This is a genomic window from Marinomonas primoryensis (assembly GCF_013372285.1).
GTDB lineage: Bacteria > Pseudomonadota > Gammaproteobacteria > Pseudomonadales > Marinomonadaceae > Marinomonas > Marinomonas primoryensis.
Genome location: NZ_CP054301.1, coordinates 593,014 through 1,515,759, shown reverse-complemented (window position 1 = coordinate 1,515,759; position 922,746 = coordinate 593,014). Strand labels below are relative to the sequence as shown.

Annotated in this window: 837 protein-coding genes, 9 tRNA genes, 3 pseudogenes and 1 riboswitch (2 of these 850 cut by a window edge); of the genes and pseudogenes, 285 read left to right on the top strand and 564 right to left on the bottom strand. The window is 43.0% G+C overall.

Annotation, left to right across the window (positions count from 1 at the left end; genetic code table 11):
* The 6 genes from uxuA to MP3633_RS06880 form a co-directional block, all read right to left on the bottom strand.
* Positions 1–86: the 5' portion of a mannonate dehydratase gene (gene uxuA, locus MP3633_RS06905; protein WP_176334995.1), read on the bottom strand. It extends 1,105 nt beyond the left edge of the window; only the first 86 of its 1,191 coding nucleotides appear in the window; the start codon lies at positions 84–86; the stop codon falls past the left edge of the window.
* 1 nt (position 87) lies between these two features.
* On the bottom strand, positions 88–1,578 hold the full coding sequence (locus tag MP3633_RS06900) for a mannitol dehydrogenase family protein (protein WP_176334994.1): 1,491 nt from the start codon (positions 1,576–1,578) through the stop codon (positions 88–90).
* Positions 1,579–1,607: 29 nt separating this feature from the next.
* Complete coding sequence (gene uxaC, locus MP3633_RS06895; protein ID WP_176334993.1) at positions 1,608–3,014, bottom strand: glucuronate isomerase; 1,407 nt, start codon at positions 3,012–3,014, stop codon at positions 1,608–1,610.
* A 13-nt stretch (positions 3,015–3,027) separates the two neighbouring features.
* The gene (locus tag MP3633_RS06890) at positions 3,028–5,454 is read right to left on the bottom strand and encodes a glycoside hydrolase family 31 protein (RefSeq protein ID WP_176334992.1); all 2,427 of its coding nucleotides are present in this window, start codon (positions 5,452–5,454) and stop codon (positions 3,028–3,030) included.
* Between the two features lie 44 nt (positions 5,455–5,498).
* The gene (locus MP3633_RS06885) at positions 5,499–6,797 is read right to left on the bottom strand and encodes a TRAP transporter large permease (RefSeq protein WP_176334991.1); all 1,299 of its coding nucleotides are present in this window, start codon (positions 6,795–6,797) and stop codon (positions 5,499–5,501) included.
* 82 nt (positions 6,798–6,879) lie between these two features.
* Positions 6,880–7,350 (bottom strand): TRAP transporter small permease, encoded by a 471-nt coding sequence (locus MP3633_RS06880; protein ID WP_176334990.1) that lies wholly within the window; start codon positions 7,348–7,350, stop codon positions 6,880–6,882.
* A gap of 216 nt (positions 7,351–7,566) precedes the next feature.
* Here MP3633_RS06880 and MP3633_RS06875 point away from each other — a divergent pair, with 216 nt between their 5' ends.
* The 6 genes from MP3633_RS06875 (at position 7,567) to MP3633_RS06850 (ending at position 13,907) form a co-directional block, all read left to right on the top strand.
* Complete coding sequence (locus tag MP3633_RS06875; protein ID WP_176334989.1) at positions 7,567–8,559, top strand: TRAP transporter substrate-binding protein; 993 nt, start codon at positions 7,567–7,569, stop codon at positions 8,557–8,559.
* 96 nt (positions 8,560–8,655) lie between these two features.
* Positions 8,656–9,432 carry an FCD domain-containing protein gene (locus tag MP3633_RS06870; RefSeq protein ID WP_176334988.1) on the top strand — a complete coding sequence of 259 codons (777 nt, stop codon included), beginning with the start codon at positions 8,656–8,658 and terminating at the stop codon, positions 9,430–9,432.
* A gap of 379 nt (positions 9,433–9,811) precedes the next feature.
* Positions 9,812–11,095, top strand: a complete 1,284-nt coding sequence (locus MP3633_RS06865) for a 2-hydroxycarboxylate transporter family protein (protein ID WP_176334987.1) — start codon at positions 9,812–9,814, stop codon at positions 11,093–11,095.
* A 120-nt stretch (positions 11,096–11,215) separates the two neighbouring features.
* Positions 11,216–12,814: an ATP-binding protein gene (locus MP3633_RS06860; protein ID WP_176334986.1), complete on the top strand. Its 1,599-nt coding sequence runs from the start codon at positions 11,216–11,218 to the stop codon at positions 12,812–12,814.
* Positions 12,811–13,494, top strand: a complete 684-nt coding sequence (locus MP3633_RS06855) for a response regulator (protein WP_176334985.1) — start codon at positions 12,811–12,813, stop codon at positions 13,492–13,494. Before MP3633_RS06860 ends, MP3633_RS06855 begins: the two co-directional genes overlap by 4 nt.
* 71 nt (positions 13,495–13,565) lie before the next feature.
* On the top strand, positions 13,566–13,907 hold the full coding sequence (locus MP3633_RS06850) for a nucleoside-diphosphate sugar epimerase/dehydratase (RefSeq protein ID WP_244959891.1): 342 nt from the start codon (positions 13,566–13,568) through the stop codon (positions 13,905–13,907).
* Between the two features lie 74 nt (positions 13,908–13,981).
* Here MP3633_RS06850 and MP3633_RS18915 read toward each other — a convergent pair whose 3' ends face one another.
* The 3 genes from MP3633_RS18915 to MP3633_RS06835 all read right to left on the bottom strand — a co-directional run bounded on the left by MP3633_RS18915 (position 13,982) and on the right by MP3633_RS06835 (position 17,136).
* Positions 13,982–14,452 carry a hypothetical protein gene (locus MP3633_RS18915; RefSeq protein WP_217909062.1) on the bottom strand — a complete coding sequence of 157 codons (471 nt, stop codon included), beginning with the start codon at positions 14,450–14,452 and terminating at the stop codon, positions 13,982–13,984.
* Positions 14,453–14,547: 95 nt separating this feature from the next.
* Positions 14,548–15,768, bottom strand: a complete 1,221-nt coding sequence (lhgO, locus tag MP3633_RS06840; RefSeq protein WP_176334983.1) for an L-2-hydroxyglutarate oxidase — start codon at positions 15,766–15,768, stop codon at positions 14,548–14,550.
* A gap of 117 nt (positions 15,769–15,885) precedes the next feature.
* The gene (locus MP3633_RS06835) at positions 15,886–17,136 is read right to left on the bottom strand and encodes a gallate dioxygenase (protein ID WP_176334982.1); all 1,251 of its coding nucleotides are present in this window, start codon (positions 17,134–17,136) and stop codon (positions 15,886–15,888) included.
* Between the two features lie 102 nt (positions 17,137–17,238).
* Here MP3633_RS06835 and MP3633_RS06830 point away from each other — a divergent pair, with 102 nt between their 5' ends.
* Positions 17,239–18,156 (top strand): LysR family transcriptional regulator, encoded by a 918-nt coding sequence (locus tag MP3633_RS06830; RefSeq protein ID WP_176334981.1) that lies wholly within the window; start codon positions 17,239–17,241, stop codon positions 18,154–18,156.
* Here MP3633_RS06830 and MP3633_RS19105 read toward each other — a convergent pair.
* The 10 genes from MP3633_RS19105 to sdhC form a co-directional block, all read right to left on the bottom strand.
* The gene (locus tag MP3633_RS19105; protein WP_217909061.1) at positions 18,153–18,374 is read right to left on the bottom strand and encodes a cysteine-rich CWC family protein; all 222 of its coding nucleotides are present in this window, start codon (positions 18,372–18,374) and stop codon (positions 18,153–18,155) included. The two genes, MP3633_RS06830 and MP3633_RS19105, sit on opposite strands and share 4 nt — an antisense overlap.
* A 94-nt stretch (positions 18,375–18,468) precedes the next feature.
* Positions 18,469–19,341 carry a succinate--CoA ligase subunit alpha gene (gene sucD, locus MP3633_RS06820; RefSeq protein ID WP_112139644.1) on the bottom strand — a complete coding sequence of 291 codons (873 nt, stop codon included), beginning with the start codon at positions 19,339–19,341 and terminating at the stop codon, positions 18,469–18,471.
* A complete protein-coding gene (sucC, locus tag MP3633_RS06815) occupies positions 19,341–20,507 on the bottom strand; it encodes an ADP-forming succinate--CoA ligase subunit beta (RefSeq protein ID WP_112139646.1) in 1,167 nt (388 codons plus the stop codon). Before sucC ends, sucD begins: the two co-directional genes overlap by 1 nt.
* Positions 20,508–20,597: 90 nt before the next feature.
* Entirely contained in the window at positions 20,598–22,037 is a 1,440-nt protein-coding gene (lpdA, locus tag MP3633_RS06810) for a dihydrolipoyl dehydrogenase (protein ID WP_112139648.1), read from the bottom strand.
* A gap of 118 nt (positions 22,038–22,155) precedes the next feature.
* Positions 22,156–23,694 (bottom strand): 2-oxoglutarate dehydrogenase complex dihydrolipoyllysine-residue succinyltransferase, encoded by a 1,539-nt coding sequence (gene odhB, locus MP3633_RS06805; RefSeq protein ID WP_176334979.1) that lies wholly within the window; start codon positions 23,692–23,694, stop codon positions 22,156–22,158.
* A 33-nt stretch (positions 23,695–23,727) separates the two neighbouring features.
* Positions 23,728–26,565 (bottom strand): 2-oxoglutarate dehydrogenase E1 component, encoded by a 2,838-nt coding sequence (locus MP3633_RS06800; protein ID WP_112139651.1) that lies wholly within the window; start codon positions 26,563–26,565, stop codon positions 23,728–23,730.
* A 375-nt stretch (positions 26,566–26,940) separates the two neighbouring features.
* Positions 26,941–27,645 (bottom strand): succinate dehydrogenase iron-sulfur subunit, encoded by a 705-nt coding sequence (locus tag MP3633_RS06795; RefSeq protein WP_112139653.1) that lies wholly within the window; start codon positions 27,643–27,645, stop codon positions 26,941–26,943.
* A gap of 13 nt (positions 27,646–27,658) precedes the next feature.
* Positions 27,659–29,431: a succinate dehydrogenase flavoprotein subunit gene (gene sdhA / locus MP3633_RS06790; RefSeq protein WP_112139655.1), complete on the bottom strand. Its 1,773-nt coding sequence runs from the start codon at positions 29,429–29,431 to the stop codon at positions 27,659–27,661.
* A 3-nt stretch (positions 29,432–29,434) separates the two neighbouring features.
* Positions 29,435–29,782 carry a succinate dehydrogenase, hydrophobic membrane anchor protein gene (sdhD, locus tag MP3633_RS06785; RefSeq protein ID WP_112139656.1) on the bottom strand — a complete coding sequence of 116 codons (348 nt, stop codon included), beginning with the start codon at positions 29,780–29,782 and terminating at the stop codon, positions 29,435–29,437.
* Positions 29,776–30,153, bottom strand: a complete 378-nt coding sequence (gene sdhC / locus MP3633_RS06780) for a succinate dehydrogenase, cytochrome b556 subunit (RefSeq protein ID WP_112139658.1) — start codon at positions 30,151–30,153, stop codon at positions 29,776–29,778. Before sdhC ends, sdhD begins: the two co-directional genes overlap by 7 nt.
* 572 nt (positions 30,154–30,725) lie before the next feature.
* Here sdhC and gltA point away from each other — a divergent pair.
* A complete protein-coding gene (gene gltA, locus MP3633_RS06775; protein ID WP_176334978.1) occupies positions 30,726–32,009 on the top strand; it encodes a citrate synthase in 1,284 nt (427 codons plus the stop codon).
* Between the two features lie 66 nt (positions 32,010–32,075).
* Here the strand turns inward: gltA and MP3633_RS06770 are convergent, their stop codons facing one another.
* A complete protein-coding gene (locus MP3633_RS06770; protein ID WP_112139662.1) occupies positions 32,076–32,309 on the bottom strand; it encodes a hypothetical protein in 234 nt (77 codons plus the stop codon).
* Positions 32,310–33,395 carry a DUF2066 domain-containing protein gene (locus MP3633_RS06765; protein WP_176334977.1) on the bottom strand — a complete coding sequence of 362 codons (1,086 nt, stop codon included), beginning with the start codon at positions 33,393–33,395 and terminating at the stop codon, positions 32,310–32,312.
* 117 nt (positions 33,396–33,512) lie between these two features.
* On the opposite strand from MP3633_RS06765, the gene purM reads away from it, so the two are divergent.
* From purM to MP3633_RS06750, 3 genes are read left to right on the top strand one after another with little or no spacing between them, the layout of a single operon-like run.
* The gene (gene purM / locus MP3633_RS06760; RefSeq protein ID WP_176334976.1) at positions 33,513–34,571 is read left to right on the top strand and encodes a phosphoribosylformylglycinamidine cyclo-ligase; all 1,059 of its coding nucleotides are present in this window, start codon (positions 33,513–33,515) and stop codon (positions 34,569–34,571) included.
* Positions 34,568–35,221, top strand: a complete 654-nt coding sequence (gene purN / locus MP3633_RS06755) for a phosphoribosylglycinamide formyltransferase (RefSeq protein ID WP_176334975.1) — start codon at positions 34,568–34,570, stop codon at positions 35,219–35,221. The genes purM and purN overlap by 4 nt, the downstream gene beginning before the upstream one ends.
* Positions 35,222–35,234: 13 nt before the next feature.
* Positions 35,235–35,969, top strand: coding sequence for a DUF3108 domain-containing protein (locus MP3633_RS06750; protein WP_176334974.1), 735 nt, complete (start codon positions 35,235–35,237; stop codon positions 35,967–35,969).
* Between the two features lie 37 nt (positions 35,970–36,006).
* Here the strand turns inward: MP3633_RS06750 and MP3633_RS06745 are convergent, their stop codons facing one another.
* The 14 genes from MP3633_RS06745 to MP3633_RS06680 form a co-directional block, all read right to left on the bottom strand.
* Positions 36,007–36,582: an NTP transferase domain-containing protein gene (locus tag MP3633_RS06745; RefSeq protein WP_176334973.1), complete on the bottom strand. Its 576-nt coding sequence runs from the start codon at positions 36,580–36,582 to the stop codon at positions 36,007–36,009.
* A 10-nt stretch (positions 36,583–36,592) separates the two neighbouring features.
* Positions 36,593–37,603 carry a glycosyl transferase family protein gene (locus tag MP3633_RS06740; protein WP_176334972.1) on the bottom strand — a complete coding sequence of 337 codons (1,011 nt, stop codon included), beginning with the start codon at positions 37,601–37,603 and terminating at the stop codon, positions 36,593–36,595.
* Positions 37,600–40,275, bottom strand: a complete 2,676-nt coding sequence (locus MP3633_RS06735) for a nitrate reductase (RefSeq protein WP_176334971.1) — start codon at positions 40,273–40,275, stop codon at positions 37,600–37,602. The genes MP3633_RS06740 and MP3633_RS06735 overlap by 4 nt, the downstream gene beginning before the upstream one ends.
* 309 nt (positions 40,276–40,584) lie before the next feature.
* On the bottom strand, positions 40,585–40,917 hold the full coding sequence (gene nirD, locus MP3633_RS06730; protein WP_176334970.1) for a nitrite reductase small subunit NirD: 333 nt from the start codon (positions 40,915–40,917) through the stop codon (positions 40,585–40,587).
* 4 nt (positions 40,918–40,921) lie between these two features.
* Positions 40,922–43,480, bottom strand: coding sequence for a nitrite reductase large subunit NirB (gene nirB / locus MP3633_RS06725; protein WP_176334969.1), 2,559 nt, complete (start codon positions 43,478–43,480; stop codon positions 40,922–40,924).
* A 46-nt stretch (positions 43,481–43,526) separates the two neighbouring features.
* Entirely contained in the window at positions 43,527–44,756 is a 1,230-nt protein-coding gene (locus MP3633_RS06720) for an NAD(P)/FAD-dependent oxidoreductase (RefSeq protein WP_244959889.1), read from the bottom strand.
* 4 nt (positions 44,757–44,760) lie between these two features.
* Positions 44,761–45,606, bottom strand: a complete 846-nt coding sequence (locus MP3633_RS06715; protein ID WP_112139681.1) for an ABC transporter ATP-binding protein — start codon at positions 45,604–45,606, stop codon at positions 44,761–44,763.
* A 57-nt stretch (positions 45,607–45,663) separates the two neighbouring features.
* Complete coding sequence (locus tag MP3633_RS06710; protein WP_112139683.1) at positions 45,664–46,635, bottom strand: ABC transporter permease; 972 nt, start codon at positions 46,633–46,635, stop codon at positions 45,664–45,666.
* 64 nt (positions 46,636–46,699) lie between these two features.
* The gene (locus tag MP3633_RS06705) at positions 46,700–48,109 is read right to left on the bottom strand and encodes a CmpA/NrtA family ABC transporter substrate-binding protein (RefSeq protein ID WP_176334967.1); all 1,410 of its coding nucleotides are present in this window, start codon (positions 48,107–48,109) and stop codon (positions 46,700–46,702) included.
* Positions 48,110–48,462: 353 nt separating this feature from the next.
* Positions 48,463–49,653, bottom strand: a complete 1,191-nt coding sequence (locus MP3633_RS06700) for a CmpA/NrtA family ABC transporter substrate-binding protein (protein ID WP_176334966.1) — start codon at positions 49,651–49,653, stop codon at positions 48,463–48,465.
* Positions 49,650–50,255 carry an ANTAR domain-containing response regulator gene (locus MP3633_RS06695; RefSeq protein WP_176334965.1) on the bottom strand — a complete coding sequence of 202 codons (606 nt, stop codon included), beginning with the start codon at positions 50,253–50,255 and terminating at the stop codon, positions 49,650–49,652. The genes MP3633_RS06700 and MP3633_RS06695 overlap by 4 nt, the downstream gene beginning before the upstream one ends.
* 199 nt (positions 50,256–50,454) lie before the next feature.
* Entirely contained in the window at positions 50,455–51,090 is a 636-nt protein-coding gene (locus MP3633_RS06690) for a response regulator transcription factor (protein WP_176334964.1), read from the bottom strand.
* 105 nt (positions 51,091–51,195) lie between these two features.
* A complete protein-coding gene (locus tag MP3633_RS06685; RefSeq protein WP_176334963.1) occupies positions 51,196–52,527 on the bottom strand; it encodes an HlyD family type I secretion periplasmic adaptor subunit in 1,332 nt (443 codons plus the stop codon).
* Positions 52,528–52,529: 2 nt separating this feature from the next.
* Positions 52,530–54,818 carry a type I secretion system permease/ATPase gene (locus MP3633_RS06680; RefSeq protein WP_176334962.1) on the bottom strand — a complete coding sequence of 763 codons (2,289 nt, stop codon included), beginning with the start codon at positions 54,816–54,818 and terminating at the stop codon, positions 52,530–52,532.
* 147 nt (positions 54,819–54,965) lie between these two features.
* On the opposite strand from MP3633_RS06680, the gene MP3633_RS06675 reads away from it, so the two are divergent.
* A complete protein-coding gene (locus MP3633_RS06675; RefSeq protein WP_176334961.1) occupies positions 54,966–55,334 on the top strand; it encodes a hypothetical protein in 369 nt (122 codons plus the stop codon).
* A gap of 42 nt (positions 55,335–55,376) precedes the next feature.
* Here the strand turns inward: MP3633_RS06675 and MP3633_RS06670 are convergent, their stop codons facing one another.
* From MP3633_RS06670 to MP3633_RS06650, 5 genes are read right to left on the bottom strand one after another with little or no spacing between them, the layout of a single operon-like run.
* Positions 55,377–57,326 carry a bifunctional diguanylate cyclase/phosphodiesterase gene (locus MP3633_RS06670; RefSeq protein WP_176334960.1) on the bottom strand — a complete coding sequence of 650 codons (1,950 nt, stop codon included), beginning with the start codon at positions 57,324–57,326 and terminating at the stop codon, positions 55,377–55,379.
* A 10-nt stretch (positions 57,327–57,336) separates the two neighbouring features.
* Positions 57,337–58,026 carry a transglutaminase-like cysteine peptidase gene (locus MP3633_RS06665; protein ID WP_176334959.1) on the bottom strand — a complete coding sequence of 230 codons (690 nt, stop codon included), beginning with the start codon at positions 58,024–58,026 and terminating at the stop codon, positions 57,337–57,339.
* Positions 58,027–58,033: 7 nt separating this feature from the next.
* Positions 58,034–58,327, bottom strand: coding sequence for a DUF1244 domain-containing protein (locus tag MP3633_RS06660; protein ID WP_176334958.1), 294 nt, complete (start codon positions 58,325–58,327; stop codon positions 58,034–58,036).
* 56 nt (positions 58,328–58,383) lie between these two features.
* Positions 58,384–58,983 (bottom strand): tRNA-uridine aminocarboxypropyltransferase, encoded by a 600-nt coding sequence (locus tag MP3633_RS06655; protein WP_176334957.1) that lies wholly within the window; start codon positions 58,981–58,983, stop codon positions 58,384–58,386.
* A gap of 7 nt (positions 58,984–58,990) precedes the next feature.
* On the bottom strand, positions 58,991–59,716 hold the full coding sequence (locus tag MP3633_RS06650; RefSeq protein WP_176334956.1) for a pyridoxine 5'-phosphate synthase: 726 nt from the start codon (positions 59,714–59,716) through the stop codon (positions 58,991–58,993).
* 146 nt (positions 59,717–59,862) lie between these two features.
* Here MP3633_RS06650 and MP3633_RS06645 point away from each other — a divergent pair, with 146 nt between their 5' ends.
* From MP3633_RS06645 to MP3633_RS06635, 3 genes are all read left to right on the top strand, one after another.
* A complete protein-coding gene (locus MP3633_RS06645; RefSeq protein WP_176334955.1) occupies positions 59,863–60,537 on the top strand; it encodes a DNA-3-methyladenine glycosylase I in 675 nt (224 codons plus the stop codon).
* 55 nt (positions 60,538–60,592) lie between these two features.
* Positions 60,593–61,234: a DsbA family oxidoreductase gene (locus MP3633_RS06640; protein ID WP_176334954.1), complete on the top strand. Its 642-nt coding sequence runs from the start codon at positions 60,593–60,595 to the stop codon at positions 61,232–61,234.
* 180 nt (positions 61,235–61,414) lie between these two features.
* Positions 61,415–61,609, top strand: a complete 195-nt coding sequence (locus MP3633_RS06635) for a (2Fe-2S)-binding protein (protein WP_112139708.1) — start codon at positions 61,415–61,417, stop codon at positions 61,607–61,609.
* A gap of 18 nt (positions 61,610–61,627) precedes the next feature.
* Here the strand turns inward: MP3633_RS06635 and bfr (MP3633_RS06630) are convergent, their stop codons facing one another.
* From bfr (MP3633_RS06630) to parC, 3 genes are all read right to left on the bottom strand, one after another.
* On the bottom strand, positions 61,628–62,092 hold the full coding sequence (bfr, locus tag MP3633_RS06630; RefSeq protein ID WP_176334953.1) for a bacterioferritin: 465 nt from the start codon (positions 62,090–62,092) through the stop codon (positions 61,628–61,630).
* Between the two features lie 9 nt (positions 62,093–62,101).
* A complete protein-coding gene (gene bfr, locus MP3633_RS06625) occupies positions 62,102–62,575 on the bottom strand; it encodes a bacterioferritin (protein WP_112139712.1) in 474 nt (157 codons plus the stop codon).
* A gap of 127 nt (positions 62,576–62,702) precedes the next feature.
* Positions 62,703–65,000, bottom strand: a complete 2,298-nt coding sequence (gene parC / locus MP3633_RS06620) for a DNA topoisomerase IV subunit A (RefSeq protein ID WP_176334952.1) — start codon at positions 64,998–65,000, stop codon at positions 62,703–62,705.
* Positions 65,001–65,185: 185 nt separating this feature from the next.
* On the opposite strand from parC, the gene MP3633_RS06615 reads away from it, so the two are divergent.
* A complete protein-coding gene (locus MP3633_RS06615; protein ID WP_176334951.1) occupies positions 65,186–65,899 on the top strand; it encodes a hypothetical protein in 714 nt (237 codons plus the stop codon).
* Between the two features lie 24 nt (positions 65,900–65,923).
* On the opposite strand, the gene MP3633_RS06610 is transcribed toward MP3633_RS06615, so the two are convergent.
* The 15 genes from MP3633_RS06610 to MP3633_RS06540 form a co-directional block, all read right to left on the bottom strand.
* Positions 65,924–66,814: a GNAT family N-acetyltransferase gene (locus MP3633_RS06610; protein WP_176334950.1), complete on the bottom strand. Its 891-nt coding sequence runs from the start codon at positions 66,812–66,814 to the stop codon at positions 65,924–65,926.
* A gap of 331 nt (positions 66,815–67,145) precedes the next feature.
* The gene (aguB, locus tag MP3633_RS06605) at positions 67,146–68,024 is read right to left on the bottom strand and encodes an N-carbamoylputrescine amidase (protein WP_176334949.1); all 879 of its coding nucleotides are present in this window, start codon (positions 68,022–68,024) and stop codon (positions 67,146–67,148) included.
* Positions 68,025–68,071: 47 nt separating this feature from the next.
* Positions 68,072–69,976, bottom strand: coding sequence for a biosynthetic arginine decarboxylase (gene speA, locus MP3633_RS06600; protein ID WP_112139721.1), 1,905 nt, complete (start codon positions 69,974–69,976; stop codon positions 68,072–68,074).
* Between the two features lie 153 nt (positions 69,977–70,129).
* On the bottom strand, positions 70,130–71,089 hold the full coding sequence (gene lipA / locus MP3633_RS06595) for a lipoyl synthase (protein ID WP_112139723.1): 960 nt from the start codon (positions 71,087–71,089) through the stop codon (positions 70,130–70,132).
* Position 71,090: 1 nt separating this feature from the next.
* The gene (gene lipB, locus MP3633_RS06590; protein WP_176334948.1) at positions 71,091–71,735 is read right to left on the bottom strand and encodes a lipoyl(octanoyl) transferase LipB; all 645 of its coding nucleotides are present in this window, start codon (positions 71,733–71,735) and stop codon (positions 71,091–71,093) included.
* Entirely contained in the window at positions 71,736–72,041 is a 306-nt protein-coding gene (locus MP3633_RS06585; protein ID WP_176334947.1) for an HP0495 family protein, read from the bottom strand.
* A 24-nt stretch (positions 72,042–72,065) separates the two neighbouring features.
* Positions 72,066–73,214, bottom strand: a complete 1,149-nt coding sequence (locus MP3633_RS06580) for a D-alanyl-D-alanine carboxypeptidase family protein (RefSeq protein ID WP_112139729.1) — start codon at positions 73,212–73,214, stop codon at positions 72,066–72,068.
* Positions 73,215–73,296: 82 nt separating this feature from the next.
* A complete protein-coding gene (locus MP3633_RS06575) occupies positions 73,297–74,232 on the bottom strand; it encodes a septal ring lytic transglycosylase RlpA family protein (RefSeq protein ID WP_176334946.1) in 936 nt (311 codons plus the stop codon).
* A complete protein-coding gene (mltB, locus tag MP3633_RS06570; protein ID WP_176334945.1) occupies positions 74,219–75,274 on the bottom strand; it encodes a lytic murein transglycosylase B in 1,056 nt (351 codons plus the stop codon). The genes MP3633_RS06575 and mltB overlap by 14 nt, the downstream gene beginning before the upstream one ends.
* Complete coding sequence (rodA, locus tag MP3633_RS06565) at positions 75,274–76,395, bottom strand: rod shape-determining protein RodA (protein ID WP_176334944.1); 1,122 nt, start codon at positions 76,393–76,395, stop codon at positions 75,274–75,276. The genes mltB and rodA overlap by 1 nt, the downstream gene beginning before the upstream one ends.
* Positions 76,388–78,268 (bottom strand): penicillin-binding protein 2, encoded by a 1,881-nt coding sequence (gene mrdA / locus MP3633_RS06560; protein ID WP_176334943.1) that lies wholly within the window; start codon positions 78,266–78,268, stop codon positions 76,388–76,390. Before mrdA ends, rodA begins: the two co-directional genes overlap by 8 nt.
* 10 nt (positions 78,269–78,278) lie before the next feature.
* Positions 78,279–78,746, bottom strand: a complete 468-nt coding sequence (gene rlmH / locus MP3633_RS06555; RefSeq protein WP_112139737.1) for a 23S rRNA (pseudouridine(1915)-N(3))-methyltransferase RlmH — start codon at positions 78,744–78,746, stop codon at positions 78,279–78,281.
* Between the two features lie 11 nt (positions 78,747–78,757).
* Positions 78,758–79,111, bottom strand: a complete 354-nt coding sequence (gene rsfS / locus MP3633_RS06550) for a ribosome silencing factor (protein ID WP_112139738.1) — start codon at positions 79,109–79,111, stop codon at positions 78,758–78,760.
* A 14-nt stretch (positions 79,112–79,125) separates the two neighbouring features.
* A complete protein-coding gene (nadD, locus tag MP3633_RS06545; protein WP_244959888.1) occupies positions 79,126–79,791 on the bottom strand; it encodes a nicotinate-nucleotide adenylyltransferase in 666 nt (221 codons plus the stop codon).
* Positions 79,781–81,040, bottom strand: coding sequence for a glutamate-5-semialdehyde dehydrogenase (locus MP3633_RS06540; protein WP_112139740.1), 1,260 nt, complete (start codon positions 81,038–81,040; stop codon positions 79,781–79,783). Before MP3633_RS06540 ends, nadD begins: the two co-directional genes overlap by 11 nt.
* Positions 81,041–81,173: 133 nt before the next feature.
* On the opposite strand from MP3633_RS06540, the gene tsaA reads away from it, so the two are divergent.
* Positions 81,174–81,887, top strand: coding sequence for a tRNA (N6-threonylcarbamoyladenosine(37)-N6)-methyltransferase TrmO (gene tsaA, locus MP3633_RS06535; RefSeq protein ID WP_112139742.1), 714 nt, complete (start codon positions 81,174–81,176; stop codon positions 81,885–81,887).
* 12 nt (positions 81,888–81,899) lie between these two features.
* Positions 81,900–82,148 carry a hypothetical protein gene (locus MP3633_RS06530; RefSeq protein WP_112139744.1) on the top strand — a complete coding sequence of 83 codons (249 nt, stop codon included), beginning with the start codon at positions 81,900–81,902 and terminating at the stop codon, positions 82,146–82,148.
* Between the two features lie 135 nt (positions 82,149–82,283).
* Here the strand turns inward: MP3633_RS06530 and rpsA are convergent, their stop codons facing one another.
* From rpsA to gyrA, 6 genes are all read right to left on the bottom strand, one after another.
* Positions 82,284–83,966 carry a 30S ribosomal protein S1 gene (gene rpsA / locus MP3633_RS06525; protein ID WP_112139746.1) on the bottom strand — a complete coding sequence of 561 codons (1,683 nt, stop codon included), beginning with the start codon at positions 83,964–83,966 and terminating at the stop codon, positions 82,284–82,286.
* A gap of 164 nt (positions 83,967–84,130) precedes the next feature.
* Positions 84,131–84,814, bottom strand: a complete 684-nt coding sequence (gene cmk / locus MP3633_RS06520) for a (d)CMP kinase (RefSeq protein ID WP_112139747.1) — start codon at positions 84,812–84,814, stop codon at positions 84,131–84,133.
* Positions 84,815–84,833: 19 nt separating this feature from the next.
* The gene (locus MP3633_RS06515) at positions 84,834–87,080 is read right to left on the bottom strand and encodes a bifunctional prephenate dehydrogenase/3-phosphoshikimate 1-carboxyvinyltransferase (RefSeq protein ID WP_244959886.1); all 2,247 of its coding nucleotides are present in this window, start codon (positions 87,078–87,080) and stop codon (positions 84,834–84,836) included.
* A 23-nt stretch (positions 87,081–87,103) separates the two neighbouring features.
* On the bottom strand, positions 87,104–88,225 hold the full coding sequence (gene pheA / locus MP3633_RS06510; RefSeq protein ID WP_176334942.1) for a prephenate dehydratase: 1,122 nt from the start codon (positions 88,223–88,225) through the stop codon (positions 87,104–87,106).
* Positions 88,226–88,230: 5 nt separating this feature from the next.
* The gene (gene serC / locus MP3633_RS06505; protein ID WP_176334941.1) at positions 88,231–89,310 is read right to left on the bottom strand and encodes a 3-phosphoserine/phosphohydroxythreonine transaminase; all 1,080 of its coding nucleotides are present in this window, start codon (positions 89,308–89,310) and stop codon (positions 88,231–88,233) included.
* A 75-nt stretch (positions 89,311–89,385) separates the two neighbouring features.
* Positions 89,386–92,079 carry a DNA gyrase subunit A gene (gene gyrA / locus MP3633_RS06500; protein ID WP_176334940.1) on the bottom strand — a complete coding sequence of 898 codons (2,694 nt, stop codon included), beginning with the start codon at positions 92,077–92,079 and terminating at the stop codon, positions 89,386–89,388.
* A 361-nt stretch (positions 92,080–92,440) separates the two neighbouring features.
* On the opposite strand from gyrA, the gene ubiG reads away from it, so the two are divergent.
* The 3 genes from ubiG (at position 92,441) to MP3633_RS06485 (ending at position 96,990) form a co-directional block, all read left to right on the top strand.
* The gene (ubiG, locus tag MP3633_RS06495; RefSeq protein ID WP_112139753.1) at positions 92,441–93,163 is read left to right on the top strand and encodes a bifunctional 2-polyprenyl-6-hydroxyphenol methylase/3-demethylubiquinol 3-O-methyltransferase UbiG; all 723 of its coding nucleotides are present in this window, start codon (positions 92,441–92,443) and stop codon (positions 93,161–93,163) included.
* A gap of 20 nt (positions 93,164–93,183) precedes the next feature.
* Positions 93,184–93,927: a YciK family oxidoreductase gene (locus MP3633_RS06490; protein ID WP_176334939.1), complete on the top strand. Its 744-nt coding sequence runs from the start codon at positions 93,184–93,186 to the stop codon at positions 93,925–93,927.
* A gap of 75 nt (positions 93,928–94,002) precedes the next feature.
* The gene (locus MP3633_RS06485) at positions 94,003–96,990 is read left to right on the top strand and encodes an insulinase family protein (protein WP_244959884.1); all 2,988 of its coding nucleotides are present in this window, start codon (positions 94,003–94,005) and stop codon (positions 96,988–96,990) included.
* A gap of 43 nt (positions 96,991–97,033) precedes the next feature.
* Here the strand turns inward: MP3633_RS06485 and MP3633_RS06480 are convergent, their stop codons facing one another.
* Positions 97,034–97,576 (bottom strand): hypothetical protein, encoded by a 543-nt coding sequence (locus MP3633_RS06480; protein WP_112139756.1) that lies wholly within the window; start codon positions 97,574–97,576, stop codon positions 97,034–97,036.
* 102 nt (positions 97,577–97,678) lie between these two features.
* Positions 97,679–98,881, bottom strand: coding sequence for an enoyl-ACP reductase FabV (gene fabV, locus MP3633_RS06475; protein ID WP_176334938.1), 1,203 nt, complete (start codon positions 98,879–98,881; stop codon positions 97,679–97,681).
* Between the two features lie 165 nt (positions 98,882–99,046).
* On the opposite strand from fabV, the gene MP3633_RS06470 reads away from it, so the two are divergent.
* Positions 99,047–100,279, top strand: coding sequence for a glycosyltransferase (locus tag MP3633_RS06470; RefSeq protein WP_217909060.1), 1,233 nt, complete (start codon positions 99,047–99,049; stop codon positions 100,277–100,279).
* Positions 100,280–100,312: 33 nt separating this feature from the next.
* Here the strand turns inward: MP3633_RS06470 and MP3633_RS06465 are convergent, their stop codons facing one another.
* The 4 genes from MP3633_RS06465 to MP3633_RS06450 form a co-directional block, all read right to left on the bottom strand.
* Entirely contained in the window at positions 100,313–100,507 is a 195-nt protein-coding gene (locus MP3633_RS06465) for a DUF1289 domain-containing protein (protein ID WP_176334937.1), read from the bottom strand.
* 107 nt (positions 100,508–100,614) lie between these two features.
* Positions 100,615–101,331: a YebC/PmpR family DNA-binding transcriptional regulator gene (locus MP3633_RS06460; RefSeq protein ID WP_176334936.1), complete on the bottom strand. Its 717-nt coding sequence runs from the start codon at positions 101,329–101,331 to the stop codon at positions 100,615–100,617.
* A 165-nt stretch (positions 101,332–101,496) separates the two neighbouring features.
* Positions 101,497–102,666 (bottom strand): aminotransferase-like domain-containing protein, encoded by a 1,170-nt coding sequence (locus MP3633_RS06455; RefSeq protein ID WP_176334935.1) that lies wholly within the window; start codon positions 102,664–102,666, stop codon positions 101,497–101,499.
* Positions 102,667–102,805: 139 nt separating this feature from the next.
* Positions 102,806–103,702: an acyltransferase gene (locus tag MP3633_RS06450; protein WP_176334934.1), complete on the bottom strand. Its 897-nt coding sequence runs from the start codon at positions 103,700–103,702 to the stop codon at positions 102,806–102,808.
* Positions 103,703–104,175: 473 nt separating this feature from the next.
* Here MP3633_RS06450 and MP3633_RS06445 point away from each other — a divergent pair, with 473 nt between their 5' ends.
* From MP3633_RS06445 to MP3633_RS06405, 9 genes are all read left to right on the top strand, one after another.
* The gene (locus MP3633_RS06445; protein WP_244959882.1) at positions 104,176–105,351 is read left to right on the top strand and encodes an ATP-binding protein; all 1,176 of its coding nucleotides are present in this window, start codon (positions 104,176–104,178) and stop codon (positions 105,349–105,351) included.
* A gap of 18 nt (positions 105,352–105,369) precedes the next feature.
* The gene (locus tag MP3633_RS06440) at positions 105,370–106,050 is read left to right on the top strand and encodes a response regulator (RefSeq protein WP_112139769.1); all 681 of its coding nucleotides are present in this window, start codon (positions 105,370–105,372) and stop codon (positions 106,048–106,050) included.
* 15 nt (positions 106,051–106,065) lie between these two features.
* Positions 106,066–107,022, top strand: coding sequence for an AEC family transporter (locus MP3633_RS06435; protein ID WP_112139771.1), 957 nt, complete (start codon positions 106,066–106,068; stop codon positions 107,020–107,022).
* Between the two features lie 48 nt (positions 107,023–107,070).
* Positions 107,071–109,152, top strand: coding sequence for an ATP-binding protein (locus tag MP3633_RS06430; RefSeq protein WP_176334932.1), 2,082 nt, complete (start codon positions 107,071–107,073; stop codon positions 109,150–109,152).
* A 1-nt stretch (position 109,153) separates the two neighbouring features.
* Positions 109,154–110,524 (top strand): sigma-54-dependent transcriptional regulator, encoded by a 1,371-nt coding sequence (locus MP3633_RS06425; RefSeq protein WP_112139775.1) that lies wholly within the window; start codon positions 109,154–109,156, stop codon positions 110,522–110,524.
* Positions 110,525–110,663: 139 nt separating this feature from the next.
* Positions 110,664–111,551: a helix-turn-helix domain-containing protein gene (locus tag MP3633_RS06420; RefSeq protein WP_176334931.1), complete on the top strand. Its 888-nt coding sequence runs from the start codon at positions 110,664–110,666 to the stop codon at positions 111,549–111,551.
* A 21-nt stretch (positions 111,552–111,572) separates the two neighbouring features.
* Positions 111,573–112,109: a flavodoxin gene (locus MP3633_RS06415; RefSeq protein ID WP_176334930.1), complete on the top strand. Its 537-nt coding sequence runs from the start codon at positions 111,573–111,575 to the stop codon at positions 112,107–112,109.
* A 257-nt stretch (positions 112,110–112,366) separates the two neighbouring features.
* Positions 112,367–112,681 carry a DUF3301 domain-containing protein gene (locus MP3633_RS06410; protein WP_112139778.1) on the top strand — a complete coding sequence of 105 codons (315 nt, stop codon included), beginning with the start codon at positions 112,367–112,369 and terminating at the stop codon, positions 112,679–112,681.
* Positions 112,682–112,921: 240 nt separating this feature from the next.
* Complete coding sequence (locus MP3633_RS06405; protein WP_176334929.1) at positions 112,922–114,808, top strand: methyl-accepting chemotaxis protein; 1,887 nt, start codon at positions 112,922–112,924, stop codon at positions 114,806–114,808.
* A gap of 85 nt (positions 114,809–114,893) precedes the next feature.
* Here MP3633_RS06405 and gltX read toward each other — a convergent pair whose 3' ends face one another.
* Entirely contained in the window at positions 114,894–116,375 is a 1,482-nt protein-coding gene (gene gltX, locus MP3633_RS06400; protein ID WP_176334928.1) for a glutamate--tRNA ligase, read from the bottom strand.
* A gap of 359 nt (positions 116,376–116,734) precedes the next feature.
* Here gltX and MP3633_RS06395 point away from each other — a divergent pair, with 359 nt between their 5' ends.
* The gene (locus MP3633_RS06395) at positions 116,735–117,898 is read left to right on the top strand and encodes a methyl-accepting chemotaxis protein (protein ID WP_176334927.1); all 1,164 of its coding nucleotides are present in this window, start codon (positions 116,735–116,737) and stop codon (positions 117,896–117,898) included.
* Positions 117,895–118,731: a hypothetical protein gene (locus MP3633_RS06390; RefSeq protein ID WP_176334926.1), complete on the top strand. Its 837-nt coding sequence runs from the start codon at positions 117,895–117,897 to the stop codon at positions 118,729–118,731. The genes MP3633_RS06395 and MP3633_RS06390 overlap by 4 nt, the downstream gene beginning before the upstream one ends.
* Here MP3633_RS06390 and MP3633_RS06385 read toward each other — a convergent pair.
* Positions 118,715–119,506, bottom strand: a complete 792-nt coding sequence (locus MP3633_RS06385) for a 5'-3' exonuclease H3TH domain-containing protein (protein ID WP_176334925.1) — start codon at positions 119,504–119,506, stop codon at positions 118,715–118,717. The genes MP3633_RS06390 and MP3633_RS06385 overlap by 17 nt on opposite strands.
* Positions 119,507–119,628: 122 nt before the next feature.
* Between MP3633_RS06385 and MP3633_RS06380 the strand changes: the two genes are divergently transcribed.
* Both MP3633_RS06380 and MP3633_RS06375 read left to right on the top strand, forming a co-directional pair.
* Positions 119,629–120,861 (top strand): type 2 periplasmic-binding domain-containing protein, encoded by a 1,233-nt coding sequence (locus tag MP3633_RS06380; protein ID WP_176334924.1) that lies wholly within the window; start codon positions 119,629–119,631, stop codon positions 120,859–120,861.
* A 198-nt stretch (positions 120,862–121,059) separates the two neighbouring features.
* Entirely contained in the window at positions 121,060–122,382 is a 1,323-nt protein-coding gene (locus tag MP3633_RS06375) for a TolC family outer membrane protein (RefSeq protein ID WP_176334923.1), read from the top strand.
* Positions 122,383–122,470: 88 nt separating this feature from the next.
* Here MP3633_RS06375 and MP3633_RS06370 read toward each other — a convergent pair whose 3' ends face one another.
* The gene (locus MP3633_RS06370; protein ID WP_176334922.1) at positions 122,471–123,775 is read right to left on the bottom strand and encodes a M18 family aminopeptidase; all 1,305 of its coding nucleotides are present in this window, start codon (positions 123,773–123,775) and stop codon (positions 122,471–122,473) included.
* Between the two features lie 123 nt (positions 123,776–123,898).
* Here MP3633_RS06370 and MP3633_RS06365 point away from each other — a divergent pair, with 123 nt between their 5' ends.
* The 5 genes from MP3633_RS06365 (at position 123,899) to MP3633_RS06345 (ending at position 129,416) form a co-directional block, all read left to right on the top strand.
* A complete protein-coding gene (locus MP3633_RS06365) occupies positions 123,899–125,947 on the top strand; it encodes a carboxy terminal-processing peptidase (protein ID WP_176334921.1) in 2,049 nt (682 codons plus the stop codon).
* Positions 125,948–126,053: 106 nt separating this feature from the next.
* Positions 126,054–126,335: a LexA regulated protein gene (gene ybfE / locus MP3633_RS06360; RefSeq protein WP_176334920.1), complete on the top strand. Its 282-nt coding sequence runs from the start codon at positions 126,054–126,056 to the stop codon at positions 126,333–126,335.
* A gap of 142 nt (positions 126,336–126,477) precedes the next feature.
* On the top strand, positions 126,478–127,059 hold the full coding sequence (locus MP3633_RS06355) for a thymidine kinase (protein WP_176334919.1): 582 nt from the start codon (positions 126,478–126,480) through the stop codon (positions 127,057–127,059).
* A gap of 2 nt (positions 127,060–127,061) precedes the next feature.
* Positions 127,062–127,958 carry a recombination-associated protein RdgC gene (locus tag MP3633_RS06350; RefSeq protein WP_112139800.1) on the top strand — a complete coding sequence of 299 codons (897 nt, stop codon included), beginning with the start codon at positions 127,062–127,064 and terminating at the stop codon, positions 127,956–127,958.
* A 291-nt stretch (positions 127,959–128,249) separates the two neighbouring features.
* On the top strand, positions 128,250–129,416 hold the full coding sequence (locus MP3633_RS06345) for a cation diffusion facilitator family transporter (RefSeq protein ID WP_176334918.1): 1,167 nt from the start codon (positions 128,250–128,252) through the stop codon (positions 129,414–129,416).
* 22 nt (positions 129,417–129,438) lie between these two features.
* Here MP3633_RS06345 and MP3633_RS06340 read toward each other — a convergent pair whose 3' ends face one another.
* Complete coding sequence (locus tag MP3633_RS06340; RefSeq protein WP_176334917.1) at positions 129,439–130,749, bottom strand: DNA recombination protein RmuC; 1,311 nt, start codon at positions 130,747–130,749, stop codon at positions 129,439–129,441.
* A 53-nt stretch (positions 130,750–130,802) separates the two neighbouring features.
* Between MP3633_RS06340 and MP3633_RS06335 the strand changes: the two genes are divergently transcribed.
* The 4 genes from MP3633_RS06335 (at position 130,803) to MP3633_RS06320 (ending at position 136,379) form a co-directional block, all read left to right on the top strand.
* On the top strand, positions 130,803–131,420 hold the full coding sequence (locus tag MP3633_RS06335) for a YigZ family protein (RefSeq protein WP_112139804.1): 618 nt from the start codon (positions 130,803–130,805) through the stop codon (positions 131,418–131,420).
* Between the two features lie 2 nt (positions 131,421–131,422).
* The gene (gene rapA / locus MP3633_RS06330; RefSeq protein WP_176334916.1) at positions 131,423–134,248 is read left to right on the top strand and encodes an RNA polymerase-associated protein RapA; all 2,826 of its coding nucleotides are present in this window, start codon (positions 131,423–131,425) and stop codon (positions 134,246–134,248) included.
* 6 nt (positions 134,249–134,254) lie between these two features.
* Positions 134,255–134,890, top strand: a complete 636-nt coding sequence (locus MP3633_RS06325) for an RluA family pseudouridine synthase (protein WP_176334915.1) — start codon at positions 134,255–134,257, stop codon at positions 134,888–134,890.
* Positions 134,891–135,794: 904 nt separating this feature from the next.
* Entirely contained in the window at positions 135,795–136,379 is a 585-nt protein-coding gene (locus MP3633_RS06320; RefSeq protein WP_176334914.1) for a DUF6151 family protein, read from the top strand.
* A gap of 4 nt (positions 136,380–136,383) precedes the next feature.
* On the opposite strand, the gene MP3633_RS06315 is transcribed toward MP3633_RS06320, so the two are convergent.
* Positions 136,384–137,259: a histone deacetylase family protein gene (locus MP3633_RS06315; RefSeq protein ID WP_244959880.1), complete on the bottom strand. Its 876-nt coding sequence runs from the start codon at positions 137,257–137,259 to the stop codon at positions 136,384–136,386.
* A 149-nt stretch (positions 137,260–137,408) separates the two neighbouring features.
* On the bottom strand, positions 137,409–138,509 hold the full coding sequence (locus MP3633_RS06310) for an HD domain-containing phosphohydrolase (RefSeq protein ID WP_176334912.1): 1,101 nt from the start codon (positions 138,507–138,509) through the stop codon (positions 137,409–137,411).
* 145 nt (positions 138,510–138,654) lie between these two features.
* Between MP3633_RS06310 and MP3633_RS06305 the strand changes: the two genes are divergently transcribed.
* The gene (locus tag MP3633_RS06305) at positions 138,655–139,113 is read left to right on the top strand and encodes an EVE domain-containing protein (protein ID WP_217909059.1); all 459 of its coding nucleotides are present in this window, start codon (positions 138,655–138,657) and stop codon (positions 139,111–139,113) included.
* A 94-nt stretch (positions 139,114–139,207) separates the two neighbouring features.
* Positions 139,208–140,248, top strand: a complete 1,041-nt coding sequence (locus MP3633_RS06300; RefSeq protein ID WP_176334911.1) for an OmpA family protein — start codon at positions 139,208–139,210, stop codon at positions 140,246–140,248.
* Positions 140,249–140,257: 9 nt separating this feature from the next.
* On the opposite strand, the gene MP3633_RS06295 is transcribed toward MP3633_RS06300, so the two are convergent.
* Positions 140,258–140,944, bottom strand: a complete 687-nt coding sequence (locus MP3633_RS06295; RefSeq protein WP_176334910.1) for a hypothetical protein — start codon at positions 140,942–140,944, stop codon at positions 140,258–140,260.
* Positions 140,945–141,135: 191 nt separating this feature from the next.
* On the opposite strand from MP3633_RS06295, the gene miaB reads away from it, so the two are divergent.
* From miaB to lnt, 5 genes are read left to right on the top strand one after another with little or no spacing between them, the layout of a single operon-like run.
* Positions 141,136–142,491 carry a tRNA (N6-isopentenyl adenosine(37)-C2)-methylthiotransferase MiaB gene (gene miaB / locus MP3633_RS06290; RefSeq protein WP_176334909.1) on the top strand — a complete coding sequence of 452 codons (1,356 nt, stop codon included), beginning with the start codon at positions 141,136–141,138 and terminating at the stop codon, positions 142,489–142,491.
* A gap of 13 nt (positions 142,492–142,504) precedes the next feature.
* A complete protein-coding gene (locus MP3633_RS06285) occupies positions 142,505–143,566 on the top strand; it encodes a PhoH family protein (protein ID WP_176334908.1) in 1,062 nt (353 codons plus the stop codon).
* Entirely contained in the window at positions 143,566–144,030 is a 465-nt protein-coding gene (ybeY, locus tag MP3633_RS06280) for an rRNA maturation RNase YbeY (RefSeq protein ID WP_176334907.1), read from the top strand. The genes MP3633_RS06285 and ybeY overlap by 1 nt, the downstream gene beginning before the upstream one ends.
* Before the next feature lie 12 nt (positions 144,031–144,042).
* Positions 144,043–144,909 (top strand): CorC family transporter, encoded by an 867-nt coding sequence (locus tag MP3633_RS06275; protein WP_112139814.1) that lies wholly within the window; start codon positions 144,043–144,045, stop codon positions 144,907–144,909.
* A gap of 46 nt (positions 144,910–144,955) precedes the next feature.
* Entirely contained in the window at positions 144,956–146,479 is a 1,524-nt protein-coding gene (lnt, locus tag MP3633_RS06270; protein WP_244959878.1) for an apolipoprotein N-acyltransferase, read from the top strand.
* A 56-nt stretch (positions 146,480–146,535) separates the two neighbouring features.
* On the opposite strand, the gene MP3633_RS06265 is transcribed toward lnt, so the two are convergent.
* Positions 146,536–146,976, bottom strand: coding sequence for a hypothetical protein (locus tag MP3633_RS06265; RefSeq protein WP_176334906.1), 441 nt, complete (start codon positions 146,974–146,976; stop codon positions 146,536–146,538).
* A gap of 175 nt (positions 146,977–147,151) precedes the next feature.
* Here MP3633_RS06265 and leuS point away from each other — a divergent pair, with 175 nt between their 5' ends.
* The 6 genes from leuS (at position 147,152) to MP3633_RS06235 (ending at position 155,398) form a co-directional block, all read left to right on the top strand.
* Positions 147,152–149,599: a leucine--tRNA ligase gene (gene leuS / locus MP3633_RS06260; protein WP_176334905.1), complete on the top strand. Its 2,448-nt coding sequence runs from the start codon at positions 147,152–147,154 to the stop codon at positions 149,597–149,599.
* A gap of 79 nt (positions 149,600–149,678) precedes the next feature.
* On the top strand, positions 149,679–150,194 hold the full coding sequence (locus tag MP3633_RS06255; RefSeq protein WP_176334904.1) for an LPS-assembly lipoprotein LptE: 516 nt from the start codon (positions 149,679–149,681) through the stop codon (positions 150,192–150,194).
* Between the two features lie 25 nt (positions 150,195–150,219).
* Positions 150,220–151,251, top strand: a complete 1,032-nt coding sequence (gene holA / locus MP3633_RS06250) for a DNA polymerase III subunit delta (protein WP_176334903.1) — start codon at positions 150,220–150,222, stop codon at positions 151,249–151,251.
* A gap of 43 nt (positions 151,252–151,294) precedes the next feature.
* Positions 151,295–151,951 carry a putative 2OG-Fe(II) oxygenase gene (locus tag MP3633_RS06245; RefSeq protein ID WP_176334902.1) on the top strand — a complete coding sequence of 219 codons (657 nt, stop codon included), beginning with the start codon at positions 151,295–151,297 and terminating at the stop codon, positions 151,949–151,951.
* 192 nt (positions 151,952–152,143) lie between these two features.
* Complete coding sequence (locus tag MP3633_RS06240) at positions 152,144–152,752, top strand: flavin reductase family protein (protein ID WP_112139824.1); 609 nt, start codon at positions 152,144–152,146, stop codon at positions 152,750–152,752.
* Between the two features lie 27 nt (positions 152,753–152,779).
* Positions 152,780–155,398 (top strand): cyclic nucleotide-binding domain-containing protein, encoded by a 2,619-nt coding sequence (locus MP3633_RS06235; protein WP_176334901.1) that lies wholly within the window; start codon positions 152,780–152,782, stop codon positions 155,396–155,398.
* A gap of 213 nt (positions 155,399–155,611) precedes the next feature.
* Here the strand turns inward: MP3633_RS06235 and MP3633_RS06230 are convergent, their stop codons facing one another.
* Positions 155,612–156,238, bottom strand: coding sequence for a LysE family translocator (locus tag MP3633_RS06230; RefSeq protein WP_112139827.1), 627 nt, complete (start codon positions 156,236–156,238; stop codon positions 155,612–155,614).
* Between the two features lie 366 nt (positions 156,239–156,604).
* Here MP3633_RS06230 and dapA point away from each other — a divergent pair, with 366 nt between their 5' ends.
* Complete coding sequence (gene dapA / locus MP3633_RS06225; protein ID WP_176334900.1) at positions 156,605–157,477, top strand: 4-hydroxy-tetrahydrodipicolinate synthase; 873 nt, start codon at positions 156,605–156,607, stop codon at positions 157,475–157,477.
* Positions 157,478–157,561: 84 nt separating this feature from the next.
* On the opposite strand, the gene MP3633_RS06220 is transcribed toward dapA, so the two are convergent.
* A complete protein-coding gene (locus tag MP3633_RS06220) occupies positions 157,562–157,804 on the bottom strand; it encodes a GlsB/YeaQ/YmgE family stress response membrane protein (protein ID WP_112139831.1) in 243 nt (80 codons plus the stop codon).
* Positions 157,805–158,044: 240 nt separating this feature from the next.
* Here MP3633_RS06220 and MP3633_RS06215 point away from each other — a divergent pair, with 240 nt between their 5' ends.
* The gene (locus MP3633_RS06215) at positions 158,045–158,728 is read left to right on the top strand and encodes a P-loop NTPase family protein (RefSeq protein WP_176334899.1); all 684 of its coding nucleotides are present in this window, start codon (positions 158,045–158,047) and stop codon (positions 158,726–158,728) included.
* Between the two features lie 71 nt (positions 158,729–158,799).
* On the opposite strand, the gene MP3633_RS06210 is transcribed toward MP3633_RS06215, so the two are convergent.
* Together MP3633_RS06210 and MP3633_RS06205 are read right to left on the bottom strand one after the other, a co-directional pair.
* Entirely contained in the window at positions 158,800–159,162 is a 363-nt protein-coding gene (locus MP3633_RS06210; protein ID WP_176334898.1) for a VOC family protein, read from the bottom strand.
* Between the two features lie 54 nt (positions 159,163–159,216).
* Complete coding sequence (locus MP3633_RS06205; RefSeq protein ID WP_176334897.1) at positions 159,217–160,080, bottom strand: isocitrate lyase/PEP mutase family protein; 864 nt, start codon at positions 160,078–160,080, stop codon at positions 159,217–159,219.
* Between the two features lie 310 nt (positions 160,081–160,390).
* Here MP3633_RS06205 and MP3633_RS06200 point away from each other — a divergent pair, with 310 nt between their 5' ends.
* Positions 160,391–161,683 carry a cation:proton antiporter gene (locus MP3633_RS06200; protein ID WP_176334896.1) on the top strand — a complete coding sequence of 431 codons (1,293 nt, stop codon included), beginning with the start codon at positions 160,391–160,393 and terminating at the stop codon, positions 161,681–161,683.
* Positions 161,684–161,766: 83 nt separating this feature from the next.
* Here the strand turns inward: MP3633_RS06200 and MP3633_RS06195 are convergent, their stop codons facing one another.
* From MP3633_RS06195 to MP3633_RS06180, 4 genes are all read right to left on the bottom strand, one after another.
* Positions 161,767–162,414 (bottom strand): hypothetical protein, encoded by a 648-nt coding sequence (locus MP3633_RS06195; RefSeq protein ID WP_176334895.1) that lies wholly within the window; start codon positions 162,412–162,414, stop codon positions 161,767–161,769.
* Positions 162,415–162,680: 266 nt separating this feature from the next.
* Complete coding sequence (locus MP3633_RS06190) at positions 162,681–163,280, bottom strand: PqiC family protein (protein WP_244959876.1); 600 nt, start codon at positions 163,278–163,280, stop codon at positions 162,681–162,683.
* A 13-nt stretch (positions 163,281–163,293) separates the two neighbouring features.
* Positions 163,294–164,940, bottom strand: a complete 1,647-nt coding sequence (gene pqiB, locus MP3633_RS06185; protein WP_112139841.1) for an intermembrane transport protein PqiB — start codon at positions 164,938–164,940, stop codon at positions 163,294–163,296.
* Positions 164,937–166,244: a PqiA/YebS family transporter subunit gene (locus MP3633_RS06180; protein WP_176334894.1), complete on the bottom strand. Its 1,308-nt coding sequence runs from the start codon at positions 166,242–166,244 to the stop codon at positions 164,937–164,939. The genes pqiB and MP3633_RS06180 overlap by 4 nt, the downstream gene beginning before the upstream one ends.
* Positions 166,245–166,448: 204 nt before the next feature.
* Between MP3633_RS06180 and MP3633_RS06175 the strand changes: the two genes are divergently transcribed.
* Entirely contained in the window at positions 166,449–167,441 is a 993-nt protein-coding gene (locus MP3633_RS06175) for an NADP-dependent oxidoreductase (protein WP_176334893.1), read from the top strand.
* A 529-nt stretch (positions 167,442–167,970) separates the two neighbouring features.
* Here MP3633_RS06175 and MP3633_RS06170 read toward each other — a convergent pair.
* A complete protein-coding gene (locus tag MP3633_RS06170) occupies positions 167,971–168,972 on the bottom strand; it encodes a hypothetical protein (protein WP_176334892.1) in 1,002 nt (333 codons plus the stop codon).
* 763 nt (positions 168,973–169,735) lie between these two features.
* Positions 169,736–170,746, bottom strand: a complete 1,011-nt coding sequence (gene rluF, locus MP3633_RS06165; RefSeq protein ID WP_176334891.1) for a 23S rRNA pseudouridine(2604) synthase RluF — start codon at positions 170,744–170,746, stop codon at positions 169,736–169,738.
* A 237-nt stretch (positions 170,747–170,983) separates the two neighbouring features.
* On the opposite strand from rluF, the gene MP3633_RS06160 reads away from it, so the two are divergent.
* Positions 170,984–171,481: a cytochrome b gene (locus MP3633_RS06160; RefSeq protein ID WP_176334890.1), complete on the top strand. Its 498-nt coding sequence runs from the start codon at positions 170,984–170,986 to the stop codon at positions 171,479–171,481.
* 14 nt (positions 171,482–171,495) lie between these two features.
* Here MP3633_RS06160 and MP3633_RS06155 read toward each other — a convergent pair whose 3' ends face one another.
* The 4 genes from MP3633_RS06155 to MP3633_RS06140 all read right to left on the bottom strand — a co-directional run bounded on the left by MP3633_RS06155 (position 171,496) and on the right by MP3633_RS06140 (position 176,008).
* A complete protein-coding gene (locus tag MP3633_RS06155) occupies positions 171,496–171,855 on the bottom strand; it encodes a ribbon-helix-helix domain-containing protein (protein WP_112139850.1) in 360 nt (119 codons plus the stop codon).
* 164 nt (positions 171,856–172,019) lie between these two features.
* The gene (locus MP3633_RS06150; protein WP_176334889.1) at positions 172,020–172,589 is read right to left on the bottom strand and encodes a DJ-1/PfpI family protein; all 570 of its coding nucleotides are present in this window, start codon (positions 172,587–172,589) and stop codon (positions 172,020–172,022) included.
* A gap of 326 nt (positions 172,590–172,915) precedes the next feature.
* Positions 172,916–173,713 carry a transglutaminase domain-containing protein gene (locus MP3633_RS06145; protein WP_176334888.1) on the bottom strand — a complete coding sequence of 266 codons (798 nt, stop codon included), beginning with the start codon at positions 173,711–173,713 and terminating at the stop codon, positions 172,916–172,918.
* 657 nt (positions 173,714–174,370) lie between these two features.
* On the bottom strand, positions 174,371–176,008 hold the full coding sequence (locus MP3633_RS06140; protein ID WP_176334887.1) for an NAD+ synthase: 1,638 nt from the start codon (positions 176,006–176,008) through the stop codon (positions 174,371–174,373).
* Between the two features lie 73 nt (positions 176,009–176,081).
* Here MP3633_RS06140 and MP3633_RS06135 point away from each other — a divergent pair, with 73 nt between their 5' ends.
* Complete coding sequence (locus MP3633_RS06135; RefSeq protein ID WP_176334886.1) at positions 176,082–176,342, top strand: PP0621 family protein; 261 nt, start codon at positions 176,082–176,084, stop codon at positions 176,340–176,342.
* Here the strand turns inward: MP3633_RS06135 and MP3633_RS06130 are convergent.
* The 5 genes from MP3633_RS06130 to MP3633_RS06110 form a co-directional block, all read right to left on the bottom strand.
* Positions 176,326–176,778, bottom strand: a complete 453-nt coding sequence (locus tag MP3633_RS06130; RefSeq protein WP_176334885.1) for a hypothetical protein — start codon at positions 176,776–176,778, stop codon at positions 176,326–176,328. The genes MP3633_RS06135 and MP3633_RS06130 overlap by 17 nt on opposite strands.
* A 5-nt stretch (positions 176,779–176,783) precedes the next feature.
* Positions 176,784–177,674 carry a hypothetical protein gene (locus MP3633_RS06125; RefSeq protein WP_176334884.1) on the bottom strand — a complete coding sequence of 297 codons (891 nt, stop codon included), beginning with the start codon at positions 177,672–177,674 and terminating at the stop codon, positions 176,784–176,786.
* Positions 177,674–178,030 (bottom strand): hypothetical protein, encoded by a 357-nt coding sequence (locus MP3633_RS06120; protein WP_176334883.1) that lies wholly within the window; start codon positions 178,028–178,030, stop codon positions 177,674–177,676. Before MP3633_RS06120 ends, MP3633_RS06125 begins: the two co-directional genes overlap by 1 nt.
* The gene (locus MP3633_RS06115) at positions 178,030–178,539 is read right to left on the bottom strand and encodes a GspH/FimT family pseudopilin (RefSeq protein WP_176334882.1); all 510 of its coding nucleotides are present in this window, start codon (positions 178,537–178,539) and stop codon (positions 178,030–178,032) included. The genes MP3633_RS06120 and MP3633_RS06115 overlap by 1 nt, the downstream gene beginning before the upstream one ends.
* 89 nt (positions 178,540–178,628) lie before the next feature.
* The gene (locus MP3633_RS06110; protein WP_176334881.1) at positions 178,629–179,495 is read right to left on the bottom strand and encodes an alpha/beta fold hydrolase; all 867 of its coding nucleotides are present in this window, start codon (positions 179,493–179,495) and stop codon (positions 178,629–178,631) included.
* Positions 179,496–179,583: 88 nt separating this feature from the next.
* Here MP3633_RS06110 and pabB point away from each other — a divergent pair, with 88 nt between their 5' ends.
* The 3 genes from pabB (at position 179,584) to MP3633_RS06095 (ending at position 182,508) form a co-directional block, all read left to right on the top strand.
* The gene (gene pabB, locus MP3633_RS06105; RefSeq protein ID WP_176334880.1) at positions 179,584–181,008 is read left to right on the top strand and encodes an aminodeoxychorismate synthase component I; all 1,425 of its coding nucleotides are present in this window, start codon (positions 179,584–179,586) and stop codon (positions 181,006–181,008) included.
* 8 nt (positions 181,009–181,016) lie between these two features.
* Positions 181,017–181,667 carry a CoA pyrophosphatase gene (locus tag MP3633_RS06100; protein WP_176334879.1) on the top strand — a complete coding sequence of 217 codons (651 nt, stop codon included), beginning with the start codon at positions 181,017–181,019 and terminating at the stop codon, positions 181,665–181,667.
* Between the two features lie 106 nt (positions 181,668–181,773).
* Positions 181,774–182,508 (top strand): phosphoadenylyl-sulfate reductase, encoded by a 735-nt coding sequence (locus tag MP3633_RS06095; RefSeq protein ID WP_176334878.1) that lies wholly within the window; start codon positions 181,774–181,776, stop codon positions 182,506–182,508.
* A gap of 35 nt (positions 182,509–182,543) precedes the next feature.
* Here MP3633_RS06095 and MP3633_RS06090 read toward each other — a convergent pair whose 3' ends face one another.
* Complete coding sequence (locus MP3633_RS06090; RefSeq protein WP_176334877.1) at positions 182,544–182,849, bottom strand: LysR family transcriptional regulator; 306 nt, start codon at positions 182,847–182,849, stop codon at positions 182,544–182,546.
* Positions 182,850–182,960: 111 nt separating this feature from the next.
* On the opposite strand from MP3633_RS06090, the gene MP3633_RS06085 reads away from it, so the two are divergent.
* Positions 182,961–184,307: an anti-phage deoxyguanosine triphosphatase gene (locus MP3633_RS06085; RefSeq protein WP_217909058.1), complete on the top strand. Its 1,347-nt coding sequence runs from the start codon at positions 182,961–182,963 to the stop codon at positions 184,305–184,307.
* A 1,199-nt stretch (positions 184,308–185,506) separates the two neighbouring features.
* Here the strand turns inward: MP3633_RS06085 and MP3633_RS06080 are convergent.
* From MP3633_RS06080 to MP3633_RS06055, 7 genes and pseudogenes are all read right to left on the bottom strand, one after another.
* On the bottom strand, positions 185,507–185,851 hold the full coding sequence (locus MP3633_RS06080) for a hypothetical protein (RefSeq protein WP_176334876.1): 345 nt from the start codon (positions 185,849–185,851) through the stop codon (positions 185,507–185,509).
* A gap of 119 nt (positions 185,852–185,970) precedes the next feature.
* A complete protein-coding gene (locus tag MP3633_RS06075) occupies positions 185,971–186,849 on the bottom strand; it encodes a DUF2971 domain-containing protein (RefSeq protein WP_176334875.1) in 879 nt (292 codons plus the stop codon).
* A 272-nt stretch (positions 186,850–187,121) separates the two neighbouring features.
* Positions 187,122–187,970 carry a hypothetical protein gene (locus tag MP3633_RS06070; protein ID WP_176334874.1) on the bottom strand — a complete coding sequence of 283 codons (849 nt, stop codon included), beginning with the start codon at positions 187,968–187,970 and terminating at the stop codon, positions 187,122–187,124.
* Between the two features lie 298 nt (positions 187,971–188,268).
* Positions 188,269–188,504 (bottom strand): annotated as a pseudogene (locus tag MP3633_RS19100) (IS91 family transposase); the annotation flags it as partial.
* A gap of 767 nt (positions 188,505–189,271) precedes the next feature.
* Positions 189,272–189,769 carry a GNAT family N-acetyltransferase gene (locus tag MP3633_RS06065; RefSeq protein WP_244959874.1) on the bottom strand — a complete coding sequence of 166 codons (498 nt, stop codon included), beginning with the start codon at positions 189,767–189,769 and terminating at the stop codon, positions 189,272–189,274.
* A gap of 16 nt (positions 189,770–189,785) precedes the next feature.
* Positions 189,786–190,793 carry a DUF2333 family protein gene (locus tag MP3633_RS06060; protein ID WP_112139897.1) on the bottom strand — a complete coding sequence of 336 codons (1,008 nt, stop codon included), beginning with the start codon at positions 190,791–190,793 and terminating at the stop codon, positions 189,786–189,788.
* Positions 190,794–190,805: 12 nt separating this feature from the next.
* Positions 190,806–191,618 carry a hypothetical protein gene (locus tag MP3633_RS06055; protein ID WP_176334872.1) on the bottom strand — a complete coding sequence of 271 codons (813 nt, stop codon included), beginning with the start codon at positions 191,616–191,618 and terminating at the stop codon, positions 190,806–190,808.
* A 117-nt stretch (positions 191,619–191,735) separates the two neighbouring features.
* On the opposite strand from MP3633_RS06055, the gene dsbD reads away from it, so the two are divergent.
* From dsbD to purD, 9 genes are all read left to right on the top strand, one after another.
* Entirely contained in the window at positions 191,736–193,559 is a 1,824-nt protein-coding gene (gene dsbD / locus MP3633_RS06050; protein WP_176334871.1) for a protein-disulfide reductase DsbD, read from the top strand.
* Between the two features lie 225 nt (positions 193,560–193,784).
* Positions 193,785–194,225 (top strand): acetyl-CoA carboxylase biotin carboxyl carrier protein, encoded by a 441-nt coding sequence (accB, locus tag MP3633_RS06045; protein WP_176334870.1) that lies wholly within the window; start codon positions 193,785–193,787, stop codon positions 194,223–194,225.
* A 21-nt stretch (positions 194,226–194,246) separates the two neighbouring features.
* Complete coding sequence (gene accC, locus MP3633_RS06040) at positions 194,247–195,587, top strand: acetyl-CoA carboxylase biotin carboxylase subunit (RefSeq protein WP_112139904.1); 1,341 nt, start codon at positions 194,247–194,249, stop codon at positions 195,585–195,587.
* Between the two features lie 119 nt (positions 195,588–195,706).
* Entirely contained in the window at positions 195,707–196,597 is an 891-nt protein-coding gene (gene prmA, locus MP3633_RS06035) for a 50S ribosomal protein L11 methyltransferase (protein WP_112139906.1), read from the top strand.
* Positions 196,598–196,642: 45 nt separating this feature from the next.
* Complete coding sequence (locus MP3633_RS06030) at positions 196,643–197,905, top strand: zinc-ribbon and DUF3426 domain-containing protein (protein WP_176334869.1); 1,263 nt, start codon at positions 196,643–196,645, stop codon at positions 197,903–197,905.
* Positions 197,906–198,061: 156 nt separating this feature from the next.
* The gene (gene dusB, locus MP3633_RS06025) at positions 198,062–199,030 is read left to right on the top strand and encodes a tRNA dihydrouridine synthase DusB (protein WP_217909057.1); all 969 of its coding nucleotides are present in this window, start codon (positions 198,062–198,064) and stop codon (positions 199,028–199,030) included.
* Positions 199,031–199,148: 118 nt separating this feature from the next.
* Positions 199,149–199,427 carry a DNA-binding transcriptional regulator Fis gene (gene fis / locus MP3633_RS06020; protein WP_112141709.1) on the top strand — a complete coding sequence of 93 codons (279 nt, stop codon included), beginning with the start codon at positions 199,149–199,151 and terminating at the stop codon, positions 199,425–199,427.
* A gap of 86 nt (positions 199,428–199,513) precedes the next feature.
* Positions 199,514–201,091, top strand: a complete 1,578-nt coding sequence (purH, locus tag MP3633_RS06015; protein WP_176336749.1) for a bifunctional phosphoribosylaminoimidazolecarboxamide formyltransferase/IMP cyclohydrolase — start codon at positions 199,514–199,516, stop codon at positions 201,089–201,091.
* A 53-nt stretch (positions 201,092–201,144) separates the two neighbouring features.
* Entirely contained in the window at positions 201,145–202,431 is a 1,287-nt protein-coding gene (gene purD / locus MP3633_RS06010; RefSeq protein WP_176334868.1) for a phosphoribosylamine--glycine ligase, read from the top strand.
* A 78-nt stretch (positions 202,432–202,509) separates the two neighbouring features.
* Here the strand turns inward: purD and MP3633_RS06005 are convergent, their stop codons facing one another.
* The gene (locus tag MP3633_RS06005; RefSeq protein ID WP_112139912.1) at positions 202,510–202,761 is read right to left on the bottom strand and encodes a hypothetical protein; all 252 of its coding nucleotides are present in this window, start codon (positions 202,759–202,761) and stop codon (positions 202,510–202,512) included.
* Positions 202,762–202,819: 58 nt separating this feature from the next.
* Between MP3633_RS06005 and MP3633_RS06000 the strand changes: the two genes are divergently transcribed.
* From MP3633_RS06000 to pdxH, 4 genes are read left to right on the top strand one after another with little or no spacing between them, the layout of a single operon-like run.
* A complete protein-coding gene (locus tag MP3633_RS06000; protein ID WP_176334867.1) occupies positions 202,820–205,117 on the top strand; it encodes a 7TMR-DISM family protein in 2,298 nt (765 codons plus the stop codon).
* A gap of 44 nt (positions 205,118–205,161) precedes the next feature.
* Complete coding sequence (locus MP3633_RS05995; RefSeq protein ID WP_176334866.1) at positions 205,162–205,503, top strand: histidine triad nucleotide-binding protein; 342 nt, start codon at positions 205,162–205,164, stop codon at positions 205,501–205,503.
* A gap of 15 nt (positions 205,504–205,518) precedes the next feature.
* Entirely contained in the window at positions 205,519–206,151 is a 633-nt protein-coding gene (coq7, locus tag MP3633_RS05990; RefSeq protein ID WP_176334865.1) for a 2-polyprenyl-3-methyl-6-methoxy-1,4-benzoquinone monooxygenase, read from the top strand.
* 2 nt (positions 206,152–206,153) lie between these two features.
* Positions 206,154–206,795: a pyridoxamine 5'-phosphate oxidase gene (gene pdxH / locus MP3633_RS05985; protein WP_176334864.1), complete on the top strand. Its 642-nt coding sequence runs from the start codon at positions 206,154–206,156 to the stop codon at positions 206,793–206,795.
* Positions 206,796–206,834: 39 nt separating this feature from the next.
* On the opposite strand, the gene MP3633_RS05980 is transcribed toward pdxH, so the two are convergent.
* Entirely contained in the window at positions 206,835–207,392 is a 558-nt protein-coding gene (locus MP3633_RS05980; RefSeq protein ID WP_176334863.1) for an alpha-ketoglutarate-dependent dioxygenase AlkB family protein, read from the bottom strand.
* Here MP3633_RS05980 and MP3633_RS05975 point away from each other — a divergent pair.
* From MP3633_RS05975 to yfaE, 4 genes are all read left to right on the top strand, one after another.
* Positions 207,374–208,135, top strand: a complete 762-nt coding sequence (locus tag MP3633_RS05975) for a heparan-alpha-glucosaminide N-acetyltransferase (protein WP_244959872.1) — start codon at positions 207,374–207,376, stop codon at positions 208,133–208,135. The genes MP3633_RS05980 and MP3633_RS05975 overlap by 19 nt on opposite strands.
* 305 nt (positions 208,136–208,440) lie before the next feature.
* Positions 208,441–210,705, top strand: a complete 2,265-nt coding sequence (nrdA, locus tag MP3633_RS05970; protein ID WP_176334862.1) for a class 1a ribonucleoside-diphosphate reductase subunit alpha — start codon at positions 208,441–208,443, stop codon at positions 210,703–210,705.
* A 144-nt stretch (positions 210,706–210,849) separates the two neighbouring features.
* Positions 210,850–211,983 (top strand): class Ia ribonucleoside-diphosphate reductase subunit beta, encoded by a 1,134-nt coding sequence (gene nrdB / locus MP3633_RS05965; RefSeq protein ID WP_176334861.1) that lies wholly within the window; start codon positions 210,850–210,852, stop codon positions 211,981–211,983.
* Positions 211,967–212,263 (top strand): class I ribonucleotide reductase maintenance protein YfaE, encoded by a 297-nt coding sequence (gene yfaE, locus MP3633_RS05960; RefSeq protein WP_112139926.1) that lies wholly within the window; start codon positions 211,967–211,969, stop codon positions 212,261–212,263. The genes nrdB and yfaE overlap by 17 nt, the downstream gene beginning before the upstream one ends.
* Positions 212,264–212,326: 63 nt before the next feature.
* Here the strand turns inward: yfaE and MP3633_RS05955 are convergent, their stop codons facing one another.
* The gene (locus tag MP3633_RS05955) at positions 212,327–212,932 is read right to left on the bottom strand and encodes a CDP-alcohol phosphatidyltransferase family protein (RefSeq protein ID WP_176334860.1); all 606 of its coding nucleotides are present in this window, start codon (positions 212,930–212,932) and stop codon (positions 212,327–212,329) included.
* A gap of 117 nt (positions 212,933–213,049) precedes the next feature.
* Between MP3633_RS05955 and MP3633_RS05950 the strand changes: the two genes are divergently transcribed.
* Positions 213,050–213,811 carry an alpha/beta fold hydrolase gene (locus tag MP3633_RS05950; protein WP_176334859.1) on the top strand — a complete coding sequence of 254 codons (762 nt, stop codon included), beginning with the start codon at positions 213,050–213,052 and terminating at the stop codon, positions 213,809–213,811.
* Here MP3633_RS05950 and MP3633_RS05945 read toward each other — a convergent pair whose 3' ends face one another.
* Genes MP3633_RS05945 through MP3633_RS05935 form a run of 3 tightly spaced genes read right to left on the bottom strand, consistent with a single transcriptional unit; the run spans position 213,812 to position 217,628 of the window.
* Positions 213,812–214,717, bottom strand: coding sequence for a hypothetical protein (locus tag MP3633_RS05945; protein ID WP_244959870.1), 906 nt, complete (start codon positions 214,715–214,717; stop codon positions 213,812–213,814).
* A 17-nt stretch (positions 214,718–214,734) separates the two neighbouring features.
* Positions 214,735–216,759 (bottom strand): TonB-dependent receptor plug domain-containing protein, encoded by a 2,025-nt coding sequence (locus tag MP3633_RS05940; protein ID WP_176334858.1) that lies wholly within the window; start codon positions 216,757–216,759, stop codon positions 214,735–214,737.
* Between the two features lie 2 nt (positions 216,760–216,761).
* On the bottom strand, positions 216,762–217,628 hold the full coding sequence (locus MP3633_RS05935) for a prephenate dehydratase (RefSeq protein WP_112139935.1): 867 nt from the start codon (positions 217,626–217,628) through the stop codon (positions 216,762–216,764).
* Positions 217,629–217,707: 79 nt separating this feature from the next.
* Between MP3633_RS05935 and yidD the strand changes: the two genes are divergently transcribed.
* Positions 217,708–217,959: a membrane protein insertion efficiency factor YidD gene (gene yidD / locus MP3633_RS05930; RefSeq protein WP_112139936.1), complete on the top strand. Its 252-nt coding sequence runs from the start codon at positions 217,708–217,710 to the stop codon at positions 217,957–217,959.
* On the opposite strand, the gene MP3633_RS05925 is transcribed toward yidD, so the two are convergent.
* The 4 genes from MP3633_RS05925 to MP3633_RS05910 all read right to left on the bottom strand — a co-directional run bounded on the left by MP3633_RS05925 (position 217,956) and on the right by MP3633_RS05910 (position 222,144).
* Positions 217,956–218,609, bottom strand: coding sequence for a LuxR C-terminal-related transcriptional regulator (locus tag MP3633_RS05925; RefSeq protein WP_176334857.1), 654 nt, complete (start codon positions 218,607–218,609; stop codon positions 217,956–217,958). The two genes, yidD and MP3633_RS05925, sit on opposite strands and share 4 nt — an antisense overlap.
* Before the next feature lie 28 nt (positions 218,610–218,637).
* Positions 218,638–220,596 (bottom strand): acetate--CoA ligase, encoded by a 1,959-nt coding sequence (acs, locus tag MP3633_RS05920; RefSeq protein ID WP_176334856.1) that lies wholly within the window; start codon positions 220,594–220,596, stop codon positions 218,638–218,640.
* Positions 220,597–220,694: 98 nt separating this feature from the next.
* Positions 220,695–221,435, bottom strand: coding sequence for a class I SAM-dependent methyltransferase (locus tag MP3633_RS05915; RefSeq protein ID WP_176334855.1), 741 nt, complete (start codon positions 221,433–221,435; stop codon positions 220,695–220,697).
* Positions 221,436–221,523: 88 nt separating this feature from the next.
* Entirely contained in the window at positions 221,524–222,144 is a 621-nt protein-coding gene (locus tag MP3633_RS05910; RefSeq protein WP_176334854.1) for an HAD family hydrolase, read from the bottom strand.
* 278 nt (positions 222,145–222,422) lie between these two features.
* Between MP3633_RS05910 and MP3633_RS05905 the strand changes: the two genes are divergently transcribed.
* Together MP3633_RS05905 and MP3633_RS05900 are read left to right on the top strand one after the other, a co-directional pair.
* On the top strand, positions 222,423–223,451 hold the full coding sequence (locus MP3633_RS05905; RefSeq protein ID WP_176334853.1) for a TAXI family TRAP transporter solute-binding subunit: 1,029 nt from the start codon (positions 222,423–222,425) through the stop codon (positions 223,449–223,451).
* 85 nt (positions 223,452–223,536) lie between these two features.
* The gene (locus MP3633_RS05900; protein ID WP_176334852.1) at positions 223,537–225,660 is read left to right on the top strand and encodes a TRAP transporter permease; all 2,124 of its coding nucleotides are present in this window, start codon (positions 223,537–223,539) and stop codon (positions 225,658–225,660) included.
* Between the two features lie 101 nt (positions 225,661–225,761).
* Here MP3633_RS05900 and MP3633_RS05895 read toward each other — a convergent pair whose 3' ends face one another.
* The gene (locus MP3633_RS05895) at positions 225,762–227,183 is read right to left on the bottom strand and encodes a peptidoglycan DD-metalloendopeptidase family protein (protein WP_244959869.1); all 1,422 of its coding nucleotides are present in this window, start codon (positions 227,181–227,183) and stop codon (positions 225,762–225,764) included.
* Positions 227,184–227,605: 422 nt separating this feature from the next.
* Between MP3633_RS05895 and fdhD the strand changes: the two genes are divergently transcribed.
* Complete coding sequence (gene fdhD / locus MP3633_RS05890; protein WP_176334850.1) at positions 227,606–228,478, top strand: formate dehydrogenase accessory sulfurtransferase FdhD; 873 nt, start codon at positions 227,606–227,608, stop codon at positions 228,476–228,478.
* Positions 228,471–230,798, top strand: a complete 2,328-nt coding sequence (locus MP3633_RS05885) for an FdhF/YdeP family oxidoreductase (protein WP_176334849.1) — start codon at positions 228,471–228,473, stop codon at positions 230,796–230,798. The genes fdhD and MP3633_RS05885 overlap by 8 nt, the downstream gene beginning before the upstream one ends.
* Before the next feature lie 70 nt (positions 230,799–230,868).
* On the opposite strand, the gene MP3633_RS05880 is transcribed toward MP3633_RS05885, so the two are convergent.
* The 11 genes from MP3633_RS05880 to MP3633_RS05835 form a co-directional block, all read right to left on the bottom strand.
* A complete protein-coding gene (locus MP3633_RS05880; protein WP_176334848.1) occupies positions 230,869–232,323 on the bottom strand; it encodes a TrkH family potassium uptake protein in 1,455 nt (484 codons plus the stop codon).
* A gap of 546 nt (positions 232,324–232,869) precedes the next feature.
* A complete protein-coding gene (locus MP3633_RS05875) occupies positions 232,870–233,802 on the bottom strand; it encodes an electron transfer flavoprotein subunit alpha/FixB family protein (protein ID WP_112139953.1) in 933 nt (310 codons plus the stop codon).
* Positions 233,802–234,551 (bottom strand): electron transfer flavoprotein subunit beta/FixA family protein, encoded by a 750-nt coding sequence (locus tag MP3633_RS05870; protein WP_176334847.1) that lies wholly within the window; start codon positions 234,549–234,551, stop codon positions 233,802–233,804. Before MP3633_RS05870 ends, MP3633_RS05875 begins: the two co-directional genes overlap by 1 nt.
* A 20-nt stretch (positions 234,552–234,571) precedes the next feature.
* Positions 234,572–234,988, bottom strand: a complete 417-nt coding sequence (locus tag MP3633_RS05865) for an acyl-CoA thioesterase (protein WP_112139957.1) — start codon at positions 234,986–234,988, stop codon at positions 234,572–234,574.
* 15 nt (positions 234,989–235,003) lie between these two features.
* A complete protein-coding gene (locus MP3633_RS05860; protein ID WP_176334846.1) occupies positions 235,004–236,857 on the bottom strand; it encodes a feruloyl-CoA synthase in 1,854 nt (617 codons plus the stop codon).
* 24 nt (positions 236,858–236,881) lie between these two features.
* Positions 236,882–237,016 (bottom strand): hypothetical protein, encoded by a 135-nt coding sequence (locus MP3633_RS19035; protein ID WP_280526405.1) that lies wholly within the window; start codon positions 237,014–237,016, stop codon positions 236,882–236,884.
* An 18-nt stretch (positions 237,017–237,034) separates the two neighbouring features.
* The gene (locus tag MP3633_RS05855; RefSeq protein ID WP_176334845.1) at positions 237,035–238,783 is read right to left on the bottom strand and encodes an acyl-CoA dehydrogenase family protein; all 1,749 of its coding nucleotides are present in this window, start codon (positions 238,781–238,783) and stop codon (positions 237,035–237,037) included.
* An 11-nt stretch (positions 238,784–238,794) separates the two neighbouring features.
* Positions 238,795–239,562, bottom strand: coding sequence for a 3-hydroxyacyl-CoA dehydrogenase (locus MP3633_RS05850; protein WP_176334844.1), 768 nt, complete (start codon positions 239,560–239,562; stop codon positions 238,795–238,797).
* Positions 239,563–239,589: 27 nt separating this feature from the next.
* Positions 239,590–240,351 carry a crotonase/enoyl-CoA hydratase family protein gene (locus MP3633_RS05845; RefSeq protein WP_176334843.1) on the bottom strand — a complete coding sequence of 254 codons (762 nt, stop codon included), beginning with the start codon at positions 240,349–240,351 and terminating at the stop codon, positions 239,590–239,592.
* Between the two features lie 55 nt (positions 240,352–240,406).
* Positions 240,407–241,609 carry a thiolase family protein gene (locus MP3633_RS05840; protein WP_176334842.1) on the bottom strand — a complete coding sequence of 401 codons (1,203 nt, stop codon included), beginning with the start codon at positions 241,607–241,609 and terminating at the stop codon, positions 240,407–240,409.
* Positions 241,610–241,639: 30 nt separating this feature from the next.
* Positions 241,640–243,208 (bottom strand): acyl CoA:acetate/3-ketoacid CoA transferase, encoded by a 1,569-nt coding sequence (locus tag MP3633_RS05835; protein WP_176334841.1) that lies wholly within the window; start codon positions 243,206–243,208, stop codon positions 241,640–241,642.
* A gap of 308 nt (positions 243,209–243,516) precedes the next feature.
* On the opposite strand from MP3633_RS05835, the gene MP3633_RS05830 reads away from it, so the two are divergent.
* The 4 genes from MP3633_RS05830 to MP3633_RS05815 all read left to right on the top strand — a co-directional run bounded on the left by MP3633_RS05830 (position 243,517) and on the right by MP3633_RS05815 (position 247,009).
* Positions 243,517–244,551 carry a TRAP transporter substrate-binding protein gene (locus MP3633_RS05830; protein WP_176334840.1) on the top strand — a complete coding sequence of 345 codons (1,035 nt, stop codon included), beginning with the start codon at positions 243,517–243,519 and terminating at the stop codon, positions 244,549–244,551.
* A gap of 23 nt (positions 244,552–244,574) precedes the next feature.
* The gene (locus MP3633_RS05825) at positions 244,575–245,078 is read left to right on the top strand and encodes a TRAP transporter small permease (protein WP_176334839.1); all 504 of its coding nucleotides are present in this window, start codon (positions 244,575–244,577) and stop codon (positions 245,076–245,078) included.
* Positions 245,071–246,390 (top strand): TRAP transporter large permease, encoded by a 1,320-nt coding sequence (locus MP3633_RS05820; protein WP_176334838.1) that lies wholly within the window; start codon positions 245,071–245,073, stop codon positions 246,388–246,390. The genes MP3633_RS05825 and MP3633_RS05820 overlap by 8 nt, the downstream gene beginning before the upstream one ends.
* Before the next feature lie 160 nt (positions 246,391–246,550).
* Positions 246,551–247,009 (top strand): MarR family winged helix-turn-helix transcriptional regulator, encoded by a 459-nt coding sequence (locus tag MP3633_RS05815; RefSeq protein ID WP_112139974.1) that lies wholly within the window; start codon positions 246,551–246,553, stop codon positions 247,007–247,009.
* A gap of 47 nt (positions 247,010–247,056) precedes the next feature.
* On the opposite strand, the gene MP3633_RS05810 is transcribed toward MP3633_RS05815, so the two are convergent.
* Complete coding sequence (locus MP3633_RS05810; protein ID WP_176334837.1) at positions 247,057–248,376, bottom strand: methyl-accepting chemotaxis protein; 1,320 nt, start codon at positions 248,374–248,376, stop codon at positions 247,057–247,059.
* A 160-nt stretch (positions 248,377–248,536) separates the two neighbouring features.
* Positions 248,537–252,808, bottom strand: a complete 4,272-nt coding sequence (locus MP3633_RS05805) for a hybrid sensor histidine kinase/response regulator (RefSeq protein ID WP_244959948.1) — start codon at positions 252,806–252,808, stop codon at positions 248,537–248,539.
* A 387-nt stretch (positions 252,809–253,195) separates the two neighbouring features.
* Here MP3633_RS05805 and MP3633_RS05800 point away from each other — a divergent pair, with 387 nt between their 5' ends.
* Both MP3633_RS05800 and MP3633_RS05795 read left to right on the top strand, forming a co-directional pair.
* On the top strand, positions 253,196–254,185 hold the full coding sequence (locus MP3633_RS05800) for a 2-hydroxyacid dehydrogenase (RefSeq protein WP_176334835.1): 990 nt from the start codon (positions 253,196–253,198) through the stop codon (positions 254,183–254,185).
* A 173-nt stretch (positions 254,186–254,358) separates the two neighbouring features.
* Positions 254,359–255,213, top strand: a complete 855-nt coding sequence (locus MP3633_RS05795) for an inositol monophosphatase family protein (RefSeq protein WP_176334834.1) — start codon at positions 254,359–254,361, stop codon at positions 255,211–255,213.
* A gap of 40 nt (positions 255,214–255,253) precedes the next feature.
* Here the strand turns inward: MP3633_RS05795 and MP3633_RS05790 are convergent, their stop codons facing one another.
* The 11 genes from MP3633_RS05790 to MP3633_RS05745 form a co-directional block, all read right to left on the bottom strand.
* Positions 255,254–255,898, bottom strand: coding sequence for an ATPase (locus MP3633_RS05790; protein ID WP_176334833.1), 645 nt, complete (start codon positions 255,896–255,898; stop codon positions 255,254–255,256).
* Positions 255,886–256,134 (bottom strand): hypothetical protein, encoded by a 249-nt coding sequence (locus MP3633_RS05785; protein WP_176334832.1) that lies wholly within the window; start codon positions 256,132–256,134, stop codon positions 255,886–255,888. The genes MP3633_RS05790 and MP3633_RS05785 overlap by 13 nt, the downstream gene beginning before the upstream one ends.
* Before the next feature lie 233 nt (positions 256,135–256,367).
* On the bottom strand, positions 256,368–256,613 hold the full coding sequence (locus MP3633_RS19095; protein WP_425324756.1) for a ParE family toxin-like protein: 246 nt from the start codon (positions 256,611–256,613) through the stop codon (positions 256,368–256,370).
* Between the two features lie 13 nt (positions 256,614–256,626).
* Positions 256,627–257,595, bottom strand: coding sequence for a viperin family antiviral radical SAM protein (locus tag MP3633_RS05780; RefSeq protein WP_176334831.1), 969 nt, complete (start codon positions 257,593–257,595; stop codon positions 256,627–256,629).
* Positions 257,596–257,685: 90 nt separating this feature from the next.
* A complete protein-coding gene (locus MP3633_RS05775) occupies positions 257,686–258,354 on the bottom strand; it encodes a hypothetical protein (RefSeq protein WP_176334830.1) in 669 nt (222 codons plus the stop codon).
* Positions 258,344–258,721, bottom strand: coding sequence for a hypothetical protein (locus MP3633_RS05770; protein WP_176334829.1), 378 nt, complete (start codon positions 258,719–258,721; stop codon positions 258,344–258,346). Before MP3633_RS05770 ends, MP3633_RS05775 begins: the two co-directional genes overlap by 11 nt.
* 15 nt (positions 258,722–258,736) lie before the next feature.
* On the bottom strand, positions 258,737–259,387 hold the full coding sequence (locus MP3633_RS05765; protein ID WP_176334828.1) for a hypothetical protein: 651 nt from the start codon (positions 259,385–259,387) through the stop codon (positions 258,737–258,739).
* A gap of 57 nt (positions 259,388–259,444) precedes the next feature.
* Positions 259,445–260,866, bottom strand: a complete 1,422-nt coding sequence (locus tag MP3633_RS05760; protein ID WP_176334827.1) for a restriction endonuclease subunit S — start codon at positions 260,864–260,866, stop codon at positions 259,445–259,447.
* Complete coding sequence (locus tag MP3633_RS05755) at positions 260,863–262,497, bottom strand: N-6 DNA methylase (protein ID WP_176334826.1); 1,635 nt, start codon at positions 262,495–262,497, stop codon at positions 260,863–260,865. Before MP3633_RS05755 ends, MP3633_RS05760 begins: the two co-directional genes overlap by 4 nt.
* A 115-nt stretch (positions 262,498–262,612) precedes the next feature.
* Positions 262,613–266,161 carry a type I restriction-modification system endonuclease gene (gene hsdR, locus MP3633_RS05750; protein ID WP_217909056.1) on the bottom strand — a complete coding sequence of 1,183 codons (3,549 nt, stop codon included), beginning with the start codon at positions 266,159–266,161 and terminating at the stop codon, positions 262,613–262,615.
* A 106-nt stretch (positions 266,162–266,267) separates the two neighbouring features.
* The gene (locus MP3633_RS05745; RefSeq protein WP_176334825.1) at positions 266,268–267,167 is read right to left on the bottom strand and encodes a LysR family transcriptional regulator; all 900 of its coding nucleotides are present in this window, start codon (positions 267,165–267,167) and stop codon (positions 266,268–266,270) included.
* A 123-nt stretch (positions 267,168–267,290) separates the two neighbouring features.
* Between MP3633_RS05745 and MP3633_RS05740 the strand changes: the two genes are divergently transcribed.
* Together MP3633_RS05740 and MP3633_RS05735 are read left to right on the top strand one after the other, a co-directional pair.
* Positions 267,291–268,157 carry an MBL fold metallo-hydrolase gene (locus MP3633_RS05740; protein ID WP_176334824.1) on the top strand — a complete coding sequence of 289 codons (867 nt, stop codon included), beginning with the start codon at positions 267,291–267,293 and terminating at the stop codon, positions 268,155–268,157.
* A complete protein-coding gene (locus tag MP3633_RS05735) occupies positions 268,151–268,771 on the top strand; it encodes a DsbA family protein (protein WP_176334823.1) in 621 nt (206 codons plus the stop codon). Before MP3633_RS05740 ends, MP3633_RS05735 begins: the two co-directional genes overlap by 7 nt.
* 75 nt (positions 268,772–268,846) lie before the next feature.
* Here the strand turns inward: MP3633_RS05735 and MP3633_RS05730 are convergent, their stop codons facing one another.
* The 5 genes from MP3633_RS05730 to MP3633_RS05710 form a co-directional block, all read right to left on the bottom strand.
* Positions 268,847–269,893 (bottom strand): lipid A deacylase LpxR family protein, encoded by a 1,047-nt coding sequence (locus MP3633_RS05730; protein ID WP_176334822.1) that lies wholly within the window; start codon positions 269,891–269,893, stop codon positions 268,847–268,849.
* Positions 269,894–270,199: 306 nt separating this feature from the next.
* Entirely contained in the window at positions 270,200–271,573 is a 1,374-nt protein-coding gene (locus tag MP3633_RS05725; protein ID WP_112139989.1) for a short-chain fatty acid transporter, read from the bottom strand.
* A 133-nt stretch (positions 271,574–271,706) separates the two neighbouring features.
* Positions 271,707–272,882 carry an acetyl-CoA C-acetyltransferase gene (locus MP3633_RS05720; protein ID WP_176334821.1) on the bottom strand — a complete coding sequence of 392 codons (1,176 nt, stop codon included), beginning with the start codon at positions 272,880–272,882 and terminating at the stop codon, positions 271,707–271,709.
* 47 nt (positions 272,883–272,929) lie between these two features.
* On the bottom strand, positions 272,930–273,589 hold the full coding sequence (locus tag MP3633_RS05715; protein WP_176334820.1) for a CoA transferase subunit B: 660 nt from the start codon (positions 273,587–273,589) through the stop codon (positions 272,930–272,932).
* 16 nt (positions 273,590–273,605) lie between these two features.
* Positions 273,606–274,310, bottom strand: coding sequence for a CoA transferase subunit A (locus tag MP3633_RS05710; RefSeq protein WP_176334819.1), 705 nt, complete (start codon positions 274,308–274,310; stop codon positions 273,606–273,608).
* A gap of 125 nt (positions 274,311–274,435) precedes the next feature.
* On the opposite strand from MP3633_RS05710, the gene MP3633_RS05705 reads away from it, so the two are divergent.
* Complete coding sequence (locus MP3633_RS05705; protein ID WP_176334818.1) at positions 274,436–275,317, top strand: LysR family transcriptional regulator; 882 nt, start codon at positions 274,436–274,438, stop codon at positions 275,315–275,317.
* A 164-nt stretch (positions 275,318–275,481) separates the two neighbouring features.
* The gene (gene fdhA / locus MP3633_RS05700; protein WP_112139998.1) at positions 275,482–276,675 is read left to right on the top strand and encodes a formaldehyde dehydrogenase, glutathione-independent; all 1,194 of its coding nucleotides are present in this window, start codon (positions 275,482–275,484) and stop codon (positions 276,673–276,675) included.
* Between the two features lie 140 nt (positions 276,676–276,815).
* On the opposite strand, the gene MP3633_RS05695 is transcribed toward fdhA, so the two are convergent.
* Complete coding sequence (locus MP3633_RS05695; protein WP_176334817.1) at positions 276,816–278,348, bottom strand: NAD(P)H-hydrate dehydratase; 1,533 nt, start codon at positions 278,346–278,348, stop codon at positions 276,816–276,818.
* A gap of 212 nt (positions 278,349–278,560) precedes the next feature.
* On the opposite strand from MP3633_RS05695, the gene MP3633_RS05690 reads away from it, so the two are divergent.
* Positions 278,561–278,998, top strand: coding sequence for a VF530 family protein (locus MP3633_RS05690; protein ID WP_176334816.1), 438 nt, complete (start codon positions 278,561–278,563; stop codon positions 278,996–278,998).
* A 509-nt stretch (positions 278,999–279,507) separates the two neighbouring features.
* Positions 279,508–280,278 (top strand): class II aldolase/adducin family protein, encoded by a 771-nt coding sequence (locus tag MP3633_RS05685; protein WP_176334815.1) that lies wholly within the window; start codon positions 279,508–279,510, stop codon positions 280,276–280,278.
* 157 nt (positions 280,279–280,435) lie between these two features.
* Here MP3633_RS05685 and MP3633_RS05680 read toward each other — a convergent pair whose 3' ends face one another.
* From MP3633_RS05680 to paaF, 17 genes are all read right to left on the bottom strand, one after another.
* On the bottom strand, positions 280,436–280,645 hold the full coding sequence (locus tag MP3633_RS05680) for a hypothetical protein (protein ID WP_176334814.1): 210 nt from the start codon (positions 280,643–280,645) through the stop codon (positions 280,436–280,438).
* Between the two features lie 125 nt (positions 280,646–280,770).
* Complete coding sequence (locus tag MP3633_RS05675) at positions 280,771–281,556, bottom strand: transporter substrate-binding domain-containing protein (protein WP_176334813.1); 786 nt, start codon at positions 281,554–281,556, stop codon at positions 280,771–280,773.
* Positions 281,557–281,604: 48 nt separating this feature from the next.
* On the bottom strand, positions 281,605–282,633 hold the full coding sequence (locus MP3633_RS05670) for a TRAP transporter substrate-binding protein (RefSeq protein WP_176334812.1): 1,029 nt from the start codon (positions 282,631–282,633) through the stop codon (positions 281,605–281,607).
* A gap of 142 nt (positions 282,634–282,775) precedes the next feature.
* On the bottom strand, positions 282,776–284,104 hold the full coding sequence (locus MP3633_RS05665) for a TRAP transporter large permease (protein ID WP_176334811.1): 1,329 nt from the start codon (positions 284,102–284,104) through the stop codon (positions 282,776–282,778).
* Between the two features lies 1 nt (position 284,105).
* Positions 284,106–284,639, bottom strand: coding sequence for a TRAP transporter small permease (locus MP3633_RS05660; protein WP_176334810.1), 534 nt, complete (start codon positions 284,637–284,639; stop codon positions 284,106–284,108).
* An 87-nt stretch (positions 284,640–284,726) separates the two neighbouring features.
* On the bottom strand, positions 284,727–286,793 hold the full coding sequence (gene paaZ / locus MP3633_RS05655) for a phenylacetic acid degradation bifunctional protein PaaZ (RefSeq protein ID WP_217909055.1): 2,067 nt from the start codon (positions 286,791–286,793) through the stop codon (positions 284,727–284,729).
* Between the two features lie 99 nt (positions 286,794–286,892).
* Positions 286,893–287,966 carry a 1,2-phenylacetyl-CoA epoxidase subunit PaaE gene (paaE, locus tag MP3633_RS05650; protein ID WP_176334809.1) on the bottom strand — a complete coding sequence of 358 codons (1,074 nt, stop codon included), beginning with the start codon at positions 287,964–287,966 and terminating at the stop codon, positions 286,893–286,895.
* A 36-nt stretch (positions 287,967–288,002) separates the two neighbouring features.
* Positions 288,003–288,536, bottom strand: a complete 534-nt coding sequence (gene paaD / locus MP3633_RS05645; RefSeq protein ID WP_176334808.1) for a 1,2-phenylacetyl-CoA epoxidase subunit PaaD — start codon at positions 288,534–288,536, stop codon at positions 288,003–288,005.
* A complete protein-coding gene (gene paaC, locus MP3633_RS05640; protein WP_176334807.1) occupies positions 288,523–289,284 on the bottom strand; it encodes a 1,2-phenylacetyl-CoA epoxidase subunit PaaC in 762 nt (253 codons plus the stop codon). The genes paaD and paaC overlap by 14 nt, the downstream gene beginning before the upstream one ends.
* Positions 289,285–289,291: 7 nt before the next feature.
* The gene (paaB, locus tag MP3633_RS05635; protein ID WP_072838264.1) at positions 289,292–289,573 is read right to left on the bottom strand and encodes a 1,2-phenylacetyl-CoA epoxidase subunit PaaB; all 282 of its coding nucleotides are present in this window, start codon (positions 289,571–289,573) and stop codon (positions 289,292–289,294) included.
* A gap of 20 nt (positions 289,574–289,593) precedes the next feature.
* Positions 289,594–290,586 carry a 1,2-phenylacetyl-CoA epoxidase subunit PaaA gene (gene paaA / locus MP3633_RS05630; protein ID WP_176334806.1) on the bottom strand — a complete coding sequence of 331 codons (993 nt, stop codon included), beginning with the start codon at positions 290,584–290,586 and terminating at the stop codon, positions 289,594–289,596.
* Positions 290,587–290,763: 177 nt separating this feature from the next.
* A complete protein-coding gene (gene paaK, locus MP3633_RS05625) occupies positions 290,764–292,083 on the bottom strand; it encodes a phenylacetate--CoA ligase PaaK (RefSeq protein WP_176334805.1) in 1,320 nt (439 codons plus the stop codon).
* Between the two features lie 279 nt (positions 292,084–292,362).
* Entirely contained in the window at positions 292,363–293,577 is a 1,215-nt protein-coding gene (pcaF, locus tag MP3633_RS05620; RefSeq protein ID WP_176334804.1) for a 3-oxoadipyl-CoA thiolase, read from the bottom strand.
* The gene (gene paaI / locus MP3633_RS05615; protein WP_176334803.1) at positions 293,570–294,034 is read right to left on the bottom strand and encodes a hydroxyphenylacetyl-CoA thioesterase PaaI; all 465 of its coding nucleotides are present in this window, start codon (positions 294,032–294,034) and stop codon (positions 293,570–293,572) included. The genes pcaF and paaI overlap by 8 nt, the downstream gene beginning before the upstream one ends.
* Positions 294,024–295,562, bottom strand: a complete 1,539-nt coding sequence (paaH, locus tag MP3633_RS05610) for a 3-hydroxyacyl-CoA dehydrogenase PaaH (RefSeq protein ID WP_176334802.1) — start codon at positions 295,560–295,562, stop codon at positions 294,024–294,026. The genes paaI and paaH overlap by 11 nt, the downstream gene beginning before the upstream one ends.
* 2 nt (positions 295,563–295,564) lie before the next feature.
* Positions 295,565–296,356, bottom strand: a complete 792-nt coding sequence (gene paaG, locus MP3633_RS05605; protein WP_176334801.1) for a 2-(1,2-epoxy-1,2-dihydrophenyl)acetyl-CoA isomerase PaaG — start codon at positions 296,354–296,356, stop codon at positions 295,565–295,567.
* Positions 296,357–296,399: 43 nt separating this feature from the next.
* Positions 296,400–297,185, bottom strand: a complete 786-nt coding sequence (paaF, locus tag MP3633_RS05600; RefSeq protein WP_176334800.1) for a 2,3-dehydroadipyl-CoA hydratase PaaF — start codon at positions 297,183–297,185, stop codon at positions 296,400–296,402.
* A 355-nt stretch (positions 297,186–297,540) separates the two neighbouring features.
* Here paaF and MP3633_RS05595 point away from each other — a divergent pair, with 355 nt between their 5' ends.
* Complete coding sequence (locus tag MP3633_RS05595; RefSeq protein WP_176334799.1) at positions 297,541–298,128, top strand: phenylacetic acid degradation protein PaaY; 588 nt, start codon at positions 297,541–297,543, stop codon at positions 298,126–298,128.
* 119 nt (positions 298,129–298,247) lie between these two features.
* Positions 298,248–299,171 carry a phenylacetic acid degradation operon negative regulatory protein PaaX gene (paaX, locus tag MP3633_RS05590; RefSeq protein WP_176334798.1) on the top strand — a complete coding sequence of 308 codons (924 nt, stop codon included), beginning with the start codon at positions 298,248–298,250 and terminating at the stop codon, positions 299,169–299,171.
* Between the two features lie 9 nt (positions 299,172–299,180).
* Here paaX and MP3633_RS05585 read toward each other — a convergent pair whose 3' ends face one another.
* From MP3633_RS05585 to MP3633_RS05550, 8 genes are all read right to left on the bottom strand, one after another.
* Positions 299,181–300,026, bottom strand: coding sequence for an inositol monophosphatase family protein (locus MP3633_RS05585; protein WP_176334797.1), 846 nt, complete (start codon positions 300,024–300,026; stop codon positions 299,181–299,183).
* A gap of 32 nt (positions 300,027–300,058) precedes the next feature.
* On the bottom strand, positions 300,059–300,520 hold the full coding sequence (gene derI / locus MP3633_RS05580) for a D-erythrulose-4-phosphate isomerase (RefSeq protein ID WP_176334796.1): 462 nt from the start codon (positions 300,518–300,520) through the stop codon (positions 300,059–300,061).
* A 19-nt stretch (positions 300,521–300,539) separates the two neighbouring features.
* Positions 300,540–301,319, bottom strand: coding sequence for a triose-phosphate isomerase (locus MP3633_RS05575; RefSeq protein WP_176334795.1), 780 nt, complete (start codon positions 301,317–301,319; stop codon positions 300,540–300,542).
* Positions 301,316–302,092: a DeoR/GlpR family DNA-binding transcription regulator gene (locus MP3633_RS05570; RefSeq protein ID WP_176334794.1), complete on the bottom strand. Its 777-nt coding sequence runs from the start codon at positions 302,090–302,092 to the stop codon at positions 301,316–301,318. The genes MP3633_RS05575 and MP3633_RS05570 overlap by 4 nt, the downstream gene beginning before the upstream one ends.
* 474 nt (positions 302,093–302,566) lie before the next feature.
* Positions 302,567–303,523: a sugar-binding transcriptional regulator gene (locus MP3633_RS05565; RefSeq protein ID WP_176334793.1), complete on the bottom strand. Its 957-nt coding sequence runs from the start codon at positions 303,521–303,523 to the stop codon at positions 302,567–302,569.
* A gap of 177 nt (positions 303,524–303,700) precedes the next feature.
* Complete coding sequence (locus MP3633_RS05560) at positions 303,701–304,633, bottom strand: sugar phosphate isomerase/epimerase family protein (RefSeq protein ID WP_176334792.1); 933 nt, start codon at positions 304,631–304,633, stop codon at positions 303,701–303,703.
* 12 nt (positions 304,634–304,645) lie between these two features.
* On the bottom strand, positions 304,646–306,175 hold the full coding sequence (locus tag MP3633_RS05555; RefSeq protein WP_176334791.1) for a glycerol-3-phosphate dehydrogenase: 1,530 nt from the start codon (positions 306,173–306,175) through the stop codon (positions 304,646–304,648).
* Positions 306,176–306,208: 33 nt separating this feature from the next.
* Positions 306,209–307,801 carry an FGGY-family carbohydrate kinase gene (locus MP3633_RS05550; RefSeq protein ID WP_176334790.1) on the bottom strand — a complete coding sequence of 531 codons (1,593 nt, stop codon included), beginning with the start codon at positions 307,799–307,801 and terminating at the stop codon, positions 306,209–306,211.
* A gap of 565 nt (positions 307,802–308,366) precedes the next feature.
* On the opposite strand from MP3633_RS05550, the gene MP3633_RS05545 reads away from it, so the two are divergent.
* The 4 genes from MP3633_RS05545 to MP3633_RS05530 all read left to right on the top strand — a co-directional run bounded on the left by MP3633_RS05545 (position 308,367) and on the right by MP3633_RS05530 (position 312,710).
* A complete protein-coding gene (locus tag MP3633_RS05545; RefSeq protein ID WP_176334789.1) occupies positions 308,367–309,032 on the top strand; it encodes a DUF2291 family protein in 666 nt (221 codons plus the stop codon).
* Positions 309,029–310,576 carry a sugar ABC transporter ATP-binding protein gene (locus tag MP3633_RS05540; RefSeq protein ID WP_244959868.1) on the top strand — a complete coding sequence of 516 codons (1,548 nt, stop codon included), beginning with the start codon at positions 309,029–309,031 and terminating at the stop codon, positions 310,574–310,576. The genes MP3633_RS05545 and MP3633_RS05540 overlap by 4 nt, the downstream gene beginning before the upstream one ends.
* Before the next feature lie 30 nt (positions 310,577–310,606).
* Positions 310,607–311,659 (top strand): ABC transporter permease, encoded by a 1,053-nt coding sequence (locus MP3633_RS05535; protein ID WP_176334788.1) that lies wholly within the window; start codon positions 310,607–310,609, stop codon positions 311,657–311,659.
* A gap of 100 nt (positions 311,660–311,759) precedes the next feature.
* Positions 311,760–312,710, top strand: coding sequence for a D-ribose ABC transporter substrate-binding protein (locus tag MP3633_RS05530; protein ID WP_176334787.1), 951 nt, complete (start codon positions 311,760–311,762; stop codon positions 312,708–312,710).
* Positions 312,711–312,901: 191 nt separating this feature from the next.
* Here MP3633_RS05530 and MP3633_RS05525 read toward each other — a convergent pair whose 3' ends face one another.
* The 9 genes from MP3633_RS05525 to MP3633_RS05485 form a co-directional block, all read right to left on the bottom strand.
* Positions 312,902–313,660 (bottom strand): DeoR/GlpR family DNA-binding transcription regulator, encoded by a 759-nt coding sequence (locus MP3633_RS05525; protein ID WP_176334786.1) that lies wholly within the window; start codon positions 313,658–313,660, stop codon positions 312,902–312,904.
* 29 nt (positions 313,661–313,689) lie between these two features.
* Entirely contained in the window at positions 313,690–314,958 is a 1,269-nt protein-coding gene (locus MP3633_RS05520) for a TRAP transporter large permease (RefSeq protein WP_176334785.1), read from the bottom strand.
* 2 nt (positions 314,959–314,960) lie between these two features.
* Positions 314,961–315,479 (bottom strand): TRAP transporter small permease, encoded by a 519-nt coding sequence (locus tag MP3633_RS05515; protein ID WP_176334784.1) that lies wholly within the window; start codon positions 315,477–315,479, stop codon positions 314,961–314,963.
* Between the two features lie 54 nt (positions 315,480–315,533).
* Positions 315,534–316,514 (bottom strand): DctP family TRAP transporter solute-binding subunit, encoded by a 981-nt coding sequence (locus MP3633_RS05510; RefSeq protein ID WP_176334783.1) that lies wholly within the window; start codon positions 316,512–316,514, stop codon positions 315,534–315,536.
* 43 nt (positions 316,515–316,557) lie between these two features.
* Positions 316,558–317,394: a phosphogluconate dehydrogenase C-terminal domain-containing protein gene (locus MP3633_RS05505; protein WP_176334782.1), complete on the bottom strand. Its 837-nt coding sequence runs from the start codon at positions 317,392–317,394 to the stop codon at positions 316,558–316,560.
* A 16-nt stretch (positions 317,395–317,410) separates the two neighbouring features.
* On the bottom strand, positions 317,411–318,634 hold the full coding sequence (locus MP3633_RS05500; RefSeq protein ID WP_176334781.1) for a ribulose-bisphosphate carboxylase large subunit family protein: 1,224 nt from the start codon (positions 318,632–318,634) through the stop codon (positions 317,411–317,413).
* The gene (locus MP3633_RS05495; RefSeq protein WP_176334780.1) at positions 318,635–319,948 is read right to left on the bottom strand and encodes a four-carbon acid sugar kinase family protein; all 1,314 of its coding nucleotides are present in this window, start codon (positions 319,946–319,948) and stop codon (positions 318,635–318,637) included.
* 508 nt (positions 319,949–320,456) lie between these two features.
* A complete protein-coding gene (locus MP3633_RS05490; protein WP_244959867.1) occupies positions 320,457–321,698 on the bottom strand; it encodes a dihydrolipoamide acetyltransferase family protein in 1,242 nt (413 codons plus the stop codon).
* Between the two features lie 8 nt (positions 321,699–321,706).
* The gene (locus MP3633_RS05485; protein WP_176334779.1) at positions 321,707–323,812 is read right to left on the bottom strand and encodes an alpha-ketoacid dehydrogenase subunit alpha/beta; all 2,106 of its coding nucleotides are present in this window, start codon (positions 323,810–323,812) and stop codon (positions 321,707–321,709) included.
* A 160-nt stretch (positions 323,813–323,972) separates the two neighbouring features.
* On the opposite strand from MP3633_RS05485, the gene MP3633_RS05480 reads away from it, so the two are divergent.
* Complete coding sequence (locus MP3633_RS05480; protein ID WP_176334778.1) at positions 323,973–324,455, top strand: Lrp/AsnC family transcriptional regulator; 483 nt, start codon at positions 323,973–323,975, stop codon at positions 324,453–324,455.
* Positions 324,456–324,511: 56 nt separating this feature from the next.
* On the opposite strand, the gene mdoH is transcribed toward MP3633_RS05480, so the two are convergent.
* Both mdoH and MP3633_RS05470 read right to left on the bottom strand, forming a co-directional pair.
* On the bottom strand, positions 324,512–326,665 hold the full coding sequence (gene mdoH / locus MP3633_RS05475) for a glucans biosynthesis glucosyltransferase MdoH (protein WP_176334777.1): 2,154 nt from the start codon (positions 326,663–326,665) through the stop codon (positions 324,512–324,514).
* Positions 326,666–326,668: 3 nt separating this feature from the next.
* Positions 326,669–328,231: a glucan biosynthesis protein G gene (locus MP3633_RS05470; RefSeq protein WP_425324752.1), complete on the bottom strand. Its 1,563-nt coding sequence runs from the start codon at positions 328,229–328,231 to the stop codon at positions 326,669–326,671.
* A 352-nt stretch (positions 328,232–328,583) separates the two neighbouring features.
* On the opposite strand from MP3633_RS05470, the gene MP3633_RS05465 reads away from it, so the two are divergent.
* Positions 328,584–329,351: a M90 family metallopeptidase gene (locus MP3633_RS05465; protein ID WP_176334776.1), complete on the top strand. Its 768-nt coding sequence runs from the start codon at positions 328,584–328,586 to the stop codon at positions 329,349–329,351.
* A 10-nt stretch (positions 329,352–329,361) separates the two neighbouring features.
* Here MP3633_RS05465 and MP3633_RS05460 read toward each other — a convergent pair whose 3' ends face one another.
* Positions 329,362–330,285 carry a LysR family transcriptional regulator gene (locus tag MP3633_RS05460; RefSeq protein ID WP_112140046.1) on the bottom strand — a complete coding sequence of 308 codons (924 nt, stop codon included), beginning with the start codon at positions 330,283–330,285 and terminating at the stop codon, positions 329,362–329,364.
* A gap of 116 nt (positions 330,286–330,401) precedes the next feature.
* Here MP3633_RS05460 and MP3633_RS05455 point away from each other — a divergent pair, with 116 nt between their 5' ends.
* The gene (locus tag MP3633_RS05455; protein ID WP_176334775.1) at positions 330,402–332,315 is read left to right on the top strand and encodes an FAD-binding monooxygenase; all 1,914 of its coding nucleotides are present in this window, start codon (positions 330,402–330,404) and stop codon (positions 332,313–332,315) included.
* Positions 332,316–332,487: 172 nt separating this feature from the next.
* Here MP3633_RS05455 and MP3633_RS05450 read toward each other — a convergent pair whose 3' ends face one another.
* On the bottom strand, positions 332,488–333,192 hold the full coding sequence (locus tag MP3633_RS05450) for an SDR family oxidoreductase (RefSeq protein ID WP_176334774.1): 705 nt from the start codon (positions 333,190–333,192) through the stop codon (positions 332,488–332,490).
* Positions 333,193–333,299: 107 nt separating this feature from the next.
* On the opposite strand from MP3633_RS05450, the gene MP3633_RS05445 reads away from it, so the two are divergent.
* On the top strand, positions 333,300–334,187 hold the full coding sequence (locus MP3633_RS05445; RefSeq protein ID WP_176334773.1) for a LysR substrate-binding domain-containing protein: 888 nt from the start codon (positions 333,300–333,302) through the stop codon (positions 334,185–334,187).
* 68 nt (positions 334,188–334,255) lie between these two features.
* On the opposite strand, the gene MP3633_RS05440 is transcribed toward MP3633_RS05445, so the two are convergent.
* The 29 genes from MP3633_RS05440 to MP3633_RS05310 all read right to left on the bottom strand — a co-directional run bounded on the left by MP3633_RS05440 (position 334,256) and on the right by MP3633_RS05310 (position 370,847).
* The gene (locus tag MP3633_RS05440) at positions 334,256–335,140 is read right to left on the bottom strand and encodes a DMT family transporter (RefSeq protein WP_176334772.1); all 885 of its coding nucleotides are present in this window, start codon (positions 335,138–335,140) and stop codon (positions 334,256–334,258) included.
* Between the two features lie 105 nt (positions 335,141–335,245).
* Positions 335,246–336,298, bottom strand: a complete 1,053-nt coding sequence (locus MP3633_RS05435) for a hypothetical protein (RefSeq protein ID WP_244959866.1) — start codon at positions 336,296–336,298, stop codon at positions 335,246–335,248.
* 18 nt (positions 336,299–336,316) lie between these two features.
* Positions 336,317–337,399 carry a hypothetical protein gene (locus tag MP3633_RS05430; protein ID WP_244959864.1) on the bottom strand — a complete coding sequence of 361 codons (1,083 nt, stop codon included), beginning with the start codon at positions 337,397–337,399 and terminating at the stop codon, positions 336,317–336,319.
* An 18-nt stretch (positions 337,400–337,417) separates the two neighbouring features.
* Positions 337,418–338,497 carry a hypothetical protein gene (locus MP3633_RS05425; protein WP_244959862.1) on the bottom strand — a complete coding sequence of 360 codons (1,080 nt, stop codon included), beginning with the start codon at positions 338,495–338,497 and terminating at the stop codon, positions 337,418–337,420.
* 18 nt (positions 338,498–338,515) lie between these two features.
* Entirely contained in the window at positions 338,516–338,992 is a 477-nt protein-coding gene (locus tag MP3633_RS18975) for a hypothetical protein (RefSeq protein WP_244959860.1), read from the bottom strand.
* 107 nt (positions 338,993–339,099) lie between these two features.
* Complete coding sequence (locus MP3633_RS18970) at positions 339,100–339,600, bottom strand: hypothetical protein (RefSeq protein WP_244959859.1); 501 nt, start codon at positions 339,598–339,600, stop codon at positions 339,100–339,102.
* A gap of 264 nt (positions 339,601–339,864) precedes the next feature.
* Complete coding sequence (locus MP3633_RS18965; RefSeq protein WP_244959857.1) at positions 339,865–340,431, bottom strand: hypothetical protein; 567 nt, start codon at positions 340,429–340,431, stop codon at positions 339,865–339,867.
* Positions 340,391–340,987 carry a hypothetical protein gene (locus tag MP3633_RS18960; protein WP_244959855.1) on the bottom strand — a complete coding sequence of 199 codons (597 nt, stop codon included), beginning with the start codon at positions 340,985–340,987 and terminating at the stop codon, positions 340,391–340,393. The genes MP3633_RS18965 and MP3633_RS18960 overlap by 41 nt, the downstream gene beginning before the upstream one ends.
* 3 nt (positions 340,988–340,990) lie before the next feature.
* A complete protein-coding gene (locus MP3633_RS05410) occupies positions 340,991–342,073 on the bottom strand; it encodes a hypothetical protein (RefSeq protein ID WP_176334768.1) in 1,083 nt (360 codons plus the stop codon).
* A 99-nt stretch (positions 342,074–342,172) separates the two neighbouring features.
* Positions 342,173–345,757, bottom strand: a complete 3,585-nt coding sequence (locus MP3633_RS05405) for a toxin VasX (RefSeq protein WP_176334767.1) — start codon at positions 345,755–345,757, stop codon at positions 342,173–342,175.
* Positions 345,744–346,694 carry a DUF4123 domain-containing protein gene (locus MP3633_RS05400; protein WP_176334766.1) on the bottom strand — a complete coding sequence of 317 codons (951 nt, stop codon included), beginning with the start codon at positions 346,692–346,694 and terminating at the stop codon, positions 345,744–345,746. Before MP3633_RS05400 ends, MP3633_RS05405 begins: the two co-directional genes overlap by 14 nt.
* Before the next feature lie 3 nt (positions 346,695–346,697).
* Complete coding sequence (locus tag MP3633_RS05395; protein ID WP_176334765.1) at positions 346,698–348,830, bottom strand: type VI secretion system Vgr family protein; 2,133 nt, start codon at positions 348,828–348,830, stop codon at positions 346,698–346,700.
* 124 nt (positions 348,831–348,954) lie between these two features.
* Positions 348,955–349,473, bottom strand: a complete 519-nt coding sequence (locus MP3633_RS05390) for an Hcp family type VI secretion system effector (RefSeq protein ID WP_176334764.1) — start codon at positions 349,471–349,473, stop codon at positions 348,955–348,957.
* 257 nt (positions 349,474–349,730) lie between these two features.
* Positions 349,731–350,396 (bottom strand): type VI secretion system ImpA family N-terminal domain-containing protein, encoded by a 666-nt coding sequence (locus MP3633_RS05385; RefSeq protein WP_176334763.1) that lies wholly within the window; start codon positions 350,394–350,396, stop codon positions 349,731–349,733.
* A 58-nt stretch (positions 350,397–350,454) separates the two neighbouring features.
* Positions 350,455–354,006: a type VI secretion system membrane subunit TssM gene (tssM, locus tag MP3633_RS05380; protein ID WP_176334762.1), complete on the bottom strand. Its 3,552-nt coding sequence runs from the start codon at positions 354,004–354,006 to the stop codon at positions 350,455–350,457.
* 14 nt (positions 354,007–354,020) lie between these two features.
* Positions 354,021–355,430 (bottom strand): type VI secretion system protein TssA, encoded by a 1,410-nt coding sequence (tssA, locus tag MP3633_RS05375; RefSeq protein ID WP_176334761.1) that lies wholly within the window; start codon positions 355,428–355,430, stop codon positions 354,021–354,023.
* A 9-nt stretch (positions 355,431–355,439) separates the two neighbouring features.
* Positions 355,440–356,084, bottom strand: coding sequence for a type VI secretion system-associated protein VasI (vasI, locus tag MP3633_RS05370; protein WP_176334760.1), 645 nt, complete (start codon positions 356,082–356,084; stop codon positions 355,440–355,442).
* Positions 356,077–357,618: a sigma-54 interaction domain-containing protein gene (locus MP3633_RS05365; protein WP_176334759.1), complete on the bottom strand. Its 1,542-nt coding sequence runs from the start codon at positions 357,616–357,618 to the stop codon at positions 356,077–356,079. The genes vasI and MP3633_RS05365 overlap by 8 nt, the downstream gene beginning before the upstream one ends.
* A gap of 2 nt (positions 357,619–357,620) precedes the next feature.
* Positions 357,621–360,239: a type VI secretion system ATPase TssH gene (gene tssH, locus MP3633_RS05360; protein WP_176334758.1), complete on the bottom strand. Its 2,619-nt coding sequence runs from the start codon at positions 360,237–360,239 to the stop codon at positions 357,621–357,623.
* Between the two features lie 78 nt (positions 360,240–360,317).
* The gene (gene icmH, locus MP3633_RS05355; protein WP_176334757.1) at positions 360,318–361,094 is read right to left on the bottom strand and encodes a type IVB secretion system protein IcmH/DotU; all 777 of its coding nucleotides are present in this window, start codon (positions 361,092–361,094) and stop codon (positions 360,318–360,320) included.
* 2 nt (positions 361,095–361,096) lie between these two features.
* Positions 361,097–362,431, bottom strand: a complete 1,335-nt coding sequence (gene tssK, locus MP3633_RS05350) for a type VI secretion system baseplate subunit TssK (RefSeq protein WP_176334756.1) — start codon at positions 362,429–362,431, stop codon at positions 361,097–361,099.
* 2 nt (positions 362,432–362,433) lie between these two features.
* Positions 362,434–362,940, bottom strand: coding sequence for a type VI secretion system lipoprotein TssJ (gene tssJ / locus MP3633_RS05345; protein WP_217909054.1), 507 nt, complete (start codon positions 362,938–362,940; stop codon positions 362,434–362,436).
* The gene (gene tagH / locus MP3633_RS05340; RefSeq protein ID WP_176334755.1) at positions 362,930–364,438 is read right to left on the bottom strand and encodes a type VI secretion system-associated FHA domain protein TagH; all 1,509 of its coding nucleotides are present in this window, start codon (positions 364,436–364,438) and stop codon (positions 362,930–362,932) included. The genes tssJ and tagH overlap by 11 nt, the downstream gene beginning before the upstream one ends.
* A 2-nt stretch (positions 364,439–364,440) precedes the next feature.
* Positions 364,441–365,472: a type VI secretion system baseplate subunit TssG gene (gene tssG, locus MP3633_RS05335; protein WP_176334754.1), complete on the bottom strand. Its 1,032-nt coding sequence runs from the start codon at positions 365,470–365,472 to the stop codon at positions 364,441–364,443.
* A complete protein-coding gene (gene tssF / locus MP3633_RS05330; RefSeq protein ID WP_176334753.1) occupies positions 365,436–367,205 on the bottom strand; it encodes a type VI secretion system baseplate subunit TssF in 1,770 nt (589 codons plus the stop codon). The genes tssG and tssF overlap by 37 nt, the downstream gene beginning before the upstream one ends.
* Positions 367,206–367,207: 2 nt before the next feature.
* Complete coding sequence (tssE, locus tag MP3633_RS05325) at positions 367,208–367,645, bottom strand: type VI secretion system baseplate subunit TssE (RefSeq protein WP_176334752.1); 438 nt, start codon at positions 367,643–367,645, stop codon at positions 367,208–367,210.
* Between the two features lie 2 nt (positions 367,646–367,647).
* Entirely contained in the window at positions 367,648–369,129 is a 1,482-nt protein-coding gene (gene tssC / locus MP3633_RS05320) for a type VI secretion system contractile sheath large subunit (protein ID WP_176334751.1), read from the bottom strand.
* Between the two features lie 30 nt (positions 369,130–369,159).
* Positions 369,160–369,681 carry a type VI secretion system contractile sheath small subunit gene (tssB, locus tag MP3633_RS05315; RefSeq protein WP_176334750.1) on the bottom strand — a complete coding sequence of 174 codons (522 nt, stop codon included), beginning with the start codon at positions 369,679–369,681 and terminating at the stop codon, positions 369,160–369,162.
* A 131-nt stretch (positions 369,682–369,812) separates the two neighbouring features.
* Positions 369,813–370,847 carry a tetratricopeptide repeat protein gene (locus tag MP3633_RS05310; protein WP_176334749.1) on the bottom strand — a complete coding sequence of 345 codons (1,035 nt, stop codon included), beginning with the start codon at positions 370,845–370,847 and terminating at the stop codon, positions 369,813–369,815.
* 547 nt (positions 370,848–371,394) lie between these two features.
* On the opposite strand from MP3633_RS05310, the gene MP3633_RS05305 reads away from it, so the two are divergent.
* Complete coding sequence (locus MP3633_RS05305; RefSeq protein WP_176334748.1) at positions 371,395–373,830, top strand: ankyrin repeat domain-containing protein; 2,436 nt, start codon at positions 371,395–371,397, stop codon at positions 373,828–373,830.
* Positions 373,831–374,093: 263 nt separating this feature from the next.
* Here MP3633_RS05305 and corA read toward each other — a convergent pair whose 3' ends face one another.
* Positions 374,094–375,344: a magnesium/cobalt transporter CorA gene (gene corA / locus MP3633_RS05300; protein WP_244959853.1), complete on the bottom strand. Its 1,251-nt coding sequence runs from the start codon at positions 375,342–375,344 to the stop codon at positions 374,094–374,096.
* A gap of 228 nt (positions 375,345–375,572) precedes the next feature.
* Here corA and MP3633_RS05295 point away from each other — a divergent pair, with 228 nt between their 5' ends.
* Complete coding sequence (locus tag MP3633_RS05295) at positions 375,573–377,759, top strand: OsmC domain/YcaO domain-containing protein (protein ID WP_176334747.1); 2,187 nt, start codon at positions 375,573–375,575, stop codon at positions 377,757–377,759.
* Between the two features lie 71 nt (positions 377,760–377,830).
* Here the strand turns inward: MP3633_RS05295 and arcC are convergent, their stop codons facing one another.
* The 14 genes from arcC to MP3633_RS05225 all read right to left on the bottom strand — a co-directional run bounded on the left by arcC (position 377,831) and on the right by MP3633_RS05225 (position 391,726).
* Positions 377,831–378,760, bottom strand: a complete 930-nt coding sequence (arcC, locus tag MP3633_RS05290; protein WP_176334746.1) for a carbamate kinase — start codon at positions 378,758–378,760, stop codon at positions 377,831–377,833.
* 60 nt (positions 378,761–378,820) lie between these two features.
* A complete protein-coding gene (argF, locus tag MP3633_RS05285; protein ID WP_112140055.1) occupies positions 378,821–379,822 on the bottom strand; it encodes an ornithine carbamoyltransferase in 1,002 nt (333 codons plus the stop codon).
* Positions 379,823–379,941: 119 nt separating this feature from the next.
* A complete protein-coding gene (locus tag MP3633_RS05280) occupies positions 379,942–381,183 on the bottom strand; it encodes an arginine deiminase (RefSeq protein WP_112140057.1) in 1,242 nt (413 codons plus the stop codon).
* An 89-nt stretch (positions 381,184–381,272) separates the two neighbouring features.
* On the bottom strand, positions 381,273–382,679 hold the full coding sequence (locus tag MP3633_RS05275; protein ID WP_176334745.1) for a YfcC family protein: 1,407 nt from the start codon (positions 382,677–382,679) through the stop codon (positions 381,273–381,275).
* A 472-nt stretch (positions 382,680–383,151) separates the two neighbouring features.
* Positions 383,152–384,048 (bottom strand): F0F1 ATP synthase subunit gamma, encoded by an 897-nt coding sequence (locus MP3633_RS05270; protein ID WP_176334744.1) that lies wholly within the window; start codon positions 384,046–384,048, stop codon positions 383,152–383,154.
* Positions 384,045–385,622: an alternate F1F0 ATPase, F1 subunit alpha gene (locus MP3633_RS05265; protein WP_176334743.1), complete on the bottom strand. Its 1,578-nt coding sequence runs from the start codon at positions 385,620–385,622 to the stop codon at positions 384,045–384,047. The genes MP3633_RS05270 and MP3633_RS05265 overlap by 4 nt, the downstream gene beginning before the upstream one ends.
* Positions 385,619–386,419, bottom strand: coding sequence for a F0F1 ATP synthase subunit B family protein (locus MP3633_RS05260; protein ID WP_176334742.1), 801 nt, complete (start codon positions 386,417–386,419; stop codon positions 385,619–385,621). Before MP3633_RS05260 ends, MP3633_RS05265 begins: the two co-directional genes overlap by 4 nt.
* A 3-nt stretch (positions 386,420–386,422) precedes the next feature.
* Complete coding sequence (locus MP3633_RS05255) at positions 386,423–386,704, bottom strand: F0F1 ATP synthase subunit C (RefSeq protein ID WP_112140065.1); 282 nt, start codon at positions 386,702–386,704, stop codon at positions 386,423–386,425.
* A 59-nt stretch (positions 386,705–386,763) separates the two neighbouring features.
* The gene (locus MP3633_RS05250; RefSeq protein ID WP_176334741.1) at positions 386,764–387,468 is read right to left on the bottom strand and encodes a F0F1 ATP synthase subunit A; all 705 of its coding nucleotides are present in this window, start codon (positions 387,466–387,468) and stop codon (positions 386,764–386,766) included.
* Complete coding sequence (locus MP3633_RS05245) at positions 387,468–387,824, bottom strand: N-ATPase subunit AtpR (protein WP_244959851.1); 357 nt, start codon at positions 387,822–387,824, stop codon at positions 387,468–387,470. Before MP3633_RS05245 ends, MP3633_RS05250 begins: the two co-directional genes overlap by 1 nt.
* Positions 387,811–388,176, bottom strand: coding sequence for an AtpZ/AtpI family protein (locus MP3633_RS05240; RefSeq protein WP_176334740.1), 366 nt, complete (start codon positions 388,174–388,176; stop codon positions 387,811–387,813). Before MP3633_RS05240 ends, MP3633_RS05245 begins: the two co-directional genes overlap by 14 nt.
* Entirely contained in the window at positions 388,173–388,589 is a 417-nt protein-coding gene (locus MP3633_RS05235) for a F0F1 ATP synthase subunit epsilon (protein WP_176334739.1), read from the bottom strand. Before MP3633_RS05235 ends, MP3633_RS05240 begins: the two co-directional genes overlap by 4 nt.
* The gene (gene atpD, locus MP3633_RS05230; RefSeq protein WP_244959849.1) at positions 388,564–390,045 is read right to left on the bottom strand and encodes a F0F1 ATP synthase subunit beta; all 1,482 of its coding nucleotides are present in this window, start codon (positions 390,043–390,045) and stop codon (positions 388,564–388,566) included. The genes MP3633_RS05235 and atpD overlap by 26 nt, the downstream gene beginning before the upstream one ends.
* Positions 390,046–390,376: 331 nt before the next feature.
* On the bottom strand, positions 390,377–391,726 hold the full coding sequence (locus tag MP3633_RS05225) for a sigma-54 interaction domain-containing protein (RefSeq protein ID WP_244959847.1): 1,350 nt from the start codon (positions 391,724–391,726) through the stop codon (positions 390,377–390,379).
* Positions 391,727–391,948: 222 nt separating this feature from the next.
* Here MP3633_RS05225 and MP3633_RS05220 point away from each other — a divergent pair, with 222 nt between their 5' ends.
* The 3 genes from MP3633_RS05220 to MP3633_RS05210 are packed head-to-tail and all read left to right on the top strand — an operon-like array spanning position 391,949 to position 396,195.
* The gene (locus MP3633_RS05220; protein WP_176334738.1) at positions 391,949–392,827 is read left to right on the top strand and encodes an MBL fold metallo-hydrolase; all 879 of its coding nucleotides are present in this window, start codon (positions 391,949–391,951) and stop codon (positions 392,825–392,827) included.
* Between the two features lie 50 nt (positions 392,828–392,877).
* On the top strand, positions 392,878–394,455 hold the full coding sequence (locus MP3633_RS05215) for a bifunctional protein tyrosine phosphatase family protein/NAD(P)/FAD-dependent oxidoreductase (protein ID WP_176334737.1): 1,578 nt from the start codon (positions 392,878–392,880) through the stop codon (positions 394,453–394,455).
* Between the two features lie 12 nt (positions 394,456–394,467).
* Positions 394,468–396,195 (top strand): SulP family inorganic anion transporter, encoded by a 1,728-nt coding sequence (locus MP3633_RS05210; protein WP_176334736.1) that lies wholly within the window; start codon positions 394,468–394,470, stop codon positions 396,193–396,195.
* Between the two features lie 78 nt (positions 396,196–396,273).
* Here MP3633_RS05210 and MP3633_RS05205 read toward each other — a convergent pair whose 3' ends face one another.
* Together MP3633_RS05205 and MP3633_RS05200 are read right to left on the bottom strand one after the other, a co-directional pair.
* Positions 396,274–397,191: a sensor domain-containing diguanylate cyclase gene (locus MP3633_RS05205; RefSeq protein ID WP_176334735.1), complete on the bottom strand. Its 918-nt coding sequence runs from the start codon at positions 397,189–397,191 to the stop codon at positions 396,274–396,276.
* Between the two features lie 2 nt (positions 397,192–397,193).
* Positions 397,194–398,000, bottom strand: a complete 807-nt coding sequence (locus tag MP3633_RS05200) for an alpha/beta fold hydrolase (protein WP_176334734.1) — start codon at positions 397,998–398,000, stop codon at positions 397,194–397,196.
* Positions 398,001–398,537: 537 nt separating this feature from the next.
* On the opposite strand from MP3633_RS05200, the gene MP3633_RS05195 reads away from it, so the two are divergent.
* The gene (locus MP3633_RS05195) at positions 398,538–399,413 is read left to right on the top strand and encodes a mechanosensitive ion channel family protein (RefSeq protein ID WP_204359625.1); all 876 of its coding nucleotides are present in this window, start codon (positions 398,538–398,540) and stop codon (positions 399,411–399,413) included.
* Positions 399,414–399,555: 142 nt separating this feature from the next.
* Here the strand turns inward: MP3633_RS05195 and MP3633_RS05190 are convergent, their stop codons facing one another.
* The 15 genes from MP3633_RS05190 to MP3633_RS05120 all read right to left on the bottom strand — a co-directional run bounded on the left by MP3633_RS05190 (position 399,556) and on the right by MP3633_RS05120 (position 416,850).
* A complete protein-coding gene (locus MP3633_RS05190) occupies positions 399,556–400,518 on the bottom strand; it encodes a sensor domain-containing diguanylate cyclase (RefSeq protein ID WP_176334733.1) in 963 nt (320 codons plus the stop codon).
* Between the two features lie 434 nt (positions 400,519–400,952).
* The gene (locus MP3633_RS05185) at positions 400,953–401,267 is read right to left on the bottom strand and encodes a DUF411 domain-containing protein (protein ID WP_217909053.1); all 315 of its coding nucleotides are present in this window, start codon (positions 401,265–401,267) and stop codon (positions 400,953–400,955) included.
* A gap of 152 nt (positions 401,268–401,419) precedes the next feature.
* Entirely contained in the window at positions 401,420–403,768 is a 2,349-nt protein-coding gene (locus MP3633_RS05180) for a heavy metal translocating P-type ATPase (RefSeq protein WP_176334731.1), read from the bottom strand.
* Complete coding sequence (locus MP3633_RS05175; protein ID WP_112140092.1) at positions 403,761–403,988, bottom strand: hypothetical protein; 228 nt, start codon at positions 403,986–403,988, stop codon at positions 403,761–403,763. The genes MP3633_RS05180 and MP3633_RS05175 overlap by 8 nt, the downstream gene beginning before the upstream one ends.
* A gap of 101 nt (positions 403,989–404,089) precedes the next feature.
* On the bottom strand, positions 404,090–404,803 hold the full coding sequence (locus MP3633_RS05170; protein WP_217909052.1) for a copper resistance protein B: 714 nt from the start codon (positions 404,801–404,803) through the stop codon (positions 404,090–404,092).
* 12 nt (positions 404,804–404,815) lie between these two features.
* Positions 404,816–406,750, bottom strand: coding sequence for a copper resistance system multicopper oxidase (locus tag MP3633_RS05165; RefSeq protein WP_176334730.1), 1,935 nt, complete (start codon positions 406,748–406,750; stop codon positions 404,816–404,818).
* Positions 406,751–406,953: 203 nt separating this feature from the next.
* Positions 406,954–407,346, bottom strand: a complete 393-nt coding sequence (locus MP3633_RS05160; RefSeq protein WP_176334729.1) for a hypothetical protein — start codon at positions 407,344–407,346, stop codon at positions 406,954–406,956.
* Between the two features lie 57 nt (positions 407,347–407,403).
* Complete coding sequence (locus MP3633_RS05155; protein WP_176334728.1) at positions 407,404–408,297, bottom strand: copper resistance D family protein; 894 nt, start codon at positions 408,295–408,297, stop codon at positions 407,404–407,406.
* Positions 408,298–408,390: 93 nt separating this feature from the next.
* Entirely contained in the window at positions 408,391–408,738 is a 348-nt protein-coding gene (locus MP3633_RS05150) for a copper resistance CopC family protein (RefSeq protein WP_112140100.1), read from the bottom strand.
* A 112-nt stretch (positions 408,739–408,850) separates the two neighbouring features.
* Positions 408,851–411,979, bottom strand: coding sequence for an efflux RND transporter permease subunit (locus MP3633_RS05145; RefSeq protein ID WP_176334727.1), 3,129 nt, complete (start codon positions 411,977–411,979; stop codon positions 408,851–408,853).
* Positions 411,980–411,988: 9 nt separating this feature from the next.
* Positions 411,989–413,542, bottom strand: a complete 1,554-nt coding sequence (locus MP3633_RS05140; RefSeq protein WP_176334726.1) for an efflux RND transporter periplasmic adaptor subunit — start codon at positions 413,540–413,542, stop codon at positions 411,989–411,991.
* Entirely contained in the window at positions 413,539–414,912 is a 1,374-nt protein-coding gene (locus MP3633_RS05135; protein ID WP_176334725.1) for a TolC family protein, read from the bottom strand. Before MP3633_RS05135 ends, MP3633_RS05140 begins: the two co-directional genes overlap by 4 nt.
* Before the next feature lie 70 nt (positions 414,913–414,982).
* Entirely contained in the window at positions 414,983–415,402 is a 420-nt protein-coding gene (locus MP3633_RS05130) for a PHD finger domain-containing protein (RefSeq protein WP_176334724.1), read from the bottom strand.
* Positions 415,403–415,557: 155 nt separating this feature from the next.
* On the bottom strand, positions 415,558–415,881 hold the full coding sequence (locus MP3633_RS05125) for a chaperone modulator CbpM (RefSeq protein WP_176334723.1): 324 nt from the start codon (positions 415,879–415,881) through the stop codon (positions 415,558–415,560).
* A complete protein-coding gene (locus MP3633_RS05120; protein ID WP_176334722.1) occupies positions 415,882–416,850 on the bottom strand; it encodes a DnaJ C-terminal domain-containing protein in 969 nt (322 codons plus the stop codon).
* 336 nt (positions 416,851–417,186) lie between these two features.
* On the opposite strand from MP3633_RS05120, the gene MP3633_RS05115 reads away from it, so the two are divergent.
* Complete coding sequence (locus tag MP3633_RS05115) at positions 417,187–417,981, top strand: AraC family transcriptional regulator (protein WP_176334721.1); 795 nt, start codon at positions 417,187–417,189, stop codon at positions 417,979–417,981.
* Positions 417,982–418,086: 105 nt separating this feature from the next.
* Positions 418,087–418,716 carry a LysE family translocator gene (locus tag MP3633_RS05110; RefSeq protein ID WP_176334720.1) on the top strand — a complete coding sequence of 210 codons (630 nt, stop codon included), beginning with the start codon at positions 418,087–418,089 and terminating at the stop codon, positions 418,714–418,716.
* Between the two features lie 268 nt (positions 418,717–418,984).
* Here MP3633_RS05110 and MP3633_RS05105 read toward each other — a convergent pair.
* The 3 genes from MP3633_RS05105 to uvrB form a co-directional block, all read right to left on the bottom strand.
* Positions 418,985–419,061, bottom strand: a tRNA-Val gene (locus tag MP3633_RS05105).
* A gap of 82 nt (positions 419,062–419,143) precedes the next feature.
* Positions 419,144–419,332 carry a hypothetical protein gene (locus tag MP3633_RS05100; RefSeq protein ID WP_112140242.1) on the bottom strand — a complete coding sequence of 63 codons (189 nt, stop codon included), beginning with the start codon at positions 419,330–419,332 and terminating at the stop codon, positions 419,144–419,146.
* 30 nt (positions 419,333–419,362) lie between these two features.
* On the bottom strand, positions 419,363–421,390 hold the full coding sequence (uvrB, locus tag MP3633_RS05095) for an excinuclease ABC subunit UvrB (RefSeq protein ID WP_112140244.1): 2,028 nt from the start codon (positions 421,388–421,390) through the stop codon (positions 419,363–419,365).
* A 343-nt stretch (positions 421,391–421,733) separates the two neighbouring features.
* Between uvrB and MP3633_RS05090 the strand changes: the two genes are divergently transcribed.
* Positions 421,734–423,458, top strand: a complete 1,725-nt coding sequence (locus MP3633_RS05090; RefSeq protein WP_176334719.1) for a SulP family inorganic anion transporter — start codon at positions 421,734–421,736, stop codon at positions 423,456–423,458.
* A 24-nt stretch (positions 423,459–423,482) separates the two neighbouring features.
* Here MP3633_RS05090 and MP3633_RS05085 read toward each other — a convergent pair whose 3' ends face one another.
* The 5 genes from MP3633_RS05085 to ihfB form a co-directional block, all read right to left on the bottom strand.
* Positions 423,483–423,794 (bottom strand): ComEA family DNA-binding protein, encoded by a 312-nt coding sequence (locus MP3633_RS05085; RefSeq protein ID WP_176334718.1) that lies wholly within the window; start codon positions 423,792–423,794, stop codon positions 423,483–423,485.
* A 137-nt stretch (positions 423,795–423,931) separates the two neighbouring features.
* On the bottom strand, positions 423,932–424,639 hold the full coding sequence (gene pyrF / locus MP3633_RS05080; RefSeq protein ID WP_176334717.1) for an orotidine-5'-phosphate decarboxylase: 708 nt from the start codon (positions 424,637–424,639) through the stop codon (positions 423,932–423,934).
* A 55-nt stretch (positions 424,640–424,694) separates the two neighbouring features.
* On the bottom strand, positions 424,695–425,873 hold the full coding sequence (gene lapB / locus MP3633_RS05075) for a lipopolysaccharide assembly protein LapB (protein WP_112140253.1): 1,179 nt from the start codon (positions 425,871–425,873) through the stop codon (positions 424,695–424,697).
* Between the two features lie 5 nt (positions 425,874–425,878).
* Complete coding sequence (locus MP3633_RS05070; RefSeq protein WP_112140255.1) at positions 425,879–426,202, bottom strand: LapA family protein; 324 nt, start codon at positions 426,200–426,202, stop codon at positions 425,879–425,881.
* Positions 426,203–426,276: 74 nt separating this feature from the next.
* A complete protein-coding gene (ihfB, locus tag MP3633_RS05065; protein WP_112140256.1) occupies positions 426,277–426,582 on the bottom strand; it encodes an integration host factor subunit beta in 306 nt (101 codons plus the stop codon).
* Positions 426,583–426,790: 208 nt separating this feature from the next.
* On the opposite strand from ihfB, the gene ppa reads away from it, so the two are divergent.
* Positions 426,791–427,321: an inorganic diphosphatase gene (ppa, locus tag MP3633_RS05060; RefSeq protein ID WP_112140258.1), complete on the top strand. Its 531-nt coding sequence runs from the start codon at positions 426,791–426,793 to the stop codon at positions 427,319–427,321.
* Positions 427,322–427,423: 102 nt separating this feature from the next.
* Here the strand turns inward: ppa and trxB are convergent, their stop codons facing one another.
* Together trxB and MP3633_RS05050 are read right to left on the bottom strand one after the other, a co-directional pair.
* A complete protein-coding gene (trxB, locus tag MP3633_RS05055) occupies positions 427,424–428,377 on the bottom strand; it encodes a thioredoxin-disulfide reductase (RefSeq protein WP_112140259.1) in 954 nt (317 codons plus the stop codon).
* A 156-nt stretch (positions 428,378–428,533) separates the two neighbouring features.
* Positions 428,534–429,277, bottom strand: coding sequence for a HesA/MoeB/ThiF family protein (locus MP3633_RS05050; RefSeq protein ID WP_176336734.1), 744 nt, complete (start codon positions 429,275–429,277; stop codon positions 428,534–428,536).
* 88 nt (positions 429,278–429,365) lie between these two features.
* Here MP3633_RS05050 and MP3633_RS05045 point away from each other — a divergent pair, with 88 nt between their 5' ends.
* A complete protein-coding gene (locus MP3633_RS05045; RefSeq protein WP_176334716.1) occupies positions 429,366–430,664 on the top strand; it encodes an inosine/guanosine kinase in 1,299 nt (432 codons plus the stop codon).
* An 85-nt stretch (positions 430,665–430,749) separates the two neighbouring features.
* On the opposite strand, the gene MP3633_RS05040 is transcribed toward MP3633_RS05045, so the two are convergent.
* The 8 genes from MP3633_RS05040 to MP3633_RS05005 form a co-directional block, all read right to left on the bottom strand.
* The gene (locus MP3633_RS05040; protein ID WP_112140264.1) at positions 430,750–431,259 is read right to left on the bottom strand and encodes a chemotaxis protein CheW; all 510 of its coding nucleotides are present in this window, start codon (positions 431,257–431,259) and stop codon (positions 430,750–430,752) included.
* A gap of 110 nt (positions 431,260–431,369) precedes the next feature.
* On the bottom strand, positions 431,370–432,233 hold the full coding sequence (locus tag MP3633_RS05035; protein WP_112140266.1) for a Tim44 domain-containing protein: 864 nt from the start codon (positions 432,231–432,233) through the stop codon (positions 431,370–431,372).
* A 12-nt stretch (positions 432,234–432,245) separates the two neighbouring features.
* Positions 432,246–433,253, bottom strand: coding sequence for a tryptophan--tRNA ligase (locus tag MP3633_RS05030; RefSeq protein ID WP_112140268.1), 1,008 nt, complete (start codon positions 433,251–433,253; stop codon positions 432,246–432,248).
* Positions 433,254–433,451: 198 nt separating this feature from the next.
* Positions 433,452–435,377, bottom strand: a complete 1,926-nt coding sequence (gene recD / locus MP3633_RS05025; RefSeq protein WP_176334715.1) for an exodeoxyribonuclease V subunit alpha — start codon at positions 435,375–435,377, stop codon at positions 433,452–433,454.
* Positions 435,364–439,017, bottom strand: coding sequence for an exodeoxyribonuclease V subunit beta (gene recB / locus MP3633_RS05020; protein ID WP_176334714.1), 3,654 nt, complete (start codon positions 439,015–439,017; stop codon positions 435,364–435,366). Before recB ends, recD begins: the two co-directional genes overlap by 14 nt.
* Positions 439,014–442,451 (bottom strand): exodeoxyribonuclease V subunit gamma, encoded by a 3,438-nt coding sequence (gene recC / locus MP3633_RS05015; RefSeq protein WP_176334713.1) that lies wholly within the window; start codon positions 442,449–442,451, stop codon positions 439,014–439,016. Before recC ends, recB begins: the two co-directional genes overlap by 4 nt.
* A 178-nt stretch (positions 442,452–442,629) precedes the next feature.
* Positions 442,630–442,705, bottom strand: a tRNA-Ala gene (locus MP3633_RS05010).
* A 73-nt stretch (positions 442,706–442,778) separates the two neighbouring features.
* A tRNA-Ala gene (locus tag MP3633_RS05005) sits at positions 442,779–442,854 on the bottom strand.
* 185 nt (positions 442,855–443,039) lie between these two features.
* On the opposite strand from MP3633_RS05005, the gene MP3633_RS05000 reads away from it, so the two are divergent.
* Positions 443,040–444,266, top strand: coding sequence for an EAL and HDOD domain-containing protein (locus MP3633_RS05000; RefSeq protein WP_176334712.1), 1,227 nt, complete (start codon positions 443,040–443,042; stop codon positions 444,264–444,266).
* 727 nt (positions 444,267–444,993) lie between these two features.
* Here MP3633_RS05000 and MP3633_RS04995 read toward each other — a convergent pair.
* Complete coding sequence (locus tag MP3633_RS04995; RefSeq protein WP_176334711.1) at positions 444,994–446,028, bottom strand: hypothetical protein; 1,035 nt, start codon at positions 446,026–446,028, stop codon at positions 444,994–444,996.
* Between the two features lie 876 nt (positions 446,029–446,904).
* On the opposite strand from MP3633_RS04995, the gene MP3633_RS04990 reads away from it, so the two are divergent.
* Positions 446,905–447,537, top strand: coding sequence for a hypothetical protein (locus tag MP3633_RS04990; RefSeq protein ID WP_176334710.1), 633 nt, complete (start codon positions 446,905–446,907; stop codon positions 447,535–447,537).
* On the opposite strand, the gene MP3633_RS04985 is transcribed toward MP3633_RS04990, so the two are convergent.
* From MP3633_RS04985 to MP3633_RS04965, 5 genes are all read right to left on the bottom strand, one after another.
* Positions 447,534–449,528: a hypothetical protein gene (locus tag MP3633_RS04985; RefSeq protein WP_176334709.1), complete on the bottom strand. Its 1,995-nt coding sequence runs from the start codon at positions 449,526–449,528 to the stop codon at positions 447,534–447,536. The genes MP3633_RS04990 and MP3633_RS04985 overlap by 4 nt on opposite strands.
* Complete coding sequence (mobC, locus tag MP3633_RS04980) at positions 449,528–449,896, bottom strand: plasmid mobilization relaxosome protein MobC (protein WP_176334708.1); 369 nt, start codon at positions 449,894–449,896, stop codon at positions 449,528–449,530. Before mobC ends, MP3633_RS04985 begins: the two co-directional genes overlap by 1 nt.
* A 253-nt stretch (positions 449,897–450,149) precedes the next feature.
* On the bottom strand, positions 450,150–451,493 hold the full coding sequence (locus MP3633_RS04975) for a site-specific integrase (protein WP_176334707.1): 1,344 nt from the start codon (positions 451,491–451,493) through the stop codon (positions 450,150–450,152).
* Between the two features lie 215 nt (positions 451,494–451,708).
* Positions 451,709–452,140 carry an acyl-CoA thioesterase gene (locus MP3633_RS04970; RefSeq protein WP_176334706.1) on the bottom strand — a complete coding sequence of 144 codons (432 nt, stop codon included), beginning with the start codon at positions 452,138–452,140 and terminating at the stop codon, positions 451,709–451,711.
* A gap of 122 nt (positions 452,141–452,262) precedes the next feature.
* Positions 452,263–452,706 (bottom strand): hypothetical protein, encoded by a 444-nt coding sequence (locus tag MP3633_RS04965; RefSeq protein ID WP_176334705.1) that lies wholly within the window; start codon positions 452,704–452,706, stop codon positions 452,263–452,265.
* A gap of 244 nt (positions 452,707–452,950) precedes the next feature.
* Here MP3633_RS04965 and MP3633_RS04960 point away from each other — a divergent pair, with 244 nt between their 5' ends.
* On the top strand, positions 452,951–453,148 hold the full coding sequence (locus MP3633_RS04960) for a CPXCG motif-containing cysteine-rich protein (RefSeq protein WP_176334704.1): 198 nt from the start codon (positions 452,951–452,953) through the stop codon (positions 453,146–453,148).
* Between the two features lie 168 nt (positions 453,149–453,316).
* On the opposite strand, the gene MP3633_RS04955 is transcribed toward MP3633_RS04960, so the two are convergent.
* The 8 genes from MP3633_RS04955 to MP3633_RS04920 all read right to left on the bottom strand — a co-directional run bounded on the left by MP3633_RS04955 (position 453,317) and on the right by MP3633_RS04920 (position 458,445).
* Positions 453,317–453,402 (bottom strand) — tRNA-Leu (locus MP3633_RS04955).
* Positions 453,403–453,413: 11 nt separating this feature from the next.
* Positions 453,414–453,487: transfer RNA gene (locus MP3633_RS04950), tRNA-Cys, on the bottom strand.
* A 21-nt stretch (positions 453,488–453,508) separates the two neighbouring features.
* Positions 453,509–453,583, bottom strand: a tRNA-Gly gene (locus MP3633_RS04945).
* A 96-nt stretch (positions 453,584–453,679) separates the two neighbouring features.
* The gene (gene pgsA, locus MP3633_RS04940) at positions 453,680–454,240 is read right to left on the bottom strand and encodes a CDP-diacylglycerol--glycerol-3-phosphate 3-phosphatidyltransferase (protein ID WP_176334703.1); all 561 of its coding nucleotides are present in this window, start codon (positions 454,238–454,240) and stop codon (positions 453,680–453,682) included.
* Between the two features lie 45 nt (positions 454,241–454,285).
* The gene (gene uvrC, locus MP3633_RS04935) at positions 454,286–456,109 is read right to left on the bottom strand and encodes an excinuclease ABC subunit UvrC (RefSeq protein WP_176334702.1); all 1,824 of its coding nucleotides are present in this window, start codon (positions 456,107–456,109) and stop codon (positions 454,286–454,288) included.
* Positions 456,110–456,127: 18 nt separating this feature from the next.
* Complete coding sequence (locus tag MP3633_RS04930) at positions 456,128–456,769, bottom strand: response regulator (protein ID WP_176334701.1); 642 nt, start codon at positions 456,767–456,769, stop codon at positions 456,128–456,130.
* Between the two features lie 127 nt (positions 456,770–456,896).
* Entirely contained in the window at positions 456,897–457,673 is a 777-nt protein-coding gene (locus MP3633_RS04925; protein WP_244959844.1) for a replication protein P, read from the bottom strand.
* The gene (locus tag MP3633_RS04920; protein WP_176334700.1) at positions 457,636–458,445 is read right to left on the bottom strand and encodes a DnaT-like ssDNA-binding domain-containing protein; all 810 of its coding nucleotides are present in this window, start codon (positions 458,443–458,445) and stop codon (positions 457,636–457,638) included. The genes MP3633_RS04925 and MP3633_RS04920 overlap by 38 nt, the downstream gene beginning before the upstream one ends.
* 252 nt (positions 458,446–458,697) lie before the next feature.
* On the opposite strand from MP3633_RS04920, the gene MP3633_RS04915 reads away from it, so the two are divergent.
* The 5 genes from MP3633_RS04915 (at position 458,698) to MP3633_RS04895 (ending at position 460,818) form a co-directional block, all read left to right on the top strand.
* Positions 458,698–459,354, top strand: a complete 657-nt coding sequence (locus MP3633_RS04915; RefSeq protein WP_112140308.1) for a Bax inhibitor-1/YccA family protein — start codon at positions 458,698–458,700, stop codon at positions 459,352–459,354.
* Between the two features lie 103 nt (positions 459,355–459,457).
* Positions 459,458–459,850 carry a sulfurtransferase complex subunit TusD gene (gene tusD / locus MP3633_RS04910; RefSeq protein ID WP_176334699.1) on the top strand — a complete coding sequence of 131 codons (393 nt, stop codon included), beginning with the start codon at positions 459,458–459,460 and terminating at the stop codon, positions 459,848–459,850.
* Between the two features lie 4 nt (positions 459,851–459,854).
* Positions 459,855–460,202 (top strand): DsrE family protein, encoded by a 348-nt coding sequence (locus tag MP3633_RS04905; protein WP_112140312.1) that lies wholly within the window; start codon positions 459,855–459,857, stop codon positions 460,200–460,202.
* 2 nt (positions 460,203–460,204) lie between these two features.
* Positions 460,205–460,492, top strand: coding sequence for a DsrH/TusB family sulfur metabolism protein (locus tag MP3633_RS04900; protein WP_176334698.1), 288 nt, complete (start codon positions 460,205–460,207; stop codon positions 460,490–460,492).
* 5 nt (positions 460,493–460,497) lie between these two features.
* Positions 460,498–460,818, top strand: coding sequence for a TusE/DsrC/DsvC family sulfur relay protein (locus MP3633_RS04895; RefSeq protein WP_112140316.1), 321 nt, complete (start codon positions 460,498–460,500; stop codon positions 460,816–460,818).
* A gap of 92 nt (positions 460,819–460,910) precedes the next feature.
* On the opposite strand, the gene cobA is transcribed toward MP3633_RS04895, so the two are convergent.
* The 7 genes from cobA to MP3633_RS04860 form a co-directional block, all read right to left on the bottom strand.
* Positions 460,911–461,678, bottom strand: a complete 768-nt coding sequence (gene cobA / locus MP3633_RS04890) for a uroporphyrinogen-III C-methyltransferase (RefSeq protein ID WP_239495573.1) — start codon at positions 461,676–461,678, stop codon at positions 460,911–460,913.
* Positions 461,679–461,719: 41 nt separating this feature from the next.
* Positions 461,720–463,021 carry a serine--tRNA ligase gene (serS, locus tag MP3633_RS04885; RefSeq protein ID WP_176334697.1) on the bottom strand — a complete coding sequence of 434 codons (1,302 nt, stop codon included), beginning with the start codon at positions 463,019–463,021 and terminating at the stop codon, positions 461,720–461,722.
* 66 nt (positions 463,022–463,087) lie between these two features.
* Positions 463,088–463,459 carry a fluoride efflux transporter CrcB gene (crcB, locus tag MP3633_RS04880; protein ID WP_176334696.1) on the bottom strand — a complete coding sequence of 124 codons (372 nt, stop codon included), beginning with the start codon at positions 463,457–463,459 and terminating at the stop codon, positions 463,088–463,090.
* Positions 463,460–463,509: 50 nt separating this feature from the next.
* Entirely contained in the window at positions 463,510–464,877 is a 1,368-nt protein-coding gene (locus MP3633_RS04875) for a replication-associated recombination protein A (protein ID WP_176334695.1), read from the bottom strand.
* Positions 464,877–465,509: an outer membrane lipoprotein periplasmic chaperone LolA gene (gene lolA / locus MP3633_RS04870; protein WP_176334694.1), complete on the bottom strand. Its 633-nt coding sequence runs from the start codon at positions 465,507–465,509 to the stop codon at positions 464,877–464,879. Before lolA ends, MP3633_RS04875 begins: the two co-directional genes overlap by 1 nt.
* 60 nt (positions 465,510–465,569) lie before the next feature.
* A complete protein-coding gene (locus MP3633_RS04865; protein ID WP_176336732.1) occupies positions 465,570–468,290 on the bottom strand; it encodes a DNA translocase FtsK in 2,721 nt (906 codons plus the stop codon).
* Between the two features lie 175 nt (positions 468,291–468,465).
* Positions 468,466–469,371, bottom strand: a complete 906-nt coding sequence (locus tag MP3633_RS04860; protein ID WP_176334693.1) for a hypothetical protein — start codon at positions 469,369–469,371, stop codon at positions 468,466–468,468.
* 603 nt (positions 469,372–469,974) lie between these two features.
* Here MP3633_RS04860 and aat point away from each other — a divergent pair.
* Together aat and infA are read left to right on the top strand one after the other, a co-directional pair.
* Positions 469,975–470,718: a leucyl/phenylalanyl-tRNA--protein transferase gene (gene aat / locus MP3633_RS04855; RefSeq protein ID WP_176334692.1), complete on the top strand. Its 744-nt coding sequence runs from the start codon at positions 469,975–469,977 to the stop codon at positions 470,716–470,718.
* Positions 470,719–470,942: 224 nt separating this feature from the next.
* On the top strand, positions 470,943–471,161 hold the full coding sequence (gene infA / locus MP3633_RS04850; RefSeq protein WP_012070936.1) for a translation initiation factor IF-1: 219 nt from the start codon (positions 470,943–470,945) through the stop codon (positions 471,159–471,161).
* Positions 471,162–471,249: 88 nt separating this feature from the next.
* Here infA and clpA read toward each other — a convergent pair whose 3' ends face one another.
* Both clpA and clpS read right to left on the bottom strand, forming a co-directional pair.
* Positions 471,250–473,505: an ATP-dependent Clp protease ATP-binding subunit ClpA gene (gene clpA, locus MP3633_RS04845; RefSeq protein ID WP_176334691.1), complete on the bottom strand. Its 2,256-nt coding sequence runs from the start codon at positions 473,503–473,505 to the stop codon at positions 471,250–471,252.
* Between the two features lie 20 nt (positions 473,506–473,525).
* Positions 473,526–473,876 carry an ATP-dependent Clp protease adapter ClpS gene (clpS, locus tag MP3633_RS04840; RefSeq protein WP_112140332.1) on the bottom strand — a complete coding sequence of 117 codons (351 nt, stop codon included), beginning with the start codon at positions 473,874–473,876 and terminating at the stop codon, positions 473,526–473,528.
* 331 nt (positions 473,877–474,207) lie between these two features.
* Here clpS and MP3633_RS04835 point away from each other — a divergent pair, with 331 nt between their 5' ends.
* The 9 genes from MP3633_RS04835 (at position 474,208) to MP3633_RS04795 (ending at position 483,265) form a co-directional block, all read left to right on the top strand.
* The gene (locus tag MP3633_RS04835; RefSeq protein WP_112140334.1) at positions 474,208–474,462 is read left to right on the top strand and encodes a cold shock domain-containing protein; all 255 of its coding nucleotides are present in this window, start codon (positions 474,208–474,210) and stop codon (positions 474,460–474,462) included.
* A gap of 123 nt (positions 474,463–474,585) precedes the next feature.
* The gene (locus tag MP3633_RS04830; RefSeq protein ID WP_176334690.1) at positions 474,586–475,296 is read left to right on the top strand and encodes a pseudouridine synthase; all 711 of its coding nucleotides are present in this window, start codon (positions 474,586–474,588) and stop codon (positions 475,294–475,296) included.
* The gene (locus MP3633_RS04825; RefSeq protein WP_176334689.1) at positions 475,232–475,636 is read left to right on the top strand and encodes an NUDIX domain-containing protein; all 405 of its coding nucleotides are present in this window, start codon (positions 475,232–475,234) and stop codon (positions 475,634–475,636) included. The genes MP3633_RS04830 and MP3633_RS04825 overlap by 65 nt, the downstream gene beginning before the upstream one ends.
* 76 nt (positions 475,637–475,712) lie before the next feature.
* Complete coding sequence (mnmA, locus tag MP3633_RS04820) at positions 475,713–476,840, top strand: tRNA 2-thiouridine(34) synthase MnmA (protein ID WP_176334688.1); 1,128 nt, start codon at positions 475,713–475,715, stop codon at positions 476,838–476,840.
* 43 nt (positions 476,841–476,883) lie between these two features.
* Entirely contained in the window at positions 476,884–477,513 is a 630-nt protein-coding gene (gene hflD, locus MP3633_RS04815; protein ID WP_112140341.1) for a high frequency lysogenization protein HflD, read from the top strand.
* Between the two features lie 277 nt (positions 477,514–477,790).
* Entirely contained in the window at positions 477,791–480,010 is a 2,220-nt protein-coding gene (locus tag MP3633_RS04810) for an NADP-dependent isocitrate dehydrogenase (protein ID WP_176334687.1), read from the top strand.
* Between the two features lie 167 nt (positions 480,011–480,177).
* Entirely contained in the window at positions 480,178–481,551 is a 1,374-nt protein-coding gene (gene purB, locus MP3633_RS04805) for an adenylosuccinate lyase (RefSeq protein ID WP_176334686.1), read from the top strand.
* A 94-nt stretch (positions 481,552–481,645) separates the two neighbouring features.
* Entirely contained in the window at positions 481,646–482,839 is a 1,194-nt protein-coding gene (locus tag MP3633_RS04800; RefSeq protein WP_176334685.1) for a cupin domain-containing protein, read from the top strand.
* A gap of 9 nt (positions 482,840–482,848) precedes the next feature.
* Positions 482,849–483,265 (top strand): GNAT family N-acetyltransferase, encoded by a 417-nt coding sequence (locus tag MP3633_RS04795; RefSeq protein WP_176334684.1) that lies wholly within the window; start codon positions 482,849–482,851, stop codon positions 483,263–483,265.
* An 80-nt stretch (positions 483,266–483,345) separates the two neighbouring features.
* Here the strand turns inward: MP3633_RS04795 and bamJ are convergent, their stop codons facing one another.
* Entirely contained in the window at positions 483,346–483,966 is a 621-nt protein-coding gene (gene bamJ / locus MP3633_RS04790; protein WP_112140350.1) for a BamJ family beta-barrel-assembly machinery protein, read from the bottom strand.
* A gap of 440 nt (positions 483,967–484,406) precedes the next feature.
* Between bamJ and MP3633_RS04785 the strand changes: the two genes are divergently transcribed.
* On the top strand, positions 484,407–484,889 hold the full coding sequence (locus MP3633_RS04785; protein ID WP_176334683.1) for a universal stress protein: 483 nt from the start codon (positions 484,407–484,409) through the stop codon (positions 484,887–484,889).
* 68 nt (positions 484,890–484,957) lie between these two features.
* Entirely contained in the window at positions 484,958–486,958 is a 2,001-nt protein-coding gene (locus MP3633_RS04780) for a DNA topoisomerase III (protein WP_176334682.1), read from the top strand.
* A gap of 15 nt (positions 486,959–486,973) precedes the next feature.
* Here the strand turns inward: MP3633_RS04780 and MP3633_RS04775 are convergent, their stop codons facing one another.
* From MP3633_RS04775 to MP3633_RS04755, 5 genes are all read right to left on the bottom strand, one after another.
* The gene (locus tag MP3633_RS04775) at positions 486,974–487,594 is read right to left on the bottom strand and encodes a LysE family translocator (protein WP_176334681.1); all 621 of its coding nucleotides are present in this window, start codon (positions 487,592–487,594) and stop codon (positions 486,974–486,976) included.
* A 118-nt stretch (positions 487,595–487,712) separates the two neighbouring features.
* Complete coding sequence (locus tag MP3633_RS04770) at positions 487,713–488,495, bottom strand: hypothetical protein (protein ID WP_176334680.1); 783 nt, start codon at positions 488,493–488,495, stop codon at positions 487,713–487,715.
* Positions 488,496–488,581: 86 nt separating this feature from the next.
* Positions 488,582–489,271, bottom strand: a complete 690-nt coding sequence (locus MP3633_RS04765) for a hypothetical protein (protein ID WP_176334679.1) — start codon at positions 489,269–489,271, stop codon at positions 488,582–488,584.
* Positions 489,272–489,417: 146 nt separating this feature from the next.
* Positions 489,418–490,992, bottom strand: a complete 1,575-nt coding sequence (locus MP3633_RS04760; protein WP_176334678.1) for an inorganic phosphate transporter — start codon at positions 490,990–490,992, stop codon at positions 489,418–489,420.
* 335 nt (positions 490,993–491,327) lie between these two features.
* Positions 491,328–492,710, bottom strand: a complete 1,383-nt coding sequence (locus MP3633_RS04755) for an L-serine ammonia-lyase (protein ID WP_176334677.1) — start codon at positions 492,708–492,710, stop codon at positions 491,328–491,330.
* A gap of 346 nt (positions 492,711–493,056) precedes the next feature.
* Between MP3633_RS04755 and MP3633_RS04750 the strand changes: the two genes are divergently transcribed.
* Positions 493,057–493,497 (top strand): universal stress protein, encoded by a 441-nt coding sequence (locus tag MP3633_RS04750; RefSeq protein ID WP_176334676.1) that lies wholly within the window; start codon positions 493,057–493,059, stop codon positions 493,495–493,497.
* A gap of 11 nt (positions 493,498–493,508) precedes the next feature.
* Positions 493,509–495,074, top strand: coding sequence for an alanine/glycine:cation symporter family protein (locus MP3633_RS04745; protein ID WP_176334675.1), 1,566 nt, complete (start codon positions 493,509–493,511; stop codon positions 495,072–495,074).
* Positions 495,075–495,177: 103 nt separating this feature from the next.
* On the opposite strand, the gene exaC is transcribed toward MP3633_RS04745, so the two are convergent.
* The gene (gene exaC / locus MP3633_RS04740) at positions 495,178–496,695 is read right to left on the bottom strand and encodes an acetaldehyde dehydrogenase ExaC (protein WP_176334674.1); all 1,518 of its coding nucleotides are present in this window, start codon (positions 496,693–496,695) and stop codon (positions 495,178–495,180) included.
* A 223-nt stretch (positions 496,696–496,918) separates the two neighbouring features.
* On the opposite strand from exaC, the gene MP3633_RS04735 reads away from it, so the two are divergent.
* Positions 496,919–497,842, top strand: a complete 924-nt coding sequence (locus tag MP3633_RS04735; protein WP_112140373.1) for a helix-turn-helix domain-containing protein — start codon at positions 496,919–496,921, stop codon at positions 497,840–497,842.
* 11 nt (positions 497,843–497,853) lie between these two features.
* On the opposite strand, the gene MP3633_RS04730 is transcribed toward MP3633_RS04735, so the two are convergent.
* Positions 497,854–499,071, bottom strand: coding sequence for an MFS transporter (locus MP3633_RS04730; protein ID WP_176334673.1), 1,218 nt, complete (start codon positions 499,069–499,071; stop codon positions 497,854–497,856).
* A gap of 400 nt (positions 499,072–499,471) precedes the next feature.
* Here MP3633_RS04730 and MP3633_RS04725 point away from each other — a divergent pair, with 400 nt between their 5' ends.
* Positions 499,472–500,692 (top strand): MFS transporter, encoded by a 1,221-nt coding sequence (locus MP3633_RS04725; protein ID WP_176334672.1) that lies wholly within the window; start codon positions 499,472–499,474, stop codon positions 500,690–500,692.
* Between the two features lie 20 nt (positions 500,693–500,712).
* On the opposite strand, the gene MP3633_RS04720 is transcribed toward MP3633_RS04725, so the two are convergent.
* The 4 genes from MP3633_RS04720 to folM form a co-directional block, all read right to left on the bottom strand.
* Entirely contained in the window at positions 500,713–501,888 is a 1,176-nt protein-coding gene (locus tag MP3633_RS04720) for an MFS transporter (protein ID WP_176334671.1), read from the bottom strand.
* An 82-nt stretch (positions 501,889–501,970) separates the two neighbouring features.
* Positions 501,971–502,246 carry a hypothetical protein gene (locus MP3633_RS04715; protein WP_112141725.1) on the bottom strand — a complete coding sequence of 92 codons (276 nt, stop codon included), beginning with the start codon at positions 502,244–502,246 and terminating at the stop codon, positions 501,971–501,973.
* 128 nt (positions 502,247–502,374) lie between these two features.
* The gene (gene folE, locus MP3633_RS04710; RefSeq protein ID WP_112140383.1) at positions 502,375–503,058 is read right to left on the bottom strand and encodes a GTP cyclohydrolase I FolE; all 684 of its coding nucleotides are present in this window, start codon (positions 503,056–503,058) and stop codon (positions 502,375–502,377) included.
* Between the two features lie 71 nt (positions 503,059–503,129).
* Entirely contained in the window at positions 503,130–503,852 is a 723-nt protein-coding gene (folM, locus tag MP3633_RS04705) for a dihydromonapterin reductase (RefSeq protein ID WP_176334670.1), read from the bottom strand.
* Positions 503,853–504,078: 226 nt separating this feature from the next.
* Here folM and MP3633_RS04700 point away from each other — a divergent pair, with 226 nt between their 5' ends.
* Entirely contained in the window at positions 504,079–505,002 is a 924-nt protein-coding gene (locus tag MP3633_RS04700; RefSeq protein ID WP_176334669.1) for a dienelactone hydrolase family protein, read from the top strand.
* Positions 505,003–505,048: 46 nt separating this feature from the next.
* Here MP3633_RS04700 and MP3633_RS04695 read toward each other — a convergent pair whose 3' ends face one another.
* The 10 genes from MP3633_RS04695 to MP3633_RS04650 all read right to left on the bottom strand — a co-directional run bounded on the left by MP3633_RS04695 (position 505,049) and on the right by MP3633_RS04650 (position 516,700).
* A complete protein-coding gene (locus MP3633_RS04695) occupies positions 505,049–506,140 on the bottom strand; it encodes an MJ1255/VC2487 family glycosyltransferase (protein ID WP_176334668.1) in 1,092 nt (363 codons plus the stop codon).
* Entirely contained in the window at positions 506,137–506,652 is a 516-nt protein-coding gene (locus MP3633_RS04690) for a phosphatase PAP2 family protein (RefSeq protein WP_176334667.1), read from the bottom strand. The genes MP3633_RS04695 and MP3633_RS04690 overlap by 4 nt, the downstream gene beginning before the upstream one ends.
* 160 nt (positions 506,653–506,812) lie before the next feature.
* Positions 506,813–507,385: a hypothetical protein gene (locus tag MP3633_RS04685; RefSeq protein WP_112140393.1), complete on the bottom strand. Its 573-nt coding sequence runs from the start codon at positions 507,383–507,385 to the stop codon at positions 506,813–506,815.
* 107 nt (positions 507,386–507,492) lie between these two features.
* A complete protein-coding gene (locus MP3633_RS04680; protein WP_176334666.1) occupies positions 507,493–508,482 on the bottom strand; it encodes a phospholipase A in 990 nt (329 codons plus the stop codon).
* A gap of 38 nt (positions 508,483–508,520) precedes the next feature.
* Entirely contained in the window at positions 508,521–508,871 is a 351-nt protein-coding gene (locus MP3633_RS04675) for a 5-carboxymethyl-2-hydroxymuconate Delta-isomerase (protein ID WP_112140407.1), read from the bottom strand.
* Between the two features lie 58 nt (positions 508,872–508,929).
* A complete protein-coding gene (locus tag MP3633_RS04670) occupies positions 508,930–509,865 on the bottom strand; it encodes a 2-hydroxyacid dehydrogenase (protein ID WP_176334665.1) in 936 nt (311 codons plus the stop codon).
* Entirely contained in the window at positions 509,862–510,275 is a 414-nt protein-coding gene (locus MP3633_RS04665; protein WP_176334664.1) for a VOC family protein, read from the bottom strand. Before MP3633_RS04665 ends, MP3633_RS04670 begins: the two co-directional genes overlap by 4 nt.
* A gap of 168 nt (positions 510,276–510,443) precedes the next feature.
* Positions 510,444–512,003 carry an FMN-binding glutamate synthase family protein gene (locus tag MP3633_RS04660; RefSeq protein ID WP_176334663.1) on the bottom strand — a complete coding sequence of 520 codons (1,560 nt, stop codon included), beginning with the start codon at positions 512,001–512,003 and terminating at the stop codon, positions 510,444–510,446.
* A gap of 45 nt (positions 512,004–512,048) precedes the next feature.
* Complete coding sequence (locus MP3633_RS04655; protein ID WP_176334662.1) at positions 512,049–514,463, bottom strand: EAL domain-containing protein; 2,415 nt, start codon at positions 514,461–514,463, stop codon at positions 512,049–512,051.
* A 335-nt stretch (positions 514,464–514,798) separates the two neighbouring features.
* Positions 514,799–516,700, bottom strand: a complete 1,902-nt coding sequence (locus MP3633_RS04650; RefSeq protein ID WP_176334661.1) for a PhoX family protein — start codon at positions 516,698–516,700, stop codon at positions 514,799–514,801.
* Positions 516,701–517,040: 340 nt separating this feature from the next.
* On the opposite strand from MP3633_RS04650, the gene MP3633_RS04645 reads away from it, so the two are divergent.
* Entirely contained in the window at positions 517,041–518,678 is a 1,638-nt protein-coding gene (locus MP3633_RS04645; RefSeq protein ID WP_176334660.1) for a methyl-accepting chemotaxis protein, read from the top strand.
* A gap of 95 nt (positions 518,679–518,773) precedes the next feature.
* On the opposite strand, the gene MP3633_RS04640 is transcribed toward MP3633_RS04645, so the two are convergent.
* The 6 genes from MP3633_RS04640 to paeA form a co-directional block, all read right to left on the bottom strand.
* A complete protein-coding gene (locus MP3633_RS04640) occupies positions 518,774–520,360 on the bottom strand; it encodes an ABC-F family ATPase (RefSeq protein WP_176334659.1) in 1,587 nt (528 codons plus the stop codon).
* A 164-nt stretch (positions 520,361–520,524) separates the two neighbouring features.
* Positions 520,525–520,932, bottom strand: coding sequence for a hypothetical protein (locus MP3633_RS04635; RefSeq protein ID WP_176334658.1), 408 nt, complete (start codon positions 520,930–520,932; stop codon positions 520,525–520,527).
* Between the two features lie 3 nt (positions 520,933–520,935).
* Complete coding sequence (locus tag MP3633_RS04630; RefSeq protein ID WP_176334657.1) at positions 520,936–521,331, bottom strand: hypothetical protein; 396 nt, start codon at positions 521,329–521,331, stop codon at positions 520,936–520,938.
* Positions 521,332–521,336: 5 nt separating this feature from the next.
* Complete coding sequence (locus tag MP3633_RS04625) at positions 521,337–521,642, bottom strand: DUF883 family protein (RefSeq protein ID WP_176334656.1); 306 nt, start codon at positions 521,640–521,642, stop codon at positions 521,337–521,339.
* 373 nt (positions 521,643–522,015) lie between these two features.
* Positions 522,016–522,174: a hypothetical protein gene (locus MP3633_RS04620; RefSeq protein ID WP_176334655.1), complete on the bottom strand. Its 159-nt coding sequence runs from the start codon at positions 522,172–522,174 to the stop codon at positions 522,016–522,018.
* A 509-nt stretch (positions 522,175–522,683) separates the two neighbouring features.
* Positions 522,684–523,961 (bottom strand): polyamine export protein PaeA, encoded by a 1,278-nt coding sequence (gene paeA, locus MP3633_RS04615; RefSeq protein WP_112140424.1) that lies wholly within the window; start codon positions 523,959–523,961, stop codon positions 522,684–522,686.
* 266 nt (positions 523,962–524,227) lie between these two features.
* Here paeA and MP3633_RS04610 point away from each other — a divergent pair, with 266 nt between their 5' ends.
* Positions 524,228–524,635 carry a DUF2721 domain-containing protein gene (locus MP3633_RS04610; RefSeq protein WP_176334654.1) on the top strand — a complete coding sequence of 136 codons (408 nt, stop codon included), beginning with the start codon at positions 524,228–524,230 and terminating at the stop codon, positions 524,633–524,635.
* Positions 524,636–524,673: 38 nt separating this feature from the next.
* Here MP3633_RS04610 and MP3633_RS04605 read toward each other — a convergent pair whose 3' ends face one another.
* Positions 524,674–525,657 (bottom strand): N-acetylmuramoyl-L-alanine amidase-like domain-containing protein, encoded by a 984-nt coding sequence (locus MP3633_RS04605; RefSeq protein ID WP_244959842.1) that lies wholly within the window; start codon positions 525,655–525,657, stop codon positions 524,674–524,676.
* A 92-nt stretch (positions 525,658–525,749) separates the two neighbouring features.
* On the opposite strand from MP3633_RS04605, the gene MP3633_RS04600 reads away from it, so the two are divergent.
* On the top strand, positions 525,750–526,016 hold the full coding sequence (locus MP3633_RS04600) for a hypothetical protein (RefSeq protein WP_176334653.1): 267 nt from the start codon (positions 525,750–525,752) through the stop codon (positions 526,014–526,016).
* 78 nt (positions 526,017–526,094) lie between these two features.
* On the opposite strand, the gene MP3633_RS04595 is transcribed toward MP3633_RS04600, so the two are convergent.
* The 3 genes from MP3633_RS04595 to MP3633_RS04585 all read right to left on the bottom strand — a co-directional run bounded on the left by MP3633_RS04595 (position 526,095) and on the right by MP3633_RS04585 (position 528,208).
* Complete coding sequence (locus MP3633_RS04595; RefSeq protein ID WP_176334652.1) at positions 526,095–526,433, bottom strand: thioredoxin family protein; 339 nt, start codon at positions 526,431–526,433, stop codon at positions 526,095–526,097.
* Between the two features lie 155 nt (positions 526,434–526,588).
* Entirely contained in the window at positions 526,589–526,879 is a 291-nt protein-coding gene (locus MP3633_RS04590; RefSeq protein ID WP_176334651.1) for a YkgJ family cysteine cluster protein, read from the bottom strand.
* A gap of 141 nt (positions 526,880–527,020) precedes the next feature.
* Positions 527,021–528,208 (bottom strand): EAL domain-containing protein, encoded by a 1,188-nt coding sequence (locus tag MP3633_RS04585; RefSeq protein ID WP_176334650.1) that lies wholly within the window; start codon positions 528,206–528,208, stop codon positions 527,021–527,023.
* Positions 528,209–528,370: 162 nt separating this feature from the next.
* On the opposite strand from MP3633_RS04585, the gene MP3633_RS04580 reads away from it, so the two are divergent.
* Positions 528,371–528,793 carry a helix-turn-helix domain-containing protein gene (locus tag MP3633_RS04580; protein WP_176334649.1) on the top strand — a complete coding sequence of 141 codons (423 nt, stop codon included), beginning with the start codon at positions 528,371–528,373 and terminating at the stop codon, positions 528,791–528,793.
* Between the two features lie 19 nt (positions 528,794–528,812).
* On the opposite strand, the gene trhA is transcribed toward MP3633_RS04580, so the two are convergent.
* The 3 genes from trhA to MP3633_RS04565 form a co-directional block, all read right to left on the bottom strand.
* The gene (gene trhA / locus MP3633_RS04575; RefSeq protein ID WP_176334648.1) at positions 528,813–529,472 is read right to left on the bottom strand and encodes a PAQR family membrane homeostasis protein TrhA; all 660 of its coding nucleotides are present in this window, start codon (positions 529,470–529,472) and stop codon (positions 528,813–528,815) included.
* 111 nt (positions 529,473–529,583) lie between these two features.
* On the bottom strand, positions 529,584–530,675 hold the full coding sequence (locus MP3633_RS04570; RefSeq protein ID WP_176334647.1) for an amidohydrolase family protein: 1,092 nt from the start codon (positions 530,673–530,675) through the stop codon (positions 529,584–529,586).
* 148 nt (positions 530,676–530,823) lie between these two features.
* Positions 530,824–531,588, bottom strand: a complete 765-nt coding sequence (locus MP3633_RS04565; protein WP_176334646.1) for an undecaprenyl-diphosphate phosphatase — start codon at positions 531,586–531,588, stop codon at positions 530,824–530,826.
* 172 nt (positions 531,589–531,760) lie between these two features.
* Here MP3633_RS04565 and zntR point away from each other — a divergent pair, with 172 nt between their 5' ends.
* Positions 531,761–532,207: a Zn(2+)-responsive transcriptional regulator gene (gene zntR, locus MP3633_RS04560; protein ID WP_176334645.1), complete on the top strand. Its 447-nt coding sequence runs from the start codon at positions 531,761–531,763 to the stop codon at positions 532,205–532,207.
* A gap of 153 nt (positions 532,208–532,360) precedes the next feature.
* Complete coding sequence (locus MP3633_RS04555; RefSeq protein WP_176334644.1) at positions 532,361–533,539, top strand: murein transglycosylase domain-containing protein; 1,179 nt, start codon at positions 532,361–532,363, stop codon at positions 533,537–533,539.
* A gap of 55 nt (positions 533,540–533,594) precedes the next feature.
* Here MP3633_RS04555 and MP3633_RS04550 read toward each other — a convergent pair whose 3' ends face one another.
* The 11 genes from MP3633_RS04550 to MP3633_RS04500 form a co-directional block, all read right to left on the bottom strand.
* Complete coding sequence (locus MP3633_RS04550; protein ID WP_176334643.1) at positions 533,595–534,368, bottom strand: cobalt-precorrin 5A hydrolase; 774 nt, start codon at positions 534,366–534,368, stop codon at positions 533,595–533,597.
* Positions 534,365–535,105, bottom strand: coding sequence for a precorrin-2 C(20)-methyltransferase (gene cobI / locus MP3633_RS04545; protein WP_176334642.1), 741 nt, complete (start codon positions 535,103–535,105; stop codon positions 534,365–534,367). The genes MP3633_RS04550 and cobI overlap by 4 nt, the downstream gene beginning before the upstream one ends.
* Positions 535,102–536,445 carry a precorrin-6y C5,15-methyltransferase (decarboxylating) subunit CbiE gene (gene cbiE / locus MP3633_RS04540; RefSeq protein WP_244959840.1) on the bottom strand — a complete coding sequence of 448 codons (1,344 nt, stop codon included), beginning with the start codon at positions 536,443–536,445 and terminating at the stop codon, positions 535,102–535,104. The genes cobI and cbiE overlap by 4 nt, the downstream gene beginning before the upstream one ends.
* A 185-nt stretch (positions 536,446–536,630) precedes the next feature.
* Positions 536,631–537,284, bottom strand: coding sequence for a precorrin-8X methylmutase (locus MP3633_RS04535; RefSeq protein ID WP_176334641.1), 654 nt, complete (start codon positions 537,282–537,284; stop codon positions 536,631–536,633).
* Positions 537,281–538,075, bottom strand: a complete 795-nt coding sequence (locus MP3633_RS04530; RefSeq protein ID WP_176334640.1) for a precorrin-6A/cobalt-precorrin-6A reductase — start codon at positions 538,073–538,075, stop codon at positions 537,281–537,283. The genes MP3633_RS04535 and MP3633_RS04530 overlap by 4 nt, the downstream gene beginning before the upstream one ends.
* Entirely contained in the window at positions 538,072–539,211 is a 1,140-nt protein-coding gene (locus MP3633_RS04525) for a cobalt-precorrin-5B (C(1))-methyltransferase (protein ID WP_176334639.1), read from the bottom strand. Before MP3633_RS04525 ends, MP3633_RS04530 begins: the two co-directional genes overlap by 4 nt.
* A 6-nt stretch (positions 539,212–539,217) precedes the next feature.
* Positions 539,218–540,573, bottom strand: a complete 1,356-nt coding sequence (locus MP3633_RS04520; RefSeq protein WP_176334638.1) for a cobyrinic acid a,c-diamide synthase CobB — start codon at positions 540,571–540,573, stop codon at positions 539,218–539,220.
* Positions 540,574–540,594: 21 nt separating this feature from the next.
* Positions 540,595–542,352 carry an ATP-binding protein gene (locus MP3633_RS04515; protein WP_176334637.1) on the bottom strand — a complete coding sequence of 586 codons (1,758 nt, stop codon included), beginning with the start codon at positions 542,350–542,352 and terminating at the stop codon, positions 540,595–540,597.
* Between the two features lie 194 nt (positions 542,353–542,546).
* Positions 542,547–545,240 carry an ATP-binding protein gene (locus MP3633_RS04510; protein ID WP_176334636.1) on the bottom strand — a complete coding sequence of 898 codons (2,694 nt, stop codon included), beginning with the start codon at positions 545,238–545,240 and terminating at the stop codon, positions 542,547–542,549.
* A 26-nt stretch (positions 545,241–545,266) separates the two neighbouring features.
* A complete protein-coding gene (locus tag MP3633_RS04505; protein WP_176334635.1) occupies positions 545,267–547,051 on the bottom strand; it encodes an EAL domain-containing protein in 1,785 nt (594 codons plus the stop codon).
* A gap of 294 nt (positions 547,052–547,345) precedes the next feature.
* Positions 547,346–547,501, bottom strand: coding sequence for a hypothetical protein (locus tag MP3633_RS04500; RefSeq protein ID WP_176334634.1), 156 nt, complete (start codon positions 547,499–547,501; stop codon positions 547,346–547,348).
* Between the two features lie 61 nt (positions 547,502–547,562).
* Here MP3633_RS04500 and MP3633_RS04495 point away from each other — a divergent pair, with 61 nt between their 5' ends.
* The 3 genes from MP3633_RS04495 (at position 547,563) to gloA2 (ending at position 549,892) form a co-directional block, all read left to right on the top strand.
* Entirely contained in the window at positions 547,563–548,450 is an 888-nt protein-coding gene (locus MP3633_RS04495; protein ID WP_176334633.1) for a LysR substrate-binding domain-containing protein, read from the top strand.
* An 87-nt stretch (positions 548,451–548,537) separates the two neighbouring features.
* Complete coding sequence (locus MP3633_RS04490; RefSeq protein ID WP_112140464.1) at positions 548,538–549,491, top strand: LysR family transcriptional regulator; 954 nt, start codon at positions 548,538–548,540, stop codon at positions 549,489–549,491.
* Positions 549,492–549,502: 11 nt separating this feature from the next.
* The gene (gloA2, locus tag MP3633_RS04485; RefSeq protein ID WP_176334632.1) at positions 549,503–549,892 is read left to right on the top strand and encodes an SMU1112c/YaeR family gloxylase I-like metalloprotein; all 390 of its coding nucleotides are present in this window, start codon (positions 549,503–549,505) and stop codon (positions 549,890–549,892) included.
* Positions 549,893–550,006: 114 nt separating this feature from the next.
* On the opposite strand, the gene MP3633_RS04480 is transcribed toward gloA2, so the two are convergent.
* Both MP3633_RS04480 and grxD read right to left on the bottom strand, forming a co-directional pair.
* Positions 550,007–550,630 (bottom strand): peroxiredoxin, encoded by a 624-nt coding sequence (locus tag MP3633_RS04480; RefSeq protein WP_112140466.1) that lies wholly within the window; start codon positions 550,628–550,630, stop codon positions 550,007–550,009.
* A gap of 84 nt (positions 550,631–550,714) precedes the next feature.
* The gene (gene grxD / locus MP3633_RS04475; RefSeq protein WP_112140468.1) at positions 550,715–551,044 is read right to left on the bottom strand and encodes a Grx4 family monothiol glutaredoxin; all 330 of its coding nucleotides are present in this window, start codon (positions 551,042–551,044) and stop codon (positions 550,715–550,717) included.
* A gap of 244 nt (positions 551,045–551,288) precedes the next feature.
* On the opposite strand from grxD, the gene argF (MP3633_RS04470) reads away from it, so the two are divergent.
* Together argF (MP3633_RS04470) and MP3633_RS04465 are read left to right on the top strand one after the other, a co-directional pair.
* On the top strand, positions 551,289–552,194 hold the full coding sequence (gene argF, locus MP3633_RS04470; RefSeq protein WP_112140470.1) for an ornithine carbamoyltransferase: 906 nt from the start codon (positions 551,289–551,291) through the stop codon (positions 552,192–552,194).
* Positions 552,195–552,283: 89 nt separating this feature from the next.
* Positions 552,284–553,210 (top strand): LysR family transcriptional regulator, encoded by a 927-nt coding sequence (locus tag MP3633_RS04465; protein ID WP_280526404.1) that lies wholly within the window; start codon positions 552,284–552,286, stop codon positions 553,208–553,210.
* 15 nt (positions 553,211–553,225) lie between these two features.
* Here MP3633_RS04465 and MP3633_RS04460 read toward each other — a convergent pair whose 3' ends face one another.
* The 6 genes from MP3633_RS04460 to MP3633_RS04435 form a co-directional block, all read right to left on the bottom strand.
* Entirely contained in the window at positions 553,226–554,740 is a 1,515-nt protein-coding gene (locus MP3633_RS04460; protein ID WP_176334631.1) for an ATP-binding protein, read from the bottom strand.
* Positions 554,741–554,747: 7 nt separating this feature from the next.
* Complete coding sequence (locus MP3633_RS04455) at positions 554,748–555,467, bottom strand: response regulator (protein WP_112140474.1); 720 nt, start codon at positions 555,465–555,467, stop codon at positions 554,748–554,750.
* A gap of 34 nt (positions 555,468–555,501) precedes the next feature.
* Positions 555,502–555,957 (bottom strand): DUF1499 domain-containing protein, encoded by a 456-nt coding sequence (locus tag MP3633_RS04450; protein ID WP_176334630.1) that lies wholly within the window; start codon positions 555,955–555,957, stop codon positions 555,502–555,504.
* Positions 555,958–555,984: 27 nt separating this feature from the next.
* The gene (rluB, locus tag MP3633_RS04445; RefSeq protein ID WP_112140476.1) at positions 555,985–556,887 is read right to left on the bottom strand and encodes a 23S rRNA pseudouridine(2605) synthase RluB; all 903 of its coding nucleotides are present in this window, start codon (positions 556,885–556,887) and stop codon (positions 555,985–555,987) included.
* A 115-nt stretch (positions 556,888–557,002) separates the two neighbouring features.
* Positions 557,003–557,623, bottom strand: a complete 621-nt coding sequence (locus MP3633_RS04440; RefSeq protein ID WP_112140477.1) for an L-threonylcarbamoyladenylate synthase — start codon at positions 557,621–557,623, stop codon at positions 557,003–557,005.
* 72 nt (positions 557,624–557,695) lie between these two features.
* Positions 557,696–558,547, bottom strand: coding sequence for a PHP domain-containing protein (locus MP3633_RS04435; RefSeq protein WP_176334629.1), 852 nt, complete (start codon positions 558,545–558,547; stop codon positions 557,696–557,698).
* 84 nt (positions 558,548–558,631) lie between these two features.
* Between MP3633_RS04435 and MP3633_RS04430 the strand changes: the two genes are divergently transcribed.
* Both MP3633_RS04430 and MP3633_RS04425 read left to right on the top strand, forming a co-directional pair.
* A complete protein-coding gene (locus MP3633_RS04430; RefSeq protein WP_176334628.1) occupies positions 558,632–559,168 on the top strand; it encodes a septation protein A in 537 nt (178 codons plus the stop codon).
* Between the two features lie 2 nt (positions 559,169–559,170).
* The gene (locus MP3633_RS04425) at positions 559,171–559,476 is read left to right on the top strand and encodes a YciI family protein (protein WP_176334627.1); all 306 of its coding nucleotides are present in this window, start codon (positions 559,171–559,173) and stop codon (positions 559,474–559,476) included.
* Between the two features lie 60 nt (positions 559,477–559,536).
* On the opposite strand, the gene MP3633_RS04420 is transcribed toward MP3633_RS04425, so the two are convergent.
* Positions 559,537–559,818: an Rdx family protein gene (locus MP3633_RS04420; protein WP_176334626.1), complete on the bottom strand. Its 282-nt coding sequence runs from the start codon at positions 559,816–559,818 to the stop codon at positions 559,537–559,539.
* Between the two features lie 91 nt (positions 559,819–559,909).
* Here MP3633_RS04420 and MP3633_RS04415 point away from each other — a divergent pair, with 91 nt between their 5' ends.
* On the top strand, positions 559,910–560,461 hold the full coding sequence (locus MP3633_RS04415) for a peptidylprolyl isomerase (RefSeq protein ID WP_176334625.1): 552 nt from the start codon (positions 559,910–559,912) through the stop codon (positions 560,459–560,461).
* Positions 560,451–562,469 (top strand): bifunctional tRNA (5-methylaminomethyl-2-thiouridine)(34)-methyltransferase MnmC2/FAD-dependent 5-carboxymethylaminomethyl-2-thiouridine(34) oxidoreductase MnmC1, encoded by a 2,019-nt coding sequence (gene mnmC / locus MP3633_RS04410; protein ID WP_176334624.1) that lies wholly within the window; start codon positions 560,451–560,453, stop codon positions 562,467–562,469. The genes MP3633_RS04415 and mnmC overlap by 11 nt, the downstream gene beginning before the upstream one ends.
* A 60-nt stretch (positions 562,470–562,529) precedes the next feature.
* On the opposite strand, the gene MP3633_RS04405 is transcribed toward mnmC, so the two are convergent.
* Positions 562,530–562,859 (bottom strand): hypothetical protein, encoded by a 330-nt coding sequence (locus MP3633_RS04405; protein ID WP_176334623.1) that lies wholly within the window; start codon positions 562,857–562,859, stop codon positions 562,530–562,532.
* A 116-nt stretch (positions 562,860–562,975) separates the two neighbouring features.
* Here MP3633_RS04405 and cysE point away from each other — a divergent pair, with 116 nt between their 5' ends.
* Positions 562,976–563,791 (top strand): serine O-acetyltransferase, encoded by an 816-nt coding sequence (gene cysE / locus MP3633_RS04400; protein ID WP_176336728.1) that lies wholly within the window; start codon positions 562,976–562,978, stop codon positions 563,789–563,791.
* Positions 563,792–563,849: 58 nt separating this feature from the next.
* Here the strand turns inward: cysE and MP3633_RS04395 are convergent, their stop codons facing one another.
* From MP3633_RS04395 to ccmA, 12 genes are all read right to left on the bottom strand, one after another.
* Positions 563,850–564,086 carry a YheU family protein gene (locus MP3633_RS04395; RefSeq protein ID WP_112140494.1) on the bottom strand — a complete coding sequence of 79 codons (237 nt, stop codon included), beginning with the start codon at positions 564,084–564,086 and terminating at the stop codon, positions 563,850–563,852.
* On the bottom strand, positions 564,087–566,105 hold the full coding sequence (gene ligA / locus MP3633_RS04390; RefSeq protein ID WP_176334622.1) for an NAD-dependent DNA ligase LigA: 2,019 nt from the start codon (positions 566,103–566,105) through the stop codon (positions 564,087–564,089). It abuts the gene before it with no gap.
* Between the two features lie 88 nt (positions 566,106–566,193).
* Positions 566,194–567,222 carry a cell division protein ZipA gene (gene zipA, locus MP3633_RS04385; RefSeq protein ID WP_176334621.1) on the bottom strand — a complete coding sequence of 343 codons (1,029 nt, stop codon included), beginning with the start codon at positions 567,220–567,222 and terminating at the stop codon, positions 566,194–566,196.
* Positions 567,223–567,287: 65 nt separating this feature from the next.
* Complete coding sequence (locus tag MP3633_RS04380; protein WP_244959838.1) at positions 567,288–568,469, bottom strand: tetratricopeptide repeat protein; 1,182 nt, start codon at positions 568,467–568,469, stop codon at positions 567,288–567,290.
* Entirely contained in the window at positions 568,466–568,876 is a 411-nt protein-coding gene (locus tag MP3633_RS04375; protein ID WP_244959836.1) for a cytochrome c-type biogenesis protein, read from the bottom strand. Before MP3633_RS04375 ends, MP3633_RS04380 begins: the two co-directional genes overlap by 4 nt.
* On the bottom strand, positions 568,873–569,382 hold the full coding sequence (locus tag MP3633_RS04370) for a DsbE family thiol:disulfide interchange protein (RefSeq protein WP_176334620.1): 510 nt from the start codon (positions 569,380–569,382) through the stop codon (positions 568,873–568,875). Before MP3633_RS04370 ends, MP3633_RS04375 begins: the two co-directional genes overlap by 4 nt.
* A 5-nt stretch (positions 569,383–569,387) precedes the next feature.
* The gene (locus MP3633_RS04365; RefSeq protein ID WP_176334619.1) at positions 569,388–571,322 is read right to left on the bottom strand and encodes a heme lyase CcmF/NrfE family subunit; all 1,935 of its coding nucleotides are present in this window, start codon (positions 571,320–571,322) and stop codon (positions 569,388–569,390) included.
* 12 nt (positions 571,323–571,334) lie between these two features.
* A complete protein-coding gene (gene ccmE / locus MP3633_RS04360; protein ID WP_176334618.1) occupies positions 571,335–571,802 on the bottom strand; it encodes a cytochrome c maturation protein CcmE in 468 nt (155 codons plus the stop codon).
* Complete coding sequence (gene ccmD / locus MP3633_RS04355) at positions 571,799–571,945, bottom strand: heme exporter protein CcmD (protein ID WP_244959942.1); 147 nt, start codon at positions 571,943–571,945, stop codon at positions 571,799–571,801. The genes ccmE and ccmD overlap by 4 nt, the downstream gene beginning before the upstream one ends.
* 22 nt (positions 571,946–571,967) lie before the next feature.
* Positions 571,968–572,717, bottom strand: coding sequence for a heme ABC transporter permease (locus MP3633_RS04350; RefSeq protein ID WP_176334616.1), 750 nt, complete (start codon positions 572,715–572,717; stop codon positions 571,968–571,970).
* Positions 572,717–573,379 (bottom strand): heme exporter protein CcmB, encoded by a 663-nt coding sequence (gene ccmB, locus MP3633_RS04345; protein WP_176334615.1) that lies wholly within the window; start codon positions 573,377–573,379, stop codon positions 572,717–572,719. The genes MP3633_RS04350 and ccmB overlap by 1 nt, the downstream gene beginning before the upstream one ends.
* Positions 573,376–573,990, bottom strand: coding sequence for a cytochrome c biogenesis heme-transporting ATPase CcmA (gene ccmA, locus MP3633_RS04340; RefSeq protein WP_176334614.1), 615 nt, complete (start codon positions 573,988–573,990; stop codon positions 573,376–573,378). The genes ccmB and ccmA overlap by 4 nt, the downstream gene beginning before the upstream one ends.
* A 114-nt stretch (positions 573,991–574,104) precedes the next feature.
* Between ccmA and fliK the strand changes: the two genes are divergently transcribed.
* Positions 574,105–575,733, top strand: a complete 1,629-nt coding sequence (gene fliK / locus MP3633_RS04335; protein ID WP_176334613.1) for a flagellar hook-length control protein FliK — start codon at positions 574,105–574,107, stop codon at positions 575,731–575,733.
* Complete coding sequence (locus MP3633_RS04330; protein WP_176334612.1) at positions 575,733–575,981, top strand: EscU/YscU/HrcU family type III secretion system export apparatus switch protein; 249 nt, start codon at positions 575,733–575,735, stop codon at positions 575,979–575,981. The genes fliK and MP3633_RS04330 overlap by 1 nt, the downstream gene beginning before the upstream one ends.
* Here MP3633_RS04330 and MP3633_RS04325 read toward each other — a convergent pair.
* The 40 genes from MP3633_RS04325 to bioB all read right to left on the bottom strand — a co-directional run bounded on the left by MP3633_RS04325 (position 575,972) and on the right by bioB (position 615,486).
* Positions 575,972–576,376: a DUF2802 domain-containing protein gene (locus MP3633_RS04325; protein WP_112140517.1), complete on the bottom strand. Its 405-nt coding sequence runs from the start codon at positions 576,374–576,376 to the stop codon at positions 575,972–575,974. The genes MP3633_RS04330 and MP3633_RS04325 overlap by 10 nt on opposite strands.
* A gap of 22 nt (positions 576,377–576,398) precedes the next feature.
* On the bottom strand, positions 576,399–576,890 hold the full coding sequence (locus MP3633_RS04320; protein ID WP_112140519.1) for a chemotaxis protein CheW: 492 nt from the start codon (positions 576,888–576,890) through the stop codon (positions 576,399–576,401).
* Between the two features lie 36 nt (positions 576,891–576,926).
* Positions 576,927–577,727, bottom strand: coding sequence for a chemotaxis protein CheW (locus MP3633_RS04315; RefSeq protein ID WP_176334611.1), 801 nt, complete (start codon positions 577,725–577,727; stop codon positions 576,927–576,929).
* 9 nt (positions 577,728–577,736) lie between these two features.
* Positions 577,737–578,510, bottom strand: coding sequence for a ParA family protein (locus MP3633_RS04310; RefSeq protein ID WP_176334610.1), 774 nt, complete (start codon positions 578,508–578,510; stop codon positions 577,737–577,739).
* Positions 578,511–578,579: 69 nt separating this feature from the next.
* On the bottom strand, positions 578,580–579,395 hold the full coding sequence (locus tag MP3633_RS04305) for a flagellar motor protein MotB (protein WP_176334609.1): 816 nt from the start codon (positions 579,393–579,395) through the stop codon (positions 578,580–578,582).
* Positions 579,388–580,125: a flagellar motor protein gene (locus MP3633_RS04300; RefSeq protein ID WP_176334608.1), complete on the bottom strand. Its 738-nt coding sequence runs from the start codon at positions 580,123–580,125 to the stop codon at positions 579,388–579,390. Before MP3633_RS04300 ends, MP3633_RS04305 begins: the two co-directional genes overlap by 8 nt.
* Positions 580,125–581,189: a protein-glutamate methylesterase/protein-glutamine glutaminase gene (locus MP3633_RS04295; protein ID WP_112140529.1), complete on the bottom strand. Its 1,065-nt coding sequence runs from the start codon at positions 581,187–581,189 to the stop codon at positions 580,125–580,127. The genes MP3633_RS04300 and MP3633_RS04295 overlap by 1 nt, the downstream gene beginning before the upstream one ends.
* A 26-nt stretch (positions 581,190–581,215) precedes the next feature.
* Positions 581,216–583,435 (bottom strand): chemotaxis protein CheA, encoded by a 2,220-nt coding sequence (locus tag MP3633_RS04290; RefSeq protein WP_176334607.1) that lies wholly within the window; start codon positions 583,433–583,435, stop codon positions 581,216–581,218.
* Positions 583,436–583,447: 12 nt separating this feature from the next.
* Positions 583,448–584,236: a protein phosphatase CheZ gene (locus tag MP3633_RS04285; protein ID WP_176334606.1), complete on the bottom strand. Its 789-nt coding sequence runs from the start codon at positions 584,234–584,236 to the stop codon at positions 583,448–583,450.
* Positions 584,237–584,245: 9 nt separating this feature from the next.
* A complete protein-coding gene (locus MP3633_RS04280; protein WP_425324755.1) occupies positions 584,246–584,626 on the bottom strand; it encodes a chemotaxis response regulator CheY in 381 nt (126 codons plus the stop codon).
* Between the two features lie 55 nt (positions 584,627–584,681).
* Entirely contained in the window at positions 584,682–585,419 is a 738-nt protein-coding gene (locus MP3633_RS04275) for an RNA polymerase sigma factor FliA (RefSeq protein WP_176334604.1), read from the bottom strand.
* A 97-nt stretch (positions 585,420–585,516) separates the two neighbouring features.
* Positions 585,517–586,779, bottom strand: a complete 1,263-nt coding sequence (flhF, locus tag MP3633_RS04270) for a flagellar biosynthesis GTPase FlhF (RefSeq protein ID WP_244959940.1) — start codon at positions 586,777–586,779, stop codon at positions 585,517–585,519.
* A 131-nt stretch (positions 586,780–586,910) separates the two neighbouring features.
* Entirely contained in the window at positions 586,911–589,031 is a 2,121-nt protein-coding gene (gene flhA, locus MP3633_RS04265; protein WP_280526401.1) for a flagellar biosynthesis protein FlhA, read from the bottom strand.
* Between the two features lie 37 nt (positions 589,032–589,068).
* On the bottom strand, positions 589,069–590,205 hold the full coding sequence (flhB, locus tag MP3633_RS04260) for a flagellar biosynthesis protein FlhB (protein ID WP_112140544.1): 1,137 nt from the start codon (positions 590,203–590,205) through the stop codon (positions 589,069–589,071).
* Entirely contained in the window at positions 590,198–590,980 is a 783-nt protein-coding gene (gene fliR, locus MP3633_RS04255) for a flagellar biosynthetic protein FliR (protein WP_112140546.1), read from the bottom strand. The genes flhB and fliR overlap by 8 nt, the downstream gene beginning before the upstream one ends.
* Positions 590,980–591,249: a flagellar biosynthesis protein FliQ gene (fliQ, locus tag MP3633_RS04250; RefSeq protein WP_112140548.1), complete on the bottom strand. Its 270-nt coding sequence runs from the start codon at positions 591,247–591,249 to the stop codon at positions 590,980–590,982. Before fliQ ends, fliR begins: the two co-directional genes overlap by 1 nt.
* A 2-nt stretch (positions 591,250–591,251) precedes the next feature.
* Positions 591,252–591,989 carry a flagellar type III secretion system pore protein FliP gene (gene fliP, locus MP3633_RS04245; RefSeq protein ID WP_112140550.1) on the bottom strand — a complete coding sequence of 246 codons (738 nt, stop codon included), beginning with the start codon at positions 591,987–591,989 and terminating at the stop codon, positions 591,252–591,254.
* Positions 591,986–592,408 (bottom strand): flagellar biosynthetic protein FliO, encoded by a 423-nt coding sequence (gene fliO / locus MP3633_RS04240; RefSeq protein WP_244959832.1) that lies wholly within the window; start codon positions 592,406–592,408, stop codon positions 591,986–591,988. The genes fliP and fliO overlap by 4 nt, the downstream gene beginning before the upstream one ends.
* Before the next feature lie 6 nt (positions 592,409–592,414).
* A complete protein-coding gene (gene fliN / locus MP3633_RS04235) occupies positions 592,415–592,876 on the bottom strand; it encodes a flagellar motor switch protein FliN (protein ID WP_112140552.1) in 462 nt (153 codons plus the stop codon).
* Between the two features lies 1 nt (position 592,877).
* Positions 592,878–593,852 (bottom strand): flagellar motor switch protein FliM, encoded by a 975-nt coding sequence (fliM, locus tag MP3633_RS04230; RefSeq protein ID WP_176334602.1) that lies wholly within the window; start codon positions 593,850–593,852, stop codon positions 592,878–592,880.
* A gap of 4 nt (positions 593,853–593,856) precedes the next feature.
* Positions 593,857–594,363: a flagellar basal body-associated FliL family protein gene (locus tag MP3633_RS04225; protein WP_112140557.1), complete on the bottom strand. Its 507-nt coding sequence runs from the start codon at positions 594,361–594,363 to the stop codon at positions 593,857–593,859.
* 117 nt (positions 594,364–594,480) lie between these two features.
* Positions 594,481–596,148 carry a flagellar hook-length control protein FliK gene (locus MP3633_RS04220; protein WP_176334601.1) on the bottom strand — a complete coding sequence of 556 codons (1,668 nt, stop codon included), beginning with the start codon at positions 596,146–596,148 and terminating at the stop codon, positions 594,481–594,483.
* A 45-nt stretch (positions 596,149–596,193) separates the two neighbouring features.
* Complete coding sequence (locus tag MP3633_RS04215) at positions 596,194–597,903, bottom strand: fused response regulator/phosphatase (protein WP_176334600.1); 1,710 nt, start codon at positions 597,901–597,903, stop codon at positions 596,194–596,196.
* A 6-nt stretch (positions 597,904–597,909) separates the two neighbouring features.
* Positions 597,910–598,212: an STAS domain-containing protein gene (locus MP3633_RS04210; RefSeq protein ID WP_112140563.1), complete on the bottom strand. Its 303-nt coding sequence runs from the start codon at positions 598,210–598,212 to the stop codon at positions 597,910–597,912.
* A 30-nt stretch (positions 598,213–598,242) separates the two neighbouring features.
* On the bottom strand, positions 598,243–600,135 hold the full coding sequence (locus MP3633_RS04205; protein WP_176334599.1) for a hypothetical protein: 1,893 nt from the start codon (positions 600,133–600,135) through the stop codon (positions 598,243–598,245).
* A gap of 15 nt (positions 600,136–600,150) precedes the next feature.
* Positions 600,151–602,037: a hypothetical protein gene (locus MP3633_RS04200; RefSeq protein WP_176334598.1), complete on the bottom strand. Its 1,887-nt coding sequence runs from the start codon at positions 602,035–602,037 to the stop codon at positions 600,151–600,153.
* A gap of 50 nt (positions 602,038–602,087) precedes the next feature.
* The gene (gene fliJ / locus MP3633_RS04195) at positions 602,088–602,522 is read right to left on the bottom strand and encodes a flagellar export protein FliJ (RefSeq protein ID WP_112140569.1); all 435 of its coding nucleotides are present in this window, start codon (positions 602,520–602,522) and stop codon (positions 602,088–602,090) included.
* Between the two features lie 53 nt (positions 602,523–602,575).
* Positions 602,576–603,907, bottom strand: coding sequence for a flagellar protein export ATPase FliI (gene fliI / locus MP3633_RS04190; protein ID WP_112140571.1), 1,332 nt, complete (start codon positions 603,905–603,907; stop codon positions 602,576–602,578).
* A gap of 5 nt (positions 603,908–603,912) precedes the next feature.
* Positions 603,913–604,722 carry a FliH/SctL family protein gene (locus MP3633_RS04185; protein ID WP_176334597.1) on the bottom strand — a complete coding sequence of 270 codons (810 nt, stop codon included), beginning with the start codon at positions 604,720–604,722 and terminating at the stop codon, positions 603,913–603,915.
* 7 nt (positions 604,723–604,729) lie between these two features.
* Positions 604,730–605,743 carry a flagellar motor switch protein FliG gene (gene fliG, locus MP3633_RS04180; RefSeq protein ID WP_176334596.1) on the bottom strand — a complete coding sequence of 338 codons (1,014 nt, stop codon included), beginning with the start codon at positions 605,741–605,743 and terminating at the stop codon, positions 604,730–604,732.
* Entirely contained in the window at positions 605,744–607,417 is a 1,674-nt protein-coding gene (fliF, locus tag MP3633_RS04175) for a flagellar basal-body MS-ring/collar protein FliF (protein WP_176334595.1), read from the bottom strand. It abuts the gene before it with no gap.
* A gap of 27 nt (positions 607,418–607,444) precedes the next feature.
* Complete coding sequence (gene fliE / locus MP3633_RS04170; protein ID WP_112140579.1) at positions 607,445–607,807, bottom strand: flagellar hook-basal body complex protein FliE; 363 nt, start codon at positions 607,805–607,807, stop codon at positions 607,445–607,447.
* A 66-nt stretch (positions 607,808–607,873) separates the two neighbouring features.
* A complete protein-coding gene (locus tag MP3633_RS04165) occupies positions 607,874–609,220 on the bottom strand; it encodes a sigma-54-dependent transcriptional regulator (RefSeq protein ID WP_176334594.1) in 1,347 nt (448 codons plus the stop codon).
* A gap of 1 nt (position 609,221) precedes the next feature.
* Positions 609,222–610,376: a sensor histidine kinase gene (locus MP3633_RS04160; RefSeq protein ID WP_176334593.1), complete on the bottom strand. Its 1,155-nt coding sequence runs from the start codon at positions 610,374–610,376 to the stop codon at positions 609,222–609,224.
* On the bottom strand, positions 610,376–610,846 hold the full coding sequence (locus tag MP3633_RS04155; protein ID WP_176334592.1) for a helix-turn-helix domain-containing protein: 471 nt from the start codon (positions 610,844–610,846) through the stop codon (positions 610,376–610,378). The genes MP3633_RS04160 and MP3633_RS04155 overlap by 1 nt, the downstream gene beginning before the upstream one ends.
* Positions 610,847–610,951: 105 nt before the next feature.
* A complete protein-coding gene (gene bioD / locus MP3633_RS04150; protein WP_176334591.1) occupies positions 610,952–611,632 on the bottom strand; it encodes a dethiobiotin synthase in 681 nt (226 codons plus the stop codon).
* Positions 611,633–611,635: 3 nt separating this feature from the next.
* Positions 611,636–612,454: a malonyl-ACP O-methyltransferase BioC gene (gene bioC / locus MP3633_RS04145; protein ID WP_176334590.1), complete on the bottom strand. Its 819-nt coding sequence runs from the start codon at positions 612,452–612,454 to the stop codon at positions 611,636–611,638.
* Positions 612,438–613,241 carry an alpha/beta fold hydrolase gene (locus MP3633_RS04140; RefSeq protein WP_176334589.1) on the bottom strand — a complete coding sequence of 268 codons (804 nt, stop codon included), beginning with the start codon at positions 613,239–613,241 and terminating at the stop codon, positions 612,438–612,440. Before MP3633_RS04140 ends, bioC begins: the two co-directional genes overlap by 17 nt.
* 12 nt (positions 613,242–613,253) lie before the next feature.
* Positions 613,254–614,435, bottom strand: a complete 1,182-nt coding sequence (gene bioF / locus MP3633_RS04135; protein ID WP_176334588.1) for an 8-amino-7-oxononanoate synthase — start codon at positions 614,433–614,435, stop codon at positions 613,254–613,256.
* Positions 614,419–615,486, bottom strand: coding sequence for a biotin synthase BioB (gene bioB / locus MP3633_RS04130; protein ID WP_176334587.1), 1,068 nt, complete (start codon positions 615,484–615,486; stop codon positions 614,419–614,421). The genes bioF and bioB overlap by 17 nt, the downstream gene beginning before the upstream one ends.
* A gap of 362 nt (positions 615,487–615,848) precedes the next feature.
* Between bioB and MP3633_RS18955 the strand changes: the two genes are divergently transcribed.
* Both MP3633_RS18955 and bioA read left to right on the top strand, forming a co-directional pair.
* A complete protein-coding gene (locus tag MP3633_RS18955; protein ID WP_244959827.1) occupies positions 615,849–616,271 on the top strand; it encodes a ComF family protein in 423 nt (140 codons plus the stop codon).
* 77 nt (positions 616,272–616,348) lie between these two features.
* Positions 616,349–617,635 (top strand): adenosylmethionine--8-amino-7-oxononanoate transaminase, encoded by a 1,287-nt coding sequence (bioA, locus tag MP3633_RS04120; RefSeq protein WP_176334585.1) that lies wholly within the window; start codon positions 616,349–616,351, stop codon positions 617,633–617,635.
* Between the two features lie 80 nt (positions 617,636–617,715).
* Here the strand turns inward: bioA and MP3633_RS04115 are convergent, their stop codons facing one another.
* The 6 genes from MP3633_RS04115 to rpsF all read right to left on the bottom strand — a co-directional run bounded on the left by MP3633_RS04115 (position 617,716) and on the right by rpsF (position 622,874).
* Entirely contained in the window at positions 617,716–619,278 is a 1,563-nt protein-coding gene (locus MP3633_RS04115) for a methyl-accepting chemotaxis protein (protein ID WP_176334584.1), read from the bottom strand.
* A gap of 91 nt (positions 619,279–619,369) precedes the next feature.
* Positions 619,370–620,746 carry a replicative DNA helicase gene (gene dnaB, locus MP3633_RS04110; protein WP_176334583.1) on the bottom strand — a complete coding sequence of 459 codons (1,377 nt, stop codon included), beginning with the start codon at positions 620,744–620,746 and terminating at the stop codon, positions 619,370–619,372.
* Between the two features lie 119 nt (positions 620,747–620,865).
* Positions 620,866–621,309, bottom strand: a complete 444-nt coding sequence (gene rplI, locus MP3633_RS04105) for a 50S ribosomal protein L9 (RefSeq protein WP_176334582.1) — start codon at positions 621,307–621,309, stop codon at positions 620,866–620,868.
* Positions 621,310–621,331: 22 nt separating this feature from the next.
* Positions 621,332–622,192 (bottom strand): hypothetical protein, encoded by an 861-nt coding sequence (locus MP3633_RS04100; protein WP_176334581.1) that lies wholly within the window; start codon positions 622,190–622,192, stop codon positions 621,332–621,334.
* Between the two features lie 21 nt (positions 622,193–622,213).
* A complete protein-coding gene (gene rpsR / locus MP3633_RS04095) occupies positions 622,214–622,444 on the bottom strand; it encodes a 30S ribosomal protein S18 (RefSeq protein ID WP_036161308.1) in 231 nt (76 codons plus the stop codon).
* 25 nt (positions 622,445–622,469) lie between these two features.
* Positions 622,470–622,874, bottom strand: a complete 405-nt coding sequence (gene rpsF, locus MP3633_RS04090; RefSeq protein ID WP_112140606.1) for a 30S ribosomal protein S6 — start codon at positions 622,872–622,874, stop codon at positions 622,470–622,472.
* A gap of 287 nt (positions 622,875–623,161) precedes the next feature.
* On the opposite strand from rpsF, the gene MP3633_RS04085 reads away from it, so the two are divergent.
* The 3 genes from MP3633_RS04085 (at position 623,162) to MP3633_RS04075 (ending at position 625,768) form a co-directional block, all read left to right on the top strand.
* Positions 623,162–623,890: a MipA/OmpV family protein gene (locus MP3633_RS04085; RefSeq protein ID WP_244959826.1), complete on the top strand. Its 729-nt coding sequence runs from the start codon at positions 623,162–623,164 to the stop codon at positions 623,888–623,890.
* Between the two features lie 67 nt (positions 623,891–623,957).
* Entirely contained in the window at positions 623,958–624,863 is a 906-nt protein-coding gene (locus tag MP3633_RS04080) for a DMT family transporter (RefSeq protein WP_112140608.1), read from the top strand.
* Between the two features lie 11 nt (positions 624,864–624,874).
* A complete protein-coding gene (locus tag MP3633_RS04075; protein WP_176334580.1) occupies positions 624,875–625,768 on the top strand; it encodes a DMT family transporter in 894 nt (297 codons plus the stop codon).
* Here MP3633_RS04075 and MP3633_RS04070 read toward each other — a convergent pair.
* The 8 genes from MP3633_RS04070 to hldE form a co-directional block, all read right to left on the bottom strand.
* Positions 625,765–626,631 carry a DMT family transporter gene (locus MP3633_RS04070; RefSeq protein WP_244959824.1) on the bottom strand — a complete coding sequence of 289 codons (867 nt, stop codon included), beginning with the start codon at positions 626,629–626,631 and terminating at the stop codon, positions 625,765–625,767. The two genes, MP3633_RS04075 and MP3633_RS04070, sit on opposite strands and share 4 nt — an antisense overlap.
* A 213-nt stretch (positions 626,632–626,844) precedes the next feature.
* On the bottom strand, positions 626,845–627,738 hold the full coding sequence (locus tag MP3633_RS04065; protein WP_176334579.1) for a glycosyl transferase: 894 nt from the start codon (positions 627,736–627,738) through the stop codon (positions 626,845–626,847).
* A gap of 505 nt (positions 627,739–628,243) precedes the next feature.
* A complete protein-coding gene (locus MP3633_RS04060) occupies positions 628,244–628,948 on the bottom strand; it encodes a thiamine ABC transporter ATP-binding protein (protein ID WP_176334578.1) in 705 nt (234 codons plus the stop codon).
* On the bottom strand, positions 628,935–630,557 hold the full coding sequence (gene thiP, locus MP3633_RS04055; protein ID WP_244959822.1) for a thiamine/thiamine pyrophosphate ABC transporter permease: 1,623 nt from the start codon (positions 630,555–630,557) through the stop codon (positions 628,935–628,937). The genes MP3633_RS04060 and thiP overlap by 14 nt, the downstream gene beginning before the upstream one ends.
* Before the next feature lie 11 nt (positions 630,558–630,568).
* Positions 630,569–631,594 (bottom strand): thiamine ABC transporter substrate binding subunit, encoded by a 1,026-nt coding sequence (thiB, locus tag MP3633_RS04050; RefSeq protein ID WP_217909051.1) that lies wholly within the window; start codon positions 631,592–631,594, stop codon positions 630,569–630,571.
* Between the two features lie 93 nt (positions 631,595–631,687).
* Positions 631,688–631,809, bottom strand: a riboswitch (TPP riboswitch).
* Positions 631,810–631,831: 22 nt separating this feature from the next.
* Complete coding sequence (locus MP3633_RS04045; RefSeq protein WP_176334577.1) at positions 631,832–633,058, bottom strand: 3-deoxy-D-manno-octulosonic acid transferase; 1,227 nt, start codon at positions 633,056–633,058, stop codon at positions 631,832–631,834.
* A gap of 2 nt (positions 633,059–633,060) precedes the next feature.
* Entirely contained in the window at positions 633,061–634,851 is a 1,791-nt protein-coding gene (msbA, locus tag MP3633_RS04040; RefSeq protein WP_176334576.1) for a lipid A export permease/ATP-binding protein MsbA, read from the bottom strand.
* The gene (hldE, locus tag MP3633_RS04035) at positions 634,852–636,279 is read right to left on the bottom strand and encodes a bifunctional D-glycero-beta-D-manno-heptose-7-phosphate kinase/D-glycero-beta-D-manno-heptose 1-phosphate adenylyltransferase HldE (protein ID WP_176334575.1); all 1,428 of its coding nucleotides are present in this window, start codon (positions 636,277–636,279) and stop codon (positions 634,852–634,854) included.
* 96 nt (positions 636,280–636,375) lie between these two features.
* Here hldE and MP3633_RS04030 point away from each other — a divergent pair, with 96 nt between their 5' ends.
* The 6 genes from MP3633_RS04030 (at position 636,376) to MP3633_RS04005 (ending at position 641,758) form a co-directional block, all read left to right on the top strand.
* Positions 636,376–637,524: an AGE family epimerase/isomerase gene (locus tag MP3633_RS04030; protein ID WP_176334574.1), complete on the top strand. Its 1,149-nt coding sequence runs from the start codon at positions 636,376–636,378 to the stop codon at positions 637,522–637,524.
* Positions 637,525–637,592: 68 nt separating this feature from the next.
* The gene (gene rfaD, locus MP3633_RS04025) at positions 637,593–638,540 is read left to right on the top strand and encodes an ADP-glyceromanno-heptose 6-epimerase (protein WP_176334573.1); all 948 of its coding nucleotides are present in this window, start codon (positions 637,593–637,595) and stop codon (positions 638,538–638,540) included.
* Positions 638,533–639,531 carry a lipopolysaccharide heptosyltransferase II gene (gene waaF / locus MP3633_RS04020; protein WP_176334572.1) on the top strand — a complete coding sequence of 333 codons (999 nt, stop codon included), beginning with the start codon at positions 638,533–638,535 and terminating at the stop codon, positions 639,529–639,531. Before rfaD ends, waaF begins: the two co-directional genes overlap by 8 nt.
* A gap of 2 nt (positions 639,532–639,533) precedes the next feature.
* Entirely contained in the window at positions 639,534–639,908 is a 375-nt protein-coding gene (locus tag MP3633_RS04015) for a hypothetical protein (protein WP_176334571.1), read from the top strand.
* On the top strand, positions 639,905–640,690 hold the full coding sequence (locus MP3633_RS04010; protein ID WP_112140627.1) for a glycosyltransferase family 2 protein: 786 nt from the start codon (positions 639,905–639,907) through the stop codon (positions 640,688–640,690). Before MP3633_RS04015 ends, MP3633_RS04010 begins: the two co-directional genes overlap by 4 nt.
* An 18-nt stretch (positions 640,691–640,708) precedes the next feature.
* Positions 640,709–641,758: a glycosyltransferase family 4 protein gene (locus MP3633_RS04005; protein WP_176334570.1), complete on the top strand. Its 1,050-nt coding sequence runs from the start codon at positions 640,709–640,711 to the stop codon at positions 641,756–641,758.
* Between the two features lie 45 nt (positions 641,759–641,803).
* On the opposite strand, the gene MP3633_RS04000 is transcribed toward MP3633_RS04005, so the two are convergent.
* On the bottom strand, positions 641,804–643,633 hold the full coding sequence (locus MP3633_RS04000; protein ID WP_176334569.1) for a DUF3413 domain-containing protein: 1,830 nt from the start codon (positions 643,631–643,633) through the stop codon (positions 641,804–641,806).
* Positions 643,634–643,690: 57 nt separating this feature from the next.
* Entirely contained in the window at positions 643,691–644,860 is a 1,170-nt protein-coding gene (locus MP3633_RS03995) for a nucleotide sugar dehydrogenase (RefSeq protein ID WP_176334568.1), read from the bottom strand.
* Positions 644,861–645,028: 168 nt separating this feature from the next.
* On the opposite strand from MP3633_RS03995, the gene MP3633_RS03990 reads away from it, so the two are divergent.
* Entirely contained in the window at positions 645,029–645,346 is a 318-nt protein-coding gene (locus MP3633_RS03990) for a hypothetical protein (RefSeq protein WP_176334567.1), read from the top strand.
* A gap of 39 nt (positions 645,347–645,385) precedes the next feature.
* Here MP3633_RS03990 and MP3633_RS03985 read toward each other — a convergent pair whose 3' ends face one another.
* Positions 645,386–646,222 carry a sulfurtransferase gene (locus MP3633_RS03985; RefSeq protein ID WP_176334566.1) on the bottom strand — a complete coding sequence of 279 codons (837 nt, stop codon included), beginning with the start codon at positions 646,220–646,222 and terminating at the stop codon, positions 645,386–645,388.
* A gap of 122 nt (positions 646,223–646,344) precedes the next feature.
* On the opposite strand from MP3633_RS03985, the gene MP3633_RS03980 reads away from it, so the two are divergent.
* Positions 646,345–647,109: a TlyA family RNA methyltransferase gene (locus tag MP3633_RS03980; RefSeq protein ID WP_176334565.1), complete on the top strand. Its 765-nt coding sequence runs from the start codon at positions 646,345–646,347 to the stop codon at positions 647,107–647,109.
* A 10-nt stretch (positions 647,110–647,119) separates the two neighbouring features.
* On the opposite strand, the gene MP3633_RS03975 is transcribed toward MP3633_RS03980, so the two are convergent.
* Together MP3633_RS03975 and lon are read right to left on the bottom strand one after the other, a co-directional pair.
* On the bottom strand, positions 647,120–648,502 hold the full coding sequence (locus MP3633_RS03975) for an MATE family efflux transporter (RefSeq protein WP_176334564.1): 1,383 nt from the start codon (positions 648,500–648,502) through the stop codon (positions 647,120–647,122).
* A gap of 126 nt (positions 648,503–648,628) precedes the next feature.
* Positions 648,629–651,067 (bottom strand): endopeptidase La, encoded by a 2,439-nt coding sequence (gene lon / locus MP3633_RS03970; protein ID WP_176334563.1) that lies wholly within the window; start codon positions 651,065–651,067, stop codon positions 648,629–648,631.
* Positions 651,068–651,346: 279 nt separating this feature from the next.
* Between lon and upp the strand changes: the two genes are divergently transcribed.
* Complete coding sequence (gene upp / locus MP3633_RS03965) at positions 651,347–652,003, top strand: uracil phosphoribosyltransferase (RefSeq protein ID WP_176334562.1); 657 nt, start codon at positions 651,347–651,349, stop codon at positions 652,001–652,003.
* 101 nt (positions 652,004–652,104) lie between these two features.
* On the opposite strand, the gene MP3633_RS03960 is transcribed toward upp, so the two are convergent.
* The 3 genes from MP3633_RS03960 to MP3633_RS03950 form a co-directional block, all read right to left on the bottom strand.
* Positions 652,105–652,725, bottom strand: a complete 621-nt coding sequence (locus MP3633_RS03960) for a LysE family translocator (protein ID WP_176334561.1) — start codon at positions 652,723–652,725, stop codon at positions 652,105–652,107.
* Positions 652,722–653,363: a TetR/AcrR family transcriptional regulator gene (locus MP3633_RS03955; protein ID WP_244959939.1), complete on the bottom strand. Its 642-nt coding sequence runs from the start codon at positions 653,361–653,363 to the stop codon at positions 652,722–652,724. Before MP3633_RS03955 ends, MP3633_RS03960 begins: the two co-directional genes overlap by 4 nt.
* 451 nt (positions 653,364–653,814) lie before the next feature.
* Positions 653,815–654,969, bottom strand: coding sequence for a GGDEF domain-containing protein (locus tag MP3633_RS03950; protein WP_112137104.1), 1,155 nt, complete (start codon positions 654,967–654,969; stop codon positions 653,815–653,817).
* Between the two features lie 111 nt (positions 654,970–655,080).
* Here MP3633_RS03950 and MP3633_RS03945 point away from each other — a divergent pair, with 111 nt between their 5' ends.
* The 3 genes from MP3633_RS03945 (at position 655,081) to MP3633_RS03935 (ending at position 659,157) form a co-directional block, all read left to right on the top strand.
* Positions 655,081–656,052, top strand: coding sequence for a glutathione S-transferase family protein (locus MP3633_RS03945; protein WP_176334559.1), 972 nt, complete (start codon positions 655,081–655,083; stop codon positions 656,050–656,052).
* A 181-nt stretch (positions 656,053–656,233) separates the two neighbouring features.
* Positions 656,234–657,100 (top strand): glucosaminidase domain-containing protein, encoded by an 867-nt coding sequence (locus MP3633_RS03940; RefSeq protein ID WP_176334558.1) that lies wholly within the window; start codon positions 656,234–656,236, stop codon positions 657,098–657,100.
* Between the two features lie 140 nt (positions 657,101–657,240).
* Complete coding sequence (locus tag MP3633_RS03935) at positions 657,241–659,157, top strand: beta-ketoacyl synthase (protein ID WP_176334557.1); 1,917 nt, start codon at positions 657,241–657,243, stop codon at positions 659,155–659,157.
* A 32-nt stretch (positions 659,158–659,189) separates the two neighbouring features.
* On the opposite strand, the gene MP3633_RS03930 is transcribed toward MP3633_RS03935, so the two are convergent.
* Positions 659,190–660,089 (bottom strand): LysR family transcriptional regulator, encoded by a 900-nt coding sequence (locus MP3633_RS03930; protein WP_176334556.1) that lies wholly within the window; start codon positions 660,087–660,089, stop codon positions 659,190–659,192.
* A gap of 138 nt (positions 660,090–660,227) precedes the next feature.
* On the opposite strand from MP3633_RS03930, the gene MP3633_RS03925 reads away from it, so the two are divergent.
* Positions 660,228–660,767, top strand: a complete 540-nt coding sequence (locus MP3633_RS03925; protein WP_176334555.1) for a YceI family protein — start codon at positions 660,228–660,230, stop codon at positions 660,765–660,767.
* Positions 660,768–660,787: 20 nt separating this feature from the next.
* Positions 660,788–661,669: a hypothetical protein gene (locus tag MP3633_RS03920; protein ID WP_176334554.1), complete on the top strand. Its 882-nt coding sequence runs from the start codon at positions 660,788–660,790 to the stop codon at positions 661,667–661,669.
* On the opposite strand, the gene MP3633_RS03915 is transcribed toward MP3633_RS03920, so the two are convergent.
* The 4 genes from MP3633_RS03915 to MP3633_RS03900 form a co-directional block, all read right to left on the bottom strand.
* Positions 661,666–662,082 carry a hypothetical protein gene (locus MP3633_RS03915; protein ID WP_176334553.1) on the bottom strand — a complete coding sequence of 139 codons (417 nt, stop codon included), beginning with the start codon at positions 662,080–662,082 and terminating at the stop codon, positions 661,666–661,668. The genes MP3633_RS03920 and MP3633_RS03915 overlap by 4 nt on opposite strands.
* Before the next feature lie 45 nt (positions 662,083–662,127).
* The gene (locus MP3633_RS03910; protein ID WP_176334552.1) at positions 662,128–663,006 is read right to left on the bottom strand and encodes an SDR family oxidoreductase; all 879 of its coding nucleotides are present in this window, start codon (positions 663,004–663,006) and stop codon (positions 662,128–662,130) included.
* A complete protein-coding gene (locus MP3633_RS03905; RefSeq protein ID WP_176334551.1) occupies positions 663,003–663,782 on the bottom strand; it encodes a TatD family hydrolase in 780 nt (259 codons plus the stop codon). Before MP3633_RS03905 ends, MP3633_RS03910 begins: the two co-directional genes overlap by 4 nt.
* A 106-nt stretch (positions 663,783–663,888) precedes the next feature.
* Positions 663,889–665,445 carry a phosphoenolpyruvate carboxykinase gene (locus MP3633_RS03900; protein ID WP_176334550.1) on the bottom strand — a complete coding sequence of 519 codons (1,557 nt, stop codon included), beginning with the start codon at positions 665,443–665,445 and terminating at the stop codon, positions 663,889–663,891.
* Positions 665,446–665,964: 519 nt separating this feature from the next.
* Between MP3633_RS03900 and gndA the strand changes: the two genes are divergently transcribed.
* On the top strand, positions 665,965–667,488 hold the full coding sequence (gene gndA, locus MP3633_RS03895) for an NADP-dependent phosphogluconate dehydrogenase (RefSeq protein WP_112137083.1): 1,524 nt from the start codon (positions 665,965–665,967) through the stop codon (positions 667,486–667,488).
* Between the two features lie 125 nt (positions 667,489–667,613).
* On the opposite strand, the gene trmJ is transcribed toward gndA, so the two are convergent.
* The gene (trmJ, locus tag MP3633_RS03890; protein ID WP_176334549.1) at positions 667,614–668,336 is read right to left on the bottom strand and encodes a tRNA (cytosine(32)/uridine(32)-2'-O)-methyltransferase TrmJ; all 723 of its coding nucleotides are present in this window, start codon (positions 668,334–668,336) and stop codon (positions 667,614–667,616) included.
* Positions 668,337–668,631: 295 nt separating this feature from the next.
* On the opposite strand from trmJ, the gene MP3633_RS03885 reads away from it, so the two are divergent.
* Complete coding sequence (locus tag MP3633_RS03885; RefSeq protein ID WP_176334548.1) at positions 668,632–669,420, top strand: inositol monophosphatase family protein; 789 nt, start codon at positions 668,632–668,634, stop codon at positions 669,418–669,420.
* Positions 669,421–669,519: 99 nt separating this feature from the next.
* Here the strand turns inward: MP3633_RS03885 and MP3633_RS03880 are convergent, their stop codons facing one another.
* From MP3633_RS03880 to MP3633_RS03860, 5 genes are all read right to left on the bottom strand, one after another.
* Positions 669,520–670,563 carry a Gfo/Idh/MocA family protein gene (locus MP3633_RS03880; RefSeq protein WP_112137077.1) on the bottom strand — a complete coding sequence of 348 codons (1,044 nt, stop codon included), beginning with the start codon at positions 670,561–670,563 and terminating at the stop codon, positions 669,520–669,522.
* 106 nt (positions 670,564–670,669) lie between these two features.
* Positions 670,670–671,341: a YceH family protein gene (locus MP3633_RS03875; protein ID WP_112137075.1), complete on the bottom strand. Its 672-nt coding sequence runs from the start codon at positions 671,339–671,341 to the stop codon at positions 670,670–670,672.
* A 33-nt stretch (positions 671,342–671,374) separates the two neighbouring features.
* Positions 671,375–672,163 (bottom strand): sterol desaturase family protein, encoded by a 789-nt coding sequence (locus MP3633_RS03870; protein WP_176334547.1) that lies wholly within the window; start codon positions 672,161–672,163, stop codon positions 671,375–671,377.
* 99 nt (positions 672,164–672,262) lie between these two features.
* Complete coding sequence (locus MP3633_RS03865; protein ID WP_176334546.1) at positions 672,263–672,670, bottom strand: DUF1801 domain-containing protein; 408 nt, start codon at positions 672,668–672,670, stop codon at positions 672,263–672,265.
* A 73-nt stretch (positions 672,671–672,743) separates the two neighbouring features.
* Complete coding sequence (locus MP3633_RS03860; protein ID WP_176334545.1) at positions 672,744–673,898, bottom strand: MalY/PatB family protein; 1,155 nt, start codon at positions 673,896–673,898, stop codon at positions 672,744–672,746.
* 347 nt (positions 673,899–674,245) lie between these two features.
* Between MP3633_RS03860 and betI the strand changes: the two genes are divergently transcribed.
* The 5 genes from betI (at position 674,246) to MP3633_RS03835 (ending at position 679,853) form a co-directional block, all read left to right on the top strand.
* On the top strand, positions 674,246–674,833 hold the full coding sequence (betI, locus tag MP3633_RS03855) for a transcriptional regulator BetI (protein ID WP_112137067.1): 588 nt from the start codon (positions 674,246–674,248) through the stop codon (positions 674,831–674,833).
* A 149-nt stretch (positions 674,834–674,982) separates the two neighbouring features.
* A complete protein-coding gene (locus MP3633_RS03850) occupies positions 674,983–675,918 on the top strand; it encodes a choline ABC transporter substrate-binding protein (protein WP_176334544.1) in 936 nt (311 codons plus the stop codon).
* Positions 675,919–675,999: 81 nt separating this feature from the next.
* The gene (gene choW, locus MP3633_RS03845) at positions 676,000–676,845 is read left to right on the top strand and encodes a choline ABC transporter permease subunit (protein ID WP_112137063.1); all 846 of its coding nucleotides are present in this window, start codon (positions 676,000–676,002) and stop codon (positions 676,843–676,845) included.
* 3 nt (positions 676,846–676,848) lie between these two features.
* A complete protein-coding gene (gene choV / locus MP3633_RS03840; RefSeq protein WP_176334543.1) occupies positions 676,849–678,039 on the top strand; it encodes a choline ABC transporter ATP-binding protein in 1,191 nt (396 codons plus the stop codon).
* A 530-nt stretch (positions 678,040–678,569) separates the two neighbouring features.
* A complete protein-coding gene (locus MP3633_RS03835) occupies positions 678,570–679,853 on the top strand; it encodes an MFS transporter (protein WP_112137059.1) in 1,284 nt (427 codons plus the stop codon).
* A 50-nt stretch (positions 679,854–679,903) separates the two neighbouring features.
* Here MP3633_RS03835 and MP3633_RS03830 read toward each other — a convergent pair whose 3' ends face one another.
* On the bottom strand, positions 679,904–680,512 hold the full coding sequence (locus MP3633_RS03830) for a LysE/ArgO family amino acid transporter (RefSeq protein WP_176334542.1): 609 nt from the start codon (positions 680,510–680,512) through the stop codon (positions 679,904–679,906).
* 145 nt (positions 680,513–680,657) lie between these two features.
* Here MP3633_RS03830 and MP3633_RS03825 point away from each other — a divergent pair, with 145 nt between their 5' ends.
* Entirely contained in the window at positions 680,658–681,536 is an 879-nt protein-coding gene (locus MP3633_RS03825) for an ArgP/LysG family DNA-binding transcriptional regulator (RefSeq protein ID WP_176334541.1), read from the top strand.
* A 79-nt stretch (positions 681,537–681,615) separates the two neighbouring features.
* Complete coding sequence (gene galU / locus MP3633_RS03820) at positions 681,616–682,452, top strand: UTP--glucose-1-phosphate uridylyltransferase GalU (RefSeq protein WP_176334540.1); 837 nt, start codon at positions 681,616–681,618, stop codon at positions 682,450–682,452.
* Positions 682,453–682,550: 98 nt separating this feature from the next.
* Here galU and yjfF read toward each other — a convergent pair whose 3' ends face one another.
* The 6 genes from yjfF to MP3633_RS03790 all read right to left on the bottom strand — a co-directional run bounded on the left by yjfF (position 682,551) and on the right by MP3633_RS03790 (position 689,323).
* The gene (gene yjfF / locus MP3633_RS03815) at positions 682,551–683,519 is read right to left on the bottom strand and encodes a galactofuranose ABC transporter, permease protein YjfF (protein WP_176334539.1); all 969 of its coding nucleotides are present in this window, start codon (positions 683,517–683,519) and stop codon (positions 682,551–682,553) included.
* Positions 683,516–684,544, bottom strand: a complete 1,029-nt coding sequence (locus tag MP3633_RS03810) for an ABC transporter permease (protein ID WP_176334538.1) — start codon at positions 684,542–684,544, stop codon at positions 683,516–683,518. The genes yjfF and MP3633_RS03810 overlap by 4 nt, the downstream gene beginning before the upstream one ends.
* A gap of 77 nt (positions 684,545–684,621) precedes the next feature.
* A complete protein-coding gene (locus MP3633_RS03805; RefSeq protein WP_176334537.1) occupies positions 684,622–686,145 on the bottom strand; it encodes a sugar ABC transporter ATP-binding protein in 1,524 nt (507 codons plus the stop codon).
* A gap of 75 nt (positions 686,146–686,220) precedes the next feature.
* Positions 686,221–687,207, bottom strand: a complete 987-nt coding sequence (locus MP3633_RS03800) for an ABC transporter substrate-binding protein (RefSeq protein ID WP_280526400.1) — start codon at positions 687,205–687,207, stop codon at positions 686,221–686,223.
* A gap of 209 nt (positions 687,208–687,416) precedes the next feature.
* Positions 687,417–688,364, bottom strand: coding sequence for an AEC family transporter (locus tag MP3633_RS03795; RefSeq protein WP_176334536.1), 948 nt, complete (start codon positions 688,362–688,364; stop codon positions 687,417–687,419).
* Between the two features lie 50 nt (positions 688,365–688,414).
* Positions 688,415–689,323, bottom strand: a complete 909-nt coding sequence (locus tag MP3633_RS03790; RefSeq protein ID WP_176334535.1) for a LysR family transcriptional regulator — start codon at positions 689,321–689,323, stop codon at positions 688,415–688,417.
* A 132-nt stretch (positions 689,324–689,455) separates the two neighbouring features.
* On the opposite strand from MP3633_RS03790, the gene MP3633_RS03785 reads away from it, so the two are divergent.
* Positions 689,456–690,154 (top strand): pirin family protein, encoded by a 699-nt coding sequence (locus MP3633_RS03785; protein WP_176334534.1) that lies wholly within the window; start codon positions 689,456–689,458, stop codon positions 690,152–690,154.
* Positions 690,155–690,396: 242 nt separating this feature from the next.
* Positions 690,397–691,593, top strand: a complete 1,197-nt coding sequence (locus MP3633_RS03780) for an amino acid aminotransferase (RefSeq protein ID WP_176334533.1) — start codon at positions 690,397–690,399, stop codon at positions 691,591–691,593.
* Between the two features lie 136 nt (positions 691,594–691,729).
* Here the strand turns inward: MP3633_RS03780 and MP3633_RS03775 are convergent, their stop codons facing one another.
* The 5 genes from MP3633_RS03775 to MP3633_RS03755 form a co-directional block, all read right to left on the bottom strand.
* The gene (locus MP3633_RS03775; RefSeq protein WP_176334532.1) at positions 691,730–692,344 is read right to left on the bottom strand and encodes a UPF0149 family protein; all 615 of its coding nucleotides are present in this window, start codon (positions 692,342–692,344) and stop codon (positions 691,730–691,732) included.
* Positions 692,345–692,411: 67 nt separating this feature from the next.
* A complete protein-coding gene (parE, locus tag MP3633_RS03770) occupies positions 692,412–694,310 on the bottom strand; it encodes a DNA topoisomerase IV subunit B (protein ID WP_176334531.1) in 1,899 nt (632 codons plus the stop codon).
* A gap of 132 nt (positions 694,311–694,442) precedes the next feature.
* Positions 694,443–695,024 carry a YqiA/YcfP family alpha/beta fold hydrolase gene (locus tag MP3633_RS03765; protein WP_176334530.1) on the bottom strand — a complete coding sequence of 194 codons (582 nt, stop codon included), beginning with the start codon at positions 695,022–695,024 and terminating at the stop codon, positions 694,443–694,445.
* Between the two features lie 68 nt (positions 695,025–695,092).
* Entirely contained in the window at positions 695,093–695,557 is a 465-nt protein-coding gene (locus tag MP3633_RS03760; RefSeq protein WP_244959820.1) for a DUF1249 domain-containing protein, read from the bottom strand.
* Positions 695,558–695,730: 173 nt separating this feature from the next.
* Positions 695,731–696,351, bottom strand: a complete 621-nt coding sequence (locus tag MP3633_RS03755) for an NUDIX domain-containing protein (RefSeq protein WP_176334528.1) — start codon at positions 696,349–696,351, stop codon at positions 695,731–695,733.
* Positions 696,352–696,495: 144 nt separating this feature from the next.
* Between MP3633_RS03755 and MP3633_RS03750 the strand changes: the two genes are divergently transcribed.
* The 4 genes from MP3633_RS03750 (at position 696,496) to pseF (ending at position 700,104) form a co-directional block, all read left to right on the top strand.
* Positions 696,496–697,059: a DNA-3-methyladenine glycosylase I gene (locus MP3633_RS03750; protein WP_176334527.1), complete on the top strand. Its 564-nt coding sequence runs from the start codon at positions 696,496–696,498 to the stop codon at positions 697,057–697,059.
* A 138-nt stretch (positions 697,060–697,197) separates the two neighbouring features.
* A complete protein-coding gene (gene pseB, locus MP3633_RS03745; RefSeq protein WP_112136987.1) occupies positions 697,198–698,193 on the top strand; it encodes a UDP-N-acetylglucosamine 4,6-dehydratase (inverting) in 996 nt (331 codons plus the stop codon).
* Positions 698,180–699,364, top strand: a complete 1,185-nt coding sequence (pseC, locus tag MP3633_RS03740) for a UDP-4-amino-4,6-dideoxy-N-acetyl-beta-L-altrosamine transaminase (RefSeq protein ID WP_176334526.1) — start codon at positions 698,180–698,182, stop codon at positions 699,362–699,364. Before pseB ends, pseC begins: the two co-directional genes overlap by 14 nt.
* Complete coding sequence (pseF, locus tag MP3633_RS03735) at positions 699,361–700,104, top strand: pseudaminic acid cytidylyltransferase (RefSeq protein ID WP_244959818.1); 744 nt, start codon at positions 699,361–699,363, stop codon at positions 700,102–700,104. Before pseC ends, pseF begins: the two co-directional genes overlap by 4 nt.
* Positions 700,105–700,108: 4 nt before the next feature.
* On the opposite strand, the gene MP3633_RS03730 is transcribed toward pseF, so the two are convergent.
* The 24 genes and pseudogenes from MP3633_RS03730 to MP3633_RS03620 all read right to left on the bottom strand — a co-directional run bounded on the left by MP3633_RS03730 (position 700,109) and on the right by MP3633_RS03620 (position 726,408).
* On the bottom strand, positions 700,109–701,098 hold the full coding sequence (locus MP3633_RS03730) for a PseG/SpsG family protein (RefSeq protein ID WP_244959816.1): 990 nt from the start codon (positions 701,096–701,098) through the stop codon (positions 700,109–700,111).
* Positions 701,080–702,099: a pseudaminic acid synthase gene (pseI, locus tag MP3633_RS03725; protein WP_176334525.1), complete on the bottom strand. Its 1,020-nt coding sequence runs from the start codon at positions 702,097–702,099 to the stop codon at positions 701,080–701,082. Before pseI ends, MP3633_RS03730 begins: the two co-directional genes overlap by 19 nt.
* Before the next feature lie 2 nt (positions 702,100–702,101).
* Positions 702,102–704,210: a motility associated factor glycosyltransferase family protein gene (locus tag MP3633_RS03720; protein ID WP_176334524.1), complete on the bottom strand. Its 2,109-nt coding sequence runs from the start codon at positions 704,208–704,210 to the stop codon at positions 702,102–702,104.
* The gene (locus MP3633_RS03715) at positions 704,200–704,496 is read right to left on the bottom strand and encodes a hypothetical protein (RefSeq protein ID WP_176334523.1); all 297 of its coding nucleotides are present in this window, start codon (positions 704,494–704,496) and stop codon (positions 704,200–704,202) included. Before MP3633_RS03715 ends, MP3633_RS03720 begins: the two co-directional genes overlap by 11 nt.
* The gene (gene fliS, locus MP3633_RS03710) at positions 704,489–704,929 is read right to left on the bottom strand and encodes a flagellar export chaperone FliS (RefSeq protein WP_176334522.1); all 441 of its coding nucleotides are present in this window, start codon (positions 704,927–704,929) and stop codon (positions 704,489–704,491) included. The genes MP3633_RS03715 and fliS overlap by 8 nt, the downstream gene beginning before the upstream one ends.
* Positions 704,930–704,971: 42 nt before the next feature.
* Positions 704,972–706,327, bottom strand: coding sequence for a flagellar filament capping protein FliD (gene fliD / locus MP3633_RS03705; protein ID WP_176334521.1), 1,356 nt, complete (start codon positions 706,325–706,327; stop codon positions 704,972–704,974).
* Positions 706,328–706,368: 41 nt separating this feature from the next.
* Positions 706,369–706,791 carry a flagellar protein FlaG gene (locus tag MP3633_RS03700; protein ID WP_176334520.1) on the bottom strand — a complete coding sequence of 141 codons (423 nt, stop codon included), beginning with the start codon at positions 706,789–706,791 and terminating at the stop codon, positions 706,369–706,371.
* A gap of 64 nt (positions 706,792–706,855) precedes the next feature.
* Positions 706,856–707,923: a flagellin N-terminal helical domain-containing protein gene (locus tag MP3633_RS03695; RefSeq protein ID WP_176334519.1), complete on the bottom strand. Its 1,068-nt coding sequence runs from the start codon at positions 707,921–707,923 to the stop codon at positions 706,856–706,858.
* A gap of 1,603 nt (positions 707,924–709,526) precedes the next feature.
* A pseudogene (locus MP3633_RS18950) lies at positions 709,527–709,802 on the bottom strand (flagellin); the annotation flags it as partial.
* 572 nt (positions 709,803–710,374) lie between these two features.
* A pseudogene (locus tag MP3633_RS18905) lies at positions 710,375–710,855 on the bottom strand (flagellin N-terminal helical domain-containing protein); the annotation flags it as partial.
* Between the two features lie 587 nt (positions 710,856–711,442).
* Positions 711,443–712,993 (bottom strand): HD-GYP domain-containing protein, encoded by a 1,551-nt coding sequence (locus tag MP3633_RS03685; RefSeq protein WP_176334517.1) that lies wholly within the window; start codon positions 712,991–712,993, stop codon positions 711,443–711,445.
* A 23-nt stretch (positions 712,994–713,016) separates the two neighbouring features.
* Positions 713,017–714,312 carry a flagellar hook-associated protein FlgL gene (flgL, locus tag MP3633_RS03680; protein ID WP_176334516.1) on the bottom strand — a complete coding sequence of 432 codons (1,296 nt, stop codon included), beginning with the start codon at positions 714,310–714,312 and terminating at the stop codon, positions 713,017–713,019.
* Positions 714,313–714,316: 4 nt separating this feature from the next.
* Positions 714,317–716,293 (bottom strand): flagellar hook-associated protein FlgK, encoded by a 1,977-nt coding sequence (gene flgK, locus MP3633_RS03675; RefSeq protein ID WP_176334515.1) that lies wholly within the window; start codon positions 716,291–716,293, stop codon positions 714,317–714,319.
* A 110-nt stretch (positions 716,294–716,403) separates the two neighbouring features.
* Positions 716,404–717,375, bottom strand: a complete 972-nt coding sequence (flgJ, locus tag MP3633_RS03670; RefSeq protein WP_176334514.1) for a flagellar assembly peptidoglycan hydrolase FlgJ — start codon at positions 717,373–717,375, stop codon at positions 716,404–716,406.
* 8 nt (positions 717,376–717,383) lie between these two features.
* Positions 717,384–718,472: a flagellar basal body P-ring protein FlgI gene (locus MP3633_RS03665; RefSeq protein ID WP_176334513.1), complete on the bottom strand. Its 1,089-nt coding sequence runs from the start codon at positions 718,470–718,472 to the stop codon at positions 717,384–717,386.
* A gap of 49 nt (positions 718,473–718,521) precedes the next feature.
* Complete coding sequence (locus tag MP3633_RS03660) at positions 718,522–719,373, bottom strand: flagellar basal body L-ring protein FlgH (protein ID WP_112136956.1); 852 nt, start codon at positions 719,371–719,373, stop codon at positions 718,522–718,524.
* A 13-nt stretch (positions 719,374–719,386) separates the two neighbouring features.
* Positions 719,387–720,172, bottom strand: a complete 786-nt coding sequence (gene flgG / locus MP3633_RS03655; RefSeq protein WP_112136954.1) for a flagellar basal-body rod protein FlgG — start codon at positions 720,170–720,172, stop codon at positions 719,387–719,389.
* Positions 720,173–720,216: 44 nt separating this feature from the next.
* Positions 720,217–720,960 (bottom strand): flagellar basal-body rod protein FlgF, encoded by a 744-nt coding sequence (gene flgF, locus MP3633_RS03650; protein WP_112136952.1) that lies wholly within the window; start codon positions 720,958–720,960, stop codon positions 720,217–720,219.
* Between the two features lie 139 nt (positions 720,961–721,099).
* Complete coding sequence (locus tag MP3633_RS03645) at positions 721,100–722,797, bottom strand: flagellar hook protein FlgE (protein ID WP_176334512.1); 1,698 nt, start codon at positions 722,795–722,797, stop codon at positions 721,100–721,102.
* Positions 722,798–722,809: 12 nt separating this feature from the next.
* Complete coding sequence (locus MP3633_RS03640) at positions 722,810–723,514, bottom strand: flagellar hook assembly protein FlgD (RefSeq protein WP_112136948.1); 705 nt, start codon at positions 723,512–723,514, stop codon at positions 722,810–722,812.
* An 11-nt stretch (positions 723,515–723,525) separates the two neighbouring features.
* The gene (flgC, locus tag MP3633_RS03635) at positions 723,526–723,975 is read right to left on the bottom strand and encodes a flagellar basal body rod protein FlgC (protein WP_112136946.1); all 450 of its coding nucleotides are present in this window, start codon (positions 723,973–723,975) and stop codon (positions 723,526–723,528) included.
* A gap of 5 nt (positions 723,976–723,980) precedes the next feature.
* The gene (flgB, locus tag MP3633_RS03630) at positions 723,981–724,373 is read right to left on the bottom strand and encodes a flagellar basal body rod protein FlgB (protein WP_176334511.1); all 393 of its coding nucleotides are present in this window, start codon (positions 724,371–724,373) and stop codon (positions 723,981–723,983) included.
* Between the two features lie 213 nt (positions 724,374–724,586).
* On the bottom strand, positions 724,587–725,423 hold the full coding sequence (locus tag MP3633_RS03625) for a CheR family methyltransferase (RefSeq protein ID WP_176334510.1): 837 nt from the start codon (positions 725,421–725,423) through the stop codon (positions 724,587–724,589).
* 55 nt (positions 725,424–725,478) lie between these two features.
* Positions 725,479–726,408, bottom strand: a complete 930-nt coding sequence (locus MP3633_RS03620) for a chemotaxis protein CheV (RefSeq protein ID WP_176334509.1) — start codon at positions 726,406–726,408, stop codon at positions 725,479–725,481.
* 140 nt (positions 726,409–726,548) lie between these two features.
* Here MP3633_RS03620 and flgA point away from each other — a divergent pair, with 140 nt between their 5' ends.
* The 4 genes from flgA to MP3633_RS03600 all read left to right on the top strand — a co-directional run bounded on the left by flgA (position 726,549) and on the right by MP3633_RS03600 (position 728,346).
* Positions 726,549–727,241, top strand: a complete 693-nt coding sequence (gene flgA, locus MP3633_RS03615) for a flagellar basal body P-ring formation chaperone FlgA (RefSeq protein WP_176334508.1) — start codon at positions 726,549–726,551, stop codon at positions 727,239–727,241.
* 113 nt (positions 727,242–727,354) lie between these two features.
* The gene (flgM, locus tag MP3633_RS03610; RefSeq protein WP_112136936.1) at positions 727,355–727,669 is read left to right on the top strand and encodes a flagellar biosynthesis anti-sigma factor FlgM; all 315 of its coding nucleotides are present in this window, start codon (positions 727,355–727,357) and stop codon (positions 727,667–727,669) included.
* A gap of 37 nt (positions 727,670–727,706) precedes the next feature.
* Entirely contained in the window at positions 727,707–728,186 is a 480-nt protein-coding gene (locus MP3633_RS03605) for a flagella synthesis protein FlgN (protein ID WP_112136934.1), read from the top strand.
* A gap of 84 nt (positions 728,187–728,270) precedes the next feature.
* Positions 728,271–728,346, top strand: a tRNA-Arg gene (locus MP3633_RS03600).
* A gap of 63 nt (positions 728,347–728,409) precedes the next feature.
* Here the strand turns inward: MP3633_RS03600 and MP3633_RS03595 are convergent.
* The 4 genes from MP3633_RS03595 to MP3633_RS03580 are packed head-to-tail and all read right to left on the bottom strand — an operon-like array spanning position 728,410 to position 731,339.
* Positions 728,410–728,817: an OsmC family protein gene (locus MP3633_RS03595; protein WP_112136932.1), complete on the bottom strand. Its 408-nt coding sequence runs from the start codon at positions 728,815–728,817 to the stop codon at positions 728,410–728,412.
* Positions 728,818–728,860: 43 nt separating this feature from the next.
* Positions 728,861–729,676 (bottom strand): indole-3-glycerol phosphate synthase TrpC, encoded by an 816-nt coding sequence (gene trpC / locus MP3633_RS03590; RefSeq protein WP_176334507.1) that lies wholly within the window; start codon positions 729,674–729,676, stop codon positions 728,861–728,863.
* Positions 729,677–729,696: 20 nt separating this feature from the next.
* Positions 729,697–730,737 carry an anthranilate phosphoribosyltransferase gene (trpD, locus tag MP3633_RS03585; RefSeq protein WP_176334506.1) on the bottom strand — a complete coding sequence of 347 codons (1,041 nt, stop codon included), beginning with the start codon at positions 730,735–730,737 and terminating at the stop codon, positions 729,697–729,699.
* A 23-nt stretch (positions 730,738–730,760) separates the two neighbouring features.
* The gene (locus tag MP3633_RS03580) at positions 730,761–731,339 is read right to left on the bottom strand and encodes an anthranilate synthase component II (RefSeq protein WP_176334505.1); all 579 of its coding nucleotides are present in this window, start codon (positions 731,337–731,339) and stop codon (positions 730,761–730,763) included.
* Between the two features lie 379 nt (positions 731,340–731,718).
* On the opposite strand from MP3633_RS03580, the gene MP3633_RS03575 reads away from it, so the two are divergent.
* Both MP3633_RS03575 and MP3633_RS03570 read left to right on the top strand, forming a co-directional pair.
* Complete coding sequence (locus tag MP3633_RS03575) at positions 731,719–733,050, top strand: magnesium transporter (RefSeq protein ID WP_112136924.1); 1,332 nt, start codon at positions 731,719–731,721, stop codon at positions 733,048–733,050.
* A gap of 56 nt (positions 733,051–733,106) precedes the next feature.
* The gene (locus MP3633_RS03570; RefSeq protein ID WP_176334504.1) at positions 733,107–734,249 is read left to right on the top strand and encodes a mechanosensitive ion channel family protein; all 1,143 of its coding nucleotides are present in this window, start codon (positions 733,107–733,109) and stop codon (positions 734,247–734,249) included.
* A 65-nt stretch (positions 734,250–734,314) separates the two neighbouring features.
* Here MP3633_RS03570 and MP3633_RS03565 read toward each other — a convergent pair whose 3' ends face one another.
* Positions 734,315–734,995, bottom strand: coding sequence for a phosphoglycolate phosphatase (locus MP3633_RS03565; RefSeq protein WP_176334503.1), 681 nt, complete (start codon positions 734,993–734,995; stop codon positions 734,315–734,317).
* Positions 734,995–735,666 carry a ribulose-phosphate 3-epimerase gene (gene rpe, locus MP3633_RS03560; RefSeq protein ID WP_176334502.1) on the bottom strand — a complete coding sequence of 224 codons (672 nt, stop codon included), beginning with the start codon at positions 735,664–735,666 and terminating at the stop codon, positions 734,995–734,997. Before rpe ends, MP3633_RS03565 begins: the two co-directional genes overlap by 1 nt.
* An 86-nt stretch (positions 735,667–735,752) precedes the next feature.
* On the opposite strand from rpe, the gene MP3633_RS03555 reads away from it, so the two are divergent.
* Entirely contained in the window at positions 735,753–736,745 is a 993-nt protein-coding gene (locus MP3633_RS03555; RefSeq protein ID WP_176334501.1) for a DUF3530 family protein, read from the top strand.
* A gap of 14 nt (positions 736,746–736,759) precedes the next feature.
* On the opposite strand, the gene djlA is transcribed toward MP3633_RS03555, so the two are convergent.
* Complete coding sequence (djlA, locus tag MP3633_RS03550) at positions 736,760–737,548, bottom strand: co-chaperone DjlA (protein ID WP_176334500.1); 789 nt, start codon at positions 737,546–737,548, stop codon at positions 736,760–736,762.
* Between the two features lie 128 nt (positions 737,549–737,676).
* Between djlA and MP3633_RS03545 the strand changes: the two genes are divergently transcribed.
* The 8 genes from MP3633_RS03545 to MP3633_RS03510 are packed head-to-tail and all read left to right on the top strand — an operon-like array spanning position 737,677 to position 745,641.
* Positions 737,677–739,929, top strand: coding sequence for an LPS-assembly protein LptD (locus MP3633_RS03545; RefSeq protein WP_244959813.1), 2,253 nt, complete (start codon positions 737,677–737,679; stop codon positions 739,927–739,929).
* A gap of 2 nt (positions 739,930–739,931) precedes the next feature.
* Positions 739,932–741,182, top strand: a complete 1,251-nt coding sequence (locus tag MP3633_RS03540) for a peptidylprolyl isomerase (RefSeq protein ID WP_176334498.1) — start codon at positions 739,932–739,934, stop codon at positions 741,180–741,182.
* Positions 741,183–741,192: 10 nt separating this feature from the next.
* The gene (pdxA, locus tag MP3633_RS03535) at positions 741,193–742,212 is read left to right on the top strand and encodes a 4-hydroxythreonine-4-phosphate dehydrogenase PdxA (RefSeq protein WP_176334497.1); all 1,020 of its coding nucleotides are present in this window, start codon (positions 741,193–741,195) and stop codon (positions 742,210–742,212) included.
* Positions 742,209–743,009, top strand: a complete 801-nt coding sequence (rsmA, locus tag MP3633_RS03530; RefSeq protein ID WP_112136908.1) for a 16S rRNA (adenine(1518)-N(6)/adenine(1519)-N(6))-dimethyltransferase RsmA — start codon at positions 742,209–742,211, stop codon at positions 743,007–743,009. Before pdxA ends, rsmA begins: the two co-directional genes overlap by 4 nt.
* Positions 743,010–743,384, top strand: coding sequence for a Co2+/Mg2+ efflux protein ApaG (gene apaG / locus MP3633_RS03525; protein ID WP_176334496.1), 375 nt, complete (start codon positions 743,010–743,012; stop codon positions 743,382–743,384).
* Between the two features lie 8 nt (positions 743,385–743,392).
* Complete coding sequence (locus MP3633_RS03520) at positions 743,393–744,220, top strand: symmetrical bis(5'-nucleosyl)-tetraphosphatase (RefSeq protein WP_176334495.1); 828 nt, start codon at positions 743,393–743,395, stop codon at positions 744,218–744,220.
* Positions 744,217–744,537 carry a thiosulfate sulfurtransferase GlpE gene (gene glpE / locus MP3633_RS03515; RefSeq protein WP_112136903.1) on the top strand — a complete coding sequence of 107 codons (321 nt, stop codon included), beginning with the start codon at positions 744,217–744,219 and terminating at the stop codon, positions 744,535–744,537. Before MP3633_RS03520 ends, glpE begins: the two co-directional genes overlap by 4 nt.
* 6 nt (positions 744,538–744,543) lie before the next feature.
* Positions 744,544–745,641 carry a tRNA nucleotidyltransferase/poly(A) polymerase-related protein gene (locus MP3633_RS03510; protein WP_176334494.1) on the top strand — a complete coding sequence of 366 codons (1,098 nt, stop codon included), beginning with the start codon at positions 744,544–744,546 and terminating at the stop codon, positions 745,639–745,641.
* An 11-nt stretch (positions 745,642–745,652) separates the two neighbouring features.
* On the opposite strand, the gene folB is transcribed toward MP3633_RS03510, so the two are convergent.
* Both folB and tsaD read right to left on the bottom strand, forming a co-directional pair.
* Complete coding sequence (gene folB, locus MP3633_RS03505) at positions 745,653–746,018, bottom strand: dihydroneopterin aldolase (protein WP_112136899.1); 366 nt, start codon at positions 746,016–746,018, stop codon at positions 745,653–745,655.
* Between the two features lies 1 nt (position 746,019).
* Entirely contained in the window at positions 746,020–747,057 is a 1,038-nt protein-coding gene (gene tsaD, locus MP3633_RS03500; protein WP_176334493.1) for a tRNA (adenosine(37)-N6)-threonylcarbamoyltransferase complex transferase subunit TsaD, read from the bottom strand.
* Positions 747,058–747,461: 404 nt separating this feature from the next.
* On the opposite strand from tsaD, the gene rpsU reads away from it, so the two are divergent.
* The 5 genes from rpsU (at position 747,462) to MP3633_RS03475 (ending at position 753,937) form a co-directional block, all read left to right on the top strand.
* Positions 747,462–747,677 (top strand): 30S ribosomal protein S21, encoded by a 216-nt coding sequence (gene rpsU / locus MP3633_RS03495; protein ID WP_009835737.1) that lies wholly within the window; start codon positions 747,462–747,464, stop codon positions 747,675–747,677.
* A gap of 140 nt (positions 747,678–747,817) precedes the next feature.
* Positions 747,818–748,264 (top strand): GatB/YqeY domain-containing protein, encoded by a 447-nt coding sequence (locus tag MP3633_RS03490; RefSeq protein ID WP_176334492.1) that lies wholly within the window; start codon positions 747,818–747,820, stop codon positions 748,262–748,264.
* Between the two features lie 4 nt (positions 748,265–748,268).
* Positions 748,269–750,242, top strand: a complete 1,974-nt coding sequence (gene dnaG / locus MP3633_RS03485) for a DNA primase (protein WP_176334491.1) — start codon at positions 748,269–748,271, stop codon at positions 750,240–750,242.
* A 114-nt stretch (positions 750,243–750,356) separates the two neighbouring features.
* Entirely contained in the window at positions 750,357–752,195 is a 1,839-nt protein-coding gene (rpoD, locus tag MP3633_RS03480) for an RNA polymerase sigma factor RpoD (RefSeq protein WP_176334490.1), read from the top strand.
* A gap of 335 nt (positions 752,196–752,530) precedes the next feature.
* The gene (locus MP3633_RS03475; RefSeq protein WP_176334489.1) at positions 752,531–753,937 is read left to right on the top strand and encodes a PhoH family protein; all 1,407 of its coding nucleotides are present in this window, start codon (positions 752,531–752,533) and stop codon (positions 753,935–753,937) included.
* An 88-nt stretch (positions 753,938–754,025) separates the two neighbouring features.
* On the opposite strand, the gene MP3633_RS03470 is transcribed toward MP3633_RS03475, so the two are convergent.
* The 4 genes from MP3633_RS03470 to MP3633_RS03455 form a co-directional block, all read right to left on the bottom strand.
* Positions 754,026–754,652 carry a bifunctional 4-hydroxy-2-oxoglutarate aldolase/2-dehydro-3-deoxy-phosphogluconate aldolase gene (locus MP3633_RS03470; protein ID WP_176334488.1) on the bottom strand — a complete coding sequence of 209 codons (627 nt, stop codon included), beginning with the start codon at positions 754,650–754,652 and terminating at the stop codon, positions 754,026–754,028.
* 22 nt (positions 754,653–754,674) lie between these two features.
* On the bottom strand, positions 754,675–756,150 hold the full coding sequence (zwf, locus tag MP3633_RS03465) for a glucose-6-phosphate dehydrogenase (RefSeq protein ID WP_112136885.1): 1,476 nt from the start codon (positions 756,148–756,150) through the stop codon (positions 754,675–754,677).
* A 19-nt stretch (positions 756,151–756,169) separates the two neighbouring features.
* The gene (gene glk / locus MP3633_RS03460) at positions 756,170–757,144 is read right to left on the bottom strand and encodes a glucokinase (RefSeq protein ID WP_176334487.1); all 975 of its coding nucleotides are present in this window, start codon (positions 757,142–757,144) and stop codon (positions 756,170–756,172) included.
* 103 nt (positions 757,145–757,247) lie between these two features.
* Complete coding sequence (locus MP3633_RS03455) at positions 757,248–758,312, bottom strand: GGDEF domain-containing protein (protein WP_112136881.1); 1,065 nt, start codon at positions 758,310–758,312, stop codon at positions 757,248–757,250.
* 321 nt (positions 758,313–758,633) lie between these two features.
* Here MP3633_RS03455 and MP3633_RS03450 point away from each other — a divergent pair, with 321 nt between their 5' ends.
* Complete coding sequence (locus MP3633_RS03450; protein ID WP_176334486.1) at positions 758,634–758,957, top strand: hypothetical protein; 324 nt, start codon at positions 758,634–758,636, stop codon at positions 758,955–758,957.
* 2 nt (positions 758,958–758,959) lie between these two features.
* Here the strand turns inward: MP3633_RS03450 and MP3633_RS03445 are convergent, their stop codons facing one another.
* Positions 758,960–759,985, bottom strand: a complete 1,026-nt coding sequence (locus MP3633_RS03445) for a DUF3080 family protein (RefSeq protein WP_244959806.1) — start codon at positions 759,983–759,985, stop codon at positions 758,960–758,962.
* Between MP3633_RS03445 and MP3633_RS03440 the strand changes: the two genes are divergently transcribed.
* Entirely contained in the window at positions 759,984–760,394 is a 411-nt protein-coding gene (locus tag MP3633_RS03440) for an acyl-CoA thioesterase (protein ID WP_176334485.1), read from the top strand. The two genes, MP3633_RS03445 and MP3633_RS03440, sit on opposite strands and share 2 nt — an antisense overlap.
* A gap of 62 nt (positions 760,395–760,456) precedes the next feature.
* On the opposite strand, the gene MP3633_RS03435 is transcribed toward MP3633_RS03440, so the two are convergent.
* From MP3633_RS03435 to rlmE, 15 genes are all read right to left on the bottom strand, one after another.
* A complete protein-coding gene (locus tag MP3633_RS03435) occupies positions 760,457–761,047 on the bottom strand; it encodes an LPP20 family lipoprotein (protein WP_176334484.1) in 591 nt (196 codons plus the stop codon).
* Between the two features lie 162 nt (positions 761,048–761,209).
* A complete protein-coding gene (gene pnp, locus MP3633_RS03430) occupies positions 761,210–763,318 on the bottom strand; it encodes a polyribonucleotide nucleotidyltransferase (protein ID WP_112136872.1) in 2,109 nt (702 codons plus the stop codon).
* A 178-nt stretch (positions 763,319–763,496) separates the two neighbouring features.
* Positions 763,497–763,766 carry a 30S ribosomal protein S15 gene (rpsO, locus tag MP3633_RS03425; protein ID WP_009835750.1) on the bottom strand — a complete coding sequence of 90 codons (270 nt, stop codon included), beginning with the start codon at positions 763,764–763,766 and terminating at the stop codon, positions 763,497–763,499.
* Between the two features lie 86 nt (positions 763,767–763,852).
* Positions 763,853–764,782, bottom strand: a complete 930-nt coding sequence (truB, locus tag MP3633_RS03420) for a tRNA pseudouridine(55) synthase TruB (RefSeq protein WP_176334483.1) — start codon at positions 764,780–764,782, stop codon at positions 763,853–763,855.
* Between the two features lie 9 nt (positions 764,783–764,791).
* On the bottom strand, positions 764,792–765,181 hold the full coding sequence (rbfA, locus tag MP3633_RS03415; protein WP_112136868.1) for a 30S ribosome-binding factor RbfA: 390 nt from the start codon (positions 765,179–765,181) through the stop codon (positions 764,792–764,794).
* A gap of 11 nt (positions 765,182–765,192) precedes the next feature.
* Positions 765,193–767,757, bottom strand: coding sequence for a translation initiation factor IF-2 (infB, locus tag MP3633_RS03410; RefSeq protein WP_176334482.1), 2,565 nt, complete (start codon positions 767,755–767,757; stop codon positions 765,193–765,195).
* Positions 767,758–767,783: 26 nt separating this feature from the next.
* Entirely contained in the window at positions 767,784–769,274 is a 1,491-nt protein-coding gene (gene nusA, locus MP3633_RS03405) for a transcription termination factor NusA (RefSeq protein WP_112136864.1), read from the bottom strand.
* Between the two features lie 28 nt (positions 769,275–769,302).
* Positions 769,303–769,764, bottom strand: a complete 462-nt coding sequence (gene rimP, locus MP3633_RS03400) for a ribosome maturation factor RimP (protein WP_112141546.1) — start codon at positions 769,762–769,764, stop codon at positions 769,303–769,305.
* 326 nt (positions 769,765–770,090) lie between these two features.
* Positions 770,091–770,176: transfer RNA gene (locus MP3633_RS03395), tRNA-Leu, on the bottom strand.
* 54 nt (positions 770,177–770,230) lie between these two features.
* Positions 770,231–770,590, bottom strand: a complete 360-nt coding sequence (gene secG, locus MP3633_RS03390; RefSeq protein WP_176334481.1) for a preprotein translocase subunit SecG — start codon at positions 770,588–770,590, stop codon at positions 770,231–770,233.
* Between the two features lie 3 nt (positions 770,591–770,593).
* Positions 770,594–771,343, bottom strand: coding sequence for a triose-phosphate isomerase (gene tpiA / locus MP3633_RS03385; protein WP_176334480.1), 750 nt, complete (start codon positions 771,341–771,343; stop codon positions 770,594–770,596).
* An 89-nt stretch (positions 771,344–771,432) separates the two neighbouring features.
* Positions 771,433–772,779, bottom strand: a complete 1,347-nt coding sequence (glmM, locus tag MP3633_RS03380; RefSeq protein WP_176334479.1) for a phosphoglucosamine mutase — start codon at positions 772,777–772,779, stop codon at positions 771,433–771,435.
* Positions 772,779–773,612, bottom strand: a complete 834-nt coding sequence (folP, locus tag MP3633_RS03375) for a dihydropteroate synthase (protein ID WP_176334478.1) — start codon at positions 773,610–773,612, stop codon at positions 772,779–772,781. The genes glmM and folP overlap by 1 nt, the downstream gene beginning before the upstream one ends.
* A 32-nt stretch (positions 773,613–773,644) precedes the next feature.
* Entirely contained in the window at positions 773,645–775,609 is a 1,965-nt protein-coding gene (gene ftsH / locus MP3633_RS03370) for an ATP-dependent zinc metalloprotease FtsH (protein ID WP_176334477.1), read from the bottom strand.
* A gap of 60 nt (positions 775,610–775,669) precedes the next feature.
* Complete coding sequence (gene rlmE / locus MP3633_RS03365) at positions 775,670–776,290, bottom strand: 23S rRNA (uridine(2552)-2'-O)-methyltransferase RlmE (RefSeq protein ID WP_112136851.1); 621 nt, start codon at positions 776,288–776,290, stop codon at positions 775,670–775,672.
* Positions 776,291–776,389: 99 nt separating this feature from the next.
* On the opposite strand from rlmE, the gene MP3633_RS03360 reads away from it, so the two are divergent.
* Both MP3633_RS03360 and MP3633_RS03355 read left to right on the top strand, forming a co-directional pair.
* Positions 776,390–776,692, top strand: coding sequence for a YhbY family RNA-binding protein (locus MP3633_RS03360; RefSeq protein ID WP_112136849.1), 303 nt, complete (start codon positions 776,390–776,392; stop codon positions 776,690–776,692).
* 102 nt (positions 776,693–776,794) lie between these two features.
* On the top strand, positions 776,795–777,637 hold the full coding sequence (locus tag MP3633_RS03355) for a hypothetical protein (RefSeq protein WP_176334476.1): 843 nt from the start codon (positions 776,795–776,797) through the stop codon (positions 777,635–777,637).
* Positions 777,638–777,725: 88 nt separating this feature from the next.
* On the opposite strand, the gene erpA is transcribed toward MP3633_RS03355, so the two are convergent.
* Together erpA and MP3633_RS03345 are read right to left on the bottom strand one after the other, a co-directional pair.
* On the bottom strand, positions 777,726–778,073 hold the full coding sequence (gene erpA / locus MP3633_RS03350) for an iron-sulfur cluster insertion protein ErpA (protein ID WP_217909050.1): 348 nt from the start codon (positions 778,071–778,073) through the stop codon (positions 777,726–777,728).
* Between the two features lie 69 nt (positions 778,074–778,142).
* Complete coding sequence (locus MP3633_RS03345; RefSeq protein WP_112136845.1) at positions 778,143–779,729, bottom strand: peptide chain release factor 3; 1,587 nt, start codon at positions 779,727–779,729, stop codon at positions 778,143–778,145.
* A 407-nt stretch (positions 779,730–780,136) separates the two neighbouring features.
* Here MP3633_RS03345 and MP3633_RS03340 point away from each other — a divergent pair, with 407 nt between their 5' ends.
* The 9 genes from MP3633_RS03340 (at position 780,137) to phnE (MP3633_RS03300) (ending at position 791,010) form a co-directional block, all read left to right on the top strand.
* On the top strand, positions 780,137–780,901 hold the full coding sequence (locus tag MP3633_RS03340) for an ABC transporter ATP-binding protein (protein ID WP_112136843.1): 765 nt from the start codon (positions 780,137–780,139) through the stop codon (positions 780,899–780,901).
* A 14-nt stretch (positions 780,902–780,915) separates the two neighbouring features.
* On the top strand, positions 780,916–781,788 hold the full coding sequence (locus MP3633_RS03335; protein WP_244959805.1) for an ABC transporter substrate-binding protein: 873 nt from the start codon (positions 780,916–780,918) through the stop codon (positions 781,786–781,788).
* A complete protein-coding gene (fhuB, locus tag MP3633_RS03330; RefSeq protein ID WP_176334474.1) occupies positions 781,788–783,764 on the top strand; it encodes a Fe(3+)-hydroxamate ABC transporter permease FhuB in 1,977 nt (658 codons plus the stop codon). The genes MP3633_RS03335 and fhuB overlap by 1 nt, the downstream gene beginning before the upstream one ends.
* A gap of 234 nt (positions 783,765–783,998) precedes the next feature.
* Entirely contained in the window at positions 783,999–785,891 is a 1,893-nt protein-coding gene (locus tag MP3633_RS03325) for an ATP-binding protein (protein WP_176334473.1), read from the top strand.
* A complete protein-coding gene (locus MP3633_RS03320; protein ID WP_176334472.1) occupies positions 785,892–787,259 on the top strand; it encodes a sigma-54-dependent transcriptional regulator in 1,368 nt (455 codons plus the stop codon).
* A gap of 218 nt (positions 787,260–787,477) precedes the next feature.
* Positions 787,478–788,527, top strand: a complete 1,050-nt coding sequence (phnD, locus tag MP3633_RS03315; protein WP_176334471.1) for a phosphate/phosphite/phosphonate ABC transporter substrate-binding protein — start codon at positions 787,478–787,480, stop codon at positions 788,525–788,527.
* Positions 788,528–788,623: 96 nt separating this feature from the next.
* Complete coding sequence (gene phnC / locus MP3633_RS03310) at positions 788,624–789,409, top strand: phosphonate ABC transporter ATP-binding protein (protein WP_112136831.1); 786 nt, start codon at positions 788,624–788,626, stop codon at positions 789,407–789,409.
* Positions 789,397–790,191, top strand: coding sequence for a phosphonate ABC transporter, permease protein PhnE (gene phnE, locus MP3633_RS03305; protein WP_176334470.1), 795 nt, complete (start codon positions 789,397–789,399; stop codon positions 790,189–790,191). Before phnC ends, phnE (MP3633_RS03305) begins: the two co-directional genes overlap by 13 nt.
* A 21-nt stretch (positions 790,192–790,212) precedes the next feature.
* Positions 790,213–791,010: a phosphonate ABC transporter, permease protein PhnE gene (gene phnE, locus MP3633_RS03300; protein ID WP_112136827.1), complete on the top strand. Its 798-nt coding sequence runs from the start codon at positions 790,213–790,215 to the stop codon at positions 791,008–791,010.
* 93 nt (positions 791,011–791,103) lie between these two features.
* On the opposite strand, the gene MP3633_RS03295 is transcribed toward phnE (MP3633_RS03300), so the two are convergent.
* On the bottom strand, positions 791,104–794,232 hold the full coding sequence (locus MP3633_RS03295; protein ID WP_176334469.1) for an efflux RND transporter permease subunit: 3,129 nt from the start codon (positions 794,230–794,232) through the stop codon (positions 791,104–791,106).
* A 3-nt stretch (positions 794,233–794,235) separates the two neighbouring features.
* Positions 794,236–795,426 (bottom strand): efflux RND transporter periplasmic adaptor subunit, encoded by a 1,191-nt coding sequence (locus MP3633_RS03290; RefSeq protein ID WP_112136822.1) that lies wholly within the window; start codon positions 795,424–795,426, stop codon positions 794,236–794,238.
* Between the two features lie 93 nt (positions 795,427–795,519).
* Between MP3633_RS03290 and MP3633_RS03285 the strand changes: the two genes are divergently transcribed.
* Positions 795,520–796,092, top strand: a complete 573-nt coding sequence (locus MP3633_RS03285; protein WP_176334468.1) for a TetR/AcrR family transcriptional regulator — start codon at positions 795,520–795,522, stop codon at positions 796,090–796,092.
* Between the two features lie 23 nt (positions 796,093–796,115).
* Here MP3633_RS03285 and MP3633_RS03280 read toward each other — a convergent pair whose 3' ends face one another.
* From MP3633_RS03280 to MP3633_RS03265, 4 genes are all read right to left on the bottom strand, one after another.
* On the bottom strand, positions 796,116–796,997 hold the full coding sequence (locus tag MP3633_RS03280) for a DMT family transporter (RefSeq protein WP_112136818.1): 882 nt from the start codon (positions 796,995–796,997) through the stop codon (positions 796,116–796,118).
* Between the two features lie 118 nt (positions 796,998–797,115).
* Complete coding sequence (locus MP3633_RS03275; RefSeq protein ID WP_176334467.1) at positions 797,116–798,429, bottom strand: Na+/H+ antiporter NhaC family protein; 1,314 nt, start codon at positions 798,427–798,429, stop codon at positions 797,116–797,118.
* A gap of 240 nt (positions 798,430–798,669) precedes the next feature.
* Complete coding sequence (locus MP3633_RS03270; RefSeq protein WP_176334466.1) at positions 798,670–801,009, bottom strand: glucose/quinate/shikimate family membrane-bound PQQ-dependent dehydrogenase; 2,340 nt, start codon at positions 801,007–801,009, stop codon at positions 798,670–798,672.
* Between the two features lie 181 nt (positions 801,010–801,190).
* On the bottom strand, positions 801,191–802,399 hold the full coding sequence (locus MP3633_RS03265; RefSeq protein WP_176334465.1) for an FAD-dependent monooxygenase: 1,209 nt from the start codon (positions 802,397–802,399) through the stop codon (positions 801,191–801,193).
* A 332-nt stretch (positions 802,400–802,731) separates the two neighbouring features.
* On the opposite strand from MP3633_RS03265, the gene MP3633_RS03260 reads away from it, so the two are divergent.
* The 6 genes from MP3633_RS03260 to MP3633_RS03235 all read left to right on the top strand — a co-directional run bounded on the left by MP3633_RS03260 (position 802,732) and on the right by MP3633_RS03235 (position 813,584).
* On the top strand, positions 802,732–804,186 hold the full coding sequence (locus tag MP3633_RS03260) for a circularly permuted type 2 ATP-grasp protein (RefSeq protein WP_112136810.1): 1,455 nt from the start codon (positions 802,732–802,734) through the stop codon (positions 804,184–804,186).
* A gap of 2 nt (positions 804,187–804,188) precedes the next feature.
* Entirely contained in the window at positions 804,189–805,133 is a 945-nt protein-coding gene (locus MP3633_RS03255) for an alpha-E domain-containing protein (RefSeq protein WP_176334464.1), read from the top strand.
* Positions 805,130–808,504, top strand: a complete 3,375-nt coding sequence (locus MP3633_RS03250) for a transglutaminase family protein (RefSeq protein ID WP_176334463.1) — start codon at positions 805,130–805,132, stop codon at positions 808,502–808,504. Before MP3633_RS03255 ends, MP3633_RS03250 begins: the two co-directional genes overlap by 4 nt.
* A 29-nt stretch (positions 808,505–808,533) precedes the next feature.
* Complete coding sequence (locus MP3633_RS03245) at positions 808,534–811,113, top strand: circularly permuted type 2 ATP-grasp protein (RefSeq protein ID WP_176334462.1); 2,580 nt, start codon at positions 808,534–808,536, stop codon at positions 811,111–811,113.
* Positions 811,110–811,991, top strand: coding sequence for a transglutaminase family protein (locus MP3633_RS03240; protein WP_176334461.1), 882 nt, complete (start codon positions 811,110–811,112; stop codon positions 811,989–811,991). The genes MP3633_RS03245 and MP3633_RS03240 overlap by 4 nt, the downstream gene beginning before the upstream one ends.
* 195 nt (positions 811,992–812,186) lie before the next feature.
* Entirely contained in the window at positions 812,187–813,584 is a 1,398-nt protein-coding gene (locus tag MP3633_RS03235) for a DEAD/DEAH box helicase (protein ID WP_176334460.1), read from the top strand.
* A gap of 245 nt (positions 813,585–813,829) precedes the next feature.
* Here MP3633_RS03235 and MP3633_RS03230 read toward each other — a convergent pair whose 3' ends face one another.
* From MP3633_RS03230 to MP3633_RS03220, 3 genes are all read right to left on the bottom strand, one after another.
* Entirely contained in the window at positions 813,830–815,221 is a 1,392-nt protein-coding gene (locus MP3633_RS03230) for an L-cystine transporter (RefSeq protein WP_176334459.1), read from the bottom strand.
* Between the two features lie 272 nt (positions 815,222–815,493).
* A tRNA-Ile gene (locus MP3633_RS03225) sits at positions 815,494–815,570 on the bottom strand.
* A gap of 121 nt (positions 815,571–815,691) precedes the next feature.
* Entirely contained in the window at positions 815,692–816,522 is an 831-nt protein-coding gene (locus MP3633_RS03220) for an AraC family transcriptional regulator (protein ID WP_176334458.1), read from the bottom strand.
* Between the two features lie 127 nt (positions 816,523–816,649).
* On the opposite strand from MP3633_RS03220, the gene MP3633_RS03215 reads away from it, so the two are divergent.
* Positions 816,650–817,180, top strand: a complete 531-nt coding sequence (locus MP3633_RS03215; protein WP_176334457.1) for a peroxiredoxin-like family protein — start codon at positions 816,650–816,652, stop codon at positions 817,178–817,180.
* A gap of 124 nt (positions 817,181–817,304) precedes the next feature.
* On the opposite strand, the gene MP3633_RS03210 is transcribed toward MP3633_RS03215, so the two are convergent.
* From MP3633_RS03210 to MP3633_RS03125, 18 genes are all read right to left on the bottom strand, one after another.
* A complete protein-coding gene (locus MP3633_RS03210) occupies positions 817,305–817,718 on the bottom strand; it encodes a GNAT family N-acetyltransferase (protein ID WP_176334456.1) in 414 nt (137 codons plus the stop codon).
* 450 nt (positions 817,719–818,168) lie between these two features.
* Positions 818,169–819,080, bottom strand: a complete 912-nt coding sequence (locus MP3633_RS03205) for a response regulator transcription factor (RefSeq protein ID WP_176334455.1) — start codon at positions 819,078–819,080, stop codon at positions 818,169–818,171.
* Positions 819,067–822,540 carry a hybrid sensor histidine kinase/response regulator gene (locus tag MP3633_RS03200; RefSeq protein WP_176334454.1) on the bottom strand — a complete coding sequence of 1,158 codons (3,474 nt, stop codon included), beginning with the start codon at positions 822,538–822,540 and terminating at the stop codon, positions 819,067–819,069. The genes MP3633_RS03205 and MP3633_RS03200 overlap by 14 nt, the downstream gene beginning before the upstream one ends.
* 54 nt (positions 822,541–822,594) lie before the next feature.
* Positions 822,595–823,179: a HupE/UreJ family protein gene (locus MP3633_RS03195; protein ID WP_176334453.1), complete on the bottom strand. Its 585-nt coding sequence runs from the start codon at positions 823,177–823,179 to the stop codon at positions 822,595–822,597.
* A gap of 20 nt (positions 823,180–823,199) precedes the next feature.
* Complete coding sequence (gene ureG, locus MP3633_RS03190) at positions 823,200–823,841, bottom strand: urease accessory protein UreG (protein WP_176334452.1); 642 nt, start codon at positions 823,839–823,841, stop codon at positions 823,200–823,202.
* Between the two features lie 344 nt (positions 823,842–824,185).
* The gene (locus tag MP3633_RS03185; protein WP_176334451.1) at positions 824,186–824,863 is read right to left on the bottom strand and encodes an urease accessory protein UreF; all 678 of its coding nucleotides are present in this window, start codon (positions 824,861–824,863) and stop codon (positions 824,186–824,188) included.
* Positions 824,844–825,317, bottom strand: coding sequence for an urease accessory protein UreE (locus tag MP3633_RS03180; protein WP_176334450.1), 474 nt, complete (start codon positions 825,315–825,317; stop codon positions 824,844–824,846). Before MP3633_RS03180 ends, MP3633_RS03185 begins: the two co-directional genes overlap by 20 nt.
* Before the next feature lie 47 nt (positions 825,318–825,364).
* Positions 825,365–827,080, bottom strand: coding sequence for an urease subunit alpha (gene ureC / locus MP3633_RS03175; protein ID WP_112136766.1), 1,716 nt, complete (start codon positions 827,078–827,080; stop codon positions 825,365–825,367).
* The gene (locus MP3633_RS03170; RefSeq protein ID WP_112136764.1) at positions 827,077–827,406 is read right to left on the bottom strand and encodes an urease subunit beta; all 330 of its coding nucleotides are present in this window, start codon (positions 827,404–827,406) and stop codon (positions 827,077–827,079) included. The genes ureC and MP3633_RS03170 overlap by 4 nt, the downstream gene beginning before the upstream one ends.
* 71 nt (positions 827,407–827,477) lie before the next feature.
* A complete protein-coding gene (locus tag MP3633_RS03165; protein WP_112141542.1) occupies positions 827,478–827,780 on the bottom strand; it encodes an urease subunit gamma in 303 nt (100 codons plus the stop codon).
* Between the two features lie 66 nt (positions 827,781–827,846).
* Entirely contained in the window at positions 827,847–828,773 is a 927-nt protein-coding gene (locus tag MP3633_RS03160) for an urease accessory protein UreD (RefSeq protein WP_176334449.1), read from the bottom strand.
* A 69-nt stretch (positions 828,774–828,842) separates the two neighbouring features.
* On the bottom strand, positions 828,843–829,550 hold the full coding sequence (urtE, locus tag MP3633_RS03155; protein WP_176334448.1) for an urea ABC transporter ATP-binding subunit UrtE: 708 nt from the start codon (positions 829,548–829,550) through the stop codon (positions 828,843–828,845).
* On the bottom strand, positions 829,547–830,422 hold the full coding sequence (gene urtD / locus MP3633_RS03150) for an urea ABC transporter ATP-binding protein UrtD (RefSeq protein WP_176334447.1): 876 nt from the start codon (positions 830,420–830,422) through the stop codon (positions 829,547–829,549). The genes urtE and urtD overlap by 4 nt, the downstream gene beginning before the upstream one ends.
* Positions 830,419–831,552 carry an urea ABC transporter permease subunit UrtC gene (gene urtC / locus MP3633_RS03145; RefSeq protein ID WP_176334446.1) on the bottom strand — a complete coding sequence of 378 codons (1,134 nt, stop codon included), beginning with the start codon at positions 831,550–831,552 and terminating at the stop codon, positions 830,419–830,421. The genes urtD and urtC overlap by 4 nt, the downstream gene beginning before the upstream one ends.
* A complete protein-coding gene (urtB, locus tag MP3633_RS03140; RefSeq protein ID WP_176334445.1) occupies positions 831,549–833,138 on the bottom strand; it encodes an urea ABC transporter permease subunit UrtB in 1,590 nt (529 codons plus the stop codon). Before urtB ends, urtC begins: the two co-directional genes overlap by 4 nt.
* Before the next feature lie 201 nt (positions 833,139–833,339).
* Positions 833,340–834,623: an urea ABC transporter substrate-binding protein gene (gene urtA, locus MP3633_RS03135; RefSeq protein WP_176334444.1), complete on the bottom strand. Its 1,284-nt coding sequence runs from the start codon at positions 834,621–834,623 to the stop codon at positions 833,340–833,342.
* Positions 834,624–835,577: 954 nt separating this feature from the next.
* On the bottom strand, positions 835,578–837,269 hold the full coding sequence (locus MP3633_RS03130) for a Na/Pi cotransporter family protein (RefSeq protein ID WP_176334443.1): 1,692 nt from the start codon (positions 837,267–837,269) through the stop codon (positions 835,578–835,580).
* Between the two features lie 182 nt (positions 837,270–837,451).
* Positions 837,452–838,342 (bottom strand): LysR substrate-binding domain-containing protein, encoded by an 891-nt coding sequence (locus MP3633_RS03125; RefSeq protein WP_176334442.1) that lies wholly within the window; start codon positions 838,340–838,342, stop codon positions 837,452–837,454.
* A gap of 198 nt (positions 838,343–838,540) precedes the next feature.
* Here MP3633_RS03125 and MP3633_RS03120 point away from each other — a divergent pair, with 198 nt between their 5' ends.
* The gene (locus tag MP3633_RS03120) at positions 838,541–839,320 is read left to right on the top strand and encodes a HalD/BesD family halogenase (protein ID WP_176334441.1); all 780 of its coding nucleotides are present in this window, start codon (positions 838,541–838,543) and stop codon (positions 839,318–839,320) included.
* A 120-nt stretch (positions 839,321–839,440) separates the two neighbouring features.
* Positions 839,441–840,532, top strand: coding sequence for an MBL fold metallo-hydrolase (locus MP3633_RS03115; RefSeq protein ID WP_176334440.1), 1,092 nt, complete (start codon positions 839,441–839,443; stop codon positions 840,530–840,532).
* 65 nt (positions 840,533–840,597) lie between these two features.
* Here MP3633_RS03115 and MP3633_RS03110 read toward each other — a convergent pair whose 3' ends face one another.
* Positions 840,598–841,023, bottom strand: a complete 426-nt coding sequence (locus MP3633_RS03110; RefSeq protein WP_176334439.1) for a GFA family protein — start codon at positions 841,021–841,023, stop codon at positions 840,598–840,600.
* 28 nt (positions 841,024–841,051) lie between these two features.
* Positions 841,052–841,543 (bottom strand): GyrI-like domain-containing protein, encoded by a 492-nt coding sequence (locus MP3633_RS03105; RefSeq protein WP_217909049.1) that lies wholly within the window; start codon positions 841,541–841,543, stop codon positions 841,052–841,054.
* 104 nt (positions 841,544–841,647) lie between these two features.
* Here MP3633_RS03105 and MP3633_RS03100 point away from each other — a divergent pair, with 104 nt between their 5' ends.
* Positions 841,648–842,397, top strand: coding sequence for a helix-turn-helix transcriptional regulator (locus MP3633_RS03100; RefSeq protein WP_176334438.1), 750 nt, complete (start codon positions 841,648–841,650; stop codon positions 842,395–842,397).
* Positions 842,398–842,482: 85 nt separating this feature from the next.
* Here the strand turns inward: MP3633_RS03100 and MP3633_RS03095 are convergent, their stop codons facing one another.
* A complete protein-coding gene (locus MP3633_RS03095; protein ID WP_176334437.1) occupies positions 842,483–843,385 on the bottom strand; it encodes a LysR family transcriptional regulator in 903 nt (300 codons plus the stop codon).
* A gap of 92 nt (positions 843,386–843,477) precedes the next feature.
* Here MP3633_RS03095 and MP3633_RS03090 point away from each other — a divergent pair, with 92 nt between their 5' ends.
* Together MP3633_RS03090 and MP3633_RS03085 are read left to right on the top strand one after the other, a co-directional pair.
* The gene (locus tag MP3633_RS03090; protein WP_112136740.1) at positions 843,478–843,753 is read left to right on the top strand and encodes a DUF1330 domain-containing protein; all 276 of its coding nucleotides are present in this window, start codon (positions 843,478–843,480) and stop codon (positions 843,751–843,753) included.
* A 69-nt stretch (positions 843,754–843,822) separates the two neighbouring features.
* On the top strand, positions 843,823–844,293 hold the full coding sequence (locus MP3633_RS03085) for a DUF2867 domain-containing protein (protein ID WP_176334436.1): 471 nt from the start codon (positions 843,823–843,825) through the stop codon (positions 844,291–844,293).
* A 10-nt stretch (positions 844,294–844,303) separates the two neighbouring features.
* Here the strand turns inward: MP3633_RS03085 and MP3633_RS03080 are convergent, their stop codons facing one another.
* A complete protein-coding gene (locus MP3633_RS03080; RefSeq protein WP_176334435.1) occupies positions 844,304–844,780 on the bottom strand; it encodes a GNAT family N-acetyltransferase in 477 nt (158 codons plus the stop codon).
* A 166-nt stretch (positions 844,781–844,946) separates the two neighbouring features.
* Between MP3633_RS03080 and MP3633_RS03075 the strand changes: the two genes are divergently transcribed.
* Positions 844,947–845,465, top strand: a complete 519-nt coding sequence (locus MP3633_RS03075) for an aggregation factor core (RefSeq protein WP_176334434.1) — start codon at positions 844,947–844,949, stop codon at positions 845,463–845,465.
* A 209-nt stretch (positions 845,466–845,674) separates the two neighbouring features.
* On the top strand, positions 845,675–846,628 hold the full coding sequence (locus MP3633_RS03070) for a homocysteine S-methyltransferase family protein (protein WP_176334433.1): 954 nt from the start codon (positions 845,675–845,677) through the stop codon (positions 846,626–846,628).
* A 79-nt stretch (positions 846,629–846,707) separates the two neighbouring features.
* Here the strand turns inward: MP3633_RS03070 and MP3633_RS03065 are convergent, their stop codons facing one another.
* Together MP3633_RS03065 and MP3633_RS03060 are read right to left on the bottom strand one after the other, a co-directional pair.
* Positions 846,708–847,622 carry a DUF2971 domain-containing protein gene (locus tag MP3633_RS03065; protein ID WP_217909048.1) on the bottom strand — a complete coding sequence of 305 codons (915 nt, stop codon included), beginning with the start codon at positions 847,620–847,622 and terminating at the stop codon, positions 846,708–846,710.
* A gap of 168 nt (positions 847,623–847,790) precedes the next feature.
* Positions 847,791–849,167 (bottom strand): glycine--tRNA ligase, encoded by a 1,377-nt coding sequence (locus MP3633_RS03060; protein ID WP_176334432.1) that lies wholly within the window; start codon positions 849,165–849,167, stop codon positions 847,791–847,793.
* Positions 849,168–849,449: 282 nt separating this feature from the next.
* Here MP3633_RS03060 and MP3633_RS03055 point away from each other — a divergent pair, with 282 nt between their 5' ends.
* The 3 genes from MP3633_RS03055 to MP3633_RS03045 all read left to right on the top strand — a co-directional run bounded on the left by MP3633_RS03055 (position 849,450) and on the right by MP3633_RS03045 (position 851,127).
* Entirely contained in the window at positions 849,450–849,893 is a 444-nt protein-coding gene (locus tag MP3633_RS03055) for a DUF3429 domain-containing protein (RefSeq protein WP_176334431.1), read from the top strand.
* 73 nt (positions 849,894–849,966) lie between these two features.
* Positions 849,967–850,359, top strand: coding sequence for a thiol-disulfide oxidoreductase DCC family protein (locus tag MP3633_RS03050; protein WP_112136728.1), 393 nt, complete (start codon positions 849,967–849,969; stop codon positions 850,357–850,359).
* Between the two features lie 42 nt (positions 850,360–850,401).
* The gene (locus MP3633_RS03045; protein ID WP_176334430.1) at positions 850,402–851,127 is read left to right on the top strand and encodes an SDR family NAD(P)-dependent oxidoreductase; all 726 of its coding nucleotides are present in this window, start codon (positions 850,402–850,404) and stop codon (positions 851,125–851,127) included.
* A 22-nt stretch (positions 851,128–851,149) separates the two neighbouring features.
* Here MP3633_RS03045 and MP3633_RS03040 read toward each other — a convergent pair whose 3' ends face one another.
* On the bottom strand, positions 851,150–851,854 hold the full coding sequence (locus MP3633_RS03040; protein ID WP_176334429.1) for a DUF1826 domain-containing protein: 705 nt from the start codon (positions 851,852–851,854) through the stop codon (positions 851,150–851,152).
* Positions 851,855–852,172: 318 nt separating this feature from the next.
* Positions 852,173–852,433: a DUF5062 family protein gene (locus MP3633_RS03035; RefSeq protein WP_112136722.1), complete on the bottom strand. Its 261-nt coding sequence runs from the start codon at positions 852,431–852,433 to the stop codon at positions 852,173–852,175.
* Positions 852,434–852,749: 316 nt separating this feature from the next.
* Between MP3633_RS03035 and MP3633_RS03030 the strand changes: the two genes are divergently transcribed.
* The 6 genes from MP3633_RS03030 to MP3633_RS03005 all read left to right on the top strand — a co-directional run bounded on the left by MP3633_RS03030 (position 852,750) and on the right by MP3633_RS03005 (position 861,566).
* Positions 852,750–853,436 (top strand): GntR family transcriptional regulator, encoded by a 687-nt coding sequence (locus MP3633_RS03030; RefSeq protein WP_176334428.1) that lies wholly within the window; start codon positions 852,750–852,752, stop codon positions 853,434–853,436.
* 19 nt (positions 853,437–853,455) lie between these two features.
* Complete coding sequence (prpB, locus tag MP3633_RS03025; RefSeq protein ID WP_176334427.1) at positions 853,456–854,334, top strand: methylisocitrate lyase; 879 nt, start codon at positions 853,456–853,458, stop codon at positions 854,332–854,334.
* Positions 854,335–854,398: 64 nt separating this feature from the next.
* On the top strand, positions 854,399–855,538 hold the full coding sequence (gene prpC / locus MP3633_RS03020) for a bifunctional 2-methylcitrate synthase/citrate synthase (RefSeq protein WP_176334426.1): 1,140 nt from the start codon (positions 854,399–854,401) through the stop codon (positions 855,536–855,538).
* A gap of 57 nt (positions 855,539–855,595) precedes the next feature.
* Positions 855,596–857,083 (top strand): 2-methylcitrate dehydratase, encoded by a 1,488-nt coding sequence (prpD, locus tag MP3633_RS03015; protein ID WP_176334425.1) that lies wholly within the window; start codon positions 855,596–855,598, stop codon positions 857,081–857,083.
* 216 nt (positions 857,084–857,299) lie between these two features.
* Positions 857,300–859,330, top strand: a complete 2,031-nt coding sequence (locus MP3633_RS03010; protein ID WP_176334424.1) for a methyl-accepting chemotaxis protein — start codon at positions 857,300–857,302, stop codon at positions 859,328–859,330.
* Between the two features lie 70 nt (positions 859,331–859,400).
* Positions 859,401–861,566, top strand: coding sequence for a tRNA(Met) cytidine acetyltransferase TmcA (locus tag MP3633_RS03005; RefSeq protein ID WP_176334423.1), 2,166 nt, complete (start codon positions 859,401–859,403; stop codon positions 861,564–861,566).
* Between the two features lie 71 nt (positions 861,567–861,637).
* On the opposite strand, the gene MP3633_RS03000 is transcribed toward MP3633_RS03005, so the two are convergent.
* Positions 861,638–862,111: a Dps family protein gene (locus tag MP3633_RS03000; protein WP_112136706.1), complete on the bottom strand. Its 474-nt coding sequence runs from the start codon at positions 862,109–862,111 to the stop codon at positions 861,638–861,640.
* A 419-nt stretch (positions 862,112–862,530) separates the two neighbouring features.
* On the opposite strand from MP3633_RS03000, the gene MP3633_RS02995 reads away from it, so the two are divergent.
* From MP3633_RS02995 to MP3633_RS02975, 5 genes are all read left to right on the top strand, one after another.
* On the top strand, positions 862,531–863,523 hold the full coding sequence (locus MP3633_RS02995) for a TRAP transporter substrate-binding protein (protein ID WP_112136704.1): 993 nt from the start codon (positions 862,531–862,533) through the stop codon (positions 863,521–863,523).
* Positions 863,524–863,685: 162 nt separating this feature from the next.
* Positions 863,686–864,363 carry a TRAP transporter small permease gene (locus MP3633_RS02990; RefSeq protein ID WP_112136702.1) on the top strand — a complete coding sequence of 226 codons (678 nt, stop codon included), beginning with the start codon at positions 863,686–863,688 and terminating at the stop codon, positions 864,361–864,363.
* Positions 864,364–864,378: 15 nt separating this feature from the next.
* Entirely contained in the window at positions 864,379–865,992 is a 1,614-nt protein-coding gene (locus MP3633_RS02985) for a TRAP transporter large permease (RefSeq protein ID WP_112136700.1), read from the top strand.
* A gap of 222 nt (positions 865,993–866,214) precedes the next feature.
* Entirely contained in the window at positions 866,215–867,855 is a 1,641-nt protein-coding gene (locus tag MP3633_RS02980) for a phosphoethanolamine transferase (RefSeq protein ID WP_176334422.1), read from the top strand.
* 137 nt (positions 867,856–867,992) lie between these two features.
* Positions 867,993–868,358: a diacylglycerol kinase gene (locus tag MP3633_RS02975; RefSeq protein ID WP_176334421.1), complete on the top strand. Its 366-nt coding sequence runs from the start codon at positions 867,993–867,995 to the stop codon at positions 868,356–868,358.
* A gap of 91 nt (positions 868,359–868,449) precedes the next feature.
* On the opposite strand, the gene MP3633_RS02970 is transcribed toward MP3633_RS02975, so the two are convergent.
* From MP3633_RS02970 to MP3633_RS02960, 3 genes are all read right to left on the bottom strand, one after another.
* The gene (locus MP3633_RS02970) at positions 868,450–869,208 is read right to left on the bottom strand and encodes a sulfite exporter TauE/SafE family protein (protein WP_176334420.1); all 759 of its coding nucleotides are present in this window, start codon (positions 869,206–869,208) and stop codon (positions 868,450–868,452) included.
* Between the two features lie 136 nt (positions 869,209–869,344).
* The gene (locus tag MP3633_RS02965) at positions 869,345–870,703 is read right to left on the bottom strand and encodes a sigma-54-dependent transcriptional regulator (RefSeq protein WP_112136689.1); all 1,359 of its coding nucleotides are present in this window, start codon (positions 870,701–870,703) and stop codon (positions 869,345–869,347) included.
* Positions 870,703–873,000, bottom strand: a complete 2,298-nt coding sequence (locus tag MP3633_RS02960; RefSeq protein WP_176334419.1) for an ATP-binding protein — start codon at positions 872,998–873,000, stop codon at positions 870,703–870,705. The genes MP3633_RS02965 and MP3633_RS02960 overlap by 1 nt, the downstream gene beginning before the upstream one ends.
* Positions 873,001–873,128: 128 nt before the next feature.
* On the opposite strand from MP3633_RS02960, the gene MP3633_RS02955 reads away from it, so the two are divergent.
* The gene (locus MP3633_RS02955) at positions 873,129–875,684 is read left to right on the top strand and encodes a bifunctional diguanylate cyclase/phosphodiesterase (protein ID WP_176334418.1); all 2,556 of its coding nucleotides are present in this window, start codon (positions 873,129–873,131) and stop codon (positions 875,682–875,684) included.
* Positions 875,685–875,695: 11 nt separating this feature from the next.
* Here MP3633_RS02955 and epmA read toward each other — a convergent pair whose 3' ends face one another.
* Genes epmA through MP3633_RS02940 form a run of 3 tightly spaced genes read right to left on the bottom strand, consistent with a single transcriptional unit; the run spans position 875,696 to position 878,246 of the window.
* The gene (gene epmA, locus MP3633_RS02950; RefSeq protein WP_176334417.1) at positions 875,696–876,673 is read right to left on the bottom strand and encodes an EF-P lysine aminoacylase EpmA; all 978 of its coding nucleotides are present in this window, start codon (positions 876,671–876,673) and stop codon (positions 875,696–875,698) included.
* Positions 876,674–876,720: 47 nt separating this feature from the next.
* Positions 876,721–877,359 carry a LysE family translocator gene (locus tag MP3633_RS02945; protein WP_176334416.1) on the bottom strand — a complete coding sequence of 213 codons (639 nt, stop codon included), beginning with the start codon at positions 877,357–877,359 and terminating at the stop codon, positions 876,721–876,723.
* Positions 877,335–878,246 carry an EamA family transporter gene (locus tag MP3633_RS02940; protein WP_176334415.1) on the bottom strand — a complete coding sequence of 304 codons (912 nt, stop codon included), beginning with the start codon at positions 878,244–878,246 and terminating at the stop codon, positions 877,335–877,337. Before MP3633_RS02940 ends, MP3633_RS02945 begins: the two co-directional genes overlap by 25 nt.
* A gap of 143 nt (positions 878,247–878,389) precedes the next feature.
* On the opposite strand from MP3633_RS02940, the gene MP3633_RS02935 reads away from it, so the two are divergent.
* Positions 878,390–879,853, top strand: coding sequence for an aminotransferase-like domain-containing protein (locus MP3633_RS02935; protein ID WP_176334414.1), 1,464 nt, complete (start codon positions 878,390–878,392; stop codon positions 879,851–879,853).
* Between the two features lie 3 nt (positions 879,854–879,856).
* Here the strand turns inward: MP3633_RS02935 and MP3633_RS02930 are convergent, their stop codons facing one another.
* Positions 879,857–880,585 (bottom strand): SDR family oxidoreductase, encoded by a 729-nt coding sequence (locus MP3633_RS02930; RefSeq protein WP_176334413.1) that lies wholly within the window; start codon positions 880,583–880,585, stop codon positions 879,857–879,859.
* Positions 880,586–880,919: 334 nt separating this feature from the next.
* Here MP3633_RS02930 and MP3633_RS02925 point away from each other — a divergent pair, with 334 nt between their 5' ends.
* On the top strand, positions 880,920–881,360 hold the full coding sequence (locus MP3633_RS02925; RefSeq protein WP_176334412.1) for a DoxX family protein: 441 nt from the start codon (positions 880,920–880,922) through the stop codon (positions 881,358–881,360).
* A gap of 225 nt (positions 881,361–881,585) precedes the next feature.
* The gene (locus MP3633_RS02920; protein ID WP_176334411.1) at positions 881,586–883,181 is read left to right on the top strand and encodes a GMC family oxidoreductase; all 1,596 of its coding nucleotides are present in this window, start codon (positions 881,586–881,588) and stop codon (positions 883,179–883,181) included.
* A gap of 72 nt (positions 883,182–883,253) precedes the next feature.
* Here MP3633_RS02920 and MP3633_RS02915 read toward each other — a convergent pair whose 3' ends face one another.
* Genes MP3633_RS02915 through MP3633_RS18900 form a run of 3 tightly spaced genes read right to left on the bottom strand, consistent with a single transcriptional unit; the run spans position 883,254 to position 884,069 of the window.
* Positions 883,254–883,508: an Atu4866 domain-containing protein gene (locus tag MP3633_RS02915; RefSeq protein WP_176334410.1), complete on the bottom strand. Its 255-nt coding sequence runs from the start codon at positions 883,506–883,508 to the stop codon at positions 883,254–883,256.
* Positions 883,508–883,888 (bottom strand): hypothetical protein, encoded by a 381-nt coding sequence (locus MP3633_RS02910; protein WP_217909047.1) that lies wholly within the window; start codon positions 883,886–883,888, stop codon positions 883,508–883,510. The genes MP3633_RS02915 and MP3633_RS02910 overlap by 1 nt, the downstream gene beginning before the upstream one ends.
* A 19-nt stretch (positions 883,889–883,907) precedes the next feature.
* Positions 883,908–884,069: a hypothetical protein gene (locus MP3633_RS18900; RefSeq protein ID WP_217909046.1), complete on the bottom strand. Its 162-nt coding sequence runs from the start codon at positions 884,067–884,069 to the stop codon at positions 883,908–883,910.
* A 134-nt stretch (positions 884,070–884,203) separates the two neighbouring features.
* Here MP3633_RS18900 and MP3633_RS02905 point away from each other — a divergent pair, with 134 nt between their 5' ends.
* From MP3633_RS02905 to uxaC (MP3633_RS02870), 8 genes are all read left to right on the top strand, one after another.
* Positions 884,204–884,947: a LysR family transcriptional regulator gene (locus MP3633_RS02905; protein WP_217909045.1), complete on the top strand. Its 744-nt coding sequence runs from the start codon at positions 884,204–884,206 to the stop codon at positions 884,945–884,947.
* 469 nt (positions 884,948–885,416) lie between these two features.
* Positions 885,417–886,109 carry a FadR/GntR family transcriptional regulator gene (locus MP3633_RS02900; protein WP_176334409.1) on the top strand — a complete coding sequence of 231 codons (693 nt, stop codon included), beginning with the start codon at positions 885,417–885,419 and terminating at the stop codon, positions 886,107–886,109.
* A 37-nt stretch (positions 886,110–886,146) separates the two neighbouring features.
* The gene (locus MP3633_RS02895; RefSeq protein WP_176334408.1) at positions 886,147–887,115 is read left to right on the top strand and encodes a C4-dicarboxylate TRAP transporter substrate-binding protein; all 969 of its coding nucleotides are present in this window, start codon (positions 886,147–886,149) and stop codon (positions 887,113–887,115) included.
* Positions 887,116–887,161: 46 nt separating this feature from the next.
* A complete protein-coding gene (locus MP3633_RS02890; RefSeq protein WP_176334407.1) occupies positions 887,162–887,797 on the top strand; it encodes a TRAP transporter small permease in 636 nt (211 codons plus the stop codon).
* Complete coding sequence (locus tag MP3633_RS02885; RefSeq protein ID WP_244959802.1) at positions 887,790–889,103, top strand: TRAP transporter large permease; 1,314 nt, start codon at positions 887,790–887,792, stop codon at positions 889,101–889,103. Before MP3633_RS02890 ends, MP3633_RS02885 begins: the two co-directional genes overlap by 8 nt.
* Before the next feature lie 73 nt (positions 889,104–889,176).
* Complete coding sequence (gene manD, locus MP3633_RS02880) at positions 889,177–890,391, top strand: D-mannonate dehydratase ManD (RefSeq protein WP_176334406.1); 1,215 nt, start codon at positions 889,177–889,179, stop codon at positions 890,389–890,391.
* Between the two features lie 56 nt (positions 890,392–890,447).
* A complete protein-coding gene (locus MP3633_RS02875) occupies positions 890,448–891,914 on the top strand; it encodes a mannitol dehydrogenase family protein (RefSeq protein WP_217909044.1) in 1,467 nt (488 codons plus the stop codon).
* A gap of 9 nt (positions 891,915–891,923) precedes the next feature.
* Complete coding sequence (gene uxaC, locus MP3633_RS02870) at positions 891,924–893,336, top strand: glucuronate isomerase (RefSeq protein WP_176334405.1); 1,413 nt, start codon at positions 891,924–891,926, stop codon at positions 893,334–893,336.
* A gap of 102 nt (positions 893,337–893,438) precedes the next feature.
* Here uxaC (MP3633_RS02870) and efp read toward each other — a convergent pair whose 3' ends face one another.
* Positions 893,439–894,014: an elongation factor P gene (gene efp / locus MP3633_RS02865; RefSeq protein WP_112136670.1), complete on the bottom strand. Its 576-nt coding sequence runs from the start codon at positions 894,012–894,014 to the stop codon at positions 893,439–893,441.
* Positions 894,015–894,162: 148 nt separating this feature from the next.
* Between efp and epmB the strand changes: the two genes are divergently transcribed.
* Complete coding sequence (gene epmB / locus MP3633_RS02860; RefSeq protein WP_176336708.1) at positions 894,163–895,185, top strand: EF-P beta-lysylation protein EpmB; 1,023 nt, start codon at positions 894,163–894,165, stop codon at positions 895,183–895,185.
* A 1-nt stretch (position 895,186) separates the two neighbouring features.
* On the opposite strand, the gene MP3633_RS02855 is transcribed toward epmB, so the two are convergent.
* Complete coding sequence (locus MP3633_RS02855; RefSeq protein WP_244959798.1) at positions 895,187–896,470, bottom strand: ribonuclease J; 1,284 nt, start codon at positions 896,468–896,470, stop codon at positions 895,187–895,189.
* 274 nt (positions 896,471–896,744) lie between these two features.
* Entirely contained in the window at positions 896,745–898,151 is a 1,407-nt protein-coding gene (locus MP3633_RS02850; RefSeq protein ID WP_176334403.1) for an amidohydrolase, read from the bottom strand.
* 124 nt (positions 898,152–898,275) lie between these two features.
* On the opposite strand from MP3633_RS02850, the gene MP3633_RS02845 reads away from it, so the two are divergent.
* Positions 898,276–899,199, top strand: a complete 924-nt coding sequence (locus MP3633_RS02845; RefSeq protein ID WP_176334402.1) for a hypothetical protein — start codon at positions 898,276–898,278, stop codon at positions 899,197–899,199.
* A 61-nt stretch (positions 899,200–899,260) separates the two neighbouring features.
* On the opposite strand, the gene MP3633_RS02840 is transcribed toward MP3633_RS02845, so the two are convergent.
* Positions 899,261–899,638, bottom strand: a complete 378-nt coding sequence (locus tag MP3633_RS02840; protein ID WP_176334401.1) for a DUF4870 family protein — start codon at positions 899,636–899,638, stop codon at positions 899,261–899,263.
* Positions 899,639–899,804: 166 nt separating this feature from the next.
* Between MP3633_RS02840 and MP3633_RS02835 the strand changes: the two genes are divergently transcribed.
* The 3 genes from MP3633_RS02835 (at position 899,805) to MP3633_RS02825 (ending at position 902,471) form a co-directional block, all read left to right on the top strand.
* Positions 899,805–900,281, top strand: a complete 477-nt coding sequence (locus MP3633_RS02835) for an NYN domain-containing protein (protein ID WP_176334400.1) — start codon at positions 899,805–899,807, stop codon at positions 900,279–900,281.
* Between the two features lie 79 nt (positions 900,282–900,360).
* Positions 900,361–901,413 carry a GGDEF domain-containing protein gene (locus MP3633_RS02830; RefSeq protein ID WP_244959796.1) on the top strand — a complete coding sequence of 351 codons (1,053 nt, stop codon included), beginning with the start codon at positions 900,361–900,363 and terminating at the stop codon, positions 901,411–901,413.
* A gap of 59 nt (positions 901,414–901,472) precedes the next feature.
* Entirely contained in the window at positions 901,473–902,471 is a 999-nt protein-coding gene (locus tag MP3633_RS02825) for a GGDEF domain-containing protein (protein WP_176334399.1), read from the top strand.
* Here the strand turns inward: MP3633_RS02825 and MP3633_RS02820 are convergent.
* Positions 902,468–902,689 carry a VF530 family protein gene (locus MP3633_RS02820; RefSeq protein WP_112136658.1) on the bottom strand — a complete coding sequence of 74 codons (222 nt, stop codon included), beginning with the start codon at positions 902,687–902,689 and terminating at the stop codon, positions 902,468–902,470. The two genes, MP3633_RS02825 and MP3633_RS02820, sit on opposite strands and share 4 nt — an antisense overlap.
* A gap of 188 nt (positions 902,690–902,877) precedes the next feature.
* Between MP3633_RS02820 and MP3633_RS02815 the strand changes: the two genes are divergently transcribed.
* Both MP3633_RS02815 and MP3633_RS02810 read left to right on the top strand, forming a co-directional pair.
* On the top strand, positions 902,878–903,165 hold the full coding sequence (locus MP3633_RS02815; RefSeq protein ID WP_176334398.1) for an HlyU family transcriptional regulator: 288 nt from the start codon (positions 902,878–902,880) through the stop codon (positions 903,163–903,165).
* 17 nt (positions 903,166–903,182) lie between these two features.
* The gene (locus MP3633_RS02810) at positions 903,183–904,205 is read left to right on the top strand and encodes an alpha/beta hydrolase (protein ID WP_176334397.1); all 1,023 of its coding nucleotides are present in this window, start codon (positions 903,183–903,185) and stop codon (positions 904,203–904,205) included.
* Here the strand turns inward: MP3633_RS02810 and MP3633_RS02805 are convergent.
* The 9 genes from MP3633_RS02805 to MP3633_RS02765 all read right to left on the bottom strand — a co-directional run bounded on the left by MP3633_RS02805 (position 904,202) and on the right by MP3633_RS02765 (position 911,990).
* Positions 904,202–905,035 (bottom strand): SDR family NAD(P)-dependent oxidoreductase, encoded by an 834-nt coding sequence (locus tag MP3633_RS02805; protein ID WP_176334396.1) that lies wholly within the window; start codon positions 905,033–905,035, stop codon positions 904,202–904,204. The genes MP3633_RS02810 and MP3633_RS02805 overlap by 4 nt on opposite strands.
* A 72-nt stretch (positions 905,036–905,107) precedes the next feature.
* Positions 905,108–905,719 (bottom strand): LysE family translocator, encoded by a 612-nt coding sequence (locus tag MP3633_RS02800; protein ID WP_176334395.1) that lies wholly within the window; start codon positions 905,717–905,719, stop codon positions 905,108–905,110.
* Positions 905,720–905,826: 107 nt separating this feature from the next.
* Positions 905,827–906,981: an amidohydrolase gene (locus MP3633_RS02795; RefSeq protein WP_176334394.1), complete on the bottom strand. Its 1,155-nt coding sequence runs from the start codon at positions 906,979–906,981 to the stop codon at positions 905,827–905,829.
* 58 nt (positions 906,982–907,039) lie between these two features.
* Positions 907,040–907,471, bottom strand: a complete 432-nt coding sequence (locus MP3633_RS02790) for a hypothetical protein (RefSeq protein WP_176334393.1) — start codon at positions 907,469–907,471, stop codon at positions 907,040–907,042.
* A gap of 520 nt (positions 907,472–907,991) precedes the next feature.
* A complete protein-coding gene (locus MP3633_RS02785; protein WP_176334392.1) occupies positions 907,992–908,810 on the bottom strand; it encodes a hypothetical protein in 819 nt (272 codons plus the stop codon).
* A 256-nt stretch (positions 908,811–909,066) separates the two neighbouring features.
* Positions 909,067–909,330, bottom strand: a complete 264-nt coding sequence (locus tag MP3633_RS02780; protein WP_176334391.1) for a Txe/YoeB family addiction module toxin — start codon at positions 909,328–909,330, stop codon at positions 909,067–909,069.
* Positions 909,327–909,569, bottom strand: coding sequence for a type II toxin-antitoxin system Phd/YefM family antitoxin (locus tag MP3633_RS02775; protein WP_176334390.1), 243 nt, complete (start codon positions 909,567–909,569; stop codon positions 909,327–909,329). The genes MP3633_RS02780 and MP3633_RS02775 overlap by 4 nt, the downstream gene beginning before the upstream one ends.
* 394 nt (positions 909,570–909,963) lie before the next feature.
* The gene (gene fghA, locus MP3633_RS02770) at positions 909,964–910,794 is read right to left on the bottom strand and encodes an S-formylglutathione hydrolase (protein ID WP_176334389.1); all 831 of its coding nucleotides are present in this window, start codon (positions 910,792–910,794) and stop codon (positions 909,964–909,966) included.
* 77 nt (positions 910,795–910,871) lie between these two features.
* Complete coding sequence (locus MP3633_RS02765; protein WP_176334388.1) at positions 910,872–911,990, bottom strand: S-(hydroxymethyl)glutathione dehydrogenase/class III alcohol dehydrogenase; 1,119 nt, start codon at positions 911,988–911,990, stop codon at positions 910,872–910,874.
* 187 nt (positions 911,991–912,177) lie between these two features.
* Between MP3633_RS02765 and MP3633_RS02760 the strand changes: the two genes are divergently transcribed.
* Both MP3633_RS02760 and MP3633_RS02755 read left to right on the top strand, forming a co-directional pair.
* On the top strand, positions 912,178–913,068 hold the full coding sequence (locus MP3633_RS02760; RefSeq protein WP_176334387.1) for a LysR family transcriptional regulator: 891 nt from the start codon (positions 912,178–912,180) through the stop codon (positions 913,066–913,068).
* Positions 913,069–913,132: 64 nt separating this feature from the next.
* Positions 913,133–913,396: a DUF3820 family protein gene (locus MP3633_RS02755; protein WP_176334386.1), complete on the top strand. Its 264-nt coding sequence runs from the start codon at positions 913,133–913,135 to the stop codon at positions 913,394–913,396.
* Here MP3633_RS02755 and MP3633_RS02750 read toward each other — a convergent pair.
* A complete protein-coding gene (locus tag MP3633_RS02750; protein ID WP_176334385.1) occupies positions 913,393–913,854 on the bottom strand; it encodes a GNAT family N-acetyltransferase in 462 nt (153 codons plus the stop codon). The two genes, MP3633_RS02755 and MP3633_RS02750, sit on opposite strands and share 4 nt — an antisense overlap.
* 115 nt (positions 913,855–913,969) lie before the next feature.
* Between MP3633_RS02750 and MP3633_RS02745 the strand changes: the two genes are divergently transcribed.
* The gene (locus MP3633_RS02745) at positions 913,970–914,425 is read left to right on the top strand and encodes a GNAT family N-acetyltransferase (protein WP_176334384.1); all 456 of its coding nucleotides are present in this window, start codon (positions 913,970–913,972) and stop codon (positions 914,423–914,425) included.
* A 112-nt stretch (positions 914,426–914,537) separates the two neighbouring features.
* Here MP3633_RS02745 and MP3633_RS02740 read toward each other — a convergent pair whose 3' ends face one another.
* The 9 genes from MP3633_RS02740 to MP3633_RS02700 all read right to left on the bottom strand — a co-directional run.
* Positions 914,538–916,028 (bottom strand): DHA2 family efflux MFS transporter permease subunit, encoded by a 1,491-nt coding sequence (locus MP3633_RS02740; protein ID WP_176334383.1) that lies wholly within the window; start codon positions 916,026–916,028, stop codon positions 914,538–914,540.
* Positions 916,029–916,040: 12 nt separating this feature from the next.
* Positions 916,041–917,228, bottom strand: a complete 1,188-nt coding sequence (locus MP3633_RS02735) for an HlyD/EmrA/EmrK family protein (protein WP_217909043.1) — start codon at positions 917,226–917,228, stop codon at positions 916,041–916,043.
* A gap of 14 nt (positions 917,229–917,242) precedes the next feature.
* Positions 917,243–918,682, bottom strand: a complete 1,440-nt coding sequence (locus MP3633_RS02730; RefSeq protein ID WP_176334381.1) for an efflux transporter outer membrane subunit — start codon at positions 918,680–918,682, stop codon at positions 917,243–917,245.
* Positions 918,676–919,164: a MarR family winged helix-turn-helix transcriptional regulator gene (locus MP3633_RS02725; RefSeq protein ID WP_176334380.1), complete on the bottom strand. Its 489-nt coding sequence runs from the start codon at positions 919,162–919,164 to the stop codon at positions 918,676–918,678. The genes MP3633_RS02730 and MP3633_RS02725 overlap by 7 nt, the downstream gene beginning before the upstream one ends.
* A 368-nt stretch (positions 919,165–919,532) precedes the next feature.
* Positions 919,533–920,909 carry a class II fumarate hydratase gene (locus MP3633_RS02720; RefSeq protein ID WP_176334379.1) on the bottom strand — a complete coding sequence of 459 codons (1,377 nt, stop codon included), beginning with the start codon at positions 920,907–920,909 and terminating at the stop codon, positions 919,533–919,535.
* Between the two features lie 15 nt (positions 920,910–920,924).
* Positions 920,925–921,281, bottom strand: coding sequence for a hypothetical protein (locus MP3633_RS02715; RefSeq protein WP_176334378.1), 357 nt, complete (start codon positions 921,279–921,281; stop codon positions 920,925–920,927).
* Between the two features lie 227 nt (positions 921,282–921,508).
* Positions 921,509–921,988, bottom strand: a complete 480-nt coding sequence (locus tag MP3633_RS02710) for an FKBP-type peptidyl-prolyl cis-trans isomerase (protein ID WP_176334377.1) — start codon at positions 921,986–921,988, stop codon at positions 921,509–921,511.
* 106 nt (positions 921,989–922,094) lie between these two features.
* On the bottom strand, positions 922,095–922,682 hold the full coding sequence (locus tag MP3633_RS02705; RefSeq protein WP_176334376.1) for a DUF1439 domain-containing protein: 588 nt from the start codon (positions 922,680–922,682) through the stop codon (positions 922,095–922,097).
* Positions 922,682–922,746, bottom strand: partial view of a mechanosensitive ion channel family protein gene (locus MP3633_RS02700; protein WP_244959794.1) — the 3' portion only. 826 nt of this gene lie beyond the right edge of the window; the window shows 65 of its 891 coding nt (coding positions 827–891); its start codon lies off the right edge, out of view; its stop codon occupies positions 922,682–922,684. The genes MP3633_RS02705 and MP3633_RS02700 overlap by 1 nt, the downstream gene beginning before the upstream one ends.

Sequence of the window (922,746 nt, the reverse complement as noted above, 5' to 3'; positions counted from 1 at the left end):
GTGACGACGCCAGTCGCCCCAGTCTGACGGATATCCGTCAGGGTTGTTTCATCATTTGGTCCAAACCAACGCCAAGTGTGTTCCATGTTATCCTCCGAAATGCGCAGTGTTGTTATTTAATAGTCTGTTGTTGAATGACAGACATTTAGTAACACCGCTTGAAATAATTGTTTGATAAGCTTTCAGCACAGTTTGAGAAAACGCCTCGTCTTGGCTGAGTTTTGTAGAAAAAATATCGTTCAGCTTTAAGGCTTCATGAACCAAAGTTTCTGGTTCTGAACAGCGCGTATGAAGCTCGCTCAATGTCTGCGCCATTGGGTCGTCCACGGTATGTCGATTGCCCTCAGAATCTTCACCTCGTACATAAAACAGCCATGCCGCCACGCCAAGCGCTGTTGCATTAAGGTCGTCTTGTTTCGCCCCCTTCGCCAAGCGCTCTTCGGCTCCGCTTAACCAGCGCTGCGGGATTTTTTGTGATCCATCCATCGCAATTTGCGACAACTGATGCTGCAAACTGTCATTAGCAAAACGGCTAACTAAACTTTCGATGTAGGTTTGAACCTGTACTTCTTTTGGCAAATCCAAGGTAGGTGAAGCTTCAAAACTCATATAGTGACAAATCAAGCTAGCGAACTTTTCATCTGCAACAGCTTGAGCCACAGTTTTGTATTTGGCCGCCAACCCAACATAAGCGAGCAATGAATGACTGCCGTTTAGCAGGCGAAGCTTCATGGTTTCAAATGGGTGAACGTCTTTCACCATTTGTACGCCGTCATGCTCCCAATCTGGTCGACCTTGCGGGAAGTTATCTTCTACAACCCATTGGCTAAAGGCTTCACACATCACAGCATTTTGATCGTGACAATTCAGCTCCTTCTGCAATCGCTCGCGGGAAGCATCCGACATTGCTGGCACTATTCTGTCCACCATTGAGCTTGGGAAAGCCACGTTGTCTTCAATCCATTGAGCAAACTCTGCTGAACGATGAGACGCCAACTCACATACTGCACGACGCGTTAAACTGCCGTTATTAGGCATATTGTCACAAGACAAAATAGTAAAAGGCGGCAGATTCAATTCTTTTCTGCGATACAAGGCTTCAACCAAGATCCCCGGCGCGGTTTTTGGCGCCGTTGGATTCTGAATATCATGCTGAATACTAGGATCGTCCTGACGCAATGTTTTGTCCGCGAGTGCTAGGTAATAGCCTTTTTCAGTAACGGTTAACGTGACGATTTTTGTCATTGGCGAAACGAGTTTTTCAAACAAAGGCTCTTTGTTTGTCCCAGAAAACAAGACATCACGAATCGCGTTAATTTCACGCAATTCAACATTCTGGCTGTCTTGGTATTCCGCAATATGATAGCGGCAGCCATTGGCTTTAAGCTCGTCAACCAGTTGGCTATTCGAGCGAATATTCACGGCACAAATACCCCAATTGCCACCTTGATTTCGGTTGAGGTTTTTTTCTATATAAACGGCTTGATGCGCACGATGAAAAGCACCTAATCCAATATGAACAATGCCAACATCCACCTTTTCTGGTGCGTATAAGGTATTTGTTGTTTCTATATTCATTATGATTCCTTATGTTTTTAAAAAACGTCTTAAAATCCAAAGTATTTCTTAGCGTTTTCCGAACAGATACCTTTTACCATCTCGCCTAATGACGCCATGTCTGCTGGCGCTTCACCACGCTCCACCCAGCCACCAATCATCTCGCACAGTAAACGGCGGAAGTATTCATGACGGGTGTAGGATAAGAAGCTGCGCGAATCCGTTAGCATACCGACGAATTGACTGAGCAAGCCCATTTGCGCCACGCTAGTAAGCTGGCGCTGCATGCCGTCTAGTTGGTCGTTAAACCACCAGCCAGAGCCGAATTGCACCTTGCCTACTACGCCGCCACCTTGGAAGTTGCCAGCCATAGTCGCTAACATTTCGTTGTGAATTGGGTTTAAGCAGTAAAGGATGGTTTTTGGCAGTTCGTCACTCTGATCCAAAGCATTCAAAAAACCAGACAAAGGCTCTGCAAACGCACGATCATCCATGGAGTCAAAACCAGAATCGCCACCAATCAGCTTAAACATTCTTGATGAGTTATTGCGACTCGCGCCAATGTGCAGCTGCATCACCCAACCTTTTTTGGCGTATTGCTTGCCCAACCAGACTTGAACCGCACTGGAAAATTGTGCAATTTCAAGCTCGGTTAAAGGCTGTTCATTGATCCGTTTCGATAAAATAGCATCCAATTCCGTTTCGCTTGGTTCACTAGCAAAACGCATGACTTCAATGCCGTGGTCGGCACTGCGACAGCCATGAGCATCGAATACCTCAAGACGTTGATCCAAGGCATCAATCAAATCACTAAAGCGCTCAATGTTTTTATCAGCCACTTTACCGAGTTTATTTAAGTAATCTTTGAAGCCAACATGATCGACTTTAAAAGCACGATCAGGTCGCCAGCTCGGCGTGACATCTATATCAAACGTTGCGTCGTTGGCGATAAATTTATGATGAGTTAAGTCGTCCGCAGGGTCATCTGTGGTACCAACCATTTTTACATTCATTTGCTGCATGATGCCGCGAGCTGAAAACTCAGGCTGCTGCAACATTTCGTTGCACTGCTCCCAAATGGCATCAGCCGTTTTAGGCGAAAACAACACATCTGTCACACCAAAAGGACGACGCAATTCTAAATGCGTCCAATGGTAAATTGGGTTACCAATACACTGAGGCACGGTTTTAGACCATGCTTGGTATTTATCTTTGAAGCTCGCATCGCCCGTTATTAAACGCTCTTCAATACCCGCGGCACGCATAGCGCGCCACTTGTAATGATCACCTTCCAGCCAAATTTCACCAAGGTCGGCAAAACGACGATTCTCGGCGATCTCTTGAGGGTTCAAATGGCAGTGATAATCGTAAATTGGTTGCTCAGCCGCGTACTCATGGTACAAGCGTCTAGCCGTTTCCGTTGTCAGTAAAAAATCTTCAGTCATAAAGTTTTTCATGTCATTTCCTTGGCTAAATAAAGGCGCTAAGAGCGACAGCTTGAGAACGGTGTATTTGCTTACCATTAACATACAAAGGACGCAGTTCACTTTCTGGCAAGGCAAAGCTCACCTCTTTGTAAGCGGGCTGCCATTCACCTTCACGAGAAATAACCAGTTCAATTCGTTCAAGATCGCATTTCAGCGCCATGTTCAGCTGAAGATATTTCCCATCTAAATAACCGGTTGAAAGCCCGTCATCGTCAAACACCGATAAATCACGCTGCCCTGCCCCTTTGAATGGGAAAACAAGAAACTGACGTTGAGTGTCTTTTTCTGCATCCACGTGCGCAATGCGGTTACTGGTGCTAATCACACTGCCTGCACGAGCAAGCAACGGAGTCTCTTCTAGAGCGGCTGGCAAGGAGATGTCTTGTCCACCGGCGTACCATGTCTTACGGTGAAAGTCGTACCAACCTTCGCCGTTGTCAGGCAAATACACAGGGCGAATTCTTTGGCCCTGCTCCACAACAGACGCCACCAATAAGTCTTTGCCCAGCAAAAAGTCATCGCACTCTTCGTAAGTACGAGCATCGGCTTCGTGATCTAAGAAAGTCGGACGGATCATAGGCTCATGATGTTTGTGCGCTTGCCACAACAAGTCATATAAATATGGCATTAAGCGGTATCGTAATGTCATTGTGGCTCGAATAATTGGTGTCACTTCTGGGTACATCCAAGGCTCGTTGACCGTCTGGTCGTCGTTCCAAGAGTGAATGGTAAAACGAGGATGCATCGCGCCATTTTGAACCCAACGGACGAACAACTCTGGATCAGGACGATCCCCCGAAAATCCACCCACATCATGACCGAGGTTGTACAATCCAGAAAGACTCATTCCAACGCCCATGCGAGTGTTGTAACGCAAGGTTTGCCAATTGGTACGGTTATCGCCACTCCATGTTTGCACATAGCGCTGCATGCCAGGGCAACCTGAACGAGAGATCAAATAAGGTCGTAAGTTAGGTGCAAATTCCGTTTGCGCTTCGTAAGAAGCACGCATCATTAACAAGGGTTGTAATGGACGAATGAGCTTGATCGGTGTCGGTTTACCAAAACCAGCACAGCGAGCATTACTGTCCCACACTTCGTATTCGTTGTTGTCATTCCAAGTAGAATCAATGCCTTTTTCAAGCAGTTGCTCGGTGACGTTCTTTTTCCACCATTGCACCGTATTCGGGTTGGTGAAATCCAAATGCGAACCGGAATCATCCCAAAACTGAGAAAACTCTGGAGCGTCTTCTTCCGAATCTTGGATAAACAAATTCTGTGACGCGACTTCGTCAAATCGTGGATGATCTTGCAGCAAACAAGGTTTGATATTGGCAGCTAATTTAAGGCCTGCCTGATGGAAATCTGCACTGAGCTTCAGCGGATCAGGAACCTTGCTGGTGTTCCAGTTGAAAACATAACGCTTGTTGCCAATCGAGGTATAGCCGGACGAAAGCTGGAAAGAATCACAAGGCATATTGTGATTGTCGCAATGCTTAATAAAATCACCCAACTGCTCTTGGGCATTGTCGGCGTCTGTATAAAGCATGGTAGAGCCACTGTAACCAAGGCTCCATTTCGGCCCGAAAATAGTTCGTCCAGTTAAGTTTAAATAGGTCTTGGTGACATCAATTACTTTTTGACCGTACATAAAGTAGAAATCTAGGTCGCCTTCATCGGCGTGGTAACTGCGATAATAACCGTGATAATTGTCTAGCTCATTGCCTAAATCAAACCAACTGGTTGACAAGTTATCGTAGAAAATCCCGAAGCTCGCTTGCTCTGTTTTGGTGATGTAAAACGGAATATGTTTGTACAGTGGATCGGTGTTTTTGGCATCGTAGCCCATCGCATCGATGTTTTTCATCTGATAACGGGAGCCGTGACGATTAAGGTCACCGGCTTTTTCACCCAAACCATAATATTTTTCAGACAAATCACGCGCCATATAATGGTGAATGTCATTGCTTTGAACGCCCAACATATAAGCACCGCTGTGACGGTCTGCAGCTAGATAATGCCACTCACCAGAGTCATCTGCGAATTCCCATGTGAGCTTCAAGGGTTTTGACAAGGTAACTCGAAGTGACGCGGTGGCAATGCTTAGTTGGTCATCTCGCTCTTCCACATTAAAATCCGGACAAGTAAACCCTTCGGTACTCATTCGGTCACGTCCTTCCCAACCCATTTCACTGCCATTAGGACTGTCATTAGGACTGTCATTAGGGGAAATACACCAGCTATTTTCGAGTTGTAGCTTACCGTTCTTTTTTAGCAACACACGAATCACGTTGGGTTCTAAAACAAACAAATGCAGAACATGGCGTTCATTGCTTTTGTTGTCTAAAATGGACACATCAACACGGTTTTTTTCTACGCCAAGAAGCGTCCAATTATTAATAGGCTTCATAAATATATATCTCCAAATATCATTAAAATTTGCAAGTTTCTAAATTAGTACCCAAGTAAAAGAGAAGGTAAAAACAAGCTAATTTCTGGAATAAAGGTCACTGCCAATAGCGCGACTAAAAGCAAAGCAAAAATAGGTAACAATGGTTTAATCACTTGGTCTATTTTTACGCCACTTACAGAACAGCCGACAAACAACGCGCTACCAACAGGCGGCGTACAAATACCGATGCATAAGTTGAACGTGATGATGATGCCGAAGTGAACAGGATCGATGCCAAGTTCTAGTGCGATCGGTAAAAAGATGGGTGTGAATATTAATAAAGCCGGCGTCATATCCATGAAGATGCCAACCACCAGCAGTATTAAGTTAATAATCAGCAGAATGATGATGGGATTATCTGATAGCGCCAGTAAGGCATCGCTGACGGCATAAGGAATGTCCGCATTGGCCATCGCCCATGCCATCGACATAGAAGCACCAATTAATAACATAATCATTGATGCGGTCATGACAGACCCAAGAATAATGTTAGGCATGTCTTTAATCGTCACTTCTCTATATATCAACGCCAGTAACAAGGAATAAATAACGGCAATGGCAGACGCTTCCGTGGCCGTAAATATACCGCCAATAATGCCCCCCATAATGACCACAATGAGCCCCAAACTAGGCAAGGCTCTAAAGGTTATTATACCGGCTTCACCCAGCGACACTTTTTCCGATACTGGGTAGTTTTTCTTCTTCGCGACGACAGCAACCGCCAACATGACGCAGGCGCCCATCAATAATCCAGGCAAATAACCGCCTAGAAACAATGCGCTAATGGAAGTACCACCGGAGATTAAAGAGTAAACAATCAAGGCGTTACTGGGTGGAATCAGCAAACCGGCGGGGCTGGACGTGATATTTACAGCGGTCGAAAAAACAGGGTCGTAACCGCTCTTTTTTTGCAATGGCGCCATGGTGCCACCCACCGCCGCCGCCGCAGCCACGGCCGAACCAGAAATAGAGCCAAAAAGCATGTTAGCGATGACATTCACATGACCAAGAGACCCAGGAAGACGACCAGCAAGCAGCTTTGAAAACTCTATGAGTCTAAGAGCTAAGCCACCCCGATTCATGATGTTGCCAGCAAGAATAAAGAAAGGGATCGCCAATAGAGTAAAACTGTCCATACCTGACGCAAGCTTTTGCGACACGACAGAAAGTGAAGCGCCAAAAGGCAAAGACACCATGATCGATAGCAATGAAGCAATCGCAATGGAAAAGGAAATTGGTACACCAAGTACCAGCATAGTGAAAAAACTACCAAACAGAACGAGCGCAACTAACCATTCCACGTTTTTTTATCCTTATTATTAGAATTTTTTAATGACTCAATGAGCCAACCAAAAGACGCTATTTTTTTAGCATCTAACGGATTTAATCTTGAACTGGAGCAAGAAGGTCACGTAAAAGATACAAAATCATGCACCCGCCACTCATTGGGATAGCAGCATAAACCCAACCCATTTGCAGCCCTAAAACAGGAGAAATTTGGCCAACACTGAGTGTTTTCAACATCAGGGATCCTCCGCCAAACACCATCACCACAATGGCAAAAAACAAACCGATTAGTGTAATAGCTATTTGCAAAATGACTTTCTTTCGCCCTTCTAGCACCAGCAACATAAAGTCCATCGCCAAGTGCTTTTTCTTGCCTAAAGTAAATGCGGCACCTAACAAACCGACCCAAATAAATAAAAATCGAGCCAATTCATCTGTTGAGGTACTAGGTGCTCCCAGCACATATCGCGAAAAAACCTGCCAAACCACACATGAAACAAGAACCACCATCAAAGTGACGCAAATAGTAGATAATATGCGGTCTACCACATAAATAAATTTCGTCATTTACCACCTCCAAAAGAGACAAAAAACCTGTAATAGTTTCCACCAATCAACAACATATTGAACCAAACATTAATTTTGGTCAACTAATCAAACATAATTGGTTGACCAAAATTAATGTGCATGCAATTATGCGAACTCATCACGATGCACTTTGCACTCTTTGTTTATCCGAAAACGATAAAATAATATAAAAATATCAAAACGGAGATTTATAAAATGTTAAATATCAAAAATGCCAAGCTACATTTTGCCTCAGCGTTACTTTTAGGCAGCTTGATGGGCGCGTCATCCATCAGTCATGCTGAAACCCTAAAACTGAGCCATAATGGCGATACTAAGTCCCCAATACATAAGGCACTCAAGTTCTTTGCCGATGAAGTAAAAGAAAAATCAGATGGTGAAATACGAGTTCGCGTTTACCCCAATGGTCAGTTAGGCACTCAACGTGAGTCCTTGGAGTTACTACAAACGGGCGCATTGGACATGGCTAAGTCTAACGCCAGCGAGCTTGAGTCGTTCGATCCTGCTTACGGCGCGTTTAACATTCCTTATATTTTTAGAGACCGTGAGCATTTCTACAAAGCATTAGAAAATAACGATATTGGCCAGAAAATCTTACGCTCTTCCGAAAAGTATGGCTTTGTCGGTCTTGCTTATTATGATGGCGGCGCACGTAATTTTTATACAACCAAACCGGTTCGCACGCCTGCTGACTTAAAAGGCATGAAGATTCGAGTCCAACCCAGCCCAAGTGCGATCAAAATGATGCAATTAATGGGCGCATCACCAACACCACTGCCTTTTGGTGAACTTTATACTGCGCTACAGCAAGGTGTCGTTGATGGTGCTGAAAACAATATCGGTGCTGTAACAACATATCGTCATGGCGAAGTGGCTAAGTATTTCAGCCTAGATGGCCACACCATGATTCCAGATGTGCTGGTCATTAGTAGTACATCTTGGGAAGCGCTGTCAGATAAGAAAAAAGCAATATTGGTTGAAGCCGGTAAAGCGTCTACTGCGTACATGAAAAAACTCTGGAGCGAATACACCGATGGCGAACTGAAAAAAGCGTCTAAAATGGGTGTAGAAATTATTAAAGTCGATAAAGACGCTTTTATTAAAGCGGTAGAGCCAATGCATAAAGAAGCATTAGAAAATCCAGCCATTGCACAATATGTTAAAGCAATAAAAGCATTGGACAAATAAGACAAATCGGGCGACTCTTCATTAAGAAACATGTGGAGTTGCCCTATTCTCTAAGTACTATTCCGATGAAAAACTCGCTAAATAAAGTAGAAATCTATGATAAACAAACTTATTAAGCCAAAACGTCTATACCAGGAGGTGGGACTTAATTTATATGAAGAACTTAGACAGGGTAAGTATAAGGTAGGTGACCGCTTACCTCCCGAACGCGACATTGCCGAGCACTTAGGTGTCAGTCGAACGGTTCTCCGTGAAGCCTTAATTATGCTGGAGCTAATGGAACTGGTTGAAGTTCGTAAAGGCAGTGGAATTTATCTAATTAAGCAACCTGAAGACAACACGTCAGCCGATGGGTTTAAAGCATCATTAGACAACGACGATGTTGGTCCTTTTGAAATGATGCAAGCAAGACAGTTGCTTGAAAGTCATGTGGCTGAATTTGCCGCGACCCAAGCCACCAAAAAAGACATCATGAAAATGCGTGATGCATTGGAGCTTGAAAAAAAGAACATTGAAGTACTGGATCATGATCATGCCGCCGATAAACTCTTCCATCTCGCGATTGCAGAAGCGACTCAAAATAGTGTTTTGGTCGATTTGGTTGAAAACCTATGGGAACGCCGCGAAAACAGCCCAATGTGGAAACAACTTCATTCTCATATAACAGACCAAGCATACAGAAAAAAATGGCTGGTTGATCATGAGAACATTCTGCTCGCAATACAGCAGAAAAAACCGGATATCGCACGTATGGCAATGTGGCGCCATTTAGAAAATGTTAAAGATACGTTAATGCTGTTGTCGGAACATCAAGACCCTAATTTTGATGGTTACTTATTTAGCACAAACCCTGTGCAAATTTCCTGCAGCTAATTAATCCACCAGATCCTACATTCGATTTTTAACACAATATAAGCCTTTATTGTTCAATAAAGGCAACTTACTTTTTTCATGCCTCAACCTTGAAAATATTTCCCAAATACGTCATTCCTAACGAAATATCCCACGCAAAAAATCACTGTTACACTCTACACCGATGTTTTTATGCTTTTATATAACAGAATCCCCTCAGACTTTTTGACCGTTGATCATGACAAAAAAACCTGTCTTTGTGCAAAACACCACCAAATTTCACGTTACAAAACTTTCTAAACTGATTTTTAGTTTCATTAAAGGAAAAGTAACTTCCGCTTAGAACGAAGGTTGATAGACTGCGGCGCAAATCAAAACAAACAAAAAAAGAGAGCCTTTAATGATCATTAATGACACCATGACAGTGCGAGATCAACGCACTAGTAAAATCATACTAGCCATTGCCGCTATCACCATTTTATTAGCCACTTTTGCAGGTAAGATGCCAAGCGGGATGATTGGCGCTTTGGGAATCATGGTCATCACTGGCTTCATGCTAAATTACATTGGCGACAGAACACCGGTAATCAATCAGTTTTTCGGTGGTGGTGCCATTGTGGTTATTTTTGGTTCTGCTTACTTATTCCACAGCAATATCTTCCCTTCAAGCGCTGAGCAAAATGTCACCACCTTTATGAAGAGCGGTGGTTTCTTGGCTTTTTATGTGGCCAGTCTTGTGACCGGCTCGATCTTCGGTATGGACACACAAACCCTGAAAAAAGCAGCGCTGAAATACATTCCCGTTATTCTGGGATCGGCTTTCTTTGCCTGTCTTTTCACAGGTTTAATCGGCATGCTAGTCAGTAAAAGTTTTTATGACTCGGTGATGCTTATTGCGCTGCCAATTATGGGCGGCGGCATGGGCGCAGGTGCTGTGCCTTTAGTTGAAATCATGTCAGGCAAAACGGGCATGAACGCAGAAACATTGATGTCTCAAATGGTGCCAGCATTGGCCATCGGTAATGCGATCGCCATTGTAATGGCCGGTTTGCTAAACAAACTAGGACAAGTTGTACCAAGCCTGACAGGTAATGGTCAGCTCATTCGTGGACAAAAAACCATTGAGGAAGAAGATCAATCAACGGCATCACTGAATATCACTACGCTGGGTGTGGGTGCTTTGCTTGCTGTCAGCATGTATTTCATTGGTACTTTGCTATCCAGTGTCATCGACATGCACACTTACGCGCTGATGATCCTGTCTATCGCGTTTATCAAGGTGTCTGGCGTTATGCCAAAGGCGTTAGAACAAGCGGCGCACTCTTGGTACAAGTTTGTTGTTGGTAACTTAACACCTGCCCTTTTGGTTGGTATCGGTGTGGCTTACACGGATCTAAACCAGATTCTAGCGGCACTTTCTCCTATGTATTTCCTACTTGTTCTAATCACTGTGCTTGGCGCCGTATTTGGCGCTGGCTTAATCGGTTGGATGATGGGCTTCTACCCTATCGAAGCGGCCATCACTGGCGGTCTTTGCATGGCAAACATGGGTGGAACAGGTGACGTAGCGGTTCTTGCCGCAAGCAAACGCATGGAACTGATGCCATTCGCACAAATCTCTTCTCGAATCGGTGGCGCTTTCATGTTGATTCTTGCCACGCTGGTGGTTCAAGCTATCGCTTAAATTAAACTGTCGAGTATCAAATAACAGGGAAAAGCCCAATACGGCTTTTCCCTTTCTTTAGCCCTTCCTCTGTATGCTGTATCATTGCACTTCTTATTTTGCATTAGTAATGAAGCGCCAATGACACTCAAGTCTTACCTCGCCTTAATCACGATTTCGACCATCACCATTATTGTTGTCGCCATTGCACTGGTATTTGGCTATTCCTTACAAAATGCCTATTTGGATGCTATCAGTAAACGCGGATTAGAATTAGCCCGTGTGGTTGCCCACGACGATATCGTCATTCGTGCTGTCAAAACGAGTAATCTAGGTCAACCAACCTCATTACAAGATCATATCGAAAACCTACGCAAGCAAACCGACGCGTCTTATATTGTGGTAGTCGATAAAAAAGCGGTTCGACTCAGTCACCCTACCGAGTCGTTGGTAGGAAAAGTATTTATTGGCGACGACATTTACCCAGCACTAAAAGAAGGACACGATTTAACCAGTGTGGCCAAAGGCACGTTAGGCGAAGCCATTCGTAATTTTACGCCAATCAGAGACAACAGCGGTATTATTGGCGCGGTCAGTGTGGGTTATTTATCGCAAACCTCCAGCGAATTAATTCATCAACATTTACGCGAAGCCGGCTTATTAGTCATCTTTGTTTACCTACTCGGTGTCATTATTGCCACCGTTCTTATCGCTAAATTAAAACGCACCTTTTTGTCACTGGAACCGGAAGAAATTGTACAAAGATTCAAAGAACACGAATTGATTTTAGACAGTATTCGCGACGGCATTGTCGCCATTGATCATGAGCAGAACATCACCGCCATTAACAGCATGGCGATTGAATGGCTAACTATGAACGTGCTTAGTTCATCACAGGTGATTAGGAAGCCGCTGAGCGAGCAATCCCAGAGCCTTTCTCATTTTGCACTAGAAGCCAAAGGGCAAATTACACAAAATCGTTTCAATCTAGGGAAATTAGAATTCATTGCCACCTTGTACCCTATAAAAGTTAAAAAAGGCGCGGTAGGTTATGTGATTGTATTTTTCCCCGATCATGGAGAAAAGTCCCTAGAACAAGAACTCACCGCAACAAAAAATTACGCGGATTTATTGCGTGCTAAAACACACGAATACGCCAATCGCTTGAATGTTTTGTCTGGCATGTTACAAGCGGAACATTATGCAGACGCTATCGAATACCTTCAGCAAGAAAGCGATGGTGACCAAGTCGTGCTGAGGCAGATCATAAAAACGATTGAAAACAGTGCCGTTGCAGGCCTTATTTTTGCCAAACACAATAAAGCCAAAGATTTAAAAGTTGCGATGCTAATTGAGAGCGACTGCCAGCTTGGCAGATATCCATCAGAAACCAACGAAGCCTTAGTGACACTCGTCGGTAATTTAATCGACAACGCTTTGCTAGCGGCTTGGTCAAACAGATTGCTGACACCGCCTTTTGTTAAGTTGTATATTAGTGATCGTAACGCCCACATCATGATCCAGATCGAAGACAGCGGTGCGGGCGTGGATGAGAAGCTAGAAAACCGAATATTAGACTTCGGTGTCAGCAGCAAGCACTACACCGAACAACACGGCATTGGGCTATATTTGGTCAAAAAAGTCGTTGATCAATATCGCGGCAGTCTTGATTGGGAACGCAGTGAGGTTAATACCACTGTATTTAGTATTTACTTAGAGAAACGAGCGCTAACAAGATGAATCGCATTCCTGTAATGATAGTGGAAGATGATCTACGTGCTAGCTATGTATTAGAAAGTACCATCAACCAGCACACCGATTTTTACGTTGTAGCCGTCTGTGAAAGCTTACTTGAAGCCGAGCTGAAAGCAGAAGCCTTTGAACCGGAATTGATTATGGTCGATATTTCCCTGCCTGACGGTAATGGCATTGATCTCATAAAATCGTTAAAAAATAATGGTGTTCAGGCTGCTTTCATTATGACGACAGCTGAAAGAGAAGCCACCACCATCGAAAAAGTCATTCAACTTGGCGTCATGGATTACCTTGTTAAACCAATTCGAATGTCTCGCATGCTTCAAGCACTTAATGATTATTTAGACTTTAGAAAACGATTGACCCAAAACGGTAAAATTGATCAGCAAGACATCGATGCACTATTTAGAAAAAATGCGGCTATAGACAACAGTAGAAAAACCCCTAAAGGTATCGATGAACATACACTGGAAAAGCTAACCCAATATATTAATACACTGGATGACTCTTCGTTCACAGCAAAAGACATAGGTGAAGCTGTTAATCTTAGCCGTATAACCGCTAGGCGATACCTTGAGTATTTAGAAGCTCAAGGTCAGGTTTGTATGACACTAGACTACAAAACTGGCGGCAGACCAAAACAACGCTACACGAAAATGGCCTAATTGCTTATATGGTTTTCTATCTTACACGACCATTTAGACAATTATTTAAACGCAGACCCATAGCCAAAAAAGTGATTTTCATTGGTATCGATTACTTGTGCTTCTCATTGTCTAAGTCATTACTCGACAACAACAAATACACTAAACAGCCGATAGAAATCACCGCGTTCATTGATGATGAACCATGGAATAATCGAACTCAGGTAAACGGAGCGACGGTTTTCTCGCCTAGCGAAATTGCCGCGCTGGTGCAAAGAAACCAAGTGGATTTGATTATTCAGATACAAGGAGAGTCAATCGAGATAGCGGATAATATCTGGGAAAATATTGTTAAGACAAATGCAACAATAATCACCTTACAACAAGATCAAGACATGGCCTCAATGCAGCTAAGCGTTTACAACGCCTGCTAGTTCAGCGCCCTTCCTCGTGATAAAAAGATGGGCTAAAACTAAATCTCTAGCCCATCTTTTAGCCCCAATACTCATTAATAAACAGAAGCGGACGCCACTTGCTCAGTCGATAATCCCATTGCTGTTTTCAAAGACTGAGTAGATGACATAGCCATCACAGAGAGCTGATCTGAATAGGTGTCTTTGGGTAATTGAATATCGCTTCGTTGCGCCATCACCGTTTTAAATTTTTCTACATCTATTGAGTCCGGACCGTTTTTGATCGTATTTAATTCGTCTTCGGTTAAGCTTGCCATACCGCCACCTGGTAAATAAATAGCGCCAGTAATAAAGTCCACGCCAAAGGCCACTACACCAGGAACAAAGAAAAACAACAGACCAATTGCGTCGAGTGCCGCCACACCAATATCAATCTGACCATTCGTTTGGCCGCGACGCTCAGGATAAAGCAAGGTACCACACGCTGTCACTTGAGTAATGAGCAGTGCTGCGGCAATGCCTCGCGTAATATAAGTAAATCTTAGATTTTGCTTAAAATTAATCATATTTTGTCCTTATCAGTGTTGATTTCAACAGTACTCTATATCGAAACGGCTAAAGAACACATACCAAGACACCTTTGTTCCACAATGCTTTCAAACTAAACAGACGTTATTTGTTCATCAAGCTTATCAATGATGTACGCACCGATTGGAAAGGCGCTAGTGGCCGCTGGTGAAGGTGCATTACACACATGTAATGTACGAGTGCTCTGTGCAAATAGAAAATCGTGCACCAAACTACCATCATTCATCACGGCTTGAGCGCGAATACCAGCCGGATAAGGCTGCAAATCGTCCAATTCAACTAGGTCGCAATACTTTTGCACTTGCGCTAAATAGCCTGGTTTGTACCAAGAGTTTTTGGTTTCCACCAAACCCGTTCGCCAATGGTTCATCAGCAACTTCCAAAAACCAGGAAAACGCACCATGTCTATAATATCGCGTACATTAATATTGATTCGACCATACCCTTCGCGCTTCCATCCTTGTACTGCGTTTGGCCCAACGGTGACGGATCCGTCTATCATACGAGTCAGGTGAACCCCCAAAAAGGGCAAGTCTGGATCTGGAATGGGATAGATCAGATGGTTCACAATCTGATTGTGTTTTGCAGGTAATTTATAATATTCACCACGAAAAGGAATGATCTGAAAATCCGTTGGAATATTGAGCATTTTGGTCAGTCGATCAGCCATAAGACCACCACAACTCACCAGATAGGAAGTATGGACAACATCGTTACTCAGCGTAATAGCAACACGTTCATGGGTCTCTTCTAAATTCATTACCTGACAGCCTAAACGCAACTCTCCTCCCGCTTTAGTAAACAGCTCAGCAAGTTTCTGGCAAATTTTTCGATAGTTAACTATCCCTGTAGAAGGAACGAATAAGGCTGATACGCCTTTAATATTCGGCTCGCGCTCTTTTAATTGCGCTTGATCCAGTTTATGCACTTCTAAGTTATTTTCTTGGCAACGCAGATACAAAGCTTCCATACGTTCATGTTCAAGCGCATTGGTCGCTACTAGCAACTTGCCACACTCGTCAAATTCTATGTCGTGCTGAAGACAAAATGCTTTGGTTGCTTTCGCTCCTCTTTGACAAAAATCCGCCTTCAAACTGCCCGGTGCATAATACACACCCGCATGAATGACACCGGAGTTATGACCCGTTTGGTGCAATCCTACTTCGGATTCTTTCTCAATAAGTAAAATACGATATTTTGGATAACGCTGAAGCAATTGCCACGCTGTTGATAAGCCAACAATCCCTGCACCAATAACGGCAATGTCAAAATGTTGATTTTGTTCTTCTAACATAAAAACCTCTTATATTTTTTCAACATTATGCACGCTATAGATAGAAAAAAACCAGAGGGGTACTAAGACTCTCTGGTTTCTTATTAGTAAATAAAATAGCTATGGCTTAAGTCAGTGTTATTTTTTGCCTACCGAATACGTCATAGACACTTTACGGCTCGCTTGAAACTGTTCCATTGTCTCCCCTCGCATGCTCGCATAGATCTCTGGATTGGATCTGCCCATAACTGCGGACAACTTTTCTAACCCAAAGAAGATCGCACCGTATTGAATCATCTCAATCCAACGAAGCTCACGAATCATATCTTTCTCTTCTTCCGTCAACTGGCACTCAGTCATCAAGGCTTCTTTAGAAGACAAAAAACGCTCACGGTAAGATGGGTTAGACAGGTTACGTAAGAACAGATTAAAACGGTACGTTTTGTGGCTTTTTTCGAGCGTAAAAGGGTAAGTTCCTTCGAGCTTCTCAAGACCGTCCAATTGATGTGTTAGTTCGGGATCAACGACAACCGCATCAACAGATTCTGTATCTTCATAGATCACAGTCGCAATATTGGTCATCGAGGGTAAATAAGTGCTGCGATGCACTCGATTTACCTTGCTTGACAATGCCCCCCGCATAATCAGCCACATGATCACTTCAGCCCCTTCAAACCCGCCTTTTGTCGCGTAGTCTGCATGCGTTAACTTTGTTAATGCTTCTGGATCGGCTTCCAACGTATCAAGAAATTCATTGTCCCAAGACTCATCGTTAAAACCACAGCGCTCGCCATGAACTTGGTGAGACAAACCGCCAGTTGCAACAATCGCCACACGCATAGCTTCATCAGGAAAGCTTTGAATGGCGTTACGCAATGCTTTACCGAACTGATAACACCGCTTTGCGGTTGGCGCGGGAAACTGCAAAACACCCACTTGAAGAGGAACTACTTTTCCTTTCCACATGTCACCATTAATTTCTGGTGCAATCATCGAAAACGGAGAAAAGAATCCATGATCAAGAGGCTTTTTTTGAAACGTCGCTAAATCAAATTCTGCGTTCATCATAGATTGGGCAATATGTCGCGAAAGCTCTGTATGACCTTGAGCCGCAGGATAATCTCTTGCACCGCCACCTTCGTCTGCGGTTTCATAAGCATCGTCCACCCCCAATGTGAACGGTGAATAATGATCAAAGAAGAAAGACGTGATGTGATCGTTAAAGATTAAAAATAAGACATTCACTTTCTGATCATGAACCCAATTTTGCAACACAGAAAAATCGTCGAAAATTGGTTTCCAAGCAGCGTCCGTGCCTTTATTTGTGTCTTTCGCAAATGCAATTGTCGGTGAATGTGAAGCACCAATGCCGCCAATAATTTTCGCCATTTTTCTTATCCTTATAATTTTTTATAAACACTAGATATGGCGACAGAATACTCATAAACTAAAAAAACAACAATCAAACTAAATAGAACCAATCGTTTCCTTATGAAAACAATATATTCTAGTTTACAGCGTCACCTCAGCGACATCCCTGCTTTTGTTCAGGTGGTTGAAACCAAAAGTATGTCTCAGGCAGCAAAACAATTGGGGGTGTCGAAATCAACCATAAGCAAATCCATCAGTCGCCTAGAAGAAACGCTGTCACTTCGCTTACTGGAAAGAAACTCGAGGAATATTTGGGTGACTGCAGAGGGACAAACGCTTTACCAGCACGCTTGCCAAATCCTCCAACTGGTCAATGAAACAGACACGGCGATTGCAGGGCTGCAAGCAGAGCCGACGGGCAGAGTGAAAATAGCGATCCCAATGGCCTTCTGCCGAGAGTTACTCGCCCCAAAACTCAGCACGTTCCAATCTAGACATCCAAAAATCCAACTGGAAATCATGACAAGTGGGCATTCTCTGGACATATTCCAGTATGAAATAGACATTGCCGTCATTGTTGGCAATCTAGAGAACTCTGAGTTAATCGCTATGCCGCTTTATGCCGGCAAGCTGATGTGGGTAACCACGCCTCAATACCTAACAAAAAATGCCGCCCCAACCACCCTTGAATCCTTACAACAGCACATTATGATGTGTGAAACACGCTATGGAACCAACCGCTTTCCTGTTCAACAGGATTCAGAAAAAGTTCACCTTGATCTTCAAACAAACATTTCACATTGCAACGATCCATTGACCGTTCGCGAGGCATTGCTCTGTGGCAATGGGATATCGTTACTTCCTGAGCAATACTGTTTGAAGCAAATACTATCGGGGGAGTTAATTGAAGTAGCCAAACACATTAAACCAGATATAGGCGCCGCGAAGTTAACGGCACTTTATCCAAGCAGGAAAAATCAAACGCAGCGAATTGAAATCGTTCTGAAATTTTTAAAAGAAATATGTGATGAAATTTAATCGCTTACATTCCTGTTATGACGCAGTTTCACTTCAAATTTCGCGGGGGATTTTTTATATTCCGCAATACAATTCTGACAAACACACTTTTTATTTAGATCGTCACCCTCTAGCAAGTCCAACAAGCCAGTTGGAATACTTTCATTGAAACACCAGCACGCTTGATCCGATGCAACCGCACAAGCATTTCCATCAAGACAAAATGGACACACATTCATGAAAAACACGTCACAGTGAATATCCTTTATTGTAAAAAAAATCCCTGCCGAAGCAGGGATTATACTAATCAGTAATGCTTAAAAAATGACTCGCTTACCAGCCAGTGATTTCTTTAAGACCAGCACCGATATCAGCCAAAGAACGAACCGTTTTCACGCCCGCATCTTCTAGTGCTGCAAATTTCTCATCTGCTGTACCTTTACCGCCAGAGATGATCGCGCCAGCATGACCCATACGCTTACCAGCAGGTGCAGTAACACCAGCGATGTAAGAAACAACAGGCTTAGTCACGTTTGCTTTGATGTAAGCCGCCGCTTCTTCTTCAGCAGTACCACCGATTTCACCGATCATAACAATCGCTTCAGTCTGTGGATCGTTTTGGAACATTTCCAATACGTCGATGAAGTTAGTGCCTGGAATTGGATCACCACCGATACCAACACAAGTAGATTGACCGAAGCCTGCGTCAGTCGTTTGCTTAACCGCTTCATAAGTCAACGTACCAGAACGAGATACAATACCGACTTTACCTGGCATATGGATATGACCAGGCATGATGCCGATTTTACATTCGCCAGGAGTGATAACACCTGGGCAGTTAGGGCCGATCAAACGAACACCTAAAGAATCACACGCTACTTTACAGTCAAGCATATCCAAAGTAGGAATGCCTTCAGTAATACAAACGATGAGTTTGATTCCAGAATTTGCTGCTTCAAGAATAGAATCTTTACAGAAAGGCGCTGGTACGTAAATAACAGTCGCTTCAGCGCCCGTTGCTTCAACCGCTTCTTTTACTGTATTGAAAACAGGTAGGCCTAGGTGAGTTTGACCACCTTTACCAGGTGTAACACCACCGACCATTTTTGTTCCGTATGCAATCGCTTGCTCGGAATGGAAAGTACCCTGTCCGCCAGTGAAACCCTGACAGATAACTTTAGTATCTTTATTAATTAAGATAGACATTATTTGCCCTCCGCAGCTTTAACAACTTGAATAGCTGCATCTTTAAGACTTGTAGCCGCGATGATATCAAGATCAGATTTCGCTAGTACTTCACGACCAAGATCAGCGTTCGTACCTTCTAAACGCACAACAACAGGTACGGTAACACCGACTTGTTCAACTGCACCGATAATACCTTCAGCGATCATGTCACAACGAACGATGCCACCAAAAATGTTAACCAATACGGCTTTAACATTGCTGTCAGAAAGGATGATTTTGAATGCTTCAGCAACACGTTCTTTTGTCGCGCCGCCGCCTACGTCTAGGAAGTTAGCAGGTTTGCCGCCGTGTAGGTTTACGATGTCCATTGTACCCATTGCTAGGCCGGCACCGTTAACCATGCAGCCAACGTTTCCGTCTAGTGCAACGTAGTTAAGTTCCCACTGTGCTGCATGTGCTTCACGCTCATCTTCTTGAGATGGATCGTGGAACTCTTGCATTTTCTTCTGACGGTAAATTGCGTTGCTGTCGATGCCGATTTTGCCATCTAGGCAATGAAGATCACCTTCGTTAGTAATAACAAGAGGGTTGATTTCTAGCAATGCAAAATCGTAGTCGTGGAACATTTGTGACAGACCAAGAAAGATCTTAGTGAACTGTTTGATTTGCGTTGGGTTAAGACCCAATTTAAATGCCAATTCACGAGCTTGGTAAGGTTGAGCGCCAACCAAAGGATCAATGATCGCTTTGTGGATAAGCTCAGGGGTTTCCTCAGCTACTTTCTCAATCTCAACACCGCCTTCAGTAGACGCCATGAAAACAACACGACGAGTAGAACGGTCTACGACTGCACCAAGGTACAATTCATTGGCAATGTCAGTGCAAGATTCAACAAGAATCTTAGCTACTGGCTGACCATGTTCGTCAGTTTGGTAAGTAACGAGATTTTTACCTAACCAGTGTTTTGTGAATGCTGCAATTTCTTCATAAGAATCAACAAGCTTCACACCACCTGCTTTACCGCGACCGCCAGCGTGAACCTGAGCTTTAACCACCCATTTGTCACCACCAATTTTCTTCGCTGCTTCAACTGCCGCTTCCGGCGTGTCTACTGCGTACCCTGTAGATACTGGCAGACCGTATTCAGCAAAAAGCTGTTTAGCCTGATATTCATGTAAGTTCATTTGATTCTTCCGCTCATCTGAATGATTGACATAAGCTCTGCCCGCTAAGACAGACATTACCGGCTTGTAGACCGGCAAATCCAATTTTTATTAACGTTTTTTACGGTTAGCCATATGGATAGCATGACCATTTACCGCTAACGCCGCTTCATGTACTGCTTCACTTACTGTTGGGTGAGCAAATACAGTCAAAGCGATGTCTTCCGCTGTAGAGCCGAACTCCATAGCAATAACCGCTTGTGCGATCAAATCAGCCGCATGACCACCAATAATATGGCAACCTAAAATGCGATCTGTTTCTTCACAAGCAATCATTTTAACAAAACCATCTGTGTCATTTGCTGCCATAGCACGACCAGATGCTGCAAATGGGAATTTACCCACTTTGTATTTAACGCCTTCTGCTTTAAGTTCTTGTTCATTTTTACCAACCCAAGCAAGCTCTGGGTGAGTATAAATAACAGAAGGAATACAGTCGTAGTTCAATTGCGCTTTATGGCCAGCAATAATATCCGCTACCATAACACCTTCTTCAGACGCTTTGTGCGCAAGCATTGGTCCACGTACGATATCACCGATCGCGAAAACACCTGGTACAGAAGTACGGCACTGCTCGTCAACGAAAACAAAACCACGTTCGTCTAATTTGACACCTGAGTCATCAGAGAAACAACCTTCAGTGAAGGGCTTACGACCAACCGCAACAATCAATTTGTCGAATGTTTGTTTTTGCTCTTCGCCTTTCGCATCAAGGTAAGTCACTTCGACTTCTTCACCGTTGATTTGGCTTCCAGTAACACGAGCGCCCAAACGAATATCAAGATTTTGCTTTTTAAAAATCTTAGCCGCTTCTTTCGCTAGGTCTTGATCACAGACACTTAGGAAAGAATCCTGCGCTTCCAATACAACCACTTCAGAACCAAGACGAGCCCATACAGAACCCAACTCTAAACCGATAACACCTGCGCCAATTACGCCTAAACGTTTAGGTATAGCACGGAAATCCAATGCACCTTCGTTATCAACGATGATGTCACCTGTGCGTGGAGCTGGTGGGATGTTTACAGGGATCGAACCGGTTGCCAAAATAACATTTTCAGCATCAATTACTGTAACGGTTCCATCGTGAGCTGTTAGCTCTACTTTCTTGTTTGCTAGAACCTTACCAAAACCTTCAAAGCTAGTTACGCCGTTTGCTTTGAAAAGGCCGGTAATACCGCTGGTCAATTGGTTAACAATTTTGTCTTTACGATCAACCATTGCATCGACGTCGATAGCAACATCGCTCACGCTGATTCCGTGTACGCCGTAAGATTCTTTCGTATCATGATATTTTTGCGAAGAATCCAACAATGCTTTAGAAGGAATACAACCAACGTTCAAACAAGTGCCGCCTAGGCGAGGCTTGTTTTCTTTGTCCAACCATTTTTCAATACATGCCGCTTTCAGACCCAGCTGAGCAGCTCGAATTGCAGCAACATAGCCTCCAGGGCCGCCACCAATTACAACAACATCAAATTTATTAGACATAAGAGGTTCCATTTATTTCAGTCTTACCGAGCAGCGCTTTGTGGGCGCTGCTGCAGAATCAATTCATACTCTAACGTTAGTACGAATACTTAAATTCAAGTACTTAGTTTTTAAACGCTTAGATCTCAAGCAACAAACGCGCAGGATCTTCTAGCAAGTCTTTAATTGTTACCAAGAACTGTACCGCTTCTTTACCATCGATCATACGGTGATCGTAAGACAAGGCTAAGTACATCATTGGCTGGATAACAACCTGACCATTTACAGCCATTGGACGATCTTGGATTTTATGCATGCCCAAGATAGCCGTTTGAGGTGGGTTAATAATTGGCGTAGACATCAAAGAACCAAACGTACCACCATTAGTAATGGTAAAAGTACCACCTTGCATATCATCCATGCCCAACTTGCCATCACGACCACGGATTGCGAAATCCATGATATTAGATTCAATGTCAGCCAAGCCCATTGCTTCTGTATTACGCAATACTGGAACCATCAAGCCACGACTTGTTGATACAGCAACACCGATGTCTTGGTAGCCATGGTAAACCATATCATTTCCATCGATAGAAGCATTCACTGCAGGGAAACGTTTAAGCGCTTCCGTAGCGGCTTTAACAAAGAAAGACATAAAGCCAAGCTTAGTGCCGTTATGAGCCTTGATGAACTCTTCTTTGTATTTCTTACGAAGTTCCATGATTGGACCCATATTAACTTCGTTATAAGTCGTCAATAAGGCTGCTGTTTGCTGAGCTTCAACAAGGCGTTTTGCAATAGTTGCACGCAAGCGAGTCATTGGAACACGTTTTTCAATACGACCATCGGCACCTAATGCAGGCACAGTTGCTGCAGCAGCTGGAGTTGCAGATTTAGCCGCTGGCGCTGCTGGAGTCGATGCTTTTGCTTTCACGGCAGCGTCAACATCTTCTTTTGTGATACGACCACCTTTACCGGTACCCTTAACTTGAGCAGACGTTAGACCCGCTTCAGCCAATGCTTTGCGAGCAGCAGGACCAGCAATACCATCTTCATCATTGTCAGCTGCAACAGGTGCCGCCTCGGCAACTGGTGCCGCTGCGCCAGTTGCACCGACTAAGAAGTTAGCCAGTACTTCATCGCTCAAAATAGTTTCGCCTTCGGCTTTAAGAATATAGCCAATCACACCATCTGCAGGAGCAACAACTTCTAAAACGACTTTGTCTGTTTCAATATCAACAATGTGCTCATCTCGTGAACACGCTTCTCCTGGCTGTTTATGCCATGCGGCAACGGTGCCGTCAGCGACAGATTCAGGGAAAGTTGGTGCTTTAATTTGAACCGTTTCTTTCGCAGAAGCTGCAGGAGCAGCAGACTTAACAGGGGCAGCAGCCGCTGGTGTTGGAGCTGATTTTTCAGCTGGTGCTGCAGATGCCGCTGCCCCAGATTCAAAAATGGCCATTACTTCGTTACTAAGAACGATATCGCCTTCTGCTTTCAATACTTCTTTAAGCACACCATCAGCTGGTGCAACAACTTCTAAGACAACCTTATCTGTCTCGATGTCTACAATGTGCTCATCTCGCGCACAGGCTTCGCCTGGCTGTTTGTACCAAGTAGCAACGGTACCGTCGGCTACAGATTCTGGAAAAATAGGTGCTTTAATTTCAATGCTCATTTTATACCCTTATCTCTTTGACAGGCTATGGTACTAACCAACTAGTGCGTCGTTGACCAGTGCTTCTTGTTCTTCAACATGGATAGACATGTAACCAGCCGCTGGGGCAGCAGACGAAATTCGACCTGCAAAGCGGATTTTCAATTCTGGATACAGTTTTTCCAATACTCGATTCATGCGGTGACGATTGGCATGCCAAGCACCTTGGTTTTTCGGTTCTTCTTGACACCAAACCAAGCTCTCAACATTTTTGTACTGCTCTAACTCAGACTCAAGGTCTGTGTATGGGAACGGGTACAATTGCTCCAAACGAATCACAGCAACATCATCTTTTTGTAGCTCTTCACGACGATTAATTAAGTCGAAATACACTTTACCGCTACAAAGGACAATGCGCTTAACGCTATCCGCCGTAACAGTTTCAGACGATTCTGGTAGGACCGTTTTGAAGCTACCTTCCGCCAAGTCTTCTAATGTCGAAATCGCTTGCTTATGACGCAACAAACTCTTAGGAGACATGATAATAAGCGGACGACGCATTGGTCGAATCGCTTGACGACGAATGATATGGAAAATTTGTGACGGGGTAGTCGGTACACAAACCTGAATATTATATTCAGCACAAAGCTGCAAGAAGCGCTCTAGTCGTGCTGATGAATGCTCAGGGCCTTGACCTTCATAACCGTGTGGCAACAACATGGTCAAACCACACAGGCGACCCCATTTATGCTCACCACTGGTGATAAATTGATCAATTACAACCTGCGCACCGTTGGCAAAGTCACCAAACTGCGCTTCCCAAATAACCAAACCTTTAGGCGACGTGCTTGCATAGCCATATTCGAATGCCAATACCGCTTCTTCTGAAAGGTAAGAGTCATACAGATCCAACGTAGGCTGGTCCTCAGACAAATGTTTCAAAGGGATATAAGTACTGCCATCTTTTTGACTGTGAATCACAGCATGTCGATGTGAGAACGTACCACGACCAGAATCCTGACCAGTAATACGGATCGGATAGCCCTGCTCAAGCAAGGTTGCAAAAGCCAATATTTCCGCGTAACCCCAGTTAAGAGGCAGCGCACCGGCTGTCATTTTATCCCGATCTTGATAAATTTTCTGAACTTGGCGCTGAATAACAATACCATCAGGCACACTTGTTAATTTCTTAGCGATACTCTGTAGTTGAGACAATGGAAATGTTGTGTCTCCAGCATCGGTCCATTCAACACCAATGTATGGCTTCCAATCAACAAATGAGCCAGTCTGAGATTCAAGAACAAGACTTTTCGCAACATGTCGAGCATTGTCTAAATCATCTCGATTTTCGATAACCATTTGATCAGATTTTTCTTGCGTGACAACAGACTCACCCACTAAACGCTCTGAATAGAGAGTACGTGTTGTTTTTAGCTTGCTAATCACACTGTACATTAACGGCTGTGTACCAGAAGGCTCATCTGTTTCATTGTGACCACGACGACGGTAACAAACCATATCAATCACAACATCACGACCAAACTCGTAACGGTAGTCTAATGCTAATTGAGTAACAAACAAGACAGCTTCTGGATCATCACCATTAACATGAAAGATAGGCGCTTGAATGATTTTAGCAACATCGGTTGCGTATTCAGTAGAGCGTGAATCTTCTTGGCGGTTAGTCGTAAAACCAACCTGATTGTTAATGACAATATGCACTGTTCCGCCAGTACGATAGGCGCGAGTTTGAGACATCTGGAATGTCTCCATAACCACACCTTGACCTGCAAATGCCGCATCACCGTGGATTGAGATAGGAACAACCGTTTTACCCGACGTGTCTTTACGACGATCTTGACGAGCACGAACTGAACCTTCAACAACTGGCGAAACGATCTCCAAATGCGATGGGTTAAATGATAGCGCTATATGAACCTCACCCCCCGCTGTTATCACATTTGAAGAAAAACCTTGGTGGTATTTAACATCTCCAGACGTATTAACAAGTTTCTTACCTTCAAACTCATCAAATAAATCTTTCGGGTTTTTGCCTAACGTATTTATTAATACATTTAGACGACCACGGTGAGCCATACCAATAACAACTTCTTTTGCACCCAGTGCACCAGAACGCTGGATCAGCTCATTCACCATTGGAATCAAACTCTCAGCACCTTCAAGGCCAAAACGTTTTGCTCCTGGATAACGACTAGCAAGATACTTCTCTAGCCCTTCCGCTGCAGTTAAACGCTCAAGTAGGCTTTCACGGGTTTCTTGAGAATATTCTGGATGAGAACGAACAGATTCGACACGCTGTTGAAGCCACGCTTTTTCTTGCGTATCAACAATGTGCATAAATTCATAACCTATGCTTTCGCAATAAGTTTTTTCAAGCTCAGATATAATTTCACTTAGCTTTAGCGATTCTTTATTAAAAAACAAAGAGCCAACATTAAACTTTGTGTCTAAATCTGCGCCTGTCAATTGATGATAACCAATATCTAAATCCGCAACTTTCTCACGTTTTTGTAATCCAAGCGGATCAAGTGTTGCATGTTGATGCCCACGAACGCGATAAGCATTAATCAACTGCAAAACATTAATTTGTTTCTGCTCATGGTCAGAACTTGCTACTTGGCCTGAAGAAACAGGCATAGAGCGGAATTTGTTCTTACCAATCTGTAGAAATTGCTCCTGAATCACGGAATGAGGAAGATCCGTTGATTGCGCTTCGCTTACACGAGGCAATTGATCAAAACATTTACGCCATTCTTCCGACACAGAGTTCGGATCGACGAGATAGCTTTCAAACAACCCTTCAACATATTCCAAGTTTCCACCTGAAAAATGAGAGGTGCTCCACAGCAACTCCATTAAACTTTCGTGCATTCTCGATCACCCTTATGTTCGAGCCAGCTACCGGGGTCCCGGTATCAACCTATGATTTTGGTCGATCATTTTATCAGGCCCGTAAGGCTATTAAAGCCTCGATTTTTTGTTTATTTCCAGCTACTTTCGCCCTTTTACGTTCAATACTCAGCCACTAAGAACGATCTATTTAAATAAATAAAACATTCTGAATCCATTATCACAAAGTCAGTGGCTTTTCTTAGCGCGTCCGTGCTCGTAAAGATCGAATTTTAAATTCTTTTTGTTGCATTCTCTACATGAGAATATGCAAAAATGGCGGCATTGAATCAATATTCAAGCCGCCGACTTTTGGTGGTCACAATAAAGTAATATTAAGGACCACTAGGAGCATTATTAAGTCGCTCTCTGCAAAAGCATAGTACGTATATTACCAATTGCCTTAGTTGGATTTAGCCCTTTAGGACAAACGCTCACACAGTTCATGATACCGTGGCAACGAAAGACACTAAATGGATCATCTAAGTCGCTAAGACGTTCTTGCGTTGCCGTATCACGACTATCCGCTAAGAAACGGTATGCTTGTAACAATCCAGCTGGGCCAACAAACTTATCTGGGTTCCACCAGAAAGATGGGCACGCCGTTGAACAACAAGCACATAAAATACATTCATAAAGCCCATCAAGCTTTTCACGCTCTTCAGGGCTTTGCAAGCGTTCAATTGCTGGTGCAGGCGTATCGTTGATCAAGAACGGGCGGATCTTTTCATATTGTTTATAAAACTGCCCCATATCAACAACAAGATCACGAACCACCGGCAAACCAGGAAGCGGACGCAGTATCAACTTACCTTTTTTGAGTGCTTCAGATACGGGCATAATACAAGCTAAGCCGTTCTTGCCAGACATATTCATACCATCAGAACCACACACACCTTCACGGCATGAGCGGCGGTACGAAATACTAGGATCTTGAGCTTTCAACAAGTTCAAGACATCAAGCACCATCAAATCCTTACCTTCTGGCAACTCAATATTATAATCCTGCATGTAAGGAGCGTCGTCCTTTTCAGGGTTGTAGCGATAAATACTAACTAACATACTGAATTACTCCTTAGTATGAACGAATCATAGGTGGAAAAGCTTCCATTGTCTTCGGCTTAAAGTTCACATCACGCTTAGTGACCGACTTGTCCGCAGGATGGAACAGAGAATGTTTCAACCAGTTTTCATCGTCACGTTCAGTAAAATCGTTACGAGCATGAGCGCCACGGCTTTCCTTACGGAATTCAGCAGGGATAGCGGTCGCCTCAGCAACTTCCAAGAGGTTTTCAAGCTCAAGCGCTTCAATACGTGCTGTATTAAACGCCTGACTTTTATCTTCAAGGTGCAAGTTTTCAACACGTGCACGAATTTCTTTTAACTGAGCCAGACCTTTTTGCATTGCTTCGCCATCGCGGAATACACCAAAGTAAAGCTGCATAACACTTTGTAAATCATCACGAACTTGAGCAACACTTTCACCACCAGTCGTATTGTTTAGACGATTCAAACGCACCATCGCCTTTTCAACATTTGCACTGTCAGCATCTAGCAATTCAAAACCTTCATCCAAAGATTTTTTAACCTGAAGACCAACAGCTCGACCGAATACAACCAAATCAAGCAATGAGTTACCGCCGAGGCGATTTGCACCATGAACAGATACACAAGCGGCTTCACCACATGCATAAAGACCACCGATAATAATATCTTCACCGGCTTCGTTTTGCTTAAGTGCCTGCCCACCAATATTGGTTGGAATACCACCCATCATATAATGACAAGTAGGAATAACAGGAATCGGTTCTTTCACTGGATCAACGTGAGCAAAAGTACGAGACAACTCAAGGATACCTGGAAGACGTTGATTCAACGTTTCTTCACCCAAGTGATCTAATTTAAGCAATACGTGATCGCCTTTAGGACCACAACCACGACCTTCTAGGATTTCAAGAACCATAGAACGAGCAACAACGTCACGCCCAGCAAGATCTTTTGCGTTTGGCGCATAGCGCTCCATGAAACGTTCGCCGTCTTTATTGATCAGGTAACCACCTTCACCACGACAACCTTCTGTAACAAGCGTACCGGCACCGTATATACCCGTTGGGTGAAACTGCCACATTTCCATATCCTGCATTGGGTAGCCAGCACGTAACGCCATGCCGACACCGTCACCGGTATTGATATGAGCATTGGTTGTCGATTGGAAAATACGACCTGCGCCACCCGTTGCGATAACCGTTGCTTTCGCCTTAAGGTAAACCGTTTCGCCAGTTTCGATACAGATGGCAATAACACCAACAACATCGTCTTCGTTATTTTTTACTAAATCCGTCGCATACCATTCATTAAGGAATGTTGTGCCACCTTTGAGGTTACCTTGGTAAAGTGTATGTAAAAGCGCATGACCTGTTCTGTCTGCTGCAGCACAAGTACGAGCAGCCTGACCACCTTTACCAAAATCTTTAGACTGACCACCGAATGGACGCTGATAAATACGTCCTTGCTCTGTACGCGAAAATGGCAACCCCATATGCTCTAGTTCAAAAACCGCTTGAGGTCCAACAGAACACATATATTCAATAGCGTCTTGATCACCAATATAATCCGACCCCTTCACAGAGTCATACATATGCCAACGCCAATCATCATTTGGATCATCACTTGCAATCGCACAAGTAATGCCACCTTGAGCAGATACAGTGTGTGAACGAGTCGGGAACACCTTAGTAACACATGCGGTATTCAAACCCGATTCTGTTAACTGTAGTGCGGCGCGCATACCTGCGCCACCACCACCGATAACAATGGCATCAAAAGATATAGTACGAATATTTGCCATTATTTATAGCCCCCAAAGAACCTGAACACCCCATACGACGTAAACAAACATTGTTAAGCCGCATAGAGATTGAAAGAAGAAACGAAGACCAGTTGCTTTTATATAGTCAGTAGAAATTGACCACAAGCCAATCCAAGAATGAATACCAATGGATAAAAGCACCATCAAACTAAAAATCCGCATCCATGTTGCTTCAAATAAACCACTCCACTGATCGTATGTAAGATCAGGATTAAGCAACAAGTAACCAATAATGAAGACTGTGTACAAAGACAATACAACAGCAGAGACTCGCTGCATCATCCAATCGTAAAGGCCCGAACGACCAAAACTTGTAATTTGAGTTACCATATCCACACTCCTGCTAACACGATTAGAACAGCAGCAATCACAAGATTTGCGACAGCAGCACTACGCCCACTTTCCAGCTCTTCAAAGTGCCCCAAATCCATAAACAAGTGTTTCACACCTGCTACAAAATGGTACATCAGCGCAGAAACAACACCCCAGATGATAAACTTCGCGAGGAAGCTAGTTTGTAGCGCATTAACTACCTGATCAAACCCCTCTTGAGACTCCAAAGAAAGATCGAATGCATAAAACAAGAAAGCCAATCCCACAAAGAGGATGATTCCTGTTATACGATGAAGAATAGACACGATTGCCGTGACGGGCATCGATATCGTTGAAATATCAAGGTTGACTGGTCTTTTTTTGTTCACGACTTTTTACACCACTTTATTGATTGAATGGTCAATCACGACCCAATGTCTATACGTAACCACACTCGTTGCTGGATCAGAGTAATATAACCACGTCATAGGCCTGCTTGGAAAATCCCATCGATTTGCAAACAAATGTTTAAAAGCGACTCTCTTTTATCCACTAGCATCAACAAATCAATGAAATCGTCTGAGGCGCAATTATAGACCAGCGAAAAATACTAAGACAAATAGACTAGACAAGAGGTTTTCAATGGTCACCATTCAGCAAATGAATGTAGCCATAAGCCGAAACAATAATGGTATAAAATTACATAAATTTCAGCCGCAAATAAACAGATAAAACTCTTTTATATCAATATCTTAACTAAAATAAATCATTCCCTTGACTTTACCCTAATACGCCACTTTGTCAGATAATTACAAAATAACATACCGTAATGTAAATAGTGTGTAAGTGAACAAGATTGACTTTTATAGCCTAGAAACAGTATTTTTTCCGCACCTTCTGGGTTAGGTAGGGTCAAACTACGACTTCTTAGCCCCGAACCAGAATACGAAGGAGACCATAAATGGCTGATAAAAAAGCACTACTCACAGTGGATGGGATCGATAAAACTATCGAACTTCCTGTTCTTTCAGGCACTTTAGGCACAGACGTTATAGACGTCCGTGGTCTAGGCGCTAACGGTGTATTCACCTACGACCCAGGATTTATGTCTACCGGCTCTTGTGAATCCTCTATTACCTATATAGACGGTGATGCAGGCATCCTTCTGCATCGAGGTTATCCAATTGCCCAGCTTGCAGAACATTCAGACTATCTAGAGACATGTTATTTGCTACTTTATGGGGAACTGCCTGATAAAGAGCAAAAAATAGAGTTTGAAAAAACCGTTGGTAAGCACACCATGGTGAACCAATCGATGCACAAGTTCATCGAGGGTTTCCGAAACGATGCTCACCCAATGGCGATCATGTGTGGCCTAGTTGGCGCTTTATCGGCTTTTTACCAAGATCACATGGATATTAACAATCCGAAGCATCGTGAAATTGCGGCCTTCCGCTTAATTTCTAAAATGCCGACATTGGCATCAATTTGTTACAAATACTCTAAAGATCAACCTGTTATGTACCCACGTAACGACCTATCTTATGCAGAAAACTTTTTGTACATGATGTTTGCAACACCTTGTGAAGATTACACAGTCAACCCTGTGTTTGCTAAAGCAATGGATAAAATTTTCATTCTTCATGCGGATCACGAACAAAACGCTTCTACATCGACTGTACGTTTGGCTGGCTCTTCTGGTGCAAACCCATTCGCTTGTATTGCGGCTGGTATCGCAACGCTTTGGGGTCCCGCTCATGGCGGCGCAAACGAAGCGGTACTTAGCATGCTAGAAGAAATCGGTGATGTTGATAATATCGATACATTCATCGCAAAAGCAAAAGACAAAAACGATCCATTTAGATTAATGGGGTTCGGCCACCGCGTTTACAAAAACTTTGACCCTCGTGCCAAAGTAATGCGCGAAACCTGTGACCAAGTATTGGCTGAATTAGGACAATCTAATGACCCTTTACTAAAAATTGCTAAACGCCTTGAGCAGATAGCACTTGAAGATCCATACTTTGTAGAGCGCAAGCTTTACCCTAACGTAGATTTTTATTCTGGCATTATCATGAAAGCCATTGGCATTCCAACCAGTATGTTCACGGTGATTTTTGCCATGTCTCGTACCATTGGCTGGATTTCCCATTGGAACGAAATGATCAGTGGACCTTATAAAATCGGCCGTCCTCGCCAGCTTTATATTGGTCAACCTGAACGAGATTACCCTACCGATAAGTAGTCTTTGACTGATTAGATATAAAAAAGCCGCACTTCATAGTGCGGCTTTTTTTCATCTACAAACGAACTACTCTTCTTCGTCGTCTTCCACTATTTCAGTGATGGTTGAATGGCCACATTTCAAACAATCACCTTCTATCCACACTCGATCTTTCGTCTCAAATTCCTTAGGATTCTTCATTCCCAAGTCCACTTCCATACAGTGATTACACCAAGTTTGGTGTAAAAAATCATTTTGTTCTTCTACTGGACGAGCAAAAAAGTCGCGCTCAACAATCTTCTCTTGTAACGTATCCGTCATTTATTTGACCCCACTGTATTGATAAGACACAACCCGGTTTGCATCTGGATCTAACGCATTTAATGGCGCATTAATAAGCAAACGGCTTAATGATATTGAATTAAAAAGCTTCTGCTTATCTCCATCGATTTCCACAGAGAACTCCACTTTTTCGCCATCAACTTGAACCAAAGTAACATCTCGTACAACACTAATACTTTCTAAATAAGACTGAACCTTATTCATAATGCTATAACTAATCACCCCAGCCACTCGAACATTCATTTTACTGGCAGAAAGGCGATTACGCACCGACGCATAGCGAGAGGAAAATGTTTTCGCCAGCGCGATACTCGCCTGACCAACAATGTCACTCGGCGTTTCACCACTTAATGAAAAGCGTTCGGTTTCTCCATTTTTGAGTAAAACCAACAAACTACCGCCAATGTGCCCAGCATAATTGCTTATCTTTAAAGCCGCGGCAGAGTCTGTCTGATAACGCTTGCTTGCGTTAGCGATGTTGTCTTCAAAAAAGCCCCACACATCAGAAACCGCAATACTTTTTTTATCCACATCATCAAGCAATGGCGCATATATTGGTACTCCAAGCTGATTTGCAGCTTGAGCAAACTCGTTTAACGTTTCTGAGGGTTCTCTTGAACCTGAAAGCGTTCTAATGCCGTTACTTTCACTAACCAGCCAAATAAGCACCGATGGTCGGTTATCACCCCAAACAGGCAAGCCATTTTCAGATAAAAAGCCATCTATAGACTCTTGATAAAAAATCACTTTGACTTCTTTTCCCGGGACAAACCCGTTGTCAGAGGGCAGCAATTCATTAAGAGAGGCGACAGAATGTTGCGCAACCCAAGTCGATGCTTTCTTTTTAGCCTGCACCAACAAGTTGCCAGTGATGGCATTTTTGTCACCAGACACTTTTATCAACACATTTTCAACCGCCAAACCAAATGCTTCGTCCAGCATTTGTGTCTCAGACTGCGTCACTGGCAAATTAATTTCAGCCCGATAAAGCCCCTGAACAGAGACAGCATTGGCTGACGAAATAAAAAAAACACTAATAAGTAGTAAAAATATACGAGAATTCATAACCCTTCCTTCGTTTATTTGCCTATTCTACTGTCTTAATCGCAAAGAACCATAGCCCTAATGCGCCACTATGCTAAAATGCCTTTTTTTTCCTCGTACCATGATAAGGCATAGGCAATGACCAAGTCAGACAGACCATCGATTAGTTATAAAGACGCAGGCGTAGATATCAACGCAGGCAATCAACTTGTTGAACGCATTAAAGGTGTAAGCAAAAAAACTCGTCGCCCAGAAGTAATGGGAGGCCTAGGTGGATTTGGTGCTTTGACACGCCTTCCAACTAAGTACAAAAATCCCATTCTTGTCTCAGGCACTGACGGCGTTGGTACTAAGCTTCGCTTAGCGATGGACCTTAATCAACACGACACGATTGGCATCGATCTAGTGGCAATGTGTGTAAATGACTTAGTGGTTGCTGGTGCAGAGCCTCTGTTGTTCCTTGACTACTACGCAACAGGAAAACTGGATATAGATGTTGCTGCTAACGTTGTCACCGGCATAGGCGAAGGCTGTCTACTAGCGGGTTGCTCACTGGTTGGTGGTGAAACCGCCGAAATGCCAGGCATGTATCATGGTGGCGACTACGATCTAGCGGGTTTCTGCGTTGGTGTTGTTGAAGAAGACAACATCATCGATGGCAGCAATGTGAAAGCGGGCGATAAATTAATCGCGTTAGGCTCATCTGGTCCCCATTCAAACGGATACTCTTTGATCCGCAAAATCCTCGAAGTAAGCAAGGCAGACCTAAATCAAGACATTGATGGTGTGGCTCTTAAAGATGCCCTAATGGAACCGACACGTATTTACGTGAAATCTATTCTTAAACTAATGGAAAGTATTTCAGTTAATGCGCTCGCTCATATCACGGGTGGTGGTTTACTAGAAAACATTCCTCGCGTTCTACCTGAAGATGCTGCAGCAAAAATTGATGCCACCAGCTGGAAGCGTCCTGCTGTGTTCGATTGGTTACAAGAACAAGGAAATGTTGAGCAAGAGGAAATGTACCGTGTTCTAAACTGCGGTGTTGGTATGGTACTTTCTATTGATGCAGACAAAGCAGACGAAGCACTCTCTATTCTAAAAGCAGAAGGCGAGAATGCTTGGATTATAGGTGAAATTTGCCCTCGCAATGGCGGAAAAGACGTTTTAATTTCTGATCTAGAGACGCAGGCATGAGCTTCCCTATCGTTGTCTTAATTTCTGGCAGCGGCAGCAACTTGCAAGCTTTGATTGATCAAAGCTTGCAAGGGCAACTCAGTATCAATATCTGTGCGGTCATTAGCAACAAAGCAGACGCTTACGGGCTAGAGCGTGCCAAGGCAGCAGGCATACCTACTCACACGTTAAACCATAAGTCCTTTGATAGCCGAGAAGCATTCGATGCTGAGCTACAAAAGCTCATCGATCAATACCAACCCAAGCTGGTTGTTCTCGCTGGCTTTATGCGTATTTTAACGGAAACATTTGCGCAACATTATGAAGGTAGAATGTTAAACATTCACCCCTCATTGCTGCCTAAATATAAAGGCTTAAATACGCATCAACGGGCTATTGATGCGAATGAAAAAGAACATGGCGTGTCAGTACACTTCGTTAGCCCAGAACTGGATGCTGGCGCGGTTATATTGCAAGCCAGTACGAAAATAGCAGAAGAAGACACGACTGAGTCCTTAGCGAATAAAGTCCACGCAATGGAACACATTATTTACCCACTGGCCGTAAAATGGTTCAGCGAAGATAGATTAACATTCCATGACGGAAAGGCTTTTTTAGACAAGAATACACTTTCTGAAAGCGGTGTTCTTTATAACCAAGCACTAACATGATGTTGGAGAAAGTATGAGAGCTCGTAAAATCCCAATGTATTTAGTTGCTATTTTTATGAGCGTTCTCATGCTTTCTCTTTCTTCAACGAAAGTAAGTGCAGCAGCCCCACAAACCACATTCCTAAAACCCTATTCAGCGGTATACAGTACCATCTGGAAAAAAGGTATTAGCCTAAAAGTTGAAGGCAAACAAACCTTATCGAAACAATCAGATAATTTCTGGCGGTTTGTTTTTTCTGCTGACAGCATGATCGCTTCATTAAATGAGTCTTCAACATTCCAGGTTAAAGATCACCAAATCATTCCACAAAAATACGAATACAAGAGCACCGTTCTTGGCAAAAAGAGAACCGCTACCCTCACTTTTGATTGGGATAAAAATCTAGTTAGAAATGACGTAAAAGATAAGCCATGGAATCTTGCTATCAACCCAAAGACACTGGATAAACTGTCTATTCAATTACAAGTTAGACAAGATCTAAAACTGGGTAAAAACGAATTTGATTATCAAATTGCTGATGGTGGCTATATCAAAAACTGGCGCTTTGAACGTGACCAAATGGAAACTATTAAAACCAAACTAGGTCGACTGTCTGCCATTAAAATCATTCGAACAGACAACCTAGACAAAGGTAAAAAAACATCTTTTTGGTTTGTGCCAAAACTGGATTATTTACTGGTCAAACTTGAACACAAAGAAGATGGTGAATCATACTACCTAGACATAGATTCCGTTAAATTACTGTAAGCACTACCATTACCAGTAGACGCGGAAATTGATGACATTAACTCAGAACGTCTGGCGTATTCACATTTAGCAATTCTTCCGACTTATCCCATAAAACAGACTCACATCCGAAAACCTCATAAAAAGCCATGACGCTATGACGTTCACTCTTATCAAGAAAGTCTTTCAACATTATCAAAGCGGGCTCCACGGGAAGAATGGCATGCAAAGGGTGACTACCAAAAGCATCGCTTAAGTAATGAATGCGATCTGGAAACGCATTACTTGCGAATATCAACTTGGTAAAAGCATCACCACTAATACAAGGTGTATCACAAGGAGAAACCAATAAATGCGACGTTTTAGCAAAGGTTAAACATGCGGCCAACCCTGATAATGGTCCTTTATCTTGGTAAAATTGATCATCTGCTATCACTTCAAAACCAAGGTCGGCATAACGTTCAGAATTTCTATTGGCATTGATAAAGACACAATCAGTTACTTGCCGCAAAGCTAAACCAACAGACAAAGCCATCACTTCTCCACGAAACAATAACAAGCCTTTATCCTGACTGGCCATACGCTCCCCCTTTCCACCCGCCAATACCGCGCCAGATAAAGACAAAAAAACCATAACACCCCTTTTATGTGGTTTGAGACAACCAGCCTTTATTGCGTTTAAACCAAATTTCATCCGCCAAAATTAAACACTCATCATGAGATGCAACACCATAAATAAGCCCAGCAACAGACGCTAGGGTTTGTCTTACCGCCTGCTCGCCAAACTGATCAACTTGCTCACCACTCCAATGATCCGTCAGACGCGAAAGGTCTAAATTGTGCTTAAGACGCTTATGTTCTTTTTCCGCTTTAGGCCAACTAATTTGGCTAGCAACCCCTCCTTGCCATTTCAGCAAAGTCACATCTCGTTCAGGGTTCACTTCTGCCTCACCATTTCCACCTCGAAAAACAAGGACAGACGGATCATTTAGTTGCTCATAAGCGGCCACATGCAGATCATCATAACCACGATGAAATACGCCATGAACACTGTGATCTGCCGCAAACGGATTCATCATTCGAACAACGGTATTAACCGGTGAACGCAGACCTAACATGTACTTTAAATCCATCAACTCCCCTAAAGCAGGCTCAATATTTTCCAACGAAATATAAGCAAACCCAGTTTGATGAAGTCGGGGCTTTATTTCTACACGAGAATGACAAATGGGCAACCCTAGGCCTTTAATCGCTTCATCCACGTAAATTCGCTCTTCCCCCGTGAAGGCATGACCGTGCATAACAATGTTTAAACCATTATTCGCCAATGCAAGCGCGGCCAATAAAAACCATGGCAACTCATTTCGCTTGCCTGCGTAGGACGGCCAATCAAGATCCACTTTCACATTCAACGCATCTTTTTCTGCAAGGTGCTGACGTGTTGCTTTAGTAAAGCCAACCGTTTCCTCCACCGTCTCTTCTCGAATACGAATCAGCATCCAAAAAGCACCTAATTGTTCTGGCGCCGCTTTTCCACAAAGCATAAGAGACATAGCGTGCTCCGCTTCTTCAACGGTTAAACTACGTGCGCCTTTCTTACCTCGCCCCAATATTTTGACGTATTGCGTGAAGTCGTTACTTATTCTGATAGTCATGCTGACAACTCGGTTATAGTAGGAATGAAATGCTTTAATTCAGGAAGACAAGAACCACAATTAGTACCGCACTTTAATTGCGCCCCCAACGCATCAAGGGAACAAACACCACCCGCAATGGCTTTTTCTATTTGCTTACTGCCAACTTGAAAGCATGAACACACTATCGTGCCTTTATCCTCAACATTAGCAGGCGTACCAACCAGAATCGCCATTCGATCTAATTCAGACAGCGTTTCATTTACAGCCAATTTAGACTCTAGCCAATCACAAAAAATAGATTTAGGTGTGGGATGCAAATACACTGCAACGGTTAGCTTTTGATCAGTAATATACGCCAACCTTATTTGTTGAGTCCTAGGGTTGGTGTATTCTAACCATTCCCCTGTTACTTGAGCCGATATTTTAAACGAAGATTGAATAGAAGCCACACTTTCCCCAATCGACCACACTACTTCGTAATGATAGCCATGCTTTGATGGCACATAACACCAATAAGTGAAATCAAGCGCTTCCAACGGCGTTGCTGAAACGATCACACCATAGAAAACCTCTGTCACCGCTTCAAGTTTCACTTGAGCGTGTTTTGATTCTGGCTGGCCCGATAAAGGATCAACCACTTGAGGAATTAAATTTGATACAACCGCCGCATTCGAGAACTGTTGCGTCCAATGAATCGGTGCAAACACATTTCCCGGCGATATCGCTCGACTCACCTTCGCCTTTAACAGCGCCTCCCCATAAGGCGAAGTAAGACGAACCAGCGTTTTATCTTCAATGCCTAACTGTCTCGCATCTTTCGGATGAATCTCAACGTATGGTTGATCTGTGTGCTTTGTTAGCAAGGCGGCATCCCCTGTTCTCGTCATCGTATGCCACTGATCACGAACTCGGCCAGTATTCAACATGAACGGCCACTCACTGGTCGGTTCATTGATTGGCAACTTAGGCACGATGGGGACAAATTTAGCTCGTCCATCTGGGGTGAAAAAGCGACCATCCTCGAACATCCGCTTCGTTCCTTCTGGCTTGCCTTTAGGCACAGGCCATTGAACGGGGATCAGACCATCGTATTCAAGCTTGCTTATTTGACTAAAATGGCCAATATCAAAATCTCGTTTACCGTTATTTTCAAAGGCAGACAAAGCCGCATGCTCAGCAAAAATATCATGCACACCCTTGTACGAAAATGCGGCTTGAAACCCTAATTTTTTTGCCACTTCACAAATAGTCCACCAATCATGTTTGGCGTCACCAGGAGCAGGTAGTAAACCGCGTTGACGAGAAATCCGTCGCTCGGAATTCGTTACTGTGCCGTCTTTCTCGCTCCAGCCCGTTGCTGGTAACAAAACGTCCGCCAACGCGGTAGTATCCGTGTGTGCTTTACAGTCACTGACAATCACTAACTCACATTTTTCCAATGCGCGCCTTACTTGAGCCGTATCCGGTAAACTCACCATAGGATTTGTCGACATAATCCAAACAACTTTGACCTTACCTTCTTCCATCGCTTGAAATAGATCAACCGCCTTCAAACCGTTTTCTGTTGCCAAGTTAGGGGCCTGCCAAAAACGCTGAACCAAATCCTGAGCGCCTGGCGTTGCAAAGTCCATATGTGCGGCCAACTGATTCGCTAAACCACCGACTTCTCGTCCACCCATGGCATTTGGTTGGCCCGTTATCGAAAAAGGCCCTGTGCCTTCTTTTCCTATTCGTCCTGTGGCCAAATGGCAGTTAATAATTGCGTTGCATTTATCCACACCAGACGAAGATTGATTCACTCCTTGGGAGTAAAACGTGACTGTTTTCTCTGTTTGTTCCCACCAATGAGCCAACCTCATTAATGCTTGCTCGCTCACACCACTAAATTTCGCAGCTGAAACAAGGTTGGGTGTCGATTCATTTGCTTGCTTTAAGGCGTCATTAAAGCCGTTGGTATGTTGGGCAATAAAGTCATTATCAAGAATGCCCGTTTGTGCGGAGTGCTGCAGAAGAAAAGAAAAAATAGCCGCATCACTGCCCGGCTTAATGGCCAAATGTAAATCGGCAATATCACACGTTGCCGTTTCTCTAGGATCGATCACCACAATTTTCATGTTAGGGCGCTGTTTTTTCGCCGCCGCCATTCGTTGATACAAAATAGGATGCGTCCACGCCGCATTTGATCCAACCAAGATCAATAAATCACACAGTTCTAAATCCTCATAGTTACAAGGCACGGTGTCAGAGCCAAACGCTCGTTTGTAACCCACCACGGCAGACGCCATACACAAACGAGAGTTGGTATCCACATTGGCGGTACCGATAAAACCTTTCGCTAATTTATTCGCGACATAATAGTCTTCCGTTAGGATCTGGCCAGAAAGATAAAAAGCGAACGCATCCGGTCCGTGATCTTGCACAACTTGTGCAATTTTATCGCTAACCGTGCCTACAGCCGACTCCCAAGAGACAGATTCCCCCTTAACAATGGGCGTCAAAAGACGATCATCCGATTGCAGCGTTTGAGCAAGACTACTACCTTTAACACAAAGGCGACCAAAGTTGGCCGGATGATCTAAATCACCGGAGACTGGTGGCACAGATTCCGTTGACGAGTTTGGAATCGTTAAATTAACACCACATCCCACACCACAATATGGACAGGTCGTTTTTCCGATCGTTGCTGTCATGGACCTTCCTCACGCTTTTAAAAAACAAAAAAAGGCCCAATCGCTTTCCTAGAAAAGCGATTGGGCCTCGTTGCCTTTTGTAATATCTGACTGCTTTATGTGTAAGCCATCGTCGGTTTACGGTGCATCAGTTAATATTATAAAAGCAATAAGTGAGCCAACTTGAAAAATTCATACAAACCTCATCGTTCACCGCTATTAAAGGCGTTAGGACAAGCTATCAAAAAAAACCAATGACACATTAGGTAAAAACGCACCTATATAGAGCAAAGCAATCACTTAAGTGCACGTATTTTTTGGCATTAATATTTAATTCAGCGCAATGTATAAATTGTCATCTTCTAATTTAGCAGACCAGTGAGGCACTTTGATGTTTTCTTCAATACATTGGCCCGATGCCAATACAAAGTGCTGTTTGTACAAAGGGCTCGCGACCACCCATTCATTTTGAAGGTGGGCAACGAGACCTCTCGACATTACGTTGGCTTTTCCTATCGGATCCCAGTTTCCAATTGCAAAGACCTTTTTTTCCGATTCGGGTACATAAAACAACGCTATTTGTTCACCATTCACCATGGCCGCCACACCAGCGCCCACAACAAGGTCGCTTTGCTTACACACTAATTTCCACTGCATCGTCATTTTATTACCCCGCCTTAGCAATGAGTTGCTGTTTTTCAAGATCTGTTGCTGGGCGCATCTGGTTTCGCTCTTCGACAAAGACCACGTTGGTATCAACCCCTTCATAGTTAACAAACTGACGAAAGGTTTTGAGTGCTTCTGGATCCTCTAAGGTGGTTTTCCATTCACATTGGAAAGTATCAACAATATGTTCCATCCGCGCTTCCAACTCATCGCATAAGCCAAGTTTGTCATTAATAACAACGTCTTTTAAATACGCTAAACCACCCTCTAAACCATCCATCCATACCGATGTTCGCTGTAAGCGATCTGCGGTTTTTGTATAAAACATCAGCACACGGTCAATGTATTTTACTAAGGTTTCATCGTCTAAATCAGTGGCAAATAAATCACCGTGACGAGGCTTCATACCACCATTACCACAGACATATAAATTCCAACCACCTTCTGTTGCAATCACACCAATATCTTTGCTCTGCGCCTCTGCACATTCTCGAGTACAACCTGATACGGCAAATTTTATTTTATGAGGTGAACGTAAACCTTTATAACGGTTCTCAAGATCAATCGCCATTTTCATGCTGTCGTTAACACCATAACGACACCAAGTACTACCAACACAGGATTTCACCGTACGCAATGACTTACCGTAAGCCTGGCCTGTTTCAAAACCAGCAGCGATTAACTTCTCCCAGATTTCTGGCAGCTGAGCTAATGTTGCACCAAACAAATCAATACGCTGACCACCTGTCACCTTGGTATAAAGCGCGTATTCTTTCGCCACTTCACCTAATACAATCAGCCTATCAGGGGTGATTTCCCCTCCAGGAATACGAGGAACAATCGAATAGGTTCCGTCTTTTTGCATGTTCGCTAAGAAACGATCATTGGTGTCCTGCAAGCTGATATGTTCTTTTTTCAGAACATAATCATTCCAAACACTGGCTAAAATAGACCCCACCGCTGGCTTACAAATTTCACAACCGTGGCCTTTACCGTGAGTCTCTAATAAGCGATCAAAGCTTTTAATTTCTTCGATTTTCACCATGTTGTATAAATCTTGGCGCGTGTAGGCAAAGTGCTCACAAATATCAGTACTTACTTCCACACCCAACGCCAGTAATTCGTTATCGACGACTTTTTTCAATAACGCCGCACAACCACCACAGCCCGTTGCGGCTTTGGTAACACCTTTCACATCGCCAACAGACAAAGCCCCGTTGCACACGGCGTCACTGATGTCTTGCTTGGAGACATTATGACAACTACAAATAGACGCCGTCGCAGGTAAAGCATCCACCCCCAATCCAACTGGCGCACCATCCATCGCAGGCAAAATTAATGATTGAGCCTGTGCTGGCAAATCAATGGCATTCAGATAATATTGCAACAACGTATCGTAATAGCTGTTGTCACCAACCAATACTGCGCCTAATAACTTTTTACCATCTTCCGACACCACCATTTTTCGATAGCTTTGGCTAATCTCATCTTGATATACAAACACCTTACAACCTTGTGTTTGGGCATGAGCATCACCGACAGAACCTACATCACAACCAAGTAGTTTGAGCTTGGTACTCATATCTGCACCAGTGAAAGACAAACTTTCCGTGCCTAACAAATGCCCTGCAGCGGCTTTTGCCATGGTGTAACCTGGCGCCACTAGACCATAAATTCGACCATTCCACAGCGCACACTCGCCGATAGAATAAATGTCCTCATCGCTTGTCTGACAATGATTATTAATGGTGATACCACCACGCTCGCCCATCTCTAAACCCGATTGTTTTGCCAATGCGTCTTGAGGGCGAATACCCGCAGAAAACAAAATTAAATCCGTTTCAAGGTGAGTGCCGTCTGCAAAATTCATACGATGAAAAGCCGTTTCACCGTCGACAATGTCTTGTGTCGCCGTGTCGGTATAGACCTTTACATCCAAACCTTCGATCATGCCTTTGAGGACGCTTCCGCCCTTTTCATCTAACTGTACTGGCATCAAGCGTGGTGCGAACTCCACCACACTGGTTTCAAGACCAAGATTTTTGAGCGCATTTGCCGCTTCCAAACCCAACAGACCACCACCAACAACCGTACCGCGCGTCACTGTTTTCGCACAATTCCTAATCGCATCCAGATCTTCAAGCGTCCGGTAAACAAAGGTATTGTTACGTTTATGGCCAGGAATCGGTGGAACAAAAGGATAAGACCCTGTGGCAAGCACAAGCTTACCGTAAGACAATGTCTCACCATTTTTCAAAACAAGCAGCTTCGCAGCACGATCAATCTGCGTTACCAAACTATTAGTGAAATACCGAACGCCATTGTCGTCGTACAATGAGCCATCCGTCATCGCTAAATCCGCTGCGCCTTTGCCGGTGAAATATTCACTAAGGTGCACACGGTCATACGCTAAATGCGGCTCTTCACCAAAAACGGTGATCTGAAAGTTTTCATGACCACCTTGAGCGATGACCTGCTCGACAAAATGATGGCCAACCATGCCATTACCCACCACAACAAGATGTGGTTTGATCGTTGATAAAGGTTTATTAGAAGTCATCGTGTTTCCCCTTACTTGTTTAACTAGCAACGTCTAAATCTGCTTATCAGGCTACTTTTGGACGACAATACGCCTCACCAAAAACCAGTAATTCAAGCATGTCAGAGACATTGGTCTTATTTTGAATAAGCTGGAAATACCAGCTCCCATCGGCGACGTTGCCATAAAGAATAACCCCAACCAGTAAGCCGTCGTTGACCACCAGTTTGCGGTAATGGTTTGCTGCCACATCTTTGAAAAAAATGCAGTCATCATCTTGAGAAGGTTGAATTTTTCCGACTGAAAAAAGATTCACTCCAGATACTTTTAACTTGGTGGGTGTTGGCTCAATAACAAAACAACAATCTTCACCACTTAATACCGTTATTAGCACTTTGATCTGTGTCCAAATTGGCGCAACCAAACCAAACGTTTGCTGTTCAAACTCACAACATTCCCCCAATGCAAAAATATCAGGATGAGACGTCTTCATTTTTTCGTCGACAACAATGGCTTGATTAACGTCTATCCCGGCCTCTTTTGCCAAACGAACTTCAGGTGAAATCCCTGCGGCCATCACCACCAAATCCACTGGCATGTGCTCACCGCTTTGGCAAACCACATGCGTAACCAATCCAGTTTTTGACTGTAAAAATGCCGACGGTGATTCACCTAATTGAAATTGGACACCCATTTCTTCGAGCCGGTTTTGTAAGAGTTGAGCAGATTCAGCGTCCAGTTGACGATTCAGCAACCAATTTGATCGATGAAATACAGTGACTTTATGGCCGCGCTTAACCAAACCAACCGCGGCTTCTAAGCCTAAAAGCCCACCGCCAATCACGCACACTGACTGACAACCTTTAAGCGCCGTCATCACATCAACATCTTGCCAAGTACGAAAACCCATAACATTCGGCGCAGACGCACCTTCTATCGGTAGCATCTTGGCCCGCGAACCGGTGGCGAAAATTAACTGGTCATAAGTCACACTTTGGCCGCTGGCCAAACGTAGTTCTTTTGTTTCAAGGTCCATACCAATAACCGGATCACCAGAAATAATATGCACACCACCAACACGCATTTTATCGGTGCTGACCAACGGCATTTCTGCATCAGAAATATCGTTCGCCAACAGTGAAGACAACATAATGCGGTTATAGCCCACTTGAGACTCTTCACCTATCAAGGTGATTGAATGATGGGTATTGGGCGTTTGCAGCAAATCATTCGCCAGTTTACTGCCCGCCATTCCGGCGCCAACAATAACGATGCGAACGCGACTTGATGGCTTCATTTGCTTAAGCATTCGCGACATGAGCATTGGTGGCTGGTTTTTTATTCTTAACCGCGACGATAGGCTCTACTTTGCGCTGTTTTTCGTACAAAAAGGTCAACACTTGCGCTCGGTAATTCACGTATTTAGGATCGTTCGCAAGCGCTAAACGATCACGAGGACGCTCTAAGTCCACTTGAAGAATCTCGCCTATGGTTGCCTCTGGGCCGTTTGTCATCATCACAATACGATCCGACAGTAATACCGCTTCATCTACGTCGTGCGTAATCATAATGACGGTGTTATTGAGGTCTTTTTGAATTTCCATCAAGGAGTCTTGAAGATGAGCTCGAGTCAGTGCATCCAGTGCACCAAAAGGCTCATCCATCAAAAGTACACTAGGCTCCATCGCCAAAGCGCGAGCAATACCGACACGTTGCTTCATTCCGCCTGATATTTCATCAGGACGCTTATCCGCCGCATGAGTCATATGTACAAGCTCTAGGTTGTGCATGATCCAGTCGTGCATTTCTTTTTTAGACTTGGTTTTTTTAAAAACCTGCTTTACCGCCAGTTCAACATTTTGGTAAGACGTTAACCAAGGCAGCAATGAATGATTCTGAAAAACAACCGCCCTCTCAGGCCCCGGTCCTTTCACCTCTTTCCCATCCAACAACACGCCGCCTTCCGTCGCGTCGTAAAGGCCGGCGACAATATTAAGCACCGTCGATTTACCACAACCTGAGTGGCCGATAAGAGAAACAATTTCACCTTTCGCAATTTTCAGACTGACGCTATCCAACGCTTTAAACGAGCCTTTCGCGGTTGGAAATTCGATAGAAACTTTACTAATGTCTAGATGTGTTGCCATGCTATTCTCCAATGTCTCTATTTCTATTTGATCTGTTTCTAATTAACGTATTTCTATTTAACGAAGCACTTGTGTTTTATCCCAAGAGACAAAGCGCTGAACCATCAGCATCGCTCTATCCAATAAAAAACCGATGAAACCAATCATCAACACCGCCACCATGATTCGTCCTAAAGAGTCAGAACTACCATTTTGAAACTCATCCCAAACAAACTTTCCCAGCCCCGGGTTTTGCGCCAGCATTTCGGCCGCAATCAATACCATCCAAGCAATACCCAGTGACAACCGTAGACCGGTGAACATAAGAGGGATAGCAGATGGAATGACGATCTTAATAACATGAGTGACCCAACCAAGCCGCAAAACTTTTGATACATTCAGTAAATCTTTTTCAACCGCAGCCACACCAACGGCCGTGTTAATCAGCGTTGGCCACATACAACACAAGGTCACGGTAAACATCGAAGTCAAAAAGGATTTGGAGAACATCGGGTCATCTGAGACATAACTAGCGCTCACCACCATAGTGACCAAAGGCAACCAAGCGAGCGGAGAAACCGGTTTGAAAACTTGAATTACTGGATTAAGCGCACTGTATACCGAGCTATTCAAACCGATCAAAATGCCCAGTGGAATAGCAATGAAACTGGCTAAACCAAAACCAGCTAGTACGGTATATAAGCTGGTGAATATTTGGTCAAAAAACGTCGGTTTACCCGTGTAATCTATTAATCTACCTTCGTAGCTAGGATCTTTTACTTGTCGAACTTCAATACGCTTTTCTTGACGTTCGTAAAACTTATCTTCTTTTATCCGCTCATTTTGATGTTCAGCGACCAGACTGTTCCATTGCTCGTATACAACAGTTGGCCCAGGAAACTCACCTAAAGAAGTGTGAACTCGGCTCGCTCCGGCTTGCCACAGCAAAACAAACACTAAAATTCCAAAAAGAGGAAGTAATACACTTTTTAGCGAAAAGCTGGCGATTCTTTCTTTTAATGACGCCATGGATAAGCTGGGTATATTCATAAATCTTTTCTCACTCAATTTGACGAATAAGGCGACCTATTAGCCGCCTTGGTATTCACTTGACTTATATTTGATCGTCGCCTTTCAAGCCAATTTTAAAACTTTTCAGGTAATCATTAGGATGCTTGCCGTCATAGGTAACACCATCTATAAACTCGCTTTGTGGTGCTTTAAATCCATCTTCTTTATCAAAGTCAGGAAACTCAGACGCTGTCATCAGACCATCTTCAATTAACGTTTTAGCCGCTTGAGCATAAATATCTGGACGATAAACCTCTTTCGCCGTCTTCATAAACCACTCGTCTGATTTCGGCTCGGCAATTTGCCCCCAACGACGCATTTGCGTTAGGTACCAGATTGCATCACTGTAGTAAGGGTAAGTCGCGTGATGGCGGAAGAAGACGTTGAAGTCAGGCACATCGCGCTTATCGCCTTTTTCGTATTCAAAAGTCCCTGTCATACTGTTGGCGATAACATCGTAATCCGCACCGACATAATCACTACGAGATAAGATTTCGACCGCTTCTGGGCGGTTTGCATTGTTATTTTCGTCTAGCCATTTAGCCGCTCGAATCATCGCCTTTACGACACGAATGTGTGTGTTTGGATTTTCTTCAGCCCAATCACTGCTCACACCGAATACTTTTTCTGGGTTATTTTTCCAAATCTCGTAATCGGTAATCACTGGAACACCAATGCCTTTAAAGACGGCTTGCTGGTTCCAAGGCTCACCTACGCAGTAGCCATGGATCGTTCCGGCTTCCATCGTGGCTGGCATTTGTGGTGGCGGCGTTACAGAAAGCAAAGCATCAGCATTAATCTGACCACTCGTGTCGCCTTTCGCTGGTGCATAGTAACCAGGGTGAATACCACCAGCGGCTAACCAATAACGCAACTCATAGTTATGGGTAGAGACGGGGAAAACCATCCCCATTTTGAAAGGTTTACCTTCTGCTTTATAACCATCAACAACAGGTTTTAAAGCACTCGCACTGATTGGATGAACGGGTTTTCCATCGGCATCATGTGGAATGTTCTTTTTCATTTCAGCCCAAACATCATTGGAAACAGTAATGCCGTTACCGTTTAAGTCCATGCTAAAAGCGGTAACAATGTGTGCTTTAGTACCGTAGCCAATCGTCGCGCCCAGAGGCTGCCCCGCCAACATATGTGCTCCATCAAGCTGCCCGTCAATAACTCTATCTAGCAAAACCTTCCAATTAGCCTGAGCTTCTAGCGTGACGTACAAACCTTCATCTTCGAAGTAACCCTTTTCGTAGGCAATCGCCAACGGCGCCATATCCGTCAATTTGATAAAGCCAAATTTCAGCTCTTCTTTTTCTGGATAACCAAGCTCAGCCTGAGCCATACCGGAAAAAAGTACAGAACCAACCAATAGAGACAGTCCTGCTTTTTTAGTGGTAGATGCTGCTGTCGACAAAGATAAAGCCGCTTTAAAAGATCTCATAGTCATAGCCATGCTCCGCGTTAGAAAAGTGATAAAAACAAAAAAAGGCGCATGTGAATCACAAAAATGTGTTCACAGGCGCCTTTGCCATTCATAAATAGTTCTACATTGAACTATCTGTAATGTGGGTAAAAATTAAGCATCGTTGCTCATTTCACCAAGATGTAAATTCGAAAAACATACAGTAAGTTCTATATATTTAACCTTATTTCTAAAATAAAGCATACGGCGTGCCAATAAAAATAAGACACTGATTTTATTGGTTTTTATTCAAATTTTTTACTTTTATAAGCACGTATAACATGAACCACCGTCGCTTACGCCCTATTTCTATGCGCGGCGCACTATAAAAAGACACGTTATTTAACAAACCCTTTCAATATGCCATCTGGGTGTAAACGAATTTTCCCGCACGCTACCGAACCAAACCATTCTGACTCTTCTTGAGTAGATAAACGCCACGAATCATCCCGTTCAACCTCAAGTCCTAACGCTTGGTAATAAAGGTCTTGTCGATACACTTGCTCTGCCACATGATTAATTGAAGTTACTTGAGTTAATTGCTGCCAACGATACATCTGCGCCATAATCCACAAAGCATAACTGGGTAAAGGCTTATTGGTTTCGTGACCCGAAAAGCGCTGATACGCTTCCATCGGCCAATCAAACTGCCCTTTCGGCTTAATTGAACCAAACCCATAAACCAACTGCTCCATGGTGCAATTCAGATAATCTGGATGGCTTAATATATTCAAGAGCTCGGTTCGATTTTCGGGCTCATCCACCCAAGTACAGGCTTTCTCTAACGCTCGAATCATTGCAAGATGAATCTGTGGATTTGTCTCTGCCCAGATAGAATTCACACCAAATACTTTTTCCGGCGTGCTCCCCCAAATTTCATAGCCAGTAACCAGCATATGACCGGCGCCTTGCTCTACCGCAAGACTGTTCCAAGGCTCGCCAACACAATAGCCATCTATTTCACCCTTTTTTAGGCTATCCACCATTTTTACCGGTGGGACAACAATAATCTGAACATCTTTGTCTGAATCAATTCCCGCACAACCAAGCCAATCTCTCAATTGATAATTATGAGAAGAGTAAGGGTAAACCATCGCAAAACGCAGTGGCTCAGATTGCGGCTCACGACTGTTTATGAATCGTTTTAATGCAACACCGGAACGAATCTCAGTAGATGAATTAGCGTATTTCTGAAGCTGTTTATACAAATCATTGCCAATCGTAATGCCATTGCCATTATGACTAACGGTAAAACTGGTTTGCATGGCGGTTTTAATCGTACCAATACCTAAACTGGCCGCAATTGGCATAGACGCCAACATGTGTGCACCGTCCAGTAAATTGAACGCAACTTTATCCCGGATACTAGCCCAAGAGGCTTCTTTAGAAAGAACAACCTCAACCCCTTCCTGAGTGAAGAAGCCTTTTTCGTGAGCAATAACAAAAGGGGCGCAATCAATTAATGGGATAAAACCCACCCGGACAGGCTCGCTATTAAGAATAATGTTCATTGGTTTATTTAGGTTCACTTTGAACCTCCCATTAATTCCATCACCGATATGATATTTCGAGCAACGTCGGTCATACGCTGACTGCGATCCATCGCCAGCTTTCTAAGGGCTTGATAAGCAGCAGGCTCATCACATTTTTGATGCTTCATAATCAAGCCTTTCGCTTTGTCTATCAATTTTCTATCTTCAAGCTGACTTTTCACCGTCTCTAATTCAGAACGGAGCGCATGAAATTCACGAAATCTGGCAATCGCAACTTGCAGTATGGCTTTGACACTGCCTCTTTTTACACCGTCTACAACATAAGCACTAACACCTGCCCTTATAGCCGCTTCAACATGATGAGAGTCATCTTCTTCAGCAAACATCACGATGGGACGAGGATTATTTTGAGTGAGTCGAGACATATTTTCCAACACATCTCGATCAGGGGATTCGATATCAATAATGACCATATCAGGTTGAAATTTGGTTACTGCTTCGGTCAGATTTTTGGCATTATCAAGGCGTCTAATAACGCGATAACCGCTATCCATCATCGCTTGCTCAACAATAGCAGCTCTGGCTGGCTCATTATCAACAAGCATCACTGTTAACTCTTTTACCGGGGGCGCAGACATGGTGCACTCTCTTAAAAACGTAAAAATACATTTAAAGGTGCTGCAAAATATGCGCCATTTCGATACACGAGAATTAAAGATAAATAGATAGTAAAAGCCCCTGTTAGAGGAGCTCTATAGTGAATACAACGGTAAAGGAAAAAAAATAAGAGGAATAACGAACGAAAGCAGTGCGGAGCACAACTCAATAAGAACTAAATTAAAGCACAGAGTAATAACTCTGCGCCAACAATGCTAAAGCTAGTCGGTCTTTTGTATTTGTTTTTTTGAAAATTGACGTTAAATGTGCTTTTACCGTACGCTCGGTAATGTCCATTTCAAGAGCAATTTTCTTATTCGACCATCCTTTCGCTATATATTGAGCCACGCTCAACTCACGCTCAGATAAGTCTTCCAACTCACTTTCATTAACCTGTGCCGTGGTTGCAGACTGCTGAATAAGCTGCTGAATAAATATTTTTCCACCCCAAATTTCACCAGAGTCAACAACAGACAACACAAGATCCAACTGATCTTTACCAATATAAGGCGCACATTGCCCACTCACACCAACAGAGAAGAGCCTTAACGCGGCGGCTTGGCTCGTTTGATTCGGAAACACAATGATTTTTTGATGTGGAAAAACGGAACGTAATGCAACCACATCCTCAACCTTTTTCGAAAACGACTTATCTTCTAAAAAAATAAAACAGTATTTGAATTCTGACGACGTCGTTTGAAGCGTTTCGTATACATCACCTAACGCCTCGACACGAACCAATGATATATCAGCACTGATCACTTGACTCCAGTGCTTCCATACGGCTTGGTCGGTACTCCAACACAAAATTTTCAAAATGAATCTCGCCTTATCAAGTGCAATTTGGATATTTTAACCAGTAAAAAAAACTAGAGTGTTAACATTTGTTACTCGTTAGCATTCCTAAAGTATTTTTTGTAATTACCGCTCACGAAGCGCATTTTGCTGGGCTTTTAAGATAGGTTTTAGCAAGTAATCCAATAACGTCTTTTTACCTGTAATAATATCTACCGTTGCTTGCATACCTGGGATAACCGGCAACGGGGCCTGCTTTGTCCCTAGATAGTTTTTATCGGTTCTAACTCTGACTAAAAAAAAGCTATTTCCTTCTTCATCAAGAATAGTGTCCGCGCTGATATTTTCCACCGTGCTATGCAAACCGCCAAAAATAGCAAAATCATAAGCGGAAAGTTTCACCACAGCACTAAGGCCCGGCTTAATAAAGCCAATATTTTCAGGGCGAACTTTCGCCTCAATCAACAAAGAGTCTTCAATGGGTACAATTTCCATCAAATTCATACCAGGCTTAATAACCCCACCGACGGTATTTAACTGAATTTGTTTTACAATCCCTTTCAGCACGGATCGAACTTGCGTTCTGGAAACTTTGTCTTCAAGTGAGACACTGACTTCTTTAAGCTGATCTAACTTACTTTTTACGCCCGTTAAGTCCTCCTGAGCCTCCGCGCGAAACTGTGCATCGCTCTCTGCTAAATTACTTTGTGCTTCTTTCAGTGCGGAACGAGCGCGAGGAATCGCTAATTGAGTCGCCTCCAAATCCCCTTGCAACTGATTCACTTGACGCTCAAGTTGCAATAGCTCAACTCTAGAAACAGCACCCTGCTCAAAGGCTGGACGCGTTAAATCCAGTTCTTCTTTCGAAAATACATAGCTCTGTTTTAAGTTGTCTAACTTTGCTTGTTGCTCAACAATCTCTTGTTTTCTTTGCTCAATTTGCTGCTGAAAACTCGCTTGGTTAGTACGCAAAGATTCTAATCGACTATTGTATAAATCTAATTCTCGATTGACGACTAGAGGGTATTTTTCCTTAGCGTCCGCATCAAATTCAGGCATTAGGCTATAAGATTCCGCTTGCAGGCGAGTAGCTCGTACTTGCAAGTTGATAAACTCCGCTTGCTGCTCTCGTAAAGACGACAACGCTTCCGTGTTTTCAATAGTCATTAAAACCTGTCCACTGTCAACAACTTGGCCAACTTTGACATTGATTTCTTTTAGAATGCCGCCCTCAAGATTTTGTATTTGCTGCACTTGACTGGTGGGGATAACTTTACCTTCGCCAACCGTAACCTCATCCAATGCCGTGTAATTTGCCCACACCAAAGCAGCTGCGACGAAAATAAAAATAACCCACAAAATAATCCTGCCGCCCCGAGGGGTTTTAAGCATTAACGCCGCATTACGGTCCGTCAAATATTCTAAGTCATCTTGTGAAATTGGGGATTTTTTACTCATAATTAGCTGACCTTCAACTTGCCTTGACGAAGTGCTTCATGTACTTGCGCTTTTGGACCATCAGCAATCAAGCGACCGTTATCCATTACGATAATCCGGTCAACCATGTCAAGCATAGAAGCCTTGTGTGTAATAAGTATAAGAGTCTTTTCTTTCACCCCTTCGATTAAGCGACGCTTCATTCTCGATTCGGTCGTATTGTCCATTGAGGCTGTCGGCTCGTCCAAAATTAGAATAGGTGGGTTAAATAATAACGCCCTTGCAATAGCAATGCTTTGACGCTGGCCACCAGAAAGTAACGCGCCACGTTCACCAACAAGGCTATCCAGTCCATTAGGTTTTCGATTAGCAAACTCAGAGACGCCTGACAGATCTGCCGCTCGAATAATGGCCTCGTCTTCCATGTAAGGAACGCCCATTACTATGTTGTCTTTGATGGAGCCATAAAATAAACTAACATCCTGTGAAACAGAACCAATGTTTCGACGTAAATCTGTCGGATTAACTTGTCGCAAGTCCACACCATCAATTCTTATCGCACCACTGTCCGGCGTATAAAGCCCTGTCATCAATTTACCAAGCGTCGATTTACCTGAACCGATACGTCCGATAATGGCTACTTTTTCGCCCTGCTTAATATTAATGTTAATGGCACTCACTGCGGCTTGTTCTTGGTCAGGGTAAGCAAAGTTAACCGCCTCAAACTGAAATTCGCCTTTAAACAAAGGCCGATGAACAAATTTAACGTTATCTGGTTTTTCTACCGGCGAGGCCATGATCTCATTAAGCGAAGTAAAAGCCGATTTTGCTTGGTTATAGCGCGTCGCTAAACTGGCGACCTGTGCCATTGGACCGAGCGCTCGACCCGTTAACATGACGGCAGCAACCAAGGCACCCATACTCATGTTACCTTCAGATATCTGATAGACACCAACAATTACAATGATCACAGTCGTTAGCTGCTGAGCCACCATCGCAAAAGAAGAAGAGGACTGAGATAATTGACGAGTTTTCACCCCCCAATCTGCAATATTTCCTACAGCATTTTCCCATTGTTTTTGAAACACACCTTCTGCGTTATTAAGCTTAACGCTTTCTGCGTTATAAAGGCTTTCAATCAAGACGGCATTTTTCTGCGACGCTGTTTTTTGACCTTCTTCTATCGAGCGACGTAACGGTATTTGAATAATAACGCTGTATAAAACGATCAATGCAATCGTCACAATCGGAATATAACCAACTGGGCCGCCTATAAGCCATATCACGCCGATGATCAAGAACATGAAAGGAATATCAACTAAGGTCGTGATTGAAGCCGATGTAATAAAGTCACGAATACTTTCAAATTCTTGAAGGTTTTTAGCAAACGCACCAACAGATTTGGGTCGTGACGCCATAGTAATATTACTGACTTTGGCGAAAATGGTGGCTGATATCAAAATATCGGATTTTTTCCCCGCGATATCGATAAAATAGGCTCTTAGTGTTCGCAATAAAAAATCAAATAAGTAGACAACAGCCGCACCAATTGCCAACACCCAAAGTGTATCAAACGCATTATTAGGTACAACTCGATCATACACATTCATCACAAAAAGCGGGCTAGCAACTGCAAAAATATTGATGAGTAATGAGGCTATAAAGACATCGCGGTATATACGCCAAGAACCAACGATGGTCCCCCAAAACCAATGGCCTTTTTTACCCTCTTCTTCGTCACTTTTTTCAGAACGTTTATCAAATTGATACAACGGACGAACAAAAAAACAATAACCGGTAAAGGATTCATCAAGATCTGCCAGCGGTAGTACTATCTCACCTTCTCCAGACTCGGGGCGAAGTATCTTTGCTGTCCCCTTCGCATTGTCCACTTCCAATAAAATACAGGCTTGTTTGTCTTTCAACAAAAGTACAGTAGGAAGCACCATATCTGGAATTTTCTTTAAACCACGCTTAACAAAGCGTGAGCTGATTCCTATACGTTGAGAAGCGCGCTGAAAAAGTTCAGGCGTCATCGCGTTATCGGTAATAGGCAAGCCGGCAGCAATGCCATCTGCTGTATAGGGGTTATGGAAGTATTTACTCAATAACACGAGGCAATCTAGCAGTGGATTCGGGTATTCTAACGACGCACCTTGCGTCTTCCATTGCAGGTCATCCACTTTAGAGTCTTCTGTGTTTAGCTCTTCTATTATATCCTCGTCAGATCCGTTGATGATTTCACTTTCTTCGTGAGAATCATTTTCTACAGGTGACGAAGCATTCTGTTCCGAACGATCAGAGTCAGACATACCCTCTTTTCTCCTAAACTACCAAAAATCTGATTTACAAAGCAACAATACAATGGCGACAACTATAGCTTAGAATAGTGTGTATTAGGTAGTATGTGAAGAGAAGTAATCGCCTTACTACAAATTGAAACATCTAAGGAAATCAATATGCTATACGCAAAAATCAATGAAAATGGTGAGATTATTGATGTTGCCACATCCCAGTCAGACGACTATTCACTATTAGTCGCACCAAATGAACCGTCGGTTGCGAGCATACTAGAAAAAAAATTCACTGCGACAAGTACCAGTACCCAAGAGATTCTGTCTGAATCAGACAGTGAAATGATGCGTATTTTAGAAGATTTAATCGATCTTCTATCAGAAAAGCGCTTAATACAGTTTACCGAGCTACCTTTGCCTGCCCAAAAGAAATTACTTGGTAGAAAATGGGTTCGTGGCGTACACAATGCCCAAGACGATAGTTTAATGGTCGATGCCCATAACATAGAGGGAAGTGATGATTCTTTGATTTGAGTCCATCACTTTCGTTAAAATCAGATATATAATTCGGCTTTTTTACATATCTTTCGCGCGCCCAACAATAAACCCTTGTCCGCCAGCAAGGTCAAAACGCTTTAAAGCAACTAATTGCTTCTCGTTTTCTACACCTGTTGCAATAACTTCGATATTTAAGCTATTGAACATCTTGCAAAGCGTGTGCATAAAGAAAGATTCAGACTCCTTACCAGCAGCCATACGAGTATAAGATGAGTCAACTTTGACATAGTCTGGCATAAGGTTTTGCAAATACTGGAAGGCCGAAAACTGCTTACCCACATTATCAATACCGAATAAGACATGCTGTGTCTTCAGCATTTGTGCCAATGAGCTGGCTTGTTGCTCGTCAAGCAAAACGCTCTGTTCTGAAATTTCAAACATCAGTTTACTTTTTACACCAGCCTCAAGATGATTTAACGTTTTGTTTAGCCACTCAATAAAGGCTGGCTTAGCATAAGAAGAAGCGGATAAATTCACTGTCAAAGGAACCTCCAACTTCTTAGACTTAATATACTCAATGACCCGACTAATAATAACCTGATCTATTTGGCTCCCTAAATCAAACTGCTCAGCTAAGCCAATGAAATACCCTGCATGGTAGATTTTACCTGCATGTTCTAACCCCATAAACACTTCCTCATGAAGTGTGATTGGAGACTCATCTATGGTCACAACCTTTTGTTTTTTAAGCTTAAAAGATCGATGTTGTATGGCTGATTCCAATATTTCTTTCCAGGAGCTACGACTAATAGCCATGCTTTGACCTGTATTGAGATCATACACCTTACTGGTATTGCAGCCTTCGCGTTTCGCTTCACGTAATGCTGCATCGGCTTGCGACATGGCGCTTGAACGCTCTACAGAACCATCAATAGTGACCGCACCAATGTTAGCAACAGCATCCGAATAACTGATGCTAGCAATATTCAATTCCATCAACTCTACCATAACGTCCTCGACAACCTGCTTAAGCTGAGCGTGATCAAAATTTGGAATTAATAAAACAAAATCAGCTCCAGATAAACGGGCCAAGGTAGTATAAGAGGATATATACGATATTTTTTTGGCTAATATATCAGCAGCAGACTGAATAAACATATCCGCCGATTCATAGCCTCGTTCGTTATTAAGTTTGGCCAAGTCCGTTAAACTAACCAATGCAAGACCATCTATTCCTCGCTCTCTCTCTGAAAAGTGCGATTTCATCTGATTTTCGAAAAAGTGTCTATTGCCTAATCCACTGACAGGATCTTTAAATGCTTTAGCCTGTAACCATTGTGCGGTCTCCACTTCAGCGGCAAACTCCTTCTTTAATTTTTCAACCATACGGTTCATCGAGAGAACAACAGATTTCAGTTCCCGGGTCTTTGGGACATCAATCACCTTGATAAAGCGGCGCTGCTGTATTGCTTCTGCTTGTTTTTCAAGCTCAGCTAAAGGTCTAAACAAATAACGTAACGCAATACTTCCTAAAATGAGCGTAATCGAACCAATGACAAAAAATGATATTAACAAGTCACGTGAAGCAAGCCAAAGCTGATTATAACCATACCCAGCACTGCCCGTAATATAGACCTGACCGAGCTCACTCCAGCCATTTGAAATAACCGCTTTTGCAACAGGAACCTTAAAGTCAATAAGATCAATAAACCAATTAGGGACACCATCAATCTTAGTTTCGTTTGAGCGAACAATACTCTCATCATTATTGTAAACGTGAATTCGTACCTCAGAAAAATACCCACTGTCGAACACCGCATTGATGCTACTTTCAACAGACACATAATCCTCTAACGCCATAAAATCTGACACAGACATGCTTAATGATGTTGCTGAATCCTGCGTTGTCGACTCCAATTGTCCGACTAAATAGCCTTTTGTCGTGTTAAAGTTGATGCCCATTACAACCGCAAGCATCAGTGAAAATATGGCGATTATCGTCATCATTAATTGGCGGAACAGCGTCATCTATGTTCTCCTAATTTGTAATCGTATTAAGTCGATTATTTAAATCTGTCCATAAGCTCAATCGTGATGAGCCTCCTACCAGCACACCGCGCCCTTTTTCTTTTGAAAGCCATAAGTTTTCAGCATTAAAAGAATAAATAGGTAACAAGTCATTGCGCTTTGACGCGGGTTTCAATTCTTTATCAATGTTGTCGAGCAAAACAGGGATGGAAGTTGGTTTGTGATAATACGCCAACACCATATGATGTTGATTGAGCGTTAACGCCTTAACGTATACCAAACGCAGCTGCTCATCTGGAACCCCAAGCTCTCTAAGTGTGAAATATTTTGCGATAGTAAAGTCCTCACAATCGCCTGCTTGCATTCCCAAAAACTCAATGGGTGTTGCCCAATAATCTTCTTTGCCCCACAACTTAATATCGTCAACAAAATCCATTTGATTAAAAAAATTATTAACTTGCGTAAGCTGATCGACAATTGACAGTGATTTAGAGTCATCTATCAGGCGGCGCCACGCCAAGATGCGCTTCTCAGCGCTCGAACCATAGATAACACCCGTCTGCTTGGCCAATGTTCGATATTTCTCTGAAACATCGGCATACAACCATAACGGTGGAATGAAACACACAATAAGAAGCACGCAAACAAACCGTTTGGCGCGACTTAGAAAAGAAAAAAACGAATTGAATCGCTTTTTCATATTAAATTTACTTATCGGACTTAGACTTTGCATTAAAAGCGGTCAGCTGTTCTGCGGTGGCTTCTGGTTGATACTTTTCCTTCCAAGCATCATAAGGTTCGCCATACACGAACTCTCGAGCGTCATCGTAATCTATTTTAACGCCTTGCTGCTCGGCTTCAGCCATATACCATTTACTCAAGCAGTTACGGCAAAAACCCGCCAAATTCATCAGGTCGATATTTTGCACCGATTTGTTATCGTCTAGATGTTTCAAAAGGCGACGTAAAACGGCGGCTTCAATCTCTGTTTGTTTGCTCATAATATGCTCTGATTTCTCTTTTATATGGTCATGAGGGCCGCTACTTATAAAAACCGTCAACCATCATGACGATGACTCAACGGTTGTTTTCTCCATTGCCACTCTTGCGCCGTCAACATAAATTCTCGTAGCGGTTGCATATTATCCCCTGTTACTTGCTCAATACTATAAGCACACGCTTCTAAGGTGGATAAAGACGCATCGTTTGGCGACTTCCGAATCTTATATTGACCCACCGGCGGCTGTGAAAAACTAACAGCTCCAAAAATACGCAATAAGGGTTCTGTAAAATACAGCTTTTTGGCCTTACGCCAAGTCGCATCAATGAAAATCAACCCTTCAATCTCAGACACCTCTTCCGCCCCGATAGACTCCACTGCAATAGCGGTATCACAAGGAAAAACCAGACGCCATTTAGCAGGGTTTTTCTGTAATAATACCTTTTTTAAAACGTCTACATTTGCTGTTGAAATACACTCCACTGACGTCAAAGCTAACCGCAAGAGTGATACAGTATTCTTCGCGTGCTTAGCCTCTTTCGGGTCTTGTAAGATGACTATGTTTAAGTGAGTAGAAAGCCTAGGCACCCATTCACAAACACACTGCGTCACTAAAAAACCACAGCCACCACAATACGCCCTTTTTTCTGCCTGCATCTTGTCATTACGCCAATTTGGCCAAGTATGCTTTCACAACATTGTCCCAACCAAGATCTAATGCTTCTGCGGTAAGTGCATGCCCAATCGATACTTCCATTATTCTACCTTGCTCACACAAAGCCTGGACATTATTTAAATCTAAATCATGGCCGGCATTCACCGCCAACCCAACCTCTAAGGCAGCTTGAGCTGTTTTTTGGTACGCAGCCAGAACATCATCAAAGCCTTCTTTCCCATAAGCATTGGCATACGCTTCGGTATAAAGCTCAACCCGATCAGCACCAACCTCTTTTGCTAAGGCCATATTTTCGGCATCAGGATCCATAAACAATACAACACGAATACCTTTCGCTTTTAATTTTGCTATCACTGGGCGCAATGCGTCTTGGTCTCGAGCAATGTTCCAGCCATGATCAGACGTCAGCTGATTTGGGTCATCCGGTACAAGCGTACATTGATCTGGCTCTACTTCTAAAACCACATCCAAAAACTGTGCATCAGGGAAACCTTCTATATTCAATTCAGCACCCGGAAAACGCTTTAATAGGGCTTTCAGATCATGAGCATCTTGGTATGTTGCATGCCGCTGATCAGGTCTTGGGTGTATGGTAATACCAAACGCACCTAACGCCAGCGTTCGCTCCGCCATTTCGAGCATATTGGGATAATTTCTTCCTCGAGAATTTCGAAGTAAGCCAATTTTATTCAGATTAACGCTTAAGTGTGTCATTCAAATTCTCTCGACTGGATCATTTAGACCCATTATAAGACAAACACATAGCGTCCATCACTAAAATACCAAACAAGATATCGCCTCAATCCATTATATACGCCAAGGCTTATGATAAACTGAGCAACACTAAATAGGAGCCCTGGATGAAATACGAACTCTTTCAATCCATTTACGATCGGGCAGCGCTTCGACATGGTGGAAAAAACCACCTTGAAGAAATGCTCTCACGACCATTAAGTCCGTCACAATTAAGCGAGCACAGTGACGACCGATGGTTAGCGTCTTTTTCTCAAAAAGTCTTTCAGTCAGGTATTAACTGGCAAGTTGTGCGTAATAAGTGGCCGGGATTTGAAACCGTTTTTTTCGATTTTGACATTGAAAAAATGCTACTCATCCACAATGAGATGTGGGAAGAAAAAGCCAAAGATATTCGCATTATCCGCAATTTTGGCAAAGTCATGACCATCAGAGAAAATGCCTTAATGATTAGCGAATGCCAATCAAGTCACGGCTCTTTTTCTCACTTTATTGCTAGCTGGCCTAACGACGATATTATCGGTCTATGGGCTTATTTGAAAAAAAATGGGGCGCGGCTTGGTGGAAATACTGGCCCTTACACATTAAGAGCCATGGGCAAAGACACCTTTATGCTGACAAAGGACGTTGAAGGTTATTTACGTTTACACGACATTATTACCACAGGAAGAGACACGCAATCTGCATGGAAAGCGGCACAGCGTGCGTTTAACCATTGGCACCAAGAAAGCGGACGCTCTTACACTGAAATCAGCCAATGCATTGCGTTAAGCGTCAATTAAACCGCTTTAAACTCAACATTACACTATTCCATTTTTTATATTTTTAGGAGAACTCATGTCCGATCTGCGTATAGATATTATTTCTGATTTAGTCTGTCCTTGGTGTTACTTAGGCTATTCACGCCTAAAACAAGCCATAGAACAACTCGGTGACGACTATAAGATAGACATCCGCTGGCAACCTTTTGAACTGCATCCAGACATGCCTGCAGAAGGTGCAGACAGAGAAACTTTTCTAGGTGAGAGATTTGGCAGTTCAGAAAAGCTAAACGAAGCCACACACGCTCTACAGCAAGTCGGCATTGAAGCGGGAATCCAATTCAATTTTTCAGAAAAAGACCGCCTCCCAAATACCAAGCTTGTTCACCAGTTTGTGCTCGCAGCCACTAAATCAAACCTGGCCACACCTTTTGTTTTAGCAACGTTTCATGCCTATTTTACTAATGGGAAAGACATTGGATTAACAAGCATTTTAGAAGAAACCGCTCTTAGTATCGGTATGCAAAAATCAGACATTGAGTACGCACTTAGCCCAGAGGCTCAAACACTCACAGAGAAAAAACTAAAACATCTGCGCAGTTTAGACATTAACTCTGTACCAACGTATGTGATTAACGATAAGTTCATGATTCAGGGAGCCCATGATCCAGAGTCTTTTCTCAAAGTTCTTAACGATATCGCTGAAAAAGAAGTCTAAAGCCCACCCTATATTCCTAACCGAGGGTTCAATCTCTTTTTAACCCTCTTCTTAACTGTTTTCAAAAAAATGAAAAAAACTATCAAAGAACAGAAATAGATAAAATTTTATCTATTGATAATCATTAGCATTAAAAATACAATCGTAAGATCAAAACATTAGTGCGAGTGATTTTCATTTATGTATGTTTGTATTTGTAACCAGGTATCAGACAAAGACATCAAAGCGTCTATACAGGAAGGGGCGACTACCATGCGCGCTCTGTATAAAGAGCACAACATTGGTAGTCAATGCGGCAAGTGCTGCCAATGCGCAAAAAAGCTACTCAATAATGAGCTTATCAAAATAGCAGAAACGCAATATCAAGTTGCTTAAGTCACAACAATCAAACGATTACATCTGGGATTGAAGGTAGTTTTCCATTCCAGAAGCACCAATTAAATGCTGCTGAGTCTCAAGCCAGTCTATTTGCTCTTCTTGCTCTTCTAATATTTTTTCTAGCGTATCACGACTCATGAAATCTTTTTTCTGCTCGCACAAGTTAATCGCAAACTTTAGTGCCGGCAGCGTATCCAGCTCAAACTCCAAATTTGCTGCGATCATCTCTTCGCTATTTTCACCAATACGAAGACGACCAAGATCTTGAAGATTTGGCAAACCTTCTAAAAACAAAACACGCTCAATCAATCGGTCGGCATTTTTCATTTTCTGGATAGACGCTTTATAGTCAGCTTTATCTAAAGCACTAAAGCCAAAATCTTTAAACATACGAGCATGCAGAAAATATTGGTTAATACCAACTAATTCGTTAGCCAACACCTTGTTTAGATTGGTAATAACATCACGATCACCTTTCATAATATCCCCTTAATTACCCATCTGAGATTGATAGTAATTCTGCATGCCAATTTTTTCCATTAGACCAAGCTGCTGCTCTAGCCAATAAACATGATCCTCTTCTGTATCAAACAATAGTTTCTCAAGCGTTTCACGCGTTTGATAATCACCCTCTAACTCACAAACAGCAATCGCTTCACGAACACAGCTAACCACTTCTAGCTCAAGCGTTAAATCATTTGAAATCATAGAACGAAGATCAGAACCAATCAGCAGGTCGCGACGCTTGGTCATGCAAGGAACACCTTCCAAAAACAAAATTCGCTTGATAAGCCAGTCTGAGTGCTGAGTCTCTTCTTCCATTTCGTGATTGAGACGCTCATACAATTTATTCAAGCCCCAATCATCATACATACGAGAGTGTATAAAATACTGGTCAATTGCAGCCAATTCATTTGCTAATAAAGCATTTAAACTGTCTATTACTTTTTGACTACCTTTCATTATCGTTTCCTCTTACTTGGTCGCGAATTCACTTAACATAGTGAGTATGTATATTCAGCTTTTATCCATAAATGGGCATCGTGATCTAGCTAATAAGCTTATGACCTCAATGCCAATTTATCCATTATTAAAATAAATCTTGTTTAGGCGGCTCATCGACTTTAGCCAATTTACCCTCACCGACTTTCACTTCAAGCCCATCTATTCGCTGGAAGCCTCGCGGAAGCTTTAAGCCTCTACGACCACGCTCTCCAAGGTATTCTTCTAGATCTTTTTCCGCAAAAGACATAAAGCGCTTACCGGCATAAGCAGTCAAAAGATCATTAGGCTGAACACACGCAATGGCAACGACTAGCTCTTCTCGATCAGCGGCACGTGTCGTGGGTATACTGATCATTTTATTGCCTTTACCTTTCGCCATTTGCGGCAAAGAAGCCACATCAAATGCGAGCATACGCCCTTCATTCGATATCGCTACAACTCGACCTTTCTCAGGGCTCTGGACAAACACTGGCGCCATGACTTGCGCACCTTTTGGCAAACTCAAAGTCGCCTTACCCGCTTTGTTTTTTGCATACAACTCTTTCAGTTGAGCAACAAATCCGTAGCCGGCATCACTGGCAATCAAATAGTGAGCGTCTTCGTTGTCTATGATCATTGAAACAATAGTGGCGTCTTTCTCTAACGAGATCCTCCCAGTAATAGGTTCACCTTGTCCGCGAGCAGAAGGCAGTGAGTGCGCTTTAATCGAATAAGTTCGGCCATTGGAAGCAAGTAGAGCAAGCGTTTGATTTGAACGCCCTTTGGTACTGATTAAAAATTCATCACCAGATTTATAGCTCAAGCCATGAACGTCAATATCATGGCCTTTCGCAGCGCGAATCCAGCCTTGTTTTGAAATAACCACCGTAATAGGGTCATTAGACATCAAGTCTTCTTCTGTGAACGCTTGAGACTCCTTACGAGCAACAATTGGCGTTCGTCTGTCATCGCCAAAGTCATCGATGGCTTCTTGAATTTCATCAGTAATAAGTTTTTTTAGCTTGCGATCAGAAGACAATAGACCTTCTAGTTGCTTGCGCTCTTTTTCCAGCTCGTCTTGTTCGCCCTTGATGCGTATTTCTTCAAGTTTAGCAAGATGGCGTAGTTTCAATTCAAGAATTGACTCAGCCTGCATATCAGTCAAACCAAAACGAGCCATTAGCTCAATTTTTGGTTTTTCTTCCGTTCGAATTATATCGATGACTTCATCAATATTTAGAAAAGCAATTAATAAACCTTCTAATATATGTAAACGGTTCAGTACTTTATCGAGACGAAATTGTAAGCGGCGGCGCACTACGTCAATACGAAAACGTAGCCATTCCGATAAGAAATCCTTTAGCGGTTTAACTTGAGGCAATCCATCCAAACCAATCACGTTCATGTTCACGCGATAAGATTTTTCAAGATCTGTTGAGGCAAAAAGATGCGTCATGACAGAATCAATGTCAACACGATTAGATTTAGGAACAATCACCAATCTAGTCGGGTTTTCATGATCTGACTCATCACGTAAATCAACAACCATAGGCAATTTCTTTGCCTGCATTTGCGCTGCAATTTGCTCTAATATTTTACTACCAGACACTTGATGAGGCAGTTCATTTACAACAATTTCGCCCTCTTCAACAGTAAAACGGGCTCTGGCTTTAATCTGCCCTTTGCCTGTTTCATAAAGTCTAACGATATCACTTTTTGGTGTGATAATTTCGCCACCCGTTGGAAAATCAGGGCCCTGGACAAAATTAAGTAGATCGTCTAATTCCGCCGTTGGATTATTAAGAAGATGAATACAGGCGCTACCAATTTCACGCAAATTATGTGGTGGAATATCCGTCGCCATACCGACAGCGATACCAGTCGTACCGTTTAGTAATAAGTTAGGTAAACGCGATGGCAACACCGATGGCTCTTGCAAAGTACCATCAAAATTAGGAGTCCAATCCACAGTACCTTGGCTAACTTCTCTTAATAATAAGTCAGCATATTTTGACAGTCGAGACTCGGTATAACGCATAGCGGCAAACGATTTTGGATCGTCTGGCGCCCCCCAGTTACCTTGACCATCAACCAAGGGATAGCGATATGAAAAAGGCTGAGCCATCAACACCATCGCTTCATAACAAGCGCTGTCACCATGAGGGTGAAATTTACCAAGCACATCACCAACGGTACGAGCGGATTTTTTGTATTTCGCACTGGCCTTTAGGCCCAGTTCACTCATCGCATAGATTATGCGACGCTGTACAGGTTTTAATCCGTCACCGATGTGCGGTAACGCTCGATCAAGAATAACGTACATGGAGTAATTCAAGTACGCTTTTTCTGTATAGTCTTTTAATGAAAGGGTTTCATTCGACTCGAAATTTGACAACTCACTCAAGGAAACTTTCCTTCTACATCGTTTGCATGTGTAAATTATTGACACATACGGATTTCATAAACTACATATGGGCTCAACTATAAAGAAACACCCCAACACACTGCAACACTCTGCGTAAGATTATCATGGAAAGGTCGCTATTCTCGTGTTTCAATAACATTGGATTATTAAAAAGGTACTGGATAATGAACTTAGCGGATCACAACACTCTCGCCCCGACGAGCTACAGTCTTGGGGAACCCAGTAAGCACACGATCATCCATCAAAAAAATGACCTTTTTGTTGCTCATGAGCATCTTTTTCAAAATGCCACACCCACTCGATTTTACCACCATCAGGCCGACACTTTTCTATTTATCATGAAAGGTGAATTGTACTTACAACAAAGCACACCAAAAAATGAACAAGAATCGGTGTTAAAAAAACACCAAGGCATCTGGCTAAAAGCTCTAACCATTAATAGCATCACACTACTGAGTCCGACAGTAGAGTTGTGTTTAATACGCATGCCATCAACAACCAACACAACAAAAAACGATGCTTTAAAAAAAGTGTCATCTGGTACCGTTGAGTCGACACTAGAAAGAAACAAAATCAAGACTTGGCCGCTCTGGAAAGGAGTTTCGGAACATATCTCTTTAGAGCTATACCCACCCTACTACGCCGAAACACTTTATTATCAGAAGATGGCCACTCAATATTTTCTTCCATTAAATGGCACTATCTATATATCCAATGAACAAAAGCATTCTGATGCCTGCCCAGACTTGGGGAGAATTATTCCAAACAAAATCCCCAGAGCCATTTTAAATCCAAGCGCAGAAAGCATCACCGCCTTATCGGTTACAGTACAACAACACACTAAAGGGCGAGTTTTATTACTCAAAAAATCAAAGTGAAAAAACGTCTCTTTAATTAATATTTTAGCGCAATACTAATGCGGTCAAAATATGATCTTCCCAGCGTCCGTTGATTTTTAAATAATCCCTTGCTACACCTTCTTTATCAAAACCCAATTTTTGCAATACGGCTGCGCTTCGAGCATTTCTCGGCATATAGCTTGCTTGTATCCGATCAATATGAAGCTCTTTATGAAGATACTCTAAACCCGCACTCAACACTTCTTGCATCACGCCTTTGCCCTGCTCACTCTCTCGTACGCTATAGCCAAGATTACAAGCCTGAAAAACACCTCGAATGATATTGGAGTAATTACTATAGGCGAGCATCTTGTCTTCATTAGGGGACAAGAGACAGAACACGATGCCTTTATCTTCCAAGAAATCTCGACGCATTTCTCGAACACGTAACTGACAGGTTTCAAGGGAATAATAACCCTCGCTTCTTAAAGGTTCCCATGGTGTAAGGAAACGCCTTTCTTGATTAATATAATCATACAAAAGAGGGGCTTGTGCTTCCTCTAATATCTTCAACACACCTATCTTCGTAACAATCCGAGGAAAGCGTGAAGCATGCAAATCTTGGTTAGGTTCACGCTTAAAGGATACATCCCCGATCACTTTAAACAATTTTAATGAGTATTCTTCATACCAAAAACTTTCACCAATGGATAAGGTTCTTCGATGAACATCGTGGTTTAACCAAGCCTCTGCTGCTTCTCGGTTTTCCCAATAGGTCATCAGCAAATCCATTTCGCCCGCACCATATTCAGCACAAAGATAACCAGGCTGATCTTTGGCCAATTCGAGTGTTTTTTCTGCCATTAATCGGTAGGTCAAGTCGTTCAGTAGCAACTTACTAGACAATAAGACGGCAAAATAAGGCAGTGTATTGGGGGAACTAAATACGGTCATCGGCTCTCTAAAATAAATGGCTAGATTTTTATAGATACGTGTAGATAGAATTTTATCCGCGCTTATTTTAAATCTCAGGCTATAGTTAGTATCTACCTCTTGGACAGATCTATACTGACGAGGACACTATTTATATAGAGCCTTGTAATACAAAGTAGCTATTATGATTTACAGTGCCGTCAGATAAACGCATTACACAATTTATATACTCTATTTAGGCTTCGAAAAGCCAAGTGTAAATAGATCTTCCTTATTGAGATTCCTCCCCTAAATCAATAAGGATATGGATAGCTTTGTGCCCGCATGATGCGGGCACCTTTTTATCTTTTTCCTACTTTTCCCAAGTAATACCCGCACCCGAAGTGATTGCTTGATATTGGTCTGGTCGGCGGTCACGAAACAAACCAAAGGATCGACGTGCTTTACGTATGGCCTCTAAATCATATTCTGAATATAAAATAGTACTTTCATCTCGCCCAGCAACGCATTTCATAGCTCCCATTTCATCCGTCATGAAAGACGAACCATAGAACTGAATAAAACTATCATCACCCTCTTCCCTACCAACACGGTTTGAAGCAATAACTGGCACCATATTGGCCGCAGCGTGTCCCTGCATGGTTCTTTGCCAATGATCTTTCGAGTCCAATTCAGGATATGGAGGTTCGGAACCAATCGCTGTAGGATAAAAAATCAATTCAGCGCCCTTTAAAGCCAATTCACGAGCTAATTCTGGAAACCACTGGTCCCAACAAATCCCACAACCAATACGTCCAAACTGGGTATCCCACACTTTTATGCCAGTATTTCCAGGGGTGAAATAATATTTTTCTTGATAGCCTGGGCCATCAGGAATATGCGTTTTACGATACAAATCCATCACGTCACCATTGGCATCAATCATCACCAAGGAGTTGTAAAAGACGTTTCCATCACGCTCAAAAAAACTAATAGGCAAAACCACACCCAGCTCTTTGGCAAGTTTACTCATGGTTTGAATAGCCAAGCAATCATTAACAGGCTGAGCCCAATCAAAATAAGCGGGTTTTTGATCAATACAAAAATAGGGCCCCATAAATAATTCTTGCAACAGAATGATATTCGCATGATGTGCAGCGGCTTCTCTTACTTGTGCAACTGCATTGTCTAAATTTGCTTGAAAGTCATCACTGACCGCCATTTGAATGCAGGCCACTTTTACGTTACTCATATTTCTACCTCCAAAAACGATGCTTTTTCGTAAGCTAAACGGTCAGTTTATACTTGAGTCAGATACGTTGTGCCTTCAAGTACTTTTTTATAGGTGGCAAGGAGTGCCACTTGCTCATTTTGACTCAGCGGACTTGATGCTACTTTATCTTGATAACGTTTCATCAATTCATGCTCATTATAACTAACGGATTTAAGTACATCCTGAACGCTGTCACCTTTCAGTACGTGATCAATTTTGAAACCGTCTTCGGTTAAATACACATCGACAGAACAGGTATCACCAAATAAATTATGCAAATCACCTAAGGTTTCTTGATAAGCACCAACTAAAAAGAAGCCCATTAAATAGTCTTCGCCCTCTGCTGGGGGTGGCGGTAAAGGCAAAGATGACTCAATGCCTTGACCATCTACATAGCTATAAAGACAACCATCAGAATCACAGGTAACATCCTGAATTTTACCTCTGAACGAAGGCGCTTGCTCCAACCCTTGCAATGGTAATACTGGAAACAACTGATCGATTCCCCATGCATCTGGCATTGATTGAAACACAGACAAGTTAACAAACAACTTCTCAGCCAAGCGTTCATTAAGTTCATCAATGACAGCACGGTGCCCTCTATTGCGATTGTCTAATCGAGGCAGTAAATTGCGACACGCTGATAGAAAAAGGTTCTCAGCTTGCGCCCGTTGAGAAAGATTAAGCTGCCCATGATTATACAAGGCCAAACTATCGTTAAAATCGTCCAACAGATCATGATAAATCTCTACTAAAGAACGACTTTCTTCATCATCTTGGCCTTTCAAACTTTGATAAGACGTCCATAGTCGCTGGAGTTCAAGCCCACTGTCTTCAGCAGGTTCTTCAATCGGTAAATGTTCTGCACCATGGGAGAAAACATCTGCAATCATCATGGCATGATGAGCGGTCACTGCGCGGCCAGATTCGGAGATCAAATGAGGATGGGGAAGCTCGTATTGCTCACATACGTTATGAAAAGCAAACACAACATTATTGGCATATTCGCCAATACTGTAGTTTGCTGAAAAATCATTTTGACAACGAGTACCTTCGTAATCGACACCCAAACCACCGCCAACATCGACCCACTTAACCTCAACACCCATTTGATGGAGCTCAGCGTAGTAGCGAGCACATTCTTTCAAACTGTTTTGAATATCTCGAATACGAGTAATTTGCGATCCAAGGTGAAAATGAATTAACTCAAGGCAATGCAACAATCCTAATTCGCGCAAACGATCAATAGCTCGTAGCAATTGAGAAGTTGTCAAACCAAATTTAGATTTTTCACCACCACTATTTCCCCAATGCGTCGTGCAAGTAGACGCCAATCGAATTCGGATACCAATACGGGGTTGAACCCCAATTTTTTGGGCTTCTTCTAAAATCCAGTCAAGTTCATGCATCTTTTCTACGACGATAAACACTTGATGGCCCATTTTTTCAGCCATCAGAGCCAGATGGATAAACTCGCGGTCTTTATAACCATTACAAACTATGATGCCATCCGCATTTTTATGCATAGCCAACACTGCCATCAGTTCAGGCTTGCTGCCGGCTTCAAGACCAACGGTTGAAGCATTATCCGGCTGGCAAGCGGCGATTTCTTCCACAACTCGGCGCTGCTGATTGACCTTAATAGGGTACACAATGGCGTATTTTGCTTTGTAATCGTAATGTTCTATTGCCTGCTGAAAAGAGTTGGTGATTTTTTCAATCCGAGAATGAAGAATATTAGGAAATCGAACAAGACACGGATAAGGAATACCCTGCTCTTTTAGTGCAACAGAAAGTTCTGTCAAATCAATGCTGTTTTCCCTATCAGGTAACGCAATGACTCGTCCCTTATCATTGATTGAAAAAAAGCCACTACTCCAATGACTTACATTATAAAGTTCCATTGAATCTTTGATTGACCAAGGCTTCATATCATCTCCAAAAATCTAAATAACGATAGATGAGCATCTTTTCAATAGAGATACTCAATAATAAACACAGACACATTTTCAGGTTCAGTTCGCATAAAAAAAGCGGGGCTAAGAAACATCTTAACACCGCTTTATTCTAGCAATCGAAAAAAATTAAGAAACGTGCTCGCCATGCGCTTGCTTATCCGCATGGTAAGACGAACGGACCAACGGCCCGCATGCTGCACGTTTGAAACCTAAATCTTTTGCCACTTTTTCATAACGCGCAAATTCTTCTGGCGGAACAAAACGCGCCATTGGAAAATGATGCTTCGACGGTTGTAAATATTGTCCAATCGTCAGCATGTCAACATTATGAGCTCTCAAATCTTTCAGTACTTCAACAATCTCTTCAAAGGTTTCACCCATTCCTACCATCAAACCAGATTTGGTTGGTACGTCAGGACAACGGTCTTTAAAGTTTTTCAATAAATCTAATGACCACTGATAGTCTGAACCCGGTCGTACTTGACGGTATAAACGTGGAATCGACTCTAAGTTATGGTTAAACACATCAGGGGGGGCTATCGAAAGTGTATCGATGGCCACTTCCATTCGTCCACGAAAATCTGGAACGAGTGTTTCAATCTCAATATTTGGGCTTTCAGCACGCGTCTCTCTGATACATTCAACAAAATGCTGCGCACCACCATCACGAAGATCATCACGATCTACCGAGGTAATGACCACATATTTAAGTTTCATATCACGAATCGCCGCAGCTAACTCTTTTGGCTCATCTACTTTTAGAGGATTCGGGCGACCGTGAGCAACATCACAGAAAGGACAGCGGCGGGTGCAAATTTCCCCCATAATCATAAAAGTAGCGGTTCCATTACTGAAACATTCACCTAAATTTGGACAATTAGCTTCTTCGCACACAGACGCTAATTTATGCTCTCGTAAAGTAGCCTTAATACGAGCAATTTCGGGAGAAGCCGGCATACGAACTCGGAGCCAATCAGGCTTACGAGGAATTTCTTCTGTAGGAACAATTTTAACGGGGATACGCGCCATTTTATCGGCACCACGTAGCTTTTCCCCTTGGACAACGCGTTTGCGTTCTGCAGTCATTCTATTTCCACCCTTGTTGGATAGCCGGATAGGTATATCCGAGTTGTTCAGCCAGCTGATTCGCTAACTGAACCTTAATATTCGATACATTTATGTTTTTGTTCAGACGTTTCATATCAACCATTTGTAAACCTTGATAGCCACATGGGTTAATACGATTAAATGGGGTGAGATCCATATCAACATTTAAGGCAAGGCCATGAAATGAACAACCTCTGCGAACACGTAATCCTAGTGACGCGATTTTTTGTTCATCCACATAAACACCTGGCGCATCTGGCTTTGCATAAGCCGCTATTAAATTCGCCTTCAAAGTATGAACTATAGCGTTTTCTAACACATTAACCAGATCACGAACACCTATTCCAAGACGCTTTAGATCAATAAGAACATAGGCAACCAATTGACCAGGCCCATGATACGTGACCTGACCGCCACGGTCGACCTGAATCACAGGAATATCACCCGGGGCCAAAAGGTGCTCCAGCTTACCGGCTTGCCCTTGCGTAAACAAAGGCGGATGTTCTAATAACCAGATTTCATCCGCATCATCCCTTGAACGAGACTGAGTAAAGTCTTTCATCCGTTCCCATGTATCGGCGTAGTCTGCCACACCTAAATCACGGCATATTAAATCAAGACTCATCTACATGACCATCTTAACAGCTTGAATGGACATCAAGTCACGATGCAAAGCAGACAGCTGTGTTTCGCTATGGGCTACAATACGAAAGCTATAGCTGACAAATCGGCCTTTACTAGAGCGGTTAACACCCTCTGCGTTAGTGTCCATTTCAGGTGCATGAACAAGCATACATTGCGTTATTTCCGTATGAATATCGTCCACATCAAGAGACACCACTTTTATAACGTAATTTTCACAAGGAAACTGTATTTTAGGTGCATCTACTGCTTTTTCAGCCTGATCACCGTCTTTCGTAATTAGCGCCATAATTCACCATGAGCCCATTAAAGCTTAAAACAAATTCATAAAAAAGAGCTTAATGCTATCAAACATGCGTTTGAAGAAACCACCCTCTTCCACCGCCTCTAATGCAACAACTGAACGCTCTAATAGAACATTACCTTCTAAACCAACAACAATTTTACCCAACACATCACCTACCGCTATTGGCGCTGTAATTTCTTGTTGCATGTCTAGCGTCGCTGGAATGGAGGCTCCTTGTTGACGAGGCATTGTAACAAGCACATCATCAGCAAACCCAACTTTTACGCTAGATTGGCTGCCCCCCCAAACACGAGCATTATTTACCACCTGACCACGACTGTATAATTTTCGCGTTTCATAGTATCTAAAACCATAATCCAGCAGTTTTTGAGACTCTACTGCACGAGCCGCATCAGAATTAGTCCCCATTACAACAGTAATCAAGCGAGTACCGTTTCGTACCGCTGTGGCTGCCAAACAGAAACCAGCAGCATCAGTATGACCAGTTTTCAGACCATCAACTGTTTTATCACGCCATAACAATTTATTACGATTTGGCTGTCGGATATTGTTGTAAGTAAAGTCTTTCTCAGAATACATAGAGAAATTTTCTGGGAACTGCAAAATAGTCGCACGTGATAACTTCGCTATATCGTGAGCACTTGAATAGTGATCTTCAGCAGGAAATCCGGTCGCGTTAACAAAGTGTGTATTCTCCATCCCAAGAAGCTGTGCATGCTGATTCATCAAATCTGCAAAAGCAGATTCACTGCCCGCTATATGCTCAGCAGCAGCAACACTCGCGTCATTCCCAGACTGAATAATAATACCGCGCATTAAATCTTCTAACTGAACTTGGGTTCCCTCACGTATAAACATACGTGAGCCTTCCATCCTCCATGCTTTTTCACTTATATTAACCTTATCTTCTAGTGATAAGTTTCCGCGAGCCAGCTCATATTCAATGATATAAGCAGTCATCAATTTGGTTAAACTCGCTGGAGGCAAAGCTTCATCCGCATTATGCTCGACTAGGATATCACCCGTATAAGCATCCATCAAAATGTAGCTGCTCGCAGACAATTGTGGAGGTGTTGGGATTAATGAAGGAGCGGAAAATACAGAACCGCTGACAAAACAAAATACAAGGGATAAAGTAACCAGGAGTTTTTTCATACTCAAAAAAATCGTCTTCTTAAAAAATGTGAATAAATGATACTAGAGCACTCTATTAATCTCTAGCCCAAACAAAGCGCTCTTAAGGTATCAAAGCAACCCTAACAGGGTTACCAAAACCTTCTTGCTGCAATTTTTGCTGCCATTCGACTAACTTACTAGCGTCATCGAAAGGCCCAACCAAAACCTTGTACAGGCCATCGTCCTGCTTATTTATCAACACGTTTACACTCGTATCGAACGCCTCAAAAAGACGTTTTCTCAGTCGGTCCGCAGATTCCTCTGCACTAAAGGCGCCCAACTGAAGATGGGAAAAAACCAACTCCGAAGATTCGTTAGAAACCTCACTTGGTGGGATATCTAACGCCTTATCAGGCAGGGCTTCTAGAGGGAGAATAGGTGTTTTTGATACACTTTTTTCAGGGCTATAAGCCCTCCCCTGAGTAGGCGTAATAGCCTCAACTCTAACCCGAGCCAAACCTTTTTTATGATAATCCAACCGAGCCGCCGCCGCATAAGAAAGATCAATCAACCGATCTCCGTGGAAAGGCCCCCGATCGTTCACTCTGACAATAACAGAACGCTGATTATCCAAGTTCGTCACCTTAAGATAAGTCGGTAATGGTAAGGACTTATGTGCCGCAGAAAAATTGTACATGTCATATGTTTCCCCATTTGAGGTTTTATGACCATGGAATTTTTTCCCATACCAAGATGCTGTACCCTCTGCAACATAACCTTGAGCGGAATCCATTACCCAATATTTTTTACCCCAAACTTCATAGGGGCTCTTATTGCCACCACGACTCTTCTGCTCCCAACTCGGTATCAGATCAGGAAGGTGGTCAACTTTAATATCGCCTGTTGGAGCATGATCTTGTAATATGGAATAACGTCCACCCGCAGAAGCTTTTTCATAGTCTGCATCGCTTTGTCCCAACACATGACGCGTACTCATACACCCATTCAGCACCAGTAAACTAATACTGGCAACAAATAGCATGTTAGTTATTCTCATAGCTTCCTATACTCTCAGCCAGTTCTAACACGGACATGGCATAGCGCCTACTTGGGTTGTAATCCATAATAGTGAAAAAATTCTCATACGCTAACCAATAAGATATTGTTTCTGGCCCTGTTCGCAAACCAATCAAGCCTGTTTTCTGAAGTAAAAAAGGCTGAGTAGGTAGTACACCTAACGACGACCAAACCGTCATATCAACATTAGGCTTTCGTCCTCGATTAATGTCATCAGCCACCTTATCACGATCTTCAACGTGCGCCATGACAAACCAAGGTTCGCCAGCTTTCCAACCATGATGCCTTAAATAATTTGCCACACTACCAATGGCATCAGCATCAGAACCCCATAAATCGATATGACCACTATTATCATAATCTATTGCCAGTTTCTGATAGTTACTAGGCATAAATTGCACCATACCCATCGCGCCGCTGTATGATCCTTTTGTTTCACCAATGTTCCAACCTTCTTTGCGGGCAAGCAACAAATACGCCTCTAATTCACTTTGAAAATAGTCTTTGCGTCGAGGGTAATCAAATGCCAATGTAGTCAAAGACGTAAAAACGTCCTTAGAGCCTGTAATACGTCCGTAATACGTCTCAACACCTATCAATGCTACAATCACTCTAGATTCAACACCAAACTCTAGCTCGGCTTTATGTAACCATTCAGCATTACGCTTTGCAAACTGCCGACCAAGTTTGGCCCTTTCTTCATTCACAAACCGAGTTTTATACTCGTAATAAGGTGTTATTACTTCCGGTTGGTTATCGGATTTTTCAATCACTTTCGGGCGAACTTTGATATGTGAAAAAGCCAATTCTAAGCGCTTTCTATCATAGTTATGCTCTTGAACGAGGCGGTCAATAAAAAGCTGAACCTCGAGATTACCAGCGTAAGAATCAGCCCACTCTTTGGGCATATCTTCAAGAAGGGCATCACTTACCCCTGAATCTGCAGACAATGAGGGTTGATCTATACCGCTACACGCAGCTAGACCAAGCACTAAGAAAAATAATGTAGCTTGCTTAATCATCACCTTGCCTTTTTATGTGTTTGTATTGACATTAAAATACCGAAGGTTGCCATGATGGTTATAATGGAAGTACCACCGTAACTAACAAGTGGTAAGGGTACCCCAACGACAGGTAGAATGCCTGACACCATGCCAATATTTACAAACATGTACACAAAAAAGGTAAGCGTTAAACTCCCTGCGAGCAATCGCGCGTAGTTGTCTGCTGCCGTTGCCGAAATATACAAACCTCGAGTAATAACAAGCAAATAGGCTAAAATTAAGACACTACAGCCCAACATACCGAACTCTTCTGCAAGCACCGCGATAATAAAGTCAGTATGGCTTTCTGGCAGAAAGTCTAACTGAGCCTGAGTTCCTTCTAACCAGCCTTTGCCGTAAAGGCCGCCAGATCCGATCGCTGTTTTAGATTGTATAATATTCCAACCAGCCCCCAACGGATCGCTTTCTGGATTCAAAAAAGTTAATACGCGTTGGCGTTGGTAATCATGCATAAATTGCCATAACGCATAACCCGCGATAGGTGCCAACGCCGCAGCACCCAAAATATAGCGCCACCTAAGTCCTGCAAGGAATAGAACAAAAATCCCAGAAACCGCCACCAACAAAGCTGTCCCTAAGTCAGGCTGCTTAGCAATAATCAGCACAGGCAAAATAATCAAACTCAGCACCGTCAATATATGCTTTAAATTCGGAGGAAGCTGCCTATCAGAAAAATACCAAGCAATCATCATTGGCATCACTATTTTCATAATCTCCGAAGGCTGAAAACGTAAACCTCCAGGCAACGCCAACCAACGCTGCGCCCCTTTCGCCCCAACACCAAATAACAACACCCCAATAAGGAGAACTGTAATGAAAATAAATAACGCAGGGGAGGCGCGTCGCATATATTTGGGCGGCAACTGCGCTAAAACCAAACACACCAATAAACCAATCGCCAGCCGAAGCGCCTGCCTCTCAACCATTGCGACATTCTGTCCAGACGCAGAATATAAAATAAAAAGACCGCCTCCTATCAGGAGCAACAAAGACCCCATCAGCAACACATCTATATGAACCAACTTCCACAAACGCGCATTGGTAAAAGACACGGCTCTACGATAAAAGCTATCAGTCATTCTTATTACCTTTTAAATAGTCATAACGCTCAGGGTAATCATCATGCAAATAAGCGTTAAACAGCTGCCCTGTTAAATCGGCCGGTTTAGAGCTACTACCACCATTTTCAAAAATAGCGAATACCGCAATCTTAGGAGTTTTAGCTGGAGCAAAACCAATAAATAATGCATGATCATGCAGCCGCTTCTCAAGCTTTTCAGAGTCATACTCTTCATCTTCTTGTAAGCTAAACACTTGTCCAGTTCCTGTTTTACCTGCAATATCATACTCCGTCCCTTGCAAACGCCTCGCTGTGCCCTGAGAGTCCGTGATTACTTTTCTCATAGCATCAGTCATTCTGTCCCAGTTCCGCTGATCTTTCAGAACAATATCATGTTCATCACCAAGCCCATTTTCAAATTCCGCAGGTTGACCGCCTATCAGCCGTGTCATACGAGGGTAAAAATAATGTCCTTTACTGGCCAATGCCGACGTCGCAGAAGCCATTTGCAATGGTGTTGCCACCATAAAACCCTGTCCGATACCGACATTCACAGAGTCACCAGAATACCAAGGCTCTCTATACTTGGCTTTTTTCCACTCGCTCGACGGTAATAAGCCGTTACTTTCACCATACAGATCTAATAAGTTACTTTGTCCAAAACCAAACCGTGTCAAAAAATTATGAATAGGGGTAATCCCCATTTTGTTTGCTAACTGATAATAATAGGTGTCTACGGACTCAATAATAGACCGCTCTAAATTAATCCAACCATGTCCAGTACGCTTCCAATCCCGATACCGACGACCATCTGGGTTAATTTGATAATACCCTTTAGCGAAGTAGCGCTCAGTCCATGACGCAAAGCCATACTCAAGACCAGCCAGTGCCATAAAAGGCTTAATAGTAGATGCGGGGGGATAACCACCACGTAAAGCACGATTGAAAAGTGGGAGTTTTTTAGATTGACGAAGGAGTGCGTAATTTTTTACAGAAATACCACGAACAAATAAATTAGGGTCATAGCCAGGCTTGGAAACAAGCGCTAGTACCCCTCCAGTTGTCGGATCAATGGCCACCACAGAACCAGTATAGTCGCCAAGAAGGTCGTAGGCGTACTGTTGCAGCCTAGCGTCTAAATACAAATATAAATCTTTTCCTGGCGTGGGGTTTTGCCTTTCCAGCTCGGACATAATCCTACCGCGAGCATTAACCTCTACCTTACTCAAACCTGCTTCGCCGAACAGTGTTTTTTCGTAGAACCCCTCCACTCCTGTTTTTCCGATAAATAAAGCCCCTTGATAAGCCTGCCTATCAACTCGCTCTAAATCTTTTGAAGTTATTCGACCAACATATCCAATGGCATGCGCAAACGCTTCTCCAAATGGATAATAACGCGTTAATTGTGCTTCCACCTGAACACCGTCAAGCTTATACAAATCAACAGAGATTCTAGCCCACTCTTCATCGGTTAATTGAGACTTTAAAGTAAGAGATTGATACGGTCGGCGGTATTCTTTAAGTCGATCATCAAAGTCTTCCCACTCACTATCGTTAATGTCGATAATGCCTGAAAGCATTTGTTTTAGTCTTGGGAAATTAGTGACTCGCTCAGGTATCACCGTCAAACTGTGTATTGGTCGATTATCCGCCAATACAACACCATTACGGTCATAAATCAAACCTCTTGGGGGCGGTTCTGTAACCAACATAACTCGGTTATCATCGGCTTTAGTTTGATACAGCTGATGCTCAATCACTTGAAGGTAGAATAAACGAGCTATTAGCACGACCGCTAACAATAAGACTAAAACAGCAGAAGCTAACACGCGACGCTGGGTTAGCTTCTGCTCTTGACGATAATTACGGAAGTTTTGATGTCGACGACTCACCAACCGCACCTTATCTATGATATGGGTGATTATTCATTAGCGTCCAAGCACGATAAATTTGCTCCGCTAATATAACTCTCACCATTGGGTGCGGTAACGTCAGACGTGACAATGACCAAACTTGATCTGCCCGAGCTGTACATCTAGGATCAAGACCATCTGGCCCACCCACAAGTAAGCTCACGTTGTAACCATCCATTCGCCACTGTTCGGCTTGATCTGACAATTGCTCTGTGGACCATTCTTTACCAAGAACTTCCATTGCTATGACCTTATCTCCAGAAGGAATGACCTCAAGCATAGCATCCCCTTCTTTACGAATAGCTTTTGGTATATCGGTATTTTTTCCGCGCGGCGACATTGGAATTTCAACAAGCTCTAATGCAAAGTCTTTTGGGAGACGTTTAGAGTACTCATCATAGCCTTCAGCAACCCATTTTGGCATTTTATTACCAACAGCAATCAAACGAACACGCATCTAAAAGAGCCTTACATCTGTTCTGGCTTAATATCCCACAATTTTTCAAGGTCATAAAACGCTCGAGCTTCCTCAGTCATTACATGAACCACAACATCGTGTAAATCAACCAATACCCAATCACTTCCCATGCCACGACCTTCAAAACCTAATGGTTGAAGCCCTTGCGTTTTTAAATGTTCAAATACATTCTGGCCCAAAGCGTTAACATGACGTTTTGATGTACCGGTACAGATCACCATGAAGTCCATCATGTCGGTATGACTACCCACATTCAACACTGTGATCTTATCACCCTTCACATCTTCCAATGCTTCAACAGCAAAAGCCAAAATTTGATCTGCTGTGAGGTTAAGTTGACTCATATAATTACGTTACCCTATCGATATAATTGATGTTGTTCTATGTATTTTTGGACTGGCTCTGGCAATAGATACGCAATCGATTCGTTCTTACGAGCCAGCGCTCTAATCATGCTAGAAGATATCCCCAAAGGAGTAAGCGTTTCGAACCAGACACGCCCTGAGGGCGCGCATTGTAACTCATGCGACGATGCGGCACGATAGTTTTCGCAAAAAGCGCTTAATTCAGAAATTAAATCAGGCTCCCAACCAGGTCGAGAAACCACAAGAAGATGCGAATACTGAATCAATTCCTGCCAATTCTGCCATGTTGGGAGGGACAAGAAACTGTCCATCCCTAACACCATAATAAGTGATTCATTAGGACCAATCTCTGAACGAATATCTCGCAATGTGTCCACACTATAGCTCGGCCCCTCTCGATCCATTTCACGAGAATCCACTCTTAACCGAGAATCACCCGATATAGCCAATTTCGCCATTTCTAAGCGTTGCCGAGGTGAAACGCTCGGCCGACCTTTATGTACAGGTTGAAAGCAAGGAATCAACCTCAACTCAGAATACTGATAGCGATCCAATACCTCTACCGCTGTTCGCAGATGACCATTATGAATAGGATCAAATGTCCCACCCATGATAGCAACACCGGACTTTCCAGTAGTTCTATCTATTTTAATTGTCACGAGTATGGCCGTCGCCAAGCACTATGTACTTCTGGCTCGTTAAACCTAACAACCCAACGGGGCCACGGGCATGAATTTTATCCGTCGAAATGCCGATTTCAGCGCCAAAGCCATATTCAAAACCATCTGCAAATGACGTTGAAGCATTCACCATGACAGATGATGAGTCGACCTCCGTCATAAACGCGCGTGTTTTTGAGTAGTTCTGCGACACAATGGCATCGGTATGATGTGAACCATACTGGTTAATATGAGCAATGGCCTCTTCCATATCGACAACAATTTTAATCGATAGTTTCGGCGCTAAATATTCTGTGTACCAATCTTCTTCTGTCGCTGCACCTATTAGAGCGCTAATGCCACGAGCTGAATCACACCCGACCAACGCAACCCCTTTTTCTTGGAAGGCTGCAACCAACTTAGGCAAAATACTCTCTGCAACGGCAGAATGAATAAGCAGAGATTCCATCGCATTGCACACGCCATAACGACGTGTTTTAGCATTCATCGCGATCAAAAACGCTTTTTGCAAATCTGCTTCATCGTCAATATAAACATGACAATTGCCATCCAAATGCTTAATCACTGGCACGCGAGCATCTTTACTGATCCGCTCAATTAACCCTTTACCACCACGAGGCACTACTACATCAACAAATTCCGGCATGGTAATCAATTTGCCTACCGCATCTCTGTCAGTCGTATTAAGCACTTGTACTGCATGCTCCGGCAAACCCGATAAAACAACACCCTTTGTTACCGCCTCAGCAATGGCTTGATTTGAATAAAAAGCTTCAGAGCCACCACGTAAAATAGTTGCATTACCGGACTTTAAACATAAGCTCGCCGCATCAATAGTAACGTTAGGACGAGACTCATAAATAATCCCAATAACACCAAGAGGAACGCGCATTTGCCCACGCTGAATGCCAGACGGTAAGAAGACCATACCGGATATTTCTCCGATAGGATCCGGTAAAGAGGCCACCTGCTTCAACCCTTCGATCATGCCATCAATTCGAGCATCATCTAATAACAATCGATCCAGTAACGCTGCATCAAGACCTTTTGCTCGACCGTTATCCATGTCTTTTTGATTCTCTTCTATCAATCGAGGTCGTGCATCTTCCAAAGCCTTTGCCATAGCAAACAACGCCATGTTTTTTTGCTGGGTGGACGCTTTAGCAAGTAGACGAGAAGCCGCCCGCGCCTGCTGACCAATTTGATTCATATAAGATTCTAAAGACATTTTTAATCTCTAACAAAAGTAAGAAGAACAAACAATAGACCACAAAATAGATCGTGATCTGATTTGACAAGACAGTATACTATCACAATATTTTTATTCATTTAGTGCCGTTTTTCGCGAAAAGGACCATCCTGTGTTGCCATCAAACTCATTTTCTTTATCAACAATCGGCATAATACATTCTTGCTACAAAGAAAAATTCGGCATTCCAAAACAGCCGGGGCTAATAGACAGAGCTACCGCTCGATTAGAACTCCTCCCTCCTTATAATCGATTAGACACACTAGAAGGACTCGATGACTTTTCACACATTTGGATTCAGTTTATTTTCCATGCCTGCATTAAGGAAAACTGGAAAGCAAAAATACGCCCTCCGCGCCTCGGCGGAAAAGAAAAGCTAGGTGTTTTTGCAACACGAGCAACACACAGGCCTAACCCAATAGGGCTCTCTGTTGTAAAAATAGGGCGCATTTACCAAGAAGGGAAAAGAATTTTCATTGATCTATACGGTGCAGATTTACTAGATGGAACACCTGTTCTAGACATAAAACCCTATTTACCATACGCAGATAGCATTACCGACGCCCGTGGCGGTTTCGCCCCAAAACCGACACAAACCAAACCAGTACAGTTTTCAGAACAAGCCAAAAATCAATGCGAGCATTATCAAAGTTTGCACAACAGAGAAATAACCTCTTTAATAAAACAAATAATCGAGCAAGATCCAAGACCCGCTTATTTATCTAATCAGGTGGATAGAGAGCATGGAATCAAACTTTGGGACGTCAATATAAAATGGTGTGCAAGAAGTGATCATTTTGAAATTCTTCGAATAGAATACGAATGATAGGGACAAGATATGAATAAAAAACAGTTCTTAAAGACCTACAAAAAAATAGAGGCAATGGATCAAAGAGAAACGGTGAGCACAGAGAAAGCATCACTTTATCGCTCAGAATACGACGAACGTCTGATAAAAGACTTCCATTACGCCAAATTCCAAAAAAATCTTGATAATGCTCAAAAAAGCGAAGCACTAAAAGAACTACTAGAAAAAGAAAGTTGGGATGAAACAGACACTAAGAAACTCTTAGAATCTTTACGTTAAAAAAACATACACCGGGTCTATACCCATGGTTATCCACATGTTATGTGTATAGTTTTCTTGTCAATAAATTCAAAAGAATTTAATAAAAAAAAGCGGGCCTAGGCCCGCTTTTTAATAACACCTAAAAATCAAAACTTAGTTTTGGTTTTCTAGTTGCGCTTTGATCAAATCACCAATAGTTGTAGGGCCATTAGCCTCAACTTGTTGCTTCTCAGTGTGAGACTTCATCGCTGCTTTTTCTTCAGTTGCATTTTTTTGCTTGATAGAAAGAGTAATAGTACGAGCTTTACGATCAACATTAATGATCGCAGCTTCTACTTTATCGCCTTCTTTCAATACAGTTGTTGCATCTTCAACGCGCTCACGGCTAATTTCAGATACTTTCAAAGTAGCTTCAACGCCTTCAGCAAGAACAACAACAGCACCTTTCGCATCAACTTCAGAGACAGTACCGTTAACGATAGTGCCTTTGTCATTTTCTGCTACGAAAGCAAGGAACGGATCTTCTTCAAGTTGTTTAACACCCAAAGAAATACGCTCGCGCTCAGCATCGATAGACAATACTACTGTTTCTAGCATATCGCCTTTCTTGTATTGACGAACTGCATCTTCACCAGTTTCGTCCCAAGATAGGTCAGATAGATGAACAAGACCATCAATGCCGCCGTCAAGACCAATGAACACACCAAAGTCAGTGATAGACTTGATTGCGCCAGAGATTTTGTCGCCTTTATTGAAAGAAGTAGCAAACTCTTCCCATGGGTTCATGGTGCACTGCTTGATACCCAAAGAAATACGACGACGTTCTTCGTCAATGTCAAGAACCATAACTTCAACTTCATCACCAATCTGAACAACTTTAGATGGGTGAATGTTTTTGTTAGTCCAATCCATTTCAGAAACGTGTACTAGACCTTCGACGCCTTCTTCAAGTTCAGCGAAGCAACCGTAGTCAGTCAAGTTAGTAACTTTAGCCGTTACTTTCGTGTTCTCTGGGTAACGAGCTTTGATAGCTACCCATGGATCTTCGCCAAGCTGCTTAAGACCTAGAGACACGCGGTTACGCTCGCGGTCGAACTTAAGAACTTTAACGTCGATTTCATCGCCAACAGCAATGATTTCACTTGGGTGTTTAATGCGCTTCCAAGCCATATCAGTGATATGTAGAAGACCATCAACGCCACCAAGATCAACGAAAGCACCGTAGTCTGTAAGGTTCTTAACGATACCTTTAACTTCTTGGCCTTCTTCAAGAGAAGCAAGCAATGTTTCGCGTTCAGCGCTGTTAGTCGCTTCCATAACGGCACGACGAGATACAACAACGTTGTTACGTTTTTGATCAAGCTTAATAAGTTTGAACTCTAGATCAACACCTTCCAGATGAGACGTATCGCGGATTGGACGAACATCTACCAAAGAACCAGGTAAGAAGGCACGGATGTTAGCGATATCAACTGTGAAGCCACCTTTGACTTTACCGTTAATAACACCGTGAACAATGGCGTTTTCTTCGTAAGCTTTTTCAAGCACAGACCAAGTCTCTGCACGTTTCGCTTTTTCACGAGACAATTTAGTCTCACCGAAACCATCTTCAACAGCTTCAAGTGCAACTTTAACTTCGTCACCGATGTTTAAGCTGAACTCACCACTTTCCGTTAGAAACTGAGAACGAGGAATTACGCCTTCAGATTTAAGACCTGCATGAACAGTTACCCATTCGCTGTCGATATCAACAACAATACCAGTAACAATTGAGCCTGGCGCCATTTCGACGGTTAACAGGCTTTCTTCAAACAGTTCTGCGAAGCTTTGAGTCATTGTATTTCCCATATGATCGGTTTAGCTAGGCTAAACCTTAATCCACATTGCCAGCAAACGTGGGTCAGTTTTTTTGGATGATGCGACAAAAGCCTGCTGGCCCTTTGTCGACTTGAATAACATTTGATCTATTCTAGCACATTTTAGACGCGAGAAAGAACAGATTATACAAGACCTGCCTTCGCTGTTTCAGCAAAAATCATCTCGACAACCTGCTCTATGGTCAAATCTGTACTATCGATGACTAAAGCGCCCGCTGCAGGCACAAGAGGAGCAATGGCTCTATTCGCATCTCGCTCATCTCGCTCTTTAATCGACTTAACAAGTTCCTTAAGATTAACAGCTTCACCTTTTTGCTGCAATTGCTGCAAACGCCTTTGCGCTCGCTCTTCAGCAGACGCTGTTAAAAATATTTTAATTTGTGCCGAAGGAAAAACCACCGTCCCCATATCTCGCCCATCAGCCACCAAACCAGGCGCCTGTGAAAAAGCCCGCTGACGAAGTAACAAACCTTCGCGAACTTCAGGTATGGCCGCTAATTTAGACGCGCAGTTCCCAACCTCTTCTGTTCGAATAGCCTGAGTCACCGTCTCGCCCTCTAGAATAATTTCAATTTTACCTTCTTCCGAAGGTTCAAATTGTATATCCAGATGCTCCGCCAAAACTTTGAGAGTCTCTACATCGTCCGCCGACATTCCATGATGTGAAACAGCAAGAGCAAGCAGTCGATATAAAGCACCACTATCCAGTATGTGCCACCCCAGCTTTTCTGCGATCAATTGACTTACAGTACCTTTACCGGCACCACTTGGACCATCAATCGTAATAACCGGGCCTTGGTTGATCATAACTATTCCTCTTAAAAAACTATTGCGCCACTAAACAATGAAAACCTAATTGCATAGCAACACTCTCTAACTCATTAAATTCTTCTAATAATTTTTGACAGTCATTGATTTTAGTCACTGACTGACTGCGCGCACCTAATGCAAGCATGGCAAGTGCCAACCTATCATCACCAGCACAATCAAGCTCACCACCTTGTGGCAGACCACCCTCAATCACTAATTCGCCGTTTAAATAATGACAGACTATTTTCATTTGCCTTAATGCATCCACTAAAGCCAACACCCTATCTTCATAATGATACGGCAAAGAGCCAACGCCCTGCATGCGACTTTCACCTACTAAGTAAGCCGCCACCACACACAACAAAGGCAACTCATCTCTAAACTGATAACTCTGCTGCGATGTCAAAGAAAATGCTTTTAACTCCGAAAAACCAGCATGAAGTACACCTTCGTAAAGGCCAAACTCATCTTGCGGAGGCATTGAAATATCAGCACCAATCGACTGAAAAAATGACAAAAACGCAAACATGGCAGAGTCTAGCCCCGCGTTTTTTATTGATAGCTCAGAACCTGGTAACAAGCTTGCCAACACAACCAACCAAGCCACTTCATACTCATCACCCGACAATACAATGTCCGTACCAATTAGAGGCGCCGCTACCACTTTAAAGCCGACACCGTGATCCAATATAGTCACGCCAAAATGCCTCAGCAAAACCTCATCATGACATACACCTGACAAAAATGGCGTGACACAGCCTTCAACAGGCGAATACAACGCTGCCAAAAAAGCCGCCATCCTAAGCCGCTCAGAACCACTAGTCAAATCAACAGAAACATTCAACGGCACGCCTGGAGACAGATCCACAGGTAAGCAATCAGCCACTTCAGACACAACTTCCCCACCCATTTTACGCACCAGCGAAAACAAATCGTCCATCGAGCGATTGAGTAATTTTCCTTCTGCCACAACAGATGCAGAAAACGACTGACCCGCCAAGATGGGAAGCAATAAATACAAGCTATCTCTTGATTGATGAACATTAATTGGGGCAATCGGGGCTTTCAAACCACGAAGACCAACACCATGAACTCGTAGATGATCCGCCGTAACTTCTTCGATAACCACGCCCATATCACGAAAAGCCTGCATGGTGATACGCACATCGCCAGTCAGATCAACATTCTTTATTTCACTCATACCTGCCGACAATGCGGCTATAGTAATGGCTTTATGTGACAAAGATTTGTCACCCAACAAAGAAATATCTCCTTTAATAGAAGAAGCAGGCAACACAGAAATAGATACCGGACAAACTTCTTTTACTGAGCCAATTGTACGCTGCTCTAACAAACGAAGAAAATGATCTCGCGCAGACTTTGCCCGAGTAAAAACACCAAACATGCTTGCACCGTCACCTTGCGCTATAGCAGTACGCATATCAGCAAGGCGATCGGTGAAATGATCCAACGTAGCCAACGTGGCGTCTTTATTAGCCATAAAAACATCTCGCCACATAACGGGATCACTCGACGCGATCCTCGTGAAATCACGAAAGCCACCAGCCGCAAATTTAAATACATCCTGACTACGCTCACCATTAGCAAGCGCATCAACTAAAGTATAAGCAAGTAAATGCGGCAAATGGCTAGATGAAGCCAACACATGATCGTGATGCTCGACATCCATACTGACAACGTCCGCCCCTACTGCACGCCAAAGACGATGGAGACGATCTAACAAAACAGGATTACTGTCTGGAAGAGGCGTTACAATGGCCATATGCTTTTCGAACAACAAAGAATTAGATGCCAATACACCGCTTTTCTCTGCACCAGCAATAGGATGACTAGGGATAAAATTAGGAGGCACTTCCGAGAAGACTCGACGAACCGCATCAACCACACTTCCTTTCGTCGACCCTACATCAGTAACCAGAATATTTTTTGATAAAAAAGGCTTAATTTCAGATAAAACCGACTCCATCGCTCTCACTGGCGTGGCAAGAATAATGATATCCATTTTAGATACAAACTCTGCAGACAACTCGGCAGGATGATCAATGACGCCAGTAGAAACACCTAACGTCAACTCCCCTTCTCGACGGTCAACACCATAAAGTGTTGCCAAACCTCGCTCTTTTAGCGCTTTAGCAAAAGACCCGCCGATCATGCCAAGACCAATAATCATGACATTGCCAAATTTCTTTTTTTCTTGCGGCGCCACATCAACAGACGCCTGAAAACCACTTTCACCAGTCAAAGCACAACACTCTTATAGATTTACTAAAGCACAGCCACAGGATAAGAACCCAACACCTTCACTTCGGATGCTCGCTCACGAAGCTCATCAATCACGGCACAACATTTTTTATCCAAATGATGACCGACAAAATCAATGTAAAATATATAACCCCAACGACTCATTAATGAAGGACGAGTCTCTAATCGCGTCATATCAACACCGTGACGCTCAAAAGCCTCAAGTAATCGATATAAAGCACCGGGTTCATTTTTAGCACTAATAAGCAGCGATGTTTTGTCTTTACCACTCGGAGGCACATCTTGATTGCCAACAATCAAAAAGCGCGTTGTATTATCTGGACGGTCTTCAATATTCGCCGACACCTTTGATAAACCATACAACTCACAAGCTACTTCACCAGCGATTGCAGCAATAGCCCGACCGCTTCTACCGGCGTCTGCTGCAAGGCGTGCCGCTTCGGCATTAGAACTTACAGCAACACGTTCTGCGTGGGGCCAATAACGATCTAACCACGCACGACATTGGGCCAAAGACTGTTGATGAGAATAAATGTGCGTGACATCTTCAGAGCTAATATTTGGGCTAACTAAAAGATGATGATGAATACGCTCTTCGACTTCACCGCATATTTTTAAGCGTGAATCGCGAAAGCTGTCCAAAGTATGATTAACAACACCTTCCGTTGAATTCTCAACAGGCACGACACCATAATTTGCAGCACCAGATTCAACTTCACGGAACACTTCATCAATGGCCGCCATCGGCGCACTAATAATGGATTTGCCAAAATGCTTTAAAGCGGCCTGCTGCGTAAAGGTGCCTTCTGGCCCCAAAAATGCAATGCGCATTGGCTTTTCAAGCGCAAGACAAGAGGACATGACTTGACGAAAAATCTTCGCCATCTCTTCATTCCCTAAAGGCCCTTCATTACGCTCCATAACTCTACGCAAAACTTGAGCCTCGCGTTCAGGGCGGTAAAAGACAACTACTTCACCACCTTGCTCAGCCAACTTCACTTCAGCAACCTTTTGTGCACAAGTTGCACGCTCGTTAATCAACAGCTGTATTTGCGAATCAATCGAATCAATACGATCACGCAATAGAGGCAGCGTTTCTGGCACCGCCTGTTTAGAATTCGACATTTTAGTTACCCGTGACGTTTTTCGAAAGCGCGCATAAAGTCAATTAAGGCCACAATCCCTTCCATCGGCATCGCGTTATATATGCTTGCTCGCATACCACCAACAGATCGATGCCCAGCCAATGTACGCAACCCTGCCGCTTCAGATTCTTCAATAAACAGTGCGTCCAGAGAATCATCAGCCAATATAAAAGGCACATTCATTCGAGATCGAAAAGCAGGATCAACCGGATTGGAGTAAAACTTACTTGAATCGATAAAGTCATACAAAGCCTGTGCTTTACGAATATTTACCGCTTCAATTGCCTCGACTCCACCTTGCCCTTCCAACCACTCGAACACAAGATCCGCTAGATAAATCGCATAAGTGGGCGGCGTATTTATCATAGAATCATTCTCCGCCAAATGGGCGAAATTCCATATAGATGGCAGATCATCAGTACTGCGAGCCAATAAATCCTTACGGATGATACAAATCACCACACCGGCAGGACCAACGTTTTTCTGCGCCCCAGCGTAAATCAAACCGTATTTACTAACGTCTATTTTTCGGGAAAGAATGGTAGAAGATAAATCCGCCACGATGGGCAAACTGGTTTCTGGTAAATCAGAAAACTCAACACCGCCAATCGTTTCATTTGGGCAAATATGCAAATAAGCTGCAGTCTCATCCAACTCCAGGGTGGAGAAATTAGGCACTGTAGAATAGTTTTGCTCTTTAGAAGATCCAACCACATCAACCTTGGTGTATCTCTTCGCTTCTTTGATCGCTTTTGAAGACCAGGCCCCAGTATCCAAATAGCACGCTGAATCAAAGCCATTCGTTAGATTGGCAGGAATCTGAGCAAATAAGGTAGAAGCACCTCCCTGAACAAATAAAATATCATAATCATCACCAATATCCAGCAAGCGCGCCAAACGTGCTTTAGCGGACGCCAGTATCGACATAAACTCAGAACTACGATGGCTCATTTCCATCACGGAAACGCCAGCACCATGCCAATCTAACATTTCGGCTTGTGCTTTTTTCAAAACCGCTTCTGGAAGCGCTGCCGGACCAGAACAAAAATTATATACTCGGCTCATCCCGCTTATTACCTCTAATATTTTCAGGACCTATCCACAACAAAAGCGACGCACCTAGGTGCGTCGCTTTATTTTCTACTCAGTATCTGTTTCAGCGATATCAGGAGATTCGTCACCATCACTTGGTGCCTGATCAACGACGGCTCCATCGGCCTCATCAATCTCATCGATCTCTATATCTACTTCATCATCTTCCACGACACGTTCAATACCAACCAAATGTTCGTCATTGGTCAAACGAATCAAAGTAACACCTTGAGTATTTCGACCTTGGCAAGACACTTCTGTCACTCTAGTACGAACCAACGTCCCCTGATCCGTAATCAAAATAATCTCATCCGTTTCATCTACTTGAGCGGCGCCGATTACAGGACCATTACGCTCAGATACTTGAATACCGATAACACCTTGACCACCACGACCGTAAACTGGGAAGTCTTCTACAGCAGTACGTTTACCATAGCCGTTTTCACAAGCCATCAATACCGCAGAACCTTCCTGAGGAACGATAAGAGAAACCACTTTTGCATCTTCGCCCAATCGAATACCTCGAACGCCCGCAGCCGTACGACCCATCGCTCGAACATCAGATTCTTTAAAGCGAATCGTTTTACCAGAAGAAGAGACCAACATAATGTCATTCTCGCCCGTCGTAACCGATACGCCAACCAACTCATCCGTCTCATCTAAGCTCAATGCAATTAAGCCAGTAGAACGAGGACGTGCAAAGTTTTGCATTGCGGTTTTCTTAACTGTACCGTTCGCGGTCGCCATAAAGATATAGCTGCTCGCTTCTACAGTAACGTCATCCGCCACTTCATCATCACCCTCTTCTTTACCTGCATCTTCAACAACAGGCAAAGGCAACAAGGCGGAAATTGACTCGCCCTCTCTTAGTGGTAACAAGTTAATAATTGGACGACCTTTCGCACCACGGCTCGCAACAGGAATTTCAAAGACACGCAACCAGTACACTTTACCGAAGTTACTAAACAACATAATGGTGTCATGGCTGCTGGTCACAAGAAGATGTTCAATATGATCTTCATCTTTCATGCTTGCAGAAGATTTACCACGACCGCCACGGCGTTGAGATTGATACTCTTCGAGTGGCTGAGATTTTGCGTAACCGGTATTTGAAATCGTAACAACCATTGGTGCTTCGTCAATCAAATCTGCAATAGTCAAGTCTTGACGAGACGTTAAGATCTCAGTACGACGCGCATCACCAAAAGCGTCTCGAACTTCTTCTAGCTCTTCACGAATCACTTCCATCAAACGATCTGGGCTAGATAAAATATCAAGAAGCTCACCAATAAGCTCAATAAGAGACTTATATTCACCAAGCAATTTGTCATGCTCTAATCCAGTCAAGCGATGCAAACGCAAGTCCAAAATAGCCTGAGCTTGATCTGGCGACAAATGATAAGCACCATCAACAAACCCGTAACCCGCGTCCAAATCATCTGGACGACACGCATCAGCACCAGCACGTTCAAGCATTGCAACCACGTTACCAGGCTGCCAAGCCTCACCTACAATCTTTTCTTTTGCTTCAGCTGACGTTGGTGATGTACGAATCAATTCTATTACGCGATCGATATTGGCTAAAGAAACAGCCAAACCTTCAAGAATATGACCTCGTTCACGCGCTTTACGTAACTCAAAGATAGTACGACGAGTAACCACTTCACGACGGTGTTTAACGAAACACTCTAGAATTTGTTTGATATTAAGTAACTGAGGGCGACCATCAACCAAGGCCACCATATTAATACCAAACACAGACTGTAATTGGGTTTGCGTAAAAATGTTATTCACTACAACATCTGGATTCTCACCCCGACGAAGCTCAATAACAATACGCATACCGTCTTTATCAGACTCGTCGCGCAGCTCACTGATACCTTCCAGTTTTTTCTCTTTTACAAGCTCTGCGATCCTTTCGATCACTTTTGCCTTATTTAACTGGTAAGGAATTTCTGTAAAAACGATGGATTGGCGATTGCCTTTTTCCATGTCTTCAAAGTGATGACGGGCACGCATATATATGCGACCACGACCTGTTTTATAGGCTTCAAGAATACCGGCACGGCCATTAATAAAAGCCCCTGTAGGGAAATCAGGCCCGGGGATATGATCAACGAGTTCATCAATTGTAATGTCTGCATTGTCGATAACAGCAAGACACCCATCGATAATTTCACCAAGATTATGAGGCGGAATATTAGTCGCCATACCAACAGCAATACCAGCAGAACCATTAACCAATAGGCCAGGTACGCGAGAAGGCATAACCGACGGCATAAATTCAGTGCCATCATAGTTAGGCACAAAATCAACGGTTTCTTTTTCTAAATCCATGAGAAGATGATGTGCAATCTTCGCCATACGGATTTCGGTATAACGCATTGCTGCAGCACTGTCTCCATCGACAGAACCGAAGTTACCTTGACCATCGACCAAGGTATAACGCATTGAAAAAGGCTGCGCCATACGAACAATCGTATCGTATACAGCAGAATCACCATGCGGGTGATATTTACCGATTACATCACCGACGATACGCGCCGATTTTTTGTACGGTTTATTCCAATCATTTTTAAGTTCACTCATCGCAAATAGAACACGACGGTGAACAGGCTTTAACCCATCTCGTACATCAGGTAATGCTCGACCAACAATTACGCTCATCGCATAATCTAGGTAAGATCCCTTAAGTTCATTTTCGATACTGACGGGAATAATTTCTTTGGCTAATTCACCCATAGATACAATCGATCCTTATGCCTCGGAGTCTGACAGACTACCTAATATCTTTTTTATAAGCGCCGAATCATACCATAAGGAAAAAAATAACACCCCTTTCAGAGACATGTTTTGTTACCTACTTATGTTTAATCACCCCTTGCCCTTTCAAAACATCATTCCACTTTAACCAACCCACACAGTCTATTATCAATACAATACAAGTTTACTATTGGTCACCTATTACGATAACGCTATACTAACCAGATAAAAGCTTCAGTATAAATACACTTTAAGAGGCAGTGATAAGCAACGCACTTTGCAGCTCCAACATCGAGCATACGCACTCAAATTATAGCAATACAAAAGATGGAAGCCCGACATGCCAAACACACAAAACAGCAATGTAGACCTAAATGAGGTTGCGAAATTTGAAGCCCTAGCAAGCCGTTGGTGGGACACAGAAAATGAATTCAAACCACTGCATGACATCAACCCGTTACGCACAAACTACATAAACGAGCGCGCAAACGGATTACAAGACAAAAAAGTCATTGATGTTGGCTGTGGCGGTGGCATTTTATCAGAAGCAATGGCAAAGCTTGGCGCCAAGGTGAAAGGCATTGACATGGGCGAAGCTCCTCTTGCGGTTGCCAAATTACACCGAGAAGAATCCAAACTTGATATCGATTACGAAAAAATAACAGCCGAAGACATTGCAGAACGCGAAGCGGGTCAATACGATGTAGTGACCTGCCTTGAAATGCTGGAACACGTTCCAGACCCTTCTTCAGTCATCAAAGCCTGCATGATACTTGTTAAGCCTGGTGGCCATGTATTTTTTTCTACCATTAATAGAAATCCAAAAGCCTATCTTTTTGCGATTATTGGAGCCGAGTATATTCTAAACATGCTTCCAAAAGGCACTCATGACTACGCTAAATTTATCCAACCTGCCGAACTAAATAATTATGCAAGACAGGCAGGACTGGACGTTAGCCATATAACAGGCATGACCTATAACCCACTAACAAAAGTATACAAGTTGAACGACAAAGACGTGTCCGTAAACTACTTAATGCATACCCAAAAAATCGACGCCTAATCAGGCAATAAGGAGGAGATATGTTTCATTATCAAGCCCCCAACCAGCTACTCAAAAACAAGGTAATTCTTGTTACAGGCGCAGGCGATGGCATAGGAAAAGCCGCTGCCATTACTTATGCAAAATACGGGGCGACCGTCATTTTATTAGGCCGTTCTATCAAGAAACTCGAAGCTGTATACGATCACATTGAAAAACAAAAGTACCCCCAAGCCGCCATTGTCCCATTAAATCTCGACGGCGCAGCAGAGCACGACTATATAGAGCTTGCCAACACCATTGAAAATGAATTTGGCCACCTTGACGGCATCCTCCACAATGCCAGCTTACTAGGCGAACGAACTACACTGGCAAGCTATGATCCAACGTTATTTGAACAAGTAATGCGGGTCAATGTCACCAGCCAACTACTATTAAACCAAGCATTATTACTTTTGATGCAAAAAGCGGAAAGCGCTTCTATTGTCTTTACGTCTTCTGGCGTTGGCAGAAAAGCCAAGGCAAACTGGGGGGCTTATGCTATATCGAAATTCGCCACAGAAGCCATGATGCAGATACTGTCAAGTGAGCTCGCCAGCCAATCCCCTACCATTCGAGCAAACGCCATTAACCCTGGAGCAACTCGAACTAGCATGCGAGCCAATGCTTACCCAGAAGAAGATCCAACCACTTTAGCGACACCAGATAACATTATGCCGCTGTATCTCTACTTAATGGGCAAAGACAGCCTAACAATAAATGGCCAATCTTTAGATGCACAATAGCACATTGTCTTTTTATGCAATGGACAAAAAACATGTCCATTGCATCACACTGCACATCTCAGTTAGCCTGACGAAATGATTGAAACCTTAAAAAAAACCGCCACCTATCTCGCCCTATTCTTTTTAGCGCTTACATCACTCTCAGCTCACACCACCAATCCAACTCAAAAAGACTCTTTATTAGGCACCAGTAGCGAAATGAGCCAAGACAAAACAGAACAAGCAAATAATAATGACGCAACGACAGACAATAAAGTCATTAAAATACAGAAAAAAAGCCTAACGGATAAAAATAACTACCACTTAATAACGCTACCAAACAACCTCAAAGTACTCCTAGTAAGCGACCCTCAGGCCGAACGTTTTTCTGCGTCTTTATCTGTGAACGTAGGCAGCTTTCAAGATCCAGAGCAACAACAAGGACTAGCACACTTTTTAGAACACATGCTTTTTCTTGGAACCGAAAAGTACCCGGAGTCTGGCAACTACCAATCTTACATAAACACTCACGGCGGCTCACACAACGCCTACACAAGCACAGACACAACTAATTTTTATTTTGATATAAAACCTTCTGCATACGAAGGGGCACTGGATAGATTTTCACAATTTTTTATCACTCCACTATTCAGTGAATCACTTACTCAAAGAGAAAAAAATGCCGTCGATGCTGAATACAAAGCTAAACTTAAAACAGAAAGCCGCCGCAACAGCCAAGCCCTAAAAACACTGATCAACCCTGAACACCCATACAGCCGATTCACCGTGGGCAATTTAGACACTCTTAAGGATCGACCAAACAACCCATTAAGAGAGCAACTTCTTAACCTTTATAAACAAAACTATTACAGCGAGAACATGGCATTAGTAATGGTCGCCAATCGCTCATACAAAGAAATGGCCAATCTTGCTCAGCAATATTTTTCTGGTATACAAAGCAAAGACAATGTCATACAAGAGAACATATATCAGCCAACATTGATTCCCGTAGGCAAACCACACTTACAATTTATTCGTTCACTAATCGATAACAACACACTAAAATTTTACTACCAAATCGACGCTCAAAAGAAAAATTATAAAACCCAACCTACCCGCTACTTATCGTATATTTTAGGCAATGAGAACAAGGGTTCGCTTTATGCCTCTCTTAAGTCAGAAGGGCTAATCAATGGCATTTCCGCAAATATCAGCCCTGATTACGAAGACAACGCCTTCCTTATTATAACAATGCGCCTTAGCAATGAAGGACTTGAAAAAATAGACACCGTTGCAAAACGCTTTTTTGCCACTATTAGCCTCTTAAGCTCATCACCTATCAACCCAATGTACATAGAAGAAGGGCTCAAACTAAGCCAACTCATGTACAACCATCAAAACTATGTCGATCCTCAAAACCTCGCTCGCTCCTTATCCGCCAGAATGCTAAAAATACCAACCGAAGACATATTAAGCAGCTTCCGCCTAGAATCCGCCGCGAGCGAAGAACAAATTCGTCATTTACTACAACAACTCAACCCAGAAAACTTATTAATTCAAGTAATCACAAACAAAACTCCCCCTGAAAACTGGGCAGATCAAAAAACACAGTGGAAAGTCGAACCTTGGTATCAAAGTGAATACAGCAACAATAATTTTAGCCCGTTGTTTTTGGATATCATTAACTTATCCGTAAAAAGCACTCAAGTAACCCTGCCAGAAAAAAACAACTTCATACCTGAGTCTCTCGCTTTAATTAATGAAGAAGACCACACTCCATCGATTATTTTTCAAAAAGAAGGCTTCACCTACTGGAATAAGTCCGATCCAAGCTTTGGAAAACCCGTTGCAATGAATTTTATTGGGATTCGCTTTGATCATGCCGCAGACACCCCAAAACACACGCTATTGAACCGCTTATGGAGTCGTTTATTTAACGATAGCATCAGCGAATCTACCTACGCGCCTTTTGTAGCAGGATTGGGTTACACTTTTTACCCTCATACCAATGGCGCAACATTACGAACCAATGGCTATTCAGATAAACAAAGTATTTACACTGCTTGGCTGATCGATCAACTGTTTTTATTCCGCCCCAACCTTACACGCTTCGAGCAAGCAAAAACTCAGCTTAAAAAAGATCTTGTCAATCAAAAAAGCAGACAAGCTTACCGTAATGCAGTCAGCGCATTACACGCTTTAATTACGAAAAACAGCTTCACCACAATGCAACTCGAAGACTCACTTGATCAACTATCCTTAGAGGACCTTCAGGAATACACCAAAAAAGCGCGCGGAAACTTTGACATAATCGGCTATAGCACAGGCAACTCAACTAAAGACCAAACCAAAGAACTCGCTAACTCACTTTACAAGCGTTTCGTAGGGCGGCTTACCCCCAGAGAGCCGCTAGAGATAGAAACCAAGAACCTAACCGCACAACAAAAACATCACTATCAGTTCGAATCAACCAGTGACGACAGCGTCATTTTATACAGCATCATCGACATCAGCAAACAATCATCAGTCACCAGTAATAAAGCCATCACCGAAAAAGCGTGTTTCTCTATCCTTAGAACACTGATTAGCAGCCCATTTTACCAAGACCTGAGAACCAACCAACAACTTGGTTACATTGTCGGAGCACAAGACCTAAGCATTCGCACCACACCAATACTAGGACTACTCGTGCAATCACCCAACAAGGACTCAATCACCATTATTAACGCCATAGAGAGCTTCTTAAAGGAACAAAGAATCAGACTACACAACCTACAAGAAGGCGAGTTTGAAAGTGCAAAAAACGCACTGTTAAATGAACTAAGAATGAGCGCAAAAAATTTAAGTGATAATGCACTAAGAGAATGGCATCAGATAGCTAAGCCAGAGCCCGATTTTCAAACAAGAGAAGAATGGATAGAGAGTGTAGAAAAAATACAAAGAAAAGATTTTATTGCCTTCATTAAAGACAAACTTCAGTCAACCGACACCACCAAAATAATCATCCACAACAAGGAATTTCCAACACAACTTATAGAGCAACAAGACTGGATAGAAGCCTCACTTTCTACCCCTAACCTGTAACGTAAACACAAGCAATGTAAGTTGAAAAAAGAGAAATAAGGCGCTACCCCCCTATCAATTTTTCTAATTTTTCCTCATCACTCACAGGAGCTCTTTTCGCTCCTGTGGCGCCTGCTGGAGACCCGCCCTTGCCAATAGGTGAGAAATCACCAACATCTGGTTTCACATTATTACTAGACACATCACCTGCTTTAACTTGATCGCCAAAAATACCTACTTCTGGCATCATACGAAGACGCCTTTCTTCAATATCTTCAGGGATATTACCGGTAAACAAAACTGTAAACGGCGCCTCTTCTGTGCGTTTGTTTACCTCATCGTAAATAGCCTGCTCACGCTCTGCTATGATACTTTCTTCCAGATATGACATACCGACGCCATCCGCAGTAATAACGATATTAGGCCCAAGTGTCGATCTCGCCTTTTCAACAGGAATGACCGCAACTTCTTCTTGGGAGCTCACCACTACCTGATGTTGAGTCCGTATCACCTGATTGCCATAAATAATATCGACAGGCTGAACTTCTATCGTCTGAGCATTCGTAAAAAACGACACAGCACAAAGCAACCCCAATGAACGTTTCATAATCACCCCAAAACATGAATCTCTTCACTATAAGAGATAAAAAGACATAAAAAAAGGAGTCCAAGCAAAGCTTGAACTCCTTTTAGACGCTTTATTGCAATATTAAAGCGTAATAACCTCAAATTTCGCTTCTGGGCTTACTTCAGCATCATAATCGACACCTTTCACACCAAAGCCAAACAATTTCAAAAACTCGTCCTTATAAAGCTGATAATCCGTCTCAGAAAACAAATTAGCATCATTAATTGTCGGCCAAAGATCACGACAAGCCTGCTGAACATCTTCACGCAATTCCCAATCATCCAGGCGCAAACGATTTTTATCGTCTGTCAATTCAGCTGGATTATGGTTATTGTAAAGACGCTCAGAGAACAAACGATAAATCTGATCCATACAGCCTTCATGAAGACCTTCTGCACGCATTACCTTGAACACCATCGCCAAGTACAATGGCATAACAGGAATAGCAGAAGAGGCCTGCGTCACAACAGACTTCAGCACAGCGACGTTAGCACCGCCATTCAAAGGAGCAAGTTGCTTATCAATCGCACCAGAAGCACGATCTAGATCTTCTTTCGCTTTGCCTAGCGCGCCATGCCAATAAATAGGCCAAGTAATATCAGAGCCGATGTAAGAGTAAGCAACGGTACGAACACCTTTTGCAAGAACACCAGCATCATTAAGAGCTGACATCCACAACTCCCAATCTTGACCACCCATTACCGTCATCGTTGCAGCCACTTCCGCTTCAGTTGCTGGCTCAATTTCCGCTTCAATAATGACATCTTTATTGGTATCAATCGCAGTCGACCGGTAGGTTTCGCCAATCGGCTTAAGCACAGAGCGAACCACTTCACCTGTTTCTGGCATCTTACGAACCGGCGAAGCCAATGAGTAAACCACCATATCAATCTCACCAAGATCTTCTTTGATTAACTCAATAACTTTAGCACGCGCTTCATTTGAAAAGGCATCGCCATTAATGCTTTTGGCGTACAAACCTTCTTCTTTGGCAACTTTATCGAAGGCCGCTGAATTGTACCAACCTGCCGTACCTGTCTTTTTGTCTGTACTGGCTTTTTCAAAGAAAACACCAATAGTCGCCGCACCAGAACCGAATGCAGCAGCAATTCGAGAAGACAAACCATAACCACTTGACGCACCGATTATGAGTACTTTTTTAGGACCATTTTCAATGGCCCCTTTGCTTTTAGTAAAAGCAATCTGCTCTCTTACATTTTGCTCACAACCTACTGGGTGTGTTGTTGTACAAATAAATCCGCGAATCTTTGGCTTTATGATCATAATAATCGTCTCAACGTCATGTTTTGCTTACGTCTTGCCTAACCATCTCTACAGATGAGGCAGGCAACACAAATCTGTTTGCCATGATACAATAGCTGAACGAATATGTCCTGATTCTCGTTTAAATCTTGAATCCGCCTCCCTTTTAATCCTTGAGAATACACAGTGCGCTTACTTGTTATTGGTTATGTCTGGCCTGAACCTAACTCCTCTGCCGCAGGCAGTAGAATGATGCAACTACTCAATTGTTTTTATAAAAACCAATGGCAAATATCATTTGCAAGTCCAGCCCAGCAAACAGATCACATGGCAGACCTATCCACATTAGGCATCCAAACTGAGCATATCGATCTCAACAACACTTCATTTGACCATTACATTACAGACAAAAAGCCTGATATCGTCATTTTTGATCGTTTTATGATGGAAGAGCAATTCGGCTGGCGCGTAGAAAAATTCAGTCCAGATTCCTTACGAGTATTAAACACAGAAGACCTTCACTCGTTAAGGCAAGCTAGACACCTAGCGCTCAAACAAAACAGAGTTTTTCAAACGGAAGATCTTTACAATGATCACGGTATTAGAGAAATGGCTGCCATTCATCGTTGTGATTTAACGCTGATGATCTCTGAAATGGAAACCAAACTTCTCATTGAAAAATTTCAAGTACCTGAAACACACGTATATCACCTTCCGTTCATGTTACCAGCGCCAACAAAAATCAATGCATTAACACCTTTCGAAGAACGCCAGCACTTCATTAGCATAGGGAATTTTCGCCACGCGCCGAATTGGGACGCGGTTTTGCAATTGAAAACCGACATCTGGCCAAAAATCCGCAAGCGCCTACCAAAAGCGGAACTTCACATTTATGGCGCCTACCCACCACCTAAAGCCACTCAGCTACACAATGCAAAGGAAGGTTTTTTAGTCAAAGGCTGGGCAGAAGATGCTCAAGAAGTCATGCAAAACGCTCGGATTTGTTTAGCGCCCTTACGCTTTGGTGCAGGCATAAAAGGCAAACTCGTTGAAGCAATGCAAATGGGCACACCAAGCATAACCACTCAAATAGGCGCCGAAGCCATGCATGGCTTATTACCTTGGAACGGTGTGATAACGGATAACATCGAGACGTTTATTGATGCGGCGGTTTCGCTTTATGAAGACAAAACAAACTGGCTATTAATGCAAAAAAATGGCCACGAAATATTACAATCCCGCTACCAAGCACAAGAGTGGGAACCAAAATTAATAAATCGATTGCAGTTACAGACTAAACTCAAAGAAAGCTTACGTAAAAAACATTTTTTAGGGTTGATGTTGCGACACCACAGCTTAAAAAGCACTCAATACATGTCGCAATGGATTGAGTTAAAAAACAAATTAGAAAAAGAATAACGAGGAGAGAAAAGCCAAACCGCAAAACCAACACTAATCGCTAACGAATTGGCTTTTCGATTCACGCTCACGAACCTTCTTCATAACAGCAAGTTGAGAAGATTTATTCATTCCTCCCCACAACGTAATTTCTTTTCCAGTTCGATAACAACCGACACAAACATCGTCGTCATTTAATAAGCATAAATTCACGCAAGGGGATTTTACCTGAGGCTTAGCTTTTGTCATGATTGTCTTCTCTATTTTTTATCATTCACTAGACTTGCTTACATTCAACAAGCACTAGTCATAAAAAAACTCTGACGAACAAGCGCTCGCCAGAGCTTTCTTAACGATTAAAGTTCAGCGTTATGATAAACGTTCTGAACGTCATCTAAGTCATTGAGTAAATCAAGAAAGTGCTCAAATTTTTCCAACTCTTCACCTTCTATAGGTGATGTATTTTGCGCAACAAATTGAATTTCGTCCACTTCAAACTCAATATTACCAAGCGCTTCGGTTAATGCTGATTTTGCTTTACCGTAATCCGTATTTGGTGCAAAAACGGTGACTTTACCGTCTTCTAGCTCGATATCAGTGACGTCTACATCAGCCATCATTAAGGCTTCAAGAACAACCTCTTCATCGTTACCAGCAAAAACAAAAATCGCACTGTGGTCAAACATATGACTCACACTGCCTTGACCACCAATTTTACATTTCACTTTATTAAAACAAGTACGTACGTCACCAAACGTGCGGTTAGGATTATCAGACAAACAATCAATAATCACCATAGTGTTACCAGGCCCAAAACCTTCATAGCGAGCCGTATCAAAATCTTCGCCGCCGCCGCCTTTCGCTTTATCGATGGCTTTATCGATTACGTGCGTTGGCACTTGGTCTTTTTTCGCACGCTCAATCAGAGAACGCAGCGTCAAATTACCATTAGGATCAATACCACCGGATTTCGCACAAACATAAATCTCACGGCCGTACTTACTGTAAACCTTGGCTTTTTGATCAGACGTTTTTGCCATGGACTCTTTGCGGTTCTGAAAGGCTCTGCCCATTACATATTCCTATTCTATACAGTCTTAAAAGTAAGATTCTAACGTGTCGTCCAAAAAGAAGGAACTGCTAGCCGAGCATAAATAGTATAAATACCTGCGCTTAGCATCATAAAAGCAGTAAGACGAAAGCCTCTAATGCACTAAACAGAACACCGAAGGTGCCAATCATGTCATACGGCGTCGAATCACGTCCGACAAAATATGAACGGCTCGCTGTATTTCCTCCAAAGAAAGGCGGGCAAAACTCAGACGCAAAAATACATCGTCTTGCGAGTGTCGATTCGGAAAAAATGGCATGCCGGGTAAAACTAATACTTTCTCTTCTAACGCATCAGTCATTACCTGTTTAGAAGAAACACCGTCAGGCAACCTCAACCAAAAAAACATGCCGCCAGCAGGCGTGTTGAATTCGACCATATCACCCAATTCAGCAACCAATGCCTTTGACATGGCATCACGTTTTTCTTTATAGGATTGCTGAAGCTTAACGATGTGCGCCGGAAACATTTCTGATGCGACAAACGCCGCTATCATATTTTGACCCAGACGATTAGTGTGCAAATCTATAGCTTGCTTGATCTTGACTAAATGAGGCGAAAATTCAGCACAGGAAACCACATAACCAGTACGAAGCCCTGGCCACAACACTTTCGAAAAACTTCCCATGTATAACCAAGGCGCTCGCTTCAGCAAGGTCGTGATGGGAGTAAGGTCAACCTTTTCGTAACAAAGATCTCGATAGGGGTCATCTTCAATCAACAAGATCCCTTTTTCATCCAACAACGCAGCAATGTCTTGACGACGTTTCAAGCTATAACAATGTCCCGTTGGATTCTGAAAATTTGGAATCAAATACACCGCTTTCGGGCTCGTATTTTCTATGGCATTCCGTAATGCTGAAACCGACATCCCTCCGCTATCAGAAGGCACTCCTTGAATATTGGCACCTTGTAACTTAAACACCTGACAAGCGGCAAGGTAGGTAGGTTGCTCGGTTAAAATAGTTGAGCTCTCATCAAGAGTGAGACGACTGATAATATCCAAACCTTGCTGAGAACCATTGGTTACCAACACATTATCAAGCGTCGTGTGTAAACCTCGGTCCGCAACCAGTCCGACAATAATCTCTCGCAACCCCTTTTCACCTTCACTTGCGCCATACTGCCGGCTGTCTGTTAATTGGTTAAAGGCTGGATAGGCTGGCATTAATTTTTCATCAGGTAGACCGCCGGCCAATGATAAAATATCTGGTTGCTGACTATAGTGAAGTAATTCACGAACCATTGAGGCTTGCATATTAATGGCGTGAGAAGTGAGTAAATGAGAAATGTCCATATTAAATGCCTCGAATACTATTCAAACAAACAGCATCGGGGATTTTTTATACAGAAAAAAGATACAATTTTCAGGTTTTACGAGGATACAGGCTCAACCCCTCCACCGGCATTACGAAAGACTATTTAACTAGGAAAACCTACTTTGTATTTTCAGATTTCGTCATACGTTCTATCTGTTGATCCTTTTGACGCCACAATTCATTCACCCATTGCTGAAAATATGCCCTGTATTCCGCATCGTTTTGATAATCACCCAACAAGGCATTTTCAATCGGCATCATACGAACATGCACTTTTACTTCTGATGTTTTTCCACATAGGTAATCAAAAAAACTGGGAATGCCACCTGGGTAAACAATCGTCACATCGATTAATTGATGTAACTTGCCATCCATCGCGTTTAACGCAAAAGATAGGCCACCAGCTTTGGGCATTAAAAGATGCTTAAACACGCTAGATTGTTGAGTCTGCTTTTGAGCCGTAAAACGCGTCCCTTCCAAAAAATTCATGATGGAAACAGGAAAGTATTGAAATTTATCGCAGGCTTTTTTTGTTATCTCGATATCCTTGCCCTTTAGATCAGGACGTTTTTTGAGTAACGCTGCGCTATAGCGCTTCATAAAAGGAAACTCTAATGCCCACCAAACAAGCCCGATAAATGGCACCCAAATCAACTCTCGTTTTAAGAAAAATTTAATAAATGGAACCCGTCGATTAAAAAGGCGCTGCAGAATAAGAATATCAACCCAAGACTGATGGTTCGCCGTGATCATGTACCACTCATTAATTGAAAAATCCCTCACTCCTGACACGCTAATAACCGACTGACCAAGGCAACGTTGATTTAAATTATTAACACCAATCCAAAAAGTCGCCACGCGATCCAAAACGACGTTTAAAATAGCGCGCACTGATGGGAACGGCATGATGCACTTACACAAAGCCAGCAACATAACTGGGACAAAACACATTAAGGTATTTATCACTATCAGTAAGAATGAAACAACACCTTTCAACACAGACCACAAAGCCATAACGAAACCCAAAAAATACAAATCAGCCGATAATATTAACAGGAAATCATTAATTAGAAATCCTCATTATTTACACTCCAACCAAGTAGCCAGCTTTCACATTAAAAATGTATAGTAAACAGACAATTAGAACGACTAACGAATAAGTTCGATGCTAAACACTCTTTAATCTAGTATCGATGACTATAATCCCCTGCAAATAAAACCTCAGCAGGACACAGAATAGGATTACAACCTCACCTATGGCCATTACCAAAGGGTTAAAAATTCGGCATAAACTTTTTGCAGTTTTTGTTTTGAGCAATATCCTACTCATTGTTTCTATGTGGCAGGTGTTCCAATGGAGCTTTGATAGAGGCTTTGTTTCTTACGCGACGGAACGTGACCGTGATTTTTTAGAGCAAATGGCGAACAGAACCGCCAATCTCTACATATATTATGATGATTGGTATTTTTTGGTCCAAGAAAGCCGAATGGAAAACGAATGGCACAAAGCGAAACTTGAAAACTTAAGAGATTTAGTGCCACCACCTAGCACACCTAATTTAGACTTGATTTATCCGTCACAATATTATCGTCAGCGTTTCCTCTTATTTGATGACCAACAGAAGCCAATTATTGGAAAGACTCACTTCACTGATGCAGAAATTCACGCCGTAAAGGTCAATAAAAAAATTGTCGGTTATGTTGGCCTACGCTCAATTAGAGAGTTAGTTCAAGACCAAACATTACGCTTTGTTCGCCAACAAGGTGAAGCATTCTTGCTTATCTCCGCGTTCATGCTCGCAATTGCGGCACTTTTAACATGGCCATTGGCACAATGGTTAAGCCGTCCAATTTGTTCTATGCAGCGAGCGACAAAAAAACTGGCAGCTGGAAAGTATGACACTCGAATAACGGTCAAAGGCGCTGATGAATTAGCCAGTCTCAGTTGTGACTTAAATAACTTAGCCAGCACGTTAGAACATACTAGGGAAGCACGTAAACGCTGGGTAGCTGATACCGCGCATGAATTGAGAACACCGGTGGCAATACTCAGGGGAGAAATTGAAGCAATGCAGGACGGTATTATTAAGGTGTCTCCTGAAAGCCTCGCCTCGCTACATCAAGAAACGATCCATATTGCCCGCCTAATTGATGACTTAAATCAATTATCCATGCATGATATGGGCAGTTTGAATTACGACATGGATGAGGTTTCAATAAATGACATTATGGAGCAAACCGTTCAATCCATGATGCTTCCCTTTAACGAAGCTGGATTAGAATTAGAGTTTGAATATTCTCAGAAAAAACCTATTGTTATGATAGGTGACGCAGATCGACTACATCAACTCTTTTTGAATCTGATGAATAACTCACAAAAGTATACGAATGCGCCTGGAAAATTAATTATTAAGCTTTCAAAGCAGAATAAAAAAGTCATTATACTTTTTGAAGATACTGCACCAGGTGTCGACGAAGAAGAAAAGAACAAAATTTTTGAACAATTTTATCGCGTTGAAAACTCAAGAAACAGAGCAACTGGCGGAAGAGGCTTAGGCCTTGCTATTTGCTCTAATATTGTGGATGGACATCAAGGCACTATCAGTGCTTATCACTCCCCAGATGGTGGCTTAGGAATAAGAATAGAATTCCCTTTAAACTGATATGGAATAAATAATATTATGAGTAAAGTACTGATTATTGAAGACGAACCGAAATTAGCAGAATTAATGTCCGCTTATTTAGAGCAAGCAGGCTATGAACATCACCACCTTGATCGTGGGGACATTGCCGTCAATTATATTAAAAACAATCAAGTAGATATCATTCTACTAGATCTAATGCTACCAGGTTTAGATGGCGTTGAAATCTGCAAACAGGTGCGCCAATTCAGCGGTGTTCCTATCATTATGGTTACTGCAAAAGCAGAAGAAATTGACCGTCTAATTGGCTTAGAAATGGGCGCAGATGATTATGTTTGCAAGCCGTTCAGCCCACGAGAAATTGTAGCGCGTGTGAAAGCTAATTTACGCCGTGTTGAACTAGATCAAGCTGAATCGCCAAGAACCGATGGCTTTGACATGGATGTAGATCGTCTACGAGTAACTTATAAAGGCGAATTAATCGATCTAACAACCGTTGAATTTCAGTTACTTCAATTACTCATAAAAGAACCTGGCCGTGTTTTCGGTCGCGACCTTATAATGAAAAGTATCTATGCTGATAGTCGAGTAGTGAGTGATCGCACGATTGATAGCCATATCAAAAAACTGCGCAAAAAAATCTCCGCTGTTGCACCGGAATTGAATGTTATTCACTCAGTTTATGGTGCGGGATATCGCTTCGAAAACAACGATCAGTAAAATTTTCTCTAAGGAATGGCGTTGAACAATTTTTTAGACGTATTGGTATTTTCTTTCTCTATCACCATGCCAATATTTTTGATATTGGTATTGGGAGTTGTCCTATACCGCATACGAATCATCAATGACAACTTCATTGATGTTGCATCTAAGTTAGTGTTTAACGTCACTCTTCCTGCTCTACTCTTTATCAGTATTTCCAAAACAGAGTTATCCAGTAATACCGACTTTTCCTTGGTTATTTACGCCATCGTTGCCGTCACACTTACCTATGTTGCACTAGAGCTGATAATGTCCATTTGGATTTCAGACAAAGCCGAACGCGCTGTTTTAGCACAGGGCGCTTTCCGCTCCAATATGGGAATCATTGGTTTAGCGTATTGCGTTAATGCCTATGGTGACGAGGTCTTTGCCGTTGCTTCCATTTACTTAGGCGGTGTAACGATTTTATTTAATATATTATCTGTCATCGGTTTAAGTCGTGGTTTAGGGGGAAACGCCAATATAAAAAGCATACTAAAAGGCATCGCAAAAAATCCGCTTATTATTGCTATAATGGCCGCTTTCGCGTCTACCCTCACAGGCATAACACTGCCTATGACACTGTACAAAGCCGGCGATTACTTCGCGCAAATGACGCTACCATTAGCCTTATTATGTGCCGGAGCGTCATTGAGTTTTAAGTCTTTGAAAAGTGGTATGCTAGGGGCCATGATGGCCTCGGCGGGAAAACTCATCTTTATCCCTTTCGTACTCACCTATGGTGGTTATTTATTAGGTTACAGAGGCATGGAACTTGGTGTTCTATTCCTTATGTCATCCGCCCCTACCGCATCAGCAAGCTATATTATGGTGCGCGCAATGAATGGTAACTCTGCGCTTGCCGCAAATATCATTGTGATTACCACCATCGTATCCTTGATTACTACTAGTATTGGCGTTACCTTATTACGCAGTTTTAACCTAATATAATTAAACTCTGCAAACTGGCCGACATAATAAAGGCTAGCGAGACTCTCTTTGATTTCACACTTCCGTAAACATCGCCTTTTTTTCTTATCCTTCGGATGCGCCGCACTCACCTTGCTCTTCTTTGGTGTAAACACCATTGCCTATCAAGCGCTTATTATAGACAAACACTCCGAAGGCCAGGATCAACTTCTCGATTACGTTATTGAATTAAGAAATGAATTAAAAAACTACCATATTCTTCCCTATGCCCTTGCAGATAACCCAACGTTATTAGCGTTTATGAATGACACAAACAACGAAGAATTAACACAGCGCCTACAACGACAGCTAGAAGACCTTACACACGTATCAAAAACTCAAGATTGGTTCATCCTGTCTGCACAAGGCGATCTTCTTGTTTCAAGTGAGCAGTCGCCTCACTTCAATTTAGATGACTACTTTAGTAAACAAGATCTGAGTAACGTACTGAAAGAGCAACAAGGTGAATACATTCTTGTCTCTGGCTATAACCCTGAACAATATAAATCAGCTCATCTTGTACTTGCTCCAGTGTATACATCAACCGGACTGGCAGGCGCTGTAGCAGTAAAAATTAACGTTAGTGATTTAATTGAACGCTGGAACCTCCTTGAAGACTTAGTCGTTATGACAGATCAGAACAACCTCATTTTTTTAGCCAATAGACTTAACCGTCTTTTAGTCAGTGACTGGTTAGAGAACCATACCGACGTTCAGTTTTTGAATAAGACCCGGTCTAAAATCTATCATCTAAACGGTAAAAATTATCTGCTACAAAATGTCACTTTAGACGACCTAAAATGGCAAATTCATTATTTATCTAACTTAAAAGGCATACAAAAGAAAGCTCAAAACATTGCCTTTATTAGCCTAGGAATATTTGCCTTAATCTTCCTATTTTGGCTATATCGCCGAGAACGCGCCCTAAAAATTGCGTCAAAGCTAGAAAACGAAATGCTCATCGCCAATAGTGCCCAGCGCCAACGAGTCTTGATTGAAAACACACATGTTGGACTTCTACAGCTTACCAAACGTGGCGAAATATCATTTGTTAACCCTATGGGGCTTCGTTACTTTGGAAAAAGAGCTCAACTTAACGAGCATTACCTGTATGAATTCTTACCTGACTGCCCAGAAAACCAGAGCGCACTGTCCTTTATCAAATCCTTACAGACACAAGAGGTACACAACCCACCACACGCAACAAATTTATTAGAACAAGAAGTCGTGCTGCAAAAAGACAATGGTCAAACCTTCCCTGCACTATTATCCGTCTCCTCTCTAAAATGGAGTGAATCCCAAGGTTACTTGGTGACTTTGCTCGACATTAGCAAGCGTAAGAAAGCAGAACTGAGTTTATTAGAAGCAAATTCCCGGCTAGAAGAACGCGTATTGGAACGAACCAAAGCCTTAGAAGCAGCACAAAAAGAACTCTTAAGAACAGAGAAACTCGCTGCCATAGGACAAATGTCGACCGCCATTGCCCACGAACTAAACCAGCCGCTAACAGGCATCAGAACACTGGCCTATACCGCAGAACTATTACTAAAACGCCAAGACTCGGAGCAAGCGTTAAAAATACTCATTGATTTAGAATCCCTTGTGGTAAGAATGCAAAAATTAACCAGTGAATTAAAAGTACTCGCCTACCGAAGACCCGAACAACTTGCGCCAACGTCTATAAAAAACTCTGTAACACGAGCTATTGAGAGCCTTGGTGATGACGTTCATGGCGTACACTGGGAAATTGAGCTAAACGACTTAGATATGGTCATTGCTGAGCCTACTAGGCTAGAGAGAATATTTTCAAATCTAATCAGTAATTCAGTCCAAGCCTGTTCTGAACTAAAAATAATACCAAACATTAAAATATCGTTGCAGAACCATGATAGCCAAATAACTATTAGCTACCAAGATAATGGCCCAGGAATCGAAAAAAGTAAGACTACGCATATTTTTGAGCCATTTTTTACAACAAAACCTATTGGCAAAGGATTAGGGCTCGGGCTTGCCATCAGCGCAAACTTAGCAAAAGACATGAATGGAACACTGACAGCAAGTCATAACGATGACTCGCTACTAGTATTTCGATTAACACTGCTAAAGGCTTAATATGGATAAAAATACGATCAATCCCATTGAAATCTGGCTGCTTGATGATGACGAGATCGTTCGCTCGACGACAGCACAATGGCTGCGCCTATCAAGTTATGCGGTAAGAGAGTTTCATGAAGCTCAAGGGTTAATAGATCAATTTAATGTCGGTACGCCCTGCATAATTGTCAGTGATATTCGCATGACGCCCATCGACGGCCTAACCCTAATGAGCCATTGCCTTTCAAAAGAACATGAACTGCCCTTTATCCTGATTACTGGCCATGGTGACGTAGACACAGCGGTCAACGCATTGCGTGATGGGGCTTTTGACTTCCTTGAAAAGCCCTTTGATCCAAACAGACTACTGCAAACCGTCGCAAAAGCCATTCAACTCCGAAAGGTTCAACTACAACACGCAAACCAATCACAATACCTCGGAGACCTACATGGTCTAGAAGAAATCATCATTGGCCAAAATGAACAAATCATTCGAGTCAGGCAACAAATTTATACCTTTGCCAGCATGGACACTCACGTTATTGTTTATGGTAAAACAGGCTGCGGCAAAGAACTAGTAGCAAAAGCACTGCATGACTGCAGCCCTAGAAACACCAGCCCGTTCGTTGCAATAAACTGCGCAGCCATCCCTGCTGAATTGTTTGAAAGTGAACTATTTGGTCATGAAGCTGGCGCCTTTACCAGCGCCAATAAACAAAGAATTGGAAAACTCGAATATGCCAGTGGCGGCACTTTATTTCTAGATGAAATAGAAAGCATGCCACTCGCAATGCAAATCAAATTACTGCGCGTCTTACAAGAGAATCAACTAGAACGTGTCGGCAGCAACAATATAATAAAAATAGACCTACGCGTTGTCGCAGCAGCCAAAAGCGACTTACAAACATTAGAAAATTTCAGACAAGACTTATTCTTTCGCCTAAATGTATCGCAAATACACCTTCCTGACTTGCGTAACCGAGGGTCCGATATCCCGCTACTTTTTGAGCATTTTTGTCGCATGGCGGTCAAAGAGCGTGGCGGAGATTTTAGACAACTTAGTCCGATAGATCATGAGACACTGACGTTGTATGGGTGGCCAGGAAATGTTCGTGAGTTAAGAAATGTCGCCCTACGTTATGCTTTAGAGCCCAATACCAGCGTAGCTAAGATTTTGGCTGGTTATCAAGCCCAAGATGACATAGATACGATCACGCCTCTCCCATTGAGCGTTAAGGTACAAGAATTTGAACGCAGTTTAATCGAGGCAAGCATTCGACAACAAAAAGGCAATATTCAACTTGTTCTGGAACAGCTTCAACTTCCACGCAGAACGCTCAATCAAAAAATGCAAAAATACGGCCTAAATAGAACCGATTATTTAGATTGATTCTTCCTATTTCACTGTGCATATCAGATAAAAACATCAATAAAGTGATTCTCACACATATTTTTTAATGAGAATCACTTGCATTAGATTGAGAAAAACTCTTTAATGATAACCATTATCAGATTAGAGGCAACATACGATGCAATTAAACATGCGTGATGTATATGACAATGCAGGAGAAATAAAAGAAGAAGTCACTCCTTGGCTGTCTGGTCATAAACAACAACGTACCCTACTTCCAAATCTACAACTGCTTAATCAGCATCTAAGTGCCAACACTGATCTTTCTATTCATGAAGAAGCACAACCCGGATTGTATTTCTCTTTTCTGGGCACAAAACCAATAAAAACAGTAAAAGATATAGATTCGGTACAGATCTCATACCAAGAACAAAATATCAATGGTCATTTTTTCATAGCAAAAAACAAAGAGCACAGTCTACTACAGGTACGCATTAGCCCAGCGCATTTGGCATCAGTGCTAGGTGAAACAGAAGATCAAATCATTCAGCATTTCACTTCCATGCGACACAGTTTAGGGAATGAAAATGCTGTTATAAGACTCCCTATTACAGAAAGAACCACCAGTATCGTACAGCCTATTTTGTCGCATAAGGGCCATTCAATTAGCCTTGCAGGACATTTGTACTCTCTAATGTTTACCTTAATAGAACAGCTGCAAATGCTTAGCCATTTGTCACAATGTGAAGACTGCCAAAGCAAGTTATTCCATGCTCAAAATCTTTTAGAGATGCCGGAACACGACGCCTTAGACATCAAATATTTAGCACAAAAAGTTGGGCTCAATACAGAAGCACTCGCCATTGGGTTTTATTTGATTGTTGGACAGTCCATTGAGAGCTACCGTTCTCGTAGTCGCATCAAGTCCGCGGCAGCACTGCTTAGACAAAACCCTGCCGCAAAGCCGCATATTGTTGCTCAAAGTGGCTTTTCTGAAGCTCAATTTGAAGCCGCTTTTATTAAACACTTTGGTGTCAGCAGTCACCAATACGAACAAATTCATTAAGTAATAGGAACAGTATTGAATATGGCGCATTCATCCATAGCCCTAATTTATGGCACAGATACAAACAACACAGAAGAAGTTGGGCATAAGATTGCCAAGCAGTGGGAAGAGCTTGGTGAACAGATAGATCTGTTAAACATCAAAGACATAGAACTTAGCCAGCTTGAACAATATTCCATGCTCATTTTAGGCATCCCTACTTGGGATTTTGGGGGCATACAATCTGACTGGGAAGACATCGGAGACAGTTTAAGTGAGCTATCTCTAGGAAATATCGTCATCGCCTTATACGGATTAGGCGATCAATTTGGCTATGGCGACTATTTTGTTGATGCAATGGGATGGCTTTACGAAAAGTTATTGCCCTCTAATGCCACTTTTATTGGTCAATGGTCAACCGAAGGTTATGAATTCGAAGCATCAAGAGCCTGTATTGTAAATAAAGAGCACTTTATTGGTTTAGCAATAGACGAAGACCAACAATTTGAACTCACTGACCAACGTATTGAGCAGTGGGTTATCCAACTTTACGCTGAAAGAGCTGTAGAAGCCGTATAAATTATTACCTGACTGGCCATTGTATTTAAGCAAACGACTCAAATTTGGTTTCTCAAACATTCACTGCCCTGAATGCCCAAATTTTGCTTTCATCAATGATGATAATTGTATGATTTTCTACAAAGCGTAAAGAACGTGGCTACCTCTCCTTTCTCTCCTGCTTGGAGGTAGCCACGTATTTCTTTCCCTAAAGACTATTTTTTTCTAACCACTATTCGCTATCATGTTAGAACTTCATTAATACTTAGTTGGCATGCATGAATTTACAACTCTCAGACATTGTTATTTTTCTTTTGATTGCTACAACCATCTATACATGGTGGAGTAATGCAACTATCCGCGAACAAGCTCTCGTAAGAGTAAAACAACATTGTGAATCACTTAACCTACAATTATTGGAGGGCAGTGTTGCGGGCAATAAGTGGAGACCGACTTGGCATCAGGGACAAGTAAAGATTAAAAGAGTCTACAAATTCGAATTCAGTTCCAGCGGTGTAGCTCGCTATTCTGGAAAAATAAGCTACCTTGGAAACCAACAAGTTAAAATCTGGCTCAGCCCACATGATTTCTAAGTGCTTCGCCTATAATCAAATAAAAGTTGATTCGAAAACACACTCATTGCAAAAAACAACGTCGGTAAATCCATATTTTTATGTCATTTAATTGCAAATAAGGCCATAGTAGAAATAGAATACTTAAGTAAATATCTGTAATGCTTTGATAGACACAAACATAAGATAAGATAAAATCATCAATTATTTCTTATCAGGACGTCTATTGCTCAATCTATAATAAAAAGTGCAGGATAAAATATGTTGGCAAACCTTAGTTTTCGTACCAAGTTACTCTCCCTACTTATTGCGGCTATTCTTGGATTCGTTGTTGTAACTGCTGTTGCTTTGCAAGGATTGAATGTTCAAGAAACCTCCTCTTCAAAATTCGAACGTCTAACAAAAGTAGATAAAGATCTAGCCTCCTTAGTCATCACTATGATGGAAGAGTACGAGTCTTTATCAAGAATCGATAACAATACTTACGAAAATTTCATTGAGCAGCTGGAGGTTGATAAAGCAACCTTCATGGCAACGCTTGCAGAAGACATGAATTTACTTCAAGACCCTGAAGCTAAGAAAAACATAAACGACATCACCATTTCTTTAGCAAGTTACAGTGAAGCATTGAAACTGCTGGTCAGTCAGAAGCAACTGATTGGCTTTAACGGTTCTTCAGGACTTAGAGGTGAAATATCTCTTTTAGGTGAAAAGGTTACAGAAGAAATTTCATTCTTAAGTCTCGTAAAGCAAGAGTTTTTACCTGTACGTGAAGCAGAAAAGAATTTTATCTTTGAACCCTCTCCTGTGAACAAAGACGCCTTTATGGAGCGCTATGATAAATTCTATAAGCGTGTTGTAAACTTTGGCCTTGAAGAGCGCTTTGGTGAGGGTATTAATAAATACTTTTCCACTATGGAAAGTTTTGAAAACGAAAACCAACAATTAAAAGAACTACAATCCAATTTTTCAAATGTTAAAGCTAATTTCGGTCAAACGCGCTTGGTTGCAGTAGAATACATGCAACAAGCCGTTTTGGAGGCACGCCAACAAGCTTCGGCAAGCTCTCAACAAGCAAGTATTAGCCTAATTATTGTTAGTATTGTTGTCGCAGTGATCGCCGCATTAATGATGATGGGTATCGGTAGCAGCGTTAACAAAACACTTAATCAAATTATTACAGATCTTGGCAAAGTAAAAAGCGGCGACCTGACCGCGCGCCTATATGTAAACAATAAGCGCAATGATGAATTTGATTCTTTGTGCAGTTCTGTCAACGAGATGACAAACGGCCTTGGGTCGGTTATCGGAGAAGTTGTTAACACCACTCAAGGTGTAAATGACATGGTATCTCAGCTAAACACGTCAGTGACCAATATTGCACAAAGCAATCGCTCGGTCAGTGAACAAACCAACTCTTTAGCTGCTGCAACAGAAGAAATTTCGACAACTATTTCTAGTATCTCTACTACTACAGAGGATCTTAGCAGCCAATCTCAGCACACTTATGAATCTGCTAAAGTCGGGGCAGAAACAATCAAAAATGCTCTATCAAACCTTTCCACTACGATTAGCGTTGTCAATAAAACAAGTGAGCAGTTAAACGAACTAGGCCAGCTTTCAAAGGACATCGACAATGTAATCGGGATGATTAACGATCTAGCAAATCAAACCAACCTTTTAGCACTCAACGCGGCAATTGAAGCGGCACGTGCTGGTGAGGCTGGTAGAGGTTTCTCAGTGGTTGCAGATGAGGTTCGCTCTCTCGCAGAAAAAACCGTTGATGCAACAGCAAAAATCACCGATATCGTAAGTACGATTCAATCCTCTACCCAAACCGCCATTGAAACCATGAAGAGTGGGCAAGAGAGCCTGCACGCCATTGAAACATTCAGTGAAAAAGCAGAGCTGGCTATTCGGGAGATTGAGCAAAATGCCCAAACAAGCTCCGCTTCCTCAATTGATATGGCTCGATCGATTCAAGAAGTTGCAAAAACAGCCGTTCATATGAGCGAAGAAATGGATAAAATTGCCCAACAGCTACAACGTGATAATAGCTATATAAACAGCATTGAAGGCAATACACGTGACATACATAATCAGGTAAGCAGTCTAGATAAGAAAACGAGTGTATTTACTACTCGTTAATATAAGGACAAACAACTGAAATAAAAAAACCGACTTTGATAGTCGGTTTTTTTTGCCTAGCCTTTCGAACTAAACGAATTATAGCTTATAACTCCGCGAATTCTTTTTCCCAACGCTTAGCTTCTTTCTTAGATGGTCCACCCAATACATTTACCGCTGTGCGCATGCGTGCACGCGAAATGTCAGAGCCTAAGATTGCCATGGAATCGAAAACAGACACAGACGCTGTTGAGCCTGAGATAGCAACAAACAATGGAGCAAAGAAGTCTTTCGGTTTAATTTCCAACGTTTGCGCGAGCGCTTTCATTTCATTAAATATGTTATCTTTTTCCCACTTATTCAATGCTTCCAAACGCCATAAAGCAAATTGCATTGCTTTACGCAGCGTTTCTTCTTCCATTTTGACAGAAGCAAAGTCTTCTTTAGTGATTGGCAGCATGCCTTTTAAGAAAAAGCCGGCAACATCAGCGACATCGGAAAAAGTTTCAACACGGGGAATAACCAACGGTAGAATCTTCATTAAATACTCAGGATTCAATGCCCATTCAACGTATTTTTGTGCAAACGTTTCAGGTGTCAAATTCTCACGAATCCACATACCATTTAACCAGCTCAGTTTTTCTACATCAAAAACGGGCCCACCAAGAGACACTCGCTGAATATCAAAGTGCTCAATCATTTCATCTAATGAAAACTTTTCACGCTCATCAGGCATTGACCAACCCATACGACCCAAATAATTAATCACCGCTTCAGCCATATAACCCATGCGCTGATAATATAAAATACTCGTTGGGTTTTTGCGTTTCGACAACTTCGATTTATCAGGATTACGTAACAAAGGCATATGGCATAAGGTCGGCATATCCCAACCAAAGTACTGATACAACAAAATGTGCTTAGGCGCAGAATTAATCCACTCTTCACCACGAATCACATGAGTGATTTTCATCAAATGATCATCTACCACATTTGCTAAGTGGTAAGTCGGCATGCCATCGGCTTTTAATAAAACCTGCATATCGACCTGAGTCCAATCAATTTCAATCGTGCCTCGCAGCATATCCTGAACGACACATGTGCCCTCTTCCGGAATTTTCATGCGTATAACGTAAGGAACACCGGCATCTAATTTTGCTTGAACTTCTTTCTGAGTCAGTGACAAAGCACGCCCGTCGTATTTCTGAGGCAACCCTTGCTCTTTTTGATCGATACGCATTTGATCCAACTCTTCCGTTGTTTCAAATGCATAAAATGCATGGCCTTTATTGACCAATTCCAAAGCATATTGACCGTAAATATCACCACGCTCACTTTGACGATAAGGGCCGTATTCACCACCAACATCTGGACCTTCAGCCCAATCCAGCCCTAACCAACGTAACGCATCTAAAATCATTTTTTCAGATTCAGGCGTGCTGCGAGTTTGATCGGTATCTTCAATACGTAAAATGAACTTACCGCCCATTTTACGTGCAAATGCCATATTAAATAGCGCAATGTAAGCTGTGCCTACATGCGGATCACCCGTTGGTGATGGCGCAATACGTGTTCTTACCTCTGACATAAAAATCTCTTTTATCCGTTGTCTTAAATGCCGCTATTATAAGCCTCTCACCGCTTATGGGTAAGAGGGCGATTGCATATTTTCGAATTAGAAGTTTGATATTCTTTGGACTTTAATTACCAGACCTCATAACGCACCTAAAAATAGCCCCCCCCCTATTAAGCAAGCACCAAAACCAAGCAAAACGACACAAAGAAAGAAGCGCCACCACATTTTGCTTTTAACAAAACGTGAATACACCGCGCGGCAAACAAAGAATAAGAATAAAAACAGTACTAATCTCTGTCATGGTCCATTTATTGCTGCACACAAAGAATGCCTTGTTTTTTTAGCAAAAAATCAGTAATAAGGAAATCCATATGCTACTGGCCCCAGGTACTATTTTAATAGCGGCTCTGCCATATTATGCTCGATTGATTATTGTCGGACTGCTCGGCACAATCACAATGGCAGCCATTTTCTTCCCGCATTTTTTTACTCAACCCAACATCCCGATTGCATTAAGTACCTGCTTGTTAGTCTACTTTTCCATGTCCACCAGCAACCTAACAAGAAAGCGGGTAAAAGAGCTCTCTCAATATTTAAACAATTTCGATCCAACAACCGTAATAAAGCTGTCCTATAACGATTCTGAATTTAATCGGCTCGCCAATCATATTAATGCACTTTTACGCACACTCAGCCGCAGAGAACACTTACTGCAAAGCTGCTCGCAAGAAACGCGCTACACAGCAACAGAGCTGCAAAACTCATCCAATGCGGTAGCCGAAGGCGCAGAAGAAGAACATTTAGCACTGGATTCATTGCTTGTTACCAGCAAAGAAATGAGCCTGACAATCGCCGATATTCTTTCTCGAATCAATTCGACCTCCGATATGGCAAACCTCACACGACAACAATCTGAAGAGGGCCAGATAGCACTAGAAGAGCTCAAGCAACATATCAATGACATGCAATCAACAGTGACTCACAATCAATCACAAATGACACAACTCATTAAAGTCACACAAGACATCAGCAACTTTGTTAGTACGATAGAACAAATCACATCACAAATTAATTTACTGTCGCTAAACGCCTCGATCGAAGCCGCACGAGCAGGCGACGCAGGAAGAGGGTTTGCGGTTGTAGCAAACGAAGTTCGGTTGCTCGCGGAAAACACCGAAAAAACAGCGCAAGATATTAGACTATTAGTTTCTTCTATTGCCTCTCAAGTCGGAACATCAGAACAAACGAGCTTAGAGCTTTTCGAATTCGCCACGAGCGTATCGAGCGGCTCAGATAAAGCGACTTCTTCCTTAATTTCTATCCACAACGCAGCAAAATCAACTCAGGAAGAAATACAACAATCCACCCTACTAATCACAGAGTTCGACTCCGCTAACACAAAAATGTGTGAGCGATTGCAAAATATAGCCTCCGTTAGCGAACAACACAGCCAAGCCAGTAAAGATACAAAAGACATGGTGAAATACATGGAATGGCTTTCTTCCCGATTGGAACAAAAGGAAACAGAAGTATGATAGTAACCAGTCTCTTTGCTCTTACCTGCCTTACCATCATTGCACTCGCCATCGGTCGCTTAATTTGGTCGAAAAAAGCCTCTAAGCAGCGCGCCATTATGGGAATATCAGGCATTATATTATTCATTGAATTAATCAAAATTACGCAACAGCACAGAGGAATGCATTCTGGGTTTCTCAACGGCAACCTAGAGTTCGAAACGAAACTGATCAACCTCAAATCCAACATCACCACACTCTATACAAACTTACTCGAATTTGAGTCTGAACACGCTTATCCGCCGTCGCTCAGCACACACTATCCATATAAGCAGTGGCAGCGTCTAATCGAAAATGACACGCTAAAAAGCGCAGAGAGTTTTCAACTGCATTCAGGTCTTATCGCTCGTCAACTTGATGCCATGTGGGACATGTCGGATGAGTTTTCGCTAACGTCCAACCACCAAGAACACATTCAAAATTTAGCGCAGCAGCTGGTAAAAACATTACCAGAATTGGCTGAATCCCTTGGGCAAGTGAGAGCGCTGTCAGTCCAAGTTGCTTCTAAACAAGAAATGAGCGCCGATAAAAAACTGCAGCTGTTATTTACACTAGGAAAGATAGAAGAACACCATCGGAGGCTCACAACACCATTGCCAGATTCGACGAATGAGCGGCTGATTAACTTTATTCAAGAGATAAAAGAAAGCATCAACCATTCGACCTTATACAATCAAAACCCTGATGCTATTTTTCAAGAAGCCACACAAGTCATCGACGAGATTTTTGTCTTTATCCATGCTGGCTTTGATTCATTAAAAACAACCATAAAAGACGTCAAGATTCTGTTTTAGGCGTATAACGAAGCTGTGAAAGGCGTACACCAACGTCCACGTCCGTTTTCAATGCGACCAGCGAACGAGATTGTAAACACTGTTCATAACCACCCGCTAACATCGTCTGAATGCGTTCTGAAAAAAACGTCACATTTGCATAAATTTCTTCTATCGTGGGAAAGGAGCTAATAATGGTGAGTGCCGTTTTAGGGCCAATTCCTTTCACACCAGGAATACGGTTTGTGGTATCCCCAACCAAAGCCCAATAATCGACTAGCTGGTGCGGCTCCACTCCATATTTACCCGGAACCCAAATCTTGTCATAGCCCAACTTGGCAAAGTAATCATATTGCAAAATACGCTCATCTCCCAATAATTGGGTGAACCCTTTGTCTGTAGAAACAATATACGATGTCACATTATTATGGGCCGCCTTGACAGCTAAGGTAGCAATCAAATCATCCGCTTCCCAACCATCTAGCCTTAAACAAGGAAAATGATTAAAGCGAAATAACTTGGCAAAATCGGGCAAAGATTCTAATAACAAATCATCCATTGGCACACGACCTAACTTATATTCAGGATACAAATTATGTCGCCATGTTTTACCATTAGAATCAAAAACAACCACTGCGTAAGAAGGGTTAAATTGAAGCGCTAGTTTCACCAGCGCTTCAATGGTAATACTTTGAGCTCGCTCGACCCGACGAACTAAATCTTGCTCAGACTCTAGTGCGGCATAAAAGCGTCGAATCAAATTCAAACCGTCAATAATTAGTAATTTTTTATCCACTCCAAACCCTTATTTTTGCTAGATTACTTTACGACCGTATTAAATTATTAGGTTACCATGTGTGAGCACTCATCACGACAATGAGTATGATTGTAAATACATAAACTAGAAGGACTCTTTGTATGAAAAAGCAACCTACCTATCTTTACATCAGTATTCTTTTAGGAACAGCGGTAGCACAACCTACTTTTGCAGCGCCCATCCATGCCGTTATAGGATTAGATAACAGTCAAATAGTGGCAGACAGTCAACACCTAAGTCTTACCCCTAACCCCGGCACACTAATCCCTCTTGAAGGCGATTTTTCACCTATTACTCACCTACAAAATGGCCTCAATAAAAATTGGTTTGATGAAATTGGCAAAAAAGTCAGAGTGGAACATAAACAAAGAGATTTAAACTACACTGGCATTTTGGCAAAAATTGAGCAGAGCTCTCGCTCTTTTATACTCACGAGTCATGATCGCCCAACGACATTGCCACTGGATGATTTTTACTTAATACCGCTAGAACAAACAGACAACAATAAAGCAACAACAAGATCGTACCCAGTCAGCTATCAAACGAACCAATTATCCTGGACGCCACAACTTAGCCTAATATTTGAAAACGACAACGTGGTTGTCTCGCAACAAGCACTCTTACATAACAACTCAAGCGCCAGCATTGAAATACAAGACAGTTTGCTTCACTACTCCAGAAACTCAACACCTCAACGTTTCAAAGCCGAACGCAGTTCTCTTGTAATGAGTGATATGCAACAAGAAGTAAGCTATCAAGACAATGAGGTTAGCTACTCACTTGGCCATAACCTCTTATCTATCGCGCCCTATTCAAACACTCTCTATCCTTTACCCAGCAGCAATAGCAAAATCGATAAACAGACACACACAGCCAATCTTTATACCCATAACAATAGCTCAGGAAGAATAGATCTTAGTTTCTATAATACCGTAAGCTTTACATTAAAAAAGGAAGGCCTTCCAGGGGAATACAACACATTTTGGAAAAGAGAAAACCTTCTCATCCCTGGTAACACAGTGATGTTAAATACAGTCCGTACAGGTTATCCACTGAATATCATCACAAATAAAAGCCAGGACATAACGGGATACTTAACGTTAGAAAATGCCTCTTCACAAAAACTCCCTAGCACTCAAGTTTGGCAAGTAACGATAGAGAACCATTCCAACAAAATACAAAATTATTCTGTAGAGCAAAGTACAAACGGCATTATAGAAGTAGTAGAAGGGAATGATGTGACGAAAGTAAATGCCAACAGTTTAAGAATTGCAGGAAAAATAAAAGCGAACTCGAAGAAGACCCTCACTTATAAACTTGAATTAAAAAACTAAACGATGAAGAAGGAAGAGATAATACGATTAAACACTCACCGCTCTTGCATTAATTTTCCACAATCGAGGCTCATTTAAAGTATTTCGTTATGATATGGTCAATAGTCATAATAGATATAGCAAGAATGGCACTGCCACAAGTGAAAAACTTGAGGTACTATTATAACTATACTTCATACTACGAGCCCACAGAGATCTATGAAAAAGCATATTATACCCTCACTAATCGCTGCAGCCGTTCTAAGTAGTTCGGCTGCCTACGCAGACAGCATCTACGAAGTATACAAACTTGCTAAGCAACATGACCCAGGTTTAAGAGCGGCGGCTGCCACTTATCAAGCCCAAAAAGAAGGCGTCACCGTCACAAAGGGCAATCTATACCCTAGCATTAGCTTTAAAGGTAACCTGGGATACGACAATATAGACAGTCCTTCTTCTGATTACAGCAATACATCAAACACCGTAGCGCTGTCATTGGATTACCCTATTTATTCGCCTGCACTTAACTATGCAGTAGATTCTGTCGAACTGAGTTCCCAAAGCGCTGGCATTAGCTTTAGCAACGCTGAAGAAGACCTAGCACTGACAACCTTAACTGAATACTTCAATCTTCTGATCGCACAATCAACATTGCAGACAACGGAAGCCTTAGTTAAAAGTACAGCAAGTCAGCTAGATCGTGCTAAAAAGCAATATGAAGTAGGCTTAGCGTCCATCACTGATTTACAAGATGCTCAAGCAGAATACGATTCCGTTCGTGTCACTCAGCTTAGCGCGCGCTCAAGCGTATCTTATGCACAAAAAGCGTTATTCCAAAGAACAGGCCAAGAGATAAAGAGCATTCCTCAATTATCTAAAGATTACCCTATTCGCCTTGATCCAAACATGACCGTTGATTCGTTAATTACGAAAGCTCGTCGTGATAATAAACAATTGCGCATACTGAATTTCACGGTTGAAAGCGCAGAAAATAATATTAACATCCAAAAATCTAACGGTCGTTCTCCTACCGTATCAATCACTGGATCGTTATCTCGAAGCGATAACAACTATAGTAGTGGCACCACTAATCCAGATGGTGTAACAAATACGTCTTCTGTTGCATTAGGTGTCAGTATTCCTCTCTACAGCGGTGGGGCAATTAGCGCCTCTGTTCGACAAGCGACAGCGCAAGCGGAATCAGCAACAGAGCAAAGAGCAAGTTCACTGCAAACCATTGAACTTAACATTCGTAGTCTATACCTAGACCTACAAACGGCCGTAGCTCAAATTGAAGCACAACAACAGCTTATTCGCTCTCGCACCAGTGCACTAGAAGCAACGAAAGCAGGGTATGATGTAGGTACCCGTAACCTTGTCGAATTGCTTGATGCTCAGTCTAATCTATACGATGCACAGAATACCTACGAACAATACCGATACAACTTTGTAGTGAAAAAACTAAACCTACTAGAAGTCACTGGAGATCTTACAGAAGACAACATCAAAGAATTGGATAAATGGTTAATTGCAAAAAATTAATTTGCCGTTCGCTATAAGTTAAAACAAAAAAACCGTAAAACATTGTTTCACGGTTTTTTTGTTTTGTGATCAAGTAAATGCTAACGCCCTATTCTAAACGAGAGATGAGCTTGTCTCGCTTTGTAAATCGAGTTAATACTTTATACAAACCATAGGCATCACGGCTCCCTGCTAGCTCACGAATTGAATGCATCCCAAACGTTGGCAAACCGATATCAATCGTCGGCACACCAATTTCTCCAGATGTAATCGGCCCAATCGTACTACCGCACGCCATATCACTGCGCACAACAAAGCACTGCACGTCATAATTCTCTTGCGCTGCAATATCACGATAGACGCTTGCCGTTTCGCTATTAGTTGCATAACGCTGGTTCGCATTCACCTTAATAACAGCGCCCTTATTAATCGCAGGGGCATGGTTTTTATCATGCTTATTAGCATAATTGGGATGCAACGCATGCGCATTATCAGCAGAAACCAACATAGAGCGTTGAACCGCCTGAACATATTGCTCTGGATTCGGTGTTAAACGATGCAAGACATCTTCTAAGAATGGGCCATTTGCACCACAAGCCGATAAACTGCCAATTTCTTCATGATCGGTACAAACAAGAAGGCTTGGACGTTGCCCGTCAGAATCCAACAGCGCTCGTAAACCCACAAAGCAACTGAGCAAATTATCCAAACGAGCTGAACAAATGTATTCTTTATGCAAGCCAACCAAAGCCGCTGGTTGTGTATCGTATAAGCTCAATTCAAAATCTAAAATCATATCAATGGGTAAATCAGTATATTGTTTTTTGAGCTGAGCTTTTAATAGTTCATGTAAATCAAATTCATTTTCAGCGCCACACAATATAGGTAAAATTTCTTCTTGAGGATTAACCGAAAAACCTTCATTTGCCTGTCGATTCAAATGAATTGCCAAGTTTGGAACCACTGCAATTGGGTCTTTAAAATCCACTAAACGACTCACAATGTCGCCCGCTTTCGTTTTTAGAGTAATGCGACCCGCAATCGATAAGTCCCTGTCTAGCCAAGTATGAAGCAACACGCCACCATACACTTCCACGCCTAATTGGTGATAACCAAAGCGATCCACCTGAGCATTTGGCTTAAGTTTCAGACAAGGGCTGTCCGTATGGGCACCGATCATTCGCCAACCTGTTTGACTGAAATTTAACTCTGGCGTGGTAAAAGCAATTAATGCTGACTCATTACGCGTAACAAAATACTTTCTGCACTCTTCTATCACCCAATTATTTTCTTCAATTAACTCAACAAAACCTTCTGCGATCAAAGCATTACGCATACTATCTGTCGCATGAAATGGAGTCGGAGAAGATTGAAGAAATGACAACAAAGAGTCATTAAAATTTGTATGTTCCATAATTTTCCATAAGCACAATGCTTTAAAAAAGTGACTTTTTAACACTTTGGCTAGCCTTACAGCCCAGTGTCTAATATGATTTTGCTAACGACGTATAAAATAGACAGAGAGAACCCTTACCGGATGAACTATAAACGCCTTTTACTTTGCCTTTTAACTGGCTACACCTTTGCCTCAACTCCTGCGTCAGCTTATCAGGAATTGCAGCCTCCTCATGAATACGACAAAGTATCAAAAGAGCTCGTTGAAATGCTAGAAGGCATTCATTATAACAGACCTCATATTGATGATGCCATTTCAGCAAAAGCCTTTGATTACTATATTGACGCGCTCGACCCAAGTAAAAGCTTCTTTCTCAAAAGTGACATAGATAGCTTATCTCAATACCGAAATAGCTTTGATGACGCCCTCAGAAAGGGAGACACTCAAGTTGCTTATACTATCTATAATCTCTACCTAGAACGTCTTGAGAAGCGGTTGTCGAGCCTACAGGACCACCTTCCAGAGATGATCAAAGGCTTCGATTATGACATTGATGAAACACTCAACGCTGATCCAGAAGCGCAGCAATGGGCCAATACCGAAGCTGAACTTGATGATTACTGGCGCAAACGCCTTAAAAATCGAGCATTAGTCCTTAAGCTTAATGGCGAAAGTGAAGAGAAAATCATCACGACAATTGAGCGTCGTTATAAAAACCAATTAAAACGAGTGGATCAAACAAACGCTGTCGACGTCTATCAAACCTTCGCCAACGCCATCACCGCAGCATTAGACCCTCACACTAGCTACTTTGCACCACGAGCATCAGAAACCTTCAATATCAACATGAGCTTATCATTAGAAGGGATTGGTGCCGTTTTACAAATGGACGATGACTACACAAAAGTCGTTCGATTAGTGCCAGGTGGTCCAGCGGCCACTCAAAGCGATCTGTCTCCTAACGACAGAATTATCGCCGTTGGCCAAGAAGACAAACCAATGATCGATGTTGTTGGCATGCGCCTTGATGATGTCGTCGACATGATCCGCGGTGAGCGCGATACCACCGTTATATTGGAAATAACACCAAGCAAAGGCGACACGCAGACCAGCAAGCGCATTAGCATCGTCCGTAAAAAAGTAAAACTCGAAGATCAATCGGCGAAAAAAGAAATTGTCGAAGTAGAGCGAGACGGTGAAACCTACAAAGTAGGCGTAATCTCATTACCGACCTTTTACTCTGATTTCGCAGCGATTCAAGCAGGTGACAAAGATTATAAAAGTTCCACACGAGACACAAAAAGATTGATTGAGGAACTTCGTGAAGAAAAAATTTCAGCTCTCATTCTTGACTTAAGAAATAACGGCGGCGGTTCATTACAAGAAGCAAATTCATTGACTGGTTTGTTTATTCCATCCGGCCCAACAGTACAAATTCGCGACCAAAGCGGACGAGTTACACCATTAGGAGACTCTGACACTGCCATCACCTACAGTGGACCAATGGCTGTTCTGGTAAACCGAATGAGTGCATCCGCGTCTGAAATCGTCGCTGGTGCGCTGCAAGATTATGGACGCGCTTTAATTCTTGGCGATCAGACCTTTGGGAAAGGCACGGTTCAAGTATTACAAGAAGTAGACCAAGGGCAACTTAAAGTCACTCAGGCTAAATTTTATCGCGTCTCTGGCGAAAGCACTCAGCACAAAGGTGTCATGCCAGACATCGCCTTTCCTTCTTTGATCGATAAAGAAACCATTGGCGAAAGCGCATTAGACAACCCATTACCTTGGGACAAAATCCATGAAACTCGCTACCCCGTTTATTGGAAAATGTCCGCTTACCTGCCTATTCTAGAACCTCGCCACAAAGCAAGAATGGCGACAGACCCCAATTTTGTTGCAATCAATGCTCAAATAGAAGAGTTCAAAGAACAGGTAGAGAGTTATAAGTCCATCTCACTAAAAGAGAGCACTCGCATACAGCAAAAAGAAGATAACAAACAAAAAGAACTCGAGCGCGAAAATACGCGCCGAAAAGCACTTGGACTAGAGCTACTAACATCGGTTGATGACATAGAGCCGATTGAAGAAGATACCTATGCAAAAGAAGCATCTGAAGTACTTTTAGACTTCATTGCAACCAACCAGATGGCTCAAAAGCAAGCTGAGAAAAAAACAGCTCAGAAATAAATGATGAAAAGCAAAGAGCGAAAAGCCTTTTATAGTCACTTTTCGCTCTCGTTTTTTTATACAACAGAAAAACACCTCCTATCACTAATACAAATGAACTTAGACCATGGCAAAAGCGTCATCCGACCGGAATACAATCGATCTATTTGGTAAAGCGCCTGGCAGACCTCGAACTCAGCCTCTCACCAGAAAAGATCAGCTCAAACTCAATAAACGAGCACAGCGAGAAAAAGAAAAATCACAAGGGTTAAAACGCTTAGAATTGTTGATTGAGCAAGACACTATCGAGAAACTAGACAAACTCTGCGAACTAAATGGTTTAAAACGTGCAGAATGGCTAACACTGCAAATTAACAAAAGCGCTGAAAAAATAAAAAATAAAAAATAAAAAATAAAAAATAAAAAACTTAAGGCTTTTCTAGAGCGCGACCAAAACCAAACAATTACTTCCATCAAAAAAACCCGATCACAATAGTGATTTGATATACTAGTCGGCGACATTAGCTAACAACTGAATAAACAGACTCAATATGGCCAAACTGTACTTTTACTACTCAGCAATGAACGCGGGTAAATCGACCGTTCTTCTACAGTCCGCTCATAACTATCAAGAGCGAGGCATGAGAGTTCTTCTCCTTACAGCGTCGATAGACAACCGATTTGAAACAGGGCAAATCGCCTCTCGCATCGGCATATCGGCAGACGCCAGTTTATTTGATAATAGCACCGACATGATCGCTTTAATCAAAGAAGAAACGCATCAAAAGCAAGCATTAAGCTGCATTTTGATTGATGAAGCACAATTTCTAACCAAAGAACAAGTTTATGCATTATCTGAAGTCGTTGATAAACTGCACATTCCTGTGTTGGCGTTTGGTATCCGTACGGATTTCCAAGGCGAGTTGTTCGACGGTAGCAAAGCGCTACTGGCTTGGTCCGATAAATTAATAGAATTAAAAACCGTGTGTCACTGTGGCAGTAAAGCCACTATGGTCATTCGATTAAATGCCGAAGGAATTCCTGTTAAAGAGGGCGCACAAGTAGAAATAGGCGGTAATGACCGTTACTTGTCCGTTTGTCGAAAACACTTTAAAGAAGCCGTGAGAGACTAATTATGTGGTTCAAAAACGCCCAGATATTCCAACTAAAAGACACAGAATCACTAGATACAAACGAATTGATCAATAAAATCCCTGAATTCCCACTAAAAGAATGTGGTTCACAAGAGGAATTCTCTTTCGGCTGGTTACCTCTCATACGCAACAGTGAACAGTGGAGCTTAGCAAGCGACCACTGCCTACTGTTCCGCGCCGGTAAAGAAGAAAAAGTACTGCCTTCTGCCGTTGTCCGTGAAGAACTGGAAGCCAAGGTAGCTGAAATCGAGCTTATCGAAGGGCGCAAAGTCGGACGCAAAGAACAGTCTGACATGAAAGAAGAGTTGGTTTTTACACTGCGTCCAAAAGCGTTTTCAAAACGCACCGACATCTGGGCGTATATTGATCTAAAAGCAAAAATATTAGTTCTCAACAGCACCAACGCCAGCATGACTGAACAACTTTTCAAGCACTTACAAACCACGCTTGGCAGCTTTCCGATGACACCGCTTCAAGCACAAGTTTCACCTTCTTCTTTAATGACGGATTGGCTTGTGAAAAACGAGGTGCCCGCCAGTCTAGAAACCGGTGATGAGTGTGAAATTCAAGACGCCTCTGAAGACAAAGCCACCATTCGCTTTAAATCACTAGAACCTTTGTCTGAAGACGTTACACGCCATTTGCAACAAGGCATGGCGGTTAAAAACCTTGCACTTCGCTGGTCAGACAAGCTCAGCTTTGTTTTACATGATGATCTGACATTGCGCAAAATCAAATTCGACGATGCACTAAAAGAAGCCGCTTTCAACGACTCCCAAGGCGGTGGTTTGTCCGATATGGACGCCAATTTCTCTCTAATGTCATTAACTATGAGAGAATTTTTTGCTTCCTACTGCTTATGGTTTGAAATCAGCTAAGCGATATTTTGCCCAAGCTTTTCCACAGATAACGTGGATAAGCTTGGGGAGAACATTGGGCAAGCTAGACAAGAAGGCACTCTTGCTACCACACTCCAAAATACACCAATTCAAACAGGTATAATCTAGTATTATTACCGAAACTTGATTCACCCACAAAACAACATAACTCAATATTAGTTCTCATTGAATCCCTTACTCTTAATAGAAACTTAAGACAAGTTGAGTAAAATTAATGATGTTAAATAGTCTCGGTATTTTTTCAAACCCTATAACAGGTCAAAAAATGACATGACAAAACATAAGCAAGAACAAGAGATAGCCATACGAGTCACCCTTGTTGGTGCCGTTTGGGATGCGCTACTAGGGTTAGCAAAGATTGTGGCTGGATATTTTTCTCAGTCACAAGCCCTTATCGCGGATGGCATTCACTCTTTATCTGACTTAGTTACAGACGTATTTGTGTATTTTGCTTCAGCCAACTCTCGCCAAGGTCCGGACGAAAATCACCCCTATGGCCATCTTCGTTTTGAAACGCTGACCACTGTATTTCTCGGCATGGTGCTTACTATTGTTGCGCTTGGTATTGCTTATGAATCTATCACGGCACCAGCATCACAAGCTCAGCTCACTTGGTATGGACTCGCGGCGTTAATTGCCACCATTGTCATTAAAGAAGCCATTTTCCATTACACCAAAAAGGCCGGAGATAAGATTGGCAGTAAGATGCTCATTGCTAACGCTTGGCACAGTCGCAGCGACGCGCTCTCATCTATCGCCGTTCTCATTGGCCTAATCGGTGTTTATTTTGGCTACCCTTGGGCAGACATGGTCGCTTCAATCGTGGTTGCATTGCTGATTGGTAAAATGGCTATCATCATGGTGTGGGAAAATTTGGCCGAACTTGTCGATACCGCACCAGATCCAAAACTCATAGCTCAAATCAAAGCAACGGCAAACAGCCTTAAACATGTAATGGCGCCTCACGATGTGAGAGCAAGATCCATGGCAGGTAAAATCTACTTAGACATGCACATTCATGTGCCTAGTCATGCCAGCGTCAGCGAGGGACATTACCTTGGTGATTTAGTCGCCTACACCATCAAACAGGCCCACTCACAAGTACAAGACGTTATGGTCCATATTGACACCGATGAAAAAATCCAAACCGACAGTTTTGCTCATCCATCAGGAAAACCGCCGCACTTAAAATTACCTGCCCGTCACCAGATAGTGGCTGACTTAGGTTTTTTATTGCGCCAGCACTCCGCCTATGTCGACGTGAAAAATACTCGCTTACACTATTTGGATAACCATCTAGAATTAGAAATTATTTCCTATACAGACAAGACACCCGAAAGTGCAGATTTAACTAAAATAACAGCGGGTATTCTTCAAGATCTACAAACAACACATTACATCCATAAAGCCACTGTGCTGTGGATTTTTCCTTCATAACACAATCTCTCGCGGTATCGTCTTAACTATCAGACTCATCAGTGGAGGTATCATTCAGATACTCCACTGGTAACGCCTTACTGGTTTTAGCGCCCATTAACTTAAGTTTTTCCGCTCTTGCAACCAAATTACCCCGACCTACTGTGAGTTTTTTCAGAGCAGAATCATGACTACGACTTACCGCTTCAAGTTTGCTACCTATGTCATCCATATCCTGAACAAAGCCTGAAAACTTGTCGTACATTGCACCAGCTTGACGCGCTATTTCAATGGCATTTTGGCTCTGTTTTTCGTTACGCCAAATGTTCTGAATGGTACGTAACGTCGCCAATAAATTCGAAGGCCCAACAATAATAATATTGTGTTCAAAGGCTTCACTAAATAAACCATTATCCCCTTGCAGAGCCAAACCAAAAGCCGCTTCGATAGGGATAAATAGCAACACAAAATCCAGTGAAGTAATGCCAGGTAAATCATGATAAGACTTCGCGCTTAACTCTTTCATATGCCGACGCACTGCATCCAAGTGCTGTTTAAGTGCCCGACTTCTATCATCGTCCGTTTCGGCTTCCATATAAGCCAAGTAGCTAATCAGGACCATTTTCGAATCAACAATCACCTGCTTACCTTCCGGAAGATGTATCACCACATCCGGCTGTAACCGTCGTCCTTCTGATGTTTGATAAGACGCTTGAGTTTCATATTCACGGCCTTTTTCCAATCCAGAGCGCTCTAAAATTCGCTCTAAAATCACCTCACCCCAACCACCTTGCAACTTGTTTTGGCCTTTCAGCGCATGAGTTAAGCTAACCGCATCGTCACTAATTTTTTGATTCAACAGCTGCAAGCCTTTGATCTCTTTCACCAACGAAAAACGCTCCCGCGCTTCTTCTTGATAACTCTTTTCTACACTTTCCTGAAATTTTTGAATCTGAGAGCCAAGTGGTGTCAATAAGGAACCAAGTTGACGCTCATTTTCTTTTGCCAGCTGCTGACCTTGCTGACTCATAATGTCGTGCGCTAATTGTTTAAATTCCGTTTCGTTGTGCTTTTTTTGTTCTCGATAAAAGACTTCTTTTTCCTGCCAAACACTCTGTGATGCGGCGAATTGTTGCTCTAAGGTCAGCGACTCTTTTTCCAAATAATGAATCTGATCTTTCGCTTGCCCTAAAAGACGCTGTAATTCCTCATTTTGTTGCTGTATTTTTTCTTGTGTATGCTGCCACTGACGGCGCATAGCCTGTACAATAGCACCAGCAATGCCAGAGATAAGAATCGCGCCGATACAAAAGCCCGATAACACCCAAACTGATTGTGAAAGCCAATCTGTCATATGAATTAAAACCCGCTATTTTTATAGAGAAAACAATCGTTAAGCAAGTTTACATGGATTACTACTTAAGCCCAATACACACGCAACGCTTTGATCTTGAAATAAAAAATAGCCAGTTCATTACGACCGTAAGTCGAACCAAAGGGCGCGAGGCGGCAAAAGCTTTTATTGACGAAATAAGGCAGCGTTACCCTGACGCCAATCACCACTGCTCGGCGTTCATTGCAGGTGCACCAAACAATGTGCATTTGTGGGATCAAAGCGACGATGGCGAACCAAAAGGCACGGCCGGAAAGCCCATGATGAATGTATTACAGCATTCTGATTTTGGCGAAACAACCGTGGTTGTAACGCGTTTTTTCGGTGGCATTAAATTGGGTGCAGGCGGTTTAGTCCGAGCCTACAGTCAAGCGGTACAAGAAGCGCTCTCACAAACAATTTATGAAAGTGTGTATCCGCGCAGCCCAATTCAGCTAAAAATCACCTACCCTTTATTAGGTAAGGTTGAATATTGGCTCGAACAGAGCGATATAGAAATAACCAACAAAACATACAGTGACAGCGTCGTTATTGACCTTGCTGTTATTGAACGTACTTGGCCTGAGCAAAAAGTCATTTTGACGGACTTGTGCCAAGGTAGCTTAACTTTAATTGAACCGGACAAAGCATAATCATGTACCAAATTGGACAAAGATGGAGTAGCCGCAACGAGCCTGATCTCGGCGTAGGCATGATAGTAGACAAACAAAATAAGTCTTTTACCTTGCATTTCCCTGATGCAGAAAGCGATCGTCAATACTCAAACGACCAGACCAGTCTAGTTCGACGTACGCTCACCGCTGGCGATCAACTGCATTTTCAAGATGAAACATTTACTGTTTTGGAGGTCGAAGAAATTGACGATCTCATAGAATACCGCATCAGTGACGACGATGACTGGCTAGAAGAATCGCTTATTCAGTTTCCTCGTAACGATAAAAACGAGCTTGATTCTTTACTCGCGCTGTCTCCTGCTCGCCGCATGTGGTTTGATCTTCGCCGCCACACCTTAGAACATCAAGCGATCAACGCAGCGTCACCTGTTCGCGGCCTAATGGGACTAAAAGCAGAGCTTCTTCCTCACCAAATTTACCTTGCTCACGAAATAGCGAATCGCCCTAAAGCACGCGCACTTTTATGTGATGAAGTCGGCATGGGGAAAACTTTAGAAGCGGGTTTGATTTTACATCAACGTCTATTAAATGGCCTGTGCAAACGCGTACTTATCCTCACACCAACCAACCTGCAACACCAATGGCTAGTAGAAATGCTACGTCGTTTTCACCAGCCATTCGCACTGATCAATGAATCCGTGTACGAAGACTTCTCCGAAGGCGACGATAATCCATTCGAGCAACAACCGTTTGTTATCTCCCCTATTGATTGGGCCAGCCAACACCCGAATGCTACTCAACACATGTTGGACGCAGAATGGGACATGGTTATTGTCGACGAAGCGCATCACCTCGCCTGGCACCCAGAAACGCCTAGCATCGGTTATCAAGTAGTCGCTCGTTTAGCCGCGAAAACAGAATCCTTATTACTGCTCAGTGCAACGCCTGAGCAGACCGGTGAACGTGAGCATTTCTCGCGTTTACAACTATTAGACGCCGATCATTACCACGACTTTGAACGCTATCAAGCACAGCAACAAGCATTTAAGCAAGCCGCTGAATTAGCAGAACTGTTATTACCCTTTACACAAGGTGACAGCCAAACACCTCTTAATTGGGAAGACGCGTTTGGATCATACCTTGAAGAAGTTAAAGCCAAAGATTGGTTTATCGCCCTCACCTCAGCAAACAGTACTGATCGAACTCAAGCCGCGCAAGATGCCATCAGTTGGCTTATTGACCGACACGGTACAGGACGCGAAATGTTCCGTAATACCCGTGCGGCAGTAGGCGGTTTCCCTGATCGCTACCTACATTCTTACCCGTTGGAAAACAACGAACACTTTGAATCGGCTAACCGTCATGTACAGCCAGAAACAGAAGTCGCCGATGGTTTGTGGGAAAAAGACCCTCGTTGGCATTGGCTCAAAGAGTTTCTTGAATGCCAAGCAGACAAGGTTCTCATCATCTGTCATTCGCCTGATATGGCGCAATGGCTAAACGACCAATTGACCTTTGCTGGCTTCCAAAGCGCCGATTTCCATGAGCAAATGCCATTGATTCACCGTGACCGAGCCGCGGCATATTTTGCTGACGACGACGGCGCGCAAATTTTAGTGTGTTCTGAAATTGGCAGCGAAGGCCGGAACTTCCAGTTCAGCCATCACATTGTTATGTACGACTTACCTGAACACCCTGACTTATTAGAGCAGCGCGTTGGTCGTCTGGACCGACTAGGACAACTGAACGACGTTCAAATCCATGTGCCTTATATCAAGCAAAGCGTACAAGAACGGCTATTCAACTGGTATCACCATGCGCTCAATGCTTTTTGTCGTACGACTGGCGCTGGCGATAAAGTCGAAGAAGCCTTTGGTGATAGCCTACACGCCTACTTACACGGCCAAGACGACGACACCGATCTATTGAAAGAAGCGCACATCTACCACGAAGCGCTGCTTAAACAAATGGAAGAAGGCCGTAACCGCTTACTAGAAATGAGTTCTTGTCGCCCAGAACAAGCGCGTGACTTGATCGATCAGATCAATCATCAAGCGACAAAAGGCTTACATAACTACATCGAGCAAGTGACTCACGCGTTTAATATTTATGCGGAATGCATGGACGATGATCCAGAAAAAGCCGCGTGGTTCTTACGCCCTTCTACCGACATGATGCTCGAAGCACTTCCAGGCATCGAAGAAGAAGGCAAGATGCTCATGCTAGATCGTCGTCAGGCGAGCCAACGTGAAAACGTGGCCTTTGCTACATGGGAACACCCCCTCATCACCATGTTAATGGATGAGGTTCAAGGCTTTGACTCTGGTAAATTGACTTCCGCTATTTTGCCAATTGCAGCGCTCCCAGAAGGCACTGTATTGGTAGAAAGTATGTTTGTCATCGAAGCCACCGCACATCCGCGCTTGAAACTTACCCAATCATTACCTATGACGCCGATGTGGCAATTGTCAGACTCAAACGGCAAATTCCTACATCAGCAGTTTACTGCTGATAAATGGGCAGAAAAACTCAAAGGCGTACCCAACCGCGTAGCGGAACAATGGGTTGCTGCCTTGCGCAAAAATTTGATTGAAGTGCTTCAAGCCCACCAGCTAAATGCTCAAGATCAAGCGCGTCCGATTGTCCAAGCGGCGAAATCCACTTACCAACATCGTTGCCAAAGCGAAATTGATCGCCTCATCGAATTGAAAACGTTTAACAATGCGATTCGTGACCAAGACATTGAGCTACTTGAAAACAACATGCAGGAAGGTTTGGTGCGAATTGATGAGCATCAAATTCGCTTAGACGCGATTCGCATTATCTTAACCACCAAGCCGGAATAACCCTCTGTGCAAGATAAGCGACTCGCTTTAGATATACTGTACGAAGATGAATGGTTCGCCGTCGTCAACAAACCCGCTAATTGTTTGTCTGTGCCTGGAAGGGGGGCGGACAAACTTGACTCTATCTTACATAGAGCCGAGCAGGAGTTTGGCGAAGCGTTCACCATTCATCGATTAGACGAAGCCACCTCCGGATTAATTCTGGTTGCGAAAACGCACGAATGCCAAAAGCGCATGAACGCGTATTTTCGTGAACGAGAAGTTCAAAAAGAATACCGCGCCTTGTTGCGCGGTAAACTTTTAGGCGAACGGGGCGAAGTACGTAAACCACTGCGCTGCGATTGGCCAAATAGACCAAGACAAATTATCTGCACCGACGAATGGAGCAAAGACTCCATCACTTTCTGGGAAAAAATGGCTTACGAAGGCAACACTACCCGTGTTCGACTCGTGCCTTTTACTGGTCGTTCTCACCAACTACGTGTCCATATGCAAAGCCTTGGTCATGGCATCATCGGTGATGAGTTTTACGATGACCAATACGCCAACGAACCTCGGCTTTTATTGCATGCCTATCGGCTGGAATTTCGACATCCGTTTACCCAAGCATGGGTCACTTTTGTCGCGCCTTGTCCTTTTTAGACTAAAGGGGCTTTGCCCCTTTTCACCCCCCATTCTTCAGTTATGCAGATTCCATTCGAACACTTTGAGCAAGGAGCTTTTTTCCGCTCTGCTGAGCGGGTAACTTTTTGCTAGCGCCCAAAAAGTAACCAAAAATTCGCTTTATAGGGCTTTCAGCCCAAACGTCTCATTCATTCTATTTAACGTTACGTTTATCAAGACGATCTACATCGTAAGGCATAGATTTTTTTTGCTGTTATGAGGAAGGAAATTTTCAACTGACCCTGAAACTCCATAAAGTCGCGCAACTTCGTCGCGTCGAACTAACTTCATCAGAATTTTAAGCGCATAAAGTAATGCTTATTGATCACCAAGTCCCTTCCCCTTTTGTCTTCCAAGGGGAAGGCGGAGGATGGGGTTATTCTTTAGGTCTTCAAGTGTATTTATTTCCTCTCAATGACTTTGAACTGCAAGTTTATTCCGCCCTGCTGGACTGGTAACTTTTGCCAAACGATGCAAAATTTACCCGTAAATATTTTATCGGACTTTCAGCCCAAACGTCTCGTTTACTTTGTTTAGAAGAGCCTTTAGCAAGATGACTTATATCGTAAGGCATAGATTGTTTTTGTTGTTCTTAGGAAGGGTATTTTTAAATATCGTAGAGTACTGGTAGAGCATTATGCTGCTTTCTATAAAGTATTAAAGCAAGAAATCTGTATTGTTCGAGTGCTACATGAGGACATGGATGCACCACAAAGGCTTCTGGATTAACGAATTTAATTGAAGAGCTCAGAATCCTTTAAAACCACATATCTAAGTCGTTATGCTATACCCATTTCCATTCATCTGCGTTTTCCATTTATTTTTAAAACACTGCTAAACTCTGAATGATTCTCTTCAATAAAGTAAGAAGGCTTAGCCCAATATGTCTGAAGTAAATTTAAAATGCGCTTGTGGAACCGTTACAGGAAAAACCTTAGCCGTCAGTTCAAGAATTGGTACGAGGATTACTTGCTGTTGTGACGATTGCCAAGTATTTGCTCAGTTTCTGGGACAGGAAGGAAAAGTATTAGATCAATATGGCGGGACAGATATACTTCAAATACCAGTCTCTCATCTCACGATTAGTGAAGGAAAGTCAGAAATTTCCTGTGTCAGGTTTAGCCCTAAAGGCATGTATCGTTGGTATGCGAAGTGCTGCAACACACCAATTGGAAATACATTTGGTGCTGGTGGTCCATTTATTGGGATTATTCATAGTTTCATGGACAAAGCGACAACGAGTGAGGTGGATTTAGGCAAAAACAGAGGTCACATTCTTACTAAGTTTGCTAAAACACCAGTTCCTGAGAACCTTAAAGGTTCTTCATTGAGCATTAATTTTAGAGTGGTGACTAAAATCCTTTCATGGAAGTTAAAAGGTCTCAACAAACCCTCTGAGTTTTTCAATAACAATGCAGAGCCAATTTGCGAACCTCAAATCCTTGATAAAAAGGCCCAGAACTCTTAAAAAACTAAAGACTATGTCGCCTGTAAAGCCTAAAAAAGTACTCTTTCCATATCTGATCCGCTGCTTGGTGCAGCAAGCTGTGTCGCCATGCAACTTTTTCTTCTTGTCTGTCATAGCCACCGCCGATGACACAGGCGGTTGGTAGGTTGAGTACTACGCAGGTTTCTATGACGTATTTGTCCCTTGCAAATATGCCGTCGTCGCTGAGGTTGACGTAGCCGAGTCTGTCGTCTTTATGGACGTCGACACCAGCGTCGTAGAAGATGAAGTCTGGTTGGTGTTCGGCAAGTATCGTCGGCAGGGTACTTTTTAGAATGGATAAGTATTCTTGATCATTCGCACCTTTGGGAATGACGATGTTGATGCCAGCGGTTTGTTTGATTTGTGGGTAATTTTCTTCGCAATGCCACGAGACAGGAATAATGTTGGTGCTGTCTTTGAAAAAGGCGATGGTACCGTCACCTTGATGTACGTCGCAGTCTAGGATGAGTATTTTATTCGCTTTACCCGATTCGATCATGGCGAGTGCTGCGACAGCTAGATCGTTGAAAATACAGAAACCAGAGCCATGAGAAGGATGAGCATGGTGCGTGCCACCTGCAAGGTGACACGCCAGTCCATGTTGAAATGCAAGTTCGCTGGTTAATATGGTGCCTGATACCGCGCGCAAGGTTCGCTCCACCAGCCATTCAGACCAAGGAAGGCCAATTACTTTTTGCTCTTGTGGGGTAAGCTCTCCACGAATAAAGCGCTGAACATAACCTTTTTCATGGGCTTGCATAAGTGCAGTCAATGACAAAGGCGATGGTTGATATTCGTTGTCGTTCGTTAAGATCCCCTGCTCTCTTAATGTTTCAGCCAAAAGACGAAATTTAGACATAGGAAAGCGATGCCCAGCGGGAAATGGAATACTATAATGTGGGTGGAAAACTAGAGGTAACAAAGCAACATTCATAAACAAATAATTTAAACAAGGCGAAAGAACACCATGCTAACAAGGGATACCAAAGTGTTACTACTGACTTTTTGCTATTTACTTTTCGCGACTAAAACCTTGCGCATGGCCGCATTAAACGATTCGATCATATGAGGTGGAAAACCCTTTCCACTTTCAAAGTTCACCATCTGCACTGCTCTCATAGCGCTTTTATTGTATTCACCGCCCGATTTCCCCCAAACGATATCAATAAACATGACGGCCATGGATAAGATAAATGCCCCTTGAGGAATCAAAGAGCCCACCAAACCTTCAGGAAAACCGGTGCCATCAAACCGTTCTTTATGTGCCTGCACCATAGCAACAGCGTCTTCCCAACCACCGTGTTTAGAAAGCAGTTTAGCGCCCACCATTGGGTGATTTTGTTCAGCTTTAAGTTTTAAACTTTCATTGTCTTTACAGTTCAAGATAAGTGCCATACCCATATTATGCATATAAGCAGCGGCACTTAGTTGTGCAGGGTCAACAGATTTAGAACATTCAACATTGATCAATTGGCAGAGTTTTAAAATACGCTCACTTCTTTCTGAAGAATAGCCTAATAAGCGATTCAGCTTTTGACTGAAACCAATAAACAAATCAATATCATTTTGTTGCTGCTCAGTAAATTCAACTTTTACTAACAAAGACGTAGAATCTGTGTCGTCTTTTTCTTCTTCTATTTCTTGATTGCATTTATCTAACAATACCACAGCCAAATCAGGTCGTTTGGCATCGTCTTCTTCTGCGTATATCTCGTCCAACCCTAATTGCAGCGCGTCACGTAAAGTATTTTCTGCAACATGGGAGTGGTAAATCTGCTTTAGCAATATATAAACCTGTTCAATGACCACATTAATAAGATCCCCTAAATGAGGATGATATTGAATGTAGCCGCCGCGCATGCCGTCCACAATTTCTTCTAATTTATGTAGTACACCAACCAAAGGATCAAGAAAACAGACAGAACAGTTTCCTTTCATACTGTGCAAAGAGCGAAACAATTGATCTAATTTATCGAAAGAAAACCCTTCACTTTCGATGCTATTAATAATACTTTCTATTTCTTGCTGCGCTTCCACGAAGCACTCTAACAAATCATCCTTAAGCTCTTTTTCCAGCGCTGAGAAAGCTTTACAAGCAAAGTGACTCATTATTTTCATCCGTTACAAGGAGCATCTCTGCCAAAAAGTACAATGAGGTGACGCTAAGTATTCTCATAGCATCACCCTCTTATTGTAGATAGAATATTTGTAAGCGTGAACATATTGTATGTTTCATTGTGCAAATGAGGTGTCCATGATCAATTACTGGCTGATGAAATCAGAACCCGATGCGTTTTCTATAGACGATTTGAAACGACTTAAACATGCCCCTTGGGATGGCGTAAGAAATTACCAAGCTCGCAATTTCATGAAAGCCATGAATGAAGGCGATATGGTATTTTTTTATCACTCGAGTTGCTCTCCTGCTGGTATTGTCGGTACCGCCAAGGTATGTAAGAAAGCCTATCCAGATCATACAAGTTGGGATATCAATAGTCATTACTTTGACCCAAAATCAACCCAGGATAGCCCACGATGGTTTATGATTGATGTGGTGTTTGTTGAAAGGTGGCCATCCATTCTCACGCTAGCAGAGTTAAAGAAAAGCCCTGAACTGGCCGATATGTTATTAACGAAGAAAGGCAGCCGACTTTCCGTTATGCCTATTACACAAAAAGAATGGGAGTACATTACGGTAATACTGAAAAAATAATTGCTTATTTATTCTTCTAATCCATAACAGATACTGAGGATTGTAATGAAAAAATTTAGCGCTAAAGCAAAACGATGCATTTTGAGTCAATGACATGATTATTAGAGTAGCAAGGATCGCTATTATTTTTTTAGGCTTACACAGTGCTATTTTAATTAGCCAGCCGCTATACCCCGCTCTCTCATTCAGCGCGCTAAAGGATTCTGATCACGACGGGGTTATTGACGCTAGAGATATTTGTAGCAATACACCACAAGGAAGCGACATTAATAATGACGGTTGTCCATTAACAAAATTAACGTTATTCAGTTTTAATTTTGACGTTAAATTTCAAACAGGACAATATAAATTAGCATCCGAATTTCACACAAAACTCAAAGATTTAGCTGCTTTTTTACAACACGACCCTAATACACTTCTCTTAATTGAGGGCTACACAGACAATGTGGGTGCAGAGAGCTACAACCTAACATTGTCCAAGAAGCGAGCAGAATCCATTGCCAATGCATTAATTTTGACATTCAGTATCGCGGCTGTCCGCATCAAAACGTTTGGCTATGGCCAAAATCGTCCTGTCGCGTCAAACTCAACAGAAACAGGAAGAGAAGCCAACCGCAGAGTAAGTGGGGAAATCGTTATTCCACTTAAAAGCCAATATGTGAATAAAAGTATTCATTCGAATTATTCAACCAATCAGCCTAAAATCGATCAATACAACCTAACTATTCCTTTTAAACTAAACAGATACGGGATTAAAAATGCGTATCGTCCATCAATACAACACCTAGGCCAGCTTTTGCAAAGCGATCCCGACATTCTCATTTTTATCGAAGGACACACAGATAACACTGGCAGCAAAGACTACAATGTCGCCCTATCCCTCGAAAGAGCAAACAATATTGCCGACTTACTCAATGCGCAATTCACCATTGCACCAGCAAGACTCAAAGTCCTCGGACATGGACAACAATTCCCACTCAAATCAAATAACACAATAAAAGGAAGAAGGGAGAATCGTCGAGTAGAAGTAAAGGTAGTTAAAAAATTCAAAGCTAAGCAAGAAATCATATTACCCAAATGGACAATATGGAGCATTGATCAAATGGAAAATGAACGCCAGAAAGGAAAACAATAATTCATAATATCAGTGGAATTGCTTTTCACGTTGCTTCAAAGAAACCGCATAATCAAAATAATACTCAAAAACCACACCGGCATAATCGTAATCTTCACCGGTTCTAGCGATGACACCAATACTCCCCATCTGGCGGTATTTCTGAGGTTGATAGTAGGTCTCTAAACGCCAGCCCATCTCGGCATCATTATATTTTTCCCGATACAAAGACGTTCGAAGATCCTCATCTAAATAGTAGCTCAAACCAATACGAGAGCTGGTTATATTACTCAATGTTTTGTCTGTCGTAAGATAGTTAGCAGTCACTGAAAATGCCCCTAAAAACACTTCACCTATAAACTGTCCAATTGCCTCTTTTTTCGTTTCAAGGTTTTCATCCATTGGCTCCAGCTCACTCACACCAAGACCCACCCCTAAACGCCCATAGTCATTACGAATAAACCAATTTGAAGAAAGTTCAGATTGCGCAAAACTGTCTTTTGATGACCCAGTAATCAAATAATTGCTATTCAATAACACTTGAGTTGAAAAATACTCATTAATAGGGATGTTCACTTTGAAGTCTATGTTCATTAAAGACTTCTGATCTAAAAGACCATAGCCAAGACCAAAAGCAAAATTAGGCAACTCTTTTTCTGCGTGAGCGCCCCCACTAACAGCAACAGACAACATAAGAATACGAGATAATAGCGTCAAAACAGATCCAAGTTCATAATCAATAATGCAGCTATTGTGACCGCTCTTTATCAAAAGCTCCAGTAAGAAAAAAAACGACTATTTTCAGTAAAAATGAAGGGAATTCAGAAGACCTCTGTGATTCGAGAGCAAAGCCCAATATAATAGGTTCAAAGTCGATTAGACGAACACTTTTTAGGTTTATAAGTTACATGGCAAAAAAACTTTTCATCCAGACTCATGGCTGTCAAATGAACGAATACGATTCCTCTCGTATGGCCGATCTACTTGGCGAAAGTCATGAGATGGAACTCACTGATAACGCGGAAGAAGCCGACGTGCTTCTGCTAAATACATGCTCTATACGTGAAAAAGCCCAAGACAAGGTTTATCACCAACTAGGTCGCTGGAAAAAGCTTAAGCTTAAAAAACCGGATCTCGTTATTGGCGTTGGTGGTTGTGTCGCCAGTCAAGAAGGCGATGCGATTCGAAAGCGCGCCAAGCATGTTGATATGATTTTCGGCCCTCAAACACTGCATAAGCTTCCGGAAATGATAAATGCAGCGGGTAAACACATCCCAATCACCGATGTGACCTTCCCTGAGATTGAAAAATTCGATCATCTTCCTGCCCCTCGTGTTGACGGCGCAGAAGCTTTCGTTTCTATTATGGAAGGTTGCAGCAAATACTGTACATTTTGTGTTGTCCCTTATACTAGGGGCGAAGAAGTCAGCCGTCCATTCGACAGTATTCTTCTTGAAGTAGCGCAGTTGGCTGAGCAAGGTGTACGCGAAATTCATTTGCTAGGTCAAAACGTGAACGCCTACCGTGGCGACTCAGCAGAAGGTGATGAAACAGACCTTGCGGACATCATTCATGCGGTTGCACAAATGGAAGGTGTTGAACGTATTCGGTTTACCACATCACATCCAGTCGAATTCACCGACAGCTTAATTGAAGCGTTCCGTACTGAGCCTAAACTAGTCAGCCATTTACACTTACCCGTTCAAAGTGGTGCCGACAACATTTTAAGCGCGATGAAACGCGGCCATGATCGTCAATATTACATTGATAAGATCAACCGCATTAAAGAAGCACGTCCAGGCATCAGTCTGTCATCAGACTTTATAATTGGTTTCCCAGGTGAAACAGACGAAAACTTTATAGATACAATGAATCTGATTCAAGAAATTGGTTTCGACCATTCTTTCAGTTTTATTTATAGCCAACGCCCTGGCACACCCGCATCTAACCTAGAAGACGATACGCCTGATGACGTTAAAAAAGAGCGTTTATCTATTTTGCAACGCCGTATTAGCCAGCAAGCTTATGACATTAGCTTGTCGATGGTTGGCGAAGTAAAGCGCATCCTAATAAGCGGCTATTCACCTCGTGATCCTGGACAACTTCAAGGCAGAACGGAAAATAATCGGATTGTAAACTTCCGAGCATTCGACCCACAATTGATTGGTAAATTCGCTGATGTTGTTATTACAGACGCTTATCCTAACTCGTTGCTTGGCGAATTAATAAACTCTGAACTCGACACTGACTTTGTACTTCAATAATCAAAGGTAACTCTTGGAAATCACACAGACAACTCAACAAATCCGTTTAGCGCCTGCCGAAGCCGAGGCTTTGGTTGGGCTATGTGGTCAACTAGACGAGAATATCAAGCTCATCGAAAAACGACTGGATGTTACTATTCGATACCGTGCTGAACTATTCGATATTTCCGGTGAAAATCCTGAGCATGTCGCGGCAACAAAAATGCTACTGGAAAATCTCTATCGTGAAGCGCTAGCAAATGGCCAAGTAACGCCTGAGACGATTCACCTTTATCTTCAAGAGTCGGCGATTGAATCTCTAACCAACAGTAAAAATGACAACGCGGGTCAGCTCGTCATCAAAACTCGCAAGGCATTTGTCAAACCCAAAGGGGCAAATCAGCAGGGTTACGTCAAACAAATTCGTAAACACGACATTAATTTTGGTATTGGCCCTGCGGGGACTGGTAAAACCTATTTAGCGGTTGCTTGTGCGGTTGAAGCATTAGAAGCCGATCGTGTTGAGCGAATAATGTTGGTTCGACCAGCAGTAGAAGCAGGGGAAAAACTGGGTTTTTTACCTGGCGATTTATCTCAAAAAATCGACCCTTACCTACGCCCTCTTTACGATGCTTTGTATGAAATGCTCGGTTTCGAATTAGTTGATAAATTAATCGAAAAAAACGTCATCGAAATTGCCCCGCTTGCGTTTATGCGTGGCCGAACGCTTAATAACGCTTTTATCATTCTTGATGAAAGCCAAAATACCACGCGCGAGCAAATGAAAATGTTTTTGACGCGCATCGGCTTTGGCTCAACAGCGGTTATCACTGGCGATACAACACAAGTCGATTTACCACGCGGAACCACGTCTGGTCTGGCTCAAGCCATGCACGTTTTAAAAGGTGTCAGCGGCATCAGCATGACTATGTTTAGCTCTTCCGATGTCGTTCGCCATCCTATCGTACAACGCATTGTCGAAGCCTATGATCGTTTTGATATTGAAGAAGAGGCAGAGAAAAAAGTGCGCACCCAAGCTCGCCTTGCTGCGCAAGCAGAGCACTCTTCAAGCGAACCGTCTTCAGGTGGAAAATAATGGCACACTTAGAACTTGATTTACAGATTGCCACAGAAGCAACACAGCGTTTGCCCAGCGAAGCAGAATTCAGACTTTGGGTAGAAAAAGCCTTACCGACGTTAGGCGAAGAATTTGAAGTTACCATTCGTATTGTTGATGAAGAAGAGAGTCATGCGCTAAATCATGAGTACAGAGGCCAGGACAAACCAACGAATGTCCTTTCTTTTCCATTTGAGGCACCTCCAGGATTAGAACTTCCATTATTGGGAGACTTGGTGATTTGCACTCAAATTGTCGAAAAAGAAGCCAAAGAACAAGATAAAGAATTACTGCATCATTGGGCTCATATGACGATTCATGGCATCTTGCATTTACGCGGCTATGACCATATAAATGACGATGAAGCAGATGAAATGGAATTAATAGAAACGCAGCTGTTAGCATCTCTGTCTATTTCCGACCCTTATTTGATAAAAGAGTGAGTTAATACCCTAATGAGTGACGACCGATCGAGCATGTCCAACGATCAACAAAAATCTTGGTTTGAACGTTTAACCCAAGCATTTAATGATGAACCACGCAGTCGTGGCGATATTGTCAAGCTTTTAGAAGCGGCCGTAAAATCCGACATCATAGATCGCGATGCTTTTACTATTGTAGAAGGCGCTTTAGAGGTATCTGAAGTGCAAGCGCGTGACATCATGATTCCACCTTCTCAAATGGTGGTAATCAAGTCCGAAGATGATCCAAAAACCTCCATCCGTAAAATCATCGACTGCGCTCACTCCCGGTTTCCTGTCGTTGGAGAAGATTCCGACGAAATCCTCGGTGTTTTACTAGCGAAAGATTTACTTCCACTGTTGTTCAAAGATGGCAACATCACGATAGAAGATATTTTATCTCGCTTGCGTCCCGCCAACTTCATTCCAGAAAGTAAACGACTTAACGTACTACTGAATGATTTTAGAACCAAGCGTTACCACATGGCGTTAGTGTTAGATGAATACGGCAGCGTCTCTGGCTTAGTCACGATCGAAGATGTACTTGAGCAAATCGTCGGAGAAATCGAAGACGAAACAGACAAGCTTGAAAATGAAGGTATTCAAGTTACAACGGAGGCAGGCGTTTATCTTGTCCCTGCGTTGTGTACTGTTGAAGACTTTAACGAGTTTTTCAAAGCCGAACTCAGTGAAGAAGAGTTTGATACGATCGGCGGAATTCTTGTACAACAATTTGGTCATGTTCCATTACGTGATGAAGAATTGTTTTTTAGTAACTTTCATTTCCGCATCGTTAAATCCGATGGTCGACGAGTCAAAACGATTCAGGTATCAAAACCCACACAAGAAACATCAGAATAATATGACGACACTTCACCCCGACTCAATCAACACGAAGACGGGGTGGATGTCTCGTTTGGTAACACAGTTTTCTAAACTCCCTCCTGTCATCATTTGCATTATTGGCACCATTTCCGGCGCAATAGGCGTTACCAGCTTTTCACCTTTTCATTTTTGGCCAGGCTACTTCGTTAGTCTAGTGGTGTTCAGCCTTCTTGTTATTACCAGCCCTACCGCAAAAACTTCTTTTTGGAGAGGCTCATCCGTCGCCTTAGGCTTTTTTGGCGCTGGTGTTTCTTGGGTTTATGTCAGCATTGCAGAATATGGACAAGTTGGCACCGTCATCGCGGCGCTTATTACGCTCGCTTTTGTCCTCGTTCTTTGTGTCTTTTGGGCTCTTTCAGCTTGGGCTTCATGGCACCTAATCCATCGCTTCTCTCAACTACCCGCTAGTGTATGGATCACATTAGCCCTGCTCATCGGCGAATTCGCTCGTAGCACCCTCTTTACTGGGTTTCCATGGCTACTACCGGGCTATGCCATTGAAAATACATGGCTATTTGAGCTATTACCTATAGGTGGAATATGGCTAACCAGTGCAGTTGTGGTGCTAACATCAAGTGCTATTGCCTGTGTATTATCAAACAAGCCAGCTCAGCTTAGCCTGATTTCTGTCTTATTTATTATTTGGGGCAGCGCTGCATATTTGGCCTACTTCCCTGTTTCTTGGGTACAACAAACAGGTACATTAAAAACCACCTTGATTCAGGGTAACGTGAAGCAAGATGAGAAATGGCTTCCCCAAACCGCCAGAGAGTCTCTGGCTTATTACCAACAGACCACCATTGAACACCTAGACAGTGAACTTGTTGTGTGGCCAGAAACCGCCATTACCTATACTTATTCACAAATGAAACCGTATTTTTCCTCTTTTATCAAAGAGCTAGCAGACACTAATACTACCTTGATTACTGGTATCCCAGACGTGAGCCCTGATAAAAAGGATTACTACAACGCCATCTGGGCAACGGGCGATGGTTTTGGGCTTTATTACAAGCGCAGACTGGTTCCTTTTGGTGAATACATTCCTTTTTCAGAATACATAGGCCCTATTCTTGACGTATTTGGAATGCCGATGTCGAGTTTTAAATCTGGCGATGAAAATCAACCTGTTTTGCAAGTAGGCGAATGGGGTGTTGCGCCTTTTATCTGTTATGAAATTGTGTATGCAGAACAAGTTCGTCGCATGGTAAGAGACAGCGACTTCCTCATTACCATTAGTAATGATGGCTGGTTTGGTACGTCTTTCGGTCCTTGGCAGCACTTGCAGATTGCAAAATTTAGAGCCAAAGAAGCAGGACGTTACGTGATTCGTGCCACTAATACCGGTATCACCGCGTTTATTAATGAAAAAGGAGAAGTGGTGGCTCAAGCACCACAATTTGAAAGGACAACACTGACCGCTGACGCAAAAGCCTTTAGCGGCGTTACCCCTTATGTTTATTGGGGATATTGGCCTACTCTTTTACTGCTGTTACTTTGCGTGGCTTTTTCATATTTGAATGGCTTAGTAAAAAAGCGAACACCATAAAAGCTTAAATATTGCCGTGTCATCAAAACACTTGATGACGACGGCAAAATGACAACTTAAACACTATTTTGATCGTGATGCGTCGACATCAAACCATACTGACAGATCTCACAAGGCGCTAAGGTTTGTTTCACCTCGACAACATTATCATGCCCACAAGACATGCAATGATAAGCCCCAGCTTCCACCATAGTGCCCGCTACATGACATTGCTCAAGTGGTACTGGGTTGTTATTAGCATGGTTAATCAGCCATAGCAGTGCAATGTCTTCCTTTTCATCAAACTCTTCAATAATTTCATGGCCTTCATCAAGTACTAGATGCCAATTTGCATCCACCCAAGCTTCGGTATAACCCATTTTATCGTGCCAATATGCGGTCATGAGAGCGGCATCTTCTAAAAACCAATCCTTCGCTCCCTCTAATGTTTTGCGTGCTTCTTCAACCAAACTGGAATTGCTTTCACTTTTTAACGAATCTTTTTTCATAGAATTCATAACTCCTCCTCGATGCATCTTCTAATTAGAGCGCCATCTCTATAAAATAACGTATATTTTCAGACTCTGTTGACCATTTCACCATTATGTTGCGCTATGTCGCTATAATGCGTCTCTTTCTAAAAGAGAATACAGGTCTACTCACCTCTCGTCGATCATGGGATAAGTACACATCATGCAAGAACAATATAATCCGCAGAAAATTGAACAAGCGGCACAATCTTTTTGGGACGAAAATAAAGTCTTCAAAGCCGTCGCTGATACCAACAAAGAGAAGTTCTACTGCCTTTCTATGTTCCCATACCCAAGCGGTCGCCTGCACATGGGTCACGTTCGAAACTACACTATCGGCGATGTTATTTCTCGCTACCAGCGCATGCAGGGTAAAAACGTACTTCAACCTATGGGTTGGGATGCTTTTGGTCTACCGGCTGAAAACGCAGCTATCAAGCACAAAACAGCACCAGCCAAATGGACAACTGAAAACATCGCCTACATGAAAGGCCAGCTTAAAGAACTTGGTTTTGGCTATGATTGGGATCGTGAAATCGCAACCTGTACACCTGAGTACTATAAGTGGGAACAATGGTTCTTCACCCAATTAGTCGAAAAAGGCTTGGCGTATAAAAAAACCGCGGCGGTAAACTGGTGTCCTGAAGATCAAACGGTTCTAGCTAACGAACAAGTGGAAGACGGTGCTTGTTGGCGTTGTGGTACTACCGTAGAGAAAAAAGAAATCTCTCAGTGGTTCATTCGCATCACAGATTACGCAGAAGAGTTACTTAACGATCTAGATAAGCTAGACGACTGGCCAGAAAAAGTAAAAGCCATGCAACGTAACTGGATTGGTCGTTCTGAAGGGTTAGAGTTTAGCTTTGCCGTAGATGGAAAAGAAGAGCGCTTATCTGTTTACACCACACGCCCAGATACTATTATGGGGGTGACCTATGTTGCTGTTGCCACTCAACATCCTTTGTCGTTAGAAGCGTCTAAAAACAACGCCGAATTAGCCACTTTCATTGCTGAAAGTAAATTAATGTCGACTACAGAAGCTGACATGGCGACTGTTGAGAAAAAAGGCATCGACACTGGTTTTAAAGCCATCCACCCAATTACTGGCGATATTGTTCCTGTATTTGCTGCCAATTTTGTATTGATGGAATACGGCTCCGGCGCCGTTATGTCGGTTCCTGCTCACGACCAACGTGATTTCGAGTTCGCAAAAAAATACAACTTACCCATCAAGCAAGTCGTTAAGCCGGCTGGTGAAGAAGCGATTGATATAGAAATCGCAGCTTACACTGAAAAAGGCGTGTTATGTAATTCAGGTAAATTTGACGGCTTGGCTTTCAAAGAAGCTTTTGACGCCATTACAACGTGGATGACTGAGCATAAGCTTGGTGAAGTCAAAGTAAACTACCGACTACGTGATTGGGGCGTAAGTCGCCAACGTTACTGGGGGACGCCAATCCCAACCATTAATCTAAAAGATGGTTCTGTTGTGCCGGTTCCTGAAGATCAATTACCTGTAATACTCCCCACCGACGTCGTCATGGATGGTGTTAATTCACCCATCAAAAACAATCCTAACTTTTCGTCTGTTATGTTCAATGGCGAAGAAGCTGAGCGTGAAACGGATACCTTCGATACTTTCATGGAATCGTCTTGGTACTTCGCTCGTTACTGCTGTCCAGATTCGAAAGACGCTATGCTAACTGAGGAAGCAAATTACTGGCTTCCAGTCGACCAGTACGTTGGTGGTGTAGAGCACGCTATTCTTCACTTATTGTACTCGCGCTTTTTCCATAAATTGCTGCGTGACGCTGGTCTGGTGAACTCTGATGAGCCATTCAAGCGCCTATTAACACAAGGCATGGTTAACAAAGACGGCACCAAGATGTCGAAGTCAAAAGGCAACACGGTTGACCCGCAGCAAATGATTGAGAAGTACGGTGCCGATACGGTTCGTTTGTTCATAATGTTCAGCGCGCCGCCAGAACAATCTCTTGAATGGAACGATTCAGGTGTAGACGGCGCCTCTCGCTTCCTACGCCGTTTGTGGGCGTTATCTTATCGCCACATGAATGCGGGTAAAGTGGGTGAACTTAATATTGAAGCGCTTAATGGTACTCAAAAAACACTGCGTCGCAAAACTCACGAGACCATTCAGAAAGTAACTGACGACATCGAGCGTCGTCAAACCTTCAACACGGCGATTGCTGCGGTGATGGAGCTGTGCAACGATGTCAGCAAGTTCGAAGATCAATCTGAGCTTGGCTTAGCAGTAGAACAAGAAGCGCTAGAAGCAGCAACCTTGCTGCTATCGCCAATCGTACCTCACATTGCGCATCAGCTTTGGGCTGACCTTGGACACACAGGCAATGTTGTCAATACACCATGGCCAACACTAGATGAAGCGGCGTTAATAAAAGACGAGTTAACTATTGTGGTACAAGTGCTTGGTAAAAAACGTGCTGAGTTAACCGTTTCTGCCAGTGCAGACAGCAAAGCAATTGAAGCTGAAGCGTTAGCTCACCCTGGCGTTACTAAGTTCCTTGAAGGCAAAACAGTACGTAAAGTGATCGTCGTTCCTGGTCGCTTGGTAAATATTGTTGCTAACTAACGAAGCACAATAAGGGATGGCAGTGCCGTCCCTTATTGCCTTCTCAGCATTACTTCTCAACAAGATAGAGAGCGCGGATATGACAGCCACATTGACACAAACAACTCGCTTATTTTTATTAGCTCTGCTGACCATGAGTATTGTCGCTTGTGGCTTTCACTTACGTGGTGAAGTCAACATTCCTGCAAGACTTAAAACCTTAGTCGTTACTTCCGACAGCGGCTCAGATAGCTTTGACCAATCGCTGCGCATTGCACTAAAAAAAGCCGGTGTTGTCATTATAGATAAAACCAATGCGACGAAAGGCACATTAGAGCTCAAAATCAATCCAATCACCTCGTCTGATACAGAACTAGCGCGTAACTCATCCAATGACGTATCTCAAATTCAGCGCACTTTAAGCAGCCATTATTTTATTCGCCAAGCGGATGGAAAATCCCTCTTCGGCCCACGAACCGTCAACACGAATAAAACGCTTACCAATCAAGATGCCGAAGAAAGCGCTAAGCTGTCTTACAATACAGCTCAAACAGAAAGTATGAATGAAGACCTAGCAAATCAGCTCATTTATGACCTAAGTTATGCACCACTGTAACCCGCCTTGCGGTTAGGCCAATACAATGAAAATTAGAGTTGATCAACTAGAACAGCAGGTCAAAAAAAACCTCGTTCCTCTCTATATTATTTCTGGGGATGAGGTTTTATTGTGCCAAGAAGCCGCGGACACCGTACGTAAAGCCGCTCAATTACATAACATCGATGAACGTTTACGCTTTGTTGCTGACTCTCAATTTGATTGGCAAGACGTGATCAATGAAAACCAAAGTTTGTCTCTGTTTTCCACTCGCCGACTCTTCGATATTCAAATTGATAAAATGGGCGAGAAGCACAGTAAAGCATTAGCCCAACTTGGGCAGTCTCTTAGCGAAGACAATATCATTCTCCTGACCTTGCCTAAAATCGATGCCCGTACACAAAAAGCAAAGTGGTTCACTCAATTGGAATCACAAGGCGTCTTTGTTCAAATTTGGCCAATTGATGCCAATCGACTCCCTGCTTGGGTGCAGCAAAGAGCGCAAGCACTGGGCTTATCGCTGACTCGTGATGCCGCCAGTATTGTTTGTGAGCGCGGCGAGGGAAACCTTCTCGCCCTTTCCCAAGAACTTGAAAAACTGGCGCTACTGCATGGAAAAGACAGCCAAATCGATGCAGAGAAAGTCATAGAATCCGTGGCGGATAGCAGTCGTTATTCTATTTACGATTTAAGCGATCGCCTATTAATGGGCAAGACCAAGGATGCGATGCATTGCCTAAACCAATTAATGGGCGAAGGCGTGGAAGCCAGTATTGTTCTTTGGCTGTTTAACAGAGAAATTCAAACACTGAGCAGCCTATTACGAGCCATGCAGTCCACCAGCTTTAGACAAGCTTGCCAAGCCGAAAGAATCTGGGATAAACGCATTCCGTTTTACGAAAGCGCCATGTCACGCCACAACAAAGTCACTCTACCCTACATGCAAAATTATTTAGCGTTAATTGATAAAAGCATTAAAGGCTTAGAAGGGCCAAGCAGCGAGACAGGATTTCGAAACCTAGTCATGATGTTTTGTGGTTACAAACCGGTAGTAACCGAATTAGACATACCCGCTTAATGACTTATTCACGACCCAGCTAACTATTTTTGCAGGCCTACGCATGAGCAACGCCCCGATCATTGAAGAAATTAACGTATGGACAACGCCCCTCTACGTTACTCAAATGCCAGATCATGATTTTTTAAAAGACGCTTTATTAGCGGCTGTATATGAACAAAAATCTGCGCAAACGACTGCGATTGAAAGCAAAATTGCCCCCAAGGCGAAACACGCATTACATGAAAGTACGCTGGATTTTTTAGAACTGGCCGACGCTAATATAATGGAAGCCAAGCGCACACTAGAAGAGCTCATTTTAGAAATAGCGACGTCGGTAAATCAGGCCTTTTGGCCTGAAGATATGGAAGCTGATGCCCATATTATCGAGTCTTGGTATCACGTGACTCGAAAAGGTGGCTACCATGACGCCCACTCCCACCCGAATTGCTCGTGGTGCGGTATCTATTACTTAGACCCCGGCGACTCTGCGCAAGAAGACAATGGAGGCTTAAATCGCTTCTATGATCCAAGAGTAAATGCTGAACATTACGCAGACCCAGGCACGGCTTATCTTGGAGGGCATGGCGTATGGGACTTTGTTCCAACGGAAGGGCAAATTGTCATTTTTCCTTCTTATCTAAAACATTCCGCTTTGCCTTATTTTGGAGAAACAGACAGAGTGGTCATTGCTTTCAACAGCATAATAGAAGCTTACTAACCAATACCTTTCAGACTCAATCATTGTTTACGAGCTCGTTTCACTGATTAAACTGGCTCGCTCCCCCCTTTTCAAAATCAATATTTATTCTACTATTTACAATAAATTTCATAAGTTTCCACTCAAACGTTCACAAGAGATTGGTATTTGTAGTAATTTAACAAGTAATGTTTCATAACCTCGGGGAAGTCTATGCGTTTTCAGTTTGATCAACTAAGCGGCAATCAACGCTATCACCTGATCACTCAAACTATTACACCGCGCCCTATTGCTTGGGTCATGACCAAAAATGACAATGAGAGCTTTAATCTCGCGCCTTTTTCGTATTTTGCGCCCCTATCTTCTGACCCTGCTTTACTGGTCGTCTCTATCGGAAACAAGACAGATACAACAGCCAAAGATACGAAATACAACTTAATACGTGAAAAGGAATGTGTTTTGCATATTCCCAGTGGGGATCTTATACATGCAGTTAATGACAGTGCCGCTAATCTAGACTACGGAGAATCTGAGCTATCAAAAGCAAAGTTATCACTGCTGCCATTCGTTGATACCTTGCCACGTATTGCAGAAGCAAAGGTCGCACTACATTGTCGACTGTATGACATACATAAATTGGGCAAATCTTCTTTAGAAGCCTGCTACTTAGAAATACTCAGTGTACATATTGATGACGACATTATGAGTCAAAGCGAAGACCGCATTGTTATCGACAACAACAAATTAAACCCTCTCGCACGACTAGGTGGCAACGATTATGCACTGATAGGCGAGACGGTAACGATCAAACGCCCTAACTAGGGCAATACAGATTTGAGGCATACAAAGATGGACGTAACAAAACAGATTAACGCTTTCCCTTTTATGGTGGATGTCGATACAGAATTAACGTCATCCCTAACCGATCTCGCGTGTATTAAAAAATTGAAAGCGGGAGAAGTGCTAGCAAAGCAATTTGAAATTGGCCAGTGTATTTATTTCCTTTTAGAAGGTGAAATTGGTATTTCCGTACCATTACAAGAGACAGGAAAGTCCTATAGTGTAGGCCTAATCAATAACATACTGTCGCCTATTGGCTGGTCTGCTTTTCGACACCCTTCACGCTACGCCACAACCTTTACGGCTACGAAATCGTCTACATTACTCATGTGGCCCATTGTTGAATTACAAAAAATACTCGATGCAAACCTCCCCTTCGCTAATCAGTTTCTACAATTCGTTTATGAAGAGTCATTGCCGGTCCTCACTAATGTTCAAAACCAGACACGTCCTTTCTTTTCTAATGAATCTCTGGCATTTGAAGAAACTCGTCCGCTGATTAATTATGAAACACAGGCTCAAGCGCTAAAAGATGCAATTAGTTTGCTGAATTATGCGCCTTTTTGCGAAACATTTACGCAAGCAGAAATACACACTCTCGCTAAAAAATCGTCCATCTTACTGGCACATCAAGGCGATATACTTTGCCAACAGGATCAGCCTGCGGACGGTCTTTACTTGCTTATTAAAGGCAAAGTGGTAGTCAGTTATCAGACCGACTCTGGGGATATTATTACCACACGCTCCATCTCTCGCGCCGGTACGGTACTGGCTTGGACGACACAAAACACCACGCTAAAGAACCGTACATCGATCATTTCCTCTAGAGATAGCAGCATCTTATTTATCAGCCAAGATGATTTACTAGAAGTTTTCAATGAAAACCCTAAAATCTCGGTTAAATATTTATATCGACTCATTTGGTTAGTTGGCACTCATTTATTAGCGGCCAGAATGCGCTACCTGTCACAAATAGCCAATGATGAAGCACTCGCAGTCAGTAATGTGATAGAACAAAATGCGGCACTTTTACCTGTAAGCTCACCCCTTTATAAAGTAAATGAGTTGCTTAAAAGCGCCATCACAACCGACGAAGCATTTGGTGTTCTCTACAAATGTTTGCATTTCGGCTGCGTACTCGAACGAACTATTGCGGGTATGTGCTTAGATATTTTAAAAGACTTACAACGTGAAAATGCATTTTATCGTCACTTACAAAATGTCTACGACACCATAAACAGCTTACCTAAAGAAACGTCCGTATTGGACGCAAGACGCTTAGGCACAGAATTGTTTAAACAAGCTTTCCAGCAAGTACCTTATGTCATTAAAGGGCTAGAAAACTTACCTAAAAAAGCAGGCTCTCTGTTCATTTACAACCATCTATTAGGTTCTGCGACCAATCGTTTACCGAATGGTTTCCGTTTTTCTATGGACGCTCAATTTATTGGTTCCATGGTCATTGATAATGAATACGGTGTTTCTGGACAGCGAGTCATCCGTCGCAGTAAAGAAAGCGAGTTCTGGCGTGACGACTTCTATGGAAGGTTCGGTAATATATTTATCAATAGCTGGGAAGATCTTGCCACAGGTACCCCAGAGTACGATGACTTTATCAAACACTCTCAAGATACTTTACGCCAGAATTTCCCGTTGATGATTTCTCCAGAGGGAAAAAGCTTTGGCACTCACCAATCCCCCGGTGCATTTCTACCTCATGCCTTTGAACTAGCAGGTTCGATGGGCAGCGAAGAACCTTGGATCGTTCCTATTGTTGTGGCTAACTTTGATCAACGAGCTGACCATAATATTTATACCGTCATTATAAAACGAGCATTCAAACTCTCTAGCAGAGTGGATTACACGGATAAAAAAGCCTTAAATAAATTCTTAGCGGCTTATCAAGAAGAATACAAAGGCTATGTGAATGAAGCCGTTGAACTGTCTAGAGAAATACATCAATACCCGATATTCAGTGGTAAGAATGGCTATCGATCCAATGTCATGAGCTTAAATCAAATTGACGTAGAGTTTGAATCAGATGTACGAGAACTCGAATTCCATTTGGCCTATCAAGAATACAAAGAACAGCCTGTTGCTTTTTACGGTTCATCAACCATGCGTTTGTGGAGTGATTTTGCTCGGCATTTCCGCGATAAAGACGGAATCAACCTAGGTTTCGGTGGCGCCACACTAGAAGCTTGTGTTTACTATTTTGAGCGCATTATTTTGCCGCACAAACCACGCTCTTTGGTCATTTATGCAGGTGATAACGACATTGGTAACCACTGTGATAGCAACAAAGTAGTCGAACTGTATATTGAGTTACTACAAAAAATAGATCGCCATCTACCGGGCATCCCAGTGACCTTGATCAGTATAAAATGCAGTCCTGCTCGCATCAAAATGCGCAGCACAATCGAAAAAACCAATATTCAATTGGCTCGATTAGCAAAAACTCGACCTAACACTCAATATCTTGACTTGTTTTCCACGCTGCTAGACAAGCATGGGGAAATAAAAGAAAACCTATTTGAAGGTGATAAATTACACTTGAATCATAAAGCTTATGATCTTTGGACCAAGCAACTATTGGAAACGGAAGGTTTTATTTTTAATAAGGAGTAAATATTTTTTATAGCTCATTCAGAGTGTATAAAAAAATTATATCTAAAACTCAATGACGTTTATTAACATACAGCCTAGACGGCCTAGTTAGCACCGTAATGCTAAAAGGTCTAAACGTCATTGATAATATTCTTTTTTCTCACCCCAAAGACATACAGAATGGAAAATTGACAATCAACCTAGATGGGTAAAAAACGTTCACTTGAGCGTTTTTTACGATAGAAAGAAAGCACCTATGACAACTTTTAAGCCAAGCAACATTAATATTCCTCCCATACTTCTATCCACCCAAACAGTATGACGACGTAGCCAAGATAACACCGGACCACCTGCTAATAGCAGAGCGACAATAATATACCAACCACTGTCTATCACTACGACCGTCGCCCATAACTGGAATTTAATCAAAACATCCATATTAGTAGGGATCAGCTGACTAAATAAAGCTAAGAAAAACAAGGCAATTTTAGGATTCAAAACAGCAATCATTAAACCATCACGAGCAGAATCCCAATAAGAAGATCTAACTCCTTCTACATTAATTTCTTTTCCCTGCCCAGCATAACGCCATGCTTTCAGCCCTAACCAAGCAAGATACACTCCACCTAGAACGGTCAATACAGAGAATAGATCTTGATGTTTAGCCATCAATATCGCGAGCCCCTGCAAGGTTAGAAAAGCCCAGAAACCTATCCCTAAACCATGCGTGATGGCCGCCAATACGCCATGTAACGGCGACTGTGAGACAGACACTCGAAGAATAACAGCTAAGCTTGGTCCGGGGGAAATAGCCCCCATCACGCAAACGGCAACCAAAGAAAGCCAAGTGGTTAGATCCATATTTATCACTCAATTTAATATTATTGTTGACGTCGGAGCGACGTGAAATTATGCAGCTATATTATCGAATCTGGCACTAAAAAACGAACCTACCTTAGTAAAAAAAACAGTCAAATAAAAAACACTTATGTGTATTGACCTTTATGAAAAAAAAAGCCAGTATAAAAAATCAAACAAACACAGAATCTCTATTATCTTATGTATAACAGTGTCTTAAATAAACACAAAGGCGATAAACGTAAGGCTAAAAAGCTTTGCAACGCTGACGTCTGGAATTAAGATTCAAACAACTCCCCGGCAGCATTCTCGCTGACGGCTTATATCTCTCTTCAGCAGAATGTGTACCGGCCTAAATAAGGCAAAAATATGTTTTACGGCGCAATCACTGCATTAATCACTCCATTCCGTCATGGTCAACTAGACGAAGACGCTTTACGTAATATTGTTCGCTGGCAAATCGATAAAGGTATCAATGCTCTTGTTCCTGTTGGTACCACTGGAGAGTCTCCAACCTTAAGCGAAAATGAACACAAACGCGTGATTGAAATCACAGTACAAGAAACCAATAAAGCGGTTCCTGTTCTGGCTGGCGCGGGCTCAAACAACCCTGTTGAAGCGGTGAATTACTCTGAATACGCTTATCAAGCAGGTGCGGACGCTACTTTACATGTTGCGGGTTATTACAACCGTCCAAACCAAATTGGCCTCTACGAGCACTTCAAATACGTGCACGATAACAGCAAACTACCAATCATTCTTTACAACATCCCTCCACGTGCGGTTGTCGGTTTGGAAGTGGGTACACTGGCTCGACTTGCTGAATTGCCAAGAATCATCGGTGTCAAAGATGCGACAGGTGATTTAACTCGCCCTATTCGTGAACGCGCATTGATCAACAAACCGTTCAATTTTTTAAGCGGAGACGACATTACCGCGGTTGCTTATAATGTTGGTGGCGGCACCGGTTGCATTTCTGTCACATCGAACGTGGCACCAAGGCAGATTGTAGAGTTACAACGCCTATGCCGTGAAGGAAAATACGTCGAGGCAGCGCAACTGCAAGACAAACTGTTTGCCTTACAAAACGCCCTCTTCATAGAACCTAATCCCGCTGGACCAAAATACGCCATGTCGTTACTTGGTCTTTGCAGTGATGAATGCCGTTTGCCTATGGTGCCATTGCAAGACAGTACAAAAGCAACCATTCGCCGTGTTATGGAAGAACTAGAGTTAATCTAGTTTTGACCAAGATAGTAAAACTAAAAAAGCCTGCAAAAATTGCAGGCTTTTGAGTATAAAATAGAATTTCATTCGTGAATAAATTTAAGACGATTTAGCCAACCGAACCACATAAAGTAAAATAATCGCACCTACGGTTGCCGTGAGCAAAGACCCTAGAAAACTGCCCGAATACAAACCAAGAAGCTGAAAGGTAAACCCACCAACAAAAGAGCCTACTACCCCGATCACGATATTACCCACTAAACCAAAACCAGCCCCTTTTACGAACTGACCAGCTAACCAACCCGCTAACGCACCAATAACTAAAAAAGCGAAAATCTCCATAAAATAATCCTTATACTGTGCAATTTATAGTCTTCTAGACTATCACTGATTCATTTAACCTCACAACAAAGCCGCTCACTTCTGTGCAACACTGACCCATTAGTTCTTTTTCCCGCCACTTTTGATATGAAAATATCATGCTTTTTTACAGAATCTTGATACAGTGTCTTTTGTAGGAGAAGATTCTTTCAGAAAGCCCTTTTAAACACGGTTACGTTCAGTTTCGATGAGGAAATCTAGATGGGTAAGGTACATTTTGTAGGTGGTGAAAAAGGCGGTGTCGGAAAATCTATGACGGCCCGTGTCTTAGCTCAATTCTATATTGATAATGATCAGCCATTCTTAGGCTTTGACTGTGACAGCTCGCACAGTACCTTTTCGCGTTTTTACAGTGAGTTTGCCTCTCCCATTTTAATTGGTGAGGAAGACAGCTTGGACGGCATGCTAGCCGCCATTGAAGAATACCCTGATCGTGATTTGATCATTGATCTAGCAGCGCAAGCGGCGCAGCCATTAGGCAAGTGGATTGAAGAAACAGATGTATTTGGGTTGTTAGATGAAATGGGCTACCAAGTTTGTCTTTGGCATGTAATGGATGATGGTGCAGACTCTGTCGCTCTATTAGACGCTTTGCTAGAGCGTTATACTCAACCTTCCGTAGATTTTGTCGTGGTGCAAAACCTCGGCCGAGGCACAGATTTTTCTCGGTTTAAAAAATCAGATATTTATAAGAAAGCCGTTGACCGGGAAGCCTTGATCATTGAGTTGCCAAAACTGCAAAGTAAGTTAACACAAAAAATTGACTTTAATAACAGCAGCTTTTGGGCCGTCGCAAACGATAAAGGCATCATGAACATTGCTGAGCGTCAGCGTATGAAGGTCTGGCTACGTAATACTTATGAGCAATTAGCACAACTTGGTTAATTGCCATATTTTCAGGTAAAACAAACACAAAAAGGCCAACATCATGTTGGCCTTTTTACATACATACATACTTATTTTGAATCTTTGTATTTTCCACGAAGACCAATCAAATTACCAAATGGATCTTCTAGCTGGCACATACCTAAACCAAACTCTATAGCCATAGGACCACGATATAATCGAGCACCTAACGCTGCAAACCGATCTATTGCTTCTTCTAAAATCGGAACAGACCAATATAAAACTGTACCGAATTTCCCTGCACCAACTTTTGCATCAGATTGTATAATTTCTAAAGTAAATCCATCTATGTCTAACACGTTCAGACTAAATTCTTCTAGAAAAACACATTGCCCCTTAGGGAAGGCCTTCTTGTACCAATCTAGACCAATTTGCACATCTGGAACATGCACCAACAATGCTGCAGGTTTCATAATCAAATCCTAAAAATAATTTATAGATTCTGTTCTGAAAATGAGTTGAGCGAATTACTCTTGAACATCCATATATTTGTTCGCCCATACACGGTTTTCTTCTAATGTAGAGTAGCGAGTCGATAGTTCAGACGCATCTAACGTCCCCTCTGCGATACCACGTTGCTCACGCAAACAATCGTAAGTTGCTTTAATGGCTGCAAAATACGCGGCATGACCATTTACCACAATACGCACGCCATTTGCAGCAAGACGTTCTCTGTCTCGTAGCTCAGGATTATCATAAGCCACCAACATAACAGGAATAGTAATGTACTGTGTGATCTCTTCTAGATGCGCAAAGTCACGAATGCCAACCATACAAATACCGTCGACACCTACCGCTTGATAAGCTTTAACACGGACTATGGTTTCTTCAATCGTCAATTGACCGGCGTTGGTACGAGCAATAATACTCATAATAGGGTCGATACGTGCTTCTAAGGCGGCCTTTAACTTGCCGACGGCCTCTTCGACAGGAATTAAATCCGTCGATTTATGTCCGTATTTAGCAGGCAATAACGTATCTTCAATCGTCAACGCCGCCACACCAGCACGCTCAAGCTCTACGATAGTGCGCATAACATTTAATGCATTGCCGTAGCCGTGATCTGCATCGGCAATAATAGGTAAACGCGCAACACGACCAATTCTAGTCGCTTGCTCTGTAAACTCGCTTAGCGTGATCAGAGCAAAATCTGGCGCTGCCAATACCTGAAGCGATGCGACAGAGCCACCTAAAATACCCACTTCAAAGCCAAGATCTGCAGCAATACGAGCCGACATCGGATCAAATGTAGACGCAGTGTAATAACACTTATCACTTGCTAACAATGCTCGAAAATCATTGCGCAAATCATGCTGGGAAGGTGTTGCCATAAATCTACTCCTAAAAATGTCACTAAGTTTCATGTACTCTAATGGCGCGGTATTATACTCTCCTTGGGGGTTTTCTTCATTATATTCCAACCAATTGGTTAGGTTTTGTAACTTAATTACAAAAAAATAGCATGAAAAAATATCAATAAAAGCAAGATTTCTACTTTTTTACTTGTAAACACCTCAGGATCACTTTTTGTACAGTGAAAACAGTGACAGTAACAAACTCTAGGGATAACATACTGCCCCAGCATTCCCCCATGCACCCTTTTATGATTCTAATCTTATTGATAAATGTTAAGGCTCTCGAATGAACGCTTGGTACCTCATCTGTTTTCTATCGGCATTAGCTGTTTTCATCGCTTTTACCAACCAATATATCCTTAAAATGCAAACAACAATCGCCATCACCACAGGGTCGGTCGTCATCTCCTTACTACTGATTCTTGCGGTTAAAATGCTTGGCGATGAAACCGCATTATTCATTACCCAGGTGGTGGCTGGAATAGACTTTAATCAGCTGCTATTAAAAGGTATGTTAGGTTTTCTATTGTTTGCTGGTGCGTTAGAAATCGATCTCGCTGCGTTAAAACGCCAACGCTGGGAAATCACAATATTGGTTTTATTCTCCACTCTGGTTTCTACTTTTATTGTTGGCTATTTAAGCTTCTATCTGTTCGCTCTATTAAGCTTTCCTGTGCCTTTCATCTATTGCTTACTTTTCGGTGCATTGATCAGCCCTACCGACCCGATTGCTGTATTGGCGATCATTAAGCAGATGAGCGCACCGCAAGGTATTTCGATTCAAGTTGAAGGAGAGTCGCTCTTCAACGATGGTGTTGGTTTGGTTATTTTCACCACGATATTTGCCGTTGCTTTTTATGGCACAGAGGCCAGCTTCCAGGAAATTGCTGAGCTATTTTTAGTCGATGCGATTGGCGGTATCGTATTTGGTCTTGTCATCGCCGTTGTTGGTCACTTTGTCATCATCAACTGCAAGGACATAAATACGCGCTTACTTGTAACGCTGACCATTCCTTCTGCGGGTTTTGCTCTCGCCAATATCTGGGAAATTTCAGGTGCATTGGCCATGGTGACCAGCGGCATCCTTCTCGGTAATATTACTCGAGCGAAAGCCTCTAAAAGGCGCGGTCCAGATGGCACTCGTTATGTAAAAGACTTCTGGCATGCAACAGACAGCTTCTTAAATGCTTTGTTGTTCCTCATCATCGGTATGTTGATTGTTACCATGCCATTATCATGGGAACTCATTGGGTTAGGCTTAGTTATGGTCCCCGTGGTTCTTCTGGCTCGCTTTATTAGCGTTGGAACGCCTTATCTTGTTTTCAAACGCTACCGCCAATACGATAAGCATTCAGTGAAAATCTTAACATGGGGTGGTTTACGCGGCGGACTTGCTCTCGCAATGGCGGCGGCCATTCCAGCCAACCAAATTAAAATTGAAGGGTTAGATCTACATGACATTATGGTCATCATCACCTACGTTGTCGTTATCTTCTCAATCATAGTACAAGGGCTCACCATTTCTCCTTTGATACAAAAAAGCATCAAAGCCGCTGAAGAAAAAGCGAAACAACGCTAAACAATTACTCGTATACAAAGCAGAAAGGCCAACATCATGTTGGCCTTTCTTGTTTCAAATAACGCTCTTAATAAAAATGTTCTTTACTTTCGATTCACGGAAAAAATAGCGCCATCATCATAAAACTTAATGGTTTCGCGTACATTAAAAGGCGTTACTTCATCGGCATAATAAAAAGCTTCTTTGGCTTTTCCATTATAAATGTCTTTTCGTACGCCGCTTTTTCCATCATAGGCATGAGTACTACTTTGCACTTCAATCACATTCAGATTCACAGACACAACCACCATGGTGCCGTATTTATAAGTAGGATCTTCATTTTTAAAAATCTTTGAGAAATCCACCCCGTAAATATCGTTCACTCTAGGTTTTTCAAGGTAGGTTAACGATTTACTTTCTTGCTCAGCGTTAAAGTAATCAACGCTTAAAAAAATAAAAGGAACAATAACAGCCCATACTTCAATGGGTAAAAATAATAAGGTGTGAGCTGGTGACTTAGTCTTTTTTCCAGTTTCTGAATCAACATGAATAACACCATCACGATTATTAAATAGGCAGCCAATCACACCAACAAGAATCGCTACCGCAACCAATGCCATGACTTTCACCCATCGATTGTCGCTGTAAAAACCTTCCCCCATGAAATAATCAACGAAAAGTTGAACATCAGCAAAGGCTGCGAGAAAAATAGCAGGAACGACCCAACCTTTTCCTTTCCAAATTGCTAACATCGCCACACCTTATATAACTACATCGTCCAGACTTAATGCCTTCTAAAATATAAGGCAGCTTTAAATATAGTCCAAGACACACTATAGCGGTTTAAATAATATTTTTTCTATCGTGTCAATGAAGAGCAATACTGGTTTGGTGTCGCTTTACTTTAAGCGATATATCAACACAGACTAGTCTCTAAGGTCCGCTCTTAACTATATGAATGGAGCATATATAGACCATCGTTATACTTTGAAAGAGTTACAGAAAAGAACAGTAACTTTTATTTATTCAACGACTTAGCGATCTCTTTCGACATAGGGTCAATGACCTGATTAAACCAACTGGCTGACAATGCTTGCACCATGGTTGAATAACCATCTGATTGCAACTCGCCTGTTACATAGAACGTATTTGATAGTGACAACTCACCTGCCGCTGAAATGGTCTGCCAACGCCCAGAGATATGAATCATGCCATCTAAATCCGTATAGAAGTCATCCACTTCTATATTCAATAAGGCAATCGCATAAGAAGGCAATCGCTGACCTCCAAACCAAGTGATATCTGGTAACGTTTTTTCTAATCGTTGCTGAGTTAAACGCGTTAGCTGTGGAGACAATGACTCTGCCCACAAGTTATTCTGAGAACGATGCACTTCCCCTTGGCTTGTCACCAACACAATTTCATTACCCGCCAAATAATTGGCGACAACAATGGGCATCAACTGAACAGATGCCTCTTTAGTTGGTTGAACATGTGCTTTTTGCAAATCAGCATCCATTAATAAATATTCACGACTTGGCGAAACGGACGTAGCACAACCCGTTATTACCCAGCTCATCAATACAATCAAAAACATACGATACTGTATTATCATCATTTTCCCCCTTGAACTATCTCGCCGCTTTCGGCTGAACATCTAAACGTGGTTTACTATCAAAAATCAAAGTATTTGGATTTTCACGAAGTTGACGAAGTAAAGGTTGTAGCTCATTCAGCGCTCGACCTAATGACACCATATTCTCTCTTAATGGCCGGCCAATTTGCCCATTGGCCTGGTAACTTTCTAGCGTTAAATTCAACTCCGTCATCACTTCAGATAAATTCGCTGGTAATGCCTGAGTTTCGGACTGTTCTAACAGTTGCTTAACGCTTTTACTGACCGTTTGTAATTGGCGTAAGGTTTCATTTGCCTCACCCATTGTCTTTCCTAATTGCTCAAACGTTTCTTTAAGAGGAACATCCGCTAACTTATCAAGCACATTTGACACTTTACCCTCAATATTTGCTAAAGAATCTGGACCGGTAGGAAACACCTGATACCCGTCAAACTCTTTTAGTTTTATCGGCGGAGGATTGTCCATAAAGTCCAAACTAATCACTTTCGCTGCGTTGAGATAGTTACCAATCTCAAGCCTCGCTCTAAGCCCTTGAGCAATGCGGTAATCCAATAACTCTTGCCATTTTTGTAATGATTCGTCCCCCGACACTTTCCACGCATTCAAACGTTGCGGTTCAATACGAGCAAGCACAGGAATCACAGGCCTCTCATGAGACGTTAAAGTGTCCATCGATATTCCCGTAAAAGGAACGTCTAACACAGTACCGATCCTAACCCCTCGAAACTCGACATCCGCACCCGGAGCAAGCCCACTGACATTAGAATCAAACAAAAAAACATATTCGATGGTCTGATCATAAAGGTTATTATTCGCCTCTTCTTTTGAAGAAAACAAACGGAACGAGGTTAAATCTTGAACTGGTTTGCCTGACGCTCTGCCTTTACCCAACCCGAAAGAGATGCCACCCGATAAAAAAGTCTCTAACGAGTCTAATCTTACTTCAAAGCCTTGCACGGAGCTTTTAAAAGACAATCCTGGTGTAATCCAGAACTGAACAGCATCACTCACTAGAGCATCGTAAGGAGGCTTAACCACGACTCGATAAGTGATGGATCCTGAGTCTGTGTCGAAGCCCACTTCTTCAATATAACCAACCTCGTAGCCGCGAAAATGCACCAACGAACCGACATTAAGTTTAGCGCTGTCATCACTTTGCAGAAGAATTCGAACCCCTTCTTTTTTGGTTGACAGTGGTGGCTGACTTAACAAAGAAAACTCTGCACTCTCTTTACCCTGCTCGCCGGGTGACATATCAATATAAGCACCCGACAATAACGTCCCTAACCCACTCACTCCTTCTCTGCCTATCCGCGGTTTAACCACCCAAAACTTGGTGTCTTCACGTAACATTTTTTGCGTACCGTTATTCATACGCACCGTGATAATTGCATTGTCGTAGTCATTACTGAGACGTATGCCAATGACTTTTCCAACATCTACATTACGGGCTTTTAATTTAGTTTGACCCGCCTCTAGCCCTTCTGCATTCGGAGCGATTAATGTAATAACAGGGCCTTGGCTCGCCCAGTTTTGATAGAGCATCCAGCCGGCCACCATAATAGCAACAAGAGGCACTAACCAAATGGAGTTGAAGCGTACACGTCGAAGGTTTTCGACATTCTTGTTTTCTTCAATCACTCTTTTTTCTCCTGTGACGACGGCATTACTGAGCCCTCGTTTTTATCCCATAATAATCGTGGATCAAATACCATGGCGGCCAACATAGTTAAAATGATGACCGACGTAAAAGACAACACCGCCGGACCCGGTAAGATCGACATTAATTCCCCCATTTGTACCAAGCCCGTCAATACAGCCACGACAAAAATATCAATCATCGACCAGCGCCCCACAAGCTCTGTAATACGATACAAGCGTATTTTTTGCATCGTTTCTCGCTCTGTAGGGTAATAACATTGCCAACACAGCCAACTTAACGACAACATCTTAACCAAAGGTATCACCACGCTGGCTAAAAATATTACCAAAGCCACAGGGTACGAACCTAAAGACCACAATAGTAAAACGCCACCCATAATAGTTGAGGGCTCATTTCCACCTAAAAAGGTCGTCTGCATAATGGGAAAGACATTCGCGGGAATAAACATAATCACGGACGCAATAAGAAAGGCAATCGTGCCTGTTAAACTGTGTGGTCGACGACTATGAATCGAGTGACCGCAGCGACTGCAATGAAACGCAGTACCAAGCAAGGTTGCACCACAAAAATGACATCCAATTAGCTCTTGTTGTTTTGCGGTTATTGACTTTGCTAATGCTGACTTTTCCAACACGGGCGGTTTAACAATCAGATGATCTGGACCATGACCTGCCAATTGATTCCAAAACCAACGACGATCAACCAAGCTAATGGTTTTTAATAACAACAGCACATAAGCACAAAAGGCCCAAAACGACAGCCCTAACTCAATATCTGCCAAACTGTCCATTTTCACTAACGCAACCAAAGTACCGACCAAAAAGACATCAACCATCAACCACGGCTGAATAACAATTACCCAACGAGTGAAATAGCGCTTTATTGCCATGCTCACATGATGATTATCAAAGGACCATACTAGAAAAATGACGGCTAACAGGTAGGCAATAGGAAAGACAAACAGCGCCAAACTAATAATCGCACTTAATATCAAATAATCCTGATTGATCAACACACTAACAATATTGAATAAGGTGATACTTCGTTCAGCACCACTACTAGAAAAACCGAGAAAGGGAAAAGCCAAAGCGAAAGCGAGCATAAGAAGAGAAGAGCACCCCGTACCAAAAATTCGCCCTTTAACATGTTCATGAACACTTATTAAAACATGACCGCAACGTATGCATTTAAAACGTTCGCCACTTTTTAGCGGCGGTATACGATGAAGTAAATCGCACTCATCACAGGCCGTTACACTGTCATAAAACAATGGATAACTCATACCTTCCCAAAAATAAAAAACAAAAAACGTCTCCGTATATAACACGACATATATGACAAACCATCAAGCCATCTAAGAGACTAAATTGACAACACAGATTTAATTCTCAAATACAAAATGCACATTTGCTAACCCCATTGTCGGTGTCATCAGACATTGTAACCTTCTACTATAGTTTAAACACATTTGTTAAAAGGATTCGTTATGACCTACAAAGCAATCACACTCGTCAAAAGACCTGAGACAGAATTAACCAACGATTTATTAAAAGTAATCGACTTTTCCAAACCAACGCCCACTGATGGCGAAATGCTAATCAAACTTTCACACCTTTCACTGGACCCAGCCATGCGCGGCTGGATGAGCGCTGATGAAAAAAGCTATATTCCTCCCGTAAAACTGGGTGACGTCATGCGAGCCAGCGGTATTGGCGAAGTCGTAGAATCTAAAAATGAAAACTTCCCAATAGGTACTCGCGTTATGGGTTTAATGGGCTTAACAGAATATGCACTAAGCGACGGGAAAGGCTTAAACAAGATTCCAAAAGAATTGCCTGCCGATGCTATTTTATCCGTTATTGCTTTGCCTGGTATTACTGCTTATCACGGTGTATTTGAAGTGCTTAAACCTGAAAAAGGCCAAACACTCATCGTAACAGCCGCGGCCGGTTCTGTTGGCTCTTTAGTTGGACAGATGGCTAAAAATCTAGGTCTGACGGTAATTGGTGTCGCGGGATCTGAAGAAAAGTGCCAGTGGTTAACCGAAGAGCTTGGTTTTGATTACGCTCTAAATTACAAAGACAGTAATTTTGAAGAACAGCTCAGTAACGCGGCGCAAAATGGCATTGACCTATTTTTTGAAAATACAGGTGGCGTTGCACAAGGCCCAATATTCAATGCTATGAACCCTCATGGGCGAATCGCTGTGTGTGGTTTAATCGCAGAATACAACAAAACAGAAGCATCACCAGGGCCAAGCTGGATTGGCATTATTAAGAAACGCCTAACGATCCAAGGCTTCACCATGCCTGATCATTTTCACCGTATCAACGAATACGGACAAGCACTCGGCGAAATGCTCGAAAAAGGCGAACTAAAGTATCGCACGCATGTTTTAGAGGGATTAGAAAGTGCACCGAAAGGTCTCAATTTACTGTTTAATGGCGAAAACAAAGGCAAGCTCATTATTGCGTTATAAACCACAAATAAAAAACCGAACGTAGACGATCAGTTCGGTTTTTTTATGTTGGTATCTAGGGAAGATACGAACAAGCTCCCTTGCCTCAGCATGTGGATTAAAGCGTGTAATTCGAGGCGAGTAGCGAATGTGAATAGTTGACCTATTTTCGAGGTGCTCAACAAAGAATTCAGGCTTTTAGGCCATGCCCTTCGGGTCTTTCAGGGAAAACGCCACACTGCGTTGCGACTCTTTGAAAGGTACCTACATTCCTTCAGAGTCGCGCCTTATTTGACGATTTCTCTGAAAGACTGAGGCTTAGTAGACTTACTCGCACCTTCCCTAGGCTCTTTATTCAATTGCTTTATTTAAATTAAGTGCTTTTCTAAACAACTCTAGATAGCGTAATTTTCAATCAACTCGTCGTTTACCGATACGACTGATCTTCGAACTCCCATCAACGTCAATAAAGCGGCACAGCCAGATAACCCTGCAATAGTGCCGCTCATAGTAATCAAGCCAACCACAAGCCGTTACGATATAGCATCGTCTATTTTTCTTTTATAGCGGGAAGATAACCTTGTATACGCTCAGGCAGGTTCAAAACAAACAAAGCCCGAACTTTCTGCCAATAAATTGAGAGCATCAGCAAAAATGACCCCATTACCACGCCCGTTGCGGCAAAACTGTAACCAACGCCACCGTAGTTTTCGAATAGACTCGACAAAGCATAAATCACATAAATAAGAGATGAAACCATAAAAGCACGGCGGTCAATTGCCACAGACATGACGGTCATAAATACATACAAAAGAACAATCATCGCCATATTAATCAAGCTTTCGTTGCCATCCAGCACACCAAGACTTGAAAAAATAGGATGAATAATCAAAGGCGCCGACAAAAGGTGTAACCAAAACGCTACATCGGATTTGCGTGTGGTTCGACTCGTATCCGCCGCATCCCAATACATGGCGCAAGTAAAAGCAATGCAGCCACACAAAAAGAGCGTCGCCATCAAAACACCCGTACTATTCGGGAAAATACTAATCACAACCGAGGCTAGCATTGCTAAAGCCGCTCCGGTTCCGACCGCAACGGTAATGGGTACGCTAAAACGACGCCAATGAAGATAAGCCGCCAAAGTTGATAATGCTGTCGCTAGGATGACACCGTAGCTAGACTGCTCACCAAATAAAGAATCCGTGAAAGCAAAAACACCGCCAACAAAGGCCAGCAGCAATACAATCGCAGGAAGCGCCATTTTTCGGCGCAACACAAACACTTCTGATAGCCCCCATGCCAACGCGGTAAAGACCAAATAACCTACACTTTCATTAATCGATTGAAGCACCCAAAGCGAAGAAAATAACAACAAAGAGCAAGCAATCACGACAAAAATATCGTTAAAGCCACCTACTAAACGAAAATTTTCCTCATCGACTGAAGGCGTCCCGTTAGATGACGACATAAGGTGACGAAACTCATCAACAGACGTTGCAGTAAAAACTCCCTTTTTAACCGCCAAATTTAGATCTTCATCTGTATACATAACTATCCTTAATCCCTAAACGTTTAAACATAATAATTTCTATTAAATACAAAAAAGGAACGTCAGAACGTTCCTCTATTTCCATGTGATACGTTAGACCCAGTCTCAATATAACCACAAGAGCCATCAGTCAATATTACACAGGCTGTCAGTCCAAAAATAACATTACTAAAATACAAGTTGAGGCAAATATTTGATTACCTTCACAACGCCCTTTTATACACTCTATAAAACAATAATAAGACCCTAAAAATGGTTATACAAATAACCCCGTGACACTGTCTACATACGTCCTTAGTATTCGTCAAACCCATCACAAAACTTACACTTAAACCCAGTACAGAGACATACAAAGCAACCGCCCTTAGTAAAGAATGAGGCCTTTTATAGCGCTACCAAGTAATCCTTTCACTTGTTCAGCAATAAGAACATACTGATCTTGTTGCGCATTATGGTGACAATTTTTATTAAAATCATACGCAACCACAGCCCTTAGTTGGCAAAAACCGACCTAGGTTAATACAGTGATGATGGATGGTGAATATCATGAGTAAAGGTCAAGACAACAAAAAAGATTCAAAAAAGAAACCGCTTTTAACAGCAAAAGAAAAAAAAGCAGCAAAGGCTTCTAAAAAATCCTCAACAAATGTTTTAGGCAACTAAGTCTCAATTGGCCACCGTGGCGCCATGGTGGCCTTATTGCGAATAATCAAACCGATTTAACCATCATTTTGACCATTCAAAACGCGTTTTTTAGTAAAAGCTAAGGACGTGAAGACTTTTGTGGGCCACCTTTTCCTTTTGCCGGGCGTTTTGCGTTGCCCTTTGGCGCACCTGAAGGTTTACCACTTGGCCGTTTTCCATTACCTGTTGGCTTCTTAGCATCAGCAAAGGGGCGCCTGTCTTTCGTTTTAGATGAGCTTGCTGGTTTTCGCCCGTCTTCCTTCTTCGGATGCTTAGTATTGGCCTTTGGTGTTGCTATAGATTTTGCATCAGGTCGGCTGGTTTTTCTCGGCGCCTTACGGGCTTTTTTTGCGGGTATGCTATTTTCTGAAGAAGAATCTTCGACTGATTTCAATAAAACAGCTAACTCTTTTTCGGTTAAGTCCCGCCATTCACCCACAGGAACGCCTTTTAAACTCACGTTCATAATACGAGTCCGCTCTAGCTTCACCGCGTCATAACCAAAGTGCTCGCACATCCGACGAATCTGACGATTAAGACCTTGTACCAACGTAATGTTAAAAACATTCGCCGTTACCTTAGTCACAGGACATTTTTTCGTCATGGTCCCCAAGATAGGAACGCCGCCCGACATACCCGCTATAAAGTCATCGGTAATCGGCTTATTCACCGTAACCAAATACTCTTTTTCATGATTATTACCGGCGCGCAGTACCTTGTTAACAAGATCGCCATTGTTGGTCAAAAAGATTAAACCTTGAGAATCTTTATCCAAACGACCAATCGGAAAAATTCGTACGCTATGACTAACAAAATCGACGATATTGTTCTTTTCAGAACTTTCCGTAGTGCTGACAATCCCAACCGGTTTATTCAATACAATGAAGATAAAATCATCCGCATCTTGTGGTTCGATCAGTTGACCATTCACTTTTACGGTATCTCCAGCCGCTACTTGATCTCCCACCTTGGCACGCTTGCCATTAATGAAAACATTGCCTTGTTCGATAAAGCGATCTGCGTCTCTGCGAGAGCAAATGCCACTTTCGCTGATGTATTTATTTAAACGAGTGGATGAAGCGTTAAACATAAGGTGCCGTCTTTGTCTGCGCAAAGTCTCTCTATTTTAGAAAGCGCTTAAACTAAGTGAGTCGTAAAGAACGATATTGAAGACATTATATAGGAAATAAGACTCGCATTTTAGGAGGGAACAACAGAAATCTGTAAATTAAGCCATGAGCGAATAACACTTAAGCATGGCTTAATATTCACACGTTAAACTTCTTTCATTGTCACCAGCACCATTATTTCAATAAGAGCCTATATCATGAAGTTTTCTATGCGACACAAAGAGCAATCCTACAACACAGCGCAAATTGTACTGCACTGGACTATTGCTGCGTTGATTGTTTTCAATTATTTCATCAGTGACGAAATGGGGCGGGCTTTTCGCCAACACTTAGAAGACAGTAATAATGGCTATAGTTTTACAGCGTCTATACATGTGTACGTCGGCTTAGCCATCATTGCTTTAGTAGTTGTACGAGTTATTGTCCGTTTCATGTCTAAAAAGACCAAAACAGCCTCCAAAAATTTATTTGACCGTGCTGCCTGTATTATCCATGAATGTTTGTATTTATTAATGTTTTTAGTACCAGTATTTGGCGCTACAGCTTGGTATTTTGGTATTCACTTTATGGGGAATGTACACGAAATAGCGATAAACACCATGATGTCTTTGGTCTTGCTGCACGCCTTCGCCGCACTATTTCATCAATACATACTTAAAGATGGTACATTGCTAAAAATGTTCGGACAAAAATAACGCCAAATACATAATTACTGATGCGTCTCTAGATAGTATTTTTCCTGTTCAAGAATACGATCTGTATTAAGGGACGCTAGGCTCACCTCATGAGAATGAGGCAACATGCCGATAGTTTGCAAATGCAGATAACGCATCGCGCAAACTCGTAGAAAAGACGTGAAGTTATCTAGATTATGACCCGCATCCAAAGCCTCGTGATTGAGCTTGGCGATCATTTGAGACAAAGACAGCTTATCTCGTTGAGCAATCTCTTCCAGAGTAAACCAAAAAAAACTTTCTAATCGTATACTGGTGACCATACCGTCAATACGCAAAGAGCGCGTGACGTTTTCCCAAAGGCTCGGATCAGAGTTCACAAAAAGCTTACACATTTTATTTTCCCTATTGAATGATTTATTTTTATTGTCGGAAGGTAAAGTGGCTCAATGCAAACAGTCTAGATCAAAAAGCACATAGAAGTTAGGCAGATTTAACGCTTTACTGTCTCATGACAATGGTTAAACCTGCCAAATTAGATTCATCAAACTTCAACGAATCACTTTGCTAACAATACATAAAACTGAGCCAGCCAAGCCGGATGCGCAGGCCAAGCTGGCGCGGTAACAAGGTTGCCGTCTGTTACCGCTTGATCAACCGGAATATCCATAAACTGACCGTTGGCGAGTTCGACTTCTGGTTGGCAAGCTGGGTAAGCGGAGCACTTTCTATTTTCTAACACACCCGCCGCCGCTAACAATTGCGCACCATGACACACTGCCGCTACAGGTTTATCGGCATCAAAAAAGTGTTTCACCATCGCGATCACTTCTTTATTAAGGCGAAGGTACTCTGGCGCTCGGCCACCGGGAATGACTAACGCATCGTAGTCTTCGGCTTTTATATCAGCAAAAGTCGCATTCAAAGCGAAACGATGGCCTGGCTTTTCAGTGTAAGTTTGATCCCCTTCAAAATCATGGATCGCCGTCGCCACCGTATCACCAGACTTTTTGTCTGGGCATACAGCATGCACAGTATGGCCCACACTCATTAATGCCTGAAAAGGCACCATGGTTTCGTAGTCTTCCGTAAAATCACCCGTGATCATTAAGATTTTTTTATTAGACATGACACTTTCTCCGGCTTTAGTTAAATCGTCCTATGTTGTAACAGCTAGAGAAAGGGAAAAGGTATTAAGGGGTTATTACATTTATGCAACTCGGCTGGGCGGGACTAAGTCCCTTCCCCTTTTGTCTTCCAAGGGGAAGACGGAGGATGGGGTTGCTCTTTGGATCTTCAAGTATATTTGTTACCTCTCAATGACTTTGAACTGCGAGTTTATTCCGCTCAGCAGAGCGAAATAAAAGTTGGAAATTCAAAGCATTTGAATGGAAACCCTATTATTAGCAAACATAAAACTCCCAGCTTAAAAGTGCCGAGTAGGCTTTTTTGGTCTTAGTCGTTCGGCTTTGATACCTGTTCAACTTGTACATCCATACTCAACAGCTCAACCGGAGCGCCAAACTGGGTATAAATAGCAACATCGGTCGCATCTCGTCCAAAGGCAATCGCAACACGCCCACCCTTTAGATCTGTTTGAGTAGGATCGAAGGTATACCACCGATTTCCTACGTAGGCTTCAAACCAAGCATGCAAATCCATTGGGTAAAGTCCTTCAAGATAGCCCACCACCATGCGCGCAGGTATACAAAGCGCTCGACAACAAGCAATACCTAAATGAGCCATGTCTCGGCATACGCCATAGCCTTGCTGATTGACTTCGGAAGCACTAATAGTCTCCTGACCGTGGCTCGGCGTGTACTCTATTGTTCGGCGAATATAATCAACAATCGCAGCACATTGGTCATAACCAGGCGCATACCCTTTCGCTATCATCGCTGCCATGTCAGTAAAGCGATCTGAGTCACAGTAGCGACTAGGAAGCAAAAAAGGCAATGTCTCGCCGGGTAATTGCGGTACTTCAATAAATGGGGCTCCTGGGTCTATATCTGAATAATCTGCCGTTTCAACATAAACCAACGTGCGTAATGAAAAGTCTCCTATTGGCGCAACCAACCGCTGGCACAAGTTTCCAAAAGAATCCGTAAATTCAACCGCTGGTACGCTCGGCGACAATACGTAATCTTCGCGTGAAATCCACTGCTGCTCGCCACTACGAGGTCGCAACATTAAGATAAACGGTGTTGGCACGGAAGTATGAAACTCAAGCATGCAAGAAGCTTTTAACCACATAAGCCTTACCTCCATATAAAATACGTTAGCATTGAAATATGCCAGTTATTCACCATAACAGCTCTAAATACTGTTTAAAACTTTTTGCATTGAAAGCCTAAATTCGGGACTGTTATTTCTATGCTGCAAATGCTTAATTAATTGATACTAAAACCCTTTTCATTTTTTTTCAGTTTTTTTTGTCGGCCTAAAGGCTCGACCTACACGTGAAAGCTGCGCTTATGATGCCCTACGGTCTTTGGTTTTCCATCATTGAAGTCCCAGAAAAGTCGGCTTCGACGCGACGAAGTTGCGCGACTTTATGGAGTTTCAGAGTCAGTGTTTGAAGATCTACCTCCCACCAAATAAACAATCTATGCCTTACGATGTGAATCGTTTTGCTAAACGCAACGTTAAACAAAGCAAATGAGACGTTTGGGCGAAAGCCCGATAAAGAGACCTTTTGGTTACTTTTATGGACCTGGATAAAAGTTACCCGCTCAGCAGAGCGGAAAAAACCTACAGCTCAAAGCTATTGAGAAGTAACAAATACACTTTAAAAACTAAAGAAATGACCCCATCCTCCGCCTTCCCCTTGGAAAACAAAAGGGGAAGGGACTAAGCCCCGCTCAGCAGAGCGAGAAGAGAAAAAATTTTGAAAGCTTTTTTAAAAGCGATCTACTCGCCGATGTGCCAGCCGTTAGTGATCGGATAACGGCGATCTCGACCAAACCCGCGAGCGGTAATACGCACACCAGTAGGTGATTGACGACGTTTGTATTCATTGACGTCAACAAGGCGAAGTACTCGATAAACCGTCTCTCGGTCGAATTTTTTAGTAGCAAGAATGGCTTCTGCACTTTGATCTTCTTCGATGTACATGCGTAAGATGTCATCGAGGATGTCATAACTTGGCAAAGAATCTTCATCTTTTTGATCCGGAGCCAATTCCGCAGACGGTGGACGCGTAATGACCCGTTCAGGAATCACGTATCCCAAGGTATTGCGGTAGCGACAAAGTTTGAAAACCAACGTTTTAAACACGTCTTTTAACACAGAATAACCGCCGACCATGTCCCCATAAAGGGTTGCATAACCCACAGCCATTTCGCTTTTATTGCCGGTAGTGAGCACCATCAAGCCTTTCTTATTAGAAATGGCCATCAGAACGACACCGCGAGTACGTGCCTGAAGATTTTCTTCCGTGGTGTCTTTCGCGTAGCCCTCAAACTCCGGAGCAAGTACGTCGGTAAACGCCGAGACCATGGATTCAATCGGTAAAACGCTGTATTTCACGCCCAATAAATTCGCCTCTTCTTCTGCATCATGCAAGCTAATAGAAGAGGTATAAGTGTAAGGCATCATCACCGCTTGAACACGATCAGCACCGATCGCGTCTACTGCAACAGCAAGCGATAACGCAGAATCAATACCGCCACTCAAACCCAGCACAATGCCTTTGAAACGATTCTTTTCGATGTAATCACGCAACCCAAGCACCATCGCTTGATAGACGCTTGCTTCCACGTCTAACGCAGGAGCAATGATACCGGCAACGGGTTCAACTTTGTTTGGTTGACTGTCGTCCACTATCATATCAAGACAATATAAACCCGCTTCAAACCAAGGCGCCTGCATGATTTTTTCACCTTTGGCGTTTACCGCAAAGGAACCGCCTTCATAAACCAGTTCGTCTTGCGCGCCCATGTAGTTCACATAGACAATCGGCAAGCTGACTTCGGTCGCTCGTTTATGAAGCAAGGTCTCACGTTCACCCATTTTTTCAATATGATAAGGCGAAGCATTTAGATTCAGAATCAATTCCGCACCGGCGGCTTTCGCTTGCGCTACAGGCTCTGGATGCCAAATATCTTCACAGATACTCAAACCCACTTTCACACCTTTGATGTCAACAATGCCTGCATCGAGGCCTTCGCTGAAATAGCGTTTATCATCAAATACAAGGAAGTTAGGCAATTTCTGTTTTGCGTATTCAACTAACATTTTGCCTTGGTAAATCACGCCAGCGCAGTTAAAAAGCTCGCCATCGATACGGCGTGGATAACCAATCACCACATGGATATCACGAACTTCTGCCAAAACTTTAGCCAACGCAGATTCAATGCGCGGATCCAAACTGGGACGTAACAATAAATCTTCTGGTGGATAGCCCGTTAAGGTTAACTCAGGAAAAACCACCACATCGGCGCGCTCTTCATCACGGGCTTTACATGCCGCATCTATAACAGATTGGGTGTTTTTTGTGATGTCGCCGACCAGCATATCCAGCTGGGCCATTGCAATTCGTAATGTCATACAGTTGCTATCTCGTGAACTCTGTTAGAATATGCCCGTTATTGTCTGGAATAACCCAAGCTAGGTAAAGTATATGATCGTCCGTTTGATCGTTTTTGTTGCAATTTTCTTTATTGGTTGGTGGTTGTATCGCCGATTTGTCGCTTTTAAAGGCAGTCAATCGCCAACGAAAGCAAAAACACAGAAATCCTCTAAAAAGGATGAGTCTCAAGAAAGCATGGTTCGTTGCGAAGAATGCCAAACTTTTACGCCTCGCTCCCATGCTATTCATGACCAAGATGCTCGTCCATTTTGCAGTGCGGAACATTTGAAGACATTCAATCAGAAGCACTAACCCAACCACCTGAAAACCATGCCCCATCTCGCCACCACCAGCATCGATATTGGTGCTGGTTTTGGCTGGCGCAGAGTCGGTAAGAAGCGAGTACATGACCAGATTCATTCGCTGGTGACTCGTATCGCACCCATTGGTAATGCAAACGTTGCGTGTTTTTTTGCCATATTTTTTCTTGCGAATGTAGACCTAACTCACAAAACCCCACGCATTCGCTGAAAGTCGCCGATGACAAACTAGGCGACACCATAAAATCTTTCTTGAAATCCATCCAAACCTGCTGCTCGATTTCAATATCATTTAGCTGCCCTCGCCACAAATAAGACGCTTGCAACCTTTGTTGATATTGCATCGACAAAGTGGAAATGGCTAATAGTAACGCAATAATCGGTAATGACACCCAGCCGCGCTGAGAGCCCATCAAATAAGACATCATGGTTATTACATCTCTTTTAACACGATAATTTGATTACCAACGCCCTGACAAGGGGGTAAATAGTGCCAATCGTCTCCTCTCATAGAATGATACTCCTGAGTAAACGACTCCTGTCGGTCAGACTTACAATTGCTCAAACGATACTGATATTCCACCCAAAGCCCTCGAAGCTTTTTCAGAGCAAACGGTCCATATCGCGTGTCCAAAGAATCCACCAAACCGTTGTCATCCTCATCCAATAACGGGAAAATAGACAATCGCTCGATCCCGTTTAGCAATTCCAATGAATTACCGCTTTCCTCTGGGGTTCGCCAAAACGCATCGCCTCCCTCTTTTCCAGGCGATAGATACCAATAAAAACCATCTTGGCTCTCTATCACCCCAGATTGCCCAATCGCCAAATCGTCCGCTAACTCAATTTTACTTTTGTAACTAGACACCGAGACAACTTGCCCTGGAAAAGACGATTCACAACTCGAAAAATTCGTTCGATCTCCCACTTTCCAGTGGCATAACAAGTTTGTCTCAAATGGGTTACTGGAAACCGTTACAGTACCTCTACACAGCCCATAATCGGTTCCTTTTATCCAATCAGAGCCGCTAGACACCTTGCGTGAAGCAAGTCGAACAGGAGGAGACTCGCCCGATTGAATGGTTAAAAACAACGACTCGTCCATCGCACAATTTGCAGGAACCAAACGCGTCCATTGCGCTTGAAAATGAGCATCAATGGCGGCTTTGACCTCGTGTTGGTCTTGATACGTTTGCGCGAGAAGGTGTCGTTCCTGCAAGCGAGCAAGAGCACTCACCAGAAAGGGCAAAAACAACGAAATCAAGGCGCAAGCAACCAGCATTTCAATCAATAGACTGCCTTTCATTTGTGTGCGTCGAGACATTATTCGCCCTCCACATCAATATTAGAAAGATCATGCTGCGAAGCATAAAACCAACGTTTCAATTGGTTTTCGCTGCATTTTTGACAATCTGGATAAGCTTGATTTAATGAACTTTCTTGATTATTTAGCCAAGCAGCAGAGCCCGTTAAGGCTTCCATAGCAGCTTGTTTTTGCTGGTTTTCATGGTTTTTTCGTTGTTCTTCCAACTGCTGAGTGGAACGCCAATGAGCTTCGTTCTGACGCTGTGCTAGATGCAAGACGACAGAAAACAACGCCAAACAAAGCACTACTTCAAGCATGATCCAACCGTGCTGTCTCGTTTTTGATAAGAGGATGATGGGGTATAACTTTTTCATCAGCATGCCTCCCCGTTTTTTTCTTGCGGGTCAGAGGTATAAAAGCGCCCACTTTGATTCAATATCAAATTCGCCTGCCAGGTGCCTAAGCAAAATTCAAACGTACCGTTTTGGTAACCTGACAAACCGTTAAAGTGGAATTCTATTTGTTTTTTTTGCGAAGGAAAGCCGCGCCAAGATACGTCTAATAATGCGTTAAAGGTGATATGCCGATATTTTTTTTCTGCACCACTAACACCTTGGATTTGATATAGCCGAAAACCCGAAGACCAATCACCGTCACAATGAACACCACCACACAAAAAACTGGCACGGCCACTCACCACCGCCAATTGGCGAGCTTGTGTTAGCGCATTAGATAGTCGCTTCATTTCAATTTTTATTGTGCTTTTGTCTTTGGCGTTTTGACTGACCGTCAAAAATTGCGCGGAACCGGCATAGGCTAAAATGCTCAGAATGGCTAAAACACATAACAGCTCTAGCAAAGAAAAGCCGTGTTGATGGCTCATAGAAAACCTCCTTGTTTTACGTAGCGATTAGAAAGAGCGTCCTGCTCTTTTCATTTATTCTATCTGATCACATCAGATAATAGTGACACTTAAATTAGCGAAAACCATTTATTAATATGATTGGCGATTTGCCTTGGTTTTTGAAAAGGCAAAGAGTGATCACATGCACTCATGGTTTTGTGTTGCCAAGCGTCATTCTGTAAGCTCAATAGCTCATAATGCTGCTTCAATGCCTCATGGCTTAACTCACCAGAAAACAAAAACACCTGCTCCGACGCATCTATTATGGCTCGCCTCAGTTCAGGCTCATTCACCATTACTTCAACATGATCAGTCACTGCATCCAATGCATAAGCAAAACCAAACGGCCGATGAGCAAGCCGAGATTGTGTTGTTGCTTCTGCCACTGGATGCTTACGACGATTTGGTGACACGCCATCCATAAACGAAGCCACACCAAGTTCTACATCCCCTGTGTCATGAATCAATTTGGACGCATGGCGATACTTTTGTCGCACGTCCATTAACGTAGACAAATCTTCTCGGTCCAAAGACGCGGGCTCTAACAAGGCCATTTTTACTTTCGTCTTCCCTTGTAAACTGCGTTGATAGTTCAGGTTGAGCGCAACCAAACCACCCAATGAATAAGCCACAAGATCAAAATCGTCCCATTTCACATGTGTCAACAGCGCTTCGATTTCATCGGTTAACTCGGCAATCGACACCGCGCCTTCTTTACCATGCTGATGAAAAGACTCGCCCATGCCTTTTAAATCGGGCACTAGCATCCAACGCCATTGAGTAAAGTACGGCAACATAGGGGAATAGGTAATTTCCCCTGCCACGCCGGCACCATGCAGCAGCAGACAAGTTCGGTCGGTTTTGGCTGCGGGATTTTCATAAAGACGGTACGCAATGTCCGCATTAGGTAAAGAAAGAAAAAAAACATCAGACACTTGTAATTAACCTGTGAGGAAACTTAGTAAAAGAATACAATGCTTTCTCTAAGAAGCATGAATGCATATTACTAGGTATTGATAAAAAATGTCAGAAATTACACGGGTAAATCTCCCTTATCAAACGTCTTTATTGTCTTTCTTTTCTGCCGTACGAGACTTGCCTTACCCAGCCTTACTTGACAGTAATCACGAACATTTCCCAGACACGAACTACGACATACTAGTGGCTAATCCACTGGCGCGCATTCATCCATCACACAACAGCCAGCCGATCACTTGGCATACAACACCACTTTACGCGTTAAGCAACACAAGCAACCCGATGGCGCTGTTAAATGAACTAATGACGCTCATCTGCCAAGAACCTTGGGCGCAAGCCGCACCAAAAGACCTACCTTTCATCGGTGGTTTACTGGGGTATTATGGTTATGAAAGTGGCCATTTTGTTGAGCAATTACCGGATACCGTCAAACACGACATTCAATTAGATACATTAAGCGTCGGGCTTTACGCTTGGGGCGTTATCACTTCCCATAAAGAAAAAACGACTCAGCTCATCATGGCACCTTGGTGTACTCAAGAAGACGCGGCCGACCTTATTAACCGCTTCACCAGCGCTTGCGATGATGTACTGGTAAAACATGAACTTAACCACGCCAAACCGTTCTCTTTGCACACCCCGTTCATCTCAAATATGACTGAAGCTGAATACGCCCAAAAATTCTCTGCCGTGCAAGACTACATTCAATCGGGTGATTGTTATCAGGTGAACTTAGCTCAACGTTTTTCAAGCACTTATCAAGGCGATACTTTTACCGCTTACCATGCCTTAAGAGAAGCCTGCCCGACACCGTTTTCGGCGTATATGGAAATTTCGCCACAGCAAAGCTTGTTAAGTCACTCGCCAGAGCGCTTTCTACTGTGTGATCAAGGTCGAATAGAATCTAAGCCGATAAAAGGTACGGTCGCTCGCGGCGCAACACCAGAGGAAGACAAAGCCAACGCCAACTGGCTACTATCTTCCACCAAAGACCGCGCAGAAAACCTAATGATTGTTGATTTATTGCGCAATGATCTAGGTCGCACTTGTTTGACGGGCAGTATTAAAGTCCCTGCGCTGTTTGCCTTAGAAACCTACGCCAATGTGCATCATCTTGTGTCAACAGTAGAAGGCCGAATCGATCAAACAGACCAAGCTATTAGAGTCTTTCATCAAAGCTTCCCCGGCGGCTCCATCACGGGTGCGCCTAAGATTCGATCCATGGAGATCATTGATGAGCTAGAACCTCATGAACGCTCAGCCTACTGTGGCTCGATTGCGTATTTCAGTGCAAATGGACAAATGGACTCCAGTATCACCATACGAACCCTAGTAGCGGATCACGGCAACCTACATTGCTGGGCTGGCGGTGGATTGGTCGCCGACTCAAAATGCCAAGAAGAATATCAAGAAACCTTTACCAAAGTAGGTAAATTAACCCATACTCTAGAACAAGACTTTTTGAAATAGGCCGTATCATGTCTGACATAGAGCAGTTTTTAAATGCTCCTCCAATTGATTTGAGCTTGGACGATATCCGCGCAGCATTAGACAGAGAACCCTACGCACAACAAATTCATAACCCAGATGAAGAAATGTTTCCCAGCGGTTATGACTTAAAGTATCGCTCTGCTGCTGTCTTAATTCCTATTTGGCGAGAGCCTGAAAGTGGAGAGCTTTTCGTACTCCTGACTCAACGCGCACTGCACATGCGTAATCACCCAGGTCAAATCGCCTTTCCTGGGGGCAAGCATGATCCAGAAGACGCAAGCATCCAATACACCGCATTGCGTGAAACCTTAGAAGAAGTTGGCCTAGCGCCTGACTGTTTCGATTTACTCGGTGAGCTGGGCGAGTATTGCACCCTGTCCGGTTATTGCATCAAGCCTATCGTGGCTGAAATGACGCGAAAAAGTGAATTAAGTCTTTGTGAAGAAGAGGTGAAATCTGTCCATTGGGTGCCATTACGCCATTTACTCACTCCCGAGAACTATCGCTTTAAAACGAAAAAACTCGACACCAATTCTCGTGGCTACTTCGAAATTGAATATCAGGAAATTCGCATTTGGGGTGTGACCGCGGGCATTTTATTTGGACTTTATCAAACCCTAGCGAGACATATCCGCTAAGCACCCGCTTTAAGCATTATAAGGTTAGTGTTCTTTCGTCTTTTCTTTCGTGACCGCAACTTGATATGGTACAACCAACGTAACTTAGAACAGGGTTCACAATCCTATGTCTGCATTTGATTTAGCGTCTTTTATTGCCAATAACAAAGAAGACGAAGCACAGAAAATCATCCACAACGCGATGAAAGAATTCGACAACCTTGCTATTTCCTTCAGTGGCGCAGAAGACGTCGTACTGATCGACATGGCGGTAAAAGCGAACAAAAACGTACACGTATTCTCTCTTGATACTGGTCGTTTACATGCTGAAACCTACCGGTTTATCGAAAAAATTCGTAAACATTACAAGATAAAAATCGACATTCTGTCTCCTGATCGTGACGCGCTTGAAAACTTCACTCATGAAAAAGGCTTATTTAGCTTTTTTGAAGACGGTCACAAAGAATGCTGTGGTATTCGAAAAGTACAGCCACTCAAGCGCAAACTGGCAACACTTGATGCATGGATTACAGGCCAACGAAAAGACCAAAGTCCCGGTACACGTAATGTATTGGCCTTTGCCGAAAAAGACAGCGCGTTCAGTACCGATGAAAAGGACCTATTCAAGTTCAACCCTTTGGCTAACTGGTCTTCGGAAGACGTCTGGAACTACATTAAAATGTTCGATGTACCATACAATGAGTTGCACCTAAAAGGGTTTACCAGCATAGGCTGTGAACCTTGCACTCGAGCTATCTTACCAAATCAGCATGAACGTGAAGGTCGTTGGTGGTGGGAAGAGTCTGAAAACAAAGAGTGTGGTTTGCACATTGGCAATTTAATACCGACAACCCAACAATAAATACGCATTTACTAACAAAAAATGGCTGATACTCATCAACCATTTTTATTTTCTTCTACATCGAGACTAGCCTTAGTTGTAGCATACGTTTGCCATGACGCCGTGAACTCCTCATAACATACTTCCAGTTCTTTTATATGTTGAAGTAACACCCTCCCCGCTTCCGTCACCTCAGTGGTGCGACCATGACGAATCAGCAATGGCTCTCCTAACCCTCGCTCTAGCTTTTGAATGTGTTGACTCACTGCGGGTTGCGTTAGTCCTAACAGCTTTGCTGTTTGAGTAAAACTTCCTTTTTCAACCAAGGCTTTAAATGTCGTGAGATGCTGAGTATTAAACATAAAGATTCCTTATAATAGATTACATTATGCCCAAGGCCCTTTTTACGAACATTGACCTATATCGTGTTTTCATGAAAGATTGGTAATTATTGACACTAGTGGATTACAAACATGGCAAACGCACAATATGAAATGTTAGCTTGGCACGAAAGACAATCCGGTTATCAAGAATCCCGAGAAAACGACTACCGTACGCCCTACCAGCGCGACCGTGCCCGCATCATTCATAGCGCGGCCTTTCGTCGTTTACAGTCCAAAACTCAAATTCTCGCGATTCGACAAAATGACTATAGCCGCACACGATTAACCCATTCTTTAGAAGTCGCTCAAATCGGCAATGGCATCGTACATCAACTCAAGCACAGCTCACCACAAGAGGCCAACTTCCAAACATGGTTAGCCGACGACGCCTTAATTGAAACCATCTGTCTAAGCCACGACATAGGTCATCCACCCTTCGGCCACGGTGGCGAAGTCGCATTGAACTACATGATGCAATCTAACGGTGGTTTTGAAGGTAACGCGCAATCTTTACGCATCCTCGGCAAGCGAGGCTCCTACTCGCCAACTTACGGTATGGACGTGACGCGCCGCACCTTATTAGGGGTATTAAAATATCCGGTTTTACACGCTAATGTGGTGGGAAAATACCCAGAAAAGCCTACCAGCTTTCGCCAATTCAAAGCCTCCAATTGGTCACCACCAAAATGCGTGTATCAAGAAGAACAAGACCTTTTAGATTGGATACTTGAACCCTTCAGTGAAGCTGATCGAACCTTACTGCAAACAGTACAACGCAAACACCCAGATGGTCATGCGAGAGCCACACACGCTAGCTTCGACACCAGCATCATGGACCTAGCCGACGACATTGCTTACGGCGTACACGATTTAGAAGATGCCATCGTCTTAGGCATGGTCACTAAAGACACCTGGTTAGAACACCTAGAACCCAAACTCGCCGCGCTGGCTTCACCTTACTTGGCGGAAAACCTCAACAGCATTCGCACGCAACTTTTTAGCCGACAAAGCCACCTACGCAAAGAAGCCATTGGCAGCTTAGTCAGCTGGTTTATCACCTCATGCAAAGTGATTGAAAATACAAGATTCGAACATCCTCTACTGCGCTTCCAAGTCGGACTGCCAGAAGGCCAACGACAAGCATTAAACTTGTTAAAACAATTCGAAATGCAACACATCATTCAACGCCCAGAAGTGCAAATGCTCGTCTACAAAGGCCAGCAAATGTTATTAGAAATGTTCGAAGCCTACACCGCCGACCCTAATCGATTATTACCAAGGGAAATCGCCACTGAATGGCGCAAAAGTCAGGACAACGGAGAAAATGGGTTACGTATCATCTGTGACTACATGGCATCCATGACAGACGACTACGCCAGCCGCATGTACAATAAATTGTTTGTACCGAGCTTGGGCTCCGTGTTTGAACCCATGTAACAAGGGTTTGTCCCTTCCCCTTTCTTCAAGGGGAAGGCGGAGGATGGGGTTGTTTTTGGTTCCATTTAAACGCTTTGAATTCCCAACCTTTATTCCGCCCTGCTGGGCGTGGGCTTAGTCCCTTCCCCTTTTGTCTTCCAAGGGGAAAGCTAGGATGGGGTTAATACCTTCTTCAGATTCCATTCAAACGCTTTGAATTCCCGACCTTTATTCCGCTCTGCTGAGCGTGTTACTTTTTGCTGGCGCCCAAAAAGTAACCAAAAATTCGCTTTTAAGAGCAATGCATTAGTTCTTCATAGGTACATGATTGCCACCTAAGCTCCTTATGTCGTAAGGCATAGATTGTTTTTGATGTTGGTAAGAAGGATATTTTTAACTGACTCTGAAACTCCATAAAATCGCGCAACGCTGTTGCGTCGAACTGACTTCTTCGGGGTTGTAATGATGGAAAACAAAAACATAGGGAGTCATGAGGGAGGTACGACCGTAATGCGCCGGTGAAAGCGAAGCTTTCATGTTCTGATAGTTGATCGAATATTGAAAGTAACGGCTACAAATCACTAAGTACCTTCCCCTTTTGTCTTCAAGGGGAAGGCGGAGGATGGGGTTAGTCTCTTCTTTGGGTTCCATTCAAACGCTTTGTACTCCCAACCTTTATTCCGCCCTGCTGGGCGGGTAACTTTTATCCAGATCCATAAAAGTAACCAAAAGGTCTCTTTAAGATCTTTAATGCCTGATTTTTATCATCGAAGAATAGCTTTATCGACGCTCGCTATATCGTAAGGCATAGATTGTTTATTTGGTGGGAGATAAACCATCAAACACTGACTCTGAAACGCCATAAAGTCGCGCAACTTCGTCGCGTCGAACTGACTTCATTTGGGATTTCAAATATGGAAAACAAAGACAAGGGCGTGATGAGATGAGGGAGGAACGACCGCTTTTCTGTAATAAAAAACGCCACTGAAAGCGAAGCTTTCATGTTCTTGGGTAGATCGTGGCTTCTTCATTTTTAAATTCCATAATTTGTGAATCATATGGATCTAAGGTTAACGTATCTTCACCTACCTCTGCTAAAAGGCGTTCGAGGGCGGCGGTTCTGCCATAATAACGATGGTTTTCATGAGGTTTCCGTGGTGAAGTTCAATTTTGTCGCCCATGTTTTTGCGTCGCACAACAATTGCTTGTTGTATTTCTGGCTATGCACGAGTAAGCCACTCCGATATTTTATCACCATCCTCGGATACCGATTCGTAGCTCTCTATATTTTTGTGGGGCTCTTTTAGATTAAATGACGACTCTAAATCGTCTAAAAAAAGTATGCGCTCTTGAAAAATCAGTTCACCGTTTATTGAATAGCATGACCATGAACGAATAAAGTTTGAACTGTCTGGTTCGGTTATAGAAGTAATAAATGATACCGAATTACCAGCTTCCACTTCTTCGGAAGCTTTAAGCCAATGCGCCTCATACATTTCTTTAGACCAATAAGAAAGATCAGACTCAAAAAACTCTTTAAAATCATCTATCTGTATTGAACCCATTCCATTTTCTGTCAGATTAAATTTATACATGATTAAGTAATATAACGCCTCGTTAAGAAGCTAAAAATTGTTGAGGAACGAAACAAGGCCAACTGTTTTTGTTCCGTTTAAAGTGCTTGTTAGCCATTTAATGAGATTCTCGTAAAGGTACCGTTATTTAGCTTTATTTCAAATACTCCACAATGAGGATAAGTTTTCGCTATTAGCTTAAGCATTTCTTCTCTATCTTTGTCTTGAACTTTTAAACCAAATGTCACTGAAGTTAGCTCTTCGGGATAAAATAACAAGTCAGAGAATTTCTCTTGATTGGGTGCTGATCGATTAATCATAACTCGCCATTCTTTTTCATAAGCCCAATTAATTTCTTTATTACAAAAAATAGCCAAACGAGTTCTCTTATTAAGCGCTGCTGATGGTCCATATAGCAGAATATCTAACGCACTTCCGACTACAGGAGGATCTGCAGTGTAAGATACTTTTTCGGCAGCTAAAAATTGAGTGCCTTTTTCTTCGAGATGACCAAAACCAAACATGCAACCTTTATTAACATCTCCATAGTGTGCCCACATAGTTGCATTATTTTCATCTTCACTGAGGCAAAAACATCTCAATGTGCCGTCATTTTTAGATTCGATAATTTTTCGAAGTCTATCACCAACTTCAGATTCACAAGCTGGAATCTTCTTTTCAATATTTTTTAATGCATCTTCTTCTGAATAGTTACTGATATTTAGTTGCAGTATTTGCAAAAGGATTTTCTGTGTCCATGGCGAATAGACAGTAAAATCAATAACATTTTTATTATAGATAAGATCCACTAAAGTTCTGGCATATATTAACCAGGCTTCGTTATACTCAGGTTCTAAACGAGGCATTCTCTGCATCTCACTGAGATCATTAAACTGACAAGGACTTTGCCAGCGTAGTCGACCAGATTCGAGTACAATTTTTGCAGTATCTAAAGTCATGTATTTATATAAATCATTTGGAACGACCACGCATACTCCTGATGGCTGACGAGCCTGTAGAATTTCTAATTCAAGAAAAACAGTCTCAAAAATAATGTTAAAATAAACCTAAAACCACGCAGCCACGTGAAAAGTAAGGCTGTTATCATACAAAAATTAGCTTTTAGACACTCTCCGCACAGAAATTAAATCATTGAATTTCTATTTTCGAGTAATTCTACAGCCTCAACGCCGCGCTCTGCGGCAAATTTAGAGTGCAGCGGAAAATTTGTCCGACAGCAGCGCACGCATTGTTAGGGATTTTACGTGGCAACAATATCATCCTTAGATAAAGGGAAGCGCGCATCATTTTCTGGAAAATCAGCAATGAAGAAGAACCTTTTTCTAAGTTTATCAAAGTGCTGGTCCTCGGATGCAAGGCCTTTCTTTACTTGCTGTCTGGCCCATGCCACACCACGTTTCTTTACGTTGGGATTTTTCATCGCCTCAGAAACGAGGCGTTCTATCCGTTCTTTCTTCCCTTTCCCGACACAGTGACTTTTATAGTAGGCTCGGTAAGCCCTTGAAAATAGCCCAGCAGCGCTTAAGAAATGATAGGTTCGATCTTGATGCTCTGCCTCTTCATTAAGCATACCTATGGCTTTATCACCATCGAGATCTGAAAAGAAGGACTCATAAAACCGACTAAAATTATCCTGAATATGTCCAGCAGTTACTTCTACCTCCGGACCAATTATTGCCCAGAAAGGAGCTGCATCTAGCCTTGTAGATACGTTTATTAAATGGGCACCATTGCAGGCTGCAATTACAATCATCAGATTTAGCTTAGTCGCTCGGTTAATCTCAATAAGGATCTCTCTGATTTCATCCCATTCAACCAGTTCTCCGCTAGAGGTTCCCAAGCCTTCTTTACACCCATGACACTCAAAGTGGATCATTGGATATATTCCGCTCAAAGCCTCATTTCGTATTTTTTCTAATACGTCAAACAACTCGGACTTAGTTATTGGCTCAGCGAATTCAACGAGAAGGTCTTGCTGTACCTGCTTAGCCTTGTCCAGCTGATTGTCGAAGAGACTTTTCCCGGTTCTAAGCTCACCTGATGGTAAAGATTCTATAACCCACAGTTTATTGAAAATATTTCCTGACATGGCGATTCCATTAATCCCTAACAATTAAGGGTTATACAGCAGCGTAGCTGCGGTTATAACCCACTGTTGAACGGGTCTATATAGGGGATTTGCTTTTTTCATGGTAGGACTTCCCTGTTATATAACTCGCTAAATACCAAAGCCTGTTTGGACGATGCCTCTTCAGATGGTCTTTGATCGCCGCTATGTTGGTTCTTTATTTGCTCTTTTGTAGCGCGATTTGACCCGCGAGGCAAGCGATTCCCTCAGGCCTTATGACCCGATCCGTTTTATACACTGATCTCACCGTATGCTAACGCTAACTACCATTGTCCCATGGCAGCAGGATGCGAAGTCGTTTTGTCACTTTACTCTCAGATACATCACTGCACGCTCGCCACAAGCAGGGCATGAACATCCTGATTTAGCTGCCTTTTCACTGCCGTCCTTGGTTCGCGGTTCGTACATGTCTAACTGCTTATCTACCCGCGTCTTCACTTTCGCTCTTATTGCATTGGACAAACAGCCATAGTGCCGGATTCGCATAAAACCTTTATGATGAAGTCAGTTCGACGCAACGAAGTTGCGCGACTTTATGGAGTTTCAGGGTCATTAACAGACAACGTCTCGAACAGAAAAAACCAATCTATGCTTTACTACCCCAGAGCGTCGGAAAAGTTATTCTTAGATGAAAGAAATGAGGCATTAAAGATCTTAAAGCGAATTTTTGCCTTTCTCTAAACTGAAGTTTTTGGGCGCTAGCAAAAAGTTACCCGCTCAGCTTTTCCTTGAATTAAAAGGCGGAATAAAGGTCGGGGATACAAAGCGTTTGAATGGAACCTAAATTCCGTGTCGGGCTAAAGCCTCGACCTACCATACAATGAAAGCTACGCTTTCTTCGCCGGATTACGCTTCGCTCATCTGTCCTACGGTCTTTGATTTTCTACCCTTGATACTCTGATAAAGTCAGTTCGACGCGACGAAGTTGCGCGACTTTATGGCGTTTCAGGGTCATTGTTTGACGAGTAATCTCTCACCAAATAAACAATCCATGCCTTACGATAAAAGGAGCATAGGAAGCAATCATGCTCTTATGAAGAAAAGGAGGCATTAAAGATCTTAAAGTGAATTTTTGGGCGCTAGCAAAAAGTTACCCGCTCAGCTTTTGCTTGAATTAAAAGGCGGAATAAAGGTCGGGAATACAAAGCATTTGAATGGAATCCAAAGAAGAGATTAACCCCATCCTCCGCCTTCCCCTTGAAGAAAGAGGAAGGAACTAGTCCCCGCTTAGCTTTTCCTGAATTGAAAGCAGAATAAGAAAGCTAAAACTGTCTTCCAAGAAGGTAAACATCTTCTGTGATGTTTTCATTCTGGGCGATGTTTGGTAATAAACCCCATTCATCAAACCCCTGACGTTTGAAAAAGCCTTGGCTGTTGAAGTTACTAGAATAGACATAGGCAATAAGGTGGGTAAAACCAAGTTCGGTTCGGTGCGTTTCTAGGTGACGAAAAAGTTGCGTTGCGATGCCTTGACCCTGCCAATTTGGCAAGACGTAGAAGCTAATTTCACAAGCGGTATCAAAGGCGGGTAATCCATAAAAGGCTTCGACAGAGCACCAAGCAATAACGATACCCTGCTCTTCAAGCACCAACAGGGGATGTTTGTCTGTGACGCTTTCTAACCAGTCCATTACATCAATCAAGTTAATATTATCTTGTCGATAACCAGTGCTAGCAAACAGGTCGCATTGTTGGAATATATCCAATATAACAGGGGCATCGTCCAACATGGCCGGACGAATTACCCTGCTATGGTTCATTGTCATAAACGCCGCGCTAGCCTTGTTCAAGCAAACGACGAAGGTCGATAATCGCTGTATTAGCACGTGAGACGTAAGACGCCATTACCAAAGAATGGTTGGCCAATACGCCAAAACCACTGCCATTTAAGATGAATGGAGACCAAACATTGGCCTGGGTTGCTTCCAGTTCACGAATAATTTGACGCAAGCTAACAAGGGCATTTTTATCCTGCAAGGTAAAAAAGAAGTCTACTTCTACCGCTCGAAGCATGTGAACCAGAGCCCAGCTTGTACCGCGCGCTTCATAGAAAACATCGTCTACTTTTGACCAAGGTGTGCGCACGTAGCGGCTATTTTCATCCGATTCCAGTTGAGGCTCATCATCTATCACACTTGCGGATAAACGCTGAGACAAACTGCCTAAACGAGTACTAACGTCAGACAACCAATCCGAAAGGTTATCAGCACGTGCATAAAATTGGGAATCGTTGGTCGCTAAACGATTTAGGTACTCCATCAACTCTTTGTTACCACGACGGTATTCGCTTTCACTGGATGGCAATGCCCAGCTTTTGGTATCAAAATTAAATTGCGGTTCTGCTATTTTTAAGTTCACGTCTTCTGTGGATTGAGATTGTGAACGGCTAAATTCTTTACGAAAAGCCCGTGCCAAATCTCGTGACTGAACCAGTACGCCAAATTCCCACGCTGGCATGTTGTCCATAAAGAGACCCGGAGGCAAAATATCATTGGTAATGAAGCCGCCCGGTTTATCTAGCAGCGTTTCCACAATGGTGTGCAATGTGCTGGCAGTTGTGTAACCAACAACCAGTTTTTTACTGTTGTTCAAGTAGCCTTGTGCTGCGGCTTTTTCTTTGGCGGTGGATACCACATCAAATTGATCTGGCTCACTGCTCCAATACATACCCAAAAAGGTCAACAGCACAGCGACAACCAATACAACAGATACGGCTACTTTCCCCATACTTGAAAAGTTAATACTTGGCGTTAAACCCTGTAATTTATTCGTTATCCACGACATTATTGACCTACCTTAATCTTGTTTTAATTCCACCATGTAATCAGCACGATGATAGGTCATCGCACGAACACGAAACGCTGTAACGCGACTGTTGATTATCTGATAAATCAACCGTGCTTGTTTGTCATTTGGCCAGTAAATTTCGATTGCCTGCTCTGTTTTTGCAACCTCGTCTATAATAGGCTGAATTTGGGCAATTATCTCATCTTCGCTCAAACTAAAAAGCGTTTCTGGTAATAAATATTGCCCAACTTGTGGTTCTTTGGGCTCTGATTTTTTAGAAACTACCTTTGCAGTACGCTCACGCTTTGCTTTCAGATCTTTGACACGTGAGGTCATTTCGACAATAACAGGGTCTTCTGGGTTAACCGAACGAGCGTACTCTAAATATCGAGCAGATTGAATATAATCTCGGTTTCTTGCCGCATCCCACGCCCACTGAGTGTATACATCCACAATCGCCGCAATCCCCTGAGTCGCTTTAAAGTTACCGGGATCTCGACCTAATGCTGCTTGAAAATACAAATTAGCGTTGTCGTCTTCTGGCGTTAAAAGCCGATCCGCAGACAAAGCATCTTCACCTTGTGCAATCAAACTCAACGTCAAGCGTTCAGCTGCTCTCGACTTTCTTTCCTCCGATGAAATGATGGTAGTTTTCTTCACATCGGGCACATCGATTTCCGGTGTTATCTCCGCCGATACCGACTTAGAACCAGACTCAGGCGCTTTCTCTTGCAATGGGTGACTTTCCGAGGGCGCGATATTTGTCTGACACCCTGTAAGGAAAAGTGCAATAAATAGAAAAGATACTTGGTTTTTACTCAATTTGTCCCCTTGCGATTGGCAACTTTAAGGTGGATTGGTAGTCTACACTGACCATCGAATATGATGAAACAAGCATGTTATATTTAAACAACACGTTCAATCTGATTGAAGATTTTTATGCGCCTACTTGCTCTATTGTTCTTACTCACGCTTCACAGTACGTCTCAGGCTTTCACTTTTGCTCCCACGACATCGCTTTCTCAACCAGATTTTTTGCCTGTTGAGCAAGCTTTTCAACTCTCAACATCAGCTCCTAAAGACGGTAAAATGGTAGCGACGTGGCAGATTAGCGACGGTTACTATTTATATCAAGAACAGTTTAGTTTGTCTGGCGAACAGGCCGATAACCTGCATTTTTCTGCATTTCCGGTCGGCGAAAACAAACAAGATGCTTATTATGGTGACGTCACGGTTTATCGTCACCAACTCACTCTGCCTATTTATTATGATATTAAGCTTGCTGCTGGTACCCAAATTAATGGATTCCTTTCTTATCAAGGCTGTGCCGATAAGGGTCTATGCTATGCGCCACAGAAAATGCCCATACAATTCATTGTGCCAGCCTTATCTTCGGAGGCGCCAAAAAGCCTTTTAGCCTCTCAATTTAGCAACACGTCCACGCCTTCAAAAGACAAGCTTGTTTTACCTTCTGAAGCACAATCCGTGACTCAACTACTCCAGACAAGCAGCCCATGGATCACTTTAACTGTTTTATTTGGACTGGGCTTACTCTTATCTTTCACGCCCTGTGTTCTTCCGATGGTCCCTATTGTCAGCGCAATTGTTATTGGCACTCGCCACTCGAAGTTAGGCGCATTCTATTACAGTTTGGTTTACGTTTTGGCCATGGCACTGACTTATGCCGCCATTGGTGGATTAGTCGGTATTTTCGGCACTCAATTGAACTTACAAGCACAATTACAAAACCCTGTTTTATTGGTCATTAGCGCCCTTCTTTTTGTTGCACTCGCTTTAGCAATGTTTGGTGTTTATGAGTTAAGACTGCCAATGGCATGGCAACAACGACTACAAATGACCAGTAAACCTTCGGATTCTGCGTGGAAATCGAGCATAAGTATTTTTCTGGCTGGGGTGTTTTCTACATTAATTGTTTCACCTTGCGTTTCGGCGCCATTAGCAGGAACACTTCTATATATAAGTAGCCAAGGTGATGCGTGGTATGGCGCGATGATGCTGTTTATCATGGCACTTGGTATGGGAGTTCCACTGCTACTAGTTGGTCTATTCGGCCCGAAAGTACTGCCTAAAAGTGGCGAATGGCTTCATGACATTAAAGTGTTCATGGGGTTTGCACTGCTCGCAATGTCCATTTGGTTAATTACTCGCTGGTTACCTGTCAGTAGCCATTTGTATTTATGGAGCCTTCTAGCACTTGCTGTCAGCAGTTACTTTATTCACCGAGCACATCAAGTTTCCTCACACCCTTTTCGCTGGTTTCTGGCGTTAGGATTTTTCCTTCTTGGAACCACTGAATTCATCGGTGGTTTGACCGGCAGCAGCAGTCCGTTACAGCCCTTGAAAAAGTTATCCTCAACCTCAATACATATAAACGAAGATATCAGAGTGTTTGATGCCACTATCACCAGCTTGGAGGAGCTCGATGCTATTATTGCGAGTCAAGATACTCGCCCTATTGTATTGGACCTTTATGCAGATTGGTGCATCAGCTGCAAAGTGCTAGAAGAAATGTTTGTGTCTGCCGAGGTGTTGCCGCGTCTCGACAAGGTACGGCTGATTAGAGTCGATGTGACAGAGAACTCAATCAACAACCAAGCCCTAATGAAACAGTTCAATTTATTTGGGCCACCATCGTTGGTTTTTTTAGACACTGAAGGAAAAGAGCGAAAAGAGCTCAGCTTGATGGGTGAGCCGACAAAACGCTCTCTAATCGATCGTTTAGATACCATTACTCATCAATAAAAGAAGATGGTTTACAAGGGATCAAAAAACAACCAACACAAACATTTTTAGGTTTTTTTGCCGCATAACTGGACAATATCACGCTTTTTATCGATAATTTCGGGTTACCAGCTTTTACAAAATGTATTTTATAAAAGCGCTGTTACAGAATAACGTACGCAGAATTATAATAGTCAGTGACTGACACAAACACTGAGCCACAAATACAGACAGAAGAGAGTAATCATGGACATTCGTAAAATCAAAAAACTAATCGAGCTTTTAGAAGAATCCAACGTCTACGAGATTGAAATTAAAGAAGGCGAAGAAGCCGTTCGCATTAGTCGTGGTGGTGCCCCTGTTATGGCACAAATGGCTGCTCCAATGATGGCACCTCAAGCGCCAGCTCCAGTTGCCCCTACGGCGGCTCCTGAAGCACCAGCCGCGATCGCAGGACATATCGTCAATTCTCCTATGGTCGGTACTTACTACAAGTCTTCTGCACCAGGTGCTAAGTCTTTTATTGAAGTTGGCCAAAAGGTTAATGCTGGCGATACAATCTGTATCGTTGAAGCAATGAAAATGATGAACCAAATTGAAGCTGATAAGTCTGGCACAATTGGCGCTATTCTTGTTGAAGACGGCGAACCAGTTGAATTCGATCAGCCACTTATTACTATCATTTAATCCAAAGCAGTAGGTTTCATCATGCTCGATAAGGTATTGATTGCTAACCGAGGCGAAATCGCGCTACGTATTTTACGTGCGTGTAAAGAACTCGGTATCAAAACTGTTGCGGTTCACTCTAAAATTGACCGCGACTTGTTACACGTGCGCCTTGCAGACGAGTCTATCTGCATAGGGCCAAATCCCTCAGCACAAAGCTATCTAAACATTCCTGCAATCATCAGTGCGGCAGAATTAACAGACACGTCTGCTATTCACCCAGGCTATGGTTTCCTTGCAGAGAATGCAGATTTCGCAGAGCAAGTTGAACGCTCTGGCTTTACTTTCATCGGACCTAAAGCAGAAACAATTCGCTTAATGGGCGATAAAGTCTCTGCTATTAAAGCAATGAAAGCAGCAGGTGTGCCAACTGTTCCGGGTTCAAACGGTCCAGTACCGACTGATCCAGAAGAGTGCATTCGTGTCGCTAATGAAATCGGTTTCCCTGTCATTGTAAAAGCCGCTGCCGGTGGTGGTGGTCGTGGTATGCGCGTTGTTCACAACGAAGGCAGCCTGCTAAAATCCATTAGCATCACACAGTCTGAAGCAGGGTCTTACTTTGGTGATAGCACGGTTTATATGGAAAAATTCCTACAAAACCCTCGCCACGTAGAAGTACAAATATTGGCTGACGGCCAAGGCAACGCGGTTCATTTGTATGACCGAGATTGTTCATTACAACGTCGTCACCAGAAAGTATTGGAAGAAGCGCCAGCACCAATGCTTGATGAAACATCACGCCAAGCTTGTTTTAAAGCCTGTGTAGATGCTTGTATCAAGATTAATTACCGCGGTGCGGGTACGTTCGAGTTCTTGTACGAAGATGGCCATTTCTACTTTATCGAAATGAACACCCGCGTTCAGGTTGAGCACCCAGTGACTGAAATGGTGACAGGTGTTGATATCGTGAAAGAGCAGCTTCGTATTGCCAGTGGTTTGAAACTGTCAATGAAACAAGAAGATATCAAGCTAAACGGTCACGCCGTTGAGTCTCGTATCAATGCGGAAGACTCTAAAACTTTCATGCCATGCCCAGGTAAAGTGGATTACTTCCACGCGCCAGGTGGTATGGGTGTTCGTGTTGACTCTCACCTATACAGTGGCTACACAGTTCCACCAACGTATGACTCCATGATTGCCAAAATCATTTGCCATGCGCCAGACCGTACAGCTGCATTAAAACGCCTTTCCGGCGCTCTAGATGAAACATTCATCGATGGTATTAAAACCAATATAGAGCTCCAAAAAGAACTAGTAAATGACGCTAATTTCATTGCTGGTGGCGTTAATATCCATTATTTAGAGAAAAAACTCGGCCTATAAAAACGGTCGTTTTGTCCCTAGTGATGACATAAATCACTAGGGACAATCATTTTCCTCTCGCCTCTCGCACCAAGCTTCGCTATTCTATTCTTGTTTTGTTTATTGTTGGACTCCACTTTATGCCTTGGCTTCAAATTCGTATCCACACCACTCCAGATCACGTTCCTGCTTTCGAAGACACACTTCTCGACTGCGGCGCTTTGGTTGTCACTTTTGAAGACGTTCATGACGATCCAGTGTACGAACCAGAGTTAAACACAACACCATTGTGGAAAAACACTAAGATCACAGGTCTGTTCGAAGCCGATGCAGACATTGAACACATTCGCCCAGTCGTTGAACACAAGGCCACGTCCCTTGGTGAAACCGACATCGATATGAAAATAGAAATACTCGAAGACAAAGATTGGGTAAGAGAGTGGATGGACAGCTATCACCCCATCCAATTTGGCAAACGCCTTTGGGTATGCCCTAGCTGGCGTGAAGTACCAGACCCTGATGCCGTCACCTTGATGCTAGATCCTGGATTAGCCTTTGGCACAGGAACTCACCCAACAACGGCACTGTGTCTACAATGGTTAGACAGCATCGACTGTGAAAACAAAACCATCATAGATTATGGCTGTGGCTCTGGTATTCTTGGGATTGCAGGTTTGCTGCTTGGCGCTAACAATATGGTTGGTATCGACATTGACCCTCAGGCAGTCCAAGCAACCGAAGCAAATGCTCAACGTAATCATATCGATCCAAGTCGGATAGACATAAAGTTGCCACCTTATGAATCTGACTTACAAGCTGATATTGTAGTCGCTAACATTCTTGCTGGCCCTCTTGCACACTTAGCGCCGACCATTTCTGCGCTGGTTAAAACCGGCGGTCAATTAGCATTGTCTGGCATACTTGCCAACCAAGCAGAGGAAGTCATTCAAGCGTACCAAGAATGGTTTACGATCGAATCGATTACGGAAAGGGAAGAATGGGTTCGTATTGTTGGCACCAAGAACGCATAACACTCCATTCATTTAGTACCGTTTTAAACAGGAAGATACTACTCCATGGCCAATAGCCTAATTACACGTTGCCCTAAATGTTCAACCGCATTTCGTGTAAGCGATGAAGTATTAAGCATGGCCAAGGGGAAAGTCCGATGTGGCCAATGCTTTCATATTTTTGATGCCGCCAAAGTAGCAGATAACAAAGCCATTCTCAGCAAGTCCACCACGGACAACAAACAACCAAAAAGCACCACTGTTGCGAAAGAGCAAGCACAAGTTGATAGCACGCCCCTACCTGTCGAACCCAGGAGCACAGACAAAGTCGTCGACACTCGACTTGCCCCAGCTGAAGAAATAGTCAATCCAGACTGGCTGCATACCTTATTCAATGATGAAGATCTGAATCCACTGGGCGAAGAAAAACCCGCTATTACCGAAACAAACTACGACTCTTATCATGAAACGACTCCGCAGCCATTAGACTCCTCCATAAAAGCGGCAAAGCGGACTGAAGCAAAAAGGCAAGATGAACCCGCGCCGTGGGAAGTCGAACTTGCCGAAGTAGAAGCGGCTCTCAAAGCAACATCGAGCGCCCCCTCTGCCAACAAAGCAGCGAAAAGTACGCCACCACCTGAAACAACCGCCAGTAAGCAGGCTGCGCCCGCCAAAGAGCCAGATTATATGGTTGCTTTGCATTCTTTGGCGCAAACCGCATCGGAACAAACTCGCCCATCTGATATTAAAAACCAGCACAGCATTCTTGAGCAACTATCCGCCCAACAAAGCCTAGCGCCTCTATTGGGAGAGAATGAGCCTTCTACTCGCAAAAAGAACACGCACCCTTGGTTGTGGTTTTTTGCCTCATTACTGGGTCTCGCCTTATTATCAGGTCAAGTTGCTACGCATTTTTTTGTAGAAGGCAGTAGCTCTTCTAACTTTCGATCTATTTACAGAACCATTTGTTCTTACTCTGGTTGTGTCCTACCAAGGTTTGAGAATATAAACGCCATTACGATTCAGCATGTACGCATACAAAGCCACCCCTCTATTCCAAACACACTATTGGTCAATGCCATTATTACCAATACCAGTGATTTTTCTCAGCCTATGCCTAAAATCGCACTCGAGTTTTTTGATTTGAATGGTTTACCTGTTGCGGCTCGCCTCTTTGCACCCAGCGATTATTTGCACAAAGATTTTCTCGACATCACTTATATGCCACCAAACACCCCTATTCATTTGGTCATTCCAATACAAGATCCAGGTGCTCGTGCTGTTACTCATCAGCTTAGAGCCTTCCCGACAGACACTCGCTCCTACTAGTTTTTCGAGTTTTTTCCCTTAAGCTCAAAAAAAGAACAAAAAATAGTCAATTTTCAGTCTGTCAAGACTTCAAAAATAGCAATTGCCTAGGTATTATTCACGCCCGCTCGACGCTGTCGACGATCTTTAACATTCAATCCAGTATTCAGGAACATCATGGCATTTGCTATTGGCCCGTATTGCGTTGACAAACCCGTTATCCTTGCCCCAATGGCTGGCGTAACAGATTTGCCTTTTCGCCGACTTTGCCATGATCAAGGCGCAGGTCTAGTCGTATCAGAAATGGTCACGTCTGATGTTCGCCTGTGGAACTCGACAAAAAGCCGCCATCGTTTAATTCACGATGCGGAAGTCTCGCCGAGATCCGTTCAAATTGCTGGTGGCGACCCAAAAATGATGGCTGAAGCCGCTCAACAAAATGTCGAGCTAGGTGCGCAAATCATTGATATCAACATGGGCTGCCCCGCCAAAAAAGTATGCAATAAAGCCGCTGGCTCTGCGCTGCTTAAAGATGAAGCTCTTGTTCGTGAAATACTGGAATCTGTTGTAAATAGTGTCAGCGTTCCCGTCACGCTAAAAATTCGCACTGGCTGGAGTCTAGATCAAAAAAACGGTCTGACGATTGCAAAAATGGCGGAAGACATTGGCATTCAAGCATTAGCCATTCATGGAAGAACGCGAGAATGTAAATTTCAGGGAACGGCTGAATACGACACAATTGCTGAGATCAAACAGCACTTGAGCATTCCTATTTTTGCTAATGGGGATATCAAAGACCCTGAATCAGCAAAATTTGTGAAAGATTACACAAACGCAGACGGTATAATGATCGGACGCGCTGCTCAGGGTAGGCCGTGGATCTTTCGTGAAATAAATCACTATTTAGAAACAAATGAATTGTTAGCACCTCCGTCTTTATCTGAGGTAAGACAGCTTGTTATCAACCATGTAAACGCTTTACACCAATTTTATGGTGATTATTTAGGTGTGCGCATTGCTCGCAAGCATGTTGGTTGGTACTTGCAAACGTTAGCGGATAAAACACAATTTCGCAGCCTGTTTAATCGTATTGATAATACGCAAGAGCAGATTGATAAATTGGAAGAGTTCTTTGTTTGTCTGTAGACAAACGAACCTTACACTTAATGTACTGACCATCAAAAATGAAGACTTAGATCCCTCTTCTCTATGATGATCAATGCACATTAATAAATGGTTAGCTTTAAAAATAGAAGGTCATTCTGTGGTAGAACAAACTCATACTCATACGTTTCAAGCCGCTTCTTCAGAGCAGTCACAAACACTACGTGACAACGTTGAAAAAGCATTGCAAAACTATTTCGCTCATCTTGATGGGCAGCCAATAACAGACTTATATCAGTTAGTCTTAGCGGAGGTTGAGGCGCCTTTGCTAGAGTCTGTCATGAACTACACAAAGGATAACCAAACAAAAGCATCCACTATCCTCGGTTTAAACCGAGGAACACTTCGCAAGAAGTTGAAGCAATACGGCATGCTATAAGTACAAAGAAAAAAGGGCGAATTCGCCCTTTTTTTCGTATTACCTTCCCCTTGTTTATTTAGTGTTAATTAATTGTGAGAACCATGATGGCAAATCAAAAAGCAGTGACTCCAATCAAGCGAGCGTTAATCAGTGTTTCCGACAAAACAGGCATTGTCGAATTCGCGCGTGAACTAACCGCTCAAGGCGTTGAAATCCTTTCTACTGGCGGCACTTACCGTCTTTTACTGGATAACAATGTTAAAGCAACGGAAGTTTCTGACTACACAGGCTTCCCAGAAATGATGGATGGCCGCGTAAAAACACTACATCCAAAAGTCCACGGTGGCATTCTTGGTCGTCGTGACATCGACGGCGCCGTCATGAAAGAACATGGCATTGAAGAAATTGATATGGTTGTGGTTAACCTATATCCATTTGAAGCCACCATTGAACGCCCAGATTGTGATCTTCCAATGGCGATTGAAAACATCGACATCGGCGGCCCTACTATGGTTCGCTCTGCGGCGAAAAACCATAAAGACGTAGCTATCGTTGTTTCACCAACAAGCTATGACAGTTTACTCGCCTCGTTAAAAGCGGATGGCGGCCTTACTTACGATCAACGTTTTGATCTTGCCGTACAAGCCTTCGAGCACACATCTCATTACGACGGCGCGATTGCCAACTTTCTAGGCAAAAAAGTCGAAGGTGGCAGCGAAGATTTCGCTCGTACATTCAATTTGCAATTCAACAAACAAGAAGAAATGCGCTATGGTGAAAACCCTCATCAAAAAGCCGCTTTCTATGTTGAAGCCAACCCAAAAGAAGCTTCCATCAGCACCGCGAAACAAATTCAAGGTAAAGCGCTGTCTTACAACAACATCGCTGACACTGACGCCGCACTTGAGTGCGTAAAAAGCTTCGACAAGCCAGCCTGTGTGATCGTTAAGCACGCCAACCCTTGCGGTGTTGCAACGGCCGCGTCTCAATTTGAAGCGTACGATCTTGCTTTCCAAACAGACCCAACGTCTGCATTTGGCGGCATCATTGCCTTCAACCGAGAATTGGATGCAAAAACAGCGCAAGCCATTGTTGACCGTCAATTTGTTGAAGTTATCATTGCGCCAAGCGTTAGCAAAGAAGCCGCAGACATCGTGGCTGCAAAACAAAACGTTCGCTTACTTGAGTGCGGCCAATGGTCAGCAAACAAATCTACGGCGCTGGATTACAAACGAGTTAATGGCGGCTTGTTAGTTCAAGACCGTGACGACGGCACCATCACACTAGACGACCTTAAAGTTGTATCAAAACGCCAACCAAGCACCGAAGAACTAAAGGATCTCTTGTTCGCCTGGAAAGTGGCTAAATTCGTTAAGTCTAACGCCATTGTTTACGCAAAAGCAGAACAAACAATCGGTGTAGGCGCAGGCCAAATGAGCCGCGTTTACAGCGCAAAAATCGCAGGCATTAAAGCCGCGGATGAAAACCTAGAAGTTGTTGGCTCTGTTATGGCCTCTGATGCGTTCTTCCCATTCCGCGACGGCATCGACGCAGCAGCACAAGCTGGCATTACTGCTGTAATCCAGCCTGGTGGCTCCATGCGTGACGCCGAGGTCATTGCGGCCGCTGATGAAGCTGGCATGGCGATGGTCTTCACTGGTATGCGTCATTTCCGCCACTAATAACGTCGTTATTGATAACGTCTAAAATATTGACCATGAAGGATGAACAGATCATGAAAGTTCTTATTATTGGTAATGGCGGTCGTGAACATGCTTTGGCATGGAAGACGGCAGAATCAAGCCAAGTAGAAAAGATTTTTGTTGCACCAGGCAATGCTGGTTCAGCAATGGAAAACAAAGTGGAAAACGTCAATATCGGTGTAACCGACATCGACGCGCTCGTGGCATTTGCCAAAAAAGAAGCCATTGATCTAACCATCGTTGGCCCTGAAGCACCGTTGGTTATCGGTGTTGTCGATGCGTTTGAGAAAGAAGGGTTGGCAATCTTTGGTCCAACCGCTGCCGCAGCACAACTAGAAGGCTCTAAAGCCTTCACCAAAGACTTCTTAGCACGTCACAACATTCCAACAGCGGCATACGGCAACTTCACTGAAGTCGCTCCTGCTGTGGCTTATATCAAACAGCAAGGTGCTCCAATTGTTGTTAAAGCCGATGGTTTAGCCGCTGGTAAAGGCGTTATTTTAGCGCAAACAGAAGCTGAAGCAATCGAAGCCGTTGAAGACATGCTGCAAGGCAATTCTTTTGGCGATGCAGGTAACCGCGTGGTTATCGAAGAGTTTTTAACCGGCGAAGAAGCCAGCTTTATTTGCATGGTAGATGGCGAAACGGTTCTACCAATGGCCACCAGCCAAGATCATAAAGCGCGCGACAATGGCGATTTAGGGCCAAACACTGGCGGCATGGGTGCTTACTCTCCTGCTCCGGTTGTTACACCAGAAATTCATGATCGAATCATGAACGAAGTGATTATGCCAACGGTAAAAGGCATGAACGCGGAAGGCAATCGCTACCGTGGTTTCTTATACGCTGGTGTGATGATCGCAGCCGATGGCACACCAAAGACACTGGAATACAACTGTCGTTTCGGTGACCCAGAAACACAACCTATCATGATGCGTTTGCGTTCTGATTTGGCTCAAATGTGTTTGGCGGCGATCAATGGCAAATTAGACACGGTCAAAGCCGATTGGGACCCTCGCGCAAGCTTAGGCGTAGTTCTTGCGGCTGGCGGTTATCCTGCTGACTACCCAAAAGGCGATGTCATCACAGGTTATGATGCTGCACTACCGGCCCATCAAAAAGTCTTTCAAGCGGGTACGGCAATAAAAGACGGTAGCGTTGTGACAAACGGCGGCCGTGTGCTTTGCGCTGTTTCACTTGGCAATACCGTGGCAGAAGCGCAAGCAGGTGCATACGACGTTGTTAATAAGATTTCTTGGAACAAGATGTATTTCCGCACAGACATTGGCCATCGCGCCATTGCTCGCGAGCAGAAATAGTCCCGACGTAGATCATTGCACTCTATAGTAAAAAGGCCTCAATTGAGGCCTTTTTTTCATCTAATACTTTCATTAGAGTTATTTTTTCAACTGGGATTCTTTTTTGTCCAGCCAGGCTTTAAACACACGCCCCGCTTCCAACACTATCAATCCAAAGATAATACCGGCAACCCAATCCAGACCCAATAAAAACCCCAGTACCGCAATCATTCCATAGCCATACATGAGGTTCGTGCGCGTTGTCGACTTCGCTTGTCTTGCGAACCAAGTAACGCCTAACAGCAGCAAGCTAAACCAAACATAATACTCCACCAAAATTGGATATAGCATTCGATCCCCTATCTAGTTAATAATGATAGCCTTTATATAATAAGTCTGGGCTAGTGTTTTGCTTTATCGATTGATTTTACTATTTTTTCTCTGCATCTCCAACACAGTATGGAGCGCAAACACCATTGCCATTATTGATGACACAAACAGTGCTTTCAATATTGGCCACAGTGGCTCTTATTTTATTGATAACGCTCAAACCCTTTCTTTTAGTGACATTACCTCTGACGAGTACGCCAAGCGATTTCGTCCAATAAATCGTGATTATTTGCAGTTTGGATTGGTAAAGGGAAATATTTGGATTCGTACAGATATTGCGATACGAACCACCAGTAATACACCGGTATTACTGGAAGTAAATTCTCCTCGGCTACAATATCTAGACATTTATCTGCCTAATTTATACGAAAATCAGGTCCAAGCCGAACTCGGTGGCGCACGACCTTATAAGAATAGAAAAATCCAAACACCAAATTATGTTTTTCCTATTCCAACCAACACACCGCCAGTTTTCACCTTGTATCTAAGGCTATCATCCCATTTGCCCATTAATGCTGAAATAGAATTAAAAACACTCTCGAATATGAGTCTAGATAATCAAAAAAATCTGACTTTCACTGGAATTTTAATTGGAATATTACTGGCGTTATTTGTTTGCAATGTGTTCTTTTTCTTAAAAACATCACGCTCTATGTATCTTATATATGGTGTGTTTTTGATTGGTATCGCTACTTTACACCTAACCCTTCACGATCAAGTGTCACAACTGTTTCCTAATCAAATCAATGTCCAAGAACGGATATACAACTTAGCAGCACTGTCCTGCTTATGCGCGATTGCCTTCTTTTCCAGACTTTATCTTGACACCAAAGAACATCTACCAAAAATGGATAAGGTATTAATCGCTATCGGTGCTATAGCGGCTTTATTCGCCATTATTTTTACTATTTCACCAGAAAAACTAAATGTCATGGCCCTCTCTTTTTTGATCGTAAGCACACTTATCATGCTAACCGTACACGCCATTGTTGCCTTCATCAAAAACGTCCCCTTTTCTGGGTATTATCTGGTGGCTCGACTGACACTACTTACAGGTCATTTTGCTTGGCTCATGTCAGTCTATGGCATCATTCCAAGCGCGACATTATTTCAATGGGGCTTAACCGTTACCATCATTATCGAAGCCATGATTCATTTCACCGGTATGATTGCGCAAACAACACCATCACTACAAAGACGCGCAAAAAAAACAAAACACTCACAAACAGAAATGACAGATCTTTTGTCGGATCTTTCTAGTCGCCTACGCCGTCAAATCAATATTATTGGAGGCGGGCTTTCTCATCTTGAACAAGCAGCGGCATCCAACGACACCAAGCTTTTTCTTAACAGCAGCATGACCGCAAATAACAACCTAAAAAATCTGATAGAACGAATTGAGCTATTAAATGATATAAAAGAAAGTACTCCACCCGAGCAAGCCGCGCCATTATTACTAAGTCAGTTAATAGACAATGCTTATAACAATGTTCAACGCTTAGACCAAGACAACACGCTAATAGACCTAAATACATACAAGACAGATCAAGTTGAAATTTTACACAACGCCCCTATTTTGCAGCACCTAATTGAAAGCCTCGCACAAGAATTCAAACATTTCACAGACCAAACCCTCACCATCAACATTACACGTCACGACGTAAATAGAGAGGGTATTACTTTATTAGAACTCAGTTGCTACCCGCTTCCTGCGCGAGTGTACGCGAACACCACAAGCTTCGATCTTGGAATGCACTACATCACACACCTAATACAGCATCTAAAGGGAGAAATGCATTTATCTGAAGGAGACCTTACGCGCAGCATAAACATTCAATTACCTATTCGCGTGCACATTCGCCCCTTAAACAACCATTTCATTCAACAAAATCAACTTGATATCATACTATTTGGTCAAGAAGACAATGACCTACAAAAAGCCCTTACGCTCCTACAGAGCCACGCCAACCGAATAGAGCATTTCGTTACCCTAGAAAGTTTATTAGAGCACTTGGGACTGCCTGAAAAAAGAGAAGCTGGTTCCATTATTTTGGTATTTGATAACGGTGGTCACATTCCCCATATCACCCAACAAAGACTTATTCCTTTAATGCGCCATGAAGATCAGTGCCTACTGATCAGCAACAATGTTAAAATGTCGCTCGATTATGCAAAAAAACTTGGCTTTAATGAATTGCTAGCTTGCTCTGAATTAGAAAGCCAGCTTGAACAAATGCTTTTGCGCTTAATACAGAAAGGGGACAGGTTAAAGAACGCATCATTGTCTCGGATCAAGCCTTTGCGCAAAACACCTTGAAGCGAAACCACTAACCTTGAATAATACAAACGAAAGGAGACGATATGGACTGTTTATTTTGCAAAATAGTGAGTGGCGACATTCCAGCAAAAATTTTATACGAAGACGATGATGTCATTGCCTTCGAAGATATTATGCCGCAAGCACCAAGCCATTTCCTGGTCATTCCTAAGCGTCATATTAGTACGCTAAACGATTTAACAGATGACGATGCGCCTGTCGTTGGTAAGCTACAGATTACCGCAGCAAAAATTGCGAAACAAAAAGGCATCAGTGACGCCGGCTATCGTGTTGCGATGAACTGCAACGAAATGGGCGGACAAACTGTCTACCATATTCACATGCATGTATTAGGTGGCCGGGTAATGACATGGCCTCCAGGTTAATTAAGAGGAAGTGAAATGATCTCTTTTCTAGACAAAGCCGTATTACATTTTGACCGCGCACTGCAAACACTGGTTCCACACGCAGCACAGGCGAGACGACTTTCTCCTGCTAATCACGTTGATGAAGCGGAACTGAATCAGGATGAACGTAAGCATTCATCTGGCCTAATGCGAATTAATCATACTGGTGAAGTGTGCGCTCAAGCACTCTACGCAGGACAAGCGACCACGGCAAAACTAGCCACAGTGCGCAAAGAAATGGAACATGCGGCTGACGAAGAAATAGATCACCTTGTTTGGTGTGAACAACGTCTGTATGAGCTTGGTAGCAAACCCAGTATTTTTAACCCTTTATTTTATGGGGCGTCATTTGTGATTGGTGCTGGGGCTGGACTCATTAGTGATAAATTAAGTTTAGGCTTTGTTGCCGCCACTGAAGATCAGGTCTGCATTCACCTTCAACAACACATGGCGACACTGCCGTCGCTGGATGAAAAAAGCAAAGCAATATTGACACAAATGCACGTCGATGAAGCTAAGCATAAAGCCATGGCACTAGAGGCTGGCGGTTACGAGTTTCCAAGACCGATTATGACCATCATGACCCAAGTATCCAAAGTCATGACCACAACAACTTACCGAGTTTAATCATGAACAGAGACCTTCACTCTATTCGTCGTGACTATCAATTCGACGATCTTCTAGAAGAGCAATCTGGCAACGATCCACTTGCTCTATTTGATACTTGGCTCGAAAAAGCCATTGAGGTTTGTCCTGACGACCCTACCGCGATGGTGTTTAGCTCAGTCGATGCCGATGGTTGGCCTCATTCTCGTGTGGTTTTATTAAAGCAAAGAAACGAATTCGGCTTTTCTTTTTTCACTAACTACGACAGTGAAAAAGCACAACAGCTGGCCCACAACAACAAAGCCTGCATGACTTTTTTCTGGCCAGCACTCTCTCGCCAAATTCGTGTCGAAGGCACCATAGAAAAAGTCTCTCGGGAGATATCTGAAACCTATTTTTCCAGTCGTCCGCGCGGCAGCCAACTCGCCGCTCGAACCTCAAAACAAAGCGCCGTCATCGAAAATCGGGACGTGTTACAAAAAGCGTTTAATGCAGAAGAACAAGCCTTCAACGAGCAAGACGTACCTTGCCCAGAAAATTGGGGGGGCTATGTACTGAAGCCTAAGTTTATTGAGTTTTGGCAAGGCCGACCAAGCCGCCTTCATGATCGAATTTGTTTTATACTAGACAGCGATCAATGGATTAGAGTCCGCAAAGCGCCTTAAATTAAACGCACCGCATACATGAAATATCCCAGTGGATCATTAAAGTAGGAGGCGAAACGTTAAACTGATTCGCTCCTCTTTAATTTTCTTTCTTACAGGCAACGAGTGTTGCCATAGTACTTGCGTAGAAGAGGACATGATTAGCCAGCTTCCGTCTTCTACCTCCACACTGTGTTTAACCTTATGATTTTCCTTTAAACGAAATACAAAGGGTCGCTTCACACCAAAACTTAACATAGCCACAACTGGCGCTGGGCCTAGCTGTTTCTCATCATCTGAATGCCACCCCATATATTCTTCGCCATGTTGATACCAGTTCAGTAGTACAGAGTTAAAAGATTGATCAGCCAGTTTCTCGGCTTCTTTTTTTGCAAGCAATAGCCAATCAGGCCAACCTCTACCATGATGATCCTTACCTGAATAGCGATAACATACGCCATCGTCGGCAATAAATGCGACCTGCCTTGGCACCAATACATCGCGCCCAAACATATTTAGGCTTTCTCGTTCCCATGGCAAATTCAACTTAAGCAACGGCACACTAAGCTGCAGGCTTGAGCTAGAAAATGAGTATCGGTATGATGGCCGAACTTCCATTACATTATTCACCTTGGACTTCAATGCAAACCCCTTTCGTTTCTAAGCCAATAAAACGCAGTGCGTTTTTAGACGTTTACCGCGGCTCAGCCGTATTGTTAATGATCATTTTTCATTTCTTCTGGGATTTGCAAAATTTTGGTTTCATCGAGTTTTCAGTTTATGATCCTTTTTGGGTTCATTTTCGCAGCCTGATACTCACATTATTTCTTACCGCGATTGGTTGGTCTACTTACATCACACTAACCAAAACCAAGCGTCCATCATTTTGGAAACGCGATCTCAAACTGTTTATTTCTGCTGGAGCCATTTCGCTGGCAACCTATTTTGCCATGCCAAACCAATGGATTTACTTCGGCATTCTGCATTTTATCTTTGTGGCCTCATTACTAATCAGACCTATTGCTAGGTGGCCACTGTGCTGTGCCCTACTGGGGGCAGCAATTACGTTTATTTATCAGTCTACTGACTGGCTCTTCTTCCCAAATGCCTTCTCTACAATAACGGACTATATCGCCCTACCAAAAAGGACTCTCGATATTGTCTTCCCTTTCCCATGGATCGGCGTTGTTTTAATCGGCCCTCTTTTAGGTTATCTGAATTGGCATAAGTGCCCCACACCAGAACACGCTATCACCCATGTTCTGGCCTTTATGGGCCGCTACGCTTTACCTATCTATCTAATTCATCAAGTGTTTTTATTTAGCTTAGTCGCTTCGGTAAAAATGGTGCTGACGCTTTAAAGTTGATCGCTTTTCGTGCGTTCGATTAGGTGAGTTTTTCTCATGAAAAAATAGATGAAAATAATGTTTATAATCTTGCCAATCGCCAAGTTTACGCTTCTTCTGGCAAGCAAAGTAAGTGACCACTTAGGCATTCTTTGTTTATTATTTTAGCGCATTTTTCAAGCCTTGATTTTACATTAAATGAGCACTATTGTTCGTTACAGATTATCAATGAAGTACTACATATAGTGTTTTATTCGAAACACACACACTATATAGAGTAAATCACCTCTTTTTATAATGCACTAATGGGAAGTTAAGGCATGAGCACTCTCACAGTTACTAAGCGTAACGGGACGACCGAAAAAATCAATCTTGAAAAGATTCATAAAGTCATAACGTGGGCCGCCGAAGGATTAGACAACGTCTCCGTTTCCCAAGTGGAATTAAAAGCACAAATTCAGTTTTTTGAAGGAATTCGAACAACAGATATCCACGAAACATTAATCAAGTCTGCTGCAGATTTGATTTCTGAAAACACGCCTGACTATCAGTATCTAGCGGCGCGCTTAGCCATCTTCCATTTACGTAAAAAGGCCTTTGGTGACTTTGAGCCACCACACCTTTATACACACGTAAAAAATCTAGTGCAGCAAAAACGTTATGATTCGCATTTATTAGAAGATTACACCGAAGAAGACTTCGACCAACTGAACGCATTCATTGATCACTCACGTGATATGGACTTTTCTTATGCGGCCGTTAAACAGCTCGAAGGCAAATATTTAGTACAAAATCGCGTCACGGGTAAAATATACGAGAGCCCTCAGTTTATATACATCCTTGTCGGCGCTTGTTTATTTGCCGGTTACGCTAAAAATGAGCGTTTGAACTTGATCCGTCGTTTTTACGATGCAGTTTCTAAGTTCAAAATTTCGTTGCCAACGCCTATTATGTCTGGCATCCGTACACCGACTCGTCAATTCAGCAGCTGTGTATTGATTGAATGTGGCGACTCTCTAGATTCAATCAATGCAACCTCAAGCGCCATCGTAAAATACGTTAGCCAACGCGCAGGAATCGGTGTGAACGCCGGTGCAATTCGAGCGCTTGGTAGCCCTATTCGTGGCGGCGAAGCTTTCCATACGGGTTGCATCCCATTTTACAAACACTTCCAAACAGCGGTAAAAAGCTGCTCTCAAGGTGGTGTTCGTGGCGGGGCAGCGACTGTGTTCTACCCAATTTGGCACTTAGAAGTTGAAAGCCTATTGGTGCTAAAAAACAACCGCGGCGTTGAAGAGAACCGTGTGCGCCACCTAGACTACGGTGTGCAGTTTAACCGCCTGATGTACCAACGCTTGATTAAAGGCGGCAACATCACGTTATTCAGCCCATCCGATGTACCTGGTTTATACGACGCGTTCTTCGCAGACCAAGAAGAATTTGATCGCCTATACAACCTGTATGAGCAAGACCCATCGATTCGCAAGCAAACCATCAAGGCGACAGAGTTGTTCACCTTGTTTGCTTCTGAACGTGCCAGTACCGGCCGTATTTACCTACAGAATGTGGATCACTGCAATACTCACAGCCCATTCGATCCAAAAGTAGCGCCTGTTAAGCAAAGTAACTTGTGTTTGGAAATTGCGCTACCAACCAAGCCATTAAACAGCATTGACGATCCAGAAGGCGAAATTGCACTTTGTACCTTATCTGCTTTCAATCTAGGAACACTTGAAAGCCTAGATGAATTAGAAGAGCTAGCCGAGCTTATTGTACGAGCTCTAGACAGCTTACTAGATTACCAAAATTACCCCATTCCAGCAGCGCAGCGTGCCACTGAGCTGCGCCGTACCCTTGGTGTAGGCGTGATCAACTACGCTTACTACTTAGCGAAGAACGGTGTGAAATACTCTGATGGCTCTGCCAATGATTTGACACACAAAACGTTTGAAGCCATTCAATACTTCTTATTAAAAGCATCAAATAAGCTGTCAAAAGAGTTTGGTCCATGCTTGGCCTTTAACGAAACGACCTACTCGAAAGGTATTTTACCAATCGATAGCTACAAAAAAGAAATCGATAATATTTGCTCTTCTGAGCTTGTTTACGACTGGGAAAGCTTGCGTAGTGAAATCGTTGAACATGGTTTACGTAACTCTACACTCACAGCATTAATGCCGTCTGAAACATCCTCTCAGATTAGCAATGCAACCAACGGTATCGAGCCACCACGCGGCTTTGTCTCCGTGAAAGCCAGCAAAGATGGCATATTGAAGCAGGTCGTTCCTGAGTTTGAACGCCTAAAAGAGAATTATGAGTTGTTGTGGACCATTCCATCAAACGATGGCTATCTTCAATTGGTTGGTATTATGCAGAAGTTTGTTGACCAAGCTATCTCGGCAAACACCAACTACGACCCACAAAAATTTGAGTCACAAAAAGTTCCTATGAAGGTGATTTTGAAAGACTTATTAACGGCTTATAAACTTGGCGTAAAAACACTCTACTATCACAATACCCGTGATGGTGCGGACGATAAACAAGAAGACATTGACGACTGCGCTGGCGGCGCTTGTAAAATTTAGTCAGCCAATAGTCAGACGTAGCAAAGCCTCAACCCAATGAGGCTTTGCTACGTTTACTGCGCTAAATGAATACTAAAATCTATTAATAACTAAGACATCTTCAGCACAGAAAATGTCTTACGCTTTTGAGGAATACCCTGAGACATGAGTTACTCGACGTTCAACCGTAAGCACTTCGATAGTACAAAAGAACCTATGTTCTTTGGTGAAAATGTCAACGTTGCTCGCTATGATCAGCAAAAGCACCCTATTTTTGAAAAGCTAATAGAAAAACAACTCTCTTTCTTTTGGCGCCCTGAAGAAGTCGACCTTTCAACAGATCGCAAAGACTTTCAAAGACTGGAAGAACACGAACAACACATTTTTTTAAGTAACTTAAAATATCAAACTTTGCTGGACAGTGTACAAGGCCGTTCACCAAACGTTGCATTATTGCCCATCGTATCTCTGCCTGAATTGGAAACATGGATCGAAACATGGTCGTTTAGTGAAACTATTCACAGCCGCTCTTACACTCATATTATTCGTAACATCGTCAACGATCCGACTAAAATCTTTGACGACATCGTCACCAATGAAGAAATTACCAAACGTGCTGATAGTGTTTCTAAATACTACGATCGCCTCATTGAAATGGTGAGTATCTACAACACTCTGGGGATGGGTACATTCAATATCCCAGGAAAAGGCGATATTGAAATTTCTATGCCTAAGCTAAAAAAGGCGCTTTATCTCACCATTGCCTCAGTGAACGTTTTAGAAGCGGTGCGTTTTTATGTGAGTTTCGCCTGTAGTTTTGGCTTTGCTGAACGTACATTGATGGAAGGTAACGCGAAGATCATCAAGCTGATTGCTCGTGATGAAGCCCTTCATCTTACTGGCACACAGCACATGCTAAATCTTATGGCATCAGGTAAAGATGATCCAGAAATGGCCATCATTGCCGCTGAGTGCAAAGAAGAGATGAGAGATATCTTTGTCGAAGCCGCTGAGCAGGAAAAAGAATGGGCCACCTACCTATTTAAAGATGGTTCAATGATCGGTCTTAATGCTCAAATATTAGGTCAATACGTTGAATATATCACCAATGTGCGCATGCAAGCCGTTGGCCTCGAGACGTATTTTTCTACGAAGCACAACCCTATACCTTGGATCAATGCTTGGTTGGTAAGCGATAACGTACAGGTTGCACCACAAGAAGCAGAAATTAGTTCTTACCTAGTAGGACAAACTGACAATAGTTTAGATGATTCAGACTTCGATGACTTCGACCTATAACCCCACAATACAAACCAAAGACACCGTGGTTCATCGAGTACTCTTAGGGAAAAAGCAGATTCTCGTTACGGAAGAGGAATCACTATTGGTACAACTAGAACGGGCAGGTATTCATATTGAATATCAGTGTCGCGAAGGCTATTGCTCGTCCTGTTCGATCAAGCTCTTATGGGGTAATGTCAGTTATCCTTTCGAGCCACTGGCTTGGGTACAAAGTGGATATTTATTAGCGTGTTGCGCCATTGTGAAAAGTGACATTGAAATCGCTTTTTTCGACTGATCTGTCTAATTAAATGCTTTCAATCGATCACCTTCAATTCATAGATTTCAAGTTAGTTTCCACCTAGTTCAACGTACGGTAGCCCGCGTAAATTCGGGTTGCCGTTGTTACCCAACAAATCCCACCAAAAACATAAGCTAACACAACAAAATGCGCTGGTATCAAACAAATCAACACAAGAAACGCGATGGTTTCTGCACCTTCTGCCAGCCCTCCTAAGAAATATAAGGACTTATGGCCGTATTCTAAACGCTCAATTTTTCGTTTCTCAGCCATAATAGCAAAGGCCAAAAAGCTACTGCCGGTTCCCATAAAGGAAAAAATCACAAAACTTGCCGCCAGCGCATTTTCCATTGGGTTCATAAGAGCGAAGCCAAAAATCACCGCCGAATAAAAAATGAAATCCAATGTAATATCTAAATAACCACCTAAATCGGTCGGCCCTTGTACTCTTGCTACTGCACCATCCAGCCCATCCATCATCCGATTGATAACAACAAAAACCAGCGCCAATGCTGTGTCACCAAAGTACAACGCGGGTATCACCATCATGCCAATAGCAAAACCCAGCAAGGTAATCCAATTAGCTTTTATACCCAATTTATCTACCGCTATCGCTGTCAACCGCAACGGCTGCTTCAAATTTTTAATAAAAAACGTGTCTAACATTCAAAAAACAACCTTAATTTCAGAGGGACGAAACTTTCAAAGACTTGATACAATATAAGTTATATAGCGTCCACATACGCTGACCGTTTTACTCATTTACAGCATAATAAGGTGACTATGATACACGCAAAGCAATATGGTTCCTCAGGGCCAAATCTTATTGTCATTCACGGCTTATTTGGCAACGCAGACAACTGGCACTCTATCGCACAAGCTTTAGCGGATTATTTCACCGTCTATTGTATCGATCTACCTAATCATGGCAAATCAGACAGCATGCAGGACGCGACTTACCCTAAAATGGCCAACGCTGTGCTTGATTGGGCCAAGCTAAAAAATATAGACACATTCTATCTGTTGGGGCATTCGATGGGGGGGAAAGTGGCAATGCAAATGGCCGCAATGGCTATACCAGCCCAAATAGAAAAGCTCATTGTAGTGGATATTGCACCTGTTGATTATCAACCCAGCCATACCCGTATATTAGAAGGCTTAAAAGCCATTTCTGGGACTGAAATAACATCAAGAAAAGAAGCCGACACGCTATTAAGTCAATACGAGCCAAACCTTGCTATCAGACAGTTTTTATTAAAAAGCCTCAATAGGAATGAGCAGAGTCACACACTTTCGTTGTCTGTCGACAATATTGCCGACAACTACGCGACGATTCTTAAAAAGCCCATTATTGAAACCGCAATAGAGATACCGACGCTGTTTATAAAAGGCGAAAAATCAGATTATATTGTGGCGGATTATCAAGCTGAAATAATGGCAAGCTTTCCAAACGCAAGTTTCAAAATTATATCCGGCGCAGGCCACTGGCTACACGCAGAAAAGCCACTCCCCTTCATTAGTCTAGTGAAACGCTTTTTACAATAACTACTCACACTGTGTTTCGGAGCAAAGACCGTACTTATCTTTTAAATAAGACGACGACGGTAATACAACACCGTGTGACTTAATAAGATAAGAATTAAAGCTAACTCTTAACTGATCAGGGTAGGCTGCTTCCAGCAGAACGCCCTTTGTATCCCACATAGTAAGCCGCTCCACCAGAGCTTTTAGCTTGGCCTCACTGTCCGAGTAAACAGCAAATAACGAGCCCGCACGTACAAAGGCAAAAGAAGGCCCAATGATCACCTTTTGCTTATGGAATAGTAATCTCAGTATGTCCTGAGCGATGCCATTTTTATACAGCTGCGTATCCACTAAAGAAAAAATAAGTTCGGAATCCTCTAGAACAAAATTGACTGATTTTAAAACAGATAATCGATCTGTCTCTGTCTTTAGAAACCGAAATATAAAACCATGCTGATCCGCCAAGTTCATCATTTCTTGCTCGTCGACGAAAAGGTGATCACTATAGATAACGGCCAGCGGCTTTCTATCAAACCAGATCGCTTCCAGTATATTCAACCGCTTATCCAAGGGTGCACCAGAAAAAACACCACTGACAGGAATTGAACATTGCGGCTGAATATTAAGATATTCTTCTTTGCCAATAAAAACAGCGATAACAGCGCCCTCAGACGCAACAGAACACGCAAGACGAAAACTATCTGCTCCGACAGTGACCATGACATCATCGTCTTTAAGAAAAGAAACATTTTGTATAAATAAGGCACTACGAACTGGCATTAATCGAGTATTTTCAGGTAACAACTTAGAAAGTTGGAACGTCAAAGAACGTACTGAACTCTCTTCGGTATCGTGCACCACATATATCGTTGCAAGCACATTTACTGAAGCCAGCAACAAAAATATAAAAAGAAAAAGTCTTTTCACGTTCCTATTAATCCAAATTAGAAAGTGACATTGGTAAAGACATAAGCAAATGTATCTTTCGTAAAATTATTATGACTTGAGACAAGTGCGTTATCATCTAAGCGAGTTTCCATTCCAACGCCCATTGTTGCTTTCGAATACCCACCTAATGACAACTTATAAGAAAACCAAGTATTCAAAAATTCATAATCGTTTCCACCCAACGCTTTCCCATACCAGTAATAGCCTTGAGCAGACCATTTATCCGTTAATGGCACACTACCAAAAAAAGACATCATTACCGGAGTGGTTGACCTTATAAGGTCAGTGTTCTCTGTTTGAGTGTCTTGATAAGCATAGGTGAAGCGAGTAATTGCGCCAGAGCGAAAACGCCAATCTAGTTCAACTTCAACGCCATTTATGTCCACGTCTTCTATAACGCCTTCCTCAATGGGTTTATCAGAGGGACCCAACGCTGTAAAAAGCTTTTTGCTCAAAACCATATCCTTTACTGCATCATGATAGAGCTTCACATCCAGCGACAAGCCACGGCCAGGCCAATAGTGATAATAACCCATCTCATAAGAGGTGATTTTTTCTTCTTTTTCACCATTATCAGCGTAAACTGTTGAAGACTCTTCACCGTTAGACAGGACATAGTGCCACTTAAAATGTTGATCTGACAAATCGGGGGTACGTACGGCTTTTGACGTATTAAATCGAATGGATTCTTGTTCAGACAGCTTATAAGTCACACCCAATTTAGGCGATAAAAATGCGCCACTCATTTGACTATCTTCAAGCATCGCCCCGCCATTAAAAATCCAGCTATCAGTAGCTCGATATTCCATATTAGAAGAAAGACGAAACACTTCATCACTCGCTTTGCCTGATAAAAAGTGTTCAGAGTCAGCTTCATCTAAACGGTAACCAATCGCTGAAATTAACCGTAGCTTATCAGACGCCTCCCACGTGCTCTGAACTTCAATATCTTGACGTGTCTCCAGCAAATCAATCTCATAAGAATCATAGACATCCACGGAGGGGGTCGGAGTATTAAATAAAGCACCGTAAAAAGATCGTTTTAAATAGACTTCATGATGCTCATTTAGATCAGATTGGTCGTAGTAATACTGTATTTTTACTTCATGACTGGATGAAACCTGCTGACTATAACTTAGTTTAATATGCTCACGATCAATTAAGCGCATTGGGTTATTCGTATCATAGCCCCCTAACAAAGAGCCTACTTCATATTCAGATGGGTCAATCTTATCCTTCAAACTGCTGGCGCCAATGTCCAAATCAAAAAAACTCGTAGCCGTCTCTTTTTGAATGAACACATTTCCCATCGTAGAGCCATGCCCGTCATGACGCTTATCGCCATCAACATCTTCATCAAAACCATTTACATCACTTGTAGAGGCTGACGCTCGATAGCTCCAATCTTCATTTAAGCCACTATGCTGTCCATACAACCGATAATCACCGCGGGACCCAGAATAAGCTGAAATACTATCGCCCAAGGTTTCTAACGGAGATCGAGTGATAATATTGACCACAGCAAAGAACGAATTAACACCATAACTTGCAGCGTTTGGCCCTCGATTAATCTCTACACGAGCCACGTCTTCAATACTTAGCGGTAAGGTTGCCCATTCCACCCTCGCAACACCAACACTGTAAACCGAGCGGCCATTAACCAGAACCTGAATACGTCGATATTTATCCAGTTGCGTTCCATGATAAGAAGCGACTTTTTGACTAGAGGAATGATATGGAGCAACCGAAAAACCTGGCACAAACTGCAGAAGATCTTCAACATATTGCATATTGATGCGGCGAATGAATTCGCCATCTAACACAGATAAAGAGGAAGAAACATCGACTCTTGGCTGAGCCATTTTAGATGGCGTTACCACCACAGGAATGCTGTCAAGGAAGCCATCATACGAATCTAAATCCGAAACGCCTCCCATAGAGAAAGACAAGCCATCTGCTTCAGCCCAAACATTAACGCCAAAACACAGATAAAAAACAACACATAACCAGCGCATCATCATGATTATTTCAACCTATAATCATTTGCTAGATAGGTTCCTAATATGCGCACTTCTTCAGAAAAGAACTGTAACTCCTCAAGTGCCGCCTGCATCGCGGAAGATTGAAAATGCGCCTCAACATCTACATAAAACTGGGTCGCAGTAAAATTACCATTCACCATATAACTTTCTAGTTTCAGCATATTAATGCCTTGAGTGGCAAAACCACCCATTGCCTTATAAAGCGCGGCCGGAATATTTCGAACGCGAAACATAAAAGAAGTAATGTAAATGCGATCGTCCTCATAAACGGGCATTTTTTGCTGGCGAGCAAAGACCAGAAAGCGTGTGGTATTACCCACCGAATCATTAAAATAAGTTTTCAGTACATTTAAACCATAAAGTTCAGCCGCCAACTCAGAGGAAATAACCGCCAAACCAGGCTCTTCAAACTCCGCGATGTGTTTAGCCGCTCCTGCGGTATCGTACATAGCCTGACTTTTCGCTCCTAACGCCTTGATATTGGTATCGCATTGCGCTAAAGCTTGAGGGTGACTACCCACCCGCGTAATTTGATCCAACGTCATCGAGTGACGAGCAATCAAGCAATGATTAACTGGCTCAAAATGTTCCTTCACCACATAAAGCTGAGTTCGCTTTAATTCTCGATAAATTTCTTCGACTCGTCCAGCAGTGGAGTTTTCAACAGGGATCATGGCGTAATAGGCCTCCCCTTGTTCCACCATTTTCAAGGCGTCGACAAAGGTTGCACAGTGAATGCTCGTCCAATCAGGGAAAGTATGTTTACAAGCAAGATGCGAATACGCCCCTGGCTCGCCTTGGTAAGCAACGACCTGCATTGCATCAAGAGTAAGATGTTGTTCTGGCATAATAAAATGGGTTCTGTGATATATTTCTTTTACAGTAACAAATAGCGTTTATTACATACACAAAAATGACAATAATCTTATGGTAAAAAAAACATTCATTTTTCTAGTAAAAGGCTACCAATTTTTAATCAGTCCTCTATTGGGGAATAACTGCCGTTTCTACCCCAGCTGCTCACAATATATGATTCAAGCCATTGAACGGTTTGGGGTTATAAAAGGTATTTATCTTGGGGGGAAAAGATTGTCTAAGTGTCATCCGTGGCATGAGGGAGGCATGGATCCGGTTCCTCCATGCCATTGTGAAAAAGATAATCCTAAAAAAGAAAATTAATTTGTTATAGCCATCATTTGCAACTTCAAATCACTGGCAATCAATACCGCCTGAGTTCTATTATTAATCTCCAGTTTTCGAAAAATTGCAGTGATGTGTGCTTTAACTGTGGCTTCAGATATTGATAATTCATAAGCAATCTGCTTATTTAATAAACCTTCATGCAAATAACAAAGTACCTTGTACTGCTGAGGCGTCAGCTCTGCGACTCTATTTTGCATCGATAAGTCAGGTTTAGGTTGATTAGCCACTTTTAATTTAAGATCTTCTGGAAGCCAAATATCGCCGGCCAAAATGGCATGAATAGCCTGCACGTAAGTCGATGGCTCACTGGTTTTGGGAATAAACCCCAACGCACCTGCATCAATAACCTTCGCCACCATGACACTGTCTTCACTGCCTGAGATCACCGCGACGGGGACCTCAGGAAAATCCTTACGAATTCGAATCAACCCATACAATTCGCCACTGCCCGGCATATTTAAATCAAGCAATAGTAAATCAAGGTCATTAATACTGTTTAGGCACTGCAACGTCGAATCCAAATCATGGGATTCGACGATGACAATTCCTTGCATTTCTGCTCGCAATGCACCGCTTAGCGCACTACGAAACAGAGGATGGTCATCTGCGATAACAAGTGTAATCACTGTCTATCCTTTTAAAATGTGTAAACGCTTACACATTTAAACGGTTTTCGATCAAATCATCAACCACACTTGGATCAGCTAATGTACTTGTATCTCCAAGTTGATCATGTTCATTGGCGGCAATTTTCCTTAGAATACGGCGCATGATCTTACCAGAGCGCGTTTTCGGAAGTCCTTTACTTGCCCACTGAATCAAATCTGGCGTGGCAATTGGACCAATCTCCTGACGAACAAATTGCTTTAATGATTGGGTCAACGCTTCATCTGGAGTCACGCCCGCGATCGCACTGACATACACATAAATGCCCTGTCCTTTGATGTCATGAGGGTAACCAACGATTGCCGCTTCTGCGACAGAAGGGTGAGCCACTAAGGCGCTTTCAATTTCCGCTGTACCTAAACGGTGACCGGATACATTTAGCACATCATCCATGCGACCCGTAATCCAATAATGACCATCAGCGTCTCTTGATGCACCATCTCCAGTAAAATACATACCATCAAAGGTACTAAAATAGGTTTGTTCAAAACGCTCATGATCACCGTATACAGTACGAGCCTGCCCAGGCCAAGAATCGGTGATCACCAAACCGCCATCAACCTGCACACCTTGTTCATCCTTTAACACGCCTTCTGCATCCACCAGCGCAGGTTGCACACCAAACAAAGGACCAGTACAAGAACCCGGTTTGATATCGCCTTGCACAATACGTGGCGTCATCATCATGCCACCGGTTTCTGTTTGCCACCATGTATCCACAACTGGACAAGATGCGTTTCCGATTTCAGTATAATACCAAGACCACGCTTCTGGATTAATTGGCTCGCCGACACTGCCCAGTATACGTAAAGAATTACGCTTACTTGAACGCGTCGCTTCATCCCCTTTCGCCATCAAAGCTCGGATTGCTGTTGGTGCAGTATAAAGAATGGTCACACCAAACTTATCCACCACTCGACCAATTCGACCTGAATCCGGATAGGTCGGCACACCTTCAAACAAAATGCTTGTCGCACCATTAGCTAAAGGACCATACACCATGTAACTGTGACCGGTAATCCAACCAACATCGGCCGCGCACCAGAACACATCATCTGGTTTCAAATCAAACACTAACTCATGAGTCATGGCCGCATACACCAAATAGCCACCAGTAGTATGAACCACGCCTTTTGGTTTACCTGTTGACCCAGAGGTATAAAGAATAAAAAGAGGGTCTTCCGCGTTCATAGGTTCTGCTAGACATTCTGTACTTTCGGTTTTAACAGCCGTCGCCCAATCCAAATCACGACCGTCAAACCAAGGCACGTCTTTTTGGGTATAACGATACACAATGACCGTTTCAACAGATGGACACGCGTTGTTTTCTAATGCCATATCGACATTGTGTTTAAGCGGAATAGTATTACCAGCTCGACGCCCTTCATCCGCGGTAATAACCAACTTAACACCACAGTTAGTCAGGCGATCGGCAATAGCATGAGCAGAAAAGCCACCAAAAATAACGGAATGAATCGCACCAATTCGAGCACATGCCAGCATGGCGTAAACGGCTTGAGGTATCATAGGCATGTAAATGGCGACTCTATCGCCTTTTTTAACACCCTGACGTTTTAAAAGGTTGGCTAAACGACCGACTTCATCGTGTAGCACTTGATAAGTAATCGCGACTTTATCGCTGCTCTCTGTATCGCCTTCACAGTAATAGGCGACTTTGTCTGCAGAGGTTGCTAAATGGCGATCAATGCAATTATAAGCCACATTAAGCTCACCATCTTCAAACCATTTAATGCTGACATCGCCACGCTGAAAAGACGTGTTTTTTACTTTGGTATAAGGTTTAAACCAATCTAAACGTTTGCCTTCTTTCCCCCAAAACACGTCTGGGTTTTCAATCGATTCTTGATAGCGTTTTTCAAATTCTGCTTGACTCACATTGGCATTTTTTGCCGCCTCATTTGAGGTTGCGCTATATAATGATTTCATAACCCGCTCCATTGTTAAATTTGTTATTCGGATGCTGAACTACTATAACCTGCCAGACAGACCAATCTATTCCACTTTAGTCTTATGAAAAAATACACTTACAACACTCGTCCAGCCTTCACAAAAAATGGTAAGTGTATCTGTTGTTTCTTATTGGGCTCTGACCACACTTCTCGAAGAATCGGGGAGGCGTCCAATAAAAAATCGTCGCCCCTGTCTTGAATACGCAATTGAGACGCTGACCAGCTTCGAATAAATTCCAACGTTTGTGTAACAGACCAATGACAATTTAACTCAAACGTTGGCACATCCATCAGCTCAAACGGAAATTCAATATCATTATATTGATTCCACAATAGTCGGCTTTGGGGTGGCCAATAAGGAGCAAGAAGTGGTAATACAGACTCTGTAATCGCTTTATCTTCCGCCTCTCCCACTTGTAGCCAATTGTAGCCCCAACAGACAAAAACACCGCCCGGTTTCAATACTCGACGAAGCTCCTCCCAAAATTTCTTCAAGTCAAACCAATGTAACGCATGAGCCACACAAACCACATCAAAGTAATTATCAGGGTAGTGTGTTTTTTCAGCAGGACACACTTGATAATTAACCTTGCGATGTGGTGTAGCAGCCGTAACCTGAGACTCACTAATATCTGAAGCTTCTACTTGCTCAAAATAGGCAGCAAGGTCAACTGAAGCTTGACCTGTACCACAGGCACAATCCCACACGACACCGGTAGAATTTACTTGCTGAGATAACCAATAATAAAGCTCTGCCGGATACATCGGTCGAGTTCTAGAATAGTTTGTAGAAGATTGTCCATCAAAAGTACGCATAGAAGCCTCTGAACTAAATGACATTAATACCTGAACAACGCAATTAAGGCTTCAAGCAATTCCAATGCTGCCAACTCACTAAAACGGATTAATGAGATAACACTCCATGTTGATCAAGCACTCGACGTGCTTCATCTATTCCCTTCACTCTAAATGCCTTCATCCCTAGCGCATTAGCGGTGTCGATATTCACTTGATTATCATCGATAAATAAAATGCTCTGTGGCGCAACTTGTAAGCTATGAATCACATGCTGGTAAATAGCGTCATCGGGCTTAACAAAACCCACCATATGGGAAGCATAATAACTGTGAAATTTACCCGCAAGTCCCATTTCATCCATCAGTCTTGGCCAATGGGCAGCATTTGTATTGGATAAAATGGCACGATGATATTCCGGTTTAACGGCATCAACCAAAGCCAGAGCCCCAGAAAACAACCCTTTTGGCCACGCCTTAAAGGACGCTTTAAATACCTCTTTATCCACGCTGCTGCCAACCTCTTCAAGTAATTTTTCAGCAAAGCAGTCAAACGTAATTTTTCCTGAATCAAATGCAGCAACCGTTGGTGACTTCAGCCATTTCAACCACACTTCTGACTCTTCACCTTGCGTATTCAACATAGCATGCATTTCAGAAATATTGCCTAAATCGACCAAGACATTCCCTAAATCAAACAATACAACACGAATATTACGATCTTGTTCCATGACTTACTCACTTTATTCCGTCGGCCATTTGTTGCTCATGTAAAAAGCACCATTGTGCAAAATTCCTTGTTAACCACTGTATTTACTCACTTACATCGTAAGCTATTTTTTGCTCATACAGAAAGGTCAACCATAAGCAATAAACCGCCCATATGTGTACAAAAAAAGAAAGGAAAATTATAGTACGAAGTAAAATCCATATATATCAATAAGATATATTTTTGGCACGATAATCGCTATAGGCTATAGTACTAACCCCACTAACGGAGAAAAATAATATGAAATTGGGATTTGTTACTAAAACTATTCTTTCCAGCGCTACCGCTGCGGCAATAGCCATCTCTGCAACCGGCGCATCAGCCGCCGATAATCGCAGCTATATCTTAGCAACTGCATCAACAGGAGGCACTTACTACCCTGTCGGTGTTGCCATTGCAACCTTGAGTAAAGTAAAGCTAGAGCCAAAATTCGGGCTGTCAGTCTCTGCAATTAGTTCAGCTGGTTCTGGTGAGAACATCAAACTTCTACGCGAAGATCAAGCGCAATTCGCTATTTTACAAGGTCTTTACGGTGCTTGGGCTTGGGACGGTGAAGGTCCATTTAAAAGTTCAGGCAAACAAACAGAGTTGCGCTCTGTTTCTATGCTTTGGCAGAACGTGGAACATTTTGTTCTTAAATCTGATTTAGCAAAAACAGGAACGGTAGCTGATTTAAAAGCCCTTGAAGGCAGCAATAATAAGTTTTCCATCGGTAAGAAAAACTCAGGAACAGAAGGTTCTGGTCGTCAACAGCTTAAAGGCTTAAATATTGACCCTGATAAATTCAGCCTTGCTTACATGGGTTACGGCGCCAGCGCAGATGCTATGCAAAACGGCAACATTGAAGGGATGAATACACCAGCAGGTGTGCCAGTCAGTGCGGTTACTCGTCTTTATGCTTCAATGGGTGACAAAGTCAAAGTATTGGATTTCACCGATGAGCAAATCAAAGAAGCCAACGGTAGTTACGATTTGTGGACGCGATATGTCATCCCTGCCAATACATACCCAGGCCAAACAAAAGACATTAACACAGTCGCTCAACCTAATTTCTTAGCAACAAACGCTAATTTGCTGGAAGAAGATGTGTACCAACTGACCAAATCTCTTTATGAAAACTTGCCTTACTTAAGTGCAATTCATAAGGCGACATCAGTAATGTCTATTGAAAAAGCCATCGCAGGTCTTCCTGTCCCACTGCATCCAGGTGCGGCACGCTACTACCGTGAACGCGGCATTAGCATCCCTGCTCGCCTAATCGCACAGTAATCTTTTTATACTCGTTCTAGCGCCGTACTTTCGTACGGCGCACCTTGCTCAACTCGTTTTTTGTACACACAAAGGTAGCTTGTCCATGACTGCTTCATCGCCATCCGCCGCGCCTCAAGAAATTGATCTTGAAGAGTTCGAAACAAAACACCGTTCTGGACCTTGGGTAAACCGTTTTGTATTTACCCTTTCGATTTTCTTAGCGGTTGCTCATATTTACATCAACACCATAGCAACCTTACCAGAGCTATGGATTTCAGCCTTCCATTTTGCTGGTTTTGGTACCTTATGTGCGTTACTTATTCCTGCTAATCCTAAATGGCGAGACAGTAAAATAGCCATGCTATGCGATAGCGCCATTGTGTTCGCCTTAATAGGCATGGTGCTTTACATTATTTTCTTTGAAGACGCTCTCTATGCCAGAGGTGTAACCTTCAATAATGCCGATTGGCTTGTGTCCAGTGTGACCGTCCTTTTGTCACTTGAGTTGATTCGCCGAACAAGCGGTTGGTTTATCCCTTTACTTATCATCATCGCATTAACCTACGTGGTGCTATGGGGAAGTTGGCTGGGAGGCATGTTTGCCTTTCCCGGTCTCAGTCTTGAAACCTTGTTGTATCGTAGCTTTTTTAGTACCGACGGTATGTTTGGTTCTATCTCCCGAATCTCATGGAGCTTTGTCTTCATGTTTATTTTATTCGGTGCATTTTTAGTTAAATCAGGGGCTGGTGATTTTATTATCGACCTGTCTCGCTCTCTTGCTAGCAAGATGATTGGCGGGCCTGGCTTTGTCGCTGTACTGGGTTCTGGTTTGATGGGTTCCGTCTCTGGCTCCTCCGTTGCCAATACAGTATCCACTGGCGTCATTACCATTCCTTTGATGCGAAAAGCCGGATTCCCCGCTCGGTTTGCTGCTGGTGTAGAAGCCGCTGCCTCTACTGGTGGGCAATTAATGCCTCCTGTGATGGGCGCGGGCGCTTTCATTATGGCCTCTTATACACAAGTATCGTACGTCACTATTATCAGTGTCGCCGCCATCCCTGCGTTGCTTTACTTCCTCTCAGTTGGTTTTTTTGTTCGAGTAGAAGCCAAACGCAGTAAGGTTATTGCCACAGAAAGTGATGATGCGGTTAATATCTCACAAGTATTTAAAAGTGGCTGGCACCATATTGTCCCTTTGGCGGTTTTAGTCACCTTGCTGGTTCAAGGGTTTACACCAACGTACGCCGCTGGGATCAGTATTCTGGCTGTTATCGCGGCCTCGTTTTTATCAAGCAAGCACAGAATGGGTCCGGCGGCTGTACTCGACGCCATGGCGCAAGGCGCTAAAAACATGTCGACTACGGCCGTGTTACTCGTCGGCATTGGTTTGGTCGTCAACGTCATAAGTACAACGGGGGTGGGTAATACCTTTTCTCTCTTGATCACCAATTGGGCTGGCGGCAGTCTTTTCTTCACTATTATCCTCGTCGCGATTGCGTCTTTGATTTTAGGAATGGGCTTGCCCGTCACCGCGTCTTACATCGTACTGGGAACCCTGTCTGCCCCTGCACTGTTCAACTTGATCGCGGAAGGTCAACTGTTGGACATGATGGCTTCTGGTAGCTTGCCCGATGCTGCTAACGCCATCTTCATGCTGGTTGATCCTTCTGCTATTGCTTCTCTAGCGCAAGGAATGCCAATGGAACAAGCTGAGGCTTTGTTAGCGCAAGTTCCAGCAGATTTCAAAAGCATGTTAATGGATCAGGCGTTGGGCACACAAAGTGTGGCTATGATCTTAGTAACAGCTCACATGATTATCTTTTGGCTCTCTCAAGACAGTAACGTGACACCCCCTGTCTGTTTAACCGCCTTTGCAGCTGCTGCCATCGCTAAAACACCTCCTATGTTAACGGGGCTAACAGCATGGAAACTGGCAAAAGGGCTTTACATCATTCCGCTTATGATGGCCTATACGCCGTTAATTGGCGGTGATACAGCAACCCTATTACACCTAACTTTCTTCGGAATCTTTGGAATGTACGCGCTTGTTGCCGCTATGGAAGGTTACTTAGAAGATAAATTGTCTATCTATTCACGACTCATCGCCTTGATTGCAGCCGCTATGATGTTGTGGCCAAACCTAGATCTTTGGATTCAGTGCATAGGTCTCGCAGCTTTCTTAGTACTCTTCGTTATCGGGAACAAGTCTTATAAAAAGAACATGTAAGTAGGCACAAGCGCTCTTAATTTGTGATATAAAAAAAGGGCATCTCTTCACAAGAAGAGGTGCCCTTTTTATTGTTAGCGTTTAAAAACTAATGTCTACCGTTACTCTAATGTTTGCTCTACATCAGACTGTTCTGTTTGGGCACGCTTTGTGGTCTCATCATCTGATGTCTTTTCACTCGCCATCATACTTACCCAGTATTCAACATTAGTATTGTATTCTGCTCGCTTACTCTTCGGAATAGACTGAGTTGTGGGTATATCGGTGGTCATAGGATTAACAGGACGACCTCTTACGTGCAATTCATAGTGCAAATGCGCTCCGGTGGTTCGCCCAGTGTTACCTGATAATGCAACCACTTGGCCACGCTTAACTTGCTGTCCTTTCTTCACTAATATCTTACTCAAATGAAGAAATCGTGAACTATAAGGCCCAGTATAATCAACCACGACGTATTTGCCTGCGTATTTGTGTGTCGCTACGCGAGTCACCACACCATCCCCCGTTGCCAACACCTCTGTCCCTGAAGGCGTCGCCAAATCAACGCCGTTATGAGGCGCCGGATGCCCCGTAATCGGATGCAGACGATTCGCATTAAATGACGAGCTGATTCGATATTGCTTACGAGTCGGCCAACGTAATAAGGAAGGTGTTAAACTGTTGCCATCCAGATCATAAAACCGACCATCCGAATGTAAAAAAGCACTGTATGTTTTCCCTTTAACTGTAATTTCCAACGCCTCTAGTTGGTTTTCGCCTACTTTTACACCATCAATACTGCCGCTTTTAATGACGACGTTAAAGGCGTCGTTGGCACGAAGATCTTTGCGAAAATTTACTCGCCCTTTGAGTACGTCATGAATAATTAAAATATTCGTATCCGATAAGCCTACCTTTTTTGCAGAAAGGTAGAAGTTTCCAGTGATCTTGCTGTGTATAGCGTTATGTTTATAAGTGATAGGCTTAATATTTTCTTCGTAGCTAAAACCACCATTACCGTGTCGAACATATGACACACTTTTACTGATATCAATGATACGGGTGAGCTCAATTAATTGCCCTTCGTCATCCAACTTGAAGGAAAACTTATCCTTGGGCATCAAGGGTTCAAGCACTAAGTATTCTTGATCTGCTTCAAGTACCGCGTATAAAGACTCCCTTGGTAACCCTAAACTCGCAAAAATACCCGCTAAAGTATCGCCAGATTTAATGACATATTCTATTGAAGGGATAGGCGCTATGACTTTCTCAACGTTTTGTAGAGGATCAGTCGTAACCAACGAGTCGTAATTGTTATCTTCATCCGTATTCGAATTGGGTTTATTTTTATTTACGGCTGCTTCGCTTTTACTATTAGTCGCTTTATTTTTAGCGCTAGGTAATGTGTAGTCTTCTGGATTTTCTGTGGATGTAACAAGGGTGTTGTAAACAAACAGCAAAACAATAAAAACGGCAAAAATGATGGATATCCAAGCTCGCGGACCCGACAAAGCCCAACGCGAGAGGCGTGTAATAAACTGCATAAATAAAAAACTCATTAAACAAAAAGTGGATCACAGAGAAACTGACTATGCGCTAATACTTTGCTCGCATACATTCTCGATATATGACAAAAACAGAACCACACTTTGTAACATGTGCTTTTTCCTTGCCACTGTTGGAGTGCAAAAAATCACAGTCCATACCCTTTTCACCTAGTGTTTTACAAAACCAATACGAAAAAGGCATTTGAAGCTTAAATTTTCGGGCTAGGATACGGTATTTTTGTATCTAAAGAAATACTTACCCCCTTGTAACCTGCCTAAAAACGACTTGTTTATTGTACAAACATACCTCAAAAACCACATGTCGTTTCCATGCCCTAAACTAGAACAAAATAATTGGACGCTTACGACCACTCTACGTACTATAAAGCTCGTCTTTTTTATACGTTGAATTCAACATTATGCAGCAGTCGCCTCTTTCTTTTATCAGCCATCGACGCCATGCATATGGGCGCTGCGACACCTTGCCTGAAGACATACAGCTGTCTCAAGACACACAGCGACTTTCTGGATCAGCCGAACTTGTCGAAGAAATACCATTGGCTATTAGCATTAATGACATTGCGTATGCCGTCATGATGGTCACACCCGTTCATTTAGACGCGTTTGTTATTGGTTTTGCTCGAAGTGAAGGCATCATTGAACATTTCAGTGAAATCAGAGATATCGACATACAACTCACCCAAACATCACCAGACCTTGAAAGCATTGCCATTAATTTAGACATTAGCCCGCGTCGATTCGCTCAATTTAAACAAAAAAAACAAACACATCTTGGTGCAACGGGTTGTGGGTTATGCGGTGTAGAATCCCTAGCACAAGCCATTCCTATACTTCCTATACTTCCCTCAAGTCAGCCAATAGAAGAAGCGGCTTTAGTGTCATTAAGACAACACCTAGGCAAATACCAAATACTAGGAAACAAAACCGGCGCAATTCATGCCGCACAGCTTATCTCGCCACAAGGCAAACCTATTATTTGCATGGAAGACATAGGTCGACATAATGCGCTTGATAAGGTGATTGGCTATGCTCTGCAACAGGGTATAAATTTGCATAACCATAGCGTTTTAATGACAAGTCGATGCAGTACAGAACTGGTTCAGAAAGCCGTTCGTGTAGGTCTTTCTAGACTGGTGCATTTAGCGTCACCCAGCACACTCGCCGTCAAACTCGCTAAACATTACGGGCTGACACTGATACATTTACCAAAGCAAGATGCGCCTAGAGTATTCGCATCTTCAATCCAGTTAGAGGGAACAGACGATGAGTAAAAAGCCTGATTTTTACACGCCTTACAAAGGACCGGCTGGTGGCTGGGGCGCGATACAAAGCACAACGAAACATTGGTTAAAAAGTGATAATGCTATTAGAAATATCAACACACTGCTCAAAACCAACCAACCTCACGGCTTTGATTGCCCGGGCTGCGCTTGGGGAGAAAAACACGATCCAGCAAAAATACGCTTTTGCGAAAACGGTGCTAAAGCCGTCAACTGGGAAGCCACATCACGTAAAGTAGACGCCGCATTCATGGCAGAACACAGTGTCACTTGGCTAAACTCCCAAAGTAATTATTTCCTTGAGTATCAAGGTCGACTTACCGAACCCATGCGTTATAACCGAGAAACGGATCACTATGAGCCAATATCTTGGGATCAAGCGTACAAACAGATTGCCGACACCTTAAAAAGCCAGTCGTCTCCCGATAATGTGGCTTTCTATACATCAGGACGAGCCAGCAATGAAGCGGCTTTTCTTTACCAACTGTTTGCTCGCGCCTATGGCACAAACAACTTCCCAGATTGCTCAAACATGTGTCACGAAGCCAGCGGTTACGCATTAACCAGCAGCATTGGCATTGGTAAAGGTACGGTTGAAATAGACGATTTCGAACACACCGACGCCGTCTTTGTCTTCGGTCAGAATCCGGGTACAAACCATCCTCGTATGCTAGAAACACTAAAAGAAGTCGTAAAGCGGGGGGCGCAATTACTAAGTTTTAATACCCTGCGTGAACGCGGTTTAGAACGCTTCCAGAACCCTCAAAATCCTATTGAAATGCTAACCAATGGCTCTCAGCCAACCACCACTGGCTATTTTTGTCCAAAAATTGGCGGTGATATGGCCGTGGTTCGCGGCATGGTAAAAGTGCTTATCGATTTAGAAGAAGCCGCCCAGCAACAAGGCAAAGCCGTTTTTGACCACGATTTCATCAATGAGCACACACAAGGTGTAGACGCCTACTTAGAGCAGGTTAAACAAACCTCCTGGCCAGACATCATTAAACAATCCGGCCTAACAAAAGAAGAAATCACGCACGCCGCAAACGTCTATGCAAACGCCAACAGCGTCATCATTACATGGGCGATGGGCATTACTCAGCATCACCATTCCGTTGCGACCATACATGAGATAGTCAATTTACTGACATTGCGAGGCAACTTAGGTAAGCCCGGCGCCGGAACCTGTCCTGTTCGAGGCCACAGTAATGTGCAAGGAGACCGAACCATGGGCATCAACGAGTGTCCTTCTCAAGCCTTTCTTGATGCGTTAGAAAAACGCTTCCACTTCACACCGCCACAAAAGCATGGTTTGGCCGTTGTGGATACCATACGTGCAATGCGCGACGGAAAAGTCGGTGTCTTTATCGCGCTAGGCGGTAATTTCGCCGCTGCCACACCAGATACCCAAGCCACAGAGCAGGCGTTAAAAAAATGCCAACTCACAGTACAGATCAGCACCAAACTCAATAGATCACACCTTATTACTGGTACAGAAGCGATTATCTTACCTTGCCTTGGCCGTACCGACATCGACCACCAAACAAAAGGCCAACAAAAAGTCACCGTCGAAGATTCATTCAGTATGATCCACGCTTCTGGTGGCGTCTTAGAGCCATTAACGAAAGAACAAAAATCTGAGCCTGCCATCATTGCAGGAATCGCCGCCGCCACATTAGGGAACGTCCCGATTGACTGGATGGAAGCCGTAAGCGACTACGATATTATTCGTGACCATATCGCAGCCGTCATACCGGGATTCACCGACTTCAATCAACGCATCTTACAAGCTGGCGGTTTTTACTTGGGTAATAGCGCAAGAGAAAGAAAGTGGACAACCCCCTCGAACAAAGCCATTTTGCACACGCACATACTGCCTGAATCCATTTTACCTAAGCGTGCACAAGACTTGTTGTCAGACAAAACACTGATCATGCAAACGCTTCGTTCACACGACCAATACAACACCACCATCTATGGAATGGACGATCGATACCGTGGTATTAAAGGTGAGCGTAAGGTGGTATTTATTAATCCCGCAGACATACAGCGTTTAGGATTTGAAGAAGGCCAAAGTGTGACATTACGCTCAATATGGGACGATGGTGTAGAACGAAAAGTCAACGGATTTAAACTCGTGCCTTATAGCATTCCAGCTGGAAACATTGCAGCTTACTACCCAGAAACCAATCCATTGGTGCCTCTCGATAGTCATGGAGAATTTAGCAACACGCCAACATCAAAAAGTATTGCTATCGAACTAGAAGCATACGAAGAAGAAAGCAACAACATTGCGATTTCTGCGAGTTAACTAATAAACAGCGTACGCTTGTTGTCATATTGATAACCGTACGCTGTTTAATAATTCTGATTTAGTAAGCTTAATGACGCCAAAAAACCGGAAAAAACAACACAAGCACCGTAAAGTATTCTAGACGCCCTAAAATCATCGCGAAACTCATCAACCAAGTCCCCGTATCGCTAAGCGGAGAAAAGTTGTTACCAAGCTCTGCAAAGCCAGGTCCAAGTACATTCAAACACGCAGCAGTAGCACTCAAAGACGCCATAAAGCTCATGCCTGTCATCATTAACAACACCGTAAATAAAACCGTCACCATAGCCGCAAGACACATGAACCCCATAACCGAATGACGTACATCATCACTAATCATTCGCCCCTGTAACTTAATCGAAAACACACCATTTGGACGCACTAAGCGTTTAATTTCCAAACCAATCGATTTAAATGAAATAATATTTCGAATGACCTTGTTACCACCTGCCGTCGAGCCAGCGCAACCACCAATGTAGCCAACAAAAATCAAAATAATCGACGTCACCGCAGGCCACGCGCCAAAATCCGTTGCGGCATATCCCGTGCTAGTAATAAAAGAAATAACATGAAATAAAGTCTGAGTAATGGTGATCCAGAGCCCTTTTTCTGTATCCGTTTGGAAAAGAAGTAAGGCTAAAATGAGCGTTACAAAAGCAATAATTTTCAAAAAAGTGCGAGCCTCTTCGTCTTTCCAGTACAAAATCATGCTGCGTGCAATATAAACACGATAATGCAAAGCAAAGTTTACCGCACCAAGCACCATAAACAGGTTGCAGATCCACAGAATAAGCGGACTTTTGAAATACCCCATACTGGCATCATGAGTTGAAAAACCTCCAGTAGATACGGTGGTAAAACTGTGTCCAATCGCATCAAACGCCGACATGCCAGCAAAATAATAAGACACCGCACACAACCCTGTAATGACCAAATACACCATCCATAAATAATGCGTCGTATTAGATATTCGTGGGGATAGTTTGTCGTCTTTGATGGGGCCAGGCGTTTCCGCTTTCAGCAAACGCATACCACCGATGTTCAGCATAGGAAGAATAGCCACCACAAAGATAACAACGCCAAGGCCGCCCATCCACTGCAGAAACTGACGATACATCAAAAAAGTGGGCGGCATGTCATCCAAACCCGACAACATCGTCGCGCCAGTGGTGGTCAACGCACTAATGGATTCAAATACACCATCTGTAAAAGAAACCTGCGTTATCGTAATGATAGGAACAGCACCCAATATGCCAACAATCAACCAAGTTAAGCTGGCAAACAGCATCGCTTCTCGAATATTAACGGAGGGTAAGGGGTATTTTTTAAACCCAAATAAAAACGCCAAAGACAGGGTGAAAGTAATCGCGGCAGGAGTGATGAAAGCATGCTGGACTTCATCCTTAAACCACATAAAAGACAACTCGCCAAAAGTGAATTGCACCACACTCATCCATAAGCACGGCATCGCCAATAAACGTAGAATAAGCAAAGGACGAATCATGAGTAACGGCCGCCCCTATAGACAATCTGCACCATATAAAAGATCATCTTTAATAGAATATTAAAGTACATAGATAATAAAAAAATGAGACAAGAGCAGACAAATTCACCATAAAAATAGAAAAGCTTACTCTCTATTTTTGATAAGTAAGTAGACTTATTACTGACGAGATCTGACGCCTTTAACAACGCAAACACTATATGCCAATAACGTTACTTACTCTATATTCCAGACCTTTCAACACTGCAAAGTTAACGTCTAAAAAACATCGAAAATAGCAAATAGTGTGGACGAACTGAAGACTCTGTGCTTTTATTAAATAAAATAATAATTAGAATATTTACTAGAGGAATCAATATGGAAAGCTTTTTATTCGGTGATTTTTTTCACCTTACCGCTCTAGCCATTACTGTTTTTAGCTTTTTGGTGATCAGCGCAAAGCGTATTATTGAACAGTGCTCTCAAACCAAATAAAGTAAACTATAACGCAAAAAAAACCGAGCCTAGGCCCGGTTATATTTATTCCCGTGTTTCAGCCGCCTTTTATTAGAGCTTCTCAGTAAGTTCAGGCAACACGGTAAAAAGGTCTCCTACCAATCCATAATCAGCGATTTGGAAAATGGGCGCTTCTTCGTCTTTGTTTACCGCAACAATCACCTTAGAATCTTTCATTCCAGCCAAATGCTGTATGGCGCCAGAAATACCAAACGCCATATACAAATCTGGTGCAACAATTTTACCTGTCTGTCCAATCTGTAAATTATTCGATACAAAGCCAGCGTCAACCGCCGCACGAGAAGCGCCAACGGCCGCATTCAACTTATCGGCCAATGCCTCAACTAATGCAAAGCTTTCATTGCTGCCCACTCCTCGACCACCAGAAACAATACAACGAGCACTAGAGAGTTCTGGTCGCTCCGATTGTGTAATGTCATCTTTTTTCCATTCAGATAAAGTATTTTTTGCAATGAAATTAACAGGCAAAATGGCGCAAACTTGTTCACTCTGTTGAATCTGTTCATCAAAAGAAGACGCACGAACCGTTATGACTTTTTTTTCGTCTAATACAGTCACCGTCGTAATAGCATTACCGGCATAAATAGGACGTTTAAATTGATCCGCCGCCAATACATCGCAAATATCCGATACCTGACCCACATCTAATAAAGCGGCCACTCTTGGCATAAAGTCTTTAGATTCAGAATTAGATGGCGCAATAATATGAGAATACGCTGTGCAGAGATGGACAACTAAATCAGCCATTGGCTCTGCCAAAGCCTGTTCATAAACTTCAGCCTCTGCGCAAAGTACTTTGCTCACACCAAATGCTTTTGCAGCCTCATGAACAACAGTGTCAATATCTTTTCCTGCTACTAAAATATGTACGTCATTACCCATGGCTTGAGCGGCAGTTAACGCCGATAAAGTAGAAGACGCAAGCGTGTTTGAATTGTGTTCCGCTATCAATAAAATTGTCATCAAATCACCTTTGCTTCGTCTTTTAGTTTACTCATCAATTCGTCCACTGAAGTCACTTTAACTCCAGCACTTCGAATCGCTGGTGCTTCTACCTTATCTAATCTGTAATGTACTTTTTGTGTCACCCCAAGATCCGTAAAAGACATCATTTCTAGAGGCTTACGTTTCGCCTTCATAATATCGGGTAATTTAGCATAACGAGGTTCGTTCAAACGCAAATCCGTCGTGACAATCGCCGGCAAAGTAAGAGCAACCGTACGCAAACCACCATCAACTTCACGAGTCACTAAAGCGCTATCACCATCGACAACAAGCTTAGAAGCAAAAGTTCCCTGTGGACGCTTGGTGAGCGCTGCCAGCATCTGCCCTACTTGATTATTATCCGAGTCGATAGATTGCTTACCCAGAATGACTAATCCTGGTTGTTCTTTTTTCATCACCGCAGCAAAAACCTTCGCGACATTTAGCGGCTCTACATCACCCTCAGTACTAACTAAAATGGCCCGATCCGCCCCAAGCGCCAACGCATTACGAAGTTGCTCTTGGCTTTGACTCGTTCCCACACTCATTACTATCACTTCGGAAGCGACACCAGCCTCTTTAAGACGAATCGCTTCTTCAACGGCAATTTCACAAAAAGGATTCATCGAAATTTTGACATTCGTTAAATCCACATTGCTTTGATCAGCTTTGACACGCACTTTGACGTTGTAATCAATGACACGTTTAACGCCCACTAGTATTTTCATCTTATTCCTTTTCTATAGACCTAATCTTGGCTCAGCATACGAGCTCTAATCTCATTGGGGATCACTTTTGACGTCAACGTCCCTGATGCATTTAGGCAAGCCCATACACGTTTTTCCAAGCACTCAACAGCAAGATCACCATCGTTAAAAAGTTGATGACGGATGCCAAAACTTGCTCGCCCCACCGTTGTGAATTCGCTTTTTATGATGACGTTATCACCATATTTAGACGGTTTAAAAAACGTCGAGCCGGTATTTAGCATTGGCCAACCAACATCACCTAATTCATCGCGAATATGTTTTAAGGAATAGCCCATCGCTTCAAAAAGAGCCCCTGTCGACGCATCAAAAAAGGCAAAATAGCGAGGGTAGAAAACAATATCAGCGGGGTCACAATCCCCCCACTCGATTTTCTGGTGCCTCTCATTACTAAACATATAAGAAATCCTCCGTTATAAAGCAATAACCTGCTTGGCTATAGGTTCTTGATAGAGCAATTCCTCTTGATCTTTACGGTGAGTCTGAACGGCACGTTGGTTCAAAGAACCTTTATCAGTCACTTCATGGTGATTGATACTGGGTGGCATTGCTTGCAACACAATACGAGTAACCACGGTGGAGCCACCTGTACTTTGCTTAGTGAAATCCGCCAATTTTTGTCTGAACGCGTTGACAACCATAGGGTGTTCAACAAGTGCTTCATTGCTAATTTCAAGGTCATCAGGCAAGAGTGTTCTACAATGAGTCCAGTCAGGAAACACCATCGCAGTAATGTAACTACGGTTTGTTCCACACAACACCGCGTCTTGTACGAAAGGCGCAAATGCACTGATAAACTTCGCTCGCAAGGTTCCTGCGCTGACCCACGTGCCACTGTCTAATTTAAAATCTTCCGACACACGGCCATCGAAACGAAAGCCTCGCTGCGGTGCTTTTTCATCCAAATACGCAAACGCATCCCCCAAACAATAGTAACCGTCTTCATCAAACGCTTTTGCAGACAACTCTGGTTGTCGCCAATAACCCGGCATCACCGTGACAGCCTTGACTCGCGCTTCCAACTTGCCTTCGTTTGGCACCAACTTAATTGACACGCCTGGTGCTGGCACACCGATCACTCCGGACGTAGATTCTTCAACCGATGCAAATGTCGCAGAAGGCGCCGTTTCGGTGCAACCAAGCCCCGTCAGCATGGGAATCTTCTTCCCAGTGTATTGAATCGCCAACGCATCAAGATCATCCCAAATATGCTGGGCTAAGCCCGCGGCCGCAAAAAAGGTAAACTGCAAACGAGAGAAAAACTTCGTGGCTAATTCGTGATCCGCTTTTAAGCTTTTCACCAGCAATTCGAAACCTTTTGGTACATTGAAATACACCGTAGGGGAAACTTCGGCGAGGTTTTGTAATGTTTTACCAAACAATTTTTCGGTTGGCTTGCCATCGTCTAAATAAAGACTTCCACCGTTGTATAACGCAATACCAACATTATGGTTACCACCAAACGTGTGGTTCCAAGGAAGCCAATCGACCATAATCGGCGGTTGATCTTTCAAAAACTGCATCACCTGATGAATCATCACTTGGTTCGCACAAATCATGCGCTGAGTGTTAATCACCCCTTTCGGCATGCCAGTGGTACCAGACGTGAACAGTATTTTAGCAACGGTATCGCCGTCGACCTTAGCGTTTTCAATATCCACTTGTGTCGACACGGGATGGTTTAAAGAGGATTGAAACGACATGGTTGGGTTGGAAATTATCTGCGGTATCGTATCGCCTTTGATCACCACAACTGGAATGTCCGTATCGTGACAAACGGCATTGATCGCCTTTTCATATGGCGCCAATTCATCCACAACAATCATACCCGGCGTCAAAATATCAAAGATGCCTTGCAGCTTAGAATAATCCGTCGCAATCAAAGAATAAGCAGGCGACAGTGGTGAATGGGCAACGCCAACATACATGCCTGCCAACGCCAGCATTAGATGCTCAACACTGTTTCCGCAAAGAAATACTATAGGGCGTTCAGCCGAAACGGGTTGAGTTAAAAGCCAAGAAGCAATGTTACGAACACGGACTACCGCTTGAGAATAGGTAATATTATCCCACTCTCCTTTCTCATTACGTTGTGCGACAAACACACGCTCTGGCGCTTCTTTCGCCCAGTATTCCAGCCGGTCTGTCCAACAACGTGCAAAATCATCAAGCGGCTTCTGGCTGTTTATAATCTGCACACCCGCGTCATGTTTTATTACTTCAATGGGATGAGCGACCACTTTTATAGGGTGAAATCCTGCGTTCATTTTCTACTCCTCAAACCGCCATAATTATTGTTGTGCGGTTAGTGTTGTGATTGTGGCCGATGGACAAACACCACCAGCAATATTATTTTTATTCTCACATTGAAATACAGCGATGTATTTCATGACGCCTTTCCATTTCATGACGCTTAGCCATTTCATTCGGCGAATTCACTGCCTTTAAAAAACATACTCTTGTAAGCCTAACGATTTCGACTCCACTGTTTGCAAGGCCGCCATTGCTGTAGGCAAACGAAAGGCACCATAAAACTGCACCATAGCAATTAAATTACGATGATAAGCTTTATCAATCTCATCAGATTCAGTCATCAAAGCAAGCGTATTCATTAACTGCCAAGCACAACACAGAGTGCCCATCGCCTCTAAAAATGGCACCGAAATGCCATGAAGCGCCGTTAGGTCATCTTGTTTTGTTAACAAATAAGTATCGAGTAATTGCCGCATCGTCGAGACAACATGGCGTGTCTCATGAGCAATACCAGTCAAATCCGAATCCGCGACTAAGTCTTTTGCTTGATCATCAATGTCATCTAACAAAGCGCTTAACGCCTGACCATTATCACCACGTACCTTACGCATCAACAAGTCTCGCGCTTGAATACCCGTTGTGCCTTCGTAAATCGTCGTAATTCGCGCATCTCGCATAATCTGTGCAACACCGGTTTCTTCAACAAAACCCATGCCGCCAAATACCTGCACCACTTGACCCGCCATCACATTGGCTCGCTCTGTGGCAAACGCTTTAAAGATTGGCGTTAACAAGGCAATGCGAGCGTGAAGCGCTGTATTTTGGTTACTGTCAGCCAAATCGATTTGCGCTGCGATTTGATAGCCTAACGAGCGCAATGCAAAGGTTTCAGAGCGCATGTCTAATAACATTCGCTTAACGTCTGGGTGTTCAATTATCGCGACGCGCTCGCCTTTTTCATTCGTACCTTGCGTACGCTCTTTGGCGTATTCTAATGCTGATTGATAACCCAACTCGCCAAGCGCCACGCCTTGTAATCCACAACTTAGCCGTGCTTCGTTCATCAGAACGAACATCGCCATCAAGCCTTGATTTAATTCGCCGACCAATTCCCCAACACATTCGTCTTTTTCACCGTAACTGATCGAACAAGTTGGGCTGCCATGCAAGCCCATTTTGTGCTCAATGCCCGTACAACACACATCGTTAAAACCACCTATTGAACCGTCTGGATTCACACGATATTTCGGCACAATGAACAGAGAAATACCGCGACTGCCTGCGGGCGCATCTGGCGTTCTTGCCATTACTAAATGGGCAATATTATCGGTCAAATCATGATCACCATAGGTGATAAAAATCTTCTGGCCTTTGATCTTATAAGTACCATCGTCTTGCGCAAGCGCCTTGGTCGTCAACGCACCCAAATCCGATCCAGCGTTTGGTTCGGTCAGTGCCATTGCCACCGACCATGCGCCAGAAACAATGTTAGGTAAATAACGTGCTTGCAAAGACTCACTCGCAAATTTCAAGAGAATCTCCGAGCCACCTTGCGCCAGCGCCTGAAACATAACGAATGCCAAATTGGCCGACAGCCACATTTCATTCACCGGTTGCGCAATGTATTTCGGTAAACCTTGTCCACCAAACGTTTCGGGCAAAGCTAAACCGATCCAGCCAGATTCAGAAAATTGCCGATACGCGTCTTTCCAGCCATCTGGCGTTATTACCTTGCCCTCTTCAAATCGACAACCTTGAACATCGCCAACTTGATTCAACGGCGCCAGCACACCGGAAGCGAACTTCGCTGCTTCTTCCATTACCGCATTCGCCAGATCAGTATCAAACCCTTCTAATGATTCCAACTTATCGAGTCCATGCTGCTGATACGCTTGAGCTACCAGCAACTGCATGTCTTTATAAGGCGCTTGGTAAGTCATAATAGAACTCCTTACTTCGCTGCCATACGAATTGCACCATCTAAACGAATCACTTCGCCATTTAGCATGCTGTTTTCAATAATGTGTTGAGCAAGCGCCGCAAACTCATCAGGATCGCCAAGACGAGGCGGAAAAGGGACAGATTCACCTAAGGATTTTTGCACTTCTTCTGGCAATACATCCATCATTGGCGTTTTAAATAGGCCTGGCGCAATCGTCATAACTCGAATACCAAAACGCGCTAACTCCCGTGCGATTGGCAATGTCATCGCGACCACGCCGCCTTTTGACGCCGAATACCCTGCCTGACCGATTTGGCCATCGAATGCCGCCGCCGACGCCGTATTGATAATCACGCCACGCTCTAAATTCGCTTCTTGTTCATTGTTTTGCATTTGATCCGCTACAAGACGAATCATATTAAACGTCCCAACTAAATTGACTGAAATAGCATGCTGAAAAGACGCCAATCGATGAGGGCCTTCACGTCCAACCACGCGCTCTGCGCCCGGAATGCCCGCACAGTTAATCAACCCACTAATCGGACCGAATTTTTCAACGGCTTTATTCACCGAGTTCTGAGCAGATTCTTCACTGACAATATCGGTGACACACGCTAAGGCGCGACCGCCTAACACGGCTTGGACGCGCTCTAGTCCTTTTTCATTCACATCGGCCAGCGTCACTTTCGCGCCTAAACCATGTAAACGTCGCGCAACGGCTTCACCAATGCCAGATGCGGCACCGGTGACAATAAAATGTTTGTCTTGGATTTGCATATCAACCACTCCTATTCAGGCACAGAATTAAGATTTTTTACGGTTAAGAAACGCGTCTATACGCGCTTTGACTTCTTCACTGGTTTGCGTGATGCCGCAAATTAATGACTCTGTGTACATGCCTTCTTGTGCCGACATATTGCTGATACGACTCAGCCCTGTGGTCATCGCCCAGTTAGAGTATTTGGAGTTTTTGCCAATGCCTTCTGCCAGCTCAAAGGCTTTTGCCAAGGCGTCACCATTGCTAACCACATAATGCGCCAGCCCAATGCGCAAACCTTCTTCGGCATTCACATCTCGGCCTGTCAGCATCATTTCCGTCATGCGGCTTGCGCCAATCACGTTAGAGACATTCACCGACGCACCGCCACCAACAAAAATACCGTGTTTGCCTTCCGGTAAGCGGTAATACGTACCCTCTTCCGTGACACGAACATGTGCGCAAATCGCCAGTTCTAAACCACCACCGATCACCGCACCGTGCATCGCCGCCACAACAGGAATGCCCGATTCACGAATGTGGCCAAATACGCGATGCCACATTTGGGAATGTTTCACCACTTGGAAAGGTTCGCGAGCCTTGTGCTCACGTAAGTCCAAGCCGGAACAAAATTCAGGGCCATTGCCAGAAAGAACAATGACATTCACATCATCACTTAGGTTTAAAAAGACATGCTCTATCTCAAGACACAAACTGTCGTTGATCGCGTTCTTCTTCTCTGGACGATTCAATTGCAAATGCGCAATGCCATTCTCAACAGAGAAGTTAATAAATTCATACGTTGCCATTAAGGAGCCTCTATTCTTATGTTTATGGGCCTAGCTTGATGCTAATGACCAAGTTTTATCGATCAGATACTTTAATCACAACGGCCATGCCCGTATCACCCGCCGCACAACCGGTGAATAATCCATAACCGCCGCCGGTTAATGCTAGTTCTTCAATCAGTTCAATCACGGCTCGCAAACCGGTTGGTCCTTGCGGATGCCCCCAAATAAGCGAACAACCGAAATTGTTCATTGTCATCACCTCCACTCCCATGGCTTTTGCAAACGCCACGTCATTCACGGCAAAGGGGTTGTGGGTTTTAATCGCTTTAATCTGTTTAATGTCCACGCCTGCGACGGCAAGCGCACGCTTCGCGGCTTCAATCGGCGCGGCTGGCATGTAGGCTAAAGCGTCTCGGGCTTGACCAAAGCCCAACACTTCAATTTTGATTTCAGGTTTGCTTGTCAGGGAAGCAATGTCTTCAGAACGGCAAAGCACCATAGACGCATTGCCGTCCGCAGGGTGTGTTTGATTGCCAAAAGTAATGACGCCGCCTTCTTGAATCGGTTTTAATTTCGCCAAGCCTTCCGGCGTCGTGGCAAATACCCCTTCGTCGCCGGTAATAACAGTGTCTTCTTTTTTAAAGTTCGCCGTTGGCACAGATAAGGGCAAGGTCATAAAACGTTTTTGGAAAGCTTGATCGTCTTTCAAGGCATCTTGATATTGTTCGTAACGCCGATACGTCACGGCATCCAATTCTTCACGTGTGATGTCAAAACGCGTCGCCACGTTTTCACCTGTTTGCATCATAGAATGACCGCCAATGCAGTCGTTCATCATGTTGTATGTGACTTGGTCTTCTGACGAACCCGCTGGCCCTTTGGCATTCGGATAATAAATATGCGGCCCGTTAGAGCAACGGTCGGCCGTCATCAAGAACGACACATTCGCCATACCACAAACAATTTCAGACGCGGCGGCAAACAAACCGCGCGCGCTCGTTGCACAGACTTGGTTTACCGCATGACCGGCGGTATTCACTGCGCCAATCTCATACAAGGGCCAAGGCGCCCCGTTGAATGACTGATACTGGTTGATCGTCATGCCCAACACGCCGGAATCGAACACAAGCGGGTCAATATTCCGTTTCGCCAACTCGCCTTTTGCCACATGCGCTGCGAACTTCATCGAATGCAAATGCTGTAACGAACCCTGCCATTTGGTAAACGGGGTACTCCAATAAGCACCGTAAGGGATTTCGACATTCTTGATAGACATAATCTTTCCTCTTTCTTTTATTCTTATTTTTTATTGCTGATCGGCCGATGCCATGATGTCGCCTAAACCACCCCACTGCTCCGCAAAAATAGCGTCAGGCATGGTTTTAAGGTCAGTCGCAATAATTGGCCGGAACGCCATCGCGCTCAACACGTCTTTTTCTAAATCTAAACCTGGTGCAATTTCTGTGAGCACCATGCCTTCTTGACGCAACTCCAGCACGCAACGCTCAGTAATAAACAACACGGGCTTGTGATTTTCGCGGGCAAGGTCACCACTGAAAGTAATGTGATCAACGGCGTTAACAAATTTTTGCACCTTACCTTCTTGAAGCACGGATACTTTGCCATTGTCGTAAGCCAGTTTAGCGCCATTCACCAAGGTGCCACAAAAAACGACTTTCTTAGCACTTTGAGAAATGTTGATAAAACCACCGGGTCCGACCACTTTCGGACCAAACTTACTAACGTTTAAATTGCCCTTGATATCGGCCTGCGCCAATCCCAAAAAGGCGATATCCAAACCACCACCGTCGTAAAAATCGAATTGCGCTTCGTGTTCAATAATCGCATCTGCATTCCACGCCGCGCCAAAGTCAGCGCCAGATGCAGGTATGCCACCGTAAGTACCCAATTCGGTCGTTAGTGTGAACAAATGCGAGACTTTTTCTTCCGCCGCGATCGCCGCCACGCCGTCCGGCATGCCTATACCTAGATTCACCATGACATTCGCTTTTAGCTCCATCGCAGCACGACGCGCGATAATTTTACGATCGCCAAATGGCATTGCAGGAAGCGCATTTAATGGCACACGAGCATTTCCAGCAAGGCCGGGGTTATAAACAGTACCAATGGTTTGTTTGTGATCTTCGACTGGTGCCACCGTGATGTAGTCCACCAAAACACCAGGCACTTTGACTTCTTTCGGATGAATAGAATGACGCTCGGCAATGTATTTCACTTGAGCGATAACAATACCACCGCTGTTCTTTGCGGCCTGAGCCATAGGCAGAATTTCAGCCAACATGGCCTCTTCTTCTACCGATAAATTACCGTCTTCATCGGCGGTGGTGGCACGAATCACCACAACATTGAGAGGGAATTTTTTATAAAGTAACCACTCTTCTTGTTCAATTTCGATACGCTTAACAAGGTCTTCCGTCGCCAAAGACGTTACTTTACCGCCGCTTAACAGAGGATCAACATAGGTACCCATGCCTATCTTGGTAATCACACCCGGTTTGTTACCCGCGATCTGACGCCACATTGTGGTCAACACACCTTGAGGAAGTAAATAAGCTTCAATAGCATCGTCCGTAATCATTTGCGCCATTTTAGGTGCTTGTCCGGTATGACCAGAAATGAGACGCTTTACGAGATTAGAGTGCGCCATGTGTGACATGCCCGCGTCTTTACCGTCACCGCAACCGCAATCATGGATCAAGGTTAACTGTTGCGGATGCCCTGTGCTGATAAATCGCTGCTCGACGGCTTTGGCCACGGCTTCTGCAAAAAAAGACATACCAACGGTTGACCATGCAACAGAGTCGCCATCTTTTATGAGACCCGCTGCGTGCTCCAGAGAAATAACCTTGCTCATTTTATGCCCTCACATGTCTATTTTTATTGGTTTGTTTTGGGGGATAGGATTTATGTTGTACACCACAACTATTTTTATATCAAACGTTTTATCAAGGCTTGCTTTTTTTGAATATGAAGAGCAAAAAATTTATAAATAAGATTGTTGAAAAGCACAACAATATGTGTCACAAATAGATTTATCGGCTCTGGAAATAACATAAAAACACTGTTGTTTCTCAGTCCCTTTGCCTTTAATAATGGATTAACCTTGGTGAAATAGCGTTCGGATTAAAACACTTAATAACAAAAACAATTAAGGTGATTAAAATGAAGAAGATAAAACTGCAGGGCCTAGCCCTTGTCGCTGGCTCTATGCTGTCTATCAACGCCATCGCAGCGGAACCTGAATACACCCTAAAACTGCATCATATGCTTCCGCCTATGTCGATGGCACATTCTCAGTTTCTTGTGCCTTGGGCAGAAAGAGTCGAAACAGAATCGAATGGTCGAATCAAAATAGACATTTACCCAGCCATGCAATTGGGCGGAAAACCACCTCAGTTATTTGATCAAACTCGCAAAGGCATTGTGGATTTGTCTTGGACAGTGGCCGGCTACACGCCCGGGCGTTTTCCAAAAATGACGTCATTTGAACTTCCTTTCATTCCAGGCTCAGCAAAAGCGACCAGTATGGCGCTACAAGATTATTCCGAAACCGAAATGCAAGATGAAATGAAAGATGTCCACGTCATCGCATTGCATACTCACACTCCAGGTTCTTTTCACTCACGAGACAAAGCCATTAAAACGCTAGAAGACTTGGAAGGCATGAAGGTTCGCGCCCCCAACAAAGTCATGTCAGAAGCCTTTAAAAGTGTGGGTGCTAATACCGTCTTTTTGCCTGTTACAGAAATGCCAAGTGCGTTATCGAAAGGCGTCATTGATGTAGCGGTATTGCCTTTCGAAGTGGTATTGCCAATGAAAATATACGAGTTGGTAAAACATCACACAGAATTTAAAGGCGCAGGTCTTTATACAAACACCTTCGTTTTCTCAATGAACAACAAAGTCTATGACAGCATGCCTGCTGATCTACAAAAAGTGATTGATAACAATTCTGGTATTGCGTTAGCGGGGCACATCGGGGATTTGTTTGATAACTACGAAGTGTTTGCGCGTAAATACGCGGTGGATCAAGGCAACAGCTTTGATTATATCGAAGGCGCAGAACACGCTCGCTGGGAAAAAACCATGGCGCCTATTACCAGCCAATGGGTTGAAGACATGAACGATGACGACTACGACGGACAGCGTTTATTAGACAAAACCAAAGCACTTATCAAAAAATACGAAGCACTTTAAGCCACGTTGTTGGATGATTTAAAATGACAGTATTTTCTGCCAATATACAGCGATCCTTTCTGGGTCGCTTATCAAATATTTTTGCACTCACAGGCGGCTTTGTGATGCTTGGCATAGCCGCCGTCACTGTTGCGAGCATAATAGGTCGAACCACCGTTGGACAATCGATTGAAGGAGATTATGAAATCACTGAAATGGGTCTGGCCATGGCGGTGTTTCTCTTTTTGCCCGTTTGTTATGTGCGTAATGGTCACGTGATTGTCGACCTCTTTACAGCGCATTGTAAAAAAAGCACATTACGAACATTGGATATCACGGCGGACATCGTATTTACTGTGACCGCATTTGTCTTTGCCTATCAAATGAGCCTCAGTGGGTTTGAGGCAAAAGACTATCTTGAACAAAGCATGCTGCTTGAACTTCCTACTTGGTGGACATTCATTGTCGGCGTCACGTCCATGACTCTGTGTGGACTCTGTGGCCTTTACAAACTGTTTGCCGTGTTTCTAGGAGGTGCGAATGAGTAATATTGAGCTGGCATTTTTAATGATGGCTGTGTTGCTTGTTTTAATGAGCATTCGTATTCCGATCGCGTTGGCCATGTTGGTGTGTGGCGCGGTGGGCTATTCCATGATTGGCGGCGTTCCAGCGTTATTAGAGTATTTAGGAACCGCGCCCGTCTCTAAATTTTCCACTTATGACTTGTCCGTAGTGCCATTGTTTCTATTAATGGGCGAGCTTGCCACACGTTCTGGCATTACGGCCGAGTTATTTAAAACCTGCAATACGTGGATTGGACGTCAGCGCGGCGGTATTGCTATGGCGGCCGTAGCGGGTTGTGCGGCATTCGGGGCGATTTGCGGTTCATCCTTGGCAACCGCGTCCACAATGGGGAAAGTCGCGTTACCTGAAATGAAGCGCCTTAACTATTCTGGTAGTTTGGCAGCGGGCGCGTTAGCCGCTGGTGGCACATTGGGGATTTTGATTCCACCTTCTATGGTGCTGATCATTTTTGCGGTTCTCACGGAACAAAATATTTCCAAAATGTTCATTGCGGCCTTTATTCCTGGCTTTCTCGCTGCGGGCGGTTACATTCTTGCTATCGCAATTTACGTAAGAATTTACCCAAATGCGGGGCCACGTGGAGAAAAAACCACGCTGGCACAAAAAATAAAATCGACGAAAGACGTATGGCATATTACGACGATCTTTTTAATCGTATTGGGCGGCATTTACATGGGGATTTTCACCCCAACAGAAGCCGCGTCTGTCGGTGTTATTTTGACAGCCATCCTAGCCGTGACGCATGGGAAAATGCGTCTTGATGGCCTGTTGGTTTGTCTGATGCGCACGGCGGTGTCTGCTGCGATGATCTTTTTCATCGTGCTAGGTGCGGATTTATTTAGTGTGTTTATCGCGCTTTCTAGGTTGCCTGATCTAGGTGTCGAGCTCATTCAGAATTCAGGCCTGTCGGCCTATACTATTCTGGTGCTGATGCTATTAACCTATTTGGTGATGGGGTGTTTCTTAGACAGCTTAGCGATGATTTTGCTCACCATTCCGATTTACTTCCCGATGATTATGGCCATGGATTTTGGCATTCCAACGGCAGATGTCGGCATTTGGTTTGGCATATTGGCGTTGATCGTCGTCGAGGTCGGGCTCATCACACCCCCGGTGGGCATGAACGTTTTTATCATTAAATCCTTTGACGATAGCCTTAAACTAAAAGAGTGTTTTAAGGGGGTGGTTCCATTCTTAATATCCGATTTTGTGAGAGTCGCATTATTGATACTCTTCCCAAGCATTACCCTCGGTTTGGTCCACTTAGTCGGTTAGTTTGCATAAAAAAATAACCCCCAAATGCTGGTTGCCCAGTAACGGGGGTTATTTCATTTAATCCGTATTTTTTCTATACCCTACTCAACAGTTTACTGTTACACCAAAATAACGTTTTATATTACAATAATTGATTATTAAACAAGTAAATGGGACCTAAATGGCTGACGATACAAAAAAAACTGATTCAACAGTGGACTTCGGAATACTTAATACGCTTATTGGCTATCGCTTACGACGCGCCCAAATGAATTTTTTCAGTAAGTTTTCTGAAGTATGTTCTGATCTGGGTATCAGTCCTGGTTTATTTGCCATTATCGCCATTGTGGAACGCAACCCGGGTTTAACACAAACGGCGGTAGCTCAAGCTCTAGGCAATGACCGCTCAGCCATGGTTGCTGCTGTCGACAAATTAGAAAAAATGGATATTTTAAAGCGCCGTCCAGCTAAAAACGATCGCCGCTCTTATGCGCTATTTATGACCAAATACGGAGAAACATTTTTTCAGACATTAAGTGCACGCGTTATGGAACATGAGCAAAGTATGGCGACACGTTTGAAAGGTGAAAATGAATTAGAGTGGTTACTAGAAACATTAGACACGTTATCACAACGTTAAACACGAACATTGGCCGACGACAAGAAAGTCAGCCAATGCTCTAACGCTTAGTTCGTAAATTTGTTAGCGAACTGTCCAACGGCATCAACCACTCTTTGAGCGCCGTCTTGAATTTCAATAATTACATTACCCGCTTCATTTGACAAAGCAAGGCCTTGCTCTGCTTGCTCTTTGCCTTTATTAATCAAAGCAACCGCTTTTTCAGCCAGTATTTGGTTCTTTTCAACGACCCCTACAATCTCTTCTGTCGCCGCACTGGTTCGCGATGCTAACTGTCTGACTTCATCAGCAACAACGGCAAAACCTCGACCTTGTTCTCCCGCTCGCGCCGCCTCAATGGCCGCATTCAATGCAAGTAGGTTAGTTTGATCCGCAATGCCTCGAATACTTTGAATAATAGACCCCACCAGCTGAGACTGCTTATCCAATTCAGCAATGCCCTCGGCAGCTTCTGCCATTTGATCTGATAATTGGCGCATCACGGTGACGGTATCACTGACCACCTGACTGCCTTTTTTCGCACTATTATCTGTCTGTTGAGAGGTGCTAAAAGCAATATCAGCCGCCTCAGACACCGCCAATTCACGATTAATCTGATCCGTGATAATGGTCGCAAACTTAACGACTTTATACAGACGACCATGCACGTCAGAAATTGGGTTATAAGACGCCTCTAACCAAACAATATCACCTCGACTATCAACGCGCTTAAAACGCTCAGCAACAAACTGCCCTTCGCTTAAACGCTTCCAAAATGCTGCGTAGTCCGCTGAACTGGACTCATCTTCAGTGCAAAATATTCTATGGTGCTTGCCTTTGATTTGCTCAAGCTTATACCCCATACCACCGAGAAAAAGATCATTCGCTTTCAAAATATGGCCGCTCATATCAAACTCAATAACGGCGGTTGATCGCTGTAGCGCGGAAATAATATTTTGATCTTCACGAGAGCTGGTAATCGTCCGTGTTAAATCATTACAGTGTAAGGAAAACTGTTTGAGCTTACCGTTTTCACCATCTAATACCGGCTGTAAGATAACTCGTAACCACGCTTCATCACCGTTTTCTTTTTCAATTTCTAACGCACCAACCCAATGACTGGCGTTTTTGATCGAGTTTAAAAGCCCCTTGTAGTGTGTCGTTTCGCGAGAAATAACAGGCGCTAACTCTGATATTTTTCTACCTATAATGGCCTCTTTCGAAAAGGCTAACTCATCAGTGAATTTTTTATTGACCGATGTTATCACGCCCTCAGGGCTCAAAATGATAACAAACATTTCTTGGTCTAAACTTTCTTTTACTTGATTAAGAGAGTACAGCTCTTCCTTTAATGCCTTAAATTCATTCTTCAGACTCTTGTTAAACATCCCACTCTCCTCAAGCGCCTAATCTACAGGCTGTCTATAACATAAAATCAACGCACAACAGTTCAAACACTCGTAATAATATGCTTTCGCATAATACCTTTTCTAGATCAATTTATGATTCAAATCATAGCAATATAGCTTAGCTAAAATTATCGATAATTCACGTCAAATCATTAATTTCAGCAATAATAGTAGCCAATTCATCATGTAACTGAGTATTGAGTTCAGCAACATTAATAGAAGAGAAACACGTTTCCAGCGCTTCTTTATCCTCTGTCGTTTTTAGAACCTGCTCAAAATCGGATAGCTGATTAGAAAAGTGCAACAAGCCCATCGTCAAAGACGCACCTTTTAAAGTATGAAGCGCCTCTCGTGCCTTAATTTGATCTCTGTCTATAACATTTTTATCAATGTTTTCTAGTAAACTCTGAGACTCTGCCTCAAAACCATCAACCACACTTTTAAAGAGATCAACACTGCCACCAAACCGTCCCAATATAGATTGAATATCTTCACGTTCATACGAATGGCTGTCTTCAACGCCTATAGCTTTCTCAGCGGTCTGATCAAGAGTAACGCCTACCTCAGTCTTTTTGCCTACATACTGCAAGATACAAGCGATCATCAAATCGATATCTAAAGGCTTACAAAGGTGGTCATTCATGCCCGCATTAAGACACGCCTGACGATCCCCCTCTGACACATTGGCTGTCATAGCAACAATGGGAAGTGAAGTGAATTGCCCACTTTTTCGAATTTGCCTTGTTGCTTCCAAACCATCTATGTCTGGCATTTGCATGTCCATCAGAACCAGGTCAAATGCGCCTTCAGCGTTATCCAATACAGTGGCAACCCCTTCCAAACCACCTTCAGCAACGGTAACAATAGCGCCTTCGGCGGCTAATAATTCTGTCGCGACTTGACGATTAAAGGCGTTATCTTCCACTAGTAATAACTTTATTCCCGCCAAACTTCGTTCAATTCGATCATTAGACTTTTCATCACCTTCATTTACGAGAGTATCCCCATTAGATAAAGACTCATAAACCATTTCAGATAACTGATTTAATGACGTGGGCTTTAATAAATAGCCCGTGGCTAATTCAAGAGAGCTTTCCAGTTTTTCATTAGGTGCATTAGCCAATAAAATAATTTTAGGAGGCTGTATTGAAGTGTGAAAACTCGCGACCATATTCTCCATGCTGTCACGTCCGACAAAATCTGATGTTTTAATATCCAATAAGACAACATCAAACAGGCCACCATCTTCTGCGGCTTTATTAACTTGTGTAATAACCTCTTTAACCGTCTCAGCCTTTTCATAAAACCAACCAAGATTAATTGCCATTCGCGTCAATATAGCCTGCGAAGCAGGATTATTCTCTACAATAAGAATTCGGATGGGTTTTCGTGCTTGTACATTCAATATTTCTTCTACTGGAGCTTCAGCAACAGGTAAATCAATCGTGAAATAGAAACGACTGCCGACCCCCAAAGTACTTTCAACATTTAACACCCCGCCCATTAGAGCGACAAAACGACGGCAAATAACCAACCCTAATCCTGAACCACCAAAACGTCGAGTCGTCGAAGACTCCGCTTGAGAAAATACGTCAAAAACAGACTCTATTTGGTCTTCTGAAATACCAATGCCAGTGTCTGTAATAGAAATCGTTAAACGGGATACTCCAGACTCCAACGCTGTTTGTTTAATTTCTAAAATCACACTACCTTCTAACGTGAATTTAACCGCGTTACTCACCAAATTAATGAGCACCTGCAATAAACGTAGTTTATCGCCGACAAGGTAAGGAGGAATGTCTTTATCAATATCAAAAATGAGCTCAACATCGTTTCCCAGTGAACTTCCAGATAGCACAGTAGAAAGTTCATAGAGTAGATTTTCTATTTCGAAAGGTACGCTTTCCAAGGTTAATTTACCGGCATCAACTTTGGAAAAATCCAAAATATCATTAATTAAACCAAGCAAAGATTTGGCTGAAATATGGGCTTTTGAAACATAGTCGTCTTGCTGATGCGTTAAGGACGTTCGTTTAACCAACTCCAACATGCCCAAAATAGCATTCATCGGGGTGCGGATTTCGTGACTCATATTCGCAAGAAAGCTTGATTTGGCGGCACTGGCGGCATCGGCTTCATCTTTTGCCTTACGCAACCAGGCTTCCAAACTTCTCTCGGCTGTAATATCTCGATTAATACCCGCCACAGAAATGGCTTTTCCACTCGCATCTCTTTCAATAGAAGCGCCAGCCTGAACATAACGAATGCTGCTATCAGGTAGCAAGAGCCGCATGACAAGATCGTATTCACCAATGCCTTTTATGGCATTTTGCAATGCCAATGCGGACGCATCTCTGTCCTCGGGATGAACCCTGTTATACCAGTGCGCATAAGTAACCCCTTCATTTTTTAATGTCCGTGGGTACTGGTATATATCGAACATAATTTCGTTCCAATCCAGAATATTGTTTTCTAGATCCCAAGTCCAAACGCCCAGTTGTGCTACCTCTGCCGCCATAAGTAACTGGTCTCGAGTAGAAACTAAAGCATGCTGGCTGGCTTTCTGCTCGGTAATATCTATAGCCATTCCTAAAAAGCCAATCACTTCATCGTCACTGTTCTTCATAGGAGTAATAACCAAAGACACCGGTTTGGTCTTCCCATATTTATCAATATAGGTCCATTCTTTGCTATCGTAGTTATCTCGAAATGCTTTAAAGATCAAAACTTCCATTAGATCTGAGACATAGGTACCTGCAGTTTCAAAAATTGCATCACGCTCTTGTACAACCTCTGCTTTAACATGGAAACTAAGAGGTGTCATTTGACCAACAACCTCCTCGGCAGAATACCCCAGCATTCTTTGTGCACCACTATTAAAAAGATTGATCTTACCGTTCATGTCGGTAGCAATAATCGCAATTTCAGACGAAGCGTCTAACACGTCATTCAAAAGTAAATTGATTTCGTGAAGCTCTAGAGTGCGCTCTTTTACTTGGCTTTCTAAACTGGAATTTAAGTCACGAATTTTAGCTTCGGCTTTTTTACGTTCAGAAATATCACGCACACTGTTCGAAACACCAACTACTAAACGATTAGAGTCAAAGATAGGAGACACAGTCAGTGCAACCGGAACATCAGACCCTGATTTAGTTTTCCTACGCGTCTCACTAATAATGGATTTTTTGTTATCGATTACAGAAGACAGAATCGCCTTATCTTCATTTTGAAGGTCGGCTGGAACCAAGAGTTCAAAAGAAGACTGACCAATCGCTTCCTCCTGTGTGTAACCAAATATACTCTCAGCCCCCTTATTCCAACTGACAATAACCCCATCCAGACTTTTACTAATAATGCCATCCGCCGAGCTTTCCACTACCGCAGCGATTCTAGATTGATGAGCGATCACCTCACGATGCCTAGAAATATTTACCTTAACAGCAGCAACGAGAATAGCCCCAAGAACACTAATGAAGACGCCAATGATTATAAAACTGAATGGATTAGGAAGATGTAAGTCCGCTATATAGGCAGGAGAAACACTAAGATGACTCTCCCAACTCCGTCCATAAATATGCTTAGATTGGCTTATTTCGTATTGACGGTTTTTTAATTTTCCGCTGTCATAAAACCGAACTTTATCGTCCAAATCGGTTACATCAAACAATTCATAATGGATTTTTTCCAAGTCTATATCTAAATGGTTTAACACCTCTTCCATTAATAAAGGCGCATAACTCCAGCCAAAGCCTGCTTCAATGCGTTCATCCAATGTTTCTGGTACTTTCCCTCCTCGATAGATAGGCATCAAGATCAATACTGACTGCTGCGCTTTACCCGATGCTTGCACCAAGGTGATGGGGCCAGTTAAGCGAACTTCCCCTGTGTATAAAGACGACGTAGCGGCTTCTCGGCGGTTTGTTTCTGATGCTATGTCCAAACCAACGGCCTGCCGGTTTCGCTCTACAGGTTCAATATACTGAATGACATAATGTTCATTAAAATTAGGAAAAAGCGCTTTAATAGCAAAATCTGGCCAGCCGTCTTGGCTAGCCGACAAAGTAAAAGCGGCGGCATCTGCCTGTGGAACGCGTCGAATAAAACCAAAGCCACGTGCACCTGGAAATTCCACATCCACATCACGAGTTAAACTGTATAAAGAAAAAACATCTCGAGTAATGTCATTTTCACCTGTCGTTAACACAACTCCTCGAGCACCCCGCAATCCATATTGGTAAAGCTGAATCCGAGATATCACCTCCTCCATGGCTTTATTAGAAGACTGGTAAACGGCGTTAGCTATCCTCTTCTCATTGGCGTCTTGCGTTCGGTAAGCCACAACACAGGTAACCAAAATGCCAAAAAGCAGGGTTAATATCACCCAACGGCTATCAATATACTTAGATGACATTTTCTTCACGTTTGCCTCCTGGCAAATATCGTTTCCAACTCTAAATTCGAGATTAAGTCAGAATCTTATTCTAAGATCAATTTCTTATAAGTTTAGACGAATTAACCACTTATAATTAGGTAAGGCATGATAAAAATAAACATAAATTACAAAATATTACCTACTAAACTCATTTTATTGATATTTAAAATAAACCAACAACTGTCCTGACATAAAACGCTGTTGTAACAATAATTTCCACCAATCTGGTCATTTTCTTTATTTCACTGATTCATATCAACGCTATGGATCGCAAATCGAGGCTACTAACCAAAAATCATGCGTTCTGAATTTTTATGCGTTATAACTAGACTCTCTTTTTTTGACAAAACGACAGGATTACATTTCATGAAAATTGCCGTTTTCTCCTGCAAACCCTACGATAAAAGAACCCTCGCCTCTTACGCTGATAATACCGCCTTATCCATGACGTACTTCGAAAGTCGCTTGAGCATGGAAACGATCAGCTTAGTAAAAGATTTTGATGCCGTTTCTTGTTTCGTCAACGACGATGTCAATGCAGAGGTGATTCACCTTTTAAAACAGCAAGGTGTCCATACCATCGCCCTTCGTTGCGCAGGGTTTAATAATGTTGACTTAGACGCTGCAAAAGCAGAAGGCATAAAAGTATTTCACGTACCAGACTACAGCCCAACATCCGTTGCAGAACACGCAGTCGCGCTGATTATGACGCTGAACCGAAAAACACACCGTGCTTATCACAGAGTGAAAGAAGGCAACTTTGCCTTAGAGGGACTACTCGGGTTCAACTTGGAAGGTAAAACGGTGGGTTGTATTGGGACTGGGCGCATTGGCGCGGCGTTTTGTCGAATCATGAAAGGCTTCGGCTGCCATGTTTTATGTTACGACTTATATCCATCACAAGCACTGATCGAGCAAGGCTGCCAATACATACCACTAGAAGAGCTCTATCAAAAGAGCGACATCATTAGCTTGCATTGCCCTTTAAACACCTCGACTCATCACCTAATCAATAAAGACAGCCTGAACAAAATGAAAGACGGCGTGATGATCATCAACACCAGTCGTGGCGCACTTGTCCATGCGCAAGAAGCCATAGACTCACTTTACAATGGGAAAATTGGCTATTTAGGGTTGGATGTCTACGAACAAGAAAACAAGATTTTCTTTGAAGACATGTCCTCGCATATTATCCAAGACAGCGTCTTTCAGCTCATGCTCACCTTCCCCAATGTCGTCGTAACCGGTCACCAAGGCTATTTCACCATCGAAGCACTGAACCATATCGCGGCAACAACAGTTGATAACTTATTGCACCATCAACATGAAGACAGCGGCTCAAGACAACTAGCGTAATATCCTTCATACCGTGTTCTGTGAACAACTCGGTGTCTTGTTTAAACCATAAAATAAGACACCGAAGTAACAATCTTCTTTCATCAAAAAATGATTTAGCGCCGCCGTCAACACATAGTCACATTCATCAAGTATAATGTGCTCCCCTTTATAATAAAGCGAAGGAGCAGCGCATGAACCTCGACAAACTATCTCAAGATCGGCTTATCGACATTGTCCGCCGAGCAGGACAAGAGATTGTCATGCCAAGTTTTCGACAACTAAACGCTGCCGATGTCGAAATAAAAAGCAGCTTAACCGACCTTGTAACCGTTGCAGACAAAGCTAGCGAAGCCTTTATCACCGCTGAAATTCAGCAGGCTTTTCCAGACTGGGAAATTGTTGGAGAAGAAGCTGTCGCAGAAGACCCATCGACCACGGACAAAATTGCCACTGCAGACACTTGCGTCATCATCGACCCCATCGACGGTACTTGGAACTACGCTCATGGATTATCAGATTTCGGCATCATACTTGCCGTTGTCGTGAAAGGCGTGACACGCTTTGGTTTGTTGTATGACCCTGTAAACGACGACTGGATTTACGCCAATTTAGGCGAAGGCGCATTTTTCCAACGCACCGCCATGAATGAAAAAAGCAACAATCAAGTTCCTAACCAAACGCCGTTAGCCTTGCAGATCACTGCAGAACCAGAGTTAGACAAACTGACTGGCATCATGTCGGTTAACGCCTATACAGGTCAGAAAAAACAAGATTTCGCACTAAAAGCCTCACGCTTTGTACGCATCAACAACCTACCGTCTTGCCCTGCTTACCGACAAATCGCCCAAGGCCACTTCAACTTTAGCCTGACCTACAAAATGCTCCCTTGGGATCACGCTGCAGGTGTACTGGTTCACACCGAAGCAGGTGGGGTTTGTCGAACCTTAGAAGGTAAAGAGTATTCTCCTGCCATGCTCGATGGCGAAATGCTCGCGGCTCAATCAGAACAACAATGGCAAGAATTGGCAGAGTATTTTAGGAAGTAGAAAAGAATTTAAGTAATGAATGAAATGTGATGTACTTAATTTAACGAATTAAGCGGACTTTTTCTTTTGGCCACTTTTTGACAACATGTTCAAGAAGCCAATAAGGCTGTGTTTCATCGAACGCTTTCGCCTTAATATCTAGATAGCCATCCTGCGTAACTTCTGCGATAAATGTCATTTCAGTTGACGAATTATCAAACAAAAATCCTCGACGACAGATGGTTAACATTTCATAAAGATTTTCTAAACTGCGCAGGTAACGAGAAGTGATTTTTTCCTCTGGAACCGTATGACCACCTTCCTTTACTCGCTGTTCTACACGCGCCTTGTTCAACTCAACCTCAGAAGTACAAACATAATATAAGTATGGCTTATAGCCCACTTTCTTAGCACCTTCCACAAACTGAATATGACTCTCGTGACTCATCACTGATTCATAAGTGAACGACAAACCATCTTTCACCCAGTCATCTCGAAGCCCTACCGAAATGGATTGAGCAAGTTTTGCGGCTAAAAAAGTATCGTCTGATAAAGTATGATCAATTGAAGAAAAGGAAATGTGTTTAGCAATATCATCAGGGTTAAGATATTGGCCGAGTGGAACAGAATACTCTTCCCTGAGTAACTTAGTTAACGTTGTCTTACCAGAACCATTAGGACCAGCAATTAACCTTAGGCTTGCCAAACCAGATCCTCAGCATTTAGACGAGGACGATCAGAAAGTAATTTAACTTCTGTAATAGAATGGTCTGGATTACGCATTATCAATTTGCCGTCTTTTACATAAGCAGCAGATACATGCGATTTTTCAGCCTGCTGAACCGCACGACGAGAAGCCTCTGCAGCCAGTTTTTGCAACGTTGCCAGATCGTGTAAAGGTTCTTTTCTGGACTTCCGAGAAATCATCCTGACTTTACTCATACAAAACTCCTTCTATATCAGAGTGAGACACACCTTTTCATATTAGCACTAAGAACCTAAAGTTTCACCCCGAAAGCTTTATGGCAGCCTGTAAAAGAACATACTTTACAGGCTGCCCAAACAGTTAATCCAATACTAAGGCGGTAGACACAAACCAAACTCACCAATCAAGTCTTGTTAGAACAGATTCGAGAATCTGGGGTGGTTATTTACTCCTCCTAACTTTCTACCTTTTACCTAAAACGCTTATCGTAGTCAGAATGATTCATACAAATATAAGGTCCTGTGGAAACTCTTGAAAGCATAACAACAAGTCGATAACACTTATTCAACTTACAACTTATCCAATCTTTCTTGTTCGATAATTTTTTCCACCTTCTAGATCGTTTACCTAACTTAAGTAAATCTGAGATTTCTTGACGTGCCTTTTTTCGCAACGAAAAAGGGATTGATTCAAGTCCATTGATAATCTGCTTCATCATAAATCCCTCCTCAAACCATAACCGAAGGAATAAGCTCGTAACGCTGCTTAAACCCAGATATGTTAAAAGGAACCTGACTAAGTGCTTGCTCGACACCCGCAGTCAAAATCGAATCACTGACGATATAACCGCTGCCCGCATCGGAATTTTGGTAAAAACGCCCTTCGGGATTGATCATCAGATAGGTGTGTGTCATGGCTTCATTGTCTTCTTCAACAATGATGCTAGATAGCGCAGAATGTCGCTGAACATAACCTTGATATTGAGCCTTAGTAATCGTCAGCTGATGATCATGCACAGGTAAAACGCGTAACAGTTTCCATTTATTTGGCTGAATTTCGTTTATTAAATCCAGCAGACTGTCATCACAGTTCACAGCATTCACCACTGTGTTCAGCTTTAAAACCCCAGCTGGATTCAACGAACGATAACGGGCGCACATCTGCATCAGTTGTTCAGCAGCAATCCAACGTTGCTTGCGATCAACACGACCAATGCTCTGAGCTAAAGCATGATCCGCCGTATCGTAACTAATCCCTAATACATCCAACGAGGGAGCCAGTTCATCCAAAATGTCGTTAGTAAGATAATGCCCATTGGTAATCAAAGACGTGCGAAAACCTAACTGATTCGCAAACTTCACGGCATCCAAAAAGCGCTGACCGAGCAACATAGGCTCGCCGCCAGCAAAATTAAGGCGCACGTTCTGATAACTCATTTCGGCTTGTAGTGGATTAGGTTGTAAAAAATAATCAGCGAGATTTTGGAGAAGGGATTCCACTTGGCCTGACAAACGGTGAAGCTCGTTTTTCGCTTCTAAGTTATCCCAAGTGGCGTAACAGTAGCTGCACTGATAGTTACAGCTTTCTGTCATATGGAAATTGATAACCAGATCGGTCTTTACAGTTTGTGCATTTAGATCGTGTGCACTTGAAACTAGTGCGTTTGAATTAGCAGTATTCAAAATAGATGTTTTCATGTTGAACCTCCGTTTGTTGTCAACGGAAACCAGATTCAACTTGTGCACTGCACAACAAAGCTATTTTCTAACTATTTTTTACAAGAGGCCTTAAAGGCCACGCATAAAATCCAAAAGATCATCCACCTCTTCGGCTTCATGAATTTTCTTATCTATCTCAGCCTTCAGCTCGGCAACACCGGAAGCATTCGCATCCAATTGATCAATCAAGGCTTTCGCCTCCAGCCATTCACCATCTAAGTATTTCATTAGAATACTATCCATAGGATCAAGTACCGCAGCTTGAGCCAACAATACACGAAGCAACGAGCCATTACTGCCAAGCGTCGCCTGAGGCAAGGTTTTAAACGGATTCGGTAAACGGTTCGCCCTAAGGTCAAAACCCCCCTCAAGACAAGTCACAAAAGCTGTTGCCTTGCTACTTGAAAGAGCAATCCCCGCCAGCGAATGCTGACGAGTAAACATGGCTTTTACGATACCGGCGCATTGCTGGCGCTTAGCTGCCTCACAAAAAATCGCTTTTACTTCTTTTGAATTGGTAAAAATAGAGCTCAACAACATAGCATTAAATAAGGTATCAAGTTCACTTTCTGGAATAACGTTTTTATTGTTATGAGTAATCAAATCTGCTTTAAAATTCAAAACACCATTGCGCAAAAAAGAATTCGCCTTGGTTCGTAACGAGGGAACATTGGCTAAAATGTTCGAACCAAATAGTAAACTTAGCGCCTCGGAAATACCGTAATACCTAGAGTCCACAATAAGCCTCTTCTAAAATGTCAGAAGTATCCGTTCGTTTTAACTGAGACTCAGTCAGATTGGTACGAGCAATCACCTGAGCCATTTCTAAAACATTATTTTTTGAATAACGACAATAACCAGCATTTTCTCGGTATTGCACAATAACACCAAGACAATAACCTGTACGAATACCTTCTGCCAAAGACGTACGCTGAGACGCTAGAAACTTCGCTTCGCCATGCGCATCATAAATATCAACTACTTCTTGGCAAGCACTAACTAAAAAATCAGCGCCTTTGCTTAAAGGAATGTCATTACGGGAAAAAGCATTACTACTTAACACTAAAGACAACAAAACGAATACAACACGATTATTTAAAGTCATTTTAAAATCCTTTTCTTATTTGTTATCTGTCTTATCTGAATTGAAAGAGCTTGAATGAGAAGAGTCTGCTTCGTAAATATTTGAATCCACAGAACCTTTTTCAGAGTAAGTAAAATCATTTGGTTGCTCTGTTTCAGACACAACCTCTTCTTTCTTACCTCTGATTTTTTGCAACCACCCCAATTTTGGCAAAGGAGCAAAAGCGTACAGAACTAAAAGAAGAAAAGTTGCGTTGGAGAAATACTGTAAGTCGGAGTTCTCATCAAAAACAGAAGAGCCAATTTCACCACGATCAATCGTCACATACATAATCACAAGTAAATAAATAGTGGCTGAGAACAATACAGATACAGCAGACACAAACCCATAGGATTTTAAGCACAACCAAAGCGTCACACCTTCAGCTTTACTGCGCCTAAAAAAACGCACTGTTACAAAAGTAAAAACAAGAATAACCAATGCTTCCAAATTGTCTAATTCATTAAAGCTAAAACTGAATACATCGTAACTCGATTCATCATAAAAAGGTGTGGTCAGAATATCCAACACACTCGATATACATAAAATAAATGAAAACACATATAACAGAGTTTTCATTAAAGCAAAGGCGAGGTATCCAAAAAACAGATCGATAGAAGTAAATATTTTTTTAATCATCAATGACATAGTTTTTCCTTTTTATTACTGAGTTAGTTTTCTAATGAGGTAATTTTAAATTGATATTTACTTAACATTTTTAGTCCCAACCTTCTTCGCGGTTTTTTTGGCAGAGAGCGCAAGCGCTTCGGCCTCTTTGCGGGCGGTGGCGATGCGTTTAAGCAGTTCGTCGGCGGGTTCGTCGGTTGGATATTGTGGTACGAGTTCGCCGCGGAAGGCTTTGGCTAAGATGGATTGGGTCAATTTGTCGACGCGCTGTTGGGCTTTTTGCACTTGTGCTTCTATGGTGTCGGCAAAGGCAAAGTATTGATCCACAAGGCGGACGATTTCATCCCTTTCCTTATATATCGGCTTTGAAAATTTAACATCTTTGATATTCTGTAAATTAAGCCCGGGTTTACCACCACCATACGCAAGATCAGTAAGCTGTTTTCTTCCTGCATTGAGAGCCTTTAAAACTAACTCTATAAAAGAAGAATCCTCAGTATTTTTCAGACGGATCAATGCTACATGCTGGCTAATATATGCATCATCAAGTTCTATTTTCAAACGAGCACATTTTGTTACATTAGCGCCAGTTATTGTGATTAATAAGTCTTCTTTCTGAACTTTTGTTCTTTGACCTTCAACTTTGGCTGGTAGTTTCACAAAAGCAGCGTCATCAATTTCCAGTTCATCTGTATTGATATCTTGAGAACGAATAAAAAGAGACCCAGTGTCGGAATAATATTGAGCCCAACCTCTCGATCCACTTGTCACATATTCAGACTCTTCATCTATTGAACTTTGCAACCATGAGGATGGAGTTTTGTAACCACAAGTATCGATATATTCTTCATCTTTCCCTCTCCACTCTTCAGTCAATTTCCCACTCACTGCTGCGGCGAGGACGGATTGGCGGAAGCGTTTGAGGATAGCGGGGATGCCGTCGAGGCGGGCTTTGATGGTGTCCACCTGCGCTAAGACTTGATCGAGTTTTTCGACGATGCGCTTTTGTTCAGCTAGTGGAGCGAGGGGGATTAGAATTTTCTTTAATTCTTTAACCGCTGCTAAATTTTGTATGGCTCCACCTACAGAAGAGTTCAGTACTTGATTTTGTAGGATGGGAGAGCGAAAAAGTTTTAAGAAATATTCGGAGTCAATACAGCTTTCTACCAATCTTATTCTCAAGAGAGCCTGATTTATTAGCCCTTTTGGAGCGCCCTCGGGAACCTTCGTTATTTTGCCCATGGTTCCCGAACAGCTGATTAGAAAATCGCCATTATCTACTTTGAAACTTTGGAGTTCTTTATACTTCTCATCGTCGACGAAATATCTAAAGTTTATACAATCATTATTTATTGGAGCATATTGTTCATAGATGGCAAAACCACTTTCAACAAAGCATGATTTTTTCAAATTACCACCAAATGGTCCTCTTCTAAAACCGTCTTTAGTAGTAACCTGATCCCACTCAACTTCAACCCACCCTTTCGGCAATTCGCTCACGCTTGGCCTCCAAATAGCTCGCCTTGGCCTGTCTTATTGCCTTGCTCTTTGCTCTGTTCAACGGTTTTTTCTTGCAGACCAAAAGAGGCTTCTAGCAGTTTTTTTTGCGCTTCGGCTTCGTCGTCCGCGCCGAGGGCTTGCATCAGTTGATAGAGTTCGCTCATGGCTTCGGTCAGTTCCGCCATGGCTTCACCAGCGAGAATATCTGGCTCGGGGAGGTTTTCAGAGTTGCTGGCTTCTAGGTCTTTGAGCCATGTTATGTCTAGGCTGTCGCCTTTTTGCTCGCGAATGTGGTCGCGGCTGAATTTGCGCCAGCGGGCGGTGTCGTCGCCTTCGTCGGTAGAAAGCCCGTCGATTTCGCCCAGCTGTTGGTAGATCCCTTCCGTGCGTGGGGATTGGCCGTTGGCGTCTTCGCCATAGGCCGCGATAAAGCCATCAAAATGGGCGTTGGTTAACATGCGGCGTTTGCCAAAGGTTTGCATATTGGTGCGCATGTCGTAGACCCAGGTTTCTTGGGTGCAATCCACGTCTTGATGTGGGTTGCCTGGCGCGCCTTTTTGGAAAAACAGCACGTTGGTTTTCACGCCTGCGGCGTAGAAGATACCCGTGGGCAAACGCAAAATCGTATGTAAGTTGCACTTGTTCATTAGGTCGCGGCGAATATCTGTGCCCTTGCCGCCTTCGAATAACACGTTATCGGGAATCACCACGGCGGCGCGGCCACCGGGTTCCAGCGTTTCGACAATGTGTTGCATAAAACACAATTGCTTGTTGCTGGTTGAGTACACAAAAGTACGAGTAATGTTGGTGCTGGAAGCACTGCCAAACGGCGGATTAGATAAGACCAAATTGGCTTTTTGTAATTGTTCGCCATCGGCGCTTAGCGTATTGCCAAGGTGTATCGCGCCGTGTTCGTCGTCGCCTTCTATGTCATGCAATAGGCAGTTCATCAAGGCCAAACGGCGAGTTTCTGGTACTAGCTCCACGCCAATAAAAGCACGCTTGCTTTGGTATTCGGCATCGTCGTCGCTTAGATAGTTTAAGTCGTTGGTGTGGGCTTTGATGTATTTATCGGCTTCGATCAAGAAACCTGCGGTGCCGGCGGCTGGATCTTGGATGATCTCGCGCGGTTGCGGTTTCATCAGTTCAACAATGGCGCTAATCAAGGGACGCGGCGTGAAATATTGCCCAGCGCCCGACTTGGTTTCGTTAGCGTTTTTCTGTAATAAGCCTTCGTACATGTCGCCAAAGTCATCACGGCCTTTGCCTGTGCCGTCTGTGTCATACCAGTCCAGCTTGTCCATGTTGTTGATCAGTTCGGTCAATTGCGCTGGCTGAGTAATGGTGGTCGAGGCATTCAAAAAGATGGCTTGCACGATGGGATGATGCGCGCCATCCAGTTTGTTCAATAGGTCTTTGTAAAAGCTATGTTGCTCTAAGCCGATTTTACTTTTCAGGTCTTGCCAACGAAATCCTTCTGGCAGTAATTCGGTTTCTTGCCCTGTTTGCTCGCACATTTTAAGGAACAATAAAGACGCCAATTCATTGACGTAGTTTTGGTAGGACACGCCACCGTCGCGTAGGTTGTCACACAGCTTCCAGAGTTTGGCGACCAGTTCGTTGTTGTTCATAAAATGTCTCTTACCGATAGGAAAACCTGCCTAAGCAGGTTTTATAGGGTGTATTCGATTTGTATGCCATTGGGTCTATTCAATTAGCCCCATAAATGCGCCGTATGATACCGACCTAGGCGAGCTCATCCCAGATATACTCGCTAAACTTATGCAGTATGTCGTCTAGCTCGCCGTTTAGGGCTTCTTCTAGCATGCGTTTGCCGCCTTCGCGTTTGTAATTGCCGATTTTGTAAACATCGTCGTCCAATACGACCTTGTCTTTTATCGAGCTGGCGAGGCGATCCAGCCATTTGATTTGCACTGGGTTCCAGTCATTCTCGTTCTTGATCTTCTCTAGGGCGTGATCGACACGTACACCAAACGGCAAGAGCGCGTTACCGATGGCGGCGCGACGAATGTGACCCACTAATTTGGCAGCAATGTCTTGAGTCGTTTTGCGTTTCCACGCAGCTTGCAAGGCGGATTCGTCAAAGTAGTTCGCATCAAACCATTCTTGCAGTTCTACCAAGCCTTTGCGGGTTAAATCCCGTGGCCGATTCACCACGGCGTCTAACGCTGGCAGCTTGTTAACATTGCTGGCGACCATGTGGTCGAAGGCGTCTAGGAAATCGTCGGCATTATTGTGCTGACCATACAAAATGTCTGTGCCGATCACTTCATCTGGCACATCGGAAAAAATAGGACGATCACGCAAGGCGTTTAGGCTGCGCTTTAGGTTTTCAATTTGTTCGACAAAATTGGGCAGTTGCGCAAAATACTGAGCGGATATTTTCGGGCCGTCGGTTAAGGCCGTTTTGGCAAAGCCAGAAAAATCGCATCGGGCGACATTTTTCAGGCGTTCGTCTAGGCGACTGACTTGCTGATCGATATCGCGATCACGGTTGCGTTGGTAATCGGCTTGGGTAATCACTCGTTGTAATTTGGATACCAGCTGTTCATGACTGTTTTGAGCAAAAGATTTACCGTTGGACTCTGTAAGGTCGTAGGTATTGTCGTCGCTGATTTCGGTGACGAGCGTTTGCAAGGTCACATCGGGCCGCACTACCACGGCTTTCATGGTGTCGTAGGGTTCTAGGCTGCTGTACAGATCGACGGCGTCGAAAATGCGAAAGTTGCTCTTGCCGACTTCTGGGCAAAGTCGCGTGGCGCGGCCTTTCATTTGTTCATAAAGGATGCGACTACGGACTTTGCGCAAGAACACCAAATTACAAATACTGCGTACGTCTATGCCTGTGGTCAGTAGGTCAACTGTCACCACGATATTGGGACGATTGTCTTTATCAAACTTGGTGATCAGTTCCTGTACCTTGTCGGCATTTTTGTCAGCATTGCCGGTGATTTTCAAAATGGCATCGTACTGAAGCGAGCCAAGTTTGGCGATAAAGGCGGTTCTGAGTGCTTCTACCACCATGTCGGCGTGGTCGTTGTTGACACAAAAAATTAGGGTTTTCTGCTGACTGGTTGGGTCTAGGTATTTGGTCAGTTCTTCACAGATCACTTGGTTAAACGCTGGCAAAATGATCTGGCGGTTGAAATGATCGACGTCGAAGTTTTGCTCGTCTTCTAATGTATCTAACTTTAATTCGCCAGAAACCTCTAAACGTTTCACCTGCTCCCCTTCGGCGATCACCACGCCTTGGGTATTGAGTTTAGTGTTTATCTTGATCGGTGGATCATAGTCATTGAGGTAGCCGTCTATCACCGCGGTGCGGTAGGAATAATTGTAAATCGGGCGGCCAAATATTTCTGTGGTATGCAAGGCTGGCGTCGCTGTTAATGCCAGTTTGAAAGCATCAAATTGGTCGATCACACGACGATAAGACGAAATAAATTCTTGCTGGTCACGAAAGGCTTCTTCGCCTTCGGTTTGTTCTTTGTCGAGAATATAACCGCGGTGCGCTTCGTCTATGATGATGGCGTCGTACAATCCCACTGGGATGATTTCGTCACTTTGCAATACGCGTTTAACAAGAGATTGTACGGTCGCAACGTGGATTTTGGTGCTGTCTTCAGGGAAGCGATCCGTCATGCCTTTTATGTTAAAAATGCTGGTAAAGGTTTGACCTTGTATGCGCATTTCGTCAAAGGAATCGAGTGCTTGTTTGCCCAATGAACGACGATCTACTAAGAACAACACGCGCTTGAAGCGCTGGGATTGGATCATGCGATACATGATGGCGATGGCGGTGCGGGTTTTCCCTGTCCCCGTTGCCATGGCAAGTAAGGCGCTGCGCTGGCCGCTTAGCACAGCATGTTCAACAGCACGCACGGCGTCTTCTTGATAGTAACGCAAGCCTAGTTCGCTCATGTCTGGATGCGTAGCAAACCAGTTGTTCAATTGGCCAATGTTTTGATCCAGCTTGCTAAGCAGCTCCGCTGGCGTGAACCATTGAGGCAAGGCGTCAGGCTGGTTGCTGTCGAGTCGTGTGTCTCGATACCAAATACCGCTTTTGCTTTTTACGGCGGCGCTGTAACCACGGCCATTGGCAGAAAAGCAAAAAGGAATGTTAAAACCGTTCGCATGGTATTGGTTGGTTTTTAGCTCGCTGACTTGCGCCATCATCGCATCATCGTTGGCGGCGCGTTGGGCTAATTCTTTTCGATACGCCAGTAAGTCAAAGGTTTTGCTGTAGCGAAACGCTTCGTTGAGTTTGCTGGCTACGTCGATGTTGTAACGTTTAGCTTCCACCACACCAACTGGGGTTAATCCTGCAAACAAAACATAATCGGCAAAGCCTTTACCTGTGTCAGAAAGCTCCGCTCCATCGGTTCCCGTTGGCCATTCGGCAATCGCCATATTGCGACCAATTTCGGGGCGAGTGCCATTGCTGTATTTGAGGTTTTGAGTATCGGCATCCCAACCAGCGAGGCGCAGCTGTTCGTCTATTAAATAACGCGTCTCTGCTTCATCTAAGTTGAGCTTGTTTTGGCTCACTTGAGTCTTGGCTTGGTTGTGGAAAGCGTTACGGTCTTGCTCGGTTAAGCTGGCTAATTCATCTTCTTTGGCTTTTAGCTGAGCTTCTAAGGCGGCAATGCGTGCTTCACTTTGCGCAAGGGTTTCCGTTTGCTGGCTTTGGAAAACAGAGAGTCTACCTTGCAGCTCAATTAGCTTGGCTTGCTGTGCTTCGATTTCCGCTTGGCTCTTGTGTTCGTTTTGCAGAGCCGCTTTTTCAGCTTGTTCAAGGGCTTGCTTTAACAAGGTCATTTCTTGCTGAAAAGCCTGTTGAGTTGCTTGCTGATCTTGCTTACTGGGTAATTGAAATAATGGCGAGGGGAAATCTTTGTCTTGGCTAATCAGTCGGTAATACCAAACCGCCAAGCGAAACGCCAAACGCAGGCACATTTCTGCGTCGTTTAAGTCGTTATGGTATTTATGAACTGCTTGGTTGCCAATGCCGCGAAGCTTATGAAACACATCAAGAATGGTGTCATCTATTTTCGTTTTGCGTTGGATTTCTTCAAGCAGTTTAAACTGGGTTTCTTGCGGTTCGATATTAAGTAGTTTTCCAAGATGATTCGCCACGTATTCCCCAAAAATACGCAATTTTACTAATGTGGTATTTGGGTCATCGGGATAGTTTTTCTCGGCCGCTTGGGCAATGGAGAAAAGGAAATCGTTGTGGCCTTTTAGAAAAGCAAAGTTAGATTGAGTTATTGTCATTGCGTTCTAAAGTCCCTTCTTCGCTAAATGTCCGCATCTTGGATTGTCAGTTTACCCTGACAATCCAAGATGCGGAATCCCTACTGGCTTATTATCCACTCGATTCTTACCAAGGATTATCTTTGAAGTAAATTTCTAGGTGATCAATTAAAGCGCGCACGGTCGGTGGTAGGTGCTTTCTAGAAGAGTACAACGCGTAAATGCTAAGGTCTTTGGGTTTCCAATCTGGTAATACGTGACACAAACGGCCCTCTTTTATATAACGATTAACAAGATACGTCGGTTGTAGGGAAATTCCTCCGTCATTTAACGCTGCATGTAGCAACGCCGTTGCTTCGTTCGCGGTTAAACGACAGTCGACTGGAATGGATTCAAATTGATCACCTTGAGACAGGTGCCATATGTGTCGTTCAAAGTTTTTGTAGCCTAAACACTGGTGATTCACTAGGTCTTTTGGATGCTGAATTCCCCCTATTGTTTCGCGAACTTTTTCGAGGTAAGCCGTAGAAGCAACCAGTGCAGACTCACACACGGCAATAGGTTTGCCTATTAAAGAAGGATCCGGATTCGAGGCAATTCGTATCGCAAGGTCGATGCTTTTTTCGGTAAGGTCTGCCGCACTGTCTTCTAGGTCAATATCGATGCGTACTTTCGGGTAAAAACGCATAAAATCCTGAATTGCCGGCATCAGCTGTGAAAAACCAAATGACATGCTCGAGGTGATTCGCACCAAGCCTGACAGCTCCTCGCTGGTATTCACCAAAGATATAAAATTATCGGCTTGCTCCAACCAAAGCTCGACATCTTTTAAGCAGGCTTCACCAGCACTAGTCAGTGATATTTTTCGTGTTGTGCGATGCAACAAACGAATCTTTAACCAGTCTTCCATTGCTTCTATATATCGCGTCACCATTGGTCGTGACATATTCAAACGATCTGCGGTACGAGAAAAACTGCGCGATTGGGCAACATCGATAAAAACTTTAGCGGCTATCACTCTGTCCATAATTTCACACACTCACTTGCACGATATAAGAAACAATCATGCTCATTTTTATGTATTTTTCTGAGCACGTCAATTCTCTATGATGGCCACATAAATTAAACATTAGCTCTTTGGAGAGAAATAATGAAAAAATTGATTACATTGGCGGCTTCTGCACTTATCGCTCATTCTGCTTTTGCGGCAGACACTAAGCCGTTAACACTAGATGTATATAATGCCGCTCCTGGCAGCTTTGGTGTTACCTCTACTTTGGTTTATGGCGAAACAGAAGCCATGGTTGTTGATGCTGGTTTTACTAAAGCCGACGCATTGCGTATTGCCGCTAAAGTCTTGGATTCAAACAAAGAGTTAAAAACCATTTTCATTAGCCAAGCAGACCCTGACTATTACTTTGGTGCCGAAACGCTGCATGATATTTTCCCGAAAGCAGAGATCATCACCACACCAGCAGTCAAAAAGGTTATTGAAGAGAAAATGGCAGGAAAATTGGCATTTTGGGGACCAAAAATGGCAGGCAATGCACCTGTAAACCCTATCGTTCCTACGGCTTATACTAAGTCAACCTTGACTGTTGACGGGCACACCATAGATATTCGTGGTACAAAAGGGGTGTTAGCACACCGCCCTTACCTATGGATTCCATCAAAAAAAGCGATTTTAGGCAACGTCGCGGTGTTCGGAAACATGCATTTATGGATGGCGGATGCACAAACAGATGTGTCTCAGGCAGCATGGAAAGCACAGTTAAAAGAAATGCTCGCGCTTAAACCAACGACGGTCGTTCCTGGTCATATGATAGAAGACACAGAAATGAATGCTGATGCGATTCGTTTCTCACTTAACTACATCACGGACTTTCAACAAGCAAAGCAAGAAACCGCTAACAGTAATGAAATGATTCGTTTTATGTCGAAAAAATACCCTGAAACCCAAGGCATGCTAAACCTAAACATTGCGGCTAAGGTCCATCAAGGTGAAATGACATGGTAAACGTTCATTATTTCTTCGACCCTATGTGTGGTTGGTGTTACGGCGCGTCATCGTTAATCGAAGTTTTAGCAAACATGTCTGAGTTTGAAATCATTTACCACCCAGGCGGGATGATCCCGAAACGTGCGATTGATCCGTCTTTTAGACAGCATATTTTGCAAGCCGACGAGCAAATTGCCAGCATGACAAAAGCCCACTTTGGTGACGCTTATAAAGCAAGAGTAGCGAGCAAGGATGAGTTTGTAGTGGATTCTTACACGACAACGCGTGCGTTTCTTGTTGGTCAAGAAATGGGCGTGGCAGCGCATAAAATGCTAGAAATAATTCAAAAAAGCCATTACCAAGAAGGTCAACATTTGGATCAATTAGACACAGTAGAGAAACTTGCTGTGTCTATGGGATTAGATGCCATTACGTGGAACGAGAAAATAGCCGGTTCCGAAGCCAAAATGATGGGGCAAATACAAGAAAGCCATGAGTTAATGAGTCAAATGAAAGTGAGTGGCTACCCGACGTTAATCATCGAAAAAGATGGCGTCTTGAAGACTGTCTCTCATAGCCCTTATTACGGCAAACCCAATGAATGGAAAGCCTATTTAACTTCGTTGATTTGATCGAAAAGCACCTTAAAAAAGCCTTTTACTTTTCCAAGTAAAAGGCTTTCTTATGCTCTGATGAAAACAAAAATTCTATATTTGCCAAGCAAACGTTAAGGTGCCATAACGGGTCAATTTATCCAATTCACGGTCATTCGTATCACCGTTAAGGGTAAACGGAGCATTAATCGCAAATGCTAAAGCACCACTGCCCCATGAATAACTCAAACCTGACGTAAACATATTTTGATTGTGATCATAATCAACAGACTGACTGTCGCGGAAGGTATTACCATTCGTAAATATTTGATTGAAGATGTAATTATATTTAACGCCAGTATAAACAAACCAGCCCCTGTTCACGGCAAGAGGATTGGACGATCTCGATGCTGACAATAAAACAGTCGGATAAGAGTCATCCAGATTATGGCCATAACGCAACATTACACCCGTACTCACACCGCTTCTGAGCGTTCCAACGCTCGCATCCACACCGGATAAAAAATCCATTTTACCGCTATCAGAAACCCAAGTACGCCAGCTACGACCTCGCGAAAACTCAAACACAACCTCATTTTCTAATTGAGTATCCCACCCCATCGGTTTCTGAGCTCCAATGATTTTATGGATTGTTTTTTGTGTTTGCTCGCCCATAGCAAGCGGCCCAACCACGCCCAAGGTTGTCGACACTCGATCTGCATGATCAGCGTTTGCCGTAATATAAGTGTTGGTAAAGCTTAACAAGCCAGAATAAGGCAGCGAGCCCTCTTCAGGATTCACTTCTGCAATGTCGTAAGACGTTGTCAATGCTTGGCCAGCGCTGTAAACATTCACCACATTATCAATACCCTGCTTAGGCATGCTCCACATGAGCGGAGCTACCCAAAAATCGGGTTGTTTAACGGCCGTTACGTTTTCGTGAATATCGTAAAATGAAACATAAACACCATTAGTGTAGCCATTATCTTCGTTCACAAAGAAGTCGTTATCTAGCGTTGCGGACATCCAATTAATGTCTGCGTAGACAGGCATTCCAAACAATAAAGAAAAGCCTAAAAAATAGCGCTGTATTGCGAGTACACTTCTTTTTACAACCATGCCTTTTTTTCGGTTATCGCTTACCTTTTGTACCCTCGCCATTTTTTACCTATGTTCATTTGTCGTTAATTTGAATGAAAAACTTGTCACTCATTATAAAGAGAACTTACTCAAATTTACCCAAATAAGAGATATAACAATATGGAAATAAAAGGATGGTTTTACTATAAATTTCAAGAATATAGTAGTTTGTGCAAAAAAATGACATACCAATTGAAATACGTAATCTATAAGAATTTAAACAGTGATAGAAAGGCGTAAGTACCGTAAAAAAAGACAATAGACAGAAACAAAAAAACCACCATCCAAAAAATTGAGACAGTGGTTATTTCGTTTTTTATTACCTGTTTAGAAAATCAAAAATCCCAAAGAAATAATCACACCAGAACCGATCAAAGCCATCAGGCAGTAACCCATTACATCTTTCGCACCCAACCCAGCAATCGCTAACGCTGGCAATGCCCAGAAAGGTTGGATCATATTTGTCCATGCGTCACCCCATGCAATAGCCATGGCCGTTTTCGCGGCATCCACACCCAGTGCAGCACCGGCTGGCATCATGATTGGCGCTTGAACCGCCCACTGACCACCACCAGAAGGTACGAAGAAGTTTACAATCCCAGCACTCAAGAACGTAAATAATGGGAAGGTTGTTTCATTAGAAATAGACACAAAACCCTGAGAGATCACACCCGCTAGAGAAGCACCAGAATCCCCTGTGGCCGTCATCATCCCCATGATTCCTGCATAGAACGGAAATTGCAGAAGAATGCCAGAACAGTTACGGGCACCTTGAGAAATCGAGTTTAATAAGCTTTTTGGCGTACCATGCAGCAAGACCGCAGAAAACAAAAAGGTAAAGTTAACGATATTCAAGTTTAGCGCGAAGCCATTCGTCACAAAGTAATAAATAATGAACGAGAAACCCATCACACCAAGAAGCAAAGACAAAATACGGCTGTTTTCAAGACGCTCTGCCGGTGTCATATTGGCTTTTTCAGGTACCTCAACCACCGTTTCGTTTAACAATTCCGCATCAATCGTGATGGTGTCTTGCGGGGATGGGTGCATCAAGCGATTCAACAGAGGAATCGTGACCAACATAACCGCTAGAATCGTCAAGTTCATAGCTGAAAAAATCGTTTCAGAAGTAGGAATTGCCGCGGTTACCGCGCCATTCGTTACGGCCTCAATATTTTTACCACCGGCAATAGAAAGCGGTATTGAACCCGATAATCCACCATGCCAAAACAAGAAACCGCTGTAAGCAGAAGCGATCAGCAAACGGTAATCCACACCTTTAACACGAGCGGCAATTTCACGAGCGAAAATCGCGCCAACAACTAACCCAAAGCCCCAGTTTACCCAACACGCCATCGCACTGATGACAGTAACGAGGATAATGGCTTGGCCTGGTGTTTTGGCAACACCAGCCAACATAGACAATTTACGTTTAAAGGCTGGCGCACTGGCCATCGCATGGCCCGTTACCACCACCATCGCCATCTGCATAGAGAAACTCAACAAGTTCCAAAAACCGCCTGCCCACGCATTTACGACCTGCATTGGCCCTTGCCCCGTACTGGGCATGACACACAAAAACACCACAAAGGTTAAGACAATGGCAAATATGAAAGGGTCTGGAAGATAACGCTGTAAAAGTGTTACGAAAAATTGGCTTATTGTTTGTAAACCCGTTTTTTTGTGCTCGAGAGTATTCATCAATTTATCCTATTATTATATTTATGTTTTTTATTAATACTTTTTTATTAATGCTTTTCCATTGTATGAAAAAGCTAAAAGGGCATCTCTAGAGATCCCCCTTTTTCTATCACACTTATTCATTACAACAAGGTTAGCGAGAGACCAGCATGGCAACACCCATTCCGCCACCAATACATAAAGTAGCCAGTCCTTTTTTAAGATCTTGTCGCTGCATTTCATGAAGCAAAGAGACCAAAATGCGACAACCAGATGCACCAATCGGATGACCAAGCGCTACCGCTCCACCATTAACATTCACTTTTTCGCTGTCTAGCCCGAGCTCTTTATTCACACACAGAGCTTGCACTGCAAAGGCTTCATTGGCTTCGATCAAATCCAAATCCGCGACGCTCCAATTCACTTTATTAAGCACTTTTTGCGTGGCAGCAATGGGGCCTGTCCCCATAACGTCAGGGTTCACACCCGCCGAACTTGCCGCTTCAATAACCGCTATAATAGGCAAACCCAAACGCTTCGCTTCCACATCAGACGTCACAATCACCATGGCAGCACCATCGTTTAACGTCGAGGCATTACCCGCGGTAACTGTGCCTTCTTTCGCAAAAGCAGGACGCAATTTTCCTAAAGACTCAATACTGGTCGCTGGACGAATCTGTTCATCAGCATCAACCATCACTGGCTCACCTTTACGCTGTGGCACGGCAATAGGAAAAATTTCTTCAACAAAACGACCCGCAGCTTGTGCTTGCGTGGCTTTTTGTTGAGAGTTGGCCGCAAAGGTATCTTGCTCTTGTCGGCTAATATCCCAACGAGAAGCGATATTTTCTGCCGTTTGGCCCATGTGATAATCGTTAAATGCATCCCACAAACCGTCGGTCACCATGGAATCCAATAATTCCCAGTTACCCATTTTTTTGCCAGATCGACTGTTCGGCAACACATGTGCCGCTTGGCTCATGCTTTCTTGTCCACCCGCAACGACCATGTTGGCATCACCGTTCAATACGGCTTGAGCGGCCAACTGCACGGCCTTTAAACCAGAACCACAGACTTTATTAATCGTCATAGCGGATACTTGTTTTGGCAAACCTGCGTGAATGGCGGTTTGACGAGCCGGGTTCTGACCACAACCTGCTGCCAGCACTTGACCTAAAATGACTTCGTCTATGTTATCTTTGAAAAGTGGTTGTTTGGCCAACATACCAGACAACAATTGAGTACCGAGTTGCACCGCACTCAAAGAAGATAAAGCGCCATTAAAAGCACCTATAGGCGTTCTTGCCGCAGCAACGATGACAGCTTTCATTTGATCCGCTCCTCAATGTGAAATTCTATTTATTGTTCTATGTTTTATTAGGCAAAGGTCATTTCAGGCACATGATCGGGAACCACCAGCTTACCTTGGGTTTTCTCAATAATTTCCTCAACCGTCACACCCGGCGCCCTCTCTTTTAGAACAAAAGCACCGTCTTCTATTTCTAACCACGCCAGATCCGTTAAGACTTTTTTAATGCAGCCTTTACCGGTTAGCGGCAAACTGCACTCGGATAACAGCTTAGATTCACCTGTTTTAGACGCGTGTGTCATGGTGACAATAATATTGTCCGCGCCTGCCACTAAATCCATCGCGCCGCCCATGCCTTTGATCAATTTATTTGGAATCATCCACGACGCAATATTGCCATTCACGTCAACTTCAAACGCACCCAAAACGGTCAAATCTACATGGCCACCACGAATCATGGCGAAGGATTCAGCCGATGAAAAAATGGATGCACCTTTTACCGTAGTGACGGTTTGTTTGCCTGCGTTAATCATGTCGGCGTCTATGGTCTCTTCCGTTGGGAACTCCCCCATGCCAAGCAGACCGTTTTCAGACTGCAACATGACTTCCATATTATGCGGAACGAAATTGGCGACTAAAGTAGGAATACCGATGCCTAGGTTGACGTAAAAACCGTCTTGCAATTCTTGGGCAACACGTTGCGCCATTTGCTCTCTTGTCAGTGACATATAAAAACCTCTATTTTTATTCTGTTGGTTTAACGGTTCTTTTTTCTATGCGTTTCTCAAAGGTGCCGAGCACAACTCGATCCACATAAATGCCTGGCGTGTGAATGTGCGCTGGGTCTAATTCACCAACCTCAACGATTTCTTCCACTTCTACCACGGTGATCTTGCCAGCGGTCGCCGCAAGAGGATTAAAATTTTGTGCCGTATGACGATAAACCACATTGCCATAACGGTCGGCTTTCCAGCCTTTTACAATCGCGAAATCACCGACAATGGCTTTTTCCATCAAGTATTCGCGACCATCAAACACCTTTGTTTCTTTGCCTTCAGCTACCGGAGTACCAACGCCCGTTGCGGTATAAAATGCAGGAATCCCAGCGCCACCAGCGCGCATTTTTTCAGCCAAGGTGCCTTGAGGTGTCAGTTCCACTTCAAGCTCACCATTTAATAACTGTTTTTCGAATAAGGCATTTTCGCCAACATAAGACGACACCATTTTTCGAATTTGTCTGTCTTCAAGTAAAATACCCAGACCAAATCCATCGACACCGCAGTTATTAGACACAACGGTCAAGTCTTTGGTGCCTCTGCGTTTTATTTCAGCAATCAGGTTTTCAGGAATACCGCACAAACCAAATCCGCCAGCAAGAACCGTCATACCGTCTTCTAGCCCGATCATGGCGTCTTCATAAGAAGCGACCACTTTGTCAAAACCTGCCATTGTCATTTCCTCATTATTATTTTTGATTGCCGTCCAGTTTGACTCATGGCTATAAATTAATTAAATTTGTTTTTTCTATTTATTAATAAGTTTTTTAAATGAATAACTCTTATGAAGAACACTAAATGAACATCAAACAAGTGAAAGCCTTTTTAGCCGTCGCCCAATCGATGAGTTTTGCCAGCGCTGCGACTCAGTTACATTTATCTCAACCTGCGCTGAGCTTATCGATCAAAAGCCTTGAAGAAAATTTAGGAGGAAAACTTCTCACTCGAACCACACGCCACATTGCATTGACACCAGAAGGAGAAGCGCTCTTGCCCATCGCGAGGCGATTATTAGCCCAATGGGAAAATGCCGAAGACGAGATGAAGCAACGCTTTGCCTTGCAACTCGGCAAAATCGCCATCGCGTCCATGCCTTCTTTTGCGGCGTCATTATTGCCAAAAGCGATTCGTAATTACCACGAGTCTTACCCAAACATTCAGGTAGCGATCGACGATGTGTTATCAGATATCGTGGTTGAAATGGTGCGTAACAATCAGGTGGAATTAGGGATTTCCTTTGAACCCGCCAATCTTTTGGATTTGTCTTTTTACCCACTTTACGATGACAGGTTCATCGCTATTTTGCCCAAAGATCACCCTCTGGAAGAGCAAGAGACAATTCCTTGGCGAGCGCTTTTAAAATATGACTTTATTACGTTACAGCGCCCTTCCAGTGTTCGCGCTCTAATAGAAAGCTCATTACATGACGCAGGCATCGAACTGGCGGTGGCGTTTGATGCACACCAACTGGCGACAGTTGGACGTATGGTCAGCGAAGGCATGGGCGTGGCGGTTGTGCCGTCTATCTGTCGCCAACAAGCCATAGAACAAGGGGCGCTCATTCGTCCGGTGATTCAACCTGAAATTCATTGTCGCGTTGGAGTCATCTGTCAGCCACGATCCAACCTTTCCATCGCGGCGGCAGCCATGCTGGATGTGCTCATTAATACTTATTCCTAGCAAAAGAAAAGGCGAAGGAAATAAGGAACTGTATCAATTAATTTGAATGACGTCGTTTTCAGAATACTTATAGGTCGTACAAAGACCCATCCTTTTTACTGCTGGTGACAAAATGACGGGTCAGACTCAACAATAAAAACAACAACCGCAAAAAGGATATCGTTATGAGTAATCATGCAAACCGAGGTGTCATTTATCAAGGAAACGGCACGGTTAAAGTCGAGGCAATCCCTTTCCCTGAACTGGCCATTGGTAAACGACGCTGTGACCATGGCGTTATCCTGAAAGTGGTCACTACGAATATCTGTGGCAGTGATCAACACATGGTACGAGGCAGAACGACCGCTGAAAAAGGCTTAGTACTTGGTCATGAAATCACCGGCGAAGTCATCGAATGTGGCCGTGATGTAGAATTCATCAAGGTTGGAGATTTGGTCTCTGTACCATTTAATATTGCCTGTGGTCGTTGCCGCAGCTGTAAAGAAGGCAAAACAGGCATCTGTTTGAACGTAAACCCTGCTCGCCCAGGTGCCGCGTATGGTTACGTAGATATGGGCGGCTGGGTTGGTGGACAAGCCGACTATGTAATGGTGCCATACGCAGATTTCAACCTGTTGAAATTCCCAGATGCGGATCAAGCACTTGAGAAAATCCAAAGCCTAACCTTGCTTTCTGACATTCTTCCTACGGGTTTCCACGGCTGTATAACGGCTGGTGTTGGACCGGGCTCTACCGTTTACATTGCTGGCGCTGGGCCTGTTGGTTTGGCCGCGGCCGCTTCTGCTCATTTATTAGGTGCGGCCTGTGTAATTGTTGGCGATATGGTCGAAGACAGGCTGAATCAAGCTCGCTCTTTTGGTTGTGAGACTATCGACCTTAAACAAGAAGGCGATATTCAAGACAAAATCGAAGCCATTCTGGGTGATCGTGAAGTGGATGCGTTTGTTGACTGCGTTGGTTTTGAAGCCCATGCATGTGGCTGCGACCATCATCAGGAATCACCTGCTGTTGTCTTAAACTCTGCCATGCAAATGACTCGCGCGGGTGGACAAATTGGCATCCCAGGCCTGTACGTTACTGAAGACCCTGGTGCAGCAGACAGCGCGGCACAACAAGGCAGCTTGAGCATGCGTTTTGGTCTTGGTTGGGCGAAATCTCATTCACTTCATACGGGTCAATGTCCCGTTATGAAGTATCACCGCCAGCTGATGCAAGCCATCTTGTTTGATAAAATCGATATTGCTAAAGCGGTGAACGTGCAGATGATATCTCTGGATCAAGCACCACAAGGTTACGCCGATTTCGATGGCGGCGCCGCGAAGAAATTCGTTATTGATCCACACAAAATGGTGAGTTAATACCGATTTAAAATCGGGCTGTTAACTAACGCTATAAATTAACACCGAAAAAGACCTTACCCTGCTTTTGCAACGAAGAAGCAATCAGCGGGATAAAGGTCTTTTTTTACCAATATTTTCTTGCCTTTATTTTCTTGTCATTATTTTTTTGTAGGGAAATATTGCCGTTTAAAAACGGACAAAACCTTAGGTAAATGATCCGGTAAGTCTTCTGCTATCAATCCCACGCCAACCTCATTGCCCACTTCGCCATGCAACCAAACGGCGGCGGCAGCGGCATGAAAAGGCTCAAGCCCTTGCGCTAACAACCCGACAATAAACCCTGCTAATACATCGCCTGATCCGCCCGTTGCAAGCTCAGCAGGCGCGTTTGAGTTAATTATCACTCGTCCGTCTGGCGAAGCTATTACCGTATCCGCGCCTTTCAATACCACGACAGCGCCACTTTGTTTGGCGGCAAGTCGAGCCCGAGATAATTTGTCCTCTGCGTGGCTTTTATTGAGGAAAGGAAACAGGCGCGCGAACTCCCCTTCATGAGGCGTCATCACGCAAGGTCCAACAATGGCGTCAAACAGCGTTTGTGGATCGCTTGCAAAGGCACTGAGTGCATCGGCATCCAACACAGTCGCGCGACCTGTAACCAGCGCTGCCAAAACGATTTTACGTGTGCGAATGCTTTCGAACCCTGCCAAACCAGCTCCCGGCCCCACGGCAATGGCATTATGACGAGGGTCTAATAACAACATTTCAAAATCTTCCGACTCTTGGCTAAGTTCTAATTTAGCCACCATCACACCAGTCAATGCTGTGGCATACACAGTCCAAGCCTTAATAGGAGCCGCCAAAGTAACCAAACCAGCGCCTATACGCATGGCGCTTCGAGCCGTTAAACGGCTGGCTCCAGTGAGTGTTTCACCGCCATAGACCACAGCATGTCCGCGATGAAACTTATGCCCATCCAATCGCGGCCAAGGATAATTTTCATACCAAAGCTCAGGGCTGTTTTCCCATGTTTGAAGCGTTAACTCGTCCAATACAGTCACAGGAATACCAATATCGGCAACGACGAGTTCACCGCACAGCGCTCGGCCAGGAAACAGTATATGTCCGGGCTTTTTACGAAAAAACGTCACGGTTAATTCCGCTGAAGCCACCTGCCCCAATGCGGCGCCCGTTGTACCATCAACACCGCTAGGGACATCTATCGCACAAACCGGTAGTTTACGCGCTATCAGGGCATCAACCATGTCACGGACTTTGCCTTCCAATGGACGAGATAAACCTGCGCCAAACATGGCGTCTATGACCAATTCTGTTTGATCGAGTAAGTCCGTTGAAAAGAGATCGACTTCGCCTTGCCAAGCTTGATAAAAATGCGCCGCTTCCGTTGAAAAAGTCTCAACAGAACCTAAAAAAGCGAGACGAACTGGCCAACCTATTGAACGCAAATGCTGTGCTACCACAAAGCCATCTCCGCCATTATTGCCCGGACCACAAAGTACCAACACGGATCGTTTTGACCAGTGATTCACCACGGCGTCTGCCACCGCTTTGCCAGCGGCTGCCATCAAATCCATCGCTGGTACACCCGCCATAACAGCGGCTTGATCTGCCTTGCCCATTTCGTTTTCCGTCAAAAGGAATGAGGGGGATTGCTTATGCTTGTACTCCATTAACTTTCTGCCTTTATCTTTTTAGCGTTATCTTTCTATCTTATAAGAAATGACGCCCTTAAAACCAACCGTTATTCGTTCATCAGGATTGCAATGTATAGCGTATTTGAACCCTGGCTAAAACTAGGCTTTACTATATTGTCTACGCCGTCACAGGTATGATGACGCGTTCTGATACTTTTCAAACTTTCGACTTATTACCGGACATCTTTATGAACGACGAGATCAACTACACAAACAATCCCCTACACGGTCTGGGTTTACAAGAACTGCTCACCCAGATAGTTGATCATTACGGTTTTGAGATTCTCTACGCTTATCTGAACATCAACTGTTTAAAGACTAACCCGAGCATTGAATCCAGTGTGAAATTTCTCAAAAAAACGGACTGGGCGCGGGAGAAAGTTGAAATTTTTTATCTGTATAAGTATAAAAATCTACCGCGAGTTTCATCTGAGCAGTTTGACCTGCCAGCCAGAAAACGGATTATCCCTGAAGGCCAAACTCCCCGCGAACCAGCTGAACTGAGTTTTGAAGATGCTGAACGCGTTCGAGAAAAGCAGGCGTTGAAAGCCGCGGAGCACGGCAAGACAAAAAGATATGGCAACGGCAAGCCTGACAGTGACCGAGGAGGATATTTCAGAAGATAGGATTTCCTGTCTGAAACACCACTATTTAAGGCAAACGAATTAGCACAGAATTAAAAACTAGAATTAAATAATGAGCAATTCCTCCTGCCACCCCCCCAACACCCACTCGGCTCTTGTCACTTCTTTTATAAAAGAGGTTACCCCACTCAATAGAGCCGTTTGTGGGCGATAACCATACCCCATGCCCATCCTCCACATAAACGCAATGTCGTCATTAATTGACCTAAAGCGGCTTTATAAGGTTTTAATACCTGCTTTCTCCTCATGTTGACTCAAACCACATCCAAGCGAATCAAAAGACCCTGCGTTAATCATTCATGATCAGACAACCCTACAAATGTACTCGTTTCTACATCAACTAGCTTTTTATGTGATGCCACTTTGGTTACTTACTATTCATAATTACCATGGATACATAAAAATCATTGAGCCACACCATATTTATTGTTGTTTTTTATAGCCTGTTTTTTATTTAGCCTATTCATAAACAACCATAAAGAGAGAGCTGTATGTCTTCAACTAAACGTTATTTTGAACAACCCAGTCGATTTAGTGATGCCGAGTGGAAAACTCGAGTGGATCTCGCCGCCATGTATCGGATTTTTGCCTATCTCAAATGGGATGAAGCCATTTACAACCACATTTCGCTTCGTGTGCCTGGGGAAAATGATCACTACTTAATCAACCCTTTTGGTTTACATTACAGTGAAGTAACAGCTTCTAATCTTGTAAAAGTAGACTTGAAAGGCAATATCATTGGTCATTCCGATTGGCCAATCAACCCAGCTGGCTTTACCTTTCACAGTGCTATTCATGACAAAGTAGAGGACGCGCATTGTGTTATGCATGTTCATACCACGCCGACATTGGCTGTCTGCTGTTTAGAAGAAGGTATTTCTTACAGCAACTTCTACTCCGCACAAATTTACGACAAAGTGTCTTACCACGACTTCGAAGGCATCACCCTTCATATGGAGGAAGGCCAACGAATTTTAGACAGCGCCAATGGGAACCCTATTTTAATGCTTCGTAACCACGGCCCTGTCATTATGGGGGCGACATTGGCTCAAGCTTTTTCTCTAATGTGGTTAGTCAATCGTGCGTGTGAAGTACAGTTGGCGTCTATGTCCATGGGCAAAGTACGAGAAATCCCTGAAGATATTTGTCGAAAGTGCACGGCAGACTCTCTGCCATTGGACCCTAAATATGGTGCGGGTGAAGATGTGTTTGCCGCCATGAAACGCATTATCGAAAAACAAGATCCCTCTTTTAAACAGTAATCACGGACAATCCAATATAAAAATTAAGACTTCCTATTATTTCTAGGAAGTCTTAAGGTCCTAAATACCACTCACATAGATATAAAAAAACCACGTCCTTTTAAAGGCCATGGTTTTTAATTTTTTATCTAATTACAGGGAGAATTACTGACTTAATTCACTTACATTTTTTTCTAAAGTAAGCTAGCGCTGCTTTTGCATCTACTTTACGATCAGATACAGAGTCAATCCACGCCTGATATATTCCCACTTCTAATTTATCCATATCTTTTACGATGGCATCATCTTTAGAAAGATAGACCACGTTAACGCCATTCGCTTCTACCTCTAAGATATCGTCTTGCTTCCTACGTATGTAATAGCCCAATACGATTCTGTAGATTCCGCACTTAATTATAGGATCTCAGCCAAATGCTACTCCGACAAGCAGCTATCAACATATTACTTAAAATAAAAACTGAAAACAATTTGCCAAAGTAACTAATGAAAAGACTATGGCTTTAATCCCCAGTGTGCAATCAAAGTGGATTTATCCGAATCATGAAGCCAGGTATTAATTCGACTTAACAAAATCTCATTGTCTTTTTGCACCATGTAGGCTTTAACACTAGACGTGCCTACTAAGACCTTCGAAGACACACAAAAGACGCCCTTTTCAGTTGCTTGATAATAATTCCCTTCAATTAGATCCGTAATCATCGCATCAGCCGAGCCCTCACGAATCCCCTTTAAATTAGCAAAATTATCTTTTGTACGAATGATATCAGCATTTTTTATATGATTATCCACATAAATTTGGTTAGTACCACCTGGGTTGACGATCATCTTCACACTGGGTTTATCAATATCGTTCAAGGTACTCAATGGCTTCTTATTCTGACAATTAGTCAAAATGATTTTGCCATTACCCACCACCGGATCAGAAAATAAAAACTGTTCGGCACGTTTTTTGGTTAATGTAACCCCTCCAGCGGCCAAGTCAAATTTGTCACTAGCAAGGTCTTGAGACAGGCTAGGCCATGTGGTATTCACAAATTGTATTTTTAGATCAAGAGATTTTGCTAGTTCTGTCGTCATATCCACAGCAAACCCTTCTAGCTTTCCTGATTCACCATGGAAGGACATTGGCTTATAGTCCCCTGTCAGTCCAACTTTTAAGACACCACTTTGTTGAATTTCTTGCCAAGTGCGAGCCTGAACCTGTTGTATATTTAACGTAACTAACATGAACGTAGCAAGCGATACGAGTTTATAGATGTTTTTATTCTTATTATGCATAATTCAACCCTCATTTTTTTATTATGTCATCAAATAGATAACTGGATTTTACTGACTCAATTCACTGACATTTTTTCTAAAGTAAGCAAGCGCCGCGTTCGCATCGACCTTACGATCAGAAACAGAATTAATCCATTCTTGATCTATGCCTTTCTCTAATTCATCCATGTCTTTTACGAGTGCATCCTCTTTAGAAAGGTACACCACGTTAACACCACTCGCTTTGGCTTCTAATATGCCTTCATCATCCGCTTTGCCCCATGCCGCACCAGCCAGCCTTGAGAGTTTTTCACCAGAGACACTCATAATCGCTTCTTGGTCTTTTTTACTAAGACCTTCGAACGAATCTGGATTCATTACAATACTAAAAGCGGTTGTATATAACCCCTTAGGAAAGAGCACAAGATCGGTTGTTACTTCACTTAAGCGAAGTGTTTTTTGCTGCTCAGCCGGTAAAAATGTACCGTCAACAACACCTTGTTGCATTAATTCATACGATTTAGGCGCGGGTGCAGAAATAGGAGTCACGCCTAAACGCTCTGCCAAAACATTAACCAAACCGCCACCTACACGCATTTTTTTGCCTTTTAAATCTTCCAACGAATTAACAGGAAAAGTCGTATTCAGCTGGCCTGGACCGTGGACAAATAAAGCCAGTAAGTGAAGGCCTCTAAATTCTTGATCGGCTTTAAAATAGGCTTCATAAGTACGCCACAATGCAACGGAGCCAACTTCCGCATCGGTGATTTCGCCCGGAATTTCAGCCACACTGGCTAACTTAAATCGACCCGGTATATAAGCGTTAACACTGAACCCCGCATCGAAAACGCCATCTTCCACCGCGTCAAAGATTGTTTTAGGCGAACCCGTATAATTTTCAATCACCACTTCAACACGCCCTTCCGTGGCGGTTTCAACCCATTCTTTCCACGTAGGCCAAACAACCGCATTCTGCGCGCTTGTTGGTGGCAACCACGTCGCCACATGCAAGGTCGTTGTTGCCGCTGACGTCATGCCTGATACAAAAACAGAAGCGCCACACACCGCCCACAGTAGGTTTTTTTTAAAACTCATCATTTTTATTATTCCTATAGTTAATGATTTGCATTGATAAACATTCATATCTCTTTATAAAATCAGCTCTCTTTTATTACCGATTATTAAAAAATCAAAAAACATCTTCATTCCCTAACACCCCCTAAATAGGCAATAAAACACCTCAGTCGTATAAAAAATTAGGTAAGAACATAGACACTGGTACGATGAAAACGATGATCAAAAGGCGAATAATATCCACGCACCAGAACGGTGTAACCCCTTTAAAAATCGTGCCTGCTTTTACATCTTTTAAGACTGCGCTTAAGACAAAGACATTCATCCCCACCGGCGGAGTAATCAAACTTATCTCCGTCACCACCACCACAACAATGCCGAACCAAACAAGATCAAAACCTAAGCTGGATACCAGAGGGTAAAAAACGGGGACGGTCAGTAGCAACATGGAAAGGCTTTCGAACACCATCCCAAGAACGATGTAAATCATCAGAATAACCATAATCACCAACATAGGACTCAGTTCTAATGAGGTGACAAAACTTAATAAGGCATCCGGCAGACCCGCTCGAGTAATAAAGTCTGAAAAGATAAACGCCCCAATAACGACACAAAACAGCATGGCCGACGTTCTTGTGGTGTCTACCAAGGTTTCAAATATTTCGCTAAAACTCAAACTGCGTCGCGCCAAGCCAATAATTAATGCCCCACTAGCACCTACTCCAGCGGCCTCAGTCGGCGTAAATACGCCCAAGTAGATACCGCCCATCACAATAGTAAAGAGTACTAAAACACCCCAAATATTTTTTAGAGCAATAATCCGTTCTTTAAAATTCATCCGCTCTCCGGCTGGACCCGCAGCAGGGTTTCGCCAAACAACATAGCGAACAGCGCACATATACAGAAAAATACCTAACACGCCGGGAATAAAGCCAGCCGCAAATAGTTCACGAATACTGGACTGTGTTAGCAAACCATAAATAACAAGAATAACGCTGGGAGGAATTAATATGCCAAGTGTGCCACCAGCCGCAATTGAGGCCGTTGCTAGACTGTCTGCATAACCAAACTTACGCATTGGTGGCATGGCCACTTTTGCCATGGTGGCAGACGTTGCTAAACTGGAGCCGCAAATAGCGGAAAAACCACCGCAAGCCAACACCGTTGACATGGCCAATCCGCCTTTTCGGTGCCCTAAAAAAGCATAAGAAGCGTTATACAGTTCCTGCGATAAACCTGAGCGAGTAACGAAATTCCCCATCAAAATAAACAAAGGTATCACTGATAAATTGTAGTCTTGTACGGTTTCTATGACCCGGCTAGACGCTAGTGTTAACGAGGCTGTCCAGCGAAAAGAAAGTACATTATCAAAACTTAGTCCCTGTAAAATAGCAAAACCAAAAAAGCCCACAATCCCCATCGCAAATGCGATAGGCATTCGAATCACCAAAATCAAAATCAAAAGAACGGCAAAGCCGATTAATACAACTGACATGCTACTCTCCAAACTGCTGGGATTCGTTATTGCCTTTCACCACACGATAAGCACCGTAAGTGAGCATGCACGCCGCCGTTACCCAGCTCATAATCGCGATGTACTCTGTCAAATATCCGGTCGGTATCTGAAGATATTCTGTTACTTCTTCACGACGAAGCGAGCGTTCTGCTAATTCATAAATGCGAAGTGCTAAGAAATAAAACGAAGAAGAAACAATAAAGACCGAAAAGATCCCAAGAACCTTAACGATACGATTGCCTAAAATATGATCCAGTAAATCCACGACGACGTGACTGCCGCGCCATGTAATTAATGGCATTTGAGCAAACACGATGATGGCCAACCCCATTTGGGTAAGTTCAAAGGCACCATTCACCGAATTATTAAAAAGATAGCGACCCGCCACATCCAAAGAAGTCAGTACCATTAATAAAAACAAAACCGTTGCAGAAATTGCTTCTAAACCCAAACCAATCCAGCGGTATATATTGGGTTCTGGATAATGTTTATCCATCCAGTTTTTCATCGACATAACAGCTCCTAAACTCTCTTATTGTTGTTATTAGGCTACATGTGAAAAATCAATAATAGAGTGGATAAACCACCCTATTAAGCTCAATCAAATGGCTTTTTTAACTAACGTTAAAATGTCGTAACTGGCAACCAGTTCATCATGTTGATTAGTGACTTGAACATCCCACACCACCACGCCTTGAGGTTCCCCTTTTGGACTTAACTTGCCTTGATCAATTTTACGTTTGCACGTTAAGCGAGCACGAATGGTGTCGCCTATTGGCACAGGCGTAATGAATCGCAATGTATCCAAACCGTAATTGGCCAACACAGGACCTTCACCCGGCGAAACAAATAGCCCAGCCGCCGCCGACAGTACAAAGTAACCGTGGGCTATACGCTGCTCAAACTGAGAGTCACGCGCGGCAATGTCATCAAAATGCATGTAAAAATGATCGCCAGACAAGCAACCAAAATTCACGATGTCGGTTTCCGTAACGGTGCGTCGATGAGTGAGCAAAGATTCACCAATTCGAAGATCTTCGAAGTAACGACGGAAAGGGTGAACATCACTTTCATACGTCTCACCACCACGAACATATTCTCCGGTGACCGCAGATAGCATGGTGGGTGAACCCTGAATAGCAGCACGTTGCATATAGTGTTTTACGCCACGTATACCACCCAATTCTTCACCGCCACCAGCGCGTCCTGGACCACCATGTTTTAACATTGGCAGTGGAGAACCGTGACCGGTGGATTCTTTTGAGGATGCCTCGTTCAAAATATGCACTCGCCCGTGCCACGCCGCTAAAGCAGGCACTACTTTTCTGGCAATCTCAGGGTCTTGAGTCACTAACGTTGTTACCAAAGAACCCTTACCGCGAGCAGCAAGCGCAATCGCGTGGTCTATATTTTTATAAGGCATTAAGGTACTGATTGGCCCGAAAGCTTCTATGTCATGAGCTCCGCCTTCTGCATCTGGATCATTACTAAGCAGCAAAGTAGGTCGCACAAAAGCACCTTTTTCTGAACCTTTTCCTAGAAGCTCAAAACCGTCTTCATGACCATAAACAACCTGACTGCTTTTTAATAACTGCTCAAGCTGTGCCAAGACGTCTGCTTTTTGCTCAAAAGAAGCCAATGCGCCCATGCGAACGGTATCTAAATGCGGATCGCCGATAGACACTTTGGCAAGGCGTGCGGTTAGACGCTCAGAGACCGCCTGCACTTGATTTTCAGGAATCAATACACGACGAATCGCAGTACATTTCTGCCCTGCTTTCACCGTCATTTCCCGTGCGACCTCTTTAATGAAAAGATCAAATTCTGGGCTATCTACAGATACGTCCGGCGCTAAGATGGCACAATTCAACGAATCTGCTTCGGCATTAAAAGGAATGGAATTATTGATGATATTAGGTGTGACTTTTAATTTTGCTGCCGTGCTCGCAGAGCCCGTGAAGGTCACTACATCTTGACCATCCAAGCGATCTAATAAATCGCCAGTACGGCCAATGATTAACTGCAAACTACCTTCTGGTAAAAATCCAGATTCCTCCATCAAACGCACACAAGCTTGTGTTAGGTAACACGTTGAGGTTCCTGGCTTAACGATGCACGGCATGCCCGCCAGAAAGTTAGCTGCGAATTTCTCTAACATACCCCAAATTGGGAAGTTAAAAGCGTTAATATGTACAGCAACACCTTGGCGAGGCACCAAAATATGCGAACCGAAAAACTGACCATCACGACCTAAAGGAAAAGCATCATCTTCGTGGATCAGGTTACCCGATGGCAACTCACGTCGTCCCACACTCGCATAAGCAAACAACGTACCTGCACCGCCTTCAATGTCTACCCAGCTATCATTACGAGTCGCACCCGTTAATAAGGAAATAGCGTATAACGATTCTTTGTGTTCGAGTAAATATTTGCCTAAGTCTCGCAAACAAGACGCGCGACTCTGAAAATCCATTGCCATTAAAGCAGCACGGCCTTTGGTGCGGGCAAATTCCAGTGAACGGCCAAAATCAATGGTTTCAGCATGTGTATGATAAATCGTTTCACCGTTGACAGGGCTAGCTAATGCTTGTCCAGCTTGATTACCTAACCACTCCCCAGCAATAAAGCTTTGTAGAACTGGGCTTTGTAAAATATGGCTTTGGCTCATAATACTCTCCATCGGTGGCAAATTCGCCACCGTCCTCTTTGTTGTTTTTATGATGTATCGATCGTATTTTTGTACAACTAAGTCAGCTATGAAGCCGAATTAAACTTGGTCAAAATCCAGTACTACCTTTTTCGACACAGGGTAAGACTGACAAGAAAGCACATAACCCGCTTCCACTTCGTAGTCTTCAAGACCTATGTTGATGTCCATGTCCACTTCGCCTTCAACCACCTTACATTTACAGGTAGAACACACGCCTGCTCGACACGAAAACGGCAGATCTGCACCATGCTCGTTGCCGGCATTCAGTAAGTTTTCGGTATTTTGTTTCAAGTCAAAGCTCATTGCATGACCATCACGAATGACGGTAATTTCCGACATATCCGCATTGGCAGCAGCTTGCGCACGCTGCTCGCGTTTGCGCTCATTACCTTCGGCAGCAAACAGTTCAAAATGGATATTTTCTTCTGGTGTACCAGACTCTTTTAATATATCTCTCACCATTTCCGTCATGGATTGAGGCCCACAAATAAACGCGCCATCAAGGTTTTTCACATCGACCCAACGGGCAAACAAAGCACGGCATTTATCCGCATCAATGTGACCGTTATACAAATCGATATCCTGTTGCTCACGACTCAACACAAAAATTAGATTCAAACGCCCCATGTAGGTGTTTTTAAGATCGGCAAGTTGATCTCGGAACATGGTAGAAGAGGTGGAACGATTGCCATACAAAAGTGTGACGTTACTGTGCGGTTCAGTTGCTAACGTCGTTTTCGCAATGGACAGAATTGGGGTAATGCCGCTGCCTGCGGCCACTAATAAATAGTTTCCATGACGGGCAGGATCAAGCTCTGAATAAAAATGCCCTAACGGTGGCATGACCTCAAGAACATCACCCACCTTGATAGAATCATTGGCAAAGGTAGAAAAAAGACCATCAGGCACACGTTTTATCGCTACTCGCATTTCATTGTCTTGAATACCACTGCAAATAGAATAAGAACGACGTACTTCTTGCCCATCAATTTGAGTACGCAGTGTCAAAAATTGACCTTGTTTAAATTGATAGCTCTGCGCTAAATCCTCAGGGATATCAAAAGCGAGCGAAATAGAATCACGCGTTTCACGACGTAAATCTGAAACAGTAAGTGAGTGAAATTGATTCATCTGTGTCTCCACGGCCATGTTATTTTTATCTATGGCTCAAATGCATTTAAAATAATCAAACGGTTCTAAACAGGACTTACATCGATACAAAGATTTGCACGCTGTCGAGCCGAATTCACTTAATTGTTCAGTGTCTTCGCTGCCACAAATTGGACATTCAACTTGCGTTATTCCCGACAACAAAGAGCGCTTGTTTGAGCTCCCGACTGGAGGCGCAATCCCGTAGGCCTTAAGGCGATTTCGGCCCTGTTCAGTAATCCAATCGGTTGTCCAAGCAGGGTCTAAACGCTGCGATACTTTAGGATGTGAAAAACCGGCATCTTGAAGCGCATCACGTATCGACGTTTCGATATATTCTGTCGCTGGGCAGCCCGAATACGTTGGTGTGACCACCACATAAAGATGTCCATCCGCCCAACTGACGTCCCGCACGATGCCAAGATCCATCACACTCACTACAGGCACTTCAGGGTCCATGACGTCTTCCAGCACGTTATATGCTTGCTGGATATCGGCCTCACTCCCTGAACGACCTTGTTGGTCGGTGGTAATTAACTCACCAGCTTGCATCGGGATAAGCTCGTTGTAAGAACTGCATTTCTGCCAATAAAGTCCCCAAATGCTCAGAGTGCATACCTGTTCGAGCACTCAAATAGAAAGTGTTTGGTGCATCAGGAACCGTTAACGTCGCTTTAGCGAATACCTCGTTTACTGTCGCCAGCCATTGTTCCGGCAATTCAGTGAGCACTGGAATATTGCCTGACACAGATAAAGCCAATTCGGTATCGCTTTTTTCAACGAGTTCAAAGGTAAAACGCCAAACGATATCTATCGCTTTTTCCATGCGCTGATGGCTTTCTTCGGTACCGTCACCTAAACGTTCAATCCATTGAGATGAGCGACGCAAATGGTAAGTCACTTCTTTTAATGACTTCGCTGCAATCGCCGCAATACGTTCATCGTTTGCACCTTTTAGTATCGTAAGTAGGTGAAACTGCCAAGTGTCATAGAAAAACTGCTTCGTCATAGTGACGGCAAAGTCGCCATTAGGCTGCTCTACCAACAACAAATTACGAAACGCACGCTCATCACGGCGAAACGCTAATGTATCGGCATCTGTACCATCGTTAATTCGCTCAGCGGCGTATTCATACCAATTGCGAGCTTGACCGACTAAGTCAAGACCAATGTTCATCATGCCCATTTCTTCTTCAAGCGCGGGAGCACGGCCCGTCCACTCGCATAAGCGTTGGGCTTGAATCAAGGCGCTGTCGCCAAGACGCAATAAAAATTCGGTTAATTCATCGTATTTAGTCATAACCACCTCACATATGCCCTACTTCATCAGGCAGCTCATAAAAGCTAGCATGACGATAGACTTTGTCTTCTGATGGATCAAATAAAGGCTCTTTCTCATCACTCGCGGTTGCTGTGATTGATGCAGATGGCACAACCCAAATACTCACGCCTTCATTTCGGCGAGTGTAAAGATCACGGGCATTTTCAATGGCCATTTCGGCATCCACTGCGTGAACACTGCCAACATGCTTGTGATTCAGGCCGTGCTTACTACGGATAAATACTTCAAAAAGTGTCCATTCAGACATAGGAGATACCTCAAAATTAGTTAGGCAGCAGCCTGTTGTTTTTGTTTTTTGTTTGCATGGGCTACCGCCGCTTCACGTACCCAAGCTCCGTCTTGAATCGCATTTCGACGAGTTTCTAATCGCTCACGATTACAAGGACCATTGCCTTTGAGAACTTCGTAGAATTCTTCCCACTGAATCTCACCAAAGTCGTAATGACCACGCTCTTCATTCCATTTCAAATGAGGGTCTGGCACCGTGCAGCCCAATAGCTCTAATTGCGGAATAGTTTGGTCGATAAAGCGTTGACGCAGTTCGTCGTTGGTATGACGTTTGATTTTCCATGCCAGAGATTGAGCAGAGTTAGGAGACTCCGCATCACTTGGGCCGAACATCATCAAAGATGGCCACCACAAACGATTAATCGCATCCTGCACCATGTCTTTTTGTGCTTGGATGCCATGACGCATCATGTGCAAAAGGATTTCGTAGCCTTGGCGCTGATGAAAACTTTCTTCTTTGCAAACTCGGATCATGGCACGAGAATAAGGGCCGTAAGAGGTACGCTGAAGGGGTACCTGATTGACAATCGCAGCGCCATCAACCAACCAACCCACAGCGCCCATATCGGCCCAATTAAGAGTTGGATAATTAAAAATACTTGAATACTTAGCACGACCAGAGTGCAGCTTTTCGATCTCTTCATCGCGATCCGCACCAAGCGTTTCCATCGCGCTATACAGATACAAACCATGTCCCGCTTCATCCTGAATTTTGGCCATCAGTTGCAACTTACGCTTCAAGGTTGGCGCGCGGGTCACCCAGTTACCTTCTGGTAACATCCCCACAATTTCAGAATGCGCATGCTGCGAAATTTGACGAATCAAGGTTTTTCGATAGCTATCTGGCATCCAGTTTTTAGCCTCTATCTTAATTTCAGCATCAATTTTTTCCTGAAATGCCCTTTCTTCTGGCCCCATTTCAGCTAGGGACTTTACTGCTTTCTTCCCTGTTTCAACTTGTTGTGCGTACATGAGAACATCTCCAATATCATAGAAATAAGTCATCTTCTTTCTAAAAGAATAGACTAACGATACATAAATTCAAGTTAAATTTTATATTTATGTATCGCTTAATTCTTTGGTTTTTTGACAACAAAAACCCTAGCCTCTTAAAATAAGAGGCTACTCTTTATCAAATAGAGAAATTAATTAAACAGAAATTCTCTCATCGTAAACGTGCTTAGCCTTACCCTCTGAACGAGCTATACTGCCTATTTCTCTAAGCTTAACGTTAATACTGATTCCTACAGACGATTTCACATGATGACGCAATTCATTAATGGCGCCATTGATTTTTTGCTCATCAAAGCCAGCACAATCAGGACGCAGCTCAACATGTACATCCATACCATCCATATTACCTTTACGATACAGATGTATTTCGTAATTTTCTGAAAAATGATTTACTTTAATCACTTCTTCTTCGATTTGCGTTGGGAAGACGTTCACACCGCGAATAATCATCATGTCATCGCTTCGGCCTGTAATTTTGTCAATGCGGCGCATACGACGAGCGGTTCCCGGTAATAAACGAGTTAAATCCCGCGTACGGTAACGAACCATTGGTAAGGCTTCTTTGCTTAAGCTTGTAAATACCAATTCCCCCATCTCACCATCTGGCAACACCTCGCCCGTATTCGGATCGACAATTTCAGGATAGAAATGGTCTTCCCATACTGTTGGCCCATCTTGGCTTTCTGCGCACTCCATCGCCACACCTGGCCCCATAATTTCAGACAAACCATAAATATCCATCGCACGAATACCCGCTCGCTCTTCTACTGAGCGGCGTAACTCTTCGGTCCACGGCTCAGCCCCAAAAATCCCCAAACGCAACTTAAGCCCAAGCGGATCGATGCCTTGTTTTTCCATTTCGTCTAGCAAATTCAACATATAAGATGGCGTCACCATAATAATGTCGGGCTGAAAATCTTTAATCAAACGCACTTGTTTTTCAGTTTGACCGCCCGACATTGGAATAACCGTACAGCCAAGACGTTCCGCGCCATAATGCGCACCCAAGCCCCCCGTAAACAGGCCATAACCATAGGCATTGTGTAAAATATCGCCTTTTCGCCCACCTGCCGCACGGATCGAACGCGCCACAATATTGGCCCATGTATCGATATCATTCTGTGTGTAACCGACAACAGTAGGCTTACCCGTTGTGCCACTTGATGCATGAAGGCGAACCACTTGATTCAACGGCGTCGCAAACATACCGTACGGATAGTTATCTCTTAGGTCCGATTTCGTGGTGAAAGGCAATTTGGCAATGTCATCCAAGCTGTTAATATCATCTGGATGCAAGCCCATCTGATCAAAACGCTGTTTATACATAGGGACATTGTTATAGGCGTGATTGACTGTCCACTTCAAACGCTCTAATTGATGAGCTCGCAACTCATCAATACTGGCTGTTTCCATAGGGTCAAGTTGATCTGGATTAAACCGACTACGAATATCCATTGTTATGCTCTCTCTGTTATTATTTTTAGAATTAAATTTTTCACGACTGTATTATCTTTTGGTAACACAACCTTATTATTTTGACTGCTATGTGAATTGAAACCGTTTTTACGACTGCTACGCATGACGCCCCACAACACCACGACAGCCCACGACGTCACGAGCAAAGCCAAGACAAGGCAAAAACAGACGAAAAAGCAGAGTTTATGGGTTATAAATGAGCATTTTGAGTCTGTTTTTAACACAGTATTGGCGAGCACAGTAGTCGTGTTAAAAGCTCTAATTGAGTCGCTCAATCACCATTGCTATCCCCTGCCCAACACCAATACACATAGTGCATAAGGCATACCGTTTATTTTTACTTTCTAGCTCATTTAATGCTGTCGTAATAAGCCGTGCACCACTCATTCCCAATGGATGACCTAACGCGATAGCGCCACCATTAGGATTAACGCGGACATCGTCATCCGCTAAACCAAGCTCGCGCAATACCGCCAAACCTTGTGACGCAAAGGCTTCATTTAATTCAATCACGTCCATGTCGTCTAGTGTTAAGCCCACTTGAGCAAGTACCTTTTTAGACGCTGGAGCAGGACCAATGCCCATAATACGAGGCTCAACACCTGCCGCCGCCATACCCAATACTCTGCCACGCGCTTTTAAACCATAAGTCGCAGCCGCTTCTTCGCTAGCCAACAACAAGGCACAAGCACCATCATTCACGCCAGACGCATTGCCTGCCGTCACCGAGCCTTTACCATCAAGACGAAATGACGTTGCTAGGTTCGACAAGGCTTCCAAACTGGTGTCGGCACGAGGGTGCTCATCTTGACACACGACCAGTGGCTCTCCTTTACGCTGCGGAATAACAACTGGGACAATCTCTTTCGATAGACGCCCATTCTCTTGAGCAACAGCGGTTTTTTGCTGGCTACGCAAGGCGAATAAGTCTTGGTCTTCACGGGAAATATGAAAATCTTCCGCTACGTTTTCAGCAGTTTCAGGCATAGAATGCACACCGTACTGATCAGCCATCAGCTTATTAACAAAACGCCAGCCGATCGTCGTGTCGTACATGTCCGCCTGACGAGAAAAAGCCTGATCCGCTTTACCCAGTACGAATGGCGCTCGCGACATAGACTCAACACCACCCGCAATCATCAACCCCGCTTCACCAGCACGAATGGTTCTGGCCGCCAAGCCAACCGCATCCATACCAGAACCACACAAGCGGTTTATCGTCGAACCCGGCACACTGTGAGGAAGCCCTGCTAACAAAGAAGACATTCGAGCCACATTACGATTGTCTTCACCTGCTTGGTTCGCACAGCCATACAAGACATCATCTACTTTTGACCAATCAACCGTCGGGTTTCGATCCATTAGAGATTTAATTGGAATAGCACCCAAATCGTCTGCCCTGACTTTAGAAAGCGCACCACCATAACGCCCAATCGGCGTACGGATAGCATCAATAATAAGAGCATCAGTCATTTACGTTCTCCTGTGAAAGTATCTCGCCTTTAATGCGGTAAGACTTACCGTGAAATATGGCAATCAATTGATCTTGTTGGTTATGAATTTCGACATCGTAGTTTCCCGTGCGTCCACCACGACTTTTCTCACGGCAACTTGCGGTCAGCACATCACCTTGATAAGCAGGTGCGACGTAATCAATGGAACAACCAAGCGCAACGGTTGGTTGATTATAAGTATTACAGGCACACGCAAAAGCCGAATCCGCCAAAGTAAACATATAGCCGCCGTGGCAAGTTTTATGTCCTTGTAACATAAAGTCTTGCACTGTCATGCGAACTTGAGACTGACCCGGCGCAGAAAATAGCAACTCAATGCCTAAATGCTGAGTGGCAACATCTCGTTCATACAAAGCTTGTGCGCAACGCTCAGCAAGCTGCACTTTCACCTGTTCTTCAGTAAGGTTATTGGGCATGGAAGTTTCCTTCTAACATAGCGACACGACGAATTAACAAAGAAGGACGATAACGATCCTCACCATAAGACTGCTGTAAATGACGCAACACCGTTTCTATCTCAGCAACGCCAATAGAATCCGCCCACGCCAATGGGCCTTTTGGGTAATTCAAGCCAAAGCACATTGCCGTATCCACACCTTCGACACTCGTAACGCCTTGTAAAACAGCATCGGCCGCTTCATTCGCCAACATAGCGACCGTACGCATCACAACCAATGCTGGCGAGTCGACCACTTCACTTACCTTAATACCCATCAAACCAAAACACTGAACAACATCATTAAACGCATCTTCGGAGGTCGATGCAGAACGACTCAATGCAAGATGAGCTGCACTCTGATAATCCAGCGCTAAATCCACCAACACAAGTTCATTTAACTGCTCGTCTTTGGCTCGTTCACATGCCATACGTCCGTCGGTTAACGCTAGCAAAGCTCTACCGATTTTCAGACAACCTTTCGCCACACTAGAAACACGTGTTATCGAAACACCCGTCTGAGACAATCGTTCAACCAATCCTGCAAGGTGGCCAACATCTTCGGGCACTTCACACCTAATGCTACTCACATGAACCGAAGATGAGACAGAGACGACTTGAGCCTCAGGCTTTTCAGCCCCATCTTGATAGGAGTAAAAACCTTGACCTGATTTTCGACCTAAATAGCCGGCATCGACCAAGTCTTTTTGAATGAGAGAGGGCTGAAAACGGAAGTCGCCATAATAAGCATCGAACACGGAACAGGTGACGGCATAATTCACATCATGACCAATCATGTCCGTCAGTTCGAAAGCCCCCATTCGAAAACCACCCGCGCCCCGTAACAAGGCATCTAATGTCGCACAGTCGGCCACTTGTTCTTGTCGTAAACGAAAGCTTTCCGCGTAAAAAGGACGCGCTACTCGATTGACAATAAACCCCGGTGTAGAGGCCGCATAAACTGGCTTTTTTCCCCAATTTAATGCCGTTTCATAAAGGCAGGTTGCCACATTAGAATCCGTTGCTAAGCCAGACACCACTTCAACCAATTTCATAATGGGTGCCGGATTAAAGAAGTGCATTCCCACCATACGCTCTGGGCGTTTCATTCCGGCTGCTAAACGGGTAATAGAAATAGAAGAGGTATTACTCGCTAAAATACAGCCTTCAGCGCAAACAGATTCTAAGGTGTCAAAAATGGCTTTCTTGACGTCGATGCTTTCAACGATAGCCTCTACCACCAACCCAGTATCTGAAAAATCATTCAGTGTGTCAGCAGCATGCAATCGCGCCAATATTTTCTGCACTTGCTCTGAAGTGAATTTTTTACGCTCTACTAAGACTGCCAGCTGCTTGGCAACACCTTCAATAGCAGATTTCGCCACGCCCTCTCGGTTGTCATAAAGCTTAACTTGATGGCCTGCTTGCGCTGCTACCTGAGCAATTCCCGCCCCCATCGCGCCAGCACCAATCACACCAATAGGCGTACTTTGTTTCAAGGCAGGCATGATTATTCTCCCTTAAATTCTGGCGTACGTTTCTCCATAAAGGCTTTTACGCCTTCACGGTAATCCTGCGTTTGACCTGCCATACGCTGTAAATCACGCTCAACATCGAGTTGAGTATTAAAATCGTGATCAAAACTTTGATTGAGCGCACGCTTAACAAAAGACAAACCTTTGGTCGGCTGCGTTGCCAGACGACGCGCCAACGACATGGCCTCTTCGCGCAAATCTTCATCGTCTACGACTTTATAAATCATTCCCCATTCCAGCGCTTTTTCCGCCATAAGGGGCCCTCCCAGCAGCGCCAACTCTTTGGCTCTTGCCATACCGATCAAGCGTGGTAGAAACCAAGTTCCACCGGAATCAGGTATTAAACCAATCTTACAAAAAGCCTGAATAAATTTGGCAGAACGCGCCGCAATGACCAGGTCGCATGCCAAAGGAATATTAGCTCCAGCACCTGCCGCCACACCGTTAACCGCACATATCACTGGCATGGGAAAAGCCTGCAACTGCTTAATCAGTGGATTGTAAAAACGTTCAATGGAAATACCCAGATCAGGTGATGCCGCACTAGGATCAACATTTCGATCAGACAAATCTTGTCCGGCACAAAACCCCCGCCCCTCTGCTGTTAAAACCAATACCCTAACCTGCTTGTCTTTTAGAGCAGACTTTAGTGCTTGCTGCACTTCAAGGTGCATCGCCTCATTAAAGCTATTAAGCGCCTTGGGGCGATTTAAGCTCAATAATGCGACACCAGAATCAACCGAATATAGAATGTGTTCGAAGCTCATTTACTATTGCCTCTCTAAGAATTGAAAAATAACACCAAAAAAATTAGCGACCAGAAAAGTTTGGTTGACGTTTTTCTTTAAACGCCAGAATCCCTTCTTTCCTATCTTCGGTACCTGCCAACACAGTAAAAGCATGGCGCTCAAAACGCAGGCCAGTTGCTAAGTCAGTATCCATACCTTTTAGAATGGATTCTTTTGCTAAGCGCACGGCAAGACTGCCTTTACTCGCAATGACTTTCGCCAAAGTCAAGGCTCTAGTAACCGTAAGTTCGGGTTGGGTTATTTCACTAATGAGACCAGCATCTTTTGCCTGCTGGGCATTGATAGGTTGACCGGTGAGTACCATTTGCATGGTGAGAGATTTACCAACAGCACGTAACAGACGTTGGGTTCCGCCTGCTCCAGGCATGATACCTAGATTAATTTCGGGTTGGCCAAACTGCGCATCACGACCGGCAATAAGAATATCCGCATGCATAGCCAACTCGCAGCCGCCACCCAAACAGTAACCATTAATGGCTGCAATGACAGGTTTAGAAAAACGGGTTATACGCTGCCAATATTGCTGACGCGGATCATTCAACATACCAACGAGATCACGTTCTGCCATCTCATTAATATCAGCTCCAGCGGCAAACGCTTTTGAGCCGCCAGTAAGGACTAGCACTCGAATATCGTCCGACGCCTCAGCCACATCCATGACATCGGATAATTCTGCCAATAACCCTGTCGTCAGTGCATTCAATGCTTCTGGACGGTTCAACTGTACCAACTGAACCCCGCTCTCCGCCTGATGCACAACCAATGATTGGTAATTTTTATGTTTCATTTGATTCAAACACTCAATCTTATTGTTATTAATTCGCTCAGTAAACACACTCTAGCAAGCTCAATCGCGTTTCACTTTACATAAAGATGAATCATAATTAGATACAAAACAATATTAAACTTTACTTTTTACGTATCCCTTTTGATAGGCCAATAAACAAACCCAACTCGAAAATTATAAATATACTTGAAAATCAAACACTTAAAATAAAAAATAATGACTAAAAATTCATTAAAGCAAAAATAAATCTTAATAATTTTCGATTTTCATGTAAAAAAAGAAAGAATATAAAACATATCGACACAAAATAATCTAAAATAAAAGAAATAAAGAACCAAATAAAAAAGGAAAAAACATGCCTTACTATAAAATAGATGGTGTCACTCCTGTCGTACACCCTAGTGCGTACGTACACCCAACCGCGACACTTATTGGCGACGTGATCATTGGTGAAGGCTGTTATGTTGGTCCAGGAGCCTGTTTAAGAGGGGATTTTGGGCGCATTACTATGGAGGGAGAATCGAATATCCAAGACAACTGTGTTGTTCATGGGTTTGCTGATAGCCACACCATTATTCGCAAACATGGCCATATTGGTCATGGTGCTGTTTTACATGGCTGCATTATTGGTGAAGATGCTTTAATCGGTATGAACAGTGTTATTATGGATTACTCTGAAATAGGCGCAGGCTCGATTGTCGCCGCCGCTTCATTCATAAAGAACCGATTCACCTGCCCGCCTCAATCTCTGGTTATGGGTGCACCAGGAAAAATTATTCGATCGGTAACAGATGATGAACTAAAATGGAAACAAACGGGCACACAAGAATACATAGAACTCTCAAAAAGATGCCTCAAATCCATGGTTGAATGCATTCCATTAAATGCCATAGAACCAGATAGACCAATCCTTCAAAGTCGGTCACATCAGCCAAAAAGCTAAATACACTCAAGCACAAAAAACCAGTTAGTCTAGCGTTTTAAGACTATTCTTCTTTACTAAGCCGAACAGGTTTAAGAGAATAACCGCTCGGCTAACTCACACTGGATCACCAGTTAATAATGAATAAACTTAATACTTTAGACACATTAATCACTCGCTTCCAACAGCAAAAACCCATTCGAGCATCTTCTCTTGTCATCACCTTATATGGCGATACGATTGAGCCACATGGTGGAACCGTTTGGTTAGGCAGCTTAATCAAGCTGCTTGAGCCGATGGGAATTAACGAGCGATTAATGAGAACGACCATCTTTCGTTTAACACAAGATGGCTGGCTAACCAGTGACAAAGTTGGAAGAAAAAGCTATTACAGCTTAACGGGGTCAGGCAGACGAAAGTTTGAACAAGCGTTTCGACGAGTATACAGCGCTAATCAAACCGTATGGGATGGCTCTTGGTGCTTAATCATGACGCAACAGCTGTCTGCGGATGCAAGAAAGCAACTACTAGAGAACCTGAACTGGCAAGGCTTTGGCGTGTTAACGGGGCAACTTATCGGCAGCCCAAGCGCCAATTTAAGTGATGTGAATACCGTTTTGGCGTCATCAAACTTACAAAGCAAAGTCATTATATTCAAAACGCATCAACAAGAAGAACTGGCAGGAAAACAAATTCGAATGCTTGTGCGAGAGTGCTGGGAACTTGATAAGCTTGGTGCTCACTATCAAGAATTCATCGACTTGTTTCGCCCTGTATGGCAAGAGCTTGATGAAAAAGACAACATCGATGCTGAATCCAGCTTTCTGACTCGTACCTTATTGATTCATGAATATAGAAAACTACTATTGAGAGACCCACAGCTTCCAGAAGAACTTTTACCTGGAGACTGGGAAGGACGAGCCGCTCGACAACTGTGTCGAAACATTTACCGCAAAATCACCCCAGCTGCAGAGCAATGGCTAGGGAAAAATTTAGAATCTGCCGATGGCCCACTTCCCGAGGCATCACAATCTTTTTACCAACGATTTGGTGGACTGAATTAATTCCGACTATTAAACAGGGAGGTTTAAATCAATAAATTGGAAATCTTTAATGATGCGATCCTGAATCACCTCTGTTCGTCCCGCAATAATCACGCCTTTGCGAACAGTCGGTTTATAAGGGCTTCCATCCAGCATACAGACATAACCACCCGATTCCTGATAAGCAAGAATCCCTGCGGCATGATCCCACACCTTTGGCTTAGGGCTAATAAAGAAATCAACGCCGTTCTGCACCATCGTTCGATATTCATGACAGCAACAACGTAGACTAGAAGAACGCGCATAACTAACTTGCTGTATAGCAACGCGTTTACGTATAGCAGAATCAGCAAACAAAAAGGGCGAGAAAAACCCCACCAGTTTGTCATCTACAGGCTGATCACTAAGCAACAAGCGCTGTGGTGATTGATCAGGCCGAACATACCAAGTACCTTCACCTAAACCTGTTTCAATCCAATCATCATTTAAAGGATCGTACAACAAGCCATAAACTGTTTCACCTTGGAAAATAGCCGCAATTAATACACCAAATGTGGATAACCCATGAGCAAAATTCCATGTACCATCGATAGGGTCAATAATAACCACCAGTTCGTTCGTATCTATTTGATCCAGTAAAGATTCATCTTCCGATACGGCTTCTTCACCAATAATAATCGCCTGAGGCAATAAGGCTTGAAAGCGCTGTGCTAATGCTTTCTCAGAGGCAACATCGGCTTCAGTGACAAGATCATCGAAGCTTGTTTTGGTTGATACATCACCGTCTGAAAGTCTTCTAAACCTAGGTAAAATCTCGGTTTTAGCAACGTTTCGAACAATGTCCACCATTTCTGACTTCTGCTTATGAGTTAACACAGCACCTCCAGCTTATAATCTAAATCTATGAATTACGGACGAGCGTGGTATTTCTCATCAATAGAATTGATCGCTTTAACATTATCCGCAGAGCGACCGTTTTCATCGAACACTTGCGCCAAAAATGCATCGGCAATGGACTTCGCTAACTCTTGCCCAATCACTCGCGCTCCCATCGTAATAATTTGCGCATTGTTAGAAAGTGCAGCGCGCTCAGCCGAATAAGTGTCATGTGTTAGTGCAGCCCGAATACCTGGCACCTTACTTGCTGCGATGCAGACACCAATACCAGTGCCACAACATAAAATGGCACGATCGTATTTTCCATCTAACACAGCATTGGCAACACGATCAGATAAGTTGGCATAAAAAGGCTCAGCTTCTCCAGAATCAGTACGAGAAATTTCCTCCACATCGTAACGATCTTTTAAATGATCCGCTAAAATTTTCGCTAGACCTTCGCCAGCACTGTCTCCAGCAATTGCAATTTTCATGATGTTATCCTCGGTTCTATTATTGCGTTCGAACGACTGCAGCACATTTGTTTAAAATATCGATATATCCATCAACGTTCCAAGCGGATCGACCAATAAATAAACCATCAATGTGTTCGCAGGCTATGAGTTCTTCACAGTTATTAGGGTTCACCGAGCCGCCGTATAAACAAGGAACCTTGCGTCCCAATATCTTTTCAGCAACATCCAGAATGTCAGCTTGCCTTGCGTCGGCATACTCAGAAGAAGCCGGTACCCCTCGCTCACCTATCGCCCAAACTGGTTCATAAGCAAACAAAATAGAGGCACCTTTTTGGTCATCGCTCAAAAATTCCAGCGCACCACGCACCTCTTTTGCCAGAACAGACGCCGCCTGACCACTTTCTTTATCAGCCAGTGTTTCACCAATACAGATAAGAGGAATTAAACCATGACGAATTGCAGACTCGACCTTACGACCAACAGTCTCATTCGTTTCACCAAAGTACTCACGTCGTTCAGAGTGACCCAGTTCAACGATATCGAGCTGGCAGTCATTTAGCATGAGTGGAGATACCTCTCCTGTCCAAGCCCCCTGTTCTGCCCAATGCATGTTTTGAGCCCCCACCTTCACGGACGTATCCCGAAGCATTTCTTTTACTTCACGTACACACGTAAATGCAGGAATAACAAATCGGTGAATATTAGTATCTGCATTCACATCGTCGACCTGTAACGCGGCCGCAAACGCTTGAGCTTCTGCCAATGTTTTATTCATTTTCCAACTTGTACCAACCCAAAACTGTTTTTTACTCGTCATGTATTTTCCAGTGGTCTCGCAATAGTTAACTGAATGCCAGCGTCCACCAACTGCTGTTGAACGTTTGGCTCTGGAACTTGGTCGGTGATGACCCAGTCAAAATCATCGAGACTTGCCAACACATGAAGTGCAACACGATCAAACCGTGTGTGATTGACTAACAAACAGCTCTTAACCGCGGTATTTAGCATAGCCTTCTTCACTCGAATCACATCGGCATCCATATGAAACACTTGGTTTCCCGATACCGCAGGGCTCGACAAGAAAGCAATATCCGCCCGCAAACTGGTTAAGTTTTGTTCCGTCAATACACCGAAGTAACCATTAAACTTAGAAGAGTACATTCCACCAAGTGCAATAAGGTCGATCCCTTTTTCGAACTTCAATACCTCTAAAATAGACGCATTATTGGTAATGACCGTCAGCGGCTTTTTACGGGAAAGCATCTTACCCAACACCGCAGCCATAGAACCATCGTTAACCATTACAGTCATCCCCGGCTCAACCAGCTCCAGCGCTTCTAACGCCATACGCTCTTTACCTTCACTACCTTGACGCTCACGTAATCTGAAATCACTTTCAAATTGCATTCCCGCTTCAATAGTGGCACCGCCTCGTACTTTTCGTAGTAAACCAGCGGCTTCAAGTTCATCAAGATCTCGGTGAATCGTCATCTTAGAAACAGCAAAACGCATTGCTAACTCTTCAAGATCAACCACACCACTCTCGACAAGGAGATCGACAATTTGCTGTCTACGTTCATCACGCTTCATAAACACTCACTTCGATAGCAAATCTCTTGAGTATGTTATAAACCCAAAAATAACATTTTAAAAGTTATATTTAACATAATTAACTTTATTTTGTTATTTTAGATGTTATAAACACAATAATAACGAGACAAACTAAACTTAAATCACAAAAAAATGCGAAAAATAACCTTTCTCACACACATAAAGAGCAGAATAACATGTATAAAATGGATTTTTGACTGGGAAATTAAGAAAGGCATTAGAAAAAAGTGCGATTAAAGTCGACCTGAATGTTAAAAATCACAAACAAATCACACTAGAAATATACATCATAGGAGTTTTTTATGTTTAGACACTGCATTTTGACCCTTAACCCAATACCCTTCATTAGATAAAAGGCGTTATTGAGTCATTTTTTTGGCTGGCGTTATCATTAACACGAAGCCAGATAAGGAGCTTAATTCGCCTGCTCAGCTTGAGTAAAAATAGAGACCATCAGTCGTTTGCTAAAATAGCACGAGCGGTCAATTCATCGGTAATCAATCCAGTAAGCAAGTCCCCTTTCAGCGCCGCTCGGATGGCTTCAACCTTCTCTTCTCCGCCGGAAACCGCGATCACATCACCTTTATGCCCTTCCAAGGACACAGACAACATTCTAGCACTGAGAGACGTTTCTATTATGCGGCCATTTTCATCATAAAAATGCCCCATTACCTCACCTACTGCCCCCGATCGAGCAATCTCAATAATCTCTTCAGGCTTGATCGGACCAGAGGCAACCAACTGAGCAGTTTGAGCAACGGTACCAATACCAATAAATTTAATGTCGGCATTATTAGCCATAGAAAAGACTTCTTTAACTCCTTTTTGATTAAGAAGAACGGTCCTGTCTTCAACAGAGTTTGCCAACAACGGCACCGGCATGGTGTATGCAGGTGCGCCTGTTTTCGCCGCTATCCAATGCAGAACGTCATCTCGGTTAATCGAATAATCCCGGGTCAATCCACCTAATAAAGAAACAAAACGAATATCTGAAGTCTCTAACTTAGGCAGCTGATGAACAACCGCAGCCAAAGCACGTCCAAGTGCTAAGCCAATTGTTATATTGGATTGCGTCGCTAACACATTACGTAGATAGGAAGCACCTGCCTGACCCAACGCTCTAAGAGGTATCCCTTCTTCCCCTAAATCTGGAGCAACGGTACATTGGCTTAAACCAAATTTTGCTATGAGTTGATTTTCAAGTTTAACGCATTCAGTAACATTGCCATCTATTGTTACCTTTACAGCGCCTTCGGCAACCGCTTTTGAAATTAAACGATGAACCTTAACGGATGTTAACCCAAGCCTTTTAGCAACAGCTGCCTGAGTTAAACCGCCAACGTAATGCAGCCATGCTGCTCGAATGGCTAATGAGCCATCAGATTCGGTACTAGATTTTCTTCCATCCACACTCTATCGCTCCATTATGTTTAATTATGACGAACAGGCATAACGCAAACATTAGCGGATTCTGCACGTTAGTCTCTAGTTTGTCTTCTTAAGTAAAAATAAACGAAACCTTACACCACAGATAATAAAATTTCGACTTGAATAATAGAGAGGTTTTACTTTCAAATTAAGAAGTTATTAAATATTTAAGTCCTGCACTCCACTATCAATATGAGGAGCCCAAAAAGCAACACTTTCAGCAATTTGTTCGACCACTTGATAATCCGTTGGATCACGCTCTTTAAAACTGAGCTCAAGGCAAATCTGGTTGTCCTTAGCTCCACCTTTATATAAGACATCTAATAAAAGCGCTGGCTGAATACGACCGTTTTGATTGTATTCCGCAATGAAAGGCCGATGCCCGCCCTTATCCATAAGACTTTGTTTAATATGAATGATAGGAGAAACAGTTGGAACCGCTTCAGCCCAAGCATACGGATCATAATCTGCAGGATTACTCGATGTAACATCTCCATGATCAATGTCTGCCATCATCCACATCGGAATGGCCATATTGGCATCAGTTAACCGTTGCTGAAGCGCCATGGCAGAAGTAATGGTGTCACCAAATTCACGCCCGACACTCATTGGCTCCCAATACACATAATCTAGACCCGCCTGCTTTGCGTGCTCAGCCACTTCTGCCCAGCAATCAATGGCTATTCTTGTCAATTCTTCACGACGCACTTCATTATCAAAATCTTTGTGGGTCATGATGGCAAACTGTGTTCCCATTGCGTGTCCGCCTAAATCGGCGGTTATATCCGCAAAGGTCTTAAACCATTCAACATAATAACGACGAACATCAGCGTCTGGATGCCCAAAATGATTCAAGCGCCCATAAGGCCCTGTCATACCTGACGTAATACGAACACCTGTTCGATCCAATGCCACCTGCATCTCTCTTGTTAACCGACGAATAACAGAAGCAGGCCAGCTGGGGTTAATAAATTCATGCGTGAGTTGGACATCACGAATTTTAATATCGTGCGCAATGGCATCAATGAGCTCTGCTGGTTCAGCAAATCGATTCACCAAAGGGTTTGTATTAAGTCCTAATGTTAACGGCATACTCAACCTCTCTTATGCTATCTCTGTATGGGCTTGTGACGTAATGAACCGCTCTTGGAACCAGTCAGAAAAAAACACTTTTTGCTCATCATTTAGATGAAGTCCTTCTTTCGTCCGCCGAGTCAACACATCTTCCGGAGTCATCGCCCACTCGCTCGCCACCAAATACCGCACTTCAGCTTCATACAAATTTGAACCAAAATAGACGCCAAGATCATCAATATCTGTCGCATTACCAACAATTTTTTTAATCAAAGAACCATAATGTCGACCATAATGAATGAGCAATGCCCTAGGCATCCAACTGTAGACGGCTTTAGAATCTTGTATGAAACCTTGAAAGTCGGCATTACGAATATCACCACCTGGTAGAATTGCACCACGCGTCCAATCACCACCAATGTTTGGGAAAAACTGTTCAATTTTATGAATCGCGTGCTCAGACAATTTTCGAAATGTTGTCAGTTTGCCGCCAAATACATTCAACAACGGCGCGCCATCGGTTTCATCCAAGTCAAACACGTAATCTCGTGTTACTGCAGAGGGATTACCTTTACCATCATCAAATAAAGGTCGAACACCTGAGAAGCTTGTAATGACATCACTGCGTCTTAGAGATTCTTTAAAGTAGCGATTAACGGCGGCAAGCAAATAGTCAATTTCAGACTCTTCTGGTGCCACATCTTCTACGCGACCGTCATAAGGAATATCCGTCGTGCCGATCAATGCTTTATCGTCTTCATACGGATTAATAAAGATCACACGCTTATCGTGGTTTTGTACAAGATAAGCTTGTCGGCCTTCCCAAAATTTAGGCACGATAATATGCGACCCTTTAACCAGTTGTATATTACGAGAACTCTGCGAGTGGACGACATCATCAACAATATTACGCACCCAAGGCCCCGCAGCATTCACCAACACCTTAGCCTTGAAACTGTGTATTTTTTTAGTCCATTCATTTTCAGTTGTGATGAGCCAATGCCCGTCCTGGCGACTCGCTGATAAACAACGGGTTCTGGTCAGTATTTGCGCACCTTTTTGAGCAGCATCCAATGCATTTAAAACAACCAAACGCGAATCATCAACCCAACAATCCGAGTATTCAAAACCTTTAGTGTATTGATCTTTTATTGGTGTTCCTTCTGGATCACGCAATAAATCCAGTGTTCTTGTACCAGGAAGGCGTTTACGTCCTCCGAGGTGATCATATAAAAATAACCCTAAACGAACTAACCATGCAGGGCGGTCTTCTTTACTGTGAGGCAATACAAATCGCATAGGCCAGATAATATGACAGGCAGAATTCAACAACACTTCTCGTTCGATCAACGCTTCACGTACTAAACGGAACTCATAATACTCAAGGTAACGTAAACCACCATGAACTAACTTTCCCGAGCGAGAAGATGTGCCTTGTGCAAGGTCGTCTTTTTCACAAAGCGCTACGGTTAAGCCTCGACCAGCAGCGTCACGAGCAATACCCGCGCCATTGATTCCGCCACCAATTACAAAAAGATCTAATATCTGTTCGTTATTCATAAAGAACCTCTTATTTCGTCGCCAAAGATCGCGCTATGACTTATCAGAAGGATCTACCTGAAAGTGCTTTGCCGGCTGCTCCCTTAACTGCTCCATGGCAAGCCATGTATCAGGAAGCGTCAAACGCTGCTGGTAGAATGCATTAAAAAGCACGTCATAACGGTCACAGAGTGCTCTGTCTGTTTTTTCCACTTGGCCAAGTAATGGTGTGACCCATTCGGCAATACAGTCATCCATCGTTTGGTATTGGCCAATCGCCACAGCTGCCATCATTGCTGCGCCCGCTGCGCCTGCTTCTTCTCGCCCTGACACACGTACATCGGCACCAACAGAAGCTGATAAAATTTTACGTAATGTGGTCGACCTGACCGCACCACCGCTTAGACGAAGTTCTTGTGTTGTGCCACCCATGGCCTCATAACAATCCCGCATCGCCATACCAAGACCTTCAACAACCGCACGAACCAAATCAGGAAATCGATGGTGATACGTTAAGCCTGTAAAGCCTGCTCTAGCCCTACCGTTGACAAAAGGTCCTCGCTCTCCCGCATCGGAAATATAAGGGTGATAAAGTAATTGGCCTTCATCTACCTGCTGCAGCCAGTCTTCGACCTTATTAACCAACATATGAGGTGAAGACTCGCAACCAAAGTCTTTTAACAAATCGGAAGCCACGTTTAGTAGCCAATCAAGGTTTAATGCAGACGCCATATTGGTTTGCACTTGAGTCACCCGTCCAGGAATAGGTAAGGCGATCACGTAACCAGTACTCTGCTCATTAAGATACACATCATCAGACGAAACAGAGCGCATGTGTACACCTGTAGAGCCAATAACAGAGCAGGCTACATTGTCTTGTCCAGTATGAACGCCAGCTCCTAATGCGGTCATTACCATATCAACGTATGCTAGAGAAACAGGGATTCCGGGCTTTAACCCGGTAAGATCTGCGGCTTCTTTAGAAAGAGGATGAGTTGTTTCACAGCCATCAATGATTTCAGGCAAGAGATTACGATAGTCACTGAGTCCTAAACTGTCGATTACTTGATCATCATATTGTCGAGTACGAAAATTGCCAAAAGTGAAGCTGGCTTCCGATGGATCCGTTGCTCTCACTGTCGTCAAATTGAAGTACAACCAATCCTTACAATGAAAAGCAGTCTTTGCCTTTTCAAGTAAATGCGGATAATGGGACGCCATATGAGCCAGTTGGACTCCCTGCTGACAAGTATTTAGCCCGGTACCAGTTTTTTCAAAGCGTTGACGTTCGCTGGCTTGAGCGTTAAGAATATCGACGGTTGGAGAGGAACGTCCATCCAACCATAACCACGCATCACAAACGGGTAATCCTGCATCATCGATTAACCATGTTCCATCACCTTGCCCCGTTACAGCCAAAGCAATCACACGCCGATGAAAGTCTTCAACTTTTTCACCTAGGGCTTTAAGCGCTGCAACACAATCCTCCCATGTCTGGCTGAGAGATTGAGTAGCAGAGCTGTCTAACCCAGCGCTATAAGTGTTACGAACCGAGGCAACGGCTATTTGCTTTCCATCGAGAGAAAAGGCAACTGCCTTCACGACTGATGTGCCGGCATCAATACCTACGATGAGGTCATTAGTCACTTGTCAGACCTCCAAACGCGTGAACATGCGTCCCAAAGGAAAATAAAGCGGGACAACTTTATTATTAGAATCATGATTGAACCCCGTTTTTTTCTAGCTAATAAATTCAAAGCTAAAATGAAATTTATTTCTTTATTTGTATATTATTTCCATATAGTTTCATCATGTCAACCTTCAATTCGATTATTTTTTAACTCTTATAGTCATTGTAATAATTTAAAAAAACTCTGTTTGATAATTTTAATAAAAAAACAAAATTTTAAAATTACTGTTAGTAATCAATTATCTAATTAAAATAAATGGTTTTTTTAAATAAGAATCGAAAGCTACCTTTATACTTTTAAAAACATTGAACGTGAATATAAAATCGAAACGTTATGATTTTTTTTGTATATTATGCAATAAATTTCATTGACAGCTATTTATTTTTATCCCATTGTAACCGTCAAAGATCACACAATATTCTAAAAAGAACGCAGGTCTTAGCTCGATCAAACGGCACGCAACATTATCTATTGAACTGTTTGTGCGTTTTAGAAGACAAGGCAGCCGGAGTAAAATAAAAATGATAAAAGCTACTGCGCAATCACAATTATCCAATCAGATTATTGCGAAAAAACGAAAAACCATTCTTGTAAGTGCCATTGCAGCCACTGTGATTGTGGGCACTATGGTTCTGGACACAACAGTCATTGTTAATGGTTCTGCTGACGATCTAAGACAGCAAGTTTTCTCTCCTGATAATTATGCAAGCGCTCACTACAATGGCATCAAATCCTACATCTTAGAGAATGCGGTCGATGCAACTACCCTCCTAAAAGAGATTCAAGTGAATAAAAAAGCCGCCGGTGAAAAATACGGTAAAGGTGGCGGAATTGGTCCCGTTATTCCTGTTTCATTTAAGGGAATAATCACTACCGGAAAGTCCGGCATTTTTAGCATTGATATTCCAAACTTCCCAGACAAGCAAACTGTTCGAATCCAAACGGGTCCAGCCATCAACGGCACCGATCTACGCGATGCAACAGGAACCATAAGTTTTGGTGAGTTTACAAACCAAATCGAATACCAAGATGTAGGTGCTGCACTAAACCGCGCAATGAAGGCAGACATCTTAGAAGATCTTGACCGAAGCACATTAACAGGTAAAAGCGTTGAAATTTCAGGAGTATTTCGTCTAATCAATACTAAAAACTGGTTGGTAACACCAGTAAGGATGAACCTAAAATGAGCTTAGCTTCCGAGCATTCAATGGGTAAAACCAAAAATAGTATCGTCTTAGCCGCTCGTCATATCGCAAAAACTTTCGGCAACACTCACGCACTCAAAAGTGTAAATTTTGATGTTTACCACGGACAAGTTACAACATTATTTGGGGAGAATGGTGCAGGAAAATCAACCTTGATGAAGGTATTGTCAGGCGTTATCGCACCCACTTCTGGTGACATTCTTTTAGACGGCTCCCCTGTTCATTTTAACAACGCTAATGAAGCCAGAGCGAATGGCATCTCAATTATTCATCAAGAGTTAAGTCTTGCGCCTAACATGAACGTGCGCGACAACATCTTTATGGGCCGAGAAATTATTACCAACGGCAGTGTGAACTTCGCAGAAGAAGAGCGCCAAACACGAGAGTTGATGGCCGGTCTCGAAGAAAATATTGACCCATTAACTCTGGTTGAAGAGTTACGTCTTGGACAGCAACAGATCATTGAGATTGCACGTGCTATTTCACAAAAATCCAGGATTCTGATCATGGATGAACCCACTTCCGCACTCAGCGCTGCAGAAGTGGAGGTGCTGTTTAAAGTCATTCACGACTTAACCAGCAAAGGCGTGTCCATTGTGTATATCTCACACCACTTGGAAGAAGCCTTGTTGATCACAGATCATGCCGTCGTTCTCCGCGATGGCTCAATGACGGCCTATGCTCCTCGCAAAGACATAGACCTTGAATGGATTGTACGCAATATGGTCGGTGAAAATTTCGACTTAGGTTCACCACCAGAAGGCTATCAATTTAGTGATGTGGCTTTGAAAATCGATGATTTAGTCATTGCAGATCCTAATGGAGCCGATTTCAATGTTGTTGACAAGCTGTCTCTAGAAGTGAAAGCCGGTGAAATAATCTGTGTTTATGGGTTAATGGGCGCAGGACGTTCCGAATTTATGGAATGTGTTGCTGGTCGGTTCAATGCTCAAGCTGGAACGGTTCTACTGGGCGATGAAAACATTAGCAAACTGTCCATTGCTGAACGTATTAGCATCGGCTTAGCTTTGGTACCAGAAGATCGTCAAAAGGACGGTCTAGTTCAAACCATGTCCGTCGGCCAGAATTTGTCTTTGGCCAGCATCTCTGATTTTACGAAAAAGCTGTTCACCTCGAAACGTTCCGAAAACACCCTAGTTAATCACTCTATTAAAGCCGTGACAGTAAAAGCGTCTGGTGCGGATGCCGCTATCGGATCCTTATCTGGTGGCAACCAACAAAAAGTGGTCATAGGGAAAATGCTGGCAACTAATCCGAGAGTTCTTCTACTGGACGAACCGAGTCGCGGTATTGATATTGGGGCAAAAGCAGAAGTCTTTAAATTGCTTTCAGAGCGAGCAAAAGAAGGCCTTGCCGTTATTTATTCTACGTCAGAAGTGGCGGAATGCTTAAGCATTGCTCATCGCATTATAGTCATGCACAAAGGGCAAATATCTGCTGAATTTGACTCGACAGTAAGCAAAGAACAAATCATGGCTGCATCCGGCGAGTCCGTTGCCCATTAATAAATTATAAGAATAATTTGGAGTATAACCATGTCCACTAACGTTCAAAACAAACCTGCAGCTAATGCGCTTGCTCAGCCAAAGAAATTAGACATTGGCCGCTTACTACTAGAAGGTAGGGCCTTTTTCGCATTGATTGCGATTATTATCTTTTTCTCTTTCATGTCCCCTTATTATTTTACGATCAATAACTTTCTGATCATGTCTTCTCATGTGGCTATTTTTGGTTTACTGGCTCTGGGCATGCTGCTGGTCATTTTGAATGGTGGAATCGATTTGTCGGTGGGCTCTACTCTTGGGTTATGTGGTGTCTTCGCTGGGTATTTAATGCAAGGAGTAAACATAGAACTGTTGGGCATTACATTTTATCCGTCCTTATGGGTCGTGGTAGTTTTGACCTGCGCGCTCGGAGCCGCTGTCGGCAGCGTTAATGGCGTACTAATCGCTCACTTCAAAGTCCCTGCGTTCGTTGCAACTCTTGGCACCATGTACGTGGCACGAGGTATTGCCCTCCTAATCACCAACGGTCTGACATTTAACAAACTAGACGGGAAAGAAGAGCTGGGTAATACAGGCTTTGAATGGCTAGGTTTTAACCGTTTGGCGGGCATTCCGATCAGTGTCATTGTGCTAATTATTGTGGCGTTAATATGCGGTCTCGTACTGAGCCGTACCGCCTTCGGACGCTGGCTATACGCGTCTGGTGGCAATGAAAGCGCGGCAAATTTGTCCGGGGTTCCTGTTATCCGCGTCAAAGTGATTGTGTATATGATTTCTGGTATTTGCGCAGCTCTTGCCGGTCTTGTTCTTGCGTCTCAGTTAACGTCCGCAGGCCCAACAGCCGGAACAACCTACGAGCTAACAGCAATCGCTGCGGTCGTGATTGGTGGAGCGGCGTTAACTGGTGGGCGCGGAACAGTACGGGGTACCATTCTTGGAGCATTGGTTATTGGTTATTTGTCTGACGGTCTTGTCATTATTGGTGTCTCTGCCTACTGGCAAACCGTGTTCACAGGCACTGTTATCGTCTTGGCAGTATTACTTAACAGCTTGCAATACAGCTCAAAAGGAAATGGTCGCTAAAAACGTAGTGCCTGCCCGCTTTGAAAAACAATAGCAGGCAGGCGCATACAACTCGCCGAGCTTCGGCAAACTCTTAAAATAATAAATTGGAGTACTTCATATGTTCAACATGACTAAGCGTTTATTAATCGCATCTACTGCTAGCTTAACCCTTATGGCTAGCAGTGCATGGGCGGATGGTTTGATGTCTATCATTGTTAATAATCCCTCAAACCCTTATTGGTTTACTGAGGGCCAAGTCGCTAAAAAAACAGCCGAAGACATGGGCTATGAAGCAAATGTTTCTGCTCATAAAGGTGACACAAACACAGAGAGCAAGCTGATTGATACGGCCATTACCAATAAAGCAAAAGCCATTATATTAGACCCAGCGAACGCCGACGGTTCCATTGGTGCAGTGCGTAAAGCGGTAGCAGCAGGTATTCCAGTCATTATCATTAACGCTGAAATAAACCAAAGCGGTCTTGCGAAAGCACAACTGGTATCCAATAACGCTCAAGGTGCAGCATTAGGCGCCATGCAGTGGATCGAAAGCGTTGGAGACTCAGGAGATTACGTTGAACTATTCGGTGCGCCAAGTGATAACAACGCTCAAACTCGCTCAAACGGTTTCAAAACAGTACTGTCTCAATACCCAGATTTGATAAAAGTCGCCAGCGAAGTCGCTAACTGGGACCGTACTCAAGGCTATACAAAAATGCAGTCGATCCTACAAGCAAACCCAAATATTAAAGGAGTTATCAGCGGTAACGATGATATGGCATTGGGTGCAATCGCAGCACTGAAAGAAGCGGGAAAGCTTAGCCAAGTTAAAGTCGGTGGATTTGATGGCTCCCCTGATGCAGCCAATGCAATTTTAAATGGAGAAATGGAGTACACAGTGCTTCAACCAGTTGCAACGTTTGCTGCTGAAGCCATTCGTCAAGCGGATAACTTCATCAAAAATGGCAATACTGGTGTTGACTCAGAAAAACAACTGTTTGATTGCTACTTGATCACATCTGAAAATATCAAGCACTACACATCTGCTTTCACACTATCTGAGTATTAATAAAAACTCAACCCTAAGGAAAAGGGCTACATGCGTAGCCCTTTTTCTCTTTGTCTGTCCCATCTAAAATACGTTGTCATAAAGAGAACTTCTTTATGACAACGTCAAATACTAAGCGTACGCAACGTGATTACAGAGTAAATTGAAAAATATTAATTAGCAGCTTCATATTTATGAAAACGCGTAAAGCATCACAAAATATTCAATTTGCCATTAAAGTTCATCAGTTTTTCTCGCGCCTCTTGACTGAGTCCAGTGTCTGTATAAATTTCTGAAAACTGATCTAACTCAGCCACTTTAAACAAAGAAAAACTATTATATTTACTGCTGTCCGCGACAAGAATACTTTCTTCCGCACATTCAATCATATCAACTTTCAGTGCTGTTTTAGCTTCTTTAGAGGTGGTGACTCCATGCTCAAAGCTCCAAAAGTTACTACTAATGAAGGCAATGTCCGTATGAATAGAGTGAAGTAGTCTTCTCGCATGTTCTCCGACACAAGATTGACTGGCGTTATCAATTTCCCCGCCAAACATAGTTACTTCTATCTGTTTAAATTCACTTAAAAAAAGCGCAATTCGTAAGTCAGGAGTGATGACCCTAAGAGGAAGATGCGTAATATTTTTCGCAATCTCCATCGTCGTTGTACCAGCATCTAAAATAATAGAGCTTCCTGCTTCTACCCGCTCTGCAGCGGCTTTAGAAATCCTTTCTTTTTCAACCTTAAATAATTCGTTCTTTTCTTGAACAGAAAGTTGTGTAGCAACAAAACTATTTAAGGTCACGCCACCGTGAGTTCGTCTAACAACACCTTGGTTTTCTAGGTCGATTAAATCTCTACGAACCGTAGCAGGAGAGACATTCAAAGTTTGAACAAGCTCTTCAACCGTTGCCAAATTAGTATCTTTTAGATAATCCACTATGTCTTTATAGCGATGCTGTTTTTTCATCAATTTTGGTCACCTAGTTAAGTAAACAATCACGAATTCACCCAAAATAGTGTAATCGAAGGGAATATTGTAATAAGAACCAGACAACAGAGCAAAGTCCCTAAGGGCACTAACGTCGCTAATATGACTTTTTCAACCTGAATTTCCGCCACCTGACTCGCAGCAAACAAGGTTACTCCAAGTGGTGGCGTAAACATACCAATTGCCAAATTTACAACCATGACAACGCCAAAATGAACAGGGTCGATACCATAGAGGATCGCAATTGGAGCCAGTATTGGAGCCAGTAACAATATTGAAGCAGATGTTTCAACAAACATACCGATCACTAAAAGAAGCAAATTAACGGCTAAGAAAAACTGCAATTTAGTTGAAAAATTATCCGTAGCAAAAGTGGAAAGCAGCTGAGGTAAATCTGACCTACTGACAAGAAAACTTAATAACGACGCCGCGGCAATAATCAGCATGACAGAAGACGTTGCAACCACCGAGCCTTTTAATATCCTTGGAATGTCTTTCAACGTAATTTCTTTATAGACGAAAACACCGAGTATTAAGCCATAAATAACGGCGATAGCGGACGCTTCGGTAGGCGTAAAAACGCCACCATAAATGCCACCAAGAATCATAGTAGGCATCAACAAAGCCAATAAGGCATCTTTTGACGAGGCAAGTAAACCCTGTTGATCATTTGCGTCATTTTTACCATGACCGGTCACAATACACCAAACCAGCACCATGATAATCAGAGCAACCCCCATAAGCAGCCCAGGACCTATCGCGGCAAGAAAGAGCTTGCCTATCGAGGTATTAGTACTAACACCGTACATAATTAAAGGCACAGACGGTGGAATAATAATCCCTAAATTCGCAGACGACGCCTGAATGGCAGTCGCCATAGGCTTAGGATAACCATGCGCTATCATCGCTGGGAGCAAAATCGCGCCCACAGCATACGCCGTTGCGACACTCGACCCAGACACCGCCGCAAAAATCATACTGGTAATAACACAAGAAATCGCTAAACCGCCTTGGAGATTCCCCACCAGAGATTTGGCAAACGTTACTAAGCGTTTTGAAACGCCTCCTTGCCCCATTATATTCCCAGCCAAAATAAACAAAGGCACAGCCATTAATGGAAAGCTATCAAGGCCAATAAACATTCGCTGAGGAATGATGATCAATGGGAGGTTGCTGAAAAAATAAAGTCCTATCGCTGATGCAATAACAATGGCGACAGCAATAGGCACAGATAACGAAATGAATGCAATAAGTAACGAAACAATGGCGGTTGGCATGACTAGACCTCTGCGGTTTTAGTTATTTTAAGATCGTCAGATTGAGGCTGATTTTCGACATTTAATATATGCCATTCAAGCAACGATGGAATACTTAGAACAGCGCCAATAGGAATACTTATATAAAGCCAAAATGCCGAAATATTAAGCATGGCAACATTCTGATTTTTTACTCTTACCGCGATATCCCAGCCATACCATATTAATACACCAAAAAAAATGAGCACAATAACAGTCACGGCTCGCTTAACCCATAAACCAATAACATCAGGTAATACTTCCACAAAAAAAGTAATGCTGATCATACTTCCACGACTGAATACACAGCCCATAGAAATATAAACCATCCATACCATCATCACCCGAGCTGAAATCTCAGACCAAGCAGACGGTGCCCCAAAAACAAAACGGGTGATGACTTGATAAAACACTAATAAAGCCATAAGTCCCATAAGCACCGCAGAAACATTTAAAGCAGAATTATTAAGGAATCGACTAAATTTAATAATGACTTTTGCCATTTTTATATCCTCAAGTAAAAAGACTGATACTTGCGTATCAGCCTTCTTAACCTATTATTTCATGCTTTTGATTTCAGTTAGTTTCTCTGTGAAACCCATTTCTTTAGCAATCTTATTACGCACATTTTCAGTGGCTTTTACAAAAGGAGCGATATCCACTTTATGGATAGTCATGCCTTTTTGAGTCAGCTGATCCGATGCTTCATTTTCAAGTTTTTCACGAGACTGACGCATCACTTTAGCCGCAACATCGGCCGCTTGCTGAACCCATTTTTGCTCCTTAGCATTAAGTCCATCCCAATACCCCTGAGACATAGCAATAACCGCCGGGCTATAAAGATGCTGAGTCATAGAAGCTTGTTTTTGAACTTCATAGAGCTTTGATGTCACCGCAAGGTTAATCGGGTTTTCTTGCCCGTCAATGGTTCCTTGCTGAAGTGCCGTAAACACTTCCGTCCAAGACATTGGAATTGGAGAAGCTCCTAACGCATTGAATGTCGCTAAATGCACCCAGTTCTCCATTGTTCTGATCTTTTTGCCTTTAAGGTCTTCAGGCTTTAGGATCGGATCACCATTATAAGTAAGCTGACGAAATCCATTTTCGCCCCAAGCTAAACCTTTAATTTGATGCTCAGACATACCTTTAAGAATGTCTTTCCCTATATGACTGTCCAGTACGCGATGCGCATGATCATAACTTTCGAATACATAAGGAAAATCAAATAGATAAACATCTTTATCAAAATTCCCTAAAGGTCCCGTTGAAGAAATGGTCATTTCAATAATGCCCAATTGTAAACTTTCAACCACTTCACGCTCGCCACCTAGAGTGCCTGCTGGTTTCAAATCGACTTCAATTTTATGATCACTTAATTTCTCCAACTCTGCCTTAAAAGCATTACCCGCCGCACCATATTGCGAATCCATCGTCTGAGTAAAAGCAAGGTTAATGCTTTTTGCTTCTAGAGCCAGCGGAGCAAGAGCGAATGTTGTTAAAGCAACACATTGAATTATTTTTGTCTTTATTTTATTCATTGAATTTTCCTTTATTTCACATTTTTATTTATGGTGTTTTTACTTACGTAATCAGTTGAATACTGTGAGCCAGTTCATCTTTATTAAAAACTTTCTTCCAATCTGGGTAGAGTAATTTACCAAGTCCGTTATCAATTGCTTTATTACAAGCATCAGAAAACTGGCCGTCGATTTCATCAAAAATTACCGCTGACAGTATGTTCATATGACCCAGTAGGAAATCTCGAGCGCAATCGTATGGAACACCACCATCAACCACTTCATCCATGGCTTGACGCATCGCAGTTAACAAGGTCGCACAGACAGTTTCAGACAAACCAGGCTCTAACATCGCCATTTGGTGCAAAGTAACACGGTAGGAGTTTTTGATCGGTGCATAGATGGTTTTTGCAATATCTTCCCCAAGTTCCCATGCAGAATCTGGACCTTGCAATAAAGTAGAGACCACACTTTGCTTAGCATGCAGCCCACCAAAATGGTCATTTAACGCATCTTGATTAAGCTCTTTATTAAAGATGACTGGATGGCAAGGATGTGTCACAAAATAAACAAGATCATCACGCTTAGGAAGGTGACCCGCAAACGGTGCTGCGGCATCAAGAACCACAACCATAGTGCCTGGCTTCAAATGCTCACAAACTTGACTACTGATTTTTCCAATAAGAGTATCCGGCACAGCCAAAATAACCGCATCCGACGCTTCTAAAGCGGATTTTTGCTGGTCAGGACCAATCGCATCAATGTTAAGCTGCTCTTTTAGGTTCTTACGACCTTGCTCGCTTATTTCAACATGATTGACTTTATAATCTGAATTTTGCAGATTTTTAGACAAACGCATGCCCATTTTTCCGCCAGCACCGATTAAAGATATAGTTGTCATACTTACTCCACTGTTATTATTTTGCTTTATGAGAAAAATACGATAATGCCTGCGATAACTCAGGATGAGTCGCGGCATAATCATATATATTTTGATCTGCGATACATGAATCCCAAGCTTGCTTGATGGCTTTTACTCCACCTTGCGCCCCTAGTGGATGGCCATGAATACCGCCACCGCCGAGATACATTAATTCTGTCGATTTGCCTGTTCGGCTGTAAGTTTCTGGCACCTGCCCTCCCCATTGACCGGAGCAAAAGACAGGTAATGTTGAAGATAAGTGGCCAAGGGGCTGAGTCATGGCATGATAAGCCTCCATCACAGAATCATTACCCTGCCAATACTTCCCATCAATACCATTAATTTGAAGATGATCTATGCCTAATAGACGCCAGACTTTTTGCCAAACATTGAAAGAAATCCCCCAATCGCTGCGCTCATTAAAAGCCAACCCATTAGTATGAGCATGCAAAATAACGTCACTAAACTTATTAATTGAATCTAAGCCGCAAATACCGATTTGATTGACGTTTATAACAGCGGCATCGCCGCCTTTGCTTTTTAAATACTCATGATTACGTTCAATTTCACCAATATCTGAATGGCAAATATTAAAGGCATAAATGACTTTCTTACCGCTTTTCTGCTGCCAATCATCAATAACAGGCATAATCGCGTCGATGCGATCTTTTACATGCGAGTAAGGCGGACTTTGTAGCTTCTCATCGTCTTTAATGAAATCGATGTCAGCAGCCACCAGCTGTGCAACCAGTTTTGCACTGTCTGCTGGCGTGATACCAATATTCGGCTTTAAGATCCCACCTATCACGGGCCCTTCTGACATTCCCAGCTTGCGATAAGTACCTTCAATACCAAATTTTGGACCTTGAAATTGAGCAACAAATTGATCAGTGAATTGAATGTCTTCTATTTTTAAACGCTCGATCACTTTAATCGAAGAGACTCCACCACAAGCAATAGTGAAAATAGCCGACAAATCGTAACCGCATAAATCAATAGGATAAGAAATAACCAAGCGGCCACGATATTGCTTTAATGTAGAAACATAGGTCTCTTCTACTGAAATAATTTCAGCCGAAAAGCATCCTACATTACCGCTTGAAATATCAGGAATTTTTGTAAAAGTTCCCGTGGTTTGATCGTTGCAAATTTTCTCAGCGACATGAGCCAAACTGATGAAACTGTGAATTAAGTACGCAACCTCAAATCTGTCCATCATTTATTCCTCACCTGAGCGTAATTGCACAAAGAAATCTTCAGGCCCCATTTGCCCACCTTTAAGGGCCACCTCTAACCCGTCTATGTCACAGTCTTGAGCATGAGCTCGGCATAGAGGAACACCAGGGCAAAGTGGTGCAATAAACGTCAACGCATCTACGTTTAAACTTTGAATACAGTAACCGGAGGTATCGCCACCTGCGACGGCAAGCCGATCAATCAAACCTGTTTTGGTAACGGCTAAAGCAATGGCCCCGAGGAAACTACCAAGCATTTCATCAAAATGTAGATCCCCGTCTTGAGAAGTGATCGTTGAACCATCTTTCTGAGGACCCAAAGCGGAATACACCAAAGGCGATTTATTGCTACTAAGTAAATCAATACAGGTTTGAACGATCTCATCTAAATATTGGGACCTGCTTTCAAGTATCAATAATCTGGCAATATCAAGTTCAACGGGAATAAAACCATGGCTCAAGGCATAGTCAATTTGACTACTTGTAATAGAAGAACAACTACCGGACAGCGCTAATATCTTAGGCTTGGATTGGATTTTGATATTATCAACAAGATCATTCTGGCTATAAACAGCATCCTCAAAACCAGATGAAGAAACGGAAAAATGAAGGCCCTCTTGGCAACGCCCATTAATCAACGCCCCAACTTTGGCTTGAGAAGAATGGTCAACAGAATCAAAGATAACCACTTTTTTCTCATTGATAAATTGCTGTAATTTAGTCGCTGCAGAGCCGTCGGAGTACATACTCAAATTAACGGAGGCACAATCAACCTCACCCAACTGCTGCATATGCTTAACTAGATTCGCTTCCGTCATTGGCGTTGCTGGATGGCAACTCATTACAGGGTGACGGTCTATGCGATAAGTCTCGCCTTTTGAATCTGCAAACAACTCACCAAAACAAACATAGCGCTTAATTTTCGGAGTCCCCACCACAATAGAAGTCCAGCGAGGAGACAAAACATCAATGCCAATTTGAGTCGCAACGGCTAAGTTGCCTTTATGAAGGTTAGAATCAAAAGTAGAACAGACTTTATAATGGATATACTTAGGATCGAAAGAATTTAGAAAATGATATACTTTCGGTAATTCAGCTCTCATCCACTCAGGATCTTTGCTTCTGCTTATCCCTGCCACTCCAATACAGTCGTAAACAGAAAAATCAATCGCATCATTTTTCTCTGGCACACGGAGCAATAGAATCGTTTTCTTGCCACGTAAGCTTAGACTTTCAAGTACATCAGTGGAGCCAGTGAAATCGTCTCCGTAAAATACCAATTCTACTGTTGAGTTCAAAACCAATTCCTTATTCTTATTTTTTGACAATTCCACTAAGAGATAAAGAACAAACCTTAAGCGCATTGTCATGTTATGATTTAAAATACTCAAAAAGACAACTCAATTCAATCATTATTTTGATTATTTAACTTCAAAAAAACAAAAATAAATCAAAACGATCTTTTTTTAATCAGAAAATGTACACGAAATATGCATAAATAATATAGAAAAACTCACTACAGCAATGCAATAAGGCTCTAAATACCATCAAAAAATAGCAAGAAAGCTCAAATACGAATGGGCTTAGAGAAAAGAAAAGAAAAGAAAAGAAAAGAAAAGAAAAGAGAAACAATTCGAGATGATACTAGAAAATGTGTAGAAATGATTTCAAATCCTCAAAATAAACTCATGTATTTTACGAGAAAAAGAAACACCTCTTACAGCATATAGTTGAAATACGACTCACCAAAAGACAATAGAATGACATGGGTATCATCATTACACGACGACCCCATGTCGTAAGTTATTATTTCCCCCAGTTTTCTATCGCCTCGACAAAATGACTCAAAAATAAGTTAGTCTGATATGCATCCAAGGCTCGATGATCGATACTAAGAGACACATAACATTTTGGTCGAATGACTATTATGTCTTCACCATTCACCTCTTCTACCACAGCTCTTTTTTCAAGTTTTCCGATACCCAAAATAGCAACCTGAGGCTGGTTGATAATAATTGGTGTAGCAAATAGGCTACCGCTCACGCCATGATTTGAGATGGTAAATGTGCCATCTCTCATGTCTGCGGCAGCCAGTTTACCTTGTCTGGCTTTATCGGTTTGTTGTTGAAGAGCTGATGCGATGTCAAACAAGTTCTTCTCTTGAACCTGTTTAACAACCGGTACAATCAGTCCATCATCGCCTAACGCTGTGCCGACACCTATGTTGATGTCTTCAAATATTTCTAAACAATCATCATGAAAACGCGAATTAACGACAGGAACTTTTTGCATGGCCTTAGCACTGGCGGCCAAGAAATAAGCGGTAAAAGTCAGCTTTGCACCCGCTTCTTCAAATCCCATTTTGCACATTTTCCTATGCTCTATAATGCGCCCCATATCCATTTCGAAGACGCTAGTAACATGAGGAGAAGTATGAAGTAAACTGTCCACCATATGCTTCGCAATTTTCTTACGCATGGAAGAATGAGAAACCAGCTTACTTTTTAGACCATGCGATTTTTCTACTGGCATAGAAGCATTTGAATTGCTTTGCCCCTTACCTGCTTGGGTATCAATAAAAGCTAGAATATCGTCACGAGTAACACGTCCGCCTTTCCCCGTACCGTTAATTGAGGTCACATCCAGATCATACTTTCTGAGTAACTTTCTAACTGCGGGTCCGATTAAATGGCATTTTGAACCATCGCTAGCAGCATCACATTTGCTAAAATTCGCCACTGATTCATTTTGCGAAGAGTCGTCAAAAACGAGTGAGGGAGATTTCTCTAAGATCGGTTGTGCAGCACAATTCAAGTAACCAAGAATAGTCTTCTCATCAACATTGTCACCCGATGCAGCCAAGATCCTCTCAATCGAACCATCACTTTCAGCACACACTTCCATCGACACTTTGTCAGTTTCCAGCTCCAATATTGGGTCGCCTTTACGAACCTTATCGCCCTCTCCTACCAGCCAAGTAGAAAGTATCGCTGCCGTTCCTTCTAATGCTCCAACCGGAAGCGTAATAGTCATTGATTCGTTCATCATTTCCCCCCTCACACTTCGATCAATTTTGTCATGGCGAGAGCAATGCTTTGCTCATTCGGCACGGCTTTTTCTAACAACAAAAAATTGTGGGGGTTAGGAATATCGGGCATGGTCAATCGTTGGATCGGCGCATCAAGACTAAAGAACAACTCATCAGCCAAGGTCGCAGCGATTTCAGCCCCAAACCCAGCGGTTTTATTATCTTCATGAACAATCAGACAACGTCCTGTTTTCTCAACAGAGGCAAGTATCGCTTCTTTGTCCCATGGCTGAATTGTCCTGAGATCAATCACCTCTATGCCCATATCAAGCTTATTGGCTGCATTTTCACAACGCTCTACCATCGCCCCCCAACAAACAACGGTTAATGCCGTCCCTGTCAGAATCGTCTTAGCTTTGCCGAATGGAATGACATAATCGTCACCAGGGTAAGGCCTACGGGACCAACTATTATCCAATAGGAATCGATGTTCAAAAAAGATGGTTGGATTATTATCCCGAAGTGCGTAACGAAGTAAGCCAACGGCATCTTCTGCATTGGAAGGCATAGCAAGTTGCCAGCCAACTTTATGTGCCCACTCAACTTCATCACTCATGGAATGCCATGGGTCGCCTCTGCGAGCAAATCCTCCAGGAATTCTGACAACCATAGGCGCAGCAAATTGGTTATTGGTTCGCCAGCGCATAATACCGGTATCTGAAAGCTGCTCTGCAGCCGGCTCGGCGTACTTGCGAAACTGTATTTCTGGCACTGGCATTAATCCACTCAGTGCCATGCCCACAGAACGACCGATAATACCTTCCTCAGATAAACTGGTATCAAATACCCTGTTGCTACCAAATTTTTCATTCAACCCAAGCGTTGCACCATGAACACCGCCTTTTGGCCCAACGTCTTCGCCAAATACAATGACTTTAGGGTTTGTTTCCAACTCATAATCGAGTGTCTTACGGATCGCTGTCAGCATATTGAGTCGTGAACCCTCAGGTTTAGACTGATCATTCTGAGCTGGAAATACATGGCCACTCGCTGCCAAACCGCCCCTAAGTTGAACATGGTTCTTTTCAGCGTAAACAAAACGTGTCAGGTTTTCTGGATCTGGTTGCTTGCGTTGTTTTGCTTTATCGACCGCATTTCGAATATTTTGGTCACACTCGTCTTCTAACGTTTGCCATTCATCCAAGCTCATTAAGCCATTTTTTACTAGATAGTTTTTTAGCTTAGGAAGCGGATCTCTTGATTGTTCATCTGCAATAAAGTCAGCCGCTTTATACGTTTGAGTATCTTGAAAGGTGTGACCACATAAACGAGGGACTTTTAGTCTTAGCAAACAAGTACCCTGCCCAGACCGCACATAGTCCACCGCCTCTTTTATTAACACTGGAGTCAATTGAGGGTCGGTCCCGTCTCCATCAATAATTTTTAGATTCTTATACGCTTTGAGATTAGCAACTTGGTCACCACCAGGAGTCTGCACTTCCTGAGGAACTGAAATGCCATAACCGTTATCTTCAATGTAAAACAAATGCGGTAAATCATTGGTCGTCGAGATGTTCAAAGCGGCCCAAAAACCATTCGTAGACATGGACGAATCACCACCCATAGAAACGGCTATCGCGCCTGAGTAGTTAAGGTCTTTTAATTGGTTTTTATGATAAAGAATCGATTGTGCCCAACCCGATATGGGTGAGTACTGTGCCCCGACACCACCACACATAGGAAACAGCATAGCGCCTTTTCTTTCAATATTAGGATAGTTGCATACTACGCCGATGTCTCGGCCGTCGCTGTACCCTCCTTCCTTGGCCATTGGCGAGGCAACCACGTCATCCAAGCTAATACCAAGGCTCATGACAAAGGGCCTGGATCGATAATAGCCACTTGCTGCATCGTGAGGATGAGTCAACAGAGAGCCGAGTAGAATCTGGGCAAAATCATGCCCTCGAGCAGAAAACTGGTTAAAGACTAATTTTTCAGGCACCAGTTCTTTTTCTTCTATTTCATCCAACGCGCGAGATAGAAGCATCAATTGGCTGACGTTAAGCCAGTCAAACTCAAGCTTTTGGCTTATGAAATTCGTGACGTGATTCTTTTCTTCTAGCAATTGATTCATAGAAATACACCATTTTTTAGCTGCTTTTCAGCTTTATTTTTATAAGTATGATGTTATTAATATTATCTAGGATTGGCCGAAATTATCTTTCTTAATTGCCGACTCTTTGACAGACTAAGCAATATAGTTTCTTCAAATAACAAAAAATGGAAACACTTTCATGCTTGATAAATTTGACATCAGTATTCTTTCAGCCCTACAAAAAGACGGCCGCCTAAGTAATCGAGACTTAGCGGAGAAGATCGGCCTTTCAACTGCACCTTGTTGGCGACGCTTAAAACGTCTAGAGGACGAAGACTATATAAGAGGCTACACCGCTGAGTTGAACGCAAAGAAAGTGAACTTAAATGTCATTGCCTTTGCACAAGTGTCAATGGATAACCACCATCCGGGAACGCTGATGCCTTTCCTTTCTATTGTGCAAGGATGTCCTGAGATACAAGAATGCCATTCCGTCAGTGGGGATTGTGACTATTTACTAAAGATCATAACCAGAGACCTTGATAGCTATGATGAACTTTTGAGCAAAAAACTGTTGCAGGCGAAAGGGGTTCGCTCCGTCAATACGATGTTTTCAATGAGGCAACCTAAAATAACGAGGGAATTCCCTTTAAGTGAATTCCCTCTCAGCGATTTTTCTTAGTATCAAAAAAAAAACGCAATGAGAGGTATAAATTACGGCTCTCATTGCGTTGCTTGCTATGCAAATACCCGCTTTTCTGACTCTTTAATGACACATTTGTTTTCAGGTAAATACTTTTGCATCGCGCGCATTAGTGTCCGATGTTGCAAAATCGCGATGCATTCTTTTTCACTTAAATGAGCAAGCAAACTATTAATGCTACCACTGTTCATAATTTGCCACTCGGCACAGATCCAAGCACGGCAAAACTCTTTATTCGACTCATCTGCCGGCATTTGTGCAAGGTGCCAATAGAACAATGAAGCATCAGACATCAGACGCGTTAACGATGGTAAAGCCGTGTCAAAACGTGGCTGAGCAAGGTCGGTACTATAACGATATTGCAGTACCACAATAGGATGAGGGCGCTTTTCTTCAGGTGCACGCAGCAGACCAACATAGCGAATCACGTTGCCGCGTTTTCTGCCGCCACTCAACCAAGACAATGGAATCGACAGCACTAAGCCAAAGCTAATCGGCAAAGACCAATAAAACAACTGTGGACTTAAGAAAAGCGCGCCACCGGCCAGAGCAACACCAAATGCCGTATGACTAAAATGCGCACGCGCAGCGACTCCCCATGACGTAGCACCATCGTCACGAGATTGAGGTTTCCAGCCACTGTCTTTGCCTTTAAACACACCATAAACCACTTGAAACTGTGCGAGCATCAGAATGGGTGCGTACAAAGCTGATAACAGTGTTTCTACCAGAATACTCAAGGTCAATAAAATGGGGCCGCCAAATTGCAAACAACGACGAATATTCAGCATCGCCGCTAACCAACCATACACTTTAGGTGCCAACACCAGCGCCATCGACAAGATGAACAAAGACCGCGCTTTCTCAAAATCAAACACAGGCCATGTTGGAAACAAAGACGGATTAGCAAAATACTCAGGACGCACAAAGTACGCCTGTATGGCGAGCGCGAAGCCGACGACGATTAACATCAGCCAAAAAACCGCACTCAGGTAAGACATAATGCCGGATAAAAGATGCAAGCGCGTGGCAAAATGAAAGCCTTTGGCAAACACAAACGTCTTGTGCTGTAGGTTCCCCTGACACCAGCGACGGTCTCTTACAATCACATCCACCAGCGACGGTGGCGCTTCTTCGTAAGACGCCGTTAAATCGGTATCAAAACGCACTCCCCAACCGGCTCGACGTAACAACGCCGCTTCCATAAAGTCATGACTCATGACATGACCACCAAAAGGCGCTTTGCCCGCCAATACAGGTAAACCACAGGCGTCTGCAAATGCCTTGGTTCGGATGATGGCGTTGTGTCCCCAAAAATTCGATGAACCACCGTGCCACGCAGCCAATCCAGACGCATAAATAGGACCAAAACAATGATTCGCAAATTGCTGAATACGACTGTACAAAGTATCGGCGCGAATAATAGTTGGTAAGGTTTGAATCAAACCAAGGCTAGCATCAGCACTCATGCGGCGAGTCAGTGAGATCAGACACTCTGCGCCCATTAAACTGTCGGCATCCAGTACAATCATGCACTCGTAATCATTGCCGAAGTGCGTTACCCATTCGGCAATATTGCCCGCTTTGCGTTCCGCATTGTCATAACGGCGACGGTAAAAAATAGGACAGACAGCTGAGTCGTCATTTAACAGTGAATGAAAGGCTTGCTCTTCGGCAACCCAAGCATCGGCTTTGTTAGTGTCACTAAGAATAAAAAAAGCAAACTTGCCTGACGCTTGCTTCACAATGTCTTCGTGCATGGCTTGAATATTGGCTCGAATACGTGATGGATCTTCATTATAAACAGGCAATAAAATTGCTGTCACGCCCTCTACATTTTGCTCTTTACGGCGACCCGAAAAAGGCCACAACTGGTAAAGCAAACCAAGCGTGGCTTGTGAAAAGGCGAAAGAAATCCATGTGAAGTTGATGCAAAAAAGAACCAAAAACAACCACTGCAATCCTGCAATCGCATTCGTACTCAGCACACTGTACATTTCAGTGGCACCGTACCAAGACAAGCCAATCGTACATATCAAAACAAATAATCGCGCCAAAAACGTGACGATATCATGTGATGAAAATTTGGCTTTTCGAGCATGAGACGCTTCATTTACCGCATGCCTAGGCATGTCCAATGGCGAAATAGTGGGTAACGCACGCTTTGCATCAACCTCCTTATTAAACATTATTTACTCCTTCATCCAGCGATACAGCCAAGTCGGTGCGATAGCCACTTCGTCTTGTTTTAGCTGAACTCTCAATTCAGCTAAATCTGCGTCTTGTGGATCGAAAGTGACGTAAACACGTACGCCATTATTGTGTGGGTTTTTCACAATCAAGGCTTCGAGTATTTTACCCTGACTGATACTGGCATCAACGGTCAGATCTTCGACACTAACGTCCGGCATTTTATTGAAATCAATCACCACTTCAGGGCTATCGGTAAACAACTTCACCCCTTTAGCACTGCGCACAATACGCGGTAAATCCATCGAAACTGGTGTGTTATTCGACCAGGTCATTAAATATTGATAGGTGTAAGACTGGTCTTTTTTAAAGCCTTCTTTTGGTTGCCAGAAAGCCACAATATTGTCGTTTGTCTCTGAATCTGAAGGGATTTCCACCAGTTCAACATGACCCTGCCCCCAATCATTCAAAGGCTTAATCCAAGCGGAAGGGCGAGTATGATAATTGGCTTCTAAATCTTGATAATCTTCAAAGTTGCGGTGACGCTGAATCAAACCAAAACCTTTTGGATAATCATCGCTAAACGCACTCACTTCTAAGGTTTTTGGGTTGTTCAAAGGGCGCCAAATCATTTCATCTTTGCCAGTGAGAATCTGTAATCCATCAGAGTCATGAACCGCGGGGCGATAATCAGGGAAGTCGGATGCATCCAGCGAGCTGTTATGCATAAACATAGAGGTTAGTGGCGCGATACCAACGTGTTTCAAATCAACTCTTGGAAACAATGTCGCCTTAACGTCAATGCGAGTAGGCTTACCTGGGTAAATACCAAATCGGTACGCGCCAGCCACACTTTTACTGTCTAATAATGCATGAACAACAATGGCGTCTTGACTAGAAGAAGGACGTTCAATCCAAAATTGTTTGAACATCGGAAACTCTTCTCCTTTCGGCTGTGCCACATTCACCGCAAGACCACGAGCTGACAAACCATACGACTGGCCCTTCGACACCGCTCGGAAGTAACTCGCGCCTTGAAAAACAACAAACTCATCATTATGGTCTGCTCTATTAATCGGATAATGCAGACGTAATCCAGCGTACTTACCCACTTGTGAGATTAACTCACTGATTTCTTGATTCGGCGTCGTAAAGGAGTCTGCAGAGACTTTGAGTGGGAACGCACGACCATTTTCAACCACATCAATGGTCACTAAGTCTTTGAATAAAAAGCCAGGCGCAAACAATTGCACGGAGAATTTTGTCGGCGTATTGCCCCAAACTGCTTGGTTCTGCTGAAAGTTGATCTTCCTATACATGGAATAATCCATATCGATCAAGGCTTTTGGTGCTTTTTCCACTGGTTGCATTGGTGACTGCGCCAGTTTTTTTGCTAGATCAATCACCGTCTGAGGAGAGAATGCGTACCCTTTTAATGTGGAATCTTGCTGGCCTGATTGAGACTCTTCAGACTTTAGCACTTGATCTTGCTGAACACTCTCAGAGACAACGACAGCTTCTGACGCATGGCCATAACTTATTGCGTTAATTAATAATGATATCAACACAGACCCTTTAAACAGTAAAAATGACTGTGAACGAAAATGTGATACAGAAATAAGGAATGACTTCAAAAAAACTCTCTCTTGGCTCGATTAGTCTTAGCTGAATTTTCAACTTAAGAATGACGTCATGATTTGATTATCTATCATATAGCCAATCACAAACGAGATTAAGGCAAGGAAGTTGGAGGAATGCACAAATATTAAGGAGAGATTGTATTGAAAGAAATCCCTCATTACTTCTTAGTATTCACCCCGTTTTCTCGACCTATCGTATGTCATAATGGATATTGTTACAGGTTTCAAATCGCAGCGCATAATATAAGAAACCGACCTATTTAATCGAGATATAATTATGTTTAAATCACTTGATAACTGGCTAGAGAACCGACGAATCAAGGCCATGGACTTCACGGTAGAGCAATGGGAGTCTGCGATTGCTGATTGGGCAGTGATGGAACGTTACAAAGGTAGTGAGCGCGACAATTTACGCGAAATGAGCTTTCACTTTCTAGCTCGTAAAGGTATTGCACCGGGCGGTGAATTTGAATTTACCGACGCGATGTGTCTTAAACTCGCCACTATGGCCTGTGTTCCTATTTTGCATCTTGGCTTGGATTGGTATGACCATTGCCAAACCATTATTTTGTACGAAGGGGATTTTATTGCCAATCACCCTTATCAAAGTGAAGATGGCGTTGTCCATGCCGAAGGTCGTGGTTTAAGCGGCGAAGCGTGGCAACGCGGACCATTGATTTTATCGTGGGAATCGATACTAGAAACAGGCGCTCACGCTCGTCATGGCAAAGCAAGCAACGTTGTCATTCACGAATTCGCCCATAAATTAGACATGCTTCGTGATGGCGCGAATGGCGCACCGCCTATGCACCCTGATATGAAACCGGGTGAGTGGCACGATATATTCACTGCAACATTCCAACGTTTTGAAAACGACTGGCAACGCAACAAACACCTACCACTTGATGAATACGCGTTAACTAACCCTGCCGAATTCTTCGCGGTGTGCAGCGAAACGTTCTTTGAATCCCCAACAATGATGAAGAAAAAAATGCCAGAGATTTACCGACTACTCTGTCAATTTTATCGACAAGAACCGGCTTGATTTTTTCGAGTTACAAATCCAACTCGAAGGTCGGCACAGAGTCCTCCAGTGCCTGCATAAAATCACGGATCAGTTCATGAATTTTCAGACACTCGGGTCGCTCCATACTGTCAGCTTTCGACCAAAGTGCGATGTCTCGTCTTGGCCCTAGTGGCCCTTCCACCTCAATCATCTGTTCAATGCCCACGTCGCCGGTCATTAAAGCCATTCGAGCAGGCAATCGAACCAGCATGTCAGTGGTATTTAACAAATGCAGCACCGAACGAATACTGCCAGTAAACGCCATACTAGCGGCCTTTAAACCAACTAACTCACTAGGACGATCTAAAAAACCCGCGTTCGCACCTGCCACCATCCAGTTTTGTTTTTCCAAAACGGCTTGAGACACACGTTTATGAGTGCCTAGAAGCATTGATTTTTTACCAACAAAAACACCAGAACGATCCCGAAACAATGATTGTCGATCCAATGTTCCTTGTTTAACGGAAAGGTGCGCTGGTGCCAATAGAAAGTCGAGCTCACCATTTTGCAATAACTCAATCTGAGCCGCCGCAGAGCCCGTACGAAAATGAAAAACATATCGCTTTTCTTTCATAAAATACGCGGTCATTTGCTCAACCGTCGCAAACTCCCAAAGCGGATCAATACCAATAACAAACTCATTATGATAGCCGCTATGAAACTGGCGAATAACCTCTTCGCCTTGCTCTGTTTCCGCCAAAATACGCTCACCAATTTGTGCCAGCCTTGCACCAATTTCTGTCGGCTCAACACCATAACGAGTTCGAATAAGTACTGGCGCACCAACTTTCATTTCCAGTAACTTAATGCTTCTGCTTAAAGTAGGTTGCGTCACATACAACTGCTCACAGGCTCGACTTAACGAGCCCTGTTTTACCACGATGGCAAGTTGTCTCAATAAATTAGGATTCATCTATGCATTTTCTATTAGTCTTGCGTTAAAAATCTATTTTTACTTATATCTAAAATTGATTAAAGTTTCTTTCAATCCAGATTACAAGTCACTGGCAATAATAAGAGGACAAAACAATGCAATTTTATCAAGATGGTTTTCACCCTGGCGACCCTAGAATTGCCGATCCGACGGATCGGATCATCGCGCCGCCATTAAAACTCCCGCTACCGTCTCAAGTGGATGTGATGATCGTTGGCTGCGGTCCTGCCGGACTCAACCTTGCGGCACAATTATCAAAATTTGGCCGTATCTCTACCTGTATTGTTGAACAAAAAGACGACCGCTTATTAGTAGGTCAAGCCGATGGCATTGCTTGCCGTACAATGGAAATGTTTGAAGCCTATGATTTTGCTGATCAAATCAAACAAGAAGCGTATTGGGTAAACGAAACCGCTTTTTGGAAACCGGACGCAGATCTGCCAGAACACATTGCTCGCAGTGGAAAAATCCAAGACGTCGAGGACGATTTATCTGAAATGCCGCACGTCATTATTAACCAAGCTCGTGTTCACGATGCGTTTCTTGATGTGATGAGTCATGGCCCTGGAAAAGTCGTGCCACACTACTCGCGTAAGTTACTTCACCTTGAAGTGGATCAACAAGCAACCGATTATCCAGTCACCTTAACCTTTGAGCGTTTGGACTCTCAGCACCTTGGCGTGATTGAAACAGTCAAAGCCAAATACGTGGTCGGATGCGATGGCGCTCGTAGCACGGTACGAAAATCCATTGGTCGTGAATTAGTCGGCGACTCGATCAATCAAGCGTGGGGCGTAATGGATGTACTGGCGACGACAGACTTTCCTGATATCCGTTTAAAATCCGCCATTCATTCTGCCAACGAAGGCAACATGCTGATCATTCCTCGCGAAGGCGGTTACATGGTGCGTTTGTACATTGAATTGGACAAACTAAACAATACTGAACGACTCTCCAAACAGTCGATCACGGCCGACTATTTAATCGCCGCCGCAAACCGTATTCTGCAACCTTACACCATCGACATAAAAGAGATTGCTTGGTGGAGTGTGTATGAAATTGGCCAGCGCTTAACGACAGCATTTGATGATGCCGAAGATGGTCGTCCGCCACGTGTTTTTCTCGCTGGCGATGCGTGCCACACGCACAGCCCAAAAGCGGGGCAAGGTCTAAACACCTCCGTCAATGACACTTGGAACTTAGGCTGGAAACTCGCCCACGTTTTAACCGGAAGAGCGAAGCCTGAGCTACTACAAAGTTATTCTTTTGAAAGACAAACTGTGGCTCAACAACTAATCGACTTTGATCGCGAATTTTCAAAAATGTTCAGTGCCAAACCTAAATCTGCGAGCAACCCTGACGGCATCGATCCGGCTGCATTTCAACAATACTTTGTGCAGTTTGGCCGCTTCACCGCTGGCACAGCGATTCACTACCCAGCATCGACGTTAGTAAAATCAGGAACGCATCAAAACCTTGCCTCAGGACAAACCATCGGCATGCGCTTTCATTCCGCAAAAGTAACCCGTCATGCAGATGCAAAACCCGTGCACCTTGGGCACAGCATGAAGGCAGATGGCCGATGGCACATTTTCGCCTTTGCTGGAAAAGAACGCTTCATGGGAACCGATTGCCAAGTAAAAGCTCTTTGTCAGTTTTTACAAAACAATCCCGCTTCCCCCCTACTACGTTTCACGCCAAAAGGTATGAATATTGACGCAATCATCAACCTACAAGCCGTCTTCCAAGAACCACATCGAGACATTGAAGTGGCCAATATCCATCCAGTTTTACAGCCATCAAAAGACCTTTACGGATTAAAAGACTATGAAAAAGTCTACAGCGCAAAGTCTGCAGAAGGTTGTTTCTATGAAAAACGCGGAGTCGATAAAGAAGAAGGCGGCATCATTATTGTTCGCCCCGATCAATATGTCGCCGAGGTCTTACCGTTACATGATTATCAAGGCGTGACGAATTTTTTTGAAAAGGTATTGATTGAGGCACTGTAAAAAAAATGGGAAATCCAGTAAGCCAACCCGTCGAGGCGATATAGAGTTCTCTCCCTAAGGTTTCTTCTCATTTGATAAATGAGAAGAAACCGTCAAATCGCATAACGTCCCAATCAATAAAGCACCTCGACACCATGCAAACACGACTGCGCCGTAGACTGTTCTTTTTATATCAAACTGATTTCGTCACACCACCGTCCACGCGAAGGCTTTGTCCAGTAATGTAACCAGCTTCATCCGACAATAGAAATGCTACTGTGTTAGCAATTTCTTCCGTCTTGCCGTAACGCCCCATTGGCACCATTTTTCGACGCTCCTCTACTTCAGTGAGGCTATCTATCCAACCAGGTAATACGTTATTCATACGCACATTTTGCGCAGAAAAATCGTCCACGAAAATTTTCATAAAACTGGCCAGACCCGCCCGAAAAACAGTGGAGGTTGGGAACATGGCGGTTGGCTCGTTAACCCAAGCCGTCGAAATATTCACGATACTACCGCCCCCTTGAGCCGCCATAATAGGGGCAACAAGACGAATCGGGCGAATCGCGCTTAACAAGTAAACTTCCATGCCTAAATGCCAATCATCGTCACTTATTTCAAGAATTGGCGCACGAGGGCCGTGTCCAGCAGAGTTTACCAGTGCATCAATGCGCCCCCATTTTTCCATCGTCAAATCCACCAAACGCTGCAAATCGTCATTAGACTGATTAGAGCCTGTGACTCCAATTCCCCCTAACTCTTTCGCCAAAGCTTCACCTTTTCCTGAAGATGATAAGATGGCGACACAATACCCTTCTTGCGCCAATTTACGTGCTGCCGCCGCTCCCATACCAGAACCACCGGCAATAATTAACGCCACTTTTTGATTTGTCATACATCACTCCCTTTATTTTTTTAGGGTTTCAGTATGGTGTATAAAAACAAGACTTTCGCGCGTTTAATAATCCACTTAGAATGTAGAAAAACTACTGGGTGATGATAATGACTATTTCACGAAGAAAGCTTCCGCCTCTCAATTCCCTACGTGCATTTGAAGTGTCTGGTAGAAGATTAAGTTTTCGCAATGCAGCGGAAGAACTTGGCGTCACTCAAGGCGCGGTTGCGCAACAAGTCAGAGCGTTAGAAGAACACCTAGGCCAAACCCTTTTTCAGCGACTGCCACGGGGGTTATCGTTAACAACGCAAGGAGCCGTCTTTTTAGCCGATATTACTCACGCATTCGATGTTATGAGCGAAGCTACCAACAACATACGATCTCGCCCAAAAATGGTCACTATCAGCGTCACCCCGACCTTCGCCGCGAAGATTTTGATCCCACGATTGGGAGAGCTCAACGCACTTTTGCCTGATATAGAGTTACGCACCGTCGCTACTGAGTCGGTGTCTGACTTCGATAGAGACCAAATTGATATTGCCGTACGCCTAACCAGTGCCCCCTTTCCACTAAACTTGGAAGCGGTACGGTTATTCCAGCAAGAGCTGATTGCTGTCGCTAGCCCGTCATTATTAATTAACCACTCACTCCCTCTTTCCTTTGAAAGCTTGAAGCAATTCCCCATTTTGCACGATGCCCATAATCAATGGCCTGCTTTTATTAAGACTGTCGAAAAACTCGCTGGGGCAACCTTCAACCAAACAACACTCGCGATTGATGCCGCACTGGCAGGGCAAGGTATTGCGCTAGTTTGTCGCGTATTTGTTGAAAAAGACATTCTGGCTGGACGACTCATACCCGTCTTTGAAAAAACTCAGATTGTTAAGCCTGATTATTTTTTAGTGCGTAAGCAAAGCCGTTCACCGCAACTTGGTGTCGATGCGGTTTGGAAGTGGTTCCAGCAAGAATTCACCCTATCTGAAGTGGAAGAATAACAAGAGTGTTAAGAACTCAAATGATGGAAAAATGACGTTTATATTTATAATCAATTAGCACCAGACTTTCATGAAAGTGATGCTTTACGTCCTCCTGTCTGTATCAGTATCACCCCGCCTAAAATTAATACTAAAGCCACCACGATTGAACTATTCATGTCTTCGCCAACAAACGCACCAATAATGACGGCCACTACAGGTGCTATGTAAGTAGCCCCTGATGCTTTTACCGACCCCAGTTTTTCAATAGCATAATAGTAAAGGAAAAAAGCGCCTCCCGTTCCTAAAACCCCAAGACCAATGACGACACCTAATACGGTTTTAAGATCAGAAGTAATGCTTGTGATGCCAGAAAAATCAGTCAAGATCAACAACGTCAACGATGCACACCCAGTCTGCCAAGTGGCCAAAGTCAAAGGTGGTAATTTCAACGGAGACAATTGACGTTGCGCATAAACAAACGAAACGCCAAGACTGGTCGTTCCAGCCAACATCCACATTACCCCAACAACATCAACACCCTCAGCGCCTTCCCATGGCCTAGCACTGACAACGATCCCTATAAAACCCATGATCACACCAATAAACATCTGTAATGTAGGCCGGTCTTTACGTAAAAATAGAAATGCAGAAATAAAGGTAAAAATCGGAATTGAACCGCTCAAAAGACCCGCCACACTGGTTGGTATTAAGGTTGTACCGGCTACGAACCCGTAATAATAGAAAGTCGTTGCGAGCACCGACATCACCGCAAAATGAAATAAATGCTTCAACTGACTGACTTTAAGTTGCTTGCTATACCACGCCACAACCAGCAGAGGAATAAAACCAAATATCACTCGTAACATCACCGTTTGCATAGGTGAAATCAGTGCTGTCGACCACTTCATAAATATAAAGTTCGACCCCCAAATCACACCAAGAAGTAACAGTGCTAGATAACATCTCAACATACTTGTATCCCATTGAAAACTCGTGAAACAGCGATAACCGGCCTATACCCGATCTTTGTTCCACTATATAGAGTCAATGAATGATTGGCGCACGCTTAAAAATCTTCAAGAAGATAGATTTTCTACACTCTCATTAAAAATATCGATCGATTTTCCTGTCGCTGAAATGCTTTTTTGCTCAGTTTTCAGCATCTTCAATTTCTGCGCGTACTCTTCCTCAGTCATATCGCGCCAGTATCTTGGGTTACGACTGTGCTCTTTGTCATACTCGATGGTAGTGGGATCACGTTGACGAGCGCCTTCTAAAATCATGATGTCAGGCAAGGGCTGGCTGATGTCCATATAACGCTGTGTCATATTCCAGAAACGTAAGTATTCATCCACCATGGCATTAGGGCCTAATAAAGTGCCTAGAGGTACACCAACAGAATAATTACTGTACCTATGAATTAGCGTTAAGGAATAGTTTAAAAAACCTTGGCGGGTGGGCGACGACAGCAGCACACAGTCAAATTCAATAAAAGGGTGCGTAAAATACGGCTTGTTGCGTTTGAATAACGTCACCATCCCCGTGGTGCGATTCATTTCAAACACCCGTTTACTTTGTAAAAAAGGCGCAAGATAATAGTGACCAGAATCCACCAATTTAAAATGACCTGAAATCAATAAGCAAGGCAAGGTACCATAAAGAGTCACTATTAAGAATGTCTCTGAATAACCATTGCTCCACCCAATATCATCAAACAATAAAAACATTAACAGAAAAAAATATAACAATGGCAAAAAGCCAATAAGACAGACCTTAGCCAAAGCCGCAATTACAAGATAAACTTGAGACCACCCAGAAAAAGATTCCGAACTAAGCGTCTTTTCATCCCAATACATCGGCTTTCCGTCAGACTCGTAGTCTGCTTCGTATTCGGCCATAACTTCAGGAGTCATATCGTCTATTGCAGAAATCGCAATAGCATCCGTTGTTTTGCTAAAATCAAACAGCTTCCCCTTGGTTATCATACGGCGTAAAAAGCCCTGTTCTTGACGCGGTTTCTGAGGCGGAAAATCGTCTGAGTCATAAGCCGTGTCTTGATATTGGCTGATGGTATTCTCCGGTGCTTTCGGATCATTTTGTCCACTTTTAGGCGTTTGGGAAACATCCATATCCATTAGTTCCATTGTCTACTTTTTCTTCTTTTTGACTGGATTAGCGGTATTCGGCCCTTTGAAGATATCGATTGGCTTGCCTGTTGCTGGGATGCTTTTTTGCTCGGTTTTCAGCATCTTTAATTTTTGCGCGTACTCCTCTTCCGTCATATCGCGCCAGTATCTCGGGTTACGGTTATGTTCTTTGTCATAAGCGATGGTGGTGGGGTCACGCTTACGAGCGTCTTCTAGAATCATGATGTCTGGCAAAGGCTGGCTGATGTCCATATAACGCTGTACCATATTCCAAAAACGTAAATATTCATCCACCATAGCATTTGGCCCCAATAAGCTGTCGAGTGGCACACCAACCGAGTAATTGCTGTAACGATGAATTAAGGTCAATGAATAATTTAAAAAACCTTGGCGGGTAGGAGACGACAACAACACACAGTCAAATTCAATAAAAGGATGCGTAAAATACGGCTTGTTGCGTTTGAATAACGTCACCATCCCCGTGGTGCGATTCATTTCAAACACCCGTTTACTTTGTAAAAAAGGCGCAAGATAATAGTGACCAGAATCCACCAATTTAAAATGACCTGAAATCAATAAGCAAGGTAGGACCGCGAAAAAGGCTGTACCCAGAAAAATATCTGACCAACCATCGTTCCAGCCAAAAACAACCCCCCCTTTACCAAAAAATAACCCGATTAAACAAAACACATAGAACAATGGCAAAAAGCCAATAAGACAGACCTTAGCCAAAGCCGCAATTACAAGATAAACTTGAGACCACCCAGAAAAAGATTCCGAACTAAGCGTCTTTTCATCCCAGTACATCGACTTTCCGTCAGACTCGTAGTCTGCTTCGTATTCGGCCATAACTTCGGGAGTCACATCGTCTATAGCGGAAACAGCAATAGCATCCGTTGTTTTGCTAAAACCAAACAGCTTCCCTTTGGTTATCATTCGACGTAAAAAGCCCTGCTCTACTCGGGCCTTCTGAGGTGAAAAATCGTCTGAGTTATAAGCCGTGTCTTGATATTGCCTGATGGTGTTATCCGGTCGTGCTTGCGAGTCGTCTTGTCCGCTTTTAGGCGTTTGAGAAAAATCCATATCCATCGGTTCCATTGTCTACTTTTTCTTATTTCGATTGTGCTTCTTGTTTACCGTGGTATTAGAAGCTTCGAAAATGTCGATCGGCTTGCCTGTCACGGGGGTGTTCTTCTGGGCTTTTTCGATCTCATCCATCTTTTGCTTAAATTCCTTATCTGTCATATCACGCCAGTACCTTGGGTTACGGTTATGCTCTTTGTCGTAAGCGATGGTGGTGGGGTCTCGTTGACGCGCAGGCTCCAATACTAAAATGTCTGGCAGCGGCTGGCTGATGTCCATGTAACGTTGCACCATGTTCCAAAATCGATGGTATTCAATCACTTTATGGTTGGCTCCCATGGAGCCGCTAATCGGCACGCCCACCGAATAATCACGGTAGCGATGAATTAAGGTTAACGAGTAATTTAAAAAACCTTGTTGGGTCGGTGACGACATCAGTACACAATCAAACTCGATAAAGGGATGAGTAAAGAAAGGCTTATTCTTTTTAAACAAAGTCACCATCCCCGTAGTGCGATTTAACTCAAACACTCGCTTGGCTCGCAGAAAAGGGGCAACAAAAAAACACCCTACATTAAGCAGAAGAAAATGAACGTAAATGATGAAACAGGGTAAAGTCCCGTACAGAGTAATGCCCATAAAAATATCAGCGTACCCATCGTTCCAACCCGCAACTACGCCACTTTTACCAATAAACAGCCCTAATAAAAAAATGGCATAACACAAAGGCAACAAGCCCATTAAACACATCTTAGCAATGCCAACTATTAAAAAATATAATTGAGACCAGCCACTTAAAGATTCTCCATTAAGGCTTATTTCATTCCAGTAGCTCTGTTTTGAACTTTTTCCTCCTTCGGTCACCTTAGAAGGCGTCAAATCATCCAACCCATAAATGGTGATGCTGTCTGTGGTTTTACTGAATGAGAAAGGTTTACCGCTGGTCATCATGCGGCGTAAGAAGCCCTGCTCTTGACGTGGTTTCTGAGTAGGAAAATCTTGTGAATTATAAGCCGTGTCTTGATATTGGCTAATGCTATTCTCCAGTCGTGCTTGCGGGTCATTTTGTCCGCTTTTAGGCGTTTGAGAAACATCCATATCCATCAGTTCCATTGTCTACTTTTTCTTATTACGGTTGCGCTTTTTACTTGCGGTGGAGTCCGGCCCTTTGAAAATATCGATTGGCTTACCTGTCGCTGGGGTGTTTTTCTGAGCTTTTTCGATCTCGTCCATTTTCTGCTTAAATTCGTCGTCTGTCATGTCGCGCCAGTATCTTGGGTTACGATTGTGCTCTTTGTCGTACGCGATGGTAGTGGGGTCGCGTTGACGTGCTGGCTCTAACACCAAAATGTCTGGCAGCGGTTGGCTGATGTCCATATAGCGTTGCACCATGTTCCAAAAACGAAGGTATTCAATCACTTTATGATTGGGTCCCATGGAACCGCTAATCGGCACGCCTACCGAATAATCATGGTAGCGATGAATTAAGGTTAACGAGTAATTTAAAAAACCTTGCTGAGTGGGTGACGACATCAGTACACAATCAAACTCGATAAAGGGATGAGTGAAAAAAGGCTTATTCTTTTTAAACAAAGTCACCATCCCTGTGGTGCGATTTAACTCAAATACTCGCTTGGCTCGCAGAAAAGGAGCAACAAAAACATACCCCGTATTTAATACGCGAGAGTGAAGGTGAATGATTAAACAGGGTAAGGTCGCATACAGAGTAATGCCAATAAATATATCATTCCAGCCATCATTCCAACCAAAAGTGACCCCCCCCCCTTACCCAAAAAAAGACCTATCAAGCAAATCACGTAAAACAAAGGCAATACAAACATTAAGCAAACATTGGCAATACCTCCTATTAAGACATACACCTGAGACCACCCACTTAATGACTCTCCAATTAGTTTCGTTTCAGTCCAATACATCGGCTTCGGACCTTTTTCTCCTTCTGCCATTTCTGAAGGTGTCAAATCATCCAGCCCATAAATAGTGATGCTATTTGTGGTGTGGCTGAACGAAAAAGGCTTGCCACTGGTCATCATACGGCGTAAAAAGCCCTGCTCTTGACGCGGTTTCTGAGGGGTAAAATCGTCTGAGTCATAAGCCGTATCTTTGTATTCACTTACAAAACGGTAATCTTGTGCTGCTTGCGAGTCGTTTTGTCTTTTGGTGGAGGCGTTAACAAAGGCCATGTATTCTATCCTTTACTGTCTAGCGCTTATGGCGCGGATTCGTTTCCCCTTAGAGCGAGATGTTTGTCACTCTAAGAAGTCGTATTTATTGTAACTCTGTCATGTTTGTTGATTAGTTGTCATGGTGATGGCTTGATTGACCCAAGACTTTTCATCCTCCGTAAAATACGGCGGATCAAAAATAGGGTCCTCGAAGGGCAACCGGCCCCATCCCAAATAAGATAGGCGCACTGGTGGTAAACAAGCTGGTAGCAAGCGTCGACATCACCGTTCCCACGGCCACCATCCCCATGTCTTATTTCGGTTGTGCTTCTTGCTTACTATGGCATTAGGGGCTTCGAAGATGTTGATCGATTTTCCTGTCGCTGGGGTGTTCTTCTGTACTTTTTCGATCTCGTCCATCTTTTTCGCAAACTCGTCGTCTGTCATGTCGCGCCAGTATCTTGAGTTACGGTTGTGTTCTTTGTCGTAAGTGATGGTAGTGGGGTCTCGTTGACGTGCTGGTTCTAAGACTAGAATGTCGGGCAGCGGCTGGCTGATGTCCATGTAGCGTTGCACCATGTTCCAAAAGCGATGGTATTCGATCACTTTATGATTGGCTCCCATGGAGCCACTAATTGGCACGCCCACCGAATAATCACGGTATCGATGAATTAAGGTTAACGAGTAATTTAAAAAGCCCTGCTGAGTCGGTGACGACATCAGTACACAATCAAACTCGATAAAGGGATGAGTGAAAAACGGCTGATTATTCTTAAACAAGGTCACCATGCCGGTAGTACGGTTTAACTCAAATATCCGGCTCGGGCGCAAAAACGGCGCTAAAAACATATAGCCCGCATGCAATAGCTTGTAGTGAAGGTAAATAAGCAAACAAGGTAAGGTCGCGTACAAAGTAATTCCCAGAAAAATATCTGCGTAGACAGCACTCCAAGCGTCCACTACCCCCCCCCTTATCAATAAATAACCCTAATAAAAAAACGGCATAACACAAAGGCAATGCCATAAATAGACAGCCATTAGTAATACTAACAACGATGGCATACACTTGAGACCAGCCCGTTAAGCCCTCTCCGTTGAGACTCTGTTCATCCCAATACACCTCCTGCTGCTTCGTGGCGGCTATTTTGGCCATTTCGGAAGGAGTAATCTTGTCCAGACCATAGACGGTAATGCTGTCCGTGGTTTGACTAAATGAAAAAGGCTTGCCGCTGGTCATCATGCGGCGTAAGAAGCCCTTTTCTTGGCGTGGCTTCTGAGGTGGAAAATCTTCTGAATGATAAGCCGTGTCTTGATATTCACTAATGGAACGATGACCTTCTCGGTCTTGCTGGTCGTCTTGTCGGCTTTTAGGCATTTGAGAAACATCCACATCCATCGGTTCCATTGTCTACTTTTTCTTATTACTGTGCTTCTTGCTTACTATGGCATTAGGGGCTTCGAAGATGTTGATCGATTTTCCTGTCGCTGGGGTGTTCTTCTGTGCTTTTTCGATCTCGTCCATCTTTTTTGCAAACTCGTCGTCTGTCATGTCGCGCCAGTATCGTGGGTTACGGTTATGCTCTTTGTCGTAAGCGATGGTGGTGGGGTCGCGTTGACGTGCTGGTTCTAAGACTAAAATGTCTGGCAGAGGCTGGCTGATGTCCATGTAGCGTTGAACCATGTTCCAAAAACGATGGTATTCGATTACTTTATGATTGGCGCCCATGGAGCCACTAATCGGCACCCCTACTGAATAATCCTGGTAACGATGAATTAAAGTTAAGGAGTAATTTAAAAAGCCCTGCTGAGTCGGTGACGACATCAACACACAATCAAACTCGATAAAGAGATGTGTAAAAAAAGGCTTATTCTTTTTAAACAAGGTCACCATACCAGTAGTACGATTTAGCTCAAATATCCGGCTCGGACGTAAAAACGGTGCCAGAAACATATAGCCTGCATGCAACAGCTTATAGTGAATATAAATCAGCAAACAAGGTAAGGTCGCGTACAAAGTAAGTCCCCAAAAAAGATCAGACATTCCATCATTCCACACAAAAACGATTTCCCCCTCACCGAAAAGGAGTCCTGATAAAAAAAGTATATATGCCAAAGGCAATACCATGAATAGACAGCCGTTAGTAATGCTAACCATGATGGCATAGACTTGAGACCAGCCCGTTAAGCCCTCTCCGTTGAGACTCTGCTCATCCCAATACACCTCCTGTTGGTTTATGGCTGCTATTTTGGCCATTTCGGAAGGGGTAATCTTGTCCAGACCATAGACGGTGATGCTGTCCGTGGTTTCACTGAACGAAAAGGGCTTGCCGCTGGTCATCATACGGCGTAAGAAGCCCTTTTCTTGGCGTGACCTTTGTGGTGCAAAACTCTGTGAATTATAAGCCGTGTCTTGGTATTCACTTACTGAACGGTGGTCTTGTGCTGCTTGCTGGTCGTTTTGTTTGCTTTTAGAGGCATTAACAAAGGCCATGTATTCTATCCTTTACTGTCTAGCGCTTATGGCGCGGATTCGTTTCCCCTTAGAGCGAGATGTTTGTCGTTTTAGGGTGTCGTGTCTCTTGCTATTCTGTCATGGTTTTTGATTGGGAGTTATGGTGATGGCTTGATTGCCCCAAGATTTTTCATCCTCCATAAAATGCGGTGGATCAAATACAGGGTCCTCGAAGGCGGCTTGATCTAACGCGGGCATCGGAAACACCTCATCACCTATGTGCAGCCGGACTCGTGCGATAAAGGCTTTTGCATAGCGGTAACTATGAACCTTCCCGCCCCACAAAGAACTATCACTATGAGAGGTTGGTAATGCTGTATCGTGTTTTACAAAATAAACCGTGCTGTCTGGCCCATCCGTTTGCGCTATGATTGACAGTGGTTTGCTGCCCAACGGTTTGACTTCCTCGTCATGGGAAATACCGATTCGAGAGCGGGTTTCTATTTTCTCTAGCATGGCAGGACGAGCATAAAAATCGATACTTGCGTTGTCCTCCCCCATGAGTGTTGCGAGGTTACTGCTCACTCGTATCGCATGGGTGACGCCTTTGGCCTGCATGGCGGCATTAAAGCCCTCTGGCAAGCCGGTTTGGCGATCATATTGGTAGGCTTTTATTTCCACAGAGAACAGGCAATTTACAAAGCGCTCGAACGCGACTTTATTATCCTGTAGGTGGGCGTATTGCTCACCTGGGTCGTCGGCAAAGGGGCCATTTTTTAGCCACTCTTCAATAGGTGTGTCTAAGAACAACATGTATAAAAGTGCCCCTGTTACCGCAATGCCAATTCCTAACCAGGCAATCGGCCCCATACCAAATAAAATAGGGACACTGGTGGTAAACAAGCCCGTGGCAATAGTAGACATACCGGTTCCCACGGCCACCATGTACATAGCAGCACTAGCATCGTCGTCATTTTTGGCGGACAAGCGAAGGGCCTCCCAGAAGGCCATACCAGCGGTCAATAAGCCACCAACAAGCCCCGCCACGGCCAAACGGCTCAGACTAGCAACTAATTCGGCACTACCTATCCTTAACTGAGGCAGTGTAATCATTGTCTTATTAGCTGCGCGGGTTAACAGTGAGGCATTTTGGCCGTGCAAATTGGCCGCATGGGTCACCGCCACACTCAAGTCCACAGATGCACTAACCATATATCCAAATGAAGGTAGTCTATCTTTACCTTTATAAAAACTTTCAAAATACTTAAAGTTTAACACCAAATTCACTGTTTCAATGGCAACAATCCAGTACGGGATTCGGATGCGCTCGTAGACGTTGCTGCTGTTGATCTCAGGGTTGTTCATGTTCCTTAACGCACGCTGCGTATTGGCTTGGTTATAGGCTTGCGCCATTTCACTGTCTTCTGGCAACACCACCACTTTTAGGTTGCCGCGCTCTGCCAAATTGGCTTTGTCCGCGTTACTAAACGGCTTTTTGTTGGACGCCACGACTAAGCGGCCATTTTCCTCACGCAATTGACCTTGTAGCCCTTTACGTCGTTTATTTTTGATGTGCTCTCTGTCATCAGCACTCAGGCCAAACTCCAGCCCTTGACCATGCACGCCCACCACATAGCCCTTGGTTTCTGCCCCCTGCGCTGAGGTAAACAACATTTTGCCAAGATAGGTCGGATTCGTTGCCTTAGTTAAGGCCAATACGGAGGCATAGGCTTGATTAAACTGGATGACTTTTGCTTCTGACGCCAAGTCTTTTATTGACATTAACGCTTCGTAGTAGCTACTTAAAATACTATTCAGAATGCTGCTCACACGCCTTGCTTGAGAAAACGCATCTTGCACTTTATCGGACAGAGAGGCTGGCACATTGCTCTTGGTAATAAACACAAGGTCGATAACTTCCAGTTGGTCGTCTTCGAGTTCAAAATCGTTCTGGCTCCATTGCGCTAAGCTCTCCGGAGTAGCAAAGCCAGAGCCGTCATTCAGAGCTTCTGGCGGTGTATACTCGGAGTCTAAGGTAACAGACCCTTCTTCAACAAATAGCACCTTACAAAGAGGATGGCTACTGGAGGATAAGACACTTCTGAGGGTAGCATGACAGTCTTCTACACTCAGACTTTTTATCTGATTAAGAGGCCGATCAGCCGGCAGGTGGTCATAGATATAGTGGTATTTTGAAAAGGCGTCGATTTTGTCGATGTTAATACTCAATGCGCTCATAGCATGACCGACGATCTTGTGTGCACCTGCTGAGTTCAGGCCATTTAGTGAAGAAATATCACGCAAGACATCTGCCGTACGTTGACTATTGAGTGTTTGATCAACGTAATATTGCAGTTCTTTGATGTCACGATTCGCAATCAAGCGCTCTCGTGTACGTAATGTCCGATGAAAACGTCCGCTTAAATCTCGACTGACATCACTATTAAATTTATAAAGTGCGTTGTCTTGTTGGCCGAAGCGTTCAGTCATGATCATTTGTTGTGTCAGTTCGGCGGTCTGATAATATTCTTGTTGGCTCATATCCACATACAATTGCTGCATGTACGCCGCGCCAGAAAGCACTATAAAGGCACGCTGTTTTAAATCAAACACTGGGTCATCGAGCACTAAGGTTCTTAGCTGACGAGCTTTGGCATCACCAAGATAATCAAGACTTTGTGAGGCCTCCCAGTTTTTGTCTAAGTCATTGTCGTTGGTAATCAGGGACTTTAACGCCGTTTCTTTCATGCCGTATTCGTATTGAAACGCACTTCGATGCATTAGGGCTTCGAATTGTTCGTCACCATTATTATTGGCTTTTTCTATGCCACTTTTGATGTCTGTGTATTGTTGGTTTAAGCTACTTCCGGTTAGGTCACGATTGAACTTAATCGGCTCAGCGATATGCCATTCAATGTCCGCACGAGCTCTCATTTCAGGTAAGCTGCTGGCAAAGAGTACACAACCCTCTTTTGTTCGGTTGCTGGGCGGGTTATCCGCGCCTTTTAACTCGTGTAAAGATTGCGCGCGTTTTTTCAGTTCAGATAGATTCGCTTCAAGATAATTTAAGCGCTCACCACTCCATGGCACATCGGAGTAGGCAAGATGCACAAGAGTGTCTTTGTTATTATCTTTTACTGGCAGCCAGATGTCTTTTAGGGGGTTACCCACGGCCTCACGTTTGTCTGATGAGAAAGTATCATTTTCGCCTGTGCGATATGCAGATAAATCCACATCCTGAAACTGCACACCTTCACTATCGGATGCGTGTATTTCCAGCTCTCGCCAGACTTTATTGTTATAAAACACGTACAGGTATCCATTACGGGTGGGTGCGTAACGTTCATTATCTTGTAGGTGTTTATTGTAAGTGGGTAATAGGGTAAGGGGCACAATGGAGTGCAATAGGTAATCCTGCTCACCATCAATCCGTTCTTTTGCTTGCGCATCGTCATACAGCGGCAGTGTAATGTCGCCATTTTCCGCCGCAATCGATAAGCAAGCGTTTATTGGTGAGGCGTTTTTTTTCCACTCCCAACTATAGATACTGGTATCGCCTAATGGCTGGCAGACTTTTTTGCCTTCTATGTCTTTTTTCCGACTGTCGTCTTTTGCACCATAAAATTGAAAGCTGTAGCTTGGGTCATGCTGTATACCCGTTACTTCAATAAATAATTTAGTGGTATCACAGGCAGGACCTGAGCCTATTTTATCCGTTAGCATACGATCTATCCCTTTTTAGACGCGTTTTTATATGGTGCAGTTTTTTTGATTCACTCAGTGTTTGGATAAAAGCAACATCGAGACTTTCAATAAGGCTTTTATCAAGGTTATTTCCGTCTGCACCGACTTCTCTGAAGTTATCATCAAGGTTTTCATTTGTATGATCATGCTCGTTACATAACAAAAGATATTGATAAACATGGTCCCGCTCGACCAACCCCAAAGTGCTAGCATCACAAAAAAAACTCCGATACCTAAGCCACTGCTGACTGCTTTTCACACTTATTGAGGCGCTTAAAAAAAACTCGGCTAAGACTTTATCCACTTTTTTAAGTTCAAGCGCGGCTTTTTGTGACTCTGTGATGCTCCATAGTGAAGGCGGAGGACTGGTATCCACTGGTGGCGCGTCTGAGAGGTTCCAAATATGGCACCATAAAGCTTGATTTGGAGAATTGTTTGCCCCATACCACCATATTTTCTTAATCGGCCCAAGCCACACAGCAGTTTCATTAGTATCAGCTTCCCCAAACCAATAATTGGCGACATTTGGATTAGAGAAATGTAAAACGCCCTTCCTGTCTGAAGAAAATAACACCAGTAAGCGTTGGCGCAAGTGCATTAATAATTCGTCGAAGCTTGTTGTGTCAGCAACAGAAATCACAATGCCAGACCAACCATTTTGAACAACCGCATTACGTTCGTATTGCTTAAGTACAAAATCGCCTTCGTGCACTCTTATGACATAAGGACTCACTTCAAGCAGTTCTGATAATTCTGAATTAAGGTACAAAATGGCATTATCAGCGCCCCCATTATGAGCATACATATCCGCCATTAAGTTAGGCATACTCCCCGGCAAGCGGTTTGCAATTAGGTAATGCTGTAAATTGGGTTGAAGCGAACCGGCCTGTAGATGGAACGTATCGGATGTGTTCATCAATTAATTATTCCCACAAGGACAATCCGTTAGTGGGCAGGTACCATCGGCTTTTTTCTGGCACACTTCAGTCACGGGTTCATCTTGTTGTTGATCGGATATCAATTGTTGTTTCAGTGCAGGAGTCGGTGTAATAACGATTTTTTCAGGAGGCGCTATACTTTTTTCTCCCTTAGGTAATAGAGCCACTGCGCCACTAAATCCACTGCCCGCTCCTGCACTGCCACCGGAGTTAAGTTTAATGACCCCGCCGACAACCGATACACCCGCTGCATCTATTTTGATGAAGCTGCCGCCAGCCAATAGGGTGATTTCAGCGCCAGCCTCTATCACTACTTTGTTGCCGCTTTTAAGATGTATTTCATTGGCAGCATCGAGTATCGCTTTCGAGCCTACTTTTTGTTGTAGGTTACCGTCGATGATGTCGGTTTTGTCTTTGAAGACCTTAAGGCGGCATTCGCCTTCGATGGTTAAGTGGCTGTCTTTTTTGATCTCGGTAAAACGGTCATTGCCGATGTTGACATGCTGGTCGTGACCGATCTGGGTGAGTTGGTCGTTGAGTATGTCTTCTTGTTGGTCTTTTTGTGCGTGTAGGTACACTTTTTCATGATCAACTTGGTCTTCAAAACTGATTTCGTTGAAGCCTTTGCCTTGGTGGGTGTCACTTCGCCAGACGGTTTTGGTTTTGTGTTCTGGTAAGACGTACGGGGGCGTGTTTTTGGCGTGGTAGGTTCTTCCTGTCACGATGGGCTGATCTGGGTCACCGTTTAAAAAGCTGACGATCACTTCACTGCCAATACGGGGGATCGCCATCATGCCATGTTGGTTCCCAGCCCAACCTTGGGAGACGCGTATCCAGCACGAACTTTGGTCGTTGGCAGCGCTGTATCGGTCCCATGGAAAGTGGATTTTGACTCGTCCATGGTCGTCGCAGTAGATTTCTTCGTCTTGGGGGCCGACAACGGTGGCCATCATTGGGCCATCCACGTTGGGTTTGGGCTGTGGGGTGGCCTGCCAGTTGGTGGCTGTGGGAATCAGGGTAAAGGTGTTGTGGTAGGTCGTTGCGCCGGTGTGACCTTCTTCTTCTAGTGCCTGAGGCTGATTGCCTTGATGGGTCACTTGCACTGGCACCCACACTTGGTTCATTTTATCGTCGATGTGATCGGTGACGGTGATTCTCGCCCCCGCCTGAATCGCGGCGTCGTTGCTTTTACCGACGACGGTGTGAGCGGTTCGACGTAGATATTCCAATCGTATGCGCGCAAAGGCTTTGCCTGTTTCGTCGTCTTTGAACCGCCCTGGCGAATCAAAGTATTCATACGCTTGATGCTGGTAATCCATGTCGTGGCCTTCTTGTTGATGCAAGAAGCGGTAATCGGGCTTTTTAAAGCTGTAATCCTTGAGCACACTTTGGCTTGGAAAGGATTGGGTGTGTTCGGTCAAGGTGGAGATATAAGGGCTATTGTCTACACCACCGGACAACACGTTGTAGGGAATGGCACGATCATGCAGGGACATGGACTGGCTTTTGTCGACGACGTTAAGGGTATGTTTTCCCTTGAGGTAGGTACCTTCTTCGGACAGTGCCATGGTTTCATTGGTGAAGTAATAGACCCAACCTTCTTCAGAGGCTAAGCGGTGTAAAAAATGTAAATCCGTTTCACGGTATTGCACACAGAATTCACGTTGCTGTGGTGGGCGCTGTAGGGTGAAAAGGTAATCGGTGATGCCCATTTCTTCGAGCAGTTGGACGATGATTTCTTGCGCGCTTTTCTTTTGGAAAATACGACTGTTGTGACGCAAAGCAAGACGTTCAAGGGCAGGAACAAGACTTAAGGCATAGTAAGTATGGTGGTGACCTGTGTCGCCTTTTTCAAAGTGGCGGACAATGCCATGAACTCGCTGTACTAACAGACCATTACGAACAATACGCAATTCGGCATGCTTATCGACAATCTGATCGGCACTGAGGTCTGAGCGTCGACTGGCAAGCGTCAGTTGATACCGAAAACCATAACAGGGAGAGCCATCTTGTAGAAGGGTGTCCGATAAAGATTCATGCCCTTGGTACTCTCGTACGACCAAGGTGTCTTCTTCGATTCCGTCGAGGACCAATGTAAACGTCAATGTCGTCATACTACCTTCCTTTGTGATGACTGGGTGTTCTGTTTTCTCCGTAAACACGAAGGCATATTAACACACACAAAAACCGCCTGTGAACACAGGCGGTTTTATCAATCAGAGCCTCTACCATCGACGCTTACGCTTCGATGGGTTTACTCCAATCGTCCGAACCCGACGTGCCAGAGCTGACGTGGTCCCACGTGATTTTGCGGTACGCAAGTGACACCGCAATGTTTTGTGTGAAGTTGCCGTTTGCCGGATCTTGGCAATGGGGCATTTCACATTTGATGTCAACAATCACCGCGCCTTCCAGTGCCGTCACGAAGAAGTTTTCTTGCTTGCCTTCTGACGAGGTGCGGTACCATTTTAGTTCCACTTTAGACAACTTCTCACCAGAAGATAAAGCGTTGTACAGAAGAGGAACGGCTTTGTTCAGTGCCACCGTGAACACAAACGGCTTATGAACACGCTGGCCTGATGGGTTACCTGACTGAGGGTTCGTAGGTACGGTCACAACGTGATCAAATTGCTGTACAAGCATCTCATCATCGTGGCCTTCCAAGCCCACATCTCCGATAGAGTCGACCGACATCGCGCCTGCGGTGATCAAACCCTGAGATTCTCCTTCGAGAGAGATATAACATGGTGTTGGCATAGTAACATTCCTTATTCGTCGCATTGTAAATGGATGATGTTTTTCATAAAACACAACCAAGGTAATAGCAACAAGAGTGCCAACTACAAAATATCAATGATTTCAACTAGTTAGAAAATCAGAAATCTATCAGTGAGCAACAATCCGCCTGAGATCGAGCGGAAAGTTGCCCAGCGAGCAATAATCCGCTCGGTAGGCAATACTAATAAAAGGAAATATAAAAAGATAAATTCCATACAAACGATGCTCAATTATTATTAATAACTGAGGTAGGTCATTAAAAAAAATGTAGAGGCGGCACTAATTAAGCTAGCCGCCAACACTAAACCAGTATTACTCCAAGAAAATCTTTCTGCATCTGATCTCTCTTTACCCATAGTCTGGTAGCGCATTTCAAGACGATCAATATGTTCGATAATCTCTACAGTGGCATTCTCAAGCCCATTTTCATGTGTCGCTTGTTGCCTGCCAATGAAATCACTTAGTAAGTAACACTCTCTTTCACAGCGGTATAAATCACGCAGTGTGTCATAAGTAGGCTGCAGCTTTTTGATATCTTTTGTAATTTGCTTTTGCACCCATTCCACTAGCCCCATATTGAGTTTTTGTTGTTTTAAATCGTCAGTTGCTTGACTAAGCAATACAGCGTTTATCAGGCTTAAACCATTTGCAAAGCCTTTAAAGCCCTGAGTTTTAAAAACAGCCACCGTATAATAACTGGCGATAATGAGATCAAGACCTTTCTCTTTTGCTAATGATTCTGCATCTGCACGAATTCTCTGCCAATCAATACAACCAACATTAGCGGTATCACGTTTATTTATTCGGTCTTTGATAATGCAGTAAGACTCTTCATTGCGGATTAGGCTCGAATCCGGCTCTATATAAAAATATTCACCATCAATACAAACTATGTTTTTCATGTATCTATAATTTCACAGAAAGGGGGACTCCCCCTTTAGTTAATATGAAGACGATTCATTAATATAATGTCTTAGACAAATCAAAAGACTGGAATAATCTTCGAGTAAATGGATTGGATTCCTCATCAGTATTGACTCGTATTTCCATATCGCCATCATCTACATTAAATTGGTATATCACGCCAGAATCACTTGCGCTCACCACATTCGCCTTATCTAATAAACGATATAATGCCCATGGCCCTTCTGAACTAACACTCCGGGGAGAAAAATTTGACTGCGTTGGTACCAAAGTTACTTTTGAAATGGTGGTATCTCTAAGTGTATTTGGCCATATCATTTCGACATTGCTTCTCGGACCATGACTGTATGACAGATATTGACCATCAACATTCAACACCCCTCGTCTTTTATTTGATGTTAGTTTGATTGGTTCAACGCCAAAAGCCACATCTAAAATTCCTTTTTTATTAAAGAAAGCGTCTTGTATTAACTTAGCATTCTCAAGTTGGCTCAATACATCAGAACGTATAAGTGACTTATTCTGAGTCCCTCCATTTAGGTCTAGATTTTCTTCAATGAACATTTTCAATTGATCGTTATAAAACCGATCTAAGGTACCATTAGGTGCAAAGAATGCTTCAAAATCTTGTAATGACACATCTCTATTAGAGCCTGGATCAAATGGGTATTTACCAGCAAATTTTTGTTCATATACTTTGTAAATATCATCATGCCATCGAACTTCTAAATAGCGAATAGCTTCTTGCTTAATGACATACCAGCTCTCATTAGCCAGCTTTGACATCATTGAATCGAGTGGTTTAGGCAGTCCATTTGCAATACGAGACAATGTAAAAATAGGGTCTACACTGCTCATTGAAGTGCGGGTTTTTGTGGTTTCAAGCGCCGCTCGTCCAACATCTGGAGCATCTTGAATGGCCGTCAAATACACTTTTAGCTGTTCAATAGACAACAGAACCTCCTCAAGATAAGCAGGTTTGCCATCCGTTGTCTCAAGCATATTATTAAGATCCGTAAAGGGAACATCGATTTTTAGCGCCATATTGTATTTAGCGCTTTTTTGAACCTCTTCCCTTGCTGCTTTATCTTCTGGAATTTCAGGAAATAACTTGGTGTTGTCTCCTAAGGTTGATAGTAGTCTTTGTAAGGGTTCTGAATTACCTGTCAAATTATCCAGTATATCCACAGCCTCATTAATATTACTAAAATACTTAATATCAATTTCATTCAATAGCGCACGCCAGGTATTGGTATAATCAGACACGTAAGAACTTCGTATCTTCTCTTTTAAAGCCTGTTTATCTGCTTTACTAAATTGAGCAGATTCGGTCTGTCCTAATACCCAACTATCAATCAATGCTAAGTCAGATACAGATTCAGACTCAGGTACAAAATAACTTTCAAAGCCGTCCTTTGATAACATTTTAGGAACATACAGTTTATTGCTCCCAACTTCTCTTTCATCAAAGACAAGGTCAAAAGCTGGGCCGACCAATGAACGAACATTGATTGGAGATCCTAATGTAGTTTGAGCGGATAGCTTTAAATTTCGATAAACACGCTCATCAATAGGCAATGCACCTAGTTCACTTTGTACTTTGGCAATTAGTTTTTCATAGGGTTTAAGGACTGCGATAGCGCTCTCATCACCATTTTCACGCTGTGTGTATAAGTCGGTATGTTGTAATGCATACTCTAAATGTTGTAATAATTTGTCTTGAATTTCTTTGTTACCAGAAAATTTAATTTGCCATTTTCTAGAAAAATAATTCAATACGAAATCATCATAACGTCCGCTTTTGTCTACGAGCATTCTATAAACACGCAGCACAGCCAACCTATCTTCATCATTATTTGCTTCTTTAAGATCAGCAATTAGATCCACCATTAAAGAAGGTAAATATCGAAACTCAAGGAGGCTTAAATAAGTTGTTTCTACCTGTGGCCCTATCATATGACCCTGATATAACCCTAAGTCTGAGATATACATAGGCTTATCCCGAAAGAAACCAAACTCTAATGTTGCATCACGAATAGTGTTTAAAGGGGGTAATATCTCTTTTTGTGAAACCAGCTTAGAACCTTCTGGGTACTCATGCATATAGGTATTGACCTTACTGAGTACGGCATCGGTTTGATTGATATTTTTTATGTAATAACGATGCCATGAACCTAGTAATATAAGTGATGCAACACTACATGCTAAAAAGCTCATCAGCATTATTCGCTTTTTCTGTCGAGTAACCCGAAAATTATCTGATGCAATTCCAGCTTCAGGATAAATGATGTTGTTAAAAAGAGTTTTGGTGAAGTACATCGTTGAATTTTTAGCGTCTTGAGCTCTATTTATCGCATGCGTCAATCCATATCGCCTAGAGGCTGCATCATCAAACGCGTTCGTTGGAACACCTTGCTGATAAACAGAAGCAAAATATACCCCCCGAACCAATGCAGAAGTAGAAAATTGATCACTACTTAGTGCGTCTTGAAAAAAAACAGACAACACTTCTTTTAAACCACTTATTTGTCTTGTGAAACTATAAATAGCATTACGCTCTTCATCGTCAATGCCTTTAGCAACAATATGAGGTAATGTTTCACTGACTTTATTGATAAATTCATCATACTCTGTATCAAATTCAGTCATCCAACGATCATGATTTTCAACGGAGCCAAGAGAAAAAGTAAAACCTAACACTTCGTCTCTTTGGTCCTTTGTATAGCCGGCAAAAAAAGGTTCAAAGCCGTAAAGCAAATCGAGCTTTGTCAGTGTAATGTAGACGGGTAAACGAGTAGATAAAGTCTCCATTAGCTCACGGATCCTTGACCTTAAAATAGTCGCATAGGCTTTTCTTTCGTAGACAGTTGACGTCGCTAATTTTGATATATCAATCGCCAAAACGATACCATTTAAGGGGCGACGGCTTCGTGTTCGCTCAAGCCAACAAATGAAATGCTCCCATAACCGCTTTTCCATAACACCGTCATTATCGGAGTCTAGACCATCTTTTCCTTGCGTCAAAAGCTCACCATCAGGATCAATCAATACCGACTTATCACCTATCCACCAATCAAATGAATAAGGGTTTCCACTCCCCTTCCCTGATGTTTTCAGTACAGATGAAAAAGCATAGTTTTGGCCAGATCTATTAATAAGACTGGTCTTACCCGCATTCTCTAAACCCATGACAAGATACCAAGGTAAGGAGTAAAGATAGTTTCTTTTGTTTAAATTCTCCTTCATGCTAAGCATGACGCTGTTTAACTCTTCTTCCTGTCGTTCTTCTGCTGCTTTAACAGGGTCTTCTTTTAACGCTTCTTCTTTTTGCAATACTGCGGTATAGGCTGCAAGTTTTCGCCACTGAAATACCCCCCAAATAGCGATGCAAGTAAGAGTAAATATTGCCATGGTTAATACGCGAGCACTAATGCTACTAAAGGGCATTTCACCATCGAACTCGAACCAAGGGCCCGCCCACCAAATGGCAGCATTAACTAAAATAATGGTCAATATAATTAAAAAAGGCAGTGCCGCAGTTAAACTCGGTACTATTTTTTTTAATAAGCCAACTAGAGATTTAAACATGAACTATCCTTGATTTATTTAACTGTAGTATGCTTTTTTAATCGTTTTAATAAAGAGGGTTCCCACTCTGAAACTGACATCGATTCAAGTTGGGAACTTAGGTGCTGAAATTGCTGTTGGGCTAAATCATTTAGTTTATTCTCTTGCATTAACTCTGTAGAAATTAAACGCCAATAGAAGTTATCTCTTGGCTCTATCGACTTGCTAAGACCATCATTAATCATTGATAAAGCCGCTCCAATACCATCAGTTTCGACTAATACGGCGACCTTATTTTTTCTCTCTTGCCAGCTTTCCCCATTTTCAACTTTCATCACACTGTCATCGATTCTTTCTAACCAGCTTAAGCATGTATCAGATACAAATGGCTCGCCGCCTTTGAAAGTGAATTGATACAAATTTGGTAAGCGCAAAAGAAAATTTTGAGTTTCCGCTAAGATGGCTTGTGCACAGCGATGATGGCCTAATTTTTCAGCAATCTGATAACTTAAATACTGACCATCAAACCAATATGGTGCTAGGGTTAAGGTTTGTTCTACTCGCTTCCATAGATCTAAATTTGGACTCTGAAATAGCCCCCAATATTCTTTAATTCGCTCTTCAGGTAGTGCACTAATCAAGGTTTTACTATTGGAGTGATCGGGCAATGACTCAATAGGAGACCAAACAGCATGCCTACGCATTCGTATCGCTAAGTCAATACTGGCTTCTTGCTCAAAAAGAAAATCGGCCACTTTTAAAAGTGTTTTCTTCGTCGCCTTCGGTGAGCTGTTATCTACACTGACAAGTATATTAGAGGTAGGAGGTGGTGGATTAATGGGTGTCACATCATAATTAGAATCATTATGTTCATTTATAACTTCGATCTTTGGTTTAGAGTTTTTAAGCTTCCTCTTGATCGCTTCTAATATGGTATCGACAGAATCAGAATTGAGAGCGTTTTCTTGAAGTACTTTTTCCCAATATGACGTTGCCAAATTAAGTTCATCTCGTTCCTCTTCACTAAATTGGCTAAAGTTCAGCTTGTCCAACGCAAGACTAAATCTTTGTATTATTTGGCTAAAAAACTTACGCCTAGGTAAGTTCCCTTTTTTACCTGCTACTGGATAACAGGCTTTCCAATACTCACTGATAAAGTCAGCAAGTACAAAAATTGATAATGAGAAACTTTGCGGTGTATTCTTATTGTGAAAACACTGAAGCAAATAGGTTAATAATTTAATATCCTTAGTCTTCTCATTAAAAAGTGAAATTAGTACCTCTTCAACCTTAAGCCACTGCACTGAGCCATGGGCTAAAGAGCCTACTTTCATCATTTGGTCTTCAACAAAATCATATAGCGGATCATTAACTGAACTCGCACCAACTGGATTATCAACAGATATTGGCTTATTTATTACGTTTCGAATAGACGAAGTATTCATAACACTCTCTTACCAATTACAACGTTCGCGAACGGACTGAATGACGTCAACCAAACTATCTGTCTCAAAGTGAAGACCATCGATTGCTGGGCTATTAGAACGGATAACTAACTCATTCGTTAACAACATCCTTTTTATATGATGTATCGCAACTACCCCTCGACCAGAGGAAAGCAATAAACCACTGTCGTCGTTTCGCCAAAAATTAGTCTCTGTAGTTCCCAAAGATACCTTAACCCGCCCATCATCAATCGGTTCAGAAAGCGCAAGCTCTATGCGACTAATTCCACTAATACAACTTAATATTAATAATGGAGCATCCAGTTTCTTAGGATTAGTTGCAGGTATTGTGATCCATACATCTGCATTATTTTCGGCAACACTTAGCAGTGGCTGAGATCCAGACAAACGTTTAAGTTCACTAGTGGTTGCCCTTATCCAAGACTTTGACTTATCTGTATTACTTCTCCTGCCATAAATAGGCGTTGAAAACACAGTGTCAAAACACTCAAGACGCTGTATTTTCAATTCTATATTTGTACAAGCAGTAGCACCTTTTGTTTTATCTAGATCATTTACTTCCTTAGCAAAAGAAAAAGATGCCAAACTTGAAAAAATAATTAGTATAAAAAATGAAAAATGATATTTAATCATTACTAACTATCTCCAATTTTAAACATTTATCTGCCAGAGTTCGTTTAGGAATACCTAGACTCTCAGCAGTTTTTGCTCTATCACCATCAAATTCACGAAGCCTTGATGTTATAATATTGGTTTCATATTCCTTTAAAGCCCCTTTTAGATCGCTAATAATTTTACTTCCAATACCAATTTCTAATACAGCGATACCTTCACTACCTAAATTTTTATCCAGTCGATCTATAATGTGTGAAAATATCACTTGTTCACCATCTTCAGTCTGAGTACATCCATATTCAATAAGATGTTTCAATTCTCGAACATTTCCTGGAAACTGATAACTCATCAAATAATCAAGTGCTTTATGATGTAAACCTCGAACAGTATATTTATGCTCTGTATTATAATTATTAATAAAATAGCGACTCAACAGTTCAACATCCTCTATTCGATCTGAGAGCTTCGGTAAAATAATAGGGTATTGATAAATTCGGTAATATAAATCTTTTCTGAATTTTCCATTTGAAACATGCTCTTTAAGGTTCACATGAGTTGCAACCACTAAACGGAAGTTAGAAGAAAGTTCTTTTTCAGCACCTAAAGGTCTGTATTTTTTAGATTCCAACACTCGAAGTAACTTAGCTTGTAAGGCGATGGGCATGTCACCAATCTCATCCAGAAATAAGGTTCCACCATTAGCATCAGCCAATAGACCTTTTTTATCTTTGTCCGCACCAGAGAATGCACCTTTTATATAGCCAAAGAGCTCACTTTCTAATAAGTGTTCAGGAATCGCGGCACAGTTAATTGCAACAAATTCAGCTTTACTATGTGTCGAAAGATCGTGTACTGCTCGAGATACTAACTCTTTGCCTGTCCCCGTATCTCCTTGAATCATGACAGATAAATGAGAGGCAGCTGCACTGACAACTTGCTGTCTTAATTTCTTCATAACGTCACTATTACCGATAAGAGTATTAGCAAGTCCATTGGCCATATGATTTTTTTTATTCCCTTCTTCGACTTCAACTAACGATTGAAAAAGTTGCTTAGAACTACACTTCTTCATTTCAATTTCATGAAGAAGCTGAAAATGATTAGCACATACAGAGAGGGTATTGAGAAACTCTTGATGCGTCTCTATGCTACCCATTTGATCTATGCCACTGTGCAAAACTAGAATAGTTTGCAGCTGCTTATTTTCAGCAAACATTGGAATAATAGTCACTTTTTCCAGTATATCTATTGTGCCAATTAACTGGTTGAACTCACTATTCTCTTGCCAATACAACAACTCACTATGCTGTAGTGTCATTGAAGAGTCAGAGCGAATAACATGAGAAAAAGGATGATTAAAATCAAAAACTGACCAGGTTAATTTTTTTTCATTTTGACAGTACTCAAAAAAACGACCATCTTGGCTTGCTTTTAGTACGTATACAGAGTCAAGGGCAAGCTCTTTACGAGTGACCTCTATAAGTTTGACAAGAAGTTCTGCAGAATTCCGAATTAAAACAAGTTCGGTAGCCGCTTTAAACCATCTACTCATTCTTATTCAACCTCACCGATAAACTGACCATCGGTAACGGTTAAATATATTCTCGAGACAGGCTCCTGAGCTGCGAGCCTGCTTAATAAAGCCAAAGAGATAGGAGGCAAAACTTGCCCTTCTATAATCGCTTCTAACATACGGGCTCCGTTTTCAGAGCGCGTCGCACGATTTAAAATTTCATTAACTAAATCTTGGTCTATTACTACCTGAGCGCTGTAACGTGTCCTCAATAGATTTTCTAAATGAGATAGTTTACTTCGTACGATTTTTTCTAATGTTTTCTGGTTTAAAGGTAAATAAGGAACAATTTCCATTCTTGCTAATAAGGCGGGTTTGAAAAAAGGGACAAGCTCTGGATATAATATTGATTCAATTTTCTCTGGTGTTTCAGAGTTATCAACAATGGTTTGATACCCTAAATTAGATGTTAAAAAAAACAAAATATTTTTACAATCAATTAAACGTCCTTCACCATCTGCTAATTCACCTTTATCAAAAGCCTGATAAAATAAATTAAGCACTTCAGGGTGCGCTTTCTCTACTTCATCCAGTAGTACAATAGAATAAGGTTTTTTTCTTATCGCTTCAGTTAAAACACCACCTTCGCCATAACCGATATAGCCTGGTGGAGAACCAATTAAACGTGACACGGTATGCTTTTCTTGGTATTCAGACATGTTAATTGTGGTTAAAAATTGCTTACCACCATACAGCTCTTCTGCCAGCTGAATAACTGTTTCGGTTTTTCCCACACCGCTTGGCCCAACCAATAAAAAAGAGCCTTTTGGCCTTCCAGAGCGACGAAGATCCGCTCGAGAAGTTAATAAATGCCTGTGTAAACATTCAATCGCAATGTCCTGTCCTTTTATTTTTTTCTTTAGTATTTCAGGTAAATGAGTAATTTTGTGTAATTCATCAGAGTTCATTTGATCAATTGGAACACCAGTCCAGTCGGCAATAACTTCTGCAATTTGCTGAGCATTGACTTCAGGGTACATTAGACGATTATGTAGTGGTATCGCGTCCATTTTTTGATAGTAATCAGATAGTTCTGCTCTATAATCATCTATTTTCTCAATACCCTCTGATTCACCATTATTGCCATCTGTTAAGATGATTTGACGTAGTTCTATAATTTTTACGATTAATTTTTTCTGCTCTTGCCATTCAGAGACTACTTTTTGTCTTTCAGTTTCAGATTCTAACTCAGAGGAAATCAGGCTATCTAAATGCTCTTGATCAACATTTTGACCTATCAAAATCTGCCGTTTAAGCATATCGATTTCACGCTGTCGAGTGCAGCAAAGATTATCTAACTGACCGAGTCGTTTTGGTGGTGCGGTGATGTTAATAGCAATTCGAGCGCAAGCGGTATCAAGAACATCAATCGCCTTATCAGGAAGCTGTCGCCCAGATAAGTACCGTGCAGAAAGCTCTGATGCCGCTTTAAGGGCATCATCATGTATTAGTACATTATGTGCCTTTTCATACACATGATGTAGACCTCGCATAATATCAACAGATTGTTCAACGGAAGGTTCCTCTATCTTTACAAGTTGAAAGCGTCTAGTTAATGCAGGATCTTTTTCAAAATATTTTTTATACTCCTTCCATGTCGTTGCTGCCACAGTTGACAACTCACCCCTAGCAAGTGCAGGTTTTAATAAATTAGCCGCATCACTTCCACCTTCCTGATTACCAGATCCTATTAAGGTATGCGCCTCATCAATGAACAAAATAATAGGAACAGGCGACGCTTTAATTTCATCTATAACGCCTTTAAGACGCTTTTCAAATTCGCCCTTAATGGAAGCTCCCGCTTGTAATAACCCCAAGTCTAAAGAGTAAAGCTCAACATTAGATAGTTTATCAGGTACATTTCCTGCAACTATCCTTAGCGCTAGTCCTTCAACAATGGCACTTTTACCAACACCTGCGTCCCCTACAACAATGGGGTTATTCTTACGTCGACGACACAATATATCGACCATTAAATTGAGTTCTTCTTCCCGACATAAAACAGGGTCTAAGCTTCCATCCTTGGCTTGCTGAGTAATATTGCTACAAAATTTTTCAAGCGCACTGTTGGCTGTGGGAAGGACAGTCTTATAGTCACAACTTTTAGAGTCTTCTTTCATAGATTCAGACTCAGAAGAAAGAGACAATAATAATGAAAAGTTTTTTCGAATTGCTTCTTTGTTTATTCTTTCAAATAGTCCGATTAACTCAAAAGAATAATAGCGATCTGGTCGGATTAACGAGGCTAATAATATGGCACCAGATCGTAATTCAAATTGATTCAATTCAGTAGTTGAAAGCAACCATGCCTCTTGTAAAAGCTCTATTAGCAAGGGAGAGAATGGTGGGTAGGTATCCAATACTATTGATCTTTGATAACCACTAGAAATTGCATTCTGTATTTCATTTTTAGATAGCTTAACATGATCAAAAATCACACAAACATCTGACATCGGATTTTGAAGCAGAATACTCAAAAAATGCTCTACGCTAACTTCCGGATGTTGGCGCTCAATACATAATGAAGCAGCTTGCTCTAAAGCAATTTTACTTTGAGAGTTTAATTTAGAAATTAATGTCGACAATTCAATTCGAATCACTTTAGTCCCTTCTTCCTTGTGAAAAATTAATACTAATAATTAGGTATGAATCTATTCAATCCTTAACTATTAAACCTACTACTGTAGGATTTGATTTAGTTGTATCAAGACATCTTTCGACTTTGAATGCAGAAGAAAGTAATAACCAGAGAATGCAACCATCCAAACAATTGAAAATAAGGCAAAAACGGACCATACAGGAAGCTGGCGACTTAATTTATAACGAGTATTAACAACTTGATTAGTTGATGATGTTAGTTTCTGGGGCTGACTCTCTCCCATTGAATTTAATATTGTATAAATTTTATTTATGATTTTTTCTCTTTCCTCTCTACCATTTTTCATCACTTTAAACTTACCCTCAAAACCCAACACTAGGCAGCGATACATAAATTCAAGTAAATCTTTATATCGTTCTGGATCTTTTTCTAATCGAGAAACGATGGTAAAGACTTTTTCACCACCCCAAGTTTCATTATGATAGCGTGAGAGCATAGAGTATTCAGCCCATACAGAGGAGCCTCCCCATTTCGTCCCCATAACGGCTTCGTCTAAAAAAGCGCATAAAATATAGCGATAAGCCATTAAAACAGCATGCTCATAACCTTTTTCAGTCAACTCAATTTCGATAATGTTGATTTCTTCTATCGTCTGCTTATATATCTGTTCTATATTTGGACATTTACTCAGGCTCTTTACCCTTAGAGATAGTCCAAAAAAGCTTGTTGCGGTATCAATTAAAGGATTTGTATTGTGCCCTCTAAGTTGAAACCAATACTCTTTATCCTCATTAATATTTTTCGCTTCATCAAAAAGCAAATCATCATAATTTCCTGCATTACCATTACCAGCCATAATTAATCCCTAATTGCCCAAAACTGTAGATCTAGCCCTTCGAAAGCACCAGCAACATGAAAAGCAAAGCCAGCAGAACCTTTTAACATTGCCCATGCATTACTGCTTTTGTCTAAACGGTAATAGGTATAACCCGAATAGTATGGAAGCTGCCTAGGCGCGACCGGCAGTGATATGACAGGTATTCCAGGTAACTGATGCGAAATCAAATCACGAATTTTTTCAACAGAAGACACTTTAGTTTGCTGACTAAATAATTTACGTAGCTCCTCTAAAGGCATATCGGCTTTTACAGCAAGAATAAATTCAGCATTTTCAATCAGCTGAGTATCATTTACTGTCGCAACCATTAGTCCATATTTACGATGATCTAATCGTATTGAAACCGCTCTAGGTTCCAGTACTACACTTAAGCTTTGACGTAGATTCCTAATAACTTGCCAAAAAGAATCACTTGGCATGTCGTGGTTATAACCTAACAACTCTGGAGAAAGTCTGCTTTCATCAGTAAAGGTTGCCAATTCACCACAAATTGAAGATAGAGTTTCATATAAGCGCTCAGGGTGAAGGCTTTTCAATCCCACTAAGTGCTGTAATATAGGTTGCAAACGGTTCAGGGCTTGAAGCAACATAAAATCAGAAACATCCGCAATCGCTCCTTGACCTGATGAACCAAGTCTTTGAGCAATACCTTTAGCTCGCTCTTTCATCAAGCCTGCTATTTCATTAATACATCTATGCAACTGAGGACTACAGCTAACATCAAAATGACATGGGATAAAGTCAGGTTCGAGAACGACACTACCATCCGTTCGTTTTTCACGGATTTTTGCAATTGCTACAGACGCATAAGCACTACGATCTTCTTTTTCCAACATCAATCTAAGGTGTGGAGATGCAATTTCGATAGGGGCTGTATCACCATCAATAGATTGGATATCCTTAACATCTTGACGACGGCTAGAGTAACGACCTGTTCCTTTTTCACTTGGCCAGTCAACCTCTAGCAAGGACTCATTTTTCAACGGAATTGCTAGATAAATAATTTGCCCTGTTAAAGTAGCATCTTCAATTTCTAGAGCATCTGGCAAGATATCTTCTTGAGGGATTCGGAAGACAGTCCCATCAGGCATAACGCCAACAACGCAGTCAACAGCTACTCGACCGAATGATAAAAATTCTGGATTAATTAGTAATTGTGATATCCCATATAAATATCGACCAACAGAAAGAAAACGCTCGTTTAAATTATATTCATTATACCTCTGCTGTTGCTGAAAATGCTGAGGCTTAATAAATAAACCTTCATTCCAAATAACTCTATTTCGAGGGATCATATTTACTCAACCTTCTTCAATTTAACCTCATAATCGTTAAAGAACATCAGTAAATGATAAATTCTTCCTCGATTTAAGATTTTGACAGCTTTTTTCCATTCGCTAAGATCTGGCTCAGAAAACTTGGCCATTACACCTATATAATTAGTTTCTGTGTTTATTTCAAAATCATCAATAAACTTAAACTGGCCAGGTGTCATAACGTAGTCATAGCTTTTTATGAAATTGTTTTTTAATGCTTTTTCATAATCTTCTGTAATTTGATCAAAGTCTGCTGACATAAACATCGAGTCATCAACGAGTTCAAATACCTGAATTTCAATAGGCGAAGCTACGCCAAACAAACCTGGATTTACATCATCATCAGCAACCAAACTAAAAGTAACTTGTGTTAGCTCATCCTTTGCTTCGCCAGGCGTTATTGTAGTGTCCGACAGACTGCTACACCCTGTTATTAATTGAGCACACAAAAAATAAAGTAACGGCGTTATTACGTTTTTATTCAGCATGTTTCTCACGAACTTTTTTATCATAGGATTGTTCAAATATTTCCCAGAATAGTTTTTCAAATCCTTGCTGGCGATTTGAGGTTAATTCTTGATAATACTTTCCATACATATCCCACGCCCATGATTTATCTTCATCAAAGTCAAGCATCGGCTTACGACTATAACGATTAAACCTTTTTAATAAGGAATCAGGAGACAAGGCTTTAAGTATCTGTCCTAACGCGGTATTAGTAGCGTACTGCACAGCCTCATTATGAATTTTTATCATTCGAAGGCTCTCTTCTACTGAAGATGCTGCGGATAAATGAACAGCACTTTTCTCTTCATCAAACATAGTTCGGATTGTCTCCTCATAAGACAAGCCTAAGCGTAGTGGATTGTCTTCTATTGGCTGAAGACTTCTATGCATCATCCCATAACGGCTATCTTTAACTTGTGTGTGTAAATCTAGTAACCCCTGAATACAAATTCGTAAAGTAGCGCCCATTTCAGCAGACAAAGACTGCATTTCTTCCATGTCTGAATGGTTGCCTACATCCACTCCTAAGCCAGCTAACATTGGGCCACCTAGTACATGATTATTGGTAATTAGCCTATTTTCAAATTGCTTATTATTTTCTGATCTAGGAGCTGGTAATTCATGTTTTGAGTAATTTTCCGCCATCTCTTGCTCAAGTAAATCTAATACATTATCGTCCATAGGATGAGCCTCTTTTACTATTATTTTATCAATTAGATTTTTTTCATTCGGAACTTGTGAATTTTCTTTTGATGATTTTATTTTTAAATTGTTTTTATATTTTTTTATATTTTTTCTAAACCCGTTCATTGAAAAAGCAGACTCTATGTCATTTTCAGTATCGGCTTGTAAGCTAATGCTTGGATATTTATTTATATTATTATTAATATGGTCTAAGAGTTCCTCTTCAAAATCATTAGAAAAACCCCTAACTTCATCCTCTAGAAGGCTTTCTTCAAGAGATTTATCATCATATGAATTGAGTGCTTCAATAGGGTCAACTATTAAGCTATCCTCTTTTATATCTGTATATCCTATATCATTAGATATAATATTTTCAGAATCATACACATCATCTAATAATTCAGACGCTTTACTCGAGAAAAGTTGTTCGAGAGAATAGTTTTCATTTTCATTCCCTTCTTTTCTATTTAAAAAAACACGAACCTCATAATCTCCAATTTTTATGCAGTCCTCATCAGAAAGTCGTGCGTACTGTTCTTTGCCCAAGGGCATATGAGAAAAATTTATATATGTTTCGCCACAAATATCTTTTATACAAAATGCGCCATCGATAAAAACAATTTCACAATGTAATGAAAAAATCGTTCCAACTTGATCAGTCAAATACCAAAAAGCATCAACATCGGAACCAATAATGCCACCTAAGACACCGAAAGACGCTTTTGCAGACAGACCTGCCTCAAGAGCACTGACATTTACGACCACTAAATTGATAATTTTCTCTTCGTCTTCCATAACTATTGCCTTACTTGTATCACAACTTTTTTCTCACGTTGTTGTTTCAACTTGTGTTTAGATTCACCAAGAAACGACGACCAGCCTAAAGAAACATTGCCATTACCAAGCGACATAGTAGGCGCCTCGTTCTCTTTTAATGTAAGTTCAAGGTCATATGCCATTTGCTCTCTTAAAATAAACTCGACCAACTTACATAAAGAAAGAAATTCACGGCCTAATGGCAAAAAATCTGCAAATCGGTTTTTATCTAGCCCTTTAATCTGAATGGCAAATTTCCCTTTGATATCATTAACACTGCTTCCTAAAACTGTATTTTCTCCAATGTCACAATTCTGTATCCCAAGTTGTATTTTTTGTGCTTTTTGAATCGGAACCTTACGTTTCACCCACTGCCGTACTGATACTTCAGGCAAATCAAAACAATGAGAAATTATGCCCACAACAACCTGAGGAGAACGACTCCTCCCTGCTAACGTTCCTGAGTAAGCAAGCATTTTGCACCAGTTAATCGGTGTATCTCCTCTCATTCCTTGGTCGGCTAAACCAACAAAAGCAAATAGCTGAGCAGAAAATTGATCTTTTGCTTCCTCTTGAAAACGCACATAATAGCGATATTTTCTCCATACCCGATAAACAAGAGTAATTAATCGATTATTAAAAAAATCCAAAAACTGTCGCCGCAATCCAAATTCATCTTCACTCGCAAGTTCTTCCAGCATAAAACCAGGAAGTGGTGACTGGGCACCCGCTAAGCCAAAAAAATTAGTTTGAAGTTTTAACCTTTGATCATCGAGCACAGACAGTGTCGATACATCTGAAGGTGAAAAACCTAAACTAGGGTTTGCACTAAATACTAACCTGCATTGTGATTCCCACTCTTCACTTTCTGGATCTTGCTTTTCAAGACGATGTAATAATTCGACTAGTTGATAAAAATTAAAATTTTCTACATCACCGGGGAATATATCTCTATCAGCGAAGGGACTGTTTTGATTTATATTAACGGCTGCATCCCTTCCTGGATCCCCCACGAATACTCCTCTTTATTAGTCGAATTAATAACAATCAACTCATGAAAAGAATTGATACTTGCATACAATGAAAAAAACTTACTAAGAACTGTACCAAACAAGAACAACTCCCCTTCCGATCCAAACGCCTCTTGATCTAAGGTAATTGTTGATTTCAGCCCCCTGATTGGCATTCCATAAATCAATCTGTCTGTTGGCATTGATTCAATATTTAAAATTCCGTTTAATCTTAGCCTTGAAACTCTTTCTGCTTGACGATCCACAAGGGCTTTAAAATCATATGCTCTAAGAACCGAACATAATGCGTCTTTTGATAGAAGGGATAAGTAATTCAGTGATAAATTTGAAATGAGAGTCCAAAGCAAACTACCGTCTAAAACGGGTCGTAGGGGTTGAGAAGGTATCGTAATATTTTCAAAACTAGCAAAAGTTGGAGAGCTGTCTGTTGCGACACAAATATCACCAACTCCCAGTTCAACAGGTAATTGACGATTAGTACAAGTCAATTTAATTGATACAGATTCATCAAAATTATAAGCTGATACTTCATCTCCACGAATAAAAGAAATGAAATTATCAAACCCATCTTTTCTTATACTGTCTTTCACTCTAGCTCGATAATAAAGAGCTTCACGGTTTCTTACTCTTTCTACTTCATGCTGAAAGCTTTCAAATGATGAGTAAATACGCTTTCCACCACGAATACGTGAGTCCACATTCGTGCTATTCTGCCAACCAGCTACTTCATTTATATTAAAAATCTCGTAATGTTCTGGGGTACTACTAGATGGAAAAATTCTATATTCTGTCTTACGCCCAGTTAAATCAATAGGGTCTGCATCGTGTTCAAATAAATTGACGACTGGCGTACAATACAATTGAAACATTTCACTTTTAATTTTCATACCCGCTTGAAATGTTTTATTAAATATCATTCGAATAGTAAAAACACCTGTAGTATCTCTAGGTAAAACATTATCAACACCTTTCATATCAAAGAAATAGAAAGCTTCTGGAAAGGTTAAATATTCTTGAAGAATCCTATATCCATCATATACATTTTTAGGATAGGGTAATAAAGCATCGCCTTCATTAAAACCAACGAGAGAGAAGCAATTTTTAGGCAATCTAAACTCTACGCCATCAACATCTAAAGTAACACTTTCTAAGTAATGGTTAAGCCATAGATACAGCATCTCTGAGCTATATTTATCGCCACCAATATAAAATCTTAATGTATCTAGCTTAATATCATCAATTGTTAATTCGCCATCCATCGACATTATCAAATCAACAGTACTGGCTTCTCTTGTATGGTGCGCGGAAACACTTTCACACTCAATTGGATAAATAGAAACATCTCGACATGTTTTGAAATGACAAGTCGTTCCAAATGCTGGACGACTATCTAGCTGAGTACCAGAACTAATAACATGCTTTACACTGATGCTCTCTTCAGGAAAAAATTTAACAATGCTCATACTAGGAACAGGCCTTAAATAATTAGGCCACAGCATATTAATAATAGAGTGCGTGAGTTCTGGAAACTCGTCTTCTATTTTTTCTCTTAAACGCCCTGTTAAAAAAGCAAAGCCCTCTAACAATCGTTCAACATCAGGATCGGTATTTCGCCCATGTAAAAAACGAGAGAGCTGTGGATGAATTTCAGTGAACTGCTTCCCTTGCTCACGCAGAAACGCCAACTCTTCTCTAAAGTATTTCTCTTGGCTCACTACTAATACACTCTATATTTACGATCATTACCCAGAATCAAACTGATTTTGACCTTCTCATGAAGTGCAGAACTATTAATATCTGCATCTATTTGAAAGCATAAGCTCAGCGGATTACTCGGATCAGTGACGGTTTGAATTTGCAGATTACATAATCTTGGTTCATATACACTCAAGCAACTATTGACCGCCAGCTTAACCCTCAAAGAGAGGTCCATTGTTCCTAAAGATGCATCATTAAAATCAATAAGACCTAGATTAGGAGCGGACTGAGCCTCTCCTAATCTAGAATTCAAGATGTTCGCAACATTCGATTTTATCGAGTTGAGAACATCTATTGAATCCGGCCCCTGAGACAAAGAAATAGGTTTCGCATTGATATCTAAACGCTCTAAAAAGCCAATACCAAATGCAACGCCTTCATCTGCAAGATAAGTCATAGTTATGCTTGGTCTAAGCGGCCAACAAGTGAAAGTTCGAAGTTAGCCCCCATATATTTAAAGTGTGGACGAACAGATAAAGAAACTTGATACCAACCTGGATTCCCCTCAACATCTGACACTTCAATTTTTGCCCCACGAAGCGGACGACGACTACGAACGTCAGCGGGTGGATTCTCTTGGTCAGCAACATATTGTTTAATCCAACCATTTAATTCACGTTCAAGATCTTGACGCTCTTTCCATGCACCAATTTGTTCGCGTTGCAATACCTTCACGTAATGAGCGAGTCGATTAATAATCATCATATAAGGAAGCTGTGTGCTCAGACGATAATTAGTTTCTGCCTCTTTACCTTCTTTAGTATTAGGAAATATTTTAGGCTTCTGAACCGAATTCGCGGAAAAGAAGGCCGCATTATCACTGCCTTTTCTCATCGTAAGAGCAATAAAACCCTCTTCAGCAAGTTCAAACTCTTTTCTGTCCGTCACTAAGACTTCTGTAGGAATTTTGGCCTGAAGCTCTCCCATTGATTCAAAAACATGTACAGGTAAATCTTCTACCGCGCCGCCACTTTGAGGACCTATGATATTTGGACACCAACGATATTTGGCAAAGCTATCTGTTAAACGTGAAGCAAATGCAAATGCAGTATTCCCCCAAAGGTAATTACTGTGTGATTGACTTACATTTTCTTGGTAATTAAATGATTTTATTGGATTTTCAATTGGATCATATGGAACTCGTAGTAAGAACCGAGGGGCCGTTAAACCAATATATCGAGCATCTTCAGAGTCACGAAGTGAACGCCATTTCGTATATTTTGGCCCTTCAAAAATAGAGCTCAAATCTTTTAAATTAGGCAGTTCTTCAAAAGAATCGATGCCAAAAAATTCAGGGCCAACACTTGAAATAAATGGTGCATGAGACATTGCACCTAGCGCCCCCATATACTGCAACAATTTCATATCAGGTGTAGACGGCGTAAAAGCATAATTACCGATAATCGCGCCTGTAGGCTCACCACCAAACTGACCATAACCGGAAGAATAAACATGCTTATACAAACCGCTTTGCGTTGTTTCTGGTGCAAACTCAAAATCTTCTAACAACTCTTCTTTTGTGACATGAATAATGTCAATTTTGTTGTTCTCTCTGAAATCGGTTCTATCAACCAATAATTTCAAGCCGCGCCATGATGACTCCATTTTCTGAACAGACTCGTCATGAAGTATTTCATTCATTTGCGCACTAATTTTACGATCTAACTCGACAAGCATTTGATCTACTAAAGCCTTGTTAACAGGCTCTTCAGTCTGATTTGAACGCAGTAAATTTTCAATAAAAGCAGCAACGCCTTTTTTAGCTACGTCATACCCAACCTCATTAGGCGCGATACGCGTTTGAGCCATAATTTCGTCGAGTAAGTTACTACTACCTTGCTCACTAGCAAGCCCTTCCGTTATAACATCATTTGTAGACATACATATTCCCTGTAGTAGGTTCTCAAACTATTATTCAGATGGATGTGAAGCTTCATCTGAATTGCTTTCATTTATAAGGCTTAACTCTGCCAATAATTGTTCTCGACTTTCATCAGAGGTAATCAGTCCTTGGAGACTTTTTCTAAACTCAGCAATATTCCCCAAAGGCCCTTTCAAGGCGACTAACGCCTCTCTAAGCTCGATAAGCTTTTTAAGTTCAGGGACTTGTGAAGCGATTGAGTCTGGTGAAAAATCAGCAATACCATTGAATTCAAGCTCAACAGCTAACTCACCACCCTCTTCGTCTTCCAACTTATTACTTACAGCCGTTTTTAAACGTAAATTACTTTCACGCATAACCGATTCAAAGTTGTTTTTATCGATAGAAATGCTTTTTCTCTCTTCAAGTGGCGTCTCTTCGGTATGTCCCTTAAAATCACCAACAACAAGCGTTTTAAGTGGTAGTTCAACTTCAGCCTGAGCATCACCAGTCGCAGGAACATACTTAATATTAATTCGCTCTTTCGGTGCAACACTTCCTTCTTTTGACATACGTCATCTCCGTCCTAACTCATTATAAAAACTCATCTAGATAATTTTTCTATTACGAAAGCTAAATAGATGAAACACACTCACATAAAAAAGACAAAACTGGTTCTAAACACATCAATAAAAATTAACACTCATAAACTATATAAGTACCCATCATCAAACCAAAAAATGTCTGATGAATAAAAATACTTAACGTTTTCTTTGATTTTTATAATATTTTGATCTGCTTCCTTTAGCTGCTCATCACTCATTTTATTAACTAAGTCATACTGCTCAGCCAGCATACTTTTATATAGAGCAGAAAACTTATCCTGGCCTGCAATATCAATGTATATGTCATAATATGCTTTGGCTTGAGATAGACTAAGAGGTGCATATTTATGGACACCCCTTTTCCCCGATAGAGTCCTAGCCACCAAAGCAATGGATGAGAGATCTCCCAATCCGGCAGCTTTAAGAAGCCACTCGAACGCTTGATCTTCATCTCCTATTTCATCAAGGATATTAATAAATTTTTTTATTGCAGGAAGGTAATAGGTTTCGGCTGCTTGTTTATAAGTCTCAATTGATGCTTTTTTTCTTGTAAATGAAAACCAATAGGGGCCATCTCCCTGCATGATTAGATCCCCTTGCACCATTAATGCAACAGGGTGCATAAGCGCCACGGATTTTTTTAGATAGTCTTTAGCAAGTTCTAAATCTGAATGTTGATAAAAAAGATAAAATTCAAAAAATGCCTGCCCTTTATCTTCATTGACTAACTGGTTAAGTAATTCAAAATATTTATCTTTCCAAAAAAATGAAACATCCTCGCTTAATTCTCCTAATGCCAAATATCTAACGGCTTGCTTATCACCTAACTCAGCAGCTCGAGATATATAGTCATATACATTACTATCGGTACGAACAGTTTGGTTATAGCCTTTAAGCTCAATGGCATATAGATAAAACCCTTTCGCCGAGCCTTTTTTCATCGAATACTTCAAATACTCTCTGGCCTCTCTATTCTTAAACTGAGCTCGAAGAAGCCTGCCATTCTCATACACTTGATCAATAGAGGTATGATCACCAATAAAGGGCTTTGAAAGTGCCTCGTTAGGAGTAAAAAATCCTATGAAGACAAAAAACATAGAAGGAAGAAGAATTAGAAAAGTGTGTGCTTTCACTTAAAATAAAAAGCTAGATTTGTTACTAGCTCCCTCGCGAAAGTAGAAAATGTTGCACAGAGCTATAGTAGAAAATGGAAAAACATTTTCTATGCAGAATGAGACGTAAATCGACTTAAGATGGAAAAAATCAAGTAGAAGCCCATTAAAATGTGCTAAAAACAAATCGAATGCGTGCGTGGAAAGTGATGTATGTCGTGTGGCTTTAGCAAGATGCCGACAAGAAAAATCTTGCTTAAATTCTCTGACTTTCACAAAAATCCTTTTGCTATAATTTCTAATGCAATCCGTTGCAAACTCAATTCTTACTGACCAAGAAGGCGAAAATTACACCTTCTTAGAAAAAAAATCAACAGTGAACATATATTTTTTTGTTGATGAAGTGTTTTTATTGACTGATTTATAGGTAATAAATTCTCAAAAAATACATTTTTTTTGAGACGCATAATTCAGACACATCATTTTTTTCTGTACAGAACCCACTCGACTGTAGGTATAATCAATTCTTAATATCAAGATAAAGATTCTATAAAAAGGTGTAAATTAAATGGACAATAACTTAATACGGAAGTTTTTAACATTACTATTTTTGATGATATTTATAACTGGCTGTTCTATTTTTCCACATCATACAGCCTATTTCGAAGGAGTAAAAAATCGTCTAGATGATGGAATGAACATTAACAGTAGCGTCAATAGTAAATCAGATACGTTGCTACATATATCAGTACAAAACAATTCAATATCTGAAGTGAAATACCTTTTAGATCGAGGAGCAAAGCCAAATATAAATAATAATTTTGGGCTTCCTCCTTTGTATTATATCAATGCCAAAAAAAATACCAGCGCAGATAGAGAGCAAGCTAAAATAATCGCTCTTCTCGTCAACTCAGGAGCTGATATTAATATCAGAATGAAAGACGGAATTACACCTTTAGTGTCCGCTATTTTAGACAAAAAACCTTTAAGTGTAAAAGAAATATTAGCATCAAACGCTGATGTTAATATCGAATATAATGGATACACTCCGTTAATGTTTGCTGTAAAAATGGCGAATCCAGATATCGTTAATAACATATTGGAAAAGCCACAAAACATTAATTTCCGAAATAAAAAAGGTCAATCTGCTCTTGATTTTACAGCTTTAGGAGAAAGTAAAGGTAGTGATGAGCAGCTAGCAGAGATTGCTAGAATACTTGTTAAATCGGGCGCAATCATACCTATTTCATACAACAAAAATATATTAAATACTGCTATATCCAATAAACGCCCCCTCGTTGCAAAGAACCTAATTGATGCAACTGAGAGTACAAACGCACTTAATAAAGAGTCGTTCTCTCCTTTAATGAATGCCATCTATAGCGGCAATATACAACGAGTCAAGGATCAATTAAAACGATCGGAAAATCTAAACTATAAAGACGAAAATAACTGGTCAGCACTGCACCTAACAACCCATCCAGACAGCAGTGGAGGTGACGCTCTTCAAGCAAATATAGCCATACTCCTCATAAAAGCAGGTGCTAATATCAACATACTAGGCCCTCAAGAAAAAACAACATTAGATAAAGCTATATCAAACCACCGACAGAGAGTTGCAGACGTTCTACTGACTGAAAATACAGACATATCGATCAAAGATGAAACAGGAAAAACAGCATTAATGACTGCTGTGCAAACTGAAAACCTAGATATACTCAAAAAACTCACCACCTCAGAGACTGTAAACACTCAAGACAATTATGGCTGGAGCGCCTTGCACTTTATAAGCTACAGACTAAGTAAAAAAGAAGATTTACTACAAAACGAAATCGTAGACTTCCTCATACAGTCAGGTGCTAATATCAACCTTCAAAATAGAAATGGATTTACCCCTTTACATTTAGCAATTAAAAATAGTGCCCAATACACTTCTCAAGCGTTAATAGATAACGGAGCCGATATCACTTTAAAGGATAAGAATGGACAATCGCCATTAATGCATGCCGTTCGTGGAGGGGATATAAGCCTTATTAAAAATATCATAGTCCTTCCTCAAAATTTAGACGCTAAAGATAATAATGGTTGGACGGCGTTTCACTTCTTATTTGAAAACGAAATATTGAGAAGCGATGAGAAACAAGCAGTAATCGCGCGTTTATTGATTAACGCAGGAGCAGACATAAATATTCAAACCAACGATAAGTCATCAGCGTTACATCTTGCCATAGAGCGTAATTATCAGTTTGTTACTCAAGTACTTATCAAAGCAAAAGCAGCGCCATCACTTAGAAACAACAAGAACATGACACCACTCATGGTAGCAGTACAAAATGGCAACCTGCCCATTGTAAAAAAACTTGCTAAACTTCCTCAAAACCTAGATCTAAAACAAGAAAATGGCTGGACAGCCCTTCACTTTACAGCTTACTCAGAAAGTAAAGGTGGTGACAAAACCCTAGCAAAAATAGCCGATGTACTTATTGCCGCTGGGGCAGATTTAAACAGTAAAATTAATACTGGTGAAACCGCATTAAGTGTAGCAATAGGAAATGAATATCCATTAGTAGCTACCACCCTACTAAACGCCAGAGCCAGTGTAGATCTTACCGATAACAATGGCTGGACTCCTGTAATGTTAGCGGTTTACCTTGGAAAAATAGACATTATTAAGCAGGCTCTTCCATTATCAAGTGATCTTAATATTAAAAATAGCGACGGCTGGGCAGCCCTTCATTTAACAGCAAACAACCATAGTTATGGGGGCGACGCTTTACAGGCAAAAATTGCAACGCTCTTAATCAAAAATGGAGCAAACGTAAACCTACGCACACGAGAGGGTTCAACAGCCTTACACTTTGCAGCAGCCAATAACCAAATAGAAGTATTAAAAGCACTTCTGGCCACTAATGCATCAATTAACATTAGAAATCACAAGGGCTGGAGCGCAAAGGATGAGGCAACCAAAGCAAAAAATACACAGATAGTACGATTGCTAAAATAAAACACTTTTCAACCCATATCTAATTTCATAACGAGATACTCTTCGAGTCAAGCCAGTTCAGACTTACAACAAAACATCTTTGGGACTTCAACCGCATTTTTGTCAACCAAACGCCAGTTTGGTTTTCAGTCCCTTGTCTCGTAAACATTTGAGAGCCATGTATCTCGCTCATTAGACAATGGACACGATGAACGAAATACTATGTTTTACTGAAAACGCCACCCTCTATCGACTTTCTCTATTAATGGAGAGTGATAGAGAACCTAGCGACCTCCTCCCAGCCAGCCTCGACGTTTGAAGAAAAACGCCATGCCGACAGTCAGTAAGATAAAAACACACCAAATAGCGGGATACGCCCATCGCTGGGTCAATTCTGGCATATAAGCAAAGTTCATCCCGTAAACACCAGCAACAAAGGTCAAGGGAATAAACACGGAAGACATGATGGTTAACACTTTCATGATTTCGTTCATACGATTGGACACCGCGGACATATAAAGATCGGTTAAGCCGCTAACCATCTCGCGATAGGATTCAATGATTTCAACAATTTGAATAGTGTGCTCATAGACATCGCGAAGATACGGTTTAGTTACCTCACCCATGCGGCCGTCTTCTTCACGGTATAACTGATCCACCACTTCCCGCATTGGCCAAACAATACGTCGCAACAAAGAAAGCTCACGCTTAACGGCATGAATTCGATGCAAAACCTCTGGTGTGGGTTTTTCTAAGGTAATCAGTTCAAGCTCTTCGAGGAGATCGCCATATTGTTCTAATACAGGAAAACAATGATCGACCATCGCATCTAACAATGCATAAAGCAGATAGCCTGTGCCGCTTTTACGGATGCGGACATTATCTTTTTGCAAGCGCTCTCTAATGGGTTGCCACACATCTCCCGGCTTTTCCTGAAATGTGATGAGCACTTTATCGTAAAGAAGCAGACTCACTTGCTCTGCGTCCAACACGCCACCTGCTGAGGTATTGTCGGGTACGCATTCCACCAACTGCAGCATGCGCAGCACGACAAACACATGATCATCAAAAAACTCAACCCGCGGACGCTGAGGAATATGCATCACATCTTCTGCTGTTAGTGTATGAAACGCAAAATGGTGGCGAAACTGGTTAATCACATAAGGGTGCGGATGGCTGACATTAATCCACCTCGTCGTTATCCAATCTGGCAGAGGCTTGGCTAGAAATTCATCAAGGTCAGTCACCTCTCCCATTTCCAACTTAGTCGCAGAGTAATCAATATAACTTATGCTAACGCTGCCGGACTCAGGAGGCACTGACACATCTAAAAGATGTTCAATGCCCGGCAACTCACCCGGAGTAACTCGGTTATATGGGTTACTCTGCCTAGTACCGGACAAGCCTAACGTTGAACCGAGTAAATTAGCACTGTTCCCCGCCGTTCCCATGACAACCCCAGCGGCTCTATCATTCATACTATTAATGGTTTTATCATTGGATGAATCAATAGTACTGTCGTCACCTTTCGTCATAATTACTCCTTAATGAACTGGTAAGCTGCCTAACCAGCTTACTCTCTAACGAACTCGCCGTACCGACTAATTGGAGCGAGCCACGCTACTAATGCGTTTTGTTTTATAGAAGAGTCGATTTAATTTTACTCTACCCCCATCTATCACCGATAATTCACCGCAATGGCTCAATACAACCAATGACGCATCTTGGAAGAGCACTCGCCTATTAAATGGAAACCCTATTCAATGGAAATTAAAGTTAATTTTCTCGACAATCTGAGACTTGAAGCCAAGTTTGATGATTTTACCGTTACCACCGATCAGCCTATCCGCTACAAAGGCGATGGCTCGGCGCCAAGTCCGTTTGACTATTTCTTAGCGTCGTCGGCACTGTGTGCGGCGTATTTTGTGAAGGTGTATTGCAAAGCCCGAGATATCCCAACAGACAACATCCGTCTGTCGCAGAACAATATTGTTGATCCAGAAGATCGCTACAATCAGATTTTCCAAATCCAAGTCGAGCTACCAGACGATATTTCAGATAAAGATCGCCAAGGTATTTTGCGCTCTATTGATCGTTGTACCGTCAAAAAAGTGGTGCAAACTGGGCCAGAATTTAAGATTGAAACCGTTGAAAACCTAGACGCAGACGCCAATGCAATGTTGATGGGCCAGTCCGATGGTGAATCAAACACCTTTATTCTCGGCAAAGATCTACCAGTAGAACAAACCATTGCCAATATGACGGAGATGTTAGCCGATCTTGGCATGAAGATTGAGATCTCATCTTGGCGCAATATCGTACCTAACGTGTGGTCTCTGCACATTCGTGACGCCGCATCGCCTATGTGTTTTACCAACGGTAAAGGCGCGTCGAAAGAGAGCGCTCTGTGTTCTGCACTCGGTGAGTTTATTGAACGTTTAAATAACAATTTTTTCTACAATGATCAATTTTTTGGCACGGACATCGCCAACAGTGAATTTGTGCATTACCCGAATGAAAAGTGGTTTGCACTAACCAAAAACGATGCCTTACCGACAGGTATGTTAGATGACTATTGCTTAGATATTTATAACCCAGACGACGAGTTGTTTGGCTCGCACTTGATTGACACCAATTCAGGCAATAAAGATCGCGGCATTTGTTCAATTCCTTATACACGAAAATCCGATGGTGAAACGGTGTATTTCCCATCAAATCTAATCGAGAACCTCTTTCTAAGTAATGGTATGAGCGCGGGAAACAATCTGCAAGAAGCGCACGTACAATGCTTGTCGGAAATTTTCGAGCGTGCGGTTAAACGCCAAATCATCGAAGATGAAATTGTGTTACCTGATGTTCCTATGCAAGTGCTCGAAAAATATCCAAGCATTCTCGCGGGTATTAACGGCTTAGAAGAACAAGGCTTTCCAATAGTGGTAAAAGACGCCTCACTCGGCGGTCAATTCCCGGTCATGTGTGTGACTCTGATGAACCCGAAAACAGGTGGTGTGTTTGCTTCTTTTGGCGCCCATCCAAGCCTTGAAGTAGCACTAGAGCGCAGCTTAACCGAACTACTGCAAGGTCGCAGCTTCGAAGGTTTAAACGATGTGCCAAAACCGACATTTAACAGCATGGCGGTGAGCGAGCCTGAAAACGCTGTCGAGCACTTTATCGATTCAACTGGGGTTATTTCATGGCGTTTCTTTAGCAGCAAGTACGACTATGATTTTTGCGAATGGGATTTTTCCGGCACCAACGAAGAAGAAGCCAGCAGTCTATTTGGTATCTTAGAAGACTTAGGTAAAGAGGTGTACATCGCTGAATTTACTGATTTAGGTGCGTCAGCCTGCCGTATACTTGTACCCGATTATTCTGAGATTTACCCCGTTGAAGACTTGGTGTGGGACAACACCAACAAATCGCTGGATTATCGTGAAGACATCCTAAACCTGCATGCTTTAAACGCTAAGCAACTTGCCAATTTGGTGACTCGTTTAGAAGAAAGCCAACTCGATAACTACACAGATATCCCTACCTTGATCGGCATTGTATTTGATGACAATACCGTGTGGGGCCAGTTAACGATTATGGAACTTAAGATCCTGATTTATTTGGCTCTCGGCGCACACGAAGATGCTATGGAGTTAGTCGGTGAGTTCTTACAGTTCAACGACAATACAGTGCAACGCGGCCTTTTTTATCAAGCCATGAATGCGGTGCTAGAGGTGACTTTAGACGAAGAATTAGAGCTGGACGATTTCATCCATAGCTTCAACCGTATGTTTGGAAAAGACGTGATGGATAATGTTGTAGGTTCCGTCACTGGCGATGTGCGTTTTTATGGCTTAACGAAGACCAGCATGCAACTTGAAGGCATCGAACCGCATTTACGATTGATTGAAAGCTACAAAAAACTGCATCAAGCACGTAAAGCAAACGCCGCGAAATAATGTCGTAAACTGACGTTAGATTAACGTATTAAAAAGCGAACCTTAAGGTTCGCTTTTTTGTTAATCACAAATCAATAACTTTCCATGTCCCCAACTAGCTTACTGACTCGAGTTCCCGCTGTTCCGGCAACTATTTGCTCTAAATCTTCTAATGATCCAATCGCTGCTATTTTGCCGGTCTTCTCGGCAAATTGACAAGCTGCACTAACCTTTGGCCCCATGGAACCAGCGGCGAATTCATAGTTCGCTAAATCAATCGGATTCACACATTTAATCCCTCGTTGCTCGGGTGTGTCCCAATCAAGAAATACCGCCTCGGCATCGGTGGCCATGATGTATAAATCCGCACCTAATTCTCGCGCTAGCAACTCGCTCGATAGGTCTTTATCTATCACTGCTTCCACGCCCTTCAAATGACTGTCTGCATCGTACATAGTGGGGATACCACCACCACCGCTGGCAATCACGATGGTATTTTTTTCTAATAACCAACGAATCGGACGAATCTCAAAAATCCGTTTTGGCAAAGGAGAAGCCACAACACGACGCCACTTTTGTCCATCCGGCTTAATGCTCCAATGATTGTCCTTGGCCAATTTTTTGGCTTCTGCTTCTTCATACACAGGGCCAATGAATTTGGTAGGATGACTAAAAGCAGGGTCTTTGGGGTCTACCTCCACCATGGTCAACAGTGTTGCCAAAGGCCGTTCGAATGGCACAAAATTACCCATTTCTTGTTCTATCATGTAACCGATCATGCCCTCGGTTTCTGCCCCTAACACATCAAGAGGATACAATTCATCCGGCTTATAAGCATTGCCTTGTAATGCCAGCAGGCCGACTTGAGGACCATTACCATGGGTAATAATCAGCTCATTATTCTCGGCAATTTTTGCCAAGGCCTGCGCTGCGATTTTGATGTTTTCACGCTGCGCTTGCGCTGTTAACGGTTGACCGCGCTTAAGCAAAGCATTGCCACCCAGAGCAACTACAATTCTCATACCATCACTCCTTTAGTTCCCAAGTGTTGCCTCGTATTAATTTCCTAGCGTCACCACTTATTAATTTCCTAGTGTTGCCACTAGCATCGCCTTGATGGTGTGCAAACGGTTCTCTGCCTGATCAAACTGAATGCCCGCCACCGATTCAAATACGTCATCGGAAACCTCCATTTCAGTAATGCCAAATTTTTGGAAAATTTCTTCGCCCACATCCGTGTCGCGGTTATGAAAGGCCGGTAGGCAATGCATGAATTTGGTGGCGCTGTTACCTGTCGATTGCATCAAAGCACTGTCTACACGATAAGGTGTTAACAGTTTAATGCGTTCTTCCCAAACACTGTCCGGTTCCCCCATAGAAACCCAAACATCGGTATGGATAAAATCACATCCCTTAACCGCTTCTTTAGGGTCTTCTGTGATGGTCAGTTTACCGCCATAACGCTTTTCTAACTCACGTGCTGGTTTTAAAAACTCATCACTCGGCCATAGGGATTTAGGCGCCGCAATACGAACATCCATACCCATTAGACAACCTGCAATCATCAGCGAATGACCCATATTAGAGTGAGCGTCGCCCACATAGGCGTAACTTACTTCACTCAATGGTTTGCCACTGTGTTCACGCATGGTTAACAAATCGGCCAGCATTTGAGTTGGATGAAATTCATTGGTTAAACCGTTGTACACTGGCACACCCGCGTATTGAGCAAGCTCCTCAACAACGTCCTGACCAAAGCCACGGTATTCAATCGCGTCGAACATTCTACCCAGCACACGAGCCGTGTCTTTCATTGACTCTTTCTTACCGATTTGTGAACCAGAAGGCCCTAAATAAGTCACTTGTGCACCTTGATCAAAAGAAGCGACTTCAAACGCACACATAGTTCGAGTCGATGATTTTTCAAAGATCAGACAAATATTTTTGCCTTTTAAACCCTGTTGCTCCATACCACTGTATTTCGCACGTTTAAGATCCCGAGACAAATCTAATAAAAAATTAACATCGCGCTGACTAAAATCTAATAACTTAAGAAAGTTTCTATTACGTAAATTGAACGACATTTTAAATTCCTTGAATAAGAATCAGCTAAATTCAAATAATGTGAATTTAGCTGATAACAATGAGTAATATCGGTAACAGGTGCATTTAAAAAAGTGATTAAAAAGTCTGACGTTACGACCTAATATTCAACTGGGTCACGCCAAACAGGACACGTCATACAATGACCGCCGCCGCGACCTCGGCCTAATTCTGCGCCACTCACTGTAATCACTTCTACGCCCGCTTTGCGCAATAAGGTATTGGTATAAGTATTACGGTCATAAGCAACCACCACTCCGGGCTCCAGTGCAACGACGTTATTGCCATCATCCCATTGCTCGCGTTCTTTTTGATAATGGTCACCGCCGGTTTGCACCACGTTGAGTTTTTTAATGCCTAAACATTCCGCCGCGAGGGAAAATAAGTGTTTCTTTTCTTTACGAAAATCAATCTGCCCAGCGTTATCGCCTGGTCGTAGGCTATAACATTGAATCTCATCACACACATCGGTAAAAGCCGTAACGACATCCCGATCACAATGGCTAAATACGGTATCAAGGTGCATGGCAGAACGAGAACGAGGCATTTGACAAGCAATCACACGAGTGGCTGCGCCCTGCTCGAACAGTCGTTTGGCAATTTGTCCAACCGCTTGTGGTGACGTCCGCTCGCCCATTCCGATCAACACGCTACCATTGCCCCAGGCCATCACATCGCCCCCTTCGGCGGTTGCTGGACCATGATCCTGATCTGGGTCACCCCACCAAATTTTAAAATCACCATTGTTAAAAGCCGGTGCAAACTCAGGATGAAAGCGATATACCGCGGTAATTAATAATGTTTCTGGACGGCGTGCCGGCCAATACATAGGGTTTACTGTGACACCGTTGTAAATCCAACTGCTGTTATCTCGGGTAAATTGTGTATTTGGTAATGGGGGTATGACAAAACCATCAACCCCAAGATAGTTACCGAACATGCCATGAGACTGGAAAGGCAAATCATGAACTGAAATACCACCAATAAGGTAAATAGACAATTGCTCAGCCGGCATATCATCAAGCCAACTGCGCAAATCATTCAACATGCCAACACCAACTTGATTCTCGCTAATACGACGATCAAGAACCCAAGCCCGCGCCGTTTTATCACGCAAGGTTTGTTCTAATAAAAGCCCAAATTCGAGTACTTTAACGCCACGGCTTTCCATTTTCATACAGAAATCCATGTGGTCTGTCCGCGCTTGCTGAACCCACAACACATCGTCGTACAATAACTCTGCGGCATTGGCCGGTGTAAGACGAGAATGGGCAAGACCCGGTCGGCAGACAATGACTTTTCGTAATTTGCCTACTTCGGAATGAACGCCAAATTCGATCATAATCGTGTCCTAAAAAGTGGTTGAAAAAACCTAAGGCCAAGCACAAAAACAATTCATCAAGGCCAAAAAAGGTACGAATAAGCCAAGGCTTATGCGCTTAGCGCGACAACACTGAGAGAGCCCATAATGATGAGACAAAGGACCAACAATAGCGGCCAAATAAAGCGTAACCATCTTTCGTAAGGCACCTTAGCAATGGCCAATCCGCCCATCACCACAGCAAAAGTCGGATTAAATAAGTTCACCAACCCATTAGCCGACTGGTACGCCGTCACCACCAATTCACGGCCCACGCCAGAAAAATCAGCCAATGGCGCCATAATCGGCATGGTTAAAACCGCTAAACCAGAGGAAGAAGGAACAAAAAACGACATAAGCACTTCAATACCAAACATGGCATTGATAAAGACGACAGCCGATAAACCACTGAGCGTTTCTTCACCCAAATGCAAAATAGTATCTGTCATATGACCCGCGTCCATGACAACAACAATACCTCGCGCAATCCCAATAATAATGGCCACGCCTAATAAATCACGGGCGCCATTAATAAAGACTTCTGTAAAGGTTTTTTCCCCCATCCAAGTGACAAAACCCACCAACACAGACGACGCAATAAAGAGCGCGCCCATTTTTGCCATCCACCAGCCTTGACTTGATACACCCCAAATCATCACCGCAAAGGTTAAGGCAAAAATCACCAACACCAACGTCTGAGAAAGCGTCAGCTCAGGCTTACTGTCAACGTCTGTTTTTTTACAAAATTGCGCCTTTATATCCGCTTGATGGTCAGCAACAATGGATAATTCGGGATTAGTTTTGATTTTCGCGGCGTAGCGCATCACATAGACAACGCAAGCCAACCAACCGCTAAGCAGGATAAAAAACCGCAATACAATGCCTTGAGTAAAAGGAATGTCTGCCGCATTGGCAGCGATAACCGTCGCAAAAGGGTTAATGGTTGAACCTAGCGTTCCGATGCCAGCGCCTAATAAGATAATACCGACAACCACCACGGAGTCGTAACCGGCGGCTATCATCACTGGAATCAACAAAGCATAAAACGCCAACGATTCTTCAGCCATGCCATAGGTGCTACCGCCCAGCGCAAATAGCGCCATCAAAATCGGTATCATCCATTTTTCATGACCTTTAAGATCCACCATGGCGCGTGAAATACCAGTATCAATCGCCCCCGTTTTGGTGACCACACCTAAAAAGCCACCAATAATCAGAACAAATAAAGCCACGTCAATCGCCGCGGCCCCATAGCTGTCTGGATTATAAAACCCAGCGATGGGCGCAAGAAAAACATCGACAACACCCTGAGGGTTCGATTCCACTTGCTGGTAAGTACCAGGGACAGGTACTTCTTTTCCTAGCACCACATTTTCAACACGATCGTATTGTCCGGCGGGCACAATCCAAGTGCCAGCAGCGACCAATGCGATTAAAATAAAAAGAATGGTATACGCGGTTGGAAATTTAAAAGTCATTATTAACGTCCTTTAAAAAACGGAGGGATTCTATTTTTTATTTTAAAAGCACCTTTTTAAAAAAATCACTTTCATTAAAATAATGAGTACAGTCGCATTCCGTTATTTTAAAAAATACAATTTAAATAAAAGGAAAAATAAACCCAAACATCAGTAGCACTTAAGTTCAGCACTACTAAATTAAAAGCCTGCCACACTCAAATGTTCAATTTAAATGTACGGCACCACTTTATAATGCAAGATTAAATACACACTGACACTGCGCTAAATCATTAAACCTACAATGAGCGCGCTTATTACTGAGTTCTAAGATTGAACACAAATCGTTTCTAAGCGTATTTTTTAAATTTAGCGCGTTATGGATCGCTATGGGTTGAAGCGATTGGCTTTTAACAAGCACGTATCTCTTTTTAAACAAAAGCATACGGGGTTTCGAAGGAAGCATTGAATTCAGGGATCAGGGATCAAGGTTCTAATTCAGCGCGTTGAAGCCTGATAAGACATCAAACAACTCTTCGTCAATATCACTTTGACGCAAACGGTGAAACGTTTGGTTTAGGTTCTCTTGTAATTCATCAATGTTTTTTTCGGCTCGTTGCATGGCGGCGAGACGACTGGCGTTCTCGCTGGCAAGCGACTCTGCACATGCTCTAAACAAGCTAACAAACAGGTATTCACGCACAAACGCACGCCGTGTTTGATCTTGATTTGGCATCACTTCCGCAAGGTTGTTTGTCGGCCAGCGAATACCCTCAAGATTGCGCTGCCAAGCGGCGTCCAAGGGCAGTAACTGCTGGCAGACTGGCCGATAAATCGAATCAGATTCGGGCCGATGATGAAAAAGAAATACTTGATCAATCACACCTTGCTCGCGCTTCGCTTCCAGTTCGATCAAAATGTTGCCCACCAGTGCGGTAATGGTATGAATTGAGCCGGGCAAGGCAAAGCTGTCTTCTGTTTTGAGTGCGGTATCGAGTAAGCGAGACTGTACACGCTCCCCAACCGCCCAGACGGTTTTTTCACCCGGTAACTTAGCCAAGGATTCAACCACAAATTCAACCATCGCTTCATTGAATTGTCCGACCAATCCCTGATCCGAACCAAACACAATCACGCCGACCCCTGACACGTTTTTTTGAGATCGGTTTACGATCGCCAAAGGCCTGTCCAACTCAGCCGATTGGGTATTTGCTGACAAACAAGCCACCAGCCCCAGTTGCACCGTTTGGTAATAATCGTCCAGCGAATGCACCGCTTTTTCATATTGCCCAATGCTTGAGGACGCAATAGTTTTCATACTGCGCACGACTGATTGAAGATCTTTAGCACTGGTGATTTTATGGCGTAAACTGGCGATACTGTCAGTCATGACGGTTCACTTGAATGCGTCTGTTTTGACTCCTTATCTGTCCGATTCGACCCTGCCAAACCAGCGTCCGCCAAAAATTCGTCAAGCGCTTGGCGCGCTAGCTGAAGAATAACGGCTCTATTTTCCTTGCTTAATTTGTCAGAGCTTTCTAATCGTTCAATCAGCTCGTCAGATATGTTCGCCGCCGCACCACGTACCGCTTGTTCCGCCGCTGGCATGTGCGCTAAAGAAATGTCATCAAACAAGTCGGCCGTCAATGCCACCAAAACAGTAATTTGTTCTGCCATCGACACAGGTGCGAATTCAGGCTGCATCAAACACGCTCGAATGCGTCGACCATGCTCAATGATTTTCAGCGTATTATCGTCTAAACGCGCGCCAAAACGGGCAAAGGTTTCTAACTCCTCAAACTGGGCATACGCCAATTTAAGATCGACTGTCACGCCTCGATACGCTGCTCTTTGTGCTTTGCCACCAACACGAGACACTGATTTCCCCACATCAACAGCGGGCAGAACCCCCAGTTCAAACAACGCGGGCGAAAGATAGATCTGCCCATCGGTGATGGAAATTAAATTGGTTGGAATGTATGCCGAAATATCCTGCGCTTCGGTTTCGATAATCGGTAACGCCGTCAATGAACCACCACCAAGCTCGGCACTTAAGTGCGTCGCCCGTTCCAAAAGCCGCGAGTGAATATAGAAAATATCACCAGGGAAGGCTTCTCGACCCGGCGGCCGACGTAACAAGAGTGACAATTCACGATACGCTCGAGCGTGATGCGTCAGGTCGTCATAAACAATCAGTACATCGCGGCCCTTTTCCATAAAGTGCTCAGCAATACTGGTAGCCGCATAAGGCGCAAGGTACGCAAGCCCCGGTGGATCGTTCCCTTCGGTCACCACCACCACGGTGTATTCCAGCGCACCTTGTTCACGCAACGCCGCAATGACTTTGGCAACACCAGAAGCACGCTGTCCAATGGCGCAATAAACGCACAACACATTCTTGCCCCGCTGATTCAATATGGTATCAAGGGCAATCGCCGTCTTGCCGGTTTGCCGATCACCAAGAATCAATTCTCGCTGTCCTCGACCCACCGGAATCAAGGCATCAATGACCTTGATGCCAGTTTGCAAAGGTACGCTAACGGCGGCACGATTCATAATCGCTGGCGATGGTCGCTCAACCGGTAAACGTTCACTGACCACTAGCTTGCCTTTACCATCCAGAGGTTCACCGATTGGATTGATGATACGGCCGATCAAATTTTCACCAACGGGTACATCGACGACATGGCCGAGACGTTCAACTTCATCGCCCGCCTGTAAATGCCAATAGTCGCCCAGCAGTACAGCACCAATTTCATTTTCATCCACGTTAAAGGCTATGCCATAAATATCACCGGGAAACTTAAGCAGTTCTTCATAGCCCACACCTGGCAAGCCGGACACTTTGGCAATACCAGTAGCAACGCTGGTAATAACGCCGACTTCACGTGGCGTTAATATTGGCTCGAAAGATTGTCGTGCCTCAGCTAAGCCTGAAAATAATTCGTCAAACATAGACTTCATAAGGCTTGCTCTTTGCTCTGATCCTGCTGGCGACTATCGTCATGAGTCTGTAACACTTGGTTCACACGCTTAGTTAATGTGGCAAGGTAGTCGGCAATGCTCCACGCTATTTTCTGACCGTTAGCATTGATTTCGATACCACTAACGATCGCAGGTTCAGTAGCAAACTGTATGTCTACCGAATCCCCCAAGATTCCCTTAAGTGCGGCTCTAATAAGCGTGCTCTGCTCTTCTGGAAGATCAAACGCTGTATGAACGATTAAAGGCTGATCCGAGCCTGCAAAGGCGGATTGTAAGCTGGCTTTTTCTTCGTCCTTTAATGCGTCTAAACGCTGCACAAAAATAACGGCCATGCGTGCTTCTAAACTGGCGCCAGCAAGATCACTCAACGCTTTCCGAGCAATCGCAAACACTTCTTCTCGCGCTCGCTGACTCAGTGCATCCTGCAAACTGAGCTGTTCGTTTTTAAGCGCTAGTTCTAGCTTGCTGCGTAACGCATCTGATTCTTCACGGACTTCATTCAGCAAACGCGCCTTTTCGGCTTTTGCGTCTTTTGTCACTTTGCTCATTTTCGCGGTACGGTGCTGATCAAATTCTGCATTTTTTTGCTGGAATGCCTCACGCTGCTGCTCGGCCTCCGCTCTCTTTTCGTCGGCGTCAGCAAGCTCATCCGCAATGCGTTTTTCACGTGCATCGATCGCATTAAGAATAGGACGGTACAAAAAACGCTTCAGCAACCACACGAGAACAAGAAAATTGATGAGTTGCGCAATGACGGTAAACCAATCAATCAACATAATTTATTGACCTGTCGCTTGGGCAATGCCGTAATTCCAGAAAGGGTTGGCAAACAGCAAAATCATTGACACCACAAAACAATAAATCGCGGTGGATTCGATCATCGCCAGACCCACAAACAAGGTTCGGGTAATGGTTGCTGAGGCATCTGGTTGCTGAGCCAATGACGACAACGCGGTCGCCACAGCCTTACCTTCCCCCAATGACGGCCCAATAACACCGATGGCAATCGTCAGTCCCGCGGTAATAATCGATACCACCGCAATAATCGTCATGCTGTCCATAGTCACTCCATAAATGTTCATAAGATTAAATAGCCATTAAAGTTAAATCGTCATAACAGTTAACTGGGCGCATTAGGCTCAGCTAGTTGGACTTCTGTTTTTTGGGAACGGGTGGCCGCCGCGATGTACACGGTTGCCAGAATAAAAAAGATGTAGGCTTGAACAATGCCTGTCAGTAAACCAAGTAAAGTCATCACAATAGGAAATAAGAACGGCGTAATAGTGAGCAATATCGCGATGATCATCGCGCCGCTCATCATATTGCCAAACAATCGCACCGCGAGCGCCAAGGTTCGCGACACCTCACTAATAATATTAAATGGCAGCATAATGATGGTTGGCTTGGCATAAGAAGAAAGGTAACAACCCAACCCTTGCTCTTGAATACCAAATAACGGTACTGCCACCAACACACACACAGCCAAAGCGACCGTGGTAGAGAGCGAGCCTGTGGGTGGTTCAAACCCCGGAATCACGGTACCAAGCGCAGAAAGCGCAATGAATAAAAACAGCGAGCCCAAAAAGCCAAGGTATTTATTAGGTTGGCTTAGCCCCACCTCTTCGATCTGCTTACTGATGCTGATCACCACCACTTCCAACAGATTCTGCCAGCGAGAGCGCTGTAGATTAATAGTCAATTTACGCGTGATTAGAATAGAAGCCACCACCAGCACTGACATCACCAACCACGTAAATACAATGGTGGCATTGAGCTTGAAGAATCCCATTTGCCAATAAATAATTTGATCAGGACTGAGGTTCATTAGCGCTCACCCGACGAAGAATGCTGATCTTTGATGCTAAGAACGGGGGCGATGACAACAGGATTGTCCTTTAAACGAATAAGGCCCGTAGCAAACAATCGCAGTACGAAAAATCCGAGTAAGCCCAGTAATAACGTTCGCCAATCATTGCCCAAAAACACATAAAAACTGACCATGACGACGCTGATACGAAACAACATACTAAACAGAAACAATGGCGCGATATAGTGACTGGAACCAAGTCGACGTACGGTCCACCAAAGTCCTGCAAAATAAAAAACACCAAGCAATACGCCCACAAAAATTGCGTAGGCAATACCGCTCCATAGGTTGTCGCTAAAATCAATCAGCATCATTGTTATCCTCATGTTGATGAATATCTTTGTCTTCTTTATCGACCCAGTGCCACGCATTAAAACAGCCAAGACAAAGACCAACGACCAGCAGCGCCAATGTCCACGAACGTCCACCGGGATAAAGATCGTCTAACCAAATACCAAGCCCTGCACCGAGTACCGTGGGAATCGCTATAGACCAGCCAATTAATCCCATCATCCCTAACCCAGACCACACGGTTTTATTAACATGACGCTGCGCCTTTAGCTTACGTGACGCCATGTCGCCCACCTGCTGGCTGTAGTTTTGTTGGCTATCGATGCTGGGCGATTTTTTTTTCAATGTAGAGTCCGGTTCATTCTCATTTTTCATAACACGTTTGTATCCGGCTTAAACGCTACCAAGCGTTGAATAAAACCACTTTCCATCTTGGTCAACACAGAACGCAGTGATCGCTCCTGCTCGTCGAGCTGCATAAATTCTTTTTCTACCGCGGCTCGCAAGGCGTCCAAACCCATGCCACTCATGGCATTTCGTACAGAAACCCTGACGTCTAAACCCGTTTTCACCAACACACCCTCATCCACCGCAAGGTAAGTTTCTTCTGCGCCTTCGACTTCAAAGACCAAGATGCCCGCTGACAACGCGGCGACGCAGTCCAATCTATTGGGTAAAATGCCAAACGCGCCTTGATGCGTCATCGCGACAATACGCTTAACTTGATGCGCCTCGGCAAAGACTTTGTAAGGCAACAAAACCTTAAGCGTCATGTGCGCTTGTGGCATGTTGATCCTCCTTAGCACCGAGCGGCTTATGTTTTTTATGCGCTTCATCAATCGCGCCAATCATATAGAGCGCGCTTTCAGGATAGTCTTCAAATTCGTCTTTAAGAATCCGTTCACAACCATCCAATGCATCATCAAGACTGACCAATTTCCCAGACATACCGGTGAATTGCTCGGTGGTGAAAAACGGCTGAGTTAAAAAACGTTCTAAGCGTCGAGCACGCCCAACCACCTTGTGATCTTCTGGCGATAACTGCTCCATGCCGAGCATGGCAATGATGTCTTTAAGCTCTGCGTATTGCGCTAACGTACGACGAATATCCTGCGCAAGGTCATAATGTCGTCTGCCGATAATACTCGGCGTCGCCATTTTTGAACTGGACTGTAACGGGTCGATCGCGGGGTAAAGCCCTTCACTGGCACGTTTACGTGACAGCACAATCGAAGCGGAAAGATGTGAAAAAGTATGCACGGCGGCAGGATCAGTGAAGTCATCGGCTGGCACATACACGGCTTGAATCGAGGTGATTGCGCCGCTGCCAGTATTGGCAATACGTTCTTCTAATTGCGATAATTCGGTGCCCATGGTTGGCTGATAACCTAACCGAGCAGGCATCTGTCCCATTAAACCAGACACTTCCATGCCCGCTTGAATGAAACGAAAAATATTGTCGACGAGTAACAAAACATCGCGATGTTCGTCGTCACGGAAATACTCCGCCATGGTTAACGCCGCATGACCCACACGAAAACGCGCGCCGGGCGGTTCATTCATTTGCCCAAACATCATCACCATGTTATCCAACACGCCCGCGTCTCTCATCTCGCGATAGAGCTCTTCACCTTCTCGACAACGTTCACCAATGCCACAAAAGATACTCACGCCTGCATGTTGACCGACCATGTTATGAATCATTTCGGTCAACAGAACGGTTTTTCCAACACCCGCACCGCCAAATAAACCGGCTTTACCGCCGCGTTCAAGCGGCATTAAGACATCAATCACCTTGATTCCGGTTTCGAATACTTGCGTCTTGGTGGAGCGTCTTTCTAAGGCGGGAGGCTCATTATGAACGGAACGCCATTGAACCTCTTTTAGTGGCGCTTTTTGATCAATGGTGTTGCCAAATACATCGAACATGCGCGACAAAACCTCTTTTCCAACCGGCGCTTGTAAGGGTTTTCCAGTGTCTTCTACCAACATGCCACGGGCAAGACCTTGGGTTGGCGTCAGGGCAATACAACGAATTCGATGAGCGTCTAATTGAGAAAAAACTTCAATGGCAATCTGTTTTTTGGTTCCGGTATGCAACAAGGTACGAATCGGTGGCAACTGATGATCAAAACGCACATCCACGACACTGCCGCGTATAGAAATCACAGTACCAGTGTTAAGGGGGGCTGTTTCTGTGGTGATTTCTTCTGCTTCTTTGACGCTAGTGTGCAAGTCTGTCATGCCTTAATCCCTTTATTAACATCCCATCGCCAAGAAAGGTCAATCTAAGTAATAAAACTTAATCTCGATTACCCTCTTCAATCACAGGAGTGCTGCATTTTTTATCTGTAACTACTACGTTAGCGTAATGTCGACGGCTCAAACAATGATCCATGACAGGCAATAAGCAGTTAGCATCTTAGGGAGGATAGACTAGGAAGGTGCGAACAAGCTCACTTGCTTCCCTAGGGGTAAGATCGGATTTTTGTTCACGACGATCAATAGCTCCGTCGCCACTTTCAGCTATTGAGCATGTTGGTTAAGTATGAGGTTCATAGTGCCAATAAAAGTTTTATAACTTACGATATAAAGAACGAAGGCTAATACCAGCCACCTGCGCCACCTTCTCTTTATCATTATTATGAAACGCCATAAGGTCGGATAAATAATGTTTTTCCGCGGTTTTCAAATCCATCCACTCCTCTTCAAAACCATGGCTTTTTTTAGAACTCAACGGCAGCGTTAACGGAGTATCACCTTGTTGGCTAAGTTCATTATCAATGTCCAAACATTCTTGAATCGTACTGCGTTCAATAAGATTGGTGTCCGTCAGAATGATCGCTCGATTCAGGAGGTTACTCAGCTCTCGGATGTTACCCGGAAAATCGTATCGCTTTAGTATTTGTAAGGCGGAATCGGTAAGGTGGTACTCTTTTCGTTCACTAATACGTTTGAGTAAGGTGTTAATTAACAAAGGCAGATCGTCTTGTCGCTCACGCAGCGAAGGCACATAAATAGGAAAAACATTAATCCGGTAATAGAGGTCTTGACGGAACGCCCCTGCTCTCACCATTTGAGCAAGGCTTTTATGAGTCGCACAAATTAAACGGAAATTACTGTGCTTAATGGTCGAAGACCCCACCGGCCGAAAAGAGCCCGTTTCAATAAGACGCAACAGTTTTACCTGCATAGACAGCGGGACATCGCCGATTTCATCTAAAAATAAAGTCCCACCATTGGCCAACTCAACCAGCCCAGTTCGGTTGTTATTGGCCCCTGTAAAAGAACCTTTTACATGACCAAACAGTTCACTTTCAAACAACGAGTCGGTCAGCCCCGCACACTCTAACGTCACTAATGAATTATTCGCCCTGTGGCTACCTTGATGAACCGCCGTCGCCACTAGCTCTTTACCGCTTCCTGATTCCCCCAATAAGAGAACAGAAGCCTCACTTCGGCTCACTCGGGTGACTTTTTCTAACATCTGATTAAAGCGTTTACTCGCCCCCACCAGCTTGTTGCTCATGTTTTCAGCGCTGGCGACTGACACTCTTCGCAATAGCTCAACAAAGAAAAGCAACTCACCTTGACCATCATGAATAGGCAGCATTTCTACATCGACATGCTCTTTTCCACGGGGAGTTTGATGGATATGAAGCACACGTTCTTTATGACCACTGTGTATTACCGCAGACAAAGGGCAATCCTCTCCGGCCTCATCACAGGGAACGGTATAGCCATGAGAAACCTCATAGCAATGAGCTTTTTTAGGCAGTGGAACATCACCAAATTCATTTCGGTAAAGTTGATTGATCGCTAATATTTGATAATCCACAGACACTAAAATAGCAGGACAGTCATAGCCCTCTAACATATTCGCCATCCCTTCATAAGAAGGTACATCGGATGCAATGATGTTCATAAAAATTGTCATATTTGTCAAAATAGAAAACAAAATATGGCAAATACTACTATATTAGTCAAAGTTAATTTAATTGGGGGATTTTATAAAACACAATAAACCAATAAAATTCAATGAGTTATATTTAAACCATATCATTGGCATACTTTCTGCTCTATAGAGGTTATCAAACCGCTAAGCGGTTATTTACAGATTAAAGACAAAACCGAAAGGGGAAGAGTAATGACTAACACAATAGCAAAACCCAATGTAGCGGCTTTCTTTGATAAAGATTCTAATACTTTCTCTTATGTGGTGAAGGATCCAGATTCATCCAACTGCGCGATTATTGATAGTGTCTTAGACTTTGATTATGCTTCAGGCAGCACTTCTTATAAGGGAGCCGATGAAATCGTAGACTACGTCGCCGCTCATAAACTCAATGTCGAATGGTTGATTGAAACGCATGTTCATGCGGATCACCTTTCCGCCGCGCCTTACTTGCAAGAAAAGCTAGGCGGCCAAATCGGCATAGGCAAACACATTACAACCGTGCAAGACACTTTTGCCGCCGTCTTCCATGAAGGCGCTGACTTTAAACACGATGGTTCCCAGTTTGATCACCTATTCAGTGATGGTGAAGTGTATCAAGTGGGGTCAATGCAATGTGTGGCAATGCACACCCCCGGCCATACGCCAGCTTGCTTTACACATATTTTAGGGGATGCAGTATTCGTTGGTGATACTTTATTCATGCCCGATGCGGGCACGGCTCGCGCCGATTTCCCTGGTGGCGATGCTGGCACCTTGTTTGATTCCATTCAAAAAATATTAGCGTTGCCTGAAGATGATCGTATTTTCATGTGCCATGACTATTGCCCAAATGGCCGCGAGTTGGAGTTTCAAACGACGGTAAAAGCACAACGAGAAGGGAATATTCACGTCAAAAGTGACATTAGTAAGTCTGTGTTTGTCGATTTACGCGAAACACGAGACAAAACATTGTCCATGCCACGTCTTATCCTACCGTCACTTCAAATCAATATGCGGGCTGGACATATGCCAAAGGCGGAAGAGAACGGCTTGGTTTACTTAAAAATCCCATTGAATGCCTTTAAATAATCCAACGATATTCATACATACATTCTAATAAAAACATCGGAGAAACAAACATGTTACGCAAACAAATTACGGATAATTATTCGGTGTCTGACCAAATTAGCTTGGCCAACATAGAAACCTTGTCACAGCTAGGTATCACTCTCATCATTTGCAATCGACCTGATAATGAAGAAGAAGGTCAATTGTCTTTTGCTGAGGTAGAAGCCTTAGCAAAAGAAAAAAACATGAACGCCATGCACATTCCCTTTACCGGTGGGCAAATGCAACCTTCGGATGTGGAAGCGTTTAAAGCCGTCATTAAGGGAGGCGACAACATTCACGCGTATTGTCGAACAGGCAACCGCTCTAGCATTATTTGGCAAGCAGCCACTGAAACTTCATCAACAACACCTTCTGATGATATGACGTTTGATGTTGTCATTGTGGGTGCTGGCACAGCAGGCATATCCACCGCGGCCAGCTTATTGAAACGTAAGCCAGATTTGAGCATTTGCTTAATAGACCCCGCGGCCAATCATTTTTATCAACCTGGCTGGACACTCGTTGGTGGTGGGGTTTTTAAAGCAGAAAGCACGCGAAGAAACATGTCCGATGTCATTCCTAAAGGAACCAAATGGCTTAAGGAATCCGTCAAAACGTTTCACCCCAACGACAACAAAGTGACGCTTGAGAATGGCCACCACATCGGTTATCAGTATTTAGTGGTGGCGGCTGGTATTAAGCTGAACTGGGACGCCATTGAAGGCTTGTCCGAAACATTAGGCCGCAATGGTGTCACGTCTAACTATCGATACGATTTAGCGCCTTACACATGGGAACTATCGCATAACCTTAAAGACGGAAAAGCGATTTTCACCCAACCACCGATGCCCATTAAATGCGCTGGTGCGCCACAAAAAGCGATGTACTTATCTTGCGATCACTGGTTCAAGCAAGACACGCTTAACAATATTGATGTCTCTTTTTACAATGCTGGCGGCGTGCTATTTGGAGTAGCTGAGTATGTACCTGCTCTTCAAAGCTACATCGAAAAATATCAGATCACAACGAATTTCAACCACAATCTAGTTAAAGTGGACGGTCCAAACAAGCGAGCTTATTTCGCGGCAAAAGATGAAAACGACCAGCCAACGATCGTCGAAACCGATTTCGATATGCTGCACGTTTGTCCGCCACAAAGCGCGCCAGACTTTATCCGCAACAGCCCTTTAGTCGATGATGCTGGCTGGGTTAATGTCGATAAAGAAACCTTACAACATACTGCCTTTGACAACATTTGGTCACTGGGTGACGTGGCCAATACGCCGAATGCAAAAACCATGGCTGCGGTTCGTAAACAAGCACCTGTTGTAGCACAAAATATTGTCGACGCATTACAAGGCCATAGTATCAGAGCGATTTACGATGGCTATGGTTCATGCCCACTGACCGTTGAAAAAGGCAAAATCGTCTTAGCAGAATTTGGCTATGGTGGCACATTAATGCCCACCTTCCCCAACTGGCTTAACAACGGCACGAAAGCGACACGATTAGCGTGGATACTCAAGGAAGACCTGTTGCCTCCCTTCTATTGGCATGGCATGTTGAAAGGTTATGAGTGGTTTGTCTCACCTAAAATGCGAAAATAACGAGAGTCTAACATGATGCTTGAACGCTTATTTCCTGCGTTATCTTGGCTAAAAAATTATAGCCGTGTGCAATTTGGCCAGGATGCTACGGCGGCCTTTATTGTTACCATGCTGTTGATCCCTCAGTCCTTGGCGTATGCCATGTTGGCTGGGGTTCCACCAGAAATAGGCTTGTATTCAAGCATCCTGCCTTTAGTGCTTTATGCTGTATTTGGAACCAGCACGTCGTTGTCCGTTGGTCCTGTTGCCGTTGCGTCTTTAATGACCGCTACGTCTCTGGCCGCCATTGCTGAGCAAGGTAGCGCGAGTTATTTAACGGGGGCGATTACCCTCGCCTTATTGTCTGGCGTCATGCTGGTCATCATGGGTGTGATGAAGCTTGGTATGGTTACCAATCTTCTGTCTCATTCTGTGATTTCTGGTTTTATTTCTGCCTCGGGTATTATTATTGCGTTGAGTCAGCTCAAGCATATTTTTGGCATTCAAGCCCATGGCGATAATGTGGTGACACAGATACTCAGCATGCTAGAGAGCATTGGTGACTTTAAACCCGTTACTTTTGTGGTTGGCGTGTCTGTTGTCTTGTTTTTGCTGTTAGCACGACGTTATGCCAAACGCTTTTTCCTCATGCTAAAAGTGCCAGAAGCCTCCGCCGCATCCTTGGCGAAAACCGCCCCTATTGTTGGTGTTTTATCCAGTCTAGGCATTGTTTATGCCTTTGACCTACAGGCTCATGGGGTCGCTATCACTGGAACAATTCCTGCTGGTTTGCCTCATTTGAGTCTGTCCTTACCATCGCTTGAATTGGTCAAAAGCTTAGCGTTACCCGCTTTAATGATTTCCATCATTGGCTATGTAGAATCCATTTCCGTCGGTAAAACATTGGGAGCAAAAAGACGAGAAAAGGTAAAACCTAACCAAGAACTCATCGGTTTAGGGGCTGCAAACATCGCGTCTGGCGTGTCTGGTGGTTTTCCTGTGACGGGCGGCTTTTCACGCTCTGTTGTCAATTTTGATGCGGGCGCCGTCACGCAACTGGCCGGTGTGATGACAGCGATTGGTATTATGATTGCGTCTCTCGTTTTGACACCCGTTCTCTTCTTTCTTCCTAAAGCGACACTGGCGGCGACCATTATTGTGGCTGTCACCACCTTGATCGATTTTTCTATTTTGAAAAAGACATGGTCCTTCTCTCGTAGTGACTTTTATGCCGTACTGGCGACCATTATTGTTACGTTATTGTTAGGAGTAGAGGTGGGGGTTGCATCAGGCGTCGGTTTATCGATCCTACTGCACTTATCTCGCACATCCAGACCACACGTGGCGGAAGTTGGGCTGATTGAAGGCACCGAGCATTTTCGCAATGTGAAACGCTATGAGGTAAAAACGTCCCCTAATCTTCTGTGTTTACGACCTGATGAAAGCTTGTTCTTTGTAAATGCAGCCTTTCTAGAAGATTACATAATAGACAGCATCAATAAGCGCCAAGAAATTACTCACGTAGTCATTCAATGCAGTGCCGTGAATGAAATTGATTTTAGTGCATTGGAAATGCTCGAATCGTTAAATAACCAATTATTAACCCTTGGAATCAAGCTATCACTGTCCGAAGTAAAAGGGCCTGTCATGGATCATTTAGAGTGCAGTGGTTTTTTACAGCATTTAAGTGGTCGTGTGTATTTATCTCAATATCAGGCGTTTAAAGATATAGAAGGGGAAACCAACTCAAATATAAAATAAATTCCATGGAAAATATTTTATACTCCGTTATATAGTATAACGTTCGTATTAATAATTAATGAGAGGTAAGAAATAAGATCAATTATTACTATAAATTTCAGTCCTGTTTCTCCCAAGCTCTTTTGCGTTGTATAAGGCGCTATCGGCTTGGGTGAATACATCATCAAATGTCATTCTTTCGCTAAAAAAACTCACACCGACACTCCCTTTAAGGGAAATAGTACCAACGACAATATCAGCCATTAAAACATGAAGTTTTTTACAAAATAATAACATATCATCTCTATTAGTATTTGGCCGAAAAATCAAAAATTCTTCTCCACCAAACCGAGAAACAAGATCTGTCTTTTCACTCTGACTTATTAATAATTGCCCAAGCTTTTTTAACACTCTGTCACCTTCTAAATGACCATAGGTATCATTTATTTTTTTAAAATGATCAATGTCTAGTATTAATAAACCGGCAAGGTGTTGCTCACTTAGCACATCCTTAAGCGCCAAGTTACTTTGATACTTCATTTCTCTTCTGTTTAAAAGCCCAGTCAAATCATCAATCGAAGCCAGTAATTTTAATTCATCTGTTGTCTCTATCAATCTTTCTCGTGCTTTTATTAATTCATCATAAAGCTGATCTCGCTTGGAAGAATTGAAAAAGCTCCAATATACATAACCATCTTCACCAACAGCAGCATTAACCGTTATTGGAATTCGTATACCTCTCGCGTTAAATATGGTCAGCTGCATTTCCTCACACTTTTTTTCATGTGAAAGTGTTGGAATAATATAACTTTGAAAGAAAATACAGGAAGGTTTAGTCAATAAAATATCAATATTTTTACCGACAATATCGTCAACCTTCCATAATAGCTCAGTCGTAAAATAAGAATTTACATAAACAATAATTTTTGAATCGTTAGTAACCAAAGCCCCATTAGGAAACTCATCTGGAGAGTAATTTAAAAACTTTTCTTTGAAATTATCATTTTTATTTTCCATTTTTAATTCGCATATTCAATGATCGAATCTATTATTTTCTCTGGGTGTGTCATATGTAAACAATGGCCATCTGCTGATATTATTTCAAGCTTACTGTTCGATATTTCACTTGCGATAAATTTTCCAACAGATGTAGCAGCCAATGCATCATTGCTACTTTGAAATATTAATGATGGTTGTTTTATTTCTTTAAGAAGATAACGATGATCAGATAAAAATGTTGCTTGCGCAAAATTCTTAGCGATTACTGGATCTGTAGAACAGAAACTTCCCGATAACTCACCAACAAACTCATCAGAATTCGTTCCACCAATGACTAAAGGTGCTAAATAATTCGCCCAGCCAATGTAATTCTTATCCATTAGATTCAATAGCTCTAATAGATCTTCTTTTTCAAAACCACCAAAATAATCCGGTGAAATATTTAAAAAACAAGGCGATGGACACACCATTATCAACTTAGAAAAAAGAGAAGGCTTTTTAGTGGCCGCAATACCACCAATAATACTGCTTACCGAATGCCCAATAAAAATGGCATCTGATAGTTGCAAAGCATCGCATATTTCAATGATGTCTTCAGCATAACCCTCAAGCCGGCTATAGCGTTGCTTGTCGTATTGAGATATATCAGAAGCACCTGAACCAACATAGTCAAACAATACAATCGTAAAGTGCTCTATCAGTGCGGGTGTTAAAAAACGCCACATGTTTTGATCGCACCCAAACCCATGAGCGAGAAGCAAGGTTTTGCTGCCAGACCCAATTGATTTGACATTATTTCTAATGAGAACATCACTTGAATTTAACATCTGGTTATTTCCTTTTTTTATTAGTAGAGAAAATTACTGGTTAGCATAATTTTTTTTGACATTAGATATAGTCATCCAGACTCTATTATTAATAGAGTCCTCATATGTAAAGGGAAGGCTGTCATTCCCTTTACATATGAATTTTCACTGATTAAAAACGTGTAAGAGTTGAGGCAGTGTGAGTGGTTTCTAAGCTTAATACCAATTAATAATTGTACTTTTACGTAACCTGTTAAAAGCAGCATTCGAATAGTGAAAGCGTCTGCCTCTGAAGAATGGCATGTGACTTTATGTGTTTAGCCATATGCGAATAAGTTATCCCATAACCACTTCAGTTATTATGACATCATACATTGCTGGACAGCTTAATGTGTACCACTATTACTACTAAGGAATGCGACACATCTTCGTCGGCAAAAGACCTGCTGCGGTAGGGCTCGATGGATCTATTTACTAGGCATTAATTCGCACATTCCCTAGATATTTTACCGTAGAAATAGTGTTTAATACTCTACTCAAATTGTAGGAGTCATTCCTTTGATAGACATAGATAACGTATACAGCATATTGAGCTATAAATTCTTTACCGTCGCAGATCATTCCATCACGATAGGCGGTGTATTACTGATTCCAATCTTAGCGCTTGTCGGCTTTTGGGCAACCAAATACTTGGTCCGCCTATTAACGTCGAAATTAACGACCAGAAACGCCGATCCAAATATCATACATCTAGTCCGTCGTCTTCTGTACGCACTCGCCATTAGCATTATAGCGATCACAGTTTTAGACATTATTAATGTCCCTATCACCGCGTTTGCCTTTTTATCCGGCGCGATTGCCATTGGCTTTGGTTTCGGCGCACAAAATATCATTAACAACTTTATCAGTGGCTGGATTTTGATGTGGGAAAAGCCCATCCGCATCGGCGATTTTTTAGAAGTTGAAAACGCCAAAGGCATTGTCGAAGAAATTAATACTCGCTCGACTCGGTTCAGACGAGTAGATGGCGTCCACATGCTTATCCCCAATAGTAAGCTGCTAGAAAATACGATTGTGAACTGGACGTTAGTAGACAAGCTGATGCGAACCTCAGTCAAAATAGGCGTCGCCTATGGTTCTCCGGCAAAGAAAGTTGCTGCATTGATTCTACAGGCCACCGAAGAGCAAGAAGGCGTTCTAAGCACACCTAAACCACAAGTCATTTTTGAAGACTTTGGCGACAACGCACTTATTTTTGAAGTGAATTTCTGGATACAATCTAACGTTGAAGGTGGCTTACGAGTGGCAAAAAGTAATGTGCGTTTTCGTCTTGATGAATTACTCGCCGAGCACAATATTGTCATTGCGTTTCCACAGCGAGATATTCACATTGACGGTAGTCTAAGACTGCTTAAGAACGATGTGCCTGATTAATCACCCAGTGTTATAGAAAAACCTACCTCCCTTGGTGGCACCTAGATTTTAGCAATAAGAGTCATACGCTAACCGCTATAAAATGGCGCCTAAAAAAGGCTAATTGATGCTTTATAGTGACTATAAAGCATCAATCAAATCGCTATCGAGCCTTACCTTTCTTTTGCTCGTACATCGCGGCATCCGCATCTTGGATCATTTCTTCTATTGATTTTTCCGTATCGTGTTCAAAGTGCATAACACCAGCACTGTACTCAATTTCATATGGTTTATTTAAGGTTTCATTTGCCTTTTCGACGGCGGTAGCAAACCGCTCTAAAGCAATATCGGCTTTCCCTTCGTCTGAGTCGCTTAGCATAGCAACGAACTCATCTCCACCGAGTCGGCCAATCACATCGCAATCGCGAAATGAGTCGAGCATTATTTGTGCAAAAGTAGTCAAAACAAAGTCACCTTCATGGTGACCATAGTTATCATTGATGGCCTTAAATTTGTTTAGATCAAACAATATAAACGACATGGGCTTTTCATTACGTCGACACGATTTAAAGCTGTGCTCAACCAGTGTCAAAAAGCCACGTCGGTTAGAGATTAAGGTTAATTCATCCAACGTAGCAAGTTGAATGGATTGGATTTCTTGCTCAATCATAGCGCCCAAATCTCTAAGCAACTGCTGATCTTCTTCACCAAGGCCTTTAGGCTCACTATCGATAAGGCACAAGGTACCTATGCTAACGCCCTGCCTAAGCTTTAAAGGGTAACCGGCATAAAAACGAATGTTTGGAGCCTCGGTAACGAGAGGGTTATCAAAAAAGCGTTCATCGACAGACGCGTCCGGAATAATGAATAACCCGTCTTGATTAATAGCATGCCCACAAAATGATATGTCACGAGGCGTTTCGGGCGCATCCAGCCCCTGCTTGGATTTAAACCATTGACGGTCTTCATCAACTAAACTGACAAGGGAAATCTGTACTTCAAACATTCGCTTGGCCATACGCGTCACGCGATCAAATCGCTCTTCATGTGACGTATCAAGGATTCTTAACGTTCTCAAAGCATGCAATCGCTCAGCTTCATTTTTCGGAATTTCAGGCTTAATCATAAGGGTCCATTTCCTGTTAAATATTTCTTTAAATTGTAGCAGTAAATTCAAAATCAGGAACTGAAAAAAACATGGAAAAACATGGAAAAACATGGAAAAACATTTATTTTATGAGGTTGTCGGATTTTTTACTTATGTGTTCGGTTAATATTATTTTTTTGACTTTTTTGATAAGGAGACTGTGCTTAAATTCCAACAAAAGCTGGCATATTTGACAAAGATAGAAGCAGGAAAGTGCACCAAAATCTCATATAAATGGCTTGATCGTATTAAATTTATAAAACGTACTCAAGAGCTAAGGAAGAAGCAAACCCGCTATCTTGTATAACAAGGCGAGTACCAAAGGTGAATTTGGAACCTATTATCAAAGCTGGTTAGCGAGCTCCTATTACATCAGCTAACTAACCAGTTGGATTTAATGGATTAATCGTTTATCAATATTTTTTATAAACTGTCATCACTCCTTGTTGGCTAAACTGAACCACATTAAAATCTCTGTATCCCTTACCTTTCGCTGCCATGCCAGGAGAATATCTTGGCATTCCAGGCACAGCCAAGCCTGATACATTTTCAGGCTTTTCTAGTATTAAACGCGCCACATCTTGCTCTGGTACATGCCCTTCAATTAAGTAACCGTCGATCAACGCGGTGTGACATGATTGTAGTTCCATGGGCATACCTGCCTCTTTCTTTAAAGAGGACCAGTCTTCTTTGTGATGATAATTGACGGTATAACCCTCTGCCTTCATTATCTCACTCCATTTAATGCAACACCCACATGTCGGAGACTTATAGAGATCTATTATAGGTTGTGCCAACACGCTAGCACTTACTAACGTTAAGATTGACGTTGCGATGATTTTATTTATTACCTTCATATTTTTACCTCTTTCAAAATTAGCTATTTGATATTAATTTTGTCATCCGATATTTTCACCGCACGCAACCTTAAAGCATTCAAAATCACACTGACCGAGGACAGCGACATGGCTGCAGCGGCAAAAACTGGCGATAAAAGAATACCCGTAAACGGATAAAGCACCCCTGCCGCAATCGGTACGCCTGCCATGTTATAAATGAATGCGAAGAACAGATTCTGCCGAATATTACGCATGGTTGCCCGGGATAATCGCCGTGCTTCCACAATGCCCATCAAATCGCCGCGTAACAGAGTAATGCCCGCACTTTCTATGGCCACGTCGGTTCCTGTCCCCATGGCAATACCTACATCTGCGGTTGCTAAGGCTGGCGCATCATTTACACCATCTCCAGCCATAACAACAACACGCCCCTCATTCTTAAGTTGTTGAATAACTTTGCCTTTATCTTCCGGCAACACTTCTGCTTTCACTTCATCAATGTGAAGTTTGCGGGCAACGGCTTCGGCGGAGGTACGGTTATCTCCGGTCAGCATCACCACCCTAATCCCTTCCTTCTGCAGAGCGATTATTGCCGCTTTAGTGGTGTCCTTGATCGGGTCTGCAATCGCCAACAAACCACAAACCTTTCCATCAACTGCGGCAAAAATTACTGTAGCACCGTCCTCTCGAAGTTGGTTGGCTTCTTCCTCAAAGGCGGATGTATCAACATTTTCTGACTGCATTAACAATCGATTACCAAGCAGAACCCTTTTCCCATCGACTTCACCGGTAACGCCTTTGCCGTTCGGAGAGTCAAAATCTATGGCGTCTGGCAGCGTTAGATTCATGGTGTTAGCTTTATCCAAAATGGCATGCGCCAAAGGATGCTCGCTACCCTTTTCTAGACTTCCGGAATAACGCATCAAGTCTTCATCGCTGAAACCGTTTGCCAAGACCAGCTTTGTCACCTGAGGTTTTCCCTCGGTCAAGGTCCCGGTTTTATCCACGACCACTGTGTCTACTTTCTCCATCCGCTCTAACGCCTCGGCATCTCGTATCAAGACACCGACCTGAGCACCACGACCGACACCGACCATGATCGACATAGGAGTCGCCAGACCCAAGGCACAGGGACAAGCAATAATCAACACACTCACGGCGGCAATCAGACCAAAGGCCATAGGTGGCGTTGGACCGACGATAGACCAGACTCCGAATGCAATGACAGAGACCAGTAGGACCACCAGGACGAACCAACCCGCCACTTTATCAGCCATTCCCTGAATAGGCGCACGGCTTCGCTGCGCACTGGCAACCATCTGGACGATCTGGGACAGCATTGTGTCACGGCCAACTTTGTCAGCCCGTAAAATAAAACTGCCTTGCTGATTAATGCTACCACCAATTACCTGATCTCCAGTCTTCTTACTAATAGCCAAGGGCTCACCAGTGACCATGGATTCATCGACGTTAGAATGGCCTTCAAGCACTTCGCCATCTAGAGGCACCTTATCGCCTGGTCGAACTCGCAATCGATCGCCAACCTTAACTTGATCGAGCGACACATCAGACTCACTGCCATCATCGTCCAGTTTTCTTGCCGTGGCCGGTGCTAGATCCAATAGGGCTTTGATAGCGCCAGAGGTTTTTTCTCGCGCTCGGAGTTCAAGTACCTGACCCAACAACACCAGCACAACAATGACAGCGGCCGCCTCGAAATACACAGAGACTGAGCCATCATCAGCATGAAAAGCCTCAGGAAATATCTGCGGAGCCAAGGTTGCGACAACACTGTACAACAGAGAAACACCCGTACCGATGGCAATAAGTGTGAACATATTAAGGTTGCGACTGAGTACTGATTTCCAACCACGAACGAAGAAGGGTGCGCCACACCAAACGACCACTGGAGTGGCTAAAACCAACTGAATCCAATTAGATATTTGTGGCGACACAATGTGGTCAATTTTAAAGAGATGGCCTCCCATTTCAATCAAAAAAACCGGAAGCGCAAGGGCCAGACCAATCCAGAATCGACGAGTCATGTCGGCGAGCTCTTCGGAAGGCCCGTCGTCGAGGCTTACTTCCTCAGGTTCCAGCGACATGCCACAAATCGGGCACTCACCGGGGCCTTGTTGACGGACTTCTGGATGCATAGGACAGGTAAACATGGTTCCGGCCGCAACCGGCTCTGTCTGCTCATTTTCTTCGTTGAGATACTTATCTGGATTATTATCGAACTTCGACTGACAACCGGAAGAACAGAAATACCAAGTCCTGTCTACATGCTGACTACTATACTTTGCGGTTTGAGGGTCTACCGACATTTTGCACACAGGGTCATGCACCCCATGGCTTTTATGTTCATGATGATTCGTGTGCTCACTCATCTTGCGCTCCTTTTTTACTCGCGGGCCAGTCAGAAAAAGCAATAAAATACAACAAAATCAGATTGACCATTGGGACCAGTATCAGCAATCCCAGCCAGCCAGAATATCCAGCTCGCTGACATATTCGATAGACAGGTACAACGACTAAAATAGCAACAACCAACATCCATAACCAGTGGCCTGTCCACATAGTGCTACCAAACATGCTTTCGTTCATCATAGTATTCTCCTCTCTTTTATATCGTAGAAATCAATGGTGATGCGAGTGAGACTTTTATCTTTCACCTCATCGCCCACCCCTTTTACCTCTTGTTAAAAAATTTAAAACCAAGCCGTCACGCCAATGACAAACTGAGTATTGCTAACACTCTCTCCATCATGACGGGCAATATCCGCGGTAGCACCAAGCTTTTTACTCCAATCTATTCCTATGTAAGGTGCAAACTTACGTGTTATTTCATACTTTAGTCGAAGCCCTGCATTGATATCAGTAAGACCAGAACCCATGTTTAATTCGTCATCACTCTTACCATAGGCGTTCACTTCAAATTCAGGCGTTAATATCAGTTTTTGAGTGATTAACCATTCCTGTTCGATGCCTAAACGAATGGCGGTTTGTCCTTTTTCTCCCACAAAGAAAGCACCGTCAATGTCGAAAAAATACGGCGCCAAACCTTGGAAACCAAGCACCAACCAATCACGAGATGGGGACGGTTTAATGTCTCGCCTTAAGCCCATCTGCATATCCCAATACGGCGCTACGGCATGACTGTATAGAGCCTGTACTTCTAAGTCTTGCTCGTCACTATTTTGATATTCACCTGACGCTTTAAGCCAAATTTTGTCCATATCATAGCCAACCCATGCTTGGACACTAAAGCTGGTTGGATCATCTGACTCAAGGCCTTTTTCTAATTGATCGATAGAAACATAACTTAATAAAGGGTCATCTTCCGCTCCAGCATAAGACAAAGGACTTATAACAAAAGCCGTTGCCATCGCTAACGTAAAGCCTAGTGAATTAAAATTTTTCATTTATTACTCTCCTTATTTGATGACCACTTTTCTAAACATACCAGGCATGTGGTACAGCAAATGGCAGTGATACGCCCACTGTCCCAAGGCGTCTGCGGTGACCAAATAGCTGATTTTTGAACCAGGCTGAACCATCACGGTATGCTTACGTGGAATGTAATCAGGGTCTCCTGTTTCTAACTCGCTCCATACACCATGTAGATGCATGGGATGAATCATCATGGTGTCGTTCACCAAGGTAATTCGCACTCTTTCGTTATACGCCAATTCAAGTGGAGCGGAATCAGCAAAATTGATTCCATTAATTGACCACATATAACGATTCATATTGCCCGTTAGATGCAGCTGAATTTCTCGAGTGGGTTGACGTTTATCATGAGTAGGATGCAAGCCTTTTAGGTCTGCGTAAGTCAGTACTTTACGGTTATAGTTCGCTTGGTGATCCCTTAAGCCAATGCCCGGGTCGTTTAGGCCGCTTTGAGGCATACCTGATTGCATGTCTACTTGAGGACCATTTTCTGAATCTAGATGCTTAATCTCATTGTCACTGCCATAACCTGCTAAACCTAAAGTAGGCATAACCATACTTGGCTGACTGTGATCCATCCCCTCCATGCCAGCCATTGAGCCTGAACCCATTGCCATTTTGCTGTGATCCATGCCTTCCATGCCTTCCATGCCAGCCATTGAGCCTGAACCCATTGCCATTTTGCTGTGATCCATGCCAGCCATGCCAGCCATTGAGCCTGAACCCATTGCCATTTTGCTGTGGTCCATGCCTTCCATATTCATGCCCATATCGCCATGTCCTAAGATCGGCATAGGGTCCATATCAGGGATTTTGGCAGTGAACATTTCATCTGACGTGAAGTTACCAACGGTATAACCAGAACGGTCAATGCTCTGAACGAAAATACAATAAGCATCCTCCATCTTCGGCTCGACTATCACATCGTAAGTTTCCGCAACACCAATGCGAAATTCGTCGATGGTAACAGGCTGAACATTTTGCCCATCACTCGCTACCACGGTCATTTTCAAACCTGGAATTCGCACATCAAATATCGTCATCGCAGAGCTATTAATAAAGCGAAGACGAACTTTTTCTCCTTGTTTAAAGAGTGCTTGCCAAGGTTGTGCCGGTGGGTTCCCATTCATTAAATACGTATAGGTGGCGCCCGTGACATCAGATATATCTCGGTCACTCATACGCTCCTGATTCCACATGGAGCGCGCTCTCCAAGTATTCACCAATCCTTGTTTTTTGATATCAGAAAACAAATCAGACGTCGTTCTTTCACTGTAATTGTAATAGTCTGATTGCTTCTTCAGATTCGCATATATTGTTTCAGGCGCCTCATCCGACCAATCCGACAGCATGATGAAATGCTCCCGATCAAACACGACAGGGTCTGCTTCTTTAGGGTCTATAACAATCGCGCCATACGCTCCCGTTTGCTCTTGAAAACCTGAATGACTGTGATACCAATAGGTACCACTTTGCTTAACAGGAAATGTATATTCGAATGTTTCTCCCGGTTTGATACCCGCAAAACTAAGGCCCGGAACGCCATCCATTTCTGTCGGTAAAATCATCCCATGCCAGTGCAAAGAGCTGTCATGATCAAGATTGTTTTTTACTCTTAGCGTGACCGTTTCACCTTCTTTCCAGCGTAACAAGGGTCCGGGGAACAGCTGATTAATAACCGTTGCTCTAGCAGGCGTTCCCGTAAAATTAACGGTTTTATAATCAATGCTTAAATCAAAGACTTTCCCAGATAACTGAGTTAAAGATTGGCCAATGGCACTTGCTAGTGCATTTTTTGAAAACGGAATGGTCGTTAAAGCCAGCATGGCAGAAGCACCAAATACAAACTGACGACGGCTAAGCACTGTACCGCTCGATGATTTGTTCAGCTTTTCGTGTGAAGGTTTGGATATTGTCATAACCTAACTTCCTTTACTTGTATTAAACCAACAACACCCACTTGCAGGTGCAACCAAATTGCGCAATGAATAAAAGACATAATTGTCTCCAATGAAATTCTTTAGAGCATCCAGAACAGACGTTATCCCTGTAGTGGATAAATATTAAAAATAACGCTTAGTGGCGTTGGAGCGTCCGACGAAACGACGGACTCATCCAATAATTAGGCAAATATCGGAGGGCGATATAAAGAGGAACCACGCGGTGGCCGCTCTTGTTGAATTAGGTTAGTAATCCCCTGACTCAGTTGAGAGCCATGATGAATCCATTGGTGATCCATAATGGCGGCCATCGATGCGCAAAAACTCATCGGACATGGGTGTGTATCTTTGCAACAATCTAACGTATTCGTAACCAGCAATGTTTGAAGATGCTGATGAGTGGATTTCCCAACAGACCTATTCTCCAACGACGCTTTATGGCCGACCGGCGAGGTGAAAACAGCAGAGGAAAACGGCATTGAGTGATGTGTCATTGGACCGGCCACAGAGGCAAGCGTCTGGCTAACAAACACAAGCAAAACAAACATAATGATAACAATTTTATTTTGTCTCATTCTTCCTCCTCCAATCCACTTTCAACCTAAACAACATCACTTTAAATACACCTCCAATTAATGCACTGGAGGGCCAACAAACGTCGTAAATATCGCCGTGACCACCAAGATTGAAGAAGCGATCATTTTTTCCATTAAAATAGATTTTTGTATAAGCGTTGTATTGCCGCGCTCTAATATTAACGGTACAAGATGCAACTTGTGATAGGCCGCCATCACTAGAATTGCCACGACCAGAGCAAGCTTCACCAGCAACCAAAAGCCATAATCTGTCGAAAACAAGCCCTGCCACCCTGTCAATATGAAACTCATCCATGCACCACACACAATCAAAACCAACACCGCGTAGGCCGCAAGTTTACCGAAATGCTCCAACACCTTGTTTGACTCTTCTGCCGTTGCACTTCGTATGACTAACCACAAAGGAAACAAAAGCCCTAACCACCAAGCAGCGATTAAAATATGAGCAAAGAAAATAATCTGATAATACCAAGCTTGCGCCGTCGCGTGACCCGTGAGTGAAAACGAATAAATCAAACTGGCTATGCCCAAGGAAGCGACAATTAATGAAAGGCGAGAAAATGGCCACAGACTGAAGGCACGATCCGACCCAAGGGTAAATGACGCTATGATCACCAAGCAATAACCAATCACATTAGCGATCAAGGTACTGCCCGCAGGCGAATCCCAATAGATAGAGACCATCATAGGGTCAAACATGAGCCATAGACCCTCTTCCATCGTCCCACCGACGAGGATAAAGAAATACGCTATCGTCGCGGCCACACCAATCAGTGCGCCTCCTCGTACATACCCTTTTATACGACTCAATAAAGCAGACTGCTGACGCAACAAACAAAATGCAAATAGCCCACCCACAACGCTTGATATACCAAAATACAACAACCAACGTGTCAGTAATTGCGCGATTTCCCAGTTCGTTAACGTCATGCAGTCTCCTTTTCCTAAAATTAAAAGCCTGAATTAAAAGCTGAAAGATAAAATCTAATTAGGCCGTTTAACTCAACAATTTAAATGGTCTAATTAGTGCTGCATAAAACCATAAGACCCTTTCATCATATGCCCATCTTCGCCCATTGCTTTCCAATGAACCGTATAACTGTCCGGCGCTAACATAGGTAACATGGTTTGAAAGCTCTTAGTTATCCCGCCATCACGATCAAAACGAACCGACACAGGTTTACCTTGGGATCCTACTACTTTGAGGCTTACCACTTTCATGGGGTTCTGAAAATTAAGCTCTACACGTTCAGCCTGAGCCATTAGCATGGCACCGTCTTCAGGGTATGTCATGGTCATCATGCCGTGTGCAAATACGTTAACGGAGGCCGCTAAAGCCAATGTAGAAAGTGCCAGTTTCATATTTTTCATGCTATTACCTTTTACGTTATTGATAAATTTTTAAACGGATACAAAGAGAAACTCTCTTTGTATCCACGATCTCTAAAAGTTCCGAAAAAACACTTTTTTAATACTGATTAAATTAAGACGTCTGTTTCAATGACGATTTTTTCCATAAAAAATACACCGCTGGCAGCACCAATAACGTCAGCACGACCGCGCTCACCATACCGCCGACCATAGGCGCGGCGATTCGACTCATGACTTCGGAACCTGTGCCCGTGCCATACAAAATAGGCAGTAAGCCGATGATGATGGCCGCAGCGGTCATCATCACAGGACGAACTCGCATACCCGCGCCGTGAAGCACCGCGTGATAAAGCGTATCCACACGTGGTGAAACGCCCTTTTCAGCGCATTTACGCTGCGTCTCAGCCCACGCTTGATTCAAATACACCAGCATAATGACGCCGATTTCCACCGCGACCCCAGCCAGCGCAATAAAGCCAACACCCACCGCAACCGAGAAGTTGAAGCCAGACAAATACATCAGCCAAATACTGCCCACCATGGCAAAGGGAAGCGTCCCCATAATGATGGCGACCTCAGAAAAGTTACGAAAATTGATGTACAAGAGAACAATAATAATGACCAATGTCAGCGGCACCACATACGTCAGCTTTTCTTTCGCCCGTTGCATGTATTCATATTGGCCAGACCAATTTAACGAGTAGCCAGCAGGTAACGTCACCTGATCCGCCACGATTTTTTGCGCGTTTTCAACATAACGACCAATATCCACGCCTTCAATGTCTACAAAGGTCCAGCCATTCAAACGGGCATTTTCACTTTTTAGCCCCGGCGGCCCTTCTTCCACATACACATCCGCAATATCTCCCAGAGCGATTCGTAAACCATTCGGCGTCACAATCGGCAAAAGGGCTAACTGCTCGGGGGAATCTCGATATTCCTGCGGATAACGCACGTTAATCGGATAGCGCTCCAGCCCTTCAATGGTATTGGTGACATTCATGCCACCCACCGCAGACGAGATCAGCTCTTGAACATCTTGAATGTTCATCCCATAGCGGGAAGCTTTTGCTCGATCGATATCAATGTTGACATAACGACCGCCTGCCACGCGTTCAGAATAAACCGATGCCGTTCCTTCGACTGGTTTCAAGATTTTCTCTAACTGCAAACCGATGTCTTGAATGACCTTTAGATCAGGCCCAGCAACCTTAATACCCACTGGCGTTTTAATGCCTGTTGCCAACATATCGATGCGTGTTTTTATCGGCATGACCCACGCGTTTGTAATGCCTGGAATATTGATTAACTGATCTAATTCTTGTTTTATCTTGTCGCTTGTCATGCCATCTCGCCACTCAGACTTAGGCTTAAATTGTATGAAGCTTTCTATCATGGTCAGCGGCGCAGGATCGGTTGCCGTTTCCGCACGACCCACTTTGCCAAAGACAGTTTTCACCTCAGGGACAGTCGCTATCAACTTATTGGTTTGTTGCAATACTTGACGTGCTTGCCCAATGGATATCCCTGGATAAGCCGTTGGCATATACATTAAGTCGCCTTCGTCTAAGCTGGGAATAAACTCACTGCCCAGCTTGTTGAGAGGCCACATCCCAATGGCAAAAATAGCAATCGCCACCACAATCGTTGTTTTCGGAAAACTCAACACCGTTTTTAACGCCGGCATATAGATTGCTACTAAGGCTCGATTAATCGGATTTTTATGTTCTGGTAATACCTTGCCTCGTACAAAGTACCCCATCAAAACAGGCACTAAGGTAATGGCTAACGCGGCTGACGCCGCCATGGCGTAGGTTTTGGTATACGCTAAGGGACCAAACATTCGACCCTCTTGAGACTCCAAGGTAAACACAGGCACAAAACTAACGGTGATGATCAACAAGCTAAAAAATAAAGCCGGCCCAACTTCGGTCGCCGCTGTGGCGACAATTTGCCAGCGGTTTTCCTTGGTCATTTCGACTTTTTCCATGTGCTTATGGAGGTTTTCGATCATCACGATGGCGCCATCTATCATCGCGCCAATGGCAATCGCAATACCGCCAAGGGACATGATGTTGGCATTAATACCTTGCCAATGCATAACAATGAAAGCGGTCAAAATCCCCACCGGCAAACTGATAATCGCCACCAAAGAAGAGCGTACATGGAAAAGAAACACCACACAGACCAGCGCCACCACAAGGAATTCTTCCAGCAGCTTCGTCCATAAATTCTCAACCGCACGATCAATCAATCCAGAGCGATCATAGACGGTAATGACTTCAACCCCTTTTGGCAGACTGGATTTAAGTGTTTCCAGTTTTGCTTTGACGCCTTCAATGGTTTTTTGGGCATTTTCACCAAAACGCATGACAACCACGCCACCAACCACTTCGCCTTCTCCGTTTAGCTCCGCCAAACCGCGCCGCATTTGCGGGCCAATGCCGACTTCGGCCACATCTTTGATCGTCAGTGGTGTACCACTTTCACTGACGCCAAGCGGAATCATTTCTATGTCTTCGACACTTTGTATGTAACCCGACGCTCGAACCATGTATTCGGCTTCTGCCATTTCAATGACCGACGCACCGACTTCCTGATTGCCGCGTTTAATCGCATTTTGAATATGGCTCAACGGCATATTCAGCGCGCGTAATTTATCGGGGTTAACACTCACTTGATACTGCTTAACCATGCCGCCAATCGGCGCCACTTCAGACACGCCAGGCACTGTCTGCAATTCATACTTCAAGAACCAGTCTTGCAGTGAACGTAGTTGACTCAAATCGTTTTGACCGGTTTTATCCACCAAAGCGTACAAGTACACCCAGCCAACGCCCGTTGCGTCAGGCCCTAATTGCGCTCTCGCGTTGCTCGGTAAGGACGGCGCAACCTGACTTAAATACTCCAACACTCGGCTTCGCGCCCAATACATGTCGGTGTCTTCATCAAAAATCACATAGACATAAGAATCCCCAAAAAACGAATAACCACGCACCGTTTGAGCACCCGGTACAGACAACATCGCCGTCGTCATTGGATACGTCACCTGGTCTTCCACCACTTGTGGCGCTTGACCCGGATAGCTGGTTTTAATGATGACTTGCACATCTGACAAGTCAGGAATCGCGTCAACAGGCGTATTCTTTAAAGAATACAAACCGGCGCCAACAAGAATAATACTGGCCAATAGCACCATAAGCCGATTATGAATAGACCAGCGGATAATCGCTTCAATCATGATATGTCCCTACTCTGCGTCAGCATCAAAAAAGTCAGTAACAGCAAACTTGGTGCTACTTTCACGGGTAATCTCAAGCTGAATGTTTTTACCAATCGGTAATTCATCCAGTTCCAACCAATCCGCTAATGCGAAGTCCATCGTCATTTTCGGCCAATTCCAATCCGAGATTGCTTCGTGATTCACATTCACCATGCGTGTTGTCGCATCAATACGATTAATGCGTGCGGCCACCCAAACATTGTTGGCGGGTTCTGCTACTGGCTCTGCTTGGTCTGACATTTGATTGTCCGACATGTCACTGGCAGACATTGCCGTCTGGTTACTGTCTGCATTCATGCGCTTGAAATCGGAGCTTTTACTGGACTCAGAATCCAACAAGAACTGCGCCGACGTCACCACGTCATCGCCCAATACTAAGCCGTCTAAGATTTCTACGTAGTCATCACCGAACGCACCGGTTTCGACAGCAATCGACTTATAACGCCCTTCGCCTAGTGCCAGTACCACACGGTTTTGTTCGCCTCCACGTATCAGGGCTTCTTTCGGAATCAATCGTCTTTGACCCGGTTCTGTGGTCTCAATACGCACATGGGCAAACATATCTGGCTTCAATAATTGATCTGGGTTATCCAAACGAATGCGAACGCGCAAAGTACGGTTTTTTGCATTCAGAGTTGGATAAATAAAGTCCACGTTACTGGCGAACGTTTTCCCCGGTAGGAAGTCCATGACGGCTTCAACCGGTTGGCCTACCGCAACGCGATGCGCTTGGCGTTCAAATACTTCGGCATCCAGCCACACTTCACTCAGATCCGCGATCGACATCAAGGTTGTGCCAGGTTTAATGTAGAAACCATCTTGAATCCCAAGGTTATCAATCACACCACTTTGTGGCGAAAAGAATCGCACCGTTTGAGACACTTTGCGTTTCGCTCTTAACGTTTGGATAAAATCGCTCGGCACCTGCAAGGCTTTTAGTCTCTCTTCACCCGCGTTGATCATGCGCTTGTCTTTTCGTGCTAACGCAAAGACAAATTCTTCCTGCGCATTCACCAAAGTCGGCGAATACAAATCGAATAAGGGCTGGCCTTTTTCAACCGAGTCGCCATTGGATTTTATAAAACTCTTTTCGATCCAGCCTTCGACGCGAGGATGAATATGAACGATCTTGTCTTCGTTGTAAGCCAAATAGCCCACCGTTCGAATCTCTGGTTTCAGCATGCCTTCAAACACTTTTCCTGTTCGCACACCAAGGTTATTAACCACTTCTGGCGAAATACTTACCGTGCCAACGCTGCTATTGTCAGAACCCTGAGCTGCTCCATAAAAAGGGATAAGGTCCATACCCATTGGTGATTGACCAGGTTTGTCGCGGCGATAATTTGGGTCCATTGGTGCCACCCAGTACAAGGGCAATTTTTCATCTTTCGCCATCGCGTCAGTCGTGCCTGAGTTCATTTCACCATTCAGTGCATTGAATGCTTGAAGACCAAAGTGATAACCCGCAACCGAAAGAACACCACCTAATACAAATACACCGATATATCCGATTACTTTCATTTGAGCTTCACCTCTTCACCTTGTGTCATCACATAATTCAATTCTGCTAAGCGCTTGAAGCGCTCGATGCGAATAGTCAACAATTCGATGTGCGCATTCAGCGTCGCAATACGCGCCTGAACCACATCCGAAAAAACACCATCGTTGCTGGTATAAGCATTCAACATGGCTTGCGCACTTTCACGATAACTAGGAATTAGCTTGGTTTGATAAAGACGGATGCGTTGATCTAGCAGTCGGATATCAGACGTCAGAACACGATATTTGGCCATGAGTTCATTCAGCACCAATTGCTTTTCAGAAAGAAAGGATTCGACTTGCAAGGACGCGGCTTTCACCTGAGCATCCTGTCGACGAGACGAAAAGATCGGCACGCTGACACTCACTGCAATCGACGCCAGATCAGCTCGGTCCTTGCCGCTTAGATCATCGCCGCGATAACCGTAGCCCAAGGTAACGCCCCATTCTGGTTTGTACTTTTGCTCGGCGATCGCTTTGTCTATCTGCGCGGTATTGGATTGAACGTCTACGATACGAACCAATGGATGCAGGCTCAAACGAGCCGCTAATGAATCCGATGCAAGAGTATTCGACGAGGTTATCAAGATGGGTTCACCCGTTGTTTTCAACGTGATGTCTTGATCTGATACGTTTCGATCAGTCATTACCGGAAGAATATATTGAGACAGTTTTTGCAGTGAATTTTCTTTCGCTTGGCGAAGCTGCGTAAGGCGATGATCTAACTTAATCAACTCTAGTTCAGAACGCACTAAATCTTGCTGTTTGGCTCGCCCGTACGCCGAGCTATAACTACTTTCCACAACCTCGTGAAGCTGTTCAAACAGGGTTCTATTTTGCTTCACGAGCTTGATGCTCTCTTCGTAACTGTATGCCGTTAGCCAAAGGTTCGATACCTCCATTGCTAACATCGCGCGACGATTGTCTCGCATCAACGGCATTTGATCGCCTTGCGCAGCGTACTTTTCCCCCGCTAAACGCAAGGTATCGCCCGCCGGAAACATTTGCGATACCGACACGTTAAATTGCGTCATCGCTTCTTGGTTAAAATCAAAACTGTCGGTTGGCATATTCAATAAGCCAACATTTATTTTCGGATCCGGCAATGCCGTCATGCCTTGGCTTAACACGCGAATGGCATTCTCTTTTTGCTGACTGGAAACCAACCAATCATCTTGAGAGACGGCTTTGTCTACCGCTTGCTGAAGGCTTAACGCTTCTGCATTCGCAACAAGCGGCAATAACGACAGTAAAGAAACAAAGGCAATACGATGCGTTTTACCGATTAAAAATAGACGGCAATAGACACTCTGTAACACATGACAGAATGCCAAAAGATTGTTTTTGGCCATTGGCTCGAGTACTCATTTTTAAATTCATAAAATCTCAACGCGAATAACAGCGATGAGTGAAACAGCGAATTTAAGAAATGACTATCGGAGGGAAGTAAGGCGTATTGGGGTAGGTAGAAACGTAGGATTCAGACGGTAATGCCGTGTGAACAAAAGAAAGATTTTCGGAATCTGAATAATAGCTGACCAGTAAACTAGAAAAGCTACTGCAATGATTATCCATACAATTTTGGTGGTTGTGTTCTGATATCAAGCTGGAGCATTCGTCCACCAAGGTAGACATACAAGAGGAGCCTTCATCTGAAGACATAACATGAGCCGATAATTCCGACATGGTATGTTCTTGCATAGGCATCATATTCGAAGTCGAAGACATCATATTGTTCGTTGCCATTGCCATCGAAAATAGCGATAGCACAAACAGCAACAAACACACGAAACCGTGTTTTCTCGCTGAAAGACTGACGTTATTTAAAACAAATGGTGGCATGAACAGAAATCTCAATTGTATATCCGCCAAACTATATGCAAGTAAATGACTGAAAGCAACGTGGAATTCAATAAAATTAACCCCGTAGCGATCCACTCCCCCTCAGAAACATAAATCTAAAAATGTCCTCTAAGTGAACGAAAGGAACCTTGGCATCAAGGCAACTGACGTCTAAGTACTTCAATGTGCTGTTGCAAACCGTCAATTTCATCAAGTAATTCTAAGCTCAACGCGACACCAGACAAATTCAATTTCAGTCCAATCATCAGTCGTTGAGCGCGCTGTAGTCGTACTAACGCTTGGCTATTAAAATACCAGTCATCGAGTAGAGGCTGTTCGATTGGTTCAACAATGCCGTATTCCACCATTTCAACAATCATCTGTGTGTGAGTACCACAGCGCTCGCAAACTTCTTCTAAGGTAAACAGCACATGCTCATGCTGAGAATCAATCACTACTATCTCTGATTTGGACATCATCTACCTCTCGAAAACGTGGCGTGGATTAAAGTTAGATTCACACTCAGCAAGTTGTTGGTAAAGTGCGTTGGCTTCACTGCTGTGTACTTTTGGTAAACTGATTTGCAAGGTCACGATTTGATCGCCCGTTGTTTTCTCACCTTTGTTAATCAAGCCTTTGCCTTTGATACGCAGTTTGTTACCACTATTGGCTGCTTTGGGTATTTTCAATTTTACTTTACCGTTAATAGTTGGCACTTCAACGGTCGCACCTAAAGCCGCTTCCCAACAAGTAACCGGTAAGGTCAATAAAATATCCGAGCCATCAACCGTAAAATAAGGGTGCGGCGCAAACTCAATTTCTAGCAGTAAGTCCCCCGCTTTGCCGCCACCAATGCCTAATTCTCCCTGCCCAGCCAAACGAATATGCTGACCCTGTGTGACGCCGGCGGGAATTTTTACGTTTAATGTTTTGTCTCTTTGCTTTACGACACCATTTTGATCTGGCTCGGCAACTCGTAATGATATTTGTCGCTGACAACCTTGATACGCTTCTTCAAGAAACAACGCGATTTTGTAATGTAAATCGCGCCCACGCTGACTCGCTGAGCGCCGAAAATCATCCGACTGACGAGAGCCTCCGCGACTGGCACCAAAAATCGAATCGAAAAAATCACTAAAATCACCATCGCTAGTGTAGCTGTATCCTTGATGATTTTCATGAGATGACTGCCAATCTGGCGGTGGCTGGAAGCCGCCATCAGATCTACGCGTACCTTGCTTACGTAATAAATCGTATTCAGCGCGCTTTTCTGGATCTTTTAATACGGTATAGGCTTCGCCCACTTCTTTGAACTGCTGCTCAGCGTTATGCTCTTTACTGACATCAGGGTGATATTTTCGAGCGAGCTTACGATAACTCGCTTTTATAGCGGAAGCGTCGGCTTGTTCAGCGACACCCAAAATTTTGTAATAATCTTTAAACTCCATACCGCCTCACTTCCATCGTAACCATTTTCTCTTACGAATTCGTTCGTTCAGTGCATTGACCCTGTCATCATCATAGGCCTTTCTTCAGCGATTAGTGTTTAAATTTCAAGCAAAGTTGATATAGATCTAGTTAGCGTGCGAATAAGCTTTATGGACTTCCCAGTCTTTACTAGACACCTATTAACGTTAAAATCTAGCCGTATAAAATTGAGCATTATTCCACCAAGTCATCTGTGGGTATTGTATTCTTTGTCTGAATGTAAGTTGTATTTTAAAAAATAATAGTTGAGGCTGTGTTTTTACTTTACTCCCAACTCTTCTTCTAAGGATTAGGCATTGGAAACATCTAAAATATGGACGAATGATGCTTTTTCTGGAGTAGAGCTTCTGTCTGCCAGTTACACCAAGTTTGAGTTTTCGAAGCACTGGCATGATGAGTTAGCGATTGGGATTATTGAAGAAGGTGCGGAAGGCTTACTGTATCGAGGCAATAACCTCTTGGTCCCGAAGAAGCATATTGTCGCGATCAATCCTGCAGAAGTTCACACCGGGTTTTCAGGGACAGAAAATGGCTGGCGCTACAGAATGTTTTATTTTGACCTTAATGCCTTAGCCGAACAATTTAAGACACGTAGCTTGCCAATAGACCCTATTATCAATCGTCCAGTCATATACGATGAAGACTTATTTACGGTGTTGTTAAATTTGCATTTGGCATTAGAACACGCTTCTTTTGCGCTAACAAAAGAGTCCTTATTTACTTTGGCGTTAGAAATGTTATTTACAAGCTATGGTTCGGCCAAATTGGAAGCACCTAACCCTATTGATATGAAAAGCAGCTATGAAGCACGAGACTTCATAAATGATAATTTTGATTCCAACCCTTCACTTGCTGATCTAGAGCGCCTATCAAATTGTTCAAGGTTCCAACTCATTAAGCACTTTAATTTACTGTTTGGAGTGACGCCTCACCAGTATTTACTCTTGGTTAAAGTCCAAAAAGCCAAACTTTTTTTAGCGCAAGGAATGAGTTGTGTTGATGTGTCTTTGGCGTGCGGCTTTTACGATCAGAGTCATTTCAATCGTAATTTTAAAAGAGCCTTTGGCGTGTCTCCTTCAAATTATCTTTGAACCTGTTTTTTTTAATACTAGAAAACCATTTACGATCAATTTCATACAAGACAGGCAATACGTTGCTCGTTAACCTCACCTCTTACATTTAAAAAGGAAGTGACTATGAGTTTGTTTATTATTTGGTTAGGAGTGATGTTTCCGCTGGTTTTTAGCCCTGGCCCTGCCAATATAGTATTTGCGATGTCAGGCGCAAAAGTAGGTGTAAAACGTTCAATTCCTTTGCTCGCGGGGGTTGATAGCGTCTTTATTGTCAAATCTATAATTGTCGGTTTTGGACTTGGAGAAGTGGTTCGTTCTCAACCAACACTGATGAACACCATACAGCTCCTTGGCTCGGTGTATTTGCTTTATTTGGCCATTACGTTCATTTCTTCACACACCACAAAATTCGAAGGAACAACAGAAACACTGGGCTTTGTTGATGGTTTATTAGTACAAGTTTTAAACAGCAAAGGCTGGCTAATGGTGTTCCTCATGTTTACTTTGTTTACGGAGCAATCACAGGAAACATTTGGTCAGAATGGCATTATCATCTTGATTGTTTGGCTTGCGATTCTAAATATATCGATGCATTTTATTTGGATTTCAATCGGCGAGTTACTGTCTAGAGTGTCGAGCAGTAAAGTCTATGAAAAAGCGCTGAACTTCTTCTACTCAGGTTGTCTAGCATTGGTTGCCATTTGGCTGATTATTGAAAATCCTATGGTGATTGAGTTTATTTCTCGTACTTAATAGCCTGTTAAGAGCTAATACGATGTAGCTCTTAACAGGTTTAAAGCGTCCCACTACCAGAAATATCAAGATTAATAAATGAAGAGAGCTAACCCTCTCTTTTTTTATGTCTGAACGAAAATGGTAAGCATAAAAAACCTGAAAGCTTACGCCGAAAAACTAAAAAAAATCAAAAAAAAAGGAGAACAATCGGAAAATTTAAGGAAAAAAGACACAAAAAAAGGGCTTACAAATTAATGTAAGCCCTTGATTTTATTAACTTAATAAGTGGTAGGGCTAGGCAGATTCGAACTGCCGACCTCATCCATGTCAAGGATGCGCTCTAACCAACTGAGCTATAGTCCTAAAAAGTGTTGGCTATTATACGCAGAGAGTTGGTTTTGACAAGCCTTCTTACGTGTTTTTTGAAGCCTTTGTTTTAAATAGGTTATTCACTTAAAGGGACAAGCAGTTCGTGGCCGATTACTTGATCAATCAAGCCATAAGGAACCTTGTATTTTTTATCTTTAAATTTAACAAGAGCATAGTCATAACACATTTCAAGCACGGTACAGTTCACTATTACACCGTTATCGATAACACGAATAATGTTGTAGCTTCTGAGAGTAATGGCCATTCAAGGCTCCTTTTTCTTTGAATCCAAGAGTTACGACTCACCAACGTCTTTTAGTTTTTTCTGCAACTGACGAATCTGATCTCGATAACCACCAGCCAGTTCGAATTTGAGCTCTTCAGACGCTTGCATCATTTCTTTCTGCAACTGGATCATAGCTTTACGAACCTGAGCTACATCTTCCATGCTTTCCACTTGATAGTCTTTGGCGGTCTCAGCCACTTTTTTAGCTTTGCCTCCACGCTTTCCTGCACCTGGGTTATAAGCCCCTTCCATGATGTCTTCAACTGATTTTGTAATGCCTACTGGTGTAATACCATGCTCTTCGTTATGTGCTTTTTGTTTTTCTCGACGGCGATCTGTTTCGCTAATCGCCCTCTCCATCGAACCCGTGATTCGATCTGCGTATAAAATGGCTTTACCGTTGACGTTACGAGCAGCACGACCGATGGTCTGGATCAGGGATTTTTCCGAGCGTAAAAAGCCTTCTTTATCGGCATCAAGAATCGCAACAAGGCTTACTTCCGGAATGTCTAACCCTTCTCGTAATAGGTTGATGCCCACTAAGACATCAAACTCACCCAAACGTAAGTCACGAATGATCTCAACTCGCTCTACCGTATCAATGTCTGAGTGCAAATAACGCACGCGAACACCATGATCGCTCAAATAATCACTTAAATCTTCCGCCATACGTTTAGTTAACGTAGTGACCAAAACGCGCTCACCAATAGGCGCTCTTAGATTAATTTCAGACAATAAGTCGTCTACCTGAGTCGCTACAGGTCGGACCTCTAGAATGGGGTCAATCAAACCTGTTGGTCTAACAATTTGTTCTACTACCCAATCCTGATGCTCGGCCTCATATTTCCCTGGCGTGGCGGAAACGAAAATAGTTTGCGGTTTAATTTGCTCCCACTCTTCAAATCGCATTGGTCGGTTATCAAGCGCAGAAGGCAATCGAAAACCATATTCAACGAGGTTTTCTTTACGAGAGCGGTCCCCTTTATACATAGCCCCAATCTGCGACACCGTCACATGGGATTCATCGATAACCAATAATGCGTTCGCGGGTAGGTAATCAAATAACGTCGGCGGCGGTGAGCCTTCTTCACGACCAGATAAATAGCGTGAGTAGTTTTCTATACCGTTACAATAACCCAGCTCTTGCATCATTTCTAAATCATAACGAGTACGTTGTTCTAGACGTTGTAACTCAACCAGTTTGTTCAAAGATTTAAGCTGCTCTAGTCGCTGATCTAACTCAACTTTAATTCGTTCAATGGCAGCAATAACCGTTTCTTTTGGCGTCACATAGTGAGTTTTTGGATAAATAGTGACACGAGGTACTTTACGAATGGTTTTGTTCGTCAAAGGATCAATCATCGATAAGTTTTCAACTTCGTCATCAAAAAGCTCGATACGAATTGCGGTCTCTTCAGAGTCCGCAGGGAAAACTTCGATAACATCGCCACGAACACGGAAATTACCACGTTCTAAAACTAAGTCATTGCGGGTGTATTGCAGTTCAGCCAAACGACGCAACACCGCCCGCTGATCAATACGATCACCACGATCCAAGTGCAACATCATTTTTAAATAAGACTGGGGATCGCCCAAACCATAGATAGCCGATACGGTTGCGACGATAATAACGTCTTCTCGTTCAAGTAACGCTTTAGTGGCAGACAGCCGCATTTGCTCTATGTGTTCATTGACTGACGAGTCTTTTTCGATAAAGGTATCGGATGCCGCCACATAAGCTTCAGGCTGATAGTAATCGTAGTAAGACACAAAATATTCTACGGCGTTATTCGGGAAGAATTCTTTAAATTCTCCATACAACTGCGCCGCCAGGGTTTTGTTGTGTACCATTACTATCGTTGGACGCTTAACCTGCGAAATCACATTGGCAATGGTGTAAGTCTTACCGGAGCCCGTTACACCTAATAAAGTCTGGTGAGCCAAGCCAGCTTCTACACCACGAACCAGTTTTTCGATGGCTTTTGGCTGATCGCCTGCGGGTGAGTAAGATGAAACAATTTGAAACTCTTGCGACACGGGTTTTTCCTAAGCTTTACAATCGACTCAACAGACTAGCAAATTTTACCTGTGGCGTCTGGTATTTCCGCTCACCTTCTCGTTGAAAACAACCAAATTTCATTATTCAGACGTCGCCTAAAAAGGCCTCAAATTCCAAGATGAACACATAAAGAGATAAGCTTATAACTTAATGACATTTTCTCGGCCCCTGCTCTATCAAATAAGACGCCAAAAAAGTACCATATTCAGCACATCAAGACTCATGTGACTAAGAAAAAATGAGCGTACGAGCAGGCAATTTACTACTGACAGAAAATAATAGACATAGCCTAACACTCCCATCACTTGGCATCAGAACCTCATGACAAAATTTGCTAAATATCTACCGGCGCTAACTTGGCTCAAAAGCTACCAAGGTGCTGATTTAAAAAGTGATACCGTCGCCAGTATCGTCTTCACTATCATGGTCATTCCACAAAGTTTAGCTTATGCCATGCTAGCAGGCTTACCCGCTATTACCGGGTTGTATGCCAGTATTTTGCCTTCTATTCTATATTCTTTATTTGGCACTAGTCGCTCGCTCGCGGTGGGACCCGTGGCGTTAACATCTGTCATGACGGCCTCTGCCGTTTTGCCCTTTGCCGTTTCTGGCAGCGAACAGTATGCCACCGTAGCGATTCTATTAGCCTTCATGTCTGGTGTATTTTTACTGGTGTTGAGTTTGTTACGCTTGGGCTTTCTCACCAATCTACTAAGCCACCCTGTCATCTCTGGTTTTATTAGTGCCTCTGCATTATTAATTGTCATCGGCCAATTAAAGTATCTGTTAGGCATTCAATCTGAAGGCGACACTTTGTTACCTTTAGTACATAGCTTGTACCTGCATCTGAACAATATAAATTTCCCCACTTTTATTCTAAGTTTAGCGTCTATCACCTCTCTTTTATTGATGCGTCGCTATTTTTCTACATTATTAAAAAGTCTCGGCTGCTCTGCGCAAGCCATTCAATTGTTTGGCAAATCAGGACCCGTTTTGGTGGTTGTTGCAACGACAGCAACCGTTGCTCTATTGTCTCTTGAAAACATGGGCGTCAGCATTATTGGTAGCGTGCCGATTAAGCCATTAGGGATCAATATGGAAGGCATCAACTGGAAGATAGTAGAAGAGCTATTACCCAGCGCTTTTTTGATTAGTATTGTTGGCTTTATTGGCTCTGTATCCGTGGCGCAATCCTTTGCCGCTAAACGACGCCAAGACATTGACCCGAATCAAGAACTTGTTGGGCTTGGTCTTGCCAATATAGGTTCTGCAATGTGTGGTGCATTTCCTGTTACTGGTGGTTTTTCTCGTACGGTATTAAATGCAGATTGTGGTTCAAAAAGCCCAATGACAGGCATTATTTCAGCCTTATTGATATTACTCACTTTACTCTTTCTGACGCCTTTATTTTATTATTTACCGAAAGCGATCTTAGCGTCCATTATTTCTATCTCTATGCTGCAGCTGGTCAGTGTACAAGACCTACGCAACTTATGGCGCTTTTCCAAAAAAGAGGCCAGCTTATTAATTATTACCTTTAGTGTCGTAATGATTGAAGGCATGGAAACGGGCTTGATTGTTGGCGTAATTCTTTCGATTTTGTGTTTTCTATGGCATACCAGTCACCCACACATCGCCATTGTTGGCAGACTACCAGGGACGGAGCATTTTCGTAATGTACAACGCTTTACAGTAGAAACTCATCCAAGCATTATTACTGTGCGTATTGACGAAAACTTATTCTTTGCCAATGCCAGAGTATTTGAAGAGAGACTACAAAGTTTGGTTTCACAAAATACGGCCGTGAAGCATTTGATACTAATGTGTACCGCAGTCAATATGATTGATGCCAGCGCGCTACAAAGTTTGGAAAAAATCGTCGATCGTTTAGCCGATTCTGATGTGAAATTGCACTTATCGGAAGTGAAGGGACCGGTGATGGATAGGTTAAAAGATTCAAAGTTACTTGATAACTTAACTGGCCAAGTGTTTCTCACTCAGTACCAAGCTATACAAGCATTAGAAGATAAACAAACCAAAAATTAGTTTATCTTCCATACTTACTAAGGCTTAATTTATTTTATTGTCCGCATCCAGTACTTGAATCACCGTGTGATTACGGTCAATAGTCTTAGGGCCGATTCCTTTTACTCTTGCCAATTGACTAATAGATTCAAAATGCCCGTTGGCGTCTCTATAAGCGATAATGGCTTCCGCTTTCTTTATACCAATACCAGACATAACCGCTGAAAGCTCAGTTGCTGTTGCGGTATTAATATCCAAAGGTGTGGCGGCAAAAAGTGAAAAAGGCGTTAAAGCCAAGGAAATAACAAACAGTGAGCGGAAAACACAGACACGAAAAATACGCTTTAAGTTCTTCATATAAACATCCTTTTAAAATGGGGCATGGCGTCTTGCCAATAAAAAACCACTTAATGTATCGCCAATAAGCCGACACTAATAAGTGGTTTTTAGAATAAAAGGTTTTTTCTCAGACTTCAAGACTCATTAAGAGTAATTTACGCCATCACGCCCAAATCCATATTCGCCTGAGTTAACACGGCAATAGGATCACTGGCCTGTGTAATAGGACGCCCCATAACAAGATAATGACTGCCAGCGGCCATGGCCTGAGCAGGCGTCATAATACGCTTTTGATCACCCTGATCAGAACCCGCAGGGCGAATTCCAGGTGTGACCAATACAAAGTCTTTACCGAGCTCCGTAGACAGCATGCTGGATTCTTGCGCAGAACAAACAACACCATCCATTCCCGACGATTTCGCCAACGCAGCGAGGCGCTTAACATGTTGCTCAGGCGTTGCATCAATGCCAATTTCAACAAGGTCAGATTGATCCATACTTGTTAACACTGTCACCGCAATTAATAATGTCTTGTTATCAGACAATTGCTGTAATGCATTTGCGGATGCTTCCATCATACGTCGACCACCAGACGCATGAATATTCACCATCCAAACCCCCGCTTTGGCCGCAGCGCTCACCGCATTCGCCACGGTATTTGGAATGTCATGGAATTTAAGATCAAGAAAAATATCAAAACCCAATTTATGCAGTTCGTCTAAAATAACAGGACCGGCTATTGTAAACAGCTCTTTACCGACTTTAACTCGACACTGATTAGGGTCTAGTCGTTTTGCCATATCAATGGATTGCGCCATAGTAGGGTAATCTAGGGCAACCACTATAGGGGATTGGCAGCTCATTCAGTGTCCTCTTTCTTTCAGTTTTTATCGATTGATGTATACAGTTAAATTGGCGTTATTCGCCCTCTAAACCATGAATAGGTTTCACAACACCCCAGTTTTTACAACTTGGACATTGCCAATGCAATTGATGACCAGAGAAACCACATTGGCGGCATTGGAATTTATGTTTAGCTTGTACAAGCTGGTCAATTAGCTCAAAAAGAACCACCAAATGCTGTTGGTTATAACCTTGTGAATCCGCAAGCTGCAAGCTAATTAACTCCTTAAAACCTTTAATGGTTGGGTGCAACCTGAGCTGCTCGACCAAAAACATTTCAGCGTAGTCTTTGTCTGTGTCCATATAATGCTGAACAAGCGCCATAATCAGAGCAGTAGATGGCTTCTTCTGATTTTGGTCTTGTAAGAATTTAATGTAACCACTGCTGCCCCAAACTTTTTGATAACACTCTTTTAATTTGGGAATGATAATAGAGATAAATTCAGGGTCTTGATCTGCCGCATGCTTCAATTCTTTGATCGCATCACGATAACGACGCTGGCTGTTTAAAACGTCAGCTGCGCCAATACTTGCTCGAATACAACTAGGATCAACCTCTAAAGCCAATTTGTAGTGCTGAAAAGCCGACTTCCACTGCTCTTTTTTTTGTAACTCTTGCGCCATTTCACAATGAAAATGCGCTAAGCGCTTAACCTCTTTTTTGGTCGGTGTTTCTTTTATAAGCTCAGAGCCAATTTGAATCGCTTTATCCCAACTCTGCTCAAATTCATAGAGATCCACCAGTAAAGTCAGAATTTTAGGCTGAAATTCGCTTTTCCGCGATGTGGATGCCATGTTTAGCAGCAAGCGCCCCGCTCGATCCAATAAACCCGCCGACATAAAATCGCTGGCCAATTCTAATTGCACCATGCGCATTTCACGTTGCGATATTTCAGGACGAGCAAGTAAGTTTTGATGAATATTAATAGCTTTTTGAATTTCGCCTTTCTTACGGAATAAATTTCCTAGTGTAAGGTGAATATCAAACGTATCGGAGTTGACTTCTAAAGAGTCGACAAAGGCATCAATTGCCTCAGAATGCTGGTCATTAAGTAAGTGATTAAGACCACGGAAATAATCGGTAGGAATACTTTTTTTGGTCTGTTTATTTTTCTTAGTCGGATTTTTGCGGCCCATTGCCCAGCCAACAAAAAGCGCGACAAATAGAACAAAAAACAACCCAATTTCGGTCAACTCAATTACTCCTTCCCGACATAAAGCTCTTTGGCAATAGAGGCTTTGCGTAAGGTATCCACTTCATCACGTGCTTTTTCGTATTTGCGGGTCAACACTTTAATCTGACGTTCACTTCGCATGTATGCAATGGAGCTTATCAATAGAGCAACACAAGCACCTACCGTAAAAGATAAAATGATATAGAGGGCGACGCTTAGTTGAGGACCCTGCCAAAAAACAAGATCAAGAGGAATCAGTTGCGGATTTCGGATAGCAAAAAACACACCTACGGCGAGAAAAAAAACAACGAAAACGGTGGAAATAACTCTTTTCAGCCATTTAAACATAAAACAACCTACCTAAAATAGAATGGCGATATTATGCCGTGATCGCTCAAAAATTTCGAGCCATAACGCGTAAATTAGTTAAGTTCATTTATCTCGTTATCAGGTAAATTGACCAACTCTCTCAATTCCTTACCCGGTTTAAAATGAGGTACATATTTTGCACTCAGCTCAACAGACTCCCCAGTTTTAGGGTTTCTACCAATTCTAGGTGCTCGATAATGCAGAGAAAAACTCCCAAAGCCTCTTATCTCGATGCGCTCACCATTCGCCAAAGAATCAGACATATGCTCCAGCATTGCCTTAATTGCTTGCTCGACATCTTTCACCGGCAAATGGGATTGCTGATCGATTAGCAGCTCTATCAGCTCAGATTTTGTCATTACTGTCCTCGCGACTATATTTTGATCACAGTGTAAGACTAGCTAAATTCAGAAAGAAAGCAATAAGTTAACGCACTTTAGGGTTATTTTTACTCAATTTATTCTATTGTAATAGCGAATATTACGAATGGATGCGTTCCACAACTAGCATAGAAGCAGTCTAGCTTTTATAATATCGTCCATATTTAATACATTGGAAGAAATAATCATGAGCTATAGCAAAATCCCAGCGGGCAAAGATGTTCCAAATGACATCAACGTAATCATCGAAATCCCAGCACAAGCGAATCCTGTTAAATACGAAGTAGATAAAGACATGGATGCGCTTGTTGTTGATCGATTCATGACTGCACCAATGTTTTACCCAGCAAACTACGGCTATGTAAATAATACATTGGCTGACGATGGCGACCCAGTAGATGTATTGGTAATTACGCCTTACCCTGTAGTTCCTGGTTCTGTTATTCGCTGCCGCCCTGTTGGCGTTTTAAACATGTCTGACGAAGCAGGCATGGACGCTAAATTGGTTGCCGTACCTCATGAAAAACTAAGCAAAGAATACGGCCACATCCAAGATGTAAACGATATTCCACAATTGCTACGCGATCAAATTGAACATTTCTTCGAAAACTACAAAACCCTTGAAAAAGGCAAGTGGGTAAAAGTTGAAGGCTGGGCAAACGCCGAAGAAGCGAAAAAAGCCATCATCGAAGGTGTAGAAGCTTACAACGCACAATAGAATAACAACTAAAATACGTTATTTTACTGCTAAAGACATAAAAAAAACCGATCCTAAGATCGGTTTTTTTATGTCTATTAACTTTCTATGTTACGAAGAAATTTATTCCATAGAGTCAAGGAAGCGCTCAGCGTCTAGAGCGGCCATGCAGCCTGTTCCAGCTGAGGTAATTGCTTGGCGATAAATGTGATCAGACACATCACCCGCCGCGAAAACACCATCAATGCTTGTTTGAGTTGCGTTACCATGCGAGCCAGTTTGAACTTTAATATAGCCATCTTTCATTTCTAGCTGGCCTTGGAAAATATCTGTATTTGGCTTATGGCCGATAGCAATAAACACACCCGCAACGGCGAGATCTTTAGACTCGCCCGTTTCATTGTTCTTAATACGAACACCTGTCACACCCGCGCTATCACCCAACACCTCATCAAGCTCAGAATACCACTCAATTTTCACATTGCCGTTTTTCGCTTTTTCCATCAATTTATCCGCAAGAATTTTCTCTGAACGGAATTTATCACGACGGTGAATAACGGTAACCGTTTTTGCGATATTAGACAGATACAATGCTTCTTCAACAGCTGTGTTACCGCCACCGATTACCGCTACATCTTGATTACGATAGAAAAAACCATCGCAAGTCGCGCAAGCAGACACGCCCTGCCCCATGAATTTCGTTTCGCTTTCTAGGCCCAAATATTGAGCGCTTGCGCCCGTTGAAATGATCAAGGCATCACAAGTATAAACACCACTGTCGCCTTCTAGACGGAAAGGACGGTTTTCTAAATCTACTTTATTAACGTGATCGAAAATGATTTCTGTTTCAAAACGCTCAGCATGCTTACGCATACGCTCCATCAATTCTGGACCTTGCACGCCTTGGTCATCACCTGGCCAGTTATCAACGTCCGTTGTTGTCGTCAACTGACCACCCATTTGCATACCGGTAATCATTACAGGATTAAGATTGGCACGCGCGGCATAAACAGCCGCCGTGTAACCCGCGGGACCTGAACCTAAAATCATCAATTTAGCGTGTTTTACATCGCTCATGTTATTGCTCCTGTAAATGAATGCTTGCCTGACACCTAAAGATGACAAGCTAAAAATGCTGTGATCAATTCTAACGAAAATCGGATGAAATTCTTAGAGAAAAATATTAATTACTGAGATAGGGGCTATCTATGAGTTTTCAAGCGCTTGTCTAGTTTAAAGTGAACAAGCCGCACATTCTGGGTCTGGCGTTAAACGCATATCACGCCAGCGACCTTCAAATCCATCAAACAGCCGCAACAAACCGTGTTGAACTTCACCACAACCACTGGCTAACTTTAACGCTTCAAGCCCTTGGAAAACGCCTAACAAACCAACAACAGGCGCAACAATACCACTTTCATTGCAGCTTAACTGCTGATCCGATAACGAAGGATAAAGGCACTCATAACATGGCGTAGATTTTTGATGGTACAAAAAGCTTACTAACTGACCTTCCCATCGAATAGCGGCCGCACTGACCAGCGGTTTTTTTAACACCAAACACGCCCGATTAATTGCCTGTCTGGCGGTGAAATTATCAGTGCAATCCAACACAACATCTGCTTCTTCAACCGCTTTTGATAACGATTCGCCCGATAGTTTATGAGCAATAGTATGGATTTTCACTGTCGCGTTTTTTTGAGCTAGCTGCTCTGCCGCGGCCACCACTTTATTTAACCCAATCTGACGTTCATCGTAGAGCACTTGACGAGGAAGATTGCTACTTTCCAACTGATCTCCATCGGCTAAAGTCAAACACCCCACCCCAGACGTCGCCAAATACGTCGCGGCAATATTTCCAAGCCCACCCAAACCGATCACCAACACTTTCGCTTGAGCAAGTTTTAACTGCCCTTGGATATCGAAATTCGGCAATAATAATTGACGACTGTAACGATCTAACTCTGATTCGTTCATTTTCACCTTACTTTCTTTATGTTCATCCTGCCCGACCAGTCAATTCTTTGATAAACTGGCGTTATTATCCCTTCCACGAGCACCCACCATGAGATTTCCCGGCAGACGCAAACTTAAACATTATTTCCCGGTATCTCAACCAAAACCGGTTTTACCTACATCAGAAGTACAACCTGATAAAGACACGTATATCGTAGGTTTGGATGAAACCATTGTCGATGTGGTTGCCAATGTCTCCGATCAATTTCTAGAGACATTCAATATCCAAAAAGGTCTTTCAAACCTTGTGGACCCTGAAACCGCCTCCGCTATTTACGGCGAATTAACGGCTCAAAATAGCATATCAGATCATTTTGCTGGCGGAACGATTGGTAATACGATCCATAACTACTCCGTACTGGCCGATGATAAATCTGTTTTGCTTGGTGTCATGTCAGCCAATATCACGCTGGGATCCCCAGCTTATCATTATATCTGTCACACCAGCAGTAAAGTCGATATGAACCACCTGCAAGGTGTGGCTGGGGATATCGGCCGCGGCATCACCTTGATTACGCCTGATGGCGAACGAACCTTCGCTATTGCGCCAGGTGACATGGATGAACTAGATACTGACCACATCCCAGAAAACATCATCGCTGGGGCGGCGGCGTTAGTCACTTGTGCTTACCCATTGAGGCATCAAGGCAAGCCCATCAAACAAGCCATGGTAAAAGCGTTACAGTACGCCCATCAGCACCATGTGCCTACGGTACTAACATTAGGCACTAAACATCTAGTAGAAGAACATCGAGAGGAACTGCTTGAGCTCATTAAAAACTATGTGAATGTGCTCGCCATGAACGAACTGGAAGCAGAGGCGCTCACCGGGCTTGCTGATCCACTTCTAGCCGCTGAGGCAATGCTAGAGTATGTTGATATCGTTTTGCTCACAGCAGGCCCTGATGGCATGTATCTCTGCGGTCATACTGACGACGAGTTTAAACGTGAAACCACTAACCCGATTAAGTCCGGTGGTTTGGCCGATTTTAACCGTTGGGAATTCAGCCGTCCGATGTTACGAGAAGCCTGTAAACAGCCGATTAAAGTCTTCTCGCATATTGATCCTTACATGGGCGGACCAGAAAAAATCCGCAACACCAATGGCGCAGGTGATGGGGCGTTATCCGCGTTATTGCATGATATTTCAGCAAACCATTTTCACAAAGAGACCATCCCAAACTCAAGCAAACACTCAGCTCCTTTTCTAGCCTACTCTTCGTTCGCTCAGATCTGTAAATACTCCAACCGCGTTAGCTATGAAATACTTGCTCACAACGCTTCTAGGCTTTCCAGAGGGTTACCAGAACGAGAAGACAGTTTAGAAGAAGCGTATTGGGAAAGATAAATTAATCCTATTTTTCAGACATAAAAAAACCATGCTCTGCATGGTTTTTTTTACCCTAATTAAAGTCTCGACTTCAAAGAGTAAATTAATTCATTGCCTCGATACCAAGAGCCTCATTTCGCTCAAACATACGATTAAGCTCAAGCAAGATAACCAACTCTTCTTCTTTTTGATAAACACCTTGAATAAACTTCAGTGCTTCATCATTACCAACGCTAGGACTTTGCTCAATCTCACTTTGGTATAAATAAAACACTTCTTGAACCGCATCGACAAGCAAGCCAACTTGTTCACCGTCATGTTCAATAATAATAATTCGAGTATCGTCACTAATAGTGCATTCAGGCAAACTAAAACGTACTCGAGTATCAACCACCGTGACGACATTACCACGCAAATTAACGATACCTAACACATAAGAAGGCGCACCTGGAACGGGAGCGATTTCGCTATAACGCAGCACTTCTTTAATTTGCATGACGTTAATACCATAAGTTTCGTCAATTAACTTAAAGGTTAGATACTGCAACAATTCGCCTTTGTTCGTTTCAGATAAGGCTTTCCCGTTTTCTTTAATAGGCGCTACTTCAGACATGGCTCAAATCCATATTTAATTTAATTCAATTAGAGTAATGTAGAACTCATCACATGTTTTGTCTAGCTTAACCAAACAGTGACGAGTCTACGAGCAACGTTAAGTAACAATTAGTTGTCTTGTTGTATCCCAACTATTGTCCAATTTGCATTGGCGTCTGACGTACTCTTTTCCAAGTGCCAAATTTCATTGGTGTCTGATGTCTCATCACCTTCTTTAATCCAACCTGAAAATTGGAGAGAGATAGACGCGGTAGAACCAATTTGCTCACCGCGAACAATTTCAACCATCAAAGAGACGACTTCTGTACGAGGCTTGTTATCACCGTAAGTAGCACGCTCTGTAACCAATAAGTTATAAAGCTCAGGGCTAACATAATCTAAAATTTCATCAAAGTTATTGTCATCCCACGCTTTTTGCAAAGTGATGTAATGGTTCTTTGCTTCAGCAACAAAACTTTGCTCATTAAAACCTTCTGGAAGCTTAATGTCTGATTGACCACCAAAACCTGAAATGCCGGTCATTGGTGACGCCTGACCACTCTCATTAGCCGATCCAGACATGTTACGAAACATGCCATTTCCAGCCGCAGATTCTGCAGCGGCACGACGTTTCGGTGCAATAAAGAATTTGTAAATTAAGAATCCAATCAAGGCGAACAGCAATATGTCACCAAAAGAAATACCAGAGAATGCGCCGCTACCAAACAAAGTTGCAAAAAGGCCGCCTACTAACAAACCACCTAACAAGCCTCCACCTAAACCGCCTAAGAAGCCGCCTCTTTTAGTACCTGCTGCTGCAGAGCTAGCCGTACCCGTTGTGTTTGCAGACGTTGTTTTAGACTTGGAGATGGAAAAACTCTTACCGAAGCTTTTACTACCGCCAAATTTTTTCGCCTGAACATCGGCGCTGTAACCACCTACACCGATTGCCAAAACACAAGCCATAAACATAGCAAATACTGTTGTTCTCACAAAAACTCTCCTTTATTTAAAATTGACCAAACCAACGGCACTGCGTAGGTTTGAAATCATTATACGTGCACGAGCTCTCGCCTTTTCAGCACCTGCTTGTAAAATTTCTTCTACATGAGCAGGGTTTGCCATCAGTTCAAGATACTTTTCACGGGGTTCACTAAGTTGACCATTAACCAGAGCAAAAAGTTCCTTCTTCGCTTCACCCCATGCAATACCTTCTGCAAATTTCTGACGCATTTGCGCCGTCTGCTCAGGTGTTGCAAAGGCTTGGTAAATTTCAAATACCGTAGAATCATTCGGGTCTTTCGCTTCGCCCGGCTCTAACAGATTCGTTTTGATTTTATTAATACCTTTTTGTAGCTTTTTCTCAGTATCAAACAAGGGAATCGTGTTGTTGTAGCTCTTGCTCATTTTGCGACCATCTAGGCCTTTGAGTATCGAGCCTTCTTCGCCAACCACCGCTTCAGGTAAGACAAAATGCTCACCAAACAAATGGTTAAAACGACCCGCAATATCACGTGCCATTTCAATGTGTTGAATTTGATCTCGACCAACAGGTACTTTATGGGCATTGAACGCCAAAATATCAGCGGCCATTAAAACAGGGTAACAAAACAACCCCATGGTGATACCGAAGTCAGGATCTTGCTCATTCTCAAGGTTAGCATCCACCGCGCCTTTGTAGGCGTGCGCACGGTTCATCAAGCCTTTTGACGTAACACACGTCAGCAACCAATTTAACTCAGCAATTTCAGGAATATCAGATTGGCGGTAAAACGTTGCTTTGTCAGTATCCAATCCGCATGCTAGCCATGTTGCTGCTATCTCTAATCGAGACTGCTTTACGCGCTCAGGATCCTGACACTTAATCAATGCATGATAATCAGCAAGGAAGAAGTAAGACTCCGTATTTTCTTGACGACTTGCTTCTATCGCAGGACGTATGGCACCAACATAGTTGCCTAAATGTGGTGTGCCCGTGGTGGTAACACCAGTTAAAACAATTTCTTTTGCCATTGTTACTACTCTTTCCTACTTAACATTGTATCGGGGCTTACTAGCGCTCAAATGCGGCTACCCTATCATAAAAAAATCCTAGCAAGAATTGTAATAAAACGATTCTTTAATTCGATGCGTTATAAGCCCTTTAAAAGGATTCACTATTAGTGGAGTCAAATACCCCAATATCAAGCATCCCAAATGAAGCAAGACTCATTAATTAGGCCAAAGCGCCTCAATAAGTCCCGAGTGGCGCTGAATGCGTGCGTGCGTCGCATTGCGAATCAAACTGCTCGCACCCCATAAAGTAACGTCTTTTTTAGCCCTTGTGATGCCGGTATACAGCAACTCTTTGGTCAATACTGGTGAAGCTGTTATTGGCAACAATAAAGCAACTCGGTCAAACTCAGAGCCTTGCGACTTATGCACCGTCATCGCAAACACCACTTCAAACTCACTGAGTCGACTCGGCAACAAACCAGTAAAGCTGCCATCAGGCTGCATAAACCAAACCCGAAGTCGTTGAGAGTCGTCAGGCATGCACAAGCCAATATCACCATTAAACAACCCCAATGCCGCGTCGTTTCTGGTGAGCATCACCGCTTTTCCTGGATACCAAACATGCGGATCTTTGACTCGACCTCGTTGATAAAAATACAGTTCCAAATGCGCATTGATCTTCTCAACACCAAACTCACCCTGACGCACCGCCGTCAGAATTTGGTAACGTGAAAAAGTCGCATACAATTCTGCGATACCACGCTTCTGGCGCACCGCTTCCCAATAGTCATCGTAGCCTTTTGCCAAGGTGGCAATATCCGCTTTCGTTTGCCCTTCCTCGGGCACGCACCAATGAACATCATCGCGACCCGATTGCAGACAACGCAAAACACCTTTTGCATCACCGGCATTCATCGCCTTTGCCAAATGCCCAATACCACTGTTTGCATGAAATCGATAACTGGTGCGCAACAAAGTTAACGCCCGGCTGATAGGAGGCGCTAAGGCGTTCCCAAATGGCGTTATATCTTCCCCTGTTACAAACGCCAAACGCGCCGCCCATTCCGGTCGGAAATACACATTTTCAATACCAAAGGATAAATCCCCAAGCACACTGCCCGCTTCTACCGACGCTAACTGATCTTTATCGCCCAACAAAATCAAGCGTGCATGGGGCGGCATGGCATCAATAAGTTTTGCCATCATCGGCAAATCGACCATGGAAACCTCATCAACCAATAGAACATCTAGGTGTAAAGGGTTGTCTTTATTATGTTTAAAACGACTACGGCCAAAATCACTTCCCAACAAACGATGTAAGGTACTGGCTTGTTCTGGAATCGCCTGCTTGATTTCATCGCTTAGCGGTAAATCTGCTTTAGCACTGGAAATGGATTCCGTTAACCGTGCCGCCGCTTTCCCAGTAGGGGCTGCCAACTCAATACGCAAAGGCTTACCTTGTGAAAAAGACTGCGCCACTAGCAAAGCCAATAACTTAGTTACCGTGGTGGTTTTACCCGTTCCTGGGCCGCCACTGATCACGGAAAAAGGCAAACTTGCAGCGTTCGCGACCGATACCTTTTGCCAATTGATGGTTTCAGATGTCTCTGGAAAAAGCTGAGCCAGTAACCCCGCGTCAACATCGAACGGAGCGACATCAAATTGTTTTTTGAAATAATTCAATACCTGTTGTTCATATTGATAATAACGATACAAATACAAACGCGTGCCCACTAACACCATGGGACGCTCCGCCAAATTTGGCGCCGTGGCAACTAAACAACTCGCGTTCAACGCGTCACACCAAGCCTGAACGCTGTTTACGCCGCCCGCTGCCAAAGCATTACGTAATTCATCAACACTCATGCCTTCTGGCGGCATTTGCCAAAGCGTCGCTAAATCAATACAAATATGGCCCGCACCAAGATACGCGCTGCATAAAGCCCCTGCCATCCAAACACTATGATCGTTTTCACCAGCATGCTGAGCCAGTTGCTCAATCCACTGACAATCAATGGCTCTAAACACACCTTTTGCCTGCAATGTCGACAAACTCACTTGAGCTGGGGAGCCGTTTTCTAGCAAGCGATCTTCTGACGGTGTTAATTGATCAAAAATGCCCATTTGATTAGAAAAGTCCATATTGCACCGCCTCCTCTGTCACCGCGTCTCCGCTAAACAGATTGTCCAGCGCCGTCAAATGCTCAAGCGATAAACGCGTTTCAAACACCCCTGTTTTCTGCTCAGGTTTCATGCCACGCAAGAACAAATACACCACACCGCCAACGTGTTTTTCGTAGTCATAATTTGGCAATCGCTGCTTCAACAAACGATGTAATGCCAAGGTGTACAACTGATATTGTAAATCGTACCTGTGCTCTGCCATCGCATGCACCAGCTTATCTGGTTCGTAATCCGTAAAATCATCACCTAAATAATTAGACTTATAATCCAGCACGTAATAACGACCTTGCCATTCAAACAGCAAATCGATAAAGCCTTTTAACATACCTTTTAACGGCCTATCTTGGATCAATGGTGACACCCGAGAGACCGCATCGTGCTCACGCGAAATACGATCAAGTTGCAAGGCATTCATGCCATCCACCGGTATAAAAAACTCTAATTCCTTGCGACAAGCCGACTGTGTTAATCCGCCAAGACTCATACCTTTCACCAACTCAGTATTGATAATATCGGGCAGCCATTCACTCAATACGGTTTGCCATTCATCAAATCCCTGACGTTCATAAAAGTCGGCCATGAGCTTATGATGACTGTTTTTTAACAAGTCACGAAAGCTCGGATTGGCGGCTACATTATGCAAGGCTTTACCTTCCAAAGTATCATGCAAAAAGGTGCCAGGCTTGGCGCCTTTCGGAAAGGTAAATCGATTCTGCTGCGGCTCTACCAGCAACTCTGGCTCTTCAATGTCGTCCGCTAAAGGATCGACCAGCCGCATGGTTTCATCCAATCCAGGCAAACTTTCGTCGTGACGCTCTTTGTCTTCCACCACAAGAGAAGAATAGCTGCCAACCCACCAGTCACGCTCTACGCGCCCAGTGAATTGACGAGCCTGTGGTGCAAGCAATTCAACCTGAGCCATTTTGAAACGCGGCAACGTTGGCGACTCGTCCGGTAAATCCTGAACGCTCATTTGTTCTGTGCGATAACGTCCGCAAAGTCGCTCTAAACTCGGATACAAAGCGCCCGCCTCAAGCAACTCGCCTTCTGCGATCAAAGCGCCAACGCCACTAAGATGTACATCCGACAAAGCACCACGAGATTTATTGGCTTTTTTCCCCACTTCCATCGAGCCGATAAAACAGGCCTCTTTTGAGCGAGTTAATGCCACGTACGCCAAGCGAATTTCTGCTGCGTACAGTTCTTCTTTGTGGCGCTCGGTTTGCGCTTCATCTGGATCGATGGCAATCCACAATTGCTGTTGATCGTCGTGAAAAAGCGCGGAAGTGCCTTGATCTCGATAAGGCGTAAACGCAAACGGCAAATACACTATTGGGTATTCCAAGCCCTTACTTTTATGAATCGTCACAATTCGAACCAGCTCAGCGTCCGTTTCAAGACGGATCTTTTGCTCATCGCTGTTGCCGTTGGGGTTTTGAATGGCTAACTTGAGATAGCGCAACACGCCTTCTTTAGAATCCAGTTCTAAGGATTTTTGCTGAAGTTTTTCGGTTAAATGCAGAAAATCCGTTAAGCGGCGCTCGCCACCGATATGACTCAGCATGTGCGTTGCCAATGCCACATCCTGCATAAACTCTCGCAACATGGGCAGCAAGCCTTGCTGGTCCCACAATTCCAAATAATGACGAAAAGCCTGTACCCATTTTTCGTAGACCACATCGTCGTGGTTTAACGTATCAAGCTCTTCCAACGACCATTCCACCAAACTGGTTGCCAACGCAGAACGCAGCTTATTTTCCTGTCCATTGGATAAAATGGCCGTCAGTACAATTAATAACTCACGAGCTTCGACCGTTTCAAATACGGAACCTTTATCACTCAAATACACACTGGCAATACCACGTTGCCGAAGTGCGTCTTTAAGTGCATTGGCTTGACTAAAATTGGTCACCAATAAGGCAACATCTTTGGGTCGCACGCCCTGTTCGCCAATCAAAGCCTGATTCAACTGGCCTTCGAGCAACAATTCATGCAAATGCGCGGCACAAGATTCCGCCATCGCATTGCGGTAATCCTTAGAAGAAACTGGCTCATCAGAATGACGATACAAGAATTGCAATGCCGCTTGAGTTTGACCTTGTCGAATAAATCGGTCCGCCACACCACGATCTTGCACTTCCACAAAGGGAATACCGCTCACTCGAAATGGTTCTTTTTGGGTCGTAAACAAGCCATTAACCGATTGAATCATCGCCGCGGAAGAACGGTAATTGGTGGCCAAAGAATAGACCTTATCGACGTGTTTTTTGGCGGACAAATAAGTATAAATATCGGCACCACGAAACGCATAAATAGCCTGCTTTGGGTCACCAATCATGATCAAACCCAACGCGTTTTGGTCAACTTGTGCGGATTCATAAATGGTCGAAAAAATCCGATATTGCACCGCGTCTGTGTCTTGAAATTCATCAATCAAAGCAATCGGATACAGATGACGAATCCGCTCTGCCAATTTACCGGCTTCGTCTTGCGTCAACGCCACATCAAGCGAGGTTAACAAATCCGTAAAGGTCAACGACTGCGTGCTACGCTTCCAACGCTTCATGCGTTCTTGCGTCTGCTGCCAAAGCTGAGTAAGCAGAACGGCTTTTAATCGGCCAGCATCAGGGAAGCTGTCGCGCAGCGATTGCACCAAATCAAAAAATTCATGGGCAGGTAAATCACCGCTTTTGCTTAATCGACTGGCGTGTTCATTGCTGTCAAATTTTTCTAGGCTCTTATCCAATTCAAAACGGCTTGAATGAGCCCATTGCGTCATGGCTTGAATGTCTTTCGATGGGTCTTTGCGCCAGAAAGTACGTTTGATACCACTGCGCTCAAGCGCTTCAATAATGTCGTGTGATTGTGACAACCACATGGCTTTCACGCTTTTCATTGTTTGCTGCGCCTGACTCAAGGCATTTTCCCAATCGTAATCAGGTGCAACCATTTTGGCGTCAGGCTGATTATTTAGTAAATACAAATCTTTTAACAAGGCATCAGGATTCGCCCAAATCGGCTGAATCAAGGCGGCTTTGGTGTCATCCATCGGATAAAACACGCTTCGCCAAACGTCTTTCACTGCCATCGACAACGGCGCCTGCTCATCGGTTTCAATGGTTTGTTGAAACAGCATACGACTTTCAAAGGCGTTTTGGCTCAACATACGCTGACAAAAACCATGGATGGTGAACACCGCGGCTTCATCCATTTGCTTTTCTGCATAAAGCAGCTTTTCAATAGCGCCGGATCGCTGGACATCGGACATTTTCGCCAACCAATCGGCCAAAAAAACGTCATTGCTCTCACCTTGCAATAAGGCTTTTCGCGCCACACGAATCCGCTCACGAATTCGTGCTTTTAGCTCTGCCGTGGCCGCTTCGGTAAAGGTCACCACCAAAATCTGATCAACCGTTAACGGTTTGTCCAAATCACCGTCTTGCCCCGTTGGTACTAATAAACGCAAATACAGGTTGGCGATCGTATAGGTCTTCCCCGTACCCGCACTGGCTTCGATCAAACGTTTGCCAAACAAAGGAAACGTCAGCGCGTTAAGTTGCTCTGGAACAGCCGAAAAGCTCGACGTGGAATCACTCATTCCATCACCTCCAAGTGGCGGTGCATGGGCAACCAAATCTGCTCACACAAACGAACGAAGGTGTCTTTTTGATCGGTCAAATCAGCATAGTAGCGCTGCCAATAAGCGTCATCGACTTCACTACGAGTAAACATACTGCTGTTCTCTTGATAAATCTTCAACGCTTGCTCCCATGCTATGTCAGCGTCTTCTTCCGCTTTGCTGGAACAATAACTTTTGCACCATGCATCGGCACTTTTTGCGGGCAAAGCAATCGGCTGGCATAAACCCAATTGCAGCAAGGCCAACATATTCGTTAAATGCTCCATGGCTTCTTTGGGCGGTATCAAGATGAAACTGTGCTGCAGCAACTTGCCCATTTTCGTAAGGTTAATCAGATGATGTTGTTTTGGCGTGCCTTGTGCGCACAAAGCCAGATGTTCAATCCAAGACTGCATTTTTTGATGCGCCGATAAATCGCCAATGCGATAAGACAAACGTGTGGTTGCCGTCGGTAAATCCAACCAAGCTTGTAAAACAAGACTGCCCAGTGACAAGTTCACCTCAATGGGCTCACACTCTTCCAATGCGTAGCTTTGCAACACCGTCAGCAGTTGTCGGCATTGACCTTGGCTTTGCTGTAAAGACAAACGCCCCAGCGCACCATAAGGCAAGGCACCCATGAGTGATAAGCGCTCAACAAACGGCACTTCGTCGCCTTTTAACATGGCTTGCAGCAATGATTCCCGCAGTTGATAGCCTGCCAAACCATCTAATGCAAACGGTTCATCTTCTTGCTCATCTTCTTCTTTTAAATTCAAATAGGCTTTTAAACGGCGCTGAGTAAAGTATCGCGCCGGATGAGCAATAAAACGTGACAGCTCGTCAAGCGCCATGTCAAAGCGAGACTGCTCTAATCCGTCCAGTGCTTTGAACCCTTGCGGCTCTTCTTCAACTTTTGCGCTCAGTAAAGCCGGCAGCCATTGCTCATCATAACTGTATAGACGTTTATCAAAGTGATTCGTCACCTCATTTTTTTTATCATGAGAACAATAATAGGCAGGATTAAACGGCTGTAATGGATGCTCGACAATCAGCGTATTCAACAAGGCCGACTGAGCATCGTCTGGCGCCAACGCATGATCGCCTTCAAACACACAACTTTGGCCGATGTACTCCAATAGCTCGCTTACCAAAATAGAAGGATTCTTGTCACTGTTATCTTGAATACTGCGTCCGACATAACTGATGTAGAAACAATCGCGCGCGGACATAAGCGCTTCAAGGAACAAATATTTGTCGTCTTCTCGTCGACTTCGGTCACCACTGCGGTATTGCCCAACCATGAGATCAAAGCCCATGGGCGCCACACTGCGTGGATAATCCCCTTCGTTGAGCCCCAAGACACAAATCACTTTAAACGGCACAGAACGCATTGGCATCAAGGTGCAAAAATTCACTCGGCCCGCTAAGAAACGCTGACCGCCCTGAGATTCTTGCAACAAAGGCGATAACAACTGTCGCAACACTTGCTGATCCAAAGGCGCGTCAAAATGCGCTTGTTGCCATTGCAATGTCAAGGCATCCAATTGCTTACTCAACAAGGCAGGAAACCCATCGTCTTCATCGACCAAGAAAAACTGCTCGGACAAATAGTACAAGGTCGAAATCCACTCTTTCGGCGATAAAGATTGCATTAGTCGAGCTTGAGCATCATTGATGGCAACCAAAAACTCAGCCAACTTACCCGCCACCGACGCTTCCAATCCTTCTACGTCGCCATAACTCAAGGTGCCTTGCCAAATATGATCGTGACCCATGACATAACCTAACAACATGCGGCGCACGCCGTTTAGCCAAGTATGAGATTCCTGCATGGGCAAATCGTGTTGCTCGGCGGTGTGTCCATCCAATCCCCAGCGCACGCCAACTTCCGTCGACCATTGGCGAATACGTTCTAATTCATCTGACGTTAACTCAAATCGCGCCAGCACCGCGGGCACTTCCAACACACTGATTAATTCCGATAAGGTAAAACGACTTTCGGCCAGACCTAGCAAATACAAATAGGCATCGACGATTGGATTTTCCATGCCACCAGATTGGTCGATTAAGGCAAACGGGATACGTTTTCTGCTTTGTGCTTGTCTACTTCCGCCACTTGTTTTTTCAGTCCCGCTGCTTTTAACACCACCAAAGACGGCTTTCACAAAAGGGCTGTAGGCGTTGACGTCGGGCAACATCACGATGATGTCTTTTGGTGTCAGACTGGGGTTTTGCTCGAACATTTGCAGCAATTGATCGTGCAATACTTCCACTTCACGCAATGGGCTGTGGCAAAGATGCACACGAATACTTTGATCACCCTCCGCGATACGATGTCGATATTCGGCGCTGGCAATGGTTGAATCTCTTTCTTCTTGAGATCCGTGGTTTTCTAAGGTCAGCACATCTTGCTGAACCCACTGCAGCAAACCACTCGATTGTTGGGTTTGATAATTTTCAAAGACTTCTAACTCACTGTCTGCCATCTCTTGAAGCTGCGCTATATAATCTCGTCCCAATCGTCCCCAGCTGGCCAGTAGCGGATTGGCATCAAGGTGTAACGTGTCGGTGCTCAATCCAGGCTTGAGGGTTTGGCGCTTTATTTCTCGTCCAAGGTAATGCTTGTCAACGACGTCGCCCCAATAAAAGCGACAGGGATTCTGTAGAAAAAGATGCACATCAATCCAACCCGATGCCGCGAGTACTCGTAAGGATTCAAGCGTATTAGGTGGCAAAGAAGAAACGCCAAAAATAAAAATACGTTCAGGAACGCCAACCGGACGAGTCGAAGACTGCGCGGCGTCTTGCAAGGCTTCAATCAAATTTCCACGATGATACAAGGACGTACCTTGTTCGCTCACATCAGCCACCAAATCTCGCCATAAAATGGCTTGCCATGGCTGTTGCTCAAACAAGGCTTCTAAGGCTTTGTCCGTGCCTTTGCCAAAAGCGCCGCCCGCTTCCCAAACTTTGATCCAATCAGGACGATACACCAAATATTGGTCATAAATATCGGCAATGCTGCTGCATAGCTGAAAGCGCCGAACCTGTGAATCATCTTCTTCTAAATACCAGCTAAGCGCTTGGAATTCATCATCACCCAAACGCGAATCCAATAAACGCATCAAACGCCACACCAAAAACGGCTTATTGAACTCACTTTGCGCCGGAATATCGTCAAGCGTCTGTGAAAAAGTTTGCCAAACAAACGTCGAGGGAAGAGGAAAAACCAAACCCGCGGCAATAGAATGAGATTGTGCCAAAAACATTTTTAACCATTGAGCCATCCCTGGGTTTTGCACCAAGATACACTCATCATCAAAAGGATTTTCTGGCGGTGAAAGAGCCAAAATCTTAGCCAGTAACACAGCTAAATCCTCTAGACGGTTACCTGTGTAAAGTTGAAACATGCACGAGCCCTACGCTTTAGAAAAAAGATCAATAAAACAGTTTAGAAAAAGGTCGCCATTCAATGAAAGGGAAAGTTAAGCAAAACTCTCGACCAATAATGAAATCTACAACAAGCCTAACCTTGGACAAGGTAAAAAAAAAGAATGGATTTGAGTTGTTTAGTATTTGAATCGCTAATGGTGGAGCTATGCGGGATCGAACCGCAGACCTCTTGCATGCCATGCAAGCGCTCTCCCAGCTGAGCTATAGCCCCACAAAACGCGTAGCGTCAGTGGACAGAGTGTCCTGAGATTGTTGTTTACCGCTTTCAATAGTCTCATTGAAATTGGTGGAGCCTAGCGGGATCGAACCGCTGACCTGTTCGCTGCCAGCGAACCGCTCTCCCAGCTGAGCTAAGGCCCCAAAACAGCGATGAATTCTATGGACACTAGTAATTACTGTCAACCTTTTTGACACCCATTTCAATTTTATCAAACGACAAAAAACGGCATCATAACTTTACTCATTGCCACGAGGAAGAAATATATGTTTTTATACCCTGCTATATTTAGATAATACAGAATCATGAAATTAAAAATGGGAAACATATGATCGAATTTCCAACGGTATTAGATGATCTAATGATGGCTCAACAACCTATACTCAAAAGAACAAAAGAAATTTTTGGGTATGAGCTTTTATTCCGTGGAAAGGATGCCCTAAACGCCAACATTTCTGATGGCGAAGCCGCTACCAGTCAAGTTCTGGTTAATCTATGCATTGGCATCACAAAATTAGAATCACAATTAAGAAAGCCTTTTTTTATCAATATGACGACGGAGCTGATGCTATCTGACGCATTTTTTCCGATTGACCCAGATACTGTCTATATTGAAATACTCGAAAGCCAAAAACTGACCCCTGAGTTCTTTACGGCCTTAGAAAAGTGGCGTTCCGCTGGCTATCGATTTGCTTTAGACGATTATCAATTTGATGCTACTTATGAAGCCTTATTGCCATGGGTATCCATTGTCAAAGTTGACGTTCTTGCAACGCACCCTGAAAAATACTTAAAAAAAATTACTGACCTCAAAGCCAGAGGGCTTATCTTACTCGCTGAAAAAGTGGAAGACTTAGCGATGTTTGAACTTTGTAAAAAGCTTGGATTCGACCTGTTCCAAGGCTATTTTCTACAACGTCCAGAAATCATTAAAGGCAAAAAAATAGACTCTGCAACGCACGGCGCCATAGAACTGGTTAATGCGCTGCAAAACAAAGACGTTAGTATAGAAACCATTACCAACCTAGTCGGTAAAAATCCAAAATTGTCTTATCAACTATTACGCATTCTTAATAGCCCAGTGTGCGGCGTACCTAAAACCGTTGTATCGATCAAAGAAGCTGTCGTCTTTTTAGGTCTTGTCAAATTAAAAAAATGGGCGCTACTTATCACACTAACGTCATCAACCAACCAACCGATGGCTTTGCTCAAAGTACTGTTAACTCGTGGACGCTGCTGCCAACTGCTTGCTGAAAGTAAAAAGTCCAACTTGACCGATTCTGCTTTCATGGTGGGTTTGATGTCCGGCATAGACGCCGTATTCAACGTAGAAAAGTCCGTTGTATTAGAGCAAATCGCGCTAGATAAGTACTCACTTGCCGCCATCATGACTCAATCCGGAGAATTGGGCGCTTATTTGACCCAGACCTTAAACTGCGAAGAACAAAACTGGGGTAATATTGAATCTATGCCAGCAACAGAAAGAACAACCTTAAATCGAGCATTTCTGGACGCTATGTTGTGGTCAGATGAAGTAATGAAGTCTATTAACTAAATAAAATATTTTTATTTTAGGTTAAACGATTGACACCTATACAAAAAAACATAGAATACGTTTCACCTTTTTCAAGGCCAGTGTGGTGGAATTGGTAGACACGACGGATTCAAAATCGAAACGGTTTATCATTTTTTTAAGAAAATATTCTTTTAAAACATCAACTTATAGTTTTGAAAAAGATAAAAAAAGTTGTATAACTGTTGTATAGCTTTTGGAATTGTTGGCGGTATGGTGGAATTGGTAGACACGTCGGATTAATCTGTGTCTGAAAACACTCTAATAGAGTGAAAGAAAAAATAAACGAGTCCGCTTCTTTCGTAAGAAAGTCGATTAAATTGGATGAATTGCTGGAAAATCTTTGACGAGACAATCAGCAGCCAAGCCCACGGAGTCTGGGAAGGTTCAGAGACTACCTGAGCTTATGCGAATAGGCTTAATAACAGGAATTAGTTAAGTATTAATATCTTAATGAAAAAGCGTCCAGCCCCTATTTTTTAGGGTGATGATATAGTCCGTGAAAATGTCAAAATCCGATGCCTTCGGGTGTGCCAGTTCGAGTCTGGCTACCGCTACCAACTAAAAAAACGCCCCTTTATTGGGGCTTTTTTATGAATTTAAAAAGGGTTTTCTGGAACTAATTCGTATATTAAAAGATAAATAATACGATTTTAAACAGTAAAAAAGACCTTCAAGGTCTTTTTATATGTAATTCAAATAATAAATATTATTTTAAAAAGTAATATTTATTATCATCCTTAATAGCATGAAAAGAATTAACTCGTTTAATTACCCCTAAAATAGATTTATATTCTTTAATGCCAGAATAGCAAACATATTCTTCATCTTTATCAAATACATAATCATCAGCATATAAACCAGATAAATCTACAAATATAAACGGTGTTGAATAATTACGCATTGAAGTAGATGATAATAGGAGACCATTTGAAAGAGATTGAGAAATCTTAAAACCTTTTAGTTCATATATAAGTTGATCATTCGGCTTAAAATAATCAAAACCAATCAAATCAGAGAGACTGTTATTCTCACGAAAATTTAGATCTTTAGCTTTTTCACAACCATTCAATTTAGCATTAGTTAGAAATATTTTCTTCTCATGATTTTTACCTTTAATAGCAATATCCCTAATAACTTCTTTTAACGAAAAGATTTCCCTATTCAAATTCTTTATATACTGATCATAATTATTATTTTCACTTATTAAATTAGAAAAAAGAATCTCTTTAATTCCATTTCTTTCCATGCAATCTTTAGATTCTATGTTATTAGCATCACAATAGTTAAACAAATCATAAAAACCGATATTATTATCAGATTTATAATTCTCAAACTCATTTGCATGTTTTTCAACAACACTATCAATAAAGTTTCTTGTCACGTTAAAACTATAAATCACACTATCAATAGATCGGTACAACTCTAAAAGTTTAGGCATATCATTTTCATAATTTTTAGATTTTATTATAAAATCTTCCTTCATTGAATCTATGCGCTTATAGAAAGTTATTAAATCATCCTCCTTAATATATTTAATAGAATTACCAATTGAAAATGGCATTGAATAATTAAATTCTTTTAAAATCTCCAAATCTTTAGAACTAATCCATTGATCAATACTTTCGTTTGTTTTTTGCTCTGGAGACTTTAATGATTCTTTGTATGAACTAATTAAGTTTTCTGTGCTTTTACATCCTGAACAAAAAAATAGAATCAATAAAGAAGTGAATATTAAACGCATTTTTTAAATCCTTAAATAAAATAATTAATAGTGCAACAACAGAATCTTAAGATTGAGACTTAAACCTTAGAAATAATTGACACAGGCCGTCTTTTGTAAGCTTATTAGTAAATTAAACACTATTAGATTCTTTTTCAAGGTCTGTCGAATTATAAATTCACACAATACACTTAAAACATCGTTTAAACGCTTATATGATCATCACTTAGCTCTTCCGCACTTCCAGAAAAGCCGCTTGCGGCATATCTCTTTAATATCTTAACCAATCATATCAAAGAAATAAAAAACACGCTTAAAACATCATTTAAACGCTTTTTACGGTCATCGCTACGCTCTTCCGCACTTCCAGAAAAGCCCGAAGGGCATATCTCTTAAATCTCTTATGCACTTAATAAGTCTTACTTTTGTTTTTTGCGTCACTTTGCGAAAGATAAAAGAAAGAAAATTTAAGTTCTTTTTATCTATATTAAAAATTCTAAATCAGTTACTAATCTACATTAGTTAGTAATCTATATTATTAGCACACCACTATTTTACATCTTCATCCACCACTATTTTACTTCTTCATCCACCACTATTTTACTTTGCACACACCACAATTAAGCTTTTATTTTCAATCACACACACCACAATTAAGCTTTTTGACCCAACACTTTAATACATAATTTGACAATTTAAAAAAATATGATTAATTGAAATTATAAACAAAAAAAATCGCATTCAAATAAATGAATGCGACTTTTAAAAAAATTAAACTTCCGGCAAGAAGATATAAATTAATATACATTTAATTGTTATAAAGTCAATAATTAAATTTGAAATAATGTATTTCTTCACTGTTTAATTTTTAAAATTATATAATGAGGAATATATAAAATGATCGAATACTTTACAATAGCGAGAGAATTAATGAACAGAGAAAACAAACTACATTATGAATTATTTGATTTTAAACAAAATCACGACATTAAACTATTTGTTGCGATCTTATCAAACGCAACGATGATTTATAAGAATAACAAAACAGATGAAAACTATTTGACTTTTTCATTAAAAAACTTTTTTGCGAGTGATAGTTATTTGTGTAGAGCTACTTTAAGTTTTATTTATATTGAAAAATTCTTGTTGACGCATCATATAATAATTTCAAAATTCTTTGATTTGATTGATTATGATTTAGAAAATAAAACTATAAGTTTTACTTTTACTGATACATATATAAAAACGATGAAAAAAAGTGGTTTTAATAAATTAGAGTTAAAAACATTGAAAAGCATAAAAGATATAAGAACAACTAAACTAGCGATGATTTTAGCAATGAAGCCTAGTGGTTATTTAGACGTAAATTATTTATTTAAAGTTTTAGATTTGTATAAAATTGAGCGAAGAGATAGAAGAATATTCAAAATTAAACAAGCTTTTAAAAGCTTAAATGTAGAAGTCAAATATAAATACCCTGTTAACAAAAATTCACCAACATTAGAAGAACACTATAAATTTTATTATTAAAATTTATAGCGCCTTTTATTTGAATTTTCATTTTTAACATTATTATTTAGATCGTTTTTATGATCTATTTTTAAAATATATAAGTCGTCTTTATCATTTAATATACTTTTTAATGATCTATCTTTATTTAACTCATTAAGAACATAATCAGTATCATATTTATTATTTAATTTTGATAATACAAATTTTCTTTGCTCATCAATACTATTATTAGTTAATTTATTATCATAGAGATTAATTAAATTTGAATTGCTCATTTTTTCGCTTAAAACAACAATTTTAACATCATCAAGAGAGATTGAAGAATTTTCTAATTGAAAGAAAAATAAATCATCTTTATTATTTTTATATGCAACTTTCATAGATTTTAAAGTAAGTTCTTTGTTTTGTGAACTTGCACCCTTCCAGCCGTTCTCCTTTGCTATTTTATAAGTCAATTCTAAATCGAAAGGATTTGAATTTGGGCTTAATGATATTGTTTTTTTATCTTGGCTTATCTTTAAATTAAAGTTGTTTGGTCTTTTTTCTTCATCTTTTTTATTATAGAAAATTGACATTGAACCATCATTATTTTTAACTTGCTTATAATTATAGTTTATATTTTTAACATCGAAATCATTACTAATACTTAATTTTTCATCATTTTTAAAGCTTCTATTAGTTAAGTATTCGAATAAATCAGCATCATTTTTTTTAATCTTACCGTATGTCAAATATGAGTTAATTTTTCCGCCTGCAAGCGAAATATCATCATTTAATGATGTATACGTTATGCCACCAGTGCCGTTCTCTCTCATATTTAAAAATATTTCTATCTTGTTATCATTTAGTATATCAATAAATTCTTGTGTCGTTTTAGAACTTCGATAAGCATTATTAACAGTGTTTTTAAGATTTGAAAAAATATCATCATTATTTAAAAGATCATCTTTTTTATCTAAAATATATTTTTCTTCATTATTAACAACATTAATTTTTCTCTCATTGATTATTTTTTTACCAAGAATTTTACGATGAGTATTATTTTTAATACGCCAATCATCTTTTATCATACCTTCTAATTTTGAAACTTTGTTTTCATTATTTTTAATTAAATTTTCATTATATTCTTTGTCTATTTTTACTTGATCAGTAAACCAGTTTTTAACTTTCTTAAAAACACTGTATTTAATAGGCTTTTCTAATTCAGTTATTTTCCCATATATTACATTTATTTTATTATTAACCTTTTTTTTATTACTTCTGTGAATGTCTTTATTCTTATTTATAGATGAATTTAATTTATTTTCTTTTGTTTTCAAAGAATATTTAATATTGCCTAATTCGTCTATTTTACAGTTGTAATCGATAGCTTTATTTTTAGCTATTTTTTTATGATCATCATTCAAATTTGGGACATATATTTTCTTTTTCTTATTATTTACGTCTATTTTCCATATGTAATTATCAGGGTTATTTTTTCCAGTAAGTGTTAATTTATTCTCTTTCTCTATTTTCTGCACTGCTGACTGTCTTTTTAAGCCCGAATTGCTTTGTCTATGATAGTTGCCTAACTCGTCGTGATAACCTCTCACAATATGGAAGTGAAGCTTTCCACTATCGACCTGCGGCCATATCATATATGGCGTTTTTTCAAAATTAGGATCGTATTTTTTAGCTGTTTTTATTGCTAATTTTAAAGCGTTAGCCATACCTAATCTTTCATCATCATCATTTGAAAATGATATTACAGAATGCTCGTATAGGTATTTTTGACGTGAATTTTTAGATAGTTGTGAATTAGCATCAACTGATAAAATAAAGTTCTCTACGAGCTGGTTATATTCGTTTTCGTCGTTTACATTTGAACAATAACCACAGTTAGAACTAACAGAAATTAATCTTGGATTGTTTGTATTATTCAATCCTACCTTGTCATTGCTGTTATATTTGATAACTTTTTTTAATTGCTTAATTGTTGTAGCTTCGTGTTTTAGTGAGAAAATAGTCATTATTTCCCCCTTCCCGCTTGCTTTACGTGTTTTGTAAAATAGTTTTTTGCTTTAATACCTTGACTTAAAAAATCTTTAATTTTTTTAAGATCATCATCATTTAATGATTTTCTTTCATTTGCTACTTTTGCAAGTTGATTTAAATTATTTCCGTATTTGATCAGATGATTTAATACTTTTAAAGAATGTCCTTCTTTATCTACGTAAACAGATTTAAAGCCTTTTCCGCTATTCATATAATGAATAATTAAAGTTTCCCAACTTTTAAAACCTGAATTTCTTTTCTGCTCGTTTAGTAATTCATAAGTTGAATCATCTAATCTTATATGAATACTTTTTCTTCTATTATTTTTATTTTTGTTTTCCATTTTCTATCCCTTTTATGTCTAAAACTTATCCAAATGCCAATGCGGAAAGTTATTTTATTTTATATCTATCTCTCAAATTTAATTTATTAAATTTCATATTTTCGGAGAAAATCAAGTTAGGATGGGGAACCCAACCTTCTACTTGCAATATAATACATTTAGCATATTTGATTGATCTGTCAAATCAATATAAAAAAAGAGAAAGGGAAAAGAAAAAGGCACTTCGTGCCCTTCTGGAAATGAAATTTAGGGGTTATTTGTTATGTTTGAAAAATTCTTCAGCTTGATTATAAAAACTTAATAATTCAGCTTCCGTAGGATCTGGCGGTATATCATCATAATCCGTATAAGATACATTATTTAGAATAGCTTTTAATTCTAATTCATTGCGATTAAAATCTGTCAAACTATCTATATGCGCCTGCTGTGATAATTTATAATTATCATAATGTTTCTCTATCATCTCAACCGAACTACCAACGTATTTCGCAATTAGATAAATATCTACGCCTTGCATAAGTCTTTTTGTTATAAACGTATGGCGACAACTGTATAAAGTATAATGAGTATTTATTAAATTACTTTCTTTTAAATAATCTGTGAATTGTTTAAAAATATCGCTAAATTCTGCGATTTTATTAAAAGAAGTTTCTAAAATCAATTTATTACTATATATAAAGTTGTCAATTGTAATATTTTTATCTTGTTGTGTGATTTTTCCAATATTAACAATTGAGTTAATAGCTTTTGAACTTAAAGCAATAACACGACCATTCGAATATTTTTTCGTCTTGCCTTTGCTGATTTTCACAAGGTAATTATCATTTTCTATCAATAAATCATCTTTGTAGTAAGAATGTTTTTTCTTCTTGATATCATTAAAACGTAAATTTATAAATTCTTCGCCAGTCCTCAATCCCGTTTCTAATAATATTAGAAAATATTCATTAAGTATTTTTCTGTATTCAACAGTCTTAAAATTAGCTTTTCGTCCATTTTTTTCGATTTCGTGAAAGTTTGGTAGATGCTCTAAAATAATCTTTAAATCTTCATCATTAAAAGCGTCTCTTGCCTCAACTTTAAAAGATTTTACCTTCGGAATTATAGGAATATCATTTTTCTTAATTATTTTTTCTTCTTCTAAATATTCCAGTATCATTTTAAAACAAGTTTTATTAATATTTTTTCTCGTGACAGATAATTCTTGACTATCAAAATAATCCCTTATTTTTTTAGTTGTAAAATCAACGATTTCGACATTTTTAAAGAATGGAATGATAAAATTTGAAAAGACTGTTTTATAGTCTTTATAGATTTGTAGCTGTGTTTTTTTACTATCTAACTGAATAATTACATTATTTACAATATCTTCAATGTAAATTTTTTTATTAGCTAAAATAGCTAATCCTTGCTTATTTCGGTTTTCGAGTTCGGAACGGAGTTCCCAAGCTCTGAACTTCGCTTCGTCTTCGTCTGACACTCCTAAGCTTCGCTTAATTTCTACTCCATTCACTCGTATACGAGCGTAAAAATTATTTGAGTTTTTAACTCTATAAATAGCTAAACTCTTCGCTAAACGCTCGTATTTTGCTACCATATGGCAATCTCTTATGTAAATAGTTGTATAGTAAGTTGTATAGCAACTTTAAATAACTACATAAGACTATGATTTTCAAGGGCTTTTGTAAAGACAGTATAAGTTCAAAATCCGTTGCCTTCGGGTGTGGCGGTTCGAGTCCGCCTACTGGTACCAACATAAAAAAGCGCTTACTTCGGTAAGCGCTTTTTTTTGCCTATTTAGTGCCCATCAAATTAATGGTCATCAAAACCATGAAGCACATAGTCTGGTAAATCTTCTTCATTCGGTATTGGTGTCGAAGCGCCTGTTTCATCAATCGCAACAAACTTAAACATCCCTTCTGTCACTTTTTCGCGCTGACCAATACGGCCACGACGAACCCAAGCTTCAACAAGAATATTCATCGACGTACGACCCACTGATTCTACTGTCGTATAGACACCTAGAATATCACCGACTTTGACAGGTCGAATAAAACTCATACTATCCAAAGCCACTGTTACAACACGAGATTGAGCTCGCTGTCCGGCACATATACCCGCTGCAATATCCATTTGCGAAACTACCCAACCACCAAAAATATCACCGGCAGGATTTGTATCCCCTGGCATCGCGACCGTCCTAGTCGTAAGACGACCCTTTGCCTTTTCTTCCAACCCTGACATAACGCTCTCTCATCGGTTTTTATCGTTTTTGGACACTGCTTATCGGCTCTGTTTTAAAAAGCACAGAGCAAAAAAATAATATCACAGACAACCCAAAACACTTACCGTAATAAGGGAAAATATCAAAGCGCCTTAACCACATCTGACTCATAATAAATCGCTGTTCCAGTCACTTCTGCCGTAGGAAAAGAAAAGCTTGAACCGATGGAAGTACCAACTCCACCGCCACTGCCGACAGCCAAGCCAACGCCTGTACCTAAACGTCGAAACGACAACTGCGTAACGCCATCCAGAATCACACCATTTGCACCAATCTTAGCCGCCTGCTCTCGCATCTCTAGAGTGGCTTTTTCCTTCCTAGACGCTTCTGAGAAGCCATTGTCACTCGATGCTCGCACACTACCAATTATTTCATAGTCGAACGCAGGCGCTTCTACAAACACAGACACTTGATCTACTTCAGTCTCTGGACGCTGCTGCCCCGTGACCACATGAGACCCGGAAGCGCAGCCGAACAAGAGCACAGGCAATGCCAATACTGATAGGTATTTTATACGTTTCATCATTTTACCAACCTCATCTGAAGTTCAACATCACGACAGTGTTACATAAATAGAATGAAAGCAGATAGATAACACTGTGGATTTTTGAACAGAAGGGATACAAACAAACTAAATAACCCACAAGCGAGTAGACTACTTCTTATCTATGATCAAAGCGAAAGTGTCATCAATAGGATTAGACTCAATAGCACAGACCACCAAAGCAACTTCACACACCAAAAAACGATATGAAAGCAACGAGGTTCAGATGAGCGAATTATTAGAAAAAGACATTTCATGCCCTTATTGCGGCGAAAGTATCGACGTCGTCATTGAAATACTAGAGGAAAATCAAGAATACATTGAAGACTGCCAAGTCTGCTGCCGACCCATTGTCTTCAATATTGAAGTAGCATTTGATGGCTCACCTTCGATCTCTGTCCACTCGGAAGATGAGACGTATTAATAACTGAAGATAAAAGTCACCCAATAAACTTGCAGTATAATGTCAGTGTTGAATTTTTCAAAAAATAACATATGTAACAAAAAGAAAGAACTGAATAAAAAAGCAGGAAGATATTACTAGGGATTGAGCAAGATAAGAAAGTGCAGGCAAAAAAAAAGGCACCATAAATGGTGCCCGGGACCGGAATCGAACCGGTACGCTTATTCAGCGCAAGATTTTAAGTCTTGTGTGTCTACCAATTTCACCACCCGGGCATATCTGATTTTGGAGGCCGGAGTCGGAATCGAACCGGCGTTAACGGAGTTGCAGTCCGCTGCATGACCACTCTGCCATCCGGCCTCTATCAGAAATTCTTTTGATTGGAGCGGGAAACGAGGCTCGAACTCGCGACCCCAACCTTGGCAAGGTTGTGCTCTACCACTGAGCTATTCCCGCGTCTCAAAAGACGGTGCCTATTCTATGTATTTGAGCTTTCACGTCAAGGGAAAAATCCAAATAAATAACTAACTTAAGCACTTTTTCATAATCTGTTTAATTTTTGTGCGACTCTTTAGACATTAGCTCAGGCCACGCCGCCTTTAAGTATATATACATTGACCAAAGCGTTAACAACGCCGCTGCGATTAATACCGCCTCCCCAACATGCGCCATCAAAGTATCAGGACGACTTCCCAGGAGAATGAAAATGGCCAGCATTTGCATCGTGGTTTTTAGCTTACCAATATAAGACACTGCGACGCTGGCTCGCTTGCCCATTTCTGCCATCCATTCACGCAGTGCAGATATAACAATTTCTCGACCAACGATAACGGCACTGGCCAATGTCAGCAGTGGATTCGCATAACTCGCCACCAGCATAACCAAGGCAATCGACACCATAAGTTTATCCGCCACTGGATCAAAAAAAGCGCCAAACGCGGTACTCTGATCAAGCTTTCTCGCTAAATACCCATCCAACCAATCGGTGATGGCGGCCAGAGCAAAAATAATGGCACAGGCGTAATAGCGCCCTTCCCACGGCAAATAATAAACAGCCACTAAGATTGGAATCATGAAGATCCGTACGGACGTCAAAATATTCGGTATGTTCATTTTATTCCTAATAATTACGCTAAATGCACCAACACTTAACCAAACTTAACTTTTATGAAGGTAAAGGTAAATTTCTTCTGCTTTTTTAGCACTAATTCCTTTTACCTTTGAAATATTTTCTTGGCTCGCAGACAACAACTCTTGATAACCGCCAAACGCAGTCAACAGCTCTTTACGGCGATTGGGGCCTATTCCAGGAATATCCTCAAGCACCGAATGTCGACGCTTCTTATCTCGTCTACGGCGATGGGTTTTTATTGCAAATCGATGGGCCTCGTCTCGTATGTGCTGAATCAAATGTAAGGCAGAGGAATCAGGTGGTAATACCACCTCGTCTTCTTTTGAACCTATGTACAATGTTTCCAGACCCGGCTTACGAGTATCACCCTTTGCTACGCCCAATAAAAAGATATTGACCAACCCCAGCTCTTTCAAAACCTCTTCCGCTTGGGTTAATTGACCTTTACCACCGTCTATAAGCAATACATCCGGAGCATCAAGCTCACCACTTTTAACGCGCTTATAACGACGCATCAACGCTTGCTTCATCGCACCGTAATCATCGCCAGGCTCTACACCTTCGATGTTAAAAGAGCGATAGCGTTTTTTATCCGGCCCATCAGGCCCAAACACTACACACGATGCGACGGTTGCTTCACCACTAGAGTGGCTGATATCAAAACATTCCATGTGCATTGGTGGCTCATAAAAGCCCAACAATTTTTGCAACGCAGTTATACGGCTAAAATGGTTACGTTTGTCGGATAAACGCGCCTGCAATCCTTGCTCAGCGTTTAACTTCGCCAATTCAAGCCATCGCGCACGTTGACCTCGAACATTGTTCAACACTTCAATTTTCTTCTGAGTGGTTTCAAAAATACCTTCCACCAACGCATCACTATCTTCTAGTTCATGACTAATGATAAGCGTCTTAGGTAACTCTTGAATACCTCCAAGGTAAAATTGAGCAATAAAAGACGACAATAATTCACCTTCCGTGATCTCAATCGGCATTTTAGGGTAGTAACTTTTACTACCAACGACTTTGCCTTTACGTACCATCATCACATGAACACACAACCCGCCCGGCTGAATGATGGAGGCGATGACATCTGCTTCGCCCGTTTGCCCATAAACATGCTGCTGCTCTTGAATGTGTTTAAGCTGGATAACTTGGTCACGTAACTCCGCAGCGCGCTCAAATTCCATGTCCGCTGCTGCGGCACTCATTTGAGAAGTAATCTCGGTCGTGAGCTCTTGGTCTTTTCCCTGCAAAAACATGCGGGCGTGACGAACATCAAGATCATATTGTTCATCGCTGATCAAACCGACACAAGGCCCAGAGCAACGTTTAATCTGATACTGCAAGCAAGGTCGCGATCGATTGGCGTAGGTACTGTCTTCACATTGGCGCACTTTGAATACCTTTTGCATGGTGTTCAAGCTTTCTTTAACAGCGGTGCCACTTGGAAAAGGACCGTACAAAGTACCTTTGTCCGTTCTATCGCCTCGGCGAAACAATAACGATGGATGAAAGTGATTGGTTAAAAGAATATAAGGGTAGGATTTATCGTCCCTAAGTAAAATATTGTAGGGTGGACGATGCTGTTTAATGAGCGTTTGCTCAAGCAATAACGCTTCCGTTTCGCTTTTAGTCACCGCAATTTCAATGCTGTGAATACGACTCACCAAGGCCATGGTTTTTGTCGTTAACCCTGTCACTCTAAAATAGCTTGTAACACGATTTTTTAAATTTTTTGCTTTCCCAACATACAGCAACTCACCCTTATTATCGTACATGCGATAAACGCCGGGACGAGTGGTTAAGTTGCTGACAAAATGCTTTGGATCAAATTCTGAATGGCTCAAACAAACCTCGTTTTTCGCCTAGCCCATACCAAGCACATTGTAACGTACCGCCAAATGAATAAGCTCGACGTCACTTTCAATACTCAACTTTGTAAAAATACGAGTACGGTAGGTACTTACGGTTTTAGGACTGACATTTAGATGCTCGGCGATTTCATTGGATTTTTTACAGTCCACGATCATCTGAGCCACTTGTAACTCTCGATCTGACAACTGCCCCAATGGCGAACCTTGCCCATCGATGGAAAACTTGGACAGCGCCATTTTTTGCGCCACTGTCTTAGAAATATAATGCTCGCCTTTTGCCACCATCTGAATCGCTTCTAGCAGCTCAGACGTATTGGTACCTTTGGTTAAGTAACCAGACGCACCCGCTTCTAATAGTTTGACTGGGTATAGGTTGTCGTCTAATGCCGATAACGCAATGATCTTTGTTTTTGGCAAAATACGTTTTATTTCTTTCGTTGCCCCTAAACCACCAATTCCCGGCATATGTACATCCATGAGAATGATGTCCGGCAAGAGCGCCTTGGACTGAATAATGGCATCTTCTCCGCTGTGCACAACAGCAACAACTTCTACGCCTTTTACATCTTGCAGTACGCGACTAATACCATGACTAACCACATCATGATCATCAACAATCAATACTTTCAACATAACAACCTCACCAAACTATCCCTTGTTTCAATTTCAATCGTACCTAGAATGAAATCGTGCTCATAGCATCCTGCTAATATAAAATCATATCATCCAATAGAAATATAAACAGAAAAAATGCTCATAACTATTTAGGAAGTTTATCTTTATATCCCATTTCTAATAACTTTTTTTGGCTAATTTCTCGATAACGAATACGCACACCCGATCCATAGGTTTTTTGGGTGTAATAAAGCAATGGTGCAATCTTCTCTTCATCAACGGATAGATCATTGGCAATCTTGGTCGCTAAGTCTTTCACGCTCAGGGTTTGCTTATCTTCAATCATAATGACTTTAGGAATAATCAAACGCTCACCAGCAATCACACGGTCCACTATTTTCAAATAGCTCTGCTCGAACAAAGGCCAAGAAACACGCTCTTCTTCTGACTTAAGTTTGTACCAGCCAGCCTGAGAGCCAGCAAAAAACACCGCTGGATGGCTCCACTTATATTGCAAAGGATCTGTTCGACAAGCACACGCTTCCAGGTACGCAGAACGAGGATCGGCTAAACCATAAGCTTTATAAGCGGTACTAATCAGTTTCAAAAAGTCCGCGATGGTTGGCGGCCATGAATGCTCTTCTTTTGTGCGCTCAACGGCATAAGCAAGCAAAGGTTCTTGAAAGCCCTTTAGCGCAATCGCCCATTCACGTTTGGCTAGCTTCACTTCATCTGGATTACTGTAAGCCGATGCAAACTTATGAGTGTAAATCGCTTTAAAACGCGCAAACAGCATATTCACTAGAACGCGTGTTTGCTGCTCCGCCTCTGTTGGTCCCGACCCACGAGTCGTATTGCCATTATCTGAGGCATAACCTCCATACTCACCAGTCTGTGTCGTGGATGTTGTTGAGGGCGTCACTAACTTGCTCTCTAGAGGTTTTAGTAAATTTTGAACTGCCTGAGGTTCCTTCATATGAAGACCGATCCGATTGTTTGTATTGCCACTGACGTTTTACGTATTTGAAAAACTCACTATTCCAAGTCCTAACATTTTTGCGCTGCTCTTTAATTCTTAGCAAAAACTCAGTTTGCAAAGACAGGGCAAATTCACGAGCAATGCCAGATTGAGCTATTTGCTCTAATGTCGCCTCTTCAGGTTGCCACTGATCCGGCTGTCGAGCACGCTCTTTTTGCTCTAGATACAAATCAAAATCGGTGACGCCTCGGCGGTCGTTAACCACGGGAGGGGAAGACGGCGCATCATATTGTCGAACCGGTTGCTTGGCTGGATAGCTCTTCGGCTGAGGGGTAAATTCCTCAGGCTTATCCCGAGAGGCTTTGTGCAATCGGTCCATTTTATTCATCAAAGAATCGTCTTTTGACATAATATCCGCAGCGGGTTTAACCGCTTGCGCTGCCTTCTGAGGCGATGCCAAATGGATATCTAATATTTCTTCTTGGCGCTGAAAACTTAATAGCTGGCTAATTTGTAAATTTGCCAGTAAGCGCATCAGCATTGGTACCGTCCAAAAGGGTAATTGAACACTGAGACGGCTCATTTCAACTCGTATAGCACTAGAACTAGTAAGGTAGGCTTGCTGTTTCAAAAAAGTCAGCAATACTGTTTCTTCTAACCCAATTTGAGCTGCCATAGAAAATGATATCGGTAATGAATAGTCGTTATCCAACATAAATCTCGCTTCGCCTATTTAGCTCAATAGTCTATCAAAAGCCGTTGCCATAAGCACGACAACCTTGAAGCTACTATCCCATCAATAAAAGCACCACTCCCATCCATAAAAGCACTATTTACTTAGGCGTCCTGTAAGAAAATGGGGATTTTTTAGTTTTTATTGGTTAGATAGACAATCTCACTTGAACTTTGGAACTTTCAGCCTCATATTAAGTCTATTGGTAGTCTTAAACTTTAAAGGAGTAATTCCATGCGTTACACAGAAGCCCTCTCGTCGACACATACGTCACAAGCGGCAAACAAAACGCTCCGCAACACATACGGGCTGTTGTCGCTAACCCTTTTGTTCAGCGCCTTAACTGCGGGCATGAGCATGGCTTACAACCTACCCCATCCAGGCCTAATCATTACCTTAGTGGGCTTTTATGGTTTGCTCTTTTTAACACACAAATTTAAGAACAGCTCACTGGGTATTCTTTGCGTATTTGCCTTAACTGGTTTTATGGGCATCACGCTTGGGCCGATCCTTAGTATTTATATGAGCTTCTCTAATGGTTCAAGTATGATTATGAGTGCATTGGGCATCACTGGTTTATCATTCCTGGGATTGTCCGCTTACGCACTTGTTTCTAAGAAAGACTTTAGTTTCCTTAATGGTTTTATTACCGTTGGTTTCTTTGTACTTTTATTCGCAGTGATTGCCGGTATATTCATTAAAATGCCTGCATTGCAAATCTTCATCTCAGCGGGTTTTGCGCTTTTCTCTGCTGCGGTTATCTTGCTGCAAACAAGCCAAATCGTTCGTGGTGGTGAAACAAATTACATAGTAGCGACGGTTAACTTGTACGTTTCTTTGTACAACATGTTCCTAAGCATATTGTCACTTCTTGGTATGTCTCGCGATTAGTAATCTGCCATATCAATGTAAAAAGGCCGCTGACTGCGGCCTTTTTTATGTGTAAACTTTGCAAAATCGTTCATTAGACTTGTTTTATTAAGGCTTTCTTTTAATGCAGTACACTCTTCTCATCACTGGTTCGCCATACCAAAGCAAGGCATGCCACACTGCTCTTCGCTTTATCGAGGCCGCCATGAAAAAACACCCTGACAGCATCAAGGGCGTATTTTTTTACGAGGACGCAGTATTAATCGGCAATCAAATCGCACAGCCTCCTAGAGATGAACTAAATCTCACTCAAGCTTGGCAAGCGTTAGCCAAACAACACAGTATTCCATTGTATTTGTGTATCGCGGCGGCGGTAAGGCGCGGCATTCTTAATGAAAGCGAAAGTCGTCGTTACGAGATGGATCAACACTCACTTGCAGAGCACTTCCAACTTGAAGGCTTGGGCACGCTTGTCGACCTCATGAACACTACGCATAAAATCATTCAGTTTAGGTAACGTCATGAAACACACCTTAATCCACCTAAACAGCAGCCCTTATTCCAGCCTAGCCTGTAAAGAAGGCTTAGACCTTGCTCTGGTCTTCGCGACCTTCGAACAACCAGTTGACCTTTGTTTGTCCGGTGCTGCTCTGTCGCTTCTCACACGAAATCAAGACCCAACAATTGAACAAGGTAAAAACCTTCATAAATTGTTAGCAGGGTTGGAGTTTTACGACATAGACAATGTCTTTATAGAAAGCGGGAACACTTGGCTAGAAGCCGACAATATCTGGCAAGGTACTCAATCGCTCGACTCCGATAAATGGCAATCGATGTTTTCACAATACCAACAAGTATTCCGGTTTTAATTATGCGACTTCATCAGATAAACCAACTGACTTACCCTTTAATACTAGAAACAACATGGCAAAATAGCCTACAAATGGGCGACCAAATTTTACTCATTGAAGAAGGTATTTTAAGAACCACGCACCATAGTGACGCACTAAAAAAGCTAATCACTGAAAAACAGGTTGCGCTCTACTACCTGAAAAGTGATGCAATGGCTTATGGCTTATTTCCCACTATTGGTATCGCCTTATCTGATGAAGAATGGGTCGATATTACTTTTTCAGCCGACGCAAACATAAGCTGGTGATCACAATGACAGAAAATACGATGATTCTAGACGAAGAAGGCTACTTGTTAAATCTGCAAGATTGGACACCAGAACTGGCCCACCACTTAGCAAAAGGCGTTGATGTAAAACTCACTGACGCTCACTGGGAAATTATTTACCTACTACGAGAATTCTATCAAGACTTTGAGGTCTCACCTGCTATGCGCCCACTGGTAAAAGCCGTGACAAAAAAACTAGGCGCAGAAAAAGGTCGAAGCATTTATCTGATGACGCTCTTTCCTGGCAGCCCACCAAAATTAGCAGCCAAAATCGCAGGCCTTCCAAAACCAGCAAACTGCTTATAGTTCTATTCAACCTCCAGATGGCAATCGCCAGATGACGGTCGCGACTCCCTCATCCGGCTTATCTAAGGTATCGATATAACACTATTTGTGGGTTAGTACTTTCCATACCACTCTAGCTTTTTATGCAAGGTTACCACTTCACCGATAATCAATAAGGCAGGAGACTTCGCTTCATTTTTTATCGAGACGTCGTAAATATCTTTCATCGTCGAAGTGAACACGCGCTGCTCACTGGTCGTACCTTTTTCAACGATCGCTACCGGCATAGAAGGCTTCATTCCAAATCGAATCAAAGACTCACTGATGTCTTTAAGGCCAGTTAAGCCCATATAGATCACCAAAGTTTGCGCTGGATGAATCAACTCTTCCCAAGGTAATTCTGTGGTGCCGTCTTTTAGATGCCCCGTTAGAAAACGGACAGACTGAGCATAGTCTCTGTGCGTCAAAGGAATGCCAGCATAGGCAGCACAACCCGCAGCGGCGGTGACACCGGGAACCACTTCAAAAGGAACGCCTTCTTCAATGAGCTCTTCAAGCTCTTCTCCACCTCGCCCAAAGATAAAAGGATCACCGCCTTTTAGGCGAACGACCATGTTGCCCTCTTTTGCCTTTATAGCAAGAAGACTGTTAATTTCTTCTTGTGGAAGACTGTGCATCGATTTCGCTTTCCCAACGTACATTTTTTCTGCCGTTTCAGGAATAAGTGCAATAATGTCTTTGCCAACCAATCGATCGTACAAAACTACATCGGCCATTTTTAACAGGCGATATGCTTTCAACGTTAATAATTCTGGATCCCCTGGACCCGCACCAATCAAATAGACCTTGCCCGTCATCATTTCCAATATCCACTTATACAAAAAAAGCCTCCTTGAGAGGCTTTTTTATTAGAAAATCCAGCTTACGCTTTTTTCAATACCGATTTACCACCCATGTAAGGCAATAAAACATCAGGAACCGTCACACTGCCGTCTTCGTTTTGATAATTTTCCAAAACAGCAACCAAGGTACGACCAACCGCCAAGCCAGAACCATTCAAGGTATGTGCCAATTCAGGACGCCCAGTTTCTGGGTTACGCCAGCGAGCCTGCATACGGCGCGCTTGGAAGTCACACATATTTGAGCAAGAAGAAATTTCACGGTATTTACCTTGACCAGGTAACCATACTTCAATGTCATACGTTTTGTGAGCAGAAAAACCAAGATCTCCACCGCACAAAATCACGGTACGGTAAGGAAGCTCTAGCTTCTGTAAAATAGCTTCTGCATGCCCTACAAGCTCTTCAAGTACGTCTTCAGAGCGATCTGGACGGCAAACGTGAACTAATTCTACTTTCTCAAACTGATGCTGACGAATCATGCCGCGCGTGTCACGACCATAACTGCCCGCTTCACTACGGAAACACGGCGTATGAGCAACAAACTTTTTATGCAGATCGGTATCATTTAGGATTTCATCACGCACCAAGTTCGTCACTGGCACTTCAGCTGTCGGAATCAAATACAGATCGTTGTTGCCACTGTCTTTATCAACCGGCACTTTAAACAAGTCCGCTTCAAACTTAGGAAGCTGGCCAGTGCCTTTTAAAGAATGCGCATTGACCAAGTAAGGAACATAGACTTCAGAATAACCATGTTCATCGGCGTGCGTATTGATCATAAACTGAGTCAAAGCACGGTGTAGACGCGCCAAATCAGAGTGCATCACTGCAAAACGAGAACCGGTAATTTTCACCGCCGCTTCAAAATCCAGCATACCCATGGCTTCGCCAAGATCAACATGGTCTTTTGGCTCAAAATCAAACTGCTTTGGCACGCCCCAACGACGAACTTCTACGTTGTCATCTTCAGTCTTGCCCTCTGGCACTGATGAATGAGGAAGATTCGGAATGCCTTCTAACAAAGTCTCAAACTCAGTTTGAACTTGCGTCAGTTGGTTTTTTGCCGCTTCAAGGTCATCACCTAGCGTTGACGTTTGCGCCTTTAATTCAGCAGCCTTGTCTTTGTCGCCAGACTTCATGGCTTGACCAATGTCTTTGGACACTGAGTTTCGGGCTTGCTGCAGTTGCTCCGTTTCCATTTGAATGGCTTTACGACGGGCTTCCAAAGAAGAGAAAGTCGCCACATCCAACTCATAACCTTTCTTTTTAAGTTGAGCCGCAATGGCTTCTGGGTCAGCGCGTAATGCTTTAATGTCTAACATCTGGGCAACAATATCCTTTAAAAAATGTATAAAAATAAATTAGAAAAATTCAGAAATATAAATGGGTCAAAACAAGCGAGTCACCGCCATGCCAACCGCTAAGCCGACAATCCCCAAAACACAACTTAATAATAAATAGCTTATGGCACTTAGCCAAGCCTGCATGTTAATAAGCGAGATAATTTCCAGCGAAAAAGTCGAAAATGTTGTAAATGCCCCTAAAAAACCTACCATAACCAAAGGACGATACGGCTCAAGTGACGGCATTCGCTCACTAATTACAACAAATGCCACACCCATGAGCACACAACCTAATACATTAATCAGCATGGTGGCGAGTGGAAAGTGGTAATGCCAATGAGAACTGATCCATTTTGTCATGCCATATCGACTCAAGGCGCCAAACGCACCACCAACAGCAATCATAAAATACATCATTTTTTATTCCTTGAAGATAAAGCGCTTTCTGTCACTAACTTTTCTCGTAGTTAACCATCTTTTCTTAATAAATCAGTATAGCGCTGAAGCGGACTCTGATCGTCTAATTCAGACAACCAAGCCAACTTATCGTTGATTTTTTTCTCTAAACCGCGATCAGTCGGCTGATAATAACGCATATTAGCCAACTCTTCCGGCATATAGTTTTCCCCAGCGGCATAAGCGTGCTCTTCATTGTGCGCATAACGGTATTCATCGCCATGACCCATACTTTTAGCCAGTGACGTTGGCGCGTTACGCAAATGCACAGGGACTTCATAACTTGGTTGCGCTGCCACATCTGACATTGCTTGATTAAAGGCCTGGTAAACCGCGTTACTCTTGGGGGCACTAGCCATATACACTGCCGCTTGAGCAATGGCTCTATTGCCCTCTCCCGGACCAAGGCGCTCAAATACATCCCAAGCGTTCAAGCCTATTTGCAAGGCTCTTGGATCGGCATTGCCGATGTCTTCTGACGCAATGGCCAGCAAGCGACGTGCTATGTACAAAGGATCACAACCACCGTCGAGCATTCTTGCCATCCAATATAAGGCACCGTCTGGCGAGGACCCTCGAACAGATTTATGGAACGCCGAGATTTGATCATAAAAGACATCGCCTTTTCGATCAAAACGACGCACGCTACCGCCCAACACATCTTCCAACTGCTCTTGGGTAACCTTCGTTCCTGGCTCGACAAGGTCAGATAAAATTTCCAAGAAATTTAAACCGCGACGAATATCACCATCGGCCGCTTGAGCCAACACCGTAAGAAAATACTCATCAATTTGAAAACCATCACCTTGAGAATAAGCGCCAATACCTTTTTCATGGCTTTGTAGTGCGCGCACAAGAACAAGCTGAATGTCTTCTACGCTAGGTGTTTTCAAGCGATAAACACGCGCTCGCGATAATAAGGCAGAATTTAATTCAAACGCTGGATTTTCCGTTGTCGCGCCAATAAATAAGAAAGTGCCGTCTTCAATAAAAGGTAAAAATGCATCTTGTTGGGATTTATTAAAGCGATGCACTTCGTCTACAAACAACACTGTTTGAGCACCGCTCATCATGCGCGATTGTTTAGCTTGATCAACCGCGGCGCGAATCTCTTTCACACCAGACATGACCGCTGACATTTCAATAAATTGTGCGTCAAGGGCATGGGACAATAATTGCGCAAACGTCGTTTTCCCGACACCTGGCGGCCCCCAGAGAATAAAAGAATGACAATGTCCTGTTTCCACCATCCTCCTTAAAGGTTTTCCTGGACCAACCAAATGCGACTGCCCTATGTAATCATCAAGGCTAGAAGGTCTCATTCTGGCGGCAAGAGGCTGATAAGCCTCCGCTGGCACATCGGAAAAAAGATCTTTCATCACTGACCTTCTTCAATCACATCCACATTATCAGGCAGATCCAAGACAAAATTTTCTTTGGCAACGCCTTCATGATACTCAACATTTTTAAACTCAATCACCGTCGTTTGCCCAAGCGAATCGAGAATACTCATTGCACTAATGACTTTATTTCTAAAAGACAGCGTCAAATTCTGGAACAAATCCTGATCACCTTTAGGCACAAGGCGAAATTTCTCTTCACCCAGTTTAGTCATATTATAATGAGGAAGTACCTGGTTCGCAGGCTGCCCCAGTAAGGCCGCAGGAGAGTTTCCAACTGCGCCAGACAATGGTCTTTTTGTAGCTTGCTCTAAATCCACATCCCAGACAGTTATCATCTTACCGTCAGAAATAATACGCTGGGCAAAAGGCGTCACGCTGTCCCACACAAACTGATTGGGTTTCGCTAAAAGAAAAATACCTTCACTTACCTGTAACTGTTTGCCTTTTTCATCGTAGGTTACTTGGCGAAACTCGCCTTCAATATTTCGGTTGCTTTCTAATAAATTTTCAATTGAATCTGCTGCTTGCTCTTCCGCCTGTATCGTCACCGCTTGGAAAGCGATCACAATACTCAATACAACCATGGCGACTAATTTATTTATCAACATACTTCTCCAAAACTTTATTATAAATAAGAGCCTATAAAAAAAGGCTTAAATAATTGTTTTTTATTCCGGAATTAAAATATCACGCTGGCCATTGGTTCCCATAGGTCCAACCAAACCAGCCGCTTCCATGGCTTCAACCAAATTCGCTGCTCTGTTGTAACCTATTTTAAGACGACGTTGAACCGATGAGATAGAAGCTTTACGCGTTTCTATGATAATTTTCACTGCTTCGTCATAAAGTGCGTCTTTATCTTCACTGTCATCACCGGACATCAAGTCTTCTGGATTCACCACTACATCATTTATGTAGTTAGGTGTACCACGTTGCTTCCACTCCTCTACCACGGCGTGCACTTCCTCGTCGGACACAAAAGCACCATGCACTCGTATTGGAGTTGGCAAGCCAGCCGGAAGATACAACATATCCCCCATACCCAATAACTGATCCGCACCACCTTGATCCAAAATAGTACGAGAATCGATTTTTGAGGACACTTGAAACGCCATTCGTGTCGGAATGTTCGCTTTAATCAAACCGGTAATAACGTCTACGGATGGTCGCTGAGTCGCCAATATTAGGTGAATACCGGCGGCCCTTGCTTTTTGCGCAATACGAGCAATCAGCTCTTCAACCTTCTTACCAACAATCATCATCATATCGGCAAATTCATCCACGACAATCACAATGTAAGGCAAAGACTCTAAATGCGGAACCGTGCGAGCAACGCCGTCTTCGGAAAACATCGCCATTTCCGGTTGCCACAAAGGATCTTCAATTGGCTTACCCGCCTCAATGGCATCACGCACTTTTTTGTTATAACCCGCAATATTACGCACACCTAATTTAGACATTAATTTATAACGGCGCTCCATTTCATCTACCGACCAACGCAAGCCGTTGGCCGCGTCTTTCATGTCCGTAATAACCGGTGTTAAAAGGTGAGGAATACCTTCATAAATCGACAATTCAAGCATTTTTGGGTCGACCATGATCATGCGCACTTCATCAGGCGTGGACTTCAGCAGCATACTTAAAATCATCGCATTAACGCCGACAGACTTACCCGACCCCGTTGTACCAGCCACCAGAACATGAGGCATTTTTGCCAAATCTACGACAACAGGCTCACCGGAGATATCATGACCAAGAGACAAGGTCAGCGGAGATGAAGATCGATCATACGCATCGCAGTTAATCACTTCAGCAAAATACACTGTATCCCGAACTTGATTAGGAATCTCAATGCCTATGGTAGATTTTCCAGCAATAACTTCAACCACACGAACACTCATCACACTCAAGGATCGTGCAAGATCTTTTGCTAAGTTGGTAATTCGTGACACCTTCACACCCGGAGCTGGCTGAATTTCAAACCGTGTAATAACCGGACCAGGGTTCACTTCTACCACATCCGCTTTGACACCAAAATCCTGTAATCGACGCTCTAATAATTCCGACAAAGCCAATAATTCGTCTTCCGAGTACCCACCCTTTTTAGGCTTTGGCGTAGTCAATACAGAACGATCTGGCAGTGAGTAAGCTTTTGTATTTTGACGACTCTCGTCATCATTTGAAGAAGGACCACCTAGAGAGTCCAGTTGTTTCGCTTCAGACAAGGTGCGAAATGCGGGCTTATGCGCAGGTGGGATTGTGGACGCTGGATTATCATTAAACAGCATGGCATCTGCTTGTTCCTTGGAAAGGCTAGTTGAAGCCTCTTCGTGACGCTCACCTTGATCAATACTCGAAGGAATAGACTTAGCCACGGCTGAATCAGATACTGGAGGCTTACCACTTGGCGCCGTCCAAGATTCTTCAATATACAGTGTATCGCCAAAATTCACCCCATCATTATCATCGACCGATAATGTGTCTAAGCCACCAAATTCAGGTTCTTCGTGTGATTTAAGCGACTCTGTTTCAGCTGATGATTTTTTAGATTTTGAGAATAAAGACGACAAAGCAAATTTTGATTTTTTATCTCTGCTGCCTTTAAAAGGTATGTCTTCAGAAAGAGCACCCTCTAACTGAGGATCTTCAAACAGGACATTACCAGTATGTTGTTCACTCGAGACAGGTTCAGATTTCGCCTTTCTTCTTTTTCGGATGATAGCGGGCTCTTCAGCCTCTTCCGAAACAACGCCTGTTGCTTCTATTTTTTTATTGGCCTTGGCTTCGCGATTACTTGCCCATCTTTGACGAACAAACATAACAAAATTAAACGTTTTTTCACCCAAGCTATCCATCAAACTCAACCAATGCAGCTGAGCCAATAAAGTAAAAGACAAAATAACCAAGGCCAAGCTGACTAACGTAGCCCCGTCGTAACCGATAAAACCGTATAACAATTTCCCTAAACCATGGCCTAATATGCCACCTGCACCATATTGAAGGGCCGTTTCACCAACCGTGTGTAAGAAGCACAAAACAGACGCAAAGGATAAGTACAAAATACTACCGATAGTGCAAAGCAAGGCGTTATTTAATGGCAACAGAGAGTGAGGGTTACGCCATATGATAATAGCAACCCAAAAAAACAATGGAGGCAAAGAATAAAATAAAGAACCGAAAAAACCAGACGTCAAATCCGCAATGGTAGCACCGATTGGCCCCATGGAGTTTTGAATGGCAGTGCCGTTACCGGAATAGAACCAACCAGCATCATTTGGACTGTAGGTATAGGTCGCCAAACCAAAAAAGAATAAAAACAATAAAGCCGCAATAAACGCCGCTTGTTTGGCAAACAACTCCCAAATTGGTGATCGTACCGACTCACTCATTTCTTCTGACACAACGCGCCTTCCTATTTTATGCTAATCAAAACAAAACATACCCCATTAAGCGGAGTCACAAGTTCGCTAAGCTTACCATAAAAAAAGCCAGCCCAAAGGGCTGGCTTTCGCTTTGACTAAGAAAGGTTTTCTCCTTGTAAAGAAAGCCTTCTAAATAAAAGTCTTAGAAAGAAACTTTAGCGCCAACTACAGAGGTATCAGAGCCATCAGCTTCAAAATCTACGTAAGATGCGTAGTATTTAACATCACCAACTGCATAGTAAGCAGTTACTTCAGCAATACCTTGATCAACTTCATCAGTGCCTACCGCAGATTCACCATCTTTAGTGTAATACTGAGCAGCAAGAGTTAACTGTTCAGTAACTGGTAAGTCTAGACCTACACCATAATGCATGATGTCTGCATCAGCTATAGAACCAACACGAGCAAATGAAGAGAAAGTAGCCATACCAAGAGGTGCTTTAATACCAACAGTTAAAAGCTGGTCATCTAGATTATCATCAGACATTTTATAGCCTGCAGATACACCAAGAGTCAAACCGCTAACTTCAGTAGAGTAAGCTACAGCCAATGTACCAACGTTTGTACCTTCAGTAATTTCAAGTGCAACAGTTAGTTCGTCGCTAACCATGTAACGAATACCTAGGTCATCACCAAAATCTGCTTTAGCAACGTCTTCGTCTTGCTCAACGCCAGCACTGTAAGCAACGCTATCAAGAATAGTGCCATCAAAGTCACCAAAATGAACAGCACCTTGCTTAACGTAGATTTCATCTAAACTGAAAGAAGTGTTGCCATTAGTATCATTTCTTACAGTAGCACCACTAGAGTTTGTTTTAGCGGTTGAACCTTCCATATCAAGATCAAAATAAACAACACCAGTATCACCGATGATATTTACTTCACCACGAGAAGTAGCTTGGTCAGAACTAGTGCTATCCTCTTCAAAAGACTGATATTCAAGACCTGCAGTACCTTTAAAAACTGGCTCAGCTGCAAAAGTAGCTGAAGAAACAGCAACTGCAACAGCAGTTACCGCAAACACAGAAGCAAGTTTAATCGCTTTCATTCAAGATTCCCCTTTATATTATATTATGTGGTCTTGTAGACCTATTTACTGATTTTCATCTACGCATGAAACGTTGTTAAATCAACGACGCATGCATATTAAAACCGATCAGTTTCACTTTTATGACAATTGCCAAAAAAGCCGATTATCTTGTAGTTCTCAACATCGCATCCAATTATTGTTTCGAATTACAATTTGAGACTGCACCGATTAAAACCAAGTTTTCCATTACTGGTCAAGCATTCCTTGCACTTTTTTTCTCTTTTTTTCTCTTTTTTTCTCTTTTTTTTCATTTTACACCCTTTGTTGGATGAAAAACGTTCAAAAAGGACCGAGAGGAACAATGTTTTTTACTTATTCATGCACATTCTTTCGTATTAAGCATAACATTGTGTCAATAAGTCGCAAGCTGAATATCTTTTCTTCCTTACTTTTATGAGTATCGGTAGATAGTTTTTATTCTTTAGCACTTTTCATAATTTTTTGAACCTGTGGTTTTTAAAATAAAAAAACTTATAATTAAGGCGCAGTTAATAATCAGCACAATTCCTTTTAGGGCAATAATATCTCAAAATCACAATTACCCAGGACAGCCATTAGAAAATGCTAGATTCTTCTGTTGACGAAAAACATGAACTCATATTATTGTCAGAGTCACCCTATGACACGCCCAATCCAAATAAAGCGCTACAGGACCCTGAGGGGTTATCCGCTGTTGGTGGCGACCTTTCTTCGACTCGTTTAATACACCTTTACAGTAAAGGCTTTTTTCCCTGGTTTAGTGAACCAGACCCTATTTTATGGTGGCACCCTGAGCAACGCTGTGTTCTTAGGCCGGAACAATTCCACACATCTACTTCACTGAGAAAAGCACTTAAAAAAAATCCATGGATGTTTACCGTCAACCAAGAATTTGAATCCGTAATTGGTCATTGCTCCGCCCTACGAGCAGACAAAGAAGGCACTTGGATATCAAGTGATATAACAAATGCTTATATTGAGTTACACAAATTGGGTTATGCCCATTCCATTGAAATATGGTTAGACGGCAAACTGGCCGGTGGGTTTTACGGTGTCGCGCTGGGAAAACTTTTTTTTGGTGAATCCATGTTTTCACTGCAACCCAATGCGTCAAAAATTGCGTTAAAGACATTTTGCACACTCGCAAAAGACTGCCACATAGAACTGATTGATTGCCAAGTAGAATCTGACCATTTACTGTCACTGGGTGCAGAACTAATACCAAGAAAAGAATTTTCCACTAAATTAGAACAACTAATAACAAGCACACAAAAAAACTTAAGCCTGCTAAGCATGGGTGAAAAAACTCATAAACAACGCATTTAGCATAAAAATAGACACCGCAATAACACAACTAAGTTTGCCTTACGCTGCGTTTTTAGGCAAAATACGCTCGATCAAAATTCAGGCGTCGCTAAATAAACATCATGATTTCAGAATTTAGCGCTCAATTGACGAAAGAGAAACGCTTTTTCCCTTCGTCTGTAGACCTCCGAATAAGGCATGGTCGGCGTCTACTAAATATAAGTTAAAACCATAGGACACATATTGTGGCAAAAGAAGAAGGCTTAGAAATGGAGGGCACTATCATTGATACGTTGCCTAATACCATGTTCCGTGTCGAACTAGAAAACGGACACGTTGTAATTGCTCATATCTCTGGAAAAATGCGTAAAAACTACATTCGTATTTTGACTGGCGACAAAGTAAAAGTAGAGCTAACACCTTACGACCTTTCAAAAGGCCGCATCGTTTATCGTGCTCGTTAATTTAAGCTTTTTTAAAATCGTTTAAATGTAAGACATAAAAAAACCGGACACTGTCCGGTTTTTTTATGTTCAACGATTGCCTTAATACTTAATACACAACCGCTTCTTTTATCACTTCAAACTTCAACTCGTCACTCTTGTCATCCAAAGACACTTTCACATGACCACCCTCGCTTAAGTCGCCAAAGAGTATCTTATCCGCTAACGGCTTCTTCAGATGCTCTTGAATGACTCGTGCCATTGGACGAGCCCCCATCTGACGGTCATAACCTTTACTCGCCAACCAACCTCTTGCTGTGTCAGAGACCTCTAGAAGAACACCCTTAGGGTCCAATTGAGCCTGCAACTCCACCAAGAACTTATCCACCACATTAAAGATGATGCGTTCATCAAGTTGCTGGAACTGAATGACTGCGTCTAGGCGGTTTCTGAATTCAGGCGTAAACATCCGATTAATCACCTCAATACCATCAGTCGAGTTGTCTTGGCTCGAGAAGCCAATAGAACGACGAGCAAGCTCTTCTGCACCCGCATTCGACGTCATAACCAAGATCACATTGCGGAAGTCCGCTTTGCGGCCATTGTTGTCCGTCAACGTACCGTGATCCATGACCTGCAAAAGCAAGTTAAAGACTTCAGGGTGCGCTTTTTCGATTTCGTCTAACAATACGACGCTATGAGGATTCTTTGTCACTGCTTCGGTTAGTAAACCACCTTGATCAAAACCAACATACCCCGGTGGCGCACCAATCAATCGAGACACCGCATGACGTTCCATATATTCGGACATATCAAAGCGAATCAACTCTAGACCTAACTGCTTGGCCAACTGCTTCGTCAGTTCGGTTTTACCCACCCCCGTTGGTCCTGCCATTAGGAAGGAGCCAATTGGTTTTTCCTCTGCTTTTAAACCTGCTCGGGACAGTTTAATCGCTGCTGACAAAGAACCAATCGCATTATCTTGTCCGAAGACCACCATTTTCAGATTGCGCTCAAGATTAGACAAGACTTGTCTGTCGTCCGAGTTAACCGCTCTGACAGGCACTCTCGCGATCTTAGAGACGATATCTTCAATATCCGATACGGTAATGACCGATTTACGTTTATCTTCTGGCTGCAAGCGCTGATACGCTCCCGCTTCATCCACAACATCAATGGCTTTGTCAGGCATATGACGATCTGTCACATAGCGCTGAGCAAGCTCTGCGGCCGCCAATAGAGCAGGCTCTTCATATTTCACTTTATGATGCTCTTCAAAAGCGCCAATAATGCCTTTCAAAATCTGATAGGTATCATCAACACTTGGCTCGTTCACATCAATTTTCTGGAAACGACGTGCTAAGGCATGGTCTTTTTCAAACACCCCACGAAACTCTTGGAAAGTCGTCGAGCCAATGCAGCGTAAACCACCAGAACTCAATACAGGCTTAAGCAGATTAGACGCGTCCATCACCCCACCAGAAGCCGCACCAGCGCCAATAATGGTATGAATTTCATCAATAAACAAAATCGCATTCGGGAGTTTTTTCAATTCGCCCAAAAGTTGTTTAAGGCGTTTTTCGAAATCACCACGATATTTCGTTCCGGCCAATAAAGCACCAAGATCTAATGAATAGACAATACCATCAGCAATAACATCCGGCACTTGCCCATCTACAATGCGCTTCGCCAAACCTTCAGCAATCGCGGTTTTACCCACGCCCGATTCGCCAACTAATAACGGATTATTTTTACGTCGACGAGACAGTGTTTGGATCACTCGCTCAACTTCATACTCTCGGCCAATCAGTTTGTCGATTTTACCTGCTTTGGCTTCTTCATTAAGATTGGTCGCGAATTTTTGAAGCGGTGTCGTTGTCGTGTCTTCCGCTTCGTCCTCTTGATCTATGTCTTGAGAAGCCGCCTCGCCCGTTTTAGAAATACCGTGCGCCACATAATTGACAACATCAATACGCGCCACACCATGGCGTTTCAGCAGGTAAACCGTTTGGCTTTCTTGTTCGCTGAAAATAGCCACCAGCACGTTAGCGCCTGTTACTTCTCGCTTTCCAGAAGATTGAACATGAAAAACCGCACGTTGAAGTACGCGTTGGAAGCCTAAAGTAGGCTGTACTTCGCGCTCGTCATCATCCTCAGGAATTAGCGGTGTTGTACTATCAACAAACTCCTCAAGCTCCTTACCCAAGGTTTCTAAATTCACACCACATGCCTTAAGTACACTTGAGGCTGCGCTGTTTTCAATAAGAGCCAACAATAAATGCTCTACCGTCATGAATTCATGGCGCTTGTCGCGCGCCGCTTTAAAAGCCGTATTCAGGGTCTGTTCTAGTTCTTTATCTAACATTGCTATGCCCTCACTCTGAATCAGTCAACCTTTTGTAGGTCGCACATTAAGGGGTGCTCATTTTGTTCCACGAACTGTTGTACCATTGCTACTTTCGTTTCAGCAATATCAAAAGGGTAAACACCACAAACGCCTTTCCCCTTTGCATGTACTTCTAACATGACCTGATTAGCCTTCTCCCCTTCCATAGAGAAAAAACGCTGTAAAATAAATACGACAAAGTCCATTGGCGTATAATCATCATTAAATAAAACTACCTGATACATCGAAGGTGGCTTTAATTCGGTTTCTTCTGGAGCAATCGCAATACTGGAATGCCCCTGTTGCTCATCTTCTTCTGATACTAGTCTAATTTTCTGATCTACAATCATCCCATGCCTCTGAGGCTACAATTCTTCACATAATTTGCCAAATCTGGCGCATTACTACTTAATATACGACTTCTTATACGTTACAGACTACCACTTGGATTTTACAAATACCAAAATGCCTTCTACGCTTTTATTGGGGTGGTCACATACGTAATCAATGTTAGTCGACAAAATTCTATCATCGATTCGTTAAAGACAATTTGAACCTATTTAGTAATCTACGCTATCCGGGCTATGTTTATAGGGCGCCTATGGCCATCACTACCTATTTATTGACAAACGGTTCGATAGCACACGGGCAAACATCGACTGAGTGGAGAAGGAGTAACTCATGCATCACGGATCAGTGAAGTGGTTTAACAATGCGAAAGGCTATGGATTTATTGTGTCAGAGGATTTTAATGAAGATTTATTCATTCATTATTCTGCGATCAACATTGAAGGGTACAAAACATTAAAAGCCGGGCAACCGGTGACATTTGATGTCGAGCCCGGTGAAAGAGGCCTGCACGCGATAGAAATTAACCCGACAGATGCCGAAAAAGAGGATGCTCAAATAAGTAGCCCAAACATTCAACCTGCATAAAATAAATCGCGTCGCCATCCCCGTATGGATTTGTTATCTTACCTCTCATCATGAGAAGTAAGATAATTTTACTCGACCACATATTTTCGTCTCTTTTATCCACTCTAACCATACACTGAGCACATGTCTTCTAACTTAATTCTATTTAACAAACCTTTTCGTGTACTAAGCCAGTTCTCTGCAGAAGGTGATAAATCTACGCTAGCAGCGTACATTGAAGCGCCAGAATTTTACCCTGCAGGCAGACTCGACTTTGATTCGGAAGGATTATTACTATTGACTGATCGAGGGGCTTTACAGCATGTTATTGCATCACCCGATTTCAAACTTCCTAAAACCTATTGGGCTCAAGTAGAAGGTGAAATATCAGATTCCGCATTGGCACAACTAAGGCAAGGCGTTGAATTAAAAGATGGACTCACCAAACCCGCCCAAGCAGAACGCATGACTGCACCAGATCTTTGGAACAGAATACCCGCTGTTCGGCACAGAGAAAACATCCCTACAAGTTGGGTATCCTTAGAAATTCGCGAAGGTAAAAACCGACAAGTACGCCGAATGACAGCGGCCGTTGGCTTTCCCACATTGAGGTTAATTCGCTACGCCATTGGTCCGTATACTCTTGATAATACGCCAGTTGGGCAGTGGAACTACATAGAGCCAACTGAAACCCTGTTAAAAGAGGTCATTCAATTTGAAGAACAAAGAAAGAGAAAAACTTCCTCACCTAACCGTCGCAGCGTTAGTGAAAAAAGGCCAACAGTTCCTCATGATAAAGGAATGGCAAGACGGCCAACTCGTCCTAAATCAACCAGCCGGACACATCGAAAATAACGAAAGCGCCATCGACGCCGTGATCAGAGAAACACGGGAAGAATCAGGCTGGCTTGTCAAACCCATTGGCTTACTAGGCATGTACGCTTTCACGCCTTTCAACGGTGCAGACACGTATCATCGCCTGTGTTTTTTATGTGAGCCGGTAAACGATACCTATGAACCACTTGACGACGATATTGTCTCTCGTCATTGGTTAACTTATGACGAAATCATGGCTTTACCGCATCGCAGCCCATTAATTAAAACGTGCATTGAAGATTCGTTAAACAACCCCATTATTTCCTTATCCTTCTTGTCAGATCAGCACTTGTCGCCTGTGCCGACCTTACAAAAATGAAGTACAATGTGCAATCCAATTCACTGAGGCTACGCCTCTTCGTTTTACTAAATTAACAGTCGAGAAAAAACAGGTCATGAAAGAAAGTCTATACCTAACAGATCAACCAGCCAATCACGATAAAAAAGTCATTGTGGGTATGTCTGGTGGCGTCGATTCCTCCGTATCAGCCCTTATACTGATACAACAGGGTTATCAGGTTGAAGGCCTATTCATGAAGAACTGGGACGAAGACGACGGCACAGAATATTGTACGGCAATAGATGACCTTGCCGACGCTCAAGCCGTGTCGGACAAATTGGGGATAAAACTTCATACCGCAAACTTTGCATCAGAATACTGGGACAATGTCTTCGAACATTTTTTAGAAGAATACAAAGCAGGCCGAACCCCTAATCCAGATATTCTGTGTAACAAAGAAATCAAATTTAAAGCTTTCCTAGAGTACGCTGTGGCACTGAACGCTGATTACATCGCAACGGGGCATTACGTTCGTCGTGGCGAAAAAGACGGCGAGCCGCTTCTTCTGAAAGGCTTAGATGGCAACAAAGATCAAAGTTATTTTTTATACGCTGTGGGTAAAGATGAAATAGCAAAAACACTCTTTCCGGTTGGAGAACTGGAAAAAACAGAAGTCCGCCGCTTAGCTGAAGAATTTGGCCTTATCACTCACAACAAAAAAGACAGTACCGGTATTTGTTTTATCGGTGAGCGTCGCTTCAAAGACTTCTTAGAACAATATCTACCAGCACAACCAGGTAACATTGAGACACTAGAAGGCGACAAAATCGCTCGCCACCATGGCTTGATGTATCACACAATTGGTCAACGCCAAGGTTTAGGCATTGGCGGTTTGGCTAAATACTCTGATGATCCTTGGTATGTGGTTGAAAAAGATTTAGAACGGAATGTTTTAATCGTTACCCAGGGTGGACAACATGAGTCGTTATTTAAGACGCATTTAATTGCCGATAATTTTGATTGGGTTGCCAGAAAAAAACCAACACTCCCACTAACATGTAAAGCAAAGTGTCGCTATCGTCAGCCAGATCAAGATTGTACGATTAATGAATTGGCCGATGGTCGGGTTGAAGTGTCTTTTGTTGAACCACAACGTGCCATCACACCGGGCCAATCCGTGGTTTTTTACCTAGACGACCGCTGCCTTGGCGGCGGTATCATCAACGTTGCTTTTAATAAATAATTTCCAGAATCCCTATCACCTTAAGTAATTGAGAGAAAAATACGTGAGTAGTAGAGAAAAAGAGCAAACCATCGCCCTATCCGCTGTTTTTCAAGCGGCAGAATTGGTGTCTATTTTGGCAAAAACAGGGCAAGTAGATAACGCCAGCCTACAGCCGATGTTAGACAGTATTTTAATGGTTAATGCCGCCTCTACCGAAGATGTTTATGGCGGCCAATGGGATTGTCAGAGTAATCTAGCCCTAGGAAGGAAAATCTCTCGACAAGCCCTAGGCAAAGAACGCAGCAGTGTTAACCCTGACACACTAAGATACGCCCTTAGTTTGATTCACCTTGAACATAAGCTGTCTAAAGCGCCCAACATGCTACCTCTTATTGGTCAAAAAATTGCTCAAATCGAGCAAAAGAAAGCACATTACGACAGCGTATTACATGAAAACATGCTCGCTTCAATTTCAGGTATGTACCAAGATACTTTGAGCAAATTGTCATTTCGTATTCAAGTACATGGCGACAGTCGGTTCTTACAGCAGCCACAGGTGGCCAACCAAGTTCGAGCCATCCTAATGTCTGGTATTCGAGCCGCGATGTTATGGCGACAACTTGGTGGTAAACGCTGGCATTTGATATTTAAAAGAAAAGCATTACTGAATGCGTTAGAGTCACGCAATTAGTACTTAAAAGACCCATCGGGTCTTTTTTTATGCCTATTAAATAGAGGCGAAAAAATAGAATAAGCGGTTGTGTCTGGATATTGAATAACTGAAATCAATTTCGAGTATACAATAGAGCCGATATCTCTAGCCGCGTTTTTTAGGTACTATATTGAGCAAATTTTTAACCTGTGAACTCGTTTTCTGTTTAAAAAATTAAAATAGAGAATGGCGGCTAAAAGCCATCTTAGATTCAATAGGCTAACTATAAAACAGTCTAAAACGTAAGGGGAACTACATGTCGAAACAAACCATTTACTACACGTTAACCGATGAAGCACCAGCACTTGCTACAGCGTCTTTGCTTCCTATCTTTGGCGCTTTCGCAAAAGAAGCAGACATCGAACTTAAACTGACTGACATTTCTTTGGCAAGCCGTATTATTTCTTCTTTTTCTGACCTATTGCCTGCAGATAAGCAAGCGGAAGATGGTTTGAAATTCTTAGGCGATCTAACCGCCTCTCCTGAAGCTAATATTGTAAAACTGCCTAACATCAGTGCTTCTTTGCCACAACTGTATGCGGCCATCAAAGAGCTTAAAGCACAAGGCTACGACCTTCCTGACTACCCAGAAAATGCACAAACTGACGCTGAAAAAGACATATTAGCGCGTTACTCTAAAGTATTGGGCAGCGCGGTAAACCCTGTTCTACGCCAAGGTAACTCTGACCGACGCGCTCCTGCCGCCGTAAAAGGCTTCGCTCGTAAAAACCCTCACTCAATGGGTAAATGGAGCAAAACATCAACATCTCACGCCGACTATATGCGCGATGGTGATTTTTACTCTTCTGAACAGTCCGTAACAATGGATTCTGCTCAAACGGTTAAGATTGAATTCGTTGGAAAGGACGGTTCAATTGAAGTGAAGAAATCACTTCCACTTCTCGCAGGTGAAATACTAGACAGCATGAACATCAGCTGCGCCAAGCTTCGCGCTTTCTTCGAAGCATCCCTACAAGAAGCGAAAAAAGACAACATCATGTGGTCTGTGCACTTAAAAGCAACCATGATGAAAGTGTCTCACCCAATCGTATTTGGCCACGCTGTCACAGTTTTCTACAAAGACGTTTTCGAAAAATACAGTGAATTGTTTAAAGAAATAGGTGTGAACCCTAACAACGGTCTAGGCAGTGTTTACGATAAGATCCAAACACTACCAGAAGCGAAACAAGAAGAAATCAAACAAGCCATCCAAGCTTGCTACGATACTCGTCCAGAATTAGCCATGGTTGATTCAGACAAAGGCATCACTAACCTACACGTGCCAAGTGACGTTATTGTTGATGCCTCTATGCCAGCAATGATTCGTAACTCCGGTAAAATGTGGGGACGTGACGGTAAAGCACATGACGCTAAAGCCGTTATTCCAGACAGCACTTACGCTCGCATTTACCAAGAAACGATTAATTTTTGTAAAACCAATGGCGCGTTCGACCCCGTCACTATGGGTACGGTTCCAAACGTTGGCCTAATGGCGCAAAAAGCAGAAGAATACGGCTCTCATGATAAAACGTTTGAAATTGCAGCCGCCGGCACAATGCGTATTGTTGATGCTAACGGCAATATTGTAATGCAACACGCTGTTGAAAAAGGCGATATCTGGCGCGCATGCCAAACGAAAGATGCTCCAATCCGAGATTGGGTGAAATTGGGCGTTACTCGTGCTCGCCAGTCTGATACACCTGCTGTTTTTTGGTTGGATGAAAATCGTCCTCACGATAATCAGCTTCGCAATAAAGTTGAAACGTATCTAAAAGACCATGATACAAACGGTCTAGACATTCGTGTTATGTCTTACAACGAAGCGATTCGTTTCTCTATGGAGCGCATCATTCGTGGCGAAGACACTATTTCAGTGACAGGTAACATTCTTCGTGACTACCTAACGGATTTATTCCCAATTTTGGAATTAGGTACCTCTGCGAAAATGCTCTCTATCGTTCCAATGCTTGAAGGCGGCGGCATGTATGAAACGGGCGCTGGCGGTTCTGCTCCTAAGCACGTTCAACAGCTTATGGAAGAAAACCACCTTCGTTGGGATTCACTAGGTGAATTCCTGGCCGTGGCTGTGTCTTTTGAAGAGCTTGGTATCAAGCACAACAACGAGAAAGCCATTATTCTTGCTAAGTGCCTAGACAAAGCAACCGGTAAATTATTAGACACCAACAAGTCTCCTTCTCGTAAGTCTGGCGAAATCGACAACCGTGGTAGCCATTTCTACTTAGCTCTGTACTGGGCTCAAGAATTGGCTACTCAAACAGAGAATGCGGAGCTTGCTACTAAATTTGCACCTTTGGCAAAAGTGTTAGCAGCGAAAGAAACAGCCATCGTTACTGAACTGGCTGCGGTACAAGGCAAGCCTGCTGGTTTATCTGGTTATTATCATATTAATCTTGAAGAAGTGACTAAGATAATGCGTCCAAGTAACACCTTCAACCAAGCATTAGCGTCTCTATAAATTAAAAAGATCTTTGTAAAACCAAGCCCGGATGCCCTTTAAATATTTATTATTTAATGGGCATCCGGGCTTTTTTATGTCGATACATTCCCCGAATCCCTGTATTACCTCAGCCCTTTTGCCTATAATAGCCGCTCCCTGAAAACCATGTTCGAGGCGTTATCTCAATGGAACTAACTAGCTTAAATGCAATTTCCCCTATCGACGGTCGTTACGGATCGAAAACGGACGTATTACGTCGCTCTGTGAGCGAGTACGGTTTGCTACGTATGCGAGTCATAGTCGAAGTTCGCTGGCTACAGGCGCTTGCTAAGCACCCACAAATCATCGAAGTTCCAGCATTGAGCAATGAAGCGAGCGCTTTCTTGGATCAATTGGCAAACAACTTCAGCGAAGCAGATGCTCAAGCCATTAAAGACATTGAGAAAACCACCAATCACGATGTCAAAGCCGTTGAATATTTTATTAAAAATAAAATGGCTGACAACGTAGAATTGGCGGCTGTCTCTGAATTTGTACACTTTGCTTGTACGTCAGAAGACATCAACAACCTATCTCACGGATTAATGCTTCGTGAAGCGCTGGAAGAAGGCATTGTTCCAGAACTGAAAAATATTATTACAGCCATTCAAGACCTTGCGATTGAGCACGCGGAACAACCTATGTTGTCTCGCACACACGGACAAACCGCCTCTCCTTCAACGGTAGGCAAAGAAATGGCCAACGTGGCAGCTCGTCTTAGTCGCCAGCTGACACAAATTGAAAAAATTGAATTTTTAGGCAAAATAAACGGCGCGGTTGGTAACTATAACGCTCACCTTTCCGCTTATCCGGACGTCGATTGGCAAGCTCACGCCGAAGCGTTCGTGACGTCTCTTGGTTTGACTTGGAACCCATACACAACTCAAATAGAGCCACACGATTACATCGCAGAATTATTCGATGCTATGTGTCGTTTCAACACCATTCTTCTCGACTTCGACCGAGATGTTTGGGGCTATATTTCTATGGGCTTCTTCAAACAGAAAACGATTGCAGGTGAAATTGGTTCATCAACCATGCCACACAAGGTTAACCCGATTGACTTCGAAAACTCCGAAGGTAACTTGGGCATTGCGAACGCCATCATGGGCCACTTAAGCGCGAAGTTGCCAATTTCTCGCTGGCAGCGTGACTTAACGGATTCAACGGTATTGCGTAACCTAGGTGTTGGCTTGGCACACAGTTTAATTGCCTACCAATCCACGCTCAAAGGCATCAGCAAACTTGAAATCAATGCGCCTCGTCTAAACGCGGACTTGGACGCTGCATGGGAAGTGTTGGCTGAACCAATTCAAACGGTAATGCGTCGCTACGGCATTGAGTCTCCATACGAGAAACTAAAAGAGTTAACTCGTGGCCGTACGATCGACCAAGCGACGATTGAAGCCTTTGTTGAGACGCTAGACATGCCTGAACAAGCAAAAGCAGAACTAAAAGCATTAACACCAGGCACTTATATTGGTAATGCCATTGCACAAGCGAAAGCTATCCGTAACTAAGTTTAGCTTTTAAGAAACCACAAAAAAGAGCCGATTTATCGGCTCTTTTTTGTCTTTGTATTCCAAACTAATTTTTTATTTTCGTGAGCCACCTATGACAGATCTAACGACGCCTTTAACGATTCTTGGCGGCATGACAGCGCAAACCTTTTTGAATGAGTACTGGCAAAAAAAACCACTGCTCATTCGTGCTGGTCTAGTAGATTTTAACGTGCCACTGGAAGCCGATGAACTGGCAGGCATGGCGATGGAAGAAGAAGTCGAGTCACGTATTGTTATCGAAAATGGAAAAACACCGTGGGAAACACAACAAGGCCCATTCGATGAAAGTACTTTTGCAACTTTACCTGAAAAAGAGTGGACACTACTGGTTCAAGCGGTCGATCATTGGGTTCCTGAAATCCAGACACTAAAAGAACAATTTCAATTTTTACCAAGCTGGCGTTTAGACGATGTAATGGTCAGCTACGCAACCGAAGGCGGCAGTGTTGGCCCTCACTATGATCAATACGATGTATTCTTAGCGCAAGTTGCTGGGAAGCGCCGCTGGCAAGTACTCGCACCGGAAGAGTACCAAGATACCGCTATTTCAGATATTTCCTTACATATTTTAGATAATTTCAACGCCACCCCAGACATGGACTGGGTGCTTGAAGCAGGCGATATTTTATATTTACCGCCTAATTTTGCCCACAATGGCCGCGCTATGGATGATGATTGCATGACTTACTCCATCGGTTTCCGTGCGCCTAGCTTGCAAGATGCATTAACTGGCGTTCGAGATAAGTTATGCGAAACAGTCAATGTAAAAGATCGTTTTGCGGCACCAGAAACGGGTAAACGAGAGCACAACGCGCAAATTCATTCAGACGATATTGCTTATTTACAGGCAGAACTTACTCGCTTAATCAATCAACCAGACTTATTGGCAAACTGGTTAGGTGAAACCATGAGCGAAAGCAAATACCCTGAATATTTGGCACCATTGAATGGTAAAGAGCTAAATGAAGCGTTTGAAAGCGCCATACAAGGGCAAACCTTTATTCGCCCTGGCGATGCTCGCATTTGTTACTATCTGTTAACCAATGACAATACCATGCGCGTTTTTTGCAATGGCGAGAGTCTAGAAATCAGCAATGAATTAGCGCCTTTCGTTCAAGCTATTACAGATCAAATTGAGTTTGATTTTTCAGGGTTGGATTTAAATCAAAATAAAGATTTAGAGCCTCTCGTGCGATTTCTAATTTGCCAGCAAGGTATCATCGAGCTTGTCGCGCCAGAAGAATAAGAGGACAACATGAAAGTATTAACATCAGACTGGAACAGCAGCACAGACCAACTCACCTTCGTGCGCAAGCAAGTCTTTATTATTGAGCAAGGCATAGACCCCAAAGACGAATGGGACGAGCATGATAAAGAAGCCGTTCACTTTGTCTCTTTTGGCACCACGGCCGTTCCGACGGGAACCTGCCGATTAACTGAGGATGGACAAATCGGACGGTTAGCTGTTTTGCCCGCTTATCGCCATCAGGGCTACGGTGAAATGCTGCTAAACAGAGCAGTAAAAGTGGCTAGAGAAATGAGCATTAGAACGGTGTTTTTGCACGCTCAAGTTGATGTACAAACTTTTTATGAAAAACAAAATTTCCACACGGATGGTAAAATCTTTCTAGAAGCGGGAAAAATGCACATCCGCATGATAAGAGAAATTTAAAACAGTAATCGGTTGTTAATAACATAAAAAAAAACGAGCGACCATTTTAGGATCGCTCGCTTTTTTGTGTTTAAAACAACTTAAACAACCGCGATCAACTCAACATCAAACTGTAGAACAGAATGAGGTTGGATCATTGCACCAGCGCCTTGAGCACCGTACGCCAATTCAGCAGGGATCGTAAGACGATGTTTCGCGCCTTCTTTCATCAACTGAAGACCTTCTGTCCAACCAGCAATAACGCCAGTTAGTGGAAATTCAATGGGTTCGCCACGGGCGATTGAGCTGTCAAATACTTGACCATCAAGCAAACGACCTTCGTAATGAACACGAACAGTTGCTTCACGGCTAGGTGTCGCACCAGTGCCTTCTTCAAGCACTTCAAACTGCAAACCACTTTCAGTCGTTTGAACACCAGATTTTGCTTTGTTTTCTGCAAGAAATGCTTCGCCCGCTTTTACTGTGTCTTCAGACGCTGCACGACTTTTTTCTTCCATTTTTTGCTGAAGCTCAGCAAAAGCGGCTTCTAGCTGCTCGCCGGGAACGCGCATTTCAGCTTGATTCAAAGAATCTTCAATCGCTGCAAAAAGATGTGTTAATGATAACTCACCAAGATCACTACCGCGTAGTTGATCACCAATTTGACGACCAATGCCGTATGCGATTTTTGCTTCATTCGAGTCGAAAGACAGTTCTGACATGATTACACTCTCTTATTCATTGCCTATAAAATTGAGCGCACATCATAACATAGCCAGAAACTCAGAAGATATTCCGCGCCTTAAATCTTCCCTATCAAAACTTTATCTATTAACCCCATAGATTTATTAAATGATATTCATTATCATTAAGTGGTTAGTTACTCATTCTGGAGCGCACAATGAAAACCAAAAGCTTTGTTCCGTCCACCAAAAGATACAACTGCACTAAGAAAACAACCGATTATTGGGGAATACTGTTTGTTGGCTTTATCTTTTTCTCATCCATAAGCTGTTTTTTATTCGCTAACAATATCAATCAACAACACTCTCGCAACGTATCAGACTCTATAAAAGAACCAAGTAACATGATGATTGACATAGGTCAGAAAAGAAAAAGCTAAAAGGAATAAGCTATCAGTACATAAAAAGAGGATCTTGCCATGCTACCTAAAATAAACACTATTATTTACGCCTGCGATTTAGAAAACCAAACACAAGCTGCCATGGAGCTTGTATTGAATTTAGCCAATTTACACAAAGCAAAAATAATACTAATGCATGTAATGGAACCGCTAAATGCTCAAGCATCCAACATGATCAACAACTATATTTCTGAAGAAGTAATCGCTACTATGCGCAAAGATGCCCAAAAAGACATCCATAGCCGTATGGAAAAAATGCTGAGCAACTATATGCAACAGCATGCGGAAGAACTTTCTACTTTAGAACACCCGCCTGAGACACTCATCACCAGCGGTGCTCCATCAGACTGCATTCAACAGATAGCAAAAGCTCAGAATGCCGATTTGATTGTTATGAACAGCAGAACGCACAGTCGATTAGGGCAAATGATTCTCGGCTCTACTGCAAATAAAGTCATACACAGCAGTACGGTTCCCGTATTAGTCGTGCCGATAAAATAGCAGTTTACTCTAGCCACGCTCCTTGCTCTTAGATACACTTACTGTATATATAACCAGTAAGTGTATCTATGATTCTTTATATTGCAGAGAAACCCAGCCTTGCACGTGCCATTGCAGCCGCCCTACCGTCACCTCAGAAAAAAGAAGAAGGCTGTATTTGGCTGCCAAATGGGGATTGCGTCAGTTGGTGCATAGGTCACTTACTCGAACAAGCAGAACCTCATAAATACAACCCTGCTTTTAAAGCCTGGAATATAGATCACTTACCCATTATTCCAACAGAATGGCAGTGGCAAGAAAAAACCAATACCAAAAAGCAGCTTGGCATTCTGAAGAAGCTCATCAAAAAAGCGACACACCTTGTTCATGCTGGAGACCCAGACAGAGAAGGACAACTTTTAGTCGACGAAGTCCTTCACTACACCAAAGTTTCGAATCAAAAACTAAAAGAGACGCAGCGTCTTTTAATCAATGATTTAACACCCTCTGCTGTCAAAAAATCGTTGTCAAACTTACGCTCCAACAGTGAATTCTCGGCCTTGTCGCGATCGGCACTTGGCCGTGCTCGTGCTGATTGGTTATTTGGCTTGAATCTAACGCGCGCTTATACCATTAAAGGACGACAAGCAGGCTATCAAGGCGTTTTATCGATAGGCAGAGTGCAAACCCCAGTATTAGGTCTTGTTGCTGCCAGAGACAAAGAAAGAGAAGCTTTTGTTCCAAAAGATTTTTATCAGGTATGGGCAAGCGTACAAACTCATCAAGGCATTGAGTTCCAAGCAAAATGGCTGCCAAGCGAGTCTTGCCAACCCTATATGGATGAAGAAAATCGAGTGCTGAGCTTACCGCTTGCACAAAATGTTGCCAATCGCATCAGTAATAAACCAGCGCTTGTGATTGACGCCAACTACAAGCAAAAAAAGCAAGCGCCGCCATTGCCCTACAGTTTATCTGCACTGCAAATTGATGCTGCCAAAGCCTTCTCCCTTTCTGCTCAGCAAGTATTGGATATTTGCCAAACACTGTATGAACGCCATCAGATGATCACTTATCCAAGGTCAGACTGTCGTTATTTACCAACCCAACAACACAAAGACGCACCTGCGATCATTGCGGCACTCGCTCGCTCGGGCGGTGAAATACAACAAGGCGCGGAAAACGCCGACGCCTCGTACAAAAGCAAAGTATGGAATGATAAACAAGTTACCGCTCACCATGCGATCATCCCAACGACGCAAGCATACAAAACAGCTTCATTATCCAAAACCGAAGCCTTGGTATTTAACCTGATTGCCCGACAATACCTAATGCAGTTTTACCCAGAATACGATTACCTCGCGTCTTATATTAAATTGGAAATCGAAGGTGGTCACTTTGAAGCAAAAGGAAATACACCTATTTCACTCGGTTGGAAAGCTCTTCTACCTAACAAAGCAAAAAGCCAAGATTCAGATGAAGAAAACCAAAACACGCTGCCAAAGCTAAATAAAGCAGACGCATTATGGTGCACGAAAGGGCAAGTTCAAGAAAAAATCACCACACCGCCCGCTGCTTTTACGGATGCAACCCTGCTAGCGGCTATGACGGGAATTAGCCGCTTTGTCACCAATAAAGACATTCGCGCGATTCTAAAAGAAACCGATGGTTTAGGCACTGAAGCCACACGCGCCAGCATTATAGAGCTTCTCTTCAAGAGAAATTTTTTAATGAGGCAAGGCAAACAAATTCACGCCAGCCAAACAGGTCGTGCTTTTATTGATTGTTTGCCAGAGCAATTGGTCACTCCCGATATGACCGCTCAATGGGAATCGACGCTTAATGGCATCAGTCTTGGCGAAGCCAGCTATCAAGATTTTATGACGAACTTAGAAGGAAATTTAAATCAGCTACTGAGCGCTTCTCGGGATATGCCAACCTCAGCATTACAAAACCTACCACCACCAGCGAAAAACCCGTTTACCAAACGAAAAGGCTCAACCAGTAGAAAATCAACAGGTGCGCGCAAAACCACCAGTGCAAAAACCACAACCTCAAACGCAAGAAGACGCCCAAAAGCGTCTTCTCAATAAAGCTTAATCAGCGTATTAACCAACTGCTAACCAAACGCCAACACCAATCATTAATGACCCAGCAATGCGATTCATAATTCTTACATTGCCACTTTGCATTAAAATTGACTTAAGCGTTCTTCCACCCGCCGCATAAATAAGTAAGCACGTCAGTTCAAGCGTTAGAATAATCGTAATCAGCACAGCTAACTGACTTATAAGAGGCTGACTGGCATCTAAAAAAGGCGGCAGTAACGCAACAAAAAATGCCCAGCCTTTAGGATTCGCTATCGCGGTTACAAAGCCTTGCGATATTAGGTCAATTCGTGAGGCGGGTTTGGTGTCATTAGCATCCGCTTTAATGGCCATTTTACCTTTAGATAACCACATTTGAAGACCAATAAAAGCAAGATAAGCGCCACCGATGTATTTCAGTACGATAAATACATTAGGGTAATTCAATAATAATGCCGCCACACCAATCGCAGACAAAATAGCCACGGTTGCCACACCTACAAGCTCACCTAGCATCATCCAAAGCGCGCGCTTTATGCCAATTGTCATACCTAATGTCATGGCCAATGTCATGCACATACCTGGGGTAATAGACACAAAAAAGAACGTCGGTATAAATGCGGAAAGAAGCGCGAGGTTCACAAAGAAATCCTTACTAAAATGAGGTTAAATTGGAAAGAAAAATGTGTAATCTGTGGCAGCTAGCAGGAACAGACTCTTATTAAAATAGCAAAATCATCATGGTAGAAGCTGAAGATAATCAAAAGCGTTTTTTTGTTTGAAACGTAGAGTCTTCTATAAATTTATTCCATTCATCGTCTAACTCTTCTTCGCCTTCACTTTCCATGCCTTTACTCATTTCTTCTTCAGCTTTTTGTAAAGCAAGGTCTTCTTCAATTTCTTGAAGAAAATCTTTGATTTTAAGAATGATTGGTTGAGCCTCAAGCGATTCTTTGATCGGTGCTAATTGTGATAAAGCCTCTTTATACATATCAACAGCCGTCTCCATTTGACCACTCAAAAATGCTTTACGAGCAAGATAAGAGTGATAATCCGCATTAACTTTATAATGATAAAAGTTTAATAATTTTCCATATCGATGAACAACATCTGAATTGATAAACTTTTCTTTTTGAGACAACACTAAAAACGATTTAAAAGATTCAAACAGGCGTTTTACTTCTAGTATCAGAAGCTCATCATTTATCGGCTTAGCGCGCCTTTTCTGCTTGCTCGCTTGAAACTCAGACATCTCTTCCGCTAAATGACCACGACGACGAGTCAGTGTGGCATCGGGTTGAAGCTCCAATAACTGATCGTATATGGCAATCATGCGAGAGAATAACCACAACCTCATGTCTTTGGGCTGATATTGAGGTGGCATTTCATCGAGATACCGACGTACTTGGCGCAATTGATTATTAAGCATTGCTACTTTACGCAGTTTCTCCAATCGTGCCTGCTCTTTTAACTGAAGAAAAATTGCAAAGGCAATAAATCCACCGATAACGAACAAAAGTACAGTGATGGTAACAGCTGTCATATGATACGTATTTTACCTTAGTAAGGTTTATAGCAGGATAACATCCTATTCTGCTTCTAAAGGTTAATGCAATAAAACACGCCAACTTACTTCAACTCGGGTTCCGTTTTATTTTTTTTTGAAAATAAAACCTTTTCGACATCCTGTATCATACTTTGTAGGCGTACTATCTCTCTTTTCGAGCTACTCACGGAACGGTTCTTTTCTATTGAGGACAAAGCAATACGATATTTTTCTAATGCCTGCCCTTTTTTATCATTTTCTAAATCCATTCCAGCCTGTTTTACCAGCAAATCACGATAAGCTAATGCATGGGCATATCTAACTAAAACAATATGATGCTTTACTATTACTCGACTGACGACGCGATTTTCTGGAATATTCCTCATTTCTCTAAGAATGTACTGAAGCGCATCACAAACTTGATCAAATTGCTCTTGGCTTCCTACACGTTCCCTAGCCACTTGTTGTCGTCCTGACTTTAATTCAGTCAATAAATGTACTAAAAAAGCCTGCTTTGACACAAATTTCGACTGATAATTAGCATTTTTTAACTGTCCAATAACATAAAGTAAATATTCCAAGAAAAAAACTTTGGTCTCTTTCGTTAGATAGCGATCAGATATCATCTCTAAGGAGTAAAGCAACCGTTCACTTCGGCTCGATAAACGAGAAAGAAGTCTTTCTCTTAGCGCTCTTCGCTGTTTTTTCCATCGAAAAAAAACAGGAAGCAAGCAGCACAAAACCAATAAAACAACTAAAGCTAAAACAAACATATTTGATTTCACTACTTAATAAGCGTCTAACACTGACTTTCTTAAAAAAAACAAATAAGTGGCATGCTTTTATATAACACTGGCGACGCTATGAAAACAAAAAAAGACCAGAGAATCTGATCTTTTTTGTTTATCTCTTAACTTATTTATCGAGCGACCGAAAATCCAAGTAACATATAAAAAATCATAGCGGCCAGTAATGCGGAAGCAGGAACAGTAATTACCCATGCTGCTGCGATACGTAATAGAGCAGAACGTTTAACTAATTCTTTCTTCGTGGCTTTCTTCAACCCTTTACGCTCTGAAGAAGAAATAGGTGAAGACGCTCGCGCTTCTTTCAACTCTTTCAAAATACTGCGTTTTTCTTCTACGTCGGCCAACTTGAATCTTTTCACAAACTCTTGAGTCTGCTGTCCATTAAGACCCGCTGACTCAGAATGAGAAGTAATAGCTGCCAGCTTTTTCTCGTAAGACAGTTTTAAATATTCACGTAAGAAGCCTACGCCAAAAATACCACCAACAGCAATATGCGTAGAACTCACAGGCAAACCAAGCTGAGACGCAATAATAACGGTAATAGCAGCGGCCATGGCAACACAAAATGCTCGAGTTTTGTCTAACTCTGTAATTTCAGACCCTACCGTCTTAATCAGTTTAGGCCCAAACAAAGCAAGACCGACAGCGATACCTAAACCACCCACTACCATGATCCAAAGAGGTATTGAGGCCTTACTAGAAACAGCCCCTGTCATCAAAGCATCATTAATCGCTGCAAGAGGCCCAATGGCATTGGCAACATCATTCGCGCCATGAGCAAAACTTAACAAAGCAGCAGACACAATCAGAGGAAGGGTAAACAAACTATTTACAGCATCTTTATTATTTTCCAGCGCCGATGCCGCTTTCTCTACCATAGGTCGAACAATAAAATAGACGGTCAGCGCAATCGCTAGCGCAATAAGGCCTGCAGTAATAAAATCTAATTTCCAAATTTTCTTCAAACCTTTCAAAATCAGATAAGTAGAAAAAGCCCAAACCATGAATGCAACAAGCAAAGGAACGACTTTCTTAGCGGATTCAATCATGTCACTTTTGTAGGTAATTGAACGCTTGATGTACATCAAAAATAAAGCAGCAATCACACCACCCAACACAGGAGAAATGATCCAGCTTGCAACAATAGCAATCAATTTATCCCAGTTTGCAATATCCAAACCACCAGCAGCAACACCAGCACCCAAAACACCACCGACAATTGAATGTGTTGTCGAAACCGGTGCGCCGAGATAAGTGGCTAAATTAAGCCAAATTGCACCAGCAAGTAAAGCGGCCATCATGACCCATATGAAGGTTTCGGTATCGCCTATTGAATTTGGGTTTATAATACCGTTCTTAATGGTTCCAACAACCGAACCACCGGCAATCAAAGCACCAGCCGCTTCAAAGACAGCGGCAATTAAAATGGCACCTGTCATAGACAACGCTTTAGACCCTACCGCTGGACCCACATTATTGGCCACATCATTGGCACCAATATTTACCGCCATATAAGCGCCAATTGCCGCTGCTATCGCTAAAATGGATAGATTAGAAACCCCCACACCATTAGATGATGCATAAAAGCCGGCGGCTAACACAAACGCTAAAGCGATTAATACACGAACAAACTCATGACCACTCAATAAAGTGGATTCTTCTTTCGGGCTATTTGTAAGATCCATACGGGCTCTTCTTTCTATAATTAATCTATACCAAACCGTTGTTAGTTGAGGGAACTCTACATTAACAACGCCATGCTGATCCTAGCATCTCAAATTAATTTGGCTCTCAATTCATCCCGTTACATTTTGATAAAATGTAAATTTCGCGTCATTCTACACTGCGAGTCTTTAGATAAAAACCCCTAAAATCATTGATAGCGACGACCCAAAAAAGAACAAAAAAAAGTGCCTCAAAAGGCACTAAACAGAAATATACTACAGAAATGTGACTGTTTTGTTACAGTTTAGATAACCGAACAGTACACTATTAAAATAGAGCAATAAATACTGAACAATTAACACTCAATCACATTAACCGCTAATCCACCGCGCGACGTTTCTTTGTACTTATCATTCATATCTCGCCCTGTATCGCGCATAGTACGAATTACCTTATCTAAAGAAACGTAGTGCGTCCCATCTCCTCGAAGCGCCATACTGGCAGAGTTAATGGCTTTCATGGAACCCATGGCATTACGTTCAATACAAGGTACCTGCACTAACCCTCCAATAGGGTCACACGTTAATCCTAAATTATGCTCCATACCAATTTCAGCGGCATTTTCTATTTGCTCAGGAGAGCCCCCTGTAGCCGCTGCCAAACCAGCCGCCGCCATAGCGCAAGCCGATCCAACTTCCCCCTGACAACCCACTTCAGCGCCAGAAATAGAGGCATTCTCTTTAAACAAAAAACCAATAGCCGCCGCCGTGAGGAAAAAATCTATAACGCCCTCTTCGCTAGAGCGAGGACAAAACTCCCAATAATAATGCAACACTGCTGGAATAATACCTGCTGCGCCATTTGTGGGAGCGGTTACCACTCGACCACCGGCAGCATTTTCTTCATTCACCGCCAAAGCATAAAGATTCACCCAATCCATTGCTCCTAGTGACGGTGTAATCATATCCATACGTGTTTTACTGGTTAAATCCCTATACAAACTTGCCGCTCTTCGCTTCACCTTCAAGCCACCAGGCAAAATACCTTCATTTCGAATTCCTTGCTGTACACATGCTTTCATTGCGGACCAGATTGAAAGAATCCCTTGTTTAATCTCTTCCTCTGTTCTCCAATATTTTTCATTCTCCATCATAATCTGCGCAATGCTCTTGTCTTGTGTTCGGCAAAGCTGAATGAGTGTTTCGGCATCATGAAAAACATGAGGAAGTTCAGTCGTATCTTCAACTAACGCCACGTTCCCGTGTTCGTCTTCTTGGACAATAAAACCACCACCAACAGAATAAAATGTCGCTTGATGAATAACTTGACCGTTAACATCAAAAGCCACCAAAACCATGCCATTCGCATGAAAATCCAAACGATCAATACGGTGATAAATAATGTCTGTAGCAACATCAATATTAATAGCTTGTTGAGCTAATAGGTTAAGCTGCGACAGAGCCTCTATTTGCTTAACGCGCTCACTCACACCACTTGGGTCAATTGATTCTGGCAGCTCACCTTCAAGCCCCATTAATACAGCCGTTCCAGTGCCGTGGCCTTTGCCTGTAGCACCAAGCGAACCATATAGATCCACTTTCAAGCGAGTGACTTTCGATAATAAATGTCGATCTTGTAATTGGTGAGCAAATTGATTCGCTGCCACCATAGGGCCAACAGTATGAGAACTTGACGGTCCAATGCCCACTTTAAACAGATCAAATAAACTGATTGCCATAACCTTTTCCTCTGTCGTCAGGTGTTCACCCGTACGACGATCAAAATACAAAAATACGATAGTACTAATAAACGAAATTATCACTTAAGGGATAAAGTTTCCAATCGGAAACAAGTATTTTTCATCATATTGAAGTATTAATACAAATTTAGGCAGTTTTGTGGCGCGATAAGATAAATGCACAAGCAACGTAAGTATCAAATAGAAAAGCACAATGACTAAAATCAGACATTCACAAAGGCTTCGCAACTAAACTTCCGTATCACTTTTGAAGATTAAAAATTGCCAAACGACAAATAAGACCTACCTTTAAAGCTTAGCCTACTTAATAAAAGAGGATTTTTATATGTCAGCAACAATTATTGTCGGTGTCGATGGAAGTGAGGCAGGTAATCGAGCCTTGTCCTATGCAAAGCGGCTTGCAACGCTAATAGGAAGCGAGTGTGAGCTCCAACTTATTTGTGTAGTGGAATGGTCGCCCTACACGTTTCAAACAACAGAAGAAAACGCCCTACGTAAAAAACAAAAACACATAGAAACCCAGAATGCCCAAGATCGAGTCATCAACCCTGCCCTAGAATCCCTTAAAGATGCTGGTATAAAAGCATCAGGTGCTGTGAAATTTGGTAAAGCCGCCACCATTCTTAACAATATTGCCGTAGAAAATAATGCGGAACAAATCGTCGTTGCTCGTTCAACAGAACAAGGCCTAAGCGCAAGAGTATTTGGTAGCGTAACCGCCAGTTTGGTTATGAGTGCAAGTGTCCCTGTTACCGTTGTCAGCTGAGGAGCGTCACTATGAAAAAATACACTTATCTATTTAGCGTGACCGCCGCATTACTTTTATTAAGCTTGAGCTCATCGGCTCATGCAGAAGGGATTGATGCGGTAGTGAATGAAATTTTCGGCAATGCAACGGGCTGGTTTGTTAGTCTCATCTTCGCCCCCCTTCCTGGAACGAGCTTTCCATGGATTGTTCTATGGTTAGTAACCGGCGCCACTGTCTTTACTTTATATTTTGGCTTTATTCAATTTCGTAGTATTGGTCATTCCATTGCTTTGGTAAAAGGCGATTACTCAGATCCAAATGATGCAGGCGAAGTAAGTCACTTCCAAGCGTTAGCCACTGCACTATCGGGGACGGTTGGTCTTGGTAATATTGCGGGGGTCGCGGTGGCCGTTTCTATTGGTGGTCCCGGTGCGACGTTTTGGATGATCTTAGCAGGCCTTATGGGCATGGCATCGAAATTCACCGAATGTACCCTAGGTGTTAAGTACCGTAATGAATACAAAGACGGCAGCGTGTCTGGCGGTCCAATGTATTACATTTCTAAAGGTTTTGCGGAAAGAGGCATTCCTGGCGGTAAATTCTTAGCGGGTCTATTCGCTGTATTTTGTATTTTGGGTGCACTTGGTGGCGGTAACATGTTCCAAGCGAACCAAGCCCATGCGCAACTTACTCAAGTCATAGGCACCTATCCAGGTTGGATTACCGGTATCATTTTTGCCGCACTGGTTTTTGTGGTCATCGTCGGCGGTATAAAATCCATTGCTCGAGTTACCGACAAAATCGTTCCTATTATGGGGATTCTTTATGTCGGTGCCGCCCTCGTTATCTTACTCGTTAATGCAGACAAAATTGGTTGGGCATTTGGCCAAATCATTGAAGGCGCGTTCACCGGCCTTGGTATAGCAGGCGGTTTAGTTGGGGCTTTGATTCAAGGCTTTAAACGCGCTGCTTTCTCCAACGAAGCCGGAGTGGGCTCTGCGGCAATTGCTCACTCAGCGGTACAAACTAATGAACCAATTACAGAAGGTTATGTTTCCTTACTAGAGCCGTTTATCGACACCGTGGTTATTTGTACCATGACGGCATTGGTTATCATCATTACTGGTCAACTTATGCAAGATCCGGAAACAGGTCTGTATATTTTGAACGAAGCTGGCACCATTATGACAGCAGATGGCTCTTCTGGCGTCGCGTTAACGTCGGCGGCATTTGGCTCAGCGTTTAGCTGGTTCCCTATTTTGCTAGCGGTTGCCGTTATCCTGTTCGCTTTCTCGACTATGATTAGCTGGTCTTATTACGGTTTAAAAGCATGGACGTATTTATTTGGCGAAAGTAAAAACGCAGAACTGACGTTTAAGATAATTTTTTGTGTCTTTGTTGTGATTGGAGCAGCGGCCAACTTAGGCCCTGTTATTGACTTCTCCGATGCGGCTATCTTTGCCATGGCGGTTGCAAACATCATCGGTTTATATTTCTTAATGCCGATTGTCAAAAGAGAGCTCTTGTCTTACCAAAAACGCTTAAAATCTGGTGAGATCGTTAAATTCAAGGATCGTAAAAGATCCACCAAATAGTTCAAAATAATAAACTAACCAGATAGAAAAACCCCCACTAACGAAATCGTCAGTGGGGGTTTTTATTGTCAAAGGGACTCAGCTCAATGTTGAAATAAGTAGGTTAGAAGAAACCTAGAGGATTTACATCATAGCTAATTAGCATGTTCTTCGTTTGCTGATAATGCTCTAGCGCCATCTTATGGGTCTCACGGCCAACACCAGATTTTTTGTAACCACCAAAAGCAGAATGGGCAGGATACTGGTGATAGCAATTCATCCATACACGGCCCGCTTCTAGGTTGCGCCCCATACGATAAGCAAGATTTGTGTCTCGCGTCCACACTCCCGCTCCAAGGCCAAAATCACTGTCGTTTGCAATGGCAAGCGCTTCTGCTTCATCTTTAAAGGTCGTAACACTGACAACAGGACCAAATATTTCTTCTTGAAAAATACGCATGTCGTTAGAGCCTTTAAATAATGTTGGCTGGACATAGTACCCTTGATTAAAGCCATCAATCGATTCAACACCGCCACCAATCAGCAACTCTGCACCTTCTTTTTTGCCTATTTCAATGTAACTCAGTATTTTATCGAATTGCTCTTTCGACGCCTGAGCCCCGACTTGTACGTCAGTATCCAGTGGGTTTCCGCGTTTAATCGTTTTAGTGCGTTCAATGACCAACGCCATAAACTCGTCATAAATAGATTCATGAACCAATGCACGAGATGGGCAAGTACAGACTTCTCCTTGGTTAAAGAAAGCCAGCACCAAACCTTCAACACATTTACTGATAAAAGCGTCTTCTTGCTTCATCACATCGGCAAAATAGATATTGGGTGACTTACCACCTAACTCAACAGAAGAAGGAATAATATTTTCTGCCGCGCATTTCAAAATATGTGAGCCTACAGGTGTCGATCCAGTAAAGGCAATTTTAGCAATACGTTTACTGCTTGCGAGCGCTTGACCGGCTTCTTTACCGTAGCCATTGACGATATTCAACACACCTGGTGGTAGTAAATCTTGAATAACTTTAACCAACTCAAGAATAGACGCCGGTGTTTGCTCTGCTGGTTTTAACACCACGCAGTTACCCGCCGCCAGTGCAGGCGCCAGTTTCCACGCTGCCATCAAGATTGGAAAATTCCAAGGAATGATTTGACCGACAACGCCCAATGGTTCGTGGAAATGATAAGCCACCGTATGTTCGTCTAATTCCGCCGTACTGCCTTCTTGCGCTCTCAAGCACCCTGCAAAGTAACGAAAATGATCGGCCGCTAAAGGAATATCTGCATTTAATGTTTCTCGAATCGCTTTGCCGTTGTCCCATGTTTCTGCAACAGCAAGAGCTTCTAGATGTTGTTCGATTCGATCGGCTATTTTTAACAAGATGTTAGAGCGATTAGTAACCGATGTTTTACCCCATGCCACACGAGCAGCATGTGCCGCATCAAGCGCAAGATTGATATCTTCTTCTGTAGAGCGAGGAATTCGGCAAAACACTTCGCCATTGACGGGGCTAATATTATCAAAGTACTGACCTTTAACCGGAGCAACCCACTCGCCTCCGATAAAATTACCGTACTCAGCTTCAAATGTAATCAGGCTTCCATTACTACCAGGTTGGGCATAGATCATAAAATCGTCTCCATTATTGTTGTTTTTATTTCAGGCTTTAGTTTTAACCTTGGTAGTAAGAGTAGAAACAATGCGGAAATAAAACTTGCCTGTCAGTCCATGAAACTTGTCTAGCGATCCATTTCTATTGGTGTATTTGTATTGACCCATAACCAGTCAAGAGTGATGATAAGCACACGAAAAATTAACCACGCCATATGATTAAAATAAAAGAGGTGTGTAAATGAACCGTTCTGCATCTACAGAAAAAACATTACTCGAGCAAAAACGCTCCCCCACGCAACTGGTCGAAAACCGTGTATGCTTTGCTGGCCCGCATTCAGAATTAAGTATTTACGATACTTATGAACAGGCAAAAAAAGTCAGTCTAAAAGCAGACTCGCTTCTTTACTGTGGCATGGTGACTGGCGCAAAAGTAATGCACACTAAGGACCATGACAATATCGCATTTTTACCCCATGAGTCCTTTATTCTAGCCCCACAAGAGGAAGTGTTCATCGACTTCCCAGAAGCTCAGCGAAATAGCCCTACGACCTGTCTAACCATTGCAATTTCAAAAGAAAGAGTGGCGCAAATCTGTGACCGGATGAATGACATCATGGTCAAAGATTTGCCTTCTAGCGTTACCTTAGACCCAAACCAGCACTTACATACAATGCACACGCAAGCCACTCAACAATTGCTGGATCGACTAACCAGTGAGTTTGTGCAGAATGATCCTGACCGAGACTTACTGGTCGATTTTGGTGTCAGTGAATTGGTCACGCGAATACTCAGACATCATGGTAGAGATGCACTGTTGCGGTTTAGCCAAAATACGCCAGACGCCAATGGTTTGACCTGCGTTATTCATTGGATAGAACAACACCTTGCCTTGCCACTGGATATAAACCTTCTGGCAAAGAATGCGTGCATGAGTCGTAGCCGTTTCTATGAAAGCTTCAAACGACAACTTGGCTGTACACCGGTAGAATATCAACACCAACGAAGAATGAGCCGAGCCTATCAGCGCTTACAAGAAAAGTGTTCAGTAACAGAAGTGAGCTATGAACTAGGTTATCTTAGCTTGAGTCACTTCAGTCGACGCTTCCACCAACACTTTGGTATTTCACCGCGTCAAGTGACTCAAAAAAAGCTCAATTCATAATCGAAGAAGCGCTAAAAAACATGTTTTAATTTAGACTTACAATAGACAAAAACGCCTAACATAAAGAGAAGGGCAAACATCAAACCGAGAAAGGGAACCAACTGCCCTAACTGGTACAAAGAAGCAAGAATTACCGGCCCTAATGCGGCGCCAAGCCCTTGCATAGAGGCATTCATACTGGCCAAACGACTTTGCTGATCATCTTTTACCAACAAGGTTTGTGCCGTCACAATACCAGGAAACAAGAAACCAAAACCGGCTCCGAATAACCCCATCGCAAACAAAATACCAACATAAGAATCTAACAAAATAAAGGCAAGTTGAGCCAGCACTCCCATGGCAACACCAGAGAAAATTAAGGTAACCACACCCAATTGAAATCTAGGCACGAGAATCATTTGTACCAAAATACTAAAACAAGACATCGTCATCATGGCAAATCCAAGCTGATGCGTTGTTTGCGCCACATCAAGCTGAAATCTGTCCTGAATTAAAAACCCCATAATCTGCTGAATACCCGTCACAGACAAAATAGCCAAGGTAGACATACCCAAAAATGGCATCACAGGTTCTTTAAACCAATTGATCGCAGGTGGTCTTTCGAACTGACGAACGTGTTTCTTATCTTTTACAAACAGCACAACAAATAAAGCCGCACAACCAGCCAAAAAAGCAATAATGTAAAAAGGCGCAGTGAGGCCTAAACTACTCAATAAAGACGCAAAAGCAGGTCCTAAAATCATACCTATACTAAAAGAAGCACCAATCATCGCTATGGTTGAACTACGATGTTTAATATCGGTATGCGCAATCAAATAGGTCTGAATAGAAGGCAAAACACCAGCTATTCCAAGTGAAAAGACAATACGTAATGCAAACACCCAATAATAGGTCTGCTCGGCTGATAGGTTTTTAGCCAAGGCTTCTTGTAAAACAAACCCTGTCAGCGCAATGGTCAGCGCATAACAGCTCATACCAATAATCACCGAGCGTACGCGACCAATACGGTTAATAATACCGCCCCAAAGAAAAGCGGCGACCACAAATGTCGCTGCGCCTGCCGTAATTAGTGTGCTGATTCGCACATCGGCTAAACCAATTTCTCGGCCGATTGGAGGTAAAGAGGTAAAAATAAAAGATTGACCAATCCCGACGGCGACCAAGCAAAATAGCAGCAGCCATCGAGACAAGCGTTCATTAAAAAACGAATAGGTGTCAGAGTTAATCAATACATGGTTCCTTGATAGTAAACGAGCAGTTTAGTCTGCCTACATAGCAGATTTTCTCAGGCAAACCTGCAAGATAGGTTTACCAATAAACAAGGGGGACGCTATTTATCATCCTGATAAAATAAGACATTAAATTAACACAACCTTTTCACGCTTTCTGAGACATTTCATTCAAACTAAGCAATACAAAGCCTACCAAGACAACATCCACAATTCTTAAGCTTTTGACTTATTCCTTATCGACTTAATAACCATACAAACTACTAAGAATATATTACCGCTTTGTACCTATGAATCCTTAAGTGAGCTGGCGTATTATGGGCAACAACCCATCACTCTAAACAATAAAGTCTACTTGATCTCAAAAGAAATTTTGATTTTCAAAGTACCATAGGGAACCATGCAACCACTTTTTCAACACCCTAATTTTGTCCATTACTGGATTGGACAAATTGCATCGTCTTTTGCCTTTCAAATGCTCAGTGTTGGTATTGGATGGCAAATGTACGATCTAACCAACAGCCCAATGGCACTAGGCTTAGTGGGCCTGTGTCAGTTTTTACCCCAGTTGTTATTAACCTTAGTTGTAGGACACGTTGCCGACCGTTATAACCGCCGTCTAATTTGTGTTTGCACCCGATTAGCGATGGCAATGACCGTTGGTATTCTGGCCTACGGCAATATCACATCAACCATTTCTGCCAACATGATTTATACCTGTGCCGTATTTTTAGGCACCGCTAGAGCATTTGAAATGCCGGCCAATCAAGCCATTTTACCCAACCTTATTCCCAGTGAATTATTGTCTCGTGCCATGAGTGCCATTGCATCAGCACGAGAAATATCTGTCATCGCAGGCCCCGCTCTAGGTGGTTTAATTTATCTGTTAGGCCCCTCTACACTGTATTTATCAAGCTTGAGTTGTTTCTTAATCTCTTGCGTCATCATGTTCTTTTTGAGCTATAACTTTAGCGTAAAAAGTAAGTCACCCATCAATATGGGACACCTACTTGGTGGATTAACCTTTATACGCGGGAATAAGGTCATACTGGGGTCTGTGTCATTGGATATGTTCGCCGTTTTATTAGGCGGCGCAACGGCGCTCTTACCTATTGTCGCAAAAGACATTCTACACACTGGTCCTTGGGGATTAGGGTTATTACGCTGCGCGCCGGCTCTGGGTGCTTTATTAATGTCTATTTATTTAGCTCGCCACCCTTTAACGCACAGTGTTGGAAAAATCATGTTTGCAGCCGTGGCCATTTTTGGTGTTGCTACCATTTTATTTGGTTTATCAGACAGCTTAATTCTCTCTATGTTTGCCCTCATTTTATTAGGCTCTTCAGACATGATCAGCGTGGTGATTCGTTCGACTCTTGTGCAACTAGAAACACCGGATGAAATGCGCGGTCGAGTCAGCGCCGCCAATTCAGTTTTCATTGGCAGTTCAAATCAGTTAGGGGAGTTTGAATCGGGCGTAACAGCAGCTTGGTTTGGTGTCATTCCGGCCATTGTGATTGGTGGCGTCGGAACCATTGCCATCGTCGGTGTTTGGATGTGTTTATTCCCAGATTTGTTAAAAAGAAAAACCTTGGACAAAGAAAACGATGAATATAAATAGAGACGCTAAAAAAATCGAATCTATTTTACGCGTTTTAAAATAAGCTGAAAAAGACCTAACAGTAAAAGTGCATAAAACAAAAAAGTAACACTCAACCAAGCCAAACCGTATTGCCCACCTATTAAACCACTCAAAAATGGTAAGGTCATGGCGCCGGTTACGGCCGCACTCATTTGAAAACCAATCGCGTGAGCTGAGTATTTTTTACCGACACGAATGGCGGTTTGAGAAATCATACAAGGAAAAATAGGCGCCGCACTAAAGCCCATCAAAGCTAGCCCTAAATAGCTTGCATAAGGCGTAACACTCGCAGTAAATGACAGCGCACCTAATACCACACCAGCCAAACAAAGACGTAATAACTGGTCTACAGGAAAGCGCTCTACCAAAAAACCAAACACAGCCCTTCCAATCGCTAAGGCTCCCCAGTAAATCGCGACCCATGTGCCTGCACTGGCTAAGGAAATGCCACGAGACTCTGTCATCACAGTAAACGCCCATTGCCCAACGCCGACTTCCACGCCTGAATACAAGAAAAAGAATACTATTTGGGAACGGATAACGGGGTGTTTAAGTGCCTGAAGTTGAGAAACTGTCACAGTCTCATCAAGACTGCCTTCTGATTTTTTGGGAGCATGCTTGTCGCTTTCCCATAAGTGACGACTAAACAAAAATACAATCGCAGTAACAAACAGTATCACTGCGAGAATGGCATAGCCTAAACGCCAATTTTGAGAAAAACTAACCAGTACGGTGGTAACAATAATAGGACCAGCGGTGGCACCAACACCAAAAGCGGCATGTAACCAATTCATGTGCTTTGCAGAAAAATGTTCTGCGGCGTACGCGTTTAATCCAGCATCAATTGCACCAGACCCTATACCAATAACAATTGCGAACAAGACAAAGACAGTAAAAGTAGAGCTAAAGTAGAAACCAAATAAACCAAAGCTGACAAATAGGCTACTCACAACCAATAGCCAGCCGACACCAAAGCGAGACAGCAGATAGCCAACAGAGAAACTCGACACTAAATAGCCAACGCCACCACCAGCAATGACTAAACCCAACCACCCGATTGGAACAGAAAATTCCGAACGCACAAACGGCCAATTAATCCCATGAGCCGCATCAGGTAAGCCCAGACTAATGAACCCTAAATACGCAATAAACAACAACACACCTGATGTGCGCATTAACAAACCCTTATCCATGTTTTTTTGTTATTTGAGCGCATTTAACCGGTGAATAAAATCTTTAAATCCACTTAATATTTCTTCATTTGAACAGTCGACGCTTTTCTTTTTCAATCGGCTTCCATTTCCAACTAGGCGCGTCACCCTTCACATAATAAACAACGAGCAGAATAAGCGTGCTGATAGAGACCAGTAAAATCCATTTTAAAAGCTCAATTTTTGGATCAACCGAAAAGCTGATAAAGCCAACAGTAAATAAATAGAGCATTTGTACAAACCAACCTTGCCACGCCGTTGGTTTTCCCCATCCCCATCCATTTTTTTTTGCTGGAAACCACACTGTTTTTTTATCTGTCATAGTAAAAGCCTCAAAGCCAAATAATTCTATACGCTGCGTCACTTTGCCTGATTTCATGACATAAAAAAAGAGCCTTGAACATAAGGCTCTTTTTATTAAACTAAACAAAAGTATTTTTACCTAAAAAACTACCTGGCAAGAAACTCACCACGCGTTTTATCGCTGCGTTTAAACAAACCACCCAGTGCGGTTGTTTGAGTAGAAGAACTTGCATCCATAACGCCTCGAGCTTTTACACAATAATGCACAGCACTGATACTGACCGCCACATTGTCGGTTTCTAGCAACGCTTGCAAGGTGACTAAAATTTGCTGAGTTAGACGTTCTTGTACTTGCGGACGCTGGGCAAAAAATCGCACGATACGATTGATTTTCGACAAGCCGATAATCTTTGTTTTTGGCAAATAAGCAACTTTTGCTAGTCCATCGATTGTCACAAAATGATGTTCGCATGTACTGGTAAAGCTAATGTCGCTCACTTTTACCATTTCATCGACTTTCATCTTGTTTTCAATGACAGTGATTTTTGGAAACTGAGCATAGTCCAAGCCTGAGAAGATTTCTTTCACGTACATTTTAGCAATACGATGTGGCGTTTCAGCCAAGCTATCATCGGTCAAATCGAGCCCCAATGTCGTCACAATCTCTTCAAATGAGTTTTTAATGCGCTGATACTTTTCTTCGCTTGTTAGGCCATTATCAATCATAGGGGTTTCTAAACCACTTTTGATTAAGGTATCACGTACTTTAATAGCCTCATCAGACAACACAAGGCGATTTAAATTGGTTTGTACAGCTATGTTAGCGTTCATATCTTTGTCCTAAGTTGCTTAACCCTGTCTCATGACATGGAGGCGTTAAAAGAGAAGTCATATTTGGCGAGTTAAACCAAATGCCTGCCTCCATCCAGTGACAATGTTCGACCAGTCATATAACGACTGCCTAATATGTACTGCACCGCTAGTACACCTTCTTGCTCTCCTGGTTCTTTGCGCAGTAGAGATTTATTCAATGCCTTACTACGGTATTCAGCATCGTCTCCGCTGTTAAACATGAGAAGTGACGGTGCGATCGCATTGACTTTAATCTGAGGGGCAAACCGCTTGGCAAAGGAACACGTTAAATTTGCCAAGCCCGCTTTACTCGATGCATAAGCAATGTGTTTATCACTGCCTTTTTCCGCCACATAATCCGTCATGTGAATGATGTCTGCTTGCCCATCGAGCTTAGATCCTGCACATAATAATCCTTCGAAGGCGAGATTTATACGATAGGGTGCAAATACATGCACTTGCCACATTTTTTCCATTAAAAGCGCCGTATCCGAGGCACTTTCTTCGGACTCCCATTCAGATGCATTATGAATAATGCCACCCAACGCCGAATATTGATGCTGTATTTTTTCAATAAAGTCATCGACACCAGCACTGCTTGAAAAATCGGCTTGAACGCACGTTATACCCTGCGCTTCCAGCTCGGCGATGTCTTTTCGTTCACGACGATAAGTAATAATCACGCGGTACCCTTGCGTGACCAATGACTTTGCACAGGCAAGACCAAGACGCTGAGCTCCACCAGTGATAATAATTGGCATTTTACGCATCATTAGTATCCGTTCCTACTGAGTTATCTTCATTAAGCAGATGAAAAAACAACCTAACAAAGGCCTATATTTTATTTCTGCTAAATTTAGTTACGTATGTTTGTAAAAAAAAGATCAATCTATGCCATCTAATATCTTTTTTTATACGTATCCATTGAACCACTTTTCATTAATAAGTTCTAAACAATGCGTTGCTCATACAAATCAACCCGACAAAGAAGGAATTGTGATGACCTTACCGACAGCTAAATCAACCCCAAGCATGCCATCCAGCAAGAATATCCCTCAAGAAGCTTTTGATTGGTACGACGAATACGCCCATGGCGACATTGACCGTCGTACTTTTTTGTCTCGACTTGGCACACTCAGCGTTACGGGACTTACTCTTTCTGTGGTCGCTGGCGCGTTAACGCCAAACTATGCGCTTGCAGAGCAAGTCTCCTTTAATGACCCTGAAATTACAGCCAGCTACGTGGAGTTTGATTCGCCAAACGGCCACGGTAAAGCGCGAGGCTACCTCGTCATTCCCAAAGACGTAGACATGACTAATAAAGCACCGGCAGTACTTGTCGCTCATGAAAACCGTGGTCTTAACCCTTATATTGAAGATGTGGCTCGACGTCTCGCCAAAGCGGGATTTATTGCTTTCGCGCCGGATGCGCTTTTCCCGTTAGGCGGTTATCCTGGAAACGATGACGAAGGCCGCGCTATGCAGAAAACACTAGACGGCAATAAAATCGAAGGCGACTTCATGGATGCAGCAACCCTAATAAAGAATCATTCATTTAGCACAGGAAAAGTTGGCATGGTGGGTTTCTGCTTTGGTGGTTATTTAACCAACGCCTTAGTCGCTGCAATGCCAGATACGATTCAAGCCGGTGCGCCTTATTACGGCACACCAGCCAAATCCAACATAGACAAAATAAAAGCGCCATTACAGCTGCACTTTGCTGAGTTGGATAAACGTGTGAATGATTCTTGGCCAGATTACGAAAAAACACTCAAAGCAAATAAGGTCGATTACACCGCCTATGTTTACCCTACTGCAAACCATGGTTTTCATAATGACTCTACAGCGCGTTATCAAGAGAAAAACGCAGAGCTTGCTTGGGAGCGTACGATTCAATTCTTTAATAAGGCATTAAACGCCTAATAAAACATGAAGCGAAATGTTATGGGCAAGCGTTACGGCCAGAAAATTAGGCCGTAACGCTTTTTTCGTTGTTCTCAGAAGTGTCTTTATTGTATTTAAAATCGATTCCGCGCACATTCGGAGTTTGCTGCCACAACGACTCACACAAATCCGCCACACTCGTATCGTTATTCGATTGCAGCCAAGCCACCACAGCGCGAGCAACATTTGGATAAGAGATTTGAACCACACGGCTCGTTTCCAACCAATCTTGAATAATCTCCGAATTCAAAACGTCACTCGTTTTGGCAATGCCCAAAAAATCCAACGCAATGGCATTGGAATGCTGCTCTATTTGCCCTTTTAACGGCTTCGCTAAAATGCGTCGACCCAGTTGCAAAGCCTCTGAATTCAACTCAAATCCGGCATTACACAATACAGATTCGCATTCGCTTAAATTTTTTTGAAACAACTCACGACCAAATGGAAATATTTCAACATTGCCATAAATACCGGGTTCAATGTCTTTACAGTGAAAGCGAAAATGATAGTTAGGAACGCCATCAAGCCAATCCAGTACCGCCTCACTGTTCTCAAAAGGTAGATACACCAATACTTGATCAGGATCAGTGATATTCTTCATTTCTTGAGCATGAATAAGAGGAGGTAGAATAGGATAACCAAAGTGATGCCAGTGAGCGCCTAATTGCGTATCCGCGGGTGCAAAATTTGACATAATCCATTGTGCAACAACATTCTTTTTATAACGCGGAATATCATATTTAAACGCATATTGATGACCAAAACCAATACAAGGCACACCCTGACGTTTAGCAGCCCATGCAACGATAGGCTCAAAATCAGTGATGACTAAATCATAACCTCTCGTATCCAGTGCACGAATGTCTCGATACAGCATAAAAAAGTTCGCATTCTTGCAGGTTGCATACAAATCTAACTGTCCATTTCGGGCCACAAAACTTAAGCCTTGAAACGTTCGATAGGCACCAAATACCGCCATATCAAAATAGTCTTCCGGTGGACGACCGGAGAACACAAAGTCCACCTTAAAGCCTGCTGCATGCATTTCTGCCGCCATGGCTCTTGCTCGGGTAATATGACCATTACCGGTACCTTGCACACCATAAAGGATTTTCATACTAAAACGCCTATTGCCACTGCAGCACAAGTGCTGCCTAATAAAGCACCAATCACCGTATCCGTAGGAAAATGCACACCTAGAAAGATGCGTGATAAACCGACATTAGCGGCCCAGAAATACAACATCATATTCAAGCTTGGAAACCACTCACTCAAACAGAAAGCAATAAAAAATGCGCCTGATGTATGGCCTGAAGGAAAAGAGAATTGATCAGATGGAATAATAAAACTACTGAAGTCATCTAACGCATCGGCAGGACGATGACGCTTAAAACCTCGCTTTAAAACAAAATATACGGCGCGTTCAATCAAAAAACCAAAGGCTAGCACACAAACCAATGTCTCAAATCCTGCCAGCCAAACTAGTGCGGCAACCAAAGCATACATAGGGCCATCCGCTGAAAACGATATAGCGCGCCCTATTTGGGTTAACTTAGCTCTATGTTTGCGTGCCATACACCAATAAAAAGTCTGTACATCAAATGCATGAATGTTTTGGAGTATATTCATTTTATCACCTCACTGATTTTTTCTTACTTTCAACATAGACCAGTAAAATGTCAGTTCCGTGGCACTTAGATGACAACTTAATGACACCCTTACACAGTAAAACGCAGACAAAAAAATGCCTCGTAATGACGAGGCATTTTTAAAATATTAAGCGGATTAATTACTTCATATCATTCATTTTATGAAATAACGCGATCATCGCTTCAGGCTTAACTTTTTTATTGCTGCTGTTCAAAGCATATACAACGGTCTCGCCTTTTGGCCCAGATCCGATATCCGTATAACGCAGAGGCACTTCACCAACAATCCGCGCGCTATTCATTTCTTGTAAGGACCCAAAAACATAAATTCGGCCGTCTATTCGCATTTCACCATAAAAAGGTGTCGCCGCGTCCAATGCACCATCGTACATATCGACTGAGGCTATGCCCGACATTTTCTTTTTATCCGCATTAGTTAAACCAAATACAATCGTTTTACCCTTTGGGCCTGCACCAATACGAACTTTGCGATATGAAGTTTCACCAACTTGTAGAAACTCTTCATAGACAGCACGATCATCAAAAATATAAATCCGGCCATCATGGTGAACCTCGTACAAGTCTTCATTATTCAAAGACACAGCTTCAGCCATCGGCTTTGCCTCATCTTTTTTAACCATTTCACCACCACAGGCGGTTAGTAATGTAAGTGCGACTAAACTTGTTACAACAGGTAAAAACGTCAATTTCATGGTGTAGCTCCTAAGTAAGATTGATACCCACCTTAAAAGCAAAAAATGACGAAATCATGACAATTTAATGACACTATAAATTCTATGGACACGATAAAGCCTTCGAACTACAGCCAGTTGGTCAGCATAATTCCAATACCAAGGGATTGAGTCTGATGGTTATAGTCCAATAGAGATTGACCATAGCCATTAAAATATTGAATGTAGCCCCGTGTTTTCCCCCATAGAGGAAAATTAAAACCAACTTGAAGTGCGCCTCTATTATCCGACGACTTAAGGTTATTTCGCAGCATGATGTCAATGCTGTAATCATCAATAACGTGTATCACATTCAACTCCCCATAACCGAAATACTTTTCGATATTAGGATTGTCATCTACTTTTGAACTTTCAGAGATTCGATACCAAGGCTTAAAAGAGAACGCGGTATCACCGGTCTCAAACAAAAAGTCTACGTAGAATCGATTCCAAGAGCGGGATAAATCCCCTGATTGGCCATTCGATTGGTGATTAAAACCATATGAAACGTATTCTGGTTTAATGCCCAAAAAACCATGCTTCGGCTTCGTAACGATAAAGACTTCAGGCTCATGATTGGTATCACGAAAAGGCGCAGAAATATTGCTGTTATATGCCTGCCAATAGGCTTGCTGAGTATAGGCAAACCATAAACTGCTATTTCGCCCAACTACGTCATAAGCAACGGGGAACTTCACACTCAGCTGAAATTTAAACTCAACACTTTGCAAACTTTCCGAGTCACTATCTTCACCTAAAAAAGCACGATCATTTGGGTTGGAGGTATAAGCAAACGGTAAAAAATAATTCGGCTTATGAGGTGTCATAACAAACGGATTATTTACCGTAGCCGTTTCTCTGTCTTCCCTTTGTTGAAATAACCCATTGGCCTCTTTAGCACGTTTTGCAATCGACTCTGGTACTTCTGGCTCTTCAGGTGAGTAAGGTTCATCCTTTTCCTCCACCGCAACGAGCACGTTATCAGTCTCCGCCTTTGACCTATCGTCTACTTCAGAAGATTCAACTTGAGCCCAAAGCAAACTTGGAAGAAGTAACATTGAGCACATGGTCGCTTTCATTATGTAAAACCTTTTTTTGACGAGAATATTTGCCATAATTATTCAGAATGAATCACTTTTTTAGCGTAGGTATCACGATCCATATCACACACTTCAACTGAAAAACTAACATCTTTTAATGAAAATTTTGTTAACGACTCTAAAACTAAATGAGAAAGTCGCTTTTTTTGTTCGCAAGTGCGCCCAGACAACATTCTTAATGTCACATGTATAAAAGCATCTTCTTGCCCACCCGTTATGAAGCTTTTATAGGGGACACTACGAAGTTTAATGTCTTCCACCGAAAAAATAGCGGACGCAATACAAGCACCTTTTATTGCTTCGAGTATGTCAACTGGTGGTACTTCTTGTTCTAAATTTTGACTGTATTCAAGGATACAATGTGGCATAGCTGGCTCCATTTTTTATATTTTTTACGCACAAATTACAGCGCGCTTAACACTAGAATTAATAACCCCGAACAGGGTCGACAGCAGGAGGTATATCACCCGTTAATCGGAAGTTTTTTATATTACTCGCAACGATGTCACTAGCACTAACAGGGTGGGTTGGCGCCGAAATATGCGGCAAGACTGTCACAGAAGCGTTTTGCCAATATGGATGATTGACGGGCAATGGTTCCTGCATGAAAACATCCAACACCGCATGATCTATATGATTTTCATCAAGCATAACAAGTAAAGCGTCATCATCAATAATAGGCCCACGAGCAAAGTTAATCAGCCTTGCACCCTCTGGGAGTCGCGATAAAGTTTGTTGATTCAACAAACCTTTCGTTTCCATTGTCAAAGGCAACAGACACACCAGAATATCACTTTGACCTAATAACGCCGTCAGCCCATCGTCACCATGAAAACACGTTATGCCGTCTATTTTCTTGGCACTCCGGCTCCATCCCGAGACAGAGAAACCATTCTGTGCCAAACGTTGAGCACTCACTTTACCCAATTCCCCCAGCCCCAACACACCAATTCGACGGTCTTGTGCGCGAACCATAGATCGCTGCAGCCATGACTTTCTAGCTTGTTGTTTTGCATACGCTGGCATATCACGATGAAGAAATAGTGTCCAAGCCAGCACCGCTTCCGACATGGTTTTCGCCAAATCCGGATCAATCAATCGCACAATTGAAAAAGGTGGTGAAGATAACTCATTCATCATACGTTCAACCCCTGCCCACATACTGTGAACCCACTTTAAAGCAGGGAGTGCTAGCAGGTCTTGAGGATCAGGATTGGCAACAATAGCCACATCACACAGCTGTTTTTGCGCTGCCGTCAAATCAGAAAAAGGCAATATTACTTCATCGGGCATAGCGACTGATAAGGTTTTAATCCAAGCATCTTGTTCTAGCGGATCAATACGACTCACAAAAGGAATCATTTTTCGTACACCTGAGATAGGTTTCTAAATCCTTTTAACTCAATGGCATTACCACTTGGGTCTTTAAAGAACATCGTCCACTGCTCACCGGGCAGCCCCTCAAAACGCACACTTGGAGCAAGCTCAAAAGCCACATTCGTTTCGGTTAGACGCTTTGCTACTTTTTGCCACTCATCCAGAGGCAAAATCAAACCGAAATGTGGCATAGAAACAAGATGATCACCTACTCGACCCGTCTTCGTTGTCGGACTTGGTACACCCAGATGCAAAGACAACTGATGACCATAAAAATCAAAATCGATCCACGTTTCGGTACTTCGCCCCTCAACACAACCTAAAACTTGCGTATAAAAAAGGCGAGTTTCTTCTAACGAAGTGACATGAAAAGCGTAATGAAATAAGGCAGACATACGGACTCCTAGCAGCAATTATGGGGTTAAAAAATACAGCACACAGACTAAAAGTAAATACGAGATCCTACTGTGGAGCCATATACTTAGCATTAGGAGAAAAAATGACGATTGAAAACACTTTTAGCCAACCGGAACCATTGAACGTTTCTATCGCCATATTATTTTTTACTGCAAACGATCTTCCATGGTCGCCGCTTCTTGGAATTCAGTCATATTAATAAACTCAGGTCGTACGTTCGGCACTGGATTTATGTCTGAAAATAAATTAGAACGACTTTGATTTTCAATAATACGAACATGAGATCGAGTCAGTTCTCTTGGCTCTTTAACGCCACAAGAGTGTGCAATCATGCCAATACCATGCAATAGCTCTGCCGCGTAATTCGCCACCCGTTCAGACTTTTCAGCCGCCACTAAGCCCCGTTGTAAATCAGAGTTGTGTGTCGTAATCCCAGTCGGACAGGTGTTTTTATTGCATTGCAGCGCTTGAATACAGCCAAGCGAAAACAAGAATCCTCGTGCGGTCACCACAAAGTCTGCGCCCGCGCTCAACGCCCAAGCCGCCTTGCCCGGCACAATCAACTTGCCTGATGCAATGATTTTAATATAACGGCGCAAGCCATAAGACGTCACAATGTTTACGACAGTCGGTAAACTTTCACGTAATTGCATGCCAACATAATCCATTAACGGCTGAGGTGCCGCGCCTGTTCCGCCATCAGAACTGTCGATGGTGATAAAATCTGGACAATAATCGATGCCTTTTTTATGCACTAACTCACATAGGGTTTCAAAAAATGTTAAGTCGCCCACCACCATTTTGAAGCCAACGGGCTTAGACGTAACTTGACGAACATGGTGGATCATATTTAATAAGTCATCGATGGATTTTATATCTGGATGACCATTTGGGCTAATGGAGTCATGACCAGCAGGTATTCCACGAGTATGAGCAATTTCTTCTGTTACTTTTGCACCGGGGAGCATTCCACCTTTACCAGGCTTAGCCCCTTGGCTCATTTTAATTTCGAACATTCGCACATTTTCATGATTAGCAAGGCTCACCAATTTAGTGTCATCTAAATGCCCTTGATGATTTCGTACACCGTACTTAGCAGTACCAATCTGAAAAACAAGGTCACAGCCGCCTTCAAGGTGATAAGGCGATAATCCACCCTCACCTGTATTCATCCAAATACCCGCTTTACGGGCCCCTTTTGATAAGGCTTGAACCGCGGGCTTAGACAACGCGCCGAAGCTCATTCCTGAAATATTAACAACAGATTGCGTTCGGTACGGTATTTTTGCGGTGTGTTCGCCAATACAAACTTCTTTGGGCTGAGCCGCGTCTTCATCCAAGGTTGGAAAAGCACAGTTTAAAAAGAAAATGTCTCCCGGTGTTTCAAGAGAACGAGTGGAACCGAAGGCAATAGTGGTATCTACTTTTTTAGCGGCACGATAGGCCCATGACCGTTCAGCTCGGTCAAACGGTCTTTCTTCTCGATCCATTGCGAAAAAATATTGGCGAAAAAATTCACCTAGATGTTCAAAAAGATAACGAAAGCGGCCAACAACGGGATAGTTCCGTCTTATAGTATGAGTGGTTTGATGCGAATCGACCCAATACATTACCGCAACAGAAATTAAGGTAAGAAAGAGTAAGAAAACAAATAACAAAGCTCCCCAATGAATGGTTAGCGTTGCTAATGATGACAAAAAATCCATGTCTAGACCTTAAGGTTAAATAAAAAATCAGCTCGTTATAGTACGCTAAAAATCTGGCTTCAACGTGGTTGAATCATGAACAAATGCAGCAACAAACTTATCTGCTGGCAAGGGATGACCAAAATAATAACCTTGGTAACAAAAGCAGTTTATCTCACGTAACCGATCGTAATGCGAAAGTGTTTCTACTCCTTCCGCAAGCACTTCGATATTAAGAGCTTTGGCCATCGCAATAACAGCATGAACAATCGCCTCGTCGCTTTTATCTGTTAATAAATCACGTACGAAAGATTGATCGATTTTCAATCTGTCTATTGGTAACGATTTTAAATATTTAAGAGAAGAGTAACCTGTACCAAAGTCATCGATTGAAAGGTAAACACCTAAGCTTTTTATTGCATTCATTTTCTCTAAGCTAGAAGAAAGATCGTTCAATAACATATTTTCCGTAATTTCAAGATCCACACAACATGCAGGTACATCATGCTTTTGTAATTGTGCTTTTAACATAGGTAGAAAGCCCGCTTGTTGAAACTGAATGGGGCTTACATTGATAGAAATACGCCAAGATACTTGCCACTTCCCCTCTCTCAACCAAATCGCTACTTGTGATAAGGCTTCATTCAAAACCCAATCACCAATCTCGACAATGAGGCCAATTTCTTCAGCAACAGGAATAAATTCAGCAGGAGAAATAAAGCCTTTTTTATCATCCTTCCAACGGATAAGCGCCTCAGCACCAATTAGCTCATCCTTGTGATTCGTTTGCGGTTGATAATACAATTCAAACAACTTAAATTCTGTTGCATGATGAAGCGCTTTTTCCATCTCAAGACGAGCATCAGAAACGGCCTGCATTTCTTTTTTATATAAGGCAAAGGTATTACGCCCACATTCTTTTGCTCGATATAATGCAGTATCTGCTTGTTTTAAAATAATTTCTTCAGAACATTCAGAGCCCTCAAATATAGTTGCCCCGAGACTCGCTGTTATATGAACCTCATGGTGACCTGCTTTTTTAACTTGTTGACACGCAAACATAATACTTTCAGCGAACCTATTTATGACGAGTTCAACTTGCTCTTTATTGTCACCTAAATTAGTCAATAAAAAAGCGAACTCATCGCCACCCATTCGCGCAAAAATAATATTATCGTCGATAAGAGAAGAAAGTTGTGACGCCACACAACACAGTAGCTGATCGCCTACATTATGACCCAGTGAATCATTAATCGTCTTAAATCTATCGAGATCCATAAAAACAACCGCAGACGAGCTTGGAACTGGCTGCTTGCGCTGTAGCGCTTCACGAAGTTTATCTGCTAAATATTGACGGTTAGGCAGGTGCGTGACTGAATCGTAATACGCCAAATAATGGATATGTGCTTCTGTTTCTTTGCGTTCAGAAACATCACGTATGAGCATCAAAACTTCTATTTTGTCTTGTATTTTGTACTTTGCTAACCGTATTTCGACAGGTAATTCAATATTTTGTATTTGATAAAGCGTTTCAACCGTACGAGGAGCGTCTATTTGAAGTGAATTCAAGGCTTCTGAAAATACGCCCCAAGATGAAGAGGCATGCAAGGTTTCCAAAGATAGAGACTTAAGTGTCTCGCTCTTCATTTTCAACATAAATTCAGCTGCGGTATTAACCAGCGTTATTTTATTGTTTTCATCCAACAACAAAATGCCATCTGCCGCGTGCTCTATCATCGCTTTTGTATGGCTATCACTGCGCTCTAAATCACTAAGCGCCGTATTTAATTTGTTCCAAAGTAAAGAAAAAGTGGAATGCAAATGGCCTAATTCATCCGATTTATGGCGTCGATAAAATGATTTTGGTAAAGATAGCTTTTCATTGTAGCCTACCGTCGACAAGGACTCTGTCAAACGCTTTAAAGGGTGTGTTACTAAAAAGTAGAAGAGCAATGAAATCAAAGAGGCCAATAGAACGTCTTTGAATAGATTATAAATCAGTATGGAAAGTTGCTCTTTAAATATTCTATCGAGCAAATAACGCTTCTCTGGCAAGACTAGCAAAGACCCAGCTTGAAAAACCGGTCTTTCTAAGCGCAATTCGCGCTTATAATTCTGTAAGTCAGGTAAAAAATAATCAGCCAATGAATGGGAAACGGAAAAACGACGTTTTTCAGCGGTTGCTTGAACAAACAATACTCCGGCTTCGTCTCGAACTTCCACATGGGCAATAGAGGAGCTCAACAGCAAACTGTCAATCTGGTGTTGAGCAAAAGTAACGTCTAGCCGGAAAACAGCCTCAGACAGCGGCTTTTCGACAACAGCCAGCAACTCATCAAAGTCTTGATCTATCTGTTGCTTCTGATATCGAATACCATCAATAAATTGAATACCGCTACTGACCAAACTTAAAACAATCGCAAGCGCTAAGGTTAAAACCGCTTGCTTTATAAATAGTGATTTAGAAAGTACGACGCCCATTACTACTCACTTAAATTTTTCATATCCTGCCGAGGCACTCTATCCACAACCCCTAAAATAGAAAACTAACTAGGATGGTCGAAGTAAGTATATAAATTATAAAGAAAAAATAAGTTATGTACCTTTGCCCAAGAAAACTAAGACTGACATTTTATCTATAATGAAGCAAGGATGTCATAAGTAAACTTTATACACTTAATGACATAAGTCATGGTCCACAACACGATTAGAAATAAAAAGGGTCGATTCAGGCAACTAAGCATTATACAAAGAGTCTACGAGCAATAAAAAGCCAGTATGAATGTCATACTGGCTTTTTTCATCAGTGAAAACTCTTAGCCTATTACTGCGCCATCTTTACGAGAAATCGCAACGACGCTAGAACGAGGAACAGACTGTCCGCCGTCAGGCCAATGAGAATTTCCTTTCTCGCCAGGGTGTTGAACACTAATAAACATAGTGGTTCGTTCGGCGTTCCAAGCAGACCCTGTAATTTCACACTCATTTGGCCCAACTAAGAAACGACGAATTTCACCGGTTTCTGGGTCTCCAACCAACATCTGATTATTACCTTGACCTTGGAAGCCTTTGGCATTTGAATAATTACCGTCTGTTTGAATCCACAACAACCCTTTAGAGTCGAATTTCAGGCCATCTGGCGAGTTAAACATATTATCTTGGTTGATGTTTTGAGAGCCCGCATTAGCATCGTCATAAACCGCCGGATTGCCCGCCAGTACAAACAAGTTCCACTTAAACTCACTACTGGTATGATCTTCGTTCATAGGAACCCAACGAACGATCTGACCAAAATTATTTTCTACTCGAGGGTTAGGGCCACTTGGGGGGGTCGCATCACCACCCGCATTTGGTTTTACACCACGGTTTTTATTGTTCGTCAAAGCACAGAAGACTTCCACTTTATTTGGGTTTGCTGCCACCCATTCAGGGCGATCCATCGTTGTCGCTCCCACTTTAGAGGCAGCCATACGAGTATGAATCGAAATTTCGGCGTCTGTCATCCCTGTTGTTTTTGGTGTTAAAGCAAGCCATTCACCACGATTGTTATCGTGGAATTTGGCAACAAACAATGTCCCTTCTTCCAGCAAGTCACGATTATGACCACCCGCTAAATACTTATGCTTAGACACAAAACGATACAAAAACTCGCCGCGTTCGTCATCGCCAAGATAGACCACAACATGGCCATTTGAAGCGATGGTCAATTCTGCATTTTCGTGCTTAAAGCGACCCAGCGCAGTGCGTTTTTTTGGACGAGATGTTGGATCTAACGGATCGATCTCAACCACATAACCAAAACGGTTTGGCTCATTGGGCTCTTTGATTAAATCAAAGCGCGCATCACCTATAGCCCAATTGTAGCGCCCTTCTGTGCTAAGTCCGTAACGTTTAAACGCTTCAGGCATTTTGTAGTTTTTATCATTGGCAGTAAAATAGCCGTTGAAGTTCTCTTCACAAGTAAGATAAGTGCCCCACGGTGTTTGTCCGTTACCACAGTTATTCCAAGTGCCTTTGGCAACCAAGCCTTTAGGATCTTCTGAGGTCTGCATCCATTTATGACCTCGAGCTGGACCGGTAATGTCCATTTCTGTATCAGCGGTAATACGGCGATTATATACAGAGTCTTGAACAATCCCCCAGTTACCACCACGTTGAGCCACCTCCACAATAGAGACACCATGCGCCGCTTTATTTTTACGAACATCGTCTGCCGTTTCAGGCATACCATCAGCCCGATTCGCATGAAGCGTTTTTCCATCGGTGTATTCGTTGTTAATGGCCATGATCTGCTTGCCATCTTTCGAGAAAAAAGCCATGCCATCGTTATGATCACCAAAAGCCAACTCTTGAGAAGCGCCTGTACCACCTGTAGTGGTATCTAACGCTGGGGCATTACTGAACAATGGATCACCCCAAGAAACAACCACTTCCCACTTATAGCCTTCAGGCACCGTTATAGTATCAAGACCATTTGCCTTGACCATTTTAAACGCAAGACGGGACTCGTCTGTACCAGCCGCCAATGCTTTTCCTGCTGATAACGTAGTGGAGCCCATTACAAATGCACCAGCACCAACAGCAACACCACTGCCCAAAAAACCACGGCGAGAAACCATTTTATTGGCCACTTCTTCGAACTCTACGACGCGTGGCGCAGGTCGCGCAATTTCATCTAATTCATCAAAACTTAAATTGTGTTTTTGTTCAATTTTCATAATATTGCCCTACTATTAAATATATTTATCCCAATTGGCGACTAGTCCAATAATGCGGGTGACCAAAAATGACCTCCCCCTGCAAAAAGGAAGTTAATCATCAATTTATAGGCAAAAGATTACATAGAAATGACAGAGGCTTAGCATTATGGTTATATGGCTGAAAGGGTGAGCATTAAATGCGTAAAATCAGGCGCATATGAACGCAATTTAAAGAAAGGAAAATCATCAAACAGCATGTTGGCAGCGACTCATAAAGTATGGTGACTAAAACAGGAGTAACAATTTTTAACCTCCCTTAGATATTATAAAAATAAACATACCTATCGAGGACGACGTAATGATAAATACGCTTCGCAAAATCCCAATCAACCTACGCCTAACCAGCTTGGTTTTTTTCTTTTCTCTAGGACTATTACTAGTCATTTATTTAACTCTCACCGTCAATAAACAATCGCTTCTTGATGAAAAATATTCTCAAACGAAGCATGTTGTTGAAACAGCAACAGGCGTCCTTAAACACTATTACAAACTTCAACAATCTGGTGAGCTTACTAAAGCCGACGCCCAACGCCATGCAATGGAAACCATTAAAGACATTCGTTACGCAGAATCAGAGTATTTTTGGATTAATGACTATAATGCCATCATGGTAATGCACTCGGTCAAACCGGCATTAGATGGAAAAGACCTTACCAATCTAGAAGATCCAAATGGCAAAAAACTCTTTTCAGAGTTCGTTAAGGTCGTCAAAGCGAAAGAAGCTGGATTCGTTGACTACTTGTGGCCAAAGCCTGGCAGCGAAAAACCGGTAGAGAAAATTTCCTATGTACAAGGCTTTAAGCCTTGGGGATGGATCATCGGTTCCGGAATTTACTTAGATGATGTGGATTCTCAATTCAAACAAGAAGCCATTAAGCTGGGTACAGTCAGTAGTATCATCATATTAATATCTCTGCTTATATCCTTTTTAATTGTACGTTCAATTCTCTTACCCATTGGTCAAATACAAACCGCCTTGCACAACATTTCAGCCGGCGATGGCGACTTAAAAACGCGTCTACCAGAGTCAGGCAAAGATCAATTGACCGAGATTGCAATCTATTACAATACTTTTGTAGAGCGTCTTTCAAAAACCTTAACTAAAGCGGTATCCCTTAATAAAGAAGTTGAAAGCAAAAGCCAAGAATTAAAATCCGTTGCAGCAAAAACACAAACGATCACTCAACAGCGTGAAGGCATGTTTGCGGAAATGGCAAAAACCATCAAAGAAGTTGATACGTTTAAAAATGAAGTCATTGAAGGCACTCAGTCAACCCTTACCTCTGCACAAATAACAGCAGAAAAAACACAAACGGGACAAGTCTCTATTAAACAAACAGTAGAATCTCTTGAAAAGCTCTCTGAGGATCTGGAAGCGGGTTTAAACACCGTCGTACAACTAGCAGAACAATCACAAACCATAGGTTCAGTACTAGACGTCATTAGTGCCATTGCCGAACAAACTAACTTATTAGCCCTCAACGCAGCGATAGAAGCGGCCAGAGCAGGTGAGCAGGGAAGAGGGTTTGCCGTTGTAGCAGATGAAGTACGCGGCTTGGCAAGTAGAACTCAAGCGTCCACCGATGAAATTCAAAACATGATCAGTAAGCTTCAAAGTGGTGCGAAAGAAGCCGAAGCTCGTATCACCGCGAGCCATCAGCAATCACAAAAAACCACAGAAGAAATCACCCTCTCCACACAATATCTACAAGATATCTCCCTATCAGTAGGTGAAATAAACAGAGCTAGTAACAAAGTTATTCAAAGTGTCACCATGCAAAGCGAAGCGGTGCAGCAACTTAACCATTTAAATCAAAAGGTTTCTGAACTCTCCGCCCAAGCAGGCTTGCAGGTCCAACAAAACAGCGCTACCAGCGAATCTTTAGCAAAAACAGCCAAAGACACCCAAGAAGTCATGTCTATTTTTAAACTGTAATTTGCGTTTACATTGCATTTAGAAAGACTTGAAACAAAAAAACCGCTTACTGAATATCAGTAAGCGGTTTTTTTAATACTTGAATCTAAATAAAATTAGGCTTGATGAGCGAGATATTCATCGTAAGTACCTTGGAAATCAATAATCTGTTGACCTTTGATTTCAATCACTCGGTTTGCCAAAGACGAGACAAACGCTCTATCGTGACTGACGAAAATTAAGGTGCCATCAAAGTCGATCAAAGCATTGTTAAGGGCTTCAATCGCTTCCATATCCATATGGTTGGTTGGCTCGTCCATGATAAGAACGTTTAAGTCCATCATCATTAACTTACCAAACAATAGACGGTTCTTCTCACCACCAGAGCAAACTCGGACTTTCTTATTAAAGTCATCGGCCGTAAACAATAAGCGACCCAGCATAGCGCGAACTTTTAAGTCATCATGTTTTACCGTACGCCATTTTGACATCCAATCAAACAAAGTCATATCAGAATTAAAATCTTCTGTGCTGTCCTGCGGGCAATAACCAATAACAGCATTTTCTGCCCATTTAATTTCACCTTGTTTGGCTTCTAATTCATTAATCAAACAACGAAGAAAGGTTGTTTTACCCGCACCGTTCTCACCGATAATCGCAAGCCTAGCACCAGCATCAAGAATAATACTGCCATCTGTAAATAATAGTTCATCCTCGTAGCCGTGCCCAAGCTCTTCAAGAATCAATGCTTGACGGTGAAGTTTTTTATCTTGTTTGAAGTTTAGCGATGGCGTCATCCGGCTTGACTGTTTTACTTCTGACAATTCAATTTTATCTAATTTTTTAGCACGAGAGCTGGCTTGCTTCGCTTTCGAAGCATTCGCAGAGAATCGATTTACAAACGCTTGCAAATCTTCCATTTCGGCACTTTTTTTCGAATTCTCGGTTAAAAGCTGCTCACGAATAAGAGACGACGCTTCCATAAAGTATTCGTAGTTACCTGGGTAAATACGCAACTCACCAAAATCAATGTCTGCCATATGCGTACATACAGAATTCAAAAAGTGACGATCGTGGGAAATGATAATCATGGTGCATTTACGTTGATTCAATACATCAGCCAACCAGTTGATGGTATGAATATCCAAGTTGTTGGTTGGTTCGTCTAACAGCAATATGTCTGGATTAGCAAACAAGGCTTGCGCAAGTAATACTCGAAGTTTCCAACCTGGTGCGACTTGGCTCATTAGACTAAAGTGATGATTTTCTTCAATCCCGGCTTCTAATAAAATGTCACCTGCACGGCTTTCGGCGCTGTAGCCATCCATTTCTGCAAACTCTGCTTCTAGCTCACCGGCACGCATACCGTCTTCTTCACTCATTTCTAGCTTGGAGTAAATCGCATCGCGCTCTTGTTTAATTTTCCACAGCGCCACATCGCCCATAATAACGGCATCAACAACGGAGTATTCTTCGAAAGCGAACTGATCCTGACTCAAGGTACCGACTTTTTCACCCGGCGTAATAGAAACGTTTCCAGAAGTCGGTATCAGTGCCCCGCTGAGAATTTTCATGAAGGTGGACTTACCGCAACCGTTAGCGCCAATTAGGCCATAACGATTGCCGTTACCAAATTTCGCTGAGATGTTTTCAAACAATGGCGTTGCGCCAAATTGCATGGTGATATTAGCCGTGGAAATCAAAAGAAAGTCCTGAAAAAAAAGAATAGAAAGCCGTTTACGCTTGTCGCCTGATCAGCGTACAAAATATAAACACAAAGGGGGGCGAATATAGTGATTTAATGCACTAAAGTCGAGGACTAAGCGATGTTTTTTGAATAAACAACCATATTAGAGAAGAGCACGCCTTAATAGCGCGGGATAGTTTCCTTCACCGATTGCTGATCCGTGTCTTCTTCGAAAGGTACTGTTGGATCTTGAGCAGGCATTGTTGGAGGCTGATCGACAGAGGGATTCTCTTCTTTCGTCGCCGTTTTTGGGGCTTCTGTGGCCATGTAAGCCATCACTTGTGTTGATAAAAAACTCAACACATCTCGACTGGCACCATTTAATAGGCTCTTCCGAATTTTCTTTGTGATATCCAGTTGCGTACTCGCGCCTAAAACAAAGCTTGCAATCAACCCTGCTGGACTGGTCGCTTTGTCTAGAACGTCATCAATGGCATTTTCACGAGATAGTTTGGCACGTTTTCCCAGTCGTTGAGTGCGTTCGTACAAGTGTTTTCGTTGCCTATGCATACGCTTAAGACCAAACATTACTTATTCCTCTTCCGTTGGAATAATAGCGTCCAACGTGCGGGTAAAATTCATGTTTTTCAATGTAATTCCAACCAAATAGAGCAAGACAGCCGCACTGACAAAAGTCATCAAAGTGGCACTCAATAAAATACCAACCAGTGAAAAGCCATAACTCCAAGCAATGGCAGCCGCGGTGGAAATAAGCAACAACCACGTAGTGAGTAACAAGAAAATGACACCGCACATTAAGGCGAGGAGCTGGGCGCTCGAAGTCACCCACATTTTAGCTTCTAGTGCTCCTAACCCTAATACGCTCTTCAACCAACTTTTGTGTGAGATGATAACCTCATCAAAAGCCGACGTCTCATCGGGTGAGTCGGTCTTCGATTGCGAGTCTGAATGCGGCGGTGTTTCCATGAAGTTTATTTACGCTTGCACAAAAAACTAGCAGCCAATGCACCTGCTAAAAAGGCGATACCGATAGTTTTGACTGGATGTTCTTTGGCGTATTCACCCACGGCAGAAGATACTTTTTCTGATTGGCTTTTCGCTGTTTCCGCGATTTTATGGGCTTGTTCGCTGATTTGATGAGCCACTTCTTCGATACGTTCTTGGCTTTTTTCTTTCACTTCAGCCGCGCTGTCTACCCCTTTATGGGCCACTTCAGCCGCACTATCTACTTTTTCATGTGCTTTTGATTGGGTCGTGTTTTTGATTCCGGTAGCCATTCTTTATTCTCCTTCTAAAAATGAAACTGATTTGTCAGCGCCCTCGAATTGAAGTCCGAAGTGCGACAAAAAACAAACAATTAATGCATGATACGGATCAGGCAAGAATATCAATCTTTTTATTCCCAGTATTTCTCTTAAGGCGATATCTCAAATATCACCGAGAAAGAAATAACGAAACAAAAGGTTTAACTTCTACCTTGTTATCTAGCCTACTGGGTTATATTTTGGTCGTCAAATGTACACGGAGAAACGCGCTCACTTTCCTTTTTATATGGTCGATCTTTAAAAAAGAGAACCTTTTTGCACAAAAACAGTTAGACAATATGCAAATCGATTCATGAATTTTTTCATGGTTTTCTAACTGTTATATTTAAAGATAAGCGTCGTCACTACTTTTTAAATCAACCCAAGCGCCCCAGCCTTTCCATTCATACTCATCCATGTCCGTTTCTGTCTCCAGTGCTTTTGAAGTACCTGAACGACGGTGGAATACATGTACATTTACTAATTTTTTAATGAAACGAGCCATCTTGCTTTCCTCACCTTTCATGAATTTAGTAATGTCATGCTAGCATTGAAAAAAGCAGATATATGTCAGCCTTTTCTAAAGAAACGCCCTTTCCCCATTATTCGAATAATCGCTGAATTTCTTGACGAGTAGTGCTTAATTGAGACAAAACGCACCTTCTCGTGCAACAAACAACACAATCTAAGCAACTTTAAGGAGTGCATGTGTTTAGTTTAGATAGACCACTGGCGTGACAGCGTAATCGCCTCCTCTAACGACGGCCAAGGAGCCATGTACAACAATTTCCCCAATAGTAAGACGGGCGCTAAGCCTGCTGGAGAATACTTAAATATCTCGGCTTTATAGCCTTCTTTGTCTAAAGTAATCGTAATATTATTTAATTGAAGTCCCGCCAGTCGACCACAAATAAAAGCACGTAATGTCCAAGTAGATAGCCTCCAGCAACTAACTTAATATTGATGTTCTCCGCCTACTTCCACAACATCTCGATGAACCGATGGCTATTTTCTTTATTTCAAACGTGTTACCAAGACCTGTTCAACACGAACACCTTCAAGGTCCAATACTTCAAACTTATAATCTGCATAGACAAAAAAATCTGTACGCTTTGGCAATCGCTTTAAACTATAAGTCATAAAACCACCCAGGGTTTCATATTGGCTACGATCTGGAAATTCTTCTATAGTAAGACTTCGCATAACATCACTGATCGGCGTCAATCCCTCTATTAACCAAGAATTCGCGTCACGCTGTACGATTTGTTCTTCGTCATGAGGCGTTAACAACCCCCCCATGAAGCCGCCAAGTAAGTCTTTCACCGTTACAATGCCAACAATTGTCGCGTATTCATTGACGATAACAGCAAACGCTTGTGGCGCCATTCTGAACGCATTTAACGCTTCCGAAAGCGTTAGTGTTTCTGGTAAATAAAAGACATCTTTATCCACTTGCTCTGGTTTGATTTGCGCTGGTTCCCCTTTAAGCACCAATCGCAATATTTCTTTTGACTCAATAATGCCCTCAATTTTATCTAAACTACCATTGCAAACTAAGAAATCATTATGTGGATGATCAATGATTTTCTGGCTAATGACTTCGCTGCTGTCGTCAATATCGAAGTAGATAATCTGATCACGCGGAGTCATCGCACTGGAAATATTGCGCGTTTCTAGTTCAAACACATTACCAATAAGCTGATATTCCTGACTCTGCAAACTGCCATCTTCCGCACCGGCTTCCATCATGGCTACAATATCTTCTGTAGTAACAATTTCTTCACGCTCAATTGGCACATTAAACAAGCGCAGAATCGTATTGGTTATACCATTAAACAAAAAAACCACGGGCGTTAACATAAAGGTTACCCAAAGCATTGGCGTAACCATACGAATAGCCACCGCTTCCGGCATAATGATCGCCAAACGCTTTGGCAGCAAATCTGCAAATAAAATAAACAGCGACGTCAACGTCAGAAAAGAAAGGACAAAACTAACTTGATCCAATAACGGGCCGGAATACATTAAGGTCACAACCTGTGTAATGTAAGGGGTCAGTGCTTGCTCTCCGATAATACCGCCCAAAATAGCAATTGCATTCAAAGCAATTTGAATCATGGCAAAAAAAGCACCGGGCTTTTGCTGTAACTTAAGCACGGCAAGCGCTTTTACGTTGCCCTCATCGGCGAGCACTCGTAGCTTTATTTTTCTCGCGGCGGCCATCCCCATTTCAGACATAGCAAACAATGCACCGGCAATAATCAGTAAGCCAATACTCAACACATCACTCATTTTTCTCTCACTCATCACCGGAAGGGATAAAACTAAAACGCAGGTTAAATAGACTGAAATGATATTGTCTCAGCCATTTTATTACATAAATGTAGCCGCATTATAGAAGGAAGTTGGGACGATACAATGCTTATTTTCTATACTTTCGGAAGGGAATTATTGGATATAAAATATTCTAGTGAAGACGTAAAATAACAACCAATCAGCGCTACAACACAGCATTAAAGAACACGACAAAGTTTCTCAATTTACCAATAAGGTCCACTATGATTATCACACTAACCACGCCCGCGATGTTGTTTCCTGCGGTTTCGTTATTGTTACTGGCTTACACCAACCGCTTTGTGACGCTCGCTTCTATTATTCGTACTTTTGACCCAAAGCTTGAAGACGAGAATATTACTGAGCAAATTACTAACTTACGTAAACGTATATACTTAATTCGACGCATGCAGGAAGCAGGCGTCGTTAGCTTTTTTCTGTGCGTTTTATCAATGATGGCCATTTATTTAGAATACCAACAAATCGGCAGCTACATTTTTGGCGCGAGCCTTATCTGCCTGATGTACTCTTTGTATTTGTCAGTTCGCGAAATCACCATTTCATGTGATGCACTTGAGTTACATCTACAGTATTTCAGTACCAACTTTAAACAGCGAAACAATAAAAAGTAGCCTATAAATAAAAAATAGATAAAACGAAATATCGCGTGTTATTGCTTCAAGCTTTGAACGTTAAACCCTTTCAAAGTCGAGGACGCTGAATAACCGGAGAAGTAATCGACAAAGTTTTCATCTAACACTTTTTTATATACAACACTGGCATGCCGAAGAAATAACGTGCCATTTTTTCGGATGGCGATACCTTGATGTGACACGTTCATATTAGTTCCAATCCATTGTTTAATTGGCCAGTCGGGGCGAACCATGTTGATCACACTGCCAGAAGGAATTCGATCTAATAAGGCTTGATTAGTACGCTTAGCCTCACCAAGAAACAAATCGGTCAAAGGAATATAAGATAGAAACGCAGGCTCAGGATCAAACGTATCACCCTCTCCCTGCAACCGAGTCAACAACGTTAGACAATCGCTCGACGATGCCATATCGCAATGAATAACATCGTCCCCAATATGCTGATACCACGCCGTTTTATCTATTATTGTCTTTGCCATTGAAACGGCGCCGCCTGCAACGGTTGATGTGATATCAACTAACTTATCTTGATTATTAGGCAGCCAGTCTAGGCTAGGAAAATGATTGCGCGACACGAAGGATACATTTCCCTCTTTATAGCGTAGTCGCATTAAATTCTGTTCAAATTCATCAGAAGAAGCCGACATAGCACCCGCCAATATTGTTTCAACATACGTTGTGCAATCAAATACATCAAAACGCACTAAAGGGTCTTTATCATAAATCCCTTCTTCACCTTCGCCAACACTGCCACCAACATACAAAGAGCCCAACAAAACCTGACTCAATGCCTCTAGTTTTTGAGTATGGCCAGCAGAACGAGTACCCGCTTGACTCTCGTCTATCACTTTATACAAAAGCGCCTTATTAGCAGAATCAATAGCATTGATGGCCATCGCAGGCGATAAGAAAAAACTAAGCACACAGATAGGCAAGATCTTCTTCAAACCACCCGTCACTCTCTCCTTCAGGTGACTAACAACATCGTCAATGAATGGCATTTTCAATACTCAACATAAAAAAACATTCCTTGTTCAAAAAACAGACAATTAAATGATACTATTACTAAATACTTTAAAAAGAAGGCCAGCCAATGCAAATCAACAATTCTTCATTTCCATTTGGTCAGCAAGGTCTACAGCGCAGCCAAGATAAACTAGACCAAGCCAGCCAAAAAGTAGCAGAGGCATCAACCCAAACGCTAAGCCAAAATGCACCTAAAAATTCGGGCATTTACGGTTCTCCTATTCAAGATGGCTTAATCGAAGCCAAAAGCAGTGAATTAGAAGCTCAAGCCAATGCCAAGGTGATCGACTCATCGGATAAAACCATTGGCAGACTGATTGACATAACAGCCTAAAAAAACGCCGTCTTAACAGTGGCGGCTTCTATTAGCCAGCACTCAAATATTAGCCAGCACTAAAATATTAGTCAGTACTCAAACGCTTTGGCTCATCAATTCTCGTACTTCATTGGCTGTTGTAAAACGAACAACTCGCCCAACTTCTTTCCCGTCGTGCAGCAAAATTAAGGTTGGCCAAAGCGTCACACTAAACTGCCTACCAAGCCGTTTTCCTTTGCCGTCAAACACCTTGATATGCGCTAAGTTTGGGAACGCCAACATAACCTCTTCGATCGCCGAACGTGATGCCTGACAATGTCCACACCAAGGCGTACCAAATTCAAGTAACGCGCTGCCAACTAAGCTGCTAAGCTCATCTAGGCTCGGGGCATCTTCAGAATATTCTGGATTAAACCCTATTTGAGTCGCTTGCATCGAAACACCTCTTTTAAAGTCTACAGACGCCAGTTTTCCACGATATGACACATGGTCAAGCAACAACCAAATGATTAATAGAAAACCAACAATTTAGGATAATGGCAATAGGTCTTGCTTTAAAACATGATGAAATACGCGACGCGCTATTATGGCTACCTAATAACGTTAAATTCTTCCCGACACTCATCCGATCCCATTTCAAACTCTCGGCAAATCCAAGGCCGATTTTCGTAAATCGTACAAAGGTAGGTATCTCTATCCACTGCGGAGCACCAACCATCGTCAAGCCTCAACATCGTTTCTCCGCCCCATTCATCCACGGAAATATGCTTATCGGGCACGCCAGTATCGCTGATGATCATGACTTCCATACGACAACAACAAGCTTGGCAGTTAGAGCAAGTTACATCAGATTCAGCGATATTTTTTAAAGAAATATTCATAAATAACAGCGAAACATCAAAAAAAATTATTGTACCAGACGCGAGTCAGTACAGAAAAAAGCAATATACACCTGATCCTATTTGGAAGATATGAACCCGACTCTAGATCCAAACTACAAATTATAAAATCCGTCTAGATCGTCAGACTTTCAGTGGTGATATGAGCGAATTATGGATGCTGGAAAGCCACTCTTCAAAATGCACTCTAGAAAGAGGACGTGCAAAAAAATACCCTTGGATTACCTCATAACCCATTTCTTTCAAAAGAAAAAACTGCGACTCTGTTTCTACACCTTCTGCGATCGAGACCGCCCCTATTTTCTGACTAATGCCCAACACCGTTTCACTAAGATCTTTTGAAATAGTTTGTGGCAACCCCATCACAAAAGAACGGTCTAGCTTCAATTGTGATACGGGGAATTTTAGTAATCGTTTTAAGTTTGAATACCCGACTCCAAAATCATCCAATGAGATATGAATGCCCATTAAATACAGATCATGAATGACATCTGCAGATTGATAAGCAGAAACAACCTCCTTGTTTTCCGTCACCTCCAATACCAAATCAGATGGCAACAGATTATTCTCTTTAAGGGTCGTTTGAATCGTATTTTTTAAATCAGGAAAATCGAAGGTGGCAGGAGAAAAATTAACCGCGATAAGAGGAACCTCTATATTGCGCTTACGCCAGTCCGCGAGCTGCTGGCATGCTTGACGCAAGACCCATAAATCCAATGTTGCTATAAGGCCAAACCCTTCCGCTATGGCAATAAAATCGTCTGGTGGAACACAACCAAACGCTTTACTCGTCCACCTTGATAACACCTCTACACCATAAAGACGACTGTCTAACGCATTTATTTGGGGCTGGTAGTGTAACTCTAACATGCTATTGCTCAAATCCTCACTCAACGCCTTCGCCATCAAACTCGTCTTACTGAAACGAGCGTCTTCGAAACCATCAGCGCTAATCTGAGCTCTACTTTTTTGAATAGTAAGACTTAAAAGTGATTGATCCAGAAAAGAAAACGCTTCAACGCAGACATCTACACGATAATATTCTCGATCGATCGAACGTAATAAAAGCGTGATTGTTTTCCCTACAATGCTTCTAAACTCACTCAAATAAAAAACTCGCTTCTCGGCCTCTAACCAAAAGCTGTCAAAGAGAAATGTAACCTCTGTGTAATTATTCGCGTTGAATAGCGTTTTTTGAGCCAGTTCATTACAAGAAACAATTAAATCCTTACCATCTAACACAATTAAACTGTCATTCGTTTCTTGTAACTGCCCCCAATCACGCCCAAAATTCAAACTGTCTGTTATCACAAGTCAATCCCTTTACTGCATGTCTCGATTAACGCTACACATCACCCTACATTTGTCTTATAGACAAAAAGATTCATCAATATTGCCCATTAGGCAATTTCTGTCAAGTAAATTGCCTGACAGGTTTTGCCATATAGGCAAAATTAAACGGATAATCTTCCGATGAATATTGGCCACGTTATTAAAATTTTGCGCCTTCAACGTAAGATGACACAAGAGCAAATCGCACTGGAAGCCGACATGGCCACCAGTAACGTTTCACGTATTGAAAAAGGACTAAGACAACCCTCTCAGAAGGTGCTTCAACGATTGGCTATCGCACTCAATACAAAACCATCCATTTTGTATGCTGCTAGCGAGCGACCAATCACAGACATATCAGATTTTCTTGAAAAAGAAGTCGATGAAGAAAAAATAGAAGAAGAAGAAGAAGAAAGAGATGAGCAGTACATTAACCAGCTACTGCTCAGCCACGAAACACAGAGTGTGCTAAAGCTATTCAGTGAACTAACGCCTCATAACAAAACATTGATGCTAGAACAGCTTAAAACACTGCATAGATGGCAAAATAGAGTCGGTCAATAACGATATTTTCAGTGTTACATTAAGCGCCGTAATAAAAAATCGAAAAATAGTGACTCACTGTCCCACCCACAACAAATAAATGCCAAACCAAATGCCCATAGCGCAGACGTGAATCAATCACAAAAAACACCACACCAAGTGTATAAAGTACGCCACCAAGCACTAGTAAGAGCAAACCATCGGGTTCCATAAGGGCAACAAGCGGCTTAATCGCAATCAATATAAGCCAGCCCAAAATAACATAGAGCGTAGTGGATACAGCAGGATGAGAGGCCTTCCCAAATGCTTTAAGACCCACTCCAACCATTGCTAATGTCCAAACGGCTACAAGCAAAGACCAGCCCCAAACACCTTCCAACACACCCAACATAAAGGGTGTATAGGTTCCCGCAATCAATAAATATACAGCAGAGTGATCGATCACCTGAAAGACATATTTCGCCTTGCCTTGTGGCATCGCATGATAAACCGTCGATGCCAAATACAGCACAATCATGGTGGCTGAAAAAATACTTACTCCGACAAGAAAACTCATATCGGCGTAATCAATGGCACTCAAAATAAGAAACGGAGTACCAACAATCGCAGCGACCAACCCCAAACCATGACTGATACTGTTCGCCACTTCCTCCCCTAAAGATTGACCACGGTTAGAAGCGGCTGAAAAATACTTACCCATACACAGTTTCCTCCGAGTTTGAATACTAGAAGCATGGAGCACGTCCTGCTATTTAACAACGCAAGACAACGAATAAACTAAGAAAATTGAAAGCATGTTTTAAATAAAACACTACTTTTGACACACCTCTGGCGCCTGATAATCAAGGTTCAATAACGTAAAATAATTTTGTCCCAAAGCAATATCACGAAAGGCTTTATCACTAAGATATTTGTGTATACGACCAGTAACCTCTAACTCTTGTTGGTATGTCTTAAAAGTATTGTTTCGAAACGCAACAAAGTCAGAGCCTGGTAAAATACGGTTAGAATAACGGTTCATAAAAGCAACATATTGAGCTTGATTATTTGACTTACTAAAATAGTAATCGTCCAAAATACGCCATGAAATATCCAGCATCAAGTTAGGATATTGGTCCAATAAGCGTGACAAAACTGCAATGTGCTCTGATGCCTTCATTGTCGTCAATTCATAGGACAATCCCATGTGCGCCCAGACAACTTTGTTATCAGGATACAACGCCAACGCTTGCTCCATGAGAGGCAGATACAAGGTAGGTGACGCATCATTACCCAAGTCTGAATGTATTGTAATGGGATAGTCTCTTGTTCGTAATTCTGTCATGAACCCCGCCCACTGAGTGATATCTTCAGGGCTTGCCGCTACATGATGATTGTTGAATTGAGCTTGTTTGACCAAATTCACTTCCCCCATCCAATGAAACAAACCTGGGTACTCTTTTTCATAGAGCTTCATCAACTCGATCGTTGGTTCAGGATTGGATAAATCAGTAAAGGTCATTGAAAGAGTGAGATGGAGGTTGTCAGGTCTATGCTCCATCATATTGGCGGCATTAACAAAATCATTCCGTGTTGTCGGCAGCACTGGCGTACCAGGACATTTCAGATAATTAGAGCAGGCGGAATAGGCGGGAAGCATTTGCCCAATACCATACACATTGGCAAAGCGAACACTGGTCTGAGATAAATAGGAATTCATCTCCTCAAAAGGAATCGCCCTGCCATCAAAAGGCCGATAATGTATATGCGTATCCACGACCGCAGTATAAGGCTCGGTCTCTCTATCATAACAAGCAGACTCACCGTTAAAGGAATCTAAGGAACGATTCGCTGGCGAGCCATCTGAAGACACACAGCCAGCCAATAAAGTGACCAGCACAGCGAAAGAAAAACAACGATGCATAACAAACATTCCCACTAAGTGTCGTCATAAAAAGGCAAACATGAAGGGACATTACAAAACATCCCTTCCTATGTGTAAACGACTATTTGACGCGATGTCATACTGTTATGGACGTGGGTGCTACAACATAAACGTAAATGCGATAAGGCTAAGCAAGAAACAGCAAAAGCCCACCAAACACAATGCGATACCAACCAAAAGCCACAAACGTAAATTTGTCCAAAAATGCCATAAACAGTTTCATTGCCACAAAAGCACTCACGAATGCGACGACAAATCCGACCAGCAAAGGCAATAACTGCTCCCCAGAAAACGCCTTATAATTTGATAGTAAATCGTAGCCAGAAGCGGCCATCATGACGGGCAACGCCAATAAGAAAGAAAACTCTGCACTAGCCTTACGACTTAAGCCAGCAAACAAAGCGCCGACAATCGTTGAACCCGCTCGACTGGTTCCAGGGATTAATGCAAATACCTGAGCCAATCCTATCCATAACGCTTGCTTAAAGCTCAGATTTTCTAGCTGCTCGACACTGGCCTTTTTACCCTTAATCACTTTTTCAGTAATCAAAAATATTACCCCACCCACAATAAACATGGTTGCCACTACAGATACAGAAAACAATTCTTTAATTTGATGACGCAGTAAAAAACCCACAACAGCAACGGGTAAAAAAGCAACAAACACCTGACACCAAAGACGAGTATGTTTAAAGGTAAAACGCTCTTTATAATTCGCGACAACCGCCAAGATAGCGGCCAATTGAATAATCACCTCAAACGCTTTGTTACCTTCTGTTTGCTCCATTCCCAACCATTGACTGACCACAATCATATGACCTGTTGAAGAAATAGGTAAAAACTCTGTTGCTCCCTCTACCAACCCCAAAATGACACTATGCAGTATATCCACCTTAACCTACCTTCTACTATTCATGGCGCAAAGCGCTAAAACTTACCAGAAAAACATACGCCCGTAATGTAAAAGATCTCAGGTGAAAGAAAAGTAAAAGACCAAGAAAATCATTGACCTGTGACTTACCTCTAAGGTTTATAATAAGACAACGGTAAAGGGAGTATAAAGAATGTATCGAATTGGTGAACTGGCAAGAATATGCAATATTAATAGCGACACATTACGCTTTTATGAAAAAAACGCGCTACTCACACCGTCCAGTCGCTCAGAATCTGGCTATCGCCTTTACACAGAAAAAGACAAAGATACCCTACAATTTATCCTTCGAGCTAAAGGCGTTGGATTCACACTGGCCGACATTCGTGAATTACTCTCCATAGAAGTAAACAAAGCAGACAACGCCTGCGCTGATGTAAAAGTCTTAGTCGACACTAAACGATATGACGTCGAGAAAAAAATTGCCGAACTCATTCGCTTTCAAACGTCACTAAAGCGCCTATCAGATGCCTGTTGCGGTGGTGCAGAAAGTGCCGAGCATTGCACCATACTCGAAGCACTGGAATCTAATACAGACGATGTTCGCCATGAACACCATCATAATGAGGTCACAGAGTGATGGTCCTTTTTTACATAGATGACTATTCTGATACAATCCAGCGACTGAATAGACAGCATTTTTATAACACAGACATTCCTACCGTTTAAAATAGAGCACTTCAACGAAAATACAGCGACCTTTTAATGTCACTTAAAGATGAGTAGTAATTTGATGTTTAACAATACCCTCCGCCAATTTGCCTTTATATCACTTGGTTTTTTGTTACTAACATTAAGTGGCTGCCAATCCACCTCATTTGCATCACTTACGTCGGTGAATAAACTATCAGAACAGATAAAAAGCGCTAATGATGTTGACGATGTAAAAGCCATCGCGAAGCAAGCAAAAGTCAGCAGAGACTTAATCAGATCAGACATTAAAGCGATTAAAGCCCTGTACGCAGACCTTGACCAGAAAGTGAATAAGAAATGGGGCAAAGGCAATAGCGAGCTGCCTGATAAGAAAAAGTACGTAAAATACACCAACGACTACCAAGCCAGAACCATCGTCGATTTTGAAAAAGGCACAGTGCGAGTCGAAACACTCACCACAAACTCACCGCTTGATACCTTAAAACAAGCCGTCGCAACCACACTACTCACTACGGCCGATCCAACCAAAACCGATATTTTTTCCAGCTCCGCACCAAATACCGAAGGCGTGCCGTTTTTGTACCCTCAAGTCATGGATCACGATGGCAAGCTTGTGCAATATCGCTGGCGAGCAGAACGTTACTCAAATTACCTTGTGACCAACAAACTTAAAAAATCCAAATCAAACGGCAAAACGGTTTACGCCGTTGAATTCAATCTTGTTGCACAGCACGAACACCTTCGCCAAGAAAAATACAGCGACTATGTGATCGCCGCCGCTAAACGCTACAACCTAGAACCCGCCCTTATTTATGGCATCATCGAAACTGAAAGTTCTTTTAACCCTTACGCCGTCAGCCCAGCAAACGCTTATGGTTTGATGCAAGTTGTGCCTTCCACTGCCGGCAAAGACGTGTACAACCTAGTGAAGAAAAAATCAGGCCAACCAACCAAAGAAGTGCTTTTCTCCCCTGCTAGCAACATCGATATCGGCAGCGCTTATCTCTATATTTTGCAAACGCGCTATCTCGTCAAAGTCACCAATAAAACCAGCCAAGAATATTCCATGATCTCCGCCTACAACGGCGGCACAGGAAACGTACTGAAAACATTCGACAGCAACAGAACAAGAGCGATGGACAAGCTAAACCAAACATCCGTGAGCAATGTTTATAAAAAACTCAGATACGACCATCCTCGATCTGAATCTCAGATGTACTTAGAAAAAGTCACAAAAGCGAAGAAGAACTATGAGTAAGCGTGGTTTTTTAGTCTTGTAGGTTAGGTTCGCGGTAGGTAAGCGAAGAAAATGACTACAACCCAAACCCTCTCGCCACCGCACAGGTCGCTTTGGCGTTTTTGATTTTATTCAATACGAGTTCTGGTTCAGTACCAGTAACATTTCCCGCAGCCAAAAGCGCTGCGGATTCGGCGACGCCGTAGACTCCGACGGTGTTGAATATGTAGTCAGATTTAGTGCTAAGTAGTGATTCCATCGGGGCGAGTTGTTGGGCGCTGTAGGTGTTGAAGTCCCAGTGGTATTTTGCGGCGAGGGCAATGAGGTTGCTTTCATCCGCTTTGATGTCGATACTGTTTAAGGAATGAATGTCATTTGGCGTTAAGCCTTTTTGCGCAAGGGCGTCGAGCATGAGGCTTTCTAGGAATTCCAGTGGGCAATGTCGTTCGCAGCCCATTCCCAAGGTGTAAATAGGATTCAGGTAAGGTTTCGCTGTGGTCATCACAAGTTGTGCGCCAAGGGATTTTGCCACTTGCGCACCCCACTCGTTGGCGCCGCCTTCATGTCCCGATAACAGCGGGATGACAAATTTACCTTCTTCGTCCAAAACCAAGACTGGCGGGTCTCGATACTTGTCTTGAATCACCGGTGCGAGAGTTCGCATGACGATGCCTGTCGCACAAATAAACACCAACCAATCACCATTTTTAAAGGCGGTTTGTACCGACTCAGCAAAAGGTTTTGGTTTGTAATCAACTCTCACCTCAAGGTTATTCGCCTTAGGCCATTCAGCTTGTAAGCGTTCAGCAAGTTGTTTCCCTGCGGGGGTTAGCGCGACAATGCGTATCACCGTGTGCCTCGCTCGCTTTTTGTCACCACAAACAAGGAAAAGTACGGGCCAGCTTTGTCTTCCAAGGTCGACACATCTCGTACGATGCGTTCGTTTTCACGACCAATGTACTCTAGGTATTTGGCGTCTTGCATACGGTTGGTTTTGCGCAGCGCCATGAGAATACGAGGGCGAGCACGCCCTGCTTTCATGATCACCACACTGTCGTGTTGTTCCAAGGCGGTATCAATCTGCAAAGCGGAATGGCGACCGCTGACCACGGCGAAAGATTCTTTTAGCACCGTGAGCGGATGATTTAACGCCGAAGACGCGGCATTAATAGACGAAACGCCCGGCACCACTTGGCATTGAAAATCGCCTTCTAAGCGTTCTAATAAATACGCGAATGAGCCAAAAAATAACGGATCACCTTCGCACAAAAAAACCACGTCTTTGCCTTGTGCCAATTCGGCGGCGATGGCGTTTGCGCCATTGTCGTAGGCTTCATTCGCCAAAGAGCGATCCGTCGACATGGGCATCACAATGGCAATTTCGTTTTGCACGTGCGTCACGCCAGCAAAGGCTTCACTGGCGATGGTTTTCGCTTGGGAGCCGCCTTCGTCGTTGGCTAGGTAACTCACCACACTTGCGCGCTGGATCAAACGCAATGCCTTGAGTGTAATCAGTTCTGGATCACCAGGGCCGACCCCCACACCAATGAATCGGCCTGTTTTTTGTACTGTAGCAGAGGCACTCATTGTGCGCTTTCCTTATAGATTGTCTTGATCATATGTTCTGCAAAATGCTTTTTAAAATGGTGAAGCGTTACCGGTAAATTGGGGCGAAATAACCGCTGCCCCGCTAAGCGTTCGCCTTTGGCAATAGACACTTGCAGGCTTTGCTCGTCTGCGTCTTGTGCGCTTTCTCGCGCTTGAGCGAATTGCATCACTTGAAATTTGGTGTCTTCCGTCACCGCGCTGACCATCAAACTGCCGCCATCGGGCAATAGATCCCACACTTGCGCCATTAAGGCGCTTAATTCGCCATCGCTGCCGCCAATGAATACTTTGTTGGGGGTTGTATTCTGCTCATTATGTTGAGAAAGCAAATCCACCAGCACGTCGGGCGCTCGACCCGCAACAATGGATAGATTCTGCACTACGCCAAAACGATCTTGGTTGGCCGCTAAACAGGCGAGCCTTTCTGGATGATGTTCAATGGCAATAATCTGGCTACGCGGATGCCAATACGCCATTTCCACACTTACGCCACCGCAACCCGCACCAATGTCCCACACGGTATCGCCCTGTTCAATATTCATATAAGACAAAATCGCCAAGCGTACTTCTCGCTTCGTAATCATGCCTTTGCCGTCGCCTTTGTCAGTGATAAAGGACGCGTCGGGGATGCCCACGGCGCTGGGATAAAAGGAGGTTTGTTGACTAGTTTTCACCACAACGACATTGAGCGGATCACACTCTACTTCGGTTTTAACCAAGGTCTGGGCAACAAAGGAGCGAACTTTTTCCTGCTCGTAACCCAAGGCTTCGCAAACGATGATGTCACTTTGATCCAAACCTGCTTGCACACATTCTTCCGCAATGTGTTTCGGTTGACTGTATTGATCGGTCAATAACACTAAAGTGCTGTTCGACTGCAAATGACGGCGCAAACTCGACAATGGACGACCATGAAGGCTGACCACATTAACGTCTTGTAAGGACAACCCTAAACGATGACACGCCGCTTGAATGCTGGAAACATTCGGATAAAACATCAGGTTTTCGGGTGAAAAAGTACGCATTAACCAAGCGCCAATACCGTAATACAAAGGATCACCCGACGCCAACACCACAACCTGTGTTGCGCCTTGGGTTTGCCACGTCGCAAAGTCGCCTTCTAGCTGCTTGAGCTTGGGCAAATCACAACGCTGAGCCTTGTGGGAATACGCCGCAATGGTGTCATGTTGACGAGGCGAACCTAGCACGATGTCTTGCTCAGATAAGCTTGCCAATGCCGCTTGCGCAGACGCATCAAGGTTTGCGTGTTCGTTCACACCAAGGCCAATTACATGGATTGGCATTTGTGTTTCTGTCATTAACCTACTTCCATTCAATGTCCCCGCACCAAGGAACGAGGTATCTGTGCTTCATTAGAACATCGCAGTCTGCTCCTCCCCCTGTCAAGGGGGAGGCTGGGAGGGGGTCAAAAGCTAACAACCCCATCCTAACTTTCCCCTTGAAGATAAGGGGAAGGAACAAAAAAAACGAGCTTAGTTCCCAATCAATAATACTCGTCCACATTACAGCGCATCAAAGCATTACAGCTGGCCGAGGTCACCGCGCTGCCGCCCATGCGACCCAGCAAGGTGATGCATTCAATGCCCAGCTTTTCGTGCGCTTGCCAAAGGGCGTCTTTCGACTCTGCTGCGCCGACAAACCCCACTGGCATGCCGATAATCAACGCGGGCTTAGGCGCGCCATTTTCGATCATTTCCAACAAGCGAAACAAGGCCGTTGGTGCATTACCGATTAACACCACGCTGCCCGCAAGATCGTCTTGCCACAAACTCAGCGCCGCCATAGAGCGCGTTTCACCTTTGCTTTTGGCTAACTCAGCGGTTCGCGAATCGTTCAAAAAACACAAAGGTTCACGAGTGATCATGCGCTTGGTCACGCCTTGTTTGACCATTTCCACATCGCATAATATGGCGCAATTGTTCGCTAATGCGTCACGTCCAGCTTGGGTTGCATTGGCGCTGAATCGCACTTGTTCGGCCACATCAGGCAAACCAAGGCTGTGCACCACGCGCATAACCACTTGCTGCTGATCTTGGCTTAAACCCGACAAATCGGTGAGTTCACGGATCTGTCTAAAACTGTCGTTCTCGATGGCTTGTGGATTGTTTTCGTATTTATAGTCGTCTGAAGGAGTCACTGTTGGCTGTCTTTTTGTTGATTCTTAGAATGAGTATTGCCCCACATCGCTAAACAGGCTTGTAGGCAATCTTGTGTGTCACTGAATTCTCGATCCGCGGCTGGCAATCTTGGTCGGTTGTGCAGCATTACAGGAATCAATAATTCACGTGCCGCGTCCAGTTTTGAGTAGGTTGCGGAGCCACCGCTGTTTTTACTGACGATCACATCAATGCCTTGCTCACTTAATAACTGACGTTCGTCTGCTAGCGCAAAAGGCCCGATGGCTTTTATCCAATCAATGTTATCTGGCAATGAAAATTTGGGCTCGACGGCCGTTCGCCAGACAATTCGTTCCACACTCGGCAGTTGTAGAATTCGTGTTAGTAAGGTTTCACTCATCTGGCCTGCGCTTAATAATGGCACATGAAAACCATCCAATTGCGCCAATAAGTCATCGTCTGTCTGATAGTAATGCCACACATCGCCGTCTTGTTGCTGCCAAGCAGGACGATGGAAGCGCCAGCAAGGAATGCCAACAACGCGCGCCGCGTCGACCGCTTTGCTGCTCATGGTTTGCGCGTAAGGGTGAGTGACATCGAGAATTGCGCCAATCTGGTTATCCCGTAAGTAATTCGCCAAACCACCAAATTGCGTAAAGCCGCCGACAACGAGCTGGCAATCGACTTTTGGTACACGAACCAAACCCGCTAGGCTGTAAATTACGCTTAGCCCAGATTGGTGCTGTCCTTGATAAAAGGCGTCCGCTAAACGCCGGCCATCGGCGGTGCCACCAAGCAATAAAATTTTCATGGTGTTTCACCCAGGCTGCCTATGTTGCCGTCTACGGCTTTGCCGACAAATTGTCCTTTGCGATCAATCGTCCAAACTTCCAATGCCATGTGATCAGGAATGTATTTTCGAGCAAAGGTTAAGGCTTGCTGACAAATGGCATCGGCGAGCTCTAACCCTGCCGAAGAAGCGAAAGATAAGGCTTCCACGCTGGTATTAGCGTTTGTCATGCGTTCTTGCAACTCTTGATCGGCACCTAAGGTCGCGGCCAGCTCTGCCAACGCACCAAGGTCGATGCTCGACACTCGGCTGTTCAAATCCATATTGCCTTGCGCCAGTTTACTGATTTTACCGAAACCACCGCAGATACTGAGCTTTCTTAACTGGATCGAGTCTGTTTTTTCCACTTTTTTAATATGCTTTAAAACAGCGCCGACAAAGTCACCCATTTCAATAAGTGCCATGTCGTCCAGTTGGTAATGATTTTTTATCGCGTCTTCACTGGCATTGCCTGTGGTCGCAGCGATGTGCGTAATGCCGTTGGCTCGCGCGACATCGATGCCTTGGTGAATAGAGGCAATATACGCCGCGCAGGAAAACGGCCGAACAATGCCCGTAGTGCCTAAAATCGATAAACCGCCCAAAATACCCAATCGAGGATTCATGGTTTTTTGCGCGATTTGCTCGCCATTGATCACGCCAACCGAAACGTCAAATCCACCTTGATATTGGTAGGTCTGTGCGAAGCCTTCTAGATGTTCTGTCATCATTTTACGCGGCACAGGATTGATCGCTGGTTCGCCTACATCAAGTAATAAACCTGTGCGAGTCACCGTGCCAACCCCTTGCGCCGCATGAAAGCGCACACCTTTTTCTGGTGCGAGGCGAAGCTCGACAAATAAGGTCGCACCATGAGTTGCGTCCGGGTCGTCTCCTGCGTCTTTGATGGTGGCGGTTTTAAAACCGCCCTCAATCACTTGGTATTCGATGATCGGCTGATCAATCACTTTACCTTTGGGTAAGGTGACGCTGACCGTGGCGTCTTGTTTCTGGGCAAAAAGTGCTTGCGCCGCGGCCACGCAACAGGCTGTAGCGCAGGTTCCGGTGGTTAAACCAGTACGCAGTGGCGCGGGGAATTCTGCACTTTCAGGCCACATGACTTGCTAGTCCTGTTGATCCGCTAAAAAAAGCTTAGCGGTCGCATTAAGATTAGAAGGAAAAAACAAATGCAAGTAACTGGCGGTTAAGCCTTTTTGCTGATAAATCGCTTCGCCCGGTGCGGGATGTCGTTGACGTCGACCATAACCGACAGGTTCTGGTGTGTTGGCGCTACGAGACCGATGATGTGCGTGTCCACGAATGTCACCTTGAGGAATCACCGCCGTTTGCATGCCCTGACAACCACGCTTCCCGCGCATCGCGCCTTGCCCTTCTAAGATGCCGAGCATCGGGTAGCAGTCATCGTTCAAATCGGTTAAATCGTTCAAGCTATACAACATGCCGCCGCACTCAGCCAAGATGCCTTTGCCCGTTTGATAAAACGCATGAATGGCTTGGCGCATGGCGGTGTTGTCCGACAAGGCTTTGGCGTGCAATTCTGGGTAACCACCTGGCAGCCAGAGTGCATCGGCTTCAGGCAAGGTTTGATCTTTTAATGGCGAGAAAAACACTACTTTTGCGCCCATGCTTTGTAGCGCGATAAGATTCGCATCGTAAATAAAACTGAACGCTGCGTCTTTGGCAACGGCGATGATTTTACCCGCTAAGCGTTGTTCAATGGTTTGTTCTGCATCGGTCTGCTTATTCACAGAGACTTTCTTATTAATAGAATAAAAGACAACGGCTTTTGGTAGTTCTAATAAGCCCGTGTCTTTGGTTTCTTTTAACCATTCGACCGCCGCTTCAAAACGAATTTCTAACTCGTCTTTCACTTCGTCCGCTTGCACTAACCCTAAGTGACGCTCTGGTAAGGTAATGCCTTCGTCGCGTTTTAGTGTTGCCAATAACGGCAGATTTTCTGGCAACGCATCGCGAATCAATTCCGCATGACGTTCGCTTCCGCAACGGTTAGCGATAAGTCCCGCGACTTGCACATCGTCACGAAAATTCGCCAAACCTGTCGCCAGCGCGGCGGCGGTTTGCGCCATGCCTTTTACATCCATAACAATCGCCATGGGAATACCAAAACGAGCCGCAAGGTCGGCACTGGAGGGATCACCATCAAACATGCCCATTGCGCCTTCGACGAGAATCAAATCCGCTACTTGCGCAGCTTGGAACAATTTATCTTGGCAGTAATCGTCTCCTGCCATCCAGATGTCGAGCTGTTCAACGGGTTGCTTAGACGCTTGCGCGAGAATTTGCGGATCTAGGTAATCAGGGCCGGTTTTAAACACTCGAACCACTTTTCCCTGGTTGGTGAAATAACGCGCCAACGCAGCCGTAATGGTGGTTTTACCCTGATTTGACGCTGGCGCCGTCAAAAACAACGCAGGGCAATGAACAACAGAAGCAGTCATAAAACGGTCTCTAAAAAGTGTCTAAAAGTTCTCTAAAAGAGAGTTCAATAAAACGTATTGTGCCCCCAAATGCTGGGCAATGTCTTGGCCTCGGCCACGCTTAATCGGCGCATTTTCGGTGTCAATTAATACCGTGTTGCCTTGCAGTGCAAGGTCTGACACATCGGCTTGGGTGCGACCGTCAGTCAATATGTAGGTTTGGCTGTGTAATCCCGCGTTTGTGTGATGTTGCTGCACCAAATATTGGCTGGCGTTTTCTATAGCGATGCGAAACGGCGTACCGCCGCCTGCGCCGAGGTTATCTAATACCTCTGAAATTTCTTTTGGCGCTCGGACTCTTGGCAAGATGGACGACACGCTGTCTTGGCCAAAGCCCAAAATCGCGATCTGTTCGCGGGCTAAATACGCACGATTGGCAATGTCTAAAATTACCCCTTTGGCCTTTGCAAACACACCTTGGCTTAACGTTGACGCCGAGGTATCCAGCAGCACCAAATGCAAAACCGCTTGTCCGGTTTTATCCGCTTTGTGAGTCAGCTGCTTTGGCGGCCATTCTTGCGGTTGGCTGACAATGCTACGAAACCAATCAATGCCATTGGCCGTTTGTACGGCATCAGGACGATAACCGCCCTGCTGCTTGCCTTTATGCTTTCCCGGCGCCACCTCGCTCAATCTATTCATGGCTGAGCTGGCTTGCGGTTCTTCGTCGAGCGTTACTTTAATCGGCGAACTCGTCGCCAATGTTTGCGGCGTCATGCTCCCCCAATCACCTTGACCTTTTTCCTCTGGCGGCGTGTTTTGCACATCGCTCGAATCTGAACGAGGCTGTTGCGACAAGGACGGCGATTGAGACGGTGAGGATTCAGGTCGACGTGAAGGAGGGCTAGCAGGTTGAGGCGGTGTTTTCGCTTGTCGACGATGCGCTAACACTAAATCTTCAACCATTTGAATGTCTTCTTTTTCAACGGCTTTGGCGCCGCGCCAAGCCGCATGTGCCATGGCAGCACGAATCCAAACAATGTCAGCACGAACGCCATCAACCATTGCGTCTTGACAACGTGTTGCAACGTCCATGCGCAATGCGTCGGAGCATCGAATTTTGCTCAAAGTTTCTCTAGCTAATCGAATGCTGTTTTTTAAATTACGTTGTTTGTATTTGAATGCATCGCAGAAAGATTTTGCATCTTGGTCGTATTCGTCACGCAGTCGTACAATTTGCACTCGCTCTTCAAGACTGTATTGATTGCCAAGTTCGACCATTAAACCAAAACGATCTTGCAACTGTGGACGCAACTCCCCTTCGTCTGGGTTCATGGTGCCAACAAGTAAAAAGCGAGATTCATGTTCGTGACTAATGCCATCGCGCTCGATTCGGTTGACACCGCTGGCGGCCACATCAAGCAGTTGGTCTACAAGGTGATCGGCAAGCAAGTTCACTTCGTCAACATACAGCACACCGCCATGAGCTCGGCTGAGCAAACCGGGTTTAAACACAACCTGTTTGTCTTGTAATACTTGCTCTAAGTCTAATGCACCGAGCAAACGGTCTTCACTGGTGCCAAGCGGCAAGGTAGCGAACGGAACCTGTTCTGCATCGTCTAATGCAGGCATGACGCCAGACAAACCACGAGCCAAAGTAGATTTTGCCGAGCCACGAGGACCACTAATTAACACACCGCCGATTTGTGGGTTAATCGCACAAAGTATTAAAGCCAATTTCAGCAGCTCTTGCCCAGCCACCGCGGTAAAGGGAAAATCGTTAGAGGCTAGACGGGTCATTGGGCTACCTGTGGCGGTTGAATAAAATCGAAAAGGCGTTGTCTGAAACGTGCTGTCTAAAAAGGAAAAGCACAAGCCCTTTATTGTAGGTGTTTTTGTTGTGTTTTGTCTTGTGTGACCTTATCTTTGCCTCATATTCATGTCAAACGCAAAGCCTTCAGGTGAAATTGAATATAAGCCATGCTGGATAACAATTACTCGAGCTTTTGGTATTGCACCACAAGCTCCTCAACCAAACCTAAATCAAATTGCGTAATAGCACCTTGAATCGCTTTTTTATGAGTCAATGGCAGTACAGGTTTTAACACTTCAAACACATATTCTGCTTGCTGCATGTCGCCATTTCTGGCAGCTGACAACAAAGGCAGCCAGCTGTCCGCCGTCAGCGAATTCAACTCAGTACCACTCACTTCAGTGATAGCAGAATCTTTCTTTTCCTGTAGACAAAGCAATGGTTCAAGCAAAGGAACAAACTGTACATCCAGATGAGCCACCAAGGATTTGTGAATCTCTTCTGCTCGATAAGGTTTCCCAATGACCTGCCAAAAGCCTTGATCAAGTAACGCTTGCTGTTCATGAGTAAGGCTAGAAGCGGTCACAGCGACAATGGGGATATCGCGATATACATCGTCTTTTTGAATGGCTTTTAGTAAGTCTATACCGGTTTTATTTGGCATTCTAATGTCTGTCATCACTAGATCAGGGGGATTCGTCTTAAAAGCTTGTATGGCTTGTTCTCCATCCTCTACCTCAATCACCTGACAACCAGCTTTTTCCAGTAAAGACACGAGAATATCTCTCGACCATACATCGTCTTCTACCACCAAAACCGTGATGGGGTCGTTTAGTCGCATATTAAGAACAGTACTCTGCTCATCAAAATCCTCTATATCATCACTGGCAACTTGTAATAGTGGTAAATCAATGATGATTTGCGTCCCCACACCTCCGCTACTTTTGACCGATAACGAACCCTGCATCAATTTAACCAAGGTCATCGACAACGCCAAACCTAAGCCAGTTCCACCTGACGCCGCGCCCGCTTTACCTTGAACAAAAGGGGTAAAGAGATCTTCCATCAATTCGGTTTCTATTCCAGGTCCAGTATCTTCTATACTGATATGAATGCGTTCCTCTACGATCAGAACCACTGCTTTCACATACCCTTCTGTGGTGAACTTCACCGCATTACCCAGTAAATTTGTGAGTATTTGCTGGAGCTTAACCGGATCCATCCACACAAATTGCTGATCGTCGATATTACATTCAACACTTAAACTTAACCCTTTTTCCTGTGCCTGACCTTGAAGCAGCTTGCCAATTTGGCTGACTTCTTTACACAGATTGATTTTTTGCTCATGCAACACAAGTCGCCCAGACTCAATTCGAGCAATGTCTAAAATATCGTTGATCAGCCCTAACAATCGATCGCCAGCGCTCGCTATTGATAAAAAACGCGTTCGTGAAACGCCTGTGAGTTGATTGTCTTCTCCAATGAGCTGGGCATAACCAATAATGGCATTTAAAGGGGTGCGAATTTCATGGCTCATATTGGCCAAAAATTGGCTTTTGGCCTGATTGGCTTGCTCTGCGGCCTCTTTTGCCTGCTCCAGCTGCATCGAAACATTTTTTTGTTCGGTAATATCACTCATGATGTCGCCAAATGACGTCGCTTTACCATTTTCATCGCGCAACACAAAATACATTTCATAAGTAGAAAAAACGCGTCCATCTCGGCTTCTTGCCTGTAACTCCCCTTCCCATATGTCATTCTCTTTAAGGTAAGGAATGACAGTTTCTTGCAGGAATTTCTGACTGGCTTCTGGGTAGAATTCAAGATAATTCAATGTCCCCGACGACGGTTCACCTATTTCCTCTTTCACACCAAGTAATGTGCGTATTTTTTCATTAAAATAGGTGATATTTCCATCTAAGGTCGTCATCGCAAAGCCCTGAGCGGAGTTGTCTGCGAAGCTTTTAAATTGTTTGAGTTGATTGATAAGACGATGACGTTCCGTGATATCTCGAGCGATACCTAAGGTGCCACGAAAGTGAATAGAAGGTTCGATAACAGGAACACGATAAACCTCGAATAAACGTGGCGCCCTTCCATCTTTCGGAAAACCCCAGCTTTGTTCATGCAAGGTTATGCCCGTTTGTAACGCTTCGTTGTCTCTACCTTGATAATACTCACCTTTACCATCTAGGTTTAAATCTTGGTCACTCTTACCCTTAATGCCTTCTTCTGAAATTGAGTTAAAGTCTAAAAAAGCCTGATTGCAATCTAGATAATTTCCTTGCTCATCTTTCGACCACACGATATCGGGAATATTATTAAGCAAAGAGGACAACGTTAACTCTCGACGTTGAGATTCCTCACGAGCTGCGATGAGCTCGTTCTCTGTCGTGACTAAATGACCTATATCTTCGAAAATACCAGCAACGCTTCGCACTCGATTGCGCCCATCAATTCGAGTGACGTTGCCTCGCATTTCTACCCAGAAATAATCATTGTTTGGGTTTTTAATGTTTAGCCTGATTGAGCTGGGCATGGCCCCCATTTCTTTCTCTAGTAATGCCTTCCTCCAGTGTTCAAACCTGACTTGGTCATCAGGAGATAAAAAATCCAGCCATTCACTTAAATGCTTAGGGGTTTTTCTTTCATCAAACCCAAGCTGTATGAAGAATTCAGAGGAAGTGTACAGTCGATTATTCTCGGGAAACCATTCCCAAACGCCTGCATTGGTCGCCAGGATAGCTCTTGAATAGCGCCGCTGTAAGAGTTTAAAGCGAACTAAAAATACCAGCTGTAAAACAACTAAGAACAGAGCCGTTAGACAAAACAAAACCACAAGCAGTTTGAAAAGCGCTGGAAACTCAACATCCATATTTAGGTATCCTAAAAAATAATTTATTACAATTTTTCGGGTTTATGGAAGTGATAACCTTGCCCCCATTCCACCCCAAGCAGCTTGAGTTTATTGACAATGGTTTGGTTTTCAACAAACTCAGCGACCACCGGCTTATCTAGCATTTTTGCAAGCTTAACAATGGAGTCGACCATGCCGTAGTGAATGTCATTAACATGCATATCTTTAATAAACATGCCATCAATTTTAATTAGATCAAAAGGCAAATCCGTTAAATAAGCAAACGACGAAAAGCCAGTACCAAAGTCATCCAAAGCGATACTGCAACCGCTTCCATGAAGCATTGCCATAAACTTACGCGTATCTGAAAAGTTATTTAACGCTTCAGTTTCCGTAATTTCAAAGCAAAATTTACGACCATCTAATTGATAATACGCCAGCCGTTCAATAATAAATTCGGCAAAACCTGACTGACGCACAGATAAGGCCGATACATTAAGCGCCACTTGATCAACTTGCTCCCACAAGCCTTCCCTTTCTGCTAATTGCTTCATGGTATGGTTAATGACCCAACGATCAATTTTAGAAATGATTCCAAATCGCTCCGCCGCTCGAATAAAGTCATTAGGGTAAATCAGCCCGCCCGATTCTTCATCTTTCAGCCTTACCAAAATTTCTATCTTTTTTCTCGGTTCATCACTATTCAATGAACAAACTTGCTGAAAATGCACTTCAAACAAATCCTTTTCAAGACCATCAATAATACGTAGCCCCCAATTTAGGTTGCCACGATGCTCATCATAGGAAAGGTCTTTTGCATTCTTTATAATTCGAGAATGTATTCCTGATTTTTTACTTGCGTAACACACTTCATCGGCCAACATCACGACTTGCTCAAACGACACCATATCAAGTGTTATTGGTATTGCCACTTGCGTCACACTCATTCGAAATTGACGCTCATCCCAAACGAAAGAAAAATTCTTAATCCCTTTTTGAAGCAAACGAAATAAAGACTCAACAGATTCGTCTCCACCCTTACTCACCACTATGGCAAATTTGTCGCCACTTAACCGCGCGCAGAAATCACGTTGAGGATCAATAAACTCACTTATTAAGGATGCCAGCTGATGCAACAACTCATCGCCAGCAATGCAGCCGCATGAATCATTTATCAAGCGAAATTCATTCACATCAATCAAAATAAAAAAAGGAATGTGCTTAGACGTTTCTGATTGAACATCTGAAATAATATGGGAAATGTGTTCGTCGAGTGCATCTCGGTTGTAAAGCTGCGTAACGAAATCATGTTGGGCAAGATATTTCAGCCTATCTTGCATATAGCGTCTTTCGCTTACCTCTTTACGAAGATTCCGATTCACTAGATTTAGGTCAGAAGTACGCTCTCTTACTTTTTCTTCCAATGAAACCGTAAGCGCTCTTAATTCATGGACTAATTGAAACTTTTCTAATTGATGCTGAACTCTAGAGCGCACTTCTTCAATCCGGATAGGCTTACTGATGTAATCGTTTCCACCGACTTCAAAGCCACGACTAATATCGTCTGCTAATGCCGTCACAAAAATGACAGGAACATCTTTGTATCTCGGATGAGATCGAATACGGCGACAGGTTTCAAAACCGTCTATCCCGCCCATCATGACATCCAATAAAATCAAACATGGCTGCGTTCTTTCTAGTAACTCTAGGGCGCGTTCACCCGAGTTAGCAACAGCAATCTTACAATCTAATGCAGCAATTACATCCTGTAAAACCCGTAAATTTTCTGGTACATCGTCGACAATTAACACTGTTGGAGATTGCTTCATACCTAGCCATGCCTTCCATATGGTTTCAAAACTACCCGAATAGAGTAATGAAAACACTGTAATCGAACAATTAATATGCAATATAGACAAATACTAACTCTGTTTCTTATAGAAGATCTATATAAGTTATGTATCTAAAAAGTAACCCAGCAACGAACACTTGGCACCAAATTCCGGCATAGTTTAAAATTCAATATTAAAAAAGAGAAAAATGTATATAAAGCTAGCCCTTACTGCCCACCATTGGTATTTGAGTCTATTCTGGCCGTCGGTGCTAATGACCAACAACAGAGTTTAAAAAATCAGAACGCTAGCATCGATCGCTTTTTGTAGAAATTGATCGCAGAAACCAAACTCGGTGCTGAGTTCATCGATAAAACTGAAGTTAGTTTCATTCCAAAAAAACAGAATCAATAATCTGTTGGCTTTTTTATTAATACCTTCGCGCATTTATGATATCAAAAGACATTAGCGCTACTCATCAAAACGAAAACGAGGCTACAATAGCCAAATGAGAATCACACTTAGACAATTACAAATATTTGAAGCCGTTGTTCATACTGGATCCGTTACAGCCGCGGCTGAAATGGTATCCATAAGTCAACCAGCAGCAAGCCAAGCATTAAGAGAACTAGAGGCCTTACTAGGTCGCCCTCTTTTTCGCCGACATGGCAAGCGCTTACAAATAACCCCACAAGCCAGACACCTTCTCCCGCAAGCTCGCGCGGTTCTTAGTCAAATAGAACAAATAGAAAGCATGGGCAATGAAGATGAACTCAGTGGCTCTTTGCATTTGGCAGCAAGTGTGAGTGTTGGCAACTATTTACTCCCTAAGCAAATGTCTTTATTTAAGCGTGAGCATCCCAATATTCGCTTTAATTTAGAAATTGGGAATACGCAAAGTGTCATTCAACAATTACTGACTGGGAAAGCCGAGGTTGGTTTTATTGAAGGCTACTGCCAGCACGCAGAATTAATGACGCAGGTATGGTTAAAAGACGAGCTTGTTGTATTTGGTTCTGTCGAAGAAGAGCGTTCTGAAAATTTATCTTGGGAGGATTTAAAACAAGCCAACTGGGTTATGCGTGAATCAGGCTCTGGCACTCGTAATATTCTGGAACAAGCCACAGCAGCTCAAATTCCTCAACTCAATGTGGTGCTTTCTCTTGCTCATATGGAGGCAGTAAAGCAGGCCGTCATTCATCAAATGGGGCTCGGGTGTTTATCTCGTATGGCCATTTCCCAAGAGTTAAACTCGGGACTAATTCGCCTTTATCATACGCCATTGGAACTTAACCGAAACCTACTGATTGTTACACCAAAAAATACAGCACTAACACAAAACGCCCAACGCTTTATCGACCTATGTCGCGCCGTTCCAATCTTAGCGAATAGTTAAATCATGAACTTCGCGGTTGTAGTTTGCACCAAGGAAAATACAATCAATTCATATAATAGACCAATCATGTGAATCACATAAAAAAGTATGAATATTAATAAAATAGACCTTAATCTTCTTATTTATCTTGATGTGTTATTAAGAGAATGCAACGTCACTCGCTCTGCAAGTAAGCTTAACATTACTCAGCCAGCCATGAGCAATGGCTTGAAAAGGTTGCGTGATTTACTCAGCGATCCTCTACTTGTTCGAACCAGCGAAGGTATGAAACCGACTGAAAAAGCCCTTCGCCTTCAGCCGATTGTTCGTAAAGTCTTACTTGAGTTAGAAGAAGCCCTACAACCAGAGGCAGACTTCAATGAAGGTACAAGTACACGTGTGTTTAGAATCATGGCCAGTGATTACGCAACCTCAACCGTTATTCCTCGATTACTGAATCGTCTGCGTGAACACGCCCCTGGCATTACGCTGGACATCATGACACCAAGCGATGTGACTTTTCATGATGTTGAAGCTGGCAGGATTGATATGGCCATCAACCGCTTTGAAGAGTTACCACAATCGTTTCATCAGAAAAGTGTGTGGTTCGATACCTTTGTCTGCATGATGAGTTCAAAAAATCCGATAAAAGACCATTTTGATATTGATGCGTACCTCCAGGCCCAACACATCTGGGTCAGTAAAACAGGCTTCGGCGTCGGTGTGGGCATGGACCCTACCGATGTACAAAAACTCGGCTGGGTGGATGAAGCACTGCAAGCGCTTGACCGCAAGCGCAGCATTCGGGTGTTCACGAGAAGTTATCACACCGCAATGCATCTGGCTCTGGAGCAGGATCTTATCGCCACCTTGCCTAAAAAGGTCGCAATGATCAATAAGAAAAATCCAGATTTGGTTATTCTCGATCCCCCGTTCAATATTCCAAAAATTGAGTTGAAAATGATTTGGAGCCCTTTACTGCATCACGACGCGAGCCACATTTGGTTTAGACGACAAGTCATCGATGTAGCCAATGAGCTAAAAGCACAAACTAAACAATAAAAAGTAGGATTATGTTTACCGTTTCTCATGTCCATCATGTTGCCATTATTTGCTCTGACTATGACGTCTCAAAGCGCTTCTACAATGAAATTCTTGGGTTCAAAATTGTTGAAGAAACCTACCGAGAAGCACGCCAGTCTTATAAATTAGATCTTGCTATCAATGAGCACCAACAAATAGAACTTTTCTCTTTTCCATCACCGCCAGCAAGACCTTCCCATCCAGAAGCACAAGGACTAAGACACTTGGCGTTTGCAGTACAGGATCTAGAATCATGCATCCAACACTTAAATAAGCATGGCATTATCACAGAGGACATTAGGCTGGATGATTTAACGGGGAAACGCTTTACCTTTTTTGCCGACCCAGATGGCTTACCTCTTGAGCTTTACGAAGGGTAAAAGCGAAAATTCGAAACACCATAATGAAGACAATAAAAAAGCGTCCATTAGTTTTCATAATGAACGCTTTTATCAACTATTCATGACAACTTTTACTTACTGTAAAAGTGAGCCTTATAGCGATTTAGAATTTTCAGCAAGGTAAGATGCAACACCTTCAGGTGAAGTATTCATACCTTTGTCACCTTTGTTCCAGCCTGCAGGGCAAACTTGGCCGTTCTCTTCGAAGAACTGAAGTGCGTCTACAACACGAACCAACTCATCCATGTTACGACCAATAGGCTCGTCGTTTACAACTTGTGAACGAACGATACCTTTTTGATCGATTACGAAAGAAGCACGCATCGCAACACCCGCTGGGTAGTAAGAATCACCGCCCTCAGATTCAATGCCATACGCTTTAGCAATAGCATGATCCATATCGGCCGCTAGCGTGTATTCAACAGCGCCGATACCACCTTGCTCTACTGGGGTGTTACGCCAAGCGTTGTGAGTAAAATGAGAATCGATAGAAACACCAACAACTTCTACGCCCATTTCACGAAATTTATCCATGCGATGAGACATAGCAATAATTTCAGACGGGCATACAAAAGTGAAATCCAATGGATAGAAAAACACGATAGCGTATTTACCTTTGATCGTTTCAGACAAGCTGAAAGAATCCACAATTTGGCCATCAGCCAATACCGCTGGAACTGTAAAATCAGGCGCTTTTTTACCAACTAAAATAGACATCTTTAAAATCTCCTTTATTTCTTAAAATTTAACAGACTAATGTTTCATCAAATAATGTCGCCCTTAAACAGACAACGTATTAGCTTACTCTTCAGTTGTACCAACAGCAGCGTTAATCAAGGTTTGCAATTCACCGTTACCTGCCATTTCAACAATAATGTCACAGCCGCCAACTAACTCACCTTTGATCCAAAGCTGTGGAAACGTTGGCCAGTTAGCGAATTTTGGCAGCTCTGCACGAATATCTGGATTGTCTAAAATATTCACAAAAGCAAAACGCTCACCACAAGCCATAAGAGCTTGAACCGCCTGAGAGGAAAAACCACACTGAGGCGCACGAGGGTTACCTTTCATGTATAGCAGGATATCATTGCTATTAATTTGCTCTTTAATTGTTTCGATTGTATTACTCATATTAAAAACCTCGTTCTTGGACTGCGTCTAACATGGCGACAAACACATTGTTAATGCCACCACAAAATGAACAACCACTAAATTCATTTAAAGTTGCATCAGTTTATTGGGTCTGGTGGTGCATTTACAACCCCAAGAAGACGCTTTCCTTTGCTCTTTCTATCGTTAATTGCCCTTTACTCACTTACCTGAGTGTATTAAATTGGTCGATTCCCTTTTCAAAAGACAATTAAGGAGCTCTAGCGTGTCGCCAAGACATTTTCTTACTCTGAAAGATCTAACTTCTGATGAGTTAAAACAGTTACTACTACGAGCTTCTGAGCTTAAGAAAATTCATCATGAAGGCACTTTATTCCAACCGTTGAAAAACCGAGTACTGGCGATGATTTTTGAAAAATCGTCCACTCGTACTCGCGTTTCTTTCGAAGCGGGTATGGCTCAATTGGGTGGTCACGCGCTTTTCCTTTCGTCCCGTGATACCCAGCTTGGGCGTGGTGAACCGGTAGAAGACAGTGCTCGGGTCATCTCCAGCATGGTAGATGCCGTGATGATCAGAACATTTGACCATGAAACCATTGAAACCTTTGCTAAATACTCATCGGTTCCGGTTATCAATGCCCTTACGGACGACTATCATCCGTGCCAACTTCTTGCTGACATGCAGACTTATCAAGAGCATAGAGGCTCCATTGAAGGTAAAAAAGTAGTCTGGGTCGGTGATGGCAATAACATGTGTAACTCTTACATTAACGCCGCCGCACTCCTAAACTTTCAACTTGTCGTCGCCTGCCCTGTGGGATACGAGCCAAATGCAGACCTAGTTGAAGAGCATAAAGACCGCGTCACTGTCGTTCATAACACTCATGAAGCAGCAAAAGGCGCCGACCTCATTGTTACTGACGTATTTGCCTCTATGGGGCAAGAAGACGAGCAAGAACAACGCCTGAAAGATTTTGATGGCTTCCAAGTAAATTCAGAGCTTATGGCAAAAGCCAACCCAGATGCGCTATTCATGCATTGTTTGCCAGCACACCGTGGTGAAGAAGTGTCTGCCGATGTCATAGATCGCACAGACTCTGTCGTATGGGATGAAGCAGAAAACCGCCTGCACGCACAAAAAGCATTACTTGAGTTTTTATTGTGCCGCTAACACAATAAAAAAGCTCGTCTGGGCGCAATCATCCAGCGAGCTTTTTTATATCCAACACATTGAAAAAAACGCATCAACCGTGAATTACTATGAGCATTATTGAAGTTAGGCATTTAAAAACACTGACCGCGTTAAGAGAAACAGGCAGCTTAGTCGAAGCCGCTGAACGAGTACATTTAACGCAGTCTGCTTTATCTCACCAGCTCAAAGATCTAGAAGAGAAGCTAGGCTGCCCATTATTCATTCGAAAAACCAAACCTGTCCGCTTCACCAGTGCTGGACTGCGTTTATTACAACTTGCCGATGATGTTCTACTCTCATTTCGATCCGCTCAGCGAGATATTCACCGCTTTGCAGAAGGCGAAAGCGGCCGTTTACACATCGCCATCGAGTGCCACAGTTGCTATGAATGGCTCATGCCAACGATTGATCACTTTCGTGAACATTGGCCAGATGTCGAGCTAGACCTTTCTACGGCGTTTGGCTTTATGCCTCTGCCTGCCCTCGCTCGTGGCGATTTAGATTTAGTGGTAACATCCGACCCTCAAGATATTCCCAATATTGAATACATCCCTTTATTTCAATATGAATCGCAAGTCGCCCTGTCTCGACATCATCCATTGGCAAAAAAAGAGTTTCTAAGCCCGGAAGATTTCGAGAAAGAAACACTCATCACCTATCCTGTTGAAACAGAGCGACTGGATATTTTTAAACATTTTCTAAACCCTGCCGGTATTTCACCTGCCAAAATCCGCCACAGCGAGCTAACGCTCATGATGATGCAATTGGTTGCCAGTGGTCGTGGTCTATGCTGTCTGCCTAATTGGGCATTAACAGAATACACAAATCGGCAATATGTGATGACAAAATCACTTGGTGAAGAAGGTGTTTGGTGTAAGCTCTATTTGGCAATCAGAAAAGACCAGCGTGAAAACGCCTACATGGAAGACCTTATATCTACGGCATCTAAAACGTGCTTTAAGAACCTAAAAGGCATTCTAGCCCCAGAACTTTAGGGACTTATATCAGCATCAGGACAAGGTGTTCTGATGCTGATTACGTGACCAAATCAAACTAAATTTAGCGCCACCAGACTCACTCGCATCGATCAATACTGCACCGCCATGCCAAAAAGCAATACGCTGAACAATTGCGAGCCCTAACCCATAACCTCCTGAAGCACGCGTCCGGCTGTTATCCAATCGCTGGAAAGGTATAAAAACTTTATCCCTGTCTTCAAAAGCAATACCAGGACCATCATCTTCAATATCTAACTGCCAACGCTCTGAGTCATGAGAGAAAGTAATGGAGATTTTGCTAGCAGCGTATTTAGCTGCATTCAAAATAAGATTCTGTAAGGCTCTGCTCAGATGATGTTCATCAGCCAACACTATGTCTGCCTCATTAATATCCACGTCGACACTAAGATGCTGAAGTAGCAGGTGATTATGTCTCAAAATGCCATCAACTAATTGAGAAATAGAAAGCTCTTTGAAATTAAGTTCTAATGAGCCACCCTCTAGCTTCCCGTAAGTAAGCACTTCATCCACCAACGTATTCAACTCTTCGACATCACCTTCCAACGCTTCGATAGATTTAGCAACATCATCATCCACTTCGTCCTTCATCACCTCCAACCCGAACCGTAAACGGGCAATAGGTGTTCTTAACTCATGGGAAATGGCATTTATCATTTCACGCTGCACTTTCAATAAGCGTTGAATATGTGATGACATAGAATCAAATGAATAAGCCAATTCTTTTAGTGTGCCATTACTATCCGGAATACCTTTTGGCAAACCACTTCTACCGCGAGCAATTTGACGAGTAATACTTTCAAATGTCTTTCGTTTAAAATCAAGAGAGACTAATTCACGCCAGATGAGAATAAGCATGACTAGCATTCCTACAAAGACAATAATAACCACAGTAAAGGTTAAGGAAATATTTTCTTCATGGACAATGGACAAGTAAACAGCGCCGTCCGCCTCCTCATCTTCCCATAAGAAACCATACTCCCCATAAGCACCATGAACCAAGGCAACACCCGTTAACACACTGGGAGATTTAGAAGAAATATACTCAACAGAAAGACACGGCATATTTTCAATTAAAGACTTCTTATCCTGATAACTCATCTGATCTGATAGAAGAAAACGCTGCAACAAGGATTCAAATTTAAAAAATTTGTCATGTTGATACGCTCGGCCCATTAATACAGACTGACCAGAATGTTCAAACGTTAATTGATAGCTATTATCGGGGAATTTAAGCCATTTTTTTTGACTTATTAACGAGGAAATCGTTGAAATTGAAAGAGGCTCAGTTAGCTGTAAAGTCCAATTAAACTGAGACTCTGGTAGCTGCTGGCTAATACCAGAAAGCAGGAGAACAGAGCTTATTTCTGCGTCTACACAAAGCAATTGCTCTACTCTTGAAGCACTGAAGCGAGCTTGAGTAAATGCCATAACAACGTAACAGGACAAGACAATAACGACACCTCCAAACACCAGGTGCCGATATAAACGCCACATTTCAGCTCGCATTACGTTCCTATACTTCTTTTACAAACAAGTAACCCTTACTACGAATGGTTTTTATACGACGAGGATGAATTGGGTCATCGCCTATTTTTGAGCGAATTCGAGAGATTCTAACATCAACAGAACGATCTTGACCGTCGTACTCGATACCACGCAATTCACCAAAAATCTCTTCACGACTTAGAATACGACCAGCACTACTGGCCAACAACCACAATAAATCAAATTCAGCACTGGTAAGTTCGACTTCTTCTTCGAGCAACCAAGCCTCACGACGAGAGTTATCAATTGTCAAAGGGCCAAAAATCAAGTTCTGCTCTTCTTTAGAGGATTCAGCAGACAGGTCAACATCTTGCGTACTGCGACGCAATAACGACTGCACTCTTGCTAACAACACCCTTGGTTTTGCAGGCTTAGAAACATAATCATCCGCCCCAATTTCTAAACCTAAAATTTGGTCGACATCATCACTGCGAGCCGTCAACATTAAAATAGGTCCTTTGTAGTCATGACGGACACTGCGACATACTGTAAAGCCGTCAGCACCGGGCAACATCAAATCTAAGATAACAAGAGAAGGTTGCTCTTCAATAATACGAGAAATAGCCTTGCGGCCATCCGCTTCAACACCAACGTTGAAACCATTCTTTTGTAAGTATTCTTGAGTCAATAAAGCTAAACGCTCATCATCCTCAACAATTAAAATAGTTTGGTTGTCATCTAAACTCATGGGCAATCCTCGTCCAACTATTATCGTTTTAGAATTAATTTACTAGAAGATCTTGAATTTTTCTAACTCTCTCGCGATTTACACCGAAGTCGGAATGACCCACACGCGAGCCCGAACGAAAATGTACAACGCTATCCGCTTCGGGGAAATAGAACTCAACATCATCAATATAGCCCACCAAGTGACTCGTCACCTCGAAATGGACATAGCCTAAGGTACTACTCACAATCCGAGCATTTCCCTTATTCAGCATATAGGATTCGATAGATAACTGCGTGTCTTTACGACCGCCCGTGTAAATAATAGGCTCAGCATAATGAACCGTATCTTCTGGCGCTGCCTGCGTCGACACACAATTAGGAGACGAGGAACAAGGCTTCAACAGACCATCCGTTACACCAAGCCCTTCAGGCAATTTATTACTTACATTTACGTAAATAAAAAAACCGACAACCAAGACCACAATTAATGCAATTATCCAGCGAACCATGCTTCTACGACTCCAAACCAATTTATCTTAACGAAACGACCTTTTGCCTGGTTTTTTAGGCTTAAATTCCTGTTTATCGCTACTCTGCCAATCAAAGCCTTTATTTGCGCCGCGACGTGCACCGCCCGCCGTTGCTTTATTCTTGTGACGTTTAAGTTCAAGCTTTTGCTGCTGCGTCTTAGGTTTCAATTCCGACACTTTAAGATCAACCATGGCACACAATGAATTAACTTCAGCGTCTTCCATTTCGACCCAACGACCTACCTTTGCTTTTGACGGTAAGAAAATAGGACCAAAACGAACACGCTTCAAACGGTTAACCTTAACGCCTTGGGACTCCCAAAGACGACGAACTTCGCGGTTACGACCTTCCATTAAGCATACGTAAAACCAGCGGTTAATACCTTCACCACCACCATCGACAATATCAGTAAACTTGGCAATACCATCGTCCATGATCACGCCTTTTTTCAACGCGGCAATGTTTTCTTCTGTTACTTCACCCATGACACGGACAAGATACTCTCGATCTATCTCCGTCGATGGGTGCATCAATCTATTCGCTAGTTCACCATCCGTCGTAAAGAGCAACAAACCAGAAGTATTAATATCCAAACGGCCTACCGCAATCCAGCGCTCTCCGCGCAGCTTAGGCAGCTTATCAAAAACAGTCGGTCGACCTTCTGGGTCTTTACGAGTACAAACCTCACCTTCGGGTTTGTTATAAATAATAATACGGCGATTTTCACCTGCTTCTGTCGCTTCGATGACATATCCATCTATCGAAACTGTATCTGTCAGGCTTACACGGTCGCCTAATGTAGCAACCTCACCATTCACTAATACACGACCTTCACGGATACGGGTTTCCATTTCACGGCGTGAACCCTGACCTGCTCTTGCTAATACTTTTTGTAACTTTTCGTCCATTACGAACCTCTTAGAGGGAATGCTTCTCAGCAACCCAGTTTTAATAATATTAATTGACTATTTAGCGCATTATAAGCCACACACCGTGGGCCTTGACAGCTGAATATTAAACAATTTACTGAAACGGCGCAGGATCCCCTGCGCCAATACGAACTACTTCAATGCTATCAGCATCCATTTTAACGACCGTTGTCGGCTGTAGCCCACAAAAGCCGCCATCTATAACTAAATCTAGCGCATGTTCGAGCGTATCGCGAATGTCGTATGGGTCGGTCATCGGATCGGTTTCTCCAGGTAAAATAAGAGAAACACTCATGATCGGCTCGCCCAACTCTTCTAACAACGCAGACACTATTTGATTATTTGGGATTCGAATACCAATCGCCTTTCTTTTTGGATGCAATAACCGCCTAGGCACTTCTGATGTGGCACTGAAAATGAAGGTGTAAGGACCTGGAGTATTATTTTTAAGTAAGCGATATAGGCGATTGTCAAACCGTGCATAGGTTGATATTTCAGATAAATCACGACACACCAACGTAAAGTTATGCTTATCATCTAAGCGACGAATTGCTCTAATTCGATCCTGTGCTGATTTATCACCAAGATGACAACCCAATGAATATCCACAGTCTGTTGGATAAGCAATAACACCACCATTACGAATGACTTCTGCCGCTTGTTTAATCAAACGCGCCTGTGGGTTTTCTGGGTGTATCTGAAAAAATTGACTCAACCTACTCTCCACTAAAAATGTCAATATATACACAAAACCTAACACCTAAGAAGCTAGGTTATAAAAATTTTGCTATGCCCAAGCCTGCCAAACTAAATCGACTTCACTTTCATGTATTTGGGTGAACTTTCCCACCTGCATCCAAGGCCCAAACGGTCCATGATAGTCACTTCCTACTGAGGCTTTTAGTCCAAACTCTCTCGATAAGCGCTCCAATAAGCGAACACTATCTGGACGCTCATTACCCGAAACAATTTCGATCCCAGTCCCACCCCATTTTTTAAAATCGCCCAATAAGCGTTTTAATTTGGTCACGGTAAGAGGGTAGCGTTTAGGGTGTGCTAAAACCAACTCCATATTTTGACCCGAAAGTGCGGTTAATACCGTTTCAAGGTCAGGCCACACATCCCGCAATTGCCCCAACCGCTTATTCCCTAAATAACGATCAAACGCTTTATTCGCGTCTTTCACAAACCCTTGCTCAACCAATAAACTCGCGAAATGTGGTCGCCCTAGCTGGCTTTCACCAGCCAATGCTGTCGCTTCATCAAACAAATCAGGTAACCCCTGTTTTACCAACAAATCAGCAATCCGTCGTGCTCGATCTAAACGTATTGCCTGATTTTCTTCGACAATCGACAGTAAGGCAGGATTATCCCGTGTAAAGTTTAATGCCACCATATGCAGAGGAACACCATTCCACTGGGTTGATAGCTCAACGCCATTGATGAAACTTAACCCATGTTCAGACGCTCTTTGGCCTGCTTCAGCAATTCCATCCAATGTGTCGTGATCCGTTAGAGCGAACAGGGACACTTTTTGCTCGACGGCAAGATCGACTAGTTGAGTCGGCGAAAATTTACCATCCGAACACGTTGAATGGGTGTGTAAATCGACTTTTCGGTAACTCGCAGCTTCAGGCATAGATTGACTGTTCTTTAAAAGGAATGATGGTTATTATAAGACCAGCATACATACATTCTAGTATACATACACTGGGTTTTTTATATGAAAATACTATTCGACTTTCTTCCTATCGTTATCTTTTTTGCTGTTTATAAAATGACAGGAGACATCATTCTCGCAACGGCCGTTTTGATTCCAGCAACACTTATTCAAGTTGGTTTCACTTGGTTTAAAAACAAAACCGTAGAGAAAATGCATATTATTTCATTAGTGTTAGTCGTGCTATTGGGCGGCGCGACAGTATTAATGGGAAATGGAGATTTCATCAAATGGAAGCCGACAATCGTCAACGGCCTTTTTGCCATTGTCTTTTTTGGTAGCCAGTTTATTGGCGATAAAAACATCATTCAACGCATGATGGGCGATAAACTTGAGCTGCCTTTTAAAATATGGCGTACTCTGAATCTTGCTTGGGTCTGTTTCTTTATTGTTTCTGGCGCGACTAACTTATATGTCGCCTTCTCTTACAGTGAAGAGATATGGGTAGACTTCAAACTGTTTGGGTTATTAGGCATGACGATTGTCTTTATTCTGCTGCAAGGTATTTATCTCTCATCACATTTACAAAATAAGGAATAGCAATGCTTTACTCAATTATTGGCGAAGATGTGACTAACAGTCTTGGCGCGCGTTTAGAAGCACGCCCTGCACACCTTGCTCGCCTAGAAGTACTGAACAACGAAGGTCGTTTGATCTTAGCAGGCCCAAACCCTGCCATCGATTCAGATAACCCAGGCGATGCTGGCTTTACTGGTAGCGTTGTGATCGCTGAATTTAGCAGCCTTGAAGAAGCAAAAGCATGGGCTGACGCGGATCCTTATGTGGACGCTGGCGTTTATAAAAACGTAACGATAAAACCTTTCAAACAAGTTTTCCCAAATACCTAAAAGAAAACACACCCTAATCTTCTCTGCGGGGAAGATTAGGGAAGGTTATTTGTAATAAATTTAAATTTTCACATCTGAATGCCCTAAGTCTCGATCAGGATCAATAACATCCCTCATTCTTTGCTTTAGCACTTTCGCCTCTGGAAAACCGTCTTCTTCTTTTCGACACCAAATTTCCTGGCCATTGACCCTTATCTTAAAAATACCGCCCTGTGTCGGCAACAGTGTGACACTTTTAATATCGTCATCAAATGTCGTTAGCAACTCTTGAGCCAGCCACGCGGCGCGCAACATCCAACGACATAAAGTACAATACTCAATTTCTACGGCAGCAGTTCGCATTCATTTTCTCTCCGGTAAATACACAAAACGTCTTGGCATGTTATGACACACCCAATAGTATTGGGCATACATTAAATAAGGAAGTAGCACTATGCGTAAATCTCTTATCACCAGTCTTGCTTTACTGGCTTTTTGCTCACAACTAGAAGCCACCGAAGTCGATATTTTAACCAGTCAAGGCACCATCCGAGTAGACTTAAAAGACGAAGCGGCTCCAAAAACGGTAGAGAACTTCTTACGTTATGCTGATGAAGGATTTTACGATGAGACCATCTTTCACCGGGTAATTCGCGGTTTCATGGTGCAAGGCGGTGGTTTTACAACAGACCTAGAGCGTAAAACAACACACCAAGCCGTGGCTTACGAAGGCGACAATGGATTAGCCAATAATCGAGGAACGCTGGCCATGGCTCGCACGCAAGACCCAAATAGTGCCACGTCGCAATTTTTCGTTAACCAAGTCGATAACGCCTTTTTAAATGATGGCTCGCGCGGCGCGGCGGGTTATACCGTATTCGGTGAAGTCGTTACGGGTATGGATATTGTCGATGCCATTTCTGCGGTACCAACATCAAGCGTTGGACCATATCAAAATGTACCAACGACTCCTGTCGTCATCAAGAGCATTGTCCGTGTTAACTAGCTACCAATTAGAAAAACCGTCATTAAGCTGGGGAGATGACGGCGCGCCGCACTCCAACCAGTTCGATGATGTCTATTTTGATAAAGAATCCGGTTTAGAAGAAACTCGCTATGTTTTCCTACACAACAACCACTTAGCTGAGCGCTGGAAGTCTCTTAAGAAAAACGCATTTGTCATCGCTGAAACAGGTTTTGGCACTGGCTTAAACTTCCTCTGTGCATGGCAAGATTTTTTAGCGGAAGCGCCTAGTGACAAGCAACTGCATTTTATTTCTGTAGAAAAGTACCCACTGACAAAAGGCATGCTAATAGATGCTTTGAAGATGTGGCCTTCTCTCAGTCATTTTAGTCAGCAACTTATCGAGGCTTATCCAGAAATCTGTCATGGCATGCATCGCGTTGAACTTGAACAAGGAAAAATTCAGCTGACACTCTGGTTTGGTGAAGCAGAAGAAGGCTTCGCCGCGTTAAACGCCGACGTAGATGCGTGGTTTTTAGATGGCTTTGCGCCGAGCAAAAACCCAGAGATGTGGACCGACAACCTATTCAAGCACATCCATCGACTTAGCCACCAAGGCACCACTTGCGCGACTTTTACTGCGGCGGGAATTGTTCGCCGAGGCCTACAAAGTGTCGGCTTTGATGTTAAGAAGGTAAAAGGTTTTGGTCAAAAAAGAGAAATGGTCGTTGCGGAACTTAAACAACCAACAGCCGCACTATCAGAGCGCATGTCACAAGGCCAATCTTGGTTTAACCTACGCCAAGAAAAACAAACAGAAGTCACTCATGTATTAGTGGTCGGTGCAGGATTAGCTGGGGCAAATACGGCGTATGCACTTGCAAGCCAAGGCATAAACGTCACAGTATGGGAACAAGGTGACCACATTGCTTGCGGTGCATCAGGCAACCCACAAGGCATGCTCTACCCTAAATTAGCGTCACAAGACACGCCTGTTAATCGCTTTTATCTATCCGCTTACTTACACGCTACTCGTCTCTATTCGATATTGGATAAACAGAAAGCATTTTGGGATCAGTGCGGCTTAATACAAATTCCAAAAAATGAGAAAGAGAGCGAACGTTTCGAAAAGCTTATCAATGAAAAACGCTACCCAGAGACTATTTTACGCGCCGCTGAGGATAACGACAGAGAAGGAAGTTTGTTATTACCGCTTTCTGGTTGGGTGGTACTGACTCAGCTTTGCGAAAAGCTACTCTCTCACAAAAACATTAAGGTTAGCTTAAACACGCGCCTTGAAAACCTTTCTCAAATTCATTCTGCTTCCCAACCCATTAGTTGGGAAGCAATATCAAGTAATCAACAAGCATGTTTCTCTCATGTCGTTTTATGCACAGCAAATGATACCGAAGCGCTCGACGTCGCGCCAAATACACCTGCGCACCCTATTCGAGGACAGGTCTCGTTTATTGACATAGAAAAAGCCCAGGCCGCTTGTAAGGCCATAGGGGAATCTGACTATAAAATAGACATTAACAAAGTCTTATGTGAATTTGGGTATGTTTCACCCTCTATAAATGGCTTGCTGCATTTTGGGTCAACCTATGACTTGAAAGATCATGATGACCAAGTAAGAGATGAAGACCATAAACGAAATCTGGCAATTTTAGAAAGGCTGCTGTTATTGCCGAAAGGTACGTTTGACAGTAAAGAATGCGGTGGGAGAGTATCGTACCGATGTGCGGTTCCTGACTACACCCCCATAGTAGGACCAGTTCAATCAGACAAAGTGTGCCAACAAGCCTATGCAGCTCTCAGTAAAAACGCAAAATGGCGGTCAGACAAAGCGATAGAACCAATCAATCAGCTCTACATGAACATTGGCCATGGATCGAGAGGATTGATATCGACACCGTTAAGTGGCAGTTATATTGCCAGCTTAATCCTCGGTACACCTTCGCCTTTAGAGCAAGACATTAGCCATAAGCTGCACCCTAGTCGCTTTATTATCCGAGACTTAAAACGCAGCCAAAATAACCAGCCGCATTAAGCCTACATTGAGTCATTTTGATAGACTCAATGTAAAGCCGTTTTATAAACCAAAACTGTATTATAGCTCAAACAATTCACACGCACTTGGAATAAGATTAGCGAAGCGATTCAATGTTTGAGGGCGATACACGTATTGATTAAGCTCTGGCAACATGGCTCGTAGTTTGTCGCTTAACTGCATCAAACTTGGATTCATAGGCTCGTAAGGGTACACGTGATCCTGCAAGCTCAGTTTATGCAGTTCATCAAGCTCGTCTTGTAATATACCTTTCATCGCAAAAAAACGATCTTTCTGATTAATATCATTGGTTTCCCAATAAACATCAGAAAGCAACTCATTTAATTCATAAAAGATATGTAATGCATCAGCAACATTTTTTTCAGACATATTATCTCCATCTTTTTGAGCAATCTTCACATTGCCCCTTGTAATGTTTAACCCTAACCCTATAACCTACATTCTAAACGTGAACGTATATAGGTGAATACCCCTTGAGTAAAACAATGCATCATGCAGTGACTTCTGACAATCTATGGCAATCTTTGCAAGCAGAAGCTGAAAAGCTTGCACAAGACGAACCTATTTTAGCCAGTTACTTTAACACTACTATATTACGCCATGATTCATTGTGTGCTGCGTTAAGCTTTTTGCTTGCCAGCAAGCTAGACAGCATATCAATTCCAGCGATGGTATTACGAGAAGTATTCGAAGAAGCCATGGCTGATATACACTCTGGCATTGTCAGATGCATCGAGCAAGATATTTTAGCCATAAAAGAAAGGGACGCTGCCTGCGACACCCTAACTACTCCTCTTTTGTTTTTTAAAGGCTTTCACGCATTACAAACCTATCGTGTAGCTAACTGGCTTTGGAAAAATGATCGGAAAAGTCTAGCGCTTTACCTGCAAGGACAAATGTCTATGGTGTTCAGTGTGGATATTCATCCAGCGGCAACGATTGGTTGTGGCGTCATGCTCGATCACGCGACAGGGCTTGTCGTGGGTGAAACCTGCGTCATAGAAGACAATGTCTCAATTTTGCAGTCGGTCACTCTTGGCGGCACAGGTAAAGAACATGGTGATCGTCATCCTAAGATTCGTTCTGGGGTATTGATTGGCGCCGGAGCCAAAATCTTAGGCAATATTGAAGTCGGTGAAGGGGCAAAAATCGGCGCAGGAAGTGTGGTACTAGAAGCGGTTGAGCATCACACGACAGTCGCTGGGGTTCCTGCAAAAGTCGTAGGACGCAACACAGAAGAAGAGCCCGCACGCATCATGGATCACAACATAAACCATTGCCTTCGTGATTGCTCAGAATAAACAGTGCTCCGAGCTCTCTATTCACAACAAGATACCCATTCAGAAAATAACCACGGCCTCACATGAGGTCGTAGTTGCTTAATGCATCTTTCGGAATCATTTTAATGGTTTCACTCTCCGTATCAAATAACAATACGGCCTCCCCTTTCTTCAACACCTGCAATGCCTGATCGCGTTTTTGCGCTGCGGATAAATCGTAATCACCGTAATCTGTACCATCGCGCGACACAATATCACCCAAAATGGTATCTAGTGCCTCTGGAGACAGTGAGTCGTAAGGAATTAATGTATCCAATTAAATTGCTCCATGTTGACTAAGTAAGGCAATAACACCTGCTTCATCGATAACTGGCACATCCAAAGATTGCGCTCTAGTGAGTTTAGAGCCGGCTTTTTCACCCGCCACTAAACAGTCAGTTTTTGCCGATACCGAGCTGCTCACCTTAGCACCCAATGACTGTAATTTGTCTTTTACTTGATCACGGCTAAACTGACTTAAAGATCCTGTTACCACATAAGTTTTACCTGATAGCGGCAGTTCATCAGATGAGGCTTGTGATTTTTTTTCCCAAACAACGCCAGCGCCGAGCAAACCGTGGATTGTTTTCCGATTCATTTCTTGATCGAAAAACAACTTAACGTGTTGAGCCACAATCGGCCCAACGTCTTCGACCTCTACTAAAGTCTCTTGATCCGCTGCCATCAGATCATCAAGTTCAGTAAAATAGTTTGTTAGCGCTCGAGCCGTTGCTTCACCGACTTCTCGAATGCCTAGTGCATAAATGAAGCGATTAAATTGAGTGGATTTTGCACTTTCAATTGAGGCAAGCAGCTTCTCTACCGATTTTTGCCCCATGCGCTCCATCGCTAAAAGTGACTCTTTCTTTTCATATAGAGTAAAAATATCGACTGGGGTTTTGACAAACTCTTGATCCACCAGCTGCTCGATCAACTTATCGCCAAGGCCATCGATATCCATCGCTTTACGCGAGACAAAATGCTTTAACGATTCTTTTAGCTGGGCACCACAAACCAAACCACCAGTACAACGAATGATCGCTTCACCTTCAACTTGTTCTAAATCTGAGCCACAAACAGGACAAGCATCTGGAAACACTACCTCAGTGGTATTGTCAGGACGCTTATCGACAAGCACTTGCACGACCTTAGGAATCACGTCACCAGCACGATGAATCACCACATAATCGTTCACCCGAACACCTAAACGAGCAATCTCATCTTTATTGTGCAAAGTAGCGTTGGACACGGTCACACCGCCCACAAAAACAGGCTCTAGTCGCGCTACGGGCGTAATCGCTCCGGTACGACCCACTTGGAAATCAATCCCTACCACTCGAGTCATTTCTTCTTGAGCAGGAAATTTTCTGGCTATCGCCCAACGCGGCGCTCGAGCAATAAAGCCTAATTGATTCTGCAACGAAATTTGATCAACTTTGTATACGATGCCATCAATGTCATAAGACAAATCGGCACGTTTTTCATTGAGCATTTCATAATACTCAATACAACCCGTTGCCCCTTCCACTCTTTTCATCAAATCATTAGTACGAAAACCCCATTCACTCAATTGCAGCAAACCTTCATAATGACTTTCAGGTTGGTTCCAACCTTCTACATAACCAATGGAATACGCACACATGACCAAAGGGCGAGTGGCAGTAATCTTAGGATCAAGCTGACGTAAACTGCCAGCTGCCGCATTACGAGGGTTGACGAACGCTTTATCGCCTTGCTTTATTGCTAACGCATTAAGCTTTTCAAACCCTTCTTTCGGCATATAAATTTCACCACGAACCTCTAACACTGCAGGCGGCGTTTTCGTACGTAACATCAAGGGAACCGAATGCAAGGTTTTGATGTTTGAAGTAATGTCTTCACCCGACAATCCATCACCACGAGTAACACCTCGCACTAAACGCCCCTCTTCATAACGCAGACTAATCGCTAAGCCATCCAGCTTAGGCTCGCAACAATAAACAAGGTTATCGGCATTAAGTAATTTACGAACTCGCTGGTCAAAATCCGCTAACGAATTATTATCAAAGGCATTGTCCAAAGACAGCATCGGAACCGTATGAGCCACGTTAACAAAACCGCTGTCTGGTTTTTCACCGACGCGCTGTGTCGGAGAATCATGTTGAACCCACTCAGGGTGCTCGGTTTCTATGTCTTGAAGCTGGCGGTAGTCACGGTCATACACGGCATCTGGAACGATTGGCGCATCTTTTACATGATAGGCATAACTGTAATCATTAAGCTGCTGAATCAGGTCCAGCATTTGCTGATGCGTCATGTTTGTCTCTTGGTTCATAGTTTAACTCGACGTATTTTCTTCAACTTGTGTCTAAAACAATCAAGGCCCCTTAGGGCCCTGATTCATCTTACTGTTTATTACGCATCAACCGGCGGCGCTCAAAGTCACGTATTCGCTGACGACAATGAGCGATGGTTTGATCACTCATCGGCGTTCGACGTTCGTCACGTAGCTCTCCACCTAGATTACGAACTAAGGTCTGGGCTGTCTCAAGCATAAAATCAAATGCTTTCATGCTATTTTTAGGCCCTGGCAATCCCATGAAAAAACTCACACCAGGACAATCACTTTCCCCCATGGAGTCTAAATCAAACGTACCCGGTTCAATCGCATTTGCCATGCTAAATTGCACTCTTCCACGGTCAAATCCGTCTTCATGACGATGGAAAATGTCCATTTCGCCATAACGCATCCCGCAATTCAGAATGAGTTGTAACAGTTCCATGCCAGAGAAGTTCTGTCCTTCTGGTGCAAAAATATTAATAACAATCACTTCTTCAATTTCAGCAACGCTGTCGTCTTCTTGAATGTCATCATCCATATCTTCGACAATACCATGTGGTGTTACTTGATCAATGTCGACTTCCGAATAACTGCGCTCGTAATCTTCATCACCATGAACATCTATATTGTTTTCAGTATCGATGACGAAGTCTAGGTCCAGCTCATCTTGCTCATAAAAACCATCATCTGAATAATTTTGCTCGGACACCGCCGAATCGCCAAAATCTCTTTCAGGGACCAAAGAAGCCAGTTCATCAAGATGCATTTCTTCACCCCGATCAAGCTCAGGACCAGAATCCACTTTATGTGGAACATCAGTCAAAGGTGATTTTGCGGTTTTCCTAGCATTCTCAAAGGCATTCACAATAGGATCATGTGATGATTTCGATCTCTCTTTTGAAGAAACCTTACCGTACCCTGTTGCGGCACCTTGCTGCACTAGAGCATCATCTGGCTCATCAAATTCACCGAGGTCATCTTCTGATTGGACATATTCTTGTCCCTTTTTATATCGACGAAATCCATCTATGAGGATAACGACAATAATGACGACCCCAATCAAGATTAGCCATTCACGCAAGCTAAATTCCATTATACATTCCGAATAGCATCAATTTAAGTTGACTGTATTATCAAACGAAGCGGCCTAGGATTCAATTACAAGGCCACGTTGATTACGAAAATCTCTTTAGTATTTGTAAGTAGACCACGCTTTATACCGATTATTCGACCTTTTGTAAGATCATTGTCATTAATATTCGACAATTTCACGACAATATCGACTTTGTCGATTTGCGCTAGCGTTACCGTTGGCATAACCGCGTCTAAATTGGTTAATAAAATAGGTTGCTCTAAATCCTCTGGAAACACTCTTTGTATTGCCACCGGCATTTTTTGCCCTTTTGCTAACGCGTACACCAGCAAAATATCGTCTTTTAGCCAGTGAAGGTTACGTTTATCCCATTCAACTTTCATTGCTAACTGATGAGTAATGATAGGGGCAACTTGTCGATAATCTATCGCACCGACGTCACGAGCCTTGGTAATGGCAGATAGTAACGCGATACGTTCGGCAGAATTAGAATTATAGCGGATGGCTTCTTGCCACGCTAAGACGGCGCCTAGATAGTTTTTTTGGTCAAATTCTGCAACTCCTTTTAAGCCAAGCGCGATGGCCTCGGTCGGCGCTTGTTCAAGAATAGCATCAACCGTTTTTTGCATTTTTTTCGAACTTTGATTGCCATTCGCATAAAAAATCGCTTGGGCGTATTCCACCAATAAATTCACTCTACCGTCCGCTTCTCTTGGCATTGCCTCAAGCGCTTTTTCAAAAGCGACCACTGCCTCATTGTATCTGCCTGCACTTACGTCATCGGTCGCTTCATAATACCAATCTTCAACACTTCCATAACGTCGGCTACGATACTGAAGGAAGTCGCTTACTTTTTGAGGCGTAAGACCTTGGGTTTGCAAATCTTGTGTAAAAATCACCTCTTTAGCATACCCCATCCGCTGATAAAGGCTCACACTCCCCAACACCAGTACAGCCACAACACCCAGCATAACCCACCGAGCAAGCGGGGTGCCGATATGAAGAATGTACTTTCTATTCGATGCTTGCTGCTCACTTTCATGATCAACATCTATTAAAAGCTGTACCGACTCATTAGACGTTAGGCGCCCCGCTTCCAGCTCTTCGGCTATTTCCTGTCGACGCACTTTACCAAAGGCCAGCAAATCCAGTTTCTTGAGGGAACGAAGACGCTTTAGCACTGAACCATAAAGAAACAAGATACTCAGCGTGAGCATTGCCGCCATCACTAAATAAGCCATTATCATGACGATACTCCACGTCTTTTACGGTTCGCCATCACTACAAAAACAAATACCAGTAAGCCAAGTCCGAGTAAGATAAAAGGGCCATACCAAAGCAAAAATGTCGCCGAAGAATGCGGTGGACGATACAACACAAACGCGCCATAACGAGCAACCATATAATCAACAATTTCCTGATCCGTTTTACCTTGCTCAATCATCTGGTGAACCTGCTCACGCAAATCCACCGCAATACCTGAACCTGAATCCGCCAAGTTCTGATTCTGACACTTAGGACAACGCAGTTCTTCGACCAAACTTTGATAACGAGTTTGATTCAACGACGAACTAAATGATATCAACTCCTCAGCCATACTAGGTAGAGTAAAACCAAAAATTATAAATAATAAAAACCATCTAAACATCATCATTTCAAATGGCCTTTTATGACCGGCCAATTTTGAGCATTAATCACACCTTGGTGCCGATAAACAATCATCCCAGAACGATCCACAACAAACGTTTCTGGCGCCCCCGTCACGCCCATATCTACACCAAAGTGTCCTATTTCATCCATCAACACATTGGCATAAGGATTACCTTTTTGCACCAACCATTGCTGCGCTAGATTTTTTTCATCTTTGTAATCAATACCAATAATGATAACGCCTTCATCCGCAAGTTCGACCAAAAAAGGATGCTCTAAATGGCAAGCCGGACACCAGGTTCCCCAGAAGTTAATCAAATAAGGGCCATCTGGCAAATCCTCTTGCGTAACAAGTTGATCTGTTTCTAGTGAGACTAATGTGAAGTCAGGGACTTTTTCTCCTACTAATGCCGAAGGCATGTATTGGGTATTTTTCCCCAATTGCAGATAAAAAATGGCGCCCAATACTAAAAAAAGAACCAATGGTATAAAAAGCAGTACTTTACGCATCTCTATTACTCTGCTCGCCTTCGATAGCGTTTATCAAGCGCGGCTAACAATCCGCCCACCATCATCATTAAACCACCTAACCATATCCAGCGGACGAAGGACTTAACGTAAATCCTCACCCCCCACGCGGAACCATCCAACTTTTCACCCAGAGAAATATATAAGTCTCGTGTAAAACCCGCGTCTAATGCGGCCTCAGTCATCACTTGTTGTCGTGTCGTAAATAAGCGTTTTTCAGGGTAAAGCACCGCCACCGGTTCGCCAGCTTTATATGCTGAAAAATGCGCTCTATCTGCTACATAATTAGGGCCTTTAACCTGCTCTAATCGATCAAACCTAAATTCATAACCCGCCATACTCGTACTTTCACCAGGCGACAAACGCAACATAGACTCTTGACTGTTGATGCTAACCAGCACAATCCCGACTAAACTGACAACCATACCAAGATGGGCCAGTAACATTCCGTAATAGTTTCTCGGCAACTGACGTGCCCGCGGAATGATACCCTTTGTGCCAGCCGATACTTTGCCGAACCAATCAGCAAAAGACAAACAAACCACCCAAAAAACAACAGTGAAACTAATCCAAGCCAAAAGTCCAAAATCATACCAATAAACCAAGGCGGCAGAAATTAGCGCCGACAAAATCACCGATGATAGACAAGGAATAAAAAAAACACTGAGTGGCGTATTATGCCACTTAGACAAAGGCCCAACAGCCATACAAACAATGAGCAACAACGCAATGGGCGTAAATACGCTATTAAAATAAGGCGCGCCAACCGAAATTTTACCAAGTCCCAAGGCATCAAAAATTAAAGGATATAAAGTGCCTAATAAAACAGTAAGCGTTAATACGGTTAATAGAATATTGTTCAACAACAACCACGCTTCTCGCCCAGTCAAACCAAAAGATACGGTGGATTTCACCTGAGCCGCACGAATAGCATACAAAAGTAAACTGCCGCCGACCAACACCAACAGTAAACCCAAAATAAAAATACCGCGTGTTGGATCTGCCGCAAAAGAATGCACCGACGTCAGCACACCAGAGCGAACTAAAAATGCGCCCAACAAAGAAAGGCTAAAGGTGAAAATAGCCAACAATACAGTCCAGCTTTTAAAAACACCTCGCTTCTCTGTCACTGCTAACGAATGCAATAAAGCGGTTCCCGCAAGCCAAGGCATAAACGAGGCATTCTCAACAGGGTCCCAGAACCACCAACCGCCCCAGCCCAACTCATAATAAGCCCACCAACTTCCTAGCGTGATACCCAGCGTCAAAAACGCCCAAGACGCCGCTGTCCAAGGCCTAGCCCAACGAGCCCAAGAAGAGTTCAAGTTGCCCGTAATCAATGCAGCCACCGCAAAAGCAAAAGCAACAGAGAATCCAACATAACCCATATACAATACTGGCGGATGAACAATCAGACCAAAATCTTGCAAGAGCGGATTCAAGTCGCCGCCATCGACCGGGACATCAGGTAATAAACGAGCAAAAGGTGAAGAGGTAAAAAGTAGAAAAGACAGAAACCCTGAACTCACAACCCCTAATACCGCTAAAACAACGGGGCCAACGTCTTCAGGTAATGTTCGTATTTTAAAAGCAACGGCAGCACACCACCCTGATAAGATTAGCACCCAGAGCAATAATGAGCCTTCGTGACCACCCCACACCGCGCTGAATTTATACCAGATAGGTAACTGGCTATTGGAGTTTTGACTAACGTATAAAACAGAGAAGTCATCAGTAATAAAAGACACACTCAATATGACGAAACTAATCGCCACCAAAATAAGCATAATGAAGGTCAGCGGGCGAGCCGTTTCCAATAAGAGGCGATTGTTAGTCCAATACCCAATCAGTGGAACAACCGCCAATGTCAAAGCAAAAAACAGTGATAGTATCAGTGAAAACTGACCAATTTCAGGAAGCATAAAAAGCCTAAACTAATAAATAGATTGTTCGGTTACTGTCTTTGTTTGCGTTGCATTTTGTGCGCTTTTCAGCGCTTCTGACACTTCTGGCGGCATGTAATTTTCATCGTGTTTAGCCAGCACTTGATTAGCCTGAAAAACGCCTTCGTTGTTTAGCTTACCTTGCGCCACAATTCCCTGACCTTCTCTAAACAAGTCAGGTAAGATGCCTTGATATGTAATGGTGACCTTATGTTGGAAATCCGTTACGTCAAACGACACGTAAAGCGTTTCTGAATGACGCTTTACGCTGCCTTTCACCACCATGCCACCGGCTCGAATATTGATATTTTGAGGCGCTTTACCTGTAGCAATCTGGGAAGGTGAATAAAATAAGTTGATATTTTGCTGTAGGGCGTACATCACCAATCCGGTGGCAGCACTCAAAATAATGGCGATCACCATGATAACCAACAGGCGTTTTTTTCTTACTGGGTTCATGAGCGCGTTGGATTCCTCAAATAGCGTTTAACAAGCGTGTCTCGTATCTTGCGACGTTTAGCCAAGGTATTCCACGTCAGCGCTATTAAGGCAAATATACTAAACCCATAAGCAGACCACACATAGGAACCATGCCTTCCCATCGCTAAAAAATCGAAAAACGTATCAAAAGCCATTGTTGTACATTACCTCTTGCTTCACCCAACTAGATCGGTGTTCACGCTGCATTATCTCAGACTGCATTCGCCACAGAACCAAACTAGCCACAAAACAATAAAGCCCCACAACACAGATTAGCAACGGTATCCACATTACTGCCGGCATCGCCGGTTTTTCCATCAAAGTAAAGGTTGCACCCTGATGCAACGTATTCCACCACACCACCGAATACTTGATAATCGGCAAATTAATCAGTCCAACCACACTAACGACAGCCGTTGCTTTGTTGGCTAACACTACGTCATCTAAGGCATTTTGCAGTGCAATAATCCCCATATACAATAAAAACAGTACCAACACAGACGTCAACCTAGCGTCCCATATCCACCAAGTGCCCCAAGTAGGTTTCCCCCAAATAGCACCAGAAACCAAAGCAATAAGGGCCATCACCGCACCAATGGGCGCCATCGATTTAATAAAAATAGGGGCTATTTTCATTTGCCAAACAAGATAAACAAAGCCCGCAACGCCCAAGGCGAAATAACAAGACTGAGCCAGCATCGCCACAGGCACGTGAATATAAATAATACGGAAACTGTTACCTTGCTGATAATCAGCCGGGGCAAAAACAAGCCCCCAGACCAACCCAACAGCAAGACAAAGACAACCTAAACAAAATAACGGTAACGCCAACGGTTTAGACCAAAAATAAAAATATTTTGGCGAACCCAATTTATGAAACCACACCCAGCGCATCAGCTAACACTCGCTTTTATCGCAATCGCCGTCATAAAAGGCGAAAACACTAAAGACAACAAAGACATCGCCAGCAACATGGCCAACAGCCCTGAATAAGGCAAACCAACTTGAGCTGCTTGAACAGCTGAGGTTGCAAAAATAATGATGGGGAAATAAAACGGCAAGATCAACAACATCACCAACATGGCACTTTGTTTTAACGATGCGGTTAAAGCAGAGCCAATAATACCAATAAAAAATAAACAGGGGGTTCCCACAAGCAATGTCATGATCAACACCCAAAAGGCCCCACTTGGTAAAGACAGCATTTCGCTCAATAACGGCATTACCAGCAGTAACGGTATAACCACACTCACCCATAACGCGACGACTTTGAGTAACATCAACAATGGCAAAGACAAACCACTGACCACCAATTGCTCCAAGGAGCCATCAAGATAATCCTCTTTAAAGACTCCTTCTATTGCCATCAAAATAGCCAACACGGCCGCACACCAAATAATGCCACCTGATGCAGGAGACAAGAACTCAGGTGACGAATTTACACCAATGGGAAACAATGCCACCACCAAAATAAAAAACAACACCGCGTTAACCACGTCTTGTTTTCGACGCCACAACACTAAAAGTTCAGATTTCAAAAAAGAGGTATAAGTCATAGCGACAAAACAACATCACGAGAAGAAATAGAGCGCAAATTTTGATGTGTTGTTAGCACGACCAAACCACCTAAAGAGACATGCTGTCGAATATGATCTTCTAATATGACAATGCCTTTGTCATCCAAAGACGCAAAAGGTTCATCAAGCAGCCAAAGTGCTTTTTTGCTCAACCATAAACGAGCCAACGCCACGCGCCTAACTTGCCCTGCAGATAGAGTTTGCACTGGTGAATCGAGGAAAGACAGCAAACCTAAATGTGTTAACGTACACTCTAACTCGCTTGACAAGACAGTTGGACAATACCATCGAAGGTTCTCCTCAACGGTTAAAAGACGCTTCACACCGGCGAAATGGCCAATATAAAGCGTATTTTCCTGCAACAAACTGCGATCTTGTGTCACGTCTTTTCCCGAATAGTGTATTTTCCCTTCTAACGGGGTAATCACACCTGCTATCACTTTTAACAAAGAACTTTTACCCGCACCGTTCTCACCCAAGACCCGAAGCACGTCACCTGAATGAACCTCAAAAGAAAGCCCTTTACACAGGTCTCTTTCGTCACGTTCAATCCAAAGGTCTGATATTGTTAAAGAAACATAAGAGTGCAAAAGATTTATCCAGTCCGGCCGATATAAAGGTCAACATAACCATTATTTGGTAAAAACAAAGCTCGCTCATTATATGAGAATCTTTCTGAAATAACGAACCAATAGGCAGGCTATATGATCTCTGACATCCAATCTATGCTTAACCCATCATCAGGCAAGCAAAGTAATGTCAGCAGCAATGTCACATTAGGCAATGCAGGTACACTCGCGAAGCTGAGCAGCGAAATCAAACTCATAGAAAATTTAAGCTTAATCAAATTTCAAGGCAGTGAGACACTTAATTTTCAAGGTAAGCCTGTTCAACTGTTGCACGCTTCAAGTCTCCAGCAACCATTCACTTTGATCAACACCGGCACACCTATTAGCATTAACGACATAACCAATGCTCAATTAAATAAAACCAGTCAAACCCAAGCAAGCTTGACGGCGCCAACCGAAACATTTTCACGTCTGACACCTTCGTCGCGCCCAATGGAATCGAACCCACTATCTCCTCAAACAAAACCAATAGAAAATTTAATATTGGCATCCAGAGTCGTAAATTTAACCGTTGTTTCAACACCGACTTCCACAAATATACCCCCAAGCGCCCAGACCATTAACTCTCAGCCAAGTATCACTCAACAACCACTTAGTCACCCCAAAGAAAATACTCAAGTAACTAATTCGCCTCAAACTCAAACGGCAAATACTCAGGTCGTCAATACACCGCAAAACAACACACAAAAAACAGACACGCCACCAACAAACAATATACTGAGTAAGAGTCAGCTCGTCACCGTCACCGACGGTAAGACAGAGTTCCCTATTATTAGCCAGACAGCACTAAAAAAAGGCGATGTCATTCGAGTCCTTGTCGATGCAAATAACAATCTACAAGCGTTACCGCCAAAAGCCAATTTGAGCACGACAACGACGCCTCAACTAGATGCGTTAAAACAAAGCCTACCAAAGCAACTGTCATTCAATGATATGTCTCAACTCGTTAAGCAATTACAGACACTCAATGAAGCATCGCCCTCAACTCTGCCTCCAAAGACACAGCAAGCACTCAAACAACTGGTGCAAAGTTTACCTAATTTAGCCACATTAACCGCTTCACCAGAAACAATGAAACAAGCCATCCAATCCAGCGGTTTGTTTTCTGAATCACTACTATTAAATGACAATAAATTGCAGTTACCTGTCGACTTAAAGCTCAATCTAGAACGATTAAAAGACATACAAGAAAGTACTGGTGTATTGCGCCTCGGTAATGCTGCAGGCAACAATATTCCTACAGAACAGATAGCTAATGCCATTGAACGCATTACGACGAATCAGCTAAGACACATGACAGATCCGATTCAAATAGGCTCAGCTCATTATCCTTTGCACATAGAGCTTCCTATAAAAGACGGCCAAACTCATCATTTAACTCGAATAGAAATAAACCAAGATTCAAGCACAAAAGATGATCCGAAACGGGACAGGCGCTGGCTAGTAAAATTGAAGTTTGATTTCGAAGAAACGGGAAGGTTTGATGCGAGAGCAAGCATTCAAGCCAATAAAGTAGGCATTATCTTTGCGGCAGAGGACCCTGAAACAGTACAGAAATTACAAAGAAACTTACCCTCACTAAAACAACAATTAAAGGATAAAGACATTGAAGTTGAAAGGCTGGACACTTTTCAATCAAAGCTAGACAGAGAAGAAAAGAATGATTTAATCAAAACTCAATCTTTAATCGACGTGAGAACATAATGCAAAAAGCGATAGCGCTAAAGTACGATTACAACACGGCCCCAACCGTTACAGCCAAAGGCAGTGGCTTGCTTGCAGAAAAAATAATGGAAGTCGCAAGAGAAAACGATGTGGTATTGCACCAAAGTCCTGAGTTGGTTGAAATGCTCAGCACCTTGGAATTAGGAGAAGAAATCCCAGAATCTTTATACTTGGCAGTCGCTGAAATCATCGCTTTCGCACATAAGATCAAGAACCATCAGTGGTAATCTGAATTTTTTCGAGACTCTTGTTTTAATAGGCTAATCAGTTCTGCTTCTGCTCGGATGAGGCCGCATTTAGAAACCAGATCATCTATAGTAGCCCCCATCCCCAAAAGTTCCATAGCGCGATTGTATGACACACTACCTTCTTTTGACAAAATTTCAGATTGCTTCTCAACAGCAAGGTTTAGCTTTTTCTCAATAGCGACTAAGCGCCGCCCCATCCCGATTGAGCCTGAGGCAAGTACTTGAACTTGTTTTTTTTGATTCAACTCCGCTTCTGCGTGCTGACGCTTCGTTTGCTTTAGACTTTTTGATAGTCGAAAGGCCCATACGACAACAGCAATCAAGATCACAAATTGAAGCATCAGAAGAAGGTTAAATAACCATTGAGATTCCATCTAGTACAACTACCTTAGTTACTTACATTGATCCTACTTCAGACCAATCATCTTCTGATAACAGCTTATCAAGATCGACAAGAATCAATAAAATATCATTTTTATGACAAACCCCTTGGATAAACTTAGAGGATTCATCATTACCAACATTTGGTGATGCTTCAATTTCAGACTGGCGAAGATAAACCACTTCAGACACAGCATCGACCAGGATTCCAATAACATGACCTTCCACTTCCAAGATCATGATACGCGTCGCATCTGTGATTTCGCCCGAAGGTAAATCAAATCGCTGGCAGGTATCTATGACGGTAACAACCGTACCGCGCAAATGAATGATACCTAATACAAAATTAGGCGCACCAGGAACTGGCGCTATTTCAGAATAACGTAAAACCTCTTTTACTTGCATAACATTTACGCCATAAATTTCATTCTCTAAGCGAAAAGTTACCCACTGCAACATTGGATCTTCTGACTGTTTTGCAGTCTTTAACGCTATGCTAGTCGCCATTACACATCTCCAAAGATCAAAAAATGATCATCAAAATTATTTTAGTGTGTTCTTAAACCCATTTTTTGGGTCATCTAACAATTCTATAAACCCTTGTACGTCCAGTATGGCACACATATGATCAATTACTGTGCCAGCCAACCAAGGGCGTTTGCTTCTATCGCTTCGCCATTTTACTTGTGACGGCTCTAAAGTGATTGCCTCTGCAACATGCTCACATGCAACACACCAATCAGAACGATCCAGCTGAATAACAAATTTAAACTTTTCTTTTAACTCGCCATCATAATGATTAGGCATCACCCACAAAGCAGTATCGACAGTCCGAAGATTAAATTCCCCAACATTAGCCACCCCCATAAACCAATCCGGCTGACCAAAAATTGAGGTTAACTTGTCTTTTCCACTTTGAAAAATTCCGCCTAACTCAACCAATGGCACCGCCATTTTCAGACCGCCTACATGAAAAAGTAAGCATTCAAATCGGCCTGTCGCCCATGGCAAAGGATCTGTTTTAGAAATCTTTGTAACCGGCTCTGGCTCTGGCTCTGGCTGATCAATATTTGGTTCTTCTGCAATCGCTGGCAAGTCATCGGTGTGCGTAGAAATTGCATCTTCAAAATCTTTAAAGGACGCATCTAGAGAAGACAGTTCATCTTCGCTCAATATCGAATCAGATGTGACAACAACAGAATCAACTGACTCTGTATCACGAGCACCCTCTGCACCATCAACAGGCTTTTCTGTAGTCGCTTCTTGTAATAAGTCATCAAGATAACGTTGAACCGCCATTTGAGGTCCTATTAAAGCCTGCTCTTTATTCTTTGTATCTTTCATAAACTATTACTATCCCGCTGGGTTCAGCAAAGAATCCATCAGACTTGTGTAAGCTTTAACCCCTCGAGCATTCGGATCCAGTGCCGAAGGAGCGATACCTGCTGTACTAGCGTCTCTTAATTTTGTATCCACCGGTATTACAGAATGCCACACCAACTCTTCATAAGTATCTTTTAAACTGCGTAAGCTTTTATTGGATGCCTGAGTGCGTCGATCAAACAATGTAGGGACTATCAAAAATGGTACAGGGCGTTTTCTTGCACGATTTATCATAGTTAATGTTCGAACCATTCTCTCCAAACCTTTAATAGCCAAAAACTCTGTTTGTACGGGTATAATCAGCTGCTGACAAGCCGCCAAGGCATTAATCATCAATACGCCGAGCACCGGCGGACTGTCGATTAATACATAATCGTAATCATCCCATAAAATAGCCAGCGTTTTTGATATTACCAACCCCATGCCACCTTGAGCTTGAGCATGACGCTCCAAAGTAGCCAAGGCAGTAGATGCAGGCAACAAAGACAAATTTGGGTGACCTGTTTCTAAGATTAAAGAAGCAGGTAAATCTTTAGATATTTTCCCAGTCACTTGAAAAAGGTTATAAGCGCTTTTTTCTATCGAGTCTGGGTCAAAACGAAAATAACTGGTCAATGACCCATGAGGATCAAGATCAATCATTAATACCCGATTACCAGCATCAGCCAACAACCCCGCTAAGGAAACCACTGTGGTCGTTTTGCCAACGCCGCCTTTCTGATTCGCCACTGCCCAAATGTGCACTCTGAGTCCCCTGATATCCTATGCTGTTATTTTGCTTACGAATTCTTTGCAATCATATACAGTAACACGTTATTTAAACAAGTAATCATAGAGATTTTCAGCCTCACGCTTACTAATTCGCAATATTACCCGTCTATTTTGCTGGCGAGCATAGTCATTCGTATTTCTGACTTTTGGGTGCTCACTAGAAAATCCTAAGGGTGCAATCATTTTAGGATCAACCCCTCTATAAACCAACTCATCCACTACAGAAGAAGAGCGTAAGCTGGACAAATGCCAATTCGAAACCAAACGACTTGAGTTAACAGGTAAATCATCAGTATTACCCTCAACCAATATCACTGATGGGTGCACTTTAAGAATATTAGCGACTAGGATCAGCAGCGCTACCGCTTCATTTGTTAAATCGTACTCACCTTGACCAAATAATAAACCTGACTTTAACTCCAAACTTACCCAATTAGCCGACTCTGTAACCGATATCTGACCCGTTGCATGCAGTCCTGAAAATTGATTTTCTACAACTTGGCTTAATAAATCGTAAACAGCAGAGGAATTGCTTTCTTCAATCGTGGGGGGGGCGGCCGGAATAGGTTTTGTCTCAACCACTTCTATATCTTTCGGCTCACCAACAATAGGTTCGCCAATATTGATAGGCTTAATAGATTTTTGTACGGCATCGAAAACGCCATGAAGCGTTTCTTTCAAACGCTGCTCATCTCCAGCATTTTTCAACGACAAAGAATAGAGAGCAACAAAAAAGGCGAATAATAAAGTAATAAAATCAGCGTAAGACAATATCCAACGATCTCGACCCTGGGCACTTGAAGGTGGCAACCTAGTTACCACACGACGCCTTGATGACCGAGAAGGAGCATCACTCATAGGTATTAAGCTCTAACTCTAGCCTATAAGGGTGTTTACCAATGGCAATACCACAAATACCATCAATGAGTAATTGATGGTAAAGCAATTCCTTATCTACGTAGCCTGTTAATTTTTTACTAATTGGAAAGATGACCAAATTTGCAAAGCCCTGACCATAAAGGGTGGAAACAAAAGCAACGGCAATACCATGCCCCAACGCTTCTGGACTGTCTAAATTCGCCATCGCTTGGATTAGCCCAAGCACGGACCCCATAATCCCTAAAGTAGGGGCGTAGCCACCGATAGACTCTATAAAAGACACACTTTTCATTCGTTTATCATAAATCCGGACAGCGTCGTCATGTAGCCGATCAGCCAATAGATCTGGGTCTGTTCCATCAATGGCCATTTGCAACGCTCGGCTAGAAAAACGACTATTTAATGCTTCAATGTCAGATTCTAAAGCAAGTAGAGAAAGCCTTCTGGCCTTATGGGCAAGGTTATTTAATGTCGCCCGAGCAGAGTTGAAATCATAAATAGGAGGAAAGAGACTCCACTTGATCAAAACAAGAGCCCGTACCGCCTCTTGAATACTGCTTTGAATTAACGAGGCACCGATACTTCCAGCAATAACAATAATTGCAGAAGGTAAGTTAAGAAGAAGGATGACTTCACCTCCTCCTAACCAGTTTGCAAGAAATACTGAACTAAACGCAATTAAAAGGCCCGCTAAGGTAACAAAATCCACTAGTTGACCTCGCGTGCAATGCGTTCACCAATATGCTCTAAATCGATAATTTCATCCGCTAAATTTGCCTTTTCTATGGCCATCGGCATACCATAAATGACACAGGATTCTTCACTTTGAATCCAAACCCTTGAACCAGAACTCTTCAGCATCCGAGCACCTTCACGACCATCTACGCCCATTCCAGTCATCACAACAGACAAGACTTTACCAGGATAGCATTTCGATGCAGAACCAAATGTCACATCGACAGATGGCTTGTAATTAAGCCTCTCATCACCATCAAGTATACGGACACAACCACCGTTTCGAGGGTCAATCATCATTTGCTTTCCTCCTGGTGCGAGCAAAGCGACTCCAGCTTGCAGACGGTCTCCATCTTTAGCTTCTTTAACCGTAATCTGACAGATGTTGTTTAATCGCTCAGCAAAAGCCCCCGTAAAAGCAGCGGGCATATGCTGAACTATAACCAGAGGCGCCGCAAAGTCTTTAGGCAATTTACTCAATACGGCCTGAAGGGCCATAGGGCCACCAGTAGAGGTTCCGATAGCAATAAGACTAACTCGTTTTCTAGCACGAGGGATGATAACCCCACGCTCAGTCACAATTGGCTTAGGCGCTTCTCGTGGGGCAAGAGCTTCAACTGGCTTTCTGCTACCCGCTAAACGCGTTCTAGCAACCGCCAATACACGCTCAACCAATGCTCGCTTAACCACCGCTGAATCACGAGAGATATCCTCGAAATTCTTCGGCATAAAGTCAACAGCACCAGCCTCTAAAGCATCTAGTGTAACTTTCGCACCCTCATGGGTTAATGAAGAGAACATTAGCACTGGTGTCGGCTTAAGCTTCATTATATTAACTACAGCAGCGATACCATCCAATACAGGCATCTCATAATCCATAGTCACAACATCAGGAGATAAAGACTGAACTTTATCTATTGCTTCCCTTCCGTCGTTAGCAGTCCCAACTACCGTTAAGCGAGGATCTGCTTCGAAAATTTCAACAAGACGACGCCTAAAAAAACCAGAATCATCAACAACAAGTACCTTTACAGGCATATCACATCCCCTAAATGAAAAGCTTACTACCTTGATGCATAGCTTTTAAGCATACTAGGTACATCCAGAATCAATGCAATACGACCATCACCGGTAATTGTTGCACCAGCCACACCAGCGGTACCTTGCAACATTTTCCCTAATGGTTTTATAACCACTTCTTCCTGACCAACTAACTGATCAACAACAAAACCGACTTCATTCATACCCACTTGTACAACAACAACATGAGCTTCTGCTGGTAGATCGTCTTTATTACTCCCCTTAACCAACCAACTTTTCAGATGGAATATCGGCAAAGTTTTTCCACGAATAACAACAACTTGCTGCCCATCAACTATATTGGTTTTTTTCAAATTAAGATGAAAAATTTCATTAACGCTAACCAATGGAAATGCAAAAGCTTGATCTCCAAGCGTTACCATTAAAGTTGGCATGATGGCTAGAGTTAATGGCACTTTAATAATAAAGCGTGAACCTTGACCAAGAACCGATTTGATTTCTAGAGTACCATTTAATTGAGATATTTTGGTTTTCACCACATCCATCCCAACGCCACGTCCCGACACATCAGTAATTTCTACTTTTGTAGAAAAACCAGGTGCAAAAATCAGGTTAAATGCTTCTTCATCAGATAATCGATCTGCAGCATCAGCGTCCATCAACCCCTTATTAACAGCGATTCCACGAAGATGGTCAGCATCCATACCAGCACCATCGTCTTCGATGGACAACAATATATGATCACCTTCCTGCTCCGCAGATAAAATTACAGTCCCTACGCGAGGTTTACCATTAGCTTCTCGAGCATCTGGGCCTTCCACACCATGGTCAACTGAGTTTCGCACCAAATGCACTAGTGGGTCAGCTAACGCCTCAACTAAATTTTTATCCAAATCCGTATCTTCACCACGAAGAACAAGATTAACCTCTTTCTTCATACTACGAGCGAGATCTCGAACGACACGCGGGAAGCGCCCAAATACTTTCTTAATGGGCTGCATGCGCGTTTTCATTACTGCGTTCTGCAAATCCCCGGTGACAACATCAAGGTTTGATACCGCTTTACCCATCGACTCATCTTCGCTTTGAAGACCTAGTCGAACAAGGCGATTTCGAACCAACACTAGCTCACCCACCATGTTCATTATATCGTCTAGGCGCTTAGTATCGACTCGGACCGTGGTTTCTTGAGTAACAGGCGCATTGGCCGTTTTTTCTTTGACTTGATCTGCCTCAGGTTCCGGCGCTTTAGCTGAAGGCTTCGGAATAGGTTTAGGCGCTGATTTGGGCTTAGCTGAAGCAACTTTCGGCTCAGGTTTAGACGCTGGTTTCTCAGTTTTCTTCGCCTCCCCTTTTTCCTGTAAAGTGTCTAGTAGAGATTCAAATTCATCTTCCGTAATCAAATTAGAATCTGCACCAGCAGGCGTAACGACTTTCGGTTCATCAACATTTTTTGCTGATTTATCTTCTGTTTTATTTGAAGTTGATCCTTCGCCATGAAGCTTATCAAGTAACTCTTCAAATTCATCTTCTGTAATTTCATCAGAGGAAACCGCGCTTGGTGAAGAATTGTCTGCTGGCTCATCATTTATTCCAGGCGCACTGCTACCATGAAGTTGATTGAGCAATGCATCAAACTCATCCTCTGTAATTTCGTCATCCGTTTTTGGAGCTGCGCTGCTTTTAGGTGATGCATCATCAGATGATGTATCTCCCAGAGCATCTAATAAAGATTCGAATTCATCGTCAGAAATATCAACAGGTTCATCAGTATCCCCCCCAACCGAATCATCACCTTGATCTTCAGCAACAACGCCCTCTGGCTCACTTTCACCTGCAAGTTCCTCCGCAGTAGGAGGTGTTGCATAAGCACTAAGTGCCGAAATCAACTCTGGCGAAGCACGTTCTGGCTCACCGCCAGCCCGCACGGCGTCGAACATTTCATTTACAGCATCAAGAGCCTGTAAAACAATATCCATTAAATCAGAATCTATTTTACGCTGGCCATTTCTTAAAATATCAAAAACGTTTTCAGCATAATGGCAGCAATCAACCAAAGCAGTTAACTGCAAAAAACCCGCACCGCCTTTGACGGTATGAAAACCACGAAAAATCGCATTAAGCAGTGGTTTATCATCTGGGTTTTGCTCTAAATCTACTAATTGCTCGGAAAGCTGTTCAAGAATTTCACCAGCTTCTACCAAAAAATCCTGTAGAATCTCTTCATCGACTTCGAAACTCATCCTCAGCCCCTTCTAGAAACCAAGACTTGATAGCAAGTCGTCTACTTCGTCTTGACTATTCAGTACTTCAGGCTTGTTTTGTTTATTGATAGCTGGACCGTGTCCACGAGTATCATCGTGTTCAGATTCCTTCTCTTGATGTTCAATTCCAGAGATACTATCAACGCGTCCAGCAACAGCAACGAGATGCACAAGTTTTTCTTCTACATCTCGAATTAAATCATTCACTCTAGCGATCACTTGACCTGTTAGGTCTTGATAACCCTGCTCTAGAAGAATTGTGTTGAGGTTTGAATGCAAAGTGGTGGCACAATCATCCGCATACGATAAAAAGACATCTATGCGCTTGTATAAGTCTCGAAACTCTTGTGGTGTTAAATCACGCTGTATTAAGCGACTCCAATCTTTTCGTAGTTCTCTAGCCTGACTCTGTAATTCACTGGCCACAGGAACGCTACTATCAACCATATCCATGGTTTTATTGGCTGCAGCACTGGTCGTCTCAATAACATAATTCAATCGATCTGAAGCATCGGTGATTTTTGTTGCAGAATCACGCCCGCCCTCACCAACAACCAAATCTATAGAATCAACTTGAAAATCACGAATAGCATCATGCAAACTCCGCGTCAAATGACCCACTTCGTTATAGAAGCTATTATGACGAGCCTCGCTTAATTCTTGGATTATTTTAATAGCAGCACCAAAATCACCCACTTCAAGGTGGTTTAACAGTTCTACAGCACCGTCTTTTACTAGACTTTCAAATTCCACTAATCCAGAGCCCAATACATTTGACATCTAAAGCCCCTATTTTGCAGCGTCTATTCGTTCGAATATTTTCTCAATTTTTTCTTTGAGAGCAACTGCGGTAAACGGCTTAACAACATAACCATTCACTCCTGCTTGAGCTGCAGAGATAATTTGATCACGTTTAGCTTCTGCGGTTACCATGAGAACAGGGATACTTTTCAATTTCTCATCAGCACGAACTGCACGAAGCAATTCAATACCTGTCATACCCGGCATGTTCCAGTCGATTACAAGAAAATCGATTGTTCCACCTTGAAGTATAGGTAACGCAGTCGTTCCATCATCCGCCTCAACCGTATTGGTAAACCCTAAATCCCGTAGTAAGTTTTTAATGATTCGTCTCATTGTCGAGAAATCATCAACAATCAGGATCTTCATGTTTTTATCCAATGCACCCTCCACACCCAAAAGGTAATATTTCAAAACTCATAATTTAATCTCGCCAATCACTTAATCGAGCTCGCAATCGCATAGCCGCTTGACTATGGATTTGACTGACTCTTGATTCACTGACACCTAAAACAGCGCCAATCTCTTTTAAATTTAACTCTTCGTTATAGTAAAGAGATAAAACCAATTTTTCTCTTTCAGGAAGAGTGTCAATCTCTTTTACTAATTGACTCTGAAAACCACCTTCTTCAACTAAAGAGTAAGGTGCATTTTCAAACTCTGAATCAATATATTCTAAATTAGTTGTATCAGAGTCTAGCATTTCTTCATAGCTAAATAACTGAGTAGACATAGAGGAATGAATCATTTCATGATACTCCCCCATACTAATACCCATGTGAGCAGCCACCTCCATATCGGAGGCCTCACGCCCTAATTTGGCCTCTAATTCTTTAATGGCATTAGTAACCGCCCTTCCATTTCGTCTAACAGAACGCGGTGCCCAGTCCGTTTTTCGCACCTCATCCATTATAGAGCCGCGAATACGAATACCTGCATAGGTTTCAAAGCTGGCACCTTTGGTGGACTCAAAGCGCTTATAGGCTTCAATCAATCCCATCATACCGGCCTGAGTCAAATCATCTATATCGACACTATCGGGCAATCGAGCCAATAGGTGATAGGCAATTTTTTTTACCAAATACCCATACTGCTCAACAATCGAATCAATCGAAAGCGCCGCTTTTTTAGAGTATGTATTGTATCCATTTTTGGTCTGCATAAAATATTCTAAGCAACCTTTACTATTTAAGTTAGTTGCGCTAATCAAACTGTACTACATAGTTCAGCGTAACGCTTTCAGAAATAACATATCTTTACTAACTACCATACTTTAATGACCCATAGAGCTGACTATAATGCTCCGCTGTATAAACAGCTCGACTAATTAAGTTATGCGCTCTAGCTGGCTCAATATCATCAGGTATACGCTGGCCATCTGCTATATATACGACAGGTAAGCCCTCTTCAATAACTACACTAATCGCCTCGCCAAGTGAAGCTGATTCATCCAGTTTACTCAAAACACAACCATCTAATTGAACTTGAGAGTAAATATCGACAACTGTTTTTAATACTTGCCTTTGACTTGTGCAAGGTAATACTAGCAACTTTTTAAGACTAGCCCTTGCTCGCTTCATCATCAGAAGCTGTCGCTCAAGATTAGAGTCTCTTGGATTCATTCCAGCAGTATCAACAAGAACTAAAGAGTAATGTGCGTATTTTGCTAATACTTCATTTAAATCCGAATACTCATTAACCACTTCGACAGGCACATTCAGAATACGACCAAAGGTTCTTAGTTGTTCATGTGCCGCAATACGATAACTGTCTGTTGTAATTAACACCACCCCTTCAGAACCATGCTTTAATACATGCTGAGCAGCGATCTTACCTATAGAGGTTGTTTTACCAACACCTGTTGGCCCCATAAACGCAATACAGCCTTTAAGCTCAGTAGAGCTTGAACGAACAGGGATATAATCAGCCAAATGCGCAAGAAGACGATTCCAGTCATCCTCCCGTCCTTTTAAATCGATATCATCTATCAACCTAGAAACGACAAACTCAGACAACCCCAATCCCTTTAATTTTTCACGGGCTCTCTGCTCAACTGCGCTTATCTTGGAATCGTTGCTACCTTCATTCTGACGCCGCTCCAACATAGCACGGACATTTTGAAGTTCTAATTCCATCTCACGCAATTGCTTGGCACTATCATTATTTCGTACAGATAGGGCCTCTTCCACCCGAGGGTCTTCTTTATCTTCAGCTAGTGGAGGCATATCAAACTGTGCTGTAGAAGACTTATTGAACTGTTCAGATTTAATACTGGAAGTATTAGTTTGAGGTGCTGTCTGCTGCTTTGCCCTCTCTATACGCTCTAAGTAATCCGAGCTAGGGTCTGCATACGGTTCAGAGCGAGGAGCTGACGAACGCTTAGAGGTCATGCTGGAAGGTAAAGATCCGTCATAATCCAAAGCGGCAACTATTTCGATCTCGCCTGTAGGCAGACGTTGATTTGACAAAATGACTGCATCAGGGCCCACAGCATCACGGACCTTCCGTATCGCTTGCCGCATGTCAGGTGCTCGAAACCGCCTAATTTGCATGAATAACTTAATCCTTCCAGTTTATTTTTCTTACAAATCCATAGCTTACCCGAAAGATTCCAATAAATATAGATACAATCTACTGCCTCGATAGGTAGATCTTATTGACCAATAACACCCACAACAGTAATACGTTTATGGTCTGGCACCTCTTGATAAGAAAGAACCGACATGTTGACCATACCATAACGCATAAAGCGCGCTAACATAGGCCGTATAGGCGCAGATACAATCAAAATAGGCGTATTTCCCATCGCCTCTTGCTGCTCCGCCGATTGACGAAGAGAAGCTTGTAATTGCTCCGCCATTTGCGGCTCTAAAATAAGCGCCTCCTCATTTTTAATACCAGACTGCTGACTTTGCTGAACCGTCTGCATGAGCATTTTTTCTAACTGAGGTTCAAGCGTCAAAACTGGTATTTCATCAACCCCATCCGCTAATGTTTGAATAATTAACCGCGATAAGGATGTGCGAACGGCTGCTGTCAATATCATAGGATCCTGAGTCTTAGGCTGCACACCCATTATTGATTCAGAAATGGTTCGCATATCCCTAAGAGGAACCCCTTCAATCAATAAATTCTGCAAGACCTTAAGAAGAACACTCAATGGCACAGTATTCGGCACTAACTCTTCAGCTAACTTAGGATTATATTGTTTTAATAAGCTTAACAACTGCTGAACCTCATCATGACCAATCAACTCATACGCATGCTTATGCATGATCTGATTAATATGAGTCGCCACGACCGTACTTACATCAACAACCGTATACCCAAAGGTTTGAGCCTGATCCCTTTTCTTAGGGTCAATCCACACTGCGTCCAAACCGAACGACGGATCTTTACCAGCAATCCCGTCAATAGTTCCAAACACCTGCCCAGGATCAATCGCTAAATCTTTATCGGGGTGAACCTCTGCTTCAGCCAAACTCACCCCCATAAGAGTGACCCTATATGCATTAGGCATTAAGTCCAAATTGTCTCGGATATGAACACTGGGCACTAAGAAACCTAAATCTTGAGATAACTTACGACGCACACCTTTTATCCGAGCTAATAGCTCACCACCTTGGGTTTTATCAACAAGCGGTATTAAACGATACCCCACTTCTAATCCAAGCATATCAACAGGAGCCACGTCATCCCAACTAAGGTCTTTTACTTCAGTCGGCGCAGCACTATCAGCAGACGCCTTGCTTTTACTACCTTTTTGCCCTTGGGCGGATTTTTGTTTCTTCCGGTATTCAAGATAATAAGCAAGCCCCCCCAAGCAAGCCGCCAGCGACAAGAAGGAGAAATGCGGCATACCAGGAACGATCCCCATAACCGTCATAACACCGGCTGCAACATACAAAGCTTTTGACGAACCGAACATTTGCCGAACGATTTGCGACCCCATGTCGCCAGTCTCATTAACCCGAGTAACCATGATCGCCGCTGCAGTCGACAACATAAGTGAAGGCAGCTGCGCAACCAAGCCGTCACCGATGGTTAATAATGAATACCGCTCAATTGCCTCTGAAAAAGAAAGGTCATGTTGCGCCATACCAATAGAAAGGCCGCCAATAATGTTAATGCCAAGTATTAATAATCCAGCAACCGCATCACCTTTTACAAACTTAGAAGCACCGTCCATGGAGCCATAAAATTCAGCCTCAGAAGCTATTTCAATACGGCGCTCTTTAGCCTGCTCAGCATCAATCATGCCAGCGTTTAAATCTGCATCAATAGCCATCTGCTTGCCTGGCATTGCATCCAAGGTAAATCGAGCACTCACCTCAGAAATACGACCAGCACCTTTTGTCACTACCGCGAAGTTGATAATCATCAAAATCGCGAAAACAACAAAACCAACAACGTAGTTGCCACCAATAACCACTTCGCCAAACGCTTGAATTACCTTACCCGCTGCGTCCCCACCCTCATGACCATTAAGCAAGACCACTCGCGTTGAAGCCACGTTAAGCGCAAGCCTCATTAATGTAGAAACAAGTAAAACAGTAGGAAAAACAGCAAAATCTAAAGGTCGCATTGAATAAATAGCGACCAACAACACGACAATGGCAAGGGCAATATTAAAAGTAAAAAGAACATCTAGCAAAAATGCAGGTATAGGTAAGATCATCATCGCCAAAAGCGACAACAACAAAATAGGAATACCTAGATTCCCACTAAAAATACCTTGAACCTGCCCTGCAAGCTGACCACGGTCAAAATTCACACAACATCCCTATGGAAGAAAAAAATACGACGCACAATTAACTACCATCCCACTGAAATTCATCAGGCACATCCAAATTGGGCATAACTTCAGGTCGTGGCGCACCAGTACGAGCATTACGTAACTGATACACATAAGCCAACAGCTGAGCCACTACTTTAAATAAGCCTTGAGGTATTTCATCACCAATCTCAGTATGATGATATACAGCCCTTGCTAATCCTGGCGATTGTATCACAGGGATATCATAGTGATTGCCAACTTCACGGATTTTCAACGCAATGAAGTCACCACCCTTCGCGAGCAAAACTGGCGCCACACCACCCGTTTGATCGTACTTTAACGCCACAGAGAAATGTGTCGGATTCGTAATAATGACATCTGCATTTGGCACATCTGACATCATTCGATTCATAGCCGCTTGTCGCTGCATTTGACGAATTCGTCCTCGTACCAAAGGATCACCTTCTTGTTGTTTAAATTCGTCTTTAACTTCCTGCTTCGTCATTTTAAGCTTTTCTTTATGAGACCAAACCTGAAAAGGCACATCAATAGCCGCAATTAGCGCCAAAGCAAGAGTCACAAAGATGAAGGACCAGACAACAATATCAACACCATGAGCAATAGCCAGCTGGATCGATTGGAACGTCAGCCCTAGCGTTTCTGGCAAAAAATAATTCAAAACTAATGTTGCAACAACGCCGACAAGCGTCACTTTTGCAATAGCCTTCAGAAGTTCAACCAAAGACTGGACTGAAAACATCCGCTTCAGGCCCGCTATAGGGCTCATTTTACTGAGTTTAGGTGTCAAGGGTTCCCAAGCAAAATTCAATCCCCCCAAAGCAATGCTACCAACAATACCCGCTACAGCCAGAACGGACATAAGCAACACCATAGAGTCCATGATCGTGACGATCGACACATAAAGATGAAAAACCATACGACTAAGGTCAAATATATCCGAACGTTCAACAACAAAGTTAAAGTTAAACAATACCGCCAAATCACGCGCCAATAAGGTTCCGGTACCATATAAAGTAGCGGCCGCAACTATCAACAACAACGCAGAACTAAGATCTTTAGATCGAGGTAAATTACCTTTATTACGAGCATCTTGAAGTTTCTTACTACTGGCACCTTCGGTTTTTTCACTACCGTCTTCATTCTCAGCCATTTAAATGAATCCCCCACGTAACGTCCATCCAGTTAATAATTTCCCCAAAGAATAACAAGTAGATATTCAAGAAATCATCCAACATAATCCAGAAAAAGAACAAAGAGAATAACATTATAATTGGAAAGCCAAGCGCAAACACATTTAACTGAGGAGACGCCTTAGCAACCACACCAAAAGATAAATTAATGACCAGCACAGCAATGGCCAAAGGCAATACGATAAGCAAAGCCTTCTCAAACATCCACCCACCCAACAACACCAATTGCCAATAGCGCTGACTAGCAAAACCACTACCAATAGGCCAATAGTTAAAACTTTCAGCCAAATACTCAATCATCACTAGATGACCGTTAGTCCCCAAAAAGGCCAACGCCACCATTGAAAGGTAATATTGACCAAGTGTTGCAACAGAAATCCCATTCGCAGGGTCATTAGACATGGCAAAACCTAGCCCTGCCACCATCGCAGCCAACTGCCCTGCAAGCGAAAATAGCTGAAATAATATAGTGATGACAAAACCAAGCACAAAACCAATAACCAACTGCTCGGCTATAAGAACAATATAGGCTGGAGAAACAGGGTCATAATTAGGGACATCAATAACAGGTGTAATAATAATGGCTACGAGGAAGGAGAAAGCAATGCGTAATCGCGGACTAACCAAACGACTACCAAACAAAGGCAGTGCCATAAAAAAAGCACCAATACGAAAAAAAGGCAAAAGAAAACTGATCGTCAGATTTAAAAATTGATCAGGATTAATTTCTAGCATTAGCCTATTATCATAGGAATATTAACAAATAAATTGATCGTAAAATCCATTAACTTCATTAAAATCCACGGCCCCAGCTGCATAATAACTAAAATAGTAACGATCAACCTAGGCAAAAAAGACAGTGTTTGTTCATTAATTTGTGTTGCAGCTTGAAACACACTAACAATTAAACCTACGATTAAACTTGGCACCATCACAACACCAACGATCAGAACAATTAAGTAAAACCCCTGCCCGTATAAGCTCAGTACCACTTGAGGATCCATAATTAAATCCCGAAACTCGCCGCTAATGTGCCCATAATCATAGACCAACCATCAACCATAACAAAAAGCATAATCTTAAAAGGCAGCGAAATAATAATTGGTGACAACATCATCATACCCATCGCCATCAAAACACTGGCCACAACCATATCGACAATTAAAAAAGGAATAAAGATCATAAAACCAATTTGAAAAGCCGTTTTCAGCTCACTCGTTACAAAAGCAGGCATTAGAATCGTAAAGGGAAGTGTTTCCATAGACTGAATCGTCCCCTCTCGACCAGCCAATTTAACAAAAAGAGCAATATCATCCTCTCTCGTTTGTGCCAACATAAAATCTCTGACAGGAACAGATGCCGCTTCAACAGCTTGAATCGAAGTCATTTCTTCTTTTAAGTATGGCTGTAGAGCAACTTCATTAACCCTATCTAAGGTTGGTGTCATAATGAATAAGGTCAAAAACAAAGCCATTCCTATCATTATCTGGTTAGAAGGTGTTTGCTGCAGCCCGATTGCTTGGCGCAAAATTGCTAACACGATAATAATTCGAGTAAAAGCTGTCATCATCATTAAAGCCGCTGGTAATAGTGTCAGTGCCGTCATGATAAAGAGAATTTGCAACGAAACCGTATAGTCTTGGCTACCGTCTGCATTTGTCACTACTTTGACTGCTGGTAAACCGACTTCCGCCCAAGAAATAGCAGGGCTAACCAACATTAGCAAAAGAACAAAGCGAATCACACAGTATCCCCATTGCTCTTATTATCACGGGAACTCTCTCGATCTACTTGCTCCATCATAGAGGCAAATGAATTGGCCTTAGTTGGAAAACTTCTCAAATGAGAAATAGAATGTGATGTCACACCAATTAACAGACGCTCACCCTCCACCTCAATAAGCATGAGCTTCTCTTTTGCACCCAAGGATTGAACATTGACAATATTAATATCCGACTGACCTAACTTCATTTGAGCAAACTGAAAACGTTTCATTAACCAAAGGCAAGCTGGAATAAAGGCAATAACAAAAATCAGAGAAAAAACCACCTTCCAAATAGAAGATGTCACAGACATTTCTTGCACGCCGACAGCCTGCAAATGGGGAACGGCCATGCAAAACATGGCCGTAATAGTATATTTATTTAAAAAAGAAAAAATCAATTGGCACTACTTCAGTCGTCTAATACGCTCACTAGGACTTACAACATCCGTTAAACGGATACCATACTTATCATTAACCACAACCACCTCACCGTGCGCTATCAATGTACCATTTACTAATACATCTAGCGGCTCTCCAGCAAAGCGATCGAGCTCAACAACAGAACCCTGCGTAAGCTGCATTAAGTTTCGGATTGCTATTTCCGTGTTGCCTAATTCCATAGAAAGAACAACCGGAATATCCATAATCAAATCAAGATCGGAACCAACGCCACCAGCAGGTACGGAAGGATTCGTAAGCGTCTCAAGCTTCACGGGCTCGACTTCTTGCTCCGTCATTGCTGCCGCCCATTCGTCTTCAAGTCCTTCGCCCTCTTCGGTTTCGCCAGCTTCAGTCATTGCTGCCGCCCACTCATCCGCTAAATCTTCGTCCATTCCTTCTGCATCGGGATTTTGCTCTTCTGCCATGTTATTTCGTCACCTTCGTCTTAAAACTTTCTTCCATCTGCACAGAGTAGTGCTCATTAGTCATGCCCAGTTTACCTTTAAAGGTTGGAACATTATTCGCTCTAACGGTAACGAACTCTGGCATTTCAATTGGGATAACATCACCCACTTTAAACTTTAACACTTCGCCCAAAGAAATCTTTCGATTCGCTACATTCACCGTTAAATTTACATCAATATCTTTTACATCTTGCTCAAGAGATTTACCCCAGCGATCATCTTTTTCATCAACATCACTCTGCACACCAGCATCAAGCAATTCACGTACAGGCTCAATCATAGAGTAAGGTAGAGTAATATGAAGCTCCCCGCCACCACCATCTAATTCAATATGAAAAGTAGACACGACGACAACCTCACTCGGGCTAACGATATTTGCCATAGCAGGGTTGACTTCTGAGCTAATATATTCTAAATCTAATTTTAATACTGGCGCCCAAGCCTCAGTCAAATCAACAAAGACTTGCTCCAACATCAGCTGAACAATCCGAATTTCAGTCGGCGTGAATTCTCGACCTTCAATTTTAGCATGACGCCCGTCACCACCAAAAAAATTATCAACCAGTTTAAAAACTAACTTTGCGTCCAGAATAAAGAGAGCTGTACTTCTTAACGGTCTAATTTTGACTAAATTTAAACTGGTTGGAACATAAAGCGTATGAACATACTCACCAAATTTCATCACCTGAAGACCACCGGAAGAAACATCTGCCGTCCGGCGAAGCATGTTAAATAAACTAATTCGCGTATACCGCGCGAATCGTTCGTTTATCATCTCCAAGGTGGGCATTCGCCCACGCACAATACGCTCTTGACTAGTGATGTCATAAGATGCCACACCATTGGCATCTCGGTTGTCTACTTCAGCAGGTTTTTCATCGGCACCATGCAGGAGCGCATCTATCTCGTCCTGCGATAACAGATCTTGAGCTGACATAAAATTACTGCATCACAAAGTTAGTAAATAGCACACCATCAATACCACCTTGACCAGTTTCCTGCTCAAGAATGCCATTAATTGCACCAAGAGCGGCTTTTTTAAGAGCCACCTTCCCTTCAGCTGTCTTTAATTCATCAAATGACTGACTTGAAAAAAGCAATACAAGACTATTTCGAATTAAAGGCATATGAAGTGTTACTGCATTAATTTGATCCATATTTTTAGATTTAACCGACATATTAAGCTGCACATAACGCTGCTTACCACCAACCATCAAATCAATCGTAAACGCAGGATCTAACGCCAAATAAACGGATGGTTCTTTAGCCAATGCGGCTTCTGCGGATTCCGCGGAATCACTGTCACTTCCACTAAACAAGAAAAAATAAGCCGCTGCACCACCGCCACCTAACAACACCAAAAGAAGAGCACCAATAATAATAAGCTTCTTCTTACTACCAGATTTTCCGTCTTCTGTACCGATATCCAAACCATCTTCTTCAGCCATACTATCAAACCTTTAGATACACAAAAACTTTCTACAGAGCGTTTATAACACGCTTACACACTATCGGCCTTCTATTCTACAAAGAATCAAACAGAGCACCATCAGTTTTTCGTAAGTTTAAGCATAGTAATCAACACCGGACGCAGAAACATACGATACGTTATTCGCAATTAACTCATCATCACTGTCTACAATGTCGTTTTGATTCGCCGTATTATTTTGATAATTGTCTCGATCTTGTGCATTAGAAGTATCTTGTTGCGAAACATCAACATCTGCTCGACTTAGGTCCATTCCTTGCTGAGCCAACATTTCTCTTAGCCGCCCCATTTGCCCTTCCAATAAATCCCGTGCCTGTGGTGTAGCGGCAACAAAGCTTACCTGAGTATTCGAGTCACTATCTACTGAAATTTTAACAGTCAAACTGCCTAATTCTGGTGGATCCAAGCGGATGTGCGCAGTATGACCACCATCGCGCGAAACCCAAGCCACCTTTTGGCTCATTTCACTCGCCCATCCAGGATGACTAGGCGGCAAGTTCATTGTCAGGTTAGTTTGAGCATTGGGGGCAGAATTATTGGAAATAACGGCAGCCATGCCGGCAGAGCGATTAACATTATTATGGAGAGAACTGCTTAAGCCACCACCAACATCACCCGTAGCGCCATCAATTTGAGCAGACATCCGACCAAGCATAACTTCTTGTTCTTTTTTACGTAACTCGATGGGCTCATTAATCAAAACGCTATCCTCTCCTAGCAAAGAGTCCGCAGTATCCATCTTCACTTCACTCGAGCCTGAGGCAACAAGAGCGCTCTCCGACAAAATTAAAGGCGGCACATCGGAACGACCATTTTTATTAATAGCCCCAGCAACCCCTGCAGCAACCGTTGTCACTTTAGCAGCATCAAGAACAACACCATCACCCGTAACTGCTGGCGCAGCTTTAACGCCTGATGATGCCATTTGAGACATAACCCAAGATAACTCCCCTTCACCTTTAGCGTCTAGCAACTCAACAGCCCCCGAATCAGACTCAGGAAGCATTTCAGACTTAGGCAATAAATCAACCTTACTTACATTATTAGATACATTCCGCTTTATCGCATCAAGCCCTACTACACCAGTACTGACAACAGAAGCCGTAGCGCCTAATGCCGTCTCTGGCACCTCGACACTATCAATAGGGCCACGCTTAAGCTCAGAAGAAGTCACGCCACCTGAAATAAATTCCTCTTGAGAAGAAGCAACGCCGTCTGGCATAAGCTTGCTCTGAGGTGCAGAGGTCGCGCTACTCAAAACTTGATTAACATCACCATCAGGGCTTGTAGGTATTGAAGGCTGAATGTCTGTGTTTTTTAGATCAGGAGTAACGGCAACGGATAAAAGGTCAGGGTCTTCTTCAACAAGTACAGCTGACACACCATTAGAAGGTGCTTTTCCGCCATCCTCCTGCAAGATCTTGCCGCTACTCTCTACCGAATCTGTCGCCGTAGCAACAACATTCGAGGCAGAATCAGACAGTCCATCCCCTTTAGCCTTATTATTAATCGGTACATCACCACTATCAGATGCTTTTACAGTAGAAGATGAAGAGGTCGACGAAGCAGTAGAAGCGGATGATTCATCAGTAGTCGATGTTTTACTGGGACTAAGAGCTTCTTTAGCCTTATTGAAATCATTTGCGAAAGCCTCTCCATTGGTAGAAGGTGTTTTCACTAAAGGTGATTTTTTAGGCGATATACCTGAAGATAAAGGCAATACTGTGTTTGAATCTGTGCGCATAATTTCCTCCAACGATAGAGAAGACTATGCAATAGCAAGGCCAATTTAACTATGCTGGCCAACGTACCAATGATAATACGCCTTCACCGTGCTACCACCCTTGGAAAACTCTAATTTATCACAAAGCTGATTCAGCAAAGCGAAACCTCGATTATAAAGCAATTCCGTATTGGATATATCATAGTTGATGCTCTTATAATCAAACCCCGAACCGCTGTCCTCAACATATAACTCAAGCATCCTGTCATTATTGTCTGACGTTACTTTAACGGCAATTTTGACATATCCACTTTGTAGGCTTACCAAACGACGTTCACGCTCTTCATAGTAATGAGAGAAGCCTTCATTGGATTTTTTTTTATCCGAGTTCAACTCCAAAACACCATGCTCGAGTGCATTCGAATACAGCTCCGACAAAATCATAAAAATCTGACTGGAAAAACTGCTCAGCCCCGGCACGGTTGTAAGTATTTGCAATACATAAGGAAGAGGATCTGTATTACGAAGTGAATCTGCATTCAGAATATACTCAAACGAAAAATCAGCAGGCGCTTCGTCATGTCCTCTCGAAATATCATGCCCAGACGAATCTATGCCTATATTGGTATCCAACCGAACACTAAGACATGAGATGTCATCATGAGGGTTGTCCAAAACGCCCTCTTGTTTTAAGCGCTCAGTCAACCAATCTAACGATCTACCAGACTCAATTTCACCCCGATAAAGCGGAGCAAGAACAGAATGGCAAAACATTTGTCCAGATAAATCCAAAGCCTCATAAATACCATCAGAAAATGCCATCAACCTATCCCCAGGAACAAAAGACATAGGGTCAATCTGGCACTCAAAAACATCTGGCGGAAGCACACCCAAAGGCAGGTTTTTAGAAGTCAATCTGATCGGCTTATCGGCGGCTTGTGAAAAAAACAATAAATCAGGCAGCCCACCATTCCAAACTTCAATGCTTTTATTATTCACTTTGACATCAATAAAGGCGGCACTACAAAACATATTTGCCGGTAAAATGCCTTTCAGACGCGCATTTATCTCTGGGATAATTTGGCGCATCAAAAAGCCTTTTTTCGTCCAATCAAAAAAGATATCCGCAAGCGGTAACGCCCCAATAGCAGCCGATAGACCATGCCCAGTAAAATCCCCTAATAATATATGCATTCCACCATTTGGCTTATAAGCAGCTAAAATGACATCACCATTAAACGTATGAGTACCATAGTGAAGGGTAGAGAGCGCAGGATCCTCCAGACAATTTGAGTGTGTTATATTTTCATAAACAACTTTGGCGACATCCTGTTCATGAAGCAATTTTTCATTATATAAAGCCATTGCATCACGCTGATCTTCAAGTGTTTTTTGCATAACCAACAATTTAACAATGGCATTTAATTTCGCAGTAATAAGCGCAGGGCTATAGGGCTTAGATATAAAATCCGTGCCGCCGATTCGTAGGCAGTTAGATAAAGCAATGGGGTCAACAACACCAGAAAGGAAAACAATGGGAACAAATAAACTACCAGCAAGACGCTGGATTTCTAACGCCGCTTCCCAACCATCTTTGCGCGGCATCTTTATATCTAAGCAAACCAATTGGATAAGTTGAGGATCGAATTTATCAATGGCATCTTGCCCATCAACAGCCGATATAACTTTATGTCCAAATTGACTCAAAATCGTTTTAAGTAAAATACGGTCAGAAGGGTTATCATCTGCAATTAATATGGTTAAAACTCGTTCCATTATCGACTACTCAGTGATGTCAAAAAGCCGATGGAAATTCGCAATTTTAAGGGTATCAATAACCACACCTTTCACATGAACCAAACGAATCATAGCCTTCTCTCCACCAGCATAATCTCTCAGTAACAGCAGCATGCCAAGAGCTGAACTATCTAAGTATGTCACTTCAGCCAAGTTAACTTCATAAGATTTTACCGCATTAGACGCTGTAAAAGCCTCTTTAAACATTTTGTGACAGCTGTAATCAAAACGACCTTTTACTTTGATTGTCAGGCACTCTGTTTTTTTATCAAAAAAACTTTCAACCACAGCTTGCTCCTCGAATCTTAATGGCAAGCCTTAAAACTCATCCCACTCATCATTAGATTCTTCTATAGATACGTCATAAATCGTATCTTCCGAAATACTTGATGCCGTTTTCGTCATCAACCCATGAATTTGCTCAATCATCTCATTGATAGACTCTCTTGCTCTATTCAAACGAGCCACACCAACACTACGATCCGACTCAAGCAGTGACAGGGTTGAAGCCGCCATAGACTTCATGCCTTCTATTTGATCTTGGACCTTACTAATATCATGCTCTACATCGATAGCGAAACGGTGACGGACTTTTTCACTTTCACCCTCTGTCGCGGCAAGACTAGACAACACTCCAGCCCTAACCTCGTTAAGGCAACGATCGACGTCACTCAACAAAAATACATTAGAGGATAAGTCTTTCTCAACCAACGCTAAACGCTGTAAAACAAGTTCATACCCTAATATTAATGAATCTCGGACTTGTTCAGACAGCCAAGCCACATCATTTAGCTCAACCTGAAACCCTTCAAATGGCACTTCACTAACAACGATATTTTTTTCTGATTGCTCATTGTGGTCTGTTTTTTCGTCAATTAGGGATGCTATTTGTTGTAGTTTAGTAATTTTTTCAACGCTATTTGTTCGTTCAGAGACAAGGTTCAGAGAGTCGAAGAGCATCACTACTTTTCGACGCACCATTTCTAATGATTTAGCAAAACCTATATATGGAGAGTCTTGCCTTAATATTCTAATCGATGAATTCCAAACATCTTTTTCCATCAACTTCAGGCTGTGATGTAAAACATCAAACTCTGCCATTTCAGATTTTGATTGAATGTAAATAATACTCTGGAAACTATCAGACTCCACGTCCGAGCCAGAAATAAAACGATCAACACTCAGCCAGAAAATGCCATCAGATAAATCCAACTTCAAGTCCTGATCTAACAATAAAATAGAATCAGCAACGCGCTCGCCAATTGGATCATCTAAACCAGAATCGATACCAAACAGAGACTCAAATACAGATGTATTTCTAAACCAAAGCCTTTCAGCACCTGCACTCAACCATACAATATCCCCTTCATGATTCGTTACAAAAAAAGGATCATTCACTTTAGACAAGGCCTTCTCAATCAAGCTAAGGTTCTCGCCCTGTTGATCAAGATCGAAATTCCTTGAGGCCAATTCACTATCGACCAAATGACTCAGATCAGTAAATTCATCCACCACATTTCGTGGTGCGAGTATCGAGACATGACCATGCTTATGGCGATCTAAAATATAATGAAGACTAGAAAACCCAGACCGTAATTGGCGTCCAAAACGAACCGTCAGCATCATGACGATAACAGCAATCAGTAAAAAAATGACCACAGGAACCCAAATCAACCTTTCAACAAAAAACTGACGCTCATAATCCAAATCAACGCTAATTTGCAAAAGCGCATCATCAAGCGTTTCTAGAAACTCAAAAGATGAATACACTGCGCCTCGTTCTATTTCCGTCAAAGGCACAGAATCTAGCTCTTTTTGAGAAAGACCACTTAACAAAATAAGCGAGTCCGACACATCCACATCAGACATCAACCCAAAACCATCAAGATGATTTTTTATCAAGCGATATTCGCCCACTAGCATCTGATGCAGATAACTTGGGGAAGAAGCTAATACACTATTTTGGCTATAAATTTGTTTATCACCAACCAACAACCATTCCAACCAATGCTTTTCAGCACTATGAACCAACTCCAAAAGCCCGCTTAGCTTTTCTTGCTGCGCATGTTGCCGCTCCAAGTTAATAGTCATCAACATGTACATGCCTGAAAAGGCCAATAACAGTATAAACAACAAGGCGAAAACGCCTTTTTGCAGACTATTAATCAGCTCTTTTCTTGGAGCACCAAAAGGTGAATGCTGTGTATTCATAGTCAATAATCACTTTCAAGCTAATGATGAAGATGGCCAAACGCCAGCAACGAAGGATAAATAATTTTTTTTATCAATAACAATAATGTCATCTTGCATAGAAGAGTAATGACTCATTTCATCGTCACCCCCTATTAGTTTAGGAGGTAAACTAAACTCCCTAACGTATTCTCCGCTTGGTAGTGAAGTACGCCAATCGCAAGTGGTAAAAGGCAGTACAACTGACTCTCCCAGACATTCAAGAATGACTGAAAAACCAGGCACTTCATGCGACATACTCAACAACCCATCCAAAAATATTTTGGAAACAACCTTATCAAAACAATATCCATCATTAATAATAAATGACGCCAAATTCCGTTCACCCCCATCAAAAAAAGTAAGCGAAAAAGGCGATTGATAAGGTAATAGCGCCGACACTAATTCCGCTTTCACACAAAACATCCTGCCACAGACCCTCCCCAAATAATAACCATTCTTGGAAGGATGTGTTGGTTTATTTTCTTCGGGCCAGCCATACTCCAGAGAGGGTTCATCTATATTTACCAGACAAGGCTCTAACAAAGGTATATTTTGCGGATTAAGCCAAATATTTTTCACCCAAGAATGGGGCGCTGGCATTCGGGAACAAACACCTTCTATTTTATCAAGAGTGGAATAAGGTACCGCAAAATATAATTCACCCTGTTTGACCACCAACACTTGCGCAATATATCTGGGTAAAATGCAGTAAGCCGTATCGTTTGACGATAAAAAAGGCATATCCAAAACAACTTGAGCTTTAACCGCTCCTTCAACACCAAGCCATAGGTCCCCACCAAGAACAAATAGGTCTTTTTCAGAAACAACATAAGCCCCAAGACACTCAGCTTCATCAAAAACAAACCGCCCAAAACTGGTATCAATTTCATACAAGAAATAAGATAAGAAATCGTGCCCTAAACACGCCAGATACGATAGTTTTTGACCATCCCCCTTGATTGACTCACTACCAACATAAACCGATCCACCATGACGTATCGGAAAATAAGCAACGCCTGCATCATATTCAAACGGTATGACATTCTGCGACGCTGGAACAAAACGGTCTCGCTGCTCCACATTGAATAAATCCGAAGGAAAAAGCGATCCAAACATTTGATAAAATAGTGTTTTAAGACGATCTTCAGACAAGCCTAAAAGACGATAGCGATAATCTCTTTTTAAAGACACGTTTTGAAAGAGAGGTAGAAAATTTAGTTTACACAGCTCTTTTAAAGATTCTTCCTCATTATTGCCAAAGGCTTGCTGCCATTGAAGCAAAGGAAATCTAGCTTGTAACCATGAAAGAGACTGCACACTAGCAAGCAAAAAGCGCCCCTCTAAAAAAGCCCCCTTTATTGCGTCCAGTTGAAACGACACACGTCCAGATGAAGAAAGCGCTTCCAAATACACATCTACGCTAATTGGATCTGTCGAGGCAGATACCTCCACTAATCGGGCTTCATAATCTACATACATTGGCGAGCGTGTTTTATCATCAGACAAGGGTAAAATAGCAACCCAACAGGAACGCTCAAGAGACAAAAGGTGATCTAATTGTAACATGCGATCTAAGCCAAACTGACTTCCAATCGCAACCTGAAAAAGCGCGTCTGCCGCAGAAAAAAACGCGGTATGATAGTACTCCGAATAAGGAGAGCCTGATGCCAAAAGCCCATCAACAGCATCAAGAAAAGAAGAAAACCTATCATGATAAGCGTTATTAGAGGTATTTAAATCCGTGTTTTTTGGCATGGAAAGCAGAGCGAGACGAAGTTTTTCTAAACCAAACTGAGGGGAATAAGCATAATCACGCAGTGCTATTTCTACCTGAGAAACAGACAAAGATAAATCGGTCAGTCCATTATCCAGTCGCACCATATTTCATCCTAACAATAAGCTAAGTTGCTGTATTAAATAGCCTCTAAACGCTATCGCATATTGTCTAAAAAACGACGCATCGCAAATTCATCACTTTGACGTTGCTCTTGCTTTTCCTCAACAACCAACTCTGCTTTGTGATTTTTCTCTTTCAACCAATCCATACTTTTGGTTTTCGACCTAGCTTGCAACCAGCGACGCATACTCATATCTGCTTGCTGTTCAGATCGCCCAACAGCGGATTCTTGCTGAACAATCGCCTGGCGAACTCGATCAACAAAGTGCTGATAATTCGTTGTCAGATAAGCACTCAAACCGAGAAGATTACGTTCTGATTCATACTGCCCAGCGTACTCTCGCAATTCACTCAATTTTTGCAGGTCGTGTTGCACTTTGGCTTTATCACGAGCCAGTTGCTGAGCAGCCGAGTCTTCTTTACCTTTAGCAAGATCGACTAATATCTGCATTCGTCGTGACTTTTTCATGCCTGACCCATTTGAAAATTAGCTAAATAATAGGCTTTTTTACAAGCTATCGTCTACTGCCCTTTTGTCATTGCCGTAACCAAAGCCTCTAAGCTCTGATCAATAGTGAAACTCTCAGTAAGAGACTGCTGGAGAAATTTTCGGATCTCAGGCATCTGAATAATGGCCTGATCCAGATCTGGGTCGCTGCCTTTTGCGTACGCACCAACCGAAATAAGATCTTGATTCTGCTGAAATTTAGAATAGAGCTGCTTCACTCTCATTGCGCCATACAAATGATCTTCACTAACTATGTGTGGCATGGCCCGAGAAATTGAGGCTTCAATATCGATGGCTGGATAATGCCCTTCTTCTGCTAAACGCCGAGACAAAACAATGTGACCATCAAGAATCGCCCTAGAGGCATCCGCGATCGGGTCTTGCTGATCATCGCCTTCGGTTAATACCGTGTAAAACGCCGTTACCGAACCACTGCCTTCACAGCCGTTACCGGCACGCTCCACCAGCTGAGGAAGTTTTGAAAATACAGAAGGTGGATAACCTTTTGTTGCTGGGGGCTCACCTACCGACAAGGCTATTTCACGTTGTGCTTGAGCATAGCGAGTAAGAGAGTCCATCAACAACAACACATTCTTGCCTTGATCACGATAATACTCTGCAATACGTGTTGCCAGCATAGCGGCTCGTAAACGCATCAACGCAGAATCATCAGCAGGGGAAGCAACGACAACGGAACGGGCAAGGCCTTCTTCACCCAATATTTGATCAATAAACTCCTTTACTTCTCGACCACGCTCACCAATTAAACCAACGACGGTAATATCCGCTTCGGTAAATTTGGTCATCATGCCAAGCAACATACTTTTACCCACGCCACTGCCGGCGAAAAGGCCTAATCGCTGGCCCTTTCCGACTGTTAGTAGACTATTGATGGCTTTGATGCCAACATCCAACGGCTCACTAATTGGCTTACGTTGTAATGGGTTAATGACATCGCCATGTAGCGTCACTGAGTCCTTAGTTTTAATAGGCCCCTTACCATCAAGAGGCTTACCCAACCCATTTACCACTCGACCAAGCAACTCATCGCCAACAGGCATTTTACTGTCACCCAGTAATGGACGAACTCTCGCCCCAGGAGAAATACCTTCAATCGCTTCGGTTGGCATGAGATAGGTTAAATCGCCAGTAAAACCAACCACTTCAGACTCAACCCATCGATTCTTTCGGACTTGAACAGAACAACGGTCACCCAATGCAACAACGCAACCTACCGCTTCCATGGTCAGACCAACCATTCGAGTTACCTTCCCCTCAAGTTGAGGAGGAAAGGATGCGACAGAAACTCCACTAAGTTTACTTAATCGCTCTTCAATCGTTGACACGGCGACTAGTCCTGATCTGATAGAGAAAGATGACTAAGTTCGCTGCAAACCGCTTCTAGCCGCTGCTCAACTCGCCCATCTATGTGAAAGGATTTAGAGTCAATGACAAAACCACCGCTAATCAGCGTATCATCGTTCTCAAGCTGTAAGGTTAATCGCTCTTTAACGCCAAGTTCATCTAAAATAGCAACATCATCAGGATGAAGACGCAGCTTTATACGACCTTCATACTCACCTATTTCATCAAACACCCTAGAAAGCTGCTCTTTTAATACCTGATGCCCATCCTGAGCCATTTTTGAAAGACATACATTTTCGATGATTCTCGTCATCGATTGATACAAAATATTTTCAGCGGCGGCCCGACTTTCTTCCAACGGAAGAGTTATTTCTTTGACTACATTCGCCAACAAAGCTTCAAGCGTTTCTAGCTGAATTTTAGCTTCAGCTCGAGCCTGTACCTTTCCTTCTTCAACGCCCAACAGATGACCTTCTTCGTGGCCTTTCTCGAAGCCATCCACTTCGCCTTTCGCGAAGCCATCAGAATGGCCTTTTTTATGCCCATCTTCTTCACCCTGAATGAAGCCCTCATCATAGGCAGCAGAGCGAATTTCCTCTAACTGAGAAGCAGTTAGAGGCTCATAGACTAATGTATCTTGATCCACTTCTTCCGTAGTAACAACAGCCTCTTTCTGCACAAGAATAGCAGGGCCAGAGTGATCCTTCCGTGGTTTATTATCTTCTAGATGTGGAAGCTCCCAGCGTTCATAAGCCGTTAACTTACGTTCGTCTTTATCTTTTTTCTGATCAGACATACTCTAATTAGACCATCTGCTCGCCGCCGCCGCCGAGAACAATTTCCCCATTATCAGCAAGGCGTCTGGCAACGGCCAGTATTTCTTTTTGCGCAACTTCTACTTCGCTTACACGAACAGGTCCTTTTGCCTCTAAGTCATCTTTGAGCATATCGGCGGCGCGAGATGACATATTCTTAAAGATTTTTTCCTGCATGTCCGGATCCGCACCTTTTAATGCAAGAATTAAGGTCTCAGATTCTACTTCACGCAGAATAACTTGAATACCGCGATCATCAACCTCTAATAAGTTATCAAAGACAAACATCAAATCTTGAATCGTATTTGCTAAGTCTTCATCAACATCACGAATCGACTCCATCAATTCAGATTCCACTGAGCTGTCAATAAAGTTCATAATATTGGCCGCAGTACGTATACCACCAATCGTCGTCGATTGAGTAGACTGATTACCAGAGAATTGACGTTCTAATATATTATTCAACTCTAGCAATGCTGCAGGTTGAACCGTCTCTAATGCAGCCACGCGTAATACAATATCCAAGCGGACTCGCTCGTCGAAGTTGGCTAGAATATCAGCAGCCTGATCTGGATCAAGGTAGGAAATAACGATGGCTTGAATTTGAGGGTGTTCATAACGAATAACATCGGCAACCGCTCGTGACTCCATCCACTTAAGGGTATCCAAACCAGTGGTATTTCCTCCAAGTAGAATTCGGTCAATCAAACTTCCGGCTTTCTCTTCGCCCAACGCTTCTCTTAGCATATTACGAATATAGCCATCAGCGCCTAAGCCTAAACCAGTCTGATCTCCAACCAAAACCAAAAAGTCATCAAGCACTTTTTCAACTTGATGACGCTGGACATTGGCTAACTGAGCCATTGTAGAACCAATCCGCTGAACCTCTTTCGGCCCCATATGTTTAAGGACTTGGGCGGCATCTGATTCACCTAACGACATAAGAAGCACTGCCGCCTTCTCAACCGAACTCAATTCTGAACCTTGGCCTGGATCACTCATTTATTTTTCCATCACCCATTGTTTAACCACTTGAGCAACACGCTCTGGCTCTTCTGCAATTAGACCGCGAATCGCATTTAATTGACGATCAATCTTCTCTGGAGAACCTGGCACTAATATATCTTCAGCACTAACAAGTGACACCTGATCGTCTGAAATCTCATCCGTTTCATCCGAGAATATAGCGGCCTCAGTATCATCAGCAACCGCAATTTTATTCTGATCACTCAGCGCTTTCAAAATTGGACGAACAACAACTAATAGCAATATTAGTACAAATATCCCCACTAACGTTGGTTGTAACAAACTCAAGAACCACGCCTGCTTATAAAACGGAATTTCAGCAACGGCTTCTACTGGATCTGGTATAGCAAAGGGCGAATTAATAACACTGACACTGTCGCCACGTGATGGATCATAACCAACAGCATCACGAACCAATAACGTTAAACGCCCCAGCTCATCATCATTCCAAGGTGTACGTATAATCGCAGAAGTATCAGGATTAAGACTTACCAAATCATCAACCACAACCGCCACAGATAAACGCCTTACCATCCCCTGCTGTCGTTTGGTATAACTAATACTTCGATCTAGCTCAAAGTTCCGTGTTGTCTCTTCACGAGACTGACCATTTTTCGAGCCTGAGCCACCACCTATCGGAGCGCCATTCTCATCCACTGCTTCAGGTATAGTAACCGCACCTGGAGGCTGATTCGTAAGTGCTCCTGGAATACCACTAGCGCTGGCTCCAGACCCTCTATTTTCTTTTAATGTTTGTTCGCTGCGTAGCGCCAATAAATCTGGGTTAAACTGCTCGGCGGTTTTTTCGATTGCCGTAAAATCAACATCAGCTGATACTTCTGCTTTAAAACGCCCTTGCCCTACAACTGGGCCAAGAATGCTATTCACTCTCTGCAACAGAACTTCTTCTACTTTACGAGCATAATCAAATTGTTTCCCAGCCACAGACAACTCAGAGTCTGAGTCTTTTTCTGTCAATAAAGTGCCGCGCTGATCAACAACAGTGACGTCTTTATCACTTAACTGAGAAATACTAGAAGCAACTAAATTAACAATCGCCTCAACTTGACTCTTGTCCAAACGCCGTCCGGGGTAAAGTTCTAAAAATACAGACGCAGAAGGCTTTCGAGTATCTCGGACAAAAACAGATTCTTTTGGTATTGCTAAGTGAATTCGAGCACTTTTAATACTTTGTAAACTGGAGATAGTTCGACTTAACTCACCCTCAAGACCTCGTCGATAACGTGTTGTTTCGACAAATTGAGAAGTACCAAGACCTTGCTCCTGGTCCATTATTTCCATGCCAACAATATTGTCGGAAACAATGCCTGAACCCGCCAATTTAAGACGAGCTTGATGATAAAAATCAGACTCAACAAGCAAAGCGCCTGTGTTTTGATCTAATTTAAAGGGAATATTGTTAACGCTAAGAATTTCTACTATTTGATCTGCATTGTAGTCAGTAATACTACTTAATACAGGTTTGTAGTCTGGGCCATTACTCCATAACACAGCCGCCAACCCTATTGCGATGGATGCAGCCAAACCAACCATTAACGCAAGCTGACGAATCACCGTCAGCTTGTTAAAGCCGGTAACTAACTCTAGATAGAGCTTTTGCTCCGATTGTTCTGCAGGGACATTATCCATTAAAAAGCGCCAAGCGGTTTATTATGCCTAAATCGGCATATTCATGATTTTTTCATACGCGTCTACAAGTTTATTACGCACCTGAGTCATTGCTTCGAATGACACACTCGATTTTTGTAAACCAATCATAACTTGAGGTAAATCAACCCCTTCGTCACCGCGTTCGTAAGATTGGGCTAACTGTGTTGCGTCTTTTTGTAAGGTGTTTACATTATTGACTGCATTTTTCAACATTTCTGCAAAATCTGCACGTTCAACACCTTGAACCCCGTCACCTTCGCCGCCTATTTTTTCGATACTAGGTACAGGTGAACTAGGCGCTCTAACCTGCGACTGCATATCCCTCATTTGGGATAACACTTGATTAATGTCTGGTCGACCAGAAATCATCTTACTCACCTAAAAAAACACATACACACAGCTTAGCATAAAGCCAATTAAAACAAGATACAAAAATCAATCGACGTCTATACCACTTTCTCGCATTTTGGCGATTTTATAGCGTAAAGTTCTAGGGCTTATCCCCAGTTTATCGGCAACAGCTTTACGCTTACCATTTGCATCGACTAATGCTTGAGCAATAATGCGAAACTCATGCTGCTGAACCCCTTTACCAAGAATGGAAGCGGCACTATCTTCCTCTTCTGTCATATCACTCACAGTAGGCGCCAAACTCATCATATCAAACGCTATATGATCTTCGTTGATTTGTGCATTAGGGCTTAAAATCAACGCGCGCTGAATAACGTTATCAAGCTCACGAACATTACCAGGCCAAGGATGAGACTCTAATTTACTTTGAGCAGATGGTTTTAAGAGAGCACCAGAAATACGCATTTTTCCAGCATGTTTTGCGAGTAAGTGATGAGCGATGGGTAAAATATCACCTTTACGCTCGCGAATCGGCACCCAACGCAATGGAAAAACATTCAACCGATAGTATAAATCTTCTCTAAATCCGCCTTCACGAACATAATCCGCAAGATCGCGGTTCGTGGTTGCAATAACGCGAACATCTAACGGAATAGATTTTTTACCACCAAGACGCTCAACTTCTTGCTCTTGTAAAACACGTAGTAATTTTGCCTGTAAACTAACATCCATTTCAGTTATTTCATCAAGTAGTAACGTACCGCCATTCGCCTGTTCAAACTTACCTGCCTGAGAAGAAACTGCCCCCGTATACGCCCCTTTTTCATAACCAAAAAGAATCGCCTCTAGCATATTCTCAGGAATCGCAGCACAGTTGATTGCCACAAAAGGCGCATTGGGGCGGCTTGAGTGCTGATGAATATAGTGAGCAAGTACTTCTTTACCAGTTCCACTCTCACCGCAAATCAAGACAGTTGAATCTGTTACAGCAACACGCTTTGCCAACTCCAATAACGCGATACTCGAAGGGTCTTTCGCAATAGGTTGAGGGTTTGATGAAGGAGCCGCCTTAACGGTATATTTTGCAATGGCATTCAATAGCTCTTCTTCTTGAAAAGGCTTAAGTAAATAGTCAACCGCGCCATCACGCATAGCCTCTACCGCATGGGCAATATCACCGTAGGCCGTCATTAGCATAATAGGCAGCTCAGGGTAGGTATCGATAACATGGTGCAATAACCCATAACCATCCATTCCTGGTAGATTTACATCTGACACCACCATATCAAACTGGCCATGTTTCAAGGCAATTACTGCCTCTTCTGCACTATAAACTATTTTACACTGGTAACTTGCTAACATTAGAGTGTCTTCTAACGCTTCCGCAAGACCCTTGTCATCCTCTACTATCAATAACTTAACATCGGACATTTCATACCCTTACAAGAGGAAGTGTCATACTGGCAGTTGTACCGACACCCTCTATACTGTCTATTTCAAATTTTCCATGATGAGCCCTTGCAATAGCCTTAACAACCATCAAGCCCAACCCAGTTCCATGTTGTTTCGTTGTTACAAACCCTTCTTGAACATGTTCTAAATGTTCTTTCGACATTCCCAAACCATGATCTTTAAACGACAGTGTCACATAGCCGTCACTATTGCGCCAATCAAGTCGAACCACTTCCCCTTCCGACTGCGCATCCACGGCATTATTCAACAGATTCAACAATGCTCCCATTAACGTTTCTTTGTTGCATTGAATACAATCTGTGGCTAAAAAATCCGCACCCGTTGCCACGAACTGCATGTTTTTTTGCTCACAAATTTCTTCACAGTGATTGGTTAATTCCTTAATAAAAACACTGACACTTACTATGCCATCCAGCTTTATCTCACTACGAGAAAAAATCAGCATATCACGGATTTGTTTTTCAATATTTGCCAAACGGTCTACTAGTTTATTAGCAAAAGTTTGACGCATAACAGGTGCCAAATCTGGCTTTTGTAAATGTCCTGCATACAACATTGCAGAAGAAAGTGGTGTTCTAATTTGATGAGCCAATGCCGCCACCATTTTGCCCATATTTGATAAGCGCTCATGATGAGTCAGTTTTGTCTGTAACAAATACGCTTCTGTTTGATCAACCAATATAACCAATTGGCCCGGCACATTTCCTAGTGAGGCCGTCTCTACACGCACTCTACGACCCGTTACCATACTCACATCGTGACCATCGTTCTTTTGCGGACGAAAGCTTAGTGGCACAATTTCTCCCCATGATTGACCAACCAATGGCAAATTAAATAAACGGTCAGCAACAGGATTGGCCATCACCACCAAACCTTCTTCATTTAGCAGCAACACACCAACAGGCATAGACTCAAACAATTGCTGAAACTGCAGCACCAATACTCGATTTTTATCCTGCTCTTGACGCTTGGCCTGCTCTGATTTTTCCAGTTGATCGTATAATCGAACAACTTCCTGCTGAAGGTCTAAGTAAGACTTTGCCAACACATCAGACGACTCAGAGAAAGCCTTAAAAGCGGTTTTCAACTCCGCTATTTCTTCATCTTTTGTCACTAAAACTCCGATTTATCAATATTATAGCGACGCATTTTTTCAATAAGCGTTGTGCGTTGTATTTGTAGGTTTTGCGCAGCTTTAGACACTACACCTTGAGTAGATACTAAAGCTTGACGAATAAGAAGTGCTTCGAGGTGACGGATATGTAAATTTAAATTCACACCCGATGCCTGAGGAAAGGTGTGTAAACGCTTAATGTCTTTCAACACAGAAGACAGCGTCTGAGAACGCCAAGGCAAAGGACAAAGCCAAACGTTATAATCTCCCATAACATCCATAGTATGACTAAGTGAGACGATAGGAATCATTTCATCCAATTCAAAAGACTGAACCGCCTTTCCCAGCACGACAAAATCAGGCAAATGAAACGCGGTCAATGACGTACTGTGTTCTATTCCTATAAAGGTCAAGATGCTGGAAACACTCGAAACCTCTTCGTCATCTAAACCGCACAACCAAGCTTTCACAACACCACCTCAACCTAAAAGGTAAGCAACTCTTACCACACCCTATTATAATGCGTAGTTACCGCTTACTTTCAAGCATTAACGTAGAATTTTATAATGCAGAACTTACAGTGCAGACAATATTGCATCAAACTCTTGTTGTGATTCACCCTCTTCCTGACTCCATGACAAAGCACCCAGCAAAGGCGCGGGTAACATAGAGGCAAGACTGGCAAGGTTCTCTTCATAACATGGCATTCTTTCTGACGTACTATTATTAGCAATCCAACCTGCCAGTGTTAAACCGTCTCGTGTAATCGCTTCAGCGGTTAAAATTGCATGATTCAAACAACCCAATTTCATATTGACGACGAGAATAACAGGGAAGCCTAACAACTTAGCCACATCGGATAACCATTCTCTATCATTTAACGGCACTCGCCATCCTCCCGCACCTTCCACTAAAACCAGCTCATGAGGCGTTAATAGCGCGCCTTTGATGAATCCTTCCAAGCGAGAAGCAGTGACAAGACGACCCTCTCGCATTGCCGCAATATGAGGCGCGATAGGTTCTTCCAGTACAACAGGATTCACTTGTTCATAAGGCAAACTAACACTACTCGCCTTTTGGATACGCAACGCATCGTCATTACGTAAACTTCCTTCTACTCGATCGGCACCTGCTGCAATCGGCTTAAGACCAAACGATTTCAAGCCAGCTCGCTTTGCGGCTTCAAGCAAACCTACCGTGACATAAGTTTTACCAACATCTGTATCAATACCGGTTACAAAAAAACGTTTTTTCACACATCACTCCTGAATAAAAATGGGCTTTTGAGCCACAACAAAAGCCACTTGATAGCTCAATGGAATTCCTAAATCACAGCGTTGTTTTTCATACTCATTCAAGAAGTGTTTCCATTTACTCGGCGGCAAGGCATGACTCACGTCAGAAGAAATGAAACTTGCCCCTACTTTTTTCAATGAATAAACAGCACTCTCTGGTGAGTCAAACCACATAGATACATCAGAACAATCGGAAGATAAAATATTAAAACGACCCGCTTTAACACAATCGAACAACGACTCAGCGACCATATACTGATGCACATGCTTTTTATCATCTAACTCTAACCAAGCTTGACTAATTTCTGGCATAGACCCCTCAAGCAACGTTGAAAAAACCACGTACCCACCAGGCTTAGTGACACGATACAGCTCGTCAAATAAATTTTTCGGCGTTAAACACCACTGAATAGCAAGACTCGAAAAAATCAGATCGAATGACACCGGTTGAAAAGGCAGCTGCTCAGCATCGGCACGAACATAATGGGTATTTTGCAAAGAAGAAAAATGTTCGCGGGCCACCGCCAACATCTGTTGAGACAAATCCAGTGCAACACAACACGTTGGGGATAATTTTTCAGACAAGGCTTCCAGCGCTTGACCGGTTCCCGTACCAAGATCAAGAACCGCATTCGCTCTGCTTAACGGCAACATAGCCAAAAGCCGTTCTAAAACAATTTTTTGGAATTCAGCATAAGAATCATAAGAGAGGGAAGCTCGATCAAAACGTTTCGCTAGCTGTCGTTTGTAATCAAGCGCAGGGATATCACGTGTTATTAGCATCGATAAAGTTTTCTATGTGACGCACACAAGCCTCTTCCTCTTCAAGAAAAGGTTGATGTGCACAATTTGACAATACAACACATTGCTGCAAAGGATTTACATCAGCTTGTTGTTCCAAGGTTTTACTAGAAACCAGCGCATCCTTGCCACCTAAAAGGTGTAAATTAGGAACATCTAAAAGGGACCACTCACGACGAACATCAAGAGACTTTAATAACCTAAGCCCGCCAATCAGAGCCACACGATTTAATGTTTTCATCGGCAAAAAGGATTGCAACTGCTTCACTAAGGCACGTTCATTCTTCGCCCCTTTTGCCTGCAACATAACAAATTTCTGAAGCCCTTGTTCTGGCGATTGCTCAACGAATTCAGCAAACGCATCAAAGTCTTCAATCGCCATACCATGCGACCATTCTTCTCTTTTGATAAAGCTAGGAGAGGCCGCTAACGTGATCAAACCAAGAACCTGGCTAGAGCGGCGCGCCGCCACATAAGCAGACACCATACCGCCAAGTGACCAGCCAATCCACCACGCCTCTTTAGGTGCAACTTCGATCAGTTGCTCTGATAAAGCATCGATATCGTAATTAGGCCCAATGCGAGAGCGAGAAATCCATTGCTCATCAAGAGAGATTCCGGGTAAATTCGCCAGCACAACATAAAAACGCTGACTCAGGCGCAAAGCAAAAGCATGCATAACGTCTTTTGGCATTGCCCAACCAGACACCATAAAAATAGCTTGATTAGACGAGTTCCCAAAAGCTTCAGTTTCAATACGTGCTCGCATGCTGTCCCTCTATTATTTGGCGATTAAAACGTGTTCGAGTGAGTCGCATAGTAGCACTAAATCTGCATCAGAGTGGGCCGCACTTAAGGTAATTCTTAAACGGGCACTGCCTATTGGGACGGTTGGAGGTCGAATCGCTGTACACCAGACACCGAGAAACTTTAGCCGTTCACTAATTTGAAGCGCGGTTTTGCTGTCACCCATTAGTATAGGCTGAATCGCGGTCTCCGACGCCATCAAGACAACCGGTAACGACTGCATTCGTTGACGAAAATACGCAATATGCGCAGATAATCTATCACGCCTTTCCTGCCCTTCTAATGATTGAATGATGCGTAAAGACGCTAACGTTGCTCCCGCCATAGCTGGCGACATCGCTGTGGTATAAATATAAGGACGCGCAAATTGCGTTAAATAATCCGCATACTCATGTGACGTCGCCACAAAAGCCCCTGCCGTTCCAAAAGCTTTTCCAAACGTTCCCACCAATATAGGCAGCCGCTCAGCATCCAAACTCGCTAATGACAAACACCCCCGCCCATCCTCACCAAGACACCCCAAGCCATGAGCATCATCGACCATAAACATCCAATCATGTTTGATAGCCAAACTAGATAACTCCGACAAAGGCGCCACATCACCGTCCATACTAAATACACCATCCGTAATGAGTAATCCGGAATCAGTCGATCTAGATAATAGCTTTTCAGCACTCGCCACATCACCATGCAAATAACGACGCATTGACGCTTGCGCCAATAACGCACCATCGATTAACGAAGCATGATTGAGTTTGTCTTGAACAACAGGCCGACCTTTGCCAGCCAGCGCCGATATCACACCGAGGTTCGCCATGTAACCAGTACTAAACAACATCACTCGCTCGTAACCAAGCCAGTCTGCGAGGGCACCTTCAAGTTGCTGGTGAGGCGTCAGGTGGCCACACACCAAATGCGACGAGCCACCACCGACACCATACTTCTGAGCGGTATCGTGCAACGCTTTAATCAACGCAGGATGATTTGCCAAACCAAGGTAATCATTAGAACAAAAAGCGGTGTAATCTTGAGTATTAATCTTAGCATGAGGAATTTGAGGACCGTCCATAGTCACTGTTCGGCGCATCAAGTTCTGTTGTCGACGCTCTTCAAGCGCAGACAACATCCAATCCGGCGACTTAGGCACTGGCTTCATAAAACAACTTGGATTCTTCTTGTTTCACCGCTTGAGTGACAATGGCTTCAGCAACTGCCTCATCTGAATGTTCTTCGCGTTTTTCAGGGTTAATACCTAAATTTGCGAACAAGGCCATGTCTTTATCCGCTTCAGGATTGCCTGTCGTCAATAATTTTTCACCGTAAAAAATTGAGTTTGCACCCGCTATAAAACACAAGGCCTGAGTCTGTTCATTCATCCCATGGCGACCCGCCGATAAACGAACGTGGGATTTTGGCATAATAATTCGCGCCACAGCGATTGTCCGAATAAACTCGAAGGTATCAAGATCGTCGACATTTTCCATCGGTGTTCCTTCTACTTTCACCAGCATATTAATAGGAACACTCTCAGGATGAGGAGACATAAGAGAAAGTTGACGCAATAGACCCACTCGATCCTTTTGCTCTTCACCCATCCCCATAATGCCACCACAGCAAAGCTTAATGCCCGACGTTCGTACTCTTGATAACGTATCCAAGCGATCTTGATACGTTCTTGTCGTAATAATACTGTCGTAAAATTCTGCGGAGGTGTCTAAATTGTGGTTGTAATAATCCAAACCCACTTCCGATAAGCGCTTCGCCTGATCATCATTTAACGAGCCCAATGTCACACATGACTCCAACCCTAAAGATTTAACCCCCTTGATCATCTCAAGAACATAAGGAAAATCCTTTTCGGAAGGGTGCTTCCACGCCGCCCCCATACAAAAGCGACTTGCACCCTTTTCTTTCGCCAGGGCCGCTTCTTCCAGCACCTTTTGAACTTCCATTAATTTTTCTTTTTTAAGCTCAGTATTATAATGTCCACTTTGCGGGCAATATTTACAATCTTCAGGGCACGCCCCCGTTTTGATCGACAAAAGAGTACTGACTTGCACTTCATTTGGCGTGAAATTCTCACGATGAACAGTCTGAGCACGAAATATCAAATCCATAAATGGCAGATCAAAAAGCGCCTTAACTTCAGCGTGAGTCCAGTCAAAACGCGGCTTATTGGTGGTTGCTACAGACGTACTTAAAGACATAGTATCCTCGATCAAAGAAATTCAATGGAGTAATACTAATGGACTGGAAGAAACTGTCAACTAAAAAAATATATGAAGTTTACAAGAGGTTATTTTTAAATCGATGCTATCTTTGTAACGCAAAAAGTGAAAACACGCTTTGCTTTCACTGCCAAGAAGGACTTCCACTCAACACAAACAACTGCCATCACTGCAAACGCCCAACACACACAATCAGCAACCTATGCGGGCAATGCCAAACACTCCCGCCACCCTATCACTCCTGTATCGCCCCCTATCGATTTGAAGGCATCGTAAAAATACTCATCCATAACATCAAATTCAACCAAGGAAACCATTACATTCGGCCACTAACATACCTATTGAGCAACCATCTAATCAGAACATACTCATCTGGCAACTGGCCGGAACAAATACTTTATGTGCCAAGTCATCCAAGCCGAATCAAAGAACGCGGATTTTGCCAAACAAGAGCGATGTCCACCCACTTAATTAAAAGCCTACAGCAGCACATAGGAAAAGAATGCCCAACCCTACCAAAACACAATCCGATACAAAAAATCAAAAACACTCAAGCCCAGCATTCTTTAAGTCGAAAAGAACGCCTAAAAAGCCCTCAAAACAGCTATAAAGTGGACACTCCAATTGCAAAGCATGTTGCTCTATTTGATGATGTCATGACAACGGGAAGCACAGTAGAAAACTGCGCAAAACTATTGTTAAAAGCGGGAGCGGAGCGCGTCGACGTGTGGGTGATTGCCAGAACACCCGACAAAGAACACTAGCCGCCAACCACAACAACGACCTAGCCATTACCCATACCATTGTTTAGTATGCACGCAACAAAGTAATGGCCAACATCATGAAAACACAACAAGAATACCTAGATTTAGACAAGCAACTTCTGTGGCACCCGTACACTTCAATGAGTAAACCCAGCCCGCATTTTCTTGTCGAAAGTGCTTCAGGCTGTGAGATAACACTCAGCGACGGACGTATTCTCATAGACGGAATGTCTTCTTGGTGGAGCGTAATTCACGGCTACAACCATCCAGCAATAAATAGCGCTATCCAGCATCAACTCGCCCAATTTTCTCATGTAATGTTTGGTGGGCTCACACACAAACCCGCAATCGAACTTGCCGAAAAGCTCATTGCCATTACGCCAGATGACCTGCAACGCGTATTCCTTTCGGACTCAGGATCCGTTTCCGTTGAAGTCGCGCTTAAAATGGCCATCCAATACTGGAACACTCAAGGAAAACCAGACAAGCAACGCTTCGTTTCCCCAAAAAGTGGCTATCATGGCGACACCTTCGCAGCCATGTCTGTATGCGACCCAGAAAATGGCATGCACAATGTATTTAATGCCGCACTCACTCAACAGTTTTTCATCTCACCACCACCAACTGGCATTCATGAGCCAGTCAAAACAGCATACTTAGATGAGATTAAAGAAACCTTTCAACAGCATCATCAGCACATTGCAGGATTCATCATTGAACCCGTTGTGCAAAATGCGGGAGGGATGCGCTTTTATAATCCACAATACCTTAACCACATACGCACACTATGCGACGAATTCGACATTCTTTTAATCTTTGATGAAATCGCCACAGGATTTGGGCGCACCGGAAAGCTCTTTGCCACAGACCACACTAACATTTGTCCAGACATCATGTGTGTCGGTAAAGCACTCACTGGGGGGTATATGACACTAGCAGCAACATTAACTAATAATAAAGTCGCTCTTGGAATAAGCGCCAATGACGGCGTATTTATGCACGGCCCCACTTTCATGGGAAACCCACTTGCCTGCTCAGCCGCAAATGCCAGCTTGTCTTTATTAAGTGAATACAATATCCCTGAAAAGATCACTCAATTAGAAACATGGATGAGAGAGGCACTGGCGCCCTGCACACACCTTAAACAAGTTAAAGAGATACGATGCCTTGGCGGAATAGGCGTTGTAGAGTTAAAAAATGCCGTCAATTTACATGAAATACAACCTAAATTCGTTGAACTTGGCGTATGGATTCGCCCCTTTGGCAAGCTCATTTATCTAATGCCGCCTTACGTCATCACCAAGGATCAAATCCAAACACTTGGTAAAGCTATTTATCACGTTATCAGCGAAGAGCCTTGTTAGCCTTACACTCAAGACACAAAAAGGCCCTTTGAAAAATCACTCTCAAAGGGCCTTAATGATCTATTACAGAAACATAAAAACTACTGCTTCATACGTTCAGCAAGATTGCCTTGCTCGTAGGCCTCTTCTTCAATATGACTGATATTTATCACAATATTTTCTGCGCGCTCTATACTATTGATACTAAGAGCATCTACTTCTCGCATTTTTTCATTAAGATCACGGGCTACGCTGGCCTGCTCTTCTGAAGAGACATTAATTTGAGCGGTCATTTCGACAATTTGTTTAATAGCGGTCTCAATATCACCCATTTTTTGAGCTACTTTATTAACGCTATCCACACCTTCTTGCGCAACCGCCGTACCTTTATCGATAGTATTCGTCACATCTGCCGTATTTTTCTTTAACTCTTCCGTCATGCTATGAATACTTTGCGTTGCATTTTGTGTCCGGATTGCCAGCGCTCGAACTTCATCAGCGACCACCGCAAAACCTCGTCCAGCTTCACCAGCGCGGGCAGACTCAATAGCCGCATTTAAAGCAAGCAAGTTTGTCTGCTCTGCAATACCACTAATGGAATTAACCACTTCGTTGATGCTATCACTGCGCTCTGCCAGTATGGCTACTACCTTTTTCGCATCGGAAATATCTTGATAAACCTGACGCATCGTTTCGCCAGTTTGCTGAGCTAATAAACGACTCTCTCGAGAAACCACACCTACAGACTCCGTCGCTTCAACGGCTACATGAACATTCTCCGCCACCAGAGTGACACTAGAAAGCAGTTGAGAGCTGGCAGCTACCACTTCCTGAAACGTATTACGCTGTTTATTAAAGTTAGCAAGATTCGTCGACACACTCGCTTTCGCTTCGGACGCTCTGTGCTGAAGCTGTTGCGCACCTTCTTTTAAACGATAGCGAAACGTGTTGCCTGCGGCTTCTTGATGAATCTTCGCAAATTTAATTGCAGCCTTAGTACCGACGGTTTTACAGTACAAATACTGCCCTATTGGATTGTGCGCTTCAGGTGACAAGCCAAATACAACCGCATTCAATGACTTACTCTGCTGATACGCTAAACAAATCCCCAACAGCGCAAGAATAGGCCCAGCCACCTGTAACGCCACCGAGCTAGACAATAACCCAATCAAGGCCAATAAAATAAAACAAGACATCAAAGGCCAAGAAGCATTATCTAAATGGGCTGCCACTTTTGTGAACGACGGTACCAAATTCTTACCCGCGTTAATCCGATCATAGACAGACTGAGCATGCAAAATTTCATCTCGAGTCGCTTTACGACGAACAGACTCATAACCAATTACCTTACGACCATCTAATAACGGGCTGACATGGGCACTTACCCAATAATGATCACCATTTCCACAACGGTTCTTCACTAACCCCATCCAACTCTTACCCTGTTTGAGATCAGCCCACATGTTAGCAAAAACAGCAGAAGGCACATCAGGGTGACGAATAATGTTATGTGGCGCACCGATTAACGCCTCACGCTCGTAACCCGCTACATCACAAAAAGCATCATTAACAAATGTAATGCGTCCTTTCACATCCGTACTGGACACCAAAGAAGAACTTTCTGGGAAATCAATCTCTTTATTTGTTACTGGCATTTTGCGCATAGACAACTCTCAATTCCATATTAGTTATTTTTATAACGCCTTTCACTGTTTGTTATCATTTGTAAGTACTACAAAATACACCATACAGACCTTATTCGTCATCAAAATCCCGATAAGCATCGGGTGCCAAATCTTCAAAGCGGGTATATTTACCAACAAACGCTAAGCGACAGGTACCTATTGGGCCATTACGTTGCTTTCCAATAATAATTTCTGCGATACCTTTATGCGGTGTGTCCTCGTGATACACCTCATCACGATAAACAAACGATATTACATCTGCATCCTGCTCGATCGCTCCCGATTCACGCAAATCCGAGTTTACGGGGCGTTTATTAGGACGATTCTCCAGACTACGGTTTAGCTGAGAAAGCGCCACTACAGGACACTCCATCTCTTTAGCTAATGCCTTAAGCGAGCGAGAGATTTCAGAAATTTCATTAGTTCGACCTTCCGTAAAACCTGGAATTTGCATCAACTGAAGATAATCGACCATGATCATAGCAACACCGCCATGTTCACGCGCAATTCGGCGCACTCGAGAACGCATCTCGGTCGGGCTAATACCACCTGTATCATCAATGAATAGCTTACGATCTTTGAGCATCTTCACAGCAGACATTAACTTATCCCAATCCTCTTGAACCAATTGACCAGATCGCATACGTGTCTGATCAATTCGACCAAGCGAGGACAACATACGCATCATCAACTGCTCTGATGGCATCTCTAAGCTGAACACAATGACCGGCTTATCACTAATCATGGTGGCATTTTCCACCAGATTCATTGCAAAGGTCGTTTTACCCATGGAAGGACGACCCGCTACGATAATCAAATCCGATTTTTGCATGCCCGCCGTCATGGCATCTAGATCAGTAAAACCGGTACTCAAACCAGTAATCGCACCTTCTTGATGGTAAAGCTCATCTATCTTATCAACCGTCGCACTAAGAATATCAGAAACAATTCTAGGGCCGCCTTTCTTTTCCCCACCTTCTGCAATTTGAAAAATCTTCCTTTCTGCTTCATCTAAAACTTCAGCCGCCGTCATACCTTCTGGATGAAACGCTCGAGCAGAAATGTCGTTAGTCGTTGAAATAAGACGGCGCAAAATCGAGCGTTCGCGAACAATGTCCGCATAAGAACCAATATTAGAGGAGCTCGGAGTGGCTTCAGCGACTTCAATCAAATACGCCATGCCACCAATGGATTCTAAGTCGCCACGCTTATCTAGGCGTTCTCCAATGGTTACAACATCAATAGGCTCAGACTCATCCGCTAGACGCGCAATGACAGTAAAAATGAGCTTATGCTCGGGACGATAAAAATCATCGGCGATCACCAGCTCAGATACTTTCTCCCAAGCTTCTGGGTCAAGCATCAAGCCGCCCACAACAGAACGCTCAGCCTCAATAGAATAAGGTGGTAATTTAATAGAAGCGACTTCAGAATCATTTTGTTGCACGAAAAATACCCATACAAAAACGGAAAAAACATAGAAATATCAGCATATCACGCTCATAAAAAAAGGGCATCTTGCAATAAACAAGACGCCCTTTTTTAACAAGTAATTTGCAAAACAAATTACTCTGCGATTACCGCCAAAGTAACAGTAACAACAACTTCAGAGTGAAGCTGGATGTCTACTTCGAAAGAACCAGTGTGACGAATCGCGCCTTCAGGAAGACGGATTTCAGCTTTTTCTACTGCTACTTGCGTAGAGATAGCGTCAGCGATATCACGAGTACCGATAGAACCAAAAAGTTTACCTTCATCACCAGCATTTGCAGCGATAGTGAAAGTTTTACCTTCTAGTGTTTCAGCACGAGCTTCAGCAGCTACTTTACGTTCAGCTGCCTTTGCTTCAAGTTCAATACGACGCTCTTCAAAGCTAGCCAAGTTAGCTTTAGTCGCCATTACAGCTTTTTTGTTCGGAATCAAAAAGTTACGAGCATAGCCTGGTTTAACGACGGCAACGTCACCAATTCCACCTAGCTTGTTTACTTTGTCGAGTAGAATAACTTCCATCTCGATCACCTCTAATTAATCATTAGTCATCACTTGAGTTGGACGCTTTACCTTGGATTCTAGAACGAATATTCACAAAACTATCAATCACACAAAGTGCGACAAGAACGTTTGCAAAATAGACATTCAGAACAAAAAATCCCACAAGATAAAATGCAATCAGTCCAACAATCCCAATTTCTTTTTTTGCTAAAACACCATGCACTAAGGCAAGCCCCGGCAACACCAAAGCAGGAATAGCCGCTTGAGATAGAACAATAAAGGATCCGCCTAAGCTCTCACCTATTAGAATCATTCCACCCAACACTAGACTAAACGCTATCGGCAATCTTAACTGATGAAACTCAGCACGTAATCCGCCTGGGTTGTAGAGCCCTGACTGCCATTTTCTTGCCAAAAACAAAGAAATAACAGCGATCACCACTTGGAAGATGGACACTGCCATCACCGCCTGGCTAAAAATTAAATTTCTATCAGGGGCTTCAACACCCTCAGAGACCAAAACCTTCTGAACTAAGGCCACAGCCAAATTCAAAATATCGGTCATCAAAAGAGGCTGAAGCTGCGTACTAATAACGGCTAAAATACTGCCCGCTAATAACACCCAACTCCATGACATTGTCGACCTAAGCAAATAGCTCAACAACATCACATCAACTAACACCATAAGTGCCGTTGCATCACCTTGAATCATCCACAACACGAGTGCTGGAAGACAACCCCAAACTAATACAGGTATTCCTTCTTTTACACCTTTGCGAAGCACCACCAACCCTAAGATTGCGGCGGCCAGCCAAAACATCATAGGTATAAGGCCAAACACCATCACACCAATTATGGCATTTAGACGTTTTTTCATTACCCATTTAGCTAAACCACTCATAAAAGCACTTCTTCCAACCGATTAATTAAAATGGCTATCAGTGTAAGGAAGTAAAGCGATATAGCGAGCGCGTTTAATCGCAGTCGCTAGCTGACGCTGGTAACGAGCCTTAGTGCCAGTAATACGGCTAGGTACGATTTTACCAGTTTCAGTAACATAACCTTTTAGTGTTTCTAGATCTTTATAATCGATCTGTTTAACGCCTTCTGCTGTAAAACGACAGAATTTACGACGACGAAAAAAACGAGCCATGAGTGTCTCCTAATAAAAAAATTGATTAATCTTCAGATTCTTCAGCTACTTCGTCAGTGTTTTCGTGGCTGCGCTCTTCACGTTGAGGAGCTGGGCGACGATCTTCACGACCTTCAGAAGCTTTAATAGGAGATACGTCAGTAACCGCATCTTTACAACGAATCACCAAGTTACGGATGATTGCATCGTTGTAGCGGAAAGTGTCGTTTAGTTCAGACAAAACACTATCAGAACACTCAACGTTCATAAGAACATAGTGTGCTTTGTGAATTTTGTTTATTGGGTAAGCCAATTGACGACGGCCCCAATCTTCTAGACGGTGAACTTGACCACCATCTTCTGTGATTAGGTTCGTGTAACGCTCAACCATTGCTGGTACTTGTTCACTTTGATCTGGGTGAACCAGAAAGACGATTTCATAATGACGCATTTAAGCTCTCCTTATGGGTTCTAGTCTCCACGCTTCCCCTGTTATGAAGCCTTGAGACAAGGAGTATAGATTTACAGGGACGCGCATTATATAGCACTAGTGTGCAATAAGTAAACGTTAATCAAGCCCACATAGGAAAAGCATTGTATGTAATCTCTTTAATCCACAATACCGATACGAATGAAGACTTTTATTGAAAAAAAAACATTGATATTTAATAGATTGTTTTACAGCCGAGATTGAAGACCATAGAATCATGACAATTCTCCTAAAATATGGTTATTGGTATGATAAAGAAAGCGTCACTAGCATTACTGTTACTTGCCCCTTTCTCGGCTCAGGCTGACAGCAGCTTAGGCATTATAGGAGCCCAATCAGAATCCCTTTACAAGGACACAGGCTCTGAATCAAGGGCCCTCCCAAACCTATCCTACACCGGCGAACGCTTCTATTTTCGCCTACCGGAAATAGGCTATCATTTATTACCTAAAACCCCCGCACAGAACCTTGCCGTTGGATTATCTTACGAAAGGACAGGGTTTGACCCAGACGATTCTGACGACGCCAATATAAGATTACTCGATGATAGAGACGACAGCATCATGGCCTTTGCCTCTTATCAAATAGGTCCCATTACCACAAAATTAGCACAAGACGTAAGTGGTAAACACGATGGCTTTTATGCACAAATTTCGGCAGGTTACCCAATCCTTGTTGCTGCCTGGAAAATCATTCCGTCCATCACTTATCGTTATATGGACAGTAAAATGAGCAACCATCTGTTTGGCGTTTCACAAAGTGAATCAATAAAAACGGGTGGCGTGATTGCGGCCTATGATTCACCCTCAATTTCTCGTATTACCTATGGGGTGAGAGGTATTTACCCATTAACTCAAAGCGTCAATCTCATGCTGGGCGTACACCAAACCCAATACCACAATACTATTTTAAAAAGCCCTATTATCGAAGACAATACCGTCACCTCTGTGTTAGCAGGCATTGTGCTTTCCTTTTAATACTTACCAGCTAAAGACTCCAAATAATCAGCAGGCATGCTTTTTTAAAACCATGGAACTGGATCTCATGAACAAATTTTCAAAAAACACTCAAGCTATGATATTCGGTTTAGGTGCTGTCTTACTTTGGTCCACGGTTGCGACGGCGTTTTCAATATCACTAAAGCATTTATCACCAACACAACTTTTGCTTATCGCAAACCTAGTTTCTCTGGTTTTTCTGGTTTCTCTGCTCGCCCTTAAAGGAGAGTTAACACAGTTACTCTCTTACGCTAGACAGTCCTGGAAATCTTCTCTTTTTTTTGGCGCCATTAACCCTTTTCTTTATTACTTAATATTGCTTCAAGCCTATAACACGCTGCCAGCTCAGGAAGCTCAAGCCATTAACTACACTTGGGCTATTATGTTGAGTTTTATGGCCGTTCCTATTCTTAAGCAACGCTTGAAAATGGCAGACTACATTGCGGCAGGAGCCTGCTACTTTGGTGTGCTCTACATTTCCACTCGTGGACAAATTGGTTCTCTGGAGTTTTCGAATGTCACAGGCGTTGCTTTCGCGCTACTGAGTACCGTTATCTGGGCATTTTATTGGCTGCTAAACACCAAAGATAAACGCCCAAGCTTAATCGGGTTAACATTAAACTTCACCTTCGCTTTACCGCTTATCATTGTCTTTTCAGCGGTAACAGGTGAATTAAGCCATTGGGATACAGGTGGACTATGGGGCGCTGTTTACATAGGGTTGTTTGAAATGGGGCTTAGCTTTGTCTTATGGAATAAGGCATTAAAGCTGACATCCAACGCGAGTCAAGTCGCCAACTTAATTTTCCTTGCGCCGCTATTATCCATTGTTTGGTTATCTCAGTTTGCAGGTGAACCTATTTTAAACTCAACACTGGTTGGGTTAGCCTGCATTCTAATTGGCCTATTTATACAAAACTGGGCAAAAAGAACAAAGCAACAAAAAATATAAAAGGACACACAATGCCAGCGTTTATCTATCTATTACTTCCCATTTTTTTCTGGTCAGGCAATTACATTTTAGGTCGTCTGACCGTTTCTGATGGAATTGACCCTTTTTCGATTTCTTTCTTACGCTGGAGTCTTGCCTGCCTCATTATCTTACCTTTTGCCTATAAAAAGCTGTGGCGAGAACGAGAAATCATTGCAAAGAACTGGCCTCTACTGGTTCTTTTTGGCTGGCTTGGCATCTGTAATTACAATCTATTTTTGTATATAGGCCTAACATCGACCACCGTCACAAACGCGGTACTGTTAAATTCAATCATGCCCGTTATGATCCTCATTACCGCCCGCTTGCTGCTTGGAAGCAAAACGTCTTGGTTACAGAATACTGGCATAATGATTTCTACTGTGGGTGCTGTCACCATAGTGAGTCGTGGCAGCCTAGATACCTTTTTGCACCTCAGCATTTCACATGGAGATTTATGGATCATTGTCGCCGCTATTAGCTGGGCCATTTATTCAGTGATGATTGTCAGACGACCAAAAGAAATGTCATTGATCGGTTTTTTTGCCTGTACCGCTTTAATCGGCACTCTCTGTCAGGCACCGCTATTCTTTCTTTTTGGTGACAGTCAGCTCAGCAGCTTCACCACAGAAAATTGGCTAAGCATTCTTTATATGAGTGTATTCGCTTCAATTGGCGCTTTCCTATGTTGGAACACTGGCATACAAAAACTCGGTGCTGCGACGGCGGGCCATTTCATTCACCTTCTCCCCGTATTCAGCATCGGATTGTCTGTGCTATTTTTAGGGGAAAGTTTGTTCCGTTTTCACTATGTTGGCATCGCACTGATCTTCTCTGGTATTTTTGTCGCAACAATATTAAATAAAAAACTAAAGCCCGCGACTTAACCCAATTTTTTCGCCATTCGAGTACTGATCAAGATGCTTAAAAAGATAAACAGCATCCCTAGAATGGCGAAACCATCAGGCACATGCTTCCAGACAATTAGCCCCCAGAAACCACTAAACACAACACCAATATAGCTAACAGGAGACACAATACTCGCCGGCGCATAGGTATACGCCTTGTTATAAAGATACATACCAACGTAAAGCGTAATAGAAACCACAGCAACAAGAGGCCAAACCTCAACCGGCAACAACAAGGAATCTCCTTGGATAAATACCAGCGGAAGCGACAGTAATGTCGACACCAGAAAATACACAAATAAGGTTTCCTGACCTGACACTTGATGAGACAACATTCGCGTTGTCACCATTGAAAGCGCTAAGCCTATTGCCGATATAAAACCGATTAAATGCCAAGGATTCAAATGACTGGGCGTAGGCTGAATAACAAAAGCGACACCAATAAAACCAATCACTAGAGGCAACCATCTAGCCCTAGGAATCTTAGTTCTATGCAACATCAAAACAACAAATGGCACACACAATGGCGCACAAGTACGTAACAAAGAAGCCTCAATCAAAGGGATATGATTCAGCGCCCAGTAATAAAAGAGAAAGCCAACAAAACCACCAAAGCTGCGTAAAAAATGAATTTTCCAGACAGATAAAGGCCGTTTTTGCCAACGTCCACGCATTTGCGGTAACAAAATCAAAACACAAAATAGGCTTTGCCAGAAAACCAAAGTCGACACCGTAATCATGGTCTGAGCTTGTTTCGCCGCCAATGCGGTAACTGACATAACGAATGCATAAGCGATTGTCATCACAATGCCTTTCTTTAATAGCTCATTTTCATCTAACACTAGGGACTCGTTCTATATAAGCGAAGCAGAGAGAAAATTTAACTCAATCATTCATGTTACACCAATATTGCCAGTAACAAGCTCGAAACATAATTGAGGGGAAGGGTAAAAACCGTATTATTTACAATTTCAGGAAAGAAAAAATCAAAAGGAATATTCATTATACATAATCAAGACTCAAGAGAATCTTTAAAATAATCGAAAATTAATTATTTAATCAAACTTAATTTTATAATATTCTATCAATTTTTTTAATTGCTGATCATTCCCTCCATTTTTCACATTCATTTGTGCCAACCCTATATTTCTGTGACCCTTTAATGCAAGACCACCATCTGAATGCTCTGTTTTCTTACATCGAGTATCGTTTTTAATCGCCATTACTTTAAGCCATAAATCATCAGCATTTGGACTTAATTTCTGAAATATATCAATTTTTGTAGCATCGAGATGCAATGATTTTGGTGGGTATATTATACCACCACACCCTGTTAGCATTATATTGTGGGAACCTATGTCATCATTAACATCATAATCCCACTGCTTGTATGGTTTCGGTAAATTAGCTCCATCAAAAGTCATTCTATGACCTCTATGGCCAATTATCATTTTGGGGAAGCGATTCTGCTCTTTTACTAAGATATCTATCATATTGTTAGCATATAGAACATCATCATCTATAGTTATAATATAAGAATCAGGAAAAATAATTAATGTTGGAACTATTTTTTTATAAGACTTTATATTAGAAAAAAACTTAACTTCAAGGCCTCTATTAATTTGTTTTATTAATATACTTGGAATATTTTCCATTGCAAACTCATCTTCATCTAGCCAAAGTATTATTTTATCAGGTCTAATCGACTGCTGAGCAATGGACTCTATAGCTAAATGCACTTCATGGATTTTTTTTGAAAAAGTTGTTAAGCTTACAATTACTGGACTACCAAGTTGACATTCGTCTGCAATTAAAGGCCTATCTGAGTTTAACGCCATATATTGCAACTGCTCTATTTTCACCTCTGTTCTTATAAGTGAATTAATGTCTCTCATATTACGTATAATCAACTTTCTTTGTTTTATTTTTTTGACTATTTTAGATATCATTTCAAACCTATTCTTCATAAATCTTATAGTATAAATAACTTAATAAATATCATGAGAAAATTCGTCAATAGAAAAATCACTCATTTATAAAATCAAGAGACATCAGAGTAATTATTAATCCAGTCAAGCTCATTTTATTACTAAAAAACCAACCAATGATGCAGTAAGTTTTAATTTTTTGGCAATAAAAAATACCTGGTAGATCATTCACGAAAATCATCATCACTCTAACCCTAAAATTTCGATAAGTAGCAAGTAGGTATTTCAGTTCTCTCACTTATCGTATTTTTTTACAGCACTGAGCACACATCAGCTAATTAAATATTATATACCTTCCCTATCATTATAGGATTTTGTTCTTTCTCACTTTTTCACACCAGAGTCTATTCTTGAATTAAGCCCCTTAGCTAAAGCACCTCACCCACAGATTGATTAAAAATTTCTACAACTTTCTAATCATATCAAAGTCGATAATTTAGTCCACTAAAGCCTAGGAAACATGCGATCAAGTCGAACGGTGAGAAGCACCAAGATAATCGGAAAAAAGCGGGGGGGCATTCTCTTGATCCAATACAGAGACAGGTTCATGAGCCACCACTCGCCCTCCTTCTATTAAGATAACTCGCCCGCCAACAAGGCTCGCTTCACGAGGCAAATGGGATATCAACAAGGTGGTTAAACCAAGCTCTTGAGTGACATCATTGACCAAATAAAGCATTTCTTCACGCAATGCAGGGTCTAAGGCGCTAAAAGGCTCATCTAATAACAAAATGGGCTTTTTGCGCACCAGCGCCCGAGCAATCGCAACTCGCTGAGCTTGACCTCCAGACAAAGCTTGTGGAAAACGCCCTTTTTTATCAACAAGCTGTGTTTTTCCTAATGCCCAGTCCACTTTCTCTTGTTGTTCAATATTCAAAAATAAAGAAGGCGATAAGCCAATCGCTACATTTTGCCAAACCGTCAATTGTGGAAACAGGTTATCACTCTGAAATAATGTAGAGATAGGCCTTTCATAGGCCGGCAACGCCAATAAAGAGTCGCCATTAAAACTCAACTCACCACGCCCTTCTAGAAAACCTCCCAAGAGATGCAATAAGGTACTTTTCCCTTCGCCACTCCCCCCAAGCAAGGTTGTCATGCCTGGCGCAATATTCACCTGATAATCCGCGTGAAAGGTCTCCCAATTATATTGAAGATTAATGGTTAACATGGAAATTACCTCCCGTCATTTTTCCACTGACTGTCTTTCCACCAATAAGGCGAGATGAGCAATAAAATAAAATCAAACAAAGGGAAATCAACACCACAGCAACACAAGCCCCTTCTTCTAAACGATACGAGCCAATCAATTGGAAAAGATACAAAGGCAACGACACTAATCCCTGACTGCCAAATAACGCGATCACGCCCATATCACCAAGAGAGAGCAAAAGCGCGTAACCAAATGCTTGCGCGACACTAGCGCGAATTAAAGGCCATTCCAGACACCACCGTGACCAAGACTGAATACCCAAACTTAAGTATAGGTTACGAAAACGGCGCTCCTGTTGATACAACACAGGCATTAGAGCACGCAATACAAAAGGCAGCGCCATCACAGCGTTCACCCAAACCACGATCCAATAACTGGATTGGAAACCCCAACCTAGATCACGTAGCCACAAAAATAATCCCGTCGCGATAACCAACCCTGGCACCATTAAAATCATATTTCCAAGGTGTTCAAGCTTGCTCGGTAAAACACTCAAGTATTGTCGTGTCATACAAAAACGTGCCAGCACAACGAAACACACACCCAACGACAAGCTTATTATCGCAGCGGGTAAGGCTATTTTTAAAGAGACCAACACCGCCTGCCACAATCCAGATGACAATAGGGTCGTTAAAAATAAAGGGGAAAAGATCGGATCAAAAATAGCTAAAAATGGCGGAATAACCAGAACCAACACACACAATAAAGCCATGCAGTCTGCGCCTTTCGCTAAAAAGGAATCTTTCACCGGATAGCTCTTTACCGCTAATACACTGACATCTTGTTGATTAATAGGTGCGATGCGATAAACAACCACCGCAAACAAAGTGCAAATAGTCACTTGCAACAAGGATAGAAAACTTGCTTTATTCAAATCGAAATCAAATCTTAACGCCTGATAAATAGCCACCTCTAAGGTGCTAGACTTTGGTCCACCGCCCAAGCTCAACACCACGGCAAAGCTGGAAAAGCACAACATAAAAATCAGTACAAACGCACCCGGCAGTACTTTTTTCATATAATGCCATTCAATCAAACGAAATGCAGACCAACGTGAAAATCCTAACTGAGAAGCTTGGCGCCACTGACCGGAGGGAATCAAATCATAACCTTGTAGCAGCAAACGCACTGCTAAAGGCATATTAAAAAACACATGGGCCAGTAAAATACCCACTAGCCCATACAAAGGAATTTGTAGGCCAAAAATTTGACTCAACCAGCCAGTACGACCGTAAACCACCACCAAACCTAAAATAGCCACAATGGTTGGTACGACCATAGACACGGCAAAAAGCTGCAATAAAATAGCTCGACCACGAAACTGGCGATGAATAAGACAAGACGCTACCGGAATAGCGATCAACAGACTAACACCACTGCTCAGCAAGGCCTGCCACAAGGAAAAACGTACCACACGCCACAAGTAGGGCTCGTATAAATACTCAGACCAGCTACTGATGTCACTATAACGCAAAAGAGCCGCCAAACTGGCCGCTCCCATTAATAAGAAAAAAACCACTCCCAGTAACGCCGGAAGTAGGCCTTTAATAGCACGAAAAGAAAGCAATCGAACCTAGCTTATCGTGTCGTGGCATTCAGCCACTCATTCACCCAAGCCTTACGATTTTTAGCCACATCGCTCGCTGGCAAAGTAAGTACCTTAGTGGGTTGTAATGCACTATCAAACGCTGCCGGCAACGCTTCATTTAACTTAACAACAGGCAACATCCAGTTACCCGTCGCCACCGTTGATTGAAATCCAGGCTGCAGAATAAACTGCATAAAACGTTTTGCCAGCTCAGGATTAGGTGCACTTTTCATCATGGCCGCCACTTCAATTTGTGGATAAAGACCTTCACTGGCCTGCGCCGCTTTATACTTAGTGACACCTTCCGCGACGATATGATAAGCCGGAGATGTGGTGTAACTCAGCACAACATCCGCTTCACCTTTCAAGAACAAACCATAAGCATCAGACCAGCTTTTCGTCACAGTAACGGTATGACTTGCCAACCGCCCCCACGCATCTGCAGCGCCATCACCGTAAACCGATTTTACCCACAACAACAACCCCAAACCCGGCGTGCTGGTTCTAGGGTCTTGATAAATCACTCGTAGATTTTGATTATCAACAATTTCTTTAAGGCTTGTGGGGGGATTTTTTAATGTTTCAGAGTTATAAATAAAGGCAAAATTGCCCTGATCAAATGGTACAAACACCTTATCCTTCCAACCACCAGCAATGGTCACAGCAGAAGTATTAACATTATGCTCAGCAAGCAAGCCACTCTTTTTCGCCGCTTCCATTAAATTCAGATCTAGACCTAGCAACACATCAGCCTGAGAAGACTTCCCTTCAAATTGAGCTCTAGACAAAATACCAACAGAAGAATCGAGTGCCACGAAATTCAGTTCACAGCCGCACTCTTTCTCAAAGTTGGCTTTTATTTTTGGGCCTGGGCCCCAGTCAGAGGCAAAAGCGTCATACGTATAAACATTAAGCGTTTCTGCCGCCAACGTAGCAGAAGAAAACGCCACGCCTAAGGTTGCACTTAAAGTCATTAAAGACGTGGTGAGAAGTGTACTAAAGGAAAGTTTTTTCAAGGTGTCGCTCCTAACAATAAGTGAGCGGCGTACAGGGAAATGGCAAGGTACGCTTATCAAGAGTACTGTTTTCAATCTACGATATTACTGTAGCGAAACTTGCTATCTCGATTCCTACGCCAGCATAATCTGGATCAGGTTCGGTGGGTTAGCGATTAATTCGCTTCTCAGCTTCTGTCTTCTTAATGTAAGACAAAGCACCCCATGAGATAATGTGCGTGCATTGTAAAGAGTCCCTCAGCGGAAGTCTATTTCCGCAAGAACCCGTGTCACTGCGCCTTGATTCTTCTCAGCAAAACGCAACGCTATTTGCCCTAGCCGATATCGCTGAGAAGATTGACCAGCAAGAGTAACGACAGCACTTTGTAAGTGCGCTTCATCCTCACACCGCACGGCGCCATTCACCTGCAACAGTTGATTAGTGATATCTAAGAAATTAAAGGTATGAGGCCCAACAATAATCGCTTTACCCAGTAGCGCAGGCTCAATGGGGTTATGACCACCGCGCTTAATCAAGCTCCCACCGACAAAAGCGACATCGCAAGCTTGATAATAATTCATCATTTCACCCATAGAATCCCCAATCACCACATCAAAATCACACCATTGATCTGGTGGAGTTTGACTGCGTAGCGCAATCCGCTCAAAAGACTGCTTCGCCAAAACATAAACCGCATCAAAGCGCTCAGGATGACGAGGAACCAAGATTAATAAAGCATCTGGATACTTTTGCAAAAGCACTTTATGTATACGCAATAACATGTCATCTTCGCCATGATGAGTACTTCCCCCCATCCAGACAAAACGCGAACCAAGCTGCCGACGCCAATTAGCCTGCAAAACCTCAGGAGCAACCGCGAGGTCAAATTTAATACTTCCGGTAACCAATACTTTTTTTGCACCAAGCGCCTCAAAACGATCAGCATCCGCTTGCGCATGAGCTAAAAAGCTATCAGGTAATTTAAATAAAGGGCGAGAAACAAGAGAGAATTTTTGATAACGCTGAAAGGAACGATCGCTCAAGCGCGCATTCACGACATCGATACGCAAACCACACTGCTTAGCGTGTTTTAATAAATTAGGCCAAAGCTCTGTTTCAACAATCAATAGATGCTTACAATCAAGTTTTTTCAGCGCCCTGCTAACACTGCTACTCCAGTCCATCGGCAAATATCTATGCTCAGCAAAAGGAAACTCTTTGACTACCTGCTCTGCGCCTGTTGGCGTCATGGTGGTAATTAAAAGACGACGCGCTGGAAATTTTTCTCGCCATTGAAGTACCAGAGGCCGAGCCGCAAGAACTTCTCCGACTGAGGCACAGTGAATCCAAAGGTCAGCCTTAACCGCAGGCCAAAAGCCCAAGGCTTCTTGCGCCCGATAATGTACATACGTTTTTTTAAATCGCCGAATTTTTAATAAAATTAATGGCGTAAATAAAACCAATAGAGCTTGATACAGCCACATAATTAAGCCGGCGTTTCGCTAAATTGTTGATTATGAAGTTGTGCATAAGCTCCGTTCATCGCCAACAACTCACTGTGTGAACCTAGCTCAATAATCTCACCATGATCAACGACAGCAATGATGTCGGCATTTTCTATGGTTGATAAGCGGTGGGCAATAGCAATAGTTGTTCGATTAGTCATTAAACCATCCAATGCGACCTGAATGGCTCGCTCTGATTCAGTATCCAAGGCGGACGTTGCTTCGTCCAAAATTAAAATAGGCGCATTTTTTAAAATGGCTCTCGCAATGGCAATGCGCTGACGCTGCCCACCCGATAAAAGTACACCATTTTCACCAACCATGGTGTCTAGTCCATGCTCAAGTTCTTGAATAAAATCCCAAGCATTCGCTGCTTTAGCCGCTTCAATAACCTCTGTTTCACTGGTGTTACGCAAAAAACCGTATGCGATATTGTCGCGAATTGAACCATTAAAGAGCACAACCTGTTGATTTACCAAGGCGATATTAGAGCGCAACTCTGTCAGTTTATAATCATTGAGGAAAACACCATCAATGTTTAATTGACCATCGTCAAAGTCGTAAAAACGAGGTATCAAATTTGCCATAGTGGATTTACCACTACCAGAGCGCCCAACCAATGCTAAGGTTTTCCCAGCTGGTAAGGACAAAGTGATATTTTTCAGCGCCAATTTATCCGCACCGGGATATTTAAATGACATCGAACGCCACTCAATATTTCCTTTCAAACGCGTCGCTGGTGTTTGCCCCTTATCCACCTCTTCCGGTAAATCTAAGAAGTCAAAAATACTGTAAGACGCTGCAATGCCTTTTTGCAAAATACTGTTCACATCGGTTAATTGGCGAATAGGTTTACCCAACATCCCTGCCGCAGTAAGGAAGGCAATAAAGTCGCCAGGAGACATATGCGAACTAATCGTTGGGCTCAAAGCAAACCATATTAAAATGGCCATCATTATTGCTAAAATAAATTGAACAATAGGAATATTTAGTGATTTAGTCATTTCCATTTTTAGCTGGGAACGACGATTTTCACTGGCCGCGCCACGAAATCGCTCGATTTCATATTCACTGCCACCAAATATTTTAACAACTTCGTGCCCTTTAATGGCTTCAGAAGCGACATCTGTAACGCCACCCATCGCATTTTGAATTCGGGTGCTCAATTTACGAAAACGCTTGGAAGCATAAGAAACAACCAAGCCAATGAGAGGGACAACCAACAGAAACAACAAAGACAAACGCCAGTTCATGTAAATCATGTAACCCAATAAACCAACGACCGTTAAACCTTCTCGCAGCAAGACTCGTATTGCCTGAGTAATAGAACCAATTACTTGCTCTGTGTCATACGTCAGTTTGGCCAACAAGCGACCAGTAGGAATAGAATGGTAATAATTAGAAGGAAGAAGCACCAATTTATTAAACATACTGGTACGTATATCGAATACGACGTTATTCGCTACTTTCGCCATAAAGTAGTTACCCAAGAATGTCCCTATACCTCGAGTAATAAAAACGGCCAAAATTGCCAAAGGGATCATTAATCGGCTATCAGAAATATTGCCTGCAGATACAACATCCACAATATGTTTTAACAAAGCCGCTAGCGCAGGCTCCATTGCAGCGTAAAGGACATAACCAATGACACTTAGTAATAAATATCCCCAAGATGAACGAACATAGCTCAGTAGACGTAAGTATGTTTTCACACCGGAAACTGGCACTTTTTGAGCTTCTTCTTCGATCTCAATATTCTCTTTATCTTGCATTTACAGATTCGCTTTTTTGATAATAGCAGTGGTTGAATAACCATCAACAAAAGTTAGAACTTTCACTTCACCGCCATGCGCTAACACATGATCAGCGCCAACGATTTTATCAACAGTATAATCGCCGCCTTTGACCAGTACATCTGGTGTTAAAAATTCAATTATTTCTTTTGGTGTATCTTGGTCAAACCAAGTTACCCAATCAATCGCCCCCACCCCTTCAAGTACAGACATGCGGTGAACCAAATGGTTAATCGGACGTTTTTCCCCTTTAAGGCGCTTTACAGATGCATCGGTATTAACCGCGACAATTAATCTATCTCCAAGTGCCTTGGCCTGCTTCATGTAAGCGATGTGTCCTGGATGAAGAATATCGAAACAACCATTTGTAAAAACGATTTTTTCACCGTTCATTTGCGCTAACTTAATTTGTGCAAGTAAGTCTTCTGGAGAGAGCACACCAAAATTCGACGTGTGCGAACGCTGAAACATAATGGCCTCAAGGCGCTCAGCACTGATGGATGCCGTGCCTAATTTTCCAACCACATAACCCGCTGCCTGATTGGCGTATTCGACTGCATCTATGAACCGTTTACTGGTAACATAAACGGCCGTTAAAACCGCCACAACGGTGTCGCCAGCCCCTGTGACGTCAAAGACTTCTTTTGCTGCCGTCGCCAATGAAAAAGGCGGTTTGTCATCACTCAGTAAAATCAAGCCATCTTCACCACGAGTTACGAGTAAGGCCTTCCAGCCAAACTGCTTACGAAGTGCTGTCGCTTTGTCTTCTAACTCTTTCGTTGAGCTGCATTTACCCACAATCGTTTCGAACTCAAGTAGGTTTGGCTTAACCAACGTAGCCCCTCGATAAATCGAAAAATCATTGCCTTTTGGGTCAACAAAACTAGGGACATTCGCTGTATTCGATAAGGCAATAAGGGTCTGAACATCGGCAAGACAGCCTTTTGCATAATCTGAAAAAATAACCGCATCCGATTCAGGCAGACACTCTTCTACGACACTTGCTAGCGCCTCATTCTGAGAAAGACTGTCTTCGCGTTCTTCAAAGTCCAAACGGATAAGTTGTTGATGACGGCTCATCACTCGCAACTTTGTAATCGTTGGCAGATTTTCAGAGCGAACAAATCGACACGTAACGCCCACTTCTTCCAAACAACGCGCTAGAATATCTGCATTTTCATCATTACCGACCACACCAACCAATGTCACCGACACACCTAACTTGGCTAAACCAAGTGCAACGTTCGCCGCCCCACCAGGGCGATCTTCAATATTGGACACTTTCACCACTTGAACTGGTGCTTCAGGAGAAATACGAGAGGTGCCACCATGCCAGTAGCGATCTAACATTACGTCCCCAACGACGAGGATGTGTTTGTCTTTAAAATTCAGATACGAAGAGTTCATAGGCACATAATAATCGATTTTTAGATTCGCTCATCTTATCATACTCCCTCACCAAGTTGGACATACCTAAAACATACGAAATAAGGCTTTTATACTATGCTGAATTCCGCTCTACTATCTAGCCAATCATTCTTATTTGATGAGCTGCTAAGCAACTGGTCGCTTTATGGCATCAATAAAGAACAAGGCTTTAGCTATGAAAGTATGACTCACGACTGGACAAAAAACTCAGTGGGTCGAATTCGCTTACTCACTCAATGCCGACAACTTTATACCTTTAGCCATGCATGCCAGATAAAAAACACTCCTGAATGGCAAGCAACGCTAACCCCACTTTTCGACTTTATCACCTCACATTACTTCCTTGATGAACGCTGGACCTTTTCGTTAAACGACGATCTTTCAATAAAAGACAAGCAATCTGATGCCTATGCTCTCGCCTTTGTTTTATTGGCGTTTAGTCATTACTATCAAGTAACAAAGGATGATCGCGCACTTCAATATATGAAAAAAACACACCGTTTTTTGCTAGAAAACATGCAAGCAGAATCTGGTGGTTTTTATGAGTCACATCCTGTCGACACCAACCAAATCCGCCGACAAAACCCACATATGCACTTACTAGAAGGCTATATTGCGGCCTTTAACGCCACGCAGGATAGCGATTATAAAGACACTATCCAGTCGCTTCTCTCATTGTCTCTTCAGCACTTCTATCACAAAGACACAAAGACACTGCGTGAATTTTTCAGCTCAGATTGGCATCTTCACCCTGAAACAGGTAGCCAAGTAGAACCGGGGCATCACTTCGAGTGGGTGTGGTTGCTTTATCAGGCGAATAGAATACTACCCAACTCCGACTATACCGAGTTAGCCCAGCAATTATGGTTAACGGCCGCCAGGCACGGGCTCGCGAAAAATGGGGGCATTTATAACCAAATAGATGGCAATAACTATCAGCCCATTGATAAAGAAAAGCGGGTCTGGCCGATCACAGAATACCTTAAAGCAATAACCGTCATACCCATTGGCAAAGAAGAAAAAATAGACCGCTTAGAGAAAGCACTCGACTTTGCTCAGCAACACTATTTTTTGAAAAATGGTCGCTGGAATGAGTATCTCAATGAAGACAATATACCAAAAGACTTTCCGCTTCCTGGCACCAGCAGCTATCATATTTTTCTCGGCCTAACAGAAGTGATAGCATGGGCGAAAGCGAACAATGGTTTTCAGGATTCTTTTTAGATTTGGCTCACTGATCTCAGGCAAAACATCAGCAATGACAACGCCTTCCACATTAGGACAAATGTATTATGTATATAGTTACTGGCGGCGCCGGCTTTATTGGCAGCAACATCATCAAGGCGTTAAATAAAAAAGGCATCAAAAATATCCTTTTAGTTGACGATTTAACGGATGGGAAAAAGTGCCTTAATCTCTCTGATCTTGATATTGCAGATTATATAGATATGTACGATTTCCTAGACGCAATTAAAAACGACACTCTTGACATTAAACCCATCGCCATTTTCCATGAAGGGGCTTGTTCAGCCACCACAGAATGGAATGGTAAATTTGTCATGGACGTTAATTATCAGTATTCAAAAGCCGTATTGGATTTTTGCTTGAAACATGAAGCGCCATTTTCCTATGCGTCTTCAGCCTCTGTTTATGGCTCTGGTCCCGTATTCCAAGAGTCTCGTGAAAACGAAAAACCTCTTAATATGTACGCATACTCCAAATTTCAATTTGATCAATACATTCGTGCCGTTCTGCCTAAGGCAAAAAGTCAGATTGTTGGCTTTCGTTACTTCAATGTCTACGGGCCTCGAGAGCAACATAAAGACAGCATGGCTAGTGTTGCCTTTCATCTTCGTAACCAAGTACTCGCTGATGAAAATCCAAAATTGTTTGGGGCTTATGACGGCTATGAAGCAGGAGGCCAAAGCCGTGATTTTATTTACGTTGAAGATCTGGTTAATACCAAACTTTGGTTCCTAGAGAATCCAAACAAGTCTGGTATCTTTAACCTAGGTACCGGTAAAGCAGAGCCTTTTAGAACCATTGCTGAAACCGTTATCGGACATTATGGGAAAGGCGAAATCGAATACATCCCTTTTCCAGAACATTTAAAAGGCGCCTATCAAAGCTTTACCGAAGCCGATATAACCAAGTTACGTGACATTGGTTACAAAGGGGATTTCCGCGGATTGGCGCAAGGCGTTCAAGATTACCTAGGTTGGCTCGATTCGAATGGCTAAATATTTAATTGTTGGCCCATCTTGGGTTGGCGACATGGTGATGGCACAAAGCCTTTTTATTACGCTAAAGCAACGTGATGAAGAGGCTATCATCGATGTTATTGGCCCGAAATGGTCATCGCCTATTTTGGCTAGAATGCCAGAAATACGTAATGCAATCACCCTACCCACAGGTCATGGTGAATGGGGCATTAGTACGCGCCGTAAACTAGGCCACTCGCTTCGTTCAGAGCATTATGACCATGCGATCATTATGCCCCGCTCGTGGAAGTCGGCATTAGTTCCATTTTTCGCCAATGTCCCTCATCGTGTAGGTTTTACAGGCGAACAGCGCTATATTTTGCTGAATGAGCATCGCAAGCTAGATAAAAGCATTTTAAATCAAACAGTAAAACGCTTTACGTCTTTAGGTGTGCCAAAGGAACAGGCTTATCCGCCCACAAACATACCATTTCCCTCTTTGCGTGTTGACCCAGAAAACCAGAAAAACCTTTATCAACAACACAATCTATCGAACAGACCTGCTATCGCACTTATGGCTGGTGCAGAATTTGGTCCTTCGAAACAATGGCCTATCGCCTATTTTCACGAATTGGCTAAAAGCGCCATTGAAGCAGGTTACCAAATTTGGGTATTGGGCGGACCGAAAGACCAAAACGACGGAGACAGCATCGTTGAGCATCTTGGTGAATTTGCCGTCAACTTGTGCGGAAAAACACAGCTGGTGGACGCTATCGACCTATTAGCAGCAGCAGAAAAGGTTGTGAGTAATGACTCTGGTCTTATGCACATCGCGGCGGCCGTTGGCACCGAAGTACATGGTATTTATGGTTCCACCAGCGAGCTATTTACACCACCACTGACTGACAACAAAATCATTCATAATCTCCATCTTGAATGCTCGCCATGCTTTAAACGAGCTTGCCCATTAGGGCATACAAACTGTCAAAATCAACTCACTCCTGACATGGTGATAAGAGCTGTCGTCTGATAATGAATCTTGTATTACTTAGAAATAGGCACCATCTTGGTGCTCAAATAACAACGTTTCCGGTATTGGCTTACTTCTGTCAGAATCACTGTCATCAAGAGCCTCTCACGCTCTCACCAAAAAGCTATGTTGCTTGGATTTATAACCAGCTACCTTGGGTAAAAGAGTGTATTGATTCAAATAGTAAATTTGAAGAACTAAAAGCACTAAAAAGCACTCGTCCTTTGTCTCTGAATGTAAGCCTTCCTTATACTGAATGGTTCCTCACTCATCCAAAGTCGGTTAAAGTGCTCCCACAAAAAGGGCATGACATAAAAACAATTACCACCAAAAGCGTGACGGAATACGCTGTTAACTTATTAAAGAGCCAAGCATGAAAATTTCAGGCAACATCATTACTCTCAATGAAGAAAAAAACATCGCGGCTTGTATAGAATCAATGCAGACTGTTTGCGATGAAATTATCGTGGTTGACTCAGGAAGTACTGATAATACCATTGAGATTGCAAGGCGCTTAGGTGCAACCATCATCAATCAACCTTACTTAGGCGATGGCATCCAAAAAAATGTCGCACTGAACCATACCCGAAATGCTTGGGTATTAAGCCTAGATGCAGATGAACGCTTAACACCAGAAATGACACATGCCATTCAGCAACTAAGCTTAGAATCCACCAGTCTTGAAGGCTATTCATTTCGTAGACAAAACATGATTGGTAATCGATGGATCAAACATTGCGGTTGGTATCCTGATCGCTGCATTCGATTATACAATACAGAAAAAACACGTTTTGCCGATGTAAAACAGCACGCCAGCGTACAGACTAAAAAGATAAAACACATCGATGCTGACATCATTCACTTTTCATTTAAAAATATTGGTGAATTATTTGCCAAGCCCGGTCGTAACTTCAGCGGAAGAGCCGCTAAAATCATGTATGCAAAAGGAAAGCGAGCCAACTCTTTCTCTCCTTTTACCCATGGCCTAAATGCCTTTATCCGTAAATATGTTTTTCAGCGAGGATTTATGGGCGGCGTAGATGGAATGACAGTAGCGTTAAGTGCAGCCGTCAATAGCTATCTAAAATACGCAAAGCTGCTCGAATACCAGCGAGATCCTAGCGTCACAAAACAAGATGACTTCAAAAATATTTGGTAATAAAACAGGCGACACACTTTGAGCAAAACGCTAACAGTACTTCATGTAAATCTAGCCAAAGGCTTCCGCGGTGGAGAAAGGCAAACAGAGCTTCTCATTAGGGCACTGTCCAAGCACTTTAAAACCAAACAACTACTTGCTTGCCGCGAAAATTCACCTCTTCGCTCTAGACTTGAAGACGTTAAAGGCCTGACATTCGTTACAGCAAATCACCAGTTATCTGGTCACTATTCAACACCTTATGTTGATGTCATTCATGCACATGAAGCCAAAGCCGTTCATTGGGCTTACCTACACAAAGCACTAAAAAATACGCCATACATCATTACTCGGCGAGTCGACACTCCCATCAAAGAAAAATGGTTCAACAAAAAAACGTATTGCAATGCTTCAGCATTGGTTGGTATATCCACTATTATTGCAAACCAAATTCGCAATAAACAATGGGGAAAGGTGTATCAAATACCCAGCACACTCGCTCACTTAGAAACCAACCAAAAAGAAGGGGAAGCATTTCGGAATACCTTTCCAGGCAAAATTATCGTTGGTCATGTGGGTGCACTAGTAGATAAACATAAAGGCCAAAAGGTTCTTATTGAAGCTGCTAGCCTATTAGAAGAAAGTCATCCGAATTTACATATCGTCTTTTTCGGAGACGGTGCAGATAAAGAAGAACTCGAGTCTTTATCCAAAGGGAATAAAAATATTACATGGATGGGATTTAAACCAAAGATTGGGGACTATTTACCATTCTTCGACCTCTTTGCCTTTCCCTCTCGGAATGAAGGTTTGGGCTCAACTCTATTAGATGTAATGGACGCTGGCGTCCCTATCATTGCCTCAAATGTCGGCGGCATTCCAGACATTGTTATTGATAACGAAACAGGATTACTTGTCGCACCAAACGATAGCTTAGCACTGAAAAATGCGATAATAAGACTTTCTGAAGACAAAGAACTTCAAGCAACACTAGTTGAAGGCGCAAAAAAACAACTCGAAAACTATACTCCACAAAGAATGGCGGAAAGATACTTGTCACTCTATAAAAAAATAATAGCCCGAGACTAAAAGTCTCAGGCTATTATTCTAAAAAAATGAATCCTATTAGCCTATCTATTTCCTAAAACGACTCACACTTTCTAGTGCTTCTTTTAAATAGACATAGTTAGGCTCTGCCTCTTTTTTTATTCGGTTGGTTAGGTCATATATTGTATATTGACCACCAGCACCCACCTCCAAAATGGTGTCATGAGTAATCATCGCATAGCTAGCATAACTTGAAGACAGTACCCAGTCTCGACTCTCCGCTTTATCTAAAAGATCAATGCCTCCTGAATAAGCTTCTAGAGGACTTGTGACGCCAAGATAATGTTTCATTAATGTAGGTACAACGTCTTCATGGCTCGTTATCGATTGCTTCTCTTTTCCCTGTGATTTCATTTTAATATCAGGCCCAACTATCACAAAAGGTACATGAGTTTGTGCTGCCGTAAAATTACTATTATGACCCCAGTAATTTAATTTATTGTCATTCAATTCTTGAGCATGATCGCCGGTAATAATCACAACCGTATTGTCCACATCCCCCGTTGCCCTCAACTCGTCAAACACCCTTTTAGCCAAATCATCAACATAACGAACACTCGTTTTATAGCGATTCATGAATAGAGTTGGGTCCGTATCCTTATTAAGAACCAGGTAATTAACTTCATCCAACATAGGCTCATATTTTTTATCATAATCTTGTGGGAAGTCGTAGCCGTGTGGGGCATCGTAAAAAAGAAACGAAAAAGCGGGCTTAGACTTATCTCTATGTTGATACCACTGCAACCAATCTTCTGTCAGGTTTTTATCTCTTTCAGAAGGAGAACGTCCTTCAGACCTTAAACGTAGGTTACTCACTTTAGTAAAAACAGTTTGATTAAACTCAGGGTCAGTTAAAGAAGCAGAAGTAAAAATACCTAACTGATAATCCAATGCTTGAAGATGATCCATAAAAACAGGCGATTTTTGATTCGATAACATATTTTGCCAATATGTTCCTGGCAAGCCATAAAAAAGACCAAAAATCCCTGTTCGAGTCGCATTCCCTGTTGATATGTGATTTGTGAAAGAAACACCATTTTGAGCATAAGCCCATATATTAGGTGAATTATCCAAATTAAAAGTATCAAAACGCCATGAGTCCACCACCAAAAACATAATATTGACAGGCTTATCAATAGCGACAGTACTTAGCTCTCCAATTGGGTAATTAAGATTACTGCTCACTTTATAAGACAATGCTTTCTGTTGCTCTAATGCCTCATCATCAATCCAGCCGTACTTACGCATCAATCCATTTGCCGTAGCAGGTTGAAAAAGAGGCAAATAACTTTTGCTTATGGTAACAGGCTGATAAGCATTTGCTGCAGCCCATATATGGATAAAATTACTCACAAAAAAACATAAAACAAAAAAGAATACAAAATACCTTTTTTTGACTCCCCTTCCTGAACGAGCACCTAAAAAATGCAATAAGGCATATTCAATTAAAAATATAATAAGAAAACTAAAAACAGCGATAAGCCAAGTTACAATAGAAAAATCGACCACATCGCCGGATAATACCAGCTTAAGGACGACCTCATTGATATGAAAACGATATTGAGCGAAAACAAAGGTATCAATCAATAGTACAAATAACGAGGTAGACGCTAAAAGACTAACAACTAGATAAAAGAATTTTCTAGGCAAAAAGACAAAAAACAATGTAAAGAAACCCAATATTCCGCCCAATAAGGCCATCTGCCCTATTAAGCTAGTGAGAATAAAAGAGACACCAAAAATATCAGAGGGAAGTTCAGGTAAAAATGAAAAATATCTAATCGCCAAAAGAATGGAGAAAAATATATTTATTATTAGAAAATAACCAAAAACAGAACACTTGCTTCCAAAAGTCATAATAAAAACCTAGAAAATCATTTTAAATATTAAAACCAGAAATCAAATAAAATAAAATCAAGAATCTACACCAAATAAATCACGTGTATACACTTTGTCTTTTACATCTAACATATCATCCGTCATTCGATTCGCGACGATCACATCTGACATGGCCTTAAACTCTTCCAAATCTTTAATCACTTTCGAGTTAAAGAAATTATCTTCCAAAAGAGCGGGTTCATATACAACGACTTCCACGCCTTTGGCCTTAATTCGCTTCATGACACCTTGAATAGCAGAAGCCCTGAAGTTATCTGAGCCCACCTTCATCACCAATCGGTAGATTCCCACTATCTTAGGGTTATCTTTAAGAATAGATTTCGCCACGAAGTCTTTTCTCGTCACGTTGGCATCAACAATCGCTCGAACGAGGTTGTTAGGTACCTTGTCATAATTAGCAAGCAACTGCTTCGTGTCTTTCGGCAAACAGTATCCGCCATAGCCAAAAGAAGGGTTGTTGTAATGATTTCCTATACGAGGATCAAGCCCCACTCCCTCGATAATCTGACGGCTATCTAACTGATGGGATTCAGCGTAGCTATCCAACTCATTAAAAAAAGCAACTCGCATTGCCAAATAGGTATTAGCAAACAGCTTAATAGCCTCAGCTTCTGTGGAGCCAGTTAGCAGTATGTCTATGTTCTCTTTTTCTGCCCCTTGAGCAAGGAGGTTAGCAAAGACTTTTGCACGATCAGATTCTTCACCAACAATAATACGAGAAGGGTATAAATTGTCATACAGCGCCTTACCTTCGCGTAAAAACTCAGGAGAGAACATGAGGTTGCTCGTTAGAAAACGCTGACTGGCTGATTTTGTAAAGCCAACAGGAACCGTCGATTTCACGATCATAATGGCATTAGGATTGATGCGTATAACGTCCTGAATTACGGACTCAACATGGCTGGTGTTAAAATAATTAGTCTCTGGATCATAATCTGTCGGCGTCGCAATGATCACGTAATCTGCACCTAGATAAGCCTCTTCCTTGTCTAGCGTGGCGATAAAATCAAGATTTTCTTCAAGGAGATAGCGTTCTATATCTCGATCTTCAATAGGTGACAGCTTCTTATTAAGCATGTCTACCTTAGCGGCAACGATGTCCAATGCAACTACTTGATTATGCTTTGCTAATAACAGGGCATTAGAAATCCCCACGTACCCTGTGCCTGCCACTGCTATTTTCATTAAGTTGTACCTTATACTTAAAGATAGAAATCGTATTCAAAAGACGCTATTTTACAGCTTGAATCGTATTAAAAAATGCTAAATTATACTTTTTTTATTAATTACATGAAGAAAGACAGCAAATAAAGAACACCTCAGCTAATCTTAATAAAAAACAAGGAGTTCCATATGAAGTTTGAACTGGTAGATCGTCAAGGTTACATTCCTGATCTTAACTATGGCGCCTCAGGACAAGAACTTTCCTGCTTTATACCTAGTGATTATCCCTTCCAGCAAGTCAGCTACAATAACGGTGAAGGCGAGGTCATCATTGATAAACACACATGGCATTTTTTCTTTACTCAAGAGGGAATCGGCATTCAATTAGTAGATGGGGTTGTCACCTTAAAAGAAGCGGAACATTTTTTACTTTCCATTAAGTCACATATTTGGGGCGAAACGCACCAAGAAGTACAAATTTTCATGGCAGGGGTCACTCAAAAATAAACGGTTGTCGCCCCTCTCGTACGAGAAGGGCGTCTCTCTCTACTGAGCAACAGCGCGCAACATCCTCTTCGACCATTGACTCCAAGACCCAACGTACACCTGATTTGCCTCTATACCTGCGTAATTCAACGCTAAAACATTATGACACGCCGTAACACCGGAACCGCAATAGTACACATACGCATCACTACTACTCGATAGCCAGTCCTTCCACTCTACGTGCAACTGTTCAGCCGGTTTAAAGCAACTGTCTGCGTCTAGGTTATCCGTAAAAGGACGGTTAATCGCTCCTGGAATGTGCCCCGCAACAGGATCCAGCGTTTCATTTTCGCCATTAAAACGATCCGATGCTCTAGCGTCCACCAACTGAAATTGATTTGTTTCGAAGTTTTCAACAATAGACTGCTCAGCAATACTCCAAGGGAAAGAGATTTTAATCGGGTGCGACGCTACCTTTGCTGTTTCAGACAATAATGAAACGCCTCTTCCCTCTTTCAACCACGCTGGAAAACCACCATTTAAAACCTGAACATCTATATTTTGTTGGCTAAGCATCCACCAAGCACGAGCAGCAATGGCTCCGCCCATATCATCATATACAATCACTTGACTGGCAGAATCAATCCCCCAAACTTGCAATTGCTTAGAAAAATCAGTCTCGTCAGGCAAGGGGTGTCTACCCGTCAATTCATTTTCTGGACCAGCAAGCTCGTGATGAACGTCGACAAAAATAGCGCTAGGAATATGCCCTTTAGCGTATTCTGATTGACCTTTACTATGATCGGTTAGATAAAATCGACAGTCCAATACAACCACATTAGACTGACCAAGCAACGTGGCCAGCTCATTTGTATTTATTAGCGTTTTTAATAGCACAAGCATTCCTTAGACAATCGTTGGCGATCATAAAATAGACTTTTTCTTCTTTCTTTAAATCTACTTTGATTATTCATTTTTTGCTAATATTCGTGAATATTATCTTCTTACAGAGTTTTTTTATGTTGCGTATTGATCTAATCCTCACCGAGCAAGGCCTTGCAAAGTCTCGCTCTCAGGCACAAACTTTTATCAGTGAAGGACGAGTATCATACAAACAAAACGAGCAATGGATAAAAGTCACCAAACCCAGCTTAAAACTGACCTTCGACGTTGAAGTCAACATTACCTCAAACCATGCAGATCGATATGTTTCGCGTGGCGCCCTAAAGCTCGAAGGCGCTTTACGACACACCCAACTAAACATCGAAGGTTTTCATGTATTAGATATCGGCCAATCTACGGGCGGCTTTAGCGATTGTTCTATACAACATGGCGCCGCTTGTGTCGTAGGCGTAGAAGTCGGGCACGGCCAGTTAGACCCGCGCCTACGTGACAATCAAAACATCGTCTGTTTAGAAGGCATTAATGCACGCAACTTATCGATTGAAGATCTAGGTGGACACTTTCCTGAAAACGGTTTTAATCTGGTTGTTATGGATGTGTCCTTCATCTCACAGACCAAAATTTTGCCACAATTACCTAATTTACTTAGCAAAACAGGGCATTTGATCACGCTTGTAAAACCTCAGTTTGAGGTAGGAAAGGAATTTATTGGTAAAGGCGGGATAGTGAAAGACAAGCAACGAGTGAACCAACTCGCCAAAGACATGCAAGCTTTCGTTAGAACGTTAGGGTTCGATGTTAAATGTTATATCGACAGCCCTATAAAAGGTGGCGATGGCAATCAAGAGTTTTTGCTGTGGGCAACACGAACAGAAGTATAAAAAAATCGGTTTAAAGAATTTCATCGTAACCATGAAGGTTATTACTGAGCACAATCTCACTCGCTTCTTTAGCCTCAAGCTCAGTAATGTAATTTCTTGCCATGTAAAAACCTAAACACCCAAATAGTACCGACCCAATCGCCTGCCCAAAGAGTATTCCTTCAGCGCCCATAAACAGAGAAAATACAGTAATCAACGGCCATGTACCTAAGGTTGCGCGACCAAAATTCAACAAGGTACTGTTAAACGGTTTGCCTAAATTATTAAAGACGGCAATCGCAATAAACAGCAAACTCTGAAAGAAAAAACTGAAGGACACAAAGGTGGCAAAAAACCGAATTAAATCCGCACTCCCTTGTGTTGCATGGAACACAGAAACAAGCCAATCCTGCATCTGATAAAGGCAAAAACACAACACTAAACAGTAAGCAAAGGCATAAATCACCGCACTACTCATAGCACTGCGCATACGGTCAAAACGGCCTGCCCCATAGTTTTGACCCAATATAGGCCCAACCGCACCAGACAACGCAAATATCCCCCCAAAAACCACCGGAATAATACGACCAATCACCGCCACGGCGGCCACAGCATCATCGCCAAACGATGAGGTATGCTCCATAACAATAGCGTTTGCCAATGGCGAAGACATATTGGTTAGCATGGCAGGAATGGCAATCAAGCAAATAGGTTTAACGTCTTTAAAAAAGTCCATCAGGTCAAATTCACCTAGCATTTTATGAATGTGCACCACACCATAATAAGACACCGCGACCATAGAGAAACGCGCAATCAAAGAGGCAATAGCAGCGCCCTGCACACCCAGTCCGAAGGCAAAAATAAAAATAGGATCCAACAACGCATTCACTAAACCGCCAACCAAAGTCGCGTACATAGCACGACGAGCATCGCCTAAGGCTCGCATAATTCCAGAGCCAATCATGCCTATCATCACCGCCGGCATACCGATCACTAGGATTTGCAAATAACCTGTCGCTAGGTCGAGAGTTCGACCTGTCGCGCCAATAGACAATAAAATATGGGGGATTTTAGGCCATAACAACCAGACAACCGCGGAAGAAAAGAAAATACCAAACGCCAACACATTCACTGCGCGACGCTTTGCTAGTTCAATATTTCCCTCTCCGACGGCTTTTGAAACTAAAGCGGTAGCAGAAATAGACACCGCAATACTCAACGAAATAGTAAAAAACATAATAGTACTGGCGAAACCTACCGCCGCCACGGCTTCTTTCTCGCCCAGCATAGAAAGAAAAAGCATGTCGACAAGGTCTACCAAAAACATGCACATCAAACCAAACGCACCAGTGGCAGACATATAAACAACATGTTTAAACGTTGAGCCTTGCGTAAGTTTTGCCGGACCAGGCATTCGTTTCCCCTAAAAATGACACATCAACTGCACGACAAACAATAAAAAACCGGACAAGCAATGCTTGTCCGGTTGTGTATTTTCTCATGTATAACCTGTTGAGAAAATGCTTACTTTAAGGATTACTTAATGTAGATGACCATTTGCTCGGTTAAACACGATTTTTTCAACATCCGGAAAGCGCTCCGCGAAATGCACTGTCATGCCTTCTTTTACCGATTCAGGCAATTCTTCAAAGTCGCGACGATTAGGCTCTGGCAAAATTATTTCGGTAATTTTACTACGTTTAGCGGCAATGAGTTTCTCCCTAATACCGCCAACCGCTAACACTTGGCCGGTTAACGTCAACTCTCCAGTCATCGCTAGCCCTCTGCGCACTGGCTCATTTCTTGCTAAAGACAATAAAGCCGTTGCCATAGTGATACCAGCACTTGGCCCATCTTTTGGCGTTGCCCCTTCAGGCACATGCAAATGAACCAAACTCTTATCAAAAAACTCAGGCGCTTTTTGATAACTCTTAGCGTGAGAAAAAACATAGGAATACGCAATCTCAGCCGATTCCTTCATCACATCCCCCAGTTTGCCAGTGAGTTTCAAACCACGCGTTAATTCATGCACTCTATTCGCTTCGATGGGTAAGGTTGCGCCGCCCATAGAAGTCCAAGCCAAGCCTGTTACCACACCAACACCTTGCAGTGTTTTCTCTGGTCGGAAGTAAGGCATGCCTAACAACGTTTCAACGTCTTTGACGCCAACGTTAATATGGGATTTTTCGCCCGTCATTAGCTCGACAACACTTTTTCTCAAGATTTTTTGTAGCAGCTTATCCAAACCACGAACGCCCGCTTCACGAGCATAATGCTCGATAATATGACGCAACGCGGCGTCGGTAATATTTAGTTGCTTCTTAAGCAATTTATTTTTCTTCAAAAGCTTAGGCCACAAGTGTTGCTTGGCGATCGCCAGTTTTTCATCCCCTATATAGCCAGAAAGCCGAATAACGTCCATTCGATCTAATAATGGAGAAGGAATGGTATCCAACTGATTCGCCGTACAAATAAACAGGGCTTTTGACAAATCGATTCGCATGTCTAAATAATGATCTAAAAACTCGCTATTCTGTTCAGGGTCCAAGGCTTCAAGCAAAGAAGAGGCAGGATCACCTTGAAAGGACGAGCCCACTTTATCGATTTCATCCAACATAATAACGGGGTTTTCTACCTCAACGTCTTTCAAGGCTTGTACAAATTTACCCGGTAAAGCGCCAATATAAGTCCGTCGATGACCTTTAATCTCCGCTTCATCACGCATTCCGCCAAGACTGAAACGATAAAACTTACGATTCAACGATTCCGCAATCGACTTCCCGATAGACGTTTTACCAACACCAGGCGGGCCAACCAGTAACAAAATACTGCCACCCATTTCACCTCGATGTGCGCCTAAAGCCAAGAACTCAACGATACGGTCTTTTATGTCTCCTAAACCAGCGTGATGAGATTCAAGCACTTCTCTAGCCAACTTAATATCTAAATTATCTTTAGAATGAACGCCCCAAGGCAAAGACGTCGACCAATCCAAATAGTTGCGCGTAACGCCATATTCTGGCGACCCAGCTTCGAGAATACTTAGCTTATGCAGCTCATCTTGAATCTTGTCATTGACTGATTTAGGTAACGTTTTTCCTTCTAGCCTTGCTTTAAATGTCTCTACGTCAGACGTGCGATCATCCTTCGATATACCTAATTCTTTTTGAATAATTTTTAGTTGTTCTTTCAGAAAAAAATCTCGCTGGTGCTTACTGATTTTATCGTTTACTTCTGCGCTAATTTCATTTTGTAACCGCGCAATTTCGAGCTCTTTTCTCAATAGAGTAAGCGCAAGATGCATACGAGCATGGACCGGTATCGTCGCCAACACATCGTACAGTTCTTCTGCGTCCGCCGATGTAATAGAAGCGGCGAAGTCGGCCAACAAACCTGACTCATTAAATGAGAATCGACCGAGATATTGCCTTAGATCTTCACTGAATAAAGGATTTAAACGAATCAACTGCTTAATGGCATCAAGGATCGCGATGGAATAGGCCTTCGATTCGTCATCATTGGATTTCACGTCATTAATATAGCGAACCCTTGCTAAATAGGGTGCCGTCTCACTGAGCCATTCAATAACTTCAAAGCGCTTCACCCCTTGAGCCAAAAACGTCAGTTTATCGTTCTGTTTCTCGGCTTTATGCACTCTTGCCACACAACCTATCGAACGAAACTCATCCACTGAAGGCGATTTTTTTCCTTCTTTGTCGGCATAAACTAGACCAACAACGGCCTGAGGATGTTCCGCAATACGTTCTAATGTATCTTCCCATTGCTCCGCATCCACCATCACTGGCTGGACTTGGGCAGGAAAAAAAGGACGGCTTGAAATGGGTAAAATAAATAATGTTTCAGGTAAGACATCATCAGGTAAAGCAAGCCCTTTAGGGTCAGTAATTACCACACTCTCCTCTTCGGCCATTACACTATTTTCTTCCTGTAGATCTGAATACTGCTCGTCATCACTCATAATTGAATTCTCGATAAATCTGTGTTTGCACTTCAAAAAAACAGGATCTAAGAAAGCTCATCGCTATTTTTTATGGATTACACTCTATGTAATGACAATATTCTCGAAAACAACGGCACCTATCATTTTTCAAAATGCTTACTCACTTCAATAAACCGACCTCAAGGACAGGATTAGTTATTTGGTCAGTACCCACTTAGTGCTATTATAGGAATCACGATTAAGATACAACTCGCTCATTTATACACTCCCCTATACACAGTAAAAAAGGAAAGGCCAATGACCCGCGATGAACTCCTTAAGGCTTACAACGACATTTTTGTGATTAAACACCCTTTTGTTAAGCACAAACTCACCAGTCTTCGTGATAAAAACACCAGTACACGTGAATTTCGTATGTTAGTTGAAGAACTAGGAACACTCATTGGCTATGAAGCAACACGAGATCTAGAAACCGTCGATGTTGAAATTGAAACGCCATTAGAAAAAGCCATGTGTCCGGTTCTAAAAGGTAAAAAGCTTTGTATCGTTACCATAATGAGAGCCGGTAACGGACTCGCTGAGGGCGTGCTCAAACTATCGCCTTCCGCACGAGTTGGACACGTCGGCCTATATCGCGATCCTGAAACGAAGCAGCCTGTAGAGTACTACTTAAAAATGCCTCATTCCGTTAATGAGCGCACCATCATTGTTGTCGACCCCATGCTGGCAACAGGCAACTCAGCCATTATGGCAATCGACAAAATGAAAGAAATGGGCGCTTCAGACATTCGATTCATCTGCCTATTTGCGGCACCTGAAGGCATTGAAACGTTCAAAAAAGCGCATCCAGATGTCGCAATGTACATTGGTTCAATCGACCGTGGGCTTGATGAAAACGCCTATATTCGCCCAGGTGTTGGCGATGCTGGTGACCGCATTTACGGCACTCGCTAAACGCCTTAAATCATTCTTCATTTAGTAAAAAACCTCTCTTTTCATTCGAAAAGAGAGGTTTTTTTATACAACAAACTATCAAATTAACGCATTCATATCTGCTAGCTCTTCAAGCCGAGAAAAGCCCCCGCACTTACCATGATACCGCCCGACGTACGGTTTAATGTTCTCATAGAGCGTTCAGATTTCATCAAACGTCTCGCTTGTGAAGCACACACAGAAATAAGATTGATACCTAACATGAGTGCAGTAAAAGCGAGAACAGACGCAATCACGATATCAAAACCACTCAAGATCGTTAAATCCATAAAGGTCGGTAGAAAAGCGACATAGAAAAGAATGACCTTAGGATTCGATGCTGAAATCATAAAACCTTGCATAAAACTCGCCATTTCACTTTTAGATTCAAGCTGTGCAAAATCTGTAGAGGATGTTGATACAGGTGACACCCACATTTTCCAACCCAAATAGATAAGATACGCCGCGCCAACATAACGAATTACTAAGAAAACGCCTTCCCAAGTAGACGCAATCGCAGCCAACCCAAAACACGCCATAACTAAATAAACAATGTCACTCATTACCATACCAACACAAAGAGAAACACTGGCGCGAGCGCCCTTCGTCATGCTTTTCGCAATAACAGCAAAGACACCAGGACCTGGCGTCACAGCAAAAATTAAAATGGCGAAGAAAAAAGTAATACCGCTTTCTAATGTCATACCTCAACCTCCATTACTTGACAGCCAGCCAAGATCATACGCGTAATAAATTGCTTGGCTTCTTCGTAGTCGTCTTCTACTAATTGATCTTTTTGTAGCATGATCTTCACTTGCGCATCAAAGTCCGCATAGGTTTGCGTCATCGCCCAAATACTAATAAAAAGATGCTCCGTTGGAACGGAAGCCATTAGGCCTTTATCAACCCAAATCTGAATCGTCGCTTTTTCACGACTCAACTCAGTCACAAATAAGTTTCGAAGATACTCTAAAACAAACGTTTCTTCTCCAATAAGTGCCATCGCGAAAATTTTAGAAGCATTTTTATTGATACGAGATTGATCAATTTTTTCACTGATATAACGTGTCAGATTGTGCTTTGGCCCTTCCTCAACATTGAATTCACTAACTGAGTCCAACCAAAGTCGCAGAATGCGCTCTAATACCGCTTCTAGTAAATCTTTTTTGGAACGATAGTAATAATGAATATTGGCTTTAGGCAACCCAGCTTCATCGGCAATCATTTGAGTTGTCGTTTTAGCGAGTCCTTGACGCGCAAAAACACGCTCAGATGTTTCTAAAATAAGCGTTTGATTTTGAGCTCTAATATGCGCTTTCAACTGATCTTTTGGTCGTTTCACTTCGGTCAAGGGTTGTCCTCGCTGAAAATAGCTATAAAGGGAGAGGTGTTTATGTATCGTCTTACCATCCTGCGCAATACCGAGAAAGAATAACATTCTTTAGAATTGGCACGAAGCGATAAGAAAATTTTGTATAAAAAAAGGGAGCCGAAGCTCCCCATTTCCCCTCGTAGCAGAGACGTTAATGACTATAGGCATTCGTCATTAGGCTAACTGCTACACCACGTTGGCTCTGTGATTGATAAACGGGCTAATACGCCACTTATCAATGTTCTTGACCGATGGAGAATTCCATCGCCGGTTACTGGAACCGAAAATGACTGTGTCGAGGTTTAAAAAAACACCTCAAACACAATCACTTATAAAATCTAAGAACAATTATAAACAGCTAAATTTGCAGTGCAATAGATCAGAGAGAAAAAGTTGACCGATTGATCAATTTTTTTTGCAATTAGCTATTTTTAGGGGACAAAGACTTAGATACACGGTTCCTTCCCTTCTTTTTAGATTGATACAGAGCTTCGTCTGCTCGCTTTAAAACCGCATCAGGGGATTCACCAAGCGTTGCAAAAGCGACACCTAGGCTGACCGTTACATTCACGTCTATGTCTTGTTTCTTTTTAGGATCAAACACTTCAACCAAAGCATCTTCAATGCCTTCACGAACCAGCTCAAGAGTCTCTTCGACTTCAGCAAGCTGCTTACCTCGAAATACAATCGTAAACTCTTCACCGCCATAACGAAAAGCGCGCCCTGGATTGGCAAAATATTTCAATTGAGTGGCAACACTCTTCAGGACTTTATCTCCCATATCATGCCCATACGTATCATTAAATTTTTTGAAATGATCCACATCGACCATCGCAATAGCATACCGTTTAGACAAACCGACTAATTGCTCATTCAAAGCCCGCCTTCCTGGCAGCTTGGTCATATCATCTAGATACGCCATTCGATGGCTTTCCATCAGCAAAAACCAAATCCACAATAAAAATTGCGCCGATAACAGGGCGTCAAACTGAGTATCTGAAGACGCAAAATGACCTATGATCAACAAGCTAACAATACTAATCAATCCACTGGCTCGAAAAGTATCACCACTTAACCACCAAGCAAAACCTATCGTGGACGTACTAATAAGCAATACGCACCAAAGTAAAACGGTAGACCAACTCACTGTTGTGTTTAAAAAAGCGTGATCTAAAAAAGCAAAAGATACCCAACTACGCTCAATCGCGTAACACCAACTCACCAACATCACGACAAAGAGAATACGATTGACGGCAAATCGATTAAAGAAACCTCTCTCCGGTACAAACGCCAACAAGGCAATACAAAAACAGGAAACCACCAAATACGCCGTTAATGACGCTTCTTCATTGGAATCGCCATACAATTTTGGAATCAAAAGCAACAGAACAAGAATTAACACTCGGCCTTTGTTAAAATGCCAAGCCAGTAGGATCGCGACACTTGCTAAGATGATCGGCAACAAGGGCAATATACCAAACCATAAGGGTGGCAACTGGCCAACATACAAACTAGCATAAACACTGACTAGTAAAATAAAGCATGGAACTAACAATGAACCTAAACGTTCAGACATAGAAAAATCAAACCCATCGAATCATTCGATTAAATACGACCAATATCTTGCCCCTAAAACGATTAATTTTCATTAATAATAATGTGAATTATAAATTAAAGGAAAAAAACGATGGGATTACTTGTAGACGGTAAATGGGTTGACCAGTGGTACGACACTAAAGCAAGCCAAGGAAAATTCATTCGAAGTGAGTCTGAGTTTAGAAACTGGATCTACGCAGACAGTGAGTACGATCCAAACAACTCCAACCATTTTCCAGCTCAAACAGGACGTTATCACTTGTACGTCTCTCTCGCTTGCCCTTGGGCCCACCGTACTTTGATTTTTATCAAACTAAAGCAGTTAGAAGAAATTATCAGTATTAGTTGCGTTCACCCTGACATGCTAGACAACGGCTGGGAATTTAAAAAAGACAGCAACTTCAAAGACACTAACATTGCCGCTGGAGACCCATTACACCACTTTGACTTTGCTCATCAACTTTATACAAAAGCCAAACCAGATTACAGCGGACGAGTGACAGTCCCCATTTTATGGGATAAAAAACGCAACACGATAGTGTCAAACGAGTCATCGGAAATAATCCGTATTTTAAACCATGCCTTTAATGACCTCACTGGGAATTTCCTTAACTTCTATCCAGCTGACAAGACCAAAGACATAGATACGCTAAACGAACGCATTTACCACACGGTCAATAATGGCGTCTACAAATGCGGCTTTGCCACGACTCAAAAAGCTTATGAAGAAGCATTAACCCCTTTATTTGAAACACTCGATTTTTTAGAGCAACAACTGTCGAGCAGCATGTTTTTATTTGGAGACGAGCAAACAGAAGCAGATTGGCGCCTTTTTACTACTCTAATTCGCTTCGACGCCGTCTACTTTGGCCATTTTAAATGTAATATAAAGCGTATTTTGGACTACCCTAAACTCAACGCTTATATGAAACGGCTGTACGATACCCCTAACGTCGCGAGCACAGTTAACCTGCAACATATTAAACGCCATTATTATTACAGTCACAAAACAATCAATCCCACTCAAGTAGTTCCAGTAGGACCTGCTAAACTGTTCACTTAACGATAAAATAACTAAAAAGGAATTAAGGCAAATTCAAGAAGCCTAAGTTAAAGTCTGTTAAAGTGGACCTGTTTTGAGGATAATAGGTCTACTTTTAATTAGCTCTCTATCTAGTAGCAGGCGATTAACTATCAAGTAACGCCTTTTAAGAAATATAAATATTTGAGACTCGTGGTTCTTTATGGAAAAGAAAATACTTTGGACTATCTCTTTTGCACTCATATTTATTTTGTGGATAAAAGCTGGGCCATTTAAAAGCGATGATCTAGATATAGAACGTGACGACACTTCAGATTTAAGCGCTTTGGAACAAGATTCTGATGCGACGTCAGATGAAAAAAACTATTTTAAGTCTCACCCTATTCAAGACAAGAACCCTGATTTTGCCGCCATTACAGATGTTAAAGAACGTAAAAAAGCGTTCTTTCATTATCTAACACCCTTTGTAAATGAAAAAAACGATCTTATTTTAAGAGATCGTGAACGCCTAAACACGATACTTAGCAGTAATAAAAAGTTATCAACCAAAAACAAGAAATGGATATCGACACTTCGAAAAGACCATAAACTTAAAAAACTTGATAACTACTCAAAAGACGACATAAAAGCATTACTCAATCGATTAGACATTATCCCTGTCTCCTTAGTCTTGGCCCAAGCAGCGAATGAGTCTGCATGGGGAACGTCTCGTTTTGCAACGAAAGGAAACAACTATTTTGGGCAATGGTGTTTTAGAAAAGGTTGTGGCCTAGTACCAGAGTCAAGAGACAGCGACGCGGATCATGAAGTGAGAAAATTCAATGACGCACGTGAATCTGTTTTTGCTTACATCGATAATCTGAATTCAAATGCCGCCTACAAAAAACTCAGAGCAGCCCGCCTAAAATTGCGACAAGAAAAAGAAGACATTACAGGGCTATACCTTGTTCACGGTTTAGAACACTATTCTGAGCGAGGTCAAGCTTACATTGAAGAAATAGAAGGTTTGATTAATTATAACAAGCTTTGGCGTTTCAACCGTTATCAACCAAAGCCAGAGATTCAGTAATTCTCAGCAATAGTTCAAGCTTGAATGTAATAAAACTCAATTTATTGTTACGAAATTACTTTATGTAGGGTGGCTAAGCGTCACCCCCTTCATTACAATACCGTAATATTTTACCCACTCTTCAAAACGAGGAAATTCAATTGGCCCGTTTACCTGTTATTGTTGGCTTTGGCGGAATCAATTCGGCTGGTCGTACCTCTTCACATCAAGCATATCGCCGAATTGTCTTCGATCTTCTTCCAAGCCTAATCCAGCAGGATGTTTTACTCGATCTTGCCACTATTACCAACATGGCTGAGCACAAAAATGGTCTTTGGTACACCAACGGTGGGGAGGCTTTAGATGCTACTGCACTGATAGATAGCATTGGTGAAACATTACTCGCCCGCACCTTAATCCGTCGTATTCACCCTAGTTTATTTGATGTTGATAATGTGGTGTTACACAAGTCAATGACTCTACATTCGAATCACGCCGAAGAAAAACTTAGTTTCACTATAAAAACACGTTCTCTCCCAAATGATCGCCCTACCAATTGGCAAGTCACGGAGCTTTCGAACGGCTTAAGTGAAGTCGTCGTTGATGGTACTTTAGAAGCCTTTATTAAAGACACAAAGCCACTTTCTGTAAAAGCGGCCGGACAACTGCCAACAGGATTCGACCCATCAAAACTATACCAAAGTCGAAACCATCCTCGCGGCTTACAAATGACGGTTTATGGCGCCTCTGATGCGGTTAAAAGCAGCGGTATTGACTGGGAAATCATTCGTAACAAAGTCGCACCAGACCAAATGGCGGTCTATGCTGCTAACTCAATTGGTCAAATGGATGACCTTGGTTTTGGTGGCATGCTTAAATCCGCTTTAATGGGGAAACGCACTACATCAAAGCACCTTCCTCTTGGTTACGCTCAAATGCCCGCCGACTTTGTTAATGCCTATATTTTAGGCAGTGTTGGCAACGTGGGCACTTCTATTGGTGCGTGTGCCACCTATTTTTTCAATTTAGAGAAAGCGATCGACGGTATTAAATCTGGCAAGTTTCGTGTTGCTATGGTTGGTGGTAGCGATGCACCTATTACACCGGAAATCATTGAAGGCTTTAGAACAATGGGTGCCTTAGCAGAAGATACCGCACTGCTAGCCCTTGACCAAATCAGCAATCAAAAAGAACCAGATCATACTCGTAGCTGCCGTCCTTTTGCTCAAAACTGCGGTTTTACGATTGGTGAATCCAGTCAGTGGACACTTTTAATGGATGATGAGCTTGCGATTGAATTAGGAGCTGAAATATTTGGTGCTATTCCAGCGGTATACTCATACGCAGACGGACATAAAAAGTCCATTTCAGCACCCGGTATTGGTAATTATTTGACGATGAGCAAAGCCATGGCTTATCTACAAAACATCATTGGCAATGACGGCTTAACACAACGAACCTTTATCCAGGCTCACGGCACTAGCACACCGCAAAACCGTATTACTGAATCTCATGTTCTAAGTAAAGCCGCCACCAGCTTTGGCGCCACTGCCATTCCAGTTGTGGCAATGAAAGCTTTCCTTGGCCATTCTCAAGGCACGGCTGGTGGGGATCAACTTCATTTGTCTTTGGGCGTATGGAAAGATGGCATCTTACCTGGCATTACCACGTCACACGCCATCGCCGATGATGTCTATCAAGACGGTCTAAAATTTCAGCTCAAACATGAAGCATATGGGAAAGACTACTTTGATGGGGCACTATTAAACTCAAAAGGTTTTGGGGGAAACAATGCTACAGCTGTTTTATTGTCCCCTAACCAAGTCATGAAGATGCTAAAAAAACGTTATAGTGAAGCACAAATCAGTGATTACCTCGTCAAAAACGCTGACGTTATAGCGAACGCAGAAGCGTATAATCAAGCTATGATTCGTGGTGAAAGCCTGCCTATTTACAAATTCGGTTTTAATGTTTTAGGCGGTGAAGAGCTAACGGTAACGGACAAAGAAATTCGCCTTCCAGGCTATGATATACCGGTATCTCTCAATGTGGAAAATGAGTTCAGCGATTTAAACTAACCTATTACCAAACCAGATAACCAGTCAACACATCAATAAAATGTTGTGTTGGCTAGTCTCTCCTGCAAAAAATCTAATAACAAACGCGTTTTTCTTGGCATCAGCTTTCTTTGTGGATAAATAGCATAAAAGCACAATTCATAACCTTTATAGTTCGGCAACATATTAACCAATTCCCCAGACTCAATGTATTTAGCCACTAAGAAATCCGGCTGATATATTATCCCTAAACCTGCCAAAGCAAACCGAGTTAATGCACTCCCATTATTCGCACTAATGGAACCAGAAATAGAAACGACACGAGATATGCCCTCTTCATCCGTCAATGACCAGCGATTTGGTACCAAAGAATTGCCATACGAAAGACAAGTATGATTATCCAAATCCTCTAAGCACTCAAGTTCACCATGCTCCAAGATATAATCTGGTGATGCACAAACAAATCCCTTGAAATCGCACAGTGGACGCGCGACAAACTGATCCCCTCCAAGATCTCCTCCCCGAATCGCTAGATCAATGCCCGATTCTGTCATATCTACGCGTTTGTCACTAAAATCTATGTCTAATTCAATATTGGGATAAAGGCGACCAAAGCAACCTAACAACGGAACAAGGTGTGACAAGCCAAAATCCATTGGGACACTCACTCTTAGCAGCCCTTTTGGCTTCTGCGTCAATTCTCCAATGTCACTTTCCGCTTCTTCAATTGCATCCAATATTGCAACACAATGCTGGTAGTATTTCCGTCCAGCATAAGTGATGCTGATATTACGAGTATTTCGCTGTAAGAGCTTTGTGCCTAACTCCTCCTCAATAAAATTAACATAGCGCGTCACCATAGGACGAGAGATACCTAAGGAGTCACTAGCGAGCTTGAAACTCTCTGCTTCATGAACACGGCAAAATACCCTCATTGCTTGAAGTTTATCCATTCTATTTCCCAAGATATCAAAAGTTTTCTTATTATCATTTCTTTTTTGATAATAATGAATTGCTTTTATCGTAGTTTATTTATTAAACCAAAACAAATTAGACTACCCCCATCTTGAATTAAATAGAGGAATATCAGAATGAAAATAATAACTATCAGTGCATTAACGCTTTTATCAAGCATCACTATGGCAGCCGATTATAAAATTGACCCTGCCCATTCCAGTGTTGTATTTAAAATTGGGCATTTGGGTGTCAGCACTACCGTAGGTCAGTTCAACGAGTTTGAAGGTCAATTTTCGTACGCTGAAAACGGTAAATCAGGAAGCGCGTCTCTCAACATAAAAGCAGACAGTGTTAGCACCAATCATGAAGCACGCGATAAGCACCTTCGCAGCCCTGACTTCTTAGATGTAAAACAATTCCCTTCTTTGACATTCAAAAGTACAACATTTGATGGAAATACGTTAACAGGTGATTTGACTCTACATGGCGTCACCAAAGCCGTCAGCCTTGATGTTAATAAAATAGGTGAAAGTAAAGATCCGTGGGGCGGCTACCGTTCAGGCTTCGAAGCAAAAACGGTTATCTTGCGTAGTGATTTCGGTGTCACCTACTTCATTCCTGGTGTAACCGATAAAACAGAAATTGAAATTTATGTAGAAGGCATTCGCCAGTAATTCATTTAAGGAAAGTAATCATGTACGAAAACGCCAGCAACGCTACTATTTTAATGCTATTACACACAGCAGTTTACCCTTTTCTTGCCGCTCTAATAGTGAGTGTTGTTGCTGGCCGATGGTTACATGCCTCGCCTTATCTTGGTTATCTCGGTGGTTTTATAGTCGGACTCAGCCTGATTCATTCAGGCTTGAGTTTCCCACCGAGTCAAGCAATAGACTATTACAACATAACGGCTTTGGCCGGTATCGCTTCGGTACTATGCTTAACCATGATGAAACAATCCACACTGCGCAATATAATAAACAGTGTGTTGTTTGCATTGTCCTTCTATCTATTATTAAACCCTGTACTACAACACTCAGGACTCATTGCGAGCCTTAGCTGGGCTGTCGGCAGTGCGATTGTCGTATTACTTTACCAAGTCCTATCTGAAAAAATACAAGGCTCTATACAGCAGCAAGTAAGAAGCAAGCACAACCTGAACCTGCCTCCACTACTTTTACTGATTGGACTTATTATAGTCGCAGGCAGCGCGGCACCTGTGATATCGATTGGCGGAAGCCTGTTAATAGGACAATTATTAGGGGCCTTTGGTGCCGCTGTATTTGGCTATGTTATTATTAGCTATTTAACAAAAACGCTGCAAAACCACACCAGTATTCCGGCCTTGTTAATTCTGGGCGGACTGATAACACAAAGTCATGTGCTAGCAGACATCCCCTTGGGCGTCATGCTAATGCTGGCAGCGAGTAGTTTTGTAACGCCTATCTCCATTTTGTTAAGTCCCAAAATGAACAGCAAACAAAGCATCGTTATTATTGCTATTCAGATCATCATCAGCGGCTTGATAAGTGGGTTAAGCTTATGGTTAGTATGGCCAGCAAGTAGCTTATATTAATTATTAAATATAGATCGAGAAGATCGCCATAGCGGCAATATAATCGCGGCTATGGCGCAGTTTATCGCACCATAGGAAAGTAAATAGAAAGTATCAAATCCACTAAAGTTCAGGTGCAAACTAACAAAAGCATAATTAGGCAAGACGATAAATAGCCATATTGCTATCACCAATAAAAACCGTCCAAACCCAGACATCCCCTTAATCCTGACCAGTAACCAAGCCGTAAAGAACAAATACACAAACGTCGAAAGTACAAACAACAGCACCATGCCAATGGACAGCTGTTTTGAAAGATCCTCTAATGCAAAACGCCCTAAAAATGACGAAGGTGTCGAGGCGTACCACATTGCCCCCACTGCGAGCTGGAAGACAAAAACCAACATTACTGCTTTATGATTTATCTTGTACACATCAACCCCTACTCTTCTTGTTTATCTCCAACCAACGACTGGCCACTAACTTACTTGATACAACTCTTTAACAAGGTTTCGTAATTTTGATCGCCACGGGCGCTGCTTTATACCAAAGTGATTAAATATCTTTCGGCAAGAAAGTGACTGACGCTGCATTGCGGTGACTTCCTGAGCCTCAGGAAACGAATCACCAATCGCTTCGACTTCTACTTGCGCTTTTGGATCGAACTGACCAGAAGTTGCGACGATCGCCTCTACTAGACGAATCCAACTGATTTCTTCCGCGCAGCAATAATGATAAACACCTTTATTTTTCGCGCCATAGTGCCCTTGATTTACCATAGATAAAATCACCCGAACCAAATCTGAAACAGGTGTTGGGCTACCAATTAAATCGTCTTTATACGCAAGGTTAACGCCATCCTGAATAAGGCCAAGCGTTCTACAGACAAAGTCATCTCCTTGCCCACTAAATAACCAACCCGTTCGCAACACAATATTCTCAGGGTTATTCAGTACAATCGACTCAGCCTCAATCAAAGCTTGTGCGTAAGGGTCAGTGCTGTCTGGTACATCCATTTCAGCATAAGGCACGTTCTTGCTGCCTGAAAATACTCTGGCGCTGCTGATCATAATCAATGGAGCATCATTTTTTTCGCTCAAATAACGTAAACTCGATTGAAAATCCCCATAATCACTCTGCAACGCATAACGTAGACTTAACGCATCAATAATGACATCAAACTGCATTGCATCAAGTTCCGCTCTTTTATCGACATCGAGCAACAGCGACTCTTCTGGACACAACCACTCAAATTCTTTTTTCTCTGTAGACAATTGTAACAATGATGAACCTACTTCTGTTCCACTTCCTAAAAGAAGAATACGAATAGGAGCATTAATATCTTGTGTATTATTCAAAGCAAGTCCTCGTTCCACTTAGGAAAAACCCTAAGTAGGTTAGCATATGTCTGCATTGTAATCTGCTCGACATCTTCTTCTCGTATCGTTGCAACACATTGCGCGATAAAGGGTATAGAAAGTGGAGTATTATTTTGGCCTTGAAAGCCATTTAATGGCATATCAGGCGAATCAGTTTCAAGTATAAACGCACTACTCTCCAGCGCAGATAATACTCGCCGCGCCTTATTGGCTCTTGGATAAGTAACGGTTCCACCAACTCCAAGCACGAACCCTAAATCCAGGAATCGTTTAGCCTGTTCAAAACTACCATTAAAAGCATGAATAACTCCGCCTTCCTTAAAGCCGACTTCGCGTAAACATTTCAACACCAAGTCATAACTCTTTCTGGCGTGTACGATAACAGGCAGCCTCAACGATTTAGCCACGCTCAACTGACGTTTAAAAAAGTTCATTTGAACGTTTATATCAACAGCACTAGGCCAGCAATCTAAGCCAATTTCACCGACAGCAACCACACGCTTCGCTTCACATTGCTCACCCAGAAAATCAACCTGTTCAAGAGACGCCTCTTTCAAAAAATATGGGTGCAGTCCATAAGCGGCACGCCACTGTGGATAACGCTCAATGAGCATATCCAATCTTCTCCAGCTAATAAAAGTGGTTGCTGGCACCAAAAAACCCAAGATACCATGATCAAGGCAACGCGCCATTAATTCATCACGCTGGTCGTTGAACACATCAAAATCAAAATGGCAATGGCTATCAATAAACATACACAAAAGATTACATTATTTAAGGTGTAAAGTACTAGCGTATAAAACGATCATCAACAAAAAAAGCCGTGCAAAATGCACGGCTTTTCAATCACTATAAAAACACTTAAAGAGAAGGGCCAGCCTTAACAATAGCATCAGATACAGTGTCAAATTTCTTAAAATTAACAACAAATTGAGAAATAAGGTTTTTTGCTTGTGCTTCGTAAGATGCCTGATCAGACCATGTCTTGCGAGGATTCAACAAAATACTATCAACACCTGGAACATGTGTTGGTACATCTAGGTTAACATCAGCCAAATGCTCAGTTTCTACATCCGCTAGCGCGCCGGATTGAATCGCTGAAATAACCGCACGAGTCACTGGAATACTAAAGCGTTTACCGCCTTGTCCATGTGCGCCGCCCGTCCAACCTGTATTTACTAAGTAAACCTTACTACCAAACTCTTCAATACGCTTGATCAAAAGATCCGCATACACATCGGCAGAGCGAGGGAAGAAAGGCGCGCCAAAGCAGGTCGAGAAAGTAGACTTAATACCTGTGCCCGCACCCATTTCTGTTGAACCAACCAACGCCGTATAACCACTCAAAAAGTGATACGCTGCCGCTTCTTTCGTTAGGATAGAAACAGGAGGAAGAACGCCAGTCAAATCACATGTTAAGAAGATAATGGCATTTGGCTCACCGGCACGATTACCCGCAGCACGTTTTTCAATATGTTCACGAGGGTAGCCAGCGCGACCATTTTGGGTCAAAGACGTATCCGCGTAATCAGCAACACGTGTCTCAGGATCCAACACGACATTTTCAACGATAGTACCAAACTTAATCGCATCCCAAATGATCGGCTCATTCTTCTGAGAAAGATCGATGGTTTTTGCGTAACACCCGCCCTCAATATTGAAAACCGTGTCCTTACCCCAACCATGCTCATCATCACCAATTAAAAAACGTTCAGGATCAGCAGACAAAGTTGTTTTGCCAGTGCCTGACAAACCAAAAAATAAGGTTACATCTTCTTCTGTTCCGACGTTGGCCGCACAATGCATTGGTAATACATCATGGGCAGGTAACAAGTAGTTTTGCACAGAGAACATGGCTTTTTTCATTTCACCAGCATAACGCATACCGGCAATAAGCACTTTGCGCTCAGCAAAGTTCAAAATGACGCAACCGTCAGAATTGGTGCCATCACGCTCAGGTTCACATACAAAGTTAGGGGCATTTAGAATCTGCCACTCTCCTTTGCTTGATGGATTATAGGTTTCTGGACGGATAAATAAATTACGCCCAAACAGCTGATGCCACGCCGTTTCAGTATGCATAATAACGGGTAAATAATATTCATCACCCGCACCGACATGAATATTGGACAAATAAGACTCTTGACCATCTAGATAAGTGGCAACTCTATTCCACAGTGGTGCAAATTTTTCCTCAGGAAACGGACGATTAACAGGTCCCCAGTGAATGCTGTCTTTACTAGATGCTTCTTCCACAATGAAGCGATCCATAGGAGAGCGACCTGTACGAGCGCCTGTTTCAACGACGAGTGCGCCATTATCAGCAAGAACCCCTTCGCCATTATGCAGGGCTTTTTCAACCAACTGCGGCGTCGTTAAATTTTTATGAGTAGTTGTTACTTCTGATGCGAAGTTCATGTTGCTAAGTCCTCTGAACTATAAAGGTTATCTGGTCATTTTTATTATTATGCGAAAGTTTTTCTGTAAAAAGGATAGTAACAAAACAATCTAAAAAAAAATATTGTTATAACAATATGTTATTTTATTACCATTTTGTTACTTTCTATAAATTTTCAACTCATTGAAATATAATATTTTTTACCTAAAATAATACTAAAAACCCTCTTCGTACATCACAGAGATCAATAACCAATAGCATTTTTTGTAGTTTTCTTTCTTTTCTGTTGTCTTTCTACTAGATAGAAATTTATTACCGACACTCAAGACAGCAAAAAAACATAGCCATAATCTTGCTTTTTTTTAAAGGAAAACCACCTGAAACGTAGGGTTTCTATTAAAAAGCATCAAAAAAACATTAAAAACATGTAATTAATTGAATTTTTCTTCTCTCTAGTATGTCCTGAATCACCTTGCTTCATGGTAAGATTCTTACCTCAATCCCCTCCTAAAATTGTTCAAAAAGGTTGATCGATATTTATGTTAAAAACAAATCAGAATTGCAATATTGGATTTGTCGGCCTGGGTGTCATGGGTAAAAATTTAGCCTTGAATTTAGCTGACCACGGCTACCGAGTTGCAGGTTTTGATCTTGACACACATAAAATACAAGACGTCCTGGACACAGAAGCAGCTGAACGTCCTGAGTCATACACACAAGCACGAATTATCGGTAGTTCAAGCATGGAAGAAATGCTTTCGAACTTAGTAAAACCCCGTGTCATCGTGGTTTTGGTTCCTGCTGGTAATCCCGTCGATGCTGTTTGCAATAGCTTGATCGATGCTGGATTAGAAGCAGATGATATCGTTGTTGACTGCGGCAATAGTCAATGGACAGACACTATTAGACGAGAAGCAGAATACAAAGAAAAATTCAAATTCTTTGGTACAGCTGTTTCTGGTGGTGAAGTAGGTGCTCGTTTTGGGCCATCTCTTATGCCTGGTGGCGATGCTGACTCTTGGAAATACCTACAGCCAATGTGGGAGGCTGTAGCCGCAAAAGTAGACAAAGATGGCAAGCCTATCGTTAGTAACACTCCGGGTAAACCTGTGACTGAAGGTGAACCTTGTACCGCTTACCTAGGGCCAAACGGCGCAGGCCATTATGTAAAAATGGTACATAACGGCATTGAATACGCTGACATGCAGCTGATTTGTGAAGCCTATCATTTACTACGCTCTTTACTTGGTTACGAGCCAGAAGAAATTGGTAAATTATTTGAAAAATGGAACCAAGGTGTTCTCAACAGTTACCTTGTTGAAATCTCAGCCGATATTTTACAACAATATGACCATAAAACAGGCGCACCTTTAGTTGATATGATACTAGACAGTGCAGGACAAAAAGGCACTGGGCGCTGGACATCGATCAGCGCGACTCAAATGGGTGTGCCGGCTGGTATTATTAGTGAGTCCGTTTATGCTCGTGCTCTAAGCACCCTCACAGGTGAACGTGAACTTGCAGCAAGCAAGCTAACGGCTGAAGTAGAAAGTGGCGAAATTGAAGCAGAAGAAGTAGAGAAAGCGATTGCAGAAGCACTTTACTGCGCAAAAATCTGTGCTTACGCTCAAGGCTTCCAATTGCTTCGTGCTGCACAAAAAGAATACGACTGGGCATTTAATTTCAGTGATATTGCGAAAATTTGGCGCGGTGGTTGCATCATTCGAGCATCTTTCTTGCAAAAAATTGCTGATGCATTTGATGAAAACCACGAGCTTGAAAACCTACTACTAAGCGATTATTTCGCTGACGCAATGGCAAGCAAGCAGGCCGGTTTACGTAAAGCCGTAGTGCTGGCTGCACAATCAGGCATTCCAGCGCCGTCCATTTTCTCGGCATTGGCGTATTTCGATGGCTACCGCTCTGAAGTACTTCCCGCTAACTTGTTGCAAGCTCAGCGCGATTATTTCGGTGCCCACACGTATGAACGAGTGGATGCAGAACCAGGTCAAAAATTCCATACTTTTTGGCAAGAAGAAGGTCGTCCTGAGCGTAAAGCTTAAGACCAACTCCTAGCTCAAAAAAACGCTGACTTATTGCTAAGTCAGCGTTTTTTTATGTCCACTTGAGCAAACCGAATTCGATTGAAGTCATTTGCCTTTTTAGAATAACGTTTCGAGCGCAGACGTCATTCTTTCATCTGTTTTTCCATCGACGTCAGCATTCCTCTCAGCATTCCTACTTCTTGTTGATCTAAACGCGAACGCTGGAACAATCGACGAAAACGCGTCATTACTTGCATTGGTACATCTGGATCCAAAAACTCAGTCTGCACCAATACCTTCTCAAGATGCTCAAGCAAGTAATCTATTTGTTCTACGTTTGCCGCCGGTACATCCCACTTGCTCGCCACAACCGGTGCATCCTTCATCAGTAAAGATTTCATTCGCAATTCGTAGGCGATAACCTGCACCGCCGCGCCTAAGTTTAATGAACTAAAGGTCTCCACCGAAGGAATGTGCACATGGTAATTACAACGCTGAAGTTCTTCATTGGTCAAACCACGGTCTTCACGACCAAATACAAACGCGGTGACCAAACCTTCATCAAACACCAAGTCCGCGGCTTGCCTTGGATCAACTAGTGGCCAAGGAATATTACGTTCACGAGCACTGGTTCCAATAACTAGCTGACAACCTGCAAGCGCTTCTTCTAGGGTATCCACTACCACGGCATTCTCTAAAATATCTGACGCGCCAGCTGCACGGCTTACTGCGTCATCACTGGGATAACGCTTTGGGCCTACGAGATAAAGATCGGCCAATCCCATATTTTTCATTGCTCGAGCCGCTCCTCCGATGTTGCCTGGATGAGAGGTATTAACAAGGACAATTCTTACTTTATTTTGCATTTTTAGCGGTACCAATTATAACGGTCAGACAATCGCTGTATCTTAACAGATATTTATGACAAAGCCTTAATTGATCAGTTTTTCACCAACAATTCACTGGTAAAATAAGCTTTATTACGCTAATATCCGCGCTCATATTTAGGCGGTCTGTCGATTTACACCTTGCTTAGAGCGTTTTTCTTAGCAAAGTTCTTAGTAACACAACAGACCGCTCGCTCTTTAACACTTTATTTGGCAACTTATCGTCTTATCGACGGTATGTGCATTTTTAATGACGAATTAATGACGGTAAATTATGCAACCTAGAATCAATATTGCACTTAAAGCAGCTCGTGCCGCTGCAGAATACATAGTTCATTCACAAGAAAAACTGCTTTTTGACAAAGAACAAGGTCAGTCCGCTGAGCAAGTTTATGAAACAGTTTGTTCTGGTGCAGAGCGCAGCATTGTTTACCATCTAGAAAAAGCCTACCCAGGTGACACGATTACTACTCGCCTTCAGGGTTCAGTGCAAAAAGGTGAAGAAGGCGAATGGATCATTGATGCGATCCAAGGACAGCATTTATTTTCACGCGGCCTAACTGGCAACGTCATTACAATGAGCTACCTAGTTGCCGGTAAAGTGGAGCACGCTCTTGTGCTAAACCCTCACACCAAAGACGAGTTTTACGCAAGTAAGGGTCGTGGTGCCTACTTGAACAACTCAAGAATTCGCAGCAGTTCTGCTCGTACACTAGAAAACGCAACGATTGCAGCACAATTTCCTGCAACCGATCGCCTTATGCCTTCTCTTTCTGGTCAGTTTGCCGTATTAACGGACATCGCAGAACAAGGCGCGCGCGCAGTAATGCAAGATTCTCCAGCCTTAATGCTTGCTAACGTTGCTGCTGGCCGTCTTGATGCCGCTTGGGGCATTAAACTTCAAGAATGGGAAATGCAAGCACCGCTGTTCATTGCAAAAGAATCTGGTTGTCTATTTGCAGGCTTTGATGGCTCACCAAGCCTAGAAAAAGGCAACGTATTATGTGCAGCGCCTCGTTTATTCAAAGTGTTATTGCCAATTTTGAACAAGCACCTTAACTAACCTTTTAGTTAATCGATAAGATACAAAAAAAGGGCTTCTTTTATCATGAAAAGAAGCCCTTTTTATTTGTCGAATTATTTGTCTTTCTAATCGTTACGGCTAATGTTTGTGGTGATGATTATGTTCATGGTGATGATCATGCACCTCTTCGTCATTATGCTGATGCTCGCCTGGATAAGACAAACCAATGTCCTGACGAATTTCATCCAACGTAGCAATCAATTCCAGACTATTCTGCCAACTGTGGTTAGGGCTTTGTATCAGGCCCTCTTCAAGACATCGGTTCACTTCATCCACTTCAAACTGATAACCATTGCCCGGGAAGTCAAACTCTACCGCTCGTACTTTATTGTCCGCGCTCACGACTCGACACGATTTTGCTTTAAACCACTCAGAGTCAATTTCAATATAGCCCTTAGAGCCGGATAGAATCGCTCGGTTAGGGTTACACGAGATCAAAGAAGCATCCAATGAAGCAAGCTGCCCACTTTCCCAACCTAATAATATCTGTTCAAAAAGATCAACGTCGGTGTCACCAATAACGGCTTGGTTTTGCACAAAATCAGGCTTACCAAAGAACAACTGCGCTAAGAAAACAGGATAAATACCAATATCCAGCAGAGCACCGCCACCCAGTTCAATCTTCATCAAACGATGACTAGGATCAGTAGGCGCAAGAAAGTTAAAACTTGCTTGAATGCTATTCAAATCGCCTATTTCGCCTTCTTCAACCCACTCAATAACTTGCTCAATAACCGGATTAAAACGTGTCCACATCGCTTCCATGACAAACACATTGTGTTTCAACGCGAGATCATAAAGCTCTTTCGACTGAATTTCGTTGATGGTGAAGGGCTTTTCACACAAAACAGCCTTGCCCGCTAAAATACACGCTTTTACCAAATCATAATGATAAACATGGGGTGTGGCGATATAGATAACATCCACTTCATGACTATTAATAAGCGAAAAATAATCAATAAACGCCAACTCAATATCAAATTCAGCAGAAAACTCATCCGCCGACGCTTTATTACGAGAAGCAACCGCACGAAGTTCGCCCGCTTTGACATGACAAAAATCACTGGCAAATAAATGCGCGATTTGACCTGTACCAATAATACCCCAGCGTACCTTCTTCATAGGATCCTCCCCATAGACACAATCAAAAACATTAACGCCCAAAAAATCTTTTAGTATTTCGTATACCGACGCTAAAAAAACGCACTAAGTTTGACGTCAAAAAAGATTATAGTCCACTGGCATTTTCAAGCACTTGGTTTCGCTCACTTAATTCTCTCACTCGCTCTTCTAACTCAAGCACTCGCGCTTCAAGTTGCTGCGTATATTCATCGCCAGTACTGGACGAAGGTAGCGGTTCAGACCACGTTGTCGTTGCTCGTTCAGACTCAGAACAAAAGCATTCCTGATAACGCTGCTCTCGTTTACCAGGTTCTCTTGGTAACTGGCAAACATAGGGGCCACCCGTTTTGCTGTGCAACGATTGCAATGCGGCTTCAACTTCATCTCGCGATTGGAAACCGTGTAAACGACCGCTGCGTGAGCGTAACTCACCCGGTGTTTGAGCGCCTCGTACAAATAGTAAGCAAACGACAGCCGTTTCGGCCGATGATAATTGCAAATCAGAAAACTCCGTATTACAAAATCTGTGCTGATATTTACTAACACGACTATGAGACCCCGAAATTTCCGTCACTAAACCACGAGCCTGTAACGCGTCTACACCATCTTGAACCTCTAACGGTGACAACTGGGTAACGGGGTCTCGATTGGACTTTTGATTACAAGCATTAACAAGGGCATTTAAGCTAAGAGGGTACTGATCTGGCGTCGTAATCTCTTTTTCCATGAGACAACCGATGATACGCATTTCGATAAAATTCACTTCGTAATAACTCATAACTTCCCCTAACGGCCATTAGTCTATTTATCTTTAGCGTGATCTTTTAAAGGTCTTAAAAGGCATCACCAATACTTCTTTTAACGATGCGGGCTGATACGTTTTACTTTCTGGCAGTCCTATTTTCAGGTTCTCATCGCCTTCTAACGCATGGTTTCTTTTGCTCATGAAGAGCGCGTCCCAGACGCTCAAAAAGAACCCATAATTACTGTTTGCTTCAAGACTCAACCTTGAATGGTGTATTCGATGCATATCTGGCGTCACCAATATTGTCTTAACCCAAGCTTCAATCTTAACAGGCAACCTAGCATTGGTGTGATTAAACATGGCAGAGGCGTTTAATAAAATATCGAACACCAATACCGCTTCAAAAGGAATACCAAATAGCCAAACGGCCAAGGCTTTAATACAAAGCGACAATAAAATTTCAATGGGATGAAAACGTACAGCAGAACTGACATCTAATTCTGGGTCCGAATGATGAACACGATGAAGACGCCACAAAAAAGGCACACGATGGAATAATCGATGTTGCCAATAAATAAGGCAGTCTAGTAATAAGATACTAAGCAAGAAAACCGCCCAGAAAGGCAAACCTAGCATGCTGAACAGGCCAAAATCTTGACTGAAAAGAGCAACCATGGATAGGAGTAAGGGCTGAATAATTCGAACACACAACGCCCCTATCATTAACAAGGAAATGTTGTGGCGCCAGCGCTGCTTCCACTGTAAAAGACTCGCTCTTGGCCAATACCATTGCCAGAAAATCAGCGAGCTAAAAATTAGAACAAAAACACCTATACGAACAGTGAAATCTATCATTTAGCAAACAGCCTAGATTGAAAAAACGTTAAATCAGACAGTGAAAAGAACCTTTTTCAACGATGTCTTTTAACCAAATAACGACCTTGAAAAGAGACCTTACGCAAGTATGTTTTTCTGGATTAGCTCCGACGGTTTTCGGTTATTCAATAAAAAATGGACTTTTATTTGTCCAAAAAGTTCCACAAGCACATTAAGGTTGATGTCCTCTAATTGATAAATAATAAGGCAATCATCCCCAAATTGAACGTGAGGTAAGCGGTCTGCGAATGAATAAATCACGCTCAGATCCGAAAAATACACGCATAAATGGTCTGACCGCGCAGCCACACCGTACAACCAACTCCCATTCAGCTGAAAACAGGGAATGCCTACATTACTAACCAGCTCAGCCTCAGGCGCAATCAACGCCATCATATCAACCACTTCCAACAAATCTGCCCGCATAACCGGATCAGATTCTTGGACATAACGCTTCATGAAATCATTCGATGCTAACGTCAACATAAGAACCTCTCCTGTTGGCAAACGTTCGGTAGAACCCGAGCATGCTGGCTTGAATGATTAAAAACACAATAAATCACATTAATTTGTGTTTTATTAAGGCCTCTTCAATACGAGTCATTGCTTGGTCGAGCATGGATTGGGGACACCCAAAGTTTAGGCGAATATAGTTAGAATTGCCAAAATCTTTACCATCTGAAACACCGACGCCAGCATCTAAAAAGAATTGATATGGGTTTTCTAACTGCAAATCAGAGGCATCAATCCAAGCCAAATACGTAGACTCTAAATGCACCATTTTAAGTGGCGTCGCGGCGATTCTTTGAACTAGAAAATCTCGGTTATTTTTTAAATACACCAGTAGCGCTTGATGCCATGCCTGTCCTTCTTCGTAAGCCGCAATAGCCGCCGTCAAACCAAGCATATTGGGTGACGGTATTAGTCCTGCTTTTTCTTGATTAAAGGCTTGACGCAATTCGGCATTTTCAATGACGGCAAAAGCATAACCTAAACCAGCAATATTAAAGGTTTTACTCGGCGCCATTAAGGTAATCGTACGGTTCGCCGCGTCTTGATTCAAACTAGCAAACGGGACATGAGGCAAATCATCCAAAATCAGATCGCAGTGAATTTCATCACTAACGACAATAAGGTCATATTTCTTAGCCAGTGCGTGAATACTTAATAATTCCGTTTTGGTATAAACCGTTCCACCAGGATTATGTGGATTACATAAGAGAATCATTTTACTGTTGGATTTAGCGCAAGCGGCTTCAAACTGAGCCATATCCGGCAACCATCGGCCATTCTGAATAACCATATCCACACTGAGTAATTCACGACCAGATACTAACGGAGCCTTTGTTAAATGGTAATAAATAGGCCCAGGGACAACAATACCATCACCTTCATTAGAGAAAACCCTAACGCTCAAATGCAAAGCACACACAAGACCAGGTAAATGCACTAAATGCGCCGCGGAGACGTCCCAGTCATAGCGACGTGAGAGATGAGATTGAATCACTTTCCCTAGCGCTTTTGGTGTATGAGTATAACCGTAAACACCTTCTTCAACTCGTTGATTTAACGATTTTTTAATGCAATCCGGCGAATCAAAATCCATGTCTGCAACCCACATTGGAATCACGTTTTCAGGGTATTTAGACCACTTATCGCTGCTTAGATTCGATCTGTCAATCAGGGTATCAAATACAGAAAAAGGGGCATCCATTATATAACTCTCCAGTCATTTATTTGCCTTTATTTTTAACACAATGTTAGACACAAACTCCAGCCATAACACGACTAAAGCAGGTTAAGAAGAGAAGCCTTGCTGGGGTAACTAAAATCTCCTTAAATAGCAAAATAGGTAAAAAAAACCTCATTTCTTATCTTAAACCGACACAATCACTTCAAAAAAAGACCAAAATAAATTTAAAACAACAAAAAAACCTTTAAATTCAAATAGTTAAATTACTTAGAGATCTAAGTTTTCGAATTGTCAAGGGTTGACCTAAATTGCACAATCAGCCTAGTATAGTTTTCATTAAACGGCTGTTTAATAAAAAAGGATCCGTGATGCCAAAAGTTGGAATGCCTGAGATACGAAAACCTCAGCTCATCGAGGCCGCAATAAAAGCCATAGACAAATACGGTTTTGCGGGGGCAACAGTCAGTGTTATAGGCAAAAAAGCCGGTGTTTCTCCCGCCATCATAAACCACTACTTTGGTGGTAAAGATGGATTGTACGAAGCCACCATGAAAAGCCTTATTCGTGAATTTTTTGAAATTTTATCCAAAGAAGTCATAAAAACGAAAAACAAATCAGCTAAACATAGAGTAATGGCTATTGTAAACGCCAGCTTTAGTCAGTCTCAGACACACCCTCAAGTCGTTAAGACTTGGATGGGGTTTTGGGCATCAGCCATGCATAAACCAGCTTTGTATCGGTTGCAGAATGTGTACTCTAAGCGATTAAAAACATCGCTTGTGTGTGTGTTGAAAGAAGAATTTGAGATCGAAAAAGCTCGTAGCACCGCATTCACAGTGGCAGCGCTAATTGATGGTATGTGGTTACGAGGCTCGTTAGCGGGTGGTATCGATAAAATAGAATCGGCCGAGCTAATACAAAATTATTTAGATTTGGTGTTTCAGGATCACACCTAAACACCGCTGTATCCAGAATTAATACCGTACACATTTAGATCAGCCGACAAAAGCGCGCTGCTCTATGCTTTAGAAGTTCACGTTCAGTACTAGCACTAGGTACTGTATTCGCTCATTGATTTTGAGTTCAATAGAAAGAGGGTAAGGGTATGTTAAATAAGACCAAAAAGACCGCATTAGCGGTCGGTATAGCAAGCATTTCAGGTTTAACCATGGCAGCGGAATGTTCAATGGTACGTTTTTCAGACGTAGGTTGGACTGACATTACCGCCACTACGGCTGTCGTCAGCGAAATCAGCGAAGGCCTAGGTTATAAAACGAAAACACAATTGCTATCGGTTCCTGTTACTTATACTTCGCTTGCGAATGGCGACATAGATGTCTTTTTAGGCAACTGGATGCCAACGATGCAAGCCGATATCGAACCTTACCTAAAAGCGGGTACTGTTGAAGATCTTGGTCCAAACCTAATTGGTGCAAAATACACACTAGCCGTTAGCCAAGCCGCTTACGACGCAGGGGTGACCGATTTTTCTGACATTGCAAAACATCGTAAAGAGTTTTCTGGCCGTATTTATGGTATCGAACCAGGCAATGACGGCAACCGTATTATTCAAGACATGATTGATTCAAACGCTTTCGAGCTAGGTAACTTCCAGTTGGTTGAATCAAGCGAAGCGGGCATGTTGTCACAGGTGAGCCGAAACGCTCGTCGCGATAAGTGGATCGCCTTCCTTGGTTGGGCGCCACATCCAATGAACGCTAACTTTAAAATGGACTACCTTTCTGGTGGTGACGATTACTTCGGCCCAGACTTCGGCGGCGCTAACGTTCATACCAACATCCGTAAAGGCTATGTTCAAGAATGCCCTAATGTTGGCAAACTGTTAACCAACCTAACGTTCACTTTGCCTATGGAAAACGAGATCATGGGCGCGATCCTAGACGAAGGTAAAAAGCCTAACCTTGCTGCCAAAGCTTGGTTAAAAGCCAACCCTGCTGTTCTTGATGCGTGGCTAGATGGCGTCACCACTCAATCCGGTGGAAATGGCCTTAACGCTGTAAAATCACACCTAGGTCTGTAATCAGTTATTTGCTACAACACCATAACCTAAGCGGTTAACACCGCTTAGGTTATATCATCGAACTATCGGGAGAACACACATATGAATTGGCTGACGGATAATAAAATTCCTCTTGGCGCTTGGATGGAAAGCTTTGTCGACTGGCTGGTTACTGCGGCTTCCGGATTTTTCGATCTAGTCTCCATTACCTTAGAGACCATGATCATCACCATGGTCGACGGAATTGAATGGCTTCACCCATTTGCCGTTATCGGCATTATTTTGGTCGGTGTTTGGTTTCTACACCGTAGCATTGGTTTGCTCGCTTTTATAACCGCGGCGCTATTACTGATTATCAATATGGGTTATTGGGTAGAAACGATTCAAACCCTAGTATTAGTCGTCTCAGCAACCACCATTAGTGTATTGATTGGCGTACCCATTGGTATTGCGGCCGCTCATCGGCCTTGGCTATACACTATATTACGCCCCATTTTGGATTTGATGCAGACCATTCCCACCTTTGTGTATCTTATCCCGACTCTTATTCTATTCGGCTTAGGTTACGTGCCTGGTTTGATTTCCACTATTATTTTTGCCATTGCCGCACCGATACGGTTGACCTATCTGGGTGTCAGCAAAGTGCCGAGTGAATTAATTGAAGCCGGCCTAGCGTTTGGTTGCACTAAATCAAAATTGTTGTACAAAGTTGAACTGCCTGCCGCAATGCCCAACATCATGGCAGGTGTGACGCAATGTATCATGCTGTCATTATCCATGGTGGTTATTGCCGCGTTGGTCGGAGCGGATGGTCTAGGAAAGCCGGTTGTCAGAGCATTGAACACGGTAAATATTTCTCAAGGTTTTGAAGCGGGTATCGCCATTGTATTGGTTGCGATCATGCTAGACCGTATTTGTAAATCACCATCAGCGAAGAAAGAGGGGTAATTTATGGCTGTTGTAACAATTGAAAACGTCGATATTGTCTTTGGTGACAATCTGGCGCAAACACTCCCTCTTATGGATAAAGGTCATACTCGTGATGAAATCATTGGTATGACGGGTGATGTCGTTGGTGTACAAAACGCCAACATTGAAGTCAACGAAGGTGAAATTTGTGTTCTGATGGGCTTATCAGGTTCAGGAAAATCCACCCTGCTCCGCGCCGTCAATGGTTTGAATAAAATAGCTCGTGGACGCTGTCTGGTAAGAGACGGTGACACCATGGTTGATATCGCCGAGTGTGACGAAGCCAAATTGCGTCATATGCGAACTCACCGTGTTTCTATGGTATTTCAAAGCTTTGCCTTGATGCCTTGGCTAACCGTATTAGAAAATGTTGCTTTCGGTCTAGAAATGCAAGGCATGCCAAAAACAGAACGCCTTATTAAAGCGCGCGAACAACTGAAAATGGTTAGTCTAGACCAATGGGCAGATAAAAAACCAGATGAGTTGTCCGGTGGCATGCGCCAACGTGTTGGCTTAGCCCGCGCTTTTGCAATGGACACCGATGTGTTGCTAATGGACGAGCCTTTCTCAGCGCTTGACCCTCTTATTCGGTCTCAACTGCAAGACGAACTCATCGAGCTGCAAAAACGTCTCAACAAAACTATTATCTTCGTTAGTCATGACCTGGATGAAGCACTCAAGATCGGCACCAAGATTGCCATCATGGAATCGGCTAGAATCATTCAAGAAGACGCTCCTGAGCAGATTGTTCTAAACCCTGCAACGGAATACGTTGAGAAGTTTGTCGCGCACACCAACCCTCTAAACGTCCTACGTGGCAACTCATTGATGACACCTATCAAAGAATTAGCCTGTACCGACGACAAAGTCATAATAGATGACAAAATTTGGCTTGAAATAAAAGAAGGGAAACTGATCTCAGTTCAAGGGCCACAGGGCGAAATGCCTATCGTGCGCTGGACGCCAAGCATGGTCATTGAAAATGTGCCAGACAACACTGTCTTTATCACACCTTCCTCAATCGCCATGCGAGATGCGGTAGAAATTCGTTACCACTCAAATCATGTCATTGTGCTTGAAAAAAACGAGCAGTGTGTCGGGATTTTAAACGACCACAATTTCTATCATGCACTTTTAGGCAAAAATTTTGGTCGAGATACTGAAACGCTTTAATCGGTACTGATAGAACGGATCCAATCGCATCGTAAAAAACAAAAAGACGAATCTGCAAAGGTTCGTCTTTTTTATTTTCACCGTATTCTATGCAATCATTGAGCGAGACAAACATAGGTGGATCAACAAATTCACCTTCTCAAAAAAAACCGCTATCCATTTCATCAGTTGGGTAGATTTAATATCTCTTTGTTCTAGCGCTTCTCGAGCGGTAAAGGCCTGCACTTGGTTACGTTACTGACCATAATTAAAACAACCACTTTGATATTCATCATAATACTTCGGTTAAAAGCGCTAAACTAAGCCATAATTTAACACTTTCTAACCGCCGATATAGAGACACCATCGCACCCTAAAAATCGTGTTTTAATGTGCTCTTTTTTAAGTCTCGATTAGTGATTGCATTCACAAATTCAATCGGTATAGTCTGCCGAAATAATGATCAATCTGAACCATTAGATAGTTTATCTTTTGCCACATAACCTTATTTAAAATACATAACCAGCTCACTCGCGTAAAAAGGACAATGAATGTTAAAGCAAACCCTGTTTCCCATCTGGAGTCTGCTCTTTGGTATTGCCATCTTAACCATGGCCAGTGCCTTGCAAAGCTCTTTGATAGGTATTCGTGCGTCAATCGAATCCTTTAATACCACGGCGACAGGTTTAATCATGTCCGCCTACTATCTTGGTTTTATTATCGGTTCTCTTTTGGTGCCGAATTGGGTCAAGAATGTGGGGCATATTCGGGTGTTTGCCGCCGTTGCGTCACTGGCTTCTATCACCATTCTTATGCAGTCTGTTGTGGTCAATCCATGGTTCTGGATGTTAATGCGAATGGGCACAGGTTTGTGTTATGCAGGTTTGTTTATTGTCACCGAAAGCTGGCTAAACGACATTGCCACCAATAAGACCCGTGGTCGTTTGTTTTCTATTTATATTATCGAAATTTGGGCCAGCCAAACACTTGGTCAATTTTTGCTAAACCTCTCTCCGCCTAGTGGTTATGGTCTGTTCATTTTGACGTCTGTACTTATCTCGTTGGCGCTGGTGCCATTACTGTTGGTGCGTACACCATCGCCGACCATTAATGTACCTGAAAAACTCAATATCCTTGGATTAGTGAAAACCGCGCCGCTCGGTGTTACGGGCGTAACCATAGCGGGTGTGACCTCGGGGGCCTTGCTGGGCCTAGGCGCTCTCTATGCCAAGAGCATCGGCATGAACATCGCCGAAATCTCACTTTTTATCGGTGCCAGTTACGTCGGTGGTATGATGCTGCAATGGCCGATAGGCAAGCTTTCGGACCGCCAAGACCGTCGAGTAACCATTCTTTGGGTGAGTATTGTTGGCGCTATATCAGCGTTTATCGTTCCGCTTGGTGGCAGTCTTAATAGTCAAGTATTAATGATGATAGGCATGTTTGCTGTGGGGGCATTTACTTTCCCTATGTATTCTTTGGCGTCTTCTCACATGAACGATCAATTGCGTCCTGAGCAAATTCTTTCTGCCAGTAGCGGTATGATCTTACTGAATGGTGTCGGCGGCATGATTGGCCCGCTTGCCGCCGCGGCACTCATGGATACAATTCGCTTCGATGCTTTATTTTGGTTTGTTGCGGCGCTCAATGCATCCGTAGCGATGGTGGCTTTGTATCGAATCAACTACCAGCCTGCCATGGTGATCGAAGACCAAGGGGATCAAATACCAGTGGCACTCACCGTATCTTCCGTGGCGACGGCAGAAATGCTTACCGAGGCCGATTCGTCAACGCCACAAGACGAAAAAAGCCACGAGGTGGAAATCAAACTGTAATCACGTTCTACTGAAAGACACTTAATCTAATCTGCCAACACAATCCTTGTTCATGACAAGGGTTGTGTTGCAATTTTAAGCGCAATACTCAACACCAAAACCGCATTAATACGGTTAAACCAACGCCAAAATATCTCTTTTTCTAACCATTTAGCACAGAGCTTTCCAACCAACGCCAACGTTAAGAACCACACCACAGAAGCAAACACACCACCAAACACGAACTCCCATTTTGCGCCTTGCCATTGATTCGCCAAGCTGCCCATTAAGATCATAGTATCTAAGTAAAAGTGCGGATTGAGCCAAGTCACCGCAAAGCCCATTAAAAAAAGTGGCCACAACGCAAGACGCTTACTAAACTGTTCTAAAATCAAATGCTCTTCTTGAAAAGATGCTCGTAATTTGCCATAGGCAAACCAAACCAAAAAAGCCACCCCAGCCCAGCGAGAAAGCGATAATAGCCAGTCGTGACTCTGTAAAATCAACCCTAATCCAAACGCACCAAGCGCAATGGATAAGGCATCACTTACAATAAACAGCAAGGCAATGGGAAACGCATAGTGCCTCTTCAACGCCTGCTCTAATAAAAAACTGTTCTGTGCGCCCACAGCCACAATCAAACCGCCGCCTGTAATCGCACCACTTACAAATGCCAACATACCTTGTCTCAACTCTGTCTTTTAAATAGAGCTTGATCTTACGGAAGTCAGGCTATAAATTAAAATTAATAAAACTAAAACTGCATTAGAAAATATTATAAAAGGTTTTTAAACGATGTCACGAGTACAGCAATCGTAAATTCTTATGATGGATTATAAAGCACTCACCAGCCTACACGCCGTATTGAAGTTTCAAAGCTTCGACAAAGCCGCTCAATTTTTAAACCTCACCCAATCGGCAGTGTCACAAAACATCAAACGTCTGGAGCAAGAATGCGGACAACCGTTATTAATCCGCGCCAGACCCGTTGTGGCAACCGCGTTAGGCGAACAATTACTGGCTCACTTCAACAAGGTCACTATGTTAGAAGAAGGCCTAAGAGAATCCATCGAAGGGAATCAAGCACACCAACCGATTAGTATTGCTGTTAATAATGACGTTTTAGCCACTTGGTTCACTCAAGTTGTTAGCGAATTTTCCTTGACCGATAACGCCAAGTTGCACATCAAGGCCGCCGATCAAAACCAAACTCGAGCCTTATTGCAAACAGGGCAAGTCGTTGCGTGTTTGAGCCAAATAGGCACGCCCGTCGCAGGCGGAGATTCTGTCTTTCTCGGCTATATGAATTATGAGCTAGTGGCGACGCCGGGGTTTATTGAAGAGTATTTGAAGGGTGATCTAAGTGCAGAATCCATCCTACAGTCACCGGCTTTGATTTATGACGAACATGACGAACTTTGGCCTCGTTACCAAAATGAATGCTTGGAAACGAGTGTTAATTTTAATAATAGCCACTGGTACCCTTCTTCACACGGCTTTGTTGAACTGGTAATGGGTGGCACAGTCTGTGCTTTGGTTCCTAGTGTTCAAATTAAAGAGAAAATAAAAAGCAAGAAACTGGTATCCTTGCTGCCAAACAAGCGCCTAGCCTTGCCACTTTATTGGCATTGGTACAAACTTAACTCTCCTGTATTGGACCGGTTAACGAAGGTGATAATAACTGTCACACGAGATGTTTTATAATAAGATAATCTACCAAAACAGCTTGGCTATGTCGTATTTTAGGACAGCCATTTAACAACGCCATTTTTAAGGAAAAATTATGATTCGCAAATGTCTATTCCCCGTTGCTGGTTATGGCACACGTTTTTTGCCTGCCACAAAATCCATGCCCAAAGAAATGCTTCCTATCGTGAACAAACCTTTAGTTCAATACGGAGTAGAAGAAGCGGTCAAAGCGGGTTTGGACAACGTTACTTTTGTTACCGGTCGTGGTAAACGTGCCATTGCCGACCATTTCGACATCAGCTATGAGCTTGAACACCAAATCGCTGGTACCAACAAAGAAAAATACCTAGATGGTATTCGCTACCTAATCGATAACGTCAACTTCTCTTTTACTCGTCAAAACAACATGTTAGGCCTAGGTCATGCGATTCTGACAGGCGAGCCACTTATTGGTGATGAAGCCTTTGGTGTTGTACTGGCAGACGACCTATGCTTCGGTGAAGACGATGGCGTAATGGCGCAAATGGTTAAACTTTATAACCAATTCCGTTGCACCATTGTGGCAATTGAAGAAGTACCTGAAGACGAAGTTCACAAATACGGCGTAATAAAAGGCGAATCCATGATGGACGGCCTTTACCGTGTAACGGACATGGTAGAAAAACCATCGAAAGAAGAAGCACCATCGAATCTTGCCATTATCGGGCGATACATATTAACCCCTGATATCTTTGACAAAATCCGTAATACGCCAGCAGGCCGTAACGGTGAAGTTCAAATCACCGACGCCATTTTGCAACAAGCAAAAGAAGGTTGTGTGTTGGCGTACAAATTTAAAGGCAAACGCTTTGACTGTGGCAGCGTAGACGGCTTTGTTGAAGCCACCAACTACTGCTACCAGAATATCTACAAAGACCCAACTGAAGCGTAAACCATTGCTATCAGGCAAAAACGCACAATAATAGAGCAAAAAACCAGTGCCAAAAGCACTGGTTTTTTTATGTTTTTCGAATATCAAAGAAGCAAAAACTAACTCGCAGCGCGTTTTTTCACCCACACCACAATGCCTTTTTGTAACAAGATAAAAAACAACAGCAATCCGCCGACCGCCAGCTTTGTCCACCAGCTGTTCAGCGAGCCATCAAAAGTGATCAACGTTTGAATGATGCCTTGAATCATCGCACCTAAAAACGTACCAAAGACATACCCCACACCACCTGTCAGTAAGGTTCCGCCTATTACCACGGCCGCAATCGCATCCAACTCGACCCCAACCGCCGCCAAGGGATACGCAGATCCGGTATAGATCGCAAAAATCACTCCAGACATGGCGCTGTAGAATCCGCTCAATGCGTAAATTTTAATGATGGTTTTTCTAACTGGCACGCCTAGCAGCGCCGCTGAATGAGTGTCTCCACCCAAGGCGTACACACTCATGCCGAAACGCGTTCGACGAGCCAATAAAATGCCGATGACCAACAGCACCAGCATCGCCATGGCAATAAAGGTCAAACCACCTCGTCCCGGCAATGGCACATAAATGTCCGATAACGCCATAATAAAAGGGTGACTGATTGGCACCGCGTCCAAATTGATCAGATACGCCAACCCTCGGAACAAAAACATGCCAGCCAAGGTCACGATAAAAGCCTGTATTTCGAAAAAAGCGATAATCACGCCCATTACCGTTCCAAAAAACACGCCAACAACCAATGCGATGCCAATGGCGAACAAAGGGTGTAATCCCATGCTAGAAATCATATACGCCATCAATACACCGATAAACGCGATCATCGAACCGACCGACAAGTCGATGCCTCCAGACAGAATCACGAAGGTCATACCAATCGCGGTAATGATCAAAAAGGCGTTATCGGTTAATAAATTAGTAAACACCAAGGTGTCACGAAAGCCTCGGTATTCGTACACACCAAAACCATACAACAGAATAAACACCAACAAAGTCGCCAATATTGGCAAATTACGTTCGTTAATCATGGTTTTGCACTCCCTTTATTGTCGCCTTCTTTTTTAGGAAACAAACCAGATAACCATTGTCGAGTTTTAGGCGATTGGATCAGTAATACCGCAAGTATGATGGTTGCTTTCACCACCAAATTATATTGAACGGGCAAACCACTGGTAAGAATCGCCGTCGTCAGGGTTTGAATAATCAACACACCTACCACCGTCAGCAGCAAATAAATCCGCCCTCCCGCTAACGACGCCCCCGCTAACACCACGGCCAAAATAGCGTCCAACTCTAACCATAAACCCGCATTATTCGCATCGGCACCACGAATGTCGGCAGCAAGAATAATACCGCTGAGACCAGCGCAGAAACCGGAAAAAACATACGCGGACATCACCAGTAATCGCGCTTCGATACCCACTAAACGACTTGCTCGAACATTCGCCCCAACCGATTCGATAAAAAGCCCCAGCGCAGTTTTTCGCATCACAATAACGGTAAGTAGAATCAGCCCAATCGCGATCCAAACTCGAATCGGAAACGCCAAAAAATAGCCATTTCCAATGGCGTCCAATGCCTCTGAATGGAAAGTGACGATTTGTCCTTCGGTAATCATTTGCGCAATGCCACGGCCGGCCACCATCAGAATCAAGGTCGCAACAATCGGTTGAATATTGAACACCGAGACCAAAATGCCATTCCACAAACCGCATAAAGCCCCCGTGCCTAACGCGCATAAGATCACGATCCACACAGGCCAATCCGTATTCACCGTCAATACGGCGGTCACCGCACCGCAAATGGCGATCACGGCCCCGACCGACAAATCAATGCCACGTGTCGCAATCACCACAGCCATTCCCAATGCCACCAACGCCGTTGGCGTACCACGGTGCAAAATATCCACTAAGCTGCCGAAGAGGTGTCCATCGACGAATGTAATTTTGAGAAAGCCCGGTGTGACAGACGCGGTGACCAAAATAATCAGTACGAGCGACAATAAAGGCGCGAGCGTTTTCTGATGTTTATGTAGGAAATTATTCTTCTTCATAGGAACCGCTACTTAAATGGTTTGCTGATCAAACCATTGAGATTAAAAGAGTGTAAGTACGTGCTTACCGATAAAAACTAGCTCGCAATCGTGCGTAGAATCGCTTGCTCAGAGATGTCCTCTCCTAGAAGTTCCGACACTTTATGATGGTCTTTCATAACCACCACACGATGAGCAAACATCACCAATTCTTCCAGTTCAGATGACGCGACGAGCAAGCCCATGCCTTGCTCACACAGCTCTTTGATAATCTGAATAATGTCATGATGCGCTCCGATATCAATGCCTCGGGTTGGCTCATCTAAAATCAACAAAGCAGGATTAGTAATCAACCATCGAGCTAGAATGACTTTTTGCTGATTGCCACCACTTAATTCACCAATCGGCTTATCCATGTCCGGTGTTTTGATGGCTAAACGTTGAATCATATCCTCAACCAAACGTTGCTGATCGGCCATTGAAATCGGCGACCACCAGCCTTTGCTCGCTTGCAATGCAAGGATCATATTTTCTCTTACGCTCAATTCCGCCACGATGCCATCTTGTTTGCGGTCTTCTGGGCAATAACCCATACCCACTTGAATAGCGCGACGCAAAGAAGATTTAGTAAGTGAATGCTTACCCAGCGTTACGTCGCCTTGATCCGGCTTCACCGACCCATAAGCCAGTTCGCAAAGCTCAGTACGACCAGAACCCAGCAACCCTGCTACGCCAACAATTTCCCCTGCCGCAATGCTCAAACTCAATGGCTGTAAATAGCGCTGCTTGCCAACGTTGTTTAGTGCTAAAAGCGCTTTACGCTCATGCTGAATAGAATGATCATGAGCACTTGGTGCAAGGTCTTCTAAGGATTTCCCCACCATGTGACTCACCAGATCCGAACGAGTGAGTTCCGCGGTATTAAACGTACCAATGCACTCACCGTTGCGTAACACGGTAATGCTGTCAGTGATGCTGTAAACCTGATCCAAAAAATGCGTGACAAATATAATGCCCATGCCTTCTGCTTTAAGGCGTCGCATCAAATCAAACAATTGCTTGATTTCATCGCTGTCTAAACTGGCCGTCGGCTCATCGAGAATCAACATTTTGGCTTGTGTACTCAAGGCCCGCGCAATCGCCACCAACTGCTGTATCGCAATCGAATAGGTATCTAGCTGGCGTAATGGATCTATGTCTAAACCGACCTGCGCTAGTAACTCTCTGGCGCGGATTTCGGCTTTCTTCCAACTGATCAGACCGAAGACTTTTTCTTGATGTTGTAATGTCAGGTTTTCCATCACAGACATAGTAGGGATTAAATTCACTTCTTGATAAACCGTGCTGATGCCTAAGCGTTGTGCATGACCACTGTCAGCAGCACTAATCGCTTTACCGTCTAGTAAAATGTCTCCGCCATCACGAGGATAAACGCCGGTAAGCACTTTAATGAGAGTGGATTTTCCAGCGCCATTTTCGCCAAGCAAAGCACGAATTTCGCCCGATTGAATCTGCAAAGACACATCACTGAGGGCTTGAACACCGGTAAAGGATTTGGATAGGTTATCGATTTTTAGCAAAGGACGAGTAACGGACTGCGCCCCTTCGACGAAATTTGACATGATACGATCTCCGTTCGCTTAACAGACAGAACAGCACATACCTAGGATTCAATAAACCCTAGGTATGTCGCTCAGTTACTTGCGTTTAGCGTATTCGGCCGCCGCGGTATCAGGAAGGTACAGTGGACCATTTGCTTTGACCCACTTGTCGACTTTAGCGCCTTTTTGTGACGCTAAAATCGCGTCAAAGGCAGGGCCACCAAGATGAGGATTCAACTCGATCGTCGCATTGGCTTCGCCATCGGCCATGGCTTTGAAAATATCTGGAACACCATCAATTGAAACCACTAAAATATCTTTAACTGGTTTGATACCGGCTTCTTTCATCGCCAAAATGGCGCCCAATGCCATATCGTCATTGTGAGCAAACAGCGCACAAATATTCTTCGCGCCACCTTCGCCTTTCAAGAAGCTTTCCATGACTTCTTTACCGCCAGCACGAGTAAACGAGCCAGACTGAGAACGGATAATCGTCATGTTGGGGAAGTTACTAATCAGAGAGTCAAACCCTGCTTTACGATCAATCGCAGCAGAGGAACCTACGGATCCTTGCAGCTCGACGATATTACAACGCCCGTTGGTTTTTGCTGCCAACCAAGACGCCGCCAAAGCGCCCTCTTCTTTAAAATCAGACGCGATTTTAGTTAGATACAAACTGGGATCCGCTGCGACACCTCGGTCAATCAACACCACCGGGATTTGAGCGCGTTTCGCTTCTTTTAATACTTGATCCCAGCCGGTTTCTACCACTGGCGCCAAAAGAATGCCATCCACACCTTGGGCGATATAAGAACGCACCGCTTTGATTTGATTTTCTTGCTTTTGCTGAGCATCAGAGAACTTCAGGTTGTAACCACGACGTTCTGCTTCTGCTTTAATAGAAGCGGTTTCAGAGGTTCGCCAACCACTTTCAGAACCGATTTGCGAGAAACCTATCGTCAAATCTGCTGCCATGGCAGAGCCAGATAGAACAGGAAGTAACACAGAAAAAGTCGTCAACATCGCTTTGCGTTTGAAAGCACCGAGCCACGGTAACGAAGGTCGAATTGAGAGAGCTTGCATACTAGATTCCTTTTATTTTTGTTGTGATCTGTACTGAGTGCAGCGCATCAGTTAAGACTGATTACCACATACTCTGCGATCCAGAATATAGCCCATTCTCTAACCTTTCAAATGCAAGTTACAGCAAACTGCATATCAGTATTGCTATACAATCGAGCGTTAACATGTCTTATTCGTATTGTTTTAATACGCGTATAACATAAAACCCTTTACCCCAAATACAACTGGCTCAACCAAATACAGAGCGGCAATGTCATTACAGACAACAAGGTTTGCATCGTAATATAAGCCGCCATTCGGTCTGCATCACCGCCCAATTGACGAGCCAGCGCGTATGCCGACGTCGCCGTTGGCACCACGCCAAATAACACGGCCACCAACGCTGGCAAACCTCGAACGTCCAACCACCAGCACATCGCGCCAATCACCAAAGGAAAAACGATAAAACGCGCCATACTAGACATCACAAACGTCATGCCAACAGAACGAATCGCTTCCAAACGCACACTTGCTCCCACCGCCAGCAAAACCAAAGGTAACGCCGCCTGAGACAACATCCCCACCACATCCGACACCAAAATAATCGGTGTTAAACCAAGCAGGTTCAAACCACTGCCAAGAAGAATCGACACAATTAAAGGGTTACGAATCAAAGCGCCGCTGACCAAACGCGGTAACGAGACTGAAGACGTACCATCCGCAGAGGACGGCCCATGCATCAGCACCATAGACACAACCAGAAACACATTCACAGCAGGAATCAGCACCGACGCGCCCAAAGCCGCTAACACCAAGCCATCGTTTCCATACACACTGCCCGCCAACGCCAACACGATAAAAGTATTAAAGCGCACCCCGGCTTGCAACATAGACGATGCCGTTGATGCAACCACCTTCATCAACCAAGTGGTAATGAACACAAACAAAGCCGTCACCATCAACGCAAACAAAAGAATAAACGCATACTTAGGCAACATCGGATTCGTAAAATCAATCTGTGACGTTTTATTAAACAACAAAGCGGGAAACAACACCCAATACGACAGCTTATCGACACCAGACCAAAAGCCTTCCATCGGAAAACGCCAACGCTGGCAGACAGCGCCAGCAACCAATAACAAAAAAACTGGCAGTACAGACAGAGAGATAGAAAACACACATACTCCTTAAAATACTATGGCAAGGATTACCGAAAAAGGGTGAAGTATCACACTGAAACGGGAATCAACTGCCAATCTTGCTTAATCAGCTGCTCCACAAACCACGACAAACCACGACCAGGGCTGTCCTTACGCCACGCTAAATAAGCAATTAAGTTTGGCCTTGGAAATTCACATTGGCGTACGACCAAACGGCCCGATTTCAATTCATCTACAATACGATGCTTGGGTAAATAGCCAACACCTAAACCCAAACATTGCGCTTGAATCTTGCTTCGCATGGTATCGACTCTAAGTACCTGACGGCTTTCAAAAATACCAATATTACGAGCCGGCAAATTTTTTGAACTGTCTGCCACAACAATGGCGGGATATTGACGTAATTGTACGGCGGTAATTGCCCCTTCAACTAAGGCCAAAGGATGAGTCGGTGCAATGGCAAATACAAAGTCTATCGCGCCCAGTGCTTGAGTATGCACTTTACCTTTCGGTAATTCGCCGGTTACGCCAATCACCAAATCTGCTCTGCCGTCTTGTAAAGCATCCCAACCACCGCCAACGGCTTCTTCAGAAAGCGTGATTTCTACTGGTCTATTTTGAGACAAAAAGTCACCAACCACCGTCATTAATGGCGACTCCAATAAAACCGTATCTCTTGCTATTCTTAGCTTTGGCTCCCATCCTGACTCAAACTGCTTAATAGAATCTTCTAACCGCATTGCCGCTTCTAGAATAGCTTGACCCTGCTCCAACACCAAATGGCCCGCCGGTGTTAATACCGCTTTTTGGCGTGACCGATCAAACAAGGCCACCCCTAAATCTTCTTCGAGTTTTTTCACCGTATAGGTCAATGCGGATGGTACTTTAAATAGAGCGTCGGCTGCAGCGGCAAAACTGCCCAATTGGTGAATTGCTTCCAACACTCGTAATGCTTCCAATGTCACCGCGTATGCCATACACAAACCTTTATTCAAATTTTTTGAAATACTAGCTCAAAAGCTTCCGATTTTCTTTCTTTTTATTGCCATCTACACTTACTTTAATCACCTCAAGTCACAGTGACCTGCGGCCAATTTAGGAGAGATAAGATGATCACTATTCGCAACGCTCAAGACCGTGGAAAGGCAAACTTTGGCTGGTTAAACAGCAACCATACCTTTTCCTTTGGCAGCTATTATGACCCTAAACACATGGGCTTCTCACACCTTCGCGTCATCAACGACGACACAGTGACGCCAGGCGCGGGTTTTGAAACGCATGGTCACAAAGACATGGAAATTCTAAGCTTGGTTCTGGAAGGTAAAATCGCCCACAAAGACAGCGCTGGCAACATAAAAGAATTGCCCGCAGGCGAATATCAATTAATGTCTGCCGGCAAAGGCATTTACCACAGCGAATTCAATGCCTCTAAAAAAGACATGCTGAAGTTTTTACAAATCTGGATCCAACCTAACCAACTGGGTGGCGAACCGGGCTACCAACAAAAAGCGTTTAGCCAAGAACAAGGCTTCACCACCATAATCACACCAAATGGCAAAGATGGCACACTGCACATTAAACAAGACATGCAGCTTATTCAGTTGATTCTAGAAGATGAACTAAAAGCAACATGGCAAGCAGACAACAACCGTCATTACTATGTGCACGTGATCGAAGGAGAGTTATCACTAGGTGACGGCATCACAGTACGCCCCGGTGACGGCGCAAAAATTGAAGACGTATCAACAATTCAATTCGATAAAATAGGTGACCAACGCGTCAAAGCCTTACTGTTTGATCTCGTTTAATGACGTAAACCAAAAATCTCAGACGCTTTCTTGTTGTGCAAAAAAGGGTCGTTATGAGGGTTAAATACAATTAACAAGCGTGAAAAAACAAAGTGTCTTTCATTCTTTACAGTATGAAGAAGTTTTCACTCACGCTTGCATTGTATTTCGCTATAAAAAAGGCAAAATAAAGAAGCTATTCAAGCGCCGACTCTTTTCACAGTGATGTCACTGTGATGTACAACAAGGACCCTGTATTTATCATGTTTAAGCATCTTAAAGCCGTTTCTGGCGACCCTCTTTTAGCCCTTATTATGGCCCATAAACAAGATTCAAACCCAAAGAAGATTGATTTGGGTGTGGGCGTCTATAAAGACGATAATGGTCACACGCCTATTTTAAAAAGTGTGAAAAAAGCGGAAGCTATTTTGCTTGAACAAGAAGATTCCAAAAGCTATTTGGGAATTTATGGCGCGACAGAGTTCGAAGGTATTATCAAGGATTTGATCCTCGGTGAAGGCAACCCGCTTATTAATTCTGGGCGTATTCGTTCTACACAAACCCCTGGTGGTACTGGCGCCTTAAAAGTATCTGCCGACTTTATCAGTGCGAACCTAAAAGACGCTCGCCTTTGGGTAAGTGATCCAACATGGGGGAATCATCAGTCTATTTTTGACTCTGCCGGTGTGGAAGTAAAATATTACCCTTACTACGACCCAGCAACGAATGGCCTACGCTTTGATGACATGATGGCGATACTTGAAGCCGAAGCTCAAGCAGGCGATGTATTGTTGCTACACGCTTGCTGCCACAACCCAACAGGCATTGACTTACAGTTTGACCATTGGAAAATCATTACCGATTTCGTGAATAAGCGTGGTCTTTTGCCTTTAGTTGACGCGGCCTACCAAGGTTTCGGTGATGGTTTGGACGAAGATCTTGCTGGTTTGCGCCACATGGCCGCTAATGTTCAAGATATGTTAATCGCAAATTCATTCTCAAAGAACTTTGGTATTTACCGTGAACGCTGTGGTGGCTTAAGCGTGATTGCGGCTTCTGCACCTGAAGCAAACGCAGCATTTTCTATTATCGGTCAAGCGATTCGTGCCAATTACTCTATGCCACCAGCCCACGGTGCCGCCGTGGTTTACACCATAATGAGCGACCCAGCGTTAAAAGCGGAATGGGAATTAGAAGTAACGGCTATGCGTGATCGCATAAATGATTTACGCGCAAAATTAGTGGCGAAATTAGCGGCTAGTGGCGTAAGCAAAGACTTCAGTTTCATCCAAGATCAACGAGGCATGTTCTCTTATTCTGGATTAACACTGGAGCAAGTTCGTAAGCTACGCAGTGAATACGCCATTTACATTGCCGATACTGGTCGCATGAGCATTGCTGGCGTCAGTGATAACAATATTGACTACCTTTGTGAAAGCATCAAAAAAGTCGTTGGTTAATAGGATTTTTTAAAAACGTTAATATTAAAAAAACCGTGACCTGATATCAGGCCACGGTTTTTTTCGTCTATGCTTTGCATTAAAAATTCACAGAAAAAGTATTATTCTTTAAAGAAATAATAAGAACTTAGTTTTATTAATGGAGCACTCGAGTTTCTGAGCTCTTGATGCCAGTTTGCATTTCAGGGTGATAATGCTGAACCAAACGCAACACAGAGGGTTCCAGCGTTTCTCGCCAAAATGTGACTTCCGCTTCAACCATGCCTTCAAGTTTGCTCCACCCAGCCTCCGTACCAAATAGACGTACAGGAGCAAGCACTTCATCAAAAAATTCACGGTCGCCGCCCAATCCCATGCCGATTAATTTTGCACCACGGACAAAGCCAACACACCACTCTTCAACCAATATAGTGTATTCACCATCGACTTCTTGTTCTAAGTAAACAGGGTAAAAGTCGCCAAACAACAAACTATTCATGGTTTCCATGTACATGATCAAAACAAGGCTTAAAAATTCGTCTTCTTGTTCTGTATTTTCCCACACTGGTTGATCTTCATCTGCGCCCCATATGGCATTCAACCAAAGGTCAGGCTCTAATTCTTTAATAGAGCATCCAAGTGCCGTTAAAAAGCCATCTAACTCGGACACACAAAGCAACGAGCGATCGGTTCCAAACGTGAGTAAATAGTGATCAATTTTTTCGTAAAGAACTTCTTCACTGATGATATCGTCGTCTTTCTCTTCAGACATTCATTCGTTTCCATTTTATTGAGCTATACATATATTTTAGCTTGCTTGGACAATAGCCGATTCGCTTTTAGTCCACTATCGCCAAGTTACCATAGGTTTCTAGCCAGCTTTTACGATCTCCGGCACGCTTTTTCGACAACAGCTTATCTAAAAGCTCGTCAGTATCAGGCTTGTCTTCCATTGTTAATTGGATCAATCGTCGCGTATCTGGTGCCATCGTCGTTTCTCGTAGCTGAGAAGGATTCATTTCACCCAAGCCTTTGAAACGCTGTACATTCGGTGTACCACGTTTGTTCTCAGCGGCAATTTTATGCAGAGTGATGTCTTTTTCTTCGTCGTCTAGGGCGTAATACACTTCTTTGCCTATGTCGATTCGATACAAAGGCGGCATGGCAACAAAAACGTGTCCGTTATTGACCAAGGCAGGGAAGTGTTTAACAAATAAGGCACAAATCAATGTGGCAATGTGTAAGCCATCCGAGTCAGCATCGGCCAGAATGCAAATTTTTCCGTAACGAAGACCACTTAGATCGTCATCACCAGGATCGACACCAATCGCAACAGACATGTCGTGAATTTCTTGAGAGCCAAGAACTTGATTGGAATCCACTTCCCATGTATTTAATATTTTACCTCGTAGCGGCAAAATGGCTTGGAAATCTTTTTCACGGGCCTGTTTTGCAGAACCACCAGCAGAATCCCCTTCCACGAGAAACAGCTCGCTTCGTGAAGTATCTTGTCCCGAACAATCCGCTAATTTACCCGGTAATGCAGGGCCTTGAGTAATCCGTTTACGCACGACTTTTTTGCTGTCTTTTAGACGTTTTTGCGCACTGTTAATCACGATGTCGGCAATTTTTTTACCGTCTTCAACGTGCTTATTTAGCCAAAGACTAAAGGCATCTTTTACTGTAGCAGAAATAAACGCCACAATCTGACGAGACGATAAACGCTCTTTGGTTTGCCCTGAAAATTGAGGCTCTTGGATTTTAGCGGACAACACATAGCTACAACGATCCCATACATCTTCCGCCGTGAGCTTAACGCTACGAGGCAACAGACTGTGAAAATCACAAAACTCTCGAATGGCTTCTAACAAGCCCGTTCGTAGCCCATTTACGTGGGTGCCGCCTTGCGCCGTTGGAATCAAGTTAACATAACTTTCAGTCACCAACTCACCGCCTTCTGGTAACCACTGTACGGCCCAATCGACACCTTGTGTTTTTTCAGTCGAACCGCCAATAAACGGTGCTTCAGGAAGCAACACAAAGCCTTCGTTAGCCAGCGCCAGATAATCTTTTAGGCCATCTTGGTAGAACCATTCATCACGAACTTCTTCACTGCCACTTTGATCTATAAAGACCACATGAAGGCCAGAACACAACACGGCTTTGGCTTTTAATAAATGCTTAAGGCGAGAAGTAGAAATTTTAGGGGTATCAAAATATTTAGTGTCAGCGGTAAATTTTACTTTAGTACCAGTGTTTTTCTTACCAACGGTGCCAACTTCTTTTAGTTCTGATGTTTTAAAGCCGTTTTCAAAACCGATATGGTATTGAATACCATTGCGTCTTACCCACACTTCCAACGAAGTTGACAAGGCGTTCACAACAGAAACACCCACACCATGCAGCCCACCAGAGAACTGGTAGTTGTCGCCAGAAAATTTACCACCAGCATGCAGCTTAGTCAGAATCAATTCAACGCCCGATATCCCTTCTTCTGGGTGAATGTCGACGGGCATGCCTCGACCATTGTCTTCCACGCTCAATGAACCATCTTTGTACAAGATAACTTCTATACGATCCGCATGGCCTGCCAACGCCTCATCGACCGAGTTGTCGACTACTTCTTGCCCCAGATGGTTAGGCCGTGAAGTATCTGTGTACATTCCTGGGCGTTTTTGAACGGGTTCTAAGCCACTAAGAACTTCTATCGATCCGGCGTTATATTCTTTTGCAGACATGCGTGTTTTTACTTCCAAATTGATCGTGCATCATAGTGTCAAAGCACTACAGTGCGTGCGAGTGTAAATTAGATTGGCTAGAGTCTATCACTGGTTTTGCACCGTGTGAAATAGTCCAACAAAAGCAGGGGGTTACTCGGTTAATATTTTAGCAAAATGAAGGATTTCTTTAGAAAACCGATCAAACTCTATAAAACTGTGATCGCCATCTTTTTCATGTGTCAGCCGTGCGGTTTGAGGAAACGCCTTAAGGGCTTCTTGGTAGTCTAGAACCTCATCGCCTTCTTGCAGCATCAACCAATACAAATCAGCGGTAGGCTCAGTTACCACCAATTGCTCCAACTCCAACATATGCGCTTGGGTTAATTCATACACTTCATTGGTATAAGGATTGGTTTGAGGACCTAGATAGTCCTTTAGGAGAATGGGCGCTTGTACCGCTGGGTTTACCAAGATAGCCTTTAGAGTGTATTTTTCAGCAAGATAGGCGGCATAAAAACCGCCGAGCGAACTGCCTATTAAGGTCAGTCCTTGTTGCTGATTTGCTTCAATGATTGTCTCTAGCTGTTTAATAGCCTGAGTTGGTTGCCAAGACAAGCGTGGTGAAATTACCGTATCAGGCACTCCAAATCGTTTAGCGGCATCACCCAACAACGTCGCTTTATGAGACAGCTCAGAACTATTAAAACCGTGAATATACAATAAAGCCGTCATGAACGTTCTCGTTTATCTATATAAAAAATAAAAGCTATACAAAAAATAAAAGCCATATAAACCAGAAATTATGCAAACTGAAAAGACACGGTGTTATCAAGTCGATGTCCGTGTTTAAGACAAAGCTCTAACAGATCCGCCAATTGCTGATTTAAGCGGAATTTCTCATCCCGATGCAACATGGCGTCATTAGGATAAGGATAAGCGCCCTGGTACTGACGATGACCGTCCGTGATTTCAGCAATACTGACATCATGGTACAAACGCACTGTCATCGATAAAGTGGTTTTGAATAACAATTTCTTTTGAATTTCAGGGCCGAATTCTAAAGCGACCTCAGACGTAAAACGACTTTCTTTGCCTAACGTTAATCTCAAACGACTTTCTTGATCACCCATGCTATGAATGGAAAAGTGCCAAGACCCCATATCCTCTTGGCCACGCATCAGTTTTCCCAGTCGTCGATAATTCAACTCACCGAGCATCTGTAAACTCACCAAATCTGGCACATATTGTCTGGGATTATTTTTCATAACGTTCGTCATTTTTGTCAGGTATTTCCTTCTGAAATTCTTTCGCTAAACCAACAACGAAGACGTACTTTACGGCCTCTCATCAATGGTTCATTCATATCGCTTTATTGCGCCAGTATAGATTAAATCAAGTAAAAAGGTGCTCATGATCTTAGCCAGTGAGATTGATGCGTTTAAGCGCACCAACGCGTAACAAGATCATTTTTATTTAAAGCGAACCACTGCAGCCCCATAATAGTGCTGGCGTTTTCTACGTCATGTTTGAGCAAGGCGATGGCCGCGTCAGACGTCACCAAATGCAATTTAATGTCTTCATTCTCGTCATCTAAGCCATGTATTTTATCAACATCCACCAGACTTGAATCAAACTCGCCAGCGTACATGCGCAAATACTCTACTAACCCACCTGGTGAAGGAACAAACTTAAACATATATTCAAGACGCTTTACTGTCACTCCAGCTTCTTCAAAAGATTCTCGACGGGCGACCTCTTCATCACTTTCACCTTCTTCTACCATGCCGGCAACCAACTCAAGCAGCCACGGTGAGTCACTTCTCATGACAGTAGGACGGAACTGTTCAATCAACAATATTTTATCCGCAATAGGGTCAAACAACAGCACGCACACCGCATCACTGCGCACCATCATTTCACGGGTCATTGGATGACTCCATTCTCCGTTAAATTTTTTATGTCTTAAGGTCAGTTTACGCATTTCGAAAAAACCTTTGTAAAGGCATTCGTCTTCTAACACTTCAACATCTTTTTGACTGTACGTCGGTTTAAACTTCATACTAACTCATCCTAATCAGCCTACCGTGTCGGGCCATGTCTGATATGATTGATTCACAAGGGTCACCACATTTTGCTTTACGTAACTCAGAAAAGCCGAGCAATAAAGCCATCGGCAATCATCATAAGTCTCGGAGCGCCATTAATGGAAAATATACGTTGTGCTTGGTGTTTAGGATCTCCCGAATACATTCACTATCATGATACTGAATGGGGAATCCCTATTTATGACGACCAAAAACTCTTTGAGTGTATTGTACTCGAAAGCGCTCAGGCGGGTCTAAGCTGGATTACCATTTTACGTAAACGAGAGGGCTACCGAACACTTTTTTACGATTTCGACCCGATCAAAGTTGCCAACATGACGGAATCGGATGTGGATCGATTAGTCCTAGATGCACGCATTGTTCGGCACCGAGCAAAGATAGAAGCGACCATCAACAACGCCAATGCTTTTCTGAAAATCGTTAAAGAATTTGGTTCTTTCAGTCATTATTTTTGGGCATTAAGCGACCACAAAATCATTGATAACCAAGTCAGCAGTCTGGCCGAGGTGCCTGCTGTGACTGAGCTATCCACGCGCTTTGCGAAAGATTTAAAGAAAAGAGGTTTTAAGTTTCTGGGGGCCACGACCTGCTATGCATTTATGCAGGCAACGGGAATGGTTAACGATCACATCGACGAGTGTATTGCTCGAACGACAACATAAATCAAATCCTGTAGGAACAGATCCTTGATTTCATTAATGTTTCACCTAAAGTGGTCGATATAATAAGAAGACTGTTTTATACAACAATGATGCTCACAGGGCTTACTCTACTTTTATTATTTGGTTTGGTATTGATACATGTTTAACAACAAAAGCATTCTTATTACTGGCGGTACAGGTTCTTTTGGACGTCAGTATGTAAAAACTCTATTAGCCAATTACCAACCTAAACGACTCATCATTTACTCTCGTGATGAGCTCAAACAGTATGAAATGCAACAAGACTTTGATGCTCAATGCATGCGCTACTTCATTGGCGATGTACGTGATAAAGATCGCCTGACACAAGCCATGCGTGATGTAGATTTTGTGATCCATGCCGCCGCACTAAAACAAGTGCCTGCGGCAGAATACAATCCGATGGAATGCATTAAAACCAACATTCATGGGGCTGAAAATGTGATTGCGGCCGCAATAGCCAATAATGTAGAAAAAGTCATCGCATTATCAACAGACAAAGCGGCGGCTCCAATTAACTTATACGGAGCAACAAAACTCGCTTCCGATAAACTCTTTGTTGCTGCCAACAATATGGTTGGCCAAGGCCGTACACGATTCTCCGTGGTGCGCTATGGCAATGTGGTGGGTTCTCGTGGTTCTGTTGTACCATTTTTTCAAAAATTGGTCGCCGATGGCGCCGAGTCTATTCCAATTACCCATCCAGACATGACACGCTTTTGGATCACTTTACCAATGGGCGTTAATTTCGTTCTCAAGAACTTCCAACGCATGCACGGCGGTGAAATCTTTATCCCAAAAATCCCCTCGGTGAGAATTATGGATTTGGCCGCCGCATATGCGCCGCACCTTCCAACCAAAGACGTCGGTATTCGGCCGGGAGAAAAACTCCACGAAGTAATGTGCCCTTCCGATGATTCTTTCCATACTTATGAATTTAAAAATCACTATGTCATCTCCCCAAGTATCAAATTTTATCAAGATGATATGGATTTTGGTCATAGTCGTTTAGGCGAAACAGGCGAATTGGTTAAAGCAGGTTATGAGTATCAATCTGGCAGCAACCCTCACTTTTTAAGTATTGAAGAGATTTTAACCTTCGATGACGCACACTGATTTTATTCCCTACGGCCGCCAATCCATTAACGAAGACGACATCGCCGCGGTCGTTAAATCGCTTCGCTCTGACTTTTTAACTCAAGGCCCTTGTGTCAGCGAATTCGAACAAGCCATTGCTGATAAAGTAGGGGCCAATTATGGCGTGGCAGCCAACAGCGCGACCTCTGCGTTACATCTCGCCTGTTTAGCCTTGGGTGTAAAAGAAAACGACAGAGTTTGGACATCGCCGAATACCTTTATTGCTTCAGCTAACTGCGCACGCTACTGCGGTGCGAGTGTCGATTTTGTCGATATTGATCCACGAACCTACAATATGTGCCCAGAAAAACTGGCCGAAAGACTTCATCAAGCAAAGCAAAATAACACGCTACCTAACGTGGTTATTCCGGTGCATTTCGCAGGGCAATCCTGTGATATGGAAGCCATTCATAAGTTATCCAAAGAATATGGATTTCATATCATCGAAGATGCCTCTCACGCAATCGGAGCGAAATACCAAGGTGATTACGTTGGTAACGGCACATTCAGTGATATCTGTGTTTTCAGTTTTCATCCAGTCAAAATCATCACCTCTGCCGAAGGTGGCATGGCGATCACCAACGATGAACAACTGGCTAAACACATGAAAAAACACTCTCAGCAAGGTATAACAAAGTCACCTGATGAGTTAACCCAAATGCCGGGCGATTGGTATTACGAACAGCATACACTGGGCTTCAACTATCGCATGACAGAATTACAGGCTGCATTGGGCTTATCACAGCTATCGCGATTAGACGATTTCATTACTGAGCGCCATCAGCAATTCGCACGATACAGTGACCTTCTAAAAGACTTTCCTATTACCTTGCCGTTTCAAAAGGATGGGAGGAATTCCTCTCTGCATCTTTTCCCGATACTTCTACCAAAACACCATAAGGCATCACGAAAAGCCATTTTTGATGCATTACGCCAGGCTAATATCGGCACACAAATTCACTATATTCCTGTGCATACTCAACCTTATTATCAAGCGTTAGGCTTTAAAAAAGGCGATTTCCCCATTGCCGAGGACTATTACCAACGCACCCTAAGTTTGCCGTTATTTGTCGGGTTGACGCAAGAACAGCAACATCGAGTCGTTAACGTTCTTCGTCAAGCACTCGCTGATCATGGCGTCTTAGCATGACTCAACACATGACGACCAATACGACAACAAGTACAACACTGGATAAAACTTATCGTGTTGCCATTATTCCCGCTCGTGGTGGATCACAACGTATTCCAAGAAAGAATATTCGCTTATTAAACGGCAAACCTTTGATTGCGTATTCCATTGAAACCGCGCTTTCTTCAGGGTTATTCGATGAGGTTATTGTATCGACGGATGATGCTGAGATTGCTCAAATTGCTCGGGATTGTGGGGCTAAAACCCCTTTTTTACGTCCAGCTAATTTAGCCGACCATATGACAGGGACAACCCCCGTGATGCAGCACGCATTGCAGTTTTTAATCAATGAAGGAAAAACACCAAACGAAGCCTGCTTGATATACGCCACTTGCCCTCTTTTAACAACAGAAGATCTACAGCAAGGTTTAGCACAGCTTAATCAAACAACCTCTTTTTGCTTTTCAGCCACCACATTTGATTTCCCCATACAGCGCGCTTTGCACATCACAGAAAACGGCGAACTTGCGCCGATGTTTCCTGAGCACATTATTAAACGCTCTCAAGATTTAGTCGAGGCGATTCATGACGCAGGACAATTTTATTGGGCGAGTACGCAAAACTGGTTTGATGAGGAAATTTTCGGCCCAAAATCCAAGCCTTTATTATTACCAAGACATCGCATTCAAGATGTAGACACCGAAGAAGATTGGCTGCGTTTAACGCAAATTATGACACTGACGTCTGGCCAAACGCTCTAATTTTTCAAGAAAAGTACGCATCGATGGCTTTAGCCACACGCTCAGCGCCCGCACCATCCACTAAACCTTGAGCCGTTTTACGGGCCTTTTTTTGCCATTCAAGATCCAACCAGCGACCGTTTAATTCTTCGATCAGTTGCTCAATACGGTGCCGACGAGCCTCTTCTGACACATTGTCGAAACGTACTGAACGACACCAACCAAGAGGAACGTGCTGCTCTAAAGAACAAGTCTGATTGTCTGCGACTTGTGCGAATACCGTCGGAACGCCAAGGCATGCAAGTTCAAACAATGTACCGCCTGCCGCAGAAATGGCCATTTTGGCTTGTTTCATAAGCGGCGTCACATCCGATAGCCCCTGTTCAACATAGATATTATTTTCTTCACAAAAAGACAACACCCGGTCTGCCTTTTTGGCGCTGGCGCCCAGTAATATTTGAATGTATTTAGCCGGAAAGCCGGACGTTAATAACGCTTTTAAAATCGGTAACGTCAGTGCGAGAGGATCGGTTCCGCCTAAGGTAATCAATAGTTTTTCAGGCGTGACAGCTAGATTGTTTTGTTGTAAAAAAACAGGCCTTAATAAGGCGTATTGACTGCCCGTAAGCGGGAACTTAATGCTCTTAGAGTAGGTTTGATGCAAAGGGTTTAGCAGCCATTTAGCCGGAAAGTCTCCTCTGTCGTTCATATCGTCCAAAACGAGAAGGTTTGCCTGGTGCTCATAAAGCGTAGCAATATCATCGGCGCTATAGCCATAATGATCGAGTATGACCAAATCCACTTGTTCAGCCAATTGCCAAAACTCGGACTCTGTCTCAATAAACTCATCTTCTGGAGAGGCAAACGCATCATAACGACGCTGGACAACAAACTGACACTGCCAACCTAACACTTTAAAGGCATGAATCAAGGCTTGGCAACGAACTCGGTGCCCCATGCCGATGTCGACAGATGCATCTGCTCGCACCAGCACTTTCAAGTCATCATATCCCATGCAAGAGGCTGACCTTTTTGCGCATCGGCTATGAGTGTTTTTCCAAGTACATCTGGCCAATGCTTTGGCGCCAGACCAAGCGATGGGCGAATAATTTTAAGGTGCATTTCGGACAAAACAGTGCCCGCCGGCAAATCTGTCGCCACGTAAATAGAGCGACGGTATTTTTTCGCCGCTTGCTCTGCATCCGAACCACCGTAAGTGACGCTTCCAAGTGCCGCTTTCGCAGCACGACAAGCTTCTACCAGTGCTTTCATTTCCTCTGGTTCCATAGAAAATGCTGCATCCACGCCACCTGCACTGCGATCCAAAACAAAGTGTTTTTCAATCACTGTCGCGCCCAGTGCCGTTGCGGCAACCGCAGCACCTAGACCTTGAGTATGGTCAGACAAACCCACTTGGCAACCTGTGTGTTTGGCTAAATCTGCCATCGTGACTAAATTTGTATCTTCTATTTTTGCGGGATATGTACTGGTGCATTTAAGCAAGGTTAAAGGATTATCACCAATGGCTCGAATCGCCGCCACAGCCTCATCAATTTCGTCTTTTGTCGCCATCCCAGTCGACATAATAATCGGCTTACCCGTTCGCGCAACCGCTTGAATTAACGGAATATCCGTCATCTCGAACGAGGCAATTTTGTATAAAGGCACATTGAGCGTCTCTAAGAATGCCACGGCACTAAGGTCAAAAGGCGAGCTAAACGCCACCAGCCCCAAAGACTCGGCCAGCTCAAATAACGGCTTGTGCCATTCCCATGGTGTGGAGGCTTTCGCGTATAAATCATAAAGATTTGAACCACGCCATAAACTGTCATTTTCAGACACCATAAATTCACCATGACGAATATCCAGCGTCATGGTGTCTGGCGTGTAAGTTTGTAGTTTTATAGCATCAACACCGGCTTCAGCTGCCGCATGAACCATTGCTTTCGCGAGTTCAAAATCTTGATCATGGTTGCCTGATAACTCAGCAATAATAAAAGGCGTTTGTTCGAACATAATTAACCATTATAAAAAGTAATTAGGTGGTCATTACCTTGATCGACATACTCCGACGCTTGCTGGAGCATGCTCGGCATTTCTTCAAGAAATTCGCACCAAGGCGTAAATAAATGACGAGCACGAGACACGGTTTCCGCTTCGTCTTTATGGTTAAATAAAAACTGTACTATTAAAAAGGCAGAATACGTAAAAGAACCTATAAGTAGATCATGTATATGACGATAGACACTCCCTCTCAAGAAAAAAATTTCTCGATGGTAAGTCCAAAGCAAATTACACACATCTTCTCGTGTTTTTATACTCTCGTCCCAACCTTCTTGCAGTGCTTTACTGATCTTACGAAAATCCTCGACAGAAATAAGGGTATCAGGCGTTTGATCTAATACTGCTGCTGGCGGGTCAGTAAAAAAAGCACTTTCTAATAAATCGATCGCTCTTCGATGGTCAATCCTTGGGTCTGTGATCAATACATCATCCATTAGAAGCGGTGTGACACCTTCTATTTTTGCGCCATCAGACAGGTTGAAGCTATCGAAGTTACGACGTTTATTTAATGAACGCGTTAGTGCCTCTAGTTGCACTCTAGACGTGTCCATAATGCCAGTAGCATAAATAGTACCGCCAAAATTACCTTCTCTCTCAACTAATTTAGCGTCTTGAAAGGATTGAAAACCCGACTCTTTACCATCTTTATAATAGCCACTATGAACAGAATGATGACTATTTTTGTCTTTAAAACCATTATCCACCCCAAGATAATACACGCTATTAAAACCAAATAGATGCACATAAGATAAGGCTAAATTGGCAACAATGGGGTTACAGTAATTTAGCTGTACATAATTTTTGTCATCGCCTTTTGCGCGCGCGTGGGAAAGAATAAGTGAAGTAATCGCTTCCCCGGGCTTCATCCCCATTCCTGAGCGTCCAAAATAATCAAAAAAATCTGGATGCATCACATTAGCCGTTAATCCCCAAATTCCATTTAAGTACTCTTTATCTAAAAATGAAAATTTATCTACCGTCTGCTTCATTCTTTCGATATCCACATGAATATCTGGGGTAACGCCTAACTTACTTAACGTGTTGATAGTAGACCCGCAAGAAATCAATAGAACTTGCTCACGAACCTCTTTAATCAATTCAATCCCTTGATCAAGAGAAGGACCATTACCCAAAATGAAAACGGGAATATCTGTGACCCATTTCGGTAGTACGTCCCTACCTTGAAAATGTGCCACTTTCGTTTTTGGAAGCGATCTGAGCCCTTGAGCAATGCCTATTAGAGCATCATCAAAAAAGCCCCATCCCATTACCTGACGCACATAATGCTTTTTAAAATAATCAAACGCCTTATCATTTTCAGGGCTGTTATAGCCCATGAAAAGATAGGTTTCTGGGGCTAAAAAGTAACCGTTTTCTTGCAACTGTAAAAGATAAGTGTCGGTAAACTCTTCAGGCTGAACACCTAGAAAAAAATGGATCGTACGTCCATCTCTGTTGCAGGTTTCTAAAATATCCTGCCAATCTATTGAATACAAAGAGTAATGAAAAAGATCTAAGTCACTTTCGTATAAATAAAGGTGTTTTATGTCTCTTTTGCTTAAGAGCAACTCAAGCTGATACCCAAGCTCAATACCAAATACAATGGCTGCTCCGACAAATTGAGGCCACTCGACTTGTTTTTCAAGGCCTTCAGACTGGACCTCAATTTCGTCTAATATTTTATTACTGAAAAAGACATGGCGACTTTCATTGTTAAGAGAACGCTCTAAATTGAGGAAGGTTTTTGTGGGGTGAGAAAGCACATACTCTATTTTATCTTGCGCCTGAGACTTAGGATTTTCTGAAAACAGGGGAAAACCAATATCCTCTCTAAAAAGATTCAATTCACCCGATTCTTCCATGTAAATAAAGCGTTTTTTAGGGCGGTAGTCTTTTAGCTCTTCATAGATATGAGGCATGAACTGAGAAAAAACAGTCATGTTTTTTATGTATCGATCGGTAAGGTCCTGATCGTTATCTTTTAACCTTTCAGCACCTTTTTTAAAAGAAGCCAGAAAGGCTTCCGCATGTTCAAGATTGGGGCCGCTGGCTTTATTTTGCATGCTTCACGCCTTTATACTTACTGACGCTCTTTCGAGCTTTTATAGATTGAAATAACTGGTTTTGCATGATTCGATGAGTATCTTGAACTAGCTGAATAGCCAAGTGATGAATTTCAATGAAGGTTTTTAATTTCTGATTAATTACAGAATTTTTTTTTTCAGGTTTAAGAGAAAAAATAAAGTCATTATGCTCTAAACATAACCGCTGTATTTCATCAAAGTCTTTAACCAATACAGCCCTCTCTAATTCTTCAGTTAACTTAGCCAACTGAGACAGATCAAGCATTAATGGCCCCTGCTCGCTCTTGGCTTTCACTATTGTATGCTTCTTGCTTGGATGCTTCGGATATTTGATCCCAGGCGCCTTTGATTTGCAGAAGTAAGCCGATTACTTGATCAATAACGGCACAGTCTTTAGACACGCTCGCTTCATTAATGCGAACGATCATGTAATCGTATAACCCATCTAAATTATCTACCAATTCAGGATTTACATCTCGATCTAATGCATCTCTTAATGCATTTATAATCTCTATTGCTCGAGTGAAGGCTTCGCCTTTCCCACCCCAATCCGCTCGTTCAATACAGCCTTTGCCTAACGCTAACCGTTCTATGGCTCCATGCATCAGAAGCTGGATAACACGATGAGGATCTGCCGAGGCTAAATCGGATTTTATAGAGTCCTTTTTATAAGCCTGAATCCCTTTTTTCGCGTACATAAAACAACCTCACTAAATTTTCGAATACGATACAACGTGACACTATAATTGACTTAGCATTGAATTTAGATAACTACCTTGAGCATTCATATTTGCAAGTTGAGTATCTAAATTCGTAAACTTACTGCGTAAAGAAGCCTCGTATTTTTCCATACGCGCTTCATAATCTGAAAGTGACTCTTCAGTGCTACCGATAGATTTAGTAACCGAGTCTTTAAGTGTACTGTTCATTCCTCTAGGGCCGGCATAAGTGTCGAGCAGCCCATCAAGTGATGTTGCCAGGCCATTTTTGCCTATAAATAAAGAGGCTACACCATCGAAGTCCTCCTCAACAGCGCTATTAAACTTATCACTATCATAGCTTAGCGTTCCATCTTCTAAAAACTCGACGCCAACATCAAAAATAGAGGTAAAAGCGCTACCTTCGCTTGAGTGATTAGACATCAAGTCGCTGGCTAGTGATGAACTTAGGTTACGAATCATACTATTGCCATTTAAAACGGAACCTTTCGCAGTATTCTGTTTAAAGACTGAGATTAGTTCATTATAAGAGCCGACAAAGCCTTGAATCGTATTTTCAACGGTTTCTTTATTATAACTAATGTCTACTTTAATAGGCTCTTTAGACACATCTAACGCGCTGATTGTTAGCCCTGCGACCGCTTTATCAAACTCATTGCTATCATTTCTTACTCGAATTCCATCAACAGTAATAATGGCATCTTGAGCTTCACCGCCTAAAGGAACACTTAGGCCAGGGAAGAAACCACCAAGAGCAGCACTGTCTAATGTAAGGTTACTACTGTCTATACTTAAGGTATTACCTACACCCGTTTTCGTTGATGTAATGGTAAAAAACATATGGCCATCACCATCGTCAACCAAATTGGCAGAGACTCCGAGATCTTTACCTGCTGAATTTATCTGTTCACGAAGCTTAGACAATGTAGTGTCTGGCTTTACATCAAGTACAAGCTCATCGTCACCAGCCGTTAACGTTAATTCGCCACCAGAGGAAGTAACAACTTCATCCCTTGAAGAAAATGACGAGATATCAGAAACTAAGCGGCTGCCTTTTGCTAACTGGTTTACTTGAATTGAATAGGTATCAGTGGAAGCGGTTTTATCAGGAATAATAGAAAGAGATTCTTTACCTTCTTTTTGTTGTATTATGGCATTACGCCCAGAAAAAAGGTCATCGTCGTTGAGGGTGGTAACAAATGTCTTAAAATTGTCTATAGCCAAACCTACCGAACCGAGAGCAGAAAGCTCTGCTTCGTATCCAGCCAGTTTATTTTCATATAACTTAACTTTTGTATCCCTTCTGGCACTGACCATGTCACTTACTAGAGACTCAAGATCTAAACCAGATCCAGCACCTAATGAGCCAATTGCCATAACAACTCCCCTAAAACTAACACATCAATATTTACGATAGATTAAACTTCACTATTTACCAGTGTCCCCTTAATATCGCTAAGTTGGCTCATAATAGCATCGATTCTTTCAGACATTTTAAGAAATTCTTCAGTCGGCATTTGACGTACGACATCTCCTGTCGTCTGATCCATAACTTTTACAATATTTTTACTTCGATCCTCAGTCATTTCAAATCTCAAATGAACATTTAATTGAGACATTTTCTTATTAGCAATGTCAATATCATGAGGTTTGACATCAGGAGAACGTGAAGAGCCCTGATTGTTGCTATTATTGCCTGTTTTATTACTATCGGCTGAATTTTGAATAGCTTTAGCACTTGCTTGACGCAATGTTTTAAAATGTTCATCCGCCCGCTGATCTTGTCTGACTGTAATACCCCCAATAGACTGTTTTGTATAATCACTTGAATTAATTGACATATCATTAGTCCTCTAAGTGAGACAAAAGCTGGAACAATGTTCCAGCTTTTCGCCACCACTAATTTTAGCCCAAAAGAGACAACGCTGTTTGTGGACGTTGATTGGCTTGAGCCAAGATTGATGAGCTTGCTTGCTGAAGGATTTGAGAACTTGTTAGCTTCGCAGTTTCTTCCGCAAAATCTGCATCACGTACACGAGAACGTGCAGCCGATACGTTTTCAGAAATATTACTCAAGTTGCTGATACTTGAACCCAAACGGTTTTGGACCGCACCTAGCTCAGCACGTTTTGAGCCAACCGCTTCGATCATACTGTCTACGATATTGATCATGCTCTGTGCATTTGCCATTGACGTAACCGATGGCGTACTAAAACCTTGAGAGGTGTCACCAAAGCTTTTACTACGATCTGGTTGCTTAGGAGCATTTGGGTCAACATAAACTTCACCACGCTCTTCCGCATCCGCTTTAGCTTGAATTTCTGGGTCTACATATTCATCGCCATTTGCTTCAGCTATTGCTCTATCTTGTGCTTTACCGTCCGCTTTTTGTGTTTCATAAGCTTCTAGCTCTTTTTGATATGTCGCATCAGAAGACAGGCCGGCCATAGTGAAGCCACCGTTACCTGCGTAATCCTGCTTCTCACCTTTACTCAAATCAAAACTGATTGTTTGATTTGCATCAGCGCCAACTTGATAAACACCAGCATACGTTCCATCGAGCAGAGCACGACCACCAAAGGTGGTATCGGAAGCGATACGGTCGATCTCTGTGGATAAAGCACCCACTTCTTGCTGAAGCGCTTTACGGTCTGAATCAGAGTTTGATCCGTTTGCAGACTGTATAGACAACGTACGCATACGTTGTAGCATATTTGTCGTTTCATCCAACGCGCCTTCTGCAGTTTGAGCTACAGAAATACCGTCATTGGCGTTACGAACAGCCTGATTCAAACCATTAACCTGAGATGTCAATCGGTTAGAAACCTGCAAGCCAGCCGCATCATCCGCCGCACTGTTAATACGCAAACCAGAAGATAAACGCTGATAAGACGTATCCAAGGTTTTACTTGAATTCATCAGCTGACGCTGGGCATTGATAGATGAAGTATTTGTATTTACGTATAAAGCCATTATAGCCTCCTGGATTTCATAAAATCCTGCAAAAAAGCAGATCGTATAAGGTTTTCGACAAGATTTTGAAAACCTTTAGTTAATTTCGGAAAGTTTTTTCCGCAATTGGGAAAAAAACTTCCTACCTGACGGCAAATTAATGCCTAAATAATTGTTTTAAAAGAACTTTAAAATAATTATCTTCTGAAAACATTGTGTGATTTTTTTCTAAAAAGAAAAAAATACGCAATTATGCTCAAACCTTTATCCAATACGTCGAGTTGATACGAGCTATAGCTCAAAACAACCAACGAAAGCACTCTGCATAAAATTAAGCGGCAAAAAACCGCCTTAACAAAAGCAAAAAACGATCACTTAACGCCTTTAGATGCCGCTATAAATCAGCATCTAAAAAAGAACGCAAAAACCAACATGTTTTTCGCCATCGAGTACTAGCGCAAACAATTCACGCCAATACACACCGCTCAAAAAAGACCAGTGAACGCCATGCGACACAGCGCTTAACCGAAGCGAACGGCCGCAATAATCCTAAGAATATTTTCTCGTGACTATTCAATCACTGCCCTCCATCGTCGAGTACTTGCGTAAAAAATGCACGGCGACATACACCACTCAAAAAAACCAGTGAACGCCATGCGACACGGCATAACCGAGACGAACGGCGCAATAACCTAAGAATATTTTCTCGTAATTATTCAATCACCGCCCTCCATCATGCGTTGCACCAAATCTGCGCGTCAGAATGCACAATTCAAAAAGACCAGTGAACGCCATGCGACACGGCATAACCGGACGAACGACCGCAATAACCCAAAAATATTTTCTCGACTATTCAATCACCGCCCTCCATCATCATGCGCGCAAATCTGCGCGTCGACATACCACTCAAAAAGACCAGTGAACGCCATGCGACACGGCATTTAACCGAGGTAAACGGCCGCAATAACCTAGAATATTTTCTCGTGACTATTCAATCACCGCCTCCGTCATCATGCGTTGCACCAAAATCTGCGCGTCGAAATACACCACTCAAAAAAGACCAGTGAACGCCAGGCGACACGGCACTTAACCGAGACGAACGACCGCAATAACCCTAAGAATATTTTCTCGTGATTATTCAATCACCGCCCTCCATCATCATGCGTTGCACCAAAATCTGCGCGTCGATATACACCATTCAAAAATAGGCTTTCGAAGATTCATACTGGACTCCCGCGTTCAAAAAAAGCACCTTCAATCCCAATACATAAAATTAGATCCATTAAATAAATCACCTTAAACAAAGCCACCTATCACTGGAAAAAGCATTCCGTTTAAAGCAACATCCATTGTGAAAAGCTGATCTCAAAAGAGGTCTGAAAAAAAATTTTCCATTCATAACCACCTATGGCATAAGCCTTAAAGCATTTCCTACACACTAAAAAACAATCAATAACTGACTAAAACCCCATCATTCAGGCAAAAAAAAGCCGGGTGATAAATCACCCGGCTGAAAAGGCACCTCTAGGAGAGAGAAGTTGCCTATATTCCGAGAATTACTCGAACTTTTTTGATTGAAGCCGCTATTTCTTTTCGACTTCAATTAACAATCAACTCATTAAGATTAAGCCCCTAATAACTTCAAAGCAGCCTGTGGTCGTTGGTTCGCTTGAGCAAGTATGGTTGAACTGGCTTGCTGAATAATTTGTGAACTTGTTAATGATGCCGTTTCAGCAGCATAATCAGCGTCTCTAACACGGGACCGAGCAGCGGAAACGTTTTCAGAAATACTAGACAAGTTATTTACAGTGGAACTAAAACGGTTCTGCACCGCACCAAGCTCAGCTCGTTTTGAATCGACGGCTTGAATCATAGTGTCCAACATGGCAATCATGCTTTGTGAGTTCTTAATGTCTGTTATTGATACCGTATCCGCAGTCACTAATGGCTGGCCATATTTTTTCTCGGGCTCAACAACGGTGCCGTCAGGCTGAGTAATTGAGCCATTAGGATGAGCAATGGTTCCATCAGGATGCATTACAGATCCATCCAGTTGCACTACTCTGCCATCAGGATGAGAAACCGTCCCGTCAACATTTTTCGTTGTGCCATCAGCATTCGAAATAGTGCCGTCTTCATTTACAACATCTTGCTTAACGGTGCCATCTTCATTTATCGGTACACCAGTAGCATCAATAAGCACCCCATTTTCATTAATTGGGCGGTTTTGCTCATCGATCAGAACGTCTTCTTCATTGACTCGCTGACCCTCTTTATTGATCAACTCGCCATTTTCGTCAATCAAATGACCTTGTTCATTAATAGCGTCGCCATGCTGATTAACAAAACCACCTTCTTGAGTAGCTATAATCTGTGTTTCTTCTTCAACATAAGGAACACCAGAGGACAAACCAGACATGGTAAAACCACCATTCCCAGCAAGGTTAACGGAGTTATTTTGTCCACTAAATTGCATTGAAAAACTGATCGTTTGATTCGCGTCGGCACCTACCTGGAAAATACCTTGGTAGCTACCATCAAGTAGGTTTCGTCCACCGAATGTTGTGATATCCGCAATTCTGTTTATCTCGTCCGCTAATTGCCCCATTTCTTGTTGAAGGGCAACACGGTCTTCATCAGCATTTGAACCATTTGCCGATTGAATAGACAAGGTACGCATACGCTGAAGCATGTTTGTCGTTTCTTCTAACGCACCTTCAGCGGTTTGAGCTAACGAGATGCCATCGTTTGCATTTCGTACAGATTGATTCAAACCATTAATCTGAGACGTTAAACGGTTCGAAATTTGAAGGCCTGCCGCATCATCACCAGCACTGTTAATTCGAAGGCCAGATGACAATCGTTGATAGGCGGTATCTAATACCTTGCCACTACTTGTAAGCTGACGCTGTGCGTTCAGCGATGACACATTTGTATTTACATATAAAGCCATTTTCTTCTCTCCTAAGAATTTATAACAGTAAGACAACCCTCTGATTTAATTGATTTTTTGGGGTTTTTGTCTCTTACTAAAGTTATCGACAACAATGCGATGATCTTTAATATTTTTTGTATTTTTTTAAAAAAATTCTTTCTTATTTTGTACCAAAAATTTTGGTATCAAGAGTTATCGAACCGAGTCCAAGGAACTTTAGAATAAAAGGTGAAAATTAAAGAAAAGAGCACAAAATACAGCAAAAAAAGAAAGAATAGAGAAAACTTGCCTTTAAATAAATCTAGTTAGTAATTATCAAAAAGAAATGGAAGGGACGCTTATTGCTAACGTTTTATTAGATTTTCGTAAACACCTGATAAGCTCAACCCTTTTTAATCAAATTAAGTAGTCGCTCAATAATTATGCTTTTTTTGAAAAGAAAAATATGGTTCATCAAAATACTTAATGCATTATTGATTGAAGGTAGGTTTAGAATAAATAGAATGGGGGATTTTTAAGACGATATTGATCCACAAAAGAATGATTAATCAGCTCATTATTATGCAGAAAACAATGCAAGAGACTCGATAATATCGAGAATGAGTTTAGGAGATATGGTTAATAAACTGCAGGCCCAAAGACTGAGGATCAACCTCTCCGTCAATGACAACGTCCGTTCTAAGATTGGCCGATTTGTTCAATTCAATGTCTGATGACTCTATAAATGCTTTATTTTTGGTACTGTAAACTTGGCGAACCAAAGAAGGCTGAAAAGACTTATTGAGCGTCAACACAAACCCTACCCGACCATTTGATAAAGACACACAAGAACCAACAGGAGTACTACCAATACTTTTCAAGAAGACGTCTAATAATTGCTTATCAAACGCCAAACCAGACTCTTTTTGCATTTGTTGATACGCTTTGATCGGTCCCATTGAAGGCTTATGAGGCTGCTCCGACGTCATTGCATCATACGCATCAATAATGGCTGCGATTTTCCCATAAACAGAGATTTCTTGATCTTGCTTACCTACGGGGTATCCTGAACCGTCAATCTTTTCATGGTGATCGGATAACATTTGATAAACCGCTTTCGGAACACCCTCACATTTATGCAGGATCTGCTCTCCAAACTGTATATGTTTACGAAACAAGTCAAACTCACCAGATGTCATCTTGGTTGTTTTCGTTACCATTGCCATCGGTAAACGAAAGCGTCCTAAATCAAACAATAGGGCTCCAAGAGAAATCGTTTCGACATAGGCACCGGACAATTTCATCGCTTTGGCAAAATGAATTCCAAGTACTGCCATTCCCATGGCATGCTGTTCTAAATAAATAGATGAGTCTTTTATATGGCGTATCGCCATTAATGAAAAATTATTCCGTGTATGAGACTCAATCAACCGACGACAAAACTTCACCAACTCTAGCATCTCAAGCTGCTCACCGCGTTTAAAGCGCTCCACTTGAGTAGATAGCAATGAATATCCATCTTGAAACAACTTAAGTGCAGTGGCCGTTTCCACATCAAATGAAGTCGGAATACATTTACTTGCATTAGAGGCTTTCTGAACAGCTGTTAATTTTGGAGTATGTTGTTCAACTTCTATAGCAGAGCTAGAGCTGCTTGTTTCAGCCTCATTACCACTTTCACCACTTTTGTCCATTCGAGCTTTGTAACTCAGGATATACTCCCTTGTTTGCTCATTTAGCTCCTGCCTGAAATAACGAAAAAGACTTTGACTTCGCCCATGCTTGCTGCGTAGCTCTTTAGTATTTAAGTCAGGATTTAATTTTTTAAGACTTCGTACAGATCTACCGCTCGCAATAGATATACATAAAGTGAGGAATCGCTCTTGTGCGTCATACAGTCTTTCTCGTCGGCTGTTCAACAATTTATCGTCAGAGAAATATGGATCATAAGGAAGGAATTCAGAGTCTAAGGTTAAGCGCAGTTCATCAAATGCAACTTGTCGCATAGCAACACCAACAATACGGTCTTTTCGACCATGTGTTCTTATCAGGCTTTGAACACGCTTACTGCCAAGGACTTTTTCTTTGATTTCCAAGATACCGAGTATCTCTTCCATATCAAAATACCCGACATTGATATCAGCCCCAAAACAGGACTCCATTTTAAATGCTGACATCTTTTTACCTTATACCTTAAAAATTACATTTGATTAAATAGGGATAAATTACTCATGCGCGAAAATACTTTTTGCGAAGCATTCAGTGCCGACTCCTTCATAGATAACTCTGTTGCCGCTGCCCCCATATCTAACTCACCTTCTCGACTTTGAGCAATCGTATTAGACAACTGGTTTGCAGAACTAAAACTTTCTCTGTCTTCAATCATGTTAAGCCTTGCACCAATATTAGATCGGCCTTCACCAATCCGCTGTTGAGCATTATTAATGCTGTATATAGCACTAAAAAAAGCAGACTCTCGATCTTCATGTGTGGCATTTTTATTTGTTAAAGTAGCCAACGAGTCTTTTATTTCATTAAGCACATTGTCTTTATGAGGCTTCATAAGAGTAATATCAACAGATGCTCCAGGCTCACCCTCTAGAATAAAGGACATTCCAGAGAATGTAATTGGCTTACCTACTTTATAATTACCAGAATCAACCTCTTCACCCAAATGATTTGTAATAACATAGTCGGCCGACGTTCCGTCAAACAAATTGTAGCCGTCAGCATCCGCTCCAGGCTGTTCTTTTGCACGCTCTAAAGATGAGCGACCTCCGTCAGCGTATGACGTAACAAGGCTGTATTTATTAGATTTGGCATCCTCAGGATCATAATGCTTCGCCATAAACGAATCAAAATCAGCCTGATTTTGTACTTTATCTGTTAGCAATACATCGCCATCAACGACTTTTGATACAAACGTTCGATTTGTCCAAATATCTTGAAAAAGTGTTTTACCTGAATTGGTAACTGGGATCTTCAAATCTTCTGAGATTTGAGCGTATTTTTGCCCCTCATTGCCAGCCCATTGGTAACGACCATCGCTTCCTATAATAAAAGCTGGGCTTTGTGAGTCTGTACCTGCAAAAATATAGTTACCATCAGCACTTTTAGAGTTCATCAAGTCTGCCATGGACTCTGTTATCAAAGAAACTTCATGGGCAATGGCCTCAATGTCGACTTGAGTGTTGATATCATTTTGTGCCTGAATAAATAGCGTTCTGGCAGAATCTAAAAAGTCATTCAAACTGTCTAAAGCAACTTCTTGATACTCTAAGTTGCCCGTTGCCATTTTCATGGCTTCATCGTATTGCTTTAATGTTTGGTTCTTACTGCCATACATCAAAATTTGGCTAGCACCGACAGGGTCATCGCTCGGTTTTATAATATTTGTTTGAGATGAAATTTTTTCTTGAATATTAAGAATTTTTTCATTGGATTGGGCCATAGACTTATTTGCCTGACCATAGATTAAGTTATTAGTTACTCGCATAAACTTACCTCATAATCCCAAGTAAAGTCTCGAACGTCGTGCGAGCTGCCGTTACCACTTGAGCAGAAGCAGAATAGGATTGCTGGTACTTCAAAAGATTCACAGCCTCCTCATCAAGGCTTACCGCTGATAATCTATCTCGACGAGCAATGCTTTCGTTCATTACAATTTCACTTGAGTCTGCATGACCTTCTATCTCTGCGGTTTTACTACCTACATAGGATATGAAGCCAGAAAAAGACTTCACCAGAGTTGCTTTACCATCAATAAGAGATTGATTTTGTAAATCAGCTAACGCCAGACCATTAAAGTTGTCAGATTGACCTATATTGTCCGTGCCAACTGAAAACTCATCACCTCGCTTTGGCATAGAGGAAACTGACACATCAAAACCCGCTTCGTTTGATAATCCTGCTTTTTCAAGCAAATTACTAAATTCTATGACATTCTCGACTTTTGCTAATTCAACACCAGACGAATTCTGAACAACATAGGAACTTGGAGAGGTAAAATAGATTTTATGTGGCGCACTAGGATATAAAGAGCCATCCGATGAAAAAGCAGATGTTTCAGGGTCTATATTTGTAACAGAAGTAAGAGAAACTCTTGCATCCGATAAATTATCTGAGCCTGTACTTACACCAATTGGCGCGCTTAGAGCAATCGCCTCACCATTTTTTGAGACCAAACCTAATTTTGCAGCGGCCCCCTCAGTAGGCGTGAATTGAAAAACATCGTCTTTATCTATTTTATCGATACCATCAAGACGGATATCAAGACCAAGCTCATCAATTTTGAAATAGCCATTGCTATCTTTTTGCAAAAGACTTGGGTCAAAGGTAATCGCTTTGTCTGTTGATTTGCCTTCTGCATTAATTTTCTTAATTGAGAATAAATTGTCATCTGTTCTATTTAGTTCATAGGTATCTTTTGTAATTTTGGCGGATTGACCCGCTGATACCCTCACTGATATTTCTTTCGCTTTATTAAGGTTGTCCGCTGTGGAGTAAACATTTATGTCCCCCAAAGAAAACAAGTCTTTTCCGAATTGACCATCGGCATCAAGTCCTTTCTTGTTCTGAGTGTTCATCGCATCTGCCAGTGCTATAGCGTGTTGACCCAATGTCCTATCTGCATAAACGCTAAATTCAGACCGGTAATCAATCAACCCTCCAACACTTCCACCAAGCCCCTGCGTCTTCAAACCCACTTCGTAATCGCCAAAGCTAACAACCAAATCAATTTTTTTAGGGTGTAGTGGGTTTGGACTCACTTTTAATTCTGTAGGAAATTGATCCATTACCAGAGGCTGACCATTCGCCAGTTGAATAGTCATCAATCCTTTGTCATTAAATTGGGCTTTGATATCCAAATATTTAGACAAATCTTTGGCTAATAATTCTTGCTTATCACGAAGTTCATTTGCAGGAGAAATCGAAATACCTTCCTGTCTCAAAATCTGTTCGTTCAGATTTGAAATCTTCGTTGTGATTGTATTCAAATCGCCTAAAGAAGACGCAAGCTGAGCATCTACCAAGCCTTCTTGATCACTTACAACGCCTGAAAGCGTATGATACTGCTGAACAAGATTACTTAGACTGGAGTGAGCCAACTGCCTTAATGAAGAAGAGGTAGGGTCATTATTAACGGTTTGCAAGGCATCAAACGAGTTATTGATATAAGTATTAAGAGAAATACTATCTTCAGCCAATAAACTGTCCGATGTCGATATCATAGAATGATAAGTGTCGTAATATGAAAAGGTTGAAGTATCAGAGCGAACCTGAGAGCTAACAAAATTATCGACTAGGCGTGAGGTATCACGAAGAACAACACCACCAACAGGCGAACTTGTGGTATCCGTTCTTTGACGGCTGTAGCCTTCAGTATCCACATTGGATGTGTTTTGCCCTGTCGTGTTAATACGAGCATTACTAGACTGAAGCCCAGACAAACCAATTGAATATAAATTTGAGCTCATAGCTCACACCCCTAGTACGTTTTTCAAAAATAACCTTTGAACTTACTTGATCATATCGGCTATTCATGCAAAAACTTTACCAACGCTGAGAATTGAGCCATTTTTTATTATTAAAGGCGTTGAAACCACTTACTGGAAAGGATGCTGTCAATTTTCTCTGAATACTTAGGGTCCGTCGCATAGCCACCTTTTTGCAACGAAGCGGCAAACATTGACGCGTCATCTCCGGCCTGAAGGGCATCTTTATACCGCTCACTAGAAGACAGAAAGTCAGCATAGTCATCAAAGCTTTGTGAAAAAGAATCATAAGCACGAAACGCGGCTTTCTCCCGTTTCGCAACACCATCGCGAAACTCTAACGTATTCACAACCGCTCTATCGCCTTGCCAGCGGTTATCTGCTTTTATTCCAAATAAATTAAAACTAGCAGCGCCATCTTCTTTGGCAATCGGGTATTTACCCCAACCAGTTTCTAGTGCGGCTTGGGCCAATATTGCCTTAGGGTTCACACCCAACTTATCTGCGGCTTGTTGAGCATGAGGCCAAAGATTATCAACAAAATCATCTGGCGACTCAAACACCACAGACAGTGCCGAAGGCAAAGAAGCGACTTTACTAGCAGGGCTATTTTGAGTCTCTTGTTGAACCGATTGAATAAATTCAGTTGAGGCACGATGAGCCAATGCTTGAATTCTCACCAAGTCTTGTCTAGCCACTTGATTCAAAAAATCCGTATCTCCTCGCTCTTTCGCTTCTGGCGTGCTGAGACCTTGCTGCTTTGTTTGATATTGACGAATAAGCGCTTCAGACAATCCAAGCCCCCCCGATTTCGCCAAACCTTGAGACATTTGGGAATCCATCATTTCTTGATATTGCTTAGTTTGAGCACTGGAGAATAAACCACTACCAATCGCCTCATTCGTACTGCGCATGTTCTTCAAAAGCATATTAATAAAGATTGACTCAAACTGTTGAGCAACGTCTTTTAGAGCGGATTCCGGGTCTTTTTGCGCTTTCGTCTTTAACGCGGTTAATGAAGAAAAGTCTGCAAAAAAATCGTCCTTTGGTGGAACTGAGTTCATAGTAAAGCCTATATCACTACTAAGTCGGCATTAATGGCACCAGCTTGTTTTAAGCCTTCTAAGATCGCCATGACATCTCCAGGCGCAGCCCCCACTTGATTAACGGCTCGAACAATATCATTCAATGACGCACCCGGATTAAAAACAAACATATGGCCGCTGTTAGGGCCAATAGCAATACCTTCACGAGGCGATACGATGGTCTCCCCTCCGGTTACGGTTCCATCTTGCCCAATCACCGGCGGAACCTCTTTTATTGTCACCGTCAAACTACCATGCGTAATCGCAGCGGGAGAAACTTTGACATGCTGACCGATAATAATGGTTCCCGTACGAGAATTAACAACAATACGCGCACGCTCTTCAGCCACCTTCACTTCAAGATTTTCAAGAATGGATAAAAAAGTCACTCGCTGACTTGGATCTCTCGGTGCAGAGACCCGTATTGACGTCGCATCAAGGCTTGTCGCCACACCAGGCCCCAGAAGGTTATTGATTTTATCTGAAACATGCTTTGCCGTTGTAAAATCTGGACGATTTAGATTGAAGGTTAGCGTATCTCCGGTATTAAAACTGCTCGCCACAATACGCTCTACACTTGCACCATTTGGTATACGTCCAACTGTTGGTACATTAACCGACGTCCGTGAACCATCAGCCCCATTCGTTCCTAAACCACCAACAATTAAATTCCCTTGAGCAATAGCATAAACCGCCCCATCCGCCCCTTTCAAAGTAGACAGCAACAAGGTTCCGCCACGCAAAGCACTCGCATTGCCAATCGAGGATGCAGTGACATCAATTTTTTGACCTGGCTTAGAAAACGCAGGCAACGTAGCGGTAAGAGAGACAGCGGCGACGTTTTTAGAGGTCGCATTCACACCTTCCGGCAATGTCACACCAAAACGTGACAACATGCTAGAAAAGCTCTGGCTCGTAAAAGCAGTACTATCACCAGTTCCGTTAAGGCCAATCACCAAGCCATAACCAAACAATTGGTTTTCTCGAACACCTTGAACACTAGCAATGTCCTTCAGACGCTCAGCCTGAACAGAAAAAGATAATAAGTATAAGACAATTAGCGCTACGTGCTTCATCACATCACCTATTGAGAGAATCAATCCTCTCAGCTGTTAGATCATCAAATTAATAAGGCATATCACTAGAGTTAAGCAAACGACTCACCCAACCTTGCTCACTTCCTGCAGCCACATCGCCGGTACCAGAATAGGTAATTCTCGCATCCGCAACACGCTCAGATTCAACGGTATTATCTGGAGAAATGTCCTGTTTTCGTACGACACCTGAAAAGCGAATGTATTCATCACCTTGGTTCAAGCGCAACCATTTTTCACCGCGTACCGCCAAAAGACCATTCGGGTATACCCTGAACACAGTAACAGAAATTGTACCGTTCAAACTGTTATTCTGGTTCGCCGATGCGTTACCTGAAAAATCCGTACCTTGTTGCGGAAGCGTTGTGTCTACCCTCATTTCCTGACCCAGTACCGTTGGGTTCTCGATCGTAGCTGAAGAAGACTTTGAGACAGTAGCGGCATTGGCTTTCGTTGATGTCGTCGTTTCATTCAAATTAATGGTTAGTATATCGCCCACTTTACTGGCTTTTTGATCGCCAAAAAACACATCCCCCATACTTGTCTGGTAAATACCTCCTGTTGGAGCCTGAGAAGGATTCATACCATTAGGATAGACAGGCGTATAGTAAGGGTCATCAGACTGTATAGATTGACCGATTTTCGGTCCATTTAATGGATCATTGGGATCAGGAACATAACCTTTACGCGGCTCTTCTGGTATAGGTTCCTCTGGCGTTTCCTCATTGTTGTCTACCACGGCATCGATAACGGCATCCGTTACCGCAGCAGCAGCGCCTGCTGCTGCTGCATTTGCAACCGCTTGTTGGTTGACATCCCAAGAAAGACAACCAGACAAACAAGCACTCAAAAAAATCAAAAACGCGTATTTAATCTTCATCATATCCCATATTTCACTATAGCTGCTGTATTGCAAAACTCATCATACCATCTGCAGAAGCGATCACTTTAGAGTTCATTTCATACGCTCTTTGAGTCGTAATCATATTGACAAGCTCTTCAATCGAATTCACATTAGAAGCTTCCAACATACCTTGGGCAATAGTCCCAAGTGAATCTGTTCCTGGAACACCAACTAATGGTGGTCCACTAGCATTCGTTTCAGTAAAAATATTTTGTCCTGCTGAACTCAACCCCGTTGGATTAATAAAGCCTGCGATATTAATAGCGCCAACTTGCTGAGCATCCGCATCGCCTGTTTTACGAACCGATACTACGCCATCATCTGCAATCATGATTTCAATGGCATCAGGATCAATCTGAATACCGGGCTCAACCACTAAACCACCTGACGTAGAAAGTTGCCCCTGACTATTAAGCTGTAGGCTGCCATCTCTTGTATAAGCAATAGTACCATCCGGCTGTAATACCTGTAAGAAACCTTTGCCTTGAATAGCAACATCAAGCTGCCTATCCGTCATATTGTAATCACCATTGGAAAAGTCTTTTTGCGTTGCCCCAACCTTTACACCAGTACCTAACTGCAAACCTGATGGCAACTCCGCATTTTGCGCACTTAAACCACCTGGCGCACGGACTGTTTTGTACATTAGATCTTCAAATACTGCTCTATCTTTCTTAAAAGCGGTCGTTGAAACGTTCGCCAAGTTGTTGGCTACCACGTTTAATTGCTTATCCATTGCACTTAAACCGGTTTTACTTACCCATAATGCTGAATTCATAAGAGCCTCTTTTAATGTCGTTATTCTTTACTTGTCAATTGTATTTATGATGAACGCTGTAATATTCGAGCAGAAGAATCTGCGTTATTTCGAATTGAATCCATCATTTTCACATTCATCTCAAAACGTCGAGCAAGATTCATGATATGCGTCATTTCTTCGACGGCATTAACATTACTCCCCTCTATAAATCCGCTAACCAAACGTACGTTAGGATCTGGATCAAACGCTTGCCCGTCCCGTGAATGAATTAAACCATCGCCTTCTTTGCGTAAGTTCTGAGCATCCGGATTGACCAATTTTATTTGGTTTAACACAGCGACTTCATTACCTGCACCACCTTGCGGAATAATAGAAATAGAGCCGTCTTCGGTGATATTGATACTTTCAAGCGGAGGCAAAAAAATAGGCCCTCCAACACCCGCAACAGGCAAACCTCGTCCAGTCACCAATTGTCCAGCAGCGTTAATTTGCAAGTCTCCAGCACGAGAGTAAGCTTCTTGCCCCTTCTCATCATAAACAGCAATGAAGCCATCTCCGGAAACAGCAATATCTAAATTTCGGCCAGTTTGAATCATGTCACCTTGAGTGTATCGAGTGGCTGGATTTTCGGTCATCGCATATACACGACTAGGGTAATAGTCACCATTCACTTGCATTGAACGAGCCTGCTCAAAGTCAGAACGAAAGCCCGTTGTACTGACATTTGCCAGATTGTTAGCGTGTATTGTTTGAGCATTCATGGTTTGCACACCACCACTCATTGCCAGATATAAAGCCTTATCCACTGCGACACCCCTAGAAGAATTCACGTTATTAGAAAGTAACCTTCAAGAATCATACCAACTCAGAAAACTCTAAAAAAAAGACAAAAAAAAGCCGAAACAGCAAAACTGTTTCGACCTTGAATCTTCTCTCTCCAGAAAATTAGCGCAAATTTATAATAGTTTGAGTGACCGTATTTTCGGTTTCTAGCGTCTTACTGTTTGCCTGATAATTACGCTGAGCCTCAATAAGAGCAACCAACTCAGCGGTTAAATCAACATTCGACTCTTCTAATGCGCCGCCTTGAATTCGCCCTAACGTACCACTATTTGGGCGACCAACATCGGCTGGTCCAGAACCCTTACTTGCAAGCCAAGCTGAGTGACCACTAGGAACAAGACCGTCAGTACTATCAAATGTTGCCAAGCCAATCTGGCCAAGTGTTGCCGTTTGTTGATTCGTATACGTTGCTGTTAAAAAACCATCATCATCAAATGATACGCCCTGCAGTTCACCAGCAGAGAAACCATCTTGCTCAAAGTTGTCTGTATTATCTATCGCAAATTGCGTTGATCCGAATAAATCTATTGGCGTAACTCGACCCCGATTTGATGGGTCCAATCCAGCAATTTCTAACGCGACAGGTTCCGCAATATCAAAAGGAGGAAGCCCACGATTAGTCCCCATTAGATTACCGGCAGCATCAAACGTTACATTCGTGTTTTCTTTCAAAAAGCGCGTATCATTACCTGTCAAAGGGTCGGTATAACTTTCTTCCCCGTCCATTGTCACACGCATCTCGTAGGTATTATTCTCACCCTGTTTAATAAAATAATACCCTACCGTATGAGCACCACCCAAAGAATCATAAACAGATCGCGTATTACCATACGTATAGGAGTCTGGATTTAGTGGGTCAAACACTTCGCGAGCAACAGAGCTATCATCACGAACATCAGCAGCAGCAAGTGTCGATGTGATCGCCACTCCAGCCAACGTACCAGCCACCGTTAAAGGCGTTTGTGTTAAAGCGGCAATATCCGTTGGACCAGGCTCCCTTGAGCCCATATAAAGAAGTTGGTTTGGCCGCTCAAGAACACCATCGCCATTATAATCAACACCACCTTCCGTTGAGTTAAATGTTGCGTAGGTCTCTCCTAAAAATGGCACACCAGTATCGTCCGTCATATTGCCGTCAACAGTTGCATGAACCTTATAAGTATTCGGCAACTCACTCTTAGCATAGTAATACGTTACCACACGAGTTTCACCATCAGCCCCAACGACACCTTGCGTCTGGGTATAATTATAGGAATCAGGGTTAGTAGGGTCAAAATTCGCCTTAATGAAGGGAGGCACATCTTTACTCTCGGAATTCAAGTTCAACTTCAATTCCATAGAAGTTGTCGCCTCAGGAGCAATACGATCCGTAGGGATTCTTAAGTTTTCTAAATTACCCCCAACAACGCCTTTTGTTGCATTAAACCCCTGAACATTGCTGCCAGTATTCGTTACCAAAAAACCATCTTCATCTAGCTTAAAATTACCTGCTCGAGTGTAGCTTTGAGCAACACCGGCATCTAGAATAAAGAACCCTGTCCCGTCAATAGATAAGTCAAGATTGTTATCGGTGTAAGAAAGGTTGCCCGGCGAAAACTCCTGAGACACCTTACTAACGCTCACACCAGAGCCAATACTGTTGCCACTCCCGGCACCAAGCACACTCGTGTTATAAAGATCATCAAATTCAATACGCGACTTTTTAAAGCCTGTAGTATCGGCGTTGGCAATATTATTACCGGTAACACTTAAATAATCGGCAGACGCTTTAATGCCAGATAGTGCAGTATTAAATCCCATAATATTCTCCAATCACCCTAATATTTCTAATTCATTCGTAAGTTTGATTTTTCCGTGGTTTTCCACGTTTAAAACCGTGCCGTTTTCACCATTAATGGTGACACCTTGAATCCGCGTTGGAAGACGAGTACTCAAGGCCGAAATTTCGCCCTTGTCATTTGTCGAGGACGCGGCAAAACGATATTCACCAGGCGGCAAAACATTTCCGTCATCATCTAACTTATCCCACTTATACTCACCAGAGTTAAGCGTAGCCGTACGAACAAGGCGGTTATCTGCGTCGTATATTTTCAATGTCGCCGTCTGAGAGTTTTCAGGCATCACCGTCCTTAACTGAACCCCTTCCAAACCATCTGTCACTTTAGCTTTACTCCCTTCCATCAAGATCGACTTACCGACCAAGGTAGAGGCACTAAGCGCCTGATTAGAAGTAAGCGAGGTCGCCATATTTTCTAGCTGGTCAGAGATACTGGTTAGCCTTTCTAACGAGCTAAACTGTGACATTTGCGCCACCATGTCATTCGTATCCTGAGGCGCCGTCGGATCCTGCCCTTTTAGCTGTTCGATATACAGCTTTAAAAAGACATTTTGATCGGCCAGCGCCCCTTCATTTTTAGGCACTTCCGGCTTTTCAATACCAGCTTTGGACTTGGCCGCTTCTGTTCCGTATTGGGATATCAGCCCGCCAAGACCTTTCGTATCAGATATATCTGCCATCTAATCTGCTCCTATGACTGCCCAAGCGTGAGCATTTTCTGCATCATACTTTTTGCCGAGTTCATAATTTCCACATTCGTCTGAAAAGATCGAGAAGCCGACATCATATCGGCCATTTCTTCCATCGGGTTCACATTCGGGTAAAAGACATAACCCTCTTCATTCGCCATTGGGTGGCCTGGCTCGTACCTAGGTTGCAAAGGTGCATCCGATTCGACAATACCATCAATCTTCACCCCAACCCCAGCACCGCTATCATCACTGCTGGCATTACCCCAACCATAGTCACGCATACTGTCATTCATCATCTGTGAGAACACTGGCTTACGGGCACGATACGTCTGATCCGCAGAGCTTGCCGCGCTATCTACGTTTGCCATATTGCTCGCAATCGTATTCAAACGCACTGTTTGGGCACTCATTGCAGACCCAGAAATAGTAAAAATATTACTTAAAGACATCGTTATTAATTCCCAGTAAGCGCCTTTCTCATGCCGCTAATTTTTCTATCTAAGAACATAAAACTCGTATCGAATTGTAATGAGTTTTGTGCGTACTCAGCCTGCTCTCTTTGCATATCCACCGTGTTACCATCTAACGATGGTTGATTGGCATTTCGGTACAACAAGCCATCAGACTCACCCGAAAAACCTTCCTCTGAGATATGCCTAGCATTTGTTCCAGCAAGTCTAAGCTTGCTACTTTCACTACTTAAAACCGAGTCGAACGAAATATCTCTCGCCTTAAAATTTGGCGTGTCAGCGTTAGCAATATTATTTGCAAGGACGGCCGCTCTTGCACTTCTAAACTCCAGCGTCTTGTCGTGTCCTGCAAATGCACTCGCAAAAGATATAGCCATTCAATCCTCAAGGAAAAATATTATTTATCAATATAGATAAAATAAAGCAATTATGATGCCATAAATAAAAACCCTTATTTTTCAATTGGTTAAATATTAAAACCCTCCTAACGGCAAAAAGCGGCAACAATAATGACAGAACAATAAACACAAAAAAGCCCATCTAAAAACATTAGACAGGCTCTTTAATACGAAATGTAAGGACTATCTAAACTAAACAGCTTTAGATTTATAGACAATACCTGGATGGCATTGAACAATTTCAAAGTGATCAGATAAACCACTCAATGCCTCTGATCCGCCAAGAAACAAATATCCACCAGGCTTTAGAGAAGCATGCATTCTCTTCAAAATATCCAATTTTAGATCAACGGTAAAATATATTAGTACATTTCGACAAAAGATTACGTCGAATTTTCCTAACATGGCGAATGAATCGATAAGGTTCAAATACCTAAAATCTACACGCGAACTCAAATGCGGCTTTATTTTCCAAGTTGAGTCGTTGACCTTATCAAAATATCGTTTCTGTAAATCTACACCAAGACCACGAGCAATAGCCAAGCTATCGTATTCACCTTGCTTGGCATGCTGGAGTATGTTTGTACAAATATCCGTCGCAACAATTTTTTCACCAGCCTTCAAAACACCTGGTCGAGTAGATTTAAACTCTTCAATTACCATACTGATAGAGTAAGGTTCTTGGCCTGTAGATGAGGCGGCCGACCAAATCTTTAGAGGAGCAGCCGTCATTTCAGGCAGCACATTGTTTTTCAAAATGGTAAATGGATGCGTATCCCTAAACCAAAGCGTTTCATTTGTTGTCATTGCATTAATGACTTCTTCCTTAAGCTTAGAACTCCCAAATCGCTCTAAAGCGTCAACTAACTGCTCAATCTTAGAAAAATTCTCTCTTTCCAAGACTTTACCTAGACGACTAGCGACCAAATATTGTTTGTTATCACTCAGTGAGATTCCACACGCTTTCTGCAAGTAATCTCTGAACCTAATATAGCCATTAGGTGTAATTGCATTTGTACTACTGAGCATTAAAACTCCATAAGTAACAGGGATAAAGAAGGCACTTCAAAGATTAGCCTAAACATCATTCAGATTGCACCTGCACAGTTTCTATTGCCAATCGAGCCAATTCATCCGGTTGGAACTTCGCCAAGAAACCATCTGCCCCAACTTTTTTCACCATCGCTTCATTGAAAACACCACTCAAAGAAGTATGAAGAAGAATGAACAAATCTTGTAGACGACTATCATTACGAATAGCTGTCGTCAGCGTATATCCATCCATCTCTGGCATTTCAATATCAGAAATAACCATAGAAAACTCCTGCGTGACGTCTTTTCCTTCTGCAACCATGTCTTGGAGGAAGGTAAGCGCTTCGCGACCATCACACAAAACGGTGGTAGCAAAACCAACCTGTTCCATACAACGCTTAATTTGTTTACGTGCAACCGAAGAGTCATCAACAATAAGTATATGATGCTTTTTCGCATTTTCTGTTACGTCAGCATTTACAATGCCTTCCGAAATATCCTGTCGAGTAGGAGCAACCTCAGATAGAATCTGCTCAACATCGATAATCTCAACCATTTCTTTGTCGACCTGACAAACAGCAGTCAAATAGTTATCGTTCGACAACCCTTTAGGTGGGGGCTGAATATCACTCCAGTTCATGTTTACGATACGCTCGACGCCACGAACCAGAAAACCCTGAATTCGACGATTATATTCCGTAATAATGACAAAACATTGACTGATATTCTCCATTGGGCTCGCGCCAGTTGCCAAACCCAAATCTAAAATTGGAATGGTTCCACCACGAATATGAGCAACACCTCTGACCACAGGCGAACTGTGAGGCATAGTTGTTAACTTCGGACACTGAAGAACTTCTTTCACTTTAAAGACATTGATGCCATAAATTTGCTTACCATTCAGGCGAAACAACAGCAGTTCAAGTCGATTTTCCCCTACAAGCTGCGTACGTTGGTTAACAGTATCCAAAACTCCAGCCATAAACGCCTCCAAAATGTGTAAACATTATACCGAGGTATAACCTCAAAATTGTTAAAATGCATCATCCAATGATAAAGTGCTTTCTAATATTTTACTAACTATCTTATTTATAACGCCATAATAGACAAAGTGAGCGAATCATGCGAATCATAAGGCTAAGCTTAGCCTTCATTTGTTTTCAAGCCAGTTTTACATTTGCCTTATCTACTGAAGATCAAATTAATCACTACATAAACCAAGTAGAGATTCCTAGACTGGCAGAAATATATCCGGATGCCATTATTAGCATTACATTAAATAATGCAGCAGCGCTCAATTATTTACCGGCTTGCGACAGTGAGTCGATTCAAATCCGCAATCAGAGACCAGAAGCGACCAAACGCACAAATTATGAAATCAGTTGCAACAACCCTACGTGGAAGTCTTATGCTCCCGTTACCCAATCCATCATGATTCCGGCCATAAAAACCATCACTCCAATTAATCGCGGCCAAGTCATCAGTAAGTCAAATACGGATGTGGGTGAAGTCGACTTATCTAGCTTAAGAGGACATGTTTTTACAAAGAAAAACCCTCCTTATGGCCAGGTCGCATCACGAAACTTGCGCATTAATACCTTTATAACGGTTAATCTAACGACCCCACCAATGCTTGTAAAAAAAGGCAATGTCGTATTAATAACAGCAAAAAGTGGCAGTATTACCGTCAGAATGAATGGTGTTGCTTTAGAAAATGGTGTAGAAGGACAACAAATACGTGTCCAAAACACAAGTTCTGAAAGAATTATATACGCCAAAGTTGTAACTGACAGTGAGGTTCTTGTAAACTATTGAGTACAGACTGACCGGCAGTTTATATATTCTTTTTTTCTGAAGCTTTTCATTAAAGTTTTTGTGGATCTTGCCGACAACATAGACAGGCAAATCATTAAAGGGCGGAAAACCCAATGGCAATACACCTTACAGGTCTATCAAACCAGAGCACGATCAATAAAAGTGAACGCTCGCAAAAAGACGATGCAACTGTTAGTACGACAGAGAAACAAAGCAGCGTAAAAAATGGCGGCACTTTAGCTGAAGACACCGTTAAATTAAGCGGTACTGCACAGACCCTACAAAATCAGCATTCTAAAATTGGCAACTTACCAGATGTTGACATGGAAAAAGTAGAACAAATCAAAAGTGCTATCGCTGCAGGCGAATATAAAATAGATACGCAGAAGCTTGCGAATAATATGGCTTCTATGGATTCGCTATTCTAGACTGTACACTCTATTCAGTCTGTGAACGGTTTGCCCTATGATCCCTATTGCCCCTATATTCATAAGAAGCAAAGAGATATTAGAAAAACTCTCTTCGCTCCTTGATGAAGAGCGACTAGCCTATGGGCAATTGGACAGCGAAACCATCATTACCCTATCCGAACAAAAACAAGTCCTGCTTGATGAAATGAATAAGCTCAATGAAAAAAGAGTTAATATTCTTATTAAATTTGACATTGTCGATCGTAAAAAACCCTCTGAAGAAGAATTTAAAAGCTGGCTTACCCTACAAGACAGTTCTATGGATAATGTTCGTCTATTAATGCAAGATTGTGAAACGCTACTGAAAAAATGCAAAACACAAAATAATACAAACGCTCGAGTTTTAAATACCTTACAAAAACGCAACAAACACCTCTTCGAGCTACTTCAAGGTCATAGCAGCAAAAATAAAGTTTATACAGCTAGAGGTTCAACACGTCCTATTAGTAGTAAACACACTTTAGGGCGAGCTTAAAAACCATAAGAATCAATACGATACAAGCTCGACTCACATTTGTAATCTAAACATAATTAATGTATAAATCACGCCTCAATATAAGTCCTCATAGGTAAACAGGATATACCGGCCGCCTCCTAAGCAGCTATTCCAGGTTCGAGTCCTGGTGGGGACACCAAATTTCTTATAAAACAAAAAAAAGAGCCTCAGGGCTCTTTTTTAAAATTCTTTTAAAAAAAAATCATTCAATATCAATTATTGCAAAGCTATGGACAATTTTAACACCACCTCTTTCTAACATTAATGATGCAGAGCAATACTCTTCAGCAGATAACTTAACCGCACGAGCAACAACGCTTTCTTTCAATTTTCGCCCAGTAACAACAAAATGTACGCGAATTTCAGTAAAAACAGCAGGTACAGAATCCGCCCTATCGGCCTCTATTTGAGCAACACAAGACACAACGTCTTGACGAGACTTCTTTAAAATCCCAACCACATCATAAGATGTACAGCCACCCAAGCCCGCAAGCAACAACTCCATCGGCCTTGCGCCAGCAATTTGATTACCGTCAATCTCTATCTTAAAACCAGACCCCGTCTCTGCGGTAAAATGAACATCTTCTTGCCAACTAACATTCGTTTTCATAATTCAACCTTACTTCATTCTGCTATGACTGACATTACCGTTACTAGGACTGAAAAAGTTCAGCCAATTTATCACCAGGATCATCCGCTCGCATAAACGTCTCACCTACTAAAAATGCGTGAATCCCTTTTTGACGCATCAACGCCACATCATCACGAGTATGGATACCACTTTCAGTCACAATAAGACGATCAGAAGGCACAAGGCCCATCAACTCAAAAGTGTGATCCAAACTCAATTTAAAGGTGTGCAAATCACGGTTATTAATGCCAAGCAATTCAGTCTGAGTATATTCCAAAGCCAAATCCAACTCCTGACGATTGTGCACTTCAACCAAAACATCCATACCAAGATCACGAGCTATAATATCGAGCTGACGTAATTTTTCGCCACTCAAGCAAGCTGCTATCAGCAAAATACAATCAGCACCAATCGCTCTGGCTTCTAATACTTGATACTCGTCGACAATAAAGTCCTTACGAATAACCGGCAATTTACAAGCAGCACGTGCTTCCACTAAAAAGTCTTCATGACCTTGAAAGAAGTCTTTGTCCGTCAAAACGGACAAACAAGCCGCACCACCTCGTTCATAAGACCTTGCAATATCTGCTGGAATGAATGGGTCGCGCAATATTCCCTTACTCGGAGACGCTTGCTTCACCTCTGCAATCACACCCGCTTTACCTATCGCAATCTGATGCTTCAACGCCTGAGCAAAGCCTCGCGGCGCATTGTGTACATTCGCCACGGACGCCGCGACTTCTAAGTTGCCATAAGGTGTATGAGCTTTACGCTCGCTAATCTCTTCGTACTTACGAGCCACAATTTTCTTTAAAATAGTCGGTGTTTCTATTTGCATTACGCTACCGCTCCTATCAATTACAGTAAGTCAGGACTCATAAAACAACGTGTAAAACTGGCCAATTCTGACATTTTGACTTTGGCGGTACCGCCACCAATCACATCTTCTGCGATATTCACCCCTTCAGCTAAAGTATCGGCGATACCAGATACATAAATTGCCGCACCCGCATTCAAAGCCACAATATCTCTCGCTGGATTCACTTTGCCTTTGCCTTCTAGCGCGGTTTTAATTAACGCCAAACTTTCGGCCGCATCAAAAGCTTGTATCGTATCTGTAGACTGCAACGGAATACCAAAGTCTTCCGGTGAGATTTTATATTCTAAGATTTCGCCATTTTTCAATTCAGCCACATAGGTTGATGCAGCAATACTAATTTCATCTAACCCATCTTCTGAGTGAACAACCATGACGTGCTCACTGCCAAGCGCTTTCAGCACTTCCGCGATAGGACGTACCCACTTCTGATGAAAAACACCCATCACCTGACGTTTTGCATTCGCAGGGTTAGTTAATGGACCAAGCAAGTTAAAAATAGTGCGCGTCGCCATTTCTTTACGAGGGCCAACGGCATACTTCATCGCCGAATGGTGATTAGGCGCAAACATAAAACCTAAACCAATTTCTTCAATACACCGGCAAACTTGTACTGCATCAAGACCAAGATAAATGCCCGCTTGCTCCAACACATCGGCACTGCCTGACTTTGAGGAAACAGAGCGACCACCGTGCTTTGCTACTTTACCGCCAGCAGACGCCACAACAAACGCAGACGCTGTCGACACATTAAATAAATTGCTGCCATCTCCGCCCGTTCCACAAGTATCCACCACATGCTCGAGATCCAATTCTACTTTACTAGACAACTCTCGCATCACTTGTGCCGCTGCCGTAATCTCTTCGACCGTCTCGCCTTTCATTCTTAGGCCAATTAAAAAGCCGCCTATTTGTGCCGGAGTGGCTTTTCCAGTCATGATATCATTCATCACTATTCGCATTTCGTCGCTGTTCAAGTTTTGACGCTCAACAACGGCAGCAATCGCCTTTTGAATATCCACCAGCCTCTCCTATTGTGTTAAAACTATCGTGTTAAGAAATTGGCCAATAAAGCATGACCCGCCTCGGTAAGAATCGACTCAGGATGAAACTGCACCCCTTCAACCGCTAGGGTTTTATGCCGAACCCCCATAATTTCCTCGTTTTCACCCACTGAATTTTTACTCCAAGCGGTCACTTCAAGACAGTCAGGCAAAGAGTCCGCCGACATCACTAAAGAATGATAGCGAGTCGCCGTTTGTGGGTTTGGCAACCCTAAAAATACCGAAGTATTTTCATGATAAATTAACGAGGTTTTACCGTGCATGACATTTTTAGCACGAATTACCTCGCCACCAAAGACTTGACCAATACTTTGATGACCTAAGCAAATACCCAGTATGGGGATTTCTCCTGCAAACGCGGCAATCGCCGCCATAGAAACACCCGCTTCATTCGGTGTACATGGCCCTGGTGAAATAACCAAATGGGACGGCGCAAGGCGCCCAATCTCTTCAACACTAATTTCGTCGTTACGAAAGACCCGCACATCTGCGCCTAATTCACGAAAATACTGCACAAGGTTATACGTAAAAGAGTCGTAATTATCGATCATCAGAAGCATAAAAAAGGGCGCGCCTATAAAGTAATATCAACCTACACAAAGGAGCTATTATCCGCAAAAAATCAACACCAAAAAACAGATGTATTCGCATAAAATAAGAGTCAAGTATTGAAAATGCGCCAAATTCTACACTGTCATGAACACCCTGTCTTGCTTAGATCTAAAGATCAAAACGTGTCACACCATACTCATTATCGAGCACGGCTAATTGCCAATATCCAAAATCGATACAATGTTTTATCAAAATCACTCAATTGTTAGGAAACGTATAAATAATACCTTATAAAAACAAAGCCTTGTTTGATAAACAAGCTGTTGTACCGCACACTAGATAGCATGCTATCTTTACCCTCAACTTTCAGTGCTTTAAGGATACTCTGTGCATAGTCAAGTTGCCGACCTCATCGAAACCCTCATTCATGACGAACATTCACCAGAATCCGTCAACAAGGCCATTTCAGAGCTCACGCCAGACGATGTGGCCTTAGCACTTGAATCCATTCCGCTTGCTCAGCGTAAACAAGCATGGGCAAATATCAAGCAAGCCAATCGCCTTGATATCTTGGTTGAGATGCGTGGAGAATCCCGCCAGCTACTTTTAAAAGGGCTGGACGACGCAGAGATTGAAGCCCTATTCACCGACGTGGACGCTGAAGATCTACTCGAAATAACCGACTCGTTACCAGATCGTCTCGTCGATATTGCCCTAAAACAAATGGACAACAAACAACGTGAATATTACCAGCAAGGTATTGTTTACGACGACGATGTTGTTGGCCGCTGGATCGACCATGAACTTTTAATAGCGTCTCAATCTATTCGCGTATCTGAGGCCTTAAGATTGCTGAAAAAAAGCACCCCAAGCTACACTGACATGGTGTATTTAGTAAATAGAACCGGTCGCTGGGTTGGCTGCGTAAAGTTCGACCTACTGTTTAAAGCGCAAGGGCACGAACCTATTTCCAGCTTAATCGATGAAGAGTGCTCTTTCATTCATGCGAATACAGAACTAACCAAAGCAGCAGAACAACTAGAGCGATCCAATTTATCCGCTCTTCCTATTGTAGACGACAACCATATTTTATTAGGCCGATTCCATGCCGGACTCGCGATGGAAACATGGCGTTTAGAGCATGAAGCTCAACAAATGGCAACGGCAGGTCTAAACGAAGAATCTGATTTGTTCGCGCCAGTGAAACGCAGTGCCGCGACGCGTGGCATTTGGCTAGGTATTAATCTACTGACAGCATTTCTAGCGTCCGCTTTTATTGGATTATTTGAAGCCACGCTGCAACAAGTCGTTGCTTTGGCCGTACTAATGCCCGTTGTTGCCTCTATGGGTGGCATTGCCGGTAGCCAAACACTGACCTTAATTGTTCGAGGACTAGCACTGGGGCAGATTACTCGCAGCAACTTAAAGTCTCTATTGTCCAAAGAATTAAAAGTAGGCGGTTTGAACGGTATTTTGTGGTCTATTGTAATAGGTGTTGTCACGCTTTGGTGGTTCGAAAGCCCAATGCTTGGCCTAGTAATTGGTCTGGCTATTATTGTTAATATAGTAATGGCCGCTCTTTCTGGTGTGCTAATCCCAGTTCTATTGGATAAATTACGCATTGACCCCGCACTGTCTGGCTCTGTTATTTTAACAACCGTAACGGACATCGCAGGTTTCGTGGCTTTCTTAGGGCTTGGAACTCTATTGCTGATTTAAAAAGACCCTCTTGTATAAAACGACATTAATCAACAAAACGGAGAGAAAAAAGCACAATGAATTGGGAAACGATGCAGATCTATTTAGGCCTTGGTGATACAAAAATGCACTGGGTAGTTAGAGTTTTTTTGGTTGTACTCAGCACACTTATAGCCAATTTCATTGCTACTCGCATTTTAACGCGTATAGACAAGCAACTCGAGAAAACCAAAACGCCTTGGGATAACGTCCTGATTCACGCTGCCCAAAAGCCCATCGGTGTTTTTATATGGCTAGCGGGGGTAACTATTGCCGCTGAAATATCTGGCACTGAAATCGATTCTAAATTCTCTTCACTTATCCACTCTATTCGTGAAGTAGGTGTCGTCATTATCCTGACGTGGTTTGTTTTACGCTGCATATCAGAAAGCGAAAAAACCCTGACCAACTCCAGCAAAATCACCGCCAATGTGGATTACACCACTGCCAGCGCAATCAGCAAACTATTACGAGCATCCGTTGTCATCACTTCCGCTCTTGTTGTACTTCAAACGCTTGGCTTTAGCATTTCTGGGGTATTGGCTTTCGGCGGTATTGGTGGGATCGCGGTAGGTTTTGCCGCCAAAGACTTACTTGCTAATTTTTTTGGTGGATTAATGGTGTATTTAGATCGACCTTTTGCCATTGGGGATTGGATCCGTTCTCCAGACCAAAATATAGAAGGCACAGTCGAACACATCGGCTGGAGACAAACACGCATCCGCACTTTTGAAAAACGCCCTTTGTATGTGCCAAATTCAACTTTTTCATTGATCTCTGTCGAAAACCCATCGCGTATGACACATCGTCGTCTCAATGAAACTATAGGTGTACGCTATACAGACTTTAATGTGTTACCGACCATTTTGGCCGACATCAAAGACATGATCTCGGAACATGAAGACATTGATTCCAATCAAACCTATATGGTGAATTTTAATCAGTTTGGTCCTTCTTCTTTGGACTTCTTTATTTACGCCTATACAAAAACCGTAGATTGGCGAACATTTCACAACGTGAAAGAAGACGTATTGTTTAAGGCAATGAAAATCATTGAATCTCATAATGCCGAAGTCGCCTTCCCAACCCACACTGTGCATATGGCAAATAACAGCAAAATGGCATTAATGTCGGAACAAGAAGGTTCCTCCGAGCAGGCCTCAACGACCTCGTCAAATTAAGTTTTACACACAAAAAAGCCAAGCTGTTTCTCGCTTGGCTTTTTGACTTTATTACAGTAAAAAAATTAAACGAGCAGCTCGGCCAAATCATCGATAATGGCATCAGCTCCTAACGCAGTAAGATCAATACCTTGATGATAACCGTATGTCACCAAAGCACATTTAAACCCGGCATTATTTGCCGCTTTAAAATCGGTAATAGAATCACCAATCATCAAACATTTTTCAGGCAAAGCTTCGATCGACTCACTGCAATGTAATAAAGGCATAGCCGATGGTTTTTTCTCTTCCAAGGTGTCGCCACCTAATAACCAGCCAAATTGCTCCGTCAATTCAAAATAATCCATCATTGGCTTAACGAAAACACTTGGCTTATTGGTGATTAAAGCAATCGGAACACCCTGATGTTTAAACGCCTTCAACAACGCTTTCACATTAGGATAAAGCGTTGTTTTATCGGTTAAGTGAGCACGATAGTGCATCAGAAAAATACGATACGCCTCTTCATGCTTGCTCGGATCAATACTCGCCCACTCTAGTGCTTGATCAATCAACTTAGCAGAACCAAAACCAACCCAAGCCCGTACCTGCTCTTCACCGGCCAAAGCCGCGCCAAACTCGGCCAAAAAAGCATCAACTGCATTAGCGATATCAGGAACACTGTCCACCAAGGTGCCATCAAGATCAAGGCAAACTAATTCAGGCCAACCGTCAAACCACGCTGAAAAATATTTAGGTGTTTTCATTAACGAACACTCGACAATTCTTTACGCATAGCGTCAATCACCGCTTTATAATCCGTTTTTCCAAAAATAGCTGATCCAGCCACAAAGGTATCCGCACCAGCACGTGCTATTTCTGCAATGTTCTTTTCACTCACGCCACCATCCACTTCAAGACGAATGTCGTAGCCGCTTGCGTCAATCAAAGCACGAGCTTCACGCAGTTTATCCAAGGTGCCAGGAATAAAAGATTGACCACCAAACCCCGGGTTAACGGACATCAACAAGACCATGTCCACTTTATCCATCACATGTTTTAAATAATGCAAAGGTGTCGCAGGGTTAAATACCAACCCCGCTTTACAGCCGCCTTCTCGAATCATCTGCAAAGACCGGTCGATATGTTCGCTTGCTTCTGGATGAAAGGTAATAATAGACGCCCCCGCTTCAATAAAGTCACCGATCATACGGTCCACTGGCTTTACCATTAAATGCACATCAATGTCAGCGGTGACACCATGTTTACGCAGTGCTTTACACACCATAGGACCAATCGTTAAATTGGGAACATAATGATTATCCATCACATCAAAGTGTATGATATCGGCTCCCGCTTCTAATACATTGTCTACTTCTTCGCCTAATAGAGCGAAATCGGCGGAAAGGATCGAAGGGGCAATGATAAAATCATTCATATCTGACTCCAGCAGTGACACAATAAAAAAATAGTTAAAACTTAAGTCGCATTTTAACAAGACACCCAAAAGAAGTATTGAAAACAATGAAGAAAAATAATGCCCTGCTCAATATTATCATCGTACTTCTTTCCTTGAGCGCAAGCGCCGCCCTTTGGGCGGAAGAACCACAAGCCACACCAGGTAACAATACCGCGGACACACCGATATCGGAAACCAACTCAGCGGACAAGAAAGACTACATCACTCCCGCACCGCAAACATCACGAATTGAGGCTTTAAAAGCCTCGCTGAGCATAAGGCGACTCGGCCACCAAATTCAGACACTAGAGGCCAATGGTAAACCTTTTCTTACCCTTTATAAGCCATCCATTACCAGTTCAACGCAAGGCTGCGTCGTCATATTACACTCAGATAATGAACACCCTGACTGGCCAGACGCTATCGCGCCATTGCGTAACGCCTTGCCAGAACACAGCTGGTGTACCTTGTCTATCGAAGTACCAGACATTGTCAAACGCGCTGCGCCTGTTAAAACAGAAGCGCCAAATACAGAGAATAATCAACAACCAATCGAACTGCCAAATCAAACCGAGGTGTTCGCTCGAATCCAAGCGGCCATCAACAAAGCGAAAACAGAAGACGTCGAAACGTTTGTCTTTCTTGGCTATAAAACAGGCGCAAGCTACGCACTTAGCTTTCTAGCCAATAACCAAGCGTCTGGCGAAGCCTTAGCACTCATAGACATAGATGCACCACCAAACCTATCAAACTATGAAATAGCACAACAAATTCGTCGAGTCGCACAACCTATTTTAGATTATTATGTCAACAGCAATGCGGGCAGTGATCAGTTTGCCACTTGGCGAAAACAAGCAGCAAACCAAAGAACAGAGAATAGAAACGATTACATACAATTAGACGCATTGCCCGACAGAGCTACAGGAAAAGACAGCAAACAACTGTTAATCCAACGCGTACGAGGCTTTTTAAAACAAAATACTCGCCAAATACTTCAGAAAAAAGCATTGCCTAGTGTAAAAAAAGGGCTCTTCTACGAGAGCCCCATCAACACATAGCAATGCATTAGTACTTACTTACGAGCATTCTTAATCAGCTCATAGGCAGACTGAATTTCCTGGGTTCGCTCTTTCGCTAACTCTATCATTTCTTTTGGCAGCCCTTGCGCACTCAACTTGTCCGGATGATTCTTACTCATCAAACGACGATATGCCTTTTTAATATCTGCATCATTCATATCGGACGTCACTCCCAACGCCTCGTAAGCCGCCTTCAATAAATCTTTCGACCCCATATTGCCAGAAGAAGAATAACCTTGTCTAAAGTGCGCTTGTTGCTTAACTTGAATATGTAGCGCTTCAAACTCAGCCACCGAAACGCCAAGATGCGCGCAAACTTGAGAAACAAACGATTTTTCTTCTACGCTAAAATGACCGTCGGCGTAAGCAGATACAAGCAAAACTTCTAACAACGTCCTCGTCAGGTCTCCAGGTCCGACAATTTGCTTGAAATTATCTAGAACCGAAACAAGGTCAAAATTTGCCGATTTCCCCTCATTAAATAACTGTCTGGCTTGATCCTGAGCCTCTGGCGACAGTCGCAGGCGTTGCATAACCGATTGAGCCAATTGAATTTCAGCTTCAGATACTTGCCCATCAGATTTAGCCAAACGCCCCATCAAAAGAAATAATGTGCGAAAAAAAGTCTCTTGCTGTAGACGCACATCCGCACGACTTCGAATACGGCTAAAAGCACCGCCTGTCTGAGCTCTATCGACCACACCACCTACGATAAAGCCTAGTAAGCCGCCTAAAAAACCAGCCAATATATAACCCAAAATTGCGCAAACAATTTTCCACATAAAGATATTTCTCCAGAATCGGTAGCCCCTATGGGCCTGCTTAGATTATCATTTGTCTCATAACGTGGAACCGCCTATGGGCAGCATCCGATTTCGGACAATAAACTTTGATGGCAAGTATACCCTGCATGGTTAAGCATTTACGCACCTACGCCTTATTTTTTCAAAGTCTTTTCATATTGCCACTTGCACAAGCTCAAGTGGATCAATGGGATTGGGCTCCAAAAGAAACTTTGACGGCCGAGCAACAAAAACAGCTCGGTCGATATTGTCAGGGATCCTATATTAATAGCTGGCAAGCAACAGACATTACAGGCACCAATCTGTCGGCTGATCTTATTGTCCGTGACAAGAACGGCGTTATTCACCTTCAAGGTGCCGCTGAAATAAAGCAGCCCCAAACCTCTTTATCAGCCGATAAGATAGAAGGTGTCCCCGATGAATACTACCACGCCAGTGGAAACGTCATTTTACGTAGCGATAGTCAGCTAATTCGTAGCTCAAGTGGCTATATTGACAATAGTGGTAAAGCACCCACAGCGTTCAACGACGCAAAATTTCTTAATCACGCATCTGGCGCTCGCGGAGAAGCAAAATTACTCTCTCGATCACAAGATGGCGTAGTATTTATAGAAGAAGGCTTTTTTACGACGTGTGAACCGAACAATGAAAGCTGGAAATTATACGGTAGCTCGATTGAACTGAACCCTAACAGCGGCTTCGGTACTGCAAAACATGTACAAATACGCATTGCAGACCTGCCTATTTTCTACTTCCCTTGGTTACGCTTTCCCTTAGATGACCGCCGTCAAACTGGCTTCTTGTTTCCTAGTTTTGGTTATTCTGGATCGGACGGTCTAAGCATTTCAACACCGTTTTATTGGAATATCGCCCAGAACTACGACGCGACGATCACACCGCAATACATCCAAGAAAAAGGCGCAGGGGTCGACTTAGAACTTCGACACTTAAGCCCTTACGGACAAACGACATACGAGCAATCTTCTTTTTCAGACAAAGATGAAGGCGAGCAAACGTTAATAAAACTAACGTCCACTCAAAAATTTAATCAACACTTCAGCGCAGGGTTAACCGCCGAAGGTAATCCGACAGAGGATAAATACCCTGAGGCGAACAGCACGTCAATTGGTGAAAAAGACAACTATGAACGCAGCGCTTATTTTGGCTTCAATAATGGCAACTTTCTCAATAAAATTACGTATTTAACCTACCAAACGCCAGACACTGCAAATGATAAACCATTCGAATGGCTGCCACGTCTAAGCAGCTCCTATCGTATTGCAAGCTCTTATTTAGATTACAAAATTGACGCTCAATACACTGATTTTTACGACCCCGCCGAAGACAATTTTGATGGTCAACGGACAGTTCTAAATCAAGACGTAAATCTTAATTTCAGCAACGCGTGGGGAAGTTTATCGCCAGGGGTGTTGGCCCAATACCGTGACTATAACCTTCACAATTATACAACCGACTCGGAAAGCGACACATCAATAACACACCTAACAAGCTATATTGATTCGTCAATATCATTTGAGCGCCGCTTAATGATTAGTGATGAGTCATGGCGTCAAACATTAATGCCACGCCTAAGTTATTTAAATTCGCCCTATGAAGACCAAGATCTTATTCCAGACTTTGATGCCACTGAATCGACAATGACTTACTCACAGGCATTTAGTCATACAAGATTTAATGGCAATGACCGTATTGGTGACACAGAACGAGTCACTCTTGGTGTAGAAAGTCGTCTATATGATGGAAGAAATAGTGAAAAGTGGGCATTTAAGGCAGGACAGGTCTTCTATTTAGAAGATCGCTATGTTGGTATTAATAATGACACAGATATAAATACGGCGATTGACGACTCAAAGCGCAGCGATCTGCTAACATCAGCAAGCTACAATGGTAATCGTTACAGCCTAACAGGTAATTTGAATTACAACCTAGACGATAGCGAAGTAAACTTAGTCCAACTTGTCGCAACATTAGAACCTGTTGATGATATAAAAATTAACCTAAGTTATTTGTACACGATCAACAATTCAGATTCAGATGACGATGCAAAACAAGCCAGTATTGGAAGTATTTTTCCACTCAACCAAAACTGGTCCATGTTTACTCAATACACCTATGATTTCTTGAAACAAGACTCCATCAAAGAAATCGCTGGTTTAGGCTATGAAAACTGCTGCATCAAGGTCTCATTAAGCTATCAAGATTGGCTCAATGATGACGAAAAATTTGATAGAGGCGTCTTTTTACAATTTACGTTACGTGGTTTAAGTACTGCTGGCAGCGCTAACAGCGAATCCAGTGTTGCTGACACCTACTGGAACCAAGGACAAGTTGGATACTAACCATGAAGTTGTTTTCTTTTTTCTCTCTTATACTATTTGCATTCACACCGTTGCAAACTCTGCACGCTGAGCCAACTAAAATTGATGGTATTTCGGCAATTGTTGACTCCAAACCTATTCTAGAAAGCGACATTAAAAACCGTTTTCAGATTGTTAAAGAACGCGTTCCTGGTGGCGTCATGACGGACAACATCCATCGTCAGATTCAAAACCAGATGATTGATGAAGTATTGCAGGTCAATCATGCTCGTAAAGTCGGCATGCGAGCACCGAGTTCAGACGTAGACAATGCCATTCTTGGCGTTGCCAAAAATATGAATTTAGATTTACAAGGTCTAAAAAACGTTCTTGAGGGTAAAGGCATTAATTATGCGCGCTACCGTGAGCAAATTGAGCAAGAAATTCTAATCAATAACATCAAGCGAGAAATCGTTAAAAAACGTATCGTTATTTCAGCACAAGAAATTGACGACTACCTCAGTTCCGATACGAGCATCACCAAAGAAAAAGATCAGGTGCATCTTCGCCATTTACTGATTAGAGCCAGCAATTTAGAACAAGCTGAAGCCAAAATGAAAAGCATTGCTCAGAATATCAATTCAGAGGATGACTTTATTCAGCAAGCGATTGAGAATTCAGACGGTCAGTTTGCCATCGAAGGTGGAGACTTAGGCTGGCGTCCAGTGAATCAGCTACCACCCTTGTTTGTTCGAGCCATGGAAGCGGAAAAAGGTCCTCTCATTGGTCCACTACAAAGTAATGCAGGCTTCCATTTACTCTGGGTTATTGAGAAACGTTCGCCTGATATCACGCTGCAACAGCAAACGAAGACACGCCATATATTAGTCCGCCCTAACGAAATCCGAGACATGGCACAAACAGAGCTACTGGCTAACGATGTATATACAAAATTAACCAATGGCGCAGATTTCGCTCAAGTTGCCAAAGAGCAGAGCGAAGATCAAGGCTCAACACTGCAAGGCGGAGATTTAGGTTGGGTTACGCCTGGCACTATGGTGCCTGAATTTGAAGACGTCATGAATAAAACCAACATCGGAGGTATCAGCAAACCTTTCCGTACACAGTTTGGTTGGCATATTTTGCAAGTTGAAGGTCGTCGAGAAGCGGATATCAGTGATAAAGTAAAACGCAGCAATGCTGAACGCGCCCTAACGGCACAAAAACAAGACATCATCCTAGGTAACTGGCTTGATGAATTACGTGCTGACGCCTTTATCGATATCAAAAAATAAGAGACAACTAATGGCAAATGATACGACAGAATCGCTTCCCATTATTGCGATTACCTCTGGAGAACCCGCAGGTATCGGCCCGGATATTATTTTAAGTGCCCTAAACGAGCAGAACTTTCCTGCTCGTTTAGTTGTGATCGCAGATCCCGATCTACTCAAAGACAGAGCGAATACATTAGGCATCACTGTAAACATCCAAACACTGACACACTCAGAAGACGTGGCAGCGCACAAACAAGGCTTTATCAGTGTTTTACCGGTGACGCTGGCTAAAAAAGCCCGCGCCGGGATTCTTGATGTTGCCAACTCACCTTATGTACTAGAAACACTCAAAAAAGCAGGGGAAGGCTGCCTTCAGAAAAGGTTTGACGCCATCGTGACACCGCCTGTGCACAAAGGTGTTTTGTGTGAGACTGGCGTACATTTTTCAGGCCATACCGAATTTTTTCAAGCGCAATGCCGCTCTCCACACGTTGTTATGATGCTAGCAACAGAGACAATGAAAGTGGCGTTAGTGACGACTCACCTCCCATTAAAAGAAGTACCAGCCGCCATTACAGAACGAAGCATCAGTCTTGTTGTGAAAGCGCTTAACAAAGATCTACAAGAAAAGTTTGGCATCGCTCGTCCTAACATTTTAGTCTGTGGATTAAACCCGCACGCAGGGGAAGATGGTCATCTAGGCAGAGAGGAGATTGACACCATTATTCCAACGCTCAACAAACTCCGCCAAACAGGCTTAAACCTAATAGGTCCGCTTCCTGCTGATACCTTGTTTACGCCAAAATACCTCGATGAGGCGGATTGCGTCTTAGCCATGTATCACGATCAAGGTTTACCTGTGTTAAAATACTCAGGCTTTGGTAACGCCGTAAATATTACCTTAGGCTTACCCATTATTCGAACATCCGTCGACCACGGCACAGCGATTGATTTAGCTGGCACAGGCAAGGCAAGTAACGGCAGCCTTAAAGTGGCCATTCAACATGCTATTAACATGGCAAATAACGCGAAAAAGTTTTCTACATGAGCAAACAGCAACCCCATAAAGCCAGAAAAAGATTTGGTCAAAACTTCCTTCATGACCACGGCGTTATCCGCCATATTGTGGCTTCTATCGCGCCAAAAAAAGGTCAACGTCTCGTTGAGATTGGCCCTGGTAAAGGCGCATTAACAGAAGGCATTATCAGCATCACTGAGCGTATGGACGTGGTTGAGCTTGATCGCGATCTAATCCCTATTCTAAAAGTGAATTTATTCCGTTTTCCTGAACTAACTGTTCATGAAGCCGATGCAATGAAATTTGATTTCACATCACTTCGAACTGAAGAACAGGCTATCCGTGTCGTAGGTAATTTACCCTACAATATTTCGACGCCGCTTATTTTTCACCTACTAAGCCAAGTAAGCGCCATCCAAGACATGCACTTCATGCTACAAAAAGAAGTAGTGGATCGTTTGGCTGCACGCCCAGGCGACAGCCTTTATGGCCGCTTAAGTGTGATGGCTCAGTATTATTGCAGCGTCGAATCTCTCTTTATTGTTGGGCCTGAATCATTCGACCCAGCGCCTAAGGTGGACTCAGCGATTGTAAGAATGACGCCACACAAAACCCTTCCTCATCCCGTTGATGACATCAAAAAGCTGGAAGACATGGTTAGAACAGGCTTTCAGCAACGTAGGAAAACCCTACGCAACAACTATAAAGGGGTACTGGACAACGACGATTTCGCAGCATTGAATATTGACCCAACGCTTCGCCCAGAAAGATTGGATGTAGAAGACTTTGTGCGCATTACCAACTACGTACTAAAAAAGGAAGGGTAAATGCAAAAGTATGACGTCGTAGTTTCCGTTCGGACCGAATACTTAGCAAGCCAATCTACACCGGCTGAATCACGCTATGTATTTGCTTACCATATTTCTATCACTAACTGCGGATCAGAGTCAGCCAAATTGCAAACACGCCATTGGATAATCACCGATGGCAACGAACAAGTGCAAGAAGTAAAAGGCAGCGGTGTCATTGGCGAATATCCGCACTTAGAACCTGGTGAATCCTTTCACTACACCAGCGGTACCGTGATGGAAACCGTGGTTGGCAGCATGCAAGGCAGCTACCAGTTTTTAGCCGATGACGGTACCGGTTTTGAAGCGCCTGTTCGTCCGTTCACTCTATTCGTTCCAAATAAGGTGCACTGAAAAAAATTATGGCAACCTATGTGATTGGTGACTTACAAGGCTGCTTAACACCTTTAATGCAGCTTTTAGAACACATCCAATATCGTGCAGATCAAGACAAACTTTGGTTTGCGGGTGACCTTATTAACCGAGGACCGGAGTCTCTTGAAACGCTACGCTTTATCAAGTCTCTAGGCCACAATACGAAAGTGGTATTGGGCAACCATGACCTGCATTTATTGGCGGTTTCATATGGTCATGGCAAACTAAAACGAGGCGACACACTTGCAGAAATCCTAACAGCGGGAGATCGTGACGACTTAATGGATTGGCTTCGCCAACAACCTTTGTGCCATTACGACGAGCAACTCAACACCGTCATGACACATGCTGGCATTCCACCTTGTTGGGATTTAAAAAAAACGCAAACGCTCGCCAAAGAGGTCGAAGACAAACTTCGATCCGACACGGTTGATGATTTTTTTGCCACCATGTACGGTAATACGCCAAATCAATGGGACGACAAACTCACAGGCACAGATCGCCTTCGAACGATTACAAATTATCTAACTCGCATGCGCTTTTGTGATGAAAACAGCAAACTCGACTTAGAATCTAAAGAAGGCATAAGTACCGCAACAAAAGGTTATGCCGCTTGGTTTAATTACCCCACTAAAGTTCCTAGTGATTGCCATATCGTTTTTGGACATTGGGCCGCCCTAGAAGGAAATACCCAGCAGGAACATGTTCATGCACTAGACACTGGCTGCGTTTGGGGAGGAAGTTTAACCGCTTTACGCCTAGAAGACAGACAACGCTTTAGTACACCTTGTACAATAAACCGGAAGAATTCATGACTTATACCTGTATCGACATTTCAGACGCCCTACCGATCATTGAAAATAATGGCGCTATTGTAGACATCCGTGATTTGGTTAGCTTTGAAACGAGCCATATGACCAATGCCATCAGCTTAACTAACGACAACGTACAAAATTTTATTGATAGCGCCGAAAAAAGCCAGCCCATTATTGTTTGCTGCTATCACGGTAACAGCAGTAAGGGAGCGGCAGAGTACCTTGCATCGCAAGGTTTCAAAGAAGTCTATTCCTTAAACGGAGGCTTCAGTCAATGGAGCGCTATGTTCCCAGAGCAGTGCGAAACAGGCAACTAGAACACCATGACAACCCCCTACCAAGTCTACCTCGTTGGCGGCGCCGTTAGAGACGCCCTACTTGGACTGCCTGTTGTCGACCATGACTGGGTCGTCACAGGCGCCACACCAGAATACCTTGAACAGAAAGGTTATCAACAGGTTGGCAAACAGTTCCCCGTCTTCCTACACCCTAGAAGCAAAGAAGAATACGCCCTTGCTCGCAAAGAAAAAAAGCAAGGTGAAGGCTACACTGGTTTTATTTGTGACTTTGCTCCCGACATTCGCTTAGAAGAAGATTTAGAACGTCGAGACCTGACCATCAATGCAATAGCACAGGACCAAGATGGTAACCTAATAGACCCATTCAATGGACAGCAGGACTTACACAACCGAATATTTCGTCACGTCTCGGATGCCTTTGTAGAAGACCCGTTGCGCGTATTAAGGGTCGCTCGTTTCGCCGCTCGCTTTCACCATTTTGACTTTACAATCGCGCCTGAAACCCTATCTTTGATGAAAACCATCAGTGCATCTGGAGAACTTTCCGCATTAAGCGCGGAACGTATTTGGAAGGAACTTGAAAAAGCGTTAAACACTCAGCATGCCGATGTGTTTTTTACCGTTCTAAAAGAAGCAAACGCGCTCGACAAACTTTTTCCAGGGTTTATTTGGACGGACAATCAAGTCATCGTTGATAGCCTAGGTCACGCAGAGTTCACGCCCGCTCAACGCTGGGCCATTCTTGGAAAGCACACCCCACTCACGGAACTAAGTCAATTACACCAACGCATCCGCTGCCCTAATCAGTTCAAAACCCTTGCCGAACAAGTACGTGCTTTTATTGAAAATCAGCGCATCCCGATGAACGCGGAGAATTGGGAAAGCTGGCTCATGTCAGTGAATGCCATCAAAAAACCTCAACCATTTTTATTATTAATTGAAGTTTTAAGTGAGCTAACCAATAGTAAACCAGAAGACTGGCAAACTCTTCGCGAAACGATTGCGATCATCAATGCAGCCAGCTTGATGAAACAAGGCTTTGACGGGGCTGAGCTTGGTCTAGCCCTAAAAAGAGCCAGAATCGACGCACTGGATAAAAAGCTCTCACCTTTTATCAACTAACAAGTCCGAGGCTAATAAGTAACGGCGGATTTTCTGTGTATTTTCACACCAACAGATTGAGCGGCTGCGACAGCGCCAGGCTTACGCAAAGTCAAGGTAACCGCATTCAGTTTAAACTGCCCTATCAAGTCGCCGACTAAATGCTCTGCCAAGGTTTCAATGAGTTCGAACTGGCGCTCAGCACAAAACGATAAAATGAAATTCGAAATAGCTTCATAGTCCAAAGTTTTAGCAAGGTCATCGGTCTCTGCAGGCACTCGATTGTCGTGCTCCATCTCCAGATCAAACAACAAATCTTGTTGAATCTTTTTTTCCCAATCGTAAACACCAATAACCGCTTGAGCCTTCAGCCCCTCAATAAACACCAAGTCTTTCATATTAAGATTCCTTTAAGGGTGGTAATTCAGACAAAGGCCAGCGAGCACGAATAGACAAACTAAGCCCTGACGATTGTCCATTTGCCAAACGCTGAGCACCAGCATAAGCAATCATAGCGCCATTATCGGTGCAGAACTCTGGTCGAGCATAAAACACACTCGCTTTGATTTTTTTCAGCTGACTTTCTAGCTGCTCACGCAAACGCTGATTAGCACTCACGCCACCGGCGATAATTAACCGTTTCAACCCTTCTGCCTCTAGTGCGCGACGACACTTAATCACTAAGGTATCGACCACAGCGGTTTCAAATGCTAACGCAGCGTCCGCTTTAAATTGCTCATCACAGCGATCATCGTCTAGTGCCGCGTGCACAGCCGTTAAAAAAGCGGTTTTCAAACCACTAAAACTAAAGTCTAAACCAGGGCGATCCGTCATTGGACGCGGGAATTTAAGACCCGATTTAGGGTTACCCTGTTTTGCTAATGCAGCAATTTGCGGCCCACCCGGATACGGCAAGCCAATCATTTTGGCGGCCTTATCAAACGCTTCACCAGCAGCATCATCTAATGACTGCCCCAAAAGACGATATTCACCGATACCATCAACTCGGACTAACTGGGTATGACCGCCAGAAACCAACAATGCGATAAAAGGCATCTCAGGTTGTGACTCTTCAAGCATAGGCGCTAAAAGATGCCCTTCCATATGATGCACGCCCAACGCAGGAATCCCCAACGCATAAGCTAATGAACGACCAATAGTCGCACCTGCCATTAATGCTCCGACCAAGCCCGGACCACTGGTATAAGCGATGGCATCGAGCTCCGCTTTTTTCATACCAGCTTCTTGCAGCACTTCATCGATCAGCGGCAATGTTTTCCGTACATGGTCACGAGATGCCAATTCTGGCACCACTCCACCGTATTCTGCATGCTGAGCAATTTGAGAATAAATTTTGTGGGCTAATAGACCATTTTCGGTATCGTAAATAGCGATCCCCGTCTCATCACAAGAGGTTTCTAATCCCAATACTTTCATTAGAGCAATCTCATCAATAATTTGAACGCATTGTACCTTATCTCCCTCCCGTTGCAGAGCAAAGACAACCTCCTTAAACTAACAAGCGCAAATGATATTAGACAAAGTCTAGCGGAAGCATTATAATGCGCGCGTTTTCAATGTTTAAATTAAAAGGCAGGTGATTTTTCTCGTTTGGCACATAGCTTCCTAAGTAAGCAGATATGGCGACTCAAACACAACTCTTGAAAAAATATGTACAGTTACAGACGCGACCACAGTCTGTCCAGAGTAAGAAAAATCGATCTATTTTAGATCACACTCTGTTCAACAAAAGCGCGCTTTGAAAGCCCATTAAATACGGGTATGATTCACGCCGTTTTTGTGAATACTTAAACTTTAAAAAAATTATTAAAGGTAATAACATGCCAGCAGTAAAAGTAAAAGATAACGAACCATTTGACATCGCTCTTCGTCGCTTCAAACGCTCTTGCGAGAAAGCAGGTGTTTTGGCAGAAGTTCGTCGTCGCGAATGTTACGAAAAACCAACAACTCTTCGCAAACGTGCTGCAGCAGCAGCGGTAAAACGTCACGCTAAGAAAGTTTCTCGTGAACAGAAGAAATTCCAACGTTTGTACTAGGCCAATCTGCCGTTTGGCAATTTGCTAAAAACAAATGTTTTGCCTAGAAGCTCCTTGCATTTAGGCTTATAAAAAACGGCTAGTTAACAAACTAGCCGTTTTTTTTGTTTATTTGCCTACCAGAAAATAAAGAGGATCCTATGTCAGACTTAAAAAAACACATTTCAGATACATTAAAAACCGCTATGCGCGCCAAAGAGAAACAGCGCGTAACCGTTATTCGAACCATTTTATCTGAATGCAAAAAAATCGAAATCGACGAGCGCATTGAATTGGATGACGCACGTGTATTGGCTGTCCTAGATAAAATGAACAAACAACGCAAAGACTCTAATCAGCAGTTCCTTGATGGCGATCGTGAAGACCTAGCTAAAATTGAACAAGAAGAAATGCTGATCATCAGCGAGTTTTTACCAACACCATTGACTGATAATGAAGTTGGTGAGATTGTCAAAGCGGCTATCAAAGAAACTGGCGCCAGCTCAATGCAGCAGATGGGCGCGGTAATGGCCATTGTTAAACCACAAGTACAAGGTCGTGCCGATATGGCGCAAATCAGCAAACAAGTAAAATCACAATTAGGCTAATAGTATGGCGGGGCGCATTCCTGATCAGTTTATTGACGAGCTTCTCGCTCGGACCGACCTAACCGATGTGGTTGCGTCTCGCATCAGCCTAAAAAAAACAGGTCAAAACTATAGCGCCCTATGCCCTTTTCACAATGAAAAAAGCCCTTCATTCAGCCTAAATCCGAACAAACAGTTTTACTATTGCTTTGGATGCGGTGCTGGCGGCAACGCCATTTCATTTGTGATGGAACATGATCATCTGGATTTTGTTGATGCAATTGAAGCACTTGCCAAAGATGCTGGCATGGAAGTCCCCAGAGAGCAAGGCGCACCGGACCGGTACGAGCAAAACGCCGAACTACTAAAGCGCCTATCAGAAAGCGCTCAATTTTATCAACAGCAACTTACCCAACACCCCGATAAGAAGAAGGCCACCGATTATTTATCGAAAGATCGCGGATTATCTGGTCAAATAGCCAAAGTTTTCGGCCTAGGTTTTGCCCCATCCGGCTGGGACAATCTCCTCAAAAAAATAGGCACTCGCGCCGAAAGCCAAGAACAGCTTTTATTAGGAGGGATGCTCGTTGAGAAGAAAGAGCAACCAGGCCATTATTACGACCGCTTTCGTGATCGCATCATCTTTCCTATACGAGACTCCCGCGGGAGAGTGATTGCTTTTGGCGGGCGCGCCTTTGGCGATGAAAAACCCAAGTACTTGAACTCCCCTGAAACGCCTGTCTTTCAGAAAAGCCAAGAACTCTATGGCTTATTTGAAGCAAAACAAAACACCCAAATACTCGATCAAATACTCGTGGTTGAAGGCTATATGGATGTCATCGTGCTAGCTCAACACGGCATTACTAACGCCGTCGCCACACTAGGCACCTCGGTCAATAGCCAACACATACGCAAGCTATTCAAGCTGGTCAGCAAGGTTGTACTCTGCTTTGATGGCGATAAAGCTGGACGCTCAGCCGCCATTCGCGGGCTGGAAGCCTCCCTCTCTGTTATGCAAGACGAAAAACAAATCCGTTTTTTGTTTTTACCCGAGGGCGAAGACCCTGATTCATTAGTAAGGCAAGAAGGCAAAGAAGCCTTTAACAAAAGATTGGAAGACGCCTCTTCACTTTCTCACGTCCTCTTTGAACACGCTAGAAACCAAGTCACCCTTGGTGACGAAGAAGGTGAAGCTCAATTCACTCGTAACGCCATGAGCATGATCCAGCAGATACCAAAAGAGCTTACATTTCGCTCCGTGCTTATTCGGCAGTTAAGTGAACAATCTGGGATTGATAGCGACACGCTAGGCAACACATCAATTCCCAAGCAAAGACCATCAGCCAATAACCAAAGCGACACTCAGAACAACACGACAAACGAACACATTCCACATACTGGCAACGATGAAGAGCATTACGCGCCAGCCTATGATGAATACGACAGCTATTCGAATCATGAATACAGTAGCGCACCAAGCCATTATGAGAGCAATAAAAAATCGACTTTTAAAAAAGACGGTAAATTTAATAAATTTAAAGAAAAGGAAGCGTTTTTCCCTCCTGCCCCCTCCAGCCTTAGCCGCATAAAGCAAGCCTCACTTTGTTTGCTCCTTCACCCACACATAGCGCAGCACATTGATCTTCCTGACCCACTGGTCAACCAAGTAAATGAAGAACTACAAATCTTCTGTAAAATATGGAGATATTTTGCAAAATACCCCACAAAGAACACAGGACACCTACTTGGTGAAATGGTAGATCAATCCACCATTACGAACATTTACGCACTTTTAAACCACCAAGATGCCACAACCAAGCAAAAAATCACTAACGCACAACAAGAAGTGCTAGATATGGTCTCAGCCATGGAAAAGAACCTTGGTTTAAATAGTTCCATCGCACGGTTGAAAAGCAAAGGAAATGAATCCATAAAGGATAGCAGTAGCAAGCAAGAACTGCGGAATTTGATGGATTTAATCAGACAAAAAAAACACTAAAAGACGCTTATTTTTTATTCGAAAAGATAGGATTAAGTGGATGAGAGTGATAAATTTTGTTATAATCCGCGGCTTGCTAAACTCCCAAATGAATTTCTAACGATAGGTTGTCGAATGCCAGACACTCAACAGTCACGTCTCAAAGAGCTGATCTCCAAGGGTAAAGAACAAGGTTACCTAACTTTTGCTGAAGTTAATGACCACCTCCCTGATGACCTTTCAGACCCGGAGCAAGTAGAAGAAATCATTGCCATGATCAACGACATGGGCATTACGGTTTCTGAAGTTGCACCAGATAAAGATAGCCTTCTTATGGAAGAAGGCGACTCTACCGATGAAGCCGCTGCAGAAGAAGCAGCCGCGGCCTTAGCTGCCGTAGAAGGCGACATCACCAGAACAACCGATCCTGTCCGCATGTACATGCGTGAAATGGGTACCGTTGAGCTATTGACTCGTGCAGGCGAAATCGCCATTGCAAAACGTATCGAAGAAGGTACGCGTGAAGTCATGTCTGCTATTTCCTACTTCCCTGGCGCCGTTGACGTATTGCTTAACGCATACGCAAAAGTACAGGAAGAAGAAGGCCGTTTAAGTGATATTTTTAGCGGTTTCATTGACGGTGATGGTGAAGAACCTGTTTTTGAAGAATTGATTCCTGAAGAGCCTCCAGTCGAAGAAGACGCCGCAGACAATGCTGACGATGACGACAACGCTGACGACGAGGAAGAAGAGACAGATAACGGTCCTGATCCAGAAGAAACCGCTCTACGTTTCAACGACATTGCACGCATATACAACGAACTTAAAGTCTTGCTAGAAAATAGCGATAGACAAGACCCTGCCGTTCGTAGCAAACAAGAAGAATTAAGCATCAGTTTTGCTCCGATCAAATTGGTTCCTAAGATTTTTGATGATTTAGTTTACCGTGTTCGCTCTCGCATGGAAAAAGTTCGCGATCAAGAACGCCTTATCATGCAAGTTTGTGTACGCAAATCAGGTATGCCAAGAACGGAGTTTTTGAAGCGCTTCCCAAGCAATGAGACCAATCCTGATTGGCTAAAAGAACAAATTGCTTCTGGTGCGGATTACGCGGCAGCGCTTGAAGAAAACTCACCTGAGTTTATGCGCAGCCAGCGTAAACTTCGTGCCGTTTCAAAAGACACTGGCCTAACAATTGCCGAATTAAAAGAAATCAACCGCCGCATTTCTATCGGGGAAACTCGATCTCGTCGTGCGAAGAAAGAAATGGTTGAAGCCAACTTACGTTTGGTAATTTCGATTGCGAAAAAATACACCAATCGCGGCCTACAATTCTTGGACCTTATACAAGAAGGCAACATTGGTTTAATGAAGGCAGTCGATAAGTTCGAATATCGTCGTGGTTATAAGTTCTCAACGTATGCCACTTGGTGGATTCGTCAAGCAATCACACGCTCAATCGCTGACCAAGCTCGCACTATTCGTATACCGGTGCACATGATTGAAACAATAAACAAGCTAAACCGTATCTCTCGTCAGATGCTTCAGGAAATGGGTCGTGAAGCGACACCTGAAGAATTGGCTGCCCGAATGGACATGCCTGAAGACAAGATCCGCAAAGTATTGAAGATTGCGAAAGAACCTATCTCGATGGAAACACCTATCGGTGACGATGAAGATTCACACCTAGGTGACTTCATTGAAGACGATGGCGCTGAATCACCTATCGATATAGCAACGATTGAAGGCTTACGTGAATCTACGACAACAGTGCTTGCAGGTCTAACCGCTCGCGAAGCAAAAGTACTGCGTATGCGCTTTGGTATTGACATGAATACCGACCACACTCTTGAAGAGGTTGGTAAACAATTTGACGTTACTCGTGAACGTATTCGTCAAATAGAAGCTAAAGCATTGCGCAAGCTACGCCATCCTAGTCGCTCAGAACACCTACGAAGCTTCCTAGACGAATAAATAAAATTTTATTCAAAAAAACCGCTGTCAAAAACAGCGGTTTTTTTATACCTACCCTTTTGAAAAAAACCATCTTAAAACAGCAGTAGCAACAAAACTGTCATACACTGTAATTAGAGTATGGATAAAGACAGTGAGGCTTAGCTTGCTAAAAAACCATAATCACCATCAAAACACATCCCCCCCCCACCCACCTCAAGCGGGAATAATTTCCAGCTGGCTCACTTATTACTGCATTAGGTACTCAACCCTCACAAACAAAAAAAACTCCCTTTGTTTAGTTCGTTTATTCGCTCTTCAAAAAAAAAGTCATGTTCACTACAGGAGTAACATCTATGGAAAAAATCTACGTTCTGGACACTAATGTACTATTGCACGACCCTTTGGCTATCTACGCGTTTGCTGAGCATAAAGTCGTCATACCGATGACCGTTCTTGAAGAGCTCGATGTCATTAAAGATAGACGAGACAAGGACGTTAGCCGTGAAGCACGTGTCGCCATTAACACCATTGATAAAATCGTCGGTGATGCCTCTCCTCGCGAACTTCAGGCCGGAGTGCCTATCCGTATCGTCAGCAATGATGTAGACAAAAATCAGCACCAACGCAGCGAAGGCTCTTTGGCCATTTTTCCAGATCAACAAATCGTCCTCACTGACAATATCCCATTTTTAAATGGCAACCACGATCACGCCAATGACAACCGCATCATCAATGTCGGCCTAAGCTTACAAGCCACTCACCCACGATCTTCTGTCTGCCTTGTGACAAAAGACATTAATATGCGAATTAAAGCAAAGGGGTCAGGACTTGAGCGCGTAGAAGACTACCGAAAAGACAGAGTGCTTGATGATCTAGATTTGATGAGTAAAGGCTATATTCAGTTTACGGGCAGCTTTTGGTCGACCCTAGACAGCGTAAAAACGGAAGCTCACGGCCGACATACCGTTCATGTCGTTAACAAAAGCCATTTATCAAAAATACATCTCAACATGTTTGTCATTGATGATGAAGATTTTATTGGTTTTGTGGTCAACATCGATCAAGAGTTTGTTTATTTACTCGACGTCAACAAACAACACCTGATGAATCAAAATTTCTGGGGCATCCTTCCTCGCAATTTAGAGCAAGCCATGGCGTTTTACCTATTACGCCATGAGAACTCAGACCTTATGGTCATGACGGGGCCTGCAGGCTCAGGTAAAACCCTACTAGCTCTAGCGTATGGCCTTCAAGTAACAATGGAAGAGAAGCGTTTCAATAAAATCATTGTGGCCCGTTCAACACCGCCAATGGCAGAAGACATTGGCTTCTTACCCGGAACCGAGGAAGAAAAAATGGCGCCTTGGTTGGCCGCCTTTGACGACAACTTAGAGATTCTACACGGCGCGGATGAACACTCGTTCAGCAGTATTGATTACGTAAAACAAAAAGCCAATATACAGTTTAAATCGTTGAATTTTATGCGAGGACGCTCCTTTAACAACGCTCTAATAATCATAGATGAAGCTCAAGGTTTAACACAGTTCCAGCTAAAATCAATCGTAACTCGGGTTGGTAGCAACTCAAAAATTATAGTACTAGGAAATTTGGCTCAAATTGACAACAAATACATAACCCCTCTCACCTCAGGTCTCACTTATTTAGTAGAGAAATCCAAATCTTTTAAATACGCCAGTATCATGCATGTGAATGGCATAGAACGCAGCAGACTCGCCGAGTTTGCCGAAGAAAACTTATAAGCAGGAACTGAGGCAAATAAAAAACAAAAAAAAGGGAAAGGCCAACGCCTTTCCCTTTTTAATAATACTGCTTCGACCTAAGATAGGATTACTGTGCGACAGATTTTGCCAATTCAGTAATTTCGTCCCATTTACCCGCTTTAACAAGGTCTGTCGGAACGATCCAAGAACCGCCAACACAAAGCACATTTGGAAGCGCCAAGTATTCGCGGAAGTTGTTCGCGCCAATACCACCCGTTGGGCAAAATTTAATCTGAGGCAATGGGCCACCAAATGCTTTTAATGCCTTAATACCGCCATTCACTTCAGCAGGGAAGAATTTAAAGTGGTCGTAACCGTATTCCATCCCTAATAATACATCTGAGATAGTCGCGACCGCTGGCAAATAAGGTACATCGTATTCTTTACCGACAGCCAGTAAATCGGCGGTCATTCCCGGACTAATAATAAACTGTGAACCCGCTTCAATAGCTTGAATATATTGCGCACGAGAGCAAACTGTACCGGCACCCACAATAGCATCAGGCACTTCTTTACGAAGCGCTGTAATTGCCTCTAGAGCAGCCGGCGTACGTAATGTCACCTCCAATACAGGCACGCCACCTGCAACAAGCGCTTTACCCAATGCCACGGCCTGTGCCACATCATCCACAACAATAACAGGGACAACTGGTGTCGCCGTCATTACTTGTTCTGCAGTATAAGAAGTTGTCATCGTATTTTCCTTATTTTAAGACCTAATAATCATGCCAATTACGGCCGTCTTTAATCGGTAACGCCATCGATGCGGCAGGCCCCCAAGAACCAGAAGCGTATTCTTTAGGTCGCTCACTGGTTTGACTCCAAGCAGACATAATACCGTCTACCCACTTCCAAGCTGCCTCCACCTCATCATAACGCATGAACAAAGTGGCATCGTTGCGCATCACATCCAACAGTAATCGCTCATAAGCTTCTGGACTACGCTTATCCATAAACGCTTCCGTCAAACTTAAGTTCAAATCAACAGGCTGAAGATTCATCCCTTCGCTCACACCAGGCACTTTATTCATCACTGTTAAAGAAATTTTTTCTTCCGGCTGAAGACGAATAATGAGCTGATTTCGCTGTAACTGACGATTACTTTCATCATTAAAAATACTGTGTGGTACAGCCTTGTACTGAATAACAATCTCAGAATAACGCTGACCTAAACGCTTACCTGTTCTTAAGTAAAACGGCACGCCAGCCCAACGCCAGTTATCAATATCAGCACGTAATGCAACAAACGTTTCGGTTCTTGAGTTCGGGTTACTACCCTCTTCATCAAAATAACCTTTTACGTCTTTACCCTTAATCATGCCTTTCGCATACTGACCACGCACGGTCTTATTATAAGCATTAGCGCCTGTAATAGGACGCAAGGCTTTTAGCACTTTAATTTTTTCATCACGAACTGAATCAGCATCCATTCGACCCGGCGGCTCCATTGCCACCAAACATAAAAGTTGAATCAAATGGTTTTGCACCATATCCCGCATCGCACCAGCATTGTCGTAATAGCCCCAACGACCTTCAACTCCAACCGTTTCAGACACGGTAATTTGCACGTTATCAATGTGCGCGCTGTCCCATAAAGGCTCAAAAAGCGTGTTACCAAAACGGATCGCCAGCAAGTTTTGTACAGTTTCTTTACCTAAGTAATGGTCTATACGGAACGCTTGTTGCTCATTAAAGTTTTTCATTACCTCATCATTAATCGCGCGAGAGGAAATTAGATCTCGACCAAGTGGTTTCTCAAGAACCACTCGCATGCGATCCGCATTCAAACCATGGGCCGCTAATGACGTGCAAATAGAACCGAATAAATCAGGTGATGTTGCAAGATAAAAAACAACATCTCGATTATCACTACCAACACTGTGATCATTCAATCGAGAGAAATCAGACTCTTGCTGAGCATCTACTGAAATATAACTTAAACGCTCTTTAAAGCGCGGCCATGTTTTTTCATCACCGATGCTAGAAGGTACAAACTCATCAAGCGCAGCTCGAATCTTTGATTGATACTCTTCAGTGCTCACTTCCCGTCTTGAAGCACCGATGATACGGGTCGTTGGAGCAAGCAAACCATCCATATCTAAATGGAACAAAGCAGGGAGCAACTTACGCATAGCAAGATCGCCACCGCCACCAAAAATTACAACATCACAGGCTTTTAAACTGGCCTTCATTCTTTATTCTCCAACTAATCTAGGCTTTCGACACAAGATAGGACGCGTAACAGGCACAACCCATCAGACCTGGGTATTCAGATATCACAACAAAAGTCGGAATAGGTGAAACTAACGCTCTCATACGACCTTTGTCCTGCATCGCATCACGAAAACCACTTTTAAGGATTTCATTCAAATAACGAGGGACAATACCACCCGCAATATAAACACCACCGCGAGACTCAATCGACAAAACAAGATCTCCAATAACTCGACCTAAAAATACAAAAAACTGCTCTAAAGCAGCTTCAGCAATAGGGTCTTTGCCGGATTTTAGTGCTTCACCGATTTCAGGTGCGGTTAATCGTCTCTTAATTCCTTCACGCAAAGCCAAAGCTTCGTATATATTTTCCAGCCCCATTCCAGATAAAACACGCTCCGCAGATACGCGTTTATGACGAGTACGTAGAAATTTCAAAATATCATCTTCGATTTCGTTACAAGCCGACAAATCGACATGACCGCCCTCTCCAGGCAAAACCATATTAGGGCCGTTATCTTGGGGGACCACACAAGAAATACCCAACCCAGTTCCGGCACCAACCACCCAGCAAGCGCCTTTAGGATCAACTACCGAGCTTTCGCCAATAACAACCATATCTTGCGGGGTAAGAATTTCCAAACAATGCCCAACGGCATCAAAATCATTCAATAACGCAACGGCTTTATCAGCGCCAAAATAGGATTGTACTTCTGCACGGGTAAAGTGCCATGGGTTATTTGAAAAGCGGATTACTGGTTGATTTACAGGGCCCGCAATCGCCAACACAATCGCTTCGATTTTATCCATATCAACACTACAGTGCTCAATATAATCAGCGGCAGCATCAAAAAAGCTCTCGTAATTATCACAAGGAAACACTCTTACTTCTTGAGGCTCATATTGACCGATAGGAACTAAAGCAAAACGCGCATTGGTTCCACCAAGATCAGCGATTAAAGCATGGGACATAAACGAACCCTATTTGATTTTTTTGAAATTTTACAACAAAAATGAGGTGAAAAATACCGAAAAATTGATAGGAAAGCGTAATAATGTAATAAAATTACAAAAACTATCTAAGCCTATTTAAAAACTTAAAGACTTTCGTCGGCACCAATCTTTTACGGTTGTTTTTATAATCATAGAGACGCTCATCTGCCACTTTCAGCAGATGCTTGTAGTTAACGGGCGCATCAGACATAACACTTGCACCACCATAACTAATAGTAATAGGTACAAGATTAGATTTATACCTTAAAGGATTAGATTGTAGATATTCTTGAATTGATTCTGCCACTAACAAAGCTTGTTCATAAGTCTTACCAGGCATCACAAAGACAAATTCGTCACCTGCAAAACGAAAAGCCAACCCCTGCTTGTGAACGTACTTTAACAACCGCTTAGCAATATACTCTAAAACTTCATCACCACAATTATGACCCAATGTATCATTAATGGATTTAAAGGCATCGCAATCAATAAATACAACCGTTAAGTCACGCTCTTTCATCTTAGATCTTGCAAATTCACGATCCAACATGAGTTCTAACTGTCGACGGTTTAACAAGCCAGTCAAGGGATCACGCGTTGCTAGGTATTCGAGTTTTTCTCTGGCCGTCACATTACTCAGACAGATCGAAATTTTAATAGCTAACTGATCAAGTAGAAAGGTATCTTTTGTTGTGGCGTCGTAGCGAGTACTGTCCGAATCTGCCTGACAAAATAATCCGACCAACTCACCATCAATAGTCAACGGTGAAATTGCGACGGAAGAAATAATATCGCGATATGCAGCAGGAATAATCTCCCAACAACGACTTAAGTTTGTATTAACCAAGATCGTTTTATTACTGGATTTAATAATATCAATCATGGAGCGACGCCTTGTAAACAAGACTCGATCACGTAGATCGGGCATTTTTTCCAAGCTTTCTATCAGATGAGACAAAGGCGCTTCATTAATCAGGTTCACCCAAACATAGGGTACTCTAAATTGTTTTTGCACTTCCTTGGTTAACGTGGAAACGAACTGATCACAACGACCAATCGAAAGAATACAACGCTCAATTTCAAAAAACTTGCGCGCGATCTCTTCATTGCGTCTAACATTGTCGATCAGTTCATTGATATCATGCATTCACTATGCCTCACCGTACTGATATAAAACGGCTCACTTGTCTTAATTAAAGCAACAGATCCTAAAAATACAGTTGATCTATAATGCTTTATAGTACGATGCTTATACAGTTTGAGCCACACATTGAACAAATTTTGATGAACCTACATACAAAAAATAACATTTAACAACCGCAATAAAATTCTATTTCGCCCGTATTGAGCAAATGGCAATAACGCCCGTATATCACTTGTGCAGTTTTTCTAATTAATTCACTGTTTTCTTTAAGAAAAATCGCTCTGTGCCGATAGCGTTATCGTAGATAATTTAATAGGCATCTAGATGAATATCAGAGAAATTGTTGAAACACAGGTAACCCAAAGTAGTAAAGCGGGCAAACCGGTTTCTGGCAATGCTCAATTCGCCTTATTAATGAGTTTGTTTAATCAGCCAGGTCCACCATTAATAAATACACCTGACACATTGAGTTTTCATCAACCGCATGCCATTACTCGTCCAATGTATTTTTCCCACAGTATTGAAGAAAACCCCATTGCGAATATCGCCTTATTAAAGGCACTAAGCTTCGAGCCATTAGCAGAAGGTCCCGCTTACCAATACGATGCGGTTGAAAGTTTAGAGCAACAAATCAATATACGAATCTAAATTTATCCTTTAAGTGAAATAGCACACAAATCAAACAAACGACTCCAGTTTTTAGCATGTGATTGAGAAGATTGCTGATACCGTAGCCACTCACTGCCTGACTTAGTCAATGAAAGTTGATTTAAAAAGACCGACATTTCAAAACTCAGCGGAGCACTCAACTCGGCCAATTGATTAAGAAGAGGCAAAACTTGATACGCACTGTGATTTATTCTGCCCATGTAAGGCTGAATGATATTGACGTAATGCACTTCAAATTGATGCTTAATATATGTCATAGAAGGTCCGCATGAAGCACTACCCAATCCACCCACCTCATTCGATACTGACCTTAAATAACGTGTTATTTGGGCTAATGTGTACAGCAGTCTTCCAGCATATTCACTGCCCATTAATGTTTTCAAATCACCTTCGAATACCGCTGTATCAACCTTCGGTAAATCACTGAGACCTTTTCCTATATCAACCAAACGGTGCAACGCGCCCAATAACGCCTGCTGGTCGGCGGAGGAATAGTCCAGAGGGAGAAAACCATTCGACAAACTAAAAAATGCTTTCCCCTCCGCGCCATTAAAAAGCGCGTTTCCAAAAGCCACCGGCAACTCAAGACGCTTTTGTTGGGCCATTCGACCCAACTCTTTCGCCAAGTTCACATCCGTAATATCACATGATTCAATAGCTCGGATAATATCCAGTTCATACAAGAACCGCTGACTATCAGGCATAACCTTACCAAGAATACTGTTTTTTTTACCCGCTACCATACCAACATCACAATACTGCAGAGATAAAAAATCTAACAACCCAATGTCAAATGTGGATAACACTTTCTGACGATCTCGTAATGCAGGCAAGCTAATTGGCATTACAATTGCTGGTGAAGGAATAGAGAGGGACTGAGAACGATTTAAATCTGTTACATACCCCGATAAAACAGTCTCCGGTTTAAAACGAGTATCACAACCACTAAAGGCAACGAGTATAATGCTGCTCAACAGAATCATAGTAAGAAAGGGTTTTACTAACATGAACAAGCTACTCATTCAAAAACGTGAAGAAATATCAGAAACACGTGTCGCTAAAATGGTGTTTCCAGCCACAACAAATCACTATGACACATTATTTGGAGGCATCGCCCTGCAATGGATGGACGAAGTGGCTTATATTGCAGCAACGCGTTTTTCTAGAAAAACGATGGTGACCATTTCGACAGAGCAGATCGATTTCAAACAACCTATCCCTTCTGGAATCTTGATAGAATTAATTGCCCGTGTTGTTCACGTTGGGCGAACATCCCTAAAGGTAGAAGTGTCTATTTTTCTCGAACAACTAGACAGTGATAAACGCACAAAAGCTATAACAGGACATTTTAACTTTGTCGCCGTCGATGAAAATAAGAAGCCAACCCCTATCTTTAATGACGAAAATACCCAGTAATTAACCTTATGAAAAACAGTAAGTGATGAGCAACAATATTAGCGTTACTCATCACTTATAGGTTAGTTAGCGTGGCGTTTCGCAATTTCTGACGCTAGCTCATCGAAACTCTTTTCAGATTCTAGTTTTTGAAACAAAGCCGCTTCATTTCTCATAGAAGTACGCAAAATACTTTCTGCAATACCTTCCGCTTGTGCTGGGTCTAAACCCACCAATACAACCAGACCACCAGACGGCGTTGGCATTTGACGAACCACCTGAGAACCAATCAATTTTTGCTCAGTCACTTGTTTGGTTACAACACTGTTCACGCGATCGACTGTTTCTGCATCGCCAGCGCCTGTGGTCTCAACGTACTGCTTAACCATATTTTGCAAGTCAACACTCAGTACTTGAGCCAACTCTACTCGAGCAGCTGTCGCGGCCATTTGTTTCATATAATTAGGCCCTGCAGCCGATTTTTCACTGTAACCAACAGCAGACAAAGCCACACCCTCTAGTGGCGCACCACAAACCCAATCAGGTGCCGCTTGATTTGAACCATCTGCGAACACACAGTCTGGAACGGCGACCGCTGGGGTGTTTACAACATCTTTACTACACGCCACTAAAGCAACACTGGCAACCAAGACAACTGCAAGTTTCAATTTCATCGTACTTCCCTTCATTAATAAGTAAGTCCGCCATTAAGGCCGATCGATTCATTGGGGTTAATTAATATTAGACCATTCTATCTTAATTGATTTATTCCATTAAACACAAAAAAAGGGTGCTACAAATAGCACCCTTTTTAAACCTATCTTTCAACTAAGTTATTACTCAGTGTAAGCGGCTTTCTCTTCTTCCGTTACGTCTTTCATAGACAATTTAATACGGCCACGCGCATCAACATCTAGAACTTTAACGATAACTTCTTGACCTTCAGAAAGGAAGTCTGTCACCGCACGGATACGCTCTTCAGCGATCTGAGAGATGTGAACCAAACCATCTTTACCAGGTAAGATATTTACGAAAGCACCGAATTCAGCAAGACGAACTACTTTACCTTTGTAAAGTTTATCAACTTCAGCTTCCGCTGTGATTTCATGGATTTTCAACAAAGCCGCATCAGAAGACGACTTATCAGCCGCATAAATGCGTACTGTACCATCATCATCAAGGTCGATTGACGCACCCGTTTGTTCGGTAATAGAACGAATCATCGCACCACCCTTACCGATAACGTCACGAATTTTCTCAGGATCAATTTTGATCGTCGCCATAGATGGCGCATTTGGAGAAACTTCTGGACGAGCATAACCAATGACAACAGCCATTTCACGCAGGATGTGCTTACGCGCTTCCATTGCTTGGGTTAGAGCGATATCCATGATTTCTTCATTGATGCCTTCAATTTTAATGTCCATTTGAAGTGCTGTAATACCTTCTTCTGTACCAGCAACTTTAAAGTCCATATCACCTAGGTGATCTTCGTCACCCAAGATGTCAGTCAATACAGCAAAACCATCGTCTTCTTTAATAAGACCCATTGCGATACCAGCAACTGGGGCTTTAAGAGGAACACCTGCATCCATCATCGCCAACGACGCGCCACAAACAGACGCCATAGAGCTTGAACCGTTTGATTCAGTGATCTCAGAAACGATACGAATTGTGTATGGGAATTCGTCTTCGCTTGGCAATACAGCTTGAACACCACGACGAGCTAAACGACCGTGACCAATCTCACGACGACCAACACCGCCCATGCGACCACACTCACCAACAGAGTAAGGAGGAAAGTTGTAATGCAGCATGAAGCTGTCTTTACTTTCGCCAGTCAAGCCATCAGTCATTTGCGCATCACGGCTTGTGCCTAGAGTACAAGTCGCAATTGCTTGTGTTTCACCACGAGTAAACAAAGCAGAACCATGAGTTTTGCTAAGCATTCCCACTTCAACACTGATTGGACGAACTGTTTTATTATCACGACCATCAATACGCGATTGACCATCGATAACACGACGACGAACAGTACGTTTCTCAAGTTTAGAGAAAGCGCCCGTAACGTCGGCTTCAGTAAACTCACCACCTTCAGTAACCAAAGCGGCGATAGCAGCATTACGTACTTCGCCTAATTTAGCGTAGCGCGCCATTTTTTCGCTGATGCCATAAGCTTCTGCGACTTGATCGGCATAACCTGTTGCCAATGCGTCGGTCAATGAAGCATTTACTGTTTCTGCTTCCCATTCCCAACGAGGCTTACCAGCTTCTGCTGCAAATTCAGTAATCGCAGAGATAGCGACTTGCATTTCTTTGTGCGCGTAAAGAACCGCACCCAACATTTCGTCTTCCGTTAGCTCTTGAGCTTCAGACTCAACCATTAGTACAGCGTCTTTTGTGCCTGCCACAACCATATCCAACAAAGAACCATCTAAGTCAGAATAACTAGGGTTAAGTATGTAACCAGACTCATCATTGAAGCCAACTCGTGCTGCACCGATTGGTCCATTGAAAGGGATACCAGAAATAGTCAATGCGGCAGACGTTGCCAACATAGCCGCAATATCAGCGTCTAAGTTAGTGTTAGTCGACATAACAGTACAAACAACCTGAACTTCGTTCATGTACCCTTTAGGAAACAATGGGCGAATTGGACGGTCGATTAAACGAGAAGTCAGTGTTTCTTTTTCAGAAGGACGACCTTCACGCTTTAAGAAACCACCTGGGATTTTACCGACAGCGTATGCACGCTCTTGGTAATGAACAGAAAGAGGGAAAAAGTCTTGGCCAGCTCTTGCTGTTTTAGAGCCTACTACAGTGGCAAGTACTTGTGCATCACCAATAGTACATAATACAGCACCTGTCGCTTGACGAGCGATACGGCCGGTTTCGATAGTAACGGTGTCGTTACCAAACTGGAAAGTTTTAGTTGTAATACTCACACGTATTCCTTTTCATTAAAAAAATCACTTTCTCCCAAAGAGCATCTTTTTAAGCCAGTACTCATATGAACTCTTTTATCTCTTAACTCTCTACGAGAAAAGCACATATGAAGTACAGGCTATCCCTTGGGAGACCAATAAAAAAAGGGCCATAATAATTTATGGCCCTTCCTCAGTCTTAGCGACGCAGACCTAGTTTTTTGATCAAACCAGTGTAACGAGCTGCATCTTTACGCTTAAGGTAATCCAACAATTTACGACGTTGGTTTACCATGCGGATTAGACCGCGGCGAGAATGGTGGTCATGGATATGAGCTTTAAAGTGACCTTGTAGACCTTCGATGTTCTTAGTCAACAATGCTACTTGAACTTCAGGAGAACCAGTGTCGCCTTCCGCTACTTGAAACTCTTTAACCAACGCTGCTTTTGATTCTGCAGTTAATGCCATAATCTTTTTCTCCAAATTAATATGCTATTTAAAAGTAAAGGATAGCCGAGCATATTTTCAGTTATCCTATGCAAGCCAGTCTAACACTAAACGTTAGCCAACTCACTGGTATTTACGAGTCTATGCGGCCTAATAATCGTATCTTTCAACACGCCTAAGCCCAAAAACCGCTGGGTGTTTTGATCGTATAACCTAACCAAACTGCCATCCGTAAATGAAGTTAGATTAGAGACACTTCTACCGAATAGCATTTCTCTTGTGTCTTCAGCAAGCAATTCGACTCTATTCAAATGCTCAACAGCAGTATCCATTGTCATTAAATAGGTATCTAACTCAGCTTCACCTTGCTCAGCAATGCGTTCGAACTCTTCCAGTGTCAACATACGGTCTGGCGAATATCCTGCCGTAGACACTCTGTACAATGAATGCAAATGAGCACCACAACCAAGCGCCTCCCCTATATCTTCACCAATAGTTCGAATATAAGTGCCCTTGGTACATTGAATATCTAACGTCAGCGTGTCTTCCGTTCTAGACAAGAGAGTCAGATCAGCAATAGTAACACGACGGCGTTTTCTCTCTATAACAATGCCTTGGCGGGCATATTCATACAAAGGCTTACCTTCGTGCTTCAGTGCAGAATACATAGGTGGTATCTGTTCAATCTCACCTCGAAAACAATCCAATACTAGCTCAAGCTGTTCATCAGTTAGTGCTGGAATCTCTTCATCAGTCAGTATCTCACCCTCACGGTCTCCCGTAGTGGTTCTTTTTCCTAACTGAATACAGGTCACATAACGTTTATCTGCATCCAATAGGAATTGTGAAAACTTGGTCGCTTCACCCAAACACAATGGCAACATACCGGTTGCTAAAGGGTCAAGCGCTCCAGTGTGTCCCGCTTTCGCGGCCCGATAAAGGCGGCGAACACGCTGTAACGCTTGGTTCGAGCTTAAACCGATGGGCTTATTCAGTAGAACAATACCGTCTACTGAACGCCATTTTGTCTTAGACATACGAACTCATTACTCGTCTTCGTTACCGGTTTTTGTCTCATCATCACGAATTGCTTCGTCGATAAGAGCAGACATTCGCGAACCATTGACCACACTCTGGTCATAATGAAAACGTAAATGCGGCATAACACGAAGTTTTACTTCTTTAGCCAAACGACGACGCAAAAAACCTTTTGCACTGTCTAGTGCAGCCTGATTTTCCGCCAAAACTTCTGGCTGATCATCTTTACCGAGCACGGTGTAATAAATGTCCGCATAACCTAAATCTTTTGCAACACGCACTTCGTTGACAGTAACCAATCCCAAGCGGGGATCCTTTACTTCAAACTGGATCAAGGACGCCAGCTCCTTTTGGAGCTGGTCACCAATCCGACTAGTACGACTAAATTCGCCTGCCATGATTTTTCCTATTAAAGCGTACGCGCAACTTCGACGGTTTCAAAAACCTCGATCTTATCGCCTACTTTGACATCGTTGTAGTTTTTCACACCGATACCACATTCCATACCGCGGCTAACTTCATTCACTACGTCTTTAAAGCGACGAAGAGACTCAAGTTCACCTTCATAAATAACCACATCGTCACGTAGAACACGAATCTGCTTATTACGGAATACAGTACCTTCGACAACCATACAGCCGGCAATCAAACCAAACTTAGGCGAACGGAATACATCACGAACTTCGGCAGTACCTTTAATATCTTCACGTAGGTCTGGAGACAACATACCTGACAACGCAGACTTAACATCATCAATGATGTTATAGATAATGCTGTAGTAGCGAAGATCAATGCTCTCACGTTCGATAAACTGCTTAGCAGAGTTATCAGCACGAACATTAAAACCAAAGATAACGGCATCAGAAGCAAGTGCTAATGTAGCGTCGGTTTCAGTGATACCACCTACGCCGCTAGACACAACATTTACTTTCACTTCGTCTGTATTCATGTCAGTCAATGACTTAATCAAAGCTTCCAGAGAACCACGAACATCTGCTTTTAAAACTACGTTCAAAGTACGAACTTCATCTTTGCCCATTTCAGAGAACAAATTCTCTAATTTAGCAGAATGCTGACGAGCAAAACGCACTTCGCGGTATTTTCCTTGGCGGAAATTAGCAACTTCACGTGCTTTACGCTCATCTGAAACAACGATGAATTCTTCACCCGCTTCAGGCGTGCCATCAAGACCTAGAATTTCTACAGGAATAGACGGTCCGGCTTCATCAATTGAGTTGCCATTTTCATCTAGCAAGGCACGAACACGGCCCATTTGTAGACCAGCAAGAACAACATCGCCTTTACGCAAAGTACCATTCTGAACCAACACAGTAGCAACGGAGCCACGACCACGATCAAGGCGAGATTCAACAACCACACCTTTGCCTGGAGAGCTAGGAACAGCGGTTAACTCAAGCACTTCAGATTGTAGTAGAACCGCTTCTAGAAGCGCTTCAATGCCTTCACCAGACTTCGCAGAAACGCCAACAAACTGAACATCACCGCCCCATTCTTCCGGAACAACTTCTTGTGCGACTAATTCGTTTTTAACACGATCAAGGTCAGCACCTTCTTTGTCTATCTTAGTGATAGCGACAACCATTGGTACGCCAGCAGCACGTGAATGCTGAATAGCTTCAATCGTTTGTGGCATTACACCATCGTCGGCAGCACAAACAAGGATAACAATATCAGTCGCTTTAGCACCACGAGCACGCATAGAAGTAAACGCAGCGTGTCCAGGTGTGTCTAAAAAGCTCACCATGCCATGTGGCGTTTCAACATGGTACGCACCGATATGCTGTGTAATACCACCTGATTCACCCGCCGCAACTCGTGTTGTACGGATATAATCAAGCAACGATGTTTTACCATGGTCTACATGACCCATAACCGTGACTACAGGTGCACGTTTAATCGCTTCACCTTCGTAATCAATCGCGCCAATCATATCGTTTTCAACAGCATTTTCGTCGATGAATTTAACGGTATGACCCATTTCTTCGACTACTAGAGTCGCAGTTTCACGATCAATTGTTTGGTTAATAGTCGCCATTGCGCCCATTTTAAACATGATCTTAATAACTTCTGCGCCTTTCACCGCCATTTTCTCAGCAAGATCAGCAACAGTGATACTTTCTGGCAATGCCACTTCGTGAATCATTTTAGCAGTAGGCTTTTGGAAACCATGTTCTTGTTTAGAAGGTTTCTTACCTTTACGGCCCAACTTACCACGACGAGAAAACTCATCTTCGCCATTTACATTAACGCGAGAGGTGCGTTTGTTTTCTGGGTTATTACGACCACGAGGCTTTTCTTTATCTTTATCGTTGTCATGTCTAACTGGCCCTTTTTTACCTTTAGGCGCCGCCGCTGGTTTCTTATTTTCCATCGCTGGCTGAGACACTTTTTTGGCTGCTTTTGGCTGCTTAGGTGATTCCACGGGTTCTGCCGCTCCTGTACTGGAGACATTCTGCTCCGTATCATTTACCGCGTCAGCTTTTGCTACGACTGTACTTGCAACTGCTTCTTGACGCGCTTTTTCTTCAGCCTCAGCTTGAGCCTTGACTGCCTTCTCTTTTTCTAGCTTACGTTCTTCTTCTAAACGCGCTTCTTCTGCAGCCTGCTCTTCTACAAGACGCTTGGCAAGCAGTTCTTCCTGCTTTTGAGTCTCTTCATCAACGTCATCGCGTTTTACATAAGTACGCTTCTTTTTCACAGCAACATTTACTGCTTTGCCGCCGTCACGAGACAGCGTACTTGTTGTTTTACGTTGTAGAGTAATACGCTGGCTGCCATCATCTTCTTCACCATGTTGACGTTTCAAAAAACTCAACAAGGTTTGCTTTTCAACTTCAGAGACTTCTTGGCTTGCACTCGTTTGAGGAAGCCCAGCGTCTTTCATCTGAGTTAGTAGCTTATCGACTGGCGTATTTACCAACTCGGATAGTATCTTTACGGTTTGAACTGTCATTAAGTTCCCCCTTATGTACTCAGATTTTATTCAGATTCAGCAAACCAAGGTGCACGAGCCGTCAAAATAAGACTGGCCGCACGCGCTTCCGTCATACCTTCAACATCAAGCAACTCATCAACTGACTGTTCAGCCAAATCTTCCATAGTAATTACCCCTATAGAAGCAAGCACCAAAGCAAGATGATTATCCATTCCTTCCATTGCTAATAAATCAGCAGCAGGTTTGGCACCGTCTAATTGCTCTTCCGCTTGAAGCGCTTGATTTAACAAGGCCTCTTTTGCTCGTGAACGCAGCTCGTTTACTAAATCCTCATCAAATCCGTCAATGTCTAACATCTCTTCCATTGGGATATAAGCGACCTCTTCAAGAGAAGAAAAGCCCTCATCAACCATTTGAATGGCTAAATCATCATCAATGTCTAATCCAGTAACAAAGATATCAATCAGTTTTTGTGATTCTTCTTGTTGCTTAGCTTCAGCGTCTTCGCTGGTCATTACATTTAAAGACCAACCAGTAAGTGTAGAAGCCAAACGGACGTTCTGGCCGTTACGGCCAATTGCTTGAGCTAGGTTATCGCTCTTAACCGCAACATCCATAGAATGCGCATCTTCGTCTATGACGATAGAATCCACTTCCGCAGGTGACATGGCATTAATAACCAATTGAGCTGGATTATCATCCCAAAGCACAATATCAACGCGCTCGCCATTCATCTCATTAGAAACCGCTTGAACTCGAGCACCACGCATACCAACACAAGCACCAATCGGGTCAATACGACGGTCATTTGTCTTGACTGCAATTTTTGCACGAAGACCTGGATCTCGTGATGCACTGCGAATTTCAATGATCTCTTCAGCAATTTCCGGCACTTCAAGGCGGAATAACTCAATCATAAACGCGGGTGAATTACGCGAAAGAATCAATTGCGCGCCGCGACTGTCTTCACGAATTTCAAGCAACAAAGCACGAATTCGATCATTCATTCGGAAACTTTCACGCCCAATTAATTGATCTTTAGGCAAGGATGCTTCTGCGTTTTCACCAAGATCAACAATTAGGCTATCACGGGTCACTTTCTTCACTTGACCGTGAACAAGTTTGCCCACTTTCTCGGTATACAAAGCCACCATTTTAGCACGTTCAGCTTCACGTACTTTTTGCACGATAACTTGTTTTGCTGTTTGCGCAGCAATACGGCCAAATATTTCAGATTCCACTTCTTCTTCGTAAATCCCGCCAATATCAATGCCGAGGTTTTGCTCTTCAGAATCGTCTATCGTTAATTCTGAAGCTGGAGTGGAGTAATCTTCGTCTGCGACAATATTCCACTGACGGTAAGTTTTATAGTCGCCTGTACGCTGATCAATAGAGACGCGAATTAATGCATCTTCTTCAAAACGGCGTTTGGCAGCACTAGCTAAAGCAATTTCAACGGCTTCGAAAATAACTTGTTTCGGAACATCTTTCTCGTTGGAAACGGCTTCGACTACCAAAAGAATTTCTTTGCTCATCCTTTTAGCCTCTCTTCAAGGTTAATATTTAAAATTGTGGAACAACATTTGCCTTATCGACTAAGTCAATCGGCAACAAGTATTCTTCTTGATCTACACGAATAACAATATCTTCGCTTTCGATCCCCATTAGTTGCCCTTTAAATTTACGGCGACCATCAAAAGGCACACGTAAACGCAAAGCGACAATAGAACCGATATATGCTTGATACTGAGCCAAACTAAATAAAGGCCGATCTAAACCTGGTGATGACACTTCTAGGTTGTATTCCCCAGTAATTGGGTCCTCAACATCTAGAATAGAACTAACTTGACGACTGACTCGGGCGCAATCTTCTACGTCAATTCCTTTTTCAGCATCTGTTTCAATAAAAATACGAAGCACAGAATCTTTACCTAAAGACAAGTATTCCATACCCCAAAACTCAAACCCTAAACCTTCAACGACCGGTCGAATTAGTTCTTCTAAAATCGTATATTTTGCTGACAATCGTTTTCTCCGAAAACCAATTTTGTAGAACCCAGAAATAAAAAACGGGCTCAAGGCCCATTTCCGTTTATAAACAGTAACAGTGTAGATAACAAAAAACCCCATATAGGGGTTCTCAGCACTCAACTCAATAAAAATTGAGAGAGAATCCTTCGATAAAGAAGGTCGTCAATCCTGACACTTAACACTAAGAACAAACTGGTGCGGATACCTAAAAAGGAAAACCATGAGAAAAGTTTCTATACAGAAGCTTAAAACTCGACAAACCAGATTGCCCTACATCAATATCTCGACATCATACACAAAATACAATATCAATTCAAGATTGGTGCGGATGGGGGGACTCGAACCCCCACGAGCAAAGCTCACCACCCCCTCAAGGTGGCGCGTCTACCAATTCCGCCACATCCGCAAAACACTTTTATCAAACAACAAAACGCTTATCCAAATACACCAAAGCCAAAGGCTATTCAGTTACTGGTATATCCGATGTTGCTTTTTTACTGCTGCCACCTAACTCGGGCAACCCTACCGTTTCTTCAACTTGAGGAGCCGAAGGAACATAATCAAGCGCACCAGAAACACTTTTCGCTTGCTGGCTGGCATAAAAAGCCAAGCCAAAGCTTGTCAAAAAGAAAACCAATGCAAAAAAAGCAGTCATCTTCCCAAAAAAACTACTACCACCTTGACTCCCAAATACTGTCTGGGACGCACCGCCACCACCAAAAGAGGCACCAGCGTCTGCACCTTTACCTTGCTGTAACAAAACCAACGCGATAATGGCTACCGCCGCCAGTACATGCAAAACTAAAATAAGTGCTTCCATCAATTAACCCGCTGCCTTTACTATCGCTATAAATTCTTTTGCATCAAGAGATGCACCACCAACAAGAGCACCATCCACGTCAGGCATTTTAAATAAAGCCGAGCTGGTTGATGCCTTAACACTTCCACCATACAAAATCTGAACTTTTTGAGAGACAGACTCTGATGATTTAGCCAAAAAGGCTCTAATTGATTGATGTACTTCTTGCGCCTGTTCAGCACTCGCTGACAAGCCAGTACCTATTGCCCAAACTGGCTCATATGCAATTGTCATCCGCTCAAAGGCAGCAATACCAACCACATCAATAACAGCTTGAATCTGACGCTCACAAACATCAAGTGTTTTACCGGATTCGCGCTCGGCCAATGTTTCACCAATACACAACATTGGCACCAGACCAAAACCCAACACTGCTTTCACTTTAGAAGCGACAATATCGTCTGTTTCGCTATAAAGTGAACGTCGCTCCGAGTGACCAAGTAATACATACTTGACCCCAAAATCACCCAACATAGAAGCAGACACCTCTCCTGTGTAGGCACCTTTTAACTCATGGCTAACATTTTGGGCAGCCAACATAACACCACTGCCGTCTATTAAATCGTTAACCTGAGACAAATAAGGAAAAGAAGGAGCAACAACCACTTCAGAGCTAGAACCATCCATCTTAAGCAAGCCGCCAATTAGTGAAACAATAGACTCTCTAGAGCCATTCATTTTCCAGTTACCAGCCACAATCTTTTGACGAATCATATCCTAACCCCTAAATTCGAGGCGCCCATTCTATGAAAAGCCCTCTTTGGTTTCAAGTATTTATTATTATTCAGCACATAAAATTCGCTTTATGCGCTCATTTTTTTGGAAACAACCGACTTAACCTCTTCGACCAAATAATCAACAAGCTCATCAACCGTCTCATTGTCTCTACCTTCAACCATAACTCGAATCAAAGGCTCGGTTCCGGAGGCCCTTAGCAGAACACGCCCTAAACCATTCAAACGTTCATTAGCAACCGCAATCGCTTTCTGCAATTCAGGCTCTTCATTTGGTACAAAACGCTTTGCCACACGAATGTTTTTTAATTTCTGAGGAAACTTAACCAAACCAACAAGAAGCTCATCTAAATCTTTATCTTCTTCGATCATAGCCCTAAGCACTTGAAGCGCGGCAATAATACCATCGCCTGTTGTCGTAATAGACTTACACACAATATGACCCGATGGCTCACCACCTAACAACCAACCGTGTTGCTCTAACTTTTCATTAACATAGCGATCACCAACAGCAGCACGACTAAAGCCAATTCCAGTTTCAGAGAACGCTAGCTCTAAACCGAAATTACTCATCAAGGTGCCAACAACTCCGCCACTAAAACGCCCAGTCCGCATCAAGTGATTCGCAATAATATAGAGGATATCATCACCATCACGAACCACACCATGACGGTCAACTAGTATTAAACGATCCCCATCACCATCTAGAGCAATACCAAGATCAGCCTCTTCCGCTAAAACATTTTTACGTAACAACTCAGGCTTTGTCGCACCACTAAACTCATTAATATTCAACCCATCAGGATTGACGCCAATAGAAATGACCTCTGCACCCAATTCAGAAAACACACGAGGCGCAACGTGGTATGTTGCACCATCTGCACAATCAACCACAATTTTTAAGCCACTTAACTGCAAACCAATAGGAAAGGTGCCTTTACAGTATTCAATATAACGCCCTGCCGCATCTTCGATGCGTTTAGCTCGCCCAATAAGACTAGACTCAACAACCACCATAGGCTGTTCAAGAAAGTACTCTATCCGCTCCTCCACTTCGTCGGAGATTTTGCCACCTTGCGCAGAGAAAAACTTAATTCCATTATCAGTATAAGGGTTATGAGAAGCACTAATAACAATCCCAGCACTAGCGCGAAAAGTACGCGTCAAGTATGCGATCGCAGGCGTTGGCATTGGGCCAACCAAACGCACATCAGCACCTGCGGCAACAATGCCAGCCTCAAGCGCTGATTCGAACATATAACCAGAAATACGCGTATCTTTACCGATCAGAATTTTCTTATCGTTTTCTTTAAAAACCTGCCCTGCTGCCCAGCCTAACTTAAGCATAAACTCTGGCGTAATGGGCGCCGTACCAACTTTCCCACGAATTCCATCTGTACCAAAATATTTGCGCATTAAACTTCTCTCTCAATACGAGACATTAGAGCCAGCATTTCAACATGCGGCCTAACATCATGAACCCTAAAGATACGAGCACCCTTTGAATAGGCTGAAGCATTTGCTCCCATAGTGCCATACAGGCGCTCTTCAACTGGTAGATTTAATACATCCCCGATCATGGTCTTTCTAGAAAGACCAACAAGAACGTTAAACCCTAGTTTTTTAATTTTTTCGATATGATTTAGCAATGACAAATTATGGGAAAGTACTTTTCCAAACCCAATACCTGGATCCAAAATCAAATGAGAACGAGCAATACCAACCGACTCACACGCTATGACTCGTGACATTAAATAATCCGCAACATCATCCACCACTTGCACATACTCAGGAGCATCTTGCATCGTTTTTGGCATACCTTTCATATGCATCAAACAAATCGGCAAATGCGTCTTCGCGGCCGCCAACAAAGCCCCTTCTCGCTCAAGCGATCGGACATCATTAATTAAACCTGCACCTAAATCTGCAGCCCCTCGAATCACCTCTGCCGTACTGGTATCGACCGACACAATAATATCGAACCGCCGCTTAATAGCGTCAATAACAGGCAGAACACGATCAACCTCTTGCTGAGTAGCAACAGAGACAGCGCCTGGACGAGTTGACTCGCCTCCAACATCAATAATACTAGCGCCTTCTTGAATCATTTTTTCAGATTGCCGCAAAGCACTATCCAAGGAGTTAAAAACGCCTCCATCGGAAAAAGAGTCAGGAGTAACATTTAGTATCCCCATAACATGAGGAAGGGACAAGTCTAACGACTTGTCCCCAAAGGACATTAACGACATGAAAGGACCATATCAAAAATCAATAACACAAGTTATTCACTCGCAGGCTTAGGTGCTTGACTAGAAGTTTCATCTTGATCATCTGAACCCACTTCTGATGAAGAAGCCTCACCAGTTGATTCAGTTTTATCGCCTTTTGGTGGGTTAGCACCAGGATCAGACCAACCTTCAGGAGCCGAAGGCTTATTACCATCCATAATTTCTTTAATTTGCTTCGCATCAATCGTTTCATACTGCATCAACGCTTCAGCCATCATTTCCAGTTTAGAACGATTATCATTCAGTATTTGTGTTGATTTCACGTAACAACGACTAATAATATCTTGAACTTCAGCGTCAATTATCTTTCCGGTTTCAGGAGAGAAATAATTAGCTTTACTGCCCGTTGGCCCAGCAATAAAACCACCGCTATTGTTATCATCTTCTTCGTAAGCAAATGGACCGAGCTTCGCAGACAAGCCCCACTTCGTTACCATGTTACGAGCAATACTCGTAGCGCGTTCAATATCATTTGACGCACCAGTAGATACACCATCGAAGCCGTGAACAATTTCTTCCGCTATACGACCGCCATAAAGACTACAAACCTGACTCTCAAGCCCTGTTTTACTCACGCTGTATTTATCTTCTTCTGGCAAATACATAGTGACACCAAGAGCGCGTCCACGAGGAATAATAGAGACTTTATACACGGGATCATGCTCTGGCATTAAGTAACCAACAATAGTATGACCCGCTTCATGGTAAGCCGTGTTTAATTTTTCTTTATCACTCATCACCATGGTTTTGCGCTCGGCACCCATGAGGATTTTATCTTTTGCCAGTTCAAGCTGCTCCATATTCACCAAGCGGCGATTAGAGCGCGCTGCAAATAACGCAGCTTCGTTAACCAAGTTAGCTAAATCAGCACCAGAGAAACCAGGTGTACCGCGAGCGATGTTTTTTGGTTCAACATCATCATCACAAGGTACTTTACGCAAATGCACCTTCAAAATCTGTTCGCGACCACGAATATCCGGCAAACCAACTTGCACCTGGCGATCAAAACGACCAGGACGCAACAATGCCGGATCCAATACATCTGGACGGTTAGTCGCCGCAATAACGATAATACCTTCGTTACCTTCAAAGCCATCCATTTCAACCAACAGTTGGTTTAACGTTTGCTCACGCTCATCATTACCGCCGCCCATACCGGAACCACGATTACGACCTACTGCATCAATTTCATCAATAAAAATAATGCATGGTGCATGTTTTTTTGCCTGTTCAAACATATCACGAACACGCGACGCACCCACACCAACAAACATTTCTACGAAGTCAGAACCAGATATGGTAAAGAACGGCACTTTCGCTTCACCTGCTATCGCTTTTGCAAGCAAAGTTTTACCCGTACCTGGAGGGCCACACATCAAAATACCGCGAGGTATTTTACCGCCTAGGCGTTGATATTTACTTGGCTCGCGAAGAAAGTCTACCAACTCTGATGTATCTTCTTTCGCTTCATCACAACCAGCGACATCTGCAAAAGTAGTTTTAACCTGATCCTCTGGTAAAAGGCGCGCTTTAGACTTACCAAAAGACATTGGTCCACCTTTACCACCGCCACCACCTTGCATCTGGCGCATGAAGAACATGAAAATCGCAAGAATAAGAAGAATAGGAAAACTAGCAACCAGCAATTGAGTCCAAATACTTTGCTGCTCAGGTAAACGCCCCTCTACAACAACATTATTAGTAAGCAAATCGTCCATTATTTTAGGGTCTGCCGCGGCAGGACGAACCGTATCAAACGTGTCGCCGCTAGTACGGGTACCACTAATGGTATAACCCTCAACAACGACTTTCGCTATTCGCCCATCCTGAACCTCTTTCACAAATTCAGAATAAGTGATTCGATTGGTATCAGCCGTCGTATTAAAATTATTAAAAACTGTCAGTAGTACAGCAGCAATCACCAACCACAACAGTATATTTTTCATCATATCGTTCAAGAGCACACCTCTAAACGGTTATTTTTAATGTCTCTGGTCATAATACCAGAACATCTCTCATTAACCTTTATATTGTCTTCCTAATAAGTAAACTTCGCGACTTCTGGCTCGCGACGCATCCGGCTTACGCGTTATAACGGAATCAAATTGAGCCCGCATGGTTTTGAGGTATTCTTCAAACCCTTCACCCTGAAACACTTTCACCAAAAAATTCCCACCTGGACGCAACACTTGAGCCGCCATGTCCAACGCAAGCTCTACAAGATACATGGCTTGTGGCTGATCTGCAGAACTGTTACCACTCATATTGGGGGCCATATCTGAAATTACAAGATCCGCTTTCTCATCTCCAATCTCAGCCAAGATTGCCTCGTATACTTCTTGTTCAGTAAAATCCCCTTGAACAAAACTTACACCAGCCAAAGGTGACATTTCCAAAATATCCGAGGCCACAACAGTACCCTTATCACCCACCAATTTCGCCGCCACTTGAGACCATCCACCCGGCGCTGCACCTAAGTCAACAACACGCATAGCAGGTCTAAACAATTTATCTTTATCGTTAATCTCCATCAGCTTATAACTGGCCCTAGAGCGATAACCATCTTGTTGGGATTTTTTGACATACGGATCGTCAAAATGTTCCTTCATCCAACTATTACTACTTTTTGATCTTGCCACGTTTTCATCATACCTAAATCAGTCAATATTCCGCTATAATATCGCTTAACCTCTAAAGCCTCCATTAAAGAGGGTCAACTAATATGAGAAAATTTTACTATGAGCATTACAAACGCCCAAAAAAAGCAATATCGCCTAATTGGTCACGCACTTAACCCAGTGGTCATGATAGCAGGCAACGGTTTAACAGAAACCGTTTTAACAGAAATTGACCGCGCACTTGAAGACCACGAACTTATTAAAGTACGCATCAGCATCATGGATCGTGAAGTCCGTAGTGCGCTAATTGCAGAAATCAGCAAAATAATGAAATGCGAAACAGTTCAAACCATTGGCAAAGTTGCACTATTTCACCGCGCAGCGTTAGAGGCAAATCCAAAACTGTCTAACCTGCTACGCTAAAACCGAAAACTGAGATAGTCTTTTTGTACAAAAAACTGACTATCTCTAAACTCTTCAAAGTAACGGCCGATACCTTTGACAGTTAACAAAGGAGTCGTACTAATGCTATTTATAGAGGCACTCAATAGAGCCAGCACTCAGTCGAATGAGAAAAAGTTGATTTCTAGAGTCAAATATCGCCCTACAATCAGCAACAAAGACTCTGTTGATCTAAGCTCTGCAGCGAATCAAGTAAAGGAAATACACTTAGATAGCCAAGCTAAAACACAACTCACCGCCTCAATAAGCGTTTTTGCCAACCTTATTGAGCACATGTTACGACATATGATAAACGCCAACCTGCACTTACACTCTCCCGAAGAACTCAATCTAGACTTAAAAAGTTGGCAATTATTCTTACAAGTCCCTCCTATAAACGCTGAAAAGGACAAAAAAGTAGTTGGCTACATAACACCTGAGGTACACCAACGCCCACCAGCAAAACAACTGATATTTCATATTCCTGTGAAACCTTCCTATGGAATTCCAGTTGAAATGACACTACTTGTGTCGCCTCACAACGGATCGCCAGAAACCCCTGACGTCTTTCGCACTTTTCCAAAAGAAAGCTGGTTACCTGTTTTACGCACACCTTATCCGCCAGAATTCCTTAGCCAACAAATAACCCACCATCACATTATGCTTGACCAAGATGGCGAGCTAGATCAACTGTCACCACTTTACGCCCACATAAATCAAAGCCGAATAATTAATGAAACAAATCTTCCCCCTCAAATTTTCGGACTAAGAATATGGAAAGCGAAAAACAACGCTTTAACACCGATCGTTTTGGGAGACAAACAAATCGGCTTACTGTTTGTCGGTCATCACAAACCGTTAGAGGGGAACATTATTAGCGAAGAAGAAAGAGCCAAACACGCGAGCAACCTCTACACCAAGGCCTAAGTCGAAATTCACGCAATAAAAAACCCTTCGCTCTATTCGCACGAAGGGCCTATTTATCATCAGTCAATTGGTAACAAGAGTACGAAAACTAGATGCTGAAGCTCGCACCACAACCACAAGTAGACGTGGCATTGGGATTCTGCACAACAAACCGCGAGCCTTCTAAGTTTTCTTTGTAGTCTACTTCTGACCCAACGAGGTATTGAAAACTCAAGGGGTCAACGACCAAAGTCACTCCGTCACGCACCACTTCGGTATCGTCTTCTTGATGCTCTTCATCAAAGGTAAAACCATACTGAAAACCAGAGCAACCGCCCCCTGTTACGTAAACACGTAACATGAGTCGATCATTTTCTTCTTCTTTAATCAAAGATTGCAACTTCGCCGCTGCCGATTCTGTAAACTCGATAGGGTCAACCGATTCAACCATACTCATTCTGACACCACTAAAACTGTTCTAATGAATGAATTATCCTCTTAACCTAGTAATTTAGTCAAGTATTGATCAATGCTCACGCGTCGAACGGAAACGAACCTGAGGCCATTTTTCTTCTGCCATCATTAAATTCACCCGCGTTGGCGCTAGATACGTTAAATGCCCACCACCATCAATGGCTAAATTGTCTCGGCACTTATTTTTAAACTCGTCAAATTTCTTAGGATCGTCACATTCAACCCAACGAGCGGTATTAACATTTACCGCCTCGTAAATACATTCCACTTTGTATTCGTCTTTCAAGCGGTAGGCTACCACTTCGTATTGCAACTGACCAACCGCACCAACAATTAAATCATTGTTTCGCTGAGGCATGAATAACTGCGTCGAGCCTTCTTCAGAAAGTTGCTGCAACCCTTTCTGCAATGCTTTCATCTTCATTGGATCTTTTAAGCGAACACGACGAAAAAGCTCTGGCGCAAAGTGAGGAATACCCGTGAATTTCAAATCCTCGCCTTCAGTAAAAGTATCGCCTATCTGGATCGTGCCATGGTTATGTAAACCAATAATATCGCCTGAAAAAGCCTCTTCAACACCTTCACGATCACCTGCTGTAAAAGAAACGGCATCAGTGACCTTGATGTCCTTACCAATACGGCAATGTCGCATTTTCATGCCACGGTCATACGTTCCTGAACACACCCTCATGAAGGCAATGCGATCACGATGTTTCGGGTCCATATTGGCTTGTATTTTAAAAATAAACCCAGAAAACTTCTCTTCTACTGCTGGCACGGTACGACCGTTTGTTTCACGGTCAATGGGAGATGGCGCCCACTCAACAAAGCCATCCAACATTTCACGAACGCCGAAGTTAGACAGTGCGGTACCAAAAAACACAGGGGTCAATTTACCCGCTAAATACGCTTCAAGATTGAATTCGTGGCTAGCGCCACGCACCAACTCAATTTCATCTACATACGCATCCCAATCATCACCCAGCAATTCTTTGGCAGCATCAGATTGTAAGCCTTCAATACGAATGTCATCCATCAAGGTATGACCTCGACCACGCACAAAGACGTGAATCGTATCAGTATAAAGGTTGTATACCCCTTTAAAGAAATGGCTCATACCAATAGGCCAGGTGATTGGCGCCGCCACAATTTTCAAGACAGCCTCCACTTCATCCAACAAATCAATTGGATCACGAATATCGCGGTCCATTTTGTTAATAAAAGTCAAAATTGGCGTATCTCGTAAACGACACACATCCATCAACTTAACAGTACGATCCTCTACCCCTTTCGCGCCATCAATGATCATCAATACAGAGTCAACGGCGGTGAGAGTACGATACGTATCTTCCGAGAAATCTTCGTGCCCCGGTGTGTCCAGCAAATTAACCGTGCGGTCTTTATAAGGGAACTGCATCACTGACGATGTAATGGATATACCACGCTGCTTCTCCATCGCCATCCAGTCAGATGTAGCGTGTTTGTCGCCTTTACGACCCTTTACAGACCCTGCCGTTTGAATAAGTTGCCCAAGCAATAAAAGCTTTTCAGTGATGGTTGTTTTACCCGCGTCAGGATGCGATATGATCGCGAAAGTTCTTCGTTTACTTACTTCGTTAAGAAAGTTCTGGTCTGCCATTAAAAAATTCTTTTAGGTTATGCGCGGTTTTTACATTCTCTATAAAAAGCCGACTTAACGTCGCCTTTATCGAAAACCCCGTCATGTTAATCGTAGTTGTATACGGCTATTTTGGCTGATATGGCGCTTTTAAACAATCAATGGCTGAGTAATAAATGCCTATTTAGACTTATAACATCACCCCTTCTCTACATTCTGAGTGGATCTGCTCACCAGATTCATACGTCACGTACATCAATAAAGCGCCAACAGCACCAATACGTCGAACCACACCATGAAGATAGGAATGTTTTTTATATGCAAATAATTTGCATTAGCATTACCAATACTAATAAAATACTCCTTCGGTTTGAGTCTGTACCACACACTCAAAGAGAGTATTAAGCCCCCATATTTTGGTCTGAAAAATGATAGAGTCTAAAGAACTGCAATTTAGTGTCGGTGATCGCTCACTACTAGCAGGCTTTTCAATGACGTTTGAACCAGGGAAAATTTACGCCCTCGTTGGTCACAATGGTTCAGGTAAGTCCACGCTATTAAAACTACTAGCCCAGCAACAAAAACCAACCAGTGGTAATGTTTTTCTAGAAAATCAACCGATCGGCTCTTGGTCCAATAAAAAGTTTGCACAACAAGTGGCTTATCTCCCCCAACAAACACCATCGACCGATAGCCTATCAGGGAAAGATCTTGTCAGCTTCGGGCGCTATCCTTGGCATGGTTTACTTGGCCGTTTAAACGGCAACGACAAAAAACACATTGATGAAGCCATGGCCTTAACCGATACAACAGCCTACGCGGATAGACTGGTTGATACCTTATCTGGTGGTGAACGCCAGCGCTTGTGGTTGGCAATGCTAATTGCCCAAAACACTCAGTACTTACTCCTTGATGAACCTCTTTCTGCACTTGACGTAGCACACCAAATAGACATGCTAAATCTAATCAAAAAGCTCTGTAGAGAGCTCAATCTTGGCGTCATAATCGTCATTCACGACATAAACATGGCTGCGCGCTTTTGTGATCACATCGTCGCACTTCATAGCGGAAAAATGATTATTTCAGATTCGGTTGAAAAAATATTCACAACAAAACAACTGCGAAATATTTATGGTATTGACATGCACATCACTCGACATCCTGCTGGCTACCCCGTAGCTATGCCCTACTGATGGAAAAAAATGTCATGGCGTCTAAACCTCTACATTTTTTCATTGTCTTTTTTGCCTTCTGCGCATCAAATATCTTAAATGCGGCGCAAATCGAGCCCCTTAGAGTCATATCAATCGACTGGACCCAAACAGAAACCCTTATCGCGCTTGGCATAACGCCCATCGCGATGGCACAACAGTCAGGCTACAACTCATGGGTTCGAGAACCCGCTATTCCAAACTCAACAGAAGACATAGGATTACGCTCGCAACCTAATTTAGAAAGACTTGCTGAACTCAAACCAGATAAGATTTTTATCTCTCCTTTATTTGGCTCACTTACGCCTAAATTGTCTCGCATAGCACCGGTTACAGAATTCACCCTTTATAAAAAAGACAACATCACTTGGGAAGGGCTTAAAGGTTTCACCCGCCGACTTGGAGAAGAGACAAACAAACAAAAAGAAGCTAACGCGCTAATTTACTCTGCCGAACAAACTCTAATGGGGTTAGCCGACAAAACACCAAAAGACACACCGCCCCTATTAATGATCCAATTTATGGACAGCCGTCACGTCAGAATCTTTGGTACAAACAGCATGTATAAAATTGCAGCCAATAAAATCGGTTTGAAAAGTGCTTGGCAAGCAGAGACAAATCCATGGGGGTTTTCGCTGATAGGGATAGACCAGCTGATGGACATCAAAGGGCAAATCATCATTATTAAACCTCTGCCGGCTGGCGTAGAAAGAAGTTTACAGCGCGATCAATTCTGGCAATATTTGGTTAAAAATACCGGCCAACCAGCATTGACAGTCGAGCCGACATGGAGCTTTGGCGCCATACCATCCACCCTACGCTTCGCAGAACAACTCACAAAAGCACTGAACAATAAGGAGAAGCAATAATGCGAATTTTCCCTATTGGCTTTATCATCATATTAACGACCAGTGTCGTACTGCTCATGGGCTGGCAATTATCATTAAATGATACCTTCACGCTTAACCTGACGAGTTTATTACAACCTAACTGGCTCTCAAATAATTCAATAAAACTCCATTTAACTTGGTGGCCTCGCGTTTTTACTACGTTAATTTGTGGCGCAGCGTTAGCGGTTGCTGGCGTTTTGATGCAGCAGGTATTAAGAAATCCATTAGCGTCACCAACCACTCTTGGGGTAGCAAGCGGCGCCAGCTTTAGCTTGATGATGGCAACACTGTATGCGCCATGGCTGATTGAATTGTCGTACAGCTTCGTCGCCATGGCTGGCGGTTTAATTGCCATGGGGATTGTGTTCGCGCTCTCTTGGCGTCGCGCGCTTTCTCCAACCATTGTGGTCATTTCTGGATTAATTCTTAATCTCTACTTTGGCGCGTTTAGTACCGTTCTGCTTATTATGAACCAAGAAAAATTGGCAGGGTTAATGATATGGGGCGCAGGCTCATTGGTTCAAACTGGCTGGGGAAATGTCGCCTACCTAACCCCTAGAATTATCGCCCTCATTATCGTGGCTTTCCTCTTCGTGAAACCATTAACCTTATTACAGCTGTCTGAATCTGGCGCAAAAAGTCTTGGAGTCTCACTGACAAAGCTACGAATCATTTGTCTAGGGGTCGCGGTTTTGTTGACCTCTTTGGTGGTGGCTACCGTGGGTATAATAGGATTCATTGGCCTTGCTGCACCGGCTATAACGCGTTTAATAGGTGTTCATAGATTACTGCCAAAATTTCTAGCGTCTATATTTATTGGCGCATTGCTACTGACCCTAACCGATTTAGTGATACAGCAACTCCCAGACCTCATGTCCATCATGGTTCCGACTGGAGCGGCCACTGCTGCACTCGGCGCACCGCTGATGTTATGGCTACTCCCGAAACTGGCCATGCGCAGCCAAACTCACACCGAGACCGTTTTGACTCGCCATAGCGAGCAAGGCCGACACCTCAGCAAGTACACCATTTGGATTGCACTTGGTTCTGTTTTTATTGGATTGTTTATTTTTTCATGCCTGTCTATTGGAAATCAAGGCTGGAGTTGGATATTCACCACGGGAAACTGGTCCGTATTGGAGTGGCGATTACCTCGTCTGATTGCTGCTATTTTAGCCGGAGCCATGCTAGCAACGGCCGGTACGATCATACAGCGACTCAGTGGCAACCCAATGGCCAGCCCTGAAGTCATAGGTATCAGTTCTGGCACAGCGTTAGGGGTTATTGTGACACTGTTTTCTGGCCTGAGTTCGAGCCTAGCAGGCATGTACGTTGGCGGTTTTATTGGCGCGCTGTCTTCCGTTAGCCTGATCATATTACTCAACCGAAAAACTGGTTTTCAACCAGAGAAAGTACTCTTAACCGGCGTTGCAATAACGGCGTTAATGGGTGCGATTCAAACGATTGTGTTGGCCGGTGGAGATCCTAGAAGCTATCAGTTACTTGCTTGGTTAGCGGGCACCACCTATTACGTGACCAACAGCACGCTGATACCACTTGCTATTGCCACAGCCATATCACTTTCTATTGCCTTTACCTGTCATCGTTGGTTGGATATTTTACCGTTAGGGGAAACCAGCGCTCGCTCTTTAGGCGTGAACGTCTCTCGTTCAAGAATGCTGCTCTTGTTTCTAGTATCAGGATTAACCGTCAGTGCAACGTTAGTCGTTGGACCACTGAGTTTTATCGGTCTAATGGCACCGCATCTCGCGCGTTTATTAGGATTTAGTCGAGCAAAAGAACATCTCATTGCGTCCATCCTAGTGGGAAGTACGTTAATGCTTTTCTCCGATTGGCTTGGACGACAACTACTGTACCCCGAAGACATTCCAACCGGCATGGTCGCTTCCATTATCGGTGGTTTATATTTGATGTGGGGGCTCAGAAAGCTCTAACCTTTTAATCCCACCTCTTTTAGCGCTTTCAAACGTGGATTTCGAAACGCGCTAAAAGGAACGGAATACTCAATCAAACCTCTTCCGTACGCCTTACATCCTCCATCAATTAAAGCTTGTGATGGGACATTTTTGTCCTCACTATAGGCAGAAACGCAATAAAAATCAGGCCTCATAGTTGGCATAGAAATTTCATTGTGGAATCTAATTATAAAAATAACAGGACTAACACAAATGGGGATTCCCACGTTTTTTTGGCTTCGCAATATTGGTATTGGCGGTAGATTATTTTTGGCTTTCGTGCTTATTTCATCCATTACTATTGTGGCCAGCGGATTGGCAACGAACACCTACCTACAACTAAGTGACCGTCTTCTTTTACTAAAGCTCCAAGACATCCCAGGTCTAGATGCAGCCGCTCGACTCAACGACAAAAGTCGGCTTATTGTGGCCACCGCCCCCCTTCTCGTCACCAGTGATGCCTCCATATCCAGAGAAAACACTATGAACGCGCTGAGCTCTGCCATCAGTGAGATGGATGCACTGATGCGAAATTTGCCCGACTATAATCGTTACTTTCTTGAACTCATTACACAAATCAAAAACAGCCTCACGTTATTAAATCAAAGCGTAGAGCGACGAGAAGTCATCAGACTCGAACTCGCAAAACAGTCTTCATTCGTCTTCCCGCTATTTGAGGGCTTGATTGGCCAAGTGGATCAACTAGATCGCACGCCTGAATTAGAACAAGTCATGCGTCGCCTCTATTATTTTTCAGGCTTAATCGAAAAAGTCAGCAACGACGCTTCTTTCAATGAACTGGATTACACCTTTTTACGCCTAGAAAGGTTGGGAGATGAAATAACTCAGTACTTGAACACGTTGCCTCAAGTTCCTCAAGAATTGCACCAATCATTACTCAATTTGATCATGATGAGCTCACGCCAAGGCGCTCTATTTCAACTAAAAAATGAAGAACTAGACCTGCTGTATCAGCAGAGCTTTCTGCTAGAAAATAGTCAACAACACATTCAGCAGTTAGCGGCGCAGATTAACCAATATACCAACTACACCAACACCAGCATTCGTGGCTCATTAGAAGGCGCGATCAAGTCCATCAACAGCAGCATTCGTAATATTCTACTGCTGTCTCTGATTAGCTTAAGTGTCGCCTGCGCCATTTCTTGGTTTTACGTGCGCCGCAATGTGCTACAACGAATCATTGAGTTACAACAAAACATGCGAGCCATTGCTAGCTCTCAATTAGACACACAAATACGCATTGTTGGCCACGATGAAGTCTCCAGTATGGCCAGAGACCTCCAGTATTTTCAGCAAACCGCCAGAGAAGTGGAGCGAACCAACCAAATACTCGCGGCTGAAATAGAGGAAAGAGTCGCTGCAGAAGCACAATTAAAAGCGGCGCAAAACGAATTAGTACAAGCGGGAAAACTCGCTGCTTTAGGGCAACTTGGTGTTGGCATTACTCACGAAATAAACCAGCCCCTGACAGCCATTGCCAGCCACTTGCACACTGCCGGGCGTCATATGGAACAAGGCCAAATAGACAAAGCTCAAAATAGCTTAGATAAAATTCGGCAATTATTAACAAAAATCACTCGTATCACCAAGCACCTTAAAGCGTTTGCACGCGTTGCCGGCACTGAACTCACACCAGTTTGTTTAGAAATGGTCATTCAAGATGCTATCGAGTTGATGTCTAATCAAATTCAAGAACAACACTGTACGCTCAGCTATCAACCTACCGACTCAAAAATCTTCGTTCTTGCCGAACCCATTCGCTTAGAACAAGTCATGGTAAACCTCATCAGTAACGCCGTGGATGCCTTATCCAGTTCACCATTAAAGCAGCTTTCAATACTCGTCTATGAACACGATGACAAGATCATGATAGATGTGAAAGACACTGGCATAGGAATAGAAGAAGACAATTTAGATCAGATATTCGACCCCTTTTTTACACAAAAAGAAGTCGGTCAAGGACTCGGCCTAGGCCTATCCATTAGCTACAACATCGTTCAGGACTTTGGTGGCCAAATTCGAGTCACATCAACACCAGAAGACGGCAGCCGCTTCACCTTAGAATTAAAAAAGGCAGAAAAATAAATGCTCCATACAATAAAAATAATTATCATCGATGACGATCAAACCATTATTGAAGCCTTGACCGAAATGCTAGAAATTGAAGGCTTTCAAGTCGAAAGCCATTTAAGAGCAGACAAAGCCATTGCTTCGCTAAACAAGCAGAGTTCCGCTGTGGTTTTAAGCGATGTGCGAATGCCAAAAATGGATGGATTAAGTCTATTGGCTCGCCTTCAAGAATTGGATAATGAACTGCCTGTTTTACTGATGAGCGGCCATGGCGACATCCCCATGGCAATAGAAGCCATGAAAGAAGGTGCATACGATTTTCTAGAAAAACCCCTGCAGCCCGCTCAGCTTATCAACCAACTGCAACGTGCAGCAGAAAAAAGACACTTGGTATTAGAAAACCGTAAACTCAAAGAAAACATTGCTGCACAAACAGGCCTAGAAGCACTGATCATTGGCGAATCGTCTGCCATCAAAAATATTCGCCAACATATATCATCACTAGCCCAAACGAATGTCGACACCATTATTTACGGGGAAACCGGTTGTGGTAAAGATGTGGTTGCACGCGCTTTGCATCAATTTAGCCTTCGCAACAAAGGACGATTTATCGCCATAAACTGTGGCGGTATCAGTGAAAGCCTGATTGAAAGCGAGCTTTTTGGCCACGAAATGGGTTCTTTTACTGGGGCTAACAAGCGGCATATTGGAAAAATAGAAGCGGCAAATGGCGGTACTCTATTTTTAGACGAAATCGAAACCATGCCACTTCCGGTGCAAATAAAGCTATTGCGTGTTTTACAAGAACGCACCATTGAGCGTGTTGGCAGTACAACGCCGATTGCAGTCGAACTTACCGTCATTGCGGCCAGTAAGGACAATCTTGCCCTATTAGGCGAACAAGGCAAATTCCGTAAAGATTTATTCTATCGACTAAACGTCGCGAGCCTGACAATTTCACCACTCAGGGATCGCCCTGAGGATATTCTACCGCTCTTTCATCATTATGCCTGCAAAGCCTCAGAGCATTTTTCCAAACCGTTACCAACCATGACCCCCGCTTATTTGGATCATTTAATGCAGCATCCATGGCCAGGCAATGTGCGAGAGCTAAAAAATGCCGCAGATCGATTTGTACTGGGCATCAGCGAAACCTCCCTTGCCTCCATTAAGCGCGAAGACGACATGAATGGCAGCTATGAAGATCGTATGGAGCAATTTGAACGACATATACTCGGAGAAGGGCTCAGGGCCACCAATGGGCAACTAAACGAAGCGGCAGAATTATTGGATATGTCACGTAAGACACTGTATCGAAAAATGAAAAAGCACCAACTAGACAAACAACAATTTAAATCTCACGAAACCATAGGACAGGAATGACCCATCTACCCCTTAAGGATGAGACTTTACCGTCCCAAACCACTGTAGGAAAAACCTAAAATACAACTAAGCCTATGTTTTTAAAGATCTTTTTATTATTGGCATCGCCTTTGCTCTAGATGAGTCAATCCTTCATTAATGCAGGATTGACTCATCCCCGACTACGGAACCTCCCGACCGGTGATAACAATAAAAAATACATCACGAGGAAAACAATAATGCCTATTAAATTACTGACTGGTTTAGTGCTCTCAAGCTCACTGCTTTTAGGAGCCAGTACCGCCCTAGCTGATAATTGCAGTTATCGAGGCGTCTTAGACGATAAGTTCTGTGATGAAAACTACGACCTAGTCGCCGACTTACCAAAAGACTCAAGCCAATGGCGCGATCCAAGCACACTCGTCTTTACATACACTCCTGTAGAAGATCCGGCCGTCTATAAAGACGCATTCAGCGACTTCCAAAAATACCTAAGTGAAATGACGGGTAAAAAAGTAGTTTACTACACAGTTCATTCTAACGCCGCAGAGGTAGAGGCATTGCGTTCTGGTCGCCTACACATTGCTGGTTTCTCAACAGGACCAACAGGCTACGCGGTTAATCTAGGTGGCTTAGTACCGATTGCAGTAAAAGGCACTGAAGAATCCTTTCAGGGTTACAACCTAATCACTATCGTCCGTAACGATAGTAGCATCCAAAAAATGACAGATCTAAAAGGCAAGGTGGTTGCTCATACTTCCGCGTCTTCAAACTCAGGCAACTTAGCACCTCGCGCGATTTTCCCTGCTTTAGGTTTAACACCAGATAAAGACTACGAAGTAAAGTACTCAGGCAAACATGACCAATCCGTTATGGGTGTACTGTCCGGTGACTACGATGCAGCACCTGTTGCTTCAGACGTTTTCAAACGTATGGTCGATGCTCAACGAGTGAGTAAAGATGATTTCCGTATCATTTATACCAGCCCTCGCTTTCCAACCTCCTCTTTTGGCTACGCTCATGACCTCAACCCAGAGTTAGTCGAAAAAATAAAAAAGGCCTTTTTTACTTTCCGCTTCCCAGCTGAAATGCAAAAAACCTTTGGTGGTGCTGACCGTTTCTTCCCGATCACCTACAAGGAAGAATGGCAAGTCATCCGTGATATTGCACACGCATCAGGAACGGCTTACACAAAAGCAGGACTTAAGCAGCTAGCCGAAGCAGACGCTGCCAAAGCCGCCGCAAAGCGAGAAAAAGCCGCTAAGGCCGCAGCAAGCAAAAGCCAATAATCTGTTCTTTTTCTAAATCACACTCATTTAAATAAATACTAACCAGCAACCTGAATAATCAGGTTGCTCGGGCCTCTTTGTCTGTAGGAAAACACCATGTCTGTCACTCATAACACAGCTGAGCGTTCAAATTTTCTTGAAATTCGAAACTTAAAAAAAGAATACACTGCGGGTAATCCCATTTTAAAAGGGATAAGTATTAACATTACCGAACCCGGCATCATCGCTATCATCGGGCCTTCTGGAACCGGTAAAAGTACCTTACTCCGCTGCATCAACCGCTTAATCGACCCAACAGACGGGCAAATATTGTTTGACGGTGCTGACCTCTGCTTAGCTAAAGGCTCTCAACTGCGTAAACTTCGTCGTCAAGTAGGGATGGTTTTTCAGGAATACAATCTTGTTGAACGCTTAACGGTCATTGAAAACGTCCTAACAGGTCGTCTTGGTTATATGTCTGCCTGGAGCGCTTGGCGCAGAAAGTTCAGCCAAGAAGACATCAACACGGCATTTGAATTACTAGACGCCGTTGGCTTAACAGAACACGCAAAGAAACGCGCAGACAGCTTGTCTGGTGGTCAACGTCAACGTGTTGGTATTGCGAGAGCCGTTATGCAAAACCCACGGGTTTTGTTAGCCGACGAGCCAACGTCCTCTCTTGACCCAAAAACAGCGGTCGAAATTATGGAACTGCTAGAGCGTTTCTCTGAAGAAAAAAACATTCCAGCGCTGGTCAATATTCATGACGTAAAACTAGCAAGTCGTTTTGCCAAACGCATGATTGGTATGAGTGATGGGGTTGTTGTGTACGACGGTCCTCCAGAAAACATTACCGATGAGCACCTAAAACAAATTTATGGAGGTGAATCATGGCTGGTATAAATTCAACTCAAAACAGAGAGAACCCATTCAAACACAACTGGTTTGTCAGCGCGATTTGGCTGCTTGTCGTTTTCTATGTCGCTTATACATTCAACGCAATGGATCTAAGCTGGGGACGTATTTACGAAGGGTTTGGACACGCCAGTAATCTATTGGATCGTATGATACCGCCTAACTTTAGTCGCTGGTCATTGTTGTTAAGTGGCTTAATAGAAAGTCTTGAAATTGCCGTTATTTCTAGCATCTGTGGCATTTTTATCTCCCTATTTTTAGGGTTATTCGCCGCTCGTAATATGATGCCTAGCTGGGTCAGTACGCCAGTTCGAACACTGATCGCTCTTTGCCGTACTTTTCACCCGGTAATCATTGCCATCTTATTTGTTAAGAGTGTCGGGTTTGGTGCTTTAGCCGGGATTCTAACCTTGATTGTTGCTTCCATTGGTTTTATTGCCAAGCTTTTTGCCGAAGCGATTGAAGAAATTTCATTGAAGCAAGTCGAAGCCATTCGCGCCACGGGCGCAGGCTTTACCAGCATCATCTTATTCTCGGTTATGCCACAGGTGTTTGCTCGTTTTATTGGTTTCTCGACCTACCAACTTGACTCGAATCTACGTAACTCCACCATGGTGGGAATTGTTGGTGCAGGCGGCCTAGGTGGCACACTTTTCTCTGCCTTTCAGCGTTTTGATTACGACTTTGTCGCGGCGATTCTAATCGTCATTATTGCTCTGATCATGTTTGGTGAATTTCTCTCCAACATCGTTCGTCGCATTTTTCGCTAGTTTGACCTAGGAGCCTACTTTATGAATACGATAGATCATCACTGGCAGCGTTTTACCTTAAAACAAAAATTATCTCGCTATGCCGTTTACTTAGTTCTTGTTATGGCCTTTGTTCAATCCATACAATCTGTAGAAGTCATCCCTGAGTTTTTGTTGGATGCGCCAGAGCAAATGGGCGACATGTTTTCTCGTATGTGGCCGATTGATTTTGCTTATTATCCAGTAGCGGTCCATGACGCTATGGTTGAAACATTGAACATCGCTACGCTGGGCACGCTAATCACATTGATCTTTGCCATTCCTTTGGCCCTGATGAACGCCAGCAATATTGTAAATTCAGTATGGTGCCATTGGATTTCTCGCTTCTTTCTCGTGTCTTCTCGTTCTGTAAACTCTTTAGTTTGGGCGCTGCTTTTTGTGTCTATCTTTGGCCCTGGCATTATTGCTGGCGTCTTGGCGATTGCCTTTCGCTCGATTGGTTTTGTCGGCAAGCTGCTTGGTGAAGCCATTGAAGAAGTGAATATGGGGTCGATCGAAGCTTTGAAAGCCACCGGAGCCTCTTGGATGTCTATCTTAATAAAAGGCTACTGGCCTCAAGTCTTGCCGGCTTTCTTCAGTATCGTATTGTTTCGTTGGGACATTAATGTCCGAGAGTCTGCGGTATTGGGCTTGGTCGGCGCAGGCGGCATTGGCGTGGTGCTGGATGACTCGATGAATTTATTCCAGTGGGATCGAGTCGCTATGTCATTGTTGGCAATTTTCATCATCGTTATTTTAGCTGAAATTGTGGTGGTAAATATTCGCAAACGCTTAATCTAATCGAGTGAGAAAACCTTAATCGTTAAAACTAAAAAGGAGCCGATATGGCTCCTTTTTTATTAGGCTTAAATTAAACCGCTAACGCGTTTCAAATTACGCTACGTCTTCCTTCGTCGACAAACTCTCAGGTCGTTTAGGGAAGGTGCGTCGTACTATTACAAAGAATAACGGTACGAAGAAAACCGCCAATATGGTTGCTGTCAATGTTCCACCCACAATACCAGAACCGATAGAGACACGGCTGTTTGCACCGGCGCCAGACGATAAAGCGAGTGGCAAGGTTCCCACAATGAAAGCCATAGACGTCATAATAATAGGACGAAGTCGCAAACGAGCCGCTTGAGCGGCTGCATCCCATACATTGGCACCCTTACGATAAGCAGCCTCCGCAAACTCGACAATTAAAATCGCGTTTTTAGAAGACAAACCTATGGTTGTCAGTAAGGCTACTTGGAAGTACACATCGTTTTCTAGACCACGAATATGTGCTGCGGCTGCAGCGCCAATCACACCCAGAGGGATAACTAAGATAACCGATAAAGGCACCGTCCAACTTTCGTACAATGCAGCAAGACATAAAAACACGACCAAAATTGAAATCGCATACAATGTTTGCGTTTGACCATTGGATAAGCGCTCTTGGTAAGACAAACCACTCCAAGACCCCATCACACCACCAGACATAGAATCAGAAACACGCTGTAGCTCGTCCATGGCCGCACCAGAACTCACACCTGCTGCACCAGAACCTTGGATTTCATAAGACGCCAAACCGTTAAAACGACTCAAGCTTTTGGGCCCGTAAGTCCATTCGCTTTTAGCAAAAGCAGAAAACGGCGTCATAGTATTGTCATTGCCGCGAACATACCAATGCTGCAAATCTTCAGGAGAAGAACGATATTCCGCCTCACCTTGCATATATACCGTTTTAACTCGGCCACGATCAATGAAGTCATTAACGTATCTACCCGCCCAAGCACTGCTTAAGGTCGCACTGATATCAGACATTGAAAGACCTAATGCGGAGGCTTTTTCTTGGTCAATATCGATATGTAACTGCGGCGCTTCAGAATCAGAACCTAGACGAACCCCCGTCAAAAGTTTGCTTGCATTCGCATTTTGTAACAATGCATCTCGCATGGTGAGCAAAGTTGCACGGTCGGTGTTTCCTGACGCTTGCAGCTGGAAAGTAAAGCCACTACTTTGGCCCAAACCCTGGATAGAAGGCGGTATTAAAGAGAATATTCTTGCATCACGCAATCCCGCAAAGGCACCGTATGAACGACCAACGATGGCGCTCGCACTGTTGGCAGGACCAACACGCTCACTCCAATCTTTTAGAGCGATGAACGCCATACCGGCATTCTGACCGCTGCCCATAAAGTTGAAACCAGAAATAGTAAAGATAGCCTCTACGTTGCTCTTCTCTTTCTCTAGGAAATAGTCTTCAACTTGACGCATTACTTTGTCAGTACGAGACATGCCAGCACCTTCAGGTAAAGACACCATGACCATGACTCGGCCCTGATCTTCTGTTGGTAAGAAACCTGATGGTAACGTCATCATCAAGCCGCTCAAACCTGCCACAATGATGCCGTAACCAAGCATCCAACGCACTGGCTGCTTAATAATTTTACTCACACCACCAAAATATTTGTCTGTAGCACGATCAAAGTTACGGTTAAACCAAGCGCCTAAACCTTTCTTGCTGGTTTCGTGGTCCGCTTTCAATAACGTGGCACAAAGTGCTGGCGTCAATGTCAGTGCGACAATGACAGACAAGGTCATAGACGCGACAATAGTGATCGAAAATTGACGATAAATAACCCCAGTAGAACCACTAAAGAAAGCCATCGGTAAAAACACCGCCGACAACACAACAGCAATACCAATTAGAGCACTGGTGATTTCTTTCATCGATTTGATCGTTGCTTCTTTCGGAGACAACTTTTCTTCTTTCATTACCCGCTCGACGTTTTCCACCACCACGATGGCATCATCCACCAACAAACCGATGGATAACACAATACCAAACATGGTTAAGGTATTAATCGAAAAACCAAACAGTTCCAAAACGCCGAAAGTGCCTAACAGCACGACAGGAACCGCAATCGCAGGAATTAACGTTGCACGCCAGTTCTGCAGAAAGATGAACATAACAATGATAACCAAGATAATGGCTTCAACCAGCGTTTTAACCACTTCTTCGATCGATATTTTAATGAAGCTCGTATTATCAACAGGGAAAGACAGTTTGTAACCCTCTGGCAAACTGCCAGATATATTGTTCAATACGTCTTTAACCGCTTCAGACGTCGATAATGCGTTCGCACCCGGCGCCAACATAACCGCCATACCTGAGGCAGGATGGCCATTCAAACGCGGAATATAGCCATACGACTCACTGCCTAACTCAACTTTCGCCACATCACTTAAACGAACGGTTGCGCCACTGTCGTCATACGCCAGAATAATATCTCTAAACTGTTCCGCCGTTTGCAATTTAGATTGCGCCGTCACAGTGACATTTAATTCCTGACCCTGCTCTACAGGATAAGCACCTAAGCTCCCCGCAGCTACCTGAGTGTTTTGCGCTGTAATCGCGGACGACACATCAGAAGGCATTAATTTGTAAGACGCTAATTTTAAAGGGTCTAGCCATACACGCATGGCATATTGAGCACCGAAAACTTGAAGACTGCCCACACCGTTCACACGGGAAACAGAATCTTGAACACTCGATACTAAAAAGTCTGAAATGTCATTCGCCGAGTCTTTATCTGTTTCATCGTAAATCGCAGCAACCATTAAAAAGTCAGAGTTTGATTTTTTAACCGTGACACCATTTTGCTGTACTGATGTTGGTAGGTTTGCCGTCACTTGCTGAATTTTATTCTGTATTTGAACCTGAGCAATATCCGCATCCGTACCTTGTTCAAACGTCACATTAATGCTGGAACGACCACTAGAGCTACTTGATGATGAAAAGTACAGCAGACCATCTAGACCTGTAAGTTGCTGCTCTAATATTTGTGTAACACTGTTTTCAACGGTTTCAGCCGAAGCCCCTGAATAGGTAGCAGAAATGTTAACGGTTGGAGGCGCTACATTAGGATACTGTGCAATTGGCAAGGTCGTGATCGATGCAAGACCTGCCAGCATGATTGCGATGGAAATAACCCACGCAAAAACGGGTCGATTTATAAAGAATTGAGCTAACATAAATTAATTCCCTTGAGCCGAAGTACCACCGGCATTGGCGGCAACAATAGCGCCGGTTTTACTGTCTCGTTTCATATCAACAGTAGACACTTCACTTCCTGCTCTCACTTTCAATGAGCCTTCAACAATGACTTTCTCGCCTTCACTAATACCCGCAAGAACCAACCATTGATTTTCAATAGTACGCTCAACGGTCAAAATACGACTTTCAACAACGTTATCTTTATTAACAACCAAAGCAATAGGATTGCCTTTCACGTCTCGAGAAACGCCTTGCTGTGGCACTAAAAGCGCCGCATTATGAGTGAGTTCATGGATCAAGCCACGCACAAACATACCCGGCAATAAAAGGTTCTCTGGGTTTGGAAATTCTGCTCGTAGGGTGACACTGCCTGTCGATTCATCAACACTCACTTCACGCGCTTTTAACGTTCCTTCGTATTGGTATTTGGAACCGTCTTCTAGTACTAAAGACACTTTATTTGAGCCTTTCTCAACACCATCTTGGGATAAAAAATTTCGTTGTTTCAGTTGATCCAAACTGGTTTGCGCTAAATCTACAAAGATAGGGTCCAAAGATCGAACTGTTGTCATCACTGTGGCTTGGCTGCCGGTTACCAATGCACCAACCGTCACCTGAGAAATACCAATTCGGCCATCAATAGGCGCTTTAATTTTGGTATAGCTTAAATTTATTTTGGCATTTTCTAACGCTGCTTCTGATCCTTTTTGTTTGGCTCTTGCTTCCAAGAAAGCGACATGAGCATCATCAAGATCCTGCTGTGACACGTTATTTTGTTTACGTAATTCGGTATAACGTGCATTTTTTAATTCCGCAGACTTAAGACTTGCGTTCGTAGACTCTAAATCCGCTTGCGCTTGCTTATAAGAAGAAACGTAGGTGGAATCATCCAATTCATAAAGTAACTCTCCAGTCTTAACGTCCTGCCCTTCTTCAAAAAAACGTTTCTTTACTATCCCGCCAACTTGAGGACGAATTTCTGCCACCAAACTAGAAGTTGTACGTCCAGGTAGCTCAGTCATTAGGTCTGTTTTTTGAGACTGGATCGTAACAATTCCTACCTGAACTTTAGGAGCTGCTGCCGCGCCAGCAGACTTAGGAGCGTCCTCCTGACAGCCAGCCAGTAATAGAACAAGTAACAAACTTGAAACGTATTTAAATTTAGACAACATTGAGGAGACTTCCTTTCGAAACATTGAGAATGATCATTCACAAGTACTATAATATAAGCATTCCGCCTAATATATGACAAAACGTGCAAATAAATGAGAACTATTAAGTTACCTCTTGATAACGACCTGAGAAAGCAAAGCATTATTGATGCCACAGTGCAACATGCGCTCACTAAAGGCTTTCATAAAGCCAGTATGAACGAAATTGCAAAGTCAGCAGAGCTCAGTGTCGGCCAAATATATCGTTACTTCGCCCACAAAGATGACATCATTTGTGCGTTGGTCGAACAGTTTACGCAACGAAAATTGCAATTCATGGCCTCTTTTTTCGATAAAAAGGATTGGCTTGATCGCCATTTTACTGAAAGTAATTTAGACAATAACCACATGAGAATCATGCATGCAGAAATAAAAGCAGAAGCGGCGCGAAACCCTGTAATATCAAAAATTTATACAGAGTCTCATAAACGCCTAAAAGAAGGAGCCATAACCATCATGAAACAGCTCTATCCCACTATGGATAAAAATGAGGCCATGGCTCGTATTGAAATGCTGATAACATTAAAAGAAGGACTGCTGGTTCGCTGGGACTTTCAACCAAGACCCTTCAGCAAAGAAATGCGTCAAATGTACAACCAAATACTCGATACTATTTTGCCTGATTAGCGCTATCGTCCTAATTACAACCATTAAGCCGTCTTAAAAATCATTTTTATTTGCGACCAGCGGCTCACCAACATAGCCACAAAAATCAAACAACAACCAAAGACTTGTCCGCCCCCCATAGATTCGCTAAACCAGAAAACGGCAAAAATAGCCGTCCAGACAGGTTCCAGATTCATAATAACGGCCGCATGACTCACCTGCGTTAAGCTCATGCCATACGTCTGCAACAGAAAACGGAGACTCGTCGCAATGAGAGTACTGGCTAAGAACCAACCCGCGACGCCAATACTAATACTGTGAGGCAGTGTTTCTGTTATTAGAGAAAGGCTGAATAACAACACGCCAGCCACACTAAGCTGAATCGCCGTTAATACCAACACATGCATGCGCATCGAAGACCGCGATAATAAGTTCAACTGAAAAGCCGAACCGACAGCCGCACCAAAAAAGTACACATGTGCGAACTCAAAGTTCAGGCCATTGTTAAGAGCAAGAAAACCAAGCCCCACAATAGCAAAAGGCAATGCCACCCAAATACTCATAGGTGGCCGCTCTTTAAACATAAACCTCGCAACAAGAGGGACCAGCACCACCCCCAGACTCACAATAAATGCTCCGACTCCCAAGCTAGTGCCTTGGTCTAATCCAGTCACCCAGCACATCATGGTGATGCCCATTACCACACCAACGATGCTAGCCTGTTTTATGCCTTTCCAGTCTAAGCCTCGAAAATATTTTTGTCCGGCCAAAAACAACACAAAACCGGCAATCATAAAACGCACACCCATAAAAAAGAGCGGCGGCAAACCAGCCAGTGCTTCTTTAGAAAATATCCAACCAAATCCTGCCAGAATAGTCACAAGCACTAAAATAAGTTCGGCTTTTACATGCACTCCCTGTTTCAAACAACTTCCTTTTGTATAAGACAAAATAAAAAGACAAAATAAAAAAGGCCCACTCACCTAAATAATACAATCTAGGGCCGCAGGCCTTTCCAAACATCGGGTTAAACGCTTTTAAAGGCTATTTCGCGCCTTTAGGCCAACCAATAAAAATGGAAATTAACGCGGCAACCGCCAATATCCAACTGTATTGCACATACCCAATCAGGTCTAGCGGAGACACGCTAGCCAACGAAGACGCCAAGAGTATCTGCGCACCATAGGGCAATATGCCTTGTACGACACAGGAGAAAATATCCAATAAACTCGCACTGCGTTTAGGGTCAACATTGTATCGCTGGGCAATGTTTTTAGCGACAGAGCCATTAATCAAAATAGACACGGTATTGTTTGCCGTACATAAATTCGTTAACGCGACAGCTGCACTAATACTTAATTCACCTGCTCGTGTCGATCCCGCTTTAGCACCCAGTGCACGACTGATACGTTCAATAGCACCCACCAGCCAATCCAAACCGCCTTGGGATTTCATTAACGCGGCCAGTCCACCAATCAACAAAGAAAGGATCAATATTTCCTGCATGCCAGTGTAGCCGGAATAAATATCGGCAGACCAAGACGCAACGGAGTAATCGGCTTGCATCGTCAAACCAATCATACCCGCCAATACAATACCACTGAACAACACCAACATCACATTCACGCCAGCCACAGCTAAGCCTAGTACAGCAACATAAGGCAATATTAGAATTAGATCGTAGTCTTGAATATCGGCAATAGTTGCCTCACCACTCTGAAAGTACAACCAAATCAAGGTCACCACAGCGGCAGGCAAAGCAATTTTAAAATTCATGCGGAATTTATCACGCATGTCACAGCCTTGGGTGCGCGTCGCGGCAATCGTGGTATCCGAAATAATCGACAAGTTATCGCCGAACATAGCGCCACCGATCACCGTACCAACCGTCAGCAATAGCGACAGATCGGCGGCTTCTGCAACGCCAATGGCGATAGGAGCAATCGCGGCAATCGTGCCCATTGATGTCCCCATCGACGTTGCCACAAAAGCCGTAATCACAAACAATCCAGGCAATAACAGCGAAGGCGGAACCACACTTAAACCAAAGCTTACGGTTGCATCCACACCACCCACACTTTTAGCCACGCTAGCAAATGCGCCTGCCAGCAAATAAATTAAAATCATGGTGATGATCGTATTGTCACCAACGCCTTTAATGAAGGTTTCAATGCGTTGATCAAAGTGCCCTTTACCTAATAAAATCGCCAAGGCAATCGCAGGTAAAATAGCCACTGGGGCGGATATTTGATAGAAGGCAAAGTCCACACCTTGGGACTGATACCAAAGTCCACTGCCCACAAAAAGAACAAGAAAAAGTAACAACGGCAACAGTGCCAGAGGAGATTTAGAAGTCATGTGTCTGAGGTTTCCAGAGTAAGTTTAGCCCCGCAACTTATGATCTTGGGGAAGAAGGGCGCAGATGATAGTAAAAACAAATGCGTGAGACCAATAATAAATAGCGATGTGTATGGTACAAAACGTTATAACAAAAATTACCACAACATAACTTTTTTATACTTAATCGCTATAATGAAAAAATTTCACAACAGAAAGATAGCCCAGTCTAACTAGACTATCTTTCGAACATAAAAATCACTATTTTTTCAGTTTGTAAGCAACCACATAATCACCAATGGTTGTGCCAATGGAACCATGACCACCTGCGACTTGAACCACCATTTGCTCACCCTTACTATTCAAATAAGTCATAGGCGTTGCTTGGCCTCCTGCGGGTAAACGCCCTTTCCATAACTCTTTACCATTAGAGAGATCATAAGCGCGTAAATAATCATCAACCGTTGCCGCCATAAAGACGACACCACCATTCGTAATAATTGGCCCACCAATGCCCGGCACTCCCATTTCGATTGGCAGTTTAAATGGCGTCATATCTTCAATCGTACCGTTCTTATGCTTCCAAGCCGTTTTTCCTGTTTTAAGATCAACCCCTGCGACATAACCCCAAGGTGGTTGCTGACAAGGAATACCCAATGGTGAAAGGAAGGGTTTCAACTCAACCGCATACTCAGCACCTTCATTGGAATTGACACCCTGTTCGCCTTTATTAGCGCCACTTAAATCTAAGCCTTCCTTTGGTACTAAAGTAGATGTAAAAGCAAGGTACAAGGGCATACCAAATAATTGCTGACGTTTAGGATCAACGGCGATACTGCCCCAGTTAAAAACACCAAAGTTTCCAGGGTAAACGATAGAGCCTTGTTCTGACGGTGGCGTATAACGGCCTTCATAACGTAGCTGTTTAAATTCAATCCGACACATCAATTGATCCAATGGTGTCGCACCCCACATATCCGCTTCTGTTAATTTAGCCGGTTTAAAAGACAATCCAGAGGTGGGTTGAGTCTGCGCCGTATAATCACCGGGAATCGCACCTTGTGGAACCGGTTCTTCGGTTATCGGGAAAATTGGCTTCCCTGTGGCTCTGTTTAAAACATAAATATCACCCTGCTTCGTAGGAACAACCAAAGCAGGTTGCTTGCCTGTTGGTGTGTCTAAGTCCAGTAAAGAAGGCTGAGCTGGCGTGTCCATATCCCATAAGTCGTGATGAACAAACTGCTGAACCCAAGTAACCTGACCCGTTTCAAGACTCAACGCAACCACAGACGTAGCGTATTTTTCTTCCGCAGGACTACGATACATGCCGAGCTGATCTGGCGTGCGATTCCCCATTGGGAAATACGCCAAGCCAAGCTTTTCATCAGCACTGGCAACCGACCAACTATTTGGCGAGCTTGTCGCATAAGTTTCGTCTGGACCTATCGGTGTTGTATCTTCTGGATAACCAGAATCCCAGTTCCATTTCAACTCACCTGTTTTCACATCATAAGCTCGAATCACGCCAGACGGTGAGTTCACATCATAATTGTCATTCACAGAACCCGCGACAATTACTACCCCACCAGCCACTAATGGCGGCGATGTTGAATAATAATAACCAGACTGCTTAAACGGCATGTTGTGCATCAGATCCAACTCGCCATTTTTGGCAAAGTTAGCGCATTTCGCACCCGTTGTCGGATCGATCGCAATAAGACGAGCATCGGACGTTGGTAAGAACAATTGAGCATCGCACTGCATTGCGCTCAGGTTTTCAGCCGGCGCTGATGTTTTTTGAATCGGAGGAAGTTGATCCCCATTCGACGGTGGCAAATAGGATACACCTCGACAGGTCTGATGCTGACGCTGGCTTTCTGCTGGCACTTTCGCATCGTAAACCCATTGTTCTTCGCCTGTGTCGGCGTTTAGTGCCACGACCCAGTTATGAGGGGTACAGACATAGAGCGCATTACCCAATTTGAGTGGCGTTGCTTCATAGGTGGTTTCACCCACATCTTTTGGGCCTTTTTTATCGCCCGTTTGATACTGCCAAGCCAACTGAAGCTGATCGACGTTATCCGGTGTAATTTGATCCAAAGGTGAGAAACGCTGCCCTAAATTGCTGCGCCCGTAGGCGTTCCAGTCACCTTCATCAACGTCGCCCAGATCCGCATTGGACGTAGTAACAGAACGTGTTAGTTGACCTTCCACCGTTGTTGGCGGTGTCATCATTAAAGGAGAGATAGTGACCATGGCTGTTGCCAACCAAACAGGAAATAAAACCCGCCAACCACGACGGCGTTTGATAAAAACAAGCAAGAGCAGAGGGATCGCCAGTATTAAGAAAAGCCCCATTCGTGTCGCTAAAGGCCACCAACTAAAACCGGACTCACCAATCGACCAAATTAACGTACCCACTAAAAGGACGGCATAAATCAGATTGGCGAATGTATTTCGTTCCCGAAGTAAAAAAGACACAGCGATAAGTGCCGCACCTGCAATAAAATAATAAAGACTACCGTCCAATGAAAACAGCCAACCACCGCCAAGCAGTAAAGCCACACCGATGACAAAAAACAGTACAGACAGAATGATCATATGACACTATCCTTATCTCATTTGATTCTTTAATAGACATAAAAAGGCGCCTCAATGAACAGACGCCGTGCTGGCTGACCACGATAAATGATTAGAGCTCAAAGGAAAAGTATAGACTAAAAAACAGCCAAATAGACTTATTTTTTGCATATTTTAAACAGCGACTTTCCCATCAAATACATCATGGCAAAGATGAAATGTCTTTGGTTGCATCATAACCATAAACAGCATCCAGCTTAGACTGAATAACACGAGGTACAAAACGGGACACCGTTTGCAATGCCTTCAATTTCATTTTGCCGAATGCGCCACCGTGCATATGATACAACCCAGCATTAGCCTTAGACATTTGCTGGATTTTCGTCGTACGTGGCTTTCGAACCTGCTCGTATTTTATTAAAGCGTCTCCTATCGAGTAACGAGACAAACACTGAGCCAAGACATACGCATCTTCGATTGCCATTGCCGCTCCTTGCGCCATAAACGGCAACATAGGATGACAAGCATCGCCCAACAGAACGACACGGTCTTCATGCCAAGTCGACAATTCTCTACGACCATTTAATGCCCACAAAAAAGTACTGCTCGCTGACGCCAATAAATCGCTCACTTCGGGGTGCCAGCCCGCAAAGGCCCGCTTCAACTCTTCGACATCACCTTCTTCACGCCAAGACTCCGACTGCCAATCGCTGCGCTCTTCCACCGCGACAAAATTGACATAATCACCACCGCGCAAATAGTAGCTAACAAAGTGACGACCAGGACCGACCCAAACACAGGCATCCGGCTGAATAGTAGTACGTAATTCACTGACTGGAATAACACCTCGCCACGCGACTTGCCCCATAAAAGTGGGACGCTCAGGTCCCAGCATTTGTTCTCTAATTTTAGAACGAATACCGTCCGCACCTATCAATAAATCGGCAGAAAGTATGCGCCTATCCTTTAAAAATAAATTTACTTGGTTTAATTCAGTATTTTTAGCGTAATGAGTCACTGTCGCATTTAACAAAAGCTCAACGCCCGCTTCTAAACAAGCTTGTGCCAACACACTGTGTAAATCAGCTCGATGCAAATGCCAATAAGGCGCACTGTAGCGTGAGGACGCGTGTTCTCCTAAAGGGACTTTAAGGTAATAATCACCTGTTTTAAAATCGCGAATAGTAGCGTGCTGAGGAACGAAGACAAACGGACGCAATTTGGCCTCTAAACCCAGCTTACGTAGCACTTTCATAGCATTGGGGCTAATTTGTAAACCGGCTCCGGCCTCACCTAAACTCGAGGCTTGCTCACACACAATAACCTTAATTCCTTGCTTGGCCAAAGCCAACGCAGAACTCAATCCGCCAATACCAGCACCCGCAATTAAAACACGACTTATCTGCCTCACTAATCCTTCCTCTTTTTAACGGTTTTTCATAAAAATATACAAGCGACATAGTCGCAAATTAAAACGCTATCAAAATCAGCCTATATCGCCTGTAAACCAGTAAAAATAGGGTTCTACTTTATCAAATACTATTGTGAGACCCTTGCTTTATTCACATATTAGTGCGAAAACACTATACATAGATCACTTAATCAGCACACCGATATGGTCAGATCTGAACCTTATAACGCAAAGAAATCTCCCCAATTTGGGGTAGATGCAAAAAAAGAGCAAGCGAGTGTGTACAGTTTTAAAGTACACGCCTCCAGCTTGATAAAGAAAACGAGGTATACATGGAAAAATTAACGAGCCAATACCAGTCATCTATTTTTTTTGATGAGTTAATTGATGACAAAGGTGCACCAAGACCTCCCGCCAAACAACTCTTGGGATATCTAGACAGCCTTTCAGAAGATGAACTCGAAAAACGACGCCTCACCGCAGAAGCAACAATACAAGAAATGGGCATTAGCTTCACGGTTTACACAGAAGAAGGCAACATAGACAGAGCATGGCCTTTCGATATCGTTCCCCGAACCATAGAAGCCTCAGACTGGAAAATTGCTGAAGCTGGATTAAAACAACGACTCAAAGCCCTCAACCTTTTCATTGACGATCTTTACCACGATCAAAACGTCATCAAAGACGGCATTATCCCAGAACACATTATTAGCAAATCAAAAAACTTTCGACCAGAATGTGTTGGCATATCACCCGCTTATGGCGTCTGGGCTCACATTTGTGGAACAGATTTAGTGCGTGATGAGCATGGCGATTTTTATGTTTTAGAAGACAACTTACGTGTGCCTTCTGGTGTTTCTTACATGCTAGAAAACCGCGCTATTACCAAGCGTGTGTTACCAGAGCTGTTTGAAAACGAATCCATATTGCCGGTCAACTCTTACACCTCCCAGTTATTTGATACCTTGGCAGCCTTGTCTCCTCGAGACATAGAAAACCCAGAAATTGTGGTATTAACACCGGGTATTTATAACTCAGCGTATTTTGAACACGCCTTCTTGGCTCAGCAAATGGGTGCCGAACTCGTCGAAGGCAGTGATTTATTTGTCGACACTGACGACTGCGTTTACATGAAGACCATCGACGGCCCAGAACGCGTTGATGTTATTTATCGCCGCATTGACGACTTATTCATCGACCCTGAAGTATTCGATCCTGAATCTGTACTTGGTGTTGCTGGACTAATGCGCGCATGGCGTAGCGGTAATGTCGCGCTAGCCAATGCACCGGGCGCGGGCGTTGCCGACGATAAAGTTGTTTACGCTTATGTTCCCGACATTATTCGTTATTACTTGAAAGAAGAACCGATTCTTAAAAACGTCGAAACCTTCTTGTGTGATGACCCAGAACAACGCGCCTATGTACTTGAGAATCTAGACAAGCTCGTGGTGAAACCAGCGAACGAATCTGGCGGCTACGGCATGCTAGTGGGACCACATTCGACAAAGAAAGAACAAGCACTGTTTGCGGAACTTATTACTAAAAACCCGCGTAACTACATTGCTCAACCGACTTTAAAATTATCAACTGCACCAACACTTATATCAAAAGGTGTCTTAGAACCTCGTCACTTAGATCTTCGTCCATTCATACTGCAAGCCAAAGATACTTATGTCACCACCGGTGGCTTAACGCGTGTGGCGATGAAAAAAGGCTCCTTGGTCGTTAATTCGTCACAAGGTGGTGGTAGTAAAGACACTTGGATCGTTGAAACGAAGGGGCAATAATTATGTTATCTAGAGTCGCAGAACGCCTATATTGGAGCGCCCGATATTTGGAACGCGTTGAAAACACCGCTCGTTTGGTTAGTGTATACGACGATTTAATGTTCGACCTGCCAAAAGACATCGAAGTGTCTTGGTATAACTTGATCGAAATACTCAGTGGCGAAGAAATCTTTGAGCAGCGCTATAAAGTAAAAGACGAACGTAACGTGGTGAAATTCTTACTGGCTGACGACACCAATTACAACTCCATGTTGTCATCGTTAAAAATGGTTCGAGAAAACATTCGAACCACACGTGACGTCGTTCCTAAAGAGACATGGGAGCTGATCAATGAACTAGACCTATACGCTCAGCAGAATATCAAGCAAGGGATTAACCGCTCAGAGCGCCACCTTTTCTTGAATACCATTATAGAAGGCTGCCAAAAGATCATTGGTCTTTTCGCTGGCGCCATGAGTCGCGACAGTGGTTGGCAATTTCTGATCATGGGGCGTTACCTAGAGCGCGCCGACATGGGAACTCGGATCCTCGATGCCGCTGTGTCTTTAATGCTGCAATCTGAGCCGGAAGAAAGAATTCAACTTGGGCAAGTGACTTGGTCAAAAGTACTTAAATCTCAAAGTGCCTATTTGGATTATAGACGCACCGTTAGAACGTCCATCAATGGAGCAAAAGCCGCTACTTTTCTAATGAGCGACCCTTGCTTCCCGCGAACGTTGGCGTATTGCTTTGGGCAAATAGGCGAATCAGCAACCAAACTTCCTAGAGCCGATTTAATCACAACGAAAATTGATAAAATTCTTAAATTTAACTATCCAATTACAAGTTCAGAAGATTTGGATGAAGGTTTTCACAATCATCTCAACGAAATACAAATTGCTATTATTGAAATACACCAACAGATAACCGAGAACTGGTTTCAGTTTCGGCAAGGAGACGCTGCATGACCATTAGAGTCGCAATACAGCACAAAACCACCTACGACTTTGATCGCTTTGTAAATGTAGCACCGCATATTTTAAGACTTCAACCGGCGGCGCACTCGCGCACAAAAATTCACGCTTACTCGCTCAAAGTCTTGCCAGAAAAACATTATATCAATGTTCAACAAGACCCTTTTGGTAACTTTCAAACGCGTCTGGTTTTTCCAGAAAAGACCAACAAGCTCGAGTTTTACGTAGAAGTTATTGCGGACATGACCGTAATAAACCCATTCGATTTTTTCGTAGAAAGCTATGCGGAAGCGTTTCCATTCGCCTACACAAAAGAGCTTAAAAAAGAACTTGATCCCTATTTACAAGTGACTGAATCTTGCCCTTTATTAGACAAATGGCTTTCAACAGTTGATCGTAAAAGTACACCAACCAATGACTTTTTAGTCGCTATTAACAGTCGTTTAGCCGCAGATATTGGCTATGGTATCCGTCTAGAACCAGGTGTTCAGACTTGTGAAGAAACACTCACGCTGAAAAAAGGCTCTTGCCGCGATACGTCTTGGCTATTGGTTCAAATACTTCGCAGCCTTGGTTTGGCCGCACGCTTCGCCTCTGGTTATTTGGTCCAGTTAACATCCGATGTAAAAGCCCTTGATGGCCCTTCCGGGCCAGAAGAAGATTTCACTGATTTACACGCTTGGTGTGAAGTGTATTTACCTGGCGCTGGCTGGGTTGGCTTAGACCCAACCTCTGGCTTATTCGCTGGTGAAGGTCATATTCCACTTGCTTGTACACCAGAACCTGCTTCTGCCGCGCCTATAACAGGCTTCATCGACGAATGTGAATGCGAATTTAGCTACACCAACATCGTTACCCGTATTCACGAAGACCCACGGGTCACCAAACCTTATGCCGACGGCGAATGGGATACCATCAAAGCCCTTGGTTTTGCCGTCGACAAACAGCTCGAAGACGGTGATGTTCGCCTAACCATGGGTGGCGAACCAACGTTCGTTTCCATCGACGACATGGACTCAGAACAGTGGAGTACTGGCGCATTAGGTGCAGAAAAACTTAAGTTAGCCAAAGATTTGCTGATCAAAATGAAGCAAGAATTCGGCGCTAATGGCCTACTTCATTATGGCCAAGGCAAATGGTATCCGGGAGAGGAAGTACCTCGTTGGGCACTGGGTTGTTTCTGGCGTACCGATGGCGAAGCCCTTTGGGATGATCCTAAATACCTTGCCCGAGTTGACCAAGATTACAAACACACCATAAAAGACGCTGAAGCGTTTGGTGAACTGTTATGTGAAAAGCTGGCATTGGATAAACGCTATCTACAAAGCACCTATGAAGACACGCTTTATTACATGTGGATGGAGCAATCACTTCCTGCGGACGCGGACCCAACCAAAGCGGATTTAAAAGACGATTTGGAGCGCCGTCGCCTAGCGAAGCTGTTGAGCCGTGGTTTAAGCACTACAACCGGCTTTGTTTTGCCATTAGAGTTTGACGGTGACAAGAATCGCTGGAAAAGCTCACTCTGGCCGATGCGCAGTGATGTCATTACCTTGATTCCGGGCGACAGCCCAATGGGTTATCGCTTGCCATTGAACTCTTTACCGGCTCAGGCCGAAGAAGACATCATTCCTGAACGCGACCCATTTGATCCGCGTCAGCCTTTAGCAAACAAAAAAGACAATGCCGTATTAGACAGCGTTGCAAAACAACATTTTGCTAAAAAACCAGCACACCCGATGCCGAGACCCGAAAAATTGGCACCCGAAAAAACGCTTAAAGACGTTATCCGTACCACGCTTTGTGTCGAACCGCGCGATGGCCGTTTGCATGTTTTCATGCCGCCAATGACGCACCTTGAACATTTTGTTAGTGTGCTAGGACATCTTGAAGCCGTTGCGAAGACACTTGATTTACCGATCGTCATTGAAGGTTACGAGCCACCAAAAGACCCACGCTTACAGAAGTTCCTGATCACGCCTGATCCAGGTGTTATTGAGGTGAACATTCACCCTGCGGCGAGCTGGAAAGAGTTGGTTCACAATACCGAAACCTTATATCACCAAGCGTATTTGTCTCGCCTTGGCGCAGAAAAATTCATGCTGGATGGTCGTCATACAGGGACCGGTGGTGGTAACCACGTAACGTTAGGTGGTCGCACACCGGCAGACAGTCCACTGTTGCGTCGTCCTGAGTTGCTGCAAAGCCTAGTGACGTTCTGGCAGCATCATCCAGGCTTGTCTTACCTTTTCTCTGGTATGTTTATTGGCCCAACCAGCCAAGCACCTCGTCCAGACGAAGGCCGTGACGAAGCCTTGTATGAGATGGAAATTGCTTTCCAAAATATGCCTGAAGGCCTAGTAGACGAGCCTTGGTTAGCCGATCGGTTGATGCGCAACTTGCTTGTTGACATTACGGGGAATACGCATCGTTCAGAATTCTGTATCGATAAACTGTACGCGGCTGGCAGCGCCAGTGGCCGTCAGGGTTTATTAGAATTCCGTGGCTTTGAAATGCCACCGCATCCGCACATGTCTCTTGTGCAAATGCTGCTATTGCGCTGTTTGGTTGCCCGCTTCTGGAAAGAACCATACAAAAAACCATTGGTTCGCTGGGGCACCAGCTTGCATGACAAATTCATGATGCCGCACTTTGTTTGGCAAGACATAAAAGAAGTGGTCGAAGATCTACAACGTCATGGCTTCCCATTCAAATTAGAGTGGCTCGCCCCATTCGAAGAGTTCCGTTTTCCACATTACGGTCGTAAAAAAATCGACAACATGGAAATTGAATTACGCTGGGCGATTGAGCCTTGGCACGTGCTGGGTGAAGAAATTACGGGTACAGGCACAGCACGCTATGTGGATTCATCAGTAGAGCGTCTGCAAGTTAAACTATCAGGCTTAACTGATGGACGATACGTACTTTGCTGTAACGGCCGGCGCGTACCGATTCGCGCCACGGGTTGCAAAGGCGAGTATGTCGGTGCCGTTCGCTATAAAGCTTGGGCGCCACCGTCTGCATTGCACCCAACACTGGGAACAGACTCCCCTTTAGTGTTTGATTTGATCGATACTTGGAATGGCTTATCTGTGGGCGGTTGCACTTATCATGTGTCGCATCCAGGTGGCCGAACTTACGACAACGTACCGGTCAACAGTAACGAAGCGGAAGCCCGTCGTGTTAACCGTTTCTGGGATCATGGCTTCACTCAAGGGCCGCTATCACCATCATCGGCGTTCGGTGAATTGCGCTCTTTTTACCCTAATGGAGACGAGCCTCGCGCTATGTCACCACCAGCAGAAGAGCCAATGAATGAATATCCTCATACATTAGATCTAAGGAAGCAGTATAATGTTCTCTAATAATTAATTTTTTTAGGCTCAAGCATATTATGCAACTTCAAACAGGCACTTTTGTAACGTCGGTTATGGATGAAAAACCGACGTTACCTTCCGCCTATGACTCACCTATGAATGCTTATGATGAGGCCTTCACGGAAGATCGCCAACCACGTGCCCATTGGGCTCCCCTACTACACAGTATGGGGAACCTCACTGACGAGGAAATGCTAGATCGACAACATCGTGCTCAGCGTATCCTGCGTGAAGATGGAGCCACCTACAATTTAACCAGCGACCCGCTCACACCGAGCGTTTGGTCACTGGATCTTATTCCAAATATTATTACCACCGATGAATGGCTTGCTACCGAACAAGGGCTTGCACAGCGCTCAACCTTATTCGACCTGATCTTGAAAGACATTTATGGACCACAAGAACTGCTTAAAAGTGGCATCATTCCGTCTGAAATTATTTTTAGTCACCCTGGCTTTTTGCGCCAATGTCACGGCGTAAATGTCCCTGGAGCGCATCAGCTGTTATTGCACGCCGTAGATTTGGTTCGAGATCCATCGGGGAAATTTCAAGTTATTGGTGATAGAACACAAGCACCTACTGGCGCCGGTTATGCCCTAGAAAACCGAACCGTTGTGTCACGGGTTATTCCAAACAGCTTCCGCGATAGCCAAGTACGTCGATTGGCGGGCTTTTTTCAGTCTTTCAAAAACATGCTATCCACACTGGCCAGCCAATGGACAGACACGCCACGTATTGTCATGCTTTCTCCTGGCGCCTACAGCAGCACGTATTTCGAACAAGCTTATCTATCCAATTACCTCGGCTTTCCGCTCGTACAAGGCAGTGATTTAACCGTACGAAATGGCGCCGTTTGGATGAAATCTTTAAACGGTTTAGCTCGAGTCGATGTGATATTACGTCGTGTAGACGACGCTTACTGCGACCAAGCAGAACTCCGAGCGGATTCATCTCTTGGCGTACCAGGACTATTAGAAGTCGTTCGTGCTGGCAATGTGATTTTGGCTAACCCATTGGGCAGCGGTATTTTAGAAGCACCCGCTTTAGTCAAATTCTTACCCGCTATTAGTGAATTTCTAATGGGCGAGCAACTTACTCTACCCTCTGTTTCTACTTGGTGGTGTGGTGATAAGAATGACTTTAATTATGTACTCGCCAATATTAATAACCTGATTATTAAACCGGCGATCCGTCGTCACGACACACACAGTATTTACGGACATATGCTGACGGAAAAACAAAAACTCAGCACCATAGAAAGCATCAAGAAAAACCCTCATCTTTATGTGGCACAAAGCTATGTTCCAGGTTCTATGTCACCAACTTGGCTAGACGGAAAAATGCAAGGCAGACCAACGTTGTTGAGAACCTTTACGGTTGCCAACCCAACCAGTTACGCAGTGATGCCTGGTGGCTTGTCCCGTGTTGAGGAATCCAATACAAAAACCATCGTTTCTAATAACGCCAGCTCAAAAAGCAAAGACACTTGGATACTGGCAGCCGAACCTGAAAAGCAAACAGCACCAGTCAGCGATCAAATACTGCTGCAAGACGAAGCCTTACAAGCTAACTTACCAAGTCGGGTGGTCGAAAACTTATTCTGGATGGGGCGCTATGCAGAACGTGCAGAAATCAGCATCCGTTTGTTGCGCACTGTTTTCAAACAAATGAACGGCGTTGATCCGTTGCCAGAAGAAAGTCGACGGACGCTATTGGAAATGGCATCGACTCAAACCGGTTGTTTGCCCGGTTTCATAAAAGCCAATGAGAAGCTATTAGCGAACCCTGAGATCGAATTAGCCTCCATTATTGCCGATGGCCGTAGAGCGGGCTCCATAAAATCTAACCTGCAAGCCATGCTAAATTGTGGTGAACAAGTAAAAGAAATGCTCTCTGCTGATACTCGCATCATCATTAATGAATTACGTGATCATATTCATGAACTAGATCGAGCCTATACCAACGGCTTACCGTCAGCGCCAGAAGAATCCCTCGATAGCTTAGTCACATCACTTCTTGCCTTGTCCGGCTTGAATCATGAAAGTATGTTACGTGGACTTGATTGGACATTCCAAGAAATTGGCCGCCGAACCGAACGTGCATTGCAAACCGCAAAGCTGCTGCGTTCAGCACTCACTAAATCGCTATCGTCAGCACCTCAACAACAAATCCTAGAGTCTGTCTTATTGAGTGTGGAAGCCTTAATTTCTTTCCGCCGGCGCTATCGCAATCGAGCGCGAGTGGCCTATGGATTGGACTTATTAATGATTGATGGTACGAACCCACGTTCGCTGCTGTATCAAGTGGAACAATTGCGTAAATGCATTAGAGAGCTACCAAGAAACGAAACCACTACCGCGGGATTGAGCCCTGAAAACAAGATCATTCTCAAATCATTAAACGATATCCAACTGGCCGACTTAGAAGAGCTTGCCAAAGTCGACCCCGAAACCCAAAGCCGCCCGAAATTAGAACAACTGATGACCGAATTGTTAGAGCAACTAGAGCAGTTCACCGTCCTGATCAGCGACAAGTATTTTGATCATACTGCCGGCCCTCAGTCGTTAATAAAAGCCTATGGGGAAACAACTTTATGAGATATCGCGTTCGCCATATAACAGAATACACCTACGGTGCGCCTGTCAGCTTATGCTATAACATGGCGCATTTATTACCGAGAGACACTCGTAATCAGCTCTGCATTCATCAAAAAATACAGATCAATCCACCACCGGTATATCAAAATGAAGGTGAAGATTATTTTGGTAATCAAACCTTTTATTTTTCGATTCAAGAAGCCCATAAAAAGCTCGTGATCGACGTCTCGACAGATTTCGAAATTTCCCCAATAAACGTACTTGAATGGCAAATGCAAAACACCATAACCTGTGGTGAATTACGCTCGCTACTAAGTGCACCTAATACACCTGAACTTCGCATGGCAAAAGAGTATCTATTAGACTCACCACAAATCCGTCGTTCGGCCGATTTAGGAGCCTATGCCCAAAGCACTTTTGCCGACGACAAGCCTATTTTGCAAGCAACCTTGGCTTTCACGCATAAAATTTTCACCGAATTTAAATTCGATCCAAGCACCACAACGGTTGCCACACCGCTTGAACAAGTGCTTAAACAACGCAGCGGTGTTTGTCAGGACTTTGCCCATTTGGCGATTGGTTGCCTACGTTCAGTAGGTATTCCGGCGCGATACATGAGCGGTTACTTGGAAACACTGCCACCACCAGGTCAAGAGAAGCTTGTCGGGGCCGATGCATCGCATGCTTGGTTTGCTATTTTCATTCCAACATTAGGCTGGGTTGAGTTCGACCCAACCAATGACTTGATGCCAAACGAGCAACATCTCGTGACCGCGTGGGGCAGAGATTATTCCGACGTTACGCCACTGCAAGGCGTCATATTTGAAGGTGGTGGGTCCCAACAATTAGCGGTATCGGTAGATGTAAGAAGGGTCTAACTGGAAAATATAAGACCTTTGCACTGTGTCACAAATAAGACATAGCACATTATAAAAAAATTTTGCCATGACACTAACCCTGTGGAGACCACAGTACATAGCATGTAGGGCGGATTTAGGGTAAGCTTCGCCCAATTATTGCATTATCTGACCCTTCAGCTATGCACCCGCCTTTGATAAAACATGAGAACATCTATGAGTTTCAACAAACTTGGGCTTTCTGCCCCCATCCTAAAAGCCATTGAAGACCGAGGTTATACTGAGCCGTCCCCAATACAAGCTCAAGCGATACCTCCTATTCTTGAAGGCCTAGATGTGATGGCCGCAGCCCAAACAGGAACAGGTAAAACAGCCGGTTTTACCTTGCCTTTACTCGAACTTCTAAGTCACGGCGAGAACGCGCAAAGCAATCAAGTACGTGCATTAGTATTAACACCAACGCGCGAATTAGCTGCTCAAGTAGCTGAAAGCGTGAAAAATTACGGACAACATTTATCGCTTAAATCGACCGTTGTTTTTGGTGGCGTTAAGATCAACCCTCAAATGATGGCGCTTCGCCGTGGTGCCGATATCTTAATCGCGACACCAGGTCGTATGATGGACTTGTACAACCAAAAAGCCGTGCGATTTGATAAGTTAGAAATTCTTGTTTTGGATGAAGCTGACCGCATGCTGGACATGGGCTTTATTCACGACATCAAGAAGATTTTAGCCATCCTGCCGAAGAAACGTCAGAACCTATTATTCTCTGCGACTTTTTCTCCTGAGATTCGCCAACTTGCAAAAGGCTTGGTTAATAATCCAGTAGAAATTTCTGTCACACCACGCAATGCCACGGCCGTTTCTGTTGAGCAATGGTTACACCCAGTAGATAAGAAGCGTAAAACTGAGCTGTTGATCAAATTGATCGCAGACGGGCGTTGGGATCAAGCTTTAGTATTTTCTCGCACCAAACATGGCGCGAACAAAATCACTAAAACACTAGAAGACGCAGGTATTCGTTCCAGCGCGATCCACGGCAATAAAAGCCAAGGCGCACGTACTCGTGCTCTTGCAGACTTTAAAGAAGGTCGTATTCGAATTCTGGTGGCAACTGACATTGCTGCGCGTGGATTAGACATAGAACAACTGCCTCATGTGGTCAACTTTGACTTACCAGATGTGGCTGAAGATTACGTCCACCGTATCGGCCGTACCGGTCGTGCTGGCGCAACAGGCAAAGCGATTTCTTTGGTTGCTGCCGACGAGCTAGACCTGTTACGTGCGATTGAACGTTTGACTCAGAAACTAATCGAACGTCGTTATGAAGATGACTTCATGCCAACGCACATGTTGCCAGACACCACATTAGACAACCGCCCAATCAAAAAGAACAACCCAAAAAGACCAAACAACCCTGGCGCACCGCGCCAAGGTAACGGCGCTAAGCAAGGCGGCAACGCAAACAAACAAGGCAATGCGCCTAAATCTGGTAACCGTCGCCCAACAGACAGAGGCAACGCCCCTGCAAAAGCCGATGTAACTCAAGGTCAAGGCTTACGCAGTAAACCTCTTGCACCCGCTCGTCGTAACCGTAAGCCAACTCAAGACTAGTTAATATTCACTAAGTCTTGTCGCTGAAATAAAAACGATTTAAGTACGAACAAACACCCCTAGCGAACAACATCGCTAGGGGTGTTTTATTATGTCTAGCGTCACTTCGCCTCAACCTTCATTGGTTTTACTAGCCAGATCCAATATTCCCGCCACACTAACGTGTCCATTTTTGGAGTGTGACATAAGCAAATAAAAACCACCCGAAGGTGGCTTAAAATACACACAACAGTCACCTGCTATGGCTAACTATTCTTAAATTCACTGCCTGACACTTCATCCTGATCAAATGTATTCGCATCAGAATGACCAAGCCATTTAGACGTAATCGTACCCGCCGTCATCGAACCATTTACATTCACCGCCGTACGGCCCATATCGATCAAAGGCTCGATAGATATAAGTAAACCAGCCAACGCAACTGGCATATCTAACGCAGATAACACAATCAAAGCGGCAAATGTAGCACCGCCGCCAATACCTGCAATACCAAAAGAACTGATTGTCACAATCGCAATCAATGAAATAATAAAGCTGGGATCAAGGGGATTAATACCAATAGTCGGGGCAATCATTACCGCCAACATAGCAGGGTACAAACCCGCACAACCGTTTTGCCCCATAGTCGCACCAAACGATGCAGAAAAGTTAGATTCACCCTCACCATTACCCAGGCTCTTCACCTGTGTATCTATATTAAGGGGAATGGTCCCTGCGCTTGAACGAGAGGTAAAAGCAAACAACAACACTGGCAAGGCTTTTTTGAAATAACGAATCGGAGAAATGCCATTAAACGCCAGCAAACACAAATGCATGACAAGGATCATCGCCAAACCAACATAAGACGCCACCACAAAATTCAACAGCGTTAAGATATCTGATACGTTTGAACCCGCAACGACCTTGGCCATCAACGCTAAAATACCGTAAGGCGTCAAACTCAACACCATACGCACCAAGGTACGTACAATGGATTGTGCAACATCAACAAAACGTTCAAAGCTTGCACCGATTTCAGGCTCTTTACGCGAGACCGATACACCAGCAACGCCTACAAATGCAGCAAAGATCACCACAGCAATGGTTGATGTTGGGCGGCTACCAGCAAGGTCAGCGAAAGGGTTGCCAGGAAAGAAAGACCGAATCATGTCAGCAAAAGAGACATCCACCAACCCGTCCAAACGAGTTTCTAATGCAGCGCCTTGAGCCATTTCACGAGCGCCTTGTACTATGCCGTCAGCAGACAAGCCAAACAGATTACTAACAAACACACCGATGAGTGCAGACACCGCCGTGGTTGCCAACAAAATACCAATAATGCCACCAGACATCTTACCTAAAGATCCCGTGTCCTTTACTTTAACAATGGCACCAATAATGGATACTAAAATCAGTGGCATTATGATCATCTTCAATAAGCTAACATAACCATAGCCAACGATATTGACATACTCCAACGTCTCGTTTGACTCCGCGCTACCGACACCATAAAAAAACTGTAGTGCAGCACCAAAAGCGACACCTAGTCCTAAACCGGTAAATACTCGGGTAGACAAGGTTTTCTCTGCTTTTTGCTGTTTATACAAGAGTACGATTAACAAAGCGAAAACCACTAAGTTAAGAATCGGATATAACATGGAAACACACCTTAAAAATAATCAGTAGAAACCGATGACCAGCCCTAAAAGCAAAGCAAATCGATAAGTTGGCGATATGGTAGCAAAATCTTAACTGAAGAAATAAGAAGGAAAATGGATTAATTCATATAAAAAATCGGTTAATTTATATAAAAAAATCGAATAAGAAGGGAGAAAACACACTGAAAAGGCCGAAATATAGCCTTAATGTTCAAAGTATAAAAAAGCCCCGATAAGTCAGTTTGCACTAATTTATCGAGGCTTATTTTATATGGTGGGCCTGGAGTGACTTGAACACTCGACCTGCCGATTATGAGTCGGATGCTCTAACCAACTGAGCTACAGGCCCTAAAAGCGGAACAAATTATATATGTATGAATGGTTATTGCCAAGAAGTGGATGCGTTTTTTATTAATTACTCTACTTATCACCAAAACATGGTTGTTTTTTAATCACTTAAGCCACCAAATTTAACGCCCGATGGCACCTGGCGCAACACCAATCACTTTTTTAAACGTCCGTCGAAAGGCAGCTTCACTCTGGTAACCTAGCTGATCACTCAGAATCGCAAGGTTTCTGTCACCATTTTTAATACGCTGTGCGGCCAAACGCATTCGCCATGAGGTCAAATACGCCATTGGCGTCATTCCCATTGTTTTCTTAAATAATCCGCTAAACACCGATCGGGACATACCCGCCTCTTCGGCTAAACTGGCAACTTGCCAAGCCTGTTGAGGCTGCTCATGAATAGCAACGATGGCACGCGCTAGCCTTATATCACTCAGACCCGCCAATAAACCCAATTGGATTTTTTGGGTCTGTATAAACTGTCTAAGCATTTGCACTAGATACGCTTCAGCCAAGCGTTCTACAATCACTTGAGACCCACAGCGTGGCTGCAAACTTTCAGCCAGTAACAAAGTACTCAAAGCTAATAGCTGCTGAGCTATACCGTCGTCTTTTTCCACTTTAATCCATTGCCACTCTAAATCGAGCAAAGGGTTTAGGGCTTTCGTACCAAAATCAAATTCACAAATCAGTATACTTGTCTCAAACTGTCTCTTATCAGCAAGGGACACATCCATATTTTGACCGGAAGCAAGCCACACGCCATCACCTTCTTTCAATTCTGTTCGGCTATTGCCTTGTGCCGTTAACGTAAGTTCTCCGCTAATCATATAAAGCCAATAACTTGAATCAGACGACAGGGACAAATGTTCTCTTTGACGAGAAAAGCGAAGGCTGGTTACCGACGTCGCCTTAGGACGGAATGCACTTAATACTGATGAAAGACGATCCATTATAACTTAACCTCAAGCCAAAAATACGATCTGCAATAATTTAAGGATTAATAATCACTAATCGTATCATTTATCACCCTAAACTGTCTAAATCAAAAACTAATCAGCTGATTATAAGGAAAACAAAATGGTCGTTCTAAAGCCTAGAACAGCAACTCCAGAGCTAGTGATTAACACGCTAAAAAGCACTTGGTCTCTAACACAACAAACACCTGAAAATTTTACGATGCTAGTAGTTTATCGTGGTTTACATTGCCCAATTTGCAAAAACTACCTAAGAGAGTTGAGCCGCTTAGCAGACGATTTTTCAGCTAAAGGTGTCAATATCATTGCACTCAGTTCTGATACTGAAGAAAGAGCGCAACTAGCATCGACAGAATGGGAAATTGAAAATCTCACAATGGGCTACGGCCTGACCGTTGAACAGTCTCAAGCGTGGGGGTTGCACAGAAGTGCTGGCCGAGGCGTCACCAGTATTGGTATAGAAGAACCTACAGAATTTACGGAACCGGGACTGTATTTAGTGCGTCCTGATGGCACTCTGTACTGGAGTAATATCAACACCATGCCCTTTGCTCGCCCGCACTTTAAAGAGGTTCTTGGAGCAATCGAATTTGCGATTACTAAAAATTATCCAGCGCGTGGCGAGTTAATCTAGCTATAGCCTCTTCGTGTTAATAGGTTCTTCGTGTTAATAGATTCTTCTAAAAAGAGTAGTACTCTGGTAATCAGAGTTCTACTCTTTTTGTTTTTACGCCGATTAATAAAATGGCACCATCGGCTTATTTTAGGTCATCGATGTCCGTTAATACCCACGCGCTATTGTGCTGAGTAAAGCCAATTTTGGGGTAATACCCTACGGCCTGAGGTGCAGACAATAAAATCAAAGAGCACGTAGGTTTTAAGGCTTCTTTTGTCATACGGATCAACGTTTTACCAATACCGGATGCTTGAATAGATTCATCTACGGCGATGTCTGATAAATAACAACAAAACGCAAAGTCAGTCACTGAACGTGCCACACCAATAAGACGATCTCCTTGCCATGCTGTTACCAACAGGTTTGCATTCGCCAACATAGCGTCTATCGTCTCAACCTGATCAATCGGGCGGCGCGCGCCTAATGACGTTTTTGATAACAAACCAATAAACTGATCAGCGGTAATCGTTTGGTTAATTTTATACTCAACTTCCATAGCTACGCCCTACGAAACAATAAAAAGACAGCATAGAGTATTTCTGGGAAATAAGGCAAAAGAAAACAAGAAGAGAAAAGTAGGACAAAAAAAAGTGGCGGCTCAAAAGTGAGACGCCACAAAAAAAAAGGGAAGTACAAAAATGAATCTTTAGCGATTAAAAGAAACATCGGCGTCCTTAAAAAGGACGACTGTCTTGATCTACAAAATAGAAAAAAACAGATCACTGACAAATAAGAAATCACTCTCAAACGCCTATGTGAGGATAAAACGCGTTAATTTCTAAAGCGCTTCAATATGGGGCTATATTAAAAAGAAATGCGCCGTTAAACAACCAATCTGGTGCATCATGAACATTCTTGTCTCGTTCGATGAATGTCACGTAAATTGATGACATTTAGGACCAAAACGTCATTAAAGTGATGTTTTAGTGCCAATATTTAAAGACACTTAGCGTTCAGCGGCGAATACTCGTAATGCTACGCCTGCCGCTGACGTACGATTTTCTACACCAAGTTTAGGAAAGATTTGTTCAAGGTGTTTATTCACCGTACGCGGGCTCATCTCTAAGATTTCCGCAATGTCTCGATTGGATTTGCCATTGGCAATCCAATGCAGCACTTCTGATTCACGATCCGTTAACCCCAGTTCCTGTTTAAGCAATGCTGGCCCAGCAGGCTTATCACCGTCTTCAAGCCTTAAAAGCACTTCTTTCTGCTCCGTTAAGCCCATCATTTTAAGGCCCAAAGGGTAATCCAATCCGGTTAGTTTCAATACGTTTCCAACGTCGGGTTGATGCGCCAACCAAAGCCGTATCTGTAATGCCATTTCACTGCTCTGCCATTCGTTACTGGCTCGTGCTCGGGCAAGTAACGCATAGGTTTGTGGCGTCGCCCAGGCGATATCACCAGCCGACGTGGTGGTCATCAAATACTGGCCCATGCTGTCGAGAGCAGACTGGGCGTTGTTGCTTAAACGTGCATTAGACAAATGCACTCGCATGCGAGCAATCAGCTCATTGGGTTGAATCGGTTTCGTCAGGTAATCCACACCACCGGCTTCAAGGCCACGCACAATGTCGTCGGTGTCGCTCAGGCCAGTCATGAAAATGACCGGAATCGACGCCAGACTTTGGTCAGCTTTTAATTGTCGGCAAGTTTCAAAACCATCCATGTTCGGCATGATGGCATCGAGCAAAATAATGTCCGGTCGAATCCGCTTGGCGATCGTCAAGGCTTGTTTGCCTTCAAGGGCGACAAGCACATCCATATTGGCCGCTTCCAAGGTGTCATGAATCAGGCTCAACGCATCGGGCGAGTCGTCGACGACTAAAACAATGTCACTTTTATTACTTGGGTTCATAATTAGACTTCTCACTTACATTGCTAATTGCACATGAATGCTTCTGTATATAAAGAGCAATCCCATCGAACTGAAAGCTCAGATACAAACTTTCTAATTGCGCCATATGAAAGAGATCGATCACATCGGTTTTACCAAGCTGATCCAATACGCCTCGCACGCCTTTTTTGTAGCCCATTTCAGCGAACGCCATCAGCTCTCGCACACTTTCGTGATCGGGAATCATCATGGGTTCAGAATGTTCATCTTGCACATCACGGGGCGAGTCCAGCGAAAGAGCCAACGGCTCAAGCTCACCCAACTCTGTTTCTTGATATTCCCAATCCAACACCAGCCAATGCTTAATCGCGTCCAGCAACGCACTGTTATTCACCGGTTTCACTAAGTACTGATTAAACGCCGCTTGCTCGTCTGGCTTACGTTGGTTTTCTTGTGCGTCCGCAGACAGCATTATAATAGGCGTGCTATAGCCGCGATCTCGCAGTAATTTTGCCAGCGTCAAACCGTCCATTCCGGGCATGGAAACATCCAGAACGAACAAATCAGGCGAGCAAGATTCCAGTTCGTCTAAACAGACTTTCGCGTCTGAGGCTTCCAACACATTAAAGCCAAGCGGCACCAAAATGTCCGACAACAAACCTCGTACGACTGGATCATCGTCCACCACCATCAAGGTGCGTTGATACCCTCGGTAACTCACAATGCGCTTGTATTCATAGGCAGACGAATCCCCTTGGCTCACCCAAGGCAACATAAGGCTAACGCGAAATTCGCTGCCTTCGCCGACCACCGATCTAGCCTGTAGATCACCACCCATGACTTCGGTCAACAGCTTCACAATCGTCAAGCCCAACCCTGTGCCGGGTAAATTCCCTGTACTGATGTCGCGCACACGTTCGAATGGATCGAAAATACGCTGCAAATGCTCTTCTTTAATACCAAGCCCTGTGTCGCGAATGACAAACTCCGCCACTTGATTGCGATAGTTCACTTCGAACAAAATCGAGCCTTTTGGCGTGTACTTCACCGCATTTGACAACAAATTGATCAATATTTGTCGTAATCGTTTTTCATCCGTCACCACATGCTGAGGCAAAGGTGCCAGAATTTTAGCCTTCAATTGAATGCCTTTGTCACGCGCTTGCATAGCAAACATACTGTTTAACTGATCGATCAGTTTCGGAAAATCCACCGTGTTGCGATACAAATCAAAGCGCCCTGCTTCGATCTTAGAAATGTCCAACAAGCCTTCAATCAAATCCGCCAGATACAAACCACTGCGATGAATGATGTCCAAACCGTTTTGATGTCCTGACGGCGTATTTTGTTTCTCGGACAATAGCTGAGCGTAACCAATTATCGATTGCAGCGGTGTACGTAATTCATGGCTGATCCCCGTTAGATAGCGGCTTTTCGCTTCATTTGCGCGTTCAGCTTGTTCTTTTGCGCTCTGCAATGCTCTGTCTGTTTCTTGGTGAGCGTCGACTTCACGGATCAGCTTTCGAGTTTGTCGGTTGGACTCTTTTTGCGCCACAACTCGGCTTTCATGGGCCAATAAAAACAACCAAGATAAGACCCCAGACACAATCAACAAAGTAAAAAACAATGCAAACATAGTGTCTTGTAGCAAGATTTCTTCCTCTACAGAGTTCGGTGCCATTTGACGATAGATCAACATCATCAAAGCCGCATTGATAATGTTAATGACCGTTAAAAGCGACAAAAACCGTCCGAAGCGTGATTTCAATGCTTTAACCAAACGCTTCGGCAAAAACAGCTTAAAGAAATAATCACTTTGCTGAGTAATGCTCGCTTGCGGCTTACAACTGTCCAAGCAACGCACATCCAAGGAACAGCACAAAGAACAAATCGGCTGCATATACGCCGAGCAAAAACTCATGTCTTCTGTTTCAAAGGCGTTTTCACAAATTCCGCAGGTCAAGGTGACGTATTTAGGATTGCGCTTTTGCGCCAGTTCGATCATCGGAATCAGTTCTGGGCTTTGTCGGGCAAGGTAATATTTACCCTTGGTTAACCAAGCAATTAAGGGAACAAAAATAAAACAGGTGCCGAGCGAAATAAAGTGACAAAGGCTTTTCGCCTCTTCACCAAATACCCCCAAATAACTCACCAAGCCCAGCGTGGTGGCGATCAACATGGAACCTGTGCCAACGGGATTAATGTCGTACAAATGCGCGCGTTTGAACTCCACATAATTCGGACTTAAGCCAAGCGGTTTGTTGATCAATAAATCCGCCGACAAACTGCCTAACCAACTCACCGCCGCAATCGCAAACACACCCAAAATCGCGCCAAGCGCCTGATAAATGCCCAACTCCATCAGCAATAACGCAATGGTAACGTTGAATACCAGCCAGACAACTCGACCCGGATGGGAATGGGTTAAGCGCGAGAAGAAATTAGACCACGCAATCGAACCGGCATACGCGTTGGTCAGATTGATTTTCATCTGACAGATAAACACAAACACCGCCGCCAGAATGAGCGCCGTTGTCGGTGAGGTGGTCAAAAAGAAAAAGATACGCTGATACAAATACGTTGGGTCGGTGGCTTGTATTGTGGTCGCGCCATCGGATATGGCCAAATAGGCCAAAAACGAGCCTAGCAGCATTTTAATCGCGCCGATAAACACCCAACCAGGACCGGCTAATATCAACCAAAACCACCAGCGTTTGCGGTTTTGCTTGGTCTTTTTCGGGAAAAATCGTAGATAATCGACTTGCTCGCCGATCTGCGCCATTAAGGCAAACAACACCGACGCCGCCGAGCCAAATAAGATCCAATCAAAATGCTGACTTTGCGGTAAATTCACCGGCGCATACTGAGTCCAACCTTCAAAATTTTGATATTCCTGAGTCACCACCACGCCAATTGCGGCCACTTGCAACGTCAGCCAAATCCATTGAGTACCGTTTTGAAAACGACTAATTGCACGGATACCGTGCGTTACAATGGGAATCACAAACAAAGCCGACAACGCATACCCAATCTGCAAAGGAATACCCAACAAGACTTCCAATGCCGAGGCCAAAATGGCGGCTTCAATCGCAAAAAAAATAAAGGTGAAGGTCGCGTAAATCAGCGAGGTAATGGTCGATCCAAGATAACCAAAACCCGCTCCACGCGTCAGCAAATCGATGTCCAAACCGTGCTTAGCCGAATAATACGCGATAGGAAACCCCGTCACGAAAAACAACGCAAGCACCGTGAGAATCGCCGCCACAGCATTGGTAAAACCATAAGCAAGCGTGATCACCGCGGCTAACCCTTCCAGCGCCAAAAACGCCGTCGCACCGAGCGCCGTATGACCGACACGGTCGATGCTCATGGTATGACCTTGTTTAGAGGTATAGCGTAGTGCGTAATCCTCCATCGTTTGATCGGCGACCCACTTGTTATAGTGGCGTCGCACTTTAAAGATCTTTTGTGTCGCCTTCATAGAATCTCGCGATTAGGCTATAAAATGGTGTGCCTTTTATTGGGAAAAAGTGCATTAGGCAAAAGCGAGCAGCAAGCCCGCTGTAGCAATCACAGAACCACTCATTCTCGTCACTAAAGGCGTCCCCATCTTCGCCATCCACTGACCAAAACCAAGACCAACCACATGCAAGCCAGCCGTTGCGACAGCAAAGCCAAGCGCATAGTGCAGGCCATCCGCGTTTAACGGCATTTCCATTCCATGCGCGACTCCGTGAAATAACGCAAAACTCGCGGCAATCACCACGCAAACTGCCGTAGACAAACGCTTAGCAAACAACACCAAGGCACCCAAAATAATCACTGACAATAAAATACCTTGCTCAACAAATGGCACACTGAAACCCGCCACCGCTAAACCGCCACCCACGAGCATGGTGATAACAAACGCGCTAGGAATAGCCCACAAAGCACGACCACCTAAACTGGACGCCCACAAACCAATCGCCAGCATCGCCAAAAGATGATCAAAACCACCGACTGGATGATCAAAACCCGCCATAAAACTGGCCGAGTGCTCGTGACTCGGGTGCGCAAGTGCCGCGCCAGACGCCAATAAAAACACAGTGCTAGACAATATTTTTGCTATAGATAAACGCATACTTTCACCTCACCTTTTGATTAAACAACCGCTTTCGCCGCTGGTAACTCTTTTGCTTCCAACATCCCTTCCGACACAATGATCCGAATGATTTCGTCCAAACCTTGCGCTTTTTTGAGGTTCGAAAAGATAAACGGGCGATCGCCACGCATCATTTTTGCATCACGATCCATTACTTCTAATGACGCGCCAACTAACGGTGCCAAATCGGTTTTATTGATAATCAGCAAATCCGATTTCGTAATACCCGGGCCGCCTTTGCGAGGAATTTTATCCCCTGCAGACACGTCGATCACATAGATCGTAAAGTCGGACAACTCAGGGCTAAAAGTCGCGCTCAAGTTGTCCCCGCCGCTTTCTACAAACACCACATCCAACTCACCGTGACGCGCCAACAACTGATCAATGGCCGCCAAATTCATCGACGCATCTTCACGAATCGCCGTATGCGGACAGCCGCCCGTTTCGACACCGACAATACGGTCCGCGTCTAACGCTTCGTGTTCCGTCAAAAATTTCGCGTCTTCTTGGGTGTAAATATCATTGGTGACCACGGCGATGTTGTAATGATCTCGCAAGGCAGAACATAAAGAGCGTAAAAGCGCCGTTTTACCCGATCCAACAGGACCACCCACACCAATACGTAATGTTTGTTTTTTCATAACCTGTTCCCTTGTTCTTAACTGAATAAATAAATGTCTGCTGCCCTTAGCTCCTCCCCCTGCTAAGGGGAGGGAATAATACAAAAGCCCTTAGCTCCTCCCCCTGCTAAGGGGGAGGTTGGGAGGGGGTCAAGTTCTATAACCCCACCCTAGCCATCCCCTTCAAAGACATAAGGGGAGGGAATAATACAAACGCCCCTAGCTCCTCCCCCTGCTAAGGGGGGAGGTTGGGAGGGGGTAAAGTTCTATAACCCCACCCTAGCCCTCCCCTTCAAAGACATAAGGGGAGGGAATAATGCAAAAGCCCCTAGCTCCTCCCTGCCAAGGGGGAGGGGACTAAAACACTAAGAGCGAAACAGCCGCGAATATTGTGTTTCATGCTGTGCGCTGGCTATGGCAATAGTGGGCAAACCCGCGCCGATACGATCTTCTTCAATCGTGAGTGACAACGCGATGGCTTGATGAATGTCGCCCTGTAACTCACCAAGTAATTCTTGCGCTTGGGTTTGCCCCAACGGCACCAGTTTGGTCGCGGCAGCAATTTGGTTTTCGAGCCAAGACCAGGTAAAGCCAAGCGCCGCAAGGTCAAAATCCATCTGCCAATGGTGCGCGGCAATCGCAAACAAGGCGACAAAACTAATGTCTTCCGAGCGTTCAAACGGTGTGTCAATTTCTAAACTGCGCATCAGGCGCGATAACGCTTCGCCCATCGCGGTATCGTTCAGGCGTAATTCTTTCGTTTCCCGACAAGCCAACGCCAAATCGTTAAGTGCCAATAAGCGCGCGGTGTTTTCTTGCTGCGCGGCGTCCATACACAAACGCAAAACGGGCAAATCGACCCGCGCGACAGACTGTTGTATTTGCAATCCGATCCAATCCGATACGTTGGCTTTGTTTTTTACCCAACCTTGGTCGATGGCGTATTCCATGCCTTGAGAAAACGCATAACCGCCAACAGGCAAGCTCACGCTACTGAGCTGCAACAAGCGCAATAAGCTCGCCTCAGTGGTGGCTATGGCCATGACTATTGCCTCCAGAACTATTTCCTCCAAAACTATAGGCTCCAGACTCTGGCACAAACACGGCTTCTTCATGACTGATGATCAAGCCCAACATCTGCAGCATGTCTTCCAATACATGATCCGGTTTAATGCGTAACCAGCGCTCACCGACTTGGATCTTGGTGTGGCGATTGCCTAAGTGATAACAAGCTTTGGAAAAGGCTTCCCAATCTTCACAACTGGCGTGCGCCACGTCTTCCACCGCACCATTCACTTGAACTATCTTGCCGCATTCAGACTTCAAAAATTCACCGACTAACAGCGGTTTACCACGTTCCAAAAAAACACGAACATCTTCGTTGTTGTCGCCCACTAGCTTAAGACGCCCACGGTCGCGTTGTTCGTGCGTCAGCGTCACCGTGGTGTGAACAGGATCATGGCAATGAGTGCCTAATCGCTCGTAAATATCTAGCATCGTATGTTCCTAAAAATGTTTCTAAAAACGTTCCTAAAAAAGAGTCTCTAAAAAAGAGTATAAAGTTGAGCCAACGGCAATACTTCAGCAGGCTCGCACGTTAACAATTCGCCATCGGCGCGCACTTCATAGGTTTGCGGGTCGACAGTAATGTTCGGCAGCCAATCGTTGTGAATCATGTCGAGTTTGGAAATGTTGCGGGTGTTTTTACAGGCCACCAAAGTTCGATCCAAACCGAGAGATTCTTTCAAGCCATTGTTCAGCGCCGCTTTAGACACAAAGGTCACTGACGTGGCTGCCGCGGCTTTACCAAAAGAACCAAACATAGGGCGATAATGCACAGGCTGCGGCGTTGGAATAGAGGCATTTGGGTCGCCCATTGGCGCGCTGGCAATCATCCCGCCCTTGATAATCATCGACGGTTTCACGGCAAAAAACGCCGGTTTCCACAAGACTAAATCCGCCATTTTACCCGGCTCAATCGAACCGACTTCGTGACTAATACCATGCGCGATCGCTGGGTTAATGGTGTACTTGGCAATGTAGCGACGAGCACGAAAGTTGTCTGCGCCGAGCTCTTTGTCTTCGGCCAACAAGCCAAATTGCTGCTTCATTTTGTGAGCGGTTTGCCATGTTCGTGTGACGACTTCACCCACTCGGCCCATGGCTTGGGAATCGGACGAGATCATACTAAACGCGCCACGATCATGAAGAACGTCTTCCGCCGCGATGGTTTCTTTTCGAATCCGCGAATCGGCAAACGCTACGTCTTCAGGAATATTGCTGTCCAAATGGTGACACACCATCAACATGTCCAAATGTTCGTCTACCGTGTTGCGAGTATAAGGACGCGTTGGATTGGTCGACGATGGTAAGACATTAGGATTCGAACAGGCTTGGATAATGTCTGGCGCGTGACCGCCGCCCGCGCCTTCTGTGTGATAAGTGTGGATCACACGATCTTTAAAAGCCGCCAAGGTGCTATCAACAAAACCCGATTCGTTTAGGGTGTCGGTGTGGATCGCCACTTGCACGTCGTATTTTTCCGCCACACTCAAACAGCAATCTATCGACGCTGGCGTGGTGCCCCAATCTTCATGCAGTTTTAAACCACAAGCGCCCGCTTCGAGCTGCTCTTCTAGCGCTTCTGGCAAGCTGGCGTTACCTTTACCGAGAAAACCTAAGTTCATCGGCATGCTATCAGTGGCTTGTAGCATTTTGCCAAGATACCAAGGCCCCGGCGTACAAGTGGTCGCTTTGGTGCCCGTTGCGGGCCCAGTGCCACCGCCGATCATGGTGGTGACGCCAGAGGTTAAGGCTTCTTCAATTTGTTGCGGGCAAATAAAGTGAATGTGCGCGTCAATGCCACCCGCCGTTAGGATAGAACCTTCCCCCGCGATGACTTCGGTTCCCGGCCCAATCACTATGTCTACATTGTCTTGTACGTCTGGGTTGCCTGCTTTGCCGACTTTAAAAATACGGCCCGCTTTGATGCCCACATCGCCTTTTACAATACCCCAATGATCAAGCACCAAGGCATTGGTGATAACCAAATCCACCGCAATATCATTCGTTACTTGGCTTTGCCCCATGCCGTCACGGATGACCTTGCCGCCGCCAAATTTCACTTCGTCGCCGTAAACAGTGAAATCTTTCTCAACCTGAATCCAGAGGTCGGTATCACCTAAACGCACGCGGTCTCCGGTGGTCGGGCCAAACATTTGCGCGTAGCTGTTTCTATCCATTTTTTTCGTTTGGCTCATGATTCTTTCTCCGAATGGTTAGCAAGAGAACCCATCACTTCACCACGGAAACCATAAATGGTTTTGGTGCCTGCGTATTCGACCAGTTCCACTTCGCGGCCTTGGCCAGGTTCAAAACGCACTGCGGTGCCAGAGGCAATGTTCAAGCGAAAACCTTTGCTCACGTCGCGATCAAAAGACAAGGCGGGGTTCACTTCGTAAAAATGATAATGGGAGCCAATTTGCACAGGGCGATCACCGGTATTTTCGACACGAACCTTCACCGTCTTTCGACCCACATTAAGTTCAATATCGCCGTCGGCTACCTGTATTTCACCTGGAATCATGATGCTATCCTTTAAAAAAAGAACCTAGTTAATACCTTTTAATGACGTAACCAGTAGTCATGCAAAGGTCTCTAGTTGATGGGATTGTGGACAGTAACTAACTTAGTGCCATCAGGAAACGTCGCTTCCACCTGCACTTCGTGGATAAGTTCAACCACACCGTCCATTACTTGTTCCGCGCTTAATACCGTTTTGCCGTATGCCATTAATTCCGCCACGGTTTTGCCATCGCGAGCGCCTTCGATAATCTCCATGGTGATGAACGCCATGGCTTCGGGGTAATTCAATTTAAGGCCACGATTCAAGCGACGCTCAGCCAGCAAAGCGGCGGTGAACACAAGCAGCTTATCTTTTTCTCTTGGGAGTAGTTCCATTTTTCATGCCTCTTCATGTGACTTTCACATTATTTTTTCGAACCAAAACGGATCACTCGCACCTTTTTAGGTCGACCAGATTCTTGGTTCGTTGCTTTCTTTTCCTAGTAATGCCGGACGAATGTCTTGCCAGCATTGAATAAATAACTGTTTCACTTGTTCAGAATCATCATGAATACTGCGAACCATAATGTAATCTCCCACCAGAGTGACGCCACTTAATGAACCATGCTCAGTGCAATGCTGACGCAGTTTGTCGATTAATTCGTCATGATTAACTGAATTAGAAGGTTCTGACGATTCAAAAGGACCCGCAATCATCAAACCATTAATCGGTTTGCCATCGAGTCCTGCTTTAGCCGAAAAAATAGCTCGGCTGTTATCATCAATCACCAAGCGTTCGCGGACTTTAATACGACCGTTTTGACGTATCTGAAAGCCTTGCTCTGCGTGGCCTTCAGCAAAGTCTTGATGGTTGGCCGGTAAGCCGAAACAAGTGATTTCCCAGCCAATAAACTTGGCGTTGTCTGCAAGGTCGATGCTGTTTTCAAGGCGAGTATGGGCGTTTGGATAAAGAATGGTTTCCTGTGGTAACCATTCCATTAAGCTATTTTTAGCGACGTTTAATTGCGTCACTTGATGTTGTAGAGTTTTGTCTTCTCGAGCGCGATACACTCGACCAGCCCCCGGCGTGGTGATCAAAACGTGAGTATTTTCTGCAAGATTCGCCGTAATCGTGAGTCGATCACCAGAAACCAAGCCACCCGGTGGATGCAATAAATACACATGCGCCGTGTCTCGGCCTTCTGGATAAAAAGGCTTTTGTACATACAAAGGCCCTTTGTGATCGCAGGTTTTAAGCACCGTACCGCGAGCGGTTTGGCAAAACCCCAGCGTAAGGAACGCATGCCACTGGGACGCTGGCGCATCCACTGGTGGCACGAGTTGTAGAGAAGTATTTTCTGCTAAAGCAAGATTATGTTTATTATTCATTAATGCCCTATAAGCGTTTTGCACATGGCGGCCAATCGCCATTCAATGCAAAAACTAGACCTGCAAAAACTAGACCGCCAAATACTGCTTAATCAAAGTATCGTTAAGATTTTCCATTTTATCCGCCGCCACAATACGCCCCTTTTCCATCAGGCGAAATTCCTTACCGACACGACGCGCAAAGCCCAATTTCTGCTCCACCAGAATCACGGTGAGACCTTCTTCTTTATTGAGTTTTAAAATAACATCGCCGATTTGCTTAACGATGTTGGGCTGAATACCTTCATTGGGTTCGTCCAAAATCAACACGCTGGGCTCCAAAACCAAGGCGCGACCAATCGCCAGCTGTTGTTGCTGTCCACCGGACAAATCGCCACCACGACGATGCAGCATGTCTTTTAATACGGGGAAGAGTTCAAAGATTTTTTCTGGAATCTCTTTTGGACTGTCTTTCGTGCGCTTACCACGCACAGGCAAACCAATGCGCAGGTTTTCTTCCACCGTTAACATAGGAAAAATATCGCGCCCTTGAGGCACATAACCAATGCCTGCATAAGCGCGCTTTTCTGCGCTTTGTTTATTTAACACTGCGCCTTTCATGGTGATCTCGCCGCTTTTGATTGGTAGTAAGCCCATGATGGCTTTGAGCAAGGTGGTTTTACCCACGCCGTTACGACCCATGATGCAGGTGATCGAACCGGTTTCTATTTCTAAATCCAAGCCCCAAAGAATCTGCGTTCCACCATAAAGTTGATCGACATTGTTAATTGAAATCATGTTCTTTCTCCCTTACCTTCTTCTGCGGCTTCTTCACCTAGGTAGACTTCAATCACGTCTTTGTTGCTTTGAATTTGATCCATGGTGCCTTCGGCCAACACAGAGCCCTGATGCAAAACGGTCACGGTGCGCGCAATACTGCGCACAAATTCCATATCATGCTCGACCACAATCACGGTGCGTTCCCCCGCCAAAGAGGTCAACAATTCCGCGGTGCGCTCGGTTTCTTGGGCTGTCATGCCCGCTACGGGTTCATCGATTAATAAGAGTCGCGGATCGGCCGCCAATAGCATGCCAATCTCCAACCATTGCTTTTGACCATGAGACAAAGCGCCCGCCAACATAAATCGATGCTTCGCCAAGCCTACCGTTTTTAATACTTCATCAATGCGGTCGATCTGAGTGGGTGTTAAACGCGAGAACAAGGTCGGTAATACTCGCTTGTCGGTTTTCAGTGACAGTTCCAAATTGTCGAACACGGTTTGCTCTTCAAACACGGTTGGTTTTTGGAATTTACGACCGATGCCAAGTTGCGCAATTTCTGCTTCGTCTTTGTTCAATAAATTGTGATTTTGCCCGAAGAAAACCGTACCGGAATCGCACTGAGTTTTGCCGGTAATCACGTCCATCAAGGTGGTTTTACCTGCGCCATTGGCGCCAATCAAACAACGTAATTCTCCGTCGTTGATATACAGGTTCAAATTATTCAGGGCTTTGAATCCGTCAAAGCTCAAGTTCAAATCTTCCACATACAAGATCATTTGATTGCCGACATTGACGGCGGCTTGCTCTGGCGCCAGAAATGGCCACACCTGATCGCGGCGGAAAAATTCACGCGTGCTTTCTAATCTATTCAAAGCTAAAGCGCTCATGCTTGTGGCTCCTTATTCATAGCGGTTTTTCGTTTGGTTTGTAACTGCCCATACAAACCCATTAAGCCTTTTGGTAAATACAAAGTGACAAGAACGAACATCGCGCCCAAAGCAAACAGCCAAGCGTCCGGCATAATCGCCGTGAAACGGGTTTTTGCGTAGTTCACCAACAAGGCGCCAATCACCGCACCAATCAAGGTGCCACGACCACCCACTGCTACCCAAATCACCATCTCGATGGAGTTGATCGGTGAAAATTCGCCCGGGTTAATAATGCCAACTTGCGGTACGTACAATGCACCAGCAATCCCTGCGATCACCGCCGAATAGACAAACAACCACACCTTGTAACGGTCGGTTCGGTAGCCGATAAAGCGCGAGCGAGATTCCGAGTCACGAATCGCCAACACCACCTTGCCGAGTCGAGAGGATAAGATTTTTTGACTGACCACAAAGATCACTGCCAGCAAAATCGCGGTGATCATAAACAAAGCAACACGCGTGCTGTCGGCTTGCAGATTAAAGCCCAGAATTTCTTTAAAATCGGTTAAGCCATTGTTACCGCCAAAGCCCATTTCATTACGGAAAAACGCCAGCAATAAAGCGTAGGTTAAGGCTTGCGTCATAATAGAAAGGTAAACGCCTGTCACGCGGGAACGAAACGCCAACCAGCCAAACACAAAGGCCAATAACCCTGGTACAACAACCGCCATCAACATGGCAAACCAGAAATGATCCATGCCGAGCCAAAACCACGGCAATTCTTTCCAATCCAAAAACACCATAAAGTCAGGTAACAATGGATTCCCGTAGACGCCACGGTCACCTATTTGACGCATTAAATACATGCCCATGGCGTAACCGCCTAAGGCGAAAAATGCCCCGTGACCTAAGCTCAAAATACCGCAATAGCCCCAGATAATATCCACCGCCAACGCCAACATGGCGTAGCACAAATATTTACCCAGCAGCGTAATCGTGTAAGTACTGACGTACAGCGCAGAGTCTGCAGGTAAAAACAAGTTCGCCGCAGACGCGAGAATTGTCACGCCCAATAAGATCACCACAAATGGCAGTGTGTGCTTGCCAGAAGTGCGCCCTTCCGAAAAATACTTCATAAGACGTGTCATTCTGCCGCCCTCCCTTTTTGTGGAAAGAGTCCTTTAGGACGTTTTTGAATAAAGAGAATAATAAACACCAATACAATAATGGCCGCGAGTACTGCCCCCGTGGTTGGTTCTAAGAATTTCGTCGCGATGCCCAACGTAAAGGCCGCCACTAATGTTCCCAATAGGTTACCCACGCCGCCAAACACCACGACCATGAAAGAGTCGATAATGTAAGCCTGACCCAAGTTCGGCCCAACGTTGGTTAATTGACTTAACGCCACACCGGCAATGCCTGCGATACCAGAGCCCAGACCGAAGGTCATCGCATCGACCCAGTTGGTTTTCACGCCCATGGCTTTCGCCATATTGCGGTTTTGCGAGACCGCTCGAACGTTTAAGCCAAGAGAGGTTTTTTTCAAAATAATTACCAAGGCGATAAACACCAGTAGAGCAAACGCCAAGATGTACAAACGGTTTAACGTCAATGACAACACAGGGTTTATTTCCCAAGAACCACTCATCCAACTCGGTGTCGACACCTGACGGTTAAGCGGGGAAAAGATGGTTCGTACCAATTGTTGCAAGATCAAACTGATACCGAACGTCGCCAACAAAGTTTCCAATGGTCGACCGTGCAAATGACGAATGACCAAACGTTCGATCAACACACCCATCAAACCAGACACCAAAAACGCCGCTGGAATCGCCACCCAAATCGAATAATCGATGTAGTTCGGCATGATCAGCTGCACAACATACGTCGTGTAAGCGCCAAGCATAATCATCTCGCCGTGGGCCATGTTGATCACGCCCATAACGCCAAAGGTAATGGCCAAACCAATCGATGCCAGCAACAAGACTGACCCAAGGCTTAAACCAAAGAACAACTGATCGACAAAAGCAAAGCGGTTGGCTCTTTGTGCGATATTGTCTAAAGCGGCATTCGATGCACTTTGAATCGCTGGATTCTCGTCGCGGGACAATGTGGTCAACAAGTTTCGAACGTCGTTTTCTAAACTGTCTGCCAAGGTATCGATGGCCGCAATGCGATTCGATACCGCCAATTGCGTTTGCGAAGCGGTATTCATCGCCAACGCTAAGCCCATGGCTTGTTTAACTTTTTTGTTGGTTTCATTCGGATAAAGGCTTTCTAAAATGTCGACCGTGTCGTCGTCTAATTTAGACAACAACTCACGTACAGCGCTTTCGCGTACGCTGGGTTTTTTAGAGGTTAATTGAATGCGCGCAATGGCGTTGCGTAAGTAGCCGCGTAATGTGTTGTTCACACGGATTTTTTTGACGTCTCGTTTGGTCAGCGCAGGATTGGCTTGACCCGTAAAAACGTCTTTATAAAAGGTTTCGCCATTTGTATCGAACTGCCCAACGACCTGCTTGGTCGATTTAATATAATACAAATCGCCGTTTAATAAGGTGCGAAAAAGTGGCAATACGGTCTCGTCGGATGCTTTTTCTATTTTGTCTAAAATAGGCACCATTTTACTGATTTTTGCATCGACCAAGTCAGCTAACAGAGGATCAAGAGACGTGGATTCCACTGCAACACTAGGAAGGGAAAAAAGTCCAAAAAGACAGCAACACAGTGCCATGCAATGTCTCAAGGTGATACGTCTCAAGGGGATACGTCTCAAGGTCATACTCCGTGTATCGGTAGGTTTATTGCGATAAGGCTTGTTGAGCAAAGCGCTTAAAAGAATGGATTTAAAAACAAACAGGGTAAAAAAGGCTCTCTGACTAGACTATTTTCCAGCCAGACAGAGAGCCAACGTTAACCCTGGGATGAGGTCAAATTAATAGTTTTGGCCTGAACAAGTTTTGGTTTTCGTGTTGTAGTTACCGCACTTGATCGGCGCCGTCCAATCTGAGATCAGATCTTTCGAACCTGGTAGGAAGTCAGACCAAGCATCACCGGCAACCACACCGTCGGTTTCCCAAACGACTTCAAACTGACCGTTGTCTTGAATCTCGCCAATCAGAACCGGTTTGCTCAAGTGATGGTTTTTGTTCATCACTGCAATGCCGCCCGTTAGGTTTGGTGTTTTCTGACCGATCATCGCTTGCTCAACTGCATCAACATCCGTTGTGCCCGCTTGAGTCACCGCGTTTGCCCACATTTTGAAGCCGATGTAAGTCGCTTCCATTGGGTCGTTCGTTACGCGTTTTGGATTCTTGGTATACGCTTTCCACGCTTTAATAAAAGCTTCGTTTTCTGGTGTATCAACACTTTGGAAATAGTTCCAAGCCGCTAAATGACCAACCAAGGGTTTAGTATCTAAACCAGAAAGCTCTTCTTCACCTACAGAAAACGCCACCACAGGAATGTCTTCTGCTGAAATACCTTGGTTACCCAACTCTTTGTAGAAAGGGATATTGGCGTCACCATTAATAGTCGAAACAACCGCCGTTTTCTTGCCTTCGCTGCCGAATTTCTTCACATCAGAAACAATAGACTGCCAATCAGAATGACCGAACGGCGTGTAGTTGATCATGATGTCTTTCGCCGCAACACCTTTGCCTTTTAGGTAGGATTCAAGAATTTTATTGGTAGTACGTGGATAAACGTAATCGGTACCGGCGAGAACAAAGCGCTCTACACCCAGATCATTCATCAAGTAATCCACCGCAGGAATGGCTTGTTGGTTTGGCGCCGCGCCTGTGTAGAACACGTTTTTAGACGACTCTTCCCCTTCGTATTGAACTGGGTAGAACATCAAACCGTTCAACTCTTCCAATACAGGTAAAACCGATTTACGAGAAACCGACGTCCAGCTACCGAAAATCACATCCACTTTGTCTTGAGTTAAAAGCTCACGACCTTTTTCTGCAAACAAAGGCCAGTTAGACGCAGGGTCAACCACAACCGCTTCTAACTTCTTGCCAAGCAAACCGCCCTTTTTGTTTTGGTCATCGACCATCATCAAGACCGTGTCTTTCAGCGTTGTTTCGGAAATCGCCATGGTGCCAGACAAGGAATGCAACACACCGACCTTAATCGTCTCTGCCGCCAATGCCGGAAGTGCAATAAGCGTTGCACCAGAGAGCACAATCGCAGAAGTAAGCGCTTTGATTTTCATAATTGGAGCCGTCCTATTGTGATTTATAATATTGTTGAGTCGAACAAGAGGTTTAAACACCTCGTATCAGTAGACCCAGTATTAAAAAATCACCGTAAGAAAGGTATGCGCGAAATGACTTAGGGGGATACGTCATTTGACGTATATGGCAGTTTTTTCCCCTCCCCTTTCTTCAAGGGTTCATCTCTTGATCTGTCCCTTCCCCTTATCACTTCCAAGGGGAAGGTTAGGATGGGGTTGCTCTTTGATTCCATTCTAACGCTTTGTATTCATGAGCTTTATTCCGCTCTTTAATCCAGGAAAAGGCTGGGCGTGTAACTTTTGCCCGCTTTCTAGTTCAAGAACGTACAAAAGACTAAGTCTACTAATCACTAGATCCCCTCCCCTTTCTTCAAGGGGAGGGTTAGGGAGGGGTTAATCTCTTCTTTGAGTTCCATTCAAACTCTTTGTAATCCCAACCTTTATTCCGCCCTGATGGGCGTGTAACTTTTTGCTAGCGCCCAAAAAGTAACCAAAAATTCGCTTTAAGATCTTTAATGCCTGATTTTCTTCATAGGCGCATGATTCCTTCCTACGCTCGTTGTATCGAAAGGCATGGATTTTTTTGCCGTTGAGAGGAAGGGGATTTTTAACTGACCCTGAAACGCCATAGAGTCGCGCAATCAGGATTGAATCGAAGTTCGTTCTTCTGTGATATCAGTTCAGAAAGTGTAGATGGGCTTTAACTGGATTAATCTGTTTTCGTAGGTCTGCATGAGGGAGGAACGACCGTAATCAGACGATTTAAAGCAAAGCTTTCATTTTCTAAAGTAAGTCGTTTTTTAGGGCGACATCAAGGCCTGTAAATTAAACTCTGGGAGCTAATTTTAGGGAACATGCGATCAAGTCGAACGGCTCTCCTTAACATTCTGAAGAATCAATAGCAGCCATCAATGTGGCTGGTTTATAATTTTTTTACGCCTTCGCGTTAACGCCTACCTTTTCTGTCACTTTAAAATAGAGTTTTAATGCGTGTTGTACACCTTGGTTGGCGTGCAATATTTCACGGCTTACATTCAACATTGTCGTTACTTGCGCCGCTGACACATCCAGTTCTTTGTTTTTATCTGCGGGTAAAAGGCGCAAGCTTTCCGCTATGTCTTCATTCAGCGCCTGATGTTGTTGGCTTATCATGTCGTTTAGTAGATGAAACTGATTTAACCTCTGCTCATCAAGCATGTCGCTTTGCAAAAAACTCAGCTGGCGACGCAGTATTCCTTCCTGACTGTTGCTTATTTCTTGATTAAATAAGAGGCTGCTTTCACTGTCACCTTGACGGAATAGGTCTAAGTCGGACTGGATATCTTTTAAGCTTTTTAACGCAAAGACGTTATCACGAGCGCATTCCAGCAATAGGCTGATACGCTCGATCTGTTTAACGTTTAGCGATACGGATTCTAGGCGAATACTGTAATGTCGAATCAGTGTCTCAAGGCGCTTTAATCTCACGTAACCTTCGCTAAACCCTTCGTATTTCTTTGCCACCTTTTGCAAACTCTGCACTTGCTCTGGCGTGCCTATCTGCAATGGTGAAAAATGAAACGCCTGCATATTAAGTGTCATCCCCATTTCCAAAAGGTGGCGGACTTCTTTCTCTAAGGTAATTAACCCAGCGTCCGTTACTTCGGTCGATGTGTTGTGCAAATACAAAGAAATATATTCATCATCGTCCTTGCCAAAACGCTTACTTAGCCAATCGGAAAACTGCTTTAAAAAGGGCACAAACAAGAAGAGGCCAATGAGATTGAAGCTACTTTGAAACATCACAATGCCATACAAAGGATCGGTGATGCCGACAAAATCCATGGCGCTGGGCAACAAGGGGAGCAGCACTAAGAAGGCCAAAACATCCACGACGAGATTATAAACAACATGAGCCAAGGCCAGTTGTTTCATAATACGAGATCCTCGTAAGCTCCCTAAAATTGTGGTGCTCGTGGTACCAATATCCGCACCAACGACCAACGCGGCAGCGGCGGGCAAATCCACAATGCCAGAATGCAATGCGGTTAAGGTAATGAGCGTCATCGCCGAACTGGACTGAATCAAGGCGGTCATCAACATGCCCACCAGCAAATAGACCACGATGGGCATATTGCCTAGGCTAGACAGATCAAAAAGCTGCGGGAGCGTTTCAACCGCGTCTTTCATTTCCGACAAGCCAAAGATTAATAGCCCTAATCCAATAACGGCTTGAGCACCACTTCGCCATACTGGACGGCGCTCAGAAAATAAATAAACAATAGAAGACAGACCAAACAGAGGAAGAGCGATCGCGGCGAGATCCATTTTGAAGCCAATGGTCGTTACAATCCAACCACTAAACGTCGTGCCGAGGTTCGCTCCAAGAATGACACCAACGGCATTGAATAATGGAATCATGCCTGCGCTGGCAAACGCCAACACCATCAAACTGACCATAGAGCTACTTTGAACAATCGCGGTAATGGTTACCCCTGATGCGACACTGAATATAGGCTTCTCAGTAGAACGCGACAAAATTTTCTTAATACGATTGTTGCCCAGTGATTGCAGCCCTTGCTCCAACTGATGCATGCCAAACAGGAAAATCCCTAAACCGACAATAGTGCCTAAAATGATATTCATACGCTGAATTATAATTCCCAAAGACGGTTCGAACCTAAAATAGGGTTCGTCATTATTCTTATAAAAATGGAAAAACCTTAACAACAAAGCTTAAGTCAGCCACCCTATTTAGGCAAAGCAATAATACGACAGCAACGCCGAGCGGCGTAAAGGGTTGATTTGATGATTACCTCCCTACTTGATCAACCCTCTTCATTTTTCAATTGCTCTATCAGCCCCATCGCTGCCGCTTTATTTCTAGTTCGGTCTGGATAAGTCAGGTAGTAGGCTTTTCTTAGTGGCAAGGTTATGTCGCTGAGTGACACGAGCTGACCCGTTTTCAACGCGTTTTGGATGAAGAGTCCTTGGCCGAGAAGTAGGCCTTTGCCTTGTATGGCGGCGTCGATGGCCATGCTGGAAAGGTTAAATTGTGGGCCTTTGTTGGGTTGTCGATTATGGTAACTCGCGGCGGTTAGCCAATCTTGCCAGTTGGGTAAAAACGCGTTGTCGTCTCCCCAATCAATATGAATCATTGGTTTTTCAAGCAATGCATCTAAATCACCCTGCGCTATTCCGTTAATCAAAGAAGGACTGGCGACTAGGTGTACGTCGTCTTGGAAAAGGAAGTCGTGGTTTAGGGACGTATCTTGTTTACCAAAGCTAATAGACGCGTCACATCGGCTCAGGCTGAAATCCACCGTGGAATGGCTCGCTTCTACGCGAATTTCTAGGTCTGGATGCTTTTCCATTATTTGCAGCACTTTGGGCATTAGCCACAAGCTCGCCACCGATGGCAGTGTGTGTAAGGTGAAAATAGATTGCGGTTTTAATTGGTCTAAACTGGCTTGTCCACGTTGCAGGCTTTCGATCGCTTGATTGGCAAAATACAGGTATTGATGACCCGCTTGAGTCAATTCCACACCTAGTTTTGAGCGTTCAAACAGCGTTGCGTCTAGGTGAGATTCTAGCTGTTTTATTTGTTGGCTGACGGCGGCTGGCGTTATGCACAATGCCTTCGCGGTTTTCGCAAAGTTGCCGGTTTGGGCCGCATTGATAAAGGTGATCAAGCTGTTTAAATTGGGCAATTTCAACATAATAGTATCAAGCTAATTTTTCAATGTTAGGGAATATGACACTCAAGCAAATTGCTTTTCTTTTTTAGCATTAAGAAATGCTTAACGATAAATACAAAAAATATTGATTTAACTACTAGGCTAACTTTACTAGTCTGAACCTCATCCTATGTCTTATTAAACGCGATTAAAAGATCAAAAAAACAAAGGGGAACACTAATGTCATTATCAGATCTGATGAATAAAGCCGCCTACCCTATTGAAAGTAGTGACTTTAGAGCCGAGTGTAAAAAGACACTGGCAGAAAATGGCGCGCTGGTTTTGCCAAATTTTCTGAATGAAAAAACCATTCAAGCCATTATAGAAGAAGGGAAAGCCAAGAAAAGTCTCGCTTGGTTTACTCAATCAACTCATAACGTTTACTTAACCCATGTCGATCCAGATTACGACTCGGAACACGCGAGAAACAAACAAATCAGTTCATCTAAAGGCTGTATTACCGATGATCAAATCGACCCAATATCGCCACTGAGACAGCTTTATGATGCGCCTTTGTTTCGGGCGTTTCTTGCCAACGTGTTAGACGAAGAGGCGCTTTATAACTACGCCGACTCTCTTTCTTCTATCAATTTGCACTACGCCAGTAAGGGACAAGAACTCGGTTGGCATTTCGATAATTCGTCTTTTGCCATTACCTTGTTAATTCAAAAACCTGAGTCTGGCGGTGTGTTTGAATACATTGAAAATATGCGTGACGCCGACGCGGGCGAAATGAATTATAACGGTGTGAGTGAGGTTCTTGCGGGGCAAAAAAAGGTCAAGGAATTGGCGATCGAACCGGGTGCCTTGGTGCTATTTCGAGGTCGAAACGCCATTCACCGAGTCACGCCAACGCAAGGTGATACCACGCGTATGCTGGCCGTGCTGGCGTACAACTCACAGCCTGGCATTGCTCTCTCCGAAGCAGCAAGCAAAACCTTTTATGGTCGGGTGAATTAAAACAGATGGAAAAAACGCCATACAATGTCATTTTGATCGATTACTAAGGTAGGCGTTGCAATTTATGTATTAGCCCAAATTATAGACAACTTGCTGTTTCTCTAAAGGGTGAAGTTATTCATGTTTGTCATTAAATTGGTTTTGTCTCTCCTTGTTCTATTTGGCATTGCCATTTATGTCATCAATTTGACTCTCGTTGCCAAACCTAGCGCGGTCGCTGGCATTGAATCGACGCATTACCAAGAAAACAAGTTTCGTAATGCGGCGCCCCGGACACCTATGCCTTTTTCAGAAACAGCGGCGTTATGGTTGCGTTTTTTTACTGAGAAAAAAGTGGGCACCACGCCAGATATCACTATTCCCGTACAAACGGTGAGCCAAGCCGATTTAAACACGCTGAGTAACGACACACTGCACATAGTAAAGCTTGGCCATTCTTCTATTTTACTGAAAGTGTACGGCGAATATTGGCTGATCGATCCGGTTTTTTCTGATCGCGCCTCGCCCTTCAACTTTATGGGTCCACAGCGCTTCCACCAGCCGCCGATTTCCTTAGACGATTTACCGCCGATCGATAAAGTGCTGATTTCACACAATCACTATGACCATTTGGATAAAGCCAGCGTCAAAATATTATTAAGCAAAACCAAGCAGTTTTTTGTGCCAACGGGCGTAGATGGCGATCTCATTTCATGGGGCGTAGACGCGGATAAAATCACCACGTTCGATTGGTGGCAAGAAGAAGAAACCAGCCAAGGTACAGTGGCGTTCACACCGACACAGCACTTTTCAGGCCGTGGAATGGGCGATGGAAATTCGACATTGTGGGGCTCTTGGGTCATTAAAACACCGCTGCAAAGCCTCTATTTTAGTGGCGACTCAGGTTACTTTGCAGGCTTTAAAGAGATTGGGGACAAGTACGGGCCATTTGATATCACCATGGTAGAAACCGGTGCTTACGACAACGATTGGGCCGACATACACATGACACCAGAAGAAAGTGTTCAAGCGCATATCGATTTGAAAGGAAAGATCATGATGCCAATTCATAACGGCACGTTCGATCTAGCTTTTCATACCTGGCACGACCCATTTGATCGGGTGGTTGCCGAATCAGAGCGCCGCGAAGTGGTCTTGAGTACACCAGAGTTTGGTCAAATCTTTAGCATTACCGACCCAGCCATTACGAGCCACTGGTGGAAGGCAGAATAAGCGATTTATAGCCCTGACAAAGGAGGTTAATTAAAGACGTTTTAATGTTTAAAACGTCTTTGCTTTTATACCTCTGCCGCGAAGTGAACCTTGATCTCGGCTTCGGTCATGGCTGGCGTGTCATTCGAGAAGCAATAATACTCAGGCTTAAGATCAATAAAATACTGCATATCCATTTCTAAGTTCTCCGTTTTTGGAAACAGGCCAACAGGAATATTGTAGACGCCGGCTTTTTTAAATCGACTGAATAAATGTGTGCCGCATTCCAAGCAAAAAGCCCGTGTTGCCCAAGGTGAAGAATCGTATTCTTTAATCAAGTCCTCACCTTCAAAGGTTACATCAGCACCACAGTGCAACATAAACAAAGGCCCTCCACCCCACTTTCGACAAGAGCCACAATGGCAAACCGTAAATTTAGGGTTGATGTTTTTTGCATGAATGGTCACGCCTTGGCATAAACAACTGGCTGTCGGGCTGGTTAACTGGCTCATGATTTTTCCTTTTCTTTGTTAAGGCACATTATAGAATCGCGATGTATACATCCACGCTATTAGCGCTGGTGTAACGTTCAAAATCCGTTGTAAACGCACGTTGATACTTAGACTTCCCTTGGGATGATTCCCCTGAAAAGTAACGCCAAATATCGCCCCAAACATTGATTACGACTTGTGGCATTTCACCTGTGCCTGAAAATACTAAGTACTTACCCGCGGATAGCACTACAGTGTCTAGACTGGCCTTGTTTTCTTCAGGTGTCATTGTGAGCACGCTTTCTTCTGAGCCGACTAATACCGAAAAATCGCCAGTATGGTCCGATTCATAGCTATAATACACACCGAAAAGGTGCGCGCCGTTTGCATAATTCACCGCGATTTTCTGATTAAACGTACCATGTAAGCTCCCAATTTTTGCTGTCTCCGCTTTCATTTCATCAGCATTATTCGTACGAACACTCAAACCCAAAATTTGCATTTCTTCGCACGTTGCTTCTTTCATCTGTATCGATTGCATCTCTTTTATCCTTTTAGTCAAAAATCATTCTTAGTTAACAGTAGAAGCTTTGATGGAAAAAAGAGTGTATCGATATAGATGACACTTTGTGTCATATTAAAAAAATGAACAGAGCAAACACCAACAAACACCTTGATCGACTGGATCAACTCACCGCCATTTTGAAATCAGAAGGCGCGATCACGGCCCTGTCTCTTGCCACTGAGTTAGGCGTCAGCACTCGAACCCTCTTTAGAGACATAGCTCTCTTACGTGAGCGTGGTTTACCGATTGATGCGGACAAAGGCCGTGGCGGCGGTATACAGCTTCACAGAAGTTGGGGGGTGGGACGTTTAACCCTAGAAAACCAAGAAGTGATTGATTTGTTGCTCAGCCTCGCCATTGCAGAGAGCATGAACTCTCATTTGTTCATGACCAGCTTATCGTCAATCAAGCACAAACTGATGGCGTCGTTCTCCGCTCAACAAAAAGACAAACTTCGCACCTTACGACAACGTATTCATATAGGTGAATCTGCGTCACCTCACGTGCTAGCGTCTTACAATGACAATCTCAAGGAAGCAAAAATAGAAACGCAAAGCCCACTGTACTCTGCTTTTTTGTTTTCTAAAGTGGTTTCCATTGATTACAAAGACTTCCACAACGTTAGAACAACACGAAACATAGAACCCCATTATTTGTACCTCAGCTATCCTGCTTGGTATGTTTTAGCGTGGGATACGTTACGTAAAGACTTCCGTATCTTTCGTTGTGATCGAATAGAAAACGCCATATTAACAGAACAGAATTTTGACTTGAGACCATTAAGTGATTTCAATGTTGTACTGACAGAGCGAAATGTGAGAACGCTTTAAGTGCTTTTTTAGTTTGAATCGAGTTTTTAATGACGGTAAAAATCAGAACTCCGGCTCGTGTAGAAGTAAACGACAAATATCTTTGTTATCTGCTGGCCTTAGCAAAATAATGGCAATACAACTGATAAAAACGAGTAACGTGTATTGGTTTTTCACCTTTATATTGGTGTAAGAAATAAAAGTGCCACGCCCTCCCGCGAACCTCAGGCAACACTCTAATCAGCCGCTCTTCAGCGAGGTCCGACTGCACTAAAAATTCTGGAAGTAATGCGATTCCCATATCGTTCAAAACAGCCTCTCGGCCTGTTACAAGGGTATTCACTTTCGCACAGTGTTTTACTGCAACCAGCCGCCTATTCATTTGCTGATTATCGAATAATTCTAATTTATCGCGGTGCCAAGCGGTTGCAATAAACTTATGTTCAGTTAACTGTTCGATCGCCTTAAGGCCACCGCGTTGTTTAATATAACGAGGTGAAGCACAGAATATTTCTGATACCTCACCTACGGATAACGCACGATAATTACAGTCTTTTATATCACCGCCAAAAATCGCGGCGTCTAAATTATGCTCTATGAGATCTTGCCATTTCTCAGTCACAACCACTTCAGGGATCAGCTTTGGAAACTCTACACTGAGTTGTTTCAATGCAGGAATCACAATATCTGTTTCAAAAAATGGCGGTACAGACACTTTAAAGTCACCACTGGGTTGATCTTTGGCGCTGTCCAGTTCCGTTAAGGTCATGCTTAGTTGCTCACTCAACAATTCACTGCGCGCGAGTAAGGTTTCACCCACAGCGGTCAATACGACCCCTCGTGTATTACGTATTAATAACTGCTGCCCTGTCGATTCTTCTAGACGTTTTATTTGTTGGCTAATAGCGGATTTACTCATGCCTAATTTTTTAGCGGCCGCCGTAAAAGAGCGCTTATTTGCCACCTCAACAAAAATCAACAATAGTGGGGCCAATTTCACACTGTTCATATATTTAAACAACCTGTTCATTTTATGATTATTGTTTAATATTCAGCACAACCTTAAGCTGTGTCAACTCAATCAACCAAGGAAATAACAAAATGACAAGCTTAGTAATCGTTGACCTAACACCCATTGATAAAACAAAACTCTCAGAATACAGCGCCTTAGCGGCTGAAACACTTAAACCTTTTAACGGTCACTTCATTGCCAAAGGCGGAATAGAGACATTGCATGGCGAAACGGCTCACCCGATGAAAGCTGTCATAGAGTTTCCTGATAAAGAAAGTGCTATTAATTGGTACAACAGCGCAGCCTACCAAGCCATTATTCCATTACGTGAGCAAGGCATGCACAGCCAGTTTCATCTAGTATAAAAAGGGCTTGCGACACGAATGCCGAGTAAGGTGATAAACCAAGACATAAAAATTGATGTGGTATCCACTATGAAAAAAGTAACGATCACTACTCTGCCATTACAAAGTGCTCTAAATGATCGAGTGAAGCCAACAGACTTCATGGATTGTTATTCTGTTGAATCCGATCTCTCACCACGTGAGGCCGCAGAGATCATCACTAACTTTCCAGCATGGGCACGTTTTCTTGTCAAAATAAGGAACGTTGTGACCGCACCGTTTGGCCTTTCAAGCGATGGTCCACCAGCCATAGATAAAGTAGGCTTGTTTCCCGTTGAATCTGAAAGTCATTATGAGCTTATCGCTGGATTTAACGATAAACATTTGGACTTTAGAGTGTCTGTTATTTCTGAGAATGGACGCGTCTTCTTAGCAACGTGGGTACATACAAATAATATCGGCGGACAAATTTACCTTAAGGCCATCCTTCCATTTCACATTCTAATTTCTCGCAATGCGTTAGCGCGTGTCCGCGCCATCAATAAAGATACATGTCGCTAGGACAATTTATTTACAAACTGTTATACACCTGCTTCATCACGTGCTGCGGACCGGAAGGGCCGCCGAGGTATAGTGCGTTAGTATCTTGAAAACCGCTTTTTAAATAGAGATTTTTGGCCGTTTCGTTTTTACAGTTCACGGTTAAAAAAACATCAGTGTAATTTGGGTAAGTGGCAGTTAGGTAATCTGGCAATAGCTGAAGTGTCTGCTTGGCGTAGCCGTTCCCTTGGTGTTGTTTGTCGATAAAGAATTTGCGTAAACCAAGGCTCTGCAGTGTGGCGACATCATTAGTTTGTACATAAATGGTATCGATCAAGAAAAAGCCAACCACTTGGTCACCTGCAATAATCACATGAGGCCGAATTTGTGCGTTGATAATGGTCAGAATATCGTCGATCGCACCCACGAATTGTTGCTGCTCCTCTCCCACCCTAAGTGCAATGATCTCGCCCAAATGCTGAGATGTCATTTTTTCTATTGTTATCACACTGCCTCCTATCAAAATAAAATCCACTTAAGCTTCAATATTATCTATTAATAAAATAACCCGGCGTATTTTTCTACCCTTTCTCTTTAAAAGTGATCCGCATAGCCATTCTCAACGTTAGTTTAACCAGTCATGATTCAATAAATTAACGCCAAAGGAAAACATTATGCTCAATGTTCGTTTGCCTATCGTCGCCTCTGTATGGTTACTTGCAGGGCAGCTTGCTCATGCGAATGTTGAAGTCACATTTGTGGAAAGTGCGCCCAAAGACCTATTCATCTTACACAATACCAGCCAATGCGCTTTGAACGATTTAACCGTTCATCTCGATTTATCGAACAGCGTTGGTCGCCTTATTTTTGATACCACAGCAACCGGTGCAGGCGTTGAGGTTTTCCAACCTTTCGAAGTAAAAAAAGGCAATTTGAAACTGATTTCTGCAAGCGAAGTAAAAGACGGAGATTCGACGCTTTCGTTAAGCATTGAAAACATCGCCGCGAACGATTCGGTCAGTTTCACCATTGATGTGGATGACACGCTGACACAAAGTGAACTCGGTAATATTCGTGTATCAGGCTCTGAAATCTCCAACGCCTTAATAAAAATAACCACCAAAGGACAACAGACCTCTGTCGCAATGTTTGATAACAAAGGCAAAGCCTTGGTGTCACTTCCATCTTGTTAAATAGAATGCTCAACGGCATCAATAAAAGAACCGTTACGGTTCACCATCTAGCGGGGTATTCCGTTTTATGAATGAATGTTACTGCCCAGATTTACTATGCCCAGATTTACTATGACCCGAATTATTCTGATCATGATCAAGTTTCATTACCTTTCAACTGACATTGTGATTGAATGGCGCTAATTAAATTCAGGCATATGAAAACGGAAATGAGCGATTTAACCAGACTAAAATTAACCATACTCGATGGCGGTATTGGACGTGAACTTAAGCGCATTGGCGCGCCTTTTTCGCAACCACTGTGGAGCGCGCAAGCGTTAATAGAAGCGCCCCATTATGTCACTCAAGCGCATCAGAATTTCATACAAGCGGGTGCCGAGATCATCACAGTGAACAGCTATGCCTGTGTGCCTTTTCATCTTGGTGAAGCGCGTTACCAACAACAAGGCGCTGCGCTCGCTCGACAAGCGGCCATCATTGCAAAAGAAGCCGCATCCCATACCAAAGAAGACCAAAACAAGACACCTCAAACTGTACTCGTTGCAGGCTCGCTGCCGCCTCCGCTTGGTTCTTATCGCCCAGACTTATTCGAACAGCAGTCAGCCCTCGATATTTTAACAACGCTATTTGAAGCACAAGATGACTATGTGGACTTATGGCTAGCGGAGACCATTGCAAGCATCGAAGAAGCCAACGCCATCGCCCATGTTTTAAAAGACTCAACCAAGCCTTGTTATTACGCCTTCACCCTGAGCGATGAAATAGGAGAAACGGCAAGATTACGTTCTGGGGAATCCGTCATCGACGCGGTAGAAGCCATCCTGACTAAAGCTACCCTGATAAAAGAAAGAGACGCCATTTTCTTTAACTGCTCCATTCCCGAAGTCATGGAACAAGCCATACGTGACACCACCAGCGTATTAAAAAAACACAATAGACAACTCGATATAGGCGCTTACGCTAACAGCTTTACCCCCATATCGCAGGGCCACGAAGCGAACCTAACGACACAAGGTTCCCGAGACCTATCGCCAGAAGAGTATCTCGTCTTCGCTAAAAAATGGCACAGCCTCGGCGCCACCATCATAGGCGGTTGCTGTGGTATTGAACCCAGCCATATCAAAGCACTAGCGGAATGGAAAAATAGTTTAGGAGAGGTTTAACTACGAATTGTTCCAACCAGCGCAGCTGAAACTTTGTAGCACCTCGAAAAATCACCTTACATTAGCCCATTTTTTACTTTTACCAACTACTGAATGGAATAGATGAATTTGCAATTTCTACCTCTTCGAGACTATGCGATTTAAGTAAACTTCTAATTGATGATATACACCTTCTAGCACTTGGATTTGGTCCAACAATAATTTTTTTTATAGTATTTACATCATGCTTAATAACAGGAATTTTAATATAAGGAACTAAGTGGGAATGCGCTGTTCTGTGATAAATTTCATCGATAGGATTCCTCGCAACCACTCTCCATTCTGCCTCTTCATGAAATCCGTAGTCCTTCATAATTGGCGCACATTCATTGATATAGTTACAAAATTCAGATAATGCCGCATCAGCTTCAGGCTTTCCTTGCCCCTCTAAAGCGTAACGCTGATAGTCAATCACATGATTAACCTGTCCTTTAGAATCCAAGTTATCATAGTCGGCCCTTGAAACCTTTGCTTCAGGAAACTTCTGTAAACATGATTTGACCATTTCAGAGATATGATTTCGTTGTTCCTCATGATCATACAAACACCTTGATAGTTTATAGCCTTTTTCGGAACAATATTTCTCTATTAATTTCTTATCAAAGCCTATACAAATACCAGCACCTTGAGGGCAATACCCCCTCCATTGGCTCAATAAATCTGGCTTTTCACTAAAACTACTAACATAGATATCTTGCTTGTTCATTCTTTCTAACGCATGCCTCATCCCCCATCCAAATGCAGATAAATAATCATCTCCCATATAAATTTTGGCTGAATGGTTTTTAGCAAAACTGAGAGCATGATGAAACTCACTTGAATCATTTAGGAATTCACAATGACTCGCCCAAATACTTTGGCTATTAAGTATGCCTAACAACCCTTCAAGGCTGGTGTAGTGATATAACATTGGAATACCTATAGAAGTTAATAGTGTGCTATTTGCGTTATCCACAGCATGTCATTTCTACTATGAACTCTTATATTCATTGATACTAAGCCTTTTAAAAATAACCGCCAGTACAAATCAATCGCGCCTAAACCGCTTTCCAGTACCCAAAAAAAATGCCGTTAAGAATGTCATCTTAACGGCATTTGATATTCGCTTTATGAACCGACTATTTTAGTCTTGGTTGATAAAGTAGTTGATCACGTAAGCTGGAAGGTCCGCTGCTTTCACAACGATTTGTTCCATTGTGTCACGGTCACGAACGGTCACTGGTGCGCCTTCTTGTTCGATAGAATCGAAATCGACTGTCACACAGATAGGTGTTCCGACTTCGTCATGACGCCGGTAGCCTTTACCTACGTTACCGGTGTTTTCATAAAGAATACGACCCAAGCCCAGCTTTTGAAGCTTGTTTTTCAATTCTTTTGCTAGGGCAACGATCTCTGGCTTGTTCTTTTTAAGCGGCATGATAGCGACTTTGATCGGCGCTAGATGTGGCTTGAATTTAAGCACGGTACGAGTGGTGCCATTTGGCAGCTCTTCTTCTGTGTAGGCTTCTGTCATCACAGCAAGCAAACCACGGTCTAGACCGGCAGAAGGTTCGATACAGAAAGGAATTTCCCACTTGTTCGCTTCAAGGTCACGGATCGCCAATTTCGCAGTAGAGTGTTCGTTCTTTTTCACTTTCGCGGTGATATCAAACTCGTCTTGCGCCTTGGTGTGAGAACCCAAATCATAGTCGGTACGGTTCGCTACACCTTCTAGTTCTTCAAAACCATGTGGAAATTTGTACAAGATATCCACAGTGGATTTTGAATAATGCGACAGATCATCACCGGTGACGTATTCAAACTGAATATTTTCTTCTGCTAGACCTTGATCCAACCACCACTGCTTACGCGCACCAACCCAGAATTCATGCCATTTTTCATCTTCGCCTGGCTTACAGAAGAATTCCAATTCCATTTGTTCGAATTCACGAACACGGAAAATGAAGTTACGCGGCGTAATTTCGTTACGGAATGATTTACCTATTTGCGCAATACCGAAAGGCAAGGTGCGAGAAGTAGAATCCACGACATTTTTGAAGTTCGTGAAAATACCTTGTGCGGTTTCTGGACGTAGATACGTGTAAGAATCTTCGTTTACCATTGGACCGACGTTGGTTTTGAACATCAAGTTGAAATCACGAGGTTCCGTCACATTGGTCGAACCACAGTTGTCACAGACTTTGATGTCTTTCATGTGATCTGCACGCAGACGAGATTTACATTCGTGGCAATCCACCATTGGATCAGTGAACGTGTCTTCGTGGCCCGAATATTTGTAGACAAGTTTGTTTTGGACAATCGCTGCGTCCAACCCTTCTACGTCATCACGTTCGTAAACCATCGAACGCCACCACGCGGCTTTTAGGTTGTTTTTTAATTCAATACCTAGCGGACCGTAATCGTAAGCGCCTTGCATACCACCGTAGATTTCACTGCCTTGGAAAATAAATCCACGACGTTTACATAGGGAGACGAGTTCATCCATTGTTTTAGCTGGCATTTCTAAACACACCTTAAGCAGAATTCATTAATAAGGACACAAAACCCATTTGGCTTCATGTTCAAGCAATCGTTATAGCCGGACATTGTACTCTTTGCCCGTATTTCGCTCAATGGCGATTCATCGATCACCCTATACAAAAAACTTTACACTTTTATGCCAATAAATAGGACAAAACAAGAACATCAATTGCTGTTTTAAAGTCTATTTTGTTAGATAATTCGTATTGTTTACATAATTTTAGTTATTAATCGTATTTACTTCATGATGACAGGTATCGGCATGCGTTCTTATAAGCCAGTAGTGTTTACATTAGCTACTTTGAGCATTCTTCCTCTTCTTTTTGCCACTTACCTAAGTTTGGCGCACGAGTCATTTCTGGGTAAATCGGGAATCACGCTCTTCGCGACCTATGGCGCCATTGTATTAAGCTTTTTAGGCGGGGCTATTTGGGGAAGGGTAATAGAACAGCCGGAATACAAAAATGGTAAAAAACTCCTTATCTCAGCTTATTTCACCATGTCCGCCGCTTGGATTTCTTTACTGTTTATCACACCAGAATTGTCCGTCGCCTTTTTACTGCTTGGGTTGATTACGATATTTTGGGTTGAAGTGCGTTGGTTAAAACAACCAAATACAGATAAGTCCTACCACTTCTCATTGCACTTTGGTCTGACGTCACTTGCCTCTATTTTGCATTTACTGGTGTTGTACCCACATTACTAAACCAACAAAAAACTGATCTAAACGTTGATGAACTGCGTATCACTGTTCGACAATCGAATAAGAGTGATACACCATGTTAACGATTTTTTATGATGGCCATTGCCCACTTTGCGCCGCTGAAATGAAAACATTGCAGTCATTAGACACGCAAAAAAAGCTGCGCTTAGAAAATATTCACGACGAAAATTTCCAACACAACTACCCTTATATAGACCCTATCGAGGCCGATAGATTACTGCATGGTCAATTAGACAATGGTCAGATAATAAAGGGATTGGATGTCACTTGCTTGGCATGGAAACTGGTTGAAAAACACAAATGGATGCAGGCTCTGCGCTGGCCTTTTATTCGCTTTTTCGCAGACATTGGCTATCGTTTTTTTGCTCGCTATCGCCACCAAATTTCGTCTTTTGTCACCGGAAAACCACGTTGTGCGTCATGTCAAAAAGATCAATGTGATTTATAACGTATCACTTTAATGCTCTCTCGTACGTTTAGGAGTTTTAGTATGTCATCATTCTATGCGCTTATTATTGGCGCGAGCAGTACCATCGCCAAAGCCGCCATACGAAAATTCGAAGAGAACTCAAACTGTATCGGCGTCTTTGCGGTCAGTCGATCTTTGTACGTTCCGAGTGAAAGCACCAAAACCACTTACCTAGAGTGCGACAATACAGAGTCCGGTATTAGCGAAGTTTGTCAAATCCTTGCACCATTGGCAGGAAGAATAACCAAGGTTTTAATCTGTAATGGCATATTGCACGATGAAAGCATCATGCCAGAAAGGAAATTAGAAGAGATTAGAGCGTCTCAACTCGAAGCGGTATTTCATGCAAACAGCGTTGTCCCCATGTTGTGGTTAAGCCAGTTGTTGCCTATTTTGCAAGGCGACAGAAATACTCAAGTTGCCTTGTTTAGCGCTCGAATAGGCAGTATTTCGGACAATAAAACAGGGGGTTGGTACAGTTACCGAGCCTCCAAAGCAGCGTTAAATATGTTGATCCAAACCAGCTCCGTGGAATACGCCAGAAGAGCGAAAAATGTCAAACTCATCTCGTTTCATCCTGGCACCACAGACACGCCGTTGTCTAAACCGTTTCAGCGCTCTGTCCCAAAAGATAAATTATTTAGCGCGGACTTCGTGGCAACGCAATTATTATCCATTATGGAACACGTCAAAATGGATAATAAAGCAGCTTACTTAGACTGGAACAATCAGCCGATTGAGTGGTAACCCATCCCTTACCTTTCGCCCCTTAGATCATATCCAAACTGAGAAATAAGCGTGGCTCTTCTGCACTGACCATAGGAGAGCGATGAACGACTCCGAAGCCTAAAGAAGTAGGCCATTCATTTCCTTTCATCAACGCCACATCGCCTGCCTTTAATTGATTGACCCGACCTTTTTCATGCAACCCACTGTTGTGGTCAGCGACATGGCCACCATGACCCAAATGCGCTCTGACAACATGCGCTTCATGTAACCACTCACTGCCAACGCCCGCGTAAGTAGATACCAATCGACAAGGAATTTTATCCACATGAAAACGAGGACACATCGCATTGGATAATGCCGTTAAACGCAATCCAACGTTATCAAGGTCGAACAAACACGCAAACATATCGACCAACAGCGCGATGTCTTTTAAAAATGCTTCTTTGCCTGGAAAATCCGGCAAGACACGATGTAATAACACCTCAATTTGCGCTGAATCACCCTGTGACTTGAAAGCAAAATTAGGCGACGACGTTAAGAGTGAGTGGGCATAAGCTGACAACAGGCCCAGAGGCCTTTCCCAAACCGCCATGTTGATGTTGTCTTGATAGATATCTGCCAACACCGCTTGATTAGACGATTTCGCCACACTCAATAAAAATGACTTATTGAGTGTGGCTTCGGAATTGGCGTCCTGTGAATACGTGCCCGCAGGCACTCTGGATAAACTAACACTCTCCTGCATCGATACGCTTCCTATATGAATTGATACAAAATACAAGACGTAATGTTATGTTATAACAAAACATAAATAAAGAATTGATTTCATATCGACGCATCAATCAACGAGAGCAAGAAAGCTTCATTCGTTATACACAAGATATGCTAGATAAGAATAAACTGGGGATTAGGCATTGTGGTGTTGTATTGAATTACCTTCTCGCGGAAGAAGGATTTTGAATGAATTCGAGCAAGCCATTGTCGACTTCCCCGAAGTAGTAAAATATTAGACGATTTCTAACGAGATGAATGACAGTTTGAACGTGACTGGATTTATAAATATTTACTTCAACAGCGGATCGTCTTTTGGGAGATGCTTTTGAATCCACAACGCCAATTTGTGCTTCATACTGGGCAAGTCTTCTTTGTCTGCTGGCAGTCCAACAATTAGCTTGTCGAGCACTAATAATCGATAAATAGACTCTGTTTTTTCATTCGCTGACATGGTGGCAGAAAAACCGTCATAGCCTCGTTTCAGCGCGTAATTTTCGCCAACTTGAATGGCTTTTTTACTCAGCGCCACTTCATTTTTAATCTTCTTCATATTTTTCCTTAGCTATTGGTTTATCAAGACATCAATCCACAGGATACGATTGTCGACACATCTGATAAAAATACGATGTAACCTCATTATCTGACTTTATCAGCTTTTTAAGCCCATCCAAGTAATTCTATCGAATAAAGTCTAAAAACCACTTAATAAACACAATGTTACCGATCGTTAATGTATTAAAAAAGCAAGGGGATACGACTAAAGGCTAAGCGATAAAATCAACAATTGTCGACAATCTAACTTGATAAAGTCGTAAAACACGACTATAAATAGGAACATTGTCAACAATGAAGTATTTTAGCCCCTTATGACGAACCTTATTTCCATCAAGTCAGCCACCTTGTCAGAAGATATTGCCCAGCAGCTTACCAGCGCCATAGTGCAAGGCCATATTCCTCAAGGCAGTAAAATATCAGAGCCGGAACTCGCCAAACAATACGGTGTTTCCCGTGGGCCATTAAGAGAAGCCATCGTCAAGTTAGAAGGCCTTGGCTTGGTAACACGCACCGCCAATGTTGGGGCTCGGGTTATCCAGCTGAACATACAAGACATGCTTGATACTTTCACGATGCGTGAAGCCCTAGAAGGTATGGCAGCAAGGCTCTCAGCCACCACCATGCACGCCAAAGAAGTCAGCAGTTTGTATGCCCTGCTCGACAAACATCAAGCCTATTTAGATGACAACCAAGACGAGCATTATGTACAGCAAGGCGGCAACGACGATTTCCACTTGCGCATTATTCACGCTAGCGGCAACGCCAAACTCATTCGCCTTTTGACCGAAGAATTGTATGCCGTGATCCGCATGTATCGTCGACATACTGCCGATCAACGCAGTGATCCACGCCAAGCATTGCGAGAACACAGAGCCATTTTAGATGCGATAGCCAATCACGAAGGTGATTTGGCCGAGTTGCTTATGCGTCGACATATCAGTCGCGCCAGTCAGCTATTAAAGAAAGCGATGGAGCAAACCGCCCTCGCTTCTCATTAAAAAATAAGAGAGGAAAACGATGACAAAACGTTCAGCTGGCGCCCGCTTTAGACAAGCCGTCGCAACACAATCCCCCTTACAGGTTGTTGGTGCCGTCAACGCCTATTGCGCCATGATGGCGGAACAAACCGGACATCACGCGATTTATTTATCGGGTGGCGGTGTTGCCAACGCCTCTTATGGCTTACCTGATTTGGGCATGACCGATTTACACGATGTGCTGGAAGATGTACGCCGTATTACTTCTGCCTCAGAGCTGCCATTATTGGTTGATATCGATACAGGGTTTGGTGGCGCATTTAACATCACCAGAACCATTCAGCAAATGGAAAAAGCCGGTGCAGCGGCAATTCACATCGAAGACCAAGTACAACAAAAACGCTGTGGCCACCGTCCAAATAAAGCCATTGTTAGCCAAGACGAAATGGTTGATCGTGTTAAAGCCTGTGTTGATGCACGTATTGACGACAGCTTTGTCATCATGGCACGTACCGATGCATTAGCCGTTGAAGGCATGGAATCCGCTATCGAACGTGCCATCGCTTGTGTCGACGCTGGGGCCGACATGATTTTCCCAGAGGCCATTATCACCTTGGAGCAATACAAAGAGTTTGTCGCCGCGGTAAAAGTCCCTGTCTTAGCGAATATTACCGAGTTTGGCGCCACTCCATTGTTCAGTAAAGAAGAACTCGCCAGCGTCGGTGTGGATTTGGTGCTTTACCCTTTGAGTGCCTTTCGTGCCATGAACAAAGCCGCACTCAACGTCTATCAACATTTATTAAACGACGGTCATCAGCGTGACGTCGTCGATTCTATGCAAACGCGTAATGAGCTTTATGAATTCCTGAATTATCACGAATACGAAGACAAACTGGATGCGCTCTTCTCAAAAAAATAAGAGCAAAAACGTCATCCTAGTAATTAGCTAACCTTTCCATTAAGAATAAAAAAGGAGATATACAATGGCTAAAATACTTTCTGGCGCCGGTCTACGAGGCCAAAGCGCAGGCGAAACCGCACTCTGTACCGTGGGTAAAGCCGCTGCAGGGTTAACCTATCGTGGTTACGATATTGATGTACTCGCCGACAAAGCCAGCTTTGAAGAAGTGGCGTATCTTTTGTTGTACGGCACTTTGCCAAACCGCACACAGTTGCACGACTACGAACACAAGCTAATGAGTTTGCGTAGTCTGCCAGAGGAACTGAAAGCCGTTTTGGAACTTATTCCAAAAAACGCTCATCCAATGGATGTGATGCGCACTGGCTGTTCTTTTTTAGGCAACCTTGAGCCAGAGCTGCCTTTCGAAAAACAACCCTCATTAGGATTACACACGGCCGACCGATTGATCGCCACGCTGCCTGCCATGGTCGTGTATTGGTATCGCTTTACTCATGATGGGGTTCGTATTAACACTCACAATGCGCACGTGCCGTCTTTGGCTGGGCATTTCTTAACCATGCTACACGACGCGGAACCGAGCGAGCTTCACGCGCAAGTGATGAACGCATCGTTGATCTTGTATGCAGAACATGAATTTAACGCATCGACCTTTACCGCTCGTGTTTGCGCGTCGACGTTATCGGACATGCACTCTTGTATTACTGGTGGCATCGGGAGCTTACGCGGGCCGTTACATGGCGGCGCAAATGAAGCGGCTATGGACATGATAGAACCGTGGCAATCCGCCGACGAAGCCGAAACGGCATTACTGCAAAAACTCGCCAATAAAGAAAAAATCATGGGCTTTGGCCACGCTATTTACAGTGAACGAGACCCTCGAAATGACATCATCAAAAAATGGTCTAAAAAACTCAGCGAAGATGTTGGAGACGACCATTTATACGCTGTATCCGAACGCTGTGAAGCCGTGATGTGGCGCGAGAAAAAACTTTTCTGTAACGCCGATTTCTTCCACGCCAGCGCGTATCGCTTTATGGGCATTCCGACCAAACTGTTCACGCCTATTTTCGTGTGTTCGAGAGTCACTGGCTGGGCCGCCCACGTCATGGAACAGCGCGCCAACAATCGAATTATTCGACCCAGTGCCGACTACATCGGCCCCGATCATTCTGAATGGGTGGACATCGACCAACGTCATTAGCCTTAAATCACATTCAACATTATTAAGACACAACACACCGTTTTCAAAGGATAAAAAATGAGCGCCAACGTAGAGTTAAATAACCGCCCTGATTACGACCAAGTCATTCAGGACATTGCTGACTATGTCATTGATTTTAAAGTCGAAAGCCAAGAAGCACTCGACACGGCACGTAACTGTTTAATGGACACACTTGGTTGTGGGTTGCTGGCTTTGCGCTTCCCGGAATGTACCAAGCACTTAGGACCCATCGTACAAGGTACTGTGGTACCAAATGGCGCGCGCGTGCCAGGCACCTCGCTGTCGCTAGACCCCGTCAAAGCCGCGTGGGACATTGGTTGTATCATCCGTTGGCTTGATTACAACGACACTTGGTTGGCGGCCGAATGGGGGCATCCATCAGACAATCTAGGCGGTATTTTGGCTGTGGCCGATCACTTGTCTCAAGTTCGATTGTCCAATGGCGAAGCGCCATTAACGATGCGTGAAGTATTAGAAGCCATGGTAATGGCACACGAAATTCAAGGCGTCATCGCGTTAGAAAACTCTTTTAATCGCGTGGGTTTATGTCACGTGTTATTGGTACGAGTCGCATCTGTCGCCGTGGTGACCAAAATGATGGGTGGCGACCGAGAGCAAATCATGGCCGCCATTTCACAAGCGTGGGTTGATGGCTCGGCATTAAGAACTTATCGTCATGCGCCAAACGCGGGATCACGTAAATCGTGGGCAGCGGGCGATGCGACATCACGCGCTGTGCGTTTAGCAGATATGTCGATGCGTGGTGAAATGGGCATTCCAGGTGTACTAACGGCAGATCAATGGGGGTTTTATGACGTATCTTTCTCGAAAACCAACAAAGACCAAGCCATCAAACCAGACGCGCAACGTCAATTTTCATTCTCTCAAGACTATGGCACCTATGTAATGGAAAACATCTTGTTTAAGATTTCTTTCCCTGCAGAATTCCATGCACAAACGGCCGCTGAAGCCGCGGTAACCTTACATGCTCAAGTCAAAGATCGTTTGGCCGATATCAATAAAATCGTCATTCGCACTCACGAATCCGCGATTCGCATTATTTCCAAATCCGGTCCATTGGCCAACGCCGCAGACCGCGACCATTGCTTGCAATACATGACGGCCGTGCCATTGGCCTTTGGCAACTTAATTGCCGAGCATTACGAAGACGACTTCCATGCGACCCATCCGATCATTGATGAACTGCGTAACAAGATGGAAATCGTCGAAGACAAGCGCTTTACCACTGAATATCTAGAAGCAGATAAACGCTCTATCGCCAATGCGATTCAAGTCTTCTTTAAAGACGGCAGCAGTACAGAAGAAGTCGTGGTCGAATACCCTGTAGGGCATCGACGCCGCCGCGTAGAAGGCATCCCTTTGTTGGAGCAAAAATTTAAAAATAATTTGGCGACACGTTTCCCGAATCGCCAATGTCAAACCATCTTCACGCTGTGTAAGGATCAAACCACGCTTGAGAATACGCCTGTAAATCGCTTTATGGATTTATTCGTTACCGCGTAAGCGCATTTTATGATCAGACACGCTTAGCATCATTCAAAGCACTCATTTTTATGGGTGCTTTTTTTTGGAAAAAACCTATTTGACAGGCATGTTTTAAAGTTTCAACATTGGCCTCCTTCTGTTAAATAAATTGTAAGTTGTTGTTTTAAAGTGTATATCTAAATAAAATGAGAATGAATCTCAAAAAAACCAAGCCCAGTAAGGATAATCTGCATAATGATTTCTTTCTTAAAAAAAGCCTCTCTCCCAAAGCAATTAGGCCTAGGGACGCTTTTCTCTGTTTTACTCGTGTTTACTCTTTTAGTGTTTATTATTGGAAGACTATTCAGTTACGAAATTAATGACATTGTCAGTAGCCACCAAAAAAAAGAAGCCGCGTTGGTTGCCGAACAACTAGAAAATAAGTATCAACTACTGATAAAAATAGCGGAAGGTTTTGGTGGCGTATTGAGCCAGCAGCTTAAGTCTGTCGACATTGATACCAATCGAGTCTCTCAATTAGGCAATCAAACCGTTCCAACTGTACTTTTGAATGGCGCCACCTTAAATGGTCATTCACAATATCTGACCGATTTTGCAACCGCTTCCAACTTAGAAGTCAGCTTGCTAATGAAAACACCCAAAGGCTTGACTCGAATCAGCACTACGTTGATAAATGCGAGCGGTATAGAGATAAATGGCAGTCTTCAAAATGACCCTATTGCCACGAAAGCGCTGCAAAATGGAACGGATTTTACCGGAAAAATTAAAATACAAAACGAGCGATATGTGGGACATTATGCCCGCGTCTCAGGCCAACCTAACTTGTTAGTAGAGCTGCTGATTCCTTACACCACTATTTTGAAATCTTCTGCCGCCTCTATTAATGCCATGAGATTTGGCAAGAGCGGTTACATTTATGTCACGGATACGGGTAAGAATGAAGGCGATATCCTCATTCATCCTAGTCTGTCTGGCAAAAATCTTTACTCCCTTTTTCCAGAGTTAAACGACACCTTCAAAAAAATGTATCAAGAAGACAACGGCGTGGTGTCTTATTCACTCAAGGTCACAGGCCAAGACGACAAAGTTCGTTCGTCCAAGGCCATTTATCAGCACGTAAAAGGCTGGAATTGGGTGGTAACGTTAAAATCCTACAATGATGAATATCAAGAAGAGATCAACGGTATTCTGTCTCTTATTACCGGAATTTCCATCGCCGCAGCGGCCATGCTGAGCATTATTTTATGGCTATTCATTCGTAGCGCGCTTTCTCCTTTGAAAGAAATATCTACGGCACTTCATTCTCTTGGAAACGGAAATCTCGCTTTCCGTTTTTCTAAGAAACAAGACAACGACAGTCGTAATGAAATCGCATTGCTTCAAAATGACACCATTATTATGCGTAACAACTTGATTGCACTGGTTAACAACATAATGACGTCCAGTAATGAGCTATTAAAATCGACTGAAGGCATTTCATCGGCCAATCGTAATTTACGTGAAAGTGCTCATGACAGTCAGGGCGCCAGTGCTCAGGTTGGTTCTGCCATTACTCAGATCGCCGCGTCTATTCAAGAAGTCGCACAGAGCTCTAACCAAGTATCAGAAGAGTCCATTGAGGTTAGAAAACTAACGGAAGAAGGCAACAGCGCAGTCAAAAATGTAGAAACGACAGTCAGCGCACTGTCTTCCGCCTTTAGCAAAGCCTCTGATACCATTAAAGAAGTAGAAAGCAGCTCGAAAAACATTGGTGACGTTGTGACTGTCATTAATAATATTGCCGAGCAAACTAATTTATTGGCATTGAACGCCGCGATTGAAGCCGCGCGAGCAGGTGAACAAGGCCGAGGCTTTGCGGTGGTGGCAGACGAAGTACGCGTGCTTGCACAACGAACGCAGCAATCCACAGAAGAAATTCGAAACGTCGTCGAAATACTGCAAAACAACAGCCGTTCTGCTGTGAGTGATATGGAACAAGGTCGCAATCAGGTTGACAACAGTGTGCAGCAAGCTCACCACGCCAACACACTGCTAAATAGAATCTATCAGTCGATTCAAAATGTCGAAATGGGGATTAATAATGTTGCCTCGGCAACAGAAGAGCAAAGTGTGGCCTCCACTCAAATTCGCCAGAATTCAGAAGATCTACAGCGATCAGCGCAAGGCACACTGACATTGGCCAGTACGTCTGAAGAACACAGCGAACACATTCGTGAATTGACCTCGAAGCTGCAAAAAGACTTATCCATCTTCACCTTAAAATAGACAACGAGAGCGCTTAGCGTTGGCGCTTCCTTGTGGTCACAGTATGATAGTGTGATCACAAGGAGATTTTATGCATTCATCTGACAACCATCGCCATTGTTTTTTATTAACAGGCTCAATTAACGAGGTTTTGTCGGATTTTTTACACTTGTGTGAACGTCTTTCCACGCCGCTGATTTGTGCCTACGATGTGACTGAATACAATCAGCTGAACACATCAGTATTGGACGATTCATCGATAGAAACACCTTCATTCCGCACTTGTTCCTTTAAACAAGTTCGACAAGAACTTGGCAGCACACATGATGCAATCTTGGTGGATCTGACCCATGGCGTTTCTGCCAGTGCACTAGCAATTTTAGCGGGAACAGTGCGAGGCAACGGCGTATTCGCGATTGCTTTACCGGATGGCAATTGGCTCAAGATGGTCGACCACGATCTGCCTCGTTACTTGCCATGGCCTTATGAAAGCAAACAGATTAATTCGAGTTTTAAACGGTTTCTACTGAGCCACCTATACAACGACTCTTCGCCTTTTAAAACCATTCAGTCCCATCAAGTACAATCTAATCAAGTGCAACCCAATCCATTACAAGCTTTGCCAGCATTGGCTTCAATAGAAGAAAATGCGCCATTAACCAACGAACAGGCCAAAGCGCAGTCTTGTTTGTTTAATGAAGCCGCCAAGTCTTATGTGCTTATCGCCCCTCGCGGACGGGGAAAGTCCACCTTATTGGGCGACAGTCTGGCTAAAATGCTGCAAGCAAATAAGAAAGTCGCCTTAACGGCGCCCAATCAAGCCGCGATTCAAACCTTAAAAGCTCGATTCGAGTACCTGTTAAAAGAAGCCAATCTAGACGCCCCGCTACCTTTCTACGCTCCCGACGCCTTGCTCACTAATGAAGCAAAATGGGACATGCTATTTGTGGATGAAGCGTCGATGATTCCTGTGCCTTTGCTGATGGCACTCAATCAAAAAGCAGAGCATTGTCTTTTTAGTACCACAGATTATGGCTACGAAGGAGCAGGAAAAGGTTTTGGTATTCGCTTTTGCCGTTATTTAGAAGCGCAATCCACAGCTAATATGTTGCCTCTTCAGTCGCTCATATTGAACAGACCTATACGGTGGGGGGAAAATGACCCACTGGAAATTTGGATCAACGATTGCTTCTTTTTAGCACCAAATCAAGGTGAAGAAATACCCTTTATTCAAGCTGAATCGGCCTCATTTGCTCAGGTTTACAAAGCCGTCGTGGGTGAAGCGTGGCTAACTCAGCCAGATTTATTAGCTCGTACCTTCCAATTATTGGTAAGCGCTCACTATCAAACATCACCTGATAACTTACGCTGGATACTAGATGACCCTTCTGTTTCGGCTTATCTTTCCTTACAAGGCTCGGCAGTAAATAGTGTGGCGATTATTACCGAAGAAGGCCTATTGCCAAACGAGCTTAGCTTAGCCGTTCTGCAAGGAACTCGTCGGCCTCGTGGTCATTTGGTGCCGCAATCTTTATTAGCGCATGAAGGAATAGAAGACGCCGGACACTACCGTTACTGGCGTATCAGCCGTATCGCAACTCAACAAAGCGAACAGAGCAAAGGCCTAGCGAGTCGATTACTCAGTCATATAGAAAACACTGCAAAGAACCATTTAATAAAAGAAACCGTACCATGCGACTTCCTTAGCACCAGCTTTGCCGCTACCTCTGATGTCGTCGCCTTCTGGCTGAAAAATGGTTTTATACCTGTACGTCTTGGCACAACGAAAGACCAAGCCAGCGGCTGCTACTCGTTGATGATGGTGAAACCGTTAAATGAAAACGCACAGGAAAAAGCATCGGTCTGGCATCAAGCGTATTTGGCCAATCTTGCCATCAACTTACCGAGGGATTACCCAGATATAGACGCGAACTTAGCAAACAAACTCAGTAAGGGGGCCCTGAACACAGAACCGTCAGCAACCATTCTTAGCGAAAAAGACCAAAAAGACCTCGCTCTGTTTGTGAACCACCACAGGCCGTACCTTACTATTCGAGCGCAACTCACTCGTCTCGTAAAGCACGCGATAACTCATAAGCAACTGACAACGACCCACAAAGATTATTCACTACTAAACACCGTGATAACACAATCGGCAGGCGAGATAGATTTTACCGCTTTTGGATTAAAGACAAAGAAGCAAGTAGAGAAACATTTGAAGTTGCTTGTAGAAGAGCTGTTGCGATCAAGAGCTTGAAGTCTTGATTTAAAAACAAAAAAAGGGAGACCGTAAAGTCTCCCTTTTTATGCTGTTTGTTTAGCGGCTTGTTATGCTCTTTTAGAGGCTCTCAACATCCAAGCTGTCTTCTCGTGTATGCGCATACGGTCAGACACAAGTGAGGCAGTGGATTCATCGTCCGCACCTTGTGCTATTTTTAATACCTGACGAGCCGTTTTAATGACCTGTTCATGCCCTTTGGTAAGCAAATCAACCATCTCTGATGAACTTGGAACACCGTCTACTTCTTTAATGGAGCTGAGTTTAGCAAATTCTTTGTAGGTTCCAGGTGCTGGAACATCAAGTGTTCGAATACGTTCGGCAATATCATCAACAGCCGTCGCTAGTTCCGTATAATGCTCTTCAAACATCAAATGTAATTCACGAAACTGCAATCCGGTTACATTCCAGTGAAAGTTATGCGTTTGTAAATACAGCGTGTAAGAGTCCGCTAAAAGTCGTTTTAAACCGTCTGAAATTTCCGTTCTGCTTTCTTTGTTTATGCCAATATCTATATCAGTCATGCTCTTTCTCCATGCTAAGAATTGTTATTAACCATAATGTCTTATATGAGGCTCATGATCGTTAACACAACCCCCCAAAAGAAAATCATCAGACATTGATATAAATGATTGATACAAATCATAGAGTCTGGGCGCATTAAGAACCTTTATGAGCGGACAGCCACCCATAGTAAAAATAATTTTGTGCGTAATCTCACCCATTCTATTTTTTAGATAAGACACATTAAGTAAAAAAACCACTCGGTGTGGGATTATTTTCCTTTAAAATCATCATGTTAATATAATAGTTAAAGAGTTGGCATAGATTGTGTAAACAGTATGACTAAGCATCACCTGTTTTGCTCTGTCTATCTATAGCAAAAAACTAGACTAAAAAAACAGGTACACAATAATAATTCAGTTTTTGGAGTTTCATAAAAATGAAAAAAATCAGCCTTGCTCTTACCTCTTTAGCACTCGCTCTTTCTGCCGGTACAGCCGTTGCAAACTGTGATTCAGGTGAACGTGTTGTCAAATTCAGCCACGTTACCGGTGGTACAACTCACCCTAAAGTCGTTGCAGCAAATAACTTTGCAGACCGTGTAAACAAAGAAATGAATGGCAAATTGTGTGTTGAAGTTTTCCCTAACTCCACATTATTTGGTGACTCTAAAGAACTTGAAGCCTTACTTTTAGGTGACGTTCAACTATTGGCTCCATCACTGTCTAAATTCGGTTCTTATACTGACAAATACGGTGTATTTGACCTACCTTTCATCTTTAAAGACATGGACCATGCCATTCGATTTACTAAAACCAAAGAAGGCAAAGATCTATTGACTGCGATGGACGAATACGCAGGTTTTGTTGGTCTAGGTTACTGGATGTCAGGCATGAAATATTTTTCTGCCAACAAGCCGCTTATGGTACCTAGCGATGCAAAAGGCATGAAATTCCGCGTACAAACCTCTGACGTTGCAAAACAAATGATTGCAGCAATGGGTGCTTCTCCACAAGCGATGGCATTCTCTGAAGTATACGGCGCATTGCAGACAGGCGTTGTAGACGGACAAGAAAACACTTGGTCAAATATCTACACGAAAAAATTCTACGAAGTTCAAGACAGCACAACGGAAACAAACCACCAGTTGTTGGCTTACTTGTTCATGACATCGTCTGAATTCTTGAAGAGCCTTTCTACAGAAGACCGTGCTCAGTTCATGCAAATTGCGGATGACGTAACTCAAGAAGCAAACTTGAATGTAAAAGCAGCGGAAGCGGCGAACCGTGCCAACATTTTGAAGGCAGGTGGCAAGATCAATTCTTTGACTCCAGCACAACGTCAAGAATGGGTGGATACCATGAAACCTGTTTGGACTCAGTTCGAAAGCTACATTGGTAAAGATCTAATCAAAGCCGCTGCCGGCGCTTAATTAAATCTCTACCCAGCAGTAAGCTGACCCTCTTGGGTCAGCTTTTGCGATTCTCCCCACTCGCTTAAAAACAATACTTTACCTATTGATTAGTTAAGCCAGTTTACAGACTCCGCAGCACTGCTTTTTATTTGTTCAGGTCCACTTGTTTAGGAGACCCCCATGGCACATTGGCCGCATCTTTATTTACTTATCTTTATTCTAATCCTTTGGGCATTAGAAAAGCGCTTCCCAAAAGTCATGGAGCGGGCAGAAGAGAATCTATTAATCATCGTTATTTCTTCTATTATGGCGGTATCGTTTGGGCAAGTAATCGCTCGATACGGCTTTAACACTGGCTGGGATGCTGCGCTTGAATTTAACACCGTTGCCTTTTCTTGGTTAATCCTTCTAGGCATGAGTTATGGCATCAAAACAGGCCTTCACCTTGGTGTCGACATTGTCTTAAATGCTGTACCAAAACGTATATCCAAAGGCTTATCTATGTTTGGTGCCGCGGCGGCTATGCTGTACGGCTTGATCCTGCTTGATTCCACTTGGCTGGCTATGCTCGGCGTAGACGTTAGTGGTGGCGCGATCGAGTATTGGCTAAAAATGTTCAACATTGGCATAGGTTCAAATGAACTTCGTTACCCTGAATTCGTACAAGAAATGTTTGGTTTACGCCCTCGCGTACATCGCTGGATCGTTCTTGTTATTTTGCCAATCAGTTTGGCTCTACTTTCTTACCGTTCTTTGCAAGCTTTTATCGATATTGCGCGCGGCAAACGCGACATGTTGATCAGTGGCCATGAAGCACAAGAACTTGTCGAAGAAAACAAAAACGTCTTGAAAGACTAGCGCTGGAGCTTAATTGTGGAATCTATCATTCTATTTTCCTTGGTACTAATCCTGCTATTTATTGGCTTGCCGGTTGGTATCTCGTTGGGCTTATCGTCCATATTGTTTATTACTTTTTTCTCACACGACTCTTTGTCGTCTGTTGCAATATCCCTGTTTGGGGCTGGTCAGCACTATACGTTGCTGGCTATCCCGTTTTTCATTATTGCCTCGTCTTATATGTCGACCGGTGGCGTTGCAAAGCGTTTAATTAACTTTGCGATTGCCAGTGTAGGTCACTTCCGAGGCGGCTTGGCGATGGCGTCTGTGTTGGCATGTATGATGTTCGCGGCATTGTCTGGTTCATCTCCAGCAACGGTTGTGGCCATCGGTACGATTGCTATTGCAGGTATGACGCAAGTGGGTTACTCAAAAGAGTTCGCCGCTGGCATCATCGCTAACGCAGGCACATTAGGTATTTTGATTCCGCCATCCATCGTCATGGTTGTGTACGCGGCGTCTGTTGACGTGTCTGTTGGCCGTATGTTCTTGGCGGGGGTTATTCCTGGGTTGATGGCTGGCGGTATGTTGATGCTGGCGATCTACGTGGTTGCTCGTATCAAGAAGCTACCCGCTGAAGAGTGGAAAGGCTTTGGTCATTTGATTCGTGGTGGTAAAGAAGCAGGTTGGGGCTTGTTCCTTGTCGTTATCATCATGGGTGGTATTTATGGTGGTGTGTTCACACCAACTGAAGCCGCTGTCGTTGCAGCCGTTTACTCTATGTTCATCGCGTTATTTGTTTATCGTGACATGGGCCCTTTGAAAGGCAAAACATGGACGAATGATGAAGACGCGCCACACGCTCGTGTTGGCTTTAACGGTACCGTTTATGGCGTGTCGTTCTTCCTAGTATGGGAAATCATGTCTTTCTTTATCTGGGCAGACAGCGAAACCATTACTGGCGGTGACCGTGCTGTTTGGGGCGCGATCATGTCTGTCGCGCTAGCGATCTTCTACGTCTACAAACGCGCAAGCAAATTGGAACAATCCATCGGCGTATGTTTAGCCGCTGGCCTACCAATTTGGGGTCGTAACTTGTCTATGATGCTACGTGGTTTCTTCCCGTCTTTGTTCGGTGAAGAGTCTCGTAAAGTCATGCTAGAAGGCACAAAAACCACCATCATGCTGATGTTTATCATCGCTAACGCCTTGTTGTTTGCTCATACGCTTTCTGCAGAACGTATTCCACAAATGATCACCGAGTGGATGCTTGGGGTTGGCTTTAACTGGTTTACCTTCCTTGTTGCGGTGAATATCTTACTCTTGATTGGTGGCCAATTCATGGAGCCTTCTGGCCTATTGGTTATCGTGGCGCCAGTGGTGTTCCCTATAGCGATGGAACTGGGTGTTGACCCAATTCACCTAGGTATCATCATGGTAGTTAACATGGAAATAGGTATGATCACACCGCCGATCGGTTTGAACCTGTTCGTTACGTCGGGGATTACCGGAATGAGTTTGGCGCGTGTGGTAAAAGCCGCTATGCCATTCGTTCTCGTATTGATGGTGTTCTTGGTATTGGTTACTTACATTCCAGCACTGTCTACAGCATTACCGTACAGCATTATGGGGCCAGAAATCGTTCAATAATGGTTTCAGCTCTACAAAAGATCATACAGTTCAGCGCCCTTCGGGGCGTTTTTTTTACTTTAAAAAAAGGCGTAAACAGATGATTAAAAGAAGTCATATTACAGCGATAGAAAATAATACGTTCATCACATCTACTGAAAATCCTGAATGACGTTGTAAACATTTTTTTCACTATGTTGAGACTACCCTGTGTGCTTTATGTCACTAACATCAGGAATACAAATGGAAAAAAAAGAAAATCACGCATCAGAAAAGACGCCTTTTCAATTATCTTATAGTGCTTTGGCTGGTCTTTTAGCGTGTTATTACACCATCGTTGTCAATATTCCAATATATTTCGAGTTTTATAAAATTTTATCGGAACTAAGCAATGTCCATGTGATTTTTGTGTTAGCAATTCCTGTCTTTATATTTCTAATATTGAATATCCTATTTAATATTTTGTGCTGGCCTTATTTCGCAAAACCCTTTTTTATCTTTTTGTTAATTAGCTCCAGTTTGGTTAGCTACGCGATGCTGTTTTACGGCATTAATGTAGACTATGGCATGATAGAGAACACCTTCGAGACAGACATTAACGAAGCCGCCACCTATTTAAGCCTGCAGTCTTTAGCTTGGGTAGGAATAACAGGGATTATACCGTCTATATTACTTGCCTTGGCTCCCATGAAACCAAGTGTAGGAATACTTAAGAAGTTTATGGCTATTACGCTGTCTGTTCTTATTCTGGGAATTGTATTATTTTTTACCTACAAAGATTTTAGTTCAGTCGGACGTAATAATAGTCATTTAAGAGAAATGGTTATACCGACTCATTACACTTACAGTACTTATAAGTACATAAATGAGACTTACTTCACTTCTCCTATTCAATATAAAAAAATTGGCTTAGACGCCAAAAAGATAACTAACACTGTGGATGAAAAACCGACATTACTTTTCTTTATCCTTGGAGAAACAGCTCGTTCTCAAAATTATGCCTTAAATGGTTATGCAAAAAACACCAATCCCTACACTGAAAAGCAAAGCGTCATTTCATTCCAAAATGTTAACTCTTGCGGCACAGCAACAGCGGTTTCTGTTCCTTGCATGTTTTCTCAAGAAGGACGTGATACATACAATAAAAAGCAGGCCAACAACCAAGATAATGTATTGGATATATTGAACCGTGCTGGTATCTCTTTGTTATGGAAAGAAAACGATGGTGGTGATAAAAACGTCGCTAAAGGCATTACAAAAATTGAAATAGATCACGCTAAAAACAATCAACATTGTAATGGTAGTACTTGTTTTGATATGGCTTTATTGGAAGGGGTCGAGGGAGATGTATCTAAACTGACTGGCCAAGATAAAATGTTGATCATGCACATCATGGGTAGCCATGGACCCAAATATTACCTTCGCTACCCTAAAGAACAACAGCATTTTTTACCAGATTGCCAACGCAGTGATATTGAAAACTGCAGCACAGAGCAGATCATCAATACTTATGACAATACTATTGTTTATACCGATTACGTGATTAGCCAAGCAATTGATAAACTTAAAAAAATGAGTAAAGAATACAACACCGCCCTGTTTTATATTTCTGATCACGGTGAGTCATTAGGAGAAAACGGTTTGTTTTTACACGGAGTGCCTTATGCATTTGCCCCGGCCACTCAAACAACAGTGCCACTTATTACCTGGATGTCTGAAGGCTTCAAGAAGAGCAAGCATATCGATGAATCTTGTTTAAAGAATGAAGCCAAGGAAAACACCTTTTCTCATGATTATGTTTTCAGCTCCTTACTTGGCATTATGGATGTTAAAACCAAGGCCTATAATAAAGATTTGGATATTTTTCAGCGCTGCCGTCACTAGCGTTTAAATATTCTTTGCTCTAGTAACAAATTATCATCCAGCAATGTAATGGAATTTGCATTGCTGGTTTTAACAACTAGTTAAAAAAATCTTAATTATATTATTTAATAGCATATATTCATTATAAAGAGGTCAAAGTGAAACCAAATACGACAGGTGTTCGCAGAGTAATCAATGCAGCAGGATATTCATTGAAAGGGTTTAAATCTGCTTGGTTGTTCGAGGCCGCGTTTCGACAAGAAGTCACATTATGTATTATTTTTTCAATCGTTGCGTTCATGCTTCCCGTCAGTAATATTGAGCGAATAATGATGATCGTGAGTTTATTATTAGTTGTTATAGTCGAATTACTAAACTCTGCGATTGAAGCCGTTGTAGATCGAATTGGTGATGATTGGAATGAACTTAGCGGAAGAGCAAAAGACATAGGCTCTGCTGCTGTTTTTCTATCGCTATTTCTAGTCTTTTTTGTGTGGGTATCAATTTTATTAGACATGTATTAATGGTTTTTAATAAAAAGTCTGTAGTCTAAATACCTGAAAGAGCATTTATTCTAGGCGCGGACTTATTATCTTAATGTAGGGCGCTTACTGTTTATAGTAAAACAAACGACTGCCAAATTAAACGTAACGCCATTAAAGTTAGTACTATATTAAAAATACGATGAAAGTAGCGGTCTGGCATACGTTTTAACAATCTAAGCCCCACCCACGTTCCCACCGCACCACTGATGACCATACAAGCCAACAAAGGTAGCCAAGCTTCTAGCGGAAACCCCGCCACCTCAAAAACCGTCACTTTCAAAATATGTTGTAGTGACATCGCGGCAGCAAACGTCGCCACAGTGCGAAAACGATCTGCGTGAATTTGTTTAACAAATGCTGCTACCAAGGGACCTGTGGCACCAGCAAATAACGTAATAAACGTGGTAATAGCACCCGCCATAGCGGTTCCCCATTTCCCCAATACCATTTTAGGCAGCTTAGGTCCCCAACATAAATACAAGATAAACAGTGCAATCGTTAAGTACATAATCGCCGGAGGCAAAGCCACTAATACAAAGCTTCCCAGTAAAGCGCCTAGCAACGCACCGGGTAAAAAAGCACCAATCAACGCCCAGTCTATGTGTCGCCAGCTCATCGCCGCGCGACCCGCGTTTGACCCTAACTGCGCGACGCCATGAAGCGGAATAATTAACTGAGGTGGTAATACTTGTGCCATCACGCCAAGTAACATAACGCCGCCACCCGCTCCGAAGCTTGCCGTAAAGAAAGAGGTCAGCCCAGACACAGCAACAAGCATAATAAAAACATGAGGGGAAACTTGGTCAAAAAATAAAGCAGATAAGGTCATATAAACGGCAGGTATTCACAGAATAATAAGAAGAATAGAGTAGCAAAATGAGTCCGATAAATCCCAGTGAACTCACCTTCATTAGTCATACACAAAAGACAAAAACGTTAAGCGTCTGACTGACTGCTGATACGCTTTATTGCTTATAGATGTCTTTGTCCAATCCATATTTACGCATTTTGTCGTAAAGGGTTTTTCGCGGTAGACCGAGAGCGTCCATAGTGCTTTTTATAGAACCTTTCTGGCGCATGAGTTCTTGCTCCAATAAGGTTTTTTCAAAGCGCTCTAATTGCTCAGGCAAGGTCATCACACCGGGATTGTTTTCGTTGATGATAATCTGGTCAAACTCAAAAGAGCCCGATTCGCCCATCAGCACATAACGCTCAGCAAGGTTACGCAACTCACGTACATTACCTGGCCAGTCGTAACTTAATAAACTGTGCATACGCGCCGCAGAAAGCGCTTCTGATTCACGCTTATATTGCGCAATCGCCACCAAACAAAAATGCTGCCAAAGCAAAGAAATATCGTCTTTTCGTTCTCGTAACGGCGGAATATCCACACGGACTACATTAAGACGATAATACAAATCTTCGCGAAATGTACCACCTTCACTCAATTGTTTTAAATCCACTTTGGTCGCGGCGAGAATACGTAAATCAAGATCGATTCCGGTGTTAGAGCCCAATCGTTCTAAACGACGCTCTTCCAACACTCGCAATAAACGAATCTGCATCGACATAGGCATGCTTTCAATTTCATCAAGAAAGAGAGTGCCACCATTCGCATGTTCCAGCTTACCAATACGCTGTGTTTTCGCATCCGTAAAGGCTCCCTTTTCATGACCAAATAATTCAGACTCCATAATGGAATCCGGTACAGCGCCACAGTTTATTGCCACAAAAGTATGACCACGGCGAGAACTGTGCTCGTGAATATATCGCGCTACCAGCTCTTTACCTGTGCCAGTTTCCCCTTGAATAAGAATGTCCGCGCCCGTATCCGCCACATGCAATAACGCCTGACGCAGGCGGTGAATACCTGGCGTATTGCCAATAATTCGAGGGCCTGGGGCATTTTGAGCGGCAAGTTCTAAGCGTAAGTTTCTGTTTTCTAAGGTTAAACGGCGTTTTTCTGACGCTCTACGAACCACGTCAAGAAAGTCTTCGTTAGAGAACGGTTTTTCAATAAAATCGTATGCGCCATCACGAATGGCGCTCACGGCCATACTGATGTCGCCATGACCGGTAATCAAGATAAAAGGAATTTCAGCATCAATTTTTTTAACCTCTTCGAACAACGCTAAACCACTTTTACCGGGCAAGTTAATATCACTGACAATGACGCCAGACCAATCCAAAGACAAACGCTCAACAACACCTTGGGCGGTGGGAAATTCCACAACATCAAAATCTTCAAGCTGCAATGTCTGAGAAATCGCCATACGAACGGCTTGCTCATCGTCGATCAATATTACTTGCTTACTATCGGGCATTAACGTTCCTCTTTAGGTGTTTTTGATAGGGAAGAATGGTGGATAAAGCGCGGTAGAGTAACACAAAACTTGGCGCCCCCGTTTACTTGGTTTTGAGCGCTGATCTGTCCACCCATTGCCTCTACAATCCGCTGGCTAATCGACAGTCCAAGTCCCAATCCTAAGCCCGACGACTTTGACGTAAAAAAGGGCTCAAAAAGATGCTTGATAGCGTCATCGCTCAAACCATTACCAGAGTCTTGTACACAGATAACAACGTGGTTCTCTTTCATCGTTTGTTCAATACAAACGCGTCGCTCGTTGTTGGGTTCTTCTAAAATAGCATCGGCGGCATTGGCCAATAAATTCACTAATACCTGCTCTAAAAAGACCATGTCACCATTGACTATAAAATCTTGGTCCTCTGTCACAACAAGCTCGATGTCTACTTCTTTATAACGAGGACTCATAATTTTAAGTGCCCCCATAATCGCCGTTTGAACAGCGATAGGACCTTGATGAACATCGCCTTTGCGAGCAAAGACTTTAAAGCGCGCAATGATGTCACCCATGTGATGACCCAACTGACTAATGTGTTGCAAGTTGGTGTGGGCTTGTTCGTATTGTCCACGATCTAGAAATTTTAAACCGTTACCCGCAAAAGCCCGAATGGCGGTCAAAGGTTGGTTCAATTCGTGATTTATACCCGCACTGAGCTGCCCCAACACCGCCAATTTGGCAGTTTGTATAAGCTCCCGCTGTGTCCCTTTATGCTCTTCAATTTCATTACGCAGCCGAGTATTAGCGCCTTCTAACTCAAACGTTCGCTCTCGTACTCGCTCTTCTAGTTCAATTCTAGCTTGAGTAATTTCTTGCTCGTAGCGTTTGCGCTCTGTCATATCGTGAAACGTCACCAAATAACTAAGGCGATTAGGCAACTGCATCTCGCACAAGGTCATTTCCACAGGCACAGGCGTTTGATCGGAATAACACAAGCGCCCTTCTCTTGTTAGCACCTTAATGCCCAAATCATTAGCGGCTTCGAGAAAATCATCATGGAAAGACAATTCCGGTTCATCGTGTTTATCAAATTGGAATAACACATTCAAAGGCTGTCCGACCAAAGGCGCTAAGGGCTGACCAACCAACTTTTCCACAGCAGGATTAAACGATTCAATTTTATGATTTTGATCCAAGGTCACCAAACCCGCTTGGGTATTTTGGATGACTTCACGAATATAAGCTTGGTTATGACGCGTCATTTCATTGGCGTCGGATCGCTCTCGAAGCATTCGGGTACGAAGCATTGCAAGGCCAAATAACAAGGCGGTAATGGTCACACCGCCAGCAAAAATAGCCCGCCATAAAGCAATTTCTTCATTAATGGTTTTTAGTGGTGCAAGAATGGATATCTTGAAATCCAATAAGCGAATAGGACGGCTCATCCTTAAAAAAGACAAACGTTGTAATTCTTCAGTACCATTTAGGACTGTATTTTCTAGCACATCAACAATTTGCGACTTTTCATCAAAGGGTTTTTGGTAAACAATCGCCAATTTTTCGATGGATTTGCCTAAATAACGTTGAGAGTCCGCTATACGTTGCAACTCCACATGAGATAATTCACCAAAGACACGATACAACCAATTAGGTTGAGAGCTACTAAACACGATGCCATCAGGATCCAACAATAAAAACTCATAATGCTGGTTAGCAAAGCGTTTCTCAAATTGGGTAAGATCCACTTTTACAACAGCGATACCAATAATAGAATCGCCTTCATAAACAGGATAAGAGAAATAATAGCCACGGCGATTTGATGTGGTTCCCAGTGCATAATAACGGCCGGGCTTACCTTGAATAGCGTCTTGAAAATAAGGTCTAAAAGCAAAGTTTCGCCCAACAAAACTGGCCGATTCATGGTAATTCGATGCTGCGATGGTTAAGCCGTCCGTGTTTAAAATATAACTGTCCGACGCCTCGGTGATACGGTTAATTTGTTCAAGTTCACGATTTAGTTGATTTATATCCGACTCGAAGCCATCGCGCAGGGCTTTTTTTACTCGATCATTCGATGCCAACAAGGTCGGCATATGTTGATATTTAGCAATTGCACTTTCTAATACACTGGCAAGCTGATTGAGCTGCTCAAAAGAGTCAATGCGCAACGCCTTGATCTGTTGATTTTTTAATGCCTCGCCACCTTTCCAGATTGCCAATAAAGTGACTATAAAAACAATGACATATAGCCAAAATAAGTATTTTTTCAGGCTATTTAAATACAATGATTTGATACTTAAACGATTATTTTCACTCAAAAACTTGTCCTACTATACTATTCTGTTTATATACACTTCTAACATTGTATTCGAATTCCTTTTCAGGCATTTTGCTAACAGCGTATGAACAGAACACATTTTATGAAATATTGACCAATAGGATAACAATGCATTCCATCAGTATTCATTGTCCATCAATCGACGACCTCATTCAAAAGCTGGAAGGAGTACAGCCACCGGATTTAATCCAACTATACGGAACCTTGGCCATAAAAGAAGCCAAACCGTGGGCAATTTACCTCTCCCAACGCTTCCCTGAGGCCTGTCGCATTGGTATGGCAAGCCAAAGACACATATCAAATGGCCATGTAAAGAGCGATGGTGCCACTCTCATTTTATCCTATTTTGAAAAAAGTCATCTGGTTCATCACAGCGCTGTGTACGACGGCAATCAAGCGGATCAATCGGGTCAAAGCCTGTTCGCCCCCTTTTTGGCAGAAAAAGAAGAAAAACAAGCCAATGTCTACATTGTATTAGTGGATTCAAAAGACGCCATTCAAGACGAGTTTTTCAATGTTTCTCAACAACACGATTTAACCATTAGCGGTGGCCGTGCTGGTATTTTCGACTATGAGAACAGTTGGGTACTGTATCAAGATAAACTGTATCAAAACCAGTCCATAGCTGTGGGTATTACCGGCAAACACCTAATGCAACAGCGAGATGTTTTTGTTGATAACATCGCCATTGGTCGGCGCATGCTTGTCACCGCCAGTGAAGGTAAGGTAATCAAGCAAATCGACCATTTGCCAGCCCAACAGATCTACCAGCGATATTTATCCAATGGTGAAAAGATCAGTATCACGCTTGCCAATCGATTTGCGCTCACCACCGTTCATAATAATGTTGAAATTAATGCCGTACCATTACGCTGGGAAAGTGATGGCGGCATTCTTATGAGTGAAGCGCTTCCAGAAGGCGCTTCGGTAAAGTTCCTCTACTTTCACCCTGCGCAATCGCTGCATTCTATCACCCCGAAGATACAACACCTGAATGAGCAGCGGCCGGATAGTATTTTTGTCTTCAGCTGCATTAGCCGCGAAGATTTTATAGACGAGCAACCTACCGACAAATTGAGTTTGCTAAATCAAGTTCTGCCCTTGCATGGCACCTATTGTTTCGGTGAATTTTTCACCACTCAGTTTGGCACCAGAATCATGCAGCACGCGCTCACTTATTTAGCCGTCAACGAATCTGGCTGTGGTTTAAAGCGCGAAGCGGAACCCATTCAAATAGCGAACGAAGACGACTCACTCGCCCCCATGTTTAATTTGATCAGTAATGCTTTTCAAGATCTTGAACAAGAGCACGCCTCTCTTGTCTCATCAAATGTCACATCGAAAAATGATGCGTCGAATAATGAGACGTCAAGAAATGATTGGTTACACGATTTACAAACTGGCTTACTCAATCGATTTTCTTTGCTCGGACGCCTTAGTAATAAGGAGGATATTTTTCATCTAGCCGTTCTTAGAATTCGTAACTTTCGTCTTATTAATCAACAATATGGTTACAACACAGCCGATGATTTATTTGCCCAGTTAGCGCACTATTTAAAACGCCGCTTAAGTACCAACTCAGTGGGGATTGAATTCACCTGCTACCGCTTATCTGCCAACGAAATTGCGGTCTCAATCCACAGTGACATTGCACCGAAAAAGATCGTCAGATTATTTCGCAACCTAGCCGAAGATATTGAAAGCCAAGAGTTTTCCACCATAAACAAAATAGAGCACTTACTCACACTCAGCTTGTCTGTTGGTATGGCTTCCGCGTTTGATGAGCTGGGCGAACCGCTCTGCGAGCAAGCACACCTTTTAATCAAAGCCAGCGAAGCAAGACGATTTGCTCAAATCAATAATCAGCCCATTTATTGGAACGGTGATTTACAAGATCATGCGACCTCAGAAGAAAATCTCGATTGGATTCTAAAAATACGCAAGGCCCTCGAAAACGACGACATATTGGCTTTCTTCCAACCGTATTATGACAGCCAAACAGGCGAAGAAGTCGGTGCAGAAGCGCTTCTTCGAGCACGCATCGACGGCAAAATAGTGAGCCCTGCGTTCTTTTTAGATTTAATCAAGCAAACTCAACTTTACGCTAAGATAACCCTCGCCATGTTGTCGAAGTGTGAGCGTATACTCAACACCTACCCCAATGTCCATGTCGCGTTAAACCTCTCTGTTTTAGACTTTAAACACTATGCAACCTTAAAAGCCTTACGAGAGTTTTTTAAACGCAACCACGTTAATGGACGCTTAACATTGGAGATTACCGAATCAGAGTCCATAAAAGATTATGAATGGATCAGTCCGATCATTAACGAATTTCGCGAAGCGGGCGCACTGTTGGCTATTGACGACTTTGGCGCGGGTTATTCGAATCTAGAAAAGCTCATTGCCCTTAATCCAGACATTTTGAAACTGGATGGCTGTATCGTCAAAACCATCGACACTGATGAAAAACTACGAAAATTGGTTCAACACATCAACAGTCTCGCCCACTCTTTAGGCATCAAGACCCAAGCGGAGTTTGTCCACAACAGCGCGGTAAAACAACTACTAGTGGATCTGAAAATAGATTATTTGCAAGGATTCCACCTCTGTGAACCGTTGAGCGAATCCGAATGGCTAGAGCAGTATAATGACGAAACAAACTGAAAATCGTTTGCTCACGCGCGGGTGTGGGCAAACGGCAATACCTCGGTAATATGAGCTTTATGGCACATCAGCATCAACAATCGATCCACACCCAAAGCAACGCCTGCGCATTCAGGCAGGCCATGCTCTAGAGCACTGATTAGCCGTTCATCAAATCGTCGATCTGCCAAACCCAAATCTGCGCGCGTTAGCTTGTCCTGTTCGAAGCGCTGAGTTTGCTCTTTTGCATCGGTTAATTCGTGATAACCATTGGCCAATTCCATACCTTGCCAATAAAGCTCAAACCGAGCAGCAACTTGAAAACCCTGTTCATCCAAATGAATTTTCGCTAAGGCCGCCTGTGAAGCCGGATAACTGTGAACAAAACACGGCGAATTTACACCAATGGCAGGCTCTATCACGCTGGAAAAAACCAACTCCAATAAGGTGTCTCTGTCCTCTTCCTGCAAACCATATTCTGTGTGCTCATGAGCACATTCTTGCAACGACAACAGGGTTGCACTGAAAGGATCTAATCCAGTGTGACGCAAAAAAACCACCTGGTAGCTCAGTCGTTCACACGTCAACGTATCGTCATCCAATAACACACCCAACAGACTTTGAATGTCATCCATTAACTGCCAATGATCAAAGCCAACCCGATACCATTCCAACATAGTAAATTCAATACTATGACGACGACCAATTTCTTCCGCTCGGAATACTTTACCCAATTGATAAATGGACCCAGAACCAGCGCACAACAAACGCTTCATCGCGTATTCTGGAGAGGTTTGCAGATAATAGGTTATGTCTTGGCCTTGCGAACGCGTCTTACTGGCCAATACTTCGATATGAGGGTCGGTAATACTGCCCAATGACAAACATTGCGTATCAACTTCCATCACATTTTGCACATCAAAAAACGAGCGAATGGCTTTCAATAACTGAGCTCGTTTTTGTAAGATTGAAATATCGGCACTGGGCTGCCATAAAGAAGCGTCGTACATAGAAAACACTCAAAAAAATAAAATCCATCATAGCAAAGGCTGACGTATTAATTCAGCTTACTCAACAGTATTTTAATACCCGCTGCGCCAAACATCAGCGCGAAGGCAGCATCAAAGCCGCGTTTCATTTTAAAATAGCCTTGGCGAATTCTTGGATTCGAAAACAACATAGCGTAGCCCAAATTTATGCAGGCACTTTGAATCGTTAATAAGACAATCACAGACACCAAACCTTGTGTGGAAACTGAACTCGGCATCCCCATAGCGAATAAAGACCCTAGGAATAAAATCGCTTTAGGATTGGTTAAGTGGATGGCCAAACCACGAAAATAAGCAGAGCGCAAAGACGTCTGTTTTGTCTTCGTTATAGCCAATATTTTGTTCTCATCCGTTTTATTCGCCATTGCTGAACGACAAGATTTGTAAGCCAAAAATAACAAATAGGCCGCGCCGACATAACGTAGGCTTTCGAATAACCAGACATTAGCAAAAAGCACAGCGCCTAAACCAAAAGCGGCTGAACAAGACCAAAATAAAGAGCCTGTCAGTATGCCCGATGCTAACGCCAAACCTTGAACTCGGCCTTGATTCATAGAAAACGACGCAATAGCCAAAGTTGCAGGTCCAGGGCTCGCCATTGCAACAAAAGCGCCGATTAATATCAAAGCATACTGGATTTCTTGCATGAATCACCTCTCAGTCTTTTAAAAAAACTCAATTTCGGCAATGCCATTTGCCCCACAAACAAACCTAATAAAATCAGTAACGCGGCAATTATTTGACTCGCGCCAATGGCTTCATCATAAAACCAATAGCCGCCAAAAATACCAAACACCGGCACCAGTAATGTCATCGGTGCGACACTCGAAACTGAGTATTTCATTATCATTTTATTCCAAAACCAGTAACCTAATAATGTCGTCGGGTAAGCTTGGAATAAAGCAGAAAATAATGTCCATTGGGTAAATTGATTCGGCAACTCAGTGACAACTTGCGTCCCTTCAAAAGTAACCGCAAGCAACAACAAAGGCAAAGGCGCAAACAACATTCCCCAGATATTAAAAGCAAAAATAGCTTTGGTATTCGCGCGTTTTACAATCAAGCCATTAATACTCCAAAACACCGACGCAATTAATACCAGCACCAAACCTTTACCAGTCACCGAGCCGCCCTCGGCATACATAATCAAAGCAAGCCCAAGCAAAGCCAATCCAGCACCAAGCAATTTATTGCGAGTAATAGTTTCGTTTAAAAAAAACCACCCCACCAGCAAACCACTAACCACGCTCATATCCAATAACAACGACGCCATCCCTGCCGATACACCCGCGCCAATGGATAACGTGGTTAATCCCCAAACACCCACACCAAAAGACAAGCCATAGGCCATCAAATAGCGCCATTCTACATCGGGCTTTTTGATAAAAAAGATCAAAGGGAACACCGCTGCGCTAAAACGTAATGCAGTGAGCACCAAAGGATGAACCGTGCTCACGCCCAGTTTAATCACACTGAAATTCAGCCCCCATAACGCCATCAAAGCAAACAGCAATCCAAAGTCTCGTAATGTCATATTTTCTCTCTTAGCCAAGCGGTGATGTTGAATCACATAAGTATCCGCAAAAACAGCCAAAGAGTGCAGATTCAATTTTTAATAAAAAATAGAGTACAATTTAAAAAAACCACTTTTAAAAACAAACAAAAGCAGTGAACAAGATGACGCTATACGAAACGCTTGCTCAGTATTTTATTGAAGACATACAAGCTCAAAAACTGCCTGTTGGAACCCGCTTGCCTGCACTACGGTCGATGGCAAAGCAACATCAAGTCAGCCTGTCTACAGCGACTAAAACCTACGACTATCTTCAACAAATGGGCTGGATATATGCGCAACCTCAGTCAGGGTATTTTGTTGCAAATCAAATAACCAACACCGCCTTCCCGACGCTGAATGCTCATGACTTAACACTAAAAGGATTAGAACAAAGAGACCCAAAACGTTTTGCACCATCAAGTGGATATAACCCTGCCTCGGCACTGTTTAGCCCGCTTGGCACCTCCATGATATCGCCAGATTTACAACCCAGTATTGCCTTACAGCGCTGCATAAAACGCGTCACTAGAAGATCAGGGAAACATCTTTTTCAATACCCAGATACTCAAGGCGATAGCGGTCTTAGAAACGCACTGGCCGAACATTTTCGTTATAACAACCTTGCTTTTTCGGCCACTGATTTTGTCATTACCAATGGTTGTATCGACGCCGTTAAACTGGCCATTGAGAGCCTCACTAAAGAAGGCGATACCATAGCGATCAGTTCTCCGTGTTTTAGTGGTTTACTCGACTTGCTCAGCGCGCTGTCGCGTAAAGTGATTGAGATTCCCATTAGCGACAAGGGCCTCGATTTAGACCACCTCGAAGCCATTCTGCAGCAAGGTTTAATTAAAGCGTCATTGTTCAGCACTTCCAACATGAACCCCACAGGCATGACGCTACCCATTAAGCAAAAACAAGCTTTAGCCAGACTCGCCGCGCAATACGAAACGCCAATGATAGAAGACGATGTGTATTTCGAGCTTGGTCATCAGAAACAACCAACCCTGCCCGCAAAATATTGGGATAAAAACGGTTACGTCATTTGGTGTGGCTCTTTTTCAAAAACCTTAGCCGCAGGGCTACGACTTGGGTGGTGTGTTCCGGGACGTTATTTCGCGCCTTACCTAAATCAACACGCCTTAACCAGCTTTGGGGTGAATGGGCTGATGCAATCTTGTATGGCAGAATTTATCAACACTGGAGAATACCGTTCTCATGTGAATAAAGTACGTGTCGTACTGACTCAACATATTCACCGCTACCAACAGTTTCTCATTGAGCACTTACCAGACAACGCAAACATCAGTACACCACAAGGCGGTATAGTACTTTGGGTTCAAATCCCCGGTTTGGATGCGGTACAGCTAGAAAAGGACGCCCAGAAGCAGGACATAGACATTCGCAGTGGCGCTTGTTTTAGCACACACGATTTTTATCACGACTGCTTTCGTATAAACTGCGGCTGGCCATTGGAAGATAACAGAGAGGAAAACACTGTTGATAAACAGGGTATTTATCAACAGTTAAGCACGTTATGTTTATTGGTTAAAAAAACGTTAAATCATTCAATCGCCACACAATAGTGGTTATAAATCAAACTGCGACGGCAATATCACAACGTCACGAATCGTCACATGACGAGGGCGAGTCAGCATAAACAACAAGGCTTCGGCCACATCACTGGCTTCCATTAAACTGCCTTTATCCTTGGCTTCTTGAAGTTTTTCCGCGGGCCAGTCAGATAACAAAGTCGTAATGACAGGGCCGGGTGAAACGGAGCCGACGCGAATACCATGTGGACAGACTTGGCGACGCACTGTTTGTACAAAACAATTCATAGCCCATTTGGACGACGCGTAAACCGGCTCCCAAGGCGTAGGATAATGTCCAGCCAAAGAGCTGGTCACCAAAATATCGCCCACACCACGCTCAATCATATGCGGCAGTACATCTCGCACGTTTTTAATAACGACATTGATATTCAAGTTCAGCATACGATCGATGGCATCGTTATCTGCATCCACCAAATCCCCACCAACATACAGTCCCGCGTTGGCGTGAAAAATATCGATTACTTTGGTTTTCTCTAAAATACGAGGAATGAGAGCACGACAACTTTCTGGGTCTAGCAAGTCCACTTCTAATGTGATCACGGCATCACCATGCTTTCGTTGCAATGTCTGCAATGCGGCTTGATCTCGATCGACAATAACAACTTGTGCGCCTTCCGCTATCATTGACTCAGCACTCGCAAGGCCAATTCCTGACGCGCCACCCGTTACAACGGCGATCTTTCCTAATAATGCTTTAGACATGTTTTACCTTATTGTTGTTATTGATCATAAAAAGACGTATGTAACCACACGTTATCATCATATCTGAACGAAGCTCTGCTACTTTTTTGCCTATAACCAAACCAAAACCGTACTTATTTTCTGGTTTTAGATAAAACAATAATCTAATCTCAACATTATGCTAAACGCCAATAAATAGACTCGCTAAGCAAAAAAAACCTCAAAATGACTCATTTTTATGAACATTCAATTTTTTTGAACATTCTCCTCAAAATACTCCGTTACTTTATCCGCTGTTTTTTATATATAGTACTTATAACTTAAACAAAACCCTCAAACATTAAGGTAAATAAACATGAAATCATTCATTCAAAAAATCACTAATACAACCTCTGGCCTTGCCAGTACAATTTTGCGCATTCCAGTCGGTATCATTTTAATGGCCCATGGCGCACAAAAACTATTTGGTGCTTTTGGCGGCTACGGTTTAGAAGGCACTGGTCAGTGGATGGCGTCTATTGGTCTAGAACCTGGCTACTTGATGGCTCTATTGGCGGGCAGCGCAGAATTCTTTGGCGGTTTAGCCTTAGTCATCGGTTTGCTTGTTCGTCCTGCGTCTGCGGTGATTGCATTCACTATGTTGATGGCCATCGTTACTGTGCATATTTCTAATGGGTTATTCATGGCAAATAACGGCTACGAATACGCACTAACACTGTTGATTGTCGCGGTTTCTTTGGTCTTTAGCGGTGCAGGCTCTTTCTCTATCGATAAGGCCATCTCAGCAAAAAGCTAAATGACACTAAGCACAAGCAGATCATATCCAAAACCTCGATACCAAGGTATCGAGGTTTTTTTATGTTGGAATCAACTATGCCACTATAAACAGCCAAGAAAAAACCATAAAGGGAAACGACAATAACATTGAGCGTTTTTGGTATTGCTCACAAATGCTAACTGACGCGATGATGTTACTTCATATAAAAATACCCATTATAAAAATAACAATAGGTTATCTGTCATGTCTGATTACGTCATTATTGGCGGCGGTGCAGCGGGCTGTTTACTCGCCGAACGCTTGTCTCGCAACGCCAATCACAGCGTCACATTACTCGAAGCTGGCCCTCCCGATACAAACCCGCTCATCCACATACCAGCGGGCATTATCGGACTCATGCGAAGCAAAACATTAAATTGGGCATTACGAACAGAACCTCAACCTGAGCTAAACCAACGTCGCCTTTTCTGGCCAAGAGGAAAAACCCTCGGTGGCAGCACGTCCATCAATGCCATGTGCTACACCCGTGGGCAAGCCGACGACTTTGATCATTGGAAAGCATTAGGAAATACCGGTTGGGGTTACCAAGCGCTACTGCCACATTTCAAAGCCGTAGAGAACTTCTATCAGGGTGAAAATGAGTGGCATGGCGCTAAGGGCGAACTGCCAGTTGAACCATTACGCCACATGAACCCACTGTCGAACGCTTTTATCCAAGCAGGACAAGAAGCTGGAACGCCATTCAATCAAGATTTTAATGGCAAAAACCAACACGGCGTAGGCCCTTATCACGTCATGCAAAAAAACGGTGAACGTTGTAGCGCAGCAAGCGCATTTTTAGACAAAGCGAAGTCTAGATCAAATTTAACGGTTATCACTCATGCCCAAGTCGAACGTATCGAAGTTCAAAACAAACGTACTGAAGGCGTTCTCTATAAGGTAAACGGCAAGTCTCATTTTATTAACGCGACACGAGAAGTACTGTTATGCGCTGGCGCGCTGCACAGCCCTCAATTGCTTATGTTGTCTGGGATTGGCCCAAAAGAAACACTAGAACAGCATAATATTGACGTGAAACACGATCTTGCTGGCGTGGGGAAAAACCTTCAAGATCATCTCGATATCAGTCTTATTCACCTCGACAAAAGCCGCACCAGTATTTCATTTCATCCTAGTTTTTTGCTCACGGGAATAAAAAGTCTATGGCAGTATAGAAAACGCCAAGGCATGCTGACGTCAAACATGGCCGAAGCGGGCGGCTTCATCACCACACAACCCAATGAAACACGCCCAGACGTTCAATTGCACTTTCTACCGGCTGTTGAAGCCGATCATGGCTTAAACCTTTGGCCAACTTTTAAACACTACGGCTTTACGCTTCGGGCTTGTTTACTCAGACCCAAAAGTCGCGGTGTTATCAGCTTGCATTCCAACCAAGCTAGTGATCCACCAAAAATTGACGCTGGCTATTTAACCAACGCAGACGACATGGAAGGCATGATCCGAGCACTGGATGCCGCAAGAAACATCATGGATCAACCAGCTTTGGCACATCACAGTAAAACAGAATGGCAACCGGGTGTGTATTGCCAAACCAGAGAACAGAAAATCGCTTACATTCGGTCTCATGCGGAAAGTATTTATCATCCCGTTGGCACCTGTAAAATGGGCCACGATGCACTCGCCGTTGTAGACCAAACACTAAAAGTTCATGGTATTGATAAACTTAGAGTGGTTGACGCTTCCGTCATGCCAACACTTATCAGCGGAAATACCACTGCTGCTACGTTAGCCATCGCCAATAAAGTGGCGGAAAAAATAGTAATGTCATTAAAATAGGTTAAAACTAAAAAAGAGCAATCTTCTCGATTGCTCTTTTTTAAACAACACATATTAGCAGTGTCTACTATTTTACTGCCGATACAAAATCATACCGGCGTGATAAAACACTCCATCTATAAAGGTGCCATCAGCAGTAAAACCTGTGTCATCCCAATACTCAATATAATCATCTGTGATTCGATATCGACCTTCATAGGCCGATTCGGTGTTTCCTCTGGCTTCTACATAGCGATTATTTAGCAAAAGTTCATGGCGTATATCATTATCTTTCGTAGTCCACACGCCGATATAAAAGTATTGGTTTACAGCGTCACTATCGGTCATCAATTTCCCACCATCATTGCGTCATAATAGTGTGCAATCTCTTCCTCGGTTACCATCCAAGCACAATTCAATTCTTGGCGAATTTTCCATTGCCCAGCATCGCATTGCCAGCCCAATTGAGAACGCCCATCAAATGGAATTACATCACCTACTTTTTTAGTAATCGTTCCCACAAAACCGAGAGTAGTGGAGGCAACGTGAGCCCCTATCAACTCACTGCGGCCGCCTGTCAGAGCATGAGTCACAGATTCAGCACCTGCCTGAAGGCCTTCCCAGTTAGCGCCATATATTGCAGCATTATCAAATAATAAATTTTCACCTGGAGCAAAATTGTCATAAAAAACACCGGCTGGGCTTTTTAGGTCGTAATAGTGGTTCATCTTATTAGCAAAAATAAACTCAGGGCCCCCCTTTTCGTTTCTCCCAGCCGTCCATAATCCAATGTTTATGAAGCGCTAAAGGAGAAAGCGCTCCAGTTTGATCACAAGCATTATCTAATGCCTGAACCAAGCCTGCGCTCAAACCTGAAAATAATAATGAAAGTGCGGTTAAGTTCGTCATAGTTTGCCTCTTATATTGATCAAAACACTTGAGAAATACTCATGTATGTCTCAATTTGCTTTGCCATTATAAAAAGGCGATATTGTTTGGACTAGACATCCATTTGTTGACGCATTGGTAAGTAAATGATGACAATGAAAATTGATTTAAATATTCTGCCCGTGTTTATTGCCGTTGCTGAAGAGCATAACTTTAGAGCAGCAGCCGATAGACTAGGCATAACTCGTTCGGCGGTTAGCCAAATGATTCGAAAGCTTGAAGATCAGCTGGGCATCGCCTTATTCAACCGAACAACAAGAAGCGTAAAATTAACAGAAAACGGGGAGCATCTTTTTAGCCTTATGCGACCACAGATAGAAAACATGTACGCCTCGTTAGAAAATGTCGCCAGTTATAAAACCCCGCGGGGGTTAGTGAAAATTGCAGTTTCCTCTATTGCAGAACCTTTTTTATCAGGACAATTAATTACTACGTTTTCTCAAGAATACCCAGAGATTGAATTAGATATCACGGTAACAGATGATGAGTTTGATATTGTGAGAGCAGGATTTGACGCGGGCGTGCGTCTTGGCAATAACATTGAACAAGATATGATCGCCCTGCCTATTTCAGGGCTACAACGGGATATGGCGGTTGCGTCTCCCAACTACATTGCCAAATACGGCAAGCCTAATCACCCCAAAGACTTAATCCATCATCGCTGTATTGGCTGGCGCCCAAAATTCAACAACAGCCCCTATTATTGGGAATTTAGTAACAATGGAAAAGATTTTGATGTTTCGGTAGAGCCTCAAATTACAACCAACGATTTTCGTCTGATGTTACGCGTTGCACTTGCAGTCGGTGGCAACAGAAGAAACCTTCCTTCCCTATATTAAAACAGGAGCACTTGTGCCATTACTTGAAGAGTTTCTACCAAGCTTTTCTGGTTTTACTTCTTTTATTCTAACCGAGAAAATATGCCGCCTAAGTTAAGAGCTATGGTGGATTTTGTTAAAAACTGGGAACAAGTAGGTTAAATAAAGGCCATACACCTCATCAGCGAACCATAACACTGAGCTCCAAGTGAAAAATAATTTCCTACCTATTCATAGTTTAAAATAGACATAGTCGTGACCTCTTACATTTAAACCACCTATTCACATCTCGTAGCCCATATAGACCAAGCCCCCCCTTGAAAAAACCTCTTGTCAGGTTCTCAGATTAGCTTATCAATAAAATTGGTCTGTACAATTTAATATAATTGCACTATTTACTTTTAAAATTGATCTGTTATCTTGTCTTCAGAGTTCAGGTCAAAGTGCTATACTTGGTCAACTTAAATTTAATTGACCCTAGGTAACAATGATGAGCGGTGTAACGAAGCGACTGTACATAAAAATTGCAAATGAAATTATTGAGCAAATAAAAAATAAACAATATGAACTGGGAGATTGCATTCCTCCTGAACGAAAATTGGCAGAACAACTTGGAGTGAGTAGAACGGTTGTCCGAGAGGCCATGGTGTATCTGGAAATGGTAGGGATCGCAGATATTCGTAAAGGTTCAGGCATCTTTGTTATCCGTAGTACCCCTAAAATGGGTATTGGCGTTGCACCAGAAGTAACACCCTTTGAAATACTCGAGGCTCGCTTACTCATCGAACCTGAGTTAGCCGGTAGAGCTGCAGAAAACAATACACCAGAGTTGATTGCTGAACTCTCGCAATGTATTCAAATGATGGAGTCTTCGGTGCATTTTTCCGAAGAGACGTTAAGACAACAAACGTCTGTCGATGCAGATAGAAAGTTCCATAAAGCAATTAGTAGTGCTTGTAACAACCCACTACTGATTAAGTTTTATACAGAATTAAGTTCATTACACATGGAAGGCGATATGTGGATGAGGATGGATGAATTAGCCAATGAACCCGCAGCCAGAGGCCAATGGGTGAATGATCATAAGGCGATATTTAATCAAATAAAAAAAGGAGATTCCGAAAAAGCACGTGAAGTAATGTACCAACACATAAGCAATGTAATAAATGAAATAGCAACATAGAAATATTTAACCCTAAAAAAATAAAAAAGGTAAAAATATGAATATTAAAACAAAAATGCTAATTCCCTTCCTTATCGCAGCCATGCCTATGGCAGCCATGGCCAATGATTACACATTAAAAGTGTCTATGTCGGTTGGCGAAAAAGATCCCATGTTTGCTGGCGCTCAGTATTTAAAAGAAAATGTTGAGAAGCGTACCGATGGACATTTGAAAATTGATATATACCCAAGCGGCCAGCTTGGTTCTGTTGAAGGTGTTCAGGAAATGGCGATGTTTGGTCAAAATGTGGCCGCCATTACAGACAGTGGTCGTTTGAGTGTTTTCTCAAAAGAAATTGGTGTGATTGGAGTCGCTTACGCGGCGAAAGATTACAATCAGATGAAAGACATTGTTGAAACCGATTTATTCAAATCTTGGGAAAAGAAACTAGAAAAAGAAGGTCTACATGTTCTTTCCTTCAACTGGTTCCAAGGCAGTCGTAGCTTTATGACGAATAAACCCGTCAATAAACCAGAAGATCTTAACGGCATGTTGATTCGCACTCCTGGGTCTGCTGTTTGGTCTGAATCTATTAGCGCATTGGGTGCCACTCCAACCGCTTTGCCTTGGGCCGAAACGTACCCTGCTATGCAGCAAGGTGTTGTTGATGGTTTTGAAGCCCAATTACCCGCGACTATTGCTGCAAGTTTGCAGGAAACGATTAAGTATGTGGCTGAAACAGAACACTTTCAGTTGATGACGGCATTAGTCGCAAGTGAAGAATGGTTCAGCGCCCTACCAAAAGAATATCAAAAAATCCTCCTCGAAGAATCTTACAAAGCCGGCGCTTATGCCTCTGATGTAACGAATAAAAATATCGCTGAATATAAGCGAATTATGGAAGATGATTACAACGTTAAGTTCATTCCTGTTGATAAAACACCTTTTATAGCTCGTGCCCAAACTGTTTTCAAAAAGTTAGGATACGAAAAAGAACATAAAGAACTTCAAGACGCATTGAAGTAAATTTATCTCGCTATAAAGAGGATTAGGATTAATGGAGTTCTTAGCTATGATTCACCATAAAATGATGAAATGGGAAGGAAATATAGCCTACCTATCTCTATTTCTGATTGTTTTCCTAGTCTTCTTTGCTGCGCTTCTACGTCTCGTAGGAGCGCCGCAAGCTTGGATGGGAGATTTGAGTAAAATATTGTTTGCGTGGGTTATTTTTTTAGGTAGTGATATTGCAATGAGCGCGGGACGTCATATTGGCGTCGAGTTTTTTGAAGAACGACTTCCCATTTTATGGCGAAAACGAATAGCACAACTCTGGTCAATTCTTATTGTGGCCTTTTTGTCATTCATTACTTATTACGGTTGGTTTTTAACTCAAAAAAGTCGAAGAGAGTTTGATTCACTTATGGTAAGTGAATTTTCTTTAGTCATTGGCTTTGCCTCATTATTAATTATTTGTGTAGTATTTGATTATTTAAAAAGTAACCGAGAAAGTAAAAAAATCTATCTCGTTATTGTTTCTATTATTATTTTATGGGCATCCTATTTAATAGTTTCCACTAACCTTAGTCATACACCAGAATCGATTAGCTACGCTTACCTTATTACTTCCGTTCCAATTGGATGCTTATTAATGATTCGAACAACTTGTATCATTTTTATTCAAAATTGGGGCGTGAAAAATGCTTGATCAACTAAGCTTTTTAATATCTCCCATGGCTATTTTAGTCATCAGTTTTATTATATTTTTAGTACTAAGAATGCCACTGGCGTTCGCGATATCCATTGCCAGTGTGCTGTTTTTTTTAGCGGATGGCACATCCTCTTTTATCATTCCAGTACAAAAGATGGTCGTCGCTTCTCAAAACCCTGCATTGCTGGCCGTGCCGTTTTTTGTTCTTGCCGGTAATCTGATGAACGCAGCGGGCATTACCCAACGTCTTATCGTATTTTGTTCGACCATTACGGCACATCTAGCCGGAGGCTTAGGCCATGTAACTGTGCTATTAAGTGCCATTATGGGTGGCGTCAGTGGCTCTGCAGTTGCCGATGTGGGCATGCAGTCCAAAATACTTGGGCCTTCCATGCTCAAAGCGAACTATTCAAAAGGTTTTGCTGCTGCGTCAATTGGCCTGAGCGGTCTAATTACTGCAACCATTCCACCAAGTATTGGTTTGATTCTATATGGCTATGTGGGTGGCGTATCAATCGGTCGTCTCTTTTTAGCGGGTATCGTTCCAGGCATTCTGATGACGATATTTTTGATGTACACAGTCAGTATTATTGCTAAGAAGCGAGGCTATACTGCCAGTCAGAAAAAAGCATCACCACCTAAACAAATATTATCAACTTTTATTCAATGTTTTTGGGCCATTCTATTTCCAATCTTATTAATTGTAACAATACGATTTGGTATATTTACGCCATCAGAAGCAGGTTCTTTTGCCGTATTTTATGCTCTTTTTATCGGTCTGTTCATTTATAAAGAGTTGAATTGGAATAAAGTTGTTGAAGTACTCAAACAGACGGTGATAGATAACGCCGTTATCATGCTGATTATTTCTTTTTCCAGTATTTTTGGTTTTATTATCGTTGACAATCAAGTTCCGCAAACATTGTCGCAGGGCATTTTAGGCATATCGACGGAAAAATATTTTTTGCTGATTAGTATTCTATTTTTCTTAGCGGTTGTTGGTATGTTTATGGAAGCAACAGTCAATGTATTGCTGTTGACGCCCATCTTTTTACCCATTGTCCAAAGTGTCGGCGTTGACCCTGTTCATTTCGGTATTTTAATGATGACGATCGTGACCCTCGGTGGCATGACACCTCCCGTTGGAGTGGCTATGTTTACCGCGTGCTCAATATTAGGTTGTCCGACAAAGGATTATATAAAAGAGTCTGTCCCTTTTTTAATCGCCATTTTCATTTTATTAGCTCTATTAACCGCTTTTCCAAGTTTGGTTTTATTTCTTCCTGATGCAGTTTATGGATAGACGCTATTCCATAAGCATTTATCTACTAAGCATTAATCTATTAATTTGAGTATTTATTTTTTTGAGGCTAATAATGAAAATTGTTAACGCTGAGGTTTTCGTAACCTGTCCAGATCGTAACTTTGTCACATTAAAGATCACCACTGACGACGGTGTTGTTGGTATTGGTGATGCAACACTAAACGGTCGAGAATTATCGGTAGCCTCTTATTTAGAAGATCACCTATGTCCGCAATTAATCGGTTTAGATCCTTCACGAATTGAAGATATCTGGCAAACCTTTTATAAAGGCGCTTACTGGCGACGTGGTCCAGTTACCATGACGGCCATTGCGTCCATTGATATGGCACTATGGGATATCAAAGGCAAAGTAGCAGGGCTTCCAGTTTATGATTTGCTCGGTGGCGCTTCCCGTGAAGGTGTGATGGTTTATTGCCATGCAACCGGACACAGTATTGATGACCTATTGGAGGATTACGCGAAACACCAAGAAATGGGCTTTAAGGCGATTCGTGTACAAAGTAAAGTGCCAGGCATTGAACGCAGTTATGGGATTAGCAAAAATCAAGGCGAGGCTTATGAGCCTGCAGCGAAAGGAATTAGACCAAACATTGAATCCTGGTCATCTGAGAAATATTTAAATTTCGCACCCAAAATGTTCGATGCGATTCGCAATAAATTTGGTTTTGATGATCATATTTTGCATGACGTTCACCATAGATTAACGCCCATTGAAGCGGCTCGGTTAGGCAAGAGTATTGAAGACTATAATCTGTTTTGGATGGAAGACCCAACGCCTGCAGAAAACCAAGAGGGGTTTCGTCTCATTCGTCAACACACCACCACCCCCATTGCCGTCGGTGAAGTATTCAACAGTATTTGGGATTGCAAGCAACTAATCGAAGAGCAACTTATTGATTACATTCGTTCAACTGTGACTCATGCCGGTGGCATTACTCATATGCGTCGTATTGCTGACTTCGCGGCCATGTATCAAGTACGCACTGGTGCTCACGGGCCTTCAGATATTTCTCCAATTGGCATGGCCGCAGGGTTGCATTTGGACATGTGGGTGCCCAACTTTGGTATTCAAGAGTTTATGGGCTACTCAGAAAAAATGTTATCCGTATTTAATACAAACTGGCGTTTTGAGGATGGCTACATGCACCCAAGCGACAAACCAGGGCTAGGCATAGACTTTAATGAAGCCGAGGCCAAGAAATACCCTTATCAACCAGCCAGTTTGCCAATAGCGCGACTCGCAGACGGCACGCTTTGCAATTGGTAAAAACATTACGCCAACCTTATATTCACGGCTAAACCCACAGCTAAGATATTAGAGATATGATGAAAACCATTGCAACAACACAGTTACCAGCGCACGTTCTTGTGCCAACGTATGACCGTAATTGCCTTGTAACCAAGATAGTGCATTTTGGCTTTGGCGCCTTCCATCGTGCGCATCAAGGCGTTTACACCGATGAATTAGCCAGTCAATATAATAGTGACTGGGGAATTTGCGAAGTCAGTTTATTCAGCGGCAAACCTCTACTTGAACAGTTGCAACAGCAGCAGCATTTGTATTCAGTGGTTGAAAAAAACACTGCCGGGCCTGCGGTAAAAGTCATCGGTTGTGTGCGTGAATCTATGCACCCAGCTCTTGATGGAAAACAAGCAATTATTAATAAAATGACAGAGCCTCAAGTGGCCATCATGTCATTAACCATCACAGAAAAGGGCTATTGCTCAGACACCAATACTGGCCAGCTCGACGCTTTGAATCCAATGATTCAACAGGATCTACAAACACCGCTTGAACCAAATTCCGTCATCGGCTATTTGGTTCAAGCCTTGCGTGTTAGACGAAATAAAGGGTTACCTGCTTTCACTGTGATGTCTTGTGATAATTTACAAGAGAATGGTCACGTCGCCCGTAACGCCGTGGTTGGTTTTGCCCGCTTACTCGATGCCTCACTGGCAGATTGGATTCAAGCAAACGTCTCTTTCCCTTGTACCATGGTTGACCGCATAGTTCCCGCCATCACCGAAGAAACCCAAAACGACATCACCACACTGTTAGGTGTTGCTGACCCATGCGGCATTGCTTGTGAATCTTTTCGCCAATGGGTGATTGAAGATGATTTTGTGGCTGGTCGGCCGGATTGGGATTTAGTCGGGGCAGAATTTGTCAATAATGTGGTGCCTTTTGAGGAAATGAAGCTAAGAATGCTGAATGGCAGTCATTCATTTCTTGCTTATTTAGGTTACTTGGCAGGCTATGAAAACATTGCTGACACCATGGCCGATCCAGCCTATAAAAAAGCAGCGTTAGCGCTGATGTTAGATGAGCAAGCAGCAACACTAACCATGCCTGAAGGCACAGATTTAGCCGCCTATGCTTCATCATTGATTGATCGCTACTGCAATATAAATATTAAACATCGCACTTGGCAGATCGCCATGGACGGAAGTCAAAAATTACCGCCTCGCCTGTTGAATTCCATTCGTTACCATTTAAAAAATGGCTCTGATTTCAAACATCTGGCATTAGCCGTAGCCGGTTGGATGCGTTACGTATCTGGGGTGGATGAACAAGGTGTGGCCATCGACGTTCGCGATCCGATGGTGGAATCATTGAAGTCCATTTGTGATCAGCATGGGCTGAATGTTTCAGTCGTTAAGGCGCTGGTTTCAATCGACACCATTTTTGCGAAAGACCTAATAGACAACAAAGTATTTATGAACGCCATTGAAACGGCTTACGCGGCGTTGTTGCTTATGGGTGCACAAAAATCTGTTGCTAAACTTTAGGGAGCTGATATGAAAGAGTTTATGGGTGATGACTTCTTATTGACGAATGCAACCGCTTGTCGGTTGTACCATGATTACGCAAAAGACTTACCGATTTTTGATTATCACAGCCATTTAAATGCCAAAGAGATAGCCGAAGATCGACAATTTAACAACCTAGCAGAGGCTTGGTTGCACGGTGACCATTACAAATGGAGGGGAATGCGCGCCGCCGGAATCGATGAGTCATACATTACGGGGATTAAGTCAGATTATGAAAAGTTTCAGGCGTGGGCGCAAACCGTACCAAAATGTCTGGGAAACCCACTGTATCATTGGACACATCTCGAGTTACGTCGCCCCTTTGGTATTAATGACATTCAACTGAGCCCGGAAACCGCAGAGACGATCTGGTCTCAATGCAATGAAAAATTGGCTCTGCCGGAATTTTCCAGTCGTGGCATTTTACAACAGATGAATGTACATATGGTGGGCACCACCGACGATCCCATAGACTCTCTAGAACATCACGCCATGATTGCAAAGGATGACAGCTTTTCTGTGTCCGTGTTGCCAAGTTGGCGACCTGATCGAGCTTTTAAAATAGAAAACGAAGGCTTCTGTGAGTACATGCAAGTGCTGGGTAATGTCACCAACATTGATATAGCTTGCTTTGAGGATTTACTCGCCGCATTAACCTTGCGCCTAGATCACTTTAACCAACATAGTTGCTGTACGGCAGACCACGGTATTGAGATCCTGCGTTATGCTGAAGTTCCCACGCTAACCAAGCTGGATGAAATCTTACGCCTAGCAATAAAGCAGGAACCTTTAACAGAGCAGCAAATCGCTCAGTTTGGCACGGCTGTTTTAGTTTGGTTAGGGCAACAATACTCTCGACTAGGTTGGGTAATGCAACTACACCTAGGGGCTTTAAGGGACAATAATAGCCGTATGCTCGCGGCCATTGGCGCCAATACAGGCTTTGATTCTATGGCAGATACTAGCTACGCAAAGGAATTGTCCGCCTTGTTAGATGCAATGGATATCACCAATGAATTACCCAAAACGGTATTGTATTGCTTGAACCCAAGAGACAATGAAATGCTGGCGACCATGGCGGGGAATTTTCAAGGTGGTGGTATTGCTGGGAAAATCCAATTCGGCTCTGGTTGGTGGTTTAACGATCAAAAAGATGGCATGGAACGACAACTACAACAGCTCTCTCAGCTGGGTTTGCTCAGTCAATTTATTGGTATGCTGACCGATTCTCGCAGCTTCCTTTCTTTTACTCGACATGAGTATTTCAGACGGATTTTATGCAACATGCTTGGTGAATGGGTAGAGCGAGGTGAAATACCTAACGACGATAAATTACTCGTACCAATGGTCAAAGATATTTGTTTTTATAATGCAAAACGCTATTTTCTAACGGGTAAATAACCAAAAATAAGCCCATTGAATAAAAGTACGAAGCACAAAAAACCCTCGATTGTTATCCTATCGAGGGTTTTTTACTGTTCGTTTGCTAGAACCAGTAAGAGATTACTTGCCCGTTGCGCGAGAAACGTATTCGCCTGTCCGTGTGTCAACACGTAGGATTTCACCAATATTGATGAACAATGGAACACGAACCATTGCACCAGTAACCAAATAAGCCGGCTTAGAACCGCCGTTAGCGGTATCACCTTTCACACCTGGGTCGGTGTCTTTTACTTCAAGTTCGATGAAGTTAGGCGGCGTTACGGCCAATGGTGCGCCGTTGTATAAAGTAATGACGTATTTTTCTTGCTCTTTCAGCCATTTTTTTGTGTCTGAAACTGCATTTTCATCGGCCGCGTGTTGTTCGAAAGAACCATCAATCGCCATGAAATGCCAGAACTCACCGTCGGTGTACAAGTATTCCATGTCGGTGTCCATTACATCAGCTGCTTCTAGACTTTCGCCTGATCTAAACGTACGCTCCCAAACTCGACCAGAACGAAGGTTACGAAGCTTTAGACGGTTAAAGGCTTGGCCTTTACCCGGTTTAACGTGTTCATTGTCCAGTACCGCACATGGTTCGCCATCAACCATGACTTTAGTGCCGCCGCGCATATCGCTGGTAGTAATATTAGCCATACATCCTCACAGTATATTTTTAGAGAAAAGGCTCTGACTGACGTATCATGTCAGCCCTAAGATCTATTCAAGAGCCACAGGCCTAATCGGCCTAGAATAAGTTGGCGCAATCATAACCTAAATGAACATAATTTTGCAGATATTTGACGTGATACCGATTCAAACAAAGAACAATATAAGCTGGTCGCAGCACCTGTCACAGGCCCTAACGTCCTTGCCGGAACTGGTTAAGCACCTTGGTTTATCTGAAAAACTGTCTCAACAAGGCATTGAGGCACACCAAAGCTTCAAATTATTGGTGCCTCGACCTTATTTATCTCGTATTGAATATGGCAATCCGAATGATCCGCTGCTGTTGCAAATTTTGCCCAGCGCTGCCGAGATGCAAAAGGTCATCGGCTACACAAAAGACCCGTTAGAAGAAGCTGATCACAACCCACAAAAAGCCATCGTGCATAAATACAAACGTCGCTTATTGGTTATCACCACAGGCACTTGCGCGGTAAATTGTCGTTATTGCTTCCGTCGGCATTTTCCTTATGGTGATAACCAATTAGCGCAAGCTGAGTGGCAATCTGTGATTGAATACCTAGAAAAACATCCTGAAGTGAACGAGGTTATTCTAAGCGGCGGCGACCCATTGATGATGAAAGACGCCCTGCTCGCGGATAAAATTCGTCTACTCGAAGCCTTGCCTCAAATAAAACGCCTGCGCATTCATTCACGATTACCCGTGGTGATTCCAGCTCGAGTTTGCGATGACATGCTGACATGGATAAACAAAAGTCGTCTCGACATTATTATGGTGTGGCACATTAACCACGCCAATGAAATGGACAACGAACTCGCTCAAGCTGCGTTCAAATTAAAGCAAGCCGGCGTCACTCTGTTAAATCAGGGCGTGTTATTAAAAGGGATAAACGACACGGTCGACGCCCAAGTAAACTTGAGTGAAGCCGTATTTGATGCGGGAATTTTGCCTTACTACATGTTCACTTTGGACCCCGTCGAAGGCGCGGCGCATTTTGATATCTCCATTGAAGACGCCCAGCGATTAATGGGCAAGGTGGCTGCCGAGCTACCTGGCTATTTAGTACCAAGACTCGCGAAAGAAATCCCCGGAAAACCCGCCAAGAGCGTATTTTCACCGCTGTTTGACGCGTCTGTTTAACTTATCTTAACAGCGCAATACGGCCGACTTTCACCTGTTGACGCTGTACTTTCACGCTTGGAGCCAGTTGGTACAAATCCCCATTTCGGCCAATCAATTGTTGAGGTACATGACTGCGTTTTGCCACCTCTGCGTTCGCGTCCAAATGCTTCGGTTCGCCATGACAGGGAATGGCCAGTTGCGGCTGAACCCAAGTATAAAGCTGTTTCAATTCCTCTTGGCAAGGATGACCACTCACATGAATCGTTACGTCGGTTTCATGAGCCTGTAAGGTGCGTATTTTTCGACCCTTGAATTGTTCGGCTAAGCAGTCTATCGCTGGTTCGTTGCCCGGAATACGCATGGCGCTGAAAATCACTAAATCGTCTGCTTCAAGACTCAAATCAAAACAATTGTCTGCGGCCAAACGGTTTAACGTCGCTCTTGATTCGCCTTGACTTCCGGTGACGACGACCAGCACTTCTTCTCTTGGTAAATACCCAAGATGCGCCGCATCGATAATAGGCAAATCGTCAGGCCAATGACCTGTTACTCTGGCGGCGCTGACCATGTTCGTTAGCGATCGACCAATTAACGCGAGGTAACGCCCCGTTTCTTTGGCGATTCGACCCAATCCCACTAAACGCGCCACATTACTGCTAAAGCACCCCACCACAACACGATTCTTTTCTGTTTCGATGGTTTGCAATAAGCCGCGATAACAATCACTTTCGGATTCGGAGTAACCGCTTTTCAACGCGTTGGTTGAATCACAAACCATCGCTAAAATATTTTCTTTGGCTAGGGCTTTAAACGTCGCAGATGAAAAACCGTCTCCAATAATCGGCTGGTTATCAATTTTCCAATCTCCCGTATGAAAAATACGCCCTGCCGGCGTGTCGATGGTCATCGCGAAAGGCTCTGGCACAGAATGCGTGAGCGCCAACCATTTCACATTAAACACACCAATTTTTTTGGTTTCGTTTTCATTCACTACAATCACAGGAACGTCGTCGGCCAAACCCACTTGCAGCAATTTTCGACGCAGCACTTCGGCAGTAAACGCCGTGGTATACACAGGACATTTAAAACGGCGCCATAAAAAAGGCAATGCGCCCACATGATCTTCATGAGCATGAGTAATAACGATGCCTGCGAGACGCTCCTTCTGCTCGCTAATAAAGCTAGGATCGGCGCACACTATTTCGGAAGTACGAAGGTCATCCGGCGTTAACGGTTCATTAAAAGACACGCCACAATCGACCATTAACCATTGACCGTCATGACCATAAAGATTCATGTTCATGCCGATCTCGCTGGTACCGCCTAAGGGCAGAAACCATAAATCCTCTTGTGAGGGAATCAAAGATGAGATAACTCACTCCTTGTGAATAAAATGGAATAATTAGTAAATGGTATCTATAGTACGCATTTTTTACGAAGACCTCTGCGTACCATTACAGATAAATCAAAAGAATCACCAAGAGATACAAAGAAAATAGTAACGAAGGCGAGAAGCCTCTCTCGACGTAAGTCGTAGAAAGAGACTTTAATAACAATAATAATCAAAAAAGAGTGAATTAAAGGACTTGTTCACCGTTCGCAATGACGGTATCACGCACGGTCTGAGTGTACTCTACTGCTTCTTTTAGAATCGCAGCTTCATCCACGGTGAGTATTTTTTTGTCTTCCATTAGCACTTTACCGTCTACGATACTGTGTCTAACATCGGTAGGGTATGCCGAATAAACAAGCGCGGAATACGGATTGTACATGGGCACCATGTGCGGCGCTTTAGTATCAATAACAATAATGTCGGCCAACTTACCCACTTCCAACGAACCAATACGATCTTCCATGTGTAACGCCCTTGCCGCACCCATGGTCGCCATATCAATGACTTTGATTGGTGGCATCGCCGCTCGGTCTTGATTCACTAACTTATGCACTTTGGCAACCTGACCAAATTCAGCAATGGTGCTTAAGTTATTTCCTGACATTGGGCCATCGGTGCCCAAGCCAATACGCACACCTTTGTCGTACATTTTTAAGGCTGGAGACACGCCCTTTGCAGATTTAATGTTCGCACTCATATTATGAGCAACCCCCATGCCGCTTTCTTTAACCAATTCAATATCATGGTCGTCCACCAAAATCATGTGAGCGCCAACGAGATGATTATTCAATGCGCCAATATCATGCATATATTGTACAGGACTTTTGCCATCTGCACGCTTAGCGATCTTTTCTTGCTCGGTGTGAGATTCAGCTAAATGGATCAATACCGGCACATTTTTCTCTTTCGACAAGTCAGATATACGCTGCAACACTTCAGTTGTATTGGTATAAGGCGCATGAGGTGCAAACGCTGGCGTGATACGAGGATGGTCTTTATACTCTTCAATAAATTTTAGCGCGTAATTAATGCCTTCTTCGGCATTTTTAGCGTCAGCAACAGGAAACTTTATAACGGTTTCACCAAGCACCGCGCGCATGCCAATTTCATCGACTGTTTTGGCAACTTCGTCCTCAAAATAATACATATCCGCGTACGTGGTAACACCGCCATGAATCATCTCAACATTACCCAAATTAGCGCCGATACGCACCATATCACGGGACACCAGCTGGCTCTCTAAAGGAAAAATATAACGATGCAAACGATCCGGCACATCGTCGGCTAGTGATCGCAGAAGCGTCATGGACACATGCGTATGCGTATTGATTAAACCGGGCATCACGATGTCACCATCAACGTCTAACACTTTTTTCGCATTAAATTGCGCCGCTAATGCGCCATTACCAAGAGCAACAATCTTGTTACCTTTTATGGCAATCACACCATGATGGAAAACGGTTTTGTTCTTATCCATGGTTAACAGCGTGGCGTCTTTTATCAGTAAGTCGACAAAGTCTTTACCCCATGATGGTGTAGATAAAGATGTCGTCGCTAATATTGCCAGTAAGACACTTTTTTTAAACTGCATTCGATTGTCCTTTATTAGATAATGTTCTTAATCAGTCGCTCTTCAACGACAGTAACGTCACTTAATTATACCTGCATGTTTTATTCCAACACGAAGACATGTTTGAAAACGTAGGACTATAAACTTGAACCTTAACATCACCACGAAGCTCGCCAAGGCTTTAACCGCTTTGATTTTACTTTCTTGCTTGGCTATATTCGCTCTCTACTTGGTTCAACGTTATGGCGCACAATACGCCGAACACAAAATACAAGAACAGCTAGAGCACTCGGGGTTAACTTCTTTTGTTCATTATGAAAGTATTCACTTTGATCCGTTCACGTTAACACCTTCGCTTGAGAATGTTCGTTTTGGGGCAGACAGCGCGCCTTGGTTGCGATTCGCACGGATTTCGCTCAACCAATATCCGATTAAATACCCGGATTTAGACGTGGATTTCTGGATTCAAAGAAGCCCAATCGACAGCGTTTCTCGTGATATGAGACAGTGGATGCGTGCCGCAGGCATTGAAACACTGTTAGGCAAAGGGTCTTTTTCTTCAAAGGCTGAAGGCGAGAAAGTATTGTCACAATTCAAATTGGATATCAAAGACGTCGGGGAAATATCATTGTCGTCCAATATCAATCTATTAGATCAAACCATTAACATGCCAGAGCTGCGCTCAGACATCATCGCGTCGTTTGCCCTAGGGCAACCTGAAGCCATTCTCATTATGTATGGTGAGGCCATTAAACTTCGCTCTTTAGACGTGGTATACACAGAGTCTGGATTAATCAATCACCTGTTTCCTCAGCCTGCTATCGGACAAGAGTCTAAACAGGCACAGCTAGACCTTCTTGCATTTAGAAGCCAAGCGTTAGGGCTCGCCGCCGCAGATTCAAAAGAAGCCAAGCAGATTGCTAGTGCCATTTGGGCTTTCTTAAGTAAACCGGAAACATTGACATTGTCTTTGTCACCTTCTTCACCAATAAGTGTAAAAGAACTGGCTTTATCAACACGCGAGGAAAGGCTATACAAAGACAGTAATATGACAATAACCAACAACTAACTGGCATTTTGTCAGCGCCGCTATGTGGGAAACTTAGCGGCGCTGACTGAGAAACGATTGCCTAAAAAGGGTTAAACATTACCTGATAGGACTGGTTAGACGTGGCTTTGGTAATGCCTTTTACCATTCTAAAAATCGACCAAACCCAGACACCAAATAACAAAATATAACCAATGAAAAAGAAAGCTAGTATCACGCCAATCACACTCAAAAAGATTCCCCACCAAAATGTACTAATAATGTTGGTGTAGTGATCTTCAAACAGTGTTCCGCGGGCTTCATTTGCTTTTACCATTGCCCAAATAGCACCGATTAACCAAAAAACACCGGTGAATATTCCTAACAGCATAAAAACATACGCAATCACGACGTTGCTTTTGGCATTTTCTTCTCTTGGTGTTAGCGGCCTAACGCGATTTTCGGGTTCAAATCCTGACATATTCAATGATTCCTTATTCAATATATTATCCAGCCAGAAGCGGACTCTCTATGCATTATGGGGATTCTTTTTCGTTTATCTCCCTACACTCACCTAGCTTTATGATTTCTTTTCAATACAAATACTTGTAACGTGTTCTCCCCCTCACACTATCTCTAGGAAAAGCATGAGCAATGTAACGATTTTAGTCGATGTTCAAAATGTCTATTACACAACCCGACAGGCTTTTGGACGTTCTTTCGATTACAACACGTTTTGGCAACAAGCTACTCAAGGCCGAGACGTTATAAAAGCCATTGCTTACGCCATAGACAGAGGCGATGAAAAACAACGTCAATTTCAGAATATTCTTCGAGCTATCGGCTTTGAGGTGAAATTAAAACCGTTTATTCAACGATCCGATGGGTCCGCAAAAGGTGATTGGGATGTTGGTATTGCGATCGATGGAATAGAACATGGTAAAGACAGCGATGTGCTCGTATTGGTTTCTGGCGACGGTGACTTTGACATACTGGCTAGAACACTGAGAGAAAAATATCAAACCAAGGTTGAAGTGTATGGTGTAGAAGCCCTAACGGCGCAGTCTTTGATCAATTCTGCCGACACGTTCACCCCTATTGATAACAAATTGTTACTCAAATAAATATAACTCACCTATATTTTTAAGAGAGAATATGATTTCTGAAAAATAACTAACTATTATATATGTAGAAAGCGGATAAATGAGCATTCAAGCAGACTCTTTATTATTAGAAACGAGACACACCTTACATAAGTGGCTTAGCCTAAGCACGGGCGTCATCATTCTTTTTTTCAGTTTTCTGAATGTTGTCATTTTAAAGCAGACTACTATTGGCTTAACAGAAGCGTTTTTTGGTCTATTGAACCTGTATTTTTTCTATTCAGCGCATCAAGGGAAGATTAAAAAATGGCATGGCTATATGTTAATTACTTCTTTAACGGTCACTATTTTTTACGTATTTTATTCTGCTGATTTAAGAGCAGGCTCCGTTTATTGGCTCATTATTTTACCGCCGTTATACTGTTTATTAGCAGGACCAAAGTTAGGCCTTGTTTACACCATTTTACTCTCTCTTCCTGCTATCTCTTTTTTATTCATCAAGTCGGACATAGAAAGTTATATTCCCCATCGATCCGTACTGAATTTTTCGCTCGCGTATTTTCTGTCTTTTGCCATCTGTTATTTATATGAAACACAATACACAAAAAGCAGTCAAATATTACACAGAATGGCATTTGAAGACCCGTTAACAGGCGTCAAAAATCGCCATGCCTTGAAATTGTTCTTTGATGATTTTAATCAAGAGGCTATGGACCCTTTTCAAGAAAAGTACGAACCAGAAGTAACGAGACTATTAATGATTGATATTGACCACTTTAAGAGCGTCAATGATGAATTCGGACACGAAGTCGGTGATTCGGTACTGGTGGAAATGGCCGAGTTACTTCAAAGCTACACAGAGAACCATCATGTTTATCGAATTGGCGGAGAAGAGTTTCTTATTATTCAAAATAGTACTTCAACGCAAGCGTATGAATTTGCTGAGTCAATTCGTAAGCGCATTGAAAACAACATTTTCAGAACTCACCAAAACAACATAAAAGTCACGGTCAGCATTGGAATAGCAGAACTTAAAAGAGGGCAAACTTTCAGAGAGTTTTTGCGTGTCGCCGATAAAAATCTCTACTCAGCAAAGAATAAAGGGCGTAATTTAGTACACTACAGCTCTATTAGCCTTACCGAGGCTGTATAACAGCAAAAATGCAAAGCCACGTTAGTTTATACATTTATTGTTCTTAAGCGAAACCGTTAATGAGTACTCGACAACATCCACAAACCTCCGTACCACCTGAAGCATTACATAAATGGTTAAGCATTCTAGTGTGTGCATTACACAGCGTGTATTTTTTATTAAACATGCTGTTGATGCAAAAAATAGGGCTCGGCGCTGTACAAATCATTGTGGCTGCCTTTAGTGGCTATTGCTTTTATTCTTCATTAAAAGAGCGCTATCAGCCATGGCAAAGCTATACCTTAATGGCACTTTTAACCTTCAATATTTTAGCGTCTGCATCATTAATGGAGTTTTGGGCTGGCGCGATCTTTTGGAGCCTCGCCTTACCACTTTGGTACTACAACTTATTTGGGTTAAAAAAAGGCTTTTGCTTTAGTGCCATGATTGTCATGTTTTCCGCTGCCATTTTATACCTTCGAACAGACACAAGCCTTTTCATGCCCTATCGAACCGTTTTCAACTTCACTTTGGCTTACTCTTCTGTTTGGTTAATGTGCCACATTTACGAAGTCCAACGACAAAAAACAAGTCTATTTCTACGAGCTCTTGCACTACAAGACGCGTTAACCGGCGTACAAAACCGCCACGCACTAAAAGCGGACTTTAGCGCCGTCCGCAAAAAAGCGGAAAGCATTCACATGCTCATCATTGATATCGACCATTTTAAAAACATCAATGATAAATTTGGCCATGACATTGGCGACTCCGTGCTTATTAAGGTCGCCAATGAAATTAAACAGTCCATTCAAGACCTAAGCGTCTACCGTTTAGGTGGCGAGGAGTTTATTGTTTTATTAAAGGGAATAAGCGATATACAAGCCTATGAACAGGCTGAAGTCATTAGGAAAAAAATTGAGCAAGCAACATTCCATAGCCATACAGATGCAATCACACTCACCGTCAGTATTGGCATCAGTTCGTTACAACCAGGGCAAGAATTTACCGATTTTCTGAGAGCGGCCGATGTGAAGCTTTATCAAGCTAAGCATGAAGGACGAAATCAAATACGTAATTAGTGAGTAAATGTCTCTAAAAACAACGCTTCTACTTTTTCTCTCGCCCAAGGTGTTTTACGTAAAAACTTTAGACTGGATTTCACCGATGGATCACTTTTAAAACAATTAATGTTGATACGAATAGATAACTCCTCCCAGCCATAATGCTCTACTAGATCCGTTACGACCTTTTCTAACTTCAAACCATGCAATGGGTTATTAACTTGTGTTTCGCTCATATTAATCTAATCCTGTTCTTCAATTAACGATTTTGGAGGAGTATACAGCAAGCAGAAGCAAACTCATTTTTTCTTTAACCTTACATTCTTGCTATGGTCAATTTGTTAAAAAAGCAAAATTATCTAAGAATATTTGACTAATACGCAAAATCCCCAAACAATAGCGTCAAACATAGGAGAATTAATTAATGGGTATTTTATCTGGCCTTAAAGGTCTATTTTCAGGCGGCGAAAGCGCACCAGAAAAAGCAGAAGAAACAATAGAGTATAAAGGTTTTTCAATCGTCCCCGCACCAATGAAAGACGGCGGTCAATTTAGAGTTGCAGCGACTATCACTAAAGGAGAAGGCGAAGATCAAAAAACACACAAATTCATTCGCTCAGACTTAATGCCAAATCGTGACGAGTGCATTCAAATCACGCTTCGCAAAACCAAGTTAACCATAGACCAACTAGGCGACAATATTTTCGGCTAACGATAAAGGAAAGCAAGATGAGCGCATCAATAGGACAACACTGGAAACAAGTTAACAAATGTGAAGACCTATTAGGTGCCGACTTTATTGCTCGCACTTTTGCCTTTTCAGGCCCAAAAAGCCAAGTTCATAGCACGCTTATTCACCATGCTGGCAACCCAAACGCCGAAAAAGCCATTTTGTATGTCCACGGTTATACAGACTATTTTTTTCAAACGGGTCTGGCTGAGCACTTTATTCACCTTGGCTATCGTTTCTACGCCGTCGACTTACAAGGCTATGGGCGCTCTATTCGCCCTTCAACACCACCCAATTGGTGTGATTCGATTGAGCAATACAGCCAAGACTTAGACATTGCCTTAGCCACGATGAAACAAGACGGCGTTAATGACGTTGTCATACTAGGACACTCCACCGGCGGCTTAGTCGTGTCTACTTACTTGGCGCAACCCTTCGCATTGCCTGAACGAGCCAGTCATTACAACAAAGCGTTTCCAACCGTCAGTGGGTTAATACTAAATAGCCCGTTTCTTGCACTTCCCTTTCCACCGTTGGCACTCAATAAGATAAGCTGGTCCATTCGAGCCTTAGTTTCTGCTTTACCTTTTTTGTATTTACGAGCCAAAAAAATCAATATTTACTCGAAAACGCTGCACCGTAAGTTTGGTGGAGAATGGGATTATCGATTGGATTGGAAGCCAGCAGAGGGGTTTGATTTATCTTTCCATTGGCTGCGAGAAATTATCTTTGCACAACGTAATCTTGCCAATCAAAAAATAGATATTCCAACTTTGTTATGTCATTCAAAAATCAGCACAATAGGGAAATCAACCGTAGAGGAAACCCAACAAGGCGATGGTGTATTAGACGTTGATAGCATGCAAGACGCTGCTAACAGGACCTTTAATCACCTAACAACCGCCTCTATTCCGAAGGGCTTCCATGATTTGTACCTATCGCATCAGCCCGCTCAAACTGCCTATTTGTCGGCCATCACCAATTGGCTAAAGCAGTTTAATGAAAATCAACAAGAACCCTAAGCGCCTTGGCGACGCATCACCCAGTCTAACAAACACGTTGGCAATAATCGTTTCATGAAGACCGCCGCGTAGGTTGGCGTTGTTACGTAATAGCGCGCTCTAGGCCGTTTTGATTCTAAGGCATGAATCAATTTTTTAACCACCGCACTGGCTGGCAATGTTTGCGATGACGTCGCACCTTCTTTACTGAGCCTTGCTATCGCTTCTTCGTAACCTTTTTGATGGCGACTGTTCACCATATCGATATTGTCTTTTAGCGCGGTCAACGCATTGGCACGAAAGTGACTTTCGATTGGGCCTGGGTCAATCAAACTCACCTTTATCGGTGTATCAAATAACTCTAAACGTAACGTGTCTGTTAACCCTTCTAAGGCAAACTTGCTCGCGTTATAAGCCCCTCTAAACGGCGCGGCAACTAAACCAAGCACCGAACTGTTATTAATGATCCGGCCATAACCTTGGGCTAACATGATGCTAAGCACTTTTGTTGTCAGTTCATGAGTGCCAAAGAAGTTACTATCAAACTGCGCTCTTAGTACATCAACAGGCAAATCTTCCACCGCACCAGGCTGACCATAAGCGCCATTATTAAACAGGGCAAACAAATGCCCATGAGTAATGGCTAATGTCTCTTCCAGCCCTTTTGCAATCGAATTCGAGTCTGCCAAATCTAACTGTACAACATGCTTTATACCCTGAGCTTTTAATGCGTCTACGTCTTTTTGTTTGCGGCAACTGGCCACAACGAGAAACTGCCGGTCCTGAAGCATTCTTGCGGCTTCCAAGCCAATACCTGTTGAACAACCTGTAATAAGAATAGAATACTGCATTGAACACCTTCGTAATAAATGAACGTAACCTTTAAACGCAACAGCGTAAGGCCCAAAATCGTCGGGAGTAAATTACCGACTGGAAGCCGCTAATCCAACACCAAAGCCAACAAACACACTACCGCTGACTTTGCTTAGAACCGCATGACCTTTTTGGGACGACAACTTGGTTTTCGCCAAAGACGCTGTCGCAGCATACACACTATGAATACACACCGACAACACACTAAAAGTCACAGCGAGCAGAATAAACTGTGGAGAATATTCTTGGTTCAAATCGATAAACTGAGGAAAGATAGACATAAAAAACACCACTGCTTTAGGGTTCGTCATGGACACCAAAAAGCCTTCTGCGAAGCATTTCAAAAACGAGCTGTGCTTGTCTCCTAGGTCAATGCTACGAGGCGCTTTGCTACGCCACATTTTAATGCCAAGGTACACCAGATAAACGGCCCCAACTATTTTCACCACACCAAATGCCATCGCTGAACTGGCTAAAATAATGCCCAAACTGGTCGCCGATATCGTCGCGACCAACAAAATCCCCAACGTCACACCGGAAATTCCCGCCAGTGTTTTTAAGACACCCTTTTGAATAGAGTTATTAATCGTAAGAAGGACCGCCGGTCCAGGCAAACAAATGGTTGCAACAGCCACCCCCACAAACAATAAATAGTTATCCATGATTACGCCTCTTATCCATGACTATTCTTTAAGACACTTTAAAGCAGTATGTTCGTGTTTTCCAATGACTTGAGCGTTTACCCTAGCTTTATCTTCTGTTTCTTCACCTAGCCTTCTAAACCATTTAATTGACGAATGATGTCCAAAAAAATGTCCCGACCAATCGGAATCAATGAATCGGGGAAATCATAATCTGGGTTGTGTAATTGTGGACTAGTTTGACCTGCGCCCAAGGCAAACATGGCACCTTCTTTCGCGGTTGCAGTGAACTGCCCAAAGTCTTCAGACCAGCGCATTGGCTCATCCAATAATAAATAAGGTGTTTTCATGGTTTCACAGGCATTCACAACAAGATCACAGCCTATTTGAGAGTTTACACTGGCTTGAAATACGTCATCGTATTCAAACGAAATGCTCAGCCCTTCTTGCTCAGCCAACCGTCGCGAAAACGCCTCAGCCTGCTCTATTAAAGTGTGCATACCTTCATTACTTTCACTGCGCAACGTCACCATCACCACGGCGTCACCCGGCGCTGTACCAAAAGCGACCTCACCCAATTTGGCGTGAATCACCGTCACCCAATGCCGCCCTTCTATTCCTTGACCCACGATTTTAGAAGGCAATGCATTCAATTCTTGAATAATATTACACATAACATTGGCTGGACTTATCCCATTTTCAGGGTGCGCCGCATGAGACGTTTTGCCTTTTAAATGGATGATCATGCCTCTCGAAGCACAATTAAAAGTCCCTGCTCGTACAGCCACCTTACCTAGCTCTAACCCAGGATAGTTATGCAACGCAAAAGCATAATCCGGTTTGAGGGTAGCAAAACATACATCGTTCACCACTTGAATCGCGCCCATCCCCGTTTCTTCGGCTGGCTGAAAACACAGCACGACACGACCCTTCTGTGGCCGAGATTTTGCCAATTCCGCACCCAGCGCCGTCACAATACTCATGTGCCCATCGTGACCACATTTATGAGAAACGCCTTTTACTTGCGAACGATGCGAAAAGGTATTGGTTTCTTCGATTGGCAACGCGTCTAATTCGCTGCGAATCAAAGTCGTTGGACCACTGTCGGTTCCATTAAATACAAAGGCAAGCCCAGTACCACCAAGGTCTGTGACGATTTCATCCGGTGAAAAACACTTAAACTCATTGAGTATTCGAACCGCTGTTGCTTCTTCTTGATTAGAAAGTTCTGGGTTCTGGTGAAGTGTTTTACGTAATGTTATTAACTGTTCTAGAGATTGCATGCTTGGGCCTGTTTTTGAGATTAGTCTTAAAGAGTTAGAATCTGGCTCAAACTTCAATTTATTGCGCAAACTCGACCATTAGGTTAAGCGCTTCTTTTAAATCTTCTAGCTCTTGACCAGAAGGCACAGCTTGTTTCGCGCATTCGTTTACCGCCATGGCATGATTCATAAATATTTCATTTTGAGGGTAGGTAAGGTCGTATCGTTTAGCGACTGTTTTCTTATACGCATCAACCTGTTCTTGCATTGCCTTCGCTTTAGATTGATCGCCGCCGTTGAACTGTAATAGTCCAGGAGTCACAATTTCACGTTGAATATATTGATTATAACCTTCTAGTCCATTACGAACTTTTTTTACTGCACCTTTGTCATATTTAGAACCCGTTTCATCTAGTTTCTTATCGATATGTTCGATGAGGCCTTGGCACGTTTGCATTTCGTTTATCAACGCCGCCATCGATAATTGAGGGATCAAAAATAATAGCGCCATTATGGTTATTTTCTTCAACGTCATACTCCATTTAAAGGGTTAAAGTATCTTATATTGATTTAGACAGTCATCTGGTCAATCAAAATAGTAGAACACAAATTACGATAAGCCAAATGGCAAGGGAAGATGCGAATAAGCCTACTAAGCCTCAGTCTTTCAGAGAAATCGCCTAATAAGGCGTGACGATGAAGGAGTGTAGATACCTTTCACAGAGTCACAACGAAATGTGACGTTTTCCCTGAAAGACCCGAAGGGTATGACCTAAAAGCCTGAATTCTTTGTTGAGCACCTCGAAAATAGGCCAACTATTCACATTCGGTACTCGCCTCGAATAACAGGCTTTTATCCACATACTGAGGCAAGAGGACTTGTTCGCACCTTTCCTAGGTTCCACTTTCTTTAAGAATTATGATTTGGAGATTATTAGAAGCGAGATTAGCTCAATACCAAAATAAAAAAGCCTAGTAAATTTATAACTAGGCTAATTAAAACATTTTTATTTAAGAGAAAATGAACAGATCTACTTGCAAGCCGTCGTATTGAACATACTGACACTTTCATCACGACCTACTAATAATACGTTCACATTAGGCTCTTTAACCAAGCTCTCAACCAAAACAACGTCCTTAGGTACATGAAAAAGAAATACAGGTATATAGGATAATAAGTTTTTATTGTTTTTTGCAAAAATAGGATCCGAGTAATTACCATAACGCATTGCTAAAGCACTAACATCATAAAAGTAATAAGCTACTTTAAATATATTTACTGAAAGGCTCGATAAAAAATGGCTTTCAGGTAATGGCTGCACTGCTAAGATAGTATGGAACCCAGCTTGCGTATACCTAGACAGGTGATTTGGATTAGAACCTTCAATATATAAGTAATTAATGTTTCTTGCTTTCTTAGCGACAATTTTTAAACGATTAATTGCTGCCTGAGTATCAGTATCAGATAATCTGTCTAAGTTTTTATAATCCAACCAAAAGTAAGTATGCTCAGGAACACTTTCGAACAATTTCTCTAAAGTCAGCAGCTTACCTTCTTTAAGTGAGTAAATGAGGTTACCTGATTCATCTTGTTTAGGTTTACCATGAGAAACAATAAAACTATCAGACTTAACATCATAAAAAAAATCAACTTCACCTCCTTTAGCACCTAAAGCAAAAGCTCGGTTAAAAGCGGTAATGGAATTTTCCTCTTCATGGAAATTATACACTCCACGTGCTGCCCAGATTTTGTCGCAACTCTCATAAGCCGTTATTTCAGCTTTTTTGGCTAATTTCCAATCGACATAATAGACTACTCCATTCCAAGAAAGCCCTATAAAAACCATCAAAAATAAGCTGTAAGTAAGGAACCGTTTGATAATATCAACCTTAATCTAAAAAATAGTATTTAGTATAAAAACTAAACAAATCACTTGGTAAACATAGTAACAGTAAAACCATAACGAATAGAATAAAATTTTTAAAAAAACCAACTGATATGAACCCAAATTTCAGGATGATCTATGCAGTCTTTACCACTGAAATGAGATTTAAATAAAAATTTAATTTTTGACCTGTATCTAAACTATTTCTAATGAAGTCAAACTACTCATAATGGCTCCAAAGCCGAAGCACTTTTATCATTCTTTCAGCGTCTAATACTTGATAAACTAATCGGTGTTGGATATTAATCCTTCGTGAATAAGCGCCAGAAAGATCACCAATGAGTTTTTCAAACGGAGGTGGTTTTTGAAAGGGATCTTGCGCAATAAAATTAAGCAACTCTTGAGCTTTAGATCTCAAACCACTTGATGCTAACTTTTTCGCGTCGTTCTGAGCTTGCTTGGTATAAACCAACGTCCATGTCACCAGTCCAACCCCTCATCACACTCACTAACCGGGGTATCCATACCCTCACGAATAGATTCACGCATTTTCGGCACAGACAATAAAAATAATGTTTCCTGAATCGCAGACCAGTCTTCCTCAGACACCAAAACCGCATTATTACGCTTACCCGAAATCGTAATCGGTTCATGGGAAGCTGCGGTTTCATCAATCAATCGATACAAATTTCCACGGGCTTCTGTTGCTGTAATTCCAGCCATCACACACCTCAGGTTGTTTAACTTATGATCAAATTGTACGTATTAAAGCACGTACGTCAAGACGAACGTTTTTTTGTTTTTATTCAGACCTCAAAATTAGGCCCGTTTCCCTTAAAATAAGCGCTATCGCGAGCTAAATCCCCCCTGATAACCAAGGAAGCTTAGAGCTAACAGACATTTTTGCAGACTTTTCATACATATGGAGAAACGCCGCTTGGTTTGAGTCTCCTCCGAACCTGCTCTATCTGAAGTTGTTGGCCTAAAGACCAACCTGCAAAAACGGTGAATTACGCTTTGCGCATGCCTCCCTACGTGTTTTTTAAATATGTTTTCAGTCAATAAAAAAGCGAGCCTCGGCTCACTTTTGTCGATTCTAAGAGAAGCTAATTTATGATTAACTCAAGGCTCTGGAATGGTGTTCTAGGTGCTCGTCGATAAAGCTGGCGATGAAGAAGTAGCTGTGGTCGTAACCCGGTTGACGACGTAACGTAATCGGATGACCAACTTTTTCACAGGCGGCTTCTAGGGCGTCTGGTTTAAGCTGTTCTACCAAAAAGTTGTCGGCTTCGCCTTGATCGATAAACAAAGGTAAGCGTTCACTTGCCTTCTCGATTAGAAAAGTAGCGTCCCATTCGTTCCAAGTAGCTTTGTCTTCTCCTAAATAACCGGTGAAGGCTTTTTCACCCCAAGGACAATTGGTTGGATTCACGATTGGCGCAAAAGCCGATACAGATTGATATATGCCTGGATTCTTCAGTGCGCAAATCAAGGCGCCGTGACCACCCATAGAATGACCAGAAATAGAACGTTTGTCAGTGACAGGAAAGTTCATCTCGATCAAATGTGGCAACTCTTGTACCACGTAATCGTACATGTGATAGGTGTTCGAATACGGTTCCACTGTCGCATTGACGTAAAACCCCGCCCCAGATCCAAAGTCATAGCTTTCATGTTCGTTCGGATATTCTGTGCCACGCGGGCTGGTATCAGGACATACAATCGCCAAGCCTAATTCCGCTGCTTTGCGAAAGGCGCCGGCTTTTTGCATGAAATTTTCGTCAGTACAGGTCAAACCCGACAACCAGTACAAAACGGGGACGTTTTGTGTTTCTGCTTGTGGCGGCAAATAAATCGCAAACGTCATCTCGCTTTTTACCGACAAGCTTTCATGGCGATAGCGTTTTAGCCAGCCACCGAAGCTTTTAGTACTGGAAAGTAATTCCATCGTTCCACTCCTTAGCGTTGGCTTTCTACTTTCTATAGGGAAGAAAGCCAACGTGATTTTCGATTGATCAGAAGCCGTTACTTTTTATCAAACAGGATAACCGTACGAATACTCTTCCCTTCGTGCATCAAATCAAACGCTTTATTGATGTCTTCAAGCGGCATGGTGTGTGTCACGAATGGGTCGATTTCGATTTTTCCGTTCATGTAGTCTTCTACGTAACCTGGCAATTGGCTGCGGCCTTTAACACCACCAAACGCCGATCCTCTCCAGACTCGACCAGTCACTAGTTGGAATGGTCTCGTTGAGATTTCTTGTCCCGCACCGGCCACGCCAATAACGATGGATTCGCCCCAACCTTTATGACAACACTCAAGCGCCTGACGCATAATTTGCACGTTACCAATACATTCGAACGAGTAATCCACGCCGCCGTCTGTCATATCCACAATGACTTGCTGAATAGGTGCGTCGAATGACTTCGGATTAACGCAATCTGTCGCACCAAATTGTTTCGCCATTTCGAATTTAGATTCATTAATGTCGATGGCAATAATACGGCCAGCGCCAGCCATGCGTGCGCCTTGGATTACCGACAAACCGATGCCACCCAAACCAAATACCGCCACCGTGTCGCCTTTTTCGACTTTAGCCGTGTTCAACACTGCGCCAATCCCCGTGGTGATGCCGCAGCCTAGCAAGCAGACTTTTTCTAACGGTGCATCAACATGAATTTTTGCGAGCGCTATCTCAGGAACCACACTGTATTCGGAAAAAGTAGACGTGCCCATGTAATGAAAAATCGGTTCGCCATTGATGCTAAAACGACTTGTGCCGTCTGGCATCAGGCCTTTCCCTTGAGTTTCGCGAACGGCACTACATAAGTTGGTTTTGCCAGATTTACAGAATTTACACTCACCACATTCTGCGGTGTAAAGAGGAATAACGTGATCGCCAGCTTTTAGTGTCGTGACACCTTCACCAACCGCTTCAACCACACCTGCGCCTTCGTGACCTAGGATCGCAGGAAAAACACCTTCTGGGTCTTCGCCAGACAACGTAAACGCATCAGTATGACAAACACCGGTTGCCACCATACGAACCAAAACTTCACCCGCTTGCGGGTCTTGTACATCAATTTCTTCAATTTTAAGGGGTTGACCTGGGCCCCAAGCAACAGCGGCTTTACATTTCATTGTGTTCTCCAAAGTGTGTTTATAATTAATTTTTCATCTCGATAATGGCACTCAGTGTAGTCGTAAATCATTACGACGATAATGCCCATTTTGGAAAATGATTATTGCCATACAGCAATAATCATTTTTTAATCTCACTTATCTGCGATAAAGTACCAAACATAAAATCAAGCCAAGTGAGTGAAATATGAAAAATTGGGAAGCAATGGAAGCCTTCATCGAAGTGGTTAAACAAGGTAGCTTTTCGGCGGCGGCGATTAAGCTCAGTGTTTCGGCTTCGCACATCAGTCGCTTGATTACTCAATTAGAAGCTGAGCTTGGCACCACGCTATTATTTCGAACCACCCGACGCATTCGTCTAAGCGAAGCAGGTGAGCTGTATTATCAGCATTGTCGCGGTTTACCTGAGGCGCTGAGTAGTGCGGAAGAAGTCATTTCAACGCTGAATCAAGCACCAATTGGATTGTTTAAAATGACCTGTGCCACCACTTTTGGCGAGCGTTATATTGCGCCGCTGATGAACGATTTTTTATTGGATCATCCTAAAATCGAACTGGATTTTCATCTTACCAATCGCGCGGTAGACATCATCGACGAAGGCTATGACCTTGCTATTCGTATGGGTGCGATGAAAGATTCGAGCCATTTATCACGCCGTTTGTGTGATCGTGTTGAATATCTTTGCGCTTCACGCGACTACATCGACCAACACGGTATGCCGCATACGCTTGCAGAACTTAATAAACATCACTGTTTGATTGGTTCGAAGAGTCATTGGTTATTTCAACAAGACGGACAACGCAAAGAAATAAAAATCACCAGCCAATGGCGCAGCAATTCTGGGCCCGCGTTAATAGACGCAGTTCGCAAAGGATTAGGCATCGCCCAGCTGCCGGATTATTACGTAAATGACGACCTGGCCAGTGGTAAACTAATCGCCCTGCTCCCTCAGTATCAATATCCTTATAGTGGCGTTTGGCTGGTTTATCCAAAAGTTCGCCAGCCATCACCAAAATTACAGCGCATCTGTGATTATCTGATTCAGCGTTTTAAAGAGAATCCGGCGTTTGCCAAATAACTGGCTTATGTTTAAATACACACAAATTCATTAAGCACGTCATTACATTAAATAAGTAAATACTATGTTTTCACAAGAAGATCTCGTTCAAGTTGCTCGTCAAACCATGCCGTTTGGTAAATACCAAGGTCGTATTTTGATCGACCTGCCAGAAGCGTATTTACTGTGGTTTGCAAAAGAAGGTTGGCCAAAAGGCAATCTAGGGCAATGGCTACAACTGTCACTTGAAATTAAAATCAACGGTTTAGAAAAGCTGGTTGATCCACTGCGTAGACCAACAGAAAAGAAAAAAGACGAGCCGAAAGTACGTATTCGTTTTGATGACTAATATGACGAGGTAGACTTTCTAGGAAACACATAAAACAGCACACCATGTTCTTCTTTATCAAAGATGAAGCCTGCTCGTTCAGAGACTTTTATTGAGGCAATATTACCGACCTTAATCTCTGCCACTAGCGGATCTTGAAAACGCTCGATGATGGCAGATAACATTTTTTGGGCGATGCCTTTTCCGCGAAAATTTGGCGCCACAGTCCAAGACAGCTCCCAAGCACCGTCGATACGATCCGCTCGGCAGGTACCAACCGATTTAGCGTTCATTTCTGCTATCCATAAGCGCCGTTGCTCAGGTTTATTCAAAGACGCTTCCAGCCACGCTAGGTGCCTATCTAACGATATTTCATCGGTATTATGAGATGCATGTCGTGTTTCAGGGTCATTTCGCCACACCAACAAATCTTCCGCATCTGCCATAGTAACGGGCCGCAAATTCACTTGCTCTGTCATATCGTACCTTCTCTCCTTCCATATTTACCCTTTATTAAAAGCAGTATACTCTTTTGTTTATTACCGCCCATATTTTGAATGTAAAATGACAGTATAAATTAGGGAAAATAAACGAATGGACATCAGAATAGACGATTTATCTGGAGCAGAAATCCAGAAACTATTAACCGAACACCTTGAGGATATGCACACCGCATCACCAGCCGAATGTGTGCATGCTTTAGACTTAACCGAACTCAAAAAACCAAACATTCTCTTCTGGACCGTATGGGAAAACACTCAATTATTGGGTTGTGGCGCGCTGAAAACAATCGACAACCAACACGGCGAAATCAAATCCATGAGAACCACCAGTGCCGCTCGTAATAAAGGCGTGGCTTCTACGTTACTGAGCCATATACTCGATGCTGCTGGCCACAAAGGATTCAAAAAAATCAGCCTAGAAACCGGTCCACAAGATTTCTTTGCCCCCGCCAGAAAGCTCTACAAAAAACATGGTTTTAATGAATGCGGCCCGTTTTCCGACTACAAACTAGATCCGTACAGCGTATTTATGACCAGAGGGCTTTAAAGAAAAAAACTTTAAGAACAAGAAGCTGCTTATTTTTCTACTAGATAATCGCCCCAAACACATTAGATGTATTTGGGGCGATTAGGTAGAGACTGATTAATTAATGCCCATGCTAACTAGCAGACTTTTTCGTAAAGAAAATAAATGGCGTAAGAACGAAAAATAAGACGGTCAGCATCGTAAATAAATCGATGGTTGACATCATTAACCCTTGTGACGTCACTGTCTGATTAAAGTTCATCAGACTTTCTACACTTGGGTTTTCAAGTTGTTGCGACACAATCGGGTTATATTGCGATATATTTTCACTTAATACCGAATGATGAACACTTGAATTACGAGTCCATATCCAAGCGGTTAAAGAAGATGAAAAACTCGCGCCTAGGGTTCGAATGAAGGTAGATAAAGAAGCCCCATCCGCAATCTCAGGACCATTCAGATCCGACATTAAAATCGTCGTCATTGGCATAAAGAATAAGCCAATGCCAATCCCCATAAACAGCTGTATAAGCGCAATGGTTTTAAAGTCCACCTCTAAATTAAATAGAGTTCGCCAATAACAACTTATTCCAATAACCAAAAATGAGCCTGCTGCTAACCAACGCATATCGAGTCGATTACCGAATTTTCCCAATAAGGGCGACATCAATAAAGGCAAGATCCCTAATGGTGCCGCCGCCAATCCTGCCCAAAATGAGGTGTAGCCCATTTGGGTCTGAAGCCATTGCGGAAGAATCAGGTTGATGCTGAAAAAACCTCCAAAACCTAATGTCAGCAATATGGTGCCGATGCAGAAATTTCGGTTTGCAAATAAGCGAAGGTTGATTGCCGGATGGTCGTCAGTTAACTCCCAAATCACCATAAAAATCAGCATAATGGCAGCAAACACAGAGCCTGCAATAATCCAGCTATTAGAAAACCAATCTAAATCATTACCTTTATCCAACACAATCTGCAGAGCACCAACACCCAACGCCATGGTTGCTAATCCGATGATGTCCAATTTCGGTTTGGTTTTCTGCTGAGGTCGATCTTTAAACTGCGCTAAGATAACAACAATTGAGAAAATCCCTACCGGAATGTTGATAAAGAAAATCCATGGCCAACTATAGTTGTAGGTTAACCAGCCTCCAAGTATTGGACCCACAATTGGGCCAACTACGGCCACCATGCCGATCAGCGCAAGCGCCATTCCCCGTTTCGCTCGCGGGAAGATAGACATCAAAAGCACTTGGCTCATCGGAAACAGCGGCGCTGCTGACAACCCTTGTATGGCACGAAAAAAAACCATTTCGGCCATGTTTTGCGCGATACCACATAAAAATGAAGTAATAATAAAGCTTAGCAAGGCCGCAATATAAAGTTGCACTTCACCAAAGCGACGACTTAACCAAGAGGTAATAGGTAAGCCAATCGCAAGACAAACGGTAAAGGAGGTAATAACCCAAGTACCCTGGTTAAAACTCACACCCATATTGCCAGCAATAGTCGGCAATGCAACGTTTGCAATAGTGGTATCCAGCACCTGCATAAACACCCCCAGCGAGATGGCAAAGATACACAGAGCCATATTCGCTGGGCGAAAGTCTTCTTGTTGACTCATAGATCGCCCTTACTACTTATTTGTGGATGCATGGTTAAGCTGGGCATCATTGTCTTTAATAATTTGGCTGATAGTCTGTTGAATATTTTCCATCGGTTGATGATAGGCATTGGTTACAAAGCGCGGTTTTTCTGGGCTTGTTGTTGATAACAATTTGCCAGATGTGTTTGCTGTATCAACCTCAACATTCATAGATAGACCAATGCGCAAAGGATGACTAGCAATGTCCTGTGCATCTAACGTAATACGAACAGGTAAACGCTGAACAATTTTAATCCAGTTACCGGTAGCGTTTTGTGCTGGTAAAACTGAAAATGCACTGCCCGTACCGATACCCAAACTTTCTATCGTTCCATGAAAGACCACTTTGTCTCCATAAAGATCACTTATCAAAGCAACGGGCTGGCCAATGCGCATATCATCCATTTGAGTTTCTTTAAAGTTAGCGTCTACCCACACTTCATCCAGTGGGACAACGGCCATTAAAATAGAGCTAGGTGAAACGCGCTGCCCTAGCTGAACTTGACGGCGCGCCACATACCCAGTCACTGGAGCGACGATATTAGTACGCTGTTTGGTCAGATAGGCCTGTTTAACATTGGTAATCGCGGATCGAACCGTAGGATGAGTTTCTACTGTTGTGCCCGATATCATGGAAGACTGTGATTTCAATTGTTCAACCGCAACGGCAAGTTGAGTTTGAGCGGAATCAACCATGTCTTTCGCATGGCTTAGATCTTCTTGAGACAAACCACCGGCTTTGACCATATTTTTACGACGATCATAATCCCGTTCTGCCTTGTGTAACGCGATTTTATTGGCATCGACCACCGCTTCCGCTTGCGTCACATTATTAAACATGGCTCTTACTTGTCGGACCGCTTGGGCTAACTTCGCCTTGGCATTGTCATACTCAAGGTCTGCGTCGGCCTCATCAAAACGCACTAAGACTTGCCCCTTTTGTACAAAATCACCGCTGTCTACGGTAATTTGCGTAACAGTGCCAACCGTTTCTGGTGTGATAGAGACGATGTTGCCGTTAACGTAAGCATCATCAGTGGTTTGATTACCAACAACATACTCTTCGTAGTACCAGCCAGTTCCCACGGCACCTAATACAACAATACCGAAAAGAATGATTAAGCTCTTCTTACGCTTGCTTTTCTTTGGAGCCACTGTGTTTTCAACGTTGTCTTGCATAATTTTATTCACCATTAATTTTTAGAAACAGAGGTCGACGGGTAATCTTCAAAACCACCACCTAACGCTTCAACAAGTGCGACTTGCTTCTCTTGCCGTTGGTTTTTTAATTGGGTTATTGCTGATTCTGCTTGCAGTAGCTGATTTTCAATAAGTAATACTTCTAACTGGCTTCCCATTCCAGACTGATAACGTTTTTCTGTAATGTGGTAGCTTTTGGTTGCTAGCTGAAAGCTTCGTTGTGCGTCTTGTATTTGCTCATTGATGGATTTGATGGACAAAACATGGTCTGCCACATCACCAAAAGCTTTTACAATTGTTTTATTGTAGTGAGCGACTGCGGCGTCATAAGAAGCCGTTTGATCAATCAAGTCAGCGTTGAGACCTCGCGTAAATAAAGGCAAAGAGATGGCTGGCCCCACACTCCAAGAACGGCTTGGTTCGCCAAACATAGAGTCGCCAAGTACCGTTTTAAACCCCGCTGACGCGCTTAAATTAACATTCGGGTAAAAGCTTGTTTTGGCAACCTCGATATTTTTATTTGACGCTTCAACACGCCATTTTGCAGCCACAATATCTGGACGATGAGCGATTAAATTTGCCGGTAATTGTTCCGGTAGACTGAGTTTAGTACTCATGTGCGCCGTAGGTCGCTCGATGGTCATGGCGAGATCTGGGCCTTCTCCAACTAACGTTGCTAGCGCATTTTTCAATAGTTGAATAGACAGAGTTCGCTTTTTCAGTATTTGTTGTGTGGAGGCTTCGTTACCTTGCGCTGTGTACAAACGATCATCTGATGTTAAGCCATTTGATAACAGCTGCTGAGTGATCGAAACAATACGTTGTGTTCGTTCTAGATCTTCTTTTGCCAAGTCTTCTAAAGCGTAGGCATTAGCAAGCTGTATGTAGGTGCGGATGATGGCTGAAGACAGATTAATCTTCGCAGCTTGATGATCAATCTCAGCGGCTTTTTGAGTATTCACACTGGCGATCCAAGCAGCTTTATTACCTCCCCATAAATCGAAAGAGTAATTCATGCTTAAGCCAAGATTATATACGGTTCCGTATTGACTACCTTGATAGCTGTTGTCTTCCACACGGGACAAACGAGAACGCGTAACGCCTGCATTTGCAGAAACCACAGGATCAAATTTGCTGTCTGCCGCCATCACAAACGCGGATGCTTTTTGTAAATTCGCATTCGCCATTTGAATATCAGGACTGTGTTTTAGCGCCTGCGTTATAAGCTGATTCAGCTGGTTATCGTCAAGAGATAACCACCAAGACTCTCCTGGCCAATTAGTTGAATATAAGTTTTTCGTTTCCAAAGTACTGGCATGGCTGATTAATGAATCATCTGCCATGGTATTGTGCGTTTTAATATTTGATGATGGCGCACAACCATAGAGAAAGCATAACGACATAAAGGTAGTGATTTTTGCCAGCTTTAACATTTTGCATCCTTTTGATTAGACAGATGGCACTCTTCTGGTAGAAAAGAACCAACAATTTTGCTTAAGCAATGTAGTAAATTTTGTTTTTCTTCAGACGTTAAACATTCGGTTAAATTATCAATAGCAGTTTGAGCAAGGGGAATCGCACGAGCTGTTACAATATAACCGTTGTCTGTTAATTCAATCAAAACGGAACGGCGGTCATCAGGATCCGCTATTCGCTGAATTAAGTGTTTTTTCTCCAATCGATCCAACATTCTAGTAATCGCGCCGCTATCAACATTCAAAGACTTACTAAGATCGGAAGAACGCTGATTCTTCAGGTAGTAGAGCTTAAACAGCACTTTAACTTGGCTTGATGTAATCTCTTCCTCAACCAAAAATTGATCAAGAAGGCGATCTTTTATCTGATTGGTTTTACCGAGTAAAAAACCAATGTTAGTAAATAGTAGCTCATGGGCTTCGCGGTTTGGTTGGGTCATGATTGGCCTAGTCAGAGTGATATGAATTTAGCTGCACAGGCAGTAGCTGCCTAGGCAGACAAATTATTCCACTACACTACCCAATCGTCAATATTAAGCGATGGTCTATTTTATAATTAATGAAAAAATGATTATTCTATGCACATTTTCACTGTGCTGAGAGGGAGGGCGTTGGGAGTAATAATAGGCCTAAGGAACATTCTTTTTCTTCTATCAACCTAAGCCAAAAGGAATCTTGTGATATATAATTTTTGGTTATTTGTGCAAAATAGGCAAAGTTAAAAACAAAAAAAGCCAGCGCGAACGCTGGCCTGTTTTCGTTATTTGGTAAGGGAACAACCAAATAAAGAAACCTTATCTGATCTACTCTAGAGGCCGCCGTGGGTTAATTTGGCAGGATCAAGCAAAACAAGTAACTCTTCTCGACTTAAGTCCGTATTTTCTTCTGCTACATCGACAACTGGGCGACCTTCTTTGTAGGCTTTTTTGGCAATTTCAGCGGCTTTTGCATAGCCAATAATCGGATTAAGCGCCGTGACTAAAATTGGGTTACGATGCAATGCTTCGTTTAATTTATCTTCATTAACGCTCAATGTAGCAATAGCGTTATCAGCAAGTAACTGCCCACTGTTGGCTAGCAATTTAATGCTATTCAGTAGATTCTTAGCAATCATCGGCAACATAACGTTCAATTCAAAGTTACCGGATTGACCACCAATAGTAATCGCGGCATCGTTGCCTATCACTTGCGCGGCCACCATAGCGGTTGCTTCTGGAATCACAGGGTTTACTTTACCCGGCATAATAGACGAACCTGGCTGCAACGCCTGTAATGAAATTTCTCCTAGACCAGCCAATGGGCCAGAATTCATCCAACGCAAATCATTGGCGATCTTCATATAAGTGACCGCAACGGCTTTAAGCTGACCAGATAACGCCACCGCAGTATCTTGTGAACCGATGAGCGCAAAAAAGTTTTTACCTTGAGTGAAAGTGACTTTTGTTAAATCAGACAATTCTCTCGCAAAAAGGGCAGCAAATTCTGGGTGTGCATTAATGCCCGTACCGACCGCCGTGCCACCTTGAGCAAGTTGTGTGGTTTTACTTTCTAAATACATGAGGTTGTCGATATTGTCTTGCAGCTGAGCCGCCCACGCATGAAAAGTTTGATCCAGTCGAACCGGCATGGCATCCATCAAATGCGTACGTCCCGTCTTAGTAAACCCCTTTAGCGAATCGCCTTTTTCTATAATCGTTTGCCTTAAATGAACCAGCGCTGGCAGTAAATGACCGGTTAATTCTAACGTTGCACTCACATGTATCGCGCTGGGAATAACATCGTTGCTGCTCTGACCATAGTTCACATGGTCATTAGGATTTACCGGTGCACCGTGATAGACGCTGGCTAATGTCGCAATCACTTCATTGGCATTCATGTTGGAGCTGGTACCAGAGCCAGTCTGAAATACGTCCACAGGGAAATGCCGCATGAAATTGTCATCGTTAAGCAGTTCATTACAGGCATCTTGAATCGCTTTAGCAATTTCCGGTGAGAGGCATTTAAGCGTTTCATTCGCACGCGCAGCAGCGGCTTTGATCAATATAAGGGAGCGGATAAACGCGTCTGGAAGTGCTTCGCCACTAATAGGAAAGTTATTAATCGCACGTTGGGTTTGAGCACCGTAAAGCGCCTCTTCTGGCACGTCTAGTTCACCCATACTGTCTTTTTCAATGCGCATTTTCATTCTTTAATGGTGTCCTTATTGTTCGAAGGAAGAGGTAAAGTAATAACTCAGAACCCGTAGACTATGTTCCATTTTGAAGTAGTTTCTCGCGTCTTGATACGTCACGATTAAACGCTTGAGATTAGACAAAGGTAAATACACTTTATCCAAACAGGTCTGACGCCAATGATGAGCAATATTAGTGTCACAAACCGTATCTAGTAACACATTAAACACACGCTGATGCAACAATACGGCATCGGTGATATCCAAGCGTTCCGCATATTCTTCCGTAAGATTTAAATAATAGTAGAGCAATTCCGGCGAATCTGCACATTGACCTGCTTGAATGGTTTGCTCAAGTACTGAAAATGGTACCAAATAGCGACTCATCGCGCTGCCCTCCAAATAATACAAATGATAACTATTATCAATAATGTGTATGAATGGCAATCCTGTCAAGGTGTTGATAACGATTCTTATTAATTATTACTGTTTTTTACTCTATCCTGATAAGCATCAGTATAAAAAAGCCTCGAATAAAATGAAAAAGCCCCTGCTACATTAAAGTAACAAGGGCTTTCATTTAACCATTCATTCCGTCTATAGGAATTTAATGCTTAATGATGATGACCACCAACGCCATGAGAATGACCATGCGCAATTTCATCATTGGTGCCTTCACGCGCATCGACTATCTGAATATTGAACGTCAAGTCTTTACCTGACAATGGATGATTAAGATCCACTGTCGCATGCTTCAATCCGGCTTTAATAATAGTAACTTGGCGCATGCCTTGGTCCGTTTTCACCATAGCCACCATGCCTGTTTTCCAACGCTTCGCACCCTGCAAGTGTTTAATCGGCATTTGCTGCGTGCGATCTTCATGGCGTTCACCGTAAGCGTCAGCACACGCTACCGTCACTTCAAACTCATCACCCACTGCTTTTCCTTCCATGGCTTTTTCTAAACCTGGAATGACATTACCGTGACCATGAAGGTAGGTCGCAGGATCTTTGCCCGCAGACGTTTCGATAAGCTCTTCGCCGTGACGCAAAGTATAATGAAATTGGACGACTTGGTTGTCTGCAATCGACATGCTGTTTCCTCATTTAAATTCAATAATTAAGCGTGACTGCTCATTTTATGGCGGCATTATAAAGGCTGTGAAGAAACTTACCTAGACCCTTATTCAGTCTCTTTCACTAAAAAATAGACAGCTCTAATGAATCTTCTTTAATAATAATGTTCTTTACTAACGCCGCAGCGGTTTTTTCGAAAGGAGAGTGATTTAACACATAAACGGGGTGCTCATCAAAATACTCAACGAGTGCTTTTTCGAAATCACCATGCAAAGAGCCCAGCGTTGAACGCAGCACTTTGTCATTAAAGCTTGAGCCTTCTACATTAATTTTAGTGATTTTTGGCGCCACTAAATACAATCGATCTTCTTCAATTCGCACACCCGATTCAAACGAAGGACTTACTTTTGTGGTTAACGAAAAGGTCTGACCAAAAGCCGTCAATGTCCCCGTCATATTGCTGATCAAATCCACCAATACTAAGCCACCGTCGCGTTCGGTAAAATCCACATCGGCAGAGTCGATGAGCAAATCAAGATTGAGTGTATTATTGTCTAACGTTAGCTTTATATGGTTTTTTTGAGGCTGAGCGAGCTGCTTCGCTACTTCTTGATTCACTTCTGCTTCACCAACACGGAAACTATTACATCCAGTTAATAGTAACGATGCAACGACCAGAACACCGACGCTAACTATATGGTCTAATCTCATTATTCTCTCCCAGTCACATCGACAGCCATGCTGCGCATTTCAAACCAAAATCGCATAAAATCTT

Coding starts and splice junctions, on each gene's coding strand:
- MP3633_RS04275 (WP_176334604.1), bottom strand. CDS start 585,419: ATGCAGACCAAAAATGGATACAATACATACTCTAAAAAAGCGGCGCTT.
- MP3633_RS04505 (WP_176334635.1), bottom strand. CDS start 547,051: ATGAAGCAATCTCCAACAGTGTTAATTGTCGACGATGTACCAGAAAAT.
- MP3633_RS04780 (WP_176334682.1), top strand. CDS start 484,958: ATGATTCTTTATATTGCAGAGAAACCCAGCCTTGCACGTGCCATTGCA.
- MP3633_RS03295 (WP_176334469.1), bottom strand. CDS start 794,232: ATGTTAGCTCAATTCTTTATAAATCGACCCGTTTTTGCGTGGGTTATT.
- fabV (WP_176334938.1), bottom strand. CDS start 98,881: ATGATCATAAAGCCAAAGATTCGCGGATTTATTTGTACAACAACACAC.
- odhB (WP_176334979.1), bottom strand. CDS start 23,694: ATGAGCATTGAAATTAAAGCACCTATTTTTCCAGAATCTGTAGCCGAC.
- MP3633_RS04660 (WP_176334663.1), bottom strand. CDS start 512,003: ATGGATTTTTTGTCATCATTAGCAACGCTAACCATTCATTGGGGAGCT.
- MP3633_RS02935 (WP_176334414.1), top strand. CDS start 878,390: ATGACGCTATACGAAACGCTTGCTCAGTATTTTATTGAAGACATACAA.
- MP3633_RS02890 (WP_176334407.1), top strand. CDS start 887,162: ATGATTCACCATAAAATGATGAAATGGGAAGGAAATATAGCCTACCTA.
- MP3633_RS05825 (WP_176334839.1), top strand. CDS start 244,575: ATGACAGTATTTTCTGCCAATATACAGCGATCCTTTCTGGGTCGCTTA.
- MP3633_RS06300 (WP_176334911.1), top strand. CDS start 139,208: ATGATTATTAGAGTAGCAAGGATCGCTATTATTTTTTTAGGCTTACAC.
- MP3633_RS05560 (WP_176334792.1), bottom strand. CDS start 304,633: ATGCCGTTAACATTAGGACTTAATACAAACCCTTTGGTGAATCGATTT.
- MP3633_RS05220 (WP_176334738.1), top strand. CDS start 391,949: ATGACTAACACAATAGCAAAACCCAATGTAGCGGCTTTCTTTGATAAA.
- MP3633_RS03980 (WP_176334565.1), top strand. CDS start 646,345: ATGTTGCGTATTGATCTAATCCTCACCGAGCAAGGCCTTGCAAAGTCT.
- MP3633_RS04685 (WP_112140393.1), bottom strand. CDS start 507,385: ATGAAATTGACGTTTTTACCTGTTGTAACAAGTTTAGTCGCACTTACA.
- MP3633_RS04290 (WP_176334607.1), bottom strand. CDS start 583,435: ATGAGTTTCGAAGTCGATGAAGAGATTCTACAGGATTTTTTGGTAGAA.
- flgA (WP_176334508.1), top strand. CDS start 726,549: ATGCGAATCATAAGGCTAAGCTTAGCCTTCATTTGTTTTCAAGCCAGT.
- MP3633_RS02815 (WP_176334398.1), top strand. CDS start 902,878: ATGGGTATTTTATCTGGCCTTAAAGGTCTATTTTCAGGCGGCGAAAGC.
- MP3633_RS05175 (WP_112140092.1), bottom strand. CDS start 403,988: ATGATGAACGAAAGCATGTTTGGTAGCACTATGTGGACAGGCCACTGG.
- MP3633_RS05685 (WP_176334815.1), top strand. CDS start 279,508: ATGTCTTCAACTAAACGTTATTTTGAACAACCCAGTCGATTTAGTGAT.
- MP3633_RS04480 (WP_112140466.1), bottom strand. CDS start 550,630: ATGTCTATTTTAGTTGGTAAAAAAGCGCCTGATTTTACAGTTCCAGCG.
- paaB (WP_072838264.1), bottom strand. CDS start 289,573: ATGTCTGAATGGACACTTTTTGAAGTATTTATCCGTAGTAAGCACGGC.
- MP3633_RS05805 (WP_244959948.1), bottom strand. CDS start 252,808: ATGTCATCTAAGTATATTGATAGCCGTTGGGTGATATTAACCCTGCTT.
- MP3633_RS04920 (WP_176334700.1), bottom strand. CDS start 458,445: ATGTTGGATAACGACTATTCATTACCGATATCATTTTCTATGGCAGCT.
- MP3633_RS06650 (WP_176334956.1), bottom strand. CDS start 59,716: ATGACACACTTAAGCGTTAATCTGAATAAAATTGGCTTACTTCGAAAT.
- MP3633_RS05410 (WP_176334768.1), bottom strand. CDS start 342,073: ATGGCCTTTGTTAATGCCTCTAAAAGCAAACAAAACGACCAGCAAGCA.
- MP3633_RS04425 (WP_176334627.1), top strand. CDS start 559,171: ATGCTTTACTCAATTATTGGCGAAGATGTGACTAACAGTCTTGGCGCG.
- MP3633_RS05860 (WP_176334846.1), bottom strand. CDS start 236,857: ATGAACGCAGGATTTCACCCTATAAAAGTGGTCGCTCATCCCATTGAA.
- choW (WP_112137063.1), top strand. CDS start 676,000: ATGAATTGGCTGACGGATAATAAAATTCCTCTTGGCGCTTGGATGGAA.
- MP3633_RS06875 (WP_176334989.1), top strand. CDS start 7,567: ATGTTAAATATCAAAAATGCCAAGCTACATTTTGCCTCAGCGTTACTT.
- flgK (WP_176334515.1), bottom strand. CDS start 716,293: ATGAGCTCAAATTTATATTCAATTGGTTTGTCTGGGCTTCAGTCTAGT.
- MP3633_RS03755 (WP_176334528.1), bottom strand. CDS start 696,351: ATGAAGTTTAAACCGACGTACAGTCAAAAAGATGTTGAAGTGTTAGAA.
- MP3633_RS05135 (WP_176334725.1), bottom strand. CDS start 414,912: ATGGCCAAAAACAATCTTTTGGCATTCTGTCATGTGTTACAGAGTGTC.
- MP3633_RS06450 (WP_176334934.1), bottom strand. CDS start 103,702: ATGGCTTTGTGGTCTGTGTTGAAAGGTGTTGTTTCATTCTTACTGATA.
- MP3633_RS04045 (WP_176334577.1), bottom strand. CDS start 633,058: ATGTGGCTGTATCAAGCTCTATTGGTTTTATTTACGCCATTAATTTTA.
- MP3633_RS03110 (WP_176334439.1), bottom strand. CDS start 841,023: ATGAGCCAGTTAACCAGCCCGACAGCCAGTTGTTTATGCCAAGGCGTG.
- choV (WP_176334543.1), top strand. CDS start 676,849: ATGGCTGTTGTAACAATTGAAAACGTCGATATTGTCTTTGGTGACAAT.
- MP3633_RS06675 (WP_176334961.1), top strand. CDS start 54,966: ATGCTATACGCAAAAATCAATGAAAATGGTGAGATTATTGATGTTGCC.
- MP3633_RS03120 (WP_176334441.1), top strand. CDS start 838,541: ATGTCATTATCAGATCTGATGAATAAAGCCGCCTACCCTATTGAAAGT.
- MP3633_RS03805 (WP_176334537.1), bottom strand. CDS start 686,145: ATGTCAAATTTCGTCGAAGGGGCGCAGTCCGTTACTCGTCCTTTGCTA.
- MP3633_RS05715 (WP_176334820.1), bottom strand. CDS start 273,589: ATGTCACTGACAAGAGAGCAAATGGCGCAACGTGTTGCCCAAGAATTG.
- phnD (WP_176334471.1), top strand. CDS start 787,478: ATGCCTATTAAATTACTGACTGGTTTAGTGCTCTCAAGCTCACTGCTT.
- MP3633_RS05780 (WP_176334831.1), bottom strand. CDS start 257,595: ATGAAAACATCTATTTTGAATACTGCTAATTCAAACGCACTAGTTTCA.
- MP3633_RS06640 (WP_176334954.1), top strand. CDS start 60,593: ATGTCCGATCTGCGTATAGATATTATTTCTGATTTAGTCTGTCCTTGG.
- MP3633_RS02790 (WP_176334393.1), bottom strand. CDS start 907,471: ATGGCGCTATTATTTTTGATCCCTCAATTATCGATGGCGGCGTTGATA.
- cysE (WP_176336728.1), top strand. CDS start 562,976: ATGCATCATGCAGTGACTTCTGACAATCTATGGCAATCTTTGCAAGCA.
- MP3633_RS03160 (WP_176334449.1), bottom strand. CDS start 828,773: ATGAATAATAAACATAATCTTGCTTTAGCAGAAAATACTTCTCTACAA.
- MP3633_RS04375 (WP_244959836.1), bottom strand. CDS start 568,876: ATGATGATGTTTAGATGGTTTTTATTATTTATAATTTTTGGTTTTACT.
- paaX (WP_176334798.1), top strand. CDS start 298,248: ATGAATAAACTTAATACTTTAGACACATTAATCACTCGCTTCCAACAG.
- MP3633_RS05100 (WP_112140242.1), bottom strand. CDS start 419,332: ATGGCCATTACTCTCAGAAGCTACAACATTATTCGTGTTATCGATAAC.
- pabB (WP_176334880.1), top strand. CDS start 179,584: ATGTCAGAAATTACACGGGTAAATCTCCCTTATCAAACGTCTTTATTG.
- paaD (WP_176334808.1), bottom strand. CDS start 288,536: ATGCAAGCTGGTGAGTTAATTACCACCGACCAACAAGGTCGTTCAGGG.
- MP3633_RS05950 (WP_176334859.1), top strand. CDS start 213,050: ATGATACACGCAAAGCAATATGGTTCCTCAGGGCCAAATCTTATTGTC.
- MP3633_RS05050 (WP_176336734.1), bottom strand. CDS start 429,277: ATGAACGAATCAGAGTTAGATCGTTACAGTCGTCAATTATTATTGCCG.
- MP3633_RS03865 (WP_176334546.1), bottom strand. CDS start 672,670: ATGTTGACGTTAGCATCGAATGATTTCATGAAGCGTTATGTCCAAGAA.
- MP3633_RS06090 (WP_176334877.1), bottom strand. CDS start 182,849: ATGTTTAATACTCAGCATCTCACGACATTTAAAGCCTTGGTTGAAAAA.
- aguB (WP_176334949.1), bottom strand. CDS start 68,024: ATGAGTAACGTAAAAGTGGCCTGCATTCAAATGGCGGTCAGTGATGAC.
- MP3633_RS06085 (WP_217909058.1), top strand. CDS start 182,961: ATGGCAAACGCACAATATGAAATGTTAGCTTGGCACGAAAGACAATCC.
- MP3633_RS04795 (WP_176334684.1), top strand. CDS start 482,849: ATGAAAGTATTAACATCAGACTGGAACAGCAGCACAGACCAACTCACC.
- fliN (WP_112140552.1), bottom strand. CDS start 592,876: ATGGCAGAAGAGCAAAATCCCGATGCAGAAGGAATGGACGAAGATTTA.
- MP3633_RS03260 (WP_112136810.1), top strand. CDS start 802,732: ATGGAAAAATTAACGAGCCAATACCAGTCATCTATTTTTTTTGATGAG.
- MP3633_RS05815 (WP_112139974.1), top strand. CDS start 246,551: ATGGCTGACGATACAAAAAAAACTGATTCAACAGTGGACTTCGGAATA.
- prpC (WP_176334426.1), top strand. CDS start 854,399: ATGGCTAAAATACTTTCTGGCGCCGGTCTACGAGGCCAAAGCGCAGGC.
- rluB (WP_112140476.1), bottom strand. CDS start 556,887: ATGGACGAAAAGTTACAAAAAGTATTAGCAAGAGCAGGTCAGGGTTCA.
- ureC (WP_112136766.1), bottom strand. CDS start 827,080: ATGAGCCAAACGAAAAAAATGGATAGAAACAGCTACGCGCAAATGTTT.
- MP3633_RS05140 (WP_176334726.1), bottom strand. CDS start 413,542: ATGAAAGTAATCGGATATATCGGTGTATTTGTATTAGGTGGTGTTCTT.
- msbA (WP_176334576.1), bottom strand. CDS start 634,851: ATGCAAGATAAAGAGAATATTGAGATCGAAGAAGAAGCTCAAAAAGTG.
- MP3633_RS03640 (WP_112136948.1), bottom strand. CDS start 723,514: ATGGCAGATATATCTGATACGAAAGGTCTTGGCGGGCTGATATCCCAA.
- MP3633_RS06710 (WP_112139683.1), bottom strand. CDS start 46,635: ATGAATATACCCAGCTTATCCATGGCGTCATTAAAAGAAAGAATCGCC.
- MP3633_RS06460 (WP_176334936.1), bottom strand. CDS start 101,331: ATGGGCAGAGCCTTTCAGAACCGCAAAGAGTCCATGGCAAAAACGTCT.
- MP3633_RS03255 (WP_176334464.1), top strand. CDS start 804,189: ATGTTATCTAGAGTCGCAGAACGCCTATATTGGAGCGCCCGATATTTG.
- MP3633_RS05740 (WP_176334824.1), top strand. CDS start 267,291: ATGAAAAAATTGATTACATTGGCGGCTTCTGCACTTATCGCTCATTCT.
- tssB (WP_176334750.1), bottom strand. CDS start 369,681: ATGTCAAAAGAAGGAAGTGTTGCACCGAAAGAGCGAATTAATATTAAG.
- MP3633_RS06180 (WP_176334894.1), bottom strand. CDS start 166,244: ATGAGTTATCCATTGTTTTATGACAGTGTAACGGCCTGTGATGAGTGC.
- MP3633_RS03445 (WP_244959806.1), bottom strand. CDS start 759,985: ATGTTAGTAAAACCCTTTCTTACTATGATTCTGTTGAGCAGCATTATA.
- MP3633_RS03250 (WP_176334463.1), top strand. CDS start 805,130: ATGACCATTAGAGTCGCAATACAGCACAAAACCACCTACGACTTTGAT.
- lhgO (WP_176334983.1), bottom strand. CDS start 15,768: ATGTTAGAAGAACAAAATCAACATTTTGACATTGCCGTTATTGGTGCA.
- rplI (WP_176334582.1), bottom strand. CDS start 621,309: ATGGAAGTTATTCTACTCGACAAAGTAAACAAGCTAGGTGGAATTGGT.
- gltA (WP_176334978.1), top strand. CDS start 30,726: ATGGCTGATAAAAAAGCACTACTCACAGTGGATGGGATCGATAAAACT.
- tssK (WP_176334756.1), bottom strand. CDS start 362,431: ATGATCCCTCGAAATAGAGTTATTTGGAATGAAGGTTTATTTATTAAG.
- MP3633_RS03660 (WP_112136956.1), bottom strand. CDS start 719,373: ATGATGAAGATTAAATACGCGTTTTTGATTTTTTTGAGTGCTTGTTTG.
- exaC (WP_176334674.1), bottom strand. CDS start 496,695: ATGATCTATGCCCAACCTGGTAGTAATGGAAGCCTGATTACATTTGAA.
- MP3633_RS04630 (WP_176334657.1), bottom strand. CDS start 521,331: ATGGAAACACCGCCGCATTCAGACTCGCAATCGAAGACCGACTCACCC.
- MP3633_RS04975 (WP_176334707.1), bottom strand. CDS start 451,493: ATGGTAGCAAAATACGAGCGTTTAGCGAAGAGTTTAGCTATTTATAGA.
- MP3633_RS03275 (WP_176334467.1), bottom strand. CDS start 798,429: ATGACTTCTAAATCTCCTCTGGCACTGTTGCCGTTGTTACTTTTTCTT.
- MP3633_RS05250 (WP_176334741.1), bottom strand. CDS start 387,468: ATGAACCTCAGTCCTGATCAAATTATTTATTGGCAAATGGGATTCTTC.
- MP3633_RS03440 (WP_176334485.1), top strand. CDS start 759,984: ATGAACAAGCTACTCATTCAAAAACGTGAAGAAATATCAGAAACACGT.
- fdhD (WP_176334850.1), top strand. CDS start 227,606: ATGCAGCAGTCGCCTCTTTCTTTTATCAGCCATCGACGCCATGCATAT.
- MP3633_RS05305 (WP_176334748.1), top strand. CDS start 371,395: ATGGACAATAACTTAATACGGAAGTTTTTAACATTACTATTTTTGATG.
- MP3633_RS02955 (WP_176334418.1), top strand. CDS start 873,129: ATGCATTCCATCAGTATTCATTGTCCATCAATCGACGACCTCATTCAA.
- MP3633_RS04420 (WP_176334626.1), bottom strand. CDS start 559,818: ATGCGAACTGCTGCCGTAGAAATTGAGTATTGTACTTTATGTCGTTGG.
- MP3633_RS04140 (WP_176334589.1), bottom strand. CDS start 613,241: ATGCGAGCACGTATTGAAACTGAAGCTTTTGGGAACTCGTCTAATCAA.
- MP3633_RS02705 (WP_176334376.1), bottom strand. CDS start 922,682: ATGAGATTAGACCATATAGTTAGCGTCGGTGTTCTGGTCGTTGCATCG.
- dusB (WP_217909057.1), top strand. CDS start 198,062: ATGGCATTTGCTATTGGCCCGTATTGCGTTGACAAACCCGTTATCCTT.
- MP3633_RS03115 (WP_176334440.1), top strand. CDS start 839,441: ATGTTTGTCATTAAATTGGTTTTGTCTCTCCTTGTTCTATTTGGCATT.
- ureG (WP_176334452.1), bottom strand. CDS start 823,841: ATGAAAAAACAAACATTACGTATTGGTGTGGGTGGTCCTGTTGGATCG.
- MP3633_RS04655 (WP_176334662.1), bottom strand. CDS start 514,463: ATGGGCGTCGTACTTTCTAAATCACTATTTATAAAGCAAGCGGTTTTA.
- MP3633_RS06065 (WP_244959874.1), bottom strand. CDS start 189,769: ATGAACCATAGCAGGGTAATTCGTCCGGCCATGTTGGACGATGCCCCT.
- MP3633_RS06615 (WP_176334951.1), top strand. CDS start 65,186: ATGAACTTAGCGGATCACAACACTCTCGCCCCGACGAGCTACAGTCTT.
- MP3633_RS05940 (WP_176334858.1), bottom strand. CDS start 216,759: ATGATGATGCGCTGGTTATGTGTTGTTTTTTATCTGTGTTTTGGCGTT.
- MP3633_RS02715 (WP_176334378.1), bottom strand. CDS start 921,281: ATGAGTCGCTATTTGGTACCATTTTCAGTACTTGAGCAAACCATTCAA.
- MP3633_RS03075 (WP_176334434.1), top strand. CDS start 844,947: ATGCTCAATGTTCGTTTGCCTATCGTCGCCTCTGTATGGTTACTTGCA.
- glk (WP_176334487.1), bottom strand. CDS start 757,144: ATGTCCCATGCTTTAATCGCTGATCTTGGTGGAACCAATGCGCGTTTT.
- MP3633_RS04580 (WP_176334649.1), top strand. CDS start 528,371: ATGAATATTGGCCACGTTATTAAAATTTTGCGCCTTCAACGTAAGATG.
- MP3633_RS05730 (WP_176334822.1), bottom strand. CDS start 269,893: ATGGCGAGGGTACAAAAGGTAAGCGATAACCGAAAAAAAGGCATGGTT.
- MP3633_RS06315 (WP_244959880.1), bottom strand. CDS start 137,259: ATGTCTAAATTTCGTCTTTTGGCTGAAACATTAAGAGAGCAGGGGATC.
- MP3633_RS03665 (WP_176334513.1), bottom strand. CDS start 718,472: ATGAAGCACGTAGCGCTAATTGTCTTATACTTATTATCTTTTTCTGTT.
- MP3633_RS04515 (WP_176334637.1), bottom strand. CDS start 542,352: ATGACCCGTCTAGCCTCTAACGATTTTCCCTTTACCGCGGTGGCTGGG.
- MP3633_RS03125 (WP_176334442.1), bottom strand. CDS start 838,342: ATGTTGAAATTGCCCAATTTAAACAGCTTGATCACCTTTATCAATGCG.
- MP3633_RS02970 (WP_176334420.1), bottom strand. CDS start 869,208: ATGACCTTATCTGCTTTATTTTTTGACCAAGTTTCCCCTCATGTTTTT.
- MP3633_RS06115 (WP_176334882.1), bottom strand. CDS start 178,539: ATGAGCCATCAACACGGCTTTTCTTTGCTAGAGCTGTTATGTGTTTTA.
- MP3633_RS02830 (WP_244959796.1), top strand. CDS start 900,361: ATGAGCATTCAAGCAGACTCTTTATTATTAGAAACGAGACACACCTTA.
- MP3633_RS05800 (WP_176334835.1), top strand. CDS start 253,196: ATGAAAATTGCCGTTTTCTCCTGCAAACCCTACGATAAAAGAACCCTC.
- MP3633_RS05545 (WP_176334789.1), top strand. CDS start 308,367: ATGATAAAAGCTACTGCGCAATCACAATTATCCAATCAGATTATTGCG.
- MP3633_RS03995 (WP_176334568.1), bottom strand. CDS start 644,860: ATGAAAATAGCAGTGGCAGGCACAGGGTACGTGGGGATTTCTAATGCC.
- MP3633_RS05070 (WP_112140255.1), bottom strand. CDS start 426,202: ATGTTTAAATGGCTGAAAAGAGTTATTTCCACCGTTTTCGTTGTTTTT.
- MP3633_RS06455 (WP_176334935.1), bottom strand. CDS start 102,666: ATGGACATTTCTCATTTACTCACTTCTCACGCCATTAATATGCAAGCC.
- MP3633_RS04635 (WP_176334658.1), bottom strand. CDS start 520,932: ATGTTTGGTCTTAAGCGTATGCATAGGCAACGAAAACACTTGTACGAA.
- folP (WP_176334478.1), bottom strand. CDS start 773,612: ATGTCGTTAATGTCCTTTGGGGACAAGTCGTTAGACTTGTCCCTTCCT.
- ihfB (WP_112140256.1), bottom strand. CDS start 426,582: ATGACAAAATCTGAGCTGATAGAGCTGCTAATCGATCAGCAATCCCAT.
- MP3633_RS05000 (WP_176334712.1), top strand. CDS start 443,040: ATGATCGAATTTCCAACGGTATTAGATGATCTAATGATGGCTCAACAA.
- MP3633_RS02930 (WP_176334413.1), bottom strand. CDS start 880,585: ATGTCTAAAGCATTATTAGGAAAGATCGCCGTTGTAACGGGTGGCGCG.
- nirB (WP_176334969.1), bottom strand. CDS start 43,480: ATGACTTCTAATAAACCTTTATCAACGATCAAACCACATCTTGTTGTG.
- MP3633_RS06715 (WP_112139681.1), bottom strand. CDS start 45,606: ATGGCAACACATCTAGACATTAGTAAAGTTTCTATCGAATTTCCAACC.
- MP3633_RS05255 (WP_112140065.1), bottom strand. CDS start 386,704: ATGGACAGCATGACGATTATTGCGGTGGTATCGATTATTACCGCGGGA.
- MP3633_RS05705 (WP_176334818.1), top strand. CDS start 274,436: ATGAACATCAAACAAGTGAAAGCCTTTTTAGCCGTCGCCCAATCGATG.
- MP3633_RS06880 (WP_176334990.1), bottom strand. CDS start 7,350: ATGACGAAATTTATTTATGTGGTAGACCGCATATTATCTACTATTTGC.
- MP3633_RS04670 (WP_176334665.1), bottom strand. CDS start 509,865: ATGATTCCTTTTGTGAGTCGTATTGATCCGCTAGAACAAGATGCTTGG.
- MP3633_RS19035 (WP_280526405.1), bottom strand. CDS start 237,016: ATGAAATGGCTAAGCGTCATGAAATGGAAAGGCGTCATGAAATACATC.
- MP3633_RS05895 (WP_244959869.1), bottom strand. CDS start 227,183: ATGCAGTTTATTACACGCCTCTCGCGTTGGGCTTTGTCGGGTCCGCGA.
- pdxA (WP_176334497.1), top strand. CDS start 741,193: ATGGCAAATGATACGACAGAATCGCTTCCCATTATTGCGATTACCTCT.
- MP3633_RS03990 (WP_176334567.1), top strand. CDS start 645,029: ATGAAGTTTGAACTGGTAGATCGTCAAGGTTACATTCCTGATCTTAAC.
- MP3633_RS06370 (WP_176334922.1), bottom strand. CDS start 123,775: ATGGAACATACAAATTTTAATGACTCTTTGTTGTCATTTCTTCAATCT.
- MP3633_RS04330 (WP_176334612.1), top strand. CDS start 575,733: ATGCAAAAAGCGATAGCGCTAAAGTACGATTACAACACGGCCCCAACC.
- MP3633_RS04570 (WP_176334647.1), bottom strand. CDS start 530,675: ATGCATCGTTGTTTTTCTTTCGCTGTGCTGGTCACTTTATTGGCTGGC.
- MP3633_RS04430 (WP_176334628.1), top strand. CDS start 558,632: ATGAAAATACTATTCGACTTTCTTCCTATCGTTATCTTTTTTGCTGTT.
- MP3633_RS03940 (WP_176334558.1), top strand. CDS start 656,234: ATGGAAAAGAAAATACTTTGGACTATCTCTTTTGCACTCATATTTATT.
- MP3633_RS04010 (WP_112140627.1), top strand. CDS start 639,905: ATGAAAATTTCAGGCAACATCATTACTCTCAATGAAGAAAAAAACATC.
- MP3633_RS05295 (WP_176334747.1), top strand. CDS start 375,573: ATGGAAATTAAAGTTAATTTTCTCGACAATCTGAGACTTGAAGCCAAG.
- MP3633_RS05755 (WP_176334826.1), bottom strand. CDS start 262,497: ATGAACAACAACGAACTGGTCGCCAAACTCTGGAAGCTGTGTGACAAC.
- MP3633_RS18970 (WP_244959859.1), bottom strand. CDS start 339,600: ATGGCCTTTGTTAACGCCTCCACCAAAAGACAAAACGACTCGCAAGCA.
- MP3633_RS03545 (WP_244959813.1), top strand. CDS start 737,677: ATGGTTAAGCATTTACGCACCTACGCCTTATTTTTTCAAAGTCTTTTC.
- uxaC (WP_176334405.1), top strand. CDS start 891,924: ATGAAAGAGTTTATGGGTGATGACTTCTTATTGACGAATGCAACCGCT.
- MP3633_RS05120 (WP_176334722.1), bottom strand. CDS start 416,850: ATGGAGTTTAAAGATTATTACAAAATTTTGGGTGTCGCTGAACAAGCC.
- fliS (WP_176334522.1), bottom strand. CDS start 704,929: ATGTACGCGAAAAAAGGGATTCAGGCTTATAAAAAGGACTCTATAAAA.
- MP3633_RS06720 (WP_244959889.1), bottom strand. CDS start 44,756: ATGAAGCCATCAAGTCGCGTTCGCATCGTTATTGTTGGCGCCGGAATG.
- gloA2 (WP_176334632.1), top strand. CDS start 549,503: ATGTTTACCGTTTCTCATGTCCATCATGTTGCCATTATTTGCTCTGAC.
- MP3633_RS05150 (WP_112140100.1), bottom strand. CDS start 408,738: ATGAAAAATATGAAACTGGCACTTTCTACATTGGCTTTAGCGGCCTCC.
- MP3633_RS04595 (WP_176334652.1), bottom strand. CDS start 526,433: ATGCAAGCGACTCAAATAGGGTTTAATCCAGAATATTCTGAAGATGCC.
- MP3633_RS06830 (WP_176334981.1), top strand. CDS start 17,239: ATGAAAACAATATATTCTAGTTTACAGCGTCACCTCAGCGACATCCCT.
- flgB (WP_176334511.1), bottom strand. CDS start 724,373: ATGGCTATATCTTTTGCGAGTGCATTTGCAGGACACGACAAGACGCTG.
- MP3633_RS03555 (WP_176334501.1), top strand. CDS start 735,753: ATGAAGAAAAATAATGCCCTGCTCAATATTATCATCGTACTTCTTTCC.
- MP3633_RS04995 (WP_176334711.1), bottom strand. CDS start 446,028: ATGCGTTTAATATTCACTTCTTTATTGATTCTATTTTTTTGTTCAGGA.
- pgsA (WP_176334703.1), bottom strand. CDS start 454,240: ATGAACATACCGAATATTTTGACGTCCGTACGGATCTTCATGATTCCA.
- MP3633_RS04490 (WP_112140464.1), top strand. CDS start 548,538: ATGAATATTAATAAAATAGACCTTAATCTTCTTATTTATCTTGATGTG.
- MP3633_RS06080 (WP_176334876.1), bottom strand. CDS start 185,851: ATGGGTTCAATACAGATAGATGATTTTAAAGAGTTTTTTGAGTCTGAT.
- MP3633_RS03830 (WP_176334542.1), bottom strand. CDS start 680,512: ATGTTGGCATTTGTAAGTGGTGCGATTACAGGCGGCGGTTTGATTGTG.
- MP3633_RS03810 (WP_176334538.1), bottom strand. CDS start 684,544: ATGAAGAAGAATAATTTCCTACATAAACATCAGAAAACGCTCGCGCCT.
- tusD (WP_176334699.1), top strand. CDS start 459,458: ATGCAGTACACTCTTCTCATCACTGGTTCGCCATACCAAAGCAAGGCA.
- paaG (WP_176334801.1), bottom strand. CDS start 296,356: ATGAGCTTCGAACACATTCTATATTCGGTTGATTCTGGTGTCGCATTA.
- MP3633_RS02920 (WP_176334411.1), top strand. CDS start 881,586: ATGTCTGATTACGTCATTATTGGCGGCGGTGCAGCGGGCTGTTTACTC.
- MP3633_RS06705 (WP_176334967.1), bottom strand. CDS start 48,109: ATGACTATGAGATCTTTTAAAGCGGCTTTATCTTTGTCGACAGCAGCA.
- MP3633_RS03045 (WP_176334430.1), top strand. CDS start 850,402: ATGTCATCATTCTATGCGCTTATTATTGGCGCGAGCAGTACCATCGCC.
- MP3633_RS06135 (WP_176334886.1), top strand. CDS start 176,082: ATGATCGTCCGTTTGATCGTTTTTGTTGCAATTTTCTTTATTGGTTGG.
- MP3633_RS04735 (WP_112140373.1), top strand. CDS start 496,919: ATGAACCGTTCTGCATCTACAGAAAAAACATTACTCGAGCAAAAACGC.
- MP3633_RS02945 (WP_176334416.1), bottom strand. CDS start 877,359: ATGCAAGAAATCCAGTATGCTTTGATATTAATCGGCGCTTTTGTTGCA.
- MP3633_RS03565 (WP_176334503.1), bottom strand. CDS start 734,995: ATGAAAACACCTAAATATTTTTCAGCGTGGTTTGACGGTTGGCCTGAA.
- MP3633_RS04590 (WP_176334651.1), bottom strand. CDS start 526,879: ATGAATATTTCTTTAAAAAATATCGCTGAATCTGATGTAACTTGCTCT.
- nirD (WP_176334970.1), bottom strand. CDS start 40,917: ATGACGATGCAGTGGAAATTAGTGTGTAAGCAAAGCGACCTTGTTGTG.
- MP3633_RS03825 (WP_176334541.1), top strand. CDS start 680,658: ATGATGGATTATAAAGCACTCACCAGCCTACACGCCGTATTGAAGTTT.
- MP3633_RS06645 (WP_176334955.1), top strand. CDS start 59,863: ATGAAATACGAACTCTTTCAATCCATTTACGATCGGGCAGCGCTTCGA.
- MP3633_RS05720 (WP_176334821.1), bottom strand. CDS start 272,882: ATGAAAGCTGTCATCGTTGCTGCGGCAAGAACGCCTATAGGTGCTTTT.
- MP3633_RS05515 (WP_176334784.1), bottom strand. CDS start 315,479: ATGGCAAAAGTCATTATTAAATTTAGTCGATTCCTTAATAATTCTGCT.
- MP3633_RS05910 (WP_176334854.1), bottom strand. CDS start 222,144: ATGGAACAAGATCGTAATATTCGTGTTGTATTGTTTGATTTAGGGAAT.
- MP3633_RS05980 (WP_176334863.1), bottom strand. CDS start 207,392: ATGGAAGTTCGGCCATCATACCGATACTCATTTTCTAGCTCAAGCCTG.
- MP3633_RS03105 (WP_217909049.1), bottom strand. CDS start 841,543: ATGCAATCGATACAGATGAAAGAAGCAACGTGCGAAGAAATGCAAATT.
- MP3633_RS05130 (WP_176334724.1), bottom strand. CDS start 415,402: ATGCCACCATTTGTTTTAAATAACGTCAGTCTTTCAGCGAGAAAACAC.
- MP3633_RS05810 (WP_176334837.1), bottom strand. CDS start 248,376: ATGTTTAACAAGAGTCTGAAGAATGAATTTAAGGCATTAAAGGAAGAG.
- MP3633_RS06390 (WP_176334926.1), top strand. CDS start 117,895: ATGATAGTAACCAGTCTCTTTGCTCTTACCTGCCTTACCATCATTGCA.
- MP3633_RS05830 (WP_176334840.1), top strand. CDS start 243,517: ATGAAGAAGATAAAACTGCAGGGCCTAGCCCTTGTCGCTGGCTCTATG.
- rpsU (WP_009835737.1), top strand. CDS start 747,462: ATGCCAGCAGTAAAAGTAAAAGATAACGAACCATTTGACATCGCTCTT.
- MP3633_RS04755 (WP_176334677.1), bottom strand. CDS start 492,710: ATGGCAATCAGTTTATTTGATCTGTTTAAAGTGGGCATTGGACCGTCA.
- dsbD (WP_176334871.1), top strand. CDS start 191,736: ATGCGCCTACTTGCTCTATTGTTCTTACTCACGCTTCACAGTACGTCT.
- pseF (WP_244959818.1), top strand. CDS start 699,361: ATGACTCAACACATGACGACCAATACGACAACAAGTACAACACTGGAT.
- MP3633_RS05405 (WP_176334767.1), bottom strand. CDS start 345,757: ATGCTAACGGATAAAATAGGCTCAGGTCCTGCCTGTGATACCACTAAA.
- MP3633_RS06415 (WP_176334930.1), top strand. CDS start 111,573: ATGGCGCATTCATCCATAGCCCTAATTTATGGCACAGATACAAACAAC.
- MP3633_RS06355 (WP_176334919.1), top strand. CDS start 126,478: ATGGCCAAACTGTACTTTTACTACTCAGCAATGAACGCGGGTAAATCG.
- MP3633_RS05885 (WP_176334849.1), top strand. CDS start 228,471: ATGAGTAAAAAGCCTGATTTTTACACGCCTTACAAAGGACCGGCTGGT.
- MP3633_RS05240 (WP_176334740.1), bottom strand. CDS start 388,176: ATGAAAAATGAGAATGAACCGGACTCTACATTGAAAAAAAAATCGCCC.
- mobC (WP_176334708.1), bottom strand. CDS start 449,896: ATGGAAAACAAAAATAAAAATAATAGAAGAAAAAGTATTCATATAAGA.
- sdhA (WP_112139655.1), bottom strand. CDS start 29,431: ATGGCAAATATTCGTACTATATCTTTTGATGCCATTGTTATCGGTGGT.
- MP3633_RS06585 (WP_176334947.1), bottom strand. CDS start 72,041: ATGGCGCTAATTACGAAAGACGGTGATCAGGCTGAAAAAGCAGTAGAT.
- MP3633_RS04530 (WP_176334640.1), bottom strand. CDS start 538,075: ATGAAAATTTTATTGCTTGGTGGCACCGCCGATGGCCGGCGTTTAGCG.
- MP3633_RS06750 (WP_176334974.1), top strand. CDS start 35,235: ATGAGAGCTCGTAAAATCCCAATGTATTTAGTTGCTATTTTTATGAGC.
- MP3633_RS03925 (WP_176334555.1), top strand. CDS start 660,228: ATGAAAATAATAACTATCAGTGCATTAACGCTTTTATCAAGCATCACT.
- flgG (WP_112136954.1), bottom strand. CDS start 720,172: ATGAATTCAGCATTATGGGTAAGTAAAACCGGTTTAAGTGCAATGGAT.
- MP3633_RS03620 (WP_176334509.1), bottom strand. CDS start 726,408: ATGGCTGGAGTTTTGGATACTGTTAACCAACGTACGCAGCTTGTAGGG.
- MP3633_RS03695 (WP_176334519.1), bottom strand. CDS start 707,923: ATGGCTTTATACGTAAATACAAATACTTCATCTATCAATGCCCAGCGT.
- serC (WP_176334941.1), bottom strand. CDS start 89,310: ATGAGCCGAGTATATAATTTTTGTTCTGGTCCGGCAGCGCTTCCAGAA.
- urtD (WP_176334447.1), bottom strand. CDS start 830,422: ATGAGCGCTTTAGCTTTGAATAGATTAGAAAGCACGCGTGAATTTTTC.
- urtE (WP_176334448.1), bottom strand. CDS start 829,550: ATGATTTCAATTAACAATGTCGATCAACTTTATGGTGGAACGCAGATT.
- rpsF (WP_112140606.1), bottom strand. CDS start 622,874: ATGCGTCATTATGAAATCGTCTTTCTGGTTCACCCAGATCAAAGTGAA.
- nrdB (WP_176334861.1), top strand. CDS start 210,850: ATGAGTTACTCGACGTTCAACCGTAAGCACTTCGATAGTACAAAAGAA.
- MP3633_RS06335 (WP_112139804.1), top strand. CDS start 130,803: ATGGATTACTACTTAAGCCCAATACACACGCAACGCTTTGATCTTGAA.
- flgJ (WP_176334514.1), bottom strand. CDS start 717,375: ATGAACTCAGTTCCACCAAAGGACGATTTTTTTGCAGACTTTTCTTCA.
- MP3633_RS04745 (WP_176334675.1), top strand. CDS start 493,509: ATGAAAAAATACACTTATCTATTTAGCGTGACCGCCGCATTACTTTTA.
- MP3633_RS05155 (WP_176334728.1), bottom strand. CDS start 408,297: ATGACGTTAACGAACTGGGAAATCGCGCAATTACTGACACGTTGGTTG.
- MP3633_RS03880 (WP_112137077.1), bottom strand. CDS start 670,563: ATGAAGAAGGTACGCTGGGGTATTATTGGTACAGGTCAAATCGCGCAT.
- fliF (WP_176334595.1), bottom strand. CDS start 607,417: ATGGATAATGTCCCTGCAGAACAATCGGAGCAAAAGCTCTATCTAGAG.
- MP3633_RS04280 (WP_425324755.1), bottom strand. CDS start 584,626: ATGAAGATCCTGATTGTTGATGATTTCTCGACAATGAGACGAATCATT.
- MP3633_RS03210 (WP_176334456.1), bottom strand. CDS start 817,718: ATGGAAGTTGAGTATAAAATTAACCAAACGATTACCGCTGATCAGTTT.
- MP3633_RS04985 (WP_176334709.1), bottom strand. CDS start 449,528: ATGACTATTTTCTCACTAAAACACGAAGCTACAACAATTAAGCAATTA.
- MP3633_RS04015 (WP_176334571.1), top strand. CDS start 639,534: ATGAATCTTGTATTACTTAGAAATAGGCACCATCTTGGTGCTCAAATA.
- folB (WP_112136899.1), bottom strand. CDS start 746,018: ATGAAAGACTTGGTGTTTATTGAGGGGCTGAAGGCTCAAGCGGTTATT.
- trmJ (WP_176334549.1), bottom strand. CDS start 668,336: ATGCAAAATAAAGTAAGAATTGTCCTTGTTAATACCTCTCATCCAGGC.
- MP3633_RS06485 (WP_244959884.1), top strand. CDS start 94,003: ATGATTGAAACCTTAAAAAAAACCGCCACCTATCTCGCCCTATTCTTT.
- truB (WP_176334483.1), bottom strand. CDS start 764,782: ATGTCTAAGACAAAATGGCGTTCAGTAGACGGTATTGTTCTACTGAAT.
- pcaF (WP_176334804.1), bottom strand. CDS start 293,577: ATGACTGATGCTCTTATTATTGATGCTATCCGTACGCCGATTGGGCGT.
- waaF (WP_176334572.1), top strand. CDS start 638,533: ATGGCTAAATATTTAATTGTTGGCCCATCTTGGGTTGGCGACATGGTG.
- MP3633_RS03870 (WP_176334547.1), bottom strand. CDS start 672,163: ATGATAGATTTCACTGTTCGTATAGGTGTTTTTGTTCTAATTTTTAGC.
- MP3633_RS05525 (WP_176334786.1), bottom strand. CDS start 313,660: ATGAAAAAACAGCATCGCTATAAAGACATAGTGGATTATCTAAAAGAT.
- MP3633_RS03215 (WP_176334457.1), top strand. CDS start 816,650: ATGGTCGTTCTAAAGCCTAGAACAGCAACTCCAGAGCTAGTGATTAAC.
- MP3633_RS06770 (WP_112139662.1), bottom strand. CDS start 32,309: ATGACGGATACGTTACAAGAGAAGATTGTTGAGCGCGACTTTTTTGCT.
- MP3633_RS03085 (WP_176334436.1), top strand. CDS start 843,823: ATGAAAAAAGTAACGATCACTACTCTGCCATTACAAAGTGCTCTAAAT.
- prpD (WP_176334425.1), top strand. CDS start 855,596: ATGAGCGCCAACGTAGAGTTAAATAACCGCCCTGATTACGACCAAGTC.
- MP3633_RS04915 (WP_112140308.1), top strand. CDS start 458,698: ATGCGTTACACAGAAGCCCTCTCGTCGACACATACGTCACAAGCGGCA.
- MP3633_RS18965 (WP_244959857.1), bottom strand. CDS start 340,431: ATGTTTTTAGCGCCGTTTTTGCGCCCGAGCCGGATATTTGAGTTAAAC.
- fliD (WP_176334521.1), bottom strand. CDS start 706,327: ATGGCAATTGGCTCATTAGGTGCTGGATCTGGTTTAGATCTTGAGTCT.
- MP3633_RS06855 (WP_176334985.1), top strand. CDS start 12,811: ATGAATCGCATTCCTGTAATGATAGTGGAAGATGATCTACGTGCTAGC.
- MP3633_RS06375 (WP_176334923.1), top strand. CDS start 121,060: ATGAAAAAGCATATTATACCCTCACTAATCGCTGCAGCCGTTCTAAGT.
- mnmA (WP_176334688.1), top strand. CDS start 475,713: ATGAAAGAAAGTCTATACCTAACAGATCAACCAGCCAATCACGATAAA.
- MP3633_RS03945 (WP_176334559.1), top strand. CDS start 655,081: ATGGGATTACTTGTAGACGGTAAATGGGTTGACCAGTGGTACGACACT.
- pdxH (WP_176334864.1), top strand. CDS start 206,154: ATGAACAGAGACCTTCACTCTATTCGTCGTGACTATCAATTCGACGAT.
- betI (WP_112137067.1), top strand. CDS start 674,246: ATGCCAAAAGTTGGAATGCCTGAGATACGAAAACCTCAGCTCATCGAG.
- MP3633_RS03470 (WP_176334488.1), bottom strand. CDS start 754,652: ATGACAACTTCTTATACTGCAGAACAAGTAATGACGGCGACACCAGTT.
- cobI (WP_176334642.1), bottom strand. CDS start 535,105: ATGAGTGCCTCTGCTACAGTACAAAAAACAGGCCGATTCATTGGTGTG.
- MP3633_RS03645 (WP_176334512.1), bottom strand. CDS start 722,797: ATGGGATTTAATACTGCACTATCTGGCATTAAAGCGTCTGCCGATTAT.
- MP3633_RS03800 (WP_280526400.1), bottom strand. CDS start 687,207: ATGCAAGCTCTCTCAATTCGACCTTCGTTACCGTGGCTCGGTGCTTTC.
- MP3633_RS04075 (WP_176334580.1), top strand. CDS start 624,875: ATGCCAGCGTTTATCTATCTATTACTTCCCATTTTTTTCTGGTCAGGC.
- phnC (WP_112136831.1), top strand. CDS start 788,624: ATGTCTGTCACTCATAACACAGCTGAGCGTTCAAATTTTCTTGAAATT.
- MP3633_RS03235 (WP_176334460.1), top strand. CDS start 812,187: ATGAGTTTCAACAAACTTGGGCTTTCTGCCCCCATCCTAAAAGCCATT.
- pheA (WP_176334942.1), bottom strand. CDS start 88,225: ATGTCGAATTCTAAACAGGCGGTGCCAGAAACGCTGCCTCTATTGCGT.
- MP3633_RS06255 (WP_176334904.1), top strand. CDS start 149,679: ATGACAGCCACATTGACACAAACAACTCGCTTATTTTTATTAGCTCTG.
- MP3633_RS06765 (WP_176334977.1), bottom strand. CDS start 33,395: ATGAATTCTCGTATATTTTTACTACTTATTAGTGTTTTTTTTATTTCG.
- sdhD (WP_112139656.1), bottom strand. CDS start 29,782: ATGGTAACTCAAATTACAAGTTTTGGTCGTTCGGGCCTTTACGATTGG.
- MP3633_RS04680 (WP_176334666.1), bottom strand. CDS start 508,482: ATGAAAGCGACCATGTGCTCAATGTTACTTCTTCCAAGTTTGCTTTGG.
- fdhA (WP_112139998.1), top strand. CDS start 275,482: ATGAGTAATCATGCAAACCGAGGTGTCATTTATCAAGGAAACGGCACG.
- MP3633_RS06210 (WP_176334898.1), bottom strand. CDS start 159,162: ATGAAACCTGCAGCATTGTTGGTGCATGTTCCAGATGTGCAAATTGGT.
- MP3633_RS03325 (WP_176334473.1), top strand. CDS start 783,999: ATGGGGATTCCCACGTTTTTTTGGCTTCGCAATATTGGTATTGGCGGT.
- efp (WP_112136670.1), bottom strand. CDS start 894,014: ATGGCTAATATTACTACCAGCGATATGCGCGGCGGCACTAAAGTCATG.
- fliE (WP_112140579.1), bottom strand. CDS start 607,807: ATGATTTCTGGTCGACCAGACATTAATCAAGTGTTATCCCAAATGAGG.
- vasI (WP_176334760.1), bottom strand. CDS start 356,084: ATGATTAAATATCATTTTTCATTTTTTATACTAATTATTTTTTCAAGT.
- MP3633_RS02725 (WP_176334380.1), bottom strand. CDS start 919,164: ATGACCCAACCAAACCGCGAAGCCCATGAGCTACTATTTACTAACATT.
- MP3633_RS05205 (WP_176334735.1), bottom strand. CDS start 397,191: ATGGAAAATAAAAATGATAATTTCAAAGAAAAGTTTTTAAATTACTCT.
- MP3633_RS03520 (WP_176334495.1), top strand. CDS start 743,393: ATGGCAACCTATGTGATTGGTGACTTACAAGGCTGCTTAACACCTTTA.
- MP3633_RS03450 (WP_176334486.1), top strand. CDS start 758,634: ATGAATATCAGAGAAATTGTTGAAACACAGGTAACCCAAAGTAGTAAA.
- MP3633_RS05450 (WP_176334774.1), bottom strand. CDS start 333,192: ATGACAAATCAAAAAGTGGCGTTAATTATTGCCGGTGGTTCTGGTATG.
- MP3633_RS04695 (WP_176334668.1), bottom strand. CDS start 506,140: ATGAAAATCCTTTATGGTGTGCAAGGTACCGGTAATGGTCATATTACC.
- MP3633_RS03760 (WP_244959820.1), bottom strand. CDS start 695,557: ATGAAAAATAATCCCAGACAATATGTGCCAGATTTGGTGAGTTTACAG.
- MP3633_RS06425 (WP_112139775.1), top strand. CDS start 109,154: ATGGATAAAAATACGATCAATCCCATTGAAATCTGGCTGCTTGATGAT.
- MP3633_RS04990 (WP_176334710.1), top strand. CDS start 446,905: ATGATCGAATACTTTACAATAGCGAGAGAATTAATGAACAGAGAAAAC.
- miaB (WP_176334909.1), top strand. CDS start 141,136: ATGGCAAAAAAACTTTTCATCCAGACTCATGGCTGTCAAATGAACGAA.
- MP3633_RS06635 (WP_112139708.1), top strand. CDS start 61,415: ATGTATGTTTGTATTTGTAACCAGGTATCAGACAAAGACATCAAAGCG.
- MP3633_RS06230 (WP_112139827.1), bottom strand. CDS start 156,238: ATGGATCTAACCACTTGGCTTTCTTTGGTTGCCGTTTGCGTGATGGGG.
- MP3633_RS05390 (WP_176334764.1), bottom strand. CDS start 349,473: ATGCCAACACCATGTTATATCTCTCTCGAAGGAGAATCTCAGGGTTTG.
- MP3633_RS03285 (WP_176334468.1), top strand. CDS start 795,520: ATGAGAACTATTAAGTTACCTCTTGATAACGACCTGAGAAAGCAAAGC.
- MP3633_RS02810 (WP_176334397.1), top strand. CDS start 903,183: ATGAGCGCATCAATAGGACAACACTGGAAACAAGTTAACAAATGTGAA.
- MP3633_RS05850 (WP_176334844.1), bottom strand. CDS start 239,562: ATGCAAATCCAAGACAAACATTTTATTGTCACCGGTGCCGCATCTGGC.
- MP3633_RS04690 (WP_176334667.1), bottom strand. CDS start 506,652: ATGAATATACTCCAAAACATTCATGCATTTGATGTACAGACTTTTTAT.
- MP3633_RS04365 (WP_176334619.1), bottom strand. CDS start 571,322: ATGCTTCCTGAAATTGGTCAGTTTTCACTGATACTATCACTGTTTTTT.
- MP3633_RS03055 (WP_176334431.1), top strand. CDS start 849,450: ATGCGTTCTTATAAGCCAGTAGTGTTTACATTAGCTACTTTGAGCATT.
- MP3633_RS04965 (WP_176334705.1), bottom strand. CDS start 452,706: ATGATGAAACGTATAAAATACCTATCAGTATTGGCATTGCCTGTGCTC.
- coq7 (WP_176334865.1), top strand. CDS start 205,519: ATGATCTCTTTTCTAGACAAAGCCGTATTACATTTTGACCGCGCACTG.
- MP3633_RS04765 (WP_176334679.1), bottom strand. CDS start 489,271: ATGTTTGTTTTAGCTTTAGTTGTTTTATTGGTTTTGTGCTGCTTGCTT.
- uxaC (WP_176334993.1), bottom strand. CDS start 3,014: ATGAAAAACTTTATGACTGAAGATTTTTTACTGACAACGGAAACGGCT.
- MP3633_RS05795 (WP_176334834.1), top strand. CDS start 254,359: ATGAACCTCGACAAACTATCTCAAGATCGGCTTATCGACATTGTCCGC.
- MP3633_RS04650 (WP_176334661.1), bottom strand. CDS start 516,700: ATGAAAATTGAACAAAAACACAATTTAAGTTTTGATGAATTAGATGAA.
- yjfF (WP_176334539.1), bottom strand. CDS start 683,519: ATGATTAACGAACGTAATTTGCCAATATTGGCGACTTTGTTGGTGTTT.
- bioB (WP_176334587.1), bottom strand. CDS start 615,486: ATGTCTTTAAGTACGTCTGTAGCAACCACCAATAAGCCGCGTTTTGAC.
- MP3633_RS04930 (WP_176334701.1), bottom strand. CDS start 456,769: ATGTTGAAAGTATTGATTGTTGATGATCATGATGTGGTTAGTCATGGT.
- MP3633_RS02795 (WP_176334394.1), bottom strand. CDS start 906,981: ATGCAATCTCTAGAACAGTTAATAACATTACGTAAAACACTTCACCAG.
- MP3633_RS05425 (WP_244959862.1), bottom strand. CDS start 338,497: ATGGATGTTTCTCAAACGCCTAAAAGCGGACAAAATGACCCGCAAGCA.
- rsfS (WP_112139738.1), bottom strand. CDS start 79,111: ATGAGTCAACTTAACCTCACAGCAGATCAAATTTTGGCTTTTGCTGTT.
- MP3633_RS04500 (WP_176334634.1), bottom strand. CDS start 547,501: ATGCGCGAAGGTATTAATAAAAAAGCCAACAGATTATTGATTCTGTTT.
- MP3633_RS03035 (WP_112136722.1), bottom strand. CDS start 852,433: ATGAAGAAGATTAAAAATGAAGTGGCGCTGAGTAAAAAAGCCATTCAA.
- MP3633_RS03340 (WP_112136843.1), top strand. CDS start 780,137: ATGATAGAGTCTAAAGAACTGCAATTTAGTGTCGGTGATCGCTCACTA.
- MP3633_RS03715 (WP_176334523.1), bottom strand. CDS start 704,496: ATGCTTGATCTGTCTCAGTTGGCTAAGTTAACTGAAGAATTAGAGAGG.
- MP3633_RS04620 (WP_176334655.1), bottom strand. CDS start 522,174: ATGGCTCGTTTCATTAAAAAATTAGTAAATGTACATGTATTCCACCGT.
- MP3633_RS04315 (WP_176334611.1), bottom strand. CDS start 577,727: ATGAAAGATACAAAGAATAAAGAGCAGGCTTTAATAGGACCTCAAATG.
- purM (WP_176334976.1), top strand. CDS start 33,513: ATGACCAAGTCAGACAGACCATCGATTAGTTATAAAGACGCAGGCGTA.
- MP3633_RS06900 (WP_176334994.1), bottom strand. CDS start 1,578: ATGAATATAGAAACAACAAATACCTTATACGCACCAGAAAAGGTGGAT.
- lnt (WP_244959878.1), top strand. CDS start 144,956: ATGTCTCGTTTGGTAACACAGTTTTCTAAACTCCCTCCTGTCATCATT.
- MP3633_RS04510 (WP_176334636.1), bottom strand. CDS start 545,240: ATGGATGTTGAGTTTCCAGCGCTTTTCAAACTGCTTGTGGTTTTGTTT.
- MP3633_RS05595 (WP_176334799.1), top strand. CDS start 297,541: ATGCCTTACTATAAAATAGATGGTGTCACTCCTGTCGTACACCCTAGT.
- bioA (WP_176334585.1), top strand. CDS start 616,349: ATGAAAACACAACAAGAATACCTAGATTTAGACAAGCAACTTCTGTGG.
- MP3633_RS04675 (WP_112140407.1), bottom strand. CDS start 508,871: ATGCCACATTGTATCCTTGAATACAGTCAAAATTTAGAACAAGAAGTA.
- MP3633_RS04700 (WP_176334669.1), top strand. CDS start 504,079: ATGACCTTACCGACAGCTAAATCAACCCCAAGCATGCCATCCAGCAAG.
- infB (WP_176334482.1), bottom strand. CDS start 767,757: ATGACAGTTCAAACCGTAAAGATACTATCCGAGTTGGTAAATACGCCA.
- MP3633_RS04960 (WP_176334704.1), top strand. CDS start 452,951: ATGAGCGAATTATTAGAAAAAGACATTTCATGCCCTTATTGCGGCGAA.
- MP3633_RS04220 (WP_176334601.1), bottom strand. CDS start 596,148: ATGCGCACAGATTCAAACACAGTATTGCCTTTATCTTCAGGTATATCG.
- dapA (WP_176334900.1), top strand. CDS start 156,605: ATGTTTTACGGCGCAATCACTGCATTAATCACTCCATTCCGTCATGGT.
- MP3633_RS05900 (WP_176334852.1), top strand. CDS start 223,537: ATGACTGCTTCATCGCCATCCGCCGCGCCTCAAGAAATTGATCTTGAA.
- phnE (WP_176334470.1), top strand. CDS start 789,397: ATGGCTGGTATAAATTCAACTCAAAACAGAGAGAACCCATTCAAACAC.
- MP3633_RS02755 (WP_176334386.1), top strand. CDS start 913,133: ATGTTTTCACAAGAAGATCTCGTTCAAGTTGCTCGTCAAACCATGCCG.
- MP3633_RS06275 (WP_112139814.1), top strand. CDS start 144,043: ATGAGTGACGACCGATCGAGCATGTCCAACGATCAACAAAAATCTTGG.
- MP3633_RS04460 (WP_176334631.1), bottom strand. CDS start 554,740: ATGCGAGCTGAAATGTGGCGTTTATATCGGCACCTGGTGTTTGGAGGT.
- MP3633_RS04225 (WP_112140557.1), bottom strand. CDS start 594,363: ATGGCTGAAGAAGATGGTTTGGATATCGGTACAGAAGACGGAAAATCT.
- MP3633_RS04435 (WP_176334629.1), bottom strand. CDS start 558,547: ATGCCTGAAGCTGCGAGTTACCGAAAAGTCGATTTACACACCCATTCA.
- MP3633_RS03950 (WP_112137104.1), bottom strand. CDS start 654,969: ATGTCTGAACGTTTAGGTTCATTGTTAGTTCCATGCTTTATTTTACTA.
- MP3633_RS04380 (WP_244959838.1), bottom strand. CDS start 568,469: ATGATAATGGCTTATTTAGTGATGGCGGCAATGCTCACGCTGAGTATC.
- MP3633_RS04875 (WP_176334695.1), bottom strand. CDS start 464,877: ATGAAAGATCTTTTTTCCGATGTGCCAGCGGAGGCTTATCAGCCTCTT.
- MP3633_RS03220 (WP_176334458.1), bottom strand. CDS start 816,522: ATGGATCGTCTTTCATCAGTATTAAGTGCATTCCGTCCTAAGGCGACG.
- yidD (WP_112139936.1), top strand. CDS start 217,708: ATGGTAAAAAAAACATTCATTTTTCTAGTAAAAGGCTACCAATTTTTA.
- cmk (WP_112139747.1), bottom strand. CDS start 84,814: ATGATCAACCAAGGCCCGGTTATTACGATTGATGGTCCAAGTGGTGCC.
- MP3633_RS03040 (WP_176334429.1), bottom strand. CDS start 851,854: ATGCAGGAGAGTGTTAGTTTATCCAGAGTGCCTGCGGGCACGTATTCA.
- MP3633_RS06580 (WP_112139729.1), bottom strand. CDS start 73,214: ATGAAAAAACTCCTGGTTACTTTATCCCTTGTATTTTGTTTTGTCAGC.
- MP3633_RS02875 (WP_217909044.1), top strand. CDS start 890,448: ATGATGAAAACCATTGCAACAACACAGTTACCAGCGCACGTTCTTGTG.
- MP3633_RS03435 (WP_176334484.1), bottom strand. CDS start 761,047: ATGAAATTGAAACTTGCAGTTGTCTTGGTTGCCAGTGTTGCTTTAGTG.
- MP3633_RS06835 (WP_176334982.1), bottom strand. CDS start 17,136: ATGGCGAAAATTATTGGCGGCATTGGTGCTTCACATTCACCGACAATT.
- MP3633_RS06800 (WP_112139651.1), bottom strand. CDS start 26,565: ATGCACGAAAGTTTAATGGAGTTGCTGTGGAGCACCTCTCATTTTTCA.
- MP3633_RS05500 (WP_176334781.1), bottom strand. CDS start 318,634: ATGATGGACAGATTTGAGGTTGCGTACTTAATTCACAGTTTCATCAGT.
- MP3633_RS06030 (WP_176334869.1), top strand. CDS start 196,643: ATGGCCAATAGCCTAATTACACGTTGCCCTAAATGTTCAACCGCATTT.
- MP3633_RS03185 (WP_176334451.1), bottom strand. CDS start 824,863: ATGGCCATAGCCACCACTGAGGCGAGCTTATTGCGCTTGTTGCAGCTC.
- MP3633_RS06660 (WP_176334958.1), bottom strand. CDS start 58,327: ATGAGCAAACAAACAGAGATTGAAGCCGCCGTTTTACGTCGCCTTTTG.
- ligA (WP_176334622.1), bottom strand. CDS start 566,105: ATGACGCATCAGCAAATGCTGGACCTGATTCAGCAGCTTAATGATTAC.
- MP3633_RS04415 (WP_176334625.1), top strand. CDS start 559,910: ATGCGTAAATCTCTTATCACCAGTCTTGCTTTACTGGCTTTTTGCTCA.
- flgL (WP_176334516.1), bottom strand. CDS start 714,312: ATGCGAGTAACTAATAACTTAATCTATGGTCAGGCAAATAAGTCTATG.
- flhF (WP_244959940.1), bottom strand. CDS start 586,779: ATGCGGCAAGCGATACGGAAGGTCCGTGATGCTGTGGGCCCTGATGCA.
- folM (WP_176334670.1), bottom strand. CDS start 503,852: ATGATGCGTAAAATGCCAATTATTATCACTGGTGGAGCTCAGCGTCTT.
- MP3633_RS05185 (WP_217909053.1), bottom strand. CDS start 401,267: ATGAAGGCAGAGGGTTATACCGTCAATTATCATCACAAAGAAGACTGG.
- MP3633_RS06420 (WP_176334931.1), top strand. CDS start 110,664: ATGCAATTAAACATGCGTGATGTATATGACAATGCAGGAGAAATAAAA.
- arcC (WP_176334746.1), bottom strand. CDS start 378,760: ATGAGAATTGTAGTTGCTCTGGGTGGCAATGCTTTGCTTAAGCGCGGT.
- MP3633_RS02940 (WP_176334415.1), bottom strand. CDS start 878,246: ATGACATTACGAGACTTTGGATTGCTGTTTGCTTTGATGGCGTTATGG.
- MP3633_RS03510 (WP_176334494.1), top strand. CDS start 744,544: ATGACAACCCCCTACCAAGTCTACCTCGTTGGCGGCGCCGTTAGAGAC.
- MP3633_RS04825 (WP_176334689.1), top strand. CDS start 475,232: ATGATAAAGGAATGGCAAGACGGCCAACTCGTCCTAAATCAACCAGCC.
- purN (WP_176334975.1), top strand. CDS start 34,568: ATGAGCTTCCCTATCGTTGTCTTAATTTCTGGCAGCGGCAGCAACTTG.
- MP3633_RS04000 (WP_176334569.1), bottom strand. CDS start 643,633: ATGACTTTTGGAAGCAAGTGTTCTGTTTTTGGTTATTTTCTAATAATA.
- MP3633_RS06860 (WP_176334986.1), top strand. CDS start 11,216: ATGACACTCAAGTCTTACCTCGCCTTAATCACGATTTCGACCATCACC.
- MP3633_RS06130 (WP_176334885.1), bottom strand. CDS start 176,778: ATGATGTCTTATTTGATGGGCTCTCAGCGCGGCTGGGTGTCATTACCG.
- glpE (WP_112136903.1), top strand. CDS start 744,217: ATGACTTATACCTGTATCGACATTTCAGACGCCCTACCGATCATTGAA.
- MP3633_RS02840 (WP_176334401.1), bottom strand. CDS start 899,638: ATGTCAGGATTTGAACCCGAAAATCGCGTTAGGCCGCTAACACCAAGA.
- MP3633_RS06695 (WP_176334965.1), bottom strand. CDS start 50,255: ATGTCTGCGCCCCCGGTAAAAGAGTTAACAGTGATGCTTGTTGATAAT.
- hldE (WP_176334575.1), bottom strand. CDS start 636,279: ATGAACTCTTCGTATCTGAATTTTAAAGACAAACACATCCTCGTCGTT.
- MP3633_RS05170 (WP_217909052.1), bottom strand. CDS start 404,803: ATGAAAAATTTTAATTCACTAGGCTTTACGTTAGCGATGGCAACGGCT.
- MP3633_RS03850 (WP_176334544.1), top strand. CDS start 674,983: ATGTTAAATAAGACCAAAAAGACCGCATTAGCGGTCGGTATAGCAAGC.
- bioF (WP_176334588.1), bottom strand. CDS start 614,435: ATGAAGCCAGTGCCTAAGTCGCCGGATTGGATGTTGTCTGCGCTTGAA.
- MP3633_RS05710 (WP_176334819.1), bottom strand. CDS start 274,310: ATGGCAGGTTTTGACAAAGTGGTCGCTTCTTATGAAGACGCCATGATC.
- urtC (WP_176334446.1), bottom strand. CDS start 831,552: ATGACACGTCTTATGAAGTATTTTTCGGAAGGGCGCACTTCTGGCAAG.
- ppa (WP_112140258.1), top strand. CDS start 426,791: ATGAGCTATAGCAAAATCCCAGCGGGCAAAGATGTTCCAAATGACATC.
- MP3633_RS06240 (WP_112139824.1), top strand. CDS start 152,144: ATGCGTTTTCAGTTTGATCAACTAAGCGGCAATCAACGCTATCACCTG.
- MP3633_RS05875 (WP_112139953.1), bottom strand. CDS start 233,802: ATGACAATTTTATTGATAGCGGAACACAATTCAAACACGCTTGCGTCT.
- argF (WP_112140055.1), bottom strand. CDS start 379,822: ATGTCGTTCAATTTACGTAATAGAAACTTTCTTAAGTTATTAGATTTT.
- MP3633_RS04495 (WP_176334633.1), top strand. CDS start 547,563: ATGAGAATCACACTTAGACAATTACAAATATTTGAAGCCGTTGTTCAT.
- MP3633_RS03170 (WP_112136764.1), bottom strand. CDS start 827,406: ATGATTCCAGGTGAAATACAGGTAGCCGACGGCGATATTGAACTTAAT.
- MP3633_RS04645 (WP_176334660.1), top strand. CDS start 517,041: ATGATAAATACGCTTCGCAAAATCCCAATCAACCTACGCCTAACCAGC.
- gltX (WP_176334928.1), bottom strand. CDS start 116,375: ATGTCAGAGGTAAGAACACGTATTGCGCCATCACCAACGGGTGATCCG.
- atpD (WP_244959849.1), bottom strand. CDS start 390,045: ATGACAGACTTGCACACTAGCGTCAAAGAAGCAGAAGAAATCACCACA.
- MP3633_RS04065 (WP_176334579.1), bottom strand. CDS start 627,738: ATGATATCTAAAATAGTCAAAAAAATAAAACAAAGAAAGTTGATTATA.
- fliJ (WP_112140569.1), bottom strand. CDS start 602,522: ATGAAAAAGTCACGACGAATGCAGATATTAGTCGATCTTGCTAAAGGT.
- MP3633_RS06005 (WP_112139912.1), bottom strand. CDS start 202,761: ATGCTATATCCAATTTTGGTGGAGTATTATGTTTGGTTTAGCTTGCTG.
- MP3633_RS02885 (WP_244959802.1), top strand. CDS start 887,790: ATGCTTGATCAACTAAGCTTTTTAATATCTCCCATGGCTATTTTAGTC.
- MP3633_RS03240 (WP_176334461.1), top strand. CDS start 811,110: ATGAGATATCGCGTTCGCCATATAACAGAATACACCTACGGTGCGCCT.
- crcB (WP_176334696.1), bottom strand. CDS start 463,459: ATGATGTATTTTATGATTGCTGTTGGTGGTGCGTTTGGCGCCTTGAGT.
- accC (WP_112139904.1), top strand. CDS start 194,247: ATGCTCGATAAGGTATTGATTGCTAACCGAGGCGAAATCGCGCTACGT.
- tagH (WP_176334755.1), bottom strand. CDS start 364,438: ATGGAAGACGAAGAGAAAATTATCAATTTAGTGGTCGTAAATGTCAGT.
- MP3633_RS06365 (WP_176334921.1), top strand. CDS start 123,899: ATGAACTATAAACGCCTTTTACTTTGCCTTTTAACTGGCTACACCTTT.
- manD (WP_176334406.1), top strand. CDS start 889,177: ATGAAAATTGTTAACGCTGAGGTTTTCGTAACCTGTCCAGATCGTAAC.
- MP3633_RS03975 (WP_176334564.1), bottom strand. CDS start 648,502: ATGCCTGGTCCGGCAAAACTTACGCAAGGCTCAACGTTTAAACATGTT.
- tsaD (WP_176334493.1), bottom strand. CDS start 747,057: ATGAAAGTATTGGGATTAGAAACCTCTTGTGATGAGACGGGGATCGCT.
- MP3633_RS03835 (WP_112137059.1), top strand. CDS start 678,570: ATGTTAAAGCAAACCCTGTTTCCCATCTGGAGTCTGCTCTTTGGTATT.
- MP3633_RS03095 (WP_176334437.1), bottom strand. CDS start 843,385: ATGAACAGTGTGAAATTGGCCCCACTATTGTTGATTTTTGTTGAGGTG.
- MP3633_RS03180 (WP_176334450.1), bottom strand. CDS start 825,317: ATGCTAGATATTTACGAGCGATTAGGCACTCATTGCCATGATCCTGTT.
- parE (WP_176334531.1), bottom strand. CDS start 694,310: ATGTCTGCAAAAGAATATAACGCCGGATCGATAGAAGTTCTTAGTGGC.
- trhA (WP_176334648.1), bottom strand. CDS start 529,472: ATGGGTAAGTATTTTTCAGCCGCTTCTAACCGTGGTCAATCTTTAGGG.
- pseI (WP_176334525.1), bottom strand. CDS start 702,099: ATGTTCGAACAAACGCCTTTTATTATTGCTGAGTTATCAGGCAACCAT.
- tpiA (WP_176334480.1), bottom strand. CDS start 771,343: ATGATTCGTCAAAAGATTGTGGCTGGTAACTGGAAAATGAATGGCTCT.
- MP3633_RS04865 (WP_176336732.1), bottom strand. CDS start 468,290: ATGAGTGAGTCGGTACGATCACCAATTTGGGAGTTGTTTGCCAAACAA.
- MP3633_RS04165 (WP_176334594.1), bottom strand. CDS start 609,220: ATGTCCGATGTTAAGTTATTGATAGTAGAGGATGACAAGGGTCTTGCG.
- paeA (WP_112140424.1), bottom strand. CDS start 523,961: ATGAGTGATGTGTTGAGTATTGGCTTACTGATTATTGCCGGTGCATTG.
- MP3633_RS06665 (WP_176334959.1), bottom strand. CDS start 58,026: ATGAAAAAGCGATTCAATTCGTTTTTTTCTTTTCTAAGTCGCGCCAAA.
- nrdA (WP_176334862.1), top strand. CDS start 208,441: ATGAGCACTCTCACAGTTACTAAGCGTAACGGGACGACCGAAAAAATC.
- MP3633_RS03605 (WP_112136934.1), top strand. CDS start 727,707: ATGATCCCTATTGCCCCTATATTCATAAGAAGCAAAGAGATATTAGAA.
- paaC (WP_176334807.1), bottom strand. CDS start 289,284: ATGACTAAATACGATGAATTAACCGAATTTTTATTGCGTCTTGGCGAC.
- phnE (WP_112136827.1), top strand. CDS start 790,213: ATGAATACGATAGATCATCACTGGCAGCGTTTTACCTTAAAACAAAAA.
- paaE (WP_176334809.1), bottom strand. CDS start 287,966: ATGAATCAATTTCACTCACTTACTGTTTCAGATTTACGTCGTGAAACG.
- MP3633_RS04030 (WP_176334574.1), top strand. CDS start 636,376: ATGCTGAATTCCGCTCTACTATCTAGCCAATCATTCTTATTTGATGAG.
- icmH (WP_176334757.1), bottom strand. CDS start 361,094: ATGGCTGGTAATGGTAATGCAGGAAATTATGATGATTTGCTTTTTGAT.
- MP3633_RS02735 (WP_217909043.1), bottom strand. CDS start 917,228: ATGCAAGACAACGTTGAAAACACAGTGGCTCCAAAGAAAAGCAAGCGT.
- MP3633_RS03785 (WP_176334534.1), top strand. CDS start 689,456: ATGATCACTATTCGCAACGCTCAAGACCGTGGAAAGGCAAACTTTGGC.
- MP3633_RS06445 (WP_244959882.1), top strand. CDS start 104,176: ATGGAAAACGAATGGCACAAAGCGAAACTTGAAAACTTAAGAGATTTA.
- MP3633_RS04405 (WP_176334623.1), bottom strand. CDS start 562,859: ATGTCTGAAAAAAATGTTGCTGATGCATTACATATCTTTTATGAATTA.
- MP3633_RS06530 (WP_112139744.1), top strand. CDS start 81,900: ATGAATAAAAAACAGTTCTTAAAGACCTACAAAAAAATAGAGGCAATG.
- MP3633_RS04350 (WP_176334616.1), bottom strand. CDS start 572,717: ATGCGCTGGGTGTGGTTTCATAAATTGGGTTCGCCAAAATATTTTTAT.
- corA (WP_244959853.1), bottom strand. CDS start 375,344: ATGACGAAAGGTGACGACAGTACTATTGATTCATCCAATGATAAAACC.
- MP3633_RS04450 (WP_176334630.1), bottom strand. CDS start 555,957: ATGGTTCGCTGGATAATTGCATTAATTGTGGTCTTGGTTGTCGGTTTT.
- rodA (WP_176334944.1), bottom strand. CDS start 76,395: ATGACTGATAGCTTTTATCGTAGAGCCGTGTCTTTTACCAATGCGCGT.
- MP3633_RS03885 (WP_176334548.1), top strand. CDS start 668,632: ATGCAACCTAGAATCAATATTGCACTTAAAGCAGCTCGTGCCGCTGCA.
- MP3633_RS03700 (WP_176334520.1), bottom strand. CDS start 706,791: ATGTCAATTAATTCAAGTGATTATACAAAACAGTCTATTGGGGGTATT.
- rpsR (WP_036161308.1), bottom strand. CDS start 622,444: ATGGCTCGTTTTTTTCGTCGTCGTAAATTCTGTCGTTTTACAGCAGAA.
- fliK (WP_176334613.1), top strand. CDS start 574,105: ATGATCTCTGACATCCAATCTATGCTTAACCCATCATCAGGCAAGCAA.
- MP3633_RS06480 (WP_112139756.1), bottom strand. CDS start 97,576: ATGAAACGTTCATTGGGGTTGCTTTGTGCTGTGTCGTTTTTTACGAAT.
- MP3633_RS02805 (WP_176334396.1), bottom strand. CDS start 905,035: ATGCAGTATTCTATTCTTATTACAGGTTGTTCAACAGGTATTGGCTTG.
- flgC (WP_112136946.1), bottom strand. CDS start 723,975: ATGTCTTTAAGTAATATTTTTACTATTTCTGGGTCTGCAATGAGTGCC.
- MP3633_RS04770 (WP_176334680.1), bottom strand. CDS start 488,495: ATGACAGCTGTTACCATCACTGTACTTTTGTTCGTTATCGGTGGATTT.
- MP3633_RS04760 (WP_176334678.1), bottom strand. CDS start 490,992: ATGGATCTTACAAATAGCCCGAAAGAAGAATCCACTTTATTGAGTGGT.
- mdoH (WP_176334777.1), bottom strand. CDS start 326,665: ATGTTTAATAAGGAGGTTGATGCAAAGCGTGCGTTACCCACTATTTCG.
- MP3633_RS05870 (WP_176334847.1), bottom strand. CDS start 234,551: ATGAAAATACTAGTGGGCGTTAAACGTGTCATTGATTACAACGTCAAA.
- MP3633_RS02820 (WP_112136658.1), bottom strand. CDS start 902,689: ATGAGCGAAACACAAGTTAATAACCCATTGCATGGTTTGAAGTTAGAA.
- recC (WP_176334713.1), bottom strand. CDS start 442,451: ATGTTTCAACTTTACACAGGTAACCGTCTAGAGGATTTAGCTGTGTTA.
- trxB (WP_112140259.1), bottom strand. CDS start 428,377: ATGAGCGATGTAAAACACGCTAAATTGATGATTTTAGGTTCAGGTCCC.
- MP3633_RS03900 (WP_176334550.1), bottom strand. CDS start 665,445: ATGAACTTCGCATCAGAAGTAACAACTACTCATAAAAATTTAACGACG.
- prmA (WP_112139906.1), top strand. CDS start 195,707: ATGCCTTGGCTTCAAATTCGTATCCACACCACTCCAGATCACGTTCCT.
- pseB (WP_112136987.1), top strand. CDS start 697,198: ATGTTTAACAACAAAAGCATTCTTATTACTGGCGGTACAGGTTCTTTT.
- rluF (WP_176334891.1), bottom strand. CDS start 170,746: ATGTTTAACGCTTCATCCACTCGTTTAAATAAATACATCAGCGAAAGT.
- fghA (WP_176334389.1), bottom strand. CDS start 910,794: ATGGAATTACTTTCCAGTACTAAAAGCTTCGGTGGCTGGCTAAAACGC.
- folE (WP_112140383.1), bottom strand. CDS start 503,058: ATGAACGCTAACATAGCTGTACAAACCAATTTAAATCGCCTTGTGTTG.
- MP3633_RS05845 (WP_176334843.1), bottom strand. CDS start 240,351: ATGGCAACGTATGAATTTATTAACTTCTCTGTTGAGAATGGCATTGCG.
- MP3633_RS05880 (WP_176334848.1), bottom strand. CDS start 232,323: ATGATTCGTCCTTTGCTTATTCTACGTTTATTGGCGATGCCGTGCTTA.
- MP3633_RS05725 (WP_112139989.1), bottom strand. CDS start 271,573: ATGAATACTCTCGAGCACAAAAAAACGGGTTTACAAACAATAAGCCAA.
- MP3633_RS06865 (WP_176334987.1), top strand. CDS start 9,812: ATGATCATTAATGACACCATGACAGTGCGAGATCAACGCACTAGTAAA.
- MP3633_RS03920 (WP_176334554.1), top strand. CDS start 660,788: ATGTACGAAAACGCCAGCAACGCTACTATTTTAATGCTATTACACACA.
- MP3633_RS06610 (WP_176334950.1), bottom strand. CDS start 66,814: ATGACCGTATTTAGTTCCCCCAATACACTGCCTTATTTTGCCGTCTTA.
- lipB (WP_176334948.1), bottom strand. CDS start 71,735: ATGAGTCTTGATTTAATATGCCGTGATTTAGGTGTGGCAGACTACGCC.
- MP3633_RS03205 (WP_176334455.1), bottom strand. CDS start 819,080: ATGAACCCAAGTAATAAAAGTGACATTGTTTTAGTCGTCGACGACTCG.
- gyrA (WP_176334940.1), bottom strand. CDS start 92,079: ATGGGTGAATTAGCCAAAGAAATTATTCCCGTCAGTATCGAAAATGAA.
- MP3633_RS02710 (WP_176334377.1), bottom strand. CDS start 921,988: ATGTCGATTGCAGACAACCAAGTCGTCCAATTTCATTATACTTTGCGT.
- MP3633_RS04305 (WP_176334609.1), bottom strand. CDS start 579,395: ATGAGTGATGCTCCTTCTCGGTCATCAAGGCGTCGTGTGGTAACTAGG.
- MP3633_RS19095 (WP_425324756.1), bottom strand. CDS start 256,613: ATGAAGCAGATTATCAATGGACTTGAATCAATCCCTTTTTCGTTGCGA.
- MP3633_RS05735 (WP_176334823.1), top strand. CDS start 268,151: ATGGTAAACGTTCATTATTTCTTCGACCCTATGTGTGGTTGGTGTTAC.
- MP3633_RS03090 (WP_112136740.1), top strand. CDS start 843,478: ATGACAAGCTTAGTAATCGTTGACCTAACACCCATTGATAAAACAAAA.
- ubiG (WP_112139753.1), top strand. CDS start 92,441: ATGCCAAACACACAAAACAGCAATGTAGACCTAAATGAGGTTGCGAAA.
- MP3633_RS04715 (WP_112141725.1), bottom strand. CDS start 502,246: ATGACAGATAAAAAAACAGTGTGGTTTCCAGCAAAAAAAAATGGATGG.
- MP3633_RS03765 (WP_176334530.1), bottom strand. CDS start 695,024: ATGACGGCTTTATTGTATATTCACGGTTTTAATAGTTCTGAGCTGTCT.
- MP3633_RS05235 (WP_176334739.1), bottom strand. CDS start 388,589: ATGCCACAAGCGCACATGACGCTTAAGGTTTTGTTGCCTTACAAAGTC.
- MP3633_RS04200 (WP_176334598.1), bottom strand. CDS start 602,037: ATGGTGCGACTGGATAATGGACTGACCGATTTATCTTTGTCTGTTTCT.
- MP3633_RS04785 (WP_176334683.1), top strand. CDS start 484,407: ATGCTACCTAAAATAAACACTATTATTTACGCCTGCGATTTAGAAAAC.
- MP3633_RS05535 (WP_176334788.1), top strand. CDS start 310,607: ATGTCCACTAACGTTCAAAACAAACCTGCAGCTAATGCGCTTGCTCAG.
- glmM (WP_176334479.1), bottom strand. CDS start 772,779: ATGCGCAAATATTTTGGTACAGATGGAATTCGTGGGAAAGTTGGTACG.
- MP3633_RS18900 (WP_217909046.1), bottom strand. CDS start 884,069: ATGACGAACTTAACCGCACTTTCATTATTATTTTCAGGTTTGAGCGCA.
- MP3633_RS02990 (WP_112136702.1), top strand. CDS start 863,686: ATGGCACATTGGCCGCATCTTTATTTACTTATCTTTATTCTAATCCTT.
- MP3633_RS04295 (WP_112140529.1), bottom strand. CDS start 581,189: ATGCCTGTAAAGGTACTTGTTGTTGATGATTCTGGTTTTTTTAGGCGT.
- gndA (WP_112137083.1), top strand. CDS start 665,965: ATGTTAAAAACAAATCAGAATTGCAATATTGGATTTGTCGGCCTGGGT.
- tssA (WP_176334761.1), bottom strand. CDS start 355,430: ATGAATACTTCGTCTATTCGAAACGTAATAAATAAGCCAATATCTGTT.
- MP3633_RS04060 (WP_176334578.1), bottom strand. CDS start 628,948: ATGTTAACCATTAATCTTCAATATAATTGGGAGACCTTTCACGCGGAT.
- MP3633_RS04970 (WP_176334706.1), bottom strand. CDS start 452,140: ATGTCAGGGTTGGAAGAAAAGGCAAAGGGTCGTCTTACGACTAGGACG.
- zntR (WP_176334645.1), top strand. CDS start 531,761: ATGTATCGAATTGGTGAACTGGCAAGAATATGCAATATTAATAGCGAC.
- MP3633_RS05865 (WP_112139957.1), bottom strand. CDS start 234,988: ATGTTTAGTAATGAGAGGCACCAGAAAATCGAGTGGGGGGATTGTGAC.
- MP3633_RS06175 (WP_176334893.1), top strand. CDS start 166,449: ATGACCTACAAAGCAATCACACTCGTCAAAAGACCTGAGACAGAATTA.
- MP3633_RS06405 (WP_176334929.1), top strand. CDS start 112,922: ATGTTGGCAAACCTTAGTTTTCGTACCAAGTTACTCTCCCTACTTATT.
- MP3633_RS05675 (WP_176334813.1), bottom strand. CDS start 281,556: ATGCATAATAAGAATAAAAACATCTATAAACTCGTATCGCTTGCTACG.
- fliR (WP_112140546.1), bottom strand. CDS start 590,980: ATGCTAGAAATTAATCCTGATCAATTTTTAAATCTGACGATCAGTTTT.
- MP3633_RS06575 (WP_176334946.1), bottom strand. CDS start 74,232: ATGAGAATAACTAACATGCTATTTGTTGCCAGTATTAGTTTACTGGTG.
- paaH (WP_176334802.1), bottom strand. CDS start 295,562: ATGCCTGCCTTGAAACAAAGTACGCCTATTGGTGTGATTGGTGCTGGC.
- MP3633_RS04720 (WP_176334671.1), bottom strand. CDS start 501,888: ATGCGCACATCAGGTGTGTTGTTGTTTATTGCGTATTTAGGGTTCATT.
- MP3633_RS06540 (WP_112139740.1), bottom strand. CDS start 81,040: ATGTCTTTAGAATCTTATATGAATCAAATTGGTCAGCAGGCGCGGGCG.
- MP3633_RS05855 (WP_176334845.1), bottom strand. CDS start 238,783: ATGACTTACCAAGCGCCTTATAAAGACATGCAGTTGCTGGTAGCTCAA.
- MP3633_RS05660 (WP_176334810.1), bottom strand. CDS start 284,639: ATGTCGATGAAAAACTGGATGGATAAACATTATCCAGAACCCAATATA.
- MP3633_RS05975 (WP_244959872.1), top strand. CDS start 207,374: ATGATGGCCGAACTTCCATTACATTATTCACCTTGGACTTCAATGCAA.
- zwf (WP_112136885.1), bottom strand. CDS start 756,150: ATGAAGGCCAGTTTAAAAGCCTGTGATGTTGTAATTTTTGGTGGCGGT.
- MP3633_RS04830 (WP_176334690.1), top strand. CDS start 474,586: ATGTCTTCTAACTTAATTCTATTTAACAAACCTTTTCGTGTACTAAGC.
- MP3633_RS05395 (WP_176334765.1), bottom strand. CDS start 348,830: ATGACGACATTGACGTTTACATTGGTCCTCGACGGAATCGAAGAAGAC.
- MP3633_RS03100 (WP_176334438.1), top strand. CDS start 841,648: ATGAACAGAGCAAACACCAACAAACACCTTGATCGACTGGATCAACTC.
- MP3633_RS03720 (WP_176334524.1), bottom strand. CDS start 704,210: ATGCAAAATAAAGCCAGCGGCCCCAATCTTGAACATGCGGAAGCCTTT.
- MP3633_RS03625 (WP_176334510.1), bottom strand. CDS start 725,423: ATGCTCAGTAGTACAAATGCAATTACACCTAATGGCTATATTAGGTTC.
- lolA (WP_176334694.1), bottom strand. CDS start 465,509: ATGTTGATAAATAAATTAGTCGCCATGGTTGTATTGAGTATTGTGATC.
- MP3633_RS02745 (WP_176334384.1), top strand. CDS start 913,970: ATGGACATCAGAATAGACGATTTATCTGGAGCAGAAATCCAGAAACTA.
- MP3633_RS06200 (WP_176334896.1), top strand. CDS start 160,391: ATGAACGCTTGGTACCTCATCTGTTTTCTATCGGCATTAGCTGTTTTC.
- rapA (WP_176334916.1), top strand. CDS start 131,423: ATGTACCAAATTGGACAAAGATGGAGTAGCCGCAACGAGCCTGATCTC.
- zipA (WP_176334621.1), bottom strand. CDS start 567,222: ATGGAATTTAGCTTGCGTGAATGGCTAATCTTGATTGGGGTCGTCATT.
- MP3633_RS06350 (WP_112139800.1), top strand. CDS start 127,062: ATGTGGTTCAAAAACGCCCAGATATTCCAACTAAAAGACACAGAATCA.
- MP3633_RS03000 (WP_112136706.1), bottom strand. CDS start 862,111: ATGACTGATATAGATATTGGCATAAACAAAGAAAGCAGAACGGAAATT.
- MP3633_RS02825 (WP_176334399.1), top strand. CDS start 901,473: ATGAGTACTCGACAACATCCACAAACCTCCGTACCACCTGAAGCATTA.
- MP3633_RS02905 (WP_217909045.1), top strand. CDS start 884,204: ATGAAAATTGATTTAAATATTCTGCCCGTGTTTATTGCCGTTGCTGAA.
- MP3633_RS05090 (WP_176334719.1), top strand. CDS start 421,734: ATGACAAAATTTGCTAAATATCTACCGGCGCTAACTTGGCTCAAAAGC.
- MP3633_RS06740 (WP_176334972.1), bottom strand. CDS start 37,603: ATGACTATCAGAATAAGTAACGACTTCACGCAATACGTCAAAATATTG.
- cbiE (WP_244959840.1), bottom strand. CDS start 536,445: ATGACAGAAACACAAATGCCAATCCATGTAATTGGCCTTGGTGTGAAC.
- MP3633_RS03490 (WP_176334492.1), top strand. CDS start 747,818: ATGTCAGACTTAAAAAAACACATTTCAGATACATTAAAAACCGCTATG.
- MP3633_RS06235 (WP_176334901.1), top strand. CDS start 152,780: ATGGACGTAACAAAACAGATTAACGCTTTCCCTTTTATGGTGGATGTC.
- MP3633_RS03335 (WP_244959805.1), top strand. CDS start 780,916: ATGGCGTCTAAACCTCTACATTTTTTCATTGTCTTTTTTGCCTTCTGC.
- MP3633_RS05765 (WP_176334828.1), bottom strand. CDS start 259,387: ATGTCATTGATGATTAAAAAAATATTTACTTCTATCGATCTGTTTTTT.
- djlA (WP_176334500.1), bottom strand. CDS start 737,548: ATGTGGAAAATTGTTTGCGCAATTTTGGGTTATATATTGGCTGGTTTT.
- purD (WP_176334868.1), top strand. CDS start 201,145: ATGAAAGTTCTTATTATTGGTAATGGCGGTCGTGAACATGCTTTGGCA.
- MP3633_RS05490 (WP_244959867.1), bottom strand. CDS start 321,698: ATGATGAACGAATCAATGACTATTACGCTTCCGGTTGGAGCATTAGAA.
- MP3633_RS04215 (WP_176334600.1), bottom strand. CDS start 597,903: ATGGAACGAGTTTTAACCATATTAATTGCAGATGATAACCCTTCTGAC.
- MP3633_RS05695 (WP_176334817.1), bottom strand. CDS start 278,348: ATGGAGTACAAGCATAAGCAATCCCCCTCATTCCTTTTGACGGAAAAC.
- MP3633_RS05540 (WP_244959868.1), top strand. CDS start 309,029: ATGAGCTTAGCTTCCGAGCATTCAATGGGTAAAACCAAAAATAGTATC.
- acs (WP_176334856.1), bottom strand. CDS start 220,596: ATGAAATCATTATATAGCGCAACCTCAAATGAGGCGGCAAAAAATGCC.
- paaF (WP_176334800.1), bottom strand. CDS start 297,185: ATGAAACATAAAAATTACCAATCATTGGTTGTGCATCAGGCGGAGAGC.
- MP3633_RS03790 (WP_176334535.1), bottom strand. CDS start 689,323: ATGGCATACGCGGTGACATTGGAAGCATTACGAGTGTTGGAAGCAATT.
- ccmE (WP_176334618.1), bottom strand. CDS start 571,802: ATGAACCCAGTAAGAAAAAAACGCCTGTTGGTTATCATGGTGATCGCC.
- MP3633_RS05385 (WP_176334763.1), bottom strand. CDS start 350,396: ATGAAAAACATAGTTTGTATTGATGGTGAATATTTTTATATAGAGCCG.
- lipA (WP_112139723.1), bottom strand. CDS start 71,089: ATGACTGCAGAACGCAAACGCGTTGTCCAAGGGGAAAAGCTACGTGGT.
- MP3633_RS03355 (WP_176334476.1), top strand. CDS start 776,795: ATGCTATTTATAGAGGCACTCAATAGAGCCAGCACTCAGTCGAATGAG.
- MP3633_RS03320 (WP_176334472.1), top strand. CDS start 785,892: ATGCTCCATACAATAAAAATAATTATCATCGATGACGATCAAACCATT.
- MP3633_RS04085 (WP_244959826.1), top strand. CDS start 623,162: ATGATAAAGAAAGCGTCACTAGCATTACTGTTACTTGCCCCTTTCTCG.
- MP3633_RS04600 (WP_176334653.1), top strand. CDS start 525,750: ATGCAAATCAACAATTCTTCATTTCCATTTGGTCAGCAAGGTCTACAG.
- MP3633_RS03875 (WP_112137075.1), bottom strand. CDS start 671,341: ATGAGTTATTACGAAGTGAATTTTATCGAAATGCGTATCATCGGTTGT.
- MP3633_RS06215 (WP_176334899.1), top strand. CDS start 158,045: ATGGGTAAGGTACATTTTGTAGGTGGTGAAAAAGGCGGTGTCGGAAAA.
- MP3633_RS05270 (WP_176334744.1), bottom strand. CDS start 384,048: ATGACTGACAGTATCGCCAGTTTACGCCATAAAATCACCAGTGCTAAA.
- paaK (WP_176334805.1), bottom strand. CDS start 292,083: ATGGATATTCGTAGTCGGTTTAATCCAGATCAACTTGACCCTATGGAA.
- MP3633_RS06140 (WP_176334887.1), bottom strand. CDS start 176,008: ATGACATTACGAATTGCAATGGCCCAGCTGGATATGCTGGTCGGCGAC.
- MP3633_RS03475 (WP_176334489.1), top strand. CDS start 752,531: ATGGAAAAAATCTACGTTCTGGACACTAATGTACTATTGCACGACCCT.
- MP3633_RS03195 (WP_176334453.1), bottom strand. CDS start 823,179: ATGCGTTTATCTATAGCAAAAATATTGTCTAGCACTGTGTTTTTATTG.
- MP3633_RS03245 (WP_176334462.1), top strand. CDS start 808,534: ATGCAACTTCAAACAGGCACTTTTGTAACGTCGGTTATGGATGAAAAA.
- tssE (WP_176334752.1), bottom strand. CDS start 367,645: ATGACTTATCTTGCAGATGAAGGCGTTGCATTTGGTATTGGCTTTTTA.
- MP3633_RS05400 (WP_176334766.1), bottom strand. CDS start 346,694: ATGAACACATCCGATACGTTCCATCTACAGGCCGGTTCGCTTCAACCC.
- MP3633_RS03230 (WP_176334459.1), bottom strand. CDS start 815,221: ATGTTATATCCGATTCTTAACTTAGTGGTTTTCGCTTTGTTAATCGTA.
- MP3633_RS03360 (WP_112136849.1), top strand. CDS start 776,390: ATGAGCATTACAAACGCCCAAAAAAAGCAATATCGCCTAATTGGTCAC.
- MP3633_RS02980 (WP_176334422.1), top strand. CDS start 866,215: ATGGAAAAAAAAGAAAATCACGCATCAGAAAAGACGCCTTTTCAATTA.
- MP3633_RS02895 (WP_176334408.1), top strand. CDS start 886,147: ATGAATATTAAAACAAAAATGCTAATTCCCTTCCTTATCGCAGCCATG.
- MP3633_RS05365 (WP_176334759.1), bottom strand. CDS start 357,618: ATGAGTAGATGGTTTAAAGCGGCTACCGAACTTGTTTTAATTCGGAAT.
- MP3633_RS06395 (WP_176334927.1), top strand. CDS start 116,735: ATGCTACTGGCCCCAGGTACTATTTTAATAGCGGCTCTGCCATATTAT.
- MP3633_RS05455 (WP_176334775.1), top strand. CDS start 330,402: ATGCAATTTTATCAAGATGGTTTTCACCCTGGCGACCCTAGAATTGCC.
- apaG (WP_176334496.1), top strand. CDS start 743,010: ATGCAAAAGTATGACGTCGTAGTTTCCGTTCGGACCGAATACTTAGCA.
- MP3633_RS06195 (WP_176334895.1), bottom strand. CDS start 162,414: ATGTTAGCAATTTGGAAAGGAAAAGGTTGGGTCGTTCCTGCTATTTTT.
- hsdR (WP_217909056.1), bottom strand. CDS start 266,161: ATGACAATAACTCAATCTAACTTTGCTTTTCTAAAAGGCCACAACGAT.
- MP3633_RS05045 (WP_176334716.1), top strand. CDS start 429,366: ATGAGATTTCCCGGCAGACGCAAACTTAAACATTATTTCCCGGTATCT.
- MP3633_RS05445 (WP_176334773.1), top strand. CDS start 333,300: ATGACTATTTCACGAAGAAAGCTTCCGCCTCTCAATTCCCTACGTGCA.
- MP3633_RS05280 (WP_112140057.1), bottom strand. CDS start 381,183: ATGATCGAATTTGGCGTTCATTCCGAAGTAGGCAAATTACGAAAAGTC.
- recD (WP_176334715.1), bottom strand. CDS start 435,377: ATGGACTTTTCTAATCAAATGGGCATTTTTGATCAATTAACACCGTCA.
- bfr (WP_112139712.1), bottom strand. CDS start 62,575: ATGAAAGGTAGTCAAAAAGTAATAGACAGTTTAAATGCTTTATTAGCA.
- ccmB (WP_176334615.1), bottom strand. CDS start 573,379: ATGACTTATACCTCTTTTTTGAAATCTGAACTTTTAGTGTTGTGGCGT.
- urtA (WP_176334444.1), bottom strand. CDS start 834,623: ATGAAAATCAAAGCGCTTACTTCTGCGATTGTGCTCTCTGGTGCAACG.
- MP3633_RS04625 (WP_176334656.1), bottom strand. CDS start 521,642: ATGGCTACCGGAATCAAAAACACGACCCAATCAAAAGCACATGAAAAA.
- MP3633_RS05575 (WP_176334795.1), bottom strand. CDS start 301,319: ATGACGAGTAAAAAACAGTTTTGGGTTGGTACAAGTTGGAAAATGAAT.
- MP3633_RS02915 (WP_176334410.1), bottom strand. CDS start 883,508: ATGACCGATAGTGACGCTGTAAACCAATACTTTTATATCGGCGTGTGG.
- MP3633_RS04610 (WP_176334654.1), top strand. CDS start 524,228: ATGATTATCACACTAACCACGCCCGCGATGTTGTTTCCTGCGGTTTCG.
- MP3633_RS05245 (WP_244959851.1), bottom strand. CDS start 387,824: ATGATGCTGATTGATTTTAGCGACAACCTATGGAGCGGTATTGCCTAC.
- MP3633_RS05935 (WP_112139935.1), bottom strand. CDS start 217,628: ATGCCAGAACAACATCTTACTCTTGATGCAATGCAGGTCGTTGCTTAC.
- MP3633_RS05520 (WP_176334785.1), bottom strand. CDS start 314,958: ATGCCAACCGCCATTGTTTCGTTACTTATTGCATTCATTTCGTTATCT.
- MP3633_RS03290 (WP_112136822.1), bottom strand. CDS start 795,426: ATGTTGTCTAAATTTAAATACGTTTCAAGTTTGTTACTTGTTCTATTA.
- MP3633_RS03685 (WP_176334517.1), bottom strand. CDS start 712,993: ATGTCAGCATTTAAAATGGAGTCCTGTTTTGGGGCTGATATCAATGTC.
- MP3633_RS04320 (WP_112140519.1), bottom strand. CDS start 576,890: ATGGCGACTAGCATAGCGTTAAAGACTGCAAAACAGTCAGAAGATCCA.
- MP3633_RS04520 (WP_176334638.1), bottom strand. CDS start 540,573: ATGACTGCTTCTGTTGTTCATTGCCCTGCGTTGTTTTTGACGGCGCCA.
- MP3633_RS06795 (WP_112139653.1), bottom strand. CDS start 27,645: ATGTTAGTTAGTATTTATCGCTACAACCCTGAAAAGGACGACGCTCCT.
- MP3633_RS02750 (WP_176334385.1), bottom strand. CDS start 913,854: ATGACAGAGCAAGTGAATTTGCGGCCCGTTACTATGGCAGATGCGGAA.
- MP3633_RS18915 (WP_217909062.1), bottom strand. CDS start 14,452: ATGATTAATTTTAAGCAAAATCTAAGATTTACTTATATTACGCGAGGC.
- MP3633_RS03070 (WP_176334433.1), top strand. CDS start 845,675: ATGAGCGATTTAACCAGACTAAAATTAACCATACTCGATGGCGGTATT.
- MP3633_RS04665 (WP_176334664.1), bottom strand. CDS start 510,275: ATGTCTGCCTTATTTCATTACGCTTTTCATGTCACTTCGTTAGAAGAA.
- holA (WP_176334903.1), top strand. CDS start 150,220: ATGAAAATTAGAGTTGATCAACTAGAACAGCAGGTCAAAAAAAACCTC.
- MP3633_RS05125 (WP_176334723.1), bottom strand. CDS start 415,881: ATGATGTCCAAATCAGAGATAGTAGTGATTGATTCTCAGCATGAGCAT.
- MP3633_RS03730 (WP_244959816.1), bottom strand. CDS start 701,098: ATGGGATATGATGACTTGAAAGTGCTGGTGCGAGCAGATGCATCTGTC.
- MP3633_RS02730 (WP_176334381.1), bottom strand. CDS start 918,682: ATGTTAAAGCTGGCAAAAATCACTACCTTTATGTCGTTATGCTTTCTC.
- MP3633_RS02720 (WP_176334379.1), bottom strand. CDS start 920,909: ATGAAAATGCGCATTGAAAAAGACAGTATGGGTGAACTAGACGTGCCA.
- MP3633_RS02740 (WP_176334383.1), bottom strand. CDS start 916,028: ATGAGTCAACAAGAAGACTTTCGCCCAGCGAATATGGCTCTGTGTATC.
- pseC (WP_176334526.1), top strand. CDS start 698,180: ATGACGCACACTGATTTTATTCCCTACGGCCGCCAATCCATTAACGAA.
- fliM (WP_176334602.1), bottom strand. CDS start 593,852: ATGTCAGCTCAAGATCTGTTATCGCAGGACGAGATAGATGCGCTCCTG.
- MP3633_RS05260 (WP_176334742.1), bottom strand. CDS start 386,419: ATGTTGATTGATTGGTTTACCGTCATTGCGCAACTCATCAATTTTCTT.
- MP3633_RS04455 (WP_112140474.1), bottom strand. CDS start 555,467: ATGAGTTTAGATGACAACCAAACTATTTTAATTGTTGAGGATGATGAG.
- MP3633_RS03030 (WP_176334428.1), top strand. CDS start 852,750: ATGACGAACCTTATTTCCATCAAGTCAGCCACCTTGTCAGAAGATATT.
- MP3633_RS05430 (WP_244959864.1), bottom strand. CDS start 337,399: ATGGATTTTTCTCAAACGCCTAAAAGCGGACAAGACGACTCGCAAGCA.
- MP3633_RS06125 (WP_176334884.1), bottom strand. CDS start 177,674: ATGTCTCGACGCACACAAATGAAAGGCAGTCTATTGATTGAAATGCTG.
- MP3633_RS03165 (WP_112141542.1), bottom strand. CDS start 827,780: ATGGAACTACTCCCAAGAGAAAAAGATAAGCTGCTTGTGTTCACCGCC.
- clpS (WP_112140332.1), bottom strand. CDS start 473,876: ATGATTGTAGATCAGAAAATTAGACTAGTATCAGAAGAAGATGAGCAA.
- clpA (WP_176334691.1), bottom strand. CDS start 473,505: ATGTTAGATAAAGAACTAGAACAGACCCTGAATACGGCTTTTAAAGCG.
- tssJ (WP_217909054.1), bottom strand. CDS start 362,940: ATGCTGAATAAAAACGTAATAACGCCGTTACTTTATTTTTTGTGTGCT.
- rbfA (WP_112136868.1), bottom strand. CDS start 765,181: ATGGCAGGCGAATTTAGTCGTACTAGTCGGATTGGTGACCAGCTCCAA.
- MP3633_RS02995 (WP_112136704.1), top strand. CDS start 862,531: ATGAAAAAAATCAGCCTTGCTCTTACCTCTTTAGCACTCGCTCTTTCT.
- MP3633_RS04555 (WP_176334644.1), top strand. CDS start 532,361: ATGTTTAACAATACCCTCCGCCAATTTGCCTTTATATCACTTGGTTTT.
- MP3633_RS03060 (WP_176334432.1), bottom strand. CDS start 849,167: ATGCCAGCTAAAACAATGGATGAACTCGTCTCCCTATGTAAACGTCGT.
- MP3633_RS05200 (WP_176334734.1), bottom strand. CDS start 398,000: ATGTTAAATTCAAGTGATGTTCTCATTAGAAATAATGTCAAATCAATT.
- MP3633_RS04205 (WP_176334599.1), bottom strand. CDS start 600,135: ATGAATACACAGCATTCACCTTTTGGTGCTCCAAGAAAAGAGCTGATT.
- MP3633_RS03345 (WP_112136845.1), bottom strand. CDS start 779,729: ATGGCAGACCAGAACTTTCTTAACGAAGTAAGTAAACGAAGAACTTTC.
- MP3633_RS06410 (WP_112139778.1), top strand. CDS start 112,367: ATGAATTTACAACTCTCAGACATTGTTATTTTTCTTTTGATTGCTACA.
- MP3633_RS03130 (WP_176334443.1), bottom strand. CDS start 837,269: ATGAATATCATTTTAGGCACTATTGTCGGTTTAGGGATTTTCCTGTTT.
- MP3633_RS02775 (WP_176334390.1), bottom strand. CDS start 909,569: ATGGCTGGAATTACAGCAACAGAAGCCCGTGGAAATTTGTATCGATTG.
- MP3633_RS04800 (WP_176334685.1), top strand. CDS start 481,646: ATGACAGATCTAACGACGCCTTTAACGATTCTTGGCGGCATGACAGCG.
- MP3633_RS06310 (WP_176334912.1), bottom strand. CDS start 138,509: ATGAGTCACTTTGCTTGTAAAGCTTTCTCAGCGCTGGAAAAAGAGCTT.
- MP3633_RS02800 (WP_176334395.1), bottom strand. CDS start 905,719: ATGGATAACTATTTATTGTTTGTGGGGGTGGCTGTTGCAACCATTTGT.
- MP3633_RS06435 (WP_112139771.1), top strand. CDS start 106,066: ATGGCGTTGAACAATTTTTTAGACGTATTGGTATTTTCTTTCTCTATC.
- MP3633_RS03930 (WP_176334556.1), bottom strand. CDS start 660,089: ATGGATAAACTTCAAGCAATGAGGGTATTTTGCCGTGTTCATGAAGCA.
- MP3633_RS03455 (WP_112136881.1), bottom strand. CDS start 758,312: ATGCATGATATCAATGAACTGATCGACAATGTTAGACGCAATGAAGAG.
- erpA (WP_217909050.1), bottom strand. CDS start 778,073: ATGAGTATGGTTGAATCGGTTGACCCTATCGAGTTTACAGAATCGGCA.
- trpC (WP_176334507.1), bottom strand. CDS start 729,676: ATGCAAATAGAAACACCGACTATTTTAAAGAAAATTGTGGCTCGTAAG.
- MP3633_RS05480 (WP_176334778.1), top strand. CDS start 323,973: ATGCTTGATAAATTTGACATCAGTATTCTTTCAGCCCTACAAAAAGAC.
- speA (WP_112139721.1), bottom strand. CDS start 69,976: ATGAAGCCTTGGTCAATCAAAGATTCAATGGAACTTTATAATGTAAGT.
- rpsO (WP_009835750.1), bottom strand. CDS start 763,766: ATGGCATTAACTGCAGAATCAAAAGCAGCGTTGGTTAAAGAGTTTCAA.
- MP3633_RS18960 (WP_244959855.1), bottom strand. CDS start 340,987: ATGGAACCGATGGATGTGGATGTTTCTCAAATGCCTAAAAGCCGACAA.
- MP3633_RS02835 (WP_176334400.1), top strand. CDS start 899,805: ATGAGCAATGTAACGATTTTAGTCGATGTTCAAAATGTCTATTACACA.
- purH (WP_176336749.1), top strand. CDS start 199,514: ATGGCAAATCAAAAAGCAGTGACTCCAATCAAGCGAGCGTTAATCAGT.
- MP3633_RS05435 (WP_244959866.1), bottom strand. CDS start 336,298: ATGGATGTTTCCCAAACGCCTAAAAGTGGACAAAATGATCCGAAAGCA.
- rsmA (WP_112136908.1), top strand. CDS start 742,209: ATGAGCAAACAGCAACCCCATAAAGCCAGAAAAAGATTTGGTCAAAAC.
- MP3633_RS05820 (WP_176334838.1), top strand. CDS start 245,071: ATGAGTAATATTGAGCTGGCATTTTTAATGATGGCTGTGTTGCTTGTT.
- MP3633_RS04285 (WP_176334606.1), bottom strand. CDS start 584,236: ATGTCAAATGTATTGGGCTCTGGATTAGTGGAATTTGAAAGTCTAGTA.
- MP3633_RS03960 (WP_176334561.1), bottom strand. CDS start 652,725: ATGACATTAGAAAGCGGTATTACTTTTTTCTTCGCCATTTTAATTTTT.
- MP3633_RS04525 (WP_176334639.1), bottom strand. CDS start 539,211: ATGTGGCCTGAAAGTGCAGAATTCCCCGCGCCACTGCGTACTGGTTTA.
- MP3633_RS02760 (WP_176334387.1), top strand. CDS start 912,178: ATGAAAAATTGGGAAGCAATGGAAGCCTTCATCGAAGTGGTTAAACAA.
- MP3633_RS02855 (WP_244959798.1), bottom strand. CDS start 896,470: ATGAACATGAATCTTTATGGTCATGACGGTCAATGGTTAATGGTCGAT.
- MP3633_RS02910 (WP_217909047.1), bottom strand. CDS start 883,888: ATGAACCACTATTACGACCTAAAAAGCCCAGCCGGTGTTTTTTATGAC.
- MP3633_RS05915 (WP_176334855.1), bottom strand. CDS start 221,435: ATGCGTACTTTTGATGGACAATCTTCTACAAACTATTCTAGAACTCGA.
- MP3633_RS05210 (WP_176334736.1), top strand. CDS start 394,468: ATGATGCTTGAACGCTTATTTCCTGCGTTATCTTGGCTAAAAAATTAT.
- serS (WP_176334697.1), bottom strand. CDS start 463,021: ATGTTAGACATTAAAGCATTACGCGCTGACCCAGAAGCCATTGCGGCT.
- MP3633_RS03270 (WP_176334466.1), bottom strand. CDS start 801,009: ATGATCATTCTGTCTGTACTGTTTTTTGTCATCGGTGTGGCTTTACTG.
- MP3633_RS06735 (WP_176334971.1), bottom strand. CDS start 40,275: ATGACAGCAACGATCGGAAAAACGACCTGTCCATATTGTGGTGTGGGA.
- bioC (WP_176334590.1), bottom strand. CDS start 612,454: ATGCTAATAACACGTGATATCCCTGCGCTTGATTACAAACGACAGCTA.
- prpB (WP_176334427.1), top strand. CDS start 853,456: ATGACAAAACGTTCAGCTGGCGCCCGCTTTAGACAAGCCGTCGCAACA.
- MP3633_RS06095 (WP_176334878.1), top strand. CDS start 181,774: ATGTCTGCATTTGATTTAGCGTCTTTTATTGCCAATAACAAAGAAGAC.
- MP3633_RS06145 (WP_176334888.1), bottom strand. CDS start 173,713: ATGTGGTTAAAAGCTTCTTGCATGCTTGAGTTTCATACTTCCGTGCCA.
- MP3633_RS06870 (WP_176334988.1), top strand. CDS start 8,656: ATGATAAACAAACTTATTAAGCCAAAACGTCTATACCAGGAGGTGGGA.
- rfaD (WP_176334573.1), top strand. CDS start 637,593: ATGTATATAGTTACTGGCGGCGCCGGCTTTATTGGCAGCAACATCATC.
- MP3633_RS19105 (WP_217909061.1), bottom strand. CDS start 18,374: ATGAATGTGTGTCCATTTTGTCTTGATGGAAATGCTTGTGCGGTTGCA.
- MP3633_RS03860 (WP_176334545.1), bottom strand. CDS start 673,898: ATGGATGCCCCTTTTTCTGTATTTGATACCCTGATTGACAGATCGAAT.
- MP3633_RS05905 (WP_176334853.1), top strand. CDS start 222,423: ATGAAATTGGGATTTGTTACTAAAACTATTCTTTCCAGCGCTACCGCT.
- paaZ (WP_217909055.1), bottom strand. CDS start 286,793: ATGAGCCAAAGCCATATTTTACAAAGCCCAGTTCTACAAAGCTTTATT.
- epmA (WP_176334417.1), bottom strand. CDS start 876,673: ATGTACGACGCTTCTTTATGGCAGCCCAGTGCCGATATTTCAATCTTA.
- MP3633_RS05275 (WP_176334745.1), bottom strand. CDS start 382,679: ATGACTTTTAAATTTCCAACCGCGTATACCATTCTTTTTATTTTAATC.
- sucC (WP_112139646.1), bottom strand. CDS start 20,507: ATGAACTTACATGAATATCAGGCTAAACAGCTTTTTGCTGAATACGGT.
- lon (WP_176334563.1), bottom strand. CDS start 651,067: ATGAGTGATGACGAGCAGTATTCAGATCTACAGGAAGAAAATAGTGTA.
- MP3633_RS04185 (WP_176334597.1), bottom strand. CDS start 604,722: ATGTCTGATCAGAAAAAAGATAAAGACGAACGTAAGTTAACGGCTTAT.
- aat (WP_176334692.1), top strand. CDS start 469,975: ATGCTAGATTCTTCTGTTGACGAAAAACATGAACTCATATTATTGTCA.
- MP3633_RS06170 (WP_176334892.1), bottom strand. CDS start 168,972: ATGTATACAGATGAAGATCTAAATTTGGCGGTTAAAAAGGGAGTTTTT.
- MP3633_RS05085 (WP_176334718.1), bottom strand. CDS start 423,794: ATGAAGAACTTAAAGCGTATTTTTCGTGTCTGTGTTTTCCGCTCACTG.
- fhuB (WP_176334474.1), top strand. CDS start 781,788: ATGCGAATTTTCCCTATTGGCTTTATCATCATATTAACGACCAGTGTC.
- rpoD (WP_176334490.1), top strand. CDS start 750,357: ATGCCAGACACTCAACAGTCACGTCTCAAAGAGCTGATCTCCAAGGGT.
- MP3633_RS02765 (WP_176334388.1), bottom strand. CDS start 911,990: ATGAAATGTAAAGCCGCTGTTGCTTGGGGCCCAGGTCAACCCCTTAAA.
- MP3633_RS06305 (WP_217909059.1), top strand. CDS start 138,655: ATGATCAATTACTGGCTGATGAAATCAGAACCCGATGCGTTTTCTATA.
- recB (WP_176334714.1), bottom strand. CDS start 439,017: ATGAGTGATTCCACGTCGAGCTTTTCGGCTGTTCCAGAGCAACTTAAC.
- MP3633_RS05160 (WP_176334729.1), bottom strand. CDS start 407,346: ATGAGACAAAATAAAATTGTTATCATTATGTTTGTTTTGCTTGTGTTT.
- MP3633_RS03540 (WP_176334498.1), top strand. CDS start 739,932: ATGAAGTTGTTTTCTTTTTTCTCTCTTATACTATTTGCATTCACACCG.
- MP3633_RS05555 (WP_176334791.1), bottom strand. CDS start 306,175: ATGAATAACGAACAGATATTAGATCTTTTTGTAATTGGTGGCGGAATC.
- MP3633_RS05440 (WP_176334772.1), bottom strand. CDS start 335,140: ATGTTGAGATGTTATCTAGCACTGTTACTTCTTGGTGTGATTTGGGGG.
- MP3633_RS05465 (WP_176334776.1), top strand. CDS start 328,584: ATGTTTAAATCACTTGATAACTGGCTAGAGAACCGACGAATCAAGGCC.
- MP3633_RS06380 (WP_176334924.1), top strand. CDS start 119,629: ATGAAAAAGCAACCTACCTATCTTTACATCAGTATTCTTTTAGGAACA.
- MP3633_RS03570 (WP_176334504.1), top strand. CDS start 733,107: ATGAATTGGGAAACGATGCAGATCTATTTAGGCCTTGGTGATACAAAA.
- flhB (WP_112140544.1), bottom strand. CDS start 590,205: ATGGCTGAGAATGAAGACGGTAGTGAAAAAACCGAAGGTGCCAGTAGT.
- paaA (WP_176334806.1), bottom strand. CDS start 290,586: ATGTACGCACAACAAGTTGAAACAGGGAAGAAAGCAGTAAAGTCCCTA.
- MP3633_RS04900 (WP_176334698.1), top strand. CDS start 460,205: ATGCGACTTCATCAGATAAACCAACTGACTTACCCTTTAATACTAGAA.
- yfaE (WP_112139926.1), top strand. CDS start 211,967: ATGACTTCGACCTATAACCCCACAATACAAACCAAAGACACCGTGGTT.
- MP3633_RS06150 (WP_176334889.1), bottom strand. CDS start 172,589: ATGTCTAATAAAAAAATCTTAATGATCACGGGTGATTTTACGGAAGAC.
- MP3633_RS04465 (WP_280526404.1), top strand. CDS start 552,284: ATGAGCATTATTGAAGTTAGGCATTTAAAAACACTGACCGCGTTAAGA.
- MP3633_RS06345 (WP_176334918.1), top strand. CDS start 128,250: ATGACAAAACATAAGCAAGAACAAGAGATAGCCATACGAGTCACCCTT.
- pyrF (WP_176334717.1), bottom strand. CDS start 424,639: ATGAGCTGCCAATCCCCTATAGTGGTTGCCCTAGATTACCCTACTATG.
- MP3633_RS05505 (WP_176334782.1), bottom strand. CDS start 317,394: ATGACAACTATATCTTTAATCGGTGCTGGCGGAAAAATGGGCATGCGT.
- dnaG (WP_176334491.1), top strand. CDS start 748,269: ATGGCGGGGCGCATTCCTGATCAGTTTATTGACGAGCTTCTCGCTCGG.
- rlmH (WP_112139737.1), bottom strand. CDS start 78,746: ATGCGTGTTCGTTTGATTGCTGTTGGTAATAAAATGCCAAAATGGGTT.
- MP3633_RS03050 (WP_112136728.1), top strand. CDS start 849,967: ATGTTAACGATTTTTTATGATGGCCATTGCCCACTTTGCGCCGCTGAA.
- MP3633_RS06320 (WP_176334914.1), top strand. CDS start 135,795: ATGTCTGAAGTAAATTTAAAATGCGCTTGTGGAACCGTTACAGGAAAA.
- MP3633_RS05265 (WP_176334743.1), bottom strand. CDS start 385,622: ATGAAGTCTATGTTTGACGAATTATTTTCAGGCTTAGCTGAGGCACGA.
- MP3633_RS05180 (WP_176334731.1), bottom strand. CDS start 403,768: ATGAGTGAGCACACGAATCATCATGAACATAAAAGCCATGGGGTGCAT.
- MP3633_RS05995 (WP_176334866.1), top strand. CDS start 205,162: ATGGACTGTTTATTTTGCAAAATAGTGAGTGGCGACATTCCAGCAAAA.
- MP3633_RS05690 (WP_176334816.1), top strand. CDS start 278,561: ATGAACGACGAGATCAACTACACAAACAATCCCCTACACGGTCTGGGT.
- fliG (WP_176334596.1), bottom strand. CDS start 605,743: ATGAGTGATCCAGGCCAAGGTTCAGAATTGAGTTCGGTTGAGAAGGCG.
- purB (WP_176334686.1), top strand. CDS start 480,178: ATGGAACTAACTAGCTTAAATGCAATTTCCCCTATCGACGGTCGTTAC.
- accB (WP_176334870.1), top strand. CDS start 193,785: ATGGACATTCGTAAAATCAAAAAACTAATCGAGCTTTTAGAAGAATCC.
- mltB (WP_176334945.1), bottom strand. CDS start 75,274: ATGATTAAGCAAGCTACATTATTTTTCTTAGTGCTTGGTCTAGCTGCG.
- MP3633_RS05840 (WP_176334842.1), bottom strand. CDS start 241,609: ATGTCTATCAAGAATGTCGAAATCCCTTACGGTGCTTATTGGAGTACC.
- MP3633_RS06265 (WP_176334906.1), bottom strand. CDS start 146,976: ATGAATTCTATGAAAAAAGATTCGTTAAAAAGTGAAAGCAATTCCAGT.
- MP3633_RS05835 (WP_176334841.1), bottom strand. CDS start 243,208: ATGAGCAAGGTTATTTCTCTGGAGCACGCAGCGGGTCTCATAAAAGAT.
- MP3633_RS06190 (WP_244959876.1), bottom strand. CDS start 163,280: ATGATGATAATACAGTATCGTATGTTTTTGATTGTATTGATGAGCTGG.
- MP3633_RS02965 (WP_112136689.1), bottom strand. CDS start 870,703: ATGCCCGATAGTAAGCAAGTAATATTGATCGACGATGAGCAAGCCGTT.
- MP3633_RS04860 (WP_176334693.1), bottom strand. CDS start 469,371: ATGAAAGCGATTAAACTTGCTTCTGTGTTTGCGGTAACTGCTGTTGCA.
- MP3633_RS05670 (WP_176334812.1), bottom strand. CDS start 282,633: ATGATGAGTTTTAAAAAAAACCTACTGTGGGCGGTGTGTGGCGCTTCT.
- sucD (WP_112139644.1), bottom strand. CDS start 19,341: ATGTCTATCTTAATTAATAAAGATACTAAAGTTATCTGTCAGGGTTTC.
- MP3633_RS04080 (WP_112140608.1), top strand. CDS start 623,958: ATGAACAAATTTTCAAAAAACACTCAAGCTATGATATTCGGTTTAGGT.
- MP3633_RS05165 (WP_176334730.1), bottom strand. CDS start 406,750: ATGACAATATCCAAACCTTCACACGAAAAGCTGAACAAATCATCGAGC.
- MP3633_RS04325 (WP_112140517.1), bottom strand. CDS start 576,376: ATGGAATCTCAATGGTTATTTAACCTTCTTCTGATGCTTCAATTTGTG.
- MP3633_RS05665 (WP_176334811.1), bottom strand. CDS start 284,104: ATGTCAGTTGTATTAATCGGCTTTGCCGTTCTTTTGATTTTGATTTTG.
- MP3633_RS04115 (WP_176334584.1), bottom strand. CDS start 619,278: ATGCGCAAAATGCCAGTAACAAATAAAGAGATTGATTTCCCAGAAAGT.
- MP3633_RS05530 (WP_176334787.1), top strand. CDS start 311,760: ATGTTCAACATGACTAAGCGTTTATTAATCGCATCTACTGCTAGCTTA.
- flgM (WP_112136936.1), top strand. CDS start 727,355: ATGGCAATACACCTTACAGGTCTATCAAACCAGAGCACGATCAATAAA.
- galU (WP_176334540.1), top strand. CDS start 681,616: ATGATTCGCAAATGTCTATTCCCCGTTGCTGGTTATGGCACACGTTTT.
- MP3633_RS05145 (WP_176334727.1), bottom strand. CDS start 411,979: ATGATTGAAGCGATTATCCGCTGGTCTATTCATAATCGGCTTATGGTG.
- MP3633_RS05225 (WP_244959847.1), bottom strand. CDS start 391,726: ATGAACATCATTGCATCCGATGTACCTTCTTATGAAGGGATGGCGAAT.
- MP3633_RS04835 (WP_112140334.1), top strand. CDS start 474,208: ATGCATCACGGATCAGTGAAGTGGTTTAACAATGCGAAAGGCTATGGA.
- MP3633_RS02900 (WP_176334409.1), top strand. CDS start 885,417: ATGAGCGGTGTAACGAAGCGACTGTACATAAAAATTGCAAATGAAATT.
- MP3633_RS05510 (WP_176334783.1), bottom strand. CDS start 316,514: ATGAATAAAATAAAGACAAAAATAATTCAATGTGTTGCTTTAACAACA.
- tssM (WP_176334762.1), bottom strand. CDS start 354,006: ATGTTTAAATCTCTAGTTGGCTTATTAAAAAAAATAGTACCGAGTTTA.
- MP3633_RS06440 (WP_112139769.1), top strand. CDS start 105,370: ATGAGTAAAGTACTGATTATTGAAGACGAACCGAAATTAGCAGAATTA.
- ccmD (WP_244959942.1), bottom strand. CDS start 571,945: ATGGGAAGGCATGGTTCCTATGTGTGGTCTGCTTATGGGTTTAGTATA.
- MP3633_RS06205 (WP_176334897.1), bottom strand. CDS start 160,080: ATGGCAACACCTTCCCAGCATGATTTGCGCAATGATTTTCGAGCATTG.
- MP3633_RS03780 (WP_176334533.1), top strand. CDS start 690,397: ATGTTTAAGCATCTTAAAGCCGTTTCTGGCGACCCTCTTTTAGCCCTT.
- rpsA (WP_112139746.1), bottom strand. CDS start 83,966: ATGACTCAAAGCTTCGCAGAACTGTTTGAAGAAAGCCTGTTAACCGTC.
- derI (WP_176334796.1), bottom strand. CDS start 300,520: ATGAAAATTGCAATTGCTGGAGACAGTGCTGGCGAAGGTCTAGCGAAA.
- MP3633_RS04750 (WP_176334676.1), top strand. CDS start 493,057: ATGTCAGCAACAATTATTGTCGGTGTCGATGGAAGTGAGGCAGGTAAT.
- ybeY (WP_176334907.1), top strand. CDS start 143,566: ATGGCACACTTAGAACTTGATTTACAGATTGCCACAGAAGCAACACAG.
- urtB (WP_176334445.1), bottom strand. CDS start 833,138: ATGGCACTGTGTTGCTGTCTTTTTGGACTTTTTTCCCTTCCTAGTGTT.
- grxD (WP_112140468.1), bottom strand. CDS start 551,044: ATGAGTAATACAATCGAAACAATTAAAGAGCAAATTAATAGCAATGAT.
- MP3633_RS02925 (WP_176334412.1), top strand. CDS start 880,920: ATGAAATCATTCATTCAAAAAATCACTAATACAACCTCTGGCCTTGCC.
- MP3633_RS04810 (WP_176334687.1), top strand. CDS start 477,791: ATGTCGAAACAAACCATTTACTACACGTTAACCGATGAAGCACCAGCA.
- MP3633_RS06680 (WP_176334962.1), bottom strand. CDS start 54,818: ATGTCTGACTCTGATCGTTCGGAACAGAATGCTTCGTCACCTGTAGAA.
- MP3633_RS03750 (WP_176334527.1), top strand. CDS start 696,496: ATGGAAAATATACGTTGTGCTTGGTGTTTAGGATCTCCCGAATACATT.
- rpe (WP_176334502.1), bottom strand. CDS start 735,666: ATGAATGATTTTATCATTGCCCCTTCGATCCTTTCCGCCGATTTCGCT.
- MP3633_RS06490 (WP_176334939.1), top strand. CDS start 93,184: ATGTTTCATTATCAAGCCCCCAACCAGCTACTCAAAAACAAGGTAATT.
- MP3633_RS06670 (WP_176334960.1), bottom strand. CDS start 57,326: ATGACGCTGTTCCGCCAATTAATGATGACGATAATCGCCATATTTTCA.
- MP3633_RS03200 (WP_176334454.1), bottom strand. CDS start 822,540: ATGAAGGCGACACAAAAGATCTTTAAAGTGCGACGCCACTATAACAAG.
- MP3633_RS05485 (WP_176334779.1), bottom strand. CDS start 323,812: ATGAATCAATTGCTAGAAGAAAAGAATCACGTCACGAATTTCATAAGC.
- MP3633_RS06070 (WP_176334874.1), bottom strand. CDS start 187,970: ATGTCAGGAAATATTTTCAATAAACTGTGGGTTATAGAATCTTTACCA.
- paaI (WP_176334803.1), bottom strand. CDS start 294,034: ATGCCCAATAACCTTACTGAAGAACAGGTGAAAGTGCAGCTTGCTGAG.
- MP3633_RS05785 (WP_176334832.1), bottom strand. CDS start 256,134: ATGAGTAAAGTCAGGATGATTTCTCGGAAGTCCAGAAAAGAACCTTTA.
- MP3633_RS05190 (WP_176334733.1), bottom strand. CDS start 400,518: ATGATTAAGCCTGAAATTCCGAAAAATGAAGCTGAGCGATTGCATGCT.
- MP3633_RS06745 (WP_176334973.1), bottom strand. CDS start 36,582: ATGGTTTTTTTGTCTTTATCTGGCGCGGTATTGGCGGGTGGAAAGGGG.
- MP3633_RS04905 (WP_112140312.1), top strand. CDS start 459,855: ATGAAACACACCTTAATCCACCTAAACAGCAGCCCTTATTCCAGCCTA.
- MP3633_RS04370 (WP_176334620.1), bottom strand. CDS start 569,382: ATGCGTAAAGTACTGCTTTTTATACCATTGGTTCTTTTTTTAGTATTG.
- MP3633_RS06340 (WP_176334917.1), bottom strand. CDS start 130,749: ATGACAGATTGGCTTTCACAATCAGTTTGGGTGTTATCGGGCTTTTGT.
- MP3633_RS06655 (WP_176334957.1), bottom strand. CDS start 58,983: ATGCAGGCAGAAAAAAGGGCGTATTGTGGTGGCTGTGGTTTTTTAGTG.
- fliQ (WP_112140548.1), bottom strand. CDS start 591,249: ATGGATCCTCAAGTGGTACTGAGCTTATACGGGCAGGGGTTTTACTTA.
- MP3633_RS03775 (WP_176334532.1), bottom strand. CDS start 692,344: ATGTCTGAAGAGAAAGACGACGATATCATCAGTGAAGAAGTTCTTTAC.
- MP3633_RS03010 (WP_176334424.1), top strand. CDS start 857,300: ATGATTTCTTTCTTAAAAAAAGCCTCTCTCCCAAAGCAATTAGGCCTA.
- MP3633_RS06245 (WP_176334902.1), top strand. CDS start 151,295: ATGAGCAACGCCCCGATCATTGAAGAAATTAACGTATGGACAACGCCC.
- MP3633_RS05030 (WP_112140268.1), bottom strand. CDS start 433,253: ATGGCAAAAGAAATTGTTTTAACTGGTGTTACCACCACGGGCACACCA.
- MP3633_RS04725 (WP_176334672.1), top strand. CDS start 499,472: ATGCAACCACTTTTTCAACACCCTAATTTTGTCCATTACTGGATTGGA.
- MP3633_RS03580 (WP_176334505.1), bottom strand. CDS start 731,339: ATGCTTCTGATGATCGATAATTACGACTCTTTTACGTATAACCTTGTG.
- MP3633_RS06685 (WP_176334963.1), bottom strand. CDS start 52,527: ATGAGTAAAAAATCCCCAATTTCACAAGATGACTTAGAATATTTGACG.
- leuS (WP_176334905.1), top strand. CDS start 147,152: ATGCAAGAACAATATAATCCGCAGAAAATTGAACAAGCGGCACAATCT.
- MP3633_RS05110 (WP_176334720.1), top strand. CDS start 418,087: ATGAGTTTGTTTATTATTTGGTTAGGAGTGATGTTTCCGCTGGTTTTT.
- MP3633_RS05040 (WP_112140264.1), bottom strand. CDS start 431,259: ATGTCTGAAGTAGCGCCTATTAAAGAAAACGGGAAAGCCTTATCTGAA.
- bamJ (WP_112140350.1), bottom strand. CDS start 483,966: ATGTCAGAACTGTCTTTCGACTCGAATGAAGCAAAAATCGCATACGGC.
- lpdA (WP_112139648.1), bottom strand. CDS start 22,037: ATGTCTAATAAATTTGATGTTGTTGTAATTGGTGGCGGCCCTGGAGGC.
- secG (WP_176334481.1), bottom strand. CDS start 770,590: ATGGAAGCACTTATTTTAGTTTTGCATGTACTGGCGGCGGTAGCCATT.
- MP3633_RS05745 (WP_176334825.1), bottom strand. CDS start 267,167: ATGGACAGAGTGATAGCCGCTAAAGTTTTTATCGATGTTGCCCAATCG.
- MP3633_RS04100 (WP_176334581.1), bottom strand. CDS start 622,192: ATGAGTGGTTTAGCTAAATGGGTAATGAAAAAACGTCTAAATGCCATA.
- MP3633_RS05570 (WP_176334794.1), bottom strand. CDS start 302,092: ATGAAGCGTGATGAACGTAGACAGCAAATTGTCGATCTCCTTGTCGAG.
- MP3633_RS06060 (WP_112139897.1), bottom strand. CDS start 190,793: ATGTCGTGGATAACGAATAAATTACAGGGTTTAACGCCAAGTATTAAC.
- MP3633_RS05460 (WP_112140046.1), bottom strand. CDS start 330,285: ATGAATCCTAATTTATTGAGACAACTTGCCATCGTGGTAAAACAGGGC.
- MP3633_RS05955 (WP_176334860.1), bottom strand. CDS start 212,932: ATGTTAGACACGTTTTTTATTAAAAATTTGAAGCAGCCGTTGCGGTTG.
- MP3633_RS06890 (WP_176334992.1), bottom strand. CDS start 5,454: ATGAAGCCTATTAATAATTGGACGCTTCTTGGCGTAGAAAAAAACCGT.
- MP3633_RS06155 (WP_112139850.1), bottom strand. CDS start 171,855: ATGTGTAAGCTTTTTGTGAACTCTGATCCGAGCCTTTGGGAAAACGTC.
- MP3633_RS06100 (WP_176334879.1), top strand. CDS start 181,017: ATGTCTGACATAGAGCAGTTTTTAAATGCTCCTCCAATTGATTTGAGC.
- nusA (WP_112136864.1), bottom strand. CDS start 769,274: ATGAGCAAAGAAATTCTTTTGGTAGTCGAAGCCGTTTCCAACGAGAAA.
- MP3633_RS06220 (WP_112139831.1), bottom strand. CDS start 157,804: ATGGAGATTTTCGCTTTTTTAGTTATTGGTGCGTTAGCGGGTTGGTTA.
- upp (WP_176334562.1), top strand. CDS start 651,347: ATGACCCGCGATGAACTCCTTAAGGCTTACAACGACATTTTTGTGATT.
- tssC (WP_176334751.1), bottom strand. CDS start 369,129: ATGTCTACAAATGATGTTATAACGGAAGGGCTTGCTAGTGAGCAAGGT.
- MP3633_RS06120 (WP_176334883.1), bottom strand. CDS start 178,030: ATGAAAAAGTTATACCCCATCATCCTCTTATCAAAAACGAGACAGCAC.
- MP3633_RS02850 (WP_176334403.1), bottom strand. CDS start 898,151: ATGCAGTTTAAAAAAAGTGTCTTACTGGCAATATTAGCGACGACATCT.
- ybfE (WP_176334920.1), top strand. CDS start 126,054: ATGGCAAAAGCGTCATCCGACCGGAATACAATCGATCTATTTGGTAAA.
- MP3633_RS06465 (WP_176334937.1), bottom strand. CDS start 100,507: ATGACAAAAGCTAAGCCTCAGGTAAAATCCCCTTGCGTGAATTTATGC.
- MP3633_RS04895 (WP_112140316.1), top strand. CDS start 460,498: ATGACAGAAAATACGATGATTCTAGACGAAGAAGGCTACTTGTTAAAT.
- MP3633_RS04605 (WP_244959842.1), bottom strand. CDS start 525,657: ATGCCATTCATTGACGATGTTGTTAGTCACCTGAAGGAGAGAGTGACG.
- MP3633_RS03905 (WP_176334551.1), bottom strand. CDS start 663,782: ATGTTTATTGATAGCCATTGCCATTTTGATTTTGATGTGTTCAACGAC.
- MP3633_RS03595 (WP_112136932.1), bottom strand. CDS start 728,817: ATGAAAACGAATGTTAGTTGGCAAGAAGATGTTCATTTTACCGCAGAG.
- MP3633_RS06160 (WP_176334890.1), top strand. CDS start 170,984: ATGAAGTTTTCTATGCGACACAAAGAGCAATCCTACAACACAGCGCAA.
- MP3633_RS05215 (WP_176334737.1), top strand. CDS start 392,878: ATGTTACGCAAACAAATTACGGATAATTATTCGGTGTCTGACCAAATT.
- MP3633_RS03005 (WP_176334423.1), top strand. CDS start 859,401: ATGCATTCATCTGACAACCATCGCCATTGTTTTTTATTAACAGGCTCA.
- bfr (WP_176334953.1), bottom strand. CDS start 62,092: ATGAAAGGTGATCGTGATGTTATTACCAATCTAAACAAGGTGTTGGCT.
- MP3633_RS05770 (WP_176334829.1), bottom strand. CDS start 258,721: ATGACTTTAAATAATCGTGTTGTATTCGTTTTGTTGTCTTTAGTGTTA.